The following is a 656,906-nucleotide window of genomic DNA, read 5'->3' on the forward strand; positions in this document are numbered from 1 at the left end:
GGCCGGGTGGCGGACCGACTGGCCCAGCTCCAGGAGGCCACGGGGGCCGACGAGTTGCTGATCACCACGATCACCCACGACCACGCGGACCGGGTGCGGTCGTACGCACTGCTGGCCGAGGAGTGGCGCACGCGGTGAACCGCCGCCGGGCGGCGGCCGGGCGGATCGTCCGCCCGGCCGCCCTGCCGTCAGCCCGTCAGTTCGCGGACGAGTGCGGAGACCTGCTCCACCTCGATGAGGAAGCCGTCGTGCCCGTAAGGGGACTCGATCACCCGCGGCCGGTCCGCCGTGGAGATGCCCGCCGCCACCTCGGCCTGCTGGGACGGCGGGTAGAGCCGGTCGGAGTCGACGCCGGCGACCAGCGTCCTCGCCGTGACCAGGCCGAGCGCCGCACGGATGCCGCCACGGCCGCGCCCGACGTCGTGACTGTTCATGGCCTCCGACAGCGTCACATAGCTGCCCGCGTCGAAGCGGCGCACCAGCTTGGCGGCATGGTGGTCCAGATAGGACTGAACCTGGTAGCGGCCACCCTCCCACGGGTCCTCCGCGGCCTGCGGGGCACGCCCGAAGCGGACCGCCAGCTCGGGCTCGCTGCGGTACGTGACGTGGGCGAGGCGGCGGGCCAGGCCCAGGCCCGCGTGTGGTCCCCGACCCGGCCCGGCACCGTGATAGTCGCCGCCCCGCCAGTTCGGGTCGCTCCGGATCGCCCGCGTCTGGATGTCGGCCCAGGCGATCTGCTCCGCGCTCGCCGCCGCCGTGGTGGCCAGCAGCAGTAGCGCGTCCGTGCGGTCCGGGTACGACACCGCCCACTCCAGGGCGCGCATGCCGCCCATGGAACCGCCGATCACCAGCGCCCAACGGCCGACACCGAGCGCGTCGGCGAGTCCGGCTTCCGCCGCCACCTGGTCGCGCTGGGTCAGAAAGGGGAACGCGCCCCCCCACGGCGGGCCTGCCGGGCCGGCCGAGGACGGACCGGTGCTCCCCTGACAGCCGCCGAGCACGTTCGGCGCGACGACGAACCAGCGGTCCGGGTCCAGGGCGCGACCGGGCCCGACCAGAGCGTCCCACCAGCCGGGCGTCGGGTGACCGGGCCCGGCCGGTCCGGCGACATGGCTGTCGCCGGTGAGCGCGTGCAGCACCAGCACGGCATTGGACCCGTCCGGCGCGAGCCGCCCCCAGGTCTCGAACGCCAGCCGCACGTCCGGCAGTTCACCGCCCGCCTCCAAGGACAGCGCCTTGTCGCGGAGGTGCCACTTGCGCTGTCCGGGCGGGTCGCCCTCCCGCCGGCCCCCGGAGGCCGGCGGGAGGGGATCGGCGGACGGAGCGACCTCGGCGTTCAGGACGCACCCTTCGCCGCGCGGAAGCCTGCCTCCAGATCCGCCTTGAGGTCGACCAGGTTCTCGATGCCCACCGACAGCCGCACCAGCCCCGGCGAGGTACCGGTCGCCGCCAGCTGCGCCTCGTCCAGCTGACTGTGGGTCGTCGAGGCCGGGTGGATGATCAGGCTGCGGACGTCCCCGATGTTCGCCAGATGGCTGAACAGCTCGACGGCGTCCACGAACCGCTTCCCGGCCTCGACGCCGTCCCGCAGCTCGAACGCGAGGACCGCGCCCGCTCCGCGCGGCAGATAGCGCTGCCCCGCTTCGTACCACCGGTTGGACGGCAGTCCGGGGTAGTGCACGGCGGCCACCTCGTCGCGCTGCTCCAGCCACTCGGCCAGCGCCTGGGCGTTCGAGGAGTGCCGCTCGATGCGCAGGCTCAGCGTCTCCACGCCCTGGAGGAGCAGGAACGCGGAGTGCGGCGAGAGCGCCGGGCCGATGTCCCGCAGCAACTGCACCCGCAGCTTGACCGCGAAGGCGCCGGGGCCGAGCGCCGGCCAGTACCGCAGCCCGTGGTAGCTGGGGTCCGGCTCGGTGAAGTCCGGGAAGCGGTCCGCGTGCGCACCGAAGTCGAAGGTGCCGCCGTCGACGACGACACCGGCGATGGTGGTGCCGTGTCCGCCGAGGAACTTGGTCGCCGAGTGGACGACGATGTCGGCCCCGTGCTCGAGGGGCCGCAGCAGATACGGCGTCGGCACGGTGTTGTCCACGATCAACGGGACGCCCGCCCCGTGCGCGACGTCCGCCACGGCCCGTACGTCGAGCACGTTGCCGCGCGGGTTGCCGAGCGTCTCCGCGAACAGGGCCTTGGTGTTCGGCCTGATCGCGGCACGCCACGCCTCCGCGTCGTCCGGGTCGTCGACGAACGACACCTCGATGCCGAACCGGGGGAGTGTGTGGCGGAACAGGTTGTACGTGCCGCCGTACAGCGACGTACTGGAGACGATGTGGTCCCCGGCGGACGCCAGCGTGAGGATGGCGAGGGTCTCCGCGGCCTGCCCGGAGGCGAGTGCCACCGCCGCGACCCCGCCCTCCAGCGCCGCCACGCGCTGCTCGAAGACGTCCTGGGTCGGGTTGTGGATGCGGGTGTAGATGTTGCCCGGCTCGGCCAGCGCGAACAGGTCCGCCGCGTGCTGGGTGTCGCGGAAGACGAACGAGCTGGTCTGGTAGATCGGCACCGCCCGCGCACCCGTCGTCGGATCGGGCACGGCACCGGCGTGGATCTGCCTGGTCTCGAACGACCAGGCGGACGTGTCGGGACCGGGCGCTTCGTCGGGGGTGTGCCCCGCGGTCACGGAGTCGATGGGGCGGCTCATGGTTCTCCCTTGTGCGGTGTACGGGTACGGAGGCGCACGGGTGCGCGGATGGGCGCGGGCGGAGGTGCGGGCGGACGCACGGCGGCCGTGCGCGTGATGCCCTGAAGGCGCGCAGGGCAAGGCGAAGTGCGGTGCCGGGAAAGGGGAGGAGAAGGCGATCGGGCGCGGAGCGGAGCGTCAGCTCACGGCACGACACGCCGTGGTGGTGACACGCACGTAGTCGACGTGGCGGCGGGTCACGAGCACGGTCATGCAGTCAGGTAACCACAGTTGGTCACGGCACACCAGCGGATCGCGACCTTCGGGGACCGGATGAAGGTCGTCCGTCCCAAGGGGAGTTGGCGGCAGCGGTGACCGGCCGGACCCGGCGGCGCGACGGCGGTGGTGCGGCACCGCCCGTCGCCGGGTCCGGGCGGTGCGCCGGCACGACCGCCGTCAGCCGGTCGACGCCAGGACCGTCGTCCGTCCTCCGAGCGCGGCGGAGAAGTGGTCCGTCACCTGCTCCAGGGCCTGGGCCGCGGCGAGCGCGACCGCCGGTGTGCCGTCCTCGCCGACGACGATGTCCTTGTCGAGGGTGAACCAGCCGGGGACGATGTGCGAGGCACCCATGGAACTCAGCACCGGACGCAACGCGTAGTCGATGGCGAGGACATGGGCGGTGCTGCCTCCGGTGGCCAGCGGCAGCACCGTCTTGCCGGTCAGCGCGTACTGCGGGAGCAGGTCGAGGAGCGACTTCAGCAGGCCCGAGTAGGCGGCCTTGTAGACGGGTGTGCCGATGACCACGCCGTCCGCGCGCTCGAACTGCGCCGTCGCCTCGACGATCGCCGGGTGCCGGAAGTCGGCGCCGAGCAGGGCCTGGGCGGGCAGGGTCCGGACCTCCAACGGGATCACCTCGTGTCCCTGGAGGCGGAGCCGTTCGTCCAGGTGACGCAGCAGACGTGTGGTGCGGGAGGTGGGGGAGGGACTTCCGGAGACGGACAGAATCACAGCCATGGCGGGCCTTCCGGGTCGGGGTTCGGATGCGGCGAGGGGCGGTGGGACGTCACCAGGCGCTCGACCGCACGGCGACCAGCGGCCGCAGGTCGTTGCGCAGCGCTTCGAGGAACGTGACGACCTCGGCGGCGACCGAACGGTGCTGCAGGTCGTTGAGGACGTCGTGGTGCGCACCGTGGACGACCGAGAGACGGGCCCGGGGCAGCGACTTCGCGGCACGGGCGAGCGCCTCGTGGTCGGCCAGCGGGTCGGCGTCACCGGCGAGAAGCAGGGTGGGCACGCCGGTCTCGCTCGCGTACGCCGCGCCGAGCACCGCGTCCGGAACGGCGTCGCCCAGCGACCCGCGCCGTACCCCGGCGTCCTGGGAGAGCGTCCCCCGGTGCGTCGGGCACGAGGTGCGCACGTCGAGCTCGTCGTCCCAGGTGCCGATCCCGGCGGCGGACTCGGCGGTGGGGCCGGGGAGACCGGCGAGGACCAGCGCGGCGGGCTCCGGGGCCGGCCCCGTACCGGTCCGGCCGAGGAGCGCGGCGAGCGCCGCGGCCCCGGTGTCCGACCCGACGAGCACGACCGGCAGGGCCACTCCGTCGTCGGAGGCGGTGCCCCCGATCGCGTCCGTGAGCCGCTCGGCCAGGCCGGTCAGCGAGCCGTCCGGGTCCCCCGCGTCGAGGACGGGCGCGTCGATCACCCGGACGCGGTAGGCGTCGGCGGCGAGCCGCCGGGCGAAGCGCGTGTACGTGTCCCGGGTCTCGCCACGGCCGGGCACCACGATGATCGTGCCGCGGATCAGCAGGCCCTCGGGCCCGTGGTGGTCGCTGTACTGGGTCATCTCACACTCCTGCGGATGCGGGTTCGGCCGTGCGCGCGGGCTGCCAGCCGAGAGCGGGCGCCACCTCGGTCGCGATGAGTTCGAGGGCGCGTACGGCGGCGTCGTGGTCGGGCACGGCGGGGTTGAACTGGGTGATCAGGTCGGTCGCCACGGGCAGGACCTTCTCCTGGCGCAGGCTCTCGACGATCTCGTCGGGATGGCCGTAGAAGGTGTGGAAGCGGCGCAGCGCCTCGTCCGCGTCGAGCCCCTTGGGGAAGGCGCCGTTCTCCGCCATGCGCAGCGCCGCCCGGTGGACGTCGTCGCCGATCGCGCGGAGCGCCGTGCGCCGGTCCTTGGCGGGGAAGACGAAACGCGAGAGGCCGATGCGCGGTCGGTGCGGCCGGTCCCACGCGGCGAGGTAGGCGTCCGCCCAGGGGCGCTGCACCTCGTCGGTGGGGGCGTCGTATCCGTAGGCGGCCCGGTTGAGCAGGAGGTGGGAGCCGCGGCTCGCGGCGTACTCCGCGCCCTGGGCGCTGAACACGCCCTGCCACACCCGGTCGGTGAAGTCGGCGGGCCGCGGCTGGATACGGAAGCCCGGCGTTCCCACGTCGTCCCGGGACAGCGCCCGGCGCAGGACGTCCAGGTTCTCGCTGGTCAGTTCCCGCTTGCGGCTGACGTCCTTGCCGAAGGCGGCGTACTCCAGGCCGCTCGTCCCGCTGCCGACGCCGATCTCGACACGGCCGCCGCTGAGCGCGTCGACGGTGGCGACGTCCTCGGCGAGCCGGACGGGATCCTCCAGCGGGAGGACGGTGATGGCCGTGCCGAGGCGGATCCGGGTGGTGCGCGCGGCGGCGTGCGCGAGGAAGGTCCAGGGTGAGGACAGCCCGCCGCCTCCGAGGGCGACGTGGTGCTGGGCGACCCAGCCGACGTCGAAGCCCAACTCGTCCGCCACGACGAACAGTTCCTGGGCGTTGCGGTAGGTGCGGGCGATGTCCTGGTCGCGTCCCTGGACATGGGTGAGGAAGCCGAGCCGGAAGCGTGGTCGCTCGCTCGTCATGAGGTGATGCCTTTCGGTGTCGGGCACCCGTCGTCCGGTGGCCGGGAGGGCCGCCGGACGACGGGTCCGCAAGGAGAGAAGGCGGAAGGGGCGCCGCGGGACGGTGCGGGGTGGTGGTCCGGTGTGTTCCACCGCTCCGGACGCGGCGCGGGACGACAGCCGACGGGTCCTAGTCGTTCACGAGCTGCGGCTCGCGCGTGTTGCTGTTGGCCGGGACGGGCAGGCCGAGATTGCCGCGCAGGGTGTCGGCCGCGTACTCGGTGCGGAACAGTCCGCGCTTCTGGAGGATCGGGACGACGCCGTCGACGAAGAGGTTCAGCTCGTCCTCGGTGCGGAAGGCGAGGTTGATGCCGTCGAAGGTGCCGGCGTCGAACCACTCCTCGATGGTGTCGGCGACGGTCTGCGGCGCCCCGACGAACGGCGAGGTGCGGAACTGGTTCACCGAGTCCGCCACTTGACGCAGGGTCAGGTTCTGTTCCCGGGCCCGCTCGATGAGCCTGGCCGCTCCGGTGCGGCCGCCCTTCTCGGCGAGGTGGGCGACGTCGGGGAACGGCGCGTCCAGGTCGTGCACGCTGAAGTCGTAGGCGCCGAAGGAGCGGCCGAGCAGGGCGAGGTTGCGCTCGAAGTCGTTGTCCTCCTCGAAGATCTCCCGCTCCCGGCGCCGGGCGGCCTCGTCCGTGGCGGCGACGACCGGACCCCCGTGGATGAAGATCTTGATGTGCTCGGGGTCGCGGCCGTAGGAGGCGGTGCGCTTCTTGATGTCCGCGTAGTACTCCTGGGCCTGCTGGAGAGTGCCGCCCGGCGCGTAGATGCCCTCGGCGACCTGCGCCGCGAGGTCGCGTCCCTCTTCGGAGACCCCGGCCTGGAAGATCACGGGCTGGCCCTGCGGGGAGCGGGAGAGGTTCAGCGGGCCGGCCACCTTGAAGTGCTCGCCCACGTGGTCGAGCGCGTGCAGCTTGGCCGGGTCGAGGAAGACGCCCCGGTCCACGTCGGCGGGGAACGCGTCCTCCTCGTAGGAGTCCCACAGGCCCCGGGCGACGCGCACGAACTCCAGGGCGCGGCCGTAGCGCGTGCTGTAGTCGAGGTGTTCGTCGAGCCCGAAGTTGCGGGACGTGCCGGTGTCGAAGCTCGTGACGACGTTCCAGCCGGCCCGGCCGCCGCTGATGTGGTCGAGGGAGGCGAACCGGCGGGCCAGGTTGAACGGCGAGTTGTACGTCGAACTCGCCGTGCCCACCAGCCCGATGTGCCGGGTGTGGGTGGCCACCGCCGACAACAGGGTGAGCGGTTCCAGGCGGTTGAGGTAGTGCGCCGGGTAGGTGGAGTTGATGAACTGGCTGTCGACGATGAACAGGGCGTCGAACAGGGCGTGTTCGCCCGCCTTCGCCAGCCGGATGTAGTAGTCGATGTCGATGCTGGAGTTCTTCGCGACGCGCGGGTCCTTCCACAGGCCGTGCTGGCCGGGGCCGCCGACGCCGTAGGGGTGCAGGGCGAGGTGGATCGTGCGGGGCATGGTGTCGGGTTCCTGTCTGTCGGGTCGGTGGCGGGTCAGGAGTGCAGAAGCGCGGCGCGCAGGGCCTCGCGTTCGGCCCGGTCGGCCGGCGCGGAGTGCAGGGTGGGCGCGGAGCGGACGAGCAGGCGGGTGTAGGCGTGCCGGGGCCGGGTGATGACGTCGCGGACCGGGCCGACCTCGACCAGTTCGCCCTGGTAGAGCACCGCCACACGGTCGGCGACGGCGGCGACGGAACCGAGGTCGTGGGAGATGAAGACGAGGGCCACGCCGTCGTCGCGGAGCTCCTTGAGGATCTGCAGGATCTGGACGCGGTTCGCGGAGTCCAGCGCGCTGACCGGCTCGTCGAGGATGACGAGTCGCGGCTCGGTGACCAACGCCCGTGCCACCGCGACGCGTTGGCGCTGGCCGCCGGACAGTTCGCCGGGGAGCCGGTCGAGCAGGTCCTCGGAGAGACGGACCCGGGAGAGGAACGCGCGCACCCGGCGCGCGGCCTCGTCGCGGGGCACGCCCGCGACGAGCAGGGGCTCGGCGAGCGAGGTCTCGACCGTGAGGTCCGGGTCGAGACTGCGGAGCGGGTCCTGGAAGACGTACTGGACGACACCACGGCGGCGCAGGGCGCGCCACTGGCGGGGGCTGTGCGAGGTGACGTCCTCGCCGTCGACGACGACGGACCCGCCGGAGGCGCGCACGAGGCCCAGTACCGCCCGCGCCAGGGTGGACTTGCCCGAGCCCGTCTCTCCGATGATGCCGACCGTCTCACCGGCCGTGACGTCGAGGCTGACGCCGTGCAGGGCGCGGCGACGCCGCCGGCGCTGCCCGTAGTGGACCTCCAGCTTCCTGACCGCCAGCACGGGGCGCGTCGGCGCGTCGGGAGCGGTGACCGCCGGGGACGGCTCGACGGTGACGGCGTCGGTGGTGCTCATGCGTCCTCCCGGGGCGCGAGGAACGTGTCGAGGCCGTACTGCTCGTGCTCGGCGATCAGCAGCCGGGTGTAGGCGTGCCGCGGGTGGTGGAGGACGTCGTGGGTCGGCCCCTGCTCGACCACCTCGCCCTGGTGCATGACGAGGACCTCGTCGCACAACTGGGCCACCACGGCGAGGTCGTGGGAGACGACGACGAGCGCCAGGCCGGTCCGTTCCCGCAGGTCGGCCAGCAGGTCGAGGATCTCGGCCTGGACCGTCACGTCGAGCGCCGTGGTCGCCTCGTCGGCGATGAGGATCCTCGGGTCCGCGGCGATCGCCGCCGCGATGAGGACCCGCTGGAGCATGCCGCCGGACAACTCGTGCGGGTACTGGCCGTGGACCAGTTCCGGATCCCGCAGGTGGACCGCGCGCAGCAGTTCCACCGCGCGGCGGTGCGCGGCCCGCCGCTTCAGGCCGTTCTTGACCCGCACGACCTCGGCGATCTGCGCGCCCACCCGGATCGACGGGTTGAGGTACGACGCGGGGTCCTGGAAGACCGCGCTGATCGTCGCACCGCGCAGTTCCGTCCAGCGGGCCGGGGACAGACCGGCGATGTCTTCGCCGTCGATCTCCACCGAGCCGCCGGTGATCTCGAAGTGGGCGGGCAGGATGCCCAGCGCGGCACGGCAGGTGAGCGTCTTGCCGCTGCCGGACTCGCCGACGATGCCGACGGCCCTGCCCGGGGTGAGCGTGAAGCTCACGCCGTGCACGATCTCCCGGTCGCCGGCCAGGTCGCCGATCCGGACGTCGCGCACGGCGAGTACGGGCGCGGGCGGTTCGGCCGGGGGAACCGGGTCGGGCCCGGTGATCTCCTCGGCGTCGGGCAGGAGTTTCTCGGACAGGGCGGTCATCGCACACCTCCTACGGGGGCGGGGTCGGCGTCGCGGCGGCGGTTCGCGCGGGCCTTGCGTCGGTTGACCAGCGCGCGGCCCGCCTCGCCGGAGACGTCGCGGATCGCGTCGGCGAGAAGGTTGCAGGCCCAGACGGTGACCATGATCAGCAGGGCCGGTACGGCCGGCGCCCACGGCTGGTGACTGAGGTAGCCGAGGTCCGAGGCGAGGAGACCGCCCCAGGTCGGGGCCGGCGGCTGGACGCCGATGCCGAGGAAGGTCAGGCTCGACACGATGACGAACCCGACGCCGATGGTCTGGGCGAGGGCGACCGCGATGGGCGGCAGCACCTTGGCCCACACGTGACGGCGCACGACCCAGCCGATGGACGCGCCGGAGATGAGCGCCGCCTCCACGTAGGGGGAGCGTGCGACGGACAGGGTCGCGGCGCGGGCCACCCGGTAGAACAGCGGGGACACCAGCGCGCCCGTGACCAGCATCGCCTGGGTGAGGCCGTTGCCGAGCAGCGCGATCACGGCGACGGCGAACAGCAGGAACGGGAGGGCGACGAGAGTGTCGGCGAGCCGGAGGGTGATCCACTCGAAGGCCCGGCCGAGGTGGACCGACAGGATGCCCGGGACGGCGCCGATGGCGAGTGCCGTGAGGGCGACCTCCAGGGCACCGAGGACGCTGACGCGTGAGCCGTCGAGGAGTCGGCTGAGCACGTCACGGCCGAGGTAGTCGGTTCCCAGCCAGTGGGCCCCCGAGGCGGCGGCCAGCGTGTGGTCGCTGGTGGCCAGGGGGTTCTGCGGGGCCAGCAGCGGCCCGAGCAGGGCCAGCAGGGCGACCGCGACGAGAACGGCCACGGCGATCCGGCCGGAGGTGAGGGCGAGGACGCGGCGCACCATGGTCACACCCCCCGCTGCGAGGCCGGCGTGACGCGCGCCAGCACCAGGTTGACGATCAGGTTGAAGACGACGACCAGGACGATCGACACCACGAGGACGCCCTGCACGGCCGGTACGTCGCCGGCCTGCGCGGAGTCGTTGGCGAACCGTCCGAAGCCCTGCAGCCCGAAGATCCACTCCGTCACGACGGAGGCACCGACGAGTGCGGGGAACTTCAGGCCGAGCGTCGCGAGCGCCGGTCCGAGCCCGTTGCGCAGTACGTGGCCGAAGAAGATCCGGCGGGGACTCAGCCCCCGGACCACGGCGCCCGTCACGTAGTTCTCGCGGTAGGCCGCGATGAGACTGCTCCGCAACTGGCGGGCCACGTCGGCGACGACGTCGAAGCTGAGCGCGATCGCGGGCAGGGTGATGTGGGCGAGCCACGGCCCGAACCCCTGCTCCGCCGGCACGTATCCGGCCGACGGGAGCAGGTGCAGTCCCACCGCGAAGACCGCGACCAGCACGATCCCGACGACGAAGGCCGGCATCACCGAGATGACCGTGACGAACCCGGTGATCGCCCGGTCCACCCAGGTGGTGCGGCGCAGCGCCGCGATCGTGCCGAGGGCGAAACCGGCGACCACGCCGATGAGCAGGGCGAAGGTCGCCACCGACAGGCTCACGCCCAGGCCGAGGCCGATGAGGGTCGAGATGTCGGCGCCGTTGGTCCAGCTCGTTCCGAGCTGCCCGTGCAGCACGCCGCCGAACCAGTCCGCGTACTGGACCAGGAACGGCCGGTCGAGGCCCCACTGGGCCTCGACCCGGGCGACCGCCTCGGGCGTCGCCTCCTCGCCGAGCTGGATGCGCGCCGGGCTGAGCCCGCTCAGCGACCGCAGCGCGAACGTCACGAACGTCGCGACGAGGAAGACGGGCACGAAGATCGCGACCGACCGGGCGAGGGTGACCAGGACACGGAAGACGGTGTGCCGTGTCCTGGCCGCGGCGGCGGGAAGACGGACGTCGGGCGGGGCCGGTGCCTCCGTCGTCGTCATGGAGTGCCTCCTCTCTGGGGTGGACGGCGGTCAGTTGCCGGAGATGGTCACGCCGGTCCAGTCGATGTGGGCCGGGTTCTTCGGCAGGCCCGAGATGGACTTGCTCTTGGCGATGAGGTTGGGCGAGGAGTACGTGAAGACGAGCGCCTTGCTCTTGAGCCCCGCCCGGGTCGCCGCCTGGAGGACCTTCGTGTAGTCGGCGGAGTCGAGCGGGGTCTGCCGCACCTTGGCGATGGCCGCCTCGAACCCGGTGGGCTCGTAGGGGGTGCTGAGGTTGAGCGGCCCGTCCGGGCCGAAGTGCGCGGTGAGGGTCTGCGCGGCGGAGTCCCGCCCCGTCGTCCCGTACAGCGAGAACGTCAGGTCCTTCGCGAAGAACGGGGTGGCCCAGTTCTTGTCGATCTTGATGGTGACCTTGATGCCGACCTTCGCCAACTGCGCCTGGACGATCTCGGCCTGCGGGTCCTCGGCCGGGATGACCAGGTTCAGCTTGATGTCCCCGGCGTGGTAGCCGGCCTCGGCCAGCAGCTTCTTCGACTTCGCGGGATCGTAGGCGTAGGCGTTCTCCGACTGCGGATCGAAGGCCACATACCCCTTCGGGAAGGGCTGGTTGGTCACTGAGCCGTAGCCGAACGTCAGCTTGTCGACGAACTCCTGACGGTCGACCGCGTACCGCACGGCGTCGACGACCTTGTCGTTGTCGAACGGTGCCTTGTTCACGTTCAGGCTGATGTTGGACGCGTTGAATCCGGGCTGCACGAACACGTCGAGGCCGGCCTTCTTGGCCGCGTCGGCCTGACTGGGCGCGATGTCGGCGAAGTTGTAGACGCCGGTCTGCAGTCCCGAGACGACGGTGGAGGCGTCGGGCGCGGAGGTCAGTTCGACGTTGTCGATGTGGATGTTCTTGGCGTCCCAGTAGTCGGGGTTCTTCTTCAGGACCGCCTTCGTGCCCGGCACGAGCTGGGTGACGATGAACGGACCCGCGCCCACCGGGTTCTGGTCCAGCTTGTCGGGCGAGGCGGACGCCTTGGGGCTGGCGATCTGCAGGACGCGCTCGCCGAGCAGTTGGGGTATCTGGTAGTCGACCTGACTCAGCCGGAGCACCGCGTCGAGTCCCTTGGCCTGCACCGACCTGATGGAGGTCAGGTCGCCGAAGAGGGCCGAGTTCTTCTGCTTCTTGGCCCGTTCGATCGCCGTCTTCACCGCGGAACCGTCGACCGGCGTCCCGTCGCTGAACTTCAGCCCGGGGCGCAGATGGAAGGTGATCACGTCCCCCTCGGCGTTGTACTCCCAGCTCTTGGCAAGATCCGGGACGGCCTTGCCGTCCTTGTCGGTCCTCGTCAACGAGGCGTACACGAGGGCGAGTTCACGGAACTGGGCGCCGCTGCCGCCGACGACCGGGTCCCAGTGGGTGGGGAAGTAGGAGGAGGTCCACTTCAGCGCGGCCGCCCCGCCGCCGGCCGACGCCGCCTCACCGCCGCAGGCGCTGAGCGCGGGGACGAGCACGGCGGCGAGGGCGGTCCCCAGGGCCGCGGCACGGAGCCGGGCGGGTCGGGCGGAGCGGAGTCCTGTCGCGGGGCTTTCGGGCGTGAGTCGTCCGGACATCTGTTCGTTCTTTCTGCGAGGGCTCCCGTCCGCGCCGGGGCACCGGAACGGGAGCGAGGACGGCACGCCCCTCACCGGCTCCGCGCAGCCCGGACGGGCATGCCGGCGTGGCGTCGGTGCGCACGGAGGCATGCCGCGCTCAGGGCGTGAGGCGTCGGCGGATCGCGAGAGGGGCGGCCGGAAGGCCGAGGGAGGGAGAACGACGAGGCGCTGCGGGGGCGGCGCGCGATGACGGGCGTCGGGCGGCGAACCGGTGGGAGACCGGTGCCGGTGCCGAGGAGAGCGGCGTCAGGCGCCTGGGGGCCGCGGTGGGCGGGCGGTCAGCGACAGAGAGCGCTGCAGGTGCGCCGCAGGTCCACGTAGCGGCACTCCACGCCGGGATGCGTCGTGAGCATGGGCACATCCTGGGGGCCGCGCTCGGCGGCTGTCAATGGACACCAATTGGTGTCTCATTGGGCGGGACGTCTCTGACCCCTGATCAGAAGCCTGTCAGGACGCCGGGAGCGGGCCTGCGCGGCGGGCGGGGTGTACCGCGGCCTCCTCCGGATGCAGCCACAACGGGCCGTTGCCGGTGTCGACACGGACCGCCTCCGCGGGGGGCCACGGACCGTCGGCCAGCAGGTGGCCCTCCGGGCCGGTGAGGCTCCGGTACCGGGCGAGTGCCTGGGCAGGAGGCTGCCGTTCGGAGTCCGCCGGCGGTCCCGGGCTCAACTCGGCGACGGCGGCCGCGTACTGCTCGTAAGGCCGCCAGCCCGGTACGACCCGGAACGCCGTCGGAGTACGGATCAGCAGGGTCGGCAGCGCGTACCGGTGGCCCCCGTCCGCGGTCTCCTTCGCGGCGCCGGGGTGCGGCGATCCGCCGGGCACGGACAGCACCTCGCGCACCGGACGACGCGCCTCGGCGTGGTCGGCGCGCACCGCGTCCAGCACCTCGGCCGAGGCCGCGCCGGCGGCCAGCAGTTCATGGTCCAGGCCGGGCACGCCCCGTACCGCCGACAGCGCGAGCGGCATGGTGTCCGCCGGTTCGCCCAGGACGAAGACGCTCTCCCGCAGCCGCCGCAGCACCCGGTCGGCCACCTCGGCGCCCTGCCGCTCGGCGGCCTTGGCGACCAGCGAGGACGGCCAGGAACTCGCCGCGACGCGGCTCAGCCGGACGGGCCTCGGGGCTCCCGTGTGCGTACAGACGTCCTCGACGTAGCGCGCGTACCAGGCGGTCTCCGCCGCCGGATCGGGCGGCGGGTCGTCGTCGAGGTCGAAGAGCAGGCAGTGCACGCGGCGCCAGCGGACGCGGCCCGCAAGCCCGGCGCGCAGCCGGCGGAACACCGGCTCCGAACCCCAGGCCCACGGACACAGCGGGTCCGTGTACTCGACCACCTCCACCCCCGGTTGTCGCACGGCCCGCACCCCGGCCTCGGGCGCGGCCGTCACGCGGCTCCCTGGTGGCTGAGCCGTTCGGCCGGCTCGGCGGGCAGCAGCGCGGCCAAGGTCGTCCCGCCGAGCACCGCCGCGGCGTCCGCCTCGATCTGCCGCCACACCCCGGGCAGTCCGGCGGCGGGCCCGGGATAGTCCAGTCCGGCCAACGGCTCACCCCGCAGCGTGATCAACTCGCCGTCCACAGCGCGTACGACGTCCAGCAGCGTGACTTCGCCGGCCGGTCGGCCCAGCCAGTACCCGCCCTCGCAGCCACGCTGGCTGCGCACCAGCCCCGCCCTGCGCAGTTCGCCGACGACGGACTTCAGGAACCGGAACGGGATGTGCTGCGAGGAGGCGATGGCCTCGCAGGTGAGCGGTCTGGCCGGTTCGCGGGCGAGCTCCAGCAGCGCCCGTGTGGCGTAGTCCGCCTTCGCGGAGATATGCATGGGGCCATGATGCCCGACAGGGCGCCGGGCGCGCGGGCTTCCACCGCTTCCTCACCTACATTGCGGGAACATTGCCGCAGGTGAAGGACAATGGACACCTCTTGACATCCTTTTCCGGACGGCTCTAGCGTCGCCCCCCATGAGCCAGCCGCTGACGACCCCCGGTGAAGGTTTCCACCCCCATCTCACGGACCGTGCGGGGGAGTCGCCGTCCCCGTTGCGCACCCGCCTGCACCACATCCGTGCCGACGCGCTCGACGGCGACACCGCGCAGTCCGGCGGCATGCGCCGGTTCGCCGCCGTCAGCGGCACCACGGTGGGCTCCGAGAAGCTGTGGATGGGCCAGACCCACGTCGCCCCCTCGACCGCGTCCTCCGACCACCATCACGGTGCGTCCGAGACGGCCATCTACGTCGTGAGCGGACACCCCGAGTTCGTGTTCCTCGACGACGCCGGCCCGCAGCCCGAGGAGATCCGGCTGCGCACCTCGCCGGGCGACTACATCTTCGTGCCCCCGTTCGTGCCGCACCGCGAGGAGAACCCCGACCCGGCGGACGAGGCCGTCGTCGTCATCGCCCGGAGCACGCAGGAGGCGATCGTGGTCAACCTGCCGGAGCTGTACGTCCTGCGCGCCGAGGGCGAGGCCTGACGGGACCCGTCCGTCGGACCGTGCCCACCGTCGCCGCGCGCCCGCGCGGCACGGTCCGGCGTCGACGGCGTCGAAGCGCCGAGGGCCCCGCCTGTTACGCTCGCCGAGCCTCCCGCGGGGGAAGTCCGGTGAGAGTCCGGCGCTGACCCGCAACGGTGTGCGTGGCGACCTGATGGTCCGTCACGCGAGTCCGATCGCCCGCGGGGAGCACGCGACCCGTTGACTGCTCGCCGTGGAATGCGACAGGGGACCGCACGGCCGGCGCGCTGTACGGGCTGTTCTCCTGCCTCGGTTCACCAGGCGGCCCCAGGCGAAGGACCGCCCCGTGCGCACCACCACGACGACTCCGATACCCGGACCCGGCCGGACCCGGGACAGAGCCCCCGGCCGCATGCCGCTGACGCCGCTCCTCGGCTGCCTCGCGGTCGTGCTCCTGATCTCCCTCGTCTGCGGCGTCGCGCTGGGCGCGACCGGGATCGGGACGACCGCGGTCCTGCGCCTCCTGTGGGCCGGTGCCACCGGCGGCACCGTGTACGCCCCGGACGCCGCCGCCTACACCATCGTCACGGAGATCCGGCTCCCACGGGTGGTGCTCGGCGCGGTGGTCGGAGCCGGGCTCGCGACGGTCGGCGTGGCCGTGCAGGCCATGGTCCGCAACGCGCTCGCCGACCCCTTCGTCCTCGGCATCTCCTCCGGCGCGGCGGTGGGCGCCAACGCCGTCATCCTGCTCGGCGCGTTCGCGGGGCTGGGCGTGTGGGCGCTGTCCGTGTCGGCGTTCGCCTCCGCCCTCGCGGCCATGGTCCTCGTCTACGCGGTGGCACGGTCGCCGCACGGCCTCACCCCGCTGCGGCTGATCCTCACCGGGACCGCCCTGGCCTACGGCTTCGAGGCGCTCACCACGCTCATGGTGTTCGGTGCCGCACGCGGCGAGGCGGCACGGTCGGCGATGATGTGGCTGCTCGGCAGCCTGGGCGGGGCGACCTGGGCACAGATCCCCGTCGCCGCGCTGACCGTGACGGTCGGCTGGGTGTGGCTCAGGCTCAGGGCCGAGCCGCTCAACGCCCTAGCCATGGGGGACGAGACGTCCGCCGCGCTCGGCGTCCGGCCGGCGCGGCTCCGCGGGGAACTGTTCCTGGTCACGGCCGCGGTGACCGGCACCGTCGTCGCCGTCAGCGGCGCCGTCGGGTTCGTCGGGCTGATGGTGCCGCACGTCGTACGGATGCTGGTGGGCGCCGACCACCGGCGGGTGCTCGCCGTCGCACCCCTGGCCGGCGCGGTCCTGCTCGTGTGGGCCGACGTCCTCTCCCGCCTGCTGCTCGCCCCGGCGGAGCTGCCGGTCGGCGTGATCACCGCCGTGGTCGGCGTGCCCGCGTTCCTGCTCCTCATGCGGCGCGGCGGCTACGCGTTCGGGGGCCACTGATGCGACTCGACATCGAGGGACTCTCGGCGGACGCGGGCACCGTGCGGCTCCTCGACGACATCCGTCTCACCGTGGACAGCGGGACGTTCGTCGGCCTCGTCGGCCCCAACGGCAGCGGTAAATCAACCCTGTTGAGGTGCGTCTACCGCGCGCTGCGGCCCGCCGGGGGAGCGGTCCGGCTGAACGGCGACGACCTGCACGGCATGGACGCGCGGGCGGCGGCGCGACTGCTGGCCGCGCTGCCGCAGGAGTCCTCCGCCGAGTTCGACTTCACCGTCGCCGAAGTCGTCGGCATGGGACGGCACCCGCACCGGAACCGGACGGCCGCCGACGACCGGGCGATCTGCGCCGGAGCCATGGACCGCACGGGCGTCGCCCATCTCGCCGACCGCGGGTTCCTGGCCTTGTCCGGCGGCGAGAAACAGCGCGTCCTCATCGCCCGCGCTCTCGCCCAGCGACCCCAGGTCCTCGTCCTCGACGAGCCCACCAACCACCTCGACATCGCCCACCAGTTGGACGTCCTCGCCCTGGTCCGGGCGAGCGGCCTCACCGTGCTGGCGGCGCTCCACGACCTGAATCTCGCCGCCGCCCACTGCGACCTCCTGTACGTGATCGCGGACGGCCGGATCGTCGCGTCGGGTCCGCCGCTCGACGTACTCCGGCCCGAGCTGCTCGCCGACGTGTTCGGCGTCCGCGCCCACCCCGTACGGCACCCGGTCACCGGCGCCGTCCAGCTCCTCTTCGACCTCCTTCCGACCACCCCCTGAGGAACACCCGTGCGCAGAACGCTCATTGCCGCCCTCTGTCTCACCGCCACCGTCACGGCCTCCGGCTGCGGCGCGAACGTCGAGACGGCCGACGACGCGCGGTCCCCGGCCGTCACCCTCACCAACTGCGGCCGCCAGGTCACCTACGACCGGGTGCCGCGCCGGGTGGTCACCAACGACGTCGGCATCACCGAGATCATGTTCGCGCTCGGCCTGGAGGACCGCATGGCCGGGTTCGCCATGCCCGACGACAAGGGCGACCTGACCGGCGTGCCCTGGAAGGAGGGCTACGAGAAGGTGAAGTGGCTCTCCAAGGATCAGCTCACCAAGGAGAACGTCCTCGCCGCCCGCGCCGACCTCGTCTTCGCCGGCTGGAACTACGGCTTCCGCGAGGAGGACGGCTTCACGCCCGACGCCCTGAAGAAGCTCGGCATCCCCTCCTACGTCCTCACCGAGTCCTGCCACAACGGCCGTTCGGGATCCGCCCGCGGCATCATGCCGCCCCTCGAAGCGCTCTACACCGACCTCACCAACCTCGGGAAGCTGTTCGGCGTCGAGGACCGGGCCGCCGCACTGGTCGCCGGCTTCAAGAAGCGGATCGCCGACGTCCGGGCGCAGGCACCCGAGGGCGCGGACCGGCCGGAGGTCTTCCTCTACGACAGCGGCCAGGACACCCCCTTCACGGCTGGCCGCTACGCCGCCCCGGAGCAGATCATCAGCGAGGCCGGTGGCGTCAACGTCATGCACGACGTCCAGGACTCCTGGACCACCGTCGGCTGGGAGACCGTCGTCGAGCGCGACCCGGACGTGATCGTGATCTGCGACTACGGGGACACGAGCGCCGAGCAGAAGAAGAAGTTCCTGCTGAACCACCCGCCGCTCCGCGGGGTCTCGGCCGTCAAGAACCGGCGCGTCTTCGTCCTCGACTACGTCGACCTCGTCGAGAGCCCCCGCAATCCGTCGGCCGTCGCCCGGCTGGGCGCGTATCTGCGCACGGTGGAGAAGCGCTGAACAACCGGGGTCCGACCCGCGCCTGCCCGAGGTCTGTCGGCGTCCGGCTACCCGGAGCCGACAGACCCCGCACCCGCTCGAAGGCACCGGCTCCCCCTGCCGGCACGGGCGCTGAGAAGATCGTCACCGAGCTGTGCTCTGCACCCGGCCCCGGAAGGAACGAACGAGATCATGCACGACAGCGTGGCCAACGGCCCGACGGAGGTCCGCGGATGACCGGCACCGACGAACACGCCACCGAGCCGTCCGTCCTGGTGCGCACCGAGGGACGGGCCGCCCACATCACCCTCAACCGGCCGCGGGCGCTGAACGCCCTGAACCACGAGATGGTGCACCTCGTCGACCGGGCCCTCACCGCCTGGGAGCACGATCCGGCCGTCGAGACGGTCGTCATCACCGGCGCCGGAGACCGGGGCCTGTGCGCGGGCGGCGACATCCGCGTCGTCCACGACGACGCGCGCGACGGGGACGGCACCGCCTCCGCGGCGTTCTGGCGCGACGAGTACCACCTCAACGCCCGCATCGCCCGCTACCCCAAGCCCTACGTGGCCGTCATGGACGGCATCGTGATGGGCGGCGGTGTCGGCATCTCCGCGCACGGCAGCGTCCGGATCGTCACCGAGCGCTCGCGGATCGCCATGCCGGAGACCGGCATCGGCTTCGTCCCCGATGTCGGAGGCACCTACCTGCTCGCCCACGCCCCCGGCGAACTGGGCACCCATCTCGCCCTGACCGGCACGTCGGTCACCGCGGGCGACGCCGTGCTGTGCGGCCTCGCCGACCACTTCGTCCCCTCCGCCGCTCTCCCCGCGTTCCTCGCCGACCTGGCGGACCGGTCCGTGCGGGAGGCCCTGACCCGCCACACCCAGCTGCCGCCCCCCGCCCGGCTGACGGACTGCCGTGCGTGGATCGACACCAGCTACGCGGCCGACACCGTGGACGAGATCCTCCGGCGGCTGGAAGCCTTCGGGGACCCCGCCGCCAAGGAGGCGGCCGAGACGCTGCTCAGCCGCTCGCCCACCGCGCTGAAGGTCACCCTGGCCTCGCTGCGCCGGGCCCGTCGGGCGGGTCCGCTGGAAAGCGTCCTGAACCAGGAGTACCGCGTCTCCTGCGCGTTCCTGGCCGCTCCCGACCTGGTGGAGGGCGTCCGGGCACAGATCATCGACAAGGACCGCGACCCGCACTGGACCCCGGCGACTCTCGCCGAGGTGACCGACGCGGACGTCGAGCGCTTCTTCGCGCCGCTCGGCGAACGCGAACTCGGGCTCGTGGTACCCGGCATCGGCCCGGACACGGGCGGGGCCGGCGGCTGACGCCTCCCGTCGACCTCCGTGGCCGGGCGCGCCGTTGACGCACCGCCCCCGCGGACCGGCCACCTGGTGCGAGAGGAAGATCACGCCAGGTGGCGCGGTCTTGGCCATGTACCCGCCACGCGGTACGGTCGGTCCGATAACGATGACGTCAGGACGGAAGCCGGTGGGAAATCCGGCACGGTCGCGCCACTGTGAACGAGACGCTCCAGCACGCTGGACACCTCGCAAGTCAGACCCGTAGACGTCATCCAGTGCACCACCGAGATGGGACGCGAACTCCCGAGGAGGTCCTGCCATGGCGCAGACCGTCGCTCCGCCGACAGCCACCACCCCCGTAGTGCCCGCCAAGCTGCCGTTGAAGGCGATCGCTCCCTGGGCGGTCTTCTTCGGCATCCTGATGCTGGTCCTGCTCTACTTCGTCGGCGCGGAACAGGGCGCCACCGCCGTCGTCTCGGGCGAGAACGTCCACGAGTGGGTTCACGACGCCCGCCACCTGCTCGGCTTCCCCTGCCACTGACGCGAGGGACAGAGCACACTCATGAACTCCGCAACGGTAAGAAACCTGCTCGTCCGCGGCATGCTCGCCGGCCTCGCGGCCGGCGTGCTCGCGCTGGTGGTCGCCTACTTCCTCGGTGAACCGAGCGTCGACAGCGCCATCGGCTTCGAGGAAGCGCACGCGCACGCCCATGGGCACGAGGTCGAACTCGTCTCGCGCAGCCTGCAGTCCACCGCCGGCCTGGCCACCGGTGTGCTGCTCTACGGGATCGCCTTCGGCGGCATCGCCGCGCTCGCCTACTGCTTCGCCCTCGGCCGCGTGGGCCGGTTCGGAGCGCGCGCGACCGCGCTGCTCCTCTCGGGCTGCGCGCTGCTCGCCGTCTACGTCGTGCCGTTCCTGAAGTACCCGGCCAACCCGCCGTCGGTCGGCGACCCCGACACCATCGGCAAGCGGACCACCCTGTACTTCCTGATGATGGTCCTCAGCGTGCTGCTGGCCGTCGCCGCCACCCTCCTCGGCAAGCGCCTCGCCCCGAGGACCGGCAACTGGAACGCGACGATCGTCGCGGTCGTGGCCTTCGCCGTCGTGATCGGCCTGGCCTACGAGTTCCTGCCCGTCGTCAACGAGGTGCCCGCGGACTTCCCGGCCACCCTCCTGTGGCGGTTCCGCCTCTCGGCCCTGGCCATCCAGGCCGCACTGTGGGGCGGATTCGGCCTGGTCTTCGGTGAGTTGGCCGAGCGCCTGCTGAACCCGAAGCCCGCAGCCGTCGGTTCCGGGCAGTCCGTCCCGGCCGCCGGCTGAGACCCCTGGCAACGTGAAGGGCCCCCGGCACCGGCCGGGGGCCCTTCACGTTCCCGCGGCACCGCGCGTACCCGGGGGCCGCCGAGGCCCCGCGAACCTCACTCCGCGCCCTGCGCGGGAAACGCCGGCCCGGTCCCGCGGCCCGACAGGCCCGCTCCCGTCCCCGCCGCTAACGGTCTCCGCCCCGGAAGGTCCTCAGGATCCGCTCCGCGGCGAGGGTCGCCGTCAACGACCCCTCGCGCACCTGCCGTTCGAGGTCCGGGGCCAGTGCACGGACCTCCGGATCGGCGTGCAGCCGGCCGAGAAGCTCGTCACGGACCATCGTCCAGGTCCAGTCGACCTGTTGGTCACGCCGCTTGTCCGCCAGCCGGCCGGACGAGTCGAGCAGCGTGCGGTGCTGCTCCAGCCGGTCCCACACGGTGTCCAGGCCCGCACCCTCACGGGCGCTGCAACTGAGCACGGGCGGCGTCCAGGCCGCGTCCTTGCCGTGCATCAGCCGCAGCGCACCGGCCAGTTCACGGGCCGCGGACTGGGCGTCGCGGGTGTGCGGTCCGTCCGCCTTGTTGACCGCGATCACGTCGGCCAGCTCCAGGACACCCTTCTTGATGCCCTGCAACTGGTCCCCGGTGCGGGCCAGCGTCAGCAGCAGGAAGGAGTCGACCATGTTCGCGACGGCGGTCTCCGACTGTCCGACCCCGACCGTCTCCACGAGCACGATGTCGTATCCCGCCGCCTCCATCACCACGATCGACTCCCGGGTCGCCTTGGCGACCCCGCCGAGCGTGCCGGCGGTGGGGGAGGGTCGGATGAACGCGTCCGGGTCCACGGCCAGCCGCTCCATCCGCGTCTTGTCGCCGAGGATCGAGCCGCCGGTACGGCTCGACGACGGGTCGACGGCGAGCACCGCGACCCGGTGGCCGAGCGAGGTCAGCATCGTGCCGAACGCGTCGATGAACGTCGACTTGCCGACACCCGGAACCCCGCTGATCCCGATCCGCCGCGCCCTGCCGCTGTGCGGGAGCAGCTCGGTCAGCAACTCCTGCGCCAGCGCCCGGTGCTGGGGGCGGGTGGACTCCACGAGGGTGATCGCGCGGGCGACCAGCGCCCGCCTTCCCTCGAGGACGCCCTTGACGTAGGTGTCGAGCGCGATCACAGCTCGTGCCCGAGGTCCGTCCCGAGCCGCCGGACGAGGTCGTAGGCCGCGTCCGGGATCACCGTGCCGGGCGGGAACACGGCCGCCGCGCCCATCTCCAGCAGCGTCGGAACGTCCTGCGGCGGGATCACCCCGCCGACCACGATCATGATGTCCTCACGGCCCTCCGACGCCAGCTCCTCGCGCAGCGCCGGAACGAGCGTGAGATGCCCCGCGGCCAGCGACGAGACACCCACGATGTGCACGTCCGCCTCCACCGCCTGGCGCGCCACCTCGGCGGGCGTCTGGAACAGCGGGCCGACATCGACGTCGAAGCCGAGGTCGGCGAACGCGGTGGCGATGACCTTCTGGCCGCGGTCGTGACCGTCCTGGCCCATCTTGGCCACCAGGATGCGCGGGCGACGGCCCTCGGCCTCCTCGAACGCGTCCACCAACGTGCGCGTGCGGTCCACGGACGGGGACTCCCCTGCTTCGTTGCGGTACACCCCGGAGATCGTACGGATCTGGCCCGCGTGCCGCCCGTACACCTTCTCCAGCGCGTCGGAGATCTCGCCGACCGTCGCCTTGGCGCGTGCGGCGCGCACCGCCAGCTCCAGCAGGTTGCCCTCACCGCCGGCCGCGCGCGTCAGCGCGTCGAGCGCGTCCTGGCACGCGCCCTCGTCTCGCTCCGCCCGCAGCCGCCGCAGCTTCTCGATCTGCTGCGTGCGCACGGAGGAGTTGTCGACCTTGAGGACGTCGATCTTCTCGTCGGTCTCGACCCGGTACTTGTTGACGCCGATGACCGGCTGGCGGCCGGAGTCGATCCGGGCCTGGGTACGGGCCGCCGCCTCCTCGATCCGGAGCTTGGGGATGCCGGCGTCGATGGCCTGCGCCATGCCGCCCGCCGCCTCGACCTCCTCGATGTGCTGCCAGGCCCGGCGCGCGAGGTCGTACGTCAGCTTCTCGATGTACGCGCTGCCGCCCCACGGGTCGATGACCCGGGTCGTGCCGGACTCCTGCTGGAGCAGCAACTGCGTGTTGCGGGCGATCCGCGCGGAGAAGTCGGTCGGCAGGGCCAGCGCCTCGTCGAGGGCGTTGGTGTGCAGCGACTGCGTGTGTCCCTGGGTGGCGGCCATCGCCTCCACACACGTACGTGTCACGTTGTTGAACACGTCCTGCGCGGTCAGCGACCAGCCGGAGGTCTGCGAATGGGTGCGCAGGGAGAGGGACTTGGAGTTCTGCGGGTCGAACTGCCTGACGAGCTTGGCCCACAGCAGGCGCGCCGCCCGCAGCTTGGCGACCTCCATGAAGAAGTTCATGCCGATCGCCCAGAAGAAGGACAGGCGCGGCGCGAACGCGTCGACGTCCAGGCCCGCTTCGCGGCCGGCCCGGATGTACTCCACGCCGTCGGCGAGCGTGTACGCCAGCTCCAGGTCGGCCGTCGCCCCCGCCTCCTGGATGTGGTACCCGGAGATGGAGATGGAGTTGTAGCGCGGCATCCGCTGCGAGGTGTACGCGAAGATGTCGGAGATGATCCGCATCGACGGCTTCGGCGGATAGATGTAGGTGTTGCGGACCATGAACTCCTTGAGGATGTCGTTCTGGATGGTCCCGGCGAGCTTCTCGGGCGGTACGCCCTGTTCCTCGGCCGCCACGATGTACAGAGCGAGAACGGGCAGCACGGCGCCGTTCATCGTCATCGACACGGTCATCCTGTCCAGCGGGATGCCGTCGAAGAGCTGCCGCATGTCGTAGATCGAGTCGATGGCCACGCCCGCCATGCCGACGTCGCCCGTCACGCGCGGGTGGTCGCTGTCGTAACCCCGGTGCGTGGGCAGGTCGAAGGCGATCGACAGGCCCTTCTGGCCTGCCGCCAGGTTGCGGCGGTAGAAGGCGTTCGACTCCTCGGCCGTGGAGAAACCCGCGTACTGGCGGATCGTCCACGGCTGGTTGACGTACATCGTCGGGTACGGGCCGCGCAGGTACGGCGCGACCCCCGGGTAGGTGTCGAGGAAGTCCAGGCCCTCGGTGTCCCGCCCGGTGTACAGCGGCTTGACCGCGATGCCCTCCGGGGTCTCCCAGAGCGCCTCGCCGCCGGTGGCCTTCGCCGCGGCGGCGCTCCACTCCTCGGCGGTGCCGTCGGCGGTGGGTGTCCCCAGTTCGATCCCGGAGAAGTCGGGGATTCCCATCAGGACACTCCCATGCGGTCGAGCGTGGCGGAGAGGACGGCGACGGCGTCGCAGCCCGCGAAGACGTAGGAGTCGACGCCCGGGTACTGCCCGGGACGGCCGGCGAGGAACACGTGCCGGGCCCCCGCCGCCGCGAGGGCCTCGGCCGTGCTCGCGGCCTGCTCCTCGTAGAGCGCGTCGCTGGAGCACAGGCAGGCCTCCGTGGCCCCGCTGTCCTCGAACGTGCCGTCCGTGACCGGCTCGACGCCGCCGGCCTGGAACAGGTTCGAGACGAACGTGGACCGCGCGGAGTGAGCGGCGGCGGGGCCGATGGTGGCCAGGTAGACGCGGGGCCGGGACCCGGTGGCGGCGAGGTGCGCGTCGGAGCGGGCCCGCAGCGCCTCGTACGCCTCGTCGCGCCGGACCCGGGGCAGGCCGCCCGACGGCGGGGCGGGGGCCGGTGCGCGTTCGACCAGGCGTTCGGCGAGATGCGGGAACTCGCTGACACCGGTGACGGGTTCACGTCGCGTGGCGAGCTTCGCCGAGCGCGCCGCCCAGGTCTTCGCCAGTTCGTCACCGATCCGGCCCGAGCGCAGCGCGGCGGCCTGACCGCCGTCCTGCTCGATCGAACGGAAGAACTCCCAGGCCGCGCCCGCGAGTTCGTCGGTCAGCCGTTCCACGTACCAGGAGCCGCCCGCGGGGTCGATGACCCGGGACAGGTGCGACTCCTCCATGAGGATCGTCGAGGTGTTGCGCGCGATGCGGCGCGCGAACGCGTCGGGCAGACCGAGGGCGTGGTCGAAGGGGAGCACGGTGACCGCGTCCGCGCCGCCGACACCCGCGGCCAGCGTGGCGATGGTCGTCCGCAGCATGTTCACCCACGGGTCGCGGCGCGACATCATCACCGGCGACGTCACGGCGTGCTGCACCTGCGCGCCCGCGGCCGGCGCCCCGCTCACCTCGGCGACCCGCGCCCACAGGCGGCGCGCCGCCCGGAGCTTGGCGATGGTCAGGAACTGGTCGGCGGTCGCCGCGTAACGGAACTCCAGCTGTGCGCAGGCCTGTTCGACGCTCAGGCCGGCCCGGGTCAGCTCCCGGAGGTAGGCGATGCCGGTCGCCAGGGAGGCGCCCAGCTCCTGCGCGGCCGATCCGCCGGCCTCGTGGTACGGCAGCGCGTCCACGGTCAGCGCCCGCAGCCCGGGGTAGTCCTCGGCGCACCGCCGCGCGAGGGCAGCGACCGGGGCGATGTCCGTCGGTGTGCCCGTGCGGGCCTCGTGGCCGAGCGGGTCGGCACCGAGGTTGCCCCGGACCGCACCCGGAGCCACACCCCGCTCTTCGTACAGCCGCAGCAGTTCCGCCGCCGCGGCCTCGGTGTCACGGCCCGCGTCGAGGACGACCGGCGCCAGGTCGAGATAGACGCCGTCCAGCACGGGGCCGAGCGAGCCGAGGGGGATGCCGCCCTCGCCGACGGCCAGCCACAACGAGGTGACGCCGTTCTCCAGGTCGCCGAGCACCAGCGCGTTGTCGCCGGCGGTGTGCCGCTGACGTACGTCCCAGCCCCCGGCGGTGCTCCCCTCGGGGCGGGCCGCCCGCACGAAGGGGGTGAATCCGGGAAGGCCGGGATCGGGAGCCGCGTCGCGCGCGGTGTACAGGGGCTTGGTGCGGAGCCCGTCCTCCAAGGAGGTCGACAGCGCGTCCTCGGCAGACGCGCCCGAGACCTCCTTGCCCGACTTGCGCAGCACGCCCTCCACCAGGAGCTGCCACTGGTCATGGGTCGCGGACGGGAACTCGGCGGCCAGCGCGAGCCCGTCATTGGGCAGGACTGTCATGCTCGGATGCTAGGCCAGAGTTCTCGAGCGGCAGCAGAGGCGGCGCCTGTGACCTTGGCCTCTTGGCTTCGGTGATCCAGATCTCAGGGGTCCGGGCGGGTGCCCGGCAGCGGTACGGGCCGGGGCCGGGAGCACGGCGGACCGTGCGCCCGGCCCGGGTGGGACATCCGGGTCGGAAGGGGTCACGCGGCGGGGGCCGGCACCTTCGTCGCGGGGTCGCCGTCGACGGCGGCGGCCAGCTGGGGCACCAGCCGGTCGAGCATGTACGGCAGGCTGAGCACCGTCACGAAGGAGACGGAGTTGCCGTAGTCGCTGCTCTCCTTGATGTAGACCTCACGCTGCTGCCGCGCCACCTTCAGGTCGCCGTACAGGGCGTCCTTGTGCAGCTTGGCCTCGTCCTCGGCCGGGTTCCCGGCGATCCAGACGATCGCGTCGGTGTCCAGCAGGTCGGTGCGCTCCTTGCTGATGTTGGCGCCGAACTCGTCCCCGATGACCTTGTCGAGATCGCTGGGGAGGGTGAAGCCGAGGTCGGTCAGGACGCGCGAACGGGGGTCCTGGCTGCCGAACACGAAGGTGCCCTCGTACGGTGTGGCCACGACGCCCTTGGACTTGGCGAACGCCGGGTTCTTCGCTGCGGCGGCCTTGAAGTCGGCCTCGACCGCGTTCACCACCGAGGTGGCCCTGGCCTCCTGGCCGAGCGCCTTGCCGATGATCTCGGTCTGCTTCTGCCAGGGCACACCGAAGTCGTTGTACTCCTTCGGCTGGGCCACCACGGGGGCGAACTTCGACAGGGTGGTGTACTGCGCCTTCGTGAGGCCGCCGTAGACCGCGAGGATCAGGTCCGGGTGCAGGGCCGCGATCTTCTCGGTCTGCGGGCCGGTGCCGGTGTCCTTCAGGACGGTGGGGGTCGTGGCGTCCCCGAGCTTGTCGGTGGCCCAGGGACCGATGGCGCCCTTGTAGCCGCCGAGCCATTCCGTGGTGCCGACGGGCACCTTGCCGAGGGCCAGCACGGAGTCCTGGTCGGTCAGACCGACCGTGACGATCCGCCGGGGCTCGGCCTTGACGGTGGTGCTGCCGTACTTGTGGGCGATGGTGACGGGAAAGGCCTTGTTCGCGGCGGCGGGCTTCTCGGAACCGGCTCCGGAGCCGTCCGAGGAGCCGCAGGCCGCGACGGTGCCGAAGAGCAGGAGGGCCGAGGCGAGCGCCGCGGCGAGCCGGGTGCCTCTCAGGGAGCCGAGCATCAGTGGTCCTTCAGGGTCGGAGCGGTGAGGGTGTGCGGGGGGTGTTCGGGCGTCGCGCGCGTCCCGGACCAGGCCTGCCAGAGCGAGGCGTAGGTGCCGTCGGCCGCGCACAGCTCGTCGTGGTGGCCGCTCTCGACGATCCGGCCGTCCTCCATGACGACGATCCGGTCCGCGGCGGCGGCCTGCGTGAGGCGGTGGGCGACGACGAGGGCCGTCCGGCCCTCGACGGCCCGGGCGGCGGCCTTCTCCAGGAGGCGGGCGCCGGTGCTGCCGGCCTCGGCCGTCGCCTCGTCGAGCACGGCCACCGGCGGGTCGGCCAGGACCAGGCGGGCCAGGGCGAGTTGCTGCACCTGGGCGGGGGTGAGGCGGTGGCCGCCCTCGCCGACGACCGTGCCGAGGCCCTCGGGCAGGGCCTCGACCCAGTCGAGCGCCTCGACGACGGCCAGCGCGGTGCGCAGGTCCTCGTCGGTGGCCGCGGCCCGGGCCAGCCGCAGGTCCGCGGCGAGCGGCCCCGCGAAGACGTGGGTCTCCTGGGTCACCAGCGCGACCCGGAGCCTGTCGTCGGGGAGGCCGGAGCCGGCCAGCCGGACCGAACCGGCGGTCGGCCGGTGCACGCCCGCGATGAGTTTGGCGAGCGTCGTCTTGCCCGCGCCGCTGGGGCCCACCAGGGCCACCCGTTCCCCGGCGCGTAGCGTCAGGCTCACGTCCCGCAGGACGGGCCTTCCGGGCGTGTAGGCGTGGTGGAGGCCGGTCACGGTGACCGTGCCGGGTCCGTCGTCGGCGGGGCCCGGCTGCCCGGGAACGGCGGCCGCCGGTCCGGCCTCGACGGGCGCGGGGTCCGCGACCCCGACGAGTCGGTTGAGCGCGGCGGTGGCGGTCTGGGCGTCGTCGAGGAGCACCAGGGCGGAGTTCACCGGCGTGAACAGGCTGTGGAAGTACAGCGCGGCGGCGGTCGCCGTGCCGATGGACACGGATCCGGCGCGCACCAGCAGGAACCCGGTGACGAGGACGGCGGCGAGCCCCGAGTACTCCGCGATGTGCAGCCGGTTGTAGAAGCGCAGCACCAGTTTGACCCCGCGCATCGTCAACTCCACCGCGGCGGAGGAGCGTTCGGTGACGTGCCCGGTGTGCTCCTCCTCCAGCCGGTACGCCCGTACGGTGCCGGCGCCGGAGATGGTGTCGAGCAACTGCTGCTGCTGGGCGCCGGTCGCGATGCGCTCGCGGGCGTACAGCGGCACGGCGTTGCGCAGGTACCAGCGCGCGGTGTGCGCCTGGACGGGTACGGCGACGAGGGCGGCGAGCAGGAAACGCCAGTCGAGCGCGGCCATCGCCGCCAGGGTGAGCACGATGGCCAGGACCGAGCGGGCGAGCTCCGGCAGCGCGGAGCGGACGGCCTCGCCCACCCGGGCCACGTCCCGGGTGACACGGGCGGTGAGGTCTCCCGTGCCGGCCTTCTCGACCTGCTCCAGGGGCAGGCGCAGCGCCCGGTCCACGAACAGTTCGCGCAGCCGGGCGAGCACGCTCTCGCCGAGCCGTGACACCAGGGAGAGCCCGAGCGCGGTGGTGCCGCCCTGGACGAGGGCGACCACGACCAGCAGGACGACCGGGAGGGTGAGATCCCCGGGCGGCCGCCGGTCGGCCACGACGTCCACCATGTGTCCGAGCAGCGGCTGGACGAGCAGTCCCACCGCGGTGGCCGCGACCATCGTCACGAGGGAGCCGAGCGCCAACCTGCTGTAGGGGCACGTCAGTTCGCGCACGGCGGCGCGTGTCCTCGCCGGGGTCGCGGTGGGAAGGAGTTCTCGGGCGGTCATCGCTTCCTCGTTCCGGTCCGCCGGGGTGCCGCTCACGCCAGCACCGCCGAGCGGTAGATCGCGTGGCGCCGCACCAGCTCGGCGTGCGGAGCGGTGTCCGTGACCCGGCCGTCGTGGAGGAGCGCCACCCGGTCGGTGACCGCGAGGAGGGCGGGGCTCGTCGTCACGAGGACGGTGGTGCGCCCCTCGCGGATGTCGCGGATGCCGGACGCGATGCGGGCCTCGGTCACCGTGTCGACCGCCGTGGTCGGTTCGTGGACCACGAGGACCGGCCGGTCCGCCGCCAACGCGCGGGCGAGGGCCACTCGTTGGCGCTGGCCGCCCGACAGGGAGCGGCCCTGTTCGCTGACCGCGGTGTGCTCGCCGTCCGGCAGCGTCTCGGACACCTGGGTCACCCCGGCCGCGCTCATCGCCGGTTCGGGCGGCGCGGCCTCGGGGGCGGCGGCGGTCACGTTGCCGCGGACGGTGCCCTCGAAGAGGTCCGCGTCGTGTTCGGCGACGAGGACGGCCGTACGGATCCCGGCCGGGTCCAGGTCGCGCAGGGACACCCCGTCCAGTTCGACCGATCCGGCGTCGGGGTCGGCCTGGCGGCTCAGACAGCGCAGCAGATCGGCGGCGTGGGCGGGGTCGGTCGCGACCACCCCGAGGAGTTCGCCGGGGACGATGTCGAGGTCGACGCCCCGCAGCCCGCCGTGCCGTACTCCGGTCAGCCGTACGGCGCCCCGCACCGGGCTCGGCAGCGGACTGCCGCCGGCGGTGACGGCGGGCGCGCCGGCCAGCACCTCCGCGATCCGGGTCGCCGAGGCGCGGCCCTGGGCGAGTTCGGCGTTGACCCAGGCGAGGACTTCCAGGGGGCCGATGAGGAAGAGGGCGAGGCCGACCGCCGAGACCAACTGGCCGAGGCTGATGGTGCCTTCCGCTGCCAGCCGTCCGCCGACCAGGGCGACGGCGGCGATCAGGCAGCCGGTCAGGGCGAGGACCATGCCGCTCTGGAAGGCCTGCGCCCGGGCGGCACGCAGGGTGGCACGCAGGGAGTCGCGGCTGGTGGCGCGGTAGCGTTCGATGGCCGCCGACTCGCCTCCGATGCCCTTGAGGACGCGCAGACCGGCCACCAGGTCGGCGGCGACGGCCGAGGCATGTGCGGCCTGTTCCTGCTCGGCCTCGCTCCGGGTCTCCAGCGGCTTGCTCAGCAGGTGGCCGAGCCACAGCAGTACCGGAGTGCCCACCAGGACGACGAGGCCGAGGGTGACCGAGGTCCGCAACAGCACGATCGCGCAGGTCGCGATGCCCACCAGTGCGGCGATCCCCAGCGTGAGGGCCATGTTGACGGCTCCGACCCGCTTGGCGTCCTCGGTCGCGATGCTGGCCAGCGCGCCGGGGAGCCTGCCCTTCTCGGCGCCGCCGCCGGGGTGCAGGACCCGGCGAATGAGGGTGATACGCAAGGAGTGTTCGGCACGGACGGCGGCGAGTTCGCCCGACCACGCGCCGATCCGGAAGCTCAGGGCCAGTCCTGCGTAGACCGCGGCCAGGACCCCGAGCCACAGGACGAGGGCGCCGGTGTCGGAGCCGGTGACGGCGCGGTCGATGACGACGCCGATGAGGGCGGGGACGAGGGCCTCGCCGATCTGGTGCCCGGAACCGAAGAGGGCACTGAGCGCCACCCGTCCGCGTTGTCCCGTGACCGATTCCCTCAGGACGCCACGCCCCGACGGATGTGCAGCACTCATCCATACCCCTCCGGGAAAGGACATCGAAACTTAGGTGAGGCTACCTTAAGTTTGAACTGCCGGGCCGGTGTCCGGGCGACAAGGACCGTCCCCCCGGCAGGAGGGACGGCGCGCAGGGCGATGCCGTCCCTCCTGATCCCAACTGCCCGTGTCTACACGACGGTTCGGGCGGCGTCGTCGGTCCGCGCGGCCGTGTCGTCCGCCCGGTGGGCGAGCAGCGAGTCGAGGATCTCGCCCGAACGCACGGCCGTGGTCGACAGCAGGGTCGAGGTGAGACCGTGCGTGTGCTCGGTCGCCCCCTGCACATAGATGCCGGCCGTCACCTCGGACGTGAACTCGACCCGGTGGTCCCGGCCGACCAGGACGGCGTCCTTGTCGTCGCGCAGGCAGAGCTTCGCTGCCCGGCCCAGCAGCGCGTCCAGGTCCCGGGGGCGGTAACCGGTGGCGTGGACGAGCAGGTCCGAGGAGATGATCTCCCGTTCTCCGGTGGGGAGATACTCCACCGTGACGTCCAACCGGTCCTCGCGGGCCTGTACGTCGCGGATGCGGGAGACGTTGCGCAGGCGCAGCCGTTCCCGCCCGAGGACCTTCTCGCGGTACATGGTGGCGTACAGCGACTCGATGAGATCCATGTCGACCACCGAGTAGTTGGTGCTGCGGTGGTAGTCGACCAGTGACTGCTTCACCTCCGGGGCGGACCGGAAGTAGACGTCCACCGCCTCCGGGTCGAAGATCCTGTTGGCGAACGGGCTGTCGTCGGCCGGGGTGTAGCCGTACTTGGCGAAGACGGCGCAGATCTCCGTGTCCGGGAAGGACCGGTGCAGGTAGTCGACGGCCTCGGCGCCGCTCTGCCCGGCCCCGAGCACCAGAATGCGGCCCACCGGTGCGCCCGTGCTGGTCAACTCGGCCACCCGCGGAACGAGTTCGCTGTTGTGCCAGACACGGTCCGACAGTGCGGTACCGGGCGGCAGATGAGGCTCCAGTCCGACGGCGACCGAGATGTTGCGGGCCCGCCGGGTCACCGTGCGCTCCGGTGATCCTGGCACCCGGCTCGTCACGTCGAACCAGCGGACCTCGCCGTCGTCCGACGTCACCGGCTCCACGGAGAGCACCTCGCAGTCGTAGCCCACGAGGTGCGCGAGCCGGGCCGCGGCCCACTCGAAGTACTCGTGGAACTCGATCCGCAACGGGAAGAGGGTCTTCGCGTTGAGGAAGTCCACCAGCCTGCCGCGTTCCCGCAGGAAGCAGAGGAAGGTGAAGTCGCTGGTCGGGTTCCGCATCGTGACGAGGTCCTTGAGGAAGGACACCTGCATCGTCGCGTCGTCGATCAGCATGCCGCGGTGCCAGCCGAAGGAGGGCTGACGCTCCAGAAACTCCGCGCGGATCCGGTCCTCGGTCGATGCCCCGGCGTTGTGCTCCTCAATGGCGATGGCCAGTGCGAGATTTGACGGTCCGAAACCGATCCCGATCACGTCATGTATGGCGTCAGGTTCGTCGTGCAGTGCGTTCACCGCAACTTCCCTTCCCTTGGGCGCCCCTGATGGTAAATAAGGTTAGCCTTACCTTGCAATGGTGGTCTCCAAGAGAGGATCGACTATGCGGGTCGTCATGTTCGGCTACCAGACCTGGGGGCATCGCACGCTCCAGGCTCTGCTGGAGTCCGACCACGAGGTGGTTCTGGCGGTCACCCACCCCAAGAGCGAGCACGCCTACGAGAAGATCTGGGACGACTCCGTGGCCGACCTCGCCGAGAAGCACGGCATCCCGGTACTGCTGCGCAACCGGCCCGACGACCCGGAACTCCTCGCCGCCCTGCGGGACGCCGAGCCCGACATCATCGTCGCCAACAACTGGCGCACCGTGCTGCCGCCGGAGGTCTTCGACCTCCCCCCGCACGGCACGCTCAACGTCCACGACTCCCTGCTGCCGGCCTACGCGGGCTTCTCGCCCCTCATCTGGGCGCTGATCAACGGCGAGCGCGAGGTCGGTGTCACCGCGCACCGCATGAACGCCGAACTGGACGCCGGGGACGTGCTGTTGCAGCGGGCGGTCCCGGTCGGCCCCGCCGACACCGTGACCGACCTGTTCCACCGCACCGTGGACCTGATCACCCCCGTGGTGACCGAGTCCCTCGACCTGATCGCGTCCGGCCGGGCCCACTGGATACCGCAGGACCGCAGCCGCGCCAGCTTCTTCCACAAGCGCTCGCTCGAGGACAGCCGGATCGACTGGACCTGGCCCGCCGAGGACCTCGAACGGCTGGTGCGCGCCCAGTCCGACCCGTATCCCAACGCCTTCACCCACCACCGGGGCGAACGCCTGCGCATCGTCGAGGCGTCGGTGTCGCGGGGCTGCTACGGCGGCACCCCGGGGCGGATCTTCATCCGCGAGGGGGACGGGATCGTGGTCGTCGCCGGCGCGGAGGCCCGCAACGGCCGGCTGCGCGGGCTGCTCGTCCGGCGGGTGCGCACCGAGGACGGCACCGAGCACGCGGCCACCGACTACTTCCGGACCATGGGCGGCTACCTCACCGCTCGTCCGTGAGCGGCCCGCTCGGGCTCGTCGACCGGGCCGCGCCGGAGGAGCGCCGGGAAACCCCGGAAGGCCGCACGGTCGTCGTGAAGTACGGCGGCCACGCGATGGCCGACGAGCCGCTGCGGCGGGCCTTCGCGCAGGACGTCCTCGCCCTGCGCAGCAGGGGTGTGCGGACCGTCGTGGTGCACGGCGGCGGCCCGCAGATCGGCGCCCACCTGGACCGCCTCGGCCTCAAGTCCGCCTTCCTGAACGGGCTTCGGGTCACCACGCCCGAGACCATGGACGTGGTGCGGATGGTGCTCTCCGGCAAGGTCCAGAAGGAACTGGTCGGACTGCTCAACGAGGACGGGCCGTACGCCGTCGGGCTCAGCGGCGAGGACGCGCGCACGCTCACCGCCGTCAAGCGATTCGCCGACGTGGGCGGTGAGCGCGTGGACATCGGCCTCGTCGGCGACGTGACGCGGGTCAACACCGCTGTTCTCGGACTGCTGTTGGAGCACCGGCACATTCCGGTGGTCTCGTCCGTGGGCCGGGGCGAGGACGGCCAGGTCTACAACGTGAACGCGGACACGGCCGCCGGAGCGGTCGCCGCCGCGCTCGGAGCCGACGCGCTGGTCGTCCTGACCGACGTGCCGGGCCTCTACGCGGACTGGCCGGACAGCGAACGGGTCGTCGACCGGATGACCGCGGTCGAACTGGAGGGTCTGCTGCCGCGGCTCGGCGGCGGGATGGTGCCCAAGATGGAGGCGTGTCTGCGGGCCGTGCGCGCCGGAGTGGGAGCGGCCCGGGTGCTCGACGGCCGGGCGCCGCACGCCCTGCTCGACGGTCTGTCGGGGCGCCGCGGGATCGGCACGACGATCGTGCCGGACCGCACGCCGTAAGGGCCCGACCGGGCCTGCGAGGACCGGTCGCGCGAGGCGGGATGCCCCGCGCGGCCGGACATCCGCGCAGGCCCCCTCGGCGGGGGAGGGGTGCCCTCAGTCGGCGCCCTGCGCGACGCGCTCCAGGGCGGGGGCTCCGTGGTGCCGTCCCATCGGGATGACCAGCGGGGTGTCGCTCACCGGGTCCGTGGTGATGCGGCAGTTGAGATCGAAGACGTCCTCGACGGTCTCCACCGTGATGACCTCGGCGGGGGAGCCCTCGGCCACGATCCGTCCCGACTTCATGGCGACGACGTGATCGGCGTACCGGCAGGCCTGGTTGAGGTCGTGGAGCACCATCACGATCGTCCGGTGCTCCCGGCGGTTGAGATCGGTGATCAGGTCCAGCACGTCGATCTGGTGGGCCAGGTCCAGATAGGTGGTGGGTTCGTCGAGGAGCAGCACCTCGGTCCCCTGCGCGACCGCCATGGCGATCCAGGCGCGCTGACGCTGCCCGCCGGACAGCTCGTCGACCGGACGGTCCGCGAGGTCGGTCATGCCGGTGGCGGCCAGTGCCTGCCGTACGGCCTGCTCGTCCGCCCGCGACCACTGCCGCCACCAGGTCTGGTGCGGCGAACGGCCCCGGTTGACCAGGTCGATGACGGTCAGGCCCTCGGGTGCGACGGGACTCTGCGGCAGGATGCCGAGCCGCTGCGCGAGTTCCCTGGACGGCATGGAGTGCAGCGCCCGCCCGTCCAGCTCGACCGTTCCCGCGCGCGGTGCCATCAGCCGGGCCAGCGCGCGCAGCAGGGTGGACTTGCCGCAGGCGTTGGCGCCGACGATCGCGGTGATCCGGCCGGGCGGCACGACGAGATCCAGTTCGTCGACGACCGTCCGGCTGTCGTAGCCCAGTCGCAGGCCGTTCGCCCGCAGGTCCGGGCCCGCGCCCGGTGTTCGGTCGGAGGGCGGGGACGTCACCGACAGGGGATCGGCCGACGTGGGACGAGCCGACATGGGATCAACCTCCTGAGCCCGCGCGGTTGGCGCGGACGAGCAGCCAGAGCAGGATCGGCGCGCCGAGGACGCCGGTGACGATGCCGACCGGGAGTTCCGTGCCGGAGATGAGCGTGCGGGCGATGAGGTCGCTGCCGAGCACCACGAGGGCGCCGGTGAGTCCGGAGGCGACAGTGGGCGGCCAGGCGGTTCGGGCCAGGCGCTGTGCGATCTGCGGGGCGGCGAGCGCGACGAAGGCCACCGGGCCGGCCGCCGCCGTGGCGAACGCGATCAGACCGACGCCGGTGAGCAGGACGGCGAGGCGGACGGACTGGACCCGGGTGCCGAGGCCGGTGGCGACGTCGTCGCCGAGCTGGAGCGTGCGCAGCAGCCGGCCGAGCAGCAGCGAGGCCGGGAGCAGGACCGCCAGGGCGGCGGCGAGGGGGCGGGTCTCGTCCCAGGTGCGGCCGTTGAGGTTGCCCACCAGCCAGCCGAGGGCGGCCTGCGCCTCGAAGCGTCCGCCCTTGGCCATCAGGTAGTCGGTCGCGCTCGCGCACATCCAGGAGACGCCGATGCCGACCAGGATGATCCGGTAGCCGGTGGTGCCGCGCCGCCAGGCCAGCAGGTAGACGAGCAGGGCCGTGGCCAGGGCCCCGACCAGGCCGAGCGTCTGGGTGCCGAGACCGGCGTCCCAGCCGAGCACGAGTCCCGCCACCACGGCGGTGCCCGCTCCCTGGGTGAGGCCGATCATGTCGGGGCTGGCCAGCGGGTTGCGGGTCATCGTCTGGAACAGCGCGCCCGAGACGCCGAACGCGACACCGGCCAAGAGGCCGACGAGGGCCCGCGGCAGCCGGAGGTCCTGGACGACGAGCACGGTGCCGGGATCGCCGGCACCGCCCAGGGCGCGTACGACGTCCGTGAAGGCGATCGGATAGTCGCCGATCGTCAGGCCCCAGCAGAACAGCAGGAAGGCGCCGACGCCGAGAACCAGACACAGGGCGACGAGCCGGGGCCGCACGATCCCCGACACGGGCGGGACGGCGAGACGGTAGGCGCGGAACGCCGAGGGGAGATGCGTCGGGGGCGAAGACGCCTTCCCGGGCCGGGAGTCGAGGGTCCGTACGGCCGGCTTCGTCATGTCACACCTCCGCCAGGCGCTGGCGTCGGACCAGGGCGATGAAGAACGGGCCTCCGATGAAGGCGACGATCACCCCGGCCTGGACCTCGGTGGGCCGGGCGACGATCCGCCCGACGATGTCCGCGGTCAGCAGCAGGCACGGGGCCAGCACCGCCGACAGGGGCAGCAGCCAGCGGTGGTCGGGGCCGAGGCCCGCGGAGCGGGCGAGCACCCGGGCGATGTGCGGCACGACGAGTCCGACGAAGACGACGGGGCCGATCACGGCGACGGCCGCGCCGGTGAGGAGGGTGACCGCGGCGACCCCCTGGAGCCGGACCAGACCCAGTCGGCGCCCGAGCGAGGCCGCCACGTCGTCCCCGAGGGCGAGGCTGTTGAGCGCCGGTGCGCAGGCCAGCGCCAGCAGTGTGCCCACCGCGAGGAAGGGCAGGATCCGCCAGACGGTGGCGGCGTCCTGGTCGGCCATGGAGCCCGCGGACCAGAAGCGGTAGCGGTCCAGTGCGTCCGGGTCGGTGAGCGCGATCGCGCTCGTCAGGGAGGACAGCATCGAGGTCACGGCGATTCCGGCGAGCGCCAGTTTCACCGGGGTCAGGCCGGACCGGCCCAGCCTTCCGAGGACGTACACCAGCACGCTGGCCGCAAGGGCCCCGGCGAAGGCGAACCAGACGTATCCGTAGAACGACCCGAACCCGAAGACTCCCACGGCCACCACGATGGCGAAGGAGGCGCCGGCGCTCACACCGAGGACGCCCGGGTCGGCGAGCGGGTTGCGCGTCAGCGCCTGCATCAGCCCGCCCGCCAGGCCCAGTGCGGCACCGGCGGCGAGTCCCAGCGTGGTCCGGGGGACGCGGGCGGTCCAGACGATGTTGTCGACCAGTCGGCTGGGCGCGTGGCCGAACAGTGCCCGGACCACCTCGTCCAACGGGATGCCGGCCGCGCCGACGGCGATCGACAGCAGACAGAGCACGATCAGCACCGTGCCCAGCGACGCCACGAGAAGGACCGGGCGGATGTGCTTGCCCCCGGTCACCTTGCGGTCTCCAACGGCCAACTCCCTTAGGTTAGGCAGGCCTTAATCGTAGTGGGCAACTCGACGATCGCCGAGACCAGGGCCTTTTGGTTAGGTAATCCTTACCTTAGTATGGCCGCGGTCCTCCGGCTTGAGCCGGTTCCGCGCATTCGGAAGGCACGGTCACCTGTGTCCGGTATCGAAGATCGTGTGTCTGGCGTCGACGACGGTGCGGCGGCGGCCTACTGGCGCCGGCGGCTCGACCCGCTTCCCCAAGAGGCCGCCCTGCCCGTCGACTTCCCCTACCCGGCCGGTCCGGGCGGCGAGCGCCGTGTCGTGAGCCGGGCCCAGGCGGGCACGGCCGACGAGGCGACCCTGCTGTCCGCCTTCGTCGCCCTGCTGCACCGCTACGGCGGAGCGCGCGACATCACCGTCGGGTACGACGGACTTCCGCTCCGGGTCGGGTTCGACGGCGGCACCGACTTCTCCACGCTGGTCGAGCGGGTGGCCGCCGCGATCACGGAGGCGCGCGCCCATCACGTCGAACTCCCCGCGCTCGTAGCGCAGTTGCACCCGGAGCCCACCCGCGGCGGCGGCCTCCTGTTCAACACGGAGTTCCGCACGAATCCGGCCGCGACGGCGGACCAGGAGGCGACGCCGGCCGGCCGAACCGGCGCCCCGCTGGACCTGACACTCGAAACAGCCCCGGGAGAAGTGCGCCTGACCTACCGTCACGACCTCTTCGAGGACAGCACGGCGCACCGCGTCGCCGGCCACTTCACGACGCTGCTGGCCGACGCCCTCGCACGGCCCCACACGCCCGTCGGCGAACTCGAGCTGCTCGGCGCCGAGGAGCGCCACCGCGTCCTGGAGGAGTGGAACGACACCGGCCACGACGTGCCCGTCCGCACCTGGCCGGAGATGTTCGCCGAACAGGTCCGCCTGCGCCCGGACGCCGTCGCGCTCGTCTTCGAGGACACCCGGCTGACGTACGCCGAACTCGACGAGCACGCCAACCGTCTGGCCCACATCCTGATCGCGCGGGGGGCCGGACCGGAGCGCGTCGTGGCGCTGGCGGTGCCCCGCTCCGCCGAACTGATCATCGCCGAGGTCGCGGTGCTCAAGGCGGGGGCCGCCTATCTCCCCGTCGACACCGACTACCCGGCCGACCGCATCGCGTACATGCTGGCCGACGCCCGTCCCGCCTGCCTGATCACCACCGCGGACGTGACCGACGACATCCCTCCCTGCCCGGGCATGGACCGGGTCGTCCTCGACGAACCGTCCACCGCAAGGGAGTTGGCCGCGAACCCGGTCCACGACCCGGGGACCGCCGACCGCGGACCACTGGAGACCACCGGCGCGGCCTACGTCATCTACACCTCCGGATCCACCGGCCGCCCCAAGGGCGTGGTGCTCTCCCATGCCGGCGTCGCCAAACTGGTGGCCACCCAGACCGAGCGGTTCGGGATCGGACCGCACAGCAGGGTCCTCCAGTTCGCCTCACCGAGCTTCGACGTCGCCTTCTGGGACCTGTGCCTCGGCCTGCTCTCCGGCGGCCGGCTCGTCGTCGTCCCCACCGAACTGCGGGTGCCCGGCGCGCCGCTCGCCGACCACGCCCACGCCCACGGCATCACCTTCATGATCCTCCCGCCGGCGCTGCTCGCCGCGATGCCCGAGGACGTCGAACTCCCGCCCGCCACCCTGCTGGCGGGCACCGAGCGCGTCTCGCCCGAACTCGTCGGCCGGTACGCGCGCGGCAGGATGATGTTCAACGCGTACGGCCCCACCGAGGCCACCACCAACTCCACCCTCGGCCTGTGCGACCCCGACACCCCTGCCGGCACCATCGTGCCCATCGGTGTCCCCGACCCGGGGACCCGCGCCTATGTCCTGGACGCCCGGCTGAAGCCCGTCCCGGCCGGTGTCGCGGGCGAGCTGTACCTCGGCGGCGCCGGACTGGCCCGCGGCTATCTCGGACGGCCCGACCTGACGGCCGAGCGCTTCGTCGCCGACCCCTTCGGGGCGCCCGGCGAACGTCTCTACCGCACCGGCGACCTCGTACGCTGGAAGTCCGACGGACGCCTGGAGTTCCTCGGGCGCGCCGACGCCCAGGTGAAGATCCGCGGCTTCCGTGTCGAACCCGGCGAGATCGAGTCCGTGCTCCGCGCCCACCCCGCGGTCGACCAGGCCGCCGTCGTCATCCGCGAGGACCGGCCCGGCGACCGCAGACTCGCCGCCTACGTCGTGCCCTCCCTGGAGACCGGAACGGGAGGCGACGGCAGCGAGCAGGTCCAGGAGTGGAAGGACCTCCACGAACTCCTCTACTCCGCGGCGGGTTCCGAGGGCGACCGCGACACCGTCGCGGCCGAGGCCGGCCCGTCCGCCGCCTTCCGCGAGAACTTCGCGGGCTGGAACAGCATGTACGACGGACTGCCCATCCCCGTCGAGGAGATGCGGGAGTGGCGCGAGGCGACCATCACCCGCATCGGTGAACTGGCCCCCCGCCGCGTCCTGGAGATCGGTGTCGGCAGCGGACTGATCCTCTCCCGCGTGGCACCCGACTGCGTCGAGTACCGGGGCACCGACCTCTCCGAGGAGGCGGTTCGCGCCCTGCGGACCCAGGTGGAGGCGGTGGACGGCCTCGCCGACCGGGTCCGGCTCGACGCCCGCCCCGCCCACGACACCACCGGCCTGCCCCGCGACCACTTCGACACGATCGTCCTCAACTCCGTCGCGCAGTACTTCCCCGGCGCCGACTACCTCGCCGACGTGCTCCGCGCCGCGGGAGAACTCCTCGCCCCGGGCGGCAGCGTCTTCGTCGGCGACGTCCGCAACACCCGCCTGCTGGGCTGCCTGCGCGCCGCCGTGGAGACCCGCCGTGCCACCGGCCCCCAGGACCGCAAGGCCCTGCGCACCGCGGTGGAACGGTCCATGGCGTGGGAGAGCGAACTCCTCCTGGACCCCGACTTCTTCGCCGCACTCGACGGCTTCGACGCCGACATCCGCGTCAAGCGCGGCAGCCACCACAACGAACTGACCCGGTACCGCTACGACGTCGTGCTGCGCAAGCGGTCCACAGCCGCCACGACGGCAGGACCGGACGCCCGCACCGCCACCGCGCCGTCGCACGCCGTCGCGTGGTCCGAACTGCGCGGGCTCGACGCCCTCGACGCGCTGATCGCCGACCGCCGGACCCCGCTCCGCGTCACCGGTGTGCCCAACGCCCGTCTCACGGAGGACCTGGCCGCCCTGACGGCCCTCGACGACAGCAGCCGCACCCCCGCGCCCGCCGACGCCCCCGACCCGGAGGCCTTCCACACGCTCGGCGCCCGGCACGGCCACCAGGTCGTCGTCACCTGGAACGGCACCGCCACCGACGGCAGCCTCGATGTCCTGATCGCCCCCGACGGGACCCCGCTCGCCGGACACTACGAGCCCGCAGGCACCGTCCCGCGGGCCAACCGGCCCGCACCCTTCCGCGACGTCAACTCCCTGATGAAGAACCTGCGTTCGTACGTCGCCGGACAGCTCCCCGAGTACATGGTGCCCGCGGCGCTCGTCGCCCTCGACCGCCTCCCGGTCACCCCCAGCGGCAAACTCGACGCCGCCGCGCTGCCCGCCCCCGACTACGCCGCCCTCAGCTCGGGTCGCCCGCCGCGGGACGCCCGCGAGGAGTCGCTGTGCGCCGCCTACGCCGATGTGCTGGGCCTGGACGCGGTCACCATCGACGACGACTTCTTCGCCCTCGGCGGCGACAGCATCACCGCCATCCAGCTCCTCGTCCGCGCCCGCAGGACGGGACTGCGTCTCAGCTCCCGCGACGTCTTCCGGCACCGCACCGTCGCCGCGCTCGCCGAGGCCGCCGTCGAGCGGACGGACCGCACGGCGGAGGCGGACGACGCGCCGCTGCTCGACCTGACCGGGAGCGACCATGACGCCCTCCAGGGCGAGCACCCCCTCGCCGTCGAGGACACACTCCCGCTGAGCCCGCTCCAGGAAGGCCTCTACTTCCACTCCGTCGTCGACGGCAACGGCCCCGACACCTACGTCGTGCAGCAGGCCCTCGACCTGGCAGGACCCGTCGACACCGGCCTGCTGCGCCGGGCCGCCCAGCGCGTCCTGGACCGCCACGCCCCGCTCCGCTCCTGCTTCCGCCCCCTCCCCGACGGCAGGCCCGTGCAGATCGTCGCCACCGGAGTGGAGCTCCCCTGGCGCGAGGTGGACCTCTCCGCCCAGGACGCGGAGGTCGCCGCCCCGCTCGCCGACGCCGTGGCGGCCGACGAGCGCGCCCGCCGTTTCGACCTCGCCCGGCCGCCGCTGATGCGCTGCGCGCTCGTCCGCCTCGCCGGGGGCCGCAGCAGGCTGCTGCTCACCTTTCATCACATCGTTGCTGACGGCTGGTCCCTGCCCGTGCTGCACCGGGAACTGATGGCCTCCTACGGAGACTCCCCGGCCGCCCTGCCCGAGGTCGCGCCCTACAGCGCGCATCTGCGGGCGCTGGCCGGAGCGGACGCCGACGCGGCCCGCGAGGGATGGCGCACCGCGCTGGCCGGGATCGAGGAACCCACCCGTCTCGTCGACGCGCCCGCCGACGGCCGCCCCGTCGAACCCGCCCAGGTCCGTGTGGAGCTCTCCGAACAGGTCACCGCCCGGCTGACGGCCCGCGCGCGCGAACTGGGCGTCACACTCGGCACCGTCGTGCAGGGCGCCTGGGGGCTGCTGCTCGGCCGGCTCACCGCCGGGCAGGACGTCGTGTTCGGCACCACGGTCTCCGGCCGCGACGCCGAGGTCGAGGGCATCGAGTCCATGGTCGGCCTCTTCATCAACACGCTGCCCACCCGGTTCCGCTGGGAGCCGGCCGACACCCTCGCCACGCTGCTCGGCCGCCTCCAGGACGAGCAGTCCCGGCTCCTCGGCCACCAGCATCTCGGCCTCGCCGAGATCCAGCGGCTCGCCGGCCACGCGGGCAGCGGAGAACTCTTCGACACCCTCGTCGTCTTCGAGAACTACCCGGCGGCCACCGGGCTCACCGACCCGTCCGGCACACTCCACCTCACCGGCCACGACTTCCTGGACACCGTCCACTATCCGCTCGCCCTCGTCGTCAAGCCGGGCCGCCGCCTCGACCTGCGCCTCAAGCACCACGCCCGGCGCCTCGACACCGAGGCCGTGCGGCGCATCGCGGACCGGCTCACCCGCATCCTGGGAGCGTTCGCCGCCGACCCGGGACAGCCCGTCGCCGCCCTCGGCCTGCTGTCGGCGCCGGAGCTGGCCGAGGCGCACCCGTCCGGCCCCCGCGTCCACGTCCCGGACCTCACGCTCGCCGCCGCCTTCGAGGCCCAGGTCGCCCGCACCCCCGACGCCCTCGCGGTCGTCTGCGAGGACGAGACCCTCAGCTACCGCGAACTCGACCTCAGGGCGGCCGAGCTGGCGAGCCGGCTGCGCGCCCGCGGCGCCGCGCCGGACGCCGTCGTCGCGGTCGCGGTGCCGCGCTCCGCCGACCTCATGGTCGCCCTGCTCGGCGTGCTCAAGTCCGGCGCCGCCTACCTCCCCGTCGACGTGGACTACCCGGCCGACCGCGTCGCCCACATGCTCACCGACTCCGGGGCCACCACGGTCGTCACCACCACCGGCACGGCCCCCCGTCTGCCGTCGGTGCCCGGACTCACCGAGCTGCTCGTCGACGCCCCCGCCGGAGCGACCCCCGTGGGCCCGGCGGTACCGGCGGGCCCCGACGACCCGGCCTACCTGATCTACACCTCCGGCTCCACCGGCCTGCCCAAGGGCGTCGTCGTCACCCACCGGGCCGTCGTCAACCGCCTCGCCTGGATGCAGGGCCAGTACGGCCTCACCGCCGACGACCGCGTACTCCAGAAGACCCCGGCGAGCTTCGACGTCAGCGTCTGGGAGTTCTTCTGGGCGCTGTGCGAGGGCGCCGCCGTCGTGCTCGCCCGGCCCGACGGCCACCGCGACCCCGCCTACCTCGCCGGCCTCATCCGTGAACGGGGCGTCACCGCCCTGCACTTCGTGCCCTCGATGCTGGAAGCCTTCCTCCAGTCCGAGGAGATCACCGCCGATCCCGGCTGGGCGGCCTCCTTGCGCCAGGTGTTCAGCAGCGGTGAGGCCCTGCCCGGCGCGGCCGCTGCCCGCTGGCACGACCTCACCGGCGTACCCCTGCACAACCTGTACGGGCCCACCGAGGCCGCCGTCGACGTCACCCACCACCGCTTCGACGGCACACCCGACACCACCGTGCCCATCGGCCGCCCCGTCTGGAACACCGGACTCCGGGTGCTCGACAGCTGCCTGCGCCCGGTTCCGGCAGGTGTCCCCGGCGAGCTGTACCTGACGGGAGTCCAGTTGGCGCGGGGCTACCACGCCCGCCCCGCCCTGACCGCCGAGCGCTTCGTCGCCGACCCCTACGGCGGACCCGGCACCCGCATGTACCGCACCGGCGACCTGGTGCGCCGCCGCGCCGACGGCGTCATCGAGTACCTGGGGCGCACCGACCGGCAGGTCAAGGTCCGCGGCAACCGCGTCGAACTCGGCGAGATCGAGGCCGCGTTGAACCGCGAGCCCGCCGTCGCGCAGGCCGCCGTCACCGTCGCCGGCACCACCCTCGTCGCCTACGTCGTCCCCGCCCGCGGTGCCGCCGCCGACCCCTCCGGTCTGCTGGCCGCGCTCGCCGCGTCACTCCCCGCGCCCATGGTGCCCGGCGCGTGCGTCGTCCTGGACGCCCTGCCGCTGACGCCGAGCGGAAAGCTCGACCGGGCCGCGCTGCCCGCCCCGCGCACGGTACGGACGGAGGCACGCGCCCCGCGCGACGAGCGCGAACGCGCCCTCACCGAGATCTTCGCGGCGGTCCTCAGGCTCGACGAGGTCGGCATCGACGACGACTTCTTCCTGCTCGGCGGCGACAGCATCTCCTCCATCGGCGTCTCCAGCCGAGCCCGCCGGGCCGGCCTTGAGCTGAACCCCCGCGACGTCTTCGAACACCGCACGCCCGCCGCGCTCGCCGCGGCGGCCGGCAGCGCCGAGCCCGCCCGCGCGCTGCGCTCCGCCTTCGCCCTCACCGCCGAGGAGACCGAGCGCGTCCACCGGCTCAGCCCCGGACCGGTCGAGGACATCTGGCCGCTGGCCCCGCTCCAGGAAGGCCTCTTCTTCCACTCCACGTACGACGACGGCGCACTGGACGTCTACACCGTCCACGAGTCCTTCGACTTCGCGACCCCGCTCGACGCGGAGCGACTGCGGACCGCGGTGCGGGTACTGCTGGAGCGCCACCCGAGCCTGCGCGCCGGATTCACCAGCGACGGACTGCGCCAGCCGGTGCAGTTCATCGTCCGCGACCCGCGGATCCCCCTCGAAGAGGTCGACCTCTCGGGCCTGGCCGCCGCCGAACAGGACGTCCGGCTGGCCGAGTTGATGGACGCCGAACGCACCCGGCGCTTCGAGCTGACCCGCCCGCTGCTCTTCCGCATGCTCATCGTCCGGCTCGGCGCCGGCCGCGGCGACCGCCTGATCGTCGGCCGTCACCTCCTGCTGTGGGACGGCTGGTCGGCCTGGGTCTTCCTCGACCAGCTCTTCGCCCTGTACGCGTCCGGCGGCGAACCGGCCGGACTGCCCGCGCCCGGCTCGTACCGCGACTATCTGACCTGGCTGGAGGCGCAGGACACCGAGGTCGCGACCGGCGCCTGGCGCACCGCGCTCGCCGGACTGGACGAGCCCACGCTCCTCGCCGCCACCGACGAGGGCCTCGAACCGGACATCCCGGAACGCCTCGACGCGGTCCTCGCGCCGGAACTCGGCGAACGGCTGCGGGACGCCGCCCGGCGGCACGGCCTCACCCTCAACTCGGTGCTGACCGCCGCCTGGGGCCTGACCCTCGCCTCCGCCACCGGACGCACCGACGTCGTCTTCGGCACCACCGTCGCCGGCCGCCCGAGCGAGGTGCCGGACATCGAGCACGTCATCGGCATGTTCCTCAACACCGTCCCCGCCCGCATCGCCTACGACCCCGCCGAGCCGGTCCTCGACCTGCTGCGCCGGATCCAGGACGAACGCCTCGCGGTGATGCCCCACGAGTACCTGGGACTTGGTGTCCTCCAGGCCGAGACCGGTCACCGGCGGCTGTTCGACACCCTCTTCGTGCTGCGCAACAGCGACACCGAGGAAAGGCTCGCCGAACTGGCCGAGCGCCACGGCGCCACCGCCGTCGCCAACGTGGACGCCACGCACTACCCGGTGAACCTCGTCGTCACACCCGGGCACCACATCCAGGTCATGCTGGCCCACCGGCCCGACGTGGTGGACCGCCCGCGGGCCGAGGCGCTCCTCGACCGCTTCACACTGCTGCTCGAACGGCTGGGCGACGACCTGGACGCCCCCGTGGGGAGCCTCGACCCGCTCCTGCCCGCCGAGCACGCGGCGCTCACCCGGGAGAACGCGGCGAGCCGCGTCCCGGTGCCCGAGGACACCGTCGCCGACCTGCTCGCCACCCAGGCCGCCGCGACCCCCGACGCCGTCGCCCTCGTCTTCGGCGACACCACCCTCACGTACGCCGAACTGGACACGCGCATCAACCGCACGGCCCAGCTCCTGCTGGCCCGCGGTGCCGCGCCCGAACAGGTCGTCGCCCTCGGCCTGCCCCGCTCACTGGACATGGTCGTCGCCCTGTTCGCCGTCCTGCGCACGGGCGCCGCGTACCTGCCGCTCGAACTCGATCACCCGGACGACCGGCTCGCGACGATGCTCGACGACGCCCGGCCCGTCCTGCTGCTGTCCACCGCCGCGGTCTCCGCCCGCCTCACCGCGGCCGCGCCCGACACCGCCCGCGTCCTGCTGGACGACCCCGCCGTGGCCGACGAACTGGCCTCCCTGCCGGCCGAGTTCGCCCGGCGGGGGTTCAGCCTGGAACACCCGGCCTACGTCATCTACACCTCCGGTTCCACCGGCCGGCCCAAGGGCGTCGTCACGCCGTACCGCGGACTGACGAACATGCAGCTCAACCACCAGAAGGAGATCTTCGCCCCCGCCATCGCCTCGGCCGGCGGCCGGCGCCTGCGGATCGCCCACACGGTCTCCTTCGCCTTCGACATGTCGTGGGAGGAGCTGCTCTGGCTGGTCGAGGGACACGAGGTGCACATCTGCGACGAGGAGCTGCGGCGCGACGCCGAGGCGCTCGTCGCGTACTGCGACACGCACCGCGTCGACGTCGTGAACGTGACCCCCACGTACGCCCATCTCCTCATGGAGCAGGGCCTGTTGGAGGGGCACCGGCCGCCGCTCGTGCTGCTCGGCGGCGAGGCGGTCTCGGAGACGGTCTGGAACCGGCTCCGGGACACCGACGGCACCTACGGCTACAACCTGTACGGCCCGACCGAGTACACGATCAACACGCTCGGCGGCGGCACCCTCGACAGCGCCACCCCGACGGTCGGCCGCCCCATCCGCGGCACCCGGGCCCACATCCTCGACGCCTGGCTGCGGCCGGTGCCCGAGGGTGTGCCCGGCGAGCTGTACATCGCCGGGATCGGGCTGGCCCGCGGCTACCTCGACCGGGCGGGACTGACCGCCGAGCGCTTCGTCGCCGACCCCTTCGGAGAACCCGGCGAGCGCATGTACCGCACCGGCGACCTCGTCCGCCGCGGCGCCGACGGCAACCTCGACTTCCTCGGCCGCACCGACGACCAGGTCAAGATCCGCGGCTACCGCGTGGAACTCGGCGAGATCGAGACCGCCCTCGCCCAGCACCCCGGCGTCGCCCAGGCCGCCGTCGTCGCACGCGACGACGCGACCGCCCCCGGCACCCAGCGCCTCATCGGCTACGTCGTGCCCGCCGAACGCTCCGGCGAGGAACAGCGGTCCGTCGCCGCGGCACACGTCGGGGAGTGGCAGGACGTCTACTCCGACGAGTACGAGCGCATCAGCACCGCCCTCTTCACCGAGGACTACGCCGGATGGGACAGCAGTTACGACGGACGGCCCATCCCCTTCGAGGAGATGAGCGACTGGCGTGAGCAAACCGTCGCCCGCATCCGCGCACTGCGCCCCCGCCGCGTCCTGGAGATCGGCGTCGGCTCCGGTCTGCTGCTGTCCCGGCTGGCACCCGACGCCGAGGCCTACTGGGCCACCGACTTCGCCGCCCCGGTGATCCGCAAGCTCGGCGAGGACCTGCTGCGCGACCCCGAGTTGGCGGCGAAGGTCGAGCTGCGGTGCGCACCCGCCCACGACACCGACGGACTGCCCGAGGACTTCTTCGACACCGTCGTCATCAACTCCGTCGTCCAGTACTTCCCCGACATCGACTACCTCACCGACGTCGTCGAGGGCGCCATGCGTCTGCTGCGGCCCGGCGGCGCCCTGTTCGTCGGCGACGTCCGCAACCCGCGGCTCGCCCGCACCTTCCACACCGCGATCCAGCTCACCCGCGCGACGGACGACGCCGACCCCGAGGCCGTGCGGAAGGCCGCCGAGCGCGGTCTGCGGCTGGAGAAGGAACTCCTCGTCGACCCGGACTACTTCACCACCCTCGGACACGGCGTCGACCTGCGCACCAAGCGCGGACACCACCACAACGAACTCACCCGGCACCGCTATGACGCCGTCCTCTACCGCGAGGGAGCCGATCCGCTCGACCTCGGGGCGGCCCCGAGCGTCGGCTGGTCCACCGCCGGCGTCGTCGGGACACGGCTGCGGGAGGAGAACCCGGAGTGCCTCCGGGTCACCGGAGTGCCGGACGCGCGTACGGCCGGAGAACTGGCCGCGCAGCGCGCTCTCGACCAGGGACGCCACCCCGGCGGCACGATCACCGGCGGGGGAGTGGACCCCGAGGAACTGCACGCGCTGGGCGCCTCCCTCGGATACTGGGTGCTCACCACCTGGTCGCGTGAACTCGGCCACTACGAGGCGGTGTTCGTCAAGGAGACGTCGGACGATCGCGCGGGCGAGGACGAGGGCCGCACCCGATCGGGCGGAGCGGCCCGGCACGCCCGGGTGACCGCCGGACTGTACCGGCCGGGCGGCGGCGAGCCGCCGTACGCCAACGCCCCGACGGCCGCCCGTGACGCGGACGCCCTCGTCCGGCGGGTCCGCGAGGACCTGAAGACACAGCTGCCCGACTACATGGTCCCGGCCGCGTTTGTCACCCTCGACCGGCTGCCCATGAACGACAACGGAAAGCTGGACGTCCGCGCGCTGCCCGAAGCGGAGCCCGCCGTCGCGCTCGGTACCGGACGCGGCCCGCGCACCCCGCAGGAGGAGGTGCTCTGCCGCCTGTTCGCCGAGGTGCTCGGCCTGCCCGAAGTCGGCGCCGAGGACGCCTTCTTCGACCTGGGCGGCCACTCCCTGCTCGCCACCCGGCTGATCAGCCGTGCCCGCACCGAGCTGGGCGCCGAACTGGCGATCCGCGACCTCTTCGAGGCGCCCACCCCCGAACTGCTCGCCGCCCGCGCGGACAGCGGCCGGCCCGCCCGCCCGGCCGTCACGCCCGTCACCGACCGGCCCGACCGCATCCCGCTCTCCGCCGCCCAGCGCCGCCTGTGGCTGGTGGAGCGGATCACCGGCGGTGGAGTCGCCTACAACTTCCCGCTCGTCTTCCGGCTGCGCGGCACGCTCGACATCACGGTGCTGCGCCGGGCCCTGCACGACGTGGTGGCCCGCCACGAGTCGCTCCGCACGGTTTTCGGGGAGCAGGACGGCGAACCCCACCAGCGCATCCTCGCAGCCGGCGAGGCACGCTTCCCGTTCACCGTGACCGACTGCGCGGAGGCCGAACTGCCCGCGCTGATCGAGGCCGCCCAGCGCGACCCCTTCGACCTGGCGACCGAACTCCCGCTGCGGGCCACGGTGTTCCGCATCACGCCGGACACGCCGGACACGGGTGCCGCGGATGCCTCCCGTCCCGGTCCGCGGCCGGACGGCGACACGGACGCCACGGCCGGCGGCTCGTACGACGACTGCGTGGTCGCCCTCGTGCTGCACCACATCGTCACCGACGAGTGGTCCGACCGGCCGTTCCTCGCCGACCTCGACGCCGCGTACACGGCCCGGACCTCCGGCGCCGAGCCCGGCCTCGCGCCGCTGCCCGTGCAGTACGCCGACTACACGCTCTGGCAGGCCGACCTCCTGGAACAGGTCGGCGAGCGGCAGCTCGACCACTGGACCCGGGCCCTGCGCGGCCTGCCCGAGGAGCTGGTCCTTCCTCTGGACCGGCCGCGCCCCGCCGAGCCCACCGGACGCGGGGCCACCCTGCGCCGGGAACTGTCCGGCGAGGTCGGCGAGGCACTCAGGGCACTGGCCGGAGCGACCGGCACCAGCATGTTCATGCTGTTCCAGGCCGCCACCGCCGCACTGCTGCACCGGCTGGGCGCGGGCGACGACATCCCGCTCGGCGCACCCATCGCGGGCCGCACCGACAGCGCGCTCGACGACCTCGTCGGTTTCTTCGTCAACACGCTCGTCCTGCGCACCGACCTGTCCGGACCGAACCTGACGTTCCGTCAACTTGTGGCGCGGGTGAAGGAATCCGACCTCGCGGCCTTCGAGCACCAGGACCTCCCCTTCGACCGGGTCGTGGAAGCCCTCAACCCGCCCCGCGTGGCCGGCCGCAACCCGCTCTTCCAGGTCATGCTCGGCTACCACTACCGTCCCGACGGCGACCCCGACCTGCTGGGCCTGCCCACCGAGTGGACCGACATGGACACCGGCACGGCCAAGTTCGACCTCGACTTCACCTTCGTCGACGAGGGCACCGGCGGACGAGTGGCCCTGCTGCTGGAGTACGCCACCGATCTGGTGGACCCGGACACCGCCGCACTCCTCGCCGAACGGCTCCTGCTGCTGCTGCGCCGGACCGCCGACGCCCCCGACCTGCCGCTCACGTCGTTCGACCTCCGCACGGAGGGCGAACGCTCGGCCGCCACCGGCGCCTGGAACGACACCGCCCACCCGGTGGAGACGCGGTCCGTACCCGAACTCCTCGCCGCCACGGTCACGGCACACCCCGACCGGACCGCCCTGGTCACCGCCGCCGGATCCCTCACCTTCGCCGAACTGTCCGCCCGCGTCGACGCCGTGGCCGCCCTGCTGCTCGCGCACGGCGCCGGCGAAAGCGCCGTGGTGGCCCTGGCGCTGCCCCGGCACGCGATGGTGCCCGCGATCCTCGGGGTGCTCCGCGCGGGCGCCGCCTATCTGCCTCTCGACCCCGAACACCCCGCCCACCGCCTGGAGTTCATGCTCGGTGACGCGGCACCGGTCTGCCTGCTGACCACCGCGGACCTGACGGACCGGATTCCCGGACGGGCCGGGCTCGAACGGCTCCTCCTCGACGGCCCGTTGCCGTCCGCAGACGCAACCCCTGCCGCCGGCTGCCACCCCCAGGCCGCCGCGTACACCATCTACACCTCGGGCTCCACCGGCACCCCCAAGGGCGTCGTCGGCACCCACCGCGGACTCGGCAACCTGTTCGCCTCCCACCTGCGCGACCTGATCGCACCCGCCGTCGAGGACACCGGCCGCGCCGTCCTGCGCGCCGTCCACGCCGCCTCCTTCAGCTTCGACGGATCCTGGGAACCGCTGCTCTGGCTGCTCGCCGGACACGAACTGCACATCGCCGACGAAGCCACACTGCTCGACCCGGCAGCCCTGCTCGCGCTGCTGGACGACCGCCGCATCGACTTCGTCGACCTCACCCCGACCTATCTGCGCGAACTGCTCCACCACGGATTCCTCGCCCCCGGCAGCCGGGTCCCCGCCGTCCTCGCCGTCGGCGGAGAAGCCACCCCGCCCGCCCTGTGGCAGCGGCTCGACGCCCTTCCCGGCACCGCCGCGCACGACCTGTACGGGCCCACCGAGTGCGCCGTGGACGCCTACGGCTGGCACGGCGGCGGAACCGGCCGCGCCGCCTGGGCCGCGCCGCTCGACAACATCCGCGCCCATGTCCTCGACGACCGGCTGCGCCCCACACCCGTGGGGGTTCCCGGCGAGCTGTACCTCGCGGGCGAGGGCCTGGCCCGCGGCTATCTCGGCCGCCCCGCCCTCACCGCCGAACGCTTCACCGCCGACCCGTACGGCGCGCCCGGCACCCGCATGTACCGCACCGGCGACCTCGCCCGGCGGCGGTCCGACGGCACCCTGGAGTTCCTCGGCCGAGCCGACGAACAGGTCAAGCTGCGCGGCTTCCGCATCGAACTCGGCGAGATCGAGTCCGCCGTCACCACCCACCCGTCGGTCGCCGCCGCGGCCGTCGTCGTCCGCGAGGACACCCCCGGCACACCACGGCTCGTCGCCTACGTCGTCCCCGCCGCGTCCGTCACCACGGACCCGGCGGAGCTGCGCGCCCACCTCGCGGCCGGACTGCCCGAGCACATGCTGCCCGCGGCCTTCGTCCCCCTCCCCGCGCTGCCCCGCACGATCAACGGCAAGCTGGACCGCGCCGCCCTGCCCGCACCCGACCTCACCGAGGCCATCGGCGGCCGCCTGCCGCGCACCCCGCGCGAGGAGGTGCTCTGCGAACAATTCGCCGCCGTCCTCGGCGTGGACCGCGTCGGCATCGACGACGACTTCTTCGCACTCGGCGGCCACTCGCTGCTCGCCATGCGCCTGGTCAGCCGGATCCGCGCCGCCCTGGACGCCGAGCTGTCCCTGCGCACGGTCTTCGACGCGCCGACCGTGGCCCGCCTCGCCGCCCACCTGGACGAGGCGGTGAACGCCGACCGTCCGGCCCTCACCGCCCACCGGAGCCGCCCCGAGCGGCTGCCCCTGTCCTCCGCCCAGCGCCGCCTGTGGCTGCTCCACCAGGTGGACGGCGCCACCCCCGCCTACAACATCCCCACCGCCTGGCGGCTCACCGGCACGCTCGACCGCCCCGCCCTCGAAGCGGCGCTGGGCGACCTCGTCGCCCGGCACGCCACCCTGCGCACGGTCTTCCCCGCCGACGCCGACGGCCTGCCCCACCAGCACATCCTCGACTCCGCGCAGGCGCGGGTCACCATCGCCACCGAACCCGCCGACCGTCTCGCCGAGACCGCGGCCCGGCCCTTCGACCTGGCCACCGAACCACCCCTGCGCGCCACCCTGGCCGAGACCGGACCGGACGAGCACGTCCTGCTGCTCGTGCTCCACCACATCGCCACCGACGAATGGTCCGACCGGCCGCTGCTCGCCGACCTGAGCACCGCCTACGCGGCCCGCACCGCCGGGCACGCGCCCGACTGGGCCCCGCTCCCGGCCACCTACGCCGACTACACCCTCTGGCAGGAGGAACTCCTCGCGGCCGACGGCGCCGACCTGCTCGCCCACTGGACCGAGCGGCTGCGCGGCCTGCCCGAGGAACTCGTGCTGCCCACCGACCGTCCGCGCCCCCGCGAGTCCGGCCACGCCGGCGGCACCGTCGGTTTCACCCTCTCGCCGGAACTGGAACGGGCCCTGCGCGACCTTGCCCGCGCGGAGGGCGCCAGCATGTTCATGGTCGTCCAGGCCGCCGTGGCCGCCCTGCTGCACCGGCACGGCGCGGGCGACGACATCCCGCTCGGCGCACCCGTCTCGGGCCGTGCCGACGAGGGACTGGAGGGCATGGTCGGCTTCTTCGTCAACTCACTGGTGCTGCGCACCGACCTGTCCGGCGCCCCCGGCTTCACCGAACTCCTGCGCCGCGTGCGCGAGACCGACCTCGCGGCCTACGAGCACCAGGACCTGCCCTTCGAAAGGCTCGTCGAGGCGCTGAACCCGCAGCGCTCGCTGGCCCGGCACCCGCTCTTCCAGGTGATGGTCGTCCACCTCGGCGAGCCCGGCAGCACCCCGGACCTGCCCGGCCTGACCGTCCGACGCGAACCGCTCGGACAGCGGAGCGCCAAGTTCGACCTCAGCTTCGACTTCGTCGAACAGGGCGAGGGCGCGGGCATCCAGGGCTGGATCGAGTACAGCGCCGACCTCTTCGACCACGGCACCGCCGAACGGCTCGGGCGGCGACTGGTCCGGCTGCTGGACCAGGTCGCCGCCGACCCCGGCCGTCCGATCCGGGACCTGGACCTGCTGGACGAACCCGAGCGCGCGCTCGTCGTCGAGCGGTGGAACGACACCGCGCACCAGGTCCCGCCGACGACCCTGCCGGAACTCTTCCGCGCCCAGGCCGCCCGGACACCCGACGCGCCCGCGCTGGTCTTCGGCGAACAGCGCCTCACCTACGCCGAGTTGGACGAGCGGGTCGAACGCGCCGCCCGCGTCCTCGCCGGTCTGGGCGCCGGACCCGAACGCACGGTGGCGGTCGCGCTGCCGCGTTCCGCGGACCTCGTCGTCGCCCTCCTCGCGGTCCACCGCACCGGCGCGGCCTATCTGCCGCTCGACGCGGACCACCCGCCGGAGCGCCTCGCCCTCATGCTGGAGGACACCCGCCCGGTGTACGTCGTCGACGGTGCCCTGCCCGACGGTCCCGAGGCCGAACTGCCGTTGTCCTACGACCCGTTGCATCCGGCCTACGTCATCTACACCTCCGGCTCCACGGGCCGCCCCAAGGGCGTGGTGGTGCCGCACGAGGGGATCGTCAACCGGCTGCTGTGGATGCAGGAGACGTACGCGCTGACCGGCGCCGACCGCGTCCTGCAGAAGACCCCCGCCGGCTTCGACGTGTCGGTGTGGGAGTTCTTCTGGCCCCTGATCACCGGGGCCACCCTCGTCGTCGCCCGCCCGGAGGGACACAAGGACCCGGCCTACCTCGCCACGCTGATCCAGGAACAGGCCGTCACCACCGCCCACTTCGTCCCTTCGATGCTCCGCGCCTTCCTCGACGAACCCGCGGCCGCCGGCTGCACCGGGCTGCGCCGTGTCCTGTGCAGCGGCGAGGTCCTGCCCGCCGACCTGGCCGACCGCCTCCACGCCCTGCTCCCCGCCGAACTGCACAACCTGTACGGCCCGACCGAGGCATCCGTCGACGTCACCGCCGCCCACGTGGTGCCGGGCGCGGGAACCGTCCCGATCGGACGCCCGGTCTGGAACACGCGCCTGTACGTCCTGGACGACGCCCTGCGCCCCGTACCGCCCGGCGTGGCCGGGGAGCTGTACCTGGCGGGCGTCCAGCTCGCCCGCGGATACCTCGACCGTCCGGGCCTGTCCGCCGAGCGTTTCGTCGCCGACCCGTACGGCGCGCCCGGCACCCGCATGTACCGCACCGGCGACCTCGTCCGCTGGACCGTCGCCGGTGAGGTCGACTACCTCGGACGCACCGACGACCAGGTCAAGATCCGCGGGTTCCGCGTCGAACCCGGCGAGATCGAAGCCGCCCTCACCCGTCACGACACGGTCGCCCACGCCTGCGTCGTCGCCCGCGAACAGCGGCTGGTCGCCTACGTCGTCCCGGCCCCGGGGCGCACACCCGACCCGGCGGAGCTGCGCACCCACACCGCCGCCGTACTGCCCGAGCACATGGTCCCGGCCGCCGTCGTCCCGCTCGACGCGCTGCCGCTCACGCCGAACGGCAAACTGGACCGGAAGGCCCTTCCCGCGCCCGACTTCGCGGCCGCCACCACGGACACCCTGCCGCGCACCCAGCGCGAGGAGGCCCTGTGCGTCCTGGTCGCCGACGTCCTCGGTCTGGAACGGGTCGGTGTCGAGGACGACTTCTTCAGTCTGGGCGGCGACAGCATCGTGGCCATGCAGCTCGTCGCGAGGGCGCGGGCCGCCGGCCTCGCGATCAGCCCGCGCGATGTGTTCCGGCACAAGACGGCCGCCGCGCTGGCCGCCGTCGCCGCCGACCTGGAGGGCGCCTCGAACGCCTCCTCCGACGCCGAACTGTTCACCGCCCTCACCGACGAGGAGCGCGCCGAACTGTCCGCGCTCGGTGCCGCCGAGGTGCTGCCCCTGTCGCCGCTCCAGGCGGGCCTGCTGTTCCACGCGGCCTTCGACTCGGGCGACGACGGACCCGACGTCTACACCGTGCAGGTCTCCCAGGACCTCGAAGGCCCGCTCGACACCGAACGGCTCCGCCGCGCCGGGCAGGCACTGCTCGACCGGCACGGCCATCTGCGCGCCGGCTTCCGCTACCTCATCTCGGGCCGTCCCGTCGCCGTCGTGCCCCGCACGGTCGTGCTGCCCTGGCGCCATGTCGACCTCTCCGAAACGGACGAGAACACCCGCGACGAGCGGTGGACCCGCTGCCTCGCCCAGGAGCGCCGCCGCTTCGACCCCGCGGAGCCGCCGCTCCTGCGTCTGATGCTGGTCAAGGTCGGCCCCGAGGCGCACCGACTGGTCCTGTCCCACCAGCACCTGCTCCTCGACGGCTGGTCCGTGCCCCAGGTGACCCGCGAACTGTCCGAGCTGTACGCGGGCAGGGAACTCCCCGCCCCGGCCCCGTACCGCGACTACCTCGCCTGGCTCGGCCGCCAGGACGCCGAGGCTTCCGCCGCCGCGTGGAGCCGGGCGCTCGACGGGCTGGAGGAGCCCACCCATCTCGTCGCCGCCGACCCCAACCGCACCCCGGCGGTGCCCGCGACCCGCACCACCCTGCTCACCCGCGACCTGACCGACGCCCTCACCACCCTGGCCCGCGCACGCGGCCTCACTCTCAACACCCTGGTCCAGGGTGCCTGGAGTGTGCTCCTGTCCCGGCTCACCGGACGCACGGACGTCGTCTTCGGCGCCACCGTCTCCGGGCGGCCACCGGAACTCGCCGGGGTCGAGTCGATGATCGGGCTGTTCATCAACACCGTGCCCGTACGGGTCCGGGTCGACGACCGGGAGCCGGCGACCGCGTTCCTCGACCGCCTCCAGGACGAGCAGTCGCAGCTGATCGCCCATCAGCACGTCGGACTGTCCGACATCCAACGACAGGCCGGTCTGGGCGAGTTGTTCGACAGCCTCGTCGTCTTCGAGTCCTATCCCGCCGCCGACGGACCCGGGCTCGGTGCCGACGACGGGCTGCGCACCGAGACGCGCGACCACCAGGACTCGACGCACTACCCGTTCACCTGGGCCGTCGAGCCCGCGGAGCGGCTCACCCTCACCGCCGAGTACCGGACCGACCTGTTCGCTCCGGCGCTGGTCGAGCGGATCTGCGCCGCGATGGTGCGCCTCTTCGAGGCGATGACCACCGACGCCGACCAGCCCCTCGGCCGCGTCGACCTCCTCACCCCGCACGACCGTGACACCGTCCTGGAGACCTGGAACGACACCGCCCTGCCCGTCGCCCCCGGCACGCCGGCGACCGTCCCCGCCCTCTTCGAGGCGCGGGCGGCCGAGGCACCCGACGCGATCGCCGTCGTCGCGGGCCCCGTCACCTGGACCTTCGCCGAACTGAACGAGCGCGCCAACCGGCTCGCCCGGGTACTGGCCGAACACGGCGCGGGACCCGAGCAGATCGTCGCCCTGTCCCTGCCACGCACGGCGGACTTCCTGCTCGCGATCCTCGCGGTGATGAAGGCGGGCGCGGCCTACCTCCCGGTCGACGCGGACCTCCCCGCCGAACGCGCGCTCGCCATGCTCGACGACGCCCGGCCCCGCCTCGTCCTCACCACCGAGGCCCTGGCCCCGCACCTCCCGGACAGCGACGTGCCCCGGCTGGCACTGGACGCGGCGGACACCGTCGCCCGGACGGCCGCCCAGCCCACCGGCGACCTGCCGTCGGAGCCGGACCCGGACCACCCGGCCTACGTCATCTACACCTCCGGCTCCACCGGCCGCCCCAAGGGAGTCGTCGTCTGCCACCGCAGCGTCGTCAACCTCTTCCACAGCCACCGGCGCAGCCTGCACGACCTCGCCAAGGAGACCACCGGCCGGCGCCGGCTCCGTGTCGGCCACGCCTGGTCGTTCTCCTTCGACGCCTCCTGGCAGCCACAGCTGTGGCTGCTCGACGGGCACGCCCTGCACATCCTCGACGACGAGACCCGGCGCGACCCCGAACTGACCGCCGCGGCGATCCGCTCCGAGGAGCTGGACTTCATCGAGGTCACACCGTCGTTCCTCGCCCAGATGGCCGACACCGGCCTGATCAAGGACGGCGAGTGCCCGCTCGCGGTCGTCGGCGTCGGCGGCGAGGCCGTGCCCGACGCCCTCTGGAGCGAGCTGGCCGCCCTGAAGTCCACCACCGCGTTCAACCTCTACGGGCCCACCGAAGCCACCGTCGACGCGCTCGCCGCCCGTGTCGGCGAGAGCGACCGACCGCTCGTCGGCCGCCCGGTCGGCAACACCCGCGCCTACGTCCTGGACGCCGCACTGCGCCCCGTACTGCCCGGCGTCCCCGGCGAGTTGTACCTCGCCGGGCAGGGACTGGCCCGCGGCTACCTCGGGCGCCCGGACCTCACCGCCGACCGGTTCGTCGCCGACCCCTTCGGTCCGCCCGGCACCCGGATGTACCGCACCGGCGACCTCGCCCGCTGGAACGAGGACGGACAGCTCGACTACCTCGGACGCGCCGACGACCAGGTCAAGATCCGCGGCTTCCGTGTCGAACTCGCCGAGATCGAGGCCGTACTCGACGCACACGAGCAGGTCGGACAGGTCGTCGTCGTCGCACGCGAGGACCGCCCCCGGATGAAGCAACTGGCCGCCTACGTCGTGCCCGCCGAGGGCGCCCCCACCCCGGACCCGGCCGCCCTGCGCGCCCACGTCGCCGCCGCGCTCCCGGACTACATGGTTCCGGCCGCCGTCCTGGTCCTCGACGGACTGCCGCTGCTCGCCAACGGCAAACTCGACCGCAAGGCCCTGCCCGCACCCGAGTTCACCCGCGCGGCCGGCGGCAGGGGACCGGAGACCGCCCTGGAACGCACGCTGTGCGCCCACTTCGCCGACGTCCTCGGGCTCCCCGAGACCGGCGCCGAGGACGACTTCTTCGCCCTCGGCGGCGACAGCATCGTCGCCATGCAGCTCGTCAGCAGGGCGCGCGCCGCCGGACTGCGGATCACCCCGCGCCATGTCTTCCAGCACCGTACGGTCGCCGCACTGGCTGCCGTCGCCGTCGAGACGGGCCCGGACGCCGGCCGTCCGGCGCACGACGACGGCTCGGGTACCGTGCCCCTGACCCCGATCATGCACGCGCTGCGCGAACTCGGCGGCCCGATGGCCGGCTACCACCAGGCGGCGTTCGTCCAGACGCCCGCCACCTTGGACCTGGCCACACTCCACATGGTTCTCCAGGCCGTGACCGACCGGCACGACCTGCTGCGGTCGCGCCTGGAGCGGGCCACCACCGACGGCGCCGAGACATGGTCGCTCCAGGTACCCGCGCCCGGCAGTGTCGACGCGGCCTCCTGGCTCGTCCGGGCCGACGTCGTGGGCGCCGACGAGACCGCCCTGCGCGCCACGGTGAGCCGGCACGCCCGCGCCGCGCAGGACCGGCTCGACCCGGACGCCGGGCGCATGGTGCAGGGCGTCTGGTTCGACGCCGGGCCCGGCGCCCCCGGACGACTGCTCCTGCTCGTCCACCACCTGGTCGTCGACGGCGTGTCCTGGCGCATCCTGCTGCCGGACCTCGCCGCCGCCTGGCAGGACGCCACCGAGGGCCGCACCCCGGCCCTCGCCCCCGTCGACCTGTCGTTCCGCCGCTGGTCACGGCTGCTCACCGAACGGGCCGCCGACCCGGCCCGCGAGGACGAACTCCCGCTGTGGACCGCGATCCTGGCCGACGCCCCTCCACTGCCCGCCACTCGCCCGCTCGACGCCCGGCTCGACGTCACCGCCACCGCGCGGAACCTGTCCCTCACCCTGCCCGCCGACGTCACCGCGCCGTTGCTGGGCCGGGTACCGAGCGCCCTCGGCGCGACCGTCAACGACGTCCTGCTGACCGCCCTCGCGGTGGCCGTCGCCGACTGGCGCACCCGGCGCGGCGAGGACGGCGACGGCACCGGCGGGGTGCTCGTGGACCTGGAGGGCCACGGCCGCGAGGAGGAACTCGCCGGCAACGCCGACCTGTCCCGCACCGTCGGCTGGTTCACCAGCGTCGTTCCCGTACGGCTCGACCCGGGCCCCGTCGACCTGGCCGACGCCCTCGCGGGCGGACCCGCGCTCGACACGGCCCTGGCACGCGTCCGCGACCACCTCGCCGCCCTGCCCGCCGCCGGCGTGGGACACGGTCTGCTGCGCCACCTCAACCCGGCCACCGGCCCCGCGCTGGCCCGACTCGGCTCGCCGCAGGTCGAGTTCAACTACATGGGACGGTTCGGTGTCCCCGAGGCCACCGACTGGTCGTACGCCCCCGAGGACGACGCCGCCGACCTGGACGGCGATCCGGAGATGCCGCTGTCCCACGCCCTGACCGTCAACGCCCTGACCGAGGACCTCCCCACCGGGCCCGAACTCTCCGCCCACTGGACCTTCGCCCCCGGCGTCCTGCCCGAGGCGTCGGTCCAGGACCTGGCGGAGACCTGGTTCCGCGCCCTGCGGGCCCTCGTGACCCGCGCCGGCGCACCGGGCGCCGGACAGCGGCCCGCCGACACCGCGGAGGCGCCCTGACCGAGCGCCTCCCCCTGCCACCCCGACGCTCCGGCCCCGGTCGGGCGTCTCCGTCACCGACAACGCCCACCGACCGATCCCGACCGATCACGACCGATCCAAGAGACCGTGAGGAAGATCTGATGACCAACCCGTTCGAGAACCCCGAGGGCCTCTACCGCGTGCTCGTCAATGACGAGGGCCAGTACAGCCTGTGGCCCGACTTCGTCGACGTGCCCGCCGGCTGGACCGTGGTGCACGGCCCCGGCCCGCGCCGCGAGTGCCTGGACCACATCGAGAGCAACTGGACGGACATGCGCCCCAAGAGCCTCGTGGAGAGCATGCGGCGGAAGGGCTGACCCGGCGATGCTCTGTACGCGACTGACGAACGCGCGGTTCGTCACCATGGACCCCGACCGGCCCGTCGCCCATGACCTCGGCATCTGGCGGGGCCGGATCGTGGGCCTGGACGAGGAGGTGACCTCGCTGCCGGCGCGTCGCGTGGTCGACCTCCAAGGGGCCACCGTGCTGCCCGGGTTCATCGACAGCCACGTCCACCTGGCCTGGACCGGACTCAAGTCGGGCACGCCGAGCATCGCGTCGTGCACCACCGTGGAGGAGGCGCTCACCATTGTCGCCGGGGTCGCCGCGCAGGTCCCCGTCGACGGATGGGTCCATCTCGCGGGATACGACCAGCGGGCCCTGGGGCGCCATCTGAGGGCCGTGGAACTCGACAAGGCCGGCGCCGGGCGCAAAGTGTTCCTGATGCACGACTCGGGTCACGGATGCGTGGTCAGTACCGCCGTCCTCGACCTGCTCCCGGCCGGCATCGAGCACGAGGACGGCTTCCTCGCCGAGGGGGCGATGGGCGCGGCCCGGGCCCTGCGGCTGCCCCACTCCCAGCAGGAACTCGCGGGCGCGATCGGCCGGGCCGCCCGGCAGTGTCTCGCGGAGGGGGTGACCGCCGTCGCCGAGGCCGGGATCGGCGGCGCGCTGTTCGGCCACAGTCCTGTCGAGCTCGGCGCCTACCAACTCGCCCGCGAACAGGGTGCCTTGCCGCTGCGGGTGCAGCTGATGGTGGCCGCCGACCGGTTGCACGAGGTGACCGCTCACCCGTCCGACGGCATCCCGCCGACCGGTTGCACGAGGTGACCGCTCACCCGTCCGACGGCATCCCGCCGACCGGTTGCACGAGGTGACCGCTCACCCGTCCGACGGCATCCCGCCGACCGGTTGCACGAGGTGACCGCTCACCCGTCCGACGGCATCCCGCGCGCCCTCGACCTCGGCCTGCGCACCGGGTTCGGTGACGCGTGGCTGTCCGTGGGAGCGCTCAAGATCTACACCGACGGCGGCATGATGGCGCGCACCGCCGCCCTGCGCGAACCCTACGAAGGCCTCGACCACGCGGGCCGGTTGCAGGAGGATCCCGAGGTGCTCGCCGCGACCATCGTCGACGGACACCTCGCGGGGTGGCAGCTCGCCGTCCACGCCATCGGGGACCGGGCGGCCGATGTCGCCCTGGACGCGCTGGAACACGCCCAGCGCCTCCGGCCCCGTACGGACGCACGGCACCGCGTCGAGCACGCGGGCCTGATCCGGCCCGACCAACTGGAGCGGTTCGCCCGGCTCGGGGTGATCGCCGTGGTCCAGCCGAACTTCCTGCGCTCCTTCGGCGACGACTACGCCGCGATCATGGGAGCGGGCCGGGCCCCCTGGCTCTACCGGGGGAGGGGCTTCCTGGACCATGGCATCACGCTGGTCGGCAGCTCCGACCGGCCCGTCACCGACGGATCACCGCTGCGGGCCGTGCAGTTCATGGTCGAGCGGGCCTCCGGATCGGGCCGGACGATCGGCCCGGACGAGGGCGTCACGGTGGACGAGGCGTTGCGCGCGTACACCGTCGCCGGGGCCTTCGCCTGCCGCTGGGAGGACAGCCTGGGCAGTCTGACGCCGGGGAAGTGGGCCGACCTGGCCGTGCTCGCGGACGATCCGCGGTCGGTGGAGGTCTCGCGCATCGGCGACATCGAGGTGGTCGCGACGTACGTCGCGGGCCAGGACACAGTGGAGGCGACGGCATGAGCGTACGGACCCACGGCACCGATCCCCACGCGGAGTTGGGGGAGTCACCGGACCCGTTGAGGTGGGTGATCTGGCACACCGCGTCGGAGACGCTGGTCTTCGACCGGGACGTCAACGGCCCGCTCGGCATCGACGACGAGGCGGTCCTGCGTGAGGTCCTCGGCAGGATGCGCGCCGCGGGCGTACCGGAGAGCGACGACTATCCGGGCCGCCCCTGCTCCTGAACCGGGCACACTCGCGGGCCCTGTGAGGTCCTGCCGGCCAGCAGCTCGCGCGGCATCCGGTCGGTGGCGCGCACGACGTCGGCCGCCGCGTGCGCGAAGCCGACGAGGTGTGAGGGCCGGGCGTCCCGGCGCCGTTCGGGTGCCGCGAGCGGCGGCTATCCGATGGCCGGATCGCCGTCGACCTGAAGGAGCCGATACCCGTGTCCGTACGAGGATCCGCTCCGGCGCGCGGACTTCGGTGCCCGGGCGCGGCGTGCCGCGAGGACGAGTGCGTTCACCTCCGGACGCCGCCTGCGCGCCTCGTCCAGTCGACGGCGCGACACCCCGACGCGTGCGGCTGCGGCGCCCACCGCGGCCCCGGCGCGGATGACGGTGAGCAGCGTGCGCAGTTCGAGCGGGGTCAGGGGGAGGGGCTTCTCCCCGCTGTGCCCGTGCGACCGGCTCAGGGCGGTCGCCGCGGTCATGGCCTCCGCGAACAAGGGGTCCGAGGCACGCCAGTTGAGCAGCAGGCGTTCGGGGACCCCGGCGGCCGCGGCGCATCCGGCGGCGTCGATCCCCAGAGCGGCCGCCCGCACGGCCTCCGCCCTGCGGGTCAGGGTCTCCTCGCGCAGGTTCGGTTCGCGCCCGAGTGCCGCGAGGAGCTCTTGGTCGAGCCGGTCCCGTGCGTCGAGGTGGGCCAGGACGTCGTCGGCCCAGGCCGCCAACCGGGCTTCGGTGTCGGTCACTTCATCCACCCGTGCAATTTTAGGTTAGCCTCACCTAAGTGTATAGGTCGAGGTCGTTCACCCGTCGATCGACACGGCCCCGTCGCTCTGACACTGTGAGGCGATGCGGACTCCCAGGCAGGCGGCCAGAGTTGTGGTGCTGGATCCCGCCGGTGCCGTGTTCATGTTCCGGTACGACAACGTGGAGGTCGGCGTCCACTGGGCGCTGCCCGGCGGCGGGCTGGACCCCGGCGAGACACCGCTTCAGGCCGCCCGGCGCGAGCTCCGCGAGGAGACCGGCTGGGACGACATCCCTCTCGACGGGACGCTGTTGTGCCTGTGGGAACACGACTTCACCAGGATCGGCGTCCCCGTGCGGCAGCACGAACACATCTTTCTCACCCACGGCCCCCGCCGGGACCTGACCGGCGAACTCGGCTCGGCGCACGCCGCCGACGGGATCCTCCGCGGGAGGTGGTGGACGCCGGACGAGTTGTCGGCGGCCGTCGAGCCGTTGTGGCCGCCGCAGCTTCCGGACCTGCTCGCGGCCGTACGGCGCGACGGCCCGCCCGCGACCCCCGTCGACCTGGGCTTCGTGCCGCAGGATCCTCCCGCCACGGCCTGACGGGGGCGTGCGGGTGAGCGGGGGTCAGCGCTCGCCGAGCGCGCGGATCTCGGCGCCGATCAGCCCGGGGTCCTCCTCCGCCATGAAGTGCCCGCAGTCCACCGTGCGGTGGCGCAGGTCCGGCGCCCAGGCGCTCCAGAGCTGCTCGGCGTGGAAGCCGAGCGTGGCACCCCAGTCCTGCTGGAGCACGGTCACGGGCATGGCCAGCCGGTTCCCGGCGGCCCGGTCGGCGCTGTCGTGGTCGATGTCGACCCCGGCGGAGGCGCGGTAGTCGGCGACGATCGACGGCACCGCCGCGGCGCAGGCGTCGAGGTAGTGGCGGCGGACGCCGGAGGGGACCGCGCGCGGATCGTTGGCCCACACGTCGAGGAAGTGGCCGAAGAACGCGTCGGGCGCGCCCTCGATCATCCGCTCGGGCAGGCCGGGCGGCTGAGCCATCAGATAGAGGTGGAAGGCGACCGCGGCGGACACGCCGTGCAGCGCGTCCCACATGTCGAGGGTCGGCAGGACGTCCAGGACGGCGACGCGGGTCACCGCCCTCGGATGGTCCAGGGCGGCGCGGAAGGCGACGAGGGCGCCGCGGTCGTGGCCGACCAGGTCGAAGCGCTCGTGCCCGAGCTCCGCCGCCAGGCGGACGACGTCCCTGGCCATGGTGCGCTTGGAGTACACCTCGGGACCGGTCTCGGCGGGCTTGTCACTGGCTCCGTAGCCGCGCAGGTCGGGACAGACGACCGTGTGGTCGGCGGCGAGATCGGCGGCGACGTGCCGCCACATGAGGTGCGTCTGCGGAAAGCCGTGCAGCAGCACGACCGGCGACCCGCTGCCGCCGACCGCCGCGTGCAGGGAGACACCGTCGTCGACCCGCACGCGGTGCTGGGCGAATCCGGGGATGCTCAGGGGTGTCACAACAGCTCCAGGTACTCGTGGCAGGGTGGAGGCCCGGCCCCGGACGGCAGGTCAGGGACGCGTCCCGCGCCGATCGGCCCGGTCCGCCGGTCTCCGGTCCGTCCGGGATCTCCCGGACGTCGTCCATGCTGCGGGCGCCGGATCAGCGATCGATGAGCGAGTTCCGGGCCCCGGGGCCACGGGCTCGCGGAAGGGCCGTGCGGTGGGTGTGCAGTTCGGACTGCTGGGGCCGGTGGCCGCCTGGGACGACGAGGGAACCCCGATGCCGCTCGGTGCCCCGCGCCACCGCGAGGTGCTGGGCAGACTCCTGGTCGCCCGCAACCACGTCGTCCCGGTCGACCGGCTCGTCGCCGATCTCTGGGAGGACGAGCCGCCCAAGGGTGCCGTCGGAGCCGTACGCACCTTCGTCGCCGCGCTCCGCCGCGCCCTGGAACCCGGGCGCCCCGCGAACCGGCCGCCGTCGCTGCTCGTCACCCAGGGCCCCGGATACGTGCTGCGGGCGAGCCGCGACGCGGTGGACGCGGGACGGTTCGAGGAAGCGGTGGCGCGGGCCGGCGCCGCCGCCCCGCACAGCGCGGCCGCCGTGTGGAACGAGGCGCTCGCCCTGTGGCGAGGGCCCGCGCTCGCCGACTTCCCGCGGGCGCGCTGGGCCGCGCCGGAGCGGGCGAGGCTGGAGTCACTGCGGCTCCGGGCGGTCGAGGGGCGGGCGGACGCGCTGATCGCCACGGGGGCCGCACGTGAGGCCGTACCGGACCTGGAGTCCCACGTCACGGCACACCCCTGGAGGGAGGACGGCTGGGTCCTGCTGGCCACCGCCCTCGACCGCTCCGGGCGGCGCGGCGACGCGCTGGCCGTGCTGCGACGCGCCCGGGAGACCCTCGCCGACGAACTCGGGATGGACCCCGGGCCGGCCCTGACCCGGGCGGAGGAACGCATCCTGAAGGGCGCGACGGACGCCCGGACCGCGGACCCGGCCGGCTCGGGGACGGCCGACGGGGTGTGGGGGCGGGCGGCCGCCGCGTGGGAGCGGTCCGTGCCGGCCCGGTCGCGGGCGCGGCTGCACGCCACCGCAGGCCTGCTGCGTGAACTGGCCGTGACCGGGGCGGAGGGCCTGATGGAGGCCGGTGAGCACCGCGGAGCCGTCGTCGCGGCTGCGGGCGCCACCGGCGACGCGGACCTGACCGCCCGCGTCATCGGCTCCTACGACGTGCCAGCGGTGTGGACCCGCGCGGACGACCCGGGCGAGGCCGCGACGCTGGTGCGGGCCGCCGCCCGCAGCGCGGCGGAACTCGGGCCGGACGCGCCGCCCGCGCTCCGGGCACGGCTGCTGTCGGTCGTGGCGGTGGAGTCGCGCGGCGACGCGGCCGCCGACGGGCCGCTCCCGTTCGCCGGTGCGGAGCCGGCGGCCGAACCCTGGCGGACCCGCGCCGAACGCTCCGCCGAGGAGGCGGTCCGGCTGGCCCGCGCTCTGGGTGACCCGGCCCTGCTGGCCTTCGCCCTGAACGGAGCGTTCATGCAGGCTTTCGGCAGCTGCGGCCTGGCCGCGCGGCGCGCGGCCCTCGGCGACGAACTGACCACCCTCGCCGCAGGACACGGTCTGCCCAGCCACGAGATCCTGGGTCGCCTCGTACGCCTCCAGGCGCTCGGCGCGCTGGGCCGGCTCACGGCCGCCGACGAGGAGGCCGACGCGGTCGATAGCCTGGCGCACCGTCATGAACGTCCGCTGGCACGGGTGTTCACCTCGTGGTACCGGTCCCTGCGCACCTGCGAGACCGACGGCTGGGAAGCGGCCCGGCCGCTCTACGCGCGGGCGCTCGCCGCCACGGCGGACTGCGGCATGCCCGGCCTCGCCCACGGCGCACCCGCGCTGGTCGCCCTGGTCCCGGTGATGCGCGGCGACGACCTCCCCCGCTCCGGAACGTTCGAGCCCGTCGACCCCGGCGCGTACGAACCGTGGGTGCGGCCGCTGCTCCTTGCGGGCGAGGGCGAGACCGAGCAGGCCCGCCGGGCGCTCGACTCCGTCCCCAGACCCCCGCGCGATCTGCTCCAGGAGGCCCTGTGGTGTCTGCTCGCCCGGGCGGCCTCGGCCGTCGGACACGAGGGTGTCCTGCGGCGCTCCAGGGACGAACTCGCCCGCGCGGCGGGGGAGTACGCGGGTGCCGGCAGCGGGCTGATCTCGTTCGGCCCGGTCGAACGACACCTGCGCGCGGCGGAGTCGGCGCTGCGGGGCCTCGACGGACGCGGGTGACCGAGGCCTGACCGCGAGCCGGACTGGCCCCCCGGATGGCAGTAAGTCGTCTGCGGGCAGGGCGAGTTGGTGTGACCGCGTCTCTCGAAGTCCCCCGTCGCGGCGTGCCATTGTCCGGCAGATCGCGATCTCCTACGCTGGGCCGCGTGTCGCGAGGAGCGCGGTCCGGGAACGGAGACATGCATGCTGAGCAAGCACGAAGCGGCCGAAGCCGTCCGACAGGCCAAGGTGAGGACCGGAGTCACCTGGGCGCAACTGGCCGAGGCCGTCGGCAAACCGCTCGCCTGGACCACGGCCGCCCTGCTCGGCCAGCACCCGATGGACAAGGACTCGGCGGCGACGGCCGCGGCACTCCTCGAACTCGGTGACGACGCGGCCCTCGCCTTCCAGCTCCAGCCGACGCGGGGCGCCCTGGACGCGGCCGTCCCCGTGGACCCGACGATCTACCGCCTCTACGAGGTGGTCCAGGTCTACGGGCCCACCATCAAGGAACTGATCCACGAGCAGTGCGGCGACGGCATCATGAGCGCCATCAACTTCCGTCTCGACGTCCGCCGCGTTCCCGACCCCGCGGGTGACCGCGTCGTCATCACCCTCGACGGGAAGTACCTCCCGTACCAGTGGTAGTCACCGGGCCGGACCTCCCGCCGCCGATTCCGCCCCACCCGCCGACCGCGCTCCGCCGTCGATCTCCAGCCGAACCCCCTGGGTGCTGTCGGAGGCGGGCCCCGTCTCCAGGGTGACCACCCCCGCCTCCACCACGCGTTCATGGTCCGGGCCGACCGAGGCCAGCGTGTCGGGGCCGATCTCGAACTCCGCCTCCGCCTCGGTCCCCGGCGCGATGTCGAGCGCCACGAAACCGCGCAGCTCCCGGACCCGCGGCCACGCCGTGCCGCCGGACAGCCTCCGCACGTACAGCTGCACCGTCTCGTGGGCCGGCCGGGCACCCGTGTTGCGGACCGCGACCCGGCAGACGAGCCGCGGCGCATCGGCGGTGACCCGGTCCCGGGACAGCCGGGGCGCGCCGTAGACGACGGTGGTGTACGACAGGCCGTGGCCGAACGCGTACTCCGCCTCGGCGCTCTGGTCGACGTAGCCGCGGTACCGGTGGTCCTTGCCGTTGTAGAACACGGGCAGGTGCGCGGCGGACCGCGGCACCGACACCGGCAGCCGGCCCCGGGGCTCGGCGTTGCCGAACAGCACGTCGGCCACCGCCCGGCCACCCAGAGGACCCGGGTACCAGGCGCTCAGCAGCGCCCACGCGCCGCTCCGGGGAGCCGGCACCGCGTGCGGGCGGCCCTGCACCAGGACCACCACGACGGGCGTTCCCGACGCGGACACGGCGTCCAGCAGCGCCCGTTGACCGGTCGGGAGCGACAGGTCCGCGAGGTCGACGCCCTCGCCGCAGGTCATGCCGGAGGGCGGCCCGGACCCGGTGAGCGCCGCGCCGTTGGAGTCGAAGACGGTGTCCCCGGAGCGGGCGCTCGACCCGCCCAGGACGAGCACCGCGACCTCGGCGGCCGACGCGAGCGCGGCGGCCGAGGCCACCCCCGAGACGTCGTCCCCCACCAGGGCGCATCCCTCGGCATGCGCGATCTCGGTGCCCGGCGAGGCCGCCGCGCGGATGCCCTGGAGGACCGAGACCCCGGTGCCCGGCCGCTGCGGTGCCGTGTAGTCACCGAGCAGGGGGGCGACGACATCGGCGTTCGGGCCGAGCACGGCGATCCGCCGCGTGCCGGGGGACAGGGGCAGGACGTCGCCCTCGTGCACGAGCAGGGTGACCGAAGCACGGGCGATGCGCTCACCCGGACCGGCCGGACCGACCGGGGCGGCCCCGTCGGCCGGACCGACCCCTTCGGCCACGCCGTCCGGACCCGTCGGGACGCTCGGGCGGAGGCAATCACCCGGTCCGGCCGAACTGCCCTCGTCCGCCTGCCGCTTGAGGGCGGAACCGACGCGCACGCGACTCGATTCCACCGCGCCCGACGGTTCGTCCTCGAACAGGCCCAGCCGGAACTTCAGCGACAGCACCCGCGACACCGCCGCGTCGAGCCGCTCCTCCGCGACCAGACCCCGGTCCAGGGCCTCGGCGAGACGCGCGAACGAAGCGTCCCACAGGCTCAGATCACAGCCGGCATCGAGCGCGCGGGCCGCCGCGGCCACCGGGTCACCGGTGAGCCGGACCAGCCGGTCGATCGCGCCGCCGTCCGCCATGACGACGCCCTCGAACCCCCAGCGGTCACGCAGTAGTTCGGTCAGCAGATACCGGTTCGCGACACAGGGCAGACCGTCGAACTCGTTGTAGGCGGCCATCACCCCGGCCGCGCCCGCCGACACACCGGCCCGGGCCGCTGCCAGATGGATCTCGTGCAGCTCCCGGGCCCCCAGCTCCGTGGCGGCGCTGTTGCGCCCCCCGACCGAGGCGCCCTGCCCCGCGAAATGCTTGAGCACCACGCCGATCCCGGACGCGCGGGCGCCCTCGACCAGCGCCTCGGTCATCCGCGCCGCGAGGTACGGGTCCTCCGTGAAGCACTCCTCGGTGCGCCCCCAGCGCGGGTCCCGCACCACGTCGAGGGCGGAGACCAGGGCCAGGTGCGCACCCCGGGCCCGCAGTTCCGCGGCGGCGCCGGCCACCGCCTCCGCGTACAACGGCGGATCCCAGGTGGCACCCACCGCCAGGTTCACCGGCAGCACCGTCCCGTCGAGGGCCTGATGTCCGTGCGGCATCTCCTCGACCAGCAGCACCGGAATGCCGAGCCGCGTGTTCTCCCGGACGTGCCGCTGCACCGCCTGGGCCATGCGGGCACCGTCGCGCGCGTCGAGACCGTCCTCGAAACCGACCCCGGACCACGGGTCGGCGCGCTGGAGCCCGTACAGCGCGCCCATGCCGCCGAAGGCGCTCACCTCGTCGCGGAAGGTGTCCGCGAGCCGGTGTCCGTCCGGGGTGCGCTCGTACGCGTGCCAACCGTACAGGCGCTGGTTGACCTGGCCGATCTTCTCCGTCGGCGTCATCCGTCCCAGCAGGTCGCGGACACGGTCCGCCACCGGCGCCGACGGATCGCGGTACAACGGTTCGCGGTACGAGGGAGAGGTCATCGCAGTTCCAGGACCGTGACGCCGTAGCCGTCGATCGTCACGTCCGACACCTGGGCGCCGGACCGCAGGTCGTGCAGTGTGCCGTCGGCGACGGGGGCCACGGTGAGCGGCTCGGGGCTCTGGCTGACGAGCCAGACGAAACGTCGCCCGTCGGTGTGCGCGAGGACGTCCGCCGCGACGTGCGGATCGGCGACCGTGACCGGACGGTCCACCCCCGCCACCTCCGCCAGCGCCGCGTACAGGCGGTGTGTCGCGTCCGGGTTCGCGTGCGGAGTGCGGGCGGCCATGTGCTCCAGCGGATAGGTGGCGAGGACCGTGCGGCCCGCACCGGTCTCGTTCACCAGCAGGGCGGGTCGGCCGTGCGCGTCCACGGCGACGACCCGGGCGCCGCGCGCCTCGACGGGCAGGTAGGCGCGGCTGTCCTCGTTCCCGGCCACCGGCAGCCGCAGCACCTCGCCCGCGCGCAGACCCCCGAAGTCCTCGGTGAACGTCATCTCCAGCACGTCGTCGAGGATCGGTTCGGCCACCCCGTACGACAGCTGGAGCTCCACGCCGAACAGTCCGTCGAGGTCGTCGAACCAGGGGCCGCGGGTCGCGGGGTGCTCGCCCGAGCAGAACGACAGGTACACGGTGGCGCCCGCCGCGGCCCGTCGGGCGAGTTCCCGGCGGGTGCGGGTGGTGAGCTGGCGGGTGGCCGGCAGCAGGTAGAGCGACGCGTCCCCGGGCAGGCGGTCGGCCTCGCGGGTGAACGCCACGGGCAGGTCCGCGGCGCGCGCGGTGACGTAACTCTGGTGCAGGGACGTGAAGATGAGCGGCCGGTCGGCGGGCCGGCTGTAGGGGTATCCGCGTTCCAGGAAGGCGGGCACGACCAGCGCGGTGTCCGCGTCCGCGCGGGCGCAGCCGGCGAAGTCCACGGCGCGCAGCACGTCGGCGAAGGCGGCGATCTCGCGCAGCGGCTCCTTGGGGGCGCCGGTGGAGTCGGTGATGCCGAAGTGCATCTCGAAGGGGTGGTGGTCGTAGGGGGACTGGTCCCAGAGGTCGTCGTAGTCGGTGTTGTTCCAGGCGATCCAGCCGGTGGCTCCGCCGAGCAGCGAGTTGTGCAGGGTCTGGCGGTAGTAGACGCCCGCGTTGCGCGCCGAGACCGTGTCCGTGGAGAGCCCGAACTCCTCCAGCACGACGGGCTGTCCGGTCACCGCGGCCAGCTCGCACTCGAACGCGGCCCGGTAGTGCTGGCGCGGCCGGTCGGTGTCCGAGCGGTACACGTGCGGGCCCACGAAGTCGACGTACTCGGCGGTGTCCCGCAGCGAGAAGCCGTTGTCGCGACCGGTCACCTCGATGCCCCAGGCGCCGTCGCCCAGGGACACCGGCTGGGTGGCGCCCGTGGCGCGCACCGCGTTGCACATCGCCTGCGCCCACGCCGTCACCACGTCCGAGGAGGGCGGGTCCACCTGGTAGACGCGTCCGTAGCCGGGCATCTCGTTGGTGATCAGCCAGCCGGTGACCGCCGGGTGGTCCTTGAAGCGGCGGGCCATCCGCGACACGAACCACGCCTGGCGGCCGACCATCCAGACGTCCTCGTACAGATCACGGCCGCCCCGCCAGACCGGGTCCCAGTTCTCTCCGGACATGTGCCCGACGATGAACGTGGGCACGGTCCCCATGCCCGCCTCCTGGTGGGCGTCGAGGAAGTCCTCGAAGCGCTCGCAGAGTTCGTCGTCGATCGTGTGCGGCTCGGGGTGGAAGTCCGGCCAGTAGAAGAACGACCGGGTCATCGTCAGCCCGTGGTCGCGGAGCACACCGAGTTCCTCACGGACCGTCTTCGGGTCGTAGTTCCGCCACATCAGCGGACCGCCGGTGCGGGACCAGAAGTTGGCACCGAGCCAGGGCAGGACGGTGGAGTCGTGGGTGAGCTGGGCGCTGTGGCGTCGCATGGTCCTTCTCAATGGTTGCGGGTGCGTGGTGCGGCTCCGCCGCCCGGAGGCGGCGCAGCGTGGTGGTGCTGTCAGCCGGCGGGCGCGGGCCCGGTGGACTCGCGGACCACCAGCCGGGGGCGGCCCGTCAGCGGGGTGTCCTCGACCTCCTCGCCGCACAGGGCGAGCAGCATGCGGGCGGCCGCCGCGCCGACCTCCTGGACCCGCTGGTCCACCGTGGTCAGGCGGGGGTGCAGCCAGCGGCCGAGCGGCAGGTTGTCGTAGCCGACGACCGACAGGTCGCGCGGCACGATCAGCCCGGCGCGCTGCGCGGTGCCGATGCCGCAGACGGCCATCGAGTCGTTGGCGTAGACGACGGCGGTGGGGCGGCCGCCGGCGTCGAGCAGGGCCTGCGTCGCCGCGACCGCCGACCGCTCGGTGAAGTCGGTGTGCAGGACGGCGAAGGGCCGCAGCCCCGCCGCGCGCAGCGCCGTCTCGAAGGCGGCCCCGCGCAGCCGGGTGTGCTGGAGTTCCGCGGGTCCCGCGACATACGCGACCCGCCGGTGCCCGAGCCCCAGCAGATGGGCGACGACCTCCTCGATCCCCGCCCCCTGGTCGAGCAGGCCGACCCGGGGCACGACGGCCCGGCCGTCCGGCGATCCGAGCAGGACCGCCGGCAGTCTCAGCCGCGCCAACAGCGCGGGGCGGGCGTCGTTGTCGCGGGCGTCGGTGAGCACCGCGCCGTCCACCCGGCCCTCGGCGGCGAGCCGCTCGTACAGGGCGTGCTCCTCCTGCGGTCCGCTCACCAGGTGCAGCAGCAACCCGTAGCCGCGCGGCGCGAGTTCGCCCTCTATGCCGGTGATCAGCTCGCTGAAGTGCGGGTCCGCGCCCAGCACGTCGGTGGGCCGCCGGACCACCAGGGCGAGGCTGCGCGTCCGGGCGTTGCGCAGGGCGGCGGCGGGGGCGCTGGGGGACCACCCCAGTTCCAGGGCCGCGTCGAGGATCCGGCGCCGCGTCGCCTCCGAGAGGCGGCCCTTGTGGTTGAAGGCCTGGGAGACCGCGGCGGTCGACACACCGGCCGCCGCCGCGACGGCCTTGATGGTGGGACGCCGTCCCGTCTCCTCGGTGGACGCGCTCACATCTTCACCGCCCCGCTGACCAGAGCCTGCTGCATACGCTTCTGGAGGACCGTGTAGACGACCCAGACCGGGATCAGCGTCAGGACGGTGCCCGCCGTCAGCACCCCGTAGTCCGTGCCGGTGATCGACTTCAGCGTGGGCAGCGCGACCTGGACCGTGCGCTGCGAGGGGTCGGGGCCGATGATGACCAGCGAGTACAGGTACTCGTTCCAGAAGGTCAGGAAGTTCAGCAGCAGCACGGTGGCGATACCGGGCAGACACATCGGCGTGTAGATGTGCCGGAGCACGGCGAACGTCGAGGCCCCGTCCAGCCGCGCGGCCTCCTCCATCTCCCGGGGGATCGTCCGCATGAACTGGACGAGGATCACCACGGACAGCGGCATCGCGGTCGCCGGCAGGAACAGCACCATGAACGTCCGGGTGTGGAACAGCCCGGTCGCCGCCGCGAGCAGGAACGTCGGGAACAGCGCGGCGAACGTGGGAATGAGAAATCCCAGCGAGAAGACCCGCTCGATCACCGCGGCCGAACGCCCCGTCGACCGGGCGATCGCGAACGCGGCCGGCACGGCGAGCAGCAGGGTCAGGGCGAGCGAGAACAGCGTCACCACGGCCGAGTTGACGACCGACAGACCCAGGTCGGCGCTCTCGAAGGCGGTCCGGAAGTTGCCGAGACCCAGCGACGTGGGAGGCGCCAGGGGATGCGCGAAGATCTCGTCGTTCGTCTTGAACGCCGACGCGAGGAAGTAGTAGAGCGGGATGACCAGCAGCACCGCGTACGTCCACACCAGGACGTGAGCCGGGAGCCAGCGCTTGCCGAGCTTCATTCTGTGCTGCTCCGATTCAGTAGGTCTGGCGGAAGACGCGGCGGATCGCCAGAAGGCCGACGAGCCCGGCGAGGAAGAGGACGACACCGACGGTCTGGCTGTAGCCGAGGTCCGCCGCGATGAACGCCTTCTGGTAGACGAGGAACGACAGGGTCGTGGACGAGGTCCCCGGACCGCCCTGGGTCAGCAGGAGCACGTGCTGCGCCGAGCCGAACAGCGTCCACAGGAACTGGAGCATCGTCACGACCCCCACGTAGTCACGGATCACGGGGAAGTGGACCGCCCACATGGTGCGCCAGTGACCCGCTCCGTCCAGCTGGGCGGCCTCGCCCAGCTCGTCGGGCACACTGCCCAGCCGGGCCGCGAACAGCACCGCGGTGAAGCCGATACCGCCCCAGATGTCCAGGGCGATCAGACACCCGAGTGCCGTCGACGGCGACGCCAGCCACGCGTCGGTCAGCGAACCGAGCCCCATCCCCTGCAACGCGCCGTTGGCCAGGCCGTCCGGCGACAGGGCCGCGTAGAAGACCATCGCCTTCGCCGGGGTCGAGATCAGCCCGGGTATGAACAGCAGGTAGCGGATCACCCGGTGCCCGGGCGGCCGTTGTGCCACGTAGTAGCCCAGCATGTACGCGCACACGATCATCACCGGCAGCGCGACGGCGAGCTGGACCGCGGTGTTGCGGGTGGCGTCCCAGAAGACCGGATCGGCGAACACCGTACGGACGTTGTCCAGCCCGGCGAACGAGACCGGCTGGAGCATGCCCGGCCAGCGCAGTGCGGCGATCACGAAGATGGCGAGCATCGGCCCGACCATGAACACGAGGTACCAGACCAGCGCGGGCACGGCGAGCACGGTGCCGCCCTGCCGGGTGGCACGTCCCGCCGCGGCAGGAGGGGCGGGCGGTGCGGGGCGGCGGGCCGCCGTACCGTCCGGTGTCGTCGTCAGCGTCGTCATGCGGTGACTCCCGGGGACTGCTCGGCGGAAACGATGGAGGCGGGCGGCCGGCTCATGCGGACCGGTACGCGGCTTCGAGCGTGGCGCGGACCCGTGCCGCACTCGTGCCGCGCGTGAACGACGTACTGGTCGCGGTGATCAGCGGCTGCGCCGCGGCCGGCGGCACGTACACGTCGGGCAGCAGCACCTGACTCACCTCGGAGCCGAGCCGCTGCGCCGCCGCGACCAGGGGGAAGTCGCCGCTGACGGCGTCCGTGCGCAACGCCATGTCGCGGCCGCTCTCCTTCACGAAGCGCGCCACGGTGTCCTGCCGGTACATGAACCGGAGGAACTTCTCCACGTGCTCGATCTTGCGGACGCCGTTCGGGCTGATCCAGAAGCCGATGAGGGTGAAGGCGCGGATGATCGTGGGATGTTCGTGGGCCGACCGCTCGGCGAGCGGCCAGCCGCCCACCTCGGTGTGCCGTGCCACGTCCTCGGGCACCTTCGCCAGGGCGGAGGACATCGCCGACTGGATCGCCGCGGACCGGGTGTTGTACTGCGTGGTCATGGAGTCGGACGTCAGCCCCTGGGCCTTGTCCGCGAACACGCCCGCGTCCCGCAGGTCCACGAAGTACTGGATGCCCTCGCGGGCGCCCCGGCCCGAGAAGTCGCCGGCCGTGTACACGTGCCGCGCCTCGTCCTGGGAGAGGAACGTCTGGATGATCTGGGCCAGGAGCTTCTGCCCGGTCCAGTCGTTGCCGCCGACGGTGACCGGCGCGATTCCCTTGGCCCGCAGCTTGCGGGCGGCGGCGACGAGCTGGTCGCCCGTGGTGGGTATCTCGTCGACGCCGGCCCGGTCGAGCAGCGCGCGGTTGTAGGCGACCGGCCAGTTCGTGGCGAAGTACGGGAAGGCCCGCAGCCGGTGCTTGCCGTCGGTCCAGGCGGACAGCGCGGTGGGCAGGACGCGCTCGCGCAGCCCCCACGAGTCCAGGTACGGCGCCACGTCCACGGTCGCGTCGACGTCCGTCCAGGCCAGCGTCTTGTCGTAGAGGTTGACCATGACGACGTCGGCCTCTTTACGGGCCAGCCGCGAGGTCTCGTAGACCTGGCCGAGGTCGTCGCCGTTGACGAGGTTCTTGACCTTCAGCCCGGGGTTCTCCTCGCGGAACCGGTCCAGGGCCGACAGATAGGTGGGAGAGCCCGGCGCGGTCGTGCCGAGCTGGGTGTGGATGACGAGGGTGTCCGGATCGGAGTCCGCCGAGGCCAGTGACGAGCAGCCGGACAGGGCGGGCAGGGCGGCGGCCGTAGCCAGGCCGGAGCCGGCGGCGAGAAGGCCGCGCCGGGTCAGCGAAGAGCGCACAGCGGTTGTCTCCAACCAAGCGGTTAACGACTGGTTAATCGATGTACCTCAAAAGGTGCGAGGACTTTAAGAGGCGAACAGGCCGGGGTCAAGGGGTGGGCGATCACCCGGTGACGGGGATGGTGGCGCCCCGAGGTGGTGCGTGCCGTGAGGGTTGGCGGACAGGCGTGACCCCGTTTGCCTCCGCGTCCCCTCAAGTGCGTCACGGGCGACCGGACTTCACGGGGTGCGCCGCCGGCAGGTGAGGTGGCCGGACGACGGAACCGCCCGGCCCACGCCGTGTGCGGTCGCCCCGCAAAGAGATCGGCGGAGGCGACGTACCGGCCGCCCCCTCCTCGTTGCGTACCGGGGCGTCACGGGCCAACTCCCCAAATGCGGCGACGCGCCGCGAACCGTCACGATCCGGGTGTGCGGCGGGAACGCTCCCGTGCGTCGGGCTCCGGCGGGTCTGCCGACACGAACGTGCCTGGTGGGCACGGCGAGTCGGCGGTCTCCTCCGGTATGGGGTGCGCGGCGGGTCGGGGTTCGCTCCGGTGCGGGGGTGCGGGGGTGCGGGGGTGCGGGGGTGCGGGGGTGCGGGGGTGCGGGGGTGCGGGGGTGCGGGGGTGCGGGGGTGCGGGGGTACGCGGCGTGCCGCGTGCCGGGCGTCAGGTGTGCCCGGGGCACGCTGGGCCCTGGAGTCGCGGGGCCGGCGGACCTCGGGACCGGCGGACCTCGGAGCGAGCGGGCTGCGGATCAGGCGGGCTGCGGAACCGGCGGGCTGTCGCACTCGGAGCCTGCTCCGCGCCGCGCGGTCGCGGCGGTCTCTCGATCGGGGTGACTCCTCCGGCCGCCTCATCGCGTATGCCGTCCGCCTGGATCCGGATGTGTCCGTCCTCCTCGATCCCGGATGTGCCGGAGGTGATCGTGGCCGATCTCTTGACCGTGGCCGAATCGCAGGCTTAGCGTTCCGGCGTCGATACGCATTGAAACGATTCAATCACCCGATCTTCTCCCGGACTTGGGGCGCACCATGGATGAACGCACGCCGCGACGCAGCGGACCGGCCCGGCGTACGGCACTGGCTGCCGGGCTCGGGGCAACGGTCCTGAGCGCGCTTCCCGGAGTGGCCTCCGCCGCCCCGGCCGTCACGGGCGGCAGGGCCGGGGCGGCGCCGACGCCCGGGTCGGCGGGGGCCGGCCTCGGGACCACGGCCGACTGGTTCGCGAACCCGCCGCGCTCGGTGCGCCCCAAGTTCCGCTGGTGGTGGCCCGACGGGCTGGTCGACCCGGACGAGATCGCCCGCGAGATCGACCAGATCGCCGACGCGGGCTTCGGCGGCATGGAGATCGCCGCCGTCCACCACAGCATCAAGGACAAGTCCCTGCTGGACACCGAACACCACGGATGGGGCAGCAGACCCTGGCGGGACGGTGTCGAGGCCGCGTTGAGCCGAGCCGCCCGGCGCGGGGTGACCATCGACCTGACGCTCGGCCCGAGTTGGCCCGTCGCGGTCCCCGGTGTGACGCCCGACGACGACGTGGCCGCGCAGGAACTCGCCTACGGGCGGCTCGCGCTGGCCGCCGGTGCCGCCTACGAAGGGCCCGTTCCCGCCGCCGTCCACGGGCCCGAGTCCGGTGTCACCCGCCAGACGCTCGTCGCCGTGCAGGCCGCCCGCGTCGACCCCGCGAACTCCACGCGCAAGGAGACGGGCCTGGACCTGGACAGCGTCCGGGACCTCACCGCTCTCGTCACCGACGGCGTCCTGTCCTGGACGGCCCCCGGCGACGGCGACTGGGTCCTGATCTCGTACTGGCAGCGCGGCTCGGCCCAGCAACCCGAGTCGGGACCGCACGCGTCACCGGCGGCGTACGTCGTCGACCACTTCAGTGCCGCGGGCACCGGCGCGGTGACCGACTTCTGGGACCGCATGATCCTGACCTCCTCCCTGCGGCGCCTGCTGCGGGCCGCGGGCGGAGCGTTCTTCGAGGACTCCGTGGAACTGGAGACCGACGGACTGACCTGGACGTCGGGGCTCCCCGAGGCCTTCGAGCAGCACACCGGACGCCCCCTGCTGCCCTACCTGCCCGCCCTGGTCCTGGACAAGAGCAACCAGGTCTTCGCCTTCGAGGCCCAGCTGACCCGGCAGATCCGGCACGACTTCTGGGAGACCGTCTCCGGGCTCTTCAACCGGCATCACCTCGGCGCCCTGCGGGACTGGGCCCACTCCCTGGGCATGCGTCTGCGCTCACAGCCGTACGGTCTCCAGACGGACGCGATCGCCTCGGCGGCCCTGCTCGACATCCCCGAGGGCGAGTCCCTCGGCTTCAAGAACCTCGACGACTACCGCTGTCTCGCGGGCGGCCGCGACATGGCCGGCCACACGATCCTGTCCTGCGAGGCGGGCGCCTACAACGGCACCGCCTACAGCACGACCTGGGACCGGTTCCTGCGCACCATGGGCGGCGCCTACGCGGCCGGCGTCAACCAGACGGTCCTGCACGGCTTCTCGTACGCCACCGCGCCCCAGGTGGCCTGGCCCGGGTTCGCGGCCTTCAGCCCGTACAACGGCACCGCCGGATACGGGGAGTCGTGGGGACCGCGCCAGCCCACCTGGAAGCACGTCCCCGACATCGCCGGCTACCTCGGGCGGCTGCACCGGGTGCTGCAGAGCGGCACGGCGCGCGCGGACGTGGCGATCTTCCGGCAGACCGGATACACCGCCACCGGCATCGGCGCCTCCTGGTTCACCGCGACCGGCATCCCCCTCGGATGGAGCCACCAGTTCCTCAGCGGGCCCCTGCTCGACCTGCCCGCCGCGACCGTCCGGCGGGGCCGCCTCGCACCGGAAGGGCCCGCCTACAAGGCCCTGTTCGTCGAGGGCGACTTCTTCTACGGCTCCACGCCCACCCTGTCGGTCGACGACGCGCGCAAGATCCTCGCGCTGGCCCGGGCCGGACTGCCCGTCGTCCTGCTCGGCGCCTTCGACCAGGGGCTGACACCCGGAGTGCCCACCGACGGCGAGACCACCGAACTCCGCGACGTCCTGGGCCGGTTGCTGGCCCTCTCGAACGTCGCGCTCGTCAGCGACAAGGCGGCCGTCGGTGACGCGTTGTCCCGGCTCGGCGTCACGGCGGACGCCCGGTACGCCACGTCGTCCACCCTCCTCAACGCCCACCGCGCCACCGCCGAGGCGGACTTCTACTACTTCTGCAACGGCAAGCACGCGGAGACGGTCAAGCCGCCCGTCGCCGCCATCGACCACGAGGTCACCCTGCGCCGCACGGGCTCGGGCAGTTCGGTTCCCTATCTGCTCGACCCGTGGTCGGGCGAGGCCGTCCGGCTCGCGCACTACACGCGGGACGGCGACGACTTCACCGTCCGGATCACGCTGCAACCGGGGGAGTCGACGATCATCGCCCTGGGTCGCACCGGACTCTTCGGCGACCGGCACGGCTCCCTGCCGGGCGTCGTCGAAACCGACGCCGATCAGGCCCTCTTCACCGCAGCGGGTCTGGCGGTCCGGGTGAGCGCGCCCGGCACCTATACGACCCGGCTGGACCGCGGCCGGCCCGTCTCCACGACCGTCCGGTCCGTGCCGGCCGTCGTCACCCCGACGCGTTGGCGGCTGGACGTGGACGACTGGCGCCCCGGCAGCAGTGCCACCCGCACGGAGCACGTCTCCGTCTCGGTCGCCCTCGACGCTCTGCTGCCCTGGTCGGCGATCCCCGAACTCGCCGACAGCGCGGGCATCGGCCGCTATCGCACCACCGTGGACCTCCCCTCCGACTGGACGTCCGGCCATGGCGCCCGGCTGGAACTCGGCCAGGTCGGCGACACCTGCCGGGTCACCGTCAACGGCCGCCGCCTGCCCCCGGTCAGCCGGCTGCACCCGGTCGTCGACCTCGCCCCCGGCCTGCTGCACCGCGGCGCCAACGTGATCGAGGTGGAGGTCGCGACTCCGCTGATCAACCGCCTCCGGGTCGCCCAGCCGACCGTCTTCGGCGGCACGGCCCGCCAGGACCACGGACTGGTCGGCCCCGTCCGGCTGGTGCCGTACGCGGAAGCACGCTTGTCCTGAGACGGATCCGTGCAGGGGTGCCGGCTCCGCGAGGCGGCGCCTCTGCACGACGTGTCCAAGGGTGCCGGTGGACGGGACCGCATCACCCGGTTCGACGGCGAAGCCGAGGCCGCTCCACTGACGTTGCGGGCCAGGGTGTTTCAGGAGGAGCACGCGGCGACGCCCGCCACCCGAACATCGAGGACCCGTGGGCCGGACTGCCGCCTGTGCACCCCTGACGAACCGGGACCGCCCGCACCCTGCACAACCCTGAGAAAGCGGGCGTTCCCTCCCAACTCCGCCGCCCTGTCGCGCACTTCGTTACGTGCGATCAATTCCGATCCGAATCACCTGGTCACCGCACGAATGAAGCCCCGGAAGGGGCCGCGCGGTCAAGGCGGCTTGCCCTGAAGGACATTGACATCGATCGAGCGGCTGATCGATGATCACGGTGCGCTTCGGGAGTTCCCCGAGAGCTCGCCGGAATGTGATTTCGTCTGTTCAGTGTGAAGCCGAGGGAGTCAACGTGCGCAGCGCCGATCGCGCGGGACAGTATTTCCTGACCGTCCATCAGGATTCCGGGCCACCCGCACCGTAGATCCGGTATCCGCGCCACCGCGAGCCCGTCTGCGGGGATCCCGGACCCAAGTTCGTCACTCTTTCCCCCTTTATGTCCGCCAGATCGGCGTGACCACTCTCCTCCAGCAGCCGGGTGGCGGCACCGTCGCCGCCCGCCCCGCCCTTTCCGCCCTCCATTCCCACCGGCTCATCACGGTCGTCCGTGCTTTCCGGCTCCCGGAACGGTGAACCCGTCCGTCCGGTCGAACGACGCCGTCCGTTCCCCACCATGGGAAGGCCAGGTTTCGGCAGTGCAGAAAACCCCCCACGCAATCCAGCATGCTCCCGCCCCGCGGAATACCGGCCTTTCCCGCGGGAATGCCGAGGAACCCCGATCTCGTATGCGGGACGCGTCCTTCGCCCAGCAACGGCTCTGGTTCCTGGCGCAATTGCCGGGCGCGAACGAGGCCTACAACGAGGCGCTCGCCTTCCAGCTCGAAGGACCCCTGGACGCCGACGCGTTCGGCCGGTCCCTCGACGCCCTGGTCGCCCGCCACGAGACGCTGCGCACCCGGCTGGTGACCGTCGACGGCGAGCTCCGGCAGTGCGTCGAGCCGCCCACCACCGGGTTCGCTCTGCTCCGCACCGACCTCACCGGGGCCCCCGACGCGTCGAAGGCTCTGGCCGCCCTGCGGGAGGCCGAGGCGTGCGCCCCCTTCGACCTGGAGGCCGGGCCCCTCGGCCGAGGCTGCCTGGTGACGTTGGAGGCCGACCGCCATGTGCTGCTCCTGACGTTCCACCACAGCATCTACGACGGCTGGTCGATGAACGTCATGATGCGCGAACTCGGCTCCCTGTACGAGGCGTTCAGGGCCGATGGTGACGACCCGCTGCCACCCCTCACCGTCCAGTACGCCGACCACGCGGTCGCCGAACGGGCCTCGGTGGCCGACGGCACGCTCGGCGCCCAGGAGGACTACTGGCGCCGGACCCTGGAGGACGCGCCACCCCTGCTGGAACTACCCACCGACCGCTCCCGTCCCGCCGAGCAGCAACACGACGGTGGACGCGTCGAGTTCCGTCTCGGACCGGAGGACACGGCGGCCCTGCGGACCCTCGCGCGCAGCCACGGCGCCACCCTCTTCGTCGCCGTCCTGACCGGCTGGTCGATTCTGCTGGCGCGGCTCTCCGGACAGACCGACATCGTTGTCGGCAGTCCCGTGGCGAACCGCCGTGATCCCGTCGCCCGGTCCCTGATCGGCTTCTTCGCCAACTCCCTGGCGCTGCGCGTCGATCTGTCCGGAGGACCGTCCGGCGCCGAGGCCCTCACCCGGACCCGGTCCGTCGTGCGCGGCGCCCTCGATCATCAGGCGCTGCCCTTCGAGCGGGTCGTGGAGATCGTCAACCCACCCCGGAGCGCGGCCCACGCGCCGCTGTTCCAGACGATGCTGGCGTGGGTTCCCGACCGCTCCGGCCTGCTGCGGCTGAACGGCGTCACCGTCGAGCCGCTGCCCATCCCGTACGCGCCCGCCAAGTTCGACCTCGCGCTGTCCGTCACCGAGTCCGCGGGGGGCCTCGCCGGGCATCTCGACTTCGCCACCGCCCTGTTCGACGAGGCCACCGTCCGACGCCACGCGGACCAGCTCCGACGCCTGCTCACCGACCTGGCCCACCGCCCCGAACAGCACATCGGCACGCTCGACCTGATGAGCCCGGAGGACCGTGACCTGCTCCTCGCCGAGGGCGAGTCCCCCCGCGCGGTCGCCGATACCCGCAGCAAGACGTCCGCGTCCCCGCTCCCCGGCCCCATCGCGCCCGGCTCCCCACTCGCCGCCTCCGCCCTCACCGACCTCTTCGAGACGCAGGCCCGCCGCCGCCCCCACGAAGCGGCCGTCGTCTGCACCCGGGGGACCACCGACTACGCGACACTCGACCGCAGGGCGAACCGGCTGGCCCACGCACTCGCGGACCGCTCCGTCGGCCCCGGCGACGTGGTCGGGCTGCACACCGGACGCACGGTCGACCTCGTCGTCGGCGTGCTCGGCATCCTCAAGGCCGGCGCCGCCTACCTTCCGCTCGACCCCGCCCAGCCGCAGACCCGCCTCGACGGCATGGTCGAGGACGCCGCATGCCCCCTGGTGCTGACCGACAGTCTCGAACACGTGCGGACCCGGGGATGGTCGGCCCTCACCGCCATCGAGACCCAGGGCGCGCTCTGCGACGCGCCGCCGGCCGTACCGCGAGCCCAGGACATGCTGGCCTACGTCATCTACACGTCCGGCTCCACGGGCCGCCCGAAGGGCGTCGCCGTCGAGCACCGCAGCGTGCTCAACCTCTTCGACACATGGCAGGAGCGGATGGGCAGCGGGCCCGCCGACGCCGGATCCGCCTGGTCCAGCATCGGCTTCGACGCCTCCGTGCACGAACTGCTGCTGCCGCTCACCACGGGCGCCAGTCTGCACATCGTCCCCGAGGAACTCCGCGGCGACCCCGAGTCGCTCGTGACGTGGCTGCGCGAGCACCGGATCGTCCAGGCCTTCCTGCCACCCGCGTACGTCCGCTGGCTCGACGAGGACCCCGCCACACGCCTCTCCGGCCTGCGGCTGCGCACCCTGCTCACCGGCATCGAGTCACTCCCCGAGGCCACCCTCCACCGGCTCACCCGTCACCTGCCCGGCCTCAAGGTGTGCTTCGGCTACGGGCCCACCGAGGCGACGCTGTACAGCACCGCCCACTACGACCCGCGCCCGCTGGACCGGCAGAGCCCGCTGGGCCGCCCCCTGCGCAACACGCGGCTCCGCCTGCTCGACGCCCACCTGCAGCCCGTACCGTCGGGCACCGTCGGCGAGGTGTACCTGGGTGGCGCCTGCCTGGCCCGCGGCTACCTCAACCGGCCCGACCTCACCGAGGAACGGTTCCTGCCCGACCCGTACCTCCCGGGCGAACGCCTCTACCGCACCGGAGACCTGGCCCGACGGCTCCCCGACGGAGACCTGCACTACGTGGGGCGCGCCGACGACCAGGTGAAGCTGCGCGGCTTCCGTATCGAACCCGCCGAGATCGAGGCGGCGCTGCTCGCCCTGGACGGCGTCAGGGAGGCCGTCGTGCTCACCGACCGCGACGCGCCGGGCGGGCCGCGCCTGGTCGCCGCCGTCGCCGCCACGCCCGGGGCGCGGGCAGATGCCCAGCCCTGGCGGACCGCGCTCACCCGGCACCTGCCCGACCACATGATCCCCGCGGTCGTCCTCGACCTCCCGGACCTGCCGCTCAACCACAGCGGCAAGGTCGACCGCCGCGCCCTGCTCGACCTCGCCCGCGCCCACCGGAACGACCAGGTGAACACCGGCAGCCCGCGCGACCACGTCGAACACGGCCTGTACCGCATATGGCGGGACATCCTGCTGCACCCCGACATCGGCATCGGCGACGACTTCTTCGAACTCGGCGGAACCTCACTGGCGGCCATCAAGATGGCCCACGCCGTCACCGAGGAGTTCGGCATCCGCGTGCCGGTCGCGGACGTCATGCTCCGGCCCACCATCGAGGCACTCGCCGGCACCCTGCGCGAGGGCCGGGCGTCCGAGGCACCCGGCAGCCTCGTCGAGTTCCGGCCCGGAACCCCCGGCGCCGCGGGCACTGCGCGCGTCGTCTGCGTCCATCCCGCAGGCGGCACCGCCTTCTGCTACCTGACCCTCGCCGCGCGACTCCCCGAGACGGCCGGCCTGTACGGCATCCAGTCACCGGGCGTGAACCCCGGCGAGGACCTGCTGCCGAGCGTCGAGGCCATGGCCGAGGCGTACCTCGCCCTCCTCGCCCCGTACGACGACGGACCCCTCGTCCTCACCGGCCTCTCCTACGGAGGCCTCGTCGCCCACGAGATGGGCCGTCTGACGGCCCGCGCCGGCCGCACCGACGTCAGCGTCGTCCTCCTCGACACCCAGGCCACCGACGACCCCGCCGAACGCGCCGCCATCGAGTCCGTCGACATGGCCGAGTTCCGCGACAAACTCGTGCGGTTCAACGGCATGTACCCCGGAATCGACGACGCCCAGGTCGAGCGGTACCACCGCATCTACAACCACAACCGCGCCACCGCGCGCGACCATCTGCCACACCCCTCGCCGACCCGGCTCGTGCTGGCCCAGGCCGTCGGCGACGGCAGCGACACGCCCCGTCACGCGGACGTCCGGGACTTCTGGGAGAGGCGCGCCCAGGGTCACTTCCGGGTCGAACCCGTGCCCTGCGACCACTGGGAGATGCTGGAGAAGGCCGAGGCGGGCCTGGTCGCGGACGTCCTCGGCGCCGAACTCGCCCACCACGCGGGCGCACCCGCCGAGCCGATCGGCGTCGGCCGGCAGGCGGCGGGGGAGCGACGATGACCCACGCCGGCCTCTCCCTCCTCGCCGACTCCGTTCGCGCGCAGGCGGCCCGCACACCCTCCGCACCCGCCGTCGAGGACGGCGACCGTCTCCTGGACTACGCCGAACTCGACGCCATCGCCGACCGGGTCGCCGCCCGACTGCGCGGCGCCGGCATCCTGGCGGGACAGGCCGTCGCGGTGGCCCTGCCCCGCTCCTGGCAGCTCGTCTGCGTCATGCTGGGCATCCGCCGCCACGGATGCACCGTCGTCCCCCTGGACCGGCTCAGCCCGGCGGACAGGCGCGGCCACATCCTCGACGACTCGGGCGCGGTCGCCGTCGTCCACGACAACACCCCGCACACCGTGCCCGACCACCTGGCCGGGCTCACCGCCGACACTCTCGTGGCGGCGGGACCGGTGTCACAGGTGCCGGCGGCCGACACCGGCGACGAGAGCGCCACGGGCACCGGCGCGCCGACCGCCTTCCTCTTCTACACGTCGGGAACCACCGGCCGTCCCAAGGGTGTCGAGGCCACCGACGAGGGCGTCCTCCGGCTCGCGCGGCCCGGCTACATCGGCATCGAGCCCGGCGACCGTTACGCCTGTCTCGCCAACCCCGCCTTCGACGCCCTCAGCTTCGAGGTGTGGACCCCCCTGCTCACCGGCGGCACCTGTGTCGTCCTCGACGATGGAGTGGTCCACGAGCCGTCCGCACTCGCCCAGGTCCTCCGCGACCGCGCCGTGGACACGGTCTTCATCACCGTCGCGCTGTTCAACGCGGTCGTCGACCAGGTCCCCGACTGCTTCGCCACCACCCGACAGGTCCTCGTCGGCGGCGAGCGCGTCGACGCCGGGATCCTCCGGGGCTGGTACCGGGCCAACCCGGGAGCCCGCACGGTCCTGCACAACGTGTACGGCCCCACCGAGACGACCACCTTCGCCCTGTGCTTCGCCGTACCCCGCGACTTCCACGGCGACGACGTCCCCATCGGCACCCCCCTGGCCGGCACCCGGTGCGCCACCGTGACCGCCGCCGGCACCCTGGCCCGGGCGGGCGAGACCGCCGAACTCGTCCTGGCGGGAGCGGCGTTGGCGCTCGGCTACCGCAACCTGCCCGAGGAGACGGCCCGGAGCTTCGCCCCCCTGCCGGCCGGCGACGACGACACTCGCTGGTACCGCACCGGCGACCTCGTCCGCGTCGACGAGAACGGCCTGGTGACGTACGTCGGACGGGCCGACCGCCAGGTCAAGGTGCGCGGCTTCCGCATCGAACCGGGCGAGGTCGAGCGCGGCATCATGACCCATCCCGCCGTACGCCACGCCTACGTGTGCACCCGGCGCGACGACAGCGGCCGCAACGAACTCCTCGCCTTCCTCGTCCCCGACGCCGAACTGCCCTACGAGGCCTACGAACTCCACCTCGACACCGCCCTCCCCGCCTACATGCGCCCCCATCACACCTACCTCGTGGGGGAGCTGCCTCTGAACGCCAACGGAAAGGTGGACGCCGAACGCCTGCTGCGCGAGCGCGGCACACCCTGGCGCGCGGAACGCCCGACGGAGTCACCCGTCACGCCGGAACAGCGGACCGTACTGGACCTGGCCGAGGACGTCCTCGGCGTACACGGTCTGACGCCGTCCGACCGCTGGATATCCAGCGGCGGCGACTCCCTCGCGGCCCTCCGCCTCCGCTTCGCCCTCCTGGAACACCACGGCGCGGACCTGCCCCACGACCTGCTCCTGCGCGCCGACTTCGCCACCATCGCCGAAGCGGTGCACCGCGCCGACGCCGCCGCGGGCGTCCATCCGCCGGTCCGCACGACGCCCGGCCTGCGCAGCGCCCCCGCGACCAGCGAACAGCAGCGACTCTGGCTGCTGCGCCAGCGCGACCCGCAGGACCGCTCCTACGACGTCCCGCTCACCTTCCAGGTCCGGGGCACGCCCGACCCCGCCGCGCTCCGGCACGCCCTCCGCTCCCTGGTGGTCCGACACCCCGCCTTGCGCACCCGTCTGACCGTCGGTCCGACGGGACTCGTCCAGGAGACCGCCGAGCCCTACGACCCGTGGCGGCCCGCGGACGAACGGGCGGGGGAGGGACGGCAGGAGGCCGCCGAGCGGTTCTTCGCGCCCGGATTCGACCTCGCCGACCCGCGCATGCTGCGCGCCGCCTTCCTGCCCGACACGGACGGCGGAACGCTCCTGCTCCACCTGCACCACATCGCCGTCGACGGCTGGTCGCTCAGCCTGCTGTTCCGCGACCTCACCGCCGCGTACACGGCCGCCCTCGACGGCACGCTCGCGGACACCGCCACCGAACCAGTCGTCAGCGAACCCGCCGTCACCACGCTCGACTTCGCCGCCTGGCAGCACGAATGGCGCACCAGCGCCGCCTACCGGCGGAAGCGCGGACGCCTGGCCGAGCACTACCGCGCCACGCCCGAAGTCTCGCCCCCGCTCGACCCCGTACCCGCCGGCGGCGGTGCCGCCGCCCGTCTGATCCGGACGTCCGTCGACCCGGCGCGCGCCGCCCAGCTGGACCGCTGGGCGGCACACCAGGGCGTGACCAGGTTCCACCTGCTGCTCTCCGCCTTCGCCTGCGCCCTCTACGGCGTCACCGGGCAGAGCCGCCCCCTTGTCGCCACACCCGTCGCGAGTCGTCCGCGTCCCGAGTTCGCCGACACCGTCGGCATGTTCGCCAACACCGTGCTGCTGCCCCTGCACACCGCCCCGCGGCGAGGCCTGCGGGCCCAGTTGCACGAGCACGCCACCAGCGCGGCCACCGTTCTCGACGGACAGGACATCGCCCTCGCCGACGTCCTGGACGACCACGCCTTCCGCACCGGAGGCCCCCTCTTCGACTACCTCTTCGTCCTGGAGAACACCGAGTTCGACGCACTGCGTCTGCCGGGCTGCACGCTGCGCCCGCGATGGACCGAGCCACCCGCCGCCAAGTGTGCTCTGACCCTGTCCGTCGTCGAGGACGGCTCCGGCCTCCAGTGCCTGTGGGAGTACGACCCCGCACGCGTGCCCGCCGACCGCGTGGACGCCGTGGCCCGGCTGTTCCGCACGGCTCTGGACGGGTTCACCCACCTGCCGGACCGGACGGTGGCCGACCTCGTCGCACCCTGGCGGACCGGCGCCGCCGCGACCGCCCGGGGCGGCGCGCTGCCGCAGGAGTTCCCCAGCATCGCGGAGGGCTTCGCCCGCCAGGTCCGGCACACCCCGGACGCGCCGGCCCTCGCGCACGGCACGGCGACCCTGAGCTACGCCCAACTCGACGCCGCAGCATCCTCGTTGGCCGCCGAGATCGGCCGCCTGCACCCCCTGCCCGCCGACCCGGCCGCTCCCGCGAGCGTCGCCCTCTACCTGGATCCGTCCCCCGAGCACGTCGTCGCCCTGCTCGCCTGCACCCGCCTCAACCTGACGGTCGTCCCGCTCGACCCGGCCTACCCGCCCGCGCTGCTCCGGCACGTCCTGCGGCAGGCGCAGCCACTCTGCGTCCTGCACGCTCCGCACACGGCCCCTGCCCTGGACGCCGTCGCCCCGACGGGCCTGCCCCGGTTTCCGCTCGTCCTCACCGACCTGCCGCCCGCCGGACCCGACACCGTGCCCCGCCCGGCGACACGGCCGCTGTACACCCTGTTCACCTCCGGCTCCACCGGTGTCCCCAAGGGTGTCCAGGTCCCCGACCGGACCCTGTGCAACCTCATCGCCTGGCAGCAGCGCGAGGCGGGCCCCGCGGGACCCGCCGTCACCCAGCAGTTCTCCATGCTGTCCTTCGACGTCTCCTTCCAGGAGATCTTCACGACGCTCTGCACCGGCGGCCTGCTCCGCCTGGTGGAACCCGCCTGGCGACAGGACCTCGCCACCCTGCTGGAACGGCTCGACACCGACGGGGTGGAGCGTCTGTTCCTGCCCTACGTGGCGCTGCAGCTCCTCGCCGAGCACGCCGTCCGCAGCGGGCGGTTCCCCGCGCGGCTGCGCGAGGTCGTCACCGCGGGGGAGCAACTGGTCTGCACCGACGCCATCCGCCAGTGGTTCGCCGGGCTCGACAACGCCCGCCTGTTCAACCACTACGGCCCCACCGAGACCCATGTGGTCAGCGGCCTGTGCCTGAGCGGCGACCCGGCCACCTGGCCGACCAGGCCCGCCATCGGCCGCCCGGTCGCGCACGCCGAACTGCATGTCGTGGACGCGGAGGACCACCCCGTCCCACCCGGTGTCACGGGCCGTCTCCTCGTCGGCGGCCCCATGGCCGCCCCGTGCTACCTCGGTGATCCCGGACTCAACCGTGACCGCTTCACCACCGGTCCCGACGGCGGCACCCTCTACCGCACCGGCGACCTGGCGCGCTTCGACGCACAGGGCCTGCTGCACTACGCCGGGCGGGAGGACGCACAGATCAAACTCAGCGGACACCGGCTCGAACTCGGCCAGGTCGAGGCCGCGTTGCTCCAGTACCCCGGCGTCACGAACGCGGTCGCCGTCGCCGTCGCCGACCACGGCCGGCTCGTCGCCTGCCTGGAGTGCCGCGGCCCCGACCCCGACCCAGCGGACCTGGACCGCCACCTCGGTGAACTGCTGCCCGCCCACGTCCGGCTGGGGCGCGTCCGCCGGCTGCAGGCGCTGCCGCGAACCCCGAGCGGCAAGCTCGACCGGGCGGCCGCGCTCACCGCGGACGGAGTCGACCTGGGCGCCACCGGCGCGTCCGACGGTTCGCTGTCACCTCTGGAGGCCCGGCTCACCGAGCTGTTCGCCGTCGTCACCGGCAGGCGGCCCGCGCCGGAACAGCACTACTTCGACGCCGGTGCCGGCAGCCTCGACCTGATGCGGTTCCACCTCCACTGCACCACGGAGGCCGGGTTGTCCTTCCGTATGGCCGACCTGTTCGAGCACGTCACCGTCCGGTCCCTGGCCGCGGCCCTCACCCGTCCCACCCCGTCCTCCGCGCCCGTGGAGCCGGCGGAGACCTCACATCCCGAGGACCCGACTCCGGTCACCGCCGCCGCACCCGGCTCCGAGACCCCCTCCCAGGACGCCATCGACGCCGGACCACGCGCCGCCGTCCGCGCACCCCGGCCCGGCGACACGGAGCCGTCGGTGGAGCCCGTCGCCGTCGTCGGCATGGCCGTGCGGCTGCCCGGCGCCCCCGACCTCGCGGCCTTCTGGGACCTGGTCACCTCCGGCCGACGCGGGGTGGAGCACTTCACCGCCCCCGCCGGCCGGGTCGGCGCACGCAGCCAGTCCGACCGTCCGCTGGCCTTCGACCCCGCGCGCTTCACCATCAGCCCGCACGAAGCACGGCTGATGGACCCGCAGCAGCGCCAGATGCTCATGGTCTGCGTGGAGGCCCTCGCCCACGCGGGCATCGCCGACCCCGCCGGGCGACAGGTCGGACTGATCGCCGCCTGCGGCGAGAACACCTACTTCCAGCGGCTGATCCGGGAAGCCGGGCCCGACGACCTCCCCGACAGCTTCCGGCTCGCCCTGCACCACGAGAAGGACTTCCTCGCGACCAAGGCCGCCTACCATCTCGGCCTGACCGGGCCCGCGTTCAGCGTCCAGACGGCCTGTTCCAGCTCCCTGGTCGGCGTCCACCTCGCCGCCCAGCTGCTCCGCCAGGGCGACGCCGAGATCATGCTCGCCGGGGGAGTGCTGGTCGACGCGGAACTCACCGACGGCTACACCTACCGCCCCCAGCACATCTTCTCCCCGGACGGCCACTGCCGGGCCTTCAGCGCCGACGCGGGCGGCACCGTCGGAGGCAGCGGGGCGGCGGTCGTCGTCCTGAAACCACTGAGCCTGGCCCGCCGCGACGGCGACACCGTCTACGCCCTCGTCACCGGCTCCGCCGTGAACAACGACGGCGCGGACAAGCTCGGTTACAGCGCGCCGTCCCTGTCCGGGCAGCGCGCGGCCGTCCGGACCGCACTGCGCCGCGCGGGACGCCGGGGCGCCGACGTCGGCTACGTCGAGGCCCACGGCACGGGCACCCGCCTCGGTGACCCCGTCGAGGCGGGCGCTCTCCAGGACGCGTACGACGTGCCGCGGGGGCACCGGATCGCCGTGTCGTCGGTGAAGAGCCAGATCGGTCACCTGGGCGCCGCCGCGGGCGTGACGGGTCTCGTCCGTGCGGTCCTCGCCGTGCACCACGCGACGATCCCCCCGACCGCCGACTTCGACCGGCTCAACCCCGAGATCGACGCCACGGCCTTCCGCGTCCCGGTGACCGCGGAGCCCTGGCGGTCGGCGGGACCGCGCCTCGCCGCCGTCAGCAGCTTCGGCATCGGCGGGACCAACGCCCACGTCCTGGTCGAGGAGGCCCCGCCCGGCGCGGCCGAAGGCTCCACGGACAGGGCCGACCGCGCCGGGACCGGGGACCTGACGTTCGCGACGGAGGCGGTCCCGACGGACGTACGGGCGCAGGACCGCGCAACTCCCTTTGCCGCACGGCACCTTGGATCCGCGTCCGACGCTGTGAGGACGGGGTCCGGGGGTGCCGAACCCCTCCGGGCCGACACCCCTGAAGCGCACGCGTTCGTGCCGCTCCTGGCGCTGTCCGCGCACAGTGCGCCGGCGCTCCGAGCGGACGCCCGCCGAGCGGCCGACCACCTGGCCGCCCACCCCGACCGCTACGAGCAGGTCGTACGCCATCTGCGGAGCGGACGCCCCGCACTCGACCACCGGGCGGCCCGCCTGCTCCCCGACGTGCACGCGGCCGTCGACTGGCTGCGCACCGTGGAGCCCGTCGCCGTCCCCCGGACGCGGGGTGAACACGTGGACGCCCGTCGGGCGACACCGGAGGAACTGGCGGACGCCTGGTGCGCCGGCCGTCCCGTGAACTGGCGGGAGCACCCCGTCCCGGCCCCCTGGGACTTCCCGCCCCCGTCCTTCGACCTCACCGACTACGACCTCCGCCGCTCCGGGAACCCGGAGGGGCCCGGGTTCCCGCAACGGCTGCCCGCCGACCGGTGGCTGCACCAGAAGCACTGGGTCCGGACGCGCCGGGCCCGCACCGGGCCCGCTCCCGCCGCAGCACGCACCGTGGTCGTGGTCGGCGACGCGGCGACGGAGTGGAGCGCCTGGGCGGCTCCGGGCCGGGGCGGAGCACGCGTGGTGCGCGTCGAGGCGGGACCCGCCTTCGCCCGCCTCGGGCCGGACACGTACCGCGCCGATCCCTCCGACGCCGGACAACTCGGCCGCATCATCGCTGACGTGAGCCGCGAAACCGGCGCGCACACCGACTGGCTGCACACCCTGCCCCTCGCCGTGCGGGGTCCGGTCGACGAGTCCACCGTCGACGCCGCCGTTCACGCGTGCCTCGACACGGTCGCCGCCCTGTGCACGGCACTGGCGGACGTCCCCCCGGACGTACGACCCCGGCCGTGGGTGCTGACGCATGCCGTCCAGCCCGTGGCAGGCCCCACCGGGCGGCCCGAACTCGCTCTGACGGCAGCGGCGAGCGAAGCGCCCCGTCAGGAACTCGGCCTGACCGTACGGTGGGTGGACCTCCCGGACGCCGAACCCGGCCACTGGGCGGACCGGTTGACCGCGCTCCTCGCCGACACCGCGCCCACCGGGCCCCGCCTCGCGCTGCGCGACGGGCACTGGTGGCAGCCGGTACGCCTGCCCGTGACCGAGACGCCGTCCGACGGCCTGCCGGGGCACGGATCCCCGGCCCGGCCGCAGCCCGGCACGCACCTCGTCCTGGGCGGCACCGGGGGGATCGGCAGCACGCTCGCCGCGCGCATCCTGCGGGAACCGGACACCCGGGTCGTGCTCCTGTCGCGCAGAGGCGAACTGCCCGCGGCGCTCGCCGCCTGGCGGGACCGCGTCACCTGTGTGCGAGCGGACCTGGCCGAGGAGTCCCTGGACGCCATCGCCGCCCGCCTCGGCCCCCGGCTCGACGGGCTGACCGGCGTCGTCCACGCGGCGGGCACCGCGCACGGAACGCTCCTCGTGCGGCGGGACGCGGCAGCCGCCCGCCGGGGCATCGCGGCCAAACTCCGGGGCGCCCTGCTGACCGAGCGGCTCATCGCCACGCACCGGCCCGGCACGGTCGTCTACTGCTCCTCCATGGCAGCCGAGCTGGGCGGGATCGGACAGTTCGACTACGCCGGCGCCAATGGCCTCCTCGACGGCTTCGCCCACCACACGAGCGGCGACGACGGCACCGCACGAACCGTCGTCGCCTGGGACGCCTGGCGCGAGGTCGGCATGGCGCACGACGCCCGAGTGCGGGACGCACGCCACCGGGCGCACCTCGACGTCGCGCTCACCCCGGCGGAGGGCGTGGATGTGTTCGACCGGGCGATGGAGCTACAACTCCCCCAACTCCTCGTCTGCACCACCGACCTGGCCGAGGCCGTCCGCTTCTACGAAGCCGTCCCCGACACCACCCCGGCCACCGGCGCGGACCCGCGGTCCGAACCCGGCCCGGAGCCCGGTACACCGATCACCCACACCCGAGCCGAGTCCCCCGACGGCGACCCGGCAGCCGCGCTGCGGGAGGCGACCCGTTCCCTGCTCGGCCTGGACACCCTGGACGAGGCCGCCCCGCTGTACGACCTCGGCGCCGACTCCCTGACCCTGCTGGAGCTCCTGGACGAGGTGAAACGGCTCTACGGCACCGACCTGGACCTGTCCCGGCTCACCCACCGGGTCACCTTGAACGAGATCCTGGGCCACCTCACGGCCGTCCGGCCGGCACCCCGTACCCACGCGGTGGCGGTCGACGTCTGGCAGCGCGGAACGGGCCCGGGCGTGCTCTGCCTCGTCCACCCCGTCGGGGGCGACATCCAGGCATACCGCGCCCTCGTCTCCGCCCTGCCCGACCGGCTGACGGTCTGTCTGATCGCCGACCCGGCACTGTCCGCCCCGGACGCGCCCGACTGGTCCCTCACCGAACGCGCCGCCCAGTACCTCGCCGCCGTCCGACGGGAGTTCCCCGCGGCGGGACGACAACTGCGGCTCGCGGGATGGTCGTTCGGGGCATGGACCGCGCTCACGATGGCGGCCCTCGCGGAAGAGGCCGGTGAAGCCCCCGGCGCCCTCTACCTGCTCGATCCGCCGTCCCCCGACCCGGCCGCGCGTCCCACGGTCGACGAGGAACAGGTGGCGGCCGTGTTCGCCCTCGAACTCCGCGGCAACCGCGCCGACCACGCCCTCACCGAACAGGGCAGGGCCTACGCCGAACGGCTCGCCCAGTGCTGCCGGGCCAACCTCGCCGCCCTGGCCGGGCACCGGCTGCCCCGCCTGACGAGGACCCCCGGCTCGCTCTGGCTCGCCCAACAGCCCGTCGGGGAACTGCCGGTGGCGATGGCGGCGCCGTCGACCGCCGCCGAGTGGGAGCCCCGTCTGCCCGCCGCGTTCCGCACCCACCACGTTCCCGTCACGCACTACGAACTCGTCGCCGACCCCCACGTGCGCGCGGTGGCCGAGGTCATCGCGGGCGACCTCACCGCTTCCGCTCCGTTGCCCGATCCCCCGCCCGGCGTCCCCGAGCACCCCGCCCCCGCCGCCAGTTCCTGACCCCGGCAGCCGAGGAGACCTCCCTGTGGCACACCCGTACACCCGACTGCCGGCCCGCTCGTTCTGGCGGACGGCCGTCGCAGAACCCGCCCCGCAGGACATCGCCGACCTGTGGAGCCCCAAGTTCCCTATCGGACAGGACGATCCGGTGGTCACCGCCGGCTCCTGCTTCGCCCGGCACATCGGTCCGGCCCTGCTCGCCGAGGGCATGCACTGGTACGACGCCGAACTCCCGCCTCCCGGACTGACCCCGGCCGAGCGCGAGCAGCGAGGCTACCGCCGCTTCTCCTTCCGCACCGGCAACATCTACACCGCGGCCGCCCTGCGCCAGTGGATCGCCTGGGCCCTGGACGAGGAGAAGCCTCCCGAAGACTGGTGGACGTCCGAGAAGGGACTGATCGACCCCTACCGCCCGGCACTTCAGCCGGGCGGGTTCACCTCCTTGGAGGAAGCCCGCGCCGCCCGCTCGGTGACCCTCGCCGCCATCCGTGCCGCGCTGACGACGGCCCGCGTCCTCGTCTTCACCCTGGGTCTCACCGAGGCCTGGTGGGACACCGGGACCGACACCGTCCTGCCGATGTGCCCGGGCACCGTCGGCGGCACCTACGATCCCGCCCGGCACGTCCTGCGCAACCACACGGTGGCGGAGGTCACCGACGACCTGAGCGCCGCGCTGGGCATGGCGCGCGGCGTCAACCCCCGCCTCCGGACGCTCCTCACCGTGTCGCCGGTCCCGCTCACCGCGACCGCCACGGGGCGGCACGCCCTGGTCGCCACCACCCACTCCAAGTCCGTCCTGCGAGCCGCAGCCGGCCAACTCGCCGACGAGCACGACCACGTCGACTACTTCCCGTCGTACGAGATCGTCACCGGATTCCCCTACCGGGCGATGTCCTACGAACCGAACCTGCGCACCGTCACCCCCGACGGGGTGGCCTTCGTGATGAGCCACTTCTTCGCGGGAACCACCGGACGGCGCTCCGGCGAAGGGCCGCGCCACGACCGCCCGGCCACCGTGCCGGCCCCGCCCAGCCACGGTGGAGAGGAGCAAGGGTGTGACGACGCCGTACTCGACTACTACGGGCCGGGCTCGGTTCCTCCTGCTCGGTGACTCGCACGCCGGAGCCGTCGGCCGGGCGGCGCGCGCGGCCGGCCTGCCCTTCGCCGGCGGCCCGACCGGCTCCGGACGGGACTTCCTCGGACCGTTCTTCGACCCGCGCGGCGCGGACGACATCACCTTCCGTGACGCCGAGGCCGAACGCCTGTACCGGGGGTTCCTCGACACGCTCGACACCCGGGCGCTCGGGCGGCTCACCGTGCCCTTGGTGTGCACCTTCGGCCTGAGCGTCCACACCGTCGCCACGGCGGCCAACTGGTCCGTGCACCGCGACACCGAAGGCGCGTACACGCCCGGGTTCCTCACGAGCGCCCTCTTCGGCGACCTCGTACGTGCCACCGCCCGCGGTGCGTTGGCGTTCTACGACCGTGCCGCCGCCCTCGGACTGCGCACGCTCGCCCTGCTGCCCCCGCAACGCGTGCCCGGCATGGCGGACCCCCGGGTCTTCTTCGCGGCACAGGACGTCCTCCACGAGGAACTGCGCGCCCGGGGAGTCGAGACCGTCGATCTCCGTGCCCACGTGGCCTCCGCCGACGGCCTGCAACGCCCCGCGTTCTGCGAACCCGACGACACCATCCACGGCAGCCTCGCCTTCGGCCGCCTCGTCGTCGCCGCACTGCTCGACCGGGGCGTGTGACTCCGCCCCCTCCGCCTCTCCTCCCCATCGCCCACCCCCGACCACCAGCGAGGACACCATGGACCCGTACGCACTCGAAGCCGTCGAGCGGATCACCACCCGCCCCGCCGAGCCCTACGAGACGATCACCGTCGACACGATCACCCCGCTCATCGGCGCGGAGGTGTCCGGCGTCGACCTGAACGAGGAACTCACCCCGCAGCAGGAGAAGGAGATCCGCGCCGCGTTCCTCGACCATCACGTCCTCGTCTTCCGCGACCAGGACCTCACCACCGAACGGCACAAGCGCTTCGCCGCCCTCTTCGGCGAACTCCACCCGGTCGCGCTCCCGGAGGAGGGCAGCGACCCGCACATACTGGAGATCAGGGCGACGAAGGAGTCCCGCGCCGTCGCCGGCAACGGATGGCACGCGGACGGCACCGCCGACGCCGAGCCGTCCCTCGGATCCATGCTGCACATCACGACCGTCCCGGAGGGCGGCAGCGGCGGCGACACCCTGTTCGCGAACATGCACCTCGCCTACGAGCTGCTGTCCCCGGCCATGCGCACTTTCCTTGACGGTCTGACCGCCGTGCACGACGGCGCGCTGCCCTGGATGGGGCAGCCCATCCCGCCCGAGTACGACGTCCCGCGGACCGAACACCCCGTCGTCGTCCGCCACGCCGACACCGGCCGCAAGCTGCTCTTCGTCAACGGCCCCTACACGTCGCACATCACCCAGCTGTCACGCTCCGAGAGCACGGCCCTCCTGGACATGCTCTACGCGCACATCGCCCGCACCCCGCTCCTGCAGTGCCGCGTCCGCTGGCAGCCGCGCACCCTCGTGTTCTGGGACAACCGCTGCGTGCAGCACCACGCGGTCTGGGACTACTTCCCGCACAGCCGCTACGGCCGCCGCGTCGCCATCAACGGCACCCGTCCCCAGGCCTGAAGCCCCCCGACCGATCGACCGCGTACGCCTTCCCGGACCGAGGGACACCGTCCATGAACACGACGCCCGCCACCGCACCACCCGGGACGACAGCGAAACCGGCCGCCGCCGGTTCCGGGGAGGCACCCGCTCCCGTGACCCCACCGCACTGGACCGAACAACTGACCTCGGCCCTGCGGGAGGGACTCGCGACGGACGAGGTCCTCGTCCCCACCGCGGATGCCCTCCGGCTCGGAGGTCTCCGAGCACTTCACCACTGGTACGCCCGGACCACCCTGCCCCTGCTGGCGGCCGGCGATCCGACCGGCGGCGACCAGACCACACGGGCCCGCACACCGGTGGGGCCACTGATCGACCTCCACCTGCGCGCCGCCGAGGGCACCCTCGCTCCGGCAGCCGTCTGGGCCGCCGGCCTCCACCCGGTGCTCCTGGCCACCTACCGCAGGGCCTATCCGCAGGCGGCCGCCTACGCCGAGGCGCACGCCAACGCCCGCGACTACGCCCTGGCGAACGGCCGGACCGGCACCGAAGCCGACGAGTACGGGCACACGTACGCCCGCCTCAGCACGACCGCGAACGCCGAGGCGTTCGCGACCGCCCACGCGGACGCCCTCACTCCGGCCCTGTCCCAGGCGTACGCCACCGCCGACCCCGCCGCCTACACGGCCACGTTCCCGTCCTCCCAGACCCGAGCCACGGTCCGTGCCGCGTCCACCGCCGCGGACACCCCGGTCCCGTCGGTCCTGCACCACCTCGCGACGGGCCTGGCGACAGCCCTGAGGGAACGGAGACACTGAGACGTGAGGAGCCCGAGGCCGGTGGGCGCCGGACTCAATACCCGTAACTCGTCGTGTACGCGCACTCCGTGTACACGTACCCCGGTCGCAGCTTCGCCGTGTCCGAGGCCGGCGTCCTGCCTGTTCCGGCGTGGGACTTGTGGACGAAGTAGGTCGTGCCGACGGGGAGGCGGATGGTCCTGTGGGGGTAGTTCCTGCCGCTGTCGCTGCACGGTTTGAAGCCGATGGCGATGGTGCTGCCGAGCGAGTAGGCGGAGCACTTCCCGCAGGCCTTGAGGGTGAAGCTGCCGGTCACGGGTCCGGTGTAGAGGACCGTGATGTCGTCGGGGCTGTCGTTCTTGACGGTCACGGCGATACTGCCCCCCGAGCCGGTGCCCGGCAGCCGCTTGCCGGCGGCGGGTACCGTCTGGGCCACCTCGGCGGCGATGGCGATCTTCCGCGCGCGCGCCCGGTTCCTGTCGTGCGGATTGCTCTTGGCGAAGGCGTTCATCGTGGCGACGGCCTCGGTGTACTTCGCCTCCTTGTACTGGTCCACCCCGCAGGTGTACGTACCCGAACTCGCGCTCCGCGCCGCCCTGTCGGCGTCCTTGCCGAAGGCGTCGTCCAGCCCGGCCTGCTCGCCGTGCAGCCCCCGCACCTGCGTACCGAGGGTCTCCAGCCGGGCGACCGCCGCACAGGGGTCGTCACCGCCCACCGACTTGACCGCCTTGTCGACCGCGTCCCGCACCGCGGGCTCCACCCTGCCCGCCTGCTCGGACTCGGGGAACGTCGACAGGAGTTCGCCGAACTGCGTCGTCCAGTCGCCCGCCCCGGCACCGAGCGACGTCGCCGCGCAGGTGTAGAGCGACGTGGCCAGCCGGTCGTCGGGCCAGGTGGTCAGGTCGCCCAGCTTGTTCCTGGCGATCGTGCGGGGGACCGTACGGAGGTACTCCAACGGAGCTACGGCGGCGCAGTAGTCCTTCTGCCCGTAGGGCGTGGCGACCGTGGCGTAGTACGTCTTGAGCCGGTCCGGGACCTGCTGGGCCGCGCGTGAGTCCGGGTGGTCGTCGCTGAGCCCGTCGTAGGCGGCGAGGGCGCGGCGGTAGTCGGCCTCGACCGTCCGGAACGGCTGCTTCCCGGACTGCTCGACCAGATGGTCGGCCCGCTCCAGCCGGTCCAGCAGCATCTGTTCGGTGGCTTCGTCCCGCGCGTCGCCGTACAGGACGGCCCCGCCGGCCGGGACGGCCAGCAGCACGAGGCCGAGCACCGCGGCGATCAGGGCACTCGGCAACAGGGCCAAGCGCGTCCGCAGGCCGACCGAGGCGCCGTGAGCGGCGGCGAGCAGCAGGAAGAGGACATAGATGACGACCGCCGAGCCCGGGACACCGTCCGGGTCCGCGGGCAGGGCCACGAGGAGCAGGACGGCCGTCGCGACCCAGCACACGGCCATCAGCAGCCAGCGCCGCAGGACGGCGTAACCGAGCCCGAGCCCCGAGAGATTGAGGAGCGCCACCGCGACGGCCCGCCACGGGTCCGCCGGAGCGGGTGGCGGTGCCGTCGGCATCGGTGGAACCACGAAGTGGTCACCTGATCCGTGCTGATCCCAGGACATGACGTTCCCCCCGTCAATCACGCCCGACGTTCCAGAACTTGTCAGCGTACGTTCAGTCGGCGAGCGGCGACAGAGGGTATGCCGCCGCGTGGGCACTTCCCCCGGCGCCGTCCGACCGCGTCCGCCCCCCCCCGACGGCGCACCCGAGCGTCGCAATTTCCGGACGATTCGCTCCCGTTGGTGTCGGACGATGCGCTCCCGTTGGTGTCGCGCGAACGGCTCGGCCGGACAGGAACGGGCGCAGGCATCGCTCCATTGGCAGCGACCCTCTTGCTCTTGCAAGTAATATGCAACAAGCTCTAGGGGTCCTTACCCGCAGCACTTCCTCGCCCCGTGACGTGGAGTTCCGCCATGCCCCGCCTGATCCCGGACACCGGACCCCAGCGCGTCCTCGCGTCCTCGAACCTCGTCTACACCGTCGGCAGCGGCCTCTACCTGACCGCCGGCGTCCTGTACTTCACGCAGGCCGTCCACCTGCCCGCCGGCCGGGTGGGACTCGGACTCGGCATCGCGGGGGGCGTCGCGCTGGCCCTGGGTGTCGCGGTGGGGCATCTGGCGGACCGGTGCGGAGCGCGCGGTGTGTACATCGCCACCCTTCTGATCCAGGCCCTGAGCACGGCCGCCTTCGTCCTGGCGGACAGCTTCTGGCCGTTCGTGCTCGCCGTCTGCGCGGCCACCGGGGCGAAAGCCGCGGGAACGGCCGCGCGCTCCCCGCTCATCAGGCACCACGGCGGGAAGCGGCCGCAGGAGTTCCGAGCCTACCTCCGCGCCGTGACCAACGTCGGCGTCTCCCTCGGCGCCCTGGTCGCGGGCTGGGTCGTGCAGGTGGGCACCCTCACCGCGTATCAGCTCATGGTCGTCGGGAACGCCCTCGCCTTCCTGGTCGCCGCCGCGCTCCTGTCCCTCCTCCCGCCGGTCGCACCCGTCGCCGAGCCCCTCGACGGACCCCGCCGGAGCGCCCTGCGGGACCGCCCCTATCTGCTGCTCACCGCCGTGGACGGCGTCATGGCCATCCAGTTCAAGGTGCTCACCGTCGCCATCCCGCTCTGGCTGGTCGGCGCCACCGAGGCCCCGCACTGGCTCATCTCCGGCACCATGCTCACCGGCACGGTCATGGTCGTGGCCCTCCAGGTACGGGCCGGCCGCGGCGTCGACTCCCCGACAGCGGGCGGTCGTGCCTACTGCCGGGCCGGGGTGGCGTTCCTCGTCTCCTGCTCGATGGTCCCGATGGCCGCAGGGGTGCCGGGATGGGCCGCCGCGACCCTGCTCATCGCCGCCGTGGTCGTCCACACGCTCGGCGAACTGTGGCACTCCGCGGCCGGGTTCGAAGTGTCCTTCGCCCTCGCACCGCCCCACGCCACCGGCCAGTACCTGGGGGTCTTCGGCCTGGGTGCGGGCCTCGCCGAGGCCGTCGGCCCGGGTCTCCTCATCGCGCTCTGCATCACCTGGGGCCGCCCCGGCTGGTACGTCGTGGGACTGCTGTTCGCGCTGACGGGACTGTCCGCGCCGTTCGCCGTCCGCTGGGCCCGACGCCACCGAAGCGGTGTTCCGACGCCGCTCGCCCGGGCCGCATGACGCCTCCCGTGTCCAAGTCGGCGGCAGACGGGGCCGCTACGCGCCACCGGGCGCCCGGCCCGCCGTCCCGTAGGCGGCCATGAACATGTCCAGCAGGCCGTCGACCGCGGCCTCGTCGATCGGTCGGGCCGACAGCAGACTGCGGTAGTACAGGGCGCCGCACAGCACCTCGGCCGCGAACTCCAGGTCCTCTCCCGGGCTGAGTTCGCCCGTGTGCTGAGCGCGAGTGATCCGGTCGAGCGTGCTCCGCTCCACGGTGACCAGGAACCGTTCGTGCAGCGTCTCCCGCAGACGGGCGTCGGCCTGGGCCTCGGCGATCACCGCTCGGTACACCGGGCCGATCGGAGGGCTGGAGAGGGCCTGTCCGGAACGCAGGAACTGCTCCCGGAGATCCGCGCGGACGTCCCCCGTGTCGCGGTAGTCCAGGTCGCTCGTCCACACCCGGCTGAGCGCGTCGAGCAGCAGGGCCGCCTTCGAGGGCCAGCGCCGGTAGATCGTGTGTTTTCCGACGCCGGCCCGTCGCCCGACCGCCTCGATGCTCAGGCCCGCGTAGCCCACCTCCGTCGCGAGGTCGAGGGTCGCTTTGAGCAGCGCCTCGGTGCGGACGGGGCCGCGGCGCCGTGGTGTGGCAGGCGTGTCACTCATACCGGCACTCTATCGACACGCCTCGTGCCGTTGACAACGGCCGTCGCGGCGAACAGTATTCAGTCTCGATCGGCACGCTGCGTGTCGTTACCGGAGCGGTGGTGCGTCGGCACGACGGACGCCCACGAGCCCGCCTCGTCGGATTCTCAAGGGGAAGATCTGCCATGAGCGCTACCGAAAGCGGCAAGCACGAGGGATTCACGGCCGAGGAGCGGGCCGCGATGAAGGATCACGCCCAGGAGCTGAAGAAGGCGGCGCGCCGGGGATCGAGCGCGGACAAGGCCGCCGAGGCGTTGCGGGACGTGCTCGCGAAGATCGCCGAAATGCCGGACGCCGACCGGGTCATGGCCGAACGCGTCCACGCCGTCGTCACGAGGAGCGCTCCCGTCCTCGCGCCGAAGCTCTGGTACGGCATGCCCGCCTACGCCCTGGACGGCAAGGTCGTGTGCTTCTTCCAGAGTGCGGAGAAGTTCAAGGCCCGCTACGCGACGCTCGGATTCAGCGACCAGGCGAAGCTGGACGACGGGCCGATGTGGGCATCCGCCTTCGCCCTCACCGACGTGACGGACGCGGTGGAGAAGCGTATCGAGGCCCTCGTGAAGCAGGCGGTGGGCTGACACCGGCTGTTGGCGCCCGGCGGCGGCGCCGGGGCTGTTACCCACTTTCGGGTGGCGGCCCGACGGGGTTGGGGGAGCGGCCCGACCCGGCGACGACCGGATGACGTGAGGTGTACGGGAGTTGACGCCCGGAGTGGGTTATTCATCCTTATTCAGTGCATAAATTGACGATGCAGTCTTCTGTAACCGATATGTGCGCAATTGGTAACAGCACTCCCGTGTCGCCCGTCGTGCGGGGGGTGCGAGGAGGAAGTTGTGGGTCCTCGGCCGACAGGGCCGGGATTCGCACAGGTCGCACCTTCGACTCCGCCCTTCTCCAGGGGTGATGCCGCGAGGCGTGACCGGCTCTCGCACCTTGAGGAGCGTTCATGTCTGTTTACACGTCTGTCCCGGTCCGCCGTCTGGTGGCCGCGGCACTGGCCGCCGGCGCCCTGGTCGGCTCGGCCGCGGTGTCGGCCTCCGCCGCCCCGGGGCCGCGTGCCGAGCGGTCGCCCGTCGCCATCAGCCGGGTGCAGAGCGACGCACCCGGCGTCGACAACCGCTCGAACGGTTCGCTGAACGGCGAGTGGGTGGAGGTCACCAACTCCACGTGGCGCGCCGTCAGCCTGAACGGCTGGACCCTCTCCGACCGGGACGGCAACCGCTACACGTTCCGTCACTACCGCCTGGCGGCCCGTTCCACCGTCCGCGTCCACACCGGAGTCGGCCACGACACCGCGAAGGACCTGTTCCAGGACCGCCGCCGTGAGGTGTGGGACAACCGCTCCGACGTCGCGACGCTGAAGACCGACCACGGACGCTTCGTCGACAGCGTCTCCTGGGGTCAGCGCCACGACCGTGACCACGACCGGGACAACGGCCGCGGCCAGGACCACGGTCGAGACCACGACCGCAACACCGGCCGCGACCACGACCGCAACACCGGCCGTGGCCAGGAGCACGGTCACGACCACGACCGCGGCCGCGGTCACGACGGGCGCTGACCACCCCCTGGCCGCGAGGCCGCCCACGGACACCGTCCGACGCCGTCGGGGCTCTGCCAGGCCCCGTGCCCACCGGACCGGATCCCGGTCGGCGGCCTCGCCCCGGAAGACCCGCACCCCCCGGTGCGGGTCTTCCCCGTTCGGGCGTACGGGCGCGTCCGCGGTTCCTGTGGCGGCTCACGCCGAAATGTCCGTAACCCCGGGCAACACTGTTTCACCTGAGGGTCCTTGCTCTCTGGTGAGGGGTGAAGTCTCCGTGTAACGTCTCCCGCAGATGTCGTGGTTCGCAGTCCTCGCCCGCGCTTTGGTGCGGGCGTTTTGCTGTGCAGTGCCCGAGGACCAGGACGACCACCTCCGGGTCCGCGTGGTGCGGATCCGTCATTGAATTGAGAGGCATTGGCATGGCCAGCGGAACCGTCAAGTGGTTCAACGCCGAAAAGGGCTTCGGTTTCATCGCGCAGGACGGGGGCGGCCCCGACGTCTTCGCCCACTACTCCAACATCAACGCCACCGGCTTCCGTGAGCTCCAGGAGGGCCAGGCCGTGACGTTCGACATCACGCAGGGCCAGAAGGGCCCCCAGGCGGAGAACATCACCCCCGCCTGATCCCGGCACGACACCGGCACGGTGTCTCACGGAGCGTTCACGCCCGAGACACCGTGCCCGGCCGGCAACCATGCACGTGACCAGGCACGAAAGGCCGGGTACGGGATGGTCGAAGCACGGTGGGGCGAGGAGCCCGGACCGGTGCGCGGCTGTCTCGCGTGCGACCTGATGACGGGCGACACCCCACTGCCGGGCGGCACCGTCCTGCGTACGGACGCCTGGGCGGTCGAGCACTGTGTCGGCCCCTTCGGCCTGGGAACCGTCGTCGTGAAGCCGACGCGGCACGTGCTGCACGTCGCCGAGTTGACCGCGGCGGAATCCGCCGAACTGGGCCCCCTGCTCCAGCGCGTCAGCGCCGCCGTCACCACGGTCATGGATCCTGAACAGGTGTACGTGTGCCTGTGGTCGCACGTCGGCGGGGCACCGGGACACATCCACTTCGTCGTCCAGCCGGTCACCCGCGCGAACATGGACCGTTTCGACACCTACGGGCCCGCGCTGCAACTCGCCATGGGTGAGGCGGGCGAACTGCCTCCGGTGCCCGACGTGGAGCGGGTCTGCGACCGGTTGCGGGACCACCTCGGCCCGGCCACCGGCACCTGACCGGCAGCGACGTGGCCCCCGTAGCGATACCCGCCTGCCGGGCACCCGCACCCTGAGCCGACGTCCGCTCCCCGCGCACGCGACGCCTCACCCCGGCCGACGGTCACGACCGGCATGACGAGCCCCCTCGGCGTAGAGTCGGCCGCCGGAGCGCTGCCGTGACACGCGTCGGACCGGAGCCGGGCGGCGGTAGCGGTGGAAGGCCGCTCGCATGACCGCACAGCCACCGCCCGAAGACCCCGAAGTACCCAACCCCTGGCAGGAACTGGACGATCTGTACGCCGTCCGACCGCCCTGGGAGATCGGGCGCCCGCAGCCGGCCTTCCTCGATCTCGCCCGGTCGGGCGCCATCCGGGGACGAGTGCTGGACGTCGGCTGCGGAACGGGCGAACACGCCCTCATGTGCGCCGGCCTCGGCCTCGACGTCACCGGCATCGACCTCGCCGCCACGGCACTGCGGACCGCCGAGGACAAGGCACAGCGACGCGGGGCCGCCGTGCGGTTCCTGCACCACGACGCCCGTCGGCTCACCGATCTGGGCGAGCGGTTCGACACCGTGCTCGACTCCGGGCTGTTCCACCTCCTCGCCCCGGACGACCGCCCCGCCTTCACCGGTGGACTGCACGAGACCCTGCGCCCGGGCGGGCGTTACTTCATGCTCTGCTTCAGCGACCGGGAGCCGGAGTCCGGCCGCAGGGGCCCGCACCGGCTGTCGCGCGACGACATCACGGAGGCGTTCGAGGGCGCGCTGCGGATCGACGTCATCGAGCCGGCGACGATCGAGATCACCCTGGACGAGGTGGGCATCCGGGCCTGGCGCGTGGCCATGACGAGGACCTGAGCCGGCATCGACGGCGGACAGGCGTCCGCGGTGACCACCGCGGACGCCCGTCCGGCCGACGCGCCCGTACTCCCGCCTGCCGCGCCCGCGCCGGCCGGGGTACTGCGACACACCCTCAGAGCACCCGACGCCTGCGCCCCAGCCAGGTCTGCGCGATCACGACGACGGCCAGGAATGCCCCGCTGACCACCTGTTGGTAGGCCGAGTCGAGGGAGCCGATCTGGTTGATGACGTTCTGGATGACCTTCAGCAGCAGCACGCCGACCAGGGAGCCACTGATGAAGCCGAACCCTCCGGTGAGCAGCGTCCCGCCGATGACGACCGCGGAGATCGCCTCCAGTTCCATGCCGGAACCGAGGATCGTCACGCCCGACACCAGCCAGGCCGCGTTGAGCGCCCCGGCGAGCCCGGCACACAGTCCCGAGATCATGTAGACGGAGATCTTCGTACGGGCCACGGGGGCGCCCATCAGCGCCGCCGCGTCCTCGTTCCCGCCGACCGCGTACACGTACTGCCCGAAGCGGGTGCGCCGGAGCACGACCGCGCCCAGTACGAACAGGGCCAACGTGATGTACACGGGGACACCGATGCCGAGGAAGGTGCCCTGGCCGAGCTTCGCGAAGAAGGACCCCTTGTCCACCAGATAGGTCTGGGAGCCCTCGTCGGTGACCGAGAGCAGGATGCCCCGGGCGCCCAGCATGGACGCGAGCGTGACGATGAAGGGAGCCAGTCGCGAACGGGCGATCAGCAGTCCGTTGACCAGACCGATCAGTCCGCAGACGGCCAGCGGGAGGAGCAGCGCGACCAGCGTCCCGTACTGCGATCCCCAGGCCGCCAGCACTCCGCCGAGCGCGAAGAGCGAGCCCACCGACAGGTCGATGCCCCCGGTGACGATGACGAAGGTCATGCCCAGCGCGACCACCGCGAGGAACGCCGAGGAGAGCGCCATGTTCTCCAGGTTGTCCGACGTCAGGAAGGTGTCGAAGCTCAGGGACGCGGCGATCATGGCCACGATCAGGGTGACCAGTGCGCCGTGCTGCTGGGCGAGGGCGCTGAGCCGCTCCGAGCGGGTCGCCCCCAGCGGCTCCTCGTCGGTCGTGGTCCTGTCGCTCACCGGAGTGTCCACGTCGGTCGTCATCGCTTTCCTCGTTCCCGTGCCGCGTAGACGGCGAGGACGATCACCACGGCCTGGGCGATCTGGGTCCACGACGGCGGCAGATCGTGCTTGATGAGCGTCGTGGTGAGCAACTGGATCAGGACGGCGCCGGCGACCGTGCCGCCGATCCGGACCCGGCCGCCGCTCAGCGGGGTGCCGCCGACGACGACCGCGGTGATCGCGGAGAGTTCCATCAGGTTGCCGAGCGACGTCGGATCGCTCGCGGTCAGCCGCGCGGTGGCCAGCACGCCCGCGATCGCGGCGAGGACTCCCGAGCAGACGTACACGAGGATCAGGACGCGCCGTACCGGCAGTCCGGCGAGCTTGGCCGCCGGGCGGCTGTCCCCGATCGCCAGGAGCTGGCGGCCGAACGTGGTGCGGCGCACGACGAACGCGACGAGCAGCGCGAGGGCCGCCGCGATCAGCACGAGGTACGGAACGCCCAGCACGGCGCCCGAGCCGAGGTCCGCCATGGTCGGGTCGCGGACGTCCTTGAGCTGGGGGAGGAGCACCAGGGCGAGCCCCCGCCCGGCGACCATCAGCGCGAGGGTCGCGACGATCGGCTGCACGCCCACGAACGCGATGAGCGATCCGCTGGCCACCCCCACGACGACCCCGCCCACCAGGGCGAGCAGGATGGCGAGCCAGGGCCCGTACCCGAGATAGAGGGACAGCAGCGAGGTGGACAGGGCCATCACCGAGCCCACCGCCAGGTCGACGCCCTCGCTGCCGATCGCCAGCGCCATGCCGAGGGCCACGATCAGCACCGGGGCGACCTGGACCGCCTGCGTGCGGAAGTTCTCCGTGGACAGGAAGTGCGGGGTGAAGACGGTGTTCACCAGCAGCAGGACCACGACGCCCAGGTAGACGCCGTACTCCTGGAGGAGGTGCAGCAGACGGTCGCGGTCGACGGCCGGCCGGCCGAGCGTCAGGTCAGTCATCGTGGCCTCCTGGGCCGGTGCCGACAGCGGTGGCGGCGGGCGCCGCGGCGATGGCGCGCATCAGCCGGTCCTCGGTGACGGCGTCGCCGGTCAGCTCCTCCACCACCGCGCCGTCCTTGAGGACGATCACCCGGTCACTGCCCTCGATCAGTTCCTCCGGATCGGAGGAGATGAGCAGGACGGCGAGTCCGTCGTCGGCGAGTTCGTCGATCAGTTTCTGCACTTCCGCCTTGGCGCCCACGTCGATGCCGCGGGTCGGCTCGTCCAGCAGCAGGACCTTCGGCTGCATGGCCAGCCAGCGGGCCAGCAGCACCTTCTGCTGGTTGCCGCCGGAGAGTTCGCCGACCTTCTGGTGCGGGCTCGCCGCCTTGATGCGCAGCCGTTTGACGAAGGTGTCGACGATCCGGTCGATCCGGGCCTCGTCGACCAGACCGAAGCGGGACAGCCCGGGAAGGGCGGCGAGCGCGATGTTCTCGCGGACCGACAGGCCCGGCACGATGCCCTCGGCCTTGCGGTCCTCGGGCAGCAGGCTGATGCCCGCGCGGATGGCGGCGGGGGTCGACCCGGTGCGAATCCGGGCCCCCGCCACCTCGACCTGACCGGAGTCGGTGGGCAGTGCCCCCGCGATGGCCTTGGCGGTCTCGCTGCGGCCGGAACCGAGCAGCCCGCCGAGCCCCACCACCTCTCCGGGGCGCACCGACACCGACACCCCGTCCAGTTGGTGGCGGACCGTCAGGCCAGTTGCGCGGAGGACCGGTTCGGCCTCCGTGTCGTGACCGCCGGCGAACTTGGTCAGCCCTTCCTCCCGTACGTCCGAGATCTCCCGGCCCAGCATCAGCGCCACCAGCCGGAGCCGGTCGAGTTCGGCGATGGGACCCGTGTGTACGACCTTGCCGTCGCGCAGCACGGTGACCGCGTCGCAGATCTCGTACAACTCGTCGAGCCGGTGACTGACGTAGATCACCGCGATGCCCCGCTCGCGCAGCATCCGGATCACGCCGAACAGGGTGCGGACCTCGCGTGGTTCGAGCGAGGAGGTCGGTTCGTCCATGATGACCACGCGGGCGTCGACGGAGACGGCGCGGGCGAGCGCGACCATCTGCTGCGCGCCGACGCCCAGTTCGCGCAGCGGGCGCCGCACGTCCACCCGGATTCCGAGATCGCGGAGCGCCGCGCCGGCCTCCCGGTGCATGCGCCGGAAGTCGATCAGACCCAGCCTGTTCCGGGGCTCGCGGCCGAGGAACAGGTTGCGCGCCACGGTCATCAGCGGGACGAGGTTGACCTCCTGGTAGATCGTGGAGATGCCCGCGTGCTGCGCCTGGAGCGGCGTGGCGAAGCGGACCGGGGCGCCGTCGTACGTCACCTCGCCCTCGTCCGGCTGGTACACGCCGGTGAGGACCTTGATGAGGGTCGACTTGCCCGCGCCGTTCTCTCCGATGAGCGCGTGCACCTCCCCGGCGCGGGCCGTGAAGTCCACCTGGGACAGGGCCTTGACGCCGGGGAAGGTCTTGGACAGACCGGCAACCGACAACATGTCAGAAGGCCTTGCCCAGGTCGGCCTTGGCGTTGTCCTTGGTGTACGCGCTGTCCTGGATGACGATGTCCTGGGAGACCTTCTCGCCCTTGGTGAAGGTGTCCAGCGTCTGGAAGGCGAGCGGACCGAAGCGCGGGTTGGACTCGACGACCCCGTCGATCCAGCCGTCGACGATGCCCTGGACGGCGTTGCGCGTCCCGTCGACCGTCACGATCTTCACCTTGCCCGGCTGCTTGCCCGCGCCCTTGAGGGCGTTGACCGCGCCGAGGCCCATCTCGTCGTTCTCGGCGTAGATGCCGGTGATGCCGGGCTTCGACTGGATGAGGTTCTCGGTGACCGACTGGCCCTTCTCCCGGGCGAAGTCACCGGTCTGCTTGAAGACGATCTTCAGGCCGGGGGCCTTCTCCTTGATGCGGTCCTCGAAGCCCTTGGTGCGCTCGGTCGTCACGTTGTTGCCCGCGGCGCCCAGCAGGATGGCGATCTCGCCCTTGCCGCCGGTCGACTCGATCATCTGGTCCGCGGCCCGCTTGCCCTGTTCCAGGAAGTCGGAGCCGATGAAGCTCACGTAGTCCTTGCACGCGGTGGCGTTGATCTTGCGGTCGATCGTGACGATCGGGATGTGCTTGGCGGACGCCGAACGCAGCACCGGCTCCCAGCCGTCCGAGTTGAGCGGCGCGATGACCAGCAGGTCGGCGCCCTTGGCGATGAGGTCCTGGACGTCGCTGATCTGCTTGGAGAACTGCGACTGGGCGTTGGCCGTCAGGAGCTTCACGCCCTGCTTCTTCGCCTCGGCCTTGATGGACGCCGTCTCGGCGATCCGGAAGGGGTTGGCCTCCTTCTCGGACTGGGAGAAGCCGACGGTGGCCGACTTCAGGCCGATCTTCTTCGCGCCGTAGGCGTCGATGGTGCAGGTCGGGCCCGAACCCGTCGACGGCGAGGCGACGACCTGCCCCTGGCCGTCCTGGCTCGCGGAGCCCTTGTCCGAGTCGGACTTGTCGTCCTCCGACTTCGCGCATCCGGAGACGAGCGCGAGGCTCGTGATGAGGCCGGTGGCGAGAAGGGTCCTTGCGGCGGTGCGATGGCGAGGTGTGAGCGGCTTCATGGAGTCCCCAAACGGCGCGGCCCCGGCGCTGATTGCGCTCCCGGGGATGATCGGCTCTTGCGGTCAACTCTGCGTACTTGGCGTTCCGGGGAGGTTTTTACATCGTTGGAAGAGGGCTGTAAAGCCCTCCTTCCGAAATCCCGTCAGCGTCGGCCCAGCGTGCTCTCGCGTTCCACCAGCCTGAAATCCGCGGTCAGTTCACGTCCGCCGGGCTCCGTCCGGCCCGACAGACTGCGCAGCAGCGAGGCCACCGCCATCCGCGCGATCGCCTGCTTGTCCGGCGAGATCGTCGTCAGGGTGACGGCGCCGAACCGGCCCTCCTCGATGTCGTCGAATCCGACCACCGCCACGTCCCACGGCACCCGCAGCCCGCGTTCGTGCAGCACTCGCATCGCACCGATCGCGACCAGGTCGTTGTACGCGAAGACCGCGTCCGGACGCACCCCGGAATCCAGCAGGTGGGCCATGCCCCGCGCGCCCTCGTCCCGGTCCCAGCCGCCGACCGGCACGACCAGGTCGTCCGGTGCCGGAATCCCCGCCTCCATCAGCTCCTCGCGCCAGCCCGCGAGCCGCAGATGAGCCGGCTGGTTCGCCGAGTCGGTGCGGGCGCCCAGGTAGGCGATCCGTGAGCGTCCGCGGCTCAGCAGATGGCGTACCGCACTCCGCGCCGCGGCCACGTTGTCGATGGCGATGTGGTCGTAGGGCAGTTCGTACTCCCGCTCGCCGAGCAGGACGAGCGGGACGTCGTCGGTCCGCGACCGCAGGTCCTCCGCCTCCAGCTCCAGCGGGCTGAGGATCAGGCCGTCGATGACGTTGGCCCGGAAGCCCTGACTGACCAGCACCTCCTGCTCGCGGTCGCCGCGCGTGTGGTCGAGAAGCACGGTGAACTCGTGCTCGGCGGCCGCGTCGATGACGGCTCCCGCCAGCTCCGCGAAGTACGGGTTGCCCAGCTCGGGAACGGCGAGGGCGATGATGCCCGTGCGGCCTTTGCGCAGGTGGCGGGCGGTGAGGTTCGGCCGGTAGCCCAGCTCGTCGATGGCCTCCTGGACCCGGGCCCGCATGGCCGGGGTGACGTGCGGATAGTTGTTCACGACGTTCGAAACCGTCTTGATCGAGACGCCGGCCCGCTCGGCGACGTCCTTCAGGCTGACCCGCAAGGGATCTCCTCTTCATCGATGTGCGCCGCAGCCACCTGGGTGTTTGTCATGACCCTGGACAGCGGCCGGGACCCGTGCTGTGATGCCAACTCCCGTTCCTTCCAACGTTGTACAGACTGAAGCAACGAGCCGCCACCCTTCCTCAGCCAAGGAGGATCCGTGCGCATCAGCAGACTCCGAACTCATCTGACACTCCTCTTCGCCGTGCTGCTCGGCATGGCCGGCCTCACGGCCGTCCCCGCCGCCACAGCCGCCGACGACCCCGTGGAGGTCCACGGCCTGAAGGGCGAGTACTACACCCAGTCCGCCCCCGGCGCCTTCGACTTCCACGAGCTCAAGGCCACCGGCCTCGACACCAACCTCGACTTCGACAACCTGGAGCCGCGACTCGCCTTCGCGACCGGCCAGTCGGACGACGTCAACGTCCGCTGGACCGGTCGTATCGTGCCGGAGAAGACCGGCGCCCACACCTTCTCGGTCATCGGCGACAACGGTTTCCGGGTGTGGATCGACGGACACCTCGCCATCGACCACTGGGTCGACGACTGGGACAAGGAACAGACCTCCCAGCCCGTCGACCTGACCGCCGGACAGGCCTACGACATCAAGGTCGAGTACTTCGAGCACTTCGGCGGCTCCAACCTCCACCTGCGCTGGACCCCGCCGGGCGGCACCAAGGCCGCCGTGCCCCAGTCGGCTCTCCGGCTGCCCGACGGCTACGCCTACGACGGTGCCGTCGCGACCACGGTCGAGAAGGACGGGCGCACCCTGCGTCTCGACTTCGCCCAGGCCCTGACCGCACCTCCGGCCGGCCTCACCGACCACGTCGAGGCCGTCATCGGCGGCGCCACGTGGCCGCTGTCCACGGCGAAACTCGACCCCGCCGACCCCAAGTCCCTGATCGTCGGTCTGAAGGAACCCGTCGTCGGCAACAAGACCGGCACGGCCCGCGGCACCGCCGACCTGCGCTACGACGGAAAGGGCGGCCTCTCCGGCAAGGACGGCAACGTTGTCAACGCCTTCTGGAGCAGCGGCCCCAACCACTCCACGTACCAGCTGCGCACGAAGTGGGCGGACGGCGTCGGGCCGGGCAACGCCCTTCCCGAATACCCCCGTCCGCAGCTGACCCGGGACAACTGGCGCAACCTGAACGGCTCGTGGCAGTTCGCGGCCGCGGACTCGGGCGACAAGCCGCCCGTGGGCAAGAACCTCGCCGAGAAGATCCTCGTGCCCTACCCCGTGGAGTCCCAGCTCTCCGGCATCGAACGGCACGAGGACCGTATGTGGTACCGCCGCACCTTCACGGTCCCGTCGGACTGGAGGATCGGCTCCGGAAAGCACCTCCAGCTCAACTTCGGCGCCGTCGACTGGCGCGCCGAGGTCTATGTCAACGGCACCAGGGTCACCGAACACCAGGGCGGCTACGACAAGTTCAGCGCCGACGTCACCGCCGCGCTGAAGCCCGGCCGCACCCAGGAGCTGATCGTCGGGGTCTACGACCCCACCGACGCGCAGGGCGGCGAGAACCCGCCGGTCGGCAAGCAGCGCCTCGACCCCAGCGGCATCTGGTACACCCCGTCCTCCGGCATCTGGCAGACGGTGTGGATGGAGCCGGTGGCCACCGACCACGTCGACTCGCTCAAGCTCACCCCCGACGTGAAGAACAGCCGGCTCACCGTCGAGCCCCAGGGCGTCAAGGACGGACTGCCGGTCTCCGCGACCGCGTACGCCGGACACCGCAAGGTCGCCACGGTGACCGGCCGTACCGGACAGCCGCTCACTCTGAAGATCACCGACCCGCATCTGTGGTCGCCGGACGACCCGTTCCTCTACGACCTGAAGGTCGCCGTGGGAGCGGATCGCGTGGGCAGCTACTTCGGCATGCGGTCCATCGCCGTGGAGCAGGTGAACGGGACCCCGCGCACCGTCCTCAACGGCAAACCCGTCTTCATGATGGCCACCCTCGACCAGGGCTTCTGGCCCGACGGCCTGCACACCGCGCCGACCGACGAGGCACTGGCGTACGACCTGAAGATGCACAAGGAGATGGGCTTCAACGCGGTCCGCAAGCACATCAAGGTGGAACCCGACCGCTGGTTCTACTGGGCGGACCGGCTCGGCCTGATGGTCTGGCAGGACATGCCCGCCATGACCGCCGGAGTGAATCCGGACGCCGCGTCCCGCGCCGAGTACGAGCGCGAGATGAAGCAGATGATCGACGAGCACATCAGCAGCCCGTCGGTCGTCATGTGGGTGACCTTCAACGAGGGCTGGGGCCAGTACGACGAGGCCCGTATCGCCGACCAGGCCAAGTCCTGGGACCCGACCCGTCTCGTCAACTCCATGTCGGGCATCAACCTCGGCGTCGACGGAGGCACCGGCGACATCATCGACGAGCACGGCTACCCGAGCCCGGCACTCCCGCCGAATCCGGACGGGAAACGGGCGCTGGTCAGCGGTGAGTACGGCGGCCTCGGCCTCGCGGTACCCGGACACGCCTGGTCGGTCCAGCAGTCCTACGTGGACGTCGACCCCTCGACGTACACCGACGACTACCTGGCCCGGCTCGACGAGGTGCACCAGCTCGCCTGCAAGGGAGGCAACGGCGCCGTCTACACCCAGATATCCGATGTGGAGGGCGAGTTGAACGGACTCGTCACCTACGACCGCAAGGTGGTCAAGCCCGATGTGAAACGCCTGAAGGCCGCCCACACCGCGCTGATCCACGACGCGTCGCAGCCGACACCCGCCGGCTGCCCCTGACGGACGGGGCGCACACACCTCCCCGTGTGCGTCCCGCCCCGACCCACCGCCGGGCCACCCGGCACGGTCCGCCTCCGGTACGGGGGGAGGCGGACCGTGTGCCGGGACGCGCACCACGCGCCTCGTGCACGGCCGCTCGACCCCGCCCGGCACGTCGGGCGGGGCCGACGCGCGTCGGCACGGTTAGTGTCGGCGGCATGGAAGGTGATGATCGCCCAGGGTGGCGTGCGTGCCTGCTCGGTGGTGCCGTGTTCGCCGTGTGCATGGCCGGCACCACCCTGCCCACTCCCCTGTACGGCCTCTACCAGGACAAGTTCGACTTCTCCGAGCTGATGGTCACCGTGGTCTACGCGGTGTACGCCTTCGGAGTCATCGGTGTGCTGCTCCTGGCGGGCAACGCCTCCGACGCGGTCGGCAGACGTCCCGTCCTGCTGTGCGGTCTCGGCTTCGCCGCGCTGAGCGCCGTCTGCTTCCTGTGCGCCACCGGCCTGGGCTGGCTCTACGCGGGTCGGCTGATGTCCGGTCTGTCCGCAGGCCTGTTCACCGGAGCCGCCACGGCCTACGTGATGGAACTGGCACCCCGCGGCGGCTCGGCCAGGGCCACCTTCGTGGCGACCGCCGCGAACATGGGCGGACTGGGCTGCGGGCCGCTGCTCGCCGGGCTGCTCGCACAGTTCGCCCCCTGGCCTCTGTACCTGCCGTTCATCGTGCACCTCGCCCTGGTGGCCTGCTCTGTCGCCGTCGTGCTGTGGCTCCGGGAGACCGTGGGGGAGCGCAGCCCGCTCAGCAGCCTGCGACCGCACCGGCCCCGCCTGCCCCGGGAGGTGCGGGCGGTGTTCGGACCGCCCGCCATCGCCGCGTTCGTGGGGTTCGCGCTCTTCGGGGTGTTCACCTCGGTCAGCCCGGCGTTCCTCGCGGAGTCCCTGAACGTGACCAACCACGCGGTGACCGGGCTGGTCGTCGCTCTTGCCTTCTTCGCCTCGACCGCGGGTCAGCTCGCCGTCGGCCGGGTCGGACCCACCCGGTCGCTCCCGCTGGGCTGCGCCGCACTCCTCGCCGGGCTGGCGCTGCTCGCGGGCGCTCTGCGCTGGGACCTGATGGTGCTCGTGGTGCTCAGCGCCCTGGTCGGCGGGGCCGGTCAGGGACTGGCGTTCCGCGGGGCGCTGTCCACCGTGGCGGGCGCATCCCCGGCGGACCAGCGGGCGGCCGTCATCTCCACCCTGTTCGTGGTCGCCTACACGGGAATCTCGCTGCCGGTGATCGGGGTGGGTCTGCTGGTGGGCCCCATCGGGCTGGAGGGGGCGGGCCTGGTCTTCATCGCCTGCATGGCGGTTCTGGTCTCCGTCGCCGGGATCTATCTGTTCCGGCGACCGGCACCGGCGAACGCCTGACAGGACGGGCGGATCCGTCGGGGGAGCGCCGGGTCCCCGTCAGGCCTGGAACTCGGTCAGGTCGATGGAGTGGACGCTCAAAGGGAAGTCGTACTCCGGGTGCACCGCCTCCCGCTCCAGCTTCATGCCGAGCTTGCGGACGACGTTCTCCGACGCTTCGTTGCCCACGCGGTTGATGCTGATGACCCGGTCGAGGTTGCGGTCCTGGAGCGCGAACTCCAGCGTGGCGTGGGCGGCTTCGGACGCGTAGCCCTGCCCCCAGAACGGGGTGCCGAGCCGCCAGCTGATCGCCACGTCGGACGCCACCTCCGGCAGGAACTCGGGCACGGACAGTCCGGCGAAGCCGACGAGCTCACCCGAGGCGAGCAGCTCGACCGCGAACAGCCCGAAGCCCTCCTCGTCCCACTCGTCCTCCCACCGCTCGATCGCCTCGGCCGTGTCATCGAGGCCGAGGACCGCGCCGTCGTCGACCCAGCGCATGACCTGGGGGTCCGCGTTGATCTCCGCCATGGGGGCGAGGTCGTCGTCGTACCAGCGGCGGAGAAGCAGGCGGGGGGTGCGGATCTCGGTCATGGACCCCATCTTGCCCGACGGACGGAGCACCGGAGCGCCCGGGCGTCCTGACCTGGTTCGGCGAACGCGCACGTCACGCGCCGTCTCCTGCCATGCTGGCACCGCCGAGCACGTCGAGAGGACGTCATGCCGAAGGACCCCGAGCCCGCCCTCCTGCCCGGACCGTGGTGGTTCGCCGCCAACGAAGTCCTGGCATTCCTGCTGGAACTGGCCGCCCTGGCCCTCCTGAGCTGGTGGGGATTCAGCACCGGAGAGAACGTGGTGCTCCGCGTCGCCCTCGGCGTGGGCGTCCCGCTGGCGGCCATCGCCCTGTGGGGCCTGTTCGCCGCTCCGAAGGCCAGGCTGAGGCCGGCGCTGCCCTATGTGCTGCTGGTGAAGGCGCTGGTGCTGGGCGGCAGCGCGGTGGCCCTCTACGAGCTGGGACACCATGTCGCCGCGATCGTCCTGGCGGTCGTCGTGGTCGTGAACACAACGGTCGCGGAGACCTTCCGCCGCAACCCGCCGGTCCGCACCGCGCCCCCGGCGTCGGTCTGAGACACCCCCGACGGAGTACGGGCCAGGGCCCGCCACACCCTATTCCTCACCGCTCGTCCCGCCCGTCCGCTGACTCCGTCGACCCGCCGCGGCGACATCGCGCATGGTCAGCAGGAAGCGTCGGACGACAGTGAGGTCCCGGTCGTCGAAGGACCGCATCGAGGCGACCATCTCCGCGATCAGCGGGCCGAAGAACGACCAGCCCAGGGTCACGGCTCCGTCGGTGACCGTCAGCAGGACCCGGCGGCGGTCGGTCGTGTCGCGTTCCCGGCGGACCAGGTCCAGCCGCTCCAGCCGGTCGACCAGCGCGGTGGTCGACGCCGAGTTCACCCCGAGCTGCGCACCGAGCCATCCCGGCGTCGCGGGTGTGTCTGCGCGCGCGGCGTCCAGCAGGTGGATCAGCGCCCGTACGTCGGTGGCGTGCAGTCCGTGCAGCCCGGCGAACTCGCCGGCGAACAGATCGAGTTCGACCGCGACGGCGCGCAGCAGATGAACGAGTTGGAGTTCCGGGTCACGATCGTCCATGACATCCCTCCCGATGATAATATCTTGACCGTCGAGACTATCGTTGGTCGAGCAATCATAGGCGGCGATCATGGATGGCGAGAACGGATTCCGTACCGCGTACGACACCGTCCTGCGGCGGTGGCCCGTGCCCGTCGACAGCGTCGACGTGCCGTCCCCGTACGGGACGACCCGGGTCCAGATCGCCGGTCCCGAGGACGGCCCCCCGCTGGTGCTGCTGCCCGGCGGCGGCACCACCTCCGTGGTGTGGTTCGCCACGGTCGGGGCCCTCGCCGCCACGCATCGCGTCCACGCGCCCGACCTCATGGGCGACATCGGCCGCAGCCGGCACGACGGGGCACCGCTGCGCGGCGTCCGCGACCTGACGGCATGGCTCGACGCACTCTTCGACGAACTCGCCCTGGACGGGGCGGACTTGTGCGGCCACTCCTACGGCGCCTGGATCGCCCTCAACTACGCGGTGCACGCCCCGCGGAGGCTCCGCCGGCTCGCACTGCTCGACCCCACCCAGTGCTTCGCCGGGATGAACCCCGCATACCTGCTCCGAGCACTGCCGATGCTGCTGCGCCCCACCGCCGAGCGCGTCCAGGCCTTCCACGCGTGGGAGACCGGCGGTGTCCCCGAGGAACCCGCCTGGCGGACGTTCCTCGGCGCCACCGCCACCGCGCACCGGTCGAAGCTCGTCGCGATGCGCCGCCCCCGTGCACGGGACGTACGGGCGTGCACCGTGCCCACGCTGGTTGTGGCGGCCGGGCGCAGCCGTGCCCACACCGCACGCCGGGTGGCCGCGGAAGCCGGAAGGCTCCTGCCCGACGCACGCGTCGCCGTCCTCCCGGAGGCGTCCCACCACTCCCTCCCGACGGAACGGCCGGCCGAACTGAACCGCCTGCTGACCGAGTTCCTGGCAGGGTGACCGCGCCCGACCTGTTCCCGTCGGTCCGCCCGCCGCGAGAGGTGGGCCGGGTGGTCGGCGACAGGCGCGAGGGCCCGTTGTTTCGGACCCCCGGGCCGGGGCAACCGGCGGTCATGGAGACGAATGAGGGTACGCAGGAAGCGGTCGAGACCCAGGGCGACGAGCACAACGTCCTCCTCAGCGCCGACACCAACGGCGACGGCAAGACCGACGTCTGGATGACCGACACCACGGGCGACGGCAAGGCCGACCTCTACCAGTTCGACACCACCGGCGACGGCGAGATCGACGTCACGATGGTCGAGCGGGCCGACGAGCCGGGCGTGGACCGTGTCGTGGTCGAGGGCGACGGCGGCCACCCCCTGGAGACCTGAACGCCGGCCCGGCCGTCGGCATCCTGAGCCGGCCGACGGCGCCGAGCCCCCGGGCGGGCCGACCGGCCCGCTCCGCCGTGCGTCGAGCCCACGCCATGGTCCGAGGCCCGGACGGATGAACGCTAGGGTTTGTCCTGTCCGATGCGGCTTGGCGTGGTGATGTCGTGGGTCATAGGTGATGCATGGAGGGCAAGGCGCGTCCCGAGGCGACCGCTGACCAGGCGTTGTTCGAGATGGACCGCCTGATCGCGCTCGCGCAGTTCGGCCAGCAGGACATCGCCGGACGGCTCGGGCTCAACGTCACCGACCTGACCTGCCTCGGGTTCGTGATCGAGTCGTCCATGGCCGGCCGGTCGCTCGGCGCCAGCGACCTGGCCGCGCGGGCCCGGCTGAGCACCGGCGCCGTGACGGGTGTGCTCAACCGGCTGGAGAAGGCCCGTTTCATCCGCAGGGAAAGCGACCTGAAGGACCGTCGGCGCGTCTGGGTCGTGATGGACGAGTCGGCGCAGGCTCGCATCCTGGAGGTGTACGGCCCGTTCTACGAGCGACTGCGTCTGCTCTTCGCCGACTACACGGCCGACGAGGTGGCCGTGCTGGCCGACTGGTTCGGCAAGGCCCGGACCGTGATGCAGGAGAGCCTCGACGACATCAGGGACGCTCCCCGGGGCGAGGGTTCCTCGGCCGCCCGGACCTGAGGGCGTCACGGTCGGGCGTGGACGCGGGGCGGCTCCGCCCATAGCGGGTCGGTTTCAGCGCCCACCGTCGCCCCGTACCGCCGCCGACACGGCCGCCGGAACGGCGGATCGGGACGGTTCGCCCTGCTCCGAGGCCCGCGCGGCGGGAAACGGCACGCTCCTCTGTGTCGCCGAGCGGCGCGCTCCCGACCGGCCGGCCAGACGGCATCCGAGGCAGCCGGGGTGCCGCCCCTCCGCCGCCGCCCGGTCCTTCGTGCGCCAGTTCTGTTCACCGACGGGTCGGGGACCGCTCGGCTTGCCCCACCCACCGAGGTGCAGCACCCACGTGACCAGCGCGGCCGCGACGATCACCGCGGCTCCGACGGCGATGCCGGCCGACGACCCCTGCGTCAAGGCCGCGCCCGTGACGCAGAAGCCGAGGACGGCGACGGCCGTCCCCGTCCATCCGGCGACGGTGTGTCCCAGGTCGTGGTTTCCGTGCAGACCGCTCATGAGGCTCCTCGAAGAGGCGAGGCGCGAGACTATTTATCTCGCGAGCTAAATTATATTTCCCTCATCGTAGAGGCGGTCCGTGGAGACGGCAAACGGGCCGCGTTCCGCACGCGGCCCGTTCTGCGTCTGCCGGGGGAGGGACTGGGCGACCGGTCAGGCGGTACCGGTGAGCGGGCGCAGCACGGCCGCGCCGACGCGCATCAGGGCGGACACCGGAGGCCCCACCCATCGCGTCACCTCCCGCGGAACGGCGGGGTCGAGTTCGATCGTGACGCGTACGTACCGCAGATCGAGGCGTGTGACCGACGCGTGGGGCGGTGTGGCGGCCTGGCGCGGTGCGGCGGTGTCCGTATCCCGCTGCAAGGCGGCCCGGTAGGTGTCCCTGCGCTGGTTCACTGCGATTCCTGACGCTTGATGAGTTCGTCCGCGAGGTCCATGTACGCCGAGCCCTTGACCTCCACAGGGCTGCCGAACGACTGGGCGTACAGGTCGAGCCGTGGAATGTGGGTGGACAGCACGTCGAAGCCCCGCTCGGTGAGCGCCTCACGGGCATCGGCGTCGGGCCCGGTCCGCGTGGCGTCGGGGCGGTTCGTACGGTTCAGGAGCACGGCGGAGCGGGCCGGCTGGGCGCGCAGCGACTGGACGTCGCCCATCTCGCCGCCGATCGGCGCCATCCGGTCCAGCTCGATGGGGGAGGGGGTGACCGGCACGATCCACTCGCTCGCGTACCGCATGATGCTCCGCGCGATGTGGGCGTGGTCCTCCATCTGCGGGGCGTCGAAGACCACGGCACGCCGGTCGCCGAGGAAGTCGTTCACCCGTCGGTGCACGTCGCCCACGGGCAGGGAGAAGACCGGGAACGGGAAGCCGCCCGCCAGTTCGCTCCACCGCAGCGCCGAGGACGCGGGGTCGCTGTCCACCAGCAGGGGGGAGTAGCCCGACTCGTGCAGTGCGTGAGCCAACCACACCGCGCTCGTCGTCTTGCCCACTCCGGGTTTCAGGTTCACAAAGGCATAGCTCATCGACACAAGAGGCGACGCTAGTGAGTACGGAGGGCCGCCACGGTCGAGGCGGGGCGCATCGCCTCGTCGTTCACCCTGCGGCGCCCGCGAATCATTCCGATGGATCAACGTCCCGGCGGGGACGGTGGTCCGACGTCCTGTGACGCGTCCGGGGCGCGCCCGCCCCCACACGTCGGCGGCTCACGCGCGGCGCCGGACGACCCCGGACCGTCCCGGTCTCAACTCGTCCGCCGCCGCGCGTCCTTCACCTCGCGGTCGACCGCCCAGGCGTCCGCGACCGGCCCGAGGTGGCCGAGCTTGTCGGGATTGATCACCGAGCGAATCGTCAGGATCCGGCCGTCGACCACGTCGAGGGCCATGGTGTGCAGGACATCGCCGTCCCGCGTCCGGAAGACCGCGCCCGGCTGGCCGTTCACCTCGTGCACCTCGAACGTCACGTCGATCAGGGCCATGTGAGGGTAGACGGAGGCCAGCAACCGGGCCACGTTCTCGGCCCCGACGACGGCCCGGGACAACTGCGGTGCCTTGCCGCCGCCGTCCCCGACCAGCTGGACGTCGGCCGCCAGCATGTTCCGCAGCGAGCCCACGTCGCCGTCCTTCAACGCGTCGAAGAACCGCGCCGCCAGCTCCTGCCGCTGCTCACGGTCCGCCGCGAACCGGGGCCGCCCGTCCGCCATGTGCCGCCGTGCCCGGACGAGCAACTGCCGGCAGGCCGCCTCCGAACGTCCCACCGCCCGCGCGATCTCGTCGAACTCGAAGGCGAACACGTCCCGCAGCACGAAGACGGAGCGTTCCAGGGGGCTGAGCCGTTCCAGCAGGAGCAGCGCCGCCACCGACACCGAGTCCGCCAGTTCCACCGAGCGCTCCGGGTCCTCGTACGGATCGCTCAGCAGCGGCTCGGGGAACCACGGACCCACGTAGGCCTCCCGCCGCATCCGGGCCGAGCGCAGGACGTCGATCGCGATCCGCGTCACCGTCGCGGACAGGAACGCCTTGGCCGACGTGGGGCGGGTGGCGGAACCGTCGTAGCGGAGCCACGACTCCTGGACGGCGTCCTCGGCCTCGCTCACGCTGCCGAGGATCCGGTAGGCGATCGAGAACAGCAGCGGCCGCAGTTCCTCGAACTCCTCGACCTTGCGCACGTCGGCTCCCTCATGTCCGAAGCTCCTGCCGCCGGGCCGTGCCGGCCGGGAGCGGGCGACTTCCGGTGATCGTCCGGACCCGTCGGCAGGCCAGCGTAGCGACGGGCCCGGGGCGGGGCTGCCGGTTCCGTCAGTGGAACTGTCCGGGCTCGTAGGCGCCGGCCGGCTGCCGCGTGATGACGTTCAGCCGGTTCACCGAGTTCATGAACGCGACCAGGATCACCAGGGCGGTGAGCTGGTCCTCGTCGTAGTGCTTGGCGGCGGTCGACCACACCTCGTCACTGACACCCGTGGCCGCGTCCGCGACCCGGGTCCCCTGCTCCGCCAGGTCCAGTGCGGCCCGCTCGGCCTCGGTGAAGACCGTGGCCTCCCGCCACGCCGCGACGAGGTTCAGCCGCACCGCGCTCTCGCCCGCGGTGGCGGCATCCTTGGTGTGCATGTCGATGCAGACGGCGCACCCGTTGATCTGGCTCACGCGCAGGGCCACCAGCTCCTGTGTCGCGGACGGCAACGGGGAGTTCTTGAGCGACCTGCCCGCCGACATGAAGTACTTGAGGGACGTGCCGGCGGTCGGGTTGGCGAAGTAGTTCAGTCGCGCTTCCATGGTGGCCTTCTCCCTGGTCGTCAGTGGCTGTACCCCCGAGACGAGGCAGCCCGGCCCCCTGTGACATCGCTGGATGTGACCCGCGTCTCCCCGTCGTGCCGCGGTCACAGCACCGGCGGCGTGAGCCGCACGCCGTGCGGGTACCCGTCCCGTCCGTGATGATCGAACAGGGCCCGCGGCCACGGTCCCGGCGTGTCACGAGCAGCATCCCGACCGGCAGGCAGTCGACGAAGTGGTGATCTGATGGAGCTGAATCTCGAAGGACGGACCGCGCTCGTCACCGGCTCGACGCAGGGGATCGGCGCGGCGATCGCCCTAGGACTCGCGCGGGCCGGTGCCCGCGTCGGGGTCAACGGGCGCGACCCCGGCCGGGTGGAGGAAGCGGTCGCGCAGGCTCGGAAGGAAGCGCCTCGGGCCGACCTCGTCGCCGTGGCCGCCGACCTGGGTACGGAGGAGGGGGCCGCCCGAGCCCAGGAGGTCCTCCCCGAGGTGGACATCCTGGTGAACAACCTCGGCATCTTCGGCTCCAAGCCGGCTCTGGAGATCAGCGACGACGAATGGCGGCGCTACTTCGAGATCAACGTCCTCGCCGCCGTCCGGCTCACCCGCATGTACCTGCCGGGCATGATGGACCGGGGCTTCGGCCGGGTGCAGTACATCGCCAGCGACTCCGCGGTCGTCATCCCGGCCGAGATGATCCACTACGGCATGTCCAAGACGGCTCTGCTGGCGGTGAGCAGGGGATTCGCCAAGGAGGCGGCGGGCACGGGCGTCACCGTCAACTCCGTCATCGCGGGACCGACCCACACGGGCGGCGTCGAGGACTTCGTCTACGAGCTGGTGGACCGGGACCTGCCGTGGGACGAGGCGCAGCGCACGTTCATGCGCGAGTACCGCCCCCAGTCCCTGCTGCAACGGCTGATCGAACCCGAGGAGATCGCGAACCTCGTGGTCTACCTCAGCTCGGAGCAGGCGTCCGCCACCACGGGTGGCGCGGTCCGGGTCGACGGCGGCTACGTCGACTCGATCCTTCCCTAGGACCCAGTAGGTCCCAGTAGGACCCCTTGGGGGCCTAGGACCCCGAGGACTTCCGCGGGCTTCACGCGTTCGAGGACCCGTGACGCTGTGCCGTCTCACAGCACCGCTCCTCTTCCGCTGTGCGACTGCATTGCGAACACTCCGCCCCCTGTACGCGGCGGCGGGCGGCTGATGCCATGCCCGGCATGTCTCCCGCATCCCGATCATCAGTTCCGACACCGTCGGCGGACGCGTGTCCTGTGCAGGACGTCCTCTCGGGACGGGAGCGCAGACCGTGAGCGGGGGCGACGGGCAGTCGCTGGCCGTCGTGGTCTTCCTGGGCTTCGTCGCCGTGTCCCTCCTGCTGTGCGGGCTCGCGGCGGCCGACCTGGACGACCCCGAGCACTTCTACGCGGGCGGCAGCGCTGCCTTCGGACCGGTCGGCGGCGGCCTCGCCATCGCCGGTGACTACATCTCGGCCGCCACCCTGCTCAGCACCACCGGCTCGGTCGCCCTCGACGGCGCCGACGGCATGCTCTTCGCCGGCGCCACCGTCGTATCGCTCTGTCTGGTCCTGCGCACCCTGGGCGAACCCCTGCGCCGGAGCGGGGTGTTCACACTCGGGGACTTCCTCGCCGACCGGCTCGGGGATCCCTCGGTACGGCGCGCCCTCGGCGTGGCGACCCTCGTCGTCCTCACCCCGCTGCTCCTGGTGCAGCTCGGCACCGCCGGACACATCATGGCGGCCATGTTCGGCCTCCCCGACGGGGCGCTCACCGGATGCACGGTGGCCGGCGGCGCCCTCATGGTCTGCTACGCCGCGTTCGGCGGGATGCGCGGGACCGGCTACGTACAGATCCTCAAGGTCGGCGTGACCCTGACCGCCGTGGTGCTGGTGGCGGGAATTGTCCTCGCCCGGTTCGGATGGTCACCATCAGCCCTGTTCGACGCCGCCAGGAAGCACTCCGGGGCGGGCGCCGCCTACGCCCGGCCGGGGCGCCACTTCGGGCCGTCCCTCGCCGGGCGCCTCGACCTGATCAGCTTCCAGGCGACCCTGCTGGTCGGCGCCGCCTGTCTGCCGCACATCACCATGCGCCTCCACCCGCTGCGCGACGCCCGCACCGCACGGCGGGCCCTCGGCTGGGCCGTGGGCCCCGTCGCGGCGGTCTGCGCCGGAGTCGTCGTCGCCGGGCTGGGGGCCTGCGCCCTGATCGGCGGGGACGCGCTGCGGGCGGCCGACCCGGGAGGCTCGACGGCCCTGCTCATGGTGACGGGGGCGCTCGACCCGGCCGACGGCGTCGTCCGGCACAGCATGCTCTTCGCGATCGTCGCCTGCGCCGTGTTCGCGACCACCCTCGCGGCCGTCGCGGGCATCACCCTGGCCGCCGCCTCCAGCCTCGCCCGTGACTTCCGGAACCGGCCGGCGCACGGCGCCGGGGCCGGCTCGCAGGCCAGGGAGATCCGGCGCGCGCGGGTGGCCATCGTCCTGGTGGGCGCGGCGGCGGTGGTGCTCTCCGCGGTCCTCGCCGACCGGGGCAGGCTCACGCTCATCTCGCTGTCGTTCACCGTCGCGGCCTCGGTGCTGGCGCCGGTCCTGCTGTACGCGCTGTTCCTGCCGGGCCACACGGCCACCGGGGTGCGCTGGACGGTCTACGGGACCCTGCCGTTGATCGTGCTGCTGCTGACGGGTTCGCCTGCCGTCTCGGGCATACCGACCGCGGTCTTCCCCGACCACGACCTGCATTGGTTCCCGCTCCAGACACCGGGGCTCATCACCATCCCGGCCGGTTTCCTGCTGGGTCTCGTCGGCCGTGACCGCTCCCGCGCGGCGCCCCAACAGACCTGGCGCGAGCGTCAGTTCGTCCATCGAGGATGAGTGAGGTCCGGGGCGCACACCTGAGGTGGACGGACGACGAGGGGGAGGGGCGAAGAGGGACACCACACCTCTTGCCACTCTCAACTTATAGCGCACAGGGGGGCTTGCGGCAAGGCCCCCTCGGTGCCGCAGAATCTCCCGGCAAGCCCAGGGACCTGCGGAAACGGGAGATTCACTCAGTGCGTTCGTGTGTGGTGGTGGAGGGGTGGCGCGCCGGCGCCGCAGCCGGGACGGGAGGCGCACCGTGGGCACCGCCGCGCGGCGCGGGCGCGAGCCCGGTGTCGCCGTGCGTGCGGCCGTACGGAGCGGGCGCGGTCGCCCGGGAACGGAGCTGACGTGATGACGCCGATGACCACCAGTGCGTTCGCCCTGCCCGGGCAGCTCGCCCCCAAGGCCGAACCGGCGCTGATCGCCGCCGACGAGCGGCACTTCGCGGCCGTCGCGGACAGCCTCGAACATACCGTCCAGGAACTCTCCGACCGCCTCGACGCCCTGCGCAGGGAACCCGGCGGCATCGGCCGGGAGGCGATGGAACGCGACGCCGAGATCCACCGGCTGACCGGCCGGCTGCGTGCCCTGCGACGCTTCGGCATCGACCTGTGCCTCGGCCACACCGTCGGCGCCGACGACGCCGAACCCCTGTACATCGGACGCCTCGGCCTCACCGACAGCACGGGTCGCCGCCTGCTCACCGACTGGCGCTCACCGGCCGCGGAGCCGTTCTTCGCGGCCACCCACGCCAACCCGATGGGGCTGACGAGCCGTCGCCGGTACCGCTGGACGCACGGCCGGATCAGCGACTACTGGGACGAGGTGTTCGCCGCCGACGGACTGGACCGGCACGCGGCGCTCGACGACCAGTCCGCCTTCATCGCGAGCCTCGGCGCCAACCGGTCGGACCGGATGCGGGACGTGCTCGCTACCATCCAGGCGGACCAGGACGCCGTCATCCGCGCCGGATCACCCGGCGCGCTCGTCGTCGACGGCGGCCCCGGCACGGGAAAGACCGTCGTCGCGCTGCACCGGTCCGCCTACCTTCTCCACGCGGACCCGCGGCTCGGCCGGCATCGCCGCGGCGGTGTCCTGTTCGTCGGCCCGCACCAGCCCTACCTGGCCTACGTCGCCGACGTACTCCCGAGCCTCGGCGAGGAGGGCGTGCAGATCTGCACCCTGCGCGACCTGGTGCCCGAGGGCGCCTCCGCGACGGCCGAGACCGACCCCGACGTCGCCCTCCTGAAGTCCTCCTCCGACATGGTGAAGGCGATCGAACGGGCCGCCCGGTTCTACGAGACTCCGCCCACCCGGGGCATGACGGTCTCCACGCCCTGGGCCGACGTCCGGCTGAGCGCCGACGACTGGGCCGAGGCGTTCGAAGCACCCGGCCCCGGGGTTCCGCACAACGAGGCGCGCGACCAGATCTGGGAGGAACTGCTCACGATCCTGCTGGACAAGCACGACGACGACATCGCGCCCGACCTGTTCGGCAGGGCCCTGCGCCACGACGAGGAACTGGTGGGAACCCTCCACCGAGCCTGGCCGATCATCGAACCCGCCGACCTCGTCGGGGACCTCTGGTCCGTGCCCGCCTACCTGCGGATGTGCGCGCCCCGGCTCGGCCCCGACGACGTACGGAAGCTGCAGCGCGCGGACGCCCACGCCTGGACGACCTCCGACCTGCCGCTCCTGGACGCCGCACGTCAACGGCTGGGCGACCCCGAGGCGTCGGCCCGCAGACAGCGGCACGCGGCCTCCGTCGCCGCCGAGCGCGCGCGCCGGGCCGACGTCATCGACAGCCTGCTCCAGAACGTCGTGATCGACGAGAGCGAGGGCGCGATGGGGATGCTGCGCGGACGGGACCTCCAGGAGTCCCTCATCGACGAGGCGGCGTTGCCCGGCACCGACCCGTCCCCGCTCGCCGGCCCGTTCGCGCACGTCGTCGTGGACGAGGCCCAGGAACTCACCGACGCCGAATGGCAGATGCTGCTGCTCCGCTGTCCCTCGCGGAGCTTCACCGTCGTCGGCGACCGGGCGCAGGCCAGACACGGCTTCACCGAGTCGTGGCGGGAACGCCTCGAACGGATCGGGCTCGACCGGGTCGAGGTGGCCTCCCTGAGCATCAACTACCGCACGCCGGAGGAGGTGATGGCGGAGGCCGAGCCGGTCGTCCGCGCTGTGCTCCCGGACGCCAACGTGCCGACCTCCGTACGCCGCAGCGGCATCCCCGTCGTCCACGGATCCGTCGATGAGAGGGACGCGATCCTCGACGCGTGGCTGGCCGCGCACGACGAGGGCGTCGCCTGCGTCATCGGCGACCCCGCGTTCCGGCCGACGGCCCGCGTCCGCTCGCTCACTCCCGAGCTGTCGAAGGGCCTCGAGTTCGACCTGGTCGTCCTCGTCGACCCGGACGCGTTCGGCGAGGGCGTCGAGGGGGCCGTCGACCGCTACGTCGCGATGACCCGGGCCACCCGGCAACTGGCGGTGCTCACGCGTCCGTGACCCGGTCGCTCAGTACCCGGACTCGACCAGCCGCGCCAGGTTGTCCAGCGCCATACGCGTTCCGGTCTCGTTGTCCGCGGCCGGAACCGCGTCCGGCACTCCTTCGTGCACGATGACGACCTCGGTGCCGCCGTCGACCTCGGTGAGCTGTGTGGTGACGACCATCTCGCCGCGCAACGCGGGATCCGCCGTCTCGAACTCGAGCACCTCCACCACCCGCTCGTCGGGCACGAGTTGAGCGAAGCGGCCGTGATACGTGTCGGTGCGCCCCGCCGATTTGCCGGTGGCGTCCGGCGCTTCGTAAGTGAGTGACACCCGGAACGCGCCGCCCTCACGGGCGTCGAAGGTGTCCACCTCGGTGCGCATGTCGTGCGGTGCCCGCCACAGCGCGACCGCGTCCCTGTCCAGCAGGGCCCGGTAGACAGCAGCTCGGGAGGCGTTCACGCGCCCCGTCATTCGCGTCGTGTACACGCGATCCAGGCTACAGAGATCCAGGATGCGGAGGGGAAACCGAGGAGGCACGGCGCGCGGCGGTGCCGTGCGCCGCGCGTCCGTGTCCGTCGTCTCTCCCGGGCCGTTGCCCGACCCGCACAACAGCCCGTTGTCCGCGGGCCGTTGGACGCCCGGAGTGAAGGCGATGCCGGCGGCTTCTCCGTGGGGGCCGTGCCGACGCGACCTCTTGACGGCTGTGGTTCAGACCTTTACCGTCGCGACACGCGTAGTTCACAGGTGAACTTAAAGTTCACCTACCTGAACGATGCCTCCCCCCACCGTCTGCTCGGCACGACCAGACGAAAGGCCGTGATCGTCATCTTGAAGAGGCAGCCACATACTCGAACGTCCGCCGCGCGTCGCGGACTTGCCGTGGCGGTGCCGCTGTCGGATGTCGGGCGCTCCCTTTCGGCGGACCCCGTCAGGACGGGCCGCCCCGGTGGGCCGATCCACCGCACCGCCCTCAGTTCCCGACGATCGACGAAGGACGTCAACATGTCTCGTTCCAGGATCCTCGCGGCGATGACCGTCGCCGGTGTCGTCACCGCGGTGACCGTGCTCGGCACGGCCGACGCGGGCGCGGCCGACCCCAAGGTCGCGCCCGGCGGCAACTTCGACCTGTCCGTCTGGCAGTTGCAGGAGCCGGTGGGCTCGCCGGGCTCGCCGACCACGATCTCCTCGTCCCGGCTGCAGGGGGCGAACGGCTTCCAGGACTCGTACTTCTACACCGACACCCGCGACGGAGCGATGACGTTCTGGGCGCCGGAGAAGGGCGTCACCACACCGAACTCCAACTACGCGCGCTCCGAGCTGCGGGAGATGAACCGCAGCGGCAGCGCGGCGGACTGGTCGCTCGGCGGCAGTCACCGGCTGAGCGCGACACTGCGGGTGGTGTCGGTGACGTCCAACGTGTGCGTCGGCCAGATCCACCTCGGCTCGGGCGGCTCGTCCACGAAGCCGCTGGTGGAGCTCTACTACCGCTCCAGCGGCGACATCGTCGTCGGCACCGAGAACTCCCCCTCGGGCGGGCAGACGACCCACACGGTGGGGCACGTGTCCGTCGGCAAGACGTGGACCTACACCATCGCCGTGTCCGGCGGGAACACCATCGACCTGACCGTCAACGGCAGCACGACGCACTACCCGATTCCGTCGTCGTTCTTCCCGTACAAGCAGTACTTCAAGGCGGGCTCCTACAACCAGTCGTCGTCCGACAGCACGACGAAGGGCGCGCGGGTCGGCTTCTACGGTCTGACCGTCTCGCACGGCTGACGCCCGACCCCGTACCCGCGTAAGGGGTCCCGCGACGGCTTCGATGCCGTCGCGGGGCCCCGTCCGGGTCGGCGTTCAGCGGATGCCGGCCTGCCGCGCCCGCGCGGTGACCGTGCGGAGGTCGCCGGTGAAGGGGTCGCCGTGCCCGGGCGGCATGACGGTGCGCAGCGCTCGGCGGCGGTGTCCGGGCCGTGCGGGACCTCCGGCGCTCCGGTCGGGCCCGCTCACTCGCCTCGGCGCAGGCCCGCGATCAGGAGGGTGACCAGTCGTCGCGCGTCGTAGCGCGGGTCGTTGCCCGCGCCGATGCACAGGTTCCCGACGCCGCGCATCAGCTCGTAGGCCTTCAGGTCCGGGCGGATCTCGCCGGAGTCGGCGGCCGCGTCGAGGAGTTGGGTGCACACGGGCAGGAGTCGGTCGAGGAAGTAGGTGTGCAGCCCGTCGAAGGCTGTGTTGTCGGGCTGGAGAACCGCCGCGAGGCCGTGCTTGGTGACGAGGAAGTCGACGAAGAGGTCGATCCACCGGGTGAGCGCCGCGTAGGGGGACGGGCCGGCGGCCAGAAGGGCCGGACCGGCCTCGGCGCACGCCTCGACCTGGTGGCGGTAGACGGCGATGATGAGGTCCGCCCGGGTGGGGAAGTGCCGGTAGATGGTGGCCGTCCCGACACCGGCCCGCGCGGCGACATCGCGTACGGGCGCCTCCACGCCGGACTCCGCGAAGATCGCCGCCGCCGCGTCGAGGAGGGACTCCTGATTCCGCCGGGCGTCGGCGCGCTTGGCCCGGGGCGCTCGCCCCGCGCTCTCGTCGCTGTCGTTCATCCGCGCCGTTCCCTTCGCTGTCGACCACCGGAACGGGACACCGTTCCGGATCGGCTTGCTAAGCGGGACGCCGTTCCGTATCGTCAAACGGGACGGGGTTCCGTTTGCTCATGATGGCAGACCGGGGGCCCGTCGACCAAGCCACGCAGTGACACACGCTTCACAGCGATCGAGGAGTCAGGTCATGCAGTACCGCACCTTGGGCCGTACCGGCGTGCAGGTCAGCTCGCTCGCGCTCGGCGCGATGAACTTCGGCCGCATCGGGCGCACCACGCAGGACGAGGCCACCGCCGTCGTCGACGCCGCCCTGGAGGGCGGGATCAACCTCATCGACACGGCCGACATGTACGGAGGCGGGGAGTCGGAGGAGATGGTCGGCAAAGCCATCGCCGGGCGCCGGGACGACATCGTGCTCGCCACGAAGGCCGGCCTGCCCATGGGGGACGATCCCAACCATCGCGGCAGTTCACGCCGTTGGCTGGTCACCGAGCTGGACAACAGCCTGCGCCGGCTCGGCGTCGACCACGTCGACCTCTACCAGATCCACCGGTGGGACCCGGAGACCTCCGACGAGGAGACGCTGTCGGCCCTGACCGATCTGCAACGCGCCGGAAAGATCAGGTACTTCGGCTCCTCCACCTTCCCCGCGCACCGCGTCGTCCAGGCGCAGTGGGCCGCCCGTGAACACCGGCTCGGCCGGTACGTCACCGAGCAGCCCAGTTACTCGATCCTGCAACGCGGCGTCGAGGCCCACGTCCTGCCCGTCACCGAGGAGTACGGTCTCGGCGTCCTGGTCTGGAGCCCGCTGGCCTCGGGCTGGCTGTCGGGGGCGGTCCGCGCGGGCCGGGAGATCACCACCAGCCGCTCGGCGGCCATGCCGCAGCGCTTCGACCTCTCCGTCCCCTCCAACCGGGCGCGCCTCGACGCCGTGGAACGGCTCGCGGTGGTCGCCGACGAGGCGGGACTGACCCTGATCCAGCTGGCGCTGGGCTTCGTCACCGCGCATCCCGCCGTGACGAGTGCGCTCGTCGGCCCCCGCACGACGGACCACCTGAACGCGCAACTCGCCGCCGCGGACACCGTGCTCTCCGCGGACGTGCTGGACGCGATCGACGCGATCGTGGCCCCGGGGACCGACCTCGCGGCGCACGAGAAGTTCGACACCCCGCCGGCCCTGCTCGACCCGGCGTTGCGCCGGCGCTGACCACCCCGGGGACATGGCCTGGCGACCCTGCTCCGGGTCAGGTCCGGTGCGGGGCCGCCAGGAATCGATGGGCGGAACGGGGACGGTCAGCCGGTGTAGGCCTCCAGTTCGGACAGTTGTCCCGCGGGCCAGCCGGTGTTGCCGGTGAAGGTCACCCGGAGGTAGCGGGTCGGAGTTCCGGTCAGGTTGACGGTCACGGCGTTGCCGCTCGACGGGTTGAACGTGTATCCCGCCGACGACTTCAGCGTGCTGAACGTGGAGCTGTCGGTACTGCCGAGCACGCTCAGGGTCTGGGTGCGCGTGGCCCAGGCGGTCGCCGGGGGCAGCTTGAGCACGACGCGCTTGACGGCCTTGGCGGCGCCGAGGTCGACGGTGACGGACTGCGGGAAGGCGTTGTTGGCGCTCTCCCAGTAGGTGTCCGCGTTGCCGTCCACGGCCTTGGAGGCGGGGTAGACGTCGGTGTGACTCGTCTCGGTGACCGGCCGGTTCTTGGCGAGGTTGACGGTCGGGTCCGTGGGCGGGTCGGTCGGCGGGTCCGTCGGAGGATCGGTGGGCGGGTCGGTCGGCGGCGTGGTGCCTCCGCCGGGTACCCCGCCGTTCGTCCACTGCGGTGCGGGCCAGTTGCCGGTGCAGGCCGGCGGGTCCGCGTACCAGCCGCTGTTGCCGGCGCCGCGCGTGATCACGAAGCCGGGGCCGACGCAGTTGTGGATCGGGTTGGACTGGGCGATGTGCGTGGCCGTGACGTTGGTGAAGGAGGCCGTGCCCGTCGCCTGGATCTGCAGCGCGTAGGTGCCCGCCCCGTCGATCCGGACGTTCTCGAAGTGCAGGCCCTTCGTCGCCCCCTCGATGTTCATGATGGCGGCGTAGGAGCTGTCGAGGATCTCGCTGTCCGTGATGTTGATCGTCGCGTCCAGGGCTTCGTTGAGCCCGCTGAACCAGACCGCGCCGACACCGAACTGCCAGTTGTAGTCGTTGTTGCCGGTCCGGATCAGGGTGTTGCGGGCGGCCGTGGTGGTACCCGAAACGGCCGTGCCCTGACCGGAGTTGACGCCGGGATAGCGGTTGGCGACGTGCAGCCCGCCGCCGTTGGTGATGGTGTCCGCCATCACGTTGTCGGAGATGGTGATGTCCTTGCCGCCGTACGTGACGATGTTGTTGGCGAGGATCGGCAGGATCACCGTGTTGAAGGTGAACTTGTTCTTGACGTTGGGGACGCTCTCCGCCCACATCGCCAGGCCGTCGTCACCGGTGTTCCGTACGAACGTGTTGGTGACCGTGGAGTTGGTGACCCCCATGTGGAAGTTCACGCCGTCCGCGGTCTGGTCCAGGATGCGGCTGTTCTTGATGGTGAAGTTGTCCATCGGGCCGTCCATCCAGGCGCCGCACTTGGTGTGCTGCATCCACACGTTGTCGACCGTGGAGTTGGACAGCGCGCCGCCGATGGCGTTCACCTGGTCGTCGTCGACGCGCTCGCGGATGTCCCCGAGGATGGCGAAGTCCTTGAGCGTGACGTTCTTGCTGCCGCCCTGGTTGGCGTACTTGCCGTAGACGCCCACGGCCTTCGACCGGTTCACCGGGTCACGGCCGGTCAGGACGCTGTACCAGGGACCCGCGCCGGCGAGCGTCACCTGATCGACGACGATGTGGTCGCGGACCTGGAAGGTGCCCTGGGGGATGTACACGGTCTTGCCCTGCGCCTTGCCCGCGTCCACGGCCGCCTGGATCTTGGCGGTCGAGTCGGCGGCACCGGTCGGGTCGGCGCCGAAGTCGCTGACGACGTCCAGCGCTCCGGACGGCTTGGCGATGGGCGCGCCCACCTGCTCGAAGTCGGCGAGGTCGATGGTGAACGTCGGTGAGTCACTGGTGGACGACACCTGGAGGCGCACCTTGGTCCCGGCCGGCAGCGTCGAGCCGAGGAGGGTGCGGGTCTCGTCGTAGAAGTGATGGGGGTTGGTGTCGCCCGGGTTGTTGTTGAACGGATAACCGCCGTAGTACCAGCTGTACTTCGAGGTCACCGGGATGCTCTTGAGCTGCGTGCCGTTGACCTTCAGGTCGAGGCTCGCGTCGCGGCCGGTGCCCGCGGAGTTGTCGGGCAGCGAGTAGCGGAACGACATCGCGTTGGCCGGGGCGGTCAGCGTGAACTCGACGTACTCACCCGTCGCGTCCAGCGTCACCGCCTGCCGGCCCGACGCCTCCGAGGGGAGGTGGCCGTAGAGCCGGTCCGGTCCGATGAGGGTGCCGTTGGTGGCGGCGTATTCGGCCTCCTGTTCCTTGAACGGGACGGTTGCGCCGCGGCCGGATATGCCGACCGGGGAAGGAGCCGGCACTCCCGCCGCGACGGCGTTGGGAGCGAGCGCCACGGCCACGACCGTGCCGGCCGCGGCGAGCGCCAGCGACACGGTGGCCGCCAGTCCTCGGCGCAGGGGTCTGCCATTGGGGGATGAATTCACAGGCGTGCGTCCTCAGGGCTCGTGGGGTGAGCGGACGCAAGAAGGCTAGAAGCGACGGCAAGGGAAGTCTATGAACGTGCGCAAGATTGATACAGAGAGCCGCAAATAATCGACGGACGAGGGGTGGTCTCCTCGTGACGGCGGCGATCGGGGAGTGTCGGTCGTGCCCGGGCGGCCGGGGCCGACACGGCGCCACGTGCGCCGAGGAGCCTGGCCGACGGCTCTCCGTGCGTCGACAGCGCGGCCCGTCCGCGGACGGACGGGCACCCGGGTTCCCGTCACGTCCGGCCGGGAGGCGGAAAACCGCGTGCCCCCGCCGAACCCCCGTTGCTAGCATCGCCGCCATGATCACGCCTTCGCGCCAGCACCGGATGATGCCCCGCACGCGGGGCTGCTGAGCACGGACGCGTACCGCATTCCGAGGCCCCGGGAAGGGGCCCCGACATGTGCTGCGGATCGGCCCATCCCGGTAGGAGGACCGATGACCGCATCACGCCACTACGTCACGACGACCATCCCGTACGTCAACTCCCGCCCCCACCTGGGCTTCGCCCTGGAACTCGTCCAGGCGGACACGCTGGCCCGCCACTGGCGCCGAAGAGGGAGCGAGGTCCGCCTCCTCAGCGGCACCGACGACAACTCCCTCAAGAACGTCCTCGCCGCCGAGGCCGAGGGCGTCGACGTGCGGGTGCTGGTCGACCGCAACGCCGACGCGTTCGCCGCCCTGAGCGCCCCGCTCGACCTCTCGCTGGACGACTTCATCCGCACCAGCAGCGACCCCCGCCACCGGGTCGGCGTGGAACGGCTGTGGCGCCGCTGCGCCGCCGCGGGCGACCTCTACCGCAAGGAGTACGAGGGCCTGTACTGCGTCGGCTGCGAGCAGTTCTACACCCCCGGTGAACTGGTCGGGGGCCGCTGCGCCGAGCACGGCACCGAGCCCCGACGCGTCGCCGAGGAGAACTGGTTCTTCCGTCTGTCGCGCCATGCCGACCGACTCCACCGGCTGGTCAGCGACGGGGTGTTGCGCGTCGAACCCGCCGTCCGCCGCAACGAGGTCCTCGCCCTGATCGAGAGCGGCCTGCACGACTTCTCCGTCTCCCGCTCGCAGGCCCGCGCCCGCGGCTGGGGCATCCCCGTGCCCGACGACCCCGGCCAGGTGGTCTACGTCTGGTGGGACGCCCTCGGCAACTACGTCACCAGCCTCGGCTACGGCACCGACGAGGCCGCGTACGGGCGGTGGTGGGCGGGAGACGGACGCCGCGTGCACCTGGCGGGCAAGGGTGTCGTGCGCTTCCACGCCGTGTACTGGCCGGCGATCCTGCTGTCGGCCGGACTGCCGCTGCCCACGGACGTCCTGGTCCACGACTACCTCACGGTCGGCGGCCGCAAGATCAGCAAATCCGGTCCGGACACCGTCGACCCGGTCGCGCTCACCGACGCGTACGGCACCGACGCCGTCCGCTGGTGGCTGCTGCGGGACGTGCCCCGGGTCGGGGACGCCGACTTCACCCCGGAACGGCTGACCGCCCGCGCCAACGCGGACTTCGCCGGCGGGCTGGGCAACCTCGTCCATCGTGTCGTGACCATGGTCCACCGGTACCGTGCCGGGACGGTCCCCTCTCCCAGCGGTGTCGAACCCGGGGTGGAGCCGCTGGACGGCGTGTGCCGAAGAGCCCCCGGCCGGGTCGACGCCGCCCTGGAGGACTACGACTTCCGTCGGGCCGTGAGCGCCGTGTGGGAGATCGTGGAAGCCGCGAACCGCTGCGTCGACACCGTGCGCCCGTGGGAACTGGCGCGCGCAGAGGGGCGCGGAGACCACGCGGCGGGCAGGCGCCTGGACGACGTCCTCGCCGCGCTGGTGGCGGCGTGCCGTCTTCTGGCCGACGAGCTCGCGCCCTTCGTCCCCGGCGCCGCCGCACGGATCGGCGAACAGGTCGGCCCCACCGGGAACGGGACGCTCCCGCCCGCGTCCCCGCTCTTCACCCCGCTCCGCGACGGCGGCTAGTGCAGCGCGAACCGTGCGGCGCCGGAGGAGAACACCGCCTCCGGCGCGGGGATCGGGCCCGACGACGCGCTGCGTCTTTCGTGGCGGCAGCGGCAGCGGCAGCGGCAGTGGCAGTGGCAGCGGCGCGGGACGCGGGTCAGCGGCTCTTGCGCACCCGGGCCGCCGCGCGGGCCTCCGCCGCCTTCCGGGCGTCGGCTGCCTTGCGGGTCTCCTTCGCCGGGCGCCCCGGGCGGGTGCCCATGCCGCGGAACGCCGCGTTGCCGGTGCCCTTCGGCGGGGTCGGCGGGCGCTTGGCGCCGGTGATCTCGGACAGCGCCGACTCTCCCGAACGGACCTGGGTGACGGTCGGCCGGATCCCGGCTTCGGACATCATCCGGTTCACGTCGCGTCGCTGGTTCTGCGTGACCAGGGTGACCACCCGTCCGGACTCGCCTGCCCGCGCGGTGCGCCCGCCCCGGTGCAGGTAGTCCTTGGCGTCGGCCGGCGGGTCGACATTGACCACGAGGTCCAGGTCGTCGATGTGGATGCCCCGCGCCGCGACGTTCGTGGCGACGAGGACGGTGATCTCACCGTCCTTGAACTGGCCGAGCGTGTGGGTGCGCTGCGGCTGCGACTTCCCGCTGTGCAGGGCGGAGGCCCTGATGCCGCTCGCCCGAAGGTGACGGGTGAACTGGTCCACACCGGCCTTGGTGTCCAGGAACATCAGCACCCGGCCGTCCCGTGCGGCGATCTCGGTCGCCGTCGCGTACTTGTCGGAGGCGTGGATGTTCAGCACGTGGTGTTCCATCGTGGTGACCGAGGCGGCCATCCTGTCGACGGAGGCGAGAACGGGGTCGTGCAGGTGCTCGCGGACGAGCTGGTCGACGTTGCGGTCGAGGGTGGCCGAGAACAGCAGGCGCTGCCCGTCGGGGTGCACCTGCTCCAGGATCTTCGACACCTGTGGCAGGAACCCCAGGTCGCACATCTGGTCGGCCTCGTCCAGCACCGCGATCCGCACCTGGTTGAGGTAACAGTCCCGGCGTGACATCAGGTCCGCGAGGCGGCCCGGTGTCGCGACGAGCACCTCGACGCCGGTGCGCAGCGCCGCTGTCTGCCGGTTGATGGAGAGCCCGCCGACCACGGTCGTCAGCCGCAGGTCCAGCGCCTGCGCGTACGGTGCGAGGGCGTCGTCCACCTGCTGGGCGAGTTCCCGCGTCGGAACCAGCACCAGTGCCAGCGGCTGCTTGGGCTCCGCCCGCCGTCCCGCCGTCCGGGCGAGCAGGGCGAGCCCGAACGCCAGCGTCTTGCCGGAACCGGTGCGGGCCCGGCCGAGTACGTCCCGCCCGGCGAGCGCGTTCGGCAGCGTCGCCGCCTGGACCGGGAAGGGCTCCGTCACCCCGAGGCCGGTCAACGTCGTCAGCAGCTCCGGCGGCAGTCCGAGCTCGTCGAAGGACGTGACCGGCGGCAGACCGGGGGAGACCGTCTCCGGCGTCGCGACCTCGCCCTGCGGTGCTGTCACCGGCCGGTGGTCGCCGGTGCGGTGCCGTCCAGAAGCCGGAGGCTTCGCGTTCATGGGGAACCTTCCTCAGTCCGACGCCCGAAACACTCCGGGGCCCGTACCCCTGGGTACGGGCCCCGGCGACGTCGAAGCGTGACCCCATTTTACCAGCGGCGGACCCGGCGCCTCCCGGGCCCGGCCCGGGCACGGTCCGGGCACGGGACCTCGGCCGTTCCGTCCGGGCCGTGCCCTCCGGCGGACCCCGGCCCGAGGACGCGAACGGTCGTCCGGACGGCCACGCCTCGTGTCCGCCGAACGGCGGCCCAGCGGACGCCGAACGGCGCCGGACCGTGGTGCAATCCGGGCAAGGACGCCATACCCACCCGCCCTTTCTCGACGAGGCGGCCGGATGTGACCTTCTCCATTGCGGGCGGTGGGCCGAGGCGGCGAGTGTCTGCCGGAACGAGTCCCCGAAGAACTGTTATCCGGGGCTCTGGGGGCGGTCTCCCATGTGACGGCAGCATCGTTCGGAGTCGAGGACAGGGAAGTTTTCATGAGGAGACAGCACGGGGTGGACCCGGCGGCACTGGTCACTGCCGCCCGAGCGGGCGACTCGGAGGCTCAGGACGCCCTGGTCGGCGCCTATCTCCCCCTGGTCTACAACGTCGTCGGACGCGCGCTGAACGGCTCGGTCGACGTGGACGACGTCGTGCAGAACACCATGCTCCGCGCCCTGGACGGCCTCGACGGGCTGCGCTCTCCGGAGAACTTCCGCTCCTGGCTCGTGGCGATCGCGATGAACCAGGTGCGCGCCCACTGGCAGGACCGCCAGCTCGCCCCTGGCGGCGTCGAGGAGGCCGAACACCTCGCGGACCCGGGCGCCGACTTCGTGGACCTCACCATGTGGCAGCTCCAGCTGTCCGGCCAGCGCCAGGAGACCGCGCTCGCCACGCGCTGGCTGGAGCCCGACGACCGTGCGGTGCTCTCCCTGTGGTGGCTGGAGTGCGCCGGAGAACTGACCCGCGCCGAGGTCGCCGAGGCACTGGAGCTGTCCCCACAGCACGCGGCGGTCCAGGTGCAGCGCATGAAGGCGCAGCTGGAGACGGCTCGGGTGGTCGTACGGGCCCTCGACGCGCAGCCGCCCTGTTCGGAACTGAACGGGCTGCTCGGCTCCTGGAACGGCCGGCCCTCGGCGCTGTGGCGCAAGCGAATAGCCCGGCACGCGCGTGGCTGCGTCCGCTGCTCAGGACTGTGGAACGGGCTGATGCCCGCCGAGGGACTGCTGGCCGGCCTGGCCCTCATCGCGGCCTCCCCCGGACTGCTCGCGGCGCTGCGGCCCGGCCCGGACGGGATGGTCGCCGCCGCATCGGCGTCCCGGCTGCGGGACGCCGGAGGCGACCGCGGCTCGCACGCCGGCGGCGCCGGGCACCGTGCCCCTCGCGGCGGTGGATCGGCGTCGCGCCTGGAAGCGCGCCGGCGCCGTCGGGTGAGGCGCCGGGCGGTCGGCGGCGCCGTCGTCGCCGCCTGTGTGGCGGGCGGGGGCCTCTGGTACTTCGCGATCGACTCCGGGACCCCGAACGAGGGAGCCACCGCCGCGCGTACCGCGGGCGACCCCGTCATGGACCTCTCGGCGCCGGGCGCCGACGGCATCTCGGCCTCGCCCTCGGCGTCGACTTCCCCGTCCGCGTCGCCGTCACCCTCCGCGTCGAGGTCGGCCCGGCCGAAGCCGTCCAAGACCGACCGTCGCGCCGTGCCGAGCGTGCCCGCCTCCCCGTCAGCGGCACCGCCGACCCGCCGAGCCTCCGCCACTCCGAGGGCCCAGGCGGCCCCGTCGGGCACCGTGGCCCAGGTGGTCTCGCTGGTGAACGAGGAACGCGCCGCCGCCCGCTGTGGTCCGCTCACCGAGAACGCGGACCTGGAGGAAGCGGCGCTGGACCACTCCGAGGACATGGCGGCCCGTGACTTCTTCGACCACAGCAACCCCGACGGCGAGGACCCCGGCCAGCGCATCACCGCCGCGGGCTACCGCTGGTCCACGTACGGCGAGAACATCGCCCGGGGCCAGCAGACCCCGGAGTCGGTGATGGACTCCTGGATGAACAGCCCTGGCCATCGGGCGAACATCCTCAACTGCTCGTTCAAGAACATCGGCGTCGGCGTGCACAAGGGCGCGGGCGGCCCGTGGTGGACGCAGGACTTCGGCGCCAAGATGTGACGCTCCCCGGACGCCCCGTACGGCGTGTCCCGGCCGGTGAGGACGGTGATCCCGGCCGGGGAGACCGCCCTCGCCCGCCGGGTGCGGCCGTGCGCGTTGCCGTCAGGGGATGCGCCACGCGGGTTCGAGACGGTCGAGGAGGGTGTGGAAAGCCGCGTCGGCCCGGGCCCAGTCGCCGTCGCCCAGCGGCGCGATGAGCAGGCCGAGACACGCGTCGACCAGGAGGTCGGCCTCCGCCCGTGCCCGTTCCTCGGCCATGCCGAGGTCCCGGAAGGCGGAGGCGAGCAGCGCGGTCCACTCGGCGAGCACGGCGCGCATCACGGGTCCGTACCGGTCGGAGTGGAGCACGCTGGCGGCCATGATCTCCACGTACAGGGGGAGCGCGGCGCGCAGATCGGGCCTGCCGAAGCGCTGCCAGATCTCCTCCATGAAGCGGCGGACCCTGCTCGGGTCCCCGGGGGAGCCCGCGTCCGCGAGCAGCTCCTGGGCCTGCCGGAGGGGCCGTCGCTCGTCGAGTGCGAGGGCCTCGGCGACCATGCGCTCCTTCGTCCCGAAGTAGTAGAGCAGCATGCGGTCACTGGTGCCCAGGGCCCGGGCGAGGGGGCGCAGGGAGAGACCGGCCAGACCGTTGCGGACCAGGTGATCCCGGACCTGGTCCAGGAGGTCTCGCCGTTTTGCCTGGTCAGGAGGGCGCGGCATCGGGTTTCCCGGAGATCTGGAGAGAGGACCTGACAGTTTCCGTATGTCTGGTTAAATACTGTTGATACGAATATTTACCGTAGCGGGCGCTACATGTATATCCGTAGTCGTGGCGCAGGCCACGCACAGGCGTCCTCCGCTTCATCCCGGCTCCGCCGGCGGTGGATCTCCGCGGCCCGGGTGGCCGCGGCAGCCAGCAGTTCAGAAGGGACTGATTCTCATGGCCCCCTGGGCCATCGGCCCCGCGACGGTCTCCCGTCGCGGACGCTTCGGCCGGTTCTCCCGTCTCCGATCCCAGGAGACGGTCGGCGAGAGCGGAGGGGTCCCCGCACAGGATCCGGACAGGCCCGCGAAGGCGCGGCCGAGCTCGTGGATCACCCGGAACCAGGCTCTCTGGTCCCGCACCCTCGAACCCCTGCGCCCGCTCGACGCCCCGCGCGGCTGCGCCACCGCCTGGGACGCCTCCTGGCCCCTGCCGCGCGAACTGACGTCGGCCGGCCGGGCCCGCCGCCTGGTCACGGCGCAGCTGGACGACTGGAAGCTGGAAGAGCTCACCGACACCGCCGAACTCCTGGTCAGTGAACTCGTCACCAACGCACTGCGGCACACGCGCGGCCCGCTGCGGCTGAACCTGTGCGGACGTGGCCCGCACCTGCGGTGCGAGGTGGAGGACACCGACCCCACCGGCCCCGTGCGCCGCGTCGTCGACGCCGACGCGGAAAGCGGCCGGGGCACGGAACTCCTCGACCTCCTCGCCGAATCCTGGGGCAGCACGCGCACCGCCACCGGCAAGACCATGTGGTTCCAGATACCCATGCGGACGCCCTGACATCTCGGGCCGTGGTCCGTCGTCCGCCGGAACGACGTTCCCGCCTCGCTCGACACGGCGGTGCCAGCACCCACTTCGGCGCCACCGCCTACTTCGCCCACCTGCTCACGTACGCGTACGCCCTTGAGCCGGGCTCGTTCCTCCGGCAGTCGCGCTCACCCGGCGGTGGCCACCCGAGTTGTCAGGAAGTCCAGCAGGGCGCTGTTGAAAAGGTCGGGCTGTTCCGCGCCGGGCAGGTGGCCGGCGCCGTCGACCACGGTCAGGACCGCGTGCGGGACGAGGGCGTGGAGGGCCTCGGCGTCGGCGACCGGTGTGAACACGTCGTCGGCTCCGACGACGATCAGGACTGGGGACCGGACGGCGGCGAGCGTGGCGCGGTAGTCGGGACGCTCGGCCCGGCCGCGCAGAGCCGCCGCGGCGCCCCGGGGATCCGTGGAACGCATCATGGCGAGCACGCGAGCGGCCACGTCGGGCATCGCGGTGACGTTGTACGCGGCGAGCATCTTGCCGATGACCTCGTCGGCGTAACCGCCCATCCCCTCGGCCAGGAGCCGGTCCGCCATCCGGTTGCGGACGGCCTTCCCCTCGTCCGTCTCGGCCGGCGCCGAGGTGTCCGACAGGACGAGGGCGCGCACCCGTCCGGCGTGACTCCGTTGCATCTCCATGGCGATCTGGCCGCCCATCGACACCCCGCCGACCACGGCCCGGTCGATGCCGAGGTGGTCGAGCAGCCCGACGAGGTCGTCGGCGAAGGCGTCGAGGTGCACGGAACCCTCTTCGACCCCGCTGTCGCCGTAGCCGCGCAGGTCAGGGGTGACGACTCGGTGTCCGGCGGCCACGAGGGCGGTCACCTGGGGTGCCCACAGGGTCCGGTTGAAGGGGTGCCCGTGGATCAGCAGCACGGGGAGCCCGTCGGCCCGGCCGGAGTCGTCGTAGTGGATCGTCGTGCCGCGCAGCGCCAGTGAGGTCATGGCGCGCACCCTAGCCCCAAGATCGTCGCGCCCCGGATCGTCCGTGGTCCCGGAGCCGCACGGTGGGCGGGTGGTCGGGGCGGAGGAGACGGAGCGAAGCCGGTTCACCGGGGTCTGGGGTGACCGGCCGTCGGGCTGCTTGCTACCGGCCGCCCGGTCGGCGGCCGTCGTGCGAGGCGAAGAGGTCCTCGCGGTCGGGGGCGACGGGGGAGCCGGGGCCGTTGCCGCCCGTGGACCCGGAGCGACCGCCGGCGGACTTGTTCCACTCGCCCTGGCCGAGGATCAGGACCGGGTCGAACATGACGATCGCCCCGGCGAGGATGAGGAAGATGACCGGGCCGATCAGCATCGGCAGCAGGAGCGAGGCGCCGGACTGGCCGTTCGCGACCTGCGTGGACGTGTCGTGCAGGTGGACACTCACCGCGGCCATGCCGGTGTAGTGCATGCCGGTGACCGCCAGTCCCATGACGAGGCTGGCTCCGAGGGAACGCAGGAACCCCTGGACGGAGACGGCGGCCCACAGTGCCGCCGTGGCCGCCACCAGGGCGATGACCAGGGACAGCGCCACGGTGACCGTGTCGTACCGGAGGTCGCCGTTGAGCTGCATGGCGAACATGCCGAGGTAGTGCATGGTCGCGACGCCGATACCGGTGATGCTGCCGCCCACCGCGAGGGAGGCCCGCGTGGCGCCGCGGCTGCCGACGATGAAGACGCCCGCCGAGACCACGACGATCGCCACGACCAGGCTGAGGACGGTGAGAGGTATGTCGTAGGTGATGGATGTCTGCTGTACGGAGAAGCCGGTCATGGCGATGAAGTGCATCGTCCAGATCCCGCAGCCGAGCGAAGCCGCTCCGAGTGCGAGCCAGCCCGTCCGCCAGCCGGGCTCATGGTGGATCGTGCGGACCACGCAGCGCAGTCCGAGTGCCGATCCCACGCAGGCCATGACGAAGGCCGCCACCGGTGTGACGAGCCCGTAGCTGAAGCCGTCGATCGTGCCGTTCATCCGCTCCCTGATCCTTTTTGCCTATGAGGAAGGACATTGAGCCCTTTGTCAGCCACTGTCAGCAAGGCCTTACCGGCGGTAGTTATTGAAACTTGCACGATCGTTATCGCTCCGGCGTCGGGCGACGGTCCCGTCGGGTCGTCCGTGGGGTCCGGAGACGGCGCTCCGGGGCTCCGACCGGGAATTTCGTGCGGCTCCGAAGCCTTGTGCAGAGCGGTGGCCGTGTCGTCGCGGCGGTGGGGGAGAGCGACCGCCGGGGGTGCGTGCGACGACAGCTGTGCGAGCCTGACGAGAAGACCGAAGAAGGGTGTGTGCGATGAGCCGGAACGAGGAGAAGGCCCTGCTGGCGGGCGGCTGCTTCTGGGGCGTGGAGGAGCTGATCAGGACGTTCCCGGGTGTCCTGGACACGCGGGTGGGCTACAGCGGGGGCGACGTCCCGAACGCGACGTACCGGAACCACGGCACGCACGCCGAGGCGATCGAGATCACCTTCGACCCCACGAAGACCGACTACCGGACGATCCTGGAGTACTTCTTCCAGATCCACGACCCGTCCACGAAGAACCGCCAGGGCAACGACATCGGTCTCAGCTACCGGTCCGCGATCTACTACTTCGACGACGAGCAGAAGCGTGTCGCCGAGGACACCATCGCCGACGTCGACGCCTCCGGTCTGTGGCCCGGCAAGGTCGTGACCGAGGTCGTGCCGGCCGGTCCGTTCTGGGAGGCGGAGCCGGAGCACCAGGACTACCTCCAGCGCTACCCCGACGGGTACACCTGCCACTTCGTCCGCCCGAACTGGCGGCTGCCGAAGCGCGCGCAGGCCTGAGTCGGACCGAAGCCCCCGTACCGGCACGCGCTGCCGTTACGGGGGCTTTCCGCTGTTCCGGCGGAGTCGGTTCCTGTCCGGGGCGGTCTTCTGCCTACCGGGTCGCCGGGGCGGAGGCGAGGGTCTGGACGAGCGCGTCCAGCCCCTGGGTGTAGATGCCGTGGAACAGCGTCACCGCGTCGGCGTCACTGATGCCGTCGGGGGTGAAGGAGCCGGACCACTCCACGCGGGCCCTGCCCGGCTCGGCACTCTCGTGCACGGTGAGCGTCGACCGGTAGCCGGTGACCGGGAACGGGGCCCGCAGGATCGAGTAGCTGTAGGTGCGGTGCTCGTCGTCGAAGGCCTGGAGGCGTTCGACGATCACCTCACCGTCCTCGTTCTCCAGGCGGCGTACCCGACCGCCCTCGCTCAGCTCGCTGACGGGGATGTAGGGAAGCCAGTCGGGCAGCGAGCCGAAGCCGCCGACGAGCTGCCAGACGCGGTCGGGTGCGACGTCGATGTCGACGGACGCGGTGGTCGTGGCCACGGGAGTCTCCTTCGAAGCGTGGGGGGTGGCGAGGGTCAGGCGGCGGTTACGGGCACGGGAGCGTCCTGGGCCATCAGGCGCTGCGCGCGCAGCTCGGCCCAGAATCCGGCCGGGATGCTCTCACCGAGGGCCGCCACGTCCTCGGCGATGCGGCTCGGCCTGGTCGCGCCCGGGATCGCGGCGGCCGTCGCCGGGTGGGCGAGGGAGAACTGCAGTGCGGCGGCCTTGATGCCGACGCCGTGCCGCCGGGCCACCGCCTTGATGCGCTCCACCTTCTCGACGATGTGCGCGGGAGCCTGCTGGTACTCGAAGTGCGTGCCGCCGGCGAGGATGCCGGAGCTGTACGGGCCGCCGACCACGACGTCGACGCCCTGCTCGGCGGCGGACGGCAGGAGACGCTGGAGGGCTCGGTCGTGATCGAGCAGCGTGTACCGGCCGGCCAGCAGGAACGCGTCGGGCTTCGGCTCGTCCAGGTCCAGGGTGAGCTCCAGCGGCTCCACCCGGTTCACGCCCAGGCCCCAGGCCTTGATGACCCCCTCCTCGCGCAGCTTCTGCAGCACGCGGAAGGCGCCGGTGCGGGCGCTCTCGTAGGCCGCGAGCCACTCGTCCCCGTAGAAGTCCTGGGCGACGTCGTGCACCCACACGATGTCGAGGCGGTCGGTCCGCAGGCGCTTCAGGCTGTCCTCGACGGACCGCAGGGTGGCGTCGGCGGAGTAGTCGTTCACCATCTTGTTCGGCCGGCCGTGTTCGAAGAGGCCGCCCTTCTCGCCGAGATCGCGCGCGGCCGGGTCCTCGGTCTCGTCGAGGATCACGCGGCCGACCTTCGTGCTGAGGACGAAGTCCTCGCGCGGGTGCCGCGCCAGTACCTCGCCGAGCCGCAGCTCGGAAAGGCCCGCCCCGTAGAAGGGCGCGGTGTCGAAGTAGCGGATGCCCTGGTCCCAGGCAGCTTCGACGGTGGCCGCGGCCTCCTCGTCGGGGATGGCGCGGAACATGTTGCCGAGCGGTGCGGTGCCGAAACCGAGCGCTCCGGGCAGAAGCGACGTGATGCTCATGAAGGAATCCTCGTGATGGTGGTTCGGACGGATAAGGGGCCGGATGGCCGATCCGTCGGCCTTGCGTGTTCGAGGTTAGGATCCCTACATGAGACTGTCCAAGACTTGCTCGGACACACTTGAGTCCTCCGAGGTCCTACATGCTTGACCTGCGACAACTGCGCTACTTCGTCGCCGTGGCCGAGGACGAACACGTCGGCCGTGCCGCCGAGCGCCTGCACATCTCCCAGTCGCCGCTCAGCCGGCAGATCGCCCAGCTGGAGAAGAACCTGGGACTCACCCTGTTCGAACGCAGCCAGCAGCGCATCCGGCTCACCTCCGACGGCAGGGTTTTCCTGACCGAGGCGCGTGCCCTGCTGCGGCACGCGGACCGACTGGAGAACCTGGGCCGGCGCCTCGGCCGGGGCGAGGAGGGCGGCCTGTGCATCGGTTACGTCGCCGACGCGATGCACACCGGCGTCCTGCCCTCCGCCCTGCGGGCCCTGCGCGAGGACCGCCCCGGCATCCATGTCGCTCTCTACGACCAGGAGTCGGCCGCGCAGTTCGAGGGCCTGCGCCAGCGCAGCCTGGACATCGCCCTCGTCCGCACCCCGCCCGGCGACGACGATCAGGACCTGGACGCGGCGCCCCTGCTCCGGGACCCACTGCTCCTGGTGCTGCCCGCGGGACACCCTCTCGCGGAGCAGGACGACCTGACCCCCGAGGCGCTCGACGGGCAGCCGTGGATCGCGGTCGGCGACGCCCAGGACCCGGCGTGGCGCGACACGTTCGTCGCGTCCTGCGTCGCCTCCGGCTTCACCCCGGACATCCGACTCGACGCGGCCGACCCCCTCACCGCACTCGGCCTGGTCGCCTCCGGCCTCGGCCTCGCGCTCATCCAGCGGAGCATGGTCCGCGGCACCTCCGACGGTGTCGCCGTCCGCGAACTGCCCTGGTACGAAGGGTCCATCCAGCTGTGGGCCGCCTGGCACCGCGTCGATCTGCGGCCGGTCGTCGCGGAGTTCCGCGCGACGGTCCTCGCGGAACGCGGCGCCGCACGAGCCGGGACGACGGCCTGATACCGACGCCTTCTACGCCGAACTACGGTCGGCCCGCGCCGGAGCCGCGCGGTGGGCCGGCCGCACGCGCCTCGGCATCCGGATCGGGCTCCACGGTCAGGCCGAGCAGCCGCATCTCGCGCGCGGACTTGCCGGCGATCTTGCGGCCGAGCAGCGGACGTCCGTCGTCGTGCCGGTACACACCCGCCGGCTCGGCGGCCAGCGGTTCCTCCCAGCCGCGGTAGAGCGCGGTGAGCCGGACGGTGAAACCGACCAGGAACGCCAGGGGCGCGCTCGCGGCGCGGGGCAGTCCCGCCTGGTCCAGGACGATCCAGACCGCACCGGTGAGCGCGGCGATGGCGACGAACCACTCCCCGCGCACGAACTGCTTCGGCGGCACACCGCACGACACGTCGATGAGGAACCGCCCCGCGGTCGGGCCGACCACGGCGAGGGCCAGCGATCCCAGAACCGGCAGACCCACCTCCACGCCCGTCTGCGCGCCGACGATGGCGTACCAGGGCAGGGCGAACGAGGTGACGAACTGGAAGAGCCCCTCCCGGAACAACTGTCCCTTGTCGTAGGCCAGAAGATGACCGATGACCCCGGCGATCAGGCAGAGCGTGATGTACGACGAGTTCGTGAGTGCGGCCGGCACGCGGCCCACCAGGACGTCCCGGCTCACTCCGCCACCGATCCCGCCGAGCAGCGCCATGAGCAGGATGCCGATCACGGTGAAGTTCTTGTAGTGGTCGGGCCGACGGGCGAGCAGGGCTCCGTTGAGCGCGTTCGTGGTCGCCGCCACGAGGTTGATCAGGGTGCCGCCGCCGGTGAACTCGAACGACCCGAAGCCGACGGTTCCCAGGGCCAGTTGTGTCGCGCTCACAGGATTCCCCCGGTCGGCTGGGACGAGGCGCTGCGGTCTCCGGACCCGACCGCCGCGCCCGCAGCGGGCGCGGCGGTCGGGCGGCGTGCGGCCGGCACGCTCAGGGGGTGACGATGGGGAAGTCGGGGTCCGGAGTGTCGAGCAGACCGACGAGCGTGGTGAGGACCTGGGGGTCGCCCTCGACCTGTACGCCGTCCAACCCCTTGCCCGCGAGGAGCGCGAGCAGTTGCGGCTTCGTCAGCGTCAGCGTGAGATCGGCCGACGGCGCCGAACCCGCCCCACCGGTCGCGGTCTCGGCACTGCGGTACGTGAGCGCCCCGTTGGACAACTGGATCTGCCAGGTCCGTCCCTCGTCGGTGAGGTGCCACGTCATGGTGAGTCTCTCGTCCCAGGCACGCGGACCGTCGACGCGGATGGCGAGGGAGTCGATGAGCATGTCGACCGTCAGCGCCATGGCCATCTCGGGGTTCGTCGTCTCCAGCGCGGTGTGCGCGACGCTGCCCCGCAGTTCCTGCGCGCCCATCAGGTAGAAGTTCCGCCACGGACCGTTCTCGCAGCCGTGACCGAGCCGCTCGTACACACCCGCGAGGGTCTCCTTGGCGTCCGGGTCGTCCGGTGCGGCGAAGACCGCGTGTCCGAGGAGGGTCGCCGCGAAACGCAGGTCGCCCGCCGAGGCGTACTCCCGGCCCTTGGCGACGAGCGCGGGGACACCGCCGTAGTCGGCGGCGAAGCGCTGGGCCAGCTCGGTCGGCGGGTGCTCCCACAGATGCGCGGGGTTCCCGTCGAACCAGCCCATGTAGCGCTGGTAGATGGCCTTGGAGTTGTGGCTGACCGAACCGTAGTAGCCGCGGTTGGCCCACCGGTTCGCGACGGCCGGCGGCAGCTCGATCCGCTCGGCGATCTCGGTCCCGGTCAGCCCCTGGTTGGTCATGCGCAGGGTCTGGTCGTGCAGATAGGCCCACATGTCCCGCTGCCCGGCGAGGTGTTCGACGATCCGGTCACGGCCCCAGGTCGGCCAGTGGTGCGATGCGAACGCCACGTCCGCCCGGTCGGCGAACAGGGCGATCGCCTCGTTGAGGTAGTGCGCCCAGATCCGGGTGTCCCGCACGACCGCGCCGCGCAGGGTCAGGATGTTGTGCATGTTGTGCGTGGCGTTCTCCGCCATGCACAGGGCCCGCCGGTCCGGGAAGTAGAAGTTCATCTCCGAGGGCGCCTCGGTGTCCGGCGTCATCTGGAAGACGATCCGCACACTGTCGACGGTCTCCTCCTGACCGGTGTGCGTGATGTCGAGCGTCGGCGGTACGAGGGTGATGGTGCCCTTGGACGTCGTCATGCCGAGCCCCGCGCTGATCTGCCCGGCGGGCCCCTTGTCCAGTTCGGCGCCGTACATGTAGACGGCCCGGCGGGTCATCGCGCCGCCCGCGTACACGTTCTCCGCGACGGCGTGCTCCAGGAAACCCGCCGGGGCGATCACCGGCACCGGCGCGTGGCCGTGCGGCAGGACGCCGCGCGAGCCGCCGAAGTGGTCACCGTGCGAGTGCGTGTAGATGAGCCCCGTGACCGGGCGCTCTCCCCGGTGCGCGCGGTAGAGCGCCAGCGCGGCGGCCGCGTTCTCGGCCGAGATCAGCGGATCGATGACGATGACACCCGTGTCGCCCTCGACCAGCGTCATGTTCGACAGGTCCAGGTTCCGGACCTGGTAGATGCCTTCGGTCACCTCGAAGAGGCCCTGCTTGTTGCACAGCTGGCTCTGCCGCCACAGGCTCGGGTGCGCGGTGTCCGGACATTCCGCGTCCAGGAACGCGTACGCGTCGCCGTCCCAGACCACCCGGCCGTCCTCGGCACGGATGACCGCCGGTTCCAGAGCGGCGACGAAACCCCGCTCGGCGTCGTCGAAGTCGGACCTGTCGGCATAGTCGAGAGTGCTCATACGACATGAATAACTCGGATGCGCATCAACCCAAACAAACTGCGACACCGGTCCGGGCCGGGGCGTTCCGCGCGGCCGGCAAGGTACGTACGGGCGTGCGACCGCTCCACCCGAGGAGCACCCCTCGGGGGTCCCCGTGAGCATCCGGCCCTGACCTGCCGGTACGGTGCCTTCCTGCGGCGTACCTCAACCCGCTCGCGGCAGTGGACCTTCGACGGGGAGCAGGACACCGGATGAGCGCACGTTTCCAGGAACTCGACTGGCAGCCCACCCCGATGGGCGAGATCAGCCTCCGCCGCCGACGCGATCCCTCGTCGGGGGAGGACGTGTACGAGGTGAAGCTCGGCGACGAGTACCTGATGTCCAGTCTCTTCACCGAGGGCGAGGTCGAACTGACCCGGCTCGGCCTGGCGGAACTGGCCGAGGGCCCGCTCGACGTCGTCGTCGGCGGCCTCGGCCTCGGATACACCGCCCGGACGGCGCTGGACGACCCCCGAGTGCGTTCCCTGGTCGTCGTCGACGCCCTGCCGCAAGTGATCGACTGGCACCGGCGCGGACTCGTACCGCTCGGCACGGGACTGTCGACGGACCCGCGCTGCCGCCTGGTGCGCGGCGACTTCTTCGCCATGGTCACCGGCGGTTCCGGGACCGGCGCCCCAGCGTCGCCGGAGGACACCGGTGTCGCGGAGGACACGGACAGCGGGGCCGACGGCGCCCCTCATGGGCTGGACCCGGAGAACCCCGGCCGCCGGTTCCACGCGATCCTCCTCGACGTGGACCACTCGCCGCGTCATGTGCTGCACCCCAGCCACGCCGCGCTCTACGGTGTGCCCGGTCTGACGGCCCTGGCCGACCTGCTGCATCCCGGGGGCGTGTTCGCGCTGTGGTCGAACGATCCGCCGGACGAGCAGTTCGGCACGGTCCTCGCCCAGGTCTTCACGGACACGGCCGCCCACGTGGTCGACTTCGACAATCCGCTCCAGGGCGGGACCGCGGCGAACACCGTGTACGTCGCCCGCCGCCGCGACTGACCGCCGATCCGGCGGGCGAACCCGGCTCCGACGCGCCCGCCCGACGCCCGCGGGTCGCGCCGGGACCTCGCGGGCACCCGCCCTACCGGGCCGGTGGGGCGAACTCGGGCTGGTCCAGCAGGCGCAGCCAGCTTCCGTCCGGCTGACGGCGGACGACCTGGGCCCGCGCGCCGGCCCCGTCCCTCGGCGGCGTCGAGGTCAGTGCGATGTCGCCGCCGACGAGCGTCGGCAGCGGCTGCTCCGGCTCGAAGCGCGGGCCACCGGCCAGCACCTTCTCCCACAGTGCGCGGATCGCCTCACGCCCCACCGTGAACTCGCCCGGCGGGTAGGCCATCACGGCGCCCTCCTCGTACAGGGCGGCGACTCCGGCCGCGTCACCGGCGTTGGACCGTTCGACGAACAGCCGTGTGAGGTCCTCGGGCCGCAGGGCCTTCGCATGCTCCGGCATGGGATTCTCCGCTTCTCGTGGCGTCCGGTGTCTCTCCAGCGTGGGTTCTCGGCGATCAGAAGTCCAACAGATGGATGTGCTCGGAGCTAGAATTTCCAGTCATGGACCTGAGGCAGCTGGAGTACTTCGTCGCGGTCGCCGAGGAGCGGAACTTCACGCGGGCGGCCGAGCGCGTCCACATCAGCCAGTCCGGTGTCAGCGCCCAGATCCGCCGGCTGGAGCGTGAGCTCGGTGCCGAGCTCTTCGACCGCACGGGACGCACCGCCACCCTCACCGTCGCGGGAAAGGCCGCACTCGGACCTGCCCGCGCTGCCCTCGCGGCGGCCGAGGCGGTCGGCCAAGCGGTGGGGCAGGTGACCGGGCTCATCCGGGGCCGGCTGACCGTCGGCATGGTCACCGGCTGCACGATCGCCCCGCTGTTCGACGCCCTCGCCGCGTTCCACGAGGCCCACCCCGGCGTCGACATCTCCCTCCTGGAGGACACCTCCGACCGGCTGCTCGAACAGGTACGAGCCGGCGTCGTCGATCTGGCCCTGGTCGGCACCGCGACCGCCGCCCCCGACGGACTCGACACGCTGACCATCATCAGCGAGCGGCTCGTCGCAGCCGTCCCGCACGGACATCCGCTCGCGGAACGGCGCCGGGTGACGCTGCGCGACCTGACCGACCACCCCATCGTGTGCATGCCGGCCGGCACGGGCCTGCGGACGGTCCTCGACCGCGCCTGCGCCGCACAGGGCCTCCAGCCGGCGATCGCGCTCCAGGCCAGCGCCGCGGACGCCATCGTCGACCTCGCCGCCCGCGGGCTCGGCGTCGCCGTCCTCAGCGCCTCGATGGCCGCCGACCACCGCGACCGGCTCACCGCCCGGACCATCGACGACGTCGAGGCACCCGCCTTGCTCGCCCTGGTCTGGAGGGGTTCGGACAACGCGTCGGTACGGGAGTTCCTCGTGCACGGCAGACGAGCGTTCGGGAAGCCCGGCACCGCGTAGGTGTTCCGCGGCGGGATCCCGCCGCAGCGCCACGTTCAGGTGCGGAGCGCCGCGTCGAGAGCCCGGACGAGTGCGCCGACCGGCCCGCCTCCGGGCGGCGCGACCGGCAGGCGGCCCAGCACGGTCCTGACCGCGGCCGGGGCGTGATCGCGAGCCCGTGCGAGGGCCCCCGCGCCGACGGCCGTGCCATCGGTGCCCGCTGCCGACGCGAGTTCTTCCGCCCTCGCCGCGTGAGCCGCGGCGCCCAGGACGTGCTTCACCTGATGAGCGCTCGCCCTGGGGTGCAGATAGGCGGCGGCAGCGGCATGGCTCGCCGCACGAGCCGCGTCGGCCGCCGCGGGGGAGAGGGACGGCTCGCGGGCCGCCTTGAACGCCGCCCAGGCGCTCTGCCGCAGAGCGCCGGTGCGCGGTCCGCCCGCGGCGAAGACGCGGGCCGCGTCGACGGCGTCACGCGGGCGGGTGTCGGAGGGAAGGTCCCGTTCGAAGAGGGTCAGCACCGGGGACGCACAGTCGGCGGCGTACCCCGTGATCGCGCGGAGTTCGTCCTCGGTCAGCTCGATGGTCTCCGGGGCGTTCGGCTTGTTCGGCACGCACGCCATCCTCCCCCAGGCCGGCCTTCGGCACGGAACCGCGCCGATCCGGTCCTTGAACTCGCCTACCCCGTACGGGTGTTGGGCGCCCGGGGTGGGCTGTTCAGACGTGCGGTCGCGCCCCGTCGCCGTCCGCCTCCTGGTGGGCGTAGCGCTGCTCCTGCCAGGGGTCACCGATGGTGTGGTAGCCGCGGTCCTCCCAGAAACCTCGGCGGTCCTCGGTGAGGTACTCCACGGCGCGGAGCCACTTGGTGCTCTTGTAGCCGTACAGGTGCGGCACGACGAGACGCAGCGGGAACCCGTGCTCGGCGGTGAGGGGTTCGTCGTCGTGGTGTGTGGCCAACAGGGTCTGGGGTGCCGTGAAGTCGGACAGCCGGACGTTGGACGTATAGCCGTACTCGGCCCACGTCATGATGTGCGTGACCTCAGGTGCGGGCGGCACCAGCTCCAGGAGGGCCGCGGCGGGGATTCCGTACCACTCGTGGTCGGTGGAGGTCGGCCCGGAGGCGCAGTGGAGATCGGCGATCACCGTCGTGTGCGGCAGGGTGGTCAGTTCCTCGAAGGTCCAACTGCGGTCGACGCCGCCCCTGGTGGCGCCGAAGACCCGGAGGTTCCAGCGCTCGGGGCGGAAGCGGGGGACAGGCCCGTAGTGCGAGACCGGCCAGCCGTTCACATGGTGCTGGCCGGGAGGGACACGCCGGGTCCGGTCGGCCGCGGCCTCGACGGTGCTGTGCCGGTCTCTGGCCACGCGGGTGTCCTTTCGTCGCCGGTGTACGGTGACGACCGCCTTCCCCGTGCGGCGCGGATGCTCACCTGCTGTGAGGCGCAGGCCCGCACCGGCGTTTCGACGGAGTCCGCTCCTGGCGGACCTCCGCCCCGCTCCGGCGCCGGACCGCTCGACGCTCCCACCGGGAGGCGGCGCACCGGACCGTGGCCGGTCATCGTCTCAGGGACGCCACCGGCACCGGCTGCCCCGGCCCGCGTCAGGCGGTCGCGAGGGACACCTCGGTCGACTTGATGAGGGCGACCACCGACGAACCGGGCGCCAGCGACAGGTCGGTGACCGCGTCCTTGGTGATCGCCGCCGTCAGTTCGCCCCCGTCGACCGTGACCTTGACCGTGGCCATCGCCCCGCCCGTGGCGACATCACTGACCGTGCCGGGCAGTTGATTGCGGATGGACAGGCCCTCGACAGGACCCGTGGCGATCGCCACCTCGGTCGACTTCATCATGGCGCGCACCGGCGACCCCTCGGCGAGTCCCAGGTCCTTGACGGCCTCCAGCGTGATCGCCGCCGTGAGGTCCTGGCCTCCGTCCAGGCGCACCTTGACGGTCGCCATGACCTCGCCGGTGGTGACAGCGGTGACGGTGCCGGGAATCTGGTTGCGGATGCTCAGGCTCATGACGAAACGCCTCACAGGTGGAGTCGGGGTGGGGGACAAAAAACTCATGGCCGGACTTTGTGCCGGACCCGCGTCCCCAAGCTAGCCCCTCCGGCGGGGGCCGTCGGGACCTGCGTCGCATCCGCCACCTGTGTGTTGCCATGGCCTCGCACATGAGACGACCCCGCCCGCCTGCCGAGACGGCCGGAGGTGCGGAGCCACGCGGGCCCCACGAAGAGGCGGCCGGTCGCTCTCGTGAGACCGACCGGCCGCCTCGTCCCTCCCCGGTCCGCCTCTACGACTGGCCCTCCACGACGTCGGCGACCACGCAACTGACGTTGTCGGGGCCGCCGAACCCGTTGGCGAGACCGACGAGTTCGCGGACCGCCTCGTCGGGATCGGTCACCTCGGTGAGGACCCGGCGCACCTCACCGATCTCCACCACGGTGGACAGCCCGTCGGAACAGAGCAGATAGCGGTCACCCGGCCGGGCGTCGTGCAGGCGCACGTCGGGCGTGCCGTGGGTCCCGTGACCCAGGGCCCGGAGCAGCAGGGCCCGCTGCGGGTGCGAGACCGCTTCCTCCGGGGTGATGCGCCCGTCGTCCACCATCGACTGGACCACCGTGTGGTCGTGCGTGATCTGGAACAGCTCGCCGTCGCGCAGGAGATGGGCGCGGGAGTCGCCGATGTGGACGAGGGCCAGCTGCGAGCCCGTCCAGAGCATCGCGGTGAGCGTGGTGCCGGACTCCGCGGGGGACGAACCGGTGGCGCCGGCGACGGCCGACGTGGCCTCCGCGACGGCCTCTTCGAGGACGTTGAGGAGGTCTCCCGCGGCGAAACCCGCGGTTTCGAGGGGCTTGAGGGCCTCGACGGCGGCGGCGCCGGCCGTGGCGCCCGCACGGCCGAAGCCGTCGGCGACCGCGAGCAGCCGGGAGCCGGCGTACGCGGTGTCCTGGTTGCTCTCCCGGATGAGGCCGGTGTCGGACAGGGCGGCGTAACGGATGCCCAGGGACGGGGTGTCGGCGGACATGGCAGGGTCCTTCCGTGACAGGTGGTCGACGAGGAAGGAGGCGAGATCGCGCCGGGCCGCGGTGTCGGCCTCGACTTCGGCCCAGTACCGCCGGAGCTCCGGCACCGCCTCTGAGGGCTCCAGCGCGCACACGTGCCGGATGCGGGCCAGGGGCATTCCCAGCCGCCGGAGCCACGCGACCAGCCGTGCCAGGTCCAACTGGTCCGGCGCGTAGAGCCGGTAGCCGGTCACCGGGTCGACGTGCGCCGGCCGGAGCAGTCCCAGTTCGTCGTAGAGCCGCAGTGCCTTCGGCGAGAGCCGGGACGCCTTCGCGAACGCCCCGATGGTCAGCAACCCCATGCTCGTTTCCTCCTCGAACCGGGCACCTCGCCCGGCCTCACCGATGCTGTGGCCTCACCCAAGGTGAAGGTCAACCACGAGGTCCGCGGCGGGGACAGACGCCCCGCGGACGTGGCCGGAAGGACCGGGTCGCGGCCCTTCGACATCATCGGTCACGGCTGGTGCAGCCAGATCCGTAGCGGGCCGATCGGTTCGAAGCCGTGGCGCACGGCCGCCGTCAGGTCCTCCCCGTGCTCGTAGCCGACCACGGGGAGCGCGGGGAACAGGCGGTGGGTCGCGGTGAGCGCGAAGGACCAGGCCGCGTCGGGGCCGCCCTCGTGGGCGAAGACGTTCGAGACGCCGACCACGTCGTCACCACGGCTCGCCACCGCTCCGGCCACCACCCGGCCGTCGGCGGAGCGCCCGACGAGGACCGCGGTGGCGGGGTCGTCGAGCAGTTCCGGCCGGAAGAGGCCCTCGTTGCCGTCCCCGTCGTCCCAGGCGAGCGCCCAGGCCCGCAGGGTGGCGGAGTCGGCCGCGACATCCGGCGCGAGACCCGACACGACGGCCGGTGCGCCCGCCGCACGATGGATCCACCGGGCCTCGAACAGGACCTGGAACCCGAACCGGCCGAGATCGAGGTCGGCGAAACTGTCCTTGACGGACGCGCCGGACGTACGGGTGTCGATCCGCGCCACCAGTCCCGCGGGGTCGGCACCGGGCTCCAGCGTCACCGCGTCGGGGTAGAACAACGGTGTGCGTTCGGGAGCCGTCCAGACACCGGGCGCGAACGCGCTCGTCAGGCCGTGGGACCGGCTCATGGCCGCGCACCATTCGGCGTTGTTGCGGGCAGCGGCGCGGACCAGGAACTGCTCGGACGTCGTCACAAGTGCCGATCATGGTCGTCGCCGGGCTGCCCGTCGAGGGGATTTCGCCGTTCTCCCGGACGCTGCTCCCGAACGACGGCGCAGGCCGCACGCAGGAGTGCCGAAGTTGCCTTCGAGCCCACTCGAAGGTGTTGGCTGGTGCGAGAAACACCGTGACGCGATGATCGTACGGGGACGTCTTTCCTTGAGGAGCACACCATGACGCAGAAGATCTGGTTCATCACCGGTGCCTCACGCGGTTTCGGCAGGGAGTGGGCCATCGCCGCGCTGGAACGCGGAGACTCGGTGGCCGCGACGGCGCGCGACCTGTCCACGCTGGGCGATCTTCGCGAGAAGTACGGAGAACGGCTACTGCCCCTGCGACTCGACGTCACGGACCGTGACGCCGACTTCGCCGCGGTCCAGCAGGCGCACGAGCGGTTCGGGCGCCTGGACGTGGTGGTCAACAACGCCGGCTACGGCCACTTCGGACTGATCGAGGAGCTCACCGAGGCGGAGGCCCGCGCGCAGCTGGAGACCAACCTGTTCGGCGCCCTGTGGGTCTCCCAGGCCGCCCTGCCGATCCTGCGCGAGCAGGGCAGCGGACACATCCTTCAGGTCTCCTCCATCGGAGGCATCAGTGCCTTCCCGCTGGTCGGCATCTACCACGCGTCGAAGTGGGCGCTCGAAGGCATGAGCCAGGCGCTGGCACAGGAAGTGGCGCCGTTCGGGATCAAGGTCACGCTGATCGAGCCCGGCGGGTTCGCCACGGACTGGGCGGGCTCCTCGTCGAGCACGTCCGAGCCGCTGCCCGCGTACGCCGACTTCCACAAGGAGGTGCAGGAGCAGCGGCGCAAGAGGGTCGGCACGCCGGGCGATCCGACCGCGTCCGCCTCGGCCGTCCTGGAGATCGTGGACGCCGACGAGCCGCCGCTGCGCTGCTTCTTCGGCTCGGCACCGCTGGGCATCGCCAAGGCCGACTACGAGCAGCGTCTCGCCGGGTGGGAGAAGTGGCAGCCGGTGGCGGAGCTGGCGCAGGGCTGAGCGTGCGGGGAACGCCGCCGCGCAGGCCGTACCGGCGTTCCCTCCCCACGGACGTGGGCCCGCACAGGAAGAAGGGGGCCGACCGGAGTGACTCCGGTCGGCCCCCTTCCGGGACGGCGCTGTGCGGTCAGGCGCGGTGGGTCTGGTAGTACTCGCCGACCTGCTCGTGATAGCCGGAGTCGCCGACGTGCTTGTCCTTGTCGAACTCCGGAGAGTTCTTGATCTGGTCCTTGGTGAGCGCGACGAAGATCTTCCGCTCGGCCTGGTCGACCGTCTGGACGGTGCCGGCCGGAAGCAGCACGTGCTTGCCGAAGATCCACACGCCGGTGTCGACGACGAGGTACGAAGAGTTGACGTCGTCCGAGTGCTTGTCGACCTTCCCGATGCTGCCGTCGGTCGCCTCGACCTTGAATCCGATCAGGTCGGTGCCCGCGGTGTAACCGGTGGTCGGCTGGTAGCCCCAGATGTTGTCACTCATAAAACGGCTCCCTCATCAGAATTCCTCGACACTCCGCAAGAAGAAACAACGGAGTCGTACAAGCGTCAACGCAAGTCGATGACGTTTCCTCGGAGCGTCGAGTGCCCGGGGTCCCGGACTCCACACACGCGCTTCGAGAATTTCGACATCTCCTCCTGAACGTCGACCGAAGGACCGCACCCGTCGACCGTTCCAGCAGGTCAGGTGACATGTCGAATCGATCTCCACTCCCCGATCTTCTTTATCCACCTCCTATGGAACGCGATGTGACGAAGATTGCATTCGCCATCTTCGCCGGTTCCGTGTTTGAGGACCCGCTGCCGGGTGACCCAGCAGAGGAATCAATTCGCGAGAAGGACAGGGTGTGAGTGGTTGTGGCTGCGGACGAGAAGGCTCAGGCCAAGGGCGAGCAGGCCAAGGGCAAGGCCAAGAAGGTCGTCGGCGGTGCGGTGGGCAACGAGTCCCTGAAGGCGGAGGGGCGCGCCGAGGAGTCCAAGGGCGACCTGCGCTCGGCCAAGGAGAAGGCCAAGGACGCCGTCAAGCCCAAGTCCAAGTAGGGCCGACGCGAGCAGTTCCGCTCGACGGATCCCGGTAGCCGCATCCTCATGGGCTGCCGGGATCTTCGCTGCCGCGGCCCGCTACGGTTCGCCCGTGAGCGACGACGTGAGCGACGACGTGGACATGAACGGGGCGCGGTGGGAGTCGGCGCATCGGGCCGCGTACGGCTGCGGTGCCTGGGAACGTGCGCGACTTCAGGCGGACGTGCTGGTCGCCTGGCACACCGAGCGCACTGCCGGCTTCGGCGCGCCGGTGCCCGATCGGCCGCTGGTGCGAACGGCCCCACGAGTGAAGTGGCCGTGGGGGAGCGGCAGCGACGAGAACACGACGGGCCTGGTGCTGTGGAGGCTCGCCCACGAGACCGGCGTGCTGGTCGACCAGGTCCTGCTGACCGACGCCGTACGGTACTGCGAGGAACCGGGAGTCGTGCCGTCGGCCGCGGGCCCCTTGCCCGACCAGGCGCGTCGCGGCGGGATCGCCGTCGGCAGTCCCGAATCGGTGGCGGCGATCGGCCGGATCCTGCGGGCCCACGTCGCGGACGGATCGGCGCAGTCCCCTCCCCGCACGGCCGGGCGGATGTCGGTCGGTGGACGCGTCCGGGAACTGCGGGCGATGCCGGACTGGGACGGCGGTGACTGGCCGGCGGCGCTGGCCCTGGCGCGGCGGGCCATGCGGCGGGCGGACGACCTGCGCGATCAGGGCACGTGGCAGCCGACAGCGCGGGAACGGGCGATCGCGGGGCGAATCCGCCTGGACCGTGAACCGGCGGCCGAGACAGCCCTGTCGAGGCCCCCGGCGCCCGACTGGCCCGCCCGGGCACGTCGCTTGCTCCACCTCGCCCTCGCGCTGTCCACCGCCGCGGACTCGCTGCCGGGCGAGGACGGGTCCACCCCGAGCCCGCTGGCGACGGCGCTGTCGGCCACGGCCGCCGCGTTCGCCCTGCTGCGGGCCGGCACCGAGGAGATCGAGCACCTGTGGGCGGCTGAGCCGCGGGTGCCCGCGGATCCGGGCACCTGGGAGCTCTGTCACGTACCGGCGGCGCTGCGCACCCAGATCGAGGAGACGGAACATCTCGTACGGGCGGCCGAGGCCTTCCTGTGGGTGCTCGCGTGCGGCTGACCGCCGCGCATGCGGGAGGGCCGGCACGAGGCGCTCCGCGCCACAGTGGACCGGGGCTCGCGCGCACGCCCCGACCGGTGCGCGGATCTCAGTAGAAGTCGTCCCGTCGTTCGGCGGGATGGGTGGCGTCACGCCGCTGCTGCTGGAGCCGGGCGGCCGTGGTCGCCGAGACCTCCCGCAGGTGTGCCTGACTCTGCAGCGTCATCATCGACCCGAGCGCGTGCCGTCCGGTCAGCGGATTGTCCACGCAGGCCCGGTAGAGCGCGGTGGCGCGTTCGGAGTCCTGGTACAGGGTGCGGTAGATCTCGGCGGCTCGGTACTGGCCGTAGGGGTGACCGCGTGCGGCGGCGGCGAGGAACTGCTCCAGGGCGTGCTCGGCCGGTGTCCCGGTCACCGGCAACAGGCGTTCGAGATACAGGTCGCCGAGGGCGAGCATGGCCTCGGGCTCACCCGACCGCGCCGCGGCCCGAAACCAGCGGCCCGCCTCGTCGTACGACTGCCCGATGCCGGCCTCGGGACAACCGCGCTGGTGGAGGCAGGCGAGGTAGTAGGCGGCGCGGGGCGAACCGCTGCTCCGCCGCAGGTGTGGCACGGCGCTCGCGAAGCGCCCCTGCACGTAGTCGATGTGCCCCAGGAGTTCGACCGCGGCCTCGTGGCCGACGTCGGCCGCCGCTCCCAGGAAGTGCGTCGCGGCGTTCCGGTACCGGTCGTCGTGCCAGCAGCGGAGGCCGATCCGATAGTACTCCTCCGCGGTGGTCGGCTCGCGTCCGTCCACGGTGAAGTTGTTCCCCTGCCACAGCACCATGCCGCCGCCCCCTCGTCTCACGGTGTACCGCGGCGGTCGCCCGGCGAGCCATGAGCACGCGGTCATTGTGCCGCAGCCTCGTCCGGTGGAGGGCGCGCGGACCAGGAGAGACTTTCTTGTGCGACGCGGGGGAACGGGTGGACGGGCTCGGGTGGCGCGGGGTGGGCGGCTGGCTTACAGTATGATTGATCTTGAGCGGGCCGGCGGAAGTCGCCCCGGCTCACGATGCGTTGGTGGTCCAAGGAAAGACGTCCCGCTTCCTGCGGGGAGATGCAGGTGCAAGGCCTGCCCGGCGCTCTGTGAAGACCCCGTTCCGCCTGTGCGGGACGGGGTCTCTTTTTGTTCCGGGGAGTGCGACCGGAACGGGCGTCCGCGTCAGACCCGTGTCTCCTGCGGAACCTTCGCGTGGCGCAGGCACGAGGCCACGACCACGAACGGCCACAGGGACTGAACACCTGTCACGAAGCGCTCGGCGATGCCGAGGTCCCCGTGGCGCTGGGTCTCGACGAGGAACCATGCCGCTCCGGCCACCATGACCGCCGTGGCCGTGATCGACGGGACGCGTCTGAGGGCCCAGGGCGCGGATTCCCTGCCGTCCGCGGACAGGACGGGCCACAGCGCCAGGAGCGCGAACCCGATGGCGGCCGCCGTGCCGTGGCGCAGCGAACCCCCGCTGATCGGGGCGGGGAGCAGGGCCAGCACCAGCGCCGTGACTCCGCCGCCGGCCAACGCCAGCCGGCCGGGTACGGCCACCGACCGCAGTCCCCAGGCGGTCAGGAGATGGCAGATGCCCAGCGCGAGCAGCGCGCCGGTCATCACCCAGAAGCCCGACTCGCCGTAAGCCGCGAGGACGCTGATCGTCTGCGTGACCGGGTCGTAGGCGGGCCCCACCAGATGGGCCCCGAGGACCCAGCCCGCGGTGAACAGAACGGGGGCACACCCCGACGAGAGAAGAACCCATCTCGGTACATTCGACACCGATCCAAGATATAAGGCGCAAACCACCCAAAGCGCTTTGGCGGGTTTCGGTGTCGCGGCTGCCTGCCGAGGGGTGGCCGGTGCGTCGTGGTCGACGGCTCCGCCCACGGAGGGCGTGTGCTGTGGGCGCGCGCGGCGGGGAGGGCGGGCTCCGTCGCCCACCGACCTGTCCGGACAAGTGGGCGCACGTCTTCACCTCCCGCTGGAGAATTCGACGTGTACTGGTCACCTGTTCTTGGTCAATCGACCCCCATGGAAACCTATGTTCGCGGTCAAGCAATGGGCAAAAACAGTAACGGAGGACGTTGTGTCCCTGGATGCTCGTAGGGCTCGTCGGTTCGCCGCTCCCTCGGCCGCCGCAGTCGCGGCCGCGGTGGTGACGATGGTGGTCAACCCGACGCTGGGCGCGTCGGCCTCGGCTCCGCAGGCCACGGCCAAGGCCAAGACCCCGACCGCGAAGAACGTCATCTTCATCAACGGTGACGGCATGGGCGCCGCCACGCGCCAGGCCGCTCGCCTGCACCTCGCCGGTCTGGGGGGTCAGCTCGCCATGGACAAGCTGCCCGTCTCGGGACAGCTGACCACCGAGCCGGATGACCCGAAGGCCGTCGTCACCGACTCGGCCGCCGCGGCGACGGCGTGGGCCACGGGCGAGAAGACCTACAACGGCGCGATCAGTGTCGACGTGGACGGCAACCCGCTCGCCACGCTCGGCCAGCAGGCGAAGGCGGCCGGGAAGGCCACCGGCCTGGTCACCACCGCGCAGGTCACCGACGCGTCACCGGCGGCGTTCTTCTCGAACACCGCCAACCGTTCGGCGCAGGACGAGATCGCCCGTCAGTACATCGAGGTGTCCAAGCCCGACGTCATCCTCGGCGGCGGCGAGGACTGGTGGCTGCCCGCGGGCAGCGCCGGCGCCTTCAAGGACCAGCCCGTGGAGGATCCGTCCGAGGCCAGCAAGGGCACCAAGGGCGACCTGATCAAGAAGGCCAAGAAGGCCGGCTACTCGTACGTCAACAGCGCGGACCAGCTCAGCCGGGCCAAGAACGGCAAGCTCCTCGGTCTCTTCGCCAACGAGGAGATGTTCCAGCAGCGCTCCGAGGGCCAGGGCGACGTGTACAGCCCGGTGGTCGGTCTCTCGACCATGACCAGCAAGGCCCTGGGAACGCTGGACAAGAACAAGAAGGGCTTCTTCCTCATGGTCGAGGAGGAGGGTGTGGACGAGTTCGCCCACGCCAACAACGGCGCCCGTGTCCTGCAGTCCATGCAGGAACTCGAGAAGACCGTCGCCGTGGCCCGCGCCTACGTCGCCACGCACCCCGACACCCTGCTGGTCATCACCGGTGACCACGAGACCGGCGGCCTGGCCGTCGAGGAGTCGGACGCGGCCGACGAGTCCGGCACCGGAGTCTCCGCCGAGGACGGCCCCTTCGGCATCCGCGGCAGCGAGAAGAAGTTCTACATCGACTGGACCACGTCCGGTCACACCGGAGTCGACGTACCGGTGACGGCGGTGGGCCCCCTGTCGGACCGCTTCACCGGCAAGCACCCCAACACCCACGTGTACGACGTGCTGCGCCAGTCCCTGACGCGCCGCTGAGCGACACCGTGACACCCGGAGCCCCGCGGCCGGACGGCCGCGGGGCTCCGGGTGCGACCGGGCCGGCAATGGGTGCCGAGGTCAGGCCGGGATGCGGCCGCAGAGCCAGTTGCCCGGTTCCTTCGGGTCGTCGCTGATCCAGAACTGGCGCCAGAGCGACGCGAACTCCTCGCGGCTGAGGTGGCCGTCGCCGTTCAGGTCGAGGAGCTCGAAGACGCCTGTCATGTCGACGGGCAGCCCGTTCCAGGTCTCGACGAGGCGACGGTGCTCCTCCGGTGAGATCCGGCCGTCCCCGTTGGTGTCGACGGCGTCGAAGACCGTGTCGGCGGTCGCGGTGACGGCGTCGGCCATCGCGGGCAACTGGTCGACGAGGGACAGCAGTTCCCTCATGTCGACCCTGCCGTCCCCGTTGGCGTCACCGGCTTGCAGCAGGGCCGCCCACCAGCCCATCAGCAGTGTCTCCACCCGCGTACGCAACTGGGTCCCGGGCTCCACTCCCGGGAGGCGGCTCCAACGGCCGACGAGCGCCGCGAAGTCGTCCTCGCGCAGATAGCCGTCGCCGTCCGCGTCGAACGCGGCGAACATCCCTCTGAGCTTTCGCTCCTGAAACGCACTGGCCATGAGCGGCCTCCTCCGACGCCGAACCGAACCACGAACCGCCCGCCGCGACCGTCCCACGGGCGCAGACGGCGCCCCTGTCTGACGGCGCCTCAGACGTGTCCTCACGATAGGTCGCGGTTCGGGCGCGTCTCCACGAGCACATCTGCGCGAACGATCACCCGTCGGCCCGCCACTGCTCGTGCCCGCTGAGCCGGCCCGCACAGTTCTGTACGCCCTGCCTGCCGTGTCGGCTCAGGGATTGACCCAGGCGTCCGGTGCGGTGGTCAACGCCGAGACGCTGGCGGGCAGTTGGGCCGACGCGACGTCGGCGAGGGATACGCCCTCCAGGATCTCACGCACGTTGGAACGCAGGGCGATCCACAGGGGCAGCAGCGACTCGGCGGGGCCGGTGTAGGTCAGCTCCGGCGGGCGGACCCCGCGTACGGAGACCAGGGGGCCGTCCACCGTACGGATGACGTCGGCGATGGTGATGGACTCCGCCGCCTTGGCCAGACGGTAGCCGCCGTTGCCGCCGCGCCGGCTCAGTACGAGGCCGCCTCGGCGCATGTCGTTCAGGATGCCTTCGAGGAACTTGTGCGGGATGTCCTGGGCGTCCGCGATGGCCTCGGCCTTGATCGGGCCGCCGTCCCGGGACGCGGTGAGCTGGAGCGCGGCACGGATCGCGTAGTCCGCCCTGGCTGAAATCCGCATGGGTGCATTATCCCGTATGGCCTCGGGGGTTGTCCCCGCGGTCCTGGTCGTCGCCGTGCGCGTCCCGCCGGTCGGGCGGTGCCACGGAGTTTCTCGGTCAGAAGGGCAGGGCGAACGGCGGGTGGGCGCCGTTCAGGAAGTAGTCGCCGACGTCGCGGACCCGGTGGGCGACCGGTTCGTGCAGCGTGTGGGTCCGGACGTTGCGCCAGAAGCGGTCGAAGCCGAGGCGTGCGGAGGCCGCGCGGGGGCCGACGATGTCGAGGGCGCGGGCGGTGGACTCCTGCGCCGCCCTGGAGGCGGCGGCCTCGGCCATGGCCACCAGGGCGGAGACCTCCGCGCACTCGTCGTAGGTGAGGTCCTCCCCGCGCGCCAGACCGACGTGCACGGCGTCCAGCGCCTGGGCGGCCAGCGCGGACGCGGAGCGTACGAGGACGGTGAGTTCCCCGAAGGCCGTCAGCACGTGAGGGTCCTGCGGCGAGCCGACCGGCCAGGCGGGGTGCCAGACGGAGTGGCCCGCTCTGCTGTACTCGCGCGCCTCGGCGAGCACACCCTCGGCCATGCCGAGCAGGAGCTGGACGGAGACCAGGCGTCCGACCGGGGAGGAAAGGGCCGTCAGGGGCGACAGGACGTCCTCGTCCGCGGACAGTGAGCCGAGTACGTCGCGGGCGGGGACGGGAACGTTGTCGAACTCCACACTGCCTCCGGCGGCGAGCCGCTGGCCGAAGGTGTCGGCGTCGGCGTCGATCCGCACACCGTGATGGGCGGGGTCGACGGCGACGGCGAGGGGTTCGCCCGTGTCGGCCCGCTCCGCCCGGACGGCCAGCCGGTCGGCCACGAGGACACCGGTGGCGTACCTCTGCCGGCCGTTGAGAACGTAGTGGCCACCCTTCCGCGCCAGGGTCGGCGACGGTTCCTGCCGGGCGAACCCGCCCGCCCAACACGCCTGCTCGCCGGCCGACTTGTGCTGGGCCGCAGTTCTGCGGTGCGGCTGGGGCTGCGGGGTGACGGCGGCGGACTGGGCGAAGTGCCGGGCGCTCCAGGACAGGAAGTAGTGACAGCCGAGCAGTTGACCGATCGCGCCGTCGGCTGCGGCGATCTCCCGGACCACGGCATAGGCCGTGGACCAGTCCCCGGCCCCGCCCCCGGACTCCGCCGGCACGAGCAGCGCCAGCAGCCCCGACTCCCGCAGGCGGGACACCTCGTCGAACGGGATCTTCCCGGCCTGCTCCCTCGCCACCGCGTCCGTGGCCAGGTCGTCGGCCGTCTCGCGGGCGACGTGCAGCCAGTGGGCGCGACCGGGCCCGGTTCCGTCGGACTCCGGCTCGGCTCCGGACGGCGCGGTGGCGGGGCCCATGGCGATGGTCTCCTCAAGTTCGGCGACACGATGTGGTGGTGGGGCTCATGCGGATCGGGTGATGCGTGCACGCGGCCCACGCCGCTCCCCTGCGGTGGCGATCCTTGGCCCGGCCGACAGGACCGTCCCGGTGGGGACGCCGAACGGGGGGAGAGGGACGGCAGACGTCCCGCTCGGGGACCCGGTGAGGAATCGCTGTGCGAAGGCGCCGCATCAGGGGTGCGCGCGAGAGCCGGGGCCGCGTCGTGGTCCGTTCGAACCGGGGTCGCGGCCGAGCGTGTGCGTCGGAAGCGGTGCCCTAGGCGCGACAGCAGCCGGCGCCGGCGACGCGGCCAAAGTCGATATGCCGACGACGTACGAGTCGTAGCTGCATAGAGGGCATGTACATCATCCTGCGCAGTCGACGGGCGGGCCGTCAATATATTCCTAGTAAATCGATAGGAAATATGGAGAACGCAGCGCCGGTGCGATGCTCCGGACCCGGCGACAGGCTGCGGCGTGCCCTGGGCCGGCGACGAGCAGGGTGGTTCACGCGGCGGCGGGCGCGCCGCGCGCGGCGGGAAATCCGCGTGCTGACGTGCCCTCGGGGCCGTTACGGTCGGCCCATGAACGTCACCGGCCGCACCATCACCGCAACCGCGCGAGCGACCAGCTCGCCGGTTGCCGCCGTCTGACCTTCCCCCTTCCACCGGCGACCGGAAACGGCCCGTCGGTGGTTCCGTGGCGTTCAGGCTCTCCTGCCCCGGTGTCGTCCCGGCGGACCCGTTGTCCGGTGCCTCCCCGCATCGCTGCCAAGGAGACCCCGTCATGCAAACGGAGCAGATCGTCCGCACGTTCGTCGAGTACTTCGAGGAGCGCGGTCATCGCCGCGTCACCGGCTCGACCCTGCTGCCGCCGAGCGGCGGCCCGGTGCTGTTCACCACCTCGGGCATGCACCCCCTCACCCCGTATCTGCTGGGCCGGCCTCATCCGCTCGGCAGACGACTGGTCAACGTGCAGCGCTGTCTGCGGACCACAGACCTGGAAGAGGTCGGCGACGACACCCACCTGACGGTCTTCGAGATGCTCGGCTCCTGGTCGCTCGGCGACTACGAGGGGCCGCAGAGCCTCGACTGGGGACACCGGCTGCTCACCGAGGGGCTGGGGATCGATCCGAGCCTGCTGTACGCCACTGTCTTCGCCGGTGACGAGCAGACCGGGCCGGACACGGACTCCCTCGGGCTGTGGCAGGAACGCGGAGTCCCCGTGGAACTCACCGTCGAGGACAACTGGTGGTCCAACGGACCGGTCGGGCCGTGCGGCCCCGACTCGGAGATCTTCCTGTGGAGCGGGGACACGCCTCCCCGCTCGACGCCCACTTGTGACGATCGCTGGGTCGAGGTGTGGAACCACGTGATGATGCGCCATCGCCGGCTCGAGGACGGATCCCTCGTGCCGCTTCCCCACCGCAGCGTCGACACCGGACTCGGCCTGGAACGGCTCGCCTGCCTGCTCCAGGGGAAGTCGTCCGTCTTCGACTGCGACGTCTTCGAACCCTGGCGCCGCCTCGTACCGTCCCTGTGGCCGCTGGACGAACCCTCGCTCCGCCTGGTCGTCGACCATTTGCGCTCGTCCGTCGTGGTCGTCGGCGACGGCGTGCGCCCGTCCGCCACGGGCCAGGGCTACGTACTGCGCCGCCTCGTGCGCCGGGTGCTCACCACCCTGTGGCGGGACGAACCGTCCCGCACACTCGGCGACCTGCCGGACGAACTGCTGCTCCACACCCTCGATCACTTCCGTCAGGACGTGGATCCCGGCGAGGTCCGGCAGGTCCTGCTGGACGAGGAGCGCCGGTTCGGCCGTCTCATGGAGCGCGGCCGGCAACTCCTGGCCCGCCTCCGCTTCCAAGGCCCGCTGGGGGACGAGGACTTCCACTACCTGCACGACACGCACGGCCTGCCGCGCGACCTGGTCCTCAACCTGCGGGAGGAGTGAGTGAGCGATCGGCACGGACCCCGCCGAGGAGGGCCGTTCACCGCGATCGGCAGCCTTGGCCTCGCCTAGCGCGGTGCGGAGGTGATCTGCGCGCGCACCCACTCCGGGTCCGGGTTGACGTGAGGGCGGCCCGCGACGAGGACCGTAGGAACGGTCTCGTTGCCGTCGTTGGCCGCCCGCACCACCTCCGCGCCCGCGGGATCGCGCCAGATGTCCACCCAGTGGACCTGACGGGAGTCACGGCCCAGCCGCATGCGCAACCGCAGACAGTACGAGCATCCCGCCCGCCAGAAGACGACCGGCCGGCCGTCGACCGCGCTCCGGCGCTGCGCTTCGAGGGCACCGACCGACCGGGGGAAGGCCAGAGGCGAGTGCACGGCCCCGAGCAGCACGAACACCAGCAGGAGGACGACCCCGAGGCCAGGACTCCCGCGCAGGGCCGACCCGGTCGCCGCCAGCGAGCCGACGAGCACCAACAGCAGAGGCAGGAACCAGGCGCGCATCATGAGGCCGAAGGCTACCGGTGCGCGGCCCGCCGCCGGGAGTGGCGTGGGCCGGCCGGACACGTTCGTCCCGTCCTTCAGGACATGGTCACGACCATGCGGAACCGGGCGTCACCGGACAGCATCCGCTGATAGGCGTCACCCACTCCGTCCAGCGGCACGGTCTCGATCATCGGCCGGATCCCGAAGAGCGCGCTGAAACCCATCGCGTCCTCGACGTCCTGCGACGTGCCGGACGGATGACCGCGAACGATCCTGCCCGGGATGAGGAGTTGGGTGGGAGTGACGTCCAGGGACGACATGTCCGCGCCCACCACGATGAGTTCACCACGGGGCAGCAGTCCGTCGATGACGGCCGAGGTCGCCTGGGAACTCGCGGCGGTGGACAGCACGGCCTTGGCACCGCCGAGCGCCTGCAACGCCTCGGAGGGCGAACCGGCGGTGCTGTCGATGTAGTGGTGCGCTCCGAGCTGTTCGGCCAGTTCCGCCTTGGCGCCGCCGCGCGCGACGACCACGGTCTCGAAGCCCATGGCGACCGCGTACTGGACGCCCAGATGCCCGAGACCGCCGAGTCCGAGCACGGCGACCAGGTCACCGGGGCGGGCCGAGCTGCGCCGCAGGCTGTTGTAGACGGTCACGCCCGCGCAGCCGAGAGGCGCCGCCTCCGTGAAGGACAGTCCGTCCGGGATCCGCGCCAGCGCGTCCTGGGGCACGATCACGGACTCGGCGAACCCGCCGTCGTAACTCCAGCCGGGGACCTTGAGGTTCTCGCAGACGATGAAGTCGCCCTGACGGCACGGCCTGCAGTGGAGGCAGCTTCCGCCGAACCAGCCCACGCCGACGCGCTCGCCCGTCGTCCAGCCCTCGTAGACGCCTTCGCCGACCTCCTCGATCCGCCCGGCGATCTCATGGCCGGCGACGAGCGGGAAGGTCACGCCGGGCAGCCCGGCGCTGATGAAGAAGGCGTCGCTGTGGCAGATCCCGCAGGCCTCGACGCGTACGCGTACGTGCCCGGGGCCCGGCTTGGGCACCTCCCGTTCGGCGATCTCGAACGGACCGTTCGCGGTCCGGACCTCCGCGACTCGATAGGTGCTCATGGCATCTCCCTCGTGCATGCGTGAAACGCCCCGCTCTCCAGCGAACCAGCTCCGGGGGGATCACGCATGCCGAGACGGCCGCCGCCGCCTGATCGCGGGGGTGAGGGGCCCGGCCCGCCCTTCGTGGGGGCGCTGCCCGTGCGGCGGTCCGGTTCCGCACAGGGCAGGGTGTGCCGCTCAGAGAGCCGTCAGGTCGCGGCTCTGCGGCCGGGTGAGGTGGGCGGTCAGGAGGTGGGCGTCGAGGAGGGAGACGTCGGCGGTGCGGGACGCCTGCGAGAAACCGGTGAGCATGCGCTTCGTCAGGACGAGACTCTCGGGGGACCGTCGGACGAGCGGCCTGGTCCAGGCCGCGACGGTCCGGTCCAGCTCGTCGACCGGGGCGACCTTGTGGAGCAGCCCGAGCCGGTGGGCGGTGGACGCGTCGAACACCTCGCAGGTGAGCATGAGTTCGCGGATCCGCGCGACACCGGCCTCGGACACGAGGCGCCCCATGGCCCCTCCCCAGGCCGGGGGCAGGCCGAGGCCGACCTCCGGCATGCGGAACCGGCAGGTGTCGGCGCCGACGCGCAGATCGCAGTACGCGGCGAGGGCGAGACCCGCTCCGACGACCTTGCCGTGCAGCCGGGCGACGGTGACGGCGTGGGTGTTCTCCAGCGCCCGGCACAGCCGTTGGGCCTTGTCGGCGATCCTGCGCATGGTGGCGCCGGTCGGGTCCGCGTCGAGCGCGGCCAGGTATTCCGTGCGGTCGGCTCCCAGACAGAAGTCCTCGCCCAGGGAGGAGAGGACCACGACGCGGACGTCCGGCCGGTCGTGCAACTCGTCGAGCAGGGCCGTCAGGTCGTCGAGGACGCCGACGCCCAGCGTGTCGTCCTGGTGCGAGGGGTTGAGGCGCACGTGCAGGACGGGTCCGTCCTGCACGGTGCCGATGGAGCCGGGGGAGTGCTCCGGAAGAGCGGGAAGTATGTCGTTCATGCGAGGGCGACGTCCAGGTTCAGCAGACGACGGAAGGCGACACGGGGTGCCCTCTGCGGGCGCCGCACGAGGGTGAGGCGTGGCAGGCGTCCGACGAGTTGGCGGAGAAGGGTCTGGGCCTCCAGACGGGCCAGCGGGGCGCCGAGGCAGTAGTGGATGCCTCCGCTGAAGGCGAGGTGGGCCGGTTTGCGCAGGGGGTCGAAGCGGTCGGGGTCGGGGTGCTTGGCCGGGTCCCGGTGGGCCGCTCCCACCATCAGATGGACCATGTCGTTCGCGTGGATCTCGACACCGTCCAGGACGCAGTCCTGTGCCGCGACCCTGCTGATCACGTGCGTGGGTGAGTCGTAGCGCAGGGCCTCCTCCACGAACGCGGGCACGATGTCGGGGTCCGCGGCGACCATGTCCCACCGCTCGGGATGTTCGAGGAGCAGGAGCGTCATGGTGGACAGCAGCGTGGAGGTGGTCTCCAGCGCGGCCAGCAGCATGAACAGGACCAGCAGATAGACGGCTTCGTCCGCCTTCTCCTGGTCCGGTTCTATGCCGTCCCAGGTGGTGATCCACCGGGACACGGGATCCTCGCCCGGATGGCGGCGCCGGTGGCGCACCACTTCCGTGAGATAGGAGCGCAGTTCGGCCATGGCGGCGTCGGACTGCGCCAACTGGCTGGCGGAGGGCAGCAGTTCCTGGGTGAAGACCTGGTCGTGGGTCAGTTCGCGCAGGCGTGGCCAGTCCGCGGGCGGCAGCCGAAGCCAGTCGCCGATGGCGGCGATCGGCAGTTCCTCGCTGACCAGGGCGGCGAAGTCCGCCTCGCCGTGGCGCAGTCGCTCTTCGAGGGTGTCGATGAGCGAGTCGGTCACCCGGCTCACCGTGCGACCGATCTGCTCGATGGTTCCCCGGTCGAAACTGCCTGCCGCTCGCCGCACCCTGGTGTGTTCCGGCGGGTTGAGCGCCGGCAGGGTGCGGCCTATCTCGCGTGAGGAGGAGGCGCTCCAGCGGGTGCGCGGTCCCTGGCTCTCGCGCCAGTTCCTGTCCGGCTCCAGCCAGTCGGAGCTGCGCAGGATCCGGTCGCAGGCGGCGAAACCGGTGACGAGGAAGCCTCCCCAGGGTGCGGGGCTCACCCCGCCCCTCGACCGGAGTTCCGTGTAGATCGGAAAGGGATCGGCTTGGCCCTCTGCTGTCCGCAGGCGGGAGAAGAGAGCGACGGCTGTCCGGCGGTCGGTGGACGGTGTCGTGGCAATCCCCACGGTGGCGGCTCCTTTCTGAGCAAACGCCGCCATGCATACCCGCGGGGTGATTGAAGCATCCAATAACACTCTGGTCTCTTAGGGTTACCTACGTCACTCGCCTCGCGTCCACGCCAGGAAGCGGCTGAAGAGTCCTCCCTTGTGCTGCGGCGCCGCGTGCGCGGCAGGACGGCCCGCGGGGGCGCCGGAGGCCTGCTGGGCCGACGCGGACGTCTGCGTCGCCTGGGCGGGCAGGGAGTGGCCCTGCTGGGCCGCGGCGGAGGGGACCTGGCGCGGGGTGAAGCGGATCGGGACGGTCACCAGGGAGCGGCTCCAGGGCGCGGGCACCCAGGAGAGGTCCTTGAAGGGGACACGCAGCTCGACGTCGGGGAGCCGGTTGAGCAGCGACTCCACGGCCGTGACCGCGATCATGAACGCCGGGTCCTTGGCGGGACAGGCGTGGGGTCCCGCGCCGAAGGCGAGGTGCGCCTTGCCGCTGAGCTGCTCGCGGTGCTCGGTCAGCTTCGGGTCGGTGTTGGCGGCCGCGAAGGAGATGAGCACGGGGTCGTTGGCGCGGAGCGTCCTGCCGCCCAGCTCGACGTCCTGCGTCGGGTAGTGGGCCGCGTAGTTGGCGATCGGCGCGTAGTTCCACAGCGTCTGGACGACGGCGTCCTCGATGGGGAGGCCGGCCTGCCACTCCTCGCCGAGGTACAGCGCGCTGCTGGTCCCGATGGCGGCCGCGAGCGGCGCGGTGCCACCGGAGAGCAGGGTGACGAGCTGGTGCAGGACCTCCTCGTCGGTCAGACCCGCGGGATGCTTCATCAGACGGGTCGTCAGGTCCTCGCCGGGCTGCCGGTGCTTGAGGGCGATCAGCTCGGCGAGCGCTCCGCCCAGCACCTCGTCCGCGCCGGGAGTGCCCTCGAAGATGCCGCTGATCCCGACGATGACACGGTCGCCGATCTCGGGCGGACAGCCGAACAGGTCGCTGAAGACCAGCAGCGGGAGCGGCTGGGCGTAGTCCGCCATCAGCTCGGCCTGGCCGCGGAGTTCGGTGCTGAACCGGCTGATGAGGTAGTCGGCGGACTGCTGCACCTGCCGGATGAGCTGGAGTTCGTTGACGGTGGCCAGGCTGTCGGTGACGGCCTGCCGGAGACGGGCGTGCGCGGCGCCGTCGCTGAACAGGGCGTTGGGCCGGTAGCCCATCATCGGCAGCGCCGGGCTGTCCGCCGGGACCCGCCCCTCGTTGAGCGCGTTCCAGCGACGCGAGTCGCGGACGAACCAGGCCGGGTTCTGCAGGATGTACAGGCTCGCGTCGTAACTGGTGACCAGCTCGACCTCGACACCCGGAGCGATGTCGACGGGCGCGCTGGGACCGGCCGCGCGCAGCTCCGCGTAGTGGGCCTCGGGATCGGAGCCGAACTCCGGGCCGAACAGCTGGACGTTCCCGTGTGCGGGGCAACCAGGCGGTATGCCCGGCGCGTTGAAGGGCTGCTGCATTGCGTGTCTCCTAGCCGAGGACTGTCATGAGGTGGGTGACGAGGGCGATGAGCGCCTGCGCGGAGGACTGCTCGTCACGGACGTCGCAGTGCACGATGGGAGTCGCCTCGGAGAGGTTGAGGGCCTCGCGTACTTCGTCGAGCGGGTAGTCCGGTGTGTTGTCGAAGCGGTTGACACCGACGGCGTACGTCAGCCCGAACCGCTCGACCAGGTCCAGGATGGCGAAACTCTCGTGGAGCCGCGTGGGGTCGACCAGAACCAGGGCACCCAGCGCACCCCGGGACAGCTCCTCCCACATCTCCTTGAAGCGTTCCTGTCCGGGGGTCCCGAAGAGGTAGAGGACGAGCTCCTCGCTGAGGGTGAGCCGGCCGAAGTCCATGGCGACCGTGGTGGTCGTCTTGTCCGGGGTCCCCGACAGGTCGTCGAAGCCCTCGCTCGCCTCGGTGATCTCCTCCTCGGTCTGCAGCGGCTCGATCTCGGAGATGCTGCCGATGCAGGTGGTCTTGCCCACCCCGAAGTGCCCGACGATGAGTATCTTCACGGAGTTGGAGACGGCTGGATCCAGATACACGAGTCACGCTCCGAATCGGGTTCGCAGGCCGTCGAGCACGGCGCTGAGCAGTTCGCGGTCGACACGCTCGGCGCGGGGCACGGGCTTCCTCACGAGGATGAGGCCGTTCTCCTCCAACTGCGCCAGCAGGATGCGCACGATGCCGATCGGCAGGTGCGTGTGGCCCGACACCTCGGCCACGGACAGGAACCCGTCCGCGACGAGGTCCAGCACCTTGCGTGCCTCGGGGGACAGCACGGGTGCCGCGCCGGTCGCGTCCTCGTGGGCGGTGACCAGGGTGGTGTGCTCGTACTCGTGGTCCGCGGGAAGCTCACGTCCGCCCGTGATCACGAACAGGGGGACTAAGGGCGCCGTCAGTTCCAGTTCGTCGTCCGGTCCGTCATGCATCGTCGGCCCTCTCTCCCTGGGGTGCCCGGTTCGCGAGCAGTGTGGGAACGGCGTCCTCGAGACGTGCGGTGAACTCTTCGATGTCGCAGTCGTGATCGGCCGACGCGGCGAGGAACGCGCCGTCACCGGCCGCGATCAGGAAGATCCAGCCGTGCTGGAACTCGATGACCGTCTGACGCCACTCGGCGTCCTCCAGGCCACCCGCGAACTGCGAGGTGACACGGCTGTAGGCGTGAATGCCCGTCATGGCCGCGGAGATCGTGTCCGCGAGGTCCTTGCTCATCCCGGAGGTCGCGCCCCGCGGGAGCCCGTCCGATCCGAGGAGTACGGCGTGCCGGGCGCCCGGCACGTCGGCGATGGCCTGGTCCAGCCCGGCGAGCACGAACCCCGACGCGCCGGCCTCCTCCCGCAGCCTCGCGGCCTCGTCGCGCCGGGCGTCACCGGCGGTCACCCGGGGCGGCGAGGTGAGGTTGTCGCCCAGCCGGGCGACGAGCCGGTGCATACGGAACGAGATCTGCTGCAGGTCGACGTCGGGTTCCGCGGCCGCGGCCAGGTAGGCGCCCTGTCCCGCGCCGATCAGGAAGATCCACCCGTGGGAGAACTCGATGACCGTCTGGTTCCAGCGCCGCTCGTCGGCCGGTCCGGCGAAGTGTGCGGTGGCCCGGCTCAGCGACTGCATGCCGGCCATGGCGGCGGAGATGGTCCTGACGTCCTTGGGCGTCAGGCCGTCCGTGGACCCGCGGGGGATGCCGTCCGCGGACAGCACCACGGCGTGCCGTGCCCGGGGAACGTTGTCCACGATGTCCCGGACCATCCACGACATGTCTGTGGTCATGCGTCTTCGGACCCTTCGGGCGAGGGAACTGCGAGGTCGCGGCCGGAGAGCGTGCCACGCTGGAGGGCGCCGAGACCGCCGGAGCCGCGGGCGGTCCTGCGGGGCGTCCGCGCCGCCGGGGTGTCCGTCTCGTCGGTGAGGCTCGCGACGGGCTCCTGACGGTCGGCCCGCTTCGGCAGACCGTGCAGCGTGCGTGTCGCGGGCTGCTGCTCCTCGCGGCTCTCGACCCGGCGGATCCTCGTGACGGGAGCCTCCTTCGGCGTCGGCGGGGTCTCCTCCACGGTCCACAACTCCTCGGGCAGCAGGACGACGGCCCGGACGCCGCCGTACCGGGAGATCCCGGTGACGTCCACCTTGAAGCCGTACTGACGGGCGATCAGGCCGACCACCGGGAAGCCGAACTTCGGCTGGGTGCCCAGCTCCGACAGGCGCGGGACGGATTCGCCGGACAGCAGCGTCGTCGCCCTCTGCCGGTCTTCGTCGCTCATGCTCACGCCGGCGTCGTCGATGACGATGCACAGGTTGCTCTGGACCCGCTGGAACGTCACCTCGATCGGTGCGTCGTGCTGCGAGAAGCTGGCAGCGTTGTCAAGCAGCTCGGCCACCGCGAGGGCGACGGGCGCCACCGCGGACGCCTTCAGCGCGATGCCGCTCTGCTGCATGATCTGGACGCGGTGGAAGTTACGGATCTGTCCCTGCGCGCTGCGCACGACGTCGTACACGCTGGCGGGCTGGTTGCGGCGGCCGAGCGGCGCGCCGCACATGACCGCGATGCCCTGGGCCTTGCGGGCCATCTGCGCGTTGGCGTGGTTGACGTCCAGCAGGTCGGAGAGGACCGCGTGTCCGCCGTACTTGCGCTGGATGCCGTCGAGGAGCGTCGTCTGCTCGGCGGCGAGGCTCTGCAGGAAGCGGGCCGCACCCTTGAGGACGGCCTTGGTGCTCTCCTCGGCCGACCGCTCGGCCTCCTGGATGACGGCGGCCTGTTCGTCGCTGAACTTCTGCAACTCCGCGCGCGAGTGGCCGAGTTTGCCCTCGGATTCGCTCAACTGCGCGGTGAGCGCCGCCTCGACCTGCTTCCTCCTGGCCCCCAGGGCCTTGTTGCGGATGACGAGGACCACGGCTGCGCCGACGGCGACCACCGCTGCCGCAGCCAGACACCATATGAGCGTGTCTTTATTCATGGAAACCTTTCCTGGTGCGTGGCATGCAGGCATCACCAGATACACCCCGAAAGGACCCGCGACACATCCGCTAACTGCATGACCGCTGTTACACGAAGAGCAGGCCGACCTCGGACCACCACGCGAGCCGAGTTGATCAAGGTCGAAGACGCGGGAATGCTATCACTGCGACATGGCCTCCGGATCGCGACCCCTTTGACCGAATTCGACGCCAACGCGGCTGCTGGGTAGGCTTGTTGATACCTCCTCAGCCATCGCTCCGACCGGTTCCGGTTCACCTTGCCGCCGGATGCCGGATCATGCGCGGATCTCTTCACGCGCGGCGCGGAACCTTCACCGGGCGGACTCGGGACGGCCGTCGGCGGCGCAGCCGACTCGGCGCCGCGGCACCGCGCCGTCCCGAGGCTCGGCGAGGCCGTGACGACGGGTCGACAGGCGCCGGCGACCGGCCTGTTGAGGTGGTCCACCCCCCCCCGGATGCGGTCCGCACTCCGTGCCTCCAGTGCGGCCCGCATTCCGTGCCTCCGGTGCGGTCCACCGCGTACCTCCGCCGCCGCGGACGCCGTCGTTCAGCGGCCGGCTCGTTCGCGGGCCCAGCGGAGCGAGGCGGTGAACACCTCCTCGACCTGGCTCTCGGGAAGGCCGTACCAGACGTGGTCGGCACCCGGCACCAGCCGCAGCTCGACCGGCGTCCCCACCTCCGCGAGCCGGGCGGCCAGTCGCGTCGCGTGCTCGGCGCCGACCATGGAGTCGCTCTCCCCGTGCGCGAGGAAGAAGGGGGGTGCTCCCGGGCGGACCTGCCGGAGCGGGCTTGCCAGGGCGGCGCGGTCCGGAACCTCGGAGGGGGCGGCGCCGAGCAGCAGCGCCTCCGGGCTGTCCGGGTTGTCCGCGTCCGGGCTGAGGTCGGTCGGCGCGTACCAGACGACGGCACCGACGATGCCGCGCACGTCGTCCGCCAGGGCGAGCAGCGCGGCGAGGTGGCCACCGGCGGACTCGCCCCACACCACCGTCCTCGCGGTGTCGAGGGCGAGCTCGCCGGAGCGTGCCGACAGCCAGTGGAAAGCGCCGCGCAGGTCGTCGAGTTGGGCCGGGAAGACGGCCTCGCCGCTGAGCCGGTAGTCGACCGAGGCGACCGCGCACCCCGAGGCGGCGATGCGGGCGAACGGGCTCGGCTCCCAGGAACGCAAGCGGTGGCCCATGTCCCCGCGATGCCCCCTGCGCCAGGCGCCGCCATGGACGAGGAGAACCAGCGGATGCGGCCCAGGACCCGCAGGGAGCCACAGGTCGAGTTCGAGGGGGCGGGCTCCGGGCACCTCGGCGTAGGGGACGCCGCGGTACAGCCGTACCCCGTCGCCGACCGGCGCCGATGGCGGGAGCGGCGCGAGGTCGGGGTGCGGCGCCGCGATCACCGAGCGGAGGTCCGGCGCGGGCATCAGACCTGCCACTGGTGCTGGGGCAGGAACCGGACGTCGTACTGCTGGGGCACGGTGCCGAACTTCTGCGGCTCGGGGACGTAGGGGTCCTGGGGGAGCCCGAGCGACTCCGTGGGCGTGCCCAGGTTCTCGAAGAAGCGCTCGAAGGTGCCCGAGGGCCCCGAGGCGACGCCGACGATGCGGCTGCCGTTGCGCTCGATGCGATAGGCGTGGGGGCAGTTCTTGGGGACGAAACCGAAGTCCCCACTGGTGAGCAGCTTGGTGTGCTGCGTCCCGTTCGGCTCCTCGACGTAGAGCCGGACCGCCCCGTCCGTCACGAAGAACACCTCGTACGTGTCGGCGTGCATGTGGGCCGGGATGACGTCGCCCTTGGGGCCCTCGCACGTGAAGAAGTTGAAGGTGTTCTCCGTCTGCTCGCCGCCGGCGTACACGGTGAACAGGTCGGTGAAGAGGTGGGCCCGGTCGCCCATGCCCTTCTCGATGAAGTACGGCTTTCCCGGTTCCGGCGGGATGTGCGAGGCCGGGCGGTATCGGGTGGCGTACTCGAAGGTCATGCGATCTCCTCGGAACCGGCAGCCGATGTCAGGGTGCCTGACATGAATGTAAGGTACCCTGACATGTCGGTCCGGGAGGCGCAAGACCCGTGCCGTGGCCCGCGGGGAGACGAGGAACGCATGGGTGCCGGAGGCCGGAACCTGCCGCAGTTGCTGGGCGCCGCACGTCGGTGGTTCGACGAGGGACTGCTCGCGGCACTGGAGGCGGAGGACGTGGATCCCGTCACCGCGACCCAGCTGAACGTCTTCGCGGTCCTCGACGAGCAGGGCACGACGGTGGCCGAGCTGGCCCGGCGCATGGGTGTCACACGGCAGACGGCGCACCAGGCGGTCCACAGCCTCATCGCGGTCGGCCTGCTCGAACAGAACCCGGACCCCGAGTCCGCACGCCGGCGGCTGATCCTGCGGACGGCCAAGGGCCGGACCGCGCACGAACGGGCGGAAGCCATGGTCGGACAACTGGAGCGCACACTCGCCGCCCGCATCGGCGAGGACGCCGTCGCAGCGCTGAAGGCGACCCTCGAACAGCCCTGGGGGGCGCCCGAAGGGCCGCACTCCTAACCCGGAAGCGCGGTTTCCCCCGTGCCGTCTCCGCTCGTCGACAGGGTGGCCGGGATCCGGTCGCGGATGTTCTGGACCAGGTTCCGCATGGCCATCCGGAAGATCTCGGCCTGGTGGTCGCCGAGGAACGCGGTGTGCCCGAAGACCTCCAGGACGACCTGGCCGTGCAGGTGGCCCCACGCGCTCAGGACAAGGGCGGTCGCGGGAGGCGGCAGTTCGTCCCGGCCGGTCGGCGGCAACCCGTCCAGGTAGGCCAGGGCCGAGGGGGAGAGGCCGCCGGTGTCGGCGGCGGCGAGCTGCGCCGCGGAGAAGCCGGCGAACAACTCCCGCTCGAAGATGGCGCTCATCCGGCGCGCCGCCCTCGTGGTCGTTCCCTCGGCGGGTGCCGCGTAGTACCGCAGCGGTGTCCCGTAAAGGAGTTGGAACCGCTCGGGGTGGTCGATGGCCCAACGGCGGTACCCCTCGGCCGCGATGACCACGCCCTCCCGGGCCGTGTCGCCCGCGGTGGCGTCGACCGCGCTCTGCACGGCCTCGGCCAGCGCGTCGTACGCCCTGACGATGAGCTCGGTGACGAGATCGTCCCGGCTCGGGAAGTAGTGGTAGAGCGCCTGCACGGTCATGCCCAGACTCCGGGCCACCGCACGCAGGGACAGGGCGGCGGGCCCGTGTTCCGCGATCTGGCGCTCGGCCGCCTCCAGGATCTCCCGGGTGGCCGCCGCCCGGCGCCGCTCACGGAGGGAGGGCGGGGCTGTCGCGAGTTCGCCGACCGTCATGTCACGACCGTACGACATCAACTCGCTCTCCGTGGCGTGAGGTTGTGAACCGTCAGAAAAATCTGACACTGCCAAAGACTCCGCCGTCTCCCTAACGTCGTCAGGGCGACGGCATCCGCGTCGTCGCGTCCGCCCTGCCGGATCCATGTGCCGCCGCGGGGTGCCGAGCCGAGCCCTCCCGCCTCGATGCCGCCTGCCCGAAGTCTTCTGACGCCGGGTCACGAAGGAGACCGTCCGTGTTTGAACGCATAGCCGAACTGGTGATCCGCCGCTCCCGGATCGTCCTCGTCGTCGCCGTCGCGGCGTTGGTCCTCATGGGGGTCGCCGGCGCCGGCGCGTTCGGGAAGCTGATGGGCGGTGGATACGACGACCCCGCCTCCTCGTCCAGTCGCGCCGGGCAGGTCATCGACGAGAAGTTCGGCGGGGAGACCAACCTCGTCCTGCTCGTCGGGGCATCCTCGGGAGGCGTCGACGCCCCGGCCGCACAGCGGAGCGGCCGGGCCCTGGTGGCCGACCTGAAGAAGGAACCCGATCTGGGGAACGTGATCTCGTACTGGGACACGGACAGTCCCGGTCTCCGCTCCGCGGACGGCCGCGAGGCGATGGTTCTCGCCCATGTGGCGGGAGACGGCACCGAGCGGGACGAGAACGCCAAGCGGGTCATCGACACCTACGCCGGACCGTACAAGGGCGCTCTGACCGTCCGGGCCGGCGGAGGCGCGGCCGTGACCAGCGAGATGGGCGAACAGTCCGGCCAGGACCTGGTGCTGGCCGAGTCCATCGCGGTGCCGCTCACCCTCCTGCTGCTCATCGTCGTGTTCGGCAGCGTGGTCGCGGCCCTGCTGCCCCTGGTGATCGGACTCACCGCGATCGTCGGAACCTTCGCCTGGCTGTTCCTCCTCGGCAGTGTCACCGACGTCTCCGTGTTCGCGATCAACCTGACCACCGCCCTCGGTCTCGGCCTCGGCATCGACTACGCGCTGCTCATGGTCAGCCGCTTCCGCGAACAGCTCGCGACGGGCGCGAGCGTGGACGACGCCGTCCGGCGGACGGTGAGCACCGCCGGCCGGACCATCGCGTTCTCCGCCGCGACCGTGGCCGCCGCACTCGGCGCCCTCCTGGTGTTCCCGCAGTACTTCCTCCGCTCCTTCGGCTACGCCGGGGTCGGCGTCGTCGCCATCGCGGCGCTCAGCACCCTGTTCGTGATGCCCGCGCTGCTCGTCGTCCTCGGGCACCGCGTCAACAGCGCGCGGATGCCCTGGGCGAGGACCCGGCCCACGGGCAGCAGGCCGCCTCTGTGGGGCCGGATCGCCCGCACCGTCATGCGGCGGCCGGCGCTGACCGCCCTGCCCGTCCTCGCGGTCCTGCTGCTGGCCGCGAGCCCGCTGCTGGGAATCTCCTTCGGCACGCCGGACGAGCGCGTGCTGCCCGAGAGCGCCGAGAGCCGCCGGGTCGCCTCGGTGCTGACGGAGAAGTTCGGCGGCAACGACGACGCGGCCCTCCACGTCGTCATCGACGAGCCCCTCGGCAAGCGCCCGTTGGAGACCTACGCGGTCGCGCTCTCCGGTCTCGAGGGCGTCGCCCGCGTCGAAGCGGGCACGGGCGTCTACGGCGACGGCCGGTCCACGGCGACCGGCCCCGGCAACCCCGCGCTCGGCCGCCCGGACGCGCAGCGGATCAACGTGGTGACCACCCTGCCGCCGAAGTCGCCGCGGGCGCAGCGGCTGGTCGGTGAGGTGCGCTCGCTCACGCCGCCGGAGGGGACCCACCCCCTGGTGGGCGGGACCGACGCCGTGCTGGTCGACTCCAAGGCGTCCATCGCCGACCGGCTGCCGCTCGCCGTGGCCCTGGTCGCCCTCACCACCTTCGTCCTGCTCTTCCTGTTCACCGGCAGCGTCGTGCAGCCCCTGCGCGCCCTGGTCCTCAACCTGCTCAGCCTGGGAGCGACGCTCGGGGTGATGACCTGGATCTTCCAGGACGGCCATCTGTCGTCCCCGCTCGGCTTCACGGCACAGCCGATGGAGGTGTCGATGACGGTGCTGATGTTCTGCATCGCCTTCGGCCTCTCCATGGACTACGAGGTGTTCGTCACCAGCCGGATCAAGGAACTCCACGACGCGGGCCACGACACCGAGTCCGCCGTCGCCGACGGGCTCGGCCACACCGGACGGATCGTCAGCGCGGCGGCCTGTCTCCTCGCGGTGAGCTTCTTCGCGTTCGGTACGGCCCGGCTCAGCTTCATGCAGATGTTCGGCCTGGGCAGTGGACTGGCCATCCTCATCGACGCTGTCGCCGTGCGCGGCATCCTCGTACCCGCCGCGATGCGCCTGCTCGGCCGCTCGGCCTGGTACGCGCCGCCGTTCCTGCGCACCCTGCACGGGCGGTACGGCCTCAGCGAAGCCGCTCCCGCACCGGTGGCCGCACCGGTGCGACCGGTCACGCCGCCGTACGTGAAGGACTCGACCGAGGTCTGAGGCCGCGGCCCGCCTCCCGGGACCAACACGCTTTCCGTGCCCGCCTCTTCGAACGGAGGCGGGCACCGGCGCGTGCGACGGCCACCCCGGCGAGAGCGCCGCCTGTCAGGCCGAGGCCTTGAGCGTGTCGGCCCATGCGCTCGTCGTCATGACCTCGCAGCGGCGGCCGATGACCTTGGTGAGCAGGGTCGTGTGCAGGTCTGCGTCGCGGTCGGCGCAGGCGTCGGACAGGACCGTGACGCGGTAGTCCAGGTCCGCCGCCTCCAGGGCGGTGGACAGCACGATGCCGCTGGTGGCGATGCCGGCCAGGACGAGGTGGTCGATTCCCCGCACCGCGAGGATCTGACGGAGGTTGTTGCCCGAGAAGGCGCTGACGCGGTTCTTGTGCACGAGGATCTCGTCGCCGCGGGGAGCGACGTCCGGGTGGATGGCGGCACCCGGGTCGTCGGCGGTGAAGAGGTGGAGCGGCAGCGCGCCGAAGATCTTGTTGTCGGCGTGGACGTCGACGTGACCCGGGCGGAGTCGCAGGGCGACATGGATGACGGGGACCTCGGCGGCGCGCGCCGTCTCGAGTGCCCGGACCGCGTCCGGCAGATAGCCGTCGGGGACGTGCGCGATGTGGTTGAGCTGGAGGTCCATGGAGAGAAGGGCGGTGCGGGACACGGTTCTGCCTTTCGCGACGGATACGTGGTTCGGGACGCGCGGGTACGCGGTTCGGGATGCGTCGGCTCGCGGGCACGGGACGCGGGTGATCTCCACGGGGGGGCGGGAGTGAACTCCCGCGCGGGGTGTGCCGTGCGCCCCTATGAGGACGCCGGGGAGGACGAAGAACCGTCCCGGTCGACCGAGACCCGGCGCAGGCTCCGGTCGAAGACGGTGATGAGCAGATACAGCACGCCCGCGCCGAGCATGATCCAGGCGAGGTGGTGCATTCCCTCGGTACTGGCACGCTCCCCGAAGGACGCTGCGGTGGCCGAGGACGCGATCATCGACCCCATGTAGGCGAAGGTGCGCAGCAGTCCGGCGGAGGAGCCGGTGCGCTCGGGGTCGGCCTGGAAGTAGACGGAGTTCTGCAGGGCCAGACTGTTGGACCCCTGCGGCACGCCGAAGACGACCGCGAGCAGGACCAGCGCCCAGATCGGGCTCGCCGCGGTGAGGGTCAGCATCAACGCGCAGGCGGCGATCTGGCCGACGCCCCCGAGCAGGAGCTTGCCGAGGACCCCGCCGCGCCGGCCGACGGTCACGGAGACACCTATCCCCACGAGGAACATCGGGATCTGCACCAGTCCCGCGTGGAACGGCGAGAGTCCGTAACTCTCCTCCGTCCACTGGGTGAATCCGTAGAGGAAGGCGTACGACACGATGTAGGCCACCAGGGCCCGCCCGTACGTGGCCAGCAGCGGGGCGTTGCCGCCGAGGACGCGGAGGTCGATGAACGGTGTCTTCGCGCGCAGCTCCCGCAGTGTGAAGCCGACGGCGGCGGCGACGGTGATCACCGGCAGGTACCAGTCGCCGGCCCGCAGGTTCATCAGGAACAGCAGCAGCGAGAAGAGCATGGCCGCGAACAGGCCCATCCCCGGCAGGTCGACCTGCGAGGCCAGGCCGCCCCGCCCGGCCGTCCGTGTGTGCGGCTGCTTGGGGAGCCGCAGCCGGCCGAGCACGACGGCGACCACGGCGAGGGGGATGTTGAGCGCGAACGTGGAGCGCCAGCCGCCCAGTCCGATCAGCAGGCCGCCCAGCAGCGGCCCGACCACGGCGATTGTCTGGTTGGTGACCGCCAGTGTGGTCAGGACGCCCGCGGGACTGTCCTGTCCGGTTCGCTCGGCCTCGCTGCGCACCAGGGCCATGGCGGCGGGGTATCCGGCACAGGTGCCGAAACCGAGCAGGACCCGTGCGGCGATGAGGACGCCGAGGTTCGGGGCGAGGGTGCCGACGACGCCGGCGATGCCGACGAGGCTGGTGCTGAGGAGGAAGAGGCGACGGGGGCCGAAGAGGTCGATGAGGCGGCCGACGATCGGCTGACCGAGGGCGGTGGCCAGATAGAGGGCCGAGACCAGCCAGGCGGTCTGCGAGGCCGGGGCCCCGAACGCCACGCCGATGGGGACGAGCGCCACGGCGATGATGGTGGAGTTGATCGGGTTCAGGACCGACCCCAGCATCATCGGGGGGAGGAGCCGGCGGTCGAAGCCTGCCTTCCTGGTGTCGCCGGGTGCGGCGGCGGTCTGCTCAGTCACTGACGAGACGCTCCAGTACGGCCATCGCCGCTATCACGGTCTGGCGCTCCTTCTCGGTGCACTTCATCTGCAGTTCGGCGGCGAGCCACTCGCCGCGCGCCTGTCTGCCCGCCTCGGCTCGTCGGCGCCCCTCGTCGGTGAGCGCGATCAGCAGACGCCGGCCGTCACCGGGGTCGCGGCGTCGTTCCACCAGGCCCCGGACCGCCAGGGCGCCGACCGTGGACGCCATCGACTGGTGGCGCATCCCCTCGGAGACCGCGAGGTCACTGGTCGTGAGCCCTTGGTCGTCCGTCAGGCGGGCCAGCACCGACGCCTGGGTGAGGCTGAGGTCCTCGGTGCTCCCGGCGGCGCGGATGCGGCGGCGCAGGCGCCCGATGACTCCTCGGACCGACTGCGAGGCGCGGACGGCTGAAGGCGACAGCCCACGATCGTCACTCATGGCTCCCAGCCTAGGATCGACAGCCCAGGTTGTCCAGTTTACCTGCGCAGTTTGGCTGGATGATCGGCAGGCCGCGGGATCGGAGATCGCGGTATACCGAATTCCTCGACGGGGTTCCTGCCCGACGGTAGATAGCGGGTGATCGAGGGCAAAGCAGCCAGCATTCCGGTGATCCGCAACCCTACTGGTATGCCAAATGCTAGGGTCCCCGTGACGCACGGCCGAGGAGCGCCGCGTGTCCGCTCGCCCCGGGCCTCCGGGAGCGACCGACCGCGGGTGGCGGCCCTGTTCCCGTCCCCTTGTCCCGCGTTGGAGGAGTGCCACGGTGACCACCCATCCGGACAACGGTGTCTCGCACGTCGACCGCGCCGAGCGGACCCTGCGCGCCGCCATCCTCGACGGCACCCACCCGCCGGGCTCCCGGCTGCGTGAGCGCGACCTCTCCGAAGCGCTCGGCTTCTCCCGCGTGCCCGTGCGCGAGGCGCTGTCCCGCCTGGCGGCGGACGGACTCGTCGAACTCTCGCCCGGCAAGGGCGCGTCGGTGCGCCGGCTGACCCTCCGTGACGTGGACGAGCTGTTCGATCTGCGGCTGAGCCTCGAGGTGTTCGCCACCCGGCGCGCGGCGCAGGTCAGCGCGGCGGGCGCCAGTACCGCCCGGCTGAGCGAACTGATGACGGTCGCGGAGGACGCCACCCGCCGGGCCGACGTGCACGAGATCCCCGGCGCGAACACCGCCCTGCACGCGGAGATCGTGGCGCTCACCGGGAACCGGTTGCTGCAGACGACTCTCCAGCCCTCCCTGGGACTCGTGCAGTGGGTGTTCACCCTCACCGGCGACCGTGACCAGAGCGTCCAGTGCTCCGAACACCAGGACATCTGTGCGGCGATCACCGAAGGCAAGCCGGATCTCGCCGCCGCCCTCGCCTACACGCACATCGAGATGGGCCGGGCGCCCTCCCTCGCCACGCTCGCCGACGTCCTGCCGGCCGACTGAGGCACCTGCGTCGGCCGGCCCCCCGACCACCGTCACTCACGGCACCAACCGCAAGGAGTACGACCCACCCATGCTGATCAGGAACGTCCGCCCCTGGGGCGGGGAGGCCAGTGACATAGAGATCCGCGACGCCCGGATCTCCGCGATCCTGCCGCACGACCCGGCCCGCACGGACGACGGCACGAGCGTCGACGGCCGCGGCCGCCTGGCCATGCCCTCCTTCTCCGACGTCCACTGCCACCTGGACTCCAACCGGATCGGCCTGCCGTTCCGCCCGCACACCGGCAAGCCCGGCGTGTGGGGCCTGACCATGAACGACCGCGACCACTGGCGGGAGGACCCGCCGGTCGCCGAGCGCGCGACCGCCCTGCTGGGCCGCATGATCGAGCGCGGCACCACACGGGTGCGCAGCTACGCGCAGATCGACGCCGACAGCGGACTGGAGCGCTTCGAGGGCGTCCTCGCCGCGAAGGAGGCGCACAAGGACCGCGCCGACGTCGAGATCATGGCGTTCCCGCAGGCGGGCCTCCTCCTGGAGAAGGGGGTGCCGGACCTGATGGACCAGGCGCTCTCCTCGGGGGCCGCGGTCGTCGGCGGCATCGACCCGTGCACCCTGGACCGCGACCCGGTCCGCCACCTCGACATCGTCTTCGGGCTCGCCGAACGGCATCAGGCCCCCGTCGACATCCACCTCCACGAGCCGGGCCACCTGGGCGTGTTCAGCACCGACCTGATTCTGGAGCGCACCCGTGCCCTCGGCATGCAGGGCAAGGTGACGCTCTCCCACGCGTACGAGCTCGGCACCGTGGACGAGGCGACGACCCGGCGCCTCATCGAGGAGTTCGCCGAGCTGGACGTCTCGATGGCCACGATCGCCCCCGCGCAGCAGCAGAACGCCCTGCCGCTGGCCGACCTGACCCGGGCCGGCGTCCGGGTCGGTCTCGGCGAGGACGGCCAGCGCGACTACTGGTCGCCGTACGGCAACGGCGACATGCTCGACCGCACGTGGCAGCTGGCGTTCACCAACCGCTACCGGCCGGACGAGCTGATCGAGCACTGCTGGGCGGTCGCGAGCCGGGGCGGCGCCGCGATCCTGGACCCGTCGCTGGAGCGGCTGACGTCCACGGCCGACCGGCCCGGTGTCGGGGTCGGGGACGCGGCCGACCTCGTCCTCGTCGACGGTGACAGCGTGGCCGCCGCCGTCATGGACCGGGGCACCGACCGCACGGTCGTGCAGGCGGGACGGGTCGTCGCGGACCAGCTGCGTCTCGTCGGCTGAGCCGCCCACCCGCTCGTTCGGGCCGGACCGCACCGCGCGGTCCGGCCCGAACGCGTGTCCCCTCGGCGAAGAGGCCTCCGCGAGCGGGCCCTTGAGCGCGGACGCGTGGAGCATCGTCACCAACGACCGGCCTGGGCGCGATCCGAAGGACGGAACGACGAAGCTCCGTGCCGGGAAACCTCTTCCCGGCACGGAGCTTGACGAACTGTCAGGGACAGCCGCCCGCAGGATGCTTCAGACGCCTGCCGTCACCGGGACGTGTGTCGCGTCCGGCGCGGTGCCGTCCTCAGCCACGAGATGGCAGGCGACCTGGCGGGGGACGCCGCCGTCCTCCGCAGGCGGCAGGGTGCGCAGTTCCGGTGCCTCGGTACGGCAGCGGTCCGTCGCGAGCGGACAGCGGGTGTGGAAGTGACAGCCGGGCGGCGGGTCGAGCGGACTCGGCAGATCGCCGCCCAGCAGGATCCGGGTCCGCCCACGCTGCTCCTCCGGGTCCGGAACCGGTGCCGCGGACAACAGGGCCTGCGTGTAGGGGTGCTTGGGGTCGGCGAACAGCTCGGCGGCGGGCGCCTGTTCGACGATCCGTCCGAGGTACATCACGGCGATCCGGTCCGCCAGATACTCCACGGCCGCCAGGTCGTGCGTGATGAACAGGCAGCCGAAACCGCGCTCGCGCTGGAGGTCCGCGAGCAGGTTGAGGACGGACGCCTGTACCGACACGTCGAGCGCGGACGTCGGTTCGTCCGCGACGAGCAGCATCGGTTCCACCGCCAGCGCCCGCGCGATGGACACCCGCTGCCGCTGGCCGCCCGAGAGCTGATGGGGTTTCCGGTCCGCCAGTTCGGGGCGCAGCCCCACCCGGCGCAGCAGCTCGTCGACCCGGCGCGTGGCCTCCGCCCGCCCCGCGAGACCGTGCAACCGGATCGGCTCCGTGATGATCTGGCGGATGGTCATACGGGGATTGAGTGACGAGGACGGATCCTGGAAGACCAGGTGCACATTGCGGCGCAGGGGCCGCATCGCACGGGCGGACAGCGTCGTCACGTCGGTTCCGTCGATGACGACCTGACCGTCGGTCGGCTCGTCGAGGCGCACCACGCAGCGGCCCACCGTCGACTTACCGCTGCCGGACTCGCCGACCAAGCCGACGACTTCACCGGGTCCGATCGTCAGGGACACCCCGTCGACGGCGCGGACCGTGCCGGTCGGCGAGGCGAAGTGGCGCCGCAGGTCGCGGACGTCCAGCACCGGGGTGACGTGCACGTCGTCGGGTCCGGTCATCGGGCGGCCTCCTCGGAGTCGGGGGACGGTACGGCCGGGGCCGGGTGGTGGCAGGCGATCCGGTGGGTGCCGGCGACGGTGCGCAGTGCGGGGCGCCCCGTGCGGCAGTCGTCCTCGGCGAAGGCGCAGCGCGGTGCGAACCCGCAGGCGTCCGGCTGCTCGCGCAGGTCCGGCACCAGACCGGGGATCTCGTTGAGCCGGGCCCGCCCCTCGGCGGTACGGCTGCCGGGCCGGAGGACGGCACCGAGCAGTCCGCGGGTGTAGGGGTGCCGGGGTGCCGCGAACAGCTCGTCCACCGTGGCCTGTTCGACAGGCCGCCCGGCGTACATGACCAGGACGCGGTCGGCGGTCTCCGCCACCACGCCGAGATCGTGGGTGATGAGGACGATGGCGGTGCCGAGCCGGTCCCGCAGCGACTTGAGCACGTCGAGGATGCCCGCCTGCACGGTGACGTCCAGTGCGGTCGTCGGCTCGTCGGCGATGAGGACGGCCGGGTCGCAGGCGACCGCGATGGCGATCATCACGCGCTGGCGCATCCCGCCCGAGAGCTGGTGCGGGTACTCGTCCACCCGCCGGTCGGGCGCGGGGATGCCGACCAGGTCGAGGAGTTCGACGGCGCGGGCCCGGGCCTCCTTGCGGCCGAGTCCCTGATGGCGGACCAGTACCTCGGAGATCTGGCGTCCCACGGTCAGTACCGGGTTCAGCGAGGTCATCGGCTCCTGGAAGATCATGGAGAGCCGTCGTCCGCGCAGGGAGCGGAGGGTGCGTTCACCGGCACCGACCAGCTCCTTGCCGTCCAGGGTGATGGAGCCGCCGACCCGCGCGGTCGGCGGGAGCAGGCCCATGACCGCCATGGACGTGACGGACTTGCCACAGCCGGATTCGCCGACCACGGCGAGCACTTCACCGGCGGCCAGGTCGTAGGAGACCCCGTCCACGGCGTGCACGGTGGACTCCGGGCCGTGGAAGGAGACGGTCAGGTCGCGGACACTGAGGACCGGTGGGCCGCCATAGCGGGCGACTGCCGCCGGTGCGGCGGATGGTGCGGTGGGAGTCACCGGGAACCTCCACGGGGGTCGAGGATGTCGCGGACGCCGTCGCCGAGCAGGTTGAACGCCAGGGTCGCCAGCACGATGACGAGCCCGGGGAAGACGGCCATCCAGGGGGCGGTGGCGATGAACGGCTGAGCACTGGAGAGCATCACGCCGAGGGACGGCGAGGGCGGCTGTACGCCCAGGCCGAGGAAGCTGAGGACCGCCTCGCCGATGATCGCGGTCGGGACGCCGACCGTGGCCTGGACGATGAGCGCCGAGGTCGCGTTGGGCAGCACGTGCCGGAAGAGGACCGTGCGGTCACCGCCTCCGTTGGCGACGGCCGCGGCGACGTAGTCCAGATGCTTGAGCCGCAAGGTCTCGGCCCGGGTGATCCGGACGATCGCCGGTATCTGCGAGATGCCGATGGCGATCGTGGCGTTCTCCAGGGACGGGCCGAGCACCGCGGCGAGACCGACCGCGAGCACCAGGAACGGGAAGGCCAGCATGGTGTCGGTGAGCCGCGACACCACGGAGTCGGCGAACCGCCCGTAGTACCCGGCGAGCAGTCCCAGCGGCACGGCGACCGCGAAGGCCAGCGCCACGGAGACCACGCCGACCTGCATCGACGCGGTGACACCGACCAGGACCCGGGACAACTGGTCGCGTCCGAGGTCGTCGGTGCCCAGCCAGTGCGCCCAGCTGGGCGGCGCCAGCGCCAGGTCGAAGTCCGGCCGCGACGGGTCGTACGGGGCGATCAGCGACGAGAAGACGGCGACCAGGACGAAGACGGCCGCGAGGACCGCCCCGACGAGGGCCAGCTTGTTGCGCCGGAGCCTGCGCCAGCCGGCGCCGATCCGCTCGGCGGTCCGGCCGGCCAAGCCCCCCGCACGGGCGTCGTCCGGTGCCGGGCCCGAAGGCCGCGGCAGGGCGGGAGAGTTGACGGTGGTCATCGGGAGCCTCCCAGCCGGATGCGCGGGTCGATCACCGAGTACAGGAGGTCGACCAGCAGGTTGATCAGGATGTACGCGCCGGAGGTGAAGAGCACGACGCCCTGCACCATCGCGTAGTCACGGGTGAAGACGGCGTCGATCGTGAGCTTGCCGAAGCCGGGCAGGACGAAGACCTGCTCGGTCACGACCGCGCCCGAGATGAGCTGGCCGAGCTGGAGGCCGAGCACCGTGATGACCGTGACCAGCGAGTTCCGGAGCGCGTGCGTGCCGATGACGGACCGCTGCGACAGGCCCTTCGCACGGGCCGTGCGGACGTAGTCCGAGGACATCGCGTCGAGCATCGCCGCGCGGGTCTGCCGCATGACGACGGCGGCCAGGCCCGAGCCGAGGACGATCGCGGGAAGCACCAGGCGGCTCAGGTTCTCGACCGGGTCCTCACCGAACGGGACGAAGCCCGAGGCCGCGAACACCGGCACGGCGATCGCGAACGTGAGGACCAGCAGCATGCCGAGCCAGAACGTCGGCACCGACATGCCCAGCAGAGCCACAGCGTTCGCCAGCCACTCCTCCGGCCTGCCGCGCCGGACCGCGGCGACCACACCGGCACCGATCCCGAGCACGACCGCCAGGAGCAGCGCCAGGGCGGCGAGTTCGAGCGTGATGGGCAGGGCGTCCAGGATCGAGTCGAGGACCGGCAGACCGCTGCGGGCGGAGGTACCGAAGTCCCCGGTGACGGCGTGCCGTACGTAGTCCCAGTACTGGACCGCGATGTTGTGGTCGAGCCCGTACTCCTCGCGGATGGCGGAGAGGACCTCCGGGGAGGTCTGCTCGCCGGCCAGGGCCTGCGCGGTGTCGCCGGGCATAGCACGGACACCGGCGAACACCGTGATGCTGACGAGCACCATGGTGAGCAGCGCCTGGCCGATGCGCCTGCCCGGGTAGGACGTCAGAAGTCTGACGACGGGGTTCATCCCTGGCCTCCCTTCACGTAACCGGCCTCCTTGACCCTGATGAGCCCGTCGCCGGAGAGCGCTATGCCGCTGATGTCCTTGGACGCGACGGCGTAGTTGATGTTCCGGTAGAGGTAGATCACCGCGTGTTGGCGGTTGATGGCGGCGGTGAGCTTCCGGTAGATGTCGCGCCGCTTCGCCGGGTCGGCGGTGCTGCGCCCGGCCTCGATGAGCCGGTCGACCTCCGGGTCGGAGAGCTTGCCCTGGTTGTTGCTGCCGGTGGTGCCGACGAGGCTGTCGATGTTGCCGGCCGGGTCGGGCTGCCCGCCCCAGCCGCCGGTCCGCGCCTGGAAGTCGCCGGCCAGCGTGCGGGTGAGCCCGGTGGCGAACTCGGTGGGCCGCAGCCGCACGTCGAAACCGGCGTCCTTGGCCATCGCCTGGATGACCTGGCCGAGCCGGTTGTCCTCCGGCGTCGTGTTGATCATCAGCTCCAGCGGGACGGGCGTCCTGACCCCGGCCGCTTTCAACAGGCGCTTGGCCTTGCCGACATCGCGCCCGGGGCAGGTCACCGGAGTGCTGAGTGGCGTCCCCGGCGGCACCGGCCCGCACGCGGGCTCGTACATGTCCTGGAAGACGATCTTGTTGATGAGGGCGCGGTCCAGCGAGAGGTCGAACGCCTCACGGACCCGCACGTCGCGCGCGAAGGGCGTGTTCACCCGGCCGGGCTTCCGGTCGATGCCCTGCGCGTTGCCGACGTTGAGCGTGACGGCCATGTAGCCGAGCGAGGGCGTGTTGAGCAGTTGCAGGGTCTTGTCGCCCATACCGCTGCGCACCTCGACCGGCCCCATCTGGTCGCCGATCTGCACATCGCCGGAACGCAGGTTGGCCAGACGGATGTTGCCGTCGGTGATGGTCTTGTAGACCACGCCGTCGAGATGGACCTTGTCCGCGTCGTAGTACAGCGGGTCCTTCGTCAGCTCGATCCGGTCCCCGATGACCCGCTTGACGTACTTGAACGGGCCGACGCACGACGGATGCGCGGCGAAGTCGCTGCCGTACTTCGCGATCGCCTTCGGCGACATGATGAGCCCCGCCGTGTTGGCCAGCCGTCCGAGCAGCGGGGTGTCCGGGTGCTTGAGCGTGAGACGCACGGTGTACGGGCCGACGGTGTCGACCTTCTGCACCGAGTCGATCTCCGACGCCCGGCCGGATCCACGCAGGTGCAGATGACGCTCCAGGGAGGTCTTCACGGCCTCCGCGTCGAGCTTCGCCCCGTCGCTGAACCGCGCGTCACGGCGCACGTCGAACGTGAACGTACGGCCGCCGTCGCTGATCTTCGGCAGCGAAGCGGCGAGTTGGGGGACGAACCGGTTGTGCCGGTCGACGTCGTAGAGCTGCTCGCACATGGACGTGAACACCGTCCGCGCCACCAGCGTGCCGGTGAGGCTGGGGTCGAGCTTGTCCGGATCGGACTTGAGCCCGATCACCGCGATGCCGCCGTCACGGACCGGCCGCGCGTCGACGAGTCGGGGCGCGGCGGCGGTGTTCTCACCGGGCGGCGACAGTGAGCCGCAACCGGTGGCGAACGTCAGCAATGCGGCCGCCGCGAGCGCGATGGGTAGGCGACGCACGGGACCACACCTCCTTCACGAATGGCGGGATGCGCGCCCGGTCGGGCGGCGCTGTTGGGGCGACACGGTATACCGGAGCGTCGTTTCACCGATTGGACGACCACGACGTTGTGGGCAAGTGTGGCGTGAATGTCCCGTGCGAATAGGGATATTGCACCCAGGCCTGTTCACGGTGATCGTTATCTTTTCGAGTCCTTGGTATACCAGGTGAATTTTGGGTCCCTGCCGCGGCGGAGTTCGGCCGGCCGGAATCAACTGGCCCCGGGAGCAGGTCGGTTGATCGTCCGTGTCGGCCGTGATCTCCGCCGCGCACCGCCGTCCGGGACCACCTGCCGCACCGGAACCGGAATCCCCGCCCGTGAGCCCGGGTCCGCACCGGGGCGGTGTCGCACGTGCCGTCCGCGGGCCGGTGGGGGAGGATGCGCGGGAACGATCAGCTCAAGTGGAGGTGCGGTCCCGTGGGGGATGACTGGCTGTCGCGGCGCGCACGGGCGGCGGAGCAGGCGGTACCGGGCGGATTCGACCTGTCGGAGTGCGTCCGCGAGCCGATCCATCTCCTGGGCGGTGTCCAGTCGTACGGCACCCTCCTCGCCGTCGACGCGGCGACCGGCCTGGTCGACACCGCGGCGGCGAACACGGGCCCGCTGCTCGGGGTGCCGGCCGAGGACCTCGTCGGCGGTCCTGTCACCCGGGTCGTGGAGCCCGACGACTGGAACGAGGCACTGGAGGCGACGAGCGGTGCCGACGCCCCCTCCGCGGCCCTGCCGGTGACGGCCGGCACGGGCTCGTCGCGCGGCACCTTCGACCTGTCCGTCCACCGCAGCGGCGAGCTGCTGGTGCTGGAGTTCGAGCCCCGCGACGAGCGGCAGGCGTTCCTCTTCTCCGGCTTCTACCAGGGCGTCCGCCGGGCGCTGGCCCGGCTGCGGTCGGCAACGACGGTCACGGACGGCTGTCGCACCGCCGTGAAGGAGATCCGGTCGCTGACGGGCTTCGACCGCGTGGTGGCCTACCGTTTCGACGGCCCGGACGGGCCCGGTGAGGTCGTGGCCGAGGAGGTCACGGACGCCTGGGAGCCGTGGCTCGGACTCTGGTTCCCGGCCACCGACATCCCCCCGCAGGCCCGTCGCCTCTACCAGGACAACTGGATCCGGGTCATCACCGACGTGGACGACCCGACCGTCCGCCTCCACCCCCAGGTCCGGCAGAGCACAGGACTGCCCCTGGACCTCTCGGGCGCCGCGCTGCGCACGGTCTCCGAGTTCCATCTGGAGTACCTGCGCAACATCCGGGTGCGCTCGTCCATGTCCGTGTCGGTCATGCGGGAAGGCAGGCTGTGGGGCCTCATCGCCTGCCACGGCGCCGACCCCAAGGTCCTGGCACCGGAGGTCCGCTCCGCCTGCGAACTGTTCGGCGCCGCCTTCTCCCTGCAACTGGCCGCGATCGAGGAGCGCGAGCGGGCCGACGGTTTCGCCCGCTCCGGGGCCCGCGCGGGCGCCGTCGCCGAACTTCTGGACGCCGATGTCGAAGCGTCACTGCTGCGCCACGAGGAGGCCTTCCGCGGACTGACGAACGCCGACGGGGTGGCTCTCGCCCGCTCCGGCCGGCTGGTCACCGCCGGACTGCCGCTGCCCGACCGGCTCGCTTCCGAACTGGGCCGTCGTGCCGCCCTGATGACGCCCGGCACGGTGTGGGCCACGGACCGGCTGCCGGAACTCCTCGCCGACACGGATACAGACACAGGCACAGACACAGACACAGGCACCGGCACCGACTCCGAGGCCGAGGCCGAGGCCGAGCGCGGGCCGATCGCCGAGCCGGACGGGGTCGCGGGCCTGCTGATGGTCGCCCTCGGCAGGTCGGGCGAGTTCCTCGCGTGGACCCGCGCGGAGCGGCCGATGCCCCGTGAATGGGCGGCCGACCCCGCGGCGCCGGTCCGTGTCGGTCCCCGCGGGGAGCGCCTCACGCCCCGGGGCTCGGGCGCGGTGTTCCGCTCCGTCATGCGCGGCCGTAGCCTGCCGTGGACCGCCCAGGACCAGTCGGCGGCACTGGAGATGTGGCGCCTGCTCACCGGCCTCGTCCTGCGCCACGCGAACGAACTGGGCCGTCTCAACGACGAACTCCGCATGATCAACGTGGACCTGGACTCCTTCGCCCACGCGGCGGCCCACGACCTCAAGGAACCGCTGCGCGGCATCTCGAACGCCGCCACCTTCACCCTGGAGGACGCGGCGGACGACCTCGACGCGACCAGTGTCCGGCGGCTGGAGACCATGCAGCGACTGGCCGGCCGCATGGACGAACTCCTGAACTCCCTGCTGCACTATGCCCGGTTGGGCCGTGGCGGCGTGCAACGCACCGACGTTCCGCTGGACGACGTGGTCGACGCCGCCCTGGAGGTGGCAGGACCGCGCCTCGCGGACGAACACGTCACGGTCGTACGCCCCGCCACCCTCGGCCGGGTCCGGGCCGATCCCGACCGGCTCTACGAGATCCTCGTCAACCTGCTGGTGAACGCGGCCAAGTACGCCGCCGACCGCCCCGACCGCACCGTCGAGATCGCCGTGGCGACCGTACCCACGCAGGACGGCGCGGGACGCGAACAGGCCGTCCTGGTACGGGACAACGGAATCGGCATCCCGCCCGGCCGGCAGAGCGAGGTCTTCGACCTGTTCCGACGGCTGCACGGACCGGCCGAGTACGGCGGCGGAACCGGCGTGGGGCTCGCCGTCGTGAAACGGATCGTCGAACGCCACGGCGGACGCCTGTGGCTGGAGAGCGAACCGGGGCGGGGAACGGCGTTCTACTTCACGCTCGGCGACCCGGGCCCGGCGGCGTCCGGCTCCGCCTGAGCCTTCGTCTGCTGCCAGTAGTCGATCGCCCCCTTGAGGACGGTGCGGAAGAGCGCGAAGTTCACCGGCTTGTAGATGTAGCTGTCGGCGCCCGCCGCGTAGCAGGCGTCGACCTCGGCGGGCGCCGTCGACGACGTGAACACGATCAGGGTGACCTCCGCGAGCTGCGGATGACTGCGGATCGTGCTGAGCACGGAATGCCCGCTCGGACCCGGCATGTTGAGGTCCAGCAGTACGAGGCCGGGCAGTTCGGCCGCGTCCAGGAGTCGTTCGGCGACTCCCTCGCCACGGTCGGTGAACTCCAGCCGCAGATCCGGATGCGTGCGGTTCAGCGCCCGCTCGATGGCCTCGGCGTCCTCGGCGGAGTCCTCCACCACGAGGATCCACTGGTTGTCGACCCGTCGGCCGTCCTCGTCCGCGTGCCCCATGGTCATTCCTTCACCTCGGCGATCAGTACGGCCGTGTCGTCGTCCCCGGTGGCGCGGAACTCCGAGGCCAGGGAGATCAACCGGTCGGACGCGGACGGTCCCCCGCCGCTGCTGCGCACCGCCGCGGCGAGCTGTTCCTCGAAGAAGGTGCCGTCCGCGCCGCGCGCTTCGAGGAGCCCGTCCGTGAACAGCACCAGGGACTCGCCCCGGCTCAGCCCCAGACGCAGGGGCTCGTACGTGGACCGGGCGAGCACACCGAGCAGGACGCCCCCCGCCGTGAGCTCCTCGACCACCTCGCCGTCGGCGCTGCGCACCAGCGGTCTCGGGTGTCCGGCATTGGCCAGTTCGACGTCCCAGCCGTCCGGCGCGGGGGTCAGCACCGCCACGAGCGCGGTGACGAACCGGGAGCTCCGCTCCGCGATGAGCGCACGGTTCAGCCGCGTCAGCGCCTGACCCGGCGGAGTCCCGTCCTCCAGGAGCGTGCGGAGGGTGTGCCGCGCCAGACCGGTCAGCGCCGCGGCCTCGGCCCCACGACCGCACACGTCCCCGATGATCAGGGCGAGCCGGCCGTCTCCGGTGACGACGGCGTCGTAGAAGTCGCCGCCGACCTCCAGGGACTCGTCGGCCACCTCGTACGCGCTGCTCAGGATCAGCCCCGGCACCTCGGGCAGGGCCCGGGGCAGCAGATGCCGCTGGAGGATCTCCACGTGGCGGCGCCGTTGCTCGTAGAGCGTGCTCGTGTCGATCGCCAGCGCCGCCCGGCCGGCGAGGTCGCCGAGCATGCGCAGGTTCTCGACGTCGTCGGATCCGTGGTGCAGGAAGGTCAGGGTGCCGAGGGCGCGCCCCCTGGCACGCAGCGGACTGATGCTCAGGACGCGGACAGCGGCGCCGTGCCCCTCGGAGCCGGGGCCGAACGGGCCGCCGGACAGATCCGCGCCGCGCAGCAGCGCGCCCTCGACCTGCTCCGAAGCGGCGCGCAGCGCCTTGCCGAGCCATGCGTCGTTCAGTGACACGTCCGCCAGCCACTCCTGGGCGGGTGCCGCCACATGGGCCCACGCCACCGGCGCGAGCCTGCCGTCCGCTCCGAAGAGATGGACGACGCAGCCCTCCGCCATCGCCGGGACGGCGAGACGCGCGACCCGGCGCAGCGTCTCCTCGACGTCCAGGCTGGAGTCCATCTGGAGCGACGCCTCGGCCAGGAAGGCGTCCTCGACCTGCCGGCGTTCATGAGCCCGGTGGACCAGCAGGCGATGGTTGCTCACCATCAGAATCTCCGCGACCTGTTCCAGGCGTGCCCGCAGAAGCGGGAGGTTCTCCGGAGGCGCGTCCAGGCCCACCCACAGCGCCGCCCGGTCGGCACCGAGCGGGAAGACGCACTCCAGGACCGTGACGGCGTCGCCGAACACGTTCCGGGAGTCGCCGGACCCGAGCACGGCGTCCAGTGTCGGAGCGCCGTGCTCGACGATCACGGGGCCCTCGACGGCGGCGGCACCGCGCCGCCGGAGCGTTTCGGAGACGGCCCAGCGCTCACCGGCCGCCGGTCGACGGGTGTCGGGCGCGGCCATGCCCGTCGTGAGCGTCCGGGTGTAGATCAGTCCCTCGGCGTTCCACCGCGCACCGGCCGCGACGACGGCGCCGGGCTGGGTCAGCAGGGCCCGGTACACCAGGTGGGCGAGATCGGTGACGTCCTGGACGCCGTTCGCCGCCATCCAGAGGCTGTGCAGCTCCCTGGGCCAGCCGTCGACGTCCGGGGAGCCGGTCGTCCCGGGTATGCCCTGCTCCGTCTGCTCGGGTTCTTCCGGCATGACCCGCTTCTTCCTCCGAGCCGCGTCGGGGGGCCTGGACACCCGCCCCGAACCCCATCAGTTGTCATGAGGAAACTACCTGAACCGGGAACCATGCGGCTTCCGACCTGTCGGGACCGCGACGCCCGGTTCCTGGTCCTCACTCCATCCTGAGGTGCGGCCGGGCTCCGTGCGAGCGGCACGGCTTCGAGACCGTGACGGCGGCCGTGCGAGCGGACACCCGCAGAAGCCCCTCAGCCCTCTGCCGCTGGGCTGTCTGTGGGGGAGTGCGCGCCACGCGGTCCGTGCGCTCCGGGAAGGTGCGACCCGGCTGTTAGCTTCATGATCGTCAGTGGCCGCCCGGTCCACGGGTGAGCCCGTGTCGGGCGAACGTGGAGGCTGCGGTGACGGAGACGAAGAGATCCCCCGAGGAACCGGCGGCCACCGCGCTCAGGCGTCGGAGTTTCCTCGCGTCCGCCGCTCTGGCGGCGACCGCGCCGGTGGCGGCGTCCACCGTCGCCCACGCCTCCGAGCGGTCGGCCCCGGGACGACTCCCCACCCCCGACCGCGGGCCGGCGGAGCGCCTGCTCGCCGTACCGCTGAAGAACCGTCGCGACGGCTGGCTCCAGGAGGCCCTGCAGATCGCCGTCGCGGTCGAGTTCTCGACCATCCCGCCCTATCTGTGCGCCTGGTGGTCCATCAACGACCGCAAGAGCGAGGTCGCCCAGCTGATCCGGCGCGTGGTGCTCGACGAGATGTTCCACCTCGGAGTCGTCTGCAACCTGCTCGTCGCGGTGGGCGGCCGACCGGACATCCACGCGGCGGCGCCCCTCTACCCCGGCCCGCTGCCGGGCGGAGTGCACCCCGGGCTCGACGTCTACCTCTCGGGACTGACCAAGCCGTTCGTGCACGACGTCATGATGGCCATCGAGGCTCCCGCCGCGCCGCTCACGGAGAGCGGCGACGACTCGCTCAGCATCGGCACCTTCTACGGGGAGCTGCTGAAGACGTTCCGGTCGGCGACGCCCGAGCTGTCCACGGCCCGGCAGTTGCAGCAGCGGGTCGGCGAGGACGACCTCAACCCTGTGAGGACGCTCGATGACGTCGAACACGCCATCGACATCATCCGTGAACAGGGCGAAGGCACCTCCAGCTCACCCGCGGACGCCCCTGGCGACGATCATGTGGCCCACTACTACGCGTTCGCCGAGATCTACCACGGCCGGCAGCTGCGCGAGGAGGACGACGGCTGGCGGTACAGCGGACCGGTCGTGCCCTTCCCCGACGCCCGGCCCATGGCCAGGGTGCCGGCCGGCGGCTGGGACAGTCCGCCCGACGATGCCGGGCGACTCATCGGCGCCTTCGACAGCGCGTACGCCGGTGTGCTGGATTCGCTCGACGCCGCGTGGGCCGACGGTGGCGCGAGCAGTCTGACCGCGGCGGTGCGGGCCATGGGCAGGCTGGAGTCTCCCGCCGTGGAGCTGATGGAGATGCGGATCCCCGGCTCCCAGGAGACGTACGGCCCGCAGTTCCGCCCGGTCTGACCGTTCGCCCCCCGACTCCCGCGCGGACTGCGGGGGAACGGCCAGGAGGCGGTGGTGGTCACTCCACCGGATTCTCGATCAGCGTGATCCGGTTGCCGTCGGGGTCGTGGAGCGCGGCGAATCGTACGGTCTGTGCTCCGGGCTGGACCGTCCCGGCCGTGAGACCGCGTGCCGCGAGGTCGGCGAGAGCCTGGTCGAGGTCGTCCACGTTCAGGTTGAGCAGCGTCGAACCGGCGTGTTCGGGGTCCTGGAACACCTGGATCCAGCCGGTGGAGGTGAGGTGCCAGTCCGCGAGCCCGGGCATGGGCCGCAGGTCGGCGGGCCGTCCCAGCAGCCGTTCGTACCAGGCCACCGCCCGCTCGATGTCACTCACCGGGGCGACCGCGAGAACGCGTGTGATGGTCATGGGGCAGATCTCTTCTCGCTGGGGGTGCAGTGTGTTCGGGACGCCCGGGTACCCAGGCCTCACGGCTTCTGTCCCCACGCCATCGCCATACCCGGTCCGAACTCGGCCAGGTCGGGGGATGCCAGGTAGGCGAGGGCCTCGTCGACGACGGCGGAGTCGACGAGGCCTGTCTCCACCAGGGCGGGCCGCATCCTGTTCCATGTCTCGGACCAGAAGCGGGCCAGGGGGCGGTCGGCGACCAGCGGCGGGCAGACGAGCTCTCCGGCGACCCGCCGGAGGCCCTCCTCGCGCAGGAAGTGCGGATAGGCGGGGACGGTGGACGTGTCGGTGCCGATGGTCGTCCTCAGCGCCTGCCACATGGCGTCCATGGTCCGGCGGTAGGCCGACCCCGGGTCCAGGACGTTCGGCATCTCCACGGCGTCGCCGAGCACGAGCCACCCGCCCGGGTTCAGCCACTCCGCGAGCCGAGCGATGAGCCGGCGGCGTTCGGGGAGGTGCATGAGCACGAACCGGGCGTGAATCAGGTCGAAGCCGCCCAGGTCCAGAGCCTCGTCCCGGAGATCCGCGGTGACCACCCGCAGGCGTGCGTCGGCCAGGGAGCCGAGGCCACTGGTGTCCCGGTCCAGGGCGACCACCTCGCCGGCGCCCGCCTCGTCCAGGAGCCACCGCAGGACGGTGCCGGTCCCGGCTCCCACCTCCAGGCAGCGTCCGCCCCGCGCCGTGCCCAGGGCGAGCAGCCGACGAACGGTGACCGGGTCGTACACGAGCGCGGCCGCGTCGATCCGTTCCGCTTCCTCGGGGTGCTCCGGTTCGAACAGGTCCTTGCCGTAGTCGCCCTCGGAGACCGGAGCGCCGCTCACGTCCCGAACTCCCCGCGCCGACCTCCCGTGGCCGCCCTGTCCGTCCATGCCATGAGAACTCCCTGAGCAGTGAAGATCCGCCGTCTCTCAGGGTGGCAGCAATCCGTTGGGGCCGCAGAGCGTCGGGAGGCGGTAACGCTCGGCCTCCGCCTCCGGTGTGAGCGCCGAAACCCGCCGGCACCGCTCCGATAACATCATCGGTCTCACGGTGATCGTCCTGATCGCCCGACCTTCACCAGAACACCTTGCGGTCTGGCCAGAAGGGTGAGCCCGGATGACCAGCACCCAACACATCGGCCAAAACAGTTGATATCAGGAACATCGCGAAAGCCCTCGCGAGCAAGCAGCAGCATCGTGTCCGCCGTACGGCGTCGGCCCCAGCCGGTTCTGTGGGCCGCGGCGGGCGTGGCGGTCCTGGGCTTCCTCATCGCGCTGGAGATCGTCGCGCGGCGGTACGGCGAGCCCGGGCCGATCACCAACCTGGGGCGGGAGTTCGTCCTCGCCCCGCACTCGGGACCGCTGCTGTACGCCGGCCTGGCGCTGATGATGGTGGTGCTCTCCTGGCGGGAACGGTTCGTCGCGGCCGGGGCGGCCATCGGTATCGACGTCGTCCTCACGCTGGTGCGCTGGGTGGTCGGCGCCGACCTGAACTTCGGCAGCGGTGCGCTGTGGGTGCTGCTGGGCTGCGCGGTCGTCGCGGTCGTACGCCGCACCGGCCGGGAACGTGCCCTGCTGCTGAAGGGCGTCGGGCTGGGCCTGCTCCTCGTGGGGGGCCACAAGACGGGTGACACCTGGCTGCTCATCACGTCGAAGACACGGCACGCGGTGCTCGATCCGTACGTGGCGACCGCCGATCACGCGCTGGGCAACCCCTCATGGCTGGTGGGCCGCCTGGTCGCGGCCACCGACCCGATCGGCACCCACGTCCTGAACGCGGTCTACGGTCAGCTTCCCCTGGCCGCGGCCCTCTTCGGGCTGTACCAGCTGCGCAACGTCGCCGCCGACCGCGGCTTCCCGGGCCATCACCTGGTGCGCACGTTCCTGGTCATCGGGCTGCTCGGCCCGGCCATCTACATGATCTTCCCGGTGGTCGGTCCGGTCTTCGCCTACAGCGCCGAGGGCGGGCCGTGGGCGGTGGCCGACCTGTGGCCGAACACGGCGCCGCCGCTCGGAGCGCTGCACGCGGTCCCGTTCGACGAGATCACCCCGCGCAACTGCATGCCCAGCCTGCACACGGCCTGGGCCACCACGCTCTTCATCCACTCGCGCAAGGCACCGCGCGTCATGCGCTGGGTGGGCGCCTTCTGGCTGGTCGCCACACTCACCGCCACGCTGGGATTCGGTTACCACTACGGCGCGGACCTCCTGGCCGGGGTGGTGTTCGCGCTCACCGTCGAGGCGGCGATGCGCTCCTTCGACCGTGGCTGGGAACGCGCCGGAGCCCAGTTCGTCACCTACGGGGCGATCGTGTTCACCGCGCTCCTCCTGTCGTACCGCTTCCTGCCACTGGACATGGCCCGGCACCCCTTCGTGTCCGGCCCCCTTCTCCTCCTGGCGACCGGCTCCGTGATCCACCTCTACGTCCGGATCACCGGCCTCTGGGACGCGACACCGGGCCCGAAGCCGGCCCTCGCGCAGCAGGTGGAACCGGAGCCCGCACTCCAGCAGGCGTAGTCCGCGCCGGTCAGGCAGGGAGGTCGGGCCGGTCCTCGTCGAGTTCGAACCACACGGTCTTGCCCTCAGGCTCCGGGCGGACGTTCCACTGGTGGGCCAGCAGATCGAGGAGGACCAGGCCGCGGCCCGAGGAGGAGAGCTCGCCGGGCGCGCGCCGGTGAGGGACGTCGTCGCTGCGGTCGGTGACCTCCACGCGCAGCCGGCGGTGCTCCGGCGAGCCACTGATCTCGGCCCGCAGGACGGCGGCCTGCTCGGTGTGGACCAGGACATTGCCGAGGAGCTCGGAGGTGAGCAGGACGGCCGTGTCGACCTGGTCGGGACTCGCCCAGTCGTGGAGCAGACCCTGGAGCTCCATCCGGGCTTCGGACAGGCCACGGGCCTGGTCCTGTTCGAGGGTGAGGAAGAGCCGGCGCTCGGGCGGGGCGACCCCCGGCTCGCCCGCGTCGCGGCGGAGCAGGAGCAGAGCGATGTCGTCCTCGGTGAGCGACGCGTGCTGCGGGTGATCTCCCGGTTCCTGGGGGGCGACGACCGCGTTCAGCAGACGGTCCGCCATGCCGTCGAGGTCCTCGGACGAACCGGGGGAGAGGGCGTTGCGTACCCGGAGCCAGCCCGAGTACATGTCGTGACCGCCGGTCTCGATCAGACCGTCGGTGCACAGCATGAGCACCTCGCCCTCGTTCAAAGTGAGGACGTTCACCGGATAGTCGTCCTCCCCGAGATTCAGCCCCAGGGGAAGCCCGCCGCCCAGGTGCTTGAGCAGGCAGGTTCCGTCCGGGAGCCGCAGGACGGGGTGCGGGTGCCCGGCGCGGGCGATGCGCAGGGTGCCGGTGGCCGGGTCCGCCTCCATGTAGATGCAGGTGGCGAAACGGTCCTCGTCCAGCGCCGCGAGGAACTGCGAGGCCCTCACCAGGACGGCGTCGGGCCCGTGCCCCTCGGCCGCGTAGGCGTGGATCGCCGTACGCAACTGGGACATCAGCCCCGCGGCGTGCACGTCGTGCCCCTGGACGTCACCGATCACCAGGCCCAGGCGCCCGTTGGGCAGGCTGAGGCTGTCGAACCAGTCACCGCCGACCATCAGACCGCCGCCGGTGGGGACGTACCGTGCGGCGACGGTGAGGCCGTCCACGCCGGGGCCGATACGGCTCATGCTGCTGCGCAGGCTCTGCGAGAGGGCCAGATCGGCCTCGTCGGTGTACGTGCGCTCGATGCTCTGGCCGAGCAGGCGGGCCACGGTGGCCAGCAGCGCGCGGGCCCCCTCGGTCATCTCCAGCGGGGCGCTGAACCCGGCCACCCAAACGCCGGTGACCTGTCCGTAGGTGGTCAGCGGCAGATAGGCCCAGGCCTCGTGGCCCTTCTGCTCGCAGGACTGTCCGACGGGGAACCGGGTCCGGTACTCGTCCGACGAGGAGAGGAAGACGGGCCGCCCCGTCCGGACGGCCTGCGCCGCCGGGTGATCGCTGCCAAGAGTGACCCGGAAGTCGTCGGCCCCGCAGTCGGTGAATCCGAGCTGCGCCACGCAGTGCAGCCGCTCGCGGTCCGACCGCAGGACCAACTGGCTGCGCAACGGCAGCGACGCGTCGGCCAGCCGGGGGACGAGGGCCAGCGTCTCGCGCAACGTCTCGGCCCGCGCGAGCGCGTGTCCCACCAGGAGATCGGCCTCACGGCCGCGCAGACGGTCCGACGGATCACCCGATCCGTCACCGACGGGGCCCGCCATCCGGTTGAGCGCCTCGACCTGGCGCACCTCGTCGTACTCCTCTGAGCCGCGCCGCTCCCGCCCTCCACCCACCTGCGCACTCCCGTCACTGCTCGGCGGTTTCCGTCCCCCCATGCTCCGTCGGGCCCGGGCGGGCCGCCTCCCCAGCGCGCCGATCGTCGACGACCGGTCCGGTGGTCCGCACGACCGGGTCCGGCGCCCCGCCACGGCGATCGCGGGCCCGGACCGGGGAATCCGGCTCTCCGGTGCCGGGCGTCCGTACTCGTTCGGCCCACTCGTTCGGCCCACCGGGCGCGCGGGCCTCGTGACCGGACGGCACGGTGGTGGTGCCGACGCGGAGCAGGGGTCGGCGGCGTCGTGGAGGCCGCCGGATCGTCCACCGCGCACGCGGCGACCGGCACTCGGGAGCGTTCATCAGGAGGTCTCGTGCACGACAAGCCGCTCCTCAAGAGTGTCGGTGAGCTTCTGCACCGGCGGCACGGCGTCTCGACGCGCGCCGCCAGGCCGACGCCGGACGGGTTCGTCCTGGACAACGCGAAGGTCGCCGCGTTCACCGTCGGCACGATCAGCACCGAGGACGAGGTGGCGCTCGCCGACGAGGTGGCCGAGCTGCTCCCGCACCACTGGGACATGCCCACCAAGTCGGTCGAGGCGCTGACCCCGCTCGTCGACCACCTCGGCGGCCAGCCGCAGCTGATGGCCTGGCTCGACCACCAGCCGGGCCTGCCCCGGTTGACGGCACGGATCTACGTCCTGCTGGGTCACCTCGACCAGTACAGCGAGGACAGCGCCGTCCTCGACGCGGTGCGACACGCCAGGTCCCAGAACCCCTATCCCACCGGGCTCCGCGGCTACCTGACCCCGGAGACCAACGACGAGACCCTCGGCGGTCTCGCGTTCCGGATCGAGGAACTCCTGGGTGACAACCGCCAGGAGGACGCCACCGCGCTCGCCCTGACGACCGCGGACTGGCTGCGCCGCGCCGCCCGGGACGCCGAGAACCCGAACGCCGACGTCCGCGAGATGGGCGAGCTGATGGGCCACCTGCACGACGACATCAGCGAGGCCGCACCGCGTTCGTAGCGCGGAAGCACGAGCAAGTACCAGTAAGCACGAGCAAGTACCGGTAAGCGCGGGCAAGCACTGGTAGGCACGAGGAAGCCCGAGTCCAGGGGCCCGTGTCCGTCCTCCGCATCCATCGACACCCTGTCGCGCGAAAAGGGTTACATCGCGCCCAAAGAGGGCGCCGATCGGTGACGAGAGGAACATCATGATCGTCAAGAAGCTGCACGAAGCGGGCGTCCAGAGCGAACACGCCTATGTGGCGGCCTTCGGCTCCATCGGCCTGTCGCTCGTCTCCTGGCTGGCGTCCAACAAGCAGGAGAACATCGAACGGGCCGACCGCTGGGGCATCTTCGTGGGGGAGTGGGCGCCGACCTTCTTCGCCCTCGGCCTGGCCCTGGCCAACTACGAGAAGGCGGACCTCTACGCGGCCGACGGCTGAGGCAGGGGCGCCGGACTCCCCGCCGGCGGCGAACGGTCGAGAAGTGACCGTGGACGACGGCTTTCGGGCAGGATGACCTCATGACAAAACTGTCCGCACGGTCGGTCGGTCGTGGCTCCTCCGGTTCGGTGCTGTCGTTGTGGTCGCAGGACTCCGTCCTGTCCATCGGCTCGGTTGGGTCGGTGCTGTCCGTGGGATCGGTCGGCTCGGCCCTGTCGGTGGGGTCGATCGGGAGCGCTCTGTCCTTCGGGTCGATCGGCTCGTCCCTGTCGCTGATCTCGGCGGGCTCGTGGCTCAGCACGGGCTCCGTCCTGTCCGCGCAGTCCCGCTGGTCGGTACTGTCCTGGCGCGCCTCCCACGGCTTCCTGGCCGCCGGCGCGGTGGGCGCGGCGGCGGGAGGCGTCGTGCTGGCGGCCCAGTTGCTGCGCACGGCCCGGGAGGACTGAACCGTCGGCCTCCTGACCTCACCGGTCAGGCCCGCGGCTCGCGTCGACCCACAGCACCGCCATGTCCAAGACATACGAGGCGCGATCGCTGACCAGCCGGGCGGTTGCCCGCGCGGTGTCGTCCGGGACCTGCCGCGCGGCTCAGCGGACTGGCCGGCTCGCCGTCGCGTCACCGTCCTCAGGCCGGCAGGTCCCTGCCGGGATCGATGACCCAGTGGTTGGACTGGATGACGCGCCCCGCGAACTCCACCTCGACCTGGGTGAGGAGCCGGAAACCGACGGAGCGGCAGACGCCGTTCGAGGCCGCGTTCCGGGTCGCCGGAAAGGCGTGCACCCTGCCCCAGCGGTCCTGGTCCCGTGCCTGCTCCAGGAGGACGCGGACGGCGCGCTTGCCCAGACCCCGTCCCTGGAACTCGGGCAGGACCATCCAGCCGATCTCGGAGATCGGCCCGTCCTCGCCGTCGTGCGACCAGAGGGCCACCGATCCCGCCACGACGCCGGGGTCGCCCGCGTCGGGAACGATCATCCTGATCCACTCCCGGTCGGCCGCGGCCTGTTCGGCGTCCCTGCGGACCTTGTCGGCCATGCCGTCCGCCGGGAGCGGTCCGCCGAGGTCGGTCATCATCGCGGGATCGCACCGCATCCGGACATACGCCTCGACGTCGTCCGGCGTGACGTTGCGCAGCTGCACCTGTTCCTCCTCGATCGCCTCCGGGAGACCCTGACAAGGGGCCCCGCGGTCCGCCCCGCGACTCACGAAGCCGTCACACGCACGCCGGCCGGCACGGCCCACCACTGGTCCGGGCGGTCCACGACAGGAGACTTCGGGCCGGTCCCGATGAACCGGGCGAGCCGCAGCAGGTAGGCGGCGATGCCCGACGCCCCCTGCATCCACGCGGTACCGGGCGGCAGCAGGGGGTCGTCGTCGCGGTACTCCAGGAACCGCCAGCGGGCACCCGACGCGTCCTGGATCGCCCGCTCCACGAGAGCGTCGCCCATCGTGCGGGCTCCCAGCAGGAGCGTCTCCGACAACTCCGTGCCCGCGCTGTCCTGCGCGGCGTCCAGGAGGACGTCGCCGACGCCCGCCGTTCCGCAGCAGCGGCCGTCGTTGTCCCAGAACCCGGGGCGGAGCCGTTCGGGCACCCCCGATGTGAGGAGGGAGGTCAGACAACGCCGGCGCAACTCGTCGACCGGGAAGCCGGCCACGTCCGTGACACCGGCGTACGAGAGGGCCGAGAACAGGTGCGAGGTGCCGGCCGGACCGTGGCACCAGGTGTACGTGAGCGGCTCCACCTCCCGCTTCGACGGCGGGATGGTGTGCGGGACGATGAAGCCGTCGTCGTCGAGCAGGCCCACCGACAGGACGTGCCGGGCGCCCTCGACCGCGGCCTCGACGAAGTCCGCCCGGCCGAGTGAAGCACCCGCCACGGCCAGCGCGGCGGCCACCCCGGCGGTGCCGTGGGAGTAGTTCGGCGCCCGCGACGGTGTGGTCGGCGCGATGCCCCAGTCCAGCCCCGCCTCCGTGCGGTCGGCCGCGCGCAGCAGTGCCTCGCCGCCGGTCGTCGCGATCGCGTCGGCGAACTCGCCCCCGGCCCAGACGGCCGTCATGACGACACCCGCGGACCCCATGATGATGTCGTTCAGCGGGGCGTCGGAGCCCGGTTCGAAACCGACGGTCGTCTTCCAGCCGTCGGGGGTCGTCAGGTCGTCCAGCCGCCGAAGGGCGATGGATTCCTCGCCGGGGGCGAGCAGTTTCAACGCCGTGGCGTCGCCGGCCAGCCCGTCGTACAGGGACGGCTCGACGCGGCCCTTCGCCTGCGCGGACAGCCTCGTCACGATCCCGTCGGCCAGGGCTCGTTCCCGCTCGTTCAGGTCACGGTGCTGCGCGATCTCCGCCAGTACCGGCGCCAGGCCCGCGATCCCGGAGTAGAGCGAGTCGCGGTCCTTCGCCGGTGTCGCGTCCCGCCGGTCCCCGGACACCGTCTCGGGGAACCATGGGCCCTCGTCCTCGCGCACCTGGTCCAGTACCCAGGACCACGCCGCCTCGCCCAGCTGCCTGTATTCCTTGCTCGTCGCCACCCGGCAACGTTACAACCAGGCCCGCCCGGCCAGTAGGCCGCGGCTATGGGAGGTGAGGTGGAGCCGGGACGACCGCCGTTCGGCGCCGGGTCACGAGGAACAGCGTCACTCCGCCGACCAGGACGAGTGCGCCGACGGCCAGCAGTATCCGCGGGTCGAGCAGGCCCTCGGTGCAGCTGCCGCCGTACGTCGAGGTGGTGCAGTAGGTGCCGGGGCCGTGTCGGTTGAGGTAGCCGAGGAGGAACAGCGGCAGGCTCGCACTCGACACCAGACCCGGCAGGCCCCGCCAAGCGTCATGGCGCGTCGCGAGCACGATGGTGGCGATCAGTGGAACCGGCAGGATGAAGAGCCCGATCGAGAGCACGCTCAGCAGTGCCAGCAGGTAGGCCGCTCCGGTCAGCGCCCATCCCGTGAAGAGCAGCCAGTCACGTCTCCTGAGGGGCATGGGTCCTTCCTTCCCCTCGGACACGCCTCTTCACCGTGCGGGGACGTACCACTTGGTCTCACCGTCGAGAGGCCGTCGGTCGGGACGGCGATCCATGTCCGGCCGGCCCGACCACCGTTGGCGTTTATCGGCGTGCGTCCGCTGGACCCCTCACGTTACGGTGACGTCGTCCGGGTGCGCAGGCAACGGCTACTTCTCCTGTCAAGAGAGCAACGCGGGTTCGAATCCCGTCGCCGGCCCCGGCCGGTGTCGTCCAGTGGCCCAGGACGCTACGTCGCCGTCGCCGACCCTGATCTCCGGACACCCGACGCGGTCGGCCGTCACGGGGGAGTGGCGGCCGATCCGCAGGACTCCGATGTAATCGATGTAAACGGTTCGTGCGGAGGTGTTCGGCGTCCCGGACGGCTCCCTCATCCGCCCGAACTCTCCCGCACGATCAGCTGATGTCGGGCGACGTGCTCCGCCGATCCCGTGCCCATGTCGGGCCGCTCGATGCGGTCGAGGAGCAGATCGACCGCCGCCCGGGCGATGCCCTCCTTGTCGGGGGCCACCGTCGTGATCGTCGGGATGCTGTACCGCGACGCCTCGATGTCGTCGAAGCCGACCACGTCGATGTCGTCCGGCACCCGCAGCCCTCGGTCGTGAAGTGCGCGTACCGCGCCGAGAGCCAGGTGGTCGTTGAGACACAGGAGTGCGTCCGGCCGCTCGGGGCGCTCGACCAGCTGGGCCGCGGCGCGCGCTCCGTCGAGCCAGTGGAAAGCGTCCACCGGAGCGACGAGATCACCGTCGAACGGCAGGCCGGCGGCTTTCAGGGCCTCGGCGTAGCCGATGGTGCGCAGCCGGTCGGTGCCCTGCCGGCCGCGCAGCGATCCGCCGACCACGGCGATCCGCCGGCGCCCTCGGGCGAGCAGGTGGGCGGTGGCCTCGCGGGCGGCGGCGATGTTGTCGATGCCCACGTGGTCCAGGCTGCCGGGGGTGTGCCGCTCGCCGAGCAGCACGACGGGCAGGTGCTTCTCGTGGTGGTCGAGGTCGCGCTGGCGCAGGGTCAGGGCGCTGAGGATGACGCCGTCGGTGAACTGGGCGTCGAAGCCGTTCAGCGCCGACAGCTCGCGGTCCCTGCGACTGCCCGTCGCGTGGATGAGGACCGTGCAGCCCCTGCGGTCGGCCGCGGCCATCACGTGTTTGGCCAGCTCGGAGAAGTAGGCGACGTCCAGCTCGGGCACGGCCAGAGTGATCATTCCCGAACGGCCGCGCCGCAGTTGGCGGCCCGCGATGTTGACGCGGTATCCCAGTTCCTCGATCGACTCGCGTACGGCGGCCCGCGTCTCGGGCGAGACGTGTTCGAAGTCGTTGATCACGTTGGACACGGTCTTGGGCGAGACCCCCGCGTGCGCCGCGACGTCCTTGATCCTGACCCTTGCCGCCACCTGTGTCCTCCTCAGCCCCCGGCGATCGTATCCGGCCTCACGAAGGGGGTCCCGCGTCGGGGCTCGCTTCGCCCAGGGTATTTACATCGATGTAATCGCATGGTGGCATAGGCGCCGCAACGATCGCCGGCACGAAGCGAGACGCACATGAGTTCTCCCCAGCCCCAGGACGTTCCGCGTCCCGAGTACCCCCGGCCCCAGTTCGCCCGCACGGACTGGCTGAACCTCAACGGCAGGTGGCAGTTCGAGATCGACCGGTCGGACTCGGGTCTCGAACGCGGCCTGCGCGAGCGTGACCTGACGGACGCGATCACCGTGCCGTTCTGCCCCGAGTCGGAACTGTCCGGAATCGGCGACACGGACTTCATGGAAGCCGTCTGGTACCGCCGCACCGTCCGGATACCCGAGCAGTGGGGCGACGCCCGCGTGCTGCTGCACTTCCAGGCCGTCGACCACGACACGACCGTCTGGGTCAACGGCACCGAAGTGGCCCGCCACCGCGGCGGCTTCACCCCCTTCACCGCCGACCTCGACGGCGTCGCCGCACCCGGCACCGAGGCGACCGTCGTGGTCCGGGCCCGCGACACCCGGCACGGTCCCCAGGCCCGCGGCAAGCAGGCGACCTGGTACGCCAACACCCACTGCCACTACACCCGTACCACCGGCATCTGGCAGACGGTGTGGATGGAGCCGGTGCCCCGCGCCGCCCGGCTCAAGCGGCCGCGCATCACCCCCGACCTCGGTTCGGGCGCCTTCCACCTGGAACTCCCCGTCACCGCCAACCTCCCGGGCCACCGCGTGCGGGCCGTGCTCACGAGCGCCGGGGCCGAGGTCGTACGGGCCGAGGCGCGCGCCGATCTGGACCTGTGCCCGCGCCTCACGCTCACCGTGCCGGCCGACGCCGTCCGTCCGTGGTCCCCTGCGGACCCGCACCTGTACGACCTGCGCCTCGAACTCGTCGACGCCGAGGGGTCGTTGGTCGACGCCGCCGACTCCTACGCCGGACTGCGCTCCGTCGCCCTGCGGGGCAAGCAGGTGCTGATCAACGGGGAGCCCGTGTTCCAGCGGCTCGTCCTGGACCAGGGCTACTACCCCGACGGCCTGATGACCGCACCCTCCGACGAGGCCCTCGTCCGCGACATCGAGCTCGGCCTGGCCGCCGGATTCAACGGCGCCCGCCTGCACCAGAAGGTCTTCGAGGAGCGTTTCCTCCACCACGCCGACCGCCTCGGCTACCTGGTCTGGGGCGAGTTCGGCGACTGGGGCTGCGAGACGGGTGTGCGCGACGACAACCAGCAGCCCACCGCCTCGTACACCGCCCAGTGGCTGGAAGCGCTGGAACGCGACTACTCGCACCCCTCGATCATCGGCTGGTGCCCGCTCAACGAGACCTACCAGCACCTGCACGACCGCATCACCCAGCTCGACGACGTGACCCGGGCGATGTACCTCGCCACCAAGGCGATGGACACCACCCGCCCGGTCGTCGACGCCTCCGGCTACGCCCACCGCGTCGCCGAGACGGACGTCTACGACTCCCACTGCTACGAGCAGGACCCGGAGGCTTTCGCCAAGATCATGGGCGGTCTCGCCGAGGACGAGCCCTACCTCAACACCGGTCCCGACCAGGCCGCATGGTCCCTGCCGTATCGCGGACAGCCCTACTTCTGCAGTGAGTTCGGCGGCATCTGGTGGGACCCGCAGGCGGTCGCGACCGCGGCCGGCAACGAGACCGGCGACTCCTGGGGCTACGGCGAACGACCGCGCACCGCAGCGGAGTTCACCTCCCGGTTCACCGGACTCGTGGACGTGCTCCTCGACGACCCGGACATGTTCGGGTACTGCTACACGCAACTCACGGACGTCTTCCAGGAGCGCAACGGCGTCTACGCCTTCGACCGCTCCGAGAAGGTCGACACCACCCTCCTGCGGGACGCCCAGCGGCGCGCCGCGGCCTTCGAACGCCGCTGAACCCCCTGTCTCCGGTCAGGCACCGGTCCTGACCGCTCCCTGCTTTTATAACGATGTAAGGAGGGCTCATGAGCGATCTCCCCCCGAACCCCGGCAACGGCGCCCGTCTCTCCCGGCGCCGCCTCCTCACCGCCTCACTCGCCTCCGCGGGAGCGCTGGCCGCCGGCAGTGCGCTGAGCGGCTGCGGCTCCGCGCTGGCCGCCGACGACACGACCGTGCGCCTCTGGGACCTGTTCAGCGGCGCCGACGGCGGACTGTTCAACACCATGGTCGACGCCGGGAAGCCCGACATGCCGGGCACCCGCATCGACCGGACCGTCCTCGAGTGGGGATCGCCCTACTACACCAAGCTGGCCATGGCCTCGGCCGGCGGCCGAGGCCCCGACGCGGCCATCGCCCACATGTCCCGGCTCGCCGGCTACGCGCCCACCGGCCTCCTCGACCCGTGGGACCTGGACACCCTCGCCGAATTCGGCGTGAGCCAGGACGACTTCGCCGAGGCGGTGTGGGCCCGCACCCAGTACCGGAACCGGACCTACGCGATCCCGCTCGACACCCACCCCTTCATCGTCTTCTACCACCCCGAACCCGCCCGGAAAGCCGGTCTGGTCACCGCCGACGGCACCCTGGACATGGACGCCTTCTCGTCACCCGACCGCTTCCTGGCGGCCGGGCGCGAACTCGCCAAGGCCTCCGGCAAACAGGGCATCGCCTTCGGCTACGTCACCGACGCCTCGCAGGGGTGGCGGCTGTTCTACGGCCTCTACCAGCAGACCGGGGGCCGCTTCGAGCTTCCCGAGGGCGGTCCCGCCGAGGTCGACGAGGACCGCATGGCCGAAGTCATCGCCTTCATGGCCAAGCTCGTCGACGGCAGGACCAATCCGCACCGGCTCGACTACCCCTCCGCGATCGCGGCCTTCGCCAACCGGCAGACCGCGATGATCCTGTCCGGCGAATGGGAACTGGGCACCTTCCGCGCGGCCGACAAGAACGTCGAAGCGGCCCCCTTCCCCACCGTGTTCGGCACCCCCGCCGTCTACGCCGACTCGCACTCCTTCGTCCTGCCCCGCCGCCCGAACGCCGACCCGGCCCACCGCAGGCGCACCCAGCGAGCCGTGGCCGCGCTCCTCAAGGCCTCCCGGGTGTGGGCGACCGCCGGCCACATCCCGGCGTACAGCCCCGTCACCCGCACCGCGGACTACGGCCGGCTGCGACCCCAGTCCCACTACGTCGCCGCCCAGAACCACGTCGTCCTGGACCCGCCCGTGTGGTTCGCGGGCGCCGGCTCCGACTTCCAGAACGCCATGTCGCAGGTCCTCCAGCAGGCCATGCTCGACGGCCTCGCGCCCGACCGCGCGGCCCGCGCGATGGTGCGCCGTCTCAACACCTTCCTCTCGAAGCCCAGCCCGGCCTGACACCGGCCGATCCGCCCGCGCAGGAGGCACAACGATGTCCTCTCCCACCGTTCCACCCCGCACCTCCGCCCGCCCCGCACGCCGTTCCGTTCCGCCGGGCCTGCTCTTCGCGCTCCCCTTCCTCGTCCTGTTCGGCCTCTTCATGGTCTGGCCGCTGGTGCAGGGGCTGTGGATGAGCCTGACCGACACGTCGCTGTCGGCGCACAGTCCCTCGTTCATCGGTGCGGACAACTTCAGCGAGGCACTCCAGGACGCCGAGATGTGGCGCTCGCTCGGTCACACGCTGCTGTTCACCCTGGTCTCGACCGTCCCTCTCGTCGCCGTGGCGCTCGGCATGGCGCTGCTCGTGCACACCGGCCTGCCCGGCCAGTGGGTGTGGCGGCTGGCGTTCTTCGCCCCCTACCTGCTGCCGGTCGGCGTCGTGAGCCTGCTGTGGATGTGGCTCTACCAGCCCGACCTCGGGCTCTACAACCATCTCCTCGGCGTCCTCGGACTGGACGGATACGCCTGGCTGAGCGACGAGTCGGTGGCCCTGTGGGCGATCGTCCTCACCACGCTCTGGTGGACGGTCGGCTTCAACTTCCTGCTCTACCTCGCCGCCCTGCAGTCCATCCCTGACCACCTGTACGAGGCGGCCGCCATCGACGGCGCCGGTGCCTGGCGCCGTCTGTGGTCGATCACGCTGCCCCAGCTCGGGCGTATCACCGGCGTGATCACCGTCCTCCAGATCCTCGCCTCGCTGAAGGTCTTCGACCAGATCTACCTGCTCACCAAGGGCGGTCCGAACAACTCCACCCGACCGGTCATCGAGTACATGTACGACGTCGGATTCACCGGCTACCGGCTCGGTTACGCCTCGGCGATCAGCTACATCTTCTTCGCCCTCGTCCTGCTCGCCTCCGCAGCGCAGTTCGCTGCCCTCCGCCGCCGGGAGAAGTGATCATGGCCACCACCGAACTGCCCGCCGGGCCACCGAGGACGAGTCCGGACACCGCCCGTCCCGGCGCACCGCGCAGGCGGCCGGCCGAGCGTCGTACGGCACCACGCGAAGGCCGGCCCCTCACCCTCGGCGAGAGCCGCACGACCCGTGTCCTCGCCCTCGTCGTCCTCGGCGTGCTGGCCCTCGTATGGCTGCTGCCCATGGCCTGGGCGCTGCTGACCGCCTTCAAGTCGGAACAGGACGCCAGCGACCCGGTCCACTGGTTCTGGCCCGGTTCCGGATTCACCCTGGACCGCTTCACCGACGTGATCACCCGGGGCGACCTGCCCCTGTGGATGTTCAACAGCCTCTTCATCTCGGCGGCCGTCACCGTCATCACCGTCGCCGTGTCCGCGATGGCCGGGTACGCCTTCTCCCGCACCCTGTTCACGGGACGCCGCGCCCTCTTCGCCGTCACCGTCGCCTCGATGCTGGTGCCGCCGCAACTGCTGATCGTCCCCTGGTTCCAGCAGATGCTCACGCTGAACCTGAGCGACACCTACGCCGCGGTGATCCTGCCCCAGACCGTGGCACCGATCATGGTCTTCATCCTGAAGAAGCACTTCGACTCGCTCCCCAGGGAGCTGGAGGAGGCGGCGCGCATCGACGGGGCGGGCCCCTGGCGCATCTTCTGGTCCGTCCTGCTGCCGCTGTCGCGGCCCATGCTCGCCGCCGTCTCGATCTTCGTGTTCATCGGCGCCTGGAACAACTTCCTGTGGCCGTTCATCTCCACCTCCGACCCGTCCCTGATGACGCTCCCGGTCGGCATCACCTCGGTGAAGAACGCGTACGGACTCCAGTACGCCCAGACCATGGCCTCGGCCGTCGTCGCCGCGCTGCCTCTGGTGCTGGTCTTCCTCTTCTTCCAGCGGCAGATCGTCAAGTCCGTCGCCACCACGGGGCTCGGAGGACAGTAGGCCGGGGAGCGGGCGGAGGGGACGGGAGGGGAGCCGCTCACCGCGAGCGGCTCAGGGCATCCGGCCGCTCACGCCACCCGGTCGTGCTCCAGCTCGCGCTTCAGGTTGCGCAGCGTGATCTCGATGTTGCGTGCCTGGAAGGCGGCGAACGTCCTGCCCGACGTGACGACCCAGTCGAAGGCGCGGGCCACGAACGCCGGCCACGTCCGGCGGTCGTCGGTCCACGTCTCCGTCACCCGGGTACCGCCGTCGACCGCCTCGAAGCGGTACTCCCACGTCGCGATCGGAGCCCGCAGCCGGGGGCTGCCGACACCGATCGCGCAGACGCGGAACGCGAAGCGGCTTCCCGGATCCGCCGCCGTGACTTTGCACCGGGTGACCCACCGGAACATCCCGCGCTTGTTGCGTCCGACGAAGGTGGTGCCCAGGGCGGCCGGACCGGCCGGGGACCCGGCCGTCGTGCCCCGGTTCTCCGGACTCCAGCGGCCCATGTCCGCCGGGCTGCTCACCGCCCGGAAGGCGGCCTCGGGCGACACGCCGTCGACGATGATGCTGCTGCTCACGGTGAACACACGGGTCACTGCACGCCTCCCGACCGATCGGACACGAAATTACCGCCGAGTAGGGATCATGGCATGCACGACGCCCCGCGCCCAGGGCAGGGGCGGCGCGAGGCGACGGGATGCCCGACGATCCGCCGCGTTCCACAGGTCGATCTTGGAATGTACGGGGCTTTGGCATTGCTGCACGCCTGGGGGCCTCACACTGGTCCCAGAGGTGCTCCGGGCAATGGTGCTCGGCACGACCGGACCCGGGAACCGTCAGCGATCTCCGTCCTGACCGCTCCCACGTCCCCTGCCCGCTGTCCTCGAAAGGTTTCCCCGCACCATGCCCCTGGCTCTGCTGGCCCTGGCCGTCGTCGCGTTCGGCATCGGCACGACCGAGTTCGCCACGATGGGGCTGCTGCCCCAGATCGCCGACGGAATCGACGTGTCCGTACCGCAGGCCGGCAACGTCGTCTCGGCGTACGCGCTCGGCGTCGTCGTGGGCGCTCCGATCCTGACGGGCATCGGCGCGCGCATCCCGCACAAGCGGCTGCTGCTGCTCCTGACCGGCCTGTTCGTGATCGGCAACGTCGCCTCCGCGCTCGCTCCCACCTTCGGTACCCTCTTCGCCGCCCGCTTCCTCGCGGGGCTGCCGCACGGCGCCCTGTTCGGTGTCGGTGCCGTCGTCGCCTCCCGCCTGGTCGCCCCCGACCGTGCGGCACGAGCGGTCTCGAAGATGTTCCTCGGCCTCACCGTCGCCAACATCGTCGGGGTGCCCCTCGTCACCGCCCTCGGCCAGCACCTGGGCTGGCGGTCCGCGTACGGCGCCGTCGGGGTCATCGGCCTCATAGCCCTGGCGGCCCTGGCCGCCTTCGTCCCGCACCAGCCTCGTGGACAGCAGTCCGGCATCCGCCACGAACTACGGGCCATGGGCAACCGGCAGGTCGCGATGGGCCTGATCACCGCCGTCGTCGGATTCGGCGGGTTCTTCGCCGTCTACAGCTACCTCGTGCCGATGCTCACGCACCTGACCGGCATCTCCGGCACGTCGATCACCTGGGTCCTCGCGCTCTACGGCGTCGGCATGACGCTCGGGACACTGATCGCCGGACCGCTCACCGACCGTGCCCTGCGTCCGACGCTCTACGCCGGGCTCATCCTGCTCACCGCGGGCCTGGTGACGTTCTACTTCACGGTGCACAGCACCGTTCCCGCGCTGCTCACCATCACCTTCATCGGCGCGATGGGATCCCTCATCACCACGCCCGTCCAGATGCTCCTCATGGCCAAGGCGAAGAACGCCCCGACCATGGCGGCGGCCTCGAACCACTCCGCGTTCAACCTGGCCAACGCCGGCGGCGCCTGGCTCGGCGGGCTGGTCATCTCCGCGGGCTGGGGCTGGGCGTCCCCCAACCTGGTCGGCGCGGCCCTCGCCCTGGCCGGTCTCGGCCTCGCCTTCGCGGGCGGTCTCATGGACCGCGGCCAGCGACGGTCCGAGATCATCACGGAAGGCAAGCCCGTGACAGGCCAGGAGACCCCCGTCCACAACGCCTGAGCCGCGGAGGACTACTCGGCCGCACCCTCGGCGGCCGGAGTGGCCGGCCGCGCCGCGGCGGCACCGTTCGCGACCCCCGCCCGGTGCGCCGGCGTCGCGAGTCCGCACGGCGTGCAGCCGGACTTCACGTCCGAACCCAGCGGCACACCGTTGCTGCGCAGTACGTCGCGGAGGTCGAGGATGAGCGGGAACACCTCGTGGTTGCGGTCCTCGCCCTGTTCGTCCCAGGCACGCTGTTCCGCCTCGACCGCCGTCCTGTCCTGGGCGAACACACGCTCCGTGAAACGCCGGATGAGCGGCCACGCGAGGTGCATCGCCCCCGGGACCGGCGGCTTCGCGATCGTCAGCAGGCCGTACGCGTGATTGAGCCGCTGCTCCGCGTCCTCGGGAACGTAGGCCGCCCACAGCGAGAACGCCGGGAGATCCGTGCCCTCGGGCACACCCCGCAGCGTCTGGTACGGGTACTCGGTGCGGATGGTGATGACGTCGGGCGTGTCCCGCCCGCCGACCCCCTCCGCCGACAGCAGACCCGCGCCCCGGTCCTTGCGGCCCCCGGCGGGCACGAACAGATACCGGGCCTCGACGTGCCGGGGCCCCGCCTCGTAGCCGAGCAGTTCGGGCCGGATCCTGCCGAGCACACTCCGGTGCAGGAACTGGTGGTTCATGTCGAGCAGGTTCTCGTGCATGAACGAGTAGTGGCAGCGCACCGTACGCGAGAACGTCATCGTCCGGTGCGCGGGCGAGTGGTACTCGGGCAGCCGAGGGAACGGCGCCGCCTCCGCCAGGTCGGGGTCGCCCGGGAACACGAACACCAGGCCGTACGCCTCGCGCACCGGATAGGAACGCACACCGCGCGGCGGCCGCTCACACCCCTTCGGCAGATAGGGAATCTGCGAGATGCGGCCGTCGCCCCGGTAGGCCCAGGCGTGGTAGCAGCACCGGAGGATGTCGCCTTCGACCACGCCCATGCTCAGCGGCACCTGACGGTGGGCGCAGCGGTCCTCCAGCGCGTGGACGGTCCCGCTGCGCCCCCGGTACAGCGCGATCCGCTGCCCGGCGAACGCCGTCGCGAACGTACGGTTGCGCCGCACCTTCCGCGAGGTCGCCACGGGGTACCAGTGGTCCGGCGCGATCCCGATCCGCCGCAGATCCGGCACCGGCCCCGGCAGGCCGCCGGGACGCCCGTCCACGCGATGCGGCGGGAACGCCCCGGGCGAGGAGGCGGACCGCCGGTCCTGCCGGTCTGCTCCGGGTCGGTCGGGTCGGGCCTCGGTCATGGCTGGGGTCCCTTGCGCTCGGGCGGAAGGTCATGTCCTGCGACGACAGGGGGAACCGCGGCTCCGGACGCAGGGCGTGCACACCCACGACGCCACCACGGGCACCCCCGCACCATGCGCGGTGCTCCGCTCGCCGCCCCGCGGGGCTCCACATCCCTACCGTGGCCGGGGGCCCCACGACCGTCAACCGCGCAGGTGCGCAGGTGTGGCGCACGGGGTCGCCGGTACGGGGCCGGCGGCAGCCGGATGGTCCGGCGCCCTTGGCCGTCCGGGCGTGGCGGTGTTCTGCCCGCCTGATCGCCGGGCCACTGCTCCGAACGGGGGAGAGGGGCGTGGGGCGCCACCACCGCCGAGTCCGCCGTCACGTGCAGCGTCCCTCCGCGTCCGCCGACCGGCCCGGCAGCGGACCCGCGCTCGCCCTTCCGCGTCCGGCCGCCGACGGGGCGTCCCACGCGTACGCCGCATCCGACAACGGATCGGTCGGCGGAGACGCGGCCGACGTCCTCGGTGACGCGAAGCCCGTGGTGTGGACCTGCGCGCTGAAGCAGGCCTACGTTCCGGCGCGTTGACACGACGGTTGCCCAGCGGTCGAAAGCCGCCTCACTCCGGTGAGGCGGCTTTCGCGTGCCGGAAGGCGCGCAACCGTTTGCGTGTGGTCGACGCGGAGATCGACCCCTTGAACGCCCTACGTCTACGCAAGAAATTGCGTGAATTGCGTTCGCTTGCGGGTGGGCTCGAACGTCCCGGGGCGGCACGCGTGAGAGTGGGTGCCGGGGGAGGGTAGTCCAAGGGGTGCTCGACCGTCCCATCCGACCGAAATGCTGTCGACAGGTCATATGGCCGACGTGATGCGGGAGTTGGAGTCCTCCCCCCGCGGCTCCTTCCGTCACGTGCTGTCGGCGGCTTCCTGTTCGTTTTTATCCCCGCTGGTTCGAAGCCACGCACGTCACGCTTCCGTGGTCGAGACGCCCGTGCGCCCGGTGAAACTTGTGCCGCACGGACCGTAGACGGACTCGCATTGCTCTGCAATATTGCGATGAAACATTGCAAGAACCTGCGTGTGCGTCCTCCTTGGGGGGCGCGCACAGCTCCAGGGGCGACCGCTTCAACCGTCCCGCCCGTCGAACCGCGCCATCGCTCTGCCCAGGAACGAGCCGACCTCGCCGCCCCTCCGGCGCGCGAACCTCCGCAGGGAGTGACCCCGCATGACTCGATACAAGCCGAGATCGTGGAGACGACGCGCAGCGACCGCTGTGCTCGCCTCGACGGTCATGGTTCTAGGCCTGCCCGCCGTAGGCGCCACCGCGGCCGGTGGTCCCAACACCGCCGCGGACGCCCCGACCAAGGCCGGCAGCGCCCGTGACGCCCACGCCGCCGCCAACGTCACCGACGGCGACCTCGACACCTACTGGCAGGCCGGAAAGAAGTCCGCCCAGTGGGTGCAGACCGACCTCGGGCGCACCCAGCGCGTCCGCCAGGTCGTGCTCCGGCTGCCCGAGCACTGGCAGACCCGCAAGCAGACGCTCGCGCTGCAGGGCAGCGCCGACGGGAAGAGCTTCGCCACGCTCAAGTCGTCGGCGCGGTACGTCTTCAGCCCCGGCAACGACAACACCGTGAAGGTCTCCTTCCCCGCGACCCTCGCCCGGTACGTCCGCGCCGACTTCAGCGACAACTCGGTCGCCTCCACCGCCCAGCTCGCCGAGATGCAGGTGCTCACGGCCGCCGCGTCGACCCCCAACCTCGCCCAGGGCAAGCCCTTCACCGAGAGCGGCCACGCCGACGTCTACGGCGCGGCCAACGCGGGTGACGGCAACCGGGCCACCTACTGGGAGAGCAAGAACAACGCCTTTCCGCAGTGGATCCAGGTCGACCTCGGCTCCTCGGTCAAGGTGAACCAGGTGGCCCTGCGGCTGCCCAGCGGATGGCCGAGCCGCAGCCAGACGCTCAAGATCCAGGGCTCCACCGACAACCAGAACTTCACCGACCTCACGGCGTCGAAGGCGTACACCTTCGACAGCGGCACCGACCAGTCGGCGACCATCAGCCTCGACACCACCACCACGCGCTACGTACGTGTGCTGGTCACCGCCAACACCGCATGGCCGGCAGGGCAGTTGTCCGAGCTGGAGGTCTACGGACCCGCGACCGGCGACACCCAGGCCCCCACCGCGCCCTCGAACCTGAGCTACACCGAGCCGGCCACCGGGCAGATCAAACTCAACTGGAGCGCGGCGACCGACGACACGGCCGTCACCGGGTACGACGTCTACGCCAACGGCCAGCTCCGCGCGAGCGTCGCCGGGAACGTCCTGACGTACACGGACACGCAGCCGGCCGGCTCCGACATCACCTACTTCGTGCGGGCCAAGGACGCGGCGGGCAACGTCTCCGCCAACAGCAACAGCGTCACCCGCAAGGGATCGGGCGGCGACACCCAGGCGCCCACCGCGCCGGGCAACCTCGCCTACACGCAGTCCGGCAGCGACGTGAAGCTCACCTGGCAGGCGTCGAGCGACAACGTCAAGGTCACCGGCTACGACGTCTACGCCAACGACCAGGTCGTCAAGTCCGTCGCGGGTGACGTCCTGACGTACACCGACACGCCGTCCGCGGCGGCCACCGTCACCTACTACGTCAAGGCGAAGGACGCCGCCGGGAACACGTCCACGGCGAGCAACAGCGTCACGCGGACCGGCTCCGCCGGCGGCGGCTCCAACCTCGCCCAGGGCAAGCCCATCGACGCCTCCTCGTCGACCTTCACGTTCGTCGCGGCCAACGCCAACGACGGCTCGACGAGCACCTATTGGGAGAGCGGCGGCGGCGCCTACCCGGCCACCCTCACCACCAAGCTGGGTGCCAACGCCGACCTGAGCCAGGTCGTCGTGAAGCTCAGCCCGGACTCGGCGTGGGCCACGCGCACAGAGAACATCCAGGTCCTCGGCCGCGACCAGGACGCGACGGCCTTCACCAGCCTCGCCGCGGCGAAGGACTACACGTTCAACCCCGCGAGCGGCAACACCGTGACCATCCCGGTCTCCGGCTCCGCCGCCGACATCCAGCTCAAGGTCACCTCCAACACCGGCGCCCCGGGCGCGCAGGTCGCCGAGTTCCAGGTCATCGGCACCCCCGCCGCCAACCCGGACCTCAAGGTCACCGGCATCACGAACTCACCGGCGGCTCCCGTCGAGTCGGACGCGATCAGCCTCACCGCGACCGTCACCAACAGCGGCAGCAAGGCGTCCAAGGCCACCGACCTGAACTTCACCCTCGGGGGAACGAAGGTCGCCACGGCGGACGTCCCGGCGCTCGCCGCGGGCGAGACGAAGACGGTCACCGCGAGCATCGGCGCCCGGGACGCGGGCAGTTACTCCGTCGGCGCCGAGGTGGACCCGTCGAACAAGGTTATCGAGCAGAACGACGCGAACAACGTCTTCACCCGCTCCGACGCCCTCGTCGTCAAGCCCGTCTCCAGCTCCGACCTGGTCGCCGCCCCCGTCGCCTGGAGCCCTTCCAGCGCCTCGGCCGGTGACGACGTCAAGTTCACCGTCGCGATCAAGAACCAGGGCAGCATCGCCTCCGCGGCGGGCGCCCACGGCGTCACCCTGACGGTCCTGGACTCCAAGGGCGCCACGGTCAAGACGCTCACCGGTTCCTACAGCGGCGCCATCGTCGCGGGCCAGACGACCGCACCGGTCAGCCTCGGCTCGTGGACGGCCGTCAACGGCAAGTACACCGTCAAGACCGTCATCGCCGACGACGCCAACGAACTCCCGGTCAAGCGCACCAACAACACCACCAGCCAGGCCCTGTTCGTCGGCCGCGGCGCCGACATGCCGTACGACATGTACGAGGCGGAGGACGGCACGGTCGGTGGCGGTGCCAAGGTCGTCGGCCCGAACCGGACCGTCGGCGACATCGCAGGCGAGGCGAGCGGCCGCAAGGCGGTGACCCTGAGCGGGACCGGCCAGTACGTCGAGTGGACCACCCGCGCGGCCGCCAACACCCTGGTGACACGCTTCTCGATCCCGGACGGCACCAACACCACGCTCAACGTCTACGTGGACGGCCAGTTCCTCAAGGCCATCGACCTCACCTCGCAGTACGCCTGGCTGTACGGCAGTGAGACCGCGCCCGGCAACTCGCCCGGCTCCGGCGCCCCGCGCCACATCTACGACGAGGCGAACCTGCTGCTCGGCAAGACCGTGCCGGCCGGTTCCAAGATCCGGCTGCAGAAGGACGCCGCCAACACCTCCACCTACGCCATCGACTTCGTCAACACCGAGCAGGCCACCGCCGCCGCGAACCCGGACCCCGCCGCCTACGCGGTCCCCGCCGGCTTCACGCACCAGGACGTGCAGAACGCGCTCGACAAGGTCCGTATGGACACCACGGGCAAGCTCGTCGGCGTCTACCTGCCGGCCGGCGACTACGAGACCGCCAGCAAGTTCCAGGTCTACGGCAAGGCCGTCAAGGTCGTCGGAGCCGGGCCGTGGTTCACCCGCTTCCACGCCCCGTCCTCGCAGGAGAACACCGACATCGGCTTCCGGGCCGAGGCGACCGCGAACGGCTCGACGTTCGCCGGATTCACCTACTTCGGCAACTACACGTCCCGGATCGACGGCCCGGGCAAGGTGTTCGACTTCTCCAACGTCTCCAACATCACCATCGACAACGTCTGGGTCGAGCACATGGTGTGCCTCTACTGGGGCGCCAACACCGACAGTGTGACCATCAAGAACTCCCGTATCCGTGACACGTTCGCCGACGGCATCAACATGACGAACGGCTCCACGGACAACCACGTCGTCAACAACGACGCCCGGGCCACGGGCGACGACAGTTTCGCGCTCTTCTCGGCGATCGACTCCGGCGGCGCGGACGAGAAGAACAACCTCTACGAGAACCTCACCTCGACCCTCACCTGGCGAGCGGCCGGTATCGCCGTCTACGGCGGATACAACAACACCTTCCGCAACATCCGCGTGGCGGACACCCTGGTGTACTCCGGCATCACGATCTCCTCGCTGGACTTCGGCTACCCGATGAACGGCTTCGGGACCGACCCCACGACGATCGAGAACGTCTCCCTTGAGAGGACGGGCGGCCACTTCTGGGGCTCGCAGGTCTTCCCCGCCATCTGGGCCTTCTCCGCCTCGAAGGTGTTCCAGGGCATCCGGGTCAACGACGTCGACATCGACGACTCCACCTACGGAGGCGTCATGTTCCAGACCAACTACGTCGGCGGCCAGCCGCAGTTCCCGGTCAAGGACACCATCTTCACCGACATCTCCATCACCAACTCCAAGAAGAGCGGAGACGCGTTCGACGCCAAGTCCGGGTGGGGTATCTGGGCCAACGAGCTCCCCGAGCCCGGTCAGGGCCCCGCGGTGGGCGAAGCGACCTTCCGCAACTTGCGGATGAGCGGCAACGCCCAGGACATCCGTAACACCACCAGCACGTTCAAGATCAACGTCGAGTAGACCGGCACGGCACGGAACAGCGCGGGGTCGCCCTTCGGGAGGGCGGCCCCGCGCTGCCGTGTTCCGGAGGGACCTCGCCCTGAGCGCTGCGTGCGTCGGCGGGGCACCGTACCGGGAGCGGTCAGCCGGTGACGTCGATGTGCTTGGCGAGCGCGGTGACGCTCAGGTCGCCGTGGTCGACCCATTCGGGGAAGGCGAGGGTCTTGTGCCGGGTGGCGGCGGGCGGCGTGATCTCGAGGTAGGCCGCGTGAACCGCCTGGGACGTGCCGGTGTTGGCGTGCGTCCAGGAGACGACCGCTTCGGCGCTCTCGCCGTCCTTGAGCGTGAGGGTCTTGGTTCCCGGGTCGGCGGCGTACCAGGTGTCTCCCCAGTGCGTGTGGGACGACAGCGTCCTGTGCGCCCCGTTCTCCAGGCCCAGCCCCGGGAACCCGCGCAGCGCACAGGTGGTGCCGCTGAGATTGCGAAGCCTCACGACGACGCCCTGGTGATTCATGCCGCCGGCCAGCTTCTCGCCGAAGGTCCCCTTGAGCGCCGAGGCGGCACAGGTCGGTGTGGCCTTCGCGGCACCGGCGCCGCTGCCGCCCGCCGCCTGAGCGACCCCCGCTCCGGTGAGGCCGAGCGCGGCGGCGGCGGCCGCCGCGAGGGCGGCACGGCGCAGCCGGCGGTCCGGGCGGCTGTCCCCCGTGGAACCGGAGACGCCGGTCTGGTCGGCGGTGCTGTGGCGGTCGCTCATGAGCATGCTCTCCACTCGTGTTCGTCGACGCGGGCCGTACGCCGCACCCGCGTCGCCCTGTGGTGCCGTACACGAGGTCCGATGAGCGACTGAGCGGAAAAGTTCGCTGGAGACCGAAAAAAGTTCGGATCCGTCCGTATGGCTCCGGCTCAGCTCACCGTGGCGGGTCCGTCCGGGCGAGGTCGACGTCGTCGAAGAGCTCCAGCATCCGGCCCAGTACGTGGAGGCACGCGTCGACGTCGGCGCCGGTGAGGTCGCCGCCGGTCCGACGCAGGAGTTCGTGCTCGCGGGTGGTCACCTCGGTGATCGCGGTGTGGCCGTGGGCGGTCAGCCGGATCAGCGAGGAGCGCTGGTGTGCGGGATTCGGGATGGTCTCGACGAGGTGGCGTGCTGCGGCCTCGTTGACCATCCGCTGGACGAACTGGCGGCTGAGCGACTGGGCCCGGCCCATCTGGGGGACGGTCATCGGTCCGTGCTCACGCAGGAGATCCAGCACGGCGCGGATGCCGGCGGACAGGTCCGGCGCGGCGTCCTGCTCGATCTTGCGCTGGACGCGCCGGTAGAGCGGCCCGACCAGAGCGAAGACCTCCATGAGCCGCTCGGGGAGTTCGTCGGGAGCGAGGGGGCGGGAAGCATCGGTCACGCTCCCATCATGACACTCGGGTTGTCATGATGGCATCGCTATGACACCTTGGTTGTCATGACTGAGACCACGCATCGCGTCCAGCCCGCACGGCCCGTGCCCGCGTTCGACACCTTCGCGTCGGAGGACGGCCTCCTCGCCTATCGCGACGAGGGGCCCCGCTCGGGCCGGCCGCTGGTCCTGCTGCACGCGGGGTTCGCGGACCACACCGAGTTCGACAACCTGGTTCCCCGCCTGGTCGAGCACGGTTACCGGGTCGTCGCGCCCGACGCCCGAGGTCACGGCTGGTCCGCGAACGCGAGCAGGCCGTTCCGTCAGACCGACGACCTCGCCGCTCTGCTGGACCACCTCGACCTCGCGGCTCCGGCGGTGCTGGTCGGCGTCTCGATGGGCGCGCTCATCGCCATCGACACCGCCCTCGAACATCCCTATCTCGTAGCGGCGTTGGTGGTGAGCGGCCGAGGTCTGGGTGAGCCCCGCATGGAGGACCCCTGGTCGGCGGCCCGGCAGGAAGCCCAGGCGAAGGCGCTGGCTGTCGGTGACATCTCCGGCTGGCTGGACGGCCTGGCCCACTGGGCGGCGGGCCCCTCCCGAACCCCTGAGGATCTCGACGCCGAAGTGGTGCGACACCTGCGGGAGATGGCGACCCGCACGCTCGTCAAGCACACCCCGGACGAGCCGGACCGCACCGTCGCGGTGTCCGACGTGCCCGCGCGGGCCGAGGGCATCGCCGTGCCGGTCCTGGCCGTCAACGGCACCCTGGACGCACCCGCATGCCTGGAGACCGTCACCGCTCTGATGGGGGTCGTCCCGCACGGGCGGACCGTCGCCATCGAGGGAGCCGGTCATCACGCATCGCTGGAGTGCCCGGAACGGTTCGCCCGCGTTCTCGTTGACTTCTTGGACGAGGTGCACGGCGAGGCGGGCCGTCGTTGACGCGGTACAGGGCCGGACTGCCCGCCCTTCCGGTGCTCTTGGGGTCGGTGCACCCGTAGTTCGTGCACCGTGAGGCGGCTGGTACAGTGGATCTTGAGCTGAACGGCGGAAGCCCGCAGGTTCACGATGCGTCGGTGGTCCAAGGAAAGACGCCCCACTTCCTGTGGGGAGATGCAGGTGCAAGGCCTGCCCGGCGCTCTGTGAAGGCCCTGTCCCCCATGGTGGGGGCAGGGCCTTCTGCTGTCCGCGGTGATCCGGACTCGGTCGCGTCACACGGCTGTTACCCACTTTCGGGTGACGATGAAATGACGGCCGGGGTGGCGGGACCTGGCGAAAGTGGACCCGTGACCGGCGGTGGCAACGGATCGTCGGCCACGCGGGCGTCAACCTGGTGCCTACACGACTTAGATGGACGCTGCAATCAAGCGTCACGGAAATGTAGTTGAACGGAAACGCGCTCCACGTCTCGTTCACATCGCGGCGATGTGGTGGGCAAGGTGTGAATGCGCGGTCGACCGACCGCCACCCGCACGCCGCACGACCGGCCCGTATTCCTGCCGGCTGTGCCCGCACGATGCAGGGGGAACCTGTGACCGTATCCGTGACTGCCCGCCGTCTGACCGCTGCCGCGCTGACCACCGCGGCCGTGACCGCGGCCATCGCGGTGCCGGCGTCCGCCGCCGACCACCGCCCGCACCGGCAGAGTGTCGAGATCAGCCGAGTGCAGTACGACTCCCCGGGTCGTGAGGACCGCTCCAACCGCTCCCTCAACCAGGAGTGGGTGGAGATCACCAACAACACCCGGCAGGCCGTCAACCTGGACGGCTGGACCCTCTCCGCCCGGGACGGCCGCACCTACACCTTCCACCACTACCGCCTCGACGGCCGCTCGACGGTCCGCGTCCACACCGGAGTCGGCCACGACACCCGCCGTGACGTGTTCCAGGACCGGCGCAACTACGTCTGGGACAACCACGCCGACACCGCGACGCTGCGCAACGACCACCGCCGCTTCGTCGACGACGCCTCGTGGGGGCGCCGCCACCACGACGCGCGCCGCTAGCCGTACCTGAACCGTCACCGTAGGCCGTGGATGCCCACGGCCGCGGTGGGCGGGGCGTGGCACGCGATTTCTGACGGGCGGTGGAGTGTTCCGGGCCGGTGACTGCCTAGGGGCGCTCCACCGTCCGTTGTTCCGCCTCGGTGGTCCGACGGGCGGTGATCTCAACCATGGGCGCGCTGGGCGGCCTTGTCGCGAAGGCTGCGTCTACGAGGCCGGCCCGGGGGCACCTGTGAGGGGGGTTCGTCGAGGGGAGACGCACATGCTGGAACGTTCGCACGGCCGCACCGTGCCCGCGTGGGCGCGGCCGGGTGCACGGTGGGGGCCGTGGGTGTACGGGCCGCTGCTCTGTATCAGTGTCGGACTCCTGGTCCTGCGGATCACGGACGGTGCCGGCGCCGCGAGCATCGTGTGGAGCTCGCTCCAGGTGCTGCTGTGGGTGGTGCTGTTGGCCGGCAACCTGGCGGCTCGGCGCGGGAACCGAGAGACGTGAGCGCCCCGTGCTCCCCATCTCCTGAAGGCGAGGCCGCCCCGGACGCCGGCCGAGGTCGAAGCCGACGTCGATGTCGGCGCCGGGTGCGAGACTGCCCGGCATGATGGATCACGACGCCAAAGCCGATCTGCTCCGCTACTTGCAGGAAGCCCGGGACTCCTTGGTGTGGAAGGTGGAGGGGCTGGGGGAGTACGACGTCCGGCGCCCCCTCACACCGACGGGGACGAACCTGCTGGGCCTGGTCAAACACCTCGCGGGCGTGGAGTTGGGCTACTTCGGGGACACCTTCGGGCGGCCGTTCTTCGACGAGGAGCCGCCGGCGTGGTGGTACACGGAGGACGCCGAACTCAACGCCGACATGTGGGCGACTCCGCAGGAGTCGCGTGAGCAGATCGTCGGCCTGTACCGACGAGCGTGGGAGCACTCGAACGCCACGATCGCCTCACTGACGCTGGACGCGGTCGGCCGGATCCCCTGGTGGCCGGCGGAGCGCAGCGAGGTGACGCTGCATCACGTCGTCGTGCGGGTCCTGGCGGAGACCCAACGACACGCCGGTCACGCCGACATCGTGCGCGAGCTCGTGGACGGGTCCGTCGGCGACAAGAAGGGCGGTGGCAACGTTCCGGACGGCGACCAGGCGGAATGGGAGCGCTACCGGGACCGACTGGAGCAGGCGGCACGGGAAGCCGGAGACAGCTGAGCCCGCCCTGCCGCTGCGGCCCTCCCGGCCCGTGAACCAGAGGTGAACCCCGCGGCAATCCCCGCACAACCTCAGCCCCCTCTCGGCTGTCACAGGAGTGCCCCCTGTGTCTGCGAACCGAGTTGGAGCCCCCGTGCGCATACGGACGTACGCCATAGCAGTGACGGTCGCCGTTTCGGCCACCGCTGGTCCGATCCTCGCCCCGCCCGCGAGCGCGGCGGTCCCGAAGGCGTTCGCCAGTGACTTCGACGGCGACGGCTTCGCCGACCTCGCCGTCGGAGTGCCGGACGGCGCCGTCGACGGAAAGGCCAAGGCCGGATATGTCGACATCGTCTGGGGCGGGGCGAAAGGGCTCGGAACGCGAGGCGACACCCGGATCACCCAGGCGAGACCCGGTATCCCCGGCACCCCCGAGAAGGGCGACCGGTTCGGCGCCGCGGTGTCCGTGGCCGACGTGAACGGCGACGGTCGGGCGGACGTGGTCATCGGCGTCCCCGGTGAGGACATCGACGGAGTCGGCGCCGACGCGGGCACCGTCTCCGTCCTGTACGGCGTGCACGGTGGCCTGGGTACCGGCGCCACCGTCCTGAACGGTCCCGCGTCCTCGGCCGCCTACGGAAAATCCCTGCTGGCCGCCGACTTCACCGGCGACGGCACCACGGACGTCGCGATCGGCGCGACCGACAAGGTCGTGCTCAAGCAGGGCGGCGGTCCCGCGACCACCGTGTTCACCGGCGCCATGGGCGGACGCGCGCCCGTCCTGGCGGCCGGCGACTTCGACGGCAGTGACGACGGAGTCCCCGACCTCGCCACGGGGTACTGGTCCACGGCCCCGTTCACCCAGTCCCACGTACGCCTGTGGAGCTGGTCCCCCGAGGAGAAGTCGCTCGCCAACTTCTGGAACACCGACAACGCCGGCGTCTCCGCGCTGGCCGCAGGTGACTTCGACGGGGACGGCCACGACGACCTCGCCCTCGGCGAGTGCCGGGAGATAGCCGACGAGAACATCGACGACCCCTGCGGCCCGGAGGAACTCGCCGAGGGCGGCGGCATCCACATCCACTACGGCGCCGGCATTCCCTATAACTTCGGCTACCGCCAGCAGACCCTCAACCAGGACACCGCCGGCGTGCGGGGCGTCGCCGAGGCCGCCGACCACTTCGGTGCGGCGCTCGTCGCGGCCGACGTCGACGGCGACGGCCGCGACGACCTGATCGCCGGTGCCCCGGGCGAGGCCATCGGCAGCCGCGCGCAGGCGGGCGCCGCGACCCTGCTCCTGGGCGGTCCGACCGGACTCGTCGACGCGCACGGCGAGGCCCGTTCGGTGGCCTACCAGCAGAACACCCCGGGTGTTCCCGGCGCCGCGGAGGCGGGCGACGCGTTCGGGGCCGCGGTCGCGACGGGCGACTACGACCACGACGGCGCGACGGACATCGCGGTCGGCTCACCCGGCGAGAACACCGGATCCGGTGGAGTCTGGGTGCTTCCGGCAGCCTCTCCCGACGGCTCGTCCGTGTTCACCCCCGCGAAGCTCGGACTGCCGTCGCCGTCGAGCGCGCTGAAGTACGGCGGAACGCTGACCAGCGACTGAGACAGGCCGGACGACGTCACGGGGTGACCAAGGAGGTGACCTCGCTCGAAGACGCGTGCCGGGCCCGATGTAGCGGGCCCGGCACGCGTCTCCGAGGATGCGGTGCCGCCGTACCGGCTGGGGATGCGCGTCCCAGGTGTGTCAGCCGATCGAGCCGAGGTCGGTGCCCGTCCAGTGCGTCGGACGCATCCGGACCACCACGTGGTCGTCGAGTTGGGACTCGGCCCATGCCGTGTACTTGTCGAGCGCCTCGCCGGACAGATAGCGGGCGGCGAGTTCGCGGTGCACGCCCGCGGCGGGTTCGGTGACCTCGGCGACGGGACCTTCGACGGAGACATAGCGAGGAGTGGGCTCGACGCGTTGCACGAGCAGACTGAAACTGCCGGCCGCCTTGATCAGCTTCATCTTGCGGGAGTCAGCGCCGGTGAGGATCCAGGGCATCCCGCCGGGCTCGTAGTCGTACCAGATCGGTACCAGCAACGGTCCACGGTCCTCCCCGGCGGCGACGCCGAGCGTGGCGACGTGCGGCTGGGCCAGGAAGGCTTCGCGTTCTTCACGTGAGAGTGCCATGCATTCGACTGTAGGACGGGGCTCCGACAATGTCTCCGCGAACGGCCGGACGCCGCGGGGCACGGCGGGGACGCGGACCGCCCCGCGTCCGTCAGTTGCTGTCCTCGCCCGGGCCGTCGGCGTCGGCCCTGCGGCGGACCGACCTCGCGCGAAGCCCGAGAACCAGGGCGCCACCGACAAGGCACGCACCGAGCGCCAGGACCATCATGAGGTGGGAGCCGTCGTCGTCGCCGTCCCGCCCCGTGGAGGCCGCGAGCGATCGCGCGCTCGGCTCGGACGGCTCGACGAGTGGACCGCCCGTGGAACGCACGGCGAAGGAAGCCGTGTTGTCCGCCTTGTGCGGGTCGTTCACGGGCCGCTTCGCATCCTGTATCGCTTCCAGGAGCCCCTCGGCCCCGCGTACCCGCCGGTCGATGCGGAACTCCAGCGTCGTCTGCCAGGTGTCGCCGGGCTCCAACGGATTCGGAGGTCTGCAGGTGTAGACACGCTTGCCGGCAGCGGCGCATTCCCACTGCCACTCCGACTCGTTGTCGGGGTCCGGCGGCGGTGTGGGCCGGACCACGCTCAGGCCTTCCGGGACGGTGATGCGCAGCACCGTCCCCGAGATACGGCCCGGTCCGGCGTTGTCTACCCGGAACGTGGCCTCGTCCGTGCTTCCGGTCGTGCCCACCACGGCCTCGGCGCTCACCCGCAGGTCGGTGGTCTGCGAGGTGTGCATCCGGATCTCGCCGAGGTTGTACTTGTCGACGAACGAGCCGGCGCCGGCGTCGATGGGGCGCACCCTCAACTCCGGTCCCGTGCCCTGCCGCAGGGCGGGGTCGGTCCCGGTGGCGCCGGGATCCTCCTCCGCGTTCCCCGTCATCCCCTGGAGATACGGGTCGTAGCTGAAGCTGCCGTTCACCATCGTGTCCGGTATGCCGACGGAGACGGGCGCGGTGAACTCGTACGCCTGCCCGGGCGCCAGCGGTTGGTCGAACCAGCAGTCCGCGTAGAGCCCGGGTCCTTCCGCGGCGTACCGGCAATTGCTGTACTGCACCGGGAAGGTGACCTGTGCGGCGGCGAACTTCACGCCGAAGCCCTGGGCCGGGAACCTGCCCGCGTTGCGGATCCGTGGGGTGAAGCTGAAGGTCTCGCCCGCCGTGTCTCCCGTACGAGGCTTCTCCACCCGTGCGCGAAGGTCGGGGCCTTCGATCCAGACGTCCGTCTCGAAGACCGCGTCCTCGGTGCCGGGCGCGCTGAAGGTGTAGCGGATCGTGCCGTGACTGCCACGGCGGACGCCCTCGACGGCTTCGATGTAGATCCCGTCCGGGTAGTTGTCCTTGCCGCGTGTGAGGGTGCCGAGCGTGCACCGGACGACGTCGGTCGTGCCGAAGGCGTGCTCTCCGCAGGCACGGCGGGTGCGCAGACGGGCGATGCCCTCCAGGCCTGACGCGTCGACCGTCAGGGTCACGTCGGTCTGCGCGGCCCGTCCCGCCCCCGGCTGCGGGGCGAGCCACAGACGGACGCCCCCGCTGGGGCTCACACCTCGCTTGGTCAGGTAGGCCGTGTGCGGCACCCTCAACTCGACGGCCGAGGTGGCGGCTTGTGCTGTCACCGTGGACGGGAGGAAGGCCGCGAGCAGCAGAACGATCAGAGCCGCGCCCCGGCGACGTATGCGATACACCCGCAGATCTTCGCAGGGACATGGTGCGTACGCGAGACGTTTCACCGGCCCGCCGGACGCCGCCCGCCGAAGGCAGCGGTGTGAGGGGGTGGTTCGGCCGGTCGGCGTCCCCGTCCCGGGTCGTCCGTCGCCGCACGGTCAGTCGATCAGAACACCCGGATTGAGGATGTGGTGAGGGTCCAACGCCTCCTTGGCTGCTCGGAGCACCGTCGCGAAGGGTTCCGGACGCTGGCGGTCGTAGGCGGGGCGGTGGTCGCGGCCCACTGCGTGATGGTGGGTGATGGTCGCGCCGTGGCGGTGTAGTACGTCGCCGGCGACCGCCTTGATGTCGTCCCAGACCTCGATCTCCTCGCCGGGCCGACCGGCGACGGCCACGGTGAAGTAGGGCGCCGCACCGTCGGGATAGACATGGGTCAGGCGGCAGTTGACGGTGGCGGGATGGCCGGTCGCCTTGACGGCGGCGGCACCGACCTCGGTGCGGACGGCGTCGATCAGTGCGGGAATCCTGTCCCAGGTGGCGGCGGTCTCGAAGGTCTCGACGACGGCACCCATCCGGGCCAGTCCGTCGCGGAGGTACGGCATGCGCAGGAACGCCGACCGCCAGGCGCCCACGGCCGAATCGGGCCTCGACGCGCGGTCCGCGGTCGTTGTTCCGCCCCGGCCTCCGTGGGCGTGGGCCATGTCGAGCGCGGCGGCGAGCCGGTCGTCGACGGGCGCGGTCGCGGACTCGAAACCGAGGACGAGGACGGCCGAGCCGTCGCGTGAGGCGCCGGACAGAAGGGCCTCACCGGGGTCGAGGAGGCGGCAGTTGGCCGGGGCGAGGTCGGACTGGGCGACGGCGCGCACCGCGTCCAGCGCCTGCTGGAGGTCGGCAAAGGCCACGGACGTGGAGGCCTTGTGCCGTGGCCGTTCCTGGAGCCTCATCCACGCTTCGGTGATGACACCGAGCGTGCCCTCCGAGCCGAGGAACAGGCGGTCGGGCGACGGTCCCGCGCCGGACGCGGGCAGACGCCACGAGGTGCTGACTCCGGCGGGTGCGACGACGTTCATCGACTGCACGAAGTCGTCGATGTGGGTGCGGCCGGTGGCGTAGTGACCGCCCGCCCGGGTGGCCAGCCAGCCGCCGAGAGTGGAGAACTCGAAGCTCTGCGGGAAGTGCCGCAGGGTGAGCCCGTGGGGTCGCAACTGGCCCTCCAGGACGGGCCCGAGGGCGCCGGCCTGGATCCGTGCCGAGCGGCTGACGGTGTCGATCTCCAGGACCCGGTCCATCGAGGTCAGGTCGAGCGAGAGCACCGCGCCGTGGGCGTCGCCGCGGTACTCCACGCCGCCGACGACCGAGGAGCCGCCGCCGAAGGGGACGACGGCGACGCCCCGCTCGCCGGCCCAGTCCAGCAGGTCGACGACCTCGTGGTCGTCGGTCGGCCGGGCGACCAGATCGGGGATCCGCCCGGGACGGCCCCGGAGGGCCCGGACGACGTCGCGGTAGGCCTTGCCCATCGCGTGTGCGGCGCGTACGTCCGGATCGGCGTTCACCAGGTGGGCGAGGGAGGGCGGCGGAGCCACGGCGGGGCGGCCGACGGCCAGGTCGGAGACCCGGGGTATCGGGAGGGGGCGGGCCAGGGTGCCGGGGAGCAGGGCGCCCAGGGCGAGGCATTCGGCGTCGTCCGGGTGGGCGTCGACGTAACCCCAGCCCCACCAGGAGCGCGTGCGGGACGGACCGGGGCCGGACGGAGTGGCGGACATGCGTGTGCTCCCAGTGAGGTCCGGAGAATTGACCCAATGGAAAATTACCCTAGGGTAATATCCGGACCATGACAACGCTCCCTTCGAAGGCCGGTACCAAGGGCGTCCCCAGGGCCGCGCGGGAACGCCAGGTGCTCGCCGTCGCGACCGCGGAGTTCGGCCGCAACGGGTACGAGGCCACCACCGTGGCCGCGGTCGCGGCCCGCGTCGGCGTCACGAAGCCGCTGGTGCACCACTACTTCGGGAGCAAGGAAGAGCTGTATCTCGCGTGCCTGGACCCGGTCGGTGACGGTCTGCTGGACGCGATCCGCGACGCGATGGCCGGACACGCCACCACGGATGCGGCATCCACCCCCTTGCGCGTCATGGGCGCCCTGTTCGCCGCCCTCGACGGGCGGCGCGAGGCGTGGTTCGTCCTCTACGACGGCACGCTGCCGCCCGGGAGTGCCGCCGCCCGACGCGCGGCGTACTACCGCGGAGCCGTCGACGACCTCGCCGCGATCGGCACGGCCGAGCTCCTCCAGGGGGCCGGAGTCGGCGACCCGCTCGACGCCGACGCGCTCAAGTACGCCTGGCGGGGCCTGTGTACGGCGCTGGTCCGCTGGTGGGCCAATCATCCGGAACAGTCGCCCGAAGCCATGACGCGCCGCTGCGCCCGGCTCTTCGCGGCGAGCCGCGCCATCCTCGCCGTGGGCGACGAGAACGCGTAGGCGTGAGGTGCGCACCACTTCGCCCGCCGTCTGTCGAGCCGCGGCTCGACAGGGCCGCGAGCGGATGTGCCGAGCGGTTCCCGCACCGCCCACCGGTCGGGCGCCGTCCGTCCGGCACGGTGAGCGCCACGCGCCACGGCCACGGGTCGTGCGGAGCCCGCACCGTACGCGGACCGGCCTCGTGCGATGGTCCGCGCGAAGCCGGTCCGGCCGTGCGGCAGTCGGGCGCCTGTGTCAGCTCGCGGTGACCGCGTCGAGCGCGGCGAGGGCGGAGGCGTCGAGCACGACGGCTCCGGCGGCGACGTTGGCCGCCAGGTGGGAGGCGTCGGCGGTGCCCGGGATGAGGAGCGTGTTGGGGGTGTGGTGGAGGAGCCAGGCCAGTCCGACCTGGGCCGCAGTGGCGCCGAGGGAGTCGGCGATCTCCTTGACCACGGGGTGCTCGGACACCTTGGGGAGACCGGGGAACGCGCTGCCGAGCGGGAAGTACGGTACCCAGGCGATGTCCTCGGCGGCGCAGGTCCGCACCAGGTCCTCGTCCTCGCGGGCCAACAGGCTGTACGCGTTCTGCACACAGGCGATCCCGGCCGGCAGAGCCCGCTTCAGGTCGTCGAGTCCGACGGTGCTCAGACCGATGGCGCCGATCTTTCCCTCGTCCCGCAGCTCGGTCATCACGGCGAGCTGGTCGTCGAGGTCGACGACCTGGTCGGGCGTGACCGTCAGGCCGAAGCCGCTGGTGGTCGGGCGGCGCAGGTTGACGAGGGGAATCGTGTCGAGCCCGAGGCTCTTGAGGTTGGCCTCGACGTCGGCGCGCAGCTCGTCGGGGTGCTGGGCGTAGCGGAGCGGAAGCGGGCCGCCCGCGTCGGGTGTGGCTCCCACCTTGCTCACGACGGTGACGCCGTCCTCGGGGCGGATCGCTTCGCGGATCAGGTCGTTGGAGTAGCCGTCGCCGTAGAACTGCGCGGTGTCGATGTGGTCGACACCCAGCTCGACCACGCGGCGCAGGATCGCGAGGGCGCCGGCGCGGTCGTCGCGCAGCCGCGGGAGCTGCATCGCTCCGAAACCGACACGGGAGACGACGAGGTCGCCGAGCCGGCCCGGGCCGCCGGCCCGCGGAACACCGGTGGCCGTGGTGGGGGACGAGGGGATCGGGGCGGGAGAGGTCATGGGATGTCCGTCCTCGGAGAGGCGTGAGAGCATGGTCTAAGTGGAGGAATCCTCCGCCATGTCGACCGTAACACATACGGAGGGATCCTCCACTTTGTCTGCGCACGCTTCTTCCGCCGACGGAAACCCCGGCACGCCGGAACCCGGGGCGCCGCGCGCACCCCGCGCCGACGCGCGCCGCAACCGCGACAAGATCATCGAGGCTGCCCGGGCCGCGTTCACGTCCGCGACGGAACCGGTGGCCCTGGAGACCGTCGCCAAACAGGCCGGCGTGGGCATCGCGACGCTCTACCGCAACTTCCCCACCCGGGACGCACTGGTGGAGGCCGTCTTCGCGAACGAACTCGACCAGGTCGCCGCCTGTGCGACCCGGCTTCTGGAAGAACTTCCCCCGCCGGCCGCGCTACGGGCCTGGATGGACCGCTACATCGCCTTCGCCGCGACCAAGCACGCCATGTACCGGGACCCGCGCACCGGTCCCACGGCGGGGAGGATGCCCGTGATCCCCACCCGTGAACGCATCGTCGAAGCGGTGGAGACGCTGCTCCTGGCCGGCGCGCGGGACGGCTCCCTCCGTGCCGACGTCACGCCCGACGACCTCACCACGCTGCTGCTCGGCGTCTCTCTTGCCGCCGTCTCGGGCATCCGCCCCGAACAGACCGCCCGGCATCTCGACCTCATCGCGGACGGGCTGCGACCGGCTCGGCACGCCTGACCGTCGGCCGCTCTCGTCCCCGTCGAGGCGGCGTGACTCGGTGCCCGCCGGTTCGGTTCATCAGCCCGACCGGCATGCCGACGTACCGGTCGACCGTGGCGAGCCGCGGTTCCGTCGTCCGACGGGCTCAGTCGCCGACGAGGGGGAGGGGCGGGAACGTGTGGTCCCGCCAGATCCGGCGGGACGACTCCTCCGGGTAGGCGAGGACAGCGGACTCCGTGTCGAGGCGCTGGACGAGCCGCTGACGCGCGTCGTACGCCGGCCAGCCGGGATCGCCGTGGGCCGCGAACGAGGTCCATGCGGTGCGCATGCGCGCGGACAGCGCCTCGGCCTCGGGGGAGGGCGCCTCGCCGATCAGCAGAGCGGTCTGTCCGCGATCCAGGTTGCCGAAGACGAGGGGCACGTCGAGGCCGTGGCAGGCACCGAGAACACCTCCCATGCCGGGGGCCGGCCAGGTCAGCTCGTAGACGTGCGCCCGCCCGCCGGCCGTGGTCTGCGCCTCGGCGAGGTGGAGCGACGGCATGCGGAACAGCCAGTCGGAATGGACCAGTTCGTACAGCTCGTCGGGGCGCCCCGCCGGGAAGGCCTCGCGATAGCGGCGAGCGCCGTCCGCGCCGGGGGCCAGCTTGGCGAGGGCGGTCTCCGCCTGCGCCTCGCCCACCTCGCCGAGGAGGCCGCTGACGGCGGTGAACAGACGCTGCTCGTCACGAGTGTGGCCGACCAGGAGTTCGATGTCGCGCCCGGCGCCGTCCGCGAGGGCCTGCCACGGCGTGACGGTCAGGACCTCACCGTCGACGACCGGAGAGAACACGATCGACCGGTATGCGGCAAGGCCCCAACGACGGTCCCACTGCTCCAACTTGGCGCCGACCGCGTCGGCGGCGACGGACAGCTCGCGCGGGGCGACGGCGGACAGCTCGTCCACCGTGGGCCGCAGCCCCAGCTCCGCCGCGCAGGCGGCGGTGATGTCGGCAGCGAGGTCCGGCGTGAAGAGCGTGCCCGTCGCACTCTGCACGACGGCCCGGCGGAACAGTCCGGCCGCACGGTCCATCGCCAGCAGCGCGGCGACGGACCCCGCGCCCGCGGACTGACCGAAGACCGTCACCTGGTCCGGGTCGCCGCCGAAGGCCCGGATGTTGTCACGCACCCAGGTGAGGGCGGCGATCTGGTCGAGCAGTCCCCGGTTGGAAGGGGCCCCTTCGATCTGCGCGAAGCCCTCGATCCCCACCCGGTAGTTGAACGTCACCACGACGACACCGTCGCGCGCGAGCCGGCCACCGTCGTACTCGGGGAGGCCGGACGTGCCGATCACATAGGCACCGCCGTGGATCCACACCATCACCGGCAGTCCCGCGCCCGGGGCGGGATCGGGCGACCAGACGTTGATCGTCAGCCAGTCGTCACCCGGTGCCTCCCGCGAGGACGCGTCCATGCCGAAGTGGCCGCCCTGCGGGGGAGGCGGGCCGTACGCCAGTGCCTCGCGCACGCCGCTCCAGCCGCGTACGGGTCGCGGCGCGGCGAGACGCAGACCGTGGACCGGGGGCTCGGCGAACGGGATGCCACGAAAGACCGCCGTGCCGGACTCCCAGACGCCGCGCAGCCCTCCCACCGTCGCGCGAACCTCGGGCTGGGGCCCGGATGTCTCCGGTTCGGCAACGGTCATCACGACCACCTGTCAGGCGGGACGGGCGCTCGCAGGTGCCCCGGACTCTCGGGATCCTCCACCGCGGCGGGCGGCCGCGCCAGCGATTTACGGCTGCCGCGCCCGGCCGCCGTCGCCCGGCTCCACCCCTCGCCGCACCGCGTTCGGACTTCCGGCCGCACACGTGCGGGCGGCGACGGGAGGGGCGGCACCGGGGGAGGAGCGGAAAGGCTGCGGCCCCCGTCCTGTGTCAGCGCCGCCAGAACAGGTGGTGCACCACCCCGCTCGGGCTGGGCACGACGTCGAGGTGGAACCGGTCGAGCAGGTCCTCGGGCGAATCCCAGAGGCGGAGACCGGCCCCGAGCTTCAGCGGCGAGACCGCCACGTGAAGGGTGTCGACGAGGTCGGCGTCGAGGAACTGCCGGACCGTGGAGACCCCACCGCCGAGCCGGACGTCCTTGCCCTGGGCCGCCTCCCGCGCCTGTTCGAGAACGGTGGCCGGGTCACCGTCGACGAAGTGGAACGTGGTGTCGGACAGCGTGATGGAAGGGCGCTCGTGGTGGGTCAGGACGAACACCGGCGTGTGGAACGGGGGCTCGTCACCCCACCAGCCGCGCCAGTCGTGGTCCTCCCACGGCCCGCGCTGAGGGCCGAACTTGTTGCGGCCCATGATCTCGGCGCCGATGTTGTGCGCGAAGTCCCGCGTGAAGTAGTCGTCCAGGCCACGGCTGCCTCCGGGATCGGAGCGCATGGGCCAGCTCGCCGTGGCGCCGGCCCAGGAGAAGAGCCGTTCGGGATGGGGGAGGCCGAAGGGGCGCTCGAGGGTCTGGTCCTCACCGGCCCCGATTCCGTCACTCGAGATGTTGAAGTTCATGACTTTCAGCAGCTGATCCACGTGATCTCCTCGTCAGGTCGCGTCGCGTGCTCGCGCGGGGCGGAGAGCCCCACACCAGCACGTCGAACGGACGACGCCCGGATCGACACGGCTCCGAATTTTTCTTTCCCCGGCGGCCGGACGACGGCTCGGGTGCGGAGTCCGGACGGCACTCGGCCTGCGCGGCAGCGGTGTCCGGCACGTGGACCTCGGCCCTAGCAGCGTTCGTCGGGGCCGAGAGCGGCGTTCTGCGCGGTGTGAGCGACGCGTGTCAGCAGGGTGCGCAGGGAGGCGGCGTCCGACTCGTCGAGATCCGCCAGCAGGCGCCCCTCGGCTGTGGCCAGGCCGCGCCGGGCACGGCCCAGCTCGTCGCGTCCCTTGTCGGTGATCACGACCTGGCGTGCGCGCCGGTCACGCGGATCGGGCCGCCGTTCGATGAGTTCCCGGGCCTCCAGATCGTCCAGGAGATACGTCATCACCGTGCGGTCGAGGCTGACCTGCTGGGCGAGGGCCAGCTGCGTAGGGGGCTCGCCCGCGGCCAGTGCGACGAGGACCAGATATCCGCGCGGCCCGCCCGGAAGCTCGGCCACCGACTCGGTGGCCACCCGTCGAAAGGCCGACGAGACCATGCGGATGGCCCAGCCGAGGTCGGTGTCGAGGGTGATGTCCTCGTCCGCGGTGGACCGTCGCGTGCCCTTGCTGCCGCCCCTGGTAGCACTCATGTCGCCAATCTAGCACTCTGTGCTGGGCTACAGATGTTCTTGCTAGCAGAACATCTGTAGCGCATAGTGGTTTGAGGATGCGGCCGCGATCGGACGACGCGACGGGCCGCAGCGGACCGCTACTCATGCGAGACAGAGATCGAGGATCGCCATGTATGACATGGACACACTGCGGGGCAGGACGGCGCTGGTGACCGGGGCGACGTCGGGGATCGGCAGGGCTGTGGCGCGGAGCCTGGCCGAGCGAGGAGCCGAGGTCGTCGTCCACGGGCGGGACCGGGACCGTGGGGAGTCCCTCGTGAAGGAGATCGAGCAGCAGGGCGGAGCGGCCCGGTTCGTCGTCGCCGATCTGGCGGATGCGGACGATGTGGCCCGACTGGCGGCCGAGGCGGGGAGCGTGGACATCCTCGTGAACAACGCCGGTCTCTACGAGTTCGCGCCGACCGCCGCGACCGATGCCGCGAGCTTCGACCGGCAGGCGGCGGTCAACACGCGTGCCCCGTTCCTGCTCGTCGGCGCACTCGCCCCCGGGATGGCCCGGCGGGGGCACGGGGCGATCGTGACCGTCAGTTCCAGCGCGGCACGTATGCCGGCGCCAGTCGGAGGGGCCTACGCGGCGTCCAAAGCGGGCGTCGAGATCCTCACCCGGTACTGGGCGACCGAGTTCGGCCCGCACGGCGTGCGCGTCAACGCCGTCTCGCCCGGACCCGTCCGCACGGAGGGCACCGCGGCCATGCTCGGCGACCAGATGGAGGCGTTGGATCGGGTCAACGCGCGAGGCCGGGCGGGTGACCCGCGTGAGATTGCCGAGATCGTGATGTTCCTGGTGGGCCCCGCCAGCAGTTACGTCAACGGCGCCACTCTCTTCGCCGACGGTGGCGAGATCAGCGCCCTGCCCGGCTGAGCTCGGTCCGGCCGACGGGCGGTCCGCGCGTCGACATGGTCGCGCGCGGGGACACGCCGCGAAGCTCGGAGCGTCCTGGCGGCCCTGTCCTTCGACGGCACGAGGGCCACCTGCCTCCGACCGGCGGCAGATGGCCCTCGTGCGCGTGGGGCGGGTGCGCCCCCTCGGTGGAGCGGAATCAGACGGGCACCACTTGCTCGGCCTGCGGCCCCTTGGGGCCCTGGTTGACGTCGTACTCCACCTTGGCGCCCTCGGCCAGCTCCTTGAAGCCGGTCGTCTGGATCGCGGAGAAGTGCACGAACACGTCGGGACCGCCGTCATCCTGCTGGATGAAGCCGAAGCCCTTCTCCGAGTTGAACCACTTCACGACACCTGTTGCCATCTGTGCATCCTCTGTGACTACGTGCAGACGGCCGCGCCTTGCACACGGCCTGCTCGATCTTGCCCCGTGCCGGCCAAAAACTAACTCACCGCATCGGGTGAACGACGCCTGGTGATATGCGAGGCGTGCGTCCATCAGCCCGTGTGGTCGGCCAGGGCATCGATCAGGGTGGGCCACAGCTCGCGCGGGCGGTCGTGGCCCATGTCGGGGACCAGGAGGAGGATCGATCCGGGGATGAGGTCGGCGGTGCGCCGTCCGCCGCTGGGGTCGATGAGGGTGTCGTCCAGGCCGTGGATCACCAGGGCCGGCAGATCGAGAGCGCGGAGGCCGTCGGCCCGGGAGCCGGCGAGGATCATCGCGCCGAGCTGTCGCCCGACGCCGGCCCGGTAGGAGGAGCGGTCGAAGCTCCGTGCGGCCAGGTCCCGCAGCGCGGCCGCGTTGCCGTACCGCTTGGAGGCCCACACCAGTTCGCGCTCGGCCGCCGCGACGTGTCCCTCGCGGTCCGAGGGCTTCGGGCCGGAGAGCACGGCCTGGGCTTCGGCGCTCGGCCGGCCGTACTCGGGCTCGCCGGTCGAGGACATCATCGACGTCAGGCTCAGCACGCGCTCCGGCCGGCTGATGGCCATGGTCTGGGCGATCATGCCGCCCATCGACGATCCGACGACATGGGCCCGCTCGATGCCGAGCGCGGTGAGCAGGCCGAGGCCGTCGTCCGCCATGTCCCGCAGCGTGTACGGCACCATCGCGACGGCGGCCGCGATGTCCCCCGAACTCACCGCGCCGATGAACCGGCCCACGTCGACGGGATGATCGTCGAACTTCGTGGACAGCCCGCAGTCCCGGTTGTCGTACCTGATCACGTACCGGCCACGCTCGGCGAGCGCGCGGCAGAAGCCGTCGTCCCAGGCGATCATCTGGGCGCTGAAACCCATCACGAGCAGGACCGCGGGATCGGAGGGATCACCGAACGTCTCGTACGCGACGGACACTGCTGGCGAGACGTCGATGATCGGCATGCCAGGAGTTTGTCAGCACCACCTGGCCGCCCGCACCCGGGTTGTCGTCCCGCTCCCCGCAGGCTGCGCAGGCGTGTTGACGTGATCCCTCAGGGAGTGGCGGGGGCCCCACCCGTGCCGCCGAGTGGCCAGGCCTCGATGTCGCGGTAGTGGACAGGCCCTTGACTGCGGACCGCGTTGCTTCCGACCAGGTGCAGTCGCTCGGCGGACCATCGACGGCCGGTGAAGCCGGTGATCCCCTGCGCGATCTCGCGCACCGAGGTGTGGTCTCCCCTGCGGGCGCGGGCCAGCGTCAGGTGCGGGCGGAGCGGACGCTCCTCGAATTCGATCCCGCGGTTGCGTACGGCGGTACGGACGTCGGCGGCGAGTTCGTGCAGTTCGGTGAGATCTCCGTCGATCCCGCTCCACAGCAGGCGATCGTCGAACGTGCCGCTGCCGCGCAGGGCCAGAGCGGGCGACGGACGCTTCGCCGCGAGCTCGGCCAGCGGCGGCCGCAGATCGGGGACCGTGTCGGCGGGCAGTTCTCCCAGGAACGCCAGGGTGATGTGCCAGTCCTCGATCCGGTTCCACCGCATCTCCGGGTGCGAGACGTAGGCGGGGCCGAGCGCCGCGGCCAGCTCCTCCTTCGCCCGGTCGGGCGGGGCGAGCGCGATGAACACACGGACGGTCGAGGGCGCGGTCTGATCCTTCACTGCGACTTCGTACCGCACCCGGGACACGGAAGCGAAATGGCGTACGGGCGGGGCCGCGACGTGCGGCCCCGCCCCGAACCCTCCCTCAGCCACGCAGTGCCGACGCGAAGATCGACGGCAGGCGGCTCCATCCGGGGTCCGTCGTGTACGCCGTGAGGCGCCGCAGGGTGGTGCGTCCGGTGCGGTTGGTGACGTAGTACGGCGGGCGGGGTGACAGGGAGGGGGAGCCGGTGAACAGTCCCCGGGGCGCGGGCGCGAAGGGGGCGCGCAGCACGGTCTTCTCGATGTCTTCGAGCATGAACGTGTTGTGGACGAAACCGATGCCGCTGCCGATGTCCTGGGGTGTGTGGCCGGGGTGGGCGCCCCAGGGGGTGTGACCGAGGAGGAAGCCGAAGGCCGACCAGCAGTTGACGCCGAGGGTGCCGTAGCGCAGCGCGGTGACGGCGCCGTCCACGGCGGCGCGGTGCGCGCGCTCGGTCCTGGGGTGGACGAGAAGGGTGGCGCCCAGGGTGCCGGGCAGTTTCTCGTTGGCGAACTCCGTTGCCGCCGCGAGGAACTCGGGAGCGTCGGCCCCGGGCAGGCGCACGACGCCCAGGGCGCTGGCGAACACCTCGTCCGTCAGCATCGGGTCGTCGGGGTCGGTGACGTCCGGGACCAGCACGCGACAGGCGCCGTCGCCGTAGGTCTCGGCCTCCGGGTGGGCCACCATGACCGCGCTCAGGCGCGTCTCGGCGCCGGGGTAGTAGTCGCCCCGCGCGGGGAGCCGACGCATGACCTGACGGATCTCGGCCAGCAGACGCTCCGTGCCGTCCCAGTCGCGGGGGACGAGCAGGATCTGGCTGGCCACGCAGTTGTGGCCGGAGTTGTTGAGTTTGCTGGTGACGATGTGTTCGGCCTGGAAGCGGAAGTCGGCCGCGCTCCACGGGCCCGGTGTCACGATGCAGGGGCTGATGCCGCCCAACTCGCTGGTGAACGGCTTGGTGTTGAGCGGCGTGTTGGCGCTGCGGCGTTCCGGGGCCTGTTCGTCGGTGCCCCACACGATGGCGTCGTGGGTGCGTTCGCTGCCGGTGACATGAATGGCGTCGATGCCCTCGTGCCGGGTCAGATGGGCTCCTTCCTCCTGGCCTCCGTCGACGAAGCGGACCAGCCCTCGTTCCACGAACTCGCCGAACACCGACTCGAAGTGGGGGCGGAGGTAGGCGTTGACCGGGTTCATCTTGGCGATGACGACCTGCCCCTCCGCGTAGAGCTTGTGCAGGATGTCGAGCGGGGTGATGGCCGCGATGTTGCCGGCGCCGAGCACGAGAGCGACGGCGGGGCGGCCGGCCCGTCCGCGGTACTCGCCCGCGGCCCGTTCAAGGACCTGCTCCCGGGAGGTGCCGGGCACCGTCCACACGTCGGCTGTGAACCCGTTGAGGAGCAGGCGGTCGGAGGCGGTGGCGGGGAACACCCGTACCACCGTGCGGTCGTTGTGCGTACGGGCCTGTGCGGCGGTGACCGGGTCCTTCCCGGCGTGCAGGCGCCGCAGCACGTGCAGGTAGGCGCTCACGGTCTGGGCGAGCGCCCAGGGGGCCGACGCCCAGTCCTCGGTGGCCCATTCCGACCGTTCGTCGTAGCCCTTCGCGCGGGCCGCGGCGGCGACCATCGCGGGGGCCTCGGCACCGATGCGCGGCAGCATCCGTTCCAGCAGGCCGATGCGCTCCGCCAGGGAGGTGGCCGTCCAGGAGTCGGCGTGCGCGCGCAGTTCGCCGACCGCGAGGTCGAGTTGGGCGGTGTCGAGCGCGGGTGCGGTGCTCAAGGGGGCAACTCCTTCGGTGGGGGGTGCGGGAACAGGTGCGACGGAATCGGTCGGGTCCGGTCAGTCGTGCATACGGGCAGTGTCGCGCACGGGGTCGACGAGCAGGAAGGATGCGGCGGCGCCGAGGGCGAGAAGCAGCCCGGACAGGACCATGGCGGTTTCGTAGCCGGCGGTTCCCCGGGCGTCGACGAGTGCGCCCACGACGGCGGGTGCGGCGAGGCCGGCCGTCGTCACCACGGCGTTCATGCCGCCCAGGGCGCCGCCGGCACGCGAGGGCGGGGCGAGTTCGGCGACGGTGGTCGCGGCGACGGTGGCGTAGGAGCCGCCGAGCCCGAAGCCGACGGCGACCAGTGCCGTCTTGGCGCCCGCGCTGTCGACCAGGGGAAGTGCCAGGCAGCAGAGGGCGCCGAGTCCGAGCAGGGTTCCGCCGACCCAGCCCCGCGCACGGCGACTTGGGACGCCCCGACGCATCAGGCGTCCGGTGATGCCGGCCTGCGCGAGCAGGGCGACGGCTCCGATGGTCCACGGAGCGACGACGAGGGTGCCGGCCTCACCGGCCGAGTAGCCGAGGGCGTTGCGCAGGTAGGACGGCAGCCAGACCAGCATCAGGGCCACGGCCCAGTAGCTGCTGAAATAGGCGCTCGTGACGCCGATCCAGGTACGGCTGGCGAAGATCCGCCGGTACGGAACCGCGCCTCGGGTGTCCGCCTCCGACCGCGTGGGCGTTGTGGCACCACGGCTTCCTGCGTCCGCCCCGAGCGCCTTCCACACGGCGGCCCAGACCAGGCCGGCACCGGCCAGCACCCACAACGCGGCCCGCCAGCCGTGGTGTTGGATCACCCAGGACAGGCCGGGTGCCGAGACGATCACGCCGAGCGTCACCCCGAGGGTGATCAGCGCGCCCGGCAGATTGCGCCGGTGATCCGGGAACCAGGCCAGAGTGGCCTGTTGGGCGACGGGGAAGGCGGGGCCCTCCGCCGCGCCGAGAAGAACCCGTGAGGCGATCAGGACGCCGAGGCCGCCGCCGAGCGCCGCGGGGACCTGGGCGACGGACCACAGCAGGGCCATCACCAGGAGCAGCAGTTTCGGCGACACCCGGTCGGCGGCCAGCCCGACGGCGATCGCGGCCACGGAGAACAGCAGGAAGAACGCGCCGTTGGCCAGTCCGAACCGGGTGGCACTCAGATGGAGATCGTCGCGGATCTCGTCCGCGGCCAGGCCGAGGACGGACTTGTCCGCGAAGTTGACCATCATGAAGACCACGAGCAGTGCGGTCACCGTCCAGGCGCGCCGGCTGCCGCCGCCGGTGGATCGGCCTCCGTCCGTCGGGAGGTGGGGCAGGGTCGGTACCGCGGTCATGGCGACTCCGTGAGGTGATGGTGGGCCCGGCGGGCTCAGGACAGCGGGACCCCGGCGATGGCGATGCGCTCCATCACCCGGCGCTGCGGGAAGTAGTCGTTGACCGCGTAGTGCTGGGTGGCGATGTTGTCCCAGATCGCGATGGAGTCGGGCTCCCAGCGGAAGCGCACCTGGAACTCGGGGATGCGTGCCTGAAGGACGAGGATGTCGAGCAGTTCACGGTTCTCGGCCTCGGACAGGCCCGTGATGCGGCGCGTGAACGGCTCGTTGACGTACAGGGTCCTGCGGCCGCTGCGCGGGTGCCGCACCACGACCGGGTGCTCGACCTGCGGCCAGGTGGAGCGGAACGCGGCCTTCTGTTCGTCGTTCATCAGGGCGCCCCAGCTCGCCTCCCAGTCGTGGACCGCGGTGAGGTCCTCGATCCGCGCCTTCAGATCGCCGGGGAGGTTGTCGTACGCGGCCGCCATGTCGGCCCACATGGTGTCGCCGCCCGCGGCCGGCACCTCCACGGCGCGCAGGACGGCGCCCAGTGACGGGTTGGCCATGAACGAGTGGTCGCTGTGCCAGATGTTCTTGTTCCCGGCGGCCTTCGCGTCCTTGGCGAGGCGTGAGATGCCCTCGGTCCCGGTCCTGGCGAAGAAGGGGTTGATCTCGGGCCGGCCCCAGACGGCGGAGAGCGCGAGCTGGTGCTCGGGGGTGAAGCCGTGCTGTCCGCGGAAGAAGACCACCTTCCATTCGAGCAGCGCCTGGCGCAGTTCCGCGGCGAGCCGGTCCGTGATCGGCCGTGTCAGGTCGACTCCGCCGAGGACGGCGCCGAAGTGCGGGGTGAGCGGCTCCACGCGGAGGAGCTCGAACACGGTCGGTGCGGCGCCGGGGGCGAGTCGCTCCAGGGTCCGGCGTCCGTAGTGCATCAGGGGCTTGTCCAGGACCGGCCGGGGGTGGGCCACCTGGGCCGTGGCGACGTCGTGCATGGGAGTCCTCCTCGCGACGAACGTGATTACGTAACCGGCAGTATCGTTATTGATGTGCGGCAGGACAAGGGGGCTGGACGTGTGGTTTTCGCGCACGGGTTCCGGGGCGTAGCCGTCGGCCCGGGCGTGGGGAGAGCGCGGCGGGGCGGACGGTCAGGGGTGCGTGGATCGTCGTCGCCGGTACGCGGAGAGGCGGCCCGGGTCCCGGCACAGGCGTACCGCCTCCCGCCCGGCCGTATTGCCTCCCGGCCCACGGGCGGACGTGCTCAGGCAGGTGTGAGGGCGGACCTCACGGCTGGACGCAGACCGCCCGGCCGATCAGTTCCACCACCGACTCGACGAAGGCCCCGTCCGGCAGCCGCAGTTCGCCGATCATCCGGAACAGCAGCGACGACGCCACCAAGGTCGTGGCGGCCGCCACATCCACATCGGCCCGCACATCACCGCGGGCGACACCGCGCTCCAGCAGGTGACGCGTCTCGCTGGTGACGCGGGCCGTGTAGGCGCGATAGGCGCTGGGCTCGGCGCCCTCCTCGGCGGCCGACCCGATCACCCCGGCCACCAGGCGGGCGATCCCCGGCTGCCGGTACGCCTCCATCCGCGCCGTCAGCACGGCACGCAACTCCGCCCGGAAATCCCCCATGTCGGGCACGTTCAGCGATCCGATGCGGGACTCCGTGGCCGCGATGAGCAGATCCTGCTTCGTGGGCCAGCGCCGGTACATGGCCGGCTTGCTCACCCCGGCACGCGTCGCCACGGCATCCATCGTGAGGGCGCTCATGCCCTCCGCCGCCACCAGGTCGACGACGGCGTCGAGGACGGCCCGGGTGACGTGCTCCTGGCGAGGTCGACCCGGCCCTCTTCTCGTGCCCTGCACCTGTTCGTCGGCCATACCGCGACCCTACGCGGAGCACGCCCCCACCCACGCCGGTCAGGGCACGGCATCGCCGCCGTCCCGCGCCTGCCGCAGCAGTGCGTCCAGGTCGCCGAGCCGGTCGAGCCCGCGAACCGCCTGGCTCATCCGGTTGTTGCCGGACAGCCGTTGCCGATGCCGGTGCAGAAAGGCCCAGTAGCCGGTGGTGAACGGACAGGCACGTTCCCCCACGCGTTCCGTCGGACGGTAGGCGCACCCCGTGCACAGGTCGCTCATGCGGTGCACGTACGCGCCGCCGGAGGTGTAGGGCTTGGTGGTCATCCGCCCGCCGTCGGCGTACTGGGACATCCCGACGACGTTGGGCAGCATGACCCAGTCGTAGCCGTCGACGAAGCAGCGGTGGAACCAGTCCGTGACCGCCCGCGGATCCCAGCCGCGCTGGAGGGCGTAACTGCCGAGCAGCATCAGCCGCGGGATGTGGTGGGTCCAGCCGGTGTCGCGGACCTGGGCGAGGGTCGTCGCCAGACAGCTGGCGGTCACGGCGTCGGCGTCGAGATCGAGGAACCAGTCGGGGAGCGGCGTGTGGTGCCGCAGCGCGTTGCTGTCCCGGTAGTCGTCACCGAAGCGCCAGTAGAGCTGCCAGACGTACTCGCGCCAGCCGGCGATCTGCCGGACGAATCCCTCCACGCTGTTGATCGGCGCCCGTCCGGACCGCCAGGCGTCCTCCGCGGCCTCGACGCACTCGGCCGGATCCAGCAGACCGAGGTTCAGTGACGACGACAGCAGGCTGTGGCTCATCACCGGATCCGCCGCCAGCATCGCGTCCTCGTACGCGCCGAAGCCGGTGAGGCGGTGCTCCACGAATCGCCTGAGCGCCGCCAGCGCCTCACGTCGCGAGGCGGGGAACCCGCGGGGGCCGTCCCGTCCGACGAACCGCACCTCCCCGCTGCTCTCCCACCGGTCCAGGTCGTGCCGGACCTCCTCGTCGATGGCGTCCTCCCGCGGCCGGTAGGGCGCCGGCGCGTCGAGGGTGGGGGCGTTCCGGGGAGGAGGTTCGCGGTTGTCGTGGTCGTGGTTCCAGCGTCCGCCGGCCGGGGCGTCGCCGTCCATCAGCAGGTCGTGTCCCCGCCGAACCCACCGGTAGAAGTCCTCCTGCCGCAGTCGCCGGCCACCGAGGCCGTCCGCCCAGGCGCCGAAGTCCTCATGGGGCACCAGGAATCCGCGGACCGGCAGGACGGTGACGGCGTCGAGCGACCGCACCAGCCGCAGGGCCGCGTGCGAGGTCGGATGGTGCACCGTCACCGTGCCGCGGCCGCCGACGCCGCCGACCGCTTCGCGGAGCCCCTCGCGGTAGGTGTCGGCGCGGATGTAGCGGGCCCTGTCGCCCAGTTCGGCCGCCCGGTGCCGCATCGCCGACAGGACCAGGTGGGCTTTCGCGCGGTGGAAACGCCGACGCCGGAAGACCGAACGCGCCTCGATGATCAGCACCGACGCGTCGCGGTCGGGGCCGCCCTCTCCGGGAGCGAGGAAGTGGGGACCCAACTGGTCGCCGAAGAGCCAATGGACAGTCTTCATGGGCGTGTTCGGTCTCCATCAGCTCGGCGGACGTGCGGCGACGCGGGCGGCCGACGCGACGACCGGCCCCGCCGAAGCCCGAGCCTCGTGTGCGCCGACCGCGGAAAGGCCCGTGCACGTTCCTCTCTACACGGCCGCGGGCCGACCGATCCGCGTGCCGCACGCGCGCCGTCCGGTACCGACCCGGACGGGTGACGGTGGAGCCGGGACATCCGTCGGCCGCCGGGCCTGACGCCTGTTGGCGGTACCGGCCCGCGGCTGCCGCGCCGGCCGGGCGGACCAGCGGGACGCGTCAGGGTGCGAAGGGGCCCGGCTCGCTCAGGCCTCGCTCAGGCCGCTGTCCCGTCGAGTGCGATCTCCAGCCGCGCGGCCACCGTGGTCAGGGCTGTTCCGAGGGGGAGCGCGACGCGGGTGAGGGCGTGCGGATCGCCCCGGGTCGGGTCCCGGTTGATGATCAGGACCGGCTTCCCGTCCTGGGCGGCCTGGCGGACGAATCGCAGGCCGGACATCACCGTCAGCGAGGAGCCCAGCACCAGCAGGGAGGTCGCCTCGCGGACCAGCCGACGGCAGCCTTCGACGCGCGGCGGGGGCACGGACTCGCCGAAGAACACGACGTCGGGTTTGAGGATCCCGCCGCAGACCGTGCAGGGCACGACGTGGAAGTCGCCGACCTGCTCGTCCGTGAGGTCGGCGTCACCGTCCGGGTTGATCATGGCGGCCGGCGGCTCGAAGCCGGGATTGGCCTCCTCCAGCCGTCGGGCCAGTTCACGGCGCTCGCTCACGTCCTGGCAGGAGAGGCACACGACTCTGTCCAGGCCCCCGTGGAGTTCCACGACACCCTCGCTGCCCGCGGCCTGGTGGAGACCGTCGACGTTCTGGGTGATCAGCCCTGAGAGCAGTCCGTGCCGTCCGAACGCGGCGACGGCACGGTGTCCGTCGTTGGGGTGGGCCCGGCCGAAGGTCCGCCAGCCGAGGTGACTGCGCGCCCAGTACCGTCGCCGGGCCCGGTCGCTCCCGGCGAATTCCTGGTAGGTCATCGGCGTGTGCCGGCTCAGGCTCCCGTGCTCGCCCCGGTAGTCCGGGATGCCGGACTCCGTGGAGATGCCGGCCCCGCTGAGCACCAGCACCCCACCGCTGCTCAGGGCGTCGGTCACCGGCCGCAGATCCGTGGTGCCGGGCGGCAGGTCCTCGGTGGGGGTCCAGCTCAGTGTGGGGCGCATGCGCATGGTGCCAGGGTACGGACCCGGCGCGGCGGTCCGCCGGACAGCGCCGGCACCTGTGCCGGCGCTGCTCCGGACGGGGACCCGGGTCAGTGCCTCGACGGCATCAGGGCGTCACGGCAGGAGCAGGGAGCGGGCGTGGCTCAGAAAGCCGGTCAGAGCCAGTTCGAAGGCCGCGTCGGCGCGGCCCTTGCCCATCGCCGCCAGGGCCGCGGCCAGGTGCGGTGTCGCCGTCTCGTCGGTCAGCTCCCACATCATCTCCGGCGCGGCCATGTCCAGGGCCGACCCCAGCACGACGTTCTCCAGACCGATGATCACGGGCATCACGTCCGGCAGAGAGAAGCCGGCTTCCAGCAGGAGACCGGCCGCCAGGTCGTACTGCTCCAGGACGCGCGGCGCCCGGACGGGTGATGTGGTCAGCAGGGGAATCGCCTTGGGGTGAGCGGCGAAGGCCGCGCGGTAGGAACGAGCCCAGTCCGCCATCCGCCGGTCCCACGGCTGCGCGTCGGCCGTCAGCGGAGCCGGGTCGATCGCGACGGCCACCCGCTCGCGCAGCAGCTCCACGATGCCGTCCCGGCCGTCCACGTGGTGATACACCGATCCCGTCTGGACGCCGAGCCGCCTGGCGATCTTCGGAACGCTGAAGTCGCCCTCCGCGTCGACGAGTTCGAGCGCGGTCGTGGTGATCCGCTCCCTGTCCAGCAGCGGCTTGCTCGGCCGTCCCATCGCGCTCTCCCGAAAATGTGGTCTTCCCGAATGCCCAGAGGGAGGCTACATTGCCGAAACCGAAAGCCTTTAGATTTAGCTTCCGGGCCCGGGACCGACGTCCGCGGGACCCCGTCTCCCCGCCGCCAGAAGGGCTTCCTTCCGCATGCCCGCAACCCCACCGCAGACGCAGCCCCACACCGACCGCAGCGTCGGCGCCGTACCCACCCTGCGCGCCGGAACCCTGGGTACCGCCGACATCGCCTTCTTCGTCGTGTCCGCCGCCGCCCCGCTCACCGTCATGGCGGGCGTCGCCCCGTTCGCCATCGCGCTGGGCGGCATCGGCGCACCGGTCGGCTATCTCGTCGCCGGCGTGACGCTCGCCGTCTTCGCCGTCGGTTTCACCACGATGAGCCGCCACGTCCGCAACGCCGGGGCGTTCTACGCCTTCATCACCCGAGGCCTCGGCCGCTCCGTGGGCATCGGCGCCGCCCTGCTCGCCATGGTCGGCTACAACGGCATGGAGATCGGCGTCTACGGGCTCCTCGGCACGTCCACGCAGGACACCCTCCACGCCCTGTTCGGCGTCGACATCCCCTGGCTGCCGGTCTCCCTCGCCGGGCTCGTCCTCATCTGGTACGGCGGCTTCCGGTCCATCGACTTCGGGGCCAGGCTCCTCGGCGTCCTGCTCTGCGCCGAGACCGGCATCCTCGTCCTGCTGGCGGGCGGCGTCCTGCTCAAGGGCGGCGCACACGGCCTGTCCATGGCCTCCTTCGCCCCGCACAACGTGTTCGTCCCCGGCACCGCCGCCGTACTCGCCTTCGCGTTCGCCGCCTTCACCGGGTTCGAGTCGACCGTCATCTACCGCCGCGAGGCCCGCGACCCCGGGCGCACCGTGCGCCGCGCGACGTACATCGCGGTCGCCTTCCTCGGGCTGTTCTACGCGTTCATCGTCTGGACCGTGATCCAGGCGTTCGGCGACGCCGGAGTCGTGGCCGCGGCCGGCAGCGACCCGGCCGGACTGTTCTTCTCGGCCATCAGCACCTTCGTCGGCGGCTGGGCAGCCGACCTGATGCACATCCTGATCGTCACCAGCGTCCTCGCGTCACTGCTGGCCTTCCACAACGCGATCAACCGCTACGGTCTCGCGCTCGCCGAGGAAGGCGTGGTGCCCAAGGCCTTCGGCCGCGTCCACGCCCGGCACCGCTCGCCGTACGTCGCCGGCCTCGCCCAGACGGTGCTGGGCGCGGTCGTCGTCCTCGCCTTCTGGGCCGCGGGTGCCGACCCCTACGCCCAACTGCTGCTGTGGGTCAACACACCCGGAATGGTCGGCCTCATGCTGCTCCAGCTCCTGGCCGCGATCGCCGTTCCCTTCTACTTCCGCCGCATCACGCACCAGGAGGGCGTCCTGCGCACGGTCGTCGCCCCGGCCGTGGCGACCGTGCTGCTCGGCGTGGCGATCGTGCTCGTCTGCACCCACCTCGACCTGTTCACCGGAGCGTCCTCGCTGGTCAACACGATCCTCGCGTCCGTCGCCCCCGTGGTCTTCGTCCTCGGACTGGTGCTCGCCCGACGGCTGCGGCGCAGCAAGCCCGACGTCTTCGACCGCTTCGCGGCGGAACCGGCCGACGACCCGGACGCCGACCACGCCGGAGCCGTACCGGCCTGACCCGGTGCCTCGCCTTCCCCCACCGCCGACACACCCGAACGGAGCTCACTCGTGTCCGAAGCCGACCTGCTGCTCACCGGCGCCCACGTCCGTACCCTCGACCCCGCCCTACCGGAGGCGACGGCCGTGGCCGTCCGGGACGGTCTGATCGTGGCCGTCGGCGACACCGAGGACATCGTCCGCGTGTGGAGCGGTCCGGGAACGGAGCGCGTCGACCTCACCGGAGCCACCCTCGTCCCCGGCCTGGTCGACGCGCACAGCCACCCCGTGTGGGGGCTGGAGATGGCGACCGGCACCGACCTGTCGGGCGTCCGCACGCTCGACGAACTCCGGACGGCCCTGCGCGACGCCCCACGGGCCGACGGCTGGGTCGTCGCCTGGGGACTCGACCACAACGTGTTCGCGGGCCGGCGGATCGACCGCGCCCTCGTGGAGGCCGAACTGGGCGGGGCCCCCGCCTTCGTCCGCTTCTACGACGGACACTCCGCCCTGGCCAGCGCGACCGCGCTGAAGGCCGCCGGGATCACCGGACCGCGCACGTTCGCCCAGCGCGCGGAGATCGTCTGCGACGCCGACGGCCGTCCCACCGGTCACCTCGTCGAGCACGCGGCCATGGACCTGATGCTCGACGCCGTTCCCAGGCCCTCCTTCGGCGAGCGCCGCACCGGACTGCTCGCGCTCCTGTCGCGGATGGCGGCCACCGGACTGACCGGCGCGCACGTCATGGACCTGGGGCACGGCGACGTACCACGGCTCCTCGCATCGGTGGAGGAGGAGGCGGTACTGCCCCTGCGCCTGCGCCTCGCGCCCTGGTGCATGCCGGGCACCGACCAGGACGGTCTGGACGAGCTGATCGCCCTCCAGAGCGAGGCCGGACGGCACTGGCGGGTCGGAGGGGTCAAGTTCTTCATGGACGGCACCGTCGAGGGCGGTACCGCCTGGCTGGAGCACGCCGACTGCCACGGACAGGGCACGGACGCCTTCTGGCCCGACCTCCGGGCCTACTCCGACGCCGTGCAGCGGCTGCACGACGCCGGCGTCGGAACCGCCACCCACGCCATCGGCGACGCGGCCGTACGGCACGTCCTGGACACGGTCGAGTCCCTCGGAGCGGGCGGCGTGGGCAGGCACCGGATCGAGCACATCGAGACGGTGCCCGACGACACGATCCCGCGCTTCGCCGCCCTCGGCGTCGCCGCGTCGATGCAGCCACCCCACACCGCGTACACCCGCGGCGACCACGCGGACGAGTGGTCCAGGCGCCTCGGCTCCGACCGGGCGTCCCGCGCGTGGCGCATCCGCGACCTGCGGGACGCCGGCGCGGTGGTCGCGCTCGGTTCGGACTGGCCGATCGCGCACTACGACGTCCGCCGGGTCCTGTCCACGGCGCAGGCACCCGAGGGCGCCGCGGGTGCCCGGAAGGGACTCACCGGGCTGATGGCCCTCGAAGGCTGCACCTCGCACGCGGCACGCGCCGCCGGTGAGGACGCCGGTCGGATCGCACCGGGTCTGCGGGCCGACCTCACGGCCCTCGGCGTGGATCCCGCCTGCGCTCCCGCGGACGAGACCGCCGAGGCGCCGGTCCGCCTCACCACCGTCGGCGGCCACATCACCCACCGCGGCGACTGAACACGTCGTCGCCGACGGGGACGAGGAGGGGAGCCCGGGCCGAGGCAGCCGACGGACGTCCTGAGGCTGTCCGCCGTGACGGTCAGCGACCGGTGCGCCGCGCCGGGAACGAGGTGCCTGACCAGGCGACGCGGAGCATGTCGGGGGCGCCATGGAGCCGCGCCGGAACACCGCCGGGAGGCGGCACCGGCGCCTTCTCGACGCAGATGCCGCCGAGGGCCCGGTAGAACTGCCGGGCGGCGGTGTTCTGCTCCAGCACCCAGAGGTACATCGACGGGCCCGTGGCCCGTTCGGCGACGGCCTCCGCGGCCCGGGTGAGGAGCGCGGTGCCCGTCCCGGTGCGCTGACGGCCGTGGACGACGTGCAGGTTGTCGACGAGGCTGCCCCAGCGCTCGTCGGCGTCGAACACGACGTGCACGAATCCCGCGAGTTCGGCGTCGTGCTCGGCGACGACCGTCAGGTGCTCACCGGGTGCGGCGAGCCGCGACGACCACACGGCATGACGGTCGGCGACGACATCCCCGTCCAGGAACGCGTCGGCGTAGGCCCCGCGATAGTGCCTGCGCCAGCTGGCGGCGTGCAGCGACGCCACCTTCGCGGCGTCGTCGGCATCCCCCACACGGAACCGCAGCGACGTCATGCCGCCCCTCCCCATCCCATGATCAACGGCCCGCCGGACCGGAACACGCCCGCCCACCCCCGGCCTCGGCGCGCCATGCCCCTTGTCACCCGCTGTCCACGACCCTGACCACGACCTGTCCGCTACGGAGTGGCCGTCGCCGCGCGCTCGCGCGACGCGTCGCATCACGGGCGCGCGGGGTCAGTCGCAGGACAGCAGGCCCGCCTTCTGCTTGGCGTTCAGGACGCGATGCACGCTCTGGTCCACCTGGTCGCGGAAGGTCGTGCTCTGTGCCATGCGGCTCTGCACGGCCTTGGTCATGGCGGGGATCAGATTCGGTTCGACCGTGAGGACCACGTCGCCGCCGGCCGACAGGAACTTGACCGCCCGGTCGCCCGGGGACACGGACTTCACCGCCACCGCGTTCCCGAGGTCGTCCGAGATGACCACGCCCTTGAAGCCCAGGTCCTTGCGGAGCATCCCCTGGATCACCGTCGAGGAGAACGCCGCGCGGTTCTTCGAGTCGATCTTGCTGTAGGTGGCGGAGGAGATCATGACGAACGGCGCCCCGGCCTTGATCCCGGAGTCGAACGTCGAGACGCTCGCGCTGTTCCTCGTCGTCACGCTGTCCACGACGCCTGCCGTGGTGTCGGTGTTGCCCCGCACGTAGCCGAGCCCCGGGAAGTGCTTCAGCGTGGGCAGCACCCCGGACTGGGTGGAACCCTCGAGGAACGCGTCGCTGTACGGGGCCACCGTGGCGGCGGTGTGGCCGAACTCGCGGTCGAACCGGCCGATCGGCGCGTTGTCCCTGCCCAGACTCGCCGGTACCACGTCCGCGACGGGTGCGAGGTTCAGGTTCACACCGGCCGCCTTGAGTTCCTTGGCCCAGACCGCCGCCTCGCTGCGCAGTTTCGACGTGGTCCACGTTCCCTGCGTGAGGGCGCTCGGGATGGTCGAGAACCCGGGGCCGGACAGCACCTGCACCTGTCCGCCCTCCTGGTCGGTCGAGACCAGGAGCCCCACACGATGCCCTTTCGCGGTGTCCGCCTTGGCCTGCAGAGGGTCGACGACGGCCTTGGTCGCCTTCGTCCCGGCCGTGCTCCGGCCGGCCAGGAACACCGAGCCGACGTGGTACTGCTGCATGAGGGCGATCCGCTTGCTGTCAGGCGCGGACGGCGTGACCGATCCCATGAAGAGCTGGCCGACCCGCTGTGGATCCGTCATCGCCCTGAACGTCGTGTCGGCGCAGGTGTTCGCCGCGAACTTGGGGCCCTTGCCCGACGGGTCGATGATCGCGGCCTGCGAGATCTGGACGCCTGCCGCTCCTGCCAGCGCGAGCGCCAGGGCCAGCGAGGTGGCGAGCTTGACGCGACGCTTGGCGGGGGAGCGGTGGGCCGGCGACTGGTGGGATGCCATGAATACTCCGACGGTGCCTGCTGCGGACCGCTCGGACGTCGAGCGGATAGTCAGATGCCATGCTCATGGTATCAACGTGAGGGTGGGTCGCCAGTGCGCGAACAGACGGGTGACCTGCGCACGGCGGCCCTCTGGACCGCCACCGCCCGCGGTCACTCGGCAGGGCGCACGGTGGTCGCTCCGTGGCCGAACGGGAGCCCGGCCCAGGGGAGTTGCCGGACTTCCGGGTCCACGTGCCGGCCGCCGGCATCGCGAACCGGAGCGGGTTCGATCTCGGGAGGGGTTTCGCCGACGCGGACCATCCAGCGGACCAGGGCCTCGCCCAGGTTGTCGGCGATCTTCCGGTGGGACGCGAGCCCGGCGAGGTTGTCCAGCTCATGGGGGTCGGCCCACAGGTCGTACAGCTCGGTCTCGACGTAATGCGCTGCGCCGGAGTCCTCCCAGGGGTCCCCGTCGGGCGCCGCCACCGCGTACTTCCACCGGTCCGTCCGCACGGCGCGGCCCACATGGGACTCGCTGATCTGGACGAAGACCTCCTCCGGGCGGCCGGGGTCGTCTCCGCCGCCGACCAAGGGGAGGAAGGACCGGCCCTGGACACCCTCGGGAACGGGGAGCCCGGCGGCCTCCACCAGCGTGGGCATCAGATCCGCCGTGCTCACGGGGCGGCGGATCAGTCCGCCGCCGGTGAATCCCGGTCCGGTCAGCGCGAGCGGGACGCGTACGGACGCGTCGTGGGCGGAGCGCTTGTACTCGTCGTTGCGGGTGCGGAAGTGCGAGCCGTGGTCCGCGGTCCACGCGAGGACGGTCGAGTCGGTCAGATCGAGGCTGCGCAGGGCGTCCCGCAGTCGACCCACCCCCTCGTCCACCCGCTTGATCTGCCCCAGGTAGCCGCCCATGTGCCGGTGGGGACCACCGTGCGGCGCGGCGGCCGCGAGCGCGGCGAGGTCCGCGGGCATCCAACGGCCCTCGTAGCGCTCGCGATAGCCCTCCGGCGCCGGATAGTCGTCCGTGGCGTTCTGGTGGTGGGGCTCCAGCAGGGACAGGAAGAGGAAGAACGGCCGGTCGTGATGGTCCGCCACGAAGCGGACGGCGGCATCGACCAGCGCGTCCGAACGGAAACCGACCAGGCGCACCGCCTCACCGTCCTCCCCGTACAACACGGTCCGGTAGGCGTCGGAGGTGTACTCCAACAGGTCGCTGGCCAGCCAGCGTTGGTAACCGCCCCGACGTTCGGGTGCTACGGGGCCGTCCCCCGACGCGCCGGCGGCCAGGTGCCACTTGCCGATGTAGCCGGTGGTGTAGCCGGCCGCGCCGAAGACCTCGGCGATGGTGGGCATCCCGGCCGGCAGCGGGATGCCGTTGCGGAACACCCCGGTCGCGGTCGGATACCGGCCGGTCTGCAGCGAGGCCCGGGCCGGCGCGCACACCGGTTGCGGCGTGAGGGCCTGCTCCACATGGGTGCCCGTACGGGCGATCCGGTCGAACTCGGGCGTGACGTCGGCCGGGTTGCCGTGGACACCGGTGGTGTCCCACCGCTGTTGGTCCGTCAGAATCACGATGACATTGGGCAGTTGACTGGACACCGGTGAGTCGGACCTTTCGGAGGGGCACGGAGGGCGCGGAACACAGGGGCGGAGACAGCGGCCGCGCCCATCCCCGCGCCCGCGTCTGCCGACCCGAGGGTCCCGGTGGGGTGGGTCGCGGACGTCTTCGACCCTACGAAGCCGTGCGGATCGGACTCCATGGACAAACATGCTGGTGTCTTGGACAGTTGCCGCGCCGAGCCGGCCTGGACGGTCCGACCCGAGTTCCGCGCAGGGAGGTCGGGCCGGGATGCCGGGGCTGTTCAGGGAGCTGTGATCACGCGGCGGAAAAGGGGTGGGTGCGAGCGCTGTCGGGCTGTTACCTTTCCGTCGACCGCGGCACCGTCCCGAGGAGGTGAGACCCATGAACGCTGTATCCATGTGGGTGCTCCCCCTCTCGTCACGGTCGGGCGATTGACACAGGTGTCGCCGGGAGCGCCTCGACAACAGGGCACTCCCGAAAGGCACCACGCATGCATCCTCCGCAGTTCACCGTCGAGTCGTCATCGAACGGCGTGCTCGAGCGCGACTTCACCGTGGGCGACGTCCCCGGAGTCCTCTGGTCGCCGACCGGCGCCGCCGAGCGCGCGCCCCTGATCCTCATGGCTCACGGCGGCGGCAATCACAAGAAGCACCCGGCGATGTCCGGCCGCGCTCGACGTCTCGTGTCCGGCTGCGGCTTCCACGTCGCCGTCCTCGACGCGCCGGGTCACGGCGACCGGCCGCGCACGGCACACGACGAGGCGGAGATCGCCGAGTTGTTCCGGGCGCGGGCGGCCGGCGAGCCGGAAGGCCCGGTCGTCGTGCGCTACAACGAACACCTGGCGCGCATCGCCGTACCCGAGTACCGGGCGGCCCTGGACGCCCTCCAGGAACTCCCGGAGATCGGCACCGACGGCCCGGTCGGCTTCTGGGGCATCAACATGGGCACCGCGATCGGCGTACCGCTCGTGGCGATCGAACCCAGGATCACGGCCGCCGTCCTCGGCCAGCACTGGCCCGACGTCCTGGCCGAGAAGGCGAAGCGGATCACCGTCCCGATCGAGTTCGACCTGCAGTGGGACGACGAGCACATCACGCGCGAGGAGGGACTCGCGCTGTTCGACGCCTTCGCCTCGAAGGAGAAGTCGCTGCACGTGAACTCCGGCACGCACAAGGAGTTGCCCCGGTTCGAGGCGGACAGCGCGGTCCGGTTCTTCGCCCGTCACCTCGGCGGCGCGGGCACCGTATGACCTGATCCGACCTGAGTGGTCGCGGCGCCCGGCATCCGGCCCGGCGCCGTGACCGCGATGCCGTGCACCGGCCGACGAGTTCGGCTGCGGCAGGCGCTCAGGGGAGACGCGGCTCGTCGTCGAGTTCCGTCGCCGCGGCGGTGACCGCGGGGAGTGTGCGGTAGGCGGCCCGGGCATGGGCGAGGCGGGCCAGGGTCGTCCCGATGAGGGCGGCGGACAGCAGGCAGGCGAGCCAGAAGGTGTCGCGGTGCCCGATCCAGCTGAAGGTGCCGGCGGGCGGCACGGCGAAGCCGTTGAGGAACAGCCAGCAGAGCACGGCCGTTCCGGGGGCCGCGGTGAAGCTGGCGGGGAAGCCGAGGACGACGGCGAACAGGGACAACGCCGTGAGGGCGAGGCCTGGTCGGTCCGGTCCCACGGTGGTGTTGAGGAAGACCACCAGAACCAGCGCGCCCACGAAGGCCGTTGCCCACACCAGCGACGTGGACACGGGCCGGGGCACGGGCCGGCTGCCGTTGCTGAGGGAAACCCACTCGATCAATGGGTCACGTCTCCTTCCGGTCCGCGCCGGCGTCAAGGGGAGGGGAACGCCGGTGGGTTCGACTGCTGCTGTGTGTGGACCCCGAGGACGGATTGTTCCACTGGCGTTCCAAGGGGGCCGCGGGGGTCGGCCCCGGTGCTGGGTATGGTGACACCCAGTGGTTCGCAAAGGAACAGTCAAATGAGACAGACGGACGGGAGGGCAGCTGTGGGGGCTGCACGCATGAGCAGTACGCCGTTGCCGGGGATCGGGGTCCGCTACGACCTGAGCACACGAGAGCAGCGCCGCCTGTCGGTCGTCGCGCACCGGGACGGCTCACGGACGTTGAGCGCGTACCGCCAGGACGACCCGGACGCCTGCGCGCTGTCGGTGCGACTGTCCTCAGGGGAGGCGGAGGTGCTCATCGGCGCGTTGATGCCCGCGCATCACAGCCCGAGTCTGCTGTCGACGACCGAACTGGGGCTGGTGGCGGAGAGGAGCGAACTGTCCGCCACCTCCTACTGGAACGGGCGGTTGCTCGGGGAGACGCGCATGCGCACGGACACGGGCGTGTCGATCGTGGCGGTACTGCGCCGGGCGGAGGCGATCCCGTCGCCCGGGCCGGACTTCCGGCTGGCCGGCGGGGACACGTTGATCGTGATCGGCACGCGCGAGGGCGTGGAGGCTGCCACCGCGATCCTCGGACGGGAGTGAGCCGCGATGCACTCCTCCGCCACCTTCCTGATCGAGTTCGGGGCCATCATCCTCGGCCTCGGACTGCTGGGCCGGTTCGCCGGCCGCTTCCAGTTCTCGCCCATCCCTCTGTATCTGCTGGCCGGGCTGGCCTTCGGCCAAGGCGGCATCCTCCCGCTCGGCACCAGTGAGGAGTTCGTGGCGATCGGCGCCGAGATCGGCGTGATCCTGCTGCTCCTCATGCTGGGCCTGGAGTACACGGCCAGCGACCTGGTGTCCAACCTCAAGACCCAGTACGCGGCCGGGCTGGCCGACGCCGCGCTCAACGCCCTGCCCGGGGCCGCGATGGCCCTGCTGCTGGGCTGGGGCCCGGTGGCGGCCGTGGTCCTGGCCGGGGTCACCTGGATCTCCTCCTCCGGAGTCATCGCCAAGGTCCTCGGTGACCTGGGACGGCTGGGCAACCGGGAGACACCGGTGATCCTCAGCATCCTGGTCCTGGAAGACCTGTCCATGGCCGTCTATCTGCCGATCGTCACCGCGCTGCTGGCCGGAACGACCCTGGCGGCCGGCAGCGTCACGCTGGCGATCGCGCTGGGCGTGGCCGGGCTCGTCCTGCTGGTCGCGGTGCGCTACGGCCGGCACATCTCACGCTTCGTCTCCAGCGACGATCCGGAGAAACTGCTCCTGGTGGTCCTCGGCCTGACGCTGCTGGTCGCCGGGCTCGCGCAGGAGCTCCAGGTGTCGGCGGCCGTGGGAGCCTTCCTGGTCGGTATCGCCCTGTCCGGCGAGGTGGCGGAAGGCGCGCACAACCTGCTGGCTCCGCTGCGCGACCTGTTCGCCGCGGTGTTCTTCGTGTTCTTCGGCCTGCACACCGACCCGTCGAGCATTCCACCGGTGTTCCTGCCCGCGCTCGCTCTGGCGGTCGTCACCGCGGCGACGAAGATCGCCACCGGCTACTGGGCCGCGAGGCGCGCCGGAGTCTCGGTCAAGGGGCGATGGCGCGCGGGCGGCACGCTCGTCGCGCGCGGCGAGTTCTCCATCGTGATCGCCGGGCTCGCGGTCACCGCCGGGATCGAACCCTCGCTGGGACCGCTGGCCACGGCGTACGTGCTGATCCTTGTGATCCTCGGCCCGCTCACCGCCCGCTACACGGAGCCCGTGGCGCGCCTGGTGGGCGGCCTGCGCAAGCCCTCTCCCGCAACCGGGGCCGCGTCGGATCCGTCCGCCCCCGATCGGGAGGACGCGGTGGACGGACAGGACGCGCTGGACGAGCAGGACACCGTCGGCCGGGTGTGACCGGGGACGGGCCGGCGGACCGCGACGAAGTCCGCGCCGCCCGGCGGTGAACCGCCACCGGACAGCCGGGTCCGACGGCACGGCCGTGCGGGTCCGGGCACGCGCCCGGCGCGTCACACCCTCGCGCTCGGAAGCACGCTTCGGGCTCCTTTCCTGGTAGACGTGACCAGTACGGCGGGGGAGCGGCGCAGCGAAGGAACGAGGAGCGATGGCATCCCGAGCGCACACCGTGGGCGTCCTGGTGTTCGACGGCATGAAGATGCTGGACCTGTCCGGGCCCGCGGAGGTCTTCAGCGAGGCCAACCGGTACGGCGCCGAGTACCGGCTGAGCATCGTCGCGGTGGGCGGAGCGCCGGTGCGGTCCTCCATCGGCATGAGCGTGCCCGTCGACGTGGAGGCCGCGGCCGCGGACCCCTTCGACACCCTGCTCGTGGTGGGAGGCGACCTGCTGCCGGCCGCGCCGGTGGACCCTGCGCTGGCCGCCACGGCCAAGGCCCTGGCGGCCGGGGCCGAGCGCGTCGCGTCGGTCTGTACCGGGGCGTTCGTCCTGGGAGCCGCGGGACTGCTGGAGGGCAAGCGGGCGACCACGCACTGGCAGCACACGGCAGCGCTGGCTCGTAGCTGCCGGCTGACGCGGGTGGAGCCGGACGCGATCTTCGTCCGGGACGGCAGCACCTACACCTCCGCCGGTGTCACCGCCGGCATCGACCTCGCCCTCGCCCTGGTCGAACAGGACCACGGACCGGACCTGTCGCGGAAGATCGCGCGTTCGCTGGTGGTGTACATGCAGCGGGCCGGCGGGCAGTCCCAGTTCTCCGCCTCGCTCCAGGGCCCGGCACCCCGGACGCCCGTGCTGCGGATGATCCAGGACGCGGTCCAGGCCGATCCGACGGCGGACCACGGCCTGGAAGCTCTGGCGGCGCGCGTCCGGGTGAGCCCACGGCATCTGACCCGCATGTTCCGCGCCGAACTCGACACCACCCCCATGAAGTACGTGGAACTGATCCGGTTCGACCGGGCGAAGGCCCTGCTCGACGCCGGACACAACGCGACGGAGGCGGCCTCGCTCTCGGGCTTCCCCAGCTACGAGAGCCTGCGACGCGCCTTCGCACGCCATCTCGGGCTCTCCCCGACCCAGTACCAGCAGCGCTTCGCGACCACCACGCCGACGTCACGCGCCCGTACCGGCAGATGAGCCGACCGGCGGAGGCATGACCGTTTTCGAGGGCATGTCGGCCATCCGGTCGCGGACGCGACGGCCCCGCGCGGCGGAAGCTGGGGACAGGACCCCCGCCCCGCCCAGGGAAGGCAGCCATGACCGAGTACATCGCCGACGTCGCGATCCCCGACAGCAAGCTCGCGCAGGACGCCACCGACCTCATCCGGGACACGACACCGGCCCTGATCTTCCACCACTCCCGCCGGGTCTACCTCTTCGGCAGCCTCCAGGCGGCCGCGCTGGGGCTCAGCCCCGACCCTGAACTGCTGTACGTGGCCGCACTGTTCCACGACACGGGCCTGGTACCGCCCTACCGCGGCGACGATCAGCGCTTCGAGATGGACGGTGCCGACCAGGCGCGCGCGTTCCTGCTGGCGCACGGTCTGTCCGAGAGCGACGCGGACACCGTCTGGACGGCCGTCGCCCTGCACACCACGCCAGAGGTGCCCTACAAGATGGCGCCCGAGATCGCGGCGACCACCGCGGGCGTCGAGACGGACGTCCTGGGCCTGCGCCTGGCCAACATCACGCGAGCACAGATCGAGGCGGTCACCGCCGCCCATCCGAGGCCGGACTTCAAGCGGCAGATCCTCGAAGCGTTCACCGACGGCTTCAGGCACCGCCCCGACACCACGTTCGGCACGGTGAACGCGGACGTTCTCCAGCACTTCGTCCCGGAATTCCGGCGTACCGACTTCGTCGACGTCATCGAGAACTCCGCCTGGCCGGAGTGACCGCACCGCGGGACCGAAGCGGAGTGCCCTGGCGCATCACACGGAAAGACACGAACATTCATGACCGAGACCATTTCCGGAGTGGAAATCCCTCAGACGGCGGCCGTCGCGGCCGCCACCGCGTTCATTCGGGAGACGACGAACCCGCTCATCTACCACCACTCGCGCCGCGTCTTCCTCTTCGGTTCCCTGCACGCGCGCAGGCTCGGCCTCCGGCCTGATCCCGAGCTGCTGTACGTCTCCGCCATGTTCCACGACGCCGGACTGCTGTCCCCGTACTCCGCCAAGGAACAGCGCTTCGAGCTCGACGGCGCCGACCATGCCCGCGCGTTCCTCCTCGACCAAGGATTCTCGCCGAGCGCTGCCGAGGTGGCCTGGATGGCGATCGCGCTGCACACGACGCCGGGGATTCCCGGCCGTCTGGGGGCGGAGATCGCGGCCACGAACTACGGTGTACTGACCGACGCCGTCGGATGGGGCCTGGCGGATCTGGACGACGCTCAGGCCGACGAGATCGTCGCCGCCCATCCGCGCGGAGAATTCAAAAGGGATTTCCTGCAGGAATTCGTCGACGGTCTGAGGGACCGCCCGGACACCACGTACGGGACCGTCAACGCAGACGTGCTCGAACACTTCATCCCGGGATTTCGACGTACCAGCATGGTCGAGCGCATCACCGACGCGCCGTGGCCGAGCTGACGCGAACGAAGGAGGTCATGACATGCGAGCCATCACCGCCGGGAACCGCGACGCCGGCGTCGAAGGGCTGACCCTGACGGACATCCCCCACCCCCACGCGGCGGAGAACGACGTCATCGTGCGGGTCCACGCCGCGGGATTCACCCGGGGAGAACTCGACTGGCCCGCGACGTGGACCGACCGTGCGGGCCACGACCGCGCGCCGAGCGTGCCCGGCCACGAGGTCTCGGGGGTCGTGGCGGAACTCGGCTACGGAACGACCGGTCTCACGGTCGGCCAGCGGGTCTTCGGACTGACCGACTGGACCCGCGACGGCTCGCTCGCCGAGTACGTCGCCGTGGAGGCCCGCAATCTCGCCCCGCTGCCCGCGGACGTCAGCCACACCGTGGCGGCCGCGCTGCCGGTCTCGGGACTGACCGCCTGGCAGGGCCTCTTCGACCACGCGCAGATCAGGACGGGACAGACCATCCTCGTTCACGGCGCCGCGGGGGCCGTCGGTTCGATGGTGGTGCAACTCGCCGGGGAGGCCGGAGCCAGGGTGATCGGAACCGGCCGGGCGGCCGACCGGGACACGGCTCTGGGCCTCGGCGCCCACGCGTTCCTGGACCTGCAGAACGACCGGCTGGAGGACGCCGGAGAGGTCGACGTGGTCTTCGACGTGATCGGCGGTGACGTCCTCGACCGCTCGGCAGCGCTCGTGCGCCCCGGCGGCACGCTCGTCACGATCGCCCGGCCACCCACCGTTCGACCCAAGGACGGGCGAGCGCTGTTCTTCGTCGTCGAACCCGACCGCGCGTGTCTCACGCACCTCGTCCAGCGGATCAGCGACGGACGTCTCGACGCCCGGGTCGCCGCCGTATGCCCCCTCACCGAGGCGGCCGCCGCCTTCGTGCCCGATCGCCGCGTCTCCGGCAGGACGATCATCCAGGTCACCGAGGACCGATGATCTCTCTTCCCTTCGTACGGGCATTCAGGTGATTTCGGTGTGATCAAGGATTTAAGGCTCCTTAGTATCTCTTTCCGTGACAGACGGAAAGAGTTGTCGGCAGCCGGACGACTGCGCGACCGATGTGCTCGTCCTCGGGGCCGGGCCGGCCGGGCTCGTGCTCGGCAACGTCCTCGTGGACCAGGGAATCGACTGCGTCATCCTGGAACGGGCCGAGCGCGCCCACGTGCAGACACGTGCCCGCGCCGGATTCCTGGCCGCCAACACGGTGCGGATCCTGGAACGGCACGGTCTCGCCGAAGGACTGCACCGGCACGGACAGACCCACAGCACCTGCGAGTTCCGCACCGAGGACGGCCGGTTCCGGCTGGACTACAGCGGGCTCGGACAGGGTGAACGCCACACCGTCTACCCCCAACAGGACCTGGTGACCGACCTGTTGACGCGGTTCCTGGAACGCGGCGGACAGATCCGCTTCGGCACCGAGGCCGTGGCCGTACGCGGCGCCGACGGTGAACGGCCCGAGGTGACCGTGCGCGAGGCCGACGGGCGGCCCGGCCTCTGGCGGGCGCGGTACGTGGCAGGCTGCGACGGACGACACGGCGCGGCCCGGCGCTCACTGCCGGCCGGAACGGTTCGCCACCAACGCGATCACGGCGTGACCTGGCTCGGTCTGCTCGCCGAGGCACCGCCCAGCCTGGACGCCGTGGGATACGCGGTGCACGAGCACGGGTTCGCCGGGCACATGGCCCGCACCAGCGAGGTCACCCGCTACTACCTCCAGTGGGAGCGCGGGACCCCGGCCGACGCCTGGTCAGAGGAGCGGATCTGGCACGAACTGGAACTGCGGATGCGGGCACCCGAATACGGCCCGCTGCGCCGCGGGCCCCTCGTGCAACGGGCCGTCGTCGACCTGGAGTCCGACGTGCTCGAACCGCTGCGCCACGGCGCCCTGTTCCTCGTGGGCGACGCCGCCGGTCTGATCAGCCCCTCCGCGGCGAAGGGCGCCAACCTCGCCGTCCTCGAAGCGGCGATCCTGGCACCCGCCCTGGTCGACGACCTCACGACCGGGAACTCCGAGGGCCTCGACGCCTACTCGGCGCGATGTCTGACGCACATCTGGCGTGCGCAGGAGTTCTCCCACTGGATGATCGGCCTGCTGCACGGCCCCTCCGGCGCGAACGGCGAGTCCGGGTTCCACAACTCCCTGCGCCGCTCCCGACTCGCCTCGCTGCGCACCTCGCGCAGCCATCAGGACTGGTTCGCCGAGCACTACGTCGGCGTCTAGACCGTGTCCACAAGGTCGTGTCCGCGAAGTCCCGCCTGCCCGGCGACGCCTGGCACGCACGGCGGACACGCCCTGGCCCGCCGCCCTCGAGCTCCGCACCCGCGTACATCCGTACGCACACAACCGAACCCCGGAATGAGGATCCCCCCGCAATGATCACGGCATTGTCGGGCGACACGTCCCGCCTGCGCGCGACGGTCGACTTCGTCAAGGAACAGGACACCGCCACCCTGCTCCCGCTCCTGCTCCCCGGGCTCGACGGCCCGGAGCTGCGGACCCTGTCCGAGCGCTGCGAGTTCTCGCACGCCGCACTCCTCGTCTTCCCGCCCGATCCGGCCGCGCTGGACGCCCTGCTCGCCGACTGCGGGCTCGTCGCCCACGCGCCACCGCGGCCCAGCGTCGTCGTCCGCGAACGCCTGGCCGCACGGCACGAGCGGTCCGCAGCCCACCTCGACCTCGGCATTCTGCGACCCGCGGTGGACTGCCGGGACGGGGCGCGGCGCATGGTCGAGGTGTTCGCGCTGACCGTGCCGCCGGGTTCCGACCTCGAAACCGTCGCCGCGCACGAGCGGGAACAGCAGCACGAGGCGCATGTCGCCTTCGAGGTCGAAGCACCGGACCCGCTGGTCCTGCGCGGCCTGTGCGCGACCTTCGGGCGCTACGGCGCCACCCCCGGAGGCGGCGGCTACAACCCGCACGAGAACGGCACGGTGTTCTACTTCACCGTGCCCGCCGAGGCCAAGGCCGGCTACCGCCGCGTGGAGCTGTACGTCCCCGGGGACCACCGGGACATCCTCGCCGCCCACCTCGACGAACACCGCAGGCAGCAGCCCGCCGAGGCCCTGCTGCGCCTGCTGACCGGGGCGTGGACGACCCAGGCCCTCGCCGCGTTCGCACAACTGGAGGTGGCCGACGCGCTGCACGAGGAGCGGGCCGTCGGAGTGACGGAACTCGCGCACGCCGCCGGAGCCCACGCGCCGAACCTGACCACCCTGCTGCGCTACCTCACCATGCTCGGCGTGGTGAGCGAGAGCCGGGACGGATTCCGGCTCACGGACACCGGCAGGCTGCTGCGCGCGGACGCCGACGGGTCGATGCGGTCGCTGGCGCTGATGTACGGAGGACCGTTCTACGAGTCCTTCGCCGGCCTCGGGCACACCGTGCGCACGGGACAGGTCGCCTTCGAAGAGCGCTTCGGCGAGAACCACTTCGACCACTTCGCCCGCGATCCCGAACTCGCCGAACTCTTCGACCGGTCGATGGCCGCCGGTTCACGGATGTTCGACCCGCTGCCCGCCCACCCCGTCCTCGCCGAGGCTCCCGACGGGGCCACCGTCGTCGACATCGCCGGCGGCAACGGCGAACTCCTCGGCCGAATCCTTTCCGCACACCCCCACCTGCACGGCGCTCTGCTGGAGCGCCCGCACACCGTCGAGACCGCCCGCCGCCTCCTCGGCGAGGCCGGCCACGCGGCACGGTGCACCTTCCGAGCGGGCGACTTCGCGGACGTCCCGGCGGGCGGCGACGTCTACGTCCTGTCCCGCGTCCTGCACGACTGGGACGACGACCGTTGCCTCGACATCCTGCGCCACTGCGCCCGCGCGATGCCCGACACCGCCGATCTGCTCGTCGTCGAACGCGTCCTGCCCACCGATGGCTCGGCCTCCCTCGCCACCGCCTGGAACCTGCACATGATGTGCAACGTGGGCGGCCGCGAACGTCGCGCCGACCACTACGCCCAGTTGTTCGCCGACGCGGGCCTCACCCTCGTGGGCCAGGCACCCCTGCCCCTGGACGGCAGCGTTCTGCACGTCCGCAGAACCGCTACGCCTGACACCGCGTCCGAGCTCTAGAAGCCGCCGGAACACCACACGCCCACCGGCAGTCGACGAGCCTGCCGGTGGGCTCAGCCCTGCTCGCTCCGCCAGAGTGCCAGGCGCCGCGTCCGATGCCGGACCGAAGAGCCCGGCCGCCAGGGCGTGTTGAGCATGACACCAAGCTTTTCTGAGTACGGGTACTCAAGGCACGGCGGGCCCTCGACGGCGAAGGTGGGGGCATACCAAGTGACGGGAGATCACCGTGAACATGCCTCGCACGAACCGATCCGCAACCCCCTTCCGCGCCGGAAGGATGCGCGTCGTCGCCGCCGCTGCCCTCGCGGGCGCGGCAGCAGCCACGGTCCTCACCGGGTGCGCCGGCTTCGGGTACCAGGAGAACATCTGCGGCAACGGCGAGTATCCCGCCTTGTCGGTGGGCGGCACCGGGTCCGCCTGCTTCTCGGACAAGGAGGAGCCGTCGGACGGCTACGCGCGGTACCCCGCGGGCAAGGTGCCGCAGCAGGTCGACGACAAGTGGGACGTGTACTGGCGTACCCACACACTCGACAAGGACGGAAAGGTCATCGCCGCACCGGACGAAAACTGAACGGGTACGGCCTGATGCCCACGGCCGATCCGTGACTCGGAACGTCGGACGCGGAGCCTCGTGCCTACGGCGTGCCGAGCGGGATCCGGATGGTGAGCAGGGCGACGTCGTCGTCGTTGTCGGTCGGACGGGTGCGTTCGAGCAGCCGGTCGGTGAAGGAGTTCAGGGGCCGGTGGGCGAGCGCCGCGGCGTGCCGGCGCAGGCGTTGCAGGCCGGTGTCCAGCAGTTCTCCACGGGTCTCGATGAGCCCGTCGGTGTAGAAGACGAGCGTCGATCCCGGCGGCAGGGTCGCCTCCGCGTCGTGGCGCGGGCGGTCGGTGCCTGTGCCGAGGAGGAGCCCGTTGCCCTCGTGGAGGTAGCGCGTCACGCCGTCGTAGTCGACGAGCAGGGGTGGCGGGTGGCCCGCGCTGGTCCAGCGCAGGATCCAGTGTCCGGCGGGGTCGCAGGCGAGGCGGGCCAGGATGAGCGTCGCCATGCGGACATCGGTGATGTGCCTCATCGCCTGGTCGAGGTGCTGCACGGTGCGGTGCGGGGGGTTGTCCTGCGACCAGGTGTAGGCGCGGAGCATGTTCCGCAGTTGCGCCATGCCGGCGGCCGCCTCCAGGTCGTGGCCGACCACGTCGCCGATGACCAGGGCCGTGTCCCCGGCCGGGAGCGGGAAGGCGTCGTACCAGTCGCCGCCCACGTGCGAGGCGTCCGGGGCCGGCAGATAGCGAGTGGTCATCTCCACCCCCGACAGCTTCGGAAGCTGAGGCAGCAGATAGCGCTGCATGGTGGCGGCGATCTGGCGTTGACGCTGGTAGTGGCGCGCGTTCTCCAGGGCGATGCCGATCCGGCGGGCTATGTCCTCGACAAGGGCCAGATCGCCGGTGGTGAACGCCTCGTCGCGTCGGGTGCGCCCCAATGTGAGGGCACCGACCACCTCGTGCGGGCCGCGGATGGGAGCGATGGCCGCGGTCTGGATCCCGGTCGTCTCGAACAGCCTGCGCTGCTCGACCGCGATACCGGTGTCGGGGGGCCCGTCATAGGTCTCGGGACCCGCGAGAGCGGATGCCGCACCTCGCAGGGCCGCGGACAAGGGCATGGGGGAGGAGGCGGGGATCGGGGGCATGGGGCCCTGCAGGTCCTCGCGGGTACGCAGTACGGAGTCCTCGGCCTGGACGACCAGCGATCGCGTCACCTCGTCCCCCTCGGCGATGAGGTCGATGACGGCCCAGTCCGCGAGCCGCGGAAGCATCAGTTCCACCACCCGGCGCAGGGCACCGTGCACGTCGACGTTGGAGATCAGCTGAGCGGTGGTGTCCGCCAGCAGGGCCAGACGCTCACCCTCGGACAGAGCCCGGGGTGACGGTGCGGGCCGTGCCGCGTCGGGCTCGGACTCCTCGGCGGGATGGAAGGCCACCAGGGCGACCACGCCTCGGTCGTTGGCTTCGCAGGGCAGGGAGAACCACTGCCCCGGCAGGAGGGTGCCGTCGCCGCGGGGGTACCAGTTGCGGCCCGACCGCAGTGCCTGCCGGTCCGTCTGTCGGTCCGCCTGCCGGTCCGGCTGTTTACGGAGCCCGCCGTTCTCCCGCGGGACCGGACGCCCCAGCGCGTCCCGGTGCAGCAGATCGTGGGAGTCGTACCCGATCACGTCGTCGGCGCCGAGAAGGAGGAGATCGAGAGCGCGCGCGTTGACCCAGACGATCCGACCGGAGTCCCCGACGGCGTAGACGCCCGCACGGGCGTGCTCGAGAGCCGCGCTGACGCCCAGCTGATCGATGACCGTCGTCGGTGCCGTTGAGCGGTCCGTCATCATGGCTCCTCGCATGACAGGGGGCTTTGCCCGCCCGTCCGTTCGGGTCCCGGACAGGGCCTGGGCAGGCAGCGTGATCAGGAGAAACCGCCCCACGGTCGCCCTGGCTGCCGTACCTGCTGACCACGTCAGAGGGAACGAACAGTGCCGGGGCTGTCGGGACGGATTCCCTGAGGAGGCCGCTCTTGTCCGAACCGCCGATCGCCGTCGGCCACGAGAGCCGAAGTCCCCCTTTTCTAGCACGCGTTTACGGACCTGATGCGCCCGGAAACGAGCAAGGTGGGTCCGGGACCGCGTCGTGCCCGCGGTTCGACCGTGCGGGCCGGGTCGGACCGCGCGCTCCCTGGCCCTCTCTTCGTGAGGACGGTCCGGTTCCGTGTCGGTGGGCCGTGGCACGATCACCGGCATGGCATACGTCGACGAGCGGAACGTGACCGGGCTGGCGAGCGAGTACGGCGTTCCAGCCGACGTGGCAACGGAGTTGGCGGGGCTGCTGAGGCCGTGTGTCCTCCTGGTGAGGAAGGCCGATCTGCCCGATGCGGACCGGGAGGACGTCCTGCCGGCCGGACTGACCGGCGGCCTGCCTCCGCTACCCGGGGGTGAGGACGATGACGGGGGCGGCCCGGCGGATCCCTTCGTGCTGGCCGTCGACTGCGCGGCCCTGCCCCGCGACTTCCTCGACATCGAAATTCCCTCGGACGGGCAGCTGTTGTTCTTCACGACATTCGAGTACGAACCGGAGGATTCCACGGTTCTCCACGTCCCCGCCGACGGATCGACCGAGGAGCGACCGTCGCCGGAAAACGTGGGTGGCGGTCCGAGGACCGTCGTGTACGAACCGCATCTTTTGTATCCCGTGCCGGGGCTGACCATCGACCACGACTGGCGCAGACGTGACCTTGTGCGGACCTTCTTGGACGGTGCTGGTGGAAGCGACGGGGACGACCTCGGAGCGGGCGCCGAGGTGCTGGACCGTTTCGTGGAGGCGCTGGTGAACAGCGCCCACGCCGGTACCCCGCCCCACTCCGTGGCGCAGATCGGCGGATTCTCGGACCAGTGGCAGGTCCCTCCCGACCAGGACGGTCTGGTGCTCCTGGCCCAGATATCCGGGAACGGCGTCGACCACGGCCTGTTCACCCTGAACCTGGTGGTCGGCACGCGCCAGGACATCGCCGCCGGACGCTGGGAGAACCTTCACTTCGAGCAGCAGTGCTGATGTGACCTGTGGCGCCGCTGTCCCGCCTGTCGTCACGCGTCCTTTCCGGACTCCGCCGGCGTCTCTTCGGCCGCGATCTGAGCGCGCTCCTCCTTGATCTCGCGGCCGAGGAAATAGTTGAGCGCCGTTCGAATGGCCGCGATCGCGGCCAGTTGGCCGATCTCGCGAAAGGTCGGGGAGATGGCCGTCCGCAAGATGTCGGAGGCGAGCTGGAACTCCAGACCCAGGAGCAGGAAGCGACCCAGGGTGAGACGCACGGACACGAAGATCTCGGCCTTGCGTTCCCGCAGTCCCACCGTGACCAGGCGGGAGAACGCGACGACCGCGCCGACGAAGATGATGATGGCGCCGCCCGCCTCCACCAGGCGCACCAACATGTCGACTCCGGTCCGCAGACCGGACTCGGGCAGCAGGTCACCGATGCTGAAGATCACGGCAGTCGACCCGTCCTCCCTGGCTCCTTTGTCAGGCTAGGCGCTCGTCCTCACCCGCGCCCCGGCATGGACCCCCTGATCGGGACGAAGGGGCCGGATGGGTGACGCGGGCGCCGGACGCCTCGACGGGGCCCACGCGGCGTGGCCGCTCAGCGGGCCATGCCGAGGGGTGCCGTACCCGCGGCCCGGGATGCGAGGACCGTCCGGCCGTGCTCCGTGGTCGGGAAGCGGTCCAGCATGGCCCGTAGCTCGCGGGCTCCGACATTGGCGCCGAACGGCTCCGTGCCCGGTTGCAGTCGTACGCCCTCGGAGAGCGGGCCGGCGTCCACGGGGTCGAAGCCCACGGCGTCCACAAGATGCGCGACGGTGGCCAGGTCGTCCGTGTCGTCGCCGGCGAGCGCGATCGCCTTGCGGCCGGGTGTTCCGGCGGGCAGGGCTCCGTCCTCGAGGTCGTGGTATCCCATGTGGTTGAACGCCTTGATCACGCGTGAGTCGGGCAAGAACGCCTGCACGATCTCGCTGGTGGAGACCGCCGGGTCCGTGAGGTCCCGCCGGAGGCCATCGACTTCCCACCAGTAGTTCATCGCGTCGATGACCAGCTTCCCCCGCAAGGCCTGGACAGGGAGACTGCGATATTTGCCGAGGGGGACCGCCAGGACCACGGCGTCCGCCCCGGACGCGGCATCCTCCGCGACGACAGCGAGGGCACCGGGGGCGAGCACCTCGACAGTGAGAGCGATGTCCTCGACCGCGCCGGAGCCCGCGATCAGCACGCGGTGGCCGGCGGCGAGAGCCAGCCGCGCCAGTACGGTCCCTACTTTTCCGGCGCCCAGAATGCCGATCGTGCGCAGGTCCTCGGTGTTCATCGTTCCTCTCTCCTTCGGTCAGCCGGCCAGGGATGTCGCGTTCGGTCAGCCGGCGAGGATGTCGCGGACCATGGGGATCACCTTCGTGCCGTACAGCTCCACCGCGCGCAGCCGGGCACTGATCGGCTGCGCCCCCGCGGTGTAGATGAGGTCGAAGCGGCCCACGCCGAGTTCGTCCACGGCGCGGGCGATCTTGCGCGCGACCGTCTCCGGTGCCCCGATGTACAGCGAGCCGTGCTCGATCTCGGCTTCGAACTCCGCGCGGCGGATCGGCGGCCAGCCGCGGAGCGCGCCGATACGGTCGCGGATGATCCGGTAGCTGGGCCAGTACACCTCGCGGGCCTCCTCGTCGGTGTCGGCCACGAACCCCGGTGAGTGCATGCCCACCGGGTGTGCGGTGGTGCCGAACTGCGCGGCGGCTCTCCGGTAGAGGTCGATGTAGGGCGCGAAGCGTGTGGGAGAGCCGCCGATGACCGCGAGCATCAGGGGAAGGCCGTAGCGGGCGGTCCGGACGACCGACGGGGGAGATCCGCCGACACCGACCCAGGTGGGGAGGTGACCGGATTCGGTCGGAGGGAAGACCTCGGCCGCTTCGAGGGGAGCCCGAAGAGTGCCCGCCCAGGTGACGGGCTTCTCGTCGAGCAGTCGCACGAAGAGCTCGATCTTCTCTTCGAACAACTTGTCGTAGTCGCTCAGGTCGTAGCCGAAGAGGGGGAACGACTCCGTGAAGGACCCTCGCCCCAGGATCACCTCGGCTCGGCCGTTGGAGAGGGCGTCGACGGTCGCGAAGCGCTGGAAGACCCGGACGGGGTCGTCGGAGCTGAGGACCGTCACGCCGGAGGACAACCGCAGGCGCCGGGTACGCGTCGCGATGCCGGCGAGCACCGTTTCCGGTGTGGAGACCGCGTACTCGGGGCGATGGTGCTCGCCCACCGCGAGGACGTCGATGCCGATCTCGTCGGCCAGAACCGCCTCGTCGACGAGCTGCCGGATCGCCCGGGCATGGGAGACCTGCGCACCGGAGTCGTCGACCGGGACGTCGCCGAACGTGTCGAGGCCGAAGTCGAGATCAGACATGACGGGACTCCTTCGTGAGCAGTTCTCGCACACGTGGGGCGACTTCGCTGCCCAGCAGTTCGATGCTGCGGGCGCGGGCCTCACGGGGGAGATGCATGATGTCGTACTTGAGGTCGAAGCGGCTCAGGTTCAGGTCACGGGCCGTCGTGGCGATCTTGCGGGCGACCGTGTCCGGAGAACCCACGAACAGCGCACCGTGGTCGATCTCCTCGCGATAGACGTCCCAGGTCGGCGGATAGAAGCCGCGCTCCCGCGCGAGACCTGCCACCACCGGTTTCCAGTACTCCCACCAGGTCTCGGCGGCCTCCTCGTCGGTGTCCGCCACGAATCCCAGGGAGTGCTGGCCGATCGGCCGGGCGCCGTGCCCGGCCTGCCGCAGAGCACGCTGGTACAGATCGACGTGACGGGCGAAGCGCTGCGGGCGTCCACCGATGACGGCCAGCATGAGGGGGAGGCCGTAACGGGCGGCCCGGACAACGGAGTTGGGACTTCCCCCCACTCCGATCCAGGTGGGAATCCCGCCCGCGCGCATCCGGGGGCGCAGGCGCTGCTCGGACAGCGGTGCGCGAAAGGCGCCGGACCATGTCACCGAGTCCTCCCGCTGGAGCCGCATGAGGAGTTCGAGCTTCTCCTCGAAGAGCTCTTCGTAGTCGCTCACGTCGTAACCGAACAGAGGGAACGAGTCCGTCGCCGAGGCGCGGCCCACGACGAGCTGGGCGCGGCCGTTCGAGACCGCGTCGAGCGTGGAGAAGTCGTGGAAGAGACGCACCGGGTCGTTGGTGCTCAGTACGGTCACCGACGTCCCGAGGCGAATGCGCCGGGTCGCGGAGGCGATGGCGGAGAGCAGCACCGGAGCCGCGGTGTCGACGTGGCCGGGTCGGTAGTGCTCGCCGACGCTGAAGACATCCAGCCCCACGGCCTCGGCGTGCCGCGCCTCCTCGACGAGCAGTCGGACGGTCTCGCCGTCGTCGAGGACGCGGCCGGCGTCCGTCGCGACCTCCCCGAACGAATTCAGACCGAAGGTGAATGGCGCTGCCGTCATGGCGTCCTCCTCCGATGGTTCCCGGAGGGCGGGCCACCTGAAAGATGCGGGAGTAGCATGTGCTTGATTCAGCAAGTATCACTCGACATGATTGACACGTCAAACAAAGAGGCGACCAGTGGTGAGTGAACGGCGGAGCCTGTATCCCGACGCCGAGGAGCTACGGGTCTGGCGCGACTTCGTCGAAACCGCGCAGGCACTCCATGACGAGCTGGCCGCCCGGCTGCAGCAGGAGTGTTCCTTGTCGCCGGGCGACTACGCGGTGCTGCTGGCGCTCAGCGAAGCCGCCGCTCGCAGGCTGCGGTCGTCCGAGCTGGCGCAGACCATGGGATGGGAGCGCAGCAGGCTGTCGCATCACCTGGGACGGATGGAGCGCCGCGGGCTGATTCGCCGGGACAGGTGTGCGACCGACAGCCGGGGTGCGGAGGTGGTGCTCACCGCCGAAGGCGCCGACGCGTTCCGGGCGGCCCTGCTGCCGCACCTGCGAGCGATCCGCGAGGTCTTCGTCGACGCGCTGAGTCCGGAGCGGATCGCGGCCGTCGGTGACGCCATGGCCGCGTTGCGCACCGCGCGGGGGATCCACCGGCACTGACCTGGAACGGCCCCGGCTCCGGCCACGCAGGTGAAGCGGTCCGGTGGGCGACCGGTTTTCACCGCGCCTCATGCGTACGTCGATGAACTCGACAAAGCGATGGCGACAGCGAAGCCTTGGCGACTGCGACTGCGACTGCGACTGCGACTGCGACTGCGCAGCGATGGCGACGCGGCCACCTCGAACGGGTCGATCGGCGCCCGTCCCGCCCCTCAGCCGGAGACGGGCGCGGTCTCCTTCTTGCGGGCGCGGTACGCGGCCGCCTTGATCTTGTTGCCGCAGGACTCCATGCCGCACCACTGTCGGCGCATCCCGCGTGAGCGATCGATGTACGTCCGTGTGCACTCGGGGTTGCCGCACTCCTTGAGCAGGGGCACGTCCGGCCCGCTCAGCAACTCGATCGAGAGCCGCGCCACCGTGGACAGCGCTTCGTCGGGGGTCGCCGCCGTCCAGCGCCCGGAGGGGGCGAGCTGGGGCACGGCCGGCGACTTGCGGGCGGCGCTGTTGACCACGGCGAGAGCCCCGTGCCCGAAGTCCTCACCGAGCCGCCGCGCTGTGACCAGCTCGTAGATCGCCTCACGGAGGGCCTTCGCCTGCTCCACGTCGACGCTCTGAACAGGGGAGACGGCATCGACGACGCCGCTCTCCGTGTACCAGGCGTCCAGTCTGTCCGGCGTCGCGAACATCTCGAACCGCGCCGATCGCCGGGCGCGCAGGGTCGCGGCGAAGTCGAGGGCCGGATTCCCGCAGACGAAGACGTGGTCGAGGTTCACATCACTAGTCTGGCAGGTGACTGTAGTGACTGCCAAGGCATGCCGGTGGAGGCCGACGCGCGGAAGGGTGCGTCGGCCTCGCAGCTCATACCTGGCCGGCCGGCGGTGGCCGTCTCGGTCCGTCAGGCGGCCCGCAGGGGAGCGAGAGCGTCGGCCCACGCCACGACCTGGTCCAGGGTGGTGACGAGTGTGTCCCGCTGGATGTCGGCCGGTGTGAAGGTGGAGAAGTTCTCGAAGTCGGTGAACAGTGAGAGGGCCACCTGCGAGCGGACGTCGGCCAGTTGCAGCTCGCCCGCTATGCCGCGCAGGTGCTCCACGGCACGGGTGCCGCCGACGCCGCCGTAGCTGACGAAGCCCACGGACTTGTTGTTCCACTCGGCGTAGAGGAAGTCGATGGCGTTCTTCAGGGCGCCCGGCACCGTGCGGTTGTACTCGGGGGTGACGATGACGTAGCCGTCGAAGGACGCGATCGCCTCGGCCCATGCCTGGGTGTGCGGCTGGGTGTAGTTGCCCATCGACGGCGGGTAGGCCTCGTCCAGAAGGGGCAGCTTGTAGTCCAGCAGGTCGACGAGCTCGAACTCGGCGTCGGTGCGCTCGGTGGCGATTTCGTGCACCCAGCGGGCGACGGCCTCGGCGTTGCGACCCGGCCGGGTGCTGCCGATGATGATTCCGATCTTGGTCACGGGAAGACCCTTTCGTGCAGACAGCAGCGGCTGATCGACACACCGCCCTAAGTACTTGCTTAGCGAAGTATGCAAGACAGTGATTGACGGGTCAAGTAAATGTCGCGGTCTGCTGCGGGGCGGCACGTGGGCTCAGAGGTGGTCCACGTCGACGACGGCCCGGGCGAAGGCGGCGGGCGCCTCCTGCGGCACGTTGTGGCCGATGCCGGTCAGCGTCCGATGGTCGTACGGGCCCGTGAAGCGGTCGCGGTAGGCGGCGCCGTCCCCCGGTGCGGTGAACGGATCACGCTCGGGGTCGATGGTGACGGTCGGCACAGTGATGACGGGGCGCGTGGCGAGGGCCTTCTCGTAGCGGTCGTAACGGGGTTCGCCTTCCGCGAGGCCGAGCCGCCAGCGGTAGTTGTGGATCACGATGGCCGCGTAGTCGGGGTTCTCGAAGGCGGTGGCCGTCCGCTCGAACGTGGCGTCGTCGAAGGCCCAGGTCGGAGACACCGTCTCCCAGACGAGTCGGCAGAGGTCGTGCCGGTCGCCCTTGTCCTCCATGGCCAGGCGGCCCCGCTCGGTGCTGAAGTAGTACTGGTACCACCAGGCGTACTCCGCCCGGGGTGTCAGCGGCTTCTTCTGGGCCTCGACGTTCGTGATGAGGTAACCGCTCACGGACACCAGGGCTTTGACGCGCTCGGGCCACAGGGCGGCGATGATGTCCGCGGTCCGAGAGCCCCAGTCGAATCCCGCGAGCAGGGCACGTTCGATCTTGAGGGCGTCCAGCAGGGCGATGACGTCCAGCGCCACTGCCGACTGCTGGGCGTTGCGGAACGTGCGGGAGGACAGGAAGCGCGTCGTCCCGTGCCCACGCAGGTAGGGAACGATGACCCGGTAGCCCTGGGCGGCGAGCAGGGGAGCGACGTCCACGAAGCTGTGGATGTCGTAGGGCCAGCCGTGCAGGCACACGACCACGGGGCCGTGTGCGGGGCCGACCTCGGCGTAACCGACGTCCAGCAGGCCCGCCTTGATCTGCTTCAGCTGCCCGAACGAGGTGTGCGGGCCCGGGGTGGTCGCGGGCGCGGTCGGCGCCGCGGGACCACCCCCGTCGCGGCCGGTGGTCGAGGCGTTCGCGCTGTTCTGAGAACCGGCCAGGGCGGCCGCGGTGGCGCCGGTCCCGATGCCGACCGCCTTGTTGAACGTACGCCTGTTGAGCATGGGAGTCCTCCGGGTGCGGTTCCTGAGTTCGACGTGCTCGTCGCAGGGGCTGTCGGTGGGGGCGTGGGGTGCCGCTGCGCGTGTGACCTGACCGTGCCACAGGCGACGTCACCGGTCAAGCAGGTGACGGCGATCGCCCGTTGCCGTCACCCCTCATGGGCGTCGCCACGTCCGCGTCTTCGAACGCGGCCGGCGCGTCGGCCGCATTCGGGCACCCCCCCGGAGAGGGCCGGGATCCCTTTTTCGCTCCCGAGCCGGGAATCCGCCCTCCGTCCGCCGGGACAACATCCCCCGGCTGCGGACAAGTTGAGTGGAGACGCGTCGGATCGAATTCGTTCGGCAACCGCAATTCCACGCTGCGTGTGCGGATTCGGGGCCTCGTCGGCATGCGCTGGGCCATGGCCGTACCTAGGCTGGAATGCGTCTAAATCCCCCGGGCAGATTGTTCGAGGGCGAGGAGGCGGACGGTTATGGCGAAGGTACTTTTCATCGTGAGCGGTGCCACGTATTGGGTGTTGAAGGACGGAACCCGCTACGCGACCGGTTACTGGGCCGAGGAATTCGCGATGCCCTACAAGGCGATCACGGAGGCCGGGCACGAGGTCGTGGTCGCGACGCCCGGCGGCGTGACACCGAATGTCGACATGATGAGCCTCCGGCCCTCCATGGCCGGCGGTGAGGACGGAGCCCTGGAGCTGGAGGAGATCATTCGTTCAGCGGAGGTGATGCGTCGGCCACTGAAGCTGTCGGACGTCCGGCTCGAGGACTACGACGCGGTCTACCTGCCGGGTGGGCACGGTCCGATGTCGGATCTGGCCTTCGACGCCGACGCCGGCCGTCTGCTGACGGCCCAACTCGCCTCGGGCAACCCGCTGGCGATCGTGTGTCACGCCCCCGCGTCCCTCCTGGCCACCCGGATCCACGGCGTGTCTCCCTTCAAGGGCTACCGGGTCACCGGATTCACCAACGAGGAGGAAGAAGGGGTCGGCCTGGCCTCCCGGGCGCCCTGGCTGCTGGAGGACGACCTGAAGGAGAAGGTGGGCGTCGACTACAGCCGCGGTCCGATCTGGGAGCCGTACATGGTCGAGGACCGCAACCTCGTCACCGGGCAGAATCCGCACTCGGCAGCCGTCCTGGCCGACCGGCTGCTCGAAATCCTCAAGTGAGTACGTCGTAGGGTGCCCGCGCGACGCGGCGCGTGAGGCCGGTCGGGTTGAGACGTCAACTGCCCCGCGCCGAACGGCTGTCCACGGTGGACGGCGCCCCTCACAGCGGCGCGATGCGCTGCAGCACCTCCGTGGCGGCGGCGATGTCGCAACCCTCCAGGCGCGAGAACACGTGGTGCCGCACACTCGCGAGGTTCGTCGGCCACGCGGCCTTCAGCTGGGTCCACCCGGCATCGGTGAGAGCGGCGAGCCAGGACCGGCCGTCGTCCGGAGACTTCTCGCGCACGACCAGGGACCGGGCCTGCAGCCGGTTCACCACCCGCGTCATGCCGCTCAGCGACATCCCGCACATGTTGGCGAGTTCACTCATCCGCATCTGGTTGTGCGGCGCCTCGGAAAGGTGCACCAGAACGAGGTACTCGGTGCTCGAGATGGTGTGCTCATCCAGCATGTCGGCGTCGACGACCCGGGGGAGCAGAGCCATCACGCGGCCCAGGGCCCGCAGGAACGCCTCCTCGTCGCGGTCGAGGGGTTCGATGTGCATCACGTCCGGCATGGCCACAGTCTAGATCTCCGGCGCGCGGGGCCCGCGCGGTGTCCGCGACGCGGTGAGGGGCCGAACCCACCGGGCTCGGCCCCTCACTGTGTGGACTCTGATCAGTTCCCGTCTTCCCAGTGGTGGGACACCGGTGTCGCCGTCACGTCGTTCGCGTAGACGAGTACGACCCGGTGGTTGTACTGGATGGTGTACATCTTCCTGGCGCCGAGGACGACGGTGCCGCTGCTCTTGAAGTAGTCGTCGGTGACGACCGGAGGCTGCGTCGCGACGTACGCCTGGCCTGCTGGGACGGTGTACATGCTCAGCGCGGACTGCGTCGACGGGCTCAGGCCGGCCGGGTACTCGGAGGCGTCCGGGTAGCTCTGCCCGTACACGGCCACCGAGGTGGCGCCTGCCGGGCGGATCAGCTTCACGCCGTAGGTGATCTTGGCGTTCACGCCTGCCGGGTTGTAGAACCACACCTTGGCGCCGCTGAACCAGATCGCGGTCCAGTCGCCCTGCACGTCGGCGACGACGAACTGCTGCCCGGACTGGGCGGTGCCGCCCCAGTCGCTGATGCGGTTCGTGCCGTCGCCGCTCCCGTGGATCGCCTGGTCGCCGAAGAGCGGGGCGGTCGCGTCCGGAGCCTTGCGGAGATAGACGAAGTTCGACGCCTGCTGCCTGTCCGTGCACGGCGTCGAGGGGTCCAGCGGATCGTCGCCCGGGCAGACCCGCACGGTCTGTACGTTGTCGGCGAACGTCGGGTCGACGGTCACGACCTGGCCCACGTCGGGGACGCGATACACACCGCTGTACGCGTGACCGAGCAGCGTCATGAAGTGGTCCCAGTCCCAGGCGTTGCCCGGGTCCCAGTGCATGCCGGAGACGTACGCGTCGGCAGGACCGGCAACGTTGTCATGGCCGATGATGTGCTGACGGTCGAGGGGAATGTCGAACCGCTCCGCCAGGTACCGGACCAGAGCGGCCGTGGACTCGTACTGGGCCTCGGTGTACCAGGTGGCGCCGTTCGCGGCGTATCCCTCGTGCTCGATGCCGAGAGAGTGCATGTTCGTGGAGTAGTTGCCCGCGTGGAAGGCGATGTCCTTGGTGGGGACCATCTGGGTCACCGCGCCGTCGGACGACCGCATCACGTAGTTGGTCGCCGCGTTCTTGGTCGGGGAAGCCAGGTCCCTGACGCCGGCGTCGTACGTCGACTCCAGGTCGTGGATGACGATGGTGTCGATCCGGATGCCGTTCGCCGGCCGGTCGGACACCTGGAGACCCACCGGGGAGCCGGGCACGAACGTGCACACCACGCTCGCCGGACACTCGGTGTCCGCCGTGTCCGCCGAATTCAGGTGCAGCCGGTCCACCTGCGCGGCCGCGGGGCGAACCGAGTCGGTGGCGCCGAGGCGGACGCGCTGGCCGTCCTGCGTCACGCGGGAGGCGCCCTTGCGGAGGGTGCCGAAGACGCGGTCCGCGAAGACCACCGCGGCCTGTCGCTGCGTCGACTGGCTGTAACGGGCCACAGCGCCATACCACTTGGACGGGTCCGTCGGCGTGCCGCCGGCGACCCTCTTCTCGTACGAGGCGAGGAGGGCCGCGCCGCCTCGGATGTTCGCCCCGGGGTCCGTGCGCAGGGTGTCCGGGGACAGTCCCGTCAGCTTCGCGGCGGACTGCACCGTGTGGAGGGCCGGCTTCGAGGCCAGGGAGGCAAGGTCCTCGCGTCCGGCGGCGCCGGAGCCACCGCCGGCCATCATGGCCGGGGTGACGTCGGTGAGGTGCATGGGTCCGAAGCCGCCATCGGTGCTGTGCCGCGCACCGTGGGACTCCCACGCCGACTCCTGGTAGGCGACGCCGAGCAGAACGTCGAGGGGAACGTCGAACTCCGCGGCGGCGGAGGCGAAGTCCTGCTGCCGGGTGGTGGCGGCGGGGCCGCTCCGGCTGTCGGCGAACGCGATGGACTGCGGCGCGGCCAGGCCGCTTGCGGCCAGTGCGCCGGCCGCCACCACGACGGGGAGCCGCAGTCGTCTGTTCCTCTTGTGCAAGACGAATTTCCTTACGTGGGGTTCGAGTGACAGGTCACGCGATGAGCCGCAACCGGACTGCCTGGAGGCACGGTTGCGTTCCTGGTCGGAACCCGAGGTGATGCACCCTCAAGTCCGGTGACGAGGTGAACCACGGGGGCACGCCTCGCCGTAGCGGACGCGGCGTTCGGCAGCCGCCCTCCGGATGCACAGGTACCTTATGGGACCGAGCCGGCACGGTCACACCCACCCTGCGTTCGTCCCGGCAACCGTGGTCAACTGGCAGGCCCGTCCCGCACTGTTATCAGATGTTGGCCCAATTCGCTCCGGAATCACGGCAGATGGGTACTGCTTCGACGATTCCCGCAGTCGGCGCCGGTCGCGTTGGATTCCTCCTCCGGGCATCGCCTGCGCAGACCAAGAGGTGCGGGCGGTCAACGTGAGCAATGCGCCGCTCAAGGGGTTCGCGCAGCCGGAGGCGACGAGGAACGCGCTGCCCTCCTCGCCTTCGGCGGGCGCCGCACGTCACCGGTGCCCGTTGCGCGACGGACGGAGACGCACGCCATGGGTGGATCTCCAGTGCGTCACTCCCTTGACAGGTGACGAGTGACGGTTCAGTGTTATGGCCATCCAGGACGCCGACGGAGTCGGTTCATCGGCCGGCCCCGGCGGCAGCAAGGGAGAGGACAGCAGCGTGGACACTGAGAGTGCGATGGACGCGGCGGCGGCGCGGCAGGCCCGGTTCGGCAAACTCCCCGAGCGCATCGGCTTCGACCGGATGGTCCAGGAGCAGGCGGCGAACGGCCCGAGCGTCGCCTCCTACAACCCTGAAGCCTCCTGGAACCAGTTCTCCTGTCTCGCTCTGGACCTTGGGCTGTGACCTGATCCGACCTGAGCGGATCGCAGCGCCACCCGACGCGTTCGCGGTGAGTGACGTGGGCGCGGCCTCTTCGCGGTAGGTGAGCGCCGTTGAAACGCAGGAACTCCGAACGCGATGTGTTCGTCAGTCGGAGTTCTTCGGTCCGGCGGAGTTCTTCGACCTGGAGGAGACGCGAAGCTCCGGGCGCTGCGCGAGGCTGTACAGCACCGCCCGCTGCTGCTTGTGCCGCTGGACGCGGCCCTTCGCCACCAGTGACTCGAGGGTGTTGCGGACGACCTGAGGGGTCGGACTGCGGTCCGGATGCTTCGCCAGGAGTTCTTCCCGCACTTCTTTGGCGAGGCGCGGCTCGTCGTGGCCGGCGAGAAGCTCCAGCAGAACACTCCCGAGCAGGGACCGACGCGGCGTCCCCTTGGTGTCGGACACCGCCGAGGACGCCTGGTCCGGCACGGACGTCTGGTCGGGTACGGGTGACGGGTCCGGCAGGCCCTCGTACCGCTCGGCCAGCCTCAGGATGTCCATCAGCATCGCTTCTTCCTGCCGCAACGCCGAGATCCTGCTGGTCAGTTCCCTCTGGAGGCGGCGGTTCTCCTCCAGGTCCGACGCGGCCTGCTCGACATACCGCGACCGGAGGGTGGCGGCCGGCCGGGTGGTCACAACCGTTCACTCCTTCATGTCCATGGATGACGTTGCGCATACTACTCGTGCATACATCGATGCAACTTGACTGAGCAATTAGGTCCGGACTCCGCTCCGAGGGGAGCGGGTGGCCGAGTGGCGATCCGTGAAGCCATGGCTAGGGTTGTCGTATGGCCAGGAACGATGGGAATCAGGGCGCTGCGGACGGGTGGGAAGACCGGGTTCGTACGGCCTCCACGTCGTCCGACCCCGAGGTGGTCCGGAGTCTGGTGCGTGACGTCTACCGCACCGCGCAGGACGAACTGGACGCGCAGCGGGCTCAGGCGGAGTTCGAGCGCGAGGAGTGAGTACGTCCCGACGCCGAGCAGGGTGAGGACTGAGGGACTCCGACACCGAGCGGGCTGCGGCCTGCTCAGGTGCTTGCGCTCACGGGCTCGGCGCCGGGTGGGTCGAGCGGAGCTTCTACTCCGCGGCGTCGTGCTGGTCCTGGCCGTCCCGGTGCAGTAGGTGGCCCGCGACCGTGTTGACCACGGCCACCAGAGGCACGGCCACCACCGCGCCCCCGATCCCGGCGATCAGACCCCCGGCGGCCACCGAGAGAATGACGCCGAGGGGGTGGACGCGCACCGCTCGCCCCAGGATGAACGGCTGCAGGACGTGCCCTTCCAACTGCTGAACGCCGAGGACGATGAGAAGGACCAGGAGGGCGGTGAACACGCCCTGGGTGACGAAGGCGACGATCACGGCCAAGGCTCCTGAGGCGACCGCGCCGACCAGCGGGACGAACGCGGCAGCGAAGACGACGACCGCCAGGGGCACCGCCAGAGGGACGCCGAGGATGTAGATCCCCAGCCCGATGCAGACGGCGTCGATGAAGGCGACGATGACCGTGCCGTGCACGTACGCGGTGAGCGTGTGCCAGGCCGGAGGGCCGGCGCCGTCGATCGCGGAGCGGGCGGATGCCGGGGCGAACTTGAGCGCCCATTTCCAGATGCGCGGTCCGTCGTAGAGCAGGAACAGCGTCGAGAACACCGTCAGCAGGACCCCGGTCAGGAGTTCCGCGAGGACCGTGACTCCGTGCAGGCCCGCGGCGGTGAGCTGATCGCTGCTGGACCCGATGCTGTCGCCCAGCTTGTCGGAGATGTGGTCGAGCCGGGCCTCGGTGATGTGGAACGGGCTCTTGAGGAGCCAGTGCTTGAGGTCGTCGACGCCGCTCTGCAGTTGATCCGTGAGGTCGTCCACGTTGTCCATCACCTGCCAGACGACGAACCATCCGACCAGGCCCAGGAGGACGAACCCGCAGAGGGCCGTCGCAACGGTCGCGAGCCCTTTCGGTACCCGATGCTTTTGGAGACGGGCCACCGTGGGCTGAAGGAGCGCGGTGATCAGGAGAGCTGCCGCGAAGGACAGCACGATCAGGTGGACGGCGCCGATGACGCGGATCAGCACCCACAGGATGGCCGCCAGGACGAGCAGACGCCATCCCACTTCCGCTCCGACCCGAATGCCCCACGGAACGACGGAGACGGGTTCGGGGCGGCCGGACGCGGACGGCGCAGCCACCGCGGGCGGAGAAGGCGGCGGGGGAGGCGTGGACGGCGGGGCGTCCGCCACCACCTGATCGGCGTCGAAATGCTCCGGCCTCTTTCTGAACCGCACAGGCCGCACCTGTCTGTCGGAAGGGACACGCCATACCTGCGGGAGTGCCGCCGCTGTGGGCGGAATGCTCCGACTGCCGATACGGATACGAATTCAATACCAATGATCAACTGAAGGGCCCCATTCCGGAGTGCGCAGGCCATGGGATCACCTTGATGGGTCAAGTGTGCCGACGACGCCGGAGCCGGGCGCTCGCGGCCGGCCGTTCGAGGTTGCCGGAGCGCTTCCGCCGACGGGAACAGTTAGCCTTTCTTGTGTGACTGACGAGCATCAGGATGTGTTCGAGCGCGGTACGGACGGACCCCGGGTCGTTCTCGCGGGCGTCGACGGGTCCGAATCCTCGTGGCGGGCCGCGGCCTATGCCGCGGGCCTCGCACGCAGACAGAATTCGACTCTCGCTCTGGTCTACATTCAGCCCTACATGGCGGCGAGCGTCGCCGCCGGCGTGAACGCCGCCGCGTTGACCGAGGAACTGGCCGAAGAGGTCGCGGGCGAAATCAGGAAAGCGACCGAGAATCTGCAGGCTCTCGGAGGGGTCCGATGGGCCTTCCACACGTTCCGGGACGATCCCTACAACGGGCTCGTGACGGCAGCCCGTGATCTGAAGGCCGACACGGTCGTGGTCGGCGCCTCCGAGTCCGCCGGGCACAGACTCATCGGCTCCATGGCCGTCCGCCTGGTCAAGCGCGGCCTCTGGCCCGTCACCGTGGTTCCGTGACCATCGACCTGCCCCTCGTGTGCAGGCCGTGAGCAAGGCTGCGGCCTTTGTGGTGCCTCCGGCGTCAGGCGGGTGAAGGGCGCCGGCGACAGGCATGGCGGGGGACGGGTCAAGGAAGGACCGCTTGATGACGAACCTCGGCCTGCCCACCGAAATCCAGGCGTGCCTGTTTGATCTCGACGGTGTGATCACGCGTACCGCCGGTCTGCACGCGGCGGCGTGGAAGGACATGTTCGACGAGTTCCTGAAAGCCCGGTTCGGTCAGGAATTCCGTCCCTTCGATCAGGCCGACTACGACCGATACGTCGACGGTCGGCCCCGCGCGGACGGGGTGCGGACCTTCCTCGCCTCGCGCGGCGTGGAACTGCCCGAGGGCACGCCGAGCGACCCGGCGGACGCGGACACGGTCCGGCGCCTCGCGGAACGCAAGAACGAACTGCTGCTCGCACGGATCCGCCAGGACGGCGTCCAGGCCTACGACGACTCCCTCGACTACGTCAGAGCCGTCCGCGGCGTCCCCCTGCGGACCGCGGTCGTCTCCTCCAGCAAGAACTGCCAGGCGATGCTGAGGGCGATCGGTGCGGAGGAACTGTTCGAGGTACGCATCGACGGGACGGTCGCCGAGGCGCGGGGCCTGCCGGGAAAACCCGCGCCGGACACCTTCCTGGCCGCCGCCCACGAGCTGGGGGTCGCTCCTGCGGCCTGCGCGGTGTTCGAGGACGCGCTCGCGGGGATGGAGGCCGGTCGGTCGGGCCACTTCGGCTACGTCGTCGGAGTCGACCGAGCCGACCAGGCGGCCGACCTGCGGTCGCACGGCGCCGACACCGTGGTCGAGGGACTGGGCGCCCTGAGGGAGACGCGATGATCACACACCCCGCGTACACCGTCGATCCGTGGTCCCTCCACGAGCGCGGCCTGCAGCTCGACATGCTCGCGCAGAGCGAATCCGTCTTCGCCCTGTCGAACGGCCACATCGGATGGCGCGGCAACCTCGACGAAGGGGAACCGCACGGCCTGCCCGGCTCCTACCTGAACGGGGTCCACGAGCTGCGGCCCCTGCCGTACGCGGAGGCCGGGTACGGGTATCCCGAGTCCGGCCAGTCGGTCATCAACGTCACCAACGGGAAGATCATCCGGCTGCTCGTCGACGACGAACCCTTCGACCTGAGGTACGGCACCGTGCGCTCCCACGAGCGCACGCTCGACCTGCGCTCCGGACTGCTGCACCGCGTCTGCGAGTGGACCTCTCCATCGGGGCACACCGTCCGGGTGAGGTCCACGCGACTGGTGGCCTTCTCCGAGCGGGCCATCGCTGCCATCCGCTTCGAGGTGGAGGCCGTGGACGCCGAGGTACGTCTCGTCCTCCAGTCCGAACTCGTCGCCAACGAGGCGCTGCCGCAGGGCTCCGGCGACCCCAGGGCCACATCGGCGATCACAGCACCACTCGTCGCGGAGGAGGACTTCGCCGCCGGGATGCGGCTGCGCCTCGTCCACACGACCGAGCGCAGTCGCCTGCGGGTCGCCGCCGCGGCCGACCACCTCGTCGAAGGACCCGCCGAGACACAGACGTCGAGCGAGAGCGACGCCGACGTCAGCCGGCTCACCGTCACCTCGCGGGTCGCGCCCGGCCAGTCACTGCGGCTGACCAAGTTCGTCTCCTACGGATGGTCGGCGGAGCGGTCCCTGCCGAGCGTGCGCGACCAGGTGGACGCCGCCCTCGCCGGTGCGCGCAGCACGGGCTGGGAGCAGCTCCTCGCGCAACAGCGTTCGTACCTCGACGGCTTCTGGGAACACGCTGACGTCGAGGTCGACGGCGACCCGCAGATCCAGCAGGCCGTCCGCTTCGGACTCTTCCACGCGCTTCAGGCGGGAGCCAGGGGCGAGGGCCGCGCCATCCCGGCGAAGGGCCTGACCGGCTCCGGCTACGACGGGCACTGCTTCTGGGACACGGAGGCGTTCGTCCTGCCCGTGCTCACCTACACACATCCCGAAGCCGTGGCCGACGTCCTGCGCTGGCGACAGAACACCCTCCCCGCGGCCCGTGACCGCGCCCTCCAACTCGGCCTGCGAGGCGCCACGTTCCCCTGGCGAACAGTGACCGGCTCCGAGTGTTCGGCCTACTGGCCCGCAGGCACCGCCGCCTTCCACATCAACGCGGACGTCGCGGACGCGGTGACCACCTACGTGTCCGCCACCGGCGACGAGGACTTCGCCCGCGACACCGGCGTCGAGATCCTGGTGGAGACCGCCCGCCTGTGGTCCTCCCTCGGCCAGACCGACGCCGACGGGACGTTCCACATCGACGGTGTGACCGGACCCGACGAATACAGCGCCCTGGTCGACGACAACGTCTTCACCAACCTGATGGCACGCTCCAATCTGAGGACCGCCGTCGCCGCCGTCCAGCGCTACCCGGAGCAGGCCGCCGCGCTCGGCGTCAGCGCGGAGGAGACAACTGCCTGGCGCCTGGCGGCCGATCGGACGCACATCCCCTACAACGCCGACCTCGACGTCCACGAACAGCATGCCGGGTTCACCCGGCACGAGAAGTGGGACTTCGCAGAAACGCGGGCGGACCAGTACCCGCTTCTTCTGCACTACCCGTACTTCGATCTCTATCGCAAGCAAGTGGTGAAACAGGCAGACCTCGTTCTCGCCATGTACAAGTGCGGAGACCTGTTCAGCGACCAGGAGAAGAGGCGCAACTTCGCCTACTACGAGGCGCTCACCGTCCGCGACTCGTCCCTCTCGGCCTGTTGTCAGGCCATCATGGCGGCCGAAGTCGGACACGTGGACCTCGCCTACGCCTATCTCGGCGAAGCGGCCCTCATGGATCTCGACGACCTTGAGAACAACACACGCGACGGGCTCCACATCGCCTCGCTCGCGGGCTCCTGGCTCGCCCTGGTCGCCGGCTTCGGCGGCATGCGGCAGAAGGGGGCGACGCTCACCTTCGCGCCGCGCCTGCCCGGCCAGTTGAGCCGTCTGGCGTTCAAGGTCCAGACCCGAGGGCGCTGTCTTCGCGTGGAGATCGACTCCTCCGCCGTCACCTACACCCTCACATCGGGGGAGCCGTTGGCCATCGTCCACGACGGAACGCAGCTCACGGTCTCCACCACCCGCTCCCAGCGCATGCCGCTCGTGGCCCACGCCCCCGAACCCGCCCCCGAGCAACCTGAAGGCCGCCGCCCCGCACAACGCCCCTGAGCCCGGCATCGGTCGGAACGACGCCGGGCTCGACACCGGGACGGGGTGGCGTCGTGGCCGCCCCGGGCCGACGCGGCTACCGGAATTCATTCGCAGTGCATCGGCCTTCAGGCCGGTGGTGAAGCGAATCTGATGGTGGCGACGCGGAGCGTCGCGGATTCAGGGCCGGCGGAGCCGGATACCGCAAGGGCTTTGCCTGGGGTGCGGAGCGTCGCGAGGGCTGGTCCCGGCGGTGCTGGGTGGTGCTCACACCGGCCGGTTTTGCTGTTCGATGTACTGCTTGACCACGCTGAGCGGGGCGCCGCCGACGGTTCCGGCGAAGGAGGAGGCGGACCACAGCTTGTTGGCCCTCCAGTAGTGGCGTGCCAGGTCGGGGAACTCCTGGCGAAGGCGGCGGGAGGAGACGCCCTTGAGGGAGTTGACCAGTTTGCTCACGGCGACCTTGGGCGGAAAGTTCACCAGCAGGTGGACGTGGTTGTTCTCGCCGTTGAACTCCACCAGGTCACACTCGAAGTTTGTACGCCCCGACCGCATGATCTCTTCCATACGCTTCACGTGGGCATCGGTGAACACCATGTGCCAGAACTTTGAAGCGAAGCCATGTGGACGTGCATCACGAAAGCGGATTCTGGGCTTCGGCTATAGCCCAAGTGTGTAGCGTGATGGTTGTGCAGCTTCGGTACTCCTTCCGCCTGTACCCGGACACCAGCCAACAGGAAGCGTTGGCGAGGGCGTTCGGGTGCGCCCGTGTCGTGTTCAACGATGCGGTCCGCGCCCGTGAAGAGGCTCGTAAAGCCGAGCAGTCGTTCCCGACGGGTGCAGAGTTGTCGAAGAGGCTGATTACCGAGGCGAAGCGGACGGTGGAGCGGTCGTGGCTGGGTGAGGTTTCTGCGGTGGTGCTTCAGCAGTCTCTGCGGGACGTCGAGAGGGCGTATCGCAACTTCTTCGCCTCCCTCAAGGGCAATCGCAAAGGCCCCCGCATCGGGCGTCCTCGCTTCAAGTCCCGAAAAGACGCCCGGCAGTCGATCCGGTTCACCGCCAACGCCCGCTGGAACATCACCGACAACGGGCGCCTGAGTCTGCCGAAAGTCGGTGCGGTGAAGGTGAAGTGGTCCCGCACGCTGCCCACCACGCCGTCCTCCGCCACCGTGATCAAGGACGCGGCCGGGCGGTACTTCGCCTCCTTCGTCATCGACACCGACCCCGCTGCCGACGCGACCCGGATGCCTGAAACCGACCGCACCATCGGCATCGACCTCGGCCTCACCCACTTCGCGGTCCTCTCCGACGGCACGAAAATCGACTCCCCGCGCTTTTTGCGGCGCGCGGAGAAGAAGCTGAAGAAGACCCAGCGGGAACTGTCCCGCAAACAGAAAGGTTCGAAGAACCGGGCCAAGGCCCGCCTGAAGGTCGCCCGCGCCCACGCCACAGTTGCTGACGCACGCCGTGAGTTCCATCATCAGCTCTCCACACAGTTGATCTCCGAGAACCAAGGGATCGCCGTGGAGGACTTGTCGGTGGCGGGACTGGCCCGCACCAGACTGGCCAAGAGTGTGCACGACGCCGGATGGGCATCGTTCATCAGCATGCTGGAATACAAAGCAGACCGGTACGGACGGACCCTGGTCACGATCGGCCGGTTCACGCCGACCTCCCAGACCTGCTCGACCTGCGGCGTCAAGGACGGGCCCAAGCCTCTCAATGTCCGGGAGTGGACGTGTGCCGCCTGCGGCACCGTCCACGACCGGGACATCAATGCCGCTATCAACGTGAAGACGGCCGCCGGACTGGCGGTATCAGCCTGTGGAGCGCCGGTAAGACCAGGAGCAATCCCGGCACAGCGCGAAGAAACAGGAAACCACGGATTCCCGACCCAAGCCCGTGCCGCCGCGTAGCGGCACAGCAACGATCGAGAAGGCCAGAATCCTCGGGCTTCAGCCCGAGGAGCAAGTCAATTCGCGTGCAGCAGGTCCTCCACCTGGTGCCGGATGTCCTCCGTGGCCAGGCCGCGGATGGTCAGGGTGGTACGGCGGCGCAGCACGTCGTCGGCCGTCTCGGCCCACTCGTTGTCGCGCGCGTAGACGACCTGCGCCCAGATCTCCGGGGCGTCCGGGTGGATGCGCTCGGCGAGTTCGGGGTTCTCGTTCGCGAGGCGGGCGATGTCGAAGGCCAGCGAGCCGTAGTGGGTGGACAGGTGCCGCGCGGTGTCGGCGGCCATACGGGGGCCGTCCGCAGGGTGGTCGATGAGGAGGCGGTGTGCGACGGCGCGCGGGTTGGCGATGCCGGGCAGCGGCATCTTCTTCGGCAGCTCGGAGACCGGCTCGATGCCCTCGCCCAGCGGATGGCCCGGCAGCGTCTCCAGCTTCTTGAGCACCGTCCGGCCGATGTGCCGGAAGGTGGTCCACTTGCCGCCCGCGACGGACAGCATGCCGCCGCGGCCCTCGGTGACGACCGTCTCCCGCTTGGCCTTGGAGGTGTCGCCGGGACCGCCCGGCAGCACCCGCAGCCCGGCGTACGCATAAGTGATGAGGTCTCGGGACAGTTGTTCGTCCCGCACGGACAGAGCCGCTTCGTCGAGGATCTGTGCCGTGTCCTTCTCGGTGACCCCGACGTCGCCCGGGTCGCCCTCGTACTCCTCGTCGGTGGTGCCGAGCAGGAGCATGTCCTCCCAGGGGAGGGCGAAGGTGATGCGGTACTTGTCGATCGGGGTGGCGAGCGCGGCCTTCCACGGTGCGGTCCGCTTGAGGACCAGGTGCGCGCCCTTGGACAGCCGGATGGAGGGAGCGGCGTTCGGGTCCTCCAGCTTGCGCAGGTGGTCGACCCACGGCCCGGTCGCGTTCAGCACCAGACGGGCGTCCACACCGAACTCGTCCCCGGAGCGCTGATCCCTGAGTTCCGCTCCCGTCACCCGGCCGTTCGTGAAGCGCAGCCCGGTGACCTCGGCGTAGTTGAGGACGGAGGCTCCGGACTCGACGGCGGCGCGGAGGGTCATCAGGGCGAGCCGGGAGTCGTTCATCTGGTCGTCGCCGTACACGGCGACGGCCTTGAGGTTGTCGGTGCGCAGCTCGGGCACGCTCTCCGCGGCCTTGGCGGGGCTGAGCAGGTGGCCGACGCCGTCGCCGAACGCGGAGAGGGCGGAGTAGGCGAAGACGCCCGCTCCGAGCTTCGCCGCGCCGTGCGGCCCGCCCTTGTACACGGGGAGGTAGAAGGTGAGCGGGTTCGCCAGGTGGGGGGCCACCTGACGGGAGACCGCACGGCGCTCGAAGTGGTTCTCCGCCACCAGCTTCACCGCGCCGGTCTGCAGGTAGCGCAGACCGCCGTGCAGAAGCTTGGAGGAGGCGGAGGAGGTGGCGCCGGCGAAGTCACCGGCGTCGACCAGGGCCACCCGCAACCCGGACTGCGCGGCGTGCCAGGCGGTCGAGATGCCCAGGATGCCGCCGCCGATCACGAGAAGGTCGTACGTCGCCCTGGAAAGCTGCTCCCGGGTCTCGGCACGGCTCGGATTGGGAGCGTAGGTCAGGTGCGTCCCCAGGGCGGGCAGACGTGCTTCGGACGAGTCGTTCACCGATATCTCCTTCTGCCGCTTGGCAACCCGAAATGCTGGGGGACGCCCATGAGAAAGCGAGATGTCGAATCAGCCGGATGAAATCCGACGTTCGTCATTCATTGTAATTGGACCTTCACACGGCTGCCTGTACAGGAAGTGATCGGAAGGCCCTGGTCGGCCGCCGACCAGGGCCTTTGCCGTGTCCTGATCCGAGGGCCTTTCGTCCACCGGGACGGCGATCGCCACCCTCGGTGAACGGGTTACGCGGTCAGGTCGTGGTTCGGCGGCCGGCGGATCGACTCTCGGGAACGCGTATGACTGACCGGAATCCTGCGGACAACACCGGGCGGGACGATTTCCTGACGCTCCGGGCCTTGGGACACTTGCACGGCACGTTGCGGACGCGGCACGGTCTGTCGCTCCTCGACTACCTCACTCTCGGATTCCTCGCCGAGGCAGAGGGCGGTTCCGCGCCGGTGGCCGAGCTGAGGGCCTTTCTCGGCGAATCGGGAGACAGGGTGTCCTACCTCCTGAGAGGCATGCAGGGCCTGGGTCTGGTCGATCGCCGGCGTGGCGACAGGGATCGACGGAACGTACGGGTCACGTTGACGCCGGCCGGACGGGCCAGGTTCGTCGACGTGGAGAGGACGGCGAACTCGATCGTCCGTACCCGTCCGGTGGCTGAGCCGGCCCCACCCTGTCATGCGGCGTCGACCCCCGATGACGTCCGCTGAGAGGCTGTGCCTCCCAGCAGGGAGCGAATCACTCGTGGCCGCGGTACGGGACACGCGCGCATAGTTGATGTGTGGCCGTCGGCGCACACGGCGACGTCCGTGCTGTGCTGCTCGCCGGCGTCGACCACGGAGCGAGCTCGTGTTCACGCCGCGGACTGCCGGGAGGCCTTCGATGAACCGCAAGCGCCCTGGAGCGGATCCGATCACGGTGACAGTCTTCGTCTTCCCAGGGGTGCGGTTGCTCGACGTGACGGGCCCCATCGAGGTGTTCACGACGGCCAACGAGTTCGGCGGACGCTATCGGGTGCGGATCGCCTCGGAGGACGGCTCGGCGGTGATGAGTTCCGCCGGGACGCGTCTCGGCGCCGACCTCTCCGTGGCCGACGTGCGCGAACCCCTGGACGTCCTGGTCGTGCCGGGCGGTCCGGAATGGGAATCGCTGATCAAGGACGACGCGCTTCTGGATGTCGTCCGGAGCCTGAACGAGAAGAGCCGCTGCACGGCGTCGGTGTGCACGGGAGCGTTCCTGCTGGCCGCGGCCGGGCTGTTGAACGGCCGTCGTGCTGCCACGCACTGGCGGCATTCGCGGCAACTGGCGAATCGCTATCCGGCTGTGCGGGTCGACCCGGACGCCATCTTCGTGCGGGACGGGAAGATGATGACGTCGGCAGGTGTCAGCGCCGGTATCGACCTCTCCCTGGCCCTGGTGGAAGAACACTACGGTGCGGAGGTCGCCCGCTCGGTCGCCAAGGACATGGTCGTCTTCATGCAACGGCCGGGTGGCCAGTCCCAGTTCAGTGTCCGCGCGCGGACCTCGCACACGACCCAGGACGTCCTGCGCCGGCTCCTGGACGCCGTCGCCGAGGATCCGGGGGCCAATCACACGCTGGCCGCCATGGCTTCCCGGGCGGGCATCAGCGTCCGTCATGTTACGCGGCTCTTCCACGAGGAAGTCGGAACCACTCCGGCGCGCTACGTCGAACAGGTCCGGCTCGAAGCGGCCCAGGCGCTGTTGGAGACGAGTGACGACTCCATGCCGCTCATCGCCCGGCGCACCGGATTCGGCTCACCCGAGTCGCTGCGCAGGGCGTTCGTGCGGAACCTGGGTGTGACGCCCACCGCCTTCCGGGCCAGTTTCCGGACGACGAACACGGGTGAGCGGGATCTGGTGCCCGCAGTGCTGCCTCCGCGACCGGTGCACGATCGACCGGAGACGGAGTCGGCGGCGGACTGATCCTCCGTCATCCCCCGTGACGCGAGTCAGCGGTACGGGGCATGATGTGCCGCCACCGGCAGCGGGCCTTCCTCTGAACGCGGTCCGAGGAGAGCCCGCCGGGGGACACATACGTCGTACGGTGCGGCGGAGGTTCTCCGCGTGGCCGTCGGCGGCGCGGTCAGCCGAAGGCCGACAGCACGAGATCCCGCTGTTCGCCCGCGTGCCGGCGGGCGGACCCCACGGCGGGGGCCGGTGCCTCGGGACGGCTGACACACGCCGCAGGCCGGCCGGTCAGCCGTTCCAGACGGGGCCCCACGAAGGACCATGCCCCCTGGTTCCGGGCTTCTTCCTGCACCCATCGCACCTCGGCGCCGGCGGGGAAGCGGGCGAGCTCCTTGGCGATCTCCTCCTCCGGGAAGGGAGAGAGCCGCTCAAGCCGGACGATCGCCGTGTCCGCCAGGTCCGCCTCCCGGCGATGGGCGTCCAGGTCGAAGAAGACCTTGCCCGAACAGAGCAGCACGCGCTCGACCCGGCCGGCGTCCACCGTGTCGTCGGGGACGACCGCACGGAACGCACCGTCGGTGAACTCCGACAGGTCCGAGACGGCCGCCTTGGACCGCAGCATCGACTTCGGAGTGAAGACGACCAGCGGCTTCTTGTGAAGGCCGAGGGCCTGGTCGCGCAGCAGATGGAAGTAGTTGCCCGGCAAGGAGGGCATGGCGACGGTCATGTTGTCCTGCGCGCACAGCTGGAGGAATCGCTCGATCCTTCCGGAGGAGTGATCGGGGCCCTGTCCCTCCAGACCGTGCGGCAGCAACAGGGTCAGACCGGAGCGCTGACCCCACTTCTGTTCGGACGACGCGATGTACTCGTCGATGACCGTCTGGGCTCCGTCGGCGAAGTCGCCGAACTGGGCCTCCCACAGCACCAGGGCGTCGGGCCGCGCCAGTGAATAGCCGTACTCGAAGGCCAGCGCGCCCATCTCGGACAACGGCGAGTCGTAGAGCGCGAGTTCGGCGGCACCGGAACCGAGGGAACGCAGCGGTGTGTGCTCCAGACCGGTGTGCCGGTCGGTGAGCACGGCGTGCCGCTGCCCGAACGTGCCGCGGCGGGAGTCCTGCCCGGCGAGCCGCACCGGCACCCCGTCCATCAGCAACGAGCCGATGGCCAGTGACTCCGCGGTGGCCCAGTCGATGGTGCCCTCGTCCAACATCGCCGCACGCCGCCGGAGTTGGGGAGCGACGCGTGAGTGGACGGTGAACCCCTCCGGCGTGTCGGTCTGCGCGGCGACGATGTGCCGGGCCGCGGCCTCAGTGATGGCGGTGGACATCGCGGAGGGTGCCGCCTTCTGGCCGTCCACGGCGTGCTCGGGCGCGGGGGACCGGGCCGCCGACAGCGCCCGGGTCTCCGTGAAGGCCCGCTCGAGGTGATCCTGGTAGTCCCGCAACGCGCCTTCCACCTGGCGCTCACCGATGTCTCCCCGGCCTGTCAGCGCCTCGGCGTACAACGTGCGCACCGAAGGCCTGTCGTTGATCCGGTCGTACATCGCCGGCTGCGTGATGGACGGGTCGTCGACCTCGCTGTGCCCGTGGCGCCGATAGCAGATCAGGTCGACGACCACGTCCTTGTGGAACGTCTCCCGAAAGTCGAACGCCAGCCGGGCGACCCGCACGACAGCCTCGGGGTCGTCGCCGTTGACGTGGAAGATCGGCGCGTCCACGGACCGGGCGACGTCCGTGGCGTAGGTGCTGGAACGGCCGCCGGCGGGCGAGGTCGTGAAACCGAGCTGGTTGTTGATGACGACATGGACGGTCCCCCCGGTGCGGTAGCCGGGCAGCTGCGACATGTTCAGCGTCTCGGAGACCACGCCCTGGCCGGCGAAGGCGGCATCGCCGTGGAGGACGATCGGCAGGACGGAGCCGGCTGCTCCGTCACGCACGGCCTGGTCCTGCTTGGCGCGCACCACGCCCTGTGCCACCGGCCCCACGACCTCCAGGTGCGAGGGGTTCGCCACGACGGAGACGGGGAGCGACCGGCCGTCCAGGGCACGGTAGGTTCCCTCCGCGCCGAGGTGGTACTTCACGTCGCCCGAACCCTCGACGGACCGGACGTCCGTGGCGTCCTCGAACTCGTGGAAGATGTCCGCGTACGACTTGCCGATGATGTTGGCCAGGACGTTGAGCCGGCCTCGGTGGGCCATGCCGATGACGGCTTCGCCCATGCCGTGCCGGATACCGCGCAGCAGCAGGGCGTCGAGCAGCACGATCGCCGACTCGCCGCCTTCGAGCGAATACCGCTTCTGGCCCACGTACTTGGTCTGCAGGAACGTCTCGAAGGCTTCTGCCGCGCCCAGCCGGTAGAGGATCTGCAGCTGTTCGGCGACGTCCGGCCCGGCAGAGGCCGACTCCGTCCGCTGCTGGACCCAGAGGCGTTCCCGGGAGCCGCGGATGTGCATGTACTCGGTGCCGACGGAACGGCAGTAGAACTCCCGCAGAGCGTTCAGCGCGCTGCGGAGCGTCATGGTGGTCCGGCCGGTGAACCCGTCGACGGCGAACGCTTCGTCCAGGTCGTCGTCGCGGAGTCCGAACGCCGTGATGTCGAGATCCGGCTGCGCGGTCCCGTGTCCGTCCGAGATCGGGTCGGTGTCGGCCGCCAGGTGCCCGCGTGCTCGGTAGGCGTCGATGAGTGCGGCGACGCGGATCGCCTTGATCGCCGACTCGCCGGACTCTTCGAGAGCGGGTGCCTCGTGGCTCTCCGCACGCTGAGCCGGCAGGGAGACGGGGGAGGCGAAGAACTCCCTCCAGGTCCGGCCCACCGAGTCCGGGTCGTGCAGGTAGCGCTCGTACTGTTCGTCCACGAGCCATTCGTTGATGCCGAAGTCCAGCCCCTTCGGGGCCGCCTCCGCGGCACGGGATTGCGACGCCACGGTGTGGATCGCCTTCTTTCCTCAATTCGGAACGACCGACGGCCGGCACTGTCGGAGTCCGGCGCGTCACCCGCGGTGCTCGCGAGCTTCGTCTTCGCCGGACGTCCGTTGTGGGAGCTGGGCATTCGCCCGTGTCGGGCAACCGACCATATGCTTTCCGTGCAGCCCGGGCGGATAGCCTTGAATGCCATATCGGCGGCAGATCAGGACATTGCGCCTACGGGAGGTGCTGGGAAGCGGCTTGTCGACGGCCGGTCCCGAGGTGGGGGCGGACCGCGGCGACGGCCATGGCGATGATCACGACCGCCCACACGCCGACGGCGACCCAGATCTCCCCACGGCCCATCGCGGTCATCCATGGCGTCCCGGTCACGCGTCCCAGTTCGTGCGTGGCGACCCCGTACATGCCGATCGGGAAGACCAGGTTCCACCAGCCGAACTCGTAACGCAGCGGAATCCTCCGCACCCCGTGGCGCCAGACCCCCAGGGCCAGCAGCAGGGGGATCAGCCAGGTGGCGAACGACCAGAGGACGACCGACCAGCCGGTGAGGACCGCATGGGGGAGGAGCAGGCTGTCCGGTGGCAGTTGGAGCAGCCTCGTCCCGGCGAGCACACTGATCGCCGCCGCGCCCATGAAGATCCACAGTGACGTCATGAGATCCCCGGGCGCCACCGGCCGCACGAGCAGCCTGGCCAGGACGATCCCGGCGACCAGCAGGTACTGCACCAGGGCGATGGCCCAGCACACCACGGCCACCACCGGCAGGAGGTCGCCCGAGGTCACATGAGCCAGGGAGGCCGCCGCCACCGCTATCGAGTCGGAGCCGACCGACCAGAGGAACCAGGTGCCGTTCACCTGGTCGAGCGAAGGGCGGCGCCGGGTGGTGGTGATCAGTGCCAGGGGAACCGCGTAGCCGAGGAACAGCCACACCGCCGCTCCGAACGCCAGAAACGCCTCGGCGACTGCCGTGTGTCCGCTCGGGACCAGTCGTGCGGCCAGGACGTTGGGTGCGATGGCGATGGTGAGGAAGACGAAGGACCGGGGTCCGAGGAGACCGGCGGCGAACTGCCCGGGCGGGCGCAGCAGCCGCCAACCGTAGGCGGGCAGGAGGACGGCGAAGCCCGCGATGCCCACCCAGAGAAGTGCCGCCGAAGCGGTGCCGGCGCCGTTGACGTACAGCGCCGTGGACACGATCCCCGTGCCCATGACGAACGAGAAGGCTGCCGGGTTGAGGTGCGCCACGGCGGAGGAAAGCATCGCCCGGTATCCCCGGGGGTGCGCGTCAGGCTCGATGGTGGACACCTGAAGGCCGTTCGCCGAGGACGGCTCTGCCGCCGTCAACTGGTCCTGGCACGTTCGACGTGAACACAGATTCCTCGATTCACCGGTTCAGGGGTGACCGCACCGCTGGTGCCGGCCCCTGCCGCGGGCCTCGGCGACCAGGACCCCGGACGGCAGCACGTGTCGCAGGCGGGACCGGGTACGCCGAGGACATCGGGCCGTCAGCCGGTCGGAGCCACGTAGGGGAAGGACGACGTGGTGGGTGCGTCGACCGCTTCCTTGCCCAGTCCCACGCTCAAGGCGCTGTCCGTCGCGAGGGAGAACATGACCTCACCCGCGTTGTCGGTGAGCGCCCGGCCGTTGAACTTCGCGAAGCCGAACACGGCGGGAGTGCCCACCGTGTACGGAAGGACGTCCGGGAGAAGCCGCTCCGCCACTTCCTGGCCGTAGACCTGGGGATCCGACGTGGTGCCGCGGGCGCCGACGACCGCGGCGACGCGGCCGCTGATCGCGCCGGTGAGGACGCGGGTGTCGTCGGCCGGCCGGGTCTGGTTCAGCAGCTCAGCGAGCTCGTCGTCGAACTGCGCGAAGATCGGCGACACCATCGGGAGTCCGCACCGGTTGATGCGGTGCCATCCGCCGGCATCGGTGGCCAGCGCCGTCACACCCCATACGCCGATGTCCTGGCCGCCCGTGTAGGCCAGGAGCTCGGAATCCGGCACCTCCAGCACGATGGAGCGCACCTTCATGTTGGCGAACAGGCTGGTGATCTCGGAGGAATCCGGTGCGGGCACGTGGACGTCGGTGCCGTGCTGGAAGGCCTGGCCGACCGCCTCCACGACGGCCGGATTCATCCAGAACGGATCGCTGGCCCGACCGGTCCACACCCGCAGACCCGCATCGGTGCTGAGCTCCCGGCCCGTCCGGCCGGCGAGCAGAACGGTGCCGGCCGCCGAGTCGTCGGCCGCGTCGGCTCCGGCCATGCGGCTCAGCTCGACCGTCTGAGAGCCGTCGGCGTCAGCCTCCCCGAAGGTGAAGCGGTAGGCGAGGTCCTCGACGGCGTCGCCGGTGCTGTCGATCTTGAATTCGTAGCGGGCCTCGGGGTGGAACCCCTTCGGCGCGTCGGGACCCGCGGAGTCGGAGCAGACGTTCATCACCAGGACAGTTCCGCGGTCACCTCGGAACACGTACGTGTCGGAGATGTTCAGCCGGGCATCGGCCCTGGCCGCGGGGGAATCGAGATGGTGGGACATGTGATGGCTCCAGACGCAGTTCCGGCGGCGCGCGGGTGGCGCGGTGATCCCTCTGCGGCATGTGCGGTACGCAGGCCAGGGACGATCCTGGACGCATGACCTGTGCCCGGACTCAACTGCCTTTCAAATGGCGGGGTCTGGGCCGCGGGACGACAGCGAGTCGCCTATGGGCGAAATGCCACTTTGTTCAGCCTACCGCTCCTGCTGATGGATGCACGGTGAAGGCGGACCGCGCGGAACTGCTCAAGGGGGACCGGGCGGAAGGACCGGGAGTCCTGGACGACGCGCGGATCCGGTCTCCCGCCCCACACCCGCACCCTCGCGCAGAGCCGGTGGCGTGACCTCGTGGGACCAGTCGGCTGCTCATGGAGAAGACACGCGTAGCGATCGCGCACCCGCACGTCCCTGTCGGGCCAGAATCCCGTATGGACAACACGCACAAAGTCGCCGTCGTCACCGGCGCCTCGCGCGGCATCGGGGCAGGCGTGGTCACCGCCTACCGGCAACTCGGCTACGCGGTCACCGCGGTCGCCCGCTCGATTCCGCCGTCGGACGACCCCGACGTGCTGGCCGTCGCCGACGACGTGTCCGCGCCCGGTGCGGGCGCGCGGATCGTCGAGGCGACGATGGATCGGTTCGGCCGCCTCGACACCCTGATCAACTGTGCCGGAGTGTTCGTCGCGAAGCCGTTCACCGACTACACCGACGAGGACTACGAGACCGTCGTCGGCGTGAACGTGCGTGGCTTCTTCGAGGTCTCCCGGAGCGCGATCGGTGCGATGCTCTCCCGTGAGGGCGGCGGACACGTCGTGAACATCTCCACCAGTCTCGTCGACAACGCCGACGCGCGGGTGACGGGAGCGCTCGCGTCCCTGAGCAAGGGCGGACTGAACGCCGTCACCAAGTCGTTGGCGATCGAGTACGCCACCCGCGGCATCCGCGTGAACGCCGTATCGCTCGGTGTCATCCGGACCTCGATGCACCCGACCGACCCCGGCGGCGAGCAGGCGGCGCTGCACCCGGTCCGGCGGATGGGCGAGGTGGACGACGTGGTGCGGGCCATCCTCTATCTGGAGCAGGCCCCGTTCGTCACCGGTGAGATCTCGCACGTCGACGGCGGGCAGAGCGCGGGACACTGACGGCGTCGAGCGCGGGCCGTCGGTCCGCGCTCGACGCCGTCCGCTCGGCCGACATCTGATTCCCAGGAACGTCCGCGGTCGGTCGCTGCTCCGGAAGGGGCGGCGGAATGACGCAAAGGCGTCGGCCGCTGCATGACATCGCCTCAGGTCGGCCTACTGCGGCGAACAGGGCATTCCGAACACGTACGGGCGAGGCGACAGTCATATGGGGACAATCTCCTCTTATGCTGCGATTGTTCTTTGCTTTTTTCACCCCTGACGTTCCTGCGTGGGGGCGGAGGAGGAAGCCGTGCCCAACGTATTCGTCCAGGTGCTCCGCACGCCCGACTTGCGTAAGAAGCTGTACTTCACGCTCGGCATCATCGTTCTGTACCGCATCGGGTCGCACGTTCCGATCCCCGGCGTGGATTACCAGAACGTCCAGACGTGCGTGAGTGCCGTGTCCAAGGGGACCGGACTGCTGGGCCTGGTGAATCAGTTCAGCGGTGGTGCGTTGCTGCAGATCACCGTGTTCGCCCTGGGAATCCTGCCGTACATCACGGCGAGCATCATCCTGCAACTGCTGACGGTGGTGATTCCCCGGCTGGAGGCCCTGAAGAAGGAGGGTGCGGCCGGACAGGGGAAGATCACGCAGTACACCCGTTACCTCGCGGTCGGGCTCGCCCTCCTCCAGAGCACGGGTCTGGTCGCCACGGCCCGGAGCGGCGCTCTCTTCCCCAACTGTCCGACGGCCGGCAACATCGTCCCCGACCAGTCGATCTTCACCACCGTGGTGATGGTGCTGACGATCACTTCGGGGACCGCCTGTGTGATGTGGTTCGGCGAACTCATCACGGAACGCGGTATCGGCAACGGAATGTCGATGCTCATCTTCATCTCCATCGCCTCCACCTTCCCCGGCGCATTGTGGACCGTGAAGGAAGAGGGCACCATCGCCGGTGGATGGGTCAACTTCGGCCTGGTCCTTCTCATCGGATTCGCCATGGTGGGTCTGGTCGTCTTCGTGGAGCAGGCGCAGCGCCGCATTCCGGTTCAGTACGCGAAGCGGATGATCGGCCGTAAATCCTACGGCGGAACAGCCACGTACATCCCGCTGAAAATCAACCAGGCGGGTGTGGTCCCCGTTATCTTCGCTTCATCGCTCCTCTACATCCCGGCTCTGGTCGCGCAGTTCGCCGACTCGTCCGCCGGGTGGACGACGTGGATCACCCGCAATTTCACCCGCGGGGACCATCCCTTCTACATCGCCGCCTATTTCCTCCTGATTGTCTTCTTCGCGTTCTTCTACGTGGCGATCACGTTCAACCCGGAGGAAGTGGCCGACAACATCAAGAAGGCCGGCGGATTCATCCCGGGAATCCGGGCGGGCCGGGCCACGTCCGAATATCTGGGCTACGTCCTCAACCGGCTGACCTGGCCGGGATCGCTCTACCTCGGCCTGATCGCCCTGGTTCCGACGGTGGCCTTCGCCAGCTTCGGCGGCGCCAACCAACTGACGGGCACGAGCGTCCTGATCATCGTGAGTGTCGGTCTGGAGACGGTCAAGCAGATCAACAGCCAGGTGGAGCAGCACAACTACACGGGATTCCTCCGCAAGTAGGTACGAGCGGGGACCGCATGCCCAGCCACTGCTCGGCGCCCCAGGCCTCGAACCGCTCGACCTCGGCGAAGCCCAGCTTCGCCGCGAGACGCATCGAGCCGAGGTTGGCGGTCTGGGTGGTGAGCACCACCGGTTCGCCGGGAAGGGCTTCGGCGATCCACCCGAGTGCCGCCGAGCACGCCTCGGCGGCGTATCCGGATCCCCACACCCGCGGCAGGAACAGATAGCCGAGATCGACCTTGCCCGTGGCGGCCGGACGGCGATGCTCCGTCGCTCTCCTGAGCAGGATCTGGCCGATCATCGACCCGTCGAGCTCCACGACGAAGCTCCCGGGCCATCGCTCCGGAACCTTCGGCAACTCGCTCTCCAGTTCGTCACGTTGCCGGGGGCCGCCTAGGTAGGTGTGCACCTCGGGCGACGAGAGCAGCTCGATGAACGTCGGGCGGTCCCGGGCCTCGGGCTCGCGGAGGACGAGCCGCCCGGTCCTGATCGGGGCAAGTGGCCGGGCGAGGGGTCCGAGGTCGGTCATGCCGACCAATCAATCAGCAGGCCCGGCAACGATCAAGACGTGCGGACGGGTCGACCGGCCCTCGCGCCGGGCACTTCCCGCCGACAGTCCCGCCGACGGGGATCCCCGCCGGCCGAGATCCGCGGCGAGGGTCTGCGGAGAGGGTCTGCGGAGAGGGTCCGCGGAGAGGGTCCGCGGAGAGGGTCCGCGGAAGTAAATGTTGGCAATATTGTCGGACAGATCGCTAGGCATATTGTTAACAATCTTGTAGCGTCCCTCAGGCCTTGACCCCAAGGCGTCGGCGGAGCACTTGGTGCCCAACGAGGGGAGACCTCCATGCAGCGGCCCTCCGCGTCCTTCGGACGCGACGGACTGACCCGAGCGACGGCCAGGCGCGAGGGACACCCCGCGATCCGCAGAGACCTCCTGAGAGTCGTGGCGATCGCCGGCGCCCTCGCGCTCGCCTCCGGCCCCGTGCCGGCCTCGTTCGCCGCGGCAGGCACCGGAGCGGGCCCCTCGCGGGGGAGTGTCAAAGGCGCGGACCCGCAGGACGCCGCGCTCGCCTTCGACTCCGCCGCCTACACGACGATCACCGTCTCGGTCGACGGCCGGCCGATGAACGTCCGTTGGTACAAGGAGATCTGCTACGTCGCGAATCCGGTCGCCGCGGCCGCCCAGCAGCCCGGCGGTCCCGGCGGCGGAAGCACCACGATCCCCAACACGGCCTGCGGCTACCAGAGCATGAACGTGTTCGTCCCCGAAAGCGCCTTCGGCGACCAGCGGGCCCCGATCTACTTCGCGGTGAACAACAGCGGCTGGATGGCCAGTTACCTCAAGGCCGGCGTCACCGACGGCGGCTCCTACACCAGCGCGACGAGCAACGTCGGCGCCGCGCTGAAGGCCGGCTATGTCTACGCCGACATCGCCAACCGCAGCCGAGGACTCGTCGGCGCCGACGGCACGTCTCCCGGCAAAGCCCCTGCCGCGGTGGTCGACGCGAAGGCCGCCGTCCGCTACCTCCGCCTCAACGACGCGGCCATGCCCGGCAGCGCCGAGCGCATCGTCGTGAACGGCACCAGTGGCGGCGGCGCACTGGCGTCGATCCTGGGCGCGTCCGGCAACAGCGCCGAGTACAACCCCTACCTTGCCGCGATCGGCGCGGCAGGCATCGACGCCAAGGGGCACAGCACCCTGCGCGACGACGTCTTCGCGGTCAACGCCTACTGCCCGATCACCGACCTCGGCAACGCCGACAGCGCCTACGAGTGGCTGTACAACATCCTCGCCACCCGCGGCACCACCGGCGAGAACCCCTCACCGGCGGACGCGGCCGCGATCGCGGCCCAGTTCCCCGCGTACGAGAAGAGCCTCGGGCTGCGCAACCCCGACGGCTCCCGGCTCACCGCGGCGAACATGCTGGACACGATCAGGCAGGAGGTCGTGCGCTCGGCGGAGGCCTACATGAAGGCCGATCCCGCCAACACGATCCCGCCTCTGGGCGGCACCTTCGAGATCCAGTCCAGCGGCGGCCCCGGCGGTCCGCCCACCACGAAGTCGTACGTGAACGACTGGATCGACGCGGACAACACCACCGACAAGGTGCTCTCCGTCGACATGGCGAAGTACCTCGCCTTCGTCGCCACGCAGGCCACTCTCAAGACGACGCCCGCCTTCGACGCCGTGGGCGTCAACGGCAACACCACCAGCGGCACCGAGACCAACCTCTTCGGGCCGCCGACCCAGAAGTACATGAACTACACCGAGTACAGCTGGAATCACAACAACGTCCCCGGAGACGGAAGCGGCATCGACGACACCGGGCTGACGTGGGACCAGTACACCAGCAGGAACAGCACGACGGTCGACGACCAGGTCCACCTGATCGACCCGATGGACTTCGTCGGCACCGGCGCCGACACCGCGCCGAACTGGTACGTCCGCAACGGCACCCGCGACCGGGACACCGCGTTCACCGTCTCCCTCAACCTCGACCGTGCGCTCGAAGCGGACAAGCAGGTGAAGGACGTGAACTACCAACTCGCCTGGAACCAGCCGCACGCCGGCAACTACGACGTGCCCGAGGCCATGGCCTGGATCGCCGACGTCGTCCGCAAGGCCGGTACCCCGCTCGCCCCCGGGCACCACGGATAGGGCGGCCCGCGGCGACGGAGCCTGTGCGTGCGGTGCCCGTCTACCGGACCGTCCGGCCTCCAGCCGTTCCAGGCAGGGAAGTTCGGGTACTCGGCCGGAACGACAACCGACGGACGAGCATGGAGAGCGCCATGGCGAAGACGAAGGCATCCGGCACGACGCACCCGAAGGCCGCCTCGGCGGCAGGCCGTGCCGCCAAGGGTGGCACGTCGAAGAGCAGCAGGACCGCCGCCGCGAGCGCACTGTCCCAGACCTCCGGCAAGGCGGGCTCGGCAGGCGCCAAGACGACCAAGTCCGCTCCGGCCTCCGCCGCGGGCAAGACCGTGCGGGCCAAGAAGCGGTCGAAGTCCGAGAAGAGCGCCGCGGCCAGCGCCCTGGCCCAGTCCCCGGGTACGTCGGCGCGTCGGCCCGGCAAGAAGGTACTCACCGCTGCCGCCAAGGTCCTCGCCGACAAGAAGTCGACCAAGGCGGAGCGTTCCGATGCGGCGAGCACCCTCGCCCAGGCCGCGGCGCACGCGCTGAAGTAGCGGGGCGGTCGTGTCCCCGAGGCCTGTCGCCGATAACCGGCGAACGGCCGAGGGGCCGAGGGGCGACGGCCGACGACGCGCCCTTGCGCACGGGAGGCCTCATCAACCGCGGTTGATGAGGCCTCGACGGCTTTCGGCGGCCCGCCGGTGACGACCGTCGACGCGTCGAAGCCCCGCGGGGCGGCGGCTTCGCTGCCCCCGCGATCGACGACCCGACCGGCGGCCGACGCCGACGGACCCTGCCGACTACCAGGTCGACTCCCCGATCGCTCGAGGTCCGACCCGCACCGCGACGCCGCAGAGCGGGTCAGCCGATGGTCGGCTTGCCGCCGTTGACGGCGGCGTTGAGGTCGAGCGGCGTGGACGTCGGGTTGGGCGGCGGGCTGAGGACGACCTGGGGCTGGCCGGGTGCCGGAGCCGGTGGGGTCATGTCGGACTGCGGCAGCTTGGGCGGGGTGGTCTGGTTGAAGACCGTGGTGTCGAAGTCGATGAGGCCCGTCTTCTCCATCACGGTGATGTGGTCGAGCACCGTGTTGTTCGCCTGATCGGCCAGGGCGCGGATCAGGGTGTTCTTCGTGGTCGAGCGCACCTTGGCGATCGTGTTGAAGATCGAACCGTGCGTCATCCGCAGGATGTTGGCGAAGTCGACGTCGAACTGCCGCCCCGACTCTCCCTTGAGCTGGGTGACGAACCCTTCCTGCTGGGGGCTCGCCACGTTGGGCAGCGTGATGTTCAGCATCGGAGCGATCTTGCGGCAACTGGTGTCCAGGGCCGCGTGCCCGTCGACGAGGTGCTGGCTCGCGATCTTGACTGCCTTGCTCTGCCCCTTCTGCAGTCCGATCTGGCCGAGGGGGTGCTCCCACAGGCCGGCCGCGCGCACCTTGACCACGAAGTCCCGCTCACCCTCCGTCAGCGGGCCCCATTGCGTGTTGGCGATGATCCGGTCGTTCGAGGTCGACACGGTGTCCAGACCGAGCATCGCCGGGTACGCGAGGGCGGCGAGTGTCAGAGTGAGAGCGCCGCCCACAAAGAGGGTTCCGATCACATTCCGCGAGCGCTGCACCGTTTCTCCTACCCGTTGGCTTGTCCGCCGATCTGTTGTCGTCCCTGGTGGGGGCGGACGTGGTGGAGTACGCATGCGGAGCGCCTCTGACTCAGTCGAGCGGGAAGGAATTCATGGGCGGCGCACAGCAGGGTCGCGCTGTGGCAGGTTCCGCCCCGCCGCTGTCCCGCAGCGCCTGCATCCGGTCGGCCCGCGGCCACCCGCCCGGCGAGAATGAACGCATGATCGCCACCGCACCCCAGGGACCCGTCGAGCCACCCCCGATCGTCACCGCGCTCGCGGCAGGTCGGCCCGTACGAGCGGTCTGGGAGAACGAGGTCGGCGGGCTGACGTTCCAGGTCGGCGTGGGTGACGCCCGGCAGTTCGTGAAGTGGACGCCGACCGGCAGCGGTATCGACCTCGGGGCCGAGGCGGCACGTCTGCGCTGGGCGGTGCGGTACACCACCGTGCCGTTGGTGCTCGACGAGGGCGCCGATGGGACAGGTACCTGGATCGTCACCCGGGGGCTGCCCGGACGCATGGCGGTCGATGACCACTGGAAGCGCGAACCGGGCACCGCGGTACGCGCGATCGGCGCCGGGCTGCGGGCGCTTCACGACGCGCTGCCCGCGGCGAACTGCCCGTTCGACTGGTCGGCCGAGCGGCGCCTGGAGAGCGCGCGGTCACGGGCGGCGGCGGGTCGGATCCACCCGACCGACTGGCATCACGACCTCCAGCACCTCGGCACCGTCGAGCGCGCCTTCGACGTCCTCGCCGACATCCCGCCCATCGACCGACTCGTCGTCTGCCACGGCGACGCCTGCGCTCCCAACACCCTGGTCGGTGACGACGGCAGGTGGACCGGACACGTCGACCTCGGGACGCTCGGAGTCGCCGACCGCTGGGCCGACCTCGCCGTGGCCACCTGGAGCACGCAGTGGAACTACGGCCCGGGATGGGAAGAGCCGCTGCTCGAAGCCTATGGCGTCGAGCCGGACCGGGAACGGATCCGCTACTACCGACTGCTGTGGGACCTGTCGGACTGAGCACCGCCCCGGCGACGTGCCGTCGCCGCGCGTTCCCGTCGCTGCGCGCTCCCGCCTCCCACATCCCCACGGCGCCCGGGTGACGGCTTGGCCGCCGGAGGTAGGGCCAGGGCGCGCGGCCCGCACCCCGCCGTCCCGGCAGGCCGTGTCTACGGGGCTTCGTGAAGCCGTGTGAGAAGGGCCGTCAGCTGGCCCTGTTCGTCGGGCGTGAGCGGTGCCAGCAGTTCGGCGTTGGCCGCTTCGGCCAGCGCCGCACAGCGGGTGAGGACGTCCGCGCCCTTCGGTGTGATCGTGACGGCGTTCTTGCGGCGGTCGTCCGGATCCGGGGCGCGCAGCACGAGTCCCGCCTGCTGGAGGTCGTTGAGGATGCCGACCACGTCCTTGGGGTCGACGGCGACCCGGCGGCCCAACTCGGCCTGGGCGAGCGGTCCGTACTCGGAACTGGCCGCCAGCACCGCGTGATGCATGAGCTTCAGGCCTTCGGTGGCGAGGGCCTCGGCGACCAGACCGCGGGCACGCGCCGCGACGCGGCCGACGAGCCAGCTCGGCAGGGACTGGATGCGCTCAAGGGCTGCGGTCATGGGCTCACCCTATCCCTGAATTCATTGGAACTCCCCATGACTTCCGGTATCGTTGGGGACTCCAATGAATGGAGAGGGGGGTTCTGGTGCTGCGGATTCGCCACCAGGTCGACGGTCGGCTCGCCGCGTTGGTCGCCGAAGAGGTCGGCCGTCCCGAACCGGGAACCGGGGAAGTGCTGATCCGGACCCGGGCCGTCGGCGTGACCCTGCCCGCCGTGCGCAAGCTCCGGGACGCCGAAGAGCCGGTCGCCCTCGGAGGCGAGGTCGCCGGGGAGATCACCGCGCTCGGTCACGGGGTCACTTCCTTCGCCGTCGGAGACCGCGTCACCGGACTGTGCTTCGCCGACGCCTACGCCGAGTTCGCGGTGCTGAACACCGCGATGGTCTCCCGGATCCCGGACGGCGTCGGTGCCGTCGAGGCCGTCGCGCTGGTCCGCAGCGGGATGGTGGCGCGCGGCGCCTACGAGGCTGCGCACGTGCGGCCCGGAGAGTCGGTCCTGGTGACGGCGGCTGCCAGTGGGGTGGGCGTGCTCGCTGTCCAGTACGCCAAGGCCGGCGCGGCCGGACGCGTCGTGGCCGCCGTCAGCAGCGCCGACAAGGCCGACTTCCTGAGGGACTTGGGCGCCGACGAGGTCGTTCTGTACGGGGACTCCGACTGGGGTGGCCCGTACGACGTGATCCTCGACGGAGTCGGCGGCGACCTTCTCGGCCCTGCTGTGCGGGCGCTCGCGACGGGCGGGCGGCTGGTGGCCTTCAGCTCCGGCGGGGGCACGGTGGACGCCTACGAACTCCTTGTCCGTGGCGCTTCGGTGATCGGTTTCCAGATGCGTGCCATCGCCGTCGGCAGGCCCGGACTGTACGACCGACGGCTCCGCGAACAGTGGCGGCTCTACGAAGCGGGCGCCCTGCGTGTCGCCGTGCACGAGGAGATCCCCCTCGCCGAGGCCGCCCGGGCGCACGCCCTCGTCGAACAGCGCCGCAACCTCGGCAAGGTGGTCCTCGTGCCGCCCCACCGGCCCACGGGGTCGTCGCTCGCGACGTGACCGCGCGCCCCGTCGACGCGGTCTGCCCGCGGGCCGTGGCCTCTCGGCTGAACCGTGCGGTCAGCTCGTCTTCAGGACGGCGATGGCGGCGATGTCGTCGTTGAGATTGTTGCCGCTGTGCTTGAGCAGGGCCCGATGGAGGCCGTTGAGGGGCGACCGCGCAGGAGCGGTCATCTGGTCCTGCGCCCAGGCCAGGAGAGGGAAGAACGCGCCCGCCGCGTCGCGGGTCTCGCTCACGCCGTCGGTGTAGAAAAGCAGTTGGTCGCCGGGCCGGAAGTCGAACCGGCTGGGGCGGCACGTGGTGGTGAGCAGGCCGCCGAGGTTGAGGGGCGGGGCGGGATCCCCTGTCGGGAGGAAGGCGACGGCACCCTGTCTGTCGAGAAGGGGTGGTGGGTGCCCGCAGCTGAGGATGGTGGCGGTGTTCCCCTGGCGGGGGATCTCCGCGAGGACGGCGGTGGCGAAGAGCTCCGCTGGATCTCCCTGGGCCAGAGAGGCCGCGTCGTCACGCAGCAGGGTGGCTTCGAGGCGTTCGGCGAGCCGGGCGAGATCCGTGCTCTCGTAGGCCGCCTCCCGGAACGAGCCGAGGATGGCTCCGGCCACGGCCAGGGCGGGAAGCCCCTTTCCTCGGACATCTCCGAGGATCAGGCGGATGCCGAATCGGGTGTCGGCCACGGCGTAGAAGTCACCGCCCACGCGCGCGTGGGGTGTGGCGGTCAGATACAGGCTCTCGATCTTCAGGGGTCCGAGACGCCGGGGGACGGGGCGGAGGAGAACCTGCTGCGTGGCGTCCGCCACGGTTCTGACCTCGGTGAGCGTGGCCTCGCGCTGCAGGCGCACGTGACTCGCGTAGGCGGCGGTCAGGGCGACCGCGCCGATGGCTCCGGCGGTGAACATGACCGAATGGTCCGCCGAGAGCAGGGAGTGGACGGTGACCCCGAGCAGACAGACCAGTCCGAGGACCAGGGTCGGCCCGACCGGCCACAGCGCCGCCGCGAGGGCGGGTGCCGTCGGGAGCAGCTGCGTGACGGGTACCCCGGGCGGAGTCAGCAGGGCGAGGGCACCGAGGAGAACGGTCAGGAGCAGCGGCGAGACCAGCACGGGCTCCTTGCGCGCGCGGCTCAATAAACGACTGGCACCGGAACCGATAGCTCTCATAACGGGTAAATATAGACAGGCGCATGCGCCTCTCCTCGTCTCTCGGGCACCGGCCGCACCGGCGCCCGTGCGCCCGCTCGGCCGTGCTGTCCGCGGGAGCCTGGCCCCGTCGGCGGCCAAGAAGACTGTGGAGACGGTCCCGCACCTGACCCGCGCGCGGCTCCCCTGAGACGCGTCGCCAGGTGCGCGTCGTGCACCTCCCGCCGTTCGTCCGTTCAAGTGCCGTTCAGCGCACAACCATCGGCCGTTTCCGGGTGTCTCAGAGGTGAATCACCACCGCGCGCACGCGTCTCGATGTCGCTCGCGCTTCAAGGAGGAACCGTGGGCATCCGCCGACCCGCCATATCGACCGCCGTGGCCGCCGCCCTGATCGGGTCGTTCAGCGTCCCGATCGTCGCGGGCACCGCGTCCGCGGAGGACCGTGCCACCACCGTGCGCGAGGACTTCGACGGCGACGGCTACCAGGACGTCGCCGTCGCGGCGCCCGGCGCGAAGGTCGGTGGCCATACATGGGCCGGCTACATCACGATCAGCTACGGCTCGGCGAAGGGCCTCGACCCCGCGCGCACCACGGTCATCCATCAGGACACCCCCGGCGTGCCCGGTGACTCCGGCGACAACGAGGTCTTCGGCTACGCGATGATCCCTCGCGACCTGGACGGTGACGGCCTGACCGATCTGGCCGTCGTCACCCGCGACTACCAGCCGGAGACCAACGTCAGCGGATCCGTGATCGTCCTGTGGGGCCGCAGGACCGGCATCTCCGGCGAGGGCGCGGTCCGCGTCAGCGCACCGGCCAACGCCCAGGTCGGCGATGACATCACCGCGGGCGACTTCGACGGCGACGGGCACGTCGACCTGTTCATGGGCAACAGCGAAGACGCGTACGACTTCCACGACGCGCTCTACGGTCCGCTCGGCCGCGACGGCGCTCCGGCCCGTGAGCAGCGCCTGCAGGTGTACAGCACGGACAACACCATCGACTCCACCGCCACGGGCGACTTCAACGGCGACGGCATCGAGGACCTCGCGACCTTCTACGTCTACGAGAACCACGCCGAGGGCGGCAAGCTCTGGCTCGGCACCAAGGACGGCCTGTCGACGGTCCCGCAGCGGCTGACCTCCTCGTCCAGCACCGCGGTCGCCGACTTCGACCAGGACGGCTACGCCGACCTCGCCACCCGGGTCTTCCTCAACGGCGACACCGAGAACGTGGAAGACCCCGGCACCGTCAAGATCTACTACGGCTCATCTGCCGGCCCCAGCCAGACCCGGACGAAGACGATCACGCAGGACACGGCGGGCGTGCCCGGGGTGAGTGAGAAGAGCGACCAGTTCGGTGGACGGCTCAGCGCGGGCGACGTGAACGGTGACGGATACCCCGATCTGGCCGTCGGGGTCCCCGGCGAGGCGATCGGCACGAAGAAGAAGGCGGGCGCCGTGGTGTTGCTCAAGGGAGGCAGGAGCGGGCTCACCGGGACGGGCGCGCAGGCCTTCCATCAGGACACGACGGGCGTGCCCGGCGTCGCCGAGGCCGGTGACGCGTTCGGTGGTTCGACCCGGCTGCTCGACGTGACGGGCGACGGCAAGGCCGACCTGATCGCGGGCGCGCCGGGGGAGGACCTCGGGACCGTCGTGAACGGCGGCGCGATATGGCTGCTGCGCGGCGCCGCCTCCGGTCTGACGGCCTCGAAGTCGGTCGCGGAGAACCCGACGGACATCGGCGCACCGGCGACGAGGGCGTTGTTCGGTCTGAACCTGAGCGGCGACAACGGCCCCGGAACGGTGATCCCCTAACCCCGGGACGCCATCCCCACGGAACCGGCGCTCCTGGCGTTCGTCAGGAGCGCCTTCGCGACGAGATCGAAGAGGTGATCGGCGCGCGGCGCGAGCGAGGGCTGGTCGCCGAGCCAGGCGAGCGCGGCCACGAGCGCGAACAAGTCGGTGCCGTCGACGTCGGTCCGCGCCGCGCCCGCCTCCTGCGCGCGGGTGAGGAGCCGCGCTCCGGCTGCCCGCAGGGTGACGCACGACGCGTGGAGTGCGGACTCGGTGTCCTCGATGGCGGCCGCCATCAGCACGGTCACGCCCCGGTACTCGGTCGTCCACGCCACGCAGTCACGGAGCCACGCGACGAGAGCGTCCGCGGGCGAACTCGACGTCTCGAGTTCGCCCGCTTTTGCTGTCAGCTCGTCGAAGCTCGTGTGGAGCAGTGCCTCGAGCAGTGCCTCACGGGTCGGATAGTGCCGTAGCAGCGTCGCGAGCCCGACGCCGGCCCGCCGTGCGATGTCGCGCATCGACGCGTCGACGCCCTGCTCGGCGATGACGGCGCCCGCTACGGCGAGCAGGTGATCGCGGTTCTTCCTGGCGTCGGCCCGCATCTGTCCTCCTTGACTATCCGGATCGGTGGTCCATATATTCGGACCAGTGGTCCATTTATGTGGATCGCCGATCCGGATAAGTCTATCCCCCGACTCGGGCAGGAGAGAAAGATGGCGGCACGCACGATGAGGGCGGTCCGGCTCCACGAGCACGGCGGTCCGGAGGTCCTGCGGTACGAGCAGGTGCCCGTTCCCGAGCCGGCGCCCGGTGAGGTGCTCGTCCGCGTCCGCGCGGCCGGCGTCAATCCTCCGGACTGGTACCTGCGGGGCGGGATGACCACGATGCCCGGCGAGACGGAGTCGACTGTCGGCCTCCCGGTGATTCCGGGAACCGACGTGTCGGGTGTCGTCGAGGCGGTCGCCCCGGATGTGGAGAGCTTCTCGGTCGGCGACGAGGTCTTCGGACTCCTCCGGTTCCCCAGCTTCGACGGCAGGGCCTACGCCGAGTACGTGGCCGCGCCGGCGTCTGACCTCGCCGTCAAGCCCGCGGGCATCGACCACGTGCACGCGGCCGGGGCGCCCATGGCGGGGCTGACGGCGTGGCAGTTCCTGATCGAGGCCGGGCACGACCACCCCTCGCCCTTCCAGGAGGCGCGGCATCGTCCGACGACGCTCGACGCGGACACGACGGTCCTCGTCAACGGCGCCGCGGGCGGCGTGGGCCACTTCGCGCTCCAACTGGCGAAGTGGAAGGGCGCCCACGTCATCGCCGTGGCATCGGGCACGCACGAGTCCTTCCTGAGGGAGCTCGGCGCCGACCGCTTCATCGACTACACCAGGAGTCGCCCCGAGGAACTCGTCCACGACATCGACCTGGTACTCGACACCGTCGGTGGCCCCGGCAGCAGGCGCTTCCTGCGTACGCTCAAGCGCGGCGGCGCGCAGTTCGCGGTGCTCCCCGGGGAGTTCGACGAGGACGAGACCACGAAGCTGGGCGTCACCGTCTCGAGCGCCCAGGTCCGCTCCAGCGGCGCACAACTCGCCGAACTGGCGGCCCTCCTCGAAACCGGCACGGTCCGCGTCGCGATCGACAGCACCTTCGACCTCGCGGACGCCCGAGCGGCCCACGAACGCGCCGCCCGGGGACACATCCGGGGCAAAATCGTGCTCGAAGTCGCCTAGAGCGGTGCCGTTCCCGACGGGCTGCCCCCGTCCTCACGGAACGCGAGGCAACGGCAGCCGTCATGCTGGGATCACCCGATCCCGCGACGTGGGCTCACGGGGGATCGGCTTCCGGCTCCCGACGCGGCCGTGAGGACGGATGCTCGGACTCAGGTCCCGAAGGACCCGGAGTTCTGATGCGTGGTGTTCGCACCGCCCAGCGCTCGTGCGAGCTCATGTCCGGCAGCCCCGCGCTCCAGGGCCCCGCGCTCTCCTGTCCCGCCCCTGCGCCGCAGCACGAGAAGGCATCCCGTGATCGCTCCGGCGAACACGGCGGCCAAGGCGACAATGACGCCCACGCGTCCCCCGTTCGTGCGGCGGAACCGTCCTGAGACCCCGCTTGAACTGCGCATTCTGCGTGATGGGCGGCGCGGGCGCGATGCTGGTTCGTCTCGACGCGCTCGGCGTCACGATCGCTGTGGCCCGGTCCTCCCGGAAGCGTCTCTCCCGGCAGTTTCCCGGGTCGCCGTCGCCGGTGGACGAAGAGACCGTCTGCGCAAGGGTGTTGGGAGGACGGCCCGGGGCTGGTGAGCGGTTGCGGCGAAGGCGTTGTCAGTGGCGGGTGGCACCATCCGGGCCATGGGTGATGAGTCTTTCGACTGGTCCGGGTTCCTCGGGCGATGGCAGCAGGAGTGGGTGCCGGGCGAAGCCGCGGACGGGGACGAGGAGCAGACCGCCGCCTCGCTCGGGAGCCCGGGGGCCGACGAGACGGCGATCGCCGCGGTCGAGGAGCGGCTGGGGCGACGGCTGCCGCCTTCGTACCGGGAGTTCCTCGCCGTCAGCGACGGCTGGCACGTGGACCAGATGGCCGGGGTCTACCAGCTCGGCGGCGCCGCGGACATCGACTGGTTCGGTGATCCGCACGACCTGACCTCCGTGTACGAGGAGTTCCTGGGCGACGAGCCGCGACAGGAGGACGTCCTGCTGGCCGGGATGTGGCGACGGGCGCTGCGGCTGGAGACGGACTCCGACATGTCCCATGCGCTGCTCGACCCCGGCGACTGCGACCAGGACGGCGAATGGGCGCTCTACCTCTACAAGGGCTGGGGCGGTGAACTACCCGACCGTTACCCCTCATTCCGGGCGTACATGGAAGCCATGTACCGCGGCTTCCACTCGGCCCGGGTGGAGCGGGCCGACTTCGTGAACGCGACCACCCGTGCCCAGGACGCACAGGTGGAGGCCGCGCGTCTCATGGTCCTGCGTGGACGTCATAAGGACGCGATGCCTCTCCTCGAGGAGGCGTTCTCCTTCGGGCGACCCCGGAGCGCCACGCTGCTGAACCAGATTCGGCATCTGCTGAATCCACGCGAACGCCGGGACTACGGCTTCTTGGCGGCCGACCGGCGCTACCTCGCCGAGGTTCTCCTCGTGGAAGCCATGGCGCCGGCGAGGGGCGAATGGCGGCTGGGCGGAGATGACCACTGGCTCGGGATGATGAGTGCCCGTGGGGTCGACCGGACCACCGCCGAGGCGCTGCTGAGCGCGGTGCGGAGCGGTACCCATCACTACGCACCTTCCGGACCGTGGGGTCGGGCCGTGACCGAGGCCCGGGAATCAGCCCGCTGGGGTGCCACCGACGCGGCGTGGCGGGTCCTGCGGGACGCGCTCCCGCTGTGGGAGGCTCCCGGTCCCTTGCTGATCGCCCCGATCGGTCTGCTCGCGGACTCCGTCCTGGGACCCCTGATCACTCCGGAGCGAGGACGCGAGATCCTCGCGACACCACGGGCGGGGGAGACGGGTGCCGTCCCCGAGCCGGTGCCCGATCTCGATCCGCCGGGGCTGTCGTGGTTGGCGGAACCTGCGGTGAGCGGGAGTCCGCTCGACGGCTATCGCTGTGTGTGGGTCGAGGGGATCGCACCGGACCGGCTTCCCGGACTGATAGGGGAGGAGGGCTCCGTTCTGAGCACCTCGACGGATCGACGTGACGTGTCCTGGCGGGCCCCCCGGCCCCGTGAGCGGGACGACCTGGAATTCTGGGAGGACCGGGCCGAGGTGGCCGTCGGCCGCTGCGCCGAAGGCTGGGCGTTCGCCTTCGACGGTCACCCCGGCCACCTGAACAAACTGTTCCGTTCGCCGGCCGAGGCAGCGTCTTCGTCCGGCCGCGCGGTGGTGGTGTGGCGCGAGCCGAGACGCTCGACCGCCGGTGACCACCCGGCCGCCCTTCACTTGTCCGTGGCGGAGCAGGGGCACGAGCTCTACGCGTTCACCCTGCGGGGCTCGGAGATCCAGTTCTCCGGCGCACTGCCCGAGGGACTCGACCCCGCGCGGCTGTTCCGCCCGGAGGACACGGAGACGGACAGAGAAGTGCGTGTGCTGGAGGCGCTGCACACCGAACTCGGGCTCTCCCTCCCCTGCTTCGCCCTGACCCGAGGCAGCCTCCACAGCTTCACCACGCGGTCGTGGACCCGGGCGCCCCGGGCGGGTGAGACGTTCGCCTATGCCCGCCTCGTGCAGCGTGGCGTCTGAGTCGACGTCGGGCTGAACCCGCCGTGGTGGATGGAGCCGTCAGGCAGCGGCGCCCCGTCGGCGGCCCCCTGACGGCTCCCCTTCCTGCTGAGCAGGACCCCGGCACGCGTGACCTCCTCCTGGGCGCGTCGCCGTCATCAACATCAGAGCTAGCTCAAGTCCGTTGTGCGCCGGTGTTCCGGGCGGGCAGAGTGCTTTCCACTCAGCGACCCGTGATCCACACGGGGGCCATACCGCTGCAGCCGTACGTCGACCGGGGGGCCGAGTATGACCTACAAGCAGCCGGCGCTTGTCGCGCTGGCCGTCTGCGCACTTCTCTCGGGGACGGCTGCGTGCAGCTCGGGTGATGCCAGGCCGCGTGTCGCCGCGAGTGGGACGACCGGAACGGCCAGGGCGACCAAGCCACCGCGGTGCGTGGCCGCGAAGTACACCTGGTCTAAGCTCACGAAACACGCCTTTCTGGCGGGCGTCTCCGAGCCGCATGTCCTCGGCAAGGGCGGTGGAGGTTTCACCGACGCGGCCGAGCCGGTGCCGCACCCGAAGGCGAAGGTCACGGTGGAACAGGGACCGGACGTCGATCCTGCTGCGGTCGTGCGGAAGCTCGAGGCGTACACCGACCTGAAGATCCTGTACGGGCCGGGGGAGATCGAGCCCGGGAGGTCGGACGGCTCGGTCCTGTCGTACACGATGCCCGCGGCCGGGGTCTACGTACAACTGAAGTTCGGGCAGGCGGTGGAAGCCGACTTCAGACGGACCTGCCGCGGGGGCGTCCCGCCGTCCCGGGGGCATGCGGTCGGCCTCCGCGTCTACGGCGGCAGCACGCTGGACTGCACCGAAGCGCCCGAGGCCGCGACGTGGCACGACAAGGACCGCACACTCGTCGCGGCGGCGCGGAAAGGCGTGCGCGCCGCGTGCCCGTCGGGATCACGGGCGTTGGGGAAGAGCTGACCCCGTTGCGGCGACGGCCCCTCTGGACGAGCCGTGTCGGTTCGTCCAGAGGGGCCGAGCGTCACTCGCCCGTCACTGCCCTCCCTTGGTGCCGGAGGGCCTGATGGGCGGTGCCCACTCGGTCGCCGGCGACCAGAGTCCGGTGCCGCCGGGGGAGCCTGGCCCGCTGCCTGCGGGGTCCCACAGGGTGGCCGCTCCGGCGGTTCGGTCATCGGCGGTGCCGCCGGCCGCGACCGGTCGGTCGTCGCGGTCCGTGGGCCGGAATCCCAGCGTGTAGGTCCGGGTGACCGAACCGTTCGCCGAGGTGACCTTGATGGTGCGGGTGGTGAACCGGGAGCCGGTCGAGGACAGGACCGAACCGCCGTCGGTGACCTTGACCCGGGCACCGGCCTGGGCAGGTACGGCGGAGACGGCCGGGATCCTCGCGTGCTTCGGCCAGTCGACGACGTACGTGGACCCGTCCGGATCGAACCCGTCGATCGCGACACCTCCGACAGTGATCGCCTTCGCGTCGGCGACACTGGCCTTGGTGGCGTCCGAGAAGTTCTTCACCGTGACCGACCCGTCGGCGCCCACGACGACCCGCGCCGCCATCGCCGCCGCCAGGTTGATCCGCTGCCAGCTCGCCCGGCCGTCCGCCGTGAGGTCGAGCGGATACCCGGAATCCGTCGCGGTCTGCTCCAGGATCTGCGTGCGCTGCTCGGTGGTGAGATCCGGGAACGCCGTGATCAGCAGCGCCGCCGCGTCCGACGGCGTCTCGACGGCCTGCCCCGCCTTGCCCACCTGGGAGAACCCGTAGGTCAGGCGCCGCGTGTACAGGTCGACGTCCTGCGCCGTGCTCAGCCCCGCGTACGCGTCGCCCTGGCAGGCCGCGAGCGTGTCCCCGTATCCCTCCTTCTCGCACTGATCGAGCAGTACGTTCTCCATCTCGGTGTGCGCCTGCAACAGCAGCTTCGCGAAGTCGGGGTCCGCCCAACGGTGCGCCACGGTGGCCTGACCGGAGATCCGGCCGCCCATGACGTCCAGCGGGTAGTGGAACCCGAGGACGATGCGGTTGTCCCCGTACTCCGAGGTGCGCGCCAGGATCGACGGCGCCAGCTCCGGAAGGAGCGTGGCGAGGACGGTGCCGGCCTCGTAGCCGCCGTAGGTGTGGCCACTGGGGTACGAGCCGCTGGTGGCGAGACTCCCGTACGAGCCGTCCTGCGACTCGTAGATGCGGCCGCCGTCGCCGACGAACCCGAGCCGTACGTACGGGCGTTGGTAGCCGTAGTGGTTCTTCGCCGCGTCGACCTTGTCGAGCCCCTTGGTGACACGGGAGAACAACGCGCTGGTCTTGGGCAGTTGACCGCCGCTCAGGGCGTCGCTGTAGATCCGGCCGAGCCGCGAGCCGAGTCCGTCGGCCATGGTGACGGTGGAACTGTTGGTCGCGTCGACCTCGGCGCGGTCCACCTCCTTCTGTGTCGCCGCGTTGTTGATGCGGACGGCGATCCGGTCGTTCTCGGCGGTCGGCGCACTGCCTTGAGGCACCTTGGTGTTGGCGCCGAGGACGTCCGGGCCGAGGTCCTCGATGCCGTTGAGCAGATGCGAGAAGTAGTCGGTCCCGTCGCCGGTACCCGGCCAATGGTCGGAAGAGTAGGCCGCGTTGAGCGTCTCGTCCGGGAAGGGCGACGACACGAAGGCCGGGTCGGAGGCATCCGCCCGGGTGCTCGGCTGCGGGGTCGTGGTGGAGTCGTCGGAGGTTCCGGCCGCCGTGACCGCCGTGACGATGGCCGTGTGCGCCCTCGCCTTTACCGGGGTGGTGAGCAATGCCGTGCGGGTCGTGGCGGAGACGTGCGCGGTGGTTCCGTCCCCGAGGGCCACGGTGTAGCCGAGGATCGGGAACCCGCCGTCGGCGGCCGGCTGCCAGGTCACGCGGACCTGCTCGCCGCCGGTGACCACACCGGTCACGGTCGGCCTCTGCGGCTTGCCGCCGCCGGTCACCACGGGGGCCGTGGGCGTGCTCGGGTACGAGATGCCGACGGCGTTCACCGCCCGGACACGCGCGCTGTACGTACCCGGTCGCAGCCAAGTGAACGTCGTGCTGCGGCTTTCGGCATCGTGGACCTCGACCTGGCGCCCGTCGTTCAGAGCGATCCGGTAGCCGGTGACGGGTGCGCCACCCGTGTCCTCGGGCGGGGCCCAGGCGACGGTCACGCTCGTGCCGGAAGACGTCGCCGACACCGCGTCAGGCGCGGCCGGCACCGTTCTGGGCCTGGTGGTGAGCCCGGACAGGGCGCGGTGGAGGGTGTCGTACCGAGCGGAGAGGGTCTCGTCCGAGACCGTGTCGCTCCCGACCGCGGTCCTCGCCTCGGCGAGTGCCGTGGTGAAGGCCTTCCACGAGGTGTCCGTGTAGCGCGCGTCCTGAAGGGCTGAGGCGGTCGTGACCAGGTCCTCCAGGCGCAGCCTCGGCAAGGGGACCAGCTGCCTGGCGGCGAGGGTGAGGCTGCGGGTCCGGGTGTCGACCTCGAGTTGGGACGCACTGTCGGCGTCGACGAGGGCGCGGGCGGCGGCGAGTTCGCGCCGGTACACCCCGAAGTCGATCGTGTCGTAGCGTGCCGCGTCGCCGGAGAGGCCCGCGTACTGGTCGATCGCCTTGCGCAGGCCGGACCTGTCCGTGACGGCGGGTGTGTCGACGTGGTTGAAGGTGACGCGGCCCAGGTTCGCGACGTAGGGGTGCGAGGAGTCGGGGTTCGTCGTCAGCCGCAGGAAGACGGCGTGTGTGCCTGTGATCGCCTTGGGCAGCGGCAGACTTGTGGTCCCTCCCGACGACCACGCGGCTCCCGTGACCGGCAGCGGCACGATCGCGTCCGGCGTTCCGGGGTCGGCCGAGTCGAAGGAGTCCAGATAGAGCTGCACGGCCGAACCGGTGCCGCATCGGGCGGAGTTGTTCGCGTAGGTGATCGTGACGGCGTTCTTGGGGGAGGTGCCGAAATCGATGTTCCCGTAGCCGAGCCACGCTCCGTCGTAGGTGCCGCCGAGATCGGTGGTGGAACCCGAACCGGTCCAGCCGACCGGCTCGCTCTTGAGCCCGCCGCCGCTGTTCGAGTGGAAGGCGGTGGCGTCGAAGCCCACGGGAGCGGCGGAGTCCTGGGTCAGGCTCAGCGCGTAGACGTTGCCCACGTACGGCTGGGACGCCGACTGTGTGCTGGAGACGAAGCCGGCGTACACGTCCTGGACGCCGCTGAAGACGCTCGGGTCGAGGTGCACGCTGGTGGTCGCGATGGTTCCCCAGCCCGACCCGCTGTAGTCGAGGGGGATCTCGACGCTCTTCGTTCCGTCCTTCGAGCCGAGGTGCAGCTCGATGTGCGAGTCCGACGCGGCGCGCGACTGGGGCTTGTCATAGCGAACGGTGACGGTGTCGGCGCCGTCGCGGAGGTCGGTGTCCTTCCACTCGGCCCACGCGCCGTTCGTCACGTTCTCGAAGATGCCGTTCGAGAGGTTGAGCGGGGGGGCGCCACCGCCCGTCGTGGTGCTGTTCACCGCGGTCAGTGTGGCGAGCGTGGTCGTCTGCGACGAGGAGACCTCGTACGGCGAGAACTGGTACCAGTCGAAGTTCGACACCCACTGCTGGCCGGAGGGGGCGTGGAAGACGAAGGTCGCACTCGACGCGGCGAGCAGGGCGTCCGGGTCGGAGACGGCCGCCTGCACGGTGGAGTAGTACTGCCAGCCGCCGGTCCCCGGGAGCTGGACGGTGGCGACGACGGGACCGTCGGCCGCACCGGCGTGGATGTCGACGCTGCTCGGCTTCGCGTTCGTCGCCTGCGAGTTGGCGTAGCGGACCGAGATGCTGCGGGGGCGGACGCCGCCGAAGTCCAGCTTGGTGTAGCGCTCCCACGCTCCCTCGGTCACGCCGCCGAGGTTGCCGTCCGAGTTGTTCTTCTCGCTCGTGAGGCTGGGGCCTTCCTTCTCGTCGGGCGATTCGGCCTGCAGGACGGCGTAGCCGCCCTCGTCGATGGTGAGGGCGTCGACGGCGGACTGCAGCGCGTCGTCCGCGGCCATGATGGTGCCCGTCGCGGACGTGCTGTCCGCGAGAACGGTCCGTGCGCGGTCGAGTGCCGCACGGAACAAGGTCCAGGAGCCTTCGGCGTAGTTGCCGCTGCGCACCAGCGACGCCTGGTCGACGAGTGCACCGAGGGCCTTGCGCTGCACCGCGGCCGCGGAGACGACGAGCGGGTCGGTGGGGGATATCCCGGTGCCGTGCACCGTCGAGGCATGCACGCCGTGCGCGAAGGCCGCGTCCTGGAAGGTGATGCCGAAGCGCGCGTCGACCTGCGTGGTGCCGTCGAGCGAGAGGGTCGCCGTGTGTGAGCCGGTGACCCGCAGGTCCGCCGTGACACCGCCCGGCAGGCCGGTCACGGTCGCCGCCCCCGTCCTGGTCAGGCTGGTTCCGTTGCGGGCGACGAACGACGCCGGCCCGGAGAGCGTGAGTTTCATGCTGCCGTCGACGGCCCCGTCCGCGGTGGTGGAGACCGTGGCGGGCCGGGCGGAGACGACGGTGTCGCCCCTGCCGGTCCCCGTACCGCTGTCACCCGTGTCGGTGTTCAGCGAGTAGGCCGGCTCCGTGCGGGCGCCCCACTGGGACGGCTTGGAGCCCATGGTGAAGTCCAGGGTTCCGCCGGAGATGATCTGGGAGTAGTCGAGCCACGTGTTGTCGAACCGCTTGCCGTTCAGGGTCGCGTTCTGCACGTAGTAGGTGCTCGGAGACACCCCGTCGGCCTTCACCGTGAACCGCTTGCCGTTGGCGTAGGTGATCGTCGTGGAGTCGAAGAACGGGCTGCCGATCTGGAACTGGCTGGAACCAGCGGTCACCGGGAACAGACCCAGCGCGGCGCCGACGAACATCGTCGACATGGTGCCCGCGTCGTTGTCCATGGTCGGCAGGAAGCCGTTCGGGGACAGCTTGTAGACCTGGGTCTTGACCGGCGGTGTGAACTGGCCGCCGGAACTGGGGGCTTCGTTCGTGGAACCCGTCGCGATGTAGCGGTTCCAGGTCGTGCCGGTGTAGATGGCGCGCACCCACTTCTGCGTCAGGCCGGGCTCACCGACGTAGTTGAAGAGGTACGGGGCCTGCAGGTCGATCTCGTTGGCGTTGGAGTGCAGCATCGTCGAGCCGTCGTCGGCACCGGAGTCCTCACCGAACATGTGCTTGACCGCCGCCTTGCCGGCCTTCTCGCCGCCCATGGCCTTGATGAGCCCGCCCATGTCGTAGGCGTCGTACCAGTGGTACTGCCAGAGCGTGCCCTGGTAGAGGCCTGCCGCCTCGAACTTCTCGTAGTCGGCGGCCTGCCAGTCGCCTCCCGCGGCACGCGGGGTGAGCAGACCGACCTTCGTGCCGTCGGCCGCGGTCCAGGCGCCCGACTTCACGAGGTTGTCGATCGCCATCGTCGACTGGGCGCGCAGCTTCTTCGCGTCGTCCTCCTTGCCGAGCGCACCGGCGATGACGGACAACGCCCACTGGTCGTAGCCGCGTTGGACCGTCGTACCGGGATCGCCGGTGACGTATCCCTGCCGCAGCTGCGCCCCCGTGTAGTACCCCGAATACGACAGCAGCGCCGGGTACGCCTCGTCGAGGCGGTCGAAGTTCTTGTAGCCCTTCGACAGGGCGTCGGCGACCAGTACCGCCGAGCGCTCCCAGCGCACGGTCGGCACCGAGTGGGTGAGGCTGCCGAGGCTCTTGCCCGAGGCGCGCGCGTCGGCGAACAGCTCGATCAGCGACTGCACCATGTCGCGGTAGGTGGACGGGTCGATGTACGCCTCGACGGAGTACTTGCGGAAGTCGTCCCAGGTGGACCAACCGTCGTAGTACGTGAAGCCGTTCGCCGTGTGCACCGCCCCGTCGGCGCCGCGGTACGTCCCGCTGGTGCTGGTGGCGTTCACCGGCAGCGCGTACATGCGGTACAGGTGCGTGTAGAACTCCTTGGTGAGCGTCGACCCGGGGTCGGACTTCGCCGAGGAGCGCACGTCGACGGCGCCGAGGGCTGTGTTCCACTCCGCCTTCGTCCGAGCGCGGGCCTGGTCGAAGGTGAGGTGGCCCACCTCGTTCCGCTGGTCGGTCGCGGCCTGTTCGGCGCTGATCGGCGACAGCGTGATGCGCAGCTCGACGTCGTCGCCGTTGGACGTGTCGAACCCGAGGACGGCGCCGGTGTCGGACCCGTCCTGCACCGTCGCGTCGCCCAGCCTGCCGTCGCTGCCCCAGCTCTTCAGGGAGGTCACGGGGACGTTGGTGGTGGCGTTGTAATACAGCTGGTACGAGGCGCCGTTGAACGATCCGGCGACGAGCCCGGAGATCGAGGTGGTCCCGTCGGGGAGCTTCGTCGCCTTCATCGTCGAACGGGTGCGGCTGGTGAAGTTGTTCGCGAGGTCCAGGACGAGTTCGGGCTCCGACCCGGCGGGGAAGCTGTACCGTTCGAGCGCCGTGCGCGTCGTCGCGGTCATCTCGGCCTTGATGGTGCCGGAGTCCTGTTGCACCGACGACCCGGTACCGGTGACGGCGCCGAGGCCCACCTGGTAGGAGCCGGGTGTCGCCGTCTCGTCGTCGTGGCTGTAGGCGTGGGCGTACGTGCTCGGCGCGGGCCGCTTGTCGTAGCGCACGGAGGTCGGTACGACGAGCAGGTCGCCACCGCCTCCCGAGCCGCCGACCCCGTCGAGGTTCGTCGCGGTGAACCCGGCGATGTGGTCCTCGTCGTGGTCGTACCCGGTGTGGTTGCGGTCCGGCGTGGTCAGCGGGTTGACCTTGGCCAGACCGTGCGGTGCCTGCGCGCCCGGCAGGTCGTTGCCGTCGTCACCGGCGGTCGACACGAACGGGTCGACGAGCCTGGTGTAGTCCGTCCCGCCGGCCCCCGAGGAGGAGGCCGCGGCGGGCGCTGCCGCGGCCGTTCCGCCACCCGCCAACGCGGCGACGCCGAGAGCTCCGCTGAGCAACACGGCGACGGTCGCGCGCAACGGCCGGCGAGGCCGCCGGCCCGTTCTCGCGAGGATCACCCGGGGGAAGGGGGGATGGGATCTTATCGGCACGTGACTTCTCCAGCGTCGCTATACGCACGCACCGTTGGATCCCGCGATAGACAACGTTGTCAGTCCGGGTCACCGGGCGTGCAACCCAGAGTGAGAACGGAAGTGAGCACCCAGGATTGCAGCCGAACATCGGATTGCACCCCGTCGCGTTCACGACCGTCCGCCATGACACACGGAGAAAACGTACAGCGCGCGAACACTGCTCGAACAGAGCGGACGGGCCGGATGCTGTGCGGGGCTGTTGCGACGGGGGGAGTGGTCAGAGGCTGCCCGGGCGCCGACCGCGCGCTCGTGGTGGGTCCGTTCAGGTTTGAGGGCGGCGGGCCGAACCGTCGCTGCCCGACTGTTCGACGCTGATGGAATTGATGGCATCTCAACCCCGGGCCCGTGAGGTTGGGAGCACTCAAGGCCACCGACTTCCGGGATGTGCTCATGATGAAGACCCTGCCGCGGGGCGGCCGTCTCGCGGGCTCCGTAGCCTGCGCGTTCCTTCTGGTCAGCACCTTGACAAGCGCGGCGGTCGCTCGGCCGTCGGGAAACGCCGCGGTGTCCACCTGCGAGGGTGACGCGCTCAACGGCCACTGGTGGTGCGAGAACAAGCCGGGGATCCGCGTCCAGTGGGCGGGCAGACCGTCGGCTACCGGAATCCATTCGCAGTGCATCGGCCTTCAGGCCGGTGGTGAAGCGAATCTGATGGTGGCGACGCGGAGCGTCGCGGATTCAGGTCCGGCGGAGCCGGATACCGCAAGTCCCTTGCCTGGGGTGCGGAGCGTCGCGAGGGCTGGTCCCGGCGGAGCCGGGCGGTGCTCACACCGGCCGGTTTTGCTGTTCGATGTACTGCCTGACCATGCTGAGCGGGGCGCCGCCGACGGTTCCGGCGAAGTAGGAGCCGGACCACAGCTTGTTGGCCCTGCAGTAGTGGCGTGGCAGGTCGGGGAACTCTAGGCGAAGGCGGCGGGAGGAGACGCCCTTGAGGGAGTTGACCAGTTTGGTCACGGCGACCTTGGGCGGGAAGTTCACCAGCAGGTGGACGTGCATCACGAAAACGCAGTGCCTACCCTTTCCGATATTCCGTCTATCGGCTATAGCCCAAGTGTGTAGCGTGATGGTCATGCAGCTCCGGTACTCCTTCCGGTTGTACCCGGACCCCGGCCAACAGAGGGCGTTGGCGAGGGCGTTCGGGTGTGCCCGTGTCGTGTTCAACGATGCGGTCCGCGCCCGAGAAGGCGCGCGGAAGGCCGAGCAGCCGTTTCCGACGGCCGGGGAGTTGTCCAGGAGGTTGATTACCGAGGCGAAGCGGACGGTGGAGCGGTCCTGGCTGGGTGAGGTGTCCGCGGTGGTGCTTCAGCAGTCGCTGCGGGACGTCGAGACCGCCCACCGCAACTATTTCGCCTCTCTCAAGGGTGATCGCAAAGGCCCCAAGATCGGCCCGCCCCGATTCAAGTCCCGCAAAGACGCCCGGCAGTCGATCCGGTTCACCGCCAACGCCCGCTGGAACATCACCGACAACGGGCGCCTGAGCCTGCCGAAAGTCGGTGCGGTGAAAGTGAAGTGGTCCCGCACGCTGCCCACCACGCCGTCCTCCGTCACCGTGATCAAGGACGCGGCCGGGCGGTACTTCGCCTCCTTCGTCATCGACACCGACCCCGCTGTCGACGCGACCCGGATGCCTGAAACCGACCGCACCATCGGCATCGACCTCGGCCTCACCCACTTCGCGGTCCTCTCCGACGGCACGAAAATCGACTCCCCGCGCTTTTTGCGGCGCGCGGAGAAGAAGCTGAAGAAGACCCAGCGGGAACTGTCCCGCAAGCAGAAGGGTTCGAAGAACCGGGACAGGGCCCGCCTGAAGGTCGCCCGCGCCCACGCCACAGTTGCTGACGCCCGCCGTGAATTCCACCACCAGCTCTCCACGAGGCTGATCTCCGAGAACCAAGGGATCGCCGTGGAGGACTTGTCGGTGGCGGGACTGGCCCGCACCAGACTGGCCAAGAGTGTGCACGACGCCGGATGGGCATCGTTCATCAGCATGCTGAAGTACAAAGCGGCCCGGTATGGTCGCACCCTGGTCACGATCGACCGGTTCACGCCGACCTCCCAGACCTGCTCGACCTGCGGCGTCAAGGACGGACCCAAACCCTTGCATGTCCGGGAGTGGACGTGTTCCGCGTGCGGCACGGTCCACGACCGGGACATCAATGCCGCTATCAACGTGAAGACGGCCGCCGGACTGGCGGTATCAGCCTGCGGAGCACCGGTAAGACCAGGAGCAATCCCGGCACAGCGCGAAGAAACAGGAAGCCACGGACTCCCGACCCAAGCCCGTGCCGCGTAGCGGCACAGCAACAAGTCGAGAAGGCCAGAATCCTCGGGCTTCAGCCCAAGGAGCAAGTCAACTCAACTCCGACACCAACTGGTTCACCTGCCGGTACGAGGGCGATCCGATCGGCGGCGGCGGTCCCCATCCCAACCGCTGGATCTACACGCTCGCCGACACTCCTCACCTCGGCCACGGCGGCTGGGGCTTCGTGAAGGACAGTGACGTCATCGACGAGACGAATCCGCTTCCGCGCTGCTGACGCGTGCCCTACGGTGCCGTCGGCGCGAGCTCGATTCCGGCGGCGACAGCGGCCTCGCGGTAGGCGACGGCCAGGTCCGCGAGCGAGGAGTGGGCGTTGAGGCCACTCGGGTTGGGCACGACCCACAGCTGTGCGCCGGCGAACAGGTCCGGCTGGCGGCCGACGCGAGCCTTGGGCATCGCGAACGCGACGCGGAACGCGGTGATCCCGAGAACGGCGACCACGTGCGGTTCGACGCGTTCGATCGTCTCGGTCAGGGCCTCTGCTCCCGCGACCAGTTCCGCCGCGGCCAGTTCGTCCGCTCGCGCGGTGGCCTTCGGGACAAGGGCGGTGATCCCGACGCCCCGCTCGACGAGGTATTCCCGGTCGCCGGGCACGAACCCCGAGGAGGCGTCGATCAGCCGGTCGGTGATGCCCGCCCTGTACAAGGCCGGGTAGAAGCGGTTGGTACGGCTGGGGAAGGGCGCCTGCAGGGCCACGGCCGACAATCCGGGGTTGACACCCACGAACAGCAGTCGCGTACGAGGACCGAGGAGGTCGGGCAGCGACCCGCCTCGGAAACTCTCCAGCTCGGCACGGCTGAACCCCATCACCTCCACCTCCTCGTCACCCGGCATGTCGAGCCGCGAAGCCTGTCAGCGTCACCGTGTTTCATCCACAGACCTTCCCTCATGCGACGGCTGTCGCGCGTCCGGGGTGATGTGACCGTGCGCGCGACGTGGCCCGTACGGGAACTCTGATGGAAGGGTGCCATGCAGCCGGTGCCGACACGCGTGACCCCGCGCGTCGGCGCGATCGGGGCGAGGGCGCCGACACCCGCCGGCACCAGGCGTGACCGAGGCCGAGCGTCCGCCGGCGTTCACAGCTGTCTCCGGGCTCGCCACCCCGCTCCGTGCTACGACGACAGGGCGGGCCGCCGGTAGACCGCTTCGAGTGCGAGCTGGGCCCCGCCGCGTGCCGCTGCCGTGAACCCCAGGGTGGAAAGGCGTACTTCGCAGCCGCCCGCCTGCGGGGCCATCACCCGGGCCTGGACGCTCTCGCGGATGGTGTCCAGGAACAGGTCACCGATGTGGGTGAAGTAGCCGCCCAGGATCACGAGTCGGGGATTGAGGACATCGGCCAGCAGCGCGAGGCCGAGGCCGAGGTCATGTGCCACCCGGTCCAGTGCGCTGACGGTGCGTGGATCGTCGGCCTCGGCCCGGCGGCGCAAGTCACCCAGTCGGGTGGCGAGTTCGACGTCAGGGTCATGGATCGGGTCGTTGCCGGGTGCGGCGAGCCGAAGGATGGCGTCCAGGCCGACCATGGTCTGCCAGCAGCCGTAGCGACCACAGACGCAGGGGTTGCGCTGCGGGTCGAGGGGCATGTGGCCGACCTCGCCGGCGAATCCGGCGGCGCCGCGGAGCAGTCGGCCGTCGTTGACGATGCCGGCCCCGATGCCCCGCTCCCCGGTGATGCACAGCATGTCGTGCACACCGGAGCCGCGGACCTGCGCGTACTCGGCGAGAGCGGCCAGCTTGGCGTCGTTGTCCACGGCGATCGGCGGGAGCGTCCCCGGGACGGCCCGCTCGAGGCGTGTCCGCAGGGCGTCGGCGACGGCCACGTCGCGCCAGCCGATCCCAGGGGCGTAGGTGACCGTGGCTGTCGCCATGTCGATGACGCCGGGCAGGGCGAGTGTGAGTCCGACCGGGCGCCTGCCCTCGCGGTCGAGGGCGGCGAGGCAGTCGGCGAGGTGACCGGACGTCAAGTCCAGCGTCGCGTCCGGGCCTTCGTCCCTCACCGCGAGCGAGATCCGGTCCTCGTAGACCTGTGTCCCGTCGAGGGTCAGGGCGAGGATGTGGACGTAGCCGGTGCTGATCTCCACGCCGACGCCGCAGATGGCGCCACCGTCCAGCTCCACCAGGGTGCCGGGGCGCCCCACGGCTCCTTCCCGCCGCGCGGGGCCCTCGCGGACCAGGCGCAGGGCGACGAGTTCGGCGACGAGGCTGGTGACCGTCGGTTTGGGCAGGCCGGTGTCGGTCGCTATCTGCGCGCGGGAGCGCGGACCGCTGTCGCGCAGCAGGCCCATCACCGCCCCGAGGTTCGTGCGGCGGATGGACGCGCGGTCCCGGGGGCCGGTGGCGTCCGGGAGGGCGGCGTGCGGCCGCACCATGTCGAGTTCGGTCACTTGCGGCTCACCGATGTCCCTCCCTGGCCCGCGAACGGTGCGTGGGCTGTCGTTCCCGTGCTGACAAGTGCTCCGGCCGGCAACCGGGTTGAGGGGAGATCCTCGCGTGCCCGGTCCACCGTAGTCCTTGACAGCTTCTCTATTAGTTCGGATTCTAGTCGAACTAAATCAACCGGCTCCACGAACGCCCTGCGAACCCCCACGGTCCGACGGCCCCGGCCTGCTGCGCCGGCGCCCGCCCCCGGACGTCTCACCCCCTCCTGAACAGGCGCGTCGACACGGCGTGTTCAGGCATGAGAGGAGCAGTTGTGCCAGCTCGTCCAGGAACCAAGGCCGTCTGCGCGCTGGCCGCCGCCGGCGCGATGCTGCTCGGCGGCTTCACCACCCGGCCGGCATCCGCCGAAGCCCCCACCTTCACGGTCTCCGTCGGCGCGAAGGGCGCGTGGACCCACCCCGACGACAGCCCGGCCGCGACCTACATCGACAAGGACGGTTCGTTCCACTACCAGTCGGCCCACGCCTTGTACGGCGCGGACGACCCTCGCGAGTGGACCTTCTACTCCGGCGCGAACTTCGACGCGGCCACCCGTGACGCGGCGCTGAGCGACGCCGTGAATCCCGCCGACCCGCGCGATCGCAACGACGACACCACCTGGCGCTGCAACAACAGCCCCACCGGCCGCGAGTCCACGTACGCCCCGGACACGTCGAGCTACGCGCAGAAGAACTACTGCGACCTGATGGGCGTGTGGGTCGATCCCGACAGCGGCGACTGGTACGGCCTCGTCCACAACGAGTTCACCCCGAGCCCCTTCGGCGACGGCCTCCACTACGACGCGATCGACTACACCGTTTCGAAGGACCAGGGCCGGACGTGGCACTTCAAGAGTCATGTGCTCACCTCGCCGTACAGCACCAGCAGAGGTGACGACGCGGCGTTTCCGCACGAGACCTACGACTACGGCGACGGTGACCCCCGCCTGTTCGTGGACACCGCCTCCGGTTACTTCTACGTCTACTACAACTCCCGCGCGATACCGAAGGGCGGCGTCCCCGGAGGCTGGACCGACGGCAGCCGCGCCCACGTGGCACGCGCCCCGATGTCCGCGAAGATGGCGCCCGGCTCGTGGAAGAAGTGGTACGACGGCGCCTGGTCGCAGCCCGGACTCGGCGGCCTGGAGAGCAACATGGAGCCCGTCGACGCCGAACACCCCACCGGCTACACGGCCGTCGGGCACGACTACGACCCGCGTAACGCCGGCAGCGTCGCCGAACAGCAGAAGGCCGGCACACTGCCCGCCAAGTCCGACCTGCTGACGATGAACATCGCGTACGACGCCCATCTGGGCCTCTACATCGGACAGCCCGAAGCCGTCGTGCAGGACTCCTCCGAGCCGCAGCGCTTCTACGCGACCGACAACCTCGCCACCCAGAAGTGGCGCCTGCTCGGCGACACCGGCGGCTACCGGACCGGCTCCTGGTACCGCTGGATGCTCGACTCGGTGAACCGGACCGGGTCGACCATCGTCGGCAAGAAGTTCCGCAGTTACTGCTCGTTCCAGTGCTCCAACGGCACCGACGGCGAGTACTACGAGACGGTCGTCGACACCAGCGTCCCCGCCGCTCCCGTCGCCTCAGGGAAGACCTGCACCATCGCGAGCGGGACCGGGCGGCTCCTCGCCCAGGTGCGCGGCGGCGCGGCGACCACCTCCCTTGCCGGGGGCGGCAGTTCGCCGTCGAGCCGGTGGAAGTTCACCTCCAACGGCGACGGCTCGTACCGCATCGCCAACGCCTCCACCGGCGGGCTCCTCGGCGTCGACGCCACCAGCGACGCCGGCCGAGCGTGGGGAGCCAAGCCCACGGTGACCGCCGCGCCGGCGGGCGGCCCCACGGTCGGGCAGCAGTGGTTCGTCGTCCCGTCCACGACCACGAGGGGCGCGGCAACCGGCACGTACCGCCTGGTCAACCGCTACAGCGGACTCGTCCTAGGGCTGTCCGGCAATCCGACCAGGCCCGCGGAGACCACCCCGACGAGGGCATGGACGGACACCAAGGAAGGCCCGGTCGGCGGGGGCCGCACCGCGGCCGAGCAGACGCTCACTCTGGCCCCGTACAAGGTGTTCCGCGGACAGTGACTGTTCCGACGCGGCCGTGGGCGTTCGACAGCCACATGGCGCCCGGACGTCCACGGAGCTCGGCACGCGGAAGCCGTTCACCCGTCCCGGGCGGTAAAGGGTTTCACGGCCGCCTTCTCGTCCAGGCATGATGCGTGCTGTGCCTGAGAACACTGACCATCGGAGGCTGGGGCGGTACGCACTGGTGGACACCGGGAGCGACCATGTCTGGGGCGTCTGCGGCGAGGTGGAGGGGCTGTTCCGTGACCCGCCTCGGGCGACCTATGAACTCTTCGGCTGGACTTCGGACGGGCCCCTTGCAGAGGGCTGGGTCGGTGCGTGTGTGTGGTTGGTGCCGGCAGACGGGACGCTGGATGCCTGGATGCTGGAGGACGTGGAGAGTCTTGGCCGACACCCGGGAACCGACAGTCACGTGCTCACCGGTCTGGACGAGTATCTCGGCCCGCCTGAGGGATACAGGGCTCCGGTGCGGCTGCACAACGAGTGCCGATGGCTCGGATCCTGCGAGGAGTTCACCCGGATTCTGCCGCCCGAGCGGGCACCGCACCCGCTCGTCCTCCGGGGGCTCACCCCAAGTCTCAGGCTGCGAGAGGCACTGGCCACGGGCACCCGCCGCTCGCTGGACCTGGGGGAGGCCGAGCTGGAGATACGGGATGGTCGGGGCGAACTGCTCACCGATCGGATGCTGTCCGCCAAGATCCGCGCGTGGAGCCCGTCCTCCCACGGGACGGACCTTATCGATCTGGAACTCGGTGGAGAAGTCGATCCCGTACCGGGTTACGCCCGACCGGTCTGGGAGCAGTGGCTCTCCGGGCCGCCGGACGTCGCGGGCGTCTGGACCGGGCTCGACACCCGGCGGCGGGGCGCGTGGCTCGACCTGGTGCGCGAGCGGGGTTGTCGGCTCAAGTGCCAGGACCGGGCGGCTGGACACGTCTACGAACTGGACGGCCGACATGTCACCGATGAGCCAGGCCTGTACCTGGCACTCGGGGAGGCCATCAGCGGGCCCGGCGGCTATTTCGGCGGGAACCTCGACGCACTCGACGACTGTCTCGGCGGCACCTTCGGTTACACCGCCCCCTCCACCCTCCTCTGGCGGGACTCCGCCGTCGCGCGCGAGCATCTCTCTTGCGTCGTCACACCGGAGGGCGAGACGTACGATCTGGTCGCCGCGTTCCTGGACGTACTCGCCGAGGGCGGGATGCGCGTCATCCTCTGAGTGGAGCCTCGCTACTTCGTGGCCCCTGCTGTCCAAGGGCTCACGGAGGGGGGCTCACGCGCGGATCAGGGTCGAGCTGAACAGCACGCGAGCCCACTCCTTCTTCATGGGTCGTGAACGGTGTGTCAGGGGCGGTCGCCCGTGCCGCCGTTCTTCGGGGCGTAGGTCTGGCGGTAGCCGCCGGGGCGGGGGGTGCCGTCGGCGTCCTGGATGCTGTCGCGGGCCGCGGCGGCGATCGCCTCGGGGGTGATGCCGAACTCGGAGTACAGGCGCTGGTAGTCCGCGGACGCGCCGTAGTGCTCCAGACTCACGATGCGTCCGGCGTCGCCCACCACCTCGCGCCAGCCCTGGCCCACCGCCGCCTCCACGCTGACCCGGGCTCGTACGGAAGGAGGCAGGACCTCGTCCTGGTAGGCCACGGGCTGGGCGGCGAACCACTCCTGGCAGGGCATCGAGACGACCCGCACCGCCAGGCCGTCGGCCGCCAGCAGTTCGCGGGCCTCCAGGGCGATGTGCACTTCGGACCCCGTGGCGATGAGGATGACGTCCGGCTCCGAGCCGCCGTCGGCCCCGTCGGTGAGTACGTACGCACCCCGGGCGGCCTCACCCGACGCCGCGTAGGCACCGTCGCCGCGGTCCAGTACGGGCACGTTCTGCCGGGTCAGGACCAGTGCGGCGGGGCGGTCCTTGTGTTCGAGGATGGCGGCCCAGCACGCGGCGGTCTCGTTGGCGTCACCGGGGCGCACCACGTCCAGGCCCGGGACGGCCCGCAGCGCGGCGAGGTGTTCGACAGGCTGATGGGTCGGGCCGTCCTCGCCGAGGCCGATGGAGTCGTGCGTCCACACGTACGTGGCGGGGAGCTTCATCAGCGCGGCCAGGCGCACGGCGGGGCGCATGTAGTCCGAGAAGGTCAGGAAGGTGCCGCCGTAGGGGCGGGTGAGGCTCTGCAGGGCGATGCCGTTGAGGATCGCCCCCATGGCGTGTTCCCGGATACCGAAGTGCAGGGTGCGCCCGTAGGGACCGCCCTTGAAGTCCTTGGTCTGCCGGTTGGCCGGGACGAAGGACGGCTCCCCGTCCATGGTCGTGTTGTTGCTGCCCGCCAAGTCGGCCGAGCCGCCCCACAGTTCGGGCAGGACGGGTGCCAGCGCGCTGAGAACCTCACCGGAGGCGGCTCGGGTGGCCATGCCCTTCTCGTCGGCCGGGAAGACGGGCAGGGCATCGGTCCAGCCGTCGGGCAGGCGCTGCGCCTGCAGACGCTCCAGCAGCTTCGCCCGGTCGGGGTTCGCCGCCCGCCAGGCCGCGAACTGCTCGTCCCACGCGGCGCGCGTCCCGGAGGCGCGTTCGGAGACCTGACGGGTCCGCTCCAGAACCTCGGGTTCGACGGTGAAGTCCTGCCCGGGATCGAACCCGAGCAGCTCCTTCGTCCCGGCGACCTCCTCGTCCCCCAGCGCCGATCCGTGGGCCTTGCCCGTGTTCTGCTTCGTGGGGGCGGGCCAGCCGATCAGGGTGCGCAGCATGATCAGCGAGGGCCGGTCCGTCTCCTCCCGAGCGGCAAGAACGGCTGCCAGGAGCGCGTCGACGTCCTCGACGTACTCGCCCGTGACGGTCCAGTCGACGGTCTGCACGTGCCAGCCGTAGGCGGCGTAGCGGGCCGGGACGTCCTCGCTGAAGGCGATGTCCGTGTCGTCCTCGATCGAGATGTGGTTGGAGTCGTAGAACACCGTCAGGTTGCCGAGCTGCTGGTGTCCCGCGAGCGAGGAGGCCTCGCTCGTGATCCCTTCCATCATGTCGCCGTCGGAAGCGATGACGTAGACGTGGTGGTCGAAGGGGCTGCTGCCCGGCTCCGCGTCCGGGTCCAGCAGGCCGCGCTCGCGGCGCGCACCCATCGCCATCCCCACGGCGCTCGCCAGCCCCTGCCCCAGCGGTCCGGTGGTGATCTCCACTCCCCGGGTGTGCCGGTACTCGGGATGGCCGGGAGTGGCCGAGTCCCAGGTGCGGTACGCCTCCAGGTCGGACAGCTCCAGTCCGTAGCCGGCGAGGTAGAGCTGGATGTAGAGGGTCAGGCTGGAGTGCCCGCAGGACAGGACGAAGCGGTCCCGCCCCAGCCACTGGTCATCGCTCGGATCATGACGCATCACGTTCTGGAACAGCAGGTACGCCAGCGGGGCCAGGCTCATGGCCGTACCGGGGTGGCCGTTGCCGACCTTCTGTACCGCGTCGGCCGCCAGCAGCCGCACGGTGTCCACCGCCCGCACGTCGACGTCGTCCCATCCCGCACGCTCAGCCACTGGGCTCGCCACGGACCTGCCGTGCCGATGGGTCGTGCCGGACTGCTCGCTTGCCATGCTGTTGCTCCTTCGTCGTCGGTACGGACGGATCCCGCGGGCCGATCTGTACAGGGATGCCCGCCGGGTGCCGGTGTCGCTCAAAATGCACTCGCCTGGTGGCCGGGCTCTCCTGCCGGTTCCGTCCGCTCGCGCAGCTGTCGTCGGTCCGGGTACCCACATCGGCGGCGATGCTCGCGGTCGGTCGGCGCCGGCTCGCGCCGCCTCTCGCCGGACACCGGCCAGTGCCGGGCGACAGCCCGGACCGGCGGCACCGCTTCCGTGCCCCGTACGGGGTCACCGGCCTACGACTCCTCCTCTCGACGCGTCGGGTCGACCCCACGCGTCGACGTCGAGCCGACGTCCCGCCGTCGAGGGTGGCACCGCTTCCGGGTCACTTCGCGGATGCATACTTTGACTCGTTTTGTGCCACCCATCGACGAAGGGCGCGCTATGCAGATCGCAGTCATCGGCGGAACCGGGTTGATCGGCTCGCAGGTCGTCACGAAGCTGAACGCCGCCGGACACGAGGCCGTACCGCACTCCCAGTCCACCGGCATCGACGTCATCAGCGGCCAGGGACTCGACCGGGCGGTCGCGGGAGCGGACGTCGTCGTCAACCTGACCAACTCGCCGACGTTCGACGAGGCCTCCCTCGCCTTCTTCCAGACCTCGATGGACAACCTCCTGACCGCGTCCCGGAAGGGCGGCGCCCGTCACTTCGTCATCCTCTCGATCGTCGGTGTGGACCAGGTGCCGCAGCTGGACTACTACCGCGCCAAGGTCCTCCAGGAGGAGGTCCTCAAGGCCGGACCCCTTCCCTACTCGATCGTCCGGGCCACGCAGTTCATGGAGTTCATGGACGCGGTCCTGTCCTGGACCGCCGACGGCGACACCGTCCGTCTGCCCGCCACGCCCATCCAGCCGATCGCCGCCGAGGACGTGGCCGACGCCGTGGCGGAGGTCGCCGTGGGCGCCCCGCTGAACGCCGTCCGCAACATCGGCGGCCCTGAGGTCTTCAGCCTGGACGAGCTGGGCCGCATCACGCTGTCCCACAAGGGCGACCCGAGGACCGTCGTCACCGACCCCGCCGCCGGCATGTTCGCCGCGGTCGACGGTGACGTCCTCACCGACAGGAGCGCTCATCTGGCGGCCACGCGCTACACCGACTGGCTCTCCTGACGCGGCTCAAGGCCTGCCCGTCCCGCCGTCGTGACGGGCTCCGGCCTCATATGCTCGCCCGGGGCGGACGGTACTGAGAGCCCCGCTGAACGAGGCGGGACTCGTCCCGGCCCGCACGGAGAGGCCAGTGCCATGGACTACCGCTACGCCGTTACGGCCGACGCCCCGGCCATGGCCGAACTGTTCGCGGCGCACCACTACGACGCGCTCACGGAGCAGGAGCGCGCTCAACAGGGTTTTGTCCAGGGCGGCCTCGATGCCGGCACCCTGCGTTCGATGGCCGAGGACAGGAGCTTTCTCGTCGCGGACGACGACGGGCTCCTGGCCGGCCTGCTCGGTCTGGTCGCCCCGGACAACATGACCGATCCGCCGCCACCCGCCCAGGCGGTCCTGGACGCCCAGGACTCCCTGAGATGGCAGGGCCGGCCGCTCCGTGCCACGCCGTGGCTGTTCTACGGACCTGTGGTGGTCGCCACCGCGTACCGCGGGAAGTGGGTGGCTCGCGGGTTGTACACGGCGGCCCTCCGGGCGGGGTCAGGACGAGCCGATGCGATGGTCGCCTTCATCGAGCTGGCCAACCGGACGTCGTGGAGAGTCCATGTCGACGGCTTCGGTATGACGCCGATGGGGGAGTTCACCATCGGGGACCGCGGCTACGGTGTCGTGGGCGCTTCCCTCAGGTCGTCGGCGATCTCCGACGCCTGACCCGAAGCCACCCTTCGCGGATCAGGATTCCAGGTGCGCGACCGCCGTCCGGCCTCTGAGGCGGGTCCCCCCCCATCACGGTCCACATCACGGTGCAAGTGGCCCGTGGCGCGGCGTCGACGCCACGCACGTCCCAGTCGGTCGGCGAGACGTCCCGGTCGGTCGGGAGACGTCCTGGTCAGCCGACGAGATCCCCAGGACGTGCCGGTCCTGTCCGCCGCCCCAGGTTGGAACCGAAGGTTCCGCATCCTTCGATTGCCGCCGGTCGTTGATGCGACGTCCGTGCCGGCTTTCGATCCCGGAGTTCCCGTGTCCGCTCCACCGGCCCGGTACGGCCAGGAGCCCCGTTCGGTCAACCCGCATCCCGCCCCGACAGGTCAAGTCCCGTGCGGGCGTGGCGCATCGCCTCCTCGGCCGTCAGCAGACCGCCACGCTCGTACGCCTCCGTGAACGCGGAAACGCCCAGCACCTTCCGCGCCGCAGCGGTGACGCGGTCGACGTCACCGCGTTCGGCGGGTGGCAGCGGGGCTCCGGCGCGGGAGCGGGCTGCTGCCGCCGCGCCCAGGAGTTCGGCCGCGCACGCGGCGGCCTCAACCTGCCCCGGCAGGGCCGCCGCGCCGGCCAGCCCCTCGAGGGAGAGGGCCAGAGCGCGAGGTTCGGCAAGGAGCAGGGCGATCTCCAGCCCTTCCAGGTGGTGCCTCGACGCCCCCTTCGCGTCGCCGCGGAGCTCGGCGGTGAAACCGAGTTCGGCGAGGAGCAGGTGGTCACCCGCCCGGGACGACACGTCGGCGTAGCCGTCGCGGATCCGCAGCAGATGCGTCTCGGCCGCGTCGAGGTCTCCGGAGCGGCGCGCACCGAGGGCGAGGCCCATCACGGAGTGGATCTCACCGTACTTGTAGCCCTGCTCGACGGCGATCCGGCGTGCCTGTTCGTGCAGGTTGCGGGCGCGGTCCCAGTCGCGGGCGAGCAGCGCGAGGCGTCCGAGCCCGGAGAGCCGCGCGGACACCTCCGCCTCCAGGCCCAACTCGCGCGCCATCCGCAACCCTTCGTGCTGGCGGCGCTCCGCATCCGCGTAGGCTCCCTTGATCTCGGCGAGTGCGGCGAGAGGGGACACGGTCTGCAACTCGCCCCAGCGGTCGCCGAGTTCGCGGAAGAGCCGGGCGCTGCGCAGGCCGTCGCGGCCGAGTCCGGCGAGGTCGCCGCAGGCCAGTGCCAGGGACGCTCGCAGCCCGAGCGCGGCAGCAGTGCCCCACTGGTCCCCGGCAGCGGTGGACAAGGTGAGGGCGCGGGTGTTCAGCTCGTCGCCCTCGGCGGTGTCACCCGCACAGAACAGTCCGTACGCGCAGAGCCACAGAGCGCGGGAGCGCCGGACGGGGTCGGGGATCGCCTCGGCGCGGGTGCCGAGGCCGCTCGTGGTGTCGAGGCCGTCTCCCGTGCCGGTGCACCGGTTCGCCGACGCAATGGCGACCGCCGAGGGGTCCCCGGTGAGCAAGGCGAACGCCGCCTGCAGCAGAGCGAGTTCGGCAGGCGCCGAGGAGCCGGACGTGGTGGCCAGGACCGAACCGAGTCTGCGGCGCGCCTCGTTGAGCCGGCCCCGCAACAGCCACCACCAGGCCAGAGCGGTGGTCAGCCTGACCGCCTCCTCCGGTTCCCCCGCACCCGCGCGGCGCAACGCTTCGTCGAGTGCCGTACGGAGGTTGCCGGCCTCGGCGTCCAGCCGGGCCAGCCAGAACTGCTGTGCGTCGCCTCGCAGATGCGGCTCGGCGTGTTCGGCGAGGGCCCGGTAGTGGCGCAGTTGACGGTCCCGGACGGCGGTGAAGTCCTCCATCTCGTGGAGCTGCTCGGTCGCGTACGCGGCGACGGACTCCAGCAGGCGGTAGCGGGGGCCGGTGGGTCCCTCCACCACGACGACCAGGGACCGGTCGACCAGGCGGGTGACGAGGTCGAGGACCTCGTCCCGGGCGACACCGTCACCCGCGCAGACCGCTTCGGCGGCTTCCAGGTCGCAGCCGTCGCTGTGCGCGCCGAGGCGTCGCAGAACGATGCGTTCGGGTGCGCTGAGCAGCTCCCAGCTCCAGTCGATGACCGCCCGCAGGGTCTGCTGGCGGGCCGGCGCCCCGCGCTGTCCGAAGGTCAGTACCCGGAAGCGGTCGTTGAGCCGGGCCGCCAGCCCCTTCACTCCCAGGGCCCGTACGCGGGTTGCGGCGAGTTCCAGCGCGAGCGGGATGCCGTCGAGACGGCCGCAGATCTCGGCGACGGCCTGCCGCTCGGTCTCGTCCGGCGCTTGCGGGTCGCGCGGGAAACCGGGGGTCGCGGAGGCCGCGCGTTCCATGAACATGCGGACGGCGTCGGTGGGCGGCAGGGGTTCGACGAGGAACACCGCCTCGCCCGCCAGACCGAGCGGCTGCTGCCCGGTGGCCAGGACACGCAGACCGGGCGCGGTGCGCAGAAGCAGTTCGGTGAGTTCGGCGGCCGCGTCGATGACGTGCTCGCAGTTGTCCAGGACGAGCAGGGTGCGCCGGTCGCGCAGGGCCGCGGCGAGCCGATGCGGCAGGGAGGCGTCCGAGGTGCCGGTGCCCGGCAGGGAGTGAGGGGTGTCGTCCCGGATGCCGAGGGTGGCGGCGAGGACCTGCGCCAGGTCCGCCGCGGTGCCGGAGCGGATGCCGGAGAACTCCACGAGCCATACCCCGTCGGCCGGTCGACCGGTCTCGGCACTCTCCCGCTCGGCCGTGGCCGCCGCCACGGCCAGCCGGGTCTTGCCCACGCCGCCGGGGCCGGTGAGGGTCACCAGCCGCTGTTCCGTGAGGAGTTGGGACAGTCGGGCGAGCGCCTCGTGGCGGCCGACGAGTGGAGTGAGGGGAACGGGAAGATTCGAGTGCGCGCCCGGCCCGGGAGCGTGCGCGGAGGCGGCGGGCCCCGTACCGGATGCGGCCGTGGAGCTCGTCGCGCCGTTCCGCACCTCGGGTGCTGGGCCCCGCTCTCCCTTCCGGGAGGTCTCCGCGCTCAGCTCGGGGTCCTGCCGGAGCACCGCGCCGTGCAGGGCGGCCAGTTCGGGGCTCGGGTCGACGCCCAGTTCCTCGACGAGACGGCACCTCAGATCGTCGTACGACGCGAGCGCTTCGTTCTGTCGTCCCGCCGCGTACAGCGCCCTCATCTGGACGGCGCGCAGGCGCTCCCGAAGGGGATGGCGTGCCACGAGGTCGGCGAGCTCCCCGGCGAGAAGCGCGTGGTCCTGTGCCTCCAGACGCGCCTCCGCCTGGTCCTCCAGCACGGACAGCCGTTGCTCCGCCAGGCGTTGCGCGGTTCCCTGTACGAAGCCGTCGTCCGCGAAGTCCGCGTACGCCGGCCCGCGCCACAGGTTCAGTGCTTCGGTGAGCAGGGCGGCCCGGGTGCGCGGGTCCTGGACGGGGCGGGCCTCGGTCACCAGGGCGCGGAACCGTACGGCGTCCACCTCGTCGTCGCCGTCGAGCCGCAGCCCGTAGCCGGGCGGCTGCCGCACCACACGGTCGCGGCCGACGACCCGGCGCAGCTGGGAGACCTTGGCCTGCAGCGCGGCGCGGGGATTGCCCGGGGGCACGTCGCCCCACAGGTCCTCGATGAGCCGGTCGGCGGACACCGGCCCTGCGTCGTTCGCGAGAAGGGCCGCCAGCAGAGCCCGGACCTTGGCCTCGGGGACCTTGACCTCCCGGCCCTCGCCGTCCCACACCATCAGTGGCCCGAGCACCCCAAACCGCATGGTCACACCGTACATGTCCGGGGAACCGGCCTCCGCGGCTCTCGCCGGGGCCGTGCCGCCGCCCGCCCACGGGCGGGCCCGAAGGATTCCGGAAGGTTCCCCGAAGGGCCCGGGCGCAGAGTCGTCTTCGGGGAGGCGCCACGCACCGGCGAGGAACGGGCACCCCCGAAGGGAGCGGCACACATGACCAGGTACGCGGGCAGGAAGGCCCTCGTCGTCGGCGAGGTCACCGGCATCGGCCTGGCCATCGCGAAGCGGCTCGTGGAGGGCGGGGCCACGGTCCTGCTGACCGTCCGCACCGCACCCGAGCGCGCCCACGCGGTCGCCGAACTGGGCTCCGCCGCCCGCGTCGTCACCCCGGCCGCCCTCGAAGCAGCGCTCGTCGCACCGGCGGGTACCGGTCCCGAGGCCGCCACGGAAGGCGGCCTCGACCTCCTGTTCTCCGACGCCGTGGCCACCGCGCGGCCCCTGCTGCCCCATCTCCGGGACGGCAGCGCGATCGTGCTCACGGCACCGACCCCCTGCCCCGACGTCGTCCGGGCGCTCGCCACCGAACTCGTCGCCCGAGGCATCCGCGTCAACGCGGTGGCCCCGGGCTGTATCGAGGCGCCGGGCGCCGGCGCCGTCCCCCTGCCTCCGCTGGGCCGTCTCGGTGCCGCCGAGGAGGTGGCCCGCGCCGCACTCTTCCTGGCCACGGAGGCGACGTTCACCACGGGCGTGCGGCTGCCCGTCGACGGCGGCCTCGCCTTCCCGTGAACCGGCCACCGCCCCGTGCGCCGTCCGTCCCCCATGTCCCTCACCGTCCCCACGCCCCTCGACGTCCCCCACCCCCTTCCGGAAAACCTGGAGCACATCCCATGAGCACCGCACCCGACACGGCGCCCGCCGCTGCGGCATCCGAACCGAAGGGTGAAGGCGAGGAACGGCGGAAACTCCCGCTGTTCGCCCTGCTGGCCCTCGCCACGGCCGTCTTCATCACCAGCCTGACCGAGACCCTCCCCGCCGGTCTGCTGCCCGCGATGAGCCGGGACCTCCATGTGAGCGAGTCAGCGACCGGCCAGACCGTCACCGTCTACGCGATCGGCACCGCCCTCACCGCGATCCCGCTCACCGCCGCCACCGCGGGCTGGCGACGCAAGAAACTGCTCCTCGCCGCCATGGGAGGCTTCGCCCTCGCCAACACGGTGACCGCCGTGTCGTCCGTCTACGAACTCACCATGGCGGCGCGGTTCGTCGCCGGTGTCGCCGCCGGCGTCGCCTGGGCCCTGCTCGCCGGCTACGCGCGGCGCATGGCCCCTGCCCACCTCCAGGGCAAGGCGATGGCCGTCGCCATGGCGGGGATCCCCGTCGCGCTCGCCCTCGGTGTGCCCGCCGGAACGTTCCTCGGCGACTGGCTCGGCTGGCGCGTGGCGTTCCTCGCGATGACGGCGCTCACCCTGCTGCTCCTGGCGTGGATCACCGCGGCCGTCCCGGACTTCCCCGGACAGGAACGCGGCGAGCGGCCCAGGATGCTGCCCACCCTGCGCATCCCGGGAGTGACTCCGGTCCTCTTCGTCACCCTCGTCTTCGTCCTCGCCCACACCATCCTGTACGCGTACATCGCCACCTACCTCGACGACCTGGGCCTCGGCGGCAGCACCGGCCTGGTGCTCCTCGTCTTCGGCGCCGCGTCGCTGGCGAGCATCTGGATCGTCGGGGCGCAGATCAACCGACGGCTGCGCGGCCTCACGATCGGCGGCGCGCTGCTGGTCGCCCTCGCCGCCGCGCTCCTCGCCGTCCTCTCCGACACCACCGCACTCGTCTATGTCGCCGCGGTGCTGTGGGGTCTGGGCTGGGGCGGTGTGCCCACGCTGCTCCAGACCGCTGTCGGGGACGCTGGAGGCGAGTCCGCCGACTCCGCCCAGGCGATGCTCGTGACGTTGTGGAACGTGGCAATGGCGGGCGGCGGCATCGTCGGAGGCGTCCTGCTCGACGTGGTCGGCAGCGAGTCCTTCCCCTGGACGGTCCTGCTGCTCCTGCTGCCGGTGATCGCGGTCGTCCTGTACGCCCGCCGGGCGGGCTTCCCCGCCCGACGACCCGTCGCTCCTTCCGAGGAGCCGGTGGCGGACCAGGCCGCCTGAGCGCCGAGGGGGGGGCGACGACCGGCCGCAGGAGCCATGAGCGTTCCTGCGGCGGTCGGTCGTCCACCCGTGATCACCGGCCCGCGCCGGGCGGCGCACTCTCCCGGCCACCGGGACGCTGCCGCCGAAATCCGTGTCCGCGTGCGGCACGTGAGGCAAGTTCATGACTTGTTAATATTTCACCTGACATGTCCGTCGCACCGCTTCACCCCTGGTGGAGCGCCTCCCCTGCTCCTCGCGCGCCGTCCGCCCAAAGCCCTTCGAGAGGCGTTTGCGCAGGTCAGCCCGCGATCTCGCAAAGTAGACGGCGGACCCGGGTAAACCCTGGCCGGAACGGTACTTTCACCTCGTACGTATGTGCCATGCATCCACTCGGGTGCGGGCGGTGACCGGTATCGAGGGGGCGTGGCGTCGGATGTCGTCGAGTGGGATACGCGCGGGGGCGCCGGACGACGGCGCACGCATGCGGACGTTCATGGACGAGGTCTTCGGGATGAACCAGCGCCCCGAGCAGCGTCGTTGGGCCCAGGTGTATCTGTGGGCCCTGATCCATGTGTCCGGCAAGAAGACACTGCGCCGCATCGCCCGGGCCAGCCCCTTACCCGCGGTTGCGGCGCGCGGCCTGCACCAGTTCATCAACGCCAGTCCGTGGGACTGGGTCCCGGTGCGCCGACGGCTCACCCGACTGGTGGCGGCGCGGACGACTCCGCACGCCTGGACCGTCGCCGAACTCGTCATTCCCAAGCGGGGCGAGCACTCGGCGGGCGTGCACCGGCGCGTCGACGCGGAGACCGGACGCACCGTCAACTGCCAGCGCGCTCTGGGACTGTTCCTCACCTCGGGCACCCAGTCCTACCCGGTGGCCTGGAGCCTCGTGCTCGGCGGAGTGTGGGACTCCGACCGCGAGCGCAGGCGCCGGGCGCGCATCCCCGTGGCGGAAGCCGGGCGCACCGCCGCCGATCACGTCGTCCGGTACGCCGCCGAGCTGGCCGAGCAGCCTCACCTCCCGCGCCTGCCCTGGGTACTGGACCTCACCCGGTGCGACGACGTGGTGGGGGTCCTCGCGGGTCTCGCCCGACTGCGGGCCGACGTGGTGTGCGAGGTCTCCCCGGACCAGCAGGTGGTCACGGGACGGCAGGCCCCCCTGGTCACGACGGTGAGCACGCTCATGGAGGCGCGGCACGGCCGGCAGACACACGTGCTCCTGCGGCAGACCCCCGACGGCCCCGTCAGGGCCGTGCCGGTCCACACCCACGCGGACAGCGTCGGGCTGCCCGCACCCGGCGGTGCCGACGAACCCGACGCCCGTCCGTACCGCATCCTGGAACGGCCCGACCCGGAAGGCCGCGGGCCCGCGCGCTACTGGCTCACGACCCTCACGGACCGGCGCGTGGCGGAGAACCTCCGGCTGGCCCGGAGCCACGCCGCGGCGCTCTCCGCCGTGAACGCGCTCGGTCAGCGGTTCGGCGTCCTCGACTTCGAGGGCCGTTCCTTCCCCGGCTGGCACCATCACATGACCATGGCCTCGGCCGCCTACGTCTACCAACGCCTGAACGGCCGCCGCGGACAAGCCGTCCCACCGGACCCGCCCCGCGCACCGGCCGGCGCGCTCGCCGGCGCCTCGAACTGACGTGAAGCCGAGGAACAGGGGTGGGCACGTGCGACAGGTACTCGTGGTCGAGCAGAACGCCGAGAACGCCGCGACCATGGTGGGCGACCTCCGGCGCCAGGGATTCACGGCTCGCAGTGTCGGCACCGGAGAGCGTGCACTGCGCGCGGCCGGTGACGCCGATCTGCTGCTGTTCTCCTTGGAGTTGCCCGACATCGACGGACTGGAACTGTGCAGAGAGCTGCGGAACAGCGGTGAGACCGCGCTCATAGCCGTCACCGACGCCGACGACGCTCTGGGCCGTGTTCTCGCCCTGAACGCGGGCGCGGACGACTGCGTGGTGAAAACCTGGGGATTCCGCGAGATCGGCGCCCGAATAGAAGCGGTGCTGCGCCGTTCCCAACCGCGGCAGGTACTTCCCGACGCCATTTCCCTCCGCCCTCTGCATATCGATCCCCGCCTGCGTGAAGTTCGGCTGCACAACCGGCTCGTCGGTGTCACGTCGAAGGAATTCGAGCTGCTCTACACCTTGGCCGCGACCCCCGAAACCGTCGTGACGCGAAAGGAACTCATGGCCCGGGTCTGGGGAAGCAACTGGGGCCACACCAGCCGTACGATCGACACGCACGTGAGCAGTCTCCGGGCGAAACTGGGCTCCAGCGGCTGGATCATCACGGTGCGGGGCGTCGGCTACCGCATGGGACACGCCTGGCGCATGGCCGAGACGTCCGCCGGCTGAGTGCCGCTCCGGTGAGAGCCCGGGGACGCGCGGCCGTGTTCCCGGGCCCCTTCCGCCACGCCGTGCGGAGCTGCGCGCGTGCCTACGTGCGGACGGACGCGCGGCCGGACGTGCGCTCCAGCCTCCGCAGCAAGGGGTGGTGCGCCTCTTCGGTGACACCCGCCACCCGACGCGCCCACCAGGCCGACGCGAGGTTCGAGGACAGCAGCGCGCGCCCCGGATCCCGGCGCGCCAGCTCGTTCAGCGCGGCGAGGGTGCCCATGCCCGTGCCCGTGAACAACAGGGCGGTGTCGGCGGGCAGTTCCCGCTCCCGTATCCGCCCCAGGATCGTCCTGGTCGTGACCTCGTACGGGTCGTAGTGCGCACCACCGTCCGCATCCGTGCGCGCCGGAACCAGCACCACCCCGTCGACCGTGAGACCGGCTCGCTCCCAGAAGGAGCGCGAGGTGTCGGTGAGCCACGGCTGGTAAGGGGAGACGAGCGTCAGGCGGTCCACCCCGAGCGTCTCGCAGGCCGCGAGGATCGCCTGCGTCGAGGATCGTACGGGGGAGCCGGCGCGCTGGGACAACGCGTCGCAGAAGGCCCGGTCGCCCTCGGGGCCCAGCAGATAGTGCGAGGCGCTGCACGCCACCACCGTGGCGTCCAGGCGCAGTTCGCCGAAGCTGTCGAGCAGGGCCGGGAGAACCTCGTTGTACGACTCCAGCATGGCCCTGAGCCCGGCTCCCGGTGTCACCGGGAACCGTGAGGTGTACACATTCATCGCGGTGCCGAGCAGATGGTTGAACTCGGGTTCCGCCGTGGGGTTTTCCGGCGGGACGACGACCCCCAGCCGGGGCAGCGAGAAGAGATCCATGACCGCACGCTAGGACCTGGATTCCGTGAGCGTCCCTTCCCTGACCGATATTTGGCGCGCAACCCACACCCGCTCCGCAATCCCTTTCCTTCTTGACACTCCTTGACACTTCACCACACAGGCCTGACACGGACGATGTTGCTCTTTCGGGCCGGGCCGCGAAGGATGTTGAACGGCGATCAGGCCGGTGTCCTCGAATTCCGATGCGCGGACCCCTTCGGAAACACGGACCTTCGGGAACTAGGAGTGAAGGAAATGGCAGAAGCAGAGAGCCTCGAGAAACTGGAGAGGCCGCCCCGCATATCCGACGCGACACTGCGCGACTCCGCGCACATGGCGGGCGTCGAGTTCGGCTCCGACGACGCCGCCACCATCGCGGAACTGCTGGTGCGCACGGGCGTCGAACTCGTCGAGGTGGGCATGGTCTCCGGACCGGACTCCAAGGACGCCGAACTCGTCCTCGCCACCCACGAGGCCGTCGGCCCCGAACGCAGCATGACGCTCCTCGTCGTACGCGACCGCCGTCAGGTCGCGCGGGCCCTCGACGAGGCCGAGCGTCTCGGCGTGCGCCACATCATGTACTCCATCCCCACCTCCGAGGAACACGCACGGCTGAAGCTCGACTCCGCCAGCCCCAAGTTCCTCCAGACCTTGGCCCGTTCGGCGATCACCCAGGCCAAGGAGCGCGGCTTCCACGTCACGTTCAGCGGCGAGGACGGCGCCCGCACCCCCAAGGAGCGGCTCGTCCCCTACGTCGAGGCGGGGTTCGCGGCGGGAGCCGACCGGTTCCGGCTCGCGGAGACCGTCGCCTATCTGTCCCCCTGGCAGATGGAAGGCGTGATCGCGGACATCGTCGCGATCGACGGCTCCGAGATCGAGATCCACTCCCACAACATGCTGGGCATGGCCGTCGCCAACTCCCTCGCCGCGGTCCGGGCCGGCGCCCGATGGATCTCCGCCACCGTCGGCGGCATAGGTGAGCGTGGGGGCAACGCCCCGCTGGCCGAGCTGCTCACCTCGCTGCGCGTGATCCACGGCGACACCCGCTTCGACCTGAGCCACCTCACCGAACTGTCGAGGGTCGCGCTCGGCGGAGCCGGCCTGGGGGACGCCTTCCAGTCCGGGCCGACCACCCCGCACGCCTTCGCCTACGAACTCCCCGGGCAGCTGAACCACCCCGAGGCGTACGAGACACTGCCCGCCGAACTCGTCGGCAACAGGCGAGAGTTGCGTGTTCGCAGCCGACTCACCACCGCTCTGGTCGCCTGGGCGCTGGCCGACTCCGGCCTGGAGGTCGACATCGGCGCCTTCACCCCGTGGCTGGCCCAGCGGCAGGAGCGCGACGGGCGCCCGACGCTCGACCGCGACGCGATCCGCAAGGCCGCGATCGACTTCCGCCCCGCGCACACCTGAACCGCGCGCACCCACAGCAGCACCCCGCACGCACGATCACCCAGCACGCACAAACACCGCACCCGTATGTCCCGCCCATCCCAACGGAGTTGACCGATGTCCACCGCCACCCTGACCGGCGTATGCCCCGAGTGCGAGACCGACCTGACCGTGCCCCCGGTCACCAAGGGCGAGACTCTCTCCTGCCCCGAGTGCATCCTGACCCTCCGCGTCGAGGCCGTCGAGGACGGTCGTCTGACGCTGGAGATGATCGAGGTACAGCTCCGCGACTGGGGTCAGTGACGTGGCCGGTCAGCGCGCTGTCGCGCTCGTCGCCGACCGGATCGCCTGGGAGGAACGCCTGCTGATCGAGGCGGCGCCTGCCTTCGGTCTCCGTCTGGACTGGATCAACGACGAATCCCTCTCCCTCGGCCACCCGGACGCCCCGGCCGTCCGGGGCTACGAGACCCTCCTGATCCGCAGCCGCAGCTACACCCGCGGCGGACTGATCGCCACCCTCGCCGAGGCGGCCGGCATCCCCACCCTGAACACGGCCCGCGCCATCCACGCCTGCGAGAACAAGGCCGGCCTGCGCGCCCTGCTGCACACGGCGGGCGTGCCGGTGCCGGACCACCGGCTCGTGCTCTCCCGCAAGGACTTCGACAAGGCGCTCGGCGAACTGCCGCTGCCCCTCGTCCTCAAGCCCGTCTTCGGAGGTATGGGCAAGCGGGTCACGCTCATCCGCCATGCCGACACCGCCCACTCGGTGTACGACTACATCGAGGACCTGGCGCACGCCTTCGAGCAGGCCAGTGTGGTCGAGCCGTACCTGGGCGGCCGTTCGGTGCGCTGCTTCGTCGTCGGGCGCGAACTGATCGGCGCCGCGGAGTTCGAGAGCAGCGGGAGCGACTGGCGCAACAACGCCGCCCTCGGCAACAAGAACCGCGCGGTCGCCCACGACCCCGACGTACTCAAGATCGTCGACGGCGTGGTGGACGTCCTCGGACCCGGGATCTACGGGGTCGACCTCTTCGACACCCCCGACGGGTACGTCGTGAACGAGGTCAACCACGCGCCCGGCTTCCGCGCGGTGGCCGCCGCCACCGGAGCGGACATCCCCTCGGCCATCGGCCGTTACGTGCAGGAGCTGCTCGCATGATCCGTGCAGGAGTCGTCGGTGCCTCCGGGCTCGCCGGCGGCGAACTCATCCGACTCATCACCCAGCACCCCGACCTGGAACTGACCTTCCTCGGCGGTTCCTCCAGCGTCGGCAGGCGGCCCTCCGAACTCCACCCCGGTCTGCGCATCCACCAGGGCCTGACCGTCGAGCCCGTCACCGAGGAGGTCGCGGACAGGGTCGACGTCCTCTTCCTGGCCACCCCGGCACCGGCCTCGGCCGAGCTGGCCGCCCGGTTCGCCGACCGCGTCCCCGCGGTCGTCGACCTCAGCGGCGCCTTCCGCATCCGTACCCCGCAGCTGCACGACCGCTGGTACCCGAAGGTCGCCCGGCGCACCGACCTGGCCGACCGCTTCGTCTACGGCGTACCCGAGCTGATCGGCGACCAGTTGAAGGACGCCCCGCTCATCTCGCTGCCCGGCTGCTACGCCACCGCGATCACCCTGGGGCTGGCGCCGCTCACGCTCGGCCTCGGCCTCGACCTCAAGACGGTCGTGGTGGACGGCAAGAGCGGCTCCAGCGGCGGCGGACTCCAACTGCGCACCTCCGACCTGCACCCGTTCCGGGCCGGGGCCATCGCCCCGTACTCGCCGACCGGGCACCGGCACGCCGCCGAGGTCGCCGACTTCCTGGAGCGGAGCAAGCCCGGCGCCGTCGGCAACCTGTCCATGTCGGCGTACGGCGTCTCCAACGTGCGCGGTCTGCTGACCTCCTCGTACGTCTTCACCGACGACAAGGTGGACCAGCGCGAGCTGTCGCGGGCGTACCTGCGCTTCTACAAGGGACGCCCGTTCGTGCGGGTGCGACGGCACGACGAGACGCTGATCCCGGTGCCCGACCCGCAGGTCGTCCTCGGCTCCAACTTCGCCGACGTCACGGTCCTTCACGACGAGGAGGGCGGCCGGATCGTCGTGCTCGCCGCTCTCGACAACCTCGTCAAGGGCGCCGCCGGACAGGCGGTGCAGGCCGCGAACCTGCGGTTCGGCCTGCCTGAGGAGACCGGGCTGACGCAGCAGCCGGTGATGCCGGCATGAGCGGACGGCATCTCACCCCCACGGTCGTGAAGCTCGGCGGCAGTTGCCTGGACGACCTCGACGGCAGCTGGTGGGACGACCTGGCCCGCCACGGCCGGGACCGCCCGCTGGTGCTCGTGCACGGCTGGTCCAAGCCGCTCAAGCGGCTCAGCGCCCGCTACAGCGAGCCGTCGGCGATCCTGCGCGACCGCTACGGCAACCAGAGCCGGTGGACCACGCCCGAGGTCATCGAGGACATCAAGGCCGTCAGCGCCGAACTGGCCGCGGACGTGCTGGGCCGGCTCGCGGACCGGGGCATCACCGCGGAACGGCTGCTCGGCAGCGACGGACTGGTCAGCGCGGGCGACGGCGAGCGCTGGTGGTGGCGGGAGAAGCAACTCGTCGAGCTGGAGAACCTCGTCGGCCCGATCACCGGCGTCGACGTGACCCCGCTGAAGGGCCTGCGACCCGGCCACGCCCACCTCGTCACCCCGCTCGCGCGGAACGCGGCGGGCCAGGAGGTCAACACCGATGCCGACCGGGCCGCCGCCGCCATCGCCGGCGCCACCGGCGCCACCGACCTGGTTCTCGTCACCGACGTGGGCCACCTCCTGATCGACGGCGAGCCGGTGCGGCTCATCAGCGGCCGGGACGCCGCCGCCTTCCGCGACAAGGGCGCGAAGGGCGGCATGCGCAAGAAGCTGCGGGCCGCGGGGGAGGCCCTCGACCGCGGCGTGGAACGGGTCGTCATCGGCAGCGCCGCCGTCACCGAGCTGCTGGACGGCCGTACCGGAACGGTCATCACCGACGAGCTGCCCTCCCCTCACCCGTCAGGAGCGAACGCATGACGCGGCCCCGTGTACTGGTCGTCAACAACGGAACCCTGTCCCTGAAGCAACTCCGTTCCCGGTTCGAGGCGTTGGGCTCGGACACCGAGGCGTCCGACGCCCTGTCCGTACCCGCTCGGGTGGACGGCCGCTACCAGGCGATCGTGCTGAGCGGCACCAAGGTGCGCGCGTACGACACCGAGTACTACAAGTCGCTGATCGACCTCGTCACCACCACGGACGTGCCGGTCTTCGGAATCTGCGGCGGCATGCAGATCCTGTCCGTCGCGGCCGGCGGCCGCCTGGAGGAAGGGCCGCAGCGGGTCGGCGGCTACGAGGCACAGGTCGACACGCAGGAACCGCTCTTCGCCTACGTGAAGCCGACGGTCACCGTCTTCCACCGGCACACGCTCTACCTCCAGGAAGCACCGGTGGGCTATCGCACCATCGGCCGCTCCGAGCACGCGCCCGTCGAGTTCCTCCGCTCCGACGACGGCCGCGTCTTCGGCTCCCAGGCCCATCTGGAGTTCCGCACGGATGGCCTGGAGATCCTGCGCGGCTTCGCCCAGCTCTACCAGTGACCCCGGCCTCGCCCGCTTCCCCTCACCCGTCTGTTCCCCGAGATCCCTCACACCCCGGACGCAAGGAATTCGCCATGAGTGCTCTGGAAGAGCCGCAGGACCCCGCCCTCACCGTCCACCTCCACGGCAGCGGCGGCGCGATCAAGGGCTGGGTGGTCGTCGACACGCTCGTCGACGGTCTGGCCATGGGCGGCACCCGGATGACCACCGGGGTGACCGAGGAGGAGGTCGCCGGCCTGGCCCGGGACATGACCGAGAAGTTCACCCTGGCAGGGCTGCGCATCGGCGGGGCCAAGGCCGGAATCGTCTCCGACGGCACCGACCGTGAGGAGACGTTCCGCACCTTCGGCCGTACGGTGAAGCCGCTCCTGCACGGCGGCATCCACCTCGGCATCGACATGGGCGTCACCCCCGCCGACCGCGCCGTCTTCTTCGCCGAGGCGAACTACGACCCCCGCTACCGGCTCGGCGCCCCGGACATGCCGATCGACTGGCGTACGTACTACGAGCCCCTGATCGACGCCACCGGCCACGGCGTCGGAGTCGCCGCGATCACCGCCCTGGAGGCGAGCGGCCGCACCGAGCCCGCCCGGGTCGTGGTGCAGGGCTTCGGCGCGGTGGGCCGGGCGGTGGCGCGGTTCCTGGAGGACCGCGGACACGTCGTCGTCGGTATCGCGGACGTCCAGGGCACGATCAGCGCCGACCGGCTGCCGGTGGCCGAACTCGTCGCCGTCACCGACCAGTTCGGCCGCATCGACCGCAGCCGCCTCCCGCAGGGCGTCCGGCTCTCCGGCGAACCCGACGCCTGGCTGGACGTCGACGCGGACATCCTGATCCTCGCGGCGCAGAAGTACGCGCTCACCGCCGAGAACACCCACCGCCTGCGGGCCGGCCTGGTGGTGGAGGGCGCCAACCTGGCCTCCAGCGCGGCCGCCAAGGAGAAGGTGGCCGCCTCGGGGGCGGCCCTGGTCCCCGGAGTGATCGCCAACATCGGCGGCGCCGCCTCCGCCGCCCTCGCCGTCACCCGGGTCGTCCCCTTCGACCTGCCCGCCGAGGCGCGCAAGGCGTGGGTCTTCGACTGGGTCGGTGACCGGGTGCGGCAGAACACCCGCGACCTGCTGGAGATCGCCGCCGCCCGCGCCGGCAACCCGCTGCCCGAACTGCTGGCCGCCCGCAGGAAGGACCGCTGATGAGCACGCCTGTCACGACGCGGGCGGGGACGACGGCGGGGGAGCGGACCGCTCCTGCGACCGGGGCGGTCCCGGAGGAGCGCGCCGCCGAGTACCGCCGCCGCGGCTGGTGGCGCGAGGAGACCTTCCTCGACGACCTCCACCGCCAGGCCGCCCTACGACCGCGCAGGCTGGCCGTCGCGGGCCGGCGCGTCGCGGAGTCCCGCACCGACACCCTGGACTACGCCGAGCTGAACCGGCTCACCGACCGGTTCGCCCTGGCCCTCCTCGAACTCGGCGTGCGACCGGGCGACTTCGTGGCCGTACAGCTCCCCAACCGATGGGAGATGGTGCCGCTGATCTTCGCCTCCATCCGCGTCGGCGCCGTCATCATCCCCATCTCGCCCATCTGCACGGAGGAGGAACTCCGCCACCGCCTCGGCCTCACCGGGGCCCGCGTGTGCGTCACCCTTCCCACCTGGGCGGACACACCCCTGGCGGAGATCGTCACCCGGCTCCAGGGTGAACTGCCCTCCCTGGAGCACGTGTTGGTGGTCGACGGCCCGGTCCCCGAGGGCGCGCTCCCCTTCCACGAGCACTTCGTGGCGGAGGAACGGGAGGAGCATGAGGGCGCCGCCGCCCGACTGGACGGGCTGGCCCTCGGCGCGGACGATCCGTTCGTGGTGCTCTTCACCTCCGGCACCACGGGCCTGTCCAAGGGTGTCCTGCACAGCCAGAACACGGTCCACTCGGCCGTACGCGGCTACGTCGACGCGTTCGGGGCGGGCGACGACTGGGTGGCGGCCGTGTCCACACCCCTGGTCCACTACTCGGGGTTCGCACAGGGTGTCCTCGCCGGCGTCATGCTGGGCGGGACGGTCGCCTTCCAGGACGTACGCCGCAACGAGGCGCTGCTCGACCTGGTCGAGCGGTACGGAGCGACCCTCCTGTACGGACCGCCCGCCACACTCGCCGACGTCGCCGCGTCCCAGCGGGCCGAGCGGCGCGACACGAGCACGCTGCGGCACGTGGTGATCGGCTCGGCCCCGGTCCTGCGGGAGTTGTCCGACGAGGTCCACGAGACGCTCGGAGCCCGCGCCCACTCCCTGTGGGGCATGTCCGAGAACGGTCCCGTGACCACCACCCGGCCCGAGGACCCGGCAGGGTGGGCGGCGCGGAGCAACGGCACCGCCATCGACGCGATGGAGACCCGCATCGAGACGTCCCCGGAGTTCGGGGTGCCGGAGGCCTCCGGCACCCCGGGTTCCGTGGGCCGCCTCAAGGTGCGGGGCGCGTCCCTTGCGCTCGGCTACCACCGGCGCCCGGAGGCGTTCGCGGCCGAGCTCGGCGCGGACGGCTGGTTCGACACCGGGGACCTCGCCCGCGACGACGGCAGGGGCGGTATCCGCATCATCGGACGGGCCCGCGACGCGGTCCTGCGGGACGGCCAGGTGGCGCCGATGACCGAGCTGGAGGCGGTGATCGGCAGCCATCCCCAGGCCGTCGAAGCCGCGCTGGTCGGTCTGGAGCCGCCGGCCGGCCACACGGCAGCCGGGCCCGGGAACGTGATCGTCGCCGTCGTCGTCCCGCGCGACGGCCGGGGCCCGACCCTCCAGGAGGTACGGGACCGGGTCGCGGAGGCAGGTCACGACCGCCGCTTCCTGCCGGACCGGCTGGAGCTGGTTCACGCGCTTCCGAAGACGCTGACCGGCAAGGTCCGCAAGGCGGAACTGCGCGAGCGGTACACCGTGCCGTCGCCGTCGCCGTCCTCATCACCCGTGCTCTGAAGGCACTTCACCCCTGTCGCCCGACCCCCGATCGCTGGAGCTGTCATGCCCCACCCCGCACCGGTTCCCATGTCGGCGACCCTCGCCGCCGACGAGGCCCTGGCCCGACGCCGCAGGGCCGGGGAGCAGGTCCTGCCGATGGCCAGCGGGGAGATCGGGCTGCCCGTCCTGCCCGCGCTCAGGGACCGGCTCGCCGCCGCCGCGGCCGAAAACGCGTACGGCTCCGTCGCCGGAAGTCCCGCCCTGCGTAAGGCCGTTGCGGGGTACTGGGAGCGGCGCGGCCTGGGCATCGACCCGGGACTCGTCGTCGCGGGACCCGGCAGCAAGTCCTTGCTGTTCGCGCTGCTCCTCGCCATCGGCGGGGACGTGATCGTGCCGGTCCCGAGCTGGGTCAGCTACGCGGCGCAGGCACGGCTGGCGGGGGCGCGGCCCCTCCCCGTCCCGATCCTGCCGGGACAGGGCGGGGTCCCCGACCCGGACCGGCTGCGCGAGGCGGTCGCCGACGCCCGGGCCGCCGGTCGGGACCCGCGGGCCGTGGTCGTGACCACGCCGGACAACCCCACCGGCACGGTCGCCTCCGCCGACACCGTACGACGGCTCGCCGACGCGGCACGCGAACTGGACCTGGTCGTGGTCTCGGACGAGATCTACCGCGATCTGGTGTACGACACCTCCGCGCCGGCCGTCTCCCCGGCCCTGTTCGCGCCGGAGCGGACGGTGGTCACCACCGGCCTGACCAAGAACCTGGCGCTCGGCGGCTGGCGGACGGGAGTGGCGCGGCTGCCCGACAGCGAGGCGGGGCGCGCCCTGCACACCCGGCTCGTCGCGATCGCCAGCCAGATCTGGTCGAGCCCGCCCGCGCCGGTGCAGACGGCGGCCGCGTACGCGTTTGCGGAGCCGCCCGAGATCGTCGACCGCATCACAGCGAGCAGGCGCCTGCACGAGAAGGTCGTACGGGCGGTCGCCGCCCGTTTCACAGCCGCAGGCGCGCAGTTGGCCCCCGTCGCCGCGACCTGCTACCTCTACCCGGACTTCGAGCCCCTGCGGGAGCACCTCGCCCAGGCACACGGTGTGCGCGACGGGGACGCCCTGGCCGGCCTCCTCTCGGAGCGCCACGGGGTCGGAGTCCTTCCCGCGAGCGCCTTCGGGGAGCCCGGCAGCCCCCTGCGGATCCGAGCGGCGACAAGCCACTTCTACGGCGACACCCACGAACGGCGCACCGCCGCGCTGGACGCCGGGGAGCCACTCGACCTGCCCTGGATCCGGGAGTCGGTCGACCGGGTCGGCGAGGTGCTCGCCGACCTGACGGGCGCGCGGGCGCCCGCGCTTCTCCCTCACCCCTGATCCGTCTCAACCCACCCACGCACAAGAGGAGTCACCCGTGTCCCACCCTCACCTGCCCGTCCTCTTCGAGGCGTTGTACAAGGGCGCACGCCACGTCGGCTTCGGCCGTCCCGAGGACGGTGCCCAGCAGACCCTGTACCGCGTGCGGGACGGCGGGACGGCCGCCGCGTTCATCGCCACGGACGGTTCGGAGGACGCCCTGCGAACCGCCCTCGCCGAGGGCGCCGAGACCGTGACCGTCACCGCCGGGGACCCGGAGGTGCAGCTGCTGCCACCGCTGTTGCCGGCGGCCACGGGCAACGCCCTGCTGAGCGGCTTCATGGGTACCCACAAGAAGAAGTGGGGCGGCGAAACAGCCCCTGAGGGCGGGGAGTTCACCCCGCCGAAGTGGTTCTTCAAGGGGTTCGGCGACTGGGTGCGCCTGCCGGGCGAGGCCTTGAACGTGCCCGCGCACCCCGTCGCCCTCATCGAGGAACCCGAGGTCGCCCTGGTCTACGTGAACGACGCCGAGGGCACGCCGCACTACGCGGGCTACACCTTCGGCAACGACCTGTGCGACATCGGCCTGCACCGCCAGGACCCGGGCTACAACCCGTACTGCAAGCTGTGCGACACCGCGCTCACCCCCTGGCTGTTCCTCGGCCCGCCGCCGCGCACGGTGACGGGGCGGGTCACCATCGTCCGGGACGGCGCGACCGCCTGGGAGGGCTCCTTCGACTGCGGCGACGACGCCCTCTACTACCGGGTGCAGGACATGGCCGACCACCTGTTCACGTTCCCGGCGGTGCGACGGCCCGGGCTGGTCAACTACGTCCTCCTGGGCGCGGACGAGGCGAGCTTCCACGACGGGTTCCGTATCGCCGACGGCGACCGCATCGCCATCGACGTGAAGAGCCACGGCGTGGCCTTCGAGAACCAGGTGCGGTACGTCTCCCCGACCCTGTCCACCACCCCGGCCGCAGCTCCGGCGCCCCTCGCCGCGGCGGCGCCGGAGCGTGTCACCACGGCATGAAAACCTCGTGAAGCGGGGCCGGTCGAGCTGTGCAGACGTCGACCGGCCCGTGCACGCTCTGAGAGCGACCATCCCGCCCCGCCGTCCGACCTCGCAGGAGGAGACCGAGCCGTGCCCGCCACCCGCAAGAAACAGGTGCACCTCGCAGCCCAGCTGCCCGGCATCCACAACGTCACCGTCTGGTCGGACCCGCGCTCCGAGAGCCAGATCTCCATCGACTCGTTCATCCGGCTCGCTCAGACCGTCGAACGCGGCAAGTTCGACTTCTTCTTCCTGGCCGAGGGCCTGCGTCTGCGCGAGCACAAAGGCCATGTCTACGACCTGGACATCGCGGGACGCCCGGAGAACCTGACCGTGCTCAGCGCCCTGGCCGCCGTCACCACGCACCTCGGCCTCGCCGCCACGGTCAACGCCACCTTCAACGAGCCGTACGAGGTGGCACGCAGGTTCGCCACCCTGGACCGGCTCAGCGGCGGGCGGGCCGCCTGGAACGTGGTGACCAGCTACGACGCCTTCACCGGCGAGAACTTCCGCCGGGGCGGCTTCCTCCCGGAGCCCGATCGCTACACCCGGGCCGCCGAATTCCTCGGTACGGCGCGGCAGTTGTGGGACAGCTGGGCCGAGGGCGACCTGCGGGCCGACACCGTCACGGGGGAGTTCGCCACCGCCGGGGCCGGCCGCTTCGCCCATCGGGGCCGACACTTCGACATAGCGGGCCGGTTCACGACCCCGCCCGGGCCGCAGGGGCACCCGGTGATCATCCAGTCCGGAGAGTCCGACGCGGGCCGGGAGTTCGCCGCGTCCGACGCCGAGGTCATCTTCAGCAAACACAGCAGGATCGACGCGGCACGGGACTTCTACCGGGACGTGAAGCGCCGCCTCGCCCCGTACGGCCGTGGGCCCGACGATCTGCTGATCCTCCCCACCGCCAACGCCGTCGTCGCCGACACCGACGCGGAGGCGGCCGCCTACGCCGAGGAGATCAGCCGTGAACTGGTGAGCCCGCAGACCGCGATCGCCCACCTGGAGGCCGTCTGGGGCCGCGACCTGTCCGCGTACGACCCCGACGGACCGCTCCCCGACATCGAGCCCGAGGACGACGCCCACCTCCTGAAGGGGCACTCCGTGTTCCGCAACGGCAGGGCTGAGACGGCCCGGCAGTGGCGCAAGCTCGCCGAGGAGCGGAACCTGTCGATCCGGGAGCTGGTCATCGAGGTCGGCGGCCGTCAGACCTTCGTCGGCAGCCCGCGCACGGTCGCCGACGCCATCGACCACTACGTCCAGACAGGGGGCGCCGACGGCTTCGTCCTCGTCCCCCACCTCACCCCCGGCGGCCTGGACGACTTCGTGGACCGCGTGGTGCCCCTGCTCCAGGAGAAGGGCGTCCACCGGGACGACTACACCGGCAGCACGCTCCGCGACCACCTGGGCCTGTCCGGCGCACCCCGCCCGGCCGGCTGGGGCGGACCGGCCCCGCGCGACGACAAGGAGACCTCCGCATGACGGGCACGACCCCCGCCGACGACCCGACGGGCACCCCCGGCGCCCCGTTGCACCTGGCCGTCGCGCTCGACGGCGCCGGCTGGCACCCGGCCGCCTGGCGCGAGGAAGGCGCCCGGCCAGGCGAACTCCTCACCGCCGCGTACTGGGCCGACCTCGTCGCGGAGGCCGAGCGCGGCCTGCTCGACTTCGTCACCCTCGAGGACGCCCTCGGACTCCAGTCCGCCGCCTTCCACCGGCCCGACGACCGCACCGACCAGGTCAGGGGCAGCATGGACGCGGTGCTGCTCGCCGCCCACCTCGCCCCCCTCACCACCCACATCGGCCTCGTCCCGACCACGAACGTCACCCACACCGAGCCGTTCCACCTGGCCATCGGCATCGCCACACTCGACCACGCCGCCAAGGGCCGCGCCGGGTGGCGCCCGCAGATCTCGTCGCGTGCCGCCGACGCCGCCCACTTCGGCCGTCGCACCACCCCCCAGCTCACCGACGAGGACGTGACCGACTCGGAACGGATAGCGGCCCGGCTGCGCGACCTGTTCACGGAGGCCGCCGAGGTCGTGGAGGCCGCGCGACGGCTCTGGGACAGCTGGGAGGACGACGCGGAGATACGGGACGCGCCCACCGGCCGGTTCATCGACCGCGACAAAGTCCACCACATCGACTTCCAGGGCGCGAACTTCAGCGTGAAGGGGCCCTCGATCACCCCGCGCTCTCCCCAGGGACAGCCCCTGGTGGCCAGCCTCGCGCACGCCTCCACCCCGTACGAGTTCGCGGCCCTCAGCTCCGACGTCGTCCACATCACCCCGCACGACAGGCCCGGCGTCGCGAAGATCCTCGCCCAGGTCGACGAAGCGGTGGTCCGCACCGGCAGAGACGTGACGGAACGGCCGCTACGGACCTTCGCGGACCTGCTCGTCCTCATCGACGACGAACCCGGCGCCGCCGCCCGCCGCAAGGCCCGCCTCGACGAGGCGGCCGGCACCGGACTCGCCTCCGACGCCGAGATCTTCACCGGCACCCCCGCCGAACTCGCCGATCTGCTCCTCGACTGGCGCTCAGCGGGCCTCGACGGCTTCCGGCTCCGCCCGGCGACCCTGCCCCACGACCTGACAGCGATCACCCGCGGCCTGGTTCCGGAGCTGCAGCGCAGAGGGGTCTTCCGCCGGCGCTACGAATCCACCACCCTGCGCGGCCACTTGGGCCTTCCCCGTCCCGCGAGCCGTTACGCGACAGCGGGTTGACGAGAACCGCCGTGGACGAGGGCCCCTGAAAGGGCCCTCTCCTGCGCTTCAGGGCGTCAGGACGACCCTGCCGAACACCGTGCCGGCGTCCATGTCCCGGTGGGCCCGCTCTGCCTGGTCCAGCGGCAGGACGTCGTGCACGACCGTGCGCAGGTCGCCGCGCGCGGCAGCGGCGAACTGGGACGATCGCACGGCCCGGCGTGCGGAGGCGGGCACGGTGTCGGAGCTGAACGTGGAGAACGACAGCGACCGGCGGAAGGCGTCCATCAAGCGCATGCCGAAGTCCGCCGGCGGCTGACCGCCGACCACTCCGACAGCGATGTACCGGCCGTTGGAGTTCAACCTGTCCAGGAACAGGGGAAGGTGGGTACCGCCCACGACGTCGATCACCACGTCGAAACCCGACGGGGCGTCCCGGCCGCCGTCACCGGCGCGGTCGAGGACATGGGTCGCGCCCAGGTCCCGCAGGCGCGCGCCACGTTCCGCCGACGAGGTGGTGACGGCCACCGCACCCGCGCCCCCCGTGGCGGCAAGCTGGACGGCGGTGATCCCGATGCTGCCCGCCGCCCCACGAACGAGCACCGTTTCACCGGGCGCGAGGCGGGCGCGGTCCAGCGCGAAGTGGGCGACCGCACCGGAGCCGCCGAGCGTCACCGCATCGGCGCCGGACAGGCCGTCCGGCAGCGGCAGGACGTCCTCGACCGAGGCGACGGCCTGCTCGGCGTATCCGCCGGACAGCCCGGTGAACGCCCACACGCGCCGTCCCATCCAGGAGGCGTCCACGCCCTCGCCCAGCGAGGTGACCCTGCCGGCCACCTCGCTGCCCGGCAGATGGCCTGGCTGGAAGCCGTACGCGGCGAGTGTGCCGCGGCGGATCACCGCGTCCACGCCGCCCACCCCGATGGCCTCCGTGGTGATCTGCACCTGGCCCGGTGCGGGGACGGGTGCAGGCAGGTCCACGACTTCCAGACCGTCAGGGTCTCCGAACCTACTGATCACGACGGCTTTCATCTCTGCTCCTCAACTGTGTGAACGGTCGGGTCGCGGACCGCCGTCGGACCGTAACGGACGCCCCCGTCCGTTTGGCTAAAGTGAGAGACCATGACCGACCGTTTGTCTCACCCCACGCGCTCCGACGCCCGCGACAACAGGGCCCGCATCCTGGAGACGGCTCGCGCGGTGTTCGGCGAGGAGGGCCTCGGCACGCCTCTGCGCGAGGTCGCGCGGCAGGCAGGCGTGGGCCCCGCCACGTTGTACCGGCACTTCCCGACGAAACAGGCGCTGATCGTGGACGCCTTCGCGGAGCAGAGGGGAACCTGTCACGCGGCCGTACGGGACGCCCTCGCGGACCCGGACGCGTGGCGTGGATTCCGGACCCTCATCGAGCGGATCTGTGAACTCCACGCTCACAGCAGGGGATTCGCCGACGCCTTCATGGCGACCTTCCCCGAAGCGATGGACTTCGCCGCAGACCGGGAGCGCACCCTGCGCGCGGTGGCCGAACTGTCCCGACGCGCCCAGAAGACCGGCCTGCTCCGCCCCGGCTTCGTCGTCGACGACCTGGTCCTCATGCTCATGGCTCACCGAGGGCTTCAGGACGCGCCGCGCGCCGCCCGGTACGTGGCCTCCCGACGGTTCGCCGCCTACGTGATCGAGGCGTTCCGCGCGGCACCGGAGACGGGAGCGCCGACGCCGCTGCCGCCCGCACCCCACCTGTAGGGCGGGAGCGGGGCCAGAGGGCGTGATCCGCCTGTGCCACCGTAACGGGAGCAGACCCTGACCGACACCGGGGTGAGCGGTGCTCCCTGTACCCCTCGCTCAGTGGTCCGTCACGGGATAGGAGACGAAGGCGAATCGCCGACTGTCGGGCGCCCAGCTGGTGACGTTGAGCGTGCCCTGGCCCCCGAAGAGCGGGAAGGTGCGAAGAGGCGTCTCCCACGCATCGGTTGCGACGAGGTGCACCTCGACATGGACGTTCTCGGGGTGGCCGAGCGTGCCGGGCGGGAAGGCCACGTACGTGGCGAAGCGGCCGTCGGGGGACAGGTGCGGGAACCAGTCCACGGTGTCGGACGCCACCAGGCGTTCCAACGTGCCGCCCGCGGCGGGAAGCCGGGCGAGCTGCGCATGCCCGGGGACCGATGCGAACGCCTCGGTGTTGAGGTGGATCCACTCGCCGTCGGGGGAGAATTCGGGGCCGTCGACATGACCGGTGCCGGTGACCACGAACCGGCCCGGACCGCCCTCCGCGGGCATGAGCGCGAGGCGTCCGTCGACTCCTGCCGTGTTGCGCGGTATCGCCACGTAGGCCAGCGTGTCGCCGTCCGGGCTGACCCCGTGCAGGAAGTGCAGCAGACCGTCGTCGCCGGTGAGACGGGATCCGGTGCCGCCGGTCGACGGGGCGCGGTAGAGGTGCCCGTCCATCCCGGACAGGAAGACGTGCCTGCCGTCGGGCGACAGAACGTGGTCGTTGTTGACCGGCGGCACGCCGAGGAGAGGGATCTCCACGAGTTCGGGGCCCTGTCCCGCCAGGTCCAGCCGCCACAGCCTGCCGTCGCCGTTGAGCAGCAAATGGGCGCTGTCGGCCGACCAGTTGGGAGCCTCCAGGAGCAGATCCGAGGTCTCGTAGGCGAGTTCGGGGACGGAGGAGTCGGCGGAGGCGATCCATACGCAGGTGCGCTGTCCGCCGACGAGATTCCGGGGACGCATGCCGGTGTCGTCGTCGACAGCGGACCGGGAAGGGGAGTTCGTGGCTGTGGTGGGTCGAGTGTCGGCCATGCCTGTTTCCCGTCTTCTCGCCGTTGGCCGCGCGGTCGTACGCGGTGTCCCGCTGCCGTCGACGTCATCGGGCGGCCGTCGCGGCGCCGACGCTCTCGTCGAACGACGGCCGGTGTGCGCCTCGAGGATGGTCGGCTTCGGCCGGTGACGGTGTCAAGGCGTGCCGAGTCCCGGGGCTCCGGAATGGTCTTGACCAGGGGAGCTCGCGCCGTCTACCTTCGCGCCCTGGTCATAAGAACATGGCCATGCCATCGGGGTGGCTCGGCCATCCAGCAGGGGGGATCCATGCACTACTACACAGACGTCCTCAAGAAGTACGCGTCGTTCCAGGGCCGGGCCAGACGGAGGGAGTACTGGATGTTCGCTCTCTTCAACGGCATCATCGCGTTGGTCCTGGTCGGCCTGGCCGCGGCCACGAAATCGACGGCTCTGTACGTCCTCTACGCCGCGTACATCCTTGCGGTGGTCCTGCCGTCGCTGGGCGTCCTCGTCCGTCGGCTGCACGACACGGGCCGCTCGGGCGGCTGGTTCTTCATCAGCTTCGTGCCGTTCGTCGGCGGGCTCGTGCTCTTCATCTTCATGGTCCTGGAGGGCAACCGGGGGCCGAACGAGTACGGCCCCGACCCGAAGGGCGCCGATGTGTACCCGGGTGCTGCGGGGCCGTACGCCGGCTGAGGTGCGGAGGCCGTACGCCGAGTGACCTCGGTGGCAACAGCACGGTCGCGTGGGTGGGTGAGGGATCCGCGCGAGGGGTGGGGTAGAACAGTTGCGGGGTGTCCGCCGGTCACGGACGGGCACCTCGGACAGATCAGCCGGGAGTTCCCGGCGCTATGCGAAGGACAGCAGTATGGCCAGCGGCATTGTGAAGTGGTTCAACTCCGAAAAGGGCTTCGGCTTCATCGAGCAGGACGGCGGCGGACCGGACGTCTTCGCCCACTACTCCAACATCTCGGGCAACGGCTACCGGGAGCTGAACGAGGGCGAGCACGTCACCTTCGATGTCACGCAGGGCCAGAAGGGCCCCCAGGCGGAGAACATCGTCCGCGGCTGACGACCGGGACAACGCACGGGACGGCCCTGGGCTCCACGAACCCAGGGGATCACTTCCTGTCGCGTTGCCCGAGCAGGGGTCCGGCGTGGCGCCGGACCCCTGCTGTGGTCCTCCGGACACCTGACATCGTCCTTTACGGAGCGAAGTGCACAGCCTCGAAACTTCCGACCGGCTCCCGCCCTGTTCCCGTTGCGGCGGGGACCTTCTCGTGAGCTGCATCGCGCCGAGGAACGACGCCACCGGCCGACCGATCCACCTTCAGCTGTGCAGCCCGTGCGACGGTGGGAAACCCGCCGCCGGTGCCTTCCTGTTCTGGTTCGCCTCAGGCGGCGGACACGACATGGAGCGTGGCGAGGAGGGCGCGCGCTGTCTGCGGGAGTGGACGCGAGAAGCGATGGCCGAGCACGGCTGGCACTGGCAGGGAGACGATCTGACGACGGCCGTCCTCGCCTCCGACGTCGCCCATGACGAAGCGGCCGCCCGCGACCTCAGGAATCCGGGCACGTCCGAAGCACAGGACGCGACGAACTCTCCGCAGCGCCAACGCGACACTCCATGCGTCGAGTTGGCGGCGGACGACCTCAACGGCCCCGAGCAGCGCTAGTTCCTGTCCGGCCGACCCCGGCGATCAGCGGTCACGCTCCGATGAAGGTCACCGTTTCCGCCATGTCCGCCCGCCCGGTCCGCAGCCGTGGCGCGCCCTCTTGCTCAAATCCCACGGCGATGCCGCAGAAGAGCACAAGCTCGGCATCGGCCCGGGTGACTCGGCTGACGGTCCTGCGGTACATGGTCCACATCACCTGGGGGCAGCTGTGCAACCCCTCGGCCCTCAGCAACAGCATGACCGTCTGGAGGTACATCCCGGCGTCGCCCCACTGTCCGGGTCCCATCGTCCGGTCGAGATAGCAGAACAGGACAGTCGGCGCCCCGAAAGCGTCCGAGTTCAAAGCGGCGATCTTCCGAGGCCGGTCGGGATCGTCCCGCTCAATCCCCAGTGCTCCGTACCGCTGTGCCGCCGCGGCGGAGAAGCGGTCCAGATACGGCGACGTCAGCCCGTCCGGGTACATCGGATACTCGCGCTCGTCGCCCGGGTCTCCGGCCAGGGCTCTGCGGGTCGCGCGCCTCTTCAGTTCGGCCAAGGGCTCGCCGGTCACGACGTAGAGGTGCCACGGCTGGAGGTTCCCGCTCGACGGAGCCCGCATCGCCGCGTTCAGCACGCGTCGCAGAACCTCCTCGGGAACCGGCTCATCACTGAACGCCCGCACCGCCCGACGACTGTCCACGGCCTCGTACACATCCACGCCTTCGTCCCCTCGTCCAACCGGGCCCTCCGCCGTGTCGGGCAGTCGGCACCGAGCATCACCCGCCTTCGGTGCGCTCGCAAGGGCCCGCGTCCGGCGCCGGCCGGTCAGTCCAGGTCGGACATGTCGAGACGTCGTCCAGCACTCCAGCGGAGTGACCGATCGGATCGGCTGCCTTCGAGCAGCCGCGCGCGATGTCGGCAAGCGAACTGGCATTGAACGGCGGGCTGTTCGAGAGGCGCCTCTATATTGGCCCGGGAGATTCCGGTGTGTTGAGGGGGACGGGCTCGTGCGGCAATCAGGTGGAAGGCGGCGAGCGCCCCTGGCCGCGACACTCGGTGCCGTGATCCTGCTCCTCCTCACCGCGTGCGGAAACCAGGTGTACGGGCAAGGGGGCGAGAGGCCGCCTTCGCAGTCGACGGGGGAGCCGATCCCCTGGACCACGATGCAACCGTCCGCGGTCACCGGAGTCCGCCTCGGCGGAGACCACCGAACCCTGTTCCTCACCTCCCAGGTGCCCAGCGGCGCCCGTGCGTGCGTTCGCCGGCTCAAGGCTGTGCTCACCGACCCGGTGACCGACCTCGTGCGGGTCCAGGTCACCTTCACCTCGCCGTCGGGGGACCGGGCCTCCGGATGTACCGAGGAGAGCACCGGCACGGCACGGGTCACGCTGCCCGAGCCGCTGGGCGACCGTGACGTGATCGTCGACAACTACACGCGCTTCACCGCCGAGGGAGCCGAGCCGCCCGCACTGCGGCTGTGCGGGAAGCTGGGCTGTACACCGGCGGCCACCGGCTGCACGGCCGCCTCGTACGACCAAGCCCTGATGGCGGTGGGCGCCCCTGCGCACACCTACCGGAACTCGGAGCATTGCGACGGCACGTGGCTCGTGCTCGACTTCTCCTGGCGCACGGGACCGGCCTGCGGCGACTCGACGGACCCGGCCTGTTCGTCACGGCTGGGCGACCGCTGGTTCTTCCGCGCGAAGAAGTCCGGCTGGGAGCCGATCATCCGTACCTCGGCCGGAGGCTGCGGAGACGTGCGCCGCAAGGAGCCCGCCTTCCCACCCGCCCTGTGCGACGCGCTCGCGCCACTGCCGCCCGAACTGCACCCGACCTATCCGCCGCCGTCTTCGTCGAAGTCGCCTGACGAGACGGGCTAGCCAGGTAAGGCGGGCACTCGCGCTTCGGGCAGCACCGCGCTTCGGGCAGCACCATGCCGTCACATCGGGCCGCGGGACGACGCAGGTCAGCCGCCGGGGATTATTCCCGCGCCTCGTACGAACTGCGCGTCCTACGATCACCCCGTACGCCGGCAGGAGGGGTGGGAATGTCCGGGGACATCGAGAGTGCGGCAGTTGCCGCAGTGCGTCTTGCGGGAGGGGCGCGGCTCGGGAGTGTGCTCGCCGTCGCCGATCCCGATGCCTGGCTTGCCCTGGACGCGGGAGTCCGTGAGTCGACCTGGCACCGTTCGCGGTTCCAGCCGCGGTGGGAGCACGACGCCGCACTGCCCGCGGACCTGAACGGACTTGACGAGTCACGCCTCGCACTCGCCCTGTGCCACCGCGTGGGCCGGATCCGTGAGCGGGCGGTGCGTTCATCGGGCGGCCGCTCAGGTCTGCTTCCGCTGATCGTGATCCGTTCCGCGGACTGGGCCGCACCGGTACGCGAGCACGCCCGCCAACTGCTGCGCGAGGCGCTGGACATGGATGCTGCCCTCGGTCTCGCCCCACTCATCCTCCGCGTCGGCCGCCGTGACAGAGGTGCCTTCGGTGTCGACGCGCTGAGTCAGGTCCTGGGCCAGGCGTCCCGTGGACAACTCGCTGTTCTCTTCCGTTCTTCCGACCGGGACGTCCGACGGTTCGCCTACCGACTGGCCGTCGAGCGTCGGCTGCTCGATCGCACCGAGCTGGCCCGCACCGCCGCCCGGGACAGTGACACCGTGGTGCAGGACCTGTGCGCCACGGCGGCGCTCTCGGTCTTGGACGATGAGGACGCCTGGGAGGAGGCCGTGGCTCTCCTCCTGTCCGCACGCAACCCGCGGACCCGCTCGGCCGGTGTCACCGCACTGCGGCGCACGGGCCTGGCCGCACAGGCGGAGACGTTTCTCGCCGACCGGTCCGCCCTCGTGCGGGCCTGCGCCCGCTATGTCGTCCGACAGGCGGGAGGTGATCCGACGGCCTGGTATCGACAGCGGTGCACGGCACCGGACGACCTCGCGTCCACGCCTGGTGCGGTCATCGGACTGGCGGAATGCGGAAACCGCGGGGACGCGGCCCTCCTGTGGCCTCTGATCACGCACCCCGTGGCTGCGGTGCGGGTGAGGGCGGTGGCAGGACTGAGAACGCTGGACTGCGCCGACGCGTACCGGCTGCGGCCGCTCCTGGACGACCCCGCCGCAGGTGTCGTCCGTGAGACGGTCCTCGCCCTGCTGCCCTGTGCCACGGACCTGCCAGGCACCTGGCTCCTGGAGCGCACGAGCGCCGAGCGGCCGCGGCACGTCCGCGTCGGCGCCCTGCGGCTGCTCGACGCGCGCGGCGGCATCGTAGCGCTCCGGGCCGCGGTCGGTCTGCTGGAGGACCCGGACGCGAAGCTGCGGTTCCGGGCCGGGCAATCCGTACTGCGTTGGAACCCGACGTCGGATGCGCGGTACGGCGACGCGGAGGTGGCAGAACTGCTCAAGCGAAGCAGGCACCTCTTCAGCGCTGCTGCGCTGCGCCGACGCAAGTAGGTTGCCGGGGTGAACAGTTGGGCCATGTATCGAAGGAGCCAGAGTGGATCTTGCGCATAGAGAGTCGGCATGTCGCTGAGCCGCGTGGTCCTTTCGTCCGGTCGGACCGTCGAACTTGCCCAGCTGAGGATGTCGTCGACCTACGGCGGGATGCTGGAGGGCTACCCGTGCAAGCGCATCAACGACATGAAGCTGAAGGGCGTCCGAGCAGAGGCCGAGCAGGCGTTTTCGTTCGCACCGGTACACCTCGTCGCGCCCTTACGCGAGTACCCGGAGCGGACCGCCGGCGCCTTCGGCCCGGTTGAGGTGCTGCCGTCCGTCGTGTGCACCGGCGTCTTTCGTTCAGCGGCGGTCGCTCCTGAGCTCGACGCGGTCCTGCACCGGTCCGCCCTCATCGTGATCTGGTTCCAACCCGTCCCGGACGTCCCGTCGGGCGAGGACGCTGATCCCGCCCTGCGCGACATCCCCTGGGAGGCGCTGGCGCGGGACTACGAGCTCTAGCGAGGTGAGTTGACTCCGACTTTTCGTCGACGGACCAGTCCTCGTCGGAAACGAGGGACCCCCGGCGATGGCGTTGGGGAGTGCGCCACGTGTACCTGAAGAGGTATTGGCGTTGCCCAGCGCTCACGGACGGCTTCCGCGCGTCGGCGACCAGGGCATCTATACGGAATCGAGATCCCGCTCGTCGCGATTTACCGGCGGGCTCGTGCTGTTCTATGGGGCAGGGCTCGCGGCCGGGGCAGGGGGTCGTGAGCCAGGGTCGTGTGGGGGTGGGCCCATGGCTTCCCCGGGGAGACAAGGATGGGTCGGGTCATGCCCGGTGTCAGACATACGTCGGTGATGGCGCTCGTCGGCGGGATCATGATCCTGGCGGGGTGTCAGGAATCGGGAAGTAGTGCTTCCGCAGGTCCCGCGGCCTCCTCCCTGCACGTCTCCGCATCCGCGACCGTACGGGCGGACGGTTCCGCCCCGGACGCATCTCCCGCAGCGAGTTCCGTCGGCACGCCCAGGCCGTCGCATGGCTCAGCCGCCCCTGTCCGGGCCGGGGAAACCACTGCCTCGGGGGCCGGCCACACCCGCACGGCGATCCCCGGTTGCCGGAACCTGACCGCGAGCGCCGAGGTGAAGGCCGCCGTGACCCGGGTCTACCGGCAAAGGGTCCACTTCCCCCACATCGAGCCGGTGCCGCACGGCTTCTTCTACGGCCAGTGCGGCACCGTCCACTACGCGGCCACCCGCTTCCAGCCGGTCGAGGGTGCGACGTACGAGGAGCTCGTGGGCATGCAGGACGAGGGCAGCGCCGCCCAGTACTTCAGCGACTCCGGCAGCGGCTGGGCCCATGTCGGGAGCGACGGGTTCCCCGCCAGCCCCCACGGCTGCGGAGACATCCCGGCGATTCCCGACGCCCTGGCCGAGGCCTGGAAGAACTGCTCGATCGCGCGATGAGCAGACCGCGCAGCACTGGCTGCATGAAGTCCCATGGCGACTCTCGCAGGTGCTTGCCGGCTACTGACTGGATGTGCTCGTGACCGCAGTGCTGACGACCCTGGGTGTGTTCCTCGGAGGAATGCTGACGGCGGCCCTCCACCTCAACAGGCAGCAGCGCAACACCACCGCCAACCTCATCGACGGGCGGCGGATCAAGGTCCTGTGCATAGTGAAAGGCCCACGCACACCTGCATGGACACGTGGGAACTTCGTCATCGAGTCCGGGCGGTGGACCTGGGAGCCGGGAGTGCGGCAGGACTCTCCGTTCATGCTGCCCTCGGACGTGTGGCCGGTGCGTATGCGCCCTCCGGCACAGGGGGAGGGGCGCCTCAACCACCGGTTCCTGGTGATGGAGTGCACCTCGGCCGAGGGCGCTGTCCTGATTGCCGCGCTCCATGGCCAGGTTGAGCACGTGTTCATGGCTCTGACCCGTGGATGAATCGCAAGGCGGCGTACCAACTCAGCCTTGATCAAGGCTGAGTTGGCGGGCGCGTGCCCGCATCCGTGAAGAACGGCACCGCCCGGTACACAGAGAGGTGAGGGTCGTCCGCGGCGACCCGGCCGGGGGCAACCGGGCAGACGACCCGAACGGTGCGCGCACGTTCCTGCCGCGCAAGCCAATGAGCCTGACTGAGCAGGCCCGCGCCGAAGCCGCACAGCGCCAGTCCTATGGGGACGCCCGTTGTGAACGCGACGAGCAGTTCGACCACGAGAACTGCGACGAGCCCCTTCGTCAGCGGATGCGTGACGCGTCGAAATTCGTCGCTTTGTGAAACCACCGCGTAGCCCGGGGGTATCGGCGTTGCCGCATCGAGTCGTTCTCGGTACCAGGCGCGGCGAGGGCCGGCACACCACGCGAAGGGGAACCCGAAGATCAGCACTGCCGAAACAGCGATCGCCGCGCCGCTCATCCCCTGCGTGCGGCCGAGCAGTACGGGCAGTGCTCCGGTCGCCCCGGCGAACAAGGACAGTGTTCCCAGTGCCCGAGCCGACGCGACGACCCCGACCAGGTCGGGTCTGGTACTCATGCGACGTGATCCTCCGACCTAGCGTTTGATTCGACGGATCATATGGCACCGGGGCACGGGATTTCGGTCTCCAACCTCAAGCCGGTGGTCCCTGGGCATGGGTTCGTGGGCTCGGGCGTCCGCCCCGTCGCATGATCGGATCGGATCGGACCGCGGCGGTCGGGTCCGGGCAGGGTTCTCCCCGGCAAGGTTGAAGGCGAAAGGAGGCCTCATGATCTCGGCACTCAACCGGCTCGTTGATCTCGTGGAGGAGCACCTCACCGAGGAGCTCGACATGCGCGGACTGGCCGGAGGACTCGGCACGACCGAGTACCACCTGCGCCGCATGTTCTCGTCGTTGGCTGGCATGCCGCTGTCGGAGTACGTGCGTCGGCGCCGTATGACCGTCGCCGCAGCCGATGTGGTGCGAGCCGAGGACGACCTGCTGAGTATCGCCGTCCGCCACGGATACGGCTCGACCGAGGCATTCGGACGCGCGTTCCGTGCGGTCCACGGCGCCGGGCTCAGCGACGTGCGCCGCGACGGAGGCCCCCTGCGCACACAACCGAAGCTCAGGTTCCACCTGACCGTCGAAGGGAGCACTCCCATGGACACCCGCCTCGTAGACCGCCCCACGTTCCGGCTGGTCGGACACGCCGCCCGGGTCCCGCTCATCCACCAGGGCATCAACCCGCACATCCAGCGGCACATCGCCGCACTGCCGCAGGAGTCGCATGTCCGCCTGAAGGCCCTCGGCAACACCGAGCCAAGTGGCCTGCTGCAAGTCACCGACGACCTCGACCCGGACGCCCAGGAGGGAAGCGAACTGACCTATCTCCACGGGGTCGCCGTCTCCCGGAACACGCCGACTCCGGACGACCTCGACGTCATCGAGGTGGAGGCCGGGAAGTGGGCTGTGTTCAGCACCGCCGGACCGTTCCCGCAGGCCCTGCAGACAGCCTGGGCCGCGACTGCGACCGAGTGGTTCCCGTCCAACCCGTGGCGTCTCCGGCCGGGTCCCTCGATCGTCGCGTTGCTCGACATCACGGAGGACTACAGCGCCGCGACCTGTGAGCTGTGGCTGCCTGTCGAACCGGCGTGACGCACCTGGAGCATGGAGTCGAGTCAGGCCGGCGGTCTGGGTGTTGGCCCACCTGCTTCGGTCGCCATCAGATCTGCTGCCGTCGGTCCAGGCCTCGGGCAGTCTCGGCGGCCGCGAGCCACTCGAAGTACCAGCCCGCGAAGTCCAGTTGAAAACCGTCGGCGGCACGTATCGGACACAGGTCCTCGCCGTCGGAGCGCGGGTCACGCCACCAGCTGCCCCCGCTCCCCAGGACCGACCAAAACGCGGCGGCTCCGTCCTCCCCTGATAGGGAGGGCGGAGCCGTTTCGCCGAAGGTGCCGGGGTGGGGGTCAGGCGTGGCGGCGGTTGCCGGTGAAGACCCGGTACAGGGCCAGGAGGATGAGCGAGCCGATGATGGCGGCGATCCAGGTGGAGAGGTCGAAGAAGCCGTCGATGGAGTCGACGCCGAAGATGACCTTGCCGAGCCAGCCGCCGAGGAGACCGCCCGCGATACCGATGAGCATCGTGATGATGATGCCGCCCGGGTCCTTGCCGGGCATGAGCGCCTTGGCGATGATGCCGGCGAGCAGACCGATGAGTATCCAGGCGATGATGCCCATGATGTGTGTCTCCTACCTGGTCGTATAAAGGCTGTGTCAGGACTCCGTGTGTTCCGTGTCGGCGATCTCAAACCCGTGGACAGGTTCGCGGATTCTGTGAATCCATGGTGTGCGTTTCAAGGTGGTGCATCTGGTGCTTATGGTGCATCCGCGGCGAGACCCCCGACGCCGCCAGGCTTTTGCGCCTCACCCCGCCGCGATGCGCAGCCTGATCGTGCGGGACTCGGGGCGCAGCGCGAACTCGGGCCACACGTCCGGGCCGCAGGCCCGTGAGCCGAGGCCGTGTTGGGCCGCGTCGATGACGAGGTGGCTCGTCGTGGAGTCGGCGAGTTCGAAGGGGTGCCCGGCTCGGGCGATCTGCTGGGGGGTGTGGCGTCCGAGGGTGAAGCCGGGGCGGCGTCCTCGGGTGTCGGGGAGGGCGCTGATGCGCAGAACGTCGGCGGCACCACTGGTGAGCGTCAGCCGGCGCAGCTCGGAGCGGTGGCCGGTCTCCTGCGGGCGGGCGTAGTCGACCGGGAGGTCGCGGACCGTGGCCGTGAAACGGCCTGTGCGGGCGGCCCGGAGACTGTCGGGATAGGACTCCAGCGGGCCCAGGCCGAACCATTCCGCTCCGTCCACGGGAGCCGCGCCGTCGGGGAGTTCGAAACGGATCCCGATCCGGGGCCACACCGTCCGCCAGCCACGCGAGGGTTCTATCTCGACGCGCAGTTCCAGCTCGCCGTCTTCGAGCGACCAGGTGGACTCCATCATCACCCAGACCGCGGAGTTCGCCGCGGAGACCTTGTCGAGCGTGCGCAGGGCGTCCCCGGTGTGCTCCACGCGCACGCGCCGTGCGGTCAGACGGTCGAGGCCGTCGCGACGCCACAGGTCGGCGTTCGACGTACCGGCGATGCTGTCATCGCTTCCCTCGACCCCGTCGGACGGGCTCTCGTCGTTGTCGGTCGGCGCGCGGAACAGTTCCAGGCGCGGTCCCGTCACGGGGCGGTCGGCAAGGCGCACGAGGGAACCACCGCTGAACTCGGCGATGCCGACCGACAGGTTCCCGTCGCCCGGTCGCCAGTCGTCCCGGGGCCGTACGGCGGGTACGACGCGGCGCTCCGTGCAGTCCAGTTGGGCGGTCGCGACCACATGTCCCGCGGGTGCCCACGGTGTTGGCCTCGTCAGTGCCGCCTCGATCGTCAGCCACGTCTCGGCGTCGGAGGCGACCGGGACCGGCGGCACGGGTGCCCATCCGGACTCGCCCGCGGCGAGGACCGGCACGGCCAACTCGCCCGAGGCCACGGGGACTCCGTCGTGTTCGACGCGCCAGCGGAAGCCGAGGTCCGCCGTGTCGGCCGTGTGACGCAGGTTGGTGACCGCGACCTTTCCGCCCTCGAAGACGAAGTCGATCGGTCGCGTGACGGCCGCGAACTCGAACAGACTCGGGCTGGGCACGTCGTTGCTCAACAGCATGCCGTCCATGACGAAGTTGCCGTCGTGCACGACCTCGCCGAAGTCGCCCCCGTAGGCGTAGTACGGCGTTCCGTCCGCGGCCGTGGCGAGGAGGCCGTGGTCGCGCCACTCCCACACGAAGCCGCCGTGCAGGCGCGGATACCGGCGTACGAGGGCCTCGTACTGGTCGAACGCGCCCGGGCCGTTGCCCATCGCGTGCGCGTACTCGCACAGCAGGAACGGCTTGCCGCGCTGTCGGGCGCTCTGCGCGGGGGTGCAGTTCAGCAGGGGGGACCGGGCGTCGTCGGCGCCGATCTGCTCGGTCTCCGGGACCGACGCGTACATGCGCGAGTAGATGTCGGTGTACTCGCCGGTGTAGTCACCTTCGTAGTGCACCGGCCGGCCCGCGTCACGGGCATGGACCCATGCCGACATGGCGGCCAGGTTCCCGCCGGTACCCGCTTCGTTGCCCAGCGACCAGATCACGATGCCGGGGTGGTTCTTGTCCCGTTCGACCGTGCGCCGGATGCGGTCCAGACAGACCTCGCGCCACGCCGGGTCGTCACTCGGGTTGCCGACCCAGTCGACCTGGTCGAAGCCGTGCGTCTCCAGATCGCATTCGAGGACCACCCAGAAGCCGAGTTCGTCCGCCAGGTCGAGCAGCCGGGGGTGCGGCGGGTAGTGGCTGGTGCGGATGGCGTTGACGTTGAACCGCTTCATGCGGGCCAGGTCCTCCCGCGCGTGCTCCTCGTCGAAGACACGGCCCCGCTCCGGATGCGTCTCGTGGCGGTTCACCCCGTGGAAGACGACGCGTCGCCCGTTGACCAGGAACAGGTCGCCGCGGATCTCGACGGTACGGAACCCCACCCGCAGTGCCACGCTCTCCGCGGCCGTGGACACGGTCGCCTCGTACAGGCGGGGTACTTCGGCCGACCAGGGCAGCACAGCGGGGACGTCGAGGGGAGTGATCTCGCCCGGCGCGTTCCAGACGTGCTCGATGGCGAGTTCGGGTATCCGCAGGGTGACCGGGAAGGCCGAAGCCTCGGCGGTGACCTCCGCCTCGATCCGTCCGTGACCGTCCTCGTATCCGGTCCGCAGCCAGACGTCCTCGATGCCGCCGACGGGCCGGGCGAGGAGCGTGACGTCACGGAAGATGCCCGGAAGCCACCACTGGTCCTGGTCCTCGACGTAACTGGCCGCCGACCACTGGTGCACGCGCACCGCGACGGTGTTGTCGCCCGCGCGGACCTCCGCGGTCACGTCGAACTCGTGGGCGAGCCGGCTCCCGCTCGCGCCGCCGACCTCGACGCCGTTCACCCACACCCGGAACAGCGACTCGACACCGTCGAAGCGCAGCAGTACCCGCTCGGCGTCCGACCAGCCCGCGGGCAGGTCGAAGTGCCGGCGGTAGTCGCCCGTCGGGTTCTCGTCCGGGACGTGCGGCGGATCGATCGGGAACGGGAACCGGATGTTCGTGTAGATGGGCCGGCCGTGGGCCCCGTCACCCTCCAGCACCCAGTGGGAGGGAACCGGGATGGTGTCCCAGCCCTGGTCGTCGAAGCCGTCCGCCGCGAAGTCCTCCGGCCCGGACGCCGTGGGCGAGAGACGGAACCGCCAGGGCCCGTTCAGGGAGAGCGACGGCGCGTCGGAGTGCAGCCACGAGCGCGCCGGACGCAGCGCGCCGTGCCCCGGGGTGACGTCGGAGACATGGGGGGAGAGCTCGGTGGACAAGAGGTCACAACTCTTTCTTGATGTCACTGCGACAGGACTACGAGGTGGCGCGACGGACCTCTAACGGAGGACGACCGTGCGGATCTCCCAGGCGCCGAGGGCGAGTTCGAGGACGTTCTCGGCCTGCGCACGCGCGATCGGCCGGCCGAGCAGGTCCACGGTGACGGCCTCGGAGAACGCGCCCGTCACCCGCACGGTGGACGCGGTGTCGCGCATCGCGGCCAGGCGCACCTCGATGCCGGCCCCGGAGGCGTCGTCGGTGACACGGCGGACGCTGGACACCAGGACGTCCTGGCCGTCGACACGCAGTCCGGTCGCGTCGGGCGGCAGCTGACCGGTCGCGGGCGCGGTCCCCCGGGTGACGAGCACGTCGTTGCGGAACTCCTCGGCGAGAGCGACGGCGCCGGCGCCGCGCCAGCCGTCGGCCGACGGGACGACGGCGAAGCGGTTCTCGATCCGCATGCCCAGGTCCTGGGCACCGGGTGCCGGGATCTCGCTCGCGGCGGGCTCGTCGCGCAGCGGATGGATGTTGACGCTGATCGAGCCGATCGCGCGCAGCAGGGTGAGGGCGAGTTCGGATCCGCCGTCGACGAGTTCGTACTCGCTGGAGTGGTCGAGGAGGACACTGGCCGGACCCGCGGACACGAACGTACTGGCGGGGAAGGTCGGCAGCGGGTGCTCGCCCCAGCCGCCCTCGGCGGTGAGCCCGCGCTCGGTGACGGCGAACTGGCCGGCCGAGGAGGAGGTGGCCACCGGCTCGGGCAGCGGTACGTGGAGGCGCAGCCGGTGGTCCGCGGACCGGTTCAGGAACGCGGTGGACAGCCGCACGAACGGCTCCCCGGTGCGCACCTCGACGAGCATCTCCACCGGTGTCGGCAGGGTCCGCTCGTCGCGCAGATCGCGGTTGTCCGAGAGCGCCGCCGGCCACGCGTACACCCGGGTGACGCGCAGCCGGGAACGCAGCGGTCCGTCCTCGACGAGGTCGACGGTGATCTGCGTCGGTTCCCGCACGAGGACGTCGTGCGCCGGGGGAGCGTAGTTGTAGCTGTCGCCGCGGTCACCCCCGTCGACGAGGCGGCCGACCCCGCTCAGCAGGGTGCCGTCGGGCCCGGTGATGTCCAGCGTGCCGTCGGTGGCGACGGTGACCGTGACCAGGCCGTTGGACAGGGTGCGACCCGTCGCGGCGGCGGGCGCGTACGCCGCCGACACGGGCGCATTCGGGTCAGCCGGGGTCGCGTCGGCGCCCGGCGCGACGGAGGCCTCCTCGCGGGTCCCGACCCGGAAGGAGGTCAGCCCGGAGGCAGGAACCCTGACGGGAACGAGTGCGGTGGCGCGGGCCTCCTCCAGCGTCAGCACCCGCCACTCACCCGGATGGGCGGCAGCGGCGGCGGCGACCTCCTTGCGCAGGATCAGCAGGTCGAACGGCCCGCCGGAGGGGACCTCCGCGAGATGGAAGACCAGCGAGCCCGGGCTGAGGTCGTAGTGGTCGATGAGCCGGCCGAACAGCTCGCGGCGGTGGATGCGGCGCAGCACGCGCTCGACCTGTGAGGCGTCCATGCGCTCGTCGCTGAGAACCGTCGGTGCCCGCGAGATCAGCTGCACCGGGTGCTCGGAGCCGTCCGCGAAGGTCGCCACCGGGCTCGTCCCCTCGGGCGGCGCGACGACGTTCACCTCGACCAGCGCCGTGCGTTCGAACGGCAGCGGGTTGGCGACCAGATGGCCGTCGCTCGGCACCAGCGCGGCGGGTTCGGCGAGTGCCGCGTCCCGGACGGCGCGCGCGGTCTGCGCGGCCTCCGCCAGACGCGCGGCGACCTGGTCGCACGTCTCGTCCGTGCCGGAACCGACGACCGAGTCGTGTGCGCTCGACTCGATGATCTTGTGCCAGGCGAGGCTGAGGAACGCCGAGTCGTCGTGCCGGGACCACAGGGCGTTCATGCGTTCCGCGTGGTCGACCGTGCGCTCGGCGACAGCCATCCGCTGCTTCAGTCCGAGGCGGACCGAGAGGACACCCGGGAGGATGTTGCCGCGCACATGGCTGCGCAACTCGCCGGTGACGACGGCCGGCACCTCGTCCCGCACATGCACGCGGAGGTACTCGTCCAGCGTCGCGACGGTGATGGGACGCCCCTCGCCGGACGCCTGCCGCAGCCACGCCGCGAGCTGCGGGTCGGGCGCGTTGTGGTCGGTGCCCGCCATCGCCAGCACCGGGTCGTCGCCCCAGCGGCCGGCCGTCATCTCCGCGTAGTCGTTCAGCGCGCGGCCGATCCGGTCGGGCACCAGCAGGACGTCGAGCCCGTTGTCGTAGCCGTCGAAGAGGAACTCGGTGCGCACCTCGGAGCCGTCGGGGGCGCGCCAGCGGAAGGCGTGGCCGTCGACGGAACCGGGCACGCCGCGCCACAGCGCCGCGTGCGCGATGCCGGCACGCGCGAGGATCTGCGGCATCTGAGCGACGTGACCGAACATGTCCGGCAGATAGCCGACGGCCATCGCGCCCCCCAGGTCCGCGGCGGCGGACCACCCCATCCGCAGGTTGCGGACGATGGTCTCGCCCGAGCAGAGGAACTCGTCGAGCAGGATGAGCCACGGCCCGACAGCCAGGCGTCCCGCCCCGACCAGGGCCGCCACGCGGTCGCGGTTCTCCGGGCGCATCTCCAGGTAGTCCTCGACCGCGGCCATCTGCCCGTCGACGGTGAACCGGAAATCGGGGTTCGCCTCCGCCGTCTCCAGGACGGTGTCGAGGGCGGTGACCAGCCGGTGCCGGAACACCTGGAACGGCTCGTACCATTCCCGGTCCCAGTGGAAGTGGGGCACGAAGACAGCGGAGTTGCTCATGACGGCGAGAACCTTCTGTACGGGCCTGACCTGCGGAGGCGGGAGGAGGCGGCTGCGGTCACTTGAGCGAACCGGCCGCCAGACCGGTGCGCCAGAACCGCTGGAGGAGGATGAACACGACGATCACGGGCACGATCGACACCAGCGAGCCGGTGATGACGGACTGCTGAAGGAGCGGGGCCCGGGCCGTCTGACCGTTCCACTGGTACAGGCCGAGCGTGATCGGGAACAGGGACTCCTTCTGCAGCATCACCATCGGCAGGAAGAAGTTGTTCCAGATGGCCACGAACTGGAACAGGAAGATGGTCACCAGCGCGGGCGTCATCAGCTTGAACGACACGGAGAAGAACGTGCGGAACTCACCCGCGCCGTCCAGGCGTGCCGACTCGATCAGTTCCTGGGGCACGGCGGCCGTGGCGAAGATGCGGGCCAGGTAGACGCCGAACGGGCTGACGATGCTGGGCAGGAACACCGCGAGGTAGGTGTTGACGATCCCGGTCGCCGAGAACAGCAGGAACAGCGGCAGCGCCAGCGCGGTGGTGGGTACGAGGACACCGCCGAGGACGACGGAGAAGAGGAACTCCCGCCCACGGAAGCGGAACTTGGCCAGGGCGTATCCGCAGAGCGCGGAGATGAGCGTGCCCACGGCCGCGCCCAGCACCGCGTAGATGACGGTGTTGACCGCCCACCGCCCGAAGATGCCGTCGCTGCGGGTGAACAGGACCCGCAGGTTGTCGACCAGGTTGAAGTGCGAGAACGCCAGCCCGTTGGTGGAGGCGAGGTCGCCCTGCGGCTTGGTGGCCGCGACGATCAGGAAGTAGATCGGGAGCAGGAAGTAGACCGCGAGCAGGAGCATCAGGGCCATGGCCGCCGAACGGCTGACGCGGCTTTCACGGTGTGTGGACGCGTTGCTCACAGGCCGGCCCTCTTCGAGGTCAGTCGCATGAATCCGAAGCTCAGGACGAAGGTGATGACGGCGATGACCACGGAGATCGCGGCGGCCTGCTGGTAGTTGTTCCCCGACGCCACCGCGTACGCGAGCATGTTCGGTGTGAACGTGCTCGAGATGTTGGAGGAGATCTGCCGGAGCACGGCCGGCTCCGCGTACAGCTGAAGCGTTCCGATGATCGAGAACACCGTGGTCAGGACGATCGACGGCGCGATGATGGGCACCTTGATCTGCCAGGCGATGGCCCAGTTGCCGGCTCCGTCGAGCTTGGCGGCCTCGTACAGCTCCCGTGGGATCGCCTGCAGGGACGAGTACATGATGAGCATGTTGTAGCCGGTCCACAGCCAGGTGGAGACGTTCGCCGCCGACCACAGGACCGCGCCCGGACCGAGGAAGTCGGGGTGCAGCCCGAGGCTGTCGAACAGGTCGACGACGGGGCTGAGTTGGGGTGAGTAGAGGTACGACCACATGATCGCGGCGATCACGCCGGGCACCGCGTACGGCATGAACGCGGTGATGCGGAAGACGGACTTGAACTTCAGCAGGGGAGTGTCGAGCAGCAGTGCCATCACGAGGGCGACGAGCAGCATGACCGGCACCTGCACGATGCCGAAGAGCCCGATGCGTCCGATGCTCGACCAGAACTCGGTGTTCTCGAACACCTTCTGGTACTGCTCGAACCCGCCGAACGTCGTGTAGGAGGTGCCGTACTGGCCTCCGGTGCGGTGCACGGCTCGGAAGCTCTGCCAGAGCGCGTAGCCGACCGGCACCAGGTAGAACAGCACGAACGGGAGGAAGAAGGGGATCAGGAACGCGGTGATGGTGCCGGCCCGGGGGCCGCCGCCTTGGGGAAGGCGACGGCGGCGGCCTCCGGTGGACGGCACCTCACGCGTCGGGCGTGCGCGGGTCGCGAGGTCGGTCATGCCGTGTTCACTCGCCTGCCGTGACCGGGATCGCCTGGTCCTTCATCGACTTCAGCGCGGACGCCTGGGCGGCGGAGAGCGCGTCGGCGAGGGTGCCGTCACCGGCCGCCGCCTTGGCCATCGCGTCCTGGAGCGCCAGGTTCACCGTCTTCTGGGTGGGGCCCCACGCGAAGCTGGTGTCGATCTTCTGGGACGAGTCCGCGAAGACGTCGAAGATCTTCTCGTTGTTGTAGTACGGAACACCCTTGGACAGGGCGGGCAGTTGAAGCCCGGCCTTCGCCGCCGGGTACAGGCCGCCCAGCTTGTTCTCCAGTGCCAGGGCCTCGGGGTCGGTGGTGAGCCACGTGTTGAACTTGGCGGACTCGTAGAGGTGCTTGCCGCCCTTCATGAACGCGACGGTCGAGCCGCCCCAGTCGCCGGACGCGCCGTCTGCACCCCAGGTCGGCATCGGGACGATGCTCCACTTGCCGGCCTGCTTGGGCAGGTTGTCGCGGAACATGCTGTAACCCCAGGCGGCGCCCACGTAACTGGCGATCTGGTTCTTCTGGTACGCGGCGTACATCTGCGTCGAACCGTTGGCGAGGTCGGTGCGCACGAGCTTGGCGGTGATCAGCTTCTGCCAGTAGTCGGCGACCTGCCGGCTCTGCTGCGACGCGACGGTGACGTGCCACTTGTCGCCGGAGTAGCCGTACATCTTGGCCTTGTTCTGCCAGACGAGCCCGTTGAACCACTCGGCGTTGTTGGGGTCGAAGAACGTGATGTCGAGGTCGGGATCGGCCTTGTGCAGCTTCTCGGCGGCGGCCGCGTACGCGTCCCAGGTCTTCGGTATGTCGATGCCGTGCTTCTTGAAGAGGTCGCTGCGTACGTAGAGCGCCATCGGACCGGTGTCCTGCGGGAGGGCGAAGACGCCGGTGCCCCCGAAGCTGGACTGCGACCAGGTCCACGGTACGAACTTGGACTTCGCCGCGCTCGCGGCCGAGCAGGCCGAGGCGTCCACGAAGGCGTTCTGCGTCCGCAGGTTGGGCAACTGGTCGTAGCCGACCTGGGCGAGGTCCGGCGCCTTGCCCGCCTTGAGGGCGTTGCCGAGGGTGCCGTACTGGTCGTTGGAGATGTTCTTCGTCTCGACGTGGATGTCCGGGTTCTGCTTGTTCCACAGGGCGACGACCTGGTCCATACCGGGAACCGTGTTCCAGTACTGGAGTGTCACCTTGCCCTTCGCGGGCTCGCAGGACTTCGCGGACGACTCGGCGGACGGGCCGGACGAAGAGCATCCGGCGAGGACGACGGAGCCGGCGGCCGCGGCGACGACGGCAAGGCGGATGCGCGTGCGTGTGCTGCTCATATTTTCCGTTCCAGACAACGGCTAGCGACGGTGCTAGACGGCTCGATGCGGAACCCTCGGGCTGAACACCCTGGGGGCGGAAGGCATACGTCGCGAAGGTGCCGGTGCAAGCGCCGAGTTGCCGAGGCGACGTGGTCGAAAGAGCTGACTATGGATGCTTGTGAGCGATCCCGTGAACGCTCACGGGAGCGCTCACGGGAAGGCCTGGAGATACCCCGCCCGATGCAATGCGGAGTGGTCGGAAGTCTGCGCTCCGGCGCGCTTCCACGTCAAGACATACGATGCGGACGCGTTTCCGACGGGTTACGCCGACCCGCTCAAACGCAGTTCGGCACGCACGATCAGGTCGTCGGCCACCTGCGTGCGCGGTTCCGACAGCAGCCGGGCGACCTGCTCGACGGCGAGCGCGCCGAGTTGCCGCGTGTCGAGGGCGACGCTCGTGAGCGGGGGCTCCAGAAGTGCCCCGAGCTGCAGGCCGTCGAAGCCGATGACCGCCAGATCCCGCGGAACGTTCTTGCCGAGGCGCCGGGCCTCCCGGAGCGCGCCGATCGCGATGATGTCGTTGAACGTGAAGACGGCGGTGATGTCGGGATGGGCCCCGAGCAGCTCCCTGAGGGCCCTGCCGCCGCCGTCGGCCGTCTGGTCCGCGCCGACCACCATCCCGGCGTCGATCCCGTGCGCCCTCGTGGCCGACGTGAACCACGCGTGGCGGATGCTCGGTTCGGCCCGGGTGTGGTGGTCGAGCATGCCGATCCGCGTGTGGCCCTTCGCCGCAAGGTGCGCGATCGCGGCGTGGACCCCGTCCTGCCCCTCGATCCGGATCGACGTGAACCGCGAGGACCCGCTCTCCCGGCCGATGAGCACCACCGGCATGCCGCGGGTGAACGCCTCCAGTTCGCTGTCGGGACAACTGAAGTAGCCGATGACCGCGTCGACCTGCGAACTGATCACCTGGAGCGTGCCCCGTTCCTCCTCCGCGCGGTCGGCGGTGTCGTACACGACGACATGCCAGCCACGCGACCGGGCGGCCTCCAGCGCGGAGGCCGCGACCTCGGTGAAGAAGGGGTTGAGCAGATCCGGGATGACCAGCCCGACGGTCATGGTGTCCTGGCGCACCAGACCCCGGGCGAACCGGCTCGGCCGGTATCCCAGCGCGTGAGCGGCGTCCAGCACACGCTGTTTGGTGTCGCCGTCGATCTCGTCCTTGTCGTTGAGAGCCCGCGACACGGTCTGCCGGGACACTCCGGCGGACCTGGCGACGTCATTGATCGTGACCCTCCGCGGCTCCGTCCCCGATTTCGACACCATCGCCTACCTCCTGCTTCTTGCGAACACCGGTGCGCGCAGCCTGAGTATGCACGTAGGGGGCGACGGCATGCAGCGGGCGGACGAGGCGGCCCCGTGGGCGGGCGGTCGATCGCGGACGGTTCGCCGGATCGGCGGGTCACGGGGGTCACCGCCAGTGCGGAGGCACCCGTCGGAACTGTGCCGGAGGCGCCGGCCGGGGAGTTCCCCTGCCGGCGCCTCGTGACGGGACCGGAGCCGTCCGGCTCGGTGTCTCGGTGTCAGTGCGCGGCGTTCGGCGTCGCGGCGTCACCATGGGCGACGGGCTTGGCGTTCACCAGGAAGGCCGCGGAGCACCCGGCGAGGACCATCGCTCCGACCGCGTACCAGATGGCGTGGGTGTAGCCGTGGACCACACCCGCGGCCACGACCTGCGCCTTGCGGGACGGGTCGGTGAGGTGGCTGCCGATGTACGTCGACGTGGCGGAGGTGGCGATGGTGTTGAGCAGGGCCGTGCCCAGCGAACCGCCCACCTGCTGCGAGGTGTTGACCATGGCCGAGGTGACACCGGCGTCCTGCGGGCGAATACCCTGCGTCGCCGTGGAGAAGACGGGCATGAACGTGAGCCCCATGCCCAGACCCATGATGAGCTCGGCGGGCAGCACATGCGTGGCGTACGACGAGTCGACGCCGAGCTGGGTCAGGATGAGCAGACCGCAGGCGGCCAGGAACATGCCCGGGACCATGAGGGCGCGGGCCGGGACGCGGGACAGCAGCCGGGCGGAGATCTGCGTCGAGCCGATGATGATCGCGGCGGACATCGGCAGGAACGCCAGACCGGTCCTGACGGGGGAGTACCCGAGGATGCCCTGCAGGTAGTAGGTCATGAACAGGAACAGGCCGAACATGCCGATCGTGGCGAAGCCCATGGTCAGGAAGCAGCCGGCCCGGTTGCGGTCGCGCAGGATCCGCAGCGGGAGCAGCGGCGACTTGGCGCGGGACTGCCACAGCACGAACAGGGCGAGCAGCAGCACGCCGCCGACGAGCAGCGAGATGACCATCGAGTCGCCCCAGCCGCGCGGCTCGGCCTCGGAGAAGCCGTACACGATGGCGATGAGGCCGCCGCAGCCGAGGATCACGCCGGGCACGTCGAGCCGCACGTCCTTGTGGCCGGGTCGGTCGTGCAGCAGGATGACCGCGCCGATGACGGCGACGATGGCGATCGGGATGTTGACGTACAGACACCAGCGCCAGTTCAGGTACGAGGTGAGGATGCCGCCGAGCAGGAGGCCCACGGCGCCGCCCGCGCCGGCCAGCGCGCCGTAGATGCCGAACGCCTTGCCGCGCTCGCGCGGGTCGGTGAAGGTCGTCGTCATCAACGACAGTGCCGACGGGGCGAGAAGGGCGCCGAAGACGCCCTGCGCGGCCCGGGCTCCGAAGAGCATCGCGGAGCCGGTCGCGGCGCCGCCGACGGCGGACGCGGCGGCGAAGCCGATCAGGCCGACGATGAACGTGCGCTTGCGGCCGACGAGGTCGGCGACCCGGCCGCCGAGCAGCAGCAGACCGCCGAAGGCGAGGGTGTAGGCCGTGATGACCCACTGACGGTTGCCGTCCGACATGTCGAGGGCCTTTTGGGCGGACGGCAGCGCGATGTTCACGATGGTCGCGTCGAGGACCACCATGAGCTGGGCCAGGGCGATGACGACCAGGCCCCACCAGCGGCGGGGATCGGCCGTCTCGGCCGAGGCGGAGGCGGGCGAGCCCGGTGCCGTCCGGGTGGCGCCGGCGGGTATGGAGTCACTCATGTCGAGGACGTCGCTTCCTTGGTGAGGCATGCGCCGCGAAGGCGGCGCGGGACGGAGGAGCGTGTTCCGGCGCAAGGGGGCCGGAACACGCGGTGGGACGGTGACGGAGGGCGCGACGAAGGAAGCATCGGTTCCCCCCGTCGCCTCGTCCGCGCAGGTCGTGAAGCGTATGTGTGGCGGCTGCCAGTGCGCAGCACCACCGATAGTCAGCATCGCTGATTATCAGAAGCAGGATACGCTACCTCGTATGACGGACGACGCCGAACTGTCCGACCTCCTCACGCTGCGGCTGGGGTACCTGGTCAAGCACGCCTACCTCGAACTCGCGGCCCTCATGGCCGAGGCGCTGGAGCCGTACGGCGTGCTGCCCCGCGAGTTGGGCGTGCTGTCGGTGATCGGGGCGGACGGCGCCGAACGCTCGCAGAACGAGTTGGCCTCGGCGATCGGCATGGACCGGACCACGATGGTGGCCGTCATCGACGAACTCGAAGGCCGCGGACTGGTGGAACGCCATCGCAGCGCGCGGGACCGCCGCCGTAACGTGGTGACGCTCACGGACGCCGGAGTCACCTGCCTGCGGGACGCGGAACTGGCACGCGCCGAGGCCGAGGCGGCCTATCTCGCTCCGCTGGAGACCGACGCGGCGCAGGCACTGACCGACGCGCTGCGCGTCCTCCACCGCGCGCACGCCGCTCCGCACGGCGGCCGCCCGCTGCGTGCCGCCGGGCCGACGGACCAGGCGCACTGCGCCGCGGCCGCCGGCGAATCATCCGGCACCTGACCCGACCGGTCGGCGCACTACGACGTCGATCCGGCCGCTCGGGGAACCGCTATCGCTGTCACTACCAGGGCACTTCGCCCTCGTCGTCGAAGAAGTGACCCGTCGGTCCGCCGTCCGGCACGGTCGCGAGGCGGATCGCGGAGGCGGCTCCCTGCTGCGGTGTACGCACGCCCTGGAAGGCGTTGAGGTCCGTGGCCGTGTAGCCGGGGCAGACGGCGTTGATGAGGATGTTCGTGTCGGCCAGTTCCTTGGCGTACTGCACCGTGACGGCGTTCAGGAACGTCTTGGACGGTGAGTACGCGACGGCTACGGGGCCGACCTCGGCGCCAGGGGTCGTCTGGAGCGTGAGGGAGCCGACGCTGCTGGAGACGTTGACGATCCGGGGTGACGGCGAGCGGCGGAGCAGCGGCAGCAGGGCGTTCGTCACGCGGATGACGCCGATCACGTTGGTCTCGACGGCGGCTCGCACCCGGTCGACATCGACCGTAGTGGGGTCCTGCGGTCCGCCACCGGTGATCCCCGCGTTGTTGACGAGCGCGTCGAGCCGCCCGGCCTGCTCCTCCACGAGCCGGGCCGCGGCAGTCACACTCGCGTCGTCGGTCACGTCCAGCGGAACGCCGAACGCGTCGGCTCCGGCCGCGCGCAGCTTCTCCACGGCGGACTCGCGCCGCTCCTCGTTCCGGGCGCCGACCCCGACGGTCCAGCCCAGGGCACCGAGCCCCGCTGCGATCTCGTACCCGATCCCCTTGTTGGCTCCGGTCACCAGCGCGACCTGCGGACGGTGGGCGGTGTTCGTTTCACTCATGGCATCCATGCTTCGCCCGCCCCTGACGCCTGTCCAAGACCGATCGGGTGTCCGTCGATACCGCCCGGGTATCGTCCCAGGCGGACCGGGCTAGGCTGGCCCGATGGAGACGCGTGAACTGCGGTACTTCGTCGCGGTCGCCGAAGAACTGAACTTCGGCAGGGCCGCGCAGCGACTCGGCATCGCCCAACCTCCGCTGAGCAGGGCCATCGCCCAGCTCGAACGGCGACTGGGCGCCACGCTCCTCGACCGCGACAGCCGGGGTGTCGCCCTGACCGCCGCGGGGACGGTGCTTCTCCAGGAGGCGGGAGCCGCGCTGGACGCCGTCGAGGCCGCCGAGCGTCGAACGCGGCGGGCCGCCCTCGCTTCGACCGGCAGCCCCTCCGTCGTTCTCGCCGCGAAGGCGGGCGCCTCCGGCGAGCTCCTGGCGAAGATCCTCGACGCCTACGCGGCCGAACCCGACGCGGTCCGCGTCGACGTGATGCTGTGCGGGCCGGGGGAGCAGGCGCGCGTCCTGCACGACGGCCGGGCCGATGTGGCCCTCCTGCACCGGCCGTTCGACGACACGGCCGGATTCGACACCGAGGATCTGCACACGGAGCGCCAGATCGTGATCCTTCCGGCGGGCCATCCCCTCAGTACCCGGCCTCACCTGCGGATCGACGAGATCACCGGCCTCTCCGGTCTGCCCCTGCCGCGCTGGCCACGACCCGACGGAGCCTTCGCGGACGGCCCCGGCCCACAGGTGCGCGACCACACGCAGCTCACTCAGCTCATCGCCCTCGGCCGGGCCTGCGCGATCGTCCCGGAGTCGGCGTGCGCCGGCCTCGGCGAGGATCTCACCGCCGTGCCGGTCCCCGACGCCCCTGAGGTCACCACGGTGATCGCCTGGCCCCCGCACAGCCGTTCGTCGGCGGTCGCGGGGTTGGTCCGGGCCGCGGTCGCGCTGTGAGTACTGGGGTCGCGACCACGGTCGAAACCTGACCTCAGCTTTACTGCATTCAAGTAGTACTTGCGAGCGTATTGCAGCAAGCTGGATGGTGTGGCTGCGAACGATCGATCGAGATGGCATCGCCTGCGTACCTCGATGACCCGCAAGGAGTGGGCCCGTCTCGGCGGGATGGCCGCGTTCGTCGTCGCGCTGCACGTCATCGGCTGGTTCACGTTGCTCGCGGTCGTGGCGCCCGAGCACTACAGCCTGGGCACCAAGACGTTCGGCATCGGTATCGGCATCACCGCCTACACCCTGGGGATGCGGCACGCCTTCGACGCCGACCACATCGCCGCGATCGACAACACCACTCGGAAGCTGATGAACGAGGGACAGCGCCCGCTGTCCGTCGGGTTCTGGTTCTCCCTCGGCCACTCCAGCATCGTCTTCGCGCTCGCCTTCCTGCTCTCCCTCGGCGTCAAGGCGCTGGCGGGACCGGTGGAGAACGACGACTCCCCGCTGCACAGCATCACCGGCTGGATCGGCACCACCGTCTCGGGGGTCTTCCTCTACGTCATCGCGATCATCAACCTGCTGATCATGGCGGGGATCTGGAAAGTGTTCCGCGCGATGCGCTCCGGCCATTACGACGAGGCGGCGCTGGAGGAGCAGCTCGACAACCGCGGCTTCATGAACCGCATCCTGGGCCGCCTGATGAAGTCGATCACCAAGCCCTGGCAGATGTACCCGCTGGGCCTGCTCTTCGGGCTCGGCTTCGACACGGCGACCGAGATCGCCCTGTTGGTCCTCGCCGGATCGGGAGCGGCCTCAGGGCTGCCCTGGTACGCGATCCTCTGCCTGCCCGTCCTGTTCGCGGCGGGGATGGCGCTGCTGGACACGATCGACGGATCGTTCATGAACTTCGCCTACGGCTGGGCGTTCTCCAAGCCCGTCCGCAAGGTCTACTACAACCTCACCGTCACGGGCCTGTCCGTCGCCGTCGCCCTCATCATCGGGACCGTCGAACTGCTCGGCCTGGTCGCGGAGAAGGCCGGCCTGCACGGCTTCTTCTGGGACTGGATCTCCGGCCTCGACCTCAACATCATCGGCTACGTCGTCGTCGGCCTGTTCTTCGCCACCTGGATCGTCGCGCTGCTGGTGTGGAAGCTCGGCCGCATCGAGGAAAAGTGGACGGAGGGGCTGGCGCAACCGGCCGAGCAGCGCGTCGAGTAGGGCGTCTTCGCCCGTACATTTCCACACACCACGCCCGCCGGGCCGACGGGATGAACCCGCCGCACTGCCCGGCGCGTCCTGCCGTACCCGCCCGGGACGAACCCATCGTGCCGCCGGCGCGATCGCGCCGAGGTCTCAGGCTCCGGCCTGAAGGCGGAGGCCCGCCAAGGTCAGCTCCAGTGCGGAGCGGAACTGGTCGACGTCGTCATGGCCGTCGAACTCGTCGACGATCTCGCGTACGAAGGGGAAGTCCTCGGGGTCGAGCTCGCGCCAGGCGGCGGCATAGCGGCCGAGGAACTCGTCGCGGCCCACCGCGCCGTCGAGGATCTCCTCGGGCGGCTCCTGCCCCATGTCGACGGCGGAGCCGACGACGACCCCCACGATCGCGGACACGGCGTGAAACCGCTGGTGCGCACTGAGATCCAGCCGAAGGGTCTGCCGGCCGAGCCGCTCGTAGAGGTGCAGCGAGTTGCTCTGGGTGTTGGTGTTGCGCATGAAGTACGCGCCCAGCCAGGGCCGGTCCACGATCGCGTCGAAGAGCGTCACGGCCATGGCGCGGAGGTCGTCGATCGGGTCGTCGCTGCTCGGGAGTTTCTCCACGTCGGCCAGCACCGAGCCCATCACGTGGTCGGTCGCGAGGTCGAGCAGTTCGTCCTTGCTCGCGACGTACCAGTAGATGCTGGCGACGCCGCCGCCGAGCCGCTGTGCGAGCGCCCGGAACGTCAGAGCCGAGGCGCCGGCCTCGTCGAGCAGGGCCACCGCCTCGGTGAGCACGGACTCCATCGAGTGCGAGGCCCGTCGACGTCCCGCACCGGAGCGGTCCTGCAGGCGTGCCATGGCTTCCCTCTCGTCGTGTCTTGCGTCGTATCGAACGTTGTTCTATCGTAGCGCATCGTACGTTGTTCGATAGCCGAACGACGTTCGATCGAGAGGACCGTCATGACCACCGCCACGTTGCAAAAACCCTCACGCACCACCTATCCCTCCCTCCGCGCGGCGTGGATTCCGCTGGCCGCCCTCTGCTTGGCGTTCTTCGTCGAGATGGTCGACAACACGCTCTTGTCGATCGCGCTGCCCACGATCGGTCGCGACCTCGGCAGCGGCACGACCGCGCTGCAATGGGTCACCGGCGCGTACTCGCTGACCTTCGGCGGCCTGCTGCTCACGGCCGGGTCGATGGCCGACCGGCTGGGCCGCCGTCGGGTGCTGCTCATAGGACTCGCCGTGTTCGGCTCGCTGAGCCTGTGCGTCGTCCTGGTCACCACGGCGGGCGAGCTCATCGCCCTGCGCGCCGCACTCGGCATCGCCGCCGCGGCCATGGCCCCGATCACGAACTCGCTGGTCTTCCGCCTGTTCGACGACAAGGCCCTGCGGATGCGCGCCATGACGGTGATGATCGTCGTCGGCATGTCCGGCTTCGTTCTCGGGCCGTTGCTCGGCGGCACCGCGCTGGCCCATGTGCGCTGGGAGTGGCTGCTGGTCGTCAACGCCCCGATCGCGCTGATCGCCTGCATCGGCGTGCGGCTCGGCGTCCCGGCAGACCGACCGGAGGACCTCACCAAGGACGCGCTCGACGTGCCGGGCGCCGTCCTGAGCGTCAGCGCCATCGGGCTCGCCTGCTACTCGCTGACCAGCGGTGTCGAGCACGGCTGGCTCTCCTCGATCACCCTCGCGTCGATCGCGGGCGCCGTGGTGGCGGCGACGGCGTTCATCCTCCACGAGCGGCGCAGCGCCGCACCCATGCTGGACCTGAAGCTCTTCACGAACGGCACCGTCCGCGGCGCCACCATCGCGCAGATCGGTACGTCCATCGCGATGGCCAGCGTGATGTTCGGACTGATCCTCCACTTCCAGTACGCCTACGGCTGGAGCCCGGTACGGGCCGGCCTGGCCAACCTGCCGATCATCGTGACCATGCTCGTCGCGACTCCGCTGTCCGAATGGCTCGGGCGCCGGTTCGGCCACCGCATCGCGTGCCTGGTGGGGGCGGCCTGTCTGGCCGGTTCGCTGGCGGGACTCTCCTGGGGGGTCGACCACGGGTACGCGGCCATCGCCGTCTGCATGGTGCTCATGACCGTGGGCCTGCGCACCGTGATGACGATCTGCGCGGTCGCGCTCGTCGATGCGATGCCGAGCAACCGCACCTCCATCGGCGCCGCCCTGAACGACACCGCACAGGAGGTCGGCTCCAGCGTCGGCACCGCCGTCGTCGGCACCCTGATCGCAGCGCTGGTCACCACCCAGCTCCCCGCCGGAACCTGGAGCGGCGACCTCGTCGCGTCCTTCTTCCACGGCGAACGGATCACCTATGCCGTCCTCGCGGTCGTCGTCGGACTGATCGCGGCCACCGGCGCTCTGAGCCTCACCGACTCCCGCACCGTCGAGGAAGCACCTGTCGAGGAAGCCGCCTGACGGCGGAGAGTCCGGTGCGGGGGCGACGGAGTGCCGGGGTCATCCCGCGGGCAGACACACGACGAATCTGGCCCCGGCGGTGTGCCGGTGGTCGAATCTCAGATCTCCGTCGGCGGAACGGGCGAGACGCCTGGCCAGGGGCAGTCCCAGACCCGCGCCGCTGTGCCCGTCGCCGGGGTCGGCCCGGCGGCCGGGTTCGAAGAGGTGGGGCATGAACGGGGGCGGCACGCCCGGTCCGTCGTCGGTGACCTCGATCCGTACGCCGTCGGACGTGTCGTGCACCCGGACGGTGACGCTGGCTCGGGCGTAGCGGCACGCGTTGGCGAGGAGCGGGCTGACGATGCGTTCGAGGAGTGCGGGTGCGACGCCGATCGTCGGGCACGACCCGTCGACCACGATCGTCAAGTGCGCCGGCGGGCAGGAGGTCTCGGCCAGTCGACGCAGGGCGGTGAGGGATTCGGCTGTACCCGGAGTGCCGGGGGAGCCGTCGCGGGCGTCGTCCAGGAGCGTGTCGCAGATCGTGCGCATGGAGACGGCGGCATCGGTGATGACCTGATGGGTGGCGCGGGTCTGATCGGCGGTACGTGGGCGGCTCTGCCACCAGTCGAGTTCGGCGATGATGCGGCTCAGCGGGGTACGGAGTTCGTGCGACAGCTCCCCGGTGAGCTGCTGTTCGTGACGCAGGAGGGTACGGATCCGGTCGAGCAGGGAGTCCAACGACGTGCCGAGGCGCGTGAGTTCGACGGGATGCCCCTTGCTGCCGAAGCGTTCCGCCGAGGCCACGGCACTCCACTGGGCGGCCTGGTCGGTCATCGCGCGGACCGGGCGGAGCGCCCGCCCGACGGCCAGCCGCGTGAGCGCGTAGGTCGAGGCGAGCATGACGGCGTCCAGAGCGAGCGATCCGAGGAGCAGCGTGTCGGCCGAACTCCGGTACGGGGAGAGGTCCAGAGCGGCGATCACCGTCGCCTCGCTGTGTCCCCCGGCCACCGGGAGCGCGCACAGCCGGAACGGTCGGTGGGACGTGGTCGTGATGCAGACCCGACCCGGGTGTGCCGCCAGTCGGTCGGCGACGTGCGTCAGTGGGCTCGCGGTGCCCGGCGGTGCCTCCAGCAGACGGGGACCCGCGTAGATCCACACGTTCGTGTCCAGCAGGTTGTCGTGGGACGACTCCATGACCCGCACAGTCGTGCCCGTGGTGTCGATCGTCGTGGCGACAGCCGCCGCGCGCGTGCGCAGCTCGTCGTCCGCCTGGTGCTGAAGCCGTTGCTGGGCCACGGCGTTGAAGGCCAGCGTGAGGACCGTCATCAGCAGGGCGGCCGTCGTGAGCGCCACCAGGGACAGCCGGCCCCGCAGTGTCCGGGGTGTCAGGAAGCGCAGCAGGTCGCGTGCGGCGCGCATCGGCGGGTGGTTCGCCCGACTCATGACAGGTGATGCCCGACGCCGCGGGCCGTGCCGATCGTCCGGTCGCTGCCCGCCGCGCGCAGCTTGCGACGGAGCCTCGTCAGGTACTGGTCGAGTGTGTTGTCGTGCACCTGGGCGCCTTCGGGCCAGGCCGCCCGGACGAGCTCACGACGTCGCACGATGCCTCCGGAAGCGGCGATCAGCGCGGCCAGGATGCGGAACTCGGTCGGCGTCAGTTCGACCCGGACACCCCGGACGCTCACCACGTGCCGGACCGCGTCCAGCATCAGGTCGCCCGTGGTGGCCGGCGCCGACGGGGCGGTCCGCTTGATGACCGCGCGCAGCCGGGCCGCCAGCTCCGTGAGGTGGAACGGCTTCGGCAGGTAGTCGTCGCCTCCGGCGGAGAATCCGGCCAGCCGGTCGGGAAGCCGGTGACGCGCGGTCAGGAAGATGACGGGTGAGACGAATCCGTTGGCGCGCATCGCCTGGCAGACGTCCCGCCCGTCGGCGTCGGGCAGACCGACGTCGAGGACCGCGGCGGCGACGGCGTCGGTCGCCAGCCGCAGGGCGGTGGCGCCGTCCGGCGCGGGGATCGTGTCGAAGTCCTCCTCGCGCAGTCCGCGCACCAGGACGTCACGCAGGGCGTGATCGTCCTCCACGATCAGGATCGTGTGACGCATGGCCCTCCCTCCGCGGTGTCTCTGTGACGGTCGGACCGGGGGTCAGCCGACGGGGGAGCCACCGGGCCGTCGCGCCCAGGCACAGGCCCAGCCATCCCAGGGCGAACAGCCATCCGCCGACGACATCGGTGAACCAGTGGACTCCCAGGTAGATCCGCGTGAGTCCGACCAGGACACCCCAGACGCCGATGACCACGGCGAGGACGACTCTGCCGGGAGGCCGGCGCACGCACACGGCGACGACGAGCAGCCCTGCCGTGAGGGCGGCCGTGGTGGTGTGACCGGACGGGAACGCCCACCCCGAGGCATGTGTCTCCCAGACCGGACTCGGCGGCCGGGGCCGCGCGACGATCGCCATCAACCCGTAACGCAGGGCCTGCCCGATCCCCAGGAAGGCCACGCAGATCGAGGCGGCCACCAGTCGCTGCCGTCTGCCGCGTCCCGCGACCACCCCCGCCAGTACGGCCAGCGCGTAGGGAACGACGCCGGTTCCCGTGTCGGTGATCCCGCGGGCGAGCGCCACGACCACGTCGGGCCGGTGGTGGACGGACCAGGTGAGCAGGCCGCTGTCCCACAACAGGGGCATGCCGTCATGCCCCACGACGACCATGGTCAGGACGCCGAGAGCGACCCAGGCGCCCAGGCCGCAGCCTCCGGCGACCTCGGCCACATCGCCGCGCTTCATGACGCCACCACCAGCGGTCGCAGCCGGGTGGCCGTGATGCGCGGCGCCAGGGACTCGGGCAGCCGCCGCAGCGCGTACATGGCGAGGAGCGCCACCAATGACCCCACCAGCAGGCCGGCCACCGCGTCGTGCGGGTAGTGGACACCGACCCAGACCCGCGCGGCGGCCATCGCGCAGGCGGCCGCCACGGCGAGGGCGCCGAGTCGGCGGCCGACGAAGAGAAGGGCTACGGCCGCCGCTGCGGCGATCGCGGCGTGGTTGCTGGGGAAGGACCAGTCGCCGTGCGCGGGGCACGCCTCCAGCGTGCTCACCCTCAGACCCCGGCAGGGGCGGTCCTCCCGTACCAGCGACTTCACCACCATGTCGATCCCGAAGGCGAGGACGACGACGAGCGGCACGGCCAGCGCGCGCACCGCCGCCGCGGGGCTCACGCGCCGGGCTCCCCACCATCCGACGGCCATGAGAAGGGCGAACAGCGCGAGGCCGTACGTCGACCACGCGGACACGGCGCTGTCGAGCCACGAGGGAGACTCGCGGGCCAGGTCCACCACGTCGGTGTAGGCGGAACCGTCGATCGAGGAGCCGCCGAGAGCCAGGATCATCCGTTGGACTCCCGGGTCTTGGAGGCACGGCGCGAGCGGTACACCTCGGACGCGAGCGGGATCAGCGACACGATCACGATCACCGCGACGATGGGCAGCAGATAGCGGTCCACGTTCGGTACGGAGGAGCCCAACGCGTAGCCCGCCAGAACCAGCCCCATGCTCCAGACGAGTCCGCCGACCACCTGCCAGAGGGTGAAGGTCCGCACCGGTACTCCCAGCGCGCCGGCCATCGGGTTCAGCACCGTGCGGACCACCGGTACGAAGCGGGCCAGCATGATCGCCTTCGCGTAGCCGTACCGCTCGAGCAGTTCCTGTGCCCGGCTCGCCCCCTCGTGGAGACGTGTCGAGCGACTGCGCTCAAGGAGGGCGCCCCCCGCCCTTCTGCCCAGGACGTATCCGCACTGGGAACCCGCCAGTGCCCCGACCGCCGCCGCGACGAGCAGCGGACCGAGGGAGAGTTGCAGGCTGCGGTCCGCGCTGCCGGTGCACAGCAGGCCCGCGGTGAACAGCAGGGAGTCGCCGGGCAGGAAGAACCCGATCAGCAGCCCGGTCTCGGCGAACAGGATCACGCCGACTCCGATCACGCCGAACGCGGTGAGCAGAGATTTCGCGTCGAGCACGTTGACGGCCAACTGCGAGGCCAGGTCCGTGATCATGTTCGGGAGCCCTTCGTTTCCGTTGGCCGCCCGGCGGGAGGGGACGACGTCGGCGTGCGACTACAGTTCCGTAGACGGTCTACTGAACTGTAGACGATGGTGAGGGGTGGGAAGTTCCCCGCGCCGCGGTGCCTGGGGTGACATCGCGAGCTGTTCACGGCCGCAGTGGCCGGACGGGCCGTGACCGGCCGACGATCCGGCTCGCCGCCGTCTTCTGGAGCAGCTCGTAAGACCTACGGGCAGGGAAATGTCGCGCCGTACGTCCCGGGTGAGGGTCGCCCTGAGAGCGGTCGGGCGTTCAGGAAGCTTTCAGGCGGGCGCTGACAAGGTCGGAAGACCGCGGTCGTCCTCGGACGGCTGCCTCTCCCTTCCGCAGGATCAGGAGTGTCCGGCCGTCGCCGCCGACCTCGTGGAGCCCAGAAAGAACCCCTATGAAGATCACGTTTCTGATCCACAACGTCTACGGGATCGGCGGAACCATCCGCACCACCCTCAATCTCGCCGGCGCCCTGGCCGACCGGCATGAAGTGACCGTCGTCTCCCTGCTGCGGCACCGCGCGCGCCCCCGGTTCGCGATCGACCCCCGGGTGACCGTCGTGCCCCTGGTCGACATCCGCGCGGAGGCGGCCGACGCGACCGATCCGCTGCACCGGCAGCCCGCCGAGGTCTTCCCCGCCGCCGAAGGCCGGTACAAGCAGTACAGCCGCCTCACCGACCGCCGGGCCGAGGAGTACCTGCGCGACTGCGACGCGGACGTCGTCATCGGCACCCGCCCCGGAATCAACGTGTACCTCTCCCGCTTTGGTTCGCCCCGCGCGCTGCGGATCGCCCAGGAACACCTCACCCACGACACGCACAACAAGAAGCTGCGAGCCCAACTGGCGCGCCACTACCGCGCCCTGGACGCGGTGGTCACCACGACCGAGGCCGATGCGACGGTCTACCGGGCGAGGATGCGTCTGCCCGGTGTGCGGATCCTCGCCATACCCAACGGTGTGCCCGAACCCGACGTCGCGCCCGTGGACGGCACCGCCAAGGTCATCGCCGCGGCCGGCCGACTGGTGCGTGCCAAGCGGTTCGACCTGCTCATCGAGGCGTTCTCCACGGTCGCCGCCAAGCACCCGGACTGGAGCCTGCGCCTGTACGGCACCGGCGCCGACCGGGAACGGCTGCAACGGCTGATCGACGACCAGGACCTGGGCGGCCGCGCGACGCTGATGGGCGTCGTCTCCCCGATCGAGACGGCCTTCACTCAGGCGTCCATCGTCGCCAGCGCCTCGGACGCCGAGTCGTTCGGCATGACCATCGTCGAGGCGATGCGCTGCGGAGTTCCGGTGGTCGCCACCGACTGCCCGCTCGGCCCCGCTGAGATCATCGAGGACGGGGTCGACGGGCTGCTGGTCCCCATGAACGACGAGCACGCCCTCGCGGCCGCCCTGCTCGACCTGATCGCCGACCCGGCGAACCGACGCCGCATGGGTGAAGCGGCCCTGGCCTCCGCCCGCCGCTTCGACCCCGCCGCACTGTCGCTCACCTACGACGAGCTCTTCACCGGCCTGGCCGCCACGCGTCGGGCGCGTGCCTGGCAGCGTGGGCGGGCCGCGTGGCGGGCACGTGCGGGGCGGGCCCTGCGCGGACTCCGTCGCTGAGACGGTGGACGAGGCGCCGCGCAGCCAGCCGGTACGGCCGGTGCGGCATAGGAGCTGCCACCAAGCGGTCAGGATGCGTTCAGGTGTCCGCTGACACCGTCGGCTCCATGACCTACGAAATCTCCGAGACACCCGAGGCCGAGCGGGGCGCGGGCGCCGCCCGGCGGGCACCCCGGCTGCGCTGGAACAAGGTGCCCGAAGTCACCGCGTACTTCTGGATCATCAAGGTGCTGTGCACGACAGTCGGCGAGACCGCGGCCGACCTGCTCAACGAGAAGGCGGGCCTGGGCCTGACCGGCGTGTCCCTCCTGATGAGCGCGTTGCTGGCGGTCGTCCTGGTGGTCCAGTTCCGTACGAAGGCCTACAGCGCCGGCGTGTACTGGCTCGCCGTGGCCCTCATCAGCGTCGTCGGCACGCTCATCAGCGACAACCTCACCGACAACATGGGCGTCCGGCTGGAGACCAGCACCACGGTGTTCGCGCTGGCCCTCGCCGTCGTCTTCGTCGTCTGGCACCGGCGCGAGGGAACGCTGTCGATCCACAGCATCGACACCACCGGCCGTGAGGCCTTCTACTGGCTCGCGGTCCTGTTCACCTTCGCCCTGGGAACAGCGGCAGGCGACCTCGTGGCCGAGCGCATGAACCTCGGATACCGGCTCTCCGCCGTCCTGTTCGCCCTGGCCATCGCCGCCGTGGCACTCGCTCACTTCACGCTGGGCCTGAACGCGGTCTGGAGCTTCTGGATCGCGTACGTGCTGACCCGGCCGCTCGGCGCCTCGATGGGCGACTACCTCTCGCAGCCGACCGGCGACGGAGGCCTCGGCCTCGGCACGGTGGTGACCAGTGTGCTGTTCCTCGCCGTCATCCTCGGCATGGTCGTCTACCTCGCGGTGACGCGGAAGGACGTGCTGGAGGCGCGGGACGGTGCCGTCGCCCGTCGAGCCGGCTGACCGGAGCGGCACACCAGCCGGAACCCGCGCCGGCGTGGCAACGGGGCGCGCCGCGTTCTGTTGCCACGCCGGCGCGGGTTCCGGGGGCGGTCGGCGCGGGCCTGCCGGCGCTTACGGATCCCTCTCCTCGCGCTGCCGGGGACCTGCGGGGACGCTCGGTGGCGCTCGATGCGGTCTAATGGAACCGCGCACACGGGGCAGGCCTGTACCGCTTTTCGCTGGTCGTCATCTCAGCCCCGGATCCGCGCGACCCTCAACTCCGGACGGTTGTGCATGACCTCTGTCTCACCCGGCTCCGCTTCCGCCCAGCCGACGCGGATCTCACCCGGCTCATCGACCGCACCACAGCACCAGAATCTCTTCCTTCAGCCGCAGTACACGGTCGAGCTGCCGCCACTGGAAGACGAAGAGGAGACCTTCTCGCCGCCGCCCTCGACGCAACGGCGACGTGGAGATGCCCGAGGCCGGTAACGGTGCCGCGCGCCAGAGGCGGTCTTGCTGCGGCAGCCTTTGAGGGCCTGCCGCAGCAATCGCGCTGATGCCTGACGTACGTCGCCCGAGGGCTTGGGTCTGAGGCAGCGCGGAGGATGTCGGCGGTACGCCTCACCGCTCTCGCTGCCGGTCCTGCCCCCGGCTCTTCAGCACGTGCCGCCTCCAACCGGGTCTTCCACCAGTTGTCGATCACCGACGGCGGGTGCAGACCTGACGTCAGGCTTCGCGTCTCACGCACACGAACGCATGGGCGGGAACGACGGGCTCGCCGGGTGTCGGGTCGATGGCGCCGATCCTGATGGCCACCGTCGCCACAGGGATCGGGGTGTTCACCGCCCGCGGGCGCATCAGGCGCCAACGGTGCGGGGGAGGGACCTTCTTGGCGGGCAACTCGAACGTCGCCAGTTCGACCCAACGGTCGTAGTTGGTCGGACAGCAACGTACCGGCGCGCTGCAACGCCGGCACGTACGCGGCTCGGCCCAATCCACGTCATCCGGGTCGAACGCGGGCTCCGGCGCCGCCGTGGCGCCCTCGCTCAGGGCAAGCTCGTTGGCGACCTTGTTCCAGCACCTGTCGCAGAGTTCGGCGGACAGGCGAATGATCCGTCCCCGCTCACGAACGTCGGGCCCGTTCGAGGAGCACAACAGGCATTCAGGCAGGCTGACACTGTTGAGAACCGCCATTTTCCGAGTGTGAGTGCCTGGTACAGCTTTGAGACAGGGCGCCTTTCGGCCTTATTCGGCAAAGTCGCACTGCACGCGGCACATCAGGGCGCACGCGGCCCTACCGCATCAGACCACCACGTACTCCGGTACGTGTCACGGCAGTCCGGCCTGCGTCGAGGGTCCTGCTTCCCGCGCCCGAGAGCATGCGGAACAGGCCGGAAACGGTGCGGTTGGCACAGCAGGCCGCCCGCACCGGACCGGGCTCGACATCCCGCTTCCGCTCCCGTTCCCCAGCGCCGCGCTGGAGTCCGGCGGGCCTCAGTGGCTGAATGAGGAGCCGAAGTGGGCGTCCGCCTGCGGCGTGCCGAGGCCGGCGGGGTTGAAGGTCGCGATGTTGCTGGTGACCGGGCCGTTCTTCGAGCCGCGCAGGACCCAGGCCGCGCCGGAGTCGACCTTCGGGGCGTCCTCCCACGGGGCGGCGACGATCAGATCCGCGCGGTTGTTGTCGTTGACGTCGGCGAGCTGTACCTCTTCGCCGAAACGGTCGCCCTGCTCCGATGCGCCGGGCACACCACTGGTGGACTGGGAGAACGCGAGGGCTCCACTGCCTGTCGGCCCCTTGGGCCCGCCCTTGAGGAGCACGACGCTGCCCGCCGAGTCGGTGCTGCCGATGTCTTCCCCGGGCACCCCGACGGCGAGGTCCGGGTAGCCGTCGCCGGTGACGTCGCCCGCTGCCAGTGCGAGGCCGAACTCGTCCCCGGTCTCGTTGACACCGGGGACCCCCGGAGTGTTCTGCGTGATGGTCGTCGTCCGGGTGGAGAGGCCGGAGGACGAGCCGTAGCGGATCTCGACCGTACCGGGGCGGTTGGTGATGTCCTCCTGGCTCGTGCCGAACTTGAAGGTGGCGAAGTCACCGAACCCGTCACGGTCGAAGTCGGCGACCACACCTCCTGAGGAGGGGGTGATCGCTCCCGGCACACGGGTGACGGAGCCGTCCTTGCCACCCTTCCAGAGGCGGGTGCCGTGTCCCATGTCCTCGAAGCCGTGGGTGGTGAGGATGTCGTCGGCTCCGTCACCGGTCACGTCGCCCACGATGAACTCGTAGCGTGAGTCCTCCTCGTCCTCGAAGGGGACGATGGTGCGGCCCGACGACGTGCCGGTCCGGGAGATCGGGCCGAACTCCACGCCCACCAGGCCGGTGCCGACGACCAGGTCCGCGTGCCCGTCACCGTTGATGTCACCGGCGGCCAGCGGGCCGTTGTGCGGGGGGAGCGAGAGTGCCACGGAGTCCTTCAGTCCCGTGGGCGAGCCCCACAGGATGATCGTCGGTCCGTTCTCCGACCCGACGACGAGATCGGTGTACCCGTCGCCGTCGAAGTCCCGGGCGGCGCTCACGCGGCCGAAGGAGTCGTAGTTCACGGCGTCACCGGGTATGCCCGCGGAGGCGCGGCTGATCACCTGGGGGCGCTTGGTGTCGACACCGCCGATGGATCCGTACAGGACGGTGACGTACCCGGCGTCGTCCTTGCCGTTCACGGTGCCACCGGGCGCCGCGACCGCGATGTCGGCGTACCCGTCGGCGTTGAAGTCCGTGACCGGCACAGCCGCCACCGGAGCAGCCCCGGCCGGGCCGGCGGCGCACACGGCACCCGTGACGAGCGCCGCGACAGCGACTGCGATGGTGAGAGAACGGCGCACTGACGAGCCTCCGTGAACAACGGGACGTACCACTGACGACTGGATGACCGTCGAGGGGGCGATTTGGTTGTACGCGTCCACCGGCGAATCCTGGTCGCGATCAGGACGCACCGACGAAGCGAAGGAGACCTGTGATCACCCAGGGAGCCGAAGTCTCCGGCCGATGCGCCGACTGCGCCGGGACCACTACGTGCGACGTGGGTCAGTTCGTCGACCACGGAACGCTTTCCTGGACGGTGGAAGGGCGATGCGCGGACTGCTCGAGTGCCTGGTGCGAGCAGGGTGAAGGTCCCGTCACACCCGAGAGCATTCGACAGGCGTTGCTCCAGGAGCACGGGCCGACGCGGCTCCGTCTGACGGGCGACGCGCCGAGCCTCGTGCCCGTGCTGCGGAGCCTTCGTGCCCTGCACGGGTTGTCCCTGGGGGAAGCACGGGTCGCGGCCACGCGCCTTGCCGCGACCGGCTTCGTCGGCACCCTGGTCGAGGTGGAGATCCTGGCGCTCCATCTGCGGAGTCGCGCTGTCGCGGTGGCCGTGGAACCGGGGGAACAGCCGACGACCGCGGACCGGCGCGAACGGTCGGAAGGCGACTCTGCAACGACCCCTTTGGCAGCCCTCCCTACTTCCAGTCGCCGAACAGGCCGGAACTGAGCTGTGCGGTGCAGATGTTGTAGCCGCCGGCCGCGTGACCCTTCTTCGTGTTGCCCGCGACCGTGACCGAGCAGCGAATGTCGCCGGACCCCTGCAGTTGTGCGGTGAGTGAGTAGTACAAGGCGTCCTCGTTGAAGGGCAGAGTGGTCTCGAACCTGCCGTTCTTCCAGGTGCCTTTGCGGCTGTCCGTGTCGGAGCCGTACGTGATGTCCAGCGGGCCGAGGGCACCGGCCGGCGCTGTGCCCCACGCTTTGAAGACGACGAGCTTCTTCTCCGTCCCCTGTTTCTTGCCGGCGCTTCGGCCACTGCTCTTGTGCGTGTCCGCGGAAGACGTCTCGCTCTTCGAAGCGGACGACGTGGACTTGGTCGAGTCCGAGCCGCCACTGGCGACCGCGGCGATGATGCCGATGACTACGAGCACTCCGGCACATCCGAGGCAGCCGAACCCCACGACCTTCCCCCGGCCGGACTTCTTGGGTGGCTGAGGCGGGAACGGCGGCTGCTGTCCGTAGGGCTGCTGAGGTCCTCCCCAGCCGGGCTGCTGCGGCGGCTGCTGCGGGTGGCTCATGGTTCCCCCTGAGGTGGTGCGGTGAATGTGCGATGTGTGACTCAAGGGGCCCGGCATGCGGTTGCCGCCGAAGGCGGGGTTCATCCGATCGTGTGGAGCGAGCCCGTCGATCAGTGCCGCAGGCGCAGGAACGGCGTCCACGAGCCGCCGCGGCCCCCGTTCTCTCGCGTCCCCAGGGTCGGCGAAGCCACGTCCGGATGGGGTCGGACGGGTGAACCCCGCGCGGCGAGTTGTCGGGATGTGCCGGGCACGGCGGGGAATGTGCAGGCTGTCCGTTGCTGATCTCCCGCGAGGGCAGTTGTCCCGGGGACAGCAACCAGCCGAGGGAAGGAACCCGCTCCGTGTCTGCCGAACTCTCCGACGACCTGAAGAAGCTCATCGACGACAACCCGGTCTTCGCCACCATCGCCACGATCCAGCCGGACGGCAGTCCGCAGCTGACGATCACCTGGCTCGGCCGGGACGGCGATGACCTGTTGGTCTCCACGACCGTGGGCCGCCGCAAGGAGAAGAACCTGCGGGACGACCCGCGGATCACCGTCATGATCAACCCGCCGAACGCGCCCTACACCTACGCCGAGATCCGCGGCACGGCCACGCTGACCACGGAGGGCGGTCAGGAACTCATCGACGAACTGTCGCGGAAGTACACCGGCAAGGACTACGCGGACTTCAACTCCGCCTCGAAGGACGACGCCGAGCGCGTCGTCGTCCGCGTGACCCCGCGCAAGGTGGTCGGCTCGATCTGATCCGGGCGGCGCCATCCCGGATACGGGACGGACGTCCGTCGCGTCCCTCCCCGACCCCCGGCCCGGGGAAGGGGCGCGCCCGGCCCAGCCCTCGGACGGCCGCGCCTTCCGTGGCCGGCCGTCAGGGACCCGCGAGTTCCGGTGTCCGCTCGTCGACCGGTGCGGCTGCTCGGCGGGGGAGCAGCAGGGGGGTCGTCAGCAGGAGGACACCGGCGAGGGCCAGGGCGGTGCGGGGGCCGAGCAGGGCGGCGAGTGCTCCCCAGAGCGCGGTGAGGAGCGCCGTCGTCGCCTTCGTCGTCACGGTCCACGCCGTCAGCGTCCGGGCCACCCGGTCGGGCGCGGTGCGCTGGAGGCGGTAGGTCGCGTAGACCGGGTTGAAGACCCCGCAGCAGAAGATCAGCCCGAGTTCGACACCCATGACCAGCAGCAGTCCCGGGGTTCCGGATCCGATGAAGGCCAGCCCGATGGGCCAGATCGCGCGCAGTGTTCCGGCCCCGCGCAGGATCCGGTGCTGACCGAACCGGGCGGCGAGCGGCCGGGCCAGACGTGAGCCGAGCAGGCCGCCGACGGAGGGTGCGGCGAAGGCGAGACCGTACTGCCACGGCTCGTATCCGAGCCGGCTGAGCATGAGGACGGCGAGCAACGGTTCCGTGGCCATCACCAAGCCGTTGAACAGAGCGGTGTTGAAGAACAGCGGGCGCAGGGTCCCGTCGGCGAGGATGTAGCGCCACCCGTCGAGCAGGTCGCGGACCCGCATGCGCCGTGCCTCCCGCCGTTCGGGCAGGGGTTCGCGGGCTCCCGACGCGCGGATGCCGAGGGCCGAGAGGAGGTAGGTGACCGCGTCGGCCACCACGGTGGCCACCGGGCCGAGGATCCCGATGGCCGCGCCTCCCAGCGGCGGGCCGATGATCGCGGTCGTCCAGGCCGTGGACTCGAAGCGCGCGTTGGCGACGAGCAGATCCTCCGACGGCAGCAGCGTCTTCAGGTAGGCGCCCGAGGCGGCGCGGAAGGTGATGTCACCCGCCGCCACCACCACGGACACCAGCAACAGCTGAACGAAGGTGAGCGCACCGCACGCGAAGGCGACCGGGATCGTCAGAAGCGCCGCGAACCGCACCAGGTCCATGGTGATCAGCACCGGCCGCTTGCGGCGGAACTCCACCCACGGGCCGAGCGGCACCGCCACCGCCGCACCCACCGCCGCTCCCACGGAGGAGAGCGCGGCGACCCGGGCCGGGCCGGCGTGCAGTACCTGGATGGCGATCAGCGGGAACGCGCCGAAGGCGAGCCACGTGCCGAGCGCGCTGGTTCCGTACGCTCCCCAGAGCCAGCCGAACGGCCGCCCCAGCCGCTGCCCGAGCAGCCGTCCGAACGGCCTTCGGGGCTGCCGGCCACTCTTCATGCCCTGAGTTCCTCGCTTCCCACCCGTACAACCATTGCGCGATCAGGAGCATCAAAGCGGGCGGCTTCCGCTGGATCAAACAACCGCGGGACCACCCGCTCACAACTATTGGTTGTGTACGTAGGGTGGCGGAATGGACCTCGACACCGTTCGGACCTTCGTCGCCGCCGCCGACGCGGGGCAGTTCCAGGAGGCCGCCGCCGAGCTGGCGATCACCCAGCAGGCCGTCTCGAAACGCATCGCGGTACTGGAGCGCAACCTGGGGGTGCGGTTGTTCACCCGCACCCCGCGCGGCGCCGAGCTCACCATCGACGGCCAGGCGTTCCTGCCCCACGCGCGCGAGCTGCTGCGCGTCGCCGAACGCGCGCTCGCGTCGGTCCACACCGTGCGGCGCGCGTTGCGCGTCGACGTGATCGCCTCGCGCGGCGCGGCGGCGGGCCTGCTGCGCGGTTTCCACCGGGCGCATCCCGAGATCGAACTCGACGTGGTGATGCTGTTCGACATCGAGACGGCCGTCGCCGCCATCCGCTCGGGCACCATCGACGCGTCCTTCCGCGCCGTCGCCGTCCCGGACAAGCCGCTGCCGCCGGACATCGCATCCGTCCGGGTGCTGGACGAGCCGCTTCAGCTGATGACCGGACCCGCCCACGCGCTGGCGGGCGCCCGGTCGGTCACCGTCGCGCAACTCGTGGGGCACCGGATCTGGATGCCGGGCATCGTCCCTGGTACCGAGTGGGCTGTCTTCTACGACGACCTGGTCGCCGAGTTCGGTCTCACCATCGAGGCGACCGGCCCCAACTTCGGCTCGGACGCCCTTCTGGACACCATCGCCGACACCCCGGCCCTGGCCACCTTCATGGGCGAGCACACCCGCCACGTCTGGCCCGCCGGCTACGGGCTGCGCATGATCCCGGTGACCGACCCCATGCCGGTCTACCCGCACTCCCTCCTGTGGCACCGCGACAACCCCCATCCCGCGTTGGCCACCCTTCGTACCCATCTGGCCGCCTCGGACGCCGGCTACGGCGCGGCCGGCACGTGGGTGCCGGACTGGGTGTCGGAGAGCTGAACGGAGCCGCCACGCGGGACGGGAGGCAGAGGCCGGACCTCGGCCGCTGTCGCCCCGACCTCCCGGTGGTCAGCTCGTACCGAGCATCTCGGACGTGAGAACGGTCCCGCCCAGGCCCCAACCGCCCTCAGCCACCTCGTCGATGACCACCAGCGTGTTGGCCCGGGCGCGTTCGCCGTAGACCTCCGCGTAGGCGGCGGTGACCGCGTCGATGAGCTTCTTCTTCGACTCCGGGGTCAGGGTGTGGGCGGGCACCTTCAGGTTGGCGAACGGCATGACAACTCCTGCTTTCTGCTTGGCGTTTGGGTGACGTGGACTTTTGGGACCGGCTTGGATCCCGTCGGCTGTGGAGGCCGGCGCGGGCGGTGCGGTCGGCTCCACCTCGTTGGTGGTGAGACCGACGCCGCCGCAACCGGCGCGCAGACGCGGCACCCTCCCTGCCCCAGTCCGTGCGTATCGAAGATTCTGCATATTGAAATCGGCGATACGGTGACGCTACCACGCCGTGCGTAACGTCGTTACTCATCACGCGTATCCTTGATCTCATGGATACGGACGCGACGATCCGCGCGGCGATGATCGAAGCCGCCCTGCGGCAACTGGCGGGCTCCTCGGACCATGACGTGGCGACCCGTGCCGTCTGCGAGGCCGTCGGCGTGACGCAGCCGGTGCTCTACCGGCTCTTCGGTGACAAGCGCGGGCTGCTCGACGCGGTGGCGGATCACGGCTACGAGCGATACACCGCGCTGAAAACAGCCAAAGAACGGACCGAGGAGCCGGTCGCCGATCTGCTGGCCGGCTGGGACGGGCACATGGCGTTCGCCGAGGAGAATCCGGCGCTCTACCGGCTGATGTTCGCCCCCCGGCCGGGGTCGCACTCCACCGCGCGGAAGCAGGTGTTCGACCTGCTCGTCGCAGAACTCGTGCGCTGTGCGGCGGTGGGCGCGCTCAAGGTCGATCCCCGTATCGCGGCCGAGTTGATCCTGTCCGCGAACGTCGGCCTCGCGCTCAACCAGATCGCGACACCGTCATTGTTCGACGATCCGACGGTCTCCCACCTGATGAGGGACGCGGTCTTCGCCAGGGTGCTCGGCCGGTCGAGCACCGCGGACGAGGGTGACGGCCTGCGTTCCGCTGCCCTCCGCCTCCGCGCTCAACTGGACCTGAACGGAACCGAAGCCCTCGAACCCGTGGAGACCGCCCTGCTGGTTCGCTGGCTCGACCGCATCGCGGCGCCAGGCCGTGACGGCACGACCTGAGCGGAACCGTCGGCGTGAGATCCCGGCCCCTTCGTCAAGCGGTGCTGGAGGTCCGCTGTTGCGAGTTGGCTGGAACAGGCCCCTGCGGAGCCCTGAGAAAACAACCAGGCGACCGGTATATTTTTGTGCGTCCGGTGACGAAGACGTCGGTGTTGTGTGACCGCTGGGGGGCGACGTTGATGGAGTGTGTCCGAACGGATGTCGTGATCGTGGGCGGTGGCCCCGTGGGGCTGCTGCTCGCGACCGAACTGGCCGGCTACGGGGTGCGGACGGTCGTGCTGGAGGAGAGGGCCCAGGTGTCCGGCCGTCCCAGGGCGACCACCCTGCATGCTCGTACGGCCCAGGTCCTGGCGCGCCGGGGGTATCTGCCCGCCCCCGCGCTCCCGTTGACCGAGGGGCCGGTGTCCGCTCTCTTCCACTTCGCGGGCCTCTGGGGTCTGGAGCTGACCGCCCCGGCCGGTGAACCGGAGCCGCTGCTCAAGCGGCCCCAGGCCGTCCTTGAACGGGACTTCGAGGAGCGCGCCCGCGCCGCGGGAGCACTGGTGCTGCGTGGGTACCGCGTGGTCGGCCTCGAACACGGCGAGCGATCGGTCGTGGTGACGGCCGAACACCCCGGGGGAAGCGGCGAGTTCGAGGCCGCGTACGTCGTCGGGGCCGATGGTGCCCGGAGCACCGTACGGGCCCTCGGCGGGATCCCCGTCGACGAGTCCGCCCCGACCGTGGCCGCGATGGTGGGGGTCGTGCGGTGCGCGGGGGAGGGAGTCCCCGAGCCGGGATGGCATCGCACCCCGCGCGGCTGGGCCGTCGCCAAGGAGACGAAGGGCGGCCGGTGGCATCTGCGGGTCGTCGACTGCCTGACGCCTGCTGCGGATCACAGGCTCCCGTTGGGACTTGAGGAGTTCCAGCGTGAGACGTCGAAGGTCATGGGCCGGAACATCGACATGGACGAACCGCGCTCGCTGAGCCGCTTCAGTGACTTCTCCCGCCTCGCCCGGTCCTACCGCTCGGGCCGGCTCCTGCTGGTCGGGGACGCCGCGCACGTTCATTTCCCCATCGGGGCACAGGGGTTGAGCACAGGCCTGCTCGACGCCCTGAACCTCGGATGGAAGCTCGCGTTCACCGTGCGGGGGGTGGCCGCCGAAGGGCTGCTGGACTCGTATGACGCGGAGCGCAGGCCGGCCGCGGCCCGCCTGCTGGAGCAGGTACGGAAACAGGTGGACCTGATGCGACCGGTCAACACGCCCGCGTCCCTCGCGGAGCTGACCGCAGCCACGGGAACCGCGGCGGACGTCGCCACCGAGGCGGTGCGGCTGGCCCTGATGGTCAGCGGGCAGGACACGGTGTTGCCGGCAAGATCGAGGTACCCGTCCCTCTGGGAGGGACGGTTCCTCTACAACCTCGAACTGGCCACGGACGACGGGCCCGTCGACGCCATCAGGCTCCTGGCGGACGGGTGTATGGCCTTGGTGCGCTTCGGGGCCACGGCCTCGAACTGGGCTCCGCCGCCGAGGTTGCGCGGTGCGTTGCGCGTGGTGCGGTCGGCACCCGTTCCCGGGCTCCCGTGTGCCGCCCTGCTGCTGCGCCCGGACGGTTACATCGCCTGGGCGGCGGACACGGCCGGGGACCTCGTCGACATCGATGAGGCGGTCGCCGCCTGGCTGACTCCGAGGAGCGGGGCCGCGAAGATGGAATCCGCCACTCCGGTCTTGACCGGGAGGGTCTCGGCGGGGGTCTAGGCCGAGAGCGGGCACGGCTTCCCTGATGCGGCTGGATTCAGGGAGGCCGGCGTCCCTGCGTGAGGTGTTCGCAGGCGATCAAGAGGCCGGAGGTGCGGCCTCGCTCCGGGCGCGGCGGGCCAGGAACTCGACCAACTTGGTCTCGCTCCGCCCGACCCGTTCCCGCTCGTCCTCGGGCAGCGAGGCCAGCGCGTCCACGAGGACACGCTTCCTCGGAACGTGCACCATCGAGCCGGAGTAGATCCGGCAGCCCGAACACCAGGCGAGCCCGACGCATCGTTCGAACATCGCCGAGTCGGACGGGTAGGAGCGGTACTGGTACGAGTGGACAGGTGTCCCGCACGCCGCACAGATCCGCTGATCCCCGTCGAAGGTCGTGTCCCACGTCCCGACCTTCGACCAGCCTCGCCGGACGTGGTGCGCTCTTCAAGTGGTCATGCCGAACATTGTCCCCCCCCGCGTCCCTCTGTGGGTCCCGATGCAGGCAATCGACAATCGACGCCGGTCCTGGGTCGTAGAGGCCGGAGAATTAGAGCGTGTTCGACTGATTAGGAATTCTGTTCGCTTCGAATTCGGGGTATGGAATCGAGCTGGCCGAATGTCGTCGAGATGCTGCCGAAAATGCTGCGATGGCCCTCGCGTGACTATTAGTGTGACGCGTAAGCGGAGTGGGGACTCCGGGGGTTGTGTGATCAGACTCGCGTGCTCTCGGTCAGGGCGCAGTCATGTCCGGACCGCGGTGAACAACGCCTATTCGTAGGGCAGTTGACGCACCGGTGATTGCAGCGGGACGGGGGGAATTCGTGCGGGCGGAATCCGGGAGAGACGACGAGAGCGGGAACCTCCGTGCCGCGTTGCGTGTCGCCGACGTACTGGACGCGGCACGCGTGATGGCCGGCTCGCCTCCGCGGACCCCTGAACAGGGCTTTGTGACAGATCTGTTGGCGGATTCGAGACCAGGGCCCCAGGCATGGCTGCGCGCGTGGCACGACGTGCAGGATGCGGAACGGGCTCGCGTCACACGGTCGGGGCTCGGCTGGATTCTCACGTCCCTGGCATCCGGGCGTTGTCCGTCGCTGCGCATTGTGGAGGTCGGCTGCGAGCGGCTCCGCATGACACGTGTCTCCTATGACGACGATCGCTCCGGGCTGGATATCCGGCACCTCGCCGAAGCGGATTGGCTCGATGCCTTATCAGCCGGAGAAGGACTTCCTCCTGCACGGCTCCTCCGCCTCTTCCTTCTCGCCGGGGGAACCGCCGCAGCAGACACGGGACTTCCCACCATGGACGACCGGGCGGCCTCTGCGCACGGCAGGGCGAACCCCGGACCCGGCGCCGAGTCCGTTGACGTCGTCGCTTCACTGGGAAGCCGCCTGTGCGCCTTCGCCCGCCGGTCTCCACCTTCGGCCGGGCCTCTCGTGCTCGTCGTACGAGCCGCCGGCTGGCCACTCGTCGAGCAGGCTGCCGAGGTGCTGCGGGCCGCCGAGGAGTCGGTACTGCGTGTGCGCTTGCCCGTCCACTGGCCCGAGACACCGGACGACCTCTTCGCGGGGCTGCCGCTGCGGCACTCCGTCTGGCTCGCGGGCGCCCACGTCGACGGCGCCTCCGGCACGGTCGGGCTGGTGCGACGCATGCTGTTCCCGGCGGGCAGCAGGCCGAGCGATCCCACGGACAACGACGGCGGCCCCGAAGCCAGGGTGTCCGTGGCGGCCCCACCGGGCGGCGCCACCGCCGGCCAGAGCGTCGCCGCGGTCGTCTCGGCCGGACCCGAGGACCCACCGTCGCACTGGAAGTCCCTCCGGGCCGACCGCCTCGAACTGCCGCCGGGCGCACGGGCCGTCCTCCGCTACCGGCTCACCGCACCGGACCGGGTGGAGCTCCGGTACGACGGTCGCCACGAGCCCGAGACGTCGCCATGGGCAGCACTCGCGCTCCACACTCCGCGCAGGCTGTCCCGGCCCCGCCCCGTCGACCTGGTGCTCGCCGTCGAGATCGCGGGGCCCCAGGCCGACGGAGGTGTGGCCGTGGAGGAGCGGCTCCAGGAAGCGGCGGCCGTCGTCGCGGCCGTACGGGACGCCGTGGGGGACGAGGACACACTCCGGATCGGACTGATCGGGTACCGCGACCACGCTCCCCTCGACCGGCCCCACCACAGCGATCCCCTCGTCCACCGGGTGGCCCTGTCGGATCCGCAGGCCGCCGAACAGGCACTCGGCGGCTGGCACCGAAGCGCGCTGCGGCACGACTTCGCCACCGGCCTCGAACACGTACCGCACGAACTGTCCTACTGGCGCGACGCGTGGCGCCCGGAGAGTCACCGGGTCCTCCTCGTCGTAGGCTCCCGGCCTCCGCATCCACGGAACCGGCCACCGCGAGTGCTCCGGCGCGGCGCGGCGGTACGCATCTGCCCGGACCGGCTGGAGTGGGAGGCCGCGCTGCGGTCGGTGCGGCACTACGACGGCGTCGCCTGTGTCGCGGTCGTCGACGAGCCGACGTGGATGGACCGGCTGGCGGGCGAGCCGCATCTCGCGCAGTGGGCGGACCGCGCCTGGGACCTGTTCGGCGCCGAGGGGCGTTTCGCGGCGGGGCACGATCCCCGTTCCATCGCCTCCGCCGTCGCGGCACCCGCCCTCGGCCTGCCCGAGGACGGCACACCGATCCGGTTGGTCGTGTCCGACGGAGCAGGGGGCGACTGGCTGCCGGCGGCGGCCGGCTGACGACTCCACGACGTAGGCGCGCACCGGGGGGTGCGCGGCACAGCAACCGCGCGGCGGGACCGTACCGCCGCCGACACCTGGGGGAGACCACCATGGTCATGAAGGACGAGCGCGCCGAGGGCAACGGCGACGACGGGCCGGAGCGGAAGAGACGCGACAGGGCGGGTGAGGGACCGTTCGCCGTCTTCGACCCCTCCACCCTGGTGGGTGGCCGGGCCGCACTGCCACCGGCACCCGTACAGGCGCCGGTCGGCGCCCCCCGGAGCGCCCCCGGCTCCGCGCCGGTGAACGGGGGCTCTCCTGCCCCGCCCGTACCCGCGCCCACCTCGCCGTACGACGACAAGGCCAGGGCTCCGGGCCCGCCCACCACCGACCCCGGGCACAGGGCCGAGGCCCCGCCGCCCGTCTTCATGGAGAAGGTGGAGGAGGCCTCCCCGAGCGAGAAGCGGGCCAAGTCCGGCGGGAAGACGGCCTCGGAGAAGGCCTCCCGGAAAGAGGCCGCCCAGCAGGGTGCGGAGGACGCCTCCGCACCCGAATCGACGATCACCCTCTGGGGCGGCATGGGAAGCGGCAAATCGACGCTCCTCGCCGCGCTGTCCCGAGCCGTACAGGACCCCATGTACGGAGAGTGGAACATGTGGCCGGAGGACCACGCCTCCCAGAAGTTCCTGAGCGACCTGGCACACACCCTCTACCGCGACCGGACCTTCCCGCCCGCCACACTGACCGAGCAGCGGCCGGTGCGCTTCACGCTGGCCGGAAACCTCGGCGGAACACGGTTCGCGCGCGGCGGTGGCAAGCGCTGGCGGCGCGGTGCCGATCGCCGCGACCTGACGGAGTTCAAGGTGACGCTCCGGGACCTGCCGGGCGAGGCGTTCGACCTTCGGTCGCAGACCGGTGCGGCACTGGGGGGCAAGCTCATCAAGGACCTGGGGACGGCCCGGGCCATGGTGTACGTGGTGGACCCCGTCCGCGAGTGGCAGGTCAACGGCGACGAGGGACCCGTGGCCGACGACGCCCGCCAGAACGCGGACTTCTTCACCGACGTCCTCGGGGGAGTGGCCACCGAGATCAACATGCGCGGCGAACGCCACGGCAACAAGCTGCCGCACAGCATCGCCGTCTGCCTGGCCAAGTTCGACGACGACCGGGTGTTCCGCTTCGCCTGTGAGCAGGGCAACGTCCGCCTCAACCCCCGCACCGGACAGCCCGAAGTGATGGACGCCAAGCGCCTGTTCGACGGACTGTGCCACGCGTTCCCGCACGGCAGCCTGCGCGAGATCCAGCAACAGATCGAGCAGTACTTCGCCCCCGAGCGGGTCGGGTACTTCGTGTGCTCGGCCGTCGGGTTCTGGATCGATCCCGAGCGCGGCTTCGACTTCGAGAACCCGTCCCTGGTGAATCCCGTGGAGGACGACGTACGGCTCGTCGCGCCGCCCCGGCCCGTGAACATCCTCGAACCCTTCCTCTTCCTGCGGGGCGTCGGCCCCCAGCAATCCTGACCCCCCGGCACCGCACCACCGCCACGAGAGGAGACCACACGCCATGCCACCGGGACTGACCGCCCACTGGGCCCTGTGGGGCAAGGAGCCCCGGACCAACAGCGGCTACAAGGTGTTGGCGGCCTATCCGCCCGACCGGAGCGCCGACTACAACGCCTCGATCCTCCACTGGTCGCCGGGCACGCCGGCGCGCGGCGACCAACTCCCCTGGATCACCATCGGACCCGGGCGGACTCCGGACGGGACCGACACCCTCGGCATCTACGTGCTGGACAGCACCGAAGACGTGGACCGGACGAACCGGACGATCCACCGGATCCACCACTTCGCCGTCCCCACCGACCGGATCGGAGAACTCTCCCTCGGCTGGTGCGACATGGCCAGGGCCGCGGTCGAAGCCGTCCCGTTCGTTCCCGCGTCCGGCGTCGCGCCCGTCCACCTGCCCGTCGGAGACGGCGGCGGGCTCCTCGCCCATGTGGGCAGCGCCATCAGCGACCGGGTGACCGCGGGCAGCCACTGGCTCGCGGCAGCCGCGGCCTGCCTCCTCGACGGCCCCGTCGTGGTGACGGGCGCCCGCGACTACAAGCCCCTCGACCTGCTCCAGGTACTGGACTGCGTCGCCGCGATGCTCCCCTTCGGCGTACGCGCCTCGCTGTCCGCCGCGACCGGCAGCTCCTCGGGATCCCAGGTGCCCATGCGTCTGTACTGGGGCGTCGCCGACGAGTCGCCGGGCGTCACGGGCCTGGTCTGGGACGGCGGCCTCCCCGACCTCGACCGGCTGTCCCCGGGCGCGCGCTCCTACTTCGACCTCCTCATCGAGGCATGGCACACCCACGGAGGCGAGACCGTCGTCGCCCATCTCGCCCGCTCCCGCGAACCCCTCGACCTGGACTCGGCGCACGTGCACGCCGACGCCCTGCACATTCTGTCCGGGCTCAACCCGGGGCTGGCTCTCGCGCAGGAGGTGCGCCACGGACGGACGGTGGACGACCAGTTGATCGACGACGCCCTGCGCCACGACGTCTTCGACGCCCAGTCCGTCGCCGTGCTCTCCGCGGCCAAACTGGCCGGGCGGTCCACCGACCTGAGCGCCATGGCCCGCCATCTCCCGCAGGCGGAGGTGTCCCAGGCGTTCTGGGAACAGCTCGTGGACGACCTGCTCGACGGACAACTCGACAACGCCCGCGGCCGGTTCGAGTCACTGCGCGAAGCGACTCCCGACACGCGCGAGGGCCGCGATCCACTCGACCGCGCCCTGGCCTGCGTGGTCGACGAGGTACGGCGACGCGCCTCGGCGGACGCGCAGGACCCCGTCGTCGACCGGCTGCTGCCCACCATCACCGCCTTCAGCCCCGGCACGATGGCCTTCACCCAGTCGCAGCTGCTGGGCATCCCGGGCTTGGCGGGACGGCTCGTCCAGGCCGTGTGCGCGCACCAGCACGACCCGGCCCCGCAGGTCCTGGCCTGGCTGCGCTGGCTCTGCGACGAGTCGGTGCCCGACGTGCCGGGCAGCCCCGAACTCACTCCGCTGTACGACCTGTTGGCGACCGGGAACATGACGGCCGATCTCTCGAAGAAGTGGACCGAGACCCATCCGGGGCCGGCCACACGGTTGTTGGCGGCGGCCGCAGCCTGCGGACTCGCCGACCTCCTCCTCAGGGGCGGCTTCTTCGAAGGACTCGTGGCCTGCGCGTGCCGGAGCACCCCGACCGACCCGGCCGACGCGACACCGCAGGCGCAGCTCCACCGCGCGTTGGACCGCCCGCCGTACCAGCTGCGCGCCGAGACCGCCGCACGCTGGGACATGCTGTGCTCGCTCACCGACCGGCTGCCGGAGGGCTTCTTCGCCCTCACCCGCACACCGGAGCTGGCCGGCTCGGCCGGCGTCACCACCCGGCTCGCCGGATACGCCTCGACACTGCAGGCGGAACTCGACTCGCCCCTCGTCCGCGAACACGCGGCCAGGGTCGTGAAAGTCCTGCTGGACGAGATCCTCTCCGTCGACCCGGAGACCGGCGAGGGCCCCGAGGGCACCGGCCGCGAACTCACCCTGCGGCTGCTGGAGGGGCCCGGCTCCCCCACTCACCTCGTGGTCGTCGACGCCGTGGCGCGGCTGACCCGGAATCCCCTGTGGAACGAGACGGAGCAGGACACCCGCTGGCTCGACCGGATCGCCCGCCACCGACCGGAACTGGCGCCGGCCCTCTCCCTGCGCACGGTGCACCGGACCGCTCGCGCCGTCGGGAACACCGCGGAGGACCGCCGCGCACTCGCCGCCCGACTGCTCGAAGCGCACCGTGCGGGCGCCGACCCCGACGAACTCTGCGCCCCCCTGCGGTCCTGGGCGGCACGGGGCCCGGTCGGTGAACGGATCCTCGACATCCTCACGGCCTACCGCAACGCCTGGACGTCGCAGGACGGCCCGCACCGGGCGGACCAGGAGACCGGCCGACTCGAACTGGCCCTCCGCCGAGGGCCCGATCCCGCGCTGTGGCAGGCCTACATCCGCCACGCCGTCGACTGCCTGAAGAAACGGCGGGCCGACAACGCCCGTCAGATACAGGACCTGGCCCACGAACAGAAGCAGATGGACCACGAGATCGACCGGCTGCGCGGGCTCGACGCCGGCGCCTCCCACATCCGCCCGTAAGCACTCATCCCGCTCCGACGGTCTTCCTCGACCGCCGCTCCGGAGCGCCGGAGCTCGCCAGGACCCCGACTCCGAACCCGTCCACGCACGTCCTTGGGGGGACATCTCATGCACACCATCCGGGCCTCCGCGCGCCTCGCCCTGCTGCTGACCGCGGCCGGCGCCCTCGCGGCCGCGGGCGCCGCACCGGCCGCCGCCACCGACAAGCCCCTGCCCCGCGACGGCATCTACCGGTCGCTCAAGGTCGACGACGTCCCCGCGGCGTACGTCGTCCTCGTCGACACCTCCAGTTCCATGCAGGACAAGGGCCCCGACGGAGAGCCGCTGTACTCCACCGTCAAGAAGCGCCTCGGCTCCTTCCTCAAGACCCTCACTCCGGCCGACGAGGTGGCCGTCGTCACCTTCGGACGAGCCACCAGCGTCGTCCACCCGATGTCCCCGGCGAACCGGACCGGCAAGCTGCTCAGCAAGGAACTCCCGCGCGCTGCCGAGGAGACGGCCAGTGACCACGGAGCCGCCCTGAACGTCGCCGCCGACCAGCTCGACCGCAGCACGGCACCCGTCGGAGCGGTCCTCATGCTCACCGACGGCGCCGTCAACGCACCCGACAGCCCCTACGCCCGCCTCGGCACGCCCGCGTGGAAGCAGCTCAGAGCCCGGTACGACGCCCTCGGCACCAACCGCGACGTCATCGGCTACGGCCTGCCCCTGGCCGACGGCACACAGGTGTCCGAAGTCCTCGGCAGCGCCTTCGGGGCTCCGCGGATCCTGCCCGTCGACCCCGCGGCCCTGGGCGCGCAGCTCAACGACGCCAAGGAACGGGTGCGGGCGGAGAAGGCCGAGAGCGTCCTCCGCGCCGACCAGGGCGAACAGGTCGCCGTCTCCGTCCAGGGCGAGGGACTCGAACGGCACGGCAGGGGGAAGGCAACGCTGGCTGCCGGAGGCGGCACCGGAAAGCGGTCCGAGACCGTGCGCGTCACGCTGACCTCGCACGCCCGGCACGTCCCGCTGCACGTCGACCTCACGGCCGACGCGGCAGCGGGGGACGCGACGGTCCGTCTCGCCGCTCCGGCCGCGCCGGTCACGATCGGTCCCGGACGGAGTCGGACCGTCGAGGCGACGCTGACCTGGTCCCAGGACGCCGAGTTCGGCCTGCTGCCGGGCACGCGGGACTTCCGCGCCGGAGTGAGAATCCGCGCGGAGGTCTCCTCGCCGTGGACGCGAACCGTGCGCAGCTCGATCGGGTACGCCAAATTCACCACGGGCCGGCCCACCGTCACCGACGTCGACCTGGTGGGCACCGTTCCCGCTCGCACCCCCGGTTGGCTGTACCCGTTGATCCTGCTCGTCGTCCTGCTGGGCGCGGCGGCCGCCTGGCGCTCGTACAAGCGACGCAACCCGAAGCTGTCCGGGGCGCTGGTCGTGACGGATCTGCGTTCCGGCGAGCGGCAGACCATTCTGCTGGGCGGCAGGGAGGTCAGCCAGGAGACCGACGCCGGAAACGTGCGGGCGCGGATCTCCGTGCGGGGCCGGCACGAAGGAGGCCGGCTCGTCCTCGCCCTGCAGTGCGTCCGTGAGGCACCGAGGCCCGGCGACGACCGGCTGCGCGACAGCGGCACGTGCGAGATCGGCAAGTCGACGGTGCTGTGCGGGATCGGCTTCTCCCACGAGACGCAGAGCCGGCCGGCCGTTGTCCTGCACTGAGATCCACCCCGCGCCGGCCGAGGCACGGGCCGCGGTTCTGCCGTACCGCCGGTCGCCCGGCGGCTCGCGGCCGCGACGACGTCTCCCGCTCACCCAGGAAAGGACCCTCCATGGTGCAGCCGTTGGACCCGGCCGTCGACCCCGCCGAAGCCGGTGGATTCCGCCTCCTGGGCAGGCTGGGCACGGGCGGGTTCGGCACCGTCTACCTTGGCCGGCCCGTCGGGGAGCACCGCGGACTCGACACGTTGGGCGCCGTCAAACTCCTCAAGGCCGAGTTCGCCGACGACACCCAGCACCTGCAGCGCTTCCACCAGGAGAGCAAGGCCCTCGACCGGTGCAAGGGCGCCCGCATCCCCGAACTGCTCGCGTTCGACTTCGGGAGCGGACGCCGCCCCACCCTGGCCACGCGCTTCATCCCCGGGCTGTCCTTGCACCAGATCATCGAGTCGCACGGCGGAGCACTGCCCCGCCACAGCGTGCACGCCATCGCCGCCGAACTCGTCGACACACTCAACACGGCGCACGGCAAAGGCCTGTTGCACCGCGACCTGCATCCGGGCAACGTCCTGCTCACGTCCGACGGTCCCTGGATCATCGACTTCGGGCTGACGCGCATCCGCGGCCAGCGGGTCACCGTCTCCCTCGACACGGTGATCGGCCATCCCCACTTCTGCGCACCCGAGCAGATCCTCGGACTCGCGAAGACGACCGCCGCGACCGACGTCTTCGGCATCGGCGGGATCGTCCTGTACGCACTCACCGGGCACCCGCCCTACACCGGCGAGAGCAACGCGCGCGCGATGCTCATGCGCCGTGTGTCCGGCACGGCACCCGACCTGACAGGCCTGCCCGACGACACGATCGGCGGGATGATCCGGTCCTGTCTCGCGGAGGACCCGGCGGACCGACCCGCTCTCGACGAGGTCGCCCGATGCCTCGGCCTGCCCGGCACGCTGCGGCTCCCGGACGGCATCGGCCGCACCCTCGCCGGCTACCGGTCCGAACTGGGCCGCTTCCTCGCGGGCGTCGGCAACGCTGCGGACCTGACGGTCCCGTTCCGGCCCGGCCGACGCAGCTGGCGCACCGACGTGGGGGAGTGGCCGCACACGGCGGTGGCCACGGAACAGGGCGGCGTGGTCGTCGCGGACCACAGTGGCGTGCGCTGGCTGGACGGGGCGACAGGGAGGCAGGAGGACCACCTGCGTGACTTCACCGCGCCCGTCCGACTCCACGCGGAAGGAGCCCTGTTGCTGATCAGCGACTCCGGCGGCCGGGTGGAGTCGTGGGACACCCGCTCCCGTACCCGCTGGTGGTCCGTCCCCGCGGGAAGTCTCACCGACGCGCGCGTACTCCTGCGCGGACAGAGCGTGTTCCTCGGGGACAGCACCGGCTGCCTCCACCACTTCGACGCCGTCACGCGGCGCGTCTGGTGGCGGACCGAACCGCTCACCGACGAGGGAGGCGGCCCGGCCGAACCGGTCGCGGCCGACGCCCGCCAGGTCTACCTCTCGGCCGGGGAAGGACGCGAACTCCTCGCGGTCGACGACGAGAACGGCGGCGTCCGCTGGAAGCAGGCCGTACGGCTTCCCGCCGCCCTGCTCACCCCACCCCTGGCCCTGGAGCAGGCGCTCGTCGTCGCCGACGCGGACGGCGGCCTCCGGTCCTTGGGTGCGGCCGACGGATCCACCCTGTGGGAGGCGGAACTCGGCGCACCGGTCGTGGCTCCGCCGCTCCGCATCGGCGACAGGCTGTTCATCGGAGACACCGCGGGTGTCGTGCACTGCCGCACCGTCGCCACCGGCGAGGTCCTCTGGTGCGTGGAGCATGTCGAGGGCGAGGAGTTCTTCACGCTGTGCACCGACGGTTCGGCGATCTACGCCGGTGGCTGGAACGGTCGCCTGTATCTCCTGGACGCGCGGGACGGCTCCTCGTTGCAGAGCCTCGATCTCGGCGGCCAGATCCTCGCGACCACGTACGCGCCCGTCGGCCGCACGATCTACGCCACCGCTTCCCACGGCGCACTCCACGCCCTGCCGACGTCCGGTGCCTCGGAGCCGGCGCCCGGACGGTGAAAGCGGACCGCTCTCCGCCCGGCGTGCCCCAGGGAGCAGCCCCCTCGAGGGGATCACCTCACCCCGCGGTCTCCAGCTCGACCCGCCCCGAGACGTGCGGGCGCGGGCGGACGATCCCTGCCGAGCAGGCCGCGACGACGCAGAACGCAACGGGGAGGAAGAAGGTGACGTCGAGGGGGACGAACCGGGTCAGCGGGCCGATCACGGCCGGGCCGGCGAGCATGCCGAGGTAGCCCAGGCCCGCGACACGGGAGACGTTCGCGCCCGCGGCGTCCTGATCGGCGTGTCCGGCGGCGCTGAAGAGCTGCGGGACACAGCCTGACAGCCCCGCTCCGAACACCGCCCAGCCGGCCAGCGCCAAGGGGATCCAGTCGGACAGCGCGGCCGCGGCGAGTCCGAGAGCGGCGACGGACGCCCCGTACCGGAGGATGGCCGTGGGGCCGTAGCGCGCCGCGAACCGGTCGGCGAGCAGGCGGCCGACGGTCATGGCGGTGGCGAACGCTCCGTACGCGAGGGCGGCCGTCGCCGGGGGTGCGTCCAGGACCCGGCGCAGGTGGAGCGTGCTCCAGTCGTTGGCGACGCCTTCGCACAGCATGATCATCAGAGCCAGTACAGCGAGCATCCAGATGTGCCGGGGCGTCCTGCGCCTCCCTGTCGCGGCGGGAGCGGCGAGGTCCGGGGCCGGTGGCCGCTCCGAGGTCAGGAGCAGGGGGGCCGCCAGGACGGAGGCGGCGAGGCCGAGGGCGGCGACGGCCGACAAGGTGGTCGCGGGACTCCATCCCCGGCCGAGGGTGCTGGCGCCGACCAGGGCGGCGAACACCCCGCCTATGGAGAAGGTGGCGTGGAACGCGGACATCACGGGGCGCCGGTAGGCGTGCTCCACCTGGACGGCGTGCGCGTTCATGCTCACGTCCAGGCAGCCGTTGCCGACGCCGAGCGCGAGGAGCGCGGCGCCGAGGGTCCACACGTTCCCGGCCAGACCGGGCAGCGCGACCGTCGCGCTGCACAGCGCCGCGCTGAGCGGAACGACGGTGCGGGCGCCGAAGCGATCGGTCAGCGGCCCGACGGCCTGCATGCCCCCGAAGGCACCCGCGCCCAGGAGCAGCAGGAGCCAGCCGAGTGTGGCGTGACCGATCCCGACGCGCTGTTCGATGGTGGGGATGTGGACGATCCACATCCCCATGAGGAAGCCGTTCAGGACGAAATAGGTGAAGGTGGCCAGCCGGGCGGCCCGCAGATGTCTTTCCACGTTTCAAACGTAACGAACAACAACCTGTTTTGAAAGGTGGCGTTTCGAACAGTCATTGTGTTTAATCGAGGGCATGGCTGGGACCGACCGACTGAGGCAGATCACCGAGGCCGTGCAGACGGCAGGCAGCATGGGCGTCGCCGAGCTGGCCGAGCTGACGGGCACCTCGGAGATGACCGTCCGCCGCGACCTGGAGGCTCTGGCGGCCCAGGGTGTGCTGGAGCGGTACCGGGGCGGCGCGCGGAGTCTGCTGCTGCGCGGTGACGAGCCGCCGTTCTCGATGCGCGTCCACGACGGCCTCGAGGCCAAGCGGCGCATCGCCGCCGAAGCGGCGCAGCTCATCACGGACGGCGAGTCCGTCGTCCTCGACAGTGGGACGACCTGCCTCGAAGTGGCCCGCGCGCTGAAGGGCCGCCGGATCACGGTGATGCCCCTGTCGTTGCACGCCGTCAACGCACTCACCGACGCTCCCCAGTTGACCCTGCTGGTCCCGGGCGGCCTGCCGCGGCAGGGTGAACTGGCACTGACCGGCCCCCTGACCGAGGCGTCGCTGGCCTCGCTCCGCTTCGACACCGCCCTCATCGGGTGCTGCGGACTCGACGCGGTGAACGGACTGACCGCGTACGACCTGGACGACGCCGCGGTCAAGCGGGCGGCCATCGCCGCCTCCCGTCGCGTCATCGCCGTGACCGAGGGCGCCAAGGTGTCCCGCACGGCCCTCGCCGTCGTCGCACCCGTCTCGGCGCTCGACGTGGTCGTCACGGACGCGCACGCTCCCCAGGAACAGACGGAGGCCCTGGCCGCGGCAGGCGTGACCGTACGACGGGTGTGACCGGACTTCGGATGTGAGTCGAGGGTTCCCGTCGTCCCGCCTCGTCAAGTGTTGAACGCGGGCCCGCTGCGTGAGCGTGCCGTCCGATCAAGGTCCGAACAGGCCAATCCGCGAGCGGCGTCCCACGTGTCCACGGCAGACCCGTTCCGACTCCGCAGCCTGAATCCCCGTCGATTCGGCTTCAGTTGTTGACGCCCGCAACGAGCGGAGATACAACCCGGGAGAGCGCTCTCACTCTGCAGTTGCTCCACCCCCACCGCGCCGCCCCGGCTTGAGGAGAACCCGCATGCAGTTCAGCGCCAGCGTGCCCCTTTCCAGACCATCGCAGGCAACTGCCCGTACGCGCACCGCCCTTGGCCTGGTACTCGTCCTGCTCATCGCCTGCTTCGCCGCCCTGAATCCCTCACCGGCACACGCCGCGGACCAGCTGCTGTCGCAGGGGCGGCCCGCGACCGCCTCGTCGACGGAGAACGGAAGTTTCCCCGCGGCCGCCGCCGTCGACGGCAACACCGGAACCCGCTGGTCCTCGGCGTTCGCCGACCCGCAGTGGCTCCAGGTCGACCTCGGATCCGTCCAGCAACTCACACGCGTCACCCTGAACTGGGAAGCCGCCTACGCCAAGTCCTTCCAGATCCAGACCTCCACCGACGCCAACACCTGGGCCACCGTGTACTCCACGACGACCGCCACCGGCGGCACCCAGACCCTCAACATCACCGGCAGCGGCAGATACGTCCGCCTCTCCGGGACGGCCCGGGCCACTCCCTACGGCTACTCCCTCTGGGAATTCCAGGTCTACGGCCCCGGCAGTACGACACCGCCCGACGGCTTCTGGGGCAGCACGAGCGACATCCCCGCCGCCAACAACGCGGTGGAGGTGAAGATCCTCAACCGCACCAACGGCAAGTACCCCGACAGCCAGGTGTACTGGAGCTTCAACGGCCAGGTCCACTCCATCGCGGAGCAGCCCTACCTCGACATGCCGGCCAACTCCGCGGGACGCATGTACTTCTACCTGGGCTCACCGAACAGCGCCTACTACGACTTCATCGAGTTCACCGTCGGCAACAACGTCTTCAACGGCAACACCACCCGGGTCGACGCCTTCGGCCTCAAGCTGGCCATGCGACTGCACAGCAAGGACGGGTACGACGCCGAGGTCGGCGAGAACCGGCAGACCTTCGCCGAAGACCGCGCGGCGACGTTCCAACGGTTCACCGACGCCGTTCCCGCCCCGTTCAAGGTGCTGTCCCAGACGCAGGCCCCGTACCGGATCATCGCCCCCGGCAGCGACCCGAGCTTCCGGGCCGGTGGAGCCAACGCCAGCTACTTCACCTCGTACGCCCAGTCCGTCGGCGTCAACGCCGCCACCTCCGACATCTTCGGCTGCGCGGCCGCCCTGGCCGGCAACCCCGACATGTGCGCAGCGCTCAACCGTCACGTGGCCACCCTGCCCGCCTCCCAGCAGGGGGACCCGGCCCAGTACTACAAGGCCGCGCCCGCGAACTACTACGCCAAGTTCTGGCACGACAACGCCATCAACGGACTGGCCTACGGCTTCCCCTACGACGATGTGGCGGGACAGTCCTCCTTCATCTCCCACGGCAGCCCGCAGTGGCTGCTGGTCGCCGTCGGCTGGTAGCGGCCACTGCGGGAGGGACCGGTGGGTTCGACGGCGCCCACCACGACCCACCGGAACAGTCGCTGCGGCACGCGCCAGCCGCACCGACGTCGCGGTGCCCCTGCCCGCCGCCCCGGCGTGAGCTCCTGCGCCGGGGCGGCGGGCGCCCTCGCGGTGCCCGCGGACCGGCCGGGCGAAGCAAGCCGCTTGCCGTGCCGCGGACGGGTGTTGGGGGAGCGGTGGCTCCGGACACCGCTTCGCACGCGAGTTTGAACGGGTCCCCTCGGTGCGCTAGCATCGATCTTGAGCGGTCCACCCGAACTCGGGTAGGAGCGACACGCGTTGGTGGTCCAAGGAAAGACGTCCCGCTTCCTGCGGGGAGATGCAGGTGCAAGGCCTGCCCGGCGCTCTCACGGCCCCGCCTCCAGAACACTGGAGGCGGGGCTTGTTGTATGCCCGTTGCTCCCGCACCGCCGCCGTGCCGTGTCGAGGGTGGCGGTGCAGTACGCCGTCGGGTGGCCGGACGCGGCGGGATACCCGGCGAGTCTCACGGGCCAACGTTCAAGGAATGCCAAGTCGTTGCGCTATGCGTTGACATGCCCCTGCCCTATGGCTAGCTTCGCCGGGAGTTCTCGTCTGCGCCCCCAGGTCCACAACTTCGGGGGCCCCTCAAGGCGTTCGGATCGCTGGGCGCCTCATGTGAGTGCGCGACAACGTTGTCAATTTCGGATCCTTGCCAGGTGTCAGCTCTCGTCCGTGCGACAACGTTGTCAAGCTTCCGCTCCCGACCAGAGGAGAAGCCCCGTGATGACACGGCGGTTGAGTTCCCGCGGCACCAGACTGACGGTTCTGCTCGCCACTGCGGCACTGGCCGGTGCCGGGCTGTGCGCCCCCGCGGTGGCGGCCGAGAAGGCCGCGCTCGTCACCTCACCGGCCACGGTGGTCAACCCGTTCATCGGCACGTCGAACCAGGCCAACGACTTCCCCGGCGCCGACGTCCCGTTCGGCATGGTCCAGTGGAGCCCGGACACGCCCTCGCGGCCCCCCGGCGGCGGGTACGAGTACAACGACTCGTCCATCACCGGCTTCAGCCTCACCCACATCGCCGGCCCCGGCTGCGGAGCGGCCGGAGACATACCGGTGCTGCCCACGGTCGGCACGGTCAACACCGGTGCGACGGACGCTTTCTCGCACGCCAACGAGACGGCTTCGGCAGGCTCGTACAAGGTCGCCCTCAACAATCAGGTGACCACGGAGCTGACCACCACGACCCGCAGCGGCATGGCGCGCTTCACGTTCCCGGCGAGCAGTCAGGCCAACCTGATCTTCAAGCTCACCGGAAGTCAGAACGGCGCCACCTCGACGCAGTTCACCAAAGTCTCGAGCACAGAGGTGAGCGGGCAGGTCACCAGCGGCCACTTCTGCGGCGCGGGCAACACCTACAGCGTCTACTTCGACATGGTCTTCGACCAGCCGTTCGCCTCGCAGGGCACCTCGATCGCGAAGACGCCGGCCGCCACCCCGTCGAAGCCTGCCACGGCGTCGAAGAACGCCGCAGAGAAACCCAACAAGCCGGTGCTCCACGGCAAGATCCCGAACGCGACGGCTCCGAAGGCGGCCAAGGACGGCGCGACCCCGACCGCCGCGGCGTCGAACGGATACGTCACCTTCAACACCACCAACAACCCGGTGGTGCAGGCCAAGGTCGGCATCTCCTACGTCTCCGTCGCCAACGCGACCGCCAACCGGGCCGCGGAGAACTCCGGGTGGGACTTCAACGCGACCCGCACCGCCGCGCAGAACGCCTGGAACAGCGCACTCGGCAAGATCCAGATCGCCGGCGGGACGACCGCGCAGCAGCAGAGCTTCTACACCGCGCTCTACCACTCGCTGCTGCACCCGAACGTCATCAGTGACACCAACGGCCAGTACTACGGGTTCGACGGCAGAACCCACACCGTGGACACCGGGCACAAAGCCGCGTACGCGAACTACTCCGGCTGGGACATCTACCGCTCGCAGGCCCAACTCGAAGCACTCGTCGCGCCACAAGCCGCCTCGGACACGGCGCAGTCGATGGTCGACGACTACGCCCAGACCGGAGTCTTCCCCAAGTGGTCGGAGAACAACGGCGAGTCCTACGTCATGGTGGGCGACCCGGCGGACGCCATCATCGCCGACTACTACGCCTTCGGCGCCAAGGACTTCGACACCACGACCGCCCTCGCCGACATGATCAAACAGGCGAGTTCGGCCAACAACGACCGGCCGGGGCTCAACTACCTCGACTCACCGGGCTACATGCCGCACGACGGCACCTACGGCTGCTGCAACTTCTACGGACCGGTCGCCACGACACTGGAGTACAACACCGCCGACTTCGCCCTCTCCGCGCTGGCCGGGGCCCTCGGCGACACCGGCCACCAGAAGACCTACGCCAACCGCGCGCAAGGCTGGCGCAACGTACTCAACCCCGCCTCCGGCTTCGTCGAACCCCGTAACGCCGGCGGCTCCTGGACCGGCGGCTTCGACCCCACCAGCGGCACCGACATGGTCGAGGCCGACTCCTGGATCTACACCGGGATGGTTCCGTTCAACGTGGGTGGTCTGGCGCACGCCAAGGGCGGCAACACCGCGATGAACCACTACCTGGACACCGTGCTGCGCAGCTACACCGGTGACAAGGGCTACGCGTGGGTCGGCAACGAGCCCAGCATCGAACTGCCCTGGGAATACGACTACACCGGGCAGCCCTACAAGACGCAGGGCACCGTACGGGCGATCCAGGACCAGATCTGGGCCAACACCCCCGCCGGACTGGCCGACGGCAACGACGACCTCGGCGCGATGAGCGCCTGGTACGTGTGGTCCGCCCTCGGTATGTTCCCCGAGACACCGGGTACCTCTGATCTCGCCCTGGGCTCGCCCCTGTTCACCCACGCCGTGGTCACGCTTCCGTCGGGCAAGACCCTGACGATCAACGGCAACGGCGCCGCCGACAACGCCCCCTATGTGCAGTCCGCGACGTGGAACGGCGCCGCGTGGAACAACGCCTTCGCCCCCACCACGGCGATCACGGCCGGAGGCACGCTGAACTACACCCTGGGCACCAGTGCCAACACGTCCTGGGCAACGGCCGCTTCCGCGGCGCCGCCCTCCTACGCGGGTGACACCGCGGCACCGGCCTCGCCCCGCATCGGGGCCATCACCTCGGCGGTGGCGGCGAACCTGTGCGTGGACGACGCGGGTTCCTCCACCACCGACGGCACCCACGCGCAGATCTGGGGCTGCAACAGCACCTACGCGCAGGACTGGATCGTCGCCGGCGACGGCTCGATCCGGACGCTGGGCAAATGCCTGGACGCCGACCACAGCGGGACCACCAACGGCACCCTGATCCAGCTGTGGACGTGCAACGGCAGCGGAGCCCAGCAGTGGACCGCGGGAGCCAACGGCTCGCTCGTCAACCCTCAGTCCAAGCTGTGCCTGGACGATCCCAACTCCAGCACGACCAACGGCACTCAACTCCAGCTCTACACCTGCAACGGATCGGGCGCCCAGAACTGGAGACTGCCGACGTGAGTCCTCCGCACGAGTAGCGCGAACCTCCACCACCGGACCGGTTCCGTCCATCGCGTGCCCGTGTGTCCTGACCACTCGGCCAGGACACACGGGCACGCGGCCTGCGGTCGGTCGATCGGTACGGCAGCCGGCCCACCGGTTGCGCTCCGTCCGGTGCGGTCGGTGAGGATGAGGGCAGACAGACAGGGCGGCGAGGGGGAGCGACCATGCTCGTATCAACCGGAAACAGAACGCGTGGGGGAGCGGCGGTCGCCGTCGCTCTGGCCACCCTGCTCACGGCCTCCGGATGCGAAGCCGGCCACGACGCGAGGGATCCCCGTGCCACGGCCTCCGCGGATGCGGCTGGTTCCGGGCCTTCGGACAGTTCGGCCGAGTCGTCAACAGGCAGCCTGACGTGGGAGTTCGAGCACATAGCCGACTTCAGCGGTAAGTTCGAGGACGTAGCTGTTCTCGCCGCCGACGATATCTGGGCGGTGGGGACGGAGAACAACGGCCGGGCCAATGCTCACCTGTTGCACTACGACGGCACGGGCTGGAAGCAGGAGCCCCTCCCCGCCGCGCTGGGCGACAGTCTCTACCCGCCCAGGTTCGAAGAGGTCGGGGAGAACCAGCTCTGGCTGCGACCGCAGAGTGATGCGAGCGGCTCTGATCGGAACTGGGCACGGTGGGACGGCATCCGATGGTCCGCCGTGCCGAACCCCCCGCCGGGCAAGGCCAGGGTCTTCCGGGCGACAGGCCCGGACGACATCTGGACCCTCGTGGGCGAGCAGTCCGCCCAGCACTGGGACGGCAGCCGGTGGTCGGCGAGCCGACTGCCGTTCCCCACGGCGGACCTCGCCGTGGCGGGACCGAGGGACGTGTGGGCGGTCGGCGGCCGCGACACGGGGCCGGGCACCGACCTGGCCGGCGGGGAGCGCTACAGCCAACCCGCCTCGGCACACTGGGACGGCGTGTCCTGGAAGCCGGTGGACACGCCTCAGGCCCGGTTCGACGAGCCGCTCCCGCCGGAGCCCGGCGCCGGCCTCCTCCATGTCTTCGCGTTCGCGGGCGATGACGTACGTGCCTACGGCAGCAACAGCTTCAACCACGGCGAGATCGACAACGAACCCGCGGACGAGTTCATCCAACTCCGGTGGGACGGGTCGAAGTGGGCCGAGCAGAATCCCGCGCCCGGCGGATGCGACTGGCGGACTCCCGTGGGACGGGACGACAACGGGCTGTTCCTGAACGGCAACTGGTACCTGACCGATGACGGCAACTGCGTGAAGATCGGGCGGCACCGCCTGCCCACGTCGACCGGGGCGCGGCCGGCCTCGAACCAGTCACTGTGGCTGGAGGAGATCCAGCGGGTGCCCGGCACCGACGAGTGGCTGGGCGCGGGCCAGGTCGAGGTGAACCAGAGCGGTGATCCCTTCAGCGCCCCCGTCATTGTCCGCCTGAAGCGCGCCGCGGCCTGAACGGCTGCCCGCGCCCGCTTCGTGGCGACCGGCGGGACCGAACCGGCGTGCTCGGGCCGGTCCCGCCGCGCATGCTCCGGTGCTCAGTGGGAGGGAGCGGCCTGAGCGGTCTGTCGGTTGTCGACGGGGCGGAAGTCCTTGTTCGTGACGCAGCCCAGGTTCTTGTAGATGTTCGCGTTCGTCTCGGGGTCCTGGCCGGCCCAGTGGTACTGGCACGCGCCCTCGATGTACCTGCCCTGCACCCCGCCGGGGAAGTCGATCTCCTTGTTCCACAGGTACTGCGACTGGATGCCCGTCATCCGGGCCGTGGCGTTCACGTCGATCCCGCCCGGTGCCTGGATCGCGTAGACCCAGCCGTCCTTGCCGCCTCCGGTGGCGAAGCCCTGGGCCACCCACCGGTCGCACGACGTGCTGAGGTGCGCGGAGTTCTGACCGCCTCCACCGATGATCCACTTCGCCAACGGCGTCAGATCCGTGCCGAGAGGCGTGAAGCCGCTGCGGAAGATCGCCTGCGGGTCCGGACGGGTGTCACCCCGCCAGAGGGTGTTCACGTCGTGGCGCCAGTACCAGCCCTCGCGCAGCGCGGCCACGTCGACCTGCGAGCGCAGACCGCGGTTCGTCGTCGTCTGAGACCACTCGGAGGACCGGTAGCCACCCGTCGGGCCGCACGGCCCGGTGTCACGGATCTGCTCCGGGGTCCCCGGGAAGGGATCCGTCGCGGCATCCGCGGAAGCGGCGAACGTCAGTGAAGCGACAAGAAGGGAGGCGGCGGAAGCGATCCGCAGCGCGGTCTTGAACATGGTCGGGCAGGCCTCTCAGTCGGACATCCGGCTCCCGACTCCTAGCCCGGGCGACCTCCGCAAGCACGGAGTCGTCGCCCTGATCACCCGCCGGCACCACTGACGCCACTCACCCGGCTCTGACCGGCGGTCGGATCACCCGATAAGTCGTCAGGTGTCGTGCTGCGGTCGACTGCCCCGCCGGCCACCAGGACTCCGAATGACCTCACCTGTCCGCCAGTTGTGGGGGAGTGCCTGTGGGAGGGCGCCCATCGAAGCGGCCCGCTGTCCCGCTTGACTGTTGTCCCGCTTGACCGCGATTCGGCTGACCGCGCGGGTGCGCGCCGGCTCACCCTCCGTCCGGCACCCGGACCAGATGCAGCGCGGCGCTGGCCCACTCGCCGCTCGGCAGGTCGACGTCCAGCCCGTACTCGGTGAGTACGGTCGCGTGGTGCACGCGGCCGGACGCGACGTCCCGGTAGCGGGTGCCCGGCGGCAGGCCGCGCAGTCGGACGGGCGGTCGGGGGGAGCCGTGGCGGGGGCTGCGCCGGTAGGCGAGCAGCAGGAGTTCTCCCGCGTCCTCGGCGAGATACTGCACGGCCGAGACGGCTTCGCCGAGCGGTTCACCGAGCCGGAACTGGCGTCCCCGCTGGACCAGATGCCGTACCTCCTTGTACTCCGCGACGAGCCCGGCCGCCTCGGTCAGGTCCTCCTCCGGCCAGTGGGTCAGGTCGCCGCCGATGCCGAGCAGCCCGGCCCAGGCGACATGGAAGCGGAACCGGAGGGGGACCGAGAGCCCGGTGAGCTGGTTCGGGACGTCGGTCACCCAGGCGGACATCACCCGGGCCGGGTACACCTGGCCGAACCCGTGCTGGATGGCCAGCCGGTCCACCGCGTCGGTGTTGTCGGAGGTCCAGGCCTGGTCGGTGCGTGCGAGGATCCCCGGATCCACGCGGCCCCCGCCGCCTCCGCACGCCTCGATGCGGAGTCCGGGGTGGTCGGCACGGAGTCGGTCGAGGACGTCGTAGAGACGGGTGACGTACCGGGTCCAGAGGCGGTCGCCGCCGTCGGGTTCGTCCGGCCAGCCGGCTTCGCCGAAGGCGCGGTTCATGTCCCACTTGAGGAAGTCGAGGTCGTTGTCGGCGACCAGGCGCGTCAGCCAGTCGTACGCCCAGTCGGCCACGTCCTGCCGGGCGAGGTTGAGGACGAGTTGATTGCGCATCTCCGTACGGGCGCGGCCGGGCACGTGAAGGACCCAGTCGGGGTGGGCACGGTACAGGTCGCTGTCGGGGTTGACCATCTCCGGTTCCACCCAGATGCCGAAGCGCATGCCGAGGTCGTGCACGGCGCGCGCCAACGGGCCGAGCCCCGCCGGGAAACGGTCCGGCGCCGGTGTCCAGTCGCCGAGTCCGGCCCGGTCGCTGCGCCGGGCGCCGAACCAGCCGTCGTCCACGACGTACAGCTCGACGCCGAGCCGGGCCGCGCGTTCGGCCAGGGCGAGTTGGCCGGCCTCGGTGACGTCGAAGCCCGTGGCCTCCCACGAGTTGTAGAGCACGGGAGCGGTCTCGTCCGCGTGCCGGAGGACGTGGGTGCGCAAGTAGGCGTGCCAGGTGCGGCTCGTGGTGCCGAAGCCGCCGTCGCTGCACAGGCCCGCGAGGACGGGCGTCGTGTACTCCTCGCCCGGTCCGAGCGGCACACGCGTACCGTCGTGTCCCGCGCCGCCGGTCAGGCCGGCGCGTCCGTCCGGGGTGCGCTGCACGGTCAGTCGCCAGCTCCCGCTCCACGCGAGGACCGTGCTCCACACCCGTCCATGGTCCTCGTCGGCCGTCCCGTCGTCGAGCATGGCCCAGGGGTTGGCGTGGTGGCTGGTGATCCCGCGCCGACTGGTCAGCACCGTTTCGCCGTACGGCGCCGGTTCCCGACGCAGCTGGGTCTCGGCGGACCACTGCCCGGTGACGTGGCTGAGGCGATAGTCCGCGAGCGGCGGCAGGGTCCACGCCGCCGAGTCGGCGCGCAGCAACTCCACCGCGCTGTCACCGGCGTTGCGCACCACGGTCCACCGCTCGATCACGTCCGTGTCGGCGCGCACCCGGTAGTGCAGAGCGACGTGCACCGGATGGAGGCGGTCACGGAAGCCGAGGACGAGTTCGGCGGTGGGGCCCTCCTGCGTGACCTGGTGTTCCGTCGGCAGCCAGGCGAAGCCGCGTGAGCCGTCGGCGTAGCGGAGCTGCAGGGACGGCGGCCCGTACCGGGTTCCTCCGTCGACGGGCAGCTCCTCACCCACCGTAGGCCGGCCCTCGAAACTGCTGGGCGGCTCCTTGGCCGGCTCGACCAGCGCGTCCGCCTCCTCGGTGCTGAGACGCGGGCCCCAGGCCACATGGCAGGGAGATCCGGTCTCGTCGATCCGCACGGCGTACGACGTGCGTGGAGTGGTCAGCAGCCAGACGCCGGTGGCCGGAGACTGGGAGATGAGCGACGGCATGGGCCTCACGATCCAGAAGATGGCTAACGCGCCCCGAAGCCAAGCGCTTCCTTGGATTGACTGTCAACCCCCGCTGCGGAGACGAGATATGAAGCCGGAACGGCGGTTCACCGGCAGCGTCCAACCGATCTGACTTCTTTCATTGACAGCGGAAATTAACAGTCATAGGTTCCCGGCCATGCAGTCGCCCACCGCTGTGGAGACGTTCCCGGCCAACACGCCGGCCGCCGCCCAGGTCTTCACCACGGTTCTCGTGCACGGCCCCCTCACCCGGCTGGAGGCGGCCGGGCGTTCCGGCCTGTCGCCGGCCGCCGTCACCAAGGCGGTCCGGCCCCTGCTGGAAGCCGGCTACCTCCTGGAGGACGCCAACGCGGAGGCGCCCCCCGCACTCGGCCGGCCCGCCAACCTGCTGCGGGTGGACGGCGGACGGGCCTTCTTCGTCGGTCTGAAGTTCACCGGCGACGAGGTCATCGGTGTCCTGGCCGACCTGTGCTGCCGGGTCAGGGCCCACCGGCGTCTGCCGCTCGGCGGTCGCGCGCCGGAGGACGTGCTCGCCGCGGCGGCGGCCCTGGTGCGCGAACTGCTGGCGGAGGCGGAGGAGTTCGGCGTACCCGTCCTCGGACTCGGGATCGCCGTGTCCGGAGACGTGGACCGCGCCGAGGGAACCGTGCGCTACTCGCCCTTCCTGGACTGGCACGACGTTACGCTCGCCGAACGCGCCTTTCTGGCCTGCGGCCTGCCGGTCACGGTGGACAACGACGTGCGTGCCCTCACCGTCGCCGAGCAGTGGTTCGGCGGCGGCGCCGGACTCTCGGACTTCGCCGTCGTCACGGTGGGCGCCGGCATCGGCTGCGGTCTTGTGGTGCACGGCAGGGTCGTCGCCGGCGCGCACGGCGTCGCCGGCGAGATCGGCCACGTCACCGTCGACCCGGACGGCCCGCTCTGCCACTGCGGCAACCGCGGTTGCGTGGAGGCGATCGCGGCGGACGGCGCGATCCTCGCCCGTGTACGGGAGGTCACCGGCACGGACATCACCGACATCGCGCAGGCCATCGACCTCGCCCACGGGGGCGACGACAGAATCCGAGCCGTCTACGCGGCGGCGGGGGACGCGATCGGCAAGGGCATCGCCACCGTCGCCAACCTGCTCGGACCCGCCCGCGTGATCATCTCCGGCGAGGGCCTCGCCGCCTATGACCTGTTCGCCGACCAGATCCGCGACGCGTTCGCCGCGGCGGCCTTCGGATCCGCCGCCCGGTGCGAGGTGCACACCCGCCCGCTCCCCTTCGAGCAGTGGGCACGCGGCGCCGCCGCGACCGCCATCCAGTCCTTCATCAGCGCGAACCACCCGTTCCCCGACGGACTCACCACCGGCTCGGGCAAGGGCTGAGCCGCCCCTACCCCCACCGCAACCTCAGGAGGCCCGACCCATGCGGTCACCCTCGTACTCCGCCACGCCCCGACGCGTCCTCAGAACCGTGGCCGCCCTCGCCCTCTGCGCAGGCACCATCGGCGCCGCCACCACCGCCGAGGCGATGCCCACCACGGCCGAGGCGGCACCCACCACGACCAGCACCGACCCGCTCGCGGCCAAGCCCTACATGGGCTGGTCGAGCTGGAGCATGCAGTCCTCCAAATATCCCGGCCTCAACCCCGACGGCGACTACAGCTGGCTCACCGAGGCCAACGTCCTCAAACAGACGGACGCCCTCGCCACCAAGCTGAAGAAGTACGGATACGACCACGTCAACATCGACGCCGGCTGGTGGCGGGACAAGGCCTGGAAGCCGGAGTTCGACCAGTACGCCCGGCAGAAGGCCGACCCCGCCCGCTTCCCGCGGGGCATGAAAGCCGTCGCCGACCACATCCACGCCAAGGGCCTGAAGGCGGGCATCTACCTGCCGGTCGGTCTGGAGAAGGAGGCGTACGACGACGGCAAGGCGCCCATCTGGAACGCCCCCGGCTGCACCACCGCCGACATCGTCTACGGCGACCTGCGCACCACCAACGGCTGGGACAGCGCGTACAAACTCGACTTCACCGATCCGTGCGCGCAGAAGTACATCGACTCCCAGGCACAGATGTTCGCCGACTGGGGCTTCGACTTCCTCAAACTCGACGGCGTCGGCCCCGGTTCCTTCAAGAGCGGCGACAACTACGACAACGTTGCCGACGTCGCCGCCTGGCACCAGGCCATCGCAGCCGCCGGCCGCCCCGTCCACCTGGAAATATCCTGGTCGCTGGACATCGGCCACGCCGCCGACTGGAAGAAGTACTCCAACGGCTGGCGCGTGGACACCGACGTCGAGTGTTACTGCAACACCCTGGTGAGCTGGGAGAACTCCGTCGACGACCGCTTCGACGACACCCCGGCCTGGACCCGGCACGCAGGCCCCGGCGGCTGGAACGACCTCGACTCCCTCGACGTCGGCAACGGCGACATGGACGGTCTGACCAAGGCCGAGCGGCAGACCTACGCCACCCTGTGGTCCATCGCCAAGTCCCCGCTCTACACGGGCGACGATCTGACGAAGCTCGACCCCTACGGCGTCTCCCTGCTCACCAATCCCGAGGTCCTCGCCGTCGACCAGGGCCCCAACCCGCCCGCCGCGCCCGTCACCCCCTCCGACCCCCAGCAGGTGTGGGCCGCCAGGAACCACGACGGCACCTACACCGTCGCCCTGTTCAACCTCGCCAACCGCCCCGCCTCCGTGAGCGCCGACTTCTCCACCCTCGGCTTCACCGGCAAGGCGAAGGTCCGCGACCTGTGGAACCACGAGAACCTCGGCACGCGCACCGACCGCGTCACCGAGGCGCTGCCCGCCCACGGCTCCCGGCTCTTCACCGTCACCCCGAACGGCCGCTCCCTCGCCTGGACAGCGATCGAGGCCGAGGCGAGCGGAAACACCCTCGCCGGCAACGCCTCCGTCGCCGACTGCGGCGCGTGCTCCGGCGCCAAGAAGGTCGGAAACCTGTACCAGGGCGGCAAGTTGACCATCGCCGACGTGATCGTCGCGAAGGCGGGCCAGTACCAGCTCAAGGTCTCCTACGTCAGCGGTGACGCCCGCTCCGCCCTCGTCTCCGCGAACAGCGGCGGCGCCACCGGCCATAAGTTCCCCTCCACCGGCGACTGGGCCACCGTGAACAGCGTCTACGTGCCCGTGACCCTCAAGGCCGGGCCCAACACCGTCACCTTCGACAGCGGCACGGGCTACGCCCCCGACATCGACCGGATCGACGTACCGAAGTCCTCCTGACACCACCCGGTGGCCCGGCCCCCCGAAAGGCCGGGCCACCTGTCCGACTTCTGGAGCCGCCATGAACGCACGTCCGGACCACCCCAGCAGGAGAACGGCGTTGTCGCTGGCCGCGACCGCCGGACTCACCGCGGCACTCGGCGGACTGCCCGCCTTCACCGCCTCCGCCGCGCCCGTCCGCCCCAACGCCGACACCCCCCAGGCCGCCGCCACCGCAGCCGACCAGCTGTGGTGGCAGGCCCCCGGCGACGAACACTCCCTGATCGAGCAGGGCCTGCCCATCGGCAACGGTCGCCTCGGCGCCCTCGCGAGCAACGACCCGGGCCGCGAACTGCTCCTCGTGACCGACGCGACCCTGTGGACCGGTGGCCTCAACGACACCCTCGACGCCGACGGCCAATTCCCCTACGGACGAGCCGACTTCGGCTCCCTGACCCTGCTCGCCCGGCTCACCGTGGACATCCCCGACCACGACCTGTCGGCCGTCACCGGCTACCGCCGCACCCTCGACCTGGACCGGGCGGTCGTCACCACCTCCTACGTGCATGCCGGCATCACCTACCGGCGTCAGCTCTTCGCCAGCCGCCCGGACGACGCGATCGTCCTGCACTTCACCCAGAGCGGCGCGGGCCGGTACACCGGGACCGTCACCCTCGCCGGCAGCCACGGCGAGAAACTCACCGGCGCCGAGTCGTTCGGCGCCTCGTTCGCCAACGGCCTGCGGTACGGCGCGGCGATCAAGGCGTACGGCACCGGCGGCCGAGTCCGGGTCAGCGGTCCGACCATCGAGTTCGCCGGCTGCACCGACCTCACCGTCGTCCTCAGCGGCGGCACGAACTACGCACCCGACGCCGCCCACCACTACCGCGATCCGGCACTGGACCCGGAGAAACTCGCCCGCACCAAGGTCACCTCCGCCGCACACCACTCGCCCGCCACCCTTCTGCGCACCCATGTCGCCGACTACCAGCCGCTGTACCGTCAACTACGGCTCTCCTTGGGCAAGTCGAGCAACGGGCAGCGCTCGCTCGACACCTGGTCGCGGCTGCGCTCCCGGTACGAGAGCGACACCCCGGACCCCGAACTGGAGGCCGCCTACCTCCAGTACAGCCGCTACCTGATGATCTCCGGCTCGCGCGGCAGCCTCCCCATGGGCCTGCAGGGGGTGTGGCTCGACGGCAACGACCCGGACTGGATGGGCGACTACCACACCGACATCAACCTGCAGATGAACTACTGGATGGCCGACCGGGCCGGTCTGTCGCAGTGCTTCGACGCCTTCGCCGACTACTGCCTCGCCCAGTTGCCCTCCTGGACCGAACTGACGAACCGCCTCTTCGGCGACCCGCGCAACCGGTACCGCAACTCCACGGGGAAGACCGCGGGCTGGACGGTCGCGATCTCCACCAACCCCCACGGTGGCGGCGGCTGGTGGTGGCACCCGGCGGGAAACGCCTGGCTCGCCAACAGCCTGTTCGAGCACTACGAGTACACCCGGTCGCGGGAGTACCTGGCCAAGATCCACCCCCTGCTCAAAGGCGCCTGCGAGTTCTGGGAGGCCCGGCTGATCACCACGACCGAGCCCGGCACCGGCCGCGAGGTCCTGATCGCCGACAGCGACTGGTCGCCCGAACACGGCCCCCTGGACGCCCGCGGCATCACCTACGCGCAGGAACTGGTGTGCGCCCTGTTCGGCAACTACGCCGAGGCCGCACGGGTGTTGGGACGCGACTCCACCCACGCACGCACGATCCGCGGACTACGGGACCGCCTCCACCTGCCCCAGGTCAGCCCCACGACCGGCTGGCTGGAGGAGTGGATGTCGCCCGAGAACCTCGGCGAGACCACCCACCGCCACCTGTCCCCACTCGTCGGCCTCTTCCCCGGCGACCGGATCCGCCCCGACGGCTCCACCCCCGAGGACATCGTGGCCGGCGCGACCGCCCTCCTCACCGCGCGAGGCATGGACAGCTTCGGCTGGGCCAACGCCTGGCGCGCACTGTGCTGGGCCCGGCTGAAGAACGCCGACAAGGCCTACCGCCTCATCGCCACCAACCTGCGCCCCTCCGTCGGCGGCGTCAACGGCACCGCGTTCAACCTGTTCGACATCTACGAAGCCGGGCAAGGACGCGGGATCTTCCAGATCGACGCGAACTTCGGCACCCCGGCGGCCATGATCGAGATGCTGGTGTACTCCCGCCCCGGACACCTGGAACTCCTTCCGGCCCTCCCCTCCGCATGGGCCGACTCGGGATCCGTCGAGGGCGTCCCGGTGCGAGGCGGCTTCCTCGTGGATCTTGCCTGGCGGAACGGCCGTCCCACACGTCTGCGCGTGACCAGCACAGGTGGCCGTACCACCGCGGTGGTCTTCGACGGGAGGTCCCGGACGGTGACGCTCGAACAGGACGAGACCGTCACGATCCGGGACTTCACCCGATGAGGGCGGCACGGCGCGGGAGGCTGGTCGCCCTGGCCGCCGTCATGGGAGCGGCGACGGTGGTGCAGCCCTTGTCCACGACGGCCCGGGCGGCGAACGGCACACACGACGTCGTCACCTGGGCAGCGGCGGCCGACCGGGTCGGCGACGGCGTGGCCGACCGCGGCTACCGGCTGGTCGTCCACACCAGCGTCGGCGGCGACAACCTCAGGGTGCGGGTCTCCAACGCGCTGGGAGACCGCCCCGTCACCTTCGACAGCGTCTACGCCGGATTACAGTCCTCCGGCGCCGGACTGGTCCACGCCGGCAACCGACGGCTCACGTTCGGCGGGGCGCGGTCGGTCACCGTCCCGGCCGGAGCGACGGCGTACAGCGACCCGCTCCCCGGCAGGATCGCAGCCGAGAGCAACCTCGTCATCAGCCTGCACAGTCCCGACGCGACCGGCCCCGCCACCGGTCACGGCATGGCCATGCAGACGTCGTACATCTCGGAAGGCGACCACACCGCCGAGGAGAGCGCCACGAACTGGGCCGGAACCACCGGCTCGTGGTTCTACCTCGACGCCGTGACCGTGCGCGCGCCCTCCGCCACCGGAGCCGTGGTCGCCCTCGGGGACTCCATCACCGACGGATGGCAGTCCAGCACGGACCTCAACCGCCGCTGGCCGGACTATCTCGCCCGACGCCTGCGGACCTCCACCGTCACCACCGTGCGCGGAGTGGCGAACGAAGGGATATCAGGGAACAAGTTGCTGGCCGACGGCGCCGGCCGCAGCGCCCTGAACCGACTGGACCAGGACGTGCTGTCCCACCCCGGCGTGCGCACCGTGTTCCTCTTCGAGGGCGTCAACGACATCAAGGCGCACACCGGCGTGACCGCACAGGACATGATCACCGGATACCGGCGGATCATCGAACGCGCCCACGCGGCAGGCACATGTGTCGTCGGAGCGACCATCGGGCCGTTCAAGGGCTGGTCCGAGTGGGACCCCGCGGCCGAGACCGTCCGGCAGGAGGTGAACGCCTTCGTCCGTGACAGCGGCGCCTTCGACGCGGTGACCGACTTCGACAAGGCCCTCCGCAGTCCGTACGACCCCGAGCGCATCCTGCCGTTCTTCGACAACGGCGACCATCTGCACCCGAACGACAAGGGGATGCAGGCGATGGCCGACGCGGTGAACCCGAAGGACCTGGAGTGCGACTCCGGTCCGTGACCCGAACGGACCGTCCCGGTGGGCCCTGGACGGATCAGGGGGCTGATTTTCCGCGGGGACGGTCCGCCGGCGAGGGCTCACCAACTGATGGTGGCCGCGACCGGCAGATGGTCGCTGCGGCCGGCGGGTAGCACCCACGAACTCTCCGGCGTCACCCCGCGGACCATGATCTGGTCGATCCGCACCATCGGGAACGTCGCCGGCCAAGTGAAGCCGAAGCCGTCCCCGGCCACGTCCTGGGCCGAGCGCATCCGTGAGGTGATGCCGTCGAACGCGCGATCGTCCATGGTGCCGTTCAGGTCGCCGAGCAGGACCACCCGCTCGTTCCGTTCGGCGGAGAGAACCTTGCCGAGTGCCCGTGCGTTCCTGTCCCGTGTGTCCGTCCAAAAGCCCACTCGGGGATTCACCCGCGCGGACCCCAGATGGGCCACATACACCGCCAGTGGGCCCCGGTCCGTGGCCACCATGGTGCGCAGCGCCCGGGCATAGGCCGCCCTGGCATCGGCCGGCTTGGTCGCCGCCAGGGGCCCGTAGTCCGTCAGGATGTCGACCTGCCGGGTGTCCGACAGGGGCAGCTTGCTCCACAGTCCGACCGTGCCCCGCACCGCGTGGTAGCTGTAGGCCTTCGCCAGCTCCTCCTCGTACGCGCCCCGGGCCTTCTCCGTCAGCTCGACCAGAGCCAGCACGTCCGCCCCGGAGGCGGCCAGGTCGCGCGCGGTGCCGGGCGGGTCGGGATTTCCGGCGCCGACGTTGTGCTCGACGACCGTGAGGTCGCCTCCCCGGTGGGACTTGTCGCCGAGCAGCCCGCCGAAGAGGTTCAGCCACACCAGGACCGGCAACAGCAGTGCGACGACCGCCGAGGCGGAGCGGCGCCACAGCGCCCCGGCCAGCAGCACGGGAACGAACACCCCGAACCACGGCAGGAAGGTCTCCACCAGGCTGCCCAGGTTCCCGATCCGGTTCGGGATCCTCGCGTGCAGCAGCAGGAGGAGGCCCAGCAGCAGTGCCAGTACGGTGGTCACCAGGCCGCGCTTCCAAGGCTCCGGCCGGGAAACGGCGCACGCCGCCCGGCGGATCCGCGCGCGCCACGCTCCGGCGCCGCTGTCCCGGCAGGCGTCCGCGGGACCGTCGCCACCGCCCGGCGTCCGGCGCTCGCTGCCGCCCCGCCCGGCCCCCTCCGTGACCACCTGCGCCACCGTCTGTCCTCGCTCGCTGCCGGTCACTGCCGCATCCTCGGGTCTCGTGGTCTCGTGTCGGGTGTGCATGGCTCCGCGGGCGGCCGTCGTGGATCGGGGCCCGGGTGGCGTGTGGCGTGTGGAGTCTCCGGAGCCGCGCCCAAGAAGGCCGTCATGCCGTGGGCGACGAACTTGTGCTGCTCGCTGGGACCGTCGTCACTGGCCGGATGCCGGATGCCGGATGCCGGATGCCGGATGCCGGATGCCGGATGTTCGCTGCCAGTCAAGGCAGGGTGATGTTGCCGGAACGTACGTGCTTTTCAATACGCCGACGATATGTACCGACTCGTAGCATCGAGAGTATGCGTGTGCTGATCGTCGAGGACGAGCCCTATATGGCAGAAGCCATCCGCGACGGTCTCCGCCTGGAAGCGATCGCGGCCGACATCGCAGGTGACGGCGACAGCGCACTGGACCTGCTGACCGTCAACACCTACGACATCGCCGTCCTCGACCGCGACATCCCCGGCCCCTCCGGTGACGACATCGCCCAGCACATCGTCGCCTCCGGGAGCGGCATGCCGATCCTCATGCTCACCGCGGCCGACCGTCTCGACGACAAGGCCAGCGGGTTCGGGCTCGGTGCCGACGACTACCTCACGAAACCGTTCGAACTCCAGGAACTGGTGCTCAGGCTCAGAGCCCTCGACCGACGACGCGGGCACAACAGGCCTCCCGTGCGAGAGATCGCGGGGCTGCGCCTGGACCCGTTCCGTCGCGAGGTCTACCGCAACGGCCGTTACGTCGCTCTGACGAGGAAGCAGTTCGCCGTGCTCGAAGTCCTCGCAACCGCCGAGGGCGGTGTCGTCAGCGCCGAAGAACTGCTGCAGCGCGCGTGGGACGAGAACGCGGACCCGTTCACCAACGCCGTGCGGATCACGGTCTCCGCGCTGCGCAAACGCCTGGGCGAACCCTGGATCATCGCCACGGTGGCAGGCGTCGGCTACCGCATCGACCCAACGACATCCCACACCGGGCGTGAAGGAGAGACCCGTGGATAGGCCGCCCGGGCTGAGCGTTCGCCTCAAACTCACCCTCAGCTACGCCGGGTTCCTCATGGTCGCCGGCGTCCTGCTGCTCGCCGCGGTCTGGGTGTTCCTCCTGCGTTACGTCCCCGAGCGCGCGCTCATCGTTCCCCGCGGCACCCCCACCCATGGCGTCTTTCCCATCCGGTCCAACCTTCTCCACGTCTTCGCTCCGAGGGCAGCCGCGGTACTGGCGTTCCTCCTGGTGCTCGGCCTGGTGGGAGGGTGGCTGCTCGCCGGACGCATGCTCGCCCCGCTGACCCGGATCACCAACGCCACCCGCACGGCTGCGAACGGAACGCTCTCGCACCGGCTCCGGCTACCGGGCCGCAAGGACGAGTTCCGCGAACTCGCCGACGTCTTCGACGGCATGCTCGAACGGCTCGAAGCCCACGTCGGCGAACAGCGGAGATTCGCGGCCAACGCGTCGCACGAGCTGCGCACCCCGCTCGCCACCTCCAAAGCACTGCTCGAAGTGGCCCGCACCGATCCGGACTGCGACACCGGCGAACTCATCAACCGCCTGTACGCCGTCAACACCCGAGCGATCGATCTCACCGAGGCACTGCTGCTGCTCAGCCGCGCCAACCAACGGTCCTTCACCCGAGAGGCCGTCGACCTGTCCCTCATGGCGGAAGAGGCTACGGAGACACTCCTCCCGCTGGCGGAGAAGCACGGTGTCACCATCGAGACGAGCGGGGAGGTCACGCCCACGACCGGCTCGCCGGCGCTCCTGCTCCAACTGACCATGAATCTCGTCCACAACGCGATCGTCCACAACCTGCCCGGACAGGGAACTGTGCGGGTCAGGACCAGCGTCCGCCCCCAGTCCGTCGTGCTCACAGTCGACAACACGGGTGAGCCGCTCACTCCGCACCTGGTCTCGACACTCACCGAACCGTTCCAGCGCGGCACCGAACGCACCCACCTCGACCACGCGGGCGTCGGCCTCGGCCTGGCCATCGTCGACACCATCACCCGCGCCCACGACGGAACGCTCACCCTCACCCCGCGCACCACCGGCGGGCTCCACATCACGGTCGAACTTCCCGCGGCGACCCCGCAGTCGGCCAGATGACGGGCGAGCCGACAGCGAGGGGGAAGAGCGACCTGGACCCGGTCGAACCGACCCCTCTTCGAGAGCTGACCACAGTGAAGCGCCCTGACATGTCACGTGACGCGCGACTGACCGCCTACAAGACGGTGTCCGAATCCCTGTCCTCACACAGTGATCACGCCCTGCAGCACCTCCTGGACACGGCCCTGCCGCTCGGGTCCGGCATCGGCGGGACGTCGGCGCTACTGGAAGTCGCCGGCACTCAGGTCTTCGTGAAGCGCGTATCGCTCACCGACTTGGAGAGGCGACCTGAGCACCTCCAGTCCACCGCGAACCTGTTCGGTCTGCCGGCCTTCTGTCATTACGGCGTCGGCACCATCGGCTCGCCGGGTTCGGGAGCCTGGCGCGAGCTCGCCGTACACACCATGACGACGAACTGGGTTCTCACAGCAGAACACGAGGGCTTCCCCCTGATGTACCACTGGCGGGTGCTGCCGGGCTCCACGCCGCTGTCCAAGGAACTGGCAGACGTCGAACGGGCCGTCGCATACTGGGATGACGCGCCCCAGGTGCGCCGCCGAATCCACGCCCTCCAGCAATCCTCGACGAGCGTCGCACTGTTCCTGGAGTACATTCCGGAGAACCTGCACCAGTGGCTGGGCGTCCAGGTCGAAGCAGGGGACGGGACCACCGACCAGGCCGCCACCATGGTGGAGAGGGAACTTGAGGTCGGCACCTCGTTCATGCAGAGCCGCGGTCTCCTGCACTTCGACGCCCACTTCGGGAACATCCTGACCGACGGTCGGCGTCTCTACTTCGCGGACTTCGGCCTCGCCCTTTCGTCCGACTTCGACCTGTCGCCGGAAGAGGCCGATTTCTGCGACCGGCATCAGTCATACGACCGCTCCTACACCGCCACGTACCTGGTCAACTGGCTCGTCACCGCGCTGCACGGATACGCGAGGCAGGATCAGGAAGGCCGCTGCACCATGGTCCGGGCCTACGCCGAAGGCCGGCGCCCCGCAGGGATCCCCGACGCGACCGCGGCGATCCTTGCCCGTAACGCACCCATAGCCGTAGTGATGTCCGACTTCAGCCGCCGGTTTCAGCACCGAAGCAGGCGGACCCCTTACCCGCTGAGGCAGATTCAGCAGCTCAGCGGAGCACGACGCTCCTCTTTGTAGATCAGGAGCAATGCCCGGGACTTGTGGATCGGCTCCAGGAGCCCACGGGAGAGGCGTACCTTCCGGAGTGATCCAGTGATGGTCACCGAGTGGCCCGCGTTCGCTGTGCGGGTCGGGAAGGCACGCCCGTGCTCAACGCAGTACCCGACGACCGTTCCAACCAGTTCGGCTTCTTGAGCAACGGGATGGTCCGAGAGAGGGTCCGACGCGTGTTGGTCGGCGCTTTGAGGGCGGAAGTGAACCAGTACACAACCGAGTTGGTGGCTGAGACAGCTGATCACGGGAGGCAGCTGGTGCTCCGCAACGGCCTGCACGTGCCCCGGACCGTGGTTACTGAGGCCGGCCCGGTCGTGGTCCGGGCCCTGCGCGTGAACGACCACCGCGTCGACGGGGCTGTCCGCGGGCCTGCCCGGTTCGAGAACGGCGTCCCTGGTCGAGCGAGAGAGGGCAGCCGCGTGAGTGAGATTCCCCGTCCCGGCAGCGATTCCAGCAGCGTAGAACTGCAGATTGTCCGGGTCGTCGTCGCGTCCCTCGAACAGGCCACGGTCACTGTGCGCTGCCTGAGAGGACCGGTCCGTCGCGGTGCCCGCTTCGACCGGCTCCGCGGTTCAGCGCAGGCGATCGAACTGACGCTGACACAGGCCGTCATCTACGGGCATCGGGTGGCAGCACTGGACACGGGCCTCACCGCGTTCGTGACACTCCGAGGAGAAGGCGTTGAGCATCTGAAATCGGGCACCTTGGCCTCCGGGTGGCAGGTCATCGAAGGCGCCAACCCTTTGCCCTGACCCAGCGATCCACAGGGACTGACGGTCAGACCTGGACCAGCAGCCCTGCAGTCTTCGTACACCCCGCAGGCCGGGGGCAGACCGTCCGGCTGTCCTGCGCGAATCGAGCCCGTCGGTGTGCGGTTCGGGGGATGTAGGGGAGGTCGTCGGCGACGAGACGGCGCAGATCTGACTCGGTCGGTCTTCCCGTCCCGAGCGCGATGCTGACCGGCGGGACTGACCCGGCCAGAGGTTCCTTCGCAGAGGCCACTGTCGCCCTCCGATGGCGGCCGGATGAGGAGAGGTGCAGGCTGGAGGGATGTTCGCTATGTCATGGGGGGCTGAGGGGATCGCCCAGGCCTCCTCCGAGTTCCAGGATGTGGAGACGGCAGCTGATCTGTTGTGCGCTTCTGTAGAGCGAGCCGCCCTGTACGGAGTTTCGCAGGTTGAGGGAACGGCGTACCAGGACGCGGCGGAGATGCTGGCGGAGGGTATGCGCTCGGAGGGGCGAGCGGCCCTGTCGGCGGGGCGGGACTGGAGACAGGAGAGCGGCCCAGTCTGGGTCTGGCTGTTCCCTCGGCGCGCCTGAGAGCGAATGCGCCGGACGACCGTGGCTTTGGCTGCCTGCGGTACGCGCCTGCCGCTGTGACAGGGGGTGTGTGGCCCAGAGCGGGCCACACGCCCCCGGTCACCGAAAGGCGGTGATCATGTGAGGGCGCGTGTCACCGCGTCGTCCAGTGGCGGAGCTTTTCAGGGTTGCGTACCACCCAGATGTGTTTGATCCGGTCGTCGGCGACGTCGAAAGCGAACACCGTCACGATGGCGCCGTCCAACTCGGCCACCAGCCCGGGCTGCCCGTTGACCGTGCGTTCCAGGAACACCATGTCGCCCGGTCGGCGACAGGCGATCTCGATCCAGGCGCGAGCGACCTGCGGGCCGCCATGGATGGGGTGCGGGAAGGTCGGGGCGAGTCCGCCGCCGTCGGCGGTCGCGGTGACGTCGGGGTCGAGCAGGCCGATGAGAGCGTCGATGTCCTTCGCTTCCCATGCCTGCTTGAACTCCCGGACGATTGCGCCGCGTTGGGATGCCGGGACTGCGGGGGACCTTTGGGCCCGGACGCGACGCCGGGCCGAGGAGGCCAGCTGCCGGCAGGCGGCCGGAGTACGGCCGACGATCTCGGCCACCTCCGCGAAGGAGTGGCAGAAGACGTCGTGAAGGATGAATGCGACGCGCTCGGCCGGGGTCATCGATTCGAGAACGACCAGGAACGCGAGGTTGATCGACTCGTCGAGGGTGACGTGCTCGGCAGGATCGACGGGGATGGCTCCGGCACGCCCGGCGCTCCATCGCGCGTGTTCCGGTAGCGGCTCCGGCAACCATTCGCCGACGTAGGCCTCCCGCCGGACGCGGGCGGAGCCGAGTTGGTTGAGGCAGATGCGGCTCACGACCGTCGTCAGCCAGGCACCGGGGGATTCGATGGATTCCCGCTCCTGCGGCGACATGCCGTACCAGCGGGTGTAGGCCTCCTGTGCGGCATCCTCGGCCTCAGCCAGGGAGCCGAGGAGCCGGTAGGCGATGGCGATGAGCTGACGCCGCTCCCGCATGATCGCGTCCAGTTCCGGATCGGACGGGCCGTCTCCGGGCCCGGATCGGGTCGTCATGTTGCCGACGCCTCCCTCGGTTCATATCTGCCTACACCAACCCGACAAGACAGCCACCCGGAATGTGAGGCGAGGCGGCGCCTCACACTCGGGCACCCTGTCTTGTCGAACTCCTGAGACGACATCATCCGGCGGTTGACGACATCATCCGGCGGTTCAGGAAGGACCAAAACGTCATGACTACTCCGTCGCCGACACCATCGTTCGCCGACCCGGCACCCGCCCAGCGTCTGGAACGGGCGACCGCGGCGCTGAACGCGCACGGCTTCACCGCGGCGATCCTCGATGACGCCGCCGCCGCTCGTACCCGCGTCAAGGAGCTGATCCCGGAGGGCGCCGTCGTGTTCACCGGCGCCAGCGAGACGCTCCGCCTGTCCGGGATCGAGGAGGACATCAACGCGGGCGGGCGGTACGAGGCCATCAAGCCCCGTGTCCTGTCCATGGACCGTGCCACTCAAGCCGACGACATCAGGCGCCTCCTCGCCAGCCCTGACGTGGTCGTGGGCAGCGTTGCGGCTCTCACCGAAACAGGCTCCCTCGTGGTGGCCTCGGGCAGCGGAAGCCAATTGCCCGCCTACGCCGGCGGTGCCGCGCGGGCGATCTGGATCGTCGGTGCGCAGAAAGTGGTACCCGACCTCACGACCGCACTGCAGCGCGTACAGGATCACTGCCTCCCCCTGGAGAGCGCCCGCACCCGGGAAGCGTACGGCCGCCCCAGCGCCGTCAACCGTCTCCTCATCCTCAACGCAGAACACCAGCCCGGCCGCGGTACCGTCCTGCTCCTGCGCGAAGCGATCGGTTTCTGATCCTCAGAACTCCTCCAGCGTTGTCGGTACGGAGACACGGGGACGGGCCTCACACGGGACCGCCCTCGGTGACATCGCGCGTCAGTCACCTGCGCTCTGCCCGCTGGGCCCTGATCGCACCGACGGCGGAAAGCCCTTGTTGACCCCGCCTCGAAGGAGAGTCGATATCCATGTCGGAGCGTCTCCAGCGCAACCAGTCGGTCATCGACGAGTTCCGCAGCGCCGGCGGAATCGTGGGCGGCGACTTCGAGGGAGTACCTCTCTTGTTGCTGACCACCACAGGCGCCCGCACCGGGAAACCGCGCACGACCCCGTTGACCTACCTACGAGACGGACACCGCCTCGTGGTCTTCGCCGCCAACGGCGGAAGAGAGAAGCACCCGGCCTGGTACCACAACCTGTTCGCCGACCCCTCGGCCAGAGTTGAAATCGACAGCGACACCTACGCGGTGACAGCGACCGAGATCGGCGGCGCCGAGCGGGAACGCCTCTGGGACCGGCAGTTGGAGCACACGCCCTACTTCGCCGACTTCCAGGACCGGGCAGGACGCCGCACACCCGTCCTCGCTCTGGCACGGACCACCGACTGAACCAGCCGAACGGTGAGGGCTGCTTGCCACGCCTTGCTGGTCGGCATCCGCTCCACGGTGGTGTGCTGGGCGACCGCGGCGTGCGCGCGTGCCTCGGCGATGCCTTCGACGACTGCTGATCAGTTGATCGTGCGGCGGATCGCGACGACGGCGGCGTCGTCGTTGAGGTGACCGTGAACGTGGGCTCGCAGATCGTCTCGCAGGTGACGCAGCAACTGGTCCGGTTCGTTTCCGGTCCATCGCGGGGCTCGTTCGGCGAAGGGGTAGAAGTGGCCGACTGTGTTGCGGGCTTCGATGACACCGTCTGTGTAGAGCAACAGGAGGTCGTCGACCGCGAAGGGGAAGGTCTGGATCTCGTAGGAGGTGATGCCGAAGGTTGCGCCGAATCCGATCGGGAGGTGGCTTGCCTCGGTGGTGAGCGGGGTGAGGTGTCCGCCGCGAAGGAGGAGCGGGGGTGGGTGTCCGCAGGTGATGACGTGGACGACGGGTTCGTCGTCGGGGATGTCGAGCAGCGTGGCGGTGGCGAAGTCCTCGTTGGTGTCCGGGTCTTCGTGAGCTCGCCATTGGCCGGCGTCCCAGCGGAACGCGGCGTCCAGGTGGACGGCGAGCTGGGGGAGGGTCGCCTGCCGATGGGCGGCTGCGCGGAAGGCGCCGAGCAGGAGAGCGGAGTTGTTGATCGCGGCCAGGCCGTTGCCGCGGACGTCACCGATGAGGAGCCGCGTGCTGCCGTGGGCGGTTCGGGCGGCGGCGTACAAGTCCCCGCCCAGGTCGGCCTCTTCCGCGGCGGGGATGTACATCCCGGCGATGCGCAGCGGGCCGGCGTGTGTGGGCAGCGGCTGCAACAACACACCCTGCGCGACCGCGGCCACCGATCGCACCTGCTCCAGCTGGCGCTCGCTGCGGTCGCGCACCACGCAGATGAAGACGCATACGACGGAGACGACGATCAGGGCGGCGATCTGGGCCTGGATGTTGGCGGTGGCCAGGTCTCCTCGGATCGCGCCGATCAGCACCTGGGCGGCCACTGCGAGGCCTCCCATGAGCGCCGTCATCCGGGCTCCGGCGAACGCGACCGTGATCGCGGGCGCTGCCACCAGTAGCGGACCGAGATGGATGTGCTCGGGACTCAGTACATCCACCACACAGACCGCGATGATCAGTCCCACGGGGATCGCCACCAGGGCCGGTGCGTGCCCCGGCCGCCAAGAACGTCGCGGGTCCGGTCCCGGTCGAAAGGTCATGAACCAAAGCTCCCACCTGCCTGGCATTCAAGGACGTGCGCCGCTCCGAGGACCGGTTCGATCACCCTGAGACGCAGGCCGGCCGGGCCGCACAGTCGCAACGCGGGGACGGCGAGCGGCGTGCGCTGGCCCGGCGGCCGGCCCCTCTGCGGAAGACCTTCTCCGTAAGAGGCTGGTCAAGTGCGTCGGGCAGCGGTCCGTCTACAGGTGAGCACGCGGGTCGGCGAGGAAACGGACAACGCAACGGCGCCGCCTCCCCGTGGGACCGGGAGGGCAGCGCCGCGCTGGTATCCGACGGAGTTACACCAGCCAGCCGACGAAGTGGACGAGGCCGGCGAGGATGTCGGTGAGCAGGTTCATGGTGAAACGATCTCCTTGCGATGATGCATGTGTGTGGGACCAACACCCCGGTCCTGTATGGGACAGGGACCAGGTGCGCATCAGCTACGTTCTGCAGCACGTCGCTTGCACTCCGTAAGCATCGGTGTTCGTGCAGGCCTCACGCAATTTCTGACGCCACGATCACCTGTTCGTGCGAACAACTGCGCGCCTGTTCGTATCGGAGCCTCTTCACCATGCCGAAGCGGCCGTGCCACACGCTTGATGAGGGGGATGGAGACGCCCCAACGGAACAGACACGCACCAGGGTGAGAAATACTCTTCCGATGAGGTCACGTACTTTCCCGACCAGCCAACCGATCACGATTCGGAGGGCTGTCGCACGGGATGCCAAACGACTCACCCGGATCGTGCGTGGCTCAAGCGCCTACCAGGGGGAGTACGCAGGCGCAGTCGCGGGCTATCGAGTCGGTCCCGATTACATCGAGGCCCACCGCGTCTTCGTGGCCGTCTCCACCGACGAGGACGAGGGAGGCCGGGTCCTCGGGTTCTACTCGCTCGTCCTTGCTCCGCCGGAGCTCGACTTGTTGTTCGTCGCCGACGAGGCGCAGGGGCGGGGTATTGGAAGGCGGCTCATCGAGCACATGAAGAACGAGGCTCGTGCCGCCGGGCTAGACCGCCTCAAGGTTGTGTCGCATCATCCCGCCGAGGACTTCTATCACCGCGTCGGCGCGGTCCGGACCGGGACTGTGCTCGCGAATCCGCCCGCCGTTCCGTGGGACCGTGCAGAGTTCGAGTTTCGCATTCCCTCGGAATGACGCTGTCTGATCGCGGGGGACTGGCCTCGCCTACAAGGGGCAGCGCAGGTCAGGCTGTACGGGACAGGCTATGCCTCAACGGACTGCCCGCCGAGGTGACCCGGATTCTCGCGGCGCTGCGCACCGCGCTCGCCGGCGCGCACGTGAAGGACCTCGGCGACCTCCACCCCCCGCTCACCGAGCTGGCCGCGGCCGGACTGCAGACGCCCGACATCGCCGAAGGCCACCGCCTCGCCGCCGTCCTGCGCGCCTACGTCGCTCCCGCTCCGGCGGGCGCCTCCGAAGCACCTTCGGTGGCTGCTCCCGCTCCGGCGGCCGCAGCCGACGCCCGAGTTGCCGAGGACGCCGACGAGGAGCGCCGGGATGACGACGACGGGCTGGTCCCGGGGGATGAGCAGGATGAGCCGGAGGGCGCGATCTTCCCGGCTCTGCGAATCCTCAAGGAGTCGGTGGCCCGGTCAAAGATGCACCCGATCCTGGTCATCCGCACCGAAGACCGGGAAGCCGGGCCGTGTCCCGAATCTTGTTGCAGGCGACGGGTGTTGCGGCCCGCAAGCTTGACCACTACCGGCCTGGCTCACTGCTTGAGCTCGCCAGCTCACGCCCACTCGCGCACGCTCGACGCCACCGCGGATGCCTGGCAGATCCGCGGTATGAGCCCAGAGCGGAACGGCGTTGACGATCAACTGGCGAAATTGTTCAGGGACCAGCCGACGCAAGCGATATGGATCCACTACCCGCCCCCACTGCGGCCTATCGTGACGGGCACACCCGTCAAGATAGGCCGGATGAGAGCCGTACGGTGAGCTCGTTTGCTCCCGTCGAGCAAGCCGCGGACCGGCGTGAACGCCCACGCACCAAGTGGTTGGGTGTTTGCAGTTGAGGCGGCGGACCGTCAGGCCGGACCCAACAGGGCTGAGTTACGGGGGTCCGGTAGCGGCTGCGGCTGCTGCGGGGTGGTCGGGACGAACACCGGGGCGTCCTGCTGGTAGAAGATGTCGATGTCGGCTTCCTCGCCGCTGACGATCAGCGTGTCCCAGGCACCGCTCTCCTGGAGTGTGCGAAGGGTCGCGGGCGCCAGAGTGGAGAGATGGGCCCGGAGCACGTCGTCATCCGGCAGACCCGGCATACGGGGCGCCAGCCGCTCACGGATGGCCCGCATACGGTCCAGCAGGACCTCCAGATCAGCGCCCGCGGGAGCAGCGCCGGCGCGGCCAGCTACGCCCGGAGCCGGGACCGGGGCCACACTCGCCTCCATGCTCCCTTCGATGATGTCCTTGATCGCCCGGGTCACACCCCGCTCGTCCGTGGTGACCATCGCGTTCCAGGCGCGGCTCTTGTGCCGGTACTGGAGCATCGACATGGCCGCCTCGTGGCGGATGAAGTCCGCGTCACGCAGGGGCCGTCCGCGCCAGGCCCGGCTGAGGGAGCGGGCCAGCGAGACGGCGGAGGCCAGGCCGCTGTTGAGGCCGCGTCCGGGCCAGAAGTGGATGGCGTTGGCCGCGTCCCCCAAGAGGAACCCGTACGTGCCCGGGCCTTCCGCGGTCGGGCGGGTGAGCTGGGCGGTGAATCGCGGGCGCTGGACCATGTCGAGGCGGAACGACGTGATGGCGCTGAGGTCCTCCTCGGGGACGTCGAACAGCCGCAGCCCTTCCACGATCCGCTTCCACAGCGGCGAGCCGCGCAGCAGCGCCGGCAGGAACAGAGTGCCGTGGGTCGGGCAGACGAACTCGTTGTCCTCGTGGCGGCTCATCACGCACGGCCGGGCCGCGATGCACTCTTCGAAGACCTGCCGCACCGGGTCGATGCCGATGACGTTTCGGGCCTCCTCGCGGGTGAGGCGCATGTTCAGGAAGCCCTCGCCGCGAAGCGAGTTGAGCAGGAAGCGGTTCTGCGCCACGGTGAGCAGCACGCTCATCGGGTCCGAAAGACGGGACTTGACCTTGAGTCCGAGCACGATGTCCTGGATGTGCTCGCCGTCGAGGGAGTAGATGGAGGCGTCCGCCATGCCGAAGCGGCCGGCGAAGTGCTCACGGGTGCGGGAGCGGCCGCCCTCGCCGATGACCAGCACGTGATCGCGGGTGATGAGGTGTTCTTGCTCTGCTATGTCGAACCGCTTGGGCACGAGCCGGATGGCGGACTTGCTGTTGGCCAGTTCGAGCAGTTGGTCCTCGATGTAGGCGATACGTATGTTGCGGGGCGGCCGTCCGTCGACGGAGTCGGGGCCGAGCGGCCACATCTCCGAATACTGGCCGGTGTCGCCGAACATCGCCGTCTGCATCTCGGTTGTGAGCGCCAGGTACTGCCGGCTCTGGACGGTGACGACCTGCTGGCGGCGGACGTTGCCCTGGTCGGCGTCCTTCCAGACGACGGAGGTGCCGTTGCGTATCCACCGGCCGTCGTAGACGGTGATCGCGACCCGTCCGGCCAGTGCGTCCTCCAGCAGCAGTGCGACGGCCAGGCCGACGGGGCCGCCGCCGGTTACCGTGACTCGGAGGACTCCTGGGTCCACGGCTGCGTTGGCGCGCGGCAGGTCCATCTGGGAGAGGTCCATGACCGTCTCCACGGCCTCCTGGGTCTCGAACAGGAACGTCTCGTCGCCGATGCGAATGGTGTCGCCGGGCAGCAACTCATGCCGCTCGACGCGCTGTTCGTTGACGAAGGTGCCGTTCCTGCTCCCACGGTCGTGGAGGACGTAGGTACCGTGGTCGGCGACGATCTCGGCGTGGAAGCGGGAAGCGCTGACGCTGACGATGATGACGTCGTTGTCGCTCTTGCGCCCGAACGTCACCGGGGCTTCTCCGAGAACCACGCTCTGACCGGTGAACGGACCGGTGCGTCCCACGATGACCGACAGCACGGAAACTCCTTAAGGAAAAAAAGATTGGTCCAATTATGAAGGACCAGGGGCTCTGTCACTCGCCGTTCGACCGGCAAGTGATGGAAAACGGGACAGGGTTGGACTTCGTATCGAACGGTGACTTGATCTCGACGGCCATCGCACTCTTCAACGTGCCAGCCTGAGCCCAGGTCGACAAGCGCACCGTCTCCGTCTTGCTCGTCGGGTCACCCTCACGGAACGCCAGCGTCCGCCACTCCTTGTCCACCACGGCTCCGTTGTCGGACACCCACCGGTACGAGAACTGGACCGGGGCCCGGTCTGTCTTGAACGTCGCGGTGAACCAGGGCACCTCACCGTCTCCGCCTGGGCAGGTCCCGTCGAACGAGGTGGCGTTGCCGGTGACAGCCACCGACACCGGTTGGGACGCGCTGCCAGTGCTGGTGGTTTCGGCCTTCTTGGCGCTCTTGTCGTCGTCCTGGTTCATGACCGTGTAGGCGATGCCGCCACCAGACAGGATGAGGGCGACCGCCACAGCCCACACCAGATACGTCCTACGACGGCCGCGCCGGGCGGAGGGGGGCGCGGACTTGGCGTCCTGCCCGAAGTCGGCCGCCGGGACGGGCGTGGCCGCGCCGGACCCGTACGCCGCGCTGTTCGGCGGAGGCCCGAACGTGCCCAGCGGCGAGGGCGTGGCCGCAGCCCGAGCCACCGTCACCTCAACCGCAGCGGTCGGGCCAGTCGACATGGTCGGAGCAGTCGCAGCAACACTCTCCTCGGCGACCGGCGTCTGCTCGGCGGGCGGGGTCTTCTCCGCGGCCGTCACCGCCGAGGTGACGGCCGCAGTGACACCGCCCGTCACCGACGTCGTGGGCACCGTCAAAGCCGCGGTCACCTCCGCATCCGCGGTCCCCGCCCCGGCCGTTGCCGTCAACACCTGGGTCGCCCGCAAGAGTTCACCCATGGCTTCCTCGGCCCCCATCCGTCCCTCGGGGTCCTTGATCATCAGCCCCTCGATGACCGCCGTGAGCGGACCGGCCCGGTGCGGCGGCGGCAACTCGTCGTCCACGACGGCGCGCAGGGTCGACAAGGCACTCGTCCGGCGGAACGGCGAACGCCCCTGTACGGCCGTGTAGAGCAACGCCCCGAGCGACCACAGGTCGGAGGCGGTACCCGGTATCCGGCCCAACGCCCGCTCGGGGGCGAGGTACTCGGGTGATCCAACGACCTCACCGGTCATTGTCAACGCGGTGCTGCCCTCCACGCTGGCTATACCGAAGTCGGTCAGGACGACCCGGCCCTCCTCGGCAAGCAGCACGTTGGCGGGTTTCACGTCACGGTGCAGCACGCCGACGCTATGGGCCGCGCGCAGGGCCGCGAGGACCTCGACGCCGATGCGCGCGACCTCCCTCGGCGCCAGCGCACCCTCGGCGCCGATCGCATCGGCGAGGGAGCGGCCGCGGACGAGTTCCATGACGATCCACGGCCGGTCGTCGAAGGTCACCACGTCGTGGACGGTGACGACTCCACGGGAGTTGACGCGTGCCGCCGCCCACGCCTCCCGTTCCAGCCGGATGTGCATCTGCCTGCTGCGTTCGACGGGCAGTTCGATGGAGGCACGGACCTCTTTGACGGCGACGTCGCGATGGAGCACTTGGTCGCGGGCCCGCCACACGGTGCCCATACCGCCCTCGCCGAGTATGGACAGCAGCCGGTACCTGCTTGCGACCAGCCGTTCATCGCCGGCCTCTGGCGATGTCTCGTCGTTGTTCTGCATGAGGGTCCACTCCCTAACTCCGCCAACTGCCGCCGTCAGTATGATGAATACGGCGACGATCACTAAATGAGCAGCGTGAGGGCCGGACAGAAACAATCCGGACAGTGTTGTGACAGTCGTGAACCGCCGACGACTGAGGTACACGCATTCGCAGCATCCTGCCGGGTGGTAGGCGACTCAGGGTTCATTGCCAGTAACTGGTGGTTTCAGATTGACGTGTGACGGCTCGGGGCGGGCGTGGCCTGATCCGTTAGCGGCGAACTAGTAGTGCTTCGTTAGGTTCTTGGTCTGGGTCTGCTGGTTTCCAGGGGGCGGCCGCAGGTGGTGCAGGTGCCGGTCCAGCACCTCAGCAGGTCTTGGAGCGTGTTGAGGGTCCGGTAGAGGCTCGTGCGAGCCTGATCGGCGCTGACGGCGGCGTCTTTGGCGCCAGTCTTGCTTTCGCCGGTAGCCCTCGGAGGCCCGTTGGATGGCCCGGCCGGAGAGGTAAAGCACCGGCCGGCCGTGATTGAGGAGGAGCGTGATGGCGAGGGCGGCTCCGCCGTCGGTCAGATCGATGCCCCAGGTCACCGTCTCGCCCAGGGCCAGGACGTCGGCGAGGAGTTGGAGACGTTCGGGTTCGTCGTTGGCGACGCGCCGGGACAGCAGCCGACGGCCGCTCTCGTCGATCGCGACGCAGTGGTGATGGGTTTTGCCTGCGTCGATGCCGGCCCAGATCCTGGCCATGGTGCCTCCGTGCGGTGGGGTGTGCTGATGCCTCCCGACGGACGACCTCGCTGTCGATTCCCTACGGAGCGATCATTCACAATTCCTAATTGGCAGCCGAGTCGTCGTGGGGCATCGGGCGGCCAAGCGAGCCGCGCGGCCGGCGTGGTCACCACGCAGGCGATGCCATCCGCCCGCTCATGGAGTGCGCCTCTGAACCAGTCAGGATCGGCCTGACCGAGTCAACGGGAATCCGTTGCGTCGCCCTCGGCCGGGCGAGGGGCTGCCGAGCTGTCGGCGGCCTGACGGGCGGCGCGTTCCGCGCGGAGTTCTTCGGCGACCTCGTAGGCCCGGTCCGGGTCGTAGACGGTGACCGACGTGCCAGGGCTGTACATCGAAGCTGCCCGCGGCGTGTACCCATAGCTCTCGACGCGGCGCCGGGCAGCTATGCCGTCGACCTCGCTGACGGGTACCCGCCACAGCTCGGCGGTGTGGGACGGGGTCCACCACTCGTCCGGACGCACGAAGTCCCGCTTCACCTCCGTCCGACGCTCCACCTCCACCTGGGTCCGGCCGAGTTGCTCGGTCAACCAGCTGGTCAGCGCCTGTGCATCAACCCGAGCCAGCGTCGCGAAGGCCGCCGGTTCGCACTCCACCGTCTCGCCGCGGGTATGCAGCACCACCTTGATCGACTTTCGCTGCCCCAGACAGAGTCGCTCGATGACGACGACTCGCTGCAGATCGGCCGTCGCCATGGTCGACGAACGCAGAAAGCGGGCGATCACGACCTGGGCCGGAGTTCCCCGGGGGCGGAACTCGACCCACCGCACCGTCGTGGACACCGTGACGCACACCGTGGCCACGATGAGCAGGATCATCGCGACGACCGTGAGCGCCAGGAAGACCCACAGAATGCCCCAGGCAACGGAGCTCCCCGAGATCACGGCGCCCAGCAGAACGCCCAGCAAAAGGGGGGCGGCGACCACCGCCGGGACCACGGTGCTCGCGCCGAACCCGAACCCCAGCTGGCGGACCCGGCTGGGGACGAACAGCAGCCGCCATCCGTCCGTCACGGGTAACACGACCTTCGCCAGCGGGCCAGAGCGCTGAGATTCCATGGCTCAAAGGTAGGACCGTGCAAGGGAGTTCGTAAGGCCACAGCGAGCCGCACCTCCTCGAAGGCGGGAACCGCAGACGAGAGCGCGTCAGCCGGCCAGGCAGCGCCGGCCTGGCCCGGGGTCCGGGGTCCAGGGACGTGCCGTCGTGGCATTCCAGGCAGGATTCGAGAGTGCGCAGCGGGATGACGTGGAAATACCGTCGGCAGCACTTCGGGCACCGTTGCCGGGCTTCCATCGCTCGGTCCAGGGCGCGTTCCTGCGCGAGGGTCATCGGCCGCACCGGCAGGGCACGGTCGATCCGGTATAGGAACGTGGGCCGCGTGCATTTCCGCTCGGGGTAGTTCCGGCACTTGCGGCAGCGCAGCACGATCGGCGTCTGCCCTGCCGGGCGTAAACGTCGCGAGTCGGTGTGCGCACGAGTCGATGCCCTGGCTCGCGAGCCCGTAGTTGGTAACCGGCGGTCAGCAGTCCGTCGAGGTAGTCCTCCTCCGCGGTGATGGCGGGCACCGCGACGACGATGTCGACGATCGGCTTGGCGGCCAGGCCGGGCACAGATGTGGATCCGATGTGCTCGACGTCGACCGGCGGCGCCAACGCGTCGAGGATCTGGCGTCGATGCCTCAGGTATTCCTGAGACCAGTGTGCGTCATAGCTGTGGAGATCCAGATCAAGCGCCTACGGACCACCGATGAGCTCGACTGCGGTGACACCCGGCCAGCGCGTTTTGCTGCTGTTCGTCAGCTGCACGCCCCTCTCGTCGATCGTCGACTGGTCATTTTGACCATTGGGGCGACAGAGGCCTCTGCAAGCAATGGTCCTTGCTGCATCCGACTGGCGATCGCCGTTCGGTTGAACGGACCGAAAGGGTTGTCGTTATGCGGAGTTCGGCCAGGAAGCCGCCTGCGGGCCAGCGTCCGGTTCAGCGTCGGTCACGCTCTGCCCCGACGCTGTCTCGTTCCTGCGTTCCGCGGCCAGTGCGCTCAAGTGTTGTTCCGCACTGTCCAGTAGGCCGAGGTCAGTCTTGGTGTGGGCGATGGCCGTGTCGATCAGGAGGGCTACCAAGGGCTCGGCGGTGTGCAGTCGGCGTTGGCGGGCGAGGCCCGCGAGTTCCGAGAGGTACGTCTGCCGCTGGGCCTCGATGAGGGTGGCGAGGGCCTCGGCGCCGAGCGTGGTGGCTGCCAGGAGCTTCAGAAAGATCTCGTCGCGAAAGCCGCCGGTGCGTACCCAGGCGGTGGTGGCCCACGTCTCGAGCTCGGCGCTGCCCGCGGAGGTGAGCGTGTAGAGGTTCTTGTCCGGGCGGTCGGCCTGCGCGACTTGGGAACGCGTCACGTAGCCGTCACGGACGAGCCGCTCGAGGATCTGGTAGAGGTGACCGATGTTGAGGCCGCCCCACTGCGGGCCGATGGTCTCCTCGAACTGCGCCTTGAGCTCGTATCCGTGGCTCGGACGCTCCGTCAGGAGCGCCAGCACGGCGTGATGAAGCGGCATACACATCCCTCCTGCATTGTGACAACATACTCGTGGATTGTGGCAATGCAGGAGAGCGGGGGCAACTTCTATGGCTGTGCACGTAGCGTTGCGCGGGGTGAGTCGGCGCTATCCCGGGTTGATTGCCCTGAACGAGGTCGACTTGGAGGTCGCCCCGGGGGAGGTGGTGGTGCTCACCGGTCCCTCCGGATCCGGTAAGTCCACGGTGCTCCACGTGACCGGAGGGATGGACCGGCCGGACCAAGGGAGCGTCGAGATCGACGGCAAGAAGCTGCTGTCCCGGCATCTGGACGATCATCGCCGACGCATCGGTTTCGTCTTTCAGCGCTTCCATCTCCTGCCCGCTCTCACGGTGCTGGACAACGTGCTGGCCCCGGTACTGCCCCGAAGAGTTGACTTCGACCGACGCGAGCGCGGTATGGAACTCTTGGAGGCCGTCGGTCTGGGCACGCGTGCCGACGCTCTTCCGGCGGAGTTGTCGGGAGGGCAGCAACAACGGGTCGCCGTGGCGCGCGCGTTGATCAACCGCCCGGGTCTCCTGCTGGCCGACGAACCGACGGGCAACCTCGACAGTGTCACCGGCCGGGAGATCATCGACCTGCTGATGTCCCTGCGGGAGAGTTACGGCATGACGATGATCATCGCCACCCACGATGCCGAGGTCGCGGCGAACGGGGACCGGGTGGTGCGTCTGCAGGACGGCAGGATCACTTCGAACCAGCGGATCGCCGCCTCCGCCGACGTGCTCGACCGCCTGGGAGGGCTGCGCCCGTGATAGCGATGATCATCGGGCAGCTCATCCGGCGGCGCACCCGCGCGATGGCGCTCGCCGCAGGAATCCTCGTAGCGGCGACCAGCTTCACGCTGCTGACCTCCACGGTGCACACGAGTCAGGCGAGCACCATTGGCACGGTGGCGAAGAACGCCCGCTCCGCGTACGACGTCCTGGTACGACCGCCCGACGCGCAGACCGAGGTGGAGCGGTCGAGCGGTCTGGTCGCGCCGAACTTCCTGTCCGGCACCTTCGGCGGCATCACGATGGACCAGTACCGGCGCATCCGAGGCCTGGCCGGAGTCGACGTGGCGGCACCCGTCGCCAACATCGGCTACCTGATGGTGTCCAACACCGTCTCCGTCGATGTCTCCCGTTTCCTCGACGGCAAGGCGTTCCGGCAGATCCTGCGGATCACTCCGACGCTCACCGCCGGGCTGGAGACCTATCGCACCGCCGATCAGTACGTCTACCTCACGCGTTCTCCCATCACCTCGGGGACATCCGACGACGTGTTCGAGTCCGAAACCCTGGAGAAGGGACAGGCCGACAGGAGCACCCGGCGGTACATGATGAACGGCAAGTACAACGTGTGCTTCTACTTCAACGGCGACAAGACCGGGCAGACGCAGTGGAACCTCGACCTGCCGATGAAGGAGAGCATGATCGGCGAGGACCTCAGCGACAGGTCCGCGTTCGACCCCGACCTGCACTCGCGGATGAACTGCCAGTCAGGGCAGGGCAAGGCCACCATCGACATTCCCGTCGCCTACCCGGTGCTGCTGTCCGCCGTCGACCCCGCAGCGGAGGAGCGCCTGGTGGGCCTGCGCCGCACCGTCACGTCGGGCCGCATGATCGCGGAGCGGGACAAGCCGTACGTGGTTCCGCCCTCGAAAAGCCCGCAGGGTCAGCGAGAGGCACACATAGCGGTGGCGCTCAGCAGCCACGCGCTGACCGCGGGCAGGATCAACGCCACCGTAGAGCGCCTCGACACCGGAGATCCCGCGACGCTGCCCTCACGGCTGGGCAATCCGACGGCCAACACCTTCGTCAAGAACCTGCGCGGCACAGCCGTGGGGCGCGTCAGCGTGGACCTCGGCCAGGGCTACCAGAAAGCGGTGCCCCGGTTCGGGGTGGACGCCACCAACTACTGGACGGTCGGGCCGGTGACCTATCGGCGGACGGCGGGCGGCAGCCTGGCCGCGGTTCCGCAAGCACCGCAGAAGCCCGGCCTGTGGGTGACCAACCTGAACGAGCAACCGGTGGCGAACGTCCCCGAGGAGAACACAGGCCCGCAGTACCGGAAGGTGACGAGCCATGCCTCCACCTTCTGCAACGGCATGGGACGATGCCAGGAGCTCGACTTCGGCCGTCTGGAGGCCCCCTACTTCGACGTCGTCGGCCGCTTCGACACCAGCAGGCTCCCCGGCTTCTCGCCACTCTCGCAGGCCCCGCTGGAGACGTACCAGTCGCCACAGGTCACCGGCGAGGACCGGCCCACCCGCACCGCACTGAACGGCCGACCACTGCGCCCCGACCGGAACTTGGGCGGCTACCTCACCCCGCCGCCCACCATGCTCACCACCATGGACTCGGTCACGGCCCTTACCAGGAGCCGCCGCGTCCCGAGCCTCCAGGACAAGGCGCCTGTCAGCGCGATCAGGCTCAAAGTGGCCGGCGTGACAGGCGTCGACGCCGCGTCCCGGGCCCGGGTCAATGCCGTGGCCGGCCAGATCCGCACCGCTTACCCCAGGCTTCAGGTGGACGTGACGGTCGGCAGTTCCCCCCGGCCGCAGACCGTCGTACTCAGCGACACGGCGCGGGTGACGGAACGCTGGGTGGAAAAGGGGGTGGCCCTGCGGATCCTGAGAGCCGTGGACGCCAAGAGCGTCATCCTCTTCACCCTTGTCCTGGTCGTCTGCGCGCTGTTCCTCGGCCAGGCGGCGCTGGCTTCGGTGCGCTCCCGCCGCACCGAGATCGGCACGTTGCGCTGCGTCGGCTGGAGCGGCGGCGAGGTACTTCGGCTCGTCCTCGGTGAACTGGCCGCGATAGGGCTTGCAGCAGGCTTCGTGGGCGCGATGCTCGCGTACGGGCTCGGCCGGCTGCTGGGCCAGCCGGATGCCGGTGCCAAGTCGCTGATGGTTGTCCCGGTGGCATTGCTGCTGGCCACGGCCGCGGGTCTGATCCCGGCCTGGCTCGCGACGCGTCTGGGCCCCATGCAGGCCGTCCAAGCCCCGGTGACGGCGGTCCGCAGGTCCCGCCCGGTGCGCTCGGTGGCCGGACTGGCCCTGGTCAACCTTCTGAGGGTGCGCGGCCGTACACTGCTCGGCGCGTCGGGCCTGGCGCTCGGAGTCGCCGCATTCACCACGCTGCTGGCTCTGACACTAGCCTTCCGCGGTGAAGTGGCAGGATCGCTGCTCGGCAACGCCGTGGTCGCTCAGGCCCGGACCGCCGACTATCTGAGCGTTGCCCTGTCGCTGGCGCTCGGCGCGGCAGGAGCCGTGGACGTGCTGGTCCTGTCACAGCGCGAGCGCGCGGCGGATCTCGCCATCCTGCGGGCAACGGGGTGGACCAACCGCGAACTCGCCCGGTTGACGCTCTACGAGGGGATCGGACTCGCTCTCCTGGGCAGCTTGTCGGGCGCCGGCGTCGGTCTGGTTGCGGTCATGACACTGGGGCGCGGCGTGCTGGAGGGGCACTTCGTCGCGCTCGTCGGCGCCGCGCTGCTGGCCGCGATGGCCGCCACCGCGCTGGTGGGCGCCGCTCTGACGGTGCCCGTCCGAAGGCTCGCGCAGATTGCCCCCGCCCACCTGCTGGCCGCCGACTGAACGCCGAGGTGCCGACGCTCCGATGGCGCGTGTTGGGCCCCCGGGGACTGTCCGGCGCTGCGCCGTCGCGCGCACTCGAACCTGGCCATATCCAACCTGCTCTGCCGCTTGGTCAGCTTTGGCAGAGCCGTGTGGTCGTCTCTGCCGAGACGACCACACGGCAGTGCCACGACCCCCTTGTTTTCGAGACGTTGCCGTACGGCGAGCAAGTGCAGCGGCTGTGGGGCGACTACCTCTTCCGGCTGGTTGCCGGCCTGTCTCCGTCGTTGGACGGTCTGGCCGCGCGGCTGCGGTTGAGCATCGAACGGGGTTGGGAGGATCTGGGCGCGGTGGATGCGGCGATGTTCAGCATTCAGAAGATCGACTTTGGGCTCAGCCGACTGGAGGGCAGCCCTGGCCCTGATGTCTTCGTCCGGGTTAGCCGCGCCCAGGCGAAGGTCGACGCGGCACTCGACCTCCTGCTCTATGCCCTCGGTATCGGCGACGAAGCCCTTGCCTTCCGCGGCGACATCGAAACCGGCTTCGTTGACCTGCGGAGGGGACCTCAGACCTGAACTCACGCTGCTTCACCGGCGGGGCACCTGCCCCTCGGGTGCCTTGCTCGCTGCGGATGCGGCGGGTTATGAAGGGATGTGAGGATCAGGTTCCTGACGGGCGGCGCCGTCACCCCCTCCATCTCCGGAAGGGCCATTGGCAGCCGGCGGAAGCCGGGCGTGAGCCGCACGACCGGGCCCTGCGTGACCTCATCGGCGAGCTGTCGACCCTCAGCCGCGACTTTCGTACGCTGTGGGCCGCCACGACGTCCGTATCCGCCACGGCGGCATCAAACTCCTGCGCCCCCCCGAGATCGGCGACCTGGAGTTGACCTACCAGTTCCTGGACCTGCCCATGTCCCAGCGTGCGGTCCGCGACCCGACCCTCTACACCGCCGAACCGGGCAGCACCTCCGAAGACCGGCTCAGGCTCACAAGCCTGGCGGCGACCCAGTCCCAGACGCCAGAGCCCACCGGCCACATCGGCTGACCAACTGCCTCCGCACGCTCCGCGCGACGCGCGGTGCGAGAGCCCTGAGGCCGCACGGGATGCTTCACCGGGTAGGAACACCGCTCGATATCATCAGGTCTGATCGCGCTGCCTCGTGCAGCACGTTGAGCGCCTCCACGAGGGGAATGGGGCGGAGTTCGGCTATGCCGCTTGCGGGTTCCCGGGCTGCCCTCAGCAACTCCCACGTTCGCTGATTGACGGCGTGAGCGGCAGTGGCAGCCTTCTCATTGCTTAGCAGAACGAAGGTTTCAAAGAGGATCGATCGCCTGGTCTCACCCGCTTCCATCGCTTGCAACGCCTCGGAATCATTCAACCCTTGGTCGCGAGCCCGCCCGGCGTCCATGGCGGTTCGTTGGATCTCCTTGATGCACGTCACGCACGCGATGTAGGTGTCGAGCTTCCGCTCGTCCCATCGCGTAGTCATCTCCCTCCGGAACTTCGCCCGTTCGGCGGCTGCCGTCACGAGATAGGACGTCAAGGCGCCAATGAGAACGCCGATCAGGGTGAGGATCTGGGTGGCCATGCCGGACAACGTATCTGCGCGGGAGACTCAGCCCGCTCGGCTGCCCCACAAACCGGCAGGGACACCGCCGATCTGGTCGTCCCCGCACCCGGCGAGAACGTCGTCAACAACGTGGGCAGCGGCGCCCTCCGGCAACTGCACGGTGCCGCGAGTGGCCTCACCACCACGGGTACCGACGCCTTCAACCCCGCCGACTACGGGGTCAGCACAGGCCTCCGCCTCGGCGACGCCCTCCCAGACTGAGAGCGAACAGGCCTGGCCGCGATCCTGCAGTCGGGCGGTCCAGCGGCCGCCACTGCCGGCGGCCGACGCAATGGGGGCTCCGCGCGGAGCAGGATGACGCGCGGTCTGCGGTCAGCGTGGGACGGTGAACACAGGTGGGCCCTCCGCATCCCCCGAACGGCGGGCCATACCTGCCATCACCCACATCCGCCCCGCGTGCGCGCACCGAGGGCCTCAACCTCGGCCGCCGCGGTCCCGCAGGAAGTTTGCGCGCAATCGACGACTTTTGATCAACGTCGGCAACCTGAGCACTCCGCCTGCGTCGGCCTGCTGCTTCCGCCGCATACTGGGATCTCCCAGCCCGGCTCGACGGAGCGGAACTGTCGGGGCCGAGGAACCAGGCCGCTGGTTCTCAGAGAATCCAGTTCGGCCAGTCGTCGGCGCGGACGATGTCCGCCAGCCAGCCGAGCGCTTCGCGATGTAGATCTGGGATTCCTCGCCCGGCCGGACGCCTCGCTGCCACTTGCGGATCCGTGCCCCGTCGATGCCCGAGCGCAGACCGCGCCGCCGGGCCGCGGCCTGGATCTCGGATATGAGCTGGCCCATGGTCACCCAGTGGAGGCGGGGCGGTCTCTTCGACAGCTCCATCCAATCACCGAGCGCATACGGGCCGTCACTGTTGCGCGGGAGCGGGACCGCCACGGGACCCCCTCCAACCGGTCGACGCCATCGAACAGTTACGCCCATTCTCGTCTCGTCGCCCTCCAGGCGGCCCGACTTCGTCCAGATGGGAGGGGGGGTCGTCATGGCGTACGACCACTGATCACGCAGACCGGTTGAGTCGGGCGATGCCGAGTACGGCGTGGTGAACCTTCTGCGAACGGGCGCCCGGCCGTGTCTTGCACACTCGCCGCCGAAGCACTGCCCCGGAGGCCCTACTCCGACGCCGTGTTGGCGGGTGTGCTGATCTCCCAAAGGTCGTAGTGGTCATCGCGGGCGTCGGAGATGCACGGGTCAGGAGAACCACGGCGGGCATCTGTAGGAATTCGGTGTCGCGAACACGGTCGTCCTTGTCTGTGTGCACCGTGCACTGCCCCGCTGGCCTGCTCAGCCCGAAACTGCACCTGTCACTGCGGTTGGCCGCTGGCGTAGAGGGGCTGTTGATCTTCGGACAGCGAGCTCAGGCCGGAGAGTGATCTGCTGATGGTGATGATCGGCTGCAGCGCTCGCCGACGTCTTGGCGATCAGGAGCGAAGCTGCCGTTGATCCCATGAGGCGAGCGGGACGGCGTACGGAGGTGAGGGGGACGGCGGCAGCCGCAGCGTGATCGATGTCGTCGTATCCGATCAGAGAGATGTCGTCGGGGACGCGGACACCTGATTCGAAGAGCGCTTGGAGAACGCCGACGGCGAGGAGGTCGTTGGCGCACAAAATCGCGGTGGGACGCTCACGCAAGCCGAGTACGCGGGCCCCGGCGTCCCGTCCTGCGGTCACGGTCAGCTCGTCGCAGCCCAGCTCGGCGAGCATGGAGATGGGCATGCGGGCCTGGGCGAGGGCCTTGACGACGCCTTGGAATCGGGCCTGGACCTGGGGCAGATGGTTCGGACCGCCGACGAAGAGGATCGCCCGGTGACCAGCCTTGAGCAGGTGGGCCGCCGCGAGTTCGCCGCCAAGGATGTCGTCGATGGCCACCGAGCACTGGCTGCGCCCGGTCTTGCAGTCGTCGACCACGACGAAGGGGATGCCCCTGCCGTCGAGTGCGTTCAGGGAGCGCCCGGCGCTGTCTGCCGGCGTGATGAGAGCACCGCGGATCTGGTGCTCGCTCAGCATGGCGACGTAGCGAGCTTCCTCCTCCGGGTCGCCGGCACTGTTGCACACCATGACGCCGAGGCCGGCTCGGCGTGCCGCGGCCTCGGCGCCGTGCACGAGCGCGATGCAGAAGGGATTGGCGAGGTCGTGGACGAGGACCGCCAGAATGCGCGAGGGGCGACCGCGCAGCATCCGGGCGCTTTCGATACGTACGTATCCCAGGCGGTCGATGGCGTCCTGCACGCGCCGGCGTGTGGTGGGTGAAACGCGTTCGGGCTGGTTGAAGACGTTGGAGACGGTGCCCAAGGAGACGTTGGCTTCCCGGGCGACGTCGACCATGCCTACATGCCGTCGGGCCATGTCGTCCTCTCGTCTCGGCTGCGGTCAGGAACGGGTGCGTGGCGCTGACGTGCTTTCGCGGGTGATCAGCCGGGGGGTCATGGTGGCCTGGACGGCGCGGTCGCGTCGGCCTTCCACGCGTTCGATGAGCAGGCGGGCGGCTGTGGAGCCCATGTCGTGGCCTGCCTGGTCGACGCTGGTCAGCTGGACGGTGGCGAGGTCCGCCAAGGTGGTGTTGTTGTAGCCGACCAGGGACACGTCCTCTGGAACTCGCAGTCCCAGCTCGCGCGCGGCTCGCCAGACGCCCAGGGCGGCGACGTCGGCGCCGGCCATGATCGCCGTCGGACGCTCCGGGCCGGCGAGCAGGCTGATGCCTGCTTTGTATCCGCCGTCGTCGGAGTACGCAGTCTTGCTGATGCGGGCCTGGGCTGCGAGGCCGTGGGCCTCCATGGCCTCGGTGTAGCCGTTGGTCAGCTCGATCTCCGGTGTGTGGTGCCACTGGCTGGCACGCGTGCCGGGGGAGGAAACCAGGGCGATGTTGCGGTGTCCGAGCCCGACCAGGTGGTCGACGACGAGTCCTGCTCCTGCGGCGTCAGCGTCGGCGACCGAGTCGTGGGCATCGGAGGCGTCGTGATGGCCGATGACGACCGTGGGCGTGATCTGCGCGGTCTGCAGGACTTCGCTGCGCTTGGTGCCCGGTGCGATGAGGATGAGTCCGTCCATCTGGCGATCGACCATGGAGCGGATGGTCTTGCCCTGGGCGTCCGCGCCGAATCCGGCGGCGCCGATCATCACGGTGTACTCGCTGTTGTCGAGCTGTCCTTGGACCCCGTCGAGGATGTCGGCGAAGAAGCTGTTGCGGATGTTGTCCAGCAGCACACCGATCGTGTAGGTCCTGCCCCGCATGCCCCGTGCCGCCGCGTGGGGACGGTAGTTGAGGTCCGCCATCGCGGCGCGGACCTTCTCCTGCATGGCCGCGCTGACTCCGTAGGCGTTGCGCAGCACTTTGGAGACCGCCGCCGTCGAGACCCCGGCGTGCTGGGCGACGTCCGTGATGGTCACACGCTTCATCTGTTCCGACCCTGCCATCGCAACTCCTAGCTCGTTCATGGAACGGTCTACACGATAAGGCGCCTCGCCCGCTAGATGTGTTGGGCCTTTCCGCAATGTTACGGATGAATGTCTTGACGCTGGCTGCGACGACGTGCACTGTGGTGCGCACTTCGCCGTGGAGAACGTTATACAAAACGTTCTCGCCTCCTCGGCCGTCCGCAGGCCTTCGCCGTGCGTCCTCCGCTTCAACGATGACTGGGAGCATGCTGTGAACACCGACTCCACCACCGCCAGAAAGGTCCGCTTGGCGGGCCTGACCGCGAGCGCGGCCGCCATGGCGCTGTTCGCCACCGCTTGCGGCGGAACGGGAGGGGGCTCAGCCTCGGCTCCCAAGGACTTCAGTTACCTGACCAACACCGAGAACACGACGGTCAGGACGGCCCTGACCACTCTGTCCAAGGGGCAGTGCGCCGACGCGAACAAGGCGCTCCCGCTGAAGGTGGAGACGGTTCCGCAGACGAGCCTGGACCAGAAGCTGCAGCTCCTGGCCGGCCAGGGTGCCCTTCCGGTCCAGTTCGCCGCGGGCAACGCTCCCGCGCTGACCGACCAGCTCTACCAGTCCGGCAAGATCGCGGACATCGAGGCGGAACTGAAGAAGCTCGGCGTCCTGGACCAGATCCAGCCCGCTGCCATCTCCACCATCAAGGCCCTGTACGACGGCAAGGTCGAGGTGCTGCCGTACGAGTACAACATCGAGGGCATCTTCTACAACAAGAAGATCTTCACCGCGAACGGGCTCGAGGAGCCCACCACGTGGGACGAGCTCACCAAGGCGTCCGCCAAGCTGAAGGCCAAGGGCATCCAGCCGTTCTCCGCCTCCGGACAGCAGGGCTGGCCCCTGACCCGCCTCATCAGCGGCTACCTCTACCGCAGCCTCGGTCCCGACGCCCTGAAGGACGTCAAGGACGGCAAGGCCAAGCTCACCGACCCGCAGTACGTGAAGGCCGCCCAGCAGATCGCCGACCTCGGCAAGAAGGGCTACTTCGGCAAGGGCGTCGGCTCGATCGACTACGACACCGCCTTCAACCAGTTCCTCACCGGCAAGGCCGCCATGTTCTACATGGGCAGCTGGGCGCTGACCAACATCGCCGACCCCAAGCAGAACAAGATCGGCGCCGACAACGTCGGCTTCATGCCCTTCCCCGCCGTGGCGGGCGGCAAGGGCTCCATCGACCAGTACCCCTCCAACGTCGGCCTGGCCATGACCCTCGGCAAGAAGTCCTTCGACTCCAAGGTCGGCGACTGGGTCAGCTGCATCGCCAAGAACTACGGCAGCACCGCCCTGAAGGACCAGGGCTCGATCTCCGGCTTCAAGGCCAACACCCCGGTCAAGGACGCCAACGAGGTCACCGCCAAGGTCCGCACCACCATCGGCGAGTCCAAGCAGAACGTCCTGTGGTTCGAGGCGCTGTTCAGCACCAAGGCCACCACCGTCAGCCAGACCAATGCGGCCAGCCTCATCAACGGCAGCATGAGCGCCCAGCAGTTCATGCAGACCGTCCAGGACGCGCTGTCCAGCAAGTGACGCCCGAGCGCGGACGGTTCAGCCTCCCGCACCCCCTGAACCGTCCCGCCCGTCACCCCCAACGAAGTGGACTTCACCCATGCACCGCGTACTCGGTGACCGCCGGGCCGTTCTCATCCTGATCGGGCCTGCTCTCCTCGTCTACTCCCTGATCATGCTCGTCCCGATGGTGTGGTCACTGGGATACAGCTTCACCCAGGGCAACCCGATCGACGGGTTCAGCGGCAGCGGCCTGGACAACTTCCACCGCCTGTTCACCGACCCGGACGTCCGCCACGCCCTGTGGTTCACCGCCAAGTACGCGGTCACCGTCACCGTCGGCCAGGTCGTCGCCGGCTACCTCCTCGCCCTGCTCTACGTCTTCTTCCTCAAACGTGCCTCCGCACTGGTCCGCACCCTGGTCTTCTTCCCCGTCGTACTGCCCACCGTCGCCGTCGGTCTGCTCTTCAAGAACTTCTTCCAGGTCGCACCCCAGGCCGGCCCGGTCAACTCCCTGCTCAACAGCATCGGAATCGACTCCATCGACTGGTTCGGCAGCTCCGGCCACGCCTTCTGGGTACTGATCATCATGGACATCTGGCGGTCCTTGGGCTTCTACGCCGTGCTGCTCTTCGCCGGCCTCGTCGACATCCCGGAGGAAGTACTCGAGTCCGCACGGCTCGACGGTGCATCGGGGCTGCGGCTCGTGCGCCACATCGTCCTGCCGATGTCCTTCCCCGTCCTCATGTCGTCCCTGATCTTCAGCGTCAACGGCACCCTGAAGGCCTTCGACTCCATCGTCGCCCTCACCAACGGCGGCCCCGGCAACAGCACCTCACCCCTGACGCTGTACATGTTCCAGACATCGTTCACCTACGGCGACTACGGCTACGGAAGCACCATCGCCCTGCTGCTGACCGTGGTCTGCCTGATGGTGACCCTGGTCGTCTTCCGCGTCTCGCGGCGCGACCTCACGAAGGACTGAGCCCCATGGCCCTCGAAACGCCCCACAAGATCCAGGCGGCCACGGGCAACGGTGGCCCGACGGACTCATCCCCAACGCCATCACGCCGGCGACCGCGCCGGCAGCGAGGACGCCTGTGGGTCAAGGTGGTCGTCGCCCTGCTGCTGATCGCCGAGATCTATCCGCTCGTCTGGATGTTCCTGACGTCCCTGAAATCCAACAGCGACTACCTCAACAACTCCACATGGAGCCTGCCCACCCACTGGGAGTGGGGCAACTACAGCGAAGCCTGGACCACCGGCCACATCGGCCTGTACATCCAGAACAGCCTCCTGGCCGTACTGCCGGCCCTCGCCCTGATGCTCCTGCTGGGGACCGCCGCGGGCTTCGCCCTGCAGATCATGGTCTGGAAGGGCCGCAGCCTGACCCTGCTGATCTTCCTCGCCGGGATGATGGTGCCCGCGCAGATGATCCTCCTGCCACTGTTCACCATCTACTTCCGGACCGGCCTGTCCGGCACCCTGTGGCCGCTGATCCTCACCTACACCGGCACCGGCCTACCGCTCACCGTCTTCATGATGGCGACCTACTACAAGACCGTTCCCCAGGAACTGTTCGAGGCCGCGACCATCGACGGCGCCGGCATTCTGCGCGCCTTTTGGACCATCAGCATCCCCATGGTCCGCAACGCCATCCTCACCGTCGGCCTGGTCCAGTTCTTCTTCATCTGGAACGACCTCCTCATCGCGCTGACCTTCACCAACAGCCAAGACCTGCGCACCATCCAGGTCGGCCTCCTCAACTTCACCGGCGACTTCGGCGCCACCCAGTACGGGCCGCTGTTCGCGGCCATCTGCCTCAACGTCTTCGGCACCCTCCTGATCTACCTCTTCCTCAACCAGAAGGTGATGAAGGGCCTCACGTCAGGTGCCGTCAAGGGCTGACAACCGTCCCGGGCCGGCCGGTTGCCCCACGCCCACCTCATGGAAGGTTCCCCCACCGTGTCGCTTCACCCTGCCCCCGTCACCTTCGAGCACCTGCGTGACGGCCTCGGAATCGGTGTCCCCGAGCCCCGGATCTCCTGGCAACTGCCCGCCGGCAGTGAACGCCAGAGCGCCTACGAACTCGAACTCGACCGCGGCGGCACCGTTCACCGAACCGGACGCATCCACGGCACCCGACAGAACCTGGTCCCCTGGCCCGGCACCCCGCTGGCATCCCGCGAACACGTCACCGTACGGGTACGCATCTGGGCGACAGAGGACGACCCTTCGCCCTGGTCACCGCCCGCGACCGTCGAAGCAGGCCTGCTCGACGCCGCCGACTGGCAGGCCCGGCCCATCGGGGCCGCCTGGGAAGAAGACCCCGACAGCGACCGCCGCCCCGCACAGGTGCGCCGGGACTTCGCCGTCACCAAGCCCGTCGCCCGCGCCCGCCTCTACATCACCGCGCACGGCCTCTACGAAGCCGAGATCAACGGCAGACGAGTCGGCGACGACGCCCTCTCACCGGGCTGGACCGTCTACGGACAGCGACTGCGGTTCTACACCTACGACGTCACCGGCCACCTCGCCGACGGCGCCAACACGATCGGCGCCTACCTCGCCGACGGCTGGTACCGCGGCCGCATCGGTTTCGACGGCGGCACCCGCAACATCTACGGCACGGATCAGTCCCTCATGGCCCAGCTCGAAATCACCCACCCCGACGGCACCAGCACGGTCATCCCGACCGACACCCGCTGGCAGGCAGCACCCGGGCCCCTCCTCACGGCCGGCCTCTACGAAGGGGAAACCTTCGACGCCCGCCTGCACGACCCCGCCTGGTCGACTCCGCAGCACCGCAACCACGGCTGGGGCGCCGTCGCCGTCCACTCGCGTGACCCGCACACCCTCGTCGCCCCACAGGCACCCCCGGTCCGCTGCACCGAGGACGTAGCACCCCTGTCCGTCACCTCCCGCGGTGAGGGCCGCTACCTCCTGGACTTCGGGCAGAACCTGGTCGGCCGCCTCACCATCACCGCCGACGGCCCCGAGGGAACGACGATCACCCTGCGGCACGCCGAGGTCCTCCAGGACGGCGAACTCGCCACACGCCCGCTGCGCGGCGCCACCTCCACAGACGTCCTCATACTCGACGGAAGCGGCCCCCTCACCTGGGAGCCCCGATTCACCATCCACGGCTTCCGCTACGCCGAAATCAGCGGCTGGCACGGCGAGTTCACCGACCAGAACGCCACCGCCCGCGTCTACCACACGGACATGCAGCGCACCGGCTGGTTCGCCTGCAGCAACGACATGATCAACCGGCTGCACGAGAACGTCGTGTGGAGCATGCGCGGCAACTTCGTCGACATCCCCACCGACTGCCCCCAGCGCGACGAACGCCTCGGCTGGACCGGAGACATCCAGGTCTTCGCCCCCACGGCGAGCTTCCTCTACGACGTCACCGGCATGCTCGACTCCTGGCTCACCGACGTAGGCGCCGAGCAGTTGCCCGACGGCACCGTCCCCTGGTACGTCCCCGTCATCCCCGGCGGCCCCCAGTGGACCCCCATCCAGCCCGGCGCGGCCTGGGGAGATGTCGTCACCCTCACCCCGTGGGTGCTCTATCAGCGCTCTGGAGACCGGGAACTGCTGCGCCGCCACTTCTCGATGGGCCGCTCCTGGGTGGACCTGCTGGAGCGACAGGCCGGCGAGAACCGCATCTGGGAGACCGGAGACCAACTGGGGGACTGGCTCGACCCCATCGCCCCACCGGATGATCCCGGCGCCTCGCGCACCGACCGCTACCTCGTCGCCACCGCCTACTTCGCCCACTCCGCCCGGCACCTGTCCTACGCCGCAGCGGAACTCGGCGACCAGGACGCAGCCGATGCCTACGGCCGCCTGGCCGACGAGGTCGCCGCGGCGTTCCGCAGCCGCTACGTCGACGCCACGGGGCTCATGACCAGCGACAGTCCCACCGCCTATTGCGTCGCCCTCATGTTCGGCCTGCTCGCCCACGACAAGCAGCGCACCTTCGCCGGCAACCGGCTCGCCGAGCTCGTCCTCGCCGACGACGCCCGGATCGCCACCGGCTTCGTCGGCACTCCGCTCATCTGCGACGCCCTGACCGACACCGGACACCTCGACGTCGCCTACCAGCTCCTGATGCAGACCGAATGCCCCTCCTGGCTCTACACGGTGTCCATGGGGGCGACCACGATCTGGGAACGCTGGGACAGCCTGCGCCCCGACGGCACTCTCAACCCCGGTGGCATGACCTCGTTCAACCACTACGCGCTGGGCGCTGTAGCCGACTGGCTGCACCGCGTCGTCGGCGGCCTCGCCCCCGCACGGCCCGGCTACCGGACCCTCACCTTCACACCGCGTCCCGGAGGAGGGATCACCTGGGCGAACGCCCGTCACTGGACCCCGTACGGGGAAGCCGCGATCTCGTGGCGACTGACCGGGGATGTCCTCACGGCCGACGTCACCGTCCCGGAGGGATGCCAGGGGCTCGTGCACCTTCCGGACAGTCCCGCGATCACCGTGGGACCGGGGCATCACCGCCTGCACAACGGCCGCACCGCTCACCAGGCCGCCTGACCCGAACTTCCCCTGCGCCCTGTCTGTCCGCCCCGCGGGCGCAGGGGAATGCGGCGGTGTCGGGCCGACCTGACCCGGGCCCGGCACCGCCGTCCAACGACGTCAGCCAGCGAGCGTGTGTACCGGTGGACTTGGGGACATCGAAACGGCAGCGCCCCAAGACCACGGCGCCGCTCTTGCCCGTGAGCGAGTGCAAGCTCGCCGGTGTCGGCACCCGGCGAGCGAACAAGGTAGGGCAGTTGCCGCTCAGCAGATCGACGAAGCAGCGTTCAGCAGCAGGCGGGCCTTGGTCCGCTGGTGAATCTCCTCGACGGTGACGCCGGGAGCTGTCTCCACGAGCGCCAGTCCGTCGGGGGTGATGTCGAGCACGCCGAGGTTGGTGATGATCCGGTCGACGCAGGCCTGGCCGGTCAGGGGCAGCGTGCACTGCTCAAGGATTTTCGGGCTGCCGTCCTTGGCCGTGTGCTCCATCAAGACGATGACCCGGCGTGCACCGTGGACGAGGTCCATGGCTCCGCCCATTCCCTTCACCATCTTCCCGGGGATCATCCAGTTGGCGAGGTCTCCGGCCGCGGACACCTGCATGGCTCCCAGGACGGCGGCGTCGATGTGCCCGCCGCGGATCATGCCGAAGGACAGGGCGGAGTTGAAGAAGCTTGCCCCGGGCAGGACGGTGACGGTCTCTTTGCCCGCGTTGATCAAATCGGGGTCGACGTCCGCGGTCGCCGGATACGGGCCGGTCCCCAGAATGCCGTTCTCCGAGTGGAGAACGACACGCACGTCGGGGGAGAGGTAGTTGGGGATCAGGGTGGGCAGCCCGATGCCCAGGTTCACGTAGGTACCGTCCGTGAGTTCCAGGGCCGCTCGGGCGGCCATCTGTTCACGGGTCCAGCCTGCGGAGGGGCTCATGCGCTTACGGTCCTCTTCTCGATGGCCTTGGCTGTTGCCTGCTCGGCGGTCAGGGCGACGACGCGCTGGACGAAGATGCCCGGCAGGTGCACGTCGCCGGGGGCAAGGTCGCCCGGCTCGCAGAGCTCTTCGACCTCGGCGATCGTGGTGCGTCCGGCCATCGCGGCCAGGGGGTTGAAGTTCGCGGCGGCCTTGCGGAAGACGAGGTTTCCGTGCCGGTCGCCGCGCCATGCCCTCACCAGGGCGAAGTCGGTGGTGATGCCGTGCTCCAGCACGCAGCGCCGGCCGTTGAAGTCCCTGGTCTCCTTGGCGGGAGAGGCCAACTGCACCGAGCCGTCTTCGCCATACCGCCACGGGAGGCCGCCGGAGGCGACCTGGGTTCCGACGCCGGCCGGGGTGAAAAAGGCGGGGATCCCGCTGCCGCCGGCGCGCAGGCGTTCAGCGAGCGTGCCCTGCGGGACGAGCTCGACCTCCAGCTCGCCCGCGAGGTACTGGCGTGCGAACTCCTTGTTCTCTCCGACGTAGCTGCCCGTGACCCGGCTGATCCGTCCGGCCTCGAGCAGGATGCCCAGTCCGTGTCCGTCCGTGCCGCAGTTGTTGGACACCACCCGCAGGTCCGCTGATCCGCGGTGCAGCAGCGCGCGGATCAGGGTGTCGGGGATGCCGTTGAGTCCGAATCCGCCGACGGCCAGGGAGGCGCCGTCGCCGATGTCGGCCACCGCCGCCGTGGCGGAGTCGCTGACCTTGTCCATGCAGATGACCTTTCAGCCGGGCCGGGCGGCTGACCAGCCGCCGTCCACGACGAGATGGGCGCCGGTGATGTAGGAGGCTTCGTCCGAGGAGAGGAACAAGGCGGCCTGCGCGACGTCGTCGGGGCTGCCCGCCCGCCCCAACGGGATGGAGTACTCCTCCACCGCAGGCGGGGAGTTGGGAGTGCCGGTGGGGGCAGATGCGTCGTCGATGACGCCGGGGCTGATGCAGTTGACACGGATACCGAACGCCGCGCCCTCGGCCGCGAGCTGCCCTGACAGGGCGACGATCCCGCCGGCCGCTGCTGCGTGAGCGCCCATCCCACGGGTGGCGGAGCCGGTGAGGGCTGTGGCGGAGCCGACGGTGACGATGCTTGCCCTGCCCAGCGTCATGTGCGGCCAGACTGCGCGGGCGCACAGCCACACGGCGTCCAACTGGTTCCTGACGGTGAGGACGTAGTCCTCGTAGGACTGGAACTCGATGTCACCGGGCCGGCTCGATTCCGCCCCGGCGTAGAGGACGTCGATCGCCCCGAAGGCGGCGACCGCCTCGGTGACCCAGGTGTGCACACTGGCTTGGTCGGTCACGTCGAGCTTGCACGGGTTCAGGGCGATGCCGCCGTCGCGGGCGATGAGCCGTTGGGTCTCCGCCGCCTGGGCCTCGTCCAGGTCGCCGCCGACGACGAGGGCCCCTTCGGCGGCGAACCTCAGGGCTGCGGCGCGGCCCGGGCCGTGCCCCGTTCCGGTGACCAGCGCGACCCGTCCCTCCAGCCGCTTCATCGGGGGCCCGCCTGCCGGACGGCATCCGAGATGGACTTGACGCCCCCGTGGGCGGTGAGGCCTCCGTCGACGGGGATCTCGGCACCCGTGATGAAGGAGGTTTCGTCCGAGAGCAGGAACGCCACCAGGGAGGCGACCTCGCCGGCGGTGCCGGTGCGTCCGAGCGGTGTCTCCCGGACGTTGGCCTCCTTGAACTCGGGCAGGGCGGATGCGGTCATCTCGGTCTCGATGTGGCCGGGGTGGACGGTGTTGACGCGGATCCCGCGCGGTCCGAGCTCCAGTGCGGCGGTCCGGGACAAGCCCCGCAGGGCCCATTTGCTGGAGGTGTAGGCGACCGGGTAGTGGGCCGTCAGGGCGGCGGAGGAGCCGACGTTGACGATGGAGGCACCGGGCTGCATCAGCGGAGCCAGGTGCTGCATCGCCAGGAGGGGGCCGGTGACGTTGACGCGGTGGACTCGGTCGAAGTCCTCTACCTGGACGTCACCCAGCCGGGCCCGCCAGGTGATGCCGGCGTTGTTGACCAAGCCGTGGACCTGACCGTGCTGCGTGCGCAGCTCGTGGGCCAGCTGGGCCCAGACGTCGTTGTCCGTAACGTCCAGGCGGCGAACGCCCTCAGCCTCGGTGACGTCGGTGGCAATGACGTGCGCGCCCTCAGCGGCCAGCACCGCAGCCTCTTCGGCGCCCTGTCCGCGTGCAGCGCCGGTCACGACGATGACTTTGCCCGGCAGCCGCTTGGACTGCACGGCGGTCACGGCCTTGCCCGGGAACGGCGGCGGCCGGCCGGAAGGGGCACCGGGTCGGTTCCCGGCACAACGGTGTTCACCAGGACACCGATGCCTTCGACGGTGAGGGCGACGGTGTCGCCGGGCTTGAGCGGCGGGGGAGTCTGCTCGCCGCGTACGCCCCACAGTTCGGCCAGGCAGCCTCCGTTGCCGCACGTACCTGATCCGAGGACGTCGCCGGGCATGACGCGCGTGCCGCGTGACGCGTAGGCGACCATCTCCTCGAAGGTCCAGCTCATGTTGGACAGCAGGTCACGGCCGATGACTTCGCCGTTGACCTCGGCGGTCAGCGCGAGACGCAGGAAGCCGTCGCTGTCGCGGTAGGGCTCGAGTTCGTCGGCGGTGACCAGGCACGGGCCGAGGCTGTTGGCCGTGTCCTTGCCCTTGCAGGGGCCGAGGCCGACGGTCATCTCCGCGGACTGCAGGTCGCGGGCCGACCAGTCGTTGAGGATCGTGTAGCCGAGGATGTGGTCGCGGGCCTGATCGGGGGAGAGGTCGCTGCCCTCGCGGCCGATCACGGCGGCGACCTCCAGCTCGTAGTCCAGATCGGTCGATCCGGGTGGCATCGGCACGGGGTCCTCGGTGCCAAGGACGCAGTGCGGATTGCTGAAGTAGAACGTCGGGGCCGCGAACCACTGCTCCGGGATCCCGCTGCCGCCGCTGACCGACCGGCGTACCCCCTCGACGTGCTCTTCGAAAGTGACGAAGTCCCGCAGCGAGGCGGGCTGGAGCGGAGGCCGCAGCCGTACCTGCGACACGTGGGGGCCGGCAGGCCCGGCGAGCGCCGCGTGCCCCAAGGCAAGCAGAGCGGCCTGGCTGATGCCGGCAGCGATGACCTCGGTCAGGGTATGGCCGGCCGGCAGCGGATACAGGAGCCCGTCGGGGCTGGCGACGGCAGCGCGGGTGCAGCCGTCACGTTCGAAGGCGACGAAGCGCATGGGCAGCTCTTTTCATGCGGAGGTTCCGGGGACGCGGGGGTTCCGGTCAGGGCATGGACAGGGCCTGCCACGCCCCCGGGGTCTTGGCGGGTCAGACCGGCGGGGCGATGAAGCAGCCGCGGTCGACGTCGTTGAACGACTCCTTGGCGACGAGCTCGTTCATGGGGTTCGCGGTGCCCCACTGGTCGGCGACGTCAGGCTCGGAGAAGTCGTAGACGTGCGGGTGCCAGGTGTCCTCGTCCAGACATTCGAGCTCGGTCGTGTACTCGACCGTGTTGCCGTGAGGGTCGAGGAAGTAGGTGAACGTGTTGTCGCCCGCCGTGTGCCGGCCCGGTCCCCAGATCTTCTTGAATCCGGCGCGCAGGACACGGCCGGAACCGCGCATGTACTCGTCGATACCGCGCATCTCGAAGGAGATGTGGTGCAAGGCGGTGTGCGGGCCCTGCGCGATCGCCATGGAGTGGTGCTGGTTGCTGATGCGCATGAAGTGCATGACTTCGCCCATGTGCGGCGAGGACAGCGTGTCCGACAGGCGGAAGCCGAGATGGCGCTCGTACCACGCGCGGGTCCTGTTCAGGTCGGGAGAGTTCAGGACCACGTGCGACAGCTTGACCGGGATGGACTCCTTCTCCTCGATCTTGCGATGCCGGCGAGCCTCGACGTCTGCGGTGACCTCGATGGTGCGGCCGTCCACGTCAAAGAAGCGGAAGCCGTAGCCGGCGCCGGGTGTGGTGACCGTTCCGGGCCGGGAGAGCAGCTGGACGCCGGACTGGAGGAGCTGCTCGGCGAGTGTGTCCACGTCGGCGGGGTGTGCGGCGCCGTAGGAGATGAGGTCCAGGCGCTTCTCCTGCGCCTTGCGCAGTCGGACCACGTACTGCTCGGGGGAGCCTTCGGCGGCGAGGAAGGAGATCCCGGAGTCCTCGGCGACCTTGGTCAGGCCCCAGACGCCGCTGTAGAAGTCGAGTTGCTTGTCGTAGTCGGGCACGGCGAGGTCGACGTGCCGCAGGTGCGTGAGCAGGCGAGCGTTCATGAGGATCCTCCTCAGGACAGGCGGAGCAGGGAAGAGGCGGTGCCGCCGCGGACCGCGTCGAAGTCGGCGGTGTTCAGTCGGGCGGCTCTCAGGGCCTGGACGGGGTCGCCGGCGCCCATGTCGAAGGGGAAGTCGGAGCCCAGCAGCACGCGGTCGGCTCCGGCGACGCGGACCAGTTCCCGCAGAACGTGGGGGTCGTGGACGAGCGAGTCGAAGTAGAGCCGCTTGAGGTAGCTGCTGGGCAGGTGGGCGCAGCCTGCCCCGGCGTCGGACCGGGTGGACCAGGCGTGGTCGGCGCGCCCGATGTGGGTGGGCAGGTAGCCGCCGCCGTGCGCGGCGATGATGCGCAGGCCCGGGTGACGGTCGAGGACGCCGGAGAAGATGAGGTGCGAGAGGGCGACGGCGTTCTCGGTGGGCTGGCCGACGCTGTTGGACAGGTACCACTGGTCGAGGCGTTCATCGAGGGTGCAGCCGAAGGGGTGCAGGAACAGGACCGCCCCCGTCTCCTCCGCGCGGGCCCACAACGGCTCGTAGGCCGGGTCGGAGAGTTCACGGCCGGGGGCGTGGCTGGATATCTCCACGCCCCGCAGCCCGGCTGCAAGGGCGTGTTCCAGGGCCTTCACCGCGAGGTCGGGGTGTTGCAGAGGCACCAGGCCCAGGCCCCGCAGGCGCGTGGGTGAGGCGGCGCAGTGCGCGGCGACCGCCTCGTTGCTGAGCCGGTACACCTTCTCCGCCACGTCCTCGTCTGCCCAGTAGTGGTAGTGCGAGGGGGAGGGGCTGACCAGCTGAACGTCGACGTTCTGGACGTCCATCGCCTGCAGGCGGGCCTGGACGTCGGTGAGCAGACGGATGCGCTCGCCGATCATCGCCCCGCTCACCGCGAGTGCCTGTGGCCCGTTGCGGCGCGCATCCAGTGCCTTCGCTTCGGCGAGACCGGGCTGTCCGGCCACGAGCTGCTCGACTTCCGGCAGCAGAACGTGGGCGTGCACATCGACCGTGCGGGTCACGGGAGCTCCTTGAGCTGGGACATCGTGCGGACCATCAGGCCGGGTACGTCGGCATCGCGGACGCCGTCGAGCTGCCACTGGCCGAGCTGCACGGACGCTTCGACGACGGCCCGCACCCGCGGGATACGGCGTTCGTAGAAGCCGTTCAGCAGCTCCTCGTCCCAGGTGTCCCGGGTGGTGAGCAGTTCGGCGAGTACGGCGGCGTCCTCCAGGGACATCGCGGCTCCCTGGGCGAGTGTGGGTGGGCAGCAGTGCGCGGCGTCGCCGATCAGTACGACGCGGCCCCGGTGCCAGGCCCCCTCGACGAGCATCCGGTCGAACCAGGTGTAGTTGACCTGGGCGGGGTCGTTGATGTGCTCGGTGATCGCGGGCCATGCGCCGCCGTAGACGGAGGCCAGCCGCCGCATCTCCTGGGCGTAGGACTCGGCGGGGATGGCCGCGCGGTCGCGGTTGGCTTCCACGACGTACGCGTAGAGGGTGTCCTCGCCGGTCGGGCAGTATCCGGCGATGTAGGCCGGGCCGCCGTAGGCGAGGTCGGTGCGCGTGACGTCGGCGGGCCGTGGTGCGGCGATCCGCCAGATCGCCATGCCGGTCGGCTCGGGCTTGTCGGTGATACCGATGGCGGCGCGGGTTGCCGAGCCCATCCCGTCGGCGGCGATGACCAGGTCGTAGCGGGCCTCGGTGCCGTCGCTGAACCGGACGTCGACGCCGTCGGCGTCCTGGCCGTCGATGTGAGCGGTGGTTCCGAGCCGGACGGTGGCGCCGCCGGCCCTGACCGCGTCGATGAGGATCTGCTGCAGGTGCGGGCGCTGCATACCGACCGTGGCGGGCAGGTCGTCGCCGCCGGTGCGGATGTCGTCCTGGACGTGCAGGACCGTGCCGTCGGGGGCGGTGATACCGACGGAGCCGAAACCGAATCCGGAGGCGCTGACCTGCTCCCACACGCCCAGATCGCGCAGCACCCGAAGGGCGTTGCCCTGGAGGGTGATGCCGGATCCTGCGGTCGCGTTCCAGTCCTCGCGGGCTTCGACCAGGTCGACCGCCACGCCGGCGCGGCGCAGCAGGATCGTCACGGCGTTGCCTGCTGCGCCGCCTCCGATCACAAGGACAGTGCGAGGTGTGGGCATGAGGAACTCCTTTGTCCCGGTGGTTACTTGACGGCGATGGGGTTGACCGGGGAGCCGACGGCCCCGGTGATGGGCAGCGGCGGGGCGGCGAGCCAGAACTCGTGCACGCCGTCCTCGGCGCAGTCCCGGGCCAGTTCCTCCAGGTCCCACATCTCGCCGATGAGGAGCCCCATGTTGGGGATGACCACCTGGTGCAGCGGCTGGAAGGCGTCGTCGAACTCGTTCGGCCGTACTTCGAAGCCCCACGTGTCCGTCGCGATGGCGGCGATCTCGCTGCGGTGCAGCCAGCCGGCCGTCGTGAACGACAGGCCCGGTGCCGGACCGCCGGCGTACTCGCCCCACCCGCCGCGCCGCACCCGGGCCAGCTGGCCGGTGCGCACGAGCACGATGTCGCCCCGCTCGACCGTGACGCCGTGGTCGGCGGCAGTGGCCTGCAGGTGTTCCTCGGTGATGGCGAAGCCGTCCGGGAGTTCCCCGTCGGTGCCCACCACGCGGCCGACGTCCAGGAGCACACCGCGGCCGGCGATCTGGGAGGCCATGTGCTCGATGCCGGTGACGAGGTCACCGTCCGAGGTCACCGTCAGTTCGGCCGGGCGGCCGTTCCAGGCCTTGCCGTGGTCGAAGATGTGCCCGAGGCCGTCCCACTGGGTCGAGCACTGCAGAGGCATCGCCACCACGTCGTCGGCGCCGCCGATGCCGTGCGGCAGCCCCTGCGTGCCCAGGGCGGCGTCCGCGCCGGTGTCCAGCATGGTGTGCACGGGATTGGTGCGCCGCCGCCAGCCCCGCTGCGGGCCGTCCATGTTGAACTGCTGCGCGAGGGAGAAGCTGACGCCGCGGCGCACCAGCGCCGCGCCCTGACGACGCTTGCCCTCGTCGAGGAAGTTCAGCGTGCCCAGGCGGTCGTCATCGCCCCAACGCCCCCAGTTGGAGAACGTCTTGGCGGCTTCGGCTATCGCGGCCTCGGGGTTGCGGCGATCGTGCGTCACGGCGTCACCTCCGCCACACATCGCGTGCGCTGGGCACCGAGGCCGGTGATGGAGGCGTCCATCACGTCGCCGTCCCGCAGCAGCCGCCCCCAGTGCATCCCGTTGCCGGCCGGACTTCCGGTGAGCACCAAGTCACCGGGCAGCAGCCGCACGTTCTGCGACGCGTAGGAGACCAGCCGCGCGACGGAGAAGATCATGTCCTTGGTCGACTCGTCCTGCATGGTCTCGCCGTTCAGCTTCAGCGTGACCTGCAGGTCGGAGGTGTCCGCGAGGGACTGGGCGGGCACGATCCAGGGCCCCACCGGGGTGAAGCCCGGTGCGTTCTTGCTGCGCAGCCAGTCGGTCCCGATCTGCGGCATGTCCCGGCGGAACACGGTCGCGCGGTCGGTGAGGTCGTTGGCGATCGTGTAGCCGGCCACGTGGTCCAGCGCCGACTCGACCGTGACCTGGTAGGCGGGGCGGCCGATGACGGCGGCCAGCTCCAGCTCCCAGTCGGGCTTCTTCGCCCAGGCGGGCAGGACGACGTCGTCGAAGGGCCCGGTGACGGAACTGGGCAGACCGATGAACACGTAGGGCAGGTCGTCCGCCGCCCGCTGGTCCATGATCCTCGCCGCTTCTGCGCGGGCCTCCTCCTCGGACAGCCCGTCCGAGCCGTCGCGGTGGGCCACGTGCAGGTCGATCACGTGCTGGCGGTAGTTGGCACCCGACTGCAGCACCTGCCGCGGAGTGACCGGAGCGTGCACGCGGAAGTCGGCCACCTGCGGCTCTCCGGCGACTGGGCGGCCGGCCAGCTCGAAGAGCCGGGGCGACACGCCTGGCCAGTCCTCCAGCACCTCGAGCATCGCCAGCTCTGGGGCGTCGAGAACGTCGCGCAGATCCAGCACGGATCCGTCGCGGCGCACCAGCGCCGGGAACGCGTCGTGCTCTGCGGTCGAAAGTGTCGCCAGAGCGAAGGGGCCGGAGAAGGGCGCGGACGCGGCTTCGGGTTTCACTGACATGTCCTCCTGATTGCGATGTGACTAATCTGGACCCCCCACCGGCAATCAGGGAAATAGATTGTGTGGATACGGAACATCCACACCGTAAATAGCTTGACGGACGCCCCAAGGAATGGACCGTGAACCTCTCCAGCCTCGACCTGAACCTCGTTGTCGCCCTCAGAGCCCTGCTGGAAGAACGCAACGTCACGCAGGCGGGCAGACGCGTCGGCCTCTCCCAGCCCGCCATGAGCGCGGCTCTGGCCCGGCTGCGCCGGCACTTCGACGACGACCTGCTCGCCCGCTCCGGCGGGCACTACGAACTGACCGCCCTCGGCCAGGTACTGCTCGACCGCACCTCGACCGCCTGCGACCTCCTGGAGCGCCTCTTCAGCAGCCAGGCCGACTTCGATCCGGCCACCGAGAGCCGCACCTTCACCCTGGTGGCCTCGGACTACGCGGTCGCCGTCTTCGGCGCCGCATTGGCACGCCTCGTCCATGCCGAGGCCCCCCACGTCAGGCTCCGCTTCACGCAGACCCCGACGACCGTCGTGGAGGACCTCGGCGTCCTGCTCACCCGCACCGACGGCTTGTTCATGCCGCACGGAGTGGTCGGGGAGATGCCCCGCACCGATCTCTTCCGCGACGAGTGGGTCTTCCTGGTCGCCGACAGCAACTCCGAGGTCGCCGACCACCTCACCCGGGACCATCTCACGACCCTGCCCTGGGTCACCTACCAGCGGACCTACGACGCTCCCGCTGTACGCCAGTTGGGCATGCTGGGCATCGAACCGCGCGTGGAGGTGTCGGTCGACAGCTTCTCCCTGCTGCCCTTCATGGTCGCCGGGACGAACCGCATCGCCCTGATCCAGCAACGGCTGGCCGACCTCATGCGCGATCTGGCCCCTGTCCGTGTCATGCCGGCGCCGTACGAGACCGTCCCCCTCCAAGAAGCGCTGTGGTGGCACCCCGTCCACACGCACGACTCGACGCACATCTGGCTCCGCGAAACAGCCCTGCGCGTCGCCGCCGACCTGAATACCGCACCGCGCACCTGACGACGCCGGCGCGCACAGAAGGACACCAACTCCCTTCTCAGGAAACCCGAACGCATCTACGGAATTCCGCTCCAAAGGAGCCTCGAACGCCCTGCATCAGCACCATGAATGTCCGTCATCAACGCACCGAATACGTCCGCCGGACGCCTCAAAAATGAAAACTTTCAACACGGATCGAAGACGTTACGCCTGGTCAAACCCCTCGTCAGAACTGATGAGGATCAACGGGTTGACCGGGAATGCAACCCCCCATATTTTCCCGTTCGTTAACTGAGGCGTTCCGGGAGCAGGCGCCCGCCGTCGCTGAGGGAATTGTCGCGGGACGCGGCAGATTCCCCGGCCGGCTGCGGGCAGTGAACGGCTCGGTTTCCACGAGTCGCTGCTGACTGGCAGCAGACACACGCCTGCCAACCACGGCGGATCCCCCTGCTCTGCGCCACTCGCAGCACTGCGCGCAACCCAGGGACCGCCGGACGGCAGCTACTCACCTTCGGAGAGCCGCTGTGAACAGACGAACGTTCCTATCTGCTGCCACACTGACGGCCATCACGGTGGGCCTTTCACCGGCGCTCACCGGCCGTGCACTTGCTGCCGGGTCGCCCAAAGACCGGGCGGACACCCTCCTCGCCACGATGACGGCGGCCCAGAAGGAATCACTGATCCGCTGCGACTTCGCCGCCCTCACCTCGCTGGGAATCCCCGCCCTGACCATGGCCGACGCCTCCGCCGGCCTGCGCGGCGAACAGGGCGTCACCGCCTTCCCCGTGCCCCTCGCCCAGGCAGCCACCTTCGACGCGGACCTCCTGCACGACATCGGCTCCGCCATCGGAGCCGAAGGCCGCGCCAAGGGCTACAACAACCTGCTGGGGCCGACGGTGGACATCACCCGGACCTGGCACTTCGGCCGACAGGCCGAAGGAATGGGCGAGGACCCCCACCTGGCCGGGCAGCTCGGCAGCGCGGTCACCCTAGGCATGCAGAGCCAGAACGTCATCCCCACCGTCAAGCACTTCGCCGGCTACACCCAGGAGACGAACCGCTTCTCCACCGACACGAAAATCGCCGACCGAGCCCTCCGCGAGATCCACACCGGCCCTTTCCGCCGCATCGTGCAGACGTCGCCGACCGCGTCGGTCATGATGGCCTATCCGAAGATCAACGGAACGTTCGCGAGTCAGAGTCCCGCCCTGTTCTCCCTCCTCAAGAACGACCTGGGTCTCCAGGGCTTCACCGTTCCCGACTTCTGGGCCGGAGACGACCAAGTCGCCGCCGCCAAGGCCGGCATGGACCTGGCCGGTCTCGGCCCGGGCGGCGTGAAGCTCACTCCCGGACAGCTCACCAACGGCTCGGTGAGCACCGACCGCCTCAACGACGCCGCCCGGCGCATCCTCATCTCCATGTTCGCCGGCGGCCTCTTCGACCACCCCCTGCCCACGCCCGCGGCCAACGTCAGCTCCAAGGCCCACCAGGACCTGGCCCACACGGCGGCCGCCGGCGCCACCGTCCTGCTGACCAACCGCAACAAGGCCCTCCCGCTGGCCGCATCGCTCGGGAAGATCGCCGTCATTGGCCCCGCAGACACGGACACCTTCACCGGCATCTCCGGGTCCAGCTACGTCGACCCCGGCACCTGGACCACCCCCCTGCAGGCCCTGCGCAACCGGGCAGGCAGCACCACCGTCGTCGCCGCCCAGGGCACCAAGGGCGACGTCCCCCTCACCACCGTCCCCGCCACCGCCCTGCGCACCGCGAAGGGCGCCGCCGGCCTCGACGTGGCCTACTACGCCGGCGCCGAGCCGACCGGCACCCCCATCGCGACCCAGACCGTGCAGAACGTCGACTTCACCCAGGCCCCGCTGGCCGGCCTCCCGGCCGTCTGGTCGGCGAAGTGGAGCGGCACCATCACCTCCTCCAGCACGGGACTGCACCGTTTCTCACTGCTCCCGTCCGGAACGGCCCGGCTCACGATCGGCTCCAAGACCGTCGTCGAGGGCACCCGCCACAGCCGCCGCTTCTTCCTCGGTCCCTACGACTATCCCCTGCACGGCACCGCCGACCTGACCGCCGGTCAGGCCAGCAGGATCGACGTCACCTACACCAACTCCACCGCCGACACCGGCACCTGCGGCCTCACCCTGGGATGGCAGCCCGACTCGCTCATCCCCGCGGCCGTGACGACCGCCCGCAGCGCCGACGCAGCCGTCGTCTTCGTCAACCGCATCGCCGGCGAGGACATGGACCATGGCCGGCTCGATCTGCCCGGCGACCAGAACCAGCTGATCAGCCAGGTCGCAGCGGTCAACCCGCGCACCATCGTCGTCCTCAACACCGACGGCCCCGTGGCGATGCCCTGGGCCGGCGACGTGGCCGCAGTGCTTCAGGCCTGGTACGGCGGCCGCGGCATCGGCACCGCGCTCGCAGCCATCCTGTTCGGCGACACCGACCCCTCCGGACGACTCCCCGTCACCTTCCCGCAGGACGCCACCCAGGGACCCGGCACCAGCGCCGCGACCTACCCCGGCGTGAACGGCACCGTCAGCTACGACGAGGGCACCGCCGTCGGCTACCGCTACTACGACACCAAGGGCCAGACACCGCGCTTCCCCTTCGGACACGGCCTGTCCTACACCAGCTTCGCCCACGGCTCCCCGGAAGCCTCCTACGACAAGACCACTCAGCGCGTCACCCTCTCCGTCACCATCACCAACAACGGAACCCGCACCGGAACCGACGTCGTACAGATCTACGCCACCCTGCCCAGCGCCGCGGCAGCCGAGCCCCGCCGCCTGGTCGCTTTCCGCAAGGTCTCCCTCGCCGCCAAGGCCTCCACCCGCGTCGAACTCTCCATACCCGCGACCGAACTGTCCGTGTGGAAGTCCAACGCCTGGACCCTGGTGCCCGGCAGCTACACCCTGGCCACCGCCCACTCCTCCCGCGACATCACCACCCAGCGCACCATCACCGTTTCCTGACCCGCAGGCCCGGGCCCCGCCGCCCGCGAGGCCCGGGCCTGCCTCACCGGGCCGTCCCTCCGCGATTCCCACCGCCAGGAGCACAACCCGTGCCGCTCATCAGACGCTTGACCACGAGTGCCGCCGCGCTCGCTCTCCTGACCGCGACCGGCTGCCTCTCCAGCGGCCACAGCGGCACCAATCTGGTCATCATGGCCAACGTCACCGACCGGGTCGCGATGAGCACCGTCGTCACGGCGTTTCGCGAGAGCCATCCAAACATCCGGGTGAAAGTCAGCTACGCCGACACCGGTGCCCTCCAGAAGCAACTGCCACGGCAACTGAAGGCCGGCAAGGGGCCCGACGTCTTCACCGTGTGGCCCGGCAGCGGCAATCCCGCCTCGGCCGCGACCCTGGCCGACAGCAACCTTCTGCAGGACCTCACGCTCCACCGGTACGCCTGGGATCTGCCCGAAGACGTCATGTCGGTCGCCGGATCCGGCGGCCACATCGACATCGTCCCGGCCAGCTACAGCGCGATCGGAGCGATCTACTCGACCGGCGCGCTCAAGAGCATCGGGGGACACCCGCCGACGACGTTCACGCAGGTCCTCGACCTGTGCGACAGGGCCCAGAAACACGGCAAGGTTCTGTTCGCGCTGGGCAACAAGACGCCGTGGGTCACCCAGCTCGTCTCCTACTCCCTCGCAGCCGGAACGGTGTATGCGACGCAGCCGGACTTCGCCTCCGACATGGCGCTGCACCACACCAGCTTCGCGCAGTCACCCTGGCGCGAAGCACTCCAGAAGTACCTGCAGATGAACGAGCGCGGGTGCTTCAGCCATGACCCTCTGGCAACCACCTACGAACAGAGCCTGGACCAGGTCGCCTCCGGAAAGGCCGTCGGCGTCGTCCAGGTGGCGAGCGCCCTCGCCGAACTCAGATCGGCCGCTCCCGGGATCTCTTTGGCCATGCACGCCCTGCCCGCGAGCGATGATCCGGCGCAGACCCGGATGCCCGCCGCGGTATCGGCGGCCTACGGCCTCAACGTGCACCCCGCTCACGAGAAGGAAGCGAAAGCCTTCGTCGACTTCCTCGCCTCGGCACGGGGCCAGAATCTCTACAACAGCAAGGGCGCCACCCTTCCGGCGATACCCAACGCGACGTTCAAGGCGGATCCAGCGGTGGCGGAGGTGGCCCGCCGCCAGAAGGACGGGACCACCGTCCCCTTCATGGACCAGACGTGGCCCAACTCCACCGTCCAGCAGGTCCACTTCCAGCAGATACACAACCTCTTCGCCGGCACCGCCTCGGTACCCAGCGCGCTCAAGGCCATGGACCGGGCGTTCACCGACAGCACCCTGAACTGACGGAGGCGGGCTGGGGTCGGCTCCCCTCGCCAGGGGAACCGACCCCAGCCCGCTGCGTAAACGGGCCTCGACTGCAGGGGTTCGTTCTTCCGCCCGGAAAGGGGGAGGCGGCGGGATCCTGCCGCGCGGGCTATGCGTCGCCGGCCGTCTCCTCGCCCAGAAGGGCGATCCGGCGCAGACTGTCGAGAGTCACCGCGCGCTGCTCCTCGGGCAGCATCTGCAGGATCTGTGCGTTGATCGCCTCGGCGGGCGGGATCAGCGCCGCGAGCAGATCGCTTCCCGTCGCCGTCAGCTCCAGCAGCGTCCGGCGGCGATCGGCTGTGTCGCGCAGCTGGCTGACGTGCCCCTGGTCTGTCAGGCGGCGCACCATCTGATTGACCGTGGAACGGTCCAACGAGGTCAGGCGCGCCAGAGTGCGCTGGTCGACGCCGGGCTGCCGGCTCAGGGCGTTCAGCACGGCGAACTGCTGCGAGGTGATATCGCGTGAGACATGCTGGGACCACAGGGCGGTGTGCACTTGTTCGGCACGCCGGATCAGGTGCCCGATGTAGTGGTGAACATCCAGTGCGCGTGCCACGGTCTCCGTCTTCCTGTGCCGACGTGGTGCCGCCCTGCAGCGGTCAGTCGCTGGGCAGTCTATGGGGGCACCACGTCGGCGGGGGCCGGCGCTCAGCGACCGGGCCGCTGGTCGTAGGGCGTGGACCGCGAGCCGTCGACGCCGACCTCCAGTCGGCCGATCCGCTCGATCTCGACGACGACGCGGTCTCCATGGCTGAGCGGCCCGACACCGGCCGGGGTGCCGGTCGCGATCACGTCACCGGGGTGCAAGGTCATCACCGAGGACGTGTAGGCGATCAGCTCGCGGACTCCGAAGATCAGATCAGCCGTGCTGGTGTGCTGGCGGGTCGCACCGGCCACATCGCAGCGCAGGTCCAGCCGGTCCGGATCGGGGATCTCGTCGGTGGTCACGACCCAGGGCCCGATGGGGGTGAAGGTGTCGAAGGACTTGCGGGTCGAGCGGTCCTCTCCGGAGCGCACTGTGATGTCGAGGACGCAGGTGTATCCGAAGACGTGGTCCAAGGCCTGGTCGGCGCTGATCCGGTGGGCTGTCCTGCCGATGACCACACCCAGTTCGCCCTCCTGGTCCGTGCGCTTGTCGCTGTAGGGCAGCACGATGTCCTGGCCCGGGCCGATCACCGAGGAGTTCGCCTTCAGGAACACTCCGAGGTCGGCGATGGAGGTGGTGTACTCCATCTCGGCCTTGTGGTCGAGGTAGTTGACCGGCGCCCCGACGATCTTCCCCGGCCGGGGGAGGGGTGCCTCCAAGACGGCGTCGGAGAGCGGAAGGCGTGCGCAGCCCGTCAGGTCGATCGTGGGCTGTCCTCCGCGGGCTACACCTTCGATGTATTGCTGCAGAGCGCCGGAGGGCGAGGCCGCGAATGGAGCGAGTTGCTCGGTGACGTCGACGATGTCGGATCCGTCGACGTACCCGAGTCGTCCCTTGTTGAAGAGGGCAAGACGCATCAGCGTCTCCTTCGTTGATTGCAGTGGGCTGGGTTCAGGCGCCGGGATCGGCGCTCTGGGCGCGGTAGAGGCCCAGCGATCGCATGACGGGTTCGTCGCTGTAGGAGAAGAGGACGGCGTCCTGGGCGCCGGAGGTGTTCACGTGCCGGTACGTTGCCCAGCCCGGGACGGCGAAGGTGTCGTGCTGCGCCCAGTCCAGCCGCACGCCGTCGACGATGGTGGCGCCCTCACCGTGTACGACGTTGAAGATCGTCGAGGCGGTGTGCTGGTGACCGCCGCCGTCGAATCCGGGCCGCAGCCGTTGCACGCGGCAGCCGATGGTGGGCATGACCGGCCCGCCGGTCCACGGGTTGGTGTACTCCAGGACGATGCCGTCGACGTGGCTGCCCTCGGCGCTGTCCGCGATCGCGTCCAGCGCGCGCTGTGTCTCGGACCAGGTGTAGCGGCTGACGGGGGAGTTGGGGCCGTCCGGGGCCAGCCAAGCGGGGGTGAGGCGGCCGTGCAGGAACTGCCTGCTGCCCGCGTCGTCGGGCCGGGTGACCGGCTGCAGGCGCTGCGGGTACTTCTCGTAGAAGCCGGCTTCGAGGGCGTTGACGAGCGGGTAGTCGAGGGCGTCCAGCCAGATCATCGGCTCGCTGCCCTCGTGTGTGTGGTCGTGCCAGTGCCAGCCCGGTGTCAGCAGAAGGTCACCGGGTTCCATGAAGACCCGCTCGCCGTTGACCGTGGTCCACGCACCGGTTCCCTCCAGGATGAACCGGAAGGCGTTGGACGTGTGCCGGTGTGCCTGGGCCGTATCGCCGGGCAGGATGATCTGCAGCCCCGCGTACAGGGTGGTGACCGTGGCCGGCGGATCGGTGAGACCTGGGTTGACGAGCATGAGCACCCGCCGCTCGGCTTCGTCGAGCGACAGCGTCTGCGAGAAGTGCAGCAGTTGGGGGCGCAGGTCTTTCCAGCTCCACCGGTAGGGCACGGCGCGGCTGCGCGGCTCGGCGGGGAAGAGGTTCCCGTAGAAGCGCCACAGGGGGGCTGCGCCGAGGTTCTCCAGGGCCTTGTAGGCGGGATCTTCGGTCATGGTCTGCTCCTGATGTCCTGTCGGTGCGTCACAGGGCCGGAGCCGCGGCCGTGGCCGGGGTCCAGACCCAGGAGATGTCGTCGAAGTTCTCGGGGGAGCGGGATGCGAGCAGCGTGTTGCGCAGCGTGGCTCCCATGCCTTCCAGGTGGCAGATCTCCCCGAAGCGGCGCGCGCTCTTCTGGATGCGTGCCGCGCGCGGACTGCGCAGGGAGGCGTACGTGGCGAAGGCGTCGTCCAGGCTGCCCGACTGCTCCAGCGCGCGGCCTAGCGCGACGGCGTCCTCGAGCGCCTGGCAGGCGCCCTGGGCGAGGTACTGCAGCATCGGATGGGCTGCATCCCCCAGGAGCGCGATCCGCCCGTACACCCACTGGTCGACAGGGGCCCTGTCGTAGAGGGGCCAGCGCCGGTCGCGGGAGACCAGAGGCAGCGCGTCCCTCACGGCCTGGCACGTGCCGGCGAACCGCTCCTCGAGTTCGGCTTCCGTGCCCCAGTCGTCGGAGTCGGGTGCGTAGCTGTCGCTCTCGAACACGGCCACCTGGTTGTAGAGCTCCCCGCGGCGGACCGGGTACTGCACCAGATGCATGCGCGGACCCGCCCAGACCATGACGGCTTCCGAAGCCGCATGCTTCGACATCCGGCCGGTCATCCGCTCGGCGGGCAGCGCTCCCCGGAAGGCCACATAACGTGAACACTCGGGTGGGCCGTCCCCTATAAGGGCCTGCCGCAGACGGGAGTGGAGCCCGTCAGCCGCGATCACTGCGTCCGCAGCCAGTTCTTCCGGCGATTCCGCGAACCGCAGCCGCACTCCGGAGCTGTCCTGGTCCACGCCGAGGACGGTGCGCCCCGTGTGCAGGCTGACCTGAGGATGCTGCTCACAGGCGGCCAGCAGGGCGGCGTGGAGGTCGGTGCGGTGAGTGACCAGGTAGGGGTGCTGGAAACGCTCACGGTAGGAGTCGCTGAGCAGGTCGAGTGAGGTGAGCTGGTCACCGCTCAGGGCGTCCATCATGACCAGGCGCGGTGGGGCTACAGCCCTTTCGCGGACCGCGTTGAGCACGCCGAGTTCCGCGAGAGCGGCCGAGGCGTTGGGAGCCAGCTGCAGGCCCGCGCCGATCTCGCTGAACTGCGCTGCCTTCTCGACAAGGGTCACCCGGCTGCCGGCGCGGGCAATGGCGAGGGCGGTAGCGAGCCCGCCGATCCCGCCGCCGACGACGGCAAGGTGCGGTGTAAGGACGCTGGGCATACGGCCTCCATGGAGGGGCGGGGCAAGAGACGCAGAGGAATTGAGCGCACCCCACCGATATGATCAGTAGACCAATGATTGGTGTACTGACGACATTAAAGCTGTGTTTCCCCCAGGTCAACGGACGGGAGACAGACGGTGCGAAAGCCGGAGGGGGCAGCCCCGGTCCACAGCACGAAGGGTCTGTCCCGGGAAGCGGCCGCCGTCAGCCGGACTGCTCCGGTGCCGCGTCCCCAAGCAGCCCACCCGCAGCCTGGCGCCGGTGGGCCCACAGCAACCCGGCAGCCATCAGCGCGGTGGCCGCACCCAACAGGCCTACGGCCGAAGCGAGGGCCCCAACAGCCTTCTCCACGCCGAGCAGCACCAGAGGCAGGACGAACGTGCCGCCGAACATCGCACTCGTCCAGAGCCCGGTGCCCCGTCCCCGGTCGGCGAATTCAAGCCGGGACATCCCCCGGATCAGCAGGGCCGGCAACAGCATGCCGGTGCCGAGGCAGTTGACCACCGCTCCGACAACCAGGAAAGGGGCACTGTCGGCGAGGTACATCAGTCCGAAGCCGAGCGAGCAAACGGCGAGAACAGGCGACAGCACCACGTCCGGCGCACGACGCATCCGCGCAAAGGCGACCACCCCCACGACCGTTGCGGCACTAGCCACCGCCGTGGCGAGGCCGATGACACCTGAGCTGGTGACGCCCAGGTCGTCGAGAAGATACGACATCTCCACCGGCACTGTGTAGAAGACCATCGCTCCGAAGACGGTCAGCGCGCACGTGGAGCGCATCTGGCGCCAGGGGAACGGGCGGCGGTACTCCGAAACCGGACGGGCCTGACGATCCGAGGCGCTTTTCCTTTCCGTCCCCGGCAAAGCAATCGCCATAAGGGGAGCGATGAGCAAACTCACCGCGTAGAGCCAGAAGGGAACACGCCAGCCCGCCGAACCGGCCGCCCCACCGACGACGAAGAACACAGTCGCGGACGCCGCGGTGCACATGGTCTGCAGGGACAGGTACCGCACCCGCTGAGGACCTTGGTAGAAGTCACCGATGAGCGTGGTACAGCAGGTCATGATGGCCGCCTCGCAGACACCGACGAGGACCCGGCTGACCAGAATCCCTCCCAGCGAGTCGAGCCACAGCGGGGCCGTACCGCACAGGGCGTACACCACGGTCGCGACCAGAAGGAGGCGCCTGCGCCCGAGCCGGTCGACGATGATCCCGGCAAAAGGCGCCAGCAGGGCGAGCGCCAGGGCGGGGATGGTCAGCACCAGCGGCACCAATGCCTCGGCGCCACGGGCGCCTTCGAAGTGGTCCTGCATCTTCGGCAGAACGGGAGCCAGCAGGACGGCACCAAGGACTGGCAGACACGAACCAGTCATGAGCAGAGAGATCCTGAGCTTGTGGGCAGCTCCCGTCACGTCGGCGACCCTAGCGTCGAGGTCGTCGTCCACGGGGCTCCCAGGAAGCAGGGGCGCGTCAGCGGGCATGGAGGCTCCAGAGAACTTCGCGCGGGAACAGCTGCACCGAAGCACGGAAAGGTGCTCGGTACACTGCGAATGGAATGGCCGCAGGTCAGTGAAGACGGACCGGATTTCTCGGTCCTCGACGTCTGCGGACTCGCTCGACTATGCGGTGCCGTGCGTCACGTTGCCCAGACTCTGCACAATCCGAATTCTGGATCGGCACTATCCAGGACATGGATGAGACCAAGGACATCGCCCCAACGCATCGAGCAGGTAGGGCGGCAGGGAAGGCCTCGGGCGCTATCGTCCTCGCGAAGTCATGGACGGACTTTGGACCCACTTCTTCAGCGACCCCACCTGTCGGCTGCCCTTTGGGATGGTCGTCTGACGGCGGCACTCCACCGGGTTGGCGAGGGGAGCCCCAGGCTCGGGCGCCGGCCACTGCCTTGGGTTGATCTGGTGCGCGAGCGCGGGCCAGTCGGCGACGATCTGGTTTGAGAGGACGGCCAGTTGGTGACCAAGTACGTCCCTCGGCGGTCTACAAGACGATTCCGATAGTCGTGTGCGACTGACCTTCACACGTTGGGCTGGGCCAGGAGCGTGTCGATGAGGGTGAGGTAGCGCTCGCGCCGCGGTGAAAGGAACGCTCCCGGCAAAACGCAGCCGCCGTCCCGTACGGAGTTCGGGCGCTTCTTCTTCCTGGACGATGCGGACCGGGAGCTGATCGAGTCGAAGCGGCGGCTCCACAACCGCCTTGGGTGTGTACGGTTCATGCCTGGCAAACGATCTTCTCCTCCTCGGGTTGCACACTGTGTGGGTGCGCAACCCGAGGCTGCCGTGCTGATCCGACTTCCGGGCCGGGTACTCGGCTACGAGTGATCGACGATGTTGCCGTTGCTGGCGTTGTTCTCGTGGTCGCCCACGTAGCCAGGCGTGCCGCCGAGAACCGGAACTACGGCTGCTTCCTGGATGGCGACGACTCCCGCGGCGAAGTCCCAGTTGTCCGCCGAGTCGACCGGACCATCGAAGTTCGAGTGATCATCTGCGTAAGCGGGGGAAGCCAGGCCCAGGGCGGCAATGGCAACGGCGGCAACAGTCAGCGTCTTTTTCATGATCATCGGCGCAGCGCCCGCGCGAGCGCGTCGACGGTCACCCCGACGATCGCCCGGAGTTGCTCCGGGCTCGACCCGGCCCTGCCCATCACCGCGAGAGACTGGTTTACGGCCGCTACGTGTACGGCGAAGTCCTCGGCGCTCTCGTCGGGCATTCCGCCGGCCTTCAGCGCGGTGCGCAGGCGCGGGCGCTGTTGGCCGAACAATTCTTTGACATGCTCTGCGACGCTTGGGCTCAGCGCCGGACTCGCCATGACCGACTGGGCCATTAGGCATCCGTCGGGCACGGCGGGGTCGGCGATGCGTCCCAGGGTGACATCGAAGAACGCGCGGACGGCGGCGACGGGGTCCGCGGCCGCGCACGAGAGAGCGGCGTTGAACTTGGCGCCGTAGCGCGTGGCGTAGCGATCCAGGCAGCGGAGGAAGAGTGCGTCCTTGTCGCCGAGTGAGGAGTAGATCGAGCTGCGGTTCAGGCCGGTCGCCCGGGACAGGTCGTCGAGCGAGGTGTCGGCGTAGCCGGAGCGCCAGAACTGGATCATCGCGGCGTCGAGCACCGTGTCCATGTCGAACTGCTTCTTGCCTGCCATGCAGCCCATCCTCCCATCTTGAACTGATTGGTTCAAGACATGCTAGCGTCGAATCACGGTCCACCCGCCTCGATGGAGGATTCCCATGACCAACCCCGTCCCCGCCCTGCCTCTGCATGACCTGGCCGGATTCACGCACCGCTGGGTCGACGCCGACGGCGTCCGCCTGCACGCCGTCGAAGGCGGTCGGCCGGACGGACCGGCCGTCGTCCTGCTCACCGGGTTCCCGCAGACGTGGTGGGCCTGGCGAAAGGTCATGCCTGCTCTCGCCGATCGCTTCCGGGTCATAGCGATCGACCGGCCGGGCCAAGGCAATTCCGAGCATCCGGAGCTGAGCTACGACACGCACACGGTCGCCGCGCACATCCAGGCCGCTGTGAACGCTCTCGGCGTGCGGGACTACTGGCTCGCCGGGCACGACATCGGCGCCTGGGTCGCCTTCTCCCTCGCCCTGAACTACGAGAGCCGACTGCACGGGGTCGCGCTGCTCGACGCCGGAATTCCCGGTATCACCATGCCGGAAGCGATCTCTCTCGATCCGGCTCTGGCGTTCAAGACCTGGCACTTCGCGTTCCACGTGGTGCCCCATCTTCCCGAGACGCTGATAGCCGGCCGCGAGCGGGAGTACATCAGCTGGTTCCTGCAGACCAAGTCCCTCGCGCCCGACGCGTTCGAGGAAGCAGAGCTCGACCACTACGGCGCGGCCCTTGCCGTTGATGGCGGCCTGCGTGCCGGCCTCGCCTACTACCGCGACGCCGCCGAGTCCGCGCGCAAGAACCACGCGGCACTCGGGCAACGGCGGCTGACCGCGCCCGTCCTCGGAATCTCCAGCAGCCACGGCTCGATCCCGGACATGGCGGCCTCCATCAGCCCGTGGGCCGAGAACGTGACCGGCGTCATCGTGCCCGACGCCGGTCACTACATCCCCGAGGAGCAGCCCGAGGCCGTCGCTGCCGCCCTCACCGACTTCTTCAACGGCCGCTAGCGCTCCAGCAGGAGGGCAATCCCCAATACCGTCGGGGCCCGCCAGTTACGGGCCCGGGGGTGGGCAGCAGAGATCGAGCGCGAAGCCGAAGCAGCCGACAGGCCTGCGGTGGAGATGTTCTTCAACCTGTTGGACGAGTACCGCGCGGAGCGCAGCGAACGAAAGGATAGAACTTTCCCTACTTCATCAAGCACCCGCCTGCGCTCCGCTCCACCGGGCGGGCTCCCGGCTCCGCTCGGGGCGCCGCTCCTGCCTTCGGCCCGCTCCGCCCCAGCTGCGCCGACGCCCGCCCACTGTGGATAGGACCGGAGGTCATGAGTCGAGCACCCGAGACGTTCGCGGCCCACGGTCACAGACGACGCCTCCGGCGGGGGATCGGTCGGCACCGGGTGGGAGGGGGCGCCGTTCCCGGCCGCGGGCACATCGTGGCAAGCGTAGTGGGCACCATCCCGTCCACCATCGACCCAGGCAGAGCCGAGCGGACGTGGCCCATGGCGTCCAGGTCGTTCGTACAGCGGCGCGCTCCACCTGGAGACCTGAACCACGCCCGCTCCACGGTGTGCGGGTCGACGGCGGACGGGATGGGAGCCAGGGCGAGTGGTGGGTTATGTCAGGTCCGAGGTGCGCCGAACCTCTTGGCTATGAGTTGGCCGCCTGTTTTACTTCGCCGCATGATCACGGGGCTCTGCGCTGGCTTCCTCGGTGGGGTGATTAAGCATCCATCGACCGCCGCCAATGTGCCGAACGAGGAGGGGGCTCAATGACCGAGCGGGGTCGGCAAGGCATTGTGCGGTGGTTCCAGGTGGCGCTGGGGGGCCTCCTGTTGATCATGCTGGCATGGAAAGCGATCGACGACGACCCATGGGCGCGGCTCGCGCTCGCTGGAGCACTGATCTTCTTGGCGTACGTCGTTGGGCATGTGGTGGGTTTCCGGTCGGCCAGGCAACGACAACGCCGCCCTGACGACCAGCCCACCATGAACGACGGTGGCATCCAATAGGCGTCGGGCCGTCACGGGGCCGTTGGAGGGCGCTCAACGACAACCAACGCTGACAACCACCGACGGCCAAGTCGCAGGTCGCAGCGTTGATCGATTGCGCCGTCGCAGGTCACAGACCCGGCCCTTCACTTCTTCGACTAGTGATCGCAGCGGGCAGGCCTCAGCCCACCGGAGCCTCGGTCGACCGCTGTGCGTGTTCGACCTCCAAAGCGTCCCGGCTCAGCCGAAGGACGAACGAGGTTGCACAGCGTTCGCCGTGGAGGTAGATGAAGTGCCCAGGACCAGCCCACATCACGACGATGCCAGTACGGTCAAATCGCTGCGAGCACAGGAAGCAAAGCTGATCTCTCGACGGATACTGATCACTGCCTGGTCGAACCAACATCGCTTGTCCTCCCCAGTTTCGGGCGTGCCCCCTGCGTGCCCGCTAAGGCGGGGAACGATGGGGAACAGCGGCAGGTAACGGTCCTGGAGAGACCACGGTCTCTGACCAATTCCCCACTGGTTAGTGACCGTTCACCTGCGGTGGGTGTGGGATTTGAACCCACGGTGACATCGCTGCCACGACGGTTTTCAAGACTGCGTGCAGGACACGGCTCGCCGACGCAGCCCCCATGCCCTGAACCGGCCACTCACGAAGACGCCGACGCCGACGGATAGCGCAATCAGCACGACGGAGGCCCCGCCCTCCACTGTGACGTGGCGAACCTCGGGCACCGATGCCACCAGAAGCGCGCTGAATCCGGCGAAAGTCGCGGCGGCTAGGGCAAGGAAGATCGCCGTTTCAGCCCATCACATTGCCGGCGTCGGTCGAGTCGTCATGGCGTAGTTGTACCTCACGCCTTCCTCTCGTACAGCAGCGAGGTACAGCAACCAGACGCCGGTCGCGCCTCGACCGTCGAAAGGAGGGAAATGAACGGGCTGGGCGGCACGGTTTGAACTGGGGGACTTCGACTTCCTCGTCGGTGATCGCCTCCGCGGCCAAGCGCAGTGACTGAAGAAGGCGCGTGCGCTCGAGAGAAGTACGCGAACAGTTCGGCAGCCAAGGCCCTTCGCCTACACCAGGCATCGTGAAATCATCAAGCGATGACCGAACCGAGCACTGACGACGGCCGCACCTTCCGGCGCGAGACCGAGCTGGTCGTCAACGAGATCGCCCAGGGGCTCCGCACGTTGGACGCGGGTGTTGGCTGGTTCTCCGGCCTCGCGCCGACAACGCAGCAGGAGGTCCTGCAGGAAGTCACCGGCTATGCCATGCAGGCGCACATTACATCTGCTGACGGCCGTGCGGGGGTGGCGCGGTCCGGGGTGAAGCCCACAGCCAACCCTTCGGTCATGATCTGCATGGACCCGCCCCGCCACGGGTTCGCCGGCCTCCCTGCCGCCGAACACGTCACGGCATTCCGTGTCCTCGTTTCCGTGTTCGCCGTTGCCGATACTCGCCGCCGCGACACGTACTGCCTAGGCGCCTGCGGACATGCGTGGCACAACCTGACGGCGACAACCGAGTAGCTGTTCCATCGGCGATTGCGCCTCTGGCTTGTCTGTCGGTGGCCGGACCCTGGCGCTGCTACTGCCCCGCAGGCGTGTGAGGACACGTCCCAGTCCGAGAAGCGACTTCATGTGGAACGACACCGGCTCGGAGTTGGCGGCCTGAGTGCTTGCCCCCTCGATACGTAGGGGCACTGCGCGTTGTCGCATCCGAACCATGCTGGAAGATGAGGGCGTGCTGCCCTACGTCTATCGCGTCACCAAGTACGACCCCGCCGACCGTGACGAACACGGCCACTACACGGGCACCGAGGACACGGTCAGTGACCACGGCCAGGTCGAGGGTGCCTACCTTCAAGCAATCGAAGCGTTCGCCGCGGACACCGATATCGACCGCCTGGCGGTCCGCGAGCCGCACCTCCCAGTGCCATTCGTGAACTTCGGGCTGGAGGCACCGATCGACGGCTTCGGACTGGCCAGTGCCTTCCCGACCGGGCCGGACGGTTTCCACGATGGCGCGGAGGTCTCGGTCGGCACCGCGATGGATCTTGTACGGACCATGCTGCGCGACGGTGGCGCATGGTGTCGGCTGGAAGTGGAGGACACCTTCGCCGTGCACGTGGGCTGGGACCAGTACGTGTACATCGGCAGCAGTCGGCCCTGCGCGACAGCGGTGGCCCGGACCCGCGCGCTCGGATTGTTCCCGGAGCGGATCGACGCCTCGCCGTACGAGTTCGAAGCCGAGGACGAAGGTCCCCAGCGGCCGGCCGACGACGAATTCTGGGCTCAGTTGCGCTGGTCGATGGCGGGGACCAACGCCCGGGTCCTGGAAGAGCAGCCCGCCTACAACTCCGGGCGATGGCACCGCCTCACTCCCGAGAACATCGACACGATCCGCGCCGGGCTCGCTCCCCGAGCTCGGCTGGCTATCTGGCCGGACCTGTCCTCCGACATCGACGCGGTACTCGCCACGCTCCCCGCCGAGGGCCACGTCGAGTGTGTCTGGCAGGGCAGAGATGGACGGATGCGCAGCGCCACCGCCGACGAAGACGAGTTCCCGGAGCTCACCGCCCGCCTCTCCAGCGCTTCCGCCGCGATGATCCTGTCCATGTACGCCGACGACCGGGTCCCGCTGCTCGCCGCCGTCGTGCCCGACGGCGACGGAGTGGTACGCGCCCGCTGGGAGATCGACCCCACCCCGAGCACCCGGAAATGGGCCTTCCTCAAGACTCTTCACCGAGGTGAGATCGTCACCGGCCGGGTGACCCGGATCGCCGATTTCTTGGTCACTTTCGTGGACATCGGCGGCTTCGAAGCGATGATCAATGTCCCCGAGCTGTCATGGCGCCCCTTCAACCATCCCTCCGAGGTCGTCGCCGTCGGCCAGGAGATCAGCGCCAAAGTTCTCGACGTAGACCCGATCCGCGAACGCGTGTCGCTGTCGCTCAGGGACCTGCACAACTCGACCGTCTCAGTGATCGGCATCGACACCGTAGGCTCGTCATCATCTCCTCTCCGCCCAACTGCGTCGCAGCCCCGGTCACGGCTTCTGGATCTACGGCCGGCGCCTGGTCATCGTCGAGACGCTGTCCACGGAGATGTGGCTGGACCTCGAGGAGAACCTCGCCCTGTATGAGCGGGCCTGGGACTGGCTCGCCGCTCCGGTCACGGGCGGCTCTCGCCCCCCAACGGGCGGCGAACGGGACAGGTTTGGCAGGTCAGATGCTGAGCTGGGTCACCAGCTGTCGGGAAGGTACAGATGGTTGAGGCTGGGAACATGGACGGTCTGCGGGAGCGCGGGTTCGTCCGCTACGGCGCCGAACGCCTCGGAATCCGGGCCGGCTCCGCCGAGGATGACCTGGCTCGGATCCGGAGGGTCTTCGCGGCTTTGCCGCCCGACCCGTACGCCCCGGGAACGCATCGGTTCCGCCGCTACTCCCATGCCGTGTACCTGCCGTGGAAGGACGAACTGTCCTGGATTCCCGGAACCCCCGACCCCGTTCACGGCACGGTCACCGACTTCTTCCAGGGCGAGGATGACCCTGCGCACCCGCGGACCCGGCGGGTGCTCCCCGACATCCCCGAGGAGCTGCGTGGCAACGCCCTGCTGCTACGGCTCCTGCGCTGGGACATCGAGCAGGTCCTGGCGCTGAGGGATCTGGGAAGCCGACCGCTGTGGGCCGGTGTTCACCTGATCAGGCTCGGCGTCGACGGTCCCGGCCAGAACGCCGTGTCCACCCCCGACTGCTTGCACCAGGACGGGGGTTCGGCCGGCACGTTCACCTTCGCCCACCTGATCAGCCGTACCAACGTCACCGGTGGCCAGAATGTCATCGCTACCCCCGGCAGCGCAGGCCTGCAGCCCGACGACCCGTGGGCGGACATCCACGCCGAGTTCACCCTCACCGACCCACTGGACGGCTACGCCGTCCACGACCACAGGGTCAGCCATTACGTCGGCCCGGTCCGGGTGGGCTCCGGGCCCGGACCGGGCGAACGGTCCATCCTCATCGTCGGCCTCGCCCCGTACGTCCCCCAACTCTGACGCCGCACCGTCCGAGCCCGGTGGGGGTGCTGGCGCTGCCGAGGTTGGGCCGGCGTCGGTTCCCTTGAGCATCAAGGTGGGGTCCTCGATGCGCTGGAAGCGGCCGTCGGGGGCTATGGCGGCGAACACGTAGACCTCCATGCTCACGGTCGTGCCGTGATTCTTGCTGAGATGGGAGGTGTGCCGGTCTGCGTACGAGTGGTCTGCGTTGTTGCAGAGGCACCGATGCTGAACCCGCATGTGTTCACGCTGCGCTTGGAAGCTGAGGATGGGCGGGCGTCGGCCCCGCCACCGGTGAACCGCCGAGCGCATCGGTAGCGGGAACTTGAGGGCGGTCAGATGCGCCAACCCACTATGAGGGTGTCGTTCCGGGCGAGCCGCGTGATCGCGCGCAGGATGATGGCCAGGCGCCGCTCGCCAAGTTCGGAGGCCGCGGACAGGGGAGTGTTGCCGATGCCCAGCATCGACAGGGTGAGCCCGAGAACACTCGCTCCTCGTGGTCCAGGCCGAGTCCCGCGGGCGGGGTGCTGGACGGCTGGCAGCGGGTCCCGCGGAGTGACGGGACCCGGGGCCGAACGTGATTCACCTGCACTACAGGATTCCGAGCTCCTTCTCGATGCCGCGCACGACGCCGAGCGCGGCGACGAAGGAGCCACCGGACCACCCGGCGCCCACGAGCGCGGTAGCGCCGAGGTGTCGGGCGATCATGTAGGCAACGAGCGAAGCCACGATCCCGGAAAGAATGGCGACGATGATCGCCATGACCTTTTCGGTCCTGGTCGGGCTGTGCACGGGCGGCTGGGTGACGGCCATCGGCGGTTGGTCCTTCGCGAGGCCACCGGCCTGTTCGCCGCACGCGGGTACGGCCGCGTGACCGTGGCAGACATCGCCGCGGCGGCTGGAGTTGCCCCAAAGACCGTGTTCGCGAGTGTCGGCAGCAAGGGCGACATCCTCAATCGCATCGTCGACCAAGGCGTAGCAGCATCGGGGTACGAGAACGCCATGGATGGCCTGCTGGCCCTACGTACGCGGGAGTCGGTGCTCCAGGCGCTGGCCCGCGGAACTCGGGTAGGCAACGAGAGCCAGTTCTCCGTGCACGAGGCGATCAGGAAAGCACTGCCGGTCCATGAGGATGGCGAGGCGCTGTGGGAACGGGCGACTGCGGCCTACCGGGCCGCACTGCGGGAAGCCGCACTCCATCTCCACACACTGGATCCCCCTCCTGCCTTTTCGGTCGAGCGGACGGGCGACCTGCTCTGGTATTGGTTCGGCCCCACCGGCTGGCGCGTATTGGTGGCGGAGAGCGGCTGGTCCTGGGGCGACGCCGAAGAAGCCCTCTATCGGACCGCCGTGTGCGCAATGGGCTGACCTCCGCCCGACGCTTCGGCAAGGGAGCGCCTTCCCGTCCTGGCGTTCGTCGTCCCCTTCCAGGCTGACGCCTGACTGCAGACGGCAAGGTTTGCCCTCTTCAGCCCCGGAGCGGGGCGGCAACCCTTGGCTTGGCCACGAAGGCTGCCGGGCACGTGGAGTGAGTACAAGAGAGGCTGCCGGTAGACCGGTATGGTGCGTGCGCAGGCTGCGGTAGGGAGGGGACCAGCGGCACGCGGCCGCAGGCCGGAATCCGCGGGAAATAGTGTCCGGCTCACGTATGTCCGACGAGCGGCCCTCCAGAGGTCAGCCAGATACCGTGCCTCCATGGCGGACGGTAGATCTCACGCAATGTAAGCCCGCCTACTGAGACCGTGCAGCGGTCGCCACAGCCGGTCTCCCAACGGTGGTGCACAGACCAGCGGCGCGCGCCCGCTTCGTGGGAAGGCTTCCGACTCCGTTCCGGGTTTGGGCGGCCACGCCGTCGAGGAGTAGGCGATGAGCCTATAGGCGGGTCTCGCTGTCGTTCGTGACCGCTGATGGGAGTGATTCCCCCTAAAGGTATGTGCGAGGACCTCGCTCACTGGTGCAGAGACCGTTTGGCGTCGGAAGCTGGTTTGAAGGACACGCTCACTGAGGAAATGATGCCTGTGTCCAGGGATCCCAGGAGCCCTCCGCACCTCCGTCGAATGCGCCGTGAGACCTGCCAACGGGCCGAGCACCGTCGCATTGCGCGGCATCGCGACATTCCCTGGCCCGAGTTCTCCCGCGGCCGCGCGGATGCTGAACACCTCGCCGAGGACCTCTTCGACGGCACCGCGGCCCCGATCCCCCGCTGACGATGATGGTGGCCAGGCCGCCTTCGGGTCCGAGGGGTGCGAGCGCGGGGAGGTTTAATGCGGTCGGGTACGACACCCAGACCGGAAGGTAGGAAGACGTGGCGAATGGCCTTTCCCGGCAACACGGCGGGGCGCTGGACGACGATGTGGATGAGCAGGGGGGAGGAGCTCTCGTACCGGCGGTGTCGCGCACGGTCCGGGTGCTGGACACCCTTGCTCGGAACGTGGGTGGTGCCACGCTCACCGAGCTCGCCAAGAGCTGCTCGCTCGCCAAGAGCACGGCGTCGAACCTGATTCGGACGATGGTGGCCGAGGGCCTGATCAGCTACGACAGTGAGACTCGGCGCTACAACCTCGGGCCGTTGCTGGTGGAGTACGGCATCGCGGCGGTGACCCGCACCACGCCGGTCACTGAGGCGCGGCCGTACATGGAGCGGCTCGCCGAGCGGACACAGCTGGCGTGCCTCGCGATCCAGCCGATGCCCGACGGGCACTTCACGGCGATCGCCAAGATCGAGAGCCGCAAAGACATCAAGATCACGATTGAGATAGGGGCTCGCTTCGATCGGACTGCGCCGCTGCTCAGCCGACTGATCGCCGCCTGGGACGAGTCCGCGAAGCAGGTCGTGCGACCTGACGGGCCGAGTCGTGCGGAACTGCGCGCCAACGGTTTTGGGGCCGTCTTCGGTGAGTACCGTCCTGAACTCAATGTCGCGGGTTTCCCGGTCTTCGACCGCGAGGGATACCCCTGCCTGCTGATCACTCTGCTGGGCATCGGCGCGGATCTCACGCCGCAGGACGTCGAGGAGCTGGCGGAGTACCTGGTGCTCGCGGCTCGGACCATCACTGCCCGCAGTGGTGGACAGGTGCCGGCTGACTACCCTGAAACGAGGGAAGAATCTGCCGTCTGAGCAGGGTTTCGTATGACTTGCGCTGTTTTGTGCGGGGGTAGTGCGGCGGTCCGGCCGAGTCGGTCCGGGTGCCTTGACGGCGCAGGTGACGGGGTGCAGGATCGGGTCCATGGAAACTAATTCAGTTTCCGGCGTTTCCACGGATGACGCGCAGCGTGCCGATCTCATCGTGGAAGCCGCCGGCCGGCTCTTCTTCGCGCCGGGCTGCCCGCGGGTGAGTATGGACGACCTCGCTCGCGAGCTAGGCATGAGCAAGAAGACGATCTACCGCCATTTCCCCGACAAGCGCAGCCTGCTGGCCGCGGTCCTCGACCGGAAGTTCGCCTCTGTGGAGCGCTCTCTGATCGCTGCTGTGGAGGGCGCCGAGGGGCAACCGCTGGACGTCCGCATACAACGGTTCCTGATCGCGGCGGGCAGTGAGCTGGACAAGCTCGGGGCGGCTCAGCTCGCTTTGGGCCGGGGCGACGCCATGTTGCGCGAGTACGTGGAACAGCGGGTGGACGCGGTCATCTACCGCCGGCTCGACGAGTTGCTCGTGGACGGTCACCGGCAAGGGGTGCTGCCCGCACCGCCGGAGCTGCTCAGTGCGATCATCTCCGGCGCGCTCGAACGGTTGCTCACCTCGCAGCTGCCCCGTGAACTCGACTGGACTGCGGCCGATCTCCTGCGGGCGACCGTCGATACGGTGCTGTTCGGGGCGATCCACTCCGGGGACCACGCCGTCGACGATGCGCCATAGCGTGCTGGCGTTCCGAGCATCCGTGGCGACGGTCCGGGACTGGCCCGTGGCAGGGGGCGGCACGTCACCGTGACGAGCCGTTGAGTCTGTGGGGCGCCGAGCGACCTGTGACCACGGGATGTCCTCGGGCGTCCACACTGCCCCGCTGGGCCTGAGCCTGGGCCGGCGAGGGCGCCGCGACAGACGACCGGTGCGTCCTGAATCTCGTGCGTCGAACTGCCGCGAGCGCCCGCCGGTTGCGTGCCCTCCCCGGTCGGTAGGCGATTCCTCGAGTTCCGTCACGGCTGCGGTCGGTGGCGACTTGCCGGGTGCGACATTCTCGGGCCCGCCCGTCGTCGTCCCTGCCTGTCGCGGTTCGGCCGCGGGAGGGAGGGCGACCTGGTGATGGGACAGATGAAAGGAGGACGCTCATGCACACGATCGATCTCGCCTACGTGGGGCGTGGCCCGCACGAGGAACTCGTCGCGTACGTCGCCGACCAACAGGACTACTACGCGGACGAAGGCGTCCACGTCGCCTTGCGCGACGGCTGTGTCTGGGATCCGGAACGGCTGCGCCGTGGCGCTGTCATCGGGCTCGGGCGAACCCTGCTCTCCCGGCTCGTCAGTGGCATCCCCTGGGTCGCGCTGAACGTCAACACTCAGCGCCCGCAGTTCTGGTTCCTCGCCCGCTCGGGTCTGAACTCCCTTGCGGATTTGGCCGGTCGACGGCTGGCGCTGCATCCCGCCCATACCGGGCCCGGGTGCATCGCCCGCATCATCCTGCGCGAGGCCGGACTCGACCCGGACCGCGACGTGCTTTCCGTCGTCCGTTCGCCGGGCAACTACGGCATGGACCTGCGCCGGCTGCGCGACGGCACGATCGACGCAGCGGTGGTCGGCGACACGATGGCCCTGGAGGCGGTGGCGGCCGAGAACGGATGGCAGGTGTTGGCCTTCGCCGGAGATCACTTCCAGATTCCCACCGTGGGCGTGGCCGTCGACCCCACGTACATCCGTCCGGACGACCCGGCGGTCCAGGCCCTGGTACGGGCCCACCGGCGAGCCCTGCGATTGATCCAGAACGAACCCGACATCGCCCAGCGGTATCTCCACGGCTTTCTCGGCGGACACACGCCGGAGGAGGCCCGAGCGCACTACGAGAAGTTCATAGCCCCGCACTTCAGCACCGACGGCCAAGCCGACCTCGTGGTCGGCGACGCCGCCATCACCGCGGTCGCCGCCGAACTGGGCGTCCCCGCCACATTCACCGCATCGGACTTCTTCCGCACCACGCAGGCTGTGGCCTAGCCCCGGCCCCACGCAAGTCGCCGCAGGGGTGGCTGAGCGGTCGCCGCCCGCAGTGTTCGACAGCGGGCGTGTGGCGACGCATTGTCGGAGGAGTACAGAGAGGTCGGCTCGTGAAAGAGTTTTTGGTAGAGGTCACCACCGCGATTCCCGAAGGAACGGATCCGGCCGAGGTGGACCGGCGTCGCACCGCTGAGGCCGCTCGGGCCCGGGAGCTCATCGCCATGGGCCACTTGGTCCGGCTCTGGCGACCGGTGGGCGAGATGCGCAGCATCGCCCTGTGGCGCGCGGTCGACGAGGCTGAACTGTACGACAAGGTCCTCAACACGCTGCCGTTGTGGCCGTGGATGACCGGGACCGTCACCGCTGTCGAGTCCCATCCGAACGACCCGGGCAGGGCGGACGCCACTTCCTGAGGGCGTGTCCGAGGTTTCTCCGTCCCTCGGCGGTTCCTTCTCGCCCAGCCCCGACTGCTCCCGGCATGGCCTGTGTGGAGCTACGCGGTCCTGTTGAAGTCGGCGCCCGGGGCAGGCTGTGCTGGACTCCGCGAGGCCTGGCCCAGGTTGCCGAACCACGCCGTCGTACGCCCGACAGTGAGTGAGGACACGGTCTCCTGTCGGTACGGTGCGCTGTCGCATCGGCCTGAACTGTTATGAGCGCAGCGGTAGTTGGCGGGTGCGCGGGCGCCCGGTCAATGCACCCGGTCGATGCCGTCGCGCTGCCCTCCGGGCCCCGTCATGCCCGACTGCCTTCGCAGGCCACGCCGTTCGACGTGGCCGATAGCGTCCGTCCGGCGATTGCCTTGCTGCGCCGGTGACATGGGCTTGCGGCTCGGATTTCTGGTCACCTCCCGGGTTCCGGCCGACGCCAGATTCGGCCCGGGAAAGCCGACCTCGGCCCGGCCACAGGTTTCTTGACGTAAGGGCGACCCGTACTTACAGTCGTCCACAATGCTGATCTGAGTTCGAGATAATGAACAAAGGTGGTCCCGTGATGGCCCAGGCTAAAGCGCTGCTGGGGACGCGTGTGATCGACGCCGCCACGATGGTGGCGGGCCCGCTGGGCGCGTCGATCCTGGCGGACTTCGGTGCGGACGTCGTGAAAGTGGAGCCCATCACGGGTGACGAATCTCGAACCTTCGGGCCAGGTCGTGACGGTATGAGCGGTGTGTACTCCGGGGTCAACCGGAACAAGCGGGCGATCGCACTGGACCTACGCGCCGAGGACGGGCGGGAGCTCTTTCACGAACTGTGCGCGGGGGCCGACGTGTTGATCGAGAACATGCTGCCCGGCGTGCGGGAACGGTTCGGCCTGACTCCGGAGGCCCTTCGCAAGCGTCACCCGCACCTAATCTGCCTCAACGTGAGCGGGTACGGCGAGAGCGGGCCACTGGCCGGAAGGCCGGCGATGGATCCCGTGGCTCAGGCGCTCACCGGCCTCATGCACGCCACCGGCGACGAGGGCGGCGCGGCCACCAAGGCGGGCCCGCCCATCGCGGACAGCGCGGCCGGCTACCTGATCGCCATCGCGGCCTTGGTAGCCCTGCTGGCCAAGCAGCGGACCGGAGCCGGACAGGACGGGTCCGTATCGCTGATGGGCTCGCTGTTCCATCTTCAGACACCGTGGCTGGGTCAGTACCTGCTGGCCGATCACGTGCCGTCGCGCGTCGGCAACGCGAGCGCCTTCTACGCCCCGTACAACGCCTACCCGACACGGGACGGCGGATCCGTGCACGTGGTGGCCTTCAATGACCGTCACTTCGCACGACTGGCGCAGGTGGTGGACGAGCGGCTCCTCGACGACGAGCGATTCGCTGGGGCCGCGAGCCGACTGGCCCATCGGGAGGAGCTCGACGCGGCGGTGGCCCCGTGGTTCGCCGACCGCGACCGTGACGACGTCGTCACACTCCTCAGCGAGCAGAACATCATCTGTGCCCCGGTGCTGGCTTACGACGAGGCCGTGGCACATCCCCAGATCCGTGCGCTCGACCTGGTGGTCGACATCGAGCACAGCACCCTCGGCCCACTCCAAGTGCCTGGCATCCCCATCAAGTTGTCGGACACCCCTGGGCGTGTGGAACGGCCGCCGACATCACTGGGCGAGCACACGACCGAGCTGCTCGCGGAACTCGGACACGACAACCAGGACATCGCGCGTCTTCTCGCGGCGCGGGTCGTCCGCTGACGTCGAAACTCAGACGAAGGAGCATCACATGAAGGTTGGTATCAGGATCCCCGGCGCCGGACCGTGGGCGGGGCCGGACGCGATCAGCGAGGTCTCCCGCTACGCGGAGAAGATCGGCTTCGACTCGTTGTGGATGACCGATCACGTGGCGCTGCCCACAAAGGTGGAGACCCCCTATCCGTACACGACGGACGGCAAGTTCCTCTGGTCGCCCGAGACGCCGTACCTGGACTGCCTGACGGCCCTGACCTGGGCGGCGGCGGCTACGGAGACCGTCGAACTCGGCACCTCCTGTCTGATCCTTCCCTGGCGGCCACTGGTACCGACGTCGAAGACGCTGGTGAGCATCGACGTCCTGTCCAAGGGCCGGCTGTCCGTCGCCATCGGCGTCGGGTGGATGAAGGAACAGTTCGCGGCCCTGGGCGCGCCCTTCAAGGACCGGGGGCGCCGTGTGACCGAGATGGTCAACGCGATGCGGCAGATGTGGGCCGACGACGAGGTGGACTTCGACGGCGAGTTCTACAACCTGCACGACTTCAAGATGTATCCGAAGCCCGTACGCGGCACCATCCCGATCTGGTTCGCCGGCTACAGCGAGGCGTCACTGCGCCGCATAGCCGCCATCGGGGACGGCTGGCATCCGCTGGCGGTCGGCCCCGAGGAATACGCCGGCCACCTCGCCACCCTCCGCAGGTACGTCGAGGAGGCAGGCCGTGACATGGGCGAGATCACGCTGACGGCGAGGCCGCTGCGCAAGGCCCCGTACAACGCCGAAACCATCGAGGCGTACGGCGACCTCGGTGTCACTCACTTCATCTGCGACACATCCTTCGAGCACGCCACGCTCGACTCCGCGATGGAGGAACTCCAGGCACTCGCCGAGGACGTCCTGCCGACCGCCCACCGCCTTCCCTGACCCCCGAGCGAAGGAGACCGATCGTGCGTGCTCTGACTTCCCATGTCCCGCTGGTCATCGGTGACCAGCTTGCCTCGGCTTCGACAGGGGCGACCTTCGACAGCGTCAACCCGGCCGACGGCACCGTCATCGCGACGGTCGCCGAGGCCACGGCGGACGACGTCGCCCGTGCCGTCGAGGCCGCGCGCGCCGGCGCCACGGTGTGGCAGCGGATGCGGCCGTCCCAACGAACGCGCCTGATGCTGCGCTACGCGGCGCTGATCGAGGCGAACAAGGAACAACTCGCCGAGCTGCAGACCCGCGACATGGGCAAGCCCATCCGTGAGTCGCTCTCGATCGACCTGCCCATCATGGTCGAGACCCTCGAGTACTTCGCCGGCCTGGTGACGAAGATCGAAGGGCGGACCACTCAGGCGCCCGGGCGGTTCCTCAACTACACCGTGCGCGAGCCGATCGGTGTGGTCGGGGCCATCACTCCGTGGAACTTCCCTGCCGTACAGACCATCTGGAAGATCGCACCCGCCCTGGCCATGGGCAACGCCATCGTCCTCAAGCCCGCCCAACTCGCCCCGCTCGTACCGGTCGCACTGGGTGAGCTGGCGCTGGAGGCGGGAATCCCCGCCGGTGTGGTCAACGTCTTGCCCGGCCGGGGCTCGGTTGCCGGAAACGCGCTCGTCCGCAACGCGCACGTCGGCAAGATCACCTTCACCGGGTCCACCGAGGTGGGCCAGGAGATAGGCCGGATGGCTGCGGACCGGCTCATCACCACCTCCCTGGAACTCGGCGGGAAGTCCGCCCTGGTCGCGTTCTCCGACGCCTCCCCGAAGACGATCGCCGACGTGGCCTTTACGGCCATGTACGGCAACCAGGGCGAGACCTGCACCGCGCCCAGCCGGCTACTGGTCGAGAGGCCGATCTACGACGAGGTCGTCGAGCTGGTCAAGGCCCGGGTGGAGGCCGCCAAGGTCGGTGACCCGCTCGACCCGGAGACGGAGATCGGCCCGCTCATCAACGCGGTGCAGCGCGACTCGGTCCACTCCTACGTCCTCTCCGGCGTGCAAGAGGGCGCGGTCCTGCTGTCCGGAAGCACCGAAACACCGCAGGACCGCCCCGGTCAGGGCTTCTTCTACCGGCCCGCGTTGTTCGGTGACGTCACCGCGGACATGCGGATAGCGCGCGAGGAGATCTTCGGACCCGTACTCGGCGTGCTGCCGTTCGAAGGCGAGAAGCAGGCGCTGGCCTTGGCGAACGACACGATCTATGGCCTCGCCGCCGGTGTCTTCACCCGCGACGTGGGCCGGGCACTGCGCTTCGCCGGGACTCTGGACGCAGGGAACGTGTGGATCAACAGCTGGGGCGTACTCAACCCCGCCTCGCCGTACAGAGGGTTCCGGCACAGCGGCCACGGCAGCGACCTCGGTCAGAGCGCGATCGAGAGTTTCACGAAGGAGAAGAGCATATGGGCGCGGCTGGACTAGTGCCGGACAGCGTCGAAGGGCCGGCGGTGTCCCGTCTGCGCGCACTGCGAGGCGTCCCCCGCTGGACGCCGGCGCCGGACTACTCGATCACCCAGGACGCGCTCTTCGCCCACGATCCGAGTGCGGTGGCCCTGCTCACCGCCGGACCGCACGCACCGAACGAGATCACCTTCGGCGAGGTCCAACGTGCCGCGCTGCGCATCGCCGGGGTCCTGCAGGCACGTGGTGTGGACCCGGGTGACCGCGTCGCCATGTATCTCGAACCCTCACCGACCGCTGCGCAGACGGTCTTCGGCGTGCTGGCCGCCGGGGCCGTACTGGTTCCGGTTCCCCGGCTCATGGCCGGCGCGTCCGTGGCCCATCGCCTTGGCGACTCGGGGGCGAAGGTCCTTGTCACGGATGGGCCGGGGCTCGACCGCTTGAGGTCGACCGGATGCGCGATCGAGGACCGCATGGTCCTGAGGGTCGACGGCGTCGACGGACAGTGCGTCGCCGGGCAGTCCGTCGAGCCGCACCGCGAGGCTCCCCACCCCGGTGGGCCGACGCAGCCGGCACTCCTGATGTACACCTCGGGGACCAGCGGTCCGCCCAAGGGGATCGTCCACGGCCACCAAGTCCTGCTCGGCCATGCAGGTGTGGACTGCGCGTTCGAGTTCTTCGAGCCGGGCGACGTCTACTACGGGACGGCCGACTGGGGGTGGATCGGCGGCCTCATGCTGGGGCTGCTCGTACCGTGGTCGTTCGGTGTTCCGGTGGTCGCGCAGCGCCAGCCGCGTTTCGACCCGGACGCGGCACTCGACCTCTTTGCCCGGTGCGGTGTCTCCACCGCGTTCCTCCCGCCGTCGGTCCTGCGCCTGTTCCAGGCGAACGGCCGGGCGCCGGAACGCAGGCTGCGGGCTGTCGTCACCGGCGGCGAGCAGGCAGGCCGTTCCGAGATGGCGTGGGCTCGGCTGCACCTGGCCCAGGCGGTCAACAAGGCGTACGGGCAGACCGAGGCGAACGCGCTCATCGGTGACGCAGCCGTCTTGGGCTCCGTCGATGACGACACGATGGGAACGGCCTATCCGGGGCACCGCATCGCGCTCCTCGGCGAGGACGGCGAGGAGGTGGGTCGCGGCGAGGTCGGAGAGATCGCTCTGGGACTCCCCGATCCGGTTGCCCTGCTCGGGGTGTGGGACGCGGAGTCGGCACGTGCGGTACCGCCGGAAGGCACGTGGCATCGCACAGGAGACCTGGCCCGGCGCGCACACACGCGGCGGTTCGAGTACCTCGGTCGCGTGGATGACGTCATCAAGAGCCGCGGCTATCGGATCGGGCCGGCGGAGATCGAGGACGCTCTGGTGAAACACCCGCGCGTTCTGGAGGCCGCGGCAGTCGGCATACCCGACGACAAGATCGGCCAGCACATCAAGGTGTTCCTCAGGCTCAGCGAGCGCGAGGGCGAGGGCGAGGGCGAGGGCGCGGGCCAGGGCGACGGCGAGAGCGGTGGGCTCGACGACCCGCTTCGCGCGCAGTTGGGCGAACTGGTGGCCACCTCGGTCGGCCCGCATGCCAGGCCTCGGCAGTTCGAGGTGGTCGCGGCCCTGCCGAGGAACGAGACCGGAAAGCTCCTCAGGCGCCGGCTCACCTCACACAGCCACTGACACGGAGCGACGCCTCTCGACGTAGGGCTGCGTGCAGACCCAGGGCTCAGGAACGTGCTGCCGAAATCCGCCCTCACGAGAAGGCGTCCCCGCCGAAGACCCCCTGTCGCACCAGCCCTTGCCGCCCGAACCCGGACGGCCGCACCCGGGCCTGCGACGACCAAGAACGTACCGATGGAAGGAATCGTCATGCGCAAGTTCTGGCATGTGGGAATCAACGTCACCGACATGGACCGGTCGATCGAGTTCTACCAGCACGTCGGCTTCGAGGTCGTGCAGGACAAGGTGGTCGACGACGTCAATCTGGCGCGGGCCTTCATGATCGAGAAGGGCAGCAAACTGCGCTTCGCGCACATGCGGCTCAACAACGCGCCCGATGAGGCGATGCTGGACATCATCGAGTGGCGTGACGTCCCGGCGACGCGTGAGCGGTCCATCGCCGACACCGTCAACCCCGGCCTGTGCCGGTTCTCGATCCTGACCGACGACATCCAGGGCGAGTACGACCGGCTGAGCGCCGCCGGTGTCGAGTTCCTGCACACGCCGCAGACCGTCATGGGTCCGGACGGTGTGAACGGCTGGCGGATTCTCTTCGCCGTCGACCCCGACGGCACGCTTTTCCACTTCGTCGAGCTGGTGGGGGACGCCGCCGCTCACGGGTGAGCCCCCTTCGAGCGGAACGCGGGAGAGGCCGTCACCGTCCGCAGCAGCGGACGGTGGCCGGCCGACCGCTCCCGCAGCGGCGCTGACGAAGCCGCCGGCTGACCCCTTCTGATCCCCAGTACCCCGGCGCATTCGCGCCGAGCCGCTTGTCCGGTGACCGGCTGACGGCACCCTTCGAAAGGAACACCGACCGTGGGTAGACACACCATCGCTGTGGTGGGAGGAACCGGCCCGCAGGGCAAGGGCCTTGCGCTGCACTTCGCCAGGGCGGGCCGCGAAGTCGTCATCGGATCGCGCTCGGCCGAGCGCGCCGAGGAGGCCGCGCAGGAGATCCGGGACCGTATCGGGCCGGGTGAGCACGTACGAGGCCTCAGCAACGCGACTGCCGTCCAAGCGGCCGGGGTCGTCGTGCTCGCGGTGCCGTGGGACGGTCACAAGGAGCTGGTGCGTGACCTCGCCCCGTACCTCGCCGGGAAGCTGGTGATCAGCTGCGTCAACCCGCTGGGCTTCGACAAGCGCGGCGCCTACGGGCTGGACGTCGAGGAGGGCAGCGCCGCGGAACAGACCCAGCAACTCGTCCCCGACGCAGTCGTCGTCGGCGCGTTCCACCACCTCTCCGCGGTGTCGTTGTGGGATGCGCAAGGGCCCCTGGAGCACGAGGACGTCCTGGTGGTCGGCGACGACCGGGACGCGAAGGAGCAGGTCGCCGCTCTCGCCGCGACGATCACTGGCCGATCCGGTGTCGACGGGGGTGCGCTCCGCCTGGCACGCCAGCTGGAGCCGCTCACTGCCGTGCTCATCGGCATCAACCGCCGCTACAAGACGCGCTCCGGGGTCTCGATCTCGGGAATCCCCGCGTGATCCTCGAATTGCGCAAGTACGTCGCGCTGCCGGATCGCGCCGAGGACCTGCACCGCCGCTTCGGTGAAGAGACCCTCGACCTCTTCGACCAGGTCGGACTCGACCTTCGTGGCTTTTGGCACGCCGTCGGCGAGCGGCGGCGGATCGTATATCTCTGCGCGTTCGCCGACGTGGCCGTGGCTGAGGCCTTCTGGGAGGCCTTCCGCGCCGATCCGCGGTGGATCGCGCTGAAGGAACGCACCGAAGCGAACGGGCCGTTGATCGAGAGGATCGAGAGCACCTACCTCGTGGAGCCCGACTACGTCGACGCCCGCAGGTGATCCTCGGACCCGCCCGTTGCCTCGAGCGCGGCTGAGTACGACCAGCCGTGAGGCAGTCAGGGTCTTGACCGGAGTGGATCGATACTCCACCTGTTCCACATCGTGGACATAGTTCGTCAGTGTGAATTGAGGCTCTCGATGATCAAGGGTATTCAGCTACACGCCTGGGCCGCCGGACCGAGCATCGTGGAGGTCGCCGAGGTCGCCGCACGCACCTTCGAGACGATCTGGGTCACGGACCAGATGCAGTCGCGCGGCGTGGGCGCCGTACTGGGCGCGATCGCGGCCCGCACCGGGGCAGGTGTCGGCACGGCCGTGACGTTCCCTTTCGGCCGCAACCCACTGGAACAGGCCTCCACGATGGCCACGTTGGCCGAGTTCATGCCGCCGGGGCGCCAGGTCAGCATGGGGATCGGCACCGGCGGCGGTCTGGTGAGCGCGCTGATGGAGCGGCGCAGCCCTGTCGGCCGCGTCGCGGAACTCATCAGGATCTGCCGGGCACTCTGGCGGGGCGACAGCGTCCGGCTGGGCGACTTCCCCCTCACCTGCGCGGACCTTGGCCTGCGCGAGGAGGCGCGCGTCTCGCTCGACTGGGTCGACCAGCCCGCTGTGCGGGTGATCGTCGCCGGCGCGGGACCCCAGGTCCTGGAGATGGCCGGCGAGCTGGCCGACGGCGTCATCTGCGCGAGCAACTTCCCCGCGCACAGCCTGGCAGCGTTCCGCAGCGGCCAGTTCGACACGGTCAGCAATCTCGATCGCCTCGAACGCGGCCGGGAGCGTGGCGAGCGCGCCGAGTTCACCCGGATCTACGGCGTGAACGTCTCCGTCTCCACGGACCGCGACCGAGCCACTGCCGCGGCGCGCAGGCAGGCCACGCTGATCGTCGCGCAGCAGCCGCACGAGAGCCTGCAGCGGGCAGGCTTCGAGCAGTCCGACTACGCGCCGACACGGGAGGCCGTGAAGGCGGGCGTGAGTCTGCGCGAGGCCGCCGAGCTGCTGCCCCAGGAGGTGGCCGACCAGCTGATCATCTCGGGCACGCCGACCGACTGCATCGACGCGCTCCTGGAGCTGCTGCAGTACGCGCGGGGCGCGGGCTTCACGGAGGCGTACGTCGGGGCCCCCGTCGGACCGGATCCGGCGGAAGCAGTGGAACTGCTCACCTCCAAGATCCTCCCGGAGATCCTGTGAACAGCGACGCGGACCAGGCCACGGCGCTGTGCCTGACGGAGCGGCGCGGCACCGTGGCGACGGTGACCCTCAACCGCCCGGGCGCCCGCAACGCCCTCAACATCCCGCTGCTCCAGCAGCTGGTCGGGGCACTTGACGAGGCCCGCGCCCACGGCGCGGACGTCCTGGTGCTGCGGGCGGAGGGTACTGCCTTCTGCGCGGGAGCCGACATCCGCGCCGACGACGGAACCGCGATCGGCCGGCCTGGCCTGCGCCGTCGACTGATCGAGGAGGTCTGCGACCTCATCGATTCCTTCGCCGCATCCGTCGCCGCCGTCCAAGGACCGGCTGTCGGCGGGGGCTGGGCCCTGGCCACAGCCGCGACGGTGACCCTCGCGGCTCCCGAAGCGACCTTTCGTTTCCCGGAACTCCGTCTGGGCTTTCTTCCCCCGGACACGACAGTGCGGCGACTACGCGACCGCGTCGGGCCCACGGTCGCGTTCCGGCTGCTCGCCGCCGACGAACGCCTCACCGCGGACGACCTGGCCCGCCTGGGACTCGTCGAGGTCGTCACTGCCCCCGACCTTCACAGCCGAGCGCGTCACCTCGCGGACCGGTTCGCGGCCGCGCCCCCCGACCTTCTCCACCACCTTCGCACTGCGCTCACCACCTGAACTCCCCTGAGACACCAGCCCCGAACCGGCCGCCCGAACCCCCCAGAAAGGCGACGACCATGCGCGCAAGCGCCTTCATGGATACCGAAGAACAAGCAGAACTGCGAGCCACGGCCCGCAAGTTCCTCTCACGCCGCGCCCCCGAGCGCGACGTCCAGATATGGGACGAAGAGGGCTCCTACCCAGAACAGCTGTACCGCGAGATCGCGAAGCTCGGCTGGTACGACATGGTCACGGACGCCGACGAGCCCGTCGAGAACGTCGCTGGCCTGCTCACCGCCCTGTGCGAGGAGGTGGGCCGCGCCAGTTCGGACCTCGTGGCGCTGCTCAACCTCAACTTCAGCGGCATACGCGACCTGGCCCGTTGGGGGACCCCCGACCAGCGGCGGATCTACTCGGCACCCGTACTCGGCGGCGACGGCCGATTCGCGATAGGGGTGAGCGAGCCCGACGTGGGCTCGGACGCCGCGAGCGTCACCACCAGAGCCGAGCGCACCGACGGCGGCTGGGTCGTCAACGGCCAGAAGACCTACTGCGAGGGCGCCGGACTGCCGGGAGCGGTCATGGAACTGCTCGTCAAGGTCGGCGACAGCGGACGCAAACGAGACGACCTGGCCGTCTTCCTCGTCCCGGCCGACCACCCGGGCGTCGAGGTCCGCCGCATGCCGGCACTGGGCCGCAACATCAGCGGCATCTATGAGGTGTTCCTGCACGACGTCCAGCTGCCCGACACCGCACTGCTCGGCCAACCGGGACAGGGCTGGCAGATCCTCAAAGAACGCCTCGTGCTGGAACGGATCATGATCAGCTCCGGCTTCCTCGGCAGCGTTGCCTCGGTACTCGACATGACCGTCGCCTACGCCAACGAGCGCATGCAGTTCGGCCGGAGCATCTCCTCCTACCAGGGAGTGAGCCTTCCGCTCGCGGAGATGTACGTCCGCATGGACGCCGCCCGCTGCGCCGTACAGCGCGCGGCCGCACTCTTCGACGCCGGCCTCGCCTGCGAGACGGAGAGCACCATGGCCAAATTCCTGACCGGGCAGATCTACGCCGAGGCATCAGCCCTGGCCATCCAGATCCAGGGCGCCTACGGCTACGTCCGCGACCACACGCTGCCCATGCACCACTCCGACGGCATCATCGCCCGGGTCGTCGCCGGCCCACCGTCCGTCCAGCTCGACTTCATCGCCCGCTCCATGGGACTGAGGGCCGGCTGATGCGCTCCGCCGTCCCTGCGAGGAGGCCACAGTGACCACCACATCCCTACGCCGAGCGCTGGCCAGAGCCCGGGCGGGCAAGAGCATCGACCGCGAGGAAGCCATCGCCCTGCTCCAAGCGCGGGGAGAAGACCTCACCCGGCTGTGCGACATCGCGGCCTCCATCCGGTCGGCGGGGCTCGGGGACGCAGGACGGCCCGGAGTCGTGACGTACAGCAAGAAGGTGTTCGTCCCGCTCACGCGACTGTGCAGGGACCGCTGCCACTACTGCACCTTCGCCACCACCCCGGGCCGGGTGGAGGAGGCCTACCTCACCCCCGATCAGGTGTTGGACATCGCCCGCGAGGGCGCCCGACTGGGCTGCAAGGAAGTCCTCTTCACCCTTGGCGACCGCCCGGAGGACCGCTGGCAGGCCGCGCGCGACTGGCTCGACGCCCGCGGCTACGAGGACACCCTGTCCTACCTCCGCGCGATGGCGATCCTCGTCCTTGAGCAGACCGGGCTGATCCCGCACCTCAACCCCGGGGTGATGTCCTGGGCGGAACTCCAGAAACTCAAGCCCGTGGCCGGATCGATGGGTCTGATGCTGGAAACCACCGCGCGCTCGCTGTGGGCCGAACCGGGCGGCTGTCACTACGGTTCACCGGACAAGGAACCGGCACGACGGCTGCGAACCATCGAAGACGCCTCCCGCACCAACATCCCCTTCACGACAGGGGTCTTGATCGGCATCGGAGAGCGTCCTGCCGACCGTGTCGACTCTCTGCTGGAGCTCCGCCGCCTCGCCCGGCAGTACGGCGCGATCCAGGAAGTGATCGTGCAGAATTTCCGGTCCAAACCCGGCACGGCCATGATGGCCACGCCGGACGCGGATCTGGAGGAGTACCTCGCTGTCATCGCGGTGGCACGGGTCCTGCTGGGCCCACGGATGCGGATCCAGGCGCCGCCCAACCTCACCGACGCCGAAGAACTCCGCCTGCTGCTCGCAGCCGGCGTGGACGACTGGGGCGGGGTCTCGCCGCTGACCCCGGACCATGTGAACCCCGAGCGCCCGTGGCCCCAGTTGGAGAGGCTGGCCGAGCTGACCGCGGAGGCGGGCTTCGAACTGCGGGAGCGGCTGGCCGTGCAGCCGGAGTACATACGGGCAGGCAGCCCCTGGGCCGACGCCCGGGTGCTACCGCACCTGGAGGCACTCGCGAACGCGGCCACAGGACTGGCGGCGGACGTCCTCCCGGTGGGCCTGCCCTGGCAGGAGACTGCCGACGTCGTTTCCTCCGGACGCACCGACCTCCACGTCGCGATCGACCAGGAGGGTCGCAGGACCGGCACACGCGGCGACTTCGACAACGCCTTCGGCGACTGGCAGGCGCTGGCCGAGCAACTCGACGACAAACCGACCGGGGCCCGCGGCGTCGAGCGGCTCGACGGTGACGTGGCCGCAGCCCTGCGCGCGGCCGAGCACGACCCGGCCGGCCTCACCCAGGAGCAGGCACTGGCACTGGCGTACGCCGACGGACCGGAGCTCGACGCGCTGTGCCTGCTCGCCGACCAGGTCCGCCGCTCGGCCGTGGGCGACCTCGTCACCTACGTGGTCAACCGCAACATCAACTTCAGCAACGTCTGCTACGTCGGCTGCCGATTCTGCGCGTTCGCCCAGCGAGCCACCGACGCGGACGCCTACCGCCTCTCCCTCGACGAGGTCGGTGAGCGCGTCGAGCAGGCCTGGGATGTGGGCGCGACGGAGATCTGTATGCAGGGCGGTATCGACCCCGAGCTGCCCAGCACGGTCCACCTCGACCTGGCCCGCGAGGTCAAGCGACGCCGTCCCGACATCCACCTGCACGCCTTCTCACCGATGGAGATCATCAGCGGCGCCTCGCGCATGGGGATCTCCGTCGCCGAATGGCTGACCGAGGCACGCGCCGCGGGCGTCGACTCCCTGCCGGGCACAGCCGCCGAGATACTCGACGACGAGGTTCGCTGGGTACTCACCAAGGGGAAGCTGCCGGCGGCGGAATGGCTCCGCGTCATCCGCACCGCGCACGAACTCGGCATCAGAACGACGGCAACCATGATGTACGGCCACGTCGACGAGCCGCGTCACTGGCTCGACCACATGCGAACCCTGGTTCATCTGCAACGGGAAACGGGCGGGTTCACGGAGTTCGTACCGTTGCCGTTCGTGCACCAGAGCTCGCCCATCTATCTGGCGGGCATCGCCCGTCCAGGCCCCTCGCGCCGCGACAACCGCGCCGTACACGCCCTGGCGCGGCTGCTCATGCACGGCCAGATCGACAACATCGAGTGCTCTTGGGTGAAGCTCTCTCCAGAGCAGTGCGAGGAGGTGCTGCGCGGCGGAGCCAACGACCTCGGTGGCACGCTGATGGAGGAGACGATCAGTCGGATGGCCGGATCGACCAACGGCTCGATGAAGACGGTCGCCGGGATCAAGGAACTGGCGGCCGCGGCAGGCCGGCCCACCCGGCAGCGCACCACCACGTACGGCTTCGTCACCCCCGAACGAGCGCAAGCCGCAGGCAGGTTCGACACGGAAGTGCACCGCGTCGTGCCGCTCAGCGTGGGATTCGTTCGGTGACGCCGTGGCAATGGGCGGTCGTCGTCCCGCAAAAGGATCTCCGGCTGGCGAAAAGCCGGATGGAACTGGACGGCCAGGACCGGCGGCGAGTGGCCCGCGCGCTCCTGCGCGACACCGTGACAGCCGCACGCGCGACTCCCGGGGTCTGCGAAGTGGTCGTCGTCCTCGACCGGGCCCGGGACCTCGCCGCGATCGAAGACCTCGGTGTCCACCATGTCCTCGCTCCAGGGTCCGGCCTCAACGAGGCACTGGCCCGGGGTGAGCGGGCGGCGCGGGCGGTCCGTCCACGGTGCGGCGTGGCCGCGCTGCCCGCGGACCTCCCGCTCATCGAACCGGCCCTCCTCGGCCATGCCCTCGCCCTGGCACGTACCCGCGACCGGACATTCGTCGCCGACGCGGACCATCGCGGCACCACGTTGCTGACGGCGGCTCCGGGACACTCACTGCACTCGGCGTACGGCATCGGCTCGCGGGAGGCCCACCGCCGGACCGGCGCATTCGAACTGACCGGACCTCGCTTCGCGCCCCTGCGACTCGACGTCGACCATCTCGACCATCTGCTGCTCGTCGCACCGATCGTGCACCACGCGAACCTCTCCGAGGCGCTCGCCCGGCTCGAGTCCGGCGCGTTCGGGCACGCGCCGTCCGCATCTCCCCGTCTTGGAGTACACCGATGAGTCTGCTGAGCGAACGAGCCGCGATCGTCACGGGCGGAGCCCAGGGCATCGGGCTGTCGATCGTCGAGACATTCCTGCGCGAGGGTGCGCGCGTGGTCATCGCCGACCGGGACGCCGACGCCGGTCGTCGCGCTGCCGAACTCCTCGACGCGGGGGACAACGTCACGGTCGTGGCCTGCGACGTCACTGACGCCGGTGACGTCCGGGCCGCGGTCCAGCGGTGCGTCTCCACGTACGGCAGCCTCGACGTCATGGTCAACAACGCGGGCATCACCCGGGACGCGACCATGCGCACAATGACCGAGGCACAGTTCGAGCAGGTGATCGACGTCCACCTCAAAGGTTGCTGGAACGGCACGCGCCTGGCCGCCGCCGTCATGCGTGAACAACGCTCCGGTGCCGTCGTGAACCTCTCCTCCATTTCCGGCAAGGTCGGCTTCGTCGGCCAGACCAACTATTCGGCGGCCAAAGCCGGCATCGTCGGCCTCACCAAGGCTGCGGCCAAGGAGATGGCACATCACGGGGTACGAGTGAACGCCATCGCGCCAGGCCTCATCCGCTCACCGATGACCGAGGCCATGCCGGCACCCATCTGGGAAGCCAAACTGGCCGAGATCCCGATGCAACGGGTCGGCGAGGCGTCAGAGGTGGCGTCGGTGGCCCTCTTCCTCGCATCAAGCCTGGCGTCCTACGTCACGGGCACGGTCATGGAAGTGACCGGAGGCCGCCACATGTGATCACCGGCAACACGCCGCCTCCGCCCATCCCGGGTCCCAGAACCGAGTGCTGGCGCACCGCACGACCGTCCAGATCGAGGCGCGACGGCTTCTTCTACCAACCACTGACCCCGCTTGCCCCTTGACCAAAGTCATAGGGACACCCCCGGCCCTCTTGATCTGGCCCCTGCTCCGCCGTGCTCCCGACGGCGGTAGCGACTGCTATCACCGCGCGCGGACCAATTTCCGACATCGCTAGAGCACCTACACACTCGTCAGTCGATGCGGAACCACTCACAACACCACCACCGCGTAATCCAGTTGATCAACGACGCCCGGGAAGATGCCTGTCAGTATTCGTTACTTCACCCCGCGTATGCGGGCTCGCCCACTCGCCCGCATGCGCTGGACCGCGGTCATACCTAGGGTGGAATCCGTGTAATCCCCCGAACAAGTTGTTCGAGGGTGAGGAGGCGGACAACGATGGCAAAGGTACTTTTCATCGTCAGCGGCGCGACCTACTGGGTCCTGAAGGACGGAACCCGATACGCGACCGGCTACTGGGCTGAAGAATTCGCGATGCCCTACAAAGCGATCACGGAAGCCGGCCACGAGGTCGTGGTCGCGACACCTGGCGGCGTAACCCCGAACGTCGACATGATGAGCCTGCGGCCCTCCATGGCAGGAGGTGAGGACGGCGCACTCGAACTCGAAGAAATCATTCGCTCCGCCGAGGTGATGCGCCGGCCACTGAAACTCTCAGACGTCCGGCTCGAGGACTACGACGCGGTCTACCTGCCCGGTGGGCACGGCCCGATGTCAGACTTGGCTTACGACGCCGACGCCGGCCGGCTACTGACGGCGCAACTCGCCTCGGGCAACCCGCTGGCGATTGTCTGTCACGCCCCCGCGTCCCTCCTGGCCACCCGGATCCACGGGGTGTCCCCCTTCAAGGGCTACCGGGTCACCGGGTTCACCAACGAAGAGGAAGAAGGCGTCGGTCTCGCCTCCAGGGCTCCCTGGCTGCTGGAGGACGACCTGAAGGAAAAGGTGGGCGTCGACTACAGCCGCGGCCCCATCTGGGAGCCATACATGGTCGAGGACCGCAACCTCGTCACCGGACAGAACCCCCACTCCGCGGCCGTCTTGGCAGACAGGCTCCTCGAGATCCTCAAGTAGACGCGAGGATAGACCGGTCAGAGACGACGCCACAGATCGCAGGGACCAGCTCCACCCACCTGACGCATGCCGTCGACGACCATGAATCGGCTCGCCCAAGGAGGCCGTGGCCAGCCGTTTGGCCTGACATTGTGTCGCCCCGCGGTCCCTTCGAAGTGGTCCAGCTTTGGCGGTGTCAGTAGCTGCGACCTTGGCGGTCCTCCACCCCCGGACCGCCTGCGGCTGCTGCGCGAGTGCCGCGTTCGATGCCCCGAGGCGATACCTGCGATCAAGGGAGCCATCATGGAAGTCCCGGCCACTGCGTTGGTCGTGCAACCCGGCGAGGCGGCTGGGGCCTCACTCGCGGACGGCGCGTTCGAACTGCTCGCTGACGGAGGGGTGATGAGCGCCAGCCGGCTGACTCTTGCCGTCGGTGCCGACGGTGCGCCTCCACACCATCACAAGCTTTCTCACGAGGCGTTCTACGTGTTGGGCGGCACGATGGTCTTCCGCCTCGGTGAGAGCCTGATCACGGTGACAAAGGGCGGCCTTGTCATCATCCCGCCGGGCCTGGCGCACGCCTTCGGGGCGGCGGAGGGCGAGGTGGCGGACGTGGTTGTCGTGCTCAGCCCCGGCATCGAGCGGTTCGGCTACTTCGAGCAACTGGCCGCCATCAGCCGAGGCGAAGCCGAATTCGATTCGCTCGTGCCTGAACAAGACCGCTACGACGTCCACTTCGAAGACATACCCGACTGGCGGATAGCCCTCTGAGGGCACGTAGCGGCTAACCGTTTCTGCAGCGCTGACCCAGTTGCGAAGTCGACAGACACCGCCCGCGACATGACGCAAGTCTCCCAGGCGGCCGCCGCGGCTTCGGAACAACCGACCGGTTCTGCCGGCGCTAACCACAGCGGCGATCCTGCATCTCGGCGGGCGACGTCAACGGCGACGGTTACGCCCGGCGGTCCGGCACGTGATGCGTGGAGCGCCAGATCGCCGCACTACTCAGGCTCCCACCACGGGACGGCCACGCACCCCGCCGCGCAGCGCGAAGGATGCCCCGAGATACCAGCGAGCGGACGGGTGAGTTCCGGCGCCGAGCACCGGAGGGAGAGGAGACATGACGCCTGATGTTGTCGGCGCCGTGCCCGGTGGGCCGAAATGGTCGTAGTTCTCAGGGCTTCCGGCAACGCCGCTGCTCGCCTGGGTGAGGCGGGTGGTGAGGGACGGGCGGGCGGAAGCGCCGTACCAGACGCTGACGCGGCCCTGCTGCTTGGAGTAGATGGAGGTGCCGACGGCGATGTCGCCGTAGCCGTCTTGTCGAAGTCGGCGATGACCCCGTCGCCTCCGCGCTCGCCGCTGCCTTCGCCGGACCGGGACTCGATGTGGCAGCCGCCGCATGGAACCTTTTGGTCGCCCTTCGCCTCGCGCGGCGCCAACTATCGCACCGGACCACTGACGCCCCAACGGAGGCCGTGGGCCGGCCGGACGTCGCTGACGAACTGGTTGGTCGGCTGAACGGGTTGGAGACGCGGTACCGGTCGATGCGCCGACAGCTCGCCGGTGGGCACCTCGCCCGTCAGGAGGTCGGCGTCGCCGAGACCGACCGCACCACGGTGCTCCGCGCGGTCGAGGTCGTCCGCAATCATTCCCGGTCTGCTGCAGAGCGCCGACTACGCCCGGCACGTGTTCACCGCGAACAGCGAGTTCCGGCGGATCCCCGACGCGGGCCTTGAGGACTCGGTGCGGGCCCGGCTCCGCCGCCCGCCCTGTACGAGCCGAGCCGCTCGTTTCGGAAACTGATCTGGGAGGGCGCTCTCTACGCGCTCACCTGCCCGTGGGGGGTGATGGCCGCCCAACTCGACCGGTTCGTCTCAGTGATCGGCATCGACGCCGTAGGCTCGGCATCATCTCCTTCTCCGCCCAGCTGCGTCGCAGCCCGGTAACGGCTTCTGGATCTGCGACCGGCGCCTGTTCATCGTCGAGACGCTGTCCACGGAGATGTGGCTGGACGACGAGGAGGACCTCGCCCTGTCTGAGCGGGCGGGGACTGGCGCGCTGCTCCGGTAACGGGCGGCTCTCTCGCCTCAACGGTCGGCGAATGAGGACCGGTATGGCAGGTCAGATGCTGAGCTGGGTCACCAGCTGTCGGGAAGGTACGGATGGTTGAGACTGGGAACATGGACGGTCTGCGGGAGCGCGGGTTCGTCCGCTACGGCGCCGAACGCCTCGGAATCCGGGCCGGCTCCGCCGAGGATGACCTGGCCCGGATCCGGAAGGTCTTCGCGGCTCTGCCGCCCGACCCGTACGCCCCGGGAACGCATCGGTTCCGCCGCTACTCCCATGCCGTGTACCTGCCGTGGAAGGACGAACTGTCCTGGATTCCCGGAACCCCCGACCCCGTTCACGGCACGGTCACCGACTTCTTCCAGGGCGAGGAGGACCCTGAGTACCCGCGGACCCGGCGGGTGCTCCCCGACATCCCCGAGGAGCTGCGTGACAACGCCCTGCTGCTGCGGCTCCTGCGCTGGGACATCGAGCAGGTCCTGGCGCTGAGGAATCTGGGAAGCCGCCCGCTGTGGGCCGGTGTCCACCTGATCAGGCTCGGCGTCGACGGTCCCAGCCAGAACGCCGTGTCCACCCCCGACTGCTTGCACCAGGACGGGGGTTCGGCCGGCACGTTCACCTTCGCCCACTTGATCAGCCGTACCAACGCCACCGGTGGCCAGAACGTCATCGCCACCCCCGGCAGCGCAGGCCTGCAGCCCGACGACCCGTGGGCGGACATCCACGCCGAGTTCACCCTCACCGACCCACTGGACGGCTACGCCGTCCACGACCACAGGGTCAGCCATTACGTCGGCCCTGTCCAGGTGGGCTCCGGGCCCGGACCGGGGGAACGGTCCATCCTCATCGTCGGCCTCGCCCCGTACGTCCCCCAACTCTGACGCCGGCACCGCCCGAGCCCGGTGGGGGTGGTCAACGGGCGCTGCCGAGGTTGCGGTCGGCGTCGGTTCCCTTGAGTATCAAGGTGGTCTCCGCGATGCGCTGGAAGCGGCCGTCGGGAGCTATGGCGGCGAACACGTAGACCTCCATGCTCGTGGTGAGGCCGGCATGTGCGTACCCGAACAGCTCGAACCTGCCATCACAAGTCCGCCACAACAGCTCGATTCGGGCACCCGATGCGCCATGATCGCGCGATGCACAGAATCCTCACAACGAGTGTGCTCGCCGTGCTGCTCGTCACCGCGCTTACCGCCTGCAGCAACGACGGCGATGGCAACTCTGTTGGCGAATCCGACACCTCAAACGTGAAGCCTCTTGACGCGACTCGAGCGTTCACTGAGGTGGCCAACAAGGTTGCATCGGCGAAGCTCTCCGGCACGGTCACGGCAGAGAACGATCCCAATGAACTACTAGGCCGCCCCCATCAGTACACGTCGAAGGTGACCTTCTCGGACAGTCGAATCTCCGCAGACGATCTGACCGGCACCGACAAGGGCGACGTGAGCCGCGGTGGCGCCATTGAGTCCTTCGCCACGGCCGCCGACGCCGAGGCTCGAGCCAAGTACATCCAGAGCGTCACGAAGTCGATGTCAGCCCTCGCCGAGTACGACTATGCCCATGGCACGGTGGTCGTACGCGTGTCCCACTACCTGACACCCAAGCAGGCCGCGGCTTACAAAACGGCAACTAACGGACTGAGCTGACCGACTTCGAGGATCTGCGAGCTGGCAGCCGAGTCCGAGATTTCGACGAACCGGGATCAGAGATTTCACAGGGGCGTTTAGGCACCGCACTGGCCCCGCTTCTGGTCGCTGAGGGAGTCGGCCAACGGCACGCTGGGAGGGGGACCAGCGTGCCGATTGTCGTGCACCGGCCGTCTATATCGGGCGGCCGGCGGGTGAGCGTGCACCGGCACGGCCGAGTCCGCTGGAGACGGGTACCGCCTCGACTGAGAGGATTAGGGCATTGCGTGATGGAGGCATGGTGGCCATGGACGTGGTCCAGAACAAGGCCCCGGCAATCGGCCTGTCCAAGATGGAGGCACAGGCCCCGGATCTGGTGAGCCTCTACAAGGCGGCCGGGTCCAGCGTTTGCGCGCACGGTCTCGAGGGGGTGCGCGCGGCCGTGTATCTCGTCCTGGACCGCTCAGGCTCGATGCGGCCCTACTACAAGGACGGCACCATGCAGCATCTCGGTGAACAGGTCCTTTCCTTGTCCGCGCACCTCGATGACGACGGCACGGTACCGGTGGTGTTCTTCTCTACCGACGTCGATGGATCCACCGACCTCAAGCTTGGGGGCCACCGTGGCCGCATCAACAAACTGCACGAGAACCTCGGCCACATGGGCCGGACGAACTATCACTGGGCCATGGACGAGGTCATCGACCACTACCTGGCCTCCGGCAGTGACGCCCCAGCCCTGGTGATCTTCCAGACTGACGGCGGACCCACCAGCAAGTCCGCCGCTGAACGCTACCTGTGCAAAGCTGCGCGTCTGCCGCTGTTCTGGCAGTTCATTGGGTTCGGTGACCCCGACGACAACGAGTTCGCGTTTCTCCGCCGGCTCGACGACCTGGCCGTACCCAGACATCGCATCGTCGACAACGCAGGCTTCTTCCATGCTGGCCGTGATCCGCGCACCGTACGCGACGATCTCCTCTACGACCGGCTGCTGCAGGAGTTTCCCAGCTGGCTCTCGTCGGCTCGGACCGCTCAGATCTTGCGGTGAGGCCTGAACCGGCATCGCATCGAACTGGAGACTGATCTCACCGGAGATGTCGCGAGCTGTGCATGTCCTGCCGCCCCACTCCTCGGGGTCAGCTCGGGTCGCCCTATGCGGCCGCCGTGTTCCGTGGCATGTTCTGCTCTCCGGGCGTCGGGAGCCCCGGTGTGAACGTCACCGGCTGAGGCCCCTCGGATGATGCCGAGGTCGCAGGATTTTGAGCGGTGGGGCGGGACAGGGGATCCTGGCCGGCATGAATGGGGTGACGGTTTCCGATGACGTGTTCAACGCCGTGTCCGGATCTGCGGGGTGGGCGGTTGTGGACGTGGAGACTTCGGGTCTGAGGCCGTACGAGCACCGGGTCTTGTCGGTGGCGGTGCTGACACTGGACACGGCGGGGGAGCTGGTGGAGGAGTTCTCCACGCTGCTGGATCCGGGCTGTGATCCCGGCCCGGTGCACATCCACGGCCTCACGAGGGAGCGGCTGCGAGGCGCGCCGGTGTTCGAGGAGGTCGCCGAGCACATGGGGACACTGCTGCACGGCCGGGTCATGGTGGCGCACAACGCCCAGTTCGACTACGAGTTCCTCGCGCGCGAGTTCGCCCTGGCCCGTTCGTGGCTGCCGGTCTCGCAGCGGATGTGCACGCTCGCGCTGAACCGGCGGATCGCGCCGCCGACTGTCGATCTGAAGCTGGCCTCGCTGGCCGCCCACTACAGAGTGCCACAGCAGCGGGCGCACGACGCCCTGGACGACGCCCGGGTACTCGCCGGCATTCTGCGCGGCTCCTTGTCCGCGGCGGGGGAGCTGGGCCTTGTACTGCCCGTGGTGGCGTGCCCGCCCAAGCAGGGGTCGGGGTATCCGCCCCGAGTGCCGAAGACGCCCTGCGCGCACCGTAACCCCGGTCGGCTCGCGCCTGGAGCCCCGCTGGTGCAGGGCATGAAGGTCGCCTTCACCGGTGACACCTGCACCGCACGCGAAGAGCTCGTCGCGCGCTCCGTCGCGGCAGGACTGAACGTGATGGGTTCGGTCAGCCGTCACACCAGCGTGCTGGTCACCGACGAGATCGACTCCGACAGTGCCAAGTTCCGTGCCGCACGCAGTGCGGACGTGCCGGTGATCACCGAGGAGGTCTTCCTCGGGCTGCTCGCCGACGTGCGGCACGGTATCGTCCACGCGAACCCGGCGCCGCTGGCGTCGTCCGTCCCCGTCCAGCGGCGCACCGACCGCCAGGCCACTGTGGCACCGCTGTCCGGACGCCGGATCCTGGTGTTGGGCGGCCCCCACGGCGACGCGTCGGCGCTGCGCACTCGCATTGCGGAGCTGGGCGGAGCCGCCGCCGTCAATCTCTCCGCCGGCGTCACGGACGTGATCCTCTTGGCCGACGGGGCCGGGGACCGCCGCATGCCCCACATCACGGCACGCGCATTGCCGGTCCACGACGCCGACTGGCTCACCACGCTCCCTTCGCCGTCGGACCCCGCCCGAGAGGTGGAGACGACCGACCCGGCCGATGCCCGGATCCTTCCCCGCGGCGGCGTTCTCGACCTGCCGACCGCACACGACGGCGCCGGAACCTGGACGGTCACCGCAAACTGGAGCCATCAGATCACCTGCGAGATCGACGTCGTCGCCTTCGTTCTCGACGAGGACGAACAGGTCTCCTGCGACGAGGACTTCGTCTTCTACGGGGCACCCGAAAGCCCGGACTCTACCGTGCGCCTAACCACCGACGGCCCCAGTGAACAAGCCGTCACAGCGGACCTGACCTCCCTTCCCGACGCCGTCCGCAAAATCGTCATCGCCGCCGCCATCGACGGACCCGCGACGTTCGCCTACGCCGGAGCCATAGAGGTCACCCTCGCCCAGGGAACCGGCGGCGCGCGAGCCTTGGCCCAGGCCACCTTGGACGCCGCGACCACCGAACGGACGCTGTTGCTTGCCGAGGTCTACCGGCGTGGTCCGGGGTGGCGCGTCCGCGCGGTCGGCCAGGGGTACGACCACCAACTGGCCGCCTTGGCCCGGGGCTTCGGCGTCGACATTGCCGACTGACCCTTCACTAGACCTCCGTCGGGGAGTGCCCTGCACGGCATCGGCCAGGCGTCTCACGCGCCCCGGTCCGCCACTGCGACGGTCCACCGCGCCTCCTCCAGCCCGCTCTGGACGGCGCCGCGGTCTGCGCCGCCCCTCCCTACGCGAATGTCGTGCGGTTTGGTGGCTCCGTTCACGAGAACGCTCTGCAAGCCTGGGTCTCGTCCGCGCCGAACTGGTACGCCCAAGGCGCACCGGCTGGTCGTGTCGGCCGAGGAGCTGCACCGCTCGATCCAGCCCCAGAGTCTCGATGCCCTTCCGCCGCGTGTGCCGAAGTCGGCATCGTCCTTTCTGGGCTTTTAGTTCACGCAGCCAGCATGCCAGACCCAATAGGCAACACGTCACGGAGAAAACGATCAAGGTGCTGTCCCACCTCGACAAACCCTCTCCGCTACACCAAGATCAGGCGCCATGGCCGAACCCCTAGAGCGGCGCCATAGCAATGCACGGAGGAGAACATGCCGGCAATTGAGCCACCGGGGCCGGAACCCAGCTGGGAACCCTGGACACCCGCTCACCACGCGGTCGAGCACGACGATGCACAGGCCCTGGCCCGATTGCTGGCGCACGGTGCTGATCCCGACGAGGTCTCCCACAACATGACCTTGCTGACGCACGCCATTGATGCCGAGGGCGACGGATCCCTGCAGAGCGGCGAGCCACTGACCGTTCACCTCACGGCGGTGCTGCTGGCCTTCGGCGCTGCCCCGGAGCTCGCGGACCCCGACGGTCGCAGCCCCTTGGACATGGCCGCCCACTACGGTCACGACCTGGCGGCCGATCTGGTGCGGGCCCACATCAGCAGGCGAGCCGCCGGTCCCAAATGAGGGGACAGACGATGCTCGTGAAGGCGAGGAAGTCCCCGCCGGCCCGCGACATCCGCCCCAATGTCCCCAGCATCGGCATCGACGCCATCCCTTGCCGCGTCGACGGGGAAGCCGCGTCCGTCGACCTGCCCCCCCAGCCAGCCCCGGCATCCCCTAGATTGCGGGCATCACATCTCTTGCGTGATCTCCTGCGAGATCTCTTGCGATATCTCTTGCGCGACAACGGAAACCAACCCAGGCATCCGCACAGCTCAACCCACACTCGCGCCCGTGGTCGGAACGCTGACATCTTGTCTAGAGCCGCTTTATCGGGCCAGTTGAAGAAGAAGAGAGAAGGAAAGCAGGGCGGAGACGAGTAGCGGCCGCAAGGACGAAGACGTCCCCAGGACAACGCCCGACAGCGCTACCGCCATCGACGGCACCCACGACGGTCACGACGATGCCGCTCCGCTCTCCTGCTCGAACCGGACCTGCGCCTCGTTCACGGCGCGCTGCCAGCTGCGCACGACGCCACCGTGCTCCCGAGCCAGTGCGGCGGCGAGACCGCGACGGGGGCCGCCCGACGTGCGGAGCGCTTCCAGCGCCACCGCCAATGGGTGCTCCTGTTGTTCGCGGCCAGGGCCGCCGCCGCGGGTTCCCTGCCCGTCTCCCGGCCGTCGGCCCGTCCCCGGGAACGCGGATGTATGACGTCTCCGACTGGACGGCCATGCAGACGGAGGTCAAGGCCGACTGGACGAACAGGATGCGGCAGTATGCGGGTTCTTTCGCGTATGCGCGGCAGAACGGTATGCCGGTGGTCTGTGTCTGGGGGTTGGGGTTCAACGATGGCCAGCGGCCCTTTACTCCGGATGCCTGCCTGGATGTGGTCGACTGGTTCAAGCGGCAGGGTTGTTACGTGGTCGGTGGGGTGCCGACCTGGTGGCGGACTGGTGATCGTGATTCTCGGCCCGGGTTTTCCGGTGTGTATCACGCGTTCGACATGCTCTCGCCGTGGATGGTGGGCCGGATCGGTAGCGTCGGTGACGCCGACAACTTCTACAGCGTCGCGACGGTGCCCGATCTTGCCGAATGTGCGGCGTGGGGGATTGATTATCAGCCCTGTGTTCTGCCTGGTGGTGTGGGTGATCGGCAGCGCGTCCACGGGACTTCATGTGGCGGCAGTTCTACAACATGGGTCGGGCCGGTGTGGCGAGCGTCTACATCTCGATGTTCGACGAGTACAACGAGGGCAATCAGATCGCCAAGACTGCCGAGTCCCAGGTGTGGGTGCCGACCGGTTCAGGTCTCCTTGCCCTCGATGAGGACGGAACTGCGTGTTCCTCCGACTACTACCTGAGGCTTACGGGTGACGGTGGCAGGTTGCTCAAGGGTCAGATCGCGGTCACTGTGGTTCGGCCGACGGCTCCGGTCATCGGCGGCGGCGATACGGTGCCTCCCGCCGCCCCGGGGAGTCTGCGTGTCACCGCGGTGAGTGATACGAGCGTGACGCTGGCGTGGGGCGCGTCCACGGACAACGTCGGCGTGGCGGGTTATCGTATTCGCCGATTCGTGGGGGGCACGGCTACTCCGATCGGCGCCGTGGCTGCGAACGTCGCCGCCTTTACGGTGACGGGTCTGGCTGCGTCGTCGTCTTACACGTTCGATGTTCAGGCTTTGGATACGGCCGGTGGTGTCTCCATGCCGTCCAGCCAGGTCACGACGACCACCAGCGCCGGCGGCTCTTCGACGGTCAACGTTGCCCTGGACCGGCCGGTCACGGCGAGCAGTTATACGCAGTCGTATGTGCCGGGCAACGCGGTGGACGGGAACGCGAACACGTATTGGGAGAGTGCCAACAGCGCGTTTCCGCAGTGGTTGCAGGTGGATCTGGGTTCCGCGATGGGGGTTGGGCGTGTTGTCCTGACGTTGCCTCCGGCCGTGGCTTGGGCCGCTCGTTCTCGGACGGTGTCCGTGCAGGGGAGTAGCGACGGTGCGTCGTTCGGTCAACTGCTCGGTTCCGTGGCCTGCGCCTTCGACCCGTTGTCCGGGAACACGGCTGCTCTGACTCTCTTCCTGCGGGTACGGCCACGCGTCACGTGCGGCTCGTCTTCACCGCGAATACGGGGTGGCCTGCGGGGCAGGTTTCGGAGTTCCGGGTGTTCGGGGCCGCCTGATTGCCTGGTGGTGGGCGAGGTGGTGGCGGGGGAGCGCCGGTCGGGTTGAGATCGCACGGAGGCGGGGGCTGTTCTGTGCGTCTGGGCTTAGGTGCTGCTGCTGGGAGCTTGTGGGCGGCTGTGGTGGTGTGCTGGGTGGGTCAGTTGGCGGTTTGGGGTTGGCCAACGCCAACGTTGCCGTCGCCAACGCCGTTCCCCCTGCTGCCTTCGCCGGCGCTGCCTTCGTTGTTGTTGTTGTTTTCGTTCAGGTTGTTTTGGATTTCGTGGTAGGTGGTGGCTCCGCGTTGGGGTGTGAGGTTGAGGGTGGTGAGGATGGGTGGGTGGATGATGTTGGGGAGGGTGTGGGTGAGGAGGGTGGTGGTGCGGTGGTCGAGGTCGGTGTAGTTGGTGATGGCTTGGGACATGGCTTGGATGCCGGCGTAGGCGCCGACGAGGAGGTCGGCGGTGTCGGTGGGGTTGATGTGGGGGAGGAGTTCTCCTTGTTGTTTGGCTTGGGTGAGGAGGGTGGTCATGCCGTGGCTCCATTCTTGGAAGCTGGTGCCGCGGTCGAGTTCGGTTGCTTGTTGGTCCATGGCGAGGCGGACGCCGGCGCGGACCATGGGGTCTTTTTGGAGTCGGTAGGTTTGGAGGAGGACGGTGTCGACGACTTCTTGGGTTTTGCAGGTGCGGGGTGGGACGGTGCCCATGTGGCGGCCTTGGGCGGCCATGACGCCGTAGGCGAGGTCTTCTTTGGATTGGAAGTGGAAGTAGAGGGCGCCTTTGGTGACGCCGGCGGTGGTGAGGATGTCGGTGATGGTGGCGGCTTGGTAGCCGCGTTCTTCGAAGACGGAGGCTGCGGCGACGAGGATGGTGTGTCGGGTGCGGATGGCGCGGTCTTGTTTGGCCATGGGGTGTCGCCTCCGGGGTTGTGGTGCCTGGGGAGGCGCCCTTAAAAGAAACCGTCAGGTTTGTATCTTAGCGGTTTCGGTGGGGGGTGTCGTGGGGTCGCGGGGGGTGTGATCGGGGTGGTGCGGGGTAGGGGGTGGGGCCGGTTGGTGCGGGCTCGGGGGTCTGTTCGTTGGGTGTCAGGGTTGGTATAGGCGGTTCTACGTTGGTCTGTCCGTGAATCACCCTGACGGGGAAAAGGCGCCCGTCTTCTCGGCGTGGCCGGGTGGGGGCGCCTGTTGTGGTGGTGGGTCTGTTGGTGTGACGGGGCGACTCCGTTCTTGAACACCGTTACGGGAAAGGGCAGTTCACTCCCGTGCCAAGGGCCTGGCGTCCGCCGGGCCCGGGCTGAGCGACTCCCGCCGCGGCCACCCCGGCCGTCCGCACGACAGCCCCACGGTGTGCATGGCGGCGCAACGCGGTAACACGGCTGCTGGTGCTGGTGCTGGTGCTGGTGCTGGGTTGCGGGGCGGGCCGCGGTTTCGTGTCCGTCCCGGCCCTCTGGGCCCCGCCCCTTTTTTTGGCGGCTCTGGTTCGTGCGCGCCCGTTCGTTGGCCTTCGCGTCCGAGGGGGTGTCGCTTTCCCTGTGTGCTGGGCGTCGTCTTCTTGTCCGCCCGTGTTCCCGGAGTTCCGGCCTCCCGCCCGGCCCTGGCTCGGTCCTCCGGTCTCACGTCCGCGCGCCGGCCCCGTGCCTGCCCCGCTTTATGGCCGGCCTGGCCACCGTCTTTGGTGTTGTGTCCGCACGGTGGCTCACCTCCGGGTCTCGACCCCGCCTGCGGCTTCGCTTCTCCGCGCGCGCTGGCCTCTGCCGTCGTCTTCGCGTCGGGCCTGGCCGCCGCCCCCCTCTTGGCGCCCCCTGGGGCTCCGCCTGCCGGTCCGGTGCCCGCACTGCGCCCCAGGCCCCGGCCCCTGCCCCCTCCGGCCCGTGCCCGCACTGCGGCCCCGGACCCCGGCCCCGGCCCCCTCCGTGCCCGGCCCTCGCCCTCGGGCCCTGCCCTGGTTGCCTCGGCCTTGTGTCGGCGTTGAACTGCCGTCCCCGTCCCGGCTCGTGTCCGGACCGGCGCCCGCCCCTTGGCCTGCGCCCGTGCTGATCCCCGACCCCGGCCCCGGCCCCGGCTGCGTGTTCGTGCCGGCTGTCGTGCTGCGGTCTTGCGCGGGGCGCGGGGTGCGGTTTGTGGCTGCGGGTTCGTGGTCTTCGGGGTGGGGCGGGCCGGCGGTGTTGTGCCGGGTGTTCGGGGTGGCTTGGTGTGCTGTGTCACCCCGCGCTGCCTCGCCCCGCCCTGCCTCGCCCCGTTCCGCCTCGCCTCGCCCTGCCTCGCCCCGTTCCGCCTTGCCTCGCCTCGCCTCGCCTTGCCTCGCCCTGCCTCGCGTTGCCCCGTTCCGGGCTCTGGGCTCGGGAGGCCGGGTTCCGGGCTGGGTGCGGGTGCGGGTGGGGTGCCGGAGTGGGCGGGTGCGGGGTGCAGGGTGCGGGGTGCCGTGCGGTGCCGTGGGTGTGGGCGTGTGCCGGGTCCTGGGGTGGGGGTTAGGGGAGGGGGGTGGTGGTGAGGGTGGTGTGGAACATTTCTTTGCCGTTCTGGGTGGCGGTGATGTCGACGTGGTGGTGGGGGGTGGTGGTGGGGAGGGGGCGGGCGTGGATGTGGCAGGGGGTGTCGAGTTCGACGTAGTGGTCGTAGGTGCTGTGGATTTCGGTGGGGATGAGGGGGGTGGTGGTGCCGGTGGCGGCGATGGCTGCCTGGCGGGCGGCTTCGGCGAGGAGCATGCCGGGGGCGTGGTCGACGGGGTGGTCGAAGAGGACGGGGTGGCGGGTGTCGACGCGTAGTTGCCAGGTGTTGGGGGTGGTGGTGGGGGACAGGACGACGTCGGTGGGGGAGAGGCGTCCCACGTTCTGCGGGGGCAGGGGGGCGGTGAGGGGGGTGTGGAGGTGGCCGTGGTTGCCGCGCAGGCGGCGGTAGGCCTGGGGGGTGATGCAGGTGTAGGTGAAGCTGCCGGTGGCGGCGATGTGGCCGGCGCGGCGGATGACGGCTTCGTAGCGGGCGGCGCTGTGGGTGGTGCCGCGGGTGCGCACGTCGTGGAAGGTGACGTCGATGTCGAGGTCCGCGGGGGTCGCGCCGACGTGCAGGTGGGCGGGGTCGACCTGCAGGTGGAAGGTGCGCATGACGAACTGGTGGCCGATGGGGACGCCGAACTCGGCGTGGGGGAGGAGGAATCCGACCTGCCTGATCGTTTCTGCGGCGAGCAGGGGGTCGTGGTGGGTTCCGTCGATGGGGGTGTAGAAGCTGTGGCTGCGGGGCCACTGGGCGGTGACCTGGAAGCGGTTGTCGCTGAGGCGGGTGCGGCCGGTGAGCAGGACCTCGGCGAGGGCGGCCCGGTGGACGAACTCCTTGGGCACCGTGCAGGTCAGCCGTTGCGGGGCGGGTGCGGCGGCCCGGGTGTCGGCCGGCGGCCGGCCGGCGGTTATGCGGTGCGAGGTGCCTGTTGCGGGGTGGAACGTGTTCGTGGACATGTCTGATCCCCCTGGGTGGCAACGAGATGATGCGCCGGACCGGACCGGGCGCCTCAGATGCCTCAACATACAGACCAACCGGTTTAGTTTCTAGCGTTGAAGGTGCACTGCCGGCTGGCGTGAAATGGAGCGTGTCCTTCCGGCCGGTGGGGCCGGAACGGGTGCTGGGCGCGGGCTCCACGCTAGCGCGGGCGGGGCGGCGGGCGCGTGTTCCTTTCCGGTCTCATGGGCTGCTGCCTGCTGACCGGCGTGTCCGCGCCGGCCGGCCGGGGCGGCCGGGGCGGGCTGCGGGTGATGCCTGCCGGCGTCGTCCGGGCCGGCTGGGGGCGGGGGTGTTTGCCCGGTTCCTGCCCCGGCCGGTGCGGGGCGGGGGATGGAGGGGGTCTGTAGGGGGTTGCCGGGCGGCCTCGAGCGGTTCTCGAGGACAAGGCCCGATGATCTTTGGACCGCGTGTGTGCGCGGCCCCTCCCAGTGCATCGACGGAGCCGTGATGACCCGACAGGAACGCGCCGTGCGCACCCGCGAGGCACTCATCGAGGCGGCCGCGGACCTCTTCGACCGGGACGGCCAGGAGGTCACATCCCTGGCGGCCGTCACCGCGAAGGCGCAGGTCAGCGCCGGCGCCCTCTACTTCCACTTCGCCACCAAAGCCGACCTCGCGGACGCCGTCACCCGCACCGCCCTGTCACGGCTGCGGCAGATCACCGGCGCACCCGCGACCACCCCCGCCGACACGAACGGACACGCGACCGGGAACGGGAGCGGGAGCGGAAACGAGAACGAGGGAGGCGACGGGAGCCGGAACGGGGGCGGTGGCGGGAGCGGGTGGGGTGGGGACGCGCGCACGCAGGCGGCCCGTGGCGTGCGGGGCGAACGCGCAGCCGCACCCCCGGCCCGCGGCCCGGCCGCCGCGGCGGGTGGGGCGCGGGGGGATCGGGTGGGGGAAGTGCAGCAGCTCATCGACACCACGCACGTCCTCGTCCGCGGTCTTGCCGACGATGTGGTGCTGCGCGCGGGATTCGCCCTGGACCGTGCGGGCGGGCAGCGTCCGGCGCGTGAACGCCCTGTGGGGGAAGGGCCGGCCGGGCGCGTGGCCGGCAAAGGCGGCACGGGGGGCGAACGCCCGGGCCGGTGGCCGGAAGTGGGCGGGAGTCTGCGGGGGGTGTGGAGCGGCTGGGTGCACGAGACGCTGGCCGCGGCCGGGACACGGGGCGCCCTGGCGCCGGGGGTGTCGCCGGGAGATGCGGCGGCGGTCGTGGTCGCGGCGACGGTCGGCTTCGAAGTGCTGGGCGCGCAGGATCCGCTGTGGCTGGCACCGCACCGCCTGACCCGCTTCTGGACACTGCTCCTGCCCGCCCTCGTCCCGCCCCCGGCCCGCGAAGCCCTGCACCCGGACGGATCACCGGCAGCGCACTGACCCCCACCCCCGGCGCGAGTTCGAGGGGTGGGCGGTGACACCGGTGGCGCCCGCCTGCCCCGCTCCCGCTCACCCCGGGACGGGACCGGCCGGAAGGCGGGCCCGCGCCTGGCAACTCCCGCCCCCGAGGGCGCGGTTGCACGGTCACACGCTTCCGCCCCCTCCCGCGAGCGGGCGGTGGTGGCCGTGGGCTGTCCCGGACGAGCAGTGGCGGCGGTGGGCTGCCCCCCGTCCCCCGGGCCGGGCCGCTGGTGCGGCAGCGGCCCGGACTCTGCCCCCGGCGGAGCCGGGCCGTCATGGCGCGCGCCGGCCATCCCTGTACCGGGGCCAGTTCGGCGGCGGTGACGCCGACCGCCCCGAGACTCACCGGCAGCGGCAGCGGCAGCCGCAGCGTGGCGGTGGCGTGGCGGTGGCGGTGGGCCGGGCCCCCGCGGGGCCGGGCGGTGATGGTGCGCGCCGACAACCGCTCTCTCGCCGGGGCGGCCCGGTGGCGGTGCGCTGCTCCCCCCGGTGAGGGCAGCGGCGGGGTGCCGCCCCGGCTCCTGCCTCTTCCCCTGCCTTGCCCCAGGCGTTCGGGGGCAAGGGACACGCCGCCCGGGGGCCGTCTGCTGCGGTGGTGCGTGTGCCTCTGCCACGCGAAGGGATGTGGGCGAAAGCGTGCCGGCCCGGCGCTCCGATCCTGCCCCGCCGACCCGCCGACCCGCCGACCCGCCGACCCGCCGACCCGCCGACCGGCCGACCCGCCGACCGGCCGACCGGCCGACCCGCCGACCCGTGGCGCGGGGGCCGCGTCGAGTCTGGGTTGTGCCAGGTGCCAGGTGCCAGGTGCCGGGTGCCGGGTGCCGGGTGCCGGGTGGTGGGGTGTCAGGCGGTGCGTGTTTGTGGATCGTTGTGGAGTGTGGCCAGTGCTTCGGGCCGGGTGAGGCAGGGCAGGAGGAAGTGCCAGAACCGGCTCAGTGCGGCGGGGGAGAGCCATTGCGGGTCGCTGCCGGCCATGGCTTCGATGCCGGTGGTCGCCGCGGTGACCGCGACCGCGACATCGTGGGCCCGCACGTGCTCGGCGAGCAGTCCCTGTGATTCGGCCTCGGCCAGTTGCCGGCCGACCCAGGTGTGCCATTCGGCGCGCAGGTCCGTTCCCGTGCGGTGCCGTCTCTGGCAGCTGAGATGGAAACCCGCCCGCGCCACGACGTCGGCCTGCAGGACCGCGGCCAGCGCGTGGGAGGCGGCGGTGAGGCGCTGCAGGGGGTTCATGCCCGGCAACTGCGCCGCCCGGGCCGCGCGGCGCAGGGTGGCGGCCGCGGTGGACTCGACGGTGGCGGCCACCGCTGCCTTGTTCGGGAAGTGGAAGTGCAGGGCGCCCGCGCTCACCCCGGCACGGGAGCTGATCTCCGCGAGCTTCGCCTGGACGTAGCCGCGGCTCTCGAACGTCTCGGCCGCGGAGCGGATGAGCGCGTCACGGGTGCGGACGGCACGTTGCTGCTTCATGCGGGGGACTCCTCGGGGAAGGCTGCTGCACGGTGCAGGTAACTATAAAACCAGCGTGGCGGTTTCTTTGCTGGAAGGGAAGAGGACGGCCGGTTCGCACCGGACCGCCCCCGCAGGAGCCACATCCCCCAATGTGCTGCCCGGCCATGATCCCAGACCTCCCGGCAGTCCGAACCGGCGCGGGTGGCACGGCCCCGCAAGAGAGGTCCGCCGGCCGGGGAGCCGGCCCGGGCGGCCTCCCCTTTTCCTGCCGAAGGGCGGACACCGTCCGGCGCCCGGCCGCCCCCTGCGCAACCGGTCCCGCCGGGGCCGCCACCCTTGTCCGCGTCCTCGGGTCGGCTGTGGCGTCATCTCCACCGCACCGAGGCGCCGTTAAGAACGCGTCAAGACCAACTCTCCGGTTTCGCGCCCGAGTTACGGCAAAAGCGCAGCATGTACTTTGCAGCCCCGCACCCACGCAGCCCGCTGCCGCACTCGCGCAGTCCGCTGCCGCGTCCGCCTGGCGCGTCCACTGGCAGCTGTGGCGCCCTGCCCTGCGGCCGCCGCCACAGCCTGACTGCGGCGGCTGCGTGCTCGGGTCGGATCAGAGGGCCCCGGGTGCGGCGGTTCGGGCCTGAGCGTCGACTGCACCGTGAGGATGGGCGGCGACTGGCCAAGAGCGGCGCGGGGAACGGGTGGTGCCCGGTCGGTCTGCCTCGCCCCGCTCCCGCCGGGTCCGGCGTTGACGTGTCCGGGCGCGGGGCGCGGGGCGGGTCCCGAAGCGCGGAAGGTGGGGCGGCCGACGGGAGCGAGTGGCTTGCTCCCTGTCCGTGGTCCTCGCCGGGCCGGTCCGGTTCGGTTCGGCTCGGCGGCAGGGGTGTCCGCGCGTGAGACGCGAACACGGCGCCGGCAGGCACTGTCTCCCGTGTCCCGTACCGCCGTTCGCGGCGACCCCTGTCCGGCAACCGGCAACCGCCGAGAGGCCGTCGGCGAGCGGCGTTGGGCTCCGGGGACCGTGCGCCGGGCGGCCAGGCGGCCAGGTGGTCGGTCGGGGCGGTGTGTGGTGGGTCGTGCCGGGTTGGCGGGCCGGCCGGTGCTGCGTTGCGGCTGCGCGCCGGGGGCGTGGGGAGGGCGGACTGCCAGGTGGTGGGGGCGGATTGGCGCGTTCCGGTCGGCCGGGGGCTGGTGCGATGGGGTGTGGGGGTGAGGTCGAGCCCGACCCCCTAACAGACCGCGTTGGCTGTTTATTGAGGCCCTGGAGATCCGGGTTCCCTCGAGAACTGCCATACGACGGCGGGGCTTTCGTCGCGTATGGCGGTAATCGTGCTGGTGGTGAGGGGGTTTGTGGCGCTTGGGGGTCGATCCCCTGCGGCTTTAGGGGTGCTCGAGGAATGGATGGGAGGGTAAAGAAACAGCATGGCCGGTCTGGTATTGACAAACCGGAGTGCTGGTTTTTTACTGGGGTTGCCTGGAGATGCAGGCCACACACGAGCAGGGGGATACGGCGTGGATATCGATGTTCTGGGTCCGTTGGGTGTGCGGGTGAACGGGGTCGCGGTGATGCCGACGGCGCCCAAGCCGCGCAAAGTGCTCGCGTTGCTGGCCTTGCATGTGGACCGGGTGCTGCCGGTCGACCTGTTGATCGAGGAGTTGTGGGGCCAGCGGCCGCCGCGTTCGGCGCGGACCACGCTGCAGACCTACATTCTGCAGTTGCGGGAACTGATCGGAGCGGCTCTCCAGGCGGGCGCGGCCCGTTCCGCGGAACTCGAGCCCGCCTCGCAGGACATGGTGTCGGTGTCGGTGTCGGCGAAGGATGTGCTGGTGACGGCGCCGGGCGGCTATCTGCTGCGCGGTGGCGGCGGTTCGAGCGACGTGCAGAAGTTCGAGCGCCTGGCGGGGATGGGCTATCGGGCCATGGACGCGGAGGACTTCGCGGGCGCGGCCCGGCTGCTGCGTGAGGCACTGTCCCTGTGGAGCGGATCGGCGCTCGCGGACGTGCAGACCGGCGCACAGCTGGAGATGGAGGTCCGCCGCCTGGAGGAGACCCGGCTGTGCGCCCTGTACCAGCGCATCGAGGCGGACCTTCGGCTGGGCCGCCACCGTGAACTGCTGGGCGAGCTGACGGTGCTGGTGAGCCGCTATCGCACGCACGAGAACCTGCACGGCCAGTTCATGCTGGCCCTGCACCGTTCCGGGCGCCGCGGCGAGGCGTTGAGCGTGTATCAGCGGCTGCGTCAGGCACTGGTCCGCGATCTGGGCCTGGAGCCCTCCGCGGGACTGCGCCGGCTGCAGCGGGCCATCCTGGAGACCTCCGAGGCACCCGCCCCCGCCGCCCGCGTCCTGCGGCCCGAAGCCCTGGCCGGCGCCTCCCGCGACCGCCTCGTACGCGTCGACTGACAAACCCGCCGCCCCGACAGCTTCTCCGCCCGTGCACCGGCTCCGGCCATCCGGCCCACCCGCCCCCACCTCTCCCCACCACTGCCTACAGCCCTCGCCCCGCCCCCTCCCCAGGCGCCGCAGACCGGCCCCGGACAGGCGGGGCGCCGCGCTGCGCCCAGCCGCCCAGCCGCCCAGCCGCCCAGCCCCAGACCAACAGCCCCCACAGATAGGCAGGTTCAGCAGACCCGGCAGACCGCCAGCCCCTCGCAGACCAGCAGACCAGCAGACCAGCAGGCCCTGACCACTGACTTGCGGACCGGTAGGTCCGGCGGACCAACAGCCTCCGCAGGCCTGCAGCTCCCGCAGACCTGTATCTCCCGCAGACCTGCAGCTCCCGCGGACCTGCAGACCGGCACGTTCCGCAGGTCCCCAACCGGCAGGCCCGGGGGACCGGCAGACCCCGTTGCCCGTCTGATCCGGCCTCAGCCCTGATGTGTGTGCAGAGCGCATGTCCGTCGGGGCCTGCCGGTGCCCGCCGCCTGTCTCTTCTGTTGTCTGTCCTGTCCTGTCCTGTCCTGTGCTTGCGGCGCAACGGCTCCGCCTGTCCGGGGCCAGGGCTGGGGCTGGGGCCGGGGCCGGGGCGAGCCCATCACGCTCCCGCCGGTATTCCCCTGACGGTCCGTCGAGCGCCCGTCCCCTGTGCGCCGTGCGGGTGCCGGGGCCGCTCGTAGGCGCGCGCCGTCTGTCCGACCGGGCCTGTCGTGGCCGGGTGGTGACCGGCCGTCGGGTTAGTGGACGGCCTGCTCCCGCTGGATCCTGCGGAGCAAGTCCTGCTGATCGCGCGCCAGTTCCTCGATCCGGGCCCGCAGGTGCGCCAACTCGCCCGCCAGATCGGCAGAACCCGCTACACCGGCCGGATCTGCGAACCCGGCCGAACCTCCCAGGTCCGTCAGATCCACAGAGCCCGTCGGGCCCGCGGAGCCCGTCACGTCCGAGCAACCCGCTCCCGCCGCCGGCGCCACCAGCCCGGCTCCGCCTGGAGAACCCGCCGGAACGCCTACCGAAGCCCCCGGACCCGTCAGGCCCGCCGATGCCACCGGACCCGTCATGCCCGCCGAAGTTGCGGAAGCCGCAGGACCCGTCAGAGGTGACAGGGCCGGCGGATCCGCGGCGCAGGCCGGCGCCGGGAGCGCCATCGGGTCCGTCCGGTCTCCCCTGGACCTGGCCGGGCCCGGGGGACGGCCAGGGCCTGAGGGGTGTGATCGGCCGGTGGGGGAGGGGCGTTGGTGCAGGGACGGGGACGGGGGCGGGGTCTGGTGCGGGGGTGGGGTCAGGGTGGGGCAGTGGTTGAGGATCGCTTCCAGGCGGGCGCGCAGAGCCGGGCCGGGCTCGATGCCCAGGGTGGTGATCAGGTGGCGGCGCGCGCGTTCGTAGACGCCCAGGGCCTCCGCCTGCCGGCCGCCCCGGTACAGGGCGAGCATGAGCAGGTCGTAGAACCGTTCGCGCAGTGGATGATCCGCGCTCAGGCGTTCCAGGCCGGCGGTGATGCCGGTGGAGCGCCCGCACTGCAGGCTCGCCTCGTAGAGGGCTTCCAGAGCGGTCAGGCGCTGTTCCTCGAGACGGTCGGCCTCCGCCGTGCACAGCGGGCCGTGGCGGCTGTCCTGCAGGGCCGGGCCCCGCCACAGTGACAGGGCGCGCTGCAGGAGCTGTGCCGCCTGGCCGGGGTCGTGGGGCAGGGCGGCGCGGCCCTGGCCGGACAGGCGGGTGAAGCGGGCCACGTCGGTCGAGGCACGGCCGGGGGCCAGCAGGTAGCCGGTGGGCAGGGTACTGATCCACTCATGTCCCGGCGCGGGCAGCAGACGGCGCAGCCGGGCGACGTGGGCCTGCAGGGCGTTGGAGGCGTTCGCCGGCGGCGCACTGCCCCACAACTCCTCCACCAGGCGGTCCACGGACAGCAGTTGCCCCGCGTGCAGGACCAGCGTGGCCAGCAGCGCCCGCTGTTTGGGACCGCTGGGCGCGATGACCCCTCCCGCCGTGTCGCACACGGTGACCGGGCCCAGCAGCCGGAACTCGCTCACCGTCACCCGCCCGGCGCCCGCCACGAGCCGCCCGCCCGCACCGCCCCCACCGTCCACCGGGCCTGGTCCGCCATACCCATGACCGGCCCCCTGCCCGGCGGCCCGCACCCCCGCCGGGACGCCATGCCCCGCCGCCGGGATGCCGTGACCGGGCCCGGCCGGGTCATCCGCCGCCCCGCCGTCCCCGGCCCGGACTCCCGGCGCGTCCCTGCCCCCGGCCGGGACGCCCGCCGCGGTCCTGCGCCCGGCCGGGAGGCCCGGCATGGCGCTGTGCCCGGCCTGGATGCCCGGCATGGCGCTACGGCTGGCCGGGAGGCCGGTAGGGCCGCCGTACGTGTGCCCGTGAGCGGCCGGAGTCCCTGTGGGGCTGTGGCGGTCTGTTTCCGCGTGGCCGTCTGCCGGGGCGCCGTGCACGGCCGGGGGGCCCGCCGGATCACCCTGTACGGGCGGGGTGTCCAGGGTGGTGCCGTGGCCGGCGGGGGCATTCACGACGTCACCGCACAGGCGGACGGGGTGGGGGAGTACAGCAGGGCGCGCCGTACGTCCTCCTGGATGTGCCGGGTGACCTCGGGCAGGCGGTCCTGGAAGTAGAAGTGGCCGCCCTCGAACAGGCGTATCCCCAGGAAGGGTTCACAGGTCTGCGCCCAGCCGCCGAGCAGATGGGGCGGGGCGACCTGGTCGTGGCGGCCGCCGAACACCGACAGCGGCACCGGCAGCGGGACGGCGGCAGGCCGGGGGCGCCAGGTCTCGTTGATCCGCAGATCCGCGCGGATGACCGGCGCGAACAGTTCCCACAACTGCGGATGATCCAGCACCGCAGGCGGCGTGCCGCCCATCGCCGCCAACTCGCGGCGCAGTTCCCCATCCGACAGCAGATGCCGCCCCCCACCCGCCGGACCAACGGCATCCGGCACACCCGCCACGCCATCCATGCCCACGGCGCCCTCGGAGCCCTGCACGGTGCCCGCGCTCGCGGCGCCCTGCGGGTCCCGCATCGGCTCCGCGCCCGCCCCGAACGTCGCCCCCGCCGCGCACGTCGCGTACGTCGTCCCCGCCCCGTACGCCGTCCCCGCCCCGTACGCCGTCCCCGTCGCGTTGATCGTGACGGCCGTGCCTGCGGAGGCCGTCGTGCCTGTCGCATCGGCCGCGTCGGGCGTGTCGGCCGCGGCGGGTGCATCGGGTGTGTACGGCGGGTGCGCTGTGCCCGTTGTACCGGTACCGGTGGCGGTGGCGTTCGGCGGGTTGGCCGTTCGGTGGGGACGGGGGTTGGGGTGGGGGAGGGCGGGGAGGGGGTCGCGGGCGGAGAGGCCGAGCCACCGGGGCGGGGTACGGCCCTCGTCGACCAGGCGGCGGGTCAGCTCGTAGGCGACGACCGCGCCCAGACTGTGTCCGAAGAACGCGAAAGGCCCGGTCAGCGTGTCGCCCAGGGTGTGCAGGTAGTGGTCGACGAGGGCGTCCGTGTCGTGCAGCGCGGGGCGTTCGTCCCGGGGGCCGCGGCCCGGCGCGTCGGGGAGGTGGACCTGCCAGCCGGCCGGGAAACGGGCCGGCCAGTCGCGGTAGGCCAGATGCGAGCCACCGGCGTGGTGGAACACGAACAGCCGCAGCCGCGGCTCCTGCGTCCTGTGCATGGCCACTCCATCGACGAGTCACTCCACAACGGCCCGGCCCGATGGCCGGAGCCGCCCCCGGCGCCCGCCGGCCGTGCCCTGTCGCGGCGGGCCGGGAATGCGGACGATAGCCGCACCCCGCCCACGGCGGGCGCCACCACCAGCGGCTTTCGAACCGGCCTGCACGCCTTCTCAAGTCCCCCGACCCGCCCGCACCTTGCCCCTACCTGGGCGGTCTGCCCCCGCCCCGCCCGCGCCTTGCCCCCGGCGTCTTGCCCCCGACCCGCCCGGGCTTGGCCCCTGACCCGCCGGCGCCTGACCCCTGATCCACCCACGGGCCGGCCCCTGACCCACCCACCGTCCCCCCGCACGGCTCCACCCGGGCTCTGCCCGCACGGGTCCACCCGCCGCCCCCACCCGCACGGTCCGCCCGCAGTCCGCCCGCACGGTCGCCCACGGTCCGCCCGCGCTCTGCCGCTGCCCGACCGACAGGGTTCGCCCGTGCCCGTCCACGGTGCGCCTCCGGCGTGTCCGTGGCCTGCCGGATACAGGCCCGCACTCGGCCCGCACTCGGCCTGGGCTCGGCCCGCACCCGGCCTGCGGTCCCTGTGCGGCGTGTGGGTGCGGTGGCGGGTTGCGGGGTGTGTAGAGGGCTGCTTGAGGGCGGGTCCAGCAATCCGGGCGGCGGCCGAAAACGGGTCTAGCGTGCCGAAGGCCAAGGCCGCCCCCTGCGACTACGACGGGGTGCCGGCACGGCCGCCACTCGATGGAGTACGGGGAGGAAACCGTGGAGATCCAGGTTCTGGGGCCCTTGAGCGCCACCGTCAACGGTGTCTCGATCGTGCCCACCGCGAGCAAGCCGCGCCAGCTCCTTGCCCTGTTCGCGTTCTATCCCGGCCGGATCGTGCCGGTGGCCACCCTCATGGAAGAGCTGTGGGGCACCGACATGCCGCAGAGCGCCATGACCACCCTGCAGACCTACGTCCTGCAGCTGCGCCGCCACCTGGGCACCGCCATGGGACCCGACGCCCCCGGCAACGCCAAGGAGGTCCTGGCCACCCGGCACGGCGGGTACGTCCTGCAGATCCCCGCCGACGCCGTCGACCTGCACCGCTACGAGCAGCTCGTCGCCGGCGGACAGCGCGCCTTCGAACAGGGCGAGGACGGCCAGGCCGCCGCCCTCCTGCGGGACGCCCTGGACATGTGGGACGGGCCCGCCCTGGTCGATGTGCGCGCCGGATCCATCCTCTCCATCGAGATCATGCGGCTCAAGGAGTCCCGCCTGGTCACCATCGAGCGGCGTATCGACGCCGACCTGCGCCTGGGCCGGCACGGCGAACTCATCGCCGAACTCACCGACCTGATTGCCCGTCACCCCCAGCACGAGGGCCTGCACTCCCAGGCGATGGTCGCCCTCTACCGCTCCGGACGCCAGGCCACCGCCCTGGACGTGTACCGCAGACTGCGCAAGCAGCTCATCGACGAGCTCGGTGTGGAACCCTCACCGCAACTGCAGCGCCTGCACCAGATGATGCTCACCGTCGACCCCGCCCTGGACGTGACCGCAGGCGAGCGCCGCACCTCCACCTTCGACCTCTACGCCGCCTGACACCCCCACCGGCACCAGCACCGGCACCGGCACCAGCACCAGCACCAGCACCAGCATCAGCCTCAGCGGCGCGGGGCTCGCCTCCACGACCGCTGCGAACAGGCCAAAGCAGCCTCCCGGAAGGCCCGTTGACGACACCGGCGCTGGGGTAGGGTCACCGCGGCGGCGCACCCGGCACAGCACACGCCACCCGCCGCCGGACACACCAAAAGCCTGCGGACAGCCGCCACACAAGCAGGCCGGCGCCAGGCACACGCAGGCGGAACAACACAGTTGGGGGGCGGGACATGACCAGGCCGTTTCGTTTCGGCGTGAACATGTTGAAGCCGGCAGGGGGCGCGCAGTGGCGGGACCGGTGCCGGCGCGCCGAACTGCTCGGCTACGACGTCATCCTGGTCCCCGACCATCTGGGCATGGTCTCCCCGTTCCCGGCCATGACGGCCGCGGCGGACGCCACCGAACGCCCCCGGATCGGCACCTTCGTCCTGAACGCCGGCTTCTGGAACCCCGCGCTGCTGGCCCGGGACGTGGCCACCACCGACGCCCTGACCGGCGGCCGGCTCGAGATCGGCCTCGGCGCCGGCTACGCGCAGGCCGAACACGAACGCGCCCGCCTCGCGTTCCTATCGCCCGGCGGCCGCATCGACGCCCTGCGGCACACCGTCCGCGAACTCGACCGGCTGCTGAGCGATCCCGCACACACCCCGCCCGCCGTCCAGCAGCCCCGCCCCCCGCTGCTCATCGGCGGCAACGGCGACCGACTGCTGCGCCTGATGGCCGAGCACGCCGACATCGCCGCCTTCACCGCGACCGCCGGCTACGACAAAGGCATCCTCAACGCCCTGACCCCCGCCCAGCTCGACGAACGCATCACCGCCTACGAACGCTTCGCCGCCCACCGCGCCGTTCCCGCCGAACGGAACGTGCTGATCCACCACGTCGAGGTCACCGACGACCGGCGGGCTGCCGCGGACCGGCTCCCCAAGATCCACCCCGAGGTGTCGCAGGAAGACCGCCTGACCCTGCCGGTGATGCTCTTCGGCACCGTCAAACAGATCGCCGAGCAACTGCGCGAACAACGCGAACGCTTCGGCCTGTCCTACATCGTGGTCCTCGACAACGCCATGGACACCTTCGCCCCCGTGATCGAAGAACTCACCGGCACCTGACCCACCCCGGGACCGGCCGAAACCGGCCCCCCGGACGGCCGCGCACCCGCCACCCGGAACGGCGCCGCACACCCGCCACCCGGAACGGCGCCGCACACCCGCCACCCGGGACGGTCACGCACCCGCCACCCGGGACGGCGCCGCACACCCGCCACCCGGGACGGTCACGCATCCGCCACCCGGGAGGGCGCCGCGCGCACCCGCCACCCGGGACGGTCACGCATCCGCCACCCGGGACGGCGCCGCACACCCGCCACCCGGGAGGGCGCCACACACCGGCCGCACGCGAGCCGAAGGCCTCAACAGGCCTGTCCCCGCTACCGTCGTGGCAGTGCCTGCACCGCCGACTCGGCGTGCCGGGCGGCCTGTTCGAGGATCGCGCGAGACGTCTGCCCGATGGCATCCCGCACCCGCTCGCCCAACCCGCCGTCCTCCAGGCCGCCCAACCTGCCGTCCTCCAGGCCGCCCACCCCGCCGTCCTCCGGGCCGCGCACCCCGCCGCCCTCCGGCACCGGCCCCTGCCCCTGCCCCGCAGATCCGCGCACGGTCCGTCCCCGGCCGTCCTTGGGCGCCGGCCTCGGCATCGACCTCGGCCCAGCAGGCGAGTCCGCGCTGCGCCCCTGTCCCCGGCCCGTCTCCGACCCCAGATCTGACCCCGACCCCAGACCTGACCCCGGCATCAGCCCCGGCGCCGGCTCCTGACGCCCGCTCAAGTCCGCCACCCCGGCGAGGACATGCGTCGCACTGCGGCCGGGCGGCGCATACGGGCTCTCCTGGGGCGGTGCCGTGTCGGTGCCGGGCGGTTCCGTGCTCTCCTGGCCGTCGATCGCGTATGCGTCGTCCGGCGGGGCGGCGTGTTCGTCGAGGAGCACCGTGTGTTCGGCGATCACACGCACCCCGTGTTCGTCGGGCAGGACCGACCACTCCCCGGTGTGTGCGGCGACGGGCGCCCAGGGCGTGGTCGTCTTGTAGACGATGCGCCCGGCGTGCGGGAAACACAGCCGCAGCGAACGCGTGGCGCGCACCGTGTGGTCCGGCAGCCGCAGACGGTAGTCGACGGCTTGGATCCCGGGGGAGACCTCGCTCAGCTCGACGTGCCGCACCTGCGGTACGCGGCCGGCCCAGTCGCCGGCCCGGTAGAGGAAGTCGTAGACGACCTCGCCCGGCCCCTCGATGCGCAACGACTCCTGGAACCTCAGCACCCGTTGCCGCGAACCGCCGCGGCCCTCCGCGATCCTGCGCACACTGCGCAGCGCGCTGCGGGCGTTGTCCCCGGCGGCCAGAGCGGCCCGGACCGCCTCCGCCCCGTGGGAACCGGCGGCGACGGTGAACTCGTGCACCACGCTCACCACACACCCGTGCCCGCCCGCCGCCTCCGAGACGCTCCACTGCCCGGCCAACGACGCGATCGGCGCCTCGCCGCGCAACCGCCAGAACTCGATGCGCCGCTCGCCCGGGTGGGCCACCCGCGCCCACAGCGAGCAGCGCACACGGCCGCCCGCGTGCTCCCACACCCGCAGCCGCTCCCGGTCTCCCTCGGCGTCCATGCGCTCCACATGCACGACACCCGCGCTGTACAGCGGCCTGCGCACGGCGTCCGCGAGCAGGGCGTAGACCACCTCGGCCGGCGCGGCCACCTCCGCCGAATGCCGCAGGCGCCGCACACGCTCACCAGACATCAAAGACACCTCCACCCTCATGTCCCGCTCTTCACACCCGAGAAGCAGGGAGCGCTCGCCACCACCCCCTGGTGACTCCCACCGTCGGCTCCCTCACTCGAGGAGTATTCGAAGGATGCTCGAGCCGTGCCTCAAAGACTGTCCAGGACCGGACAGAAGGAGACCGAGGACCATGACCGTCGAACTGATGGCGACCGCCGAACACGCCCCGCACAGAGAAGAGTTCGCCGCCCTGTACGCACAGGTGCAGCAGTTCTACGCGCGCCAGATGCGCATCCTCGACGCCGACGCCGACGCCGACGCCGACGCCGACGCCGACGCCGACGCCGACGGCGGCGAAGCACGCTGGGCGGCCACCTTCACCGAGGACGCCGTCGTCGAACTCCCCCTGCTGCCCGCCCCGCTACGGGCCCGCGCCGGCCTCACCCACTACGCCCGCGCCGCCGCGGATCGCCGGCGACGGGCCGGCAGCCGCCTGCACCACTGGGTCGGCATGCTCGACGTCCGGCCCCGGCCCGACGGCACCCTGCACACCCGCTGCTCCGCCCTCGCCCACGCCACACCCCCCGGCGCGACCTCCAAGGTCCTGTACGTGTGCGTCATGGAGGACGTGCTGGTCCGCACCCACGGCACCTGGCGCACCGCCCACCGCCGGATCACCCGCGACGACCTCGCCTGACCCCACCCCACCCGGCGACCTGCCCCGCCCCGTCCGGCGACCCGCCCGCCCCGTGCGGCGGCCAACCGTCCGGCCCCGCACCCGGCCCGGCGGGCAGCGCATCGCCCGCGCCGCACCTCGGCCGGCACCGCAGCGACCGCCACCCCCACCGCGCCGCCCGCGATCCGGCCCCGCGCCCACGCCCCAGCCCCCGGGCGGGCCCCACGCCCACGCCCCGGTACAGGCCGGCCCCACGCCCAGCCCCCACGCCCTACGCCCACGCCCCCCGGTACCGGGCCCCAACACCCTTCCGCTTTCCCCTCGGTGGGCCGGGCGCATCGTGCGTGGGCCGGGTCGAGTGGGATGTCAGGGCGGTGTCAGAGGTTTGTCGGGGGGCTGCCGCATGCTTGGGCAGCGCCTCGTGAGGAGAGGGGGAGGGGGCTTCATCGGCGCGTGCCTCCGGACTGCCGATGACCACGAACCGTTTCGCCCGGCTGCCGCAGCGCGAGCCGATCACCGTCGTCGTGGACCTGGGACCCGGCGCCGCCCCCGTCCTGGAACTGTGCGGCCCCCTGCCCGCCACCCGCATCGAGGCCGCCCTCGACACCATCACCGCCCGCCACCCCGACGCCCGCGCCTGGAAGACCGACCTGGACCGGCCCGGACCCGGCCGGCACACCGTGCGGTTCTCCACCACGGACGGCCCCGAGCGGACCGACTTCCCCCTCGGCGCCCTGGCCGACCTCCTCACCCGCGCCGGCCGCGGCGCCTTCACCACCCGCCACCAGAACGCGACCCTGCTGCAACGCGAACTCCTGGCCGCCGCCGACGCCCACCCCGGACCCGGCCGCCAGGTCGAACAGGCCTCCTTCGACTGGCACGGCCCCCTGGACGTGCCGCGCTTCACCACCGCCTGGCACTCCGTGTTCGCCCGCGAATCAGTGCTGCGCACCGCCTTCGACGACCAGAGCGAAGGCGCCCTGATCGTCCACGACCGGCCCGACCCGCAGGTCGTCCACCTGCCGCACGACAGCGCCGAATGGCACACCCTCGTCGCCTCCGACCGGCGCCGCGGCATCGACCCCCGCCGCCCCGCCCCGCTGCGCGTCACCCTCCTGGGCGGCGAGAGCGACGAGGCCGCCGACCTCGCCCGCACCGGCCCCGCCCGCGTCCTGCTCACCTACCACCACGCCCTGCTCGACAGCTGGTCGGTACGCCTGCTGGTCCGCGAGTTCTACCGCGCCTACCTCGCCGGCGGCGAACTGCCCGGCGGACAGCGCCGCCCCGACATGAGCGACTACACCGCCTGGCTCGCCACCCAGGACACCACCGCGGCCCAGGACTTCTTCACCCACACCGACGCCGGCGCGGACGACACCGACGCGGTGCGCGTGCCACCGCTGTTCACCGACACCGCCCACCGCATCGAGGGCCGCTCCCGGCTGCGCCTGACCCAGGAGGAGACCGCCCGCCTCGCCGACTGGGCCGCCCACTGGGGCGGCGGCGAGTCCACCGCCCTGCAGGCCGTCTGGTCCCTGCTCCTCTACCGTGCCGGCCGCGCCGAGGGCCCCTGCCACGTCCGCTTCGCCACCACCACCGCCGGCCGCGGCATCCTCTTCGAGGGCATCGAACGCACCCCCGGCGCGCTGGCCGGCCCCCTGCCGCAGTCCGTCCTGGTCGACCCGCACGCCACCGTGCCCCAGCTGATGACCCACCTGCGCGACCACTGCCTGGACCAGGCCGCCTACGAATGGGTGACCGCCGGCCAGATCCACGCCTGGACACGCCGCCCCGCCCCGCCCGCCGACACCCTGCTCACCTTCGAGACCCTGCCGCACGCCCTGAGCGAACTGGACGCCGAACTCGCCGCCCACGGCATCGAGGTGGAGCCGCCCCAGACCCTCGGCGCCCACACCGCCTACCCGCTGACCCTGACCGCCCACCACGACAGCGGCGACCGCCTCGTGCTGACCGCCTCCTACGACCAGGCACGCTTCTGCGAGATCACCGAACTCCTCGCCCACGCCGCCCTGCTGCTGCGCGAGCTCCCCCGCGGCGCCGGCCCGGACACCACCCTCGGCGACGTCCTGGCCCTCCTCACCCACCTGGGCACCGACCCCGCCCCCGGCCCGGTCCCCGCCACGGAGCAGGAGAGCGCACCCCCGCCCGCCGTGCTGCGCCCGCCCGCCCACCCCCGCGCCGCCACCCTCGCCCTGCTCCAGGCACCCGGCAGGACCCGGGCCTTCTACGACCGGATCGCCCGCGCCTACCCCGGCCCCGAGAACCTCCTCCTGCTCGCCCCCCTGCCCGCCGGCGGCGCCCACGCCGCCACGGCCGCCCGCGCCGCCTACGACGCACTCGCCCCCCACCTGCGCCCCGGCACCGGCCGCCCGGTCCTGGCCGCCTTCTGCGGAGACGGCGTCGCCGCCTGCACCCTCGCCCGCCTCGCCGCCGCCGACGGACACCAGCCCCGCGCCGTCGTCCTCGACACCACCGCCACCGACCCCGACGACCTCGCCCACCGCCTCGCCGCAACCACCCGCCCCCACCCCTGACCACCCCCCACCCCGGCCCACACTCCCCAACACCCGCACCCCACCGGGCCGCCGCACTTCACCGCACCACTGCACCACCGCACCACTGCACTTCACCGCGCACCGCACACCGCACGGCACCGGGCAGTCGGCCCGGCCGAGAGCAGCCGGACGCCGAGGAGGCAGCCATGCCGGACCCCACCCCCCCCCACCACCACCCCCGTCCCGACCGTTGCCCCGGCCCCGGCCGCGCGTACACGCAGGGACGAGAACGCCTCCCGGGCCTGGGCCGAGGCACTGGCGATGGCCTGTACGCACCCCGACCACGCCCGCCGCCCCCGCAGCGAACTGATGGCCGCCGCCTTGCAGGCACACCGCACACTGACCCGCGGACCGGGCCCCGGCGTGCCGCTCACCGCGCTGGGCCCGCACGGCGACCCGCGCGCCCTGGCCGCCTTCGTCGCGGTCTACGCCGCCCAGCAGCACCCGCGCGAGAGGCGCACCCCGGGCAATGCCGTCTGACATCCCACGGAGCCCGGCCTCGGACCCTCCGGCATGAGAGAACACTCCTGAGAACCGGTGCCGTTCTGCTGCGGCCCGTAGAGCTGCCCCGTATCCGTTCGGGATATATTTCATGCATGGACTATCAGCGGATGCGTGAGTACGCCGACCAGCTGCTCGCCGCGTCCCAGAGTGAACCCTGGAAGCTTGAGATCAGCGGCGACCAGATCGTCATGATGATGAGCCCCGTCGGCCGGCACCTGGGCCTCGTACGGTCCCTGCGTGTGCAGTTGGAGGCCCAGCTTCCCGGGACGAACCCGGGGTATCTCGCCGACGGCGACACCGACCTGGAGGACGTTTCGCTGGGTGTGAGGCGGGTCCCCGATCTGATGGTGTTCCACGAGGACCTTCTCGAGCGAGACGAACCGGCCCGGCCGGGCGACGTTCTCATGGTCTGCGAGGTCGTCTCGCGGGCGAACCCGGAGAACGACTACGCGGGAAAGCTCCGCGACTACCCGGCCATGGGGATCCCGCACTATCTGATCGTCGACCCTCGCACAGGGACTGTCCATGCCCACACCGAGCCCTACGCCGCCCCTGAAGGCCCCAGCTATGCCACGCACAGGCAATACCCGTTCGGCAAAAGCGTCGAGATCGGCCCGTGGCACATCGACACCAGCCGGTTCACCCGCTACGGCGACAGCGGGAGGGGCCGTGACTCTCGCTGAACTGCGCCGGTCCCAGGGGCTCACTCAGGTCCAGGTGGCGGACCTGATGAAGATCCAGCAGTCGAACGTCTCCCGGATCGAACGGTCCCCGGTCCATCAACTGGAACTGGCCACCATTCAGCGCTACCTCGGGGCCGTCAACGCCGACCTGCGCCTGATCGCCGATTTCGGCGGGAACAGGGTCGAGCTCGATATCGAGGCGCCCGCACCCGGCTGACGCGCGCGATCGTTCCGCCGACGCGCACCGCGCCCGTCCCCGTCGTCCGCCGACCGGGGCGGGCGCATCCGTGTGCGCCGGGACCGCGCGGGATGTGCGCGGGGCCGTGGCCGGTGTGACGCGGGCTCAGGCAGGCCCGGCCCGGGCCCCCTTCACCCCGACGGGTCCCCGACCGGGCTTCCCTCCGGGCCGCCCCCCGATCCCAATACAGACCGCCATGCCTGTTTACCGCCCCTCCCGTAAGGCTCGATCCGGCACCCGGGGAGTTACGCCTGGACCGGCCGCCCGCCGCGAGACATAAACAGGGCGCGCGGTCTGCTGGTTTTTGAACGCGCGCTGCCCCAATTGAAGCCTATTTGAAGCGACTTGGAGACGGACCTGCGGGGGTGGATCCCTTGAGGTGGTCTCAAGGTGAGCCCTGGAACTCTTCCAAAACAGCGGGTATGGTTTGGTCTTGAGGAAGCCCGACGGCACTACCGGTTCGCACCGTTGATCCGGAGCCGGTGTGGCCGGCCGTCCCGGCCGGGCGGGCGTCCGCGGAGGGGACGTACCGCTGCTGTTCCCGCCATCGGCCTGCAGGACGGAACCCTTGGAGCCAAGTCATGCACGATGAAAGCCAGTTCCCCCGCCCGGCTGCCTCCGATGGGGCGCACGAGCAGCTGCTCGGCTCACTCGTCGTGGTCCTCGCCGACGTCCTGCGGATCACGCCGGAGCGGATCGACCCGGAGGAGACCTTCCGGCTGCTGGGCCTCGGCTCGCTGCTGTCCGTCCAGTTCGTCGCCGCGCTCAACGGCCACTACGGCACCGACGTGCGCGCCGACGTCCTGCTCGACCACCCCACGCCCGCCGCTCTGGCCCGTCACCTGGCGCGCACCGTGCTCCCGCACGCCGCGGCCGCCGCGGGCGGACATCCCGTGCCCGCCCGCCCCATGGCGTCCACCGCCCTGCCGGCGGAGACGCACGACGACGCGGTCGGGCCGGTGCTGGAGACGCTGCGCGAGGAACTCGCCCGCATCCTGTGCTGCGACCCCTGGGACATCCACACCGAGGCCGCCTTCGCCCTGCTCGGTGTCGACTCCGTCATCGCCTCGGAGTTCGTCGCCGCCGTCAACCGGATCTACGGGCTGCAGGAACCCGCCGGCACCCTCTACGACCACCCCGACCTCGTGAGCCTCGCGGTGCACATCGTCGCGGCCGCTCCGCCGCACCAGGTCCCCGAGATCCTGCCCGCCCTGCTGGGCGTGACGGTGCCGGGAGCCGCCCCGCTGGGCATCGGCGCCCTGCTGGACGCGGTGCGCGCCGGATGGCTGTCCATCGACGACGCGCTGGGCCAGCTCTCGCACCGGGACTGAAGAAGCCAACCCATGGACGTCACAGCGGATCTCATGGACGAACGCGAAGTCCTCACCCGCTTCAAGGCGGGACGTCTGGAACGGGCACAGGCCGTCCGCATCCTCACGGCCCTGATGTCCACCGGCACCGCCCGGCACCCGGGCCCGCAGCAGCCGTTGCCCGCCCACGGTGCACACCGGCCGACCGGATCCGGGGCCGGCATCACGCAGTCCCCGCCGGCCGGCCTCGCCCGCAACGCGGCACCGGCGGGGGAGGCGACGCCGGGGCAGGCGCGGTCGGCGACGCCTGCCCCGGTGAACCACCCGGCCCCGGCCGCACCGGCCCGGCCCCCGCACGCGCCCGCACGGACCACACCCGCGCCCGCCCCCACCACGCCGTCCGCCCCGGCACGGCCGGCACAGGACCCCTCCACCCCGATGGCACAGGACACCTGCGACCCGGTGGGCCGGCCGGCGGGGGAGGCCCGCATCCGGGAAACAGGTGCCGTCGGCGCCGACGGACCCGAAGCGGACCTGGACCGGTACGCGGTGGTGGGGATCGCCGGACGCTACCCCGGCGCGGCCGACCTGCACCTGCACTGGCACAACCTGCGCGAGGGGCGGGACACCTCCTGCGCCGGGCCGCTGGACCGGCCCGGCGGACCCCTGCTCGAACCCGGCCTGCGCGGCCACTTCCTGGCCGGGGCAGCCGAGTTCGACGCGGAGTTCTTCGGACTGGACCCCGCCGAAGCCGCCCTGATGGACCCCCAGGCACGCCTGTTCCAGGAGATCGTCTGGGAGGCCCTGGAGGACGCCGGCTGCACCGGCTCCCGCCTGGACCGGCTGACCGGACCCGACGGCAGCCCCCGCGCCGTGGGCGTGTTCGCCGGCGTGAGCTCCGCCGACTACGCCCTGCTCGCCGCCCAGGACTGGAGCCGTGGCCGGCCCATGCCCGCCGCCGGCCACGGCGACCTCGCCGCCGGCCTCGCCGCCCGCCTCCGACTCAGCGGCCCCGCCCACGCCGTCGACAGCGCCACCACCTCCGCACTCGCCGCCGTGCACCTCGCCGTCGGCGCCCTGCGGCGCGGAGAATGCGCCGCGGCCGTCGCCGGCGGCGTCGAACTGCTGCTGCACCCCTCACGCGCCCGCGACACGGCCGGCGAGGGAGCCGGCGCCCTCGTCCTCAAGCCCCTCGCCCGGGCCCTCGCCGACGGCGACCACATCCACGCCGTACTCAGCGACACCACCTGCCCAAGCCCCCGACCCCCCGCACCCTCCCGGCAGTCCGGCCCGCCCGCCCCCGGCCCCGGCGTCCGCGAGAGCGAAGCGACGACCGCGCGCCGCATCGGCGACGCCGGCGCGGCCACCGGGATCGCGGCCCTGACCTCCGCCGTCCTCCAGCTGCGCACCGCCACCCTCGCACCCGCACCGGGCCGCCCCGCCGCCAAGGCCTGGCCCCGCCCGCGCACCCCGCACGGACAGGAACTGCCGCGCACCGCCCTCGTCGAACTCGCCCCCGCCCACGGCCCCCGCGTCACAGCCCTCCTCGAGGAGTTCCCGCCCCCGCCGACCGGCCCCACCACCCAGCCGGCACCCGCACAGGCACCGACACCTGCACACGTACCGGCACGGGTGCCGGGGTCCGGTCCGGAGCAGGCGGCGGCAGGTGAGGAACTCGTGCTGCTGTCCGCGCCCACCCCGGCCCACCTCGCGGCGCTGGCCGCCCGCCTCGCCGACTGGATCGCCCCCGCCACCACCCCACCCGCCGAGCCGATCGCCCCGGCCGGCACGGAACCCGCCGACCGCACCACCCCACCCACCGCCCCGGACACCACCCCCGACGGGGGCGCGCCCGCCACCCCGGCATCCGCCCCCGGCCCGAAGCCGGCCCCCGCACCCGCTGTGGGCGCGCCGGCCTCACTCGGCGCGCTGGCCCGGACCCTGCGCACGGGCCGTGCCGCACTGCCCTGCCGGCTCGCCCTGACCGTCCGCGACCTGCCCCGACTCCACACGGCACTGACCCGGTTCGCGGCCCAACCGCACAGCACGCAGAGTGTGCAGGACGTGCAGGGTGAGGGGATCGTCAGCGCCGACCTGCGCTCGGCCCCGCACGACCCCTACGCCCTCGCCGGTGTGCCCGAGACCGGCGACTACCTGGCCGCGCTGTGGCACGCCGGGCGGCTGGAGCAGCTGAGGCGGCTGTGGCTGTCCGGCCTGCCCGTCGACTGGGCCGCCCTGGAGCGGCGCGCCGGTGCCGGCGCCATGGTGGTGCCCCTGCCCCCGTCGCCTCTCCTGCGCCGTCCGCTGTGGCTGGGCGACACCCACCCCACCGCCGCCCCGGCGGACGAGGCCGGTCGGGCCGGTGCAGCGGGGGAGTCGAGCTGATGCAGCCCACCGCCCTGCACCGCGGCCATCCGGCCGGACCCGCGGAACCCGACCGGGCCCCGCCGGTCAAACTCTGGTTCTGCACCAACGAGGAACTCGCCGCCGAGTTCGCCCAGATCCTGGCAGGGGCCTGGCTGGACGCACCCGAACGCGAACTCGCCGAACGCTTCCTGTTCGAACGCGACCGTCACCAGTACCTCATCGCGCACGTCCTGGTGCGCCGCGTGCTGGCCCTGGAGACGGGCGTGCCCGAGTCGGAGGCCGTGATCTGGCGTTCGCCCCGCGGCCGCCCCTTCTTCCGCAAACCCCCCGAAGGGCTGCTGCGCGGCGGCCGCAAACTCGACTTCAACCTCTCCCACACCCACGGGCACAACCTGCTCGGCATGGTGCGCCGCCACCGCATCGGTGTGGACGTCGAACGTCTGGACCGCGGCGACCGCGGCCTGAGCGCCGTCGTCGACACCTTCGCGCCCACGGAACAGCAGTGGGTGGCCAAGGCGCCCCCCGGCCGGCCCCAGGACCGCCGCGTGCTGCGCCTGTGGACACTCAAGGAGGCCTACTCCAAGGCCCGCGGCCTGGGCCTTGGCCTGCCCTTCGACTCGTTCGCCTTCGAACTGGCCGAGGACAACGGCGTCCTGGGCTTCACCCCTCCCCACGACGACAGCGAAGGCGCCCCGCGCTGGCGGTTCCTGGAACTGGAACCGGCCCCCGACGTGCTGGCCGCCGTCGCGGTGATCGTCGACCCCGGCTCGCCCGCCGTGCTCCAGCTCCACCACGGCTTCCCCTGGAGCCGCAGCGTGCCCCAGCTGATCGCCCTGCCCGACCCGGCACCGATCCTGCCCTGACACCCGACCCGCCCCACCCGGGGAACGCTTGAACACCGATCGAGCGCAGCGCCCCCGCCGGCCCCACCCCGCTAGCCTGAACAAGCACATCAACAACCCCTGTATGAAGGGGAGTTGACGAAGTCCGCCGACCGTGTCCGGCGGGGTCCCCGACCGGCCGGCCGGGCCGCCGGGTGCGCCACGCGGCCACCCCGGCCCGAGCCCCCCGGTCACCCCGGGAACCGGCCGGGCCCCGCACCCGCCTCGCACCTTCCTCGTACGAAGGCCCGCCACCGGGCCACGCCGGGCCGGCGCCGCACACCCCGCGACGCCGCGCCCGCACCCTTCTCCCACGAAGAACACAGGAGGACCCGTCATGCCGTCGACCGGCACCGCACTCCAGGAACAGACACCCCGCACCCAGCGCACCGCGACCCCGCACCGTCTGCTCATGTGCCGCCCGCAGTACTTCGGCGTGACCTACAGCATCAACCCGTGGATGAACCCCGACAAGCCGACCGACACCGCCACCGCCCTGCTCCAGTGGGAGCAACTGCGCGAGCTGTACGTGTCCTTGGGACACACCGTCGAGGTCGTCGAGCCCGTCGACGGGCTCCCGGACATGGTGTTCGCCGCCAACGGCGCCACCGTGGTGGACGGCAAGGTCCTCGGCGCCCGCTTCCGCCACCGTGAGCGCACCGCGGAAGGCCCCGCCTACCTCGACTGGTTCGCCCGCAACGGCTACCGCGAGCTTTTGTGGCCCGAGCACATCAACGAGGGCGAGGGCGACTACCTGCGCGTGGGACGCCGGATGCTGGCCGGCACCGGCTTTCGCACCGACGCCCGCTCCCACGCCGAGGCCCAGGAGTTCTTCGGCCTCCCCGTGACGGGCCTGACCCTGGTCGACCCCGCCTTCTACCACCTGGACACCGCGCTCGCGGTGCTCTCCGCGGACGAGATCATGTACTACCCGCAGGCCTTCAGCCCCGGCAGCCGGGCCGTGCTCAGGGCAATGTTCCCCGACGCCGTCCTCGCCGACGCGCAGGACGCCGCCGTCTTCGGCCTCAACGCCTTCAGCGACGGCCTCAACGTCCTGCTGCCCCAGGCGGCCACCGGCCTCATCGGCCGGCTCAAGGAACGCGGCTTCAACCCGATCGGCGTCAGCCTCGGCGAGCTCCTCAAAGCCGGCGGCAGCGTCAAGTGCTGCACCCTCGACCTCTCCTGACCCCGCACCACCCCGAGCCCGCACCACCCTGAACCGGCACCACCCTGAACCGGCACCACCCTGAACCGGCACCGTCCTGAAGCGGCACCGTCCTGAAGCGGCACACCCCGCCCCCGCCCACTCCCACCCACGCCCCGGACAGGGCAGCCGGGACGGGGCGGGGGCGGGGGTGCAGTCGGCCGTGGTGGTCAGGACAGGCCGGTCAACGCGGAGAAGACGTCGTCGAGTTCGTGCGAGTGCACGGTCAGCGACTCGGCCGTGACCGCCGCCGCGTCCAGCACGCCGAGCACCGCCCGCAGCGACTCCGTGCCCGCCTCCCCGGGAATCTGCAGGGTCAGCGTCTCGGGATCACTGAACGCACCCCCGCCCGGGCCCGCGCCGAAGGCGGCCCCCGCACGCTCGAGCGCCGCCTCGTCGGCGAACCGCAGCCGCACCACCCCCGGCGGCGCTCCCCGCCCGGACCCGGCGCGGACCCTCACCGCGCCCGGCCCGGGCTCGGGACGCCCCGGCACGAGACTCAGCCCGGCCCGACGGACGGCAGCCGCACCCGGCACCCCGCCAAGGAGCCCGTCCCCGCTGCCGTACACCCCCACGCCGTACGCGTACGCCTCCCCGCCCCCCTCCTCGTCCCCGATCCCGAGCTCGTCGTCCTCGTACCGGCCGGCGTCGTACAGGTCCCCGTCCCCGGCGTCGTTCCCGTCGTCGGAGAACCCGTCGTCGGGGGCGGCCTCGGTCAGGGCGTCCAGCAGGATCCGGCGGGCCTCGGGGGACAGGGAGCGGGCCAGGCGGCGGGACAGTTCGCGGGCCTGGCCGCCGCCGGTCTCGGCGGCGACGGCCAGCTCGGCCGCCCCCTGCGGCGTGAGATCCGCCGACGGCCCCGGCCCCAACTCCTGGCTCTGGGCCGGGAGGCCGGGCGGGCGGGATACGGGCCCGGGGGAGGGCAGGGCGTGCAGGGGAGTGCCGGCCGGGCCGGGAGCCCAGGGGGTGTCGGTCACGGGCACGGCCCTCGCCTTCGCTCGCGTGGTGTCGTCCGCGCCGCCGACGGGCCCACTGGCCCGGGCGACCCGCCCGCACCGCTGCTGTTGGTGTGGCTCACGTGGTCGGTGGTTCACGGACGGGGCTCACTCTCGTGCGGGTCCGCCACGATGAGCGTGCCCGCCCGGTGTCCGGCGAACATCTGCAGGAGCACCGCATGCGGGACCCGCCCGTCGATCACCCGGGCCGCGCCCACCCCGCCGCGCACGGCGTGCAGACAGCCGGTCATCTTGGGCACCATGCCCTCGCTCAGTTCGGGCAGGAGCTTCTCCAGCTCGCCGGCCGTCAGCTGCTCGATCACCTCGTCGCTGTGCGGCCAGCCCGCGTACAGGCCCGCGACGTCCGTCAGCATGACGAGCGCGTGCGCCCGAAGCGCCCGCGCCAGGGCGGCGGCGACGGTGTCGGCGTTGACGTTGTGGACCAGGCCGTCCTCGGTGCTGCGGGCCAGCGGTGAGACGACCGGGATCCGGCCGTCCGCCAACAGGCCCTCGACGACGCCGGTGTTCACCCCCGTGATGTCACCGACCCGGCCGATGTCCACCGGTTCCCCCTCGATCCACGGCACGTGCCGCACCGAGGTGAGGGTGTCGCCGTCCTCGCCGGTCATGCCGACGGCCAGCGGCCCGAACCGGTTGATCAGACCGACCAGTTCGCGCTGCACCTGACCGGCCAGGACCATCCGCACCACCTCCATCGCGGGCGGCGAGGTGACCCGCAGACCGGCCCTGAACTCGCGCTGCAGGCCGCGCCGCGCGAGCTCGGCGTCGATCTGGGGGCCTCCGCCGTGCACCACCACGGGCCGCAGCCCGGCATAGCGCAGGAAGACGACGTCGCGGGCGAAGGCCGCCGTGAGGCCGGCGTCGACCATGGCATGGCCGCCGAGTTTGATGACGATCGTGCGGCCCTGGTGGCGGGCCAGCCACGGCAGGGCCTCCCCGACCGCCGAGGCCATCGCCTGGGCGGGGTGCACGCTGACGGTCACGAGAACCTCGCACGCCGGGAGGCGGGGCCGCCGGCGGGGCGGTTGGCACGCATAGGCACGACTCCTTCGGTAAAGGGCCCCGGCCCGCGGGGGCGGGCCCCGCAGACCGGTGGACATGCGCTTGAAGACGGCACGAAAGGACTTGGCCGTGCGGCGCCCCGTTGGGAAGGTGAACACCTAAAGGCCCCGCCCGCCGAACGCGCCGCCATCATCGCGCCGCACACGGACCGGCGGAAGCCGATTCCCGCCGGCACACGCACACGGGCGGCTTCTTCGTTCTTTTCCGCATGCCGCCGCCCAGGGCGCTCACGTCCTGCCGACAGGACAGCATCCGGTATCCGCCGCGAGCGCGGGCGGAACAATTCCCGCAGCATCGCAACGGACGGCGAGGACCGCGCCGATTCCGTGACCGGACATGCCGCCCGGCCAACCGGATCCGCCGTTCCCCCACCTGCCGCCGATCCTCCTGCGGGCACTCTCCCCACCCTTTTTCGGTCGTGTGAACCGGAGGAACGGATCCCGCTCGCATGTCCCTAGCGGGCCGCTCGCGTTCCGCTTGAATTCCTCTCGCCTTTCGCTCGTCTTTCGCTCGCTTTTTCGCTCGGGAAACGGTTCGAGCGCGCGGGCGTTCCGGCGAGGTCGCGGATGCCGTGCACGGCGAACCGGCGTGCCCGAACACCACAAGCCGAACACCGCGAGCGGCCCGCTCGTGGCCCGCTCGCGTTCCGCTCGTGGTCCCCGGTGCCGGGCATGCGGCACCGGGGGACCGGGCGTCACCCGCCCGGGGGAGGGCGCGGATCAGACGGTGGAGGGTTCGGCCTGCACCGGGCAGCCGTGCTCCAACTCCCGCTCGGTGCGCCCCAGCACGATCGAGTCGGCGATCTCACCGCTGCGCACGGCGATGTTCGACAGCAGCGCCGACGACAGGCCGTGACTGTGCTCGGTGCCGCCCTGCAGATAGACACCGCAGGTCAGATCCGACGCGGGCACCAGGCGGTAGTCGCGCTCCACCCGGTGGCGGCCCGCCGCGTCCCGCTGGAAGTGCCGGTCGAAGTCGCCGAGCAGCCGGGCCGGGTCCAGGCCGTCGTAGCCGGTGGCGAACACCAGGGCGTCGACGGCCAGTTCCTCCGTCGAGTCGTCCAGCAGCGACCGCAACAGCACCCGCGTCTCGTTCCCGGCCCGCTTGACCTCCGCGACCCGGGTCAGGTTGCGGAAATGCAGCCGCCGGCTGCCGCGCACCTGCTCGTCGTACAGCCGCTGGAAGAGGGACTGGATGACGTCGGCGTCGACCACCGAGTAGTTGGTGTTGCGGTGGTAGCGCCAGAACGCGTCCTGGGCCTGTTCGTTGCCGAAGTAGTACTCGTCGACCGCGCCGGGGTCGAAGACCTGGTTGGCGAAGGGGGTGTCGTCGGCGACGGAGTAGCCGTAGGAGGGGATGACCGCGCTGACCTGGGCGTCCGGCAGCGTGTCGTGGAGGAACCGGGTGATCTCCGCCGCGCTCTGCCCGGCGCCGACCACCGCCACGCTCTTCAGGCCGGCCGGGTCCTGTTCGTGGAAGCGGCCCAGGAACTGCGAGCTGTGCCACACCCGTTCGTCCGCGTTCACCCCCTCCGGCAGCCGCGGCACCAGGCCCGTGGAGATGGCCACGTTGCGGGCGGTCACCCGGCTGAGGGTGCCGTCACCCGCGCGGACCTCGACCTCGACGAGGTCGGGACGGGCCACCCCGCCCTCGGTGCCGGGCCGGATCGCGGTGACCTCGGCACCGTAGGTGACCCGGTCGCCCAGGCTCGCGGCCGCCCACTCCAGGTACTGGTGGAACTCCTGGCGGGTCGGGAAGAAGTCCTGGTTGTTCACGAACTGCACCAGCCGGTTCGCCGCGTGCAGATACGAGACGAAACTGAACCGGGACATCGGATTCCTGAAGGTCGCCAGGTCCTTGAGGAAGGAGATCTGCATGGTCGTCGACGGCAGCAGCATGTTCCGGTGCCAGCCGAACGAAGGCTGCCGCTCGAAGAAATGGGACGTGACCGGATGCTCCGGAGCGCTCGCCCCGTGCTCCTCCAAGGCGATCGCGAGCGACAGGTTGGACGGGCCGAACCCGATACCGACCACGTCGTAGATCTCCTGGCTGCGCCTGCCCGTTATGCCCATAGAAAACTCTCCCGCTTGCGTCTGGAAAACTCGGCCGGTGGCCCGAGAGACCGTTCTGCAGTGTTGCTGTGGAGAGCCTCTCAAAGGCAACTTGAAGATGGCATGAAGACCGTTCGAGAAGTTCTCGAAGTGCCCGGCATCCGGAAAGCGTTGTCCTGCCGGCGGGACGGCGATATGGTCGGCGCACATTTCCAGAACTCCGCGCGGCACCGCCGACGGCGAGATGCCCGGAGCAATACCGGACCCGCGTGCGATCCGATCCGCCGATCGGCCACGCCCCGAACCGAAACCGCTCTTCGATCCACCGTCATGCTCCGAGCCATTTTCCGAAAGGGTGAATCCGCATGTTCGTGCCCAGCTCCTACCGTGAACCGGACAGTTCGTGGATGGTGGACCTGATCCGCGCCAATCCCCTGGCCCTCGCGGCCGCCAACGGCCGCCCCGAGGACGGCCCGTTCGCCACCCACCTGCCGGTCATCTTCGACCCCGACACCTCGGGGGAGTGGACGGGCGAACTGCCCGGCGCCACCCTCCTGGGACACATGAACCGGGCGAACCCGCACTGGGCGGCACTGGAGTCGGGCAGCGTCCTGCTGCTGACGTTCACCGGCCCGCACTCCTACGTCTCACCCACCGTCTACGAGGTGACCCCGGCCGCCCCGACGTGGAACTTCACCGCCGTCCACGTGCGGGGCGTGGTGGAGAAGATCGACTCGGTGCAGGAGACCCTGGGCGTCGTGGAGTCCACCGTCCGCGCCTTCGAGGGACGGTTCGGCGACGGCTGGGACATGACCGCCTCCCTCGGCTACTTCCGCAAGATCGCGCCTGCCGTGGGAGCGTTCCGCTTCACCGTGACCGGCGCCGAGGGCATGTTCAAACTCAGCCAGGAGCAGCCCGGCGAAGTCCGCGAGCGGGTCCGGGAGTCGTTCGGGCAGAGCGCCTGCACCTACAAGCGCGAGACGGCCGGCCTGATGAGCAGGCTTCCCTGAACAACACCAGGAGGCGGCCGGGGGCCGCGGCGCCGGATGTCAGGCGCTGACGGCCACCGCCCGCACCCGCACCGCCCTGCCGCCACCGGCCGCACCCTCCCGGCCCTCACCCCTGCCCCCACCCGGCGCCACAGCCGGTGAGACGGCCGCCGGGCCGCGTGCCGCGACACCCCGGACCCCGGCCACCGCCTCCCGGCCCCCCACAAGCCCGTCCTGTCCTTCCGACGCGTCCTGCGGGTCCTGCGCGTGCTGCGCGTCCTGGGCGTCCTGGCCGTGCTGCGGGTGCTCTGCGTGGTCGCCGGGTGCGTCCGGGTCCCGCAGCGCGGTCGCGGCCGCGCTGTCCAGCGTCGCCGTCACCCACTGCTCGAAATCGACACCCAGCTGCTCCGCCGCCCGGTGCCACCACTGCAGACGGCTGCCGGGCAGATCCAGACGCTGAGCGGCCTCCTCCTCCTCCGCCGCCGCGGCCGGCGGCTGCTGCTGCTCGCTGCGGCGCGCGGCACGCAGCGCACTGCGCAGCTGCTTGGTCGTCCACCGCTGCCGCTCGGCCCGCTCCAGCCACCGGTCCTGCTCCTCGGCCGGCATCGACGCCAGCTCGGCATGGTGCTGGAAACTCAGGCCGGCCCGGCGCCGCGCGAGCGGAAAACGCCGCGACACCCAGGCGTAGTTGCGCAGCGTCTGGTAGGAGAGCCCCACCGCGCGTATCCCGCGCTGGTAGCGGTCGGTGTAGTGGTCCTTGCCGTAGACCAGCCAGTCGCCCAGCCACCACGACGAGGAGTCGAGGACATCGGCGAGCTGACGCCCGGCCCGCTCCCACTCGTCGTACGCCATCAGCTCCGGCATCTGCAGACCCACCCGGGTCGTCAGCACCTGACCCCGGCGCGCCCCGGTCGCCACCGTGCGCGGCTGCTGCGGCGCGCCCTGTGCGAGAGCGGTGGCCGGGCCGCCGTGCGACCCCGCGGTCCGACCGGCCTGATGCTCCATCATGCCTCCAGTGAGAGAACGGGGGTTGTGGCACACGACCGGCGAGGACTCTTCCAGCGCGGGCTGGAGCGGAACCGGAGCCGAACTCGAACTACCGCACGGCGAACACCTCTACGACGTCGCCCCGGCCCTGCCCCGCCCTTCCAGGGAAGTGGGGGAGAGGTGCATCGCCCCGCCGACGGGACCGGCCGGCGGGGCGATGCACCGCCGCCGGACGACATGGCGTCACCCACGGCCGGCCGGGCGGGTCAGTGCGCGGCGGACGGCGCCGGGCAGAACTCGGCGTCCAGGACGGGCAGGACCGTTTCCGCACCCCAGTTGCTGTTGTAGTTGAACGTCAGCTGGTGGCTGCCGTCCTCGGTCAGGGCGGACAGCGACAGCCACCCCACTGCGCCGCCGTCGTGATACCAGAGGGTGATGCCGCAGCCCAGCGTGAGCCGCTCGATGCCCAGCCCGTAGGACGAGATGGGGAAGTCGGGGTTGTCGACGGTCGTCTTGAGTTCCTTCAGCTGCTGCGCCGGCAGCAGCTTTCCGCCCAGCAGCGCCCCGAAGAAGCGGTTCAGGTCCGCGGCGCTGGAGATGATGTCGCCGTTGCCCCAGTTCTGCGAGCCGTTGACCGCGGTCACGTCGTCGACCCGGTCCGGCTGCGCGGCGAACAGCCGGGAGTAGCCGCGGCTGCTGGGCCGGGGCAGGCCGGTGCGCTCGCCGGGATTCGACGTCGCCGTGAGCCGGAGCGGCTCGATGATCCGCCGGCGCACCTCGTCCTCGTAGGAGCGGCCGGCGACCTTCTCCACCACGAGGGCGGCCAGGACATCGTTGGTGTTGGAGAACCAGTGCCGCACACCCGGTCCGAACGCCGGCGGGTGCGCGAGGGCCACCTTCACCCGCAGCAGGGGCGTCAGCGTGTCGTAGCGGTGGCGCAGGTACCCCTCGCCCGCCAGATACGTCTGCCCGTACGCCGGGTCCGAGACGTAGTCGAACAGGCCGCTGGTGTGGTTGAGGAGCTGACGCACGGTGATCGCACGGCCGTCGTTGCCGTTGCCGCTGACCAGGCCCGGCAGGTAGCGGTCCACGCTGTCGTCCAGGCGCAGCTTCTTCTCCGCCTCCATCTGGAGCAGGACCGTCGCGACGAAGGTGTCGGTGATGTTCCCGGTGCGGAACCGGTCGTCGGTGCCGCGCGCGGCACCCGTGGCCAGGTTGCCCACGCCCGCGGCGGTCTTCCACACCCCGCCGGCGTCGCGCGCCGCGGCGGTGACACCGGGGACACCGGCCGCGACGGCCGCCTCGAGTGCCCGCCGGGTCGCCTGGTGGGCGGCCGGGGCGGGGGCGGTGTCGTGCGCCGCCTGGGCCGGGGCGGTGAACACACCCGCCGTCAGCGCGAGCGCCGCCACACCGACCGCACCGGCCCGGGATCTCTTGCCTGTCCTCATGTTCTGGCTCCTGACATTCATCTGTCGGTACGTGTCTGGCGCAGGGGGTCCGTGCGACGTACGACGTGCGGGTACGTGTTCCTGCGCAGTGCGGGGGCACGTGCTGTGCCCGCCGGGGGGGGGTGGGGTCAGCGGGGGCGGGCCGTGGTCGCGGCGTCGAGCGCGGCGGTCGCGTCCCGCCGGATCTGGCGCAGCAGCGGCGAGGGATCGCCGGCGAAGTAGAAGTGGCCGCCGTCGAAGACCCGCAGGCCCAGGAAGCGCTCGAAGTGGCGGGCCCAGCCGGTCATCGAGGCGGGCGGGGCGGAGCGGTCCGCGCCCCCCGCGTACGCGGACAGCGCCACCGGCAGTACGACGGCGTCCGGATCGGGCCGCCAGGTCTCCACCAGCCGCAGGTCTGCGCGGATGACCGGCTCGAACAGGGCCCACAGATCAGGGTCCTCGAAGACGTCACCGGGTGTGCCGCCGAGCAGCTTCAGACGCTCCCGCAGGTCGGCGTCGGACAACTGGTGGTAGCGCTGACCCTGTCCGCCCGGCTGCGGTGCCGTCCGTGCCGAGAGCCCCGCCCACACCGGCAGCGGCAGGCCCCGCGCGAGAGCCCGCCGGGTGATCTCGTACGTCAGCAGGGCGCCCATGCTGTGCCCGAACAGGGCGTAGGGGCCGTCCAGTTCCGCCTCGATACCGTCCAGCAGATGGTCCGCGAGCCGGCCGGCGTCGGTGATCTGCGCCCTGTCCAGGAGCAGCCCGTGGCCCGGGGCGTCGAGCAGCCGCACATCCCACGACGGGGGCAGAGCGGCGGGCCAGGTGCGGTAGAGCAGGTGCGAGCCGCCCGCATGGTGCAGGACGAACAGGCGCAGGGCAGGTCGTGTGCTGTTCATCGCTCTCCCTCGGATCGGGCCGCGTTCCGGGGACCATAGAACGGCGCCCGCCCGTCGTGTTCCGGCCACCGCGCGCCCTGTGCCGCGGCTGTGGCGGCTCTCGAGCGGGCCTCAGGCACAACACCGCGCCCCCCGCCCCCGGACCGCCCGCCTCCACCGCACACCAGCCCCTCGCCCCCTTGGCCCTCGGCCGCCACCGGCGCCGACGGGCAGCCCCCACTCCGGACCGACACCCCGGCATCCCCGAACCGGCCGCCCCGCCCCCGGCGCGCCGCAACCCGGCCGCCCCGCCACCGGCCCCGCACTCCGGCCGGCCTCGCCGTCCCCGCGAACCGTGCGCCCGCCCCTCTTTCCGCCACCCACACCCACACCGCGCCCACCCACCCCGCAGCCGCGTCCGCAGCCGACCGGCTCCGGCACACCGCGCCCACCCCGCAGCCGACCGGCTCCGGCACACCGCGCCCGCCTGCCGCCGGCGTCGCAGACCGGGCAGGACCCGCCCCGGGTCTCGACCAGGACTCGACCGGCGCCGCGCGAACCATCGCTAGGTTGATGGACGTTGGCACCAGCGACGCGGCCGGCCAGGCCCGTACGACACCTGCGGATCCGCCCACAAGGCCAGGGGTCCCCACCACCGCTCGAACCGGAGCGGACGCCACACGGGCCTGGCTGCCGTACGCTCCCGCCCAGCTCCAGTACCGCGAGGCAGACGATCTCGCATCCGTACGTCATGGACCGGCTGCACCGTCCCGGTCCCGGGCAGCTCCCGAGGGAACGCGAGCGCCCTTCGACGCCGTGGTGTCCGATCGGCCAATCTGCGCCCAGGACAGCGAAGTCCGGCGAAGGGACGAACCGGTGAACGACGACTGGCAAGAACTCGACCAGCCACTGCGCCACGCCCACACCCACAGCTACGTCGGCACGGCACAGGCCGGTGCCCCGCCGCTGCGGCTCGCCGGCGCGGACGACGAGGCGGCGGTCTCCGCCGAACCGCACATAGTCCGCGGCATCGACTGACCCTGCCCGGGCTCCCCGTCCACCGGGCCTGCCCCCCTGCCTCCCTGCGCCCCTCCTTCTCGTGGCGCGGTGTGCGAGGTCCTTGCCCGGAGCGGCACCGCGAGCGCCGTCACCGGTGGTCTCCGCGTCACGGCCCCGCCCGCCACCCGGCCCGCGGTGCCGTGCGCCGAACGCGCCCCGCACCCCCTCGTACGGTCGGGAGCCGTACGTCCCTGCCGCCGGGGCCGGTGCTCCGGGCAGCGCCCGCACGGCGCGGGGAGCACCCGCACGGTGGGGGGACACCCCGCCGACACGACGTGACGGGCCCCCGCAGCGCGGACCCCGAGCGCGCCCGGCCCGCAGCGGCACACGCGCCGGCCGCACCCCAGAACCCCCCGCCTGGCCCGCAGTGGCACATGCGTCGGCCGCCCCGAGCACCCCCCCGCCCGGGCCCGCGGCCACGACGTGGCTCCGCCCGGCGCGACACCCCCCGGATCGGCGTGGGCAGACACCCCGCAGACGCGCGGGCACGGCGCGCCCCCGGTCGGCCGCGAGCGGCTCAGGCCCGCCGAACTCCCCTGCGCCGAGACCCTTTTACGGCACGCCCGAGCCGGCGCACCGCGTGCCTGTGGGACGCCCACGGCCCGAGCGCACCGGCGCCACACCGGCAGGGGAGGGGCTCAGCCCAGCTGCGTCCGCGCACGTCACCTTCCCCGCGGACGAACCGGCTCGGGAGCCAGAGCCAGAGCCGGAGCCGGAGCCAGAGCCGGAGCTGGAGCCGGAGCCCGCCCCGTGGTCCCACACCGCTGCCCGGCCCGGCGCTCCCGCGCGACGCGGCGCTCCCGCGCGTCCCGCCCCGCGCCCGGCCCCGCGTCTGGCGCGCAGCACCCTCCCGGCCTCCGGCACCCCGCCCGCGCGCGCCTCGGCCCCCGTATGGAACACACCCGGGACAGCGGCCCCGGAACCCCTGGGACACCCATGGCCGGCGCTGCCGAACTCCCCGCGGCCCACGTCATGCCGGTCCCGGCGTCAAGCCGCTCTGAACCCGGCCTCCAGCCGCGCTCCGGTCACCCGTCCCCGGGTGCGGGCGGCCGCGCATCGTGGCACAGGAACCCGGCCCGGTACAGAGGATCCCGGCCGGGTGCGGGCCCTTTCCCGGGCGGGGCGGGCGGCGTGGCGGCGGCCCTTGTCGTGCCGGCGGCCCGCTCCTTACGGTCGTGGCAACGCCGGGGTCGCACCGACGCCGGGTGTCCTGTCGACCGGACGCCCGGGTGTCCCGTCGACCGGACAACACCGGCCGGTGAAGCCGCCCGGTGCGCTCTCGCACCCGGCCCGGCGACAGCCCATCCCGAGTCACCTTCATGACGGTTAAGGACGGTGCCAGTTGAGCACGAACCCCTTCGATGACGAGGACGGCCGCTTCCACGTTGTGGTCAACGACGAGGAGCAGCACTCCCTGTGGCCGGCGTTCGCCGAGGTGCCCGCCGGCTGGCGTGTGGTCTTCGGCGAGGCGGCCCGCGCCGAGTGCCTGGAGTACGTCGAGTCGAACTGGACCGACCTGCGCCCGCGGAGCCTGCGCGAAGCCATGGCCGCGGACTGAACACCGCACCCACCGAACTGGGCTGACACTGCGTCAGATTGCGGGGCCCGGCCGACGGGCCCCGCGGTGCCCGGGGGCGCCGGTGCGCGCCTGCCGCGTCCCGGCCCACGCGAGCAACCGAGCGAGCCGACCCGGACCGACGGCGGCGACCGGCACCCGGCACGGCCGGGGGAGCGGTCAACGACCGCGCGAACACTGCGAGTTGGGAGATGAAGTTGTGACGGGCGCTGCGAGAACTGCGAGCAGGTACAAGCCGAGGCCGCACACCACGGGAGAGCCGGCCCAGCGCGATGTGGTCCTGTCCTTCGTGGGGACGCACGCCACGGTGCAGAAGTCGGGAATGGTCTTCCCGCAGAATCTCTCCGAACGGTCCTGGGAACAGATCGGGGCCAACCTGCGGGAACTGGTGAACTCCTCGGCCTGGTGGCTCGCCGACTGGCTGATCTACGGAGAGGCCACCTACGGGTGGCGGCGCTACAAGGAGGCCGTGGAGCGGACCGGGCTCGACTACCAGACCCTGCGCAACTACGCCTGGGTGGCCCGCCGTTTCGAGCACGACCGGCGGCGCGACAGCCTCAGCTTCGCCCACCACGCCGAGGTGACCCGGCTCTCCCCGCCCGAGCAGGACTACTGGCTGCGCAAGGCGGAACAGCAGAAGTGGTCGCGCAACGAACTGCGCCGCGCGGTGCGCGCCAGCCTCGCCGTGCAGAGCGGAGAGCACGCCGAGCTCCCCGAGTCCGCCGGCGACGGCGGGCAGGACGCCACCACCGGGTCGCCGCGGACGGCCGGGCAGGGCGGGAGCAAGGTCACCACGCTGACCATCGAGCTGTCCGTCGGCCAGCTGGAGTACTGCTCCAAGGCCGCCGCCGCCCACGGACTGCCCGTCGACAAGTGGGTGGCCCGGATGCTGGCGAGCGCCGAACGCCAGAGCGCCTGAGAGCGCACCGCCCCGGCGTGCCCGGGGCGAACCCCCTGCCCAGGTGCCGCGGGCGCACCGCCCGACCGGACACCGCACACATCGGAGTCAGTTGATGATCCTTCAGGGAAAGCGGGTGGCCCTGCCGCCCTCGCCCGTCGTCCACCGGCGGTTCGAGGAGCACGCCAGGGCCACCCCCGACGCCCTCGCCGTCGTGTGGTCCGGCCGGCAGGTGACGTACGCGGAACTCGACGCCCGGGCCAACCGGTTCGCGCACTTTCTCACCGCACACGGCCACGGCCGCGGCGCGAAGGTCGGCATCTGCCTCGACTACTCGATCGACATGATCGTCGCCATCCTCGGCACCCTGAAGGCCGGCGCGGCCTACGTGCCCTTCGACCCCGCCTACCCCGCGGCCCGCCTGCACCTGCTGCTCGGCCAGGTACCCGACCTCGCCCTGATCGTGGCCTCCCCGGCCACGGCCGCCATGGTCGAGTCCGCGGGCGCCGAGGTCATCGACCTCGAACAGCTCGCCGGCCACCTCGCGACCCTCCCGGCGACCGGCCCCGACGTCCACGTCACCGGCGACGACCTCTGCTACGCGGTGTTCACCTCCGGCTCGACCGGCACCCCCAAGCTGGCCGCGGTCCGCCACGAGGGCTGGTTCAACCTGATGAACTGGCTCCAGCTCGAATACGGCCTGCACCGCGGCTCCCACAACCTGGTCGTCTCCGCCTTCGGCTTCGATCTCTCCCAGCGCGCCCTGATGACCCCCCTGTTCTGCGGCGCCACCCAGCACCTGATGGCCAGCCGCAACTTCGACGCCATGCTCGCCCACCGCATGCTCACCCAGTACGACATCCGCGTCGTGCACTGCGCCTCCAGCACCCTGTACCTGCTGGTCGACTGGGAGAACGCGCGTGGCGGCGACGCACTCGCCCGCCTCGACTACGTCCTGTTCGGCGGGGAACCCCTCAAGAGCGAACGCCTCACCCGCTTCGCGCGCCGCCCCGGCACCACCGTCACCCTGCTGCACCAGTACGGCGTCGCCGAGTGCACCGATGTCGCCACCTCCTACGACCTGGCCCACTACCGGCCCGGCGAGCACGACATCGCCCCGGTCGGCCGGCCCGCCCACAACACCGTCATCCACCTCCTGGACGCCGACCTGCGCGAGGTCCAGGCAGGCCAGTACGGCGAGATCTGCATCTCCGGAGCCGGCGTCGGCGCGGGCTACCTGGGCGGCAGCGGCCCCGAGAACGCCAAGTTCACGACCGTCGACGTCGAGGGGACACCGCTGCGCCTGTACCGCACGGGGGACCGTGGCCTCATCGACGACCGCGGCCAACTCGTCGTCGCCGGACGGATGGACGCCCAGGTCAAGGTACGGGGCATGCGCATCGACCCCACCGACGTCGAACGCGCCCTGGGCCGGCTGACCGGCGTCCGCGAGGCGGCCGTGGTGGTCACCTACAACGACGGCGGCGAAGCCGAACTGAACGCGTTCGTCGTCCCCTTGGGCAACGACCTCGCCGAGGACGATCTGCGCACCCGCCTGCTGTGGACCCTGCCGCGGAACATGGTGCCGTCCCGGTTCACGAACATCCTGCGCCTTCCGCTGAGCCCGCACGGAAAAGTGGACCGCGCCGCCCTGGCGGACGTCTGCCGCACCCCGTACGCCGGCAGCAACTCCATTGCATGAAAGGGCCCTTGGCCGTGACGACAACCGAGAGGAACGCGATGACCGCCGACCGCGTCCGCGCCATCTGGTGCCGGGAACTCCAGCGCGACGACATCACGCCGGACGACGACTTCTTCGCCCTGGGCGGCCAGTCCCTGATCATGGTCAGCATTCAGGGCGCATTCATCGAGGAACTGGGCGCCGAGGTCCCCATGGACCAGATGTTCCTCAACCCGACCGTGGCGTCGATCGCCGCCTACATCGACTCCCAGGCCGCCCTCGCCCCGTAACCACCACCCCCTCGCCCGCCCCGGGCAGACACGGGGGGCCGTCCCGCCGGCGGGACACCCGCGGCATGCCCGCACCCTTTTCAACTCCCTCCGCCCAAGCCCTTTCACGGCCCGCAGGATCTCTTCATCCCGCCCGCCCGGGCCGGATAGCCTCGAATGCGTCCACGGCCACCGCCCCCCTTCTTTTTCTTTTTGCGGCCGGCCGCAGCGAACAGCGCACCCCTTTCACCCCGGCACGGTTCGGCCGCGGCCGAACCGTGCCCAAAAACAATCCGGTAAGAGAGGCGCCATGTACGACGTGATAGTCATAGGTGCCCGTTGTGCGGGTTCGCCGACGGCCATGCTTTTCGCACAGCAGGGCTATCGCGTCCTGCTCCTGGAGAAAGCGCGCTTCCCCCAGGACACCCTCTCCTCGCACTACATCCACCAGCAGGGCATCGCCCTGCTCAACCGGTGGGGCCTGCTGGACAGGATCCGCGACTCGGGCGCCCAGCCGATCACCCACCAGCGCTACGAAGGCCCCGGCGTACGCATCGAGGGCTTCTCCCTGCCCATCGACGGCCTGCGCACCACCTACGCGCCCCGCCGCTACGTCCTCGACCCGATCCTCGCCGACGGCGCCGTCGCGGCCGGCGTGGACTTCCAGCAGGGCTGCGCGGTCAACGACCTGCTCTTCGACGGCGACCGCGTCACCGGCGTGCGCTACACCACCCCCGCCGGCACCGTCACCACCGAACAGGCCCGCCTGGTCGTCGGCGCGGACGGCATGCGCTCCCTGGTCGCCCGCAAGACCGGCGCCCCCAACGTCATCGAACACCCGCGGATGACCTGCACCTACTACAGCTACTGGTCAGGCGTCCCCTCCGACTTCGAACTCTACGAGCGCACCGGCCGCTGGATCGGCGTCCTGCCCACCAACGACGACCTCACCCTGCTCATGGCGTACTTCCCGCAGGAGGACTTCGGCCAGGTCCGCAAAGCCGTCGAACCCGCCTACCTCGACGCCTTCCGCACCACCGCCCCCGAACTGTACGAACGCATGCAGGCCGGCGAGCGCGTCGAGCAGCTCTACGGAACCGGCCACCAGGACAACTACTTCCGCAAGGCCTACGGCCCCGGCTGGGTCCTGGTCGGCGACGCCGTCAACCACAAGGACTCCATCACCGCCCGCGGCATCACCGAAGCCTTCGTCCAGGCCCAGACCCTCACCGACGCCATCGGCCAGAACCTCCACGAGGACACCGCCCTCAAACCGGCCCTGCGCCGCTACGAGAACAGCCTGGGCGACGAGGCCCTCAACCACTACCAGGGCGCCCTGAACGTCGCCGAACTCAAGCCCGAGGGCCGCACCGACATGCTGCGCAAACTGGTCGGCCACCAGCAGCACATCGACCGCTACTTCTCCACCCTGTCGGGCGCGTGCTCCATCGACGACTTCTACAACGACGAACTGCTGACCCTGCTCGACCAGAGCTGACGACCTGCCGACCCGCTCCCTGGTAACGCCGAATTTGGAGACATGATGATCCCGTTGTCGTTCGCGCAGCGCCGGCTGTGGTTCGTGGACCGCTTCGAAGGCCCCTCGCCGACCTACAACGGCGCGTTCGCCCTGCGGCTGACCGGCGAACTGGACGTCGACGCACTGCGGGCGGCGCTCCACGACGTCGTCGACCGGCACGAGGTGCTGCGCACGGTCATCGTCGAGGACGACGACGGCGTCCCCCACCAGCAGGTCCTGGCCCACGGACACGAGCAGGTCACCCTGCCCCTGAGCGAGGTCACCCCCCGCACACGGGACGCGGCCGTCGACCGGGCGGCCAAGCAGACCTTCGACCTGGCCACCGACGTCCCCATCCGGGCCGTCCTGCTGCGCTGCGCACCCCGCGACCACACCCTGGTCCTGGTCGTCCACCACATCGCCCTGGACGGCGAGTCGCTGGGCCCCCTGCTGCGCGACCTCACCACCGCCTACACCGCCCGCCGCGACCACCACGCCCCGCGCTGGCAGCCACTGCCGGTGCAGTACGCCGACTACACCCTGTGGCAGCAGGACGTGCTGGGCCAGGAGTCCGACCCCGACAGCCTCGCCGCCCGCCAACTCGACTACTGGCGCCAGGCGCTGGCCGACCTCGCACAGCCGCTGGCCCTGCCCACCGACCACCCCCGCCGCCGGACGGTCAGCTCACGCGGCGACCTCGTCGAGTTCCCCCTCGAACCCGGCCTGCTGCGCGCCGTGGAGAAACTCGCCGCCGAGCAGGACACCACCGTCTCCATGGTCATGCAGTCCGCCCTCGCCGTCCTCCTGCACCACCTCGGCTGCGGCGACGACATCCCCCTGGGCGCACCGATCGCCGGCCGCACCGACGAGGACCTGCGCGACCTCGTCGGCTTCTTCGTCAACACCTGGGTGCTGCGCGTCGACCTCTCCGGCAACCCCACCTTCCTCCAGCTGCTGCACCGCGTCCGCGAACGGGCACTGGCCGCCTACGACAACCAGGACATGCCCTTCGAACGGCTCGTGGAGCGCCTCAACCCCGACCGCTCCACCGCCTACCACCCCTTCTTCCAGGTGATGCTCGCCTGGCAGGAGCCGCTGGGCGAACTCCACTTCGCCGGCCTGGACGTCACCTCGCAGACCCTGGAGACCGGCACCGCCAAGTTCGACCTGTTCTTCAACATGATCCCGGACAGCTCCGGCGGCGCCGGGGTACGCCTGGAGTACGCCACCGACCTCTTCGACCAGGACACCGTCCGCGCCCTCGCCGCCCGCTTCGTACGCGTCCTGGCACGGCTCACCGCCGACACCGCACGCGGCGTCAGCAGCATCGACGTCCTCGACGACAGCGAACGCGACCAGCTCCTGACCTTCACCACCCCCACCGCCGCACCGCACGGCAGCGGACAGACGGTCCCCGACCTGTTCGAGGCCCAGGTACGGCGCACCCCCGACGCCCCCGCGCTCGTGTGCCAGGGCCGCACCCTGACCTACCGCGCGCTCGACGAACGCGCCACCCGCATCGCCCGCGAGCTCACCCGCCGCGGCGCCGGCCCCGAGGACCTCGTCCTGCTCGCCCTGCCCCGCACCGAGGACCTCGTCGCCGGCCTCCTCGGCATCCTCAAGTCCGGCGCCGGCTACGTACCGATGGACCCGCAGTACCTCAGCGCCCGCGCCCGCACCATCCTCGACGAAGCAGCCCCGCGCTTCGCCGTCACCGACACCGCCACCTGGCAGGACATGCCGCCCAACACCGTCGAGGCCCTCCACCTCGACGACCGGGCCCTGTGGAGCGCCCCCGGCACGGCGCAGGAACGGGCCGCCCACGGCACGGCGCCCGCCCCCGGCAACCTCGCCTACGTCATGTACACCTCCGGCTCCACCGGCACGCCCAAGGGCGCCGCGATCACCCACCGGGGCGTCGTCGACGGCATCCGCGCCCTGGCCCGCACCGTCGGCGCCGGACCCGGCCGGCGCATCCTCGCCGGCACCTCCGTCAACTTCGACGTGTCCGTCTTCGAACTCCTCAGCGCCCTGAGCACCGGCGGCACCGCCGAACTCGTCCCCAACGCGCTGGCGCTGGCCGAACGCGACCACTGGGACGGCCACATCATCAGCGCCGTCCCCTCCGTCCTGGGCGAACTCGTCGGCCACCTCGACAAGGCCCCCGACGTGGACACCGTCGTCCTCGCCGGCGACGTCCTGCCCGCCCGCCTGGTCCGCCAGGTCCGCGAGGCACTGCCCGGCGTGAACATCGTCAACTCCTACGGGCAGAGCGAGAGTTTCTACGCCACCACGTTCACCCTCACCGCCACCGAGGACCTCCCCGACGGCGACGTCACCCCCATCGGCAGCCCGCTGCCCGCCATGCGCGCCTACGTCCTGGGCCCCGGCCTCGCCCCCGTACCGCACGGAGTGGTCGGCGAGCTGTACGTCGCCGGGAGCTGCCTGGGCCGCGGCTACCACGGCCGGCCCGCACTGACCGCCGACCGCTATGTCGCCGACCCCTACGGGCCCGCCGGCGAACGCATGTACCGCACCGGCGACCTGGCCCGCTGGAACACCGACGGCCACCTGGAGTGCGTGGGCCGCGGCGACGGCCAGGTCAAGGTACGCGGCTTCCGCATCGAGACCGCCGAGGTCGAAGCCGCCATCACCCAGCACCCCGGCATCAGTGAGGCTGTCGTCATCAGCCGCACCGTGCCCTCCGGGGGCCGCCGGCTCGTCGCCTACGTGGTGCACACCGGCGAAGGCGCCGTCGGCGACGACGGCGCCGGCGGCATCGGCGACGTCGACGTGCAGTCCGGCGCCTCGGCCGCCGAACTGCGCAAGTTCGTCGCCGCCCGCCTGCCCGACTACATGGTGCCCTCCGCGTTCGTCGCGCTGGGCCGCCTGCCGCTGGGACCGACCGGCAAACTCGACCGCGCCGCGCTGCCCGAACCCGAGTTCCAGGGCGAGACCTACCGTCGGCCGCGCACCGAGGCCGAAACCGTCATCGCCGCCGCCTACGCCGACGTCCTGGGCGTCGAACGCGTCGGCATCGACGACGACTTCTTCGCCATCGGCGGCGACAGCCTGCGCTCCATCCAGGTGGTGGCCCGCGCCCGCGCCCGCGGCCTGAACCTGACCACCCGCGAGATCTTCGAGTGCCGCACCGCGGCCCGCCTCGCCGAAGCGGCCGGCGCCCACCGCGATCAGGCACCCGTCCTGGCCGAACTCGACGGCGGCGGCGTCGGGGAGCTCCCACTGCCCCCGGTCGCCCGGCACGTCTTCGAACACGGCGGCGGCACCGACCGCTTCGCCATGGCGATGGCCCTGGACCTGCCCGACACCATCGACGCGGACACCCTGGCCGCCACCCTGGACGCCGTCCTGGACCGCCACGACCTGCTGCGCGCCCGCCTCGTGCCCGACACCGGCGCCGGCGAACCGGTCCTGCTCGTGCCGCCGCCCGGCAGCGTCCACGCCCACGACCTGATCCACCGCGTCGACTGCGACGGCCGCTGGGAGGAGCCCGCCCTCCTCGAGGCGGCCCAGCAGGAACTGCACGACGCCGTCGGCCGCCTGAACCCGCGGGCCGGCCGCATGGCCGACTTCGTGTGGTTCGCCCCCACCCCCGGCACCACCGGCCGTCTCCTGGTGGTCCTGCACCACCTGGTCGTCGACGGCGTCTCCTGGCGCATCCTCATGTCCGACCTCGCCGAGGCCTGGCAGCAGGTCCGCTCCGGCAGCACCCCCGACCTGCCCGCCGTGGGCACCTCCGCCCGCCGCTGGGCCGCCGCCCTCCAGGACGAGGCCCTCTCACCGCGGCGCGAAGCCGAACTCGACTACTGGCGCGACCTGCTCGAAGCACCCAACCCCCCGCTGGGCAGCCGCCCCTTCGACCCGGCCCTCGACGTCATGTCCACCCTGGACACCGTCCGCATCGACCTGCCCGCCGACGTCACCGAAGCCGTCCTGACGACCCTGCCCGCCGCGTTCAACTCCACCGGCACCGACGTCCTGCTCGCCGCCCTCGCCCTGGCCGTCGGCCACTGGAACGGCACCGGCCACCCCACCCTGGTCCGCATGGAGGGCCACGGCCGCGAGGACCACGTCGTGCCCGGCGCCGACCTGTCCCGCACCATCGGCTGGTTCACCAGCATGTACCCGGCCCGCGTCGACGTGTCCGGCCTCGACGTCACCGACGCCCTGACCGGCGGACCGGCCGCCGGACAGGCGATCAAGCGGGTCAAGGAACAACTGCGCACCGTCCCCGACAAGGGCCTGGGCTACGGCCTGCTGCGCCACCTCAACCCGGAGACCGCCGGCCAGCTCGCCGAACACCGGGCCCCGCAGATCGGGTTCAACTACCTCGGCCGGATCTCCGCCTCCGACGTGCCCGAACACCTGCGCGCCGACGGATGGGGCCCCGCCTCCTGGTCCGCCGACCTGATCCCGCAGCCCGACCCGGACCTGCCCGCCCTGTCCGCCCTGGAAGTCAACTCCCTGGTCACCGACACCCCCCAGGGGACCCGGCTGCAGGCCGCGTTCATGTTCCCCACCGGACTCCTCACCCGCGAGCGGACCACCGACCTCGCGAACCTGTGGGTACAGGTGCTGCACGGCATGGCCGCACACGCACAACGCCCCGACGCCGGCGGACTGACCCCCTCCGACGCCCCCCTCGTCACGGTCCGCCAGGACGAGATCGAGGCCTGGGAGCAGACCTACGGACCGCTCAGCGAGGTATGGCCGCAGGCCCCGGGACAGTCCGGCATCCAGTACCAGGCGGCCCTCGCCGACGGCTCCTTCGACGTCTACCACATGCAGTTCGTGCTGCACCTGAGCGGACACGTCGACCCGGCCCGCATGCGGGCCGCCGGCCAGGCCCTCCTGGACCGCCACCCCAACCTGCGCTCCGCGTTCCTGGCCACCGACAACGGCGAGCCCGTCCAGGTCGTCGCCGACCACGTCACCCTGCCCTGGCACCACCACGACCTGAGCGGACAGGACCCCGCCGCACAGGACACCGCTCTGGACCAGGCACTGGCCGCCGACCGCGCCGACCAGCTCGACCCCACCCGGCCCCCACTGATCCGCCTCGCCCTGCTCACCTGCGGAGGCCGGCAGGCGAAACTCATCGTCACCGCACACCACACCCTCTTCGACGGCTGGTCCTCACCGATGGTGATCACCGACCTGGTCCGCCTGTACTCCAGCACCGAGGACCTCCCCGCGGCCCGCAGCTACGGCGACTACCTGGCCTGGCTGTCCGCGCAGGACCAGCAGGCCTCCGCCGCACGCTGGAAGAGCGAACTGGAGGGCTTCGACCAGCCGACCCTGGTCGCCCCCAACGCCGCCCTCAAGGGCACGTCCTCGGCCCTGGGCCGCGTCGAGGTACCCCTGTCGATCGACAAGGGACGCGAACTGGCCCGCCGCGCCGCCCAGCTCGGCGTCACCCTCAACACCCTCCTGCAGGGCGCGTGGGCGATCCTGCTCTCCCAGCTGACCGGACAGCAGGACGTGGTGTTCGGCGCCGCCGTCAACGGCCGCCCCGCCGACCTGCCCGGCTCCGACGAGATGGTCGGCCTGTTCATCAACACCCTGCCCACCCGGGTGCGCTGCCTGCCCGAGCGCAGCATGGGCGAGGCCATCACCGACCTCCAGGACCGCCAGACCGCCCTGCTGGACCACCACCACTACGGGCTCGCCGACATCCAGCGCGACATCGCCCTGCCCGCCCTGTTCGACACCCTCATCGTCTTCGAGAACTACCCCATCGACCGTGAGGGCATCGTCGACGCGAACACCTCCGCGGGCTTCACCATCGACAGGATCCGCCCGTTCGCCGGCTCCCACTACCCGCTCACCCTCAACTCCGCCGACCCCTACCTGCGGCTCTCCCTGGACTACCAGAACAACCTCTACGACCGGCCCGCGGCCGAGGAGATCGCCGCCCGCCTCGTCCGCGTCCTGGACCAGCTCCTGGCCGACCCGCACACCCGCCTCGGCGCCGTCGACGTCCTGGCCGAGACCGAACGCGACTGGCTGCTCGAGACGGTCAACGACACCGCCGAACCCACCCTGGAAACCGGCCTGGTGGACACCCTGGCCCGGCACGCGAAGGCCACCCCCGACGCGCTCGCCGTCACCGCCGAGGACCGGTCGCTGACCTACCGCGAACTCGACGAGGACACCAACCGCCTCGCCCACTGGCTCACCGGCCGCGGGGTGGGACCCGAATCCCTCGTCGCCGTCCGCCTGCCCCGCACCGCCGGCCTCGTCATCGCCCTGCTGGCCGTCCTGAAGACCGGCGCCACCTACGTGCCCGTCGACCCCGACCACCCGGCCTCACGCATCGCCCACATCCTCGACGACTCCCGCCCCGCCCTCGTCCTGGACGCCGACACCCTCACCGCGGCCGCCGACGACCTCACCGCCCAGCCGGCGACGCCCCTCGCCACCGTCGTCCACCCCGACCAGGCCGCCTACGTCATCTACACCTCCGGCTCGACCGGAAAGCCCAAGGGCGTCACCGTCACCCACCGCGGACTCGCGAACTTCCTGGCCACCATGGCCCGCCGCTTCCCGCTCACCCCCGCCGACCGGCTCCTCGCCGTGACCACCGTCTCCTTCGACATCGCCGGCCTCGAGCTGTACCTCCCGCTCCTGTGCGGCGCGGGAATCGTCCTCGCGGACAAGGACACGATCGCCCAGCCCGCCGCCGTCCTGAAGACGATGCGCGAGCACCACGTCACCGTCGTCCAGGCCACCCCCGCCTTCTGGCAGATCCTCCTCATGGAGGAACCCGACGCCGCCCGCGGCCTGCGCATCCTGGTCGGCGGCGAAGCCCTGCCGCCCCAACTCGCCCGCACCCTGGCCGCCCAGGCCGCCGACGTCGCCAACGTCTACGGCCCCACCGAGACCACGATCTGGTCGACCAGCACCCACATCGGCCCCGACACCGGCGTCCCGCCCATCGGAACCCCCATCGGCAACACCCGCCTCTACGTCCTGACCGCACGCCTGGAGGCCGCCCCGCGCGGCGTGCAGGGCGAGCTGTACATCGCCGGCGACGGCCTGGCCCGCGGCTACCAGGGCCGCCCCGACCTGACCGCCTCCCGCTTCGTGGCCTGCCCCTTCGGTGCGCCCGGCGAGCGCATGTACCGCACCGGCGACCTCGTCCGCTGGGGCGAGGACGGCCGCCTGCAGTACATCGGCCGCACCGACTTCCAGGTCAAGATCCGCGGCTTCCGCATCGAACTCGGCGAGATCGAGCACGTCCTGGCCGAACACCCCGCCGTCGCCCAGGCCGTCGCGATCGTCCGTGAGGACCGCGTAGGCGACCAGCGCCTCGTCGCCTACGCGGTGCCCGCCGGCAAGAGCGACCCCACCACCCTGGACGTCCCGGCCCTGATGGCTCTGCTGCGCGAACGCCTGCCCGAGTACATGGTCCCCGCCGCGATCGTGCCGCTCGCCGCCCTGCCCACCTCACCGAGCGGAAAACTCGACCGCGCCGCCCTGCCCGCCCCCGACCACGGCGAAGCGGCGAGCGGACGGGCACCCGCCAACGAACGCGAGGAAACCCTGTGCCGGCTCTTCGCCGACCTGCTGGGCCGTGAACAGATCGGCGTCGACGACGACTTCTTCGCCAGCGGCGGACACTCCCTGCTCGCCACCCGCCTCAGCGGCCGCATCCGCAAGGAATTCGGCATCGACTCCAAGGTCACGATGGTCTTCCGCAACCCGACCGTCGCCCAACTGGCCCTGCGCATCGCGGAGCTGACCGCCCCCGACCAGAACCGCCCCCGCCGGGCGAACCGCCCCCAGCTGCGCCAGATGACTGTGCAGGAGTAGCCGATGATCCCGCTGTCGTTCGCCCAACGCCGGCTGTGGTTCCTCCACCGCCTGGAGGGCCCCTCCGCGACCTACAACATCCCCTTCGCGCTCCGCCTGGAGGGCCCCCTCGACACCGCCGCACTGGCCGCCGCCGTCACCGACGTCGCCACCCGCCACGAAACCCTGCGCACCCTGATCGTGGAGGACGCCGACGGCACACCGGGCCAGCAGATCCTGCCCCCCGACGAAGCCGTCCTGCCCTTCACCGTCACCGACACCACCCCCGGCGAACTGGACGCCGCCCTGGACACGGTCCTGCGCGCCGGCTTCCACCTGGAGTCGCAACTCCCGCTGCGCACCACCGTCTTCCGGCTCGCCCCGCAGGAACACGTCGTCGCGTTCGTCTTCCACCACATCGCCGTCGACGGCGCCTCCATGGCCCCCTTCCTCACCGACCTGGTCACCGCCTACACCGCCCGCCGCCAGGGCCGGCCCCCGCACTGGACGCCGCTGCCCGTCCAGTACAAGGACTACACCCTGTGGCAGCGCCAGCTCCTGGGCGACGAGGACGACCCCGAGTCGGTCGCCGCCGCACAGATCGACTACTGGCGCACCGAACTCGACGGCGTGCCGCAGCCGGTCCAGCTACCGCTGGACCGGCCCCGCCCCACCCTGCCCGGCCACCACGGCGGCCACGTCTCCTTCACCCTGGAACCCGAACTCCTCACCGGCATCGGGAAACTGGCCGCCGACCACGGCGCCACCGCCCCCATGGCCGCCCAGGCCGCCCTCGCCCTGCTCCTGCACAAACTCGGCGGCGGCCACGACGTGACGATCGGCAGCCCCATCGAGGGCCGCGCCGACGAACAGCTCGACGACCTCATCGGCTTCTTCGTCAACACCTGGGTCCTGCGCGCCGACCTCGCCACCGCCCCCACCTTCGCCGACCTCCTCGAACAGGTACGGGAGAAGGCACTCGCCGCCTACGACAACCAGGACCTGCCCTTCGAACGCCTGGTGGAACTCCTCGGCCAGGACCGCGCCACCTCCTACCAGCCGCTGTTCCAGACCATGCTGGCCTGGCAGTTCGTGTGGCCGCAGATCCACCTGCCGGGCCTGAACGCCACCCCGCTCGCCGCCGACACCCGCTCCGCGAAGTTCGACCTGTTCTTCAACATCGTCCCCGACGCCGACGGCGGCGCCTACGGACGCCTGGAGTACGCCGGCGAACTCTTCGACCAGAGCACGGCCGCCGCCATCGCCGACCGCTTCGTACGCGTCCTGCGCCACGTGGTCACCGCCCCCGACGCCCCCCTCACCGCCCTCGACGTGCGCACCGACGCCGAACGCGAGGACCAGGCCCGCCGCAACGACACCGCCACCCCCCACGCCGCCACGACGCTGCCCGAACTCCTCGCCGCGCAGAGCACCCGCACCCCCGACGCCCCCGCCGTCATCCACGCCGCCACCACCCTGACCTACCGGCAGCTCGACGAGCGCGCCGGCCGCCTCGCCGCCCACCTGCGCGCCCACGGGGCCGGCCCCGACGTGCTGGTCGCCGTCGCCCTGCCCCGCACCGCCGACCTCGTCGTCGCCCTCCTGGCCGTCCTCAAGGCCGGCGCCGCCTACCTGCCCGTCGACCCCCGGCACCCGGCCGCCCGCACCCGCCTCCTGCTCACCACCGCCCGGCCCGCCCTGCTGCTCACCGACCGCGCCACCGCCCCCCAAGCGGGCCTCGACGCGGACGCGGCGCCCCTCCTGCACCTCGACGACCTCGATCTCACGGGCCCCGCCCCCCACCTGCCCGCGGTGCGGGTACGGCCGGACGACCTCGCCTACGTGATGTTCACCTCCGGCTCGACCGGCACCCCCAAGGGCGTCGCCGTCACCCACGCCGGCGTCGTCAACGGCATCACGGACCTGCGCCGCACCGTCCACGCCGGACCGGGGGAGCGGATGCTCGCCGCGACCTCGGTGAACTTCGACGTCTCCGTGTTCGAGATCTTCACCGCCCTCACCACCGGAGCGAGCGTCGAGATCGTCCGCGACGTCCTCGAACTCGCCGAACGCGACGCCTGGTCGGGCACCACCATCAGCGCCGTACCCGCCGTGTTCTCCGCCCTCCTGGACCACATCACCCAGCATCCCGGCAGCCTGCGCCTGACCGTGGACACCCTGATCCTCGCCGGCGAGGCCCTGACGGCCGACCTGGTGGACAAGGCCCGCACCGTGCTGCCCGGCGTACGCATCGTCAACGCCTACGGACAGACCGAAAGCTTCTACGCCACCACCCACACCCTGCCGGCCGGGCCCGCCCCCACCGGGGCGCTGCCCATCGGCAGGCCCCTGGCCAACCTGCGCACCCACGTCCTGGGCCCCGACCTCACCCCCGTCCCGCCCGGCGTGATCGGCGAACTCCACGTCGCCGGAATCCTCGCCCGCGGCTACCACGACAACCCGGCCGCGACCGCCCAGCGCTTCCTGCCCGACCCCTTCGGCGCGCCCGGCGAACGCATGTACCGCACCGGCGACCTGGCCCGCTGGGACACGGACGGCCACCTCGTCTACGCGGGACGCGCCGACACCCAGGTCAAGGTCAACGGCATCCGCATCGAACCCACCGAGATCGAGACCGTCCTGGCCCGCCACCCCGCCGTCGGCCAGGCCGTCGTCACCGTCCACCAGGACCCCGCCGCAGGACCCCGCCTGGTCGCCCACCTGGCGCCCCCGGCCACCGCCGAGGAGGCCGCCGCGCCGGCCGGCATCGACGAGAGCGACGTGCGGCGCTTCGCCGCCCGGCACCTGCCCGACTACATGGTGCCCGCCGCCCTCCTCACCCTGGAACGCCTCCCGCTGACCGCGAGCGGCAAAATCGACCGGGCCGCGCTGCCCGCCCCGGTGTTCACCAGCGCCGGACACCGCCCGCCGCGCACGGCCACCGAACAGATCCTGGCCGAGGTGTACGCCGACGTCCTGGCCGCCTCCCGGGTCGGCATCGACGACGACTTCTTCACCAGCGGCGGCGACAGCATCCGCTCCATCCAGGTCGTCGCCCGGGCCACGGCACGCGGCGTGCGGATCAGCACCCGCGACATCTTCGAGCACCGCACCATCGCCCGGCTCGCCGAACTGACCGAGGCCCGCGGCGCCGAGCAGCAACCGGTCCTGGCCGAACTGCCCGGCGCCGGCGTCGGCTGGGCCCCGCTGACCCCGACCGCCGCCCACGTCCTGGCCCTCGGCGCGGGCACCGGCCGGTTCTCCATGTCCGCCCTGCTGACCCTGCCCGACGGCATCACCCCCGCACAGCTCACCGCCACCCTGCAAACCCTCCTGGACCGGCACGACGTGCTGCGCTCCCGCCTCGTCCGCCTCCAGCCCGGCCTGCGCATGGAGCCCCCCGGCACCGTCGACGCCGCCACCCTGCTCCACCGCAGGCCCTACGACCCGGCAACCGTGCAGGGCGAACTCGACGCCGCCGCCTCCCGACTGGACCCCGACACCGGCGTGATGGCCCAGTTCGTCCACCTCACCGACGACACCGGACCCGGCCGGCTCCTCCTCGTACTGCACCACCTCGTCGTCGACGGCGTGTCCTGGCGGATCCTGCTGCCCGACCTGGCCGACGCCTGGCAGCACGTCCGCGACGGCCTCGAACCCCCACCCGCCCCCGCCTCCACCTCCCTGCGCCGCTGGGCCCACGCCCTGGCCGAGACGGCCAACACCCCCCAGCGGGAAGCGGAACTGCCCCACTGGCAGGAGATCCTCCGCGACGGCGAACCACCCCTGGGAAGCCGCCGCACCGACCCCGCCCAGGACACCGCCGCCACCACCGACACCGTCCGCGTCCGCATCCCCGCCGACACCACCCACACCCTGCTGACCACCCTGCCCGCCCTGTACCGCGGCGGCGCCGACGACGCCCTGCTCACCGGCCTCGCCCTCGCCCTCGCCCGCTGGCGCGCCCGCCACGACACCCCCGCCCCCGCGACACTGGTCCGCCTGGAGGGCCACGGCCGCGAGGAACACCTCGTCCCCGGCGCCGACCTGACCGCCACCATCGGCTGGTTCACCGCCATGTACCCGGTCCGCCTGGACCTCGCGGGCCTCGACCTCGCGGACGCCTTCGCCGGCGGCCCCGCCGCCGGAGCAGCACTCAAGGCCGTCAAGGAACACCTGCGGGCAGTCCCCGACAACGGCCTGGGCCACGGCCTGCTGCGCCACCTCAACCCCCGCACCGCCCCCGTGCTCGCCGCCCTGCCCCAGCCGCAGATCGGCTTCAACTACCTGGGCCGCGCCTCCACCGCCGACCTGCCCGAACACCTGCGGGGCGCCGGCTTCACCCCCGACACCGGCCACCAGGACCTGATCGCCGCCGACGACCCGGACATGCCCGTCCTGTCCGCCCTGGAGATCAACGCGGTCGCCGCACCCACCGACGAAGGCGACGAACTGAGCGCCTACTTCGGCTTCGCCACCGGCGTCCTGACCCGCCCGCAGGTCGCCGAACTCGCCGACCTGTGGGTCAAGGCCCTGACCGCCCTGGCCCACCACACCACCACCGACGGCGCCGGCGGCCTCACCCCCAGCGACGTGCCCCTGGCCGAGGTGTCCCAGCCCCAGATCGACACCTGGGAGCAGCGCCTGGGCCCCCTGGACCAGGTGTGGCCGGTGACCCCCGCCCAGTCCGGAATGCTCTTCCACACCCTGCTCGCCGCGACGTCCACCTTCGACGCCTACCGCATGCAACTGGTGTTCCACCTCAGCGGCACCGTCGACCCCCGGCGCATGCGCCGGGCCGCACAAGCCCTCCTGGACCGCCACAGGGGCCTGCGCGCCGCGTTCCTCGACCGCGCCGACGGCGAACCCCTCCAGGTGATCCCCACGACGGTGCCCCTTCCCTGGCAGCACCTCGACCTCACCGCCCACCCCCTGCCCGAACGCACCGCGGCGTTCGAGGACTTCCTCCGCCAGGACCGGGCCGCCCCCTTCGACATCACCACCCCGCCCCTGCTGCGGATCGCCCTCGTCCACCTGGAACCCGGCCGCACCGAACTGGTACTGACCGCCCACCACGCCCTCTTCGACGGCTGGTCCACCCCCCTGCTCCTGCAGGACCTCCTGCTCCTGTACGCGTCCGACGGCGACGCGGCCGCCCTGCCCGCCCCCCGCGACTTCGGCGACTTCCTGACCTGGCGCGCCCGCAGGGACGAACAGGACTCGGCACGCGCCTGGGCCGCCGAACTCGACGGCCTGAGCGAACCCACCCTGCTGGCCCCCGGCGCCGGCGACACGGGAGACGAAGGCCTCGACGAGGTCGACGTCCCCCTCCCGCCCGAGCTGGCGAGCGAACTGGGCCGCTGCGCCACCCGCCTGGGCGTCACCGCCAACACCCTGCTCCAAGGCGCCTGGGCGCTGCTCATCGGCCAACTCACCGGACGCCGGGACGTGGTGTTCGGCGCCACCGTCTCGGGCCGCCCGGCCCAGGTCACCGGCGTCGAGTCGATCGTCGGCATGTTCATCAACACCCTGCCGGTCCGCGTCGCGCCCGCCCCCGGCGAGACCCTCGCCGGCCTCCTGAGCGGCCTGCAGAGCCGCCAGGCGGCCCTGTCCGACCACCACCACGTGGGCCTCACCGACATCCAGCAGCCCACCGGCCTGCCCGCCCTCTTCGACACCCTCGTCGTCTTCGAGTCCTACCCCGTCGACCAGAAGGGCCTGCAAGCAGCCGGCGACGCCACCGGCGGCCTCACCGTCACCGGCCTGCGCCACGCCACCGGCACCAACTACCCGCTCACCCTGACGGCACTGGTCGAACCCCGCCTCGCGCTCACCCTGCAGTACGCGCGCTCCGTCTTCGACCGCGACACCGTCGAGGACTACGCGGCCCGCCTGGTGCGCGTCCTGGCCCGGCTCGCGGACAACCCCGACCTGCCCGCCGCCCGCCTCGACACCCTCACCGACGGCGAACGCGAGCGGCTCCTTCTCGACTTCAACGACACCGCCGCCCCCACCCCCGACACCACCATCAGTGCGCTGATCGAACAGCAGGCGGCCCGCACCCCCCACCAGAGTGCCCTCGTCGCCGACGACACCACGCTCACCTACCAGGAACTGAACCGCCGGGCCGACCGCCTCGCCCACCACCTGGCCGAGCACGGCGTGGGAGCGGAGTCACTCGTCGCACTGTCGCTGCCCCGCACCGCGGACCTGGTCATCGCCCTGATCGCCGTCCTCAAGGCGGGCGGCGCCTACCTGCCGCTCGACCCCAAGTACCCCGGACAGCGCCTCGCCGCCATCCTCAGCGACGCCCGGCCCGCCCTCGTCCTCACCGACACCGCCACCTCCGCCCTCCTGCCCGACCACGAGGCCCCCACCGTCCTGATCGACACCCTCGACCTGCCCGACCCGCCCGCCACCGCACCCCGACAGGCCGTGCACACTCAGCAGTTGGCGTACGTGATGTACACCTCCGGCTCCACCGGCCGGCCCAAGGGCGTCGCCATCACCCACGCGGGCGTCGTCAACGGCGTACTGCACCTCGCCGACCGGCTGGGCCTCGGACCGGGCAAGCGGCTCCTCGCGGGAGCATCGGTCAACTTCGACGTCTCGGCGTTCGAGATCTTCACCACTCTCGCCACCGGCGGCACCGTCGAACTGGTCCGCGACGTCCTGGTCCTGGCCGAGCGCGAGCACTGGAGCGGCAGCGTCATCTCCACCGTGCCCTCCGCCTTCGCCGAACTCCTCGACCGGATCAGCGGCCGCACCCAGGTGGACAGCGTCGTCTTCGCCGGCGAAGCCCTGCCCACCACCCTCGTCGACCGCACCCGCCAGGCCTTCCCCGGCATACGCGTCCTCAACGCCTACGGCCAGAGCGAGACGTTCTACGCCACCACCCACACCGCCACCGACACCCCCCAGGACACCGGGGCGGGCGGCAGCATCCCGCTGGGCACCCCGCTCGCCAACATGCGCGCCTACGTCCTGGGCCCCGGCCTCACCCCGGTCCCGCCCGGCGCGGTCGGCGAACTGTACGTCGGCGGGGCCATCGGCCGCGGCTACCACGACCGCCCCGCCCTGACCGCCGCCCGCTTCGTCCCCGACCCCCACGGCGCGCCCGGCGCCCGCATGTACCGCACCGGCGACCTCGCCCGCTTCACCGCCGAGGGCCTGCTGGAGTACGCGGGCCGCTCCGACGCCCAGGTCAAGGTGCGCGGCTTCCGCGTCGAACCCGGCGAGATCGAGGCCGTCCTCACCACCCACCCGCACCTCGCCCAGGCCGCCGTCATCACCCGCGGCACCGGCACCGCCACCCGCCTGATCGGCTACGCCGTACCCGCCCGGGAGACCACCGCCCAGGAGATCCGCCGCTTCGCCGCCGAGCACCTGCCCGACTACATGGTGCCCTCCGCCGTCGTCCTGCTGGAGCGGCTGCCGCTGATGCCCAACGGCAAACTCGACCGGGCCGCCCTGCCCGAACCCGAGTACACCGGCGCCCCCTACCGCGCCCCGCGCACCCCCCGCGAGGAAACCCTGGCCGCCCTGTTCGCCGAAGTCCTCGGCCTGGACCGGGTCGGCATCGACGACGGCTTCTTCGAACGCGGCGGACACTCCCTGCTCGCCACCCGCCTCATCGCCCGCGCCCGCGCGGACATGGGCATCGAAATACCCATCCGCACGATCTTCGACCTGCCCACCGTGGCCGAACTCGCCACATGGTCCCAGGAATCGGCCGCCCCCCGCCGCCCCAGCCTGCGCCAGATGTTCGCAAAGGAGTGAACGTTGACTTCTCCCCCTCATAGAAGAGGGGGATTCCTATGGCTCGCGCCGTGGGGTTTCCTGCTTCGTCGCCGACTGCCCGCCCGGAGTGCTCCGTTGAGGTCTTACACCAGCTCCACAGGCTGTCACCGCCAGTCCGGCGGCCAGCAGGTTCTTCGCCGCGTTCACGTCCCGGTCGTGGGTCGCGCCGCAGTCGCAGGTCCAGGTACGGACATGCAACGGCATCTGCTTCTTGAGGGTGCCGCAGCGGGAGCACAGTTTGGAGGAGGGGAACCACCGGTCGACGGCGATCACCTCGCGCCCGTACCACCGGGCTTTGTACTCCAGCAGGCTCCGGAAGTCTGCCCATCCCGCGTCCGAGATGGCTCGGGCCAGGTTCCGGTTTTTGACCATGTTGCGTACGGTCAGGTCCTCGATCACGAGCGTTTGGTTCTCACGTACGAGTCGAGTGGTCAGCTTGTGCAGGGTGTCACGGCGGCGGTCGGTGATGCGGGCGTGGATCTTCGCGACTCTGCGGCGGGCTTTGGCCCGGTTCGCGCCGCCACCGGAGGCCTTCTTCGCCAGTCGGCGCTGTGCCCTGGCCAGGGCAGCGCGGTCGCGGCGCTCGTGCCTCGGATTGGTGATCTTTTCGCCGGTCGACAGAGTCAGCAGGTGGTTCAGGCCGACATCGATACCCACGGCCGTGTCCGTTGCGGGCAGGGGCTGTACGGACGGATCGTCGCACAGCATCGAGACGAACCAGCGTCCGGCCGAGTCCTGGGAGACCGTCACCGTCGAAGGGGACACGCCGGCGGGCAGCGGCCTGGACCAGACGATGTCCAGCGGTTCACGCATCTTCGCGAGCGTCAGCCGGCCGTCCCGGAAACGGAACGCGCTGGTCGTGTACTCGGCGGACTTCCGCGACCTCTTCCGGGACTTGAACCTCGGATACTTCGCCCGGCGGGCGAAGAAGTTGGTGAACGCCACCTGCAGGTGCCGCAGGGCCTGCTGCAGCGGAACCGACGACACCTCGTTCAGGTAGGCCAGTTCCTCGGTCCTCTTCCAGGCCGTCAACATCGCCGAGGTCTGGTTGTAGTTCACCCGCTCCTGCCGCGTCCACGCCTGCGTCCGCGCGGCCAGCGCCAGGTTGTAGACCTTCCGCACACACCCGAACGTGCGCGACAGCTCGGCTGCCTGCGCATCAGTGGGACAGAAGCGGTACTTGAACGCCCGCTTCACGACAGTGGTCACAACTCACAAACTAGCGCCACCGTTTGTAGGAAAGCCGACGCGCTGGTCAGAGCGCTGTACTCCGCCTCGACGTCACATCAGCCCACACCCTGCTCCGCAGGAGACCGCTCTTTTCCCGGTCTGATGGCCGGGCTGCCCATGGAGGAGTTCCGATGATCCCGCTGTCATACGCCCAACGCCGCATGTGGCTCCTGCACCAACTGGAGGGCGGAGCGGCGACCTACAACATCTCGGCGGCGTTCCGGCTGACCGGCCCCCTCGACCAGGACGCCCTCACCGCCGCCCTGCGCGACGTGGCCGAACGGCACGAGATCCTGCGCACCCTGTACGCCCTCGACGACGCCGGCGAACCCTGCTCACGGCTCCTCGCCGCGACGGACACCGCACAGCAGGTCCGGGTGCGTGACGTGCCGCCCGCGGACGTGCCCGCCCTCATCGACGAGGCCGTCGCGCACCGCTTCGAGCTGACCGCCGAACTCCCGTGGCGCGCCGACATCCTGCGCTGCTCCCCGAACGAACACGTCCTGGTCCTGGTCATCCACCACATCGCCTCCGACGGCAGCTCCAGCGCCCCGATGATGCGCGACCTGTTCACCGCCTACACCGCCCGCACCCGGGGCGGCACACCCGACTGGGAGCCGCTGCCCGTGCAGTACAAGGACTACGCGCTGTGGCAGCGCGAGGTCCTGGGCGACCCCAGGGACGCGGGCAGCCTCGCCGCCGCCCAGGTCGAGTACTGGCGCAAGGAACTCGCCGGCGTCCCGCAACCGCTGAACCTCCCGCTGGACCGGCCCCGGCCCGCCGAGGCCGGCTCGCACGGCGACACCGTCCCCCTGCACGTCGACACCGCCACGACCACCGTCCTGCACCGGCTCGCCAAGGAACACGGCACCAGCATGTCGATGCTCCTGCAGGCCGCCCTGGCCGTCCTGCTCGGCAAACTCGGCGGCGGCGACGACGTGACGATCGGCTCCCCGATCGCCGGCCGCACCGACGAAGCCCTGGCCGACCTGATCGGCTGCTTCGTCAACACCCAGGTCCTGCGCGCCGACCTGGCCGACAACCCCGCCTTCACCAGCCTGCTGGCCCAGGTACGCGACAAGGCGCTGGCCGCCTACGAGCACCAGGACGTGCCCTTCGACGCGATCGTCGAGGCCATCAACCCCGAACGCTCCGCCGCCTACCAGCCGCTCTTCCAGGTGATCTTCTCCTGGCAGAGCTACGAGAAGCCCGGCTTCGAACTCGACGGCCTCGACGTCCGCTTCGAGCAGGCCATCCCCGAGACCGCCATGGTCGACCTCACCTTCTTCCTCACCACGGACGAGGCCGGAGCACTCCGCGGCGACCTGCAGTACGCCACCGACCTCTTCGACCGCGAGACCGCCCAGGAGATCTCCGCCCGCCTCACCCGCGTCCTGGAACAGTTCGCCGCCGACCCCTCCCTGCGCGTCAGCGACATCGACGTCCTCAACGCCCGCGAACACCAGCGCCTCACCGACGCCACCACCGCGGGCGCCCCGATCGAGGACACCACCCTGGCCGCCCTCTTCGAACGCCAGGCGGCCGCGCACGGCGACAGCGTCGCGGTGGTCTGCGAGGACACCACCCTCACCTACGGCGAGGCCAACGCCCGCGCCAACCGCCTCGCCCGCCACCTCGTCACCCGGGGCGTGGGCCCCGAGTCCCTGGTCGGCATCTGCCTGGAACGCTCCGCCGACCTCGTCGTCGCGATCCTCGCCGTCCTCAAGGCCGGCGGCGCCTACCTGCCCATCGACCCCGACTCCCCGGCCGACCGCATCGCCTACCTGATCCAGGACGCCGACCCCGTCCTCCTCCTCACCACCAGCACCACCCACGCCGCCCGCGACCTCGCCCCCCACCTGCCGCGCCTGCACCTCGACACACCCGACGCCCCCACCGAAACCGCCGACGCCGGTGACCTCACCGACGCCGAACGCCGCAGCCCGCTGCGCCCCGACCACCCCGCGTACGTGATCTACACCTCCGGGTCGACCGGCCGCCCCAAGGGCGTCCTCGTCCCGCACCGCAACGTCGTCGGACTCCTCACCGCCGCCCAGGACTTCGCCTTCGGCGCCGACGACGTGTGGACCCTCTTCCACTCCTACGCCTTCGACTTCTCCGTGTGGGAACTGTGGGGCCCGCTGCTGCACGGCGGCCGCCTGGTCGTCGTCCCCTACGACGTCTCCCGCTCCCCGGAGGACTTCCTGCAGCTCCTGGCCCGCGAACAGGTCACCGTCCTCAACCAGACCCCCTCCGCCTTCTACCAGCTCATCCAGGCCGACGCCCAGCACCCGGGCCGCGAACTGGCCCTGCGCTACGTGGTGTTCGGCGGCGAGGCCCTGGACCTGAACCGGCTCGGCGACTGGTACGAACGCCACGCGGACGACGCGCCCCTCCTGGTGAACATGTACGGCATCACCGAGACCACCGTGCACGTCACCCGCATCGACCTCGACGAGCACGCCGCCGCCCGCTACCGCGCCAGCGTCATCGGCCCGGCGATCCCCGGCCTCGCCGCCCACGTCCTGGACGCCGGCCTCAAGCCGGTACCCGCCGGCGTGACCGGCGAACTGTACGTCGCCGGCTACGGCCTGGCCCGCGGCTACCACGGCCGCCCCGGCCTGACCGCCTCCCGCTTCGTCGCCTGCCCCTTCGGCGCGCCCGGCGAGCGCATGTACCGCAGCGGCGACCTCGTCCGCCTCAGCCGGCACGGACAGCTGGAGTACGTCGGCCGCGCCGACTCCCAGGTGAAGATCCGCGGCTTCCGCATCGAGCTCGGCGAGATCGAACACGCCCTGGCCGGCCACCCCGCCGTCGCCGAGGCGGCCGTCCTGGTCCGCGAGAACGGCGACGGCGACAAACGCCTGATCGGCTACGTCGTCCCCGAACCCGGCACCGCACCGGACACCGCCGCGCTCACCGCCCACCTGCGCGAACGCCTGCCCGACTACATGGTCCCCGCCACCCTGATCACCCTGGAGCACATCCCGCTCACCTCCAACGGCAAACTCGACCGGCGCGCCCTGCCCGCCGAGGACACGGCCGCCGCCGCGACCGGCAGCGGACCGCGCAACTCCTACGAGGAACGGCTGTGCGCCCTGTTCGGCGAGCTGCTGGGCGTGGAGCAGGTCGGGGTCGACGACGGGTTCTTCGCGCTCGGCGGCCACTCGCTGCTGGCCACCCGCCTCAGCGTCCGCGTCCGCGGCGAGTTCGGCATCGACATCCCCATCAGGACGATCATCAAGTACCCCACGGTCGCCGAACTGGCCGCGCTGATGCTCGCCGGCGGTGTCCCCGCCGACGACGCCGACTCCTTCGCGGTCGTACTGCCCCTGAACAGCGACCCCGGCACCGGGAAGAAGCCGGTGTGGTTCTTCCACGGCGGCGGCGGCCTGGGCTGGGCCTACTACAGCTTCGTCACGCACCTGCAGGACCGGCCCGCCTACGCCCTGCAGTCCCGCGGCTCCGACGGCGCGGACACCCTCGCCTCCAGTGCGAAGGAGATGATCGACGACTACGTCACCCAGATCCTGCGCACCCAGCCCGAGGGCCCCTACAACCTCATCGGCTGGTCCTACGGCGGCACCGTCGTCCAGGCCGTCGCCGACGCCCTGGACCGGCTCGGACACCAGGTCGCCCTGGTGGCGATCCTGGACGCGCAGCCCGGCGGCCACGGATTCCGCGAGGTCCACGCCGGCAAGGACTCCGCCGACTACCGGGCCGAACTCGAGGACGACTTCAGCCAGTACATCCGCCTGGGCGGCCGGCAGGGCTTCCTGGACACCATGGCGAAGGTCCTCGCCAACAACGCCGCCCTGATGATGGACTTCGAATCGCCCGCCTACCGCGGCGACGTGCTGTATTTCAACGCGGCCCAGGAGGACACCTCCTACGCCCACCTGTGGCGGCCCTACGTCCTGGGCGCCCTGGACGTGCACACCATGAACGCCTCGCACCACGAGATGCACATGCCGGCGCCGGTCGCCGAGTTCTTCGAGATCGCCCGCGACCGGCTGGCATGACCGGCCGGCCGCCCGGTGCCCGGCACCGGACCGACACACGATCACACCGAACGGATGGGGGTGGGCCGCGGTGAGCGGACCCCGGACACAGCAGGAAGACCCGGAGCAGGCCACGCTGCTGTGCGTGCCGTTCGCGGGAGCAGGACCCTCGTTCTTCCACCCCTGGCGGGAGCTGTCCGCCGGCCGGTGGCGCGTCACCTCGGTCGAACTGCCCGGCCGGGAGCGGCGGATCCTGGACACGCCGTACCGCAACGTCGTCGAGGCGGCCAAGGGCTCCATCGACGACATCGTCGCCGACCTCGGCGAGGGCACCTCCACCGTGCTGTTCGGACACAGCCTGGGCGCGGTCCTCGCCTACGAACTCGCCCACCTGCTCACCCACCGCGGCGTGCACGTCGAGCGCCTGGTCGTCAGCGGCTCACCGGGCCCCTGGACCCAGCGCGAACGCCGTGCGACGGGCCTGCCCGACGAGGAGTTCCTCGCCCGCGTCGAGGAGTTCGCGGGTTTTCGGCACGAGGCCCTGGACCACCCGGAGATGCGGGAGCTGATCCTGCCGGTCCTGCAGGCCGACTGCGAGATGCACGAGAACTACGTCCCCTCCACCGACACCCCCCTCGCGGTGCCGGTCTGCTCCCTGCGCGGCGCCTGGGACGGGCTGGTCACCGCGGCCGAGGCCCGCCAGTGGCAGGACGCCACCACCGCCGGCTTCACCTACGCGGAGTTCCCCGGCGACCACATGTACCTCGTCGACCACGGCCGCGACATCCTGGACACCATCACCGCCCAGTCCGCCCAGTCCGCCCGGGACGGCCACTAGCCCCGCCCCGTACCCCGTGACGCCCTCAACTCCCTTGCCAGACAGGGCAGTTGAGGGCGTCGTCGGTAGCGGGGGAGGGGAGGGGAGGTGAAGGGGGGAGGGGAGATTGCGTACCCGGAGTCCCGCGGGGCCGGGGGGACCGGGGAGGCCGGCAGGCCCGCGAGGCCGGGGGCGGGGAGTGTCGGTCCGGGGCGGGGCCGGGTCCCGCCCCGGCGCGCCGGCCGCGCACGACGACGGCGGCGGCCGTCACGACCCTTCAGCGGGGTCGTGACGGCCGCCGTCACCCGACGGGGGAGCGGGGCGCTCAGGAGGGCGGCAGGCCGGGCCCGAACCAGGTGGTGAGCGCCCTGCGCAGGGCGGCGAGGTCGGGGCCGCCCGCAGTGGTGGCCCAGGCGACGTGGCCGTCGGGGCGGATCAGCAGGGCGGCGGGAGCGGGGATCTCACCGGCGGCGGGCACGAACCAGTGGTCGTCCTCGCTGACCGCCTCGACGACGTCGACGCGATCGGCCCAGGCGGCGGCCGCCGCCGTCACCTCCGCGCCCGCGCCCAGATCGAGCAGCACGGGCCGGCCCGCGTGCAGCAGTTCGCTGACACCGGTGATGCCGCCCGCCGTCTTGAGGTCCGCGTCGGGAACCCGGCGGCCCGACAGCAGGTGCCCGTCGTCGGCCGGGTAGCGGATGTCCAGGGCGGTGAGCATGTGCCGCAGATGCCGGTTGACGTCGTCGAAGACCATCAGCGAGCCGAACACCTCGCGCAGCGCGTCCGACTGCGGGCCGGGGCGGGCCAGCGCCGACTGCGCCCGGGTATTGTTCAGCACCCGCTCCGCGACCGGATGACGCTCGGCGTGGTAGCTGTCCAGCAGGCTCTCCGGAGCCCGGCCGCGCACCACCGAGGCCAGCTTCCACCCCAGGTTGACCGCGTCCTGCACGCCCATGTTCAGACCCTGGCCGCCGGCGGGGAAGTGGATGTGCGCGGCGTCCCCGGCGAGCAGCACCCGGCCCTGGCGGTAGCGGTCGGCCTGGCGGGCGGCGTCGTTGAACCGGGAGATCCAGCGCGGGCTGTGCATGCCGTAGTCGGTGCCGGCGAGCCGTACCAGCGAGTCCCGCAGCTGCTCGAAGCTGGGCGCCTCGTCACGGTCGGCGACCCGGTCGTACTCGGAGGTGATCACCCGGTACCAGCCGGGCTCGAAGGCGATCGCCGAGAAGTCGCCGCCCGCGCAGCGCCGGATCCACACGTAGTCCTCGGGCAGGCCGGGCAGTTCGACGTCGCCGATCAGCGCCGTCATCGTCGCCTCGGTGCCGGGGAAGCCGATGCCGGCCATTTTGCGCACCGTGCTGCGTCCGCCGTCGCAGCCCACCAGGTAGCGGGCGCGCAGCGTCCGCTGTCCGGGGCCGGCCGCACCCACCTGGACGCTCACGCCGTTCCCGTCCTGGTGGATCCCGGCGACCTCGGCGGAGCGCAGCACCCGCACGCCGAGTTCGCCCGCCCACTCCTCCAGCAGCCGCTCGATGGTGGACTGCAGGATCATCAGCGGATAGGGGTGACGGGACTCCGACTCCTCGAAGTCCAGGTAGAGGCCGGAGAAGTGGCCCACCGGCTGCAGTTCACCGGCCGCCAGGAACCGGTCCAGGACACCGCGCTGGTCCAGCACCTCCAGGGTCCGCGAGTGGATCCCGCCGGCCCGTGACTCGCCCGTACGCTCCGCGAGCCGTTCGAGGACCATCACGTCGACGCCCGCCAGCCGCAGCTCGCAGGCGAGCATCAGGCCCGTCGGCCCGGCACCCGCGATCACCACCTCGGCGTCCATGCCGGTGTCCCTCACGTCGTTCCCCCTTCGATTCCGCTGGGCCTTCGACGTCGTTGCGTCGCCTTCACGTTCACGCCCCCGCCCTCGGCCGGTCAACGCGGTCCCGCGCCCGCACGCGGCACGGCAGGGCGCACTTGCGCCGTCCCGCCGGCGGGACACCCCGCCCCGCGGCATCCCGCGCGGGGAAGGGGCCGGGGACGGTGCGCGGCGGGCAGCGTGCAGGCCGGCCCGTCCACCCTCAACCCCACCGGCCGGCCCCCACCGGGGCGGTGCCGGACCCGGTGTGGGCGGGGCCGGCGGCGGGTGACACTCCAGTCGGCCATGCGGCGAACGTGTCTCGCCGGCGGGACAGCACACCCGACCCCGGTGGCCGCGCGGACGGTGACGGCCCGACAGGTAAACACCGGACGCGAGCGGGCACTTTCGATCGGCGGAGGAAGGAACCGGCCATGGAATCGGCGCCGCAGGTGATCCACCCGCGAGGTGGACAGGACGAGACCGCACCACGCCAGGAGGCGCCCTCGGGCGGCCCGGTGCCGCTGGTGGACGAACTCGCCGCGCTGTGGGGGGAACTCCTCAACTGCCCCGAGGTGGGGCGGGACGACGACTTCTTCGCCCTCGGCGGCAACTCACTGACCGGCATCAAGATCATCGAACGGGTGGCGCAGGACTACGGCGTCCAGCTGTCCGTCCGCGACTTCTACCTGGCCCAGACCCCGGCCCGCGTCGCCGAACTGATCGAGCGGGAAAGGGCCCGGACATGAGACTGACGCCGGGTCCCGCGCGCGACATCGACCTCGATGCCGTCGACCTGTTCGACCTGGACCTCTACACGTCCGGCGACCCGCACCCCGTGTGGGACCTGATGCGCGCCAAGGCGCCCCTGCACCACCAGGTGCTGCCCGACGGACGGGAGTTCTGGTCGGTCACCCGCTACGAGGACGTGTGCCGTGTCCTGGGCGACCACCGCGAGTTCACCTCCGAACGCGGCACCGTCCCCACCCACCTCGGGCAGGACGACGTCGCCGCCGGCGTGCTGATGACCTCCACCGACCCGCCCCGGCACACCGAGGTCCGCAGGCCGCTGGGCTCCAAGCTCACCGCCCGCGCCGTCCGCTCCTGGGAGGACTCCATCCGCCGGACGGTGGTGCGCTTCCTCGAACCGGCCCTGGACGGCGAGGTGTTCGACCTCGCCGAGCGCGCCCTGCTCCTCCCGGCGATCGTCACCGGACCGCTGCTGGGCATCCCGGACAAGGACTGGGCCGAACTCGTCCAGCTGACCGCGATGGTCACCGCCCCCTCGGACCCGCACTTCCAACTGGGCAGCGAGGCCGCCACCCTGGCCATCTCCCACCACGAACTCGTCACCTACGTCACCGAGTGGGTCAAACGCCGCCGGGCCTCCGGCGACCAGGACGACAGCCTGCTCCACCACCTGATGAGCGTCCGCCCGGGCGGCGCACCGCTGAGCGACGAGGAGATCGCCCTCGACGGCTACAGCATCCTGCTGGGCGCCAACGTGACGACCCCGCACACCGTCTCGGGCACCGTGCAGGCCCTCATCGAGCGGCCCGAACAGTTCGACAAGGCCCAGGCCGACCCGACGCTGATCCCCAACCTCGTCGAGGAAGGGCTGCGCTGGACCTCGGCCGCCTGCAACTTCATGCGCTACGCCGTCACCGACGTCCCCATAGCGGGCGGCATCATCCCCGCCGGCGCCGCGGTCGTCGCCTGGATCGGATCGGCCAACCGGGACGCCTCCCAGTTCCCCGACCCGCACACCTTCGACATCACCCGCCCCAACGCCAAACGCCAGGTCGCCTTCGGCTTCGGCCCGCACTTCTGCATCGGCGCACCGCTGGCCCGCCTGACCCTGCGCGTCTTCTTCGAGGAACTCCTCGACCGGTTCGCCTCCCTCGACCTCGCCGGCGAACCGGAACACCTGCGCTCCTACTTCATCGCCGGCATGACCCACCTGCCCATCGCCGCCCAGAAACGGCCCACCCCATGACCGCCGCCCCCGCCACCGCCCCCTCACCGTGGTTCGTGCGGCCCCCCGCACCCCCCGTACCCGGCGGGCCGGCCACCCGCCTGTTCTGCCTGCCCTTCTCCGGCTCCGGGGCCTCCGCCTTCAGCGCCTGGCCGGCCACCGTCGGCGACGCCGAGGTCTGCCCCGTGCAGTTCCCCGGCCGCGAGAACCGCCTGGCCCACCCCCACTACGGCACCTACGAGCAGCTCGCCGCCTCCCTCGTCGACGCCCTCACCCCCCTGCTGGACACCCCGTTCGCGTTCTTCGGGCACTGCGCGGGCGCCCTGCCCGCCTACGAGAGCGTCCTGCTGCTGGCCGAACTCGGCCTGCCCACCCCGCAGTGCCTGTTCGTGTCGGGCCAGCCCGCCCCCCACGAGGCCGCCCGCGACCGGATGCTCTCCCTGACCGACGACGAACTGCGCACCGAACTGGAGACGTTCCTGCGCGGCCGGGGCATCGAACCCCGCCCCGACATGATCGACATGGGCATGTTCGTCCTGCTGCGCGACCACGCCGCCGCAGGCGCCTACCGGCGCACCGAACCCGCCCGCGTCGACTGCCCCGTCGTCGTCCTGCACTGGAGCCAGGACGAGGACGTCAGCCTCGAAGACCTCCAGGGCTGGCGCCACTACGCCGACTCGGTCGAGATCCGGGTCGTCGAGGGCGGCCACTACGACTTCATGGACGCGCCGCAGGACCTGCTCACCACACTCGCCCGCGGACGATGAACGCGCCGCGGCCCGGCGCGGGCCGTGCGCCGAGGCAACCGGAAGGGATACGTATGAGTGGCACAGCCACTGCCATCGCCGTCATCGGGATGTCGTGCCGCTTCCCCGGCGTCGACGGCCTGGACGCCTTCTGGCGCCTGCTGACCGAGGGCGAGTCGACCCTGGGAACGTTCCCCCCGCAGCGGGCGGCCGACGCCCGCCCCTTCCCTGCCGGCCACCCGGACGCCGACACCCTCACCACGGGCTCGTTCTTCGACGCCGTCGACGGCTTCGACACCGACTTCTTCACCACCGGCGCGGCCGAGGCCGCGGCCATGGACCCCGCCCAGCGGCTGGGACTCGAACTGGCCTGGGAGGCCGTCGAGGACGCCCGCATCCCCGCCCACGCGCTCGCCGGCCGCGACATCGACGTCGTCGTGGGCAGCGCACCCTCCGGCTACGAACTGCTGCGCACCCTCTCCGGCGCCGACCGTGACGACCACTACGCCGCGCTCGGCTCCAGCGGTGCTCTGATCGCCAACCGGATCTCCGCCCTGTTCGACGTGCGCGGCCTGAGCGTGTGCGCGGACTCCGGCCAGTCCTCCTCCCTGGTGTCGCTGGCCCTGGCATGCGACCGGATCGCCGCCGGCGCCGTCGACATGGCGATCGCCGGCGGCGTGCACCTGATCGTCGACCCGCAGGCGGGACTCGGCCTGGCGAACCTGGGCGCCCTGTCACCCGAGGGACGCTGCTTCACCTTCGACGAACGCGCCGGCGGCTTCGCCCGCGGCGAGGGCGGCGCGTTCGTCGTCCTCAAACGCCTCGACCTCGCCGTCGCCGACGGCGACCCCGTCCACGCCGTGGTCCGCGGCTGGGGCGTGAGCAGCGGCGGAGCCTCGACCCGGATGCCCGACCCCAGCCCCGAAGGACAGGCCGCCGCCATCCGCGCCGCCCTGCGGCGCGCGGACATCGACTTCGACAGCGTGGACTACGTCGAGGCCCACGGCACCGGCACCCGGCTCGGCGACCCGGCCGAGATCGCCGGCCTGCGCGCGGTGTCCGAACACAGCGGCCGCAGCCGCCCCCTGGTCGTCGGCTCGGTGAAGACCAACGTCGGACACCTGGAGCCGGCCGCGGGCATCACCGGCCTGGTCAAGACGGCACTGTGCGTGGAGCGCGGCCACCTGGTGGCCAGCCTCAACTTCCGCACCCCCAACCCCGCCATCCCCGACTTCCTCGACGACTTCGAGGTCCTCTCGGCCCCCCGGCCCTGGCCCGGCACACCCGGCCGGCCGCGCCGCGCCGGCGTGTCCGCGTTCGGCATGGGCGGCACCAACGCCCACGTCATCCTCGAACAGGCCCCCACCCCGGCCCCCGCACCCCAACTCCCCGCCAACGAGGAGGACATGAGCCCGGCGGGCGGCTTGGGGACACTCCCGTGGGTGCTGTCCGCCCGCACGCCGCAGGCCCTCGCCGAACAGGCGGCCCGCCTGCGCGACCACGTGGCCGCCGACCCCTCGCTCAGCGCCGCCGACGTGGGCCACTCGCTGCTCGCCACCCGGGCACGGTTCGAGCACCGCGCCGTGGTCCTGGGCGAGAGCCGCCAGGAAGCACTGGAGGGCCTGGCCCTGCTCGCCGCCGGCGCCGCCGCGGCCCGCACGGTCCGCGGCACGGCGAGCGGCGCGAGGGGCCCGGTCGTCTTCGTCTTCCCCGGCCAGGGATCCCAGTGGCCCGCCATGGGCAGACAGCTCTACACGCAGTCACAGGTCTTCGCCCGCTCGATCGACGCCTGCGCCAAGGCTCTTGAGCCGTTCGTGGACTGGTCGCTGGTGGACGTCGTGACCGGCGCGCCGTCGGCCGCCCCGCTGGAGCGGGTGGACGTCGTCCAGCCGGCCCTGTTCGCGATGATGGTGTCGCTGGCCGAACTGTGGCGCTCCCTCGGTGTGGTCCCCGACGCCGTGATCGGGCACTCCCAGGGCGAGATCGCCGCGGCCTGCGTCTCGGGCGCCCTCACACTGGACGACGCGGCACGCGTCGTCGCCCTGCGCAGCCAGGCGCTGAAGGCACTGGCCGGACTCGGCGGGATGAGCGCGGTCGCCGCCCCCCGGGCCTGGGTCCAGGAACGGCTGGAGCACTGGCCGGGCCGGCTGTCGACGGCCGCCGTCAACGGGCCCGCGTCCGTGGTGATCTCCGGGGACGACGAGGCACTCGACCAGTTCGCCGCCGAGGCCGCCGCCGACGGGGTCCGGGTGCGACGGGTCAAGGTCGACTACGCCTCCCACTCCCACCACGTCGAACGCATCCGGGAACACCTCCTCGCCGACACCGCGGGCATCGCACCGCGGGAGGCGGCGGTCACCTTCCACTCCACGGTCACCGCGACCGCCCTGGACACCCGCACCCTGGACGGCTCCTACTGGTACGACAACCTGCGCTCGCAGGTCCGCTTCGCCGACGTCGTCGACACCCTGATGCGCGAACCCGGCGCGGTGTTCGTCGAGGTCAGCCCGCACCCCGTGCTCCAGGTGGCGATGGAGGAGGCCGCGGACACGCTGGTGGCCCCGCCGCTGCTGGCGAGCACCCTGCACCGCCGCGACGGCAGCGCCGCAACGGTGCTGGCCTCCCTGGCCCAACTCCACGTGCGGGGTGTGCCGGTGAACTGGACGCCCGCGTTCGCCGGACACCGCCCGCGCACCGTCCCCCTGCCCTCCTACCCCTTCCAGCGCCGCCGGTACTGGCTGACCGCCCCCGACGGCCCGGACGGCCCCGGCATCCCGGCGGCCGCCGCACCCGCCCCGGGCACCAGGACCGCGGACCTCACCTCGCAGGCGGCGGTACTGGCCCTGGTGTGCGCCGAGACGGCGGCCCTGCTGGGCGTCAAGGACGCGGGCATCACGGGCGCCGACATCGCGGCCCGCCCCGAGGACACCTTCAAGGCGCTGGGCTTCGACTCCGCGATGGCGGTGGGCCTGCGCGGCCGGCTCGCCGCGGCGGCGGGCCTGCGCCTGCCGGCCACCGTCGCGTTCACCTACCCCACCGCGCACGCGCTCGCCCGCCACCTCTTCACCCTGCTGCAGCCGCAGACGCCCGCCGCCCCGCGGCCGGACACGCAGCCGCCGGCGGCCGAGGAGACGCGGCAGGCCCCGGATGTGCCGGACGTGCCGGGCGGGCCGCAGAGCGGCAGTGACGACGATCTGTACGCGCTGATCGAGCGCGGATACGTGTAGCAACACCGTTCGTATTGGCAACTGTTGGGGGAGGCCCTGGTGGAGGATGTCGACAAGCTCCGGTCCTACTTGCGACGCGCCGTCGGCGACGCGCAGGAGCTGCGTGAGCGGGTGCGCGAGCTGGAGGAGTCCGCACGCGAGCCCATCGCGGTCGTGGGCGTGGGGTGTCGCTTCCCGGGCGGGGTGACCTCGCCCGAAGGGCTGTGGGACGTCGTGTCCGACGGCGTGGACGCGATGGGCGACTTCCCCCGCGACCGCGGCTGGGACCTGGACGCGCTGTACGACCCGGACCCCGAGGCACACGGCAGGACGTACACCCGCACCGGCGGATTCCTGGACGGCCTCGCCGAGTTCGACGCGCCGTTCTTCGGGATCAGCCCGCGCGAGGCGCTGGCGATGGACCCCCAGCAGCGCCTCATGCTGGAGACCTCCTGGGAGGCGCTGGAGCGGGCGGGCATCGACCCGGCCGGCCTGCGCGGCTCGCCGACCGGCGTGTTCACCGGCCTGTACGCCGTCGACTACGGCCCGCGGATGGGCGGCGGGGCGGCCGGCGACGTGGAGGGCTTCGCGATCGCCGGCACCTACACCAGCGTCGCCTCGGGCCGGGTGGCCTACGTCCTGGGGCTGGAGGGCCCGGCCCTGTCCACCGACACCGCCTGCTCGTCCTCGCTCGTCGCCGTCCACCAGGCCGTGCGGTCCCTGCGTTCGGGGGAGTGCACGCTGGCCCTGGCGGGCGGGGTCTCCACGCTGCCCACGCCGGGCCTGTTCGTGGAACTCGCCCGCCAGCGGGGCCTGTCCGAGGACGGCCGGTGCAAGGCGTTCGCGGACGCCGCGGACGGCACCGGCTTCTCCGAGGGCGCGGGCGTCCTGGTCCTGGAGAAACTCTCCGACGCCCTGCGCAACGGCCGCCGTATCTGGGCGGTGATCCGCGGCTCCGCGGTCAACCAGGACGGCGCCTCCAACGGGCTGACCGCGCCCAGCGAACTGGCGCAGCGGCGCGTCATCCGCGCCGCCCTGGCCGACGCCGCACTGCCCGCCGCCGCGGTGGACGCGGTGGAGGCGCACGGCACCGGCACCCGGCTGGGCGACCCGATGGAGGCTGAGGCCCTGCTCGCCACCTACGGCCAGGACCGGGAGGCGGACCGCCCGCTGTGGCTGGGGTCGCTGAAGTCGAACATCGGCCACACCCAGGCGGCGGCCGGGGTGGGCGGCATCATCAAGATGGTCATGGCGATGCGGCACGGGGTGCTGCCCCGCACCCTGCACGTCGACCGCCCCTCCAGCCATGTCGACTGGACGGCCGGCGCGGTGCGACTGCTCACCGAGGCCCGCGACTGGACCGGCACGCCCGAGCGGCCCCGCCGGGCCGGGGTGTCCAGCTTCGGCATCAGCGGCACCAACGCCCACCTCATCCTCGAACAGCCCCCGCACGACACCGGACAACCCCATGACAACCACGGCCGCAGTGACGGCCACGGTGTCGGTATCGGCACGGGTGCGGGTGTGGCCGGGCAGGCCCCCGACGCCGTACCGGCCGCCCGCACACCCGCCGGCACACCCGCCTCCCCGCCCGCCACCGCCCCGCCGGCCACCGCGGCCCCGGGCGGTGTGCTGCCGTGGGTGCTGTCGGCGAAGTCCCCGGAGGCCCTGCGCGGCCAGGCCCGGCTGCTGCACGAGCGCCTCACGGCCGCCCCCGGTCTGCCGCTCGACGCCCTCGGACACGCCCTGGTGAGCACCCGCTCCCTGTTCGACCACCGCCAGGTGGTGATCGGCACCGGCCGCCAGGACCTCCTGGCCGCCCTGGCCGCCGTCGCCGCCGGCGAGGACAACAGCCCCGCCGCCCTGGTGTCGGGCGTCGCGAAACCGGCCGGCCGCACCGTCTTCGTGCTGCCCGGACAGGGCGCCCAGTGGGTCGCGATGGGCCGGGAACTGTGGGAGACCTCCCCGGTCTTCGCCCAGGCGCTGCGCGCCTGCGCCAAAGCCCTGGAGCCGTATGTCGACTGGCCGCTGATCGACACCGTGTGCGGCGGCCCGGACGCCGCCGACCTGGACGACATCGACGTCGTCCAGCCGGCCCTGTTCGCCGTGATGGTCGCACTGGCCCAGGTGTGGCGCTCGCTGGGTGTGACACCCGACGCGGTCATCGGCCACTCCCAGGGCGAGATCGCCGCCGCCCACATCGCCGGCGCCCTGACCCTGGACGACGCCGCCAGGATCGTCGCCCTGCGCTCCCGGCTGCTGGCCACCGCCGCCGGACAGGGCAGCATGGCCGCGATCCTGCTGCCCGAACAGCGGGTGGCTGAACTGCTGGAGCGGTGGGCGGGCCGGGTCGGCATCGCCGCGGTCAACGGACCGGGCTCCACGACCGTCTCCGGCGAGAGCACCGCGGTACGGGAACTGGTCGCCGCCTGCGAGGCCCAGGGCGCCCGCGCCCGCCTGGTCAAGTCCAGCGTGCCCGGCCACTCCCGGCTCATGGACCAGTTCCACGACGCGCTCCTCGACGGCCTGGGCCGCATCACGCCCCACCCGACCACGGTGCCGATCTACTCCACGGTGACCGGCGACCTGATCGACCCCGCCGCCCTGGACAGCGCCTACTGGTTCCGCAACCTGCGCGAACCCGTCCGCTTCCACGCCGCCATGCGGCGCCTGGCCGCCGAACAGCCCACCGGCACCGTCATCGAGCTCAGCCCGCACCCGCTGCTCACGATGAACATCCAGGAGATCCTCGACACCACCCCCGGCGCCACCGGCTTCGCGGTCGGCTCACTGCGCCGCGGCGAGGGCGGACTCGCCCGCCTGTACCGCTCGGCCGCCGAAGCCTTCGTCGCCGGCACCCCGGTGGCCTGGCAGGCCGCCTTCCCCGGCCAGGACGGCCCGCCGCCCGACCTGCCCACCTACGCCTTCCAGCGCCGCCGCTACTGGCTGGACACCCCCGGCGAGTCCACCGCCCTGTCCACCTCCGACCACCCCCTGCTCGACGCCGTCGTCGACCTGCCCGCAGGCGCCGACGCCACCGGCGGCGGTGTGGCGGCCCGCGGACGCCTGTCGCTGGAACGCCACCCCTGGCTCGCCGAGCACACCGTCCACGGCGCCGCCCTGGTCCCCGCGACCGTGCTGGCCGAACTCGCGGCATGGGCTGCGGACAAGGCCGGCTGCCCCGCCGTCGGCGAACTCACCCTGGAGACACCCCTGGTGCTCTCCCGCACCGCCGAACGCGACCTGCGCGTCGTCATCGACGCGGACCGCGTCCTGAGCGTGCACTCCCGCGCCGACGGCGAGACCCGCTGGACCCGCAACGCGGTGGGCACCGCCACCCCCGACACCTCGGCGGCCCCCGGCGCCTCGGCCGGTCCTGTGCCGGAGAGCCTGGCCGTGTGGCCGCCCACAGGCGCCGACCCCGTCCCCTTCGAGGACGAGTACACCCGCCTCGCCGCCCTCGGCATCCACCACGGACCCCTGCTGCGCGGCCTGACCAAGGTGTGGCGCCGGGGCGAGACCCTGTTCGCCGAGGTCGAACCCGCCCCCGACGGCACCGGCCGGACCGGTTTCCGGATCGACCCCGCCCTGCTCCACGCGGCGCTCCTGCCCGTCGGCCTGGGCGAGTTCGTCGACACCACCCGCCCCGAGGGCTGGCTGCCGCTGCGCCTGACGGGCCTGCGCGTCAGTGCCGCCCGCCCCGGCCCGCTGCGCGTGCGCCTGGCCCCCGCGGGGCCGGACACGCTGTCGGTGAGCATCGCGGACCAGCACGGAACACCCGTCGCCTCCATCGCCGCCCTGACCCTGGCCCCGGCGGACGCGGGACAGCTGACCGCGCTGGGCTTCGACACCCGCGACGCCCTCTTCCGGATCGACTGGACGCCCCTGCCCGTCCCGGCCACCACCGGCCCCTACGCGGTCCTCGCCGCACCCGGCAGCCCGCCCGCCGCCCCTCCCGCACAGGGCGACACCGTGTTCGCCTCGCCGGCCCAACTCGCCGCCTCCGGACGGGAGATACCCCCGCTCGTCATCACCGCCCTCGACGACCCGGAGACCCGCACCGGCAGCGACGCGGAGGTTCCGGCCGCCACCGAGCGGGCCCTGCACCGCGTCCTCGGCCGGGCCAAGGACTGGCTCGCCGACGACCGGTTCTCCGCCTCCCGCCTGGTCCTGGTGACCCGCGGCGCGTTCGGCGACGGCCCCGGCGCCCCCGCCGACCCGGTGGCCGCCGCGGTCTGGGGATTCCTGCGCACCGCGCAGACCGAGAACCCGGGCCGCTTCACCCTCGTCGACACCGACGGCCTGCCCGCCTCGCACGCCCTGGTCCCGGCGGCCGCCGCCACCGCGGAGGCCCAGCTCAAGATCCGCGCCGGCGCCGTGACCACCCCGCAGCTGGCCCCCCTGCCCGACCCCGCCACCACCGGCGACACCCGCACCGGCGAACAGGACACACCCGCGCTCGGATCGGGCACCGTACTGATCACCGGCGGCACCAGCGGCCTGGGCGCGCTGCTGGCCCACCACCTCGTACGACGGCACGGCGTGCGACGCCTGCTGCTGACCAGCAGGCGCGGACCGGACGCCCCCGGCGCGGCACAACTGCACGAGGAACTGGCCGCCGCGGGCGCCCAGGTGGAGATCGTCGCCTGCGACGTCACCCACCGCGCCGCGGTCGCCGCCCTGATCGCCGCACGCCCGGCCGGCCACCCGCTGTCCGCGGTGATCCACTGCGCCGGTGTCCTCGACGACGGCGTCGTCGAGGCCCTCACCGAGGACCGCGTGGACGCGGTCCTGGCACCCAAGACGCACGGCGCCTGGAACCTGCACGAGCTGACCCGGCACCTGGACCTGTCCGCGTTCGTCCTGTTCTCCTCCGTCGCCGGCGTGCTGGGAACCGCCGGACAGGCCAACTACGCGGCCGCCAACGCCTTCCTCGACGCCCTCGCCGACGCCCGCACCGCCGCCGGACTGCCCGCCACCGCACTGTGCTGGGGCTTTTGGTCCCAGCGCAGCGAGATGAGCGCCGACCTCGCCGACGCGGACATCGTCCGCCTGCAACGCCAGGGCATCCAGCCCATGTCGACGGACCAGGGACTCGCCCTCTTCGACGCGGCACTGCACGCGCACCGCCCGGTCCTGGTGCCCACCCGCCTGCACCGCCCCGCCCCCGGCACACCCGCCGTCCCGGTCTCCCCGCTGCTGCGCGCCCTGACCGGCACACCGGCGACGACGGACGGCCCCGCCGGCCCCGAGCCGGCCGGCACCACGCTCGCCGAGCAGCTCGCCGGCCTCTCGCCCGCCGACGCGCAGACCCTGCTCCTGGACACCGTCCGGGCACAGACCGCGGCCGTCCTGGGCCACCCGGACACCACACGGATCGGCCCGGCCGCCACGTTCCGCACCCTGGGGATCGACTCGCTCACGGCGCTGGAACTGCGCAACAAACTCTCCGCGGTCACCGGCCTGAAGCTGCCCGCCACGCTCGTGTTCGACCATCCCACCCCGGGCGCCCTCGCCCAGTTCCTCACCGGGAGCATCGCCCCCGGACCCGCCCAGGAGCCCGAGTCGGCGGCCGGTCATCTGGCCCAGGAGATCGAGGAACTGGGCGCCCGGCTGGAGGACGCGTTCCTGCTCCTCGCACACAAGGACCAGACCACCATTTCCACTCTGCTCGGCGAGCTCCAGGGCCGAGTCCGTTCACTGGCGGGCGCCGGATCACCGGTCGGCATCGCCGACCAGATCAGTTCGGCCTCGGCGGGAGACCTTCTCGCGCTGCTGGACAAAGAGCTCGGCTAGGGGAGAGCGATGACCAACGACAGCAACGCCGACGTCCTCGACTACCTCAAGCGGACATCGATCGAACTGATCGAGACCCGCAACCGCCTGAAGGAGGTGACGGAGGCGGCCGCCGAACCCATCGCGGTGGTCGGCGTCGCCTGCCGCTATCCCGGCGGCGCCACCTCCCCGGAAGCCCTGTGGGACCTGGTGCGCGAGGGCGCGGACGTGGTGTCCGCCTTCCCCGAGGACCGCAACTGGGACCTCGGGCACCTCGCCGACCCGGACCCCGGCCGGCCCGGCACCTCCTCCACCCGCTCGGGCGGATTCCTCTACGACGCCGGGGACTTCGACGCCGACTTCTTCGAGATCAACCCGCGCGAGGCACTCGCCGCCGACCCCCAGCACCGGCTCCTGCTGGAGACCTCCTGGGAGTCCCTGGAACGCGCCGGCATCGACCCGCACACCCTGCACGGCAGCAGCACCGGCGTGTTCGCCGGCCTCGCCTACTTCGGATACGGCAACCACTTCGACACCCCCGAGAGCATCGCGGGCTACGCCCAGACCGGCTCCCTGCTGAGCGTGGCCTCGGGCCGGATCTCCTACGCGCTGGGCCTTCAGGGCCCCGCCCTCTCCACGGACACCGCCTGCTCCTCCTCCCTGGTGGCGGTGCACCAGGCGGTGCGGTCGCTGCGCAACGACGAATGCGGCCTCGCGCTGGCCGGCGGCGTCACCGTCATGGCGATGCCGCAGGTGTTCCGGGAGATGTCCCGCCAGCGCGGCCTGTCCCAGGACGGCCGCTGCAAGGCGTTCGCGGACGCCGCCGACGGCACCGGATTCGCCGAGGGCGTCGGCATGCTCGTCCTGGAGCGGCTCTCCGACGCCCGCCGCAACGGCCGCCGCATCTGGGCGGTGATCCGCGGCTCCGCGATCAACCAGGACGGCGCCTCCAACGGACTGACCGCACCCAGCGGCCCGGCCCAGCAGCGCGTCATCCGCGCCGCCCTGGCCGACGCCCGGGTCAAGGCGGGCGACGTGGACGCGGTGGAGGCCCACGGCACCGGCACCACACTCGGCGACCCCATCGAGGCCCAGGCGGTCCTGGCCACCTACGGCCAGGACCGGGAGGCGGACCGCCCGCTGTGGCTGGGCTCCCTGAAGTCGAACATCGGCCACACCCAGGCGGCCGCCGGGGTGGGCGGCATCATCAAAATGATCATGGCGATGCGGCACGGGGTACTGCCCCGCACCCTGCACGTCGACCGCCCCTCCACCCACGTCGACTGGACGGCCGGCGCGGTACAGCTCCTCACCGAGGCCCGCGACTGGACCGGCACACCCGAACGGCCCCGCCGGGCCGGGGTGTCCAGCTTCGGCGCGAGCGGCACCAACGCCCACCTCATCCTCGAACAGGCCCCCCAGGAACAACCCGCACCCCCCGCACGGGACACGCCCTCCGACAGCACCGGGACGACACCCGGGCCCGACGCCCGGCAGCCCTCCTTCACGGGCGATGTGACGGCATGGCCGGTGTCGGCCCGCTCGGAGCAGGCACTGCGCGCCCAGGCCGGCAGACTGCGCGACTTCGCCGCCGCAGGCAGCCCGCCCCCGGACCTCGCCGACGTCGGCTGGTCACTGGCGGCCAGCCGCGCACGCTTCGAGCACCGCGCGGTCGTCCTGGGCCGCACCCGCGACGAACTCCTCGACGCCCTCACAGCACTCAGCCGGGGCGAGGAGTCCGCCGCCGTGGTGCGCGGCGTCGCCGGTGAACCCGGCGGCACCGCCTTCATGTTCCCGGGCCAGGGCTCCCCCTGGGCCGGCGCGGCACGGCAGCTGTACGCCACCTTCCCCGTCTTCGCCCGCAGCCTCGACGAGGTCTGCGCACACTTCGACGCCCACCTCCCCGTCGACCTGAGGTCCGTCCTGCTCGCCGAGGAACCCGCCGGCCGCGAACGGACCGACGTCGCACAGCCGGCCCTGTTCGCCCTGCAGGTCAGCCTCTACCGGCTCCTGACCGCCCACCTCCCGGCCCCGGACCGCCTGATCGGCCACTCGGTCGGCGAGATCGCCGCCGCGCACGTGTCCGGCGCCCTCACCCTGGACGACGCCGCCCGCCTGGTCGCCGCCCGCGGACGGATCATGCAGACGGTCACCGAACACGGCGCCATGCTCGCCGTCCGTGCCACAGAAGCCCACCTGGCCCCCCTGCTCGCCCCCTACGGGCGGACCGGCATCGCGGCGGTCAACGGCCCGGAGTCGGTGGTGGTCTCGGGCCTGCGCGAGGAGGTCCACGCCCTGCGCGACCAGCTCGTCGCCGCCGGCACCTCGGCGAAACTCCTCCCCGTCGACCACGCCTTCCACTCCCCGCTCATGGACCCCGTCCTCGCCGAGTTCGGGCAGGCCGTCGCGGGACTGGCCGCCGGCACGACGGCGATCCCCGTCGTCTCGACACGGCTGGGCCGCGAGGCCACCGCCGAGGAACTGGCCTCCGTCGCCCACTGGGTGGACCACGTCCGCGCACCCGTCCGCTTCCACGACGCCGTCGAGTGCGCCCGCGCGGCCGGCACGCGCGTCTTCGTCGAGGTCGGCCCGGGAGCCACCCTCACCGGCATGACCCAGGAGGCCTTCGCCCACCAGGGCGTCGACGACGCGCTGGTGCTGTCCGCGGCCCGCCGCGACCGCGGCGGACCCCAGGCCCTGATCACCCTCCTCGCCCTTCTGCACGTGCACGGCCACCCGGTCGACCTCGGCGCCCTGTCCGGCCCCCGCCGCACCCTCGACCTGCCCACCTACGCCTTCCAGCGCCGGCGCTACTGGCTGGACTTCCAGGCCGGCACCCAGAGCCCCGACCTCGCCGCCGCGGGCCTGACCGCCCCCGGACACCCCCTGCTGGGCGCCGTCCTGGACCACCCCACGACCGGCGAGAGCGTCTTCAGCGACCTGTGGTCCCTGCGCACCCACCCCTGGCTGGCCGACCACAGCGTGTTCGGTGCGGCCGTCGTCCCCGCGACCGCCTACCTGGACCTGGCCCTGTCCGTCGGCGACCGCCTCGGCTGCCCCGCCGTCGAGGAACTCTCCCTGGAAGTACCGCTGATCCTGCCCGACCCGGGCGGGATCCAGGTACGGCTCGTCGCCGGGGCCCCGGACGAGAGCGGCCGCCGCTCCCTGGACGTGTACGCGCGCCCGGACGGCGCCGACACCGACCCGGCGGCCGGCGGCTGGACCCGCCACGCGATGGGAACGCTGGCCCCGCCCACCACCGTCGCGGCCCAGGACGCGGGCCTGCCGGCCGTGTGGCCGCCGCCCGGCGCCACCGCGCTGCCCATCGAGGGCCTCTACGACTCCCTGGCCGACGCGGGCTTCGACTACGGCCCCACCTTCCGCGGACTGCGCGAGGTGTGGCGCCGCGGCACCGACCTCTTCGCGCTGGCCACCCTGCCCGTCTCCGGCGACACCTCGGCCGGCGACGGCTTCGCCCTGCACCCGGCCCTGTTCGACTCCGTCCTGCACGCGGTCGTCGCCGGCGGCGTCATCGAAGTGACCGGCGAGCAGGGCTGGATGCCCTTCTCCTGGTCCGGCGCCGACCTCACCGCGACCTGCGGGCCCACCGTCAAGGTCCGCCTCTCCCCGGCCGGCGAAGGCGCCGTCGCGGTGACCGTCGCCGACGAACACGGCCGCACCCTCGCCCGCATCCGCGCCCTCACGTTCCGCCCGGCGAGCCCCGAACAGGTCCACGCCGCCCACGGCAGCCGCCACCAGCCGCTCTACGAACTGCAGTGGCACCCCGCCCCGCCCGCCGCCGGCGAACCGGCCCGCCCCGCCGACCCGGCCACCGGGGGCCGGTACGCCGTCATCGGCACCCCCGACGGCCTGGCCGGCCACCTCACCGCGGTCGACGGGCGCACCACCGCGCACACCGGCCTGGACGACGTCCTCACCGGCCCGCCCCCCGCACACATCGTGCTGTGCCCGGACGACGCCATCTCCCTCGGCGCCGATCCGCTCACCGCCCTGCGCGACACGGCAGGACACACGCTGGGCCACATCCAGCGCTTCCTCGCCGAGGAGACCCTCGCCGCCTCCACCCTGGTCATCTGCACCCGCCTGGCCCAGGACACCGGCACCGGGGAGCACGTCACCTCCCTGACCGGCGCGTCCGTATGGGGCCTGATCCGCTCCGCCCAGACCGAACACCCCGGCCGGTTCCGCCTGCTGGACATCGACGACGACCCGGCCTCCCTGGCCCGCGTCCCGGACGCCCTCACCCTCGCCGAGGACCAGCTCGCCCTGCGCGCCGGCACCGTCCTCCTGCCACGCCTGGCGCCGGCCGCGCCCGCCGCCCACCGCATCGACCCCCCGGCCCCCGGCCCGCACCGCCTGGGCATCCCCACCAGGGGAACACTGGAGAACCTGACCTGGGTGCCCTGCCCCGAGGTGGAGGCACCCCTGGCGAGCGGACAGGTCCGCATCGCCGTCCAGGCCGCCGGCCTCAACTTCCGCGACGTCACCATCGCACTGGGCCTGGTGGACCGCACCGCACTGGACGCGGGCCTGGGCAGCGAAGGCGCCGGCATCGTCCTGGACGTCGCCGACGACGTGACCCGCCTGGCACCCGGCGACCGCGTCACCGGCATCTTCCCCGGCGCCTTCGGCCGCGTCGCCGTCGCCGACCACCGCCTGCTCACCCCCATCCCCGACGCGTGGAGCTACGCCGAAGCGGCCTCCGTGCCCTCCACCTTCCTGACCGCCTACTACGCCCTCTTCCACGTCAACCGGCTCCAGAAGGGGCAGCGGATCCTCATCCACGCCGCGGCCGGCGGCGTCGGCATGGCCGCCGTCCAGCTCGCCCGGCACGTCGGCGCCGAGATCTACGCGACCGCGGGCCGGGCCAAGTGGCCCGCCCTGCGCGCCCTGGGCCTGGACGACGAACACCTCGCCTCCTCCCGCGACCTCGACTTCGCACCGAAGTTCCTCACCTCCACCGCCGGCCGCGGCGTGGACGTCGTCCTGAACTCCCTGGCCCACGCCTTCGTCGACGCCTCCCTGCGACTCCTGCCGCACGGCGGCCACTTCACCGAGATGGGCAAGACCGACATCCGCGACCCCCAGCAGATCGCGGCCGACCACCCCGGAGTCCGCTACCAGGCCTTCGACCTCTACGAGGCCGGCCCCGACGCACTCCAGGACATGTTCCGCTGCGTCATGGACCTGTTCACCGACGGCCACCTCCACCTGAACCCGGTCGCGGTCCGTGACGTCCGCGACGCCCGGGCGGCGTTCCGCGAGATGAGCCAGGGCCGCCACACCGGCAAACTGGTCCTGGACGTCGGCGGCACCCTCGGCGGCGGCACCGTCCTGATCACCGGCGGCACCGGGGGAGTGGGCTCGATGATGGCCCGCCACCTGGTGGCCGAACACGGGGTGCGCAGCCTCGTCCTGGCCAGCCGCCGCGGCAGCACCGCCGACGGAACAGCCGCCCTGGTCGCCGACCTCCAAGAGGCGGGCGCCGACGTCCACGTCGCCGCCGTCGACATCACCGACCGCACCGCCGTTGCCGCCCTGCTGGCCGGCCTGCCCGGCGGCCGCCCCCTGACCGCGGTCGTCCACGCCGCCGGCGTCCTGGCCGACGCCACCGTCGAGTCCCTGACCCCCGACCACCTGGACCGCGCCCTGGACGCCAAGGCCGGCGGTGCACTGAACCTGCACGAACTGACCCAGGACCGCCCCCTGTCGGCGTTCATCCACTTCTCCGCCCTGGCCGGCACCCTGGGCACCGCGGGCCAGGCCAACTACGCTGCTGCCAACGCCTTCCTGGACGCCCTGGCCGCACAGCGCCACGCCGCGGGTCTGCCCACCACCTCACTGTGCTGGGGCTGGTGGGAACAGAGCAGCGCCATGACCGAGGACCTGCACGGCGCCGACCTCGCCCGGCTGCGCCGCATGGGCATCGCCCCGATGCCCACCGCCGAGGCACTGGCCCTGTTCGACGCCGCCCGCGCGAGCGGCAGACCCGTCCTCGTCCCGGCCCGCGTCGACCTCGCGGCCCTGCGACGGCGCAGCGCCGACGAACTGCCGCTCCTGCTGCGCGAGCTGGCCACCGCCGGCCGCCCCCGCCCCGCGGCGGGCACACCCCGGCAGGCGGGCGAGGCCGGTCTGACCGGCCGGCTGACCGCCCTGCCCGAGGACCAGGCCCACGCCGCGGCCGCCGACTGGATCCGCGACCAGGTCGCCATCGTCCTGGGACACCCCTCCGGCGCCGCCGTCGACGCCGACCAGGCCTTCACCCAGCTCGGCTTCGACTCCCTGACCGCCGTCGAACTGTGCAACCGGCTCGCCGCCACGACCGGACTGCGCCTGCCCTCCACCCTCGTCTTCAGCTACCCCACCCCCCGCGAACTGGGCCGCCACCTCGTCGGCCTGCTCCGCCCCGAACCCGACCCGCAGGCCGACGCCGCCGCCGACGCGCGGATCCGGCAGATCCTGCACACCCTCACACCCGACCGCCTGCGCGAGGCAGGCCTCCTCGACCAGATCCTGGCCTGCGCCGACCCCCTCACCCCCGACCCCGGCCCCCACCCGGCGGACCCGGACCCGGACACGGGCGCGGACGAACTGTCGGACCTGGACCTGGAAGCACTGGTCGACCTGGCCCTGGACGAGAGATGACGGACATGACCACCAACCCCGCAGAGCGCACAGCGGACGGCGCCGACCGGGTCCAGCGGGCCCTGCGCACCCTGCTGGAGGAACGCGACCGGCTCCGGCAGGAGAACGACGCCCTCAAGGCCGGCCACGGCGAGCCCATCGCCGTCGTCGCCATGGCCTGCCGCTACCCCGGAGACGTGTCGAGCCCCGAGGACCTGTGGGAGGTGATCCACGAGGGCCGCGACGTCGTCGGCGCGTTCCCCACCGACCGCGGCTGGCGCGACGTCTACGACCCCGACCCCGACACCGTCGGCACCTCCTACGTCCGCCACGGCGGGTTCCTGTCCGACGTCGCCGGATTCGACGCGGACTTCTTCGGCATCAGCCCCCGCGAGGCCCTCGCCACCGACCCGCAGCAGCGCCTGCTCCTGGAGACCTCCTGGGAGGCCTTCGAGCGGGCCGGCATCGTCCCCGCCACCGTGCGCGGCACCGACGTCGGCGTGTTCACCGGCGTCAGCTCCTCCGAGTACGGCTCCCGCTTCCTGGAAGGGCAGAAGAACGGCCTGGAGGGCTACGTCCTGCACGGCAGCACCCTCAGCGTCGCCTCCGGCCGCGTCGCCTACGAGATGGGCCTGACCGGACCGGCCCTGTCCGTGGACACCGCCTGCTCCTCCTCCCTGGTCGCCCTGCACCTGGCGGCACAGTCCCTGCGGGCGGGGGAGTGCTCCCTGGCGCTGGCGGGCGGCGCCCTGGTGATGTCGACGACCGAACTGTTCGTGGAGTTCTCCCGCCAGAAGGGCCTGGCCCCCGACGGCCGCTGCAAGTCCTTCGCCGCCGGCGCGGACGGCACCGGCTGGGCCGAGGGCGTGGGCGTGCTCCTGCTGGAGAAACTGTCCGACGCCCGCCGCAACGGCCACCCCGTCCTCGCCGTCGTCGCCGGCTCCGCCGTCAACCAGGACGGCGCCAGCAACGGCCTGACCGCCCCCAACGGCCGCGCCCAGGAGAACGTCATCCGCAAGGCGCTGGCGAACGCCCGGGTCAGCGCCCGCGAGGTCGACCTGGTCGAGGCGCACGGCACCGGAACCGTCCTCGGCGACCCCATCGAGGCGGGCGCCCTGCTGGCCGCCTACGGCCAGGACCGCGAGCCGGGCCGGCCCCTGTGGCTGGGATCGCTGAAGTCGAACATGGGCCACGCCCAGGCCGCCGCCGGCGTCGCCTCCGTCATCAAGGCCGTCCAGGCCATCCGCCACCGCCATCTGCCCCGCACCCTGCACGTGGACGCCCCCTCCCCGCACGTGGACTGGACCGCGGCCGGCGTCGAACTGCTCACCCGGGGACGCCGATGGGACAAGCCCCAGGGCCCGCGGCGCGCCGGGGTGTCGTCGTTCGGCGTGAGCGGCACCAACGTGCACGTGATCCTGGAGGAAGCCCCCGAGGACAGCGAACCGGCCCCGCACAGCGAACCGGCCCCGCAGCCAGGCCGCGGCGCACGGGCCGACGCGCAGAGCGGGCCCGCCCCGGCCGCGGGCGTCGCGGGCGGCCTGGTGCCCTGGGTGGTGTCCGCCAAGAGTGCGGCGGCCCTCGAACAGCAGGCGGCCAGACTGCGCGACGCCACCGCCGCCGACACCGGCGTGGACCTCGCCGCCGTCGGCTGGTCGCTGCTGTCCAGCCGCTCACGCTTCGAGCACCGCGCGGTCGTCCTGGGCCGCACCCGCGCCGAACTCCTCGACGGCCTCACCTCCCTGAGCCGGGGCCAGGACAGCCCCGGCGTGGTCCGCGGCCGCGCGGGCACCCCCGGCGGCACCGTCTTCGTCTTCCCCGGACAGGGCTCGCAGTGGGTGGGCATGGGACGCCGGCTCTACGACACCTTCCCCGCCTTCGCCCACTGCCTCGACGCGTGCGCCGAGGCCCTCGCCGAGTGGACCGACTGGTCCCTGCTGGACGTGCTGCGCGCCACCGACGGCGCACCGGGACTGGACCGGGTGGACGTCCTGCAGCCGGCCCTGTTCTCCGTCATGGTGTCGCTCGCCGCCCTGTGGCGGTCCTGGGGCGTGGAACCGGCCGCGGTGATCGGCCACAGCCAGGGCGAGATAGCCGCCGCCCACGTGTGCGGCGCACTGTCCCTGCGCGACGCCACGAAGATCGTGGCCCTGCGCAGCAAGGCACTGGTGGACCTGATCGGACACGGCGCGATGGCCTCGGTCGCCGCACCGGAACAGACCGTCCAGGAGAAGATCGCGCCCTGGAGCGGCCAGGTGAGCGTCGCCGTCGTCAACGGGCCCCGCTCCGTGGTGGTCTCCGGAGAGCCGGAGGCCCTGGACGAGTTCATCGAGAAGATGAACGCCGAAGGCACCCAGGCCCGCAGGATCTCCGTCGACTACGCCTCCCACTCCCACCACGTGACCCGCGTCCGCGAGCAGGTGCTGGGCCCGCTCACCGACCTGACCCCCAGGACATCGACGGTGCCCTTCTGCTCCACCCTGTACGGCGAGGTCATCGACACCACCCGGCTGAACGCCGGCTACTGGTACGACAACCTCCGCGAAAAGGTCCAATTCGCCACATCGGTACGGAAGGTGGCCGACGACGGGTTCCGCGTGTTCATCGAGATGAGCCCGCACCCCGTCCTGACCGTCCCGGTGCAGGAGAGCGTCGAGGACCTCGACGACGCACTCGTCCTGTCCTCGATCCGCCGCAACCGCGACGAGGTCGCCTCCGTCGTCGCCAACCTCGCCCAACTCCACGTCCAGGGCGGCCCGGCGGACCTCACCCCCCTCTTCGGGACCCGCCACCGGGTCGACCTGCCCACCTACGCCTTCCAGCACCGGCGGTACTGGCTCGACTCCACCCGCACCACCACCGCCGAGACCGCCGCCCCCGAGGACACCCCGTCCGCACCGCCCGCCGGCGAGCCGCCCGTCCCCCTGCCGCAACGGCTCGCCGCCCTCCCCGAAAAGGAGGCGGGCGCCGTCCTGCTGGACCACGTCCTGGAGAAGGTCGCCGTCGTCCTCGGACACGCCTCCGGCCAACTCGTGGGCCCCGACCAGGAGTTCAAGGAACTCGGCTTCGACTCCCTGCTCTCGGCGGAACTCAGCAAACGCCTGACCGCCTCCACCGGACTCAAACTGCGGGCGAACATGGTGCTGCGCCACCCCTCGCCCCGCCGCGTCACCGGCCACGTCCTGTCCCTGCTGGCCACCCGCGAACCGAGCTGAACCACCCCGCCGCGTCACCGGCCACGTCCTGTCCCTGCTGGCCACCCGCGAACCGAGCTGAACCACCCCGCCGCGTCACCGGCCACGTCCTGTCCCTGCTGGCCACCCGCGAACCGAGCTGAACCACCCCGCCGGGCGCCCCCGCGCCCGGCGGGAGCGTCCCGCCGGCGGGACACCGCAAGCACCACCGCGGCCCCCGCCCGCCGGGCACCCGGGTGCATTGAACGGCTGTGTCACTTCCCCGACAGTGGGGGTGATCTGCGAAATCCTCCGATTCGGGCCTGTTTGCTGAGGGGTTGATCTGTATGCCTTCGTTCGGCGCGTCGTCTGCGCACCAGGGGCTGTGGCGGGCACAGGAAATGGCTTCCGACACGCCGAACCATGCGCTGACCATGTGGGACGTGGCCGGCGACCTGGACGCGGCGGTCATGGAGTCCGCGTTCCTGCACGTGATGGGCGAGGCGGAGGTGCTGCGCGTCACCTTCACCGACACGGCGGGGGACGGGCTGCGCCTGGTGCCCCGCACCCTGGGCGACTGGCGGCCCTTCCTCCTGGACCTCGCCGCCGAGCCGGACCCCGAACAGGCGGCCCGCGAGGCGCTCGCCGACCTGGTGCGCGAGCCCTTCGACCTGGAACGGGACCTGCTGTTCCGGCTCGGCGTGGTGAAACTCGCCGCGGACCGCTCCCTCCTGGTGATCGCCTACCACCACCTCATATCCGACGGCTTCGGCGCCGGCGGCCTCCTCTCCCGCCGCCTCGCCGAGGCCTACACGGCCCTCGCCCGCGGGGAGAACGTCCCGCCGCTCGAACACGAGTGGGACACCGCCTCCTTCACCGCCGCGTCCGACCGCTACCTCGCCTCCCCGCAGTTCACCGAGGACACCGCGTTCTGGCGCGACTACCTGACCGACGCGCCGCCGCCCGCCCGCCTCCCGCGCATCGCCCTGTCCGACACCACCCGCGCCGCGCTCGCCGAACCGCTCAGCAGCGCCGACCGCTGGTCACAGGTGGCCGGCGCCATCGGCATGGCCAGCCGCACCCTGACCGTCCCGCGCGCCGAGGCGGCCACCTGGACCGAGACCGCGCAGTCCATGGGCGTATGGATGTCCACGATGCTGACCGCCGCCGCCGCGGTGTTCGTCCGGCACCGCTGCGACCGCCCCGACTTCCTCCTCTCCCTGGCCGTCGGCAACCGCGTCGGCGTCGCCAGCAGAACACCCGGCCTCGCCGTCAACGTGGTCCCGGTCCGCGCCACGGTGCCGCTGAACGCGACGTTCACCGAGATCGCCGACACGCTCGTCGACGAGACGTACGAGATCTTCGACCACGCCGCCTGCCACTACTCCGACATCCAGCGCGCCGCCGGCACCACCCTGAGCGACCGCGGCAGCTTCGGCGTCGTCCTGAACGTCGTCGAGTTCGTGCAGCAGCTCCACTTCGGCGACAGCCCGGCCCGCTACTTCGGCGCGACGACCGGCACCTTCGACGAACTGTCCATCGGCGTCTACACCGACGGCAGCGCCGACAGCGACCTGTTCATCCGCCTCGACGCCCCCGAACACCTCTACACCCGCCCCGAACTGCGCTTCATCGGCGAGGAACTCATCGCCCACGTCCGCGCCCTGGTCGCCGCCGGCGACCAGCCCGTCGGCTCCCTGGACGTGACCGCCGACGCCGTAGGAGAGCGGACGCCCACCGCGGCCCGCCGGCAGGAGCCCCGCCTCCCGGCCGCGCAGGAGACGGTCACCCACCTGTTCGCGCGGCAGGCCGAACGCACCCCCGACGCCGCCGCCCTCACCGACGGGGACACGACCCTCACCTACCGCGAACTGGACGCCCGCTCAAGCCTGCTGGCCACCGACCTGCGCGCCCGCACGGTGGCGGCCGAGACAGTCGTGGCGGTCGCCCTGCCCCGCTCGGCGGACCTGGCCGTCGCCCTGCTGGCGGTCGCGAAGACCGGCGCCGCCTGGCTGCCCCTGGACCCCGCCCTCGCGGCCGGTGACCTCACCACGCAGGCCGCCCGTTCCTTCGCGCGCGTCCTGCTCACCGACCCGGCGACCGCCGCCATCCTCCCCGCCGTCGCGGACCTGTCCGTGATCGTCCTCGACGACCCCGCCCCGGCCACCGCCGACGACGCCGCGGCGGCGCACCACCCGCTCCCCGCCCACCCGCACGGCCTGTTCGCCGTCGCGGACACCCCACTCGACGGCGGGACCGGCGCGCCCGTCGCCCTCACCCACCGCAACCTGGCCCGCTTCGCGGCCGACCCCCTCTGGCGCCAGACCGGCGAGCACACCGTGCTGTGGCACGGCCCGCACACCGTCGAGGCCCTCGCCCTCGAACTGTGGACACCGCTCCTCAACGGCGCCCGGGTGGTCGTGACACCCCCCGGGGAACGGGAGGACGACACCCTGGCCCGGATCGGGGGCACCGACACCATCACCACCCTGTGGCTGCCCGCAGCCCGCCTCACCGCGCTCGCCGCCCGCCGCCCCGAACTCCTCGCCCCGCTGCGCCAGCTGGTCACCGGCGGCGACCGCGCGCCCGCCGCCGCGCTGCGCCGCATCCGCGAGGCCTGCCCCCACCTGAACGTCGTCACCGGCCACGGCAGCGCCGAGAGCACCGTGTTCGCCGCCCGCCACCTGGTGAGCGCGGACCAGCCGCTGCCCCCCGCGGGCACGATCGGCCACCCGAGCCACGACACCGCCCTGCACGTACTGGGCCCGGGCCTCGCACCGGTCCCCGCCGGCGTCACCGGAGAGCTGTACGTGGCCGGCCCCGGCGTGACCCGCGGCTACCCGGGCCACCCCGCCGCCACCGCCACCCGCTTCGTCCCCTGCCCCGCCGGCCCGCCCGGCAGCCTCATGTACCGCACCGGGGACCGCGTACGCCGCGACGAGGACGGCCGCCTCACCCACGTCGGCGGCCCCGGCACCCGGGCCGAACTACGCGGCACCGGCGTCGAACTCGCCGAGACCGAGGAAGCCCTGGCCGAGCACCCCGCCCTCGCCCAGTCCGCCGTCACCGTCCGCCCCGACAGCGCCGGCCGCCCCCGGCTCCTCGCCTACGTCGTCCCCGCGAACGCCTCGAGCACCGTCCAGGACGACGAACTGCGCCGCTTCACCGCCGCCCGGCTGCCCGAACCCCTGGTCCCCGCCCTGTTCACCGTCCTCGACCGGCTGCCGCTGACCCCCGGCGGACGCATCGACCGCACCGCACTGCCCGAGCCGACACCGGTCACCGACCACGACACCCACAAGGCCCCCCGCAACGACACCGAGAAGATCCTGGCCGCGGCCTTCGCCGACGTCCTCGAACTGGACCGGGTCGGCATCGACGAGGACTTCTTCGACCTCGGCGGCAACTCGCTGCGCGCCATCCGCCTCGTCGGCCTGATCCGCGCCGAACTCAACCAGGAAGTCTCCATCCGCCGCCTGTTCGCCGCCCGCACCGTCATGGGCCTGTCCGACATGTGGCAGGACCTCACCCGCTCCAGCAGGCCCAGCCTGCGCAGGAGGACCAGCAACGGCTCCGTCCTGTGAGCACGCCCACCACCGCGCCGCGGACCCGACGCGCTCACCCCCGTGCCGCACGGCACACCCGCCCCCGTGACCACAGCGGACCAGAAAGGCGATCATGGACGCTTTGACCCAGGCCCTGCTGGACGGGGCGGGACCGCACGACCTCGCACGACACGACCTGCCCGCCACCTACCAGGCAGCCCACCTGCTGGCCGCCGACGCCGGCATGTTCGACGGCGTCGAGGACAAGGACGTCCGCAAGTCCCTGCACGTCGGCCCCGTCCCGATGCCCGACATCGCCCCCGACGAGGTCGTCGTCGCCGTCATGGCCAGCTCCATCAACTACAACACCGTCTGGTCGGCGACCTTCGAACCCGTCCCCACCTTCGCCTTCCTCAAGCGCCACGCCCGCGAGGGCGCCCACGCCGCCCGCCACGACCTGCCCCACCACGTCGTCGGCTCCGACGCCGCCGGCATCGTCGTCAAGACCGGGGCAGGCGTACGGCACTGGAAGAGCGGCGACCACGTCGTCGCCTCCTGCGTCCAGGTCGACGAACAGGAACCCGCCACCCACGCCGACGCCATGCTCGGCACCCGCCAGCGGATCTGGGGATACGAGACCAACTTCGGCGGCCTCGCCCACTACGCCGTCGTCCGCGCCAGCCAGCTCCTGCCCAAGCCGGCCCACCTCACCTGGGAGGAGTCCGCGAGCGTCCTGCTGACCGCCGCCACCTCCTACCGGATGCTCGTCGGCGACAACGGCGCCCGCATCAAACAGGGCGACATCGTCCTCATCTGGGGCGCCACCGGCGGACTCGGCGCGTACGCCGTCCAGATGGTCAAGAACGCGGGCGGCATCGCCGTCGGCGTCGTCAGCTCCGAAGCGAAGGCCACCGCACTGCGCCGCCTGGGCTGCGACATCGTGATCAACCGCAACGAGATCGGCATGGGCGGCGACGACGCCCCCACCCCCGAACGGACCATCGAACTGGGCAAGCGCCTGGGCCGCGAGATCCGCCGCCAGACCGGCGAGGACCCGCACGTCGTCTTCGACTACGTCGGCCGCGCCACCTTCGGCATCTCGGTGTTCGTCGTCCGCAAGGGCGGCACCGTCGTCACCTGCGGATCCAGCACCGGATACGACCACCACTTCGACAACCGCTACCTGTGGATGAACCTCAAACGGATCATCGGCAGCCACGCCGCCAACCTCCAGGAACAGGCCGAATGCAACCGCCTGTTCCGCCTGGGACACCTCGCCCCGGTCCTGTCGACGGTGTTCCCCCTCAAGGACGTGGGCGAGGCCGCCCGCCTGGTCCAGCTCAACCGCCACACCGGAAAGGTCGGCGTCCTGTGCCTGGCCCCCCGGGAAGGACTCGGCGTCACCGACCCCGCCCTGCGCGAGAAGATCGGCGCCGCCCGCCTCAACCCCCTGCGCACCAACCCCGCACCCGCCGAGGGGACCTGACGTGGGCATCGGCATCCTCTCCACCGGCTCCTACCTGCCCAAGCACGAGGTCACCAACGACGAGATCGCCGAACGCGTCGGCGTCACCCCCCAGTGGATCGAGGCCAAGACCCAGATCCGCACCCGCCGCTACGCCGCCCCCCACGAGGCGACCTCCGACCTCGCCACCCTCGCCGCCGAACGCGCCCTGGACCAGGCAGGACTGAACGCCGATCAGATCGACTACGTCATCGTGTCGACCTCCACCGGCGACTTCCCCCAGCCCCCCACCTCCTACCTCGTCCAAAGCGCACTGGGCGCCTGGAACGCGGCCTGCTTCGACGTCAACGTCGTGTGCAGCGGCTTCGTCTACGCCCTCGCCCTCGCCCACAGCCTCATCGCCCAACACCCCACCGCCCGCGCCCTGGTGATCGGCGCGGACGTGTACTCCCGCATCCTGGACCTCACCGACCGCAGGACCGCGATCCTCTTCGCCGACGGCGCCGGAGCTGCCGTCGTCGGCACCGTCCCGGACCCCTGCGGCATCATCGCGAGCGACCTGTCCAGCCGCGGCGACGCCCACCACCTCATCCGCGTCGAAGCAGGCGGCAGCCGCAACCCCGCCTCCGCGCAGACCCTCGCCGAGGGCGGCCACCACTTCAGGATGGACGGCCGCGGCGTACGCGACTTCGTCGCCGAACACGTCCCGCCCGCCCTGACCGCCCTCGCCGACCGGGCCGGCGTCGACATCGCCGCCGTCGACCACTTCGTCCCCCACCAGGCCAACGGCGTCATGCTCACCGACCTCGTCGAACGCACCGGCCTGGCCGGCGCACAGACCCACCGCACCCTGATCCGCTACGGCAACGTCGGCAGCGCCTCCGTGCCCGTCGCCCTCGACGACGCGAACCGCAGCGGAGCCCTCAACCCGGGCGACCTGGTGCTCCTCGCCGGGTTCGGCGGCGGCATGTCGATCGGAGCATCACTTCTGACCTGGGGGAACCCCACATGACCACCACCACGCACCACACCGACACCAGAACCGGCAACACCGGCAGCACCGACACCGGCATCGACCGGGTCGGTGTCGTCGGCAGCGGCATCATGGGCACCGGCATCGCCGAACTCTGCGCCAAAGCAGGCCTGGACGTGCGGGTCGTGGTGTTCTCCGAAACCTCCCTGGACACCGCACCCCGACGCCTCACCGCCTCCCTCGACCGCGGCGTCACCAAGGGCAAACTCACCCCCGCCGACCGCGACCAAGCCCTGGCCCGCGTCTCGTTCACCCGCGACCTGGGCCAACTCGCCGACCGCCACCTGGTGATCGAGGCCGTCAAGGAGGACGAGCCCCTCAAACAGGACCTGTTCGCCACCCTCGACAAGATCGTCGAGGACCCCGACGCGATCCTGGCGACCAACACCTCCTCCATCCCGATCGCCCGCCTCGCCGCCGCCACCCGCCGCCCCGCCCAGGTCCTGGGCCTGCACTTCTTCAACCCCGTCCCCGTACTCCCGCTCGTCGAAGTCATCGACTCCGTCCTCACCGACCGGGCGGTCAGCACCCGCGCCGAGACCTTCGTCCGCGACGTCCTGGGCAAGAAACCCATCACCTCCCCGGACCGGGCCGGCTTCCTCGTCAACGCCCTCCTCTTCCCCTACCTGCTCAGCGCCGTCCGCATGCTCGAATCCGGCCTCGCCGACGCCGACACCATCGACCAGGGCATGACCCAGGGCTGCTCCCACCCCATGGGACCGCTGCGCCTGGCCGACCTCATCGGCCTGGACACCACCGTCTCCATCGCCCGGGCCATGTACGAGGAGTACAAGGAACCCCTCTACGCCCCGCCGCCCCTGCTGCTGCGCATGGTCGAGGGCGGCCTGCTGGGAAAGAAGTCCGGCCGCGGCTTCCACACCTACCCCTGACCCGCCCCGCCCGCGGGACCCGGCGGCCGGCCACCAGCCGAGCCGCCCGGGGGCGCTCACTGCTGCGGAACCTCCACCCCGGCCGCCCGCAGGTTCGCCTCCAGCAGCTCCGTCAGCCGCACCGCCGCAGGCGCCTGGTCCTCACGGTGATGGTTGATCAGCCCGTACCGGGTGGCGGCATCGGGCCTGGCCCGGAACGCCGCCGGCATCGACAGCTCCTCGCGATGGGCCAGCACCTTGGCGGCCAGCGCGGCCGCCAGCTCATCGAGCCGCGGATCGTCCGCATCCCACGCCTCCGCGTCCTGACAGCGCCGCACCAGCTCGACGTACTGCGGATCGGCCAGCTGGTGCTCCAGATGCTGCAGGAAACTCTCGAACACCTCCGGCACCAGAGCCCGCGCCAGGACCAGCGCCTCCTGCTGGATCGCCACGTACGCGGCACCGACCCCCAGCCCGGCGAGCCGGTCCAGCACCGCGCAGGCCCGCTCCGGCAGCAGCAGCCGGTCCCCGGAGGCCAGCCGGTGCAGCACCGCCCGCCGCGCGATCAGCTCCTCGATCCGCTCGGTGAGCCGGCGCTCGACATCCTCCAGCGCCGCCGCGAACCCCTCCGGATCCCCGTCGAGAAGCCCGGCGATCTCGGCGAGCGGCACCCCCGCGCCGGCCAGCGTCCGCACCTGCACCAGCCGCAGCATCTGCGCCGACCCGTACCGCCGATAGCCCGAACCGTCCCGCCCGGGTTCCTCCACCAGACCGAGCCGGTGGTAGTGGCGCACCGCCTTGACCGTGACACCGGCGAACGCCGCCGCCTGCCCGATCGTGAGCCCGTACACCATGAGGTCAGCGCGCCCCGCCGTCGAGGGCGGCCGCTGTCTCACGGACCGCCGCGGCCACCGCCCGGAAATCCTTGCGCAGGATGTGGGAGTGGTTGCTCGCGACCTTCGCGCTCACCCGGATGTCCCGGTTGCGGGCGAGCACCGGGTCCAGCGAGGCCCGCATCTCCTCCATCTCCTCCTCCTGACCGCCCAGGCTCGCCCCGGTGGCGAGGACGAAACGCACCGGGCACGCCACCCGGTCCAGCACCGGTCCGATGGCCGCGGTGATCTCGTTGGCCTCGATGTTGACGTCGGCGTGCCGGTCGGCGCTCATCCGCGCGGCCAGCCCGAAGGGCCGCACCAGCGGCAGCAGCAGCCGCATCCGGCGGAACAGGCGCCGGATCCGCGCCCGCCCCGCCTCACCGGTCAGACCGTAGGGGACCGCCCCGTCCACGCACACCACGCCGAGCGCGCGGCCGGGGTTGCGCTCGGCCCAGTGCACGGCGAGTGAGGCGCCGTAGGACCAGCCGACCAGCAGCGGCCGGTCGACGCCCCTCGCGCCGAGGACGGCGTCGATGTCGCGCAGCGCCGCCTCGAAGGAGTAGTCCGCCGACCGGCGCGAGCGGCCGCGGGCCCGCCCGTCGAACGTGATGTGCCGCCAGCCGGCGCCGAGTTCGGCGATGACGGGCCGCCAGGGCCGCCGGCCGGCGTAGGCGCCGTTGAGATAGACGACGGCCCGGCCGGGGCCGCGCGTGTCGGTGACGGCCAGCGCCGTGTCGTCGACGGGAACCATGCCGGACCAGGAAGCCGTGGGGGAAGTGGTCATGGGATCAGCGTTCACCCTGACCCCGGGTCAGGGTCAACCAGCCACATCGAGCCACAGCACGGCACGACCCGGACACGAGCGCGGGCACGGACACGCGCACGGGCCCGGGCACGGACCCGTCCCGCGGCCCGCCGACGTGTCCGGCCCGGGACGGGTCAGCGGGCGCCCGTCCCGGCGAGCAGCCCCTCCGTCACGGTCGCGGCGATCCCACCGAGGTGGTCGGCCAGATAGAAGTGACCGCCGGAGAACACCTTCAGCGCGAAGTCGCCCCCGGTGTGCTCCCGCCACGTCACGGCCTCCTCGACACTCACCATCGGGTCGCTGTCCCCGACCAGCACCGATATCGGGGCCGCGAGCGGCTCACCCTCCCGCCACCGATAGGTGCCAAGGGCCCGGTAGTCGGCCCGCAGCCCCGGCAGCACCATCTCCATGACCTCGGCATTGTCGAGCATCGCCTGATCGGTACCACCCAGCCGGCGCACCTCGGCCAGCACGTCGGCGTCCTCGAAGAACTGATAGTGCTCACTGGTCCGCGGGCCCGGCGCGCCCCGACCGGACAGGAACAGCCGCTGCGCGGAAGGCAGTTCACGCGCGGCGAGCAGCCGGGCCGTCTCGAACGCGACGAGCGCGCCCATGCTGTGACCGAACAGGGCGTACGGCCGTGAGGGATCCTTCTCCAGCTCCTCGGCCAGGTGCCCGGCCACCGCATCGACGAGCGCGGCGATCGAGGTGAACGGCGCCTCGCGGTAGCGGTCCTGGCGCCCCGGATACTGCACGGACACCACATCGAGGTCAGCGGGCAGCGTCCGCGCCAGCGGCAGATACGCCGTCGCCGAACCCCCGGCGTGCGGGAAGCACACGAGCCGCGGCCCGTCGCCCGGGGCGGTGAAGCGTCGGAACCAGGTGGTGTCCACTGTCGGTGTCTCCTTCGTCTGGAGCCGGCCGGTCGTCCCGGCCGGAAACGGGCCGTCGACCGCCCGGCCCGGCAGATCGAACCCTGCCCGAGCGGTCGGGCTCCGTGCGCCCGAACCCGCCCCGCAACCGCGCACCCCGCCCCTCCCGGGCAGGCACGCCCCGCGGCAGGGCCCATACGCGTCGCGCCCGCGATGGACCGGCCCGCCGGCACCCTCGGGGGGTGGGAGCGCCGACGGGCGGTCCGAGCTCCTCACGTCTCACGCCAGGCCGCATCGGAGCTCACGAGCCCGAGCATGCCGACCCGCCCTCGACGACCGCTCGCAGCCCGGTGGAGAAACACCACAGCCCCCAACCCCCACCACCACCGCCCAAGAACGGGCCAGACAGACCTGTTCACCGTCGAGACACCCCCTGACCTTCACGAAGGAGGACGGCAGGGACAGGCCCCCGGCGGCGAAGGACGACCCGGCCCCGCGCCACATCGTCCACCACTCCAACCACCCTCGAGCGCCCCGGCGCACGCTGGTCGGCGGCTCACCACGACGGCCGGAGGGGGAACACCCATGCCCGCGGAGCCCATCACCGCCCCGCACGACGCACCGGGACAGCGGCGCGGCACACTCGCCGAACTCGAGGCACTCCGGCAGACCCTGCGCGACGGACCCGGTCCACGGGCCACCGCCGCCCAGCACGCCAAGGGCAAACTCACCGCCCGCGAACGCCTCGCGCTCCTCTTCGACGACGGCCGCTTCACCGAGATCGAAGGACTGCGCCGGCACCGCGCGAGCGGCTTCGGCCTGGAGGACCACCGCCCCCACACCGACGGCGTCGTCACCGGCTGGGGCCGCGTGTACGGGCGCACCGTCTTCGCCTACGCCCACGACTTCCGCATCTTCGCCGGCTCCCTCGGCGAGGCCCACGCCGAGAAGATCCACAAGATCATGGACATGGCCGCCACCGCGGGCGCCCCCATCGTGGGCCTGTGCGACGGCGCCGGAGCCCGCATCCAGGAAGGCGTCACCGCGCTCGCCGGATACGGCGGCATCTTCCAGCGCAACGTCCGCAACTCCGGGATCATCCCGCAGATCAGCGTCGTGATGGGCCCCTGCGCCGGAGGAGCCGCCTACTCCCCGGCCCTGACCGACTTCGTCTTCATGGTGCGCGGCACCGCCCAGATGTTCATCACCGGCCCCGACGTCGTCAGTGCCGTCACCGGCGAACAGGTCAGCCACGAGGAACTGGGCGGCGCCGACGCCCACGCCACCCTCTCCGGCGTCGCCTCCTTCACCTACGACGACGAGGACGACTGCCTCACCGACGTCCGCTACCTGCTCTGCCTGCTGCCCGCCAACAACCGCGAACACCCCCCGGCCGAACCCTGCACCGACGACCCCGCCCGCCGCACCCCCGCCCTGCGCGACCTGGTGCCCCACGACACCACCCGCGCCTACGACATGCGCCACGTCATCACCGAGATCGTCGACGACGGCGACTTCTTCGAGGTCCACGAACGCTGGGCCCCCAACGTGCTGTGCGCACTGGCCCGCCTGGACGGCCACACGGTCGGCATCGTCGCCAACCAGCCCGCCCACCTCGCCGGCGCCCTCGACATCAAGGGCAGCGAGAAAGCAGCCCGCTTCGTCCAGATGTGCGACTCCTTCAACATCCCCCTCGTCACCCTCGTCGACGTCCCCGGCTTCCTGCCCGGCGTCGGCCAGGAACACGACGGGATCATCCGCCACGGCGCGAAACTCCTCTACGCCTACTGCAACGCCACCGTCCCCCGCATCCAGCTCGTCCTGCGCAAGGCCTACGGCGGCGCCTACATCGTCATGGACTCCCGCTCCATCGGCTCCGACCTCTCCCTGGCCTGGCCCGGCAACGAGATCGCCGTCATGGGAGCGGAAGCCGCGGCCGGCGTCATCTTCCGCCGCGACATCGCCGCCGCCGACGACCCCGAGGCCACCCGCACCCAGCACATCAAGGAATACCGGGACCAGCTCATGCACCCCTACTACGCCGCCGAACGCGGCCTCGTCGACGACGTCATCGACCCCGCCGAGACCCGCATCCGCCTGATCGACGCCCTCGCCGTCCTGCGCACCAAGCACGTCCCCCAGCCCTCCCGCAAACACGGCAACCAGCCCCAGTGACCCATCCCTCTCCACCCCCTCTCCGCGCCACCGAAAAGCCCGGGCAGGGCGATTCACGTCTGGACGACGGCCCGAGCGCCCCTCCACCAGCGCTGCCTAATCTCGACGCAGACGTACGACCCTGCACCGCATCCCGTGTCCGCCGACGTGCCCGCACCCGCCGGACCAGCACCGACAGGAGCCGACACACGTATGTCCGTGCACACCACCGCCCCCGCCACGACAGGGGTGTACGACAAGGAAGTCCGGCGCCTGGACCGGGTCGTCATCCGCTTCGCCGGCGACTCGGGCGACGGGATGCAGCTCACCGGTGACCGTTTCACTTCGGAGACGGCCTCGTTCGGCAACGACCTCTCGACGCTGCCGAATTTCCCGGCCGAGATCCGGGCCCCCGCAGGCACTCTCCCCGGTGTGTCGAGCTTCCAACTGCATTTCGCCGACCACGACATCCTCACCCCGGGTGACGCGCCGAATGTGCTGGTGGCGATGAATCCGGCGGCGTTGAAGGCGAACATGGCGGATGTGCCGCGGGGTGCGGAGATCATCGTGAACACGGACGAGTTCACGAAGCGGGCGATGCAGAAGGTCGGGTATGCGGCCAGTCCGCTGGAGGACGGTTCGCTGGATGGTTACAGCGTTCATCCGGTGCCGTTGACGACGATGACGGTGGAGGCGCTGAAGGAGTTCGACCTCTCGCGCAAGGAGGCCGAGCGGAGCAAGAACATGTTCGCGCTGGGACTGTTGTCGTGGATGTACAACCGGCCGACGGAGGGTACGGAGAAGTTCCTGGCGACGAAGTTCGCGAAGAAGCCTCAGATCGCGGCGGCGAACCTGGCGGCTTTCAGGGCTGGTTGGAATTTCGGGGAGACGACGGAGGATTTCGCGGTCTCCTACGAGGTGGCTCCGGCGGCGCAGACGTTCCCGACGGGTACGTACCGCAACATCTCGGGGAATCTTGCGCTGTCGTACGGTCTGGTCGCGGCGTCGCGGCAGGCGGATCTGCCGTTGTATCTGGGTTCGTATCCGATCACTCCGGCGTCGGACATCCTGCATGAGCTGAGCCGGCACAAGAACTTCGGTGTGCGCACGTTCCAGGCGGAGGACGAGATCGCGGGGATCGGGGCGGCGTTGGGGGCCGCGTTCGGTGGTTCGCTGGCGGTCACGACGACGTCGGGGCCGGGTGTGGCGCTGAAGTCGGAGACCATCGGGCTCGCCGTCTCGCTCGAACTGCCGCTGCTGGTCATCGACATCCAGCGCGGTGGCCCGTCCACGGGTCTGCCGACCAAGACGGAGCAGGCCGACCTGTTGCAGGCGATGTACGGCCGCAACGGCGAAGCCCCGGTCCCGATCGTCGCCCCGCGCACCCCCGCGGACTGCTTCGACGCGGCCATCGAGGCGGCCCGGATCGCCGTCACCTACCGCACCCCGGTCTTCCTCCTCTCCGACGGCTACCTCGCCAACGGCAGCGAGCCGTGGCGCGTCCCCGAGGCGGACGAACTCCCCGATCTGCGCGTCCAGTTCGCCCAGCACCCCAACCACACCCTGGACGACGGCACGGAAGTCTTCTGGCCCTACAAGCGCGACCCGCACACCCTCGCCCGTCCCTGGGCGGTGCCTGGAACGCCGGGGCTCGAGCACCGGATCGGCGGGATCGAGAAGCAGGACGGCAGCGGGAACATCTCCTACGACCCCGCCAACCACGAGTTCATGGTCCGCACCCGCCAGGCCAAAGTCGACGGGATCGACGTCCCCGACCTCGATGTCGACGACCTCACCGGCGAAGCGACCACCCTCGTCCTGGGCTGGGGCTCGACGTACGGGCCCGTCACCGCCGCCGTCCGCAGGCTCCGCGCGGCCGGTGAGCACATCGCGCAGGCCCACCTGCGCCACCTCAACCCCTTCCCCCGCAACCTCGGCGACGTCCTTCGCTCCTACGACAAGGTGGTGATCCCCGAGATGAACCTCGGCCAGCTCGCCACCCTGATCCGCGCCACCTACCTGGTGGACGCCCGCTCCTACACCCAGGTCAACGGCATGCCGTTCAAGGCCGAGCAGCTCGCCGCCGCGCTGAAGGAGACCATCGATGCCCGCTGAGGCCCTGACCCTCATTCCCAGGCCCGAAGTACCGCTGACGGCGAAGGACTTCAAGTCGGATCAGGAAGTGCGCTGGTGCCCGGGCTGCGGTGACTACGCGATCCTGGCGGCCGTGCAGGGTTTCATGCCGGAGCTGGGGCTGGCGAAGGAGAACATCGTCTTCGTCTCCGGGATCGGCTGCTCCTCGCGGTTCCCGTACTACATGAACACCTACGGGATGCACTCGATCCACGGGCGTGCCCCCGCGATCGCCACCGGTCTGGCCTCCTCGCGGCGGGATTTGTCCGTGTGGGTCGTCACCGGTGACGGCGACGCGCTGTCCATCGGCGGCAACCACCTCATCCACGCCCTGCGCCGCAACGTGAACCTGAAGATCCTGCTGTTCAACAACCGGATCTACGGTCTGACCAAGGGCCAGTACTCGCCGACCTCGGAGGTCGGGAAGATCACCAAGTCGACGCCGATGGGCTCGCTGGACGCCCCGTTCAACCCGGTGTCCCTGGCGATCGGCGCGGAGGCCTCGTTCGTGGCCCGCACGGTCGACTCCGACCGCAAGCACCTCACCGACGTCCTGCGCCAGGCCGCCGCCCACCCGGGCACCGCGCTGGTGGAGATCTACCAGAACTGCAACATCTTCAACGACGGCGCCTTCGAGGTCCTCAAGGACAAACAACAGGCCGAGGAAGCCGTCATCCGCCTCGAACACGGCCGGCCCATCACCTTCGGCACCGACCACTCCAAGGGCGTCGTCCGCGACCCCGCCACCGGCGACCTGGTCGTGGTCCCGGTGACGGACGAGACCCGGCACCGGATCCTGGTCCACGACGCCCACACCGCGTCCCCGACCACAGCGTTCGCCCTGTCCCGCCTCGCCGACCCCGACACGCTGCACCACACCCCCATCGGGGTCTTCCGCAGCGTCGAACGCCCCGTCTACGACACGCAGATGACCGACCAGCTCGACGCGGCCATCGAGCAGAACGGCAAGGGAGACCTCGGCGCACTGCTGGCCGGAGGAGACACCTGGACCGTCGTCGGCTGACCCCGGATCCCGTCGCGAGGCGGCACCGAGAAACGGGATGGCATGGAGCACACCGCAACAGGCGCGCCACGACCGCCCACCGAGCCGGCGTACGGTCCGCGGGCTCTCGAGCCCTTCAACCCGGCCCGGCGGACGGGGGAGCGGGGCGGCCGGGGTCCGGGGGAGGCGGGCCGGCGTCTCGGGTTAGGGGAGGCGGATCAGTGGCTCGGCGAGCCGGCCGCGCACCCGCCGACCCGTGTCGTGCACCCGCCGGACCCGGACCCGGGCGCGGACCGTGCGCCCACCTGGTGGTCGTCCACCGCTTCCGGCACCGCGGCCGAGTGCAACGCCCGCCACAGGAAGCTGATCGCGGCCGGCGTGAGGGATCTGTCCGTGGTGTTCGACGTGCCGACCCGCGCGGGGCACGACTCCGACGCGCCGGCGGCGCGCGGTGAGGTCGGCCGGGCGGGGGTGGCGATCGACTCGATCGACGACATGCGGGTGCTGTTCGCCGGGATCCCGCTGGAGGAAGTCGTCACCTCGATGCGCTGCGGCGCGTGCGCCGCGCCGCTTCTTCTTCTGTACCAGCTGGTCGCCGAGGAGCAGGGAGCGGCGGCCGGCCGGCTGTCCGGCACGTTCCACGACGGCGGGGCGGGGGAGTGCGTGCCGGACGGCGACCGCATCTTCCCGCCGGGCCCGTCCGCGCGGCTGGCCGCGGACCTCGTCCGGTACTGCCGTACCGAGCTTCCGCAGTGGGCCGCCGATGCTTGCCGGGTGGTCCGGGAGACCGGCCCCGGCGCGTACGTCGTGCCCCTGACCGGCTCCGTCACCTTCGACGGGGAGAGGCCCGAGGGGCCGGCGCCCGCCGACCCCGCTGCCGCGGTGCGGCAGGGCGAACGCATCGCCAAACTCCGTGCCTGGCGCGAACAACGGGACGTGGACGCCGCACTCACCAGGCTGAAGAAGGCGGCGGCGGGCGACGGCGACGTCCTGCGCCCGATGAGGGAAGCCCTGCGCGCCCGCGCCACCGTCGGCGAGGTGTGCGACGCACTGCGCGAGGTGTGGGGCATCCGTCTCCCGGCGGATGCCCGTTGACTGCCGTGCGGCGGATGAGGGCCGGGGGATCTGCGGCGGGTGCCCGCCGAGGGCCCCTGCCGTTCAGTTGCTGCGGGCGGTGATGTCGCCGTAGCCGGTGGTGGCGTGGATGGCGAGGCCTGCGGCGGAGCCCTCGGAGTTGTTCAGGGCGTTGTCGACGCGGCCGTATCCGGTGCCGGCGTCCAGGGTGGCGGAGACGCCGTGGGCGGCGCCGACGGTGATGTGGCCGGCCTCGGTGCGCAGGGTGACGGTGCCGTGCACGGCTTCGGTGATGGTCAGGTCGCCCTTCTGGGTGCTGATCTCGGCGGAACCGCCGACCCGGCGCACGGTGATGTCACCGGCGGCGAGGGTGAGGCGGGCGCTCGCGGTCTCGTCGAGGGTGATGGTGCCCTGGGCGGATTCGAGGGTGACGTCGCCGAGGCGTCCGGTGCCGCTGATCTCGGCGGCGGCGGTCCTCGCCTCGACGCGGGAGCCGGCGGGGAGCTGGACGGTGACCTCGACGGCCCCGGAACCGGCACCCAGGAGGCGGCTGTTGGCCTGCGGGGTCTCGATGCGCAGGACGCCGTCGGCGTAGGCGACGGTGATCTGCTCGGCCGCCTTCACGTCGGCGCCCCTGGAGGCGTCGGCGGGCACGACGTCGACGCCGGTGTCGGCGCGGTCCGCGGCGACCAGGCGGACCCGGCCGGCCGGGATGTCGAGAACGGCGGAGATCGGGGCGGGGGAGTCGAACTTCTGCATCGTGCTCTCCTTCTCCTGCATCGCGCGCCCCAGCGGCCCGCGGTTTCTGATGACAGAAAAGCTACGTTGCATTCACTGATCGGGCAACAGGGTCGTTGCGCGACATGCACATAACTGCAGCTGGCAGAGCGGAAATTGTTGCAATGGTTCAATATCTAACGCAACACTCGCGACTTCTGTTGTTGCAATGAATTGGATGTGAACGCTATAGTCCCGACAACACGCGCCATGCACGACGAAGGAGACCGCGATGCCGGGAGGCAGGCTCACCCAGCAGGAACGCCAGCAGATCGCGCTGGGACTGGCCGACGGCCTCGCCTACGCCGAGATCGCCCGAAGCCTGGACCGCCCGACCTCCACCATCACGCGCGAGGTGATGCGCAACGGCGGCCCCACCTCCTACCGCGCCGACCTCGCCCACCGGGCCACCGAACACCGCGCCCACCGCCGCAAGCAGGCCACCCCCCGGGATGCGAGGACACCCCAGCCGCAAGGCCGCCACGAACAGGCCGTACGCGAGTACGAAGAGGTGCTCACCACCGTCTTCATGGCCTCGGGCGCGCCCACGATGATGGCCCGCGTGATGGCCTGCCTCACCCTGACCGACTCCGGCAGCCTCACCGCCGCCGAACTCGTCCAGCGCCTCCAGGTCAGCCCGGCGTCCATCTCCAAGGCCATCGCGTTCCTGGAGAGCCAGGGCCTGGTCCGCAGGGAGCGCGACGAACGCCGCCGCGAGCGCTACGTCGTCGACGACGACGTCTGGTACCAGTCCATGATGGCCAGCGCCCGCTCCACCGCCCAGATCGTGGAGACCGCACGCCAGGGCGTCGGCGTCCTGGGCCACGGCACCCCGGCCGGCAACCGCCTGGAGAACATCGCCCGCTTCCTCGACTACGTCTCCGAGAGCCTCGCCCGCGCCGCGGAACAGGCCCGCGAGGTCCTCTACACCAAGCCCGAGACGACACCGGACGAAACCGGCTGAGCCGCGATCCGGCCGCGGGACCCGCCGGCTCCGCCGGTCCGACGCGCGTCCGGCGGGGAGGCTTCCGCCGGAACGCCGGTGGAGCCCTGGCCCAGGACGTACCGGAATCCCTTGTCCCGTATGGAGATTGAGGTGAGGATCCCGGCTGTGACCGATGCCGATGCCGCCAGAGCCGGGTTCCCGAGGTCCGGCGGCTCCGCCCCGCCCACCGGCCCCGGGCCCCGCGCCGCCACCCTCGTCCCGGAGGCGGGTCCCCCGCACCGGACGGGCACCCGCCCGGCGCCGCGCACGGCCACCACGCCGGCTGCGGAGCCGGAGCCCCGCCTGCAACAGCCGTACACTCCCTCCCCGTCCAACGCCCTTGCAGACAAGGGCAGGTGCACGCCTCCGGATGCCTCCGGCGCCGCGTCCGAGGGACCCGGCGCGTCCGGGCGGAGCCCGGCACGGCCGGCCCGGCCCGCGCACCGCGACACGAACGTGCTGCGCTGGCTGACCGCCTACTTCGCGTCCATCGTGGGCGACAGCGTCTACTTCCTCGCGCTGGGCTGGGCGGCCGCGCAGTTCGCCGGACCCGCCCAGGTCGGCCTGGTGCTGGCGGTGGGTGCCGTCCCCAGGGCGCTGCTGATGCTCCTCGGCGGTGTGGTGGCCGACCGGTTCGATCCGCGCAAGGTCGTCATCGGTTCCGACGCCCTGCGGGCCGCGGTGATCCTCGCGCTCGCCGCCGTGCTGTGGCTCGGCACACCCAGGATCTGGCTGCTGGTGGTGGTGGCGCTGGTCTTCGGGGTGGTGGACGCCCTGTTCATGCCGGCGGTGGGCGCGCTGCCCCCGCGGCTCACCGCCCCCGACGAGGTCGTCCGCCTCGTCGGCATGCGGCAGTTGGCGATCCGGATCGGCAAGGCGGTGGGCCCGCCCCTGGCCGGGTTCGCCCTCGCCCACCACGGCGAGGCCGCCTTCGCGACGGCCGGGGTGCTGTTCGCGTTCTCCCTCCTCCTCCTGGCCGGCGTGCGCATCGCGCCCCTGCCGGTAGACCCGGGCGCGGCCGAACCCGGCACCCCCTGGCAGGACCTGGCCGACGGACTGCGCTACATCCGCCGCCACCGCCTGGTGGGACCGCTCGTGCTCGCCACCGCGCTGAGCGAGATCGGGTTCATGGCGCCGCTGCAGGTGGGAGTGTTCCTCCTGGCGGGGGAGCGGGGCTTCGGGGCTTCCTCGATCGGCTGGATCCTCGGCGCGTTCGCGGTCGGGGCCGGGCTGGGAGCCGTGGGCCTGTCCCTGATGGGACGGATCCGGCGCGCCGGAACGGTCCAGGTCGGCACGCTCGTCGTCGCCTCCGCGGCGATCGGCGCCATCGGTCTGCTGCCGACGGTGGCCGGCGCGGCGACGGTCGCCGGCTTCGCCGGACTGGTGGGCGGCGTGTGCGGAGGCCTGTCCATCGCCCTGATCCAGCACAACACGGCCGCCGCCTACCAGGGCCGCGTCGCCGGCGTCCTGGCCCTGTCCCACGTCGGCCTCGCCCCGCTCGTCTTCCCCCTGTTCGGACTGGCGGCCGGCGCGGTCGGAGTGACCCCGATGTTCCTCATCGGCGCGGGCATCAGCGCGAGCGCCGCCGTCGTCGGCCTCCTCTCCGGCGACGTACGCCGGGCACAACTGACCGTGCGGCAGACCCCGAAGCCACGGCCCCGCACACCGGCGCCCGCCCCGCCGCCCGCCACGGACCCCGCAGCCGGCCCGCCCCGCCGGTCCCGCTAGACGCGCGCGAGGGCCTGCTCGAACAGCACGGGGTCGTGGGCGTTGACGATGAGCAGATCGGGCTCCCCGCGCTCGTACAGCTCCGCGAGCCGCGCATGGTTGTCGCGCACCTGCTTGATGTCGTACGCGATGAAGGACTCCATGCCGCTGAGCGTGCGCGGGACGGGGGAGCGCCGGTCCAGGACGCCCAGATGGTAGAAGGCGTCCCCGGCGTGCAGCAGCCACCCGCTGTCCGACTCGACGGCGACGGCGGCGTGCCCCCGGCTGTGCCCGGGCAGGGCGATCAGCACGATCCCGGGCGCGATCGCGTCGAGTTCACGCGCCGCCGCGAAACCGCGCCACCGCTCACCGTCGGGACGGTGCTCGACGAGCTTCACGCCGTGCTCCCACTGCGGCCGCCGGTAGCGGATCCGCTCCCGCCAGGTGGGGGAGTGGACGGAGCCGCTCGCCTCGTCGGCGGTGAGGTGGACCTGCGCGTCGGGGAAGTCGGCCAGCCCCCCGATGTGGTCGGAGTCGAAATGCGTCAGCACGATGTGGCGGACGTCCTCGCGGCGGAACCCGAGCCTCTCGACCTGCCGTACGGCCGTCTCCTCGACGTCGAACACGGGCCGCACGAAACGCCGGGACGGCCCCACCCGGCGCCCGGGATCGGCGATGTCGTCGAGCCCGTACCCGGAGTCGACGAGGACCAGACCGCCGGCGGTCTCGAGGAGCAGCACATGACACACCAGGCGCGCGCCGGGCGGATGCATGGTGCCGCAGTTCAGGTGATGAACTTTCACAAACGCAGTCCTTGTCGTGTGGGGAGGCGGGCAGACCCGGCCCTTCCTCCCGTCGGAGCGTCCCGGCGCGGCGGCCCGGAGCCGAGCGGGCCATGATCGGAAGGCTAACCGCCTCCCGTACAGCCATAGTTGAGCGATGGACGAGGGAACCTGGACCGCGCGCGTGCGCCCTTCGGGCGGCAGGACACCGCCGGCCTGATCAACACCTCGCCTACCCGCCCGGCGTGGACGCACGCCGGGTACCGCGTCGGACGCCCGGATCCGGACGTCCTTCGTGCGGCGCTGCCGCCGCCACCGGCGCGGACCACCGGCGCCGCCGAACGGGCGCGCCCGAGGCCTCCGAACGGGCGTGCCCCAGACCGCCGAACAGGCCTACCCGGGGCTCCCGTTGGGGGCGAGCGGGACTCGACCAGGCTTCGAGCGCGCTCCGGCAGGCTGTCCCGGTGCCCCAGGTGTGCGCCTCAGGCGTGTGCCGGGCGCGGCCGGGGGAGGGATGGCGCACCGCGGGGTGCGGGGGTGTGCGGGGGCCCGTGTTCCGCCGTGCCGCGAGGCCCGCTCGAGAGCCGCCGGAGGCACGCTCGAGGGCCGTCCCGGGAGTGGCGGAGAATCACCGCCGACGTAAGTAAACCGCCACTGCGGTTTGTTAACCTGCGCGGGTCTTGGTGCCATCCGATCCCGACGGGAGCCCCCCACCATGGCGACGTTGCTCTACAGACTGGGCCGATTCGCGTTCCGCAGGCGAGGCCTGACGGTACTGCTGTGGCTGCTGGTTCTCTTCGGAGCGGGATTCGCGGCCTCCTCGGCACCCGCGCCTCCCGCCGACACCTTCTCCATGCCGGGCACCGAGTCGCAGAAGGCCTTCGACCTGCTGGAGGAGAAGTTCCCGGCCGCCGGCGCCGAAGGCGCGAGCGCCCGGGTCGTGGTCCGCGCCCCGAAGGGGAGCGGATCACCGGGACCGCCAACAAGAAGTCGGTCGCCGACCTCGTCGGCGACCTCGGCGACAACCCGGGCGTCACCCGGGTCACCGACCCGTTCACCACCGGCGCGGTCAGCAAGGACGGCACCACCGCCTACGCGGTCGCCACCTACAAGGCGAGCGGCACCGAACTCACCGACGCCCAGCACGACGCGCTGGACAAGAGCCTGCGTTCGGGCCGGAGCGCGGGCCTGACCGTGGAGGCCGGCGGTGACGCGGTGAAGGTCGACACCGCCATGAGCGGCGTCGGCGAGAAGATCGGCGTCCTGATCTCCGCCCTCGTCCTGCTGCTCACCTTCGGTTCCCTGATCGCCGCCGGCATGCCGCTGCTGACCGCCGTCATCGGTGTCGGCATCGGCATCAGCGCCATCACCGCCCTGGGCAGCACACTCGGCCTGTCCGCGACCACCTCCAACCTGGCGATGATGCTGGGCCTGGCGGTCGGCATCGACTACGCGCTGTTCGTCGTCTCCCGCTACCGCTCGGAGAAACTGGAGGGCCACGACCGCCAGGAGGCCGCCGGACGGGCGGTCGGCACCGCAGGCTCCGCCGTCGTCTTCGCCGGCCTCACCGTCATCGTCGCGCTCGCCGGCCTGAGCGTGGTGAACATCCCGGTCCTGACCAAGATGGGCCTGGCCGCCGCCGGCACCGTCGCCGTGGCCGTCCTCATCGCCACCACCCTGGTCCCCGCCCTGCTCGCCTTCGCCCCGATCCGCGTCCTGCGCCGCCGCGACCGCGCGGCGTTCCGCAGCAAGCCCCTCTCACCCCGAAAGCAGCGCAAGGCGGCCAAGCGGGCGGCCGAGCAGGCCCGGCGCCACCCCAACCTCGGTGCACGCTGGGCCGGTTACGTCCTGCGCCACCCGGTCGCCGTCCTGCTGGTCGGCGTCGTGGGCCTGGGCGCGCTGGCCGTGCCCGCCGCCGACCTGCGCCTGGGCCTGCCCGGCGAGGGCACGATGGCCACCGACACCACCCAGCGCAAGGCCTACGACATGCTCTCGGCGTCCTTCGGCGACGGCTTCAACGGCCCGCTCACCGTGACCGTCGAAGCCCCGAAGGCCGCCGCCGTGGCCGAGCGGGTCGCCCAGCGCTTCGCCGCACAGGACGGCGTCGCCTCCGTCGCCCCGCCCACCGTCAACCCGGCGGGCGACACCGCCCTCTTCAACGTCATCCCCGCCAGCGGCCCGGGCAAGGCCGCGACCGAGGACCTGGTCCGCTCCCTGCGCGGCAGCGCCGGCGCCCTGGAGAAGGACACCGGCTCCGAGATCCTGATCACCGGTCAGACGGCCCTGATCATCGACTTCTCCCACACCCTGGACAAGGCGCTGCTGCCCTACCTCGCCCTCGTCGTGGGCCTGGCCTTCCTGCTCCTGATGGTGGTCTTCCGCTCGCTCCTGGTCCCGTTCAAGGCGGCTCTGGGGTTCCTGCTGTCGGTCGGCGCGGCGCTCGGCGCGGTCGTCGCGGTCTTCCAGCAGGGCCACCTCGCCGGCCTGTTCGGCATCGACCAGCCCGGCCCCATCGTGAGCACCATGCCCATCCTCATGATCGGCGTGGTCTTCGGACTCGCCATGGACTACGAGGTGTTCCTCGTCAGCCGCATGCGCGAGGCCTACACCCACGGCGCCACCCCCGCCGAGGCCGTCGTCACCGGCTTCCGCTACGGCGGCCGCGTCGTCTCGGCCGCCGCCATCATCATGATCAGCGTCTTCTCCGGCTTCATCGCCGAGGACAACGACCTCGTCAAGATGATGGGCTTCGCGCTGGCCTCCGCGGTGCTCTTCGACGCCTTCGTCGTCCGCATGGCCATCGTCCCGGCCCTGTTCGCCCTGTTGGGCACCAAGGCCTGGTGGCTGCCGAAGTGGCTCGACCGACTGCTGCCCAACCTGGACGTCGAGGGCGCGCAACTCGGTCACGGCCCCGCCGGCCCGCTCCCGTCGTCCCGTAGCCCCAGGCGCGAACGCGAACTCATCCGCTGAGCCACGGCCCTTGGGTCCCGGACCGGCAGGAGCACGCGACCGGACAACGCCACGACGCCACCGGCCACCGGCCGGTGGCGTCGTGGCCGCTGCCGGCACCACCGGCCGCCGCCGCGCTGCCGGCGCCAGGCCGTCCATGGATAGCGTTCACCCCCAATCATTGCAACAAACTCCGTACCGGGACGTTGCGTTATGCGCGAGACCATTGCAACAACTTTCGCGCATCTACCAGGAGTTAACGTCAACTTGCGCAACAACAGTGTTGTCAGAACCGTGAATGCAACGTAGCGTTTCCCTCATCGGAAAGCGCGGGCGCCGTAGGGGCGCGCGGTGCACGAGAAGGAGAGCACGATGCAGAAGTTCGACACGCCCGCCCCCATCTCGGCCGTCATCGACATTCCGGCGGGCCGGATCCAGGTCATCGCCGCGGACCGGGGAGACGCCACGGTGGAGGTCCTGCCGGCGAATGCGGCCAAGAGCCGGGACGTGAAGGCGGCTGAGCAGGTCACGGTCGTCTACGGCGACGGTGTCCTGCGCATCGAGGCCGCACCGGCCAAGAACCGCATCCTCGGCACCGGTTCGGGGTCCGTCGAGATCACGATCCAGCTCCCCGTCGGCTCCCGCGTCGAGGCCAAGACCGCCGCCGCCGACTTCCGCGGCGTGGGCCGCCTCGGCGACGTCACCTTCGAAGGCGCCCAGGGCACCCTCAAACTCGACGAGACCGCCGGCGCCCACCTGACCCTCATGGCAGGCGACATCACCGTGGGCCGCCTCGGCGGACCCGCCGACATCAGCACCCAAAAAGGCGACCTCACCGTCACCGAGGCCACCGGCGGCACCGTCACCCTGCGCACCCAAGCCGGCGACATCACCATCGGCGCCACCCCCGGCGTCTCCGCCACCCTCGACGCCGGCACCACCCACGGCCGCATCAGCAACGCCCTGAAGAACACCGGCCACGCCCCCGCCCTCACCATCCGGGCCACCACCGCCCAGGGCGACATCACCGCCACCAGCAACTGACCCCCGACGCCCCCACGACACCCTCACCACCCGCAGCCTCAAAGGAGTCCCCCTCATGACCAACCTGGCCATCGCGGCGCACGGGTTGCGCAAGTCCTACGGTGACAAGGTCGTACTCGACGGTGTCGACCTGACGGTTCCGGAGGGGACCGTGTTCTCCCTGCTGGGTCCGAACGGTGCCGGCAAGACGACGGCGGTGAAGATCCTCTCGACGCTCATCACGCCCGACGCGGGTTCCGGGCAGATCCAGGTGGGCGGTCACGACCTGGCCTCTGACGCGCAGGCAGCGCGTGCCGTCATCGGTGTGACGGGGCAGTTCTCGGCGGTGGACGGGCTGATCACGGGGGAGGAGAACATGCTCCTGATGGCCGACCTGCACCATCTGCCGAAGGCGCAGGGCCGGCGGGTGGCGGCCGAACTCCTGGAGCGTTTCGACCTGGTGGAGGCGGCGGGGAAGCCGGCGTCGACCTACTCGGGCGGTATGAAGCGGCGTCTGGACATCGCGATGACGCTGGTGGGCAGCCCGCGGATCATCTTCCTCGACGAGCCGACCACCGGTCTGGACCCGCGCTCGCGGCACAACATGTGGCAGATCATCCGGGAGCTCGTCACCGGCGGGACCACGGTCTTCCTCACCACGCAGTACCTGGAGGAGGCCGACGAACTCGCCGACCGCATCGCCGTCCTGAACGACGGGAGGATCGCCGCCGAGGGCACGGCCGAGGAACTCAAGCGCCTCATCCCCGGCGGACACATCCGCCTGCGCTTCACCGACCCCACCGCCTACCAGAGAGCCGCCCTCACCCTCACCGACAGCGCCCGCGACGACGAAGCCCTCGCCCTCCAACTCCCCAGCGACGGCAGCCAGCGCGAACTGCGCACCATCCTCGACCGCCTCGACACCGCCGGCATCGAAGCCGACGAACTCACCGTCCACACACCCGACCTGGACGACGTCTTCTTCGCCCTCACCGGCAACACCACCCTCCCCACCCAGCCCGCCCAGCCCAAGGAGACCGTCCGATGAGCTCCCTCTCCCTCGCCGTGCGCGACTCCTCCACCATGCTGCGCCGCAACCTCCTCCACGCCCGCCGCTACCCCTCCCTCACCCTCAACCTGCTGCTCACCCCCGTGATGCTGCTCCTGCTGTTCGTCTACATCTTCGGCAACACCATGAGCGGCGGCGCCGGCCGCTCCGCCTACATCGCCTACATCGTCCCCGGCATCCTGCTCATGACGATCGGCTCCACCGTCGTCGGCACCGCCGTCTCGGTCGCCACCGACATGAACGAGGGCATCATCGCCCGCTTCCGCACCATGGCCATCCACCGCGGCTCCGTCCTGTTCGGCCACGTCGTCGGAAGCGTCCTGCAGGCCATCCTCAGCGTCATCCTCGTCGGCGCCGTAGGCGTGGCCATGGGCTTCCGCTCCACCGATGCAGGCGTGCTGGAATGGCTCGCCGCCCTCGGCCTCCTCGCCTTCTTCGCCCTCGCCTTCACCTGGATCGCCGTCGGCATGGGCCTCGGCAGCCCCAACGCCGAAGCGGCCAGCAACAACGCCATGCCGCTGATCCTCCTGCCGCTGATCTCCAGCGCCTTCGTCCCCCTGGACTCGATGCCCGGCTGGTTCCAGCCGATCGCCCACTACCAGCCCTTCACCCCGGCCATCGAAACCCTGCGCGGCCTCCTGCTGGGCACGGAGATCGGCAACAACTGGTGGATCGCCCTGCTCTGGTGCGCGGCCCTGAGCGTGCTCGGCTGGCGCTGGTCGCAGTCCCAGTACAACGCGGATCCCAAGTAGCCAGGCAGACACCGCGAACCCGTTCCACCCCAGGGCGGCGCACCCCGACACCCGTCGGAGTGCGCCGCCCTGCCCATGCGAGGGCCGCCCGCCACGGGCCCGGCAGGGCGATCCGGATCCCGGCGTAGCATTCACAGCCGCTCCATTGCAATGACACCGCAGAGCGACGTTGCGTTACGGCTGGAATCATTGCAACGAAAATGCGGCAACCACCTGCTATGACTCAGGTCATGGGCAATAAATGCGTTGCCAAAACAATGAATGCAACGTAGCGTTTGTGTCATCAGAAACAATGAACCGTCGGGCCCCACAGGCCGGCGAACACACGCTCCGCAGACCAACGGCGAAGGGGGCCGGACCATGAAGACAACGCACAACCGGCAGCAGGCCGCACCCGGCGCCATCACCGCCTTCGCCCGCTTCACCCTCCTCGGCGGCACCGTAGGACTCGCCTCCAGCCTCACCGTGGCCGCCCTCGCCAGCCAGATCCCCTGGGGCCTGGCCAACGCCCTCGTCACCGCCCTGTCCACCCTCCTGGCCACCGACCTGCACGCCCGCTTCTCCTTCGGAGCCGGCACCCGCGCGACAGGACGCCAGCACCTGCAGTCCGCCGGCTCCGCGGCCGCCGCCTTCGCCCTCACCTGCACGGCCACGTTCGTCCTGCACCAACTGGTTGCCGCCCCCGGCGCGATGCTCGAGCAGAGCGTCTACCTCACCGCCTCGGCACTCGCCGGCCTCGCCCGCTTCACGGTCCTGCGCCTGGTCGTCTTCGCCCGCGGGCACGCGCGGGCCGCGACCCCCGGCCCCGTCGGCGGCCATCGAACCCGTCCGGGTCCGGCCGATACCCTCACGGCCGTACCGGCCGGCCCGGCCCGGCTCTGCCAGGCCGCCTGACCTCACGGGCCCCGGGTGCGGATCCGGATCGCCGGCCGGACTCCGGCGATCCCGGGGGAACGTGTATGCGGCGGGTGCCGGCTTTGGCCGCGGTGTCGGCTGGAGCCTTGTCCGGTGGGCGAGGGGATCGTGTCACGGGCCCAAGTGGTCCCCGTCCGCGAGCTGGAGGGGCGTAGCGCGGTCGGCTCTGCTCGAGCAGCGTCACGAGGCGTCGTCACTTCGACGAGCCTCGAAAGCATGGCGGCCGACGGCCCCGCATGCGGAGAGTGTTCTGGGCGGCGGGACCGACCGACCCGCTGCGACGTTCTCTGGAGGTGGCGGACCATGTTCATGCGAAACGGGGCGAAGCGTGCTGCGATCGCGGTCTTTGCTGTGGGGCTCTGTGTGCTCGCGACCGGTACAGGAGCGGCCACCGCGGCAAGCACAGCCGCCCCGGACGAGTTCACCCGCCAGGCGAAGAGCCTGGGTCTGACCACCGCTGAGGCACACGGACTGCAGCAGCGCGTGGACGTCTATCTCGCGCAGACGGGCGGCACCCAGGTGGCCGTGAACAAGATCCGCCTCGGCGACAGCGGGGAGATCCTGCTGAGCCTGCCGGGCCAGGAGACCGCCCGGACAGTGAACGCGCCCAACAAGCCCGCATCCGAGCTCTGCCCGGGCAACACCATGTGCGCGTGGAAGGGCACCTGGTACACGGGCGACAGGATCAACATGTGGGCCTGCTACAACTTCCGCATTCCGTGGCTGGAGAACGGTTCCTGGATCAACAACCAGTCCACCGGCACGGTCGCGAACTTCCTCGACGACTACGGCGTCTCGAAATGGCACGACAAGGGCGCCTTCGACCAGGACCCGGACGCTCCCTGGTACTGGGTGCACTGGGTCAAGAACTGCTGACAGGAACCAGACGCAACGCAATCCCTCCACGAAAGGCAGCAGCCACCATGAAAACCCGGACACGTCTCGTCGCAACCCTGTGCGCCGCCGCTTCCGCGGCCACGATCGGTCTGGCCACCCCGGCGGTCGCTCAAACGCATCAGGCCAACACGACCTGCAGCACCTACCGCAGCTCCGACGGCAAATCCGTCGGAGTCAGCTGCAACACCGGCCGCTACTACGTCGTCGGCACAGCCTGCAGCGCGGGGGGCTGCACCACGATCGGCGGAAACATCGTCAACGCCCCGAACACCTCTTGGGCATGGGCCGGCAGCGGATACTTCGGCGGCGACATCAGCGCCGTCTTCGTGTAAGCACCGCGGAACTCTGCATCAGCTGTCCGACAGCTCCTGTGACTGCCCCATGCCCTGGTTACTGTTATGGGCATGGGGCCCTGCCGAGGTCTCGGGCCCTCTCCAGGAACGAAAGCCAGATGGACCTCTTGCGCAGGCAAACACGCGAGCTGGCGCCGGCACACCCAGTCCTCCGACTCCACGGCCGCCGCCTTCGCCCGCACCTGGACGGCCATCAGACATCGCGACCACGGCACCAGCCGCCCGGGCGATGCTCTGCCGCGCCGCTTGACCGTCCCAGCCGGGCGCCGCGGCAGCGGCGGATACGGACTCCGTGTGGTCCTGTCGGCGGCGGGAATGACTGCAGGCCGGTCTGTGTTGTGGAGAGCGTGGTTGTGGAGGGAACAGTGTCCCCGGGCCTCACCTATAGCCCATGAGGAAGATCGTTCGGCTGAAGCCTCATGGAGCCTTTCGCCGCGTAGGCGACCGCCCTTCACTACCACGCTCTTCATCGCAGCTCCTGTCCGGGACTTTTCCTGGACAGGAGCTGTTCCTGTCCATCCCCGCTGCGGGATCTGCTTCCGGTACGACCCGTGTTCCGCAGGGCTGCGGCAGAGGAGCGGCCGCGGGGCCGCTCAACATCCAGCCCGGCCCCGCCAGAGCGTTGTCAGGGCCAGGCTGAGGCTTGAGGACTCTGGAGCGGGAGGCAGGGCCAGCACGGCCCGGGACGGAACACCATCAGACAGGAGTGCCCACGCGGCGGCAGGCGAGCTCAGCCACCGCCGCCGCGCCCACACCCGATCCGGCGCAAACGGACCCCTCACGCCCCGTCCAGGATCCTCAACCCAAGCGGCGTGACGGCGTGGACCACGTACTTCCCGCACCGGCGGCTACTGACCAGACCCCCGTCACGCAACGCACTCATCTGATACGTGAGACTCGACTGCGCGATCCCCACGACACGGGCAATGTCCGTCGACGTACATCCCCCACGACTGTCACGGCCGGCAAGAACCTGGAGGATCGCGGCACGCGTCCGGCCGAGCAGCCGCGAGGCACCCCTCCCGCCGTCCCGAGCCAGATGCCAGGCCGGCTTGGCCACCGGATACACCAGAGTGGGCGTCAGATCCGGATCCGCCAGCGCGGTCGGACGCCGCCAGCAGAAGAACGAGGGAACGAGAAGCAGCCCCCGGCCCCCCAGCAACACGTCACGGCTCACCGGATAGTCCACCTCGAGAACCGGATCCCGCCACCGCGCATACGGCGCCAGACTCTCCAGAAGCCCCTGCACACCACCCGCGAGCAGCGCCCCCGAGCGCAGATCGACATCGACCCCCACCTGCCCCCGCATACGCGGCAGATGAGGCCTCAGCACAACATCGAAGTACGTACGAAGCGCCCGCACGACTCTCTTCAGATCGACGGAGTCCGCCCGCGGACCCCCGCCCGGCCCCCGCAGCCCGGCCTGCGCCGTGTTCAGCCGCCCCACCTGCTCCGCCACCACCCGCGCCGGCGTCGCCCCGACCGCATCCAACCCCGCCCCCAGATCCCCGGAGGCGTCGGGGGTGAGAAGGTCGGGAATATAACCGCGGCTGGGCACCAGACCACGCAACGGCGACAACGCCACCCGCAGCCTCTCGTCGCGGCGAATCCTCTCCCGCGCCCCCTCCCGCCACCCACCGAACTCCGCGCGCCCGTCACCCGTCTGTAATCGGCAGATGCTGCACACGATCTCCCACAGGGGATCCGGCCCCCGTGACACCCGCACGTTCCTCAAGTCGTCGTCGGTGAAATGCAGACGGAGCATGACGCCTCCCCATATCGTCCCAACCGGCAGGGGAGGTGCTCGCCGTACGACAGAGGCCACCGCGCTCAACCACACGGCACAACAGACCCCTTGATCCATTCTGGTCGAGCACCGGACATCGGAGCGGCCGAGAACCGAAGGGAACACTCAGCGATTCGATAACCTGCCCTCTATGGTCGCCGGGGGCACGCGTCGCCGAGACGCCCGAGAACCGAGCCTGCACCAGTTACGGCTGTTCCTCGTGCTGGCGGAAGAACTCCACTTCGGACGGGCGGCCGCCCGCATGTTCATCTCCCAGCCCGCCCTCAGCCAGCAGATGCGCGCCCTGGAACAGCGCCTCGACCTCTCCCTGCTGGAACGCCGCACCGGCACCCTGACCCTCACCCCGGCAGGACACGCACTGGCCGAACAGGCCGCAGAAGTACTCGCCGCGATGGCGAAACTGCTCCAGGTCTGCGACGCACACGCCGGCACCGTCCGCGGCAGACTGCGCATCGGATCCCTCGGCGCGGAAGCGGCCATGCCCCACGCGAGAACCGTCCTCGACCGCCTGCGCAACCGCCACCCCCACCTCGAGGTCGAAGTCCTCAACCTGAACTTCGTCGAGCAGTTCGACGCCCTCGCCGACGGCACCGTCGACGCCGCCTTCCTGCGCGCCCCCCTGCCCGCCAGCTTCCAGAGCATCGAACTCGCCACGGAATCACGCGTGATCTGCCTCCCGGCGGACGACCCGCTGGCCCACGAGAGCGAACTCACCCTCGCCCAGATCGCGGACCGCGCCGTGGTGAACATGCCCCCCGAAGTGCCCCGCCAGTGGTGGGACCACCTCACCATCAACCCACGCCCGGACGGAACCAGCGTGCGCTACGGCCCCGTGGTCCGCGACACCGAAGCCATGGTGCTCGCGGTCCTGCAGAAACGAGCCATCACGTTCTTACCGGCGGCCGCCCGCCGCCTCTACCCGCGCCCCGGACTCACCTACGTGGATTCCCCCGAGCTCGGCAACTCCGTCTCCTGCCTGGCATGGCTTCCGGCCAACCGCGACGCACCCGCCGTACACGCCCTGCGCACCGCGGCCCACCCCGACGCCGCCGGAACGGGGGAGCGGCACGCCTAGCCGGCCGCGGAGACCGCCCCCGCCCACAACTCGGCGGACCACCACACACTCCGGGCCATCGCGAAGGCTGTCGTCGACGGTGCCCACGCGGCACCGCCCATTCGTCCTTCACCCGCCGGCCATAAACTCTCGCGAGACATGACCCCATAAAACCATTCAGGTATTCAGCCCGGAATGGCTTTATCTCCAAGCAAACTCCGCTAGAATAGGGGAGGTTCGTCGATCAGTCAGGAGTGAGCAGGGTGCCGGAAAGGAACATCGATTTCGGTCAATTCGGTGCTCGTGGCATCAAGGGCTTCGAAGCCGTCGCCCGGCAACTCGACAAGCTCGCCGGCTACATCGCCACCCCGATCACGGCACAGCGGGGCCTGCTGGCCCGCCTGCACTACCTGACCCGCACCGACCACGCCCGCGCGGCCGCCCGCGCAGCAGGCCTCACGGTCACCGACCGCACCCTCAAAGCCTGGCTCGACGGGAAGCGCCTCCCCTCCAGGAAGAATCTGGAACGCATCGAGACCGCCTACCGGACGGTGCGCCGGCAGAACGTCGCCCGCTATCTCCTAGGCCGCCTCAACCGCGAAGGCCGCGGCACCCGAGTCGAACTGCACCCGCTGAACCAGTCCCAGGTCGACCGCCCGCGCCAACGGATCGTGGAATACCGCAGCCTGAACATCCGTCACTGGGACGCCGTCGTCCGAGCCTGGGCCGACGGCGACGACCAGGCCCTGGACGAAGCCTGGATCGACCAGATCGTGGACCTCGGCTCCCAATGGGGACAGTACGAGTACGTGACCAACGTCGGCTTCGCGGCCTGAGAACTCTTGTGAACGAAATCGAAGAAGCCGTCAGTTGGAGCGGCCCGGCCGTCATCATTTTGTTCACACTCGGGGTATCTGAATCCTGGCTCCAAGAAGACGATTTCACGGTTGCGGCAATGAGGCCGGACCGCGTGAAACGGTATCCGCTCGGTCCGGACCCCGAAGGACAACGAGGAATTGTTCAGTCGTACGACCTCACGTTCGACAACATCGACCGCGACGTCGTCCCCTACTTGCGAGAGTGCCTGCAAAAAGCCTCAACGAAAGCCGAAGGCATCGCGTGGCTCGGCTTCGAAGGCTCATTCCACTACGACAACCTCTTCACCGACGAGGTCGCAGACAAGATCTACGGCTACTGCATCCCCGACGGCGCTCCCGCAGCCATCTGGGACGACGAGACCTTGAAGAGTGACCGATGGAAGCGTGAGATCGCCGAAGTGCGCTCTGTCCTGGAACGCGATTTCCCCATGCCCCACAGGGACTGACCGACCCAAGCCACGGTCCCCTCCCCGGAGGCAACCGTCACGGAGACCGTGACTCTGGCTCTGCGGACTCCCCACCCATACGACGCGCCCGGCGCCACCGGAGACGTACACGCCCCGGCCGCCCGGACAAACCGATGGCCGGAGGCGAGCACGACGCGACAGGATGCCCCGCATGACACTGCCCACCCCCGAACTGCACACCACCCGCCTACGACTGCGGCCGTTCACCGACGCCGACACGGCACCGCTCTACACGCTCCACAGCAACGCCCACGTGCTGCGCTACTGGGACTCCCCGCCATGGACCGAACCGGCCCGCGCCCAGCGCTTCATCGCAACATGCCGGACGATCGAGGAGGAAGGCACGGGAGCACGGGTGGCCGTCGACCGCCTCTCCGACGGCGCGTTCATCGGCTGGTGCGGCCTGACCAACTGGAACCCGGACTTCCGCAGCGCATCCCTCGGCTACGTCTTCGACACCGCCGCATGGGGCCACGGCTACGCCACCGAGACCGCACACGCCGTCCTGCGGTGGGCGTTCGACGCCCTGGACCTGAACCGCGTCCAGGCCGAGACCGACACCCGCAACCTGGCCTCCGCCCGGGTCCTGGACAAGCTCGGCTTCGTCCGCGAAGGCACCCTCCGCGAGGACTGCGTCGTCAACGGCGACGTCTCCGACTCCTGGATCTTCGGCCTCCTCCACCGCGAATGGCACCCGACAGCCGTCCACTAGAACCCGAAACCGGGCCGACACTCGCCCCCGACACACGAGGACGCCCCGCCCTCGACCCCGCCGGCAACGCCACCAAAACCCCCGCGAAGACCCCTGCGGTAGGGTCCCCGGCACACGGACGAGGGACTGGCCGCGGGGGAGCGCCACAGTGGTGGATTTCGACCGTCAGATCGAACCATTCCGACAGGAGCTGCTCGCTCACTGCTACCGCATCCTCGGCTCGGTCCACGACGCCGAGGACCTGGTGCAGGAGACCTATCTGCGAGCCTGGCGGGCCCGGGACGCCTACGACCCGTCCCGCGCCGCATTGCGGACCTGGCTCCACCGGATCGCCACCAACGCATGCCTGACAGCCCTGGAAACCCGGCGCCGCCGCCCGCTGCCCGCCGGAACAGTGACCGAACGCCTGCCCACGGACCCGCTGGTCCACGGAGGCGAAGCCACCTGGCTCCAGCCGATCCCCGACTCACTGCTGCACCTGGGAAGCCCCACCGGCACGGCCATCGACCCCAGCAGCGTACGGCTCGCCTTCGTCGCCGCCCTGCAACACCTCTCAGCACGCCAACGGGCCGCGCTGATCCTGCGCGACGTCCTCGCCTTCTCCGCCGTCGAAGCAGCGGACGTCCTCGACGCGTCGGTCGCCTCGGTCAACAGCGCCCTGCAACGCGCACGCGCTCGCCTGAACGAGGCGGGCGTCCTCGAGGAGCAGATTGCAGAACCCTCCCAGGCAGAGCAACGAGCCCTCGTCGACCGCTACATGAAAGCGTTCCAGGACGCCGACGTCGAAGGGCTCAAGAAACTGCTGAGCGACGACGTCATCATGGAGATGCCGCCGATGCTCAACTGGTTCACCGGACCCGAGAAGTACGGGCAGTTCATGGACTGGGTCTTCGCCGAGGCAGGCGCCAACTGGCACCTGACCCATGTCGCGGCGAACGGCCAGCCCGGCATGGCCGCCTACCGCCTCGGCGACAGCGGCGCCTTCGAACTCCACACACTCCAGGTGTTCACCGTCACCGCTTCCGGGATCAGCAGAAACACCGTCTTCCAGGACACCGAGATCTTCGCAGCCTTCCGTCTGGCCCCCCGCATCGAAGCCTGACCACACCAAACCGACTGCTTCTGCGAGGGCGCACCCCGCGCTCCTCAAAAAATGTTCGGAGTACGCGATGAGCCGGGACTCCGGCGCCGGTATGTACCTGCGGAGCCGCACCGGCTCCCGGTGCGCCGCAGCCCGCGGCAACCCGCACGCGTACGACCGAGCAAGGAGCAACCATGACCACGAACCGGACGCACACCGCGGACGAGACCGCCATCCTCAAGGTCCTCGAGAACGTCTACGCCGCGTGGGACACCTATGACGCGGACGCGTTCGTCGCCGACTACACCGAGGACGCGAGCGTGATCCTGCCGGGGTCCTACCGCTCCTCCCGCGAGGAGATCCGGCAGAGCATGCAGGCCGGCTTCACCAGCTACCTCAAGGACTCCACCACGAACAACAAGGTGCTCGACATCCGCTTCCTCAACAAGGATGCCGCCGCCGTCATCAGCGAGACGAGCATCCTCTTCTCCGGCGAGACACACGTGCCGGCCGACCGCAGCGCGATCGCCATGTGGATCCTGACCCGCCAGGAAACGGAATGGCAGGTGGCTGCCTACCAGAACTCGCCGAAGGCGGCGGCCACGAGCTGACACCGCCGGGGTCGCCCGCCCACGGTCCTGGAGTTGAGGGCCTGGGCGAGCACCGGCCCGTCCCGTCCCGGAACCCGGGACGGGCCACCCCACCGTGTCGCCGGCCTCAACCGACGATCCCCGTGCCGTCCAAGGCGCGGGTCGCCTGGGTTCAACGATCGCCGCCGGCCAGGTGGACCAAGCCCCGGTACTCGCGTCAGCTGAGGGTGCTCGCGAAGCTCATGTCTTGCTCAGGGATGGGGCGGAAGCTGGTCATCCGCCGAAGAGCACTGCCAAGATCTCGACAGCTGCCGGTGCCGAGATCATCGCGGGCAGTAATCTTCCCCTGACCAAGGAGATGTCATGCGCATGCCCCGAAGGGCTTTGCTGGTACCTGCTGTGACTGCTGTCGTTCTCGCCGGAGCGGGGCCGGTGTTCGCGGACGACCCGACAACAGACCCGGCCGACACCGTCGCGACGGCGCCGCCCGCCCAGCCGGAGGAGACGGACCTCACCGAGGGAGCTCCTGACGTTCCCGCCGCAGCTCCCTCCGACGCCGCCGACCAGGTGCCCTCCAGCCGCGGTTGCGAGCAGGGCTGGTACTACAAGGCCAGCAGCAAGTCGAAGGACTACCACAAGGGGGTTGGCGCCGAGCAGGCCAACCACAACGGCACGTCACGCACCGCCAAGTCCACGTTCACCTCGGACGTGACCGGCACGGTAGGCATCGCCTACACCGGCGAACTCAACGTCAAGGGCAGCGCGGCGGTCATCGAGATCTCCGGGAAGTTCGGGGTGACCGTCTCCGCCTCCCTCACCGCGAAGCTCGGCAATGCGATCACGGTGGACACCCCCGCCCGCAAGACAACGTACGGCCGGTACGGCGTCTACCGTTTGAAGAGCTACGGCTACAGCCAATACACCTATGTCAACTGCGGGAAGGGCGCCAAGCACAACGTCACCATCTACACGCCCCACCGCGTCGGCTGGGCCATCTGGGAGGACTGACGTGTCACGTCGAACCCGCGCAGCCCTGATCCTCGTGTGCGCCACGCTGCTCGTCCCCCTGACCGGCTGCTCGTCCGGGCATGACGACAACAAGGCGTCCCCGGCCACACGTTCGTCCGAGCCGTCCGCGAAAGCCACTCCCACCCCGAGTGCCACACAGCCCGCGGTCCAGCAGCCTCCCGAGCTGGACGCCGGCGAGAGGCTCGCCGGCCGTCAGAAGGCGACCACCGGGAACGCAACCCTTTCCTTCACCAAGGGCAAGAAGGGAGACGCACTGATCGTCGCGGTGCGCTGCCAGGGCGCCGGGAAGATCAAGGTCGCTGTCCAGTCCGTGCACATCTCCTTCCCGCTGGAGTGCCAGGCCGGCGAAGTCAGCACCACCTACAACCAGGTCGCGGTCAAAGGCGTGGAACGCAACGGCGTCGTGTCCGTCGAGGCATCTTCTGCCGTGCACTGGTCCATGACGATCGGCCGCGGCACCCCAGCCGAAGAGGAATCGCCCACCTCGACCGCCGAATCTCTCTAGACGGCTTGCGCGCGGTGGTGCATCCGCGGCACCACCGCACGCCCCCCGCGGACGCCCAGTGTCGTTTTTGCCGCGAGAGCCGACAACCAGGCGTCGCCGACCCAAGCTAGAGGTCTGGAGCGACGAACCCGATCTTGACGAGTGTCCCTACCAGTGGCTTAGTTCACGGGTTGCAAGGATCGACGAAGCCACCACCCGAAGACGCCAAAGACCGTGCGCAAAACCTGGGACGCTCTGACTGACGAAACCTGCCAGCTCTCGTACGATCCCGCTTCAGGGTCGGGCGACGAGGGGGGTGCGGCCAGTGCGCCGCTTTGTGATTGCCGGGATCAGCGCAGTCCTGGCGATGACGGTCGCTAGTTGTTCGACAGACAAGGACACACATCCGCCGGCACATCAGAGCGAGACGGCCGGCTCCGGGGCGTGGCAGCCGGTGGGCCACACCGACATCCCCGGGAACCTGTACGGCGTGACGGCTACCGGCGCACACGACGCATGGGCCGTGGGAGACGAGAGCGACGAGCCGGCCGTCATGCGATGGCGCGGCGGGACGTGGACGAGAGTCGAGATACCCGGACGCCTTGGCCTGAACAGCCTGCGCGTCGTCGCAGCCTCGGGGCCCGGTGACGTGTGGGTCTTCGGCGCCGCGGGGGTGGCGGCCGGCACCGAATCCCGGGCGGCACGGTGGAACGGCCGCCAGTGGACACTCGCCTGGCGCGAGCCCAACTCCTTGGTCGATGCGGCAACCATCGCGGGGCCCGGCGACGTGTGGGTGGCGGCGCGACGGCCGGGCGGTGACGGCACCTGTCGTTCGTTCCTCCGGCACCGTACGGCCGCGGGGTGGTCGGCCGTCGACCTGCCGTCGGTGGTGTGCGTGCATGCCATACATGCCCTGTCGCCTGGAGATGTCTGGGCCGTGGGCGAGAGCCGGGGCCGACCGGCGACTCTGCACTGGGACGGGCACAGGTGGCGCACGGTGCCGTTGCCGCCCGCGGTCGCGAGGCCAACCGGAGAGCTGCGCGGTCTCGCCGCACAGTCGCCGACACAGCTCTGGGCCGTCGGCCGCACGGGCCGAACGGGGAGCGTCGTCGGGCCCATCGCAGTGCGCTGGGACGGGCACAGGTGGGTGAGCGTGGTCGACTCCGGCATCGCCGGAAAGTTCGCCAATGCCGCCGCCGACGGGCACGGCGGGCTCTTCGTCTCCGCATTCTCCGCGAGCGGAGACGACCAGGTCTTCCACTACGACGGCCGGAAGTGGTCGAGCGAACACATCGCCTCCGACCACTCGATCACCGGGCTCGCTGTCATCCCCGGCACGTCCCAAGTCGTCGCCGTGGGCACCTGCTGCGAAGGCTACGACGAGGACACCAGCGGCAAGATCTGGATGCACCACTGACGATCCACGGCCAAAATCCGATCCCGGATCAGCAATCCGGAACCGCAGCCGTGTGGACCGGCGATCCACACGCCGGGCCCCCACGCACATGCCGATCACGGAGACCCAGTCACGCCCACCGCATCCCCAGCCCATCGAGTGCCGCGCGCCGTTGTTCGCTGAGCCTGCCCGCCCTACGACGGGTGTTGTCGAGGAATGCCCCGAGCTTGATCTGTTCGCCGTCGACGACCTCCACCACCTTCCTCGGCACCCGCAGGTGCCCCTCACGAGCACGGAACTGCCGGGCCGCGGCGAGGTTGGCCACCCACCTCTCGTCCTGCGTCCGCCGCACTGACTCCACCACCTCACCGTCAGCCGACCCCTCCACCCCGATCGACTCCAGCAAGAACCGCTGCGCCGGCATCAGTTGCTCCCAGCCGGCCCGCTGCGCGACGACCCACGCCCCCAGATCCTCCCCCTGCACGACCAGCTCCCCGCCCAAGCCCGGGAGCTCACCGCCGGCGCGTACATGGGCGAGAGCGAGCCGGTAGCTGCGCTGCCAACCGATCTCCCACGCCGGACACCACCCAGGATCGACCTCCGCCAGAGCCTCCCCACGGCTCTCAGAGAGTTCCCCGGCGTAGGAGAGGCCCGTTTCCCCAGCGGCACGGCGTTCGGCGTTCTCGGCTGCCTTCCGGGCCGCTGCGCGCTGATTCTTGGCCCACACCCCGAGCGGGAACGCGTCCCAGACCACCGATACGGCGGGCAGAAAGTGCCCGTGCACGGCCGCGTACGAGCGGGCGACGTCCAAGCCGGCATCCCACGCAGAGGCGTGCACCGACCACACCATGCCCAGCCGCTCCAACTCCGCGACCCGCGAAGCCTCCAGCGTCCCCGCCGCGTAGTAGCGCCGCTGATCCGCGATCCACGCCCCCAGCGGATGCGAACCGACCGAGGACCAGTCCTCCGGCGTGACGTACGTGAACGGCACCCGCAGCTCCCTGCTCTCCGTCTCGCGCAGCCACCGGGTTGCGGCCTCGATGCCACGCCGCCAGTACGCACCCTCCGGATCGATGACCCGCAACTGCACGAACTGGGTCAGCGCTGCCGGGTCACGTTCCTCGGTGAACCGCAGCACTCCCGCAGCCCGGGACGACACCCGCTCCGCCTCCACCTCGACGTCGTCCTCGCCCAACTCGCCTCCGTCCTCGCCCTGTTCGACCGCCCGACGGCTGTTGCGCAGGCGAGGGTCCGCTAGCGCCTCGATCGTGTCCGCGTCGTGCGCCCGCAGGGCTCCGAGGACTTTGCTGAGGGTGCAGTAGGCATCCGAAGTGAGCAATTCATTCGGATCTTCATCCGGCCCGAGGAACACCGGAACCACCAGAGAAGCCAGTTTTCCCCGTCCCGGGTGCAGCCGCAAGGCACGCCCCACCATCTGCACGATATCGACCATCGAGCCGCGCGCGTCCGAAAAGAGAACCGCGTCACACTCGGCCGTATCGACCCCCTCACCGAGAACACGAACAGACGATAGAACGCGAAACTCGGCCCGCATATCAAGGCCCTCAAATTCAGGACGACCAAGATAATCGGAGGCGAATTCGGCCAGCACCGTCTGACGATGCCCGGGGGCGTGCTCGCCGTACAGCCAGTCCGCCCACACCTGCTCCGCGGGCGGGTAGACATCCGGCTGCTCCTCGGCGAGCCGGGCCGCAGTGGCCGGCACCGACGCCGCCATCGCCTCCGCCTCACCCACCCGACTGTGAAAGCTCAGCACCCGACGGAAGTGTTCCTCCACTGCCGCGTGCATCAACCCCGTCTGCACTGCCGCTAGGCGAGCGCCACGCACCGCATCCGAACCCGTGTCCTCACTGGTCAGCGCCGCGTACAGATCAGGATCGCGGATGTCTAGGCACAGCACCTGGTACGGCGCGACGATCCCGCGACTGATCGCCTCCGACAAGGTGAGCTTGTAGGCGACCGGCCCGAACACCGGCGAGCCGTCCTCCATCGACGCCACCAACCGCGGCCGCTCACCCTCCGCCTCCCACACCCGCGCCGTCGCCGTCATGTAGAGCCGACGCTCCGCCGGCAGCTGCGCCTGGTCGTGCACGGCAGCCCACGGCTTCAAGCCGTCCCCGCTCGTGCGATGGGCCTCATCCACCACCATCAGACTCCACACCGGCAGACCAGCCGTATGCGCCCGCTGAAGAATGCCCCTACCGACCGAGGCATACGTCGCGAACACGGTGACTGTCTCCAACCCGGCCACCCACGAGACGAGCTCATCAGGGTCCGTCGTGCACGGCAGACCCTGGCTCTCTTCGGCCCGCAGCGAGCAGACACCGATCATGGCGCCCCACCGACCCGCACGACGCCAGGCGCCGGCCATCTGCGTCAGCAGGTCCAGGGTCGGCACCAACACCAACACACGGCGGGCGGAAAGCCGGTGCGCGGACTCCGCACCGATCAGAGTCTTACCAGATCCGGTCGCAGCGATTACCTGGGTACGCAGACCGTCAGGAGGAATGCGCCCTCCGGGAGGAACACCGAGAATACGAGCGACGTTATCGACAGCCTCAGCCTGATGGGGACGCAATTCCATCTGAGACACGACCCCTCACATTCTCGGAATAAAAGGTACGGTCTGGGATTAGCCCAGATTTCATCCAGGGAAACGAAATGACGAACTTCCCGAATCTCTCATGATGACGTTTTATACCTCTCGAAGGAAAAGGCTGGTACTCAGTCATCATCCCAGAAGCAAGCTGGCTTTGAAAGTGACGCACAGGAGCAGTGAAAGATGGACCCAGTCGGCATGAGGGGGAGAGATATGAAGGACGAGCTGGCCAGGACCGCACCCGATGCGGAACTACTGAACGTGGTGGAGCAGGCAATGCGATTCCGGGCAGTATGGGAGGAAGTCTGCTCAACTCGCTGGGGGCGACGTTTCGATGAGGTACTGGAAGCGCTCACCTCCGCAGCCGACCGTTGGGCCGTACAACTCGACAAGTCTTTTGCCCGGAGAGTAGCCATGGAGATTCAGCAGGTTCCTGGGAGTAGCTCCCCGCTAGCCAGCCGCCTTTTTGGCGGCCACGGAGTGGACGTCAAGTCGCTGTGCGGGACTGCGGAGCAGGCCGGCACAGCGACTGATCCGGCGTTAGCCGGATCGCCGGATCGCGGAGCGATTCCGGCAGGCAGGGCGGAGCCCTGCCTCATTCCGGCAGAGCCGGATTGCCGCGCGTAGCGCGGGAAGCGTCGCGTAGCGACGCCGCGTCGT

Annotated in this window: 498 protein-coding genes, 1 tRNA gene and 10 pseudogenes (1 of these 509 only partly in view); 275 read left to right on the forward strand and 234 right to left on the reverse strand. The window is 71.1% G+C overall.

Going from position 1 to position 656,906, the window contains the following annotated elements; translation table 11 throughout:
* A protein-coding gene (locus OG406_RS36805) for an LLM class flavin-dependent oxidoreductase (protein ID WP_267051813.1) crosses the window boundary here: on the forward strand, positions 1-138 show its end. It extends 987 nt beyond the left edge of the window; the window shows 138 of its 1,125 coding nt (coding positions 988-1,125); its start codon lies off the left edge, out of view; it ends in the stop codon at positions 136-138.
* A 50-nt stretch (positions 139-188) separates the two neighbouring features.
* On the opposite strand, the gene metX is transcribed toward OG406_RS36805, so the two are convergent.
* The 13 genes from metX to OG406_RS36870 form a co-directional block, all read right to left on the reverse strand.
* Positions 189-1,340 carry a homoserine O-acetyltransferase MetX gene (gene metX, locus OG406_RS36810; RefSeq protein WP_164370219.1) on the reverse strand — a complete coding sequence of 384 codons (1,152 nt, stop codon included), beginning with the start codon at positions 1,338-1,340 and terminating at the stop codon, positions 189-191.
* A complete protein-coding gene (locus OG406_RS36815) occupies positions 1,337-2,695 on the reverse strand; it encodes a bifunctional o-acetylhomoserine/o-acetylserine sulfhydrylase (protein ID WP_164370087.1) in 1,359 nt (452 codons plus the stop codon). The genes metX and OG406_RS36815 overlap by 4 nt, the downstream gene beginning before the upstream one ends.
* 435 nt (positions 2,696-3,130) lie before the next feature.
* Positions 3,131-3,688: an NADPH-dependent FMN reductase gene (ssuE, locus tag OG406_RS36820; RefSeq protein WP_266853046.1), complete on the reverse strand. Its 558-nt coding sequence runs from the start codon at positions 3,686-3,688 to the stop codon at positions 3,131-3,133.
* A gap of 49 nt (positions 3,689-3,737) precedes the next feature.
* Positions 3,738-4,514, reverse strand: coding sequence for an alpha/beta hydrolase (locus tag OG406_RS36825; RefSeq protein ID WP_164370085.1), 777 nt, complete (start codon positions 4,512-4,514; stop codon positions 3,738-3,740).
* Between the two features lies 1 nt (position 4,515).
* Positions 4,516-5,550: an LLM class flavin-dependent oxidoreductase gene (locus tag OG406_RS36830; protein ID WP_164370084.1), complete on the reverse strand. Its 1,035-nt coding sequence runs from the start codon at positions 5,548-5,550 to the stop codon at positions 4,516-4,518.
* A 169-nt stretch (positions 5,551-5,719) separates the two neighbouring features.
* Complete coding sequence (locus OG406_RS36835; protein ID WP_164370083.1) at positions 5,720-7,060, reverse strand: LLM class flavin-dependent oxidoreductase; 1,341 nt, start codon at positions 7,058-7,060, stop codon at positions 5,720-5,722.
* Between the two features lie 35 nt (positions 7,061-7,095).
* Complete coding sequence (locus OG406_RS36840; RefSeq protein ID WP_329190059.1) at positions 7,096-7,983, reverse strand: ABC transporter ATP-binding protein; 888 nt, start codon at positions 7,981-7,983, stop codon at positions 7,096-7,098.
* Positions 7,980-8,873 carry an ABC transporter ATP-binding protein gene (locus OG406_RS36845; RefSeq protein WP_329190061.1) on the reverse strand — a complete coding sequence of 298 codons (894 nt, stop codon included), beginning with the start codon at positions 8,871-8,873 and terminating at the stop codon, positions 7,980-7,982. Before OG406_RS36845 ends, OG406_RS36840 begins: the two co-directional genes overlap by 4 nt.
* Complete coding sequence (locus OG406_RS36850) at positions 8,870-9,760, reverse strand: ABC transporter permease (protein ID WP_327410655.1); 891 nt, start codon at positions 9,758-9,760, stop codon at positions 8,870-8,872. The genes OG406_RS36845 and OG406_RS36850 overlap by 4 nt, the downstream gene beginning before the upstream one ends.
* A gap of 2 nt (positions 9,761-9,762) precedes the next feature.
* On the reverse strand, positions 9,763-10,791 hold the full coding sequence (locus OG406_RS36855) for an ABC transporter permease (RefSeq protein ID WP_267051818.1): 1,029 nt from the start codon (positions 10,789-10,791) through the stop codon (positions 9,763-9,765).
* Positions 10,792-10,821: 30 nt separating this feature from the next.
* Entirely contained in the window at positions 10,822-12,393 is a 1,572-nt protein-coding gene (locus tag OG406_RS36860) for an ABC transporter substrate-binding protein (protein WP_329190065.1), read from the reverse strand.
* Positions 12,394-12,882: 489 nt separating this feature from the next.
* A complete protein-coding gene (locus OG406_RS36865; protein ID WP_329191098.1) occupies positions 12,883-13,797 on the reverse strand; it encodes a DsbA family oxidoreductase in 915 nt (304 codons plus the stop codon).
* A gap of 20 nt (positions 13,798-13,817) precedes the next feature.
* Positions 13,818-14,252 (reverse strand): RrF2 family transcriptional regulator, encoded by a 435-nt coding sequence (locus OG406_RS36870; RefSeq protein ID WP_081222523.1) that lies wholly within the window; start codon positions 14,250-14,252, stop codon positions 13,818-13,820.
* A 139-nt stretch (positions 14,253-14,391) separates the two neighbouring features.
* On the opposite strand from OG406_RS36870, the gene OG406_RS36875 reads away from it, so the two are divergent.
* From OG406_RS36875 to OG406_RS36905, 7 genes are all read left to right on the forward strand, one after another.
* On the forward strand, positions 14,392-14,901 hold the full coding sequence (locus OG406_RS36875) for a cupin domain-containing protein (protein ID WP_164370077.1): 510 nt from the start codon (positions 14,392-14,394) through the stop codon (positions 14,899-14,901).
* A gap of 391 nt (positions 14,902-15,292) precedes the next feature.
* Positions 15,293-16,321, forward strand: a complete 1,029-nt coding sequence (locus OG406_RS36880; RefSeq protein WP_164370217.1) for a FecCD family ABC transporter permease — start codon at positions 15,293-15,295, stop codon at positions 16,319-16,321.
* Positions 16,321-17,088 (forward strand): ABC transporter ATP-binding protein, encoded by a 768-nt coding sequence (locus OG406_RS36885; protein ID WP_164370076.1) that lies wholly within the window; start codon positions 16,321-16,323, stop codon positions 17,086-17,088. The genes OG406_RS36880 and OG406_RS36885 overlap by 1 nt, the downstream gene beginning before the upstream one ends.
* Positions 17,089-17,097: 9 nt before the next feature.
* Entirely contained in the window at positions 17,098-18,099 is a 1,002-nt protein-coding gene (locus OG406_RS36890; RefSeq protein ID WP_266853028.1) for an ABC transporter substrate-binding protein, read from the forward strand.
* Positions 18,100-18,311: 212 nt separating this feature from the next.
* Positions 18,312-19,412: an enoyl-CoA hydratase/isomerase family protein gene (locus tag OG406_RS36895; RefSeq protein ID WP_164370074.1), complete on the forward strand. Its 1,101-nt coding sequence runs from the start codon at positions 18,312-18,314 to the stop codon at positions 19,410-19,412.
* Positions 19,413-19,707: 295 nt separating this feature from the next.
* Entirely contained in the window at positions 19,708-19,929 is a 222-nt protein-coding gene (locus OG406_RS36900; RefSeq protein ID WP_081222519.1) for a CbtB domain-containing protein, read from the forward strand.
* A gap of 21 nt (positions 19,930-19,950) precedes the next feature.
* Positions 19,951-20,709: a CbtA family protein gene (locus tag OG406_RS36905; RefSeq protein ID WP_266610396.1), complete on the forward strand. Its 759-nt coding sequence runs from the start codon at positions 19,951-19,953 to the stop codon at positions 20,707-20,709.
* A 169-nt stretch (positions 20,710-20,878) separates the two neighbouring features.
* Here OG406_RS36905 and meaB read toward each other — a convergent pair whose 3' ends face one another.
* The 7 genes from meaB to OG406_RS36940 form a co-directional block, all read right to left on the reverse strand.
* Positions 20,879-21,862, reverse strand: coding sequence for a methylmalonyl Co-A mutase-associated GTPase MeaB (gene meaB, locus OG406_RS36910; protein ID WP_266610394.1), 984 nt, complete (start codon positions 21,860-21,862; stop codon positions 20,879-20,881).
* A complete protein-coding gene (gene scpA / locus OG406_RS36915) occupies positions 21,859-24,030 on the reverse strand; it encodes a methylmalonyl-CoA mutase (RefSeq protein WP_326844373.1) in 2,172 nt (723 codons plus the stop codon). The genes meaB and scpA overlap by 4 nt, the downstream gene beginning before the upstream one ends.
* Positions 24,030-25,838, reverse strand: coding sequence for a methylmalonyl-CoA mutase subunit beta (locus tag OG406_RS36920; RefSeq protein ID WP_329190073.1), 1,809 nt, complete (start codon positions 25,836-25,838; stop codon positions 24,030-24,032). Before OG406_RS36920 ends, scpA begins: the two co-directional genes overlap by 1 nt.
* 182 nt (positions 25,839-26,020) lie before the next feature.
* Positions 26,021-27,079 carry an ABC transporter substrate-binding protein gene (locus OG406_RS36925; protein WP_266853016.1) on the reverse strand — a complete coding sequence of 353 codons (1,059 nt, stop codon included), beginning with the start codon at positions 27,077-27,079 and terminating at the stop codon, positions 26,021-26,023.
* Complete coding sequence (locus tag OG406_RS36930) at positions 27,079-28,893, reverse strand: ABC transporter ATP-binding protein (RefSeq protein WP_329191100.1); 1,815 nt, start codon at positions 28,891-28,893, stop codon at positions 27,079-27,081. The genes OG406_RS36925 and OG406_RS36930 overlap by 1 nt, the downstream gene beginning before the upstream one ends.
* A gap of 32 nt (positions 28,894-28,925) precedes the next feature.
* On the reverse strand, positions 28,926-30,620 hold the full coding sequence (locus OG406_RS36935) for an ABC transporter ATP-binding protein (RefSeq protein WP_329190076.1): 1,695 nt from the start codon (positions 30,618-30,620) through the stop codon (positions 28,926-28,928).
* A 152-nt stretch (positions 30,621-30,772) separates the two neighbouring features.
* Positions 30,773-32,131 (reverse strand): lysine N(6)-hydroxylase/L-ornithine N(5)-oxygenase family protein, encoded by a 1,359-nt coding sequence (locus OG406_RS36940; protein ID WP_329190077.1) that lies wholly within the window; start codon positions 32,129-32,131, stop codon positions 30,773-30,775.
* A gap of 85 nt (positions 32,132-32,216) precedes the next feature.
* Between OG406_RS36940 and OG406_RS36945 the strand changes: the two genes are divergently transcribed.
* Both OG406_RS36945 and argB (OG406_RS36950) read left to right on the forward strand, forming a co-directional pair.
* Entirely contained in the window at positions 32,217-33,164 is a 948-nt protein-coding gene (locus OG406_RS36945) for a methionyl-tRNA formyltransferase (protein WP_164370065.1), read from the forward strand.
* The gene (argB, locus tag OG406_RS36950) at positions 33,161-34,036 is read left to right on the forward strand and encodes an acetylglutamate kinase (protein ID WP_266853009.1); all 876 of its coding nucleotides are present in this window, start codon (positions 33,161-33,163) and stop codon (positions 34,034-34,036) included. The genes OG406_RS36945 and argB (OG406_RS36950) overlap by 4 nt, the downstream gene beginning before the upstream one ends.
* A gap of 96 nt (positions 34,037-34,132) precedes the next feature.
* Here the strand turns inward: argB (OG406_RS36950) and OG406_RS36955 are convergent, their stop codons facing one another.
* The 3 genes from OG406_RS36955 to OG406_RS36965 are packed head-to-tail and all read right to left on the reverse strand — an operon-like array spanning position 34,133 to position 37,173.
* Positions 34,133-35,029, reverse strand: coding sequence for an ABC transporter ATP-binding protein (locus OG406_RS36955; RefSeq protein ID WP_267051827.1), 897 nt, complete (start codon positions 35,027-35,029; stop codon positions 34,133-34,135).
* Positions 35,030-35,033: 4 nt separating this feature from the next.
* Positions 35,034-36,146, reverse strand: a complete 1,113-nt coding sequence (locus tag OG406_RS36960; RefSeq protein WP_266853005.1) for a FecCD family ABC transporter permease — start codon at positions 36,144-36,146, stop codon at positions 35,034-35,036.
* Between the two features lies 1 nt (position 36,147).
* The gene (locus OG406_RS36965; protein WP_266854755.1) at positions 36,148-37,173 is read right to left on the reverse strand and encodes a FecCD family ABC transporter permease; all 1,026 of its coding nucleotides are present in this window, start codon (positions 37,171-37,173) and stop codon (positions 36,148-36,150) included.
* 111 nt (positions 37,174-37,284) lie between these two features.
* Here OG406_RS36965 and OG406_RS36970 point away from each other — a divergent pair, with 111 nt between their 5' ends.
* The 4 genes and pseudogenes from OG406_RS36970 (at position 37,285) to OG406_RS36990 (ending at position 61,877) form a co-directional block, all read left to right on the forward strand.
* Entirely contained in the window at positions 37,285-59,592 is a 22,308-nt protein-coding gene (locus OG406_RS36970; RefSeq protein ID WP_443067132.1) for a non-ribosomal peptide synthase/polyketide synthase, read from the forward strand.
* A gap of 122 nt (positions 59,593-59,714) precedes the next feature.
* Positions 59,715-59,930, forward strand: coding sequence for an MbtH family protein (locus tag OG406_RS36975; RefSeq protein WP_329190083.1), 216 nt, complete (start codon positions 59,715-59,717; stop codon positions 59,928-59,930).
* 7 nt (positions 59,931-59,937) lie between these two features.
* Positions 59,938-61,653 (forward strand): annotated as a pseudogene (locus tag OG406_RS39515) (amidohydrolase).
* Positions 61,650-61,877 carry a hypothetical protein gene (locus tag OG406_RS36990; protein ID WP_329190085.1) on the forward strand — a complete coding sequence of 76 codons (228 nt, stop codon included), beginning with the start codon at positions 61,650-61,652 and terminating at the stop codon, positions 61,875-61,877. Before OG406_RS39515 ends, OG406_RS36990 begins: the two are co-directional and overlap by 4 nt.
* Positions 61,878-62,032: 155 nt before the next feature.
* Here the strand turns inward: OG406_RS36990 and OG406_RS36995 are convergent, their stop codons facing one another.
* On the reverse strand, positions 62,033-62,611 hold the full coding sequence (locus tag OG406_RS36995) for a hypothetical protein (RefSeq protein WP_164370059.1): 579 nt from the start codon (positions 62,609-62,611) through the stop codon (positions 62,033-62,035).
* A gap of 94 nt (positions 62,612-62,705) precedes the next feature.
* Between OG406_RS36995 and OG406_RS37000 the strand changes: the two genes are divergently transcribed.
* Positions 62,706-63,206, forward strand: a complete 501-nt coding sequence (locus OG406_RS37000; RefSeq protein ID WP_164370058.1) for an NUDIX hydrolase — start codon at positions 62,706-62,708, stop codon at positions 63,204-63,206.
* A gap of 24 nt (positions 63,207-63,230) precedes the next feature.
* Here the strand turns inward: OG406_RS37000 and OG406_RS37005 are convergent, their stop codons facing one another.
* Positions 63,231-64,112 (reverse strand): alpha/beta fold hydrolase, encoded by an 882-nt coding sequence (locus OG406_RS37005; protein ID WP_329190086.1) that lies wholly within the window; start codon positions 64,110-64,112, stop codon positions 63,231-63,233.
* Positions 64,113-64,314: 202 nt separating this feature from the next.
* Between OG406_RS37005 and OG406_RS37010 the strand changes: the two genes are divergently transcribed.
* The gene (locus OG406_RS37010; RefSeq protein ID WP_329190087.1) at positions 64,315-66,360 is read left to right on the forward strand and encodes a BTAD domain-containing putative transcriptional regulator; all 2,046 of its coding nucleotides are present in this window, start codon (positions 64,315-64,317) and stop codon (positions 66,358-66,360) included.
* Between the two features lie 183 nt (positions 66,361-66,543).
* Positions 66,544-66,987 carry a cyanase gene (cynS, locus tag OG406_RS37015; protein ID WP_081222498.1) on the forward strand — a complete coding sequence of 148 codons (444 nt, stop codon included), beginning with the start codon at positions 66,544-66,546 and terminating at the stop codon, positions 66,985-66,987.
* Here the strand turns inward: cynS and OG406_RS37020 are convergent, their stop codons facing one another.
* From OG406_RS37020 to OG406_RS37045, 6 genes are all read right to left on the reverse strand, one after another.
* Complete coding sequence (locus OG406_RS37020; protein ID WP_329190090.1) at positions 66,988-69,456, reverse strand: glycoside hydrolase family 3 N-terminal domain-containing protein; 2,469 nt, start codon at positions 69,454-69,456, stop codon at positions 66,988-66,990.
* Positions 69,453-71,387, reverse strand: coding sequence for a glycoside hydrolase 5 family protein (locus OG406_RS37025; protein WP_267051835.1), 1,935 nt, complete (start codon positions 71,385-71,387; stop codon positions 69,453-69,455). Before OG406_RS37025 ends, OG406_RS37020 begins: the two co-directional genes overlap by 4 nt.
* A 71-nt stretch (positions 71,388-71,458) precedes the next feature.
* Positions 71,459-72,505, reverse strand: a complete 1,047-nt coding sequence (locus tag OG406_RS37030) for a LacI family DNA-binding transcriptional regulator (RefSeq protein ID WP_326844361.1) — start codon at positions 72,503-72,505, stop codon at positions 71,459-71,461.
* The gene (locus tag OG406_RS37035; protein WP_164375423.1) at positions 72,502-73,329 is read right to left on the reverse strand and encodes a carbohydrate ABC transporter permease; all 828 of its coding nucleotides are present in this window, start codon (positions 73,327-73,329) and stop codon (positions 72,502-72,504) included. The genes OG406_RS37030 and OG406_RS37035 overlap by 4 nt, the downstream gene beginning before the upstream one ends.
* Positions 73,330-73,345: 16 nt before the next feature.
* A complete protein-coding gene (locus OG406_RS37040) occupies positions 73,346-74,287 on the reverse strand; it encodes a carbohydrate ABC transporter permease (RefSeq protein WP_164375424.1) in 942 nt (313 codons plus the stop codon).
* Between the two features lie 52 nt (positions 74,288-74,339).
* Positions 74,340-75,629 carry an ABC transporter substrate-binding protein gene (locus OG406_RS37045; RefSeq protein WP_329190094.1) on the reverse strand — a complete coding sequence of 430 codons (1,290 nt, stop codon included), beginning with the start codon at positions 75,627-75,629 and terminating at the stop codon, positions 74,340-74,342.
* Between the two features lie 1,012 nt (positions 75,630-76,641).
* On the opposite strand from OG406_RS37045, the gene OG406_RS37050 reads away from it, so the two are divergent.
* The 7 genes from OG406_RS37050 to OG406_RS37080 all read left to right on the forward strand — a co-directional run bounded on the left by OG406_RS37050 (position 76,642) and on the right by OG406_RS37080 (position 97,599).
* On the forward strand, positions 76,642-79,689 hold the full coding sequence (locus tag OG406_RS37050; protein WP_329190096.1) for a glycosyl hydrolase: 3,048 nt from the start codon (positions 76,642-76,644) through the stop codon (positions 79,687-79,689).
* A 938-nt stretch (positions 79,690-80,627) separates the two neighbouring features.
* On the forward strand, positions 80,628-84,605 hold the full coding sequence (locus OG406_RS37055; RefSeq protein WP_329190098.1) for a non-ribosomal peptide synthetase: 3,978 nt from the start codon (positions 80,628-80,630) through the stop codon (positions 84,603-84,605).
* Positions 84,602-94,117, forward strand: coding sequence for a non-ribosomal peptide synthetase (locus OG406_RS37060; RefSeq protein WP_329190100.1), 9,516 nt, complete (start codon positions 84,602-84,604; stop codon positions 94,115-94,117). Before OG406_RS37055 ends, OG406_RS37060 begins: the two co-directional genes overlap by 4 nt.
* Before the next feature lie 25 nt (positions 94,118-94,142).
* The gene (locus OG406_RS37065) at positions 94,143-95,228 is read left to right on the forward strand and encodes a GSCFA domain-containing protein (RefSeq protein ID WP_267051840.1); all 1,086 of its coding nucleotides are present in this window, start codon (positions 94,143-94,145) and stop codon (positions 95,226-95,228) included.
* The gene (locus OG406_RS37070) at positions 95,173-95,871 is read left to right on the forward strand and encodes a hypothetical protein (protein WP_267051841.1); all 699 of its coding nucleotides are present in this window, start codon (positions 95,173-95,175) and stop codon (positions 95,869-95,871) included. The genes OG406_RS37065 and OG406_RS37070 overlap by 56 nt, the downstream gene beginning before the upstream one ends.
* Positions 95,872-95,929: 58 nt before the next feature.
* On the forward strand, positions 95,930-96,802 hold the full coding sequence (locus OG406_RS37075; RefSeq protein WP_266610353.1) for a TauD/TfdA dioxygenase family protein: 873 nt from the start codon (positions 95,930-95,932) through the stop codon (positions 96,800-96,802).
* A gap of 53 nt (positions 96,803-96,855) precedes the next feature.
* Positions 96,856-97,599, forward strand: a complete 744-nt coding sequence (locus OG406_RS37080; protein WP_267051842.1) for a hypothetical protein — start codon at positions 96,856-96,858, stop codon at positions 97,597-97,599.
* Between the two features lie 34 nt (positions 97,600-97,633).
* On the opposite strand, the gene OG406_RS37085 is transcribed toward OG406_RS37080, so the two are convergent.
* On the reverse strand, positions 97,634-99,142 hold the full coding sequence (locus tag OG406_RS37085; RefSeq protein WP_329190104.1) for a hypothetical protein: 1,509 nt from the start codon (positions 99,140-99,142) through the stop codon (positions 97,634-97,636).
* Between the two features lie 399 nt (positions 99,143-99,541).
* On the opposite strand from OG406_RS37085, the gene OG406_RS37090 reads away from it, so the two are divergent.
* Complete coding sequence (locus OG406_RS37090) at positions 99,542-100,765, forward strand: MFS transporter (protein ID WP_329190106.1); 1,224 nt, start codon at positions 99,542-99,544, stop codon at positions 100,763-100,765.
* A gap of 36 nt (positions 100,766-100,801) precedes the next feature.
* On the opposite strand, the gene OG406_RS37095 is transcribed toward OG406_RS37090, so the two are convergent.
* The gene (locus OG406_RS37095) at positions 100,802-101,410 is read right to left on the reverse strand and encodes a TetR/AcrR family transcriptional regulator (protein ID WP_329190108.1); all 609 of its coding nucleotides are present in this window, start codon (positions 101,408-101,410) and stop codon (positions 100,802-100,804) included.
* 164 nt (positions 101,411-101,574) lie between these two features.
* On the opposite strand from OG406_RS37095, the gene OG406_RS37100 reads away from it, so the two are divergent.
* From OG406_RS37100 to OG406_RS37120, 5 genes are all read left to right on the forward strand, one after another.
* Positions 101,575-102,027 carry an iron chaperone gene (locus tag OG406_RS37100; RefSeq protein ID WP_267051846.1) on the forward strand — a complete coding sequence of 151 codons (453 nt, stop codon included), beginning with the start codon at positions 101,575-101,577 and terminating at the stop codon, positions 102,025-102,027.
* Positions 102,028-102,395: 368 nt separating this feature from the next.
* Entirely contained in the window at positions 102,396-103,010 is a 615-nt protein-coding gene (locus tag OG406_RS37105; RefSeq protein ID WP_164375431.1) for a lamin tail domain-containing protein, read from the forward strand.
* Positions 103,011-103,411: 401 nt separating this feature from the next.
* Positions 103,412-103,615 (forward strand): cold-shock protein, encoded by a 204-nt coding sequence (locus OG406_RS37110; RefSeq protein ID WP_037622929.1) that lies wholly within the window; start codon positions 103,412-103,414, stop codon positions 103,613-103,615.
* A gap of 105 nt (positions 103,616-103,720) precedes the next feature.
* Positions 103,721-104,218, forward strand: a complete 498-nt coding sequence (locus OG406_RS37115; protein ID WP_329190112.1) for an HIT family protein — start codon at positions 103,721-103,723, stop codon at positions 104,216-104,218.
* Between the two features lie 211 nt (positions 104,219-104,429).
* On the forward strand, positions 104,430-105,059 hold the full coding sequence (locus tag OG406_RS37120; protein ID WP_329190114.1) for a class I SAM-dependent methyltransferase: 630 nt from the start codon (positions 104,430-104,432) through the stop codon (positions 105,057-105,059).
* 115 nt (positions 105,060-105,174) lie between these two features.
* Here OG406_RS37120 and OG406_RS37125 read toward each other — a convergent pair whose 3' ends face one another.
* From OG406_RS37125 to OG406_RS37145, 5 genes are all read right to left on the reverse strand, one after another.
* Positions 105,175-106,197: an ABC transporter permease gene (locus tag OG406_RS37125; RefSeq protein ID WP_266610337.1), complete on the reverse strand. Its 1,023-nt coding sequence runs from the start codon at positions 106,195-106,197 to the stop codon at positions 105,175-105,177.
* Positions 106,194-107,156 (reverse strand): ABC transporter permease, encoded by a 963-nt coding sequence (locus OG406_RS37130; RefSeq protein ID WP_164375434.1) that lies wholly within the window; start codon positions 107,154-107,156, stop codon positions 106,194-106,196. Before OG406_RS37130 ends, OG406_RS37125 begins: the two co-directional genes overlap by 4 nt.
* Positions 107,149-108,690, reverse strand: a complete 1,542-nt coding sequence (locus OG406_RS37135; protein ID WP_329190117.1) for a sugar ABC transporter ATP-binding protein — start codon at positions 108,688-108,690, stop codon at positions 107,149-107,151. Before OG406_RS37135 ends, OG406_RS37130 begins: the two co-directional genes overlap by 8 nt.
* A 1-nt stretch (position 108,691) precedes the next feature.
* Positions 108,692-109,792: an ABC transporter substrate-binding protein gene (locus tag OG406_RS37140; RefSeq protein WP_329190119.1), complete on the reverse strand. Its 1,101-nt coding sequence runs from the start codon at positions 109,790-109,792 to the stop codon at positions 108,692-108,694.
* Positions 109,793-109,935: 143 nt separating this feature from the next.
* Positions 109,936-110,949: a LacI family DNA-binding transcriptional regulator gene (locus OG406_RS37145; protein ID WP_081222479.1), complete on the reverse strand. Its 1,014-nt coding sequence runs from the start codon at positions 110,947-110,949 to the stop codon at positions 109,936-109,938.
* Positions 110,950-111,108: 159 nt separating this feature from the next.
* On the opposite strand from OG406_RS37145, the gene OG406_RS37150 reads away from it, so the two are divergent.
* Both OG406_RS37150 and OG406_RS37155 read left to right on the forward strand, forming a co-directional pair.
* Positions 111,109-113,712 (forward strand): PA14 domain-containing protein, encoded by a 2,604-nt coding sequence (locus tag OG406_RS37150; RefSeq protein WP_329190121.1) that lies wholly within the window; start codon positions 111,109-111,111, stop codon positions 113,710-113,712.
* 197 nt (positions 113,713-113,909) lie between these two features.
* Entirely contained in the window at positions 113,910-115,103 is a 1,194-nt protein-coding gene (locus OG406_RS37155; protein WP_329190123.1) for an MFS transporter, read from the forward strand.
* Between the two features lie 39 nt (positions 115,104-115,142).
* Here OG406_RS37155 and OG406_RS37160 read toward each other — a convergent pair whose 3' ends face one another.
* The gene (locus OG406_RS37160) at positions 115,143-115,676 is read right to left on the reverse strand and encodes a GNAT family N-acetyltransferase (RefSeq protein WP_266610325.1); all 534 of its coding nucleotides are present in this window, start codon (positions 115,674-115,676) and stop codon (positions 115,143-115,145) included.
* Positions 115,677-115,802: 126 nt separating this feature from the next.
* Between OG406_RS37160 and OG406_RS37165 the strand changes: the two genes are divergently transcribed.
* Entirely contained in the window at positions 115,803-116,210 is a 408-nt protein-coding gene (locus OG406_RS37165; protein ID WP_329190126.1) for a YrdB family protein, read from the forward strand.
* Positions 116,211-116,249: 39 nt separating this feature from the next.
* Here OG406_RS37165 and OG406_RS37170 read toward each other — a convergent pair whose 3' ends face one another.
* Positions 116,250-116,735, reverse strand: coding sequence for a MarR family transcriptional regulator (locus OG406_RS37170; RefSeq protein ID WP_267051855.1), 486 nt, complete (start codon positions 116,733-116,735; stop codon positions 116,250-116,252).
* A gap of 70 nt (positions 116,736-116,805) precedes the next feature.
* Here OG406_RS37170 and OG406_RS37175 point away from each other — a divergent pair, with 70 nt between their 5' ends.
* The 3 genes from OG406_RS37175 to OG406_RS37185 all read left to right on the forward strand — a co-directional run bounded on the left by OG406_RS37175 (position 116,806) and on the right by OG406_RS37185 (position 118,717).
* Positions 116,806-117,648, forward strand: coding sequence for an alpha/beta fold hydrolase (locus OG406_RS37175; RefSeq protein WP_329190128.1), 843 nt, complete (start codon positions 116,806-116,808; stop codon positions 117,646-117,648).
* Between the two features lie 113 nt (positions 117,649-117,761).
* Positions 117,762-118,022, forward strand: coding sequence for a hypothetical protein (locus OG406_RS37180; RefSeq protein WP_164370868.1), 261 nt, complete (start codon positions 117,762-117,764; stop codon positions 118,020-118,022).
* A 182-nt stretch (positions 118,023-118,204) separates the two neighbouring features.
* Positions 118,205-118,717 (forward strand): MarR family transcriptional regulator, encoded by a 513-nt coding sequence (locus OG406_RS37185; RefSeq protein ID WP_329190131.1) that lies wholly within the window; start codon positions 118,205-118,207, stop codon positions 118,715-118,717.
* A 54-nt stretch (positions 118,718-118,771) separates the two neighbouring features.
* On the opposite strand, the gene OG406_RS37190 is transcribed toward OG406_RS37185, so the two are convergent.
* From OG406_RS37190 to OG406_RS37210, 5 genes are all read right to left on the reverse strand, one after another.
* On the reverse strand, positions 118,772-119,209 hold the full coding sequence (locus tag OG406_RS37190; RefSeq protein ID WP_329190132.1) for an HGxxPAAW family protein: 438 nt from the start codon (positions 119,207-119,209) through the stop codon (positions 118,772-118,774).
* Positions 119,210-119,362: 153 nt separating this feature from the next.
* On the reverse strand, positions 119,363-119,605 hold the full coding sequence (locus OG406_RS37195; RefSeq protein WP_164370865.1) for a hypothetical protein: 243 nt from the start codon (positions 119,603-119,605) through the stop codon (positions 119,363-119,365).
* Entirely contained in the window at positions 119,602-120,216 is a 615-nt protein-coding gene (locus OG406_RS37200; protein ID WP_266610311.1) for a ParA family protein, read from the reverse strand. The genes OG406_RS37195 and OG406_RS37200 overlap by 4 nt, the downstream gene beginning before the upstream one ends.
* 233 nt (positions 120,217-120,449) lie before the next feature.
* Positions 120,450-121,373, reverse strand: coding sequence for an RNA polymerase sigma-70 factor (locus OG406_RS37205; protein WP_329190137.1), 924 nt, complete (start codon positions 121,371-121,373; stop codon positions 120,450-120,452).
* A gap of 130 nt (positions 121,374-121,503) precedes the next feature.
* Positions 121,504-121,977, reverse strand: coding sequence for a carboxymuconolactone decarboxylase family protein (locus OG406_RS37210; RefSeq protein ID WP_164370862.1), 474 nt, complete (start codon positions 121,975-121,977; stop codon positions 121,504-121,506).
* Positions 121,978-122,220: 243 nt separating this feature from the next.
* On the opposite strand from OG406_RS37210, the gene OG406_RS37215 reads away from it, so the two are divergent.
* The 3 genes from OG406_RS37215 to helR all read left to right on the forward strand — a co-directional run bounded on the left by OG406_RS37215 (position 122,221) and on the right by helR (position 127,366).
* The gene (locus OG406_RS37215; protein WP_329190138.1) at positions 122,221-123,015 is read left to right on the forward strand and encodes an SDR family NAD(P)-dependent oxidoreductase; all 795 of its coding nucleotides are present in this window, start codon (positions 122,221-122,223) and stop codon (positions 123,013-123,015) included.
* Between the two features lie 274 nt (positions 123,016-123,289).
* A complete protein-coding gene (locus OG406_RS37220) occupies positions 123,290-124,870 on the forward strand; it encodes a sodium/solute symporter (RefSeq protein WP_329190141.1) in 1,581 nt (526 codons plus the stop codon).
* Between the two features lie 339 nt (positions 124,871-125,209).
* Positions 125,210-127,366, forward strand: coding sequence for an RNA polymerase recycling motor ATPase HelR (helR, locus tag OG406_RS37225; protein ID WP_329190143.1), 2,157 nt, complete (start codon positions 125,210-125,212; stop codon positions 127,364-127,366).
* A 9-nt stretch (positions 127,367-127,375) separates the two neighbouring features.
* On the opposite strand, the gene OG406_RS37230 is transcribed toward helR, so the two are convergent.
* Positions 127,376-127,837 carry an SRPBCC domain-containing protein gene (locus OG406_RS37230; protein ID WP_329190145.1) on the reverse strand — a complete coding sequence of 154 codons (462 nt, stop codon included), beginning with the start codon at positions 127,835-127,837 and terminating at the stop codon, positions 127,376-127,378.
* A gap of 516 nt (positions 127,838-128,353) precedes the next feature.
* Here OG406_RS37230 and OG406_RS37235 point away from each other — a divergent pair.
* Positions 128,354-129,130 (forward strand): polysaccharide lyase family 7 protein, encoded by a 777-nt coding sequence (locus OG406_RS37235; protein ID WP_164370857.1) that lies wholly within the window; start codon positions 128,354-128,356, stop codon positions 129,128-129,130.
* A 224-nt stretch (positions 129,131-129,354) separates the two neighbouring features.
* Here OG406_RS37235 and OG406_RS37240 read toward each other — a convergent pair whose 3' ends face one another.
* A complete protein-coding gene (locus tag OG406_RS37240; RefSeq protein WP_266610298.1) occupies positions 129,355-129,945 on the reverse strand; it encodes a TetR/AcrR family transcriptional regulator in 591 nt (196 codons plus the stop codon).
* 184 nt (positions 129,946-130,129) lie between these two features.
* On the opposite strand from OG406_RS37240, the gene OG406_RS37245 reads away from it, so the two are divergent.
* Positions 130,130-131,149 (forward strand): aldo/keto reductase, encoded by a 1,020-nt coding sequence (locus tag OG406_RS37245; RefSeq protein ID WP_329190148.1) that lies wholly within the window; start codon positions 130,130-130,132, stop codon positions 131,147-131,149.
* Positions 131,150-131,235: 86 nt separating this feature from the next.
* Here OG406_RS37245 and OG406_RS37250 read toward each other — a convergent pair whose 3' ends face one another.
* The gene (locus tag OG406_RS37250; protein WP_326844338.1) at positions 131,236-133,599 is read right to left on the reverse strand and encodes a discoidin domain-containing protein; all 2,364 of its coding nucleotides are present in this window, start codon (positions 133,597-133,599) and stop codon (positions 131,236-131,238) included.
* A gap of 481 nt (positions 133,600-134,080) precedes the next feature.
* On the opposite strand from OG406_RS37250, the gene metG reads away from it, so the two are divergent.
* Positions 134,081-135,604 carry a methionine--tRNA ligase gene (gene metG / locus OG406_RS37255; RefSeq protein WP_329190150.1) on the forward strand — a complete coding sequence of 508 codons (1,524 nt, stop codon included), beginning with the start codon at positions 134,081-134,083 and terminating at the stop codon, positions 135,602-135,604.
* A 136-nt stretch (positions 135,605-135,740) separates the two neighbouring features.
* Here the strand turns inward: metG and OG406_RS37260 are convergent, their stop codons facing one another.
* Positions 135,741-137,156, reverse strand: a complete 1,416-nt coding sequence (locus OG406_RS37260) for a DEAD/DEAH box helicase (protein WP_329190152.1) — start codon at positions 137,154-137,156, stop codon at positions 135,741-135,743.
* 478 nt (positions 137,157-137,634) lie between these two features.
* Here OG406_RS37260 and OG406_RS37265 point away from each other — a divergent pair, with 478 nt between their 5' ends.
* Positions 137,635-139,296 carry a sigma-70 family RNA polymerase sigma factor gene (locus OG406_RS37265; RefSeq protein WP_329190154.1) on the forward strand — a complete coding sequence of 554 codons (1,662 nt, stop codon included), beginning with the start codon at positions 137,635-137,637 and terminating at the stop codon, positions 139,294-139,296.
* 102 nt (positions 139,297-139,398) lie between these two features.
* Here the strand turns inward: OG406_RS37265 and OG406_RS37270 are convergent, their stop codons facing one another.
* Positions 139,399-139,995, reverse strand: a complete 597-nt coding sequence (locus tag OG406_RS37270) for a TetR/AcrR family transcriptional regulator (protein WP_329190156.1) — start codon at positions 139,993-139,995, stop codon at positions 139,399-139,401.
* 220 nt (positions 139,996-140,215) lie between these two features.
* On the opposite strand from OG406_RS37270, the gene OG406_RS37275 reads away from it, so the two are divergent.
* Positions 140,216-140,824, forward strand: coding sequence for an ATP-binding protein (locus OG406_RS37275; protein WP_239154714.1), 609 nt, complete (start codon positions 140,216-140,218; stop codon positions 140,822-140,824).
* A 155-nt stretch (positions 140,825-140,979) separates the two neighbouring features.
* Here OG406_RS37275 and OG406_RS37280 read toward each other — a convergent pair whose 3' ends face one another.
* Together OG406_RS37280 and OG406_RS37285 are read right to left on the reverse strand one after the other, a co-directional pair.
* Complete coding sequence (locus OG406_RS37280; protein WP_164369664.1) at positions 140,980-141,795, reverse strand: alpha/beta fold hydrolase; 816 nt, start codon at positions 141,793-141,795, stop codon at positions 140,980-140,982.
* 142 nt (positions 141,796-141,937) lie between these two features.
* Positions 141,938-142,801, reverse strand: a complete 864-nt coding sequence (locus OG406_RS37285) for an MHYT domain-containing protein (RefSeq protein WP_164369665.1) — start codon at positions 142,799-142,801, stop codon at positions 141,938-141,940.
* Between the two features lie 316 nt (positions 142,802-143,117).
* Between OG406_RS37285 and msrA the strand changes: the two genes are divergently transcribed.
* Complete coding sequence (gene msrA / locus OG406_RS37290; protein WP_164369666.1) at positions 143,118-143,630, forward strand: peptide-methionine (S)-S-oxide reductase MsrA; 513 nt, start codon at positions 143,118-143,120, stop codon at positions 143,628-143,630.
* Positions 143,631-143,724: 94 nt separating this feature from the next.
* Here the strand turns inward: msrA and OG406_RS37295 are convergent, their stop codons facing one another.
* Both OG406_RS37295 and OG406_RS37300 read right to left on the reverse strand, forming a co-directional pair.
* Entirely contained in the window at positions 143,725-144,156 is a 432-nt protein-coding gene (locus OG406_RS37295) for an SRPBCC family protein (protein ID WP_267051870.1), read from the reverse strand.
* A 35-nt stretch (positions 144,157-144,191) separates the two neighbouring features.
* Entirely contained in the window at positions 144,192-145,208 is a 1,017-nt protein-coding gene (locus OG406_RS37300) for an aldo/keto reductase (RefSeq protein ID WP_164369668.1), read from the reverse strand.
* Positions 145,209-145,348: 140 nt separating this feature from the next.
* Between OG406_RS37300 and OG406_RS37305 the strand changes: the two genes are divergently transcribed.
* Positions 145,349-146,266 (forward strand): LysR substrate-binding domain-containing protein, encoded by a 918-nt coding sequence (locus OG406_RS37305; RefSeq protein ID WP_267051871.1) that lies wholly within the window; start codon positions 145,349-145,351, stop codon positions 146,264-146,266.
* 22 nt (positions 146,267-146,288) lie between these two features.
* On the opposite strand, the gene OG406_RS37310 is transcribed toward OG406_RS37305, so the two are convergent.
* Positions 146,289-147,131 carry a trimeric intracellular cation channel family protein gene (locus OG406_RS37310; protein ID WP_267051872.1) on the reverse strand — a complete coding sequence of 281 codons (843 nt, stop codon included), beginning with the start codon at positions 147,129-147,131 and terminating at the stop codon, positions 146,289-146,291.
* 100 nt (positions 147,132-147,231) lie between these two features.
* Positions 147,232-149,061, reverse strand: coding sequence for an alkyl/aryl-sulfatase (locus tag OG406_RS37315; protein WP_329190163.1), 1,830 nt, complete (start codon positions 149,059-149,061; stop codon positions 147,232-147,234).
* A 233-nt stretch (positions 149,062-149,294) separates the two neighbouring features.
* Between OG406_RS37315 and OG406_RS37320 the strand changes: the two genes are divergently transcribed.
* Positions 149,295-150,092 carry a spermidine synthase gene (locus OG406_RS37320; protein ID WP_267051874.1) on the forward strand — a complete coding sequence of 266 codons (798 nt, stop codon included), beginning with the start codon at positions 149,295-149,297 and terminating at the stop codon, positions 150,090-150,092.
* An 82-nt stretch (positions 150,093-150,174) separates the two neighbouring features.
* Here the strand turns inward: OG406_RS37320 and OG406_RS37325 are convergent, their stop codons facing one another.
* A complete protein-coding gene (locus OG406_RS37325; protein ID WP_267051875.1) occupies positions 150,175-150,540 on the reverse strand; it encodes a YybH family protein in 366 nt (121 codons plus the stop codon).
* Positions 150,541-150,641: 101 nt separating this feature from the next.
* Here OG406_RS37325 and OG406_RS37330 point away from each other — a divergent pair, with 101 nt between their 5' ends.
* Positions 150,642-151,532 carry a LysR family transcriptional regulator gene (locus OG406_RS37330; RefSeq protein ID WP_267051876.1) on the forward strand — a complete coding sequence of 297 codons (891 nt, stop codon included), beginning with the start codon at positions 150,642-150,644 and terminating at the stop codon, positions 151,530-151,532.
* A 35-nt stretch (positions 151,533-151,567) separates the two neighbouring features.
* Here the strand turns inward: OG406_RS37330 and OG406_RS37335 are convergent, their stop codons facing one another.
* From OG406_RS37335 to OG406_RS37355, 5 genes are all read right to left on the reverse strand, one after another.
* Complete coding sequence (locus tag OG406_RS37335) at positions 151,568-152,122, reverse strand: putative immunity protein (RefSeq protein ID WP_267051877.1); 555 nt, start codon at positions 152,120-152,122, stop codon at positions 151,568-151,570.
* A gap of 103 nt (positions 152,123-152,225) precedes the next feature.
* Positions 152,226-152,870, reverse strand: a complete 645-nt coding sequence (locus tag OG406_RS37340) for a molybdopterin-dependent oxidoreductase (RefSeq protein ID WP_329190169.1) — start codon at positions 152,868-152,870, stop codon at positions 152,226-152,228.
* Positions 152,871-153,105: 235 nt separating this feature from the next.
* Positions 153,106-153,525, reverse strand: a complete 420-nt coding sequence (locus OG406_RS37345) for a TOBE domain-containing protein (protein ID WP_329190171.1) — start codon at positions 153,523-153,525, stop codon at positions 153,106-153,108.
* Positions 153,526-153,799: 274 nt separating this feature from the next.
* Positions 153,800-154,873 carry a MerR family transcriptional regulator gene (locus OG406_RS37350; RefSeq protein WP_164369678.1) on the reverse strand — a complete coding sequence of 358 codons (1,074 nt, stop codon included), beginning with the start codon at positions 154,871-154,873 and terminating at the stop codon, positions 153,800-153,802.
* A gap of 152 nt (positions 154,874-155,025) precedes the next feature.
* Positions 155,026-155,739: a hypothetical protein gene (locus OG406_RS37355; RefSeq protein ID WP_266610259.1), complete on the reverse strand. Its 714-nt coding sequence runs from the start codon at positions 155,737-155,739 to the stop codon at positions 155,026-155,028.
* A gap of 198 nt (positions 155,740-155,937) precedes the next feature.
* On the opposite strand from OG406_RS37355, the gene OG406_RS37360 reads away from it, so the two are divergent.
* On the forward strand, positions 155,938-156,762 hold the full coding sequence (locus OG406_RS37360) for an SDR family oxidoreductase (protein WP_329190173.1): 825 nt from the start codon (positions 155,938-155,940) through the stop codon (positions 156,760-156,762).
* Between the two features lie 127 nt (positions 156,763-156,889).
* On the opposite strand, the gene OG406_RS37365 is transcribed toward OG406_RS37360, so the two are convergent.
* On the reverse strand, positions 156,890-157,240 hold the full coding sequence (locus tag OG406_RS37365) for a PRC-barrel domain-containing protein (protein WP_164369681.1): 351 nt from the start codon (positions 157,238-157,240) through the stop codon (positions 156,890-156,892).
* Positions 157,241-157,614: 374 nt separating this feature from the next.
* Here OG406_RS37365 and OG406_RS37370 point away from each other — a divergent pair, with 374 nt between their 5' ends.
* Both OG406_RS37370 and OG406_RS37375 read left to right on the forward strand, forming a co-directional pair.
* Complete coding sequence (locus OG406_RS37370; RefSeq protein ID WP_081222436.1) at positions 157,615-157,797, forward strand: CsbD family protein; 183 nt, start codon at positions 157,615-157,617, stop codon at positions 157,795-157,797.
* A gap of 94 nt (positions 157,798-157,891) precedes the next feature.
* On the forward strand, positions 157,892-158,917 hold the full coding sequence (locus tag OG406_RS37375; protein ID WP_329190178.1) for a hypothetical protein: 1,026 nt from the start codon (positions 157,892-157,894) through the stop codon (positions 158,915-158,917).
* 88 nt (positions 158,918-159,005) lie between these two features.
* Here OG406_RS37375 and OG406_RS37380 read toward each other — a convergent pair whose 3' ends face one another.
* Complete coding sequence (locus OG406_RS37380; protein ID WP_329190179.1) at positions 159,006-159,722, reverse strand: tetratricopeptide repeat protein; 717 nt, start codon at positions 159,720-159,722, stop codon at positions 159,006-159,008.
* Positions 159,723-160,097: 375 nt separating this feature from the next.
* Entirely contained in the window at positions 160,098-160,700 is a 603-nt protein-coding gene (locus OG406_RS37385; protein ID WP_164369684.1) for a DUF998 domain-containing protein, read from the reverse strand.
* A gap of 307 nt (positions 160,701-161,007) precedes the next feature.
* Here OG406_RS37385 and OG406_RS37390 point away from each other — a divergent pair, with 307 nt between their 5' ends.
* A complete protein-coding gene (locus tag OG406_RS37390) occupies positions 161,008-162,300 on the forward strand; it encodes an alkaline phosphatase (RefSeq protein WP_266852882.1) in 1,293 nt (430 codons plus the stop codon).
* 81 nt (positions 162,301-162,381) lie between these two features.
* Here the strand turns inward: OG406_RS37390 and OG406_RS37395 are convergent, their stop codons facing one another.
* From OG406_RS37395 to OG406_RS37405, 3 genes are all read right to left on the reverse strand, one after another.
* Entirely contained in the window at positions 162,382-162,921 is a 540-nt protein-coding gene (locus OG406_RS37395) for an EF-hand domain-containing protein (protein WP_164369685.1), read from the reverse strand.
* A gap of 231 nt (positions 162,922-163,152) precedes the next feature.
* A complete protein-coding gene (locus OG406_RS37400; protein ID WP_164369686.1) occupies positions 163,153-163,611 on the reverse strand; it encodes an RrF2 family transcriptional regulator in 459 nt (152 codons plus the stop codon).
* Between the two features lie 97 nt (positions 163,612-163,708).
* Positions 163,709-164,965, reverse strand: a complete 1,257-nt coding sequence (locus tag OG406_RS37405) for an acyl-CoA dehydrogenase family protein (RefSeq protein WP_329190183.1) — start codon at positions 164,963-164,965, stop codon at positions 163,709-163,711.
* A gap of 807 nt (positions 164,966-165,772) precedes the next feature.
* On the opposite strand from OG406_RS37405, the gene OG406_RS37410 reads away from it, so the two are divergent.
* Entirely contained in the window at positions 165,773-166,939 is a 1,167-nt protein-coding gene (locus tag OG406_RS37410) for an alanine--tRNA ligase-related protein (protein WP_329190184.1), read from the forward strand.
* A gap of 65 nt (positions 166,940-167,004) precedes the next feature.
* Here OG406_RS37410 and OG406_RS37415 read toward each other — a convergent pair whose 3' ends face one another.
* The 11 genes from OG406_RS37415 to OG406_RS37465 all read right to left on the reverse strand — a co-directional run bounded on the left by OG406_RS37415 (position 167,005) and on the right by OG406_RS37465 (position 177,192).
* A complete protein-coding gene (locus tag OG406_RS37415) occupies positions 167,005-167,445 on the reverse strand; it encodes a glutaredoxin domain-containing protein (protein WP_164369689.1) in 441 nt (146 codons plus the stop codon).
* Between the two features lie 74 nt (positions 167,446-167,519).
* Positions 167,520-168,539, reverse strand: coding sequence for an alcohol dehydrogenase catalytic domain-containing protein (locus OG406_RS37420; RefSeq protein ID WP_267051885.1), 1,020 nt, complete (start codon positions 168,537-168,539; stop codon positions 167,520-167,522).
* A gap of 177 nt (positions 168,540-168,716) precedes the next feature.
* A complete protein-coding gene (locus OG406_RS37425) occupies positions 168,717-169,511 on the reverse strand; it encodes an enoyl-CoA hydratase/isomerase family protein (protein WP_329190187.1) in 795 nt (264 codons plus the stop codon).
* Complete coding sequence (locus OG406_RS37430; protein ID WP_164369692.1) at positions 169,508-170,755, reverse strand: cytochrome P450; 1,248 nt, start codon at positions 170,753-170,755, stop codon at positions 169,508-169,510. The genes OG406_RS37425 and OG406_RS37430 overlap by 4 nt, the downstream gene beginning before the upstream one ends.
* Positions 170,756-170,848: 93 nt before the next feature.
* Entirely contained in the window at positions 170,849-172,231 is a 1,383-nt protein-coding gene (locus OG406_RS37435) for a cytochrome P450 (protein WP_329190191.1), read from the reverse strand.
* A 10-nt stretch (positions 172,232-172,241) separates the two neighbouring features.
* Positions 172,242-172,802 carry a GTP-binding protein gene (locus OG406_RS37440; protein WP_164369694.1) on the reverse strand — a complete coding sequence of 187 codons (561 nt, stop codon included), beginning with the start codon at positions 172,800-172,802 and terminating at the stop codon, positions 172,242-172,244.
* 3 nt (positions 172,803-172,805) lie between these two features.
* A complete protein-coding gene (locus tag OG406_RS37445) occupies positions 172,806-173,189 on the reverse strand; it encodes a DUF742 domain-containing protein (protein WP_164369695.1) in 384 nt (127 codons plus the stop codon).
* Positions 173,182-174,024, reverse strand: a complete 843-nt coding sequence (locus OG406_RS37450) for a roadblock/LC7 domain-containing protein (RefSeq protein ID WP_239154716.1) — start codon at positions 174,022-174,024, stop codon at positions 173,182-173,184. Before OG406_RS37450 ends, OG406_RS37445 begins: the two co-directional genes overlap by 8 nt.
* Positions 174,021-175,205 carry an ATP-binding protein gene (locus OG406_RS37455; protein ID WP_329190195.1) on the reverse strand — a complete coding sequence of 395 codons (1,185 nt, stop codon included), beginning with the start codon at positions 175,203-175,205 and terminating at the stop codon, positions 174,021-174,023. The genes OG406_RS37450 and OG406_RS37455 overlap by 4 nt, the downstream gene beginning before the upstream one ends.
* A 569-nt stretch (positions 175,206-175,774) precedes the next feature.
* A complete protein-coding gene (locus OG406_RS37460; protein ID WP_329190197.1) occupies positions 175,775-176,638 on the reverse strand; it encodes an alpha/beta hydrolase in 864 nt (287 codons plus the stop codon).
* A complete protein-coding gene (locus OG406_RS37465; RefSeq protein ID WP_266852867.1) occupies positions 176,638-177,192 on the reverse strand; it encodes a quercetin 2,3-dioxygenase in 555 nt (184 codons plus the stop codon). Before OG406_RS37465 ends, OG406_RS37460 begins: the two co-directional genes overlap by 1 nt.
* A 120-nt stretch (positions 177,193-177,312) precedes the next feature.
* Here OG406_RS37465 and OG406_RS37470 point away from each other — a divergent pair, with 120 nt between their 5' ends.
* Positions 177,313-177,753 carry a MarR family winged helix-turn-helix transcriptional regulator gene (locus OG406_RS37470; protein ID WP_327410718.1) on the forward strand — a complete coding sequence of 147 codons (441 nt, stop codon included), beginning with the start codon at positions 177,313-177,315 and terminating at the stop codon, positions 177,751-177,753.
* Here OG406_RS37470 and OG406_RS37475 read toward each other — a convergent pair.
* Positions 177,750-178,526, reverse strand: a complete 777-nt coding sequence (locus tag OG406_RS37475) for a TetR/AcrR family transcriptional regulator (RefSeq protein WP_329190203.1) — start codon at positions 178,524-178,526, stop codon at positions 177,750-177,752. The two genes, OG406_RS37470 and OG406_RS37475, sit on opposite strands and share 4 nt — an antisense overlap.
* Positions 178,527-178,762: 236 nt before the next feature.
* Between OG406_RS37475 and OG406_RS37480 the strand changes: the two genes are divergently transcribed.
* The gene (locus OG406_RS37480) at positions 178,763-181,000 is read left to right on the forward strand and encodes an MMPL family transporter (RefSeq protein WP_329190205.1); all 2,238 of its coding nucleotides are present in this window, start codon (positions 178,763-178,765) and stop codon (positions 180,998-181,000) included.
* 105 nt (positions 181,001-181,105) lie between these two features.
* On the opposite strand, the gene OG406_RS37485 is transcribed toward OG406_RS37480, so the two are convergent.
* The 3 genes from OG406_RS37485 to OG406_RS37495 all read right to left on the reverse strand — a co-directional run bounded on the left by OG406_RS37485 (position 181,106) and on the right by OG406_RS37495 (position 183,673).
* Positions 181,106-181,663, reverse strand: coding sequence for a cysteine hydrolase family protein (locus OG406_RS37485; protein ID WP_267051893.1), 558 nt, complete (start codon positions 181,661-181,663; stop codon positions 181,106-181,108).
* Between the two features lie 140 nt (positions 181,664-181,803).
* Complete coding sequence (locus tag OG406_RS37490; protein ID WP_329191101.1) at positions 181,804-183,162, reverse strand: MFS transporter; 1,359 nt, start codon at positions 183,160-183,162, stop codon at positions 181,804-181,806.
* Positions 183,163-183,226: 64 nt separating this feature from the next.
* Positions 183,227-183,673 carry a MarR family winged helix-turn-helix transcriptional regulator gene (locus OG406_RS37495; RefSeq protein WP_329190207.1) on the reverse strand — a complete coding sequence of 149 codons (447 nt, stop codon included), beginning with the start codon at positions 183,671-183,673 and terminating at the stop codon, positions 183,227-183,229.
* Positions 183,674-183,998: 325 nt separating this feature from the next.
* Here OG406_RS37495 and OG406_RS37500 point away from each other — a divergent pair, with 325 nt between their 5' ends.
* Together OG406_RS37500 and OG406_RS37505 are read left to right on the forward strand one after the other, a co-directional pair.
* Positions 183,999-184,667, forward strand: coding sequence for a GntR family transcriptional regulator (locus OG406_RS37500; protein WP_329190209.1), 669 nt, complete (start codon positions 183,999-184,001; stop codon positions 184,665-184,667).
* A gap of 70 nt (positions 184,668-184,737) precedes the next feature.
* On the forward strand, positions 184,738-185,946 hold the full coding sequence (locus OG406_RS37505; RefSeq protein ID WP_329190210.1) for an amidohydrolase: 1,209 nt from the start codon (positions 184,738-184,740) through the stop codon (positions 185,944-185,946).
* Between the two features lie 234 nt (positions 185,947-186,180).
* On the opposite strand, the gene OG406_RS37510 is transcribed toward OG406_RS37505, so the two are convergent.
* The 5 genes from OG406_RS37510 to OG406_RS37530 are packed head-to-tail and all read right to left on the reverse strand — an operon-like array spanning position 186,181 to position 191,789.
* Positions 186,181-187,224 carry an ABC transporter ATP-binding protein gene (locus tag OG406_RS37510; RefSeq protein ID WP_329190211.1) on the reverse strand — a complete coding sequence of 348 codons (1,044 nt, stop codon included), beginning with the start codon at positions 187,222-187,224 and terminating at the stop codon, positions 186,181-186,183.
* Complete coding sequence (locus OG406_RS37515) at positions 187,221-188,282, reverse strand: ABC transporter ATP-binding protein (protein WP_329190212.1); 1,062 nt, start codon at positions 188,280-188,282, stop codon at positions 187,221-187,223. The genes OG406_RS37510 and OG406_RS37515 overlap by 4 nt, the downstream gene beginning before the upstream one ends.
* The gene (locus OG406_RS37520; protein ID WP_329190214.1) at positions 188,279-189,208 is read right to left on the reverse strand and encodes an ABC transporter permease; all 930 of its coding nucleotides are present in this window, start codon (positions 189,206-189,208) and stop codon (positions 188,279-188,281) included. The genes OG406_RS37515 and OG406_RS37520 overlap by 4 nt, the downstream gene beginning before the upstream one ends.
* Positions 189,205-190,179, reverse strand: a complete 975-nt coding sequence (locus tag OG406_RS37525; protein ID WP_329190216.1) for an ABC transporter permease — start codon at positions 190,177-190,179, stop codon at positions 189,205-189,207. The genes OG406_RS37520 and OG406_RS37525 overlap by 4 nt, the downstream gene beginning before the upstream one ends.
* Positions 190,176-191,789 carry an ABC transporter substrate-binding protein gene (locus tag OG406_RS37530; RefSeq protein ID WP_329190218.1) on the reverse strand — a complete coding sequence of 538 codons (1,614 nt, stop codon included), beginning with the start codon at positions 191,787-191,789 and terminating at the stop codon, positions 190,176-190,178. Before OG406_RS37530 ends, OG406_RS37525 begins: the two co-directional genes overlap by 4 nt.
* Before the next feature lie 419 nt (positions 191,790-192,208).
* On the opposite strand from OG406_RS37530, the gene OG406_RS37535 reads away from it, so the two are divergent.
* Positions 192,209-194,638 carry an ATP-binding protein gene (locus OG406_RS37535; protein ID WP_443067133.1) on the forward strand — a complete coding sequence of 810 codons (2,430 nt, stop codon included), beginning with the start codon at positions 192,209-192,211 and terminating at the stop codon, positions 194,636-194,638.
* Here OG406_RS37535 and OG406_RS37540 read toward each other — a convergent pair.
* Positions 194,590-195,066 carry a response regulator gene (locus OG406_RS37540; protein ID WP_266610222.1) on the reverse strand — a complete coding sequence of 159 codons (477 nt, stop codon included), beginning with the start codon at positions 195,064-195,066 and terminating at the stop codon, positions 194,590-194,592. The genes OG406_RS37535 and OG406_RS37540 overlap by 49 nt on opposite strands.
* A 2-nt stretch (positions 195,067-195,068) precedes the next feature.
* Positions 195,069-196,871: a PP2C family protein-serine/threonine phosphatase gene (locus OG406_RS37545; protein ID WP_329190222.1), complete on the reverse strand. Its 1,803-nt coding sequence runs from the start codon at positions 196,869-196,871 to the stop codon at positions 195,069-195,071.
* Positions 196,872-197,254: 383 nt separating this feature from the next.
* On the opposite strand from OG406_RS37545, the gene OG406_RS37550 reads away from it, so the two are divergent.
* On the forward strand, positions 197,255-198,394 hold the full coding sequence (locus OG406_RS37550; RefSeq protein WP_267051903.1) for a ferritin-like domain-containing protein: 1,140 nt from the start codon (positions 197,255-197,257) through the stop codon (positions 198,392-198,394).
* A gap of 58 nt (positions 198,395-198,452) precedes the next feature.
* On the opposite strand, the gene OG406_RS37555 is transcribed toward OG406_RS37550, so the two are convergent.
* Both OG406_RS37555 and OG406_RS37560 read right to left on the reverse strand, forming a co-directional pair.
* Positions 198,453-198,800 carry a VOC family protein gene (locus OG406_RS37555; protein WP_164369704.1) on the reverse strand — a complete coding sequence of 116 codons (348 nt, stop codon included), beginning with the start codon at positions 198,798-198,800 and terminating at the stop codon, positions 198,453-198,455.
* Between the two features lie 59 nt (positions 198,801-198,859).
* On the reverse strand, positions 198,860-199,660 hold the full coding sequence (locus OG406_RS37560; RefSeq protein WP_329190225.1) for a methyltransferase: 801 nt from the start codon (positions 199,658-199,660) through the stop codon (positions 198,860-198,862).
* A 354-nt stretch (positions 199,661-200,014) separates the two neighbouring features.
* On the opposite strand from OG406_RS37560, the gene OG406_RS37565 reads away from it, so the two are divergent.
* A complete protein-coding gene (locus OG406_RS37565; protein WP_329190227.1) occupies positions 200,015-201,334 on the forward strand; it encodes a phosphatase PAP2 family protein in 1,320 nt (439 codons plus the stop codon).
* Positions 201,335-201,344: 10 nt separating this feature from the next.
* Here OG406_RS37565 and OG406_RS37570 read toward each other — a convergent pair whose 3' ends face one another.
* A complete protein-coding gene (locus tag OG406_RS37570) occupies positions 201,345-203,123 on the reverse strand; it encodes a SpoIIE family protein phosphatase (RefSeq protein WP_267051907.1) in 1,779 nt (592 codons plus the stop codon).
* 354 nt (positions 203,124-203,477) lie between these two features.
* On the opposite strand from OG406_RS37570, the gene OG406_RS37575 reads away from it, so the two are divergent.
* The 3 genes from OG406_RS37575 to OG406_RS37585 all read left to right on the forward strand — a co-directional run bounded on the left by OG406_RS37575 (position 203,478) and on the right by OG406_RS37585 (position 205,001).
* Positions 203,478-204,134, forward strand: a complete 657-nt coding sequence (locus tag OG406_RS37575; RefSeq protein ID WP_267051908.1) for a hypothetical protein — start codon at positions 203,478-203,480, stop codon at positions 204,132-204,134.
* Positions 204,135-204,321: 187 nt separating this feature from the next.
* Positions 204,322-204,555, forward strand: a complete 234-nt coding sequence (locus OG406_RS37580) for a hypothetical protein (RefSeq protein WP_164369709.1) — start codon at positions 204,322-204,324, stop codon at positions 204,553-204,555.
* Positions 204,556-204,635: 80 nt separating this feature from the next.
* Complete coding sequence (locus OG406_RS37585) at positions 204,636-205,001, forward strand: hypothetical protein (protein ID WP_329190231.1); 366 nt, start codon at positions 204,636-204,638, stop codon at positions 204,999-205,001.
* A gap of 178 nt (positions 205,002-205,179) precedes the next feature.
* Here the strand turns inward: OG406_RS37585 and OG406_RS37590 are convergent, their stop codons facing one another.
* The 3 genes from OG406_RS37590 to OG406_RS37600 form a co-directional block, all read right to left on the reverse strand.
* Positions 205,180-205,692 carry a GNAT family N-acetyltransferase gene (locus OG406_RS37590; RefSeq protein ID WP_267051910.1) on the reverse strand — a complete coding sequence of 171 codons (513 nt, stop codon included), beginning with the start codon at positions 205,690-205,692 and terminating at the stop codon, positions 205,180-205,182.
* 62 nt (positions 205,693-205,754) lie between these two features.
* Positions 205,755-207,080 (reverse strand): lanthionine synthetase LanC family protein, encoded by a 1,326-nt coding sequence (locus OG406_RS37595; RefSeq protein WP_329190232.1) that lies wholly within the window; start codon positions 207,078-207,080, stop codon positions 205,755-205,757.
* A 43-nt stretch (positions 207,081-207,123) separates the two neighbouring features.
* Positions 207,124-207,525, reverse strand: coding sequence for a hypothetical protein (locus OG406_RS37600; RefSeq protein ID WP_267051912.1), 402 nt, complete (start codon positions 207,523-207,525; stop codon positions 207,124-207,126).
* Between the two features lie 168 nt (positions 207,526-207,693).
* Here OG406_RS37600 and OG406_RS37605 point away from each other — a divergent pair.
* Positions 207,694-207,765, forward strand: a tRNA-Ser gene (locus tag OG406_RS37605).
* 170 nt (positions 207,766-207,935) lie between these two features.
* Here the strand turns inward: OG406_RS37605 and OG406_RS37610 are convergent.
* Complete coding sequence (locus tag OG406_RS37610; protein ID WP_329190234.1) at positions 207,936-208,952, reverse strand: LacI family DNA-binding transcriptional regulator; 1,017 nt, start codon at positions 208,950-208,952, stop codon at positions 207,936-207,938.
* A 147-nt stretch (positions 208,953-209,099) separates the two neighbouring features.
* On the opposite strand from OG406_RS37610, the gene OG406_RS37615 reads away from it, so the two are divergent.
* The 4 genes from OG406_RS37615 (at position 209,100) to OG406_RS37630 (ending at position 214,234) form a co-directional block, all read left to right on the forward strand.
* A complete protein-coding gene (locus OG406_RS37615; protein ID WP_329190237.1) occupies positions 209,100-210,923 on the forward strand; it encodes a glycoside hydrolase family 2 protein in 1,824 nt (607 codons plus the stop codon).
* 68 nt (positions 210,924-210,991) lie between these two features.
* Positions 210,992-212,338, forward strand: coding sequence for an extracellular solute-binding protein (locus tag OG406_RS37620; protein WP_329190239.1), 1,347 nt, complete (start codon positions 210,992-210,994; stop codon positions 212,336-212,338).
* A gap of 34 nt (positions 212,339-212,372) precedes the next feature.
* The gene (locus OG406_RS37625) at positions 212,373-213,278 is read left to right on the forward strand and encodes a carbohydrate ABC transporter permease (RefSeq protein ID WP_329190241.1); all 906 of its coding nucleotides are present in this window, start codon (positions 212,373-212,375) and stop codon (positions 213,276-213,278) included.
* Positions 213,279-213,280: 2 nt separating this feature from the next.
* On the forward strand, positions 213,281-214,234 hold the full coding sequence (locus tag OG406_RS37630) for a carbohydrate ABC transporter permease (RefSeq protein ID WP_329190244.1): 954 nt from the start codon (positions 213,281-213,283) through the stop codon (positions 214,232-214,234).
* 68 nt (positions 214,235-214,302) lie between these two features.
* On the opposite strand, the gene OG406_RS37635 is transcribed toward OG406_RS37630, so the two are convergent.
* A complete protein-coding gene (locus OG406_RS37635) occupies positions 214,303-214,815 on the reverse strand; it encodes an SRPBCC family protein (protein ID WP_267051913.1) in 513 nt (170 codons plus the stop codon).
* Between the two features lie 307 nt (positions 214,816-215,122).
* Here OG406_RS37635 and OG406_RS37640 point away from each other — a divergent pair, with 307 nt between their 5' ends.
* On the forward strand, positions 215,123-216,334 hold the full coding sequence (locus tag OG406_RS37640) for an MFS transporter (RefSeq protein ID WP_164369714.1): 1,212 nt from the start codon (positions 215,123-215,125) through the stop codon (positions 216,332-216,334).
* Between the two features lie 11 nt (positions 216,335-216,345).
* Here OG406_RS37640 and OG406_RS37645 read toward each other — a convergent pair whose 3' ends face one another.
* Entirely contained in the window at positions 216,346-217,611 is a 1,266-nt protein-coding gene (locus OG406_RS37645; RefSeq protein ID WP_329190249.1) for an aromatic ring-hydroxylating dioxygenase subunit alpha, read from the reverse strand.
* A gap of 332 nt (positions 217,612-217,943) precedes the next feature.
* Here OG406_RS37645 and OG406_RS37650 point away from each other — a divergent pair, with 332 nt between their 5' ends.
* Both OG406_RS37650 and OG406_RS37655 read left to right on the forward strand, forming a co-directional pair.
* Positions 217,944-218,180, forward strand: coding sequence for a hypothetical protein (locus OG406_RS37650; RefSeq protein WP_329190252.1), 237 nt, complete (start codon positions 217,944-217,946; stop codon positions 218,178-218,180).
* 636 nt (positions 218,181-218,816) lie between these two features.
* The gene (locus OG406_RS37655) at positions 218,817-223,091 is read left to right on the forward strand and encodes a discoidin domain-containing protein (protein ID WP_329190254.1); all 4,275 of its coding nucleotides are present in this window, start codon (positions 218,817-218,819) and stop codon (positions 223,089-223,091) included.
* A 121-nt stretch (positions 223,092-223,212) separates the two neighbouring features.
* Here OG406_RS37655 and OG406_RS37660 read toward each other — a convergent pair whose 3' ends face one another.
* The gene (locus tag OG406_RS37660) at positions 223,213-223,824 is read right to left on the reverse strand and encodes a DUF4232 domain-containing protein (RefSeq protein ID WP_329190255.1); all 612 of its coding nucleotides are present in this window, start codon (positions 223,822-223,824) and stop codon (positions 223,213-223,215) included.
* Positions 223,825-223,978: 154 nt separating this feature from the next.
* Positions 223,979-224,416: a MarR family winged helix-turn-helix transcriptional regulator gene (locus OG406_RS37665; RefSeq protein ID WP_164369893.1), complete on the reverse strand. Its 438-nt coding sequence runs from the start codon at positions 224,414-224,416 to the stop codon at positions 223,979-223,981.
* Positions 224,417-224,524: 108 nt separating this feature from the next.
* On the opposite strand from OG406_RS37665, the gene OG406_RS37670 reads away from it, so the two are divergent.
* The 5 genes from OG406_RS37670 to OG406_RS37690 all read left to right on the forward strand — a co-directional run bounded on the left by OG406_RS37670 (position 224,525) and on the right by OG406_RS37690 (position 229,247).
* A complete protein-coding gene (locus OG406_RS37670) occupies positions 224,525-225,403 on the forward strand; it encodes an alpha/beta fold hydrolase (protein ID WP_329190257.1) in 879 nt (292 codons plus the stop codon).
* A gap of 601 nt (positions 225,404-226,004) precedes the next feature.
* Entirely contained in the window at positions 226,005-226,466 is a 462-nt protein-coding gene (locus OG406_RS37675) for a lamin tail domain-containing protein (protein ID WP_267052154.1), read from the forward strand.
* 259 nt (positions 226,467-226,725) lie between these two features.
* Entirely contained in the window at positions 226,726-226,956 is a 231-nt protein-coding gene (locus OG406_RS37680) for a hypothetical protein (protein ID WP_164369720.1), read from the forward strand.
* A 100-nt stretch (positions 226,957-227,056) separates the two neighbouring features.
* Positions 227,057-227,656 carry a DinB family protein gene (locus OG406_RS37685; protein WP_329190260.1) on the forward strand — a complete coding sequence of 200 codons (600 nt, stop codon included), beginning with the start codon at positions 227,057-227,059 and terminating at the stop codon, positions 227,654-227,656.
* Positions 227,657-227,789: 133 nt separating this feature from the next.
* Entirely contained in the window at positions 227,790-229,247 is a 1,458-nt protein-coding gene (locus OG406_RS37690) for an integrin-like protein (RefSeq protein WP_329190262.1), read from the forward strand.
* Between the two features lie 141 nt (positions 229,248-229,388).
* On the opposite strand, the gene OG406_RS37695 is transcribed toward OG406_RS37690, so the two are convergent.
* The 3 genes from OG406_RS37695 to OG406_RS37705 form a co-directional block, all read right to left on the reverse strand.
* The gene (locus OG406_RS37695; RefSeq protein ID WP_267051921.1) at positions 229,389-229,817 is read right to left on the reverse strand and encodes a pyridoxamine 5'-phosphate oxidase family protein; all 429 of its coding nucleotides are present in this window, start codon (positions 229,815-229,817) and stop codon (positions 229,389-229,391) included.
* Between the two features lie 91 nt (positions 229,818-229,908).
* Positions 229,909-231,480 carry a hypothetical protein gene (locus OG406_RS37700; RefSeq protein ID WP_329190264.1) on the reverse strand — a complete coding sequence of 524 codons (1,572 nt, stop codon included), beginning with the start codon at positions 231,478-231,480 and terminating at the stop codon, positions 229,909-229,911.
* A gap of 138 nt (positions 231,481-231,618) precedes the next feature.
* Complete coding sequence (locus tag OG406_RS37705; RefSeq protein ID WP_329190265.1) at positions 231,619-233,223, reverse strand: FAD-binding oxidoreductase; 1,605 nt, start codon at positions 233,221-233,223, stop codon at positions 231,619-231,621.
* A 68-nt stretch (positions 233,224-233,291) separates the two neighbouring features.
* On the opposite strand from OG406_RS37705, the gene OG406_RS37710 reads away from it, so the two are divergent.
* Entirely contained in the window at positions 233,292-233,933 is a 642-nt protein-coding gene (locus OG406_RS37710) for a TetR/AcrR family transcriptional regulator (RefSeq protein WP_267051924.1), read from the forward strand.
* Between the two features lie 234 nt (positions 233,934-234,167).
* On the opposite strand, the gene OG406_RS37715 is transcribed toward OG406_RS37710, so the two are convergent.
* Entirely contained in the window at positions 234,168-235,097 is a 930-nt protein-coding gene (locus tag OG406_RS37715; protein ID WP_267051925.1) for an aldo/keto reductase, read from the reverse strand.
* Between the two features lie 94 nt (positions 235,098-235,191).
* Here OG406_RS37715 and OG406_RS37720 point away from each other — a divergent pair, with 94 nt between their 5' ends.
* A complete protein-coding gene (locus tag OG406_RS37720; protein ID WP_164369727.1) occupies positions 235,192-235,812 on the forward strand; it encodes a TetR/AcrR family transcriptional regulator in 621 nt (206 codons plus the stop codon).
* A 127-nt stretch (positions 235,813-235,939) separates the two neighbouring features.
* Here OG406_RS37720 and OG406_RS37725 read toward each other — a convergent pair whose 3' ends face one another.
* From OG406_RS37725 to OG406_RS37735, 3 genes are all read right to left on the reverse strand, one after another.
* The gene (locus tag OG406_RS37725) at positions 235,940-237,475 is read right to left on the reverse strand and encodes a carboxylesterase/lipase family protein (protein WP_329190268.1); all 1,536 of its coding nucleotides are present in this window, start codon (positions 237,473-237,475) and stop codon (positions 235,940-235,942) included.
* Positions 237,476-237,704: 229 nt separating this feature from the next.
* A complete protein-coding gene (locus tag OG406_RS37730; RefSeq protein WP_329190270.1) occupies positions 237,705-238,349 on the reverse strand; it encodes a dihydrofolate reductase family protein in 645 nt (214 codons plus the stop codon).
* Positions 238,350-238,543: 194 nt separating this feature from the next.
* Positions 238,544-239,050, reverse strand: a complete 507-nt coding sequence (locus OG406_RS37735) for a MarR family winged helix-turn-helix transcriptional regulator (RefSeq protein ID WP_329190272.1) — start codon at positions 239,048-239,050, stop codon at positions 238,544-238,546.
* A gap of 151 nt (positions 239,051-239,201) precedes the next feature.
* Between OG406_RS37735 and OG406_RS37740 the strand changes: the two genes are divergently transcribed.
* A complete protein-coding gene (locus OG406_RS37740; protein ID WP_267051930.1) occupies positions 239,202-239,954 on the forward strand; it encodes an SDR family NAD(P)-dependent oxidoreductase in 753 nt (250 codons plus the stop codon).
* 178 nt (positions 239,955-240,132) lie between these two features.
* Here the strand turns inward: OG406_RS37740 and OG406_RS37745 are convergent, their stop codons facing one another.
* The 10 genes from OG406_RS37745 to OG406_RS37790 form a co-directional block, all read right to left on the reverse strand.
* Positions 240,133-240,336, reverse strand: coding sequence for a cold-shock protein (locus OG406_RS37745; RefSeq protein WP_081222374.1), 204 nt, complete (start codon positions 240,334-240,336; stop codon positions 240,133-240,135).
* Between the two features lie 134 nt (positions 240,337-240,470).
* Positions 240,471-241,352 (reverse strand): alpha/beta fold hydrolase, encoded by an 882-nt coding sequence (locus OG406_RS37750; RefSeq protein ID WP_164369732.1) that lies wholly within the window; start codon positions 241,350-241,352, stop codon positions 240,471-240,473.
* Positions 241,353-241,441: 89 nt separating this feature from the next.
* A complete protein-coding gene (thpR, locus tag OG406_RS37755) occupies positions 241,442-242,044 on the reverse strand; it encodes an RNA 2',3'-cyclic phosphodiesterase (protein ID WP_329190277.1) in 603 nt (200 codons plus the stop codon).
* An 85-nt stretch (positions 242,045-242,129) separates the two neighbouring features.
* Positions 242,130-243,842 (reverse strand): aldehyde dehydrogenase family protein, encoded by a 1,713-nt coding sequence (locus OG406_RS37760; RefSeq protein ID WP_267051932.1) that lies wholly within the window; start codon positions 243,840-243,842, stop codon positions 242,130-242,132.
* Between the two features lie 60 nt (positions 243,843-243,902).
* Positions 243,903-245,201, reverse strand: a complete 1,299-nt coding sequence (locus OG406_RS37765; protein WP_267051933.1) for an MFS transporter — start codon at positions 245,199-245,201, stop codon at positions 243,903-243,905.
* Between the two features lie 35 nt (positions 245,202-245,236).
* On the reverse strand, positions 245,237-246,172 hold the full coding sequence (locus tag OG406_RS37770; RefSeq protein WP_164369736.1) for a TauD/TfdA dioxygenase family protein: 936 nt from the start codon (positions 246,170-246,172) through the stop codon (positions 245,237-245,239).
* Between the two features lie 289 nt (positions 246,173-246,461).
* On the reverse strand, positions 246,462-247,064 hold the full coding sequence (locus tag OG406_RS37775) for a TetR/AcrR family transcriptional regulator (RefSeq protein WP_329190281.1): 603 nt from the start codon (positions 247,062-247,064) through the stop codon (positions 246,462-246,464).
* 39 nt (positions 247,065-247,103) lie between these two features.
* Complete coding sequence (locus OG406_RS37780) at positions 247,104-248,621, reverse strand: cryptochrome/photolyase family protein (RefSeq protein WP_329190283.1); 1,518 nt, start codon at positions 248,619-248,621, stop codon at positions 247,104-247,106.
* Between the two features lie 329 nt (positions 248,622-248,950).
* Entirely contained in the window at positions 248,951-249,847 is an 897-nt protein-coding gene (locus tag OG406_RS37785) for an NAD-dependent protein deacetylase (RefSeq protein WP_267051937.1), read from the reverse strand.
* A 108-nt stretch (positions 249,848-249,955) separates the two neighbouring features.
* Positions 249,956-250,567, reverse strand: a complete 612-nt coding sequence (locus OG406_RS37790; protein WP_329190284.1) for a TetR/AcrR family transcriptional regulator C-terminal domain-containing protein — start codon at positions 250,565-250,567, stop codon at positions 249,956-249,958.
* Positions 250,568-250,712: 145 nt separating this feature from the next.
* On the opposite strand from OG406_RS37790, the gene OG406_RS37795 reads away from it, so the two are divergent.
* The gene (locus OG406_RS37795) at positions 250,713-252,215 is read left to right on the forward strand and encodes an APC family permease (protein WP_329190285.1); all 1,503 of its coding nucleotides are present in this window, start codon (positions 250,713-250,715) and stop codon (positions 252,213-252,215) included.
* Positions 252,216-252,266: 51 nt separating this feature from the next.
* Positions 252,267-253,844, forward strand: coding sequence for an amidohydrolase (locus OG406_RS37800; protein WP_329190287.1), 1,578 nt, complete (start codon positions 252,267-252,269; stop codon positions 253,842-253,844).
* An 82-nt stretch (positions 253,845-253,926) separates the two neighbouring features.
* Here OG406_RS37800 and OG406_RS37805 read toward each other — a convergent pair whose 3' ends face one another.
* From OG406_RS37805 to OG406_RS37815, 3 genes are all read right to left on the reverse strand, one after another.
* Positions 253,927-254,484, reverse strand: a complete 558-nt coding sequence (locus OG406_RS37805) for a GNAT family N-acetyltransferase (protein ID WP_267051941.1) — start codon at positions 254,482-254,484, stop codon at positions 253,927-253,929.
* A 180-nt stretch (positions 254,485-254,664) separates the two neighbouring features.
* Positions 254,665-255,879 (reverse strand): glycoside hydrolase family 3 N-terminal domain-containing protein, encoded by a 1,215-nt coding sequence (locus tag OG406_RS37810; protein WP_266852785.1) that lies wholly within the window; start codon positions 255,877-255,879, stop codon positions 254,665-254,667.
* Positions 255,880-256,031: 152 nt separating this feature from the next.
* Positions 256,032-257,435, reverse strand: a complete 1,404-nt coding sequence (locus tag OG406_RS37815; protein WP_329190289.1) for a sulfatase-like hydrolase/transferase — start codon at positions 257,433-257,435, stop codon at positions 256,032-256,034.
* A gap of 500 nt (positions 257,436-257,935) precedes the next feature.
* On the opposite strand from OG406_RS37815, the gene OG406_RS37820 reads away from it, so the two are divergent.
* Positions 257,936-258,694 (forward strand): alpha/beta hydrolase, encoded by a 759-nt coding sequence (locus OG406_RS37820; protein ID WP_267051943.1) that lies wholly within the window; start codon positions 257,936-257,938, stop codon positions 258,692-258,694.
* A gap of 97 nt (positions 258,695-258,791) precedes the next feature.
* Here OG406_RS37820 and OG406_RS37825 read toward each other — a convergent pair whose 3' ends face one another.
* Positions 258,792-259,232, reverse strand: a complete 441-nt coding sequence (locus OG406_RS37825; RefSeq protein ID WP_266610159.1) for a hypothetical protein — start codon at positions 259,230-259,232, stop codon at positions 258,792-258,794.
* 222 nt (positions 259,233-259,454) lie between these two features.
* On the opposite strand from OG406_RS37825, the gene OG406_RS37830 reads away from it, so the two are divergent.
* The 9 genes from OG406_RS37830 (at position 259,455) to OG406_RS37870 (ending at position 268,510) form a co-directional block, all read left to right on the forward strand.
* Entirely contained in the window at positions 259,455-259,925 is a 471-nt protein-coding gene (locus OG406_RS37830) for a cation:proton antiporter regulatory subunit (protein ID WP_164369746.1), read from the forward strand.
* 6 nt (positions 259,926-259,931) lie between these two features.
* Positions 259,932-261,200: a cation:proton antiporter gene (locus OG406_RS37835; RefSeq protein WP_266852780.1), complete on the forward strand. Its 1,269-nt coding sequence runs from the start codon at positions 259,932-259,934 to the stop codon at positions 261,198-261,200.
* A gap of 208 nt (positions 261,201-261,408) precedes the next feature.
* Positions 261,409-262,395 (forward strand): GlxA family transcriptional regulator, encoded by a 987-nt coding sequence (locus tag OG406_RS37840; RefSeq protein WP_267051944.1) that lies wholly within the window; start codon positions 261,409-261,411, stop codon positions 262,393-262,395.
* A 119-nt stretch (positions 262,396-262,514) separates the two neighbouring features.
* Positions 262,515-263,153, forward strand: coding sequence for an HD domain-containing protein (locus tag OG406_RS37845; protein ID WP_267051945.1), 639 nt, complete (start codon positions 262,515-262,517; stop codon positions 263,151-263,153).
* A 60-nt stretch (positions 263,154-263,213) separates the two neighbouring features.
* The gene (locus tag OG406_RS37850; protein WP_267051946.1) at positions 263,214-263,852 is read left to right on the forward strand and encodes an HD domain-containing protein; all 639 of its coding nucleotides are present in this window, start codon (positions 263,214-263,216) and stop codon (positions 263,850-263,852) included.
* A 22-nt stretch (positions 263,853-263,874) separates the two neighbouring features.
* Positions 263,875-264,798 carry an NADP-dependent oxidoreductase gene (locus OG406_RS37855; protein WP_267051947.1) on the forward strand — a complete coding sequence of 308 codons (924 nt, stop codon included), beginning with the start codon at positions 263,875-263,877 and terminating at the stop codon, positions 264,796-264,798.
* Positions 264,799-264,922: 124 nt separating this feature from the next.
* Complete coding sequence (locus tag OG406_RS37860) at positions 264,923-266,086, forward strand: 4-hydroxybenzoate 3-monooxygenase (RefSeq protein WP_267052155.1); 1,164 nt, start codon at positions 264,923-264,925, stop codon at positions 266,084-266,086.
* 152 nt (positions 266,087-266,238) lie between these two features.
* Positions 266,239-267,939, forward strand: coding sequence for a methyltransferase (locus tag OG406_RS37865; RefSeq protein WP_267051948.1), 1,701 nt, complete (start codon positions 266,239-266,241; stop codon positions 267,937-267,939).
* 232 nt (positions 267,940-268,171) lie between these two features.
* Positions 268,172-268,510, forward strand: a complete 339-nt coding sequence (locus OG406_RS37870; protein WP_239154719.1) for an SCO0607 family lipoprotein — start codon at positions 268,172-268,174, stop codon at positions 268,508-268,510.
* A gap of 64 nt (positions 268,511-268,574) precedes the next feature.
* Here OG406_RS37870 and OG406_RS37875 read toward each other — a convergent pair whose 3' ends face one another.
* Positions 268,575-270,305, reverse strand: a complete 1,731-nt coding sequence (locus OG406_RS37875; protein WP_267051949.1) for a PP2C family protein-serine/threonine phosphatase — start codon at positions 270,303-270,305, stop codon at positions 268,575-268,577.
* Positions 270,306-270,711: 406 nt separating this feature from the next.
* On the opposite strand from OG406_RS37875, the gene OG406_RS37880 reads away from it, so the two are divergent.
* On the forward strand, positions 270,712-271,521 hold the full coding sequence (locus OG406_RS37880; RefSeq protein WP_267051950.1) for a DUF1963 domain-containing protein: 810 nt from the start codon (positions 270,712-270,714) through the stop codon (positions 271,519-271,521).
* 32 nt (positions 271,522-271,553) lie between these two features.
* Here the strand turns inward: OG406_RS37880 and OG406_RS37885 are convergent, their stop codons facing one another.
* From OG406_RS37885 to OG406_RS37900, 4 genes are all read right to left on the reverse strand, one after another.
* Entirely contained in the window at positions 271,554-271,898 is a 345-nt protein-coding gene (locus OG406_RS37885; protein WP_164369898.1) for a DUF1622 domain-containing protein, read from the reverse strand.
* Positions 271,899-272,104: 206 nt separating this feature from the next.
* Positions 272,105-272,821, reverse strand: coding sequence for an NADPH-dependent F420 reductase (locus tag OG406_RS37890; RefSeq protein WP_267051951.1), 717 nt, complete (start codon positions 272,819-272,821; stop codon positions 272,105-272,107).
* A 45-nt stretch (positions 272,822-272,866) separates the two neighbouring features.
* Positions 272,867-273,898, reverse strand: a complete 1,032-nt coding sequence (locus OG406_RS37895) for an LLM class flavin-dependent oxidoreductase (protein WP_267051952.1) — start codon at positions 273,896-273,898, stop codon at positions 272,867-272,869.
* A complete protein-coding gene (locus OG406_RS37900; RefSeq protein ID WP_267051953.1) occupies positions 273,891-274,940 on the reverse strand; it encodes an LLM class flavin-dependent oxidoreductase in 1,050 nt (349 codons plus the stop codon). The genes OG406_RS37895 and OG406_RS37900 overlap by 8 nt, the downstream gene beginning before the upstream one ends.
* Positions 274,941-275,061: 121 nt before the next feature.
* Between OG406_RS37900 and OG406_RS37905 the strand changes: the two genes are divergently transcribed.
* Positions 275,062-275,532, forward strand: coding sequence for a MarR family winged helix-turn-helix transcriptional regulator (locus OG406_RS37905; RefSeq protein ID WP_266852760.1), 471 nt, complete (start codon positions 275,062-275,064; stop codon positions 275,530-275,532).
* A gap of 212 nt (positions 275,533-275,744) precedes the next feature.
* Here the strand turns inward: OG406_RS37905 and OG406_RS37910 are convergent, their stop codons facing one another.
* The 3 genes from OG406_RS37910 to OG406_RS37920 all read right to left on the reverse strand — a co-directional run bounded on the left by OG406_RS37910 (position 275,745) and on the right by OG406_RS37920 (position 278,188).
* On the reverse strand, positions 275,745-276,305 hold the full coding sequence (locus OG406_RS37910) for a CGNR zinc finger domain-containing protein (protein WP_267051954.1): 561 nt from the start codon (positions 276,303-276,305) through the stop codon (positions 275,745-275,747).
* A gap of 122 nt (positions 276,306-276,427) precedes the next feature.
* Positions 276,428-276,988 (reverse strand): NADPH-dependent FMN reductase, encoded by a 561-nt coding sequence (locus OG406_RS37915; RefSeq protein WP_164369759.1) that lies wholly within the window; start codon positions 276,986-276,988, stop codon positions 276,428-276,430.
* Positions 276,989-277,120: 132 nt separating this feature from the next.
* A complete protein-coding gene (locus tag OG406_RS37920; protein WP_329190300.1) occupies positions 277,121-278,188 on the reverse strand; it encodes an alpha/beta fold hydrolase in 1,068 nt (355 codons plus the stop codon).
* A gap of 470 nt (positions 278,189-278,658) precedes the next feature.
* Here OG406_RS37920 and OG406_RS37925 point away from each other — a divergent pair, with 470 nt between their 5' ends.
* Positions 278,659-279,354: a type 1 glutamine amidotransferase domain-containing protein gene (locus OG406_RS37925; RefSeq protein WP_081222344.1), complete on the forward strand. Its 696-nt coding sequence runs from the start codon at positions 278,659-278,661 to the stop codon at positions 279,352-279,354.
* A gap of 100 nt (positions 279,355-279,454) precedes the next feature.
* Here OG406_RS37925 and OG406_RS37930 read toward each other — a convergent pair whose 3' ends face one another.
* Positions 279,455-279,910 carry a MarR family winged helix-turn-helix transcriptional regulator gene (locus OG406_RS37930; protein WP_266610131.1) on the reverse strand — a complete coding sequence of 152 codons (456 nt, stop codon included), beginning with the start codon at positions 279,908-279,910 and terminating at the stop codon, positions 279,455-279,457.
* A 101-nt stretch (positions 279,911-280,011) separates the two neighbouring features.
* Positions 280,012-281,940 carry an N-acetylmuramoyl-L-alanine amidase gene (locus tag OG406_RS37935; protein ID WP_329190303.1) on the reverse strand — a complete coding sequence of 643 codons (1,929 nt, stop codon included), beginning with the start codon at positions 281,938-281,940 and terminating at the stop codon, positions 280,012-280,014.
* A gap of 673 nt (positions 281,941-282,613) precedes the next feature.
* Here OG406_RS37935 and OG406_RS37940 point away from each other — a divergent pair.
* Positions 282,614-282,799 (forward strand): hypothetical protein, encoded by a 186-nt coding sequence (locus tag OG406_RS37940; RefSeq protein ID WP_266610127.1) that lies wholly within the window; start codon positions 282,614-282,616, stop codon positions 282,797-282,799.
* Between the two features lie 123 nt (positions 282,800-282,922).
* Here OG406_RS37940 and OG406_RS37945 read toward each other — a convergent pair whose 3' ends face one another.
* Positions 282,923-283,453 (reverse strand): BlaI/MecI/CopY family transcriptional regulator, encoded by a 531-nt coding sequence (locus tag OG406_RS37945; protein ID WP_267051959.1) that lies wholly within the window; start codon positions 283,451-283,453, stop codon positions 282,923-282,925.
* A 152-nt stretch (positions 283,454-283,605) separates the two neighbouring features.
* Here OG406_RS37945 and OG406_RS37950 point away from each other — a divergent pair, with 152 nt between their 5' ends.
* Entirely contained in the window at positions 283,606-283,782 is a 177-nt protein-coding gene (locus tag OG406_RS37950; RefSeq protein ID WP_164369763.1) for a hypothetical protein, read from the forward strand.
* 115 nt (positions 283,783-283,897) lie between these two features.
* On the opposite strand, the gene OG406_RS37955 is transcribed toward OG406_RS37950, so the two are convergent.
* Positions 283,898-285,094 carry an AI-2E family transporter gene (locus OG406_RS37955; protein ID WP_385632164.1) on the reverse strand — a complete coding sequence of 399 codons (1,197 nt, stop codon included), beginning with the start codon at positions 285,092-285,094 and terminating at the stop codon, positions 283,898-283,900.
* Positions 285,095-285,350: 256 nt separating this feature from the next.
* Here OG406_RS37955 and OG406_RS37960 point away from each other — a divergent pair, with 256 nt between their 5' ends.
* The 3 genes from OG406_RS37960 to OG406_RS37970 all read left to right on the forward strand — a co-directional run bounded on the left by OG406_RS37960 (position 285,351) and on the right by OG406_RS37970 (position 289,019).
* A complete protein-coding gene (locus tag OG406_RS37960; protein ID WP_164369764.1) occupies positions 285,351-285,812 on the forward strand; it encodes a universal stress protein in 462 nt (153 codons plus the stop codon).
* 127 nt (positions 285,813-285,939) lie between these two features.
* The gene (locus OG406_RS37965) at positions 285,940-286,677 is read left to right on the forward strand and encodes an HAD family hydrolase (RefSeq protein WP_267051960.1); all 738 of its coding nucleotides are present in this window, start codon (positions 285,940-285,942) and stop codon (positions 286,675-286,677) included.
* Positions 286,674-289,019, forward strand: coding sequence for a glycoside hydrolase family 65 protein (locus OG406_RS37970; RefSeq protein WP_267051961.1), 2,346 nt, complete (start codon positions 286,674-286,676; stop codon positions 289,017-289,019). Before OG406_RS37965 ends, OG406_RS37970 begins: the two co-directional genes overlap by 4 nt.
* Before the next feature lie 246 nt (positions 289,020-289,265).
* On the opposite strand, the gene tnpA (OG406_RS37975) is transcribed toward OG406_RS37970, so the two are convergent.
* Positions 289,266-289,595 carry an IS200/IS605 family transposase gene (gene tnpA, locus OG406_RS37975; RefSeq protein WP_443067134.1) on the reverse strand — a complete coding sequence of 110 codons (330 nt, stop codon included), beginning with the start codon at positions 289,593-289,595 and terminating at the stop codon, positions 289,266-289,268.
* 92 nt (positions 289,596-289,687) lie between these two features.
* Here tnpA (OG406_RS37975) and OG406_RS37980 point away from each other — a divergent pair, with 92 nt between their 5' ends.
* Positions 289,688-290,914 (forward strand): RNA-guided endonuclease InsQ/TnpB family protein, encoded by a 1,227-nt coding sequence (locus tag OG406_RS37980; RefSeq protein WP_329190307.1) that lies wholly within the window; start codon positions 289,688-289,690, stop codon positions 290,912-290,914.
* A 56-nt stretch (positions 290,915-290,970) separates the two neighbouring features.
* Here OG406_RS37980 and OG406_RS37985 read toward each other — a convergent pair whose 3' ends face one another.
* Complete coding sequence (locus tag OG406_RS37985) at positions 290,971-292,584, reverse strand: glycerol-3-phosphate dehydrogenase/oxidase (protein ID WP_266610119.1); 1,614 nt, start codon at positions 292,582-292,584, stop codon at positions 290,971-290,973.
* A 296-nt stretch (positions 292,585-292,880) separates the two neighbouring features.
* On the opposite strand from OG406_RS37985, the gene OG406_RS39520 reads away from it, so the two are divergent.
* The gene (locus tag OG406_RS39520; protein WP_353962646.1) at positions 292,881-293,300 is read left to right on the forward strand and encodes a MarR family winged helix-turn-helix transcriptional regulator; all 420 of its coding nucleotides are present in this window, start codon (positions 292,881-292,883) and stop codon (positions 293,298-293,300) included.
* Positions 293,301-293,472: 172 nt separating this feature from the next.
* The gene (locus OG406_RS37990) at positions 293,473-294,534 is read left to right on the forward strand and encodes a GlxA family transcriptional regulator (protein WP_267051963.1); all 1,062 of its coding nucleotides are present in this window, start codon (positions 293,473-293,475) and stop codon (positions 294,532-294,534) included.
* 160 nt (positions 294,535-294,694) lie between these two features.
* Here the strand turns inward: OG406_RS37990 and OG406_RS37995 are convergent, their stop codons facing one another.
* The 3 genes from OG406_RS37995 to OG406_RS38005 all read right to left on the reverse strand — a co-directional run bounded on the left by OG406_RS37995 (position 294,695) and on the right by OG406_RS38005 (position 299,977).
* Positions 294,695-297,442: a multifunctional oxoglutarate decarboxylase/oxoglutarate dehydrogenase thiamine pyrophosphate-binding subunit/dihydrolipoyllysine-residue succinyltransferase subunit gene (locus OG406_RS37995; RefSeq protein ID WP_329190311.1), complete on the reverse strand. Its 2,748-nt coding sequence runs from the start codon at positions 297,440-297,442 to the stop codon at positions 294,695-294,697.
* Between the two features lie 217 nt (positions 297,443-297,659).
* Positions 297,660-298,700 (reverse strand): tellurite resistance/C4-dicarboxylate transporter family protein, encoded by a 1,041-nt coding sequence (locus OG406_RS38000; RefSeq protein WP_329190313.1) that lies wholly within the window; start codon positions 298,698-298,700, stop codon positions 297,660-297,662.
* Positions 298,701-298,945: 245 nt separating this feature from the next.
* Complete coding sequence (locus OG406_RS38005) at positions 298,946-299,977, reverse strand: DUF4331 family protein (RefSeq protein ID WP_164369771.1); 1,032 nt, start codon at positions 299,975-299,977, stop codon at positions 298,946-298,948.
* Between the two features lie 425 nt (positions 299,978-300,402).
* Between OG406_RS38005 and OG406_RS38010 the strand changes: the two genes are divergently transcribed.
* Entirely contained in the window at positions 300,403-301,116 is a 714-nt protein-coding gene (locus tag OG406_RS38010; protein ID WP_329190315.1) for an SDR family NAD(P)-dependent oxidoreductase, read from the forward strand.
* 289 nt (positions 301,117-301,405) lie between these two features.
* The gene (gene secY, locus OG406_RS38015) at positions 301,406-302,716 is read left to right on the forward strand and encodes a preprotein translocase subunit SecY (protein WP_329191104.1); all 1,311 of its coding nucleotides are present in this window, start codon (positions 301,406-301,408) and stop codon (positions 302,714-302,716) included.
* Here secY and OG406_RS38020 read toward each other — a convergent pair.
* Positions 302,667-303,245 carry a GNAT family N-acetyltransferase gene (locus tag OG406_RS38020; protein ID WP_266610107.1) on the reverse strand — a complete coding sequence of 193 codons (579 nt, stop codon included), beginning with the start codon at positions 303,243-303,245 and terminating at the stop codon, positions 302,667-302,669. The genes secY and OG406_RS38020 overlap by 50 nt on opposite strands.
* Before the next feature lie 315 nt (positions 303,246-303,560).
* On the opposite strand from OG406_RS38020, the gene OG406_RS38025 reads away from it, so the two are divergent.
* Entirely contained in the window at positions 303,561-305,375 is a 1,815-nt protein-coding gene (locus OG406_RS38025; RefSeq protein ID WP_329190319.1) for a subtype B tannase, read from the forward strand.
* A gap of 131 nt (positions 305,376-305,506) precedes the next feature.
* Complete coding sequence (locus OG406_RS38030; RefSeq protein ID WP_266852725.1) at positions 305,507-305,902, forward strand: hypothetical protein; 396 nt, start codon at positions 305,507-305,509, stop codon at positions 305,900-305,902.
* 307 nt (positions 305,903-306,209) lie between these two features.
* Here OG406_RS38030 and OG406_RS38035 read toward each other — a convergent pair whose 3' ends face one another.
* Positions 306,210-306,929, reverse strand: coding sequence for a DUF4142 domain-containing protein (locus tag OG406_RS38035; protein ID WP_081222324.1), 720 nt, complete (start codon positions 306,927-306,929; stop codon positions 306,210-306,212).
* A 257-nt stretch (positions 306,930-307,186) separates the two neighbouring features.
* Here OG406_RS38035 and OG406_RS38040 point away from each other — a divergent pair, with 257 nt between their 5' ends.
* Positions 307,187-307,990 (forward strand): aminoglycoside 3'-phosphotransferase, encoded by an 804-nt coding sequence (locus tag OG406_RS38040; protein ID WP_329190321.1) that lies wholly within the window; start codon positions 307,187-307,189, stop codon positions 307,988-307,990.
* A gap of 149 nt (positions 307,991-308,139) precedes the next feature.
* Here the strand turns inward: OG406_RS38040 and OG406_RS38045 are convergent, their stop codons facing one another.
* A complete protein-coding gene (locus tag OG406_RS38045; RefSeq protein ID WP_267051971.1) occupies positions 308,140-308,571 on the reverse strand; it encodes a MarR family winged helix-turn-helix transcriptional regulator in 432 nt (143 codons plus the stop codon).
* 86 nt (positions 308,572-308,657) lie between these two features.
* Here OG406_RS38045 and OG406_RS38050 point away from each other — a divergent pair, with 86 nt between their 5' ends.
* Positions 308,658-309,614, forward strand: coding sequence for a quinone oxidoreductase family protein (locus OG406_RS38050; protein ID WP_443067156.1), 957 nt, complete (start codon positions 308,658-308,660; stop codon positions 309,612-309,614).
* A 60-nt stretch (positions 309,615-309,674) separates the two neighbouring features.
* Here the strand turns inward: OG406_RS38050 and OG406_RS38055 are convergent, their stop codons facing one another.
* The gene (locus tag OG406_RS38055; protein ID WP_329190325.1) at positions 309,675-310,712 is read right to left on the reverse strand and encodes a PP2C family protein-serine/threonine phosphatase; all 1,038 of its coding nucleotides are present in this window, start codon (positions 310,710-310,712) and stop codon (positions 309,675-309,677) included.
* Positions 310,713-311,090: 378 nt separating this feature from the next.
* Between OG406_RS38055 and OG406_RS38060 the strand changes: the two genes are divergently transcribed.
* Positions 311,091-312,566, forward strand: a complete 1,476-nt coding sequence (locus tag OG406_RS38060; RefSeq protein ID WP_329190327.1) for an FG-GAP and VCBS repeat-containing protein — start codon at positions 311,091-311,093, stop codon at positions 312,564-312,566.
* Here OG406_RS38060 and OG406_RS38065 read toward each other — a convergent pair.
* The gene (locus tag OG406_RS38065) at positions 312,563-313,147 is read right to left on the reverse strand and encodes a TetR/AcrR family transcriptional regulator (RefSeq protein WP_329190329.1); all 585 of its coding nucleotides are present in this window, start codon (positions 313,145-313,147) and stop codon (positions 312,563-312,565) included. The genes OG406_RS38060 and OG406_RS38065 overlap by 4 nt on opposite strands.
* A 111-nt stretch (positions 313,148-313,258) precedes the next feature.
* On the opposite strand from OG406_RS38065, the gene OG406_RS38070 reads away from it, so the two are divergent.
* From OG406_RS38070 to OG406_RS38080, 3 genes are all read left to right on the forward strand, one after another.
* On the forward strand, positions 313,259-314,269 hold the full coding sequence (locus OG406_RS38070; protein WP_329190331.1) for an NADP-dependent oxidoreductase: 1,011 nt from the start codon (positions 313,259-313,261) through the stop codon (positions 314,267-314,269).
* 618 nt (positions 314,270-314,887) lie between these two features.
* Positions 314,888-316,777, forward strand: a complete 1,890-nt coding sequence (locus OG406_RS38075) for an SMI1/KNR4 family protein (RefSeq protein ID WP_329190333.1) — start codon at positions 314,888-314,890, stop codon at positions 316,775-316,777.
* A 414-nt stretch (positions 316,778-317,191) separates the two neighbouring features.
* On the forward strand, positions 317,192-317,725 hold the full coding sequence (locus OG406_RS38080) for a hypothetical protein (RefSeq protein WP_329190335.1): 534 nt from the start codon (positions 317,192-317,194) through the stop codon (positions 317,723-317,725).
* A gap of 72 nt (positions 317,726-317,797) precedes the next feature.
* Here OG406_RS38080 and OG406_RS38085 read toward each other — a convergent pair whose 3' ends face one another.
* Both OG406_RS38085 and tnpA (OG406_RS38090) read right to left on the reverse strand, forming a co-directional pair.
* Positions 317,798-324,685, reverse strand: a complete 6,888-nt coding sequence (locus OG406_RS38085) for a glycoside hydrolase domain-containing protein (RefSeq protein WP_329190338.1) — start codon at positions 324,683-324,685, stop codon at positions 317,798-317,800.
* Positions 324,686-325,585: 900 nt separating this feature from the next.
* Positions 325,586-325,813: pseudogene (tnpA, locus tag OG406_RS38090) on the reverse strand (IS200/IS605 family transposase); the annotation flags it as partial.
* A gap of 76 nt (positions 325,814-325,889) precedes the next feature.
* Here tnpA (OG406_RS38090) and OG406_RS38095 point away from each other — a divergent pair.
* Positions 325,890-327,113 carry an RNA-guided endonuclease InsQ/TnpB family protein gene (locus tag OG406_RS38095; protein WP_329190340.1) on the forward strand — a complete coding sequence of 408 codons (1,224 nt, stop codon included), beginning with the start codon at positions 325,890-325,892 and terminating at the stop codon, positions 327,111-327,113.
* A 252-nt stretch (positions 327,114-327,365) separates the two neighbouring features.
* On the opposite strand, the gene OG406_RS38100 is transcribed toward OG406_RS38095, so the two are convergent.
* Together OG406_RS38100 and OG406_RS38105 are read right to left on the reverse strand one after the other, a co-directional pair.
* On the reverse strand, positions 327,366-327,947 hold the full coding sequence (locus OG406_RS38100) for a mismatch-specific DNA-glycosylase (RefSeq protein ID WP_327410791.1): 582 nt from the start codon (positions 327,945-327,947) through the stop codon (positions 327,366-327,368).
* 305 nt (positions 327,948-328,252) lie between these two features.
* On the reverse strand, positions 328,253-329,521 hold the full coding sequence (locus OG406_RS38105) for an ROK family transcriptional regulator (protein WP_327410792.1): 1,269 nt from the start codon (positions 329,519-329,521) through the stop codon (positions 328,253-328,255).
* Between the two features lie 308 nt (positions 329,522-329,829).
* Here OG406_RS38105 and OG406_RS38110 point away from each other — a divergent pair, with 308 nt between their 5' ends.
* Complete coding sequence (locus tag OG406_RS38110; RefSeq protein ID WP_329190343.1) at positions 329,830-331,656, forward strand: RICIN domain-containing protein; 1,827 nt, start codon at positions 329,830-329,832, stop codon at positions 331,654-331,656.
* A gap of 127 nt (positions 331,657-331,783) precedes the next feature.
* The gene (locus OG406_RS38115; RefSeq protein ID WP_267051984.1) at positions 331,784-332,875 is read left to right on the forward strand and encodes a barstar family protein; all 1,092 of its coding nucleotides are present in this window, start codon (positions 331,784-331,786) and stop codon (positions 332,873-332,875) included.
* A gap of 125 nt (positions 332,876-333,000) precedes the next feature.
* Here the strand turns inward: OG406_RS38115 and tkt are convergent, their stop codons facing one another.
* Positions 333,001-335,220, reverse strand: coding sequence for a transketolase (gene tkt / locus OG406_RS38120; protein WP_329190346.1), 2,220 nt, complete (start codon positions 335,218-335,220; stop codon positions 333,001-333,003).
* 432 nt (positions 335,221-335,652) lie between these two features.
* Between tkt and OG406_RS38125 the strand changes: the two genes are divergently transcribed.
* Both OG406_RS38125 and OG406_RS38130 read left to right on the forward strand, forming a co-directional pair.
* Complete coding sequence (locus tag OG406_RS38125) at positions 335,653-336,381, forward strand: SDR family oxidoreductase (protein ID WP_329190348.1); 729 nt, start codon at positions 335,653-335,655, stop codon at positions 336,379-336,381.
* A gap of 132 nt (positions 336,382-336,513) precedes the next feature.
* Positions 336,514-337,086, forward strand: a complete 573-nt coding sequence (locus OG406_RS38130) for a GNAT family N-acetyltransferase (protein ID WP_329190349.1) — start codon at positions 336,514-336,516, stop codon at positions 337,084-337,086.
* A 352-nt stretch (positions 337,087-337,438) separates the two neighbouring features.
* On the opposite strand, the gene OG406_RS38135 is transcribed toward OG406_RS38130, so the two are convergent.
* A complete protein-coding gene (locus OG406_RS38135) occupies positions 337,439-340,822 on the reverse strand; it encodes an AfsR/SARP family transcriptional regulator (protein WP_329190351.1) in 3,384 nt (1,127 codons plus the stop codon).
* Between the two features lie 183 nt (positions 340,823-341,005).
* Between OG406_RS38135 and OG406_RS38140 the strand changes: the two genes are divergently transcribed.
* From OG406_RS38140 to OG406_RS38155, 4 genes are all read left to right on the forward strand, one after another.
* Positions 341,006-341,578, forward strand: coding sequence for an SDR family oxidoreductase (locus OG406_RS38140; protein ID WP_266852692.1), 573 nt, complete (start codon positions 341,006-341,008; stop codon positions 341,576-341,578).
* Between the two features lie 101 nt (positions 341,579-341,679).
* On the forward strand, positions 341,680-342,942 hold the full coding sequence (locus OG406_RS38145; RefSeq protein WP_266852691.1) for an MFS transporter: 1,263 nt from the start codon (positions 341,680-341,682) through the stop codon (positions 342,940-342,942).
* A 415-nt stretch (positions 342,943-343,357) separates the two neighbouring features.
* On the forward strand, positions 343,358-344,572 hold the full coding sequence (locus tag OG406_RS38150) for an IS701 family transposase (protein ID WP_443067157.1): 1,215 nt from the start codon (positions 343,358-343,360) through the stop codon (positions 344,570-344,572).
* 43 nt (positions 344,573-344,615) lie between these two features.
* Positions 344,616-345,290 (forward strand): response regulator transcription factor, encoded by a 675-nt coding sequence (locus OG406_RS38155; protein WP_329190356.1) that lies wholly within the window; start codon positions 344,616-344,618, stop codon positions 345,288-345,290.
* An 82-nt stretch (positions 345,291-345,372) separates the two neighbouring features.
* Here the strand turns inward: OG406_RS38155 and OG406_RS38160 are convergent, their stop codons facing one another.
* The gene (locus tag OG406_RS38160; RefSeq protein WP_329190358.1) at positions 345,373-346,143 is read right to left on the reverse strand and encodes a maleate cis-trans isomerase family protein; all 771 of its coding nucleotides are present in this window, start codon (positions 346,141-346,143) and stop codon (positions 345,373-345,375) included.
* Positions 346,144-346,398: 255 nt separating this feature from the next.
* Between OG406_RS38160 and OG406_RS38165 the strand changes: the two genes are divergently transcribed.
* From OG406_RS38165 to OG406_RS38220, 12 genes are all read left to right on the forward strand, one after another.
* The gene (locus tag OG406_RS38165) at positions 346,399-347,556 is read left to right on the forward strand and encodes a LeuA family protein (RefSeq protein ID WP_329190360.1); all 1,158 of its coding nucleotides are present in this window, start codon (positions 346,399-346,401) and stop codon (positions 347,554-347,556) included.
* Positions 347,557-347,652: 96 nt separating this feature from the next.
* Positions 347,653-347,838, forward strand: a complete 186-nt coding sequence (locus OG406_RS38170) for a lysine biosynthesis protein LysW (protein ID WP_081222306.1) — start codon at positions 347,653-347,655, stop codon at positions 347,836-347,838.
* Position 347,839: 1 nt separating this feature from the next.
* On the forward strand, positions 347,840-348,694 hold the full coding sequence (locus tag OG406_RS38175) for an ATP-grasp domain-containing protein (protein ID WP_329190363.1): 855 nt from the start codon (positions 347,840-347,842) through the stop codon (positions 348,692-348,694).
* On the forward strand, positions 348,691-349,746 hold the full coding sequence (gene argC, locus OG406_RS38180) for an N-acetyl-gamma-glutamyl-phosphate reductase (protein WP_329190365.1): 1,056 nt from the start codon (positions 348,691-348,693) through the stop codon (positions 349,744-349,746). The genes OG406_RS38175 and argC overlap by 4 nt, the downstream gene beginning before the upstream one ends.
* The gene (locus OG406_RS38185) at positions 349,743-350,573 is read left to right on the forward strand and encodes an amino acid kinase family protein (protein ID WP_266852685.1); all 831 of its coding nucleotides are present in this window, start codon (positions 349,743-349,745) and stop codon (positions 350,571-350,573) included. Before argC ends, OG406_RS38185 begins: the two co-directional genes overlap by 4 nt.
* Entirely contained in the window at positions 350,570-351,133 is a 564-nt protein-coding gene (locus tag OG406_RS38190; protein ID WP_329190368.1) for a type 1 glutamine amidotransferase, read from the forward strand. The genes OG406_RS38185 and OG406_RS38190 overlap by 4 nt, the downstream gene beginning before the upstream one ends.
* Before the next feature lie 74 nt (positions 351,134-351,207).
* Positions 351,208-352,323 carry a Glu/Leu/Phe/Val dehydrogenase dimerization domain-containing protein gene (locus OG406_RS38195; RefSeq protein ID WP_266852683.1) on the forward strand — a complete coding sequence of 372 codons (1,116 nt, stop codon included), beginning with the start codon at positions 351,208-351,210 and terminating at the stop codon, positions 352,321-352,323.
* Positions 352,323-354,089 (forward strand): AMP-binding protein, encoded by a 1,767-nt coding sequence (locus OG406_RS38200; protein ID WP_329190370.1) that lies wholly within the window; start codon positions 352,323-352,325, stop codon positions 354,087-354,089. Before OG406_RS38195 ends, OG406_RS38200 begins: the two co-directional genes overlap by 1 nt.
* Positions 354,090-354,134: 45 nt before the next feature.
* The gene (locus OG406_RS38205) at positions 354,135-355,433 is read left to right on the forward strand and encodes a pyridoxal phosphate-dependent aminotransferase (RefSeq protein WP_329190372.1); all 1,299 of its coding nucleotides are present in this window, start codon (positions 354,135-354,137) and stop codon (positions 355,431-355,433) included.
* A gap of 37 nt (positions 355,434-355,470) precedes the next feature.
* Positions 355,471-356,445: a fumarylacetoacetate (FAA) hydrolase gene (locus OG406_RS38210; protein WP_329190373.1), complete on the forward strand. Its 975-nt coding sequence runs from the start codon at positions 355,471-355,473 to the stop codon at positions 356,443-356,445.
* A 111-nt stretch (positions 356,446-356,556) separates the two neighbouring features.
* Entirely contained in the window at positions 356,557-357,948 is a 1,392-nt protein-coding gene (locus OG406_RS38215; protein ID WP_327410808.1) for an NtaA/DmoA family FMN-dependent monooxygenase, read from the forward strand.
* Complete coding sequence (locus OG406_RS38220; protein ID WP_329190376.1) at positions 357,945-359,192, forward strand: LLM class flavin-dependent oxidoreductase; 1,248 nt, start codon at positions 357,945-357,947, stop codon at positions 359,190-359,192. The genes OG406_RS38215 and OG406_RS38220 overlap by 4 nt, the downstream gene beginning before the upstream one ends.
* Before the next feature lie 48 nt (positions 359,193-359,240).
* Here OG406_RS38220 and OG406_RS38225 read toward each other — a convergent pair whose 3' ends face one another.
* Positions 359,241-360,203: a zinc-binding dehydrogenase gene (locus OG406_RS38225; RefSeq protein WP_329190378.1), complete on the reverse strand. Its 963-nt coding sequence runs from the start codon at positions 360,201-360,203 to the stop codon at positions 359,241-359,243.
* A gap of 90 nt (positions 360,204-360,293) precedes the next feature.
* Here OG406_RS38225 and OG406_RS38230 point away from each other — a divergent pair, with 90 nt between their 5' ends.
* The gene (locus OG406_RS38230; protein WP_329190380.1) at positions 360,294-360,911 is read left to right on the forward strand and encodes a TetR/AcrR family transcriptional regulator; all 618 of its coding nucleotides are present in this window, start codon (positions 360,294-360,296) and stop codon (positions 360,909-360,911) included.
* A gap of 99 nt (positions 360,912-361,010) precedes the next feature.
* On the opposite strand, the gene OG406_RS38235 is transcribed toward OG406_RS38230, so the two are convergent.
* Positions 361,011-361,967 carry a TolB family protein gene (locus OG406_RS38235; protein WP_327410812.1) on the reverse strand — a complete coding sequence of 319 codons (957 nt, stop codon included), beginning with the start codon at positions 361,965-361,967 and terminating at the stop codon, positions 361,011-361,013.
* 285 nt (positions 361,968-362,252) lie between these two features.
* Here OG406_RS38235 and OG406_RS38240 point away from each other — a divergent pair, with 285 nt between their 5' ends.
* The 3 genes from OG406_RS38240 to OG406_RS38250 all read left to right on the forward strand — a co-directional run bounded on the left by OG406_RS38240 (position 362,253) and on the right by OG406_RS38250 (position 363,622).
* Complete coding sequence (locus OG406_RS38240; RefSeq protein WP_266610063.1) at positions 362,253-362,642, forward strand: DUF805 domain-containing protein; 390 nt, start codon at positions 362,253-362,255, stop codon at positions 362,640-362,642.
* 172 nt (positions 362,643-362,814) lie between these two features.
* Positions 362,815-363,018: a cold-shock protein gene (locus tag OG406_RS38245; protein ID WP_081222292.1), complete on the forward strand. Its 204-nt coding sequence runs from the start codon at positions 362,815-362,817 to the stop codon at positions 363,016-363,018.
* 145 nt (positions 363,019-363,163) lie between these two features.
* The gene (locus tag OG406_RS38250; protein ID WP_327410813.1) at positions 363,164-363,622 is read left to right on the forward strand and encodes a DUF6300 family protein; all 459 of its coding nucleotides are present in this window, start codon (positions 363,164-363,166) and stop codon (positions 363,620-363,622) included.
* 31 nt (positions 363,623-363,653) lie between these two features.
* Here the strand turns inward: OG406_RS38250 and OG406_RS38255 are convergent, their stop codons facing one another.
* Positions 363,654-364,319, reverse strand: a complete 666-nt coding sequence (locus tag OG406_RS38255; RefSeq protein ID WP_329190385.1) for a nitroreductase — start codon at positions 364,317-364,319, stop codon at positions 363,654-363,656.
* Between the two features lie 343 nt (positions 364,320-364,662).
* Between OG406_RS38255 and OG406_RS38260 the strand changes: the two genes are divergently transcribed.
* The 5 genes from OG406_RS38260 to OG406_RS38280 all read left to right on the forward strand — a co-directional run bounded on the left by OG406_RS38260 (position 364,663) and on the right by OG406_RS38280 (position 368,976).
* On the forward strand, positions 364,663-365,481 hold the full coding sequence (locus tag OG406_RS38260; protein ID WP_329190387.1) for a hypothetical protein: 819 nt from the start codon (positions 364,663-364,665) through the stop codon (positions 365,479-365,481).
* Positions 365,482-365,648: 167 nt separating this feature from the next.
* Positions 365,649-367,049 carry a hypothetical protein gene (locus tag OG406_RS38265; protein WP_329190389.1) on the forward strand — a complete coding sequence of 467 codons (1,401 nt, stop codon included), beginning with the start codon at positions 365,649-365,651 and terminating at the stop codon, positions 367,047-367,049.
* 69 nt (positions 367,050-367,118) lie between these two features.
* Entirely contained in the window at positions 367,119-367,550 is a 432-nt protein-coding gene (locus OG406_RS38270) for a hypothetical protein (RefSeq protein ID WP_327410817.1), read from the forward strand.
* Positions 367,551-368,183: 633 nt separating this feature from the next.
* A complete protein-coding gene (locus OG406_RS38275; RefSeq protein ID WP_329190392.1) occupies positions 368,184-368,495 on the forward strand; it encodes a hypothetical protein in 312 nt (103 codons plus the stop codon).
* A 79-nt stretch (positions 368,496-368,574) separates the two neighbouring features.
* The gene (locus OG406_RS38280) at positions 368,575-368,976 is read left to right on the forward strand and encodes a hypothetical protein (RefSeq protein ID WP_329190394.1); all 402 of its coding nucleotides are present in this window, start codon (positions 368,575-368,577) and stop codon (positions 368,974-368,976) included.
* A 31-nt stretch (positions 368,977-369,007) separates the two neighbouring features.
* Here the strand turns inward: OG406_RS38280 and OG406_RS38285 are convergent, their stop codons facing one another.
* Entirely contained in the window at positions 369,008-369,565 is a 558-nt protein-coding gene (locus OG406_RS38285; RefSeq protein ID WP_329190395.1) for a hypothetical protein, read from the reverse strand.
* Between the two features lie 211 nt (positions 369,566-369,776).
* On the opposite strand from OG406_RS38285, the gene OG406_RS38290 reads away from it, so the two are divergent.
* Entirely contained in the window at positions 369,777-370,646 is an 870-nt protein-coding gene (locus OG406_RS38290; RefSeq protein WP_329190397.1) for an AraC family transcriptional regulator, read from the forward strand.
* A 311-nt stretch (positions 370,647-370,957) separates the two neighbouring features.
* Here the strand turns inward: OG406_RS38290 and OG406_RS38295 are convergent, their stop codons facing one another.
* The 8 genes from OG406_RS38295 to OG406_RS38330 form a co-directional block, all read right to left on the reverse strand.
* Positions 370,958-371,227: a GlsB/YeaQ/YmgE family stress response membrane protein gene (locus OG406_RS38295; RefSeq protein WP_081222282.1), complete on the reverse strand. Its 270-nt coding sequence runs from the start codon at positions 371,225-371,227 to the stop codon at positions 370,958-370,960.
* A 186-nt stretch (positions 371,228-371,413) separates the two neighbouring features.
* Positions 371,414-374,389, reverse strand: a complete 2,976-nt coding sequence (locus tag OG406_RS38300) for a glycoside hydrolase family 2 TIM barrel-domain containing protein (RefSeq protein WP_329190399.1) — start codon at positions 374,387-374,389, stop codon at positions 371,414-371,416.
* Positions 374,390-374,449: 60 nt separating this feature from the next.
* Positions 374,450-377,221 carry an alpha-mannosidase gene (locus tag OG406_RS38305; protein WP_329190401.1) on the reverse strand — a complete coding sequence of 924 codons (2,772 nt, stop codon included), beginning with the start codon at positions 377,219-377,221 and terminating at the stop codon, positions 374,450-374,452.
* A gap of 58 nt (positions 377,222-377,279) precedes the next feature.
* Positions 377,280-378,086, reverse strand: a complete 807-nt coding sequence (locus OG406_RS38310) for a carbohydrate ABC transporter permease (protein WP_203658905.1) — start codon at positions 378,084-378,086, stop codon at positions 377,280-377,282.
* A 47-nt stretch (positions 378,087-378,133) separates the two neighbouring features.
* Entirely contained in the window at positions 378,134-379,093 is a 960-nt protein-coding gene (locus OG406_RS38315; RefSeq protein WP_266852659.1) for a carbohydrate ABC transporter permease, read from the reverse strand.
* A gap of 7 nt (positions 379,094-379,100) precedes the next feature.
* A complete protein-coding gene (locus OG406_RS38320) occupies positions 379,101-380,435 on the reverse strand; it encodes an ABC transporter substrate-binding protein (protein ID WP_267052012.1) in 1,335 nt (444 codons plus the stop codon).
* Between the two features lie 303 nt (positions 380,436-380,738).
* Positions 380,739-381,743 (reverse strand): LacI family DNA-binding transcriptional regulator, encoded by a 1,005-nt coding sequence (locus OG406_RS38325; RefSeq protein WP_329190403.1) that lies wholly within the window; start codon positions 381,741-381,743, stop codon positions 380,739-380,741.
* Positions 381,744-382,000: 257 nt separating this feature from the next.
* A complete protein-coding gene (locus OG406_RS38330; RefSeq protein ID WP_329190405.1) occupies positions 382,001-383,524 on the reverse strand; it encodes an MFS transporter in 1,524 nt (507 codons plus the stop codon).
* A gap of 247 nt (positions 383,525-383,771) precedes the next feature.
* Here OG406_RS38330 and OG406_RS38335 point away from each other — a divergent pair, with 247 nt between their 5' ends.
* Positions 383,772-384,305, forward strand: coding sequence for a MarR family winged helix-turn-helix transcriptional regulator (locus OG406_RS38335; RefSeq protein ID WP_267052014.1), 534 nt, complete (start codon positions 383,772-383,774; stop codon positions 384,303-384,305).
* A gap of 61 nt (positions 384,306-384,366) precedes the next feature.
* On the opposite strand, the gene OG406_RS38340 is transcribed toward OG406_RS38335, so the two are convergent.
* A complete protein-coding gene (locus tag OG406_RS38340) occupies positions 384,367-385,119 on the reverse strand; it encodes an SDR family oxidoreductase (RefSeq protein ID WP_388650935.1) in 753 nt (250 codons plus the stop codon).
* A gap of 94 nt (positions 385,120-385,213) precedes the next feature.
* Between OG406_RS38340 and OG406_RS38345 the strand changes: the two genes are divergently transcribed.
* Together OG406_RS38345 and OG406_RS38350 are read left to right on the forward strand one after the other, a co-directional pair.
* Complete coding sequence (locus OG406_RS38345; RefSeq protein WP_267052016.1) at positions 385,214-386,062, forward strand: LysR family transcriptional regulator; 849 nt, start codon at positions 385,214-385,216, stop codon at positions 386,060-386,062.
* 135 nt (positions 386,063-386,197) lie between these two features.
* On the forward strand, positions 386,198-387,274 hold the full coding sequence (locus tag OG406_RS38350; protein WP_329190409.1) for a HoxN/HupN/NixA family nickel/cobalt transporter: 1,077 nt from the start codon (positions 386,198-386,200) through the stop codon (positions 387,272-387,274).
* A gap of 135 nt (positions 387,275-387,409) precedes the next feature.
* Here the strand turns inward: OG406_RS38350 and OG406_RS38355 are convergent, their stop codons facing one another.
* Positions 387,410-388,057, reverse strand: a complete 648-nt coding sequence (locus OG406_RS38355) for a TetR/AcrR family transcriptional regulator (protein WP_267052159.1) — start codon at positions 388,055-388,057, stop codon at positions 387,410-387,412.
* A gap of 156 nt (positions 388,058-388,213) precedes the next feature.
* Here OG406_RS38355 and OG406_RS38360 point away from each other — a divergent pair, with 156 nt between their 5' ends.
* A complete protein-coding gene (locus OG406_RS38360; RefSeq protein ID WP_266852648.1) occupies positions 388,214-389,686 on the forward strand; it encodes an MFS transporter in 1,473 nt (490 codons plus the stop codon).
* Positions 389,687-389,725: 39 nt separating this feature from the next.
* Here OG406_RS38360 and OG406_RS38365 read toward each other — a convergent pair whose 3' ends face one another.
* From OG406_RS38365 to OG406_RS38385, 5 genes are read right to left on the reverse strand one after another with little or no spacing between them, the layout of a single operon-like run.
* A complete protein-coding gene (locus OG406_RS38365) occupies positions 389,726-391,084 on the reverse strand; it encodes a sensor histidine kinase (protein ID WP_329190411.1) in 1,359 nt (452 codons plus the stop codon).
* A 20-nt stretch (positions 391,085-391,104) separates the two neighbouring features.
* Positions 391,105-391,767, reverse strand: coding sequence for a response regulator transcription factor (locus tag OG406_RS38370; protein ID WP_164369835.1), 663 nt, complete (start codon positions 391,765-391,767; stop codon positions 391,105-391,107).
* Positions 391,721-392,452, reverse strand: coding sequence for a phosphatase PAP2 family protein (locus OG406_RS38375; RefSeq protein WP_329190414.1), 732 nt, complete (start codon positions 392,450-392,452; stop codon positions 391,721-391,723). The genes OG406_RS38370 and OG406_RS38375 overlap by 47 nt, the downstream gene beginning before the upstream one ends.
* Complete coding sequence (locus tag OG406_RS38380; protein WP_266852641.1) at positions 392,449-393,054, reverse strand: phosphatase PAP2 family protein; 606 nt, start codon at positions 393,052-393,054, stop codon at positions 392,449-392,451. The genes OG406_RS38375 and OG406_RS38380 overlap by 4 nt, the downstream gene beginning before the upstream one ends.
* Complete coding sequence (locus OG406_RS38385; RefSeq protein WP_329190416.1) at positions 393,051-393,713, reverse strand: DedA family protein; 663 nt, start codon at positions 393,711-393,713, stop codon at positions 393,051-393,053. The genes OG406_RS38380 and OG406_RS38385 overlap by 4 nt, the downstream gene beginning before the upstream one ends.
* A gap of 431 nt (positions 393,714-394,144) precedes the next feature.
* On the opposite strand from OG406_RS38385, the gene OG406_RS38390 reads away from it, so the two are divergent.
* Both OG406_RS38390 and OG406_RS38395 read left to right on the forward strand, forming a co-directional pair.
* Positions 394,145-395,362 (forward strand): glycosyltransferase family 4 protein, encoded by a 1,218-nt coding sequence (locus OG406_RS38390; RefSeq protein WP_329190418.1) that lies wholly within the window; start codon positions 394,145-394,147, stop codon positions 395,360-395,362.
* Positions 395,363-395,469: 107 nt separating this feature from the next.
* On the forward strand, positions 395,470-396,312 hold the full coding sequence (locus OG406_RS38395; protein ID WP_329190420.1) for a COG4705 family protein: 843 nt from the start codon (positions 395,470-395,472) through the stop codon (positions 396,310-396,312).
* Positions 396,313-397,020: 708 nt separating this feature from the next.
* Here OG406_RS38395 and OG406_RS38400 read toward each other — a convergent pair.
* From OG406_RS38400 to OG406_RS38410, 3 genes are all read right to left on the reverse strand, one after another.
* Positions 397,021-397,488 carry a DUF6083 domain-containing protein gene (locus tag OG406_RS38400; RefSeq protein WP_266610020.1) on the reverse strand — a complete coding sequence of 156 codons (468 nt, stop codon included), beginning with the start codon at positions 397,486-397,488 and terminating at the stop codon, positions 397,021-397,023.
* A gap of 300 nt (positions 397,489-397,788) precedes the next feature.
* Positions 397,789-399,168, reverse strand: coding sequence for an FG-GAP-like repeat-containing protein (locus OG406_RS38405; RefSeq protein ID WP_329190422.1), 1,380 nt, complete (start codon positions 399,166-399,168; stop codon positions 397,789-397,791).
* 618 nt (positions 399,169-399,786) lie between these two features.
* Positions 399,787-400,386, reverse strand: coding sequence for a hypothetical protein (locus tag OG406_RS38410; RefSeq protein ID WP_329190424.1), 600 nt, complete (start codon positions 400,384-400,386; stop codon positions 399,787-399,789).
* 341 nt (positions 400,387-400,727) lie between these two features.
* On the opposite strand from OG406_RS38410, the gene OG406_RS38415 reads away from it, so the two are divergent.
* The gene (locus tag OG406_RS38415) at positions 400,728-401,135 is read left to right on the forward strand and encodes a PPOX class F420-dependent oxidoreductase (RefSeq protein WP_329190426.1); all 408 of its coding nucleotides are present in this window, start codon (positions 400,728-400,730) and stop codon (positions 401,133-401,135) included.
* Positions 401,136-401,256: 121 nt separating this feature from the next.
* Here the strand turns inward: OG406_RS38415 and OG406_RS38420 are convergent, their stop codons facing one another.
* Complete coding sequence (locus OG406_RS38420) at positions 401,257-402,537, reverse strand: MFS transporter (protein ID WP_329190428.1); 1,281 nt, start codon at positions 402,535-402,537, stop codon at positions 401,257-401,259.
* Between the two features lie 133 nt (positions 402,538-402,670).
* Between OG406_RS38420 and OG406_RS38425 the strand changes: the two genes are divergently transcribed.
* On the forward strand, positions 402,671-403,606 hold the full coding sequence (locus OG406_RS38425) for a LysR family transcriptional regulator (RefSeq protein ID WP_329190430.1): 936 nt from the start codon (positions 402,671-402,673) through the stop codon (positions 403,604-403,606).
* A gap of 69 nt (positions 403,607-403,675) precedes the next feature.
* On the opposite strand, the gene OG406_RS38430 is transcribed toward OG406_RS38425, so the two are convergent.
* Positions 403,676-403,882: a tautomerase family protein gene (locus OG406_RS38430; protein WP_164369844.1), complete on the reverse strand. Its 207-nt coding sequence runs from the start codon at positions 403,880-403,882 to the stop codon at positions 403,676-403,678.
* Positions 403,883-404,151: 269 nt separating this feature from the next.
* Here OG406_RS38430 and OG406_RS38435 point away from each other — a divergent pair, with 269 nt between their 5' ends.
* A complete protein-coding gene (locus OG406_RS38435; RefSeq protein ID WP_329190433.1) occupies positions 404,152-404,865 on the forward strand; it encodes a TetR/AcrR family transcriptional regulator in 714 nt (237 codons plus the stop codon).
* Between the two features lie 179 nt (positions 404,866-405,044).
* Positions 405,045-406,601, forward strand: coding sequence for an FAD-dependent monooxygenase (locus OG406_RS38440; RefSeq protein WP_329190435.1), 1,557 nt, complete (start codon positions 405,045-405,047; stop codon positions 406,599-406,601).
* A gap of 78 nt (positions 406,602-406,679) precedes the next feature.
* Here the strand turns inward: OG406_RS38440 and OG406_RS38445 are convergent, their stop codons facing one another.
* Complete coding sequence (locus OG406_RS38445) at positions 406,680-406,889, reverse strand: hypothetical protein (protein ID WP_164369660.1); 210 nt, start codon at positions 406,887-406,889, stop codon at positions 406,680-406,682.
* Positions 406,890-408,019: 1,130 nt separating this feature from the next.
* Between OG406_RS38445 and OG406_RS38450 the strand changes: the two genes are divergently transcribed.
* The 5 genes from OG406_RS38450 (at position 408,020) to OG406_RS38470 (ending at position 417,246) form a co-directional block, all read left to right on the forward strand.
* A complete protein-coding gene (locus tag OG406_RS38450) occupies positions 408,020-409,318 on the forward strand; it encodes a hypothetical protein (RefSeq protein WP_267052027.1) in 1,299 nt (432 codons plus the stop codon).
* A gap of 92 nt (positions 409,319-409,410) precedes the next feature.
* A complete protein-coding gene (locus OG406_RS38455) occupies positions 409,411-410,820 on the forward strand; it encodes a hypothetical protein (protein ID WP_266852613.1) in 1,410 nt (469 codons plus the stop codon).
* 43 nt (positions 410,821-410,863) lie between these two features.
* Positions 410,864-413,470, forward strand: coding sequence for a hypothetical protein (locus OG406_RS38460; protein ID WP_329190439.1), 2,607 nt, complete (start codon positions 410,864-410,866; stop codon positions 413,468-413,470).
* 108 nt (positions 413,471-413,578) lie between these two features.
* Positions 413,579-415,174: a vWA domain-containing protein gene (locus OG406_RS38465; protein WP_329190441.1), complete on the forward strand. Its 1,596-nt coding sequence runs from the start codon at positions 413,579-413,581 to the stop codon at positions 415,172-415,174.
* Positions 415,175-415,284: 110 nt separating this feature from the next.
* The gene (locus OG406_RS38470) at positions 415,285-417,246 is read left to right on the forward strand and encodes a protein kinase domain-containing protein (RefSeq protein WP_329190444.1); all 1,962 of its coding nucleotides are present in this window, start codon (positions 415,285-415,287) and stop codon (positions 417,244-417,246) included.
* Between the two features lie 58 nt (positions 417,247-417,304).
* Here the strand turns inward: OG406_RS38470 and OG406_RS38475 are convergent, their stop codons facing one another.
* Positions 417,305-418,495, reverse strand: a complete 1,191-nt coding sequence (locus tag OG406_RS38475) for an MFS transporter (protein ID WP_329190446.1) — start codon at positions 418,493-418,495, stop codon at positions 417,305-417,307.
* Between the two features lie 73 nt (positions 418,496-418,568).
* On the opposite strand from OG406_RS38475, the gene OG406_RS38480 reads away from it, so the two are divergent.
* The 4 genes from OG406_RS38480 (at position 418,569) to OG406_RS38495 (ending at position 425,987) form a co-directional block, all read left to right on the forward strand.
* The gene (locus OG406_RS38480; RefSeq protein WP_267052033.1) at positions 418,569-419,327 is read left to right on the forward strand and encodes a DeoR/GlpR family DNA-binding transcription regulator; all 759 of its coding nucleotides are present in this window, start codon (positions 418,569-418,571) and stop codon (positions 419,325-419,327) included.
* Positions 419,328-419,613: 286 nt separating this feature from the next.
* Positions 419,614-420,969, forward strand: coding sequence for a beta-1,3-glucanase family protein (locus OG406_RS38485; protein ID WP_329190448.1), 1,356 nt, complete (start codon positions 419,614-419,616; stop codon positions 420,967-420,969).
* Positions 420,970-421,755: 786 nt separating this feature from the next.
* Positions 421,756-424,530 (forward strand): lectin, encoded by a 2,775-nt coding sequence (locus OG406_RS38490; protein WP_329190450.1) that lies wholly within the window; start codon positions 421,756-421,758, stop codon positions 424,528-424,530.
* Positions 424,531-424,736: 206 nt separating this feature from the next.
* On the forward strand, positions 424,737-425,987 hold the full coding sequence (locus OG406_RS38495) for a hypothetical protein (RefSeq protein ID WP_329190451.1): 1,251 nt from the start codon (positions 424,737-424,739) through the stop codon (positions 425,985-425,987).
* An 83-nt stretch (positions 425,988-426,070) separates the two neighbouring features.
* Here the strand turns inward: OG406_RS38495 and OG406_RS38500 are convergent, their stop codons facing one another.
* Both OG406_RS38500 and OG406_RS38505 read right to left on the reverse strand, forming a co-directional pair.
* Positions 426,071-426,787: a scabin-related ADP-ribosyltransferase gene (locus OG406_RS38500; RefSeq protein WP_329190452.1), complete on the reverse strand. Its 717-nt coding sequence runs from the start codon at positions 426,785-426,787 to the stop codon at positions 426,071-426,073.
* Positions 426,788-427,115: 328 nt separating this feature from the next.
* Complete coding sequence (locus OG406_RS38505; protein ID WP_329190454.1) at positions 427,116-429,248, reverse strand: alpha-galactosidase; 2,133 nt, start codon at positions 429,246-429,248, stop codon at positions 427,116-427,118.
* Positions 429,249-429,426: 178 nt separating this feature from the next.
* Between OG406_RS38505 and OG406_RS38510 the strand changes: the two genes are divergently transcribed.
* The 4 genes from OG406_RS38510 (at position 429,427) to OG406_RS38525 (ending at position 436,156) form a co-directional block, all read left to right on the forward strand.
* Entirely contained in the window at positions 429,427-430,638 is a 1,212-nt protein-coding gene (locus tag OG406_RS38510) for an ROK family protein (protein ID WP_329190456.1), read from the forward strand.
* A gap of 40 nt (positions 430,639-430,678) precedes the next feature.
* Positions 430,679-432,505 (forward strand): alpha-galactosidase D, encoded by a 1,827-nt coding sequence (locus tag OG406_RS38515; RefSeq protein ID WP_329190458.1) that lies wholly within the window; start codon positions 430,679-430,681, stop codon positions 432,503-432,505.
* A 61-nt stretch (positions 432,506-432,566) separates the two neighbouring features.
* Positions 432,567-434,945 carry a glycosyl hydrolase family 95 catalytic domain-containing protein gene (locus OG406_RS38520; protein WP_329190460.1) on the forward strand — a complete coding sequence of 793 codons (2,379 nt, stop codon included), beginning with the start codon at positions 432,567-432,569 and terminating at the stop codon, positions 434,943-434,945.
* Positions 434,942-436,156 carry an SGNH/GDSL hydrolase family protein gene (locus tag OG406_RS38525; protein WP_329190462.1) on the forward strand — a complete coding sequence of 405 codons (1,215 nt, stop codon included), beginning with the start codon at positions 434,942-434,944 and terminating at the stop codon, positions 436,154-436,156. Before OG406_RS38520 ends, OG406_RS38525 begins: the two co-directional genes overlap by 4 nt.
* A 77-nt stretch (positions 436,157-436,233) precedes the next feature.
* On the opposite strand, the gene OG406_RS38530 is transcribed toward OG406_RS38525, so the two are convergent.
* Entirely contained in the window at positions 436,234-437,178 is a 945-nt protein-coding gene (locus tag OG406_RS38530; RefSeq protein ID WP_443067135.1) for an endonuclease/exonuclease/phosphatase family protein, read from the reverse strand.
* Between the two features lie 515 nt (positions 437,179-437,693).
* Between OG406_RS38530 and OG406_RS38535 the strand changes: the two genes are divergently transcribed.
* The 4 genes from OG406_RS38535 (at position 437,694) to OG406_RS38550 (ending at position 441,445) form a co-directional block, all read left to right on the forward strand.
* The gene (locus OG406_RS38535) at positions 437,694-438,392 is read left to right on the forward strand and encodes a response regulator transcription factor (protein WP_329190464.1); all 699 of its coding nucleotides are present in this window, start codon (positions 437,694-437,696) and stop codon (positions 438,390-438,392) included.
* Entirely contained in the window at positions 438,385-439,494 is a 1,110-nt protein-coding gene (locus OG406_RS38540) for a sensor histidine kinase (RefSeq protein WP_329190466.1), read from the forward strand. The genes OG406_RS38535 and OG406_RS38540 overlap by 8 nt, the downstream gene beginning before the upstream one ends.
* A gap of 89 nt (positions 439,495-439,583) precedes the next feature.
* The gene (locus tag OG406_RS38545; protein WP_329191108.1) at positions 439,584-440,657 is read left to right on the forward strand and encodes a serine/threonine-protein kinase; all 1,074 of its coding nucleotides are present in this window, start codon (positions 439,584-439,586) and stop codon (positions 440,655-440,657) included.
* Positions 440,658-440,785: 128 nt separating this feature from the next.
* A complete protein-coding gene (locus OG406_RS38550; RefSeq protein ID WP_329190468.1) occupies positions 440,786-441,445 on the forward strand; it encodes a hypothetical protein in 660 nt (219 codons plus the stop codon).
* A gap of 701 nt (positions 441,446-442,146) precedes the next feature.
* Here OG406_RS38550 and sigJ read toward each other — a convergent pair.
* Positions 442,147-443,085, reverse strand: a complete 939-nt coding sequence (sigJ, locus tag OG406_RS38555) for an RNA polymerase sigma factor SigJ (protein WP_327410862.1) — start codon at positions 443,083-443,085, stop codon at positions 442,147-442,149.
* 176 nt (positions 443,086-443,261) lie between these two features.
* On the opposite strand from sigJ, the gene OG406_RS38560 reads away from it, so the two are divergent.
* Together OG406_RS38560 and OG406_RS38565 are read left to right on the forward strand one after the other, a co-directional pair.
* Entirely contained in the window at positions 443,262-443,891 is a 630-nt protein-coding gene (locus tag OG406_RS38560) for an LUD domain-containing protein (RefSeq protein ID WP_329190471.1), read from the forward strand.
* Positions 443,892-444,061: 170 nt separating this feature from the next.
* On the forward strand, positions 444,062-444,481 hold the full coding sequence (locus tag OG406_RS38565; protein WP_329190473.1) for a nitroreductase family deazaflavin-dependent oxidoreductase: 420 nt from the start codon (positions 444,062-444,064) through the stop codon (positions 444,479-444,481).
* Positions 444,482-444,600: 119 nt separating this feature from the next.
* Here OG406_RS38565 and OG406_RS38570 read toward each other — a convergent pair whose 3' ends face one another.
* Complete coding sequence (locus OG406_RS38570; protein ID WP_329190475.1) at positions 444,601-445,722, reverse strand: PP2C family protein-serine/threonine phosphatase; 1,122 nt, start codon at positions 445,720-445,722, stop codon at positions 444,601-444,603.
* A 665-nt stretch (positions 445,723-446,387) separates the two neighbouring features.
* Between OG406_RS38570 and OG406_RS38575 the strand changes: the two genes are divergently transcribed.
* Entirely contained in the window at positions 446,388-446,879 is a 492-nt protein-coding gene (locus OG406_RS38575; protein WP_267052051.1) for a GNAT family N-acetyltransferase, read from the forward strand.
* Between the two features lie 95 nt (positions 446,880-446,974).
* A complete protein-coding gene (locus OG406_RS38580; RefSeq protein ID WP_329190478.1) occupies positions 446,975-447,685 on the forward strand; it encodes a hypothetical protein in 711 nt (236 codons plus the stop codon).
* Between the two features lie 89 nt (positions 447,686-447,774).
* Here OG406_RS38580 and OG406_RS38585 read toward each other — a convergent pair whose 3' ends face one another.
* The 7 genes and pseudogenes from OG406_RS38585 to OG406_RS38615 form a co-directional block, all read right to left on the reverse strand.
* Positions 447,775-449,739 (reverse strand): FHA domain-containing protein, encoded by a 1,965-nt coding sequence (locus OG406_RS38585; protein ID WP_267052053.1) that lies wholly within the window; start codon positions 449,737-449,739, stop codon positions 447,775-447,777.
* A 55-nt stretch (positions 449,740-449,794) separates the two neighbouring features.
* The gene (locus OG406_RS38590; protein ID WP_443067158.1) at positions 449,795-451,495 is read right to left on the reverse strand and encodes a serine/threonine-protein kinase; all 1,701 of its coding nucleotides are present in this window, start codon (positions 451,493-451,495) and stop codon (positions 449,795-449,797) included.
* A 389-nt stretch (positions 451,496-451,884) separates the two neighbouring features.
* Positions 451,885-452,218 (reverse strand): annotated as a pseudogene (locus tag OG406_RS38595) (IS110 family transposase); the annotation flags it as partial.
* A 221-nt stretch (positions 452,219-452,439) separates the two neighbouring features.
* Positions 452,440-453,315, reverse strand: coding sequence for a hypothetical protein (locus OG406_RS38600; RefSeq protein WP_329190482.1), 876 nt, complete (start codon positions 453,313-453,315; stop codon positions 452,440-452,442).
* A gap of 205 nt (positions 453,316-453,520) precedes the next feature.
* Positions 453,521-453,682: pseudogene (locus OG406_RS38605) on the reverse strand (RRQRL motif-containing zinc-binding protein); the annotation flags it as partial.
* A 23-nt stretch (positions 453,683-453,705) separates the two neighbouring features.
* Positions 453,706-454,056, reverse strand: a pseudogene (locus OG406_RS38610) (GrpB family protein); the annotation flags it as partial.
* 132 nt (positions 454,057-454,188) lie between these two features.
* Positions 454,189-454,803, reverse strand: a complete 615-nt coding sequence (locus tag OG406_RS38615; protein ID WP_329190484.1) for a PadR family transcriptional regulator — start codon at positions 454,801-454,803, stop codon at positions 454,189-454,191.
* Positions 454,804-454,873: 70 nt separating this feature from the next.
* Here OG406_RS38615 and OG406_RS38620 point away from each other — a divergent pair, with 70 nt between their 5' ends.
* The 4 genes and pseudogenes from OG406_RS38620 to OG406_RS38635 all read left to right on the forward strand — a co-directional run bounded on the left by OG406_RS38620 (position 454,874) and on the right by OG406_RS38635 (position 459,426).
* Positions 454,874-455,578, forward strand: a complete 705-nt coding sequence (locus OG406_RS38620) for an ABC transporter ATP-binding protein (RefSeq protein WP_329190486.1) — start codon at positions 454,874-454,876, stop codon at positions 455,576-455,578.
* Between the two features lie 5 nt (positions 455,579-455,583).
* On the forward strand, positions 455,584-458,403 hold the full coding sequence (locus tag OG406_RS38625; RefSeq protein WP_329191110.1) for an FtsX-like permease family protein: 2,820 nt from the start codon (positions 455,584-455,586) through the stop codon (positions 458,401-458,403).
* Positions 458,404-458,534: 131 nt separating this feature from the next.
* Positions 458,535-458,957, forward strand: coding sequence for a hypothetical protein (locus OG406_RS38630; RefSeq protein WP_329190488.1), 423 nt, complete (start codon positions 458,535-458,537; stop codon positions 458,955-458,957).
* 68 nt (positions 458,958-459,025) lie between these two features.
* A pseudogene (locus OG406_RS38635) lies at positions 459,026-459,426 on the forward strand (MmyB family transcriptional regulator).
* 64 nt (positions 459,427-459,490) lie between these two features.
* On the opposite strand, the gene OG406_RS38640 reads toward OG406_RS38635, so the two are convergent.
* The 3 genes from OG406_RS38640 to OG406_RS38650 form a co-directional block, all read right to left on the reverse strand.
* Positions 459,491-459,970 (reverse strand): hypothetical protein, encoded by a 480-nt coding sequence (locus OG406_RS38640; RefSeq protein WP_329190490.1) that lies wholly within the window; start codon positions 459,968-459,970, stop codon positions 459,491-459,493.
* 1,329 nt (positions 459,971-461,299) lie between these two features.
* Positions 461,300-462,340, reverse strand: a complete 1,041-nt coding sequence (locus OG406_RS38645) for a LacI family DNA-binding transcriptional regulator (RefSeq protein ID WP_329190492.1) — start codon at positions 462,338-462,340, stop codon at positions 461,300-461,302.
* A 45-nt stretch (positions 462,341-462,385) separates the two neighbouring features.
* The gene (locus tag OG406_RS38650; RefSeq protein ID WP_329190494.1) at positions 462,386-463,429 is read right to left on the reverse strand and encodes a LacI family DNA-binding transcriptional regulator; all 1,044 of its coding nucleotides are present in this window, start codon (positions 463,427-463,429) and stop codon (positions 462,386-462,388) included.
* Between the two features lie 232 nt (positions 463,430-463,661).
* On the opposite strand from OG406_RS38650, the gene OG406_RS38655 reads away from it, so the two are divergent.
* The 4 genes from OG406_RS38655 to OG406_RS38670 all read left to right on the forward strand — a co-directional run bounded on the left by OG406_RS38655 (position 463,662) and on the right by OG406_RS38670 (position 469,511).
* The gene (locus OG406_RS38655; RefSeq protein WP_329190496.1) at positions 463,662-464,978 is read left to right on the forward strand and encodes an ABC transporter substrate-binding protein; all 1,317 of its coding nucleotides are present in this window, start codon (positions 463,662-463,664) and stop codon (positions 464,976-464,978) included.
* A gap of 79 nt (positions 464,979-465,057) precedes the next feature.
* Positions 465,058-465,942 (forward strand): carbohydrate ABC transporter permease, encoded by an 885-nt coding sequence (locus OG406_RS38660; protein ID WP_329190498.1) that lies wholly within the window; start codon positions 465,058-465,060, stop codon positions 465,940-465,942.
* A gap of 125 nt (positions 465,943-466,067) precedes the next feature.
* Complete coding sequence (locus OG406_RS38665; RefSeq protein WP_329190500.1) at positions 466,068-466,865, forward strand: carbohydrate ABC transporter permease; 798 nt, start codon at positions 466,068-466,070, stop codon at positions 466,863-466,865.
* A 57-nt stretch (positions 466,866-466,922) separates the two neighbouring features.
* Positions 466,923-469,511 (forward strand): family 78 glycoside hydrolase catalytic domain, encoded by a 2,589-nt coding sequence (locus OG406_RS38670; protein ID WP_329190502.1) that lies wholly within the window; start codon positions 466,923-466,925, stop codon positions 469,509-469,511.
* Positions 469,512-469,757: 246 nt separating this feature from the next.
* On the opposite strand, the gene OG406_RS38675 is transcribed toward OG406_RS38670, so the two are convergent.
* From OG406_RS38675 to OG406_RS38720, 10 genes are all read right to left on the reverse strand, one after another.
* Positions 469,758-470,420, reverse strand: coding sequence for a CoA transferase subunit B (locus OG406_RS38675; protein ID WP_329190504.1), 663 nt, complete (start codon positions 470,418-470,420; stop codon positions 469,758-469,760).
* Positions 470,417-471,172 carry a CoA transferase subunit A gene (locus tag OG406_RS38680; RefSeq protein WP_329190506.1) on the reverse strand — a complete coding sequence of 252 codons (756 nt, stop codon included), beginning with the start codon at positions 471,170-471,172 and terminating at the stop codon, positions 470,417-470,419. Before OG406_RS38680 ends, OG406_RS38675 begins: the two co-directional genes overlap by 4 nt.
* 12 nt (positions 471,173-471,184) lie before the next feature.
* Positions 471,185-471,949 carry an SDR family NAD(P)-dependent oxidoreductase gene (locus tag OG406_RS38685; protein ID WP_329190508.1) on the reverse strand — a complete coding sequence of 255 codons (765 nt, stop codon included), beginning with the start codon at positions 471,947-471,949 and terminating at the stop codon, positions 471,185-471,187.
* Positions 471,946-472,692, reverse strand: a complete 747-nt coding sequence (locus OG406_RS38690; protein WP_443067159.1) for an SDR family NAD(P)-dependent oxidoreductase — start codon at positions 472,690-472,692, stop codon at positions 471,946-471,948. Before OG406_RS38690 ends, OG406_RS38685 begins: the two co-directional genes overlap by 4 nt.
* Positions 472,693-472,697: 5 nt before the next feature.
* Positions 472,698-473,669, reverse strand: coding sequence for a fumarylacetoacetate hydrolase family protein (locus OG406_RS38695; protein WP_329190512.1), 972 nt, complete (start codon positions 473,667-473,669; stop codon positions 472,698-472,700).
* Positions 473,670-473,760: 91 nt separating this feature from the next.
* The gene (locus OG406_RS38700) at positions 473,761-474,699 is read right to left on the reverse strand and encodes a VOC family protein (protein WP_164374590.1); all 939 of its coding nucleotides are present in this window, start codon (positions 474,697-474,699) and stop codon (positions 473,761-473,763) included.
* 11 nt (positions 474,700-474,710) lie between these two features.
* Complete coding sequence (locus OG406_RS38705; RefSeq protein WP_329190515.1) at positions 474,711-475,706, reverse strand: amidohydrolase family protein; 996 nt, start codon at positions 475,704-475,706, stop codon at positions 474,711-474,713.
* Entirely contained in the window at positions 475,703-476,833 is a 1,131-nt protein-coding gene (locus OG406_RS38710) for an FAD-dependent oxidoreductase (RefSeq protein WP_164374588.1), read from the reverse strand. The genes OG406_RS38705 and OG406_RS38710 overlap by 4 nt, the downstream gene beginning before the upstream one ends.
* A gap of 23 nt (positions 476,834-476,856) precedes the next feature.
* Positions 476,857-477,819: a cyclase family protein gene (locus OG406_RS38715; RefSeq protein WP_266611445.1), complete on the reverse strand. Its 963-nt coding sequence runs from the start codon at positions 477,817-477,819 to the stop codon at positions 476,857-476,859.
* Positions 477,816-478,817, reverse strand: a complete 1,002-nt coding sequence (locus OG406_RS38720) for a fumarylacetoacetate hydrolase family protein (protein WP_329190519.1) — start codon at positions 478,815-478,817, stop codon at positions 477,816-477,818. The genes OG406_RS38715 and OG406_RS38720 overlap by 4 nt, the downstream gene beginning before the upstream one ends.
* Positions 478,818-478,936: 119 nt before the next feature.
* Between OG406_RS38720 and OG406_RS38725 the strand changes: the two genes are divergently transcribed.
* From OG406_RS38725 to OG406_RS38735, 3 genes are all read left to right on the forward strand, one after another.
* A complete protein-coding gene (locus OG406_RS38725) occupies positions 478,937-479,854 on the forward strand; it encodes a LysR family transcriptional regulator (RefSeq protein ID WP_164374585.1) in 918 nt (305 codons plus the stop codon).
* A gap of 632 nt (positions 479,855-480,486) precedes the next feature.
* On the forward strand, positions 480,487-482,826 hold the full coding sequence (locus OG406_RS38730; protein WP_329190522.1) for a beta-glucosidase H: 2,340 nt from the start codon (positions 480,487-480,489) through the stop codon (positions 482,824-482,826).
* A gap of 89 nt (positions 482,827-482,915) precedes the next feature.
* A complete protein-coding gene (locus OG406_RS38735; protein WP_329190524.1) occupies positions 482,916-484,175 on the forward strand; it encodes an ABC transporter substrate-binding protein in 1,260 nt (419 codons plus the stop codon).
* Positions 484,176-484,305: 130 nt separating this feature from the next.
* Here OG406_RS38735 and OG406_RS38740 read toward each other — a convergent pair whose 3' ends face one another.
* The 5 genes from OG406_RS38740 to OG406_RS38760 all read right to left on the reverse strand — a co-directional run bounded on the left by OG406_RS38740 (position 484,306) and on the right by OG406_RS38760 (position 489,497).
* Complete coding sequence (locus OG406_RS38740; RefSeq protein WP_329190525.1) at positions 484,306-484,752, reverse strand: MarR family winged helix-turn-helix transcriptional regulator; 447 nt, start codon at positions 484,750-484,752, stop codon at positions 484,306-484,308.
* Between the two features lie 92 nt (positions 484,753-484,844).
* A complete protein-coding gene (locus tag OG406_RS38745; RefSeq protein WP_329190527.1) occupies positions 484,845-485,699 on the reverse strand; it encodes a fumarylacetoacetate hydrolase family protein in 855 nt (284 codons plus the stop codon).
* Positions 485,700-485,733: 34 nt separating this feature from the next.
* Positions 485,734-486,771, reverse strand: coding sequence for a cupin domain-containing protein (locus OG406_RS38750; RefSeq protein WP_329190529.1), 1,038 nt, complete (start codon positions 486,769-486,771; stop codon positions 485,734-485,736).
* A 28-nt stretch (positions 486,772-486,799) separates the two neighbouring features.
* Positions 486,800-488,011: an FAD-dependent monooxygenase gene (locus tag OG406_RS38755; protein ID WP_329190531.1), complete on the reverse strand. Its 1,212-nt coding sequence runs from the start codon at positions 488,009-488,011 to the stop codon at positions 486,800-486,802.
* 205 nt (positions 488,012-488,216) lie between these two features.
* Positions 488,217-489,497: an MFS transporter gene (locus OG406_RS38760; RefSeq protein WP_329190533.1), complete on the reverse strand. Its 1,281-nt coding sequence runs from the start codon at positions 489,495-489,497 to the stop codon at positions 488,217-488,219.
* A 642-nt stretch (positions 489,498-490,139) separates the two neighbouring features.
* Here OG406_RS38760 and OG406_RS39525 point away from each other — a divergent pair.
* A pseudogene (locus OG406_RS39525) lies at positions 490,140-490,232 on the forward strand (DUF4158 domain-containing protein); the annotation flags it as partial.
* 110 nt (positions 490,233-490,342) lie between these two features.
* Here OG406_RS39525 and OG406_RS38775 read toward each other — a convergent pair.
* Both OG406_RS38775 and OG406_RS38780 read right to left on the reverse strand, forming a co-directional pair.
* A complete protein-coding gene (locus tag OG406_RS38775) occupies positions 490,343-490,591 on the reverse strand; it encodes a hypothetical protein (protein WP_329190537.1) in 249 nt (82 codons plus the stop codon).
* On the reverse strand, positions 490,588-491,172 hold the full coding sequence (locus OG406_RS38780) for a TetR/AcrR family transcriptional regulator (protein WP_329190539.1): 585 nt from the start codon (positions 491,170-491,172) through the stop codon (positions 490,588-490,590). The genes OG406_RS38775 and OG406_RS38780 overlap by 4 nt, the downstream gene beginning before the upstream one ends.
* 85 nt (positions 491,173-491,257) lie before the next feature.
* Here OG406_RS38780 and OG406_RS38785 point away from each other — a divergent pair, with 85 nt between their 5' ends.
* The 5 genes from OG406_RS38785 to OG406_RS38805 all read left to right on the forward strand — a co-directional run bounded on the left by OG406_RS38785 (position 491,258) and on the right by OG406_RS38805 (position 497,193).
* Positions 491,258-492,157, forward strand: coding sequence for an alpha/beta fold hydrolase (locus OG406_RS38785; RefSeq protein ID WP_329190541.1), 900 nt, complete (start codon positions 491,258-491,260; stop codon positions 492,155-492,157).
* Between the two features lie 760 nt (positions 492,158-492,917).
* Entirely contained in the window at positions 492,918-493,157 is a 240-nt protein-coding gene (locus OG406_RS38790; RefSeq protein ID WP_329190542.1) for a hypothetical protein, read from the forward strand.
* Positions 493,158-494,243: 1,086 nt separating this feature from the next.
* Entirely contained in the window at positions 494,244-494,669 is a 426-nt protein-coding gene (locus OG406_RS38795) for a DUF5958 family protein (RefSeq protein ID WP_329190543.1), read from the forward strand.
* Between the two features lie 196 nt (positions 494,670-494,865).
* A complete protein-coding gene (locus tag OG406_RS38800) occupies positions 494,866-496,284 on the forward strand; it encodes a S1 RNA-binding domain-containing protein (RefSeq protein WP_329190545.1) in 1,419 nt (472 codons plus the stop codon).
* 123 nt (positions 496,285-496,407) lie between these two features.
* Positions 496,408-497,193 carry a 2OG-Fe dioxygenase family protein gene (locus OG406_RS38805; RefSeq protein WP_329190547.1) on the forward strand — a complete coding sequence of 262 codons (786 nt, stop codon included), beginning with the start codon at positions 496,408-496,410 and terminating at the stop codon, positions 497,191-497,193.
* Positions 497,194-497,528: 335 nt separating this feature from the next.
* Here the strand turns inward: OG406_RS38805 and OG406_RS38815 are convergent, their stop codons facing one another.
* Both OG406_RS38815 and OG406_RS38820 read right to left on the reverse strand, forming a co-directional pair.
* On the reverse strand, positions 497,529-497,657 hold the full coding sequence (locus OG406_RS38815) for a hypothetical protein (RefSeq protein ID WP_329190549.1): 129 nt from the start codon (positions 497,655-497,657) through the stop codon (positions 497,529-497,531).
* Between the two features lie 127 nt (positions 497,658-497,784).
* Positions 497,785-498,006: a hypothetical protein gene (locus OG406_RS38820; protein WP_329191120.1), complete on the reverse strand. Its 222-nt coding sequence runs from the start codon at positions 498,004-498,006 to the stop codon at positions 497,785-497,787.
* On the opposite strand from OG406_RS38820, the gene OG406_RS38825 reads away from it, so the two are divergent.
* The 20 genes from OG406_RS38825 (at position 497,980) to OG406_RS38920 (ending at position 519,377) form a co-directional block, all read left to right on the forward strand.
* Positions 497,980-498,561: a TetR family transcriptional regulator gene (locus tag OG406_RS38825; protein ID WP_329190551.1), complete on the forward strand. Its 582-nt coding sequence runs from the start codon at positions 497,980-497,982 to the stop codon at positions 498,559-498,561. The two genes, OG406_RS38820 and OG406_RS38825, sit on opposite strands and share 27 nt — an antisense overlap.
* A gap of 937 nt (positions 498,562-499,498) precedes the next feature.
* The gene (locus tag OG406_RS38830; RefSeq protein ID WP_267052069.1) at positions 499,499-500,311 is read left to right on the forward strand and encodes an IclR family transcriptional regulator; all 813 of its coding nucleotides are present in this window, start codon (positions 499,499-499,501) and stop codon (positions 500,309-500,311) included.
* 109 nt (positions 500,312-500,420) lie between these two features.
* Complete coding sequence (locus tag OG406_RS38835; RefSeq protein WP_329190554.1) at positions 500,421-501,050, forward strand: TetR/AcrR family transcriptional regulator; 630 nt, start codon at positions 500,421-500,423, stop codon at positions 501,048-501,050.
* 410 nt (positions 501,051-501,460) lie between these two features.
* Entirely contained in the window at positions 501,461-502,339 is an 879-nt protein-coding gene (locus OG406_RS38840) for an ABC transporter substrate-binding protein (protein WP_329190556.1), read from the forward strand.
* A 110-nt stretch (positions 502,340-502,449) separates the two neighbouring features.
* Positions 502,450-502,752, forward strand: coding sequence for a muconolactone Delta-isomerase family protein (locus tag OG406_RS38845; protein WP_267052072.1), 303 nt, complete (start codon positions 502,450-502,452; stop codon positions 502,750-502,752).
* Between the two features lie 577 nt (positions 502,753-503,329).
* Positions 503,330-504,520: a CaiB/BaiF CoA transferase family protein gene (locus OG406_RS38850; RefSeq protein WP_329190558.1), complete on the forward strand. Its 1,191-nt coding sequence runs from the start codon at positions 503,330-503,332 to the stop codon at positions 504,518-504,520.
* Positions 504,521-504,548: 28 nt separating this feature from the next.
* Positions 504,549-505,436, forward strand: a complete 888-nt coding sequence (locus OG406_RS38855; protein ID WP_081220877.1) for a TIGR03619 family F420-dependent LLM class oxidoreductase — start codon at positions 504,549-504,551, stop codon at positions 505,434-505,436.
* 23 nt (positions 505,437-505,459) lie between these two features.
* Complete coding sequence (locus OG406_RS38860) at positions 505,460-506,914, forward strand: aldehyde dehydrogenase family protein (RefSeq protein ID WP_267052074.1); 1,455 nt, start codon at positions 505,460-505,462, stop codon at positions 506,912-506,914.
* On the forward strand, positions 506,896-508,557 hold the full coding sequence (locus OG406_RS38865; protein WP_329190560.1) for an AMP-binding protein: 1,662 nt from the start codon (positions 506,896-506,898) through the stop codon (positions 508,555-508,557). Before OG406_RS38860 ends, OG406_RS38865 begins: the two co-directional genes overlap by 19 nt.
* A 189-nt stretch (positions 508,558-508,746) precedes the next feature.
* Positions 508,747-509,220 (forward strand): VOC family protein, encoded by a 474-nt coding sequence (locus OG406_RS38870; protein ID WP_267052076.1) that lies wholly within the window; start codon positions 508,747-508,749, stop codon positions 509,218-509,220.
* Positions 509,221-509,412: 192 nt separating this feature from the next.
* Complete coding sequence (npdG, locus tag OG406_RS38875) at positions 509,413-510,081, forward strand: NADPH-dependent F420 reductase (protein ID WP_267052077.1); 669 nt, start codon at positions 509,413-509,415, stop codon at positions 510,079-510,081.
* On the forward strand, positions 510,078-510,401 hold the full coding sequence (locus tag OG406_RS38880) for an NIPSNAP family protein (RefSeq protein ID WP_267052078.1): 324 nt from the start codon (positions 510,078-510,080) through the stop codon (positions 510,399-510,401). Before npdG ends, OG406_RS38880 begins: the two co-directional genes overlap by 4 nt.
* 138 nt (positions 510,402-510,539) lie before the next feature.
* Entirely contained in the window at positions 510,540-511,589 is a 1,050-nt protein-coding gene (locus OG406_RS38885) for an LLM class flavin-dependent oxidoreductase (protein WP_267052079.1), read from the forward strand.
* Entirely contained in the window at positions 511,586-512,242 is a 657-nt protein-coding gene (locus tag OG406_RS38890; RefSeq protein ID WP_267052080.1) for an enoyl-CoA hydratase/isomerase family protein, read from the forward strand. The genes OG406_RS38885 and OG406_RS38890 overlap by 4 nt, the downstream gene beginning before the upstream one ends.
* Before the next feature lie 59 nt (positions 512,243-512,301).
* On the forward strand, positions 512,302-513,459 hold the full coding sequence (locus OG406_RS38895; protein WP_267052081.1) for an acyl-CoA dehydrogenase family protein: 1,158 nt from the start codon (positions 512,302-512,304) through the stop codon (positions 513,457-513,459).
* Between the two features lie 31 nt (positions 513,460-513,490).
* Positions 513,491-516,055 (forward strand): bifunctional FO biosynthesis protein CofGH, encoded by a 2,565-nt coding sequence (locus OG406_RS38900; protein WP_267052082.1) that lies wholly within the window; start codon positions 513,491-513,493, stop codon positions 516,053-516,055.
* Positions 516,052-516,732, forward strand: a complete 681-nt coding sequence (cofC, locus tag OG406_RS38905; RefSeq protein WP_267052083.1) for a 2-phospho-L-lactate guanylyltransferase — start codon at positions 516,052-516,054, stop codon at positions 516,730-516,732. Before OG406_RS38900 ends, cofC begins: the two co-directional genes overlap by 4 nt.
* Positions 516,729-517,469 (forward strand): 3-oxoacyl-ACP reductase FabG, encoded by a 741-nt coding sequence (fabG, locus tag OG406_RS38910; protein ID WP_267052084.1) that lies wholly within the window; start codon positions 516,729-516,731, stop codon positions 517,467-517,469. Before cofC ends, fabG begins: the two co-directional genes overlap by 4 nt.
* Before the next feature lie 462 nt (positions 517,470-517,931).
* Positions 517,932-518,627 carry a type 1 glutamine amidotransferase domain-containing protein gene (locus OG406_RS38915; RefSeq protein ID WP_267052085.1) on the forward strand — a complete coding sequence of 232 codons (696 nt, stop codon included), beginning with the start codon at positions 517,932-517,934 and terminating at the stop codon, positions 518,625-518,627.
* 282 nt (positions 518,628-518,909) lie between these two features.
* Entirely contained in the window at positions 518,910-519,377 is a 468-nt protein-coding gene (locus tag OG406_RS38920; protein ID WP_267052086.1) for a cupin domain-containing protein, read from the forward strand.
* Positions 519,378-520,045: 668 nt separating this feature from the next.
* Here the strand turns inward: OG406_RS38920 and OG406_RS38925 are convergent.
* Positions 520,046-520,255: a hypothetical protein gene (locus tag OG406_RS38925; RefSeq protein ID WP_267052087.1), complete on the reverse strand. Its 210-nt coding sequence runs from the start codon at positions 520,253-520,255 to the stop codon at positions 520,046-520,048.
* A 37-nt stretch (positions 520,256-520,292) separates the two neighbouring features.
* On the opposite strand from OG406_RS38925, the gene OG406_RS38930 reads away from it, so the two are divergent.
* The 6 genes from OG406_RS38930 (at position 520,293) to OG406_RS38960 (ending at position 526,253) form a co-directional block, all read left to right on the forward strand.
* Positions 520,293-520,409 carry a hypothetical protein gene (locus tag OG406_RS38930; protein ID WP_267052088.1) on the forward strand — a complete coding sequence of 39 codons (117 nt, stop codon included), beginning with the start codon at positions 520,293-520,295 and terminating at the stop codon, positions 520,407-520,409.
* Between the two features lie 359 nt (positions 520,410-520,768).
* A complete protein-coding gene (locus OG406_RS38935; protein ID WP_329190572.1) occupies positions 520,769-521,554 on the forward strand; it encodes a 2OG-Fe dioxygenase family protein in 786 nt (261 codons plus the stop codon).
* A gap of 252 nt (positions 521,555-521,806) precedes the next feature.
* Entirely contained in the window at positions 521,807-522,316 is a 510-nt protein-coding gene (locus OG406_RS38945) for a hypothetical protein (protein WP_329190574.1), read from the forward strand.
* Positions 522,317-522,602: 286 nt separating this feature from the next.
* The gene (locus tag OG406_RS38950) at positions 522,603-523,343 is read left to right on the forward strand and encodes a vWA domain-containing protein (RefSeq protein ID WP_443067160.1); all 741 of its coding nucleotides are present in this window, start codon (positions 522,603-522,605) and stop codon (positions 523,341-523,343) included.
* Positions 523,344-523,590: 247 nt separating this feature from the next.
* Complete coding sequence (locus OG406_RS38955) at positions 523,591-525,387, forward strand: TerD family protein (protein WP_329190578.1); 1,797 nt, start codon at positions 523,591-523,593, stop codon at positions 525,385-525,387.
* Between the two features lie 497 nt (positions 525,388-525,884).
* The gene (locus OG406_RS38960) at positions 525,885-526,253 is read left to right on the forward strand and encodes an ankyrin repeat domain-containing protein (RefSeq protein ID WP_329190580.1); all 369 of its coding nucleotides are present in this window, start codon (positions 525,885-525,887) and stop codon (positions 526,251-526,253) included.
* 431 nt (positions 526,254-526,684) lie between these two features.
* Here OG406_RS38960 and OG406_RS38965 read toward each other — a convergent pair whose 3' ends face one another.
* Positions 526,685-526,840 (reverse strand): hypothetical protein, encoded by a 156-nt coding sequence (locus OG406_RS38965; RefSeq protein WP_267052094.1) that lies wholly within the window; start codon positions 526,838-526,840, stop codon positions 526,685-526,687.
* Between the two features lie 5 nt (positions 526,841-526,845).
* Between OG406_RS38965 and OG406_RS39530 the strand changes: the two are divergent.
* Positions 526,846-528,406: pseudogene (locus OG406_RS39530) on the forward strand (discoidin domain-containing protein).
* 140 nt (positions 528,407-528,546) lie between these two features.
* Here the strand turns inward: OG406_RS39530 and OG406_RS38980 are convergent.
* Both OG406_RS38980 and OG406_RS38985 read right to left on the reverse strand, forming a co-directional pair.
* On the reverse strand, positions 528,547-529,293 hold the full coding sequence (locus OG406_RS38980; protein ID WP_329183123.1) for a ScbR family autoregulator-binding transcription factor: 747 nt from the start codon (positions 529,291-529,293) through the stop codon (positions 528,547-528,549).
* A gap of 1,559 nt (positions 529,294-530,852) precedes the next feature.
* On the reverse strand, positions 530,853-531,833 hold the full coding sequence (locus OG406_RS38985) for a ScbA/BarX family gamma-butyrolactone biosynthesis protein (RefSeq protein ID WP_266621050.1): 981 nt from the start codon (positions 531,831-531,833) through the stop codon (positions 530,853-530,855).
* Positions 531,834-532,323: 490 nt separating this feature from the next.
* Here OG406_RS38985 and OG406_RS38990 point away from each other — a divergent pair, with 490 nt between their 5' ends.
* A complete protein-coding gene (locus OG406_RS38990) occupies positions 532,324-533,250 on the forward strand; it encodes a TetR/AcrR family transcriptional regulator (protein ID WP_329183119.1) in 927 nt (308 codons plus the stop codon).
* A gap of 864 nt (positions 533,251-534,114) precedes the next feature.
* Here OG406_RS38990 and OG406_RS38995 read toward each other — a convergent pair.
* The gene (locus tag OG406_RS38995) at positions 534,115-534,735 is read right to left on the reverse strand and encodes a ScbR family autoregulator-binding transcription factor (protein WP_329183117.1); all 621 of its coding nucleotides are present in this window, start codon (positions 534,733-534,735) and stop codon (positions 534,115-534,117) included.
* Between the two features lie 1,485 nt (positions 534,736-536,220).
* Between OG406_RS38995 and OG406_RS39000 the strand changes: the two genes are divergently transcribed.
* The gene (locus tag OG406_RS39000; RefSeq protein ID WP_329183115.1) at positions 536,221-537,111 is read left to right on the forward strand and encodes an AfsR/SARP family transcriptional regulator; all 891 of its coding nucleotides are present in this window, start codon (positions 536,221-536,223) and stop codon (positions 537,109-537,111) included.
* Between the two features lie 770 nt (positions 537,112-537,881).
* Here OG406_RS39000 and OG406_RS39005 read toward each other — a convergent pair.
* Positions 537,882-539,228: an AfsR/SARP family transcriptional regulator gene (locus tag OG406_RS39005; protein ID WP_329183113.1), complete on the reverse strand. Its 1,347-nt coding sequence runs from the start codon at positions 539,226-539,228 to the stop codon at positions 537,882-537,884.
* 428 nt (positions 539,229-539,656) lie between these two features.
* Positions 539,657-540,799, reverse strand: coding sequence for a thioesterase II family protein (locus tag OG406_RS39010; protein WP_329183111.1), 1,143 nt, complete (start codon positions 540,797-540,799; stop codon positions 539,657-539,659).
* 766 nt (positions 540,800-541,565) lie between these two features.
* On the opposite strand from OG406_RS39010, the gene OG406_RS39015 reads away from it, so the two are divergent.
* The gene (locus tag OG406_RS39015; protein ID WP_164369922.1) at positions 541,566-542,387 is read left to right on the forward strand and encodes an AfsR/SARP family transcriptional regulator; all 822 of its coding nucleotides are present in this window, start codon (positions 541,566-541,568) and stop codon (positions 542,385-542,387) included.
* 287 nt (positions 542,388-542,674) lie between these two features.
* Positions 542,675-543,556 (forward strand): LLM class F420-dependent oxidoreductase, encoded by an 882-nt coding sequence (locus OG406_RS39020; protein WP_329183108.1) that lies wholly within the window; start codon positions 542,675-542,677, stop codon positions 543,554-543,556.
* A gap of 317 nt (positions 543,557-543,873) precedes the next feature.
* Here OG406_RS39020 and OG406_RS39025 read toward each other — a convergent pair whose 3' ends face one another.
* Positions 543,874-545,235, reverse strand: a complete 1,362-nt coding sequence (locus OG406_RS39025) for an SRPBCC family protein (RefSeq protein WP_329183106.1) — start codon at positions 545,233-545,235, stop codon at positions 543,874-543,876.
* A 172-nt stretch (positions 545,236-545,407) separates the two neighbouring features.
* On the opposite strand from OG406_RS39025, the gene OG406_RS39030 reads away from it, so the two are divergent.
* From OG406_RS39030 to ddaH, 9 genes are all read left to right on the forward strand, one after another.
* Positions 545,408-545,914, forward strand: coding sequence for a nuclear transport factor 2 family protein (locus OG406_RS39030; RefSeq protein WP_329183105.1), 507 nt, complete (start codon positions 545,408-545,410; stop codon positions 545,912-545,914).
* A gap of 449 nt (positions 545,915-546,363) precedes the next feature.
* Entirely contained in the window at positions 546,364-548,448 is a 2,085-nt protein-coding gene (locus OG406_RS39035) for a condensation domain-containing protein (RefSeq protein WP_329190583.1), read from the forward strand.
* Between the two features lie 282 nt (positions 548,449-548,730).
* Entirely contained in the window at positions 548,731-548,949 is a 219-nt protein-coding gene (locus tag OG406_RS39040) for a hypothetical protein (RefSeq protein WP_329190584.1), read from the forward strand.
* 116 nt (positions 548,950-549,065) lie between these two features.
* A complete protein-coding gene (locus OG406_RS39045) occupies positions 549,066-549,656 on the forward strand; it encodes a Uma2 family endonuclease (protein ID WP_329183101.1) in 591 nt (196 codons plus the stop codon).
* Complete coding sequence (locus OG406_RS39050) at positions 549,643-549,873, forward strand: helix-turn-helix domain-containing protein (RefSeq protein ID WP_329183099.1); 231 nt, start codon at positions 549,643-549,645, stop codon at positions 549,871-549,873. The genes OG406_RS39045 and OG406_RS39050 overlap by 14 nt, the downstream gene beginning before the upstream one ends.
* 602 nt (positions 549,874-550,475) lie before the next feature.
* Entirely contained in the window at positions 550,476-551,225 is a 750-nt protein-coding gene (locus tag OG406_RS39055) for an acyl carrier protein (RefSeq protein ID WP_164370942.1), read from the forward strand.
* Positions 551,226-551,237: 12 nt separating this feature from the next.
* Positions 551,238-553,589 (forward strand): polyketide synthase, encoded by a 2,352-nt coding sequence (locus tag OG406_RS39060; RefSeq protein WP_329183097.1) that lies wholly within the window; start codon positions 551,238-551,240, stop codon positions 553,587-553,589.
* Entirely contained in the window at positions 553,589-554,434 is an 846-nt protein-coding gene (locus tag OG406_RS39065; RefSeq protein ID WP_267052109.1) for a 4'-phosphopantetheinyl transferase family protein, read from the forward strand. The genes OG406_RS39060 and OG406_RS39065 overlap by 1 nt, the downstream gene beginning before the upstream one ends.
* 355 nt (positions 554,435-554,789) lie before the next feature.
* Positions 554,790-555,638 (forward strand): dimethylargininase, encoded by an 849-nt coding sequence (ddaH, locus tag OG406_RS39070; protein ID WP_329183094.1) that lies wholly within the window; start codon positions 554,790-554,792, stop codon positions 555,636-555,638.
* Positions 555,639-555,826: 188 nt separating this feature from the next.
* Here the strand turns inward: ddaH and OG406_RS39075 are convergent, their stop codons facing one another.
* From OG406_RS39075 to OG406_RS39085, 3 genes are all read right to left on the reverse strand, one after another.
* Positions 555,827-556,639 (reverse strand): hypothetical protein, encoded by an 813-nt coding sequence (locus OG406_RS39075; RefSeq protein ID WP_329183092.1) that lies wholly within the window; start codon positions 556,637-556,639, stop codon positions 555,827-555,829.
* 107 nt (positions 556,640-556,746) lie between these two features.
* The gene (gene argB / locus OG406_RS39080; RefSeq protein ID WP_326843928.1) at positions 556,747-557,625 is read right to left on the reverse strand and encodes an acetylglutamate kinase; all 879 of its coding nucleotides are present in this window, start codon (positions 557,623-557,625) and stop codon (positions 556,747-556,749) included.
* Between the two features lie 828 nt (positions 557,626-558,453).
* Complete coding sequence (locus OG406_RS39085) at positions 558,454-559,806, reverse strand: lysine N(6)-hydroxylase/L-ornithine N(5)-oxygenase family protein (RefSeq protein WP_267052111.1); 1,353 nt, start codon at positions 559,804-559,806, stop codon at positions 558,454-558,456.
* A gap of 344 nt (positions 559,807-560,150) precedes the next feature.
* On the opposite strand from OG406_RS39085, the gene OG406_RS39090 reads away from it, so the two are divergent.
* A complete protein-coding gene (locus OG406_RS39090; protein WP_081222077.1) occupies positions 560,151-560,795 on the forward strand; it encodes an FMN-binding negative transcriptional regulator in 645 nt (214 codons plus the stop codon).
* Between the two features lie 39 nt (positions 560,796-560,834).
* Here the strand turns inward: OG406_RS39090 and OG406_RS39095 are convergent, their stop codons facing one another.
* The 3 genes from OG406_RS39095 to OG406_RS39105 form a co-directional block, all read right to left on the reverse strand.
* The gene (locus OG406_RS39095) at positions 560,835-561,782 is read right to left on the reverse strand and encodes an LmbU family transcriptional regulator (protein ID WP_329183088.1); all 948 of its coding nucleotides are present in this window, start codon (positions 561,780-561,782) and stop codon (positions 560,835-560,837) included.
* A gap of 245 nt (positions 561,783-562,027) precedes the next feature.
* Complete coding sequence (locus OG406_RS39100) at positions 562,028-563,209, reverse strand: serine hydrolase domain-containing protein (RefSeq protein ID WP_329183086.1); 1,182 nt, start codon at positions 563,207-563,209, stop codon at positions 562,028-562,030.
* 128 nt (positions 563,210-563,337) lie between these two features.
* Positions 563,338-564,084: a thioesterase II family protein gene (locus tag OG406_RS39105; RefSeq protein ID WP_267052116.1), complete on the reverse strand. Its 747-nt coding sequence runs from the start codon at positions 564,082-564,084 to the stop codon at positions 563,338-563,340.
* Positions 564,085-564,939: 855 nt separating this feature from the next.
* Here OG406_RS39105 and OG406_RS39110 point away from each other — a divergent pair.
* The 8 genes from OG406_RS39110 to OG406_RS39145 all read left to right on the forward strand — a co-directional run bounded on the left by OG406_RS39110 (position 564,940) and on the right by OG406_RS39145 (position 586,659).
* Positions 564,940-565,101, forward strand: a complete 162-nt coding sequence (locus tag OG406_RS39110) for a hypothetical protein (RefSeq protein WP_164370950.1) — start codon at positions 564,940-564,942, stop codon at positions 565,099-565,101.
* A 1,363-nt stretch (positions 565,102-566,464) separates the two neighbouring features.
* The gene (locus OG406_RS39115; RefSeq protein WP_081222070.1) at positions 566,465-566,680 is read left to right on the forward strand and encodes an MbtH family protein; all 216 of its coding nucleotides are present in this window, start codon (positions 566,465-566,467) and stop codon (positions 566,678-566,680) included.
* A 325-nt stretch (positions 566,681-567,005) separates the two neighbouring features.
* On the forward strand, positions 567,006-567,617 hold the full coding sequence (locus OG406_RS39120) for an LmbU family transcriptional regulator (protein WP_329183082.1): 612 nt from the start codon (positions 567,006-567,008) through the stop codon (positions 567,615-567,617).
* A gap of 94 nt (positions 567,618-567,711) precedes the next feature.
* Complete coding sequence (locus OG406_RS39125) at positions 567,712-569,298, forward strand: amino acid adenylation domain-containing protein (protein WP_329183080.1); 1,587 nt, start codon at positions 567,712-567,714, stop codon at positions 569,296-569,298.
* A gap of 14 nt (positions 569,299-569,312) precedes the next feature.
* On the forward strand, positions 569,313-569,567 hold the full coding sequence (locus tag OG406_RS39130) for an acyl carrier protein (protein WP_267052119.1): 255 nt from the start codon (positions 569,313-569,315) through the stop codon (positions 569,565-569,567).
* 289 nt (positions 569,568-569,856) lie between these two features.
* Positions 569,857-571,044 (forward strand): NAD(P)/FAD-dependent oxidoreductase, encoded by a 1,188-nt coding sequence (locus tag OG406_RS39135; RefSeq protein ID WP_164370954.1) that lies wholly within the window; start codon positions 569,857-569,859, stop codon positions 571,042-571,044.
* A 42-nt stretch (positions 571,045-571,086) separates the two neighbouring features.
* Positions 571,087-578,901 (forward strand): non-ribosomal peptide synthetase, encoded by a 7,815-nt coding sequence (locus OG406_RS39140; protein WP_329183075.1) that lies wholly within the window; start codon positions 571,087-571,089, stop codon positions 578,899-578,901.
* Positions 578,902-578,904: 3 nt separating this feature from the next.
* A complete protein-coding gene (locus OG406_RS39145; protein WP_329190585.1) occupies positions 578,905-586,659 on the forward strand; it encodes a non-ribosomal peptide synthetase in 7,755 nt (2,584 codons plus the stop codon).
* Between the two features lie 36 nt (positions 586,660-586,695).
* Here the strand turns inward: OG406_RS39145 and OG406_RS39150 are convergent, their stop codons facing one another.
* Positions 586,696-587,889, reverse strand: coding sequence for an RNA-guided endonuclease InsQ/TnpB family protein (locus tag OG406_RS39150; RefSeq protein WP_329183071.1), 1,194 nt, complete (start codon positions 587,887-587,889; stop codon positions 586,696-586,698).
* A gap of 152 nt (positions 587,890-588,041) precedes the next feature.
* Between OG406_RS39150 and OG406_RS39155 the strand changes: the two genes are divergently transcribed.
* Both OG406_RS39155 and OG406_RS39160 read left to right on the forward strand, forming a co-directional pair.
* Positions 588,042-591,932: a non-ribosomal peptide synthetase gene (locus tag OG406_RS39155; RefSeq protein ID WP_329183069.1), complete on the forward strand. Its 3,891-nt coding sequence runs from the start codon at positions 588,042-588,044 to the stop codon at positions 591,930-591,932.
* Between the two features lie 70 nt (positions 591,933-592,002).
* Positions 592,003-592,749 (forward strand): thioesterase II family protein, encoded by a 747-nt coding sequence (locus OG406_RS39160; protein ID WP_329183067.1) that lies wholly within the window; start codon positions 592,003-592,005, stop codon positions 592,747-592,749.
* A gap of 304 nt (positions 592,750-593,053) precedes the next feature.
* Here the strand turns inward: OG406_RS39160 and OG406_RS39165 are convergent, their stop codons facing one another.
* Positions 593,054-594,571 carry an FAD-dependent monooxygenase gene (locus OG406_RS39165; RefSeq protein WP_329183066.1) on the reverse strand — a complete coding sequence of 506 codons (1,518 nt, stop codon included), beginning with the start codon at positions 594,569-594,571 and terminating at the stop codon, positions 593,054-593,056.
* Positions 594,572-595,005: 434 nt separating this feature from the next.
* Between OG406_RS39165 and OG406_RS39170 the strand changes: the two genes are divergently transcribed.
* The 11 genes and pseudogenes from OG406_RS39170 (at position 595,006) to OG406_RS39220 (ending at position 623,024) form a co-directional block, all read left to right on the forward strand.
* A complete protein-coding gene (locus OG406_RS39170; protein WP_164370958.1) occupies positions 595,006-595,320 on the forward strand; it encodes a phosphopantetheine-binding protein in 315 nt (104 codons plus the stop codon).
* The gene (locus tag OG406_RS39175; RefSeq protein ID WP_329183063.1) at positions 595,317-596,567 is read left to right on the forward strand and encodes a cytochrome P450; all 1,251 of its coding nucleotides are present in this window, start codon (positions 595,317-595,319) and stop codon (positions 596,565-596,567) included. Before OG406_RS39170 ends, OG406_RS39175 begins: the two co-directional genes overlap by 4 nt.
* Positions 596,564-597,313 carry a thioesterase II family protein gene (locus OG406_RS39180; protein ID WP_266621092.1) on the forward strand — a complete coding sequence of 250 codons (750 nt, stop codon included), beginning with the start codon at positions 596,564-596,566 and terminating at the stop codon, positions 597,311-597,313. The genes OG406_RS39175 and OG406_RS39180 overlap by 4 nt, the downstream gene beginning before the upstream one ends.
* A 53-nt stretch (positions 597,314-597,366) precedes the next feature.
* A complete protein-coding gene (locus tag OG406_RS39185; RefSeq protein WP_329183061.1) occupies positions 597,367-600,519 on the forward strand; it encodes a type I polyketide synthase in 3,153 nt (1,050 codons plus the stop codon).
* Positions 600,520-600,594: 75 nt separating this feature from the next.
* Positions 600,595-606,294 (forward strand): annotated as a pseudogene (locus OG406_RS39190) (SDR family NAD(P)-dependent oxidoreductase); the annotation flags it as partial.
* A gap of 9 nt (positions 606,295-606,303) precedes the next feature.
* Positions 606,304-612,939, forward strand: coding sequence for a type I polyketide synthase (locus OG406_RS39195; protein WP_329183056.1), 6,636 nt, complete (start codon positions 606,304-606,306; stop codon positions 612,937-612,939).
* Positions 612,940-612,944: 5 nt separating this feature from the next.
* Entirely contained in the window at positions 612,945-616,133 is a 3,189-nt protein-coding gene (locus OG406_RS39200; protein WP_329183054.1) for a type I polyketide synthase, read from the forward strand.
* A 305-nt stretch (positions 616,134-616,438) separates the two neighbouring features.
* On the forward strand, positions 616,439-619,675 hold the full coding sequence (locus tag OG406_RS39205; protein WP_329183052.1) for an AMP-binding protein: 3,237 nt from the start codon (positions 616,439-616,441) through the stop codon (positions 619,673-619,675).
* Positions 619,676-619,769: 94 nt separating this feature from the next.
* Positions 619,770-621,122: a crotonyl-CoA carboxylase/reductase gene (ccrA, locus tag OG406_RS39210; protein WP_329183051.1), complete on the forward strand. Its 1,353-nt coding sequence runs from the start codon at positions 619,770-619,772 to the stop codon at positions 621,120-621,122.
* Position 621,123: 1 nt separating this feature from the next.
* The gene (locus OG406_RS39215) at positions 621,124-622,113 is read left to right on the forward strand and encodes a 3-oxoacyl-ACP synthase III family protein (protein WP_329183050.1); all 990 of its coding nucleotides are present in this window, start codon (positions 621,124-621,126) and stop codon (positions 622,111-622,113) included.
* Entirely contained in the window at positions 622,110-623,024 is a 915-nt protein-coding gene (locus OG406_RS39220; RefSeq protein WP_329183048.1) for a 3-hydroxybutyryl-CoA dehydrogenase, read from the forward strand. Before OG406_RS39215 ends, OG406_RS39220 begins: the two co-directional genes overlap by 4 nt.
* A 56-nt stretch (positions 623,025-623,080) precedes the next feature.
* Here OG406_RS39220 and OG406_RS39225 read toward each other — a convergent pair whose 3' ends face one another.
* The 3 genes from OG406_RS39225 to OG406_RS39235 form a co-directional block, all read right to left on the reverse strand.
* Entirely contained in the window at positions 623,081-623,857 is a 777-nt protein-coding gene (locus OG406_RS39225) for a MerR family transcriptional regulator (RefSeq protein WP_164370969.1), read from the reverse strand.
* Positions 623,858-623,861: 4 nt separating this feature from the next.
* A complete protein-coding gene (locus tag OG406_RS39230; RefSeq protein WP_266621101.1) occupies positions 623,862-624,662 on the reverse strand; it encodes an alpha/beta fold hydrolase in 801 nt (266 codons plus the stop codon).
* Between the two features lie 155 nt (positions 624,663-624,817).
* On the reverse strand, positions 624,818-625,576 hold the full coding sequence (locus OG406_RS39235) for a thioesterase II family protein (RefSeq protein ID WP_267052133.1): 759 nt from the start codon (positions 625,574-625,576) through the stop codon (positions 624,818-624,820).
* Positions 625,577-626,140: 564 nt separating this feature from the next.
* On the opposite strand from OG406_RS39235, the gene OG406_RS39240 reads away from it, so the two are divergent.
* From OG406_RS39240 to OG406_RS39255, 4 genes are all read left to right on the forward strand, one after another.
* The gene (locus OG406_RS39240) at positions 626,141-627,730 is read left to right on the forward strand and encodes an acyl-CoA carboxylase subunit beta (protein ID WP_329183039.1); all 1,590 of its coding nucleotides are present in this window, start codon (positions 626,141-626,143) and stop codon (positions 627,728-627,730) included.
* 192 nt (positions 627,731-627,922) lie between these two features.
* A complete protein-coding gene (locus OG406_RS39245; RefSeq protein ID WP_329183038.1) occupies positions 627,923-629,824 on the forward strand; it encodes a 2-oxoacid:acceptor oxidoreductase subunit alpha in 1,902 nt (633 codons plus the stop codon).
* The gene (locus OG406_RS39250; protein ID WP_329183037.1) at positions 629,814-630,866 is read left to right on the forward strand and encodes a 2-oxoacid:ferredoxin oxidoreductase subunit beta; all 1,053 of its coding nucleotides are present in this window, start codon (positions 629,814-629,816) and stop codon (positions 630,864-630,866) included. The genes OG406_RS39245 and OG406_RS39250 overlap by 11 nt, the downstream gene beginning before the upstream one ends.
* Before the next feature lie 342 nt (positions 630,867-631,208).
* Positions 631,209-631,940 carry a methylmalonyl-CoA mutase family protein gene (locus OG406_RS39255; protein WP_438829460.1) on the forward strand — a complete coding sequence of 244 codons (732 nt, stop codon included), beginning with the start codon at positions 631,209-631,211 and terminating at the stop codon, positions 631,938-631,940.
* A gap of 63 nt (positions 631,941-632,003) precedes the next feature.
* Here OG406_RS39255 and OG406_RS39260 read toward each other — a convergent pair whose 3' ends face one another.
* Complete coding sequence (locus OG406_RS39260; protein ID WP_329183033.1) at positions 632,004-632,678, reverse strand: DUF4097 family beta strand repeat-containing protein; 675 nt, start codon at positions 632,676-632,678, stop codon at positions 632,004-632,006.
* A gap of 250 nt (positions 632,679-632,928) precedes the next feature.
* Here OG406_RS39260 and OG406_RS39265 point away from each other — a divergent pair, with 250 nt between their 5' ends.
* Complete coding sequence (locus tag OG406_RS39265; RefSeq protein WP_164370976.1) at positions 632,929-633,660, forward strand: helix-turn-helix domain-containing protein; 732 nt, start codon at positions 632,929-632,931, stop codon at positions 633,658-633,660.
* 477 nt (positions 633,661-634,137) lie between these two features.
* Positions 634,138-635,409, forward strand: a complete 1,272-nt coding sequence (locus OG406_RS39270) for an MFS transporter (RefSeq protein WP_387112539.1) — start codon at positions 634,138-634,140, stop codon at positions 635,407-635,409.
* On the opposite strand, the gene OG406_RS39275 is transcribed toward OG406_RS39270, so the two are convergent.
* The gene (locus OG406_RS39275) at positions 635,406-636,191 is read right to left on the reverse strand and encodes an MBL fold metallo-hydrolase (protein WP_329183030.1); all 786 of its coding nucleotides are present in this window, start codon (positions 636,189-636,191) and stop codon (positions 635,406-635,408) included. The two genes, OG406_RS39270 and OG406_RS39275, sit on opposite strands and share 4 nt — an antisense overlap.
* A gap of 694 nt (positions 636,192-636,885) precedes the next feature.
* On the opposite strand from OG406_RS39275, the pseudogene OG406_RS39280 reads away from it, so the two are divergent.
* From OG406_RS39280 to OG406_RS39310, 7 genes and pseudogenes are all read left to right on the forward strand, one after another.
* Positions 636,886-639,140: pseudogene (locus tag OG406_RS39280) on the forward strand (MMPL family transporter).
* A 351-nt stretch (positions 639,141-639,491) separates the two neighbouring features.
* Positions 639,492-640,163, forward strand: coding sequence for a DUF4097 family beta strand repeat-containing protein (locus OG406_RS39285; protein WP_329183027.1), 672 nt, complete (start codon positions 639,492-639,494; stop codon positions 640,161-640,163).
* Positions 640,164-640,218: 55 nt separating this feature from the next.
* Entirely contained in the window at positions 640,219-641,190 is a 972-nt protein-coding gene (locus OG406_RS39290) for an ATP-binding cassette domain-containing protein (protein WP_329183026.1), read from the forward strand.
* Complete coding sequence (locus OG406_RS39295; protein ID WP_164370981.1) at positions 641,187-641,963, forward strand: ABC transporter permease; 777 nt, start codon at positions 641,187-641,189, stop codon at positions 641,961-641,963. Before OG406_RS39290 ends, OG406_RS39295 begins: the two co-directional genes overlap by 4 nt.
* A 360-nt stretch (positions 641,964-642,323) precedes the next feature.
* Positions 642,324-642,857 (forward strand): hypothetical protein, encoded by a 534-nt coding sequence (locus tag OG406_RS39300; RefSeq protein WP_329183021.1) that lies wholly within the window; start codon positions 642,324-642,326, stop codon positions 642,855-642,857.
* Between the two features lie 324 nt (positions 642,858-643,181).
* Positions 643,182-643,754: a hypothetical protein gene (locus OG406_RS39305; RefSeq protein WP_329183019.1), complete on the forward strand. Its 573-nt coding sequence runs from the start codon at positions 643,182-643,184 to the stop codon at positions 643,752-643,754.
* 47 nt (positions 643,755-643,801) lie between these two features.
* The gene (locus OG406_RS39310) at positions 643,802-644,107 is read left to right on the forward strand and encodes a hypothetical protein (RefSeq protein ID WP_329183017.1); all 306 of its coding nucleotides are present in this window, start codon (positions 643,802-643,804) and stop codon (positions 644,105-644,107) included.
* 799 nt (positions 644,108-644,906) lie between these two features.
* Here the strand turns inward: OG406_RS39310 and OG406_RS39315 are convergent.
* Complete coding sequence (locus tag OG406_RS39315; protein ID WP_329183015.1) at positions 644,907-645,893, reverse strand: ArsR/SmtB family transcription factor; 987 nt, start codon at positions 645,891-645,893, stop codon at positions 644,907-644,909.
* A gap of 172 nt (positions 645,894-646,065) precedes the next feature.
* Between OG406_RS39315 and OG406_RS39320 the strand changes: the two genes are divergently transcribed.
* From OG406_RS39320 to OG406_RS39360, 9 genes are all read left to right on the forward strand, one after another.
* Positions 646,066-647,010: a LysR family transcriptional regulator gene (locus tag OG406_RS39320; RefSeq protein WP_329183013.1), complete on the forward strand. Its 945-nt coding sequence runs from the start codon at positions 646,066-646,068 to the stop codon at positions 647,008-647,010.
* Positions 647,011-647,252: 242 nt separating this feature from the next.
* Positions 647,253-647,825 (forward strand): transcriptional regulator, encoded by a 573-nt coding sequence (locus OG406_RS39325; RefSeq protein ID WP_326840951.1) that lies wholly within the window; start codon positions 647,253-647,255, stop codon positions 647,823-647,825.
* Between the two features lie 8 nt (positions 647,826-647,833).
* Positions 647,834-648,313 carry a hypothetical protein gene (locus OG406_RS39330; RefSeq protein ID WP_329183010.1) on the forward strand — a complete coding sequence of 160 codons (480 nt, stop codon included), beginning with the start codon at positions 647,834-647,836 and terminating at the stop codon, positions 648,311-648,313.
* Between the two features lie 172 nt (positions 648,314-648,485).
* Positions 648,486-649,046: a GNAT family N-acetyltransferase gene (locus OG406_RS39335; protein WP_329183007.1), complete on the forward strand. Its 561-nt coding sequence runs from the start codon at positions 648,486-648,488 to the stop codon at positions 649,044-649,046.
* A 148-nt stretch (positions 649,047-649,194) separates the two neighbouring features.
* The gene (locus OG406_RS39340) at positions 649,195-650,148 is read left to right on the forward strand and encodes an RNA polymerase subunit sigma-70 (protein WP_329183006.1); all 954 of its coding nucleotides are present in this window, start codon (positions 649,195-649,197) and stop codon (positions 650,146-650,148) included.
* A 173-nt stretch (positions 650,149-650,321) separates the two neighbouring features.
* A complete protein-coding gene (locus OG406_RS39345; RefSeq protein WP_329183005.1) occupies positions 650,322-650,738 on the forward strand; it encodes an SgcJ/EcaC family oxidoreductase in 417 nt (138 codons plus the stop codon).
* 378 nt (positions 650,739-651,116) lie between these two features.
* Positions 651,117-651,725, forward strand: a complete 609-nt coding sequence (locus OG406_RS39350; RefSeq protein WP_327407447.1) for a hypothetical protein — start codon at positions 651,117-651,119, stop codon at positions 651,723-651,725.
* A 1-nt stretch (position 651,726) separates the two neighbouring features.
* Positions 651,727-652,251 carry a hypothetical protein gene (locus tag OG406_RS39355; RefSeq protein ID WP_329183001.1) on the forward strand — a complete coding sequence of 175 codons (525 nt, stop codon included), beginning with the start codon at positions 651,727-651,729 and terminating at the stop codon, positions 652,249-652,251.
* 1,132 nt (positions 652,252-653,383) lie between these two features.
* Positions 653,384-653,647, forward strand: coding sequence for a hypothetical protein (locus tag OG406_RS39360; RefSeq protein WP_329182999.1), 264 nt, complete (start codon positions 653,384-653,386; stop codon positions 653,645-653,647).
* 109 nt (positions 653,648-653,756) lie between these two features.
* On the opposite strand, the gene OG406_RS39365 is transcribed toward OG406_RS39360, so the two are convergent.
* Positions 653,757-656,231 (reverse strand): DEAD/DEAH box helicase, encoded by a 2,475-nt coding sequence (locus tag OG406_RS39365; RefSeq protein WP_329182997.1) that lies wholly within the window; start codon positions 656,229-656,231, stop codon positions 653,757-653,759.
* Positions 656,232-656,906: the final 675 nt, after the last annotated feature.

The sequence above is a fragment of the Streptomyces sp. NBC_01428 genome (assembly GCF_036231965.1).
Taxonomy (GTDB): domain Bacteria; phylum Actinomycetota; class Actinomycetes; order Streptomycetales; family Streptomycetaceae; genus Streptomyces.

Excerpts from the sequence above, each read along its gene's own strand:
- OG406_RS38330 (WP_329190405.1), bottom strand. The coding sequence starts at position 383,524 with ATGAGTGACTCCATACCCGCCGGCGCCACCCGGACGGCACCGGGCTCG.
- OG406_RS38680 (WP_329190506.1), bottom strand. The coding sequence starts at position 471,172 with ATGGACAAGGTCAGCGACTCCGCCACGGCGGCGGTGGCCGACATCGGC.
- OG406_RS38720 (WP_329190519.1), bottom strand. The coding sequence starts at position 478,817 with ATGTCAGTGAAACCCGAAGCCGCGTCCGCGCCCTTCTCCGGCCCCTTC.
- OG406_RS37475 (WP_329190203.1), bottom strand. The coding sequence starts at position 178,526 with ATGACGGTCGGCGAACTCGCGACAGCCCCGCCCTCCCTCCGTGAGCGG.
- OG406_RS37405 (WP_329190183.1), bottom strand. The coding sequence starts at position 164,965 with ATGGGCCCCGCCACCGCGCCGTCCGGAGCCGAGCCGGAGTCCGACGGA.
- OG406_RS38750 (WP_329190529.1), bottom strand. The coding sequence starts at position 486,771 with ATGACCGAAGATCCCGCCTACAAGGCCCTGGAGAACCTCGGCGCAGCC.
- OG406_RS37805 (WP_267051941.1), bottom strand. The coding sequence starts at position 254,484 with ATGACGTCGCTGCGGTTCCGTGTGGGGGATGCCGACGACGCCGCGAAG.
- OG406_RS36855 (WP_267051818.1), bottom strand. The coding sequence starts at position 10,791 with ATGACGACGACGGAGGCACCGGCCCCGCCCGACGTCCGTCTTCCCGCC.
- OG406_RS37190 (WP_329190132.1), bottom strand. The coding sequence starts at position 119,209 with ATGAGCGGTCTGCACGGAAACCACGACCTGGGACACACCGTCGCCGGA.
- OG406_RS37705 (WP_329190265.1), bottom strand. The coding sequence starts at position 233,223 with ATGTCCGCCACTCCGTCCGGCCCCGGTCCGTCCCGCACGCGCTCCTGG.
- OG406_RS39125 (WP_329183080.1), top strand. The coding sequence starts at position 567,712 with ATGATCCTTCAGGGAAAGCGGGTGGCCCTGCCGCCCTCGCCCGTCGTC.
- OG406_RS37745 (WP_081222374.1), bottom strand. The coding sequence starts at position 240,336 with ATGGCAACAGGTGTCGTGAAGTGGTTCAACTCGGAGAAGGGCTTCGGC.
- sigJ (WP_327410862.1), bottom strand. The coding sequence starts at position 443,085 with ATGACGACCCGATCCGGGCCCGGAGACGGCCCGTCCGATCCGGAACTG.
- OG406_RS36895 (WP_164370074.1), top strand. The coding sequence starts at position 18,312 with ATGACCGGCACCGACGAACACGCCACCGAGCCGTCCGTCCTGGTGCGC.
- OG406_RS38400 (WP_266610020.1), bottom strand. The coding sequence starts at position 397,488 with ATGGCGGTTCTCAACAGTGTCAGCCTGCCTGAATGCCTGTTGTGCTCC.
- OG406_RS39195 (WP_329183056.1), top strand. The coding sequence starts at position 606,304 with ATGACCAACGACAGCAACGCCGACGTCCTCGACTACCTCAAGCGGACA.
- OG406_RS39175 (WP_329183063.1), top strand. The coding sequence starts at position 595,317 with ATGAGACTGACGCCGGGTCCCGCGCGCGACATCGACCTCGATGCCGTC.
- OG406_RS38030 (WP_266852725.1), top strand. The coding sequence starts at position 305,507 with ATGGCGAAGACGAAGGCATCCGGCACGACGCACCCGAAGGCCGCCTCG.
- OG406_RS39060 (WP_329183097.1), top strand. The coding sequence starts at position 551,238 with ATGGACGTCACAGCGGATCTCATGGACGAACGCGAAGTCCTCACCCGC.
- OG406_RS38065 (WP_329190329.1), bottom strand. The coding sequence starts at position 313,147 with ATGCGGGCCGACGCCAGGAAGAACCGCGATCACCTGCTCGCCGTAGCG.
- OG406_RS38775 (WP_329190537.1), bottom strand. The coding sequence starts at position 490,591 with ATGATCATGAAAAAGACGCTGACTGTTGCCGCCGTTGCCATTGCCGCC.
- OG406_RS36825 (WP_164370085.1), bottom strand. The coding sequence starts at position 4,514 with ATGACCCAGTACAGCGACCACCACGGGCCCGAGGGCCTGCTGATCCGC.
- OG406_RS37660 (WP_329190255.1), bottom strand. The coding sequence starts at position 223,824 with ATGAGCGACCGCCACAGCACCGCCGACCAGACCGGCGTCTCCGGTTCC.
- OG406_RS38685 (WP_329190508.1), bottom strand. The coding sequence starts at position 471,949 with ATGAAGCGGCTGGAGGGACGGGTCGCGCTGGTCACCGGAACGGGGCAC.
- OG406_RS38575 (WP_267052051.1), top strand. The coding sequence starts at position 446,388 with ATGAGGTCACGTACTTTCCCGACCAGCCAACCGATCACGATTCGGAGG.
- ssuE (WP_266853046.1), bottom strand. The coding sequence starts at position 3,688 with ATGGCTGTGATTCTGTCCGTCTCCGGAAGTCCCTCCCCCACCTCCCGC.
- OG406_RS36970 (WP_443067132.1), top strand. The coding sequence starts at position 37,285 with ATGGCCGCGGTCCTCCGGCTTGAGCCGGTTCCGCGCATTCGGAAGGCA.
- OG406_RS38545 (WP_329191108.1), top strand. The coding sequence starts at position 439,584 with ATGTCACGTGACGCGCGACTGACCGCCTACAAGACGGTGTCCGAATCC.
- OG406_RS37645 (WP_329190249.1), bottom strand. The coding sequence starts at position 217,611 with ATGACCGAGGCCCGACCCGACCGACCCGGAGCAGACCGGCAGGACCGG.
- OG406_RS38425 (WP_329190430.1), top strand. The coding sequence starts at position 402,671 with ATGGACCTCGACACCGTTCGGACCTTCGTCGCCGCCGCCGACGCGGGG.
- OG406_RS38785 (WP_329190541.1), top strand. The coding sequence starts at position 491,258 with ATGACCAACCCCGTCCCCGCCCTGCCTCTGCATGACCTGGCCGGATTC.
- OG406_RS38895 (WP_267052081.1), top strand. The coding sequence starts at position 512,302 with ATGCGCGCAAGCGCCTTCATGGATACCGAAGAACAAGCAGAACTGCGA.
- OG406_RS37710 (WP_267051924.1), top strand. The coding sequence starts at position 233,292 with ATGACAACGCTCCCTTCGAAGGCCGGTACCAAGGGCGTCCCCAGGGCC.
- OG406_RS37155 (WP_329190123.1), top strand. The coding sequence starts at position 113,910 with ATGGAAGGTGATGATCGCCCAGGGTGGCGTGCGTGCCTGCTCGGTGGT.
- OG406_RS37885 (WP_164369898.1), bottom strand. The coding sequence starts at position 271,898 with ATGTTGGTGCGCCTGGTGGAGGCGGGCGGCGCCATCATCATCTTCGTC.
- OG406_RS38560 (WP_329190471.1), top strand. The coding sequence starts at position 443,262 with ATGACTACTCCGTCGCCGACACCATCGTTCGCCGACCCGGCACCCGCC.
- OG406_RS38385 (WP_329190416.1), bottom strand. The coding sequence starts at position 393,713 with ATGATCACGGACCTGGCCTCGCAGTTGGCCGTCAACGTGCTCGACGCG.
- OG406_RS38200 (WP_329190370.1), top strand. The coding sequence starts at position 352,323 with ATGAGCACGCCTGTCACGACGCGGGCGGGGACGACGGCGGGGGAGCGG.
- OG406_RS38780 (WP_329190539.1), bottom strand. The coding sequence starts at position 491,172 with ATGGCAGGCAAGAAGCAGTTCGACATGGACACGGTGCTCGACGCCGCG.
- OG406_RS37785 (WP_267051937.1), bottom strand. The coding sequence starts at position 249,847 with ATGCGCATGCGCCCCACACTGAGCTGGACCCCCACCGAGGACCTGCCG.
- OG406_RS37460 (WP_329190197.1), bottom strand. The coding sequence starts at position 176,638 with ATGCCCGCGCCGGACCTCCGCTCGGTGATCGCGGCGCCGCACCCCGAC.
- OG406_RS38270 (WP_327410817.1), top strand. The coding sequence starts at position 367,119 with ATGTCGCTGAGCCGCGTGGTCCTTTCGTCCGGTCGGACCGTCGAACTT.
- OG406_RS37780 (WP_329190283.1), bottom strand. The coding sequence starts at position 248,621 with ATGAAGACTGTCCATTGGCTCTTCGGCGACCAGTTGGGTCCCCACTTC.
- OG406_RS38195 (WP_266852683.1), top strand. The coding sequence starts at position 351,208 with ATGAGTGCTCTGGAAGAGCCGCAGGACCCCGCCCTCACCGTCCACCTC.
- OG406_RS38230 (WP_329190380.1), top strand. The coding sequence starts at position 360,294 with ATGACCGACCGTTTGTCTCACCCCACGCGCTCCGACGCCCGCGACAAC.
- OG406_RS37360 (WP_329190173.1), top strand. The coding sequence starts at position 155,938 with ATGACGCAGAAGATCTGGTTCATCACCGGTGCCTCACGCGGTTTCGGC.
- OG406_RS36900 (WP_081222519.1), top strand. The coding sequence starts at position 19,708 with ATGGCGCAGACCGTCGCTCCGCCGACAGCCACCACCCCCGTAGTGCCC.
- OG406_RS39300 (WP_329183021.1), top strand. The coding sequence starts at position 642,324 with ATGAAGACAACGCACAACCGGCAGCAGGCCGCACCCGGCGCCATCACC.
- OG406_RS37140 (WP_329190119.1), bottom strand. The coding sequence starts at position 109,792 with ATGAAGCCGCTCACACCTCGCCATCGCACCGCCGCAAGGACCCTTCTC.
- OG406_RS38125 (WP_329190348.1), top strand. The coding sequence starts at position 335,653 with ATGCAGATCGCAGTCATCGGCGGAACCGGGTTGATCGGCTCGCAGGTC.
- OG406_RS37670 (WP_329190257.1), top strand. The coding sequence starts at position 224,525 with ATGACTGAGACCACGCATCGCGTCCAGCCCGCACGGCCCGTGCCCGCG.
- OG406_RS36815 (WP_164370087.1), bottom strand. The coding sequence starts at position 2,695 with ATGAGCCGCCCCATCGACTCCGTGACCGCGGGGCACACCCCCGACGAA.
- OG406_RS39365 (WP_329182997.1), bottom strand. The coding sequence starts at position 656,231 with ATGGAATTGCGTCCCCATCAGGCTGAGGCTGTCGATAACGTCGCTCGT.
- OG406_RS37245 (WP_329190148.1), top strand. The coding sequence starts at position 130,130 with ATGCAGTACCGCACCTTGGGCCGTACCGGCGTGCAGGTCAGCTCGCTC.
- OG406_RS37640 (WP_164369714.1), top strand. The coding sequence starts at position 215,123 with ATGCCCCTGGCTCTGCTGGCCCTGGCCGTCGTCGCGTTCGGCATCGGC.
- argC (WP_329190365.1), top strand. The coding sequence starts at position 348,691 with ATGATCCGTGCAGGAGTCGTCGGTGCCTCCGGGCTCGCCGGCGGCGAA.
- cynS (WP_081222498.1), top strand. The coding sequence starts at position 66,544 with ATGCTGAGCAAGCACGAAGCGGCCGAAGCCGTCCGACAGGCCAAGGTG.
- OG406_RS39335 (WP_329183007.1), top strand. The coding sequence starts at position 648,486 with ATGACACTGCCCACCCCCGAACTGCACACCACCCGCCTACGACTGCGG.
- OG406_RS38160 (WP_329190358.1), bottom strand. The coding sequence starts at position 346,143 with ATGGATCTCTTCTCGCTGCCCCGGCTGGGGGTCGTCGTCCCGCCGGAA.
- OG406_RS38185 (WP_266852685.1), top strand. The coding sequence starts at position 349,743 with ATGAGCGGACGGCATCTCACCCCCACGGTCGTGAAGCTCGGCGGCAGT.
- OG406_RS38500 (WP_329190452.1), bottom strand. The coding sequence starts at position 426,787 with ATGTTCAAGACCGCGCTGCGGATCGCTTCCGCCGCCTCCCTTCTTGTC.
- OG406_RS37095 (WP_329190108.1), bottom strand. The coding sequence starts at position 101,410 with ATGAGTGACACGCCTGCCACACCACGGCGCCGCGGCCCCGTCCGCACC.
- OG406_RS38290 (WP_329190397.1), top strand. The coding sequence starts at position 369,777 with ATGATCTCGGCACTCAACCGGCTCGTTGATCTCGTGGAGGAGCACCTC.
- OG406_RS37820 (WP_267051943.1), top strand. The coding sequence starts at position 257,936 with ATGCATCCTCCGCAGTTCACCGTCGAGTCGTCATCGAACGGCGTGCTC.
- OG406_RS39310 (WP_329183017.1), top strand. The coding sequence starts at position 643,802 with ATGAAAACCCGGACACGTCTCGTCGCAACCCTGTGCGCCGCCGCTTCC.
- OG406_RS38870 (WP_267052076.1), top strand. The coding sequence starts at position 508,747 with ATGCGCAAGTTCTGGCATGTGGGAATCAACGTCACCGACATGGACCGG.
- OG406_RS38360 (WP_266852648.1), top strand. The coding sequence starts at position 388,214 with ATGACCACCGCCACGTTGCAAAAACCCTCACGCACCACCTATCCCTCC.
- OG406_RS38040 (WP_329190321.1), top strand. The coding sequence starts at position 307,187 with ATGATCGCCACCGCACCCCAGGGACCCGTCGAGCCACCCCCGATCGTC.
- OG406_RS38005 (WP_164369771.1), bottom strand. The coding sequence starts at position 299,977 with ATGTCCCACCATCTCGATTCCCCCGCGGCCAGGGCCGATGCCCGGCTG.
- OG406_RS38505 (WP_329190454.1), bottom strand. The coding sequence starts at position 429,248 with ATGCCGTCGCTCATCTCCCAGTCTCCGGCCACCGGCGTCTGGCTGCTG.
- OG406_RS39135 (WP_164370954.1), top strand. The coding sequence starts at position 569,857 with ATGTACGACGTGATAGTCATAGGTGCCCGTTGTGCGGGTTCGCCGACG.
- OG406_RS38305 (WP_329190401.1), bottom strand. The coding sequence starts at position 377,221 with ATGAGCAACTCCGCTGTCTTCGTGCCCCACTTCCACTGGGACCGGGAA.
- OG406_RS37435 (WP_329190191.1), bottom strand. The coding sequence starts at position 172,231 with ATGCAGCAGCCCTTCAACGCGCCGGGCATACCGCCTGGTTGCCCCGCA.
- OG406_RS37665 (WP_164369893.1), bottom strand. The coding sequence starts at position 224,416 with ATGGAGGTCTTCGCTCTGGTCGGGCCGCTCTACCGGCGCGTCCAGCGC.
- OG406_RS38495 (WP_329190451.1), top strand. The coding sequence starts at position 424,737 with ATGCTCGTATCAACCGGAAACAGAACGCGTGGGGGAGCGGCGGTCGCC.
- OG406_RS37470 (WP_327410718.1), top strand. The coding sequence starts at position 177,313 with ATGGGTGCCGGAGGCCGGAACCTGCCGCAGTTGCTGGGCGCCGCACGT.
- OG406_RS37380 (WP_329190179.1), bottom strand. The coding sequence starts at position 159,722 with ATGGTGCTGTGGCAGGGGAACAACTTCACCGTGGACGGACGCGAGCCG.
- OG406_RS36885 (WP_164370076.1), top strand. The coding sequence starts at position 16,321 with ATGCGACTCGACATCGAGGGACTCTCGGCGGACGCGGGCACCGTGCGG.
- OG406_RS39245 (WP_329183038.1), top strand. The coding sequence starts at position 627,923 with ATGTCCGTGCACACCACCGCCCCCGCCACGACAGGGGTGTACGACAAG.
- OG406_RS37395 (WP_164369685.1), bottom strand. The coding sequence starts at position 162,921 with ATGGCCAGTGCGTTTCAGGAGCGAAAGCTCAGAGGGATGTTCGCCGCG.
- OG406_RS37965 (WP_267051960.1), top strand. The coding sequence starts at position 285,940 with ATGACGAACCTCGGCCTGCCCACCGAAATCCAGGCGTGCCTGTTTGAT.
- OG406_RS38945 (WP_329190574.1), top strand. The coding sequence starts at position 521,807 with ATGCACAGAATCCTCACAACGAGTGTGCTCGCCGTGCTGCTCGTCACC.
- OG406_RS37775 (WP_329190281.1), bottom strand. The coding sequence starts at position 247,064 with ATGGCCGACGAACAGGTGCAGGGCACGAGAAGAGGGCCGGGTCGACCT.
- OG406_RS39025 (WP_329183106.1), bottom strand. The coding sequence starts at position 545,235 with ATGTCTGGTGAGCGTGTGCGGCGCCTGCGGCATTCGGCGGAGGTGGCC.
- OG406_RS37210 (WP_164370862.1), bottom strand. The coding sequence starts at position 121,977 with ATGGAAGCGCGACTGAACTACTTCGCCAACCCGACCGCCGGCACGTCC.
- OG406_RS37055 (WP_329190098.1), top strand. The coding sequence starts at position 80,628 with ATGCGGGACGCGTCCTTCGCCCAGCAACGGCTCTGGTTCCTGGCGCAA.
- OG406_RS38820 (WP_329191120.1), bottom strand. The coding sequence starts at position 498,006 with ATGGCCGTCACCCAGCCGCCCGTGCACAGCCCGACCAGGACCGAAAAG.
- OG406_RS37320 (WP_267051874.1), top strand. The coding sequence starts at position 149,295 with ATGAGCGCACGTTTCCAGGAACTCGACTGGCAGCCCACCCCGATGGGC.
- OG406_RS38460 (WP_329190439.1), top strand. The coding sequence starts at position 410,864 with ATGCCACCGGGACTGACCGCCCACTGGGCCCTGTGGGGCAAGGAGCCC.
- OG406_RS39290 (WP_329183026.1), top strand. The coding sequence starts at position 640,219 with ATGACCAACCTGGCCATCGCGGCGCACGGGTTGCGCAAGTCCTACGGT.
- OG406_RS37060 (WP_329190100.1), top strand. The coding sequence starts at position 84,602 with ATGACCCACGCCGGCCTCTCCCTCCTCGCCGACTCCGTTCGCGCGCAG.
- OG406_RS36990 (WP_329190085.1), top strand. The coding sequence starts at position 61,650 with ATGAGCGTACGGACCCACGGCACCGATCCCCACGCGGAGTTGGGGGAG.
- OG406_RS38140 (WP_266852692.1), top strand. The coding sequence starts at position 341,006 with ATGACCAGGTACGCGGGCAGGAAGGCCCTCGTCGTCGGCGAGGTCACC.
- OG406_RS37465 (WP_266852867.1), bottom strand. The coding sequence starts at position 177,192 with ATGACCTTCGAGTACGCCACCCGATACCGCCCGGCCTCGCACATCCCG.
- OG406_RS38510 (WP_329190456.1), top strand. The coding sequence starts at position 429,427 with ATGCAGTCGCCCACCGCTGTGGAGACGTTCCCGGCCAACACGCCGGCC.
- OG406_RS36880 (WP_164370217.1), top strand. The coding sequence starts at position 15,293 with ATGCCGCTGACGCCGCTCCTCGGCTGCCTCGCGGTCGTGCTCCTGATC.
- OG406_RS39045 (WP_329183101.1), top strand. The coding sequence starts at position 549,066 with ATGGACTATCAGCGGATGCGTGAGTACGCCGACCAGCTGCTCGCCGCG.
- OG406_RS39200 (WP_329183054.1), top strand. The coding sequence starts at position 612,945 with ATGACCACCAACCCCGCAGAGCGCACAGCGGACGGCGCCGACCGGGTC.
- OG406_RS37795 (WP_329190285.1), top strand. The coding sequence starts at position 250,713 with ATGCCCGCAACCCCACCGCAGACGCAGCCCCACACCGACCGCAGCGTC.
- OG406_RS39090 (WP_081222077.1), top strand. The coding sequence starts at position 560,151 with ATGTTCGTGCCCAGCTCCTACCGTGAACCGGACAGTTCGTGGATGGTG.
- scpA (WP_326844373.1), bottom strand. The coding sequence starts at position 24,030 with ATGGGAATCCCCGACTTCTCCGGGATCGAACTGGGGACACCCACCGCC.
- OG406_RS37180 (WP_164370868.1), top strand. The coding sequence starts at position 117,762 with ATGGAGACGAATGAGGGTACGCAGGAAGCGGTCGAGACCCAGGGCGAC.
- OG406_RS38695 (WP_329190512.1), bottom strand. The coding sequence starts at position 473,669 with ATGCGCTTCGTCGCCTTCGAACGTGACGGCTGCACCCGCGCTGCCGTC.
- msrA (WP_164369666.1), top strand. The coding sequence starts at position 143,118 with ATGAGCCGGAACGAGGAGAAGGCCCTGCTGGCGGGCGGCTGCTTCTGG.
- OG406_RS38150 (WP_443067157.1), top strand. The coding sequence starts at position 343,358 with ATGTCGTCGAGTGGGATACGCGCGGGGGCGCCGGACGACGGCGCACGC.
- OG406_RS38070 (WP_329190331.1), top strand. The coding sequence starts at position 313,259 with ATGGCGGCACGCACGATGAGGGCGGTCCGGCTCCACGAGCACGGCGGT.
- OG406_RS37925 (WP_081222344.1), top strand. The coding sequence starts at position 278,659 with ATGGCGAAGGTACTTTTCATCGTGAGCGGTGCCACGTATTGGGTGTTG.
- OG406_RS37165 (WP_329190126.1), top strand. The coding sequence starts at position 115,803 with ATGCCGAAGGACCCCGAGCCCGCCCTCCTGCCCGGACCGTGGTGGTTC.
- OG406_RS37870 (WP_239154719.1), top strand. The coding sequence starts at position 268,172 with ATGCCTCGCACGAACCGATCCGCAACCCCCTTCCGCGCCGGAAGGATG.
- OG406_RS39305 (WP_329183019.1), top strand. The coding sequence starts at position 643,182 with ATGTTCATGCGAAACGGGGCGAAGCGTGCTGCGATCGCGGTCTTTGCT.
- OG406_RS39230 (WP_266621101.1), bottom strand. The coding sequence starts at position 624,662 with ATGACCACTTCCCCCACGGCTTCCTGGTCCGGCATGGTTCCCGTCGAC.
- OG406_RS36845 (WP_329190061.1), bottom strand. The coding sequence starts at position 8,873 with ATGACCGCCCTGTCCGAGAAACTCCTGCCCGACGCCGAGGAGATCACC.
- OG406_RS37655 (WP_329190254.1), top strand. The coding sequence starts at position 218,817 with ATGACTCGATACAAGCCGAGATCGTGGAGACGACGCGCAGCGACCGCT.
- OG406_RS37600 (WP_267051912.1), bottom strand. The coding sequence starts at position 207,525 with ATGCCCCTCAGGAGACGTGACTGGCTGCTCTTCACGGGATGGGCGCTG.
- OG406_RS37810 (WP_266852785.1), bottom strand. The coding sequence starts at position 255,879 with ATGGCATCCCACCAGTCGCCGGCCCACCGCTCCCCCGCCAAGCGTCGC.
- OG406_RS38345 (WP_267052016.1), top strand. The coding sequence starts at position 385,214 with ATGGAGACGCGTGAACTGCGGTACTTCGTCGCGGTCGCCGAAGAACTG.
- OG406_RS37615 (WP_329190237.1), top strand. The coding sequence starts at position 209,100 with ATGAGTTCTCCCCAGCCCCAGGACGTTCCGCGTCCCGAGTACCCCCGG.
- fabG (WP_267052084.1), top strand. The coding sequence starts at position 516,729 with ATGAGTCTGCTGAGCGAACGAGCCGCGATCGTCACGGGCGGAGCCCAG.
- OG406_RS36860 (WP_329190065.1), bottom strand. The coding sequence starts at position 12,393 with ATGTCCGGACGACTCACGCCCGAAAGCCCCGCGACAGGACTCCGCTCC.
- ddaH (WP_329183094.1), top strand. The coding sequence starts at position 554,790 with ATGCCGTCGACCGGCACCGCACTCCAGGAACAGACACCCCGCACCCAG.
- OG406_RS37445 (WP_164369695.1), bottom strand. The coding sequence starts at position 173,189 with ATGCATGACGGACCGGACGACGAACTGGAACTGACGGCGCCCTTAGTC.
- OG406_RS39240 (WP_329183039.1), top strand. The coding sequence starts at position 626,141 with ATGCCCGCGGAGCCCATCACCGCCCCGCACGACGCACCGGGACAGCGG.
- OG406_RS38650 (WP_329190494.1), bottom strand. The coding sequence starts at position 463,429 with ATGGCAGGGTCGGAACAGATGAAGCGTGTGACCATCACGGACGTCGCC.
- OG406_RS39155 (WP_329183069.1), top strand. The coding sequence starts at position 588,042 with ATGATCCCGCTGTCATACGCCCAACGCCGCATGTGGCTCCTGCACCAA.
- OG406_RS38590 (WP_443067158.1), bottom strand. The coding sequence starts at position 451,495 with ATGCAGAACAACGACGAGACATCGCCAGAGGCCGGCGATGAACGGCTG.
- OG406_RS37520 (WP_329190214.1), bottom strand. The coding sequence starts at position 189,208 with ATGACCACCGTCAACTCTCCCGCCCTGCCGCGGCCTTCGGGCCCGGCA.
- OG406_RS38935 (WP_329190572.1), top strand. The coding sequence starts at position 520,769 with ATGGTTGAGACTGGGAACATGGACGGTCTGCGGGAGCGCGGGTTCGTC.
- OG406_RS37735 (WP_329190272.1), bottom strand. The coding sequence starts at position 239,050 with ATGAGTGCTACCAGGGGCGGCAGCAAGGGCACGCGACGGTCCACCGCG.
- OG406_RS37345 (WP_329190171.1), bottom strand. The coding sequence starts at position 153,525 with ATGAGCCTGAGCATCCGCAACCAGATTCCCGGCACCGTCACCGCTGTC.
- OG406_RS37110 (WP_037622929.1), top strand. The coding sequence starts at position 103,412 with ATGGCCAGCGGAACCGTCAAGTGGTTCAACGCCGAAAAGGGCTTCGGT.
- OG406_RS37040 (WP_164375424.1), bottom strand. The coding sequence starts at position 74,287 with ATGACGACGCTGACGACGACACCGGACGGTACGGCGGCCCGCCGCCCC.
- OG406_RS37075 (WP_266610353.1), top strand. The coding sequence starts at position 95,930 with ATGGACCCGTACGCACTCGAAGCCGTCGAGCGGATCACCACCCGCCCC.
- OG406_RS38700 (WP_164374590.1), bottom strand. The coding sequence starts at position 474,699 with ATGAACGCTCGCCTGCTCACGCACCTGCGGCACGTCGACCTCGCCGTG.
- OG406_RS37085 (WP_329190104.1), bottom strand. The coding sequence starts at position 99,142 with ATGCCGACGGCACCGCCACCCGCTCCGGCGGACCCGTGGCGGGCCGTC.
- OG406_RS37770 (WP_164369736.1), bottom strand. The coding sequence starts at position 246,172 with ATGCACGACGTCGCCACGGCCCAGGTGGCCCACCCCCGGCCGGTCCTG.
- OG406_RS39145 (WP_329190585.1), top strand. The coding sequence starts at position 578,905 with ATGATCCCGCTGTCGTTCGCCCAACGCCGGCTGTGGTTCCTCCACCGC.
- OG406_RS37420 (WP_267051885.1), bottom strand. The coding sequence starts at position 168,539 with ATGAGCACCTATCGAGTCGCGGAGGTCCGGACCGCGAACGGTCCGTTC.
- OG406_RS38245 (WP_081222292.1), top strand. The coding sequence starts at position 362,815 with ATGGCCAGCGGCATTGTGAAGTGGTTCAACTCCGAAAAGGGCTTCGGC.
- OG406_RS39095 (WP_329183088.1), bottom strand. The coding sequence starts at position 561,782 with ATGATGGAGCATCAGGCCGGTCGGACCGCGGGGTCGCACGGCGGCCCG.
- OG406_RS37090 (WP_329190106.1), top strand. The coding sequence starts at position 99,542 with ATGCCCCGCCTGATCCCGGACACCGGACCCCAGCGCGTCCTCGCGTCC.
- OG406_RS38335 (WP_267052014.1), top strand. The coding sequence starts at position 383,772 with ATGACGGACGACGCCGAACTGTCCGACCTCCTCACGCTGCGGCTGGGG.
- OG406_RS38615 (WP_329190484.1), bottom strand. The coding sequence starts at position 454,803 with ATGCCGCTTCATCACGCCGTGCTGGCGCTCCTGACGGAGCGTCCGAGC.
- OG406_RS38325 (WP_329190403.1), bottom strand. The coding sequence starts at position 381,743 with ATGGTGTCGAAATCGGGGACGGAGCCGCGGAGGGTCACGATCAATGAC.
- metG (WP_329190150.1), top strand. The coding sequence starts at position 134,081 with ATGACCGCATCACGCCACTACGTCACGACGACCATCCCGTACGTCAAC.
- OG406_RS37050 (WP_329190096.1), top strand. The coding sequence starts at position 76,642 with ATGGATGAACGCACGCCGCGACGCAGCGGACCGGCCCGGCGTACGGCA.
- OG406_RS38380 (WP_266852641.1), bottom strand. The coding sequence starts at position 393,054 with ATGATCCTGGCTCTCGGCGGCTCCTCGATCGACGGTTCCGCCTACACC.
- OG406_RS38020 (WP_266610107.1), bottom strand. The coding sequence starts at position 303,245 with ATGACCGACCTCGGACCCCTCGCCCGGCCACTTGCCCCGATCAGGACC.
- OG406_RS39295 (WP_164370981.1), top strand. The coding sequence starts at position 641,187 with ATGAGCTCCCTCTCCCTCGCCGTGCGCGACTCCTCCACCATGCTGCGC.
- OG406_RS37950 (WP_164369763.1), top strand. The coding sequence starts at position 283,606 with ATGGCCAGGAACGATGGGAATCAGGGCGCTGCGGACGGGTGGGAAGAC.
- OG406_RS37895 (WP_267051952.1), bottom strand. The coding sequence starts at position 273,898 with ATGTCTGATCTCGACTTCGGCCTCGACACGTTCGGCGACGTCCCGGTC.
- OG406_RS39320 (WP_329183013.1), top strand. The coding sequence starts at position 646,066 with ATGGTCGCCGGGGGCACGCGTCGCCGAGACGCCCGAGAACCGAGCCTG.
- OG406_RS36925 (WP_266853016.1), bottom strand. The coding sequence starts at position 27,079 with ATGCTCGGCTCCCTGAGAGGCACCCGGCTCGCCGCGGCGCTCGCCTCG.
- OG406_RS37930 (WP_266610131.1), bottom strand. The coding sequence starts at position 279,910 with ATGCCGGACGTGATGCACATCGAACCCCTCGACCGCGACGAGGAGGCG.
- OG406_RS38515 (WP_329190458.1), top strand. The coding sequence starts at position 430,679 with ATGCGGTCACCCTCGTACTCCGCCACGCCCCGACGCGTCCTCAGAACC.
- OG406_RS38170 (WP_081222306.1), top strand. The coding sequence starts at position 347,653 with ATGTCCACCGCCACCCTGACCGGCGTATGCCCCGAGTGCGAGACCGAC.
- OG406_RS37300 (WP_164369668.1), bottom strand. The coding sequence starts at position 145,208 with ATGAGCATCACGTCGCTTCTGCCCGGAGCGCTCGGTTTCGGCACCGCA.
- OG406_RS38320 (WP_267052012.1), bottom strand. The coding sequence starts at position 380,435 with ATGAGCAGCACACGCACGCGCATCCGCCTTGCCGTCGTCGCCGCGGCC.
- OG406_RS38285 (WP_329190395.1), bottom strand. The coding sequence starts at position 369,565 with ATGAGTACCAGACCCGACCTGGTCGGGGTCGTCGCGTCGGCTCGGGCA.
- OG406_RS38660 (WP_329190498.1), top strand. The coding sequence starts at position 465,058 with ATGCACCGCGTACTCGGTGACCGCCGGGCCGTTCTCATCCTGATCGGG.
- OG406_RS37765 (WP_267051933.1), bottom strand. The coding sequence starts at position 245,201 with ATGACCGCGGTACCGACCCTGCCCCACCTCCCGACGGACGGAGGCCGA.
- OG406_RS38165 (WP_329190360.1), top strand. The coding sequence starts at position 346,399 with ATGGCAGAAGCAGAGAGCCTCGAGAAACTGGAGAGGCCGCCCCGCATA.
- OG406_RS38295 (WP_081222282.1), bottom strand. The coding sequence starts at position 371,227 with ATGGGCATCATCGCCTGGATACTCATCGGTCTGCTCGCCGGCATCATC.
- OG406_RS39030 (WP_329183105.1), top strand. The coding sequence starts at position 545,408 with ATGACCGTCGAACTGATGGCGACCGCCGAACACGCCCCGCACAGAGAA.
- OG406_RS38410 (WP_329190424.1), bottom strand. The coding sequence starts at position 400,386 with ATGAGCCACCCGCAGCAGCCGCCGCAGCAGCCCGGCTGGGGAGGACCT.
- OG406_RS37330 (WP_267051876.1), top strand. The coding sequence starts at position 150,642 with ATGGACCTGAGGCAGCTGGAGTACTTCGTCGCGGTCGCCGAGGAGCGG.
- OG406_RS37100 (WP_267051846.1), top strand. The coding sequence starts at position 101,575 with ATGAGCGCTACCGAAAGCGGCAAGCACGAGGGATTCACGGCCGAGGAG.
- OG406_RS38130 (WP_329190349.1), top strand. The coding sequence starts at position 336,514 with ATGGACTACCGCTACGCCGTTACGGCCGACGCCCCGGCCATGGCCGAA.
- OG406_RS37185 (WP_329190131.1), top strand. The coding sequence starts at position 118,205 with ATGGAGGGCAAGGCGCGTCCCGAGGCGACCGCTGACCAGGCGTTGTTC.
- OG406_RS38355 (WP_267052159.1), bottom strand. The coding sequence starts at position 388,057 with ATGGAGTCCGTGCTCACCGAGGCGGTGGCCCTGCTCGACGAGGCCGGC.
- OG406_RS37315 (WP_329190163.1), bottom strand. The coding sequence starts at position 149,061 with ATGAGCACTCTCGACTATGCCGACAGGTCCGACTTCGACGACGCCGAG.
- OG406_RS37350 (WP_164369678.1), bottom strand. The coding sequence starts at position 154,873 with ATGGGGTTGCTGACCATCGGGGCGTTCGCGAAGGCGTCCCGGCTCTCG.
- OG406_RS37990 (WP_267051963.1), top strand. The coding sequence starts at position 293,473 with ATGAACCGCAAGCGCCCTGGAGCGGATCCGATCACGGTGACAGTCTTC.
- OG406_RS37265 (WP_329190154.1), top strand. The coding sequence starts at position 137,635 with ATGAGGAGACAGCACGGGGTGGACCCGGCGGCACTGGTCACTGCCGCC.
- OG406_RS38955 (WP_329190578.1), top strand. The coding sequence starts at position 523,591 with ATGAATGGGGTGACGGTTTCCGATGACGTGTTCAACGCCGTGTCCGGA.
- OG406_RS39040 (WP_329190584.1), top strand. The coding sequence starts at position 548,731 with ATGGCCTGTACGCACCCCGACCACGCCCGCCGCCCCCGCAGCGAACTG.
- OG406_RS37455 (WP_329190195.1), bottom strand. The coding sequence starts at position 175,205 with ATGAATAAAGACACGCTCATATGGTGTCTGGCTGCGGCAGCGGTGGTC.
- OG406_RS38340 (WP_388650935.1), bottom strand. The coding sequence starts at position 385,119 with ATGGATGCCATGAGTGAAACGAACACCGCCCACCGTCCGCAGGTCGCG.
- OG406_RS38220 (WP_329190376.1), top strand. The coding sequence starts at position 357,945 with ATGACGGGCACGACCCCCGCCGACGACCCGACGGGCACCCCCGGCGCC.
- OG406_RS37845 (WP_267051945.1), top strand. The coding sequence starts at position 262,515 with ATGACCGAGTACATCGCCGACGTCGCGATCCCCGACAGCAAGCTCGCG.
- OG406_RS37450 (WP_239154716.1), bottom strand. The coding sequence starts at position 174,024 with ATGACCACAGACATGTCGTGGATGGTCCGGGACATCGTGGACAACGTT.
- OG406_RS38445 (WP_164369660.1), bottom strand. The coding sequence starts at position 406,889 with ATGTTCGAACGATGCGTCGGGCTCGCCTGGTGTTCGGGCTGCCGGATC.
- OG406_RS39100 (WP_329183086.1), bottom strand. The coding sequence starts at position 563,209 with ATGAGGACAGGCAAGAGATCCCGGGCCGGTGCGGTCGGTGTGGCGGCG.
- OG406_RS37880 (WP_267051950.1), top strand. The coding sequence starts at position 270,712 with ATGGCATACGTCGACGAGCGGAACGTGACCGGGCTGGCGAGCGAGTAC.
- OG406_RS37130 (WP_164375434.1), bottom strand. The coding sequence starts at position 107,156 with ATGACTGACCTGACGCTCGGCCGGCCGGCCGTCGACCGCGACCGTCTG.
- OG406_RS38100 (WP_327410791.1), bottom strand. The coding sequence starts at position 327,947 with ATGGGGTTCAGCCGTGCCGAGCTGGAGAGTTTCCGAGGCGGGTCGCTG.
- OG406_RS38865 (WP_329190560.1), top strand. The coding sequence starts at position 506,896 with ATGGGCGCGGCTGGACTAGTGCCGGACAGCGTCGAAGGGCCGGCGGTG.
- OG406_RS38885 (WP_267052079.1), top strand. The coding sequence starts at position 510,540 with ATGATCAAGGGTATTCAGCTACACGCCTGGGCCGCCGGACCGAGCATC.
- OG406_RS39010 (WP_329183111.1), bottom strand. The coding sequence starts at position 540,799 with ATGCACAGGACGCAGGAGCCGCGGCTGCGGCTGTTCGTGTTCCACCAC.
- OG406_RS38265 (WP_329190389.1), top strand. The coding sequence starts at position 365,649 with ATGTCCGGGGACATCGAGAGTGCGGCAGTTGCCGCAGTGCGTCTTGCG.
- OG406_RS37175 (WP_329190128.1), top strand. The coding sequence starts at position 116,806 with ATGGATGGCGAGAACGGATTCCGTACCGCGTACGACACCGTCCTGCGG.
- OG406_RS36830 (WP_164370084.1), bottom strand. The coding sequence starts at position 5,550 with ATGACGAGCGAGCGACCACGCTTCCGGCTCGGCTTCCTCACCCATGTC.
- OG406_RS38480 (WP_267052033.1), top strand. The coding sequence starts at position 418,569 with ATGGCTGGGACCGACCGACTGAGGCAGATCACCGAGGCCGTGCAGACG.
- OG406_RS37855 (WP_267051947.1), top strand. The coding sequence starts at position 263,875 with ATGCGAGCCATCACCGCCGGGAACCGCGACGCCGGCGTCGAAGGGCTG.
- OG406_RS38760 (WP_329190533.1), bottom strand. The coding sequence starts at position 489,497 with ATGCCCGCTGACGCGCCCCTGCTTCCTGGGAGCCCCGTGGACGACGAC.
- OG406_RS38145 (WP_266852691.1), top strand. The coding sequence starts at position 341,680 with ATGAGCACCGCACCCGACACGGCGCCCGCCGCTGCGGCATCCGAACCG.
- OG406_RS38640 (WP_329190490.1), bottom strand. The coding sequence starts at position 459,970 with ATGGCCACCCAGATCCTCACCCTGATCGGCGTTCTCATTGGCGCCTTG.
- OG406_RS38570 (WP_329190475.1), bottom strand. The coding sequence starts at position 445,722 with ATGACCTTTCGACCGGGACCGGACCCGCGACGTTCTTGGCGGCCGGGG.
- OG406_RS37495 (WP_329190207.1), bottom strand. The coding sequence starts at position 183,673 with ATGAGTGACGATCGTGGGCTGTCGCCTTCAGCCGTCCGCGCCTCGCAG.
- OG406_RS38920 (WP_267052086.1), top strand. The coding sequence starts at position 518,910 with ATGGAAGTCCCGGCCACTGCGTTGGTCGTGCAACCCGGCGAGGCGGCT.
- OG406_RS37830 (WP_164369746.1), top strand. The coding sequence starts at position 259,455 with ATGAGCAGTACGCCGTTGCCGGGGATCGGGGTCCGCTACGACCTGAGC.
- OG406_RS38915 (WP_267052085.1), top strand. The coding sequence starts at position 517,932 with ATGGCAAAGGTACTTTTCATCGTCAGCGGCGCGACCTACTGGGTCCTG.
- OG406_RS39055 (WP_164370942.1), top strand. The coding sequence starts at position 550,476 with ATGCACGATGAAAGCCAGTTCCCCCGCCCGGCTGCCTCCGATGGGGCG.
- OG406_RS37410 (WP_329190184.1), top strand. The coding sequence starts at position 165,773 with ATGCAAACGGAGCAGATCGTCCGCACGTTCGTCGAGTACTTCGAGGAG.
- OG406_RS36920 (WP_329190073.1), bottom strand. The coding sequence starts at position 25,838 with ATGACAGTCCTGCCCAATGACGGGCTCGCGCTGGCCGCCGAGTTCCCG.
- OG406_RS38190 (WP_329190368.1), top strand. The coding sequence starts at position 350,570 with ATGACGCGGCCCCGTGTACTGGTCGTCAACAACGGAACCCTGTCCCTG.
- OG406_RS37160 (WP_266610325.1), bottom strand. The coding sequence starts at position 115,676 with ATGACCGAGATCCGCACCCCCCGCCTGCTTCTCCGCCGCTGGTACGAC.
- OG406_RS37325 (WP_267051875.1), bottom strand. The coding sequence starts at position 150,540 with ATGCCGGAGCATGCGAAGGCCCTGCGGCCCGAGGACCTCACACGGCTG.
- OG406_RS36875 (WP_164370077.1), top strand. The coding sequence starts at position 14,392 with ATGAGCCAGCCGCTGACGACCCCCGGTGAAGGTTTCCACCCCCATCTC.
- OG406_RS39225 (WP_164370969.1), bottom strand. The coding sequence starts at position 623,857 with ATGGTGTACGGGCTCACGATCGGGCAGGCGGCGGCGTTCGCCGGTGTC.
- OG406_RS38465 (WP_329190441.1), top strand. The coding sequence starts at position 413,579 with ATGCACACCATCCGGGCCTCCGCGCGCCTCGCCCTGCTGCTGACCGCG.
- OG406_RS39205 (WP_329183052.1), top strand. The coding sequence starts at position 616,439 with ATGCCTTCGTTCGGCGCGTCGTCTGCGCACCAGGGGCTGTGGCGGGCA.
- OG406_RS38440 (WP_329190435.1), top strand. The coding sequence starts at position 405,045 with ATGGAGTGTGTCCGAACGGATGTCGTGATCGTGGGCGGTGGCCCCGTG.
- OG406_RS37535 (WP_443067133.1), top strand. The coding sequence starts at position 192,209 with ATGCGCGGGAACGATCAGCTCAAGTGGAGGTGCGGTCCCGTGGGGGAT.
- OG406_RS37545 (WP_329190222.1), bottom strand. The coding sequence starts at position 196,871 with ATGCCGGAAGAACCCGAGCAGACGGAGCAGGGCATACCCGGGACGACC.
- OG406_RS37400 (WP_164369686.1), bottom strand. The coding sequence starts at position 163,611 with ATGCGGATTTCAGCCAGGGCGGACTACGCGATCCGTGCCGCGCTCCAG.
- OG406_RS38390 (WP_329190418.1), top strand. The coding sequence starts at position 394,145 with ATGAAGATCACGTTTCTGATCCACAACGTCTACGGGATCGGCGGAACC.
- OG406_RS38795 (WP_329190543.1), top strand. The coding sequence starts at position 494,244 with ATGACCGAACCGAGCACTGACGACGGCCGCACCTTCCGGCGCGAGACC.
- OG406_RS39260 (WP_329183033.1), bottom strand. The coding sequence starts at position 632,678 with ATGCAGAAGTTCGACTCCCCCGCCCCGATCTCCGCCGTTCTCGACATC.
- OG406_RS39140 (WP_329183075.1), top strand. The coding sequence starts at position 571,087 with ATGATGATCCCGTTGTCGTTCGCGCAGCGCCGGCTGTGGTTCGTGGAC.
- OG406_RS38960 (WP_329190580.1), top strand. The coding sequence starts at position 525,885 with ATGCCGGCAATTGAGCCACCGGGGCCGGAACCCAGCTGGGAACCCTGG.
- OG406_RS38240 (WP_266610063.1), top strand. The coding sequence starts at position 362,253 with ATGCACTACTACACAGACGTCCTCAAGAAGTACGCGTCGTTCCAGGGC.
- OG406_RS38525 (WP_329190462.1), top strand. The coding sequence starts at position 434,942 with ATGAGGGCGGCACGGCGCGGGAGGCTGGTCGCCCTGGCCGCCGTCATG.
- OG406_RS39170 (WP_164370958.1), top strand. The coding sequence starts at position 595,006 with ATGGAATCGGCGCCGCAGGTGATCCACCCGCGAGGTGGACAGGACGAG.
- tnpA (WP_443067134.1), bottom strand. The coding sequence starts at position 289,595 with ATGGTGTTCACCGATGCCCACGTGAAGCGTATGGAAGAGATCATGCGG.
- OG406_RS37240 (WP_266610298.1), bottom strand. The coding sequence starts at position 129,945 with ATGAACGACAGCGACGAGAGCGCGGGGCGAGCGCCCCGGGCCAAGCGC.
- OG406_RS37080 (WP_267051842.1), top strand. The coding sequence starts at position 96,856 with ATGAACACGACGCCCGCCACCGCACCACCCGGGACGACAGCGAAACCG.
- OG406_RS37840 (WP_267051944.1), top strand. The coding sequence starts at position 261,409 with ATGGCATCCCGAGCGCACACCGTGGGCGTCCTGGTGTTCGACGGCATG.
- OG406_RS38045 (WP_267051971.1), bottom strand. The coding sequence starts at position 308,571 with ATGACCGCAGCCCTTGAGCGCATCCAGTCCCTGCCGAGCTGGCTCGTC.
- OG406_RS36840 (WP_329190059.1), bottom strand. The coding sequence starts at position 7,983 with ATGAGCACCACCGACGCCGTCACCGTCGAGCCGTCCCCGGCGGTCACC.
- OG406_RS38115 (WP_267051984.1), top strand. The coding sequence starts at position 331,784 with ATGATGCGTGCTGTGCCTGAGAACACTGACCATCGGAGGCTGGGGCGG.
- OG406_RS38095 (WP_329190340.1), top strand. The coding sequence starts at position 325,890 with ATGCAGCTCCGGTACTCCTTCCGGTTGTACCCGGACCCCGGCCAACAG.
- OG406_RS37695 (WP_267051921.1), bottom strand. The coding sequence starts at position 229,817 with ATGGCACTCTCACGTGAAGAACGCGAAGCCTTCCTGGCCCAGCCGCAC.
- OG406_RS37540 (WP_266610222.1), bottom strand. The coding sequence starts at position 195,066 with ATGGGGCACGCGGACGAGGACGGCCGACGGGTCGACAACCAGTGGATC.
- OG406_RS37900 (WP_267051953.1), bottom strand. The coding sequence starts at position 274,940 with ATGACGGCAGCGCCATTCACCTTCGGTCTGAATTCGTTCGGGGAGGTC.
- OG406_RS37790 (WP_329190284.1), bottom strand. The coding sequence starts at position 250,567 with ATGGGACGGCCGAGCAAGCCGCTGCTGGACAGGGAGCGGATCACCACG.
- OG406_RS39220 (WP_329183048.1), top strand. The coding sequence starts at position 622,110 with ATGACCACCACCACGCACCACACCGACACCAGAACCGGCAACACCGGC.
- OG406_RS39315 (WP_329183015.1), bottom strand. The coding sequence starts at position 645,893 with ATGCTCCGTCTGCATTTCACCGACGACGACTTGAGGAACGTGCGGGTG.
- OG406_RS37170 (WP_267051855.1), bottom strand. The coding sequence starts at position 116,735 with ATGGACGATCGTGACCCGGAACTCCAACTCGTTCATCTGCTGCGCGCC.
- OG406_RS37035 (WP_164375423.1), bottom strand. The coding sequence starts at position 73,329 with ATGAAGCTCGGCAAGCGCTGGCTCCCGGCTCACGTCCTGGTGTGGACG.
- OG406_RS38000 (WP_329190313.1), bottom strand. The coding sequence starts at position 298,700 with ATGCTTTCCTCCGCCGTGGCGCACCTCAACCCGGCAGCCTTCTCGTTC.
- OG406_RS37890 (WP_267051951.1), bottom strand. The coding sequence starts at position 272,821 with ATGAACACCGAGGACCTGCGCACGATCGGCATTCTGGGCGCCGGAAAA.
- OG406_RS38990 (WP_329183119.1), top strand. The coding sequence starts at position 532,324 with ATGACCCGACAGGAACGCGCCGTGCGCACCCGCGAGGCACTCATCGAG.
- OG406_RS38950 (WP_443067160.1), top strand. The coding sequence starts at position 522,603 with ATGGACGTGGTCCAGAACAAGGCCCCGGCAATCGGCCTGTCCAAGATG.
- OG406_RS38395 (WP_329190420.1), top strand. The coding sequence starts at position 395,470 with ATGACCTACGAAATCTCCGAGACACCCGAGGCCGAGCGGGGCGCGGGC.
- OG406_RS37270 (WP_329190156.1), bottom strand. The coding sequence starts at position 139,995 with ATGCCGCGCCCTCCTGACCAGGCAAAACGGCGAGACCTCCTGGACCAG.
- OG406_RS38745 (WP_329190527.1), bottom strand. The coding sequence starts at position 485,699 with ATGCGTCTTGCCCTCTTCAACAAGGGACGACTCGGGTACGTCGACGGA.
- OG406_RS36850 (WP_327410655.1), bottom strand. The coding sequence starts at position 9,760 with ATGGTGCGCCGCGTCCTCGCCCTCACCTCCGGCCGGATCGCCGTGGCC.
- OG406_RS38135 (WP_329190351.1), bottom strand. The coding sequence starts at position 340,822 with ATGCGGTTTGGGGTGCTCGGGCCACTGATGGTGTGGGACGGCGAGGGC.
- OG406_RS38435 (WP_329190433.1), top strand. The coding sequence starts at position 404,152 with ATGGATACGGACGCGACGATCCGCGCGGCGATGATCGAAGCCGCCCTG.
- OG406_RS38710 (WP_164374588.1), bottom strand. The coding sequence starts at position 476,833 with ATGCCCACACCTCGCACTGTCCTTGTGATCGGAGGCGGCGCAGCAGGC.
- OG406_RS37305 (WP_267051871.1), top strand. The coding sequence starts at position 145,349 with ATGCTTGACCTGCGACAACTGCGCTACTTCGTCGCCGTGGCCGAGGAC.
- OG406_RS37260 (WP_329190152.1), bottom strand. The coding sequence starts at position 137,156 with ATGAACGCGAAGCCTCCGGCTTCTGGACGGCACCGCACCGGCGACCAC.
- OG406_RS36930 (WP_329191100.1), bottom strand. The coding sequence starts at position 28,893 with ATGACCGCCCGAGAACTCCTTCCCACCGCGACCCCGGCGAGGACACGC.
- OG406_RS38490 (WP_329190450.1), top strand. The coding sequence starts at position 421,756 with ATGACACGGCGGTTGAGTTCCCGCGGCACCAGACTGACGGTTCTGCTC.
- OG406_RS38790 (WP_329190542.1), top strand. The coding sequence starts at position 492,918 with ATGACCGAGCGGGGTCGGCAAGGCATTGTGCGGTGGTTCCAGGTGGCG.
- OG406_RS37680 (WP_164369720.1), top strand. The coding sequence starts at position 226,726 with ATGCTGGAACGTTCGCACGGCCGCACCGTGCCCGCGTGGGCGCGGCCG.
- OG406_RS37415 (WP_164369689.1), bottom strand. The coding sequence starts at position 167,445 with ATGATGCGCGCCTGGTTCCTGCCTCTGCTGTTGGTGCTCGTCGGCTCG.
- OG406_RS37620 (WP_329190239.1), top strand. The coding sequence starts at position 210,992 with ATGAGCGATCTCCCCCCGAACCCCGGCAACGGCGCCCGTCTCTCCCGG.
- OG406_RS36945 (WP_164370065.1), top strand. The coding sequence starts at position 32,217 with ATGCGGGTCGTCATGTTCGGCTACCAGACCTGGGGGCATCGCACGCTC.
- OG406_RS36870 (WP_081222523.1), bottom strand. The coding sequence starts at position 14,252 with ATGCATATCTCCGCGAAGGCGGACTACGCCACACGGGCGCTGCTGGAG.
- OG406_RS37580 (WP_164369709.1), top strand. The coding sequence starts at position 204,322 with ATGATCGTCAAGAAGCTGCACGAAGCGGGCGTCCAGAGCGAACACGCC.
- OG406_RS38840 (WP_329190556.1), top strand. The coding sequence starts at position 501,461 with ATGCACACGATCGATCTCGCCTACGTGGGGCGTGGCCCGCACGAGGAA.
- OG406_RS38430 (WP_164369844.1), bottom strand. The coding sequence starts at position 403,882 with ATGCCGTTCGCCAACCTGAAGGTGCCCGCCCACACCCTGACCCCGGAG.
- OG406_RS39180 (WP_266621092.1), top strand. The coding sequence starts at position 596,564 with ATGACCGCCGCCCCCGCCACCGCCCCCTCACCGTGGTTCGTGCGGCCC.
- OG406_RS37365 (WP_164369681.1), bottom strand. The coding sequence starts at position 157,240 with ATGAGTGACAACATCTGGGGCTACCAGCCGACCACCGGTTACACCGCG.
- OG406_RS37850 (WP_267051946.1), top strand. The coding sequence starts at position 263,214 with ATGACCGAGACCATTTCCGGAGTGGAAATCCCTCAGACGGCGGCCGTC.
- OG406_RS38470 (WP_329190444.1), top strand. The coding sequence starts at position 415,285 with ATGGTGCAGCCGTTGGACCCGGCCGTCGACCCCGCCGAAGCCGGTGGA.
- OG406_RS38835 (WP_329190554.1), top strand. The coding sequence starts at position 500,421 with ATGGAAACTAATTCAGTTTCCGGCGTTTCCACGGATGACGCGCAGCGT.
- OG406_RS38025 (WP_329190319.1), top strand. The coding sequence starts at position 303,561 with ATGCAGCGGCCCTCCGCGTCCTTCGGACGCGACGGACTGACCCGAGCG.
- OG406_RS37715 (WP_267051925.1), bottom strand. The coding sequence starts at position 235,097 with ATGACCTCTCCCGCCCCGATCCCCTCGTCCCCCACCACGGCCACCGGT.
- OG406_RS38995 (WP_329183117.1), bottom strand. The coding sequence starts at position 534,735 with ATGAAGCAGCAACGTGCCGTCCGCACCCGTGACGCGCTCATCCGCTCC.
- OG406_RS37235 (WP_164370857.1), top strand. The coding sequence starts at position 128,354 with ATGTCTCGTTCCAGGATCCTCGCGGCGATGACCGTCGCCGGTGTCGTC.
- OG406_RS39035 (WP_329190583.1), top strand. The coding sequence starts at position 546,364 with ATGACCACGAACCGTTTCGCCCGGCTGCCGCAGCGCGAGCCGATCACC.
- OG406_RS38420 (WP_329190428.1), bottom strand. The coding sequence starts at position 402,537 with ATGAAGAGTGGCCGGCAGCCCCGAAGGCCGTTCGGACGGCTGCTCGGG.
- OG406_RS39020 (WP_329183108.1), top strand. The coding sequence starts at position 542,675 with ATGACCAGGCCGTTTCGTTTCGGCGTGAACATGTTGAAGCCGGCAGGG.
- OG406_RS38925 (WP_267052087.1), bottom strand. The coding sequence starts at position 520,255 with ATGATTGCGGACGACCTCGACCGCGCGGAGCACCGTGGTGCGGTCGGT.
- OG406_RS36835 (WP_164370083.1), bottom strand. The coding sequence starts at position 7,060 with ATGCCCCGCACGATCCACCTCGCCCTGCACCCCTACGGCGTCGGCGGC.
- OG406_RS38350 (WP_329190409.1), top strand. The coding sequence starts at position 386,198 with ATGACCCGCAAGGAGTGGGCCCGTCTCGGCGGGATGGCCGCGTTCGTC.
- OG406_RS38600 (WP_329190482.1), bottom strand. The coding sequence starts at position 453,315 with ATGGAATCTCAGCGCTCTGGCCCGCTGGCGAAGGTCGTGTTACCCGTG.
- OG406_RS38675 (WP_329190504.1), bottom strand. The coding sequence starts at position 470,420 with ATGAGCCCCTCCGCAGGCTGGACCCGTGAACAGATGGCCGCCCGAGCG.
- OG406_RS39345 (WP_329183005.1), top strand. The coding sequence starts at position 650,322 with ATGACCACGAACCGGACGCACACCGCGGACGAGACCGCCATCCTCAAG.
- OG406_RS38805 (WP_329190547.1), top strand. The coding sequence starts at position 496,408 with ATGGTTGAGGCTGGGAACATGGACGGTCTGCGGGAGCGCGGGTTCGTC.
- OG406_RS38855 (WP_081220877.1), top strand. The coding sequence starts at position 504,549 with ATGAAGGTTGGTATCAGGATCCCCGGCGCCGGACCGTGGGCGGGGCCG.
- OG406_RS36905 (WP_266610396.1), top strand. The coding sequence starts at position 19,951 with ATGAACTCCGCAACGGTAAGAAACCTGCTCGTCCGCGGCATGCTCGCC.
- OG406_RS38455 (WP_266852613.1), top strand. The coding sequence starts at position 409,411 with ATGGTCATGAAGGACGAGCGCGCCGAGGGCAACGGCGACGACGGGCCG.
- OG406_RS39085 (WP_267052111.1), bottom strand. The coding sequence starts at position 559,806 with ATGGGCATAACGGGCAGGCGCAGCCAGGAGATCTACGACGTGGTCGGT.
- OG406_RS37740 (WP_267051930.1), top strand. The coding sequence starts at position 239,202 with ATGTATGACATGGACACACTGCGGGGCAGGACGGCGCTGGTGACCGGG.
- OG406_RS37280 (WP_164369664.1), bottom strand. The coding sequence starts at position 141,795 with ATGACCTCACTGGCGCTGCGCGGCACGACGATCCACTACGACGACTCC.
- OG406_RS37285 (WP_164369665.1), bottom strand. The coding sequence starts at position 142,801 with ATGAACGGCACGATCGACGGCTTCAGCTACGGGCTCGTCACACCGGTG.
- OG406_RS39105 (WP_267052116.1), bottom strand. The coding sequence starts at position 564,084 with ATGAACAGCACACGACCTGCCCTGCGCCTGTTCGTCCTGCACCATGCG.
- OG406_RS39285 (WP_329183027.1), top strand. The coding sequence starts at position 639,492 with ATGCAGAAGTTCGACACGCCCGCCCCCATCTCGGCCGTCATCGACATT.
- OG406_RS37970 (WP_267051961.1), top strand. The coding sequence starts at position 286,674 with ATGATCACACACCCCGCGTACACCGTCGATCCGTGGTCCCTCCACGAG.
- argB (WP_326843928.1), bottom strand. The coding sequence starts at position 557,625 with ATGGCCTCGGCGGTCGGGGAGGCCCTGCCGTGGCTGGCCCGCCACCAG.
- OG406_RS38980 (WP_329183123.1), bottom strand. The coding sequence starts at position 529,293 with ATGGCCAAACAAGACCGCGCCATCCGCACCCGACACACCATCCTCGTC.
- OG406_RS36955 (WP_267051827.1), bottom strand. The coding sequence starts at position 35,029 with ATGTCGGCTCGTCCCACGTCGGCCGATCCCCTGTCGGTGACGTCCCCG.
- OG406_RS37585 (WP_329190231.1), top strand. The coding sequence starts at position 204,636 with ATGACAAAACTGTCCGCACGGTCGGTCGGTCGTGGCTCCTCCGGTTCG.
- OG406_RS38225 (WP_329190378.1), bottom strand. The coding sequence starts at position 360,203 with ATGAAAGCCGTCGTGATCAGTAGGTTCGGAGACCCTGACGGTCTGGAA.
- OG406_RS37525 (WP_329190216.1), bottom strand. The coding sequence starts at position 190,179 with ATGAACCCCGTCGTCAGACTTCTGACGTCCTACCCGGGCAGGCGCATC.
- OG406_RS37105 (WP_164375431.1), top strand. The coding sequence starts at position 102,396 with ATGTCTGTTTACACGTCTGTCCCGGTCCGCCGTCTGGTGGCCGCGGCA.
- OG406_RS38730 (WP_329190522.1), top strand. The coding sequence starts at position 480,487 with ATGACGGCGGCCCAGAAGGAATCACTGATCCGCTGCGACTTCGCCGCC.
- OG406_RS37625 (WP_329190241.1), top strand. The coding sequence starts at position 212,373 with ATGTCCTCTCCCACCGTTCCACCCCGCACCTCCGCCCGCCCCGCACGC.
- OG406_RS37275 (WP_239154714.1), top strand. The coding sequence starts at position 140,216 with ATGGCCCCCTGGGCCATCGGCCCCGCGACGGTCTCCCGTCGCGGACGC.
- OG406_RS37920 (WP_329190300.1), bottom strand. The coding sequence starts at position 278,188 with ATGCTCAACAGGCGTACGTTCAACAAGGCGGTCGGCATCGGGACCGGC.
- tkt (WP_329190346.1), bottom strand. The coding sequence starts at position 335,220 with ATGGCAAGCGAGCAGTCCGGCACGACCCATCGGCACGGCAGGTCCGTG.
- OG406_RS38365 (WP_329190411.1), bottom strand. The coding sequence starts at position 391,084 with ATGCGCGCCGCACGCGACCTGCTGCGCTTCCTGACACCCCGGACACTG.
- OG406_RS38315 (WP_266852659.1), bottom strand. The coding sequence starts at position 379,093 with ATGACCGACCTCGCGACCCGCGCACGCCCGACGCGTGAGGTGCCGTCC.
- OG406_RS39065 (WP_267052109.1), top strand. The coding sequence starts at position 553,589 with ATGCAGCCCACCGCCCTGCACCGCGGCCATCCGGCCGGACCCGCGGAA.
- OG406_RS36975 (WP_329190083.1), top strand. The coding sequence starts at position 59,715 with ATGACCAACCCGTTCGAGAACCCCGAGGGCCTCTACCGCGTGCTCGTC.
- OG406_RS36935 (WP_329190076.1), bottom strand. The coding sequence starts at position 30,620 with ATGAGTGCTGCACATCCGTCGGGGCGTGGCGTCCTGAGGGAATCGGTC.
- OG406_RS38535 (WP_329190464.1), top strand. The coding sequence starts at position 437,694 with ATGCGTGTGCTGATCGTCGAGGACGAGCCCTATATGGCAGAAGCCATC.
- OG406_RS38520 (WP_329190460.1), top strand. The coding sequence starts at position 432,567 with ATGAACGCACGTCCGGACCACCCCAGCAGGAGAACGGCGTTGTCGCTG.
- OG406_RS39185 (WP_329183061.1), top strand. The coding sequence starts at position 597,367 with ATGAGTGGCACAGCCACTGCCATCGCCGTCATCGGGATGTCGTGCCGC.
- OG406_RS38985 (WP_266621050.1), bottom strand. The coding sequence starts at position 531,833 with ATGTCCACGAACACGTTCCACCCCGCAACAGGCACCTCGCACCGCATA.
- OG406_RS37120 (WP_329190114.1), top strand. The coding sequence starts at position 104,430 with ATGACCGCACAGCCACCGCCCGAAGACCCCGAAGTACCCAACCCCTGG.
- OG406_RS37630 (WP_329190244.1), top strand. The coding sequence starts at position 213,281 with ATGGCCACCACCGAACTGCCCGCCGGGCCACCGAGGACGAGTCCGGAC.
- OG406_RS39250 (WP_329183037.1), top strand. The coding sequence starts at position 629,814 with ATGCCCGCTGAGGCCCTGACCCTCATTCCCAGGCCCGAAGTACCGCTG.
- OG406_RS38565 (WP_329190473.1), top strand. The coding sequence starts at position 444,062 with ATGTCGGAGCGTCTCCAGCGCAACCAGTCGGTCATCGACGAGTTCCGC.
- OG406_RS38815 (WP_329190549.1), bottom strand. The coding sequence starts at position 497,657 with ATGCTGGGCATCGGCAACACTCCCCTGTCCGCGGCCTCCGAACTTGGC.
- OG406_RS38755 (WP_329190531.1), bottom strand. The coding sequence starts at position 488,011 with ATGCCCAGCGTCCTTACACCGCACCTTGCCGTCGTCGGCGGCGGGATC.
- OG406_RS38625 (WP_329191110.1), top strand. The coding sequence starts at position 455,584 with ATGATCATCGGGCAGCTCATCCGGCGGCGCACCCGCGCGATGGCGCTC.
- OG406_RS38485 (WP_329190448.1), top strand. The coding sequence starts at position 419,614 with ATGCAGTTCAGCGCCAGCGTGCCCCTTTCCAGACCATCGCAGGCAACT.
- ccrA (WP_329183051.1), top strand. The coding sequence starts at position 619,770 with ATGGACGCTTTGACCCAGGCCCTGCTGGACGGGGCGGGACCGCACGAC.
- helR (WP_329190143.1), top strand. The coding sequence starts at position 125,210 with ATGACGCCGATGACCACCAGTGCGTTCGCCCTGCCCGGGCAGCTCGCC.
- OG406_RS38800 (WP_329190545.1), top strand. The coding sequence starts at position 494,866 with ATGCTGGAAGATGAGGGCGTGCTGCCCTACGTCTATCGCGTCACCAAG.
- OG406_RS38645 (WP_329190492.1), bottom strand. The coding sequence starts at position 462,340 with ATGGTCGACGTCGCCCGGGAAGCCAACGTCTCCTTGGGCACCGTCTCC.
- OG406_RS37865 (WP_267051948.1), top strand. The coding sequence starts at position 266,239 with ATGATCACGGCATTGTCGGGCGACACGTCCCGCCTGCGCGCGACGGTC.
- OG406_RS37425 (WP_329190187.1), bottom strand. The coding sequence starts at position 169,511 with ATGAACGACATACTTCCCGCTCTTCCGGAGCACTCCCCCGGCTCCATC.
- OG406_RS38205 (WP_329190372.1), top strand. The coding sequence starts at position 354,135 with ATGCCCCACCCCGCACCGGTTCCCATGTCGGCGACCCTCGCCGCCGAC.
- OG406_RS37115 (WP_329190112.1), top strand. The coding sequence starts at position 103,721 with ATGGTCGAAGCACGGTGGGGCGAGGAGCCCGGACCGGTGCGCGGCTGT.
- OG406_RS37490 (WP_329191101.1), bottom strand. The coding sequence starts at position 183,162 with ATGATGCTGGGGTCGGTCCTGAACCCGATCAACTCCACCATCATCGCC.
- OG406_RS38375 (WP_329190414.1), bottom strand. The coding sequence starts at position 392,452 with ATGAAGCGCGGCGATGTGGCCGAGGTCGCCGGAGGCTGCGGCCTGGGC.
- OG406_RS38075 (WP_329190333.1), top strand. The coding sequence starts at position 314,888 with ATGGGTGATGAGTCTTTCGACTGGTCCGGGTTCCTCGGGCGATGGCAG.
- OG406_RS37685 (WP_329190260.1), top strand. The coding sequence starts at position 227,057 with ATGATGGATCACGACGCCAAAGCCGATCTGCTCCGCTACTTGCAGGAA.
- OG406_RS37020 (WP_329190090.1), bottom strand. The coding sequence starts at position 69,456 with ATGACCTCTCCCTCGTACCGCGAACCGTTGTACCGCGATCCGTCGGCG.
- OG406_RS37555 (WP_164369704.1), bottom strand. The coding sequence starts at position 198,800 with ATGACCATCACACGCGTTCTCGCGGTCGCCCCGGTGAGTGACATCGAG.
- OG406_RS38310 (WP_203658905.1), bottom strand. The coding sequence starts at position 378,086 with ATGGCCCTGATGCTCCTGCTCGCGGTCTACTTCCTGCTCCCGATCTAC.
- OG406_RS37510 (WP_329190211.1), bottom strand. The coding sequence starts at position 187,224 with ATGACCGGACCCGACGACGTGCACGTCACCCCGGTGCTGGACGTCCGC.
- OG406_RS37505 (WP_329190210.1), top strand. The coding sequence starts at position 184,738 with ATGCTGATCAGGAACGTCCGCCCCTGGGGCGGGGAGGCCAGTGACATA.
- OG406_RS39520 (WP_353962646.1), top strand. The coding sequence starts at position 292,881 with ATGACTGACCGGAATCCTGCGGACAACACCGGGCGGGACGATTTCCTG.
- OG406_RS37835 (WP_266852780.1), top strand. The coding sequence starts at position 259,932 with ATGCACTCCTCCGCCACCTTCCTGATCGAGTTCGGGGCCATCATCCTC.
- OG406_RS37025 (WP_267051835.1), bottom strand. The coding sequence starts at position 71,387 with ATGCGACGCCACAGCGCCCAGCTCACCCACGACTCCACCGTCCTGCCC.
- OG406_RS38370 (WP_164369835.1), bottom strand. The coding sequence starts at position 391,767 with ATGCGTCACACGATCCTGATCGTGGAGGACGATCACGCCCTGCGTGAC.
- OG406_RS38620 (WP_329190486.1), top strand. The coding sequence starts at position 454,874 with ATGGCTGTGCACGTAGCGTTGCGCGGGGTGAGTCGGCGCTATCCCGGG.
- OG406_RS39265 (WP_164370976.1), top strand. The coding sequence starts at position 632,929 with ATGCCGGGAGGCAGGCTCACCCAGCAGGAACGCCAGCAGATCGCGCTG.
- OG406_RS37215 (WP_329190138.1), top strand. The coding sequence starts at position 122,221 with ATGGAGCTGAATCTCGAAGGACGGACCGCGCTCGTCACCGGCTCGACG.
- OG406_RS37750 (WP_164369732.1), bottom strand. The coding sequence starts at position 241,352 with ATGCCGATCATCGACGTCTCGCCAGCAGTGTCCGTCGCGTACGAGACG.
- OG406_RS37725 (WP_329190268.1), bottom strand. The coding sequence starts at position 237,475 with ATGACCGTTGCCGAACCGGAGACATCCGGGCCCCAGCCCGAGGTTCGC.
- OG406_RS37875 (WP_267051949.1), bottom strand. The coding sequence starts at position 270,305 with ATGACGGACCGCTCAACGGCACCGACGACGGTCATCGATCAGCTGGGC.
- OG406_RS37135 (WP_329190117.1), bottom strand. The coding sequence starts at position 108,690 with ATGTTGTCGGTTGCCGGTCTGTCCAAGACCTTCCCCGGCGTCAAGGCC.
- OG406_RS38010 (WP_329190315.1), top strand. The coding sequence starts at position 300,403 with ATGGACAACACGCACAAAGTCGCCGTCGTCACCGGCGCCTCGCGCGGC.
- OG406_RS36960 (WP_266853005.1), bottom strand. The coding sequence starts at position 36,146 with ATGACGAAGCCGGCCGTACGGACCCTCGACTCCCGGCCCGGGAAGGCG.
- OG406_RS38235 (WP_327410812.1), bottom strand. The coding sequence starts at position 361,967 with ATGGCCGACACTCGACCCACCACAGCCACGAACTCCCCTTCCCGGTCC.
- OG406_RS37125 (WP_266610337.1), bottom strand. The coding sequence starts at position 106,197 with ATGACGACCGACGTGGACACTCCGGTGAGCGACAGGACCACGACCGAC.
- OG406_RS37000 (WP_164370058.1), top strand. The coding sequence starts at position 62,706 with ATGCGGACTCCCAGGCAGGCGGCCAGAGTTGTGGTGCTGGATCCCGCC.
- OG406_RS38850 (WP_329190558.1), top strand. The coding sequence starts at position 503,330 with ATGGCCCAGGCTAAAGCGCTGCTGGGGACGCGTGTGATCGACGCCGCC.